This is a genomic window from Sorangium sp. So ce394 (assembly GCF_051474665.1).
GTDB lineage: Bacteria > Myxococcota_A > Polyangia > Polyangiales > Polyangiaceae > Sorangium > Sorangium cellulosum_D.
Genome location: NZ_CP150339.1, coordinates 9807346 through 10730091, shown reverse-complemented (window position 1 = coordinate 10730091; position 922746 = coordinate 9807346). Strand labels below are relative to the sequence as shown.

Here is a 922746-nt window from a genome sequence, read left to right as displayed (position 1 = left end):
CGGAGGGACGCCACGTTCCGGATCGTGCCCGCGCTGAACGGGGATCCGACGATGGTCTCGCTGCAGTGGTACTCAGATGAGGCACGTTATCTCCGGCACCTGAACTACCAGATCCATGCGCACGCGCTCGACGGCACGGCGGTCGAGGACTCGGAGGCGTCGTTCGCGCTCGAGCCGCTCGGCTATTTGGTCTCGCAGCGCGCTGATCCCCACATCAAGCGGCACACGGACGGTTACTACTACTACACCGCGAGCGTGCCGACGTACGATCGCATCGAGATCAGGCGCGCGACCACGATACGAGGCCTGGCCAGCGCATCCCCGAAGGTCGTCTGGACGAAGCACGCGACCGGCCCGATGGCGGCGCACATCTGGGCGCCAGAGCTGCATTTCATCGACGGCAAGTGGTACATCTACTTCGCCGCCGGAAGCTCGACCGACATCTGGGCCATTCGCATGTATGCGCTCGAGAGCTCATCGGCCAACCCGATGGATGGCGGGTGGATCGAGCGAGGGCAGATCGTGACGGACTCGGACACCTTCGCGCTCGACGCGACGACGTTCGAGCACGACGGCAAGCGCTATCTCGTGTGGGCGCAGGAGGACCCCAGCGTCGCGGGCGACAACAGCAGCTTGTTCATCGCGGCCATGGTGAACCCGTGGACGCTGGCCAGCCCCAACGTGCGGATCGCCAGACCCGAGCACGCCTGGGAGACGGCGGGGTTCGCGGTCAACGAAGGTGCTGCCGTGCTCGAGCGGAACGGGCGGGTCTTCATCAGCTACTCAGCGAGCGCGACGGACGCCCGCTACTGCCTCGGCCTGCTCACGGCGAGCGCGACGGCCGACCTGCTGAGCGCCAGCTCGTGGACGAAGAGCGAGAATCCAGTGTTCGTCAGCGCGAACGGGCTGTATGGCCCGGGCCACAACTCGTTCACGACCTCGGCGGATGGATCGATCGACGTGCTCGTGTACCACGCGCGGAACTACGAGAAGATCACGGGGGACCCGCTCTACGACCCGAACCGTCACACGCGCGTCCAGCGGCTCGAATGGAATGCAGACGGAACGCCGAACTTCGGCGTGCCGCTCCTGAACGGCGCGACGACGATCGGCGATTGACGGCAGCGAGCACACGCGGGCGGCGAGCTCGACCTGCGCCTTTGCGTTGAGCTCTCCCTCCGGATCCCTGGCCGGACCCCTGGTGGGGTGGAGCTAGAGCATGGATCCGGCCGGGAAGCCGACATCCACGACGAGCTCGGCATCCGAGAACACGTCCAGCGCATCGAGCGGCTTCGTGATGCTCCTCGCGCGGTTGGCGGCGTCCACGAGCGTCACGTCGGCCGTGTAGCGGCCCGGGAGCAGCGTGGCGCTGACCTCGAACCAATCACACGGAGCGTACTCCTCCGCGACGAGGTCGCCGCCGCGCGTATAGACGATGAGCTCGGCGTCGGTCGCCCCGTAATACGAGCACAGGAGCGGGTCGGTCGTGCCCTCGATCGTGTACGCGATGGTCAGCGTCCCCGTCTCCCGGAGCGGGGGCGGGTCGTCGGCCACGACGACGCAGCCTGCCGCCGGCGCCGCGAGCGCGGCCAGCAACATCAGACTCAGCATTCTCGTGGTTTGCATGGTTCTTTCTCCTCGCGTCCGCGGTCCTCTCGGGTGCAGCTCAGTCCGCGTAATAGCGGCGGCGGCGCTCGACCGGCTCGCGGTAGGCCGGGGCGCGCCGCTCCTCGTAGTACCGCGGCGGGTGATGATGATGGGGCCGCTCACGCCGGCTCCGGATGACCACCCGGCGCTCCGCCAGCACCCGCGGCTCCGATCGGAAGATCACCCAGCCGCGCGGGCCTTCGTAGTACCACGTCTCGCCGACGAGGTAGGCGTACCCGCCGTGGTAGCGCACGCTCGGATACGCGTAGATGTCCGCCGGCGCCGCCTCCACGCGGACGACGGAGTGGCCGTAGAGGCGCTCGCTCTCGCCGCCGACCGTCCAGAAACATCCAGCAGCGGCGAGCGCGAGCGCCAACAGCGAAATCGTGGCGCCGAGGCGGCGCGCAAGCGTGCCTCGAGCCACGCGATTCAAGCAGCGATGATCAGCTTGCACGATGCGTCTACCTCCCTCCATCGCCAATCCGCAATAGGGGTGCCAAGAGGAGGCGATGCGGTCTTCATCGCGCGGCGAGGGGGGCGATTCTCCCGGGTCTCCAGGAATGATTCGTTTCGCTCGCGGATGAGCGCGCCGCGACCTTCTCCGCCGCCGAGAGGGGCGATCGAGCCGGAGCGGAGGCGCCGCCCGGAAGCAAGGGGGCGTCCAGCTGCGCCGGGGCCGAGCAGCGCACCCGGGGGGGACGGACCGCGAGGTGCGTTGCACCCACGGACGCCGAGCTCGTCACTTCCTTTCGACTGTGCCAGTCATGCAAGGAGAGTGGCAATTTGCCATGATGGATCGCCGCTGTCGCGGCGCGGGCGCCCGGCCCGCAGTGGCGTGGAGGCGCGCCGCGGCAGCCTGCGCCGGCGGAGCGGCCGGCGTCGCTCGGCGGTCTCGGGCGTGACGCGGCGGCGGGGGTGTTGTAGCGGAAACGATCGCTGTGCGGCGCTGTGTCCCTGGCCTTGGTGTGCTGATCGCGGGTGCCCTCGTGGGCGCGTGCGCCGCCGCGCCGGACACGACCGCGCGGCCGCGCGGCGAGGTCGGGGCGCCGGCTGGCAGCGCGCTGGCTGGGGCCGCGGAGGCGGCGCGGGTGCCCATGCCGAGGCCGGCGCGGGCGCGGCTCGGGGCGGCGGCGATCGCGAACCAGGCCTGCGAGGGGTGCCACGAGGAGGTGGCGCGGGAGTGGCGCGCGTCGCTCCACCACCGGGCGAACACCGAGCCTGCCTACCGGCGGGCGTTCGCGATCGAGCCGATGCCGTTCTGCCGGGCTTGCCACGCGCCCGAGGCGAGGCCGGAGGAGCCAGAGCCGGAGGCGCTCGGGGTGCTCGGGGTGGGGTGCGTGACGTGCCACGTGACGAGCGACGGCGAGGGCGAGCTCGCGGGGCCGGCGGTGGCGCCGGTGCTCGCAGCGCCGTGGGCGGGGAGCGGGGCGCCGCCGGCGGCGCCGCACACGGTGATCCGGGACGCGCGGTTCGGGGGCGCGGACGCGTGCGCGGCCTGCCACGAGTTCGCGTTCCCCACGGCGCGAGGGCGGTCGACGGCGGAGCTGATGCAGTCGACCCTCACCGAGCACCGCGCGTCGCCCGCCGCGGCCCAGCCCTGCGCGGCGTGCCACATGCCGCGCGGGCCGGGGCTGCGGCGCGGCCACGGGTTCGCAGGATCGCGGGACGAGGCGCTCGTGCGGAGCGCCGTGGCGGTGACGGCGCGGCGGCTGTCGGCGACGCGCGAGCGACGGGGCGGTGTGGGTGACGGCCGGGGGGGCGATCCTGAAGCACGGCGGCAGCGAGGCCGCGGGCGCGGCGCCGGGGACCATCCAGCTCCAGAAGGGGCCGCCGCCGAAGCCCAAGCCGAGCCGGCCCTTCCCCGAGCCCGGCGGGCCGACGTGCCCGCAGAACCTCGTGGTGCTCTATACGTTCAGCAAGACGGCGCCGGACGACTACGACTTCCCGCTGACGCGAAAGGCGCTCAAAGGACGCACGGAGTTCTCTCCGGCGCGCTTCGTCGTGACGCGCGACATGGGGCAGCGCTTCTTCGCCGCGTTCGTGCCGAGCTGGGATCTCGCGAAGGAGCTAGAGGCGCGGATCAAGACCGATGTGCAGGGCTCGACGCCGCAGATCGTCTGCGCCGAGCCGGAGGTGGTGCGGGAGCTGAAGCTGGATCTGAAGACGGGCGAGGTCGTGAGGTGAACGCGGGTGGCGGTGGCTGCCACGACGGTCCACCGCCTCGGCGCGGCGCCGATCGACGTCGAGCGAGACATCGACCTCCAAGGCGCCAAGATATCGTCCTCTTCTTGGCGTCCTTGGCCGGGTCAGAACACGAGCCGGGCCGACAGCCCCGCAGGGCCGAGCGACGCGATGGGCCGCAGCTCGATCTCCACCTCGCCCCGATCGTGGACGCGGTAGACCTGTGGCCTGTTCATGAGGAGCAGGACCGTCCCCGTGATCATCGTCGCTCCGCCGGCGACGAAGGCGCCGATCGCCAGGTCGCCGCTGGCCTGGTCGCCCTTGTGTGCCGCGTCGCTCCACATCAGCCCGCCACCCGCGACGCCCAGGGCTGCGCCTGCCCCGAGCATGGTCCAGGGGACCCACGCGGGCCACCGCGGCTGGCCGATGACGGTTTCGACGCGCCGCGCGAGCTGGCCGGAAGCCTCTTTGCCGGCGATGACGAGGATGGGCTTGACGACCGTGGAGTAGCCGTCCCTCCTCACCATGACGACGTGCTCTCCGGGCGTGACCATCCGGCGCTCGGCGCCGGGGCCGACGAACCAGGGCTTGTCGTCGAGCAGCACGGCAGCGCCCGGCTCATCGCAGCGGATCTCGATGGCGGCGAGCTCGTGCTCCATGAGCGCGCGCATCGCCGCGCGCGCCTCCTGCTCCGTCTCGGGCGCGAGCGTGCCGGGCCCCCACCGCAGGGCGAGCCGCAGGTTCTCATAGGCCACGAGCGGCAGACCGAGGCTCTTCAACACCCGCGCGAGATAGAGCCGGAGCTCGGGATGCTCCCAGGCGGCCAGCGCCTCTTCGTATTTGACCCGCGCCTCGGCGAACATCATGCGCCGGTGCAGCGCCCGCGCCTCCGTGAATAGCTCGTGCGCCCGCTGCTTTCGATCGTCGGAGATGCCCTGGTGCCATGGCCGCGGCGGCCGCGACGCACGGGGCGAAGACGTCTCCACCGCCGCCGGCGGCGGCAGCGGCGGCGACGGGGGATGCGGCGAGAGAGAAGGCGGATGCGGCGACAGCGACCCTGGCGGCGGGCCCGCCGACCCTGGGCCCGTCCCTGAGCCCGTCCCTGAGCCCGTCCCTGAGCTCGTCGTCCCTTGGGCCCGCGCAGGCGCGGCGCAGAAGGAGCACAAGGCCACGAGAGCGATCGATGATGAGAGCTTCGCTGCTGGGAGGGGGACGTGCATGGGTCGCGTGTGGGTCGTTTTGCTTCGCGGGTCGCCCGGGGTGATCCATCGAGCCTTCACCCCGGCTCACCGGGCCGGCGAGCATGCCGCGCTCCCGAGGGTACGCCCTCGCATGTCCTCCTGTGAAGCGAGGTCGTATCAGATTTGAGGATGCACGCATGCATTGAGCGCCTATGCTATCGTGACCGCGCTCGCAGCTCTCGCCGTGGTAACCGCCGTTTCAGTGACGGCGTTGTTTTATGCGCAGGGGGGAAGATGTCCACCGAGCTGATCATCCTTGGGCCGAAGGGCGCTCGATCGTCCGGCGCGGGCGAGCACCATCATGCGGGGAGCTTTCCGCTGCGCACCGGAGGGCTCGAGGACGCAGGCTACACAAGCACGATGTTCGTCGGCGCGGCGCCCGCTGCGCCCGCGCGGGCCGGCTTCGCGGCGGAGGCGGCCGTCGCGCCGGCGGGCGCTCGCGCGGCGAAGGCCGGCGGGACGGCGAGCGCGGGCGCTCCGCCGTCCTCGTCGCCTCGGCAACTCGACCCGCTGCTCTCGGCCGGCGCCCGCATCGGGCATTACGAGATCTTGCGCGAGCTCGGCCGGGGCGGCATGGGCGTGGTCTTCCTCGCGCGAGACATAAGGCTCGCGCGCCTCGTCGCGATCAAGCTCCTCACGAAGCTGAACAGCAACGGCGTGTTGCGCTTTCTGAACGAAGCGCAGGCGACCGCGCGCTGCAAGCACGAGCATATCGTGACGATCCACGAGGTGAACGAGCACGACGGATACCCGTACATGGTGCTCGAGTACATCGACGGGCAGAGCCTCGGCGCCTGGATGAGGCAGCGCAGGCCCGCGGACGCCGGGGAGGAGACGTCGACGGCGCCGGTGCCGCCCAGCCTCGCCGTGGAGCTGATGGTCCCGGTCGTGAGCGCGCTCTCGCGCGCGCACGCGTCCGGCATCGTCCATCGCGATCTCAAGCCCGAGAACATCATGCTCGAGGCGTCGGGGGCGATCAAGGTGGTCGATTTCGGGATCGCCAGGCTGCGCGAGGACGAGACGCGCCTCGCGGTCGCGGTCGAGCGCTCTGTTACCAGCGCCGTCGCCCGCGATGCGCGGCTGACGGGCGAAGGAGCGGTCATCGGCACACTGCCTTATATGTCTCCCGAGCAGTGGCGAGGAATGGATATCGACCAGTCGAGCGATATCTGGGCGGTGGGCATCATGCTCCACGAGCTCGTGCTCGGCGCGCACCCGCTCGCGCCGGTCAGCATGGCGAGCCTCCTCAGGGTCCCGGTCGCCGAAGATCCGATGCCCGAGGTCAGCGCGCGCCACCCGGAGCTCGGCCCGCTCGGCGCGATCATCGATCGCTGCCTGCGCAAGCGAAAGGCCGAGCGGTTCGCCTCGGCCGAGGAGCTCCTGGCCGCGCTGCTGCCCCTCCTGCCCGGGCGCCGGGAGGTCCACCTCGCCGCCGACGAGAGCCCGTTCGCGGGCCTGTCGGCGTTCCAGGAGGCCGACGCGGACCGCTTCTTCGGCCGCGCGCAGGTGCTCGCCGCCGTGGTCGCGCGCCTCCGGAGCCAGCCGCTGCTCGCGCTGGCGGGGGCGTCCGGCGTGGGGAAATCGTCGCTCGTGAGGGCGGGGGTGATCCCGGCGCTCAAGCGCTCCGGGGAGGGCTGGGAGGCGCTCGTCCTGCGGCCCGGGCGCGAGCCCATGGCCGCGCTGGCGCACCTCTTCAGCCACCCCGGGGTGACGCTGAGCGCCGCCTCGCGCGCGCTCGCCGCGCAGGGCGGCGCGGCGACGGGCGCGGGCTTCGGCGAGCGGCTGCGCGCCGAGCCTGGCCTCCTCGGCGCCGCGCTGCGCGCGTGGTCGGCCAGCACGCAGCGACGCCTGCTCCTGTTCATCGATCAGTTCGAGGAGCTCTTCACGCTCGGCGCCCCGGCCGGAGAGCGCGAGTCGTTCCTCGCGTGCCTCGAGGGGGTCGCCGACGACGCCTCCTCGCCGCTCCGGGTCGTCCTGTCGGTGCGATCGGACTTCCTCGAGCGGATGGCCGAGCACGAGCATTTCATGACGGCGATGATCCGCGGCCTCGTGTTCCTCCGGCCGATGGGGCGCGAGGGGCTGCGTGAGGCCCTGATGAAGCCGGTGGAGGCGGCGCGGCACGAGATCGAGGATCCGGCGATGGTCGAGGGCCTCCTCGACGCGCTGGAGAGCACGCGCGGCGCGCTGCCGCTCCTCCAGTTCACCGCGGCGAGGCTGTGGGAGATGCGCGATCGGGGGCGCCGGCTGCTCACGCGCGAAAGCTACGAGGCGCTCGGCGGCGTGGCGGGCGCGCTGGCGAGCCACGCCGACACGGTGCTGGCCGCGATGAGCGAGCGCCGGGCGAAGCTCGCGCGGGCGGTCCTGGAGCGCCTGGTGACGCCGGAGCGGACGCGGGCCGTCGCCAGCCTGGGGGAGCTGTGCGAGCTGCCGGGGGATCGAGGCGAGATCGAGCGGGTGGTGGGGCTGCTCGCCGACGCGCGGCTCCTGGCGCTCGAGACGGGGAGCGACCGCGCGGGCACCACGGTGGAGCTCGTGCACGAGTCGCTCATCGAGCGGTGGCCGACGCTCAAGCGCTGGCTCGATGAGAACCAGGAAGACGCGGTGTTCCTCGACCGCCTGCGCGCGGCGGCGAGGCTCTGGGAGTCGAGCGATCGCGCCGCGGACACGCTCTGGCGCGGCAAGGTCGCCGACGACGCGCGCCAGTTTCATAAGCGCTACCGGGGGGAGCTGCCCGAGCGGGAGCGGCTCTATCTGGAGGAGGTGCTCCGGTTCGCCGATCAGCAGCAACGCGGGAGGCGCCGCCTCGTGTCCGGGATCATGGCGGCGCTGTCGCTCCTGATCGTCGCGGCGGGGGCCGGGATCGTGAAGGTGACCGGTCAGAACCGGGTCATCACGGCGCAGTTCCACGAGATCCAGCGCACCGAGCACACGCTGAAGGGCGCGCTCGCGAGCGCGGAGGCCGCCCGGGGCGCGGCGGAGCGGGCGCGGCAGGAGAGCGAGGCCGCGCGGCAGGAGAGCGACGCGCAGCGGAGGCGGGCCGAGCAGCTGCAGCAGGACGCCGAGGAGGCCCGGGATCGCGCGGAGGCCGAGGCCGAGCGGGCCCGCGTGGCGGCCGGTCAGGCGCAGGCCGCGCGGGATGAGGCGCGGAGGTCCGAGGCGGAGGCGCGGCAGGCCGAGCTCAAGGCCACCCGGGAGGAACAAAAGGCCAGGACGGCGTCCGAGGAGGCGCTGCGGAGCCAGCGCGAGCAGGAGCTGCTCATCGAGCGGAGCGTGGGGAGGATCGGGGAGAGCTTGGACTAGGCCCGTGCCTCAGAGATCCCGCCAAGGATTGCTCGGCGGCGCTCCTCACCGCTTCTCGCCGCTCCCCCCCGTCGCCGCCGCCGGCGCGCCGCCGCCCGGCGTCGCGTCCACCGCATTGGGCCCGAGCAGCGTCCCGCACATCGTCTTGCACAGGATATCCGTCGCTTTGCACTCGCACTTGCCCTGCTGCTTGAGCTCGAGCTTGCCGCGCATCTGCTCGACCGTGAACTGCGCGAGCCGCTCGACCCGGTCCATGTTCCACCCCTCCTGGATCTGGCGCGGCGTCCGCGGGTCGGTGGTCTTGCCGTCGGGCTCGGCGCAGCAGCGGAAGCTCAGGAAGTAATAATAGAACCCCTCGTCGTGCGTGTAGATCTTCGGCCGGCACTGGTTGCGCACGCCCTTGTACCAGGGGCCGCCGGTGTGGACGCTGTCGAACTTGCCGCGCCAGCCGCCGGTCGTCTCGCTCGCCACGACCTCATCGGTGTTCGCGGGCAGATCGGCGACGCCATAATCGCTGATGCATTGCGCCTGCGACCCGCTCCGCACCCCTTTCCACAGGCGCGCCAGCTCGCCCGGGTCGCGCTTCGCCACCTTCTTCATGTCGGGGTCGTCCCAGAGGTGGTCGCCGTTGCACTTGGTCGCGTCGCGCGAGTACCCGTAAGGAAACGGCTTCATCTCCGGGCCCTCGCAGGCGAGCGTCCACTCCGACTCGGTGCAGAGGCGCTTGCCGACCGCGGCACACTTGACCTGCGCCTGGTGGAACCGGTTCATCACCTCGGGCCGCTCCCCCTTCTTGTTCGGCCACTCGTACGTGTCGATGCAATAGCGCTTCTTCGTCTTGTCGCCGACGCAGCGGCCGGGGGTGGGGGCGAACTCCTCGCAGATCGTCTTCTTGTTCGACTTGTCGTACCAGCTGCGGAGGCAGCTGTGCTCGACCTCGGAACAATACTCGCCCTCGACGAGCTTCATGTCGGCCGGGCACGCCTGCTCCTCCGCGGCGGCAGTCTCCCCGCCGGCCGTCCCGGGCTCGGCAGAAGGCGCGCCGGGCTCGGAGGCCGGCGGCGTCGCGGCCGCGGGCCCGGCCGGGGACGGAGCGGCCGCGGGCGGGCGATCGTCGTGCGCGCGCGGGGCGGCGGGCGTCTGGGCGGGCTCAGGGGGAGCGCCGGAGCAGGCGGCGGCGAGCGTCAGGGCGGGGAGGGAGAGCAGGAGGCGTCGCATGGCCGGCGTCATAGTCGAGATCGCGGCGGGGGGAACCAGCCATCGCGCCCTCGGATCGACGCCGCGGGCGGCGTCGGCCCACGCCCCGGGGCGGGGACCCACGGGCCTCTGGAAGGGTGCTCTGCGATGCGTTCTCCGTCCGGCGTCGTGGACGCCGAGCCGCCGTGCTGGCGCCCCCTGGGGAGGATGGCTGGAGGCCACGATTCCATCAGGCACATGGTTCGCGCCCGATCCCGTTGCGCCCCTGCCGGATCCACCGCCACCGAGCTCTGCGCGGCCTCGGCCGAGCTCTGCGGGGCCTCGGCCGAGCTTCGTACGGCCCCGGCCCAGCTCCGTACGGCCCGCCGCACCTTCTCTCCTTTCGGCTAGGATCTCCTCATGTCTGACGACGCTGCCTTGGCCCCGCTCGCGACGCTCGTGACCCGCCTGAGGGCGGCGATCTCCTTCGAGGACGCCGCGACCGCCGCGCTCAAGACCATGCTCGATTGCGCCTCGACGGCGCTCACCAAGAACCCCGCCTTGAAGAGCCCTCGCCTTCTTCGCGCGACGGTCCATCTCCGGCCCGATGACGGCTACCAGCGCCTCTTCGGTATCGAGCATCCCACGGGCGCAGCGCTCGAGGACACGGGGTACGTCACGTCCGCGAACGTCTGGCGCTGGATCAACCAGCATCGTTGTGCGGTCTCCATCGGCGTGCAGCTCGGCGTGCTGAGCACCTATTCGCCCGAGGGCGCTGCCCTGGATCGCGAGCCGCCGGAGACGCAGGGTGTTATCGGATTAGAGACTCGCAACCATATGCTGGGGCGCGACGTCACGCATGTGCACGTCGTCCCCCTGTGCGCTCCCGGCGGGAGCGTGAGCGGCATGATCACGCTCGAGGCCAGGTGCAAGGGCGCGATCGAGCGAGCGGCGGTCTGGGATGGTTGCCGTGACGTGCTCGATCTCCTGGCCAGCATCGCGGCGCCGCACCTCGGCGCCCTGCCGCCGCGCGCCGTCCCGAAGGTCACCACGGACGAGCTCCTGCCCGTCATCGGACGCGCCACCGCCGGCTTGATCGAGCTCGTGCGGGTCTTCGCCGCGCAGGACGAGACCGTGCTCATCAGCGGTCCCACGGGCGCAGGAAAATCGCGGCTCGCTCGCTGGTGTCACGAGCAATCGTCGCGCAAAGGGAAATGCTTCGAGACGCTCGACCTGCTGAGCGTGCCCGAGGACCTGCAGATGGCCGAGCTCTTCGGCTGGAAGCGGGGCGCCTTCACCGGCGCGACGAGAGACTCCGCCGGAACCATCGCGCGCGCGGCGAACGGCACGCTCTTCATCGACGAGATCGACAAGCTCTCGCTCAAGGCCCAGGCGGGCCTCCTGCGCGTGCTCGAGGAGCGGCGTTATCGGCCGCTCGGCGACGAAGGAGGCGCACGGCGGGCGGACGTGCGGTTCATCATCGGGACCAACGCCGACCTGCGCGCGTGCGTGCGCGCAGGGAAGTTCCGCGAGGATCTGTATTACCGCATCAACGTGCTGCCTGTGCGGCTGCCCGCGCTCTCGGAGCGCCTGGACGAGCTCCCGCTGTGGGCCGAGTACATGCTCGCACGCAGGCATGGGGAGTCCGGAGGCCGTGGCGCGGCGTGGATCGAGCGTGAAGGCTTGGAGCTCTTGTCGAAGACGTCATGGCCGGGCAACCTGCGCCAGCTCGACAACATCGTGCGCCGGGCCTATGCGCTCGCCCTCTCGGATCGCCGTGGCGCGGGCGGCGATCTGGTGCTGGCGCGGCACCACCTCGAGCGCGCGCTCGACTACGACGCTGGCGCGGAGGACGTCGCGTTGATCGACCAGCTCTGGCGCGCCGCGAAGGTGTTCGTCGGGGAGGCAGAGCGCCGCGAAGGCGGCGAGAGCCCGCCGCTCACACTCGAGATGAGCGAGGCCATCCGGGGTCTCGTGCTCGCCGCCGCGGTCGCGCGCCGCGGCGGCCGCGACGCGGCGTTCTCGCTGCTCGGGCAGCATCCGCTCGTGAAGAGCCGCAACCATCATCGGGCCTACAAGCGCGAGATCGAGCGCGTGCGCGAGTTCGTGAGCCTCGTCGGCGGCAAGGTCGACGAGGACCTCGCCGCGTTGCTCGACACGCCGGAGGAGCCGGCGTGACGCGCCCGGGAGACGTCATCGACGGCCGCTTCGACATCGAGCGCCGTGTCGGCGCCGGCGGCATGGGACAGGTCTTCCGCGCGCGTGACGCGCAGTCCGGCGAGCCTGTCGCGGTCAAGGTGCTGATCGGCTCGGACCTCGCGGACAGCGCGCGCTTCGAGCACGAGGCGCGGGCGCTCGAGGCCCTTCAGGTCCCCGGCATCGTGCGGTACGTCGCGCATGGCGCGACGGACAGGGGCAGGCCTTATCTCGCCATGCAATGGCTCGCCGGGGAGACCCTCGCCCAGCGGCTGGAGCGGCGGCCGCTGACGGTCTCCGAGACCGTGGTCCTCCTCGCGCGAGCCGCGGCGACGCTCGGCGCGATCCATCGGCTCGGGGTCGTCCATCGGGACATCAAGCCGAGCAACATGATGCTCGTGGACGGCGCGATCGAGCGCGTCACGCTGCTCGACTTCGGAATCGCGCGGATCTCCGGGCTGCAGAGGGGGCTCACGCAGCCGGGGGCCATCCTGGGCACGCCCGGCTACATGGCGCCAGAGCAGGCGCGCGCCCAGGAGCCTATCGACGCGCGGGCCGACGTCTTCGCGCTCGGGTGCGTGGCCTTCGAATGCATCGCGGGCAGGCCGGCCTTCGTCGCGAACGACCCGCTCTCGCTGCTCATGAAGGTCGTCCTGGAGGACCCTCCGCCGCTCGGCGAGCTCTGCGCGTCCGTGCCTGCGTGGCTGGAGGAGCTCGTCGCGGGGATGCTCGCCAAGGAGCCGGACCGCCGGCCAGCGGACGCCGAGGCCGTGGCCGACTGGATCAGGGAGGCCGAGGGAGGGGCGCTCGCTTGGAGCGGGCCGCGCTCGTCGCAGCCGCCTGCAGACCAGAGGATCACGACCGGCGAGAGGAGGCTCCTCTGCCTCGTCCTCGCGGACGACGCGCCCGCGTCCGCCGGGCCGGAGGACGAGAGGGCCGGCCGCCACCGCGCGCTGCGCGAGATCGCGGAGGACCACGGGGGGAGGCTCGATCGTCTGCAGGAGCGGTGGCTCCTCGCCTCGTTTTCGGGCGCTGCCGCGCCGACGGACCTGGCCGCGCGCGCGGCGCATTGCGCGCTCGCCATGGCGAAGGTGATCGGCGATGCCCCGATGGCCGTCGTTCTGGGTCGCTCCGACGTCGGGGCGCCCCTGCACACGGGCGAGCTGATCGAGCGGGCCGTCACGCGCCTCTCGACCAGCCGCGAGCGCGGGGCGGCGGGGGAGATCCTCGTCGACGACATGGTCGCGCCCTTCCTGGAGCCGCGGTTCCAGCTCCAACAGGAGGCTGCGGGGCGCGTGCTCCGCGGCGTCAAGCGGAGCGACAGGCCAGCCGCCGGCCTTCCTGGAAGTGCGACGGACTTCGTTGGGCGGGATCGCGAGCTCTCCACGCTCCTCGCCGAGCTCTGGCGCTGCGTCGAGGAGCGGGCAGCGGCAGCGGTGCTCGTGACGGGCGCCCCGGGGATGGGCAAATCGCGCCTGCGGCGCGAGCTGTTGCGCAGGGCGCGGAGCGCCGAGGCGCCTCCGGCGATCTGGGTCGGGCTGGCCGATCCGATGAGCGCCGGCTCGGCCTTCGCGTTGCTATCGGGCGCGCTCCGGAGCGGCTTTGGCATCGTCGAGGGCGAGCCGCTCGCGCAGCGGCGCGAGAAGGTGCTCGCGCGCGTCTCGCGTCACCCGGACCTCGAGGCGCCGCGGGTCGCCGCCTTTCTCGGCGAGATCGTCGGCGCCCCGTTCCCCGACGAGGACGACGTCCAGCTCCGCGCCGCGCGGCGCAACCCGATGCTGATGGCCGACCAGCTCCGGGCCGCCCTGGAGGCGTACCTGCGCGCGGAGTGCGCGGCGCAGCCGGTCGTCCTCGTGCTCGAGGATCTGCACTGGGGAGATTTGCCGACGGTGACGCTGATCGAGGCGGCGCTGCACCGCCTCGGCGACCAGCCGCTCCTGGTGCTCGCGCTCGCGCGCCCGGAGGTGCACGACCTGTTTCCGAGGCTCTGGGAGGGCCACCTGCGGCAAGAGATCTGCCTCACGCCGCTAGGACGGCGGGCCAGCGAGCGCCTCGTACGGCAGGCGCTGGGGAGCGGGGCGGACGACGAGCTGGTGGCCCGGCTGGTCGAGCGCGCCGAGGGCAATGCGTTCTTCCTGGAGGAGCTCATCCGGGCGGCGATGGGCGGCGCGGGGTCTGCGCTTCCGGAGACGGTGCTCGTGGTGGTGCAGGCGCGGATCGAGGCGCTGCATCCGAGCGCGCGGCAGCTCCTGCGCGCGGCCAGCATCTTCGGGCAGGCGTTCCGGCGACGCGGCGTCGAGGCGCTGGTCGGCGCGGCGGCGGTGGCCGTGCGGCTCGACGATCTCGAGCAACGCGAGTTCCTCGTGCGGGGCTGGAGCGAGCAGCGCGCGGAGGACGTCGAGTATCGGTTCCGCCATGCGCTCGTGCAGGAGGCGGCATATCAAATGCTGACGGAGCAGGATCGGCGGACCGGGCACGGGCTCGCCGGCAACTGGCTGGAGCGGACCGGGGACGCGGACCCGATGGTGCTCGCGGGGCATTTCGAGCGCGGCGCGGAGCCGCTGCGGGCGGCGGCGGCCTATGTGCGGGCGGCGCAGCAGTCGCTCCGCGGTCATGACCTCGAGGCGGCGATCGAGCGGGCCGAGCGGGGGATCGCGTGCGCGCCGTCCAGCGAGACGGTGGGCGCGCTGCGGCTGGTGCAGGCGGAGGCGCATGTGTGGCGGGGAGAGCTCCCGCTCGCGGAGGCGCGGGGGACGGAGGCGGCGAGGCTGATCGAGGAGGGGAGCGCCCCTTGGTACATGGCGCTGTACCACGTCGCGATGGCGTACCAGAAGCAGAGCGCTCTCGGGCAGGTGATGCAGCTCAGCGCGACGGCGCGGGATGCGGCGATCGGAGCAGAAGCGCTCGGGGCCAGGACGATGTGCCTGAGCGCGTGTGCGTGCACGATGGTGTTTCACGGAGAGTACGCGCCTGCCGATGCGCTGCTCGCGGCCGTGGAGCGAGCGTTCGACGGCGTTCACGGGCTGGATCAGGACGCGCTTGCGGTGTACCACCAGGTGCGCGCCTTTCAGTCCGCGTCCGCGGCGGACCCGGAGAGGTCGCTGCGGAGCTTCGGCGATGTGCTGGCTGCATTCGAGCAGGTCGGCGACCGTCGGAATGCTTGCGCGACGCGCGCGAACCTCGCTCATTTCCATTATGAGATCGGGGACTTCGCCGGTGCAGAGGCGCTCCTCCGCGCGGCGCTCGCGGCGTCGGAGGAGATGGAGCTCCACGAGCTCGAGGCGACCATCCAGAGCAACCTCGGCCTCGTGCTCGCCCGCGCCGGCAAGCTCACCGAGGCCCATGAGGTGGAGCGAGCCGCGCTCGAGGCCACGCGCCGGATGAACATACCTCGATTCATCGGCAGCTCCCTCGCCTATCTCGCCGAGATCGCGCTCCTGAGCGGCGATTGCGAGGAGGCCGAGCGCCACGCGCGCGCCGCGGTGGAGGTCCTCGAGGTAGCGCCGCCGTTGCGCGCCGCGGCGGTGGCGCTGCTGGCGCGGGCGCTGCTCGAATCGGGACGGCCGGACGAGGCGCTCGAACGGGCGCGCGAGGCGCAAGCTGCGCTGGATTCGCTCGGCGGTGTGGAGGAGGGGGAGTCGTTGATCCGCCTGGTCTATGCGGAGGCGCTCGCCGCGGCGGCGCATCGGGAAGAGGCGGAGAAGGCGGTCGCGACGGCGGCGGACGCGCTGACGGCCCGTGCGAGCAAGTTCCAGGATCCGCGGTGGCGGGAGAGCTTCCTCGAGCGCGTCCCCGAGCACGCGCAGACGCGGGCGCTCGCGCGACAGTGGCTCGGGCGGGGCTGAGGGGGGCAATCAGCCGGCGCGCAGGCGCGGGCAATCAGCCGGCGCGGCGCAGGCGCGGCGCGTGGGCTCGGGTTGCGGCGGCGCCGCCCTCGGAGGCGGCGCCGCCAGGCGGTGGAATGTGCGTTATTGGATGTCCAGCAATCTCTGGGGCGTGCTGCCGTTCATGTTGATTCGGCGTCCGAGTTGATTCGAGGAGTTGTCGCCAGAACCCAGGAGCGTCCTGTTCGTCTGAATGATCATTGAAATGTTTTCTGCCGCATAGACTCTCGCTGCTCCGATCGAGGACAGGAGCTGCATGGGCGTCCCACGCATCTCCGTTGTGCCGTCGCCGAGCTGTCCACGGCTGTTGTTTCCCCAGGCCCACACCGTGTCATCTGCCTTGATGCCCAGCACGTGATACCGTCCCACGGAGACATCAATGAACGAGGAGTGCCCGGAGATTTCGACGGGCATCCAGCGGCTCAGCCAGCCAGTGAATCCCAGTTGCCCATTCCGATTTTCGCCCCAGGTCCAGATCTTCCCATTTGCCGTGATGGCAGCGCTGGAGCTCCCGCCAGCCCCGAACCGAAGGACGTTCGTAAGGTTCTTGACTCGCACCGGGGTAGGGCTGTCTACCGTTTCGCTGTTGCCGAGCTGACCCGCGTTGTTCCGTCCCCATGCCCATAACGTTCCATCGTTCTTGAGTGCCAGAGCGAAATAATAGCCAGCGTCGATGGCGACGATGTCGTTCAGTCCAGGTATCTGTGCTGGGTAGCACCCGTCAAGATCTCCGAGCGCATAATGCTTGTTTCGACCCCACCCCCACACGGTGCCGTCCTTCTTCAGGGCATAGGCAGTGAATCTGTAGGCGCTGATCTGTATGACGTCGGAGAGTCCAGCGATTTGCCTCGGTGCATGGATGCGCGAAACTACGTTTGATCCACAGTTCTCGCCATCGCCCATCTTGCTGTTTCCATTGCTCCCCCAAGCCCAGACGGTCCCATCTTTCTTGAGCACCATGCTCCAATTAAGACCCGTCGCGACGCTCCTGACGCCGCTGATCCCCGGCACCCTCGCGGGCGCGGGGCGGGACTCGGTCTTCGCGCCGTTCCCGAGCTCGCCATACTCGTTTCGACCCCAGGATTCGACCGTTCCGTCTTTTCTTGCCGCAAGGCCTTGATACAGCACCGCCACCGTCTGGGAGTCGAAGACGCCTCTCACGCGAGTGGGCAAGAAACGAGATTGGCCGAGGACGCCGTCGCCAAGCTGCCCCTTGCTATTTTCGCCCCAGGTGCGGATATCACCCGTCGGCAAGAGGGCCGCCGAGCTATTTCCGCCGCAGGCGACTGCGCCGGCGTTGGAGACGCCGCTCACGGGCGCAGCCGTGCTGCGCTGGCTCGTGGCCGTCGAGACCCCGAGCTGGCCGTGGCTGTTCGAGCCGAACGCCCAGACCGTGCCGTCTGCCTTCAAGGCCAGCGAGTGCCCGGCGCCGCCGGCGACGCGCAGCACCTGCCCGAGCTCAGAGACCTGCACTGGCGTAGCACGCGAGGTCGTCGTCCCGTCACCGAGCTGGCCATTCGCATTGTTGCCCCAGGCCCAGACCGTCCCGTCCCCACGCACCGCCAGCGAGTGGCCCGCGCCCGCCGCGATGGCCGTAATACCATGCAGCGTCGGAACTTTCACCGGAACCTGGCTGGCCGTCGTTGTGCCATTGCCGAGCTGGCCATTCGCGTTGTTGCCCCAGGCCCAGACCGTCCCGTCCTGCCTGAGCGCGAGCGAGTGCTCCTCACCGGCCGCGATGGCCGTGATGCGGTCGAGCTTCGAGACCAGCGTCGGGCTCGGCGTGGAGCTCGCCTCGCCATGGCCGAGTTGGCCAGCGGCATCATCGCCCCACGCCAGCACCTTGCCATCACCCCTGAGCGCGAGCGAATGCTTCGCGCCGGCCGCAATGGCCACGATGCCCTGAAGCCCAGGAACCTGCAGGGGCGTCGTTGGGTTCGTCGTCGTGTCGTGGCCGAGCTGGCCATACGTATTGTCGCCCCAGGCCCATACGACACCTGCGCCGCCCAGCGCGAGCGCGTGCGCGCCGCCAGCAGCCGTACCGAAGGCGCGGGCAGCAGCCGTACCGGAGGTGCGGGACATGGAGATCTCGACGGGAAGCGAGCCCGGAGCGGTCGTCGACGCCTGGGGGCCGAGCGTACCCTGGCTGTTGTCGCCCCAGGCCCAAAGCGTGCCGTCCGTCTGGGTGGCCACCATCCCCCACGGCGCGACCGCGAGGGCCTGCTGTTCGTTCAAGGGGAGCGGTCCGACGATCACTCGCATCGAGTCGGTCCCCGTATCTCCGTCGGTGCCCGGCGCAACCGTGCCATCGAGGGTCGGGGTCCCCTCGAAGGTGCCGAAGGCCCATAGCCGCCCGCTGTGGTCGAATGTGAACGCATCGAGCGCATCGTCGTCGCCCGGGCCGCCATAAGTTCGCACCCAGCGAAGCGCGCCCGTGGTGAGGTCGTATGCGGCGACGAACGCATCCCGGTTGGCGTTCACGCCGAGCCGTCTGTCCGGGAGCGGAGAGGGAATCGTGCCTGCGAAGTCGATCGGACCCCTGAACTCTCCCGCGACGACCACGACTTGCCCCTGCACCTCGGCCGAGGTGATCTTGACCTGGCGCCCCGAGTCCGGCGATGACAATCGGTTAATCCATGCCCAGGAGCTCTGGCCAGACATCACCCGCCCGATGAAGGATTGCGTCTTCTGCCCATTGGTGCCGGCGATGATGCCCTCTGGCAGGGCAGCCACGGGTATCGGATCGGCCATCTCCGGAACGCCGATCGTCACGGACCACGTACTGCCGTTGCCGCAGAAGGAGTCGTGTTCTCCACCAATGCTGGATTTATGCACCATGATCGCGCTGGACGAGAGCGGCCGCGCGGCAATGGCGTTACAGGAATCCAGCACCCGCTGCGTCCATGTGCCCGTCGTCGTGTCCACGAGCCGCGAGCGCCGGGGGGGGCCCCCTGAGACCGGGTACTCGCGCCATTCTGGCTGGTTATCGCTGCGCGTGCCGACTACCTCCAACCAGTGTTTTTCGGAGTGGTACGAGGAGGAGATGTTTTGCACCTTCGCCAGACCGGTGATTATGTCCGCATAGATATTCAGTGTGGTGGGGTCCAGGACGCGTATCTTGTTGTTGATGGCGACGGCGACATACCCCATCGCCGCGTTCGCGTCCACGTCGGTGATTTCATCGCCGTCCGCCGCTGCCCACCGTCGCGCAGCCAGGTACGTACCGTCTGCCTTGGCCTTGATCACGAAGATGTCCTTGCTGGACTCCTGGTGCAGATCGAGCGCGTCGAGTCCCGCGATCTTGGGTGCATCGGTGAACCCAGCGTACACGATGGTCTCCTCGTCGAGGGCGGCCGCAGCGACCGTCTTCACATAATGGCCGCTCGTCTCATGATCGGTGATCGCCACGCTCATCGGGCAGTCCATGGAGCAGCTGTTGCTGCTCTCGCCCGTCTGGCAGACGCCGTTGCCGCAATCCGACGCGGGCGGATTCTTGAGCCAAACCTCGACGGAGCGCCTGCCCTCGCAGATCGCGCCCTGACACGCTCGTGTGCAGTCCTCGTCGACCTTGAACGAGCAGTTGCCGCCGTTGGATGCGCAGATGCGGCCCGTGACGTGGCCCAGGGTGGCGCCGGGGCCCCTGCATGCCCGGTGGTCTTGTTGCGTGGACCCGGCGAAGATGTTGCCCCAGAAGCGCCCCTCGAAGTTCTTGTACTCGGCCGTCTCTTCGTCCGAAGCCGCGAGCTGCGGATGGGTGCCTCGAAGCGAGATCTCGACCTTGACGCGGTAGCCATTCACCCGCGCGAGCACGCAGGCCGAGACCCATTGCTCGCATTCATCGCCACATTCGGTTTTTTCCCATTCGGGAGCCAGCCCGATCTCGCCCTCGAAGTCAACCTGCTCCGCCTGGCCCGGATGCTCCAGATCATCGAGGGGGAGCGTCATCTTCTTGTCTTTGGGCATCGCGCACTTGTAAATGTATCTCAGAAGCTCGCGTGAGAGATGCCCCCTCCTCGTCGACACCGTGTCGCTCGCGATCGCCCTGTCGTTCAGTGAGGTCAAGGTGCTCTCGGTGAGCGCGTTCATGGTGAGCGCGTTCATGGTGAGCGCGTTCATGGTGAGCGCGTTCATGGTGAGCGCGTTGTCGGTGAGCGTGTTCGTGGAGAGCACGTTCGAGGACAGCATATTTGCCGTCTCAACCGCCTCCGACACCTGCCCCAGCTCCTCGCTCTCGTCGTTCTCGTCCCCTGCTTCGTCAGCCCCGGTGCACGCCGAAAGCGCCGCACAGGCCAACAGCGGGCATATCCCCATCCATCGACGCATCTGCATCTCCTTGATTGGCAGTCCACTCCGGCACTGCCGTCCCCACCTTAGGGCAACCAGCGTGCCGCGCCGCGCCGCTCGGGATGGTCCGGCCGAGGCCGTGCGATTCTCGCCGGTTTTCCCGCGGAACACCTCGCATCGAGCAGGAGCGATGCCCGGACCCGCGCCCCGACCCCGCCCCGGATCGGCGCTCCTGGGTGGTCTCGCCGGGACGCGCCTCTTCCCTGAAAGACGCGTCCCTTCCCGGAGGGACGCGCGCACCGGAGGCGGCCGCCCGCGGACGCGGCCACGACGCGGGGAGTCGCGTGCGCGGGGGATGTGGTGCAGCACGCTCCCTCGTCGTGTAACATGCCCGGATCGATGACCTCGCCGGAGCTGCAGCCAGGAGCCGTCGTCGGGAATCGCTTCGCGGTCGCATGCCTCGCCGGCGCAGGAGGCATGGGGACCGTCTACAAGGCCCTGGACCAGGAGCGCGGTCGCCTCGTCGCGCTCAAGCTCCTGAGCGACGCTCTCCCGGAGCACGCCGATCGCTTCGCGCGTGAGGCCCGGATCCTCGCCCAGCTCGAGCACCCCGGCATCGTCCGGTTCGTCGGCTCGGGCCACGACGCGGCCGCCGGAGCGTGGCTGGCCATGGAATGGCTCGAGGGCGAGGATCTCGCGGCCCGGCTCGACCGGGGCCCCCTCGCGCTCGACGACACCTTCGCGCTCGGGATCGCGGCCGCCGACGCGCTCGACGCCGCCCACGCCGCTGGCGTGATCCACCGCGACGTCAAGCCGTCGAACATCTTTCTCATCGGCGGCGATCCAGGGCACATCAAGCTCGTCGACTTCGGCATCGCTCGCCGTGACGGCGCGACGCGGGCGCTCACCCGCAGCGGCACCATCATCGGCACCGCGGGATACCTCTCCCCGGAGCAGATCAACGGCGAGCCGCTCGACGCGCGGTCGGACGTGTTCGCGCTGGGAGCCGTGCTCTTCGAATGTCTCGCCGGCCGGCCCGCGTTCGCCGGCGGCCGCATGGTGGACGTGCTCGCGCGGACCATGCTGGACGAGGCGCCGGACGTGTGCGCGCTGCGGGACGACGTGTCCCGGGGACTGGCGGCGCTCGTCGCGCGGATGATCGCGAAGGACCGGGGGGCGCGGCCGGAGAGCGGGGCCGCGGTCGCCAGCGCGCTGCGCGAGCTGGCGAAAGAGGCCGCCTCCACCTCGGCGAGCCCCGGAGTGCCTCGACGTCGCCAGGCGATCTCGAGCGCCGAGCTGCGCGTAGGCTCGATCGTCGTCGCCGAGCGGGAGCCCGCCGCCGATGCCGCGAGCGCCCAGACGGTGAGCGCCGACGCCGATGTCGCCCGGCGAGTGCGGCTCGCGGCGGCGCTGGCGCGCCTCGGCGCGCGCGTGGATGTGGTCGCTGGCGACCGGCTGCTCGTGACGCAGAAGGAGACCGGGAGCCCGGGGGAGCAGGCCGTGCGCGCGGCGCAGTGCGCGCTCGCGCTCGGCCCGGCGCTCGCCGGGAGCGAAGGCGCCGCGAAGCCCAGGATCGCCATCGTCACCGGGAGCGCCGAGGTCACCGGCAAACCCCCTGCCGGCGAGCTGCTGGATCGTGCCATGGCGCTGCTCGCCGCGCCGGCGCCTGTCTCCGGGGTGGCCTATGTCGACGACGTGACGCGGGCGCTCCTGGGCGCCCGCTTCGACGTCCGCCGCGAGCCCCCGGGCTGGGCGCTCGTCGTCGAGCGGGAGATCGGCGACGACGCGCGCTGGGTGCTCGGCCGTCCCAGCCCCTTTCTCGATCGCGACGTGGAGCTGCGCCAGCTCGTGGACCTCTTCGAGGAGTGCGTCGCGGAGGGGCTCGCCCGGGCCGCGCTCGTGACCGGCCCGCCGGGGATCGGCAAGTCGAGGCTGCGCCACGAGGCCATGCAGCGGATCTCCGAGAGCCGGAAGTCGGCCGACGCCACCCCGGCGATCTGGGTGGGCCGCGCCGACACGGGAGCGCCGTTCGAGGTGCTCGGCTCGTTGCTCCGCGGCGCCCGCGGCTCGTCGCCCCAGCCCTCGTCGCCCGGCCAGGAGCTCGTGGACCTCGTCGAGGCGGTCATCCGGGCGCGGCCGCTCGTCCTGGTCATCGAGGACCTGCACCGAGCGGACGAGCCTTCATTGCAAGTCCTCGAGCGTGCATTGCGAACGTTCCAGGACCGCCCGCTCTTCGTGATGGCGTTCGCCCGTCCGGAAGTCCACGAGCGCTTCCCCGGGCTCTGGGCCGAGCGCGGCGCCCAGCAGATCCACCTCCGCACGCTCTCGCCGCGTTCCACGGCCCGGCTTGTTCAGGATGCCCACAGCAGCCTGGAGCCAGGCGAGATCGCGACGCTCATCGAACGCGCGGCGGGGAACCCGTTCTACCTCGAGGAGCTCCTCCGGTCCGCGAGCGAGGGGTGCCGCGACGGGCTCCCGGAATCGGTGCTCGCGATGGAGCAGGCGCGGCTCGCCGCGCTGCCGCCGGCGGAGCGTCGTTTTCTGCGCGCGGCGAGCATCTTCGGGAGCGTGTTCTGGATGAGGGGCGTGCTCCACCTGCTCGGCGAGGGCAGCTCCGTGACCCTCGCCGAGAGCGCGCTCGCCACGCTCCTCGCGCACAAGCTGATCGAGCGCCACGTGACGAGCCGTTTTCCGGGGGAGGAGGAGCTCGCGTTTCGCCAGATGCTCGTGTGCGAGGCGGCGTACAGCACGTTGACGGCAGCAGACCGCGCGCGTGGGCACGCGCTGGCCGCGGCGTGGCTCGAGACGGCAGGCGAGCAGGATCCGGTGGTGCTCGCCGGTCATCGGGAATTGGACCCGGCATGGAAACACAGATTCATGGGCCGCAAGATTCGCTCGTAGCTCGCTGCCCGGTCCAGCCGTGGAGGTGTGCTCTGGAGGCTCGCGCCGGCCGACGAACGATGCCTATGCCTTGAAGCTCGGTCATCCCTGGGCGGGCGAAGCGCCCCGCTGCGAGGTTTCCGTGTCGCGACCGCGCACGCCCGACATCGACCTGGCCGGCGATGAGTCGGAATCGGGGTGTCCCATTGACGCGGAATCGGCGCGCGCCCAGCCTCGCGGCATGCGGAGTTCCTGGTGGATCGGCGTGCTTGCCTCGGTCGCGCTCGCGCCGGCTTGTGGGGCCCGGAGCGAGGTTTACTTCGACCTGCCCGCGGGCGTAGGTGAGATCGGCTCGACCACCTCGGGAGCTGGCGGCGGTCCCAGCCCTGCTTCGAGCTCGGCCGGGGTCGGCGGCGCCGGCGCCGGCGCCGCCGACCCCGTCGGCACGTCGGGCGCCGGGGGCTCAGGCGGTCAAGGCTCGGGCGGTATGGCGGGCGCGGGGGGCGCCGAGCAGGAGTGCGATCCGAGCCACGTGCACACCGGCTTCTGGGGCTCCACCCGCCAGGAGGCTCTCGAGGACCTGCGCGGCGTCACCGTGGTCGACGGCTCGCTCGCCCTCGGCGGCGACATCTCCGACCTGTCCCCGCTTGCGTGCCTGACGACCGTCACGGGCGAGCTCCTGATCAACGACACCACGCGCTTGACCAACCTGGACGGCCTCGGCTCCCTCTCCTCCATCGGGTCGACGCTGACGGTGGTCTATAACGCTTCGCTGCGCAGCCTCAGCGGGCTTCGGAGCCTGGAGAAGGTCGGGGGAACCATCGAGATCCGTGAAAATCCGCTCCTCGAGAGCGTCGCCGGCGTCGGGGTGGACGCGTTCCAGTGGCAGGTGCTGGACAACGATTCGCTCGAGTCCTTGTCGGGTTTCGAGGGCATCGAGGAGGGGGAGCTCTGGATCAGGGGCAACGACCGGCTCGCGACGCTGGACGGTCTGCGCAACCTGCGCCGGGGGTCGCTCACCCTGGCGGACAACGACGCGCTGACCAGCCTCGAGGGCCTCGGCGCCGTCGAGGCGCTCGTGAATCTCCACATCTCCGAGAACGACGGGCTCGTCGGCTTGCAGGGCCTCGAGCAGCTCACGACCGTGGATAACCTCACGCTGGCGGAAAACCGACATCTGAGATCGCTGGACGGCCTCGAGAGCCTCGTCTTCGCGAGCCAGATCTCCGTCTCGTCGAACGAGCGGCTCGTGGACCTGACCGGGCTCGCGGCGCTCGAAGCCGCCCACGACCTCTACGTCGGCCAAAATTCAGGGATGGTGAGCCTGGACGGCCTGCGTTCGCTGCGCAGTGTCTCGAGCGTCGTCGCCGTATCGAATCCCGAGCTGGTGAGCGCCAGCGCGCTCGCCCACGTCCGCTCGAACCCGGACGGCGCGCCGTCGCTCTACCTCCACGACAACCCGAAGCTCACCAGCATCGACCTCGGCGAGGTGACGAGCCTGGGGGAGCTGTCCGTCGAGGGGTGCGGCTCCCTGACGGACCTGTCCGGGTTCGCCGACATCGCTGAGATGACCGCGCTCACCGTGCGCCAGAACTCCGGGCTCGTGAGCCTCGCGGGGGTCGAGCGGATCTCCGAGCTCTCTCACCTGGAGATCACCGGCAATCCTCTGCTCGCGAGCCTGCAGCCCCTGAGCGGCCTCCGCGAGGTGCGAGGCGCGATCTATATCGCCCATAACCCCGCGCTCACCAGCCTCGACGGGCTCGGCTCCTTCCGCGCGGGCGGCGGCTTTACCGAGACGGTATTGCTCGCGGGCAACCAGGCGCTCGTCGACATCGACGCTCTGCGCGGCCTGGTCCGCGTGGGCTATTTCAGCATCGAGGACAACGACGCTTTGCCCCGGCTGACCGGGCTCGAGGATGTGACCGAGATCGACAGCCTCAGGATCGAGGGGAACGCGTCGCTCGCGACGCTCCGCGGCCTGGGCGCTCGAACGATCACCTCGCTGCTGGACATCAAGTACAACCCGAGCTTGCCGAGCTGCGAGGTCGATGCGCTCGTGGAGCGCCTCGACCGGACGCCTCCCAGCGTCGTCGAGGAGAACAACGGCACCGGCGCCTGCCCGCCCTGAGCCGGCGGCGCCGCGGCAGCCCTGGATCGGCGCGCCCCCCCCGGCCGCGCGCCCGCTCAGCCCTGCTTCGGCGCCCTCATCCGGGCCGGGTCCACGACCGCGTCCCGCGCCACCTTGCCGAACGTGATGACGCTCCGGTCGCCGTTCTTCTCCTCGATGACCACCCGCCGCACCGACCACAGCTCCGGCCCCGACGTCATCTCGAGGCTGCGCACGTGCTTCGCGACCTCCTCGGCCCGCGGCCGCGCCGCCAGCGTGATCCCGTCCGCGCGGCTCGGGATCGACAGGTCGTAGCGCGCCCTGAGCTTCGCGAGGTCGCCGCCGAGGAGCACCAGGAGGTCCGAGAGCACCGCGCCGAAGCGCCCTGCCGCCCCCCGCCCCGCGCCCGCCGCGCCCTTCGGCGTCGCGAAGCCGAACCCCTCGGGCGTGATCCAGTAGGTGATCGCGTCCGGCGGCTTGAGCTCCCAGCGGAGCCGGTCCGGCAGGACCAGCGTCATCTCCCCGTCGCTCTTCACCGCCGTCGCGAGCAGCCCGATGCTCCGCTCCTGCGTGAACGGCGCGACCAGCGTCTTCACCGACGCGCGCGCCCTCGTGATCTCGGCGAGAGCGTCGCCCACCTCGTCCGCCCGCGCGCGGCCGGCGAGCGAGAGCGCGCCGCCGCACGCCGCGAGGCCCATCAAAAACGATCGTCGCTGCATCCTCGTCCTCTACCTTCAGACGGGCGCGCGGCGCTCAGTCTGCAACGGCCTTCGGCGTGTTGGGCCCGCTCTCCGGCAGCGCCGGCTTGGCGATGTACTCCTTCGGGAGCTCGCCCGTCAGCGACTTGAGCCAGACCACGATCTGATGGACCTGGGTCTCCACCAGATCCTTGCCGAGCTGGTGCTTCCCCATGAGCCGCACCGCCTCCTCCAGCGACGAGATCGACCCGTCGTGGAAGTACGGCGCCGTCGCGGCCACGTTGCGCAAGGTCGGCACCCGGAAGACCATGAAATCCGCCTGCTTCTTCGTGATCTCGAAGACGCCGCGGTCCATCGTGTCGGGCCACGACCGCACCAGGCCGAGCTTCTGGAACATCGTCGCCCCGACGTGCGGGCCGAAGTGGCACGTCACGCAGCCGACCTCGACGAAGGTGTTGAACCCCTCCTTCTCGGCGTTGGTCAGCGCGTCGCGCTCCCCCTCCAGGAACTGATCCCACCGCCCGCGCGTGAACAGCTTGCGCTCGAACGCGCCGATCGCCTTCGCCGTGTTGCCGACCGTCACGGGCCACGGGTCGTTCGGGAACGCCCTGCCGAACGCCTTCACGTAGTCGGGGATCGAGCGCAGCGTCGCCTCGAGCCGCACCGGCGTCATCGCCATCTCGCTCGGGTTCATCATCGGCCCGTTGGCCTGATCCTCGACGCTGTCGAAGCGCCCGTCCCACATGAGCGAGAAGAACCCCGCCGAGTTGTAGACGCTCGGCGTGTTGCGGCGGCCGCTCTGGTGGGCGTGCCCGATCGAGACCTTCGCGCCGTCGGCGCCGTAGCGGTCGAGCGGGTGGCACGAGTTGCACGAGAGGTCGTGGTTCTTCGAGAGCCGCGCGTCGTAGAAGAGCATCCGGCCGAGGTGGATCTTCTCGTCCGTGAGCGGGTTGCTCGAGGACGTGACGACCGCCGGCAGCGGGTTGAAGCTCGCGAGCCGCTCCGGATCGATCTGCACGGACGGCTCGGCCGGGGCCGCGGCGGTCGCCCCCGGCGCGGCCGCGGTCCCGGCCGGGGCCATGGGCGCGGCCGGCGCGGCGCCGGTCGCCGTGGAGGGCGCGGCCGCCGTCGTCTTCTGCACGAGCCAGGCGCCGACGCCGGCGCCCGTCGCGGCGACCAGCGCCGCCGCCGCCACGAGCGGGGCCGCCCTGCTGCGGGGGCGCGCGGCCGCGGGCGGCGGCTCGCCCGCCACGATGATCGTCTTCTGGAACGGCACGGAGGTGCCCGCGACCGTCCTCGACGAGGGCGGCCCGTCCGGCAGCCCGCGGATGACGGGGTTGCTGTGGCTCGAGTGCTGACCGCTCTGCCCGAGGTGCTGGCCGCTCTGGCTCAGGTGGTGGCCGCTCTGGCTCAGGTGGCCCTGGCCGCTCTGCGAGAACGCCGTGACGTGCTCGGGCCAGCTGCGGGGCGTGGCCACGGGCGTGGGCGGGCGGCGACCCGTGTGATCGCCGTGGTCCTGCCAGCTGCGGGGCGTGGCCACGGGGGTGGGCGGGCGGCGCGTCGGGTGATCGCCGTTGTCCGGCCAGCCGCGGGACGTGCCCCCGGGCGTGGGCGTGCGGGAGGTGTGGACGGGCGTGGGCGGGCGCCGCGTCGGCGCCTCGGGGTGCGCCGAGCGCGAGGGCGGCGGCATGTCGGCCTGCAGCGACTCGGGCAGCGGCTGCAGCATGTCCTCGCGGATCGAGAAGCCGTGCGGCAGGAGGATCCGGCACTCCTCGAGCATCTCCTCCGCGCTCTGGAAGCGCAGGTTCCTGTCGATCTGGAGCGCGCGGTGGACGATCTCGCCGACCTCGTAGGTGACCCAGGGCGCCAGGCTCTGGATGGGCGGCGCCGGCGTGGAACAGATCGCGACGATGAGCTCGCCGAGCCCGCGCGAGTTCCGGTAGGGGGTGCGGCCGGCGAGCATCTTGAAGAGGACGATGCCGAGCGACCAGAGGTCGGTCCGGCCGTCGACGTCCTTCATGTTGCGCGCCTGCTCGGGCGACATGTAGATGGGCGAGCCGATCAGGTTGCTCGTGGCCGTGAGCTCCTGGTGGGACTCGAAGCTGTCGTCCGCCTGGATCTTGGCGACGCCGAAGTCGAGGAGCTTGACCGCGTACTCCCCCCTGTCGCGCCGGGCCAGGAACAGGTTGGCGGGCTTGATGTCGCGGTGGAGGACGCGCGCGTCGTGCGCCTTGATGAGGCCCATGCACGCCTGGGCCACGATGCAGAGCGCGAGCTCGGGCGGCAGGGGGCCGAGCCGCCGGAGCATCTGGTCGACGTCCTCGCCGGAGAGGAGCTCCATCACCAGGAAGGGCAGGCCGGTGGCCCGGTCCCTGCCGCTATCGAGCACGCTCGCGATGTGCTCGCTCTCGATCGCGCCGGCGGCCCTGGCCTCGCGCTCGAAGCGGGCCATCACCGCGTCGTCCTGCGCGAGCTTGCTGGTGATCACCTTGACGGCGACGCGGCGGCCGGTGCCGAGGTGCCGTGCCTCGTAGACTGCCCCCATCCCGCCCTCGCCGAGCAGCCCGAGGATGAGGTACCGTTGATCGAGGGTGGTGTTGATCAGGTTGATGTCGGTCATGATCCGGTCGACCCGGTCGCCGCTCCGCTGCCGCGACCTTGCGCCCCGCATCGCATTGTCGGACGGAAGCTCCCGCTAGGCAATCTCGCGGTACGGGAGCGCCGGACGAGAGGTGTCCTAGCCCCGGTGTACGGGCGTGGGAGAGGGGCCCTGCGAAACTGCGGCGAAACAGTTGCGCGCCGGGCCCGGCCGTGTCTCCGGCGCGCCGCGGAGCGGCCGGAAGCGGCGCATCGCCGGCGTTCGCCGCGGGACGGCGCGACCCGGACGGAGCGCTGTCCAGCTCGCCATGGGATGGACACGACCCGGACGCAGCGCTGTTGCGCGGGCGCCGGGGAGGGCGTGGGGCCGTCGCGATCGGGCAAGGGCGATTGCTTCGTTAAGTTGTTTGTCGTTGGGTTAAGATCGTTGGTTATTTAAGGATCGCCGCGGCCGTCGCGCCCGAGGAGCGACGCGGTCGTGCTTTCAGGGATCGCCCGGGTCGCGCTTGGGGTCCGCGGCGGAGGGGCCCGGGGCGTCGCTGCCGAGCTCGCCGCCCGCGTGGGGCGAGCCGGCGCGCTCCCACGCGGCGTAGTCGCCGCTCGTGAGCAGCGGATCCTCGGGCAGGGCGTCCGGCTCGGCGGTGTCGAGGGCGGGGTCGAACGCCGGGTCGAGCAGCCGCGACAGATCGAAGCGCAGGAAGCGGCCGGCGAGGTGGGGGCCCTCGCTGACCCAGAGGACGCGCGCCGTCGCGTCCATGACGACCGCGTGCGTGGCGATGAGCGCGTCGATCGCGCGCCGGTCGCCGAGCGGCAGCGGCGCGCCGCCGGGGCCGCGCCGGTCGCGCAGGACATCGACGGCCGCCTCGACGGTCGCGCCCTCGGGCAGCGCCGCGAGCCGCTCGTCGAGGCGGCGGCGGCGCGCGTGGGTCGAGGTCTCGGCCTGGACGCGGAGGTTGCGCGGGTCGCCGGCGAGCGGCCCCTCGAAGTGGTTGGTGAGGGCGACCTTGCCGCGGCCGCGGCGCGCGTGGAGCTTCGCGCCGGGCGCCCGCTCGGCGATCGCCACCTCGCCGGCCGCGTCGACGAGCATCACGAGGTGGGAGACCATGGGGGCGCGCGCCTCGAGGAGCGCGAGCGCCTCGTCGACGCCGCGGGCGCGGCCGAGCACCTCGCGCATCGTGTGCACGACCGGCTCGCCGGCCGCGCGCGGCTCGCCGGCCCGCCCGCCGTGGACGACGAGCGCGAGGCCGGCGGCGTTCATCCCGGTCACCGCGCCGACGAGGCCGGGCCAGGCCACCGAGGCGTACGGGATCTTGCCCTGCTCGTGGACGAGGAACACCGCCTTGCCCAGGTCGAAGACGGGCCCGGCCTCGAAGTCGAAGTTGCGGGCGAGCACCGCGTGCCCGCCCGCCGACGCGGCCCCGGTGAGGGCGAAGCTCGTGCAGCCGATGAGCGGGGAGTGCTCGAACGAGAGCGCGATGTCGTAGAGCGACTGGAGGAAGACGAAGCGGTGGTACGTGGGGAGGACGCCGTCGAACGGGTCGGGCGAGAAGGCGCGGGCCTGGGCGGCGATCTCGCGCCGCGCGCCGTCGCTCATGCCCTCGTCGACGCCGCGGAACTCGAGGCGCGAGAGGTCCATGATGAGCCACCTGAGCGGGGCGACGGGCACGTAGCGGCGGAACTGCTCGTAGAGGGTGCCCTCGTTCTGGACCATCTCCGGGTAGAAGAGCCGGCCGTGCTGGTGGCCGATCTCCTCGGGCGTCCCGGCGAGGCGCGCCTCGAGGATGCGGCCGCGGCGGCGCGCGTAGGCGGGGCCGAGCACGCGCAGGCCCGCGGGACCTGCGGTGGGCTCGCCGGAGGCGGCGCGGATCGGCGGCGGCTCGATGCGGGTCGCGGCGGCGATGCCGAGGTGGGCGAGGACCGGCGCGGCGAGGAGCGCGGCGGCGGCGATGAGCTTGCGGCGATGGCGGGCGAGGCGCGAGGGCGAGCGGCGCGCGTCCGCGGTGGCGGCGGGGGTCGCGCTGGCGGCGGGAGCGGCGGGGGCGGCGCTGGCGGCGCTGCCCGTCGCTGCGCTGCCCGGCGCCGCGCCCGCGCTGGAGCCGGCTGGGTCCGTCACGCGTTCCAGAGCGCTGGCCCCGCGTCAGGGGGGCGCGGCCGTCGGCTGCGACGGGCGGGGGTCGATCTCGGCGGCGAGGGCGCTCGCCACGGCGGAGCGGCGCGGGGCCGGGGACGGCGTCGGCGCGGCGGGCACGTGGCGGAGGCCGCGCGTGAGCGCGAGCGTCGCCACCACGCGGCCCACGATCCGCGCCGGATCGCGCACGCTGTCGAAGTGGGTGAGCCGCTCGTCCTCGGGCGGGTAGATGACCCGGATCGGCACCTCGACGATGCGGACGCCGGCGGCGACGGCGCGCAGGAGGATCTCCGCCTCGAAGGCGTAGCCGTCGTCGCGCGCGCCGAGCGACAGCGTCGTCCGGAGCGGGTAGCGGCGCAGGCCGCACTGCGTGTCGGCGAAGGGGCGGCCGGCGAAGAGCGAGAGGAAGAAGTTCGAGATGCGGTTCGAGATCTGGTTGGCGCGCGGCGCGCCGGCCGACGCGAGATCCCGGATGCCGAGGACCAGCGCCTCGGGATCGGCGTCGGCCTCGACGAGGCGCCGCGCCTCCTCGGGCGGGTGCTGGCCGTCGGCGTCGATCGTGATCGCCACGTCGAAGCCGGCGGCGAGGGCGAACTCCATCCCGGTGCGCAGGGCGGCGCCTTTGCCCTGGTTCTCGGGGTGGATGAGCACGGTGGCGCCGGCCGAGCGCGCGCGCTCGGCCGTGCGGTCGCTCGAGCCGTCGTCCACGACGACGACCGCGCCGTCCAGGCCGTTCACCCGGAGCGCCTCCCGTGTGACGTCCCCCACGTTGCGCTCGGCCTGGTAGGCGGGAATGATGGCGCAGATCCGCATGCAGCAGAGCGCGATTACCATGGTGTGCCCTGGATGAACAGCGGCAGGCACGATCTGTCCGCTGCGTCCGCGTCGTCCCGTCCGAGCCTGCTCCGCCGAAGGCCCCAGTTCCGTCGCGTCTGGCTGAGCGAGATCGTCTCGCTCCTGGGCGACTGGATGAGCTTCGTCGCTGTGAGCCTGCTCGCGCTGGGCGGCGAGGGGGGCGGGGTGGTGGCGCTCGCGCTGGTGATGGTCGGGCATCACCTCCCGAACGCGCTGTTCGCGCCGGTGGCGGGCGTGCTCGCGGACCGGCTCGATCGGCGGTGGCTGCTGGTCGCGACGAGCGTGGCGCAGGGCGCGCTCACGGTCGCGATGCTCGGCGCCGCGGTGCTGGGCAGCGTGGCGGCGGTGCAGGTGCTCGTCTTCGTCCGCGCGTCGGTGGGGGCGCTGCGCCTGCCGGCGCAGAGCGCGGTCTTGCGCCACGTGGTCGCGGAGGACGAGCTTCTCGAGGCGAACGCGATCGCGTCGGCGACGTGGAGCGTGATGTTCGCGGTCGGGATGGCGGCCGGCGGTCTCATCGCGTCGCTCGGCCCCGCGGCGGCGCTCGCGCTCGACGCGGCGTCGTTCGGCCTGTCGGCGCTGTTCCTCTGGGGGCTGCCGCCGATGGTGGCCGAGGGGCGGCCGGAGGGCGGCGTGCTCTCGGCGCTCGCGTCGGTGCGCCGGGACATCGCGCTCGCGTGGAAGCACGCGTGGGATCGGCCGCCGCTGCTCGACGCGGTCCTCGCGAAGACGCCGGTCCACCTGGCGAACGGCGGGGCGCTGCTCTTGCTCAACCTCGTCGCGGCGGAGCGCGCGTTCGCGGGCACGGCCGCGCTCACGCTGGGGGTGCTCCAGTGCGTGCGCGGCGCCGGGACGGGGGTGGGCCCGCTGGTCGGCGTCGCGCTGGTGCGCCGCGGGCTGCGGGGCGAGCTCGCGGCGACCGGGGCCGCCTGGACGACGTTCGCGGCGATCGCGGCGTTCTCGGTGACGCAGCACGCGGCGGCGCTGATCGCGGTGGCGCTCGTGTGGGGGCTCGGCAGCGGCGCGAACTGGGTGCTGTCGAGCGCGGAGATCCAGCGGCTGTCGCCGGACCGGTTCGTCGGGCGGCTGTCGGCGATCGACAACCTGGTGCTCACGGTGGGGCTGTGCGCGACGTCGCTCGGCGGGGCGGTGCTCGTCGAGCGGGTCGGGGCGCCCGGGGTGGCGGCGTGGCTGGGGCTCGGGGCGGGGGTGCTCGCGTGGATCGGGTCGCAGTGGATGCTGCGCCGGCGGGCCGCGGCGGTGCGCGGGCGGGGCGCGGCGGAGGTCGCGGCGGAGCCGGAGGCGGTTTCCTTGCGGCCCGGGACGGAGCGCAGGTAGCTTGCCGTGTCGATGATCCCGGACGTGTGGGCGCCGCTGCGCGGTCTCTCGGTGGGCCGCTGCGACGATGAGGGCCTCATCAACGGAACGTGGTTGGCCGGCCTGGCTGGCGGCGGGCCGCCGCGGTTCGTGGTGCAGCGGGTGAGCCCGATCTTCGCCCCGGAGGTCCACGACGACATCGAGGCGGTGACCGCGCACCTGGCGTGCCGCGGCCTCGCGACGCCGCGGCTGCTGCGCGCGGAGGACGGCGCGCTCTGGGCGCGGGACGGCGCGGGCGCGGTGTGGCGGGTGATGGACTTCGTCCCCGGCCGCACGCACCACCGGGTCGGCTCGCCCGCGCTCGCGCGCGCGGCGGGGGCGCTGGTGGCGCGGTTCCACCGGGCGGTGGACGATCTCGAGCACGCGTACCGCCACGTGCGCGCCGGCGCGCACGACACGGCGCTGCACATGGAGCGGCTGGACGGCGCGGCGACCGGGGGGGAGGGGAGGCGGCTGGCCGACGCGATCCTCGACGCGTGGCGCACGTGGCAGGGGCGGCTGGACCTGCCGCTGCGGCACTGCCACGGCGACCTCAAGATCTCGAACCTGCGCTTCTCCGAGGCGGGGGAGGGGATCTGCCTGCTCGATCTGGACACGCTGGCGCTGCAGCCGATCGACGTGGAGCTCGGCGACGCGTGGCGGTCGTGGTGCAACCCGGTCGGGGAGGACGCGACCGACGCGCGGTTCGATCTGGAGGTGTTCGCCGCCGCGGCGGCGGGCTACCGCGAGGTGCGGCCGTTCGGCGCGGAGGAGCGGGAGGCGCTCGCGGACGCGGTGGAGCGGATCGCGCTGGAGCTCGCGGCGCGGTTCTGCCGGGACGCGTTCGAGGATCGGTACTTCGGCTGGGACCCGGCGCGGTTCCCGACGCGGGTCGCCCACAACCTGCAGCGGGCGGCGGGGCAGCTCGCGCTGGCGCGCTCGGCGCGGCGGCAGCGCGGGGAGATCGCGCGGCTGCTCGCGGGGGGGTGACACGGGTCCGTGGCCATCGGCCCGGACCTCGGCCGCGCCCCTCGGTGATCGCCCAGATCACCCGGGGGGTGATCTCCCGGATCACCCGAGCGCGCGCGCGGGGCCTCGTTCCCGCCCCGAGCCGACCTCGGTTCTGGTCGCGATTGAATTTGTTGGTCCTCACGGACGGGCACGGGCGCTGCAAGTTGCGGCGATACGAGCGGACCACGCAGGTCGCCATCGAAACCAGAGGAGGACGCATGGATTGGAGAGACGGTTGCGCAGTGCTGCTGACCTGGGCTTGCCTCGGCGCTCTCGGGGGGTGCATCACGGCGGCCGACGAGCTAGGAGGCGTGGAGGACACGACGAGCCAGGAGCTCGCCGAGGTGTCCTACAGCCCTGGCGCGGGGTGGAACCTCGTGTGGTCGGACGAGTTCGAAGGCTCGAGCCTGAACACGGCGAACTGGAACGTGCTCACGAGCAACTACGATCCGGTCACCAACAACTGCAACTTTGGCACCGGAGAGCTCGAGTACCCGCGCGCCGCGAACGTCGCCGTCCGCGATGGCAAGCTGATCCTCTCCGCGCAGCGCACGAGCGACAACCCGGCCGCGCCCCAGTGTACCGGGTACGGCGGGCGCTCCTTCTATTCCGGTCGCATCCACACGAAGGGCAAGGTCGAGCGGCGGTACGGCAAGATCTCCGCGAGCATCAAGGTGCCCTCCGGCTACGGGATGTGGCCGGCGTTCTGGACGCTGGGAGCCAACATCGACTCTGGCGCCAACGCGTGGCCGCGCTCGGGCGAGATCGACATCCTCGAATGGAGGTCCACCGAGCCCACCTGGATGCAGTCCGCGGTCCACTGGTGGAACGGCGGGCAGGCGGACTGGGGGACCGGGGCGAACCGCGGCGCGAGCCTCGCCGACTCCTTCCACGTCTACGAGGTCGAGTGGTCGTCGAGCAGCATGATCTTCCGGCTCGACGGCAACATCGTGGCCAATAACACGTACTACCACAACGAGACGGAGCTCCAGCAGAACCACTACATCCTCTTGAACCTCGCCATCGGGGGCAACTGGTACGGCAACCCGAGCCCCGCGAGCATCGATCTGCCGTCGGGCACCACGAAGACCATGGAGGTCGAGTGGGTGCGCTGGTACCAGCAGGGCGGCGGCGGCGGCGGCGGCGGCGGTGGTGGCGGTTCGAGCGGCATCTCGCTCACCAACCCGAGCTTCGAGTCCGGGATGACCGGCTGGACCAACTGGAGCCCGAACGGCACCGGGGCAGCGGGCTTCAGCGAGACGTATAGCGGCGCGCAGTCCGGCTCTTACCACCTCACCCACTGGACCAATGGCTCTCCGTTCGAGGTGTGGACGTACCAGACGCGCTCGGGGCTCGCGGCGGGCGACTACAAGGTCCGAGCGTGGGTAAAGAAAGGCGGCAGCTACGATTTCAGCCGGCTCCAGGCCAAGACGTGCGGATCGTGCTCGCCCACCTACACGACGATCGGGACCTACGGGGCCTGGACGCAGATCGAGACGCCGGTCATCCATGTCACCGGCGGTTACCTGGAGTTCGGCTTCCACACGAAGGCCACCTCCGGCAACCCGGCCAATTTCATCCACATGGATAGCGTCGAGCTGATCCGCCTCTGACGCCCAGCGCTGCCGTCACACGTTCGCCACGGCGTAGGTCATCACCGGCTGCACGCGGCCTTTGACCGTGATCTCGCTGATCGGGCGTGTGTTGAAGCGATCATGCACGAGGCGGTGCGTGTCCTCGCTGAGGAGCACGCTCACGCCGAGCTCCTTGGTCGCGCTCTCCAGGCGCGAGGCGAGGTTCACGGCGTCGCCGATGACCGTGTACTCCATCCGCGCTTCGCTGCCGATGTTGCCCGCGACGACCTCGCCGGTGTGGATCCCGACGCCGGTCTTCAGCGCCGGGATGCCGCGCTCGGCGAGGCGCTCGTTGAAGCGCGCGAGCGCGGCGCGCATGCGGATGGCCGCGCGCACGGCGCGCACGGCGTCGTCCGGCCTGGGGACGGGCGCGCCGAACACCGCCATGATCGCGTCGCCGATGTACTTGTCGACGACCCCGCCCTCGTCGAGGATGATGGCCACCATCTCGGTGAAATACTCGTTCAGGAGCCCCACGAGCTCATGGGCGTTCATCTTCTCGCTGATGGTCGTGAAGCTCCGGATATCGCAGAAGAGGATCGAGACGGTGAGCGTCTCGCCGCCGAGCTGCACCTTGCCGGCGAGCAGGTGCTCGAGCACGGACTCGGTCATGTACTTGCCGAAGGTGCTGCGGAGCTTGTCGCGCTCCTTGAGGCCGTCGACCATCGAGTTGAAGCCGGCCGCGAGGTCCTCCAGCTCGTCGCCGGTCTTCACCCCCTCCACGTGGACGTACTGCTGTTGCTCGAGCTGCTTGAGCGCGACGTTCACGCGGGAGAGCGCGCGCGACATCGTGGTCGCGAGGCGCGCGCCGAGGATCAGCGAGACGAGCGCCGCGAGGGTGAGCACGCCGGCCGCGAGCATCAGGTTCTGGCGCACGATCTTCCGGACGTCGCTCACGTCGAGCGCCATGACGATCGAGAAATCGCCGGCCTTGCCCCGGAGCGATCGGGGCGCGAAGCGGGAGAGGGCCCACAGCGAGCTCGCGTCCTCGACGATCGTGGGGTGGGTCTCGTCGCCGATGGAGGCGCCCTGGAGCAGCTCGGTCGGGAAACGCGCCGTGCCGGTGATCCGCTTGCCCGACGGATCGACCAGCGCGATCTCCACGCCGAGCTTCGTCGCTGCTTCGTCGAAGTAGGTGTGGTCGATGGGGATGCAGGCGAGGAGCGAGCCGGCGTCGCCCCTCGCGCGCTGGGCGGTGATGTACGCGGGCGGCGCGCCTTGCTGTCGCTCGCAGCCGTGGACGAGCACGTCCCGGAGGTCCTCCATCTCGTCGAGGTTCGAGAGGCCCTCGGCGAGCCCGGGGACCTCGTCCGTGCTCGCCGGCGGCGCGTCGAGCCCGCGCGCTGCGACGAGGTCGCCGAGCTCGTCGAAGGCGGCGATGGCGACGTTGGGATGAGCGGCGGTGACGGCCTCGAGCGCCGTACCCACGGCCGCGTCGTCGCGCAGCCGGAGGCCGTCGACGAGCTCGCGCGTGCGGGAGGCCTGGCGCGCGCTCGTCGAGATGGAGCGCTGCTGCTGCCGGAGCTCCAGCCGGAAGTTGCGGATCGCCTGCGGGACGCGCTCGCTGATCTGCGCCAGGAGCTGCCGGTGCATCACCCAGGACAGCACGGGGAGGGCCGCGAGGGTCGCGAGCGACGAGAGCGCGACGAGGACGGTGAGCTTGGCGCGAACGGTGCCGAGGCGGAACATGAAGGCGCTCATCAAAGCAAAGTCCGCTGCGGGGGGACAGCGCGTCGTCCGGGGAGGCGGTCGCCGGCTGCGGGGGAGAGCGACGCACGATCGATGTCGTCGACGGTAAGGCCGACAACCGCGCTGTGTTGTGCGATTGGCTCGTACTCATCGGCATCGAGCGCGAGGGGGCGGGGGGCTCTGCGGGGGCGCTCGTGCCAAGCCTGACCTCGCCGTCGTCGACGCCAGCAGTGACACCGTCCGCGTGCGATTCAACGGCTGCATCCCATACCACCGCCACGCCTTTACACGTTCTGTCGTGCGTGACGCCCGGTTCGGCGCGCGCGGCTGGGGCCGACCCAGCATCAGCGCTGCCCGGCAAAGCCCCACCCGGGTCCTGCTCGGCCATCTCTGCCGATCTTGCTCCCTGCCGCCGGCTGGCGGCGGGCATGTCGGACATGGGCCGGTGCGGTCGCCGAGCGAGCGGCGGGCATGCTGGCATATGGGCGGGCCCTGGCCGGGCGGGCGGCAGGCGTGGGGAAACATGGGCCAGCGCCTCGCCGAGCAGGCTGCGGGCATGTCGGCACATGGCCAGTGCCTGGCCGAGCAGGCGGCGGGCATGTCGAGACATGGGCCGGTGCCTGGCCGAGCAGGCGCCGGGCATGTCGGCACATGGCCAGTGCCTGGCCGAGCAGGCGGCGGGCATGTCGAGACATGGGCCGGTGCCTGGCCGAGCAGGCGGCGGGCATGTCGAGACATGGGCCGGTGCCTGGCCGAGCAGGCGCCGGCCATGTCGGCACATCGTCCGGTGCCTGGCCGAGCAGGCGGCGGGCATGTCGGCACATGGGCCGGTGCCTGCCGCGCAGGACCCCGCCCATGTCGCCCGTGTGATGCGTGCTACAAATCCGGGTCGGCGACCACGATCGGCTCCGCGGGCGTCGGCTCGACCGGCGCCGCGGGCTGGTCGGGCGCCGCAGGACCGCCCGGCGCCGCGCGCCCGCGCGCCGCCCGCTCCCGGTCGGCGTTCAGCTTGTCGACGTACGCGAACAGCCGCGCCTCATGGTCCGCCGGCAGCTTGCTGCCCTCTTCCTGGATCTCGTCCCGGAGCGCCTCCCTGAACCGCCCCAGCAGCCCAACCACCGCGCCCCGCAGCGGCCCCGTGGCCGCCGCGTTCTCCCCTGTCGCGAGCAGCGTCGCGCGCCTGCGCAGGAGCTTGTCGATCTCGTCCCCGGCCGCGACGAACGCCTTCACCCACTCGTGCAGGCTCCCCCCGCCGGGCGTGGCCACGGCCTTCAGCTCCGCCTTGAGCCGGGTCAGCTCGGGCCGGTTGTCGAGCGCCGCCGACGCCTCGTCCGCGTAGGGCGCGCGCAGCACGTCGAGCCCCGGGACGAACGCCTGCTGCGCGGCGGCGGCCGCCGCCTTCACCTCCGTCGCCAGCGAGGGGTGCGCCTCGACGGCCTTGCAGAGGAAGAAGATGGCCGCCCCGAGGCCGTCGTGCCGGACGTCGGCCTCGGAGAGCTCCCGGGCGAGGGGCGCCTGCGTGCCCGCGGCGTCGGGGATCGCGTCGATCTCCTTCTGCCTCGCCCGGAGCCGCGGCTCGTACAGCCTGCCCGTGGCCGAGAGCCGCAGCTCCTCGACCCTCTCGTCGAGCAGGTCGCGCAGCGCGAGCTTCAGGTCTCCTATCGTGAGATTGCGCAAGGTCACCTCCGTAATGGCGTGGTTCGCTCGCCCCGTGAGGCACCGGCGGCCGAGAGAAGCGAGCTGCGGGTTATTGCCGGAGCATGGCACGCTATCCGAGTCGGCAGCGGTTGAGTAGACGAATCCGGTCGCCCGGTGGAGGCACGAGGGAGGAGGCGCGGAAATCGTGCTGCGGATCAGGCGATGAGGGCGTGTTCATGGCGCTGCCTCGCGCCGACAAGATTTTGTCATTGCTATTTGAATGCTCGATTGTTTCCCTCGCCGCCGCGGAGGGTAGCAATGGGATCCGGGTGGGTGAAATGGGTGTGGCGGTGGTGCGCGAGCTGCGTTGTCTTGCTCGTGGCGGTGAGCGTGCCTCTCGACGCGTGGGCTCAGGCGCTCACGTTGCGCCGGATGGGCGAGCCCCTTCGCGCGCGGCTCAGCGGCGCTCGCGCCGGCGCCGAGATGGCAGCTGCGCTCGCCGGCGACGCTGCCACCGTCGCCCTCGCGACGCCAGGTGGGGCCTCCGAGAACCCCGAGAACCGCGCCGGGGTACCGATCGCCGCCCTTCCGGCGGACGTTCGCGCGACCGGCGCCGGCCAGGGTGCGGACCCATGGGTCCTGTTCGACGGCCGCGCTGACACCGGACTCCACAGCGACACCGGCGAGGTGATGCGGGTCCGGGTCTCGTTCCCGCAGCCGACCGCGCTCGACGCGCTCGCGCTGTACGGGCGCATCGATGGCGCGCTCACGGTCTATGCGGAGCATGGCACCGGGCTTCAGGCGGTGTCCGGCCTCGTCGACGTACCGCTCCATGACACGGGCGAGCGCTGGACTCGCTTTCCCATCGCCATCACGGCGCAGCGACTCGTGATCGAGTGGCTCCCTTCGGGCGAGCGCGGGCCGCAGGAGCTCGTGTTCTGGACCGCCGGCGCGCCCACGCGCAGCCTGGCGGAGGTGGAGCTGGCCGATCGCGTGCTCGCGGGGAAGCTGGCGGGCGCCTACGCGTTCCCGGCGATATCCGATCGGGCGGCGGTGACGCGCACGGGCGGTGAGCAGTCGCTGACGTTTCACATGGACACCGATCCACGGGCGCTCGCGCGCGCGTTCCTCGTCTATGAGCTCGAGGGCCGCGGGCACTGGTCGAGCGTGAGCCGGCAGCTGAACGGCGGAGCGCCGCGCGGCGGATTCCGGGCGGAGGCGCCAGCGACGGGAGGGCTTCAGGTCGAGGAGATCGCGCCCGCGTGGCTGAAGCGCGGCGACAACGTCGTGCGATTCCGCCCTCAGGCGGACATCGAGCACGGATTCACCGTGAGCGCGCTCCGGGTGGTCGGGATCCCGCATGCCGGCGTGTACGAGGCGCGCGCCGCCTCGCGATCGGCCGGGGGCGAGCGCGCGCGTCGCGATGAGCCGCTCAGCATCGATTTCGGCGCGCCCGCGGCCCCGCACGCGCTCCTGTTCCAGCTGACCGCCGCGGGCGCCGGGGATATCGAGATCGCGCCCGGCGCGGGGGCGAACGGGTTGCGCTTCGACCTGAAGGATCTCTCGCCGGGCTGGCACCGCCTCGACCTCCCGGTCCAATCGACCTGGTCAGAGACGGCCTCTGTGCAAATCCGGCCAGCGAAGGGGAGCCGCGCCGAGGTATCGGACGTCGCCGTGGCGGCCATCCTCATCCCGTCCCGCGCCCCGCGGATCGCGCTGAGCACGCCGCTGCACAGCGAGTGCACCGACGGGAGAGCGTACGTGCGCGGGTTCCTCGACCCCCCCGGCGAGGGCACGCCGCGAGCGCGGCTCTTCGCCGATGCAGCGCCGGTGGAGCTAGGGGACGACGGCAGCTTCGAGCTCACCCTGCCGGAGCCCGAAGGCGCCCGTCATCGATCGTGGAGGGCGCACCTCGAGGCGCGGCTCGAGGACGGCACGCGCCTCGGTCGAGCGGTGGAGCTCGGCCCGTGCGCCGAAAGCGCCGCGGCGAGCGCGGCGCCGGGCGGGCTCGTCGTGGATGAGGGCGCCCCATACGGCGCGGTGGTGAGCCCGGAGCAGGGCGGCGTGCTCTCGTTCGCGGGCGCAACGATCGAGGTCCCGCCGGGAGCGCTGGAAGAGGCGACGCGCATCACGATCCGGCCGCTGATGCCCGTCCAGGTGCAGCCGATGGGGCGCGCGATGCGCAACGTGACGCCCGAGGAGCGCGCGTTCCGCTTCGGCCCGCACGGCCTCAGGTTCAAGAAGCCGGTGAAGCTGACGCTCCCCATCGACGGCGAGCGCCTCCCGGACGGCGCCGGCGCGAGGGACGTCTTCGGCTTCTACTTCGATGAGACGGCGAAGCAGTGGACCAAGCTCGGGCGCGCCGACGAGGGCCGCGCCCGCGAGCTCACGAGCCTGACGGACCACTTCACCGACTTCGTCAACGCGACGATCGCCATGCCGGACCAGCCGGGGGCGCAGTCGTTCGATCCCAACGCCATGAAGGGGATCGAGCTCGCGAGCCCGTCGGCCGGCGTGTCGTTCATCGAGCCGCCGGAGGCGAACAGCCGGGGCACGGCGCAGCTGGCGTACCCGATCGAGGTGCCGCCGGGCCGGCACGGCCTCGAGCCGGAGCTCGCCGTCACGTACGAGAGCGAGCTGAGCAATGGCTGGCTCGGCGTGGGCTGGGACCTGCGCCTCTCCGCGATCGAGATCGACACGCGCTTCGGCGTCCCGCGCTACACGGGCGACGAGCTCTACACGCTCGACGGCCAGATGCTCCGGGCCGTCCCCGATCAGCCGGGCCGGTATGAACGGCGCGTCGAGGGCGCGTTCGATCGCATCGAACGCCTCGGGGCCGATCCCCAAAGCTATCACTGGGTGGTCACGGACAAGAACGGCACCCGGTACATCTATGGCGAGAGCGAGGGCGCGCGCCTTGCGGACCCGTCGGGCGACGCCGGGATCTTCCGCTGGAACCTCGAGCGGGTGGAGGACACCTTCGGCAACCGGATGCGCGTCTCGTACTTCGAGGACGCGCCCGACAGCGAGGAGTGGGTGCAGCTCTATCCGCAGCGGATCGACTACACGGAGCACGCGAGCGGCTTCCCTGACGCGCACTACCACGTGCTCTTCATCCTGGACGACGGCGCGCAGCGGAGAGACATCCTCAGCTCGGCGCGCGCGGGCTTCGAGGTGCGAACGACGCGGAGGCTGGAGCGCGTCGACGTGACCATGGGCGAGGTGCCCGGCGCCGAGGAGATCATCCGGAGCTACCACTTCGCCTACCATGAGCCCGACGCGCGGCATTATTCCAAGTCGCTCCTCAAGAGCATCGCTCTCCACGGGAATGGCGGCGCCGAGCAGCTCTACGATCATACGTTCGAGTACTTCGGTCTGGAGCAGCGGGACGGCAGGCTTCAGGTCTTCTCCGCCCCGACCGAGTGGAGCCGTCCGGCGGAAGGGCGCGACGGCCTCGGGGCGACGAGCTCGATCGAAGGAGGGCTCAACGCGTTCGTCGGCGCGGGACCGCCGGTCTGCGATCCGCACGGCGGGTTGGGCGTCGGCGTCTCGTTCGGCATGGACGAGGAGGAGGTCGCCTTCACCGACATCAACGGCGACGGGCTCCCGGACTTTGTGGGGAGCAACGGGGTCTGGCTGAACGCGCTCCCGGATCGGTCGAGCCCGAACGCGTTCTCCCCGGAGAGCGCCGGCAGCACGCACCAGATCACGGCCAGCCTGCAGGGGGCAATCCACTTCTTCCAGGAGCTCGGGGGCGCCGGGATCAACCAGGCCTGGACGACGGCCACCGCGCAGCGCGTGCTGCTCGACATCAACGGGGACGGCTTCCCGGAGCTGTTCGGTCGGAGCGGGGCGACGCTGAACCCGAACAACGCGCGGCTCGGGTCGGGCGCAAGCGGCGCCGGCTTCACCGTCGACGAGGATTTCAGCGATGGTGAGCAGGTCGCGCAGCTCGGCAAGGCGTTCTACCGGACCAGCCCGCTGGTGAAGTGGACGCCGCCATTGGATGGCATCGTCGTCATCGACGGCGGCGTGTCGCTGGCCGGCGGCGGCGTGGGAGACGGGGTGACGGCGTCGATCACGAAGGCGATGTGGGCGCCGCGGCCGGGCGACCTGGGGCATCACGAGCGCCAGCTGCTCTGGCAACGAGAGATCGGGCCGAGCGATGCGGCGTGTGTTCCCGAGGGCGAGGGAGGTTGCGGGAACGGCATCCAGGTCCGCGTCCGTCCGATGGATGCGCTCTATTTCCGGGTGGATCCGAAGGACGACATCGAGGGTGACAGCACGCGCTGGAACCCGCGCATCCGCTACACGGAGCGCTGCACGTCGGCGACCTGCGTGCCGATCTTCGGGCCCGACCTGAGGCGCCGCGACGCGCTCGGGCGTCCGCTGTACGTCTACACCTTCGCGGACGACTTCTCGGTGCTGGACCGGAGCGTGCCGGGCTGGGCCGCGGGCGCGGACGGGCAGGTCACGGTGCAGGCGAGCTTCGTCAGGACCGACGCGGACGATGCGTTCGACGTGCGGCTCGTGCGCCGGGACGTCGATTCGGGGGAGCGGGTCGAGCTTCACCGCACGACGGTCTCGGGAGCGCAGCTGAGCACCGAGATCGCCTGGCCTGTCGCGGTGCTCCAGGGAGACCTCCTGTTCCTGTACGCCGAGCTGAGCGACAACAAGGTCGACCCGTCGCGCGTCCAGTACCAGGGGTTCGCCAGGTACACCGAGGTGTGCGGCCACGACGCGGATCCGGGGAGGTGCCGCGCGGTCGAGGCGTGCGCGGAGAGGCCCGGCGCGCCCTCCGGAAGGAGGGAGTGCAGGCTCGAAGCGTTGCCGGGCGATGGCGGGCCGATCTCGGTGCCCGAGGCGTCGATCGTCGCGCCGGTGCAGCTGAGCGACAGCGGGCTCGGCGGGGCGCCGCTGGACCTGGCGCGGCTGATCGTGCCCGAGAGCGGGACGGTCCGCCTGATCGGCGCCGTCTCCAAGGACGAGACGCAAGGGCCGGTGAGCCTGCGGGTGGATCGGGGGAGCGAGCGGCTGTTCCGGGAGCTGCTCGGAGGGGCGGCGATCTCGCCGGCCCGGAGCGTGCCTGATCCGAGCGATCCGGTGGTGTTCCCGGTGCAGGCGGGCGACGAGCTCGCGTTCACGAAGTTCTTCGAGCTCGAAGAGGACCTGGGCCCTGCCGTACCCGAGCCCGGAGCGCTGGTGTCGTGGCTGCCGCAGCTCGTGTTCGACGAGACGGGCACCGTGCTCGACGTGCCGACGGTGAACGCGCGGGTGACGCCGGACGGGCAGCTGGACGCCCGCATGGTGGGCGGGTTCCGGGGCTTCAGCTACGGCGAGTGGACGACGGAGTATCCGTTCGACGACAACCAGATCAACAAGCGGCCTGAGGAGAACAAGCCGCCTTACTTCACGCGCGTCGAGCCGCACTGGGAGGGCTACCACGCGGGCTGGTCGCCGGAGGACGCCGGCTTCCCGCTCGTGGGCAGCATCAGCGGCCCGGTGTTCCGCGGCGCGGGCGCGGACATGTACATCGCGGCCGGGGAGCTCAAGCCGTCGCGCGTCGGCGGGGTCAGGCCGGAAGATGTCGCCAATGTGCCGGGGCTGCGCAAGAGCCACAGCAGCTCGACCTCGCAGGATGTCGCGTTGCTCGGGACATTCCAGGTGACGACCGGGACGACGGCGTCGAAGCTGGAGCTGATCGACGTCAACGGCGACGGGCGGCCGGACGCGGTCACGCAGGGCAGCGTGCGCGTGCAGACGTGCGGAGGCGGCCGGTGTGACGGACAGCAGCCGGGGGAGTATGGCGACCTGACGCTCGATGGGCCGGGGGACTTCCGGGAGTCCGAGAACGCGAGCGCGCGGTTCGGGTTCGGCTTCGGGTCCGCGGCATCGTCGCTCGCGGACAAGATCAAGGCGAGCGGGAAGACCTCGGCGGTGCTCAGCGTGCTGCCTTCGCTGGGCAAGAGCTGGGGCACGTCGCAGACGACGCGCGACCTCCTGGACGTCAACGGCGACGGGCTCCCGGACAAGGTGAGGAGCGAGGGCGGCGTGCTCTACGCGCGCCTGAACCTCGGCTACCGCTTCGCGGACGAGCGTGCCTGGGCGGTGCTCGATCCGAGCGGGGATCCGTTCGCGCCCCTGCCGGAGGTCGAAGGGGATCCGCTCACCGCGCTGAGCCGGGTCTGGTCCGCGGCGCAGCTCGCGTCGGTGCGGGTGCAGGACAACACGACGAACAGCCTTCAGGTGGGCTACGCGGGGATCGGCGGCGGCATCGCGCACACGGTGAGCCGGACGCTGGCCGACTTCGTGGATCTGAACGGCGACGGGCTGCCCGACCGGGTGAGCAAGCAGCCTGGACAGGATTACTACCGGGTGCGGCTGAACCTCGGGGACGGCTTTGGACCGGAGGAGAAGTGGAGCGCGCCGGCGGTGAGCGGCGGCCTGCCATGGGGCGTTGCGCTGGAGAAGGACTTCACGAAGGAGATCAACGGCAGCAACGACGCGCTGTCGTTCTCGGAGACGACGGCGTTCAACGCGGGCTACGGCGTGCCGCTCAAGATCACGACGCCGTACGTGTGCATCGTCGTCGAGATCGCGGCGCAGGTCGGGTTGAACGACGGTCGGACGGAGCTCGGCTGGGACGACCTGGACGGCGACGGGACGGTCGATCACGTGCTGAAGCTGAGCGACGGGATGCTGCGCGAGAGCGACGGTGCGCTGCGGGCGCGGCTGAACCTGAAGGGCAAGACCAACCGGCTGCGGCGCGTGGTCCGGCCGCTTGGCGGCAGCTTCCAGCTGGACTATGCCCGCGAGGGCAACAGGGTGGCGTATGCGAGCAGCCCGGACGAGCTGAGCGTGGACATGCCCGGCAGCAAGTGGGTGCTGTCGCGGGTCGAGGTGGACGACGGCATGGGCACGCCGGCGTATGTCCACACGTTCGATTACCACCAGAGCGGGTTCTACGACCGCGCGGAGCGCGAAGACTACGGCTTCGCGCAGGTGACTGCGACGCGCGAGGACGGCTCGCAGATCGTCACGCGGTACCACAACCAGGACTATTACCGCCGCGGGCTGGTGAGGGAGGTGATCGAGCAGGACGCCGAGGGGCGGCTGTTCAGCCGGCAGCAGGTCGCGTACCGCGCGCCCGGGGCGTTGCCGACGCTGACGGGCTCATTCTTCCCCGAGGAAGAGCTGCGGACGACGTCCTGGTACGAGGGGAAGACCACGGACCCGAGCGCGCCTGGCAAGCAGGCGAGCGAGGAGCGCGACTGGGACGACCGCGGCAACCTGATGCAGCTGACGGAGCACGGCGAGCCAGGCACGCTGGACGACGATGTCACGACCACGATCCACTACGTGACGTACGACGGGCCGCACATCGTGCGGGCGGACAGCGTCGAGGCGCGCGACAGCGCGGGCACGCTGCTGCGCAAGCGCACCGCCGTGTACAACGAGACGACCGGCGCGGTGGCGTCGATCACGAGCACGGTGATCGGCGGCAAGGAGCCGGCGACGGGCGCGCCGTACACGGGTGACGCGTCGACGAATCCAACGTGGGAATTCTCGCACGACACGTACGGCAATCTCGAGGAGGCGATCGACCCGCGGGGCTTCACGCTCACGTATGAGTACGACGATGTCGCGGAGACGTACCTCGTTCGGGTGAGCGATTCGTTCGGTTCTTCCTCGGAGAGATCACCGGATTACCGCTACGGCGCGATCAGCGCGGTTCAGGACGTCAACGGCCACGAGGTGCACTACGATTACGACGCGTTCGGCCGGCTGACCGAGGTGTTCGGCCCGAACGACGCGCCCACGGCGGCGGAGGCGACGATCGCGTTCGAGTATGCGCTCCAGCCGGGGGCGAGCCCGCCTGTGCCGGCGTGGGCGCGCACGCGGCACAAGGACGTGCAGCACCCGGGCGATCCGATCGACACGGTGACGTTCATCGATGGGCTCGATCGGGTGATCCAGACGAAAAAGGACCTCGAGAAGGATCAGGGCCCGGGGGCGGATCCGATCGTGGGCATGACCGTGAGCGGGCGGGTGGTGCTCGACGAGCGGGGGCGCGTCGCGCTGCAAGGACAGCCGGTGTTCGACACGGGCCAGGGGACGGCGTTCGTGGACGTGCCGCTGAAGAACGCGACGGTGTTCGAGTACGACGTGCTCTCGCGCGTGATCGAGCAGCGAGAGCCGGACGACGAGGCCGGCGAGGCGGTGACCACGACGGGCTACGACATCGAGGAGCTCGATGGCGTGGCGATGTTCGTCGCGACGGAGATCGACCCGAACGGGAAGGTGCGGAAGGCGTACCAGGACGTGGACAACGCGATCGTGGCGGTCGAGGAGCGCAATCGGCTGCACGGAGCGGAGGCGTGGACCACGCTGGTGACGCGGTACGGGTACAACGCGGTGGATGAGCTCGTGCGGGTGACCGATGCGCGCGGGAATGTCACGACCGCGGAGTACGACACGGTGGGGCGGATGGTGGCGCTGACCAGCCCGGACATGGGCCGTACGGAGTGGCGTTACGACCTGTCGGGCAACGTCGGCGCGCGGCAGACGGCGAAACTGGCGGCGGAAGGTGCGAGCAAGCTGATCCGGTACGAGTACGCGTTCAACCGGCTCGCGCGGGTGGATTACCCGGACTCGACGGACGTGACGTACGTGTACGGCGCGCCGGACGAGGCGGGCGACGAGCACGGCAACCGGGCCGGACGGCTCGTCGAGGAGCAGAGCGAGGCGGGGAAGAGGACGTTTGCGTACGACCGGCTCGGGAACGTCGCGCAGCTGACGACCGAGTTCCCCCGGATCCGCGAGCCGCACCGGGGGCCGTACGAGGCGACGATGGAGTACGCGTTCGACGCGTTCGGGCGGCTCCTGTCGATGAAGTTCCCCGGTTCCGGCGCGGAGGTGGTGACGTACGGCTACGACCGGGGCGGTCTGGTCCGGTCGGCGGTCGGGACGAACACCCAGCCGAACCCGCAGCACCCGGACGAGCCGGCGACGACGCAGTACCTGCTGCACATCGGCTACGACGAGTTCGAGCAGCGGGTGCGCGTGGTGCACGGCAACGGCATCTCGACGTCGTACAAGTACTTCGAGAAGTCGCGGCGGCTTCAGGAGATCAACGCCGACCACCGCGACCGATTCCTCGTGGAACGAGGGTTGCCGGCGAGGCCGTTCCAGCGGATGCGATATGCGTACGACGCCGCGGGCAACCTGGAGCAGGTGCGGAACGAGGCGCCGTACGACCAGGAGATGCCGGGCTCGGTGCTGGTCGGGCCGACGACGCACGACTACGGGTACGACGACCTTTATCAGCTGACCTCGGCGAGCGGGACGTACCAGGACCGGAGGGATTGGCAGTACCGGTACCGGCTGTCGTTCGACTTCGACGAGATCGGCAACATCCTGACGAAGGACCAGGCGAGCTACCGCTTCGTGCCGGATGGCAGCGGCGGATGGCGCGAGGACCATGCGATCCGCGAGCAGACGTACCGGTCGGTGTACCAGTACACGGGTCCGCAGCCGCACGCGCCCAGGCACATCGACGAGCACCTCGTGGCGGAGTCGATGCCGTGGCCGCGGGTGATGAGCTACGACGCCAGCGGCAACCAGACCGGCTGGGTCTACCGGGACGCGACGCGGCGCACGACGGCGTGGAACGAGGAGAACCGCGTCTCCCGGGTGAGCCAAAACGGGCAGGAGCTGTCACGCGTGCTCTACGACGGCGACGGCGAGCGGCGGGTGCACCTGCACCGCATCAGCGGCGAGGAGGAGACGGCCTACCACGACCAGCACCTGACGCTGCGGGACGGGCGGTTCATCACCAAGCACATCTACGCGGGGCAGACGCGCATCGCGAGCAAGATGGACCCGGACTGGTTCCGGGACCCGCCGACGATCTACTACCACCCGGACCACCTGGGCAGCACGAGCTTCGCGTCGAACAACGAGCAGACGCTGACGCAGCGGGACGAGTACTTCCCGACCGGCGAGCTGTGGATCGACGCGTCGGACTCGCGGTACGAGCTGCGGCGAGCGTACGTGTTTACCGGCAAGGAGCTCGACCAGGCGACGGGGCTCTACTACTTCGGGGCGCGGTACTACGACCCGCGGATCAATGTGTGGCTGAGCCCGGACCCGATCCTGGACGAGTACATGGCGGGAGGGTCGGGCGCGGGGGTGTTCAACCCGGGAAACCTGGGGCTGTACAGCTACACGCTGAACAACCCGGTCAATCTTGTCGATCCCGATGGGCGGCAGGCGTTTGGTGGACACCGGAACTTCCCGCCCGGTGGCGTCGGGATGGGGGGCTGCCGGAGCCCGAGCTGCTGGACCGGGCCCGAGGGCGCTCGCTTTCATCAGATGATGCAGATGCAGCGCATGGCGGAGCAGCGGGCGCAGGGCAAGATGCCCACAAGCCCGGCGGCGGCTCCTCCTCGGACGGTGCGCATGGGCGGCGCGAACCAGCAGCCGGTGCCGCCGCCGCGGCCTGCGGGCCAGCAGCAGACGGCGGCGCAGCCGGCGCAGGCAGCGCAGCCGGCGAAGCCCCCGCAGGCGGCACAGCCGGCGAAGCCGCCGGAGCCGACGAAACCCGCTGGTCCCAGCGCTTCGACAGGATCTCGGCAAGCCTCCAGCGCGAAGCTTGTGGATCGGGCAAGAGCTGCGCGCGACGCGAAGGCTGCGGAGGTTGGGGGCTTGCGCTCACCTGCCCGGCCGGCGACAGTCACCGGCGGGTACAACAAAGAAACGGGAAAAGTCGAAACAGGATGCTCAGGCGGCGGCCTCTGCGCCGAACAGCGTGTTGTCGAGGCACTCGGAGGAGATCCAAGCAAAGTAAAATTCACAGAAGCCGTGCGCCCACGAGCTGACGGACCTCCGTACAAGCAGGTCCCAGTATGCACAAAATGTGAATCTCGATACGGTCGCGGAGCGTTTCCAGAGGGAACCCAATTCAAGAGTGATCAAGGGAAATGACATGATATGGGAGATTGAGCGTCATGATTGGTCAAAGCTACATGCTGAAGGCAGTGCATCTCAGATACCGCATGCCATCCGAGAGCTTCAGGCTGCCGCCACCGAACCGGAGGCGCTCGCTGCATACTGGAAGATCGATAATACGATTGTCGTACAGGGACAGGTCTACCAGGCGGCCCTTGCCGCGGTGCCATGCCTGTTAGGTGTTCTTCTGCGATGCACCGATGCTGCTCGTCGGCATGTGCTAGAGCTCCTCGTCCAAATCGGCAGCGGAGAGGTGGCGGCGTGCGAGATCGAGCTTGGTGAGGCAGATCTTGTTCAGCGATGCTTGCGAGAAATCGCCAGGGGATTGCCAATCTATGTCGATATAATTGAGCGCACGATGAATGTTGATGAGTGCGCGCTTTGCGTTGATCTTTTGGGTCTCTCATGTAGGGCTGATTGCGGCCTTCGAGAGAGGGTATTGTGGTACTTTGAACGGGTTCGTGTTAACGCCTCGTCCGAGGGGACGCAGAGGCTGATTCGTAGCTGGATGGAGGAGCTGAATGCAGAGTTCGTTCACTCTGATTGACTTCGATGTCAGCCTGTCGATCGCACTCCGATGGACGGGGCGGTGATTTCGACTCCTTCGGGCGGCTGCTGTCGATGAAGTTCCCCGGTTCCGGCGCGGAGGTGGTGACGTACGGCTACGACCGAGGCGGCCTGGTCCGGTCGGCGGTCGGGACGAACACCCAGCCGAACCCGCAGCACCCGGACGAGCCGGCGACGACGCAGTACCTGCTGCACATCGGCTACGACGAGTTCGAGCAGCGGGTGCGCGTGGTGCACGGCAACGGCATCGCGACGTCGTACAGGTACTTCGAGAAGTCGCGGCGGCTGGAGCAGAACAACGCCGACCCCTGCCGCGATCTAGACGAGCCCCCTCGTGCGCTCGGTGCAGACCGCGGAGATCGTCGCCGAGGCTGCCGAGCTGACCGACGACGTCTCCTGACGCAGCGGGACGAGCGCTCCCCGACAAGAGAGCTGGGCGCAGGCGCTCTCCCCCCCGCCGGCCCCCGCGCCGCCCTACGCCGCCTTCAGCGTCGCCGTGCAGTGCCCGCAGCGCACCGCCTTGATGGGGATGCTCATCGCGCACTCGGGGCACTCCTTGGTCGTCGCCGCCTCCTCGTGCTTTCTCTGGAGCTTCCCCATGAGCTGAATCAGCAGGAACACGCTCAAGGCGACGATGAAGAAGCTCACCAGGTTGTTGATGACCTGGCCATATTGAAGCAGGACCGCGCCCGCCTTCACCATCTCGTCGGGGTTCGCGTAGGGACCGGGCCCGCTCGGCGCCTTCAGGACGATGTAGTGCCGGCTGAAGTCGATGCCGCCCGTCACCAGGCCGATCGGCGGCATGATCAGGTGATCGACGAGGGACTTGACGATGTTGCCGAACGCCGCGCCGATCACGACGCCGACCGCCATGTCGACGACGTTGCCACGAATCGCAAACTTCTTGAAATCCTCCCAGAACATCGCTCTCCTCCCATCGCCGAGGGCCGCGGCTCGCGCAGGCGACTCCGGCTCGGTCATCGCTTTATCGCAACTTCGGCGCTGCCAATAGCCACCCTGTCACGCCGTCCACGCGGCCGGCGCCGCCAGCACAAACGGTGCCACCGAGCTCGCCCGTGGGCTCGTCTCGGCTCGCCGGTCGCGCCCGCCTGGGTCCGCCTCGTGCCCCTCGGCGCCCCCCCGCTCCACCCCCCGCCGATTTCTCACACACCGGTTCCCCGATCCCGCCCCGCCTCTCTAGGATGCGCCCCGGAGGACCCACCCCCGCCATGGACCCCGACACCGAAGCCGCCCTGCGCTACCGCGCGAAAGCCGAGCTGCGGAAGCGCGCCCGGGCGGTCCGCAACTCCATCCCCCGCGACGCCATCCTCGAGCGCTCCCGCCGCATCGTCCGCGCCCTCGCCGAGCTCCCGGCCGTCGTCGCCGCCCGGCGCGTCGCGCTCTTCTACCCCATCGAGGACCGCAACGAGGTCGACCTCCGCGAGCTCGACCCGCTCCTCCGCGCCCGCGGCGTCCAGGTCGCGTACCCCGCCATCGACCCCGAGTCGCGCGCCATGACCTTCCGCTTCGTCGCCGACCCCGAGGCCATGCAGGAGCGCGGCCTCGGCTTCCGCGAGCCCGACCCCGCCGACGAGGAGGCCGCCGCGCTCGACGTCATCGTCGTCCCCGCCCTCCAGATCGACGCCCGCGGCCACCGCATCGGCTACGGCGCCGGCTACTACGACAGCACCCTGCCGCGCTTCTGCCCCCCGGCGCACGCCGTCGGCGTCGCCTTCGACTTCCAGCTCATCGCCGAGGTGCCCACCACCGACGGCGACGTCCCGCTCGGGACCATCGTGACCGACGCCCGCGTGCTCGACGCCGAGCCCGCCTAGGATGCCCAACGGACCGCTGCCCAAGAACCCGGTGGAAGGGGAGACCGACAGCGCAAGGCCCGTCCTCATCGCCGCCCTCGCGTCCGGCGCGATGATCGCCCAGCAGGTCGCCGGCCGCGCCACCCGCGACGCCCTCTTCCTCTCCGCCTTCGGCGCCGCCGACGTCCCCAAGGTCATGGCCGCCGGCGCGGTGCTCTCGTTCGCCGCGGTCCTCCTGCTCTCGCGCGCCCTCCTGCAGCTCTCGCCCGCGCGCGTCGTCCCCGCCACCTGCGCCGCGAGCTCCGTCCTCCTCGGCCTGGAGTGGGCCCTCGCCCTGCGCGCGCCCGGCGCCGCCGCCCTGGTCTTCTACCTGCACGTCGCCGTCTTCGGCGCGACCCTCATCTCCGCCTTCTGGTCGCTCGTCAACGAGCGCTTCGACCCCCACACCGCCCGCCACTCCATGGGCCGCATCGCCGGCGGCGGCACGCTCGGCGGCGTCATCGGCGGCGTCTTCGCCTGGCGCGCCGGCCACCTCGTGGACGCCCCGACCATGCTCCTCGCCCTCGCCGGCCTGAGCGGGCTGGCCGCCCTGGCGACCTACCTCCTCGGCGCCGGCCTCCCGGGCGCGACCGCGGCCGGCGCCGAGGGCCACGCCGAACATCACGCCGGCGCCGCCGCCGCCGGCTCCACCGCCGCCTCCGCCGCCGCCAGCCCCTCCGGCCTCCGCGCCCTGCGCGAGAGCCCCCACCTGCGCGACCTCGCCCTGCTCGTCGGGCTCGGCGCCGTGAGCGGCGCGCTCTTCGACGTGGCCCTCAGCGCCGAGGCCGCCCACGCGATGCGCGACCGCAACGAGCTGCTCTCGTTCTTCGCGCTCTTCCACCTCTCGGTCAGCCTGCTCTCGTTCCTCGTGCAGTCGCTCGCCGCCACCTTCTCGCTCGACCGCCTCGGGCTCGCCGCCACCATCGGCATCCTCCCGGCCGCCGTCCTCACGAGCTCGCTCTCCATCGTCGTCGCGCCGCGCCTCTGGTCCGCCTCCATCGTCCGCGCCACCGAGGCGGTGCTCCGGAACTCCCTCTTCCGGTCGGGCTACGAGCTGCTCTACACGCCGCTGCCCCCGGACCAGAAGCGGTCGATCAAGACCCTCATCGACGTGGGCTTCGACCGCATCGGCACCGCGGCCGGCAGCGGCCTCGCCATCGTCCTGCTCGCGCTCGCGCCGGACGCGTCGCTGCCGCTCCTCATCGGCCTCGGCACGGCGGCCGCGGGCGTCACCCTGCTCTTCACGCCGCGGCTCCACCGGGGCTACGTCGCCGCGCTCGAGGGCAGCCTGCGCTCCGGCGCCGTCTCGCTCGACCCGGCGAACGTCGTCGACGCGACCACCCGCCGCACCCTGAGCGGCACCGTCGACGCGCTCAGCCGCGACAAGGTGCTCGCCGAGCTCGCCGCCCTCCGGAGGGGGACGGCCGCCCGGGCCGACGCCGGCCGCGCCCACGGCGACGGCGAGCGCATCTCCTTCGTCGGCCCGCCGATCTCCGCCCGGCCGCCGGTCTCCGCCGGCGCCCCCGGCGACGGCCCGCGCGCCCCGGCGGGCGAGCGCAAGACCGCCGAGGGGCCGCTCTCGGCGCGCTCCGCGTCGGCCGCGCTCTCGTCCGACCCGGTGCTCGCGGCGGTCGCCGACCTCCGCTCGGGCGAGCCCGAGCGCGTCCGCAGGGCGCTCGCGGCGCTCGCCCGCGAGCCCGACCCCGCGCTCGTCCCGCACCTCCTCCCGCTCCTCGAGCGCGACGGGCTCATCTCGGAGGCGATCCGCGCGCTCCGCGCCGTCGCCCCCCGCGCGACCGGCCAGCTCCTCGACGCGCTGCTCGACCCGGCCGTGAGCCTCGCCGTCCGGCGCCGCATCCCGCGCGTGCTCCAGGCCTGCCCCACCCAGCGCGCCGCCGACGGGCTGATGCTCGGCCTCGCCGACGAGCGCTTCGAGGTGCGCTACCAGTCCGGCGTGGCGCTCGCGCGCCTGCTCCAGCAGCGCGCGCCGATCCACCTGCGCCGCGACGACGTAATCGCGGCGGCGATGCGGGAGATCGAGATCGACCGCCGGGTGTGGGACGCCCAGCCCCCGAACGCGTCCCCGCCGGCCGAGGCGCCCCTGTCCGCGCGCCTGCTCGTCGAGCGGACGAGCCGCAGCCTGGAGCACGTCTTCCGCGTGCTCTCGCTCTTCCTCGAGCGCGAGCCGCTCGAGATCGCCTACCGGGCGCTCCACGCCGACGACGCGCACCTCCGCGGGACGGCGCTCGAGTACCTGGAGAACGTGCTGCCGGCGCCCATCCGCGAGAGCCTCTGGCCGTACCTGGGCGCCCGTCCGACCGCCCCCGCCGAGCCGCTGACCGCCGCCGAGCCCCGCGCCGGCGAGCCGGGCGCCGGGGCGCCGGGCGCCGCCGAGCCCCGCCCTGGCGAGCCGCGCGCCGCCGAGCCGCGCGTGGCGCGCCTGCCCGAGCAAGCGCTCGACGAGCTGCGCCGGTCCGCCGCCAAGTGGCCGCGGACGTCGATCTCCGCCGCGCGCCGCCGCAGGGAGCCGCGCACGTAGCGCGTGCGCTCCCCACGTCGCGCGACGCTCCCCTACGCTCCCTCGCGCAGCGTCGCGCTCCCTCGCGCAGCGTCGCGCTCCCTCGCGCAGCGCGCGCGCTCGGCGCCGGGCGGAGGCGTCACCGAGCGCCGAGCGGCGCGTCGATCCGGCGAGCGACAAAAAGAAAAAGCGTCGCCGGGGCCCGGGGGGGGAGAGGCCGCACCAGCAACGCTGACCTATGAATTAGCAGCTCGTATGCCACGGCGAGAAGCCCGAAAATCGCTGCGAAATCGCATAGATGTCCCGGGCGCATTCCCTCGCGTTGCACTCCTGCGATTTCACCCTTGCAGGCGCGCATTGCGTCGGGGGCGGGGCGGCTAGTGCAGCGGCTCGCGGCGCCGCGCCCTCTCGTCGAGGTGCTCGGCGATCGTGAGCCGGTCGGCGTCGCTCATGACCACGAAGCGGACGGCGAGCAGGTTGTCGCGATCCCAGACCGGGCGGGCGCGCAGCCGGATGGGGCGGCCGACCCCGAGGTCGAGCTCGAACGGGGTGACCGCCGGCAGCGCCCGGCCCGCGAGCCCGGGCGTGCGCTCGACGACCATGCCGGTCGGGGAGAGATCGATCGCGCGGCACCGGTGCCTGTGGCCGTCGACGAGCGCCGAGACGGGGAAGTCGACCTGGGCGCGCGCGCCCTGCCTGCGATCCATGCGTTCCTCCTGGGTCCTCGTGAGGCGCCGAGCGTAGGTCGCGCGGCGCGTCCGGGCCAAACATCGGGCGGGCGAGCCCCGCCGGCGCCCCGCAGCGCGGCGGCGCGATCCCGGCGCGGGTGCGATATGCTGGCGGGGCGAAAGGAAGGACGGCGATGCCCACGTGCCGCGAGTGCGACAGCGAGGTCGACGAGCTCAAGACGATCAAGGTCGGAAGCAAGAAGAAGAAGGTCTGTGAGGACTGCGCCGATCGCGCGGCCCAGGAAGGCGCGATCGCCGAGGAGAGCGAGGCCGTGGTGCAGCAGATGATGGGCTTCAAAGGCAGGCGCTGAGCCCGCCCCGGCCCCGCTCGGCCCGCCAGACGCCCCGAATCCAGGAGGAAGACGGGAATTCCTGAAAGGCCACGAGATCTCCTCCTGAACCCGATTCATCCTTTTCCGTATTCCTGACAACCCGTTCAGTTTTCCCGCGGGGCCGGCGGCTTACTATCCCGTGGCTGGCGGCGCGATGAACGGCGCGACGCGCGCGACGATCGCGCGGGCGCGCCGGATCCCGCCGTCGAACGCCGCTCATTCGTGCCTGTCGGCGATCTCCCGCCCGATCGCGCCGATGTCGCCGGCGAGAACGCATCGGCGAGCGCGCGCGGGTCCCCTGGGAACGGGCGCGGCTGCCGGCCGAACGCACGGCGCCTCGTCGAATCGCAATGGCTGAGGCCCACTCGAGGTCGCGAGCGCCGCAATGGAAGCTCTCCCGGAGATCCGATGGGCGAATGACTCCGCTGCACGCGCGCCGAGGCGCGCTGGGCAAAGCCGCGTCACCGCGGAGGAGCGCCCGGCGCGCATGGCACCGCCGCGCGCGCTCGAGGCGCCGCGGAAGCGGCTCGAAGCGTGAAAGGCGCTGCTCCTATGCGGGCGCGGCGCGATCGGCGCGACCACCGCTCCGCCCATCGCTGACGACGAATCGGTGCGCGCTCCGGCGAAGCACGCCGCCTCGGCGCGGCGTGGACGTCGCCCGCGAGCTCGACCGATGCGGGGAGAGGTAGGCAGAGGTCGTTGGGATGAACGGAGTTTCCGGTGTAGGTGCGTTTTGGCCAACAATTATGCGGGATTTTGACCATGAGAGAGCGAGCGAGCGGCCACATCGCTATACATTCCTCACATCAGCGGACGAGCTGCGCATTGCAGTTTTGCATCGAATTTTTGCAACCTTGATGTGAAAAGCGGCTGAGGTGTGCGACCTAATTGGCCGATCGTTTGATTTGCGAAAGCATTTCGTCTTGACCCTTTGCTCCAATCCAGGAATAAGTTGTCTCACGAGAGCGCCGGTATCCGCCCCTCTGGTGCTGAATGGTCTGCACCGATGGTTCGCGGCGCGAGGGTCTACAGCGGGAGGCTTCGCTTCTGCCCCCTGTAGCCTTCGGCCGTTACGGTCCTGTTCACCGCAGGGGTTCGACGACGCCGGGGGAGAAAAAGCCATGCATTCGATTTCTCAAGGCTTTGGGTCGCGGTCGTTTGCTGCCGGTAAGTTCATCGCCGCGCTGATGGCGATGTCGATCGTCGGCTCCGGCTGCGCGCCGCTCGACGACGAGGACGTGACCGCGGAGGACTGGGGCGCGGGGGAGCAGGCCGCCGGCACGACGTTCCTTGTCGGCCCTACGCGCACCTACAAGACCCTCAACGACGTCGCGAGCCTGCTGAAGCCGGGCGACATCGTGGAGGTCGACGGCAACGTGACGTACCCGGGCAATATCCGGATCACGAGGGGGGGCACGGCCAGCGCGAAGATCACCATCCGCGGCAAGCGCGTCTCCGGGAAGCGCCCCATCCTCAAGGGCGGCACCAACACCATCGAGCTCAACGCGAACCACGTCGTGCTCGAGGGGTTCGATGTGACCGGCGGCACGACCCGGTGCGTTTTCCACCATGGTCACGAAGTGACCATTCGCGACACGGTGGTCCACGACTGTCCTGCGCACGGCATCCTCGGCGCCGACAGCGACTCGGGCTCGCTGACGCTGGAGTACGTCGAGGTCTACAAATGCGGGAACGGGACGCAGAAGCACTCGATCTACATGGCCACGGATGAGAGCGCGTATCCCGGCGCCGTGTTCCGGATGCAGCACAGCTACGTCCACGACACAAACGGCGGCAACGCGGTGAAGTCCCGCGCGGAGCGGAACGAGATTTACTATAACTGGATCGAAGGCGGGCTCTACAAGGACCTCGAGCTCATCGGTCCGGACGGGCAGGATCCGGGGCTCGCGCGGGAGGACTCCGATGTGGTCGGCAACGTCTTCCGCAAGACGCACACGCAGTACGTGGTGCGCGTCGGCGGCGACGGCACGGGCGACACGAAGGGGCGGTACCGGTTCGTCAACAACACCTTCCTGCTGATGCAGGGGTCGAACGCGGCGATCCACCTGTTCGACGGCATCGAGAGCATCGAGCTGCACAACAACATCTTCCACCGCGTCGGCGGCGGCAGCGTCCAGATCTTCCGCGACGACGCGAAGTGGGCGACCGGCAGCCCGGTGATCAAGGGCGTCAACAACGCGGCGCCCAAGGGCACGGCCGTGCCTTCCACCTTCGCGAATACGCAGTTCGTGGACGATCCGGGCTTCACGAGCCTGGACAGGCGCGACGTGACGCTGCTGTCGTCGAGCCCGCTCCTGAACAAGGGCGTCAGCCAGATCTCGGGGATCTCGGGGTACCCGTTCCCGAAGCCGCTGGCGAGCCCGCTCTTCCACCCGCCGAAGGGGGCGCTCGAGGCCGTCGGCACCGCGCGGCAGCGGACGGCCGTGGGCGCGATGGACATCGGCGCCTTCGAGTTCGGCTCGGGGACGACGACGACGCCGACCCAGCCGACGACGCCGAGCGAGCCGACGCAGCCGGAGCCGACGACACCCGATCCGGCGCCGTCGTGCCCGACCGTGGACGCCGGCGAGTGGGTGAACACGCCGCTGACGACGCAGTGGGGCACCTTCACGGCGACGTGGGACGTGACGCCGAGCGCGGCGAAGATCGACGGGGTTGTCGGGCTGTCGAGCGGGGCGGCGGATCAGTGGACCGAGCTCGCGGCGATCGTGATCTTCGACGAGCAGGGCAACGTCCGGGTCCGGAACGGCTCGAGGTACGAGGCGGCGACGGTGTTCCCGTACGTGGCCGGGAAGACGTACACGGTCCGGATGGTGGTCGAGACGGCGTCGCGGCGGTACTCGGTGTACATCCAGCCGAAGGGCGGCGCCGAGGTGCAGCTCGCGTACCGATACGCCTTCAGGACCGAGCAGGCGCAGATCCGGTCGCTCAACAACTGGGCGATCACCCAGACCGTGGGGTCGGCGTCGCTCTCGGCGTGCAACTTCTTGATGAAGTGAGCGCCTCGGAGGGGGCGGCCGGCGGAATGAGCGCCGGGGCCCCCTCCTCCTCCTTTCGCTTCGCTTAGATGCCTGCCCGGGGGCCCGACCCGAGAGACCGTGCTGCTACGTCACCGCACGTTGAAGCCGTGGCGCAGGACCGGGAAGACGCCGAGGTAGAGGCTCCCCGAGGTCGCCCCGATCGCGGGCCAGTCCTGATCGGGCCGCATGGCCTCGAACTCGGCGACCTGACCGCGGAGGAAGTGGCGATAGAAGTACACGAAGTCGTGCTCGCCGTTGGAACCGTCGTAATAACCGTGGTTCGAGGCGCCGTGCAGCCCGTGGATCCCGTTGTACGAGCGCAGCACGTTGCGGTTGTACCCCTCGTAGTTATGGATCACCTCGTGGAGGAGCCCGGCGTTCGGGACGCCGATCCCTTCGCCGATGTAGGTGGTGGGGATCGCGAGATACCGGTCGTCCCAGGCCCACGCGAGGTTGCTCACGTCATCCACCAGCGTGCCGTCGGCCCGGTGCTGCGGGATGAAGAACACGATCATGTCGTAGTCCGAGAGCAGGTGCGCGGTCGGGTGCTCGCTCTGGAAGCGCCCAGTGTCCCACCCATCGTGGTTCGGCTCGTAGATCGGCACGTCCTCGACGGGGGGCAGGACATCGACGGTCCACTTGGCGAGCCCATACGACAGCGGCTCGAGCCACCTGGCGCTGGTCGCCCTCGCCTGCGTCAAGAGCGTCTCGATGTCGTCCTCGGAGAGCACGCCGACGTTCGACGGGTCCGCTCCGCCGAGCGACGCGCTGTAGTTGATGCTCGTCCGGATGGGCAGGATCCCGATGCGCGTGTCCTCCTGGACCCCGAGCGGCGGGTTCGCGGTGACGTCGACGGTCATGGGCGACGCGCCGACGGTCACGCTCTGCTCCCGATATGAGCCCGTGTAGTCGTAGGGCGGCGACTGGGTGCCGAGCCCGACGCCGATGGTGTAGTCGCCCGGCGGCAGCGAGAGCGTGGTCGGCGTGGAGCGCCCGGTGTAAACGTCGTTCACGTACACCTTGCCGGGCTGCGCGCTCGTCGCCGTCACGGTGACAGGCTGGTACGCGGGCCGGTTCGGGGTGTCCACGGAGTACGTCAGATCCGCCACGATCCCCTGCCGCACCTGCTGGCCGTTGCACAGGGTCGCGGGGCACGTCGCGTTCACGACGAGCTGGTTGTCGACCCAGACCTCGACGCCGTAGCTCGTCGATCCTTCGGTGTTGATGGCCTGGATCCGGAGATCGTTGTCGCCGCTCCCGAACCAGTCGCTCACGTCGATGCGCTGGCCGATGCTCGGATCGTCGATGTCGAACATGCTCCGCTGCAGGCCGTTCACGTAAAGGACGAGCCGGTCGTCCGCGCTCGAGACGCGCAGCTCCACCTTGGAAGTACCGGCCGGCGCGCCGCCCACGAAGCGTAGGTTGTCGACCACGTAATCGGTCGTCGTCTGCGGGACATTCAGGACGATCTTGAACGTCAGATCGCTGTAGGTGTTGCTCAGGGCGCTGACGACGTTCGCCGGCACGCTGAACGAGATCGGGCTGTACGTGCCCGCGGGCAGCCCGGCGAGGTTCACCTGACCCAACCACACGCTGTGCACGCCCTGGGACGGGATGTTCACGACGAGCTGCGCGTTGCCGAAGCCGGGCGACACCGGCGGCTTCAGGTCGAAGGCGATCGTCGAGGTCGCGCCCGACACGGTAGTCAGCGGCACGGACTGGAGCTCGACGAAGTTGAAGTTCCGCAGGGCGAGCGCGGAGGTGCCCTGGGAGTGATCGGCGCTCGCGCTCTTCACGCCGCCGGAGGCCGTCCAGTCTGCGGTGCTCTCGAACCCGAGCACCGACGCCGGGTTCACGAGGGCCTGCCCCACCTCATCAACGAACTGCTTGTCCGTGCTGGTCCCCTGTGCGCAGGCGGCGAGCGCGAGCGCGCACGAGGTCGTCATCATGAAACGTAAACGTCGCATTCGATGATCTCCTTTGGATTGGCGGAGCGCTAGTCCCGCTCCGCCTCGCGCCGGCCCGACGCGGCCCGCCTCCGTGGGCGAGCCGCGTCCGTGGCAGCGCGGCTGGCAGGGCGCTATCGCAACCGGCGTGCCGCCCCGCCGCGCGAGGGGCATTTCCTGCGACAATGGGCGGCGAGACGCGCAGAGCGCGGCGCACGAGCGGCTGCCGCGCCAATCGAGCTCGCTCACGGATCCAGCCTGCAGAGGCAAGCGTTGCCGCCCTGGCAAAGTTTGCCAGCGCTGAAGAGCAGAGGCACGGCAAGGATTGCCATCCCGCCGCGCGCCCGCGCCTCGAACACGCCAGGACGACAGCCGCAGGCACCGCTCGCCCCGCGCCTGCAGACGGAGGCTGAAATGAACCGGTTAAGGGTCGAGAAGGCGAGCGCGCGGGCTCTGGGAGGAGGCCGTGAAGGGCGCGGCGCCGGGCGGATCCCCGGGAGGGGCCGCCCCGGGGCTCAGGCGAGGCCGCTGCGCTGGAGCAGGGCGTCGAGGGTGGGCTCGCGGCCGCGGAAGCTCTTGTAGAGATCCATCGGATCCTGCGTGTCGCCGAGCGCGAGGATCTGGCTCCGGAACGCGTCGCCCACCTTCCGGCTGAACAGGCCCTCCTCCTGGAAGCGGGAGAAGGCGTCGGCGTCCAGCACCTCGGCCCACTTGTACGAGTAGTAGCCGGCGGCGTAGCCCACCGGGCTCGAGAAGAGGTGGGAGAAGCCGGCGATCATCGCGTAGCCCTCGGGCAGCGGGACCGGCGAGTAGCGGGCGAGGACCTCGCGCGCGAACTCGACGACGTCGCCGCGCTCGGGGGTCCAGTCCACGTGGAGCGCGAGGTCGATCTCGGCGAAGCCGAGCTGCCGCATCGTCACGGCGCCGGCGCGGAAGGTGCGGGCGGCGCGCATCCGCTGGAGCAGGTCGTCGGGGATGGGCGCGCCCGTCTCGTGGTGGCGCGCGAAGAGATCGAGCGCCTCCCGCTCCCAGCACCAGTTCTCCATGATCTGCGAGGGGAGCTCGACGAAGTCCCAGGCGACGTTGGTGCCGGCGAGGCTCCGGATCGGCACCCGGCTGGAGGCGTGGTGCATCATGTGCCCGAACTCGTGGAACAGCGTCTCGACCTCGCGGTGGTTGAGCAGCGCGGGGCGGCCGCCGACCGGCGGGGTGAAGCTGCCCGCCAGGACCTCGAGGTGCCGCGCGTCCTCGCCGGCCGCGCGCCCGCCGTCGCTCGGCGCGCCCGTGACGAGCCCGTGCATCCAGGCGCCGTCGCGCTTCTGCTCGCGCGGGGCGAAGTCGAGGTAGAACGCGGCGCTCTGGGCGCCGTCGGCCTCGAGGAGCCGGTAGGCGCGGACGCTCGGGTGCCACGTGGGCGCGTCCTGCCAGGGCACGATGCGCACGCCGTAGAGGCGGTGGGCGATCTCGAACAGCCCGGAGACGACGCGATCCAGCGGGAAATACGGGCGGAGCGCCTCGTCGTCGAAGTCGTAGCGGGCGCGGCGCAGCTTCTCGGCGTAGTAGGAGACGTCCCACGGCTCGAGCGGCGGCGCGCCCGGGCCCTCGATCTCGCGGCGGAAGGCGGCGAGCTCGTCCTTCTCGCGGGCGAACACCGGCTCGGTGCGCTCCCGCAGCGTCGCGACGAAGCGGCGCGCCTCGGCGCCCGTCTTGGCCATGCGGTCCTCGAGCACGAGGTCGGCGAAGGTCGCGTAGCCGAGCAGCTTGGCCTTCTCGCGGCGGAGCTCGAGGATGCGGCGGATGAGCGGGCGGTTGTCGTGATCGCCCTCGGTCGCCCGGGTGTTGTAGGCGCGGTAGAAGCGCTCGCGGATCGAGGCGTCGTCGAGGTGCGTGAGCACCGGGATGTAGCTCGGCGCCTGGAGCGTGAAGCGGTAGCCCTTGAGGCCCTTGTCCTGGGCGCTCTGGCGGGCGGCCTCGATCGCGCTGGGCGGCAGGCCGGCGAGGCGGGCCGGGTCCTCGACCACGAACTCGAAGGCGTTCGTGGCGTCGAGCACGTTCTGCGAGAAGCGCAGGGTGAGCGTCGCGAGCTCGACGTCGATCTCGGACAGGCGCTTCTTGCCGGGCGGGTCGAGCTCGGCGCCGCTCCGGCGGAAGTCGTCGAGGGTCTTCTTGAAGAAGCGGCGCCGCGGGCCGGTGAGCGCCTCGGCCTCGGGCGTGGCCGCGAACGCCTTGAGCGCGCCGTAGACGCCCTCGTTGAGGGCGATGCCGCTGAGGAACTCGCTGACCTCCGGCTGGACGGCGTTGTAGGCGGCGCGCAGCTCGGGCGTGGTGGACGTCGACTCGAGGTGCGAGACGACGTTCATGGCGCGGTCGAGCCGCTCGGTGACGGCCTCGAGCGCGGCGAGGGTGCTCTCGTAGGTGCGGGGGCCGGGCGCCGCGATGAGCGCCTCGAGCCGGGCGCGGGCGTCCGCGAGCAGCGCGCGCACCGCGGGCTCGACGTGCTCGCTCCGGATGCGATCGAACGGGATCTCGAAGCCGAGAGAGAGCAGGGGATTGTCGGTCGCTTCGGTCATGATCGTTCCTGGTTGGGCGTGAGGGGGCCGACGGACGGGGCGCGGCGCCGGCACCCTCGGCCGGTCCGCGCAGCCCTCCTTTGGTAAAGGCGTCCGCGGGGGTTGGCTAGTGCCGGGCGCGCGAAGGCGCCGGGAAGCGGGGCGGGCGGCGCTAGACGCCGAGCCAGCGCGCGACGATCGTGGCGAGCACGTCGGACGTCCCCGAGTGGATGCTGCCGCCCAGCGCGTCGTCCACGGCGGAGGGGAGGCCGCTCTCCTCGAGGTAGCCGGCGCCGCCGCGGAGCTGGAGATCGTCCAGCGCGGACTGCAAGGCCGAGTCCGCCGCGTGCCACTTGGCGAGCGCGGCCTCGGCCTGGCCGCGGTGGCCCTGGTCGAGCTCCCAGGCGGCGCGGTAGACGAGCAGCCTCGAGGTCTCCAGCCGGAGCTTCATCTGCGCGAGGCGGTGCGCGACGGCCTGGTGGCGCGCGATCGACTGGCCGCCGATCGCGCGCTCCCGGGCGAAGCGGACCGCCTCGCCGAGGGCGCGCTCCATGGCGCCGAGGCGGAAGGCGAGGATCAGCGCGCGCTCGTAGGTCATCGCGATCTGGAAGACGGCGAGGCCGGCGCCGGCGCGGCCGAGGAGCGCGTCGGGGCCGACCTCGCAGCCGTCGAACGAGACGGGCGCGAGCCGCGCGCCGCGGAGGCCAGCGGTCGCGAGCGGGGCGCCCGGGCGGATGCGCGCCGCGCCGCGGCCCTCCGCGGCGGCGGGGGCGCCCGCGGCGTCCGCCCCGCCGGCGGCGTCGCGGGGGACGAGCAGCGCCGTGAGGCCGCGCGCCGGCGCGCCGCCGTCGCCGCCGTCGCGCGCGATCGCGAAGTACACGTCGGCCCGGTCGGCCCAGGTCACGTACCGCTTCTCGCCGGTGAGCCGGTAGCCCGCGGCGGTGCGGTCGGCCGTGGCCTCGACCGACGCGACGTCCGAGCCGGCGCCGGCCTCGGTCGCCGCGACCGTGGCCATGCGCTCGCCGGTCGCCATCCGCGGCAGCCACGCGCGCTGCTGCGCGGGCGTGCCCACCCGGGCGAGCAGGAGCGCCACGCCGAAGAGGTGCGCCCCCGCGGCGAGCAGGACGCCGCCGTCGCGCAGCGTCGCGCCGAGGCCCTCGTAGGCGAGCGCCGTCGTGACGAGGTCGAGGCCCTCGCCGCCGAGATCGCGGGCGATCGGCAGGCCGAGGGCGCCGCCCCGGGCGAGGACGCGCATGCGGTCGTCCGGGGCCGCGGCGTCGGCCTCGGCGCCGAGGGCGCGCATGCGGTCGTGGACGGCGCGCTGCGCAGGGGTCCATCCGAAGTCCATCGCTCGTGCGATACCAGAGCGGGCGAGGGGCGGGGAGGACGCGCGGGCGGCGCGCCGTCCACCACCGCCTGCACCGCCTGCGCGGACCTCAGTAGGGGCGCTCGCCGACGAAGTTGCCGGGAGGGTCGTAGTTGCACACCCAGAGCTGCCACGACCCGCCGCCGAACGGCGAGTCGCCCGAGCAATCGGCGACCCCGCAGCCGAGCCGCAGGGAGTCGGCCCAGACCACCTGCGTGTAATGGCCGCAGGTGGAGCTGCACGAATTGCTCGCGAGGTCGTAATTGGCGGCCTCGTCGACCCACGCCGCGACGACGTCCTCCGGCGAGGCCGCGGCGCCGCTCGTGGCGTAGAGGTTCTCTCCGTAGCTGCTCTTGCTATGGCCGAACACGCACCCGTCGGCGTAGGCCTGGGCCACCGCGGCGATCTCGGGCGACCACGTGAGCACCGGGATCGGATCGTCGGAGGGCGGTTCGACCGTGGCGCGCGCCCTGTTGTGGGCCGCCGTGATCCCGGCCATCTCGGGCGGCTCGCCGGCGGCCTGGCCCGCGGTGGCCTCGTCGTCGGACGAGCCGCTGCACGCGGCCGTCAGGGCGAGGACGAGAGAGAGCCGCGAGAGTCGGGGGAGCCGTGGGCCGAGCGTGGTCACGGGGCGATTGTCCTACGGCTCGGCCGAGCTCTGCAACGGCTATTCGAGGATGGCTATGAGCGAACCACGACGTGCCGTGTCATGGCGCGCCGGAGAGCACCCCTGGACGGCCGCATCCAGGCGTCGTGCCCGCGCCGAGTCGCACATCAACAGATCTCGTCATGCCTTGCTGGCGTGCTGACGGGCCTCGCCCTAAGGTGACGCCGAGAGCGGGAACAATTCCGCAGGATGGTCCTTGTCAGCCGGGTCGGTTTATGAGTTATTGTCGCCCTGCTTCGGCGGCGGCTGTCGCCCGAGCATCACGGTGAGCGGCCGCCCTCATGGGGTTTCGCCGCAGCCGCGGCGATCCGGCACCGGACGCGCTCCCGACAAAGAACCAAGGAGTTTCCTGATGAACATCCGTCTGACGTGGCGAATCGCGACATTCCCTCTGGCGCTGGCGGGGCTCTCCGTCGTTCCGCTGATGGGGTGTGACAAGGCCGCGGAGCTGCAGAATGACCTCTGCTGTCGCGACTTCACGCCGGGCGCCGATCTCGCCACGGTGCAGTGGGGGCTCGAGGGCGAAGCCGAGCTCAATTACGGTGCCTTCATGCAGTCCGTGTCCGACTTCACCGGGGCCGCGGGCTCCATCGTGGCCGACGTGACCAGCGCCTGTCAGGCGATCGCGCTGGATCTCGGCGAGGACGCGTCGAGGATCACGGCGACGAAGCCGAGCGAGCGGGCGACGCAATGGTGCGAGCTCGCCATCGACGCGATCGGGGAGGCGGCGGCCGATCTGTCGTTCTCTTTCCAGCCGCCGAGCTGCACGGTCGACGCGAGCGTACAGGCGAACTGCGAGGCGAGGTGCAGCGCCAACGTCGAGTGCCAGCTGACGCCGGCGGAGATCATCGCGCGCTGCGATCCTGGCCAGCTCTCGGGCCGGTGCGAGGGGACGTGCACGGGCAGCTGCGAGGGCTCGGCCAACCTGGCCGTCACCTGCGAGGGCACGTGCCACGGCACCTGCGAGGGCACGTGCGACGGCGAGTGCTCCGCGACGACCGCGGGCGGCGACTGCCGGGGGGCGTGCGACGGCACCTGCACGGGCGAGTGCCGCGGATCGTGCGAGATCGCGGCCGACGCGCAGGTGGAGTGCAACGCGGACTGCTCGGGCGAGTGCAGTCTCACGTTCGAGGCGCCGAAGTGCAAGACCAACCTCAAGCCGCCGAAGGCCGAGTGCACGGGGACCGCGGAGTGCAGCGGCTCCTGCGAGGCGAGCGCGAGCGCGAGGGCGAGCTGCAAGGAGCCTGCGGTCACCGTCACGGGCGGGGAGGGCGCCGAGGCGGTGGTCGCGACGCTCCGGGCGAACCTGCCGCGGCTCCTGGTCGCCGCCCAGGCGCGCGGCCAGCTGCTCCTCGACAGCGCCGAGGGCGTGGTCGCGGCCGCGGGCAACCTCGAGGGCGCGGTCACCGGCAGCGTGAAGGCGGGGGCGTGCATCATCCCGGCGAGCAACGCGATCACGCAGGCGGTCGAGAACATCGACGCGAGCCTCACGGCCAGCACCAGGGTGATGGGCGAGCTCAGGATCGCCCCCGCGGGCGGCGAGTGAACGCGCGCCCGGCGGCGGCGCGGGCCGCGGCCGGGCGAGCGTGACCTTCCTGGACGGCCGAGGTCGGGCGCCGCGCGCGCTCGCCTCGGCCGTCGCCGTTCGCCCGCCTTCACGTAGGCTCCGCGCCATGCGGCTCGCCCGACGCGCGACCGAGCGGGCGGACTACGGAGCTCCGAGAGCCGGTGGACGGCTACCGGTCGGCGCATGCGGGTCCAGGATATCGCCACCATGAGCGAACGAGTCCTGATTGCGTGCCGCGCGTCGCGCGCCCGGAGCGGCGCGCGACGCGCGGCTTGGCGCCTGCCTGTGCGCCGCAGCCCTCTCGTCCTTCGTGCTCGGGTGCGAGGGGCTCGGCTCGGGCCGGGCGCGCGAGCCGAGCGGCTACCGGCCCGATCGCGGTCAGTGCAGCGAGGAGTGCGGGCGCAACGTCAGCTGCATGAATCAGTGCCAAAGGTCGCCTCCGCGGCAGTAGCCGGGCCGCGACGCCCTCGCGGGCCAGGGCGCGGGCTCGTCCGTCGGCGATGTTCGCGCGGCGCGACCGGCCGCCCTCAGGACGGGCGCGCGCAGGCCGCTCACCGGGGCGCGGCCCCCCTGGCGCGGGCGCGGAACGCCTCCGGCGTCGCGCCGGTCCAGCGCCGGAACGCCCGGTGGAAGGCGCTCGGCTCCGAGTAGCCGAGCAGGTAGGCCACCTCGCCGATCGCCATGTCCGCCTCCAGGAGCGCCGCCGCGCGGCCGCGGCGGACCTCGTCGAGCAGGGCGTGGATCGACGTGCCCTCGTCGCCGAGGCGGCGCTGGAGCGTGCGTGGGCTCATCCGCAGGCGCGCCGCGAGCGCGCCCAGGTCGGCCCCCTCGCGCAGCCGCTCGCCGAGGAGCGCCCGCACGCGGTCGGACAGCGCGGGCGGCGCCGCGCCCGGCAGGCTCGCCGCGATGACCTGCACGTGGCGCTCGAGGAAGGCGGCGAGCGCCTCGTTGGCGTGGGGCAGCGGCCGGGCCAGCGCCTCGACGGGCAGGACCAGCTCGGTCTGCGGCGCCCCGAAGCGCACCGGCGAGCCGAGCCGCCGCGCCTTCTCGGCCGGATCGCCCGCAGGCGCATGGCGGAAGCGCACCGCGACCGCCTGGATCGGGTCGCCGCACATGCGGCCGGCGTTCACGAGCACGTCGAACGCGAACATCTCCGCCACCTGGCCGTGGGCTGGCCGATCGGGCCCGAACGGGGCGAAGGTGATGTGCGCAGCGCCGCCGCGGATCTCCAGGGTGTAGCGCTCGCCCTCGTTCCAGACCTGCTGGTAGCGGAGCATCCGGTGGAACGCCTCGCCGAGGGTGGGGCTGCTCATGGCGAGGAAGCCGAGGGCGTCGAAGTGCTCCGGCTGGAATCGCCCGGCGAAATCGAGGCCGAGGTGCGGATCGGCGGCGGCCGTCGCGGCCGCCTCGACGAGCGCGTAGAAGGCCGTGAGCGGGACGCGGGCGTCGGGATCGGCGAGCGCCGCGGCCGGGATCCCCGCGGCCTCGAGCAGCGTGGCGCGGTCCGCCCCGCGCTGCGCGGCGTGGTCGGCGAGCTGCGCGGCGGTGCGGGCCCAGATCGTCGGCGCGCGCGCCGGGGCCCGGGCGGGCTGGCGCCGCAGGTCAGCCCTTGTGGCGCGCGCTGTCACTGCTCCCCCGCCGAGGGAGCCTCAGGCTTCCGGGCAATCGGAGGAGCATCATGCGAAGGCACGGCATCGAGGAAGGGCGCGGCGGGTTCGTCGAGGGCGCCTGGTACATCATCGCGGACGGGGCGCGCGTGGGCAAGCGGCCGGTCACGGTGGAGCGGTTCGGGACGCGCATCGTGCTGTTCCGCGACGAGCGGGGCGCGCTGGTCGCGGCGCGGGCGCGCTGTCCGCACCGGGGCGCGGACCTCGGCCTGGGGCGCGTCGTGGAGGGGGCGATCGAGTGCCCGTACCACGGCTTCCGGTTCGCCTCGGACGGGCGCTGCGTGGCGATCCCGTGCGAGGGGCGAGGGGCGAGCGGGCGCGGCGTGGCCGAGGCGCTCGCGCTGACGCGCTACGAGGTGCGCGAGCACCGGGGCTTCGTGTGGCTCTTCTGGGGCGAGCGGCCGGACGAGCTGCCGCCGGTGCCCTGGTTCGAGGGGCTGCCGGCGGACGAGCGGCACGCGCACACGGCGTCGACGGACTGGGACGTGCCGTTCGCGCGGGCGATGGAGGGGATGCTCGACCTCCACCACGCGCCGTTCGCGCACCGGCCGTGGGTGCCGGGCATGGGCGCGCTGCTGGACCCGTATGACGTCCGGGTGGAGGGCGACGTCATCCACGCGATGGGGGTGCTCCGCCACGACGACGGGGCGCCGTGGGACGGCCGCCGGGGGTGGAAGTTCGAGATGGAGGTGCGCTTCCCGGGGGCGTTGCGGCTCTCGTTCGGGAAGCTGGTGGTGGGGGTGGTGGGGTGCGCGCCGATCGACGCGGGGCGGACGGCGATCGTGGGGCGGTACTACATGCCGGTCCCGGCGATCGGGCGGCTGCTCGCGCGGCTCGGGCTGCTGATGGAGTTCTGGCTGATCCAGCCGGAAGACGAGCGGATGCTGGCGTCGTCGGAGCCGCGCGACGCGGACCTGGAGGCGTGCCGCTTCGTGCGCGCGGACGCGGGGATCCTCGCGTGGCACAAGCTGCGGCGGGCGCGGCTGAAGGCGCAGCGGGAGGGGGAGCCGCAGGGGGAGCCGCGCCGGCTGCCGGTCGAGGCGGGGTGAGGCGCGGCGCGGCGCGGCGGCGGCGGGCGCGCGGCGCGGAGGCGGCGGGCGCGCGGGGCGGAGGCGGCGGGCGCGTCAACCACGCATCGAGGCGAGCGTCTGGACGACGACGCGCAGGTCGTCGACGTCGAGCGGTTTGTCGAGCACGGCGTCGGCGCCGAGGCGGTAGGCCTCGGCGTGGGTCTCCGGGTCTCCGAACGCGGTGATGAGGACCACGGGGGTGGCCCAGTCGTCGCGGCGCAGGCCGGCGAGCAGCTCGAGGCCGCTCCTGCCCGGCATCCGGATGTCGCTGACGACGACGTCGGCTGGGGCGCCGCCGCCGGAGACCAGCGCGTCGCCCATCAGCTCGAGGAGGTGGTTGGCGTCGCGCGCCTCCAGGACCTCGTAGCCGTCGCGACGGAGGGCGGTGGCGAGCAGCAGCCGCAGCTCCCGGTCGTCCTCGGCGAGGAGAACGCGGACGGGCGTCGCGACAGGGTGGACGCTCGGCAGGGGTTCAGGGGGCACACTCGGGGACCAGGCACGTTCGCGGAGCTGCTCGGGGTTCATGGGTTCTCCTTCGACAGATCCCGAGTGCAGGCAGCGTGCCGCGCGCGGCGGCGGGAACCGGGAGCCGACCCGGGTTGGGCAGGAACCGACCCGGGTTGAGGTGAGAGCCAGGAACCGACCCAGGTTGGGGCGGACCGACCCAGGTTGGGCAGGGCAGACCGACCCGGGTTGAGGTGAAGGCCAGGAACCGACCCAGGTTGGGGCCAGGAACCGACCCAGGTTGGGGCGCCCGACCCAGGTTGGGCGGGGAAGGCCCAGGAACCGACCCAGGTTGAGGCGGCCGGACCCAGGTTGGGGGGGCCGAGGTTGGGCGGGGGGCCGGGCAAAGGGCCAGGAACCGACCCAGGTTGGGGCGGCCGACCCAGGTTGGGGCGGCCGACCCAGGTTGGGCGAGGGGGACCGACCCGGGTTGAGGTGAAGGCCCAGGAACCGACCCAGGTTGAGGTGGCTACCAGGTTGAAGCGCCCCACCCCAGGTTGAAGCGCCCCAACCCAGGTTGAAGCGACCCGACTCAGGTTGAGGTCGCCGGGGTGTTCCTCCGCGCCTCAGCCGCCCTTCGCCGCCCCGGCGGCCGGCTCCCACCGCTCGAGCTTGCGGTGCAGCGTCTTCCGGTCGAGCCCCAGGATCCGGGCCGCCAGCGTCTTGTTCCCGCCCGCCGCCTCCAGCACCCGCAGGATGTACCGGCGCTCCACCTCCTCGAGCGGCACCAGCTCCGACGGATCATCCCCCGCCACGAGCACATGCGACGGCCGGTGCTCCCGCACCTTCGCCGGCAGATCGTCCACCGTGATCTCCTGGTACCGCGTGAGCGCCACCGCCCGCTCGATGCAGTTCTGGATCTCCCGCACATTGCCCGGCCACGAATACGCAAGCAGCCGCTCGGCGGCCGCGGGCGACAGGCCCACCACCTCCTTGCCCGAGCGCGCGGCGAAGTCCTCCAGGAAGCGCTGCGCGAGCAGCAGCACGTCGCTGCCCCGCGCCCGCACCGGCGGCAGCTCCACGTGGAGCACGTTGATCCGGTAATACAGATCCTCCCGGAACCGGCGCTCCTCGACCGCCTCGTCCAGGTCGCGGTTCGTCGCGGCCACGATGCGCGCATCGAACGGCACCTCCGCGTTCCCGCCCACCGGCCGCACCCGCCGCTCCTGCAGCGCACGGAGCAGCTTCGGCTGCACCGCGAGCGGCAGCTCCCCGATCTCGTCGAGCAGCAGCGTCCCGCCGTTCGCCTCCACGAACAGCCCGGCGCGCGCCGCGCGCGCGTCGGTGAACGCGCCCCGCGCATGCCCGAAGAGCTCGCTCTCGATCAGCGACTCCGGCACCGCCGCGCAGTTGATCGCCACGAACGGCCCCCCCTTGCGGCGGCTCCGCTCGTGCAGCGCCCGCGCGACGACCTCCTTGCCCGTCCCGCTCTCGCCCGTGATGAGCACCGTCGCCTCCGCGTCGGCGATGCGCTCGATCAGATCCTGCACCGCCCGCATCGCGGCGCTCCGGCCGATGAGATCCGGGAACGCGCCGGGCCCGGCCACCGCGCGGCGCAGCCGCCGCACCTCGGCCTTGAGCGCGTGGTGCGCGATCGCCCGCTCCAGCGCCAGCGCCAGCGCCTCGATGTCGACCGGCTTGGTCACGTAGTCGTACGCGCCCGCGCGGATCGCCTGCACCGCCGTCTCGATGCTGCCGAAGGCGGTGATCACCACCACCGGCAGATCCGGCCGGATCTCGGCCGCCCGGCGGCAGACCGCGATCCCATCCATGCCGCGCATGTTCAGGTCGGTCAGGAGGACGTCGAAGCGCTCGTCCTCCTCGAGCAGCGCGAGCGCCTCCGCAGGTGAGGTCTGCGTCGTCGCCTCGACGCCCCGCGCGCGGAGATCCGCCGCGAGCCACGCGCACATCGCCTCGTCGTCGTCGATGATCAGCGCTCGCCGTCCCATCTCTCCTCGATCGATTGCGTAATACAGCGCCGGGCCCGCCACCAGCCGTCGCTAGGCCGCCGTCCCGGCCAGCCCGCGCTCGCCCCCGGCCGCCGGCGCCGCGCCCCCCGGGCCGCTCGGGGCGAGGTACACCGTGAACGTCGAGCCCTTGCCGAGCTCGCTCTCCACGTCGAGCCAGCCCCCGTGCTCGCGCACGATGCCGTAGGAGACGCTCAGCCCGAGGCCGGTGCCCTCGCCGACGTCCTTCGTGGTGAAGAACGGCTCGAATACGCGGGAGATGTTCTCGGGCGCGATCCCGTCGCCTTGGTCGATCACCCGGATGGCCACGTGCTCGCCCTCGGCGCCGCCGTGATCGGCCGGCGGGCGGGCGCGCGCGCGCTCGACGCGGACCGTGAGCTCGCCGCCGCGCCTCATCGACTGCATGCCGTTCATCACGAGGTTCGTGAGCACCTGCTGCATCTGCCCGGTGTCCACCTGGGCCTGCGCCCCCGGCGGGGCGAGGTCTGCCTCGTCGAGGCGGAGCGTCACCCCCCGCTTGCGGGCGAGGGGCTCCAGCAGCGTCAGCGTCTGGCGCGCGATCTGCGCGAGATCGGCCGGCGCCTTCTGCGCGACCCGGCGGCGCGCGAAATCGAGCAGCTGCCGGATGATCTTCGTCATCCGATCCGCCTGCTCGGCGATGATGCGCGCGCTGTCCGCCGCCTCCTCCGGCGAGAGGCCGCGGGCGATCATCTTGGCGCGGCCGCCCACCACGTTGAGCGGCGTGCCGAGCTCGTGCGCGATGCCCGACGCCAGCTTGCCCACGGTGGTGAGCCGATCGGCGTGCCGGAGCTGCTCCAGCGCGGCGATGCGCGCGGTCGTCTCGCGGGCGGCGCGCTCGCGCGCCTCGGCGAGGTGCTCGCACATCGCGTTGATCTCGCGCGCGATCTGCCCGAGCTCGTCGCGCTGCGGCAGGATCAGCGGGCCGCCGAGGTCGCCTTCCCCGATGCGCCGCGTCTTGTCGACGAGCCGCTGCGTCGGGCGCCCGACGAGGAGCTGCCCGAAGGTCATCGCCAGCAGGCCGCTCAGCGCCGCGAGGGCGACGATGGTGGTCACCGTGTTGATCACGCTCGCCTGGACGTACGACTCTCCCTCCTCGAGCGACTCCGAGATCTCGATCGCGCCGACGCGCGTCGGGTCCACGGCGACCGGCGCGTAGGTGTAAAAGCGCCCGGTCTTGTCGCCCTCGCGCTGCATCCGGAACACCTCGGTGCCCCCGGCGAGATCGGCGATCTCGTCGGCGGGCAGCGCGGGCGCGAAGCGATCGCCGGGGGGCGCGTCGAGCCAGACCCAGCGGAAGCGCACGCCGTCCTGGCGCTCGCTCGCCTCGTCGAGCACGCGGAGCGCCTCGTCGAGCCCGTCGCGGCGCCACCTCTCGGTGACCGCCGCGCGCAGCGCGATGCCGATGAGGTGCTCGTCGCGCCGCATGTCCGCCTCGAACAGCGCCCGCTCGCGCCGGACCGAGAGGTAGCCGTAGAGGCTCAGCGCCGCGCACATGACGAGGACGAGGGCCAGGGTGAGCTTGCTGGCGAGCCGCATGGGATCCCGGAGGAGGATGCAGGACGCGTGCGCATTCTCAAGCGGGAGCGTCGCTGCGCCGGTCGTTCCGGGGCCGCCCCGGATCTCCCCGGTGGGGCAAAACTCCCCTGAGCAGGCCCCCGCGGCGCCGTCACGCGCGCTCCACGTCCTCCCACGAGCCGGTCGCCGCGAGCTGCGGCGCCGCCACCGGCGCCGACCAGCGCAGCGGCACCGCGTCGTCCGTCCACACGCCCTCGGCCACGCGGAACCGCAGGAGCCGCTGGGCGCCGGCGAAGGCGGCGAGCTCGGCCCCGTCCCAGAGCACCTCGGCCTCTCCGGTCAGCGACAGCACCCCGCCGGACGCGAAGTCCACGAAGAGCAGCCCGGCGCGCGGGTTCAGCGCCAGGTTGCCGAACGTGTTGAACGCGGAGTTCCCGGCGAAATCCGGCGCGGTCAGCGCGGTGCGGCCGTCCTCGTCCGTCACGCGCACGAAGCCGGGCTTGCCGCCCCGGTGGGACACGTCGGCCCCCTCGATCGCGCTGCCCCCGCGCGCGGCCGGCGCGGCGGTCGCGATGAAGAACGTGTCCGCGCGGCGGATCAGCGCCGCGGCGCCGGCGGACAGGATCGGCCCCTCCGCCTGCGCCGCCGGAGGCGCGGCGGCCGCGCCGGGCTCTCTCACGAACACCGGCTCTCGCGCCTGGATGTACTGCGGGCAGTTGCCGAAGCTCTGCCCGACCTCGACGACGAAGCCGCCGTCGCCGGCCTCGACGATCGTGCCGTTCATCCGGTTGCGACGGCGGGTCTCGAGCTGGATGCCGAGCAGGCCCACCGGCGCGCCCGCGGCGAGGTGCGCGGCGAGCGGATCGCCGGGCAGAGGGCGCGCGGTCACGGCGAGCGTCCGCGCATCGGGCGAGGCGATGAACCCCGGCCGCCCCACGAGGAGCGAGGCCCAGGGCCGGCCCCGCGCGTCGAGGCTCCCGACGAGCAGAAACGGCAGCTTCGCGAACAGCTCGCGGTGCTGGTCGGGCATGAAATCCCGGATGATCCTGCGTCCGGCCTTCTCGGCCCGCTCGCGCGCGCCGGCCCGCTCCTGCACGGCCATCTCGCCCGGGTGATAGGGCGACCCCTTGCCGGGCCATCCGGGCAGGGCGTTCACAGGGCCGTCCTTGTCATCGGCGCGAAGCCGGGCAGCTCCTCCACGCGGGCGAGCCACGCGCGCACGTGGCCGTACGGCTCCAGCGACACGCCGCCTTCCGGCGCGTGCGCCGTGTACGTGTACATCGCGATGTCCGCGAGGGTCGGCGCGTCGCCCGCGAGGAAGCGCCGCGCCGAGAGGTGCTGATCGACCACCGTGAGGAGCTGGGCGGCGATCGCCTTGGCCCGATCGACATCCACCTTGGCGCCGAACACGCGCGCGAGGCGCGCCGCCGCGGGCCCCGCCACGAGCTGCCCCGCGGCCACGGAGAGCCATTGCTGCACGCGCGCCGCCGCCACCGGATCGCGCGGGAGCCATCGCCCCGCCGGGTCGTAGCGCGAGGCCAGGTACACGAGGATCGCGTTGCTGTCGGCCAGCGTCACGTCGCCGTCCTCGATCACCGGCACCTGACCGAAGGGGTTCTTGCGCAGGAACTCGGGCGCCTTGTGGGCGCCGCTCTTCAGATCCACGTCGACGCGTTCGAACGGAAGCCGCAGCAGCGACAGGAACAGCTCCACGCGGTGCGCGTGTCCCGAGAGCGGGTGACGATAAAGACGGATGGGTGTGGCAGGGGTCGTCATCGAGGTGTCCTTGGGGAGGGATGGCGTCGAGAGGCGGTCCGGCCCGCGTGGGCTTCCCCGCCTCGCCAGCCGAAGATGCCCATTCCAACGGCCATGGGTAATACCCATCCTTGACAAGGGACCATTCCAGGAACTGGAATAATTGGATGGATCGGCTGGACACCATGCGCGTGTTCGTCGCGGTCGCCGAGGAGGAGGGCTTCGCGCCCGCGGCGCGGCGGCTGTCGATGTCGCCGCCGGCGGTGACGCGGGCCATCTCCGCGCTGGAGGAGCGGATCGGCACGCGGCTCCTGCACCGCACCACGCGCATCGTCCGCCTGACCGAGGCGGGCGCCCGGTTCCTCGCAGACTGCAAGCGGATCCTCGCGGAGATCGAGGAGGCCGAGGCGTCGGCGGCCGGGTCTCACGCCGCGCTGCGGGGGCCGCTCGGCGTGACGGCGCCGGTCCTGTTCGGGCGGATGTTCGTCGCGCCGATCGTGTTCGATTTCCTGGCGCGCCATCCGCGCGTGTCGGCGCGGACGCTGCTCCTCGACCGGGTCGTGGACATGCTCGACGAGGGGATCGACGTCGCCGTCCGGATCGCCCATCTGCGGGATTCGTCGCTGACCGCGATCCGCGTCGGCTCGGTGCGGCGGGTGGTCTGCGCGTCGCCGGGCTACCTCGCCGCGCGCGGCGCGCCCGCGACGCCGGCCGACCTGGCGCGGCTCGACACCATCTCGTTCTCGCAGACGGGCTCGCCCGAGGAGTGGTCGTTCGGGTCGGGCGCGCGGGTCGAGAAGGTCCTCCCGCCGTCTCAGCTCCTCGTCAACACGGCCGACGTGGCCATCGCGGCGGCCGCTGCCGGGCGGGGGCTCGCGCGCGTGCTCTCGTATCAGATCGGCCCGGAGCTGCGCGACGGGCGCCTCGCCATCGTGCTCCCGGCGTTCGAGCCCCCGCCGGTCCCGATCCACGTCGTGCACCCCGAGGGCCGCCTCGCGGCGGTGAGGGTGCGGGCCTTCGTCGATTTCCTGGTCGAGCGGCTCAGGGCCGAGCCGTGGCTGCGCTGATCCGCGACGCCGGTGGCGCCGCGCTGGCGCGGCGTGCGCCGCGCTCGGGTCGAGCCCGGAGCTCCCGCTCGCCGCGGCGGAGCCCGAGCTTACCGGCTTGCGCGGTCCGCCGCGATCGGGCCAAGGTCGCAGCATGAAGCGCCGGTTCAACACGGCCGGGCCCTGCATCGAGGGGATGCACTACATGATCCCGCCGGCCCGCCGCCTGCCGGAGGCGCCCGGGCTCGTGGAGCAGCTCGGTTATTTCGTGGTGCACGCCCCGCGGCAGACGGGCAAGACCACCGCGCTGCGGGCGCTCGCGCGCAGCCTCACGGCCTCGGGCAAGCACGCGGCGGTCCTGCTCTCGTGCGAGGCGGGCCAGGCGGCCGGCGACGACTATGAAGCGGCCGAGCGGATCGTGCTGTCCAACATGCGCAGCGAGGCCGAGTCGAGGCTCGCTCCGGAGCAGCGGCCGCCGCCCTTTCCCGATGCGCCGCCCGGCGATCGTCTGCGGGCGGCGCTGAAGGCCTGGGCACAGGCCTGCCCGCTGCCGCTCGCGCTGATGCTCGACGAGATCGACGCGCTCCGCGACAGCAGCCTCGTGACCGTGCTCCGGCAGCTCCGGGCGGGCTTCCCCGGTCGTCCTCGAGAATTCCCCGCCTCCGTGATCCTCTGCGGTCTGCGTGACGTGCGCGACTATAAGGCCGCGAGCGGCGGCGATCCGTCGCGGCTGGGCACGGCGAGCCCGTTCAACATCAAGCTCGAGTCGCTCCGCCTCGACGACTTCAGCCTCGATGAGGTGCGGGAGCTCTACGGACAGCACACGGCGGACACGGGGCAGGTCTTCGCCGAGGAGGCGATCTCGCGCGCCTTCGAGGCGACGCGGGGGCAGCCGTGGCTGGTGAACGCGCTGGCGCGCGAGGTCGTCGAGAAGATGGCCGTGCCGCCCGCGCAGGCCGTCACGGCGGCGCACGTCGAGGAGGCCAAGGAACGGCTGATCCTGGCGCGCGCCACGCACCTGGATTCCCTGGTGGCGAAGCTCGCCGAGCCGCGGGTGAAGCGCTTCATCGAGCCCGTCCTCGCGGGCACCCTGACGGGCAAGGACGGAGCCTACGACGACGACCTGAACTACTGCCGCGATCTCGGCCTGCTCGCGCGGGACAACCCGCTCCGGATCGCCAACCCCATCTATCATGAGGTGATCGCGCGCGTGCTCGCCGGCTCGGTGGAGGCCGAGATCGTGGCGGAGCCGCGGAGCTTCGTCCTTCCAGACGGCCGCCTCGACTTCGGCCGCGTCCTGCGCGAGTTCGCCGACTTCTGGCGCGAGCACGGCGACGTCTTGGCCGCCGGCCTGCCCTATCACGAGGCGGCGCCGCAGCTCGTGCTGATGGCGTTCCTGCAGCGCGTGGTGAACGGCGGCGGGGTCATCGATCGCGAGTACGGCATCGGCCGCGGCCGGATCGACCTGCTGGTGCGCTGGCCCTACCGCGACGCGAGCGGCGCGCGCGCGTGGCAGCGCGAGGCGCTGGAGCTGAAGGTCTGGCGAGGCAAGACGAGAGATCCGCTGAACAAGGCACTCGCGCAGCTCGACGGCTATCTCGACAAGACGGGGCTCGATGCCGGGGTGCTGGTGATCTTCGACCGGCGGCCGGAGGCCGGCGATATCGAGACGCGCACCCGATTCGAGGAGGCGGAGACGCCTTCGGGCAGGAAGGTGACGCTGCTGCGGGCATAGCCAAGAGCGTCGCGACGAGGAGCACGACGCCGCTCGCGACACGACGCGCCGCCCGTCACCCGTCGCGCTCGGGCAGCGGCTCCCGCGCGCGCGGCGCCTCGTCCTCGTCCTCGAGCAGCTCCCGCCGCCTCCGGCGCCTCCGGACCGACACCCCGCTCGACTGCATCGCGAAGAGGAGCGCCTCCCGCAGGTTCGAGAGCGTCTTGATGTTCGACAGATCGAGCCCGAGCGACACCACCGTCTGCGCCACCTCGGGCCGGATGCCGACGACGATCCCCTGCGCGCCGAGCATCGCGACGGCGTCGATGAGCCTCAGCACGTGATCGGCCGTGGCCGCGTCCAGCGCGCTCACCCCGGTGAGATCGATGATCGCGTGACGGCAGCGGGTCCGCGCCACGGCCTCGAGCAGCACCTCCATCATCTGCTGCGAGCGCTGCTCGTCCAGCACGCCGAGCACCGGCATCGTCAGGACCCCCTTCCAGACCTCGATGATCGGCGTCGACAGCGCCCGGATCGCCTCCTGCTGCCGCTCGATGATCTCGAGCCGCTCCTTCAGCATGGCCTGATGGCGCTTCTGCTCCGTGACGTCGGTCGCGCCGCCCGCCATCTGGAACGGCACGCCCCGCTCGTCCCACTCCGCCATGCCGCGGGTGAACACGTCGCGATACTCCCCGTCCTCGTGCCGCAGCCGGTACTCGATCGAGAACGGCCGCCGCTCCTCGAGGTGCGCCTTGAGCGCGGCCTGCATGCGGCTCCGATCGTCGGGGTGCAAGCGCTCGAAGAAGCTCATGAACGTCCCGCCCCACGCCTCGCGGCTGACGCCCATCATCTCCAGCATGCGATCGCTCCACTCCGTCGTGTCCTCGCGGATGTTCCAGAACCAGATGCCCTCGTTCGACCCCTCCGCGAAGAGCCGGTAACGCGCCTCGCTCTGCCGCAGGGCGGCCTCGGCCCGGCGCACGTCGGCCACGTCGGTCGTGCCGCCGATCCACAGCACGATGTTCCCCGCCGCGTCGCGCTGCGGCAGCGCCCTCACCATGTGCTCGCGGTAGCTCTGGTCGCTCGCGCGCCGCAGGCGGAACTCCGTCTCGTACGGCTGCCCCGTCTCCAGGCTCCGGGTCCACACCGCGATCGTCTTCTGGACGTCGTCCGGGTGCAGCATGGCGAGCCAGCCCTCGCCGAGCATCTGGTCTTCCGTGCGATCGAAGTAGTCGAGGACGGCCCGGTTCACGAAGTTCAGCTTGCCGTCCGGGCGCGCGGTCCACACCTGGAGGGGCATGGCGTTCCCGAAGGTCCGGAGCTGCGCGTCCAGCTCGCCGGCCCGAGCGCCGTGCTGGGACGCCTGCTGGGGCGCGGAGCCGGCGCCGCGCAGCCGGCTCGGCGGCGGCGCCTCGCGGCCGCCCGGGTCGGCGAACGCGGCCCCGAGCGCGCGGGCGAGCGGCTCCTCCAGATCGAGGGTGCGCTCGGCCTCGGTCTCCGCGATCCGGGCGCGCACGAGGCGGAGGAGCTCCTTCCGCACCTCCTCTTCGATCCGGGCGCGCAGGTAGTCCTTCGCGCCGATCTGCGACTCGGCGAACAGCACCGACCCCGCCGCCGGCTCCGCCACGTCGAGGTAGATCCCGAGCGGCGCGCGCGGCCTCGGCGTGATGCGCAGCACGATCGTCGCGTCCAGCCGGTGCTCCGCCGCGTCGGCCTCCCCGGCCGTATCGACCCGGACCGTCAGGACCTGCGGGATCGACACGTCGACCGCGACGCTCACGCCGCGCGTCACCGTCGCGTCGCCGATCTGGAAGTCGACCGTGAGGCGCGACGGCCTCCCGAGGATCTTGAGCTCCCGCTCCTCGCGGCGCGCGAGCGGCAGGAGCGATATCGCTCGCCGGCGAATCACGTCGTCCGTCATCGTGAGATCGAGGAGGTTCCGGCCAAACTCCTCGAGCGTCAGCCCTCCGTGCTCCACCATGGCTCCTTCCCGCTGCCGCCCCCTCCTCGCGCCAGGAGGTCAGTCGACCAGCCTAGTGCGCGGCGCCGCGCGCCGGAAGGCCTCACGGCGCTCAGCTCGACGCGGAGGTATACCGCCCTATCGCCCGTTTCCACACCGCGCGGCCGACGGCGCCGAAGGCGAGCGCACCGAGCGCCGCGGCGGCGGCCGTGCGCGGGGCGATGGTGCCGAGCATCGCCTCCGCCGGATAGGTGGTCATCAGCGCGAGCGGGATGACAACGGTGAACGCGATGCGCCAGAACCCGTTGAAGATCGTGACCGGCCAGCGCGCGAAATCGAACAGGGAGTTGAAGAGGTACGCCAGGTTGTCGAGGCGCACGACCCAGAACGCGGCGGAGATGACCAGGATGCAGATGGAGTAGAGCACCAGCGTCGCCGTCACGAGCAGGCACAGCGAGAGCGCCAGGTCGAAGGGCGCGGGGGCGCGGCCCATCTTCGTGAACGCATAGACGAAGATCGCCGCCGCGGCCGCGGCGTCCACGACCTTGCGGACCTCGAACCGGGCCGTGGAGACGAGGAACTGCGCGTCCGCCGGCTTGAGCAGCGTGAAGTCGAGCGTGCCCTTGCGGATCTGGTCGACCACGCTGATGAGCGACGGGTTCACGGCCCCCTCCAGGATGCCCTTGAGGAGCGTGAACCACCCGACCACGACGAGCGCGCGCTCGTACGTCCAGCCCTGGACCGGCGGGCGGGCGGCGAGCGCGATGTGGAGCGGGACGAGCCCGACCAGCGTCCAGATGACGGTCATCACCGCGCCGAGCAGGAAATCCCACCGGTACTGCATGCCGAGCGCGAGCGAGACGCGCAGCTGCGTCGCGAGGAGCCGGAGGTAACGCACGCCGCTCACCCGCCGAACGCCGAGAACCGCCGGACGCCCGCGCGCCACGCGACGAGCGCCGCCGCGGCCGTGAAGAGCGCGAACGCCCACTGCACCGCGAGCTCGGTGAGCGCGCGGCCCGGGGCGAGCAGGCCGGTGATGAGCTCGACCGGGAACGCGAGGCTGTACCGGAACGGCAGGGCCCGCGCGACGTCGCCGAGCCACCCGGGGAACAGCTCGAGCGGGACGAGGTAGCCGGCGAAGACCATGAAGGCCGCGAGGTAGACGTCGAACACCGCGGTCGAGCTCTCGATCACGAACGCGAGCGAGCCGATCAGCGCCATCGTGAAGAAGTTGATCATCCAGGCGCCGACGAGCGACGCCGCCCAGATCCCGAGCTCGAGGGGTGTCGGCTGGAACCGCTCGCCCGAGGTGACGGCGAGGGCGACGATCGCGATGGGCAGGCAGAGCGCCGCCCGCAGCGGGAGCGCGGCGAGGTTGTCGGCGGCGAAGGAGATGAGCGGGTGGATCGGCCTGAGCAGGCGCTGCGAGAGGGCGCCGCTCTTGATCTCCATGTTCAGCTCCCACACGAGCCACGAGCCGGTCATCTGCCGGACGATGAGGATGGCCAGGAAATACGCGGTGAAGTCGCTCGCCCCGAAGCGGCCGACCGGCGCGCTCGCCGCCACCGCCGACCAGAGCGCGAGGCTCACGAGCGGCATCGTCGTCGTGAGCATCCAGATCAGCATCTCGGCCCGGTACGCCATCGCGGCCGCGACCCCGACGCGGAGCAGCGTCGGGAACGCCCGGGCCGCCCTGGAGAGCGCGCTCACGACGCGGCCTCGCCCGCGGCGCCCGCCGGCTCGCCGGCCCGCCCCTCGCCCGCGAAGAGCTCCCGCATCACCTCCTCCAGGGGAGGATCCTCGACCGTGAGATCCGCGATGTCGGTCTGGCCGAGCAGCCACGACATGGCCTGGCGCAGCTCCTCCTGCGGCACCTGCAGCACCGCGCGGCCCGGATCGAACGAGAGCACGGCGCCGACCCGCTCGAGGAGCGCCCGGTCGACCGGGCCGCCGAAGCGCAGCGCGATCCGCTTGTGCGGTCGCACGCTGCGCGCGAGCGCCGCGAGGTCGCCGTCGTAGCGCAGCCGCCCCTTGTCGATGACGATGACCCGGGGACAGAGCGCCGCCACGTCGTCCATGTAGTGGGACGTCAGCACCACCGTGGCCCCGCGCTGCTCGTTGTAGCGGCGGATGAACTCCCGCACGCTGAGCTGCATCGCCACGTCGAGCCCGATCGTCGGCTCGTCGAGGAACAGGATCTCCGGCCGGTGCAGCAGGGCGGCCGCGAGCTCGCACTTCATGCGCTCGCCGAGCGAGAGCTGCCGCGTCGGCTTCGAGGCGATGGCGGCGATCCCGAGCAGGTCTTCCAGCTCACCGAGCGTCTGCTTGAAATCCGCCTCACTGATCCCGTAGATGGCGCGGTTCAGGGCGAAGGTCTCGGCGGGGGGGAGGTCCCAGAGGAGCTGCTGCTTCTGGCCCATGACGAGGGTGATCCGCTTGAGGAAGCCGACCTCGCGGTGCTGTGGGACGAAGCCCGCCACCCGGACCCGGCCGCCCGACGGGTGGAGCAGGCCGGACAGGACCTTCAGCGTCGTCGTCTTGCCGGCGCCGTTCGGGCCCAGGAAGCCGACGCGCTCGCCGGGCGCGATCGAGAACGAGAGGTCCTCGACCGCGTGGACGAGCCGGGTGCGACGCCGGAAGACCGAGCGCACCATGGCCCCGAAGCCGGGGGCGCGCTCGTGGACCTGGTACGATTTGGAGAGCGATTCCACCGCGATGGCGCTCGACGCCTCTGCCATGCTCGGCGGACACTAGCACCTCCGCGCCGGAGCTCCCGCGGCGACCGAATGCTCGCCCCGCGGATCCGGGCTAACCTCAGGGCGCGGGGGCGACTGCCCGGATTCCCCTATGCCGCAGAGCTTCAAGGACGACACGATCCACGACACACCGCTCCCGGCGAGCGGCGCCCGGGCGGGGGCCGAGCCCGCGAACGCCGCCGCGGAGACCGGCCCGCGCCAGGTCCTCGCCGGCCGGTACGAGCTCCTCGGGCTCGTCGGCATCGGCGGCATGGGGAGCGTGTACCGCGCGCGCGACCTGGAGCTCGAGGAGGTCGTCGCCGTCAAGGTGCTGCGGCGCGAGCTCAGCGGCGCGCCCGAGGTGATCGATCGGTTCCGGCGCGAGGTGCGGCTCTCGCGCAAGGTGACGCACCCGAACGTGGCGCGCGTCTTCGACATCGGCGAGCACGAGGGCGACCGGTTCCTGACGATGGAGTTCATCGACGGCGAGGCCCTCGCCGCGCTCCTCGCGCGCGAGCGGCGGCTCGCCGTGGCCCGCGTCATGGACATCGTCGAGGCCGTGTGCGCGGGGCTCGTGGCCGCGCACCGGGCCGGCGTCATCCACCGCGACCTCAAGCCGGACAACGTGCTGCTCGGGCGCGACGGGCGCGTCGTCCTGACCGACTTCGGGATCGCGCGCGCGATCGTGCCCGACGGCGAGGCGGGCAAGACGCTCGGCGCGGTCATGGGGACGCCGGCGTACATGGCGCCCGAGCAGGTGCAGGGCGCCGCGGACATCGACGCGCGCGCCGACGTCTACGCGCTCGGCGCCATGCTCTACGAGATGCTCACGGGCGAGCGCGCGTGGCAGGGCGACGCGCCGCTCGCCGTCGCCGCGGCGCGGCTCGTCTCCGACCCTCCGGACCCGCGGCGCCGGCGCGCCGACCTGCCCGACGCGCTCGCGCGCGTGGTGCTCCGCTGCATGGCCCGCTCGCGCGACGAGCGGTACGCGTCCGTCGAGAGCGCCGCGCAGGAGCTCGCGTCGCTCACGCGCCCGGCCACGATCGTCCCGCCGGCGTTCACGCCGCCGCACGAGCGGACGGCGATCTCCGGGGTCTCCGGGGTCATCTCGGGGCCGATCTCCTCGTCGAACGATCCGGGCGGCAAGAGCGTGGCGGTCCTCCCGTTCGCGAACCAGGGCGCGCCGTCCGACGCGTACCTGGCCGAGGAGCTGACCGACGATCTCATCGACACGCTCTCGATGACCCGGGGCCTGCGGGTGAGGTCGCGCGGGTCGCTGCCGCGGCGCCCGGACGGCGAGGTCGATCTGCGCGAGCTCGGGCGCGAGCTCGGGGTGCAGGTGGTCGTCGGCGGCTCGGTGCGGCGGCGCGACGGGACGGTGCGGATCAGCGCGCGGCTCGTCTGCGTCGCCGACGGGTTCCAGCTGTGGGCGAAGCGCTTCGACCGTCCCGAGGCCGAGGTGCTGCGGATCAACGACGAGGTCGCCGAGGCGGTCGCCGCGGCGCTGACCCTCGACGCGGCCGCCCCGAGCCGCACCGCGCCGGGCGATCCGGTCGCGCTCGACCTGTTCCTGCGCGGTCGCCACGAGTACCGGAGGTTCTGGCCGGAGCACCAGGCGCGCGCGATCGAGCTCTTCGAGCAGGCGCTCGCGCGCGCGCCCGAGGATCCGATGATCCTGTCGGCCTACGCGCTCGCGCGCTCGCGCTTCTGGTTCTTCACGGATCAGGGCGGCGATCTGGCCACGCGGGCGGCGGCGCGCGCCGTCGCCGCGGCGCCCGGGCTGCCGGACGCGCGGCTCGCGATGGCGTCGGTGCGGTTCCAGCGCCTCGACGTGGTCGGGTCGATGCGGGAGCTCAAGGCCGCGCTCGCGACGCGATCCGGGAACGCCGAGGCGGAGGGCCTCATCGGCACCATCCTGCTCGAGTGCGGCGCGTTCGAGGAGGGCGCGCGGCGGGTGAAGTCCGCGCTGGCGCGCGATCCCGAGGTGATGCTCGCGGCGTACGCGCTGGCGCGCGCGTACGCGCTCCTCGGCAGGTGGTCGGAGGCCGAGGACGTGATCAACGCGCTGCCGGCTTCGGGCAGCGGAGCGGGCCCCAGCGTCCTCCAGATGCGCCGCGCGATGTGGCAGCGCGAGCCGGCGGTGGTCGAGGCCCTCTCACAGAAGCGCGTGCTCGACGCGTTCCCGTACGCCGGCGAGGCGTTCGCGCCGATGATCGCCGACGTCCTGGAGGACCGGCTGTCGGAGGTCCGGCCGGCGCCGACGCAGGGCGGGAGCCCGGCCGTCGTGGCGCTGCGGCGCGCGTCGTTCCTGCGGCAGCTCCAGGCGGAGGTCGCGGCGTTCGTCGGCAAACCGGAGCTCGCGCTGCATGCGCTCGAGCTCTCGCTGGCCGACGGCCTGTTCGACCTCATCTGGCTCGATCGCTGTCCCGTCTTCGACCCCCTGCGCGCGGATCCGCGCTACGCGGCGATCCAGGCCGAGGTGGAGCGGCGGGCCTCCGCCGTGGTCGCGGTGTACCGCGAGCGCTGACGCGCCGTGTGTCCGCGCGGGGCCCGGCGCTGCGCTCGCCGGCGCCCGCGCGGCGCTCAGCTCGCCGCCGCCCGCGCGGCGCTCAGCTCGGCGGCGCGCGCGGCGCTCAGCTCGGCGCGCGGAAGAGCGCGAGCACGCCGGTGTAGAGGGCGAGCCTGGCCTGGCCCGGCGCCCAGGGGGCGATCTCGAAGCTCGAGTGCATGCCGGCGATCGGGAGATCCGCGAAGCGCTGGCGCAGGATGCGCGCCTCGACGTCGGGCGCTCCGTACAGGCCCTGGCCGCGCCCGGCGCAGCTCAGGTACAGCGCGAAGCGCGGGGCCGACCCGAGCGCGCTCTGGGACACCTGCCGGGCGATCCCCTCGAGCCCGGCGCGGGCGGCGGCGGCGTCGCGCACCGCGAAGGCGAGGCGCACCCCGGGCCTCGCGTCGTCGCCGAGCAGGAGCCCGCGCCGCGACGGATCGACGCCGCGGACCGGTCGCAGCACGTACCGCGCGTCGCGGGGCGCCGCCTGGGCGGCGACATCGCCCCGCGGATCGGCCGCGTCGCCGCGCGGATCGGCCGGGTCGGCGAGCGCGGCGAGGACGAGGTGCTGGGGGCTGGGCTGCTCGCCGAGCGCGGCGGTCGCGGCGGACAGCAGGTCGAGCGCCGGCCGCCCGCCGGCGCGGAGCACGACGCCGCCGCTCACGTCCTCGATGGGGTGGAAGCCGGAGAGCAGCCGGACGGCCGGCGAGGCATCGACGAGGGGCGGGGCGAGCCCGGTGATGGCGAGGCCGACCGTCGCGCCCTCGAGCAGCTCGCCCTGGGCGGTGACGCCGATGGCGGCGCCGGACGCGGTGCCGGCGCCGAACAGGCACGTGCTGGGGGCGGTGGAGGCGAGCGCCTCGAGCGTGTCGGGGGCGAACGCCCCGGGCCGTACGAAGAGGATCGCGGTCGCGGAGCGGCGGCCGACGATGCGGGCGAGGGTCTCGCGCAGGAGGCGGACCGGCTCCTCGGCGCGATCGGGCAGCGCGAACGGCGTGGCCTGCCCGCCGGACCAGAGCACCCCGCTCGCGCCGGTGTCCCCCTCGATCTCGCCGCGCTCGCTGAGCACGCCCGCGGCGGGCACGACGCAGGCGGGGATGCCGCGCCACGTGCTACGGACGAGCTCGGCGACGCCCGAGGCGCGCTGGGCGAGCTGCCCGGAGACGAAGACGACCCCGCCCGAGGCCGACGGGACGGCGCTGCGCAGGTCGGCCAGGTGGTGGAGAAGGCCATCCGGCCCACAGGTGGCGGAGAAGCTTCGTGCCATGGCTGGCGGGTCCATCCTAACCGAGCCGTAGCCCACTCGACAGGCCCCGCTGAAGAAGTTTATCGTGCGATAGTCGCGCCGGCGCCTCGGGGCTCTCCCCACGGGCGGCGATCGAAGGACCGGGCAAGCTCGATGAGGATCCAATCATTTGGCCGCACCGACGTCGGGCGCCACCGGCGCGCCAATGAGGACGCGTTCTTCCGGGACGACGAGCTCCGCTTGTACATCGTCGCGGACGGGATGGGCGGGCACGCGGCGGGCGAGGTCGCGAGCGCCGAGGCGGTCGAGACGATCTACGGCATGGTCAAGCGGGGGCTGCCCGCCATCGGCGATCCCGACGCGCCGCTCACGCAGCCCAAGGCGCGCGCCGTGCTGCGGATCCTCGAGGGCGCGATCCAGGCGGCGACGTACATGGTCTTCGCCATTGCCGAGCTCGACCGCGACAAGAGCGGCATGGGCACGACGATCAGCGCCGCGCTCATCGTGGGCGGCGCGCTCGTGACCGGCCAGGTGGGCGACAGCCGCATCTACCAGGTCCGCAACGGGACCGCGGTGCAGATGACCGAGGACCACACGCTGATCGCGTGGCAGATCAAGAACGGGCTCATCTCCCCGGACGAGGCGAGGAGCTCGCCGCACCGCAACGTGATCACGCGCGCGGTGGGCAACAGGGACTATGTCGAGGTCGACACCTCGATCGTGGCCGTGGAGGCGGGCGATCGATACCTGCTCTGCTCCGACGGGCTGCACGGCTATCTCCACGCCGAGGAGGAGATCGCGAGCATCGCCTCGAAGGGCGGCGACACGGCGGTCGACCTCTTCATCGAGCTCGCGAACCGGCGCGGGGGGCGGGACAACATCACCGCGGTCCTGGTCGAGGTGGGCTGACGCGCCCGGTCGAAAGTCGGCTAGGCTGCGCGCATGGCGCTCAAGGACAAACTGGTCTCCGAGGGGATGAAGCTCGCCGCGAACCCGAACGTGGCGAAGCTGATGCAGGACGAGCGGTTCATGCGGCTGTTCATGACGGCGATGAGCGTGCCCGGTCGGGTCTCCTCGTTCACGGCGGAGCAGAAGGAGACGTTCGCGAAGGCGATGGGCCTGGCGACCGTCGAGGAGGTCCGCGACCTCAAGCGGACGGTGGCGTCGCTGGAGCGCGAGATCGCGAAGCTCAGGCGCGAGGGGTGAGGCGCGAGGGGGCGCGGCGCGCGAGGGGGCGCGGCGCGCGAGGCGCCGCGCCCGGGGCGGCTACTTCGTGTCGCCGCGCGCGTAGATGCTGGCCACGTAGTCGAGCACGTCGCGCGCCGAGACCTCGTTGTACCCGAAGTACTTGATCATCCGGGTCTTGATGATGTCGATCTTCTCCTGCGTCTCCTTGTCGATGACGCTCGACACCAGGGTCTGGAGCTTGATCGCGTCCTTCTGGTCCTCGAACAGCTTGAGCTCGAGGGCGCGGCGGAGCCGGTCGTTCGTGTGCCACTCGAACTTCTTGCCGTCGACCGCGAGCGCGCCGATGTAGTTCATGATCTCGCGGCGGAAGTCGTCCTTCCGGTTCTCGGGGATGTCGATCTTCTCCTCGATCGAGCGCATCAGCCGCTCGTCCGGCTCGACGTCCTCGCGGGTGAAGCGGTCCTTCACCTTCTCCTTCAGGGTGTAGGCCTTGATCGAGTCGATGTAGTTCGCGGCGAGCTTCTGGATCGCGTCCTCGTCGGCGCTGATCGCCCGCTGCACCTCGTTCTTGACGATCTCCTCGTACTCGCGTTTCACCATCCCGATGCACTCGGTGTAGCGCTTGCGCTGCTCGTCGTTCGTGATGAGCGAGTGGTGGCGCAGGCCCTTCTCGAGCTCGCTCATGACCATGAAGGGGTTGATCGTCCCCTCGCCGAGGTCGTTCACGAGCGCGTTCGAGATCTTGTCCTGCACGTAGCGGGGGCTGATCCCTTCCATGCCCTCGCGCGACGCCTCCTTGCGGAGCTCCTTCACGGTGTCCTGCGTGTAGCCGGGCAGGACCTTGCCGTCGTAGAGCTTCATCTTCTGGACGAGCGACAGGTTGTGCTTCTTCGGGTCCTCGAGCCGGGTGAGCGCGGCCCACATCGCGGCGACCTCGAGCGTGTGAGGGGCGATGTGCTTGCCGCGGATCTTCTCCTTGTTGAAGTCCTTCTCGTAGATCCGGATCTCCTCCGACACCTTGGTGATGTAGGGGATATCGATCTTGATGGTGCGGTCGCGGAGCGCCTCCATGAACTCGTTGTTCAGGAGCTTCTTGTACTCGGCCTCGTTCGTGTGGCCGATGATGACCTCGTCGACGTCGGTCTGGGCGAACTTCTTCGGCTTGATCTTGTGCTCTTGCGACGCGCCGAGCAGGTCGTAGAGGAAGGCGACGTCGAGCTTCAGCACCTCGATGAACTCGACGATGCCGCGGTTCGCGATGTTGAACTCGCCGTCGAAGTTGAAGGCGCGCGGGTCCGAGTCCGAGCCGTACTCGGCGATCTTGCGGTAGTTGATGTCGCCGGTGAGCTCGGTCGAGTCCTGGTTCTTCTCGTCCTTCGGCTGGAAGGTGCCGATGCCGACGCGGTCCTTCTCGCTGAGCACGAGGCGGCGCACGCGCACGTGCTGCATGACCTTCGACCAGTCGCCGCCGTACTTGTCCATCAGGCGGTTGAAGATGAAGCGGCACGCCGGGTCGAGGTCGCCCTCGGTGCGGACCTGGAACTGCGGGCTCGACAGGCCGAGCTCGCGGAACGCGCGGTCGCGCCAGGACGGCGGCACGAGGCGCAGCGGCTCCTCGTGCATCGGGCACTTGAAGCGGGAGCTCTCCGTCCCGGCCATGCCGACGTCGTCGAGGTTCACCCAGTCGAACGTGTAGAGCGCGCCGTCGGGGGTGGTCGAGTAGTGCTCGATCCCCTTCTTGAGGAGCCGCGCGATCGTCGACTTCGACGAGCCGACCGGCCCGTGCAGCAGGATGACGCGCTTCTCCGGGCCGTACCCCTCGGAGGCGGCCCGGAGCACGTGGACGAGCCTCATCAGCGGGATGTCGAGCCCGTACACGGCGTCGGCGCCGCCGTGCATCTCATCCTTGAAGAAGTTGTACCGGATGAGCTTCTTCTTGTTGTCCGTGTACTCTTCGATGCCGTAGCGGATGATCATGTCGTACGCCCGCTGGAACGCGTTGCGCGTCACCTGCGGGTTCTGGCGCACGATCTGGAGGTACTCTTCGAACGTGCCCTCCCACGCGAGATCGCGGTAGAGCGCGAAGTCCTGCATCGCCGCGATCTTGTCAACCATCCCTGTCCGCAACTCGCCCATTTCGCACCTTTTTCTCCAGGGCGACCGCGGGGCGGCCTTGGCCGCCGGAGGTGCGGGAGCGGAGCCCGGCGTGCCGAGCTCCGCCCTCCGTCGTGCGCCGCGCGCCCGGGGGGAAGCCAAGCTTAACACCGATCGCGGGGACGCAAGGCGGCTGCGCCCTGGAGCTTTCTCCATCCGGAACGGGAATAAGCTGCGGCGCGCCCCGATCGCGCCGACGCAGCCGGAGGAGGTGCGAGGGCGCCCGCGGGGAGGCGACGTCAGCGGGCGGACGGCGCTGGGGAGCGCGCGGCCGGCGCGGCGGAGCGCGCGTCCTGCGCTCCCCAGGAGAGCCCTCCGCTCTCCACGACACCGGGCCAGGAATCGACGTACTCCGACGGCTCGCCGGGCTTGGAGGCGTCGATCCAGAAGAGGCGGCCGGTGCCTGGGCGGCGCACGTCGACGTGGACGAACTTGCTGTTCGGGTAGAAGCCGCAGCCCACGTCGTCGAGCGTGCGGCAGAACTGGAACAGCGACGCGTTCGGGACGCCCATGACGAGGATGTCCATAGCGCGCCCTTCGGCGTGCTGGCTGTGGTGGGTGCCGGAGCCCTTGCCTTTGGCGGGCGCTTCGCCGGCCGGGCGCGGCCGGTAGCCGCTGAAGATGTGGATCGCGCGGCGCGGGAAGGCGTCGGCGATCTGCTGGAGGAGCCAGAGCAGGCGCGGGTGGACGAGGCGGACCTGGGGCACCCACTCGAGGGCCTGGAGCCAGGTGCTTGCGTTGGGCTCGTCGGGCAGCAGCTCGCCCGGGTCTGGCGCCTCGGGGGGTCGCGCCATGATCGACAGGCGATCGAGCGCGCCGGGCGCGACGGAGCCGTCGCAGCGCACCAGCTCGAAGGCGTCGTGCTGGGCGCCGTACCGGGTGAACTGGACCGGGCCTCTGCGGCAGCGCCAGTCGGGGGGCTGCTTCTTCGGCGGATCCCAGAGCAGGTCGAAGCCGTTCGACGAGAGGCTCGGCCCCGTGGTCGCGAGGAGGGGCGTGCCGAGGATCGGGTCGAGCGGGCGGAGCCACGCGGGCGCGGCCGGATCGAGGTGGAGGGACCCGGGCAGGTCGAGCGGGGAAGGGAAGGGGGAGGTTGCGCTGGCGAACGCCGGGGTGGCGGGGGCGGCGGCGGTGAGGTTGTGCTCGCCGAGGTCGGCGTCGGCGTCGGGGCGCGCGCCGCCCCAGGCGAGCTGCCACCACGGCTGGTGCTGCCATTTCCCGTAGGCGCTGCTCATGTAGAGCCGGAGCGGGCCGGGGCGCTCGACGGCGGCGTTGCGGAAGGCGCGGAGGAGGGGCAGCTCCGGCGCGGCGGTCTCGTTCAGGTTGAAGGTCGCGCGCTTCGGCGGCTCGTCGAGCAGGCTGGCGCCGGCGTCCGGCGGGGCGGCGACGAGCAGGGCGGCGAGGCCGCCGGCGGCGGCGAGGCGGTGGGCGGCGGCGCGGGACGTTGCCGGCATGGGATCGAGGGAGGGCGAGGCGCGCGGGGGAAGGTAGCTCACCCGGCGGGCGGGCGGAGCTGATTTGCCACAAACCGGCATGGCGGGGGGTGAAAACCTACCTGCGGGGCGGCCGCGCGGGGGAGGGGGCGACGCAACCCGGGTCGGGCGGGGCGGGGAGCGCCGGGGGGAGCGCAGCGACCCCGGTCGGGCGGGGCGGGCACCGCAACCCCGGTCGGGCACCGCGACCCCGGTCGGGCGGGGCGGGCACCGCAACCCCGGTCGGGCGGGGCGGGCACCGCAACCCCGGTCGGCCGCCGCAACCTCGGTCGGTTCAAGGCGCCGCGGAGGCGCGCGTCAGCCGGTCCCGCACGGCGTCCCACGCCGCATCCTCGGGGACGGCGGCGATCACGATCACATCGCACCCCGCGTCCTCCAGCCGGTGCAGCGCCGCGTAGAGCCCCGCCGCGTAGCCGGCCGGATCCGCGGGGAGGACCTCCGCGTGCGGCCCATCCGCGGTGCGCCTTCCGCGCTCGATGGCCCCGGCGCACGCGCCGCCCCGCGCGGCGCGCTCGACCTCGTCTCGGACCGCCTCCGCGTGGACCAGCGCCACCTGCGCGCGCGGCGCGTAGTGGCGCGCGTGGGTCCCCGGCGCCGGCGCGCGCTCGGTCGGCGCGGTGATCAGCCCTGCGCTCGTCTGGACCGGCACGAGCGCGGCGATCGCCTCCGCGGCCACGTGCCCCGGCCGGAGCAGCCGCGCCGGCGAGGTCGTCACGTCGACGATGGTCGACTCGATGCCGACCGCGGTCACCCCGCCGTCGACGATGGCGTCGATGCGCCCGCCGAGGCTCTTCTCGACGTGGTCGGCGGTGGTCGGCGAGATCGCGGTGGACCGGTTGGCGCTCGGCGCGGCGATCGGCAGCCCGACCGCGTCGAGCAGGGCGCGCGCGACCGGGTGCACGGGCACGCGGATCGCGACCGTCGGCCCGCCGGCGGCCACCTCGTCGGCGACGCGGTCGGGCCGGCGCGCGACGATGAGGGTGAGGGGCCCTGGCCACATCGCCTGCGCGAGGCGCTCCGCTTCCTCCGGCCAGCGTTCCGCGAGCGCGCGGGCGGACGCGACATCCGGCACGTGGACGATCAGCGGGTTGCCGGGCGGCCTCCCCTTCGCCTCGAAGATGCCGCGCGCCGCGGCCGCGTCGTCGGCGCGCGCGCCGAGCCCGTACACGGTCTCCGTGGGGAAGGCGACGAGCCCTCCGCGGCGGAGGATCTCGGCCGCCCGTGCGATGGATGCCGCGTCAGCGGCGAGCCGCTCGGTTCGCATGCGCCGCGCTCCATGTTGCCCGGGCGGGCGGGACGCAAACGAAAACCGACGAGGGGGCGCGGCGCGCTGTGCGGGCCTCGCCGCGCTCACGGAGCGGCCGGCTTCCCCGGCCGGCGTCGGCTCGGCGTCGAGGTCCTCGAGCGCGAGCCGGAGCGGCCGATGTCGACCTCATCCACCTGGCCAAGCGCGGGATCCGTGCGGGCGAGGGGAGCACGGGCGCGAGCTCGCTACGGTCCCCTCCGCCGCTGCAGCCGCAGCGATCGCGGAGCACGCCGGCGAACACAGTGCCGTCGCCATGGTCAAGCGAAATCGCCGCGGTGCTGCGGATCTCTGGGTGAGGACTGTTCGCCACCCATCTGTTCGCCACCCATCTAATTGACGAACACCTCCAACCACTGAACAGCCCCCTACCGGGATAGACAGACGGACCTACTGCGCGACGATGTCGCGCATCTTCAGCTGGTCATTGATGGTCAGTCGTCGGAAGATCGGGCGCGTGGCGGGCGAGCTGGCGAGGCGGACGAACGCCGTGCGCAGGATCCGCTGAGCTTCCCCGGACGGTGTGAAGAGCGCCCTCATTCTCAGCCCGTCGGCCTGCAGGCTCGTGATGAACGGGCGCAGCTTCTCCTCCCAGGCGACGAGCGCGCGTCCCACGTCGTCAGCGTAGTTCTCCAGCATGTTGCCCAGAAGCTCGCTCCCGGCCATGCCGGTCGAAGCGCCCATCCCTGAATACAGCGTCAAGCACCACGCAGCGTCGCCGACCAGCACGACCCGCCCCTTGTGCCAGCAATTCATGCGAACCTGGTTGACCGAGTCGAACAGGTACTCGTCTGCGGCCGCGAAATCGTCGAGGAGCTGCCTCAGCACGGGCCCTGCCGGTTCTGGTCCGTAAGCCCTGCACAGCGACTCGATGGGGGTCCTCCGAAACTGCGCATCGATGTCGTCCACGCGGTAGGAGAAGAGCAGGCCTGGGTTGTGGTCCGCGAAGGGAAATACCCACGCCGACCGCCCGACCTCGGCGAGGACCAGCCCATCATGCAGGTGATAGCCGCGGACGGGTTCGCTCAGGATGGCCGCCCCGATCATGTAATTTAGCGGGTAGAGGAAATCTTCGTGCGGGCCGAAGACGAGCTTCCGGACGGTCGAGCGCATTCCGTCAGCCCCCACCACGAGGTCGAAGTGCTCGGTCGCGGTCTCGCCGGTCTTCGTGTGGGTCATCGTGACATCGACGCCGCGACCTCCTAGATCCATCCCCGTGGGGACAGTCGAGAAGCGGATCTCCACCCGCTCCGGCAGCGCGTTGAACAACGCATTCTCGACGTCGCCGCGCAGCAGCATGCGCGGCTCGCCGGGCACGTCGGCGAAGGTCATTCCCTTGCGACGACGATTGGCCCGGTCGACCTCGTACGTCTTGGTTTGCGGGTGCTTGCGGTTGCCCATGGCCTCGAGCACGCCGAGCCGCTTGGCGGACGCCTGGCCCGTGCCGAAGAGGGCAATGAAGTAGCCGCCTTTGCGGCGCTCGGGGGCCCGCTCGATGATCACGGGCTCCCAGCCGGCCCTGTGCAGCCGCAGGGCCGTGGCGATGCCGGCGATGCCAAGTCCAACGATCAAAACGCGGCGCCCGTGGGTTGCTGAAGTCGTCATGATGCTTTGACTCTAGCCATCGACGGCGCACGCCGGCAGAGCGTGGCTTGGGGCGGATATCGGCCTGGATTGGGGGCGGATGGCGGGGCCTTCAAGGCCCGGGGCGGCGGCGCTGATCGCGAAAGGCCCGGGGGGTCATCCCTTGGGCGCGCCGGAAGGTGCGAATGAAATGGGTGACGTCGGCGTAGCCAACCTGGTCTGCGATGCTCTCGATGCTCGCGTCCGTCTCCAGGAGCCGCCGCCGGGCCTCGGCTATGCGATGCTCGCGCAGCCAGTCCCCCACCGTCAGCCCTGTCTCCCGGCGGATGGCGTTGGCCAGGTGCGAAGGCGTGCGCCCGACCGCCGACGCGACGTCCTGAAGCGAGAGGGGCTCCAGACAGTGCGCCTCGATGAACCTGAGCGCATCTTGCACGAGCCCGCTGAGCATGGGCGACGCCAGAGGCGCGTGCTCCGAAAGCTCGCGGATGAGCTCCGTGATCAGGAGGGTAAACAATGCGAGCGCGGCGCTGTCCGCGCCCCACTGGGCCTCTCGCAGCTCGGTATCCATCTCGGCCACCAGGCGCTCGATTCGCTGCCGCCGGGGCTCTCCGGGTCGCAGCCGGAGCAGTCCCCGGAGAAAGAGGCTGCGCACCGGCGCGTCCTTCGCATCGCCTCGGATTCGTGGTCGTCCCGGCTGCCGCTCCGGAGCGCTCAGCAGCGTCGGATCAAAGCCCACGATCCATCCCTCCAGGTCGCCGACATCGAGGGGCTGATGCTCCACGCCCGCGGGGATGAGGTGGATATCCCCGGCATGAAGATTGACCTGCTCCAGATGACGGCCTCGCCCCCTTCCCGCCGTCAGCACGAAAACCATGAAGAAGGTCGAGACGAGCGGCCCGGGCGGCAGCGTGGGCCGCCTTTGTCGTGGGACGGGAACGACACACAAGGGCAAGCCCCCGGCGCCGAACCCGTCCAGCGTGAGAACGCGGGGAGGGGGGTGCTGAGGCGCGCGACGCATAGCCTGCATGGATAGCATACTCCGGGATGCGACGCCTGCGCGTGCTCGGCATGGCCTGAGCGTCAGTAAGCCGATGCGAGCGCTGCTCGGCGCAAGTCAGTACGTTCGACCCCGCAGGCTGTGGAGCGAAAGCGGCCCCCTCGATGCATGGATAAGTTGCTGATACAGCGTCACTTTTCCAGGAGGGATGCGGATCGCGTAAGGTTCTATAGGATGATCGCTCCGGAGAGGACGCCGGACGCGCTGCTCGCTCGATCAGCGGGGACGGCGCCGCCGACGTTCCTGACCCTCTCCGGCCGATCTTTCGGATGCCTCCGCGTGGTCTCGACCATGCGCGGAGGCTCGTCAGAGGCCGGTGGACAGGTCGAGACCTCTCCCTTTGTATGAAAAAATCCAAATCTTTCGATCGCGACCATCCTCCCGGCTGAAAAGATCCCCCGCGGTCGATGGCGACCTCGCCTCGCCCTCGCAACGAGCGCCGGGATTGGTCGTGACCTCCGCGGTGCCTCCTTTTCAGCCGCCCGGGTTGGTCTCGAACCGTCAGAAACCGGCGGATCGCTTGACGGGCTCGTCCGCCTCGCCGTCTCCTGGCTGGACACGCTGTACCCCGGTCAAGGAGGTCGACTGCGATGTTGAAGCACCTGATGATCGAAGAGATGGTGGCGCTCGTATCCCCGTGGGTCGAGAACGCGCAACGGAAGCGGCTGTTCCTCTCGATCCCCGAGATCACCGGCCTGCACCCCAAGGTGGTCGTGGCGCACGAGGCCGTGCTCGCGGTGCGGCCGAGCAAGGTGGGGCCGTCGGCCCAGATGAGCGCTTTGAACGACGAGCTCGCGCGGGTCGACGTGCGCCATGATCACCTCGCCAGGGCCGTGTGCTGGGGCATCGACGCGCACCGCGAGCATTGCCTCGGAGCGGACCCTCCGGAGAGAGAGCGCGCCGCCACCTGCGATCAGGTGCAGGCGAAGCTGTTTCCGGGCGGGCTCAACATCCTCAAGGCGTCGCCGACCGCCGAGGCGGGCAACACCGCGCGGATTGCCCGGCTCCTCGACGAGGAGCCGTCGATCGGCGAGTTCCTGAAGGGGATCCCGGCGCCCGGGAAGACGACGCTGCTCCACACGACGCAGCGGTGGATCAAGGCGGGGAAGGAGCTCGAGGCGATCGAGCACCGCCGGGACGAGCTCGCCGCGAAGGAGAAGACGGCGCCGGTGACCAGGGCGACGATCGCCGCCGCGCGCAGCCAGTGGTTCCGGGCCGTGTCCGCGGTGCTCGCCAACCTGGAGCTCTCCGACGCGCCGATCGAGGCGATCGAGACGATCCGCGGGCCCGTGCTGAAGGCCTCGGAGCGGGCCGGCAAGCGGTACGGCGGGGTGGCCGCTGGCGCGGGGTCGAGTCTGGAAGAGCCGGGGGAGCCGGCGGCGGGTGAGAAAGACGAGGAAGAGAGGGCGGGCGCGGCGGACGGCGAGCTCGTGAGCTGAGCCGACCCCGCGAGCGCCGCGCGAGGTCAGCCGACGGCCGGCGTACAGCAGCGCGAGCTGCCCGCAGTGCTCTGCCGTGGCTCCGAGCCCCGGTAACCGCAGAAGCCACAGCAATTCCGACGAATTGCAAGTAATCGCACGCCGGCTGTCACGAACGCCCGCCGAGCGGCCTAGAGGGGAAAGGAGCTCGATATGTCGTTCGTTCCCCTTCCCCAGAGGCGCTGGCCACTGCCAGCCATGTCCCTGGGCCTCGGCGTGGCCGCTTGCGCTGCCTGTTGCGCGATTCCTTTGCTGGGCATCACCGTCGGCGCCGGTGGGCTCGGCGCCCTCGTCGCCTTCGGTGAACCGATCGCCTTCGGCCTGGTGGGCGTTGGCGCGGTGTTGACGGTCGTCGCCCACCTCCGCCGCTCGGAGAAACGCCAGGCACCCTGCGCCGAGACGGGCGCGTGCTCGATCGACGGCGCATGCGGCTGCCGTGCCCCGGATGCGCGTACGCCGGCTCGGAACGATGCCACGATCAGCTGCACCCTTTCTGGCGAACAGATGCCAGAGCGCCTCGACGAGTTCCGCGCCCTCCTCGCGCGCTCTCTCGTCCGGCGCGAGCGCCTCGACGGCGGCTTCGTCTGGATCTTGCGGGCAGATCCAGGCGTCGAGGAGGAGGCGCGGGCGCTGGCCGCCAAAGAGCAAGCCTGCTGCTCGTTCTTCCGATTCGACATCTCGTCCGATGGGCAGGAAGTCGTGTGGATGGTCACGGCGCCCGCGTCAGAAAAGCCTCTCCTCGAGCTGCTCTACAGCACGTCCGATGGCCTGACGTCCCCCGCCGCCCCGCCGCCCAGGCTCAACGCATAGGGCTCGGCGCCCTGCGCAGCGGCTCGTCCGGCGCTGAGCGCCAGAGCAGCTCGCCAGCCGGAGGATCGGTGAAGCTCGCTCACGGCGCCGCCGCTCGGCCGAGGGACCGGCCGTCGCCGTCGGCGTCGATCCAGAGCGGCGCCGTCATCGCGAACGGCAGGATCTCGCCCGGATCCCCGGTGAGCACCGGCTCGAGCGGCCGCTGCCCCCGGACGATCGCCACCACGAACGTGTCCTCCGCGACGGCGATCGCGCCGCGCGCGCCCCGCCCGGGCCGCCCGTCGCCGCCCGCCCCTCCGACGCGCGCACCCGCCCGCGCCGCCCCTCGCCCGCCGCCCGTTCCAAGCACCACCGGGATCTCGACCTCGTCGAGAAGCGCGCCCGCAGCCGTGGTGCGCGCGCCCTCCAGCGGGATCGCCTCGCCGCTCGCGACGCCGCCCACCAGCACATGCAGCTCCCGCGCGTCGACCCAGGGCGCGCGCTCGATCCGGATCGAGAGCGTCCGCGGCCCCCCGCGCGCCCCGCGCCGCACCGAGGCGACGCCCCCCTGGCGCGCCTCGCCGAGGCGCATCGTCACGAACGGCCCGTTCGTGATCACGACGTCGCGCCGCCGCCGCAGGCCCGCGACGAGGTCCCCCACGTCGAGCCGCCCCGGATCGTCGCCGGCCACCGCGACGTACGTGCGCGGCGTCCCCGCCTCCGCGCCGTGCAGCCCGTGCGTGTCGCTCGTCGCCGTCGGCGTGACCGGGCGGGACGCGCGGAGCAGCGCCCAGAGCTCCTCCAGCGCCCGGTCCCGCGCGGCCACCTCGCGCCCGGTCCACACCTCGAGCGCATCCGCGCCACCACCGTCCCCGACGAGCTGCGCGAGCAGGCGCGCTCCCTCCTCCGGCGCTTCCTGCGGCGCTCCAGAGCCGTGCAGCGGCGAGCCGCCGCCGTGGCGCCGGCTCAGCTGGACGACGCGCTCGCCGGGCAGCGCGCGCACCTCGCGGAGGAGCTCGCCCGCGGTCTCGTCGCCCCACCGCAGCGCGCCCTCGCGGGGCGCGGCCGCCGCGCCGCCGAGCGGGAACACGCTGAAGCTCCCGAGCCCGGCGCCGCCCCGGCCGCTCGTGAGCTCGACGCCCGGCAGCATGCGCAGCTGCGCGTCGAGCCGCAGGGCGGCGACGTCCGGCTGGAGATCGGCGGCGAGGTTGTGCTCGGTCGCCACCGCGCACTCCACGCCCTCCGCCGCGCTCCAGGCGAGCCGCACCGCCGAGGCGACGCCTGCGTCGGCGCTCCGCGCGGTGTGCTGCCGCAGGTCGCACGCGATGTAGCCCGACGTGTCGACCACCCGCTGGAGCGTCAGCGCGAGCGGCGACCGCGCGCCGTCGGCGATGTCGACCGTCGCCTCGGCGAGCGCGTACTCGGGCCCGCGCGAGGCGACGACCCGGATGCGCCCGGGCGGGAGGGGAAGATGGAGCTCGCCCCCGAGCGCGAGCCGCGGCGGCGATACGGCCTTGCCGGTCGTGGCGTCGAAGAAGCCGACCTTCACCGGGATGAGCGGGCCGAGGAGGTCCGGGACCGCGGCGGGCGCCTGTGCAGCGGCGGGCGCCTGTGCAGCGGCGGGCGCCTGTGCAGCGGCGGGCCCCGGGGCGCCGCGCTCCTCCACCCGGAGGTCGAGCTGGCCGACGCCGGAGAGCGCGAGCCGCGCGGGGGCGATCTCGCCGGCGCGGACCCGGACCCGCGCGGTGCCCAGCGCGCGGCGGCCGCTCCCCTCGAAGCCGACGAGGTAGAGGCCGGGCGGCGCCTCGACGGCGAGCGGCTCGCGCTCGCCGGTCCGCAACCACAGGTCGAGCGCGCCGGCGGCCTGCGTGGCGGCCGCGCTGGCGGCCGGCGCGGCGCCCTCCTCGGCGACCGGCGTCAGCGTGGCCCGGCCGGCCATGGGCCGGAGCGGCGCGCCGCGGGCGTCCACGAGCTCGAGCGCGACGCCGCCGGGCGCGCCCCCGCCGAGGAAGAAGAGCTCCGTCGCGACGGCGAGCGCGTCGCCGCGCGGCGCGATCGCGAGGATCCGCTCGTACGCGGCGCGCCCGCCCGGCGGCAGCGCCGCCTGCCGCGCGAACGTCGCGTCGCTGAAGCCCGCGCCGCTCCGCGCGCGGATCATCCCGCCGCCCGCCGGGACGAGCGCGTACGCGACGCGGGACCCGACGCCGGCCAGGTACGGCGCCTCGTGCTCGCCGCGCAGCCCAGGCGCCGCGCCCGGCGCGGCGTGCTCCGCGGCGCCCCAGTGGACGACGTCGCCGAGATCGAGCGCCTCGACCGGGCGGTCGCCGTCGTTCCGGAGCGACGTCGCGATCACGACCCCCCGGCCGCTCGGGGCGAGCGTGTAGCGGGTGGTGACGGAGAGCGCGCCGCCCTCGAGCGCGTGCCCGCGCACCTCGCCGCGCGCCTCGATCCACGCCGCGCCGCCCTCGCCGGCGCCCGTGGCGAGGTCGCGGTAGATCACCTGCCGCGGCGGCGCGCCGAGCCGGGCGACGATCTGCCCGAGCTCGTCGCTCCGCTCCCGCGCGTCCGCCGCGTCGATGAGGTGGCCCCCGCCCTCGGCCAGGCCCGTCCCCGGGCCGAGCTGCTCGATCACCACCGCGATCTCGTCGTTCTCGAGCACGTAGTCGCCCGGCCGCCCCGCCGCGAGCGGCCCCGAGAGCGCGTCCGCGGGCGCCGCGATCCGCCGGACGCGCGCCGGCCGCGCGGCGACCGCGTCGCCCGGGCAGAGCTCGCCCTGCTCGCCGCCGCCGTGCCCCCACCGGCAGAGCATGCCGAGCCGCTCGGCCGCGCCGGAGGACACGGCGACGCTGCCCCCCTGCACCGGCGGCGCGCAGCCGGCCGCGGCGAGCGCGAGCGCGGCGAGCCCGGCGCGCCGCGGCGCGCTGGACGCGCGGGGCGCGGCGCGTCGCGCGCGCGCGGGGCCGGCAGGGGAGCGACGGGGCATCTCGATCGAACGGATCATCGGTGCTGTTCCGATGCGCGGCCGCGGCGCCGCTTGGGTCAGGAGCGCTCGGTGGCGAGGACGACGAGGGAGGCGATCCCGAGGCAGACGCCGAGCGCGCGCCGGGCGGTGAACGCCTCGCCGAAGAGCAGCGGCGCGAACAGCGCGGCGAGCGCCACGCCGCCGGCGAACACCATCGGTCCGGTCGCGGACACCGGGCCGCCCATCCGGAGCGCGGTGAAGACGAGCGTGGTCACCCCGCTGATGAACAGGCCGGACGCGCACGCCCAGAGCACCCCCGGCGCCGTCGGAGGCGCCTCCGCGCCCGGGCGGAGGACGAGGAAGACGAGGATCCCGGCGGCCGCGGTGGCCTCGATGCACAGCGCGCCGAGGGCGTCGCCGACGCGGCCCGCCGCCGCGCGCAGCATCAGGTAGTGCCCGGCCATGCAGACCGCGGCGAGGAGGGCGGGGACGTACCAGACGGACATGCCGCGCACGCTAGCAGGAGGTCTGGCGGACGGCGGGCTACTCGTCGTCGACCATGTCCGGGTAATCGCCGGGCGCGAGGTTGTCGAACCGGGTGCACGACGAGGTGAACCGCGTGAGCACCTTGCCCGTCGGCCCGTTGCGCTGCTTGGCGACGATGAGCTCCGCGATGCCTTTGTGGTTGGTGGTCTCCGGGTTGTAGTACTCGTCGCGGTAGATGAAGATGATGTTGTCGGCGTCCTGCTCGATGGCGCCCGACTCGCGGAGGTCCGACAGCTGAGGGCGCTTGTCCTTGGTGGTCCGGGTCTCGACCGCGCGGTTCAGCTGCGAGAGCGCGATGACCGCCACCTTGAGCTCCTTCGCGAGCTGCTTGAGCCCGCGGGAGATCTCGCTGATCTCCTGCTCGCGGCTGCTCACGCCGTCGCGCCCCTTCATGAGCTGCAGGTAGTCGATGACGACGAGCCCGACGCGCCGCCCCGAGTTGCCGTCGCTCGGCGGCCGGTCGTACTCGGCCTGGATGCGCCGCACCTTGGCGCGCAGCTCGAGCAGGCTGATCGCCGGCGTGTCGTCGATCCAGATGGGCAGGGTCGACAGGAAGGACGCGGCCTCGGTCAGGCGGCGCCAGTCGTCGGGCTGCAGGAAGCCCTGGCGGAGCTTGCCGACGTCGACGCGGCCCTCGCTGCAGACCATACGTGTGGCGAGCTGCTCGCGCGGCATCTCGAGCGAGAAGACGGCGGCGCCGAAGCCGGGCTCGTGCCGCTCGATGCCGTGCCCAGCCTGGTCGGGGCCCGGGGAGCTCACCGTGCGCGGCGAGGCCACGTTCACGGCGAGGTTGAGGACGAACGACGTCTTGCCCATGCCGGGGCGCGCGGCGACGATCGAGAGGTCGCCGTCGTGCAGGCCGGCCGTCTTGGCGTCGAGCTTCTCGAAGCCCGTCGAGATGCCCGTGATGCGATCGCCGCGCTCCGCGGCCGCGGTGATCTGCTCGAACGCGGCCTTGAGCACCTGGGCGATCGGCTGCGTCGACGTCCCCTGGGGCGTGCGCGCGAGCTGGTAGACCGCCTGCTCCGCGCCGTCGATGAACTCCTGCACCACGCCGACGTCGCCGTACCCCTCGGCCGCGACGCGCTGGCACGTGGCGATGAGCTGGCGCACGCGCCACTTCTCGTAGACGACCCGCGCGTGCGCGCCGACGTGCGCGACCGCCGGCGTCGCGTCCGCGAGCTGGGCGAGGTACGCCGCGCCGCCCACCTGGGCGAGGCGCTCCCGGTCGCGCAGCCAGGAGGCGACCGAGACGATGTCGATCGGCGTGCCGCCGGACGCGAGCTCCTGCGCGGCCTCGTAGATGCGGCTGTTCGCCTCGCTGTAGAAATGATCCGCCTTCAGGATCTCGAGCACCCGATCGAGCGCGTCGCGGTGCAGCAGGATGGCCGACAGCACCGCCGCCTCGGCGTCGAGGTCGTGCGGCGGTACCCGTCCGGCGACGATGGGAGGCTCGATCCTCTGGGGCCGCTGGCCGCGGCGCTCCATCATTCTCATCATCCGTGCATCTCCTCCCCACCGATTGCCCCCATCCCGCCCCGAGCTTTTCCACAGGTGCCGAAATGGGCGACGCCCCGAAGGCGCAGCGGTCCTTCGGGGCGTCGGGTGCAGGGTCGAGTTCCGTCTATCAGAACATGGGCCGCGCTGAGAAGGTTTTGTGTTTGCATTGCAGTGAGCGTTCGTGCGGTGGGCATCTCAATGCAGGTTCCACGTTCGAGGGGCGCTCGGTCTCGCCGCGACGCGGGGGCTCGCCGCGACGCGGGGGCTCGCCGCGACGCGGGGGCGCGCCGCGACGCGGCGGCGAGGTATGGAAATTGAGCAACGCCGGTCTCATCGCCATTTCCTTTCCCGCTTGACTCAGCTGCGATGACGCTTCGCGCCCGGGCATGCGCCGTCGCGGGGAGCCGCCATTGTGGATCACAAAACGCGTCAAACAAGGATTGAACCCACCGAGGTGATCTGCGTGGGTGAAGCGCTGTGGGACCTCTACGCGCCGGAGGGCATTCCGCTCGAGCAGGCAAAATTGCTGCGCCGCGTCCCGGGGGGCGGGGCGGTGAACACCGCGATGGCGCTCGCCCGGCTGGGCGTCCCGTCGGGGGTGTGCGCTGCGCTGGGCGACGACGCCCTGGGGCGCGGGCTCAGGGACGAGGTCGCTGCGGCCGGCGTCGATGTGGGTCGGCTCGCGCTGGGCGCGGCGCGGACCGGCCTCATGCTCGTGGCGATCGCGCGGGGCGAGGCGCGCTTCGCCGGTTACCGGCAAGGCGAACTCGAGGCGCGCGAGCTCGCCGCGGCGCTGCCCGCGCGATGGCAGACCCGGGTCGTGCATTTCACCGGGATCGCGCCGGTGCGCGGGGCGATCGGCGCGATCGCGCGGGCGGCCGCGGCTGCTCGCCGCGAGGGGTGCGCGGTCTCGATCGACGTCAACGCGCGCCCGCGGATGTGGCCGCGCGCCGGTCGCGGGGCGGCGCCCGCGGGGGCCGGCGCCGGCGCGGCGGCGCCTGCGGGGGCGGGCGCCGGAACAGGCGACGGCGTGCGCGGCTGCTTCCGGCTGTTCGCGCAGGCGGATCTCGTGAAGTGCAGCACCGGCGACCTCGAGGTGCTGGGGACGACGGCGCGCGCGCTGCGCGAGCGGCTGCGGCCCGAGGCGACGCTGGTCGTCACGGACGGCGCGCGGGCGACGCTCGTGCTCGGCCCCGAGGGCGAGCGCGCGGTCGCGCCGCGCCCGGTGCGGCCGCTCGATCCGACGGGCGCGGGCGACGCGTTCTGCGCCGGGATGCTGGCGAGCCTCGCCTGGGAGGCCCGCGCGCGGTGGGCCGATCCGGCGCTCATGCTGCGCGCGGTGGCGCGGGGGCACGACGTCGCGCGGGCGTGGGTGAGGCGGAAGCGCGGGTGAGGAGGACGCGAGCGCGCGGATGATCCGCGCATGGCGGACGAGGAGGAAGCGCGGACGAGCCGCGCTTCCGGGACGCCTACTTGGCGGCGACCGTGACCTCGACCGACGCCGTGATGGACGGGGCGAGGCGGAGCGTCACGGTGTGGGCGCCGAGCGTCTTGATCGTGTCGCTCTCGATGCGGCGACGGTCGACGCTGAAGCCCTGCGCGGCGAGCGCCTCTTCGATGTCGCGCGCCGTGACCGAGCCGTACAGCTTGTCGCCCTCGCCGACCGGGCGGCTGATGGTCAGCTTCACCTGGTTCAGCTTGGCCGCGAGCTGCTCCGCCTCGGAGCGCGTCTTCGCGGCGCGCGACTCGGCGACCCGCTTCTCGTGCTCGATGCGGGACACGTTCTCGGCGGTGGCGCCCACCGCGAGGCCGCGCGGGATGAGGTAGTTGCGCGCGAAGCCGGGGCGAACCTTCACGAGCTCGCCGCTCTTGCCGACGTTGTGGAGGTCCTCCGTGAGGACCACATGGATGTGGGTTGCCATGGTCGACCTCCTACGCCGTCACGGTGAACGGCAAGAGCGCGATGTTGCGCGCGCGCTTGATCGAGAGCGTCACCTTGCGCTGGTGGCGCGCGCAGTTGCCGCTGATGCGGCGCGGGACGACCTTGCCGCGCTCCGAGATGAAGTACTTGAGCGCCTGCGGGTCCTTGTAGTCGATGACCAGCGCCTTGTCGGCGCAGTAGCGGCAGACGCGCTTCCGGCCCGTGCGGCGGCGCCCGGGGGCGTCCGCGTTCAGGTCGGGCGTGCGCCCGAAGTCGCGATCGTCGTAGTCAGCGCCGCCGTTGCGGCCCATGTCGTTGTTGCGGCCGTTCATTGTCAGCTCTCCTCCTCGTCGGCGGCGCCTTCCGCCTCGCCCTCTTCAGGCTCGTCGAGGTCGCCCGCCGGGGCCGCCTCGGAGCTGCGGTCGACGCGGCGCTCCGGCTCGATGAGGCCGAGCTGCCGCTCGCGCGAGTCGTCGCGGTCGTCCTCGATCGGCGCGAGCTCGAGGCGCTCGAACTTCACGTCCTCGTCGGCGACCGTGAGGCCCTGGACCTCGATGTCGTTGCGCACGAGCACCGTCTGGTACTTCAGCACGCCGTCGGCGAGGCGCAGGTTGCGCTCGACCTCGGAGACGACCTTCCCGCCCCCGAGGTACTTCAGGTACACGTACACGCCGCGGCGGTGCTTGGCGATGTCGTACGCGAGGCGGCGGCGCCCCCACGTCTCGACCTTGGTCAGACGACCGGCCTCGCGGGTCACGACCTCGGCGAGGCGCGTCCCGATCCGCTCGGCGCCGTCGGCGTCGATGTCGGGTCGCAGGATGTAAATGGTCTCGTACTCTCTGGCGCGCCCGGGCGCCGTTACCTGTCGGCTCATTCTTCGGTCTTCCCTCTCGGCCTGTGGCCCCGGGGCGACGCCCCGGAGCGAGGAAAGGAGCAGCTTGTCGAGCGTCGCGAGCGCGGGCTCGGCAACCTGTCTCCGTCGAGGATCAGGGCTTCTGCGTCGGGGGGAGGGGACCCCTCTCCCCCTTCGCGGCAGGGGCCGGGTCTGTCGACCCGTCCCCTTCGCCCTTCTGCCTCTTGCCCGGCTTGGGCCGGGTGTTTCGAACGTTCATCGCGGCGTCGAAGCCGCGGGCGGCGACTTCTAGCACACTTTGGACAGCTTGCTTCAAGCAGTCGGGCAGGCCCGCGCGCTCGACCGCGTCGAACCCCGACAGCACGTAGCCCGCGACCTCGCCCCGGTAGCCCGGCGGCGGCCGCCCGATCCCGAGGCGGACGCGCCCGAAGTTGCCCGTCCCGCAGTGCGCGATGATCGAGCGCAGCCCGTTGTGCCCCGCGTGCCCGCCGCCGACCTTCAGGCGAACCGTGCCGAACGGCAGGTCGAGCTCGTCGTGCAGCACGATCAGCGAGGACGGCGCGACCTTGAAGAAGGCCATCGCCGGCTGAACGCTGCGGCCCGACTCGTTCATGTAGGTCATCGGCTTGAGCAGGATCGCCGGCTGCCCGGCGATCTCCGCCTTCGCGTGCACGCCCGAGAACTTCTCGCGGAACGGATCGGCCCGGACCTCGTCGGCCAGCGCGTCGATGGCCATGAAGCCGACGTTGTGCCGGTGAGCGGCGTATTCCTTGCCCGGATTTCCCAGGCCGACCACGAGCAGCATGGCGAGCGGGTTCTGCTGGATCCCTGGAATCCTTGGGACAGAGGCGGGCTGCGGCGCGCGGGGGCGCGGCGCAGGGCGGGGCGGGCCGCACGCGCCTCGGGGGACCGAGGCGAGGGGCGGTCCGCACCCGGGTCGGGGCTACTTCTTGTCCTTCTTGTCGCCCGCGGGGGCGGCGCCGCCCTTGGCGGGGGCAGCCGCGCCGCCGGCAGGGGCAGCGGCCGCGGCCGGCGCGCCGGCAGCCGGCTTCGCCTCTTCCTCGGCGCCGGCCTTCTCGGGCGCGTTGACGACGGCGATCGTCTGGTCGTCGGCGAGCAGGGCCTTCACGCCCTCGGGCAGCGTCAGCCCGCTCGCCTTGAACGACTCGCCCATGTCGAGCTCGGTCACGTCGATCTCGATGAACGACGGGATCTTCTCGGGCAGGCAGCGCACCGGGATCGTGCGGAAGATCTGCTGGAGGATGCCGCCCGTGACCACGCCCTTCGGCTTGCCCACGGTGCGGAAGGGGATGTGCACGTCGACGGGCTGGTCGAGCTTCACCTGGATGAAGTCGGCGTGGACGAGCTCCCGCGAGATCGGGTGGTAGTCGTAGTCGCGCACCATGACGGTGAGCGTCTCGCCGTTCTCGATGGCGAGCTCGACCACGGAGTTCTTGCCGTGGTCGGAGCCGAGCACCTGAAGGAGCGCCTTCGGCGAGACGGCGACCGACAGCGGCGCGAGCTCGCGCCCGTAGGCGATGGCGGGAATCTGTCCGGCGCGGCGCAGGCGGCTCGACGCGCTCTTGCCGCTCTCCTCGCGCCTCGTGGCGTTGAGCTTGATGATCTCCATGACGACGGCTCCAGAAGTGATCCGGAGGCCCGCGGTGCGCGGTCCACTCCGGCGTAGGGTGCGGCGCTATAGCAGAACGAGAAAAGGAAAGTCGAGCCTTCGTCGCCGGGCAGCGGCGTTTTTTGTGGCGGGAGCGCGGGCGACCTGCGCCGCCGGGGTCCCTTTCGCGAGGTTGCGCAAGGTTCCGCCGGTTCCGCCGGACGCGCGCCGCCGGTCAGACGAAGAGCGAGCTCACCGAGTCCGAGTGATGGATGCGGCGGATCGCCTCGGCGAGCAGCCGCGCCACCGAGACGACCTTGAACTTACCGGACGCCCTCGCCTCGTCCGAGAGCGGGATCGAGTTCGTCACCACGACCTCGGTGAGGGGGGAGTCCTTGATGCGCTCGACGGCCGGACCGGACAGGACCGGGTGCGTGGCGCAGGCGGCGACGCTCTTGGCGCCCTGCTTCATCAGGGCGTTGGCGGCGTTCACCAGGGTGCCGGCGGTGTCGATGAGGTCGTCGAGGATGAGGCAGTGCTTACCGGCCACCTCGCCGATGATGTTCATGACCTCGCTCTCGTTCGCCCGCTCGCGGCGCTTGTCGATGATCGCCAGCGTGCCCTGGAGGCGCTTCGAGTAGGCGCGGGCCCGCTCGACGCCGCCGGCGTCCGGCGAGACGATGACCACGTCCTTGCCGTAGTGCTCGCGGAGGTGGTGATCGAGCAGCGCCGGCATCGCGTACAGGTGGTCGAACGGGATGTTGAAGAAGCCCTGGATCTGCCCGGCGTGCAGGTCGAGCGCGACGATCCGGTTCACCCCGGCGGCGACGATGAGGTCGGCGACCAGCTTCGAGGTGATCGGCGTCCTCGGCGCGACCTTCCGGTCCTGCCGGGCATAGCCGTAGTAGGGGATGACCGCCGTGATCGAGCCGGCCGAGGCGCGGCGGAGCGCGTCGACCATGATCAGGAGCTCCATCACGCTGTCGTTCACCGGCGAGCAGGTAGGCTGCACAACGTAGGTGTCGACGCCGCGGACGTTCTCCTGGATGACGCAGAACGTCTCCCCGTCGGAAAAGCGCGACACCCGCGACTTCCCCATGGGTTGCTCCAGGACCTGACAGATTTCCTGGGTAAGTGCGAAATTGGCGTTGCCGGAGAAGATACTTACTCTCTTGAACACGGCGCGCCTCCAGCCCATTTAGGGGAGCGCGGCTCTATCAGCCGGACATGGGGCCGTCAAGCGGCTCTGTACATCGGACGCTTGGCTGTACATGCGTATCGTGCCGGGGCGGCTCCCCTGGCCCTGGCTTGCCCACCGGCTTTTCGTTGGGCGGTGCTTCGGGTTAGGTAGCGTCTGTGGAGTATTTTGCTGCCGCCGCTGGCGGGCAGGGCGGGCGCGCCGCGGTCGGGCCGCGGGGCAGCCTCGTCATCATCGGCAACTTCGACGGCGTCCACCGGGGGCACCAGGCGCTGCTCGCCGACGCGGCGCTCGACGCGGAGCGGCGGGGGCTCTCGCCGGTGGCGCTCACGTTCGCGCCGCACCCGGCGAGCGTCCTTGGCCGGACCCCGCCGCCGACGCTGACGGCGCTGCCGCGCAAGATCGAGCTCATCCGGCGCGTGCAGCCGGCGATCCGGGTGGACGTGGTGACGTTCGATCGCGCGTTCGCGGCGCAGACGCCGGAGGAGTTCGTGCGGCGCGTGCTGCTCGATCGGCTCGCCGCGCGCGTCGTCCTGGTCGGCGCGAACTTCCGGTTCGGCCACGGGCGCGCCGGGGACTTCACGACGCTCGGGCGCCTCGGCGAGGATCTCGGCTTCGAGACGCGATCGCACCCGCTCGTGGGCGACGCCGAGGGGGCGTGGTCGAGCACCCGCGTCCGCGCGGCGATCGCGCGCGGGGATCTCGAGGCGGCCGAGCAGATGCTGTCGCGCCCGCACATGCTGTCGGGCGTGGTCGCGCAGGGGGCCAAGCGGGGCCGGACCATCGGCTTCCCCACCTGCAACCTCGACGAGATCGAGGAGGCGCTCCCGCCGTTCGGCGTGTACGCGACGCTCGTCGATCGGGTGACGCCGTCGGGCCGCGCGATCGCGCTCGCCCGCGGCGTGGCGAACCTCGGCGTGCGGCCGACGGTCGAGCCGTCGAAGCAGGCGCGGCCGAACCTCGAGGTGCACCTGTTCGACATCGACGAGGATCTCTACGGCGCGGCGCTGCGGGTGCACCTCGTCGCCCGGCTGCGCGAGGAGCGGCGGTTCTCGGGCCTGCCGGAGCTCAAGGCGCAGATCGCGCGCGACGCCGAGGCCGCGCGCGCGCGGCTCGCGCCGCTCGCCGCGGATCCGGCGGCGGAGGGCGCCTTTCGGTGAGCGGCCGCGCGCCGGTGGGCGCGCGGCGGATGTGGTAGCGTCCACGGCGATGGAGCGCCGGGAGCTCGACGGGCTGACGCGGGAGGAGCTGATAGCGCGCGCCGAGGGCCTCGGGGTGCCGCGGCCGCGCGTGCTCACGAAGGCCGAGCTCGTCGACGAGATCCTGGCGCGCACCGCGCAGGGGGAGCCGGAGCGGGCCCGGCTGCGCGGCTTCCTCGGGCGGGCGCGCGATCTGCTGTCGCGCGTTGTCGAGCGCGGCCTGCACATGCCGGAGACCGCGCGCGCGCTGCGCGGCGAGGCCCCGCCCGAGCAGTGGCCGCCGCCCCCGCCGCCGCCGCGGGCCACGACGACGCTCGCCGAGATCTACGCGTCGCAGGGGCACACGGACCGGGCGATCGCCGTGCTCGACGAGATCCTCGAGCGCGATCCGCAGCACGAGGACGCGCGGCGGCTCCGGGAGCGGCTGATCGAGCAGGCGCAGCGCGCGCAGGCCGAGGGTGCGGAGGCGCGAGGGGCCGGGGCAGGGGACGCGGAGGCGGAGGATGCCGAGGCGGAGGATGCCGAGGCGGAGGACGCGGAGGAGGCCGGGGCCGAAAGCGCGGAGGCGGAGGAGGCCGGCGTCGAAGCCGCGGAGGCGGAGGAGGCCGGGGCCGAAGCCGCGGAGGCGGAGGAGACCGGGGCCGAGGCAGCGAAGGACGCCGGCGCAGAGGCAGCGAAGGACACCGGCGCAGAGGCAGCGAAGGACACCGGATCGAGCGAGCATCCCGAGGCCCCCATCGCGGGGGAACAGGATCGTCAGCCCGAGCCCGTTCCCGCGGCTCCGGACCTCGAGCCGGCGCAGCCGCCGCGAGATCCCTCTCCCGCGGACGCTCCGGCGCCGGCGGCCATCGCGGAGCGCGTCGTCGCGGGCGCGGCGCCGGGCCTCGCCGCGGCCTTGCAGGATGAGCGTGCGGAGCCCCCGGCGCGGTACGACCTCGACGAGGTCGTCGGCCTCGCGGTCGATCCGGAGACGCTCTACGTCTACTGGGAAGTGCGCCCCCGGACGCTCGCGCGAGCGCGCGCGCGCCGCCCGGCAGGGCAGCTCGTGATCCGCGTGGTCGCGGTGCTCCCGAGCTGGGAGAGGCCGGTGGTCGAGCAGCGGGATCTCGCGATCGACGCGCTCTTCGGCGACATGTTCGTGCGCGACATCCCGGCCGGCTCGCACCTCCGGATGTGCACGGGCTGGCTCTACGGCGACGTGTTCGAGCCCTTCGCGGTGGGCCTCGAGGTCGCTGCGCCGCGCGCGGTGCCGCTCGCGCCGAGGCCGCCCGCGCCCGAGCCCGACGCTGCCGCGCAGGCGGCGCTGCAGGACGAGGTCCCGGCGGACCGCCCCGCCGGACCGACGCGATACGCGCAGCCGCACCTCGAACGCGCCGACGGCGCTGCGCCGTCCGCGGCGTCCGGCGCGCTCGACACGGCAGCAGCGTCCCTGCCCGCCTCGGGGGCGAGCGGTCAGGCTGGGGAGAGCGTCGCCGCGGCGTACGCTGCGGGGGCGGGCTCCGTGATCGCTCCTCCGTCAGCCCCGATCGCGCCGGCCGCGAGCGGCGTCGCGCAACCCGGGGCGGCCGAGGCAGCGCCCGTCGCCGGCAGCGGTGTGGCCGCGGCTGCCGCACCCCCCGCGGCCCGCGATATCGCTGCAGCAGCAGCCGCACCCCCCGCGGCCCGCGATATCGCTGCAGCAGCCGCCGCGCCGGCCCCGGCCCGCGACATCGCTGCGGAAGCTGCTGCGCCTGCCGCGAGCAGCGACGCGACCACCGAAGCTGCCGCGCCGGGCGCGAGCAGCGACGCCGCTCCCGGAGCCATCGCACCAACCCCGCTCGGCACCCCCGCGGCCGACGCGGTCGCGCCCGACCCCAGCGCGGCGATCGCCTTGGAACCAGCGCTCGCCTCGCCGAGCGAGGGGCCGCCGCGCTTCCCTTCGGGCGCGACGCCGACCGCGGAGGCGCTCGCGCAGGCGGTCGCGGCGACCCGCGAGCCGCCCCGCGAGGGGCCGCCGCGCTTCCCCTCGGGAACGGCGCCGACCGCGGAGGCGCTCGCGCAGGCGGTCGCGGCGACCCGCGGCGGGTCGAGCGACCTGCTCCGGGGAGGCGGCGGCAGCGCTTGGCCGGGGCCCGTCGGCCAGCCCCACGCCAGCGAGGCATTCCGGCGCGCCGACGCCGAGCGGCCTCGATCCCTCGGCGGCGCGAGCGAGCTGCGCGGCGGCGCGAGCGAGCTGCGCGGCGGCGCGAGCGAGCTGCGCGGCGGCGCGAGCGAGCTGCGCGGCGGCGCGAGCGAGCTGCGCGGCGGCGCCGAGCGGCCTCGGTCCCCTGGCGGCGGAACCGAGCTGTGGCGGAGCTTCGCCACCGCGGCGCGCCCGCCCTCGGGGAGCCGCTGAGCGAGCCGGACGACCCGCTCACGCAACTGGCGGCGCGCGGCGGTCGACCCAGCTCGCGTGCAACCGAACCACCGATCCCTCGCCACCCCCGTTCTCTCCCTCCTCGGCGCGCTCGCCTGCGCCCTGTCCGCGCCCGAGGCGCGCGCCGAGCTCCCCTTCGACGATGAGCCGACCGCGCTCGACCCGCGCGTGGACCGCCTCGACGCCGCGCCCCACGAGCTCTGGGCTCCGTCCCCGGGGCGCGCGCAGCCGCTCTGGGTCTCGCTCCAGCTCGGGCTCGCGCGGCTCGAAGGCGGCGAGCGCTCCCTCAGCGGCATGCTGCTCGCGAGCATCCCCCTGGAGCGGCTCTCCGATCGCCCTGGCGCGCCCCCTCCCTCCGCCATCGCCGAACCCGAGGCGCCGCGGCTGAAGCCTGCGCCTCCGAGCCCGCCCCGCGCGGCGCCGGCGCCCGTTCCCCCGGAGGCGCCCCCCGCGCCGCCTCCCGCGCCGCCGCCGGCCGAGGTCGAGCCGCCGCTCCCGCTGCCGGTCCGGGTCACGCCGGCGATGGCCCGCGCGATCGTCGAGGCGGCGCTGCGGCAGTCGCGCCTGCTCGATCCCGAGGCGCGCATCGACGCCATCGCGTCGCGCGCCCGGACGTCGTCGCTGCTCCCGGAGCTCCGGCTCCGCGTCTCGCGCCTCGTCGACGAGGCGGAGAACCTGGCCCCCACCGAGTACGATCCGGCGCGGAGGACGGCCTCCGGCGGCACGAGCCTCTGGCTCGAGGCGCGCGCGACCTGGCGGCTCGATCGCCTGGTCTTCGCCGACGAGGAGATCGCCCTGGAGCGCCTCCGCCGCGAGCGCGCCGAGCTCGGGGCGAAGCTCACGGCGCGCGTGCTCGAGCTGCTCTTCGCCTGGCAGCGCGCCGTCGCGCTCTCGGCCGATCCGGGCCGGAGCCCCGAGGAGCGCCGCGCCGCCGCGCTCGCGGCGCTCGAGGCCGAGGCGTCCCTCGACCTGCTCACCGGCGGCTCGATGACGCGCTGGCGCGCCGCGCGCGAGTGAGGCCGCGCGCTACAAGATGGTCTGCGAGAGCGTCACCTTGCGCCTGCCGGTCCCGGTGTCCCCGTCGGCGTCCGTGACGGTCACCTCGACGTCGACGACCTTCCCGAGCAGCTCGTCGATCGTCCGCTCCCCGTCGAGCCGGAACCGAAGCCCGGCGAGCTTGCAGTAGCCGCCCTCGTCCTGGTCCAGGGTGAAGATGACCCGGAGCGGCTCGATGGCGTAGTCGAGCTCGGGCACGGCGCCGTTCACCACCGTGATCGAGCCGGACTGCCGGAGGTTCTTGAGCCGGATGGCGACGAAGATGTGGTAGCCGCCCTGCGGCCCGGCCTCCACCTGGACCTCGTCGAGATCCTCGAGCGCGAAGTAGTCGGCCTGCCCCTCGCCGACGACGACGACCGGCTCGCCCCCGCCGGCCGGCTTGCAGGCGTCCGGCACGGCGTCCGCCTCCCACGAGTCGCTGTACGGCTCGAGCCGCCGGGGATCCACGTCGGGGGCGCTGCAGCCGCCGGCCACGCAGGTCTGCGGCGCCGGGCACGTGGGATCCCCGGGCGCGACGGCGCACTCCTGCTCGAGGCGCACGCGGAGCAGCAGCGTGCGGCCGCCGATCACCCGCGTCGACGCGTCGCGCACGAGCAGCGGCCGCTCCGCGTCCTCCGCCCCGAACGCCTCCAGGGAGATCTCCACCGGCGTCCCGTCCTCGAGATCGCGGAAGAAGAGCTCCCTCGGGAAGAACAGCTGCCCGCTCTTGTGCGTCAGCACGTCGTCGCGGAGCACCTCGCCGCCGGCGCGCAGGACCATATGCAGCCGATCGAGCTCGACGCCGGCGCGCAGCTCGCTCGTCAGCCCGATCACCACGGTCCCGGTGGTCGGTCGCGGAGCGCCGCCGCAGCCGGCGAGGATCAGGGAGCAGAGCGCGAGGGCGGCGAGCAGGGAAGGGCGCATGGGCGGTGGCGCGCCGCTACTCGATGCCCTCGAGCGCCGCCAGGAACACGTCCGGGCCGACGAAGTCGTTGAAGCGCTTCCGCTCGGCCCCGGTGGAGTCGTAGATCACCACCGTGGGCAGGCCGACGACCTTGTACTTGCCCTTCACCGCGTCGACCTGCGGGTCCTCGTCGTCCGTCGCGTCGACCTTCACCGCGACGAAGTGCGCCGCCTTGGCCATGACGCGCGGGTCCGAGAAGGTGTCCTTGTCGAGCTGCTTGCAGGCGCCGCACCACTCGGCGGTGAAGTCGACGAGCAGCGGGCGCTTCTCCGCCTTCGCCTTCGAGACGGCCACCGGCTCCTGGTGCAGCCACGTGAGCTGCCGCGGCGCCGCCTCGCCGGCCACCGCCGACGGCACGGGCGAGGCGAGCCTCGGCAGGTCCAGGCTCGCGACGAGCAGGAAGCCGGAGGCCACCGTGAGCGCGATCCCGAGCCCCTTGCGGGCCTTCACCCCGGCGCCGCCGTCGTCCCAGGACAGGTGCACCGCGCCGAGCAGGAGGCCGACCACGACCAGCCCGGCCATGACCGCCATGAACTGCGGCGTGGGCTGCGCGAGCGACGACAGCGCCGGGAACGTCGTCTTCAGGAAATACAGCGCGACGACCAGCATCACGATCCCGAAGAACGACTTCACGCCGAGCATCCACTTGCCCCCCTTCGGCAGCGCGACCGCGAACGCGCCGACGAGCCAGAACGGCAGGCCGAGCCCGATCGCGAAGGTGGCGCCGACGAGCGCCCCGAGGCCGATGCTCTGGGTCTTCCCGATCCAGAGGATGATGCCGGTGAGGACGGGCCCGGTGCACGGCGCCGCGACGAGGCCGCTCACCAGCCCGAGCAGGAACGCGCCGCCGTAGCCGATGCCGCCGACCTGCGAGAGCCGCTGCATCAGCGAGTCGGGCAGCGCCATGTCGAACGCGCCGAACATGGAGAGCGACATCGCGATGAACACCCCCGCGATGCCGACGATGACCCACCGGTTCGAGAGCACGCTGCCGAACAGGCTGCCCGTGAGCGCCGCGACCACGAGCATCGTCGTGAAGAGCACGACGATCCCGAGCACGAAGCTCGTCGAGAGCAGCATCGCCTCGCGCCGGGACTTCGCCTCCCGCGCCCCGAAGATGCTCACCGTGATCGCGATCATCGGGTACACGCAGGGCGTGAGGCACGTGAGCAGGCCGCCCGCGAGCGCGGCGAGCCCCGCGAAGGCCGGGCCCGCCTGGAGGCCGCGGGTGAACAGATCCGGCTGATCCGCGGCCAGGGCGAGCGCCGGGGACGCGAGCACCGAGAGCGCCGCGAGCGCCGCGAGCGCGCGCCCGAGCGCCCCGGCCGCGCCGTCCGCGCCCCGTCGACCAACCGCCGGGGCGGCGCCGGCGCTTCCCTTGAAACGAGTCGAAGCGGTCATCACGGAGGTTCTATAGCAAAGCGATCGCCCCCGTGCGGCGCGCGGCCGTCCGTTCAGGCCGGCATCAGCGCTTCGGGAGGGACGCCAGCGTCTGGCGCGCGGCCTCGATCTCCCCCCCGAGCGCGATCGCGACCGCGGCCCGCCCCGAGGTGCTCCGCTGTACGAAGGCTTCCAGGTATTTCTTGGCCTCGTCCCAGCGACGGTCGAAGTAAGCCATCTGCCCGAGCACGAAGCGGCCGTACCCCTGGCCCGCCGGCACCTCCGAGAGCCGGTCGATCAGCGCGCCGAGCCCCTCCACCGTCTTGCCGCTCTCGCACTGCACCACGGCGAGGTGCCCCTGGTAGAGCGGCTTGTCCCGCGTGCCCCAGCGCGCCGCGCGCGTGAGCGCGCCGATCGCCTCGTCGTACCGCCGCGCCAGGTGGTACACGCTGCCCAGCGTCCACCAGTGGAACGCCCGCCGGCTCGCCGGCCCCGTGCGCGCCGCCAGCCGGAGGTGCCCCACCGCCCCGTCGATGTCCCCGAGCGCCTGCTTCGCGCGCGCCGCGTCCTGGTGGGCGACGTCGCGCAGCACGCCGAGCGAGAGGACCTGCTCCGCCACCTCGGCCGCCCGCTCGAAGCGGCGCGTCTCGAAATAGGCGAGGTAGAGCTGGCGCAGCAGCATCGCCTGCGTCGTCCGGTCGAGCGGCCCCCGGAGCGACAGCCCCCGCCGCGCCCAGAGCGCCCGGGAGCGCGGCGTCTCCGCGCCCAGCGCCCGCCGCAGCATCTCCTCGGGCGTCAGCGTCTTCGCCGGCGCGCGCCGCCGCGGCGCATTGCTGGGCCGCTTCTCTCGTGGAGCGTCCCGCCCGGCGTCCTCCCCGCCACCCGCAACGACGCTGCCCGCAACGGCTTTCGCCGTCGATTTCGTGCGGTGCCCCCCAGAGCCCGTACGGACGGATCGAGCGCCGTCCACGCTGTCACCGTGCTCGCTCGCCTTGCGCACAGAAAGCAATCGTAACAGACCTGCACACGCGTTCCAGCAATACGCGAGGTTTCCATCTTGACTCGGGCCGGAGAGCGTTCCGGCGCGCCCAGGGCCGGCGCCGGGCCGGCGGGCGTCGGTTTCCGGCCGGGTTCCGGCCGGGAGCTGGACCCGGGTTGCGCCCCACCGGGCGTGGCGCCATCGTCGCGGCCATGCGTCGCCGCCCTGGCTCAACTTCCCTTCTGCGGAGGCGGCGTTCCGTCTCCACGGTCACCGGCTGTCCGCGTCGGGACCGGCTCCTCTGGCTCGCGTCGTGTCTGGCCCTCGTCGGCGGCGCGTCGCTCGCGGCCGGGTGCGGGCACCCGGCGAGCCGCGACGAGTGCGAGGCCATCTTCAAGCGGAGCGCGGAGATCGAGCTCCGGGCCCAGAACGTCGTCGACCCGAAGGTCGTCGAGGAGCGCACGGCGGCGGTGCGGGACGCCCGCGGCAAGGAGCTCATCGACCGGTGCGTCGGGCGGCGGATCACGGACGCCGCCATGGCGTGCGTCCGGCAGGCGGCCACCCCGGAGCAGGTCGATACGTGCCTGGAGTGACGCGGCCCGCGACGCGCGCCGACGTGCTGGCGACGCTGGCGATCGTGCTGCTCGTGGTCGGGGTCGTCGCCGGGCGCGCCGCGCTCCGCCGCCTCTCGCCGCGCCCGACCCCCGAGGCGTGCGCCGCGCTCCTCGACCGCTATGTCGAGCTCGCGCTGCGCGCGGCCACGCCTGAGCCCGCCGTGTCCGAGGTGGCCGAACGGCAGGCGATGGCGCGGGCGGCCGCCGGCGAGCGCGGCTTCGTCCGCTGCGAGGCCGACCTCACCCAGGCGGAGGTGGCGTGCGCCCTGCAAGCGGGCAATGCGGACGACCTGGAGCGTTGTCTGCCCTGATCCGACCGGCGCGCTCGGCGCCAGCCCCGTCGGCCGCGGAGCGGACGCCTGCGTGCGGGCCGGGGCGGAGCCCCGAGGGGACCCGCCCAGCGGACGACCGGCTCCGACATGCGCCCCCACGTGAAGGAACGGGGGCACGTTCCGGATCGTTCCTGGCGCGCCGTGCTGTGATAGTCTCGGCCGTGGCGAGCGCCCCCCGCTGGTGCGATCTCCTCACCTCCCCAACCTCGGATTGCCTGTCGTGAAAGCCCCGTCGCCCCTGCTCGGCTTCAACAACAACGTCCGGCACAAGGGGCGGTTGTTCCACATACAGACCGAGGACTCGGGGATTCGCCACCCGCACATCATCACGCACCTCTTCGCCGACGGCGGGCGCATCCTCAAGACCACGAAGACGTCGTACGCGGAGCACGTCGGCCAGGCCTCGCTCGCCGAGACGGTGCGCGGCATGATGAAGGAGCAGCACAAGGCGATGTTCATCGCCCTGCGCGACGGCCACTTCGACTACCTCTTCGACGACAGCGCCGCGCCGCCCGTCTCGGCCCCCGCGGCCGCTGCGCCCGCCGCCGTCGATCCGAGCAAGGCCGCGCGGCCGCCGGCGCCGTCGTCGCCCGAGGTCCCGAGCGCGCCGAAGCCGCCCCCGCCGTCCCGGCCCCTCGCGCCGCCGGTCGCGTCCCCCGTCGTGCCGCCCCTCGCGCCCGAGGCGGCGCCGCGCCCGAAGCCGGCCCCCGCGCCGACGCCGCCGCCGAGGCCCGCCGCGCCGCCCGCGAGGCCGGCGCCCGCGCCCGCCGCTGCGCCGCCGGCGCGCGCCGCGGCGCCCGAGCCGGCGCCCGCGTCGGCCAGCGCGCGCCCGCGGCTCGAGCTCGACCCGGTCGGGATCCAGGGGCTCGGCGCCGGCGGGCGCGCGGCCAGCCCGCTCACCGGCAGGGCCGTGCGCCCGCCCCCGGAGATCAAGAAGTCCGAGCCGTCCATCGATCTCGATCTCGACGCGCTCGAGCGCGCCGCGGCCGAGGCGCAGACGCCGTTCTTCCAGCAGATCCAGGACCTCCCCCCGCCGCCCGCGTCGGTGATCGGGCGGCGGTCGGAGTCCGCGGCCTCCGGCGCCGGCGTCTACAGCAACGTCCACCCGGAGCACCCCTCGCCGCCGCCCGCGGCCCCCGTCGCGGTCGAGCACTTCTCGGGCAGCCCCGGCTCCGGCCGCTACGCGGCCTCGCGCCCGGCCAGCATCTTCGCCACCAACCGGCCGTCGGAGGGCGCGTCGATCTTCGGGGACGATCTCATCAGCGAGAAGTCGCTGGACGAGGTGATCCTCAGCTACCTCGCGGAAGATCTCGACAGCCCGCCGGAGAAGAAATAATCGCGCTGCCGCCTTTCGTGGCGAACGCCGGGGGCAGGCGCGTGGAGCGAGCGGCGGTCACCTGATGAGCTCGGATCAGACCGCAGGGGAGGACGAGGGGACGCGGCGCCGCGGCGCGGCCTTGGCCCGCATCTGGCTGCGGCCGATGTCGTATCTCCTCGGCGTCAGCATGGCGACCCTGTCGGTCGTCTACCTGCTCGACATCGCGCGGCACGGGAACGAGCGCCTCCCGATCCGCGAGGTGCTGTTGCACATGTCGCCGAGCGACGCCGAGCACATCATGGGCGGCATCGGCGAGGTCATCGCCGCCATCCTCGGCATCGTCATCACGGTCGCCTCCATCATCGTGCAGCTCGCCGCGAACCGGTACACGCCGCGGATCACCGAGATGTTCTTCCGCGACCGGACGAACATGGTCGTGATGGGCTTCTTCGTCGTCAGCGCGGTGTTCTCGCTGTGGGTCAACTTCTCGATCCGCGTCGGCGAGGGCTCGACCGAGCACGCCTTCGTCCCGACGTACGGCGTCCTCGTCACCATGGGGCTGCTCACCGCGAGCCTGCTCATGATGGCGCCCTACTTCCTGTACGTGTTCGACTTCGTCGAGCCCGACAACGTGGTCGGGCGGATCAAGCGGAGCGGCATCGAGCAGGCGCTGCGCCCCGCGGATCAGGAGAGCGACGGCGAGGTCGACGAGCGGCGGGTGACGGCGCTCTCGTCGCTGGAGCAGCTCGCCGACGTGGCGCTCAACGCGATCGACCAGAAGGACAAGGGCATCGCGTCGAAGACCGTCGACTCGCTGTCGGAGCTCGTCGTCGCGTACCTGCCGCACAAGGCGACGCTCGATCCGCGCTGGTTCCAGATCCGCGACCGCCTCGCCAACGACGCCGACTTCGTGAGCATGAACGCCGAGGCGCTCGGCAAGCTCTCGGCCACGCGGACCTGGCTCGAGTACAAGGCGCTCCGCCAGTTCCTCATGGTCTACCGCGAGGCGCTCACGGCGATGCCCGACCTCATCACGCGCATCGCGATCGACACGCGCTACATCGGGCAGACCGCCATCGCCGCGGGCGACCGGGCGGCCGTCGCGGTCGTCGTGAAGTTCTTCAACACCTACATGCGCCGCTCGCTCAACGCGAAGGACATCGCCGCGGCCTACAACAACCTGAACCAGTACCGCTACCTCGCCGAGGAGCTGCTCAAGGCGGGCTGGGGGGATCAGGTCCTCGATATCGCCCGGTATTTCAAGTACTACGCGCAGACGGCGCACGCGATGGGGCTCGCGTTCCTCACCGAGACCGTCGCGTTCGACCTCTGCGTGGTCAACGAGCGCGCGTACGACCTCCACGCACCTGCCCGGGACGAGCTGCTCCAGCTCTTCCTCGAGGTGGACAAGGAAGCCGAGCTCGACCAGCAGGAGCCGTCGCTCCGCGGCGTCCGCAAGGCGCAGGTCAAGCTCGCCACGTATTATCTGCAGAAGGGCGAGGAGGCGCTCGCGCGGCGGATCTACCGCGACATGCGCGACGAGCGGCCCGACCGGCTGCGCTCGATCCGCGCGGAGCTCCTGGCCGTGACGAGCAACGAGTTCTGGGAGATCAACGACCGGGGCGCGGTGTTCGAGTACATTGAGCCCGAGCGGCGGCAGCTCATCCACCGCTTCTTCGAGTGGTTCCCGGCGACGACCATGCGGGAGCCGATCCGCGAGGAGCAGACGCTGGAGTGACGTGTCGGCCGGCGCGCTCGAGGGTGAGCCGGGACGCAGTACACGCAGGCTGGATCCGCGCCGGGCATCGACGCGGCGATTCCCTGAGGCGCGCGGGCGGCGATAGGATCGGGCATGCGCTCCCTGCACCCCCTCGACCCAGCGCAGGAGGGCTAGCCTCGACGAACGCCGAGGTCCCGCGCCGCACACCGAGATGCCCGCCTCACGCCCGCGTCGCAAGCACGCCGAGTCCGATCCTCCGCCGGAGCTGTTCGCCGGCAAGTACCGGCTCGTCCGGATGCTGGGCAAGGGCGCCATGGGCGAGGTGTGGCTCGCCGAGCAGGAGCAGCCGCCGAGCTCCCGGCGCCGCGTCGCGCTGAAGCGGCTGGCCCCGCGGCCCGAGCTCGGCGACGCGGCGAGGGAGTCGTTCTTCGCCGAGGCGGAGGTGATCGCGCGGCTCGATCACCCGAACGTGGTGCGGCTGATCGAGCTCGGCGACTGCGAGGGCTCCGTGTACCTCGCGCTCGACTACATCGACGGGCCCGCCGTCGATCGCGTGCTCAGGAAGGTGGGCGCGCTCTCGCCGCGCGCGGTGGCGTACCTCGGCCGGGAGATGGCGCGGGCGCTCGAGGCGGTGCACAGCCTGCGCGAGGCCGACGGGCGGCGCTACGCGGTCGTCCATCGCGACGTCTCGCCCTCCAACATCCTGATCGCGCGGGACGGCCGCGTCTGCCTGACCGATTTCGGGGTCGCGCGGATCCCGGGCCTCGCGGGTGAGCAGGCCGACGGCGCCGTGTTCAAGGGCAAGCTCCCGTACATGCCCCCGGAGCTCGCGCGCGGCGAGCCGTTCGACGGGCGCGCGGACGTGTTCTCGCTGGGGCTCACGCTGCTCGAGGCGCTGCTCGGCAGCCGGGTGCGCAAGGCCGACACGCAGGCGCAGCTGATCATGCGCGTCGCGTCGACGCCGATCCCGCGCGCGCGCGAGCTCTTGCCCGACCTGTGCGCGCCGCTCGCGGACGCGCTCGACGCGGCGACCGAGTTCCGTATCGACAAGCGCATCGCCAGCGCGGGCAAGCTGGCCGAGGCGCTCGAGCAGGTCCTCTGCGGGATGGGGCACGGCGCCGAGGACGAGGCCAGGAGCGAGCTGAAGGAGCACGTCGAGGCGTACATCGCGAGGGCGGGCTCGCTGAGCGGCGCCGGCTGCTACGCGTCGCCGTCGCTCCCGCCGGCGAGCGGGCCGGGGCAGAGCTCGCCGGATCTCCTGGGGAGGGCGCAGTCGGGCGTGCCGGGCGCCGCGTCCGGGGATCGACCGTCGGGCCGCCCGTCGGCGCCCGACGCGCGGCGGAGCGCGCCGTCCCTCCGCAGGAGCGGCGCCCCGCGCCCGCTCGGCGCCGCCGTGGGCTCGCTCTCGGTGCAGTACCTCGATTTCGACGGCCCGGAGGACACGCCGCCGCGCCCGCGCGCGCTCGCGGCGTCGACCACGCCGGAGGGCGAGCTCCAGCGGAGCCGCGCCGCGGCGGAGGCCCCGGGCGGCGCGGCGGCGGCGCAGAAGATCGGCAGGGCGAGCGCGGCGGGCAAGGCGAGCGCGGCGGGCAAGGCGAGCGCGGCGGGCAAGGCGAGCGCAGCGAGCAAGCCGAGCGTGGCGAGCGCGCCGGCGGGGGCGAGCAGCCTGGCCGGGGTGTCCGCGGCGCGCGGCAGCGGGGAGATCGCGCCGGGCGAGGCGCCCGACAGCGGCGGGCTCACCGCCGAGCAGCTGCGGCGCAAGCGGACGATCTTCTTCGCAGGGCTGTTCGTGCTGGGGGCGATCGCGACGATCCGCCTGCTGGTGGTGTCGAGCTGCTAGCGCCAGACGCTCGCAGACGATCTTTCTCTATCAGCACATCCGGTTGCGCCACTTCGCACGGCGATCTCGTCAGGGTGCGGGCCAAGTCTTCGAAGAGAGAAGAGAAGGAATAAATCACAGAGGCATAGAGGCACAGAGCCATAGAGGAGAGAGAAAGAAAAGAGCTCTTTCCTCTCTTCTTCTCTGTGTCCTCTGTGCCTCTGTGCCTCTGTGCCTCTGCGGTTTGTCTTCTTTTCGCCCTTGCGGTCTCTCCTCGTGCTGCATGCGGTGCTTTCGCGGAGAGGGGCTCGGAGCGACGGAGCTCGTCGCGTGCTGCCGCGAACGCGGGATCATTCCTCCGGCTCGTCGTCTCCGAACAGCACGTCGACAGGGAGCGCAATGGCGTCGAAGGGCTCCGCGCGGGCGATCTCTCCCCGCTGCGCCGCCAGGATCTCGATGTAGCCGTCCGGCCCCCAGCGATGGACGGCCAGCGTCTCCTCGGCCGGGTCGACGATCCAACAACGCGGCACCTGGCATTGATGGTAGGTGCGCTTCTTCTTGACGAGGTCGTTGCGCCGGTTCGTCGAGAGGATCTCGCAAATCCAGTCGGGGAGCAGGGTGATGGGGACGCCGGTGGGGCGCTGGGGCGCGCGTTCGCGGCGCCAGCCGACGACATCGGGACGGTACACCTGCGCCGGCGCGAAGGAGATCTCGACCTCGGTGGCGAACCACCATCCGCCCGGCCAGCGTCCGCCAGGGCGACGGCCGAAGCGGTGGTTGAGGGCGGTCACGAGATCCGCCTGCGCGCCGCCGTGCTCCCCGGTGGCCACGCCCTTTTCGAGCAGCTCCCCGTCGATGATCTCGTGACGTCGGTCCGCCTCGGGGATGGCGAGGAGGTCCTCCAGTTTGGCGGGCTTGCTGGCGAGTTGCTTCGCGACGCCGCTCATGCCTGGAGCATAGTGCAGGCTCGACGGCATGGGGGCGCAGGCGTCAGCCGATCTGGAGCGCGCGCAGGACGGCCGCCTCGTTCAGCGCGTGACGGCCGCCCTGGACCGCGGCGAAGCCCGCGTGGGCGAGCGCGGCGAGCGCGCGCGCGGCGCGCCGGATCTCGACCTGGCTGCGCGAGCCGCCGCGCGCGGCGAGCTCCTCCGCGGTCAGCGCCGCGCCGCCGGCGAGCAGCTTCGCGGCCAAGGCGACGTGCGCCGCCGAGCGGGGCGAGCGCCGCCGCGCGTGGCTCCTCGCGGCGCTCACCATCCGCTGGACGCCGCGCGCCTGGAGCAACGCCGCGGGCGGCATCGCGAGATCCCGGAGCGACGGCGAGGAGGGCCTCGCGGCGACCTTCACGGCGGCGCCGCCCGGCGCCGGCGCGAGCGGGGCCGCGGGCGGCGCTGGGAGGTGGCTCCGCGGCGCGCCGGGGGCGTGCGCGGCGAGCGCGCCGGGGGCGTGCGCGGCGAGCGCGCCGGGGACGTGCGCGGCGAGCGCGCCGGGGGCGGGTGCCGCCGGCGAACCGGGAGCCGGCGCCGCCTGCGGACGCGCGCCGTCGCTCTGGCCGGCGCGCGCCACGATCTCGTTCTGGATCACCACCTTGACCACGCCGGCGACCTGCAGCGCCGTGCGCAGCCGCTCTGCCTCGGCCTCGGCCGCCCTGCGCGCCTCGTCGGCCTGCTCGAGCTGCTGCTTGAGGCGGCGGATCTCGGCCCGCAGCGCGGCGCTCGGATCCGGCGCCGCCGGGCGCGCGATCTCGCCCGCGAGCGCCTCGCGCAGCTCGTCGATGAGCGTGCTCAGCGCGGCGTCGGCGATGCGCGGCGCGGCGCCGGCCTCGCCGGTCCAGCTCGGCGCGTCGCCGCCGTGGGCGGTGTGGCGGGCGCGCCAGCGCTCGAAGCGCCCGACGGCGGGCAGGTAGAACTCGCCGGACGGGAGCGCGCGGAACTCCTCGAACGTGTGGCCGTCGACGAGCGCCTTCACCGCGTCGTAGTCGCGCTCGATCTCGAAGCCGCCGATCGCCGGGAAGTTGAGCTGGCTCATGAGCTCCTTCGAGACGGCCTGCGTGCGCTGGCTCGCGACGACGAGGAGGACGCCGCGCTTGCGGCCCTGCTTGGCGAGGCGGTGCAGGATCTCCGAGGTGAGCGACGCGCCCGATTGGGGGGCGAAGAGGTGCACCTCCTCGACCACGACGGCCGCGGGCGCGCGGCGCTCGGACAGGAGCGCCCAGAGCCGCTCGAGGAACGGGAGCGCGGCCTCCTGCTGGGCGCGGCTCGTCGGCTGATCGGACAGGTCGACGACGAGGCCGAGCCCTTCGTCGAGCACCCGCGCGAGCGCGAGCTCCGCCGCGCGCTCGCGGGACGAGAGCGGCAGGTCCGCGTGGGCGCCGCCGAGGACGAGCGCGCGGAACCGCTCCCGCAGCGTGTGGAGCTCCCCCTCGGGATCGATCGCGACCACCGGGATGCCGGCCGCGAGCAGCTCCTCGCAGAAGACCCCGACGCCGAAGCTCTTGCCGCGCCCGGACGAGGCCCAGATGCCGACGCGCAGGCCGGTGCGGGCGTAGTCGGAGAGATCGAGTCGGTAGCCGTGGCAGAGGGAGAGGATGGGGCTCAACGGGTCGCCTCCGTGGGGCTCGGGGCTGGTCGCGCTCGCCGGTGGACTGTAGGCGAGCGCGGCGGGGCGGGCGAGCCGGGCGGGCGGCATGGCACGGAAGCGGCGGGCCCCCGGGCGGTGGCCTCGAAGGAGCTACCGCGCGTTGGAGGCACGGTGCGCGCGGGGGTGGCGCTCCGCCGGCGGCGCTGCCTCGACCGCTGACCACAGCGGCGGGTCCGCACCCGCTGTGGCGCCGGCAGGGGGTGAACCCCCCGGCGCTCGGGCGCGAGGCCAAGCTGGATGGGCCGACCACCAGGCGATCGGGTGCAGGGCCAGGTGCGAGGGGGGTCGAACCCCCCCGCGACCAGGCGCGATGCCGGGCGAGACCGAGCAGCCGCCGATCGCGTGATGGCTGGACCGACCGGCGCGCCCAGCCGCGGTCCCGCACGCGGGGGCGCGCTGCCGCCGTTCGCAAGCACGGGCAGCATACGTCCTGCCTGGTACGTGCTCTGCGATGCGGCGGATGCTCGCCTTTGTGAGAAATATCGGCGCGAGAACGCAATGGAGTCCGGCCAAAGCTCTGGCGTTCTGACCAGCTACCGAGATTGGCGGTAAAGCGGTTGCTACCGTTGTATCGGAGGTATCGGGCGAGCCTCTGGTCGATAAGATGTACGTCCTCGATATGGGTAGCAGTGGTTCTCCCGCTCCGCGGGCGCCTGCGCTTCCAGCGCCCGCGCCGCGAGGATCGAGCACGCTACTCATCGAGCCCCTGCGTGGGGCGCTCTCCGAGACGCTGGATGCGCTGCCCCGAGGGGCCACCCACCACGACCCAGGGAGCCGCCGGGTCGTACGCCGTAGCGCCCCATACCGGCAGCGGCGGTCCTTGAGCGATCTCAGCAAGACCGTGTCGCTTTATTTCATCACCGATAGCCGTCAACCTATAGCGAGCCTCTAGCATAGGTGCCCTGTCCGTCCTATAGGGCACACTCTCCAGCGCTGCCTCAGGCCCACGGTGCTCGGCCCACTGGCGCAGCCGCATGGCAAAATAGCAATCGCTGATGCGTATCATCCAATCATTGAGCAGCTCTGCGCCAGCCGGCGAACGGTGCATCAATACGTCCACGGGCGTCGACCAGTCTTCGCCGAGACACGAGAATAAGAGCTCGTCAATCCGAGATAGGGTGAGCGTGCTGCCGTCCACCCGAGGAAAGAATGCCGCTTGGTGGGTGCCCAGCTCTATGAGATCCTTCCGTGCTCGATCTGCGCGCCCACCCTCGGTGGACAGGACCGGAGACCGACCGGATACCTTTCGCCAAGAGCGCCCCATATGCTGGACGCGCGTCCGAGGTAGAGCGCGCGCCTCGTCCAGACCGCGGCGCGCGTCAGCCGGCTTCACGTGGACGAACCCACGGCTAAACCCATCCTCCGGCGCATCTCCCAGGACGACGATGTCGAGATCCGGGCGCTCGGGCCGATAGCGGAGCCTCCACGCGCAGAGCGCCCACAGCATCAACCTATCGCTCCACAACCCGGACGTCCATACGACGGTTCTCTGCTGTGATTTCAACGCATTCATAACATCATGAAACCGCGAGCGAAATTGCGTTCTTTCCCGCCCTTGGGGGTTCCAATAATCGCACCGCAGCGCACAATGGTCTTCGGGATCGGACGCGCACGGCCCTTCCAGAACGTTATCGCGCACGAAACGTACAGGAAGGCGAAGCCCGCGCCGCACCGCTCTCCGAATGTCCTCATTTGTCGCGACGTGTATAGTCATTGAAACCTCAGAATAAACACTTTTTGCAATCCGGCGATGGAGGATCCCCGGACTCACACCGCCTAAAGCAGGTTCGGCACTTTTGTGCCATCGCTTCCAGAACCTGGTCTTGCACAAGACCACGGACCGTGGTTTATGCAATCCTGATACTTCTCGTCGCAGCTGCGATTGCTTGTTTGCTCGCAGCCGGCCCGGCAGCCTCGATAGGTCGCGTGCGCGCTGTCCTGACATGCCCTTCGTTGCGCCTCGTCATCGGCCTTCCCACACTGAGCCGATGCGTGCTCGTAGTCCGCCTGACACTTCTCGTTGCATGGGCTCTCGGCCGCGATGTTGCGATGTTGCAGACGGCAGGAGGTGCATCCAAACCGTCTCGCGGCTCTGGAGGAGCGTCCCCGAAGCCGCCGGCCCCGCTCGGAAGGATGATGCCGCCGCCGGCCCCGTCCGATCCCTCTCCGCGGAGATAACAATCACCCATGTCGAAATTACACGCCATTGGGGCGAAACATGGAACGATAAAGACTTTCTTCACTTCGAGCTCCCCCCGAATCTCCAGATGGGTCCAGCGGTGACCATCATGACCAAGCTACCGGGAAGAACGAGGCTGCTCCCGCCGGCCCAGTCCACGTTGGCGCTCACGGATGCGCCCAGCCGCCCGGCGAAGTACCAGTCGGATTGGGCGCGACCACCTGGAGCGATCCCCATCACCCGGTCGCAGATCACCGCACCACATACAGGCATCACGTAAACCGACAGGGACGGGCCGATGCTGACGTTGCGTGTCTCCGTGACGTACCCGAAAGTGACCGCCGTTCGGTCGTAGAACCCTACCCGTGACCCGGAACGATGCTGAACATGTTGTGGACGTCGATCCGAAAGTCGTTCTCCCTGCGCCAGAGCACCCCGACGAACGGGCTCACCGCGAGCTTGGGCTCGGTCCCGATCTGGATCCCACCCACGCTCACGCCGCCGCTGAACTCGGATGCGGCTGCGGGCGCCAGGGCAACGACGAGCGCGCAGGCGCAACCCCAACGTGCGAGCGTGGTTGTTCGCGTGGACGACTTGCACCCCACGCTCCCCCCGACCGTTCCGGATGCTCTGATACGATCTTTGAACGATAAGGGGGCGTCAAGGGGGGAAGGTTAGGGCGCTGACGAAATCCGCGGCGCGTCATCACACCCGACCGCTGTCGTTGTCGGGTACGCCGGCAGGACGACCTACCTCGCGGTAGAGCCCGAGCGCCGTTGAGGCGCCGTGTGCGGCGGAGCTCCGGCGCTGTTCTGCCCGGCGATCCGTGGCGCGGGCGCCATTCGGGAACCCAGCAATTCCGGGTGCTTGGACGTAAAGGCTCGCAAGCGAGCCTCGTTCGTACGCCGTGGTCCCGATAGAGAAACCCAAACGAGGAGCGTGGCTGATGGGTATGAAGTTCTTCGGTTTTTCGACGCCACAGAACGAGCTTGATCCCGGCGCGCCGCCAGAGGTACGACGCAGGAACCCCCATGAGCGCGCCGCCACGTCCCCACGACCGCCGACCCGGGCTGGCCGGGTGGTCCGTGCGAGTTGCACGAGGGGAGCGCGGCCTGCCGACGAAAGGACCCGTCCATGTCCGAAGATCTGAAGGATGAGCGAGCGATCCGGAGCGTCATCACCCGTGTCGCGCACAACCTCGACCGGCGGCGCTGGGTCGAGCTCCGCGGCTTCTATGCGGATGTCGTGGTGAACGATTTCTCATCGCTCCTCGGCGGCGAGGCGCTCACGCAGAAGGCCGACGACCTGCTGGCGTCCTGGAAGAAGTTCCACGGCGCCATCGATGCCTCGCAGCACTTCCTCGGCCCCATCGACGTCGAGGTGAGCGGGAAAGAGGCCTCCGCCGAGTGCCACGTGCGCGCTTACCACCGGTTCGCGCGCGCGCCGGGCGGCGAGGACTGGATGGTCGCGGGGCACTACCGCTATGGGCTGATCCGGGAAGAAGGCGGCTGGAAGATCAAGCAGGTAATCTTCGAATTCTCCTACCAGACCGGCAACACGAACATGTTCGCGGAAGCGAGTCAGTAACGCCGGCTGCTCCGCGCATCGCCGGCGCCGGGAGGCGGCCAGCTCGAGGGGGGCGCGACCCGGCCATGCGCCTCGGGGCGCTCGATCGCGAGCCCCGCCGGCGACCGAGCAGCGCTACCCTGCCGCGCATGCGCGACCCCCTCCCCGTGCCCCCCGGCCCCCTCGTCGATGTCCCCTGGCTCGCAGCGCACGCCGGCGATCCCCGCGTCCGCGTCGTCGACTGCCGCTGGTACCTCAGCGGCCGCCGCGGCGCCGACGAGTACGCCCGCGGGCACATCCCGGGCGCCGTCCACCTCGACGTCGACGCCGACCTCTCCGGTCCGGCGCAGGCCGGCCCCGGGCGCCACCCGCTGCCCGACGCAGCGGCGTTCGCGCGCGTGCTCGCCCGGATCAGCGTCGCGCCGGATTCGCTCGTCGTCGGCTACGACGACGCGGGCGGCGCCATCGCGGCCAGGCTCTGGTGGCTGCTGCGCTACTTCGGCCATCCGGGCGGGCGCGTGCTCGACGGCGGCCTCCAGGCGTGGACCTCGGCGGGGCACCCGCTCTCGACCGACGCGCCCGCGATCGCGCCGGCGCCGCCGATGGAGCTCGCCGCCGGCGGGGCCCCGGTCGCCGACAAGGCGGCCGTCGACCGGCTGCGCCGCGAGCCGTCGGCGGTGATCCTCGATGCGCGCGCCCGCGAGCGCTACGAAGGGCAGACCGAGCCCGTCGACGCGCGCCCTGGCCACATCCCCGGGGCGCGCTCGGCCCCGTTCGCGGAGAACCTCCGCGCGCCGGCCGGGCCGTTCCGCGAGCGCGCCGAGCTCGAGCGGCGCTACCGCGATCTCGGCGCGCTCGAGGCGAGCACCGTCGTCTGCTACTGCGGCTCGGGCGTCACCGCCTGCCACGACCTGCTCGCGCTGGCGACGCTCGGCCGCGCGGACGCGATCCTCTACGAGGGGTCGTGGAGCGACTGGGCCCGGGACGCCGCCCTGCCCGCGGCAAAGGGCTCCGATCCCTGAGCGGTGCCAGGCGAGCGCGCGGCGCCAGGCGCTAGGCGAGCGCGCGGCGCCAGGCGCCAGGCGAGCGCGCCAGATCAGGCGAGCGCGCGGCCGACCACGGCCTCGATCGTCTCGTGCAGGTAGCGCACCGCGAGCGCGAGCGTGCGGGCCGCGCTCTCCGGCGTCGGCTGGAGCGCCGGCGCCACCTCCATGACGTCGCCGCCGATCAGGCCGACCTCGCGCCCGAGACGGCGGATCAGCGCGACCACGAAATCGGGCGAGAGGCCGTCCGGCTCCGGGGTGCCGGTGGCGTCGGCGTACGCGGCGTCCGTGCCGTCGATGTCGTTCGAGAAATACACGCCCTCGACGCCGGTGCTCTTCACGTGCGCGACGATGGCGTCGAGCGCCGCCTCGGGATCCGCGCGGCACTCGGCCGCCCAGAACTGCCGCACACCGTAGCGGCTCTCCCAGTGCTCGCGCGGCTTCTGGGAGGCGCGGACCCCCACCTGGGTCAGCCGGCCGCCCCGCCCGACCAGCTCGTTCGCGTGGTACGACCAGGTGGCGAAGCAGTACGCGACCCCGAGCCGCTCCTCGAGGAGATCGGTGTGCGCGTCGGGCTGCACGATGCCCCACGGCCGCCGCCGCGCGCCTCTCGCGCGCGCGGTCGCGATCGCGCGCGCGACCGGCAAGGCCGTGGAGTGATCGCCGCCGAGCACGATGGGCGCGACGTCGGGGTTGATCGAGAAGACGAGATCGAGCGCGCGCTCGGCGATGGAGAGCGGCGAGACCGGCAGGCGCGCGGCCACGGGCTCGGGCACGCCCGGGTAGAGGGCGCGGCGCGACGCGGCCTTCTGGGCCTCCGAGAGCATGTCGTCGTGCAGGAGCTGCGGGACGACGAACACGTCGCCGATGTCGACGAGGCCGATGTCGCGCGCCCGCTCGGGGAAATCCGGGTGAGCGTCGAGGAGCGCGGTCCGGATCGCCTGCGGGCCCATGTTGGAGCCGCGGAGGAACCCGGCGCCGACGTCGGAGGGGACGCCGAGCAGGACGGCGCGCGCGCCGGCGATGCGGTCGAACGACGCGCGGAACCGGGCGAGGACCTCGTCCTGGGTCGAGGCGCCGTAGAGCCGTCGCTGGACCTCGAGCTGCTGCGCGCGCCCGGTCGAGACGAGGTAGAGGCCTCCGGCCGCCGGGCGCAGCAGGAGCGCGAGCTCTTCGTGCGGGGTCATGCCCGACGAGGGTACGCGCCCCTCAGGGGGCCGCCAGCGAAAGGGCAGGCGCGGGGAGCGGGAAGCGCTCGGGCGCGAGGTGAGGCGCGGGCGCGCTCATCGCTTCGATCCACGACGCGCCGCAGGCGACGACGCGCAGCGCCCGCAGCACGCCCGCGTGCGCGACCAGGAGGTGCGGGGACGCCCCGGACGCTGGCCCGCACGCCGGAGAGAGCGCCCGCCAGAACGACCGCACCCGGTCCTCGACCTCGATCGCCGACTCGCCCCCGGGCGGCCCGACGCGCTCCCAGCCGTCGAGCCACGCGGCGTACGCGTCCGGATCGCCGCGCTCGATCTCCGACCAGGCGCGCCCCTCCCAGGCGCCGTAGGCGATCTCGACGAGGCGCGCGTCGATCGCGTGCGGCACCCCGAGGCGCGCCGCGAGCTCGGCCGCGGGGAGCGCGCAGCGGGAGAGCGGCGACGACCAGACCACGCCGGGGCGGAGATCGTGGTCGCGGAGCGCGCGCTCGATCGCGGCCGCGGCGTCCCCGGGCGCGAGCTCCGCGGCGACGTCGAGGCGGCCGTAGCAGACGCCGGAGAGCGCGACGGGGGCGTGGCGGAACGCGATGAGCGAAGGGGCGAGGGGATCCATGCCGGCGCGCCCGCGGCTCAGCCGCCCCGCGCGAGCGCGAGGGCGAGCAGCGCGGCGCAGTCGGCGATCTGCTGCGTCGCACCCAGGAAGTCGCCGGTGATGCCGCCCGCGCGGGCCCGGAAGCGGAGGCCGCAGATCGCCGCGGCGACCGCCGATGCGCCGAGCATGGCCGCCGCCTCGGCCGCCGAGACGGCCCCGGCGGCGTGCGCCGCGGCGAGCGAGAGCGCCGGCCACACCGAGCCGAGGAGCGCCTGCGGGAGCGCCGCCTGCGCGACCGGCCGGCTGCGCGAGCCGCCCTGGGTCACGTACGGCAGCGCGACCATGAGCCAGATCGGCGGGACGCGCGAGAGGCACTGCGTCAGCACCAGGGCGACCGGCGCCGCGGCGTCGAGCCGCGCGAGCAGGGCGATGCGCAGCACGAGGACCACGATCAGCGCCGCGGCGCCGAACGAGCCGATGCGGCTGTCCTTGAGGATCTCGAACAGACGCGCGCGATCGAAGGCGCCGCCGAGCGCGTCGGCCGTGTCCGCGAGGCCGTCCTCGTGGAAGGCCCCGGTGAGGAGCAGGCCGAGCGCCACGACGACGCTGGCCGCGACGAGCGCGCCGCCCCGGTCGACGAGCAGCCACGCCGCGGCCTGGACGGCGCCGAGGCCGGCGCCCACGAACGGGAACCAGGCCGAGGCCCAGCGCCAGTCCGCCTCGGCGTAGGGGAAGCCGCCGACCGGGACGCGCGTGAGGAAGGTCGTCGCCGCCCGGGCGCCGCGCAGGACCGGCGGCAGCGTCATGAAGTCCCGGGCGGCGCGCGGTCGGGCACGCTCGCGCTCGCGAACGTCGCCATGCCGGCGTGCAGGGCGCACGCGGCGTCGAGCAGGGGCAGCGCGGCCAGAGCGGCGCTCGCCTCGCCCAGCCGCATGCCGAGATCCAGCAAGGGGCGGGCCTCGAGCGCCGCGAGGACGTGGGCGTGACCGCGCTCGGCCGAGCGGTGCGCGAAGAGCATGCCCGCCCGCGCCCGGGCGTCCATCCGGACGAGCGCGAGCGCGGCGGTCGAGACGATGAAGCCGTCGACGAGCACCGCCATCCGCCGCTCGATCGCCCGCGCCATGGCGCCCACGAGCGCGGCGATCTCCTTGCCGCCGACCGCCCGCACGACGCGGCGCGGATCGGCGCGAAACGTGCTCGAGGCGCCCTGGACGCGCCGGGTCGCGTCGCGCACGACCTCGACCTTGCGCGACAGCGCGTCGCCCGTGACGCCGGTCCCCGCGCCGACGACGTCCTCCGGGGCGAGCCCGAGGAGCAGCGCCGCCATCGCCGACGCCGCCGTGGTGTTGCCGATGCCCATCTCGCCGAGCAGGACGACGCGCGTGTCGCCCCCGAGCGCGTCGATCTCGGCGGCGCCGGCGCGGAGCGCGCGCTCGTAGACGTCCTCCGAGAGCGCGTCCTCGACCCGCAGATCGCCGATGGGATCGTCGGCGACCGGATCGCGCCGCAGCTGCGCGCCGTCGCCGCCGGCGCGCTCGTACGGGTGGGCGACGCCGACGTCGACGACCCGCAGCTCGACCCCGAGGTGGCGGCAGAGCACGCTGGAGGCGGCGCCGCCGCGCACGAAGTTCGCGACCATCGCCGCCGTGACCTCGGCCGGGTAGGCCGACACGCCGTGCCGGGCGACGGGGTGATCGGCGGCGAACAGCACCGCGGCCGCGGGCCGGCTCGCGGGCGGCCCGCCCTGGATGCCCGCGAGCGCCACGGCGACATCCTCGAGCGCCCCGAGGCTGCCGCGTGGCTTGGTCAACGTGTCCTGCCGCGCGCGCGCCGCGCCCGCCGCGCTCGCGTCGAGCTCGGGGAACACCCAGGGAGGCGAGAGAGCCATGCTTCGGATTTTCTACTCTCCCGCGGGAGGCCGGGGAAGCGCGTTGACCGTCCCGGAGGCCCGTGATAGCCGCCCGTGCGGCCGAAGAGGTCCCGTTGCGCGGAGATGGAGAGACGCAGATCCTCGCGGGACCGGGGCAGGCCGGCCGCCGCCGACGCGGAGATGCCGCGTCGCGACCTCGCTCGAACAGGTCCAGGATGCCGCTGCGTGCCCTCGTCGTCTGCCTCTGCTCCTCCGCGGCCGTCCTGTCCGGGTGCGGCGGCGCCGGCGCGCCCCCGGACGACGGCGCCGGCGAGCCCGCCGCGGCGGCGGGCGCGGGCGGATCGTGCCTCTCCGGCGGCCACGGCGGCGCTCCCGGAGCGGGCGAGGCGGCGTGCGGCGGTCCGGGCGCGCGGTTCGCGACGCGCGTGGTGTCGGCCTGCTTCGGGCCGGGGCAGGGGTTCGGCCAGGACCGGTACCCGGACGTCGTCCTCGGCCCGCCGAAGGGCGCCGGCTGCTGCGGCGGCTCGCTGGACGTGCTCTCGCTCGGCGACGGCGGGTCGATCGTGGTGGCGTTCGAGGGCAACGCGATCGTCGACGGGCCCGGGGCCGATTTCCTGGTGTTCGAGAACGCCTTCGGGCGCGGCGACGACGCCGCGAGCGTGTTCGCCGAGCTCGCGACGGTCGAGGTGAGCGAGGACGGCGCCGCCTGGTCGGCGTTCCCCTGCGCCGCGGAGCGCTATCCGTACGACGGCTGCGCCGGATGGCACGCCGTGCACGCCAACCCCGACGAGAACGACATCGATCCGCTCGACCCGCCGTCGGCGGGCGGCGACCCGTTCGATCTGGCCGAGATCGGGGTCTCGCTCGCGCGGTTCGTGCGGATCACCGATCGCGCCGGCACGCCCGACGTCTTCGACCTCGACGCGGTGGGCATCGTCCACGCGCTGTGCCCGTGAGGCGCCCCTGGGCGCTCGCCTGCGCGGCGCTCGTGGCCGCCGCCGGCCTCTCGCCGCGCGCGCGGGGCCAGGAGGCGGGCGCGGGCGGCCGGGAGGGCGAGGCGGGCGGCGGCGCGCGCGGAGGCGGCGACGCGCGCGAGGAACGAGGCGACCGCGTCGCCGCGCCGGCCGGGGGCGCGCCGGCCCGGCCGCGCGGCCGGGCGCTCGAGGTGCGCGTCGAGGGGCAGCGCGCGTCGACCGTGGCCGCGCGGGATCCCACCGCGGCGTCCCACGTGATCCGCGGCGCCGAGCTCCGCGCGCCGGGCGCCGCGGCGTCCGCGGTGCTGAGCCGCGTCCCCGGCCTGCAGGTCTCCCGCACGGGCGCCGCGTCGGACCTCGCGACCGCGTCCATCCGCGGCGCGAGCAGCGCCGAGACGCCGGTCTACCTCGCGGGCGTCCGGCTCAACGACGACGTGACCGGCACCGCCGACCTCTCGATGGTCCCGCTCTGGATGATCCAGCGCGTCGAGGTCTACCGGGGCAACGCGCCCGAGCACGCCGATCGCCTCGGGATCGGCGGCGCCATCTTCTTCGAGCCGTCGCTGCCGCGCGCGCCCCGCGCCTCCGTGGGGCTCGGCGCCGGCAGCTTCGGCGAGCGCGCCGCGTGGGCGTCGGCGGGCCTCGGCGACGACCGCGCGGGCGCCATGATCGCGATCGGCCGGCGCGCCGCCGACAACGACTACCTCGTCACGGACCGCCGGACGGGGCGCGCGCTGCCCAGGCCGAACGCCGACGCCGACGCCTACGACCTCTGGAGCATCGGCCGCTACCGCCTGCCCGGCGGCGGCAGCGTCACGGCGATCGGCAACGGCTTCGCGCGCGACCAGGGCGCGACCGGCCTCTCGGAGACGCCGGCGCGGGCCGCGCGCGCCCACGTGCAGCGCTGGCTCGGCGCGATCGCCGCGGCCGCCCCGTGCGCCGGCCCGGCGGAGGGCGGCCTCGATCGGTGCCGCCTCGAGCTCACGAGCTCGGCGATCCTCTCGAGCCAGGTCGTCCGCGATCCGCGGGGCGAGCTCGGCCTGCTGTCGCCGCTCGTCGAGAGCCGCGGCGCGCGCGGCGCCGGGCAGGCGGCCGTCCGCTACCGCCCGGCCGACGACCTCGCCGTCTCGGCCTCGGCGGCCCACGAGCGCGAGCTCGTCGCCCTCGATCGCATGGGCGGAGCGCCGCTCCGCGCCTCGCGCGCCACCTCCCGCGCGTCGGTGAGCCTTCGCTACGCGCCCATCCCCTCGCTCGAGGGCTACGCCCTCGGCGCCGTGGAGCTCCACCGGACGAGCCACGGCGGCGCCGGCGGTCCCCTCGCCTCGCTCGAGCCGAGCGGCCGCCTCGGCGCCCGGCTCCGCCTCGCGGGCGGCGGCGTCTCGCTCTTCGGAAACCTCGGCCGCTACGTGCGCGTCCCCGCGCTCGGCGAGCTCTACGGCAGCTCCCCGATCGTCGTCGGCAACCCGGAGCTCGCCCCCGAGCGCGGCCTCTCGGCCGAGCTCGGCGTGCGCCTCGCCGCGGCGGCGCCGGCCGCGCGCGCCGAGGTCTCCCTCGAGATCCTCGGCTTCTCGCGCTTCGCCTCGGGGCTCGTCGCGCACCGCCCCGCCTTCATCGGCGTGCTGCGGCCGTACAACGTCGCGAGCGCGCGCGTCCTCGGCCTGGAGCTCACCGCGTCGGCCTCGGCGCTCGACCACCTCCGCGCCGGCCTCGCGCTCACCGCGCTCGATCCACGGGACACCTCGCCGGGCCGAGCGCTCGCGAACGACCTCATCCCGTACCAGGCGCGCCTCGTGGCGGCGCCGTCGCTGGAGGTGTACGCCGAGCCCGCGCGGCTCGGCGTCGACCGCGCCTCGCTCTCGGCGCGGCTCTTCTACCGCGCCTCGCGCGCCGCCGACCCCGCGGGTCTCCGGCCGCTCCCGGAGCAGGCGACGGTCGACGTGGAGCTCGCGATCCTCGCGCTCCGGCGGGTCTCGGCGCGCTTCTCGATCGCGAACGTCTTCGCCGCGAGGACGTTCGATCTGTTCAACCTCGAGCTCCCCGGGCGGAGCTTTCACGCAGCGACGGAGGTGTGGTGGTGACGGCGTCTCGCATCGACCTGGGGCGGGGGGCGGCCCTCGGGGCCCTCTCTCGGACGATCCTCGCCGCGGGGGCGGCGCGCGCGCTCATCGGGTGCAACGCGCCGGAGCCGCCGCCGAGCACCGGCGGCACGGACGTCGTCGCGGGCCCGTGCGGGCGCGGCGCGGTCGTGGTCAGCAGCGACTACCAGTCGACGAACGTCAGCCTGGTGAGCTGGGACGGCGCGGTGCTCTCCGCGTCGATCGTCTCGTCGGGATCGAGCTCGCCCGGCCTCGCCTCGCCGCTCTCGGGGGACGTCGTGGTCCCGACGACGCCGGTCCGCGGGGAGCGGCTGGCGCTGCTCGACCGCTCCGCGTCCGTGCTCACGTGGATCGACGTCCGGAGCGGCGAGCCCGCGGGGCAGCTCGCCCTCGCCACGGCGTTCCGCGCGAACCCGCAGGACTACGTCGAGGTCTCGCCGGGCAAGGCGTACGTCACGCGCCACGAGCCGAACCTCGACCCGGACGCCGCGCCGATCGACGGCGGGAGCGACGTGCTCGTCGTCGACCCCGGCGCCCGCGCGATCGTCGGCCGGATCGATCTCGCGCCCGCGCTGGCCGGGGAGGACCCGGCGTTCTACCCCCGGCCGGGCCGCGCGGTGCTGGTCGGCGACAGCCTCTACGTGCTGCTCACGGCGACCTCGCTCGACTTCGTCGCGTCGGCCGAGTCGCGCCTGGTCGAGATCGACGCGCGCAGCGACGCGATCCGGGCGGTCACGGTGCTCGAGGGGCTCCACGGGTGCGGGGGGCTGGCCGCGTCCGCCGGCGGCTCGAGGCTCGCGGTCGTGTGCCCCGGGACGTTCGGCGGCGACGCCACCTCGAACGCCGGCGAGGCCGGCCTCGTCGTCCTCGCGCGCCGCGACGGGGGCCTCGTCGAGGAGGCGCGCTGGACGGCCGCCGAGCTCGGCGCGGGGACGCCCGGCTTCTCCGTCGCGTTCGCCTCCGAGGACCGCCTCGTGTTCTCGACGCTCGGCCGCGACGCGCTCAGCGAGGGGGGGCCGGTCGACGACACGCTCACGGCGGTCGAGCTCGCTGGCTCCGCGCCCGAGCGCGGCGAGCCCGAGGTCCTGCTGCGCTCGAAGGAGCTCCCGTTCTCCCTCGGCGAGGTGCGCTGCGCCGAGGCGTGCGGGCGGTGCCTCGCCGCGGACGCCGAGACCGAAGGGGGCATCGTCCACCGCTTCGACGTCGGCGCCGGCGTCCGCGCGCTCGAGCACGCGGGCGCCTTCCACGTCGACCCGCGGGTCGGCTTGCCGCCGCGTTATCTCGGCGCGTTCTGAGCGCGCCCGCGCCGGCCTGCTGCGCAGTCCGAGCTGCGGGGCGGCTTCAGGCCGCGTGCCGCGCGAAACGCGCGGTCAGAGGAGGTTCTGAAAAAGCACGCCGGCAGGCAGGCACGGCGTGATGGACCCCCGCGGGGGTCCTTAGGTCCTATCGGTGGAGCTGAGGGGGATCGAACCCCTGACCTCATGACTGCCAGTCATGCGCTCTCCCAGCTGAGCTACAGCCCCGTTCGTTGGGAGCGGCATATCTACAGCCTCTCGCTCCGCTTGTCTCTACTTTTTTTCGTCGGCGCGTCGTTTCCGTCCGCCTTACGTCCACCAGGGCCGTTTCGCGGCCCCGCGCCCCCGGCGGGGGCCGCGAAACGGCCCTGGCGGGGCCGCGCGCGCCCCGCTGGTGGGGGGATGGCCGCTCGGGCGGGCGGCCCTCAGAAGTTCATCAGCTTCGCCAGGTAGTACTTCATCGTCTCGGTCGTCCCGCCGCCGATGCGGAGGAGCCGCTGGTCGCGCCAGGCGCGCGCGATCGGGAAATCCTCGATGTAGCCCCAGCCGCCGTGGAACTGGAGGCAGGTGTCCACGACGTCGTTCGCCACGTCGCCGGCCAGGATCTTCGCCATCGAGATGAGCTTCACCGTGTCGAAGCTGATCGGCACCTTCCGGACGTACCGCTCGTCGTTGTAGTGGTCGACGCACTTGTAGACGAACGCGCGCGCCGCCTCGCAGCGCGTGTACAGGTCCACGAACCTGTGCTGCCACGACTCGCGCTTGATGATCGGCTTGCCGAACGCCGTCCGCTCGCGCCCGTACTCGACCGACCTGTCGAGCGTCACGAACGAGCTCGCGATCGCGCCCACCGCCGCGACCAGCCGCTCGGTCTGGAAGTTCTGCATCAGGTACGCGAAGCCCTGGTCCGGCTCGCCGAGCAGGTAGCGCCGCGGCACCCGCACGTCCTCCAGGAAGAGCTCCGCCGTGTCCGACGACTTGTTGCCGATCTTCTTCAGCTTCTTCGCGACGTTGAAGCCGCCGAGCGCCGTCGGCACGAGGAAGAACGAGCAGCCGTGGGCCCCCTTGTCCGGCGACGTCTTCGCGAGCAGCGTCACGAAGTCGGCGCGCGTCCCGTTCGTGATGAACGTCTTCTGCCCGTTCAGCACGTAGTCGTCGCCGTCCTTGCGCGCCGTGGTCCGGATCCCGGCCACGTCGCTGCCCGCCCCGGGCTCGGAGACGCCGAGCGCCGCGATCTTGTCGCCCGCGAGCGCCGGCCGGAGGAACTCCTCGATCTGCTCCTTCGTGCCGATGTCGCTGATCACCGGCGTCGCCATGTCGCTCTGGACGAGCAGCCCCATCGAGACGCCCGCCATCGTGCAGTGCACGAGCTCCTCGGCCTTCGCCGCCGAGAACCAATAGTCGAGCCCGGCGCCGCCGTGCTCTTCCGGGAAGTGCGCGCCCAGGATCCCGAGCTCGCCGGCGCGCTTGAACACCCAGTTGGGGAAGCACTCCGCCGCCTCCCACTCCTCCACGTGTGGAGCGAGCTCCTTCTCTGCGAAGGCCCGCACCGTTTTCCTGAACTGCTGATGTTCCTCCGTGAACGGCTGCCACATCGTGAACCCCTCCTCGCCGGCGGACCGAAAAGATTCGTACACGAAACATTTTCCAGCGCAAGCGCCGCGCCGCCGCGCGCTTCCGCCCGCGCCTGGTCCGCCGCGTCGAGATCGAGCGGCCCTCGCGCGTCGCGGCGCTGGGCCGTATGGAAAACGGGGGTCGATGGCGCGGCGCGCGACGCGGCGCGGGCGGCTGGAGACGCCGCGCGGGCCGCTCGTCGAGGCGGCGCGAAACATGAATCGGCTCGCGCACCCATCCACGCAGTCTGCGGGCTCTGCTAGCCTCCGGGCCACATGCGATTCCTCGTCCTGTCGCGCAACGCGTCCCTCTACTCGACGAGCCGCATCGTGCTCGCGGGGCGCGCGCGTGGTCACGACGTCAGCGTCATCGATCCGCTCGATTTCCAGATCGTGGTGTCGCGCGGTCGGCCGTCGTTGCTCGTCGGTGGTTCGGCGGTGCCCCGCTTCGACATCGTGATCCCGCGCATCGGCGCCAGCATCACGAACTACGGCCTCGCTGTCGTCCGCCAGTTCGATCTGATGGGCGTCCCGGTCCTGAACGGCGCCGTCTCGATCGCGCGGAGCCGGGACAAGCTGCGCGCGCTCCAGCTGCTCACGCGCCGCAAGCTCAACGTGCCGATCACCGTCTGCGCCCGCAGCCCGGCCGGCGTCGAGGCGGCGCTCTCGCTCGTCGGCGGCTGCCCCGCGATCGTGAAGCTGCAGCAGGGGACCCAGGGCATCGGCACCATGCTCGCCGAGACGCCGCACGCCGTGCACGCGCTGCTCGAGACGTTCTGGGCCATGGGCCAGGACATCGTGCTCCAGGAGTACGTGCGCGAGTCGAAGGGGCGCGACATCCGCGTCATCGTCGTCGGCGGCCGCGTGGTCGCGTCGATGCGGCGGGTCGCGAAGCCCGGCGAGTTCCGCTCGAACCTCCACCGCGGCGGCAAGGGCGATCGGGTCAAGCTGCCGCGCGTCTACCGGAGCGTCGCCATCCGCGCCGCGAAGGCGATGGGCCTCGAGGTCGCCGGCGTCGACATGCTCGAGGCGCGCTCCGGGCCCAAGATCCTCGAGATCAACAGCTCGCCCGGGCTGGAGGGGATCGAGCGCGCGAGCGGCGTCGACGTGGCGGGCGCGATCATCAGCTACGCCGAGCGGTACGCGGCGGAGCAGCGCGGCCTCAGCCGCCGCACGCTCGAGGCGCGGATCGCCGAGGTGATCCACGACGAGCGCATGCCGCCGACGCGGCGGCTCAGCCGCGCGGTGGAGAACGGGGCGGGCGCGAGCCGCAGGAAGCCCGCGGTGCTGACGAACGGGAGGGGCGCGCGGAGGGCCGCCTCGTGACCCTCGGGGTCGAGGCGGCCGGCGACGCGGTCGTCCTGACCATCGATCGCCCCGAGTGCCGGAACGCCATCGACAGCGCCTTCGCGCGGCGCCTCGGCGAGGCGATCCGCCTCGCCTCCTCGGACCCGCGCGTGCGCGGCGTCGTGATCACCGCGGCGAGCGGCGGCGTCTTCGTGGCGGGCGGCGACATCCGCGAGCTCCACGCGCTCGCCGAGGGCGGCGCGGAGAGCGGCGAGGTCCTCGCGATGTTCGAGGGCCTCTCGGCGTTCGAGGAGAGCGAGGTGCCGATCGTCGCCGCGGTGCAGGGCGACGTGCTGGGCGGCGGCTGCGAGCTGCTCCTGCTCTGCGATTTCGTCATCGTCGAGGAGCACGCCGCGCTCTCGTTCCGCCACGTCAAGATGGGCCTGTCGCCGGCGTGGGGCGGGCTGACGCGGCTCTGCGAGCGGGTGGGGCCGCTGCAGGCGTCGCGGCTGCTCCTGACGGCGGAGCGGATCGGCGCCGCCGAGGCGCTCCGGATCGGCCTCGTGAGCGAGGTCGTCCCGACCGGCGCGGCGCGGAGCCGCGCGATCGCGCAGGTGAACCGCATCGCCGACAGCCCGCGCACGTCGGTGGCGGCGATGAAGCGGGCGCTGTGCAAGGTGCGGGAGGCGCTGCGCGCCTCCGCGGTGGAGGTCGAGCGACGGGCGTTCGCCGAGCAGTGGAACGGCCCCGAGCACCGCCGGGCGATGGATGCGTTCCTGAGCAAGAAGTGACCGTGGCGCAGGGCGGGGGGCGCGGAGCGGAGGACCCGGGCGGCGCCACGCCAGCGCCGGGCGCCGAGGCAGCGCCGGGCGCCGCGCCAGCGCCGGGCGCCGAGGCAGCGCCGGGCGCCGAGGCAGCGCCGGGCGCCGAGGCAGCGCCGGGCGCCGAGGCAGCGCCGGGCGCCGCGGCAGCGCCGGGCGCCGAGGCAGCGCCGGGCGCCGAGGCAGCGCCGGAGAGCGCGCTGTCCACGCTCGTGCCGCCGACGATCGCGCACTTCATCGGCCGCCGCCCGCACCTGCGCGCCCTGAGCCGCGCCGCCGAGGCGCTCGTCCTGGAGCGGCCCATCTGCGTGCTCGTCCGCGGCGGCGCGGGCATGGGCAAGAGCGCGCTGATCCACCACTTCCTGATGGGGCTCCGCCGCGACAAGGGGCCGGTCGTCCTGCGGGGGCGCTGCGCGAGCGGGGCGACCGAGTCCTACAAGGCGTTCGGGGGCGTCATGGAGTCGCTGTGCCGCTTCCTGCGGCGCGTCTCCGCCGAGGAAGCGGAGCGGCTCCTGCCGCGCGACGTCCGCGCGCTCGTCCGGGTGTTCCCGGCGCTCTCGCGCGTGCCCGCCGTCGCGTCGGCGCCGCGCGTGAGCGAGTCGCCCGACGCGCAGGAGCTGCGGCAGCGCTGCTTCGCGGCGCTCCGGCAGCTGCTCTGGCGCATCGCCGAGCGCAGCCCGCTCGTCGTGGCGATCGAGGACCTCCAGTTCATCGACGCCGACAGCGTGGCGCTGCTGCTCGAGCTCACGCGCCCGCCCGACGCGCCCGCGATGATGTTCCTCGGCAGCTACCGGACCGAGGACGTCGACGCGAGCGCGCCGCTCCGCGCGCTGCTCGACGGGATGGGGGGCGCGCGCCCGGCCCCCGCGGCGACCGAGCCGGCCTCCCTCGGCCTCGAGTGGGCCCCGCTGCCGCGCCGGGACGGCGAGCTGCGCCAGATCGAGGTCGGGCCGCTCCTGCCGCTCGAGGCGGAGGAGCTCGCGCTCGCGCTCCTCTTCGCGCGCGACGAGGGCACGCGCGCGCGGGCGGACGCCATCGCCCGCGCCTCCGGGGGCAACCCGCGGCTGCTCGGCGAGCTCGTCCGCGACGCGCAGGAGCCGGCGGGCGACATGGGCGCGCGGGGCGACGCCGCGTGGGAGCGGGCGCTCGCGGCGCGGCTCCACCGCTTGCCGGAGCACGCGCTCCGGCTGCTCGAGGTGATCGCCGTCGCCGGGGAGCCGATCGACGCGGCGGTCGCCGCGCGCGCGGCGAAGCTCGACGGCGAGGAGCGCGCGCCGGCGATGGCGCTCCTCCGCGCCGAGGATCTGATCGTCGCGCGGCCCGCCGGCGAGGGCGAGCTCGTCGAGGCGTCGCACGATCTCGTGCGCGCGTCCGTGGTCGGCCGGCTCGGTCCGGAGCAGCTCGCGGCGCGGCACCGGCGGCTCGCGCGGGCGCTCGAGGCGCTCGGGACGGCGGACGCCGAGACGCTGTCGCGGCACTGGCTCGGCGCGGGCGACGGGGCGCGCGCGGGGCAGCTCGCGGCGGTCGCGGCCGAGCAGGCGGCCGAGGCGCTCGCGTTCGAGCGCGCGGCGCGGCTCTACGAGCTCGCGCTCGGCCTGCTCCCGCGCGGCGCGGATCTCCCGGAGGCGGAGCGGCGCGCGCTCGAGGTGCGGTGCGCCGACGCCCTCGTCGACGCGGGCAAGGGCGCGGAGGCGGCGAGGCGCTACGCGGCGGCGGCGGAGGGGGACGACAGCGCGCGGTCGCTCGATCTCCGCCGCCGCGCCGCGGAGCAGTACCTGCGGAGCGGGCACATCGACGAGGGGCTGGAGCACGTGCGCGCCGTGCTGGCGGCGATCGGCCTGTCGTTCCCGGAGACGCCGCGGCGCGCGCTCGTCGCGCTGCTCCTGCACCGGGCGGAGCTGCGCCTCCGGGGCCTGCGGTTCCGCGAGCGGCCCGAGGCGGAGGTGCGCCCGGAGGACCTGGCGCGCATCGACGCCTGCTGGACGGTGACGGTGGGCCTGTCGGCGGTCGACATGGTCCGCTCCGCCGAGTTCTCGGCGCGCGCCTTGCTGCTCGCGCTGCGCGCCGGCGAGCCGTACCGCATCGGGCGCGCGCTCGCGTTCGAGGCCTCGTCCGCGTGCATGATCGGGTCGCCGGGCCGGGCGCGCGCGGAGGAGCTGGTCGCCGCGGTGCGCGCGCTCGCGGAGCGGCTCGACAGCCCGCACCTCCTCGGCCTGTCGATGATGGTGTCGGGCATGCTCGAGGCGTTCACGGCGGGCCGCTGGAGGGCGGCGTCCGACTGGTACGAGCGGGCGGACGAGGTGTTGCGCGACCGGTGCGCCGGCGTCGCCTGGGAGCTCGCGACGACGCAGCTGATGACGTCGTGGATGCGGTACTACCGCGGGCAGATCGACGCGCTGGCGCGGACGATGCCGGCGGTGATCCGGGGGGCCGAGCAGCGGGGCGATCGCTATGCGGCGGCGATCTTCGGCGCGCAGGCGGCGTGGGTCGCGCTCGCGTCGGACGACGTGGCGGCGGCGCGCAGCGCGGTCGCGGGGGCGCTGTCGCGGTGGACGACGTCGGGGTTTCACCTCGAGCACTTCGTGGGGCTGCTCGGCGAGACCTACGTCGACCGCTACGCCGGCCGCGCCGGCGCGGCGCTGAGGCGGCTCGCGGAGGCGTGGCCGAAGATCGAGGGCTCGATGCTGCTGATGATGCAGAACAGCCGGGTGATGGCGCACGTGGAGCGCGCGAGCACGGCGCTGGCTGCGGCCGAGGGCGCGGTCGAGCCCGAGCCGTTGATCCAGGCGGCGCTGCGGGACGCGGCCGCGCTCGCCCGGGAGAGGACGGCGTGGTCCGACCCGTTCGTGCCGCTCCTCCGGGCCGGCGCGGCGGAGCTGCGCGGCGAGCGGGACGAGGCGATCGCGCAGCTGGAGGCGGCGGCGGCCGGGTTCGACGCGGCGGACATGCCGCTCTACGCCGCGGCGGCGCGGCGCCAGGCGGGCGAGCTGTTCGGCGGCGAGAAGGGGCTGCAGCGGATCCTTGTGGCGGACGCGGTGATGGCGCGGGAGCGGATCAGGAGCCCGGCGCGGTGGGCGGCGATGCTGGCGCCGGGGTTCGGGCGGAGGTAGCGGAGGGGAGCGCCCGGGGGGCCGAGGAGGATCGTCCGTCATGACCGCGCGTGGGAGCCTGCCGGAGTCTCCGTCCATCGTCCTGATCACGGGGCTCATGGCCTCTGGGAAGTCGACGGTCGCTCAGCGGCTGGCCGAGCGGCTGCCGAGGAGCGTGCATCTGCGGGGCGACGTGTTTCGCCGCATGATCGTCGGTGGCCGCGCCGAGATGGGCTTCGAGCTCTCCGAGGAGGCCGAGCTGCAGCTGCGGCTCCGGTACCGCATCGCGGCGGCGGCGGCCGACCTGTATCTCGAGGCCGGGTTCACCGTCGTCCACCAGGACATCCTCCTGGGCGCTGGGCTCGTTGAGGTGGTGCGGTGCTACGCGCATCGTCCTCTGCACGTGGTCGTCCTCTGCCCGCGTCCCGCGGTGGTCGCGGCGCGGGAGGCGGGGCGAGCGAAGCGAGGGTATCAGGACGCCTCGGCGGTCCTCGATTTCGACCGCGTATTGCGCGAGGAGACGCCGCGGCTGGGCCTGTGGCTGGACACATCGGATCTCACGGTCGAGGAGACGGTGGACGAGATCCTGGGGCGCCTGGGGGATGCGCGCGTGGACGGAGAGCGATGGTGAGGCATGATGGCCGGTCTAGGCCGATCGGGAGTGTTTGATCCAAGCGTCGCCATAAAGACGTACTTCTCCCAGACACAACGATAGGCCCCCGGAGAGGGTGTTCGCCGCGCGCCTACCCCTCTCCGCGCACCGCCAGCACGACCTCGTGCGCCTCCGTCTTCCCCGGGATCTCCCACCGCTCGATCATCCGCCGGATCACCGCCTCCGGCACCGCCGCCTCCCGCGCCCGGTTCTGCGCGAACAGCACCGCGCGAGGCACCTCCACGTAGATCACGCGGATCCTCGCCCCGTAGTCCGCCGCCATCTGCAGCACGGGCCCGCGCCGCTGCCGCGACAGGTTCGTCGCGTTCCACACGAACCGCTCCCCGCGCCGCAGGTGCTCCTTCGCCCGCTCGCGCGCCGCCTGGACCACCTGTCCCTGGGTATCGGTCGGATCGATCTCCAGCTCGCTCCGCAGCGCGTCCAGCGAGACGACCGGCCAGTCGGCGAAGTGGCTCCGGACATAGGTGTCCTTCCCGGCGCCCGGCAGCCCGCTCATCACCACGACCTCGGCGCGCGTGTCGTCATAGACCTCCACGTCCGGGTGGCGCCCGCCGGCGGGGTCGGAGCGGAAATACACGAATCGCGTGTGATCCGAGGCGAAGGCCCGCGGCCCTTGGTAACACCCCTCCTCGCGGCAGAGCTCGCGGAAGAGCTCGATATTGTCGACCACGCGTCCCATGTCCGCGCAGACGCGCCCCCGGATGTCGGCCTCGGCCACGAGCGCGAGCAGATCGCAGCGCGCGTGGAGGCTGATCTCGGCGGCCACGCGCTGCGCGTCGCCCCGCTCGATGAGGTAGAACGGGATCTGGTGGTAGCGCACGAGCGCGCACACGTGCTCGCGCAGCGCGAACGGCGCGCCGAGCTCCCAGAGCAGGCGGCGCGCGAGCAGCTCCCCCGCGCGCGAGTGGCCCTTGGCCGTGATCCGCCCGTCCTCCTCGCGCGTGGTCGCCGGCTTCGCCACGTCGTGTAGCAGGCACGCCAGGTACACGACGCGCTGCTCCTCCGGCGGCAGCGCCCGCCACTCGGGCAGCCCGAGGAGCGTCTCCAGCACCATGCGGGTGTGAATCCAGACGTTGCCCTCGGCGTGGTGGATCGGGTCCTGCGGGCAGCCCTCGAGCGCGCGGACCCAGTCGAAGACCTGGAGCTCGTCCCAGGGGACACGCGCCGGATCGGGCGTGAGGAGATCGAGGAGCGAGGACGCGGCGGACATGGTGGAGCACCCCCTGGCGAGCGCGCGCTGGACGCGGGCGCGCAGCGCGCGAGGACCGTAGCATGTCCGCGCCTGATGCCCGGTGCTACCCTGGCGCCGTCATGTCCGCCAAATACCCGCGCTCGTTCCACCTTCCGTGGTCGCCGGGCGGCACGTCCGACGACAAGAGGATGGCCGACGTGTCGGGGCTGCTCGGCGTGGAGATCGTCATCACCGAGAAGTGCGACGGGAGCAACCTCACGTACACGCGACAGAGCGTCTTCTCACGCTCGCACTCGGGCCCTCCGTCCCATCCGAGCTTCGACCTGGCGAAGGCCACCCACGCGCGCATCGCTCACCTGCTCTCGGAGGGCACGTCGGTCTTCTGCGAGTATTGCTATGCGGTCCACTCCATCGAGTACGAGGCGCTGCCGGGCTATTCGCTGGTCTTCGGCGTGCGCGACGACGCGCAGGGGCTCTTCTGGGAGTGGGACATGGTCGTGGCCCAGGCGAACGACCTGGGGCTCCCCACGGTGCCTGTCCTGTTCCGGGGCCGCGTCGAGGCCGAGCGCGAGCTCGAGGCGCTGACCAGCGCGCTGGCGCACGAGCCATCGGCGTTCGGGGGCCCGCGCGAGGGGGTGGTGGTGCGGGTCGCGGGCGAGTTCCCGGACGCGGCGTTCCAGCGGTGCCTCGCCAAGTGGGTGCGGCGCGGGCACGTGCAGACGGACGAGCACTGGATGCACCAGGAGATCCGGCCGCAGCGGCTCGCGGCAGCGCCGGCGGGAGGAGCGCCGCCCTAGGCTAGGCCGCCGGCGCGGCTACCGCCGTGAGGCCAGCGCCGCGAGCCGCGCGCAGAGCCCCTCGCGGAGCGGGCCGTAGGTCGCGCGGTACGGCTCCCAGTCGAGGCGCTCGTCCGCGAGGATCTCGCGCCAGTACGGGTTCGCGGCGCCGTAGTCGTGGATGGCGCCGGTCTCGGCGATCTGCACGGCGAAGAGCGGCACCCGGAGCGCGTGGAAGAGCTTCTTCTTCGAGGCCTCCGGCTCGTCGTCGAAGCGGGCGCCGGCCTTCTTGAAGTCGGACGCGGAGCGGCTCGCGGCCGACGCGGCGAGCTTCCTCCGGTCGAGCTTGAACGCGAACGGCGGCCTCGCCCCCTTGAGCCGGTGCTCGGGCGGGAGGAACAGGCACTCCAGCGCAAAGACGCTGTGCTCGGCGATGGCGTGGCGGAAGCTGTCGAGGCCGTGGACGACCACGTTGACGCCGGGCGCGAACGCGAGGTCCTGCTTCGCGTCGCGCCGCGCGAGGACGGCGACGAAATCCTCGTCGGACGCCGCCGTCGCGGTGCCGTACACGCGCGAACCGGCGCGGAACACGCTGTGGACCTCGCCGTCGTTGCGGCGGAGGACCCGGAGCACGGTCGAGAGGCTCATGGCCGAAGCGTCGCTCAATACCCCGCTGACGCTCAGCCGTCGAGGAACCGCTCCAGCACCGGCCCGAGCAAGGCGGGCTCGATGTGGTGCGTGGCGCCCGCGATCGTCACCGCCCGTCCCCCGGGCAGCCGCGCGGCCAGCGTCTCGGCGACCTGGCGCATGATCGGCGCGCCCGCGTCGCCGGCGATCGCCAGCGTTGGCTGACGGACCTCCGCGAGCGCGGCGGTGATGCGCCCGTCGGCGACGATCGTCGCGTCGTAGACCAGGGTGTGCGCCATCGCCTCCAGCGCGGGGCGGAACGGCGCGTGCCTGAGCTGGGCCACGACCTCGTCGGGGATCCCGACCATGCGCCGCTGGAAGTACTCCACGGCGTCGCCGCGACGCCCGGCCGCGACCAGCGACGCCAGCGCCTGCGCGTGCTCGGCGGGCTGGGCGGGCGGCGCCTCGTAGAGCGCAAGCCGCGTGATGGCCAGGCCGCGCGACGCGGCGGCGAGCGCGAGCAGCGCGCCGGAGGAGTAGCCGAAGACCGCCGCGGCGCCGCCCGCGGCCTGGATCACCGCGTCCAGGTCCTCGATCTCGCGGTCGATCGCGTACGTCGCCGCGTCGCCGCTGTCGCCGCGCCCGCGGCGATCGTAGGCGAGCACGGTGAACCGCCGCGCCAGGTGCGCCGAAAGCGGCGCGCCCGTCGTCCGGTCGTTGAACGCGCCCATCACCAGGATCACCGGCGCCCCCTGCCCAGTCTGGTCGAACGCGATGGTGGTGCCGTCCCTGGAGGTCGTCTTCTTCATCTCGGGTCTCCTTTTCGTGGTCCTGCCGCGTAGACCCGAGGCGACGAAAAACTAATCGGCGAGGCTCGCCGGCAGCCGGAACCCGGCGCACAGCTCGGCCGAAAACGTCATGATCTCCGCGATCTGGCCGTCAGAGACGCGCAGCACGTGGACGCCCGTCAGCCGGAACTCCGCCGCGCCCTGGGGGCGCAGGTAGGCCGCCGCCGCCGGCTGCCGGTTGGCGCCGACCGGCACCATCCTGAACGCGCGCCCCTTCCAGCGGGGCGGGAAGAGCGCGAGCAGGTTGGCGATCGCCGCGCGGCCGTCGAACCAGAGCGGCGCGGGCGGCATCGCCCAGCGCGCGTCCTCGCGCAGGAGCCGGGTCAGCTCGGCGGTGTCCCCGTGCTCCCACGCGTCCATGAACACCTTGAGCGCGGCGCGCTCGAGCTCCGTGGCCGGCGCGCCGGCGGACGCGTCCGACGCCCCGGCGGGGAGGCGCTCGCGCAGCGTCGCGCGCGCCCGCTGGAGCGCGCTGGTCACCGACGGGACGGTCAGCTCGAGCAGCGCCGCGATCTCGGCCGCCGACCAGCCCACCACGTCGGACAGGACGAGCGCGGCGCGCTGGCGCGGCGGCAGGTGCTGCAGCGCGGCCAGGAACGCCAGCGCGAGGGTCTCGCGCGCCTCCACCGCGGCGTCGGGCGGCGGCCCGGCGTCGAGCAGGTCGTCCGGGAACGGCTGGAGCCACGGGACCTCCGGCGCCCACGGCGGCGCGGAGCGCGCCTCGGACGGCGGCGTGGCGGCGGTGACCGGCGGCGCCACGTCCTGCGGCACGACCCGCTGAGGGGCGCGCTCCAGCGCGTTCAGGCAGGCGTTGGTGGCGATGCGGTAGAGCCAGGTGCGGAACAGCGATCGCCCCTCGAACCCCTCGCGGCCGCGCCAGGCGCGGAGCAGGACCTCCTGCACCATGTCCTCGGCCTCGTCGAAGGAGCCGAGCATGCGATAGCAGTGCGCGCGGAGCCGCCGGCGGTAGCGCTCGCTCAGCGCGGCGAACGCCGCGTGGTCTCCGGCGCGCGCCGCGGCCAGGACGGCCGCCTCCTCGTCGTTGTCAGGGTCCGCCGGCATTCTCGTCACGTCCGTCGACGCGCTCGACGACGAACGCCCTTTCTCGGCAACAACAAGATCTTCGGCGAGATCCGAGCTGCCCTGAGGGGCGGATATCGCGCTCGACACGCCGTCGCGCCCGCTCATTGCTCCACGAGCACGAGATCTCCTGCCCGGCGCGGCGCGACCTCGTAGGTCTCCTCGTACTGCGCGGCGAGGCCGGTCACCTCGATGGCCAGGCCGACCTCGAGCGACGTCGTGTCGATGACGGGCTCGCCGTCCACGACATGCACGTAGACCTGGACCTCGCCCGAGCCGTCGTCGATGTACACCTGGAAGCCGTAGGGCTGCTCGTCCTCCACGGCCGTGGTCACGCTGCCGCGCACGCGGACCAGCAGCCCCTCGACGGGCTCTCCGACGTCGCCGGTCATCACGTCCGTCGGCACGACGGATTCGGTCCCATCGAGCACCGTGACCGAGGCCGCCGCGGCGTTGAGCACCGTCTGCTGGGCCGTCTGCCCGAGCTGACCCGTGACGCGCACCCGGGCATCGAGGCCGAAATCGAGCGCGTCCGGCAGGCTCACGTAGATCCCCCCGGTGGCGTCCTGGAGGGCGAAGCCCTGCTCGCTGGTCGCCGAGCTGAAGGTGCCGGGCGCGACCGTGGCGAAGCCCTCGACCGTCGCCCTCGAGCCCGCGGCCAGGGCGCGCGCTTCGGCGACGGTGACCACGACCTCCTGGTCCGGAGCGGGGGGCTCGTCTCCGCCGGAGCTGCAGGCCGTCGCCGCGAGCAGGCTTGTGACGGCGGTCGAGGCGAGAGCGCGGCTCGTCAGGTGTCGACGCATTCCCAGCTTCCTACTGTCGCTGCGCTCAGGGGACAAGACATCCCCCATCGATGACGTACCTACACGTTCAATGGCTTACCTATGCATCTGCACCGTCAGCCCGAGCAGCCCACCGATCCCATCGTGGACGCCCGAGCCACCATGTCGTCCCCGAGGGCGACGGCGTGGTTGGCAGGCTCGGCAGCCGTGGCGGCCTCTCCCGTCCTCGTTCGGCGTACGCGAGCGCGTGCTCCTGCGGGTTTCTCGCGTCCCGCCTCTCGAGGCCTCGACGTCCCCCGCGCGCGGCACGAGAATCACTCCAGTGAGCCGCCTTGCCGTCTTCTGGCTTTCTTCTCTCGCCGTCCTCGCCGCCGGATGCCATCCAGGCGGCGGATCGCGCAACGACGACGGGTTCCCGGCCCGCCTGGCGCGCGGCTGCCGGAGCGAGCCCGACTGCCTCGTGCTGGAGCTCGAGGCGCAGGCCCGCGTCGACCAGTGCGCGTCGTTCTGCGAGGGCGCCGAGGCCGACCTGCGGGCCGCGAGCGCCCTCGTCGCCCGCTACCGGCAGGAGCGCGAGGCGCGCCAGGCGCGGATCGAGGCGCAGCGGCAGGCCGTCGAGGCCGCCGAGGCCGAGCGCCGCAGCGCCGAGATCGAGGCCGCCGAGGAGGCGCGCCGGCAGGAGGAGGCGGCTCACGCGGCCGAGCTCGATCTCGCCGCGAGCGAGCTCGCGTGCGCCCAGCAGGGCGACGCCGCGGCCTGCGACGCCCTCCTCCGCTACCTCGCCGGCGCCGCCCCGCGCGACGAGCGCGCGGCCCAGGTGCGCGCGTCGCTCGTGAAGGGCCGCCGGCGGATCGCCGAGCGCGAGGCCGCGAGGGCCGCCGAGGAGCAGCGCGAGGCCGGAGGCACGCCCGTCCCCGCGCGACCGGGCGGCGGGCGAGCTGCGCCGGCGCGACCGCGGCCGGCGTCCGAGGGCCGCGTCTGCTGCTGCGACGGCACGCTGTCGCCGACCTGCACCTACGTGAAGCGGGGTTGCTGCTCCCACCACGGCGGCGTCTGCGCGTGCCCCTAGTCGCGGGTCAGACATCCTTCCGCACGTCGATGAAACCGCCAGGACATGGCTGGAGACGCGCGCCCAGGCAATGTGGGTAGTGCGCTCGGTGGCCATATCGTCATGGCATTCGTTTTGATTTGAATTTATAACGCCACATCTATGCATGGTATACCGATCTACCAGGTGGATGCGTTCACGAGCTGTCTGTTCGCGGGAAACCCGGCTGCGGTGATGCTGATGGATCGCTTTTTGGATGATTCACTGTTGCGGAACATCGCCGCCGAGAACAACCTGGCCGAGACGGCGTTTCTGGTCCCTGACGGGGAGCGTTATCGTCTGCGCTGGTTCACGCCGACGACGGAGGTGCCGCTTTGCGGCCATGCGACCCTGGCGAGCGCGGCGGTCGTCATGGAGCGCTTGGAGCCCGGCCGTACCGAGGTGATCTTCGAATCGGCCAGCGGACCTTTGACGGTGCGGCGGACGCAGACCGGTTATGTCATGAATTTCCCGTCTCGACCGTCTGTTCCGACGACGCCGCCGCCCAACCTGGCCGAAGCGCTCGGCGCTGCTCCGGTCGAGGTGCTCACCGATACCTTCAATTACATCGCGGTATTGGAGGATGCGCAGGCCGTGCGCGCGCTGTCTCCGGACATCGCCGCGATTGCGCGCATGGACCGCGCAGGGGTCGTTGTGACCGCGCCGGGAGACGCGTCGTACGATTTCGTCAGCCGCTACTTCGCGCCGGCCAAGGGGATCCCGGAAGATCCCGTCACAGGCGGCGCGCATTGTGCGCTGACGCCTTATTGGGCGGCGCGGCTGAACAAGACGGCATTCTTCGCGTTCCAGGCTTCCAGGCGCGGTGGAGAGCTCGTCTGCCGGCTGGTCGATGGCCGCGTCGAGCTGGAGGGCGCGTGTGTCTTTTATCTCGAAGGCAAGGTAGCGATTTGAAACCCATCACGCGCAGTTGAATTCCCTCACCGGACCCCTGGCCGGCCATCCTGACGGATGGAACCAGGCGCGCCGCTCGCACCACGGCGGCATCCGCCCTCCCAGCCCCCTCCCGCGCGCCCCGCGGCGGGCTCTGCGCTTGCCCGTGCGTGCCCGCCAACACGCGCGATCGAGGCTCTCCTGTGCGCCTGGTGTTTCCTTGATGTTCTAAGTACCGTTCTGGCGTGCCGCCGCGGGGCGGCGTCTCCGCGCTTCGTCTCTGCGCTCCCAGGAGGGTCCATGGCCGTCGCCGACTCGCAGTCCGCTCATCCCCAGAAGACCGATCATTCTCCCGAGGCCGTCGAGCGGCGGGTGGCGGACGCCCTCGCCGCGCTGTCGCTCGAGCAGAAGGTCCGCCTGCTGACGGGCGCCGACTTCTGGAGCACCTACCCCGAGCCCGCCATCGGCCTGCGCCGCATGGTCGTCTCGGACGGCCCGGTCGGCGTGCGCGGCGAGCACTGGGACGAGCGCGACCCCTCGGTGAGCCTCCCCTCCGCCACCGCCCTCGCCGCCACCTGGGACGAGACCCTGATCGAGCGCCTCGGCGCCCTCCTCGCGTCCGAGGCGCGGCGCAAGGGCGTCGACGTCGTCCTGGGGCCGACCGTCAACCTGCACCGCAGCCCGCTCGGCGGCAGGCACTTCGAGTGCTTCTCCGAGGATCCGCTGCTCACCGGCCGGATCGGCGCGGCCTACGTCCGCGGGCTGCAGGCCCACGGCGTCGGCGCCACCCCCAAGCACTACGTCGCCAACGACGCCGAGACCGAGCGGTTCACCGTCGACGTCCGCGTCGATCAGCGCACGCTGCGCGAGCTTTACCTCGCGCCGTTCGAGCGGATGATCGCCGGCGCGCGCGCGTGGCTCGTGATGGCCTCGTACAACGCGGTCAACGGGGCGACCATGACCGAGAACGCCCTGCTCGATTCGCCGCTCAAGGACGAGTGGGGCTTCGACGGCGTCGTGGTCTCGGACTGGTTCGCGACCCGCTCCACCGAGGCCGCGGGCCGCGCGGCCATGGACCTCGCCATGCCAGGGCCGGAAGGGCCGTGGGGCCAGGCGCTCGTCGCCGCCGTCCGGAGCGGCGCCGTGCCCGAGCAGGCCGTCGACGACAAGGTCCGCCGCCTGCTCCGGCTCGCCGCCCGCGTCGGCGCCCTCGAGGGCGTCGCGCCGGCCGCCCCCGCGCCGGCCCAGCTCCCCGCCGCCGACGCCGCCCGCCTCGCCCGCGAGACCGCCGCGGCCGGCATGGTGCTCGCGCGCAACCACGGCGACGCGCTCCCCCTCGACGCGGCCAGCCTCCGGCGCGTCGCCGTGATCGGCCCGAACGCCGCCGAGGGGCGGATCCAGGGCGGCGGCAGCGCCAGCGTGCACCCGCACTACGCGGTCTCGCCGCTCGACGGGCTGCGCGCCGCGCTCGGCCAGCGCGCCGAGGTGCTCCACGCCGTCGGCGCCCGCATCCACGAAGGCCTCGTGCCCGTGGCCGGAGACCAGGTGGTCGACCCCGCGACCGGCGAGAACGGCGTGCGCGTGCGGCTCCTCGACGCGAACGGCGACGTCCTGCACGAGGAGCATCGCGGCGTGGGGCGCCTCACGTTCATCGGCGATGAGCGCGCCAAGCGGGCCGCGACCATCGAGGTGACGGCGCGGTTCCGCGCCGCCGAGGCCGGCCGCTACCGGATCGGCGTGGCCGGGGTGGGCGCCTACCGCCTCACCGGCGGCGGGCAGGTCCTCCTCGACGAGGCGATCGCGCCGGACAAGGACGACCTCGCCGCGGCCCTGCTCGCCCCGCCGCACCGGGCGGCCGAGCTGACCTTTGCCGCCGGCCAGGAGCTCGACCTCGCCCTCACCCACGCGGTCCAGCCGGGCGCGGTCGCGGTGGCGTTCTCCCTCGGCGTCGAGGTCCCAGCGCCGTCCGACGAGGAGGAGCTCGCGCGCGCCGTGGAGCTCGCGCGCTCGTCCGACGTGGCGATCGTGGTCGTCGGCACCACCGAGGCGATCGAGAGCGAGGGCTTCGACCGGAGCGCGCTCGCGCTCCCCGGCCGCCAGGACGCGCTGGTCAGCGCCGTCGCGGCGGCGAACCCGCGGACGATCGTGCTGGTGAACTCGGGCGGGCCGGTGACCATGCCCTGGCGCGACGAGGTGGCCGCGGTGCTCCTCACGTGGTTCCCGGGCCAGGAGTTCGGGAGCGCCGCCGCCGACGTGCTGCTCGGCGCCGTGGAGCCCGGCGGCCGCCTGCCCACGACGTGGCCGTCGCGCCAGGAGGACGTGCCCGTGCTGTCGACGAAGCCCGAGAACGGCAAGCTGATCTACGCCGAGGGGCTGAACGTCGGGTACCGGGCCTGGGCCCGCGCCGGCGTCGCCCCGGCCTACCCGTTCGGGCACGGCCTGGGCTACACGCGCTGGGAGATCCTCGGGATCGACGCGCCGCCGAGCGTCGCCGCGGGCGAGGCGGTCGAGGCGCGGGTGCAGGTGCGCAACGTCGGGCCCCGGCGCGGTCGCCACGTGGTCCAGCTCTACCTGTCGCGGCCGGGCTCCGAGGTCGAGCGCCCCGTGCTCTGGCTGGCCGGCTTCGCCTCCGTCGAGGCCGAGCCCGATCAGACGGTCGAGGTCGCCGTCACCGTCGAGCCGCGGGCCTTCGCGCACTGGGCGGCGGGCCGCTGGCAGGTCGAGCCCGGCGTGTTCACGCTGCACGCGGGGCACTCGGCCACCGTCCTGACGCGGCAGACCGCGGTGAACGTGGACGCCTGAGCGCGCGCCGCCCGGCGCCCGGGGGGGCGCCCCCGGCGCCCCGGGGCGGAGCGTCGGCGGATCACCCCTCCGCGTCGTCGTCGTCGCTGGCGACCTCGTCGGTCGTCGAGCGCCGGTCGAGCCAGCGGCGGAGCTGGGTCCGGTGCACGCCCAGCGCGCGGGCCGTGCGCGCCACGTTCCCGCCCTCGCGGCGCAGCACCTCCTCGATGACCTCGTCGGCGGGCAGCGACGCCGCCCGCCGCGCCGGCCGCTCGCCGGCCGGGGGCAGCGACGACCGCCGGCCCCTGTCCGAGGGGTGCTCCGAGGTGCCCGTCTGCGCCGGGGCGAAGGCCTGCCCGGCCGAGGGCGACAGGTGCCGCGCCTGGATCACCGGGCTCTTCTCGATCTGCGCCTCCTGCGCCGCCGCGCGGATCTCCGCCATCAGCTCCCGCACGTTTCCGGGCCACGCCCGCACGAGGCACGCCTCGATGAGCGAGGCGTGGGCCACGGGCGGCGCGCCCACGTCGCCGCGCTCGCCGGCGGCGCCCGCGCTCCGCAGCGCCGCGTCCACGAGCCACGGGACCTCCTCGGGCCGCTCGTGCAGCCGCGGGATGCGGACCGCCGGCTGCGCGATGCGGAAGAAGAGATCCTCGCGGAGCTTCCCTGCGGCCACCTGCGCGCGCAGGTCCTTGTGGGTCGCCGACACGAGCGCGAAGTCCACCTGCACGGGCCGCGAGGCGCCGAGCGGGAGCACCTCCTTCGCCTCGAGCGCGCGGAGGAGCTTCGCTTGCACCCCGAGATCGAGCTCGGCCACCTCGTCGAGGAAGAGGACCCCGCCGTGGGCGGCTTGCACGTACCCCTCGGAGTCGGCCGCGGCGCCCGAGTACGCCCCCTTCCGCGCGCCGAAGAGCAGCCGCTCGGCGAGGCCGTCGGGGATGGCGGCGCAGTTCACGGCGACGAACGGCCCCCCGCGGCGCGGGCCGAGGGCGTGGAAGGCCCGCGCCGCGTGCTCCTTGCCGGTCCCGCTCTCGCCGGTGATGTGCAGCGCGGTCCCGAAGCGCGCCGCGCGATCGACCGCGTCCCACGCGCGGGCGAGGGTCGGCCCGAGGATCGTGCCCCCGGCCGTGGAGATCCCCGCCCGGAACGGCTCCACGTCGGCCTGGATCACGAACACCGACGAGCCGGTGCGCACGATGCGCAGCTCGTCGCCCGCGCGCGCGCCGGTCAGCGGGACGCCGTCGAGCGACGTTCCGTTCCGGCTATCGAGGTCTTCGACCTCCCACTGGCCCTGGTTCCAGCGCACGCGCGCGTGCCGGCGCGACATCCGCAGGTCGTCGAGGGGGACGCCCCCGACCTCGCCGCGCCCGAGCTCGAGCTCGCCGTCCTTGAGCGGGAGGACGTCGCAGCGAGGGCAGTCCACGGAGAAGACGAGCACCAGCCCAGGCGTCGGCCTCCTGGAACGCAGGCGTTCCGAGGCCGTTCCGAGCGAGTCGTCCAGGGTTGTCCTGGGTGCAGTGGTGGACTCCACGTCGCCGTCGAGTGTAGCGCGGACCCGCAGCGATGAGGAACCTCCTGAGGAGGATCGTCCTCGGGACACGTTGTCCGACAGCGTGGAGCCCTTCCTACCGGAGAGCGCCCACAGGGCACGTCGCCCGACAGCGCAGCGCTCTTCCTACCGAGGCGCGACCCGAGGGCCGGGCGTCCACCAGCAAAGGAATCTTCCTGGCGAGGTCGCGCGGAGGCTGCTACCCCCGCCGGCGCTTCGACGCGCGCCGTCGGGGGACCTGCCCGGTCGCCGGTGATGAGGAGTCGCGGGCAGCGCGTCCTCGCCGGGATCGCGTCGATGAGCCCGGGATCGAAGCCTGGCGGAGGACCGGGGAGGGGCCTCGCTCCCTCTTGCAATGCTCCGGTGCAAATTGCCCCAGCGTGACCGATGCGCGTGCCCGATTCCCCGTGAAAAATAAGGATTCTTGCTTTATTTGCCGCGAAAGGTCGCGGCTCTGGGCCGAGCTCGCCGCGGGGGGCGCGGGCGAGGGGGCATTGGCCGGGGATTTCGTCGCTGCAGCGACGGCTGAGGCCGGGGAGCGGGGGATGGTTCGCCGCTTGCTTTCGTGGATGTCGACCCATGAACGGCGAGCACCACGTCCCCGGCCAGAGCAGAGCGTTCGCCCGAAGAGGCGATGCGAGCACGGGGGGTGTCTCGTCCTGCGTCCGAGGGCTGCCGAAGCGGGAGCGCGCCGTGGGCGAGGTCCTCGCCGGCAAGTACCAGATCGTGGGCCGGCTGGGCGCCGGCGGCATGGGCACCGTGTGGCGGGCGCGCAGCTTGTGGCTCGACGTCGACGTGGCGATCAAGGTGCTCCACGAGGAGCAGTTCGACGCGCACGCCGCAGAGCGCCTGCTCCGGGAGGCGCGCGCGACGGCGAGGCTCGGGCACCCGGCGATCGTGCGCGTGTTCGATTTCGGCGAGACCGACTCGGGCGAGCCGTTCCTGGTGATGGAGCTCCTCGAGGGCACGTCGCTCTCGAACTGGCTGGAGGCGAACGGCCGGATGCCGGCGGAGCAGGCGGTCCAGATGCTCTTGCCGGTGGCGTGCGCGCTCGCGGCCGCGCACGCGCAGAGCATCGTTCATCGCGACATCAAGCCTGCCAATATCCTCGTCGTCCCGGACGGCGCGGGCGGCCATGTCCCGAAGGTCGTCGACTTCGGCATTGCCAAGCTGGCCAACGCGGTGAGCCCCGCGATCACGCAACGAGGGATGATCGTCGGCAGCCCCGAGTACATGTCGCCGGAGCAGGCCGACGGCCAGCTGGAGGTCGGGGAGCAGACGGACGTCTGGGCGTTCAGCGTGGTGCTGTACGAGCTCATCACCGGCCAGCGGCCGTTCACCGGGGAGAGCCTCGGCGCGGTGATCTCGGCCATCTTCAACAAGGAGCCGGCGCCGACGACGCAGCTCGGCGCCGGCGACGAGGAGCTCTGGTCGATCCTTCGCCGGGGTCTGGCCAAGTCGCCGGCCGAGCGGTGGCCCACCATGCGGTCGCTCGGCCGCGCGCTGGCGTCCTGGGCCGTCGGGCGCGGGGTCACGGCGGACGTGGCGGGCACGTCGCTCGCGCACCAGTGGCTCGCGCGGGGGCCGGAGTCGCCGCTCACCGCGGAGCGGCCCGCGTTCGCGCCGACCGGCGTCGCCGGCGCCGTGTCGGGGGCGAAGGCGGCGGCGCCGCGCCCGCGCGGCGCAGGGAAGACGCTGGTCGCGTCGCCGGCCGCGGCGGCCACGCCTGCCGGGCGTCGGGGCGGCACCATCAAGATGTCCGAGGGCTTGCCCGCCGCTCCGATCGGGCTCGCGCCCCCGCTGCGGCTCCAGAAGGCGCTGCTGGTCGGGGTGCTCGTCGCCTTCGTCGCGCCGGTGGTCGTCGTGATGGGCCTGAACCTGCGGGGCGGGAGCGCGAGCGCGGGCGCCGCGCAACCGGCGGTCGCGGCCGCAGCGCCGGTCCTCGAGCCGGGCGCCGCCTTGGCGTTGCCGGGGGCGACCCCGGCCGCGCCTCCGGCCGACGTCGTGCCCGCCGAGGGCGGGGGGCCGCGCGCGAGCGCCCTCGAGACGGCCGCGCGGGGCGCGCCGGCAGGCAAGCCGACCGCGAAGCCGGCCGAGTCGGCCGATCCGTGGGACGATCCGGCCGATCCTTGGGGCGAGCTGGCCGACCCGTGGGACGAGATCGAGCCGTCCTCGGCGCCGGCCGAGCCGCCCGCCCAGCGCGTCGAGGCGCGCCCGCAGCGGGACGAGGCGCGGCGGCAGCGGCCCGAGCCGCGCGCGCAGCGGGCCGAGCCGTCGCGTCCGGCGCCTGCGTCCACGTCCATGCCGCTGCCGGCGGCGCCCGATTTCTGAGGTGGTCATGCGCAATCGTGGGGTGAAATTCCGCGCCGTTCGCGCCTCGGGCGACCTGCTGCTCCTCCTGGCCGCGCTCGCGTTGGCGCCGCTTGGATCGGGCGGCTGCTCCGCGCTGATCGGCGCCGAGCTGTCCGACAAGGACGAAGCGGCCGAGGACGCCGTGGGGCGAGAGGATCAGGTCGGCGACGGGGGCGGCGGTGGCGATCTCAGCCGGAGCAGCGGCACGAGCGGGAGCACCGGCGGCCCGGAGGGCGCGACGAGCAGCGCCAGCGGCGGCGAGGGCGCGAGCGGCGGCGGCGCGGGCGCGACCAGCGCGGCGAGCGGGGGCGGCGCGGGCGCGACGACCAGCGCGGCCGGCGGGGGCGGCGCGGGCGCGACGACCAGCGCGGCCGGCGGGGGCGGCGCGGGCGCGACGACCAGCGCGGCGAGCGGGGGCGGCGCGGGCGCGACGACCAGCGCGGCGAGCGGGGGCGGCGCGGGCGCGACGACCAGCGCGGCGAGCGGGGGCGGCGCAAGCAGCGGCGGCGGCGAGAGCGCGAGCAGCGGGAGCGGCGCGGGCGCGAGCAGCGGCGGCCCGAGCCCGAGCGGCGGCGGCCCGAGCGAAAGCAGCGGCGGCCCGAGCCCGAGCGGCGGCGGCCCGGGCGAAAGCAGCGCAAGCGGCGGCGGCGAGAGCGCGAGCATCGGGAGCGGCGGCGCTGGCGGTGCGAGCAGCGGGAGCGGCGAGGGAGGCGGCGAGAGCAGCAGCTCGGGCGGCGAAGCGCACTGCAACGCCCATTTCGCCGATTGCGACGGGGACCCGGCGCACCATTGCGAGACCAACCTTTGGAACAACCGCAATCACTGCGGCGCTTGCGACAACCGATGTCCGCACGGCAAGCACTGCCGGGAGGGGGAGTGTCAATGAGGACGCATTCTCCTGCTCGATCCAGGCGGACGCTCGTCTCCGTCGCCGCGGCGCTGCTCCTCGCCGCGGCCCCGCTCCCCGCGGCGGCGCAGGGCAAGGGGGATGTGGCAGCGGCGCGCGTGCTGTTCGTCCAGGGGGCGAAGTTCGCCCGCGAGGGGCGCTGGGAGGAGGCGCGGGCGCTGTACGCCCGGTCGCTGGAGATCAAGGCCACGCCCCTCACGCGGTACAGCCTCGGCGTCGCGCAGAAGGAGACGGGGCGCCTCGTCGACGCGCTCGCCAGCTTTCGCGCTTTCCTGGCCGAGCCGGCGACGCCGACGACCGAGCCCTACGTCGGTCCGGCGCGCGAGGCCGTGGCGAAGCTCGAAAAGCGCATCGGCCGGGCGACCCTCGCCGTCGAGCCGGGCAAGGTCGACGGGCTGGCCTTGGCGCTGGACGGCAAGCCGGTGCGCGCGGCGCCGGGCCAGGTGCTCGAGCTCGACCCGGGCGACCACGAGGTCGTGGCGACCGCTCCGGGGTACCGCGCCGCGGCGGCCCGGTTCAGCGTCGCCGCCGGCGGCTCGGTCGAGGTCCCGCTCGCGCTCGCGCCGGCCGCGGCCTCGCGGGCCTCGGCCGCCGGGGGCGGTCTGCCTCCCCTGGCCGAAGCTTCCGAGGGGCCGAGCCGGACGCTCCCGGTCGTCGTGATGGGCGTGGGCGGCGCGCTCTTCGCCGGGGGCGCGGTCCTCGGCCTCTCCGGCTTGAAGCAGGCGAGCGACGCGCGATCGGGCACGGGCTCGGACGCGAGCTCGGCGCGGGCCAAGGGGATCGTCGGCGACGTGCTCGGCGGCGTCGGCATCGCGACCGTCGGCGTGGGGCTCTACTTGCTGCTCAACGAGTCAGCGCCGAGCCCCCCCAAGGCGGGCTCCGTGACCCCGTGGCTGAGCGCGTCGGGCGCGGGCGTCGAAATGCGGCTCTGATCCGCATCGCCCCGCGCCGCGGGGCCGCTCGCGCTGCTCTCTTCCTTCCTCCTCGGTGCCCTCTGCGCCTCTGTGTTTCTTCTCTTCTTCTCACGCCAGAAGACGCGTCCCCGGCGCGCCTGTCCGTGGTCCGTTGCCGCGCGCAATGCCCGAGCGTCGGAATCGTGCGTAATCGTGCGTAAGGTGCGCAAGCCATTGCCCGGCTCCTCTGCGGCGCATTCGACGGGCGGTGCTCGATTCTTGTTTTGTGGGATCGTTCTGCGTAGCCTGTCCTCGGCGAGATCGAATCAGCGGTCGCCGAGCGAATGTTTCGAGCGGTGCGCCATCGAGCGGACTCGCTGCTGGAGGGTAGGGGGTATGAAGAATTTCCTGGCACGGGGCGTGTCCCGTTCCGTCCGTGGGGGGCGCCCGGGCGGCCTGGCGCCTGACGTAGCTCGTGCGCGCAAGCCGTCGCGGCACATCGTCGTCGCGCTGGCGGCGATGACGGTCGTTCTGTTCGCGGCCGAAGCCTGGGCTTCGGGCACGTGGACCAAGCGGGTCACGTCCGGTCCGGCGCCGACGGAGCGCTCGACCCCCGCGGTCGCCGCGATCGGCGACGCCGTTTACCTGTTCGGCGGCATGAAAGACGACTTCTCGACCTTCGAGAACACCTTCTACAACGATCTCTATCGATTCGACACCGCGCTCGATTCCTGGGAGCTGCTCGATCCGGCGGGGGATCTGCCGCCTCCGCGCGTGTTCGCCGGCGCGGCGGCCGACGAGTGCAATGGCGTCATGCTGGTGTTCGGCGGGGCGACGTACAGCCCCGACTTCTCCGATTTCGTGGCCCACGACGACCTCTGGGCTTACGACGCCGACGCGGACGCCTGGATCGAGATCCACCCCGAGAACGCCGGGCCGGTCGGCCGTTCCCGCCCGAACGTCTGGTTCGCCGGCGGGAAGCTGTATGTCTTCGGCGGAGTGACCAGCGCCTTCGAGTTCATGAACGATCTCTGGGCGTACGATCTGGGGTCGAACCGGTGGAAGGAGCTCGTGCCCGCCGGCGCTCCCGGCTCGCCGCGCGGCCGGCACGAGGCGATGGCGGGGACGGCGCCGATCCGGGGCAAGCTGACGCTGTACGGCGGCGAGACGATGGGCGCGGCTGGCTTCGAGATGCTGGACGATACCTGGGAGTTCGATCTGCGCACCCGCCGGTGGACCGAGGTGACGCCGCGCGCGCGGCGCGACATCACGCCGCCGCGCAACTACGGCGCCGCGGCCGTCATCGGCTGGGACCTGTACCTGCAAGGAGGCGACGTGTCGGGCGGCTCGTCGGGGTGCGGCGCGCCGTTCGAGCAGAACCCCATCGAGGAGCTCTGGCGGTACAGCGCGATCCAGCGGAAGTGGACCAAGCTGTCGCCGGGCGGCGATCCGCTGGTCAGGCTGAAGCGACATGTCGCCGCGGAGGTGAACGGCACCATGTACCTGTTCTCGGGGTGGGATTTCGCCTGCGACGGCGGTGTGGGCCCCGGTCAGCTCTGGAACCGCGACGTCTATTCGTTCGATCCCTGAGCGGGGCAGGCGACCGCCACGCCGCCGGCGGCGGGCGCGCCGCGCTACCCGGCCGCGGCGCGGACATGGTACTGCGCCCTCATGCGCTCGCTCGCGATGGTGCTGTCCCTGGCCGCGCTCCTGGCCGCGGGCGCGCCCGCTTCGGCCAGCGGCGACGGCGCCGGCCATCCCTCGGCAGAAGCGCCCCCCGCGGACGCGCCCTCGGCGGACGCGCCCCCCGCGGACGCGCCCTCGGCGGACGCGCCCCCCGGGGACGCGCCTGCGCCGCCGCAGGCCGCGGCGGCGGCGCGGTGGTGCGCGCCGGAGCTCGCCGCGCTGCCCGGCGAGGTGTGCGCCTTCCTGCCGGCCAAAGCAGCGCCGGGCCCCCGCGTGCTCGTGATCTACCTGCACGGCGTCGTTCAGCCCGATTCAGGGTGGCAGTGGGCGCAACAGCGGGGCGCCGCGCGGGCCGGCGCACGGCACGGCGTCGCCGTGATGATGCCGCGCGGCCGCAGGGGGATCGGTCCGAAGACGATGGAAGACTGGTGGTGCTGGCCCACCGCCACCGCGGCGCAGGCGACCCACGAGGACGCGCTGCTCGCCGAGTGGGACGCGGCGCGCGCGGAGCTCGAGCGGCGCGCGGGCGCGCGCTTCGACCGGGTGCTCGTGTTCGGCTTCTCGAACGGCGCGTACTACGCGACGTCGCTGGCGATGCGCGGGCGGCTGCCGGTCGACGGCTACGCGGCGTTCGCGGGCGGCTCGGGCGCGCGCTACCTGGAGCGGGCGGGCGCGCAGACCAAGGCGCGCGCGCCGATCTTCGTCGGCTGGGGCGGCAAGGACCCGGCGCACCGGGACCAGGTCGCGCTCGCGAAGATGCTCCGCCGGCTGAAGTGGCCTTCGAGGTCGCTCGGCAAGCCGCGCGCGGGGCACGCGATGACCGACGATCAGGTCGACCAGGCGTTCGCCTTCCTGAGCGGCAAGCGAGGCGGCGCCACGGCGCCCAGCAGGGGGCGCGGCGCTCGAGCGCGCTGACGGACGCGCAGGCCGCCGTCGGGCCCGGGGCCGCTCGAGCGCGCCCACGGCGCAGGCGGGCGCGATCAGCCGCCGGGCCGGCCCTGCTCCGCGGCGCTGGCCGGCGCGGGCGCCGGCGCGTCGTCGGCCGGGACCTGGAGCATCGCGTAGTCGATCGTCGTCTCGTTGCGCAGCACGGTGAGCACCACCATGTCCCCGGGCGCGCAGGCGCGCAGGTGGCTCTCCAGCCCTGCCATCGAGTGGACCGGCCGCCCGTCGACGGCGAGGATGACGTCGCCCGGCTCCAGCAGGGGGGACGTGAAGCTGCGGATATCCATGCTCGCGATCCTCACGCCGTCGCCTGCGGTCGGCTGGATCGTGAGGTGCCACGGCGCCGGGACGACGGTCGCCGTCGGCGTCGGGTTCGACGGCTTCTCCCGTCTCGCGGTCTCCGCCTGGCTCGCCGGCACGCCCGCGCGCGGCTGCGCGGCGTCAGCGCGCGAGGCGTCGGCGCGGGGCTGCGCGGTGTCTGCGGGCTGCGAGGCTTCGACGCGCGGACAGTCGCCGCGGCACGCGGCTACCGCGAGCGGGACCAGCGGGGTGAGCATGCCGGAGAGCCGCCGAGCCCACCCGCACGCGCCGCGCGCACGGAGGGGTTGATCCCGCTGCTGACTTGCATGCATGGCCCCTCGGCGCCCCCCGGCCTCCTGCCTCCCAAGATGCAAGATCCCCACCAGCGATTCTCCGCCGCGGTCCGGGCCGATGCCGGAAATCAGGGAGAGGTTCGCCTGCGGCGCGCCGCGATCACGCCCGGGCGAGCCGTGGCGCCGGAACGAAGTGCGCGGGGAACACCCGCTCGAGGAACTCGTTGCGCAGGAGCCCGTCGGGATCGACGAGCTGCTTGAGCCGGACGAACTCCGGCAGCGCGTGCGCGTACATCGCCTGGAGGTGCTCCGCTGTCGCGTGGACGTTCTTGACCAGGTAGACCCGGCCGCCGATCTCGAGGCTGTGCGCGCTGAGCTCGGTGAGCCGCAGGCGGATGCGGCGCACGCTCTCGTCATCGCTGCCCACGAACGCGACCGTGACCGCGAACCCGTCCGTCCCGTGGTTCGCCGAGAGGAGGAACCGGTCGCCCTGGATGTGGAGCACGTCGAGCAGCAGCGGCGGGATTCCGTCTCGGGTCGCGATCTCGTCGATCCTGTTCAGGAAACCGGCGAGCCGGCGCAGGCTGTCCTCCCGGGCGCCCGGGTCGTAGGGGATCATGAAGGTCTGCTGCGCCGTGATCATCGGCGCGCCGAGGGCCTGCCCGATGCGGTTCGCGAGGACGTTGCCATCCATGAAGAACAGATAGCCCATGAGCTCGTCGACGTTCGGGCGCGAGACGTCGAAGACGAAGCGGTCGATGATCGTCCAGACGGCCCGGCTCACGACGGACGCGCGCATCAGCCACTCGATCGGGACGCGGAGCGGGTAGTTGCGGCGATGGTTCAGCAGCGGGCGGAGCGCGTGGGACGTCCCCGCGACGTACCGCGACCGCATCACCATGCTCCTGCTGCCTTCGAGGGTGTGGAAGGCGATGGAGAAGAGCGCCTCGGGGACCCACCCGTCCTCGGCCGCGCTCCCTCCCTCCTCGGGCAGGAGCTGCTCGGCGCGCGGGAGGAGCGCCGCGGCGAGCTCCTCGAGCGATCCGCAGCGCGTCGCCTCGGTGACGACGCGGATCGGGGTGCCCGCCGGGGCGACGCGCGCGACGCGGTACGTGACGTCGATCACCGCGCCGAGGTAGCCGAGGCCGCCGATCACCGCGTGGAACAGCGCGCTCGTCCCCTCGTCGCGGCCGAGGGAGAGCAGCTCCCCGTCGAGGGTGAGGAGCGTCAGCCGCTCGACATAGTGCCCTTCCTTGCCGCCGGTGCTCGAGAAGCGAGAGAGGCAGTCTCCGGAGACCGTGCCTCCAGCGGTCGCGTGGCTCGTCGAGACCACCGTGTACGGCACGAGCCCGCGGGCGGCGAGCTCGCGCACGATCGCTCCCCACGTGGCGCCGGCGCCCACGGTCATCCGCGCCCCCTCCTCGTCGATCTCGATGGAGGTGAAGCGCGTCATCGAGATCACGATGTCGTCGTTCAGCGCCTGCCCGTCGAACGACTGCCCCCCGGCGCGGAACGTGATCCTGCGCCCCGTCCGCTTCGCCATGTGGAAGAGCACCCGGAGCTCCTCGATCGAGGCTGGCGTGTACAGGTCTCCGCACGACTGCTGCAGCCCGCTGTAGCCCTGGAGCAGGCAGAGCGGCTTTCGAGGGATCTCATCGAGCCGCGGCGGCGGCGGCGCGCCCCCGACATAGGCGAGGCCAGCGTCCCCGGCCCCTCGCGCGGCTCGCCGGGGCGATCCGCTGTCGAATCGAGCGACCACGATCAACCCGAGGAGGGAGGGAGGGGGGCCTTGTCCATCGCATCGACCGTATCGAGGGCTGGGCGCATCGCGCGCAGCGTCGCTCGTAACGGGTCACGCGGGCAAATTCACGCCCGGACGAGGAAAGAGGGAGGGGGAAGGCCGGAGCCGAGACCGAAAGACGTGGACGGAGACCGAGGACCGTGTCTCCGTCCCTGCTCAGAACCGCTCTACAAGCCGCGGATCTCGACCTGGATATTCCGCCGGGCCGCCGTCTGCTGGAACCGGCGGATCAGCTCCGCGACGTCGTGGTCGACGTAGGACGCTCCCTGGGCGTCGACCACCACGTGGGTGTCGCTCGGCAGCCGCTCGAACAGCGCCACGAGCTTGCCCTGCGTGAAGAAGTAGGCCGCCTTGTTGAACCGGATCGTCACCCGCGCCCCCTCGTGGATCACGTCGAAGACCCGGGACATCTGCGTCCTCAGCACGAAGAGGACGCCGACCGCGAGGCCGATCGCGATGCCCTTCAGGAGATCGGTCAGCACGATGGCCACGATCGTCACGACGAACGGGATGAAATGGTTCCACCCGAGCTTGCGCATCTCCGCGAAGATCGCGGGCTTGGCCAGCTTGTAGCCGGTGACGAGCAGGATCGTCGCGAGGCACGCGAGCGGGATGTGCGAGAGCAGCCCTGCGGCGAAGACCACCGCGAGCAGGAGCAGCGCGCCGTGCGTGAAGGCGGAGACCCGCGTGCGCGCGCCGGCGTTGGTGTTGGCGCTGCTCCGGACGATGACCGACGTGACCGGGAGACCCCCGGCGAACCCGGAGAGCATGTTGGCGACGCCCTGCGCGACGAGCTCCCGGTTCGGCGGCGACTTGCGGTGCCACGGGTCGATCCGGTCCACCGCCTCCAGGTTGAGCAGCGTCTCGAGGCTGGCCACGATCGCCAGGGTCACGCCCAGCACCCAGACCTCGGGCCGCGCGATCGCGGACCAGTCCGGCAGCTGGAGCGCGCTGGTCAGGTCGCCGGTGGGCAGCGTCACGAGGTGCTTCTGCTCCAGGGCGAGCGACGGGGCCGCCACCTTGAAGAGCTCGTTGCCGAGCGTGGCGACGAGCACGGCGGCGAGCGGCGCGGGCAGCCAGGAGATCTTCGCGAGGCGCGTCTTCTCCCACCCGACGAGGATGGCCAGGCAGACGGCGCTGATGAGGAACGCGCCCCACTCGATCGCCTGCGGCGCCTGCGCCAGCATCGTAAAGGTGTTGCCGCCCTCGGCCTTGAACGACTCGGAGGCGAAGTTGTCCTTGTCGAACCCGATGGCGTGGGGGAGCTGCTTCAGGATGAGCAGGACGCCGATCGCCGCGAGCATCCCCTTGATGACCGACGAGGGGAAGAAGTGGCTGATCGCGCCGGCCCTGAGCACGCCGAGCCCGAGCTGCAGCGCGCCGCCGATGACCACGGCCAGCGCGAACGCCTGGAAGCTCTGCAGGCTGGTGATGCCCGCGAGCACGATGGCCGCGAGCCCCGCCGCCGGGCCGCTCACGCTGAGCTGAGCGCGGCTGATCAGCGGGATGACGAGGCCGCCCACGATGCCGGCGACGATGCCGGACAGGAGGGGGGCCCCGGACGCGAGCGCGATGCCCAGGCAGAGCGGCAGGGCAACGAGAAAGACGACGACGCCCGCGGGGATGTCGTACTTGAGGTTCCCGGTGAGGCGCGAATCCAGCGGCGGCGTGCTGTCGCCGTGCGCCTCCCCCCGGGGCGCGGCTGCGCCTTCTGCTCCAGGGGCGCGAGCACCCATGTGCTCCGACCCGGCGCTGGCTTGGATGGCATTTTGAAGCTGCATCGAAAGGCCCTCTCTTCCAGTAAGTCTTGGGTCAGTGCCAGTGAGGCGCTCAGACCGCGCGCCGGTAGACCGTGGTCTCCGGCAGCGCGGACGGGGGCGCCGCCTCGCAGATGGGCGCGAACTGGCCGCTCGCATGCTCGAACTGGAAGACCTGACCGGTCTCGATCTTGTAGACCCAGGCGTAGAGGGAGAGCTCGCCGCGCGCGAGCCGCGCGCGGATCGTCGGGTGGGTGCGGAGGTTCTCGATCTGGGCGAGGACGTTCTCCTCGACCGTGATCGTCAGGCGGTTCTCCCCCTCGATGTGGGAATAGTTCTCCTGCACCAGGCGGCGCGTCAGCTCCGCGTGCTGGAGCCACGACTTGACCGCCGGCAGCTCGTCCAGGCCGTTGAGATCGAGCAGCCCGCGCATCGCGCCGCAGTGCGTGTGGCCGCAGACGATGATGTGCTTGATCCCGAGGTGCGCGACCGCGAATTCGATCGCCGCGGCCTCGCTGCCGTTGCTCGCGCCGTACGGCGGCACGATGTTGCCGACGTTGCGCACGATGAAGATGTCGCCCGGCTGGGTCTGCGTGATGAGGTTCGGGTTGATCCGGCTGTCCGAGCACGTGATGAACAGCGCCTCGGGGCGCTGACCCCTCGCCAGGTGCTGGAAGAGATCCTGATACGAGCCGCAGATATCAGTCTGGAACTTGTGCAACCCGTCAGCGAGCTTCTGCATTTGAACAAACCCTCTCGTTGACCGCGCCGATCCAGCGCGGCAGTCGTCGTGAACACCTCCGGTTTCCAGCTCCTCCGCGACAGGCCGCGAGCGGCCTCGGCCACGGAGCTAGCCGATCAATTCAGGAAACGTGGTGGAGGGCGACGGACGGGAGGGTGGGGGACGGGGGAGGCGAGGCGGGCGGGCCGGAGATCGGCCACGAGGGCGACGCGAGGGCGCTTCGCGCCGTCGCCGCGTACCGAGCGCATCGCGCGAAGCCGGTGGGCCCCGGCACGGACCGACGGCTGCAGTCCAGCGAGATCAACCTGGTCGATCTCGGTGGATCCGGTCCGAAACGACCCCGAAACATCGGAGTTGCTCGCTTCGATGATGCTGATATTCCCCCGTACCAGCGTAAGCGGCGCGAGGATCAGCGCGAAGAGCAGCGCGATCCGAGGGAGGAATGACCGGAGAACCAGCATCGTTCAGGGATGGATAGAGCGTCGGGCGTTGGAACCAGGGGCGAACGCCGTCTATTCCCTAACCTGGCAGCGGGCCCGGTTCGTCGCAAGACGCCACGGCGCCATACCATGTGCGGCAAAGTGTCGCAGTCGGGGACGGACGCCTCGCTCCTGAGCCAGGTCGGCGCCCCGTCCAGATAACCGTTATAGCGACGGAATTCAACCGCTAGCCAACGCCGTCACGATGGCGTCGCGCAGGGCGACCATCTCGTGCTCTCCCGCATATTTGTGACGAGGCCAGAAGAAGCCCTTGAGACCGTCTTTCCGACGGCGCGGGACCACATGGACGTGCAAGTGGGGGACGCTCTGACTGACGCGGTTGTTGATGGCGACGAAGAAGCCGTCGGCTGAGCACGCCGACTCCACGGCGCGCGCGAGGCGCTGCGCGGTCGCGAAGAGCGGTCCGACGAGCTCTGACGGAAGGTCGGTCAGCACCTCGTGATGGGCGCGCGGGATGAGCAGGCAGTGGCCGGGGAAGAGCGGGCGGTGGTCTAGGAACGCGATCGCCTCCGGCTCGTCGAGGACGACGCAGGCCGGCGTTTCGCCCCGGGCGATACTGCAGAAGGCGCAAGGTCGAGCGGGCATGGCGGCCTCCCGGAGCGATGCCGCGCCGCCTGCCGGGCGTCAACGCCGGCCCGCGGCCAGGCGCGGCGGCGGGCTGTGCAAGGGCCGTGGCGCGGCGCGCGGCGTCGCGATCAGTGGCTCGCGAGGATCGCGTCGATCGACCCGTGACCGGCGGGCTCGCGCGTCCAGTAGTCGAGGAGCCTCCCGCCGGCCGTCATCCAGGCCCGGTCGTAGCGGCCGTCCTGCGACGTGATCCGCACGATGTGGTCGCCGCCGTGGAACGCCCAGTGCCGGCCCGTGTTGTCGAAGTGATCGATGAGCGCGCCCTGCCGCGTCTTCACGTGGAGGGCGTCGGCCGGATCGTCCCAGGTCGTGTCGACGATGAGCTCGTAGACCTGCCAGAGGTTGCCGGACGGGAGCACACCCCAGTCGACGTTGAGCCCGGAGTCGTTCGGGAGCCCGAACACGAAGCAGTGCGGCATGCGCCTCGCCGCGTGCCAGAGGTCGCCGTTGCGGCTCGGCTCGTGGTGGAGCGTCACGAGCGTGTCGCGCGCGAGGCCGAACCCGTCGCTGTCGCCCGGGCTGTCCCAGACGCGGCGGAAGAGGTGCTGGCAGAGCTGGTCGGCGCCGGCGGAGAACCCGACCGTGAGCAGGCCCCGCTGCCGGCGCTCGTGCAGGATGCGCCCGAACTTGCCGGGCTCCCCCTCGAACAGGGCGCCGAGCTGCTTGTAGCGCCAGAGCCCCGTCGTGCTGTAACCGCCGCCGAGGATCACCACCTCGGACGACCCGAGCAGATCCCAGAGCACGTCGACGTCCTCGCGCCGCAGGTTGCTGGTCCAGTAGAACGGCACGTGCTCGAGGCCGAACCGCTCGTAGAACTGGAAGAACCAGCGGAACTTGCCGTACGCGAACTCCTGCCGCTCGAGCTCGTTGCCGTCGCGGGGCGCCTCCGACATCGGCAGGAACAGGACGCGCTTGTTGTCCCGCCCGCGGAGGGCGCGCTGCGCGATGTAGTCGTTGTGGATGACGTTGCAGCGGCTGTGCGAGCTGTAGATCAGCGCGGTCCCTCTCATCAGGCCGCGCATCTCAGCGGCTCGGCGCGCCCTGCGTCAAGGGGGCGCGCGCTGCGTGTGGCGCGCTCCCTCGACGGGGGCGCGGCCGGGCGCGCTCAGCCGCGCCTCACCTGCTGCATCTTGCGCGGGACGGCGCCGGAGCGCATCAGCATCTCGAACGCCTCCTTCTCGAGCATCGGGTGCACGCCGCGCGGCGGGACGCCCATGGGGCTCTTCTTCTTCGTGATGAAGCCGCTCAGGTACTGCGGGTTGAGCGCGCTCAGGCTCCGGAGCGTGCTCTTCATCTGCTTCGTGTTGTTCGCCCACGCGTAGGCGAACGCCCGCGAGCGGAGCAGCTGCGGCTTGAGCTCGGCGAACGCGTCGTCGTTCGGATCGAACGTCTCGAGCAGCTCGACGGCCTTCGTGGCCTGCCCGGTGCGGGCCCACGCCTCGCCGACGATGGCGGCCATCATGGCGCGGATCCTCGGCTCCTTGTGGCGGGTCATGTCGATCTTGTCGACGAGCGCCCGCGCCTCGTCCGTCTCGCTCAGGATGAGGTGGATCATGCCGCGCTGCGCGCGCGCCTCGTCGGCCATGGGCGCCATCACCTTGTCGAGGTTGATGGTCTCGAGCGTCCGGAGCGCGGCGCGCGGGTCCTCCTGCATCTGGAGCTGCGCCTTCGCGAACGTCGCGGCCGCGTCGTCCTTCTTGAACTCCGTGTCGAGCTTGGCGATCGCGTCCTTGCGCGCCTCGGCGGAGTCGGCGGTCTGCACGATCTGCGCGACGGCGCGCGTCTTTGTCGCGAAGCGCAGCGCCCACAGGATGACGCCCGCGACCACGACCGTCAGGACGCCGGCGGCCACCTTCGGCCAGACCCCGGGGATCGCCAGGGCGATGGCCCAGATGATGAGCGCCGGGATGCCGACGCGGAGGGCGAGCGAGCGCGGGTTCAGCTGGGCGAGGGGGTCGGCCGGCGGCTTTCCGCTGCGGAGCGCGGCGATGGCCTGCTCGCGCTGCTGCTTGGGGCTCTGCTTCTTCGGGGTGGGTTTGCCGGGGGTCTTCATCGAAGGTCGTGGATCTGACGGGCGTTGCGGCTCCGCGGGGCGCGGGGTCTCATAGCCGGCCTGCGGGGGAGCGGCCAGCGGAGGCGGGCGGACGAGCTGCCCGGCCCCCGGGGAGGGGGGCCGTCGCGCGGGGCGCGCACGGGCTGAACTCGCCTGGGGCGCCCTGTGCCCGGCGTGCGCAGCACGCCGGGCACAGGGCGCCCCAGGCTCAGACACCAGCCCGTGCGCGCCCCGCGCGACGGCCCCCCTCCCCGGGGGCCTACGGTCGTGGAAGGGGGGAGGACGGTGGGCGAGGCTAGCTCGCGGCGGTGCCGGGGTCGCCGGGGCGTGCGGGGGGGTCGCCCTCGGGGGCGGAGGCGGGGAGCGGGGTGACCGCAGGGCGGACCGTCTCGAAGCCGCGCAGCGGCGGGAGAGGCTCGATCGACGGGGCGACCAGCGCGGCGCCGCGCGTCGGCGGGATCGAGGCCGTCGGGTCGGCGAGGCCGAGCGTGGACTCGCGGAAGTGAAGGAAGACCGTCTGCGCGATCGACAGGCACGGGACCGCGAAGAGCGCGCCGGTGATCTGGAAGAAGTGCTCGCCGATGAGCAGCGCGAGCACCACGAGCACCGGATGGATCTTCGCCGAGTCGCCGATGATCTTCGGGTTCAGGAAGTTCGCCTCGAGCTGGTGGATGCCGACGATCCACGCGAGCACGCCGACCGCCGTGCCGAACGACTGCGTGAGGCCGATGAGGACCGCCGGGATCGAGCTCAAGATCGAGCCGAAGATCGGGATCAGCGACATCACCGCCGCGAGGACCGAGAGGATCGGCCAGTACTTGAGGTCGAAGAGCCAGAAGCCGATCGCGGAGAGGACGCCGTTCACGAGGCAGATGAGGAGCTGCCCGCGCACGACGCCGGACAGCCCCCGGTCGAGCCGGCGCAGGAAGCGATCGAACGACTCGCGCGAGCTCGGATGCCAGAGCTCGCGGAAGAAGCGCAGGATCTTCTCGTGCGTCAGGATGATGTACCCCGCGAGCATCAACGTCATGAAGAGGTTGAAGATGCCGCGCGAGATCGCGGTCGCGATGGCCTGTCCGATGCGCAAGACCGTGAGCGAGTTCTCCTTGAGGTAGGCGGCCGCCTTCTCGTAGCCCTCCTGGAGCATGTTCGCGCTCGAGAGCGGGTGCTTCGGGCGCGCCGGCGCGATCTGCCAGACGCCGTCGCCGGTCTCGCGGATCTCGACGTCCTCGGCGATGCGCACGTCGAAGGAGCCGTCCGGCCCGGGGACGATGCGGACAGGCGGGCGCTCGAAGCCATCCTCCCCGGGCGCGGCGAGATCGCCGGGCGGCGCGCCCGGGTCGTCGGGCGCCGGGTCCGGCGCGACCTCGCGCGGCGCGGGCGGCGCCTCGGGCAGCGCCTGCGGCTCGCGGCCGGACCAGCGGCGGAGCCGCGCGTCGAGCGCGGGCAGGTACTCCTCACGGAGCCGCGCGGCGAGCCGCGGCGCCTCGGCGGTGAGCGCCTTCCCCTCGGCGACGAGCCGCGGGACGCTGAGGGCGAAGAAGCCCGCGACGCCGGAGATCACGAGCGCGTAGACGACGAGGATCGCGGCCCACCGCGGGACGCGCGCGCGCTCGAGCCGGAGGACCGCCGGCGTGAGCACGTAGGCCACGACGAGCGCGAGCACGAAGGGGAGCAGCACCGCGTGCGAGACGATGAGCAGCGCCGCCGTCAGGACGGCGCTCACCGTCAGGAACACGGTGCGCCGCGAGGGCCCCTCGCTCACGGCGCCTCGCGCGCGGCCGGGCCCGGGACGCCGTCGTCGACGAGCGACGCGGGCAGATCGGCGAAGAAGCCGAGCAGGTGGTCGCGCGTCGCCTCGAGCGCCTGCGGCACGACGCGCGTGTCGGCGAGCACGGGCATGAAGTTGGTGTCGCCGGGCCAGCGCGGCACGATGTGCACGTGCAGGTGCTCGGCGATCCCGGCGCCCGCGGCGGTGCCGAGGTTGATCCCGACGTTCATGCCCTCGCACTTGAGCGCGGCGCGCAGGCGGGTCGCCGACTCGCGCACGAGGCGGAAGAGCGCCTCGTGGTCGGCCGGCTCGAGCGCGTCGAGCGAGGCGACGTGCGCGTGCGGGACCACGAGGAGGTGGCCCGAGGCGAACGGGTAGCGGTTCAGCATGACGAACGCGCGGCGGGTCGCGGTCACGACCAGCCGGTCGCGCTGTTCTTGCTGGGTTGCGCGGGGGATGCCGCAGAAGATGCAGTCGGACTGGCCCTTCGGCGCAAGGATGTACTCGATGCGCCAGGGCGCCCACAGGGGGTTGCCCATGTCGCGGAGACGCTAGCACGGCGGCCACGCGCGCGGGACCACCGCCCGTGCTTCGCGCCCGCCGCGTCGCCCCGTCGTCACCACCGCCGCCCGCGCCTCGCGTCGTGCTCGCGCGGCTCCCACGGGGATCGCCCGCCCGGGGACGCCCGCGCTCGGCCGCGGGCCGCGGCGCGGATCTCAGAAGGCGATCGGCGTGGCGGCGAGATCGAACCAGACCGAGAGGGCTAGCCCGGCGGACGTGCCGAGCGCGTCCCAGACGAGATCGCGGAGCGAGGGGGTGCCGTACCCGGCGGCGTCGAACGCCTCCTTCGCCAGGCCGGCGCCGAGCGCGACCGCGGCCCCCACCGCGATCCGTCCGTGGAGGTCGTCGGTCGCGAGCGCGCCGAGCGCGTACCCGCCGCTGGCGAGGGCGATGGACGCACAGAAATGGCGCGCCTTGTCATCGCTGAACCACGGGTCGGGGTCGCGCAGCGGCGCGTAGGCGCGCGCGAGCGGCCGCTCCGGGAACGTCACCCGGGGCAGGCCGCCCGGGAGGTGGGCGAGGGGGTCGCCGGCCGCGGGGCCGGCAAAGATGCCGCCTGCGGGGCCGGCGAGGGGGCCCGCGGGGCCAGCCAAGGGGCGCGGGCCGGCAAAGGGGGCCGCGGGGCCTGCGGCGAGCGGGCCGTCGGCGCGGGCGGGGGGCGCGCCGAGCGCCAGGGCGGCAAGGACCGGCGCGGCGAGGGCGGAGCGCGCGAGGGGGCCTCTCATCGCGGCGGGATCGTCCGCGGCGCCCCGCAAAAAGCAAGAGGCGAGGCCCTGGGGAGGGCCTCGCCTCTCGTCGACATCGGGTCCACACGGCGAGCCGAGCGGCACCGGGGCGCCCGCAGCCCGCCGTACCTTCGGTGCGGCGGAGTGCGCGCCTGGCGCGCGGCCGGTTCAGGCGGGCCGCGCGCCGGGCAGCGTCACTTCAGGTCGAGCTTGCCGCCGAACTTCTCCTTGATGAGATCGCCGATCGTCCCGGCCACCGGCTTGTCGTCGTCGTCCTTGCGCTTCTGCTGCTGCTGCCGGACCGGCGCGGGGCGCTCCATGCCGATGTTCTTCATCGTCAGGAAGAGCCGGCGGTCGACCGTGTCGAGCGAGGAGATCTCGGCCTTGACCTTGTCGCCGACCTTGAGCTTGCCGTCCTCGGGCTCCTGCACGTCGCTCTGCGAGATGAGGCCCTCGACGCCCTCGCGCAGCCGCACGAACACGCCGTAGTCGACGATGCTCACCACCTGCGCGTCCTCGATGACGCGGCCGGGCGGGTACTCCTGCAGCATGGTCGGCCACGGATCGTCCCAGAGCTGCTTGATGCCGAGGGAGACCTTCTTCTCGTCGTGGTTGATCGAGAGGATGATCGCCTCGACGTCGTCGCCCTTGTGGTACAGGTCGCTCGGGTTGTTGACGCGCACCGACCACGAGAGGTCGCTCTTGTGGACCATGCCGTCGACGCCCTCCTCGATCCCGACGAAGACGCCGTAGTCGGTGAGCGACCGGACCTTGCCCGCGATCTTGTCGCCGGGGTGGTACTTGTCCGTGAAGAGCATCCACGGATCCGGCTCCAGCTGCTTGAGGCCGAGGCTGATGCGCTTCGCGCGCGCGTCCACCTCGAGCACCTGGCACTCGAGCTCCTGGCCCACCTCGAGCAGCTTCGACGGGTGCTTGACCTTCTTGGTCCAGCTCATCTCGCTCACGTGGATGAGGCCCTCGACGCCCGGCTCCAGCTCGACGAACGCGCCGTAGTCGGTGATCGACATGACCTTGCCGCGGACCTTCTTGCCCGCGGGGTAGGCCTCCTCGGCGTGGTTCCAGGGGTCCTCCTGGGTCTGCTTGAGGCCCAGGGAGACGCGCTCGGTGTCGGCGTTGTACTTGAGGACCTTCACGAGGACCTCGTCGCCGACCTGGAACACCTCGCTCGGGTGGTTCACGCGGCCCCACGACATGTCCGTGATGTGCAGGAGGCCATCGATGCCGCCGAGGTCGACGAACGCGCCGTACTCGGTGATGTTCTTGATGGTCCCCTTGACGGTCATCCCTTCCGTCAACGTCTCGAGCGTCTTGGCCTTCATCTCGTCGCGCTCGCGCTCGAGGAGCACGCGCCGCGAGAGCACGATGTTGCCGCGCTTCTTGTTGAACTTGATGACCTTGAACTTGTAGGTCTGGCCGATCAGCTTGTCCAAGTTGCGGATCGGGCGGAGGTCGACCTGCGAGCCCGGGAGGAAGGCCTTCACGCCGCCGCGGATGGTGACCGAGAGGCCGCCCTTCACGCGCTGGCTGATCGTGCCCTCGATGAGCTCGTCCGCCTCGCAGGCGTTCGAGATCTCATCCCAGACCTTCATCTTGTCGGCCTTCTCCTTCGACAAGGTGACGAGGCCGTCGTCGTTCTCGCGGCTCTCGATGTAGACGTCGACCTTGTCGCCCGCCTTGACGGCGGCCTGGCCCGCGGCGTCCGCGAACTCGCGCAGCGCGATGACGCCCTCGCTCTTGCCGCCGATGTCGACCACGACGGAGTCGCGGTTCACTGCGACCACGGTGCCGGAGATGATCTCTCCTTCACGCGCGAAATCGCCCCCTTCCACGCTCTGTTCGAAGAGCGCGGCAAAGCTCTCCATGCTCGCCCCGGACGAGCCTGCCTCCATATGGATGTTACTAGTCATGTTGTTCGTTCTTGTTTCCTTTCCTTCCCTGGGATTCGCCGCGCGGGCGTAGGCATGGACCCTTGGTGCCACGCACGAGCGGCGGAGGGGCAGGCACACGCGTACCGATGCACCCGGCCCCTCGGGAGAGGCGAGCCTGTAGTCTGAGGAGGGGCCTCTGTCAATGCAACGACCGAGCCACGGTGGGTTTTTGTCGTTTCCCTGAGAAACGACGAGCCCGCCGGCTCAAAGCGGCGCATCGTCAGGGCGCCGCGCGCGGGGCGCCGGCGGCCTCGCGCGCCCGCTGTGCGATCGCGGCGCAGGCGCGATCGAGGCCCTCGACGGGCCATTTCGTCCGGATCTCGACGCGATCGCCCTGCGCTTCGGCCTGGGCGCCGTCGATCGCGGTCCCGACGCCGGCGACGTCGGGGAGCAGCGCGAGCGCGAGCTTGAGGCTGCCGAGGAACGCCTGGGCGTCCGCGGCGAGCGCCGCGGCCGTGTCGCCCGAGACGGGCGCGAGGCGCATCGCGAGCGCGGGCTCCGCGCCGAGCGTGAGCGTGCCCGAGGCGTGAGCGATGCGCCGGAACAGCGCGCCGGCGCGCGGGAGCAGCGGCGAGGCCACGCCGGCGGCGCCGGACCACGCGGCGCCCGTGAGCGCGAAGGCGACGGCGCCCTGCTCGGGCAGATCGAGGCGCTGCCACTCGTCCGACGCGGGCAGCGCGGCGCTCACGATCTCGACGTCCGTGCCGAGGACGAGCGTGCCGTCGTCGGCCTGGCCGATCACGGCGCGCGGGCGCGGGCCGCCGACGAGCAGGAGCTCGCCCTCGCGGCGGACATCGGACCAGCCCTCCTCGCGGGCGACCTTCTCCATGCCGGCGACGAACCGGCCCTTCGGGATGCGCCCGCCCGCGAGCGCGACCCAGCTCGCGGCGTCGGTCGAGGCGATCACGATCTCGCGCACGTCCGAGAGGACGTCGACGCCGGTGGCCGCCTCGACGCGCGCCCGCCGCGACGCGCCCGCGGGCGCCTCCTCGACCAGCGGCAGGAAGTGCTGGCGCACGGGCCCGAAGAGCGCGAGCTCCGCGGCCTCGAGGCGGACGACGATGTTCGCGTCGCCCGGGATGTGGCGCCGGGCCGTCGGCTCGTAGCGAAAGAAGAGGAAGTAGACGCCGAGCGCGACGCCGGCGAGCAGCGCGACGCCGGCGAGCGCCGCGGCGAGGCACGCGGCCCCCCGCGGCCGGCCGGGGCGCGGCGGGGCGGCGCCGCCGTCGGGCTTCGCGGGGGGCGCCTCGGCGGGGTCGGCCTCCGGGGCCGGCGCGGGCGCCGCGGCCTCGTCGATCACGGTCGGTCGGATCGGCTCTTCGATCAGGGTGTCGGGCATCGGTTCAGCCGGGGGAGCCCCGGGACAGCAGGGCGAGCACGAGGGGCGCCGGGAAGAGCCAGCGGAGCCGCACGGTGCGCTCCACCTGCTCGATCGAGAGCGCCTTCATCAGCTCTGCGTAACGCACATCCTCGACGTTGTCGCGCAGCACCTCGAGGAACCGCCGGGCGCGCCCGGCGCCGGCCGGGTCGACGCCGACGATCTCCGCGTCGAGGCGCACCCCCTCGTCGGCGAGGGACGCCACGGCGCGGACGCGCTCGACGCCGGCGACGAGCGCGGAGGCCGACGGGAAGCGGCGCGCGAGCGACGCGGGGAGCCGGCGCGCGCGCAGGTCGAGGCTCACGAGCCCCTCGGCGGCCGGGTCGCCGCGGCGCTCGTCCGGGCCGTCGCGGAGGACGCGCGCGACGCTGCTCACCTCGGCCGCGGACACGAGCGCGACGGCGCGATCGCCGAGCGCGACGATCCGCGCCGTGTCGGCGCGCGCGGCGACGCCGTCGCCGCGGCGATCGAAGACGGCGACGCCGCCCTGCACGCCGCGCACGTCCCGCGCGACCGGCGACGGCGCCCAGCGGTCGGGATCGGGCGCGAGCCCGGCCATCCGGCCCTCCAGGACGACGACGCGGTCGCCCGCCTCGAGATCGGCGAGCCGCAGGCCGAGCCAGACGACGTCGGCGCGCCGGAGGGCGCTCTCGAGCGCCTCGTCGGGCGCCTCGTCGAGCGCGCGCCGCGCGAGCTCGTCCGCGGCCGCCTGGCCGAGGCCGGCGCGCATGCGGGCGACGTCGACGCGCACCACGAGATCGAGATCGGCCGGGAGGAGATCGGCCGGCTCGATGCGCCGGACGATCCGCGGGCCGTCCGGGATCCTCGCGCGCTGCGCCTCGGGCCGCGGCGCCTCGCCCCCGCAGGCCGGGAGCGCGAGCGCGATCAGGGTAGCGGCGGCGGCGGCGGCGCGGGCGTCACGCGCCGCGCGCACGGATCTCCACGAGGGACGCCATCTCGTCGATGATCTCCTGCGGGCTCCGGTGCCCGGAGTCGACGAGGATCGCGTCGTCGGCCTTGCGGAGCGGCGCGACGGCGCGCTCGCTGTCGGCCTTGTCGCGGCGGAGCACGTCGGCGAGCGTCGCCTCGAAGCTGACGGACATGCCGCGCGCGACGAGCTCGTCGTACCGCCGCTTCGCGCGGATCTCGGCGGGCGCCGTGAGGAAGAACTTCACCTCGGCGTCGGGGAACACCACGGTGCCGATGTCGCGCCCCTCGAGCACGACCCCGCCGCCCGCGCCGGCCTGCCGCTGCATCGCGAGCAGCGCCTTGCGCACCGCGGGGATGGCCGAGACCCGGCTCGCGCCGAGGCTGATCTCGGGGGCGCGGATCGCGCTGGAGACGTCCTCGCCGTCGAGCAGCACCCGCATGCCGCTGCCGCCCACGCTCGAGTGCGGCGGCCCGCCCTCCGGGGCGGCGCGCGCGGCGGCGGAGGCGTACGCGGCGCCGGCGTCCGTGGAGTCGGGCGCCGCGCCGCGCTCCAGCGTGATGCGCCCGCCGCTCGCGAGATCCTCGGCGAGGGCGCCGATCGCGCCGGTCTCGTCCCACGCGAGGCCCACGCGGTGGACCGCGAGCGCGACGGCGCGGTAGATCGCGCCGGTGTCGACGAGGAGGTAGCCGAGCCGCTCGGCGAGCCCCCGCGCGACCGTGCCCTTGCCGGCGCCGGCCGGCCCGTCGATGGCGACGCGCAGCCGCCGGAGCTCGCCCTGGCCCGGGAGGTGGCGTGCGTCGTCCTGTCTCTGCCGTTCGGTCACCTGCGCTCCTCCTCGTTCGCTCGCTCGCCCGCTCGCCCGCTCACGAGCCGCGGGCGCCCTCGACCTCGATGCGCGCGCCCAGGGCGCGGAGCGTCCCGACGAAGAGGGGGAAGCTCGTCGCGATGCAGCCCGCGTCGCGCACGCGCGTGGGCCCGCGCGCGGCGAGCCCGAGCACGGCGGCCGTCATCGCGATGCGGTGGTCGCCGCGGCTGTCGACGTCGGCCGCCTCGAGCGGCCGGTCGGGCCTGCCCTCGACGAGGAGCCCGTCGGTGCGCTCCTCGCAGCGCAGGCCGAAGGCGCCGAGCACGGCCGCCATCGCCGCGATCCGGTCGGTCTCCTGCACGCGCAGCTCCCGCGCGTCGAACACCTCGGTGACGCCGCGCGCCCGCGCGGCGAGGCCGAGCAGGATGGGCAGCTCGTCGAGGGCGCGCGCCGCGAGCTCGCCGCCCGCGCGCCCGCCGCGCAGGCCGGCGCCGGACGCGATGTGGAGATCGCCGGTCGGCTCGCCGAGGGCCTCCCCCTTGATCTCGACGGCGACGCTGCTGTCCATGTCGCGCAGCACCTCGAGCAGGCCGGTGCGCGTCGGGTTGAGGCCGACGCGTCGCGCGGTGACGCGGCTCTCTGGCACGAGCTCCGCGGCGGCGAGGAGGAACGCGGCGGCGGAGAGGTCGCCGGGCACGTCGAGGTCGAACGCCGGGAGGTCGCCGGAGAAGCGGGCCGCGTCGAGGCAGACCATCGCGCCGACCGAGTCGACCGGGACGCCGAGCGCGGTGAGCATGCGCTCGGTGTGATCGCGCGAGACGATCGGCTCGCGCACGAAGGTGGGGCCGTCGGCGAAGAGGCCGGAGAAGAGCAGGGCGCTCTTCACCTGGTCGCACGGGACGGGGAGGTCGTATTCGATGGACGAGAGCACGTGCGGCTCGGGGAGCGGCCCGACGTCGAGCGGCGCGGTGATCTCGCCGATCGTGCGCGGGTCGAGCTGCCCCTCGATGCGCCCGCCGCGGAGGCGGAGCGGCTTCGCGACGCGCTCCATGGGGCGGCGCGAGAGCGACGCGTCGCCGACGAGGCGCGCGGCGAAGCGCTGGGCGACGAGGATGCCCGAGAGGAGCCGCATGGTCGTCCCGGAGTTGCCGCAGTCGATGGGCCCGTCGGGGGCGCGGAGGCCGGAGAGCCCGGCGCCGTGGACGACGAGGTCGCCGGGCGACGGCTCCTCGACGCGGACGCCCAGGGCGCGCAGCGCGTCGACGGTCGAGCGGACGTCGCCGCCGAGCGCCCCGCAGCGGACGCGGCTCTGCCCGGTGGCGAGCCCCGCCAGCAGGAGCGCCCTGTGGGCGATGCTCTTGTCCGCGGGGACCGGCACGCTCCCGATGAGCGGCCGCTCCGCCGGGTGGACGATCAGGTCGGGCACGCGATGCCGTTTAGCAGAACGGCGGGCGCAGGCACAGCGGGCGGGGCGGGGGGCGGCGGGGGCGCGGCGCGGCGGCGCCCGTCCGGTGTCCGGGCGCCCGGGCGCATCCTGATGGTACGCTCGGCGCGCCGCGGGGAGCGGCAGGAGGCGGTGTGGACGTGAGCGAGGCACTGGACGTGGCGGCGCGCGTTGCGGCGCGGCTCGGCGCGATCCCGGGCGTTACGGCGGTCGTGCTGGGCGGCTCGCGCGCCCGCGGCGCCGGCCACCCGGACTCGGATCTCGATCTCGGCATCTACTACGAGCCGGAGCGCCCGCCCGATCTCCCGGCGCTGCGCGCGCTCGCGCGGGAGCTCTGCGCGGGCGGCGCCGAGGGCGCCGTGGCGCCGCTCGCGCGGGAGCTCCTCGCGGCGGACCCCGGGGACGTGGTGACGCCGCCCGGCGCGTGGGGACCGTGGATCAACGGGGGCGCGTGGCTCGAGATCGAGGGGCACCGCGTCGACTGGCTCTACCGCGATCTCGCCCGCGTGCGGCGCGTGGTCGAGGAATGCCGCGCGGGGCAGGTGACGTGCGACTACCAGCCCGGGCACCCGCACGGCTTTTTCAGCTCCAACTACCTGGCCGACATCCACGACTGCCGGCCGCTCTTCGATCCGGCGGGCGTGCTCGCCCCGCTCAAGGCGCTCGTGACGCCGTATCCGCCGGCCCTGCGGCGGGCGCTCCTCGATCGGTTCCTGTGGGAGGCCGGCTTCGCGATCGACACCGCGAAGAAGGCCGCGGGGCGCGGCGACGTGGTGTACGTGAGCGGCTGCCTGTTCCGCGCCGCCGCCTGCCTCGTGCAGGCGCTGTTCGCGCTGAACGAGCGCTACGTCTCGAACGAGAAGGGCGCGCTGCAGCGGACGCGGGCGCTCCCGCGGTGTCCCGAGGGCTTCGCCGACCGGGTGGAGGCGCTGCTCTCCGCGCCCGGCCAGGGCGCGGAGGCGCTGCTCGGGAGCCTCGGGCGCATGGAGGCGATTGCGCGCGAGGCGCGCGACCTGTGCCGGCGGAACGCGCCGGGCTGCTAGCATCGCCCGCGACGGAGGGCGCCGCGGGAGCGGGGCCCGGGGACACATCGAGCGAGGACGAGGAGCCATGGAGTCGATCACGCTGGAGCACGGTCCGTCGGAGGAGCAGCTGGCGAAGCTCGGGGCGCGCGGCTGGCCCATCTGGACGAAGGAGGTGTCGACCTTCCCCTGGCACTACGACGAGCCGGAGACCTGCTACCTGCTCGAGGGCGACGTGATCGTGACGCCGGTGGGCGGGGGCGCGCCGGTGCGGATCCAGGCGGGGGATCTGGTGACGTTCCCCGCCGGCCTGAGCTGCACGTGGGAGGTCCGCTCCCCGGTGCGGAAGCACTACCGCTTCGGCTGACCCGGGCCGCGGCGGGCGGCCGGCGGCGGCTCGCGCCGCGTCACGGCAAGTTGGCGTCGAGCCAGGCGAGCCGGGCCCTCAGGAAGTCGCGCATGACCTGCAGCTGCCCCTCCCACGTCGGCGCGGTGGGGCCGCCGAGGAAGCCCTCGCTCGACTCGATGATGTCCGACACCGGCCACTTGGCGAGGTCGCGGGCCGCGGCCTGCGCGAGCGGAGCGCTCAGCTCGTCCATGCGCTGCTCGAGCGCGGCCTCCGACAGGAGCGTCTGGCGCAGCGCCGTGTAGCGCGCCCGCACCTGCGCCATGAAGGCCGGATCCGCGGTGAGCTTCTGATACCAGTTGTTGACGTTCCTCGCGCCGCTGAAGCGAAAGCCTGTGTCGTTGTTCGACTCCGGCGCCGCGCTCTGGGCGCCCACGCCGCCGAGCGCGAAGTTGTAGTCCCAGAGCGGGCCGGCCTTGATCTTCTGATCGCGATCCTTGTGGTAGAAGGCGCTCCGCACGTAAGCGTCCACGTTGAGCGTCAGCTCGCTGATGATCAGGTAATCGATGAACGACGGCACGTCGATGTACGCCGCGTAATCGCCGATCGGCGTCTGATGGAGGCTGTCGTGGAACTCCTGGATATATTGTGTCAACCAGGTCTTCTGGGCGTCGTTCAGGGGATCGGGATCCACGACCTCGAGATCGATCCAGCACGTGCCGCCCTGGCCGGGGCGCGGCCCGCCGCCGCCGAAGCCTCCGAACGACGGGAGCGGATCCGAGCCGGTGCAGGTGAGCTTCGGCTCCTCGGCGGCCGCCTGATCGAACTTGAAGATGTAGCCGCCGCTGATCTTGGGCGCGTCGAGGTCCTCCTCCTCGAGCTGCTTGAGATCGGTGCGGGCCTCGTTGTTCTTGATGGTCTCCGAGATCCAGTAGATGCCCTGGTAATCCGCTTCGCCGATGACGCGCGCGTCGTAGTTCAGGTAGACCTCGGCGAACTCGTTGCGCGGCGCCTCCAGGCCCATGTCGCGGCCGAGGGTGTAGGTGAACGGATTGCGGATCAGCGTGCGGTCGTAGTACGGGGGGATCAGCGCCCAGTCCGAATCGGCGGGCATGCCGAGCATCGGGTAGTCGAGGTCCTTGTCGTCGTTGCCCCACAGCTCGAGCTTGTAGGGTGTCTGGGGGAAGTTCATCGAGGACTGGCCGCGCACGTGATAGCCCCCGCGCATCGCCATCGTGGGCAGCGAGGCGATCGAGGCGACGCCGTTGACCGGCTCCCAGATCATCACCGCCGCGTCGAAGTAGACCTCCTTGTCGGTCGGCTTGCCCTGGCCGTAGCCGTCGATGATCATGATGGGGAGGTCGGAGGTCGCGTCGATGGTGCGCGCGATGTAGATGCCCGTGCTCACCGCGCCGCGCGCGTCGCCCCCCACGAACGCCTGCGCGCGGACCTGCGTCGTGGCGGTGAGGGTCACGGGCTCGCCCGTGTACAGCGTGGACGCCGAGGTCGGCAGCTGCCCGTCGAGCGTGTAGCGGATCTCGGCCCCTGCGACCGAGGTGGACATCTCCACCTGGATCTGATCCCTGAACGTCTGGCTCGGCGTGGAGAACGTGACATCCCCCGTCAGGGACGGGATCGTCTGCGGGGGGCCGTCGCCGGGTTCGGCCGGCGCCTGGCCGCAGGCGACGCTCAGCGTGACGAGGGCGAGCGAGAGGGAACGGTGGAGCCCGGCGAAGCGTGCCCGTCGAACAATGGCGCTATTTTCCACTGCCAGCCTCATTGACATTTCAAGAAATCGTCATTGTACGGACACACGGGGCCGCCGCGCCACCCATTTCTCGAGCGGCGCTCTTGGCCTCTCGGTTCCTCTCTGCTTTTCGTGTTCCTCTGTGCCTCGGTGGTTCCTTCCTCTCTCCGGAGAGCAGGGACGACCCCCGGGGGACGCGGCACCGGCTCGGATTTCTTCGACGAGGGGCTTGCGCCGTACTTCGATAATGTTAGAAGTAGTGCGTGCCGTCGAAGCTCGACCGTCACGTCGAACAGCTCGCCGCGCTCGGTCACCCGGTGCGGCTCGCGGTGCTGCGCTTCGTGGTGCAGGCCGGGATGGAGGGCGCCCCCGCCGGCGACATCCAGGCGCACGTCGGGCTGGCGGCCTCGACGCTGAGCCACCACCTCAAGCGGCTCGTCGACGCCGGCGTCCTGCGGACGCGCGGTGAAGGGACGTTTCACTACTACAGCGCCGACTACGAGGCGCTCCGCGCGCTGACGGAGTACCTGTGGGAGGACTGCTGCAAGCGCGGCAAGTCGTGCTGCTGAATTTTTTTTTGCCCGTCTATTTCGAAATTTTTGGAAGCAAGTGGAAGGAAGGTGTGCGATGAATGTCCTCAAGCCTCATCTCTCGCTCAACGTCTCCAACATCGACGCGTCGGTCGCGTTCTACGAAAAGGCCTTTGGCGTGCGCGCCACCAAGCGCCGCCCCGGGTATGCGAAGTTCGACCTCGAGGAGCCTTCGTTGAACCTCACCATGCAGGAGGCGCCGCGCACCGGCGTCAACGCGAGCCACTTCGGCGTCCAGGTGGCGAGCACGGCGGACGTGCTCGAGGCCAAGCGGCGCTTCGAGGCCGCGGAGCTCAGGACGTTCACGGAGGAGGACACGGCCTGTTGCTATGCGGTGCAGGACAAGGTCTGGATCGAGGACCCCGACGGCAACTCCTGGGAGGTGTTCGTGGTGAAGGGCGAAGCGGCCGTGATGGGGAGCCAGCCCGCGATTCCCGCGAAGAGCGAGGCCGCGTGCTGCGCGCCGTCGTGCTGCGTCCCGTCCAATTGACATGCGGTGCGTATGGGTTATATACCGGCGCGCGGGGCTTATATCATCGACCGTCCCGCACAATGAGGCGCGGAGGACCTGAAACCCTGAAGCGGCGCGAACGTCTCCCGCCTTTGTCGGCGGGACGACGCCGCGTCGGGAGGTCGGGCCTGCGTCGCTTGAAGAGGAGCAAATGATGGCCAAACGCGATGCGATCTTCCCTGCCGGTCGGCAGGCGCTCTACGAGATCAACCGCTATTCGGCGGCGATCCGCTCGGGCGACCTTCTGTTCGTCTCGGGCCAAGTCGGCAGCCGCGAGGACGGGTCGCCCGAGCCGGTCTTCGAAAAGCAGGTCCAGCTCGCCTTCGACAACCTCGCGGCGGTGCTGAAGGCCGCCGGCTGCACGTTCGACGACGTCGTCGACGTGACGTCGTTCCACACCGACCCGGCCAAGCAGTGGGAGGCGGTCAACGCGGTTCGACTGAAGGCGATCGGGGAGCCGCCCTACCCGAACTGGACCGCGGTGGGCGTGAACTGGCTGGCGGGCTTCGATTTCGAGATCAAGGTCATCGCGCGCATTCCTCAGTCCACCTGATCGATGGCATCACCAAACCAGCCTCGGGATTCGGGGCCGAGCGCCCCGCGCGGCTGGCGCTCTCATGGCTCCTCGCGGCGGGACGCGTCGCGAGGAGCCCCCTCCGTGCCGCCCTTACCGGGAACATGGGCGTTGATCTGAACCGCATGGCGGTGTTCGTGGCCGTGGTCGAGCATCGCTCGTTCACGGCGGCGGCGCAGGCGCTCGGGATGACCAAATCGATGGTCAGCCAGCACGTCCGCCAGCTGGAGACGAGCCTCGGTGTCACCCTGTTGCAGCGCACGACGCGCTCCATGTCGCTGACCGAGGCCGGCGAGATCTACCACGCGACCGCCTCCCGGGTCCTGCGGGACGCGGAGCAGGTGCACGCCCAGCTCCAGAGCTTCAAGCGCGCTCCGTCCGGCGTCCTGCGCGTCACCGCGCCGCTCGACCTCGCGGTGACGACGCTCGTCCCGGCGGCGACCGAGTTCATGCGGCGCTACCCGCGCGTCCAGATCGATCTGGTGACGAGCGACGAGATCCTCGACATGGTCGAGCAGCGCCTCGACATGGCGATCCGCGTCGGCTGGCTCGCCGACTCGAGCCGCCACGCCGTCCCGCTGGGCGGCTTCGCGCAGCTCCTGTGCGGCTCGCCGGCGTACCTCGCGCGGGCGCCCGCGCCCGTGGTGCCGGCCGACCTGGCGAACCTCGACTGGGTCGCCCACGCGGCGTTGCCGAGCCCGAACCGCTGCACCTTCCGCGACGCGCAGGGGAACGAGCAGACCGTGTCGATGCGCCGCCGCGTCGTGGCGAACCACGGGGTGGCCGTGCGTGCGTTCGTGCTCGCCGGGGCCGGGATCGGCTCGCTCCCCGACTACCAGGCGCGGGAGGACCTGCAGGCGGGGCGGCTCGTGCGCGTCCTGCCGAGCCATACGCTCCCGCAGGGCGGCATCTTCGCCGTGGTGCCCTCGCGGCGCGACGCGCCCGCCAAGGTCAGCGAGTTCCTCCGCTTCCTCAAGGCCGAGCTGGGCGACCGGGCGAGGCGGTGAGCGCCTCCGCGCAGCCTCTAGCGCCGGTCACGGCGCCTCGCTGAACGCCGCCTGGGCGCTCAGCTGCAGGATGATCGGGAGGTCGAGGTCACCGTACCTCTCCAGCATCTTTTGCTCGACCTCCTCGGCGCTCGTGCTCGCGACGACGGCGCGGCTGAACTCCTCGATGTATTCGCCCGTCTCGGCGATGGCCGCCGGGCTGTCGTCGCGCGCCGGATCCTTGTGTCCGGCGATCACGGTCTCGAGGGGGAGCGCCGAGAGCTCCTCCAGGGTGGCGAGCCACGCGTCGCGCTGCTCTCGGCCGGAGTCCACGAGCCAGGTATGGACGCCGCTGTACACGGTGTCCCCGGCGATCAGGGCGTTCAGCTCCGGCACGTGGACGGGGAAGCTATGCTCGATGTCGCCCTGCATCGGACCGAGGATGCGGATCTCGTGGCCCTCCAGGTCGAGGGAAGGTTGCGTGGTGGGCTCGGCGTCGACCACCGTGTCGGTGAGGTCGTCCTGGTACACCGGCTTCCACTGCGCGAGATCCTCGGGTCCCTCGGTCTTCATCTCCTCGGCCACGGCCGGTCTGGCGAGGATCTTCGCGTCGGGGAACCGCTGGCGGACGATCTCGAGCCCGAAGTGATGATCCGGATGCCCGTGGGTGATGTACACGGTGGTGAGCCGCTTGCCGGTCTCCTCGATGGCGTCGCAGAGGAGCCGCGCCTGGCTGCGGGTGAACTGCGCGTCCACGAGGATGGCGTCGCGCTCGCCCGAGATCAGGGTGGAGTTGACGTTGAAGCCGGGCTCGTCGGCCGTGAAGACCTGCAAGGAGAGGGGGCCCTTGCCGTCGCCGTCGCTCGCGTCGTCGCTGCTGCACGCGGACACAGACATCGCCTGCGCCGTCAGGAGCGCGGCACTCATCAAGGATTTCATGAGCGTGTTCATGCGGATCGTCTCCAGGTAGCGAGAGGGCGCCGCGGACCGGCATGGCGTCGGCCGAGGCACGAGGTGATGGGAGCGCTCGACCACCATTCCCGCGGGCTCTGCCGGGGGGCCGATCGCGCGCTCCGTCGTTCGACACGTGATGAATAGCCCGCCGAGGACAGGCTGATTAGGCGGCGCGTTGCGCACTGACCGTGTAGCCCGCACGAACAATCAGGGCGCGGCCGCCTCCCCGCGGGGGCGCGGCAGGCCGCGCCGGGCGGCGCCTCGGCGCGACCTGGGCGGGCGTCACGGTCGTGCTCCGTGACCGGAGGGGGTCTCGGCCCGCACGGCTGCCCCGAGCCCGCCGGCGCCGCGTACCCGGGCGCCCGACCCGGCTGGCCGCTCGCAACGGAACGCGGACGTGGCATCGAGGCGCACGCCGACGCGTTCAGGCCCGTCGCTGACTTGCAGAGTTGCGATAGGCTTCCGGTCCAGGGGGCCCGGCGAGGAGGCCACAGCCCTCATGGGGCTGCCCGGCTGCCGGGCGACAGACCAAAGCGAGGAGGAGACGTGAACGCCGACCTTAGCGAGCTCCAGGGCAGCGGCCATCGGGTCCTGGTGATCGATGATGAGGAAGACATTCGAGACACGCTGGATGTCTTCCTCTCCTCGGAGGGGTACGAGGTCGCTACCGCGGAGAGCGGCGAAGCAGCGGTTCAGAAGGCGCAGCGGGAGCCCTTCGACCTCGCGATCACCGATCTGCGGATGCCGGGGATGGGGGGAGACGAGACGGTGGCCGCCTTGAAGCGCCTCAACCCGTACCTGCCGATCATCGTGGTCACGGGCTATGCATCCGATGAGTCCGTCGTGCGCTGCTCGAAGGCGGGAGCCTTCCGGATCGTCAGCAAGCCGGTGCAGCTCGACGCGTTGCTGCTCCTGGTGCAGGCAGCGCTCGGCCGAGCGGGCGCATGAAGAGCATGCCGCCAGCACGGTCCGCCAGCACGGTCGTGCTGGCGAGCTCGGCCAGGTGGCCGACGGCGGCGCTGCGCTGGACGACGCGCGCCCTCGACGGTTGCGGCTGCGCCGGCGGAGACGTGCGCAGACTTTCCGCGTCAATGACCGAAGGGCCACGGCGCAAACGCTCCCGCCGCTCCGCCTCGGCTTCGAGCGCACGGAACCGGCGGTGTCCGCCCCCGGAGCCCCGCGCCCGCCGCCCCCGGTTTCGATTAACATCGGATCTCATGGGTTCTGTTCATCGCTCTGGGAGGATCCGTCTCTGCATGAAGACCGCCCGCGCGCTGGCGCTGGCAACAGGGATGCTCGGCGCCCTGCTCTGCGCCGCGTGCGCGGCCGACCCCGAGGCCGCGCCGCCCGAGATCTCGGTCGGCGCGGTCGACGGCACCGACGCCGTGATCGCCGTCGTGCGCGGCGAGGGCGCGGTCACGCTCTACGTCTGCGGCGGCGCGAGCACCTACGCGACCATGACCCGCTGGTTCGAGGGACCCGAGGACCCGAGCGGCACGTTCTCGATCGAGAGCGCCGGCTGGACGGCGACCGCCGATCCCGGCGGCGAGTCCGGCCGGCTGCGCGCGCCCGACGGCGCGGAGCTCGCCTTCCGCGCGCGCCCCGCGGCGCGGGGCAGCATCGAGGGCCTCTATGCGGCAGACGACGGCGGCTGCCGCACCGGCGCCGTCGTCTTCACCCCGGAAGGCGCCGAGTCGCCCGCGCTCCAGGGCACCTGGTGCGCCGTCGGCGACCGCTTCGCCCAGGTGACGCCGCTCCGCCCGCTCTCCGCGCTCGATCGGCGCGGGATCCAGGTGCAGGTCGAGCTCGACGGCGCACGGAAGAACCTGCTGGTGACGCCGCTCGGGCGACCCTGAGCCTCCTCCGCGCGCCCCGCCGCGCCCCCGCCGCCCTCCCGCTCCGGCGTTGAGTTCCGCTCCCGCCTGATCGACAGTCCGCGTATGGCGGACGCAGCCCGGCCGCGCAGACGGCACCTCGCCGTGCCCGCGTCGCGCTTCCTCGGCCGCGACCGCGAGCTCGCCGCGATCGCCGAGCTCTTCCGCCGCGGCGAGCGGCTCGTGACCGTCTGGGGGCCGGCCGGCATGGGCAAGACGCGGCTCGCCCTGGAGCTCGCCAGCCGCTGGGACGAGGCGCGGCCGGCCGAGGCCGTGTGGCTCTGCGAGCTCACCGCCTGCCGCGACCTGCGCGCCGTCTGCGGCGCGGTCGCGCGCGCGATCGGCGCGCAGGTCGCCGCAGGGCGCCGGGAAGCGACGCTCGTCGAGCGGATCGGCCGCGCCCTCGCGACGGTGGGGCCGGCGCTCGTCGTGCTCGACAACCTGGAGCACGTGCTCGAGCAGGCAGCGCCCGCCCTCGACGCGTGGGTGCGCGCGGCGCCGGAGGTCCGCTTCCTCGCGACGTCGCGCGAGCGCACCCGCTTGCCCGGGGAGATCGGCTGCGAGCTCGGCCCGCTCGAGCTCCCCGCCGAGGGCTCGGCCGAGCGCAGCGCCGCCGTGGCCCTCTTCCTCGACCGCGCCGCGGCCCACCGCGGCGGCGCGCCGGCCGGCGACGAGCGGCTCGCCGACGTCGCCGCCCTGGTGCGGCGGCTCGAGGGCATCCCGCTCGCGATCGAGCTCGCGGCGGCGCGCGAGGGCGTGCTCGGCGTGCGCGGCCTGCTCGCGCGCCTCGGGAGCCGGCTCGACCTGCTCGCGGGCGCGGCGCGCGGCAGGGAGGCGCGGCAGGCGACGATGCGCAGCGCGATCGAGTGGTCGTGGGACCTCCTCGACGACCGCGAGCGACGGGCGCTCGCCTGCTGCTCGGTGTTCCGCGGGCCGTTCTCGCTCGCGGCGGCCGCGGCCGTCCTCGCGGAGCCGGACGCCGCCGCGATCGACCGGATCGAGGCGCTGCGCGACAAGTCGCTGCTCCGCGCGGCGCCCCCGGGGAGCGACGGGGCGACGCGCTTCGCGCTCTACGAGGGGGTGCGGGAGCTCGCCGCCGAGAAGCTCGCCGAGCGCGACGAGCGCGAGGCCGCGGCCGAGCGGCACGCGGCCTTCTACCTGGCCGCCGGCGAGGCCGCCGCCGCGGATTTCGAGCGGCGCGGGGCGCTCGACGCGCTCAACCGCATCGCCGGCGACCTGGAGGAGCTGCTCGCCGTCGCCGAGGGCGCGCTCGCCGCGGCGGCGACGCCGCGCGCCGGCGCCGTCGCCGCGGGCGCGGTCGCCGCGGCGGGGGCGCCGCGCGCCGGGTCCAGCGCCGCGGCCGAGGGAGCGGTCGCCACAGCAGCGCCCCGCGCCGCGGCCGAGCGCGCGCTGCGGGCGCTCTCCGCCATCGAGCCGGTGCTCAGCACCCGCGGCCCGTTCGGCGCGCAGATCGAGCTGCTCGACCGCGCGCTCGCCGCGGCCGAGGCGCTCGCGGCCGATCTGCGCGTCGTGGCCCGCGCGCTCGCGGCGCGGGGGCGCGCGCGGCGGCTGCGGGGGCAGGCGGAGGCGGCGCTCGAGGACCTCGAGCGCGCCCGCGCGCAGGCGGCGGCGCTCGGCGAAGCGACGCTCCTCTCCGGGATCCTCGCGGACCTCGGCGTGCTCCACCACGGCCGGCGCGACATGGAGCGGGCGCGAGACCACTACGAGCAGGCGCTCGCGCTCCACCGCGCCCTCGGCGACCGCCGCGCCGAGGGGCGCGCGCTCGGCAACCTCGGCGCGCTCCACCACGACGAGCGCCGCGAGGCCGAGGCGGCCGCCTACTACGAGCGGGCGATCGCGATCGCGGCGGAGATCGGCGACGGCCGGCAGGAGGGGATCTTCTCGACGAACGCCGGCCTGCTCGAGCAGGAGCGCGGCGCGCCCGCGCTGGCGCGGCGGCGCTACGAGCGCGCGGCCGCGATCCTCGGGGAGGTGGGCGATCTGCGGCTGCTCGCGATCACGCTCGGCAACCTCGGCGCGCTCCACCACGAGGAGGGCCGCCTCGCCGACGCGCGCGCCTGCCACGGCCGCGCCGTGGCGCTGCTCCGCGAGGTGGGGGATCGCCGCTCCGAGGCGATCGCGCTCTGCCGCCTCGGGGCGGCGCTCGCGTCGGTGGGCGAGGTGGACGAGGCGCGGCGCGCGCTCGATCCGGCCGAGCGGCTGCTCGCGCAGCTCGGCGACGAGCCCGACGTGGAGCTCGCGCGGGTGGCGTCGGGCTTCGTCGACCTCGCGCGCGCCCAGGCGGCGCGCCGTGCGGGGCAGGGGGACGAGGCCGCGGCGCACGTGGGCGCGGCGCGGCGCAGGATCGCGCGCGCGCGCGAGGGATCGCCGTCGAGCGCGAGCCGCTCGGACGACGTGCGGCTGCTGCTCCGGATCCTGGAGCGCAGCCTGGCCGCGCTGGGCGACGTGGCCGAGGCGCGGGCGGGGGCCGAGCGCGAGCTCCTCCTGACCGAGGGGGCGCGCTTCGTCCGCCCGCCGGGCAGCGGCTGGCACGATCTGCGCGAGCGCCACGCGGCGCGGCGCCTGCTCCTCGCGCTGGCCGAGCAGCAGCGGTGTGCGCCGGGTCGGGGGCTCTCGCTCGCGGCGCTGAAGGAGGCGGGGTGGCCCGGCGAGCGGATCTTGCCGGAGGCAGCGGCGAACCGGATCTACGTGGCGATGAACCAGCTGCGGAAGCTCGGGATGAAGCCGTGGCTCCGGCGAGACGCGGAGGGGTACTCGCTGGATCCGGCGCTGCCCGTCCACTACGTCGCGGTGGAGCCGGGCGCGAGGGTCGGGGGCGATTCGCGCGGGGGGACGGGCGAGGGCGAGGGCAGGGGCGGGGGGAAGCGGCGGTAGGGGCAGTTGCCGGCTGGACGGCCCCCGGAGAGGGTGATCGTGGGGCGGGGCGGGGTGGGGGCCCCGCCGAACTCGGCAGGGACATGGCGCCGGAGGCGCCATGTCCCTGCCTCAAACATCGGCCCATCCCCCACCCCGCCCCGCCCCACGATCACCCTCTCCGGGGGCCTGCGGATCTCCATGGGCAATGGCCGGGAGGGGGGAGCGCGCGAATCGCTTTAAGAGAGGATTAAGGGGCGCGCCTGCGCTCCGAACGTAGTCTATTGAGCGGAGGTCACGCCATGCGCATCATCCCTTCTGCCCTGATTGTCGTTGCCCCTGCCATGCTGCTCGCGGGCTGCAGCCCGAGCCGTGAGACCGAAGCCGCCGTCGCGTCGAGCGGCGCGCCGGGTGCGGGATCGGTGGGATCCGGCGGGAGCGCGGGCGGCGACGCCGTGGGGAGCGGGGGGGCGGGGGCCGGCGGCGCGCTTCCGGCCGAGGGGGCATGGCACCGGCAGATCTCCGGACCGGATATGGAAGATGCGATGTCCCTCGCGATCGACGGCGGCGCAAACATCATCCTGGCCGGGAGCTCGCGCGGAGCGGCCGACTTCGGCGCGGGCGCCACGCCGCTCGCCGGCTTCGAGGACCTCTTCATCGCCAAGTACGCGGACGACGGCGCCCTGCGCTGGGCACACCGCTTCGGCGGCAGCCTGGTGACGGCCACCGGGATCGCGGTCGACGCAAACGACGGCATCGCCGTCGTCGGCCACGCCTCGGGCGGACCGCTCGAGGCCGGCGACCTCGCGCTGGATGAGCCGGAGCGAGACGACATCTTCGTCCTCGCGCTCGACCGGGGCGGCGCCCCGCGCTGGATGCACCGCCTGGGCGGCGCCGGCTTCGATTTCGGAGGCCGTGTGGCCGTCGGTCCCGGCGATGACGTCATCGTCGCCGCCCAGTCCGGGAGCAGCCTCACCCTCGCGAGGTTCGCCGCCGACGGGGCTGTCCGCTTTGCGACGGACGTGGGACATCTGTCCGGATACGCCTCGTCGTTCGCTCCGATCGGCGGGGTGGCCGTGGACCTGCACGGCGATATCGTCGTCACCGGGAACTTCTCCGGCGGCGCCGACCTTGGCGGGGGCGCCATCGCCGGGCTGAGGGGCGATCAAGCCTGGGTGGCGAAGTACTCGGGCGAGGACGGCGCCCACCTCTGGTCGAGGCACTTCGGCGCGCCCGAGGATCACGGCATGGGCCTCGGCGATAAGGCGCAGACCCTGCTCCTGGACGAGCGCGGCGACGTGCTGATCGCCGGCCAGTTCGCGGTGGGCGCCGATCTCGGGGAGGGGCCGATCGGCGACACGGGCGGCGCGTTCCTCGCGAAGCTCGCCGGCGAGGACGGCGCCGTCCGATGGACGAAGCCGCTCCCGGCCGCCGGCGTCGTCTCGACCAGCCTCTCGTTCACCCCCGACGGCCGGGTCGCGCTCATCGCCTCGCTCAGGGCGCCCTTCGACCTCGGCGGCGGCAGGGTGGACGAGCGGGGAAGCTACATTGCCACCTACGAGCCAAGCACTGGCGCGTTCGTCGCGCAGCGGCGGATCGTCGAGATCGGCACGATGATCAGCGACACGCAAAACGGGTTCTTCGGTATGGGCGCCTCCGCGATCGACGCGAAAGGGAACCTAGCGATCGTGACGAGCTTCTACGAAGAAGCGCAGACCGGCTTCGGCGCCCTGAAGAGCGAAGGCTGGGGCGACATCCTCCTCGCGCACCTTCCGCTCTGAGGCGGAGTGCGGTCATCAAGCTTCCTCTCCTCCTCCCGCCTCCCTCCTCTCCGCCGCCTCATGCGCCAGCGCCCCCGCATGGATGGCCCTCACCTCGTCGATCGTGCTGGCCTCCCCCGCCGCCTTGTCAGGCCGGTACCGCTTCACCCGCGCGAACCGCAGCGCGACCCCCCCCGGGTACTGCGGGCTCGCCTGCACCCCGTCGAACGCAATCTCGACGACGAGCTCCGGCCGCACATACACCGTGTACGCGTCGCGCGTGATCTCGAGCTCGAGCAGCCGCTGCGTCTGCCACGCGAGCATCTCGTCGGTCATGCCCTTGAACGTCTTGCCGAGCATCACGAACCCGCCGGCGCCGGGATCGCGCGCGCCGAGGTGCAGGTTGCTGAGCAGCCCCCGGCGCCTGCCGCTGCCCCACTCGACCGCGAGCACGACGAGGTCGAGGGTGTGCGCCCGCTTCACCTTGAGCCACGAGCTGCCGCGCCGGCCGGCCTCGTAGGGCGCGGCGAGCGACTTCGCCATCACCCCCTCGTGGCCGCGGGCGAGCGCGTCGGCGAAGAACACCTCGGCCTCGGCCTCCGTCGGCAGCTCGATGCGCGGGACGCGCAGCGACCGGTCGAGCGCCTGCCGGAGCGCGGCGGCCCGCTCGCTGCCGGACCGATCGAGCAGGTCCTCGCCGTCGAGGTGCAGCACGTCGAAGAACAGGGCGCGGAGCGGCAGCTCGGCGCGCAGCGCGGCCACGTCGAGCGTGCGGCCGAAGCGGCGCATCGTGACCTGGAACGGGTGGGGCGCCCCGTCCGCGCGGAAGGCGATCGCCTCGCCGTCGAGCACGATCGAGCGGACCGGGAGCGCCCGCACCGCCTCGACGACCTCCGGGACCGCCTTGGTGACGGAGTTCAGGCTGCGGCTGAAGACGCGCACCTCGTCGCCGGCCTTGTGCACCTGCACGCGCGCGCCGTCGAGCTTCCACTCCAGCGCCGCCGCGCGGAGCTCGCCGAGCGCCGAGGCGACGTCGTCGGCCGCCTGCGCCAGCATCGGCTGCACCGGGCGGAGCAGCTGCAGCGAGAAGCGCTGGAGGCCGGGCGCCCCCTCGAGCAGCGCGGCCTTGGCGACCTCGGCCGCGTCGCCGGCCAGCATCACCGCGCGCCGCAGCGAGGCCGGCGGCAACCCCGCGGCGCGCGCCACCGCCTCGATCATGACCGCCTCGAGCGCGCCCTGGCGGAGCTCGCCGACGAGCAGCCGCGCGAAGAAGTCGCGCTCGAGCTCGGTGGCGCGCGCGAAGAGCCCGCCGAGCGCCGCGCGGCGCTGCGCCGCCGACCCCGAGCCCGAGGTGCGCGCGATCTCCGTGAACACCGCGTCGGCCTCCCCCAGGGTGAGCGCGGGCTCGACGGCGGACGGACCGGCGCGGCGGGCGTCGGTGACCATCGCGGGCCCGAGCCCGATCCGGCCCTGACGCAGCCGCCCGGCCAGCCAGTCGACGCCGATCCGCACCTCCTCGGGCGAGAGGCGGCGCAAGAGATCGGCGAGCGCACCGATCTTTTCGAGACGGCTGGAGGTGGTGGCGACACGATCGGAAGTGGCGACGAGATCGGAAACGAGCACGCAGGTATCCTACCCTGGCATCTCGAGGGCGCACGCTCGAGGGGTCCTATGATGAGGCCGCCGCGGTGTGTCCCTTGCTACGGAACCGAGAAACCGAGCTGAGGAACCGAGCCGAGGAACTCCGCAGGATCAGACCTGACCCACGGGCGCCAAGAGCTCTCCGCATGGGCTGAGAGGGAGCCTACCAAACGGTGTAAGGCCGCGGGGCAGAAAAGCGCTCTTGCGTGCCGGATTCGCGGCCGTTCTCCTTTGCGGCCACTTACGGAGAATGGTGACGAATTATCAGGCTATCTTGGGTGGCGCGAACGACGAAAGACACCCGAGCTGACGGCGGCGCCGGCGCCGCCGCGCGCCCGAGCCGACGGCGCGGCCGCGCCAACGATTCAGCACGCAGACACGTAAGCGGGGGAGGGGAGTGTCTCCGTCGCTCCGGTGCCCGCACCGTGAGCCGGCGAAGGTGCTGCCCACCTTACCAAGATCCGGTGTGCCGCTCGTGGCGAGTCGCCGGGCGCGAAGCGCGCGACGCGCCCGCGCCGCCCCGGCGTGGAGGGCCGCGCGGAGCCGCCCCGCGACTCCCGAGCACGCCGCGCGAGGGCCCCGCGAGAGGGCCCGGCCGCGTCCGCCCTCCGACGGCGAGATCGCTCCGTTTAGTTGACCTCCGCCGCCGGCCTTGATACCGGGTTGGGCGTCAGCGCGCCGTGGGCAGGTGAACACGGCGGGCGGGCGCAGTTTTCCTCAACCACAGCTCAGGAATACCGCCCTCCGCTGCAAGGCCGCCGATTTTCTGGGGCTTTGAAGGCAGCTGGCCTGGTTTTTGCGCAGCACCTCTCCGGCAGTTTGACTGGAACGGGAGGCGCTGGCGTGGCGTTGGTGTCCTCACGACAAGGTGACGGAGGTTCTTCGATGGTGGAGCGGCAAGTCCGGAGGCGGGTCGGCGTCGTGATGGGCGGCTCGTCGGGCGAGCGCGAGGTGTCCCTGCGCTCGGGCGCGGCCGTCGCCGAGGCGCTCGAGGCGCGCGGGTACGATGTCGTCCGGATCACGCTCGGGGACCGGTTCGGCACGGAGCTCTGCGCCACGCTGCAGCGCGCGCGGCTCGACGCGGCCTTCCTGGCCCTGCACGGGCGGCTCGGTGAGGACGGGTGCGTGCAAGGCGTCCTGGAGCTCGCCCAGATCCCGTACACCGGGTCGAGCGTGCTCGCGAGCGCCCTCGCGATGGACAAGCTCAAGGCCAAGGAGATGTTCCGGCTGCACAACGTGCCGACGCCTCCCTACTACACTGTGGGTGCGCACCAGGAGCTCGACGAGCTCGAGGCGATCCACGGCTCGTTCGGGTTCCCGGTCATCGTCAAGCCGCGCGGCGAGGGGTCGAGCCTCGGGGTGACCAAGGCCGGGTCGCTCGAGGAGCTCCGGTCGGCGCTCGCCCTGGCGTTCGAGTTCGACGACGCCGCCATCGTGGAGCGGTTCGTGTCGGGGACCGAGGTCAACGTGGGGATCCTGGACGGGAAGGTCCTTGGCGCGATCGAGATCGTGCCGAAGAAGGGACTTTACGACTACGAGGCCAAGTACACGCCGGGGATGACCGAGTATCACATGCCGGCGCGCCTCCCGCCGACCCGGTACCGCGGGGTCCTGAACCTGGCGGAGCGGGCGGCGCAGGCGCTCGGGTGCACCGGCGCGGTGCGCGTGGACCTGCTCGTGACCGGCGGAGAGAACGAGTACGTGCTCGAGGTGAACACCCTGCCGGGCATGACCACGACGAGCCTCCTGCCGAAGATCGCGGCGGCCGCAGGCTACGAGTTCGGCGACCTGTGCGAGGCGATCCTGGCGAGCGCGCGGCTGCACCAGCCGGTGCGGCGCCGCGCGCCCGCGGCCTCGGAGCTCCGGTTGAGCGAGCGGGGACAGGCCGAGAAGCGGCTGCGGCTCGTGAAGTCGGCGATCTGAGGGCGGGTGCCCCGCACGGGGCTGAAGGCGGGCGTCCGGCACGGGCGCCCGGCAGCGCCTGGCACCGACCTCATGCCATTGCCCTCAGGGGCAGATCAGCGCGAATTCTGAATCGCAGGTCCGTTCGCAGGGGCCGCATCGCGCGTGATGTGTCGATTCCCGATCACGGAAGCGTTGTTGTCGACGGGGGTGGCGCTCGCCGCTCTCGGTTCGCGCGCGAGCGCCCGATAGCGCTGGTGGGTGCCTCCGCGGAGGTAACCGACGCTCAGGCGGCCCGCGGCGGGCACCGTCGCGGGCCGCTGCCCGCGGCGCCTTCTCAGGCTTGAGCGCCGCGGGTGGCGCGCGCGCGCCGCGTCGCCGGACTGCGGCCCGGGCGCCGCCTCCGCGCGGCGGCCAGGGCCGCAGCGAGCAGCCAGGGCACGGCCGAGCCGAGGGGGCCAGGGCCGGCGTCCGGCGCCGCGGCGCAGCCGTTTCCGTGCAGGTGCGGCGGGCCGCTCCCCTCCGGGACCGGCTTGGGCGGCGCGCCGCCGTCGCCGCTGGAGCCGCCGTCGCCGCCAGAACCGCCGGCGCCGCTGCTGGTGCCGCCGGCGCCGGTCGACGCGGCGGCGCCGCCATCGCCGCCGGAGCCGCCGTCGCCGCCGTCGCCGGAGCCCTCCGCGAGCAAGCAGCCCCCCGCGATGCACTCGCCGCCCGGACAGGGCGAGCGGTCGAGCTTGTAGCGCTGTCCGCAGTTGCCGGTGGCCCGCTCGCAGACGGCGACCCGGCAGACGGCGGGGTCGGGCTGCGGGCAGAGGAACGGATTGCTGCCCACGCAGGCGCCGTTCTGGCAAGTATCGGTCTGCGTGCAGGCGTTGCCGTCGTCGCAGGGGCTGCCGTCGGCCTTGCGCGGGCTCGCGCAATCGCAGGCGTCGCCGATCCCGTCGCGGTTGGCGTCGGCCTGGTTGGGGTTCGCGATAAGCGGGCAGTTGTCCGCCGCGTCGGGATGGCCGTCGGCGTCGTCGTCGTCGTCGCAGGCGTCGCCGAGAGGGTCTCCCGCGGACAGGCCACCATCGGTGTTGGCCTGGGACGTGTTCGGGACCTCAGGGCAGTTGTCCTCGTGGTCGGCGACCCCGTCATCGTCGCTGTCGCGCGTGCAGACGCCTGCCAGGCAGAGCCCGCTGAGGCACTCCTTCGGGAGCGCACACGCGGCGCCGACAGGCTTCTTCGGCAGGCAGTCGCCGCCGGCCTCCGCGCAGTAGGCGGCCTCGGCGCACTGGGTGTCGAAGGTGCATCCCGCGAGGCAGGCGCCCGCGACGCAGCGGTAATCGCCGCAGGACCGGGTGTCGGCCTTGGTACAGACCCCGAGCCCGTCGCAGAGGCGGGCCTCGACGACCTCGGAGGCGCCGTTGCACGCGGCCGCGCCGCAGGGGGCGCCCTGGGCCCACAGCTGGCAGGAGCCGCGGCCGTCGCAGAAGCCGTTGGCGCCGCAGGTGGCGGCCGGCTCCGCGGCGCAGTCGTCGTCCGGATCGGCGCCGGACTGGACGGGCCCGCACACGCCGTCGGGGCCGGCGCCCTTCTTCGCGGCGGAGCAGGCCATGCAGGCGCCCGCGCAAGGGGCGTCGCAGCAGACGCCGTCGACGCAGGAGTCGCCGGCGCAGTCCGCGTCGGCATCGCAGCGAGCGCCGGGGAGGACGGGGGAGTAGATCTCGGCGCTGGCGAGGATGCCGCCGGGGCCCTCGCCGCCGGTGACCAGGACCTTGCCATGGGGCAGCAGCGTCGCTGCGTGGTCAGAACGCTCGGAGTGCATCGTCCCTGCCGGAGACCAGCTGTCCGTGGCCCGGTCGTAGACCTCAGCGCTCGCGCCGCTAAGGCCCGCGGAGGCGGCCTTGCCCGCGACCAGGACCCGCCCGTCCAGGAGCCGCGTTGCCGTGTGCTGGTGGCGCGTGGTGCTCATGGGAGCCCGCGCCATCCAGCGATTGGCCGCCGGGTCGTACACCTCCGCGCTCGAGAGGGCGACATAGTCGGGCCCGTAGCCGCCCGCGACCAGGACTTGCCCGTTGTCGAGCAGCGTCGCCGTGGACTGGTAGCGCGCGGTGATCATCGGTTCTGCCGCGGTCCAGCTGCGCGTCATGGGGTCGAAGATCTCCGCGCTCGCGAGGTTGTCGTAGTCGCTTCCTTCGCCGCCGGCGACCAGGACCCGCCCGTCGTTCAGCAGCGTCGCCGTGTGCCCGGAGCGCGGGGCGATCATCGGCTCTACCGCCATCCAGGTGCGCGTGATGGGGTCGAAGATCTCCGCGCTCGCGAGGTGCGTGTAGCGGGTCCCGAAGCCGCCCGCGACCAGGATCCCCCCGTCGTTCAGCGGCGTCGCCGTGTGCCCGTAGCGCGCGGTGATCATCGGTGCTGCCGCCGTCCAGGTGCGCGCGATGGGGTCGAAGATCTCCGCGCTCGCGATTGAGACATAGTCGGCCCCGTAGCCGGCCGCGACCAGGACCTGTCCACCGTCGAGGAGCGTTGCCGTGTGCTCGTAGCGCGCCACGAGCATCGGTGCTTCCGCCGTCCAGGTGCGCGTCGTGGGGTCGAAGATCTCCGCGCTCGCGATTGGGATGTAGTCGGTCCCGTAGCCGCCGGCGGCCAGGACCCGGCCATCGGCCAGCAGCGTTGACGTATGCCAGTAGCGCGCGTCCATCATCGGTGCTGCTTCCGACCACGGGCTCGCCCCCGACAGGTCGTAGACCTCAGCATTCGCCTCGGCGGCCCGATTGCCGCCCGTCACGAGCACTCCGCCGTTCGTGAGCAGCGTCGCGGTATGACCGCTGCGGACCACGGCCATCGCCGGCGCATCCGACCACGACCCCGCCGTCGGATCGTAGATCTCCGCGTCCGCCAGGTACCCGGACCACTCGGACTCGACCACGACCGTGGAGCCGCCCGCGACGAGGACCCGCCCGTCCACCAGCAACGTCGCCGTGTGCTGAGAGCGCCCGAAGTTCATCGGCGCCGTCACCGCCCAGCTGCCGCTCACCGGATCGTAGATCTCCGCGCTCGCGAACTCGCCCTCTTCCTCCTCTTCCTCTTCCTCCTCCTCTTCCTCTCCCCAGTAGATTTCGGCGCCGCCCGTGACCAGGACCCGCCCGTCATCGAGCAGCGTCGCCGCGTGCCCTTGGCGCGCTGAGCTCATCGGCTGCACCGGCGTCCAGCTGTTCGCCGCCGGGTCGTACAGCTCCGCGCTCTCCAGCGCGTCCAGGCCATCGAAGCCGCCCGTGACCAGGACCCGCCCGTCGCCGAGCAGCGTCGCCGTGTGCCCGTAGCGTCCGGTGCTCATGGGCGCCGCCGCGGTCCAGGTGTCCTCCCGCGGGTCGTACAGCTCCGCGCTCGCGAGATGGATGCCGTCGCTCCAGCCGCCCACGACGAGGATCAACCCGCTGTCGAGCCGCGTCGCCGTGGGGCCCTCGCGCGCGGCGCTCATCGGCCGCGCCGGTACCCAGCGGTCCTCCGCCGGGTCGTACAGCTCCGCGCTCTCCAGTGCGCCCGAGTCGCCGGAGCCGCCCACGACCAGGACTCGCCCGCTGTCCAGAAGCAGGGCAGCGTGATCGTGGCGCGGGCCGCTCATCGGCTGCGCCGGCGCCCAGCCGTCGTCCGCCGGGTCGTACAGCTCCGCGCTCGCGAGATAGCCGTCGCCGCCCCTGCCGCCCACGACCAGCACCCGCCCGTCGTCGCCGCCGAGCCGCGTGGCCGTATGCCCCCCGTCCCGCCGCTCGGCCATCGCCCCGACAATGCGCCACAGCGGATCCACGAGCAGCAGCTCCCCCGACGCCTCCGCCAGCAGCGCGATCTCCGCCCCGCGCGCCTCGAGGCGCACCGCGACCGGCCGTCCGCCTTCCGCGAACGCTCGCGGCGCGGTAACGCGCAGCCGTGGGTTCCCCGCCGCGTCCACCACCTCGACGGCCTCGCCGCGCTGCCGCAGCGCCGCGCCGTCCACCTCCCACACGGCCACGGGCGCGCCGGCCGGCGCGGCGCCCGGCTCCACGGTGAGCCATTCCTCGATGCCGCCGTCGGCCGCCCGCCAGAACGACGCGCCGCCAGCGCGGCCGTAGATCACCGCGCCGTCCACGATCGTCCCCGGGCCGGAGGCGCCGGTCTCCCGCACCCGCACCTCGAAGCCGCCCGGGCCCGAGAGCCGCACCCAGCCGCCGCCGTCGCGCGGCAGCTCGGCCTGGAGCCGTGCTCCGCGCCCGGCTCGGCCAGCCGCGCCCAGCGCGAAACCTCCGTCCTTCACCGACGGCGCGTCGAGCGCGCTGCTGCCCAGCACCTCGGCGGCCTGCGCCGGGAACCGGTGCTGCACCTGCGCGGCCGCAGCGGCGGCGCGGTCGTGCCCCGCCGCGCACCCGAGCGCGCTCATCCACCCCGCCGCGGCCAGCGCCAGGATGACCACGGCCAGCACGCGAAAAGCCCACCCAGCTCGCATGCCAGCGAATGTCTCACGCCGGCCCGCCAGCCACAACGGCGCCGCGAGCGCGCTGCCGCCCGAGCCGCGCGGCGCGCGCCGCTCACCCCCGAACCGCGCGGCCCGCGCGGCTCACACGAGCGATGTGCAGATGCCGATCTTGGGATGATAGACGCCGACTCTGCGCTTCCCCCCGCTCGTCTCCGGCGTCACGAGCACCACCATGCTCTTGAGGAGCGGCGCGTCCGCGCGGATGCGCACGTGCTGGCCGGCGACGACGACGTGCCATACGTTCACCGTCCCGAACCTCGTCACGACGACGCCCTCGTAGATCTGCGCGGCCGACGGCGCGCCGCGCAGCGCCAGGCGGCAGGCGGTGTAGCTGCCCAGCACCTGATACAGGAGCACGAACGGCATGACCGCGAAGGAGAAGGCGAGCAGCATCGCGACGAGATCGATGTGCCGGTAGAGCGAGCCGACCCCGAGGAGCCCCGCCCAGACGAGCAGCGCGTAGCCCACGCCAGCCAGCTGGTGCCGGGCGTGCCGCAGCGCCGCCCAGGGGCGCGGGGGCGGCTCGCGGAGCTCCTCGGGCAACTGGATCGCGTTGAGTGACTGCATCGTGCGGCTTCGGCATACCCGCGACGGCCGCGGGGCTCAATCGGACAGCGCCGGCGCGGCGTGTTCCCGCGATCGTTTACCGCGACCGCCCGCCGCCCGCCGCCCGCCGCCCGCCGGCCGCGAGCGCCGCGAGCGTCGCGCCTCGGAGCCCCACGCCTCGCCGAGCTCGCCGGATCCCTGCGACTCGCCGATGCGCTCTGGCAATCGCGCCGGTTTCGAGCAGGATCGACGGACCATGACCTCCCAGCGCAACCGCAAGATCGTCCTCGCCGCCCGTCCGGTCGGCGAGCCCAGGCCGTCGGATTTCAAGCTGATCGAGGAAGAGCTCGCCGAGCCCGGCGATGGCCGCGCGCTGCTGCGCACGCTCTATCTGTCGCTGGATCCGTACATGCGCGGCCGCATGAGCGCCGGCCCGTCGTACGCGCCGCCGGTCGAGGTCGGCGACGTGATGGTCGGGGGCGCCGTGAGCGAGGTGCTCCGGTCGAGCGTCGACGGCCTTTCGCCGGGCGACCTCGTCGAGGGGCGGACCGGCTGGCAGGCGTACGCGATCACCGACGGGAGCGGCCTGCGCAAGGTGGATCCAGCGCTCGGCCCCATCTCGACCGCGCTCGGGGTGCTGGGCATGCCGGGGATGACGGCCTACACCGGGCTGCTCAACCTGGGCCAGCCGAAGCCGGGCGAGACGGTGGTGGTCGCGGCGGCCTCCGGGGCGGTGGGCTCGGTCGTGGGGCAGATCGCGAAGATCAAGGGCTGCCGCGCGATCGGCGTCGCCGGCGGGCAGCGCAAGTGCGACTACGTGGTGCGCGAGCTCGGCTTCGACGCCTGCGTCGACCACCGCGGCCCCGACCTGGCAGCGCGCCTCAAGGAGGCCTGCCCGGGCGGGGTCGACGTGTATTTCGAGAACGTCGGCGGCGCCGTGTTCGAGGCGGTGCTGCCGCTCCTGAACCCCTTCGCCCGCGTGCCGGTGTGCGGCCTCATCGCGCATTACAACGACACCGCGCCGCCCCCCGGGCCGGATCGCCTTCCGGGCCTGATGAAGCAGGTGCTCGCGAAGCGCCTCTCGCTGCGCGGCTTCATCGTCGGCGACTTCGCCGAGCAGCGCCCCGAGTTCCTCCAGGAGACGAGCCGCTGGATCCGCGAAGGTCGCATCAAGTACCGCGAGGACATCGTCGACGGTCTGGAGAAGGCGCCCGAGGCGTTCATCGGGCTGCTCAAGGGCGAGAACTTCGGCAAGCTGCTGGTGCGCGTCGCGTCCTGAGCGGCGCCGGGCGGCCTGGCTCGCCGCGGGCGCCCTGACCTGCGGAAGGAGGCGGAAGCCCCGGGGATCACGGCGCCAGGATCACCGCGCCGCCCGGCGGGATGGTCATCGAGAGCATGCCGGTCGCGGAGACGGTCTCGGCGCCGCCGCCGAGCGCGTCGCTGAGCTCGGTGCCGGCCGGCAGGCCGAGCGCGCCCGCCACCTCGACCGAGATGCGCTGCGCGGTCGCCGCGCGCGTCAGCGCCACGACCGCGGAGCTCCCCCCGGCGAGCCGGCGGCCGAAGACCAGCGTGTCCTCCGTGGCGGTGAGGTTCACGTAGGCGCCGCGGCGGAGCGCGGGGACGCCCTGGCGCGCGGCGCCGAGCTGGCGCACGAAATCGAGCGTCTCCCGCTCGTCCGCCGTGAGCTCCTCCTCCGGACGCCACAGGCTGCGGTTGTTCGGGTCGACGCCGCCCCACTCGCCGTACTCGTCGCCGTAATAGAGCAGCGGCGCGCCGGGGAGGCCCAGCAGCCACGCCATCGCGAGCCGCACGCGGGCATACACGTCGGACGACGCCGGGGCCTCCGCGGTGTCCGACCACTGGCGGGTCGGGACATCCCGGCCGTGCGCGGTGTCCTGGCCCCGGTAGTCGGCCAGCGTCGCGAACCGGGCGGTGTCGTGGCTGCCGAGGTACGGCGTCATGATCGCGCCCTCCGGCCACCGCTTCTGCCCGTCCTCGACCCAGTACGCGGCGTGCAGCATGCCCCTGTCGCCCCAGGCGAACGTGCGGTACGAGACCCCGTGATAAAGGACGAAGTCGAACTGGCCGTCCAGCCCCAGAGGACCGATGTATTTCGCGATGGTCCCGTAGTTCTCGTCGTTGCACGGCGGGGCGCAGTCGTTCCAGCCCATCGCCGTCTCGCCCATCAGGAAGTAACGCGTGCCGGCCGGCTCGAACGCCTCCCGGACCTCCGCGGCGAGGTTGCGCGTCGCGATCTCCTCGACGTGCTTCACGGCGTCCACCCGGAGCCCGTCGAGATCGAACTCGTCGAGCCAGTAGACCGCATCCGAGACGAACGCGGCGTTGGCCTCCGGCACGGTGTGGTTCACGTCGGGCAGATACCCCGCGAACATGCAGTCGAGGGCGTGAGACGTCCAGTCGCAGCCGTCCGTGCCGCAGACGCACCCCGTCCGGAACCAATCCGGGTGCGACGCGACGTACTCGTGGGCTTCGTGGACGTGGTTCACCACGAAGTCCTGGAGCACGCGGATCCCGTGGCGGTGCGCCTCGGCCACCACCGCGCGCAGCGCCTCGGCCCCGCCGAGCCGCGGATCCACCTCGCGCGCCTTGATGGGCCAGTACCCGTGATATCCGGTCACCTGGTGGACTCCATCGCTCGCCGGGTACGCGCCGGCCGGGTTCTCCTGGAACGGCGTGAGCCAGATGGCCCGCACGCCCAGCGCGTCGAGCGTGCCGTCCTCGATCGATCGCCGCAGCCCCTCGAGATCTCCGCCGGCCCAGTCGCCCCGCGGATCGGCGCCCGGCGTGGCGGGCGCGTTCAGGGCCGGATCGCCGTCGCGGTAACGATCGGTGACGACCATGTAGATGAGCGCGTCTTCCCACGAAAACGGCTCGGCCTCGACCCAGAAGACAAGCCGGAGCGGCTCGCCGACACGGCCGCTCCGGGTCGCCCCGCGCAGGGTGATCCGGTACTTGCCGTCGTCGAGGCCCCGCACGTCGAGCCGCACGTCGCCGCGCTCGTCCACCGAGATCTCCTGCGCGGTGAGCGGGCGCGCGTCGCCGTCCTGATCCTGCAGCGTCGCCTCGAACGCGGCCGCGTCCGGGCCCGCGCCCTCGATGCCGTCCCGGTACGCGAGCCGCGCCTCGAAGGCGCCCTCTCCGGCGGCGGCGCGGGCCACCTGGCTCTGTGCGACCGAGAACGCCGGAAGGCGGCAGTCAGGGACCTTGACGGCGGAGTTCTCGATCCCGCCCACGTACTTGCGGCGCCCCTCGGCCGGGTCGAGCACCCACGCGAGCTCGCCGCCGTACCGATACGTGATCTTGTAGGCGTGCAGCCCGGGCGGCAGATCGACCGTGGCCACGAGCTGCCCCTGTGCGCCGCCCTCGCGGAGCTCCGGGGCGGTGTCGAGATCGAAGCCGTTCCACTCGCCGGGGACGCGGACGTCCGTGGCGCCCGGGGGCGCGTTGAACGCGAACGACGTCGGACAGAGCACATCGCCCTGCCAGGTGGCGCCGCCGCTGCCGCCGGCCCCGCCGCTGCCGCCGGCCCCGCCGCTGCCGCCGGCCCCGCCGCTGCCGCCGGCCCCGCCGCTGCCGCCGAGCCCGCCGCTGCCGCCGAGCCCGCCGCTGCCGCCGGCCCCGCCGCCGCCGGCCTCCCCGCCGCCGGTGCCCTTTGCCTGACCGGCGTCGAGCTCACGATCGTCCCCGCACGCGAGCGGGACGGCGAGGAGCATGGCGGCGTAGACAGCGGACATCACGAAGGGATTGCGGCGGCGCGACATGGCCTCGAGGAGTATCCGATCACGGGAGGCGTGTCAGCGCAGGCGTCGCGGAGAATCGCCCCAAACGGCGCGGAGAAAGGCGACGCTCCGCCCATGCTGTCGCGTCGCCAACGGGTGCGGCGCCGGTTCCGCCGGCGCCCCGCCCCGTACTCGGGCGTTCGCCTCGCGACCCCGGCGAGTCGAGCCGGCGCGCGCCCCTCAGCGGGGGCTTGACGGCCCCCAAACGTTTCGATTTCCTCTCTCTCGGGCGCGGAAGTGCCTCGCGTCCCGGCCTCGAGCCGGCCGGAGTGCCTCACTCCGCCGGTTCCAACAACAAGAGATCCCGTATGACCGATTTGTCTTCCTACCCCATCACACGCAAGTGGCCTGCGCGGCATCCCGACCGCATCCAGCTCTACTCGCTGGCCACGCCCAACGGCGTGAAGGTGTCGATCGCGCTGGAGGAGATGGGCCTGCCCTACGAGGCCCACCTTGTCTCCTTCGACACCAACGACCAGCTCTCGCCAGAGTTCCTCTCGCTCAACCCGAACAACAAGATCCCGGCGATCCTCGACCCGCAGGGCCCGGGCGGCAAGCCGCTCGCGCTGTTCGAGTCCGGCGCGATCCTGCTGTATCTGGCGGAGAAGAGCGGGAAGCTGCTGCCGCAGGACGCGGCGCGCCGCTACGAGACGATCCAGTGGGTGATGTTCCAGATGGGCGGCATCGGGCCCATGTTCGGCCAGCTCGGCTTCTTCCACAAATTCGCCGGCAAGGACTACGAGGACAAGCGGCCGCGCGACCGCTACGCGTCGGAGTCGAAGCGGCTGCTGGGCGTCCTCGACGGCCACCTGCGCGGGCGCGCGTGGATGCTGGGCGATGACTACACCATTGCCGACATCGCGATCTTCCCGTGGGTGCGCAACCTCGTGGGCTTCTACGGGGCGGGGGAGGTGGTGGGGTTCGACGACTTCAAGGAGGTGAAGCGCGTGCTCGACGCCTTCGCCGCACGGCCGGCGGTGGTGCGCGGGCTGGGCGTTCCGTCGCGCAACGGCTGACCGCCTGCGTGCGGGAGGCGCCAGGGCCGGGTACGTGCGTGGGGGCGATCGATGGTATCTATCCATCGAGACCGCGGTCAGCTCCGCGGGATCCCCGTGCGCCGCCGGCCCCTCCTCAGTCCGCGGCGCCGCGGCGCGAGCGGCCGGCGGCGCCAGAGCCCGGGCGCGCCTGGGCGGGGGCCTCGCCGAGCAGGAGGATCACCGCGAGCGAGAGCGCGCACCAGCGCTCGCGAGGGAGCGAGGGAGGCGGATCGTGAAAGCGAGCCTCCTGTCGGCTGAAGAGAGCATGGCAATTCGCCTTGACACGCTCGGATCGTTTTGCTTTTTCTACCCCCTTATACCATCCAGTGGGATGCGGGCGGCTCGTCTCGACCACTGTTAGTAAACATACCTTAAACGGTTTTGCTGCCCTGTTCGTGGCTTGGCCGGGTCGAGCCTTAGGGCTGGCCCTGGAATGGGCGGCTGGAACGCCCCTCTGGACCGTTGCGGCGCCGAGCGAGCGCCGCGCGAGCGCCGCGCGATGGTGGCGGCCGTGATCAAAAAGTCGGTTGCCGGGAATTAGCGTCATCAAGCCAAGGAGGATCTGTGCGTCTAGCTTCACTACAAACTTTCGCTTTGGTTTTAGGGTTCGTTGCCGTCGGTTGCGCGGGGTCGGACGAACCCTCTGGGGATCCTGGGTCGGGCGGCAGCTCGGCTGGGCCGGGGAGCGTGACCACGGGCGGCGTTACCAGCGGCACCAGCGGCAGCGTGACGACAACGACGACGACGAGCGGGGCCGGGGGCTCGGACGCGTCGAGCAGCGTGTCCACCGGCGGCGATGCCAGCAGCGGCGTGACGTCGACGTCGGCGAGCGGGACCGGGGGCTCGGACGGAACCGGGGGCGCGGGCGCGACCACGAGCGCGACCACGAGCGCGACCACGAGCGCGACCACGAGCTCGAGCTCGACCGGCGGCATGCCTGCGGCGTGCACGGAGCCCGACCGGGAGGTCTGCAACAATGGCACGAACATGCATTGCGGATACACCTATGAGTACTGGAAGGACTCAGGGAGTGGATGCCTGACCAACACGTCCGAGGGCTTCCGCGTAAACTGGAGCAACATCAACAACCTGCTCGGTCGTAAAGGCATCCGGCCCGGGTCGAAGGACCAGATCGTCACCTACGAGGCCGACTATCGCCCCAACGGGAACTCGTATCTGTGTGTCTATGGGTGGACCAAGGGCCCGCTCGTCGAGTACTACATCGTCGATAGCTGGGGCACCTGGCGTCCGCCGGGCGGCGAGGGGCACATGGGCACCGTCGAGAGCGATGGCGGCACCTATGACATCTACCGGACCCAGCGGGTCAACCAGCCTTCCATCGAGGGCACCGCGACCTTCTATCAGTTCTGGAGCGTCCGCAAGGAGAAGCGCTCGAGCGGGACCATCACCGTCGCCAACCACTTCAACGCATGGCAGCGCGCGGGCATGAACATGGGGAACCTGTACGAGGTCTCGATGACCGTGGAAGGGTATCAAAGCAGCGGCGAGGCCGATGTGAAGTTCTCCATGGAATGAGCGCCACGCCTTGAGCGTCGCCGCGCGCGGCGCGGATCCTGCCCGCCGAGCTTCCCGCACGTCTCTCCTGTCACAGCTTGCCGACAGCCGTCGAAGGCCGGGTATCCATGAACGGCCTCCGGCGCTGGTGCCTCCGTAGCGCCGCCCACGCGTGGGCAGGAGGAGGCCACCTGCGCTGGCTCGACCGCGTTCAGCCGCCGCGTCGTTCCGGGCTGCACCGGCGACCGGTACCCCGTTTCCCGGAGAGCGGCCTCAGCCCGCTGCCGTTCATCCCCAAGATCGTCTACGTCCTCCGGCGCCACGATGGGCGGAGCGCCGCCTCCGCCAGCATCAGACGCGCCCGCGGTGCCTCTTGCATTCATCAGAGGCTTCCGTTGTCAGCTTGTGAAGGCGGAGAAATAAAGAAGACCACAGAGGCGCAGAGGGCACAGAGAAGAGGAGAAAGATCTCATGGCTTTCTCTCTCCTCTGTGCCTCTGTGGCTCGATCTTATCTTCGAGGATCCGGCAGCTCTCGCCCCGCGGCCCGACCACGGCGCGCCCGCCCCGAAGACCTCCGGTCGACGGGACGGGCGCCGTGAACGCGCTCCGGTGTTGGGGAGCTCAGCCGATGTGGATGATTGGGTCCGGGAGGCGCTCGCGATCGCGAGCGCCCGCGCCGGCGAGGGAGAGGAAGCCCGAGCTCAAGGCCCGGCGCTCATCGCATGGAGAACTGCACGTTCGCAGAGCCGCTGCTCTGATATCCTTCGACGAGCATCGAGACCTCGTACAGGCTCCCCAGGTTCATCCCCTTGCTCGCCCATGCGTTGAAGTGGTTGGCGACGGTGATGGTCCCGCTCGAGCGCTTGTCCTTGCGGACGCTCCAGTACTGATAGAACGTCGTGTTGCCCTCGATGGACGGCTGATTGACGCGCTGGGTCCGGTAGATGTCATAGGTGCCGCCGTCGCTGGTGACGGTGCCCATGAACCCCTCGCCGCCCGGCGGACGCCAGTTGCCCCAGCTGTCGACGATGTAGTACTCGATGAGCGGACCCTTCGTCCACCCATAGACGCCCATGTACGAGTTGCCGTTCGGCCGGTAGTCGGCGGTGTAGTTGACGACCGTGTTCTTCGTGCCGGGCCTGATGCCCTTACGGCCGAGCAGGTTGTTGATGTTGCTCCAGGTGACGTTGAAGCCGTCCGCCGTGTTGGTCAGGCATCCGGTCCCGTTGTCCTTCCAGTATTCGAAGGTGTAGCCGCAATGGGTGCCGGTTTGATTGGAGCAGTACTGGCTGTTGGCAGCCGTGCACGTGCTGCCGCCGCCGCCCGCGCCGCCGCCGCCGCCCGCGCCGCCGCCGCCGCCCGCGCCGCCGGAGCCGCCCGCGCCGCCGCCGCCGGTCGTCGACGAGGAGGTCGACGAGGAGCTCGTGGTCGAGCTCACGCTGCTGCTCGACGAGGAGGACGTGGTCGTGCCGCCGCTGACCGTGCCGCCGTTGCCGGTGACCGAGACGACCGAAGGCCGCCCGGTGCCGTTCGCGCAGAAGCCGAACTCGGTCGACTTGCCCTGGGCCACCGATCCGTTATGGCCCACGTTCGTGGCGGTGAACTGCCCGCCCGATCCCGAGGCGTTCGCGTTCCACACGTTGTTCGTCGTCGAGCCGTTGAGCCCGACCACCACGCTCCAGCCGGTGAGCCCCGGGTTGGTGCGGGTGTTGTTGGTCACCTTCACGCTCGCGCAGTAGCCGTTCCCCCAGTCCGACTGGATGGCGAGGGTCGCCGACACCGAGCGGTCCGAGCTCTCCACCGCGGACTCCAGGAGCGCGGCGTCCTCGTCGTCCGCGATCTGCTCAACGCTGCACGCCAGCAGGCCGCAGGCGACCGTAGCGGATAAATAGCCAAGTAAGGTAGCGATGCGCATTTAAGATCTCTCCATGATCGAACCGGTCGAGCCGCGGTCTTCTGATCGAGATGGATTTATGAACCACCTAGACGCCCGCGAGCCCACCAATTCATTGGTTAGCGTTAACATTTTCCAGCCCGCGTGCTCGTGATCCGGTGATCACGAATGCTCCCGCGGGCCTGCGCCGACCACATGCCTGGCAATCACGATGTCTGTCGGACAACTGCTCACATCCGAGCACCCCGTGCGGTAGGGCGGGGCATCACTCCGAGAAAGCAAGGACGACTCGGACGAACAGCAAAAAGCAAGCGACCCCGGCAAGTAGCATCACTCGGAGTCAGCCCTCGGCGATCCTGCAACCGACTGCGCCGCCCGGCCCAGAACGGTCCGGACCGCCAAGGATGATTAGGATATTCATCCATACGGGGGGGGAAAGTCAAGAGTCTTTTCTTTGTCCCGATCGCTCGCACCCGAGCGCCCTCTACAGCGCCGTCATGCAGCGCCGTGCAAGCTACAGTCACGTTGTGTGCGTGGGTTCGATCCTGAAACAGGTTATCCGGTTTTGTCCGGCTTTGTCCGGCTTTGCGGCGAAACTCCGCGAAGAAGCGCGCCGGACCGTCGGGGGCGGCCTGATGCATCTCCTCGGATCCCACGAGCCCAGGGCGCTCCGGATCGAGCAGCATCTCTCGAGCGCCGAGCCCGTGGATGCGATAACGGAGCCGCCCGGAGACAATGTGGTTTACACCCCCCCACACCGGGTTTGGTCGCATGGTTATTTTTCGCGGGCCGCTCGGCTCGAGCCGCTGTCGAACTCTGCCGCTCGCTTGTAGGCTACCACCCCGCCGGGCACCGCCGGGCGCGGTTCAAAGCACGTACCGGACCCAGCACGCCTTCAGCCCTCGCATCAACAGGGAGAGGTTCCACTCCGGCGCCCTCCCTGCCCGCTCGAACCGCCCCGGGAGGGAGGCCAGCACCTCGAGCCCGACCTTCGCCTCGGCGCGCGCGAGCGCCGCGCCGATGCAGAAGTGGGCGCCGTGGCCGAACGACAGCCCCACCTGCCGCTCGCGGTCGATATCGAACCGATCCGGATCCGGGAAGACCCGCTCGTCGCGGTTGGCCGAGCCGATGAGCGCCGCCACGAACGCGCCCGCCGGCACCGTGACGCCCCGGATCTCCACATCGGCCTTCGCCTGCCGCAAAGCGATCTGGGCCGGCGGCTCGAACCGCAGCGCCTCCTCGAGGAAGGCCGGGATCAGCGCCCGGTCCGCGCGGATCCGCGCGTACACCTCGGGGTGATCCATGAGGAGCACGAGCGCCGCGTTGAGCAGGTGCGTCGTCGACTCGAACCCGGCGGCCAGCAGCAAGAAGAGGAAGCTCACGAGCTCGGGCTCGGTGAGCGCGACGCCGTCGAGCCGGGCCGCGAGGAGGTCGCTCACGAGATCGTCCCGCGGGGCGGCGCGCCGCGCCGCGATGACCTCCAGGAGGTACCGCTCGAGCTCGACGATGGTGGCGCGGATGCCCGGCCTCATCTCCGGCGTGGCCGCGGCGGTGGCGACGAAGTCCGCGGTCCAGCGCTGGAAATGGGCGCGCAGCGCCGGGTCGAGGCCGAGGAGATCGGCGATGGCCGCCGCCGGGATGGGCATCGCGAGCTCGGCGTCGAAGTCGAGCTCGCGCCCGGGGGTCAGCCGCTCGACGAACTCCCGGGTCACCGCGCGCAGCACGGGCTCGATCCGCGGGACCACGCGCGTGCTGAAGGCGCGGCTCACGAGGGCCCGGGTCCTCGTGTGCTCCGGCGGATCCATGAGCAGCAGCGAGTCGGCCATCGGATTGCGATCGAGCCAGGGCGGGAGCACCGCCACCCGGCCGCCCTGCGCCGAGAACAGCTCGGTGTTCTTGAGGGCGAAGGCGACATCGTCGTAGCGGCTGAGCGCCCACAGACCCCCGGGCTCGACCTGGCACACGGGAGCGGAGCGGCGCAGCTCCGCATAAAAAGGATACGGATTCGCGCGCAGCTCCGGAGAGAGCAGATTCAGGCGATGGCTCATGCAGCCTCCCTCGTGTTGGGCAATTCGACGAAGCGCGACATGGTCCGCGAGCGCGCGGACAGCGTCAATGCGCGGGCGTCCAGGACGAAGCAGGCTGCCGTTCCCTGTATCGAGAGGCTGCTGAGCCAGCGCTAATTTTCCAGGAGGAGGCGAATCGCGCGGCGCGGCGCTAACGGCTGCTGAGCGGCTCCTTGTCGCGCGCGCCCGCGGCGAGGTACTGGCGCAGGTGACGGCGGAGCGAGACCCGCGTGATCCCGAGCGCGCTCGCCGTGCGGGTCACGTTGCCGCCCTGCGCGGCGTAGACCGCGAGGATGTGCCGGCGCACGGCCTCCCCGAGCGACGCGCTCCCCCGCGCCGGGGGCGACGGCCGCAGCGCGCCCGGCGGGCCCGACCGCGGCGTCGCGGCGGCCGGCCGCGGCGGCGCCGTGGCGATCTCGGTCGGCAGGTGCTCCAGATCGAGCGGCGCGCCGCGGGTGAGGAGGGACGCGCGCTCGACCACGCTCCGCAGCTCGCGGACGTTCCCCGGCCAGGGGTACGCCTCGAGCTGCGCGAGGGCGCGCGGGGTGATCCCGCCCTTCGAGAGCCCCGCTGCGGCGCTCTGGCGCTCCAGGAAATGCTCGGCCAGCCGGCGCACGTCGCCGTCGCGCTCGCGCAGCGGCGGGAGCGAGAGCCCGAGCGCGCCGACGCGCTTGTGGAGACCCTCGTGGAACGAGCCCTCCAGCACGCGGGCGCCGAGATCGCGGGCCGTGGCGGCGATGACGCGCACGTCCGCGACCAGCGCCTCCCCGCCGCCGATCCGGCGGAACGGCTCGCCGTCGAGCACGCCGACGAGCGGCAGCTGGAGCTCGAGCGGGAGCGCGCCGATCTCGTCGAGGAACAGCGTGCCCCCCTCGGCGAGCTCGAGCAGCCCGGGGCGCGCGGCGTGCCGCCCGTCCGCGGCTGCGTCCACGCCGAAGAGCTCCTCCCGCAGGCGCTCGGCCGGCAGGCGCGCCGCGCTCACCGCCACGAACGGCCCGCCCGCGCGCGGGCTCGCCGCGTGGAGCAGCCGCGCGCAGAGCTCCTTGCCCGTGCCCGGCTCGCCGGCGATGAGCAGCGGCGCGCGCTCGTGCTCCGAGAGCTCGCGCAGCCGCTCCATCGCGCGCGCCCAGCGCTCCGAGGCGCCGACGACGCGCACCTCGCTCTCGTCCTCGATCCACAGGACGCGCGTCATCCCGCCACCGGAGGAGCAGAGGTGTTCCGTGCGCCGGGAAGGGGCTGCGCTTGCTTCGACATCGCATCTCCTCGATTCGTGAGCGACTCGTGGCAATCCGCGGGCAGACGGCGGGCGGCGCGTCTGCCGTTGTCTACGTGACCGCGCTGTCCTCAGCGCAGGCGGTGGCCAGGGATGAGCCACCGGGAACGACGACGGACGATGGCGGACGGCCGGCCACCGACGGACCCTCGCGGGTGACCGGCCACAATGATCAACGAAGGACGGCGACTGATAGAAGATGCCGGACGGTGTCACCCGGACAGCGACAACCACTCTACCGCGAATCAAGGTCGTGTGGGAAGGGAGATCCCAAGGGGGGGCTACCGGCGACAAAAAACTACGTGCTCAAAATTTGTGCGTACGCGCGGACCTGGGTTAGTCGACCCGTGTACCCGACGTGTACCCGAAAGGAGAGACGACGAGATGAGCTCGAAGCGCAAGACCCCGGCCCGCACGAAGACCACGAAGGTCCCGAGCCCGCTCGCTGCCCCGGCCGCCGCGACGCAGCCGGCGAGCGCGGTCTCCGCCCCCGCCGCCGTCGAGATGCCCTCTCCGGCCGTGCAGCTCGCGCCCGAGCGCGCGCGCGCCGAGGCCCCGAAGGCCGCGCCCGCGTCCCCGCGCCTGTCGCGCGAGGAGCGGCACCGGCTGATCGCCAAGGTGGCCTATGGATATGCCGAGAGGGCCGGCTTCCGGAACAACCCGGTTGAGGACTGGCTGAACGCCGAGCGAGAGGTCGACGCGCGGTTCGAGCGCCTCGCCAGCTGAGAGCCCGCGGCGGCGGCGCAGGCGGCCCGCGGCGCCGCCGCGCCCGGGCTCGCGCGCGGCTCGACAGGCACGCTGGCCAGATCCAGCGAGGGTGTCCGCGGAGGGGGGAGGCAGGGGGGAGGGGAGAGGAGGGGAGCGCTGCGCGACGCCGCCGCGCCCCGGCATCTGCCCACCACGCCCGCACCACGACGGGCGGCTCCCGTGAAGGAGCCGCTCCCACGCGACGAGCGGCGCTCGCGGCGCGCTCCGCTGCGGCGCCGGGCCGGCGCGGCGACGGGCCGACGCGCCCGGCGGCCGCTCCGGGGCCGTCGAGGCTCGTAGCGGCGCCGCGGGATGGGTATCCTCGCGATGGACGTGGGCGATGGGCCCACGGATCGCGGTCCACGCGCGCGCCGGTCGCCTGGACCGCGAACGTCCGCACCCCGATACTTTCGCCATGCATTCAGGTCACGTCCTCGCCAACCGCTTCCAGCTGGAACGCCTCGCGGGCTCCGGCGGGATGGGCGCGGTGTGGCGGGCGGTCGACCGGCAGAGCGGCCAGGCGGTGGCCCTCAAGGTGATCTTCAACCAGGGCCGGGAGCACGTCGTGCGCTTCCAGCGGGAAGCGCGCCTGCTCGCGGAGCTCGAGCACCCCGCCGTCGCCCGGTACATCGACCACGGCGTCACGGCGGACGGGCTCTACTACCTCGCCATGGAGTGGCTCGAGGGCGAGGACCTCGGCGCGCGGCTGTCGCGCGGGCCGCTCGGGATCGAGGCCAGCCTGATGCTCGTCGGCCGCGTCGCCGAGGCGCTCGCCGCCGTCCACGCGCGCGGCATCGTGCACCGCGACCTCAAGCCGACGAACGTGTTCCTGCCCCGCGGCGACATCGGGAGCGCGAAGCTCATCGACTTCGGCATCGCGCGCCAGGCGGACGCGACCTACGAGCTCACCCTCACCGGCTCGGCGATCGGCACGCCCGCCTACATGGCGCCGGAGCGGGTCCGCGGCGATCTCGACGTCGACGCGCGCGCCGACCTCTACTCGATCGGGTGCCTCCTGTTCGAGTGCCTCACCGGGCGCTCGCCGTTCGTCGCCCAGCACCCGCTGTCGGTCCTCGCCAAGGTGCTCTTCGAGGCCGCGCCGCGCCCGAGCACGTTCTGCCCGAACATCCCGCAGCCGCTCGATCTGCTCGTGACCCGGCTGCTCGCCAAGAACCCCGCGGAGCGCCCCGGGGACGCGGGCGAGGTCGCCGCCGAGCTCCGGATGCTGAGCGTCGTCGAGGGCAGCATGTCGAGCGGCACCGGCCTACCGACGCCGGCGCTGACGAAGAGCGAGCGGCGGCTCGTCAGCGTCGTCCTCGCGGCCGAGATGAGCGCCGGCAAGCGCGGGCCGCCGTCGGGCCGCCCGCACGCCGCGGGGAGCCCGCCCCCGCGGGCCAACGACACGGTGCTGTCGGGCCACCACGCCACCGTCGTGTCCGGCAGCAGGGAGGCGCTGCCCGCGGACCTGCTCGCGCCGGCGCCGCCGGCGCGGCCCCGGCCGGCGCCGCCGCCGAGCACGCCGTTCCACGAGGTCCGGCAGGCCGCGCAGTCGCACGGCGCGGTCCTGGAGGTGCTCGCCGACGGCTCGGTCGCGGCGGTCGTCGCCGGCGCGGGCTCGCCGACCGACCTCGCCGCGAACGCCGCCCGCTGCGCGCTCTCGATCCACGCGCTGCTGCCCGGGGCGTGGGTGGCGCTGGCGACCGGCTGGGACGTCATCGCCGGGACGCAGGCGGTGGGGCAGGTCATCGACCGCGCCGGCGCGCTGCTCGACGCGCGCGTCCGCCACGCCTCGGACGACCCGTCCTCGGGCCGGCCGGTGCTCATCGACCAGATGACGGCCGCGCTCCTCGGCGATCGCTTCGAGATCGCCGCGGGCAGCCAGGGCCCCACGCTGCTCGGCGCGCGCGAGCCGCAGGACGGCGGGCGCCGGGTGCTCGGGAAGGCGACGACCTGCGTGGGGCGCGAGCGGGAGCTCCGGGCGCTCGAGGACCTGCTCGACGAGTGCGCCACCGAGGGGGTCGCGCGCGTCGTGCTGGTCACGGCCGGCGCCGGCGTCGGCAAGTCGCGGCTCGGCGGCGAGCTGATCCGGCGGGTCGAGGCGCGCAGCGAGCCGATCGCGGTGTGGCGCGCGCACGGCGATCCGATGCGCGGCGGGGCGCCGCTCGGGCTCGTCGCGGAGCTCGTGCGGCGGGAGGCGGGCCTCGTCGACGGCGAGCCGCTCGAGGCGCGCCGGGAGAAGCTCGCGGCGCGGGTCGCGCGCAGCGCCCCCGCCGCCGCGCGGGAGCGGATCACGGAGCTGCTCGGCGAGCTCTGCGACGCGCCGTTCCCGGAGAGCCCTTCGCTGCGCGCGGCCCGGCAGGACCGCGCGGTGCTCGAGGAGCAGATGCGCCGGGCGTTCCTCGACTTCCTGCGGGCCGAGTGCGACGCGCAGCCGGTGCTGATCGTGCTCGACGACGTGCAGTGGAGCGACCGGAGCTCGGTGGACACGCTCGACGCGGCCCTGCGGCACCTGCGGCACCTGCCGCTCCTCGTGATGGCGCTGGCGCGCCCCGGGGTGCGCGAGGCGTTCCCCGATCTCTGGGAGGACCGCGAGGCGACGGAAATGCGGCTCGGGGAGCTGTCGCGCCGCGCGTGCGAGCGGATCGTGCGCGAGGTCCTCGGCGACGAGCTCCCGGCGGCGGAGCTCGCGGCGCTCGTCGACCGGTCGGCGGGCAACGCGTTCTTCCTCGAGGAGCTCGTGCGCGCGACGGTGGAGCGGCCGGCGGGGGGGGTGCCGGAGACGGTGCTGGCGATGATGCAGTCGCGGATCGCGGCGCTCGAGCCCGAGGCGCGGCGGGTGCTGCGCGCCGGGGCGGTGATGGGGGAGGTGTTCTGGCGGGGGGGGCTGGAGGCGCTGCTCGGCGGGGGCGGGCAGGTGCCGCAGCTCGAGTCGTGGCTGCTCACGCTGGAGAAGCGCGAGCTGCTCGAGCCGCGGCCGGAGTCGACGCTGCGCGGGGAGGTGGAGCTCGCGTTCCGGCACGCGCTGGTGCGGGACGCGGCCTACGAGATGCTGACGGACGCGGATCGGGCGCTCGGGCACTGGCTCGCGGCCGAGTGGCTGGAGCGCGTGGGCGGGGACGATCCGAAGGGGCTCGCGATGGTCGACCGGCACCTCGGCCGGGCGGCGGAGGAGGCGCTCGCGCTCGGCAACGCCGACGGCGCGGCGGGGCACCTCGCGCGGGCGGCGGGGGTCCGCGCGCGCCTGGGCCAGTTCGACGGGGCGATCGCCGCGATGACGCGGGCGTTCGAGCTGGCGGACGTGGCGCGGCGCGACCCGGGCGAGCTCGGCGGGTGGGTGGAGATCCTCTCGAAGGCGGTGGGCCACGGGCGCCGGGCGCCGTCGCTCTCGGCGGTCGCGGACCGCATCCTGTCGCGGGTGGACGCGGGCGCCTCGCTCGAGGTCCGGTCGAAGGTGCGCATCGAGCTCGCGCGCGCGCTCGGGGCGACGAACCTGTTCCGGATGTCGCACGACCTGCTCGACGACGTTGTCGAGATGGCGGTCGGGCGCCGCGAGCTCCTGCGCGAGGCGCTGACGGTGGACGTGGAGGTCTCGTGCCTGCAGGGGCAGTTCGCGCGCGCGCGGCGCGCCGCGCTCGACCTCGGCGCGCTCGGGCCGATCGAGGATCTGCGGGGCCTCTTCTCGGTCGCGCTGGCGCGGGCCACGTCGGGCGACCGGGCGGGCGCGATGGAGGCGCTGTCGCGCTCGGAGGCGGCGTCGGAGCCGGGGGATCGGGTGGCCGAGGCCGTGCGGGCGAAGCTGCTCGCGATGATCGAGCTCTACGCGGGGGATTTCCGGGCCGCGGTGCGGGCGTGCGAGCGCGCGCTCGAGCTGGATCGGGCGCTCGGGCTCCGGTTCGACGGGGTCGTGAACCTGCACAACCTCGCGTACGCCTGCGTGCGGCTGGGCGACCACGAGCGGGCGCGGGCGCTGTTCGCGGAGTCGCTGGAGCGGGCGGACGAGGCCGGGTACGACCGGGTGGCGGCCTCGAACCGGATGTACATCGCGTACCTCGACGGGGTGGAGGGGGTGGGGGACGCGCGCGAGCGGCTGAAGGAGCTCATCGCGCAGGCGGAGGAGCAGGGCTACTGGCACGACGTGCTGCAGGGCCGGTGGGCGGCGGCGATGCTGCTGAAGAACGCGCGCAACGACGCGCTGGCGCGGCGCGAGTTCGAGGACCTCCTGGAGCTGTCGGTGCGGCTCGGGGATCCGCTGCTGGAGAAGGACGCGCGCGCGTGGCTCGACCGCGCGGAGCGGTGAGGGGCGGGGGCGAGCGGGGGCGGGCGGGTGGGGGCCGAGTGACGCTGCGTGTGCTCGGACGTCTCCAGGAGAGCGTCCGGGGTGACACGACGTGTGCTAGGGCGTTGGGGCTGCCCGCCCGCGTCGAGCGCTCGCCGGAGGAGCCCGGGGCGTCAGACGTCCTGCCGGGGCATGATGACGCGCAGAACCCGTGGACTGCTCGACTCAGTCATAAGGACAATCCCCTATCTCTGGCTCGGACGTGTTGGTCGCGATCACGCCCGACACGACGTTGTTCACCGGGTAGAAGAGCGTATCGTCCGGGCCCGCCAGCCAGCACATCTGTTGGACGGACTTGCCCAGCACCTCGTTCTCGTTCTCGTTCTCGTTACAGACCGCGACCTCGCCGCCGAGGACGGTGACGTCGCTGGCCTCGATCCTGATACCCACGCTGTTGGGACCCGACCCGAACTTGAGATTGTTGTTGAAGACGTGCGGGTCCTCCAGGAGTACGTCGCCGATCCGGAACGTGCTGGCGGGCAGCTGCGTCCCCTTCGCGGTCAGGTACATGCCGTAAGATCCGTTGCCCCAGGCCCAGACGTCCTTCATCTCGACGTCCGTGCCCGCCTGGATGTGCACGCCATAGTAGTAGTTGTAAGCGGATTTGACCCTATAGAACCGGATCCCCGTCGGGACGTAGCCCGCCGTGGCGCTCGCCAGCACGACGCCGGAGCCCGCGTTGTGGTGAAAATAGGTGTTCTCGATCCGGATGTCCTCGGGCACCGAGACTGGGGCGTTGAGCGGCGCCTGAGTGAAGATTTGTATTCCGTGCCCACCATTGGCCCCTATGGCTCCATTGGTGGGATGAATCTGGTTGTGGTGGATCTCGCAGTTCCTCACGGTCACGTTGGCGGAGATGATCTTGAGCGCGGTGGCTCCGACCGGACCGTTGATGTTCTTGAGCTCGCAGTTCTCCACTTCGATCGATGGCGTGCCATGCACGGCGGGGTTCGACGACAGATAGATGCCGCCCTTCGGTACGCCGTCCACGATGACATTGCGGATCGTGCCCCCGGACCCCAAGGAGAACGTGATGCCATCCAGGTTGGACGGCTTGCAGGAAGGCAGCTCTTCCACGAGGGGCTCGTATCGCATGATGACGTTCTCCACCAGGCAGCTCGAGCATCTGTTGACGCGAATGCCGCTGTTGGCATTCGACCGTGGGCCGTCCGTGAGCGCGACCTGGAAATTGCGAATCCAGACATCGTTGATGACCTCGGGGGTGGTATTGTCCCCCCTGAGGGCCGCATCGATCTGGATTACCCCGGGAAATTGCTCCGGATTGCAGGGGACCGCCACCAGGGTCGCGGTGTCGGGATCGCCAGAGGCGGCGTCCGCGGACACCTCCGGTCCCGTGAGGGTCAGACGGTCGTAATGAGGTCTGATCGGAGTGCGCACCACGTATCGCCCGGCAGGGAAATATACGGTGCGCCTCAGGGTGGAGAGCGACGCTGCGCATTCGATGGCCTTCGCGATGCCCGGGCTGTCGTCGACGGTGCAGCTATCGTCGACGTCGGGGTCGGCAGAGAACGGCCATTCCGTCGGCCTCTGAAGGTAGGGCAGGACATCCACTACGCCATTCAAGTAGTCGACGGAGCCCGGCTCACAGCAGCTCACCTCATTGTTACCACCACAGCCGTTGTGCCTCTCATGCACCTCAAAGGTCCCCGGGCACTTCTGGTTCGAGGTGGCAGGCGAAGTGCAACACTTCTGTTCGCATGTGGAGGGCGCCCCGTTGAGCTGCTCGCAGGGAGAGCACGTGACCGTGGGGCAGAAAGGCCCCTCGCACGTCGGCGATATGTTAGGAACACCATCGCATTTAGCTCCAGTGAAAGAATCTCCTTCGAACGGCTTTTCCTTGTCGTCGTGGTGGCTGCACATTGCCTCGCTCGTGGTGCTTTCCTCCATGGGAGGGTCGTAGCCCCAGGCGGCCGGAGGCGGGTCCGCCCCGGCTGGGGCGGAGGCGAGCGCGAGCGAGGCTCCGGCGCAGATCGTTGCAAGCCGCTGCGTCAAGCGCATAGGTTCTTTGGTTCCTTGATGAGGGTCGTACGGTTATCGTCAACATCACGGCAGAGAGCAGCGACGAGCCGGTGCACGGCGACCGTGCGCCGCGACCATGCCGCGGTGCATGGGCGGATGCCCTCGCATGAGCAGGCGGCACCCTAGGCCGTGGCGCGCGCTGCGCGGCGCGCAGACCTTCCAAGGTCGGCTTCTTTCTGTCCTCTGGCATCGCCCGAAGGGCTCGTCAGGCAACGATGATGCCATCCGACGCGGCCTTGCATCGCGGCGGTGCCCGGCGCATCAGCGTAAAGCCCGCGAGGCGAGGGCCGCCGCGAACCCAGCCCAAGAGCACGGTTCCAGCGCGGCAGCGCGCTCCCGCGCGCGGCGCGGCAGCGCGCTCCCGCGCGCGGCGCGGCGAGCGCGTGGCAGGAGCGCGCTGCCGATGTCTCCTGTCACGTGACATGTCACGCTGCCGACGTCTCATGTCACGTGACATGTCACGCTGGGCGAGCCCGGTCTCTCTGCTGAACCGTGGGCGACTTCCCGCAGCAGCGCTGGCGCGTCCTCGCGCCGCCTGCGGAGCAGCCGGGTCGCAGCCTCCCGGAGGTCACGCGCTGGCGCTGGAGTCGACGTCGGACGCGCGCGCCGCCTCGGCGCTCGCTTTTGGCAACTCGAACCAGCGGGGGCGGGCGGGTGGGGGCCGAGTGACGCTGCGTGTACCCGGACGTTTCCAGGAGAGCGTTCGGGGTGACACGACGTGTGCTAGGACGTCGGGGCTGCCCGCCCGCGTCGAGCGCTCGCCGCAGGAGCCCGGGGTGTCAGACGTCCTGCCGGGGCTTGATGACGCGCAGGACCCGTGGACTGCTCGACTCAGTCATAAGGACAATCCCCTATCTCTGGCTCGGACGTGTTGGTCGCGATCACGCCCGACACGACGTTGCCCACCGGGTAGAAGAGCGTATTGTCCGGGCCCGCCCTCCAGCACATCTGTTGGACGGACTTGCCCTGCGGCTCGCACTCCTCGTTACAGGCCGCGACCTCGCCGCCGAGGACGGTGACGTCGCTGGCCTCGATCCTGATACCCGCGTTGGTGGGACACGACCCGGCGAGGCGATGGTTGTCGACGACGAGCGGGTCCTCCAGGATGACGTCGCCGATCCGGAACGTGCTGGCGGGCAGCGACCCCTTCGCGGTCAGGTACATGCCGTAAGATCCGTTGCCCCAGGCCCAGACGTCCTTCATCTCGACGTCCGTGCCCGCCTGGATGTTCACGCCATAGTACTGGTTGTAAGCGGACTTGACCCTATAGAACCGGATCCCCGTCGGGACGTAGCCCGGCGTGGCGCTCGCCAGCACGACGCCGGAGCCGGCGTTGTGGTGAAAATAGGTGTTCTCGATCCGGATGTCTGCGGGCACCGCGACTGGGGCGTTGAGCGGCGCCTGAGTGAAGATTTGTATTCCGTGCCCACCATTGACCCCTGATCCATTGACAGGATGAAGCTGGTTGTGGTGGATCTCGCAGTTCCTCACGGTCACGTTGGCGGCGATGATCTTGAGCGCGGTGGCTCCGACCGGACCGTTGATGTTCTTGAGCTCGCAGTTCTCCACTTCGATCGACGGCGTGCCATGCACGGCGGCGTCCGACGACAGGTAGATGCCGCCCTTCGGTACGCCGTCCACGATGACATTGCGGATCGTGCCCCCGGATCCCAAAGAGAACGTGATGCCATCCAGGTTGGACGGCTTGCAGGAAGGCAGCTCTTCCACGAGGGGCTCGTACCGCATGATGACGTTCTCCACCAGGCAGTTCGAGCATTTGTTGACGTGAATGCCGCTGTTGGCCCTCAACCGTGGACCGTCCGTGAGCGCGACCTGGAAATTGCGAATCCAGACCTCGTTGAGCTCTTCGGGGATGGTGTCGTCTGCCCTGAGGGCCGTGTCGACCTGGATTACCCCGGGAAATTGCTCCGGATTGCAGGGGACCGCCACCAGGGTCGCGGTGTCGGGATCGCCAGAGACGGCGTCCGCGGACAGCTCCGGTCCCGTGAGGGTCAGATCGTCGTAATGAGGTCTGATCGGAGTGCGCACCACGTATCGCCCGGCAGGGAAATAGACGGTGCGCCTCATGGTCGAGAGCGACGCTGCGCATTCGATGGCCTTCGCGATGCCCGGGCTGTCGTCGACGGTGCAGCTATCGTCGACGTCGGGGTCGGCAGAGAACGGCCATTCCGCCGGCCTCTGAAGGTAGGGCAGGACATCCACTACGCCATTCAAGTAGTCGACGGACCCCGGCTCACAGCAGTCCCCCTCGTCCTCATCATCATTATCCTCATCATAACCACAGCCGTTGTGCCTCTCATGCACCTCCAAGGTCCCCGGGCACTTCTGGTTCGTGGTGGCAGGCGAAGTGCAACACTTCTGTTCGCAAGTGGAGGGCGCCCCGTTGAGCTGCTCGCAGGTAGAGCACGTGACCGTGGGGCAGAAAGGCCCCTCACACGTCGGCGATATGTTAGGAGCACCATCGCATTTATCTCCAGTGAAAGAATCTCCTTCGAACGGCCCGTCTTCGTCGTGGAGGCTGCACATCGCCCCGCTCGTGGTGCTTTCCTCCGTGGGAGGGTCGTAGCCCCAGGCGGCCGGAGGCGGGTCCGCCCCGGCTGGGGCGGAGGCGAGCGCGAGCGAGGCTCCGGCGCAGATCGTTGCAAGCCGCTGCGTCAAGCGCATAGGTTCTTTGGTTCCTTGATGAGGGTCGTACGGTTATCGTCAACATCACGGCAGAGAGCACCGACGAGCCGGTGCACGGCGATCGCGCGCCGTGACCGTGCCGCGGTGCATGGGCGGATGTCCTCGCATGAGCAGGCGGCACCCCAGGCCGTGGCGCGCGCTCCGCGGCGCGCAGACCATCCAAGGTCGGCTTCTTTCTGTCGTCTGGCATCGCCCGGAGGGCTCGTCAGGCAACGATGATGCCATCCGACGCGGCCTGGCATCGCGGCGGTGCCCGGCGCATGAGCGTAAAGCCCGCGAGGCAAGGGCCGCCGCGAACCCAGCCCAAGAGCACGGTTCCAGCGCGGCAGCGCGCCCCCGCGCGCGGCGAGCGCGTGGCAGGAGCGCGCCGCCGATGCCTCATGTCACGTGACATGTCACGCTGCCGATGCCTCATGTCACGTGACATGTCACGCTGGGCGAGCCCGGTCTTTCTGCTGAACCGTGGGCGACTTCCCGCAGCAGCGCTGGCGCCTCCTCGCGCCGCCTGCGGAGCAGCCGGGTCGCAGCCTGCCGGAGGTCACGCGCTGGCGCTGGAGCCGACGTCGGCCGCGCGCGCCGCCTCGGCGCTCGCCTTGGGCAGCTCGAACCAGAAGACGCTCCCCTCGCCGACGACGGTGCTGAGCCCCACCAGACGCCGCGCCTGTTGCTCGAACCAGCGGGAGAACCCCTCGACGGCTGCAACGAACCGGCTGCCCACGCTGGATTGAAAGCGTCCCCGAGGGGGCCTCCTGGAGCGGCGCGACCGCCTCGGCCGCCGTCCTGCGGTTGCGCGCCATCGGCGCCGGGCCGCGCCGCCGCCGATTGGCTCTGCGTGTCATACCTCCCGCCGGGGCTTGATGACGCGCAGGACCCGTGGACTGCTCGACTCAGTCATAAGGACAATCCGCTATCTCTGGCTCGGACGTGTTGGTGGTGCTCACGCCCGACACGACGTTGCCCACCGGGTAGAAGAGCGTAGTATCCCCCGGGCCCGCCAGCCAGCACATCTGTTGGACGGACTTGCCCAGCACCTCGCCCTCGTCGTTCTCGTCGTTACAAACCGCGACCTCGCCGCCGAGGACGGTGACGTCGCTGGCCTGGATCTTGATACCCACCTTGTTGAGACCCAACCGCGGGAGGAGATTGTTGTTGAAGACGAGCGGGTCCTCCAGGAGTACGTCGCCGATCCGGAACGTGCTGGGGGGCAGGTTCGACCTCGCGGTCAGGTACATGCCGTAAGATCCATTGCCCCAGGACCAGACGTCCTTCATCTCTACGTCCGTGCCCGCCTGGATGTTCACGCCATAGTGCTGGTTGTAAGCGGATTTGACCCTATAGAACCGGATCCCCGTCGGGACGTAGCCCGGCGTGGCGCTCCCCAGCGCGACGCCGGAGCCGGCGTTGTGATGAAAATAGGTGTTCTCGATCCGGATGTCCTCGGGCACCGAGACTGGGGCGTTGAGCGGCGCCTGAGTGAAGATTTGTATTCCGTGCCCACCATTGGTCCCTATGGCTCCATTGGTGGGATGAAGCTGATTGTGGTGGATCTCGCAGTTCCTCACGGTCGCGTTGGCGGCGATGATCTTGAGCGCGATGGCTCCGACCGGACCGTTGATGTTCTTGAGCTCGCAGTTCTCCACTTCGATCGATGGCGTGCCATGCACGGCGGGGTTCGACGCCAGGTAGATGCCGCCCTTCGGTACGCCGTCCACGATGACGTTGCGGATCGCGCCCCCGGATCCCAAGGCGAACGTGATGCCATCCAGGTTGGACGGCTTGCAGGAAGGCAGCTCTTCCACGAGGGGCTCGTATCGCATGATGACGTTCTCCACCAGGCAGTTCGAGCATCTGTTGACCTGAATGCCGCTGTTGGCCGCCAACCGTGGACCGTCCGTGAGCGCGACCTGGAAATTGCGAATCCAGACCTCGTTGATGGCCGCGGGGGTGGTATTGTCCCCCCTGAGGGTCGTGTCGACCTGGACCACCCCGGGAAATTGCTCCGGATTGCAGGGGACCGCCACCAGGGTCGCGGTGTCGGGATCGCCAGAGGCGGCGTCCGCAGACAGCTCCGGTCCCGTGAGGGTCAGACGATCGTAATGAGGTCTGATCGGAGTGCGCACCACGTATCGCCCGGCAGGGAAATAGACGGTGCGCCTCATGGTCGAGAGCGACGCTGCGCATTCGATGGCCTTCGCGATGCCCGGGCTGTCGTCGACGGTGCAGCTATCGTCGACGTCGGGGTCGGCAGAGAACGGCCATTCCGCCGGCCTCTCCAGGTAGGGCAGGACATCCACTACGCCATTCAAGTAGTCGACGGAGCCCGGCTCACAGCAGCCCACCTCATTGTTACCACCACAGCGGTTGTGCCTCTCATGCACCTCCAAGGTCCCCGGGCACTTCTGGTTCGAGGTGACAGGCGAAGTGCAACACTTCTGTTCGCATGTGGAGGGCGCCCCGTTGAGCACATCGCAGGGAGAGCACGTGACCGTGGGGCAGAAAGGCCCCTCGCACGTCGGCGATATGTTAGGAACACCATCGCATTTAGCTCCAGTGAAAGAATCTCCTTCGAACGGCTCTTCCTTGTCGTCGTAGTGGCTGCACATCGCCTCGCTCGTGGTGCTTTCCTCCGTGGGAGGGTCGTAGCCCCAGGCGGCCGGAGGCGGGTCCGCCCCGGCTGGGGCGGAGGCGAGCGCGAGCAAGGCTCCGGCGCAGATCGTTGCAAGCCGCTGCGTCAAGCGCATAGGTTCTTTGGTTCCTTGATGAGGGTCGTACGGTTATCGTCAACATCACGGCAGAGAGCACCGACGAGCCGGTGCACGGCGACCGTGCGCCGCGACCATGCCGCGGTGCATGGGCGGATCGCCCTGGCATGAGCAGGCGGCACCCCAGGCCGTGGCGCGCGCTCCGCGGCGCGCAGACCATCCAAGGTCGGCTTCTTTCTGTCCTCTGGCATCGCCCGGAGGGCTCGTCAGGCAACGATGATGCCATCCGACGCGGCCTTGCATCGCGGCGGTGCCCGGCGCATCAGCGTAAAGCCCGCGAGGCGAGGGCCGCCGCGAACCCAGCCCAAGAGCACGGTTCCAGCGCGGCAGCGCGCTCCCGCGCGCGGCGAGCGCGCGGGAGGAGCGCGCCGCCGATGTCTCCTGTCACGTGACATGCCACGCTGCCGACGTCTCATGTCACGTGACATGTCACGCCGGGCGAGCCCGGTCTTTCTGCGGAACCGTGGGCGACTTCCCGCAGCAGCGCTGGCGCGTCCTCGCGCCGCCTGCGGAGCAGCCGGGCCGCACCCTCCCGGAGGTCACGCGCTGGCGCTGGAGTCGACGTCGGACGCGCGCGCCGCCTCGGCGCTCGCTTTTGGCAGCTCGAACCAGAAGACGCTCCCCTCGCCCACGACGGTGCGGAGCCCCACGCGGCCGCCGTGCGCCTCGGTCAGGCGCTTGACGGTCGCGAGGCCCAGACCCAGACCCGGCACTCGAGCGCTTTGCGCTCGGACGTGAGGCTCGAACACCAGCTGCTCGACGGCTGGCGCGATGCCGGGCCCCGTGTCCTCCACCTCGATCCGCACGGCATCCCTGGCGTCGAGCACCCGGACGACGACGCGACAGGTCGCCGCGTCGCCGAGGTACTTGAGCGCGTTGCGGATCAGGTTGGCGAGGATGCTGGTCAGCACGCCCGGGCTCGCGGCCACCGCGCACGGGGCGAAGGGCTCGACGCGGAGCTCCGCGCCGAGCTCCGCCGCGACAGGGACGAGCTCGACCATGAGGTCGTCGATCACCGGGCGCACCTCGGCGCGCGCGCCCGGCTCCGGCCTCGCGCCCGCGCGAGCGAACCCCAGGAGCCCGTCGGTGATGCGCTTGACCCGCAGGATGGCCCGCCGGCCCCGCTCGATCGACGCTCGTGCAGGCTCTCCCTCGCCGCACCGCCGCAGGGCGAGGTCCAGCGCGAGCGCGACCGCGCCGAGGGGGCCGAGCACGTCGTGCGCGACCCGGCCAGCGAACTGCTCGAGCTCATCCGCTCGGCGCTCCAGGAGCACGCCCTGCCGCCAGAGCAGCCTCACATTGCGCCGCACCTGCACGGCGGCCGCCGCGCAGGCCAGCAGCGCGAACGCCACGCTCGCCGTGTTGAGCGCCAGCGCGACCCGGCGCGAGCGAACGCGGTTGGCCGCGATCTCGATCGCCATGCGACGTGCGTGTTGTGCGTTGAGCTCGATGCTCGCCATCACGGCCTCGCTCGTCGCGTCGAAGTCCGCTCGCAGCGTGTCGTCCATGAGCTTGTTGGCCTCGCGCGGCTGGTCGTTCGCCACCAGCGAGAGGACCCGATCGGTGTCCTGCCCGAGCTTGCCGAGCTCCTGCGCGACGGTCTGCCACTGCTTGAGCTCTCCCGGATAGACGGGGATGACGAGGTAGGCGTCGAGGCTCCGGGAGAGGTTGTCGCGCGCCTGATCGAGCTCGCGGCGGTCGAGCGGCCGGCCCAGCACGGCGCTGTTGACGAGGTCGCTCAGGAGCGCCTGGGTGTGCCTCAGCTCGGCGCGCGCGGCCGCCAGGTGCATGATGCTCGGCGTGGCGTTCTCCGCCAAGCTCATCGCCGCAGCGTCGATCTCGGCGGCTCGGTGCTCGGCGTAGGCGGCCGAGATCACGAAACTCGCGATAGCGGCGAAGAACGCCGCAAATAGCGACAGCAGGATGGACGGCAGCCGCTCGATCATCAGAGAAGATTTCGATTTCGCCGGGGCCTGCAGCCATCGCACCTCCATGCCGGGATCCTGTTGCGCCGCGTGCGCGAGCGCAACGCCGGAAGAGCGCCGGAGCCGCGGCGGATCGCCGTCGCCGCAGCGGCAGATGTCCGCCGGGCTCGTGTCAGGTGCTGACAGAGCGACCGGAGCTCGTTGGTGCATCCCCTCGCGCCGCCATTGTGGCGCTCGGGGCTGAGCGCACATGACTTCTGCGCCGGCCCGGGAAGACTCGCTTCCTTTCTTTTGCGCGCTCCACGAGGAGGCCGGGCCGCGGCCGCCGCTCAGCGGTTCACGCTGGTGTCCGGTCCGGCGCCCTTCGGGGGCTCGTACGGCTCGGGGCTCTTGCCGACGGTCCTGAGGTTCACGAGCTTGTTGAGCAGGTCGAACCAGAACGGCGCGCCGAGCGACGCGGCGGCCGCGGTGATGAGGATGCCGGGGCTCAGGAGCCGATCGAGCACCCCGCGGATCCAGGCGACGATGGCCTGGCCGAGGATCGCCGAGAGCGCGTTCCAGAGCCTCGGCACGCTCGTCTGCTCGGGGGCCTGCACGCCCCAGGCGATCTTGAGATCGAGCCCGGTGAGCTTGCCGTGCGCGCTCCCGCCCTGGGCGAGCGCGGCCATGAGGTCCTCGTCCTGGTCCATGCCGCCCTCGTGCGGCGCGGCGCGGGGCGCCGTCTTCGCCATCTCCTGCGCCGCGGCGATGAGGTGGGCGCGGACCACGGCGTCGCGCGAGAGGGCGCCCGCGAGCTTGATGCTGTCGGCGTTGAACCCGACGCACAGGACGAGCGCCGTCGCGCTGATGATGAGCTGCGCGCGGCGCTTGTACCGCCCGGAGGCCCGGTCCATGGCGTCGTTGAACCAGCGCTCCAGCCGGATGTTGGCCTCACGCATGTCCCGGACCGTGCTGTCGACGATCGTGGCGAGGGCGCGCCGGAGATCGCTCTCCCGCGGCATGCGCTCGATGATGCCCTTCAGCTCGTCGAGCGGCGCCTCGTCGCTGCTCGGCAGCGCGGCCCCGCCGCCCGGCGGCGCCGCCGCGGCGCCGGCCGACGGGGGCGCGGCGGCGTCGGCGATGGCGGGCGGGGACGGCGCGGCGGCGCTCTCCGGCGATGCGGGCGCGGCGTCGCCCGCCGGCGCCGGCGCGGAAGCGGCGTCGCCCGCCGGCGCGGAAGCGGCGTCGCCCGCCGGCGCAGGCGCGGGGGTCGCGGCGATGGAGAGGGCGGCCCTCGCCAGGAGGGGCGACGGCGCGGCGCCCGCCTGGGCGAGCGACGGCGCCGCCGCGACGGCCTGCGGGGGCGACGGCGCGTCGCTCCGGGGCCAGTCGATGTGCCGCAAGGTGTCGATGAGCGCGGCCACGAACGCGTGCGCGGGGATGTAGGACGGCCCCACCCACCCGTACTTGAGGTCCTTGATCAGCGGGTGCTGCCGGAGCGCGTCGGCGAGCGGGCTCGGGTGCGGCCCCGGCATCAGCCGGACGCGCACGAGGTCGGCGGCGCGGCGGAGCACGCGCGTCGCGATCGGCTCGCTCGGGGCGGCCCCGTGCGCGGCGGCCTCGCGGGCGGCGAGCGACCGGAGCACGTGCGGGTCGAGCGCGCGATCGGCCAGCATGATCTCGATGCTCTGCGCGAGGTTGAGGGCGCGCAGCCGGAAGACGCCGGCGAGCGCCTCGTAGATGGCCGAGCTGAGGACGCTGAGCAGGAAGAAGACGCTGACGAGGCCGATCGCGATGTCGAGGGTCGTTCCCATGGGCATCCGGGAGGGCAGGGCGCGCGGCGGCGCGAGGCGCAGGCCGGCGCGCCTCGCGGTGCTCCCCCTGCCAGCAGGACAAGGAGGAAGACGTGGCCTTGCGAGCGCCCGTTCCCCTCCGCGACCCTCCCAGCATACGCCACGCGGCGCTGCGGAGCGAGCGCCACCCGCGGCGCCACCCGTGCTCGCCGCGAGCGCCAGAGCGCGCTCGATGCCGCGGGATCTTGATCTACCATCCCGCCCCCGTGACGAGCACCACGCTACCCCCCGACTCGCAGCGCAGCAGCGACCCGCCGCTGCGCACCTCCTGGGCCCAGGAGCGGGCCGACCTCGACCGGACGCAGCGGCCAAGGCGCGCTCGGCTCGTGCACGAGCCGCCGCCGGCGTCGCCGCCCGGGACGCTCGTCATCGAGGACACGCGGCGGCCGAAGATCTTCGTCATCGACTACGACGCCGAGGTGGTCTCCGAGAAGGAGATCCCGACCCTCGACGAGTGCATCCCGTACCTCACGGACGACCGGCCCTCCATCACGTGGGTCGATGTCCGAGGGCTCGGGCACAAGGCCACCTTCGAGCGGCTGGGCGAGATCTTCAAGATCCACCCGCTCGCGCTGGAGGACATGGTCAACGTGCCCCAGCGGCCCAAAGCGGACGTCTACGGCGGCGAGCACGTCCTCATCATCGCCCGGATGGCGCAGGTCACCGAGCGCTGCGAGCTGCGCACCGAGCAGCTCGCGATCCTGGTCGGCAAGACGTTCGTCCTGACGGTCCAGGAAGAGGCCGACTGGGACGTGATGGAGGCCGTGCGGGAGCGCATCCGCACCGGCCGGGGCACGGTGCGGACGCGCGGCGCCGACTACCTGGCCTACGCGCTGCTCGACGCGGTGGTCGACGGCTTCTTCCCCGTGCTCGAGCGGCTCGGCGAGCGCATCGAGGACCTGGAGGTCGAGGTCATCGACGCGAAGCGCTCGATGTCGAAGCCGATCCACGACCTGAAGCGCGACCTGCTCACGCTGCGGCGCGCCATCTGGCCGCAGCGCGACCTCGTGAACGCGCTGCTCCGCGAGGACAACCCGATCTTCACGAAGGACACGAGGCTCTACCTGCGCGACACGTACGACCACTCGGTGCAGCTGATGGACATGGTCGAGACCTACCGCGAGCTGAGCTCGGGCCTCATGGATCTCCACCTCTCCGGGATGTCGAACCGGATGAACGAGATCATGAAGGTGCTCACGATCATCTCGACCATCTTCCTGCCGGTCACCGCGATCGCGGGCATCTACGGGATGAACTTTCACCACGAGAGCTCGCCGTACAACATGCCCGAGCTCGACTGGTATTACGGCTATCCGCTCGTCTGGTGCCTGATGTCGGCGAGCGTCGTCGGGCTGCTCACGTACTACCGTCGCAAGGGCTGGCTCGGGAAGGACGGCGACGGCCGCTGAGCGGCGGCGGCGCGGCGAGGGCGGGGTCGCGGCGGCGCCGCGTGGGCGCGGGCCGCCCGGCGGCGCGGGGCGTCAGCGCTTCGTCGCGGTCGTGTAGAAGGCGAGGTTCCGGAGCAGGCGCGGGTCGCCGGGGCGGCGGGCGAGCGCCGTGCGCAGCGCGGCCTCGCCGGCGGCGAGCTCGCCGAGGTAGAACGCGCTCGTGGCGACGAGGTCGAGCAGCCTGTGCTCGTAGATCTCGGCGTCGACGAAGAGCGTCGCCTGGGCGGGGAAGGGGATGGCGGCGCCGCGCGAGGCGAAGAGGTAGGCGAGCGGCCAGCATTGCTGCTCGTACCAGCGCCAGGCGACGGCGAAGAGCGGCTCGGCGCGGTGCGGGCTGTGGGCGTGGGCGTCGAGGTAGCGCTGCTGCACCTCGGCCCAGGGGCGCCCGAGCGCGTCGGCGGTGCGCGCCATGCGGAACAGCGACTCGTAGACCTCCTCCTGCCAGCCGCCCAGCGCGGCGCGGCGCTCGTAGGTCTCGAACGCCTCCGCGTGCCGGCCGAGGCACTCCAGGGTCTGCGCGAGGTAGAAGACGGTGCGCCCGTCGCGGGGGGCGCGGGCGAGCGCGGCCGAGAGCAGCTCCAGATCGCGCTCCCACCGCCGGGTCTGGGCCGCGGGGTCGCGGCGGGAGAGGTCGTGGACGACATGGGCGTCGGGGACCCGGATCGAGGGGGGCGGCTCGCCTTGCCGGGTGAGCACCTCGTGGGTGGCGCCGACGTAGCGCCACCCGGCCGAGGCGCGGGCGAGCCGGGCGGAGTCGTAGACGGCATCGCCGTAACGCACGCGGACGTAGTAGGCGCCGTGGCCCGGGCCCGAGGCGTCGCGGCGCTCCTCGCAGAAGCGGCGGAGCGCCCCGCCGCCGACGAGGCGCTCGTCGCCGCTCAGCATGAGGGTGAACACCGCGGCGTCGCCCGCGAGGTCGAGCGCGCGATTGCGCGTCGCGCCGAAGTCGACGAACGGCTCCTCGACGAGATCGCCCGGGACCCCCTCGAGGGCGGCGGCCGCGAGGGCCTGGGTGCCGTCGGTGGAGCCGGTGTCGAGGAGGGTGAAGCGGTCGATGTGGGGCCTGACGGAGGCGAGGGTCTCGCGGATGGAGGGCGCCTCGTCCTTGACGATCATGACGAGGGCGAGCAGGGGGCGCGGCACGGGAGGCAGTATGCCGCCGGGCGTGCCCCCCTGGCGCGACGATTCGAGCCGGAATGAACGGACGGGGGACGGGCCCGCCGGAGCGCCGGTGAGGGGCGCGCGGAGGTGCGATTGCGCTGCGCCGAAGTGGTCGCGGCCGAGGCGTCCTGTATACTCTCCATATCGTCGCTATGGGGATGCGCAGACGCTGGAATGCTCTCCTGGTCATCGGCGCGGCGGCCGTCCTCGCGTTCGCCTCCTGGAAGGAGCGCGCCTGGTCCTCCTCCGACGCCCCCGATCCCCCGGGCGGGCCGCCGGGGCCCTTGCGGTTCGAGCAGACGCTCGACGTGGACGTGTTCCAGCGTGGAAATCTCCACACGCACACGTCGCTGAGCGACGGGGACAGCGCGCCGCGCGAGGTCGTCCGCTGGTACCGCGACAACGGGTATGCGTTCGTGGCCCTGACGGATCACAACCAGCGCGCCGATCCTGCGATGTTCCGGGATCTGGAGGTACAGCCGAATTTCGTCGTTCTCCCCGGCGAGGAGATCACGATGTCGGCGGAAGGGCGGCCGGTGCACGTGAACGCGCTCTGCACGCGGGCGACGATCGGCGGCGGCGATTTCCCCACCAAGGGCGAGGCGCTGAGCTGGGCGGTCGGGCGGGTGCGGGCGCAGGGGGGCGTGGCGCTCATCAACCATCCGAATTTCGACTGGGCACTGACGGCCGGCGACCTCCTGGGGGCGCCTGCGGCGGAGCTCCTGGAGATCCACAGCGGGCATCCTTACGTGCACACCGAGGGTGACGCGGCGCGGCCGTCGCACGAGGCGCTGTGGGACACGGTGCTGACGGCGCGCGGCTTCGTGGGCGGGGGCATCGCCGGCGTGGCGGTGGACGACCTGCACCAGCTCGTGCCCGGGTCGAACGCCCCGGCTGCGGGGCCCGGCCGGGGGTTCGTCGAGGTGTTCTCGCGCGAGGTGTCGCGCGCGGCGATCTGCAGCGCGCTGGCCAGGGGGCGGCTCTACGCGTCGTCGGGCGCGCGGCTGCGGAGGATCTCGATCGGCGGCGATGCGTTCTCGGTGTGGCCGGTGGCCGCGGGCGCGGTCGTCGAGTTCGTCGGGCGGGGCGGGCGCGTGCTGGAGCGGCAGCAGCCGCTGGCGGGGCGGGCGACGTACCGGCTCCGCGGCGGGGAGCGCTACGTGCGGGCGCGGATCACGCGGCCGGACGGGAAGCGGGCGTGGACGGCGGCGTACGCGACGGTCGAGTAGGGGCGGCGAGGGCGGGAGCGCGCGGCGCGGAGCCGATGGGCGGCCGGTAAGGCGAGAACGACCCGGGGAAGATCGCCGGCGGGCTCATTGATGGCGACGTCGGGGGGCGCCGCGTTCGGTCCAGGGTCGGGGGCCCGTCCGGCGTCGGCGGCCTTTCTGCGCCCACCTCAGCTTCCCTGAGGGCCGACCTACGAAAAAGCGATTGGATCGTTGGCGGCGCGAGGATGCAGACTTCTTCCCATGGTAGAGCAGACCCTGCCCAACTCGAAGCGAACGCCGGCCTCGCGAGGGCACGACATGCATGGTCCCCGATCGGGCCCGTGTCGAGCGCGTGGACAGAGCGATGAGGTGGCCGCTGGACGCCGGGAATCGTCAAGCTCGGTTCGAGGGGCGCTGGCTGGCCTTTCGCTATCCATGCTGCTGTCCTCGCTCGGCACGAGCATCGCCAACGTCGGCCTACCGACGCTGGCGCACGAGTTCACCGCCTCTTTCCAAGAAGTCCAGTGGATCGTGCTCGCGTACCTCCTCGCCATCACCACGCTGATCGTCACCGTCGGTCGACTGGGCGACATGACCGGACGTCGGCGGCTGCTGCTCGCAGGGATCTTCTGCTTCACGGCCGCCTCGGTCCTGTGCGGCGTCGCGTCTGCGCTGTGGCTGCTGATCGCCGCCCGAGCGGCGCAGGGCGTCGGCGCGGCCGTGATGATGTCCCTCGCCGTGGCGTTCGTCGGCGAGACGGTTCCGAAGGCAAGGACCGGCAGCGCCATGGGGATGCTCGGAACGATGTCCGCGATCGGCACCGCGCTGGGCCCTTCACTCGGCGGCGCCTTGATCTCCGTGGCGGGGTGGCGGGCGATATTCCTCGTCCAGGTACCGCTGGGTGTCCTCGCGTTCCTCATCGCGTATCGCTACCTGCCCCTCGACCGCCGGGGGCGGCGCGCCCGCTTCGACTTTGTTGGCACGGTGCTGCTTGCGCTGACGCTCGCGGCGTATGCGCTCGCCATGACGATCGGGCGTGGCCGTTTCGGCACCGCCAACGTAGCGCTGCTGCTGACCGCCGCCGTCGGCGTGGGGGGCTTCGTGCTCGCCGAGGCCCGCACGACCGCGCCGCTGATCCGGCTCACGATGTTTCACAGCGCGGCGCTGAGCGCGAGCCTCGCCATGAGCATGCTCGTCTCGACGGTGATGATGGCGACGCTGGTCGTCGGGCCGTTCTATCTCTCTCGTGCGCTCGGCCTCGACGCGGCGCTCGTCGGAGCCGTCATGTCGGCTGGCCCGCTCGTCGCCGCGTTGACGGGCATGCCGGCGGGGCACATCGTGGACCGCGTCGGCGCACAGCGCATGACCGTCGTCGGTCTCGTCGGCATGGCCGCCGGCTCGTTCCTTCTGTCCATGATACCAGCGAGGCTCGGCCTCCTGGGCTACGTCGTCCCGACCGTCGTGAGCACCGCCAGCTATGCGCTGTTCCAGGCGGCGAACAACACCGCGGTCATGACGGACATCCATCCGGACCAGCGGGGGCTCGTCTCCGGGATGCTCAACCTGGCGCGCAACCTGGGCCTCATCACCGGTGCGTCCGCGATGGGCGCCGTGTTCGCGCTCGCCTCGGCGACGAGCGACATCACGAAGGCGAGCCCCGAGGCCGCCGCCGGCGGGATGAGGGGCACGTTCGCGGTCGGATCGACGCTGATCGTCGCCGCGCTCGCGGTCGGGTTTGCATGCCGTGCCTTCGCGGCGCGCCCGTCCGGGCTCGCTCGCCACGGGGAGGCGTCGTGACGCGGCCGAGCGGCGGGCCCAATCACGACGTCTCCCCTGCTCGAACGATCGACGCGGCAGCAGCCAGCAAGGGGTCCTGCGCACGGCTCGCCAGATGCGCGAAAAGGACTCGCACCAACGTCTGGCATTCGAAGAGAAGCTCGACCTCCCCCCGGGCTTGGGCCTCCTTCGCGGTGTCGGCGTGCAGCAGGCCAACTCCGGTCCCACCGGCGATCAGCGTCCGCGTGACGTCGTTGCGATCGACGCTGATGATTCGCTTGGGCCGGATTTGATTCACCTTGAACAGGCTCTCCGCGGCCCGCCCACAGCAGGCGCTGAGCGTGGGATAGATCCACGGCAAATCCGCGAGAGACCTCCAGTCCGGTCGTCCCGAGATCGCGACGAGCCCCGGAGGCGCTACGAGGTAAATTCTGAACCGAGACACTTCGATGGCCGCCAGCTCCGGATCGAGCTCGCCGGACTCATTGTAGAAGCCAGCGTCCAGGCTGCCGTTGCGTATGCCAGCGAGTATATCGAGCGAAGTCGCGTGTTTGAGGACCACCTCCACTTCAGGGCAGCGCTCCGAGAGGACCGCGAGGAGCCTCCCGACTGCCTCGTTGTTCGAGTTGCTGCCCGCGCCGAGGCGGAGCTTCCCAGCAAGGCGCCCCTTGATACGCGTGGCCTCGTCCATCAATTCTTGATGAGCGGCGAGCGCCTGTTCCGCCTTGACGAGGAGCCGCTCGCCCTCACGGGTCAGGCTCATGCCCCGAGCCGTGCGTTCGAACACGGCGATGCCGAGCGCGTCCTCGATCGCCTTGATGTGCGCGCTCACCGCGGGCTGGCTCAGGTGCAGCAGCGCCGAGGCGCGCGTAATGCTGCCTTCGCGAGCCACAGCGACGAAGGTCTTGAGCTGATAGATATCCATCTTATCCTGTTCTGGTTTCCCCCAGCCGTCCGGCCGTGGGCGGCGGCGTAGGGGCGGCGAGGGGGGAGCTCCAAGGGGGCGACTTCCTCAGCAAGAGGAAGGAGACGAGGCACAGGATCAGCTCCGAGCTCGCCTCCGCGGCCCAGATCCCGGTGAGGGAGAACAGGCGGGAGGCCAGCAGCAGCACCGGCAGCTTGACGAGGAGGGTGCCCCCGAGGGTGAGCAGCAGCGCCTCCCTGGCCCGGCCGACCGACTGGAACGAGGCCGCCGTGACCATGACCACGCCGGTCAGGGGGTAGGACAGCGCCAGCAGCCGCAAGGCGGTCTGCCCTTCGGCGACGATCGCGCTCTCTCTGGAGAGCAGGGCGATGAGCGCCGCCGGCAGCAGCAGGCAGACGCCGCAGACGAGCGAGCCATAGGCGACCGCGGCGCTCAAGGAGAGCCGGACGGTCTCCCGTACCCGCTCGAAGTGCCTCTGGCCGAAGTTGTACCCCACGAGCGGCTGCATCCCCTGGACGATGCCTGTCTGCGGCGTGATCAGCCCGGCGTAGAGCCGGCCCACGATCGCGAACACGCCGAGGGCGCTGTCGCCGCCGCTCATCCTGAGCAGGTTGTTGGTGGCGACGGCGACCAGGCTGACGCTGAAGTTCTTGACGAGCGAGGGGAGCCCGATCGTCAGCACCTGGGCGATGATGGGCCAGTCCGGCTTGAAATACGACGCCTTGATGCGATAGGAGCGGTCCTTTCTGAAGAAGAAGAAATAGACGCTCATGCCGGCCGAGAGGGTCTGGCCAGAGACCGTCGCCAGGGCGGCGCCCGAGACGCCGAACCGCAAGACGAGGATGAAGAGCCAGCACAGGACGATGTTGGCGCTGACGGGGATGACCCAGATGGCGGTCGAGTACCTGGCGTTGCCGTCCGCCCTGATGATGGCCGAGTAGCCGGTGCTGGTGATGGCGCCGAGGAAGATGATCCGCCCGTACTCGACGGCATAGGGGGCGATGCTGTCGGTGGCCCCGAGCAGGTACACGATCGGCTCGATGAAGGCCGAGCCCAGGACCGTGATGGCGAGCGCCGCCGTCCAGAAGATCAGGAAGGTGTTCGCCACGGTCCGGGAGGCCCTCTCCACGTCGTGCTCGCCGAGCGCGCGGGAGACCACCGAGGCGCCGCCGGCACCGACGGTCGTGGAGACGGCGCCGAGGGCGATCAGGACCGGCGAGACGATCGAGGCGCCGGCGGCCGCCAGCGAGCCGATGCCCACCGAGAGAAAGTAGATATCCGTGATGCTGTAGCCGGCATAGACCAGCAGGGAGAGGGTCGTCTGGGAAGACATCTCCAGGAGCAGCTTCCCGATCTTCTCCGTCCCCAGGCGCTCGACCCTGGAGTTGCCGCCCATGCGCGCTCAGCCGGCCTTCAGCCAGTCCATGCTCGCGCCCATCATCTGCCTGGAGAGGTTGTAGACGGAATCGGTGTCATAACTCCGGTAATAACACTCCGTGTTCATGACCAGGGCGAGGTGCAGCGAGTACAGGCAGCACCTTTGTTCCTCCTCCCGGGTGAAGGAGGTCTTGCCGTAGCCGCGCATGCTGTGGGTGATCCCCTCGCTGAAGAGCAGCCGGAACTGGGACTCCATCAAGGGATCGGCCCAGAGCGCCCGTTCAAAGTCGATGATGCCGGTGACCCTGCCGCCCTTGACGAACAGGTTGAGGTCCCAGGCGTCCCAGTGGACGAGGCGGGGCGTGGTGACCTCCTCCAGCGCGGAGGCGTGCTTGAGGATGGCGGCGCGGATCTCGTCGTAGCCGTGGTCGTACACCACGTTCTTCCTTGCGCCGTCGTCGAGCACCGACTCCATGATCTTGAGGAACGCCTCTCTCCAGGTGCTCGCGCGCAGGTCCGGGTTCCCCTCGTAACCGAAATAGGCGCCGGTGAAGCCGTTGATCTCCCGGATGATCTCGCCGACGTGCCGGTCGACGGACGCCTGAGCCTCGGGGGGCAGGCGCGACCTCACGTGCTCGAGGTTGTCCCCGGGGATCTTCTCCATGAAGAAATAGTCCGAGTCGCACAGATCGCGGGCGTCGTCGTAGAAGTAGACCTCGGGCACTGGAATGGCAGGGTTCCGCCGGACAAGGCGCATGGCGGCGACCTCCGTGGCCATGATGTTCTTCTCGTACGACAGGACTTCCGCGTCTTTCGGAGGCGCGATCTTGAGGATGACCTCGCGGCCGTCGGCGAGCCGGACGTCGTACGCCGCGTTGAACCAGCCTTCCTTCAGCTCGCGCACGGCATGCTCGCCGTCCGCGAGCGCCGCGCCGCCGAAGGCCCTGGCGGCCATGGCCGCGATCTGCGGGCGCGTCTTCGTGTTCTTGGTCTTGCTCTCCACGGCTTTCCCTTGGTCGTCGACGGCCGGTGTGATCGGCGCAACAGCGTCCGTCGTGCTGGACTTGGGCCGCTGTCGGGGCGCGGCCGGGAGTGTACCAGGGCACGGAGCAGGGGGACCGGCTCTTTGCGGCAACCCATGGGCGCTCGACGAGCGGCCTGTGCGGGCGCGGATCACACCGCCGGCGGATGGAACGCGGGCGTGGACGCAGGCCCACGGGACCGTGGCGTGACGAAGCTGCCAATTGACTTGGGATCGCCGCTGCAAGTATCTCAGAGTACGTGCGTCGCTTGATCTCCTGGCTGCTGCCATGTGCTCTCGGGATGTCCGTCGCCGGTGTCGGGAATGCGGCGAGCGCGGACGAGCCCTACGCCGATCCGGACGTGCGCGCGGCGTCGATGACGGCGGGGCTGCTGCGCCGCGCCAGGCAGGCGCAGGCGGCCGGGCGGCAGGTGGCGGCCGCGGCGACCTACGAGCGGGCGCTGGAGGCCGCGCAGGGGGCGTGGACGACCGACGCGGAGCGGGCGACGATCGCCGGTGAGCTCGGGCTCGTCGAGCTCTCGCTGGGGCGGCATCGGGACGCGGCGAGCCACCTGGCGCAGTGCCTCCAGCACCGGGGCGTGATCAGCGGGTGGCTCCGCGACCAGGTCGACGATGGCCTGCAGCGCGCCGCGAAGCGCGTGGCGACGGTCTACGTGACGACCAATCCGCCGGGCGCCGAGGTCCTGATCGACGAGCAGGCGCTCTACCCGCCGGAGCCGGTCCACGAGGTGTTCGTGGAGCCGGGGCAGCACACCGCCCGGGCGCGGCTCGAGGGGCACGAGGAGGCGGTGAGCTCGTTCTTCGCCGAGGCTGGCCTGACGCACCCGGTCGCCCTCAAGCTGCGGCGCCTTCCGGAGCGCGTCGCGCGCGCGTCGGAGGCGGCCCCGGCTGCGCCGCTTCCGGCGGCTCCGGCTGGGGCTCCGGCGGGGTCGACCTTCCCGCTGACGGAGCTGCGCATCGGCGGGGTGGCGCTCACGACGGCGACGGTGGCGGCCGGCACGGTCTTCCTCCTGCGGTCTGGCGTCCTCCGCGACGACCTCGCCGCGCAGGAGGCCGCGCTCCGCGGCGGGGGAGGGGACCCGTCCGCGTGCGGGGGGGCGGACGCGCCGCTGGCCTGCGCCGAGCTCCGCGACACGGCCGAGGAGCGGGACCTGTTCCGCGAGCTCGGGGTGGGGACGCTGGTGGCGGGCGGCGTCTTCGCGGCCGTGACGGTGGCCGCGTTCCTCACGGATCTGTCGTACCTGGCGCGCGAGCCGGCCCGCCAGGGCGTCCGCGTCGTGCCGGTGATGACGGCAGAGCGGGCGGGGGTCTTCCTTCAGGGCACGTGGTGACAAGGCACGTCCTCTTGTAGCGACGCAACATGGGCAACCCGGCCGTCAGGGGAGCTGGGTTTTCCCTTGGCTATCGAGGCGCGCCTCCCAGCGTCGGACAAACCTGGATACGTGGAGGTCCCGGCCCTCTCAGCCCGCATGCCCCCCGCGCTTGCCGTCCAGCCGCGCCAGCACCGCCCGCGGCGACATCGTCGCCCGGTAGACGTAGATCTCCCCCGCCTCGTCCTCCCCCAGCACCTCCTCGCTCACGCGGAGCTGCTTGCCGACCGCGAGCAGGATCCTCGCGGGAAACCCCTTCCGGATCAGCTCGACGCGCCGCCACACCGCGTCTCGGCTCCAGAAGCCGAACGCCTCCAGGTACACCTCCTCGCCGGTCTCCGCGTTCAGGAACACGAGGTCCGGGACGCACACCACCTCTCCGGGCAGCGCGAACAGCCGCTCGTTCGGCGACACGGTCCAGGGCGATCCGAGCTTTTTGAACCCCTCGCAGAACGCGTCCAGCTCGGGCGTCGTGTCCGCGAGCTCGCGCCCGTGGAACACGAGCCCGTCCGACGGGCCCATCTCGACGGCCAGCGGCTCCTTGTCGCGCCCCCAGCGCAGCTCGGCGCGCAGCCGGAACGAGGCGCACGAGAGCACCGACGGCAGGAACATCGCGAGCCGCAGGCCGTAACGCTGCACCGCATCGAACAGGCTGAACGGGCCGTCGAGCACGATCGTGTAGCCGGAGACCGGATCGCCCTGGACCACGTGGATCAGGCCGTGAAACCGCGCCGCGCGGAAGATCCGCCGGTACCGCGGGGCGCTCTCGCCCTCGACGCGGATCGTCACCTGCGTCGCCTTCAGCAGGATCGACTGCGCGAGCGACAGGTTGTACCGGTCGAGCAGGATCTCCGGCGCGTCCGCGGCCGCGCGCCGGAGGATCTCGGCGCCGCGCAGGTCGGCGTAGAGCCCCGCCTCGATCGCGGCGGGCGTCGTGCCGAGCCGGGCGGCCACCTCGTCGAGCACCGCGGCGCGATCGAAGCGGGCGCGGACGTCGAGGGCGCGGTGCGCCGCCGCCGCGGCCAGGAACAGCTCCCGCCGGAGCGCCTCGGGGTCGACGCCCTCCTGCACCTCGTACTCGCAGCCGTCCTCGAGCACCTTCCGCAGGCCGAGCGCGGCGACGCGATCCCGCGCGGGCACCTCGACGGCGTCGAGCGCGGCCTCGACGTCGTCGCGGCGCTCGCCGACGCGCTGGGACAGGATCTCGATGTACGCGCGCGCCACCGGGAGCAGCCGCTCGGCGGCGGCCCCGCGGAGGTACTGCGGGACGAGCAGCCCGCCGCGGCGGCGGACGCGGACGAGATCACTGGTAAGCAACGTGCTCCCGGCGCTTGTCGCTCACCCGCTGCTCGCTCGTGCCGAGGGCGACGAGCTCGTAGAGGATCGCCGTCTTGTTCTCGCTCCGCCGCAGGATGCGGCCGAGCCGCTGGACGTGCTCCCGCACCGAGCCGCTGCCCGACAGGACGATCGCGACGTTCGCCTCGGGCACGTTGACCCCCTCGTTCAGCACCTTCGACGTGACCACCGCCGACAGCGCGCCGCGGTTGAACGCCTCGAGGATGGCGCTGCGCTCCTTCACCTTCGTCTGGTGCGTGATGGCCGGCAGCAGGAACTGCCGCGAGATCTGGTAGACCGTGGCGTTGTCCTCGGTGAAGACCAGCGTGCGATCGGCGCGGTGGGCGTGGAGCAGCCGCGCGAGCACGTCGATCTTGCCGGGCGCGCAGAGGGCGAGGCTCCGCTGGCGGCGGTACGCCTCGAAGGCGCGGCGGCCGGCGTCGGACTGCGAGCTCAGCAGGATGAACTGCCCCCACCCCTCGGGCATGCGGATGCCGTTCGCCCGCAGAAAGCCGATGTACACGGCGCGCGCCGCCTCGTACGCGGCGCGCTCGTCCTCCGAGAGCGGGACGTCGAGCCGGACGACGTCGTAGGCCGCGAGGTACTGCCCGGAGAGCTCGGTGATCTCGCGGCGGAAGACGATCGGACCGATGAGGTCGTCGTAGCCCCGGCCGTCCGCGCGCTCCGGCGTCGCGGTGAGGCCGAGGCGGAAGGGCGCGAGGCACATCTTCGCGGCGAGCGCGTACGACGGGCTCGGCAGGTGGTGGCACTCGTCGAAGATCACGAGGCCGAAGCGGGCGCCGAGCCGGTCCATGTGGGCGTGCGCCGAGTCGTAGGTGGTCACCGTCAGGTCGAGGACGTCGTGGTAACCGCCGCCGAGCAGGCCGATCGGGACGCCGAACGCGGCGGAGAGGCCGTCGTACCACTGGTTCAGGAGATCCAGCGTCGGGACGACCACGAGCGTGCTGCGCTGGCGCGCGGCGATCGCGAGCGTCGCGACGAACGTCTTGCCCGCGCCCGTCGGGAGCACGACGACGCCCCGGCTGCGCCGCCCGGCCCACGCCTCGAGCGCCTCGCGCTGGTACGGGAAGGGGTCGTGCTTGGCGAGCGGCTCGAGCGGCAGCGCCTCGTACTTGCGGGCGGCGTCGGTGAAGGCGACCCCGCGGGCGCGGAGCCGGAGGACGAGCTCGGCGTAGTCGATGGCCGGCACCCGATAGACGCGCTCGCGCGCGTCCCAGCGGCAGGACGCGGGCAGGCACGCGGGGTCGAGCGGCGCGCCCTCCGCGGCCGAGCCCGGCGCCCCGTCGCCGCCCGGCGCCTCCGCCGGGAGGGCGCTGCCGTCGAGCTCGCCGGCCGGCGCCAGCGCGGGGCGCGGCGCGACCCCCTCGATGCGGAGGGTACCGCCCTGGAAGCTCAGGACGATCGGCGCTGTGCGGACCGGCTCGGTCATCGGCGCCCTCTTTTGCCGCGGGCGGGGCCGCGTGCCAAGCCCGGAGAGCGGCGATCAGGCCAGCTCGGTCGGCATGATGGAGGCGCCGCGGATCGGCGCGCGGTAGCGGACCCACACGAGCGGGGACTCGTGCAGCGTGATCGTGAGGGTGGTGCCGGCGTTCAGCGGGAGCCTGCGGCCGAGCTCGCGGTGGATGTAGCGCGCGATGAGCTCCGGGGTCGAGCGCTTGCCGTCGAACGCCGGGTGCTCGTCGAGGTTGCGGTAGTCGATCTCGGCGAGCACGCTGCGCAGGTTGTCCCGCAGCACGCTCGTCTCGACGACCTGGCCGAGCGGCGACAGCTCCTCCCGGTCCACCTCCACGCTGACGGTGTAGGTCGCGCCGTGCAGGCGCTGCGCAGGGCCGAACTGCTCCCCTTTGAGGCTGTGGGCCACCATGATGTGATCGCGGACGCCGACCGTGTACATGGTCGCACTATACCCGTCGTTCCGGCGTCGGAGGGAGATCCCAATCGCCTGCCGCGGCGCGCGGGAGTAAGGTGCGGACGGGTGCCCGCTCCGGCCGCCGCGTCGGCAGGCGGGTTCGTGCGGGACGCAGTGACCGGTCGACCGTTGCGAGGGAGGATCGCCGATGAACAGCGAAGCGAGCGTGCTGGCCCCTGGGTTCCTCATCGCGTCGCCGCCCCTGGGCGATCCGAACTTCGACAAGACGGTCGTGCTGCTGGCGGTCCACAGCGACAGCGGGGCGCTGGGGTTCGTGGTGAACCGGCCGGCGCCGATGACGCTCGGCGAGCTCCTGTCGTTCGCCGGCTACGGCAACGAGCTCAAGGACCCGGCGCCGGTCTACCTCGGCGGGCCGGTCCAGCCGAGCTCGGGGTGGATCCTGTGCCTCGATCCGGCGCTCGGGGCCGAGGAGACGGGCGTGATCCCGGTGGGCTCCCGGGTGCGGGTCACGTCGTCCCGGAGCGCGTTCGACACGCTCGCGGCCGACGCGGTGCGCGGCGCGGCCTCGGCGGACCCGCGGAGGAGGACGGTGCTCCTCGGCTACAGCGGGTGGGGGCCCGGGCAGCTCGAGCGGGAGATCGCCGCGGGCGCGTGGCTGCCGGTGCCGCTCGACGAGCGGATCCTGTTCGACGTGGCCGCGGAGCAGCGCTGGGAGCAGGCGTATGCGCTGCTCGGGCTGCGCCCGATCGAGGTGCTGTCGATGCGCAGCATCGGAGAGGCGTGAACGCGGGCGGCCGGAAGGCTCCTCCTGATTGACTCGGCACCGGCGCGCACGAACCTTCCCGGTCGCGTCCCGCCCCCGGGGAGGGCGCCGCGCGGGCCTTCACCTCCGCAGCGGCCGGCCCATCGATGCAGAGAGCAGACGCCACGAGAGGAGCCATCATGGAGATCAACATCGGAATCGACGCCAAGACCCGCGAGCAGATCGGCGCTGGGCTCGGCCGTGTCCTCGCCGACACGTACACGCTTTACCTGAAGACGCACAACTTCCACTGGAACGTCACGGGTCCGATGTTCCAGACGCTGCACCTCATGTTCGAGCAGCAGTACAACGAGCTGGCGCTCGCCGTGGACCTCGTCGCCGAGCGCATCCGGGCGCTGGGCCTGCCCGCGCCGGGGACCTACAAGCAGTTCGCGGCGCTCTCCTCCATCAAGGAGGAGGACGGCGTCCCCAAGGCGACCGACATGATCAGGCGGCTCGTCGAGGGCCACGAGACCGTGGCGCGCACCGCGCGCGAGATCTTCCCGGTGGCCGAGCAGGCCAACGATCAGCCCACCTGCGATCTGCTCACCCAGCGGCTGCAGGTCCACGAAAAGACCGCGTGGATGCTGCGCAGCCTGCTGGAGTAGCCCCCGGCCGCCCGGGCTCGGCCGCCGTCGGGGCGGGGCCGGGCTCCCGGCGCCGCCCCGGGCCGGGCGTCCGGCTCAGCGCCGCTGGGGGACGAGGAACCCCTCGCCGTCGACGGCCACCGCGCGCTGCTTCAGGAGGCGGCCCACGGCGCGCTTGAACGCCTTCTTGCTCAGGCCGAAGATCGCCCGGATCTCGTCCGGGCTCGAGCGGTCGCCGACCCGCGGCGCGCCCGGGCGGGCGAGCCGCGCGAGGATCGTCTGGGCGTCGCTCTCGAGCTCCTCGTGGGCGTGGCCGCGCAGCGAGAGCTCGACCTTGCCGTCGGACAGCACGCTCGTCACGCGGAACCGCGCCGCCTCGCCGCGCGCGAGCGCGTGCGGCTCGTCCGCGGGGACCAGGCCGACGAAGCTGCGCTCGAGGATGACGAACAGCCCGAGCCCCGGCTCGTTGCGCCACGCCTCGCCGTCGACCCACTCGTCCAGATCGAACTCCCCCTTGTCGCGCAGCATCTCGCTGACGCGCATCGTCCCCGCGAGGCGGCCGGTCCTGTCCACGATGAGGCCCACCGGGTGCCGCTGCCCGACCCGCAGCTCGCGCGTCTGCTCCGCGTGCGGGACGAGCAGCTCCTTCGGCAGGCCCCAGTCGACGAACGCGCCGAAGCGCGCCACGTCGGTCACCTCGAGGAACGCGACCTCGCCGAGCGCGACCTTCGGGCGGCGCGCGGTCGCGATCGGGCGATCCTCCGAGTCGAGGTGGACGAAGACCTCGAGCTCGTCTCCCTCCTGCGCCCCCTCGGGCACCTCGCCGCCCGGCAGGAGGAGCACCGGCGCGTTCGGGCGCAGGTCGCCCGGGTCGGGCGAGAGGAACGCGCCGGGCGGGCCGAACCGCCGTATCGGCAGGGTGACCACGCGCCCGAGGAGATCGTCGTACGGCATCGGCGCGCAGTCTTGCACAGGCCGGGCGGCGCGTCGCCAGCGCGACGGAGGCGAGCGGCTCGGACTCCCGATCTCCGGCGCTCCCGAGCTCGATCCCGCGCCAGCGCGGCGCCTCGACCGGGGGCAGGGAGATTGATACGACAGCCGCTGATGCCCAGGGTCCTCCACCGGCTCGCAAGGCGCCTCGCGCTCGCCGCCGGTCTGCTCCTCCTCGCGCCCGTCGTCGTGGCGCACGCCCGCGTCTGGCTCGACGACGACGCGCCCTCGGAGAGCGCCGGCAGCCCGGCGCAGGGCCGCCTGCGGCACGGGCACCCGCTCCCCCCCTCGGGGCCGGGTCACGTGACGTATTCGTACCTGGGAGCGAGCCTCGGCCGCCAGTACGTGCACGGCGCCGTGCGCGACGCGCTGCTCGAGGCGTTCGCCGCGGTGTCGGCCGCGCGGCCCGGGCGGCGCTTCGTCGTGGGAGAGACGGGCCATCGCCAGGGCGGCGCGTTCTGGCCGCATCGCACGCACCAGAACGGGCTGAGCGTCGATATCTTCGTCCCGCTGCGCGACGCCGCGGGGCGGCCCGCGGACGTCGCGACCTACCCCTGGAACCAGCTCGGCTATGGGCTCGAGTTCGACGCGCAGGGCCGCCGCGGCGACCTGGCGATCGACTTCGACGACCTCGCGCGGCTCCTGTCCGCGCTCGACGAGAAGGCGAGGCCGCGCAAGCTCCGGATCCAGCGGATCATCCTCGCGCCCGAGTACGTGCCGCTGCTCCTCGCGAGCCCCGCGGGCCGCGCGCTGGGCCCGCTCTCCGGGGCGATCCTCCGGCGCCAGGTCTGGTGGCGCCACGACGAGCACGCGCACATCGAGTTCGCGCTCGAGGCCGGGGTCCCGCGCTGAGCGAGGCAATCGATTGGGCGAGAGAGCAATGGGCGGCACCGCGACGGGGCCCGAAGCGGCCGCGCTGCTCGCGGCGCCCGGAGGGCCCCGCGCTGCGGCGCGCCCCGCTTGGCATCGGCCCTCGCCCGCCCCACGCAGGGCTGGCAGCCGGGAGACCGAGCACCATGCCGGTGCGCGGGCCGGGCTGCGCGCGCCGCTCCTTGCGGATCGGGCGCGCTCATGCGAGCCAGCCCGGCCCCTGCGAGCCGATCCCCGCGGAACCCCCTCCATGACAGACAGCTCCGGATACCGCATGTACGTGTTCCGCAGCGGCCGCCGCGACGTCCCCGGGCCGCGGCTCGTCGCCGAGCTCGCGGACGACCTCCGGGCGCTCGCCGCCCCCGCCGGCGGCGATCGCGATCGCGGCATCGTGCTCCGCGCCTTGATCCGCGCCGGCGAGCTCGAATCGATCCTCGCCGACGCCGACGCGGCCAGCGCCTCCCTGCTGGCGCGGCTCACGGACGGGCTCGCCGCCATGCTCGTCGGCGGCGACGGCGCGGGCGCGCTCGCGATCTCGGACGGTCCGACGTCGGACCCCGGACGGCCAGACCTCTGGCCACGGGCGGCCAGCCGCCTGACCACGCCCGAGGCCCTCGCGGCGCTCGCGGCGATCGACGTCCCCGCCACGGTCCCGACCTCGCCGCCCGAAGGGTTCTCCTTTTACGCGCTCCACCCGCTCGATTTCGCCCGGCTCGCCGAGCGGCTCGCGTCCCCGCCGGCGCCGGTCCGGGTCGTCGGGATCCGCAGCATCGGCACCACCCTGAGCGCGGTGACGGCCGCGGCCCTGCGCCGGCGGGGGCTCCGGGCCGGCCGCATCACCGTGCGCCCGTCCGGGCACCCCTACGATCGCCGCGTCGAGCTCGGCGCGCGGGAGCTCGCCTGGGTCGAGGACGGCATCGCCGAGGGGGCGCAGTTCTGGGTCGCCGACGAGGGGCCGGGCTTCAGCGGATCGTCGTTCCTCTCCGCCGGCGACGCCCTTGTCGGCGCCGGCGTCCCGCGCGGCAACATCGTTTTCCTCGGCTCCCGCGCCGCGGACCCCGACGCCCTCGTCGCGCCCGACGGCGCCCGTCGCTGGCGGTCGTTCCGCGCCGAGCGCGTCGTGGGCGGGAAACACGTCCCGGCCGATGCTGGCGAGTTCATCGGCGCCGGGACCTGGCGCCGCCGCTTCTATGACGACGAATCGCGCTGGCCCCCCTCCTGGACGTCCATGGAGCGATTCAAGTCCCTTTCCCGCGACGGCAGCCGAATTCTCAAGTTCGAGGGCATGGGCCGCTACGGGGCCGAGTGCCTGGAGCGCGCCCGCGGCGTCGCTCAAGCCGGCTTCGGTCCGGCGCCGCGCGACGAGGGCGAGGGCTTCCTCTCGTATCCATGGCTCCCGGGCCGGCCGCTCGAGCCCGGCCACCTCTCCGCCGCCGTGCTGGAGCGCCTCGCCGATTATTGCGCCTTCCGCGCCTCGGCCTTTCCCGTCCCGAGCCCCACGACCGACGAGCTCATTACGATGGCGCGCACCAATTTCTCAGCGGACATGGGAAATGAGCTCCCGGCGGAGCTCCACCTGGAGATCGCCCGTCCCGTGCTCGTGGATGGTAAGATGGATCCTCACGAGTGGCTCGGGTCGGCGTCAGGCGAGCTCTTCAAGGTGGACGCGGCCGGGCACGGCGACGATCACTTCCTCCCCGGCCCCACGGACATCGCCTGGGATCTCGCCGGGGCCATCGTCGAGTGGCGGATGGCGCCCGACGCCCGCCGCGCCTTCCTCGATCGCTACCGGCGCAGCACGGGCGACGACCCCGAGCGGCGTTTGCCCGCGTATCTGCTGGCCTACGCGCTCCTGCGCCTGGGAGTTGCCGCGATGGCCGCCGCGTCGCTCCCGGACGAGGGCGAGGCGCGGCGCCTGGCCGCGGCGCGGCATCGCTATCGCTCTGCCCTGCTCGAGCGCCTCGCCCTCACGGCCTCGCGGGGCGCGCTCGGGTAGCGCCGCTGGGCTGGATCCGGAGTACACGTCACGCGCTCACTTCTTTCCTGACACGGCTGTACGGAATTTCCGCGATGGTGCAAAGGCCGATGCGGAGATAGGTTCACGACGCCGTATCCATGATTCGTCCGCGGCAGCCCTCGCGCGGAAGCTGGATCGAGCTCGACGCCCCGTCGCTGACCGAAGAACGCAAGCTCATGCTCAAGCGCCTGATCCTCATTGCCGGCTCCTCTTCGAGCAGCGATGAACCGTCGGCCCGCGGGACACCGCTGCTCTCCCCCGCCGACAAGGCGGCGCTCTCCCGGGAGTTTCCCGGCGTGGAGATCGACGCGCCCTGTCCGCCCGGGAACGCGCCCCACGCCGCCGTCGACGCCCGCGCGTGGCGCGCCTCGCAGCTCGATCTGTGGGCGCTCGACACGCACCTGCACGCGCTCGACGCCCGCGGCCTCTTCGACCTCCGGCTCCAGGGGCTCGAGCGCGAGGGCGCGGCGCGCACCGCCTACGAGGTGCTCACCCGCTGCCAGCGCTTCCTCCGGAGGAGGAATGTCGCCTCCGCGACCGCGGTCTTCGCCCGGGTCCTCGGTCGCCACCGGGAGCTTTACGATCTCGACAGGCCGCTTGTCAGGGCCGACTACGATCATGCGATCGACGTCTGGCAATGGATGCTCCGGCTCGACCCGCGCGCGTCCGTCGCCGCGCAGGCGGCGGCGCTGTTCCACGACGTGGAGCGGCTCGTCTCCGAGGCGAACGTCCGGATCGAGCACCGCGCCGCGGACTACCAGGCCTTCAAGGACGAGCACGCGCGGCGCGGGGCGGCCCTCGCGGGCGCCGCGCTCGCCGGGGTCGGGCTCCCGCCCGAGGTCCTCGATCGGGTCGGCGCGCTGGTGGCGTCGCACGAGCGGCCGGGGGACGACGCCGAGCTCGCGCTGCTCAACGACGCCGACGCGCTCTCGTTCTTCTCGCTGAACAGCGCCGGGTTCCTCGATTACTACGGGCCCGAGCACACCCGCGCCAAGGTGGCGTACACGCTCCGCCGCCTCCGCCCGGAGGCGAGGGCGCTCGTGCCGCGCGTCCGCTGCCGCCCCGAGGTGGAGGCAATGATCCTCGGCGAGCCGAGGCGCACATCGGCGCCGGCCCCGGCGGAGACGCAGGCCTAGAGGGGAGGTCCGGTTCGCGATGAGGCTCGTCATCTTCGGTCTGACGATCAGCTCGTCCTGGGGCAACGGCCACGCCACGCTGTGGCGCGGCGTGATCAACGCCCTCGGGCGGGCCGGGCACCGCGTCACCTTCTTCGAGCGCGACGTGCCGTATTACGCCTCGCACCGGGATCTGAACTCGCTGGCGCACGGCAACGAGCTCCGGCTCTACAGCTCGTTCGACGACCTCCTCCCCGAGGCCCGGCGCGCCGTCCGGGAGGCCGACGCGGCGATGGTGACCTCGTATTGCCCCGACGCCGGCCCCGCGACCGAGGTGGTCCTCGAGTCGCGCGGCCTCAAGGTCTTCTACGACCTCGACACGCCGGTGACGCTGGATCGGCTGAACGCCGGCCAGCCGGTCGGCTACATCGGCCCGCGGGGCCTCGTCGATTTCGATTGCGTGCTCAGCTACACGGGCGGCGCGGCGCTCGACGCGCTCCAGGCGAAGCTCGGCGCCCGGCGGGTGTTCCCGCTCTACGGCAGCGCCGACCCCGAGGTGCACCGCCCGGTCGCGCCGCGGGAGGAGTTCCGCGGGGACCTCTCGTACCTCGGCACGTACGCCGCCGACCGGCAGGAGGCGCTGTCCGCCCTGTTCCTCGAGCCGGCGAAGCGGCTGCCGCACAGGCGGTTCGTCATCGGCGGCTCGCTCTATCCCGAGGATTTCCCGTGGGCGGAGAACCTCTATTACATGCGCCACGTGGCGCCGCCGGATCACCCGGCGTTCTACTGCTCCTCGCCGATGACGCTCAACATCACCCGCGGGGCGATGGCGGCGATGGGGTACTGTCCATCCGGGCGGCTCTTCGAGGCGGCCGCGTGCGGGACGCCGATCCTGAGCGACAGCTGGGAGGGGCTCGACCGGTTCTTCGCGCCGGGGGAGGAGATCCTCGTCGCGAGGACCGCGGACGAGGCCGTCGCGGCGCTCTCGCTGTCGGCGGCCGAGGTCGCGGCCGTCGCCCGCGCGGCGCGCGAGCGGGTGCTCGCGGAGCACACCGCGGCGCGGCGCGCGGCGGAGCTCGTGGCGATCCTCGAGTCGGTCTCGGCGCGATGAAAGGAGGCAAAGGGCGATGTGGGGAGTGATTCCGGCGGCGGGCCTGGGGAGCAGGATCCAGCCGCTCGCGTTCTCGAAGGAGCTGCTCCCGGTGGGGACGCGCCGGGACGGCGACGTGGAGCGGCCGCGCGCGGTCAGCGAGTACCTCATCGACCGGATGATCCTGGCCGGCGCGACCCGGATCTGCATGGTGATCTCGCCTGGCAAGTCGGATATCGTCGAGTATTACGGCGCGAGCGTCGGCCCGGCGCACATCTGTTATGTGGTGCAGCCGGTCGCCGCGGGGCTCTGCGACGCCATCTTCCGGGCGCTCCCGTGGATCCAGCCGGAGGAGGAGGTCCTCGTGGGGCTGCCCGACACGGTGTGGTTCCCGGAGCACGGGCTCCGCGCGCTCGACGACGGGGGCCTCTCGTTCCTGCTCTTTCCGGTCGATCACCCGGAGCTCTTCGACGCGGTCGTCACCGACGAGAAGGGCAGGGTGCTCGAGATCCAGGTCAAGCAGCGGGACGCGCGCTCTCAGTGGGTCTGGGGCGCCTTCAAGCTCACGGGGGCGGTGATGCGCGAGCTCCACGATCTCTGGTGCGAGCGCGGGCAGACGGACCCGTACATCGGGACGCTGGTGAACGAGTACCTCGCGCGCGGCGGCAGCGCGCGGGCGGTGCGGGCTGGCGAGGCGTACGTCGACGTGGGGACGCTGCATGGCTACCGCGAGGCCATCCAGCTCCTCAGCGGCGCGGCCGTGTGAACGGAGGAGCCATGGATCGGAGCGTGGAGAGCGCGAGGAGCGTGCCGAATGTACAGAACGTGGATGACGCGAGGAAGCTGACCCGGGAGCAGATCCAGGAGCGCGTGCGCGGGCTCGGGCAGTGGTTCCACAACATCGATCTCGGCGGGGTGAAGACGGCGCCGGAACATTTCCTCGGCGATTACCCCGCGTTCAAGTGGAAGGGCTTCGCCCACGCGATCCCGGAGGATCTCACGGGCAAGACGGTCCTCGACATCGGCTGCAACGCGGGCTTCTACGCGCTCGAGATGAAGCGGCGCGGGGCGGCGCGGGTGCTCGGGATCGACAGCGACGACGATTACCTGGCGCAGGCGCGCTTCGCCGCGGAGGTCTCCGGCGCGGACATCGAGTTCCGGAACCTCTCCGTGTACGACGTCGGGAGCCTCGGAGAGCGCTTCGATCTCGTGCTCTTCATGGGCGTCCTGTACCACCTCCGCCACCCGCTGCTCGCGCTGGATCTGCTGCACGAGCACGTGGTCGGGCACACGCTGGTCTTCCAGAGCATGCAGCGCGGGAGCGCCGAGGTGACGCCGCTGGAGGGGGACTATCCGTTCTCGGAGAAGCGGATCTTCGACGAGGCGGGCTATCCTCGGCTCCACTTCGTGGAGCACAGCTATTCGCAGGACCCGACCAACTGGTGGGTGCCCAACCGGGCGTGCGCGGAGGCGATGCTGCGGAGCGCCGGCTTCGAGATCGTGAACCACCCCGAGCCCGAGGTCTACATCTGCCGCCGCCGCGAGCGGGCGGACGGCGTGCCCGGCGCGGTCTACCCGGCCAGGCGAGCCGGCGTGAATGGAGAGCAGGCATGATCGAAGCGGTGATGCTCTGGAACGAGCCCAACAACAAGTCGCACTGGGATTTCGAGATCGATCCCGAGTGGACGACGTACGGCGCGCTGGTGAAGCTCGCCGCGGACGCGATCAGGAGCGAGCGCCCCGAGCTGCCGCGCGTGCTGGGCGGCATCTCGCCGATCGATCCTGCGTTCATCGCCAACATGGGCCGGCAGGGCGTGCTCGATCACGTCGATGTCGTCGCGGTGCACGGCTTCCCGCTCGACTGGAACCACTGGCAGATCCACGAGTGGCCGAGCAAGCTCGACGAGATCCGCGCGGTGACCGACAAGCCGCTCTGGATCACCGAGATCGGCGTCTCCACGTTCGGCGCCGAGGAGGTGCAGGAGTTCGGCCTGAAGCGGAGCGCCGAGCTGCTCCGCGGCAAGGTCGATCGGGTCCACTGGTACAGCCTCTACGATCTGCCGCGCGCGTGGCCGGCGACGACGCGGCACCGCGAGGCCGAGGGCTCGTCGTACTACCGCCATTTCTACATGGGCCTGCTCCGCGAGGACGGGACGCCCAAGCGCGCGCTGCGGCTCTTCCCGGAGTGCACGCCCGATTTCGGCGTGTGCCAGTGGTTCCACTTCGAGGACCACCGGCTGGACGACGCGGTGGCGTGGTTGAAGAAGCTCGGGGTGCGCCATCTCCGCACCGGCCTGAGCTGGGCCGACAGCTTCCGCCCTGGCGCGGAGGCCTGGTTCGACCGGCAGATGCGGGCGATCGAGGCGTTCGATGTGACGCTGACCTACTGCTTCACCCCGGAGCACGCCGGGGTCCGGCCGCACCACACGAGCCCCCCGCAGCGGCTCGAGGAGTTCGCGGAGTTCTGCGCCCGCATGACGCGGCGTTATGTGGGGTAGGCGGCGGCTGCTCGGCTGTCGGAACGACGTCTTTTTGCGCGGATACGGCGTGTCCTGAACGTGCCGTCGAGGCGCGCCTGTTCAGCTGTCCGTGAATGACGCGCCCTCTGGCGCGCCGCGTAGCCGTTTGATAGGGTGGAGATCGCGCGCGCCTCCGGCGCCGGGACGACCGGACGTCGCGCACGGCAGGTGGCTCATGTCGCACGTCACGAGCAGCGCGAAGCGAGAGAGACCCGAGGCGCGCGGCGGCGCCCCAAGGGCCTCAGGCGGGCGCGCGGAACGGCGGGAGGCGCTGCCGTGAACCTCGCCTCGCTCCGCCGCCAGGGCCGCACCCCGCCGGACCTCGCGTGGCCGCCGTTCTCGTGGCTCTCGTCGGGCCGGCCGCCGCGCTGCCTCGTCGTGGTCGCCCATCCGGACGACGAGACCCTCGGGCTCGGCGCGCGCATCGGCCGGCTCCAGCCGATCGAGGTGGTGCACGTGACCGACGGGGCGCCCCGCGACAGCCGGTTCATGCCGGCGGAGCTCGCCGACATCGGGCGCGAGCGCTACATCGCCCTCCGGCGCGGCGAGGTGACCCGCGCGCTCGCCCTGGGCAACGTGCCGGCGTCGAGGCTCAGGTGCCTCGGCGCGGTGGACCAGGAGGCCATCGAGGAGGCCCCGAGCCTCGCCCGGAAGCTCCTCGAGCTGTTCGCCCGGACGCGGCCCGAGGTGGTGATCACCCACCCCTACGAGGGCGGCCACCCCGATCACGACGCGGCGGCGCTCGCCGTCCATTCGGCCGCGGTGCTCGCCCTCTGGAACGGCGTCACCTCGCCGCTGATCTTCGAGGCGGCCTCGTACCACGCCGCGCGGGGTCACCTCGTCACCGGCGAGTTCATCGCGCAGCCGAGCGTCCCCGAGATCGCCCTCCGGCTCTCGGGCGAGGAGGCGTCGAAGAAGCGCACCATGCTGGCCTGCTTCTCCAGCCAGAAAGAGACGCTCGCCCCGTTCGGCGCCGAGGTCGAGCGCTTCCGGCCCGCGCCGGCCTACGACTTCCGGATGCCCCCGCACGAGGGGGCGCTCCACTACGAGCGCCTCGGCTTCCCCATCGACGGCGCGCGCTGGCGGAAGCTCGCCATCAAGACGCTGACGCTGCTCGGCCTCGATCGAGAGCGATGCCTCTGACGGTCCTGCACGTCGGCTATCCGCTCGCGCCCGTGGGTCCGGACGCCGTGGGCGGGGCCGAGCAGGTGCTCTCGATGCTCGACGAGGCGCTCTCGCGCGGCGGCCACCGGTCGATCGTCGTCGCGCCGGAGGGCTCCGCGTGCGCGGGGACGCTGGTCGCCACGCCGGCGCCGCCGCCGGGCGCGGTCCTCGACGAGGCCGCCAAGGAGCGGGCGTGGCGCCACCACCGGAGCGCCATCGCGCGGGCGCTGGAGCGGTATCCAGTCGATCTCGTCCACCTGCACGGCGTCGATTTCGATCGCTACCTGCCCGAGCCCGGCGTGCCCGCGCTGGCGACGCTCCACCTCCCGCCGAGCTTCTATTCGCCGGCGGTGTTCCGGCTCGAGCGCCCGAGGACGTTCCTCCATTGCGTCTCCGCGACGCAGCGGCGCGCCTGCCCGCCGGGGGCGCGACTCTTTCCCGAGGTCCCGAACGGCGTCCGGCTGGAGCATTACCGGCCGCGGCGGTACCGGCGCGGCTTCGCGCTCGCGCTGGGCCGGATCTGCCCGGAGAAGGGGTACCACGTCGCCGTCGAGGCCGCGGTCCGGGCCGGGTCGCCGCTGCTCATCGCCGGACGGGCGTTCGGCTACGAGGAGCACACGCGGTATCTGCGGGAGGTCCTTGTGCCGATGCTGGGCGGCGCCGGGCCGGCGCGGCGCTTCCTGGGCCCGGTCGGCCTGGTCCGGAAGCGCCGGCTGCTCGCGGCGGCCCGGTGTCTCTTGGTGCCCAGCCTGGTCCAGGAGACCAGCTCGCTCGTCGCCATGGAGGCGCTCGCCTCGGGCACGCCGGTGATCGCGCTCCGCGGCGCCGGCGCGCTGCCGGAGATCGTGGAGCACGGCCGGACGGGGTACCTGGTGGACGACGCCGCGGAGATGGCCGAGGCGATCGCGATGGCGGACCGGCTCGACCCGGCGGAGTGCCGCCGCGCGGCCGAGGAGCGCTTCTCGGCGGCGAGGACGGCGGCGGCGTATCTGGAGACGTACCGCCGGATCCTGCGCGAGGGGTGAGCGGGAGACGCCGGGGAGGCGCCCTGGGTTTCCTCAACTCTATATTTCCGTTCTTCCCGGCAAGACACGGGCGGACCTGGTGAACAGCACATCGGGTGTGTCGTTGACCGAAGCTGGCGGCTCCTTCCGATGGTGGTCACGCCTGGTCGCCCGCAGGTTGTTCGGCGAGACCGGGCTCGGCGCCGCACGAAGGAGGGAGGACCGTGAAGAACGAGATCGCTGGCATCCGCATCCCTGACAGCCACCTGGCCGCGGAAGCGACCGAGCTCGCGCGGGAGATGTCGGCGCCCTTCCTCTTCAACCACGTCATGCGCACGTACATCTTCGGCGCGCTGCTCGCGAAGCGGCGCGGGCTCCAGCTCGATCTCGAGCTGTTCTACCTCGGGGCGGCGCTCCATGACCTCGGCCTGGCCGAGAAATTCCGGGGCCCGGAGCGGTACGAGGTCGAAGGCGCGAACGCGGCGAGCGAGTTCCTGAAGCAGCGCGGCGTGCCCGAGGAGGCGATCGGCGTCGTGTGGGACGCGATTGCGCTGCACACCGTGAGGGGCGTCCCGTCCTACAAGCGGCCCGAGGTGGCGCTGCTCCACGTCGGAACTGTCATGGATATCACTGGCAAGGACGTGAAGGAGCTCTCTGCGGACGAGGTGGACGCGGTGCTCCGGGCGTACCCGCGTCTCGATTTCAAGCGCGCGTTTCCGCAGGCGATCGCCGACATGCTCGCCAGCAAGCCCGAGACCGCCTTCTACAACTTCACGGCCGACATCGCCGAGCGCCTGATCCCGGGCTTCCATGCCCCCAATTTCTACGACGTCATCCTGGCGGCGCCGTTCAAGGAGTGACCGGGCCCAGCGCGTCCTCCCTCGAGCGACCGCGCACGCGCCGGCCCCTCCGGCGCGTGCGTCGCCCATACGCGCTCTCAGACGCGGGCTGCAGAGGCGGCGTCCTGCTGCAAGCGGGCGATCAGCGTCACCAGCACATCGAACGACATCACGGCGTTCGAGTGCATGGTGTGGAACACCCCGCCATCCACATCCAGGATCTGCGACCGCTCTACCCAGAGGTTCGATGCGACGTCGGCGATGCGTTCGATCGCGATGGTCTTCCCCTCGATCGTGAGGTGGCCGCGCGTGAGCTCGATCATCTTCATCGGGTGGTCCATGTTGCGGGAGGCGAACAGGGTTTTGGACAACGCCACGCTGTCGGGCAGAGCCCGGAAGCGGACCGATCCACCGGCCTGAAGCTCGTGGTAGAGCCGCTCCCCGCGCTGCTCTACATGGCGCATCCGCAATGTCCGGCTCAGCTCGGCGTAGCGCGAGGTGCGCGCTCCAATGAAGACCCACGGCGCCTGTGGTGTCGCCCGGTAGCCGATACCGCCGAAGTAGAACGTGTAGAGATCCTCGATGTCGGCGTAGAAGTCGGTCCGGGTGCCTTTGCGCTCCCGAGCCTGGATCGCGTTCTGGTGCAGCACGAACACGGGCTGCGAGGCCACGACCCACCACGTGCCCAGCGCGATCACGACGCCCAGAGCGATCGCCCCGTACCCAGCGCGATACAGCACCGACACATCCCCATCGAACCGCACCGTGCTGCCCGGCCCTGGTACCAGGGACAGCACCAGGGCGCCCGCGCCGGCGAACAGCGCTGCCAGAAACCATCCGGTAAAAAGAAGCGAACGGCTCTTGCCGTAGGTGCCGATCACATCGCCTGGATTGCGCATGCTTCCATCCTTGTCGTTGATTGTCCTTGTCGACCGTGCCACGCGGCGGCGGCGCGGTCCCAGGCAGGCCATCCTCGAGACCGCATCTTTTGCTTTTTCTGCGTTACGGTAAGGCGCCGCGTGGGCGACCGCATGTCCCCCCTCTGCTCGAACACTCTCCAGAAAGCAGCGCCCTGGGTGTTGGCGGGATTGCTCCGCATGAGCGTGCAGGGTCGGCGGCGCGCAGGAAATAAGGCGCCCGGCGCCCTCGGGGATGAGGTGGCGGCCCGGGTCGTTCACGAGGCGATCGGCTGGGCTCCACGAGCGATCTCGACGGGACGTTGCAGCGCGTGCACCACGAGGGCCGCGAGGCGGGCGGCCGGGAGCTCCGGTTCCGCCGTTGCCTGGTGCAGAGCCAGGGGGAGCGCGGGCAGCGCCGGCAGCCCGGCCTCCCCGGGGCCGAGCGCGCGCACGCCGGCGGGCAGGCCGATCGGCGTGCGCACCGTGAACCCAAGCCCTGCCGCCGCCGCGGCCCAGAGCCCGCCCAGGTCCGGGCTGGTGAAGGCGAGCCGCCACGGGATGCCAGCGCGATCGAGCGCCGCCGCGGCGGCATCCCGGAACCGGCACGGCGCCTCGATGGCCAGGAGCGGCAGCGACTCGCCCTCCGCCCCGGTCCGCGCAGGGCCCCCCGCGGCCGACCCGATCCAGCGCATCGGCAGCTCGGCCAGGCGCTCGCCATGCGGCGCCCCCATCCCGTCGCCCCACACGAGCGCGAGATCGAGCCGGCCCGACGTGACCCGCTCGAGCAGCTCCGCATTGCGCGCGACCCGCACCTCGATCCGCACCCTCGGGTGGGCGCGCGAAAACCGCCCCAGCACCCCGGAGAGCAGCACGTCACCGAAGTCCTGTTGCAGGCCGAGCCGCACCCAGCCCTCGAGATCGACGCCGCGGACCGCGACCGCCGCCTCGTCGTTCAGCTCGAGCAGGCGGCGGGCGTACGCCAGCATCGTCTCGCCCGCCTCCGTCAGCGCGAGACCGCGCCCGGCCTTGCGAAAGAGCGGCGTGCCCGCCTGCTCCTCCAGCTTCTTGAGCTGAGCGCTCACCGCCGAGGTCGACCGGCCCACCCGGCTCGCCGCCCTGGCGAAGCTGCCCAGCTCCACCCCCGCGACGAAGCTGCGCAGCACGTCGAGATCGAAGGTGACGCGTTGCATGCTAATCGTCCCGTTTTTATGAACTATCCGTACCAAAGTTCCTGATTTTCAGCACGATGGTGCTCCGTCATGCTGGTGGCGTCAAGGCGAGCCGGAGCCGCCTGACGGAGCACAGGGACCCACATTCCATGCGTTTCGCTCACGTCTCACCGCGGAATGTCGAACCGCCGCTGCGCGAAGGGGACCTCCCTCGCGATCTCGCCGACAGCCATCGTCGCACGCGGCGTCCGGGGAGAGCGCTCCCTGGGAGCGGGCGCCGCCTCTCCCGGGCTGCGCTCGCGATGGCGACAGCCTTGCTCTGTGCCGGCGCGGGATGCGCGCGGGACTCGGTCCTGGAGCGAGCCTCGCTCGGGACTCACGCGGTCGCGGGCGGGAAGGCCGTGACCCGCGTCGAGGTGCAGCGGCTGACGTTGCCCCCTGGGTTCAAGGCCGGGCCGCACACGCACCCCGGTCCGGTCGTCTGCTATGTGACCGAAGGGCGTATTCTGTTTCAGGTGAAAGGCCAACCGGCCAGGTACTACACGGCAGGGCAGACGATCTTCGAGCCCGCGAGCACGCCCATCGAGCGCTTCGACAACGACTCCAGCTCGGCCCCCGCGACCTTCATCGCCACCTACCTGCTGGGCGACCAGGACACGGAGCTGCTTCACAGGCTCCAGTAGACACGCCTGCGCTCTCCCGTCACGTCTTAATGGCGGAGTTTGTCGGAAGCTGATCCGCATCGCGTCGTTGTTCTTGTCCGGATTTGCCCGCCTGAACGCGCTTCCTGTGCGCCAGTTTCTTCTGTCAACCCGGGGGCGTCGCGCGGCTGGTAGTTGACGTTCCCGAACCGTTCAATTCGCTTCTCTCATCGCATAACAGGAACGTTCTGTCAACTCGGGTCATTTCGCGCAGTCGTGGAGTTGGGGCAAGATTGCCTGGATGCGCCAGGCACGCTCTCGACCTGTGCGAATTCCGAGGGGATCTCTGGCAAGGTGGACGATGGTGGGACCGGTCGCGAGGCAAGGCCGCGGCAGGCCCTGCTCGTTTGACGCGGCGTGACGTGAATCACATTGTCTGTAGGTGCACGTGGAGGCATGGCTCGCTCTGACCACCACGCGGCTCAGGCGCGTTCGGGCAGCCGGCGCTTCCCGTTGCCGCCTTGCGGGGCCGGCAGCCGGAGCCATGTTCTCCCTCGACGAGAATGCTCTCGGCGGGACGGCGATCAGGCGCAGCCCATGTCGTTGAGCTGGGGTGAAAGGGGGGGCGTCATGGCCATCAGGACTGGAAGGTTTTACATCAACACCAACGATCCGGAGTTCGCCCAATTCGGGTCTGGGAGTGGTCTCCGCGTCTACAGGAGGACGATCGAGTTTAGCCTGCCGCAGAGCGGCGGCGTCGCGGCGCAGGCCGCCATCGGCCATATCGACATCGGGCACGATTCAGCCCCCCGCCTCGAAGTGAGAACGGAGAACGTCACCAGCAAAAGCTTCGATGTCATCATCAGTACATGGCTAGACACACGGGTCTACGGCGCCGCGGTGGTCTGGATCGCCCATACGCTCGAGTAGCGCGCCGCGCCGACCTCTACGGGCGCCGCCCTCTTCGGCCTTGGCACGGCGACCCCGCGGGGCGGGGCGAGCCAAACCTGCATCCTGAGCCGCGCCGTCGCCCTCGGGGACGACGTGGGACGTGGCGGCCCGGGTCGTTCACGAGGCGCTCGGTCGGCTGCTCGGGCTGCCGGTCGCACCAGAGGGGTGAGTCCGCGGCGCAAGCGCTCGCTACGAGCGTGGAGGCCGCGAACAGCGCGTTGTTCCGCGCCCGCTCCGCGACCGGCAGCAAGATCGGCGGGGCGGAGCCGGTCGACATCGCGAGGACCACGCAAGTGGATCCGCGTCTGCTCGAACAGTACGTGCGCGTCTTCGAGGAGGCGAACCTGGATGCCCTGGTCGCGTTGTTCCACGAAGACATGCGCACCACCATGCCGCCGGCGCCAACCTGGGTCTCCGGGCGCGCCGCCAACGAGCGCTTCTACCGGCTGATGTTCGGCAGCATCGAACGAACCGTCTCAGGGGCCAGCTCACGATCTGCGCGAGCATGCGCTCCTCGGGAACGACGTCGCGGCGAGGTGCCGGCAGCGCGCCTGGATCTTCCGAGGCGCGCTGCCCCGGGTCACACAGCGGTGTAGCCGCCGTCCACGGTCAGCTGCGTGCCGGTCATGTACGACGACCAGTCGGACAGCAGGAAGACCGCCGGCCGAGCGATCTCGTCTGCGTGCGCGAACCGCTTCATCAGCGTGGCCGCGCCGAAGGCGTCGAGCACCTGCTCGCCGCTTTGCATATGATCCCAGATCTCGGTCTCCACCGGGCCGGGCAGGATGGCGTTGACGCGAATCTTGTCCGCCGCGTAGTCGATGGCCGCAGACTTGGTGAGGCCGAGGATCGCGTGCTTGGTCGCGGCATAGACGCCGAACCCGGGCGCAGAGACCGTGGAGGCGATCGATCCGCAGTTGACGATCGAGCCGCCGCCGCCCTTCTTCATGACAGGCACTTGATACCTCATGCACAGATAGATGCTGTGCAGGTTGACCTGCATGAGAGCGAGGTAATCGGCGACCGGCACGTCCGCGAGCGGCCCGAGCGCGGTGGCGATACCGGCGTTGTTGAAGACGCTGTCCAGCCGCCCATGGGCCTCCACGGTGCGCTCGATCAGAGCCTGGATGTCCGCCTCGACGGTGACGTCGGTGCGGACGAACAGCGCGTTTCCACCCTCCACCTTGATGCGGGCCACGAGCGCGTCGCCCATCTCCTGGCGTCGCCCGGCCAGCACCACCTTGGCGCCGGCCCGCGCCGCCGCGATCGCTGTCGCGGCCCCGATTCCCGATGTGGCCCCGGTGATCAAAACGACTTTATTGCTGAGCATGGCAATATCAACTCCGTGTAATAAGTATTGGAATGGATCGAAAGACTCGCTGTCTCCAGCTGACGGGACGACGGCGAAAAGGAGCGGCCCGAGGGACCGCCGGTGCTCGTCGCGACGTTCGCGGCGCCGCGGGCTCGCCTTGACGAGGCCGAGGCCGTCCAAGCGTTCGCGCTGGCGTGCCACCGAGGATAGCCCGCGCGAAACCATTCCGTCCTGTCAGGAATTTTTCCGCCAACGACCGGCAGTTGGCATAACGTACAAGAAATACGATCCACTGATCCGCGCATAAATACCAACAGATCCAACGAGTTCACTTGGATATGTAATATTATCTACATTACGCTGGCGACGCCGTCAGATGTCAGCACTGCTCGATTCTATTTGGCGAGGGCGGGAACGGCAAGAGCGCGGGGATCATCCTCGTGAGGGCGATGTTTCCGCCGGAAGCACTCGCGAGCCTTCCGCCGCAACGGTGGACGGAGCGATTTGCGCTGTCTGCGCCAGAAGGGAAACTGGCTAACATCGTGTCGAAGACGCCCAGCGGAGAGCGCCTCGAGGGTGGAGCGTTCAAGGTGCGTATTCCGGGCCGACGCGACGGCCGATTCCGAGCGCACGTGACGGCTCGTTCCGACGGGACGTGACCGGGCGTTCCGGGCCACCCGACGGGATGTTCCGACACACCTGACGGCTCGTTCCGACGCACGTGACGGGCCGTTCCGAGGGACGTGACGGACCGTTCCGACGGGGGTGACGGCCCACAGGCGGCGCTCGCGGTCGCAGCCTCATCGCGTACATGGGCGCGATGTCGGAGCGGCTATCGATGCGGAAGGTTCTAGAGATTTTGAGGCTCAAGTTCGAGTGCAAGCGCAGCCGAGCGGAGATCGCTGCAGCGGCCTGCGTCGGCGAGAGCGGCGCGATGGCAGCTCGCTCTCGCCGTCGTGCGCCCTCTTGCCTTCTCCATCTTCTCTCTTCTTCTCTGCCAGCCGCTGTCACCCTCACGGAGAACCAGTACAGGCACCGACCGCGCCTCAATGCGCGAGCGCGGGGCTCTCGCCGCTCCGCCGAACGGCGCTGCCATGGGCCCGGAGCGCGGCGAGGCCTTCCGCGCGGCTCCGCACGGCGCGGTAGCCAATCTCCTTCTTCGCCCGAGCAGACGAGAGGTGAAGCGTTTGCCCGAGGAGCCGCACGTCCTCGAGGGTGAGCGGTGGGCGCCGTCGCGGCGCGAACCACCCGAACAGGTTGGTGAGGAGCCACCCGAACAGCACCGCCAGGGGGAGGGGTACGGACCAGGCCTTCGCGTCCACGCCGCGCGTCGCCATGAGCTCCGTCAAGAAGGTGCGCATCGGAGTGACCTCGTCGTCGGTCACGAAATACGCGCGCCCGCCGACGTCACTGCGCACTGCGCAGCTCACCGCTTCGGCGACATTGTCGACGTGGGCGACGCTGTAGAGGTGTTTGCCCCCGCCGACGTAGGCGAAGCGCCCGGCGCGGAAGGCCTCCGCGATGATGTCGAGGGTCTGCGCGTCCGGGCCCCAGATCATCGGTGGGCGGAGGCTCACGGTGCGCATCGCGGGGCTGTCTGCCTCGAGCACCATCGCCTCGGCGAGCGCTTTCGTCGCGCTGTACGGCAAGGAGCGGTCGACCCTGGGCGGCAGAGCGTCCTCGTCCCCTTCGCTCGGCCGAGAGCCCTCGATGACAACCGACGCAGCCCCGAGGTAGATGAAGCGGCGGACGCCGGCCGCGCGCGCCGCTGCGAGCAAGCCGCCGGTGCCCTCGACGTTGGTGCGGGCGTGCTCGCCCCAGCGCAGGGCCGAGGTGAGGGACGCGGCCGCGTGCACTACGACCGCGGCGCCCGTGCAGCCCTCGGTGAGCGCGGCGGCGTCGTGGAGGTCGCCGCGGACGGGCTCGGCGCCGAGAGCGGCGAGCTTGGCAGCGCTGGCGGCGCTTCGCGCGAGGGCACGGACGCGGTACTCACGCGCGATGAGCGCACGGACGATGGCGCGGCCCACGAAGCCGCTGCCTCCGGTGACGAACACGGTCTCTGCCATGACGAATCTCTCCTGTTCGGGCCCGCTCCGGCGCGCCCTCCAGGATCATCTATAGCATCGCTACACGGCTTGTCTATAGCGCCGCTACAATTTGTCGGCGATCGCTTGGAACACCGCGTCGAGCGCCCCCGCCAAGGTGGCGCGGCTCGGTGGTGCGCCGGAAGGGCTCGCGACGATGCTGAGCGCGAGGCCCTGGACGACGGCCCAGACGTGCTCGGCAGCGCGCTCGATCGGCACGCGCAGGGCGCCCGCCCTGGCGCAACGCTCGAGGCGGTGCCGCATCAGGGCGTAGCTCGGCTCGAATATCGACGGCTGCTCGATGCCGCGCGCCATCAACGCGACCGTGACGGAGGGGTGGGCCTGCACGAATTCGAGCACGTGCTCGCAGCCCGTGCGGAGATCCGCGACGGGGTCGTCTGTCGGCGTGAGCGCCCGTTTCTTCGCCATGAACTTCTCGAGCGCGACGGCGTGGACCGCAGCCACGAGCCCGTCCCGGTTGCCGAAGTGGTGGTAGAGGGTCGGCATCGTCACGCCGGCCTCCTCGCACACCCGCCGCGTCGTGAGCGCCGCTGGGCCTTCGCTCTCGAGTACCCGGTACGCTACGGCGAGCAACTTGTCCTTGACGTCGGCCATCGCCGTCAGGCTAGCACAGCTAGCCTCTGGCAGCTCCTCGCGACCCGGAGGCAGCCCGACGGCGCGCTGAACGAGACCGCGCGGGCGACGCTCTCGGCCGTCGATGTGCGCTATGCGACGGCGTCTACGTGGATTGACCCTGGGCGATGAGGGCGACCTACTTGGCCGCGATGCTCGCCAGGGCCTGGGCGATGCGCGGCGGCGCGTTGGGGCGAGCGTACATTCGCTCCATGTAAGGTTGGATCGCGCGCGGGTGCTGCCGTTCGGGGCTGCGAGGGCAAGCTCAGATGGTCGAGGATGTGGCGCACCACCGCTGAGTCGGTGTTCGTGGAAAGCACGCGCATCCTCCGTTCGCATCTCGGGCAGCGGAGCGCATCGAAGCCGAACGAACGCTTCATGAGCACGGCCCACTCGACGTAGCGCGACGTTGCGAACAACTCCCCTTCGAGCAGCCGCCCCCAGTGCAAGACCGAGATCAGGGTCGGCTCAACTCGCACCGTGGGCTCGGCATGCGCGAGCGACCTCGCTGAGAGCGCCGGCGGAGCGCACGGCGACGCGGGCGCGGCGGGCGCGGCCGGCAGAGGCGCGTGCCCCGCGCACGGCTCAGACTTCGCGGCGCGCGGGGCGCCCCGTCCACGTTCACCTCGTCGCGCGCCTCAACGGCTCCACGACCCGGCTGATCACCACGCAGTTCTACTTCGAGGCCGAGTTCAGCAGGAGAATTTACGAGTCCGAGCCGGCGTACACGGCTCGCTCGACGAACATCCCGCAGTCGAGCCTCAACCCGCCGGGGTTTGGCGACCCTGCCATGCCGACCATGGCGCGTAGGTAAAAGAAGCCGGATCGCAGCGCGAAGAAGTGTAGCGCAGCAAACCGAGAGGGTGGGACCGCGAGCGTCGTGATGGCTCGGTCCTGGGTCGAAAGAGCGTGGTCCGGGCGGCGCCGAGCGCGCTAAGGGGCGCATCGGCGTGCCGTGGGCACACGTGTCCGTCCGGGCGTTGGTCTGGTCCGGGAGGCGCGTCGCGAGACGCTATGCGGCGTCGCCGGGCGCCTTGCGGTGCAGAATGGTGCTCTTCCAGTACGGCGGGTGCAACGTGGGCGTTGGGAGAGCGTGCTGGAACATCGGTCGGCTCGCCGAGCGCGGAGAGGAAGCGGGCGATGTTCCCTGGCTCGGTCACCATGGCGACGAGCTTCATCCGCCCCTTGCAAGCTGGGCACTCGAGGACGTCGATCGCAAATGTGCGGCGCAAGAGCTCGGCGCGGTTTGTCGATCGCCCGATAGCCGCCACGCGCGTGGCCATCGCCCGTTGGGTGCACAGCGCGCTCGTGATCGGCGAAGCCAACGCCTGGCTCTGGTGGTGGTACTCGGGCAACACCACGAACGAAGGCTTGATTCAGCAGTCAGGCAGCGTCACCACCAAGCGCTACTACACGTTCGGAAACTTCACCCGCTACATTCGCCCCGGCTACCACCGCGTCGCCGTCACCGGCGTCTTCCCGGAAAAGGTCCTCGTCAGCGCCTACACAAACGACAGCGGCAAAGTCGTCGTCGTCGCCATCAACGAGACAACCTCCGCCCAGACCGTTCCCCTCGCCTTCGCAGGCGGCACCGCGCCAAGCGCGATGGTCCCCTTCGTGACCGCCGCTTCGAAGAACTGGGCCGAAGGAACTCCCGTCACCGTAACGGACGCCACGCTCCCGATGGCCCTCGAAGCCATGAGCGTGACGACGTTCGTGAGTCAGTGAAGCCTAGCCAGATCGGCCCCGTCGATCAGGGGACCTTCATCAGGGCGTTCTGCTCTGCTTGCACGCGGCCATCGGTGCAGAACTTGCAGTTGTCGCCGTAGAAGAAGTTCCTGTTCGCTGTGTCATCCATCAGATGAACGCGGAACCAGGCCGCGGCCGACGACAGGGACACGCCATTTGCGCCCTGATAGACCCAGCTACCGTGATCCGCGTTGAGCTCGTTGAGGAAAAACGCGGGCTGATCGGTGACCGTCTTGAAGACATCGTGGACCCCGCTGCATTTCACCGTGGAGTCTTTCCCCCCGCAGAAGAACAACATGGGGGTGTGCACTCCCTCGAGGGCCCTGGTGCCGCAAATCGTCCCGAGGGCCGAGAAACGGGGATCGGAGGCCGTCATGCAAGTCGACATGCCCCCATAGGAATGGCCAAGCTGGCCGATCTTCGTGGTGTCGAGGGCGTGATAGTACGGGCTGCTCGCATCCTCGGCTTGTTCCAAGATCCAATCGAGGCCCGCGGTCGTGGGAAGAGGATCGCCTTCGGCGGTCGCGGTGCTGAGAGAAGCCACCACGACGAAACCGTGGGACGCGAGATGGTTGACGATCGGTCCGTATTGTCCGCACCACTGATTGCTGCCGGAGTTGACGACGCATTTCGGCGGTTTCTGCTCCGGATTGTCCCGGTAGCCATTGGCCCAGATCAGGATCGGATGGCAGTGGCCGCTGGTTGCGATATTGCTCGGGCGGTACACGTTGAAGCGCTGTTGCTCGTCCCCATAGATCGGATCGGGAACGACGCCGGCGAGGGGGCCGACGTTCTTGTCTGCGGTGACCGAGAAGGGGCCCGTCTTGGTAGGATCGGCCGTGGGGAACGGGTCGCCGACGCAGCCACTGACCGAGCCGCCGCTACCGGTCGTGCCGCCGCTTCCGGCATTTCCTTGGCCGCCGCTGCCCGATTGCCCGCCCGAAGCCGCGCCACCCGTGGCCTCACTCGAGCCGCCCGACGCCGAGCCGCCAGCCCCACCACTGGATGCGCCGCCGCTGGATGCGCCGCCGCTTTCGGCCGTTCCCCCAGAGCCCGTCGCACCACCGGAGGCCGCGCCCCCGCTGCCCGTGCCAACCGCGCCCCCGCTCGCGGCAGCGTCCCCATTCGATCCGTTACCACACGCCGCGGTGGAAACGCACACGCCCAAAGCCAGTAGCCAACGCCTCATGGTGACTCTGTCCTCGCCCAGCCGCTCAGCGTCGTCAAGCGCTTTGGCGGATAGGACAAGCAAACGCGTTCCGCAAAGGCAAGATTCTCGGAGCCGTTCCTGGCTCGTGCAGTCCGACTGTACAAGCTTATCGACAGAACGGGCCTTATGCGATCAGACAGGCCTTCCACTCGTGAAACGCCTGCGATTACCGCGACGTCGCACCAAGCGGAAGGCATCCTACCGTATAGCTGTACACTACTGGCACCAAGCGGAAGGAATCCTACCGTATAACTGTACACTACTGGCGCCAAGCGGAAGGAATCCTACCGTATATCTGTACACTGCTGAGCTCGTCCAAACGGCCGCCGTCGCGGTTCGCGGCGCGTCGTGATGGCCGGCGCACGCACCTCAGGGCAGACCTCCCCCCGGCCACGTCGTCGAGCAGCGTCCCTCCCCTTTCAGTTTCGTCACGCGGGGTCCGCCGGGTACCGCGCGCGGCACTCCAGCGGCTCGGCGAACAGACCGAGGTGGCTCAAGATCTTCCTCGCCGTCGCCTTGTCCGTGATCGCGGCCATGAGTCGCATCCTGTGGCGCGACTCTCGTCCCGAGACGGCGGAGGCACAGAGCGCTGCCTCGGGCTCGCCGTCCTCCTCGACGTCGTGCTCGATTTCGAGATGCTGTGCCGCCGAAGGTAACGGAGCATCCGCCCGACGGCGTGCTCTATGACCTGACCGACCGCGCGAGTCGGAAGATGACCGAGTTCGTTCCACACGAGCTCGGTGCCGTCTTCGTGATAAGCCCCGTCGAAGAAGACCACGTGCAGATGCGGGTTGAGCCGCATGTCGCCGGACGTGCGTTGCACGGCGATCACCGCGCCGCTCTTGACCGCGCCGCACGCGCCTCGGCGCGCGGCGCGTTTTTCGTAGAACCGCGCCACGCTCTCGACGAAGAGGCGGGTCAGCACGCCGAACAACGCCCCGTCCTGGGCGAGCCTGCGCCGCCACGGAAACGGAAACGTCAACACCCACGGACGGTGCGCCACCTCGGGCAGGATGTCCTCGATCAGGTTCGCCGCCGTGGAACACATGCGTCGGCCCAGACACGACGGGCAGAAACCGCGTCCTTTACAGCTGAAGGCCACCAGCCGACTCTCTTCGCAGCGCTCGCACCGGAGCCGCGCGAACCCGCGGCAGAGCAGCCCGCAGTCGAGGTAGGCTTCGATCTCCTTCTTCGCGTGCTTGGGTATCCGGACCGCGATGGCGCCGTCGTCGATGGCCCCGTACAGCGTCTCCACGTTGTCGCGCACGATCTCGTAGAGCGTCGTCTTCTCGGGGCGACGGCGCTCGTAGACGACGCCCGTGGTGCGAGCCGCGCTGGCCACACGGCGCCGACACCGCACGCCGCACGCCACGCGGTGAGGGCGCGTTTTCGCCGCGAATCTCGACAACCCGCCGGGCTATCGCCCATGGCGGCGCCATGGCGGAGCGGCGGGCCGGGGGGCGGCGGGCCGCGACGCTCGCTGCCGCGGCGGCGGAGGCGCTCGCCGAGCACCCGCCTCGCGCTCGATATGTCGGCGCGCGAGAGCGCGAGAGCGCGAGAGCGCAGCGTTGCAGGAGGAGATCATCCGGGTGCAGCAGAGCCGGCTAGCGGAGCTGTCTACGCCGATGATCCCGATCACCAAGCAGGTGATGGTCATGCCTCTCATCGGGACCATGGATGAGCCGTGTCAGGCTCGTGCTTGAATCTGCGCTCTGGCGCCGAGGCGCATGGTGCGCGTGCCGCCTCCGCGCCAGCATGCAGGAGCCGCTTCGCCACTCGTTTTCCCACCGCTCCCCGTGGCGTCCGCAGTTCCGCCATGGCGTCGCCATGCAGCAACGCGGCGAGAGGGTCGTCGCCGGCGCCGCGGCCGGGCCCGCGCCGGGCGACGCGCGAGGGTGACGGGGGCGCGATGGGCAGAGCCAGCGCGAGGCGCGCGGCGCCGACGCGGAGGGCGCGCCGCCACGACCCGGGGCGCAGGGACCGGCTGGTGGCGACGGCGCTCGACGTCATCGCCGAGCACGGGGTCGCAGGCGCCTCGCATCGCTCCATCGCGCGGGCCGCCGACGTGCCGCTCGGCTCGACCACGTACCATTTCGCGTCGATCGACGAGCTCCTCGCCGCGGCGTTCACCCGGCACGCGGAGGCCGCGGCGTCGCGCTTCGAGGCGCGGATGCGCGCCGCCTGCGGCCGCGAGGCCGCGGTCGAGCTCCTGCTCGAGCACCTCACGGCGGACCTGCTCGGCTCGCCGCGCGACCTCGTGCTCAGCGTCGAGCTCTACGTCGCCGCCGCCCGGCGGCCCGCGCTGCGCGCCGTCACCCAGGCCTGGATGCTGCGGAGCCGACGCGCGCTGGAGCTCCACTTCGACCCGGTGACCGCGCGGGAGCTCGACGCGCTGATCGAAGGCCTGGTGCTGCACAGCGCGCTGTCCACGGATCCGATGACCGCCGAGCAGATCCGGCACGCGATCCGCCGCTTCGCCCGGTGAGCCGTAGATAGCCGCGCTCGCCGCTTGTCCTTGACGAGGCGACGGCTCACGTCGCGGAGGATGGCGCCGCGCTCGAGGCCACGGCGCCTGACCACAGCTCGCTCGGCGGAAGCCTCCAGCGGGGCGCACCTCCCGGCCCTCCAGCGTCCGCCTCCGTGAGGGCGCCGCCTTGCCGGCAAGCCGTTGCCGCCCGCACGGGCAGCATCTTGCCGGCAAGTTGTTGCCGGCTCAGCGGGTCCGGGTCGCCGCGCTGGGAGCGCCGGATCGAGTTCCATCATCGCGTTTCATCATCGCTTCGCTGTTCCCCGCTGCCCGTCGGCGAAGAGACCCCGCCACGGTCGGCTCCCCCGACCCCGACGTGCTCCACCCGGTCGAGCTGGCCCGGCGCTTGCGTGCGCGTGCTGCCCGCCATGGAGCGGCAGCGAACGGCGGTGTCGCAAGCGAGATCAATTTGAATTTTACAATGCTTGTTGGCCGGCTTGCCGACATCGCCGTTGGCGCGCTCGTGACGTAAAAGGGCCATTTGCGCCAACTGAACCACCAAAGGAGCCATGTACATGACCATCGTTCACCCTCTTCAGCGTTCGCGAGAGTGGTACAAATTCGTGTCCGAGCGTGCCGTGAAGGACGCCGAGGTCCTCAAGCTCGCCGCTGCCTACATCGAGGCCATGAACAACCTGAACCGGCGGCTGGTCGAGCTCGCGAGCGCCGATCCGACGTTGAGCCCGAACGTCCGCCACGCCCCCAGCGGGGCGAAGAACGCCGCGGGGGCCGCGGCAGGCGCGTCCCCGTCGGCGAATCACGCGTTCATCAAGCTGGCCAAGGAGTATCACGATTTTCACGGCGTCCAGATGACCGATGAGGAGTTGCTCCTCGACGCGCGCAAGCACGGGCTCGCATCGATAGAAGTGCTCCCCTGAACGGCAGGGGTGATCTGCGAGCGGTTGCGAATCATTGACGATTTCTCGTTTGATACAAGGAGCCTACATCATGCACATCAGCGAAGCCGTGTCCTCGTCCCCCGCCCGTGCCCAGCAGTTCGTCTTGGAGGACCTCGGTGAGCCCATCGCCCCGGCCACCCCCGTCACCAGCGTCGCAGGCGGCGTCCTGCTCGTGGTGATCGTGCTGGCCATGGTCCCCGGCGCCGTCGACACCAGCTACCGCAAGTCCCCGGATCCGCAGTGATCGGAGGATCCTGAACCCGCCGCGCCGTTGCTCACGGCGACCACGACGTGGGCAGCGGCGCGCCCTTCGACCAAGAGTAAGCAGGAGCACCATGATCCCGGCCCAGTTGAGCAGCTTCTCTGCTGCGATCTCAGAGACGTACGACATCGAGGAACCGTCGACCTTCTGGACGTGCCGACCTCATTTCGAGCGGCTCCTCGGCTCGGGGTTCCTCTCGGACCTGCTGAGCATTCAGCTTGGATACTGCCTCTCAGGGCAGGGGGAGATGATCCAGGCCGCGACGGGCTCCTCCGCCCGCATCATGCTGCCGAGCGGGGTGCAGATCGACATCCTGCTGCTCGATCCCACCGTCGACGACGACAAGCTGCTCAGCTATCCATCTCACGTGCTGATGGGCTTCGCGTCTGCGCTCGACGACAGCCGCTTGGTGCTGGAGCGATACAAGCACGCCGAGCCCTATCGGAACGACGTCTTCGATGGTCAGGCGATGCTCGAGAGGCAGCCGGACCAGGTGCTTCGATCGATGGACGTCTCGGAGGTCTCGGCCGGGTGGGAGCTCTTCCGGCTGCGGTCCGTCAACAGGCCGATCCCGCTGGTCCTGCTCCAGTCCAAGCCGTTCCTCGATTTCGCGTGGCAGTACGACCCGGGCACCCTCATGCCCATGCAGGCGATCTGCCCGAACAGCTCGGCCTACAGGCTCTTTTATACCACCAAGCTCCTCGGGGAGATCGCGGGGCGGGGGAACATCGAGAGCCTCCTTCGGATCTCCGAGTACAAGAGCCACTTCGTTCGCTGGTCCGCGCTGCAGGCCCTCTTCGCCGTCGACGCCGAGGCCGGTCGAGCGCGCCTGGCCGGAGCCGTCGACGACCCGCACCCGCGCATTCGAGAGGCAGCGAAGAAGGCCCTCGCTCGCCTTGGATGACATCTGGAGCACGCCATGACCTTGACCATCGACGCGAATACGAATGATGTGATCGACCTGCCCGAGTGCGTCCGCCTCCTGAGCGGGATCAAGGGCATCTCGCGCCGGGAGCGCATGGACGACGCAGCCCGCTACCTCAGGATGTTGTCGAACAACAAATCTTTCCTCGTCGAGCACGTGAACCGCCAGATCTGCGAGGCGCAGCCGCTCGACGCCTATCAGATGTCGAGCAATTTCTCGCAGCAGATCGTCGATCTGGGCGGCGGCCCCGGGTTCCGGCTCCGGGCCAACATGTGGCCGCGCTGCGGCGCCGACGCGCCCGCCGACTGGGAGAAGAGCCTCTTCGCGTACCTGATGCCGCACGACCACAACGCCGATTTTCTCACCGTTGGTTACTGGGGCCCTGGGTACGAGACAGACATCTACGAGTACGATCCGGAGAGGACCGTCGGGTACGAGGGTGAGCAGGTGGAGATCCGGTTCCTGGAGAGGACGCGGCTGACGAACGGCAAGGTGATGTTCTACCGGGCGAACCGCGATATCCACACGCAGCTGCCGCCGGACGATTTTTCGATATCGCTCAACCTGCTCGCCGCCGATCCGGAGGCCGTGCAATCGACCAAGCAGTACTGGTTCGACGTGGAGCGAGGGGTGATCTCCTCGTCGGTCGAGCGGCTCGACTACAGCCCTTTCGTCTTCCTGTGCAGGCTCGCCTCCATGGTGGGCGACGGGTCGACGATCAACGTCCTGGAGAAATTGGCGCAAGGGCACTCCGACGCCAGGATCCGCGCGGAGGCGTTCACGGCGCTGGCCACGCTCGACCCGGGGAGCGCCTCGCGCCACTGGCGCGACGCCAGCGAGGACGTGGACCCGTACGTGCAGAGGGTCGCACGAGCCAAGCTGTCGGCCGAGTGATCCCAGGGCGTGGATCTCACCCCCGCCGCAGGGCCGCCTCCCTGGGCGCGCCTCGGCCCGCCGCGCTGGAGGAGGCGGGCGCGGCGGACCGCGCGGGATGTGTCCGAGGCGTTGAGATCTCCGGCGCCCACGACGACGCCGCGACGTCGGCATGACTGCCCCTTTGACACCCCCCTTCGCGCGCCCAACAGTTCCTCATCATGAAGACGCTCTATGCACTGCTCACGTTGCTCGTCCCGAGTTACCTCCTCGCCGAGGAGCCCGCCGGGAGCGCCCCGCCCGACACGGCGGCGCCCGCGCGCGGCGGCGAACGCTGCGGCTGCGCGGGCGACGAGCCTGGCCCGCTCGCAGGGCAGCTCGATCCGTCGTTCGGGGAGGCGGGGACCGGGATCGCGCGGGTGCGCTTCGGCGCCGACGACGACGGCGGCTTCTTCGATGTCGACGTCGCCGGAGATCGGATCACCGCGGCCGGCTGGGGCCAGGGCGGGCTCGGCGGGATCAGGTTCCGCGTCGTCCGGCTGACCGGCGCCGGCGCGCCGGACTCCACCTTCGGCGACGGCATGGTGACCACGGGCTGGGCCAACTCGACCGGCGACCTGGCCTATCTGGCCGCCACCGGCCACCAGCAGGGCGGCGAGGTCGTCGCCATCGGCTGGCGCGACCGGTTCCGGGACGCCTCGGCGGACGTGGCGTTGGCGCGCTACGCGGAGGACGGCTCGCTCGACCCCGGCTTCGGCGACGGCGGCAAGAGCCTGCTCGACCTCGGCGGGGACGAGGAGATCCGGGGCGGCCTCGTCGCTCCGGACGACGGCATCGTGGCCGTGGGCCAGCGCGACGGGCGCCTGCTGATCGTGCGCGCCACCGCGGACGGCGCCCTCGACACCTCGTTCGCGAGCCCGCGCGGCTACAGGACCGTCTCGCTGGGCGCCGCGTCGGTGGCCGAGGCGGTCGCGCTCGATGACCGCGGCCGCATCGTCGTGGCCGGCTCGGTCGAGCGGGGCGGCCAGCGCGACATGATCGTGATCCGCCTGCGCGGAGACGGCGCGCTCGATCGCTCCTTCGGCCGCGGGGGCGCGATCGTCGCCGGCGATCCCGGGGTCGACGAGCGCGCGGTCGCGCTCGCGCTGTCGCCGGGCGGCGGCATCGTGGTGGCCGGCGACGCGGGGGCCGAGGGGGCGCGCGACTTCCAGGTCCGCCGCTTCCACCCGAACGGCGCGCCCGACCTCGCGTTCGGCGACAGGGGCGTGGCCGCGTGGCCGACGACCGGCGGCGACGACGTGGCCGAGGACATGGCCCTGCTCCCGGGCGGCGCCGTCCTCGTCGCGGGCAACGGCGGCGAGCGCGGCGAGGGCGGCACGACAACGCCGCTGCTCGCGCGGTACACGTGCGACGGCGCGCTCGACCCGGCGTTCGGCGAGGGCGGCGTGCTCCCGGTCGATCTCGGCGAGTTCGGGCAGCTGCACACCGTGGAGGTCGTCGCCGACGACCAGGTCCTCCTCGGCGGCGGCGACGTGGGCATGTCCCCGGGGCCTGGCACCTACGGCGTCGTCGCGCGGATGTGGATGTGACGTCGTCGGCCGACGCCGGAGAGCGCGCACCCGCGCGCCGCTCCCTCGTCCCGGATTCCACGCGTCTCCCTTTGTCCCGCCTGCCATGGTGCCACGGCGACGCGTCGAGCCTCCCTGAGCGCGCCTCCCGGCCTTAGGTTCTCCTCACGGAGGGGGCGGGATGAACAGCATGGTAAAGTCTACGGATCTGCAGGTCGTGGAGGTCGAGGGGTCCGGCACCGTGTCGCTTCCGCCCGACTCGCTGCGCACCAACGTGTCCGTTGAGGTCCGCGGCGAGAGCCTGGAGGCCGCGCGCGAGGAGGCCGCGGCCAGGACACGGTCGATCGTGAGCGCGCTGGAGGGGCTCCAGATTCCGTCGCTCCAGGTCAGGAACGTGGGTGTCTCGCTGAGCCCGATCCCGGAGGGCGAAACGGAGCGGGAGCGCGTCGCTCCTCCGCGGATCATCGGGTACGAAGCGACGAGCACGGTGTCGGTGATCCTCGAGCGGGCGCCGCTCGACGTGCTCCGCGTCGAGAGCTCGAGGATCCTCGAAGCGGCGCTGTCCGCGGGCGCCAACCAGACCAGCGGGATCCGCTTTTTCCTGAGCGCGCCGCAGGAGGCCTACCGAGCGGCGCTCAAGGCCTCGATCGAGGACGCCGAGCGCAACGCCGGCGCGATCGCCGCGGCGGCCAAGATCAAGCTCGTCGGGTGGCGATCCGTGTCGAGCGCGGGCGAGGAGGACGGCGGGCGCGCCTGGAAGATGGAGGCCGGTTTCATCGGCCCGCGTTCGACCACGTTCCCGATCGAGCCCGGAGAGATCGAGGTGACCGCCACGGTGCGGGCCCGCTTCCGCTTCGCGAAGCGGTAGAGCCGCCGACGGGGCGCGCGCGTCGCGTCAGGGCGCGCCGCGCCGCCTCCGTCGGAGGCCTGGGATCAAGGCGACGACTTCGCCAGAAAGGCGTCCTCCGCGCCCGCGGGCGAGAGGGCACCGCCGCCGAGATCGGCGTCGATGGCGATGCCGGTCGCGCGCTGAGGGAGATCGGTGCCGACGCCCTTGCTCCGGCGGTGCTCCCCGCCGCCGCAGGAGGCGTTCACGCCATCGCAGTTCTCATCCGCCTCCGTGTGGCAGTCATCCGCGGTCGGGCGCACTTCACCGACGCAGGGCCCGTAGCCGGTTCCCTGGCCGTTGCAGATCGCCGTGCCTCCCTTGCAGATCCCGACGCCCGCGGTTCCGGGGACGCCCGTGTAGCACGACGCAGCCGCGCCGGGGACACAGATGCAGCCGGGGCCCTCCTCGTTGGCCTGACCATCGCAGTCTTCGTCCGCCGGATCGATGCAGGTCTCAGGCGCTGGAGTGACCTCACCGATGCAGGCGCCGAGCTCCGAGCCGTCGTCGCTGCAGGTCGCGACGCCCCGCCGGCAAGCCCCGACATCGGCGGTGCTCGACGCCGCCGTGTAACACGGCACTTGAGCCCCAGGCTCGCACACTGCGCCTCCCCCGCCATCACCTCCTCCGCCCCCGGCGCCCGCGCTTCCGCCGTCGCCCGCGCTTCCGCCGTCGCCCGCGCTTCCGCCGTCGCCCGCGCCCGCGCTTCCGCCGTCTCCGCCCGCGCCGAGACCTCCGCCGGATCCCGTTGTGGCACCGCCCTCGCCGGCTCCGCTCTCGGCGCCGGCGGATCCCCCGCTCCCGCTGGCGGCACCGCCTGCGGCGCCGCGGCCGCCGCCGCCCTCGCCGTTGTCACAGGCAGAGCTCATCAGCCAGAGCAGCGCGATCCAGCCCATTCGACGAACCGTGAGCATCCGTTTACCTCCCTGAGGCGGCGGCCTCCTTCGGGCCGACGCTCGAACGCTTGCCGCCTGGATGCGGCCCGCCGCAACCCCGTTCACCGCGCCACGTAGGCTCCACCACGGCCGAGGCGAGGCGGGCGTCGCTCACGGCTCCCGCGCGCACCGGACCCCGATGCCGACCGTGCGGGTCGTCGGGACGCGCTGGTCGCGGGTGGAGAGGTGCAGCGCCTCCGCGGCGCTGCGCCAGCCGCCGCCGCGCATCACCCGCTCCGTGCCGCCCGTCGTGACGGCGCAGTCCACGCACTCGGGCGGGTAATCCCCGTGATAATCCAGCGTCCACTCCCACATGCCCCCCGCCAGATCCGCTTGCTTGAACAGCCCGTCTCCCTGCGGTGACTTCGACCCGACCGGCGGGAGGTCCTCGATCACGCACCCCGCCACGTCGCTGCCAATGCATGCATACACCGCGTGGTCCCGATCGAGCGTTTCATCGTCCGGCGAGGTGGACCACGGATACGGACGCTGCTCGGCGCCGCCGGCCGCCGCGTACCCCAGCTCCGCCTCGGTCGGCAGTCGTCCGCCGTCCCACGCGCAGAACGCAAACGCCATGTACCAGCTCACGCAGTTCATCGGCAGGCGCTCGTTTGCGCCGGGCTCATCCGTCCACGCCCACGCCGTCTCCTCCGAATCGCAGAACAGCCCTTTCAGGAGCTCCGCGCGGTCCGGCGGCAGCCGATCTTCCCACTCCGCATCCCACCCGCTCCCCGCGACGAGCGGGTGCTCTCCGGCGCCCGGCGCCGGCCGGCTCCCGGGATACGCGTCCACGAACGCCCGGAACCGCCCCAGCGTGACCTCGAACCGGTCCAGCTGGAAGTCGCTCACCGTGGCCGGGAAGGCCGGGTCGTTGCTCCGGTTGAACGTACCCCCCACGACCAGCTCGCTCGCGCAGCAGCTCTCGTCTTCCTTGGGCCCGCACGTCGCAGGCAGCCCGGCGCAGCGGCTGCCAGTTTCCACGCCACCGCCGCCACCGCCGCCACCGCCGCCACCGCCGCCACCCTGGTCCTCTATCGGATGATAGGGCTTGTCCAGCCCGACGACCGTCGTGCAGCCGACGCCCGGCAGGCATAACGCCGCCCACAGCCATCGCGCAAATCGTTCTCTCATGCTCCTCGTGTGTTACCGAGGCGAGAGTGAGGAATCAACAGGACGATCGGACGGTCAGCGTGCTCCTCGGCGGGATCGCCCACGACCGCAACGAACGACGGTTCGGGCTCGTTCCGTTCACCGACGACGCGCAGCGGATGCGCGGCGCTGGGGTCGCCCGCCGGATGACCCGCGGAGCTCGCCACCGGGCTGCGTTGACGCAGCGCGGCCCGGAGGTTAAAGGTGGGCTGCAGCGCCATCGGCGCCCTGGGAGCAGGGCTCGCCACGAGCGCCGGGAGCGTCATCCTCGCCGCCGTCGTCGCGGCCGCTGCGCGGCGCTATCGGCCTCCGCAAGTTCGCCGTAAGATGGACACGCTGCGAGGCAGACTGCATGGCATCGATCACTCCCGATAAGAAGAAGATCAAGAGCTTCCCCACCGAAGCCGAGCTCGAGGCGTGGATGGCCGCGAACCACGCGCAGGAGACGGAGCTGTGGCTGAGGATCTACAAGAAGGGCTCCGGCGTGCCGACGGTGACCCAGGCGCAAGCGCTCGACGTGGCGCTCTGCTGGGGATGGATCGACGGCATCCGGAAAGCCCTGGATGAGAGCTCGTTCTTGCAGCGGTACACGCCGCGCAAGTCGAGGAGCGTCTGGAGTCAGATCAACCGCGACCACATCGCCCGCTTGACCGCCGCGGGGCGCATGACGCCCCACGGGCAGCGGCAGGTGGACGCGGCCAAGGCCGACGGCCGCTGGGATGCGGCGTACGCGCCGATGCGCAGCGCGACCGCGGCCACCCTGCCGGACGACCTTCGCGCCGCGATCGAGGCGAACCCGCGGGCGCGCGAGGCGCTCCAGGGGCTGGGGCGTCAGAACCTGTTCGCGCTGGCGTTCCGCATGAGCAACATGAAGACGCCCGCCGGCCGCGCAAAGAAGATCGCCGATCTGGTGGCGATGCTGGCGCGCGGGGAGACCATCGTGCCGGAACGGCGCAAAGAGCCGAAGGCGGCCCGGCCCCCCAAGAAGCCCCGTTGAGGCGGACCTCGAAGCTGCCGAAGGCGGCCGGTCGGGCCCGCGTTGGACCGCGCCGCAAGCGCGCGCGGCCGAGCCTCAGCCGGAACCGATTGACAAGCAACCCCATTGCGTGAAATGTAGTTTCCCCACCAATAAGGAATTTGCATGCCCTGGCCGGAACCCGTCACCTTGCGCGGGCGCCATGCCGCGCTCGAGCCGCTGACCCACGCTTACCATGACGATCTCGCCGACGCGGTGCGCGACGGTGAGCTGTGGGATCTCTGGTACACCTACATCCCGCGCCCCGAAGGCATGCGCGACGAGATCGAGCGTCGGTTGTCCCTCCAGCGCTCGGGTTCGATGCTGCCCTTCGTCGTGATCGACGCGCGCAGCGGACGCGCGGTGGGCATGACCACGTACATGGACATCGACGCGGCCAATCGGCGCGTGGAGATCGGCTCGACGTGGTACCGCAAGAGCGTGCAGCGCACCCCGCTCAACACCGAATGCAAGCTGCTGCTGTTGCAACACGCGTTCGAGACGCTGGAGTGCATCGCGGTGGAGTTCCGAACCCATTTCTTCAACCACCAGAGCCGGCGCGCCATCGAGCGCCTGGGCGCGAAGCTCGACGGCGTCTTGCGCAACCATCGTCGCGCGTCCGACGGCACGCTGCGCGACACGTGCGTATACAGCATCATCGCTCCGGAGTGGCCCACGGTGCGCAGCCACCTCACTCATCAGCTCTCGAAGCCTCGCGAGGCGGCGCCCGCGCGCTGAGACCTCGGCATCGTAGAGCCCGGGCCGCTCGAGCCGTGAGCGGCTCCGGCCAGCTGCTCGCGCCAGCGGCTAGCGCCCGCTCTCCGCCTCTCGCAGCGACAGCTCCCACGTCTCGCCGACGAGCTCGGCCCCGAAGCTCGTGTGCGGCTCGGACTTGACCAGGCGGAAACCGGCGCTCTCGTACATGCGGCGCGCGGCGGTGAGGATGCTCTGCGTCCACAGGGTCACCGCGCGATAGCCCGCGCGACGCGCGAACTCGACGCATTCGGCCACGAGCTTCCGCCCGATCCCCGACCCCCGCTCGCTCGGCTCGACGAGCAGCAGGCGCAGCTTCGCGACCGCGCGCGAGTGGCGCACCAGCATGACGCACCCGACCGGAACGCCGTTGCGCTCGGCGATCCAGCAGCGCTCGCCGCTCGGATCGAAGTTGCGGAGGAAGCCCGCGCAGATCTCCGCGACGAGCGCCTCGAAATCCTGATTCCACCCGTGCCCGCGCGCGTACAGCGCGCCGTGCCGCTGGATGATCCAGCCCATGTCGCCCGGGCCGTGCTCGCGAAGCGTGACCTCGGCCGTGGGCCGGGCGTGGCCGAGCAACGCCTGCACGCGCTGCAGGTGCTCCTGGAGCGCTCGCTGCTGCTCGGACGACAGGGGCCCGAGCAGCTCGCGGATCTGATCGCGCGCCCGACCATCGAGCGAGCCGAACACCTTGGCGCCCTTGGCCGTGAGCCGCAGGTGCGATTTGCGCGCGTCCGCCTCCGAGCGCTCGCGCTCGATCCAGCCGCGCCGCTGGAAAGCCGCGAGGATGCGGCTGAGGTAGCCGGCGTCGAGCCCGAGGTCGCGCACCAGATCGCTGGCGAGCGGGCCCTCGCGGTGCGCGATCTCGTACAGGACGCGCACCTCGGTGAGCGTGTACTCGCTGTCGAGCAGACCTCCGCCCAGCACGCCGATCTTCTGCGTGTAGAAGCGGTTGAACTCTCGCATCGCGTCGATGCGCTCGTCCACGGGACGCAGCTCGCCCATGCCACCCTCCTTCGTCGTCGTGGAGGGAGCATCCCAGAACTACTTGACTGAGTCAAGTAGTTGGCGAACGGATGCGGTCTGCCTCAGTCGTAATACTCGTTCCCGAGGTGGGTGATGAGCTCTTCCCCCATCATCCAGCGCAGCGTGTTCTTGAGCTTCATCGACTGGATGAACAGGTCGTGCTCCGGGTAGAGCTCCGGCGCCGTCATCGGGCTCTTGAAGTAGAAGCTCAGCCACTCCTGCGTCCCGCTGAACCCCGCCCTCGCCGCGAGGTCCAGGAGCAGCGCCAGGTCGAGCACGATCGGCGCCGCCAGGATGGAGTCCCGGCAGAGGAAGTTCACCTTCATCTGCATCGGGTAGCCGAGCCACCCGAACAGGTCGATGTTGTCCCACCCCTCCTTCGCGTCCCCGCGCGGCGGATAATGCTCGATCCGCACCTTGTGGTAGAGCTTCGAATACAGCTCCCTGTAGAGCTCCGGCTGGAGGATCTGCTCGAGCACGCTCAGCTTCGAGGCCTCCTTCGTCTTGAACGAGTCCGGATCGTCCAGCACCACGCCGTCGCGGTTGCCGAGGATGTTCGTCGAGAACCACCCCGAGACGCCGAGCATCCGCGCCTTGAGCGCCGGCGCGATCACGGTCTTCATCAGGGTCTGCCCCGTCTTGAAGTCCTTGCCCGCGATCGGCACGCCGTGGCTGCGCGCGAGCTCCCACGCGGCGGGGAAATCCACGGTCAGGTTCGGCGCCCCGTTGGCGAACGGGACACCCTCCTTGATGCACGCCCAGGCGTAGATCTGCGAGTTCGAGATGGCCGGGTGGTTCGAGAGGAGCCCCGCCTCGAACGCGGCCGCCGACCGGTGCACCTCCGACGGCGCGATGAAGATCTCCGTCGAGCCGCACCACACCGCCACCGCGCGGCTCGCCCCGCGCGAGCGCACGAAGCCGCGGATGTCGTCCCGCACCTGCTCCACCATGTCGGCCTTGCTGCGGCCGGCCTTCACGTGCGGGCCGTGCAGCCGGCGCACGTAGTCCGGGTAGAACACCGCCTTCATCGGCGTGACGGCCGCGAGCTCCTCGCGGACGGCATCGAGGTGCGCCGCCTCGAGCACCTTCGCCTCCACCGCCGCCTCGTGCGCGTTGTCGGGGAAGATGTCCCAGCCGCCGAACTCGAGATCATCGAGCGACGCCAGCGGGACGAAGTCCTTGATCCTCGGAGAGCGGTTGTCCGTCCGCTTCCCCAGCCGGATCGTCCCGAGCTGCGTCAAGGCCCCCACCGGCGCGGCGACGCCCCGCCGCGCGAGCATCACGCCCGCGATCGTCGTCGTCGACACCGCCCCGAGCCCCGGGAGGAGCACGGCCAGCTTCCCCTCGGGCTTCGCCAGCTTCTGCGGCTGCTTCATCAGATCTCTCCTCACGCGACCAGCTCGGCCGCTCACGGCTTGTCTCGACGAACGCCCGGCGCGCGCGGCGCCGCTCAGCCGTTGGCGGCCTGAGGCAGCGCCGCGTCGGTCTCCGACGCCGCCAGCGCAGGCGCGTGCCGGCCCAGCCCGAGCACGCTCCGGAAACCCTCGATCGTCCGGCGCAGCCCCGCCCGCAGCGGCACCTTCGGCTCGAACCCGAGCACCCGCTTCGCGTGATCGATGACCGGCTGCCGCTGCCGCGGATCGTCCTGCGGCAGCGGGCGGAACGCGATGCGGCTCCGGCTCCCGGTCAGGCGAATCACCTCCTCGGCGAGCTCCAGCACCGTGAACTCCTCCGGATTGCCCAGGTTCACCGGGCCCGTCTCGGTGGGGTGCTCCATCAGCCGCACGATCCCCTCGACGAGATCGTCCACGTAGCAGAAGCTCCGCGTCTGCGAGCCGGCGCCGTAGACCGTCAGATCCTCGCCCTGGAGCGCCTGGACGATGAAGTTCGACACGACGCGCCCGTCGTCGAGCGCCATCCGCGGACCGTAGGTGTTGAAGATCCGCGCCATCCGGACCTCGACGCCGCGCCGACGGTGGAAATCCATCACCAGCGACTCGGCGCAGCGCTTCCCCTCGTCGTAACAGGAGCGGATCCCGATCGGGTTCACCGAGCCCCGGTAGCTCTCCGGCTGCGGGTGGACCTCGGGATCGCCGTAGACCTCGCTCGTCGACGCCTGGAACACCCGCGCCCCGCAGCCCTCGGCGAGCTTCAGCGCGTGGAACGCGCCGACCACGTTGATCAGCGTGGTCCGCACCGGATCGCGCTGGTAATGCGGCGGGCTCGCCGGCGAGGCCAGGTTGTAGATGCGGTCGACCTGGAGATCGAACGGCTGGGTGACGTCGTGCTCCACCAGCCGGAAGCGGCGATGGTGGAGGAGGTGGGCGACGTTGCCCCGGGCGCCGGTCGAGAAATCGTCGAGCGCGATGACCTCGTGGCCGTCGCGGATCAGCCGATCACACAGGTGGGAGCCGACGAAGCCGGCGCCTCCGGTCACCAGGATGCGCAGCGCAGCGCTCATGTCTCTCTGACCTCCTCTCCAGGCGACGACGACCGGACGACCGCCCCGGCACGGGTGGGCGCGATGGGGTTCCTCCCCGCCACGGTCGCTTCGTCATCCTTCATTTGCAGCACGCTGTTTCGAGCCGACACCACACGTTCACGACCCCCGGTCCCCTGGGAGCTCCCGCTCGTCCCGCTCGTGGAGCAGCTCCCGGGCGTATCTCTCCAGCGCCTCGGCGCGGTGCGCCGCGGTGTGCCGGGCGAGCACGCGCTCGCGCGCCCGCTGCCCGATCGCGACCCGCTCCCGCTCGGGGAACTCGCGGAGCAGGCGGAGTGCCTCCTCCGAGGAGCAGGCCACGAGGATCTCCTTGCCCGGCTCGAAGACCTCGTCGAGCCCGGGCCAGTCGTCGCTGATCACCGGCACGCCGCAGGCCGCCGCCTCGAACAGGCGCACGCTCGGCGAGTACCCCGCCTCGATCATGTCCCGCCGGGTGACGTTGAGCGTGAAGCGCTGCGCGCCGTAAAAGGCGCGGTGCTCGCCCGGCGGGATGTGATCCGTCCGGTCGACGTTCGACGGCCAGTCGATGTCCGACGGGTACTGCGGCCCCGCGACCGCGAAGCGCCCCTGCGCCCAGCGGCGCGCCGGCTCGACGAGGAGGCGATCCAGGGTGGACTGGCGATCGGGGCTGTAGGTGCCGAGGTAGCCGAGATCCCACCGGGGCGAGAGGCGCTCCGGGAAATACGCGTCCGGATCCACCGAGCAGTAGAGCGGGCGCGCCCGCTTCGCCCCGTAGCGGCGCTCGAGCAGGTCGAGCGTGGGGCCGCCGGTGAACGAGAGGTAGAGGTCGTAGCGCGGGATCAGCGCCGCCGACAGGTACTCGGTGTCGCCCCGCTCGAGCTTCTTGAGCGTGACCGGCGTGTCGATGTCGTAAAATGCGGTCTTCCCGCGCGCCGTCTCCGTCACCCAGGCGCCGACCTCGACCCCGTCGGGCACGTAGGACCCGACGACCACCATGTCCGCGTTGCGCACCGCGTCCCCGAAGCGCGCGCGGAGGTCGTCGAGCCCCTGGTAGAGCTCGGTCCGGCCGTACGGAGGGGCCGGCAGATCGCGGTTCTCCGCGTAGAACCAGAGATCCCGCTCGAGGAACAGCACGCGGTGCCCGCGCTGGGCGAGCCGCTTGAGGAGCCCGCGGTACGTGGTCGCGTGGCCGTTGCCCCACGACGAGGTGATCGACAGGCCCAGGAAAACGAAGGAGAGGGTCTTCACGGCGCGATCGCGGTGAGGGTTGCGTCGGCGGCGTCGGCGGCGTCGGCGGCGCGGCCGAGCAGCGCTTCGACCTGCTTCGCCCGCTCCGCGTAGGTGTGCTCGGCGAGCACGCGCTGCTTCGCCGCCTCGCCGATAGCGCGGGCCCGCTCGGGCGTGAGCGCCCGGAGGATCGCCGCGACCTCGTCGCCGCTGCTCGCGACGAGCACCTCGCGCTCGGGCTCGAGGAAGAGCTCGATCCCCTCCCACGCGTCGGTGATGAGGCACGCGGCCGCGCCCGCGGCCTCGAACACCCGGGTCGCCGGGGAGAAGCCGACCGACGCCATGCTGTCGCGGGCCACGTTCAGCACCGCGCGGGCGCTCGCGTTGAAGGCGTTGTGATCCGCGGTGTAGACGTGCCCGACGTACCGGACGTTCGACGGCATCGCCTTGTCCTGCCAGCCATTGCCGCCGAGCAGGAACCGGAGCTCGGGGAGCGCGGCCGCGGGCCGCAGGAAGAACTCCTCCACGCGCCGCTCCCGGTCCGGGAGGCGGTTGGCGAGGAGCGCAAAATCGCAGTCGAACCGCGGATCTGGCGCGACCTCGAAGTGGGTCTCGGGGTCGAGCGCGTTGTAGATCGGCACGCAGCGCCGGGCGCCGAGCGCCTCGTAGCCGCGCACCACGGGGTCGCCGCCGCCGTACGTGAAGACCAGGCCGTAGCGCGGGATCTGCGCGCGGAACGGGTCCGACGGGTCGGCGCGGACGCGCTCCAGCGTGGCCGGGGCGTCGACGTCCCAGAAGATGGTGGTGAGCCCCGGCCGATCGAGCGCGGCGACCTCGGCCTCGAGGAGCTCGTCGAAGACGCCGACGCCGCTCGCCTTGACGACGACGTCGGCGCTCCGCGCCTGCTGGACGAGGCGCCTCGGCTCGTCGGCGTCGGTGCCGGAGTAGACGACCACGCGGGCCCACAGCGGATCGTCGATGTCGCGGTGCTTCTGCCGGTCGTACGCGTCCGGCTCGTAGAAGGTGACGCGGTGCCCCCGCGCGGCGAGGGCGCGGATGATGCCGCGGTAGTAGGTGGCCGCTCCGTTCCAGTAGGCGGAGACGAGGCTCGATCCGAAGAAGGCGATGGTGAGCGGTCGGCTCGAGGTCGGGCGTCGGTTCATGCGGTGGCTCGCTGGGTGGTGGCGGCGGGCGCCGGGCGGTCGACCTCGATGCCGAGGTCGGCCGAGATGCAGAGGAGCTCGTTGACGCGGTGGGCGCAGGTGTGGCGGGCGAGGACCGTCTTGCGCCCCCGCTCCGCCAGCTCGGCGGCCATGGCAGGCTCGGCGAGGAGCGCGCGCAGGTGCTTCTTCATCTCCTCGCCATTCCGGGCGACGAGGTAGTCGAGCCCGGGCGAGAACAGCTCCTCCGTGTCGCTCCACGGCGAGCAGACGAGCGGGATGGCGCAGGCCATGGCCTCGAACGGCCGGATGGTCGGGATGCCCGGGAGCGACGCGACGTAGGGCCGCCTCGGCACGTGGACGGTCACCCGCGCCCGCGCGAACGCGTCGGGCGCGCGGTGGTTGGGGAGCCAGCCGCGGTACTCGAGCCCGGCCGCCTCGAGCGCGGCGCGCGCGTGCTCGGGGTAGCGCACCCCGTGCACGCGGGCGGAGAGGCCGAGATCGCGCGCCGGGCCGATGAGGAACTCGTCGAGCTCGCGGGTGCGCTCCTCGTCGCCCCAGTTGCCGACCCACACGAGATCGCGCTCGGGCTGGAGCTCGCGGCGCGGGCGGAAGACCCGCGCGTCGGCGGCCTCGTGCCAGACGAACGCCCGGCGGGCCCAGCGGCGCTCGAGGTAGAGGTCGCGGATCACCCGGCCGAAGGCGAGGACGCCGTCGTAGTGGGTGAGGTCGTAGCGGGCCATGGCCCCGGGATCGGTGACCGACCGGTGGTGCGTGTCGTGGAAGAGCAGCCGGTACGACGCGCCGACCCGGTGGGCGCCGACGCGGGCGACCAGCTCCGGCTCGCTCCACTCGTGGACGATGACCAGCGCGGCGCCCTCGAGCGCCTCGTCCAGGTCGAGCGAGGCGAGGTCGTAGCGGATCGGGTCGACGTGCGGGTAGACCTCGCGCACCTCGCGCAGCGGGGCCTCGCCGTGGTCGGCGACGAGGTTCTGGAGGCTCCACGCGTCGCGCGGCTCGAAGACGCGGACCTCGTGCCCGCGCTCGGCGAGCTCGGTGACCACGCCCCGGAGGAAGTGCGCGTTGCCGTGGTTCCAGTCGGACAGGAGCGAGTGACAGAACAGGACGATGCGCATGGCTCACTCGCCTCCCACGGCGGCGGCGCGCGGCGCCTCGCGCGCCGGCGAGCGCCTCGCTCGCGAGCTGCCCCCGAGGAGCTCGCCGTAGAGGCGCAGGTAGCCCCGGGCCATCCGCCGCGGCGAGAACGCGGCGGCGCGGGCGCGGGCGCGCGACGCCATCTCCTGCCGCCTTACGGGATCGTCGACGAGCGCCTGGAGCGCGCGCCGGAGCGCCTCGGTGTCGCCGGGATCGACGTAGAGGGCCGCGTCCCGCCAGACCTCGCGCAGGCTGGGAATGTCGCCGAGGACGAGGGCGCAGCCGGAGAGCGCGGCCTCCAGGACCGACAGGCCGAACGGCTCGTAGCGGGCGGGGTGCGCGCAGATCGAGGCGCGGGCGAGCGCGGCGGCGACGCCGGTCGGCGAGAGCACGCCGAGGTGCTCGAGCGACGGGAGGGGCCGGCTGCCCCCGCCGGGGTGGACGTCGCTCCCGGCCACCTGGATCGGCCAGGGCAGGCGAGGGGCCACCTCGCCGAGGGCCGCGATGTTCTTGGCCTGGTCCCAGAGCCGCCCGACCGCGACGATGACCTCGTCCTTCGGGCCCGGGGCGAACCGGTCCGGGTCGGCCGCGTTGGGGATCACCGCCGCCCGGGCGCCCCGGAAGGGCGCGCGCGCGCCGTGGTGGCGCACGAGGGCGTCGAGCATCGCCTGGGTCGGCGCCACCACCGCGGCCGCGGCGGCGAGCCCGCGGGCCACCTCGCGCCGGTAGCGATCGTACTGCGGCGGCGCCTCCCCGCCGAGGACGGCGGTCCACCAGGAGAGCACGCACGAGTGGGCCACCACGAGCTTCGGGGCGCGGAAGTCGAGGGCGCCGTGCGCGTAGCCGTTCAGGTGGACCACGTCCGGGCGGACGCGCTCCTCGAGCTCGAGGAGCCAGTCCCCGGCGCGCGCGACGTCGTCCCAGGGGTCGTCCATCCACTCGAGCCGGAAGGAGCTCTCGAAGACGGCGAGCCCGGGCACGCGGCCCGCGGCCTCGCGCTGGGGCGCCGAGAGCGGCCCGCCCATGGTGGCGAGCGACGTCCGGACCCCGCGCGCCGCGAGCGCGCGCGCGAGCTCGATCGCGTAGGAGAAGACGCCGCCCACCGTGTCGGCGGTCATCAGGACGGAGCCGGGGGTCTGCAGGGCGTCAACCATGGCCGGGCGCCGCGACCTCGAGCTCGGAGAGCGGGAGCGGGCGGCTCTCCTGGATGTCGCTGAAGTGATCGAACTGGCCGAGGTAGTGCGCGACCGAGCGCTCCCACGCCTGATCGTCCGGCAGGCCCCAGCGCATCGTGTAATCGGGCGAGCCGGGGTAGGGGAACATCGGCACCGGCTCGTTCGCCCACACGCCGTGCTGCCGGAGCCGCTCCCGGAAGGCGGCGACGTCCGCGGGAGCGTCGGTCTGCGACTGGATCAGGTTCGCCTGGACGAAGGGGACGCTCTTCTTGGCGTGGATGAGGAGGTCGCTGAGCTGCTCGGTCGAGAGCTTGCAATGCTTGGCCAGGAGGCTCCTGCCCTCCTTCGTGATGCTCTCCACCCCGGCCTCGATCGAGACGCACCCCGCCTTCCCGAGCAGGTCGAGCATCTCGCGGTTCCAGTTGTCGATGCGCATCTGGATGCCGAACGACACCGGCCGATCCACGAGCGCCTCGAGCAGCGGGCGGTCCGGGAGGAAGATCTCGTCGATGAAGTAGACGTAGCGGACGCCCTGCGCGACGAGCCCGTCGAGCTCGTCGAGGAGCACGTCGAGCGGCCGCTTGCGGTAGCGATCGCGGAAGTTGTCCTTCGCGCAGAAGGTGCAGTGGTACGGGCACCCGCGGGACGCCTCGAGCTCGGCGCCCGGCCCGACCGGCGCGGCGTCGAAGCGGTGGTGGTGGTGGGCGTGGCGCGCGACCGTCGCCTCGTCCCAGCGGAGGGCCGGGAGCCGGGCCATGTCGGACGCGTGCGGCCCGCCCTGGACGCGCGCCTCCTCGCCTTCCAAATAGGCGATCGAGGCGATCTCGCCCCAGCGCGCGCGCGGCAGATCCGCGAGCTGGACCAGGACTTCCTCGCACTCGCCCATCACCACCGCGTCGACCCCGAGCTTGCGCAGGGTGGCGCGGGGGGTGGTGGAGGCGTGGGGGCCGACCGCGAACCTTAGGCCCGGCAGGTCGCGCAGGGCGTGGAGCGTCTGCTGCGGGACCCGGAGCTCGGGCGGGGCGCAGCGCCAGAAGAGGTAGCTCGGCGCGGTGGTCACCACGACGGCGTCGGGGCGGAGCGCGGCCACCTCGTCGCGGAGGGCCTCCAGGGAGAGGTCCCGGGCCTGCGCGTCGACGATCGCCGTCTCGTGCCCCGCGGCCTCGAGCAGCGCCCTGGCGTAGCCGTACTCGAGCGGCAGGTGGGGCTCGCGGCAGCCGAAATAGATGCTCCCCTCGAAGCTCCAGGGCGGGTTGACGAGCGCGAACCTCACTCGGCGCCCTCCATGCAGAGCTCCTCGGCCGCCTGCCCGGCGGCCTTGCCGGCGCCGGTCATCTCGCGCAGCCAGCCGTGCAGCTTGCGCACGCCGTCGCGGAACCGGACGCGCGGCCACCACCCCGTCGCCGCGTTGAACCGGCGGCAATCGGAGACGTAGTAGCGCTGATCGCCGGGGCGCCACGCCTCGACGCCGGTCGCGGGGCGCTTGCCGTCGAGCTCCTCGATGAGGTCGAGCAGCTCGAGCAGGCTGAGGGTGTTCTCCGGGCCGCCGCCGATGTTGAACGCCGTCGCGGAGATCTGCCGGATGTTCTCGCGGGCGAGGAGGAAGGCGTCGACGAGATCGTCGATGAACAGGACGTCCCGGACCTGCATCCCGTCGCCGTAGAGGGTGATCGGCTCGCGCCGGAGCGCCTGGAGGAGGAAATGAGCCACCCACCCCTGGTCCTCGGTCCCGAACTGGCGAGGCCCGTAGATACAGCTCATCCGGAACACCGCCGCGGGGAGCCCGAAGGTGCGGGCATAATCGATCACGTACTGATCCGCCGCGCCCTTCGAGCACCCGTAGGGGCTGTGGAAGTCGAGCGGCCGGGCCTCCGAGATGCCGGCGGCGCGGAGCTTCGGATCCTCGGGCGCGTACTGCCGATCCCTGCACTGGAGCGGGACGTCGGGGAGGCCGCCGTACACCTTGTTGGTGGACGTGAAGAGGAGCGGCGGCGGGGCGCTCTGGGCGCGGATCGCCTCGAGGACGTTGAGCGTCCCCCGGGCGTTGATCTCGAAGTCTTCCTCCGGCCGGACCAGGCTGGTGGTCACCGCGACCTGGGCGGCGAAATGAAAGACGCTGGAGGCGCGCCGGACCACCTCGGCGACCGCGCCGGCGTCCCGCACGTCGCCGGTGACCAGCGTGACGCGGTCGCCGTGGACGCGCTTCAGCCAGTCCACGTTGCGCGCCACGGAGGGCCGCGAGAGGTTGTCGAAGAGGATCACCGACTCTCCCGCCTGGAGCAGGCGGTGGGCCACGTTGGACCCGATGAAGCCGGCGCCGCCGGTGATCAGCGCCGGTCGCCCCGGCTCCCCGGCCGCGCCGCGGGAATCGAGATCCGCGGCGCTCATACCGTCAGCCCCCGGGACTCCAGCTCGGCGCGGGCCTGGGCGACAGCGTCCTTGGCCACCTGGCCCTCGAGCCAGCCGGCGAGATCGCGGAGCCCCTCTTCGAGGGTGACCTGGGGCTCATACCCGATCTTGCGCTGCGCCGCGCCGATGTCCGCGAAGCAGTGCCGGATGTCGCCCAGCCGCGACTTCCCGGTGATCTCGGGCTCGATCCGGTCTTTCCCCATCACCTTGCGGACGTGATCGGCGACCTCGCGCACGGTGTACGACCGCCCGCTGCCGATGTTGAGCACCTGGCCCACCGCGGCGTCGGCGCTGAGGACCCGGACGCAGGCGCGGGAGATGTCGGCGACGCTCACGAAGTCGCGCCGCTGCAGGCCGTCCTCGAAGATGAGGGGCGGACGATCGTTGAGGAGCCGGGAGGCGAAGATGGCGAGGACGCCGGTGTACGGGTTGGAGAGGGCCTGGCGGCGGCCGTACACGTTGAAGAAGCGGAGGGCGACAGTGGGGATGTTGTACGCGCGCCCGATCGTCAGGCAGAGCCGCTCCTGGTCGTACTTGGAGAGCGCGTAGACCGACTCGAGCGCCGGCGTCTTGGACTCGGGGGTCGGGATCGGCGCGAGCGCCTCGCCCGCCTCGCTCCGGACCTCCCAGTCGCCGCGCTTCAGCTGATCGAGCGGGCGGCTCGCGCCGGGGACCACGGCGCCCGAGGCGGTCCGGTAGAGCCCCTCGCCGTACACGCTCATGCTGGAGGCGACGATCAGCCTCGAGACCGGCCTCTCGGCGAGCTCTTCCAGGAGCACGGCGGTGCCGAGGTTGTTGACCGAGGTGTACTCCTCGATCTTGTACATGCTCTGTCCGACCCCGACCATGGCCGCGAAGTGGTAAACGACGTCCACTCCGCGTAATGCCGACTTCACCGCGTCCCGGTCCCGGACGTCACCCACGATGAGCTCGACTTCCGGGTTGAGGTACGCCGGGCGCCGGCGCTCGGGCCCGTGCACCTGTGGGATGAGGCTGTCGAGCGCCCGGACGCGATGCCCTTGGCGCAGGAGCTCGTCGGCGACGTGCGAGCCGATGAAGCCCGCTCCACCAGTGATGAGGACGTGACTGGCCATATTCCTCTGGGTCGATGGTCAATGCGTGGCAAAACGCCACGAGCCTGCGCGGATGAGGCTAGGCTATAGAAGAGGGCGCCGTCGCGACGGCGCCGCGCTCGGGACGGCTCACTGCGCCACCCGTGTCCGGTTCTGTTCAGCGCGGACATCGTACAATCGACGCCCGGGACGCCATCCGAGTAACATGTAACTCACGACCCTGCAAGAGCGGTTCGTGAGAGATTTGACAATATCACCCGCAGTACGATCTTCGAGTCGTGCTGGCGAGTACTCGAATCCCGCCAAAACCCTCCGTGATTTCACGGACAATCCTCCGGCTCGGTCCGCAGCGCTCCGGTGCGCGTGGGCGCGCGCTCTGCGGGCGACGGAACGTCCGATACTCCATCTCACCATGGTATCAGGCGAACCCGGTGCTCTTCTAGGGAGAGTCCGTATTGACTACTTCGTCATATCCCGCTGCTCGCGCTCGATCTCCTCCAGCACCACCTCGGGGTGGACATCTTTCTTGAGCTCCTCGAGGTGCGGGTCGCTGGTCCGGGGCACCTTGAGGTGCCTGGAGATGCCGTCGACGAGCTCGATGAGCCGGGTGACCTCGTGCTCTGCCAGGAGGTTGATCTGAAGATCGAGATCGGCGCGTTTGTCGGCGAGCGCCTGCATGCGGTTCTGGCTGATGAGCACGAAGGTCGAGAGGAAGATCGCCTCGACCGACGCGATCATCGCGAGCATCACGAACGGGAACGGGTCGAACGGCTTGAGGCCGGGGATGACGCCCGTGTTCACCACGATCCAGCCCCCGAAGACGGTGGCGTGGAGGAAGACGAACGTCATGCTCCCCGTGAACTTGGTGATGGCGTCGGCGAGGGTCTCCTGGAAACCCTTGTTGCGCTCGCTCTCCTTCCGGACCTGCAGGAGCGCCTGGATGTTCCGGCGCACCACGCCCTCCATCTCGGAGCGATCGAGCCCCGCTGCTGATGGGGCGCCGCGAGCCGTCTCGGAGTCGTTCATGAACGGACCTCCTGGGATGAGGGCTCCGAAGGGCGGACTTGTCAATCCGTTTTCGTCGGAGCTGCCGCACCGGACGTGACCGGTTGCGTGTCATGGACCGCATTACGATGAGCTCTTAGAAATTCCACGATTATCTGCAGCGAGCGGGGGCAACGTGCGCGGCGTGGTCCCGGCCGGGCAGGCGCGCTGCTAAGCTCGCCGTCGCCCGCGCCGGGGCGGGTCCCGGGGCACCAGCAAGGAGGAGCCATGATCGTCGTCACCAACCGCATTCCCGTCGCCGAGGGCCATGAGGCCGAGTTCGAGGACCGCTTCAAGAACCGGGTACACCTGGTCGACCGCGCGCCCGGCTTCATCCGGAACGAGGTGCACCGTCCGAAGCCGATGAAGCTGGACCACGCGACCGGCGCGTGGAGCCCGGATCCGGACGCGCAGGGGTTCTACGAGGTCAAGACCTGGTGGCGGTCGATGGACGACTTCATCGCCTGGACGAGGAGCCCCGCCTTCGCGGAGGCGCACCGGAACCGCGCGCCGAAGGAGATGTTCGCGGGCCCGAGCAAGCTCGATATCCACGAGGTGTTCCTCAGCACCGATCTGCAGGGCTAGCGATCCTCGCCGCGGGCCGGGGGCGCCGTGCGCGCGCGGGCGCCGTGCGCGCGGGCGCCGTGCGCGCAAGGCGCCACGCTCCCGGCTTGAAGGCGCGTGGCCTCGTGTACTACGAGGCCGGGCGAGCGGGCCCGTCGGGCCGCGGGCCAGGGGCCGCGCGGCCAAGCGGCGCCTGGAAGACCTCGCCCATCATGTCAGCACTCACTCCAGGAAGACGGGACGCCGGCGTCGCGCGTTGGCGCCCCCGGCCAGGCCGGGGCGCGGGGCCCGAGCGGCCGCGCGTCGAGGCGGCGCGGAGGCGGCCGCCGCGGGCCCCGGGGAAGGCGCTGTTTCTCCTCCCCAACCTGATCACGCTGTCATCCATCTTCTGCGGCCTCGACGCGGTACGGCGCTCGGCCGCCGCGCGGTCGGACGATGATTTCCGGCGCGCCGCGAGCCTCATCCTCCTCGCGATGCTCCTCGACGCGCTCGACGGCCGCGTCGCGCGGGCGACCAGGACCGACAGCGCGTTCGGGCGGGAGCTCGACGCGCTGGCCGATCTCGTCTCGTTCGGCGTGGCCCCGGCCGTGCTCGTGCACCAGTGGGCCCTGCACCGCCTCGGCCTCGCCGGCGTGCTCGGCGGGTTCGTGTTCGCGGCGTGCGGCGCGATCCGGCTCGCTCGCTTCAACGTCCTCTCCCTCGCCGAGGCGGCCTGTTCGTCGGCGCCGCCGCGGTACGTCGTCGGCCTCCCCGTCACCGGAGCGGCCGGGATCCTTGTCGCGATCGTCATGACCCACGGCGCCGCGGACGGGCAGCTCGCCGGGGCCGGCGCCGCGCCGGCGGTCCTCGCGACGACGCTGCTCCTCTCGCTCCTGATGGTGTCGACCCTGCGGTTCCGCTCGTTCAAGGACGTCCGCCTCGACGCCCGCACCGCGCTGTCGATCGCGCTCGTCATCGGATCGAGCGCGCTCATCTCCGTCCGATGGGCGCCGGGGTACGTCCTTGTCTGGCTGATCGGCGCCTACGTCCTGCTCGGGGTGGTCGAGTCGCTCTGGCGCCCTCCGGCGCGCCGCGGGGGCGCGCCGGGCGAGCCCGCCGCCGCGCTGGGGGCGTGTCCCCGAGGCGGGGAGGAGCGGCTTTCGTCTCGACGCGGGCACTGAGGGTCGCCGGGCGGCGCGGAGCGGCCTGGTTCTGAAGGCTCCGCGCGCGCTTCATACGGGTCGCCGGAGGCGCCGCGGACCCCCGAAACCCTGCGGATGCACGAAAACAAGGGCGGGCGCGAGGCACAAGAAGTGTCCATGTCGAGGCCAGCGCGCGGAAGGCGTTGACCGCATGCACGACGGCTGGGACCGTTCGTAACCGAATGATCACCCCGGATGCTCCCCTCAACTCTCCCACCGCGCCCGCGCAGAGCCCGCCCGCGGGGCGCGTACCGCTCGAACGCCCCGGCTTCGGCGCGGGCCTCAAGGCCATGCTGGGCGGCTACGGGTACCTCTTTCGCACGCCGGACCTCTGGCCGCTCGCGCTCGTCCCCACGGGCATCGCGCTCGTGCTCACGGTCGTGCTCGCCATCGTCGGCGTGAAGCTCGCGCCTTCGCTCGTCGAGCTGATCGTGAAGGAGCCGGGGACGGGAGGGCTCTGGACCGTGCTCATGGCCGTGCTGCGGATCCTCTCGGTCGCGGTGGTGCTCGTGGCCGCCGTCGCCATCTCGTTCGGGCTCGCGAAGCCGCTCTCGGGGCCCGCGCTGGAGCGGATGGTGCGCAGGGCAGAGGCCGATCTCGGGGCGCCCGCGTGGCCGGAGGTCGGCTTCTTTGCGGACATGTGGCGCGCGCTGCAGTCGTCGCTCGTGGCGCTCGCCTTCACGCTCCCGATCCTCATCGTCCTCGGCGTCGTGGGTTTCCTCTTCGCGCCGGCGACCGTCGTCGTCGTCCCGCTTCAGCTCGCGGTGGCGGCGCTCGCCGGGGCCTGGGACCTCTGCGACTGCCCGCTGTCGATCCGCGGCGTGCCCGTAGCGGCGCGGATCGAGTTCGTGCGCCGGAACCTCGCCGCGGTGATGGGCTTCGGCTTTGGTCTCGCGCTGCTCTCGTTCCTTCCTTGCTCGCTGCTCATCGTGCTCCCGGCCGGCATCCTCGGGGCGGCTCGACTCGTCGTCACGCTGGAGCGGTGGGAGGCCACGAAGCAAGCGCCGCGCTGAGCTCGGGCGACGATCGGGGGCACCCACAGCTCCGGCGAGAGCTCCCCCTCCGGCTCCATCGCGAGCCCGTGCCGCGCAGAAGCGAGCGCCATCCATGATGGCCATCTTCGCTGCGTAGAGCTCCTCACCATCACGCAGCCTGCTCGATGCGAGGGGCGTGAGCAGCAACGAGACCGGGCGGTAATAAGCCGCCGGGGCGCGCCGGGCGGAGCAAGGGCGGCCGCGCAGGCGTGATTCGCGCAGCGAGCGCACCCTTGCCCAGCCCGGCGCGCCCCGGCACGCTCGCTGGGTCGAGAGGCCTCCGTCCCAGTGTGGGACGACGTCACGTGTACAAATCGAATCGGCACAGGAGCCGATCGAAGCGACCGCACGGCTTGAGGAGACAGCAAAGGCCGCGCTCTTGTTGTTGCTCCGCTGTCCGCTGCATCGGTCATCGATATTGACATCGCGCCCTGCTCCGTGAACGCTCAAGATCAGTATTGCCCATACTCATAAATCTGATCACGCTTTTCTTCTTCCTTGGTCTCCAGATCGACAACAACCCCAAGACGGGGCTCCACGTAGGCCGCCCAACTTAATCCATGTGTGGGGACACTAACCCACGTATTCATCGCCGTCGCCGACAAGAGTCCGCTTATGTTTCGGTCAAAGAGTACGACGTCCCTGAATCGAAATCCGGCTGTGGCGCCGAACTGGACGTTCAGATTGCGAAGAAAAAGATCTCCGCCAACAAAAGCGTCGACATGCGTGGTCCGAAAAATGGCTCCTTGTCCTCTCAAAGCCGTAGTTAACATCGGAATAATCGCCTCGCCCAATGCATAGAATTGAAGGTTGGTGGCCGCACTTGCCCGGAATGGCCCGGTTTCGAACGTGGCATGTATGCCCAATACCTTCTCTTCTACGGTCGACACCCTTTCCTTGCTCAATCCCACACCCAGAAGGTAGCCAACGTTGAGTTCCTTCGTCAAACTCAATGTCTGACCAAAGTTCAGCATGGCTACGTGGACAGCCCCCGGAGCTGTTCCTCCGCTGTATGAAACTCCTAACCTCAAGAGAAGAGGGAGCTTTGCTTGGAAGATTCCATTAAGATGGAACCCGTCCCAATAGAATGATCCTTGAGACTCTTTCTCTTGCGCCGATGCCAGATCACTAACAGTAATGACCCCAAGCCCTAACAGAATGCACAAAGCTGGTTGATCTAACATGATCGCCGGCAACGCACCAAGTTCTCCCCGAATGATGCGTGATCTCATTACTGTTCAACTAGACACCTCTTGTTCTTTACTAGGCCATCGATGCTAAGTCCGCTATATTCATCATCTCTGAAAGTGTACGCGTCTTCTACCAACTCGCTGATGCTGGGGTCTCTCATTAGGTTTTGATAGGAGGTGTCTTCGTTGGCTGTTATGATCGCGACGCAAATCGAGTGCTGGCTTTGGGCCAAATCTCGAATTGCTAAGATCGTCTCGCAGTTGATCTTATCGTTCTCCAGTATTGCCTTGTACGCATCGAACGATTTCCTGAATTCTCTACAGCCTTTGGCCATCATTTGCAGTTCTTTCTTTTGCGATATGGTGCTACACTCTGTCGAGCCCTCTGGGTGGGATGACGCGGTAGGCTCGTCTTCGTTGGTGCGAGGTTGCTCTTCCTTTTTCTGAAGTGGTTGTTCGTGGCGATAGAGAGCATTTTCGCAGCTAGTTAGCCTTTCCTGAGTTGCATTTATGATTGATTGGAGATCGGGGCCACTTGTGCTGGCCGTGGCCTGGCAAGTTTGGGATTTTTCAGGAACCTCTACCGAAGTTCGCCCCAAGGTATATGCTCCCACCAATGCGGCAACGGCGATGAGTCCGAATCCAATTCGCTTCGTCGGCTTCGATAAGAGTTCCATGGTGATTGAATGGGATGATGGTGAACGCAGCTTGCCCCGCTGATCTTTTGCCATGAAAAGAAGCGACTATCCAGGAGTGTCTCCAGGAGAGACGTGGGTTAGTACAGGCACGGATTCTTTGCGACGGGTGTTATCCCGATCATTTGAGGAGTAATGACCAGGTAACTGCTGCCATCGGTGGGTAGTGCTTCGCGCCATTGATTGCAGGTCTTTGTGGTTAATGCTTTCACGAATTGGTTTTGAAGCGGCATTGTCCTCTCGCAGCGAACTGTCTGAGGGAACACGTCTTCTTGCCCACACAACGCTTGACACTGAGGAGATGGGTCTATGCATGTCGGCGTTTGCTTTTCATCTAGGATGGTGCAACCAGTTTGAGATATTGCCGTAGCGGAAAGGATATGAACGAGACAGGGGCGGACTATCTTCGAACGAAGACGTATTGCCATCATGGCCTCTTGCTCCCAGGGACACACGAGCCATTCTTCCGATCACAGGATCGACGTCAAACGGAATCTAGACGAGAACACCACGCTGGGCTGGGATCGTACCGTCCAGAGCGTGCGCCAGCCAAGCTGCACGCCGTCGCTCGCGCGGCCACGCGCCCGCGAGCGCGGCGCCTGGCGGTGGCCTGCGCGATCAGCGACGACGACGCGCTAGCGCTCACGCGGCTGGAGCCGCACGACGTCGCTCGCGCGTCCGTGCCGCCCGCGAGCACCGCACGTGGCGGCGCCATCGGCGGGCAGCTACGAGACCGGCAACGGACGGCCCCGGTGGGGTTCCGCAGGCCCCCGCAGCCCGGATGAGCCCGCAGCCCCCGCCGCTGCTCGCGGGCGTGGCCGCGGTTGCCCCGGCGGGCGTCTCGGGGCCGTCGAGCTGCTGAGCCGCGTCTAATCCGATCGCCTCGCGCAGGCGATGCAGATCGCGCAGGAGCGCCGCCACCTCGATCACCGTGCGCGGTACTCCGGCGAGCGGAGCGGAAGAGCACAGGGATCAAGAGCTCGATCGCGTCGCTGACCACCCGCGCGTGTTCGATCGACGGGGCCAGCGCGGCAAGGGCGGGCCGCGCGGCGCGGCTCACAATCCTGCCGTTCCGCGTCCACGCGCGGCTTGCACGCCTGCGCTCGCAACAAGCGGCGGCCGGGTCCGCCGCACTTGACTCGGTGGCCCTGCCTTCTGGAGACGCAGCGGTGCGCGGTGGAAGCTCCCGACGTCGGGCTCGGCGCCGCCGTAGCTCCTGCCCCAGGCGCAGCGCGTTCCGAAACCGCGCCCCCGATGATCCGCGACCGCCAGAACCGCACGGGCGCCCCCGATGGCCCGCGCACAGCGTCCCCCGTCTCCGCCCGCTGACCGCCGTCCGTGCCGGGCGTAGCCGCTAACTGCTCGGAACTGCTCAATATTGTTTTTGCGTGTAGAATTTGTTTCCCTCTTGCAGAAGCGATCCCCGAAGACGCTCGCCGCGCGCAGGAGGCGCTGGGCTTCCAGCGGGAGCGCCGACAGCCTTGCCTCCACCATCCCCAGCACCGTCTGCGGCAGCATATCGCTGCGTCCGTCCACCGCCGCCCGGATCAGCTCCTCGATGAAGAACGCATTTCCCTCCGTTCGCTCCCTCGATGAGCCGCGGCGGCTCTTCCAGGAGGAGCTTGGCCAGGAGCGCCATCACCTGAAACGGGGAGGACCCGGCTCCGGCAGCGGCGTTCGCAGCGCACTTCACGGTGGGAGAAGGCGGCGGGGCGCCGTCCGGCCCGGATTGACGCGCCCGCGCCGGCCTGCCACCGTCGCGCGCGGGGGTATCGCCATGCTCGCTCGCTTGCTTTCGCTGCCGCTCGCCGCGCTCGCCCTCGCGTGCGCCTCCCCGGAGCCCGTGCCCGCGTCCGCGCCCATGGGGCCCGCGCCCACGGAGCCCGCCGCGCCTGCGCCGTCTCCGGAGAGCGCCCCGCCCACGTCGGGCGGCGACCCGGGCTTCGACCACGATGTGTCGGGCGTCGTCGGGGCGCCTCCGCCGGCCTGGGACGTCGGGCCCTGGTACAACTCACCACCGCTCACGCCGGCGGACCTGCGCGGCAAGGTCGTGCTCGTCCGCTGGTTCATGTCGCCGAACTGCCCGTTGTGCAGCGCCACCGCCCCGGCGCTCAAGGCGCTGGACGAGCGCTATCGGTCACGAGGGCTGGTCGTCGTCGGGATGTATCACCACAAGGACGACGAGCCGCTCGATCCGGCGGCCGTCAAAGGCTATCTGTCGCACTTCGGGTACAGCTTCCCGGTCGCGATCGACCCGGACTGGCGCACGCTCAAGCGCTGGTGGATCGATGGCCACCCGAAGCGCCAGTACACGAGCGTCAGCTTCCTCCTCGATCGCGCCGGGCTGGTGCGGCACGTGCACCTCGGGGGCCAGCTCGCGCCCGGTACCCCCGAGTTCGCGACCGTCGAGGAGCGCGTTCGCGCGCTGCTCGACGAGCCGGCGCGGTGACACCACGCCCAGCCTCGCCTCGACCCCCGCGCCGGCCTCACGTCCAGTTGACGGTGGCCCACCCGTGGGCAGGGATGCTGAACTGGAGCTTCTTCCCGGCCACATCGAGGACGGTCATCTTCGCCGCATTGCCGGAGTTGTACAGGATCGTCACGATGCTCCCGTCGGGGTTCTTGAACGCCAGCGCATCGCCGCCGGTCGTGGCGACGCGCATCGCCCCGGGATCGACGTACTCGGAGACGTGGCGAAAGACGTGGTAGACGGGGGTCACGTTCAGCGTCTTCGCCGCCGTGTCCACGGTGAGCAGCGCGTTCTGGGGCCACGGCCGCTCCGAGTCCAGGTTCTTCCCCGCCGTGTCCAGCACCATGTTCCAGGCGCTGTACGAGGTCACCCCTGCCTTGATCCAGTCGCGGATGAGCCCCCAGCTCTCCTCCGCGTAGGCGTGATCGTTCGGCGCCTTCTGCGCGTCGAACGGCGGCGAGCCCGCGGGGTTCCAGGGGTAGTTGCCGCACTTGTGCTCCGTCTGCACGATCGGCAGATTGCGCGATCTCAAGCCGGATGCGCTGCTCATCATGTTCCACTGCAGCCCGAAGCCCTTGACGTATCCCATCGCGGTGGCGTCGCCGGTCACGGCGCTGATGATCGCCCCGTCTTTCCCGCTTTCGTTGTTGGACATCGTGCCGAGGTAGATCTGCGCCGTCAGCCCCCGGTCGGCGAACGTGGGCCCCAGATACGTGCCGATGAACTTGGCCATGAGCGGCCCCGTCCAGAGGCAGCTCGGGTACCTCGTCTCGTAGTTCGGCTCGTTCTGGGGGTGAACCGCCTCGATGGTGATGCCCTCTCCGGCGTACGCCTCCACGAACTTCGCGAGGTACAGGGCATACGCCTGCAAGGTGCTCGCGTCGTCCTTCATGCGGCCGCCGTCGAAGGCGCCGTTGCTCTTCATCCACGTGGGGGGCGTCCAGGGGCTGGCCCAGAGGTGGAGGCCGGGGCTCACGGCGAGCGCCGCCTTGATGTACGGAATCAGCCGCTCCTTGTCCCGGTCGATGGAGAAGCTCGCCATCGCGGTGTCGTTCGGCGTCTCGGCCAGGGTGTAGCGGTCCATCGCGTAGTCGCTGGCCCCGATGGGGATGCGCCCGTAGACGAACGCCGCGCCCTCGTGCTTGTCGAAGAGGAGCTCGATGGCCCGCGCCCTCTCCGCCTCGCCGAGCATCGAGAGCACGTTCCAGCCCGCCTCGTTGAAGGTGCCGCCGAACCCGTCCCATCGCTGGTGCGTCGTCGCGTCGTCGACGGTCACGTCGGCGTTGCCGCTCGTCACCTCCGTCGGCGTTCCTGTCTTCCAGTACTCGTCAGGACCGGACGTGATCAACGTGGGTTCGACGATGGGGGGCCCGCCGCCGGTGGACGAGCCGCCAGCGCCGCCGTCTCCGGTCGGCTCGCCGCCGGCACCGCCCGACCCGGTCGAGCCGCTCGCGTCAGTTCCGCCCGAACCCGTCGAGCCGCCTGCGCTCGTCGAGCTGCTCGCCACCGACCCCGGGCCGCCCGCCCCCGATCCCGAGCCGCCCGGGCCCTCGGGCTCCGTCGCGCTGGTCGAAGGACCGCAAGCCATGAAGAAAAACGCGAGCAAAACGGCGGTGGTCGAACCTCGTGCCCTGTTCATCACTAGAATCCTCGCTCCTGGGTGCAAACCCGCGGCGGTGCCCGAAGCACACGGCCGATCGTCGTCAGACTATATGCCCGAGAGGCCCCGCGGTGATCCGCGCAGCGCCGCGGTTTCCGCGGGCGTCATTCGCGCGGAGCCCGGGGGCCGCCGGCGGCGAGCGCGTCGACGTTTCAACCCGCTCCGTGTCCTGGGCTAGAACGACGTGCCGTCCGCGCGCGTGCCCGGCGAAGAGCTCCTCTCGCCGAGGATGCTGTGGAGCACGAACGATGTGCTCCCGTTGAGATCGATGCCGCGGTTCATCGAGACACCGTCCTGATCCGAGAGCGCGGACGTGTACGAGACGCTGCTCACGGCCGCGCCCGCGGCGTTTCGCAGCGTGACCGTATCGCTGCTGTTGTTGAGGCCCAGGGCTCCCGTGGAGGCGCCGACGGCTCCCATCACGCCGGCGGGCACCGCCGAGACGTGGCCGTACACCACGACGGCGGTGAAGGGCGCGAGCGAGGCTCCGGCGGGGAAGGTGTGCCGCGTCCCCGTGCTGTCGGCGAGCTTCCACCCGCCGATCGAGGCGGTCGCCGTGCCGACATTGATGATCTCGACGAACTCGCCGTCAGGATCGCTGCCCGGCTCGTTCGCGAGGACCTCATTGATGATCACGTTGGCCGTGCCGCCGCCGGCGCCGCCGCTGCCGCCGGCGCCGCCGCTGCCGCCGGCGCCGCCGCTGCCGCCGGCGCCGCCGCTGCCGCTGGAGCTGGCGCTGCTGACGCTGCCGCCGCTGCCGTCGGGGATCATGAAATCGCGCACGACCCCCATGTGCTGCATGTTCGGGGCGCCGCTGTCCGACGAGCCCGCGGGGCTGATCTCCGAGAGCGGAGAATAGACGCGCGTGTCCACCACGAGGCCGTTCGCGAAGCTGCTCCCGCCGAGGACGACCGCCGTCTCGAACGGCTCCAGATCGCTGTCGACGAGCACCCAGTCGTAGGGCTTGGACCGGCTGGCGTTTGTCTTGTCGTTCCCGTTCTTGTCGGCGGGATAGCTCCCGGGCTTGACGACGACGCTCGAGAGGGTCGTGACGCACGCCTCGTCCCGGCCCCCGGTGTTGAAGTCGCCGCCGATCACCAGGTAATCGTCAGGGTCGACGTGCGCCTGGATGAACGAGACGAGCTGCTGCGCCTCCGTGTTGCGCACCCCCGAGCCCGACGTCAGGAGATGGACGCTGACCGCCCAGAGGTCGGCGGGGCCGGGGATGTCGATCTGCGCCCAGGCGAAATCCCGGTTGCCGACCGACGCGTCGTCCCACTCGCCAGACGCGATGATCGGCCACCGGCTCACGATCCCGTTCGGGATCTGCGCCCCGCTCTCGCGGTAATAACTGAACCCGGTGCCGAACGTGGCGTCCACGAAGCCGCGAATGGCGGACGTGGAGTTGTTGCCGTAGTTGAATTCTTGCAGCAGGACGATATCGGGCTCGACGCCCTGCATGATGCGCTGGCCGTGCCCCGGATCGTAGCTCTGGTTCGTGCCGCTCGTGAGGTTCGCGGCCATGAGCCGGACGCGCGTCGAGAGCGCGTCGCCGTGCTCGCCCAGGAAGGCCGCCTCCGGGCCTAGCTCCACGTCGAGCGGCGGCTCGGCCGCGCACGCGGCCGCGGCCAGCGCCCACACGAGCAATGGCACCCGAACCCCTACGAACCGCGCCAGCATGGAAGACGTCGATCGCATATCGTCGCACCGGACCTTTCTCGGGATCATCGCATTACAGCACGAAACAGCGGCAATGCGGGCGTCATGCTCGCCCGGTCCGATGCTGAGATGATGCGGTTCCGGTTGAGAACGAGCGACATCGGGCTCGGGCCGCGCCCCCCGGAGGCCGACGGGTCGTTCGGGACGGCCACGCTCGTTTCCACTCGTCTACGCTCGATCCAGCGATCCGCCGCGCCCGACCCCGGGGCTCAGCGGCCCCTCATGGCGAACGCGATCCCGCTCTGCAGGGAGCTCTTCACGGCGAGCCGGCCGAGGTCCACGCCGCTCTCCGCGAGGCGGTGGGCGACCTCGGGGCGGATCCCGGTGAGCACCGCCCGGGCGCCGAGCAGGCCCACGACCTGCACCACCTCGAGCAGCGCCTCGATCGCCGCCGGATCGAGCGCGTCCACGCCGGTCAGATCGAGGATCGCGGTGCGCGTGCGGCGCTCCGCGATGCCGCGCGACAGCGCCTCGGCCACGCGACGCACGCGCCCGGCCTCGAGCGGGCCGATGAGCGGCAAGACCACCACGTCGTCGCCGATGGGGATGAGCGGCATGGAGAGCTTCGCCAGCGCCGCCTCCTGGGCCTGAATCACCTCTTCCTGCAGCCGCGCGCGCTCCTGCTCGGCGCGCTTGCGCTCCGTCAGGTCGATGCCGGTCATGATGACGAACCGGAACCCCTCGTCCTTGCCGCGCAGGACCGCGCCCGACCAGGCCGTCACCCGGCGGGCGCCGTCCCTCGCCGTCCACGGGACCTCCACCTGCTTCCGCGGCGCGCCGGCGCCGAGCTCCTCGAAGAGCGCCTTGAGCTGCGCCGACGCCCCCGGATCGGGCGTGAGCTCCCAGAGATAGCTCGGCTCCAGGTGCCCGCGCCCGCTGCCCAGCGCCCGCTCGGCGGCGCTGTTCATGCGCACGATGCGCCCGCGCGCGTCGAGCGCCACGATGAGGCCGTCGACGAGATCCATGACGCCGGCCATGAAGTCCCGCTCCCGGCTCAGCATCTCCTGCGCGTGCTTGCGCTCGAACAGGCGGCCGAGCTGCCGCGCGATCCGGCCGATGGTCGCGGTGAACTTCCCGTCGTCCGCGTACTCGGCGTCGGAGAAGAACTCGAGCACGGCCACCACCTCGGCCCCGACCACCACGGGGAACGCGAACCCCGCCTTGACGCCGAGGTTCTTCGCGAGCCGGGCGCGCGGGAAGTTGGCGTCCTCCGTCACGTTGCGCACCCAGACCGGCTGCTTGCTGGCGAGCACCCGCCCGGGCAGCCCGACCCCCGGGGTGAACTGCGTCGCCTCCGTCACCGCCTTGAAGGTCGCGAACTTCACCTCGTCGTTGAGGTACCAGAGCGCCGTCGGCAGGAGCAGCGAGGGATCGTCCGCCGCCGGCACGTACGCGTGCCCGACCGGCCAGCTCAGGTGATCGCAGATGTGCGCGATCGTGCGATGCAGCGCCTCCTCGACGCTCGCCGCCTCGTGCACGTCGACGGTGACCACCCGGAGCAGCTCCACGAGCGAGCGCTCATCGGTCAACACGCTGTCGAGCCTCCATCGCGCTCTCGTCGAGGTCTCCTCCGACCGTTTGATGAGACCGGTCATGATTGAAGGGGTAACACGCCGAATGTATCCAACCGGTTTCCGCGGCGAGGCGATCTCGGCGGCGATGCGCCGAGCCGCCGCGCGGTCGGAGCGCCGGCGTCGCCGCGGCGTCACGGCGCCGCGACGCCGCGGTGACCTCGCCGGGCCGGTCCACCGGCGCGCCGGGGATCCGAGGGGATCGCGGCCCGGCCGTCGATGTCATCCCTGGACGATGGCGCGCGGTTCCCCTTACTGTGTCCGCCGCCCCCGCGAGGTTTCCGTGCGGGCGCAGGGCCGTGCCGCGGGCGACCTTCGGGGCGTTCGCTTCTGCTTCCGACGAATTCCGATGAAACGAACGACGATGCTCTCGACCTGTCTTCGCCGGTGCGCGTTCGCGGTGACGTTGCTGGCCGCGTCGCCGGCGCTCGCGGCGAAGCCGCCGGAGGGCGCCTCGGCCGAGGCGCAGCAGCTCGCCCGGACCAAGGCGCACGAGGGGCTCAAGCTCTACGGCGCGGACCGCTGGCAGGAGGCGTTCGAGGTCTTCAAGGAGGCGGACGGGCTCTATCACGCGCCGACGCTCGTGCTCTACATGGCGCGGTGCCAGCGCAAGCTCGGCCGGCTGGAGGATGCGCGCGGCCTGTACGAGCGGGTCCTCGCCGAGCCGCTCCCGGAGGACCCGCCGGCGGCGTTCCTCGACGCGCGGAGGGACGCGGAGACCGAGCTCGCGGCCGTGCGCGCGGCGCTGGAGGCGCCCGCGGCTCCGGCGCCGGCGCCGCGCGCGCCCGCCCCGGGGGGTGCGGAGGGGGAACGCGGCTCGCTGCTGCCCGCCGGGCTCGCGTTCGGGCTCGGGGCGGTGGGCATCGGCGTCGGCGCCGCGACCGGCCTCGTGTCGCTCTCGAAGGTGTCCGACATCGAGTCGCGCTGCGACGGCAAGCGCTGCCCGCCCGAGCTGAAGGGCGACGCCGACGCCGCGACCACGCTGGGCCATGTGTCCACCGTGAGCTTCATCGTGGGCGCCGCCGCGGCCGCGACCGGGGTCGTGCTGCTCGTGGTCCGGCCCGGCGGCGACGCGGCGCCCGAAGCCGCGGGAGCGGCGCCGCAAGCGAAGCGCGGCGTGGTCTGGCGCGCCGGGGTGGGCCTCGGGCGGGTCGAGATCCAGGGAACGTTCTGATGGGCAGCGCCGCCGCGCAGGGCGGCGCCGCGCCGCAGGGCAGCGCCGCGCGGCGGCCGAGAGCCGCCCCGCGGCGCCGCTTCGGTTCAGGTCAGTCGCACGTGGCGGCCTCGCAGGCATCCATCTCGGGGGTGCACGCCGCGAGGATGCACGTGTTGCACACCTCCCTGTCCCCGCCGCGGCAATCCTCGTCGCACGCGCCGAAGGCCCCGCTGGTCTGGCAATTGAGCGTCTCCGAGAGCTGAGGCCCGACCTTCTCGCAGGTGTTCACAATGCAGCCATAGAACGCGGCATCGTCGCCGGGGGTGACGCTGTTGATGCACGAGAACGCCTCGGCGCACGTGGTCTTCCCGGAGCCGAACCACGTCGAGGCGTCGAAGCCCTCCTTGCTCCGGCAGTTCTCGTAGGCCCTGGACCGGGGGAAGTACGGCCCGATCAGCATGCACATCTCGTCCTTCGTGGTCAGGCCCTGCGCGATGTCGCGATCCTCGGTGTTCTTGAAATCGCAGCGGTAGTCCAGGGCCTCTCCCGCCTTGACCTCGAGGAACGGCGAGAACTCCTGCGACGGGACCCCCTCCCATTTGTCGTGGGCGTACAGCTCCGTCATCGTGCCGTCGAGGTCGACCTTGTTGGCGACGTAGCCGACGCCGCGGCGGTGCATGTGCGACTGGATCCTCACGACCGAGATGTCCTCATCGGTGGTGCAGCGCATCCGCGCCGAGGACTCCCCGTGCGGCGGCACGCTGATGAACGGGTTGTAGTGGAAGAGCATGCCCGCCTCGACCTTCACCTCCTCGTCCGGGATCGTATGGAGGTTGATGCGCGCGTCGGTCTCGAGGGGCGCGCCCGAGGCGTTCAGGTAGTGGGTGTTCATCAGGAGCACCGTGCCCGGAGCGACCTTGAGCGCCACGCCCTCCGGGAGGTCGCCGAGGAAGGAGTTGCCGTCGGGGGACTGGGAGCCCGCGACCACGCCGGTGACCTCCCAGTCGGCCTGGGGGCCGTCGCTGCAGTCGTGGACCTGGGTCGCATCGAGGGTGACGCCGCGCTGCGTCTCGGTCGGGATCTCGGTGTACGGCGTTGCGTAGAGGAGGACGTGGTGGCTCCCGCTCGAGAACCGCACCACCTCCCGGTTGACGTTGAGCCCCTCCGGCGGCGCGACGAAGAGCTGGCAGCGCTCGACCTCCTGGCCCGGCTCGATCGTGGAGACCATTCGATACTGCACGCCGGCGCCTTCGGCCGGCGGCTCCAGCCCCTGGTCCTCCGGGGCCCCCGGCCCGGGGCCGGGTTCCGAGGACGAACAGCCGAAGAGCGCGACGGCGCCGAGGAGAGCGATGAGCGAGGTGGTTGTGCGCATGAATCGATACCTGCTGTGTGGTGGTCTCACATCTTGCGCGCGCAGGTGATCGAGCGCGCGCATCGTTCCCGGGGTCGCGCGGCCGCGTCGCGCTCGCCCCAGGAAAATCTGTCGACGCCGGCTGGCCGGCGCCGGAGTGTCCGCGTCCGCCCTCATGCACGGGCGGGGCGGAGGCGGACGGGTAACGAGGTCATCTTCCGGATCGAGGGGCGCGGAGCGAACACCGCCGGCCCCGCGAGCTCCATCTCGGGAAAGCGGCTGACGAGCGCCTCGATGGCGATCCGCCCCTCGAGGCGAGCCAGCGTCGCCCCGATGCAATAGTGGGCGCCGCCCCCGAAGGCAACTCCCGCGTCGGCGCTTCGCCGCAGATCGAGCGACGAGGTGGGGGGATAAGCCGCCTCACCCTGCTCCTCGGCCTGGATCGGCAGTGTCAGAATGTCGTTGTCCAGGGGCCTCCTCCGGCGCTCCTCGACGGTCTCGCTCACCACCTCGATCCCTACGTCGAGCGCCGCCTCGAGCTTCCCCTCTTTCGTCCGGCGAGAGCTGCCCCGCCATGGACAGGCGATGAATCGCGTCCGTGAAGCGGAGGACTAACGCACCGTGTCATTCTGGGATCTTGAACATCGAGGCAGTCGGCAGCGGCGGAATGTTTGTTGCATCGTGACGTGGCGCGCCGGGGTCAGCCGCACGTCGCGATCTGGCAGGCGTCGAGGTCCGCTTTGCACGCCGAGGCCATGCACGACTCGCACGCTTCGCCGGGCTGGCTGCACGCCTCGGCGCAGGCGCCGTACCCCGCGCTCCACTGGCAGCGAATGACGTTCGAGATCGCGGGCCCGACGGCCTCGCAGCTGTTCACGATGCAACCGTAGGACCTGGGCCCGTTGCCTCCGTCAACGGCCTTCGCCTCGTCGAGGCACGAGAGCGTCTCCGCGCACGCCGTTGCCCCGGAGCCGAACCAGGTCGCGGCGAGCAATCCCTCCTTGGTGTGGCAGTTCTCGTACATGGGGGAGCGCGGGAAGTACGGTCCGATGAGCATGCACATCTCGTCCTTCGTGGTCAGGCCCTGGGCGATCTCGCGCTCCTCGGCGTTCGCGAAGTCGCAGCGGTAGTCGAGGGCCTCTCCCTTCTTGACCTCGAGGAAGGGGGAGAACTCCCGGGTCGGCACGTTCTCCCACTGGTCGTGGGCGTAGAGCTCCGTCATCTTGCCGTCGAGATCGACCTTGTGGGCGACGTAGCCGACGCCGCGGCTGTGCGTGTGCGACTGGATCCTCACCACCGAGATATCCTGATCGGCGGTGCACCGCATCCGCGCGGAGGACTCCCCGCGCGCCGGCACGTCGATGAAGGGGTTGTAGTGGAAGAGCATGCCCGCCTCGATCTCCACCGCGTCATCCGGGATCGTGTAGATGTTGATGCGCGCGTCCGTCTCGATGGGCTCGGCCGAGGCGTTGATGTAGTGGGTGTTCATGAGGAGCACCTTGCCCGGCGGGACCTTGACCGCGACGCCGGGCGGGAGCTCGCCCAGGAAGGAGACGCCGTCGCGGGACTGGGAGCCGGCGAACACGCCGTTGATCTCCCACTCGCCCTGAGGTCCGTCCTTGCAGTCGTGGACCTGGGTCGCGTCGATGGGCACGCCGTGGCGCGTCTTGGTCGGGAGCTCGGCGTAGGGGGTCTCGTAGAGCAGGACATGGTGGCTCCCGCTCGAGAACCGCACCTCGTCCCGCTGGATGTTGAGCCCCTCCGGAGGCACGACGAAGAGCTTGCAGCGCTGGATCTCGACCCCAGGGTCGAGCATGGCGACCATTCGAAATTGCACGCCAGCGCCGGCGGGCGGAGGCGCCAGCAGATCGTCCTCGGGCACGTCCGAGGAGGGGGGCGAGGACGTGCAGCCGACGAGCGTGCACGTGCCGAGGAGAGCGACGAGCTTGATGGTTGTGCGCATAGGGTGGTCCTGCTGTGGGTTGATCCCGATTGCGAGGCGGCCGCTGACGATGAGGCGATCGAGCGAGGCGCGAGCGTCACGTCTTGCGGACGATCAGCTGGTAGCCCTGCAGGACGATCTCGTGCCCTCCCTTGACGAACCCGAGGAAGGCGTCGATGCCCGGCTTCGGGTCGACGGCGGCCGCGATCTCCTTCGGGTAGGAGCCGCCGATGGCGTAATCGTCGAAGATCGCGAGGCCGCCGCGCCGGAGGAGCGGCCAGACCGAGAGCGCGTCCTGGAGGGCGTCCACCGGGTGATGCGAGCCGTCGACGTAGGCGATATCGAACGTCGAGCCCGAGAGCAAGGGGAGCGCCTGCCGCGAGTACCCTTTCAGCTTCGTCACCTTGTGGCCGGCGCCGGTCTGCCGCATGTTGTGATCGAAGTGCCGCTCTGCCTGCAGCTGGCCCGGTCCGTCGAAGGGATCGACGCAGACGAGCCGGCTGGTCTCGTGCGTGAGGACGTTCTCGAGCAACCAGCAGGCGCTCAGCCCCTCGAAGGAGCCGATCTCCAGGCATCGCACGTCGGGCTTGCCGCGCAGCGGAGCGAGCACGGGCTCCCAGGACGTGACGTTGTGAGTGAACCAGTCCTGTGTGATCCGGTAGCGGGCATGGGGGAGCAGGTCGAACAGGCTCGAGCGGCCGAGCAGGCCGCCGACGGCGTCGCGCGCCCGGCCGCCCAGGTCGCTCCCCTTGGCGAGGTGGTGGACGACCTCGAACACGACGCGCTTCGCGAGCGAGAGCGCCGGGAGCGCGGCGGCGCCGTCCCGCTCGGCGCGGCGCGCGAGGCCGTCGAGCCTGGCTTCGAGCGTCGCCGCGAGGCGCTCGACGGCCGCGGTGACGTCCTTGCCGTCCGCCACGTCCTGCAAAATCCCGACGTACAGATCCATGGCGCCACGGTCGAATACGGAAGTCTCGACAGAGCCCTGGAGCTCTCCACGATCGACGCTATCCATGCGCTTGCTCTCCTCTCTCGGCCGCCCTCGCGGCCGCCTCGCGTCGGTGCTGCTGGACCACGCGAGGCTTGATGATGTTCCTGGCGACATAGGTGATCCACGGCGGCGGCATGGGCCTGAGCATCAGGCGCCACAGCTTCATCGAGAGCGGCGCGACGTCCGGGATCGGCTTGCCCACGGGGAGCGCGAGGTCCAGGAGCGCGCCGGGCACCGCGGACAGCGCGTCTCGGCCGACGTAGATGAACGTGTTGAACCGGTACCAATACGACACCTCCGGGTCGCCCTGCACCGACGGGCGGATCGCGTCGAGGAGCAGGTACCCGCGCTCGTCGAAGAGCTCGCGCCAGTACCCGTACGGGCGCTCGTTGATGTGGAATTCTCCGCCCTGCCCCGGCGGCGCGGCGGAGAACAGGACGACGCTCCCGTGGCGCGTCAGCGAGCCCACGAAGTCCCTGGCGGCCTCTCGCGGCAGATGCTCGCCGACCTCCAGGCTCTGGACGAGATCGAACCGCCGCCCGAGCTGCACGGGCTGGGTCAGATCCGCGGCGCGGAACTCGGAGGGATCGACGAGCAACGCGCCGCTCTCCACGTGCGCTCCGTCGAGGCCGAGCACCTCGGGGACGCCGAGCTGCTTCCAGACCTTCAACCACGCGCCGTGGCCGCACCCGAAATCCACGACGCTGGTCACGTTGAACCACGTCAGGAGGAGGCGAAGGATAGGCTCGGCGGAGCGCATCGCCTCTCTGTTCATGATGTCGTAGAACTCTCTATCGTAATCGTACATGGCGTCCACGCCCCGGTTCAGGTAGCTCCGCTCCACGTCCGCGGCGGCCTGCGCTCGGCAGGCCGCCCGCTCACTCGCCGCCGCCCTGCGCGATCATGCTGTCCGAGGCCCAGACGGGCGCCCTCTTGCCCGGCGCGGCGAGGACCTCGGGGGCAGCCTCGCCTCGGATCAGCGAGCGCAGCGCCTCCAGGAAGGCGCCGTTGAGCCGCTCGATCGTCCCGCGGAGGTGCACGTTCTCGCTGTAGTTCCAGAGCGCGGTCAGGCGGCCGCTGAAGATCCCCACCTGACATTGCAGGAGGAAGTCTCGCATGTTCTCCGGATCCTCCATGGCCGGAGGTATCTGAGGCACCGCCTTGACAAGCGCCGTATCCGATACGGGCAGCTCGAACTGTCCCACGTAGTTGAAGATCATCTCGCGCCTCGGCAAGGACTTGAGCGCTGCCACGATCTCCTCATCCTGGCTGAGCCAGCGCAGGGCTGCGTAGGTGCTCCCGTGGCGGAGGAGCCGATCGAACTGACCCTTGACGCTCTGGAGCGCCTCGAGCGGGGTCCGCGGGCCCCGCAGCTGGAGCAGGAGGGGGATGCCGTGCGCGAAGAGGCCCACCGTGCGGGCCAGGTCCATGTCGTCGGACGGGGCCTCCCGGCCGTGCACGATCACGTCGAGCAGCAGGGCGTCGAGGCCGGCCGAGCGCGCGAACGCCTGCCCGAGCGCCGAGAGCAGCGCGACCATGATCTGGGCGCGGTGGGTCCTCGGGAGGTCCTGCAGCAGCGCGCTGGTCTCTTCGGCGGAGAGCGACGACGACAAAATCCGCGTGGACGCGATCGTGTTGGCCTCTCTCCCGCTCGGGTGATCGATCGGGAGAGGCGTCGCCGCGCCCCAGGGGAGGGAGCGCCAGTACTCCAGGTCGCGCTTTCTCTCCGGCGATCGAGCGTGGTCGACGAGCCGCTCTGCCCATTGCTTGTACGACGTGGTCTTGGGGGGCAAGAGCACGGGCTGACCCTGCTTCAGCTGGTGGTACGCCATCTCGATATCGGCGAGCACGATCTGGAGAGACACGACGTCGCTCACCAGGTGATGAAGGATGATGAGCAGCCTGTCGCGCTGATCGCCGCCCAGGCCGAAGTAAACGACCTGCACGAGCGGCCCGGCGAAGAGGTCGAGCTTCGTCTGGAACTCGACCACCGACGCGTCCATCGCGCTGGCCTGCTCCGCGGGGGGCAGCGCCGAGAGGTCGACGTGGGTGAGCGGCACCGTGTCCTCCGGAGGCGCGATCCGCTGCCGCCACCCGCGCTCGTCGCGCGCGAACCGCGTACGGAGCGCGTCGTGGTGCAGGAGCACGGCCCGGAGCGCCTGCGAGAGGCGCTCTGGCTCGAGCGGCCGGATCAGCTCCCAGAGCGTCGCGAGGTTCCAGTGATGAGGGTTCGGGAGCTCGCGCGACAGGAGCCAGTGCTGGTTCGGCCCCAGCGGGACCTCGCCGGTGACGAGCGCGCGCGCGGCGTCGACCGGCGCGGCGCCGCCGGCGGCCGCGCCGTCGGCGATCATCGCGCGGATCTGGCGGGCGAGCTCTCCGACGGTCACGCCCTTCAACAGATCGACGACGGGGACGGTGGCCCGGAGGTCGGTCCCGATCCGGTTCTTCAGCTCGAGCGCGAGCAGGGAGTCGAGCCCGAGGTCGTTGAGCAGCGAGCGCCGGTCGATCCGTGAGGCCGAGAGCCGCAGCACGCGCGCGACGAGGCCCTGGAGGTAGTCGACGAGGCGCTCTTCCTGCTCGGCGGGCTCCGCGGGCTCGAGGATGGCCTGGAGCGGGTGCTTCGGCGGCGCGCTGGCGGCGCGCGCGGCCTCGCCGCCGGTCGCGGCGCCGTCGAGCAGGCGCGCGATGAACGGCACGGCGCTGCCGGAAGAGAAGTTGTTCCGCGCGAACGTCTGGGGATCGGAGACCCACAGGACCGTCGCCTGGTCGATGTCCTGCTGCAGGACGTGCCCGAGCGCCTCCAGGCCGCGGCGCGGCGAGAAGGGGGGCATGCCGCGGTTGTTGAAGTAGTCTCCGAGCGTCGTGGCCATGCCAGCTTCGGCCCACGCTCCCCAGTTGATGCTGCTGGCCGGGAGGCCGCGGCCGCGCCGGTACTGCGCGAGGCCGTCGAGGAAGGCGTTGGCAGCGCCGTAGTCCGCCTGCCCCGCGGTGAAGGCGAGCGCGGCGATCGACGAGAAGAGCACGAAGAAATCCAGCGGCTCCCGCTCGAGATGCCGGTGCAGCAGCCAGGCGCCCTGCACCTTCGGTCGCGCGGTCTCGAGGTACTCCTCCATGGTCATCGCGGCCATCAGGTGCGGTCTGCTCACGCCGGCGGCGTGGATCACGCCTCGGATCGGGGGGTACCCCTCGTCCCGGTGCCGACCGAGGAACGCCGTGAGCTGCGCCTCATCGGCGATGTCGAGGGCGGCCACGTGCACGCTCGCGCCGAGCGCCTCGAGCTCGCGGACGGCAGCGACGCGCTGCCCGAGCGGCGTATCGGCGGCGGCCTCGAGCCACGCCGCGCGCGGCGGGAGCGCGCTGCGACCGAGCAGGACCAGCCGGCGCGCGCCGTGCTGCACCATCCAGCGCGCGACAAGGAGCCCCAGCCCGCCGAGCCCGCCCGTGATGAGGTAGCTGGCGTCGGCCCGGAACGAGAGCGCCGGCGCGGCCTGCGCGAGGTCGGGGCGCGCGACGAGCCGAGGCACATGACGCCGCCCGCGCCGGTAAGCCACCTGGTCCGTCACCCTGCCCGCGATCAGGTCGTCGGCGAGCAGCGCGACCTCGTCGAGCGGGCTGCTCGGGTCGAGGTCGATCAGGCCGCCGTAGCGATCGGCGTGCTCTTGATAGCCGACCATCCGCATCATGCCCCAGAGCGCGGACTCGGCGACCGCGGTCGGGGGGAGGTCGGGCGTGACCGGCTGGGCGCCGCGCGTCGCCGCCCAGATGCGCGGCAGCTCGCTGTGGCCGCTGCGGTCGAGGGCCTGGACGAGGTGCAACAAGGCGATCGGGCCGAGCGCCTGCGCGCGGTCGAGATCCCCGAGCGTGAGGCCCTCGGCGGGGACCGTGTCCAGGCTGAAGAGGTGGAGGATGCCGCGCCACGGCTGCCGCGCGCGCGCGAACACCGCGGCGACCAGCTCCTGCATGTCGTCGAGGGACGCCGGGTTCACCGCGAAGCGGCGCTGCGCCTCGTCCGCCTCGTAGCGCGCTCCGGCGAACACCAGGACGCACCGATCGCCCCGGGCTTCCAGCTGCGCCGCGAGCGCCTGCCCGAACCCTTGCCGATCGGCCAGCAAAAGCCAGCTGCCACGCCCGCGCGGCGCCTCCGGGGCCGCGTCGGGCTGAGGCTGCCATTCTATCTTGTAGAACAGGCTGCTCGTGTCGACGGCATCGTCGGACCGCGCGTGCTCCAGCGAGCGGGCGACGGCGCCCCGCAGCTCCAGCACCACGTTGCCGGCGTCGTCGCAGGCGATCAGGTCGCCGCGCAGGACGCGCTCGTCGAACTCCACGACCTGGGAGCGCACCCAGAGCTGCTCGGGCACCCGGCCGCGGAGCTGCAGCGACGCGATGTGGGTGGGCAGGTAGACCCCTCGGCTGCGATCGCCGGCGTCGTCCGCCGGCATGGTCGTCGCCAGCAGCACCTGGAAGCAGGCGTCCAGCAGCGCCGGGTGCAGCGCATACCCGCCCTGCGCGGCGCGCGCCTCCCCGCCAAGGGCGACGCGCGCCACGGCCGAGGCCGCGCCGCGCCAGAGCTGAGCGATCCCGCGGAACTCGGGGCCGTAGTGGAGCCCGAGGCTCCTCAGGTAGCGATAGCAGTCCTGCGTCGACGTCTCGCGCGGGTGCTCGGCGCGCCACTCGGCCAGCGGGAGCCTCCGTGCGCGGCGGTCCTCTGGCAGGAGGCGGAAGGTCGCGCTCGCGTGCCGCGCCCACTGCTGCGGGTCGGCGCTGGCGCGGCTCCCGACGCTCGCCGTCCCCTGCGCGCCGTCGCAGACCACCTGGAGGCGCGGCTGGGTGTCCGGGTGCACGAACAGCGCTTTGTGAAACTCGATGCCTGTGAGCTCGATCCCGCGGTCCTCCGCTCCGAACAGCGATCTGGCCGCGACCAGCATCATCTCGATGTACCCAGCGCCCGGGTACACCACGGCGCCTTGCACCACGTGGTCCTTGAGGTAGGGCAGGCGATCGACGTCGACGACGCTCTCCCAGGTCGGCTGGAAGCTGGGCAGCCGATCGCCGAGCAACGGGTGGCCCGGCGCCCCCAGCCGGTCGCGCCGCGAGGCGTCCGACTCGACCCAGTGCGGCTCGTGCTGCCACGGGTAGCGCGGCAGCCGCACGACGCGCGCGCCGCGCGGATCGCCCGGGTGCACGCCGCGCCAGTCGACGGGGAACCCCGCGACGTAGAGCGCGCCCAGCGCCTCGAGCAGGGTAGCGCGCTCGCCCGCCTTGCGGCGCAACGAGGTCAGCACGCTGGCCTTGCGACCGTGCAGCGCGGCGCACTCCTGGATCGAGGAGCCCAGCACCGGGTGCGCGCCGAGCTCCAGGAACGTGTCGTAGCCCTCCTGGAGGAGCGCCTCGGCGGCGGGCGCGAACAGCACGGTATCGCGCACGTTGCGCCACCAGTACTCGGCGTCCCACTCGCTCCCTTGCGACCGGGCGCCGGTCACCGTCGAGAAGAGCGACAGCGCTGCCTGCCGCGGTCGGATGTGCCGTAGCGCCTCGATCACCTCATCGCGCAGAGGATCCATGTAGTGGCTGTGGTACGGCACATCCACCTGCAAGAAGCGGACGAACACCTTCCGCTCCTCGAACGGACGGACGAGCTCCGAGAGCGCGTCGTGGTCGCCGACGAGGGTCACCGCGCTGGGGCCGTTCACGGCGGCGATGGAGATGCGCGCTTCGCGGCCGGCCAGGGCGGCCCGGGCCTCGGCCAGCGGGATCCCCACCGCGACCAGCTTGCCCTGTCCGGTGGTCCGGTGCTGGAGGCGGCTGCGATGATAGATGATCTGGATCGCCTCCTCGAGGTCGAACACGCCGGCGCAGTAGGCCGCCGCCACCTCGCCGGCGCTGTGCCCAACGATGGCGTCCGGCGCGATGCCCCAGGACCGCCACAGCGCGGCCAGGCCGGCCTGGAGGGCGAAGCTCGCCGGCTGGGCGATCTGGGTCTCGGACATGCGCGAGCGCCCCTCGTCCGCCAGCATCTGCTCGAGCAGCGACCATCCGGCGTGCCGGCGCAGGAGCGCGTCGCATTCCTTGACGGTCTCGTAGAACACGGGCTCTCGGGCCAGGAGCTCGCGGCCCATGGCCCACCACTGAGGCCCCATGCCCCCGAACACGAACACGAGGCGCGCCGGGGTGTGCGGCCGACGCCCGATGGCCGCGCCGGGCGCCGCCTCGCCTGCCACGATCGCGGTCAGCTGCTCGGCAAGCGCCTCGCAGGACTCGGCCCGCAGCGCCAGCCGGTGCTCGTGGTGGGTGCGGCGCGCGCCGGCGGAGCGGCAGAGATCGCGCAAGAAACCGGGCTCGTCCTCGTCCCGGGCGATCAGCGCGCGGTACGCGCGCGCGGTGTCCAGGAGCGCCTGCTCGCTCCGCGCGGACAGGGGGAGGAGCTCGCTCCGGGCCTCCTCCGCCGGGAGCGGCGTGGCCAGCTCGGCCGGCGCCTCCTCGAGCACCACGTGGGCGTTGGTCCCGCCGAAGCCGAAGGAGTTGACGCTGGCCAGCCGCGGGCCAGCCGTGCGGGGCCAGGGCTCGAGCGCGCGAGCGACCTTCAGGCCAAGCGCGTCGAAGTCGATCCCGGGGTTGGGCTGCTGGAGGTGGAGGTGCGGCGGAATGGCGCCGTGCTTCAGCGCCAGCGCTGCCTTGATGAGCCCCGCGACGCCCGCGGCGGCCTCGAGGTGACCGATGTTCGTCTTGACCGAGCCGATCCAGCACGGGTCGTCCGGCGCCCGGCCGCTCCCCAGCACGGCGCCGAGCGCATTCGCCTCGATCGGGTCGCCCACCGGCGTGCCCGTGCCGTGCGCCTCCACGTACTGGATCTGAGCCGGCGATACGCGCGCCCGTTCACACACCTCCCGGATCAGCGCCTGCTGAGCGTGGCCGCTGGGCACCGTGATGCCGTTCGTGCGGCCATCCTGGTTGACGCCGCTGCCGCGAATGACGGCGTAGACCGGATCTCCGTCGGCGAGCGCCCGGCGCAGCGGCTTGAGCACCACGATCCCGGCGCCCTCGCCGCGCACATAGCCGTTCGCGCGCGCGTCGAACGCCTTGCTGCGCCCGTCGGGCGAGAGCATCCCCGCCTTCGACTCGGCGATCGTGTATTCCGGCCGGAACATCGCGTTGACGCCGCCGGCGAGCGCCAAAGCGCTCTCGTCGTTCCAGATGCTCCGGCACGCCAGGTGCACCGCGACCAGGGACGAGGAGCAGGCGGTGTCCAGCGCCACGCTCGGCCCGCGGAGATCGTACATGTAGGAGATGCGATTCGCCAGCATCGTCATCGCGCTGCCGGTCGCGGCGTGCGGGCCGATGAGATCGCGATTGTTCGCGTCCAGCTGGAAGATCTTGATATCTTCCGTGAAGCCGCCGATGAACACGGCCGTATCGCTCCCGGCCAGCTGCTCGGGGACGATCCCTGCGTCCTCGAGCGCTTCCCAGCTGACCTCCATGAGCCAGCGCTGCATCGGGTCGAGCGACGCGGCTTCGCGCGGAGACATCCCGAAGAAGAGGGCGTCGAAGAGCTCGATGCGCTGCTGTACGAACCCGCCCCAGCGAGACACCGTCTTGCCGGGCTTACCTGGGCTCTGGTCGTAGAAGCGCTCGATGCTCCATCGATCGGGCGGCACTTCGCCGATGGCATCCACGCCGTCGCTCAGCAGTTTCCAGAAGCTGTCGGCGTCGTGCGCCCCGCCGGGGAATCGGCAACCGATGCCGACGATCGCGATCGGCTCCATGCGAGCGTCAATGCCGTCGGAGCCGCGTGAGAACGTGGATGAAGCGGTGTTGCTGGGCATTTCTGATCCTTGTCTCGTCGGCCGCTGACCACGGCGCGAGGTACGCTCGAAGGCTGCGGATGCACGGAGGAGCGCTCGTGCGCTCGTCTCATGAGGCTTCGCGAACACGGATGCCGTACCGGGGGATCTCCTCCGTCGATCGCGGCGACCTGCGTCGCTGGCTGGCCGAGATGCAGGTGGTACGCCGGCGCGCATCGGGCGCGACGAGCCTCAAGAGCTCAGGGGCCGCGTGAACAGGAGATGACGCGGCCGAGCCGGCGCCGCGCGCCGTCGGACCTGTCGAGGCGCGAAGATGGCGCCGCGCGTATGAGATAAACGTCGCCCTCCGTCCGTGTCGTTAACCACGTTGTCAGCTGCGGTGCAACTGATTCTGTATCGATCTTGACAGTTCTTAACGGGTTCGCTTTATCATTCTTAACATGGCACGAGTCGTCTCTCTCTGCGGGGGCGGCGACTCGGGTGCTCCGCCTGCCAGCGCGACGGTCGCGATGACGCCTCGTTGCGGAGGTGGGCCGCGGTGAGGACGAGCCGCCTGCGCGGGGGCCGAGCTCGCGCGGCGCCGGCGCGCGTGTTCGGCCGAGCGCTCGTCGAACACCGCGCGGCGCGTCGGTCTGCTCTGCTAGCCTGGGCTGGTGAGACCCCGCCGTGACCGGCACCGCATCTCTCTCGCCCTCGCCCTCGCGACCGAAGTCGCGCTCCTCGCCCCGGCCGCGGCGCAGGCGGCGGACCCGGCGCCCGCCCTCGCGATCGACCTCGGGGGGGCGCAGCTCGACCTCGTGCTGGTGAAGGAGGGCCGCTTCCGCCAGGGCTCGCCGCCGGCGGAGGCGGGCCGCGGCGACGACGAGGCGCCCCGGGAGGTGACCCTGAGCCGCGGCTTCTACCTGGGCAAATTCCCGGTCACGGTCGGGCAGTTCAAGCGCTTCGTCGAGCAGACCGGCTACCGCACCGAGGCCGAGGTCGGCGCCTCCGGCGGGTTCGGCTTCGACGGCAAGGGCCTGTCGCAGCGCAAGGAGTTCACCTGGAGGGCTCCCGGCTTCCCGCAGACCGACCAGCACCCGGTGACGCTGGTGACGTTCAAGGACGCGGGCGAGTTCGCCCGGTGGCTCACGCAGAGGACCGGCCGCGCCTTCGATCTGCCGACCGAGGCGCAGTGGGAGTACGCCCACCGCGCGGGGACCCAGACGCGGTTCTACGCGGGGAACGACGACGCGGCCGCCGCCGCCATCGGGTGGTTCAAGGGCAACGCCGGGAGCGGCACCCGGCCCGTCGGGCAGAAGCAGCCGAACGCCTTTGGCCTGCACGACATGAGCGGCAATGTCTACGAGTGGTGTCGCGACTTGTACGGTCCCTACGCGCCCGGCCCCGCGGTCGACCCCGAGCAGACCTCGGCGCCGGGCGGCGACAAGCCCCGGCGCGTGCTGCGCGGCGGCTCGTGGCTCAAGGACGCGAAGCACCTGCGCGCCGCGGCGCGGTACCGCAACGACCCCGGCAGCCGCAACGCGGACAACGGCTTCCGCGTGGTCGCCGCGCTGGAGGCGAGCGCCCCCGCGGCCGCCGCGCCTTCGCCGGCCGCGCCGGCGGGGTCGGCGCGCGCGCCGCGCTCGAGCGCGGGGTCGACCGCGGCGACGGTGGCGTTCGTCGGCGGCGGCCTCGTCCTGGCGAGCGCCGTCATCGGCCTCGTCGGCGTGCTCGTGCACCGCGCGACCCGCCGCAAGCCCATGCCCGGGGCGCCGCCCGGCGTGACGTTCCGGCCGCAGGGCGACGGCTTCTGGCTGCACGCGCCCCCGCACCTGCACGGGTCGGTGCTCCACTACCGCTGCCTCGTGAAGGGCGCGATGCGGCGCACGTCGGTCCCCATCGAGGCGAGCCCGCGCGGGCAGTTCGTCTACACGGGCGGCGTCCCGTCGGCGGTGGAGGCGGAGCAGCTCGGCGCGGCCGCGTGGGCCGCGGCGCCCTCCGCCGCGCCGCCGGCGGCCGCGCCGCGCGCCGCCTGGGGCGGCCATCGCTCGCGGGAGCGCATCTCCAGCGCGCCGGACGTCGCCGTCGTCGCGCCCTTCCGCGGCTACCCCTCGGCCTACTGAGCCGCGCCGCTCGCGCCCGCATGCGCCCGCCGATCTGCGCCGTCTTCGCCGAAGCGCCCGAGCACCGCGCCCGCGCCGGCCGCACGCTGCGCGCGCTCCGGCTCGCCGGGCTCGCGCCGCTCGACCTCACGCCCGCGCCGCTCGCGGCCGCGGCGGACGCGATCGCGGCGGGGCCGGTGTGGCTCGTGCGCGGGGGCGCCTGGCCCGCGCCGTCCGCGGCGCTCGATCCGGACCCGTTCCCGCCGCCGAGCGACACCGGGCTGCCGGTCTGCGCGCTCGGCGCCGTGCTCGCGCCGCTCGACCTCGCCGCGGCGCCGGCTGCGGCCTCGGCGCCGCCCGCGCGCTCGGCGCCCTCCCGCGCGGCGCCCTCCGCGGCCGCGTCGCCGGCGTCCGACGCCGCGGCGTGGGCCGAGCTGCTGCGGGCGACGGGCGGCGAGCTGAGCCGGGCCGCGCGCCGCGCGCCGCGGCGCCGCGCGCCGGGGTTGCCCCGCGCCGCGAGCGTGTACCTCGACGCGCCGCTCGCCGCGGGCGTCGCGGCGCGCCTCCGCGCGGGCGATCCGCTCGACGCCGCGCTCCAGGGCGAGCTCGGGGCGCGGCGGGCGCGCGTGGTGCGGCACGCGCCGCTCGACGTGTGCGACGACGCGGCGCTGCGGGTCGCGCAGGTCGTGACCAGCCTGCAGCAGGGCGGCGCCGAGCGGATCGCGATCGACCTCGCGACCGCGCTGCCGCGCCGCGGCGTGCGCTCGCGCGTCTGCGCGGTGTACCGGCCGACCCGCCCCACGTTCGGCGTGCTGCCGGGGACGCTCGACCTGTCCGGGGCGCCCGGCGACCGCGAGGCGCGCTTCGACGCGCTCGCCCGCGGGCTCGCCGCGTGGGGCGCGGATCTCGCGCACGCGCACCTGCTCGACGCCGAGGACCTCGGCCGGCTCTCCGCGCGCGGGTACCGGCCGCTCGTGACGGTGCACAACGTGGCCGCGGGCTGGCCGGCGGGGCTCGAGCGCCTCGGCCCGGACGGCGCGGCGCTGCTCGTGGCGTGCGCGCGCGCGGTCGAGGCGGAGCTCGCCGCGCGCGGGCTGCCGGTCCCGCGGCGCACGGTGTGGAACGGGATCGACGTGGGGCCGGCGGAGCCCGGCGGCGCCCGATCGGCGGCGGCCGCGGCGTGGCGGCGGCGCCTCGAGATCGCGCCGGGCGATCTCGTCCTGCTCGCCGTTGCCAACCCGCGGCCGCAGAAGCGGCTGCACCTCTTGCCCGCGATCCTGGCGGCCACGCGGTCCGCGCTCGCCGCGGCCGGCGATCCGCGGCCGGCGCGGCTCGTGATCGCCGGGAGCGCCTCGCCCGGCAGCGCGCCGGCGCTCGCGGCGGAGGCGGAGATCCGGCGCGAGGTCGACCGGCTCGGCCTGCGCGCCGAGGTGCGCTTCGCCGGCGCGGTCGCCGACGTGGCCGGCCTGCTCGCGGCGGCGGACGTGCTCGTGTCGCCGAGCGCCCACGAAGGGCTGAGCCTCGCACACCTCGAGGCGCTCGCCGCGGGCCTCCCGGTCGTCGCGACCGGCGCCGGCGGCACGGCGGAGATCGCGGCCGAGACGCCGGCGCTTGTCCACCTGCCGCTCGACGCCGCGCCGGAGCGGCTCGCCGAGGCGATCGCGGCGGCGGCGCGCGGCGCAGCGGCGGCGCGCGGCGCGGCGGCGGGCGGCCGGGAGGTCGTGGCGCGGCACTTCAGCGTCGCGCGCATGGCCGAGGGGTACGCGCGGCTCTACCCGCGGGCGATCGCCCGGAACCGCGGCCCGCGCCGGGGGGACGGGCTGCTGCTCGTGACGAACAACTTCTCGACCGGCGGCGCCCAGTCGAGCGCGCGGCGGCTCTTGCTCGGCCTCGCCGCGGCGGGCGTGCGCGGCCGGGCGGCCGTGATCGAGGAGCAGCCGGAGTACCCGACGCCGGGCCGGCGGGCGCTCGCCGCCGCGGGCATCCCGGTGATGGCGGTGCCGCCGCCGGCCGACATCGAGCCGGCCGAGGCGGTGGAGCGCCTGCTCCGCGCGATCGAGGAGGACCCGCCCGAGGCCGTCGTGATGTGGAACGTGATCGCGGAGCACAAGGTGCTGCTCGCCGACGGGCTGCTCGACGTGCCGCTCTTCGACGTGAGCCCGGGCGAGATGTACTTCGCCTCGCTGCGCCGCTATTTCGCGTCGCCGCGCCGCGGGCTGCCGTACCGCGCGCCGCGCGACTACGGCGCCCGCCTCGCCGGGGTGATCGTCAAGTACGGGGCCGAGGCGGCGCTGGCCGCCGAGGTGCTCGGGGCGCCGGCGCACGTGGTGCCGAACGGCGTCGCGCTCGGCCCGCGCCCGCCTGCGCCGCCGCGGCGCGCGCCGGGCGGCGGCGAGCGCGCGGCGCGCGACGGGCGCGCGCGGCTCGCGATCGGGACGGCGGCGCGCGTGCACCCGCACAAGAGGCTCGACGAGCTCCTCGCCGCGCTGCGGCTCGCGGCGCCGCGGCTGCCGCCGCACGTGCTGCGCATCGCGGGCGGCGTCGAGCGCGGCGCCGAGGCGCACGCCGAGGCGCTGCGGCGGATGGCGGAGGGGCTGTCGGTCGAGTGGGTCGGCGAGCTCGCTGACACGCGCGCTTTCCTGAGCGATCTCGACATGTTCGCGCTGATCGCCGAGCCCGCGGGGTGCCCGAACGCGTCGCTGGAGGCGATGGCCGAGGGGCTGCCGGTGGTGGCCACGGCGGTCGGCGGCATGGCCGAGCAGGTCGTCGACGGGGTGACGGGCCGGCTGGTGCCGCCGGGCGACGCCGAGGCGCTCGCGGGGGCGCTCGTGGAGCTGGCCGAGGATCCGGCGCGGCGAGCGCGCATGGGGGCGGCGGGGTGGGAGCGCGCGCGGGAGCGGTTCTCGCTGGAGCGGATGGTCGCCGACTACGCGCGCGCGTGCCTGGGCGGGCGGGAGGGGCGGGGAGGCGAGGGGAGCGGGGTGGGAGGCGCGTGAGAGCGGTCGCGGCCGGACGTCTGGCGGTGCGTGGCCAGACGTCCGGCTGGGGGAATCAACCTCCCCCGCCGCGCCCTCAGTGGGTCGTCGAGCCGCCGAGCGTGGGGACCTGCTCCGCGCCGTCCAGGAGGAGCTCATCGGCGCTGGCCGCGATCGAAGCGGCGCTGGCCGCCTCCGAGGAGCAGGCCGCCGTGCACGCTTTGTCCTCGATGAAGGACTTGAGGACCTGCGCGCGGTGGGGGAGGAACGTCCACTGGAGCGGCGCCGAGATCTCGCCCGCCTCGTTGACGTGCACGAACGTGCCCGGCGCGGTGGTCGGGAAATGCGCCGGCCACACGTGCACGCCGCCGACGTTCTCGTCGTCGCGGCTGCTCAGCTCGTGGCACCCGGCGCACGACTGGGTGGTGGCGCGATCGGCGGCGTTGTCCGCCGTGACCATGCCAGGCGGGAGGCCGCGGCTCACGAGGATCGGCCCGAGCGCCGTGGTGATGTCGGCGGCAAACGCGGTGTTCCCCTGCATGCGCGCCCGATAGTTGTTGTTGTTGGGGTCGAAATCACCGGGGTCCATGATGCTCTCGCCCGAGTTGAAGAGCTCCTGGTTGGGCAGCGTGCGGAGCGAGATTTTGTTCTCGTCGTCGCCGGACGGCACGAGCTCGTCGAGGGCGTCGGGGAAGCTGCTCTGGAACGCGGCCCCGCGGGGGTCGCTGGCGAAGCTGGCGTTGAACAGGCCGGGGAACGGGTTCTCCTTCACCGTGACCGGCTTGAAGAAGAGCCTGGGCGAGCTGCCGTTGTCCAGCTCGAGCTTGAACTCGCGGAGCACCCAGGGCTGGAATCCTCGGCTCGACGCCATGAACTGGTTCGTGCGGATCTGGCCGGTGCCGGCCATGAAATGGGACGCCTGGATGACCGGCTCGAAGTCGGGCAGCTCGGGCCGGCCGTAGAAATAGAACCCCTCGAGCGCGGCCTGGCGCTGGGTCGCGGTCATGTTCGGGTCCGAGAGGTTCGCCCAGAACTCGGCGACCGGGAGACAGGCCGCGATGCCGCACTCGGGGTGCGGGTTCGGGAGCTGGGCCTCGAAGATGATGAAGTTGCGGTCGGTGGCGCCGGCCGACTTCTTGGCGTAGATGATCCGGTACTCGCCGCAATGCGAGCCGTCCTTCGCCGCGAGGTCGAACCGGTTCACGAGCGCGACCGGCTCCATGAAGTGGTTCCCGGCGGGATTGAACGGGCTGCTCAGGCCGGGATCGGACGGGTTGGTCTGGGCGAGCACGCCCTCGTTCCTGGGGCACGTGTACGGGTACCCGTTGAGCGTTGGATTGCCGTTGCTGTCGGTCTCGTCGTCGCAGTGGATGGCTTCGGCGTCCGTGAAGACGGCGTTGGCGGCATCGTTCTGCGTGTCCCACCAGCGCTTGTAGACCTCCTCGGGATCCTGGCTGGAGCCGACGCTCGCAAGGAGCCGATTGAGGACGAAGCTGAGCGAGAACTCGGTAAAGAGGTCCGGGTGCGTCTCCTTCGTGACGATGAGGGACTTCCGCAGGTCGATGACCGGCACGGACGCGGGGCACGTCAGCGCCTCCGCGCCCTCCGCCGTGAGCTCCTGGGCCTCGCCGGCGGCGACGACGTCATCGTCCACCGGATCGGCGCCGCCGCAGGCGCCCAGGGAGACCGACGCCGCGGCGCCCATGATCGCTGCGATGAGGGGGAACTTGGAGACATAACGAAGATGCATGATCGCTCCTGTGGAGTAAGGCGGACCCGGGTCGCTCCGAAGCGGCTCGCGCTCCTGCGCCTGCTCCGCCTCGCGCTGTACCTGCTCGGCGTGCCTCGCCGGGGAATGCCCCGGCCGCGACGGCCCGGCTGGGAGCGCGCTATCGCAACCGGTATGCCGCCCCGCGGCGCGAGGGCCCCTCCGACGAGATCGGGCGGCGCGACGCGCCGAGCGCCGGCGCAGGAGCGGCTGCCGCCTCATCGAGCTCGCCCGCGGGTCCAGCCTGCGCGTGGCAAGCCTTGCCGTCATGGCAAAGATTGCCGTTCATGAAAGACACGCGCATGGCAAGGATTGCCATCGCGCCGCGCGCCCGTCCGACGGACACACCGATAGCACCTTTTCGGCGCTTCGCCGGCGCGGGTGCTCCTTGCTCGAGCCGCCCGCGACCGATCCTCGCGCCGAGATCAGCGGACCGGGAACGGCCAGATCAGCTGTTCCAGCGCGGAGAGCGAGGAGGCCTGGGACTCCCAGCCTTCGATCCTGACCTGGTAGCCGAGGTTGCTGTACCGGTGCAGGAGCGCGAGCGCCATCAGCTTGCGGCTCAGCGCCGGGGTCAGGTCGGCGTCGGCGATCCCGGTTCCGCAGGCGACCAGAAAGGCGCGCTGGAGCTCCGCGCTGCCGGCGGCGAGGAAGAGGCACGGGCCCAGGAGGTCGTATTCGGCCGGCCCGAGGCACGCGTCCGCGAAGTCGATCATGCCGGTGACGCGCCACGCCCCGCCCGTCTGGGTCACGAGGAGGTTCTCGGGCGTGTATTCTCCCGTCAGGAGGACGGGAATCACGGACGTCGGCAGGAGAGGGCGGGCCGAGGCCAGGTACGCCGGGATCTGAGCGATAAGGCGCTCGGGCAAGCGCATTCGCCGGTGGCGCCCCTCGCAGCCGGCGATCTGGCGCTCCACGAACGCGTCCCAGCCGAGATCGAGGCTCTCCAGCCCGCCGGTGGGCAGCGCGTGGGCGGCCGTCATGATCTCGCCGATGCGGGCGAGCGCCTCGGCGCGCTCCGCCCCGCCGAGCGCGGGCCAGACCTCTTCCAGGGTGCGCCCCGGGAGGCGCGACATCACGAGATACGGCCACCCGTCGAGCTCCCCTTCCCGGAGGATCTCCGGCGTGGCCACAGGGACGTTCCCGTGGACCCGCCCGAGCGCGAGGCGCTCGGCCTCGAACTGGTGCCTCAGGAACGGCGGGAACAGCTTGATGATCTGGCCCGCGTCGTTCGAAACAACGACGTTGGTCCCGCGCTCGAACGCGGCGAGGCCGCTCGCCGCGAGGCCGTGGCGCTCGCACACCGCGCGGATCGCCGGGAGAAAGGCGCCGAGATCGGCGCGGATCCGGTCGAAGCCGGCGGCGTCGTCGAACGGCGGGAACAGGGCCTGGTCGATCGGATCGGCGGTCATAGGAAGAGCGGCGGCCAGGGTAACCCGCGCGGGGCCTGCGGGGGAGAGGAAGGCAGACCTGACGACGCCGCAGCGCTGGCCATCCGAGCGACGTCCTGTATGCTCCCGCGCCGCCCGTGGGAGCCTCGCCGCCGCCATGCCGCTGATCGTCGTCGAGGACCTGCGCAAGGCCTACCGGGTGGCCGAGCGCCGCCCCGGCGCGTGGGGCGCGCTCGCCGGGCTCGTGCGCCCGCGCTACCGCGCCGTCGACGCGCTCGCGGGCGTCTCGTTCGCGATCGAGCGGGGCGAGCTCGTCGGGTACATCGGGCCGAACGGCGCCGGCAAATCCACCACGGTGAAGATCCTCGCCGGCATCCTCGTGCCGGACTCGGGGCGATGCGAGGTGGAGGGCCGCGTCCCGTGGCGCGAGCGCGTCGCGCACGTGCGGCGGCTCGGCGTCGTGTTCGGCCAGCGCACCCAGCTCCTCTGGGATCTGCCGGTGATCGACTCGTTCGAGCTCCTCCGGGACATCTACCGCGTCGGCGCGGCCGACCACGCCCGCGCGCGCGACGAGCTCGTCGCGATGCTCGATCTCGCGCCGCTGCTCGACACGCCGGTGCGGCAGCTCAGCCTCGGCCAGCGCATGCGCTGCGATCTCGCGGCCGCCCTGCTCCACGCGCCCGAGCTGCTCTTCCTCGACGAGCCCACGATCGGCCTCGACGCCGTCTCGAAGCTCGCGGTGCGGCGCTTCGTCCAGCGGCTGAACCGCGAGCGCGGCGTCACCGTGATCCTGACGACGCACGACATGGACGACATCGAGGCCCTGTGCTCGCGCGTCGTCCTCATCGCCGGCGGCCGGGTGCTCTCGGACGGCTCGCTCGAGGCGCTCCGCGCGCAGGTCACCGCCGAGCGCTGGCTCATCGTCGACCTGACCGACCCCGCCGCCGAGATCGCCGAGCCGCACGCCGAGGTGATCCGCCGCGAGGGCGACCGCGTGACGCTGCGCTTCGATCCCGCGGCGATCTCGACCGCGGAGCTCGTCGGGCGCGTCACGGCCCGCTACCCCGTGCGCGATCTCCTGGTGCAGAACCCGCCCATCGACGAGATCGTGGCGCGGCTCTACGGCGAGGCAGGCGGCCGGCCGTGAGCGCGCTCCTCGCCTACTGGGCCGTCTTTCGCGCGCGCTTCCGCGCGCTCTTGCAGTACCGCGCCGCGGCCGCGGCCGGGTTCGCCACGCAGCTGTTCTGGGGGCTCATCAAGGTGATGGTGCTCGAGGCGTTCTACGCGAACGCGCCCGGCGCGCGTCCGCCGATGGCCCTCGGGCAGGCCATCACGTACACCTGGCTCGGGCAGGCGTTCTTCCAGCTGATGCCGTTCTCGACGAACCCCGACCCCGAGGTGCGCGAGCTGATCCGCACCGGCGCGGTGGGCTACGAGCTCTCGCGCCCGCTCGACCTCCACACCCTCTGGCTCGCCCGCGCGCTCGCCGCGCGCGTCGCGCCGACGGTCTTGCGCGCGGTCCCGATGTTCGCGGTCGCGGTGCCGCTGCTCGGCATGTCGCTGCCGCCGTCGCTCGCGGCCGCGGGCGCGTGGGCGGCGGCCATGGTCTTCGCGGCGGCGCTCGTCGCCGCGTTCGCGACGGCGGTGACGTCGACGATGCTGTGGACCACGTCCGGCGACGGCATCGCGCGGATCGTGCCCTCGCTCGTCCTCATCGCCTCGGGCATGGTCGTGCCGCTGCCGCTGTTCCCGTCGTGGATGCAGCCCTGGCTCGACGCGCTGCCGTTCCGCGGCATGGTCGACGCCCCGTTCCGGCTCTACCTCGGCCACCTGCCGGCCGGGGCGCTCCCGGGCGTCCTGCTGCACCAGGCGCTGTGGACCGCGGCGTTCGTGGCGCTCGGCCGCGCGATGGTGGCGCGCGGCCTGCGGCGGCTCGTGGTGCAGGGCGGCTGAGGGGGCGAGGAGCAGGCGAGATGTGGCGGGACGCGACGACGCTTTACCTCCGGCTCGCCGCCGCGTCGCTGCGGGCGCAGATGCAGTATCGCGCCTCGTTCGCGATGTGGTCGATAGGCCAGTTCATCATGGTGGGCATCGAGCTGCTCGGCGTGTGGGCGCTGTTCGACCGGTTCGGGGCGGTCCGGGGCTGGCGCTTCGCGGACGTGGCGCTCCTATTCGGGCTGGTCAACGTCTCCTTCGCGCTCGCCGAGACGTTCGGCCGGGGGTTCGACGCCTTCTCGACGGTGGTGCGGTCCGGCGATTTCGACCGGATGCTCCTGCGCCCGCGCTCCACGGCGTTCCAGGTCGCGACGAGCGAGTTCCAGTTCCTGCGCGCCGGTCGGCTCGCCGTCGGCCTCGTGATGCTCCTGTGGGCCGGCGCCGCGCTCGACGTCGGGTGGACGGCGGCCAAGGTCGGGCTGCTCGCCGGCGCGATCGCCGGCGGCGCCTGCGTGTTTTACGGGCTCCTCGTGCTCCAGGCGACGCTGTGCTTCTGGACGGTCGAGTCGCTCGAGATCATGAACACGTTGACCTACGGCGGCACGGAGGCGGCGCAGTACCCATTGACCCTGTACCGCGACTGGTTCCGGCGCTTCTTCACGTTCGTCGTGCCGCTGGCCTTCGTGAGCTACATCCCCGCGGGCGCGCTGCTCGAGCGCCCCACGGTCCCGGCGCTGCCCGAGGCCGCGCGCTGGGCGTCGCCGCTCGTCGGCGTGGTGTTCCTGCTCGTGTCGCTGCGCATCTGGCGCTTCGGCGAGCGGCGGTATCAGTCCACCGGCTCGTAGGCTGGAGCGGCGCGCGGAAGAGCACCCCGTCAAAAGGGCGGTAGCGGCATGGGGGCGCGATCCGGCTCCGTGGCTGTCGTGGCGCGATCGGGCTCCGGTGCTGTCGGCGGTGGCACGGGAGGCTTCGGCGCGGGGTTGGGGACAGCCGCGGGCGGTGCTTTGGGCCTGGCCGTCGATGACGGCCGCCGTGCTCCCGCGGTCGACGGCGGCGTCGCTGTCCGCGCCGTCGTGCCTCCGGGAGCGCCCGCACCCGACGTCGTCGGGGCGGAGGGGGGCTCGACAGGGGGCGTCGGCGCGTCGCGCGAGGACGGCGCGCCGGGGAACACGCTCGGCGGCGGCTCGGGCGGGCTCGGCGGTCTCGCCGGCATCCAGGCGGCGCTCCGCTCCGGCGCCGGCGCGGCCGCCGAGGCGGCCTCCACGCCCGCCTCGCCCCTGCCGCGCGTGCTGCCCTCCCTCAGGGCGACCGTGATGCCGACGCCGAGGAGCGTCGTCGCGACGCCGAGCGCCAGCATCGCGCGCGTGGGCGTCTGCGGCCTTGCCTCTTGCGCCGTCGCCCCCGCGCCGGTCAGGGTCCCTGGCGTCGCCGCCCGGGGCGCGGACGGCGGGACGCGGAGCTCCACCGGCCGCAGCGGTATCGTCCCGCTCCTCCTCGGCTGGGACGAGGTCGGCATGCCGGAGCATGGCGGTTGCAGATCCGGGATCGACGGCGACGCCATGCCCGCGAGCCGGCGGAGCTCGCCGATCATCTCTCCGATCGACTGGAAGCGCTGCGCCCGCTCGCGGGCCAGCGCCCGCGCGAAGAAGGCATCCATCGCCGGCGGCAGGTCGGGCGCGAGCGTGGAGGCGCTCGGCACGGGCGCGACAAGGATGTTGGCGATCACGGCGCCGAGCTGATCCCCTTGGAACGGCAGCTCGCCCGTGACGGCGCAGAAGAGGATGACCCCGAGCGACCAGAGATCGCTGCGCTGGTCCACGTCCTTTTCGCCCCGGACTTGCTCCGGGCTCATGTAGTGAGGGGAGCCGAGCAGCTCGCCGGTGCGCGTCACCTCCTCCGTGAGATGAACGCCGGTCTCCTTGACGATGCCGAAGTCGAGGACCTTCACGATCTCTTCCTGCTCCTCCTCCGCGCGCGCGAGGAACAGGTTGGCCGGCTTGAGATCGCGGTGGACGAGGCCGGCCTCGTGCGCGCGGCGGATCGCCTTGCCGGCCTGCATGAGGATGAGCGTGGCGTCCGCGAGGGAGAGCCGGCCGACGCGCTCGAGCCGCGTGCCCAGGTCCTCGCCCTGGAGCAGCTCCATCACGAGGTACGGAGTGTCGTCGTCGACGCCGTAGTCCTGGACATAGACCACGTGTGGGCTCTTCAGGCTCGCGGCGATCCTGGCCTCGCGCTCGAAGCGGGCCAGGAACGTGGGCGACGTCGCAAACGTCGGCGCCATGAACTTGACCGCGACGGGAGATCCCAAGTTGATGTGACGCGCCGCCCACACAGAGCCCATACCGCCGGCCGAGAGCGGTCGCTCAAGACGGTACTTCCCACCTACGACGGAATCTGGGGCGTAATGCATGGCGATGGCGTCCTCCTGGCTGCCGAGGGAGGTGAGATGAGCCTACAGGATAGGAAAGGTGCCGGCCACGATGGGCCGGGAGATGGCGGAACGATCGTGCTTGCGCGCGCCACGTTCCGGGCGACTCCGCGCTTCCCATCGCCGTGGGCGGCTGGCGATCGCCCGAGCTCCCGCCCGGGCCGCCCGAGGCGGCCGTCTCGCCGGCTCGCACCCCCGCGACAGGCCTGGATCGAGATCAGGCGCGCGTCAGTCCCTAACGGTCCATCCTTGCTGTTGAAATTCAGCAATATCTGGCGCAGCAAACGTGCTCTGTCGAGCGCCGGAGCGCGATTGTCCCGCGAGCGCGGGGGTCGGTCGCCTACGCTGTGCGGATGAAAATCATCGTCTGGCTCACTCTGGGCTTCCTGTGCGCCGCGTGCGGTGGCGGCGGCGATCCGCCCGGCCCGGGAGGAGGCGGAGCCACCGCGGCGACCGCGGGCAGCGGCGGCGGCACGGGGGGCGGCGGCAGCACCGGCAGCGGCGATGCCGGCGGCGGTGGCGACACCGGCGGCGGTACCGGCGGCGCCGGGACCGGGGGCGACGCGGCCGGCGGAGCGGCGAGCGTCGGTCTCGCCGCTCCGGACGCGATCTTCCTCCATCCGACGGAAGCGCAAGGCAACATGGTGCGGAACATCGCCGTCGCCGGGGCGGCCGACGGGGGCGCCTACGTGAGCGGCGCATCCTTTGGCGAGATCAGGCTGGGCGATCAGACGATCACCGATCTGGGCGCGTTTCTCGTCCGCCTCGATCGCGAGGGCGATCTCCTCTGGTCGGCGCCCATCGTAACGGCGCGGCAATCCGCGGTGACCGCCGTCACCGTCGACCGAGAGGGCAACGCGGTCTTCGCGGGCGAGCTCAATGGCGACGTCACGATCGGGAGCGAGACGCTGTCCGCCCCGACGGCCGATTCGGACGCGATGGTGGCCAAGCTCGGCCCCGCGGGCGACGTGCTCTGGGCGAGGCGCTTCGCGTCGGCGGCCACGGATCGCTGCCTCGCCATCGCGACCGACGCGACGGGCCATGTCTACGTGGGCGGCTATGTCGACGACGATATCGATTTCGGCGACGGCCTCCTGGAGGCGGATGGCGAGTCCCCCTTCCTCTTGAAGCTCGCGCCGAGCGGCGACGTCGCCTGGGCCAAGGTGTTCAGCAACCCCGGCGGCACCGACAGCGCCGTGGCCGGCATCGCCGTCCACGAGGACGGCGACGTGTCGATCACGGGCTACGCCGACGGGCCGCTGACCATCGGCGGCACGGCGCTTACCTTGCCCGACGGGTCGACGATGATGGGCTTCATCGCCCGCTTCTCGAGCGCGGGGGAGGCCCGCTTCGCGCGGCGCTTCGGCGGGCCGGAGTTCGACATGGGCAACGAGATCGCCGTCGGCCAGGGCACGTTCCTCGCTGGCACGGTGAGCGGCGAGAGCGATGTGCTCGGGACGACGGTGGACGCGGACATCGAGGGGACGCCGTTCGTCGCGAAGCTCACCGAGAGCGGGACCGCCGAGTGGGTGATCACGCCGGAGCCGAGCGGCACGATGTATGGCCTCGCGCCCGACAGGGCGGGCGGCGTCTACGCGGCGGGTCGTTACGACGGTCTCGTCAGCTTCAACTATACGCCGTTCGCGCTGCACGCACACGCGTCCTCCGAGGTCACGGCGCTCCAGCGCTACGCGTCGAGCGCCGGCTCCGTCGAGGGCATGGCGCTCACCCCCGACGGCACGCTCTGGGTCGCGGGCCTCTTCTACGGTTACATCGACGTCGGATCGGGGACCGTCGAGTCGCCGAGCACGAGCGGCTTCGTCCTCCGCATCTCCCGTCCCTGAACCTCCCTCACGGCGGCACGCCGCGCGGCGGAGGCCGCGCCTCGACGGCCGCCCGCTTCCTGCGCGGACGTGCGCCTTATCGCGATCCCTGCGCGGGCCCGCCGCCCCGAAGCGGCCGCGCGGGCCCAGGCGGCTGTCGCGCAGAGGCCGCGCTGGCGCAGCGCATCACGGCGGGCGCTCGCCGGTGCGCCATCGCAGCGGTGGAGATCGCGGCGCCCGAGCCCGGCGCGACAGCACGAGAACGCCTTCGATGGCTGTTGCGCTCCCCTCGACGACGTCTAGAATTCACAATGCCATGTTAAAATTATTGTATCACTCAAATCCGATCGTCGTTGGGCTCACCCTCGCACTTGGCATCGCGGCTTGCGGGGGCGGCGACGGCGCGGGCGATCGCGCCGCGGGCGACAGCGGTACGGGCGGCGGCGGGGCGAGCACGGCGTCGGGCGGCGATCCCGATCCTGACCCCGCGGACGCGCGGACCTTCGACCACCGGCACGCGGCGCTGGACGGCATCCCGGCGAGCTGTATCGACGCGCTCAAGTCCGGCGACTTCGTCTTCCATTACGCCCATCGCTCGCACGGCTCGCAGATCATCGTGGGCGCCGAGAGCATCGAGGCGGGCTCTCCCGTCCACGGCTTCGAGGCGGAGTATTGCGGCGTCCCGGCGGAGACCGGCGTCTTCCGGATGTGGGACGGGATGATCGACAACAACCTCGTCGTGGGCGAGCAGTACTGGGCGAGCGAGGCGGGCGTCGACGAGGTGCGCGCCATCCTGGGCGATCACCCGGAGATCCGGTATTCGATGTGGGCTTGGTCCTCGGAGATCGCCGAGCAGACCGAGCAGGACGTGCAGCGCTACCTCGACGTGCTCGACGCGCTCGGGCAGGAGTTCCCGGAGGTGACCTTCGTTTACATGACCGGGCCCGGCGACGCGGAGTACAACGGCGTGAACCGCGCGGAGCGCAACCAGCAGATCCGCGACTTCTGCCGGGAGCGCGGGAAGATCCTTTATGACTTCGAGGACCTCGACGTCCACTTCGGCGGCGAGCGGCACACCGCGATGGTGGACGGCGTCGAGATCCCGATGCAGCACCCGCGTTTCGACGTGGAGGCGTCCGGCAACGCGGAGTACGAGCACACCCACACGACGCAGGACAGCTGCGAGATCAAGGCCATGGCGTTCTGGCGCATGATGGCCGAGCTCGAGGGGTGCGCGCAGTGACGCCCGGGCCTCGCGCGCGGGCGCGCGCCGCCGGCCGGCCCCGGTGAGCCGCGCTGTCGTGCGCCCCGCGCGCCGGGCCGTCGCGCCGGGCCGCCGCGCCGCCGAGAGGGCGGCGCTCGGCGGCGGCGATCACCTCGCGAGCCTCTGTCTTTCCTGTCGGTGAACTCCCGGTTTCCGTCGGACGACTCTGCTGGATCGCGTCGCTCGCGCCTTGCGGGCGGCCTCGCGCCCATGCTACGCGCATCTCGCACGGGCACGCATCCCCGCGCCTCCGGCGCAGGGGCGACGCCTGGCAGCCGATCGGAGGCGGGCCATGGACAGCGCGATACCGCTCGGGAAGAAGCAGATCATCGACGGCCAGCTGCGGGTCTACTATTACGGCTACTGGATCAAGGCGTACGAGGCGCCGGCCGATACGCTGCTCGCGAAGAAGCGCCTCATCGAGGCGCTGACGCGGCGGCTGTTCAACCATGTCGAGCACGGCATCAACGTGCCGGGAAAGCGGCTGGACGAGGCGCGGCGCGCCTTCGAGTCCGAGGCCGATCCGCAGCGCAAGCGCGTCAAAGGCGCCATGCTCGCCGGCGCGATCTTCAACCGCGCGGCGGACATCTTCACCAAGCTGGTCGAGATCCAGGAGCTCGGCGTCACCATCGAGCCCGACAACGCCCTCATGCGCGAGTGCGGAGAGCACCTCCTCGAGGCGCTGACGCTCGGAAAGATGGTGCTCCACCGCAGCGGGGAGGAGGGGCTCGACGAGCTGTGGGGCGAGCCGTTCAAGGCGTTCTCCTTCCCGGTCGAGGCGTTCTACAACAGCCGGTACGTGAAGATCGCGCAGAGCATGAAGGCCATCGACGGCATCCGCGACGCGATGATCGACACCTTCGGGCCGCTGCCGATGTTCGCCGGGCTCGACCGCCTGGCCCGCGAGCTCGCGCACGCGGCCAAGGTCAAGTGCGAGACGCTGCGCACCGACGCCGAGATCTTCGAGGTCTGGACGTCGTTCGTCGTGTCGGCGGAGAGGCTCGCCGCCTTCCAGCCGGCGCTCGGCGCGGACGCCTCGCCCGCCGAGCGAGAGCAAGCGGCCCGCGGCGCCGAGCTGATCGTCCGCGGCAAGAACGTGATCTCGTACATCACGCGCGCCCGCGTGCCGATGCCCAAGACCACGAGCGAGCTCCTCGACCGGTACGAGCGCTACCGCGCCGCCTACGGGTACGGCGCCGCGCCCGCGTCCGGGCCCGCGCGCAGCGTCGCCTGACGCCGGCCAGGGCGCGGCGCGCTCACCCCGCCCCGGCCGCCGGGACGAGCTGGATCGCCTTCTCCGGGCAGGCGACGACGCAAAGGCCGCACGCCTGGCATTGCGCCGCGTTCGGCGTGAGCGCGGTCTTCCGGCCGTGGACGAGCGACTTGAGCTTGCCGAGGGGCGAGAGCGCCTCGAAATCGGCGCGCTCGATGCGCGCGATCTCGAAGACCTGGTAGGGGCACACCTCGACGCAATCGCCCTTCGCCTCGCACCGGTTCCGGTTCACCACGGGCCGGAAGGCGCCGGGCTCGGCCCGGCATTGCTCGCCCGGCCGGTCCGGGTGCGAGGCCGCGCGCCGCGCCTTCTCCTTGTTCAACGATCCTGCCATGTTCGTGCCTCGATTGGACTCGCCTCGCCGCGCGGCGCTCAGAAGCAGCTCGATCGGGCCTCGAAGCGCGCGGCGTAGTTCGCTCCGAGGTTGCTGTCCCAGAGGCCGTGGGACTCGGCGGCCACCTCGATGTCCCAGGCGTTCATGCGGCCGTATGTATCATAGGCCCAGAAGAAGAGGTCCTCCTCGACGGCGGTCGGCTCGTTGCAGACCCAGGTGCCGCTCGACGCGGTCGGGAGCGGCGCGCCGCCGCAGAGGCGCTGGCCCGCGTCGTCGGGCGGCGGCGAGCACCACGCGCAGTCGCGGGGCGCGTTGCTGACGAGGACGTAGGCGTCGCCGTGCGCGCCCGCGCTCGCCGGGAGGAAGGCGTCGCTGCCGTTCAGCCGGACATAGAGGTTGATCTCGTGATCGGGATAATAGGCGCGCAGGTAGCCGCGGTAGGCCACCGTCAGCCTGGCGGCGTCGGTCCGCACCGGATCCTGGATGAGCTCGAAGGGGCCGGTGTGCACCGTCGCGGTGGGCCCGCAATAATCGTAGCTCGGCGGGTAGTTGGAGGCGGCGCCGTCGCGGGGGACGGCGGAGAGCGCGAGCGCGAGCGGGAGAGCAGCGGCGAGCGTCTTGCGGAACATGCGTGGACCTCCGAGGGCGCGTCGGCGCCGCGGCGGCGCGCGGCGCGGGCGCGCGGCCCTGCCAAGGGGGCTACCAGCTCCTCCCACGCCGGTCAATGCGCCGCGGCCGGCTGGCCGCCGTCGCCGCCGAGCTCGCCGATGGCCAGAGGCCCGAGTCGCCCAGGGACATATCGATTGAACGGGCGGCCCGGTCATCGGCGCGCCGTGTCCCATTCGGGGCTGCTCAGGAAATAGGTATCGTAGAGCTCCTGCACGTCGCGCAAGGTCTCGGGCGGCTCGTCGCCGCGGGCGATGCGCGTGAGCTTGCGGAAGTACTCGAAGCGCTCGACGCCTGGGGTGATGACGATCAAGAGCTCGGCGCTCTTGCCGCGGGCGGCGGCGAACGCGTGGGCGACGCGGGGCGGGACCACGAGGAGGTCGCCCTTGTCGGCCGTCACGATGTCGCTCCCCGAGAGGACCTGCACGGCGCCGTCGAGCACGTAGAACATCTCGGCCGAGCCGTCGTGGCGGTGCGGCCGCGCGCCGTCGGCGTCCTTCGCGAGCGTCACACGCACGGTGGAGAGGGCTCCGCCCGTCGCGCTGCTGTCCGCGAGGAGCTGGACCCGCGCGGTGGGGGCGCCGACGACCTCGGCGTCGGCGCCCCGGACGACGACCGACCGATCGAAGCCACGCTGGATGATCGACATGCCGTCCAGTGAAGCACCCGGGGAGGGAGCGTTCACCTGGAAAGAAGGCGCGCGGAGCGCTCCAGCAGGCTGCGGCGTGGAGGCGGTCGAAGTGGCTCGTTCAGGAGACGGACGGGTCGCGCAAGGGAGCGCCCGTCCCCCGGGACGAGCGGCGGTTCACGGGGCGCTCGGGCCGGGCGCGGCGCCATTTCCTGCGGCCATGCACGTCTTGAGGCCCTCCTGCAGGTTGCGCAGCGTGACGATCCGTTCGAGGTCCAGGCCGAGCGAGACGACGGTCTGCGCCACCGCGGGGCGGATGCCGGTCACCACCACGCGGGCGCCGAGGAGCTCCACCGCGCGCACGATGCGGATCAGGTGATCGGCGGTGCCCGTGTCCACGGCGTCGACCGCGGTCAGGTCCAGGATGACGTGGCGTGTCTGGCTGTCGACGATCGCGCCGAGCAGCCGCTCCATCAGCGCGGACGCGCGCTGGCTGTCGAGACCCCCCATGACGGGCACGGTGAGCACGCCGTCCCACACCTGGATGATCGGCGCGACCATGGTGCAGAGCGCCGTCTCCTGCTGATCGATGAGCTGCAGCTTCTCGCGCAGCGCGAGCTCGGTCCGCTCCCGCTCGGCGACCTCCTTCTTGAGCGTGGCGAGCGCGACCGCGAGGTCCGAGCTCGTGGCCCGATCGGTCTCGAGGAGCGCGGCCAGGCGGGCCTCGACGGTCTCGTCGGTCGGACGGACGACGAACTCGTCGTACTCCGCGCCCTGCGTCACGAACGCGGTCTGCTCGGCCCAGCAAGGGACCCCGAACAGGCGCTCGGTGATGCCGGCCAGCTTGCCGGCCGTCATCGAGCTCCCCCAGACGACCCCGAGCGCGCGCTGGTAGATGGACTCCCAGTTGTTGAAGGTGCGATACCGGGCCTCACGGCGCTCGCGGTCGACCGCGACGAGCTCCCATCGCCCCCAGCCGGCCGGGCTGCAGATCTCGCTGAGCCGACCGAAGCCCTCCTCGAACGTCGGTTGCGTGTTGATGATGGCCCAGTCGCCATCGACGCTCTGCCGTCCCCCGAGCTGGAGACACAGATTGAAGCGCTCGACCCCCACCATCGCCACCATGCCCGACATCAGGCCGGCCACCGAGCTCGGGATCCACATGCTCAGGGTGGGCATTCCAGCCCACAAGTTGATGCCGTCTTTCAGGTTCCATTCGATGTCGAAGCCGGCGATCGTGATTCGGGGGGTTGTCATAGGCTCGCGGTCAGCGTGATTGGGCGCGGAGCCGAGGCGCCGCGTGCGCTGCGACCCCACCCCGCAGGTGCTCCTTGCCTCACGCGCGCCGGAGCGGCAAGCCCGAGCGCAACCGCGCATCGCGTCGGCGCCGGGGGCCGTTCCGAGCGCGCGCAGGCGTCGTGCCCCGGCGCAGGCGGTGCCGTCGGGAGGCGCGCGGGACCGCAACCTGGGTCGGGGCCGCGGGACCGCAACCTGGGTCGGGCCGCGGGACCGCAACCTGGGTCGGCGCGCGGGGACCGCAACCCGGGTCGGGCCGCGGGACCGCAACCCGGGTCGGCGCGCGGGTACCCCAACCTGGGTCGAATCGCGCCCCACGCGGTGAGCGCCGACGGACCGGCGTTGTGCGCGGCCCCCCGACACGTCGTTGTCCGTTGTCGTGGAATGTTTCCGTTGACGCTGAGGCGCGCGTCTCTGTATCACCGCACCATGAGGTCCGCTTCGATTCTCTTGGCGACTCTCTCTATCGGCCTCTCGCCGCTCTCCGCCAGCGCGCTGATCACGCAGCCGAACGGCACCATCATGCCGCTCGACTCGAGGAACGGCGAGGTCCAGCTCTATACGCTGTTCGAACGTCGGGGCGAGGCGATCGACTACCAGGCTGATGGGAACACCGCGCCGTCCACCTTCTCGCCGCTCTGCGGCTTCACGGCGGAGCTCGTGCTCACCCAGACCGGGGCGCGCCTCGGCGTCGGCTGGTACAACGTCGACCCCGCCGCCACGGCGCCGCCGGCGCTCGACGACATCCACCCGATCGTCCCCGTCGGCGCCCCTGTCGGCACCATCGTCACCGCCGCGGACATCCGGAGCGATCCCGACTATGCGGGCGGCCAGATCGGCTTTGCGCTCATCGGCGCGCAGACGCACTACTCCGAGCAGCAGTGGAATCAGGTGTGCACGGGCTGCACCCCGCCCGGCCCCTGGGTCACGGCCGTCATCTACACCTCGGTGGTCACGCCCAACGCGTTCTACGTCGCCTTCGAGGACGGCAGCGTCGGCCCAGACCCCGACGACTTCAACAACGACGGCGACTACAACGACTACGTCTACTTCTTCAGCGGACTCACCTGCACCGGCGGCGGCGAGCCGTGCGACACCGGGCTGCCCGGCGTGTGCGCGCCGGGGGTGACCCAGTGCTCGGCGGACGGGCTCACCTGCCAGGGGCTCGTGCCCGCGTCGCAGGAGACCTGCGACGGGCTCGACAACGACTGCAACGGCACCGCCGACGAGGGCGATCTCTGCCCCGCGGATCACGTCTGCGACCGGGGCGTGTGCGTGCAGGCGTGCGGCAGGGGCGAGTTCGTGTGCCCGCCGGAGAAGGAGTGCAACGCCGCGGGGTTCTGTGTCGATCCGGCCTGCGTCGACGTCGTCTGCGACGCGGGGCAGGTGTGCGCCGGCGGGCAGTGCCGCGCGGCGTGCGATGGAGTGCAGTGCCCCTTCCCGACGGTGTGCCGGGTCGGCGTCTGTGTCGACCCGTGCAGCAACGTGACCTGCGAGGAAGGCACGGTCTGCGACGGCGGCGTGTGCAAGCCGAGCTGTCCGTGCACGCCGTGCCCGAGCGGGCGCGCGTGCGAGGAGGAGAGCGGGCTTTGCAGGGAGTCGGCCTGCGTCGGCGTCGCGTGTCCGCCCGGCCAGCGCTGCGACGCCGGGGCGTGCGTGGACGCGTGCGCCGGAGCGGTGTGCCCGAGCGGGCAGACCTGCGCCGGCGGCGCCTGCGTGGACGCCGCGAGCGCGACCGCGACCAGCGGGCCCACCGGCTCGACGGGCGCGAGCCTGGACTCCGGCGCGGGCGGCGGGGTCACGGATCCGGCCGGCAGCGGCGGTACGGGCGGCAGCGGCGGCGCTGGCGGCGCCGGGGGCGCTGGCGGGGCCGGCGCGGATGGCGCCGGCGCGGACCGCGGCTGCGGCTGCCTCGTGGCCGGCGCGCAGGGCTCGCGCGGGGCGCCGCTCGCGGCCGCAGCGCTGGCGTTGGCCGGCGCGGTCCGCCGGCGGCGCCGCAACGCCTCTGCGAAGTCCGGGCTCGCCTGCCTGTGAACCGCGCGCTCCTTGGCTCAGCGCGCTTCCGGGGTCGAGCTCCCGGAGCTCTGGGCCTTGCTGGACGTGGCGCTCACCGGCGAACTGCGCGATTGCACGGAGCCGCGCACGCCGGGCGAGGAGGGGCGTTATCCCGTGACCGGCGCCGCTGGCACCCTGTCGTGGGAGCCCGAGCCGAACACCGGCATCCCGTGCGTCGTCGACATGGACATCACGGTCACGCTCGACGGCGAGCCCGCGACGGAGCGCTTCCAGGCGACCGGCGTGCTCGTCGACAACACGTGCCTGTAGCGTGCGCCGGTCGGGCCGCCGGGCCGCTGGCGGGGAGCGAGGCCGCCGCCGCCGGAACCGGCGCAGGCGTCGCTAATCCGAGATGTCCTGGCTGATGACGACGACCGGCGAGGGCGCCATCGTGTACTCGTCCCCCTCGGCGCTGATGACCAGATCGAAGCTCGTCCTGGAGATGCTCGCGCCGAAGAGCTCGCCCCGCTGCATCACGGCGTCGTAGCTCAGCTCGCCGACGCGGCGCCAGTCGTCGCCCTCCGGCCTCGCCCAGGCCACGAACGACGTGCCCCCGAACCGATCGGGCGGTGGGAGGCGCTCGACCTTCAGGTTGAGCTGCGTCGTCGACGTGCCGCGATCGACGTCGGCCACGATGAGCGCGTTCGCGTCCGGAGCCATCGACGTCCCCGGGGACACATAGCGCAGCGAGCCGCCGCAGCCCGCGAGCGCGGCGCTCGCGAGCAGCGCAGCGGCCAGCACGAACCGTATCGAGCGAACCTCTCTCATGCGAACTTCTCCTTGCTGCCTGTGATCCGAACCACGGCACCTCGCGGGCGCGCACTCACCCATCCCCGCCCGCGTTTCAAAATTACAGCACAGGAGCAGCGCTTGCCAATACCCGCGCGGACGGCGCAGAGACCCGCCAGCGAGGGCTGATCGCGGTGCTCGGGACGTCGACGCTGCCGCAGCCGGCAGGCTCCGGTCACGGCATGGGCTTGCGGCCTTCCGGCGGCGCCGCAGGGGCCTCGGCGCCCGCGCCTGCGTCGGCGCCCGCGCCCGCGCCTGCGTCGGCGCCCGCGCCCGCGCCTGCGTCGGCGCCCGCGCCGGCTGCGGCCCTCGCGACGCCGGCCGCGATGCCCTCCCAGTGGCTGCCCTTCCACAGGACCTTGCCGCAGCGCTCGCAGCGCCAGAACTCGTCGTAGCGATCCGCCACCACCCCGGGCACCGCGCCGCGCACCGTATCCTTCGGCGCGGCCGCGAGCGCGCCGCCGCACGCCATGCACCGCGGATCCCGCACGGGCAGCCCGAGCTCGCGCAGCACGAACCCCGCCTGTTCCATCGGCCGCAGCCCGCGGGGCACGTAGAGCCCGCGCACGGCCGCGGTGCGCAGCGGGCGCCGCTCGAACACCCCCGCGTCGGAGCTCAGCAGCACCCGGCCGGTCTGCTGCGCGAGCCGCACGAGATCGCCGTCGTCGATTCCGTGCTCGAACGTCGCGTCGTACCCCGCGCCGCGCAGCCAGCGCGACAGGCCGCCGAGCATCGCGTCGCACAGGAAGCGCGGCGCCGCCGCCCCGCCCGGGGCCGCATGCGCCTCGCCCGGCGCCGGCTCCGCGCCCTCCGGGGCCGCGTCCGCCCCGCCGCCCGCCTCACCCACGAGCACGCCCCATGTGCTCAGGATGGCGCCGGGCCCGCGGCCGGCAAGGGCGCCGGCCGCGAAATCCCCACGCTCCCCTCGCGCGCTGGTACCGTCGCGGTACGGTCAAGCGATCGTGGAGGAGTCGATGTCGACGAAGAGTGCGAGGTGCCTCGGCGCGGCTGCCGCGCTCGCCGCGCTGGCGACCGCGCAGCAGGCCTCGGCCTACTGCCGCTCGAACACCTGCAAGGTCTCGGAGCTCTGCCTGCAGGACGACATGCCGGTCGGCTATTGCAGGCCGCTCCGCTGGACGAGCAACTGCATCGGATTCAACGTCCAGGAGGACGCGTCGGGCGAGATCTCCTACCAGGAGATCTCCGACGTGCTCGATGCCGCGTTCAGGACATGGCAGGAAGCGCCCTGCGACGGGGGAAGGCCCCCCGGCATCCGCGTGCAGAACCTCGGCCCCGTGAGCTGCGGCGCGGTGGAGCTGAACGCGCGCGACGGCAAGACGAGGATCGTCGACGGGCTCGTGCCGGGCAACGCCAACGTGGTCGTCTTCCGCGATATGGACTGGCTCGCGACCGCCGGGCACAGGTCCGAGATGCTCGCGCTCACGACGGTGCAGTTCGACAAGAACACCGGTGATCTCTGGGGCGCCGACATGGAGATCAACACCAATCTCTACGACTTCACCGTCGGGGACGACTCCGCGGCGCCGAGGGAGGATCTCCTCGCCGTCGTCACGCACGAGGCCGGCCATTTCCTGGGCCTCGATCACACCCTGGCGGGCCCGGAGGCGACCATGCACGACCGGTACGACAGGTCGGATCCGATGAACTTCCGGACGCTGCACGCGGACGACATCGCGGGCATCTGCCAGATCTACCCCCCTCGGGATCTCTCCACGGAGGAGTGCAACCCCATCCCACCTCACGGGTTCTCGTCGGAGTGCGCGGACGACCAGCTGGTCGCCTGCGGCGTGGCGCCGCCCGGCGCCGGCGGCTCGGGGTGGAGCGTCCCGCTCGCCGCCGCCGCGCTCGGCGCCGCCGCCTGGCTCCGCGCCGGCGCGCGCGGCCGGCGCGAGCGGCCCCGGCGGGGGCGCCCCGCCGCCGGCGAGCGCGGCGCGCCGGCCGTCGGCTGACGGGCGCACGGGCGCACGGGCGCACGGGCGCACGGGCGCACGGGCGCACGGGCGCGCGGCGCTAGCCCGACGCGCCGCCGGCGCTGCGGCGGGAGAGCGCGTAGGCGACGCCCCGCTCCAGCGTCCCCTTCGTGACGATGCCCCCGAGATCCGTCGCGGCGCCGACGAGCGCCTGGGCCACGCTCGGCCGGATCCCGGTGATCACGATCTCGGCGCCCAGGAGCCGCACGCTCCGGGCGGCGCGGACCAGCGCGTCGATCACCTCCGCCCCCGCCTCGGGCATGCCGGTGACGTCGAGGAGCGCGATCCTGGCCTGCTGGGCCGAGATCCCGTGGAGGAGCACCTCGATCACCCGATCGGCGCGCTCGCGGGTCATCGTGCCGACGAGCGGCATGACGAGCACGCCGGCGGCGATCGGCAGGAGCGGCGTGGCGATGGACTGGAGCGTCTCCTCGCGGACGCGGAACATCTGCTCCTGGAGCATCAGGCTCTGCTGCTCGGCCCGCACCCGCTCGGTGATGTCGGCCGAGATGCCGCAGACGCCGGTGGCCTTGCCGTCCTCGTCGCGGAGCGCGAACTTCGTGGTGAGGTACACGCGCATGCCGTCGGGCCGCTCCATCTGGTCCTCGAGGGTCATCGGCGCGCTGGCGACGAGCGCCTCGCGGTCCTGCGCGTCGAACCGATCCGCGGTCTCCCTGGGCACGAGATCGTGGTTGCGGAGCCCCAGGACGCCGCCCCGGGGCCTGCCGAGCGCCGCCTCGAGCTGGCGGTTCGCGACGGTGTAGCGGCCCTCGGTGTCGCGCGCGTAGATGAGCAGGGGGGCGTTGTCGATGATGGCCTCCAGCAGCGCGTCGCTGCGGCGCTGCTGCGCCTCGGCCTCCTTGTGCGCGGTGACGTCGCGGGTCAGCGAGACGACGTACCTGGCCCCGGCCTCGTCCCGGAGCGGCAGGTACGTCACCTCGAGCCAGCAGCGGCGGCTCTTCCCCGCCGCGCCGTCCTCGGGGATCTCGTACGGGGTGGCCGGGAGCGTGGACACCTCGCCGGCGACCGCGCGCAGGAATGGACCGGTGAACCCCTGCGTCACGGACTCGGGGTCCTGCAGGATGTTGAACTTGTCGACCACGTGCTCCCGCGGGACCTTGAACCACGTACAGCTGGCCTGGTTGACCGCGGCCAGCAGCCCGTCGGCGCGGTAGACGAAGATCGGCATCGGCAGCAGATCGAAGAGCGCCTCGAACGGCACGCGGGGCCCGCTCGCGGAGGGCTGCGCGTCGGGCGACGGCGCCGCGGCGCCGAGCCGGCGCTCCAGCTCCTCGATGCGGGCGCGCAGGCGCGCGTTCTCGGCCCTCGTCTCCTCGTCGCCCCCCTCCGTGATCATGGTCGTCTCCATTGCTCTACGCTGCCCTGGGGCGCTCCACGCGGAGCTCGGTCCAGGGAGAGGTCAGCTCGGCCAGGGTGCGGTAGGCGAGCGCGGCGGCGCCGACGAAGAACAGCGCGAGCGCCGCCGGGCCGACGCCGATGCCGCCGGCGGGGTCGACGCCGATGCCGCCGGCGAGGCCGAGGTCGCGGAGGACGCTCGCGTGGAACGCCCGGAAGAGGCCGACGTGCAGCGCCGCGAGCGCCGCGCCGAGCGCGAGCGCCCAGGCGCGGTGGAAGCGCGCGCGCCGCGCGTGGTGGGCGATGACCGTCTCCGAGGAGACGGAGAGATTGCCGTACGTGGGCGCCCGGAGCACCCAGGCCTTCGCGGCGTCGCGGTACCCCTTGCCGGCGGCGCTCGGGTCGATCTCGCGGCGCACCGAGCCGGCGATGTAGATGGTGTCGCCCGGGCGGACCTCGGACACGTAGACGGGCACGCCGTCGCGGCTCGCGGGGACGAAGGTCGTGTCGAGGTTCAGCCGGCCGCGCACCGGCTCGACGCGCAGCGCGGCGCCCGAGGGGAGCCGGAGCGAGAACGCGCGCGCCCGGGTGTGCCACGCGCCCGGCGCGATCTCGACCGCGATCACCGCGTCGTCCGGCGCGGCGTCCTCGGCGGCGACCTCGCCGCGGAGCAGGGCGAAGCCCTCGCGCATCGCCTCGGGCGGGGCCGAAGGGCTCCGCGCGTACGCGGCGACCTGCGAGCGGCGCTGGTGGTGCAGGCAGCGCGCGATCGCGATCGCGACCGCGGCGCCCAGCGCCACCCCGGCGACGCCGTAGACGATGAGAAGGCTGGCGACGAACCCCATTGCGTGAGAGTAAACGCGCGGCCCGAGGGCGTCGAGGTGGGCTGTTCGCTGCGTCGGGCAAGTGTGCCGGGCCGGATTGCCGAGGTAAGCTGCTCGCCGGAGCGAGCTCCGCCGGCCGGGAGTGCGGATCGCTGGCACCTGAGCGGCGCCGTCGGCCCGCCAGAGGCCGGGGCCGGTGCTGCGGTGGCGAGGGAGCGCATCGGATCGAAGGACCGATGTGCCCCGGCGGAGCGCGATTCCCCGCCGGGACCTCGCTGCGGTGCGGAGTGGCCTCGATGCCTCGCCACGGACGGCGAAGCTCTGGGATCCGTCCACCCTGATGGTCCACGCCTGAGCCCAGCGTTCGCGGTGCGCCTCCCGCGTCCGCGGTGCGACACCAACGCAGCGGTGCCTTGGCGGCCACACGGCTTGGTGTCGACCCGTGGAAAGAAGCTCATCCGTCGCTGGCCGCGATCAAGGTGAAGTCGTCCACCTTCACGATCTGTCCGCTGCTCGTCACGCCGAGCTCGGCGCGGCCGTCGCTGACGGCGATGTCGCCGATCGTCACTCGGCTCCAGCTCGTGCTCTCGGGAATCGGCGCGACCTTGCGGGCGCCGCCGTAGTTCTGGACGTAGAGCTCCGCTCCCGCACCATTGCTCTTGGCCCAAACCTCGAGCGTATAGGTGCCGTTCGGCAGGTCCGCGACGCTCTGGCTCAGGCTCGCCGTACCGTTCAGCTGCCAGGACCATCTGCCCGTGCGTCCGTCCTGGGAGTTCGAGCCGTTGCTGGCGGACCAGCCGACGGGCGTCGAGACCGTGATCCGATCCGCCTCGAACGTTGGATTGAGAACCCAGTTGTTTTCGGGCGCGACGGCCCAGCGCCCCGTCGTCGCATTCAGCGTCCACGCGCTGAGCGAGTGAAAGTACGGCTCTCCTCCCCGGAAGCTGAGCGGCACCCACTGGTTGAAGCCAATCCCATTGCCAGCAAAATCCGCCCAGCGGTCTCCCGCGTAGATGATCGTGGTCTGCTCCGTGCCGTAGACGTGGATGAAGAAGCCGGTTTGCGTCACATGGCTGTAGTCCAGCTCGGTGTTCTTCATGACGAACTCTTCGCTCCATGGTCCGCGAATGTTCGTGGCAGAGACGCAGTACGTCGCCGACGTGTTCCAGCCGTGCAAATCCGAGGAGCAGAAGTAGTAAGTCCCCTCGTGCTTGAACATGCAATTCCCTTCGCGGCCGCCGCCCCTATAGACAGGAATGGCTTGCTCCACTTGCAGGAAGTCGGACGCTCGCAGCGGCGAGACGTAGCGATTCGATCGGCCTTTTTGGCTCGAGCTGATCATATAAGCCTGGCCGTCGTCATCCTGAAAGATGGTTTGGTCGCCGGTCCCACCGTTGGCGATCCCGGGCGGGTTCGCCTGGACGTGCTCGTAGACGAAGCCGCCCGCCGGGGAGTCGCTGGTCGCGAAATACACCGAGCTAGCGTCACCACCGACCCATGCCTGGGCGACCAAGACGTACTTGCGCGTGTTCTCGTTGTACGCGACGCCCAGCCGCCCGAACCAACCCCCCACGCCGGCGGGTTTATCCGTAGCTTCGTGCTTCCAGTTCACGAGGTCCTTCGAGGAGTAGGTGGTGATCCCCTCGAATGTCGTGTCGCCGTTCTTGACCGGATTATCGACGTACGAACGCGCACCACGGTACTGCACCCCGTACCAGTAATACGTGTCGCCGACCTGAAGCACGCCTCCACCCTGCGAGTAGATGGGAGTGCCGGACGTGTCTTTCCAAAAGGTATCGTTGAAGATGGTCGCGCCGCCGAGACCGCCGGAGCCGCCTCCCGATCCGGGAGCGCCTCCGCTCGCCGAGGTACCGCCGGCTCCTACCGTGCCGCCTCCTCCGGAGCCCGAATTCCCGCCGGTGTTCGTCCCGCCGCTTCCGGTCGCGCCCGTGCCACCGGCGGTCGCGCCCGTGCCACCAGCGGTCGCGCCCGTGTCACCGGCGGTCGCGCCCGTGCCACCGGCGGTCGCGCCCGTGCCACCGGCGGGCGAGCCCATGCTCTCCGGTCCGTCGGAGCCACAGGCCAGCGTGGAGCCACAGGCTAGAGCAAGGAGCGCGAGCGCGGCCGCGGGCGGCCGCAATCCAGAGAGCTTCCTTCGCAGGGCTTGATTGAAACCAGAATATTCCAGCATCTCGGTGAGTCTCCGATTGGGCTCAACGTGAGAACCCCGTCACGAGTCACTCGTTGCGTCGACAGCGTCACTCTTCCAGGAGGGATGCGGATCGCGTAACGTTCTCTATATCAACCAGCGCGTGCGGCGTTCAGACCAGCAGCTCCGTGAGCGGTCCCTTGGCGCTTTCATCGCCGAATGTCTGATCGGGAATGCCGAAGGCATTCAAGATCGAGACGAACAATCGGATGCCGTGCGGCCCTCCGCTCGGCCCCAGGAGCGGTCGCGGAAACGTCATCTGCGTGAACATGTAGTGGCTGCCGTCGACCTTGAGCTTCCCGCCCGCGCTGCCGGCGAGCAACACCGGCATGTCGTACTTGCGGTGAACGTTGCCGTCGGAGATCTCGCTGTTGAAGTACGCGAGCGTGTTGTCGAGCAGGGTGCGTCCGCCAACCTCTACGGTCTGATCCAGCCGCTTCAGGAACTTCGCGACGTGGTTGATCTCCCAGCGGCCGATCTCCTTCAGCTTGGCTTGTAGCTTGGCGTCACCGGCGTGGTGCGACGTGTGGTGGTGCGGCGTGGACTCGCCGTTGAACAAGAACGAGAAGTCCTGCATGCTGTTGCCGCGGCCGAACATGAACGTGATGACGCGCGTGACGTCACACTCGAAGGCCAAGGCCGCCAGGTCCAGCGTGATCGCGACGCGATCCTGATAGGGCGCGGTCGAGGTGGCCGTCGGCCTGTCCGGCTTGGCGCAGGTCGCGCCGTTTCCGAGGTTCTGGATGCGGGTCTCGAGCTCTCGCACCGAGGTCATGTACTGATCCAGCTTCACGCGATCCGTCGGCGACAGCTCGGTCTTCAACGTTTCGGCTTCTCCGAGCACGTGATCCAGCACGCTGGTGCGGACCGCCTGCCGCCGAGCGGCGTCGGCCGCGCTGGCGTCGGGATCCGCGCCGGCGAAGATGCGATCGAAGTTCTGCTGCGGATCGTCCAGGAACGGCAGAGGCTTGTTGGCGTCCCAGGAAATGGTCTCGATGAAGGCGATGTTAGGGACCCGATCGCTGCCGTCACCGCGCACCTTGAGCCCCAGCTGCAGCGACGGCAGGGGCCGCGCACAGGCGGCCGTGGTCTTGGCGATCTTCTGATCGAGGCTGATGCGCGCCGGGTTCTTGTCGTTCTTGTTCACGGGCATCATCGTGAGAAACGACCCGGTCCCGGAGCCGTGACCGCCCGGCGGCTCGGCAGGCTCCGCGGTGCGCTGGTAATCGATGCCGGTGACGACGGCGATCTTGTTCCGGATCGGCTCGAGCGGCGCCAGGATGTAGGGCATGGCCCAGTCCTTGCCTTTCGCAGACGGCGTGAAGTCCGGCATGTGAATGCCGTTCGGCACGAAAAACGCGATGAAGCGCTGCGGCGCGGCGCAGTCCTCGGACGCCTCGGCGTGGCGCTCGACGACCGACGCCAAGTACGGGAGTCCGATCACGGCAGCCGCGCTACCCAAGAACCTGCGTCGAGAAATTCGCCAGTTGTTCATCGTCTCCCTCACTCTCCACGACGGGTCCGGAATGCATCGCTCTGTACCACCGCCTTGAGCAGATCGAGGACACCTTGCTGCCCCGCCGCGCGCGCGCCTCGAACGACGCCTTCGGCGTAGTCGCGACCACCTTTCCCGTGGAAGGGTCGGCCCACCCCGTACGTGAGCAGCTGCTGGGCGAAGCAGCTCTGCAACCTGGCGTCCTGGCTGAGCAGCGCCGCGAGCTCTCTCACCCCGGAAAAGCTGATTCCCCGCAGCTCGCCGCTGGCGTCCTCCGAGTCGCGATAGCCTCCAATGGCGTCGAAGCGCTCCAGCCCGAGCCCGATCGGATCCATCAAGGAGTGGCAACCCTGGCAGCTCGGCTCCGCGCGATGTGCCTCGAGCTTCTCCCGCACCGTTTCACCGGCGGCCGGCGCGGCCAACGGATCGATCATCAGGTCCGGCGGCACTGGAGGCGGCGGTGAGCACAACAGCTGTTCGAGCACCCAAGCGCCACGTTTGGTGGGTGACGTGAAGCCCGGATGGGAGTTTGCCATCAAGAAGCTGGCGTGGCTCAGCAGCCCCACGCGCTGGGTCCCGACCAGACCAACGCGCTGGAATTCGGATCCAGAAACCTGCATGCCGTAGTGCTGAGCGAGGCGCTCGTTCACGAACGTGAAGTCCGCGGTGAGCAGCGTCTCGATGGCGGCGTTGTCGTTCAGGAGCGCGCTGAAGAACAGCTCCGTCTCGCGCACGGCCGCGTCGCGCAGCTCCACGTCATAGTCGGGGAAGGTCGTGGGGTCCGGCTCGACCAGCGCCAGCCGGCGCAAGGTCAGCCACTGGCCGACGAAGTTCTCGATGAGCTCCGCCGCCTTGTCGTCCGCCAGCATGCGCTCGACCTCAGCGGCGAGCTTGGCGGCGTCCTTGGCCAGCCCGCCCGCCTCCGCGGCTGCGAACAGCGCGGGGTCGGGCATGCTCGACCACAGGAAGTACGAGAGCCGCGTCGCGAGCTCATGGTCGCTGAGATGAGCCAGCTCGCCCGGAGGCACGGCCGGCGCCTTCTCCACCATGTACAGGAAGTGAGGAGAGAGCAGGATCGCTCGCAGGGCTGCCTTGAGCCCTTCGTCGTAGCCGTTGCCGGCGTCGCTCACCTTGCGGGCGAGCTGCAGCAGTCCGGAGGTCTCGGCTTCGCTCACCGGTCTGCGGAAAGCGCGCCGCGCGAACGCGGACACGATCTGCCGCACACATGTCTCTTCGGAGCCCGCCTGGAGCTGACAGGACAGAACGTCGCGGCGGCGAGCATCGCCTGCCGGCAGCCCGAACAGCTCGTCGATCAGCTCGGTCGCAGCCTGTTCGAGCGACTCGATGTGCTGCAGCGAGAGGCTGAGACCTTCGCCCACCGTGTCGAAGCCCTCGACCGTCTCGTCGCTGGGCAGTTTGTCGGCCGGGCGCCGCGACGTGCCGAGCAGGTCCCGCACCGTGTTGTTGTACTCTGCCCGGTTCAGGCGCCGGAGCACGGTATTGGCCTTGTCCGGCGCCACGTCGGGAGCGCCGCTGCCGGGGTCGCCGGCGCCGGCGCCGGTCGTGCCGACGCCCGGGGGCGCGCCGTCCGGTGAGCCTGCGCCGATGTCGCCGATGCAGGCCATCGGGAGCGCCAGGAGCGCCATGCTCCCGAGCAGGCGGCACAGGGACCGGCGCACGTCGGACCGCTCGCGCGGCGGGGACGCTGGAGTCTCGAAGGTTTGCATCTTTGTTTCTCCCGGGGGTTGGCGAACCTCTTCATCCGCACGTGGCTCGTTTACGTAGAGACCATTACCTCTTGGTACGGCGCCGGTCGGACCGGTCCGAGCGCCGCCAGCCAGCGGCGCCGAGACTCAGCGCCAGCAGCAGCGCGAGCGGTGCGCCTGCCCCGGGCGAGCGCACGACCGAACAGCTCGATTCAGACGTGGGAGCGGTGTCGCCGCCGCTCGCTGTCGATCCCGCTGCGGTCGCAGCGCCGCCCTGACCGCTCGCGCTACCGCTGCTGGCGCTCCCGCTCATGGCGCTGCCGCCGGCGCCGCCCTCGCCGCTCGTGCCGCCGGCGCCGCCCTCGCCGCTCGTGCCGCCGGCGCCGCCCTCGCCGCTCGTGCTGCCGGCGCCGCCCTCGCCGGGGGGCTCCACGCCGGGCAGGCGCTGCGCGAACATCCAATCGATGAAGCCGGGGTAGTCGTAACCGCGGTCGTTGATGGAGTGACCGACCCCCTGCATGGCGGTGAACGTGAACGCCGTCGCCCCCACGTCCTCCATGGCGTCCGCCATGGCCTGTGCGCCTGCGAAGTAGCTGTCTCTGGTGCCGCACATCGACCAGATCGGCATGTCCTTGAGCGCGGCCAGCAGCGTCTTGTTCGGATCTCCCTGGCAGGACTGCGGAGCCGCGGCTGCAAAGACCCCCGGTGTTCGCATGACGATATCCCAGGTGCCGTAGCAGCCCATCGAGATCCCGGTCACGTAGAGGCGGCCGGGATCGATGTTGAACTCGGCCTGGACCTGCTCGAGGATGCCCCACAACAGAGGCCTCGTCGGGTGCTCGGCCGCGGTCGCCGAGCCAGCCACGCCACCTCCGAAGCCGTACGCCGGGCTGTTGGCGTGCGGAGCCAGCACGAAGTGCGGGTAGCGCTCCTGCGTGTCGAAGCGGTCGCCGTCCTCGTCTACGGCGCGATGCGTGAACACGCCACCGTAATCGTCCCCGGATCCGATCTCGGAGGTGAGCTGAACGCAGTTGTCCCACCCGCTCTCGTTGTTCCGATCCGTGCCCGCGAGCCCGGCGTGATGCAGGTAGAGCACCAAGGGGTAGGCTCTCTTCGGATCGTAGTCCTTCGGCACGAACAGCCGATACGGCAGCTGTTCACCGTTCAGCTCGTGCACGCGGCCCAGAAAACCTTGGTACGTCTCGGTTCGGGCCGGTGGAGGGTCTTGAGGACAGCGGTAGGCGAAGGCCTTGGAGGTGGTGCAGAGCACGAGCGCGAGCGTGAGCGCGCCACCACTCCCAGAGGTGATACGGCGACGCCACGCCGACATAGAGGCAATGATTCGAGGGTTCTTCATCGATTCATCCGCTGGCGAGGTCCATGAACGCGGTCCTTGTTCATGGCGTGTGGCTAGGACATCCAAACGCGATGCGAAGGTCGATCGAAGGCACCGGGCGCCGGCGCCATCCGCGCCTCCGCGCGGCCCACTCAACGTTCGTAAGCACCGAGGTCCGGCGCGCTTCCCGAGTAGGGGAGACCGACGTCCGTCCCCTTGTCCATCATCCGGCTGCCGTCTCGCAGCTTCAGGAAGTCGAGGTCGGGGAGGCTCCCGTCGGGCTGGCGTGGTCCGAGGGTGCCCGTGTCGTCGACGCTCACGAAGTCACTGTTCGACGGCGTCACGCCGAGGTTCCAGGCGTTGAACCGCTCGTCGACCCCTTGCATGTTGGTGTTGTCCAAGGGGAAGCTGATGTTGTTGCGCATTCGGTGGACCTTGTCGCCTGTCAAGACGACGCCGTCCGTTCGATTGCCGTCCGAGTCCCAGCGGCTAGCCAGCATGTTGAACTGGGTACCGTTGTTGTATGACGTGTTGTTGAACCAGTCGTTGCCGCCGGCAGAGTGGTTGGCGTAGAAGCCGCTGGCTCGGTTCCCCCAGGCGAGCGAGCTCCTGACGACGTGGCGAACGCCGGTCTTGCTGCTGCCAATCTTGAAGCCGTTTCCGTTTCCGCTGGGGGGACGCGAGCGCCCGGAGTTCGTGTAGCCGTTGCCGTAAGCCCAGCTGTTCTCGACGATGACGGGGACCTCCTGCGAGATGAAGTCCCACCCGTCGTCGGAGTTCCACCACGCGCGGCATCCGCGAAAGACCGTGGGTTTGCCGGTTTTCTGGTAGTGCACACCGAAGCCGTCGGCGTTCTGACCGTCGCCCTGGTGCGAGCGTGGATCGTAGTTGTCGTGCGAGTCACAGTTGATAACTTGGTGGCCGCCTGTGGTGGTGTCGATGAACATCCCCGATCCGTTGTTGTGGTGGATGTTCATCTGCTCGAGAATGTCGTCGTGGGCGCCGCCGCTCACGCCGACGGCGGTGTTGGATCGGGTGTTCATCGGCATGTTGCGCACCTCGAACCCCTTCAGGTGCAGCCAAGCGCCGTTGACCACGAATCCTGTCGTGTAGTTCGGATCAGGTCGGATCTCGAGGTCCGCGAAGTCGAAGGCCGGTACTTCGCCCGGGCACGCGAAATACCGGATGCGGTTCGTGTCCGATGTCCCGCTCTTGTGAAAGTGCACGCCGGCATACGCCGTCGCACCCCTACGAATCCTGTAGGTCCCACCGCGAACGTAGACTAGATCGCCAGGGCCGGCCGCGTCGATCGCCTTCTGAAGGGTCGCGAAGGGCCTATCGATCGTCCCGGGATTGGAGTCGTTGCCGTCGGTGGCGACGTAGTAGTCACCTCCTTGGCAATCGGTGCTACCGGCGCCACCGCCGGTTCCGCCGCTGCCGCCGCTGCCGCCGCTGCCGCCGCTGCCGCCGCTACCGCCCGTGCCGCCGGTGCCGTTTACGATCACCAAGTTGAAACGCTGGTTGTCCCTGCTGCGCCAACGGTACTGGACGACGCGAGCGCCGTCGGAGCTGGACGCTCCGCTGACGTCCAGGACCTTCCCGCTGTGGTAGGCCGTGACGTTGTACGCACCGCTGGTGCTGCCGAACGTCCATTGCTGATTGACGTCTTTCACGCAGTCGTACTGGATGACTGCCGCAGCGTCGGCTGTAGAGTAATCCAGGACGTCCAAGCACCGATCGCTCTGTACGTTGCGGATCGCGTAGCGCTCGCCGGTGACCCGCTCGAGCCGGAATTGCTGTGCGCGCGAGCCGTCACAAGCGCGAATTTCAATGGCTGCAGCGTTGGCCGTACTACCGCCGACCGCTTGAAGACACCTGCCGCTGCCGACTCCGCGTATCGTGTAAGTAGGGGCCGTGTCGACCACGACTCCTGACCCGCTTTGCCCGCTCTCCTCGCCTTCAGTAACCGCGGCGTCGCTGCACCCGATGAGCAGCAGCGCCGGCAGGGACTGAAGTAATATCGATCGGAGTCGGTTCGTCATCGGTAGATCCATGTTCATGTCGGTCCCGTGTCAGCCAGAAGGTCACCCGTCGCGTTCACCCGCACGCGTCGTGAAGAGGTGAGGGGTGACCGAAGATTGAAAGCAAGCCGAAGCTCTTTAGGAACGCGCGAACGGCATTCGCCTCGAGGACAACGCGGCATGTCATCCTTGGAGACGTCGCGACTGGGGCAGGCGAGGGGAGCTCCTGCAAGGGTTACGAGACGACCACCGAGCGCGCCTCCTTTTCCTCCTGTGGACTGGAGCGCCCCGGATCAATCACGCATCGATCGAGTTTTTTTTGTGGAGGGTCGGAACGATCGATCCGGAAGGTAGTTTTTCGATGAGGATGAAGCTGTCGGTGCCGAGGTTAGGGATCCGCAGAGATCGCGTAGGTTTCCGTAGGGAGCGGGCGCCGCAACCCACAAATGCGCTCCATCATGGCGCCCACCTGCGGCTAGGGTGTCGGGATGTCGTCACAGCGTACGCTGCTGCCGCGCTCGGCCCCGGCCGCCTCGAGCGTGTCGTCCCGTTCGATCGCCGCGATGCTGGACCGCCTCGAGGACCGTTCCGTCGAGTGCCACTCCATCATGGTCGTGCGCCGCGGGCACGTCGTCGCCGAAGGGTGGTGGGCGCCGTACTCGGCCGAGCGCCCGCACCTTCTCTACTCGCTGACCAAGTCGTTCACGTCGATCGCCGTGGGGCTCGCGATCGCCGACGGGCTGCTCGCCCTGGGCGACCGGGTGGTGGACGTCCTGCCCGACCACGTCCCCTCCGATGTCTCCGAGCAGGGGCGCCGCATCACCGTTCACCACCTGCTGTCCATGACGGCCGGGCACGACACGGACAGCCTCGCCGAGGCCTGGGGGCTGGAACCCCACGACCTCGTGAAGGGCTTCTTGCGCGTGCCGTTCGACGCGCCCGAGGGAACGCGGCACACCTACGACAACGCCACCACCTTCATCCTGGCCCGGATGGTGGAGCGGGTCACCGGCGTCGGGCTCCCGGAGCTGCTCGACGAGCGCCTCTTCGAGCCGATGGGAATGGAGGACGCCGAGTGGGACCGCGTCGCGAGCGGCGCCGCCTTCGGGTTCCACGGTCTGCACCTGCGGACCGAAGCGGTCGCCGCCTTCGGCGAGCTGCTGCTGCGCGGCGGCCTGTGGAACGGGCAGCAGCTCGTCCCGCGCGCGTGGGTGGAGCTCGCGACCAGCCGGCACATCGACGGCCGGCACCAGGCGGAGGGAGACGACGGCCCCGACTTCCTTTGCGGCTACGGCTACCAGTTCTGGATGTCGCGCCACGGCTATCACGGTAAGGGCGCCTTCGGCCAGCACTGCGTGGTCGTCCCGTCGCACGACCTCGTGGTCGCCGTGACCGGCGCCCAACAGGCCGTCCAGCATGCGCAGGACGTGCTCGACGCCGTATGGGAGTGCCTGCTCCCCGGCGTCGGCCATCCGGACGGCTCGCGCGACGACGAGCTCCTCGCCGACCGGCTGGCAGGGCTGTCCCTCGCGCAGGTACGGGGTTCGGCCGGCCCGCAGCGTTCCGTCACGGCGAGGCTCGACGCCTCCGCCGGGGGCTCGGCCCTGCCCGACGGAGCCACGGTGGTCGTCGAGCCGGCCGACGCCGGGTGGCTCCTGCGACTCGGGGCGCTCCTCGAGCTCGAGGTGGGCCACGGTGCCTGGCGGGAGAGCTCGCCGCTCGGCCGGCCCGTCGTCGCGTCTGGCGCCTGGCAGGGCACGACGTTCGTCGCCGAGCTCCACGTCATCACCAGCCCGCACCGGGTCCGGGTGATGGTCGACGCCGACGCGGGGACCGCGACGGCCACCTGGGTCACGCTGCCCCTGACCACCTCCGACCTGGAGCTGCACCTGCGCTCGCCGCTGATGACACGGCCCGACGTCGCCTAGGACGGAGCCGGCTGCGGCCGCAGAAGGGGATCGCATCCGGCGGCTCCGCGCCGCGTCGGGGCGCGGAGCCGCCGCCAGCGTCACGGCACGCGGTAGCCGTGGCGCAGGACGGGGAAGAAGCCGAGGTAGAGGTCCGAGCTCGGCGATACCGCCCCGATGGCCGGCCACTGGAGGTCGGTCCGCATGCCGCCGAGCTCGGCGACCTGACCGCGCAGGAGGTGGCGATAGAAGTGCACGAAATTCACCTCGCCGTTGGAGTTGTCGTAGTAGCCGTGCTGATGGCCGCCGTGCAGGCCGTCGATGCCGTTGTAGAGGCGTAGCGCGTTTTCGTTGTAATCCTCGTAGTTGTGCATCACCTCGTGGAGGAACTCGGCGTTCAGGAGGTCCGGCTTCCCTGAGGTGTAGCTGGTCGAGAACCCGACGTTCGTGCCGTCGAACGCCCACACGATGTTGCACACGTCATCGACCGAGGAGCCGTCGGCCCGGTGCTGCGAGAAGAAATACACGATCATGTCGTACTGGCTGGCCAGGTGCGCGGTCCCCGCCTCCGCCAGAAAGCGCGTGGCGTCCCACCCGTCGTGGGTCTGCTCGTAGATCGGCACGTCCTCGATGGTGGGCAGGACCTCGAACTCCCAGGTCGCGAGCCCGTAGGACAGCGGCCGGAACCATTGCTCGTTGGTCGCCTCGGCCTGCGCCACGAGGTCATCGACGTCCTCCTCGAAGAGCACGCCCGTGTTCGACGCGTCCGCCCTGCCCAGCGAGGACACGTAGTTGATGCTGTTCCGGATGGGCAGGATCGCGATGCGCGTCACCTCCTGGATCCCGAGCGGCGCGCTCGCCGTGGCGTCGATGTTCACGGGCGCGGAGCCGACGGTCACGTCCTGCTCGTAGAACGAGCCGGTGTAGTCGGCCGGCGGCAGCTCGCTGCCAATCCCGACGCCGATCGTGTAATCGCCCGGCGGGAGCGAGAGGGTGGTGGGCGTGGTCCGACCGGTGAAGACGTCGTTCACGTACACCTCGCCGGGCGTCGCGCCTTGAGCCGTCACGGTGACGGGCTGGAGCGCGGGCCGGTTCGGGGTGCTCACGGAGAACGTCCGATCCCACACGATGCCCTGCCACACGTCCGAGCCGTTGCACAGCGTCGCCGGGCACGACTCGCTCACGACGAGCGCGTCGTCCACCCAGAGCTCGACGCCGGCGCTCGCCGGGCCTCCGGTGTTGAGCAGCTGAACGCGGAGATCGTTGGCGCCGCTCCCGAACCAGTCGCTCACGTCGATGCGCTGGCCAAGGTCCGACTCGCCGAAGTGGAACATCCTCCGCTGGATGCCGCCGACCGAGACGGCGATCCGATCGTCGGCGTCCGAGAGGCGCAGCTCCACCTTCGAGGGAACGCCAGACGTGCCGCCCACGAAGCGCAGGTTGTCGATCAGGTAGTCGACGGTCGTGTGCGGGACGTTCAAGGCGATCTTGAACGTCAGATCGCTGTAGGTCTGTTGCAGGGCGGTGACGACGCTCGCCGGTACGCTGAACGAGAGCGGCGCGTACGTGCCCGCGGCGAGCCCGGCGAGGCTCACCTGGCCCAGGTAGACGCTGTGGACGCCGCGGGACGGGATATCGACATAGAGCTGCGCGGTGCCGAAGGCGGGCGAGACCGGCGGCTTCAGGTCGAAGGCGAGGGTCGATGTCACGCCCGACACGGTCGAGAGCGGCGCGGACCGGAGCTCCGCGAAGTTGAAGCTCCGCAGCGCGAGCGCGGAGGCGCCCTGCGAGCTGTCGGCGCTCGCGCTCTTCGTGGCGCCGGTCACCGTCCAGTCGGCGGGGCTCTCGAACCCGAGCACCGACGCCGGGGTCGTGAGGGCCTGCCCCACCTGATCGATAAGCTGCTCGTCCGCGTCGGGCGCCTGCGCGCAGGCGCCGAGCACGAGGGCGCAAGAGGTCGTTATCATGAAGCTCACACGTCGCATGAAATGATCTCCTTCGTGGGATTGACGGACCGCCGCTCGCCTCCGCCGTCTCTGGAGACGGCGAGCCGGACAGCCCCTCGCTGAGCCGCGGGGCAAGCCGCGTGGCAGCGATCGGTCCTCCAACGCGCCACGGAGACCGGAGCGACCGTGGGCGGCCGCATGGCGTCCGCCTCGGCCTGCGATGGTCCGTGGCGCGTCGTTCGATGGTGCTACGCGTTGCGTCCGGGTCGGTTTCGCCAAATTCTCGCGCGGCTGCGCGATCTTGGCCACGTGGGCCACGTGGATCGGGTTCGGGTCGGCCGGGGTGCACCGCGAGCGGCCGAAGCCGTGCCTCGCGCTACCCGGACGCGCCGCGCCTCTGCGCCGCCCTCCGCCGCCACTCCGGCACGCGGACGACCAAGAGCGCGATCCCCGGGAGCAGCACGATCCCCGCGAAGAGCAGCAGCACCGACGTGAGCCGCGCGGCGGACGCCCCCACGGCCGCGTAGGTGGCCGAGATGCCCAGGTTGGCCAGGGCCGTCACCGTGAAGAACGCGCGGAGCGGCATGCGGCCCGCGCCCGCGAAGACGACCGACGCCTCCGAGAGCACCGGCACGCCGCGGAACAGGAGCAGGAACCAGGGGCCGTGCCGCTCGGCGGCGCGCGTGAGCCGCGCGAGCTCCGACGCCCCCACCATCCGCTGCAAGGCCGGCGCCCCCGCCCGCGCGCCGAGCAGGTAACCGAGCCCCGCGCCCGCCATCATGCCCGCCCACGACACGGCCGTTCCGCGCCAGAACCCGAGCAGGCCGCCCGCGGCCGTGCTCACGAAGCTGGACGGCACCGGCAAGACCACGTCGCTCGCCAAGAGCCCCCCGAGCACCAGCCCCGCTGCGACGCCCGAGGGCGGCGACGCGAGGAGCGCTCGCGCCGCCGCCTCGATGCGGTCCGCGAAGAGGAAGAAGGGCACGAGGATGGCCAGGAGGAGCACGCAGGAGAAGCCGGCCCACCCCAGCCAGGAGCGCCGCGAGCGCGCCGGAGCGCCGGGGAGGTGGGGGCTCCCCGGAGGCGGGGTCGATGCAGGGGAGGGCGGCATGCGGGCTCGAGTCCGGTGAGGGGTCGGCGCGCCGCGAGGGCGGGCCGGCCGGCGGCCGAGTATAGGCCTCCGGACCCGCGCGGCATAAGCGTCCATGGACGCCCGCGGGCCGGGGCTCCCCGGCGCCGCGAGAGCGCGCCTCGTTCGCGCGATCTCGCCAGCGCAGGAGGAGCTTGGCATGACGGAAGCCCAGGATCCCGCTGGCGCCCGGAGGATCCGCTGGCCGCGCGCTGGGACGCAACGTTCGTGGGAGAGCCGTTTCCCGTCTCGACGGCGGTGACGCGGTCCACCTCGAGCTCTGGTATGCAGCGATCGCCGGCTTCACCCCCGGCGACCCTCCGTATGCAGCTCGCCAGCTCGCACGCCCTCAAGCACGCTCCGCGCGCCGCGGCCGGCCATCCATCGCGGGGCGCCCGGCTCGGCCGTCTCCTCGCGCTCGCGCTCGCGGTCGCGCTCGCCTGCGCCTGCGGCGAGCGCGGCGCTCCCGGCGCCCCGGGCGGCGGTGACGGAGGACAAGGCGGGAGCGCGGGGGGAGGAGGGCACGGCGGGAGCGCGGGGGGAGGAGGGCAGGGCGGCGGGTCCTGCTACGACTACGCGGCGTTCGAGCCGGGGGCGCCCGTGGACTTCAGGGCGGAGGTGCTGCCGCTGCTGCAGCGCTCGTGCGCGACCGGGGCCGCGTGCCACGCGAGCAAGAACGGCTCGTCCCTGCAGCCCTACCTGGGTCCGACCGCGGACACGCCGCCCGACCAGGTCGGCGACGCGGAGCTCGCCGCCCTCCGGGAACAGAACGTGAACGCCGACGCCGGCGGCGCGGTCGGGATGAAGCGCGTGGCGCCCGGAGACCCGGAGCACAGCTTCCTCATGCACAAGATCGACGGCACGCTAGCGTGCGAGATCCTCACGTGCCGCGAGACCTGCGGCCTCGCCATGCCGCCGACGCTCAAGCCGCTCTCCGCCGGCGAGAGAGACATCATCCGCCGCTGGATCGCGCACGGAGCCGCGATCGAGTGAGGGGATGCCGTCATTCATCGAATCGTTCTCGACCCAAGGAGATCCGTCACGATGTCGCACCGGAATCGATCGCACCGTTTCACGTACCTGGCGCTCGCCGCGGCGAGCGCGCTGATGGCCCTCGGCTGCGGCGACGAGGGGGTGCAGCCGGTCGATGTGAAGGGGGAGCCCGAGGCGCCGGAGGTGAAGACGGCGCGCAACTACCCCGATCTCGTCGAGGCGGTCAGCTCGTTCGGCGCCGTCCTCGTGGACAAGACGCTGTATACCTACGGGGGAAAGCTCGGCGACGGCGACTTCGCGGCCGAGAACCAGTCGAGCGCGTTCCGGCGCCTCTCGCTCTTGCCCGGCGGCGCGTGGGAAGACCTCGGGACCGTCGAGCACCTGGAGAGCACGGCGCTCGCGGTGGTCGACGGCCGCGTGATCCGGGTCGGCGGGCTCCGCGCCGACAACGCCGCCGGCGAGCCGGAAGCGCTCACCTCGGTGGCGACCGTGGAGCGCTACGATCCGGAGGCCGGGGCGTGGGAGGCGCTGCCGGACATGCCCGAGGGGCGCTCGGGGCACGGGGCCGTCGTCGTGGGCGATCGCCTCTATGTCGTGGCGGGTTGGGAGCTCAAGGGGCCGGGAGAGTTCCTGACCGGAGGGTTCATGCTCGACCTGGCCACGCCGGGCGCAACGTGGGTCCCCATGCCGGAGCCGCCGTTCAAGCTCCGCTCGCTGGGCGTCGCGAGGCGCGGCGACGTGATCTACGCCATGGGCGGCGTCGGCGAGGACCAGTCGTTCTCGGGCGCGGTCTATTCGTTCGACACGAAGACCGAGACGTGGGCGGAAGGCCCCGAGCTCCCCTCGGAGATCCCGATCAAGGGATTCGGCGCGACCGCGTGCAACGATGAAGACGACCTCTACGTCAACTACGCCGACGGCCTCTTCCGGCTCAACGACGCCGGCGACGGCTGGGAGCCCGCGGGAGAGCTCGCGTTCACCCGCTACTTCAGCCCCCTGATCTGCCCGGGCGACGGCGAGGTGATCGTCGTCGGCGGGCGCTCCGCGGCGGACAACGAGCTCACGGCGTCCGTCGAGTCCGTCGACGTGGCGCGGTGACCTCAGCCGCTCGGCCGGTCGACGCTCCGGAGGAGCCGGTACCAGGCGAGCATCCGGGGGAGGCCCTGCTCGAGCGAGATCGTCGGCGCGTACCCGAGCTCCCTCGACGCCTTGGTGATGTCCGGGCAGCGGCGGTTCGGGTCGCCCACCGGATACCCCTCCGGATAGCCCGCGAGCGCGATGTCGAGCGGCTCGCCGGCGGCCTGCTCGACCCGCTTCGCCAGATCGCGCATGGTGATCTCCTCGGCGTCGGAGCCGATGTTGTAGACCTCGCCGGGGCGGCCGAGCAGCAGCACCCGCAGGAAGCCGTTCACCGCGTCGGTCGCGTAGCAGAACGTGCGTGTCTGCGCCCCGCCGCGGTGGATCTCGATGGGCCGCCGGTCGAGCGCGGCGTTCAGGAAGCTCGGCAGCACGCGGGAGTCGTCGCGCCGCATCCCCGGGCCGTAGACGTTGAAGGGGCGAACGACCGTGACGGGGACGCCGAACTGGCGGTGATAGACCATCGCGAGGGTCTCGCCGAGGCGCTTCGACTCGTCGTAGCAGGCGCGGAGCCCCGTGGGCGAGACGCGCCCGGGGTAGTCCTCCGGCGTGGGGATGAACGCGGGATCCGGATCGCCGTAGATCTCGCTCGAGCTGAAATACAGCACCGCCTCGGGGCGCGCGCGGCGCGCGAGATCGAGGACGTTGCGGATGCCGTCGACCGCCACGGTGATGGTCTCGAGCGGGTACCGGGCGTAGTACACCGGAGACGCGATGCCGGCGCCGTGAAGGATGAAGTCGGGCCTGATGTCGCGCAGGTACGGCTTCGTCACGTCGTGCGTCTCGAAGACGAGGTTCGGGTCGTCGAGGTCGAAGAAGCCGCTCTCCTTCGTCCCGGTGATGAGGTTGTCGAGCGCGACGATCTGCGCGGGCCGGCGGAACCGGCTGCGGTTGAGCTCCTGGAGGACGCCGACGATGTAGCCCCCGATGAACCCGGCCGCGCCGGTGATGAGCACCGTCTTCCCCTCGAACCGGAGCGCGATGTCGCCGAGCATGCCCGAGAGGCTCCGCAGCTCGTCCTCGATGAGCCGATCCATGTCGCTCGCTCCCTTACCCGATGACGGTCGGAGTTGGAACCGGGACGATGAACTTGCCCCCGTCGACGACGGACTCGAGCGTCTCCGGGCCGATGCCGAGGTGGTTGAGGAGCGTATTGCCCTTGGCCGGGGCGCCGTACGCGGCGACGCGCTTGCCCGCCCGGCGGTGAGCGCCCTCGCAGAGGCAACAGCCGTGCTTTTCCCTCGACATGAGCCCTTCAGGGTACCACGGTCGATAGTTAGGTAGCCATACTAACCAGCGCAGCGGTGCACCGGCGCGCGCGGCGTCCGGCGGCGTCTCGACGGCGCCGGAGGCATCCGGCGCCGCTCCGGACGGCCGCGGCGGCGCCGCTCCTCGACGCCGCATTGTAGTCGGGACGTGCAGATTGCCACGGCACAGGGCGCCGGTCCGCGAGGAGAGCGGCGAGCCGGTCGCGGCGCGCCGCCGCGGGCGCCTGTCGGGCGCGGCCGGCGCCGCGCATCAGGAATTAACGTTAGAATATAAACGCCACGCCCGAAGCGTGATAAGGAGGCGCCGTGTCCGACCAGCTCAGCTCGGATCTCGCATCGCTCCGGATCCGGCGGGACGTCGATCCCGATCGGCGGAGTCCGCTCCGCACCGCGCTCGTCGCCGTGCTCGCGCTCGCGGCGGTCGCCGGCGCCGCCGTGTTCGTCGCGCCGAGGGCGCAGAGCGCGATCTTCAAGACCGAGGTCGCCACCACCGAGGTCGCGCTGGTCTCGCCCGCGCAGGCCTCGATCTCGGTGACGTCGACCGGGTATGTGGTCCCGCAGGTCGTCTCCCGGGTCGGGGTCCGGATCCCGGGCCGCATCGCCCGGGTGTTCGTGAAGGAAGGCGACGTGGTGAAGGCGGGCGATCCGCTCGTGGAGCTCGAGGACGCCGACCAGAAGAGCCTCGTCGCCGCGGCCCAGGCCAAGGTCGCCGCGGCGCGGGCGCGCGCCGCCGCCTCCCGGGCGAGCATCGCCGAGGTGGAGCAGCAGGTCGCTCGGGAGCGGGCGCTGGTCGAGCGCCAGGTGACCGGCCGCGCCTCGATGGAGGACCTGACCGCGCGCATGAACGCCCTCGCGCAGTCGGCCGCGGCGGCCGACGCCGAGGTCAAGGCCGCGGCGGCCGACGTCGAGAGCCTCCGGGTCACGCTGGCCGAGCGGAAGATCGTCGCGCCGATCAGCGGCACGATCATGACGAAGCCGCCGGAGGTCGGGGAGGTCGTCGGCCTCGAGCTGCCGCGCCTCGTCGAGATCGCCGACTTCACGTCGCTCGTCGTCGAGACCGACGTCCCGGAGACGCGCCTTTACCTCATCGAGCCCGGCAAGCCGTGCGAGGTCGTCCTCGACGCGTATCCGTCGAAGCGCCACCGGTGCACGACGCTGGAGATCGGCAAGCGGGTGAACCGCGCCAAGGCGACCATCCCGGTCAAGGTGAAGTTCGTCGGGGAGGCGAAGGAGGCGCTGCCGGAGATGAGCGCGCGGGTGAGCTTCCTCGCGGAGGCGCTGTCCGAGGAGGCGATGAAGGAGCCGCCGAAGCGGGTCGTCCCGGAGGCCGCGGTGGTCGAGCGGGCCGGCGCCAAGGTGGTGTTCGTGGTCGACCAGGGCCAGACGAAGATGGTGCCGATCCGGGTGGGAGGGCCGGCGCCGGGGGGGCTGGAGCTGCTCGACGGCCCGGCCCCGGGGGCGCGCCTCGTGGTCAAGCCGCCCGCCGACCTCGCGGACGGCCAGAAGATCAAGGAGAAGGGAAAGGGGAGCGAATGACCGAGGGGTATCGCGACGGGAAGCCGAAGCCCATTGTCGAGCTGCAAGGGGTCGGCAAGACCTATTTCCGCGACAAGGAGCCGATCGTGGTGCTCGACGACATCACGCTCGATATCCCGGAGGGGTCGTACGAGGCGCTGATGGGCCCCTCGGGCTCGGGCAAGTCGACGCTCCTGAACCTCATCGCCGGGCTCGATCGCCCGACGCGCGGCACGGCGCGCGTGGCGGGGCAGGAGCTCACGCGGATGAGCGACGGCGAGCTGGCGCGCTTCCGGTCGAGGACGATGGGGTTCATCTTCCAGGCCTACAACCTGATGCCGGTCCTCACCGCGGCCGAGAACGTCGAGCTGCCGCTCCTGCTCACGGGCCTGTCGGCGTCCGAGCGGCGGAAGCGCGCGCAGACGGCGCTGCGCGTGGTCGGGCTGGAGGAGCGGATGGGCCATTATCCGCGGCAGCTCTCCGGCGGCCAGGAGCAGCGGGTGGCGATCGCGCGGGCGATCGTGAACGACCCGACGATCATCGTGGCGGACGAGCCGACCGGCGATCTCGATCGGAAGAGCGCCGACGAGATCCTGACGCTCCTGGAGAAGCTCAACAAGGAGTTCAAGAAGACCATCCTGATGGTCACGCACGATCCGCAAGCGGCCGAGCGCGCCACGGTGACGCGCCGGCTCGACAAGGGGAACCTGTCATGAACCTCGTCTCCGTCGCCGCCAGGAACGTCCTCCGGAACAAGTTCAGGACGCTGCTGACCGTGATCGGCGCGGCGGTGGCGGTGCTCGCGTTCGTGCTCCTCCGGACGGTGCTGACGGCGTGGAACGTCGCCGCCGACTACGCCGCGAAGGACCGGATCGCGACGCGGCACAAGATCTCGTTCATCCTCCCGTTGCCGAAGCGTTACATGACCACGCTCCGCGAGGTCCCCGGCGTGACGGAGGGGACGTTCATGAACTGGTTCGGCGGCAAGGATCCGCGCGACGCGACAAATTTCTTCGGCTCGATGGCGGTCGAGTCGGCGACGTTCTTCAAGGTCTACGACGAGATGGTGGTCTCGCCCGCGGACATGGAGCGGTGGCAGGCCGATCGCAAGGGCGCCATCGTGGGCGACGTCCTCGCGACGCGGCTCGGCGTGAAGGTGGGCGACACGGTGACGCTGGAGGGGTCGATCTACCCTGGGCCGTGGCAGTTCAACGTCTCGGGGATCTACACGGCGACGCGCAAGTCGATCGACCGCTCGCAGTTCATCTTCCATTACGATTACCTGAACGAGTCGATCCCCGAGCGGGATCGCGACCAGATCGGCTGGATGGCCGCGCGGATCGACGATCCGTCGCGGAGCGCGGAGATCAGCGCGGCGATCGACAAGATCTTCGATGAGAAGGACGTCCAGACGGCGACGATGAGCGAGCGGGCGATGAACCTGTCGTTCATGGCGATGATGTCGGCCGTGCTGACGGCGCTGAACGTGGTGTCCGTCATCATCCTCCTCATCATGATGATGATCCTCGGCAACACGATCGCGATGGGCGTCCGGGAGCGGTCGCGGGAGTACGGCGTGCTGCGCGCGCTCGGGTTCGAGCCCAAGCACGTGCGGATCTTCATCATCGGGGAGGCGGCGACCACCGGGCTGCTGGCGGGGCTCGTGGGGCTCGCGATCGCCTATCCGATCATCGAGCTCGGGATGGGGCGGTGGCTGGAGGAGAACATGGGCGGCATGTTCCCTTATTTCCGGATCGATCCTTTGACGATGGTGATGGCGGTGCTGCTCTCGATGGGGCTGTCGCTGGTCGCGTCGCTCCTGCCGGCGCACCAAGCCTCGAAGCTCTCGGTCACCGACGCGCTCCGGCGCGTGGCGTGAGCGAGCGACGTCGGAGCCTGTCCAGGACACCTGAAAGCGGGAGAGAGCGCTGATGATCCCCGTCGCTTACAACGTTCGGAATCTGGTGGTGCGCAAGACGACGACCGTCGCGACGGCGGCGGGGCTCGGCCTCGTGGTGTTCGTGTTCGCCTCGGTGCTCATGCTCGCGAACAGCGTGGAGCGCACGCTCGGGCGCACGGCGCGGAGCGACGTCGCGATCGTGATCCGGAAGGGATCGGACGTCGAGATGGCGAGCAGCGTCGAGGAGCAGCAGATCGGCTTGATCCTGGCGAGCGCCGAGGTGGCGAAGCGGCAGGACGGCAAGCCGGACGGCGCGGCGGAGGTCGTGGCGGTGATCCTCCTCGACAAGCTCGGCACGGACGGCGTCTCGAACGTCCAGGTGCGCGGCGTGCCGGACGACGTGCTCGCGTTTCGCTCGCAGGTGAAGATCATCGAGGGCCGGCCGGCGCAGCCGGGCACGGACGAGGTGATCGTGGGGCAGGCGATCTACCGCCGCTTCAAGGGCCTGTCGATCGGCGAGTCGTTCGATCTCCGCAAGAACCGGCCGGTGAAGGTGGTCGGGGTGTTCTCGGACGGCGGCTCCTCGTCGGAGTCCGAGGTCTGGGCCGATCTGCACACGGCGCGCGCGGCGTTCGGCCGGGAGGGGAGCGTGTCGTCGGTGCGCGCGCGGCTCGCCTCGGAGAGCAAGTTCGACGCGTTCGAGGCGTCGATCGAGCAGAACCGGAACCTCGGGCTCGAGGTGATGCGCGAGAGCGAGTATTACGAGAAGCAGTCCGAGGGGACGAGCATGTTCATCAAGGGGATGGGCGTGCTCATCGCGGTGTTCTTCTCGATCGGCGCGATGATCGGCGCGATGATCACGATGCACGCGTCGATCGCCAACCGGCAGCGCGAGATAGGCACGCTGCGGGCGCTCGGCTTCTCCCGGCTGAGCATCCTCACGTCGTTCCTGATCGAGTCGGTCCTCCTCGCGCTGGTCGGCGGGGCGCTCGGCGTGCTCGCCGCGCTCGGGATGAGGTTCGTGCGGTTCTCGACGATCAATTTCGCGAGCTTCTCGGAGATCGTGTTCACGTTCGAGCCGACGCCGGGGATCCTGATCGCGTCGGTGCTGCTCGCCGTGATCATGGGCGTGCTCGGCGGCTTCTTCCCGGCGCTGCGCGCGGCGCGGGTCAGCCCGATCCAGGCGATGCGGGGGTAGCTCGGGCGCGACGCGGGCGGCGGGAGGGTTCGGGGGTGGCCGGGATTCCAGGCCGCGAGACGAGCCTGGCGTACATGCAGGAGCACCCTTTCCTGGCGATCTGAGCGAGGGGCGCGCGGCCGCGTTGCGAGGCGGGGAGGGGGAGAGCGGGAGAGGGCCGAAGGGGCGGCGAGGGCGATGTGTGTCGGCCGGGGACGGTGCCTTGGCCGAGGGGGCTCGTGCGCGGGTGGCCGGCGGCGTGCTCTACGTTGGCCGGGGGGAACGGCATGCCCACGGTCACCAAGGCGATTTACGTGAACTTCGCGGCAGGGAGGAGCGCGGACCGGATGAATCGGCTCTCCTCCCTGGTTCAGCGGACGGAGCTGAACTCCCTGGTCATCGACGTCCGGTCGGATGGAGGAGCGCTCCTCCTGGATCGCGACGAGGCCACCAGGGTCAGGCTGGGAGCCCTTCGCGACGCCGGGATCTACCTCATCGCCCGGCTGGTCGCGTTCAAGGGAGGTCCGCGGGGCTGGTACGATCCAGGCTCGGAGGAGCGATGGCGAGAGATCGCGGAGATCTCGCTCCGTGCGTTCGAGGTCGGTTTCGACGAGGTGAATTACGATTACGTGCGCTATGGCGCGGCGCGCGAGCCGCGGTCGCGGACGCCGGTCGAGGAGAGGGCGCCGACGATCCGCGCTTTCTTCGAGTTCCTTCGCGCGGAGGTCGGCGACGCGGCGTCGCGGCCGATTTCGGCGGATCTGTTCGGGATCACGCTCCTCGGGCCGCAGGACGGCGTGGGCCAGCGGCTGGAGGATGCGGTGGAGCTCTTCGATTACGTGATGCCGATGCCGTACCCGTCGCACTGGGGGCCCGGCAGCTTCGGGCTCGCGAACCCTGCCCATCACCCGTACGAGACCGTCCACGCGTCGCTGTCGGCCGGCTGGCAGAGGGTGGCCGATCTGCCGGGGCGGATCGCGCTGCTGCGCAGCTGGGTGCAGGCGTTCGACCTGGACAGCTCGCGCCCGATGCGGCGGTACAAATATACGCCGTGGCATGTTCGGGAGCAGATCCGGGCGATCGAGGACGCCGGCTGCGCCGGCTACGCGGCGTGGAATGCCCGCAGCGCGTACGAGGAGAGCGCGTTCTTGCCAGGGGGGTAGCCCGACCGGGTTGAGCGGCAGCCTGACCCGGGTTGAGCCGACCAGCGGCAGCCCGACCCGGGTTGAGCTGAACTAGTGGAGCGTTCTATAAGTCTTTCAACATCGACCCGCGCAACCCGACCCGGGTTGCGGATTGCGAGGATCGCCGACCCGAGGAGCGATCCGCCCCGGGTCGATTCGACCCGACCAGCGGCAGCCCGACCCGGGTTGAGCCGACCAGCGACCCGACCCGGGTTGAGATGAACAAGGGTAGGCGACCGACCCGGACCGGACCGACCCGGGTTGACCGACCCGATCCGGGTTGAGGTGCGACCGACCAGGAGGCGGGTTGCGGATTGCGAGGATCGCCGACCCGAGGAGCGAGCCGCCCCGGGTCGAATCGAATCGACCCGACCCGGGTTGCGCTGCCGCGACCCGACCCAGGTTGAGCGGGGACGACCCGGCCCGGGTTGAGCCGAGGCGGCAACCTGACCGGGGCAGCGGCAGCCGCGGGAGCCGGACCCGGGTTGCGGTGAACGGCAACCCGGCCCGGAGTGATCCGACCCAGGTTGAGCCAGCGACTTGGCTCAGTTTGAGCGGCGGCGCGGTTCGCGGGGTCAACCGCGGGTCGCGGGTTAACCCGCGTGGGCAACCGACCTGGGCAACCGACCCAGGTTGAGTGGCGCGCGGAGTGGCGCGCGCGGGGTCAACCCGGGTCGGGGCGGACCGCGGGGTCAACCCGGGTCGGGTCAGACCGCGGGGTCAACCCGGGTCGGGTCAGACCGCGGGGTCAACCCGGGTCGGGTCAGCAGGTCAGCAGACCGCCCCCGCGCCCCCGCGCCCCCGCGGTGCCCCGCGCTCCCGCGCTCCGTCTTCGTCGAGGGCCTGTAACCTCCGGCCAGAGCCGGCCACAGTGGCTGCGTGGCATCCATGCCTGACGTGTGGCCCGCCGCGAGGGCGCTTGCGCTCGACGAGCGCAGCGCTCCGGCCGACCAGCTCACGGAGCTGCGCGCCTGCGCCGCGACCCGGCGCACGCTCGCGGAGCTCTACGCCGCGCACGCTCGGGGCGTGCACCGGTTCCTCTGCGACCTCCTCGGGGACAGCGCCGCCGCGGCGGACGCGACGCAGGAGACCTTCGTCCGCGCCTACCGGCGTCTGCACACGCTGCAGGCCGTCGAACGCCCAGCGCCGTGGCTCTTCGGCATCGCCCGGCACGTGTCCCTGGAGTTCCGCAGGGCGCGCGTGCGCCGGCGGCGGGTCGTGGACGACGCGCCGCTCGAGCCGTGGGAAGTGCGCGGCGAGGGCGGCAGCGCCCTGCCGTCGCCGGAGGACGAGCTGCTCGGCCGGGAAGCCATCGGCGTCGTGCAAGGCGCGCTCGCGCAGCTCACCGAGGACCGCCGCGCGGCGCTGCTGCTCCGGCTCGACCACGGCCTCTGCTACGAGGACATCGCGCGCCTGATGGAGTGGAGCGTGCCCAAGACCAAGGTCGAGATCCACCGCGCCCGGCAGGTGTTGCGCGCGGTGCTGGCACGTTACGAAGGAGGCCAGCGATGAACGCATGCCCGATCGAGGCGGTGGAGGCGTACGCCGACGGCACGCTCGACCCGGCCGAGGCGCAGCGCGTCGCCGCGCACATCGAAGCGTGCCGCCGCTGCGCGGCCGAGCTCCGCTGCCTCCGCGCCGAGCAACGGCTGTTCACAGCGCGCGCGGCGGCGCTCCCCGGGCCGCCCTTGCTCGAAGCGGTGCTCGCGCGCGCCGCCGAGGGCACGCCCGCGCGCGCGGTCGAGGACGCGGCGCCGTGGGCGAACGCGGATGCCGGCGCGCCGGCCCGTCGCGGCCCCGGCGGGCGTCGGGCGGCGCGGGCATCGGCCCCGTGGGGGATGCGTGCGATGGCCGCGGCCGTCGCGCTGGCGCTCGCCGCCGTCGCGGCGCAGCCGCGCCCTGCCGAGCCGCCGCCCGTCGAGGCGGTGGCTGATCCCCCGCCGGCGCGGACCGACGAGGCCGCGCGCGCGTCTGAAGCGCGCGCCGCGGAGCCGCTCGAGGACGATGTGATCGCAAACGCGCCCCTCTGCGACGAGAGCGTCTGCGACGGGTGTGTGCCCGCCGTATCGTCGATGGAGGAGGCCGCGGCCGAGCGCGTCGCCCCTGGTCACGCGGCTCCGGGCGGGGAGGCGGGCAGCGCGCCGTAGCGCGTAACTCGCGACGTCGGCGGGCCACAGCGCTGGTGAGGCCCGCGGGGGAGCGGGCGCCGCGCCGCGGCGCCGGCAGCGCCATGCCGCGCGGCCGAGGAGGAACCACGATGAGCCGCTCGATTCGATGCCTGTCCATCCAGATGTCCCGTGTCGCTGTGCTCGCGCTCCTTGCCGCAGTCGTCTCCGCGACTGCGTGCACCGAGGCGCGCGGGGACACCGAGAACCAACCGCTCCCTCGAGGCGAGCGTGCCCCGGCGGCGCGCGCCCCCGCGCCCGCTGCGGAGGAGCGCGCCCCCGCGGCCGCGGGCTGCGACGACCCGGGCCGGTCCTGCGACTGCGACGCGCACAGCGCCGGCGCGGAGCCCCCGGAGCAGCTGCCGGTCGAGGCGGTGGCAATCGGCGCCGCGCCCGCGCGCGGCCCGGAGGACGCCCCGGTGACGGTCGTGATCTTCTCGGACTTCGAATGTCTCTTCTGCGCAAAGGCGTCGCGGACCCTCAGAGAGCTCGAGGCCGAGTACCAGGGCAAGCTCCGTGTCGCCTACAAGCACCGTCCGCTGCCGATTCACGCGCGGGCGCGCGCGGCAGCGAGGGCATCGCTCGCCGCGCACGAGCAAGGCAGGTTCTGGGAGTTCCACGACGCGCTCTTCGCGTCACCCGGCGCGCTCGACGACGCCTCGCTGGAGCGCGCCGCGTCCAGTCTCGGCCTCGACCTCGCCCGCTTCAAGCGCGATGTGCGCTCCAGCGCGCTCGACGCCGCCGTCGCGGCCGACGACGAGGAGGCGACCCGGCTCGGTCTCCGGGGCACACCGACGATCTTCGTGAACGGGCGCCGCATCATCGGCGCGCAGCCCGCGGAGGTCCTCCGCGGTGCGATCGACCAGGCCCTCGCCGCGCGCTGAGGAGAGCGCGCGACCGGCGACCGAAGCGCCGACGGCGCGAATCGTCATGTATCTCGGCATACCTTCGAATGATTCCGGCGACGTAGCACCGTCCGCAGCCACGCGCGCCGACCGCCGCCAGGGCGCCACCGGCGCCGCAGTTGATCTCGCGCAGCAGCCGCGACACGCGCACCTCCGTCCGCGGCGAAATCGACGTCCGCCCCCTCAAGCGGGTGCCGCGACCCGACCCGGGTTGAGGCGTCATGCGACCCGACCCGGGTTGAGTGAGGCGTCGAGCGACCCGACCCGGGTTGAGGTGTCCGACCCGGGTTGAGGCGTCCGACCCGCGGACCCGCGCAACCCGGGTTGAGGCACGCGACCGCGACCCGGGTTGAGGTGCCCGGACCTGGGTAGGCGTCAGCGACCCGACCCGGGTTGAGGCGTCGAGCGACCCGACCCGGGTTGAGGTGTCCGGAGGTGTCCGACCTGGGTTGAGGTGTCCGACCCGCGCAACCCGGGTTGAGGCAGGCGACCGCGACCCGGGTTGAGGTGCCCGGGTTGAGGTGTCCGGACTTGGGTTGAGGCGGCCGGGTTGAGCTGGCCCCACCTGGCCCCACCCGACCCGGGTTGAGGCAGCGACCCGGAGGCAGCGACCCGCAGGGCAGGTCACGCTGCGCCAGCCCGCGGGTCGGGTTGCGCCGCTTGTGCCCGTTGCCGCCGCAGCCTATCGTGGACGCTGGCGATGCTGCTGGGACAGGACGCACTGAGGAATCTCTGTCGGGCACGCGACCTGCTTTCCGAGGTGCACGACGCGAAGCTGTCGATCGAGGAGGTGGCCCGCGAGGTGGCGATCTCTCCTTATCACTTCATTCGGCAGTTCGAGGCCGTGTTCGGCGTGACCCCGCACCAGTATCGCATCCGGCAGCGCCTCGACCTGGCCAAGCAGCTCCTGGCCGCCGGGCGGCACTCCGTGACCGACGTATGCATGGAGGTAGGATTCTCCAGCCTCGGCAGCTTCAGCGCTCTGTTCGCGCAGCGCATCGGCATGCCGCCTTCGGCGTACCAGCGGCGGCTGCGCGCGATGGTCCAGGTGCCGGGGAAGCTCCCGTGGGAGCTCGTCCCGGGGTGCCTCAGCCTGATGGGCCGCCTGCCGCCGGAGGCGTTTCGCAGTTTTCGAGAAGCCTGAGCCGGGCGACCCTGGCAAAGTCGGCCCAGAACCGCCAGCTCAGCGAGGCAAACGATGAAGATCAAGCTCAACAGCATCATGGTCGAGGACCAGGACCGAGCGCTGAAGTTCTACACCGAGGTGCTCGGGTTCAAGAAGAAGAACGACCTCCCCGTCGGGGAGTATCGATGGATCACCGTGGTCTCGCCGGAGGGCCCCGACGACGTCGAGCTCGTGCTGGAGCCGAACGCCAACCCGGCGGCGAAGACGTTCCAGCAGGCGATGTTCGCGCAGGGCATCCCGCTCACCGCGTTCGAGGTGACCGACCTGCGAGCCGAATTCGCGCGCCTCAAGGAGCGCCAGGTCGCGTTCACGCAGGAGCCCACCCCGATGGGCCCAGTCATGATCGCGGTGTTCTCGGACACTTGCGGGAACCTGATCCAGCTCTATCAGCCGCTCTAGCCAGCGAGCGCCGCTCTGCGGGCGCTCCAGCAGCAGAGCTCGGGGGCCGCCGCCGCTGCCCTGGAGCGCGGTTCACGAGGCTCCGTACCCCTGCGCGGGGTTGCGCAGCGCGCCACAGATCCCTCCGAGCGCCTCTCCCACGCGCGGCGTCCAGCCGAGGCGGCGCAGCTTGGCCGCATCGAGGGCGGCGTCCATGGCCAGGAAGCCTGCCATGAGCCCGTGCGCGGCCCGGGCCTCGGCGAGGCTCCACGAGCGCACGGGCACCCTGGCGACATCGCCGATCGCCGAGAAGAGGGTCGCCATCGGCTCGGGCGACGCGTCGGCGGCGTGGAACACGCCCGCCGCGTCCGACTCCAGCAGCATGGCGTAGGCCACCGCCAGATCCCGCACATGAACGGTGGACCAGCGGTTCGTGCCGTCATCGATATAGCGCGCCACCCCCGCTGCGCGCGCGGCGCTCACCAGGCCCGCCACTGGGCCCGCGCCATCGCCGTAGACCATCGGAGGTCGCACGACCAGACCGCGGAGCCTCGCCGCGCCGAGCACGCGCGACTCGGCCGCCACCAGCCACTCGAGCGGCCCACCGGGGTTGACCGTATCGTCCTCCGACACGGGCACCCGCGAGGATCGTGCCATCGGCGCCCCGGTGGTCGTGACGAAGGCGCCGCCGTTCATGGCCGCGAGCATCGCGGTGACCGCCGCCGCGTCCGTGGCGGCGCGATCCTCCCCCGCCGTGGCCGCGGTGTGCACCACGCCGTCGCCGGCCGCCGCCTCGCGCGCGAGCACGTCCAGCTGGTCGAGATCGCCCCGCACCGGATCCGCTCCGCAGGCCCGAACCGTCGCCTCCGACGCGTCGCTGCGCGCGAGCCCGCGAACGCGATGTCCGCGCGTGACCAGGGCGCGGGCGACCGCCGAACCGATGAATCCGCTCGCGCCCGTGATGAAGATGTCCATGTCTGGCTCCTTGTGGGTTGGTGGTCGAAGCCTGGCGGACGCCCCGCGGGTCATCCATGTGGTAGAGTCCACGTCCCTTTTGCGATCGTCCAATGCCGGATGTCCTCACCGCGCTGCTCCGCCACGTGCGCATCGAGGCCAGCCACTTCGGCCGTGTCGAGCTCGGAGCCCCCTGGGGGGCCCGCGTCGGCCGGCGAGAGCTCGTCTTGCTCCACCACCTGCTCGAAGGCGAGATGTGGCTGGAGCTGGATGGCCGAGAGATTCACGTGGGTCGGGGCGACCTGCTGCTCTTGCCGCACGGCGTTCCCCACTGCCTCCGGCACCGACCCGGGGCACCGGTCGACGACGAGGGGCGCTGGCTCGCGCCTCCTGCGCCGGGTGCGCAGCCGGTGCGGCGCCGGCTTGGCGGCGACGGCGCGAGGACGGTGGTGCTCTGCGCCGCCATGAGCCTCGTCGGCGCCGGGAGGTCGCTGCTGCTGCGCGCGCTGCCCTCGGTGGTGCTCCTTCACGGCGGCTCCGGAGAGCCCGTGCCCGGTCTCGGCCGGCTCCTGGACGGCATCCGCGACGAGGTGCACGTCCGGCGACCTGGCGCACCGGTGATGGCCGCGCGCTTCGCGGAGCTGCTCCTGCTGCAGGCGATTCGCGCGGAGCTCGAGCGCCCCGCGCCTGCTGGCTCCTTTCGAGCCGCGCTCGCGGACGAGCGCGTCGCCCGCGCTCTAGACGCGCTCTACCTGGCGCCGGAGCGCACGTGGACCGTGGCGTCGCTCGCGCGGCAGGCGGGCATGAGCCGCTCGGGTTTCGCTCATGCATTTCGCGAGCAGGTGGGGGAGAGCCCGCTCCGGCACCTGATGCGCTGGCGTATGGAGCTGGCGAAGGAGAAGCTGCGGGAGCATCCCGAGCTTGCCCTCGCCGAGGTGGCGTCGTCGGTGGGCTACCGGGACCAGGCCGCCTTCAGCGTCGCATTCCGTCGAGAGGTCGGGATTTCCCCGGGAGCCTATCGGGCAATCGGATCCGCAACAACAACCCGACCCGGGTTGGACCCGGCCCGAGACGACCCGACCCAGGTTGGACCCGGCCGGGTTGAAGACGACTTGACCCAGATTGGACCCGTCCCGGGTTGAGGTAGCCAGACAGAGCAACGGAGCAGAGGGCAGCACGACCCAGGTTGAGGTAGCAACAGCAACAGAGGTAGCAACAAGGTCAAGGTCGAGGTAGCAACAAAGCAAAGCAAGATAACAGCGGCAGAGATAGCTGCAGCCAGGATCAATCAGGATGGCGGACACGGAGGGCGCCATGGCGCCGCCACCCACGGAGCTGATGTAACTCCTTGAAATCACCAGTGGGAACTGCTGGTATGGTGTTTGCTGGTGCACGCTCAGCCATGAGCCAGCCCCGCGAGATCACTCCCGGCGCCACGTACATGATCACCCGTCGCGTCCTGCGTCGACATCTGCTCTTCCGCCCCGACGCCGCGATCACTCAGCTCCTGATTTACGCCCTGGCGGTCTCCGCGCGGCGCTATGGCCTCCGGGTCCACGCGCTCTGCGCGATGTCAACGCATCTGCACTTGATCGTGACCGACGTAGCGGGCGTTTTGCCGCGCTTCCTGCAGTTCTTCCATCGCATCGTCGCGCTCGGCACGAAGGTGCTCCGCACATGGGAAGGACCGGTGTGGGACCATGAGGCCCCGAGCGTGGTACGGCTGCTGACGCGCGCGGCCGTAGTGGAGAAGATCGCGTATATACTCGCAAATCCCGTGGCTGCAGGCCTCGTCCGACATGCGCGTGAGTGGCCGGGCGCCAAGGTGGATATGGACGCGCTCGGTCACGGCGTGCTGCGCGCCGCGCGCCCCTCTGCGTATCTTGACCCGGAAAACCCTCAGTGGCCTGAGGAAATTACGCTCTCGCTCTCGCTGCCGCCGGTCATTGAACAGGATGGCGCGGAGGCCTTCCGTCAAGAGGTCGCCGCCGAGCTCGAGCGCCAGGAAGCGCAGGCCCATGCGGAGCTGCTGCGGCAGGGGCGTCGCTTCCTGGGCGCCGAGCGAGTACGTGAGGTCTCCCCCTACGCGCGTGCTACGAGCTTTGAGGCGCTGCGCGAATGCAATCCTACGTTCGCGGTCGGCAGCGAGCAGGGGGATGCTTGGCGCATCGCTGGTGCTGCTGTGCGGGCGTTTCGCGCTTCGTACCGCGCGGCGCTCGAACGCTGGCGCGCCGGGGTGCGCAGCGTCGTATTCCCGGCGGGGACGTGGTGGATGCGCGTGTTTCACGGCGTCATGGTGCAGGACCTCGTGCTCTCGGCATAGACGCGGCGCAATTGGGCGCGCAGGGAGCGGCCACAACCTGGATTGTGGCCGCCCAGCATGGTCGTGTGGCGGGCGACGCGAGTCGTCTCCGTGTCGCGGCGCGACTGCCAACCCGGTTCGGGCGATCGGCCACAGGTCGCCGCAACCTGCGTTAGACCACCTCCGTGACCGTCAACCCGGGTCGAGGCTCGCGGGTCGACCCGGGTCGGGGCACGTTGCACGTCTCAACCGGGGTCGTGCACGTCTCAACCCGGGTCGGGTCGCGTCGCGGGTGGAGTCGCGTCGGGGTCACATGATTGCCGACCTGGGTCGATTCGGTAGCCAACCCGGGTCGGGTCGATCCCGGTCTGGTCAACCCGGGTCGGGTCGCGGGTCAACCCGGGTCGGGTCGCCGGGGTCGCGGGTCAACCCGGGTCGGGTCGCGCGCGACGGACGGCGCCTCGCGGGTCAACCCGGGTCGGGTCGCGACGCCTGCGCCTCGCGGGTCAACCCGGGTCGGGTCGACGCCTCTGGTATGCTGGCGATCATGTCCAGCTCGAGGGTCAGGCAAGCGCACGGGAACGAGACCCGCGAGCTCATCGTCGCCACCGCGGAGCGGCTCTTCGCCGAGCAGGGGGTAGCGGCGGTCTCGAACCGTCAGGTGAGCGAGGCCGCGGGGCAGGCGAACAACTTTGCCGTCGGCTATCACTTCGGCACCAAGGCCGACCTCGTGCTCGCCATCGTCCGCCGCCATGCCCCGGCCATCGAGCGACGGCGCGCGGAGATGCTGGCCTCGATCAAGGGCTCGTCCGACCTGCGCGACTGGATCGGGTGCCTGGTGCGGCCGCTCACCGAGCACCTCGCCTCGCTGGGCAGCCCGAGCTGGTACGCGCGCTTCATCGCCCAGGCGACGACCGACCCTGCCTTCCGCCGCATCGTGATCGACGAGACCGTCGCCTCGACGTCGATGCAGGAGACCATCGAAGGGCTGATCCGGCTCATGCCGGTCCTCCCGGAGGAGGTGCGCGCCGAGCGCGGCGACATGAGCCGGCAGCTCATCGTGCACATGTGCGCCGAGCGTGAGCGGGCGCTGCAAGCGGGCACCGCCACGACGCGAGCAACGTGGGAGGCCGCCGCGGTCGGGCTGGTGGACGCCCTCGTCGGGCTGTGGCGGGCCCCGTTCACCCCCACGACCTGATCCACGGCGCTGGCACGACAGACCAGGAATCCGAGGGGTCGATGCACGCGTATCGTGCGCCTCGCGGAGCACCGCAGAGCAGGCCAGCGCCGCCTGCTCGCGCCAAAGGCGCTCACCGGCCGGACGACGGCAACGTGTCCGTCCTCGACGGCGCCCCCGGAGGAGCTCCACGCCGCCGTCCCGGCGCCGCGATAAGGCTCGAAGCGCGCGAGAACACCCCTCCGAGCATCAGCGGCCGTCGCAATCACGCCGGCAGCCGCGCGGCGATGCCCGCGCCCTCGTGAGCGCCGCGACGGCAGGGACCGCGGCGCCATTGTTCGGCTTTCCGATTCAATGCTGTGTAGAAAATGCAGATTCCCTTCGCTTTCCTGCGCGCATACGCTGATTCACGCGGGCCGCGCGAGCGGCTCGTACTGCGGCGGAGGCACTCCGCAGCGCGTACCACCTTTCGTGGAGGCGAACTGTATGCGTGAGGAGACGAGACGGGCAGCATTGCGTGCGGCGGCGCGGGTCGCGCTGGGGGCGCTGGCCTATGGCGCCTCGGTCGGCTGCGGCGGGCATATCACCACCGGCGGGCCGTCATCGGATCTGGATCCCGACGAGCACCTCGCGACGGAAGCGCCGGAATCACCGGACGCGCCGGGATCGCCGGACGCGCCCGACGACGCGGCTCCGGCCGGAGGCGACGGCGGTGCAGCGCCGACGGCGGAGGAGCCCGCGCCCGGCTGCACGCCCGCGGAAGGCGATCCGGACTGCTCCGAGGCCGCCCAACCGGAGCCGCCCGAGCTCGCGTGCGCCGAGCCGGCGAGCCTCGACGACGCGGAGGCCCGCCCTCGCGCGGAGCTCGATTGCTGCCTCGGCTACACGGCAGAGCGCGCGCCCGAGCGCGGGGCAGGCCTCTCCGAGCAGGAGGTGGCCGCCCTCGCGGAGGACGCCTCCTTCGTGAACTGCTGCACGGCGTTGATCGTCGGCGTGGGCGCCGGCGCCATCTCGTACCCGGAGGCCGAGCCGGTCCGCGGCGTCTGCTGTTTCGGCGACGTGGTCGCGCCCGAGCAGGAGCTCTATTTCCAGACGTTCTGCACGCCGTGGGGCCCCCCGGTCCCGCCCGCGCTCGACGCCGACGCCGCGCCGGAGGTCGCATGAACGCCTCGCAGCTCGATCTCCGCGACGAGGCGCGCGCCCGCGCCTTGGACGTGAGCGGGTATCCGGCGGCGCTGTTCCCCTCGGCGATCCGCACCTGGCACGGGCGGATGGTGAACGAGCACGCGTCCTCGGCGGTGTTCGAGGCGCTCGCGCGCCAGCTCGCCGAGGCGGGCTTCCCGAAAGAGCTCGCCGACGCGTGCCGGGGCTTCGCCGCCGAGGAGCGCCGGCACGGGATCCTCTGCGGCGCCGTCGTGGAGGCCCTCGGCGGGACCGCCACCGCGAGCGTCCCGGAGCGCCCGGAGTTCCCCCTGCACCGCGACGCGCCCCCCCGCGCCGCCGTGCTCCGCAACGTGATCCACGTCTGCTGCATGAGCGAGACCGTGGCCGTGGCCCTGATCGGCGCCGAGCGGCTGGAGATGCCGCCCGGGCCGCTGCTCGAGCTGCTGACGCGCATCTATGCCGACGAGGTCGGGCACGCCCGCTTCGGCTGGCGCCTGCTCGAGCAGGTCGCGCCGGAGCTCTCCGCGGCGGAGCGGACCGCGGTCGAGCGCTACTTCCCCGTCGCGTTCCGGCACCTCGTGCAGCACGAGCACGCGCACTTGCCGCCCCACGACGCTCCGCCGCGAGGCGAGCAGCTCGGGCTGTGCAGCGGCCTGAAAGCGCGCGTGCTGCTCGACGAGACCATCGAGGAGGTCATCCGCCCCGGGCTCCGTCGCTACTTCGCGTGCTGACCCGCCGCGCGCTCGCGCGCCGCCGGGACACCCTCCCTCGTCGCCGGGGCCCGCCCCCTCGGGTGACCCTCGCCGATCACCCGCGCTTCGGCCGCTTGCCGCGGGCCGCGGGCGCCTCGGTCTCCGCGGGCGCCAGGGTCTGCCGCGCCAGCTCGCGCGCGTAGGTGACGCGGTCGGCCGGCGAGCCGAGCGCGCTCAGCCCCTCGTAGAGCCCCGCGAAGAACCCCGGGAACAGGACCGCCGAGAGCGCGGCCACCACGCGGCGCGCCGCCGCCCGCTCCTCCAGCCCAGGCACCGCCGCCCGGACGACATCGCGCAGGCGCACGACCACCGGCGCGAAGAGCGTCGGGAAAGGACCGCTGTAGTCGTCGGCGTGAAACGCGTCGTGCAGGTGGGCCCGGCTCAGGTTCGGGAAGCGCAGGCAGCCCTCGAGGAGGTAGCCGAGCAGCCCGCTGAGCGCCTCCATCGGATCGTCGGGCATCCGGGCGAGGAACTCCTCGGTGTGCTCGAGCATGTTGCGAATCGACACCTCGAGCGCCGTCGCGAGCAGCGCCTCCTTCGACCGGAAGTAGTAGTTCACCGCGGCGATGTTCACCTCCGCCGCCGCCGCGATCCTCCGCACCGTCGCCTGCCCGACGCCGTGCTTCTCGATCTGATCGATCGCGGCGGCCACGAGCCGCTGGCGTGGATCGTCCGCGTGGGCAGGGGGGTCTCGGTCGTTCATACGCTTGTTTGAAACAAACCTTGACAACGCGCCGTACAGATGTCAATGATTTAAACTTTCGTTTGAATCGTTTGTTTTGTAAGGCGCCGGAGATGCATCGATGATCGATCGACGGAGGTCCCTCACCCATACGGCGGTCGCGGGCAGCTCGGCCGCGCTCGGCTGCGCGCCGGGCCATCGTGGGCTCGACCAGCAGGTCGCGTTCGCCTGGTTCCACGGCGACGACGCGCTCGCGAAGGGCCAGGCGGCGGGCGTCTGGCACCGCTGCGAGCTCATCGGCCAGCCGGTGATGGACGCGGCCCGCTGGTATTTCCTGGCCCAGGCGCGGCTCTTCGACTGGCTCGACGAGCGGGTGACGCGATGAGGCCCGCCGATCGCGCCGCCGCGCGCTCCGCGGCGCAGCTTCGAGGAGGCGCCCCCCGCCGGATCGCGCGGACCGCGCGGCTCCTCGCCCTCGCGGCGCTCCTGTGGGTCCTCGCGCCGGGCGCCGCGTGGGCCCAGCTCCCCGACCTCGCGGACCTGAGCGCGCAGTACATGCCGGGCGCCGCGCTCGAGGACCCACGCCCGACGCGGGCGCAGGTCACGTCGTACGAGGCGAGCGTCAACGTGCCCCTCCCCCTCGGGCAGAAGACGTTCCTGATCCCGGGGGCGATGTACCACGTCGAAGCGGTCTCCTACGCCGACGCCTTGCCCGGCTTCGACCAGCTCCGGGCCTTTCACTCCGTCGATGTCTCCGTGCTGTTCGTCCAGCTCCTCCCCCGCGACTGGTCGCTCTCGCTGCGCGTCGCGCCCGGGCTCGCGGGCGACTTCGAGGGCTTCGACGGCGGGCTCGCCCGCATCAGCGCGCTCGGGCTCGTGACCAACACGATCTCGGAGCAGCTCGTGCTCGGGGGCGGCGCGCTCGCGTCGTTCAGCTTTGGCACGTTCCTCCCGCTGCCGGCCGCCTACGTCGACTGGACGCCGACGCCGTACCTCCGCCTCGAGGCCTTCCTCCCTGGCTTCGCGACGGCGAAGCTCCTGTTCTCGGATCGCGTCGAGCTCGGCCTGCGCGCGGACCTGGCGGGGAACGCCTACGCGGTGCGCGACGCGCGCGTCGCGGGCGCGTGGCCCTGCGCCGCCCAGCCGGCCGACGACCCGGCGACCGAGCCCGACGAGCGGGTGGCGCGGCCCGAGCGGTGCGTCGATCACATCGCCTATTCGGTCGCGACCGCGGGCGTGACGCTCGGCGTGCGCGCCTTCGGGACGGTGTGGCTGACCGCTCAGGCGGGCCACAGCCTGTTCCGTCGCTTCGAGCCGATGAACGCCGACGACGACGGCATCCCCGGCGAAGGGCAGAGCATCCCGAACGTGCTCTTCTTCCGCGCCGGCGCGACGTGGCGTATTCCGAAGAGCTGAGGCGCGGCCGGCCGCGATGGCTCCACCAAGCGTCCAGAGGGGCAGTCTCCCCTCGCGACGCCGCGGCGTGGGGGCGAGGCGCACACCAGGCGCCCCCGGCGCCGGACCGTTGATGGCGGCTCGACCCCGGTGCATCCTCCGCCTCATGCGCCCGGGAGAGGTCATCGACAGCCGCTTCGAGATCGAGCGCGTCGCGGCCTCCGGCGGGATGGGGACGATCTACCGCGCCGTCGATCGAACCACCGGGGCGCCGGTCGCGCTGAAGCTCCTCGGCCAGCCCGACCGGAGCGCCGCCCACCGCTTCGAGCACGAGGCCCGGATCCTCGCCGAGCTCGATCACCCGAGGATCGTCCGCCACGTGGCCCACGGCGTCACCCCCGACGAGGTGCCGTACCTCGCCATGGAGTGGCTCGACGGCGAGAGCCTCGCGCAGCGCCTCGCCCGGCAGAAGCTCGACCTCGAGGAGAGCCTCGCGGTGCTCCGCGCGACCGCCGAGGCGCTCGGGGCGGCGCACGCGCGGGGCATCGTCCACCGCGACATCAAGCCGGGCAACCTCCTGCTCGTCGGCGGCGAGGTCGCCGGCCTCAAGGTGCTCGACTTCGGCATCGCCAGGACGAAGCGCACCCTCGGCGCGCTGACGCGCACCGGCTCGGTGATGGGAACGCCGGGCTACATGGCCCCCGAGCAGGCCACCGGCGACCGCGACCGCCTCGACGCGCGGGCCGACATCTTCTCGCTCGGCGCCGTGGTCTTCGAGTGCCTCACGGGCAGGCCGGCGTTCCAGGGCCAGCACGTGATGGCCCTGCTCGCCAAGCTCCTCATGGAAGACCCGCCGCGCGTACGGCACCTCCGCCCCGAGCTGCCGCAGGAGCTCGACGACTTCGTCGCCCGCATGCTCGCCAAGGACCCCGAGCAGCGGCCGCGCGACGGCTCGGCCGTGCTCGAGGCGCTCGACGCCCTCGAGCGCGATCCGAGCAGCGGCCTGGCCGCGCCGCCCGTGCTGTACGAGGCGATCACCACGGGCGAGCTCCGGCTGCTCTCGATGGTGGCCGCGAAGGAGCTGCACCCGGCCTCGTGCGACGGCTCGGCCAACACCCTCGTCGCCGCCATGCCGGGAGACCTCACGCGCAAGCTCCACACGAGCGCGCAGCCGTTCGGCGCGCGCGTGGACGCGCTCGCCGACGGGACGATCGTGCTCTCGATCGCCGGCGTGGGCGACGCGGTCGAGCAGGCCGCGCGCGCGGCGCGGTGCGCCATGAAGCTCGGACAGATCTTGCCCGACGCCTCGGTCGTGCTCGCGACCGGCCGCGCCGAGCACACCGGCAGCCTCCCGGTCGGGCCCGTCATGGACCGCGCGGCCGCGCTCCTCGCCCTCGCCGAGCTCGAGGCCCGGGCGCGTCCGGAACGGAAGCCCGATCCGGTGCGGATCGACGACGTCACCCGGTCGCTGCTCGACGCGCGCTTCGAGATCGAGGCGGCGCGGTCCGGCACGTTCTTCCTGCTGCAGGAGCGGGAGGTCGGCCGGTCGGCGCGGACGCTCCTCGGCAAGCCGAGCCCCTACGTCGGCCGCGACCGGGAGCTCCGGAACCTGCGCGAGCTCCTGGAGGACAGCTTCAGCGGGCCCGAGCCCCGCGCCATCCTGATCACCGGGCCGCCGGGGATCGGCAAGTCCCGCCTGCGCTACGAGCTCATCGAGGTCCTGCGGGAGCGGCACCCCGAGATCACCGTCGCGGTCGGCCGCGGCGACTCGCTGAGCGCCGGGTCGCCGTTCTCGCTGCTCGGCTCCGCGCTCCGGGGCGCGGCCGGGATCACCGGGGGCGAGCCCGCGCCGGCGCAGCGCGAGCGGCTCCTCTCGCTGGTCGCGCGCGCCCCGGCGCTCGGCCCGGGCGACAGGACGCGGATCGCCGCCTTCCTCGGCGAGATCGTGGGCACGCCGTTCCCGAGCGAGGCCGACCCGCGGTTCCAGGAGGCGCGGCAGAGCCCGGCCCTCTTGGCCGACCAGATCCCGCTCGCCTACCTCGACTTCATGGAGGCGGCGTGCGCGGCGGGGCCGTACCTGCTCGTGCTCGAGGACATCCAGTGGGGCGACGCGGCGTCGCTCAAGCTCATCGCGCGGGTGCTCCGGGAGCTCCGCGACCGGCCGTTCGCGGTGCTCTACCTGGCGCGCGTCGAGGTGCGCAAGGTCTTCCCCATCCTCTGGGAGGGCAGCGAGGTCCACGAGATGACGCTCGGCGCGCTCCCGCGCCGCGCCGCCGAGGAGCTCGTGCGGCAGATGCTCGGCGACGGCCTCCCGCCCGCGGAGGTCGCGCGCCTCGTCGAGCGCGCGAGCGGCAACGCCTTCTACCTCGAGGAGCTCATCCGGGCGGTCGCGGAGGGGCGCGCGGACCGGCTGCCGGAGACGATCCTGGGCATGGTGGAGGCGCGGCTCGAGGCGATCCCCCCGGAGGCGAGGCGGCTGCTCCGGGCGGCGAGCGTCTTCGGCGAGACGTTCTGGAAGCAGGGGGCGCTCGCCCTCCTGGGCGACGCCGGCGGCTCGACCCTCGCGGTGGACTGGCTCCCCTGGATGCTCCAGCGCGAGCTCCTCGAGCGGCGCGAGCAGAGCCGCTTCTCGGACCAGGAGGAGTACGCGTTCCGGCACGCGCTCATCCGCGACGGCTGCTACGCGATGCTCCCGGACCACGATCGCGCGCTCGGCCACAGGCTCGCGGCCGAGTGGCTCCTCCAGGCAGGGGAGCACGACGCCAAGGTGCTCGCCGAGCACTTCGAGCGGGGGGGCGAGCCGCGGCTGGCCGTGGAGTTCTACCTGCACGCCGCCGAGCAGGCGCTCGCCGGGAGCGACTCGGCCGCGGCGAGCGCGCTTGCGGAGCGGGGGCTCGCCCTGGGCGCGGAGCGGGACGTCGAGGCGGCGCTCCGCGGGATCCGCGAGGGGGCGACCAGCACGCTCCGCAAGGGCGGCGCCGCCCTCTCGTCCAGCTCGTGAGCGCTCAGGGCGACCGCTTGCGCGGCCGCGGGATGCCGTACGCGTCGATGCGGTTGATCAGCGTGCGCAGCGAGATGCCGAGGAGCTTCGCGGCGCGCGTCTGGTTGCCGGCGGACTGCTCGAGCGCCTCCAGGACGCGCTGGCGATCGACGGCCCTCATCTCGAGCCGCAGCCGCTCCATCTCCTCGGAGTGCGGCGTCGGCGTGGGCGGCTCCGCGGGAGGCCCGGCGCCCTCGGCGCCCTCGCCCGGCGGCCCCCCGCGCGCCCGGGCGGCCTCCCCGGCCGGCGGCGCCGGGGGAGCCGGCGGCGGCGTGGAGCCCCTCGGCGGCGGCGTGGAGCCCCTCGACGGCGGCGCGGGGCCGGCCGGCGGCGCCGGGGGAGCCGGCGGCGGCGTGGAGCCCCTCGACGGCGGCGCGGCGTTGCTCAGGGGTGCCGGCCCGCTCAGCGGCGGCGCGGAGCCGCTGAGCGGGCCCGCGCCCCCGCTCGTCAGGTGCGGCGGCAGATCGGCGGGCTGGACCGAATCCCCCGCGCACAGGACCGCCGCGCGCTCGATCACGTTGCGCAGCTCGCGCACGTTCCCCGGCCAGGCGTACGCCTCGAGGACGGCGAGCGCCTCCGGCGAGAGGCGGGGCGCGTTGCGCTGCTCCAGCTGCCGGCACGCCTCCTCGAGGAACCTGTCGGCGAGCGGGCCGATCTCGGCGACCCGCTCGCGCAGCGGCGGGACGATCAGCGAGATGCCGTTCAGCCGGAAGTAGAGGTCCTGCCGGAAGGTGCCGCGCGCGACCTCCGCCTCCAGATCGCGGTTGGTCGCCGCCACGAAGCGCAGATCGATCCGCCGGGGCGTGCGGCCGCCGATGCGGAGCACCTTCCGGTCCTCGAGGACGCGGAGCAGCTTCGCCTGGAAGGCGAGCGGCAGCTCGCCGATCTCGTCCAGGAAGAGCGTCCCGCCGTGGGCCGACTCCAGGAGGCCCGGGCGCGCCTGGCTCGCGCCCGTGAAGGCGCTCTTCTCGTGGCCGAAGAGCTCGCCCTCGAGGAGCGACGGCGGCAGCGCGGCGCAGTTCAGCTCGACGTAGGGGCCGCTGGCCCGCGGTGACCGCGCGTGGAGGGTCCGGGCGAGCACCTCCTTGCCCACCCCGGTCTCGCCGAGGATGAGCACGCTGATGAGGCTCCGCGCGGCGCGGGCGGCCTGCTCGTAGAGCGCCAGCATGGCCGGGGCCCGCACCACGACGTCCGCGGGCGCGCAGCAGTCGGGCGCCGCGGCGGCCTCCGCGGGCGCGCGGCCGACGACGATGGTCGTCGCGCCGAGGTTGAAGCGCTCGCCGATGCCGATCTCGGCGCTGTCCCGCGACAGGCGCCGCAGCCGGTGGGTCCGCGCCGTCACCCCCGGGAGCTGCTGCTCGCCGACGAAGGTGCCGTTGGCGCTCCCGAGATCCTCGATCCGGAGCGGGGGGCCGACGTGGAGGACGGCGTGCCGGCGCGAGACCGAGCGGTCCTCGATGCGCACGTCGCACCCCTCGTCGCGGCCGAGGACGACGCAGCCGCGGGGCGGCAGGGGGGCGAAGGCGATCGTGCTGCCCGCCACGATCGCGAGCCGGAGGGTCGTGCAGGAGCCCCGCGCATCGCCGCCGGGAAAGCCTTCGTCCACGAGCACATCCTACGCGGGGCCGCGCATCGATCCGCACGAAGATCTGCACGAATGATGCAAACCCGTGCAGGTCGTTCGGATCGTGCAGGCGGATGCACGACCCGCGCGCCGGTCGCCGGAGCGAACGGACGGCACCGCCGCAAATTGCTGGGTTCGCCGCCCGGCACGCGTCCTGCTCCACGCTCCACGACCGCTGAGAGCGGCGATGACGACCTCGATCCCACAGCGCGCGGAGCGCCTCCGAGCGGCCTCTGCAACGGCGCGGCTTGGCCCCCACGGATCGCGGTTCGCCACCCCACGGATCAGGAGCGATCATGTGCACTGAGCATGGATCTTTGAATCGCAGGCGTCTTCTCCAGGGGCTGGGCCGCACGGCGGCGGTGGCTGCGTTCGCGCCATCGGTCCTGTCGGCCCGGGTGGCCGAGGCGCACGCGCCGATGCATGCGCCGGTCTACGACAGGCTCGTCCCCGGGCGGCCCGAGAGCGTGGGCCTGAGCTCGGAGCGCATCGAGGACGTCTTCGCGAGAATCCAGCGCCGCGTGAACGACGGCCTCTTCCCGGGCGCGGTCGCCCTGATCGCGCGGCAGGGGAGGATCGTGGGGCACCGGGCGTTCGGGACCCGGGTTCGCGGCGCGCACGAGCCGGTCACGCTCGACACGCTGTTCGACCTGCTCTCGATCACCAAGGTCCTGGCGACGGCCACGTCGGCGCTGATCCTCGTGCAGGACGGCGTCCTGCGGCTGCACGATCGCGTCGCCGACTTCGTGCCGGAGTTCGCGGCCAACGGCAAGCGCCGCATCACCGTGCGGGACATGCTCCGGTACGCGGCCGGCCTGCCGATGGACGCCCCGTTCCTGGAGGATCCGGACGACGAGCGCGTCTGGCGGCGGATGGCCGAGTCGCCGCTCGAGTACCTGCCCGGCACGCAGGTGCTCTACAGCGATCTCACCTACCGGCTCCTCGGGCGGGTGATCGAGGTCGCCGCGGGCGTGGATCTCGACACCTTCGCGAAGGAGCGCATCTGGGGCCCGCTCGGCATGCGCGACACGACGTTCAACCCGTCGGCGGCGCTGATCCCGCGGACCGCGGCCACGGGCTACTCCGAGATCCGGGGCCGGGTGGTCCGCGGCGAGGTGCAGGACGAGCAGGATTATGCGCTCGGCGGCATCGTCGGCTGCGACGGCGCCTTCTCGACGGCGATCGACATGGCGGTCTTCTGCCAGATGATCCTGAACGGCGGCAGGTACGGCGGCGTCCGCGTCTTGAGCCGCAACGCCGCCGCGGCGATGGTGAGCAACCAGACGCCCGAGGTCTCGGCGGCGGAGACCGATGTGTCCCCGCTGTCCAACCTGCTGTCGACGCCCAAGGGCTATGGCTGGGAGCTCGCGACGCGCCGCTTCTCCAGCGGTGGGATGCGCCTCTCGAGGGGCTCTTACGGAAAGGCGGGCGGCGCGGGGACCTTCATGTGGATCGACCGCAGCCGCGAGCTGTTCGGGATCCTGCTCACCAACCACGGCTTGCCGAACCCGTTCGACGAGATCGGGTGGAGCCGGATGCTCGACGCGGTCGGGACCGGGGAGTTCTTCGACGGCATCATCCAGGCGGTCGTCGACGAATAAGGGGCGCGGGCTCTCCCGGTGAGGGCGTGAACGGGGACGGCGGGGCGGCGGTCCAGGCGCGGCGCTGCGCTGCTCGCGATTGCGCCCGGCTTGGGCCGCTGTCGCCGGTGGGGCGGCGCGGGCTGCGCCGCCGGCTCAGGGCGCGGCCACGGCGGTGATCTCCCCGGTCGTGTACAGCGCGGAGGTGTCCCACGCGAGCCCGGGCGCGAGCGGCAGGGCGATGCTCACCTCCGCGAAGGTGCCTGTGAGCTCGCCGCTCCAGCCGAGCAGGGCGATCGTGTCGCCGGCCTGGAACGACGCGGCGTCGTCGGCCGGGACCACCTCCAGGACACCGCCGAGGCTCACGTCCCCGTCCACCTCCAGGAGCGGCGCGGCGCCCGGGCCCGCGACGGCGATGCGCAGCGCGGCGCTCGGGCCCTGGCGGTAATCGCCGGCCACGCCCGTCGACGGGTACGCCTCTCCCACGGAGAGCTCGCCGGCTTGCGCGTTGACGAGATCGCCCACGAAGCTGCCGGTGCTCAGGCGGCCGCCGGCGAAGTCGAAGTCGCCCTCCTCGACCTCGATGGCGCCCGCGTCGAGCTCCCCGCGCACGAGGCGCACCACGGGGCCCGGGCCGGGCTCGGCGCCCTCGCGGAGCGGCGCAGTCCGGAGGAGGCCGCCGATGCTGACCTGGCCCCGCCGCTCGATGAGGAGCGACGGGGACGTCGCCCACGACGCGAAGACCGTCACGTCGCCGCTGTTGCGCCAGGACGCGTAGGGCTCGTTCACCCGGACGAACCCTCCGCCGAACTCGGAGCGGATCTCCGTGTCTTCCGTCACGAGGCTCCCATAAGCGCCGACCGTGAGCTCGCCGTAGCCCACGCGCCCGACGCGCAGGAGCCCCTCGTTGGTCCAGGTGGCGCCCCAGCCCCTCACGATCGCCGAGCTCGACGCGTAGAGCGGCGAGGAGGCGTAGGTCTCGATCCGCGCGCCCGCGGTGAAGACCTGGGCTCCCTGCTCGACGAGCAGCGTCCCGTGGCCGTTCGCGCCCAGGTTGAACACCCCGGTGTTGACCCACCGCGTCGCGGAGCCCGTGACGGTCACCTGGCCCTCGCAGACCGGGCACGTCGCGATGTAGGCGTTGTTCGAGAAGAAGCTCCCTCCCTGCTTGATCTCGACGCGGCTGATCCCCTCCGCGTGACCGATGTTCGCGCTCGTGCACGTCAGGGAGGCGTCGTATCCCTCGACGAGCACGTACCCTTCGGCCAGGTAGCCGCCCCCGCCGACCGTGAAATCGTACGTGGTCACCTGCGCGCCTCGCTGCACGAGGAGCGATCCGCGCGACTCGGTGCGGAGCGAGAGCGCGAGTTGACCGTTGTTGATCCATCGCGATCCGTATCCGACGACCTGGACCGTTCCCCCCGAGCCGACGCCCGCCGCCACGGCGGCGCCGGCGCTGATCAACGTCCCCCGGCGGCTGACGATCACGTCGCCGGAGGTCGGCTCCGCGGTGGTGCTCGCGCCGCCGATCACGAGCGCATTCGACCCGAGGTCCCAGGGGTCGCTCGGAGCGGCAGGCATCACATCCCCCGAGACCGTCACGTCTGCATGGGCCGCCCCCGCCAGGCCCACCGAGGCTGCCGCGAGCCATGCCGAGAATGCGTATCGAGCTTGCTGGTTCATGCGCTGTGCCTCCCCAAAAGAAAATTCTCTGCACACGGGATCGTTCCTCACCCCGCGCGCCCTGGCGACGGGAACGCTGTGGGCACGGTGACCCGCAGCGCAAGCTCATGGATGGCGCTCCCCGCTTCCGCAAGCCCTCGGGCAGATAAACACAGGCGCGCCATCGTCATCCTCGCGCCCCGCGGTCCTATGCGCGCGCGCCGCGGCTCGGTACCCTGACCCGATGACAGAGGCCGAGGTTCGTCAGTTCGTGGAGCGTTATTTCCACACCGCCTTCAACGACACCGAGGAGGCCTTCGCGGCCCTCTTCACGCCCGAAGGGGTCCTCGAGGATCCCGTGGGCACCCCGCCGCTCCGCGGGCGGAAGGCCATCATCGGCTTTCTCCGCGCGGCCAAGCCGAAGATCGAGCGCGCGAGCGTGCAAGTCCGCGAGATCATGGCCTGCGGGGACGAGAGCGCGGTGCGCTGGTCGCTGGACCTGCGGACCAGGAAGGGTGATCACGTCGCCATCGAGGGGATCGGCAACTTCGCGTTCGGCGAGCAGCGCCAGCTCCGCCTCGTCCGGGAGTTCTACGACGTGGAGCTCCTCCGCAAGATCACCGCCTGATCCCGAGCCCTCGCCGGGGCCCTCGCGGTGACCCGTCCGGCGCTATGGTCAGCGCCATCTCAACAGCAAGCCCTTGGGTGGATTGACGCAGGCCGACGAACGTGGTCGTCGCGCCCCGCGCCAGGCCGGCTCTGCTCGCCGCGCTCAGCGCGCTACAGTCTGGGACGTCGACGGCCATGGTTCCGTCCTGCGGATATCGTGGGCTCCCTGGCCTACGAGAGCCCCAGGCGCTCGCGCGCGGGTCGCAGGCTCGCGGCGGAGCCCGAGCAGGGAGAGATCCTGAGGCAGTCATCACCTCCTTGACGAGCTCGACGGCATATCATTGAATCACGCCTTTCCATATGTCCACGCTGTCTCTGTTTGCTCGAGCGCCGCCGAAAATATAGATGCTGTTTCCGAGCTTCTCGACGGCGAACAAAAGCATGGGCTCCGGCAAGGCGCCTGGGCTCGTGCACCACTGTCCCGATTTGATATCGAAGACATTGATCGAGCTGGTGGGCGTCTCCGCGTTCTCTCGTCCGCCTAGCAGGAGAACGCTGGAGCCGTGCACAACCGCGCGTGAACCGTAGCGGTAATATGGGAGCGGCGGCAGGCTCGTCGTCCAGTCGTCGGTGTTGGGGTCGTACATCAACGCCGATGTAGACCCTAAGTCTTCGCCTGTCGCTGTGGAAAATACGTATATCTTACCCTCGTAGGCGACAGAGGTCGGTAGATCGAGCTCCGGAGGAGGGATCGGTGTCAAGACGGACCACGTGAGCGTCTCGATATCGAAAGCCGTCGCCTTTTCCACCTCGTAATTGAAGCCCCCCATGAGATAAATCTTGCCGTTTGCGGCGGATGTCGCTGGGAAACGACGAGGGTGTGGGTTCAGCGTGTGAGAGACCCAGGAGTCCGTGGCCTCGGTCCATGTCATGGCGTAGGCGCTCCTGTCAAATATCATCCCGTCGCCGAATGCGTACAATGTGCCTGTCACGGAGATGGCGGCGCCGTTGCTAATGGAGTGTGGGAGCAAGCTTAGGTCATGAAGAGAGCCGTCTGCTGGATCGTACAGCCTGTGATTGAGGTATCGCGAGCCTCCAAATATGTGAATCTTGTCGCCCAGGGCAGCGGATACCATCACATCTTCAGGTTCGGGCATTCTGCCTGCGACCTGCCATAGAATGTTAGGTCCGCATGGTGCAGGTGGCGCACCAGGCGGGAGCGGCGGGTCGTCGGCCCACCAGCGCTCGGCACCCATGGTTCCAGGGTTGCTGGAGATGTTAGGGTACTGGTCGACGGTGTCGTATATATCATATGGATCCTCTCTACACCACGACTTCATGCACGGGCTCTCGTTCATGACTTCGAAATGTAAGTGGACGAGTCCATTGGCGGCGCCGGTCTTCCCCGCTTGCCCGATCGAGTCGCCTGTGTTCACATATCCGCTGTTCTTCGCGTAGGACTCCAGGTGCGCGTAAAGTGTGTAAAATGTCTGCTGTTGGAATGAATGCCTTATCACGCACACGTTCCCGTATCCTGCGTAGGTTCCATTGGGGTGACAGGTTATCTGCCCCTCGTAGGCCGCCGTGATCGTGAACGCCAGCCATTCATTGGCCCGGCCTTTCTTGAAGTCTATCCCCTGATGGCTCTTCTTGGGATCGAAGTTGTAGTGCCAGCCTTGCACGATGCGCACATCGTCCTGAAACGGTAGCTTGAGCACCTTCGGCGAAGCGAAGGCTGTCGACGCATGTGTCAGGCTGATGAGGAGCGTCCATAGCATGTGTCGCGTCATGGTGTCTCTCCGCCGTCTGCTGCGATCGATGTGCAGAATTGTTCGATGGTCTTGCGGTCCGCGGAGCTGAGCTCTGCCAGGTTCGTGTATGAGCCAACGATGGATATTGGAAGCTCTTTGCTTATGTAGAATATTACTTCGTTTGGAAAGGCTCGTTTGTTGCTCACTGTCCATGTTCCATTGCTCAGCGAGACGCTGGTCGCGCTGCTTGTTTCGTATAGTGAGGTTCTGTGAGGGAGGACGGTGACTACCAATGCTTCGGGAAGCGCCTCCGCCATACCTGCGTGAGGAGGCGGAAAGGGCGCCGCCGTGACGACGCCGTCCTCGTGTGCCACGTGCCATCCTTCAGGGTGGCGAAACCTGAGTGACTTGCCCCCGATGAAGTTCTGAATTGGAGCGGGAGTCGCCCATCCGGGTAGATCGGCGGTATCCTCGGTCGTGGAACGTTCCTTCCCGCTGCAGCCCGTCACGAAGCCGAGCGTCACGGTCGTAAGACCTATGGCGGCACATGATGGAATCGTGACAATATGCCTTTTCCACATCTGTTACCTCGCGCTCTGTGGCAGACGCGTCGAAATGACCGCCGTCTGCCGTGCCCCTCTTCCCAGCGAGAGTAAGTGTGATCCTCTCACGAGGGCAATGACCGCGAGGCCAGCGTGGCGGCTTCGCCGCAGCCGGAGCCGCCGCGCGGCAGGCGCACCCTCGCAGACGATGAAGTTGATGAAGCCCCTTCGGTGGGCGGGCTGGCCACGCGGTAGGCATCGGCAAGATGCTGCCCGACGCGCGGGCAAGATCGTCGCTGAGGGCCCCCGGCTGCCGTTCTCGATGTCGAGCACCGCGACCTGCGGCTCGGGGGGCAGCGCATCTGCGACGCGGAGCCCGGGATCCTGGGGATGTGCAGGTCGCCGGATCTGCGGACCAGGAAGGGCGATCACGTCGGCATCGAGGGGGCGGCGACTTCGTGTTCAGCGAGCAGCGAAAGCTCCGCCGGGCGCGGGAGTTCTACGACGTGGAGCTCCTCCGCAAGATCATCGCCTGATCCCGAGGCCGGCCCGAGGGCCCTCGCCGCGCCCGGCCCCGGCGATCATGCGGTGCGCGCCGCGCCGCGCCGCGCGCGGGCCGGGCGGAGGCCGCCTGTCGTCAGCTCGTGCAGGACGCCCGCCAAGGACGAGTACGTCGATAGATCGCCGAGCTCCACGTCCACGAGGCTCCTGGCGATCTCGGGTCGCATGCCGACCAGGATGACGCGCGCGCCGAGCAGGGCGACCGCGCGGCTCGTCTGGCCGAGCGCGTGGGCGACCTGCGCGTCCACGGCCGGCACGCCGGTGATGTCGAGCAGCACGAACCGCGCCTCATGCCGGCCCACGCCCTCGGTCACGGCCGTGAGCACCTGCAGGGCGCGGTCCCGGTCGATCGCGCCGACCAGCGGCACGAGCAGCACGCCGGGCAGGAGCGGGATCAGCGGGCAGCCGAGCTCGCGGACCGCGTCCGAGAGCGTGCGCTCGGTCGCGTAGGCGGTCTGCAGCTCGTCGTTCTTCGCCGAGAGCGACTGGACGAGCTCGTTGCGCTCGAGGGCCGCGGCGAGCTGCGACGCCCAGATCCCGACCGTGCCCTCGTCGCCGGTCAGCTCGCGGAGGGTCGGCCCCATGAGCGCCAGGATCCCCCAGTCGTGCTGGACGGTGCGGATCGGCAGGAGGAGCATCATGAGCGCGCCGCTCGCGGCCGAGGGGGGCAGCAGCTCCGCCGGCGGAAACGCCTCCAGCCGATAGCGGCTGCCGATCGGGGGCGTCGCGCTGCCGTCGCGGCTGTAGGCGCCGGCGACGACGAGCGTCGTCGCGTCCTCCCGGAGCGCAAGGCAGCCCCAGATCGCGGGCGTCTTCGCGAGCCAGGAGAGCGAGAGGGATTCCTGCTGGGAGCCGCTGAGCAGCGACAGGCCCACCTCATAGTTGGACCTCACGAGCATCCCGAGCTGCGCGACGGCGTCCGTCTCCACCGTGAGCCGAGCCCGGGCGATCGAGAGGTGCACGCTGTCCAGGAACGCCGCGACCCGCTGCGCGGACCCCGCGTCTCCACCCAGCCGCTCGCGGCGCCGCTCGTAGGACAGGCGGAGCAGGCGGACGATCGCCATCAAGGTGCCGATATCCGGGGTGATGCCGATCGCCTGCTGGTAAGCGCGCTCCAGCTCCTTCGCCGGGGGGGGCGCGGTGCCCTCGATCGCCGCGGAATACCCCGCGAGCACCAGGGCGACCCCTGGCCATACGGCGGCGGGCGACGTATCGGGCGCGAGGCGCTGGGGCGCGAGGAGCAGCTCGACCATCCGCCGGTCCAGGTCGCCGCCCTCGTCCTCCCCGGACGACGCGTCCTCGTCGAGGAGGCTCTGGATCACGTTGCATCCGCACGAGAGCCGCTGGATCAAGGTGGTCGGCGTGAGCACGAGATCGGGCGGGGCGGTCTGGCCGGCGAGCATCGACACGACGAGATTGCACGCGGCGCTCCCCATCATCTCGAACCGCTGGCGCACCGTGGTCAGCGGCGGGTCCATCGCTTGCGCGTCCGGCACGTCGTCGAAGCCGACGATCGCCATGTCCTCGGGGATACGGAGGCCCGCCGCCTTCAACAACGGCATCATCCCGAGCGCGTTCTTGTCCGTCCCGAAGACCGCCGCCGTGCACGCATGCCGCTTGGCGAGGAGCTGCGGAGCGGCGTTCTCGCCGCCGGTATACCAGTTGTCGTCGCTCCGGATGACCAGCTCGGGATCGAACGGTATCCCCGCCTCCGCGAGCGTCTCTCTGTAGCCTTCGAAGCGAACGACCACATCGGATTCATGGAAGCAGCCAACGAACGCGATGCGCCGGTGCCCGTGCTCGATCAGATGGCGCACCGCGCTCCGGATCCCGCTGCGGTTGTCCGGGATCACGGACGGGCAGTTGCCCTGGTGGACATGGGTGCCGACCACCACGAGCGGGACCCGCTCAGCGGCGAGCTGCTCGATGCCGCTCACCCCGATGACGACGATCCACCCATCCACCTGCTCTCTGGCGAGCGAGGGGGCCTGGAGCGTGGCGGGCGTGCCGCGCAACACAAGCGTCCGACAACCGCGCTGCTGCGCTGCCTCGTGGATGCCCTTCAGGACAGGGTTCCAGAACGAGCCGTCGAGATAGGGGGTGATAACGCCGATGGTATATGCACGGCCCGTTCCACGGACACCCGCTCCGCGGAGGGGTGGCGCTGCGGGGCGGCCCGCATCGCGCGTCGAGCGGCCGGCCTCTTCTCCCGTGGCCTGTCGTCCGGCCGCGCCGTCTCCCTGGTCCGAGCCGCCGGGTTGGCTGCCCGGCGGCTCCGGCGACTCGACGTCACTGCTCCGGCTAGCTTGAACCATCGCCCCGCTCTCCCTGCTCACCGCCCTGCGGCTGCGCTGCCTCGTGCATCCATACCATGATCTGGATGGGCGCTTCTGCTGCGCGTCGGCGTCGAGAGCGCCGCGCGTGTGGCCCTCAGGGCCGTCAAGCGACCGAGCAGCACGGAGAAGAGCGACGCCATTTCGATAGCGTATCGGTCCTGTCGACGGCCTCGAAACGAGCCGCGCGCGCGTGGCGCTGGTCGATCTCTGGCTTACATCGCGCTCCGCCCCGCTCCCCGCTTCGAACGCTGCGCCAGGAAGAGCACGAGCGCGATGGCGACCGTCATCGCGCCCATGCCGACCCACACCGCGGGGGGCGCGCCGCGCAGGAAGTCGAAGACCTTCGGACCGAAATAGGCGGTCGCCAGGAGGGGCAGGACGTACCCGGCCAGCGAGCCCCAGAAATGGGTCCAGAACGGAACCCTGGAGACGCCGAAGAACACGTGGAGCATGGGCGGCATCCAGAAGACGAGGCGGAGCACGAACACCGTGAGCCAGGCCCGCTTCTCCAGCGCCTCGCCATAGGCGCGGAAGCGCGCCGGCACCCGCCTCGCTACCCAGTCGCGCGCGACGAAGCGCGCGAACGAGAAGCCAACGACGCTCGCCGCCATGGTCCCTGCCATGGAGAGCGCGAACGCCGTCGGCCATGGCCAGATGAGCGGCGCCGCCACGATGAACACCGTACCCGGCACGCCGAACGGCTGAAGCGCGGCGTACGCCGCCACGAACGCGACGTACCCCCACGGCCCGAGCTCCACGAGCGCCTGCTTGACCCGCGCGGGCTCGCCGAAGGTCTCGAACACGCCCGCGCGCTGCGCGACGACGAGGAGAGCGGCCACCGCCGCCACGGCGCCGAGCCTCACCCCGCGGAGGGCGCGGGCGCCGGCGACGTCGGGCGGGACAGGCGAGGTCGAGGCAAGGCCCGCGGCGCTGGCGCCGCCTGGCTCGAGCGCGCGATCGGCCGGTGAATGGGACTGCCGCACTCGACAGAATTGACACTAAGGGTCGATTTTGTCAAATTCTGGAGATCGACAGGGTGACCTTCCGTTGTCGATCTCGTCGTCCGTGAGCGAGACGAGCGCCGCCCCGCGCGGCGTCATCCGCGCGGCGCTACCGCATCACGTGCCGCAGCCGGCGCGCTCCGCCCCGAGCGCGAGATCGTCGTACCACATCGTCTTGGCGCCGCCGTGGTACTTCTCGAACCCGAACTTGAAGAGCTTGTAATCGTACGGACCCCAGTCCGTGACGTGCATCGCGTCCACCTCCTTGCTGTCCACGAACACGCGCACCTCCCTGCCCGGGCCGTCGTAATAGAACTCGAGGCAGTACCAGGTGTTCGCGACGAGCTTCACGCCGCCGGAGCACGTGTACATCCCGCCGTTCGAGAGCTTCTCGGCGTCGTCGCTCTTGCGGTTCAGCTCGAGCTGGCACTGGTGCTCGCCGATGCGGATAGCCTCGCCGTCGTTGGGATCGCCGGTGCCGGACACCGCCGCGACATAGGTGTTGTGGCCCATCTGGATGTCGGTATCGCTCTTGAGGTAGACCCTGCCCCAGAACTTGCTCGGGACGGCGACGCCGAGCATCTGGCTAAAGTCTGTGCCCGACACCTTCACCGAGCCCGTCCCGCTGTGACCCGTGCTGTCCAGCTTGACGTAGTTGCCCATATTGCTGCGCTGGTATTCGGGGAAGAACTGGAGCTCGGAAGGCAGCGAGCCCCCCTCGAAGTCGGAGCAGAAAATGCTGCACCCACCGGAACCCGTGCTGCCGGTCGACGTGCTGCTCGTGACGTCGCTGCCCCCGGTCCCCGTCGTGGCGCCGCTGGTGCTGGTGACGCTCCCGGTGGTGGTGCTTCCGGTGGTGACGCCGCTGCTGGTGACGCCGCTGCTGGTGACGCCGCCGCTGGTGACGCCGGAGGAGGTGCTCCCCGGGCCCGCGGGGCCGCCACCGGCGCCGCCGGCGCCCCCGCCACCGTCGTTTCCGGAGCTCGAGGTACCGCCGCAGGCGGCCGCCGCGGACGCAAGCGCAAGCGCAGCAAAGAAGGCAAAGGAACGAGCCGAGAAGGACATACTGGAGATCTCCTCAACAAAGGGCGCAGAATGGCCCAAGCGATGCTTGCGACTCTACCAGTGAACCCCGCGCGTGTCAGGCACAACCGGAGGAGTGGGCCGCGCCTGCGCGGTTGCGGGCGTGCAGGCGAGGCGGCGATGCGCGCGACCGCGCGCGCACAAGCGGCCTTCGCCGGGCACGGCCGGCCGGCGCATGCGGTCTCGCGCGCGCCGCGCGGCGGCGATCCTCCCCGGTCGAGCTGAGCCGGCGGTCGCGACATGCCGTCTGCTTCCCGGCCCCCCTTCGAGCTCACGAGCCCGCGCGTCGCGTGGCGTTACGAGGCCGTGGGCCGCGTCCTCGGGGGCGTCGCGCTGCTCCCGATCGTGGTGCCCCTCGTCGGCAGCACGATGGCCGTCGTCTTCGCCGAGGTGCTGGACGACGGGAGCCTCAAGCGGACCGCGTTCGGCACGCTGGCCCTGGTCCTGCTCGGCGTGCTCCTCGCCTTCGTCCTCGCCCTGGCGAGCGCCTTGCTCAGCACCACCGCCTTCGGCCCGAGGCGCCCCGTGCGCGTGTCCGCCGGGGCGGCCGGGCTGCGCCTCGCCCGCGGCGCGACGGAGCGCTCGATCCCGCGCGCCACGATCGTGTCGGGCCTGCTCTTGACCGAGCCGCGCGTCCGGGTCGAGCTCCACCTGCGCGGCGGCCGGGTGCTCGAGGTGCAGGTCGCGCGGGAGCGCGACGGCGAGCGCCTGCTCGCGGCGCTCCGGATCGGCCCGGCGGAGCGGCGCGTCGCGGTCTCGCTGGGCGGCGTCAACCGCGAGCTCGTGGCCGGCTGCGTCGGCCTGCCGGGCTTCATGGTGCTCTGGGGCGGCGCGCTCGGCGCGATCTCCAGGCCGATCTTCGGCAGCGCCGCGCTGGCGGTGGCGTGGCTGGCCCTCAGCCTGGGGTCCACCTGGCTCTTCCGCCGCGCCGTTCGCCGCACCGAGGTCGTGGTGGGCAGCGACGGCGTGCGCGTCGAGCGGCCGTTCTCGAGCGTCTGGCTCCCCTATACCGAGCTCACCGCGGTGCAGGCGCGCGGCGATCGGCTCGTGCTCGCGCGCCGGCGCGGCGAGCCCGCGGTCGAGCTCGAGGCCGGGGAAGACCTGACCGAGGCGCTCGCGCAGCGCATCCGCGAGGCGCACGCGTCCGCGGTCGGCAGCGCGGCGCCGCGCGGCGCGGAGGCGCTGGAGCGGCGCGGCCGCGACCTCGCGGCGTGGCTCGACGACCTCCGCAAGCTCGTCTCCGCCGGCGACTACAGGGCCACGGCGCTGAGCCCCGAGGACGTGCTCCACACCCTCGACGACGCCGACTCTCCGCCGGATCGCCGGCTCGGCGCGGCCCTGCTCCTGCGCATCGCCGGCTACCCCGAGGCGCGGGACCGCATCCGCGTTGCCGCCGAGGCCACGGCCGACGACGCGCTCCGCGCGGCGCTGGAGCACGCCGCCGAGGAGGAGGTCGACGACGCCGCGCTCGCGCGAGCGCTGCGCCGAGCTTGACCGCGCGCGCCGCGCCCAGCTCGCGCCGCGGAGCGCTGGGCCAGGGCCTTGAGCCACTCTGAGCCAGGCGCGACGGAGGCTCCGGGCCAGGGCCATCGACAGCGCGAACTTCAGGGAGATCGGACGCTGTACGGAATGGCACATGCCGTGCACGACGCAGGCGTGGAGGTGTTCATGTCACGGTTCTTTCTTGTGGACGATGCATCCTTGTTGACGCCGCGGCCCACGCCCCCGCCCCGAACGGCGGCCCTGGTTCGTGGGGTATCCCGCGCTGCCGCCGCGGCGGCGGCCGTCTTCGTGGTGGCCTGTGGTGCGCCGGTCGTCGAGGAGGGGAGTCAGGAGGACCAGGCCACCACCGGGCCTCAGCCGGAGGAGGAGTGTGGCGCTGGGGCGGCGATCCCGCCGATGCCTCCTCCTCGGGACGACGAGGGCGAGATCATCCCACCGATGCCGCCTCCGCCGCCGGACGGCGAGGCCATCCCGCCGATGCCGCCGCCGATGCCTCCGCCGTGCGGCGACGAGGGCGAGATCATCCCGCCGATGCCGCCGCCGCCGGACGGCGAGGAGGGCGGGATCATCCCGCCGATGCCGCCGCCGATGCCGCCGCCGTGCGGCGACGGGGGAGAGATCATCCCGCCGATGCATCCCCCCATCGAGGAGGATGGCGAGATCATCCCGCCGATGCCGCCGCCGCCGCCGGACGGCGAGGAGGGCGAGATCATCCCGCCGATGCCGCCGCCCCAGCCGTGCGAGTGAGCCGCTCGAGGGTCGTGCCGGTGCATCCCTTCACCTGATGAGGTCGACGATGGGCGAACGTGATCGCGAGCTGGAAGTTGCGCCGGAGTGGTGGCGCTGGGCCACGGAGAACCTGCTCCGCGGCGTGTCGGAAGGCGCGGTGTCGGAGCAGCTCCAGGCGGCGGGCGTGAGCGCCGCGCAGGCCGGCGAGCTGCTCTCGGCGATCGTCCGTTCGCCCATCTTCCTCGCTGCCCGGCCGTTCGCCCGGGCGGCGCGGCAGCAGGAGATGCTGGTCCGGCTCAAGCAGAGGATGGCGTCGAACGCCCTCGATCCGACGGGGATTCCGCGGCGCTCCGGCGTGTCTGCCGCGGAGTTTCGCGACGTCTACGTCGCCGGGAACATCCCGGTCATCCTGACCGACGTGGTGACCCGCTGGCCCGCTTTCGGCCGGTGGACGCCGGCGTATCTGGCCGAGGCCTTCGGCGACGTCGTGGTCGACGTCACGACGGGACGCCTGAGCGATCCCGATTACGACATGCACGCGGCGAAGCACACGCAGAGCACGCCGCTGCGCGACTTCGTCGCGCGCATCGAGGCCGCCCGCACGGAGACGAACGACTTCTACATGGTCGCCAACAACCGCGTCCTCGAGCGGACGAGGCTCGGCTCGCTGCTGGGCGACGTGGTCCTCCCGGACGGGTACTGCGCCGCGAATCGGCTCCTCGGCAGCTCGGCGCTGTGGCTCGGCCCTGCAGGGACCGTCACGCCGCTGCATTACGACACGTCCAACATCCTCTTCGGGCAGGTGTACGGCAGGAAGCGATACCGCATGATCGCGCCGTTCGAGACGTCGCTGTTCGAGGGGGCGCGCGCGATGTACGCCGACCGGGATCCGGAGCAGGACGCGATGAGCCCGGCGCTCGTGAAGGACGTCGTGCTCGAGCCGGGCGAGGCGCTCTTCATCCCCGTCGGCTGGTGGCACCACGTCCGCGCGCTGGACGTCAGCATCAGCCTCGGGATCAACAGCTTTCCGTTCCACAACAACTTCGACTGGTACCGGCCGAGCAGCGTGGTGTAGCCCTCGAGGCCGAGCGCCGCGCCCAGGCGGCCCTGTTCTTGCTCCGATCGGCGCCCGCGGCAGGCCCGAGCACGGGCGGGATGAGGAGCGGGACCTCGACGTCCTACCCGCCCCTCCTTCAGCCCACCTCCGCTGCCCCGTGCTCTCCCGCGTCGTGGCCCATCAGCCCTGCACGAGCGAGCCTCGTTCGGATTACGATGGCCTGAGGGGAGGTGGCGTCTTGACGATCGAGGACCTCGTGTTCCAGGGCGGCGGCGTGAAGGGGGTGGCGTACGTCGGGGCCATCGCCGAGCTCGATAGAAGAGACGCGCTGGCCGGCGTGACCACCGTCGCGGGCACCTCGGCCGGCGCGAACACCGCGGCGCCCCTCGCCGTGGGCGCCGGCGCGGAGGAGGTGAGCCGCGCCCAGCGCTGACCCGCTTCGCTGGCCAGCGAGCCGCCGATGTCTGAAGGAGCCTGACCATATATTAAGGAGTCAGTCGTGTGAAGAGCGCCTCCGACGGTGACCGCTCCAAGGAGCTTCAGAGCACCGAACGCTTCGAGATCCTGGGTCGCCTGGGAGAGGGCGGTATGGGCGTCGTTTATCGCGCTTACGATGGCTTGCGCCGCGCCGAGGTCGCCTTGAAGACGCTCCTCCGAATGGACGCGGCGGGCATCTATCGACTCAAGAGGGAGTTTCGCACGATCGCGGACGTCTCCCACCCCAACCTCGTGACGCTGTACGAGCTGATCTCCGCCGATGAACGCTGGTTCTTCACCATGGAGCTGATCGTCGGCTTGCCCCTCTCCGAGCACGTGCGCGGGAGGGCCGAGCCGCTCTCGGCGGTCAGCGTCTCGGGGAGGGGCGCGTCGCGCGAGCTCGTGACGACCGTCGTCCAGACGGGGGCGAAATCCAGGATCGATTCTCCCGGATCTGGGAGCGCGGCGCCGTTCGCTGCAGCGGGAGGGGCCGACGCCCGAGCGCCTCAGCTGAACGTCGCGCGCCTGCGGGCCGCGCTCAAGCAGCTCGTGGACGCGGTGATGGCCCTGCACGACGCGAGCATCCTGCATCTGGATCTGAAGCCCTCCAACGTGCTCGTCGACCGGAATGGGCGAGTGGTGGTCCTCGACTTCGGCATCGCGCGAAGCCTGGGCCTCGACGAGGTGACGAGCGCGGCGACCACGGGGGAGCAGCTGATCCTCGGGACGCCGCTCTACATGGCACCAGAGCAGTTTCGCGGGGACGTCTCCGCTGCGTCGGACTGGTATGCCGTCGGAGTCATCCTCTATGAAGCGCTCACCGGCCGCCTGCCGTTCGAGGGGCATCCCTATGCGGTGATCCACAACAAGAGCTGCGTGGAGCCGCCGCCCATCGAGCCGGCGGCAGGCATTCCGGAAGATCTGAGCGCGCTCTGTATGGCGCTGCTGCGGCGCGATCCGCGTGACCGTGCGACCGGAGCGGACGTGCTGCGCGTCGTCGGCGAGCCGCCGGCGATCGAGGACCGCGCGCCGAAGCCCGACCGCCCCTATCACCTCGAAGCGCCGGTGTCGAACGCGCCGTTCCTAGGGCGCGAAGCGCAGCTCTGGGCGCTCGAGCAGGCATTCGATGACACGCGGCGAGGCCGAGCGGTGTCCGTGTTTATCCGCGGGCGCTCGGGGATCGGCAAGTCGGCGTTGGTGCAGCAGTTCCTGAGCCGGCTGAGCGGTCGCGGGGGCGTCATGCTCCTCGCAGGGCGCTGCTATGAGCGCGAATCCGTCCCCTTCAAGGCGTTCGACAGCGTAATCGACGCGCTGAGCCGCCATCTCAAGCGCCTCCCGCGATCGGAGGCCGCCGGCGTGCTGCCGCGCGGCATTCACGACCTGGCGCGCGTGTTTCCGGGCCTGCGCATGGTCGAAGCCATCGCGGACGTGCCGCGGCGTGAGCACGAGATCCCGAGCCCCCAGGAGCTCCGGACCCGCGCGTTCCGCGCTTTGAAGGAGCTCTTCTCCGCCCTGTCGGACAAGGCGCCGCTCGTCCTCTACATCGACGATCTCCAGTGGGGGGGGCGTGACAGCGCCCTCCTGCTCGCGGACTTGCTGGCTCCTCCTGATCCTCCGGCGATGCTCGTCGTCGGGACGTACCGGGACGAGGACGAGGCGTCGAGCCCCTTCCTGCGCGAGCTCTTTGCCTCGACGAAGGTGAAGTGGCCCGGCGCCGCCGAGATCCGCAGGATCTTCGTCGGTCCGCTCTCGGACGAGGACACGCGGACGCTCGCGCTCTCGTTGCTGGGCAACGGCCGCGCCGAGGACGCGGCAGAGATTGCCCGTGAGTCGGTCGGCAGCCCGTTCATCGTCGGAGAGCTGGTCCTACAGGCGCGGCGCCAGAGCGCCGGCCAGCCGACCGCGTCGGGGATCGACGGTGCGCGCCAGCGCGCCTCGCTGGAGGCCTTGCTCCTCGCCCGCTTCGCGGGGCTCCCGGTGGATGCCCAGCGGCTGCTGGAGGTGATAGCCATCGCTGGACAACCGATCGAGCAGGGCGCTGCGCTTCGCGCCGCCGAGCTCACGGGCGGCGCCCAGACGGCGCTGGCCGCGCTGCGCTCAGGGCACCTGGTGCGGACGGGCGGGCTCGAGCCGACGGACGCGGTGGAGACCTACCACGATCGCGTGCGGGAGACGGTGGCCGCGCAGGTCGCGCCGGTCCGGCTCGCCGCGCACCACCGCGCCGTTGCCGAGGCGCTCGAGGAGACGAGGCGCGCCGCCCCCGAGCGGCTCGCACATCATTTCAAGGAGGGCGGCGACCCGGACAAGGCCGGTGAGTACGCGGCCGAGGCCGCGGCCCAGGCCGCCGCCTCCCTCGCGTTCGACAAGGCGGCGCGGCTGTACCGGCTCGCGCTCGAGTGCAAGCCAGGCGACAGCAGGCGCCGGCGCGAGCTCCAGATGATGCTAGGGAGCGCGCTCGTGAACGCGGGCCGCGGCGCCGAGGCTGCCGAGGCCTACCTGAGCGCAGCGGAGAGCGCTTCGATGGCCCCATCGCCGGGCTCGGTCCTCCAGTGCCAGCGGCTCGCCGCCGAGCAGCTCCTGGTCAGCGGGAGAACTCAGGAAGGGATAAGACTGCTCCGGGAGGTCCTCTCCTCCGTCGGCCTGAGCTACCCTGCGACGATGCGACGCACGCTCGCGTCGCTGCTCTTCAGTCGAGCGAGGCTCGCCCTCCGGGGCTTCCACTTCGAGGAGCGCCGTCCGGAGGAGGTGGACGCTGGGGAGCTGCGACGGCTCGACGTGTGCTACTCGGCGTTCATGGGGCTCTTCACTGCAGAGCCGGCGCGCGCGGCGGCCTTTCACGCGCGGCATCTCCTCCTCGCGCTCGACGCGGGCGAGCCTCGGCGGATCGCGCTCAGCGTCGCCTTCGAAGCCCTGTTCGCGGCAAACTTCGGCGCATCCCACAGACGTCAGCTGGAGCGCGCGACCAGGGCGGCGAACGCGATCCTGGGGCGGCTGCATTACACGCGCGCCGAAGGCGTGCTGCAGCTCGCGCAGGCGGTCGACTCTTTTCGGTTCTCCTGGAGAGAGTCGTGCGAGCGCGCAGCGAAGGCTGAAAAGCTATTTCGTGAGCATTGCACGGGTGTGGCGTGGGAGATCAATTCATCACAGGTCATCTGTCTCGTGAGCCTCACCATGCTTGGCGATCTGGAGCAGCTGGCGCAGCTCCTGCCCACGTGGATCAGAGAAGCGGCGGAGCACGGCGACCGATATGCCACGACGTCGCTGGGCACCTTCGTGGGAGGCGACGCCTTGATCTCGGTGGCGTCGGACGAGCCGGACCGGATGCGACCGGAGCTGGACGACGCCATGGAGCGGATGTTCCGAAAAGGGTTTCACATCCAGCATCTCAGCACGGTAAACGCGCAGGCTCTCCTCGACATGTACGCTGGCCGGGGCGCTGACGCGTGGTCACGGGTGAGCGCCACCTGGCGAGCGATCGAGAGCTCCGGGTTGATGCGCGTGCAGATCATGCGCATCCAGGCGCTGGATCTTCGCGGGCGCGCGGCGCTCGCCGCGGCCGAAGCGGCCGCGCATCCGGCGCCGCTCCTGCGCGCCGCCTGTCGTGCCGCCGCGGCGCTCGCCGCAGAAGAGATGCCGTGGTCGCGCGCGTACGCGCGTCTGTTGCGCGCCGGCGTCGCGTCGATGCGCGGCGACGACCGCGCGGCCCGCGTCGAGCTCGAGGCAGCGATCGCCGGCTTCGATGCGCGCGAGATGGAGCTCCACGCCGCCGCAGCGCGGCGGCGGCTCGGAGAGCTGCTCTCGGGTGACGAGGGGCGCGCCGTGGTGGCCGCAGCCGACGCCTCCATGGGCCGGCGGACGGTTCGGCGACCGGAGCGCATGACCGACACCATCGCTCCAGGGTTCCGACGGCGCTGAAGCGGCCTCGATGGATCCTGTCGGCCCTTCAACGCGCTACTCGCCCGTCGCCTCGCCGTCCCAGTAGTCTCTGACCTGCGATTTGTCGTACACCTCGTCGACCGAGCGCACGAGGATCTTGTTCGAGTCGGTGTAGACGCAGACCTCATCCGGCTTCTGCTCGCCGATGACGACGAAGCGGCACGGCGCGTCGCTCGTGTTGATGAGGCAGTGGCCGGCCTTCTGGCGCGCGGGGAAGCAGACGTAATCGCCGGCCGACATCTCGAGCGTCTCCTCGCCGAGCCTCAGCGTGGCGCGCCCCTCCAGGATGAGGATGTGCTCTTCCTCGAGCAGGTGGTAGTGCGCGGGCGAGGACTGCTGTCCCGGCGCGAGCTCCTCGATCGCCACGCCGACGTGGTAGGCGTCGCCCATGACCGCCTTCGTCAGATGGCGATAGCGGCTGCCGAAGCGCGAGCCCTTCGACCAGACGTGCCAGGGGACGCTCTCGGCGGCGATCGGCTTGCGGATGACCTGAGGATCGGACTTCTCATCGTTGCTCGACATTGCGGGCCTCCTTTCGCCTCCTCGGTCCGCGGCGCGCTAGCGAAGCGCCTCGCGCACCGCGGCGTCAAGCGTGTCGACCACGAGGCGCACGCGCGGCACCTTCCGGAGCTCTCGATGGTACGCGAGGAAAATGGACGACGACGGCAGCTCCGCGTCGACCTCGAGCCGCACGAGCCCCGCGATCGAGCGGACCGAGGGGTCGGACATGAGCGCGATCCCCTGGCCCTGGAGCGCCGCTTCGAGGAGCGCGTGGTGCGAGTTCGACCTCACGACGAAGCGCTTCGCGCCGTGGGCCATGAGCCACGAGCTCTTCGCGGTCTGCGCCAGCGTCCCCTCGTAGCCGACGAAATCGTGGCGCGCGAGCTCCGCCGTCCGCAGCCGCGCGCCCCGCAGCCGCCGCTCGACGTAGCTCGGCGCGGCGTAGAGCCCGAACGAGGCCCGCCCGGCCAGGCGATGGACGACCGCGGGCGACGACGACTTGTTCCCGCGAATCGCGACGTCCGCCTCGCGCCGCGCGAGGTCGACGAGCCGCGTCTCCGAGAGGATCTCGAGCTCCAGCGCCGGATACAGCCGCCGGAGCTCGCAGAGGCGCTGCGTGACGGGCCGCACGACCTCGTCGGCCAGCGACAGGCGCACCGTCCCGGAGAACGCCTCGTCCCCCTCGTCGCGCCGGATCGCGTGGAGCCCGCTCTCGATCCGCTCGGCGAGCGCCACGAGATCGAGCGCGTCCGGCTCGACCGACGTCCCCCCGTTGCTCCGGTGCACCAGCGGCCGCCCGAGCGCCGCTTCGAGCGCGTCGATGCGCCGCGCCGCGGTGGAGGTCGAGACCCCGAGCGCCCGGCCCGCGGCGAGGAAGCTGCGGTGGCGGTGCAGCGCGAGGAGCACGCGGAGATCGTCCCAGAGCGGTGCACCTGCGTTTTGCATCCGTGGAAATCGGATTACCACCGATGCCCATTGTCGACAAGCGCGGCGGAGGCCATCTTCCCGGCATGAATGCATTCGATTTCAGGGGAAAGACGGTGCTCGTCACGGGCGCCTCGATGGGCATCGGCGAGGCGTTCGCCCGCGAGCTGTCGCGGCGCGGGGCGACCCTGGTCCTCGTCGCTCGCAGCGAAGCAAAGCTCGCCGCGCTGGCCTCCGAGCTCGGCAGAGCGCATGTCGTCGCCGTGGATCTCGCCGCCCCGGGGGCCGCGCGGCGCGTCTTCGATGCCGTCGCGGAGAAGGGGCTCGACGTCGATGTCCTCGTCAACAACGCGGCCTTCGGCGTCTTCGGCGCCTTCGGCGGCCTGCCCCTGGCGACGCACCGCGAGCAGATCGATCTCAACGTCGGCGCGCTCGTCGAGCTCACGCACCTGTTCATGCCCATGATCGAGCGGCGCCAGGGGGGCGTGATCCAGGTGGCGTCGACGGGGGCCTTCGTGCCTTCCCCGTACTTCGCGATCTACGCGGCGACGAAGGCGTTCGTCCTCTCCTTCAGCGAGGCGCTCTGGGCCGAGTACCGCCCGCGCGGCGTGCGCGTCCTCGCCCTGTGCCCCGGCGCGACGGACACGCCGTTCTTCCAGCGCTCGGGCGACATCCCGGGGGCCGAGAAGCGGGCGCGGCCCGAGGACGTGGTGCGCCTCGGCCTCTCGGCCTTCGTGGCCGGTCGCGCCTCGGTCGTCCACGGCGCCGCGAACAGCCTGAGCGTGTTTCTCATCCGCTTCTTCAGCCGCGAGCTCGTCGTGAAGATCATGACGCGCCTGATGAAGCCGCGGGGGGCGGAGCTCCCCGGCGCCGCGGGCCGCGCGGCGTGACCTCGACGCGCGCCCGGCGCCCAGGGCCTCAGTCGACGCTGACGCTGGTCACGGCGGTCCAGTCGTTGCGGCCGTCCGCGGAGACGACGTGGAAGCGGAGCGCGTCCTCGTGGCGCGCGGTCGAGACGAGGGCCGCGCTGGCGCCGACGAAGTCGTCGCCGCGGCAGGTGTCGCGGAGATCGCCGCCGTCGTCGAGCACGCCGACGCGCGCGGGCGCCGCGTGCCCTTGCAGGTACGGGGCGGCGATGAGCTCGGCCAGGGTCGACGGCGAGGGGACGGGCGCGTCGAGGTCCCAGAGGCGGAGGTGCTTCGCGTCCGCGAGGTGGGCATAGAGCCGCTCGACCTCCTTGCCGGTGTCCTCCTCGACGGCGAGGACGAGGAGGAGGATGCGGTCGTCGTCGCGGGCGCGAGCGCGGGCCTTGAACGAGAGGGGACCGCGGAGGGTGAGCACCGCGGGGAAGCGGCCCTGGGGCGCGCTGAAACGCACGAGGGTGCGGCCGAGGGGGCGAGGGGGCGTGAGGCCGGCCGGCGCGCCCGGCGCGGGCGGCGGGGCGCCCGGGTCGGGGGGGACGAGCAGGTAGGCGGCGACGAGGAGGACGGGCTCGGGCGCGCCGCGGAGGAGGCCGTCGTGGCCGGAGGCGAGCTCGAGGGCGGTGATGTCGAGGCGGAGGCGGAAGGAGCGCACGCGCCGCGCGGGCGGCGCCGCGGGGGCAGGCGACGCGGAGGACGCCGGGCGGGGCGCGGAGGACGCGCTGCCCTTGCGGGACCTGGCTTTGCGCTTTCGGGCCATCGAGGGAGCAGGAGATACCATGACCGGCCGCGCACGGGCGATCGGCGCGCGCGGGGCGGCGATGGCGGCGAGGACGGCGGCCCGCGGCGCCGCTACCGGCCGGCCGGGTCCTGGCGATAGAACGCCTTCAGCTGATCGTAGAGCTCCGGGTGCTTCGCCCTGAGCTGCCGCGGCTTCTCGAAGAAGGCCTCGGTGACGACGGCGAAGAACTCGGCCGGATTCGTGGCGCCGTAAGGATCGATGACCGTGCGCTTGAGGCTCGCCTCGTCGCGGACGAGGCGCTCGTACTCGCGGCCGAGGATGCGCGCCCACGCGGCGTACATCGAGCGCTCGGGCAGCTCGGGCGCGCCGTCGGCGGGGCCTTCCTCCTGGTCGAGCTGGTGCGCGAACTCGTGGAGCACGAGGTTGTGGCCGTCGCTCACGTCCGCCGCGCCCGCGAGGACGCCGTCCCACGCGAGCACGACCGCGCCGCGCGACCACGACTCCCCGAGCCGCGCCCGGTCGCTCTCGACGACGACGCCCCCGTCGCGCACCTCCCGGCCGGGGGCCACGTAGGCGCTCGGGTAGACGAGGATGACCTCGAGCTCGGGGTAGTAGTCGGTCTCGCGGTGCAGGAGGAGCAGGCACGCTTGCGCCGCCACCGTGACCCGGATCTCGTCGGTGATCTCCAGGCCGCCGCACCCCTCGAACGGCTTCTCGTCGAGGAAGACCTGGATGTGGCCGAGGAGCTCCTCTTGGTCCTCGGCCGCAAGGCGGCCGAAGCTGGGCACGTTCCGGTCGAGGATCGCGCGCCACGCGGGCGGGAAGGGCGCGCGGCGGACGGCGGCGCGCCGGCGCTTCCTGAGAAAGCCGAGCATCGACGCCGATGTTACCGCCGCGCGCGGCCCCGCCGGAAGGCGCGCGCGAGAGGCCCGCTCACGCCTGCCGGAGCCCCATCGCGCGCGCGACGCCGTCCCGGTACGAGAGCCACGCCGCGTGCGCGGCGGCCACCGCCGACGCGACTGCGTCCGCCGCCGGGCCCTCGTCCGGCACGTGCCCCAGCACCATCTCCCACGCGTCCCGCCGGTGCCCGCCCTCGACCGCCCGGTGCGCCCGCACGAGGCGCATGCGCTCGGGCGGACACCCGTAGTGACGCACCATCGGGTGCGCGCGCAGCGCCTCGTCGATCGGCGGCGCCTCGCGCTGGCCGAGGAGCTCGGCGCGCTCGTGCACGCTGCCCTCCACGAAGATCGTGAGCACCGCCGCGCCCACGACCCACGGCGGCGCCGCGCTCACGCGGTCGAGCAGCGCCCGGTAGGCGCGTGCCTCGGGCTCGAGCGGGATGGACTCGTCCTCGATGGCCGCGCGCGGGATGCCCAGGCCGTCGATCATCTCCAGGAAGAGCTCCGGGTGCGGCGCGCCCAGGGAGAGCTTGCCGGTCTGCTCCTCGAAGAGGTTCTCCGCCAGCGCGCTGCGCACCGCGGCCGGCGGCGACTGGCCGAGCACGCGCGCGAGCAGCACCGGGAAGTCGCGCACGTAGACCCGGTACTCGTGCCGGAAGTGGACGACGAGCTGGTCGCGCGTGAGGCCAGGGCCGGTGAGGTGCGCCCAGGCCCAGTGGTTCTTGCGGTCCATGATCGCGAGCAGGCGCTCCTGAAGGCGATTCGTCATGCGGCAGCTCCTCGGCAAGGGGAGCCTTGGTTGTACAGCACGGGCGAGGCGGGCGCCCACGCCCTCCGGGCGACTGACGCGCAACTGCTCGAGGATCTTCTCGCGCGCCGTCTCCTCGAACACCCCGTGGAGGCCCTCGCGGGACGCCACGTCAGCGGCGGGCGGCGTTCGCGTCGCTGCGTCTGGCTGCTCTTCGACGAGACGCGCCTAGCGCCGTCGTTGCGAGGAGCAGGAGGAGCGCCGCGGGCGTGCGAGGGGGGCCGGGCACCGCGCAGCCGCAGCCGCTCGGCTCGCCGCCGGTGTCGCTCGCCGCGCCGGCCTCTCCCCCGCCGCCCTTTCCGCCGGCGCCCCCGCCCGCCGTTCCCGCGCCTCCACCTCCTCCAAGGCCGCCTCCACCTTCGCTCGTGCTCCCGCCTCCGCTCGAGCTGCTCGTGGAGGCCGCGCTCGAGGCCTCGCCCATCCCGCCCGGCGGCGACAGCGTGTACATGAGCGCCGCGCCGGCGGGGACGCTGGCGGACAGCGCGTCGCTCACGCCGCTCACGTCGGCGCGGCGCCACAGATCGCGGATCACCGGCGTCCCCGTGACGCCAAGCTCCGAGAGCTGCACCGACATCGTCATGTCCTGGTCGCCGTGATTGAAGAACGCCACGGCCTTGCGGTCGCCGCTCAGGTCACGGACCCAGATCTCGCCGCCGTTCACCGCCGTGCGGTGGCCGCGCGCGCCGAGCGCGTCCTGGTTCACGGCGAGCACCTCCTCGTTGGTGAGCAGCGCGAGCGTCCACGCGTCCGAGCCGAGCCGCGCGGGGTTGCCGCCGAACATGAGCGGCGACGGCAGCATGGTCCACAGCGACATGATCGTGACCTGCTCGTTCTTGGTGAACGTCGTCTGACCGGACGCGTGCCATTCGTTGCGTGGGCCGAGGTAGCCGAGCGGCAGCATGTCGAGGTCGGGCCAGTGGCCCGGGGTGAGATCGCCGACGCCCTGCCAGGTGCTCGCTGCGCGGAGCACGCCGGGAAGATCGGTGAGCGCGTTGAAATCCCAGAAATCGTTCACGACGCGCCACATGTTGGCGTTGCTGTTCAGGTGGCCGGACGAGGTGATCAGCCACGAGGGATCGTTGGGACCCGGCGAGAAGCTCAGCACGATCGAGCGTCCCGTCTTTTCCACGGCCCTGTGGATCGCGTCGGCCTCGGCCTGGTGATACCTGCGCGTCGTGTTGTTGAGCATGTCGTCGATCTTCACGAAATCGACGCCCCAGGACGCGTACTGCTGGAAGAGCGCGTCGTACCAGGCCTGCCCCGCCGGCGTGTCGCCGCGCACGCCCCACATGTGATCATCCCAGGGGCAGGGATCGTTCGGGTTGCCCGCGTCGCGCGTGGAGAAGCTCGACCCCGCGATGGGGAGATTCGCGTCGTACGATTTGCGCGGCACGCCGCGCATGATGTGGATGCCGAAGCTCAAGCCCATCGCGTGGATGCGGTCCGCGAGGCTCTTGAAGCCGTTGCTGCCCGTCGCCGATGGATATTTGCTCGCGGCCGGCAGATAGCGGCCGTTCGCGTCGATCGGCTGTCCGGGCTCGTACCAGCGATAGTCGATGACCACGGTGTTCCAGCCGTACGGCTGGAGATGCGTCCTCACCGCCTGGGCCTGGTCGATCATGTCCTGCTCGGTGACGCTCGCCCCGAACGAGTCATAGCTGTTCCAGCCCATCGGAGGCGTGAGGGCGAGCGTGCCGCCGGACTGCAGCGTGTACGTAGCGCTCGCGGTGCCGGCGGAGCTCGTGACGGTGACCGTGACCGGGTAGGAACCGGCGGCCGGCGTCGTCCCCGAGATAATCCCCGTGGACGGCGCGAGCGTGAGCCCGGCGGGCAACCCCGAGGCAGAGAACTCGAGCGGCGCCTGGCCGGTGGCGGGGATGGCGAACAAGAACGGCGACGAGGGCGCGGCGCCGTACACGAATGGGCCCTGCAGCCGCGGCGCCGCGGGCGCCTCCGCCATCGAGATGTCGATGGTCGACTGCGCGTGTGCGGCCCCGCTCAGGACCAGGGTCGCCGCGAGCGTGGCTCCAACCAGAAGAAAGGAGGTGCGAGGTCGTCTCATGAGCTCTCCTGAGTGTCGGATGCATGCCGGCGTCGTGCTCGGTGCACGAGCCTCAGCGCCTCGTGCGCTGAGCAGCTAGAGCGACGTTCACCCGCTTCGGAGACGGGCCCATCTCGACGTTTTCGGTGCTCAGCGCACCGGAGTGCGCTTCCGCGCCGAAAACGCCGAGCTGGACCCGTCTCCTGTGCGGGTGAACGCCGCTCTGTAACGCATGTGCCAGAGACGGGCGAAAACCGCTCTAGAACGCTGAACACGTTGGAATTCCTCGGCGGCTCCGGCGGGTGACGCAACCTGTTTGGCGAAACAAAAAGGATATCGTTGGGTCGAATGTTAGCGTTAACATTAGCGGCGTCAATTCAAATCGACGAGTCGGCGGGTACTGGCCAGCCCGAGAGAGGGGACAAGGTTGGCGGGGCTCTTCCGGAGCGCGGCGTCCCGATGAGCGGGCGCGAGGCGACGCGGGACATCTGCATCGTCGAGCTCAACGACATCCCGGAGGCGGCGTCATCCACGCCTCCCTCACTACCGTCCGGCATGATGGCCGCGAGATCGAGCTCCGCGGCCTCCATCTCCGGCTGGGGGTGGATCGAGAGAGGGACCAGCGCTCTTCGTCGCGCGTCGTGGTCGAGATCGCGCTGGTCCTGCGCAAGAGCACTGCGGTCCCGGCCGCCGCTCGGGCAGCGAGGTCTATGTTGTTGTTAGCGTTAACATTATGGGCCAGCGCGACCTCGCGCCGCGGGGATGGCGACCACCCCAACGTGGGTCGGGTTCCCCAACTTCCCCAGCGCCCGAGGTTGGGCCAACCTGGGTCGCCTTGGCCCAGCCGGGGCGACCTCAACCTGGGCCACCTCGGGGAACCTCAACCTGGGGCGCCTCAACCTGGGACGGGTACCCATCCACCTGCACCTGGGGCGGGTCGGCCTGCCCTGTCACAGATCGCCCTCTCCGGACGAGGATGCGTCATGAGCTCACGAACCTGGGCTGTCCTCGCGGTGGTCCCCCTCCTGGCGTGTCGCTCGCGGGAGCTCGCTCCGCGCGAGGCGCTCCACACCCCGGCCTCTGCGCCTGCGCTGGCGACGACCCCCTCGCCAGCGCCGACCCACGCGCCCGATGCTGCGCCAGCACCTCTCGCCGGATCCACCCTCGTCCCCGCGACCTCGAGCCCGATCGTCGCCCGCGCTCGCCTCGAGGTCGCCCGTGCCGTCACGTACGACCCCGCCTGGGTCGCCATCGACTACCCGAACGGAGATCCGGCCCCTGAGCGCGGCGTCTGCACCGATGTCGTCATCCGCGCTGTCCGCGCGGCGGGCATCGATCTCCAGAAGGTGATTCACGAGGACATCCTGGCGCGCCCGTCCGTCTACAGGACGATCGAGCGTCCCGATCGCAACATCGATCACCGCCGCGTCGGGCCGATGCTCACCTACCTGCGGGCCCATGCCATGTCGCTCCCGAGGACCTTCGACGCGGCCGCGGTGAGCACATGGCAGCCTGGAGATGTCGTCGTCTGGGCCTTCAAGCCGTGCCCTTCGTGCACGCCGGATCACGTCGGTGTCGTCAGCGATCGCAAGGGCCCGCGCGGCATCCCGCTCGTCCTCCACAACCTCGGGCCGACGCCGAGCGAGGACGACCACCTCGACGCGTGGACCGTGCTCGGCCACTTCAGGATCCGCGGGGCGGCGATGGGGGAGGGGGCCGACGAAGCGCGAGGCGGTCCGGAGCGGTGAAGGCCCCGGAGCGCCGCCCCGACCTGGGTCGGGTAGACGCCGGGCAGCCGCAACCTAGGTCGGGTAGCCGCAACCTAGGTCGGGTAGCCGCAACCTGGGTCGGGCAGCCGCGGCTCTCGGAGGGCGGCTTATGCGTTCGCCTTCTGCGCGGCGTTGGCCGGGAAGCGGGCCTCCAGCCAGGCGCGCCATCGCGGCTCGAGCTCGGCGGCGGTCTCGGCCGCTCGATCGCCGTAGAAGAACAGGCTGACAGCGATGCGCGCCTTGTCTTCCCAGGGGTAGCTCCCGAGCAGCGCGACGCCCTGCGCCGGCTGCTCGAGGCGCAGCAGGACCTCGCAGGTCTGATCGCTCTGCTCGACGTGCTCGACGGTGCCGACGAGCGGCGGGGCCCCTGCCGGCGCTGACCGTCGCTCGCCCAGGTTGGGGCCGGAGACGCCGAGCGCGGTCGCGAGCTGCTTCCAGGCCTCGGCGTGCGCGCCAGGGTAGGCGCTCATCGCGCGCGCGGCGGCGGCGCGCTGGTCGGCAAAGTGACGCAAGTACAGGCGGAGGACCCGGAAGAAGCCGGGCCAGCCGCTCTCGAACCCCTCGATCTCGTCGTCCCAGGCGTCCTTGGACGTGAACAGGCTGTGCACGAGCCGCACGAGGCACTCGCCGCCCGAGCGGCCGGAGACGACGAACTCCGTCGCGAGGGGCGGGGCGCCCTCGCTCCAGCCGTGCTCCTCGTACTCGAGGCGCGACGGGGGCTCCCACGCCGTGATCGTTCCCGACGAGGCGGCGCCTTCGCCGAAGGTGAACTCGATCTTGCCGCCGACGCGCTCGTCGGCGGTGGTGGGCGCGAACCAGGCGCTGATGCCGGGGCCGGTCGCGATGGCGCGCCACACCTGCTCCGGCGTTCCGGGCACGATGAGCTCGAGCTCGACCCAGCGTCGTTCTGCGTCGCTCTTTATCGGCATGAAGGCTCCTTTCTAGGGGTCATCGCTCGGCTTTGGATAAGCCATCACGAGCAACCGGTGCTCCCGCCCGCCGGGGGCGGCCGCGTCGTGATATCGCGCCACGAGGTCCGTGACGGCCTTGCTGAGATCGGCGGTGAAGGCGGCGCGCTCTGCGGCCGACGCGAACCGGATCTCCGTGTCGATCGAGAGCGTCGCCAGCCGCTTCTGGGCGTTGAACGCGAGGCGCCACAGCCTGCCGACCTCGCGGACGACGCGCGCCGCGAGCGCGATGAGGTAGCTCGCGGACAGGCGATCCATCGTCCGCTGTGGATCGGCGGCGGCGGGGCCGAGCGCGCTCGGAGATACGACATAGGCGCTCGCGGTCGCCACGAACAGGCGCTCCGTCAGCCCGCCCCATTTCCGCTCGCCGGCCGCCCGCACCAGCTGGTGCGCTTCGAGCGCGCGCAGGTGGTAGTTGACCTTCTGACGCGCCAGGCCCACCCGCTCCGCGAGGCTCGCGGCGGAGGCCGGCTGCGCGAGCTCCGAGAGCAATCGGCTCCGGACCGGGTCGAGCGCGACGACCGCCGCGGCAGGGTCTTCGATGACCTCAACGTCCAGCACGTGCCCCATGGTAGTTTGACAAATTTTGTTGTCAAGGCTTCCGTCCGACCCGGGTTGAGGTGCCGCCCCGTCGGCGACCCGGGTTGGGGTGGCACGGACCCGACCCAGGTTGAGGTGCCGCCCCGCCGGCGACCCGGGTTGGGGGGCACGCCGACCCGGGTTTGGGGCAAGCACGGCCCCGGCGGGTGGCCCAGGCCGCCACCGAACCCGGGTCGGGTCGCCCGTCGCCGTCGGGCGGCTCTGCTTTTATGATGCGGCCCATGGCGTCGTCTCCTGCCCGTGCATCGGGTCCGTCTCACCGCGCCGGCGCCGTGCCGCCGGCTCTCCTGCGGCTCCTCCTGGTCGTCGCGCTCGCAGGATGCGCCGTCGAGCAACGCACCTTCGTCGACAGGGGCCAGGGCGGCGCCGGCGGGACCGGCTCCTCAGGCGGGACCGGCGCCGCAGGCGGAGGCGGCGCGAGCAGCGACGCCGCCTCGACCACCGGGGCCAGCGGCGGCAGCTGCGCGGAGCCATCGGATTGCCCTGCCCCCGCCGAACCATGCCAGATCCCAGCGTGCGTCAGCGGCAGGTGCGGCACGGCGCCGCTGCCGGAAGGCACCGAGATCGCGCCGACGACGGGCGACTGCCAGCGCACCGTCTGCAACGGTCGCGGCGCCCAGGTCGTCGTCGCCGCCGACGAGCCCGCGGACGACGGCAACTCGTGCACGTCGGATTCCTGCGACGGGACGACACCTGTGCACTTGCCCCTGCCCGGACCATGCCCAGGCGGACGATGCGACGACGCTGGCCAGTGCGTGCCGCTCCAGTGCGCGCAGGACGCCGAGTGCGGCGCCTCGACGGAATGCTACCGATACACCTGTGATAACGGCCTCTGCGCAGAGGGACCCGCGCCGGCAGGCACCCTGTGCAACGCGCAGCAGGATCAGTGCGACGGCGCCGGCCGCTGCGTCGACTGCGTGAACAGCGGCGGATGCGGAGAGTGCTGCGTCTGCTCCAGCGGCGTCTGCGTCCAGGCGTGAGCCGTCCCCGGGCCCGCGTTCCCGCCCCGCGCCCCGACCCCCGCGCCCCGACCCGGGCCGGCGCCCGCGCCCACGGTCGCCGACCCCCCTCGCTTTCTTGCTCCGCCCGCGGCGCCTGCCGCTAGGATCGCGGCATCGTGCGCCCACGCGCCGCCACCGCCCGAGTGCGCCCGCGCGCCGCCACCGCCCGAGAAGGAGACCGCTCCGTGCACCGTCGACATGCGCTCTTGATCCTGATGCTCTGCCTCGCCCCCCTGCTCGTCGCTTGCGGGCACCCCTGGAAGACCACCCGTCAAGCCGTGCCGAACCCGTTCTACGGCAAGGGGCGCTTCGCGGTCGTCCCGATGGCGTTCCTCGGCACCACGGTCGGCGACATCTCCGAAGCCGACTGGATGGCCGACAAGGACGCCGAGCAACGGCAGAGCTGGCAGGAGGACAAATCGGCGATCAACGAGCAGTTCACCGAAGCCCTCATGGCGGAGACCGCGTCGGAGGACGCCGTCGTCGTCAGGGCGGTGAGCGCCGGCGATGCGCCGTTCTTCATCCGCGCGAACGTCACATCCTATGAGCCCGGCATCTTCACGGGCGTCTTCAACAGGCCCACCGTCATCAAGGCGACGGTGCAGCTCACCGATCCGGCCGGGACGGTGCTCGACGAGGTCCTGCTCGAGACTGCGGCGCCCGCGAGCTTGTTCAATCCATCGAGCGGAGGGCGCGCGCGGCAAGCGGCGAAGGAGCTCGGAAAGCTGACGGGGATGTACGTGCTTCACCGCGTCCGCGGCGACGACTGAGCTGCTCCCGGCGACCCGACCCAGGTCGAGGTCGCCCGCCTCCCCGGAGCAGGGCCCCCGCGTCATGCCGCGCCTGGACGACGGGGGCTATTCGCCCTTGGCGAGAGACTTTCCCTGGGCCTCCAGGGCGGCTTTGAGCACTCCGATGGCCTTCGGCCCCACGCCATGAAGCGAACGGAGCTGGGCCTCCGAGAATCGAGTGACCTCGTCCAGGCGAGAGACGCCCATGAGAGCGAGCGCGCGCGTCGCCGGCTTCCCGATGCCCTTCGGGAGCGAGGATCCTGGTTGTTCCTTCGGTTTGCTCGGTTTGCTCGGCATGGGTCCATCCTGATGGGGTGATTGGCCGCCCGGCGGCCAGCGCAGCCAACTTCCCGGAGCGCCAACCCCACAACCACGCTCAGCATGCCAGGGCGAGGCCCCCTGGACAACACCGCGGCACGGGGAACTCCCCGGACAGAGGCGCCTGGCTCTCGGGTGAAGGCGGCCCCACCCAGGTCGGGATCACCCCGGGCGTGGAGCCGAGGCCGTCGGCGACGGCTACCCCACCAACACCCACGTCGGCGAGGTCGTCGCCCGCGGCGGCGGGCGCGGGATCTTCTGCGTATCCGAGAGCGGGGGCGCCTCGATCGACCGCATCGACATCTCCGGCACCGGCAGCAACTCCATCCTGCTCGAGAACTGCCACAACGTGAATATCGCCGCCGAATCCGGGAAGGTCACGGGCGGCGGCGACGTCCGCCTCGCGGCGCGCACCCAGTTCGCGAACTCCTCCGACATCACGATCCAGAACCTCACGATCTCGAACACCGCCGTCAACGAGAGCCCCTGCGCGGTCAACAGCACGTTCCGCAACCTCACGCTGATGAACGCGCGCGACAACTCCAGCGACTAGTCCCCGAGCCGACTGTTGCCTTCTCGCGCTCCGGTCGATGGGCGCGCGAGTGACCGCGCCGGAGCAGCGGATCACCACCGGCTGTTGGCATGGGAGCAACACGGGCCGAACAGCCGCGCCTGCACGGCACCGGAGGGGGTGCCCGACGCGAGCGCCAGCGGCATCCGGCGAGCGACGCGGCGGCATGGAAGTTGTTTCTTCATAGCGCCATGGATCTCGGCTTGAAGGGACAGGTGGCCATCGTCACCGGGGGGAGCGAAGGCATCGGGAGAGCCACCGCGCTTCGGCTCGCGGAAGAAGGGGCGCGGGTGGCGATCGCGGCGCGGCGGCCAGACGTCCTCGCGCGCGCGGAGCGGGAGATCCGGGATCGGGGCGGAGACGTGCTGGCGATCGCGGCAGACGTCACGAGCCCCGCCGACGTGGAGCGCCTCGTGGCGGAGACGGTCGCCCGATTCGGACGGCTGGATATCCTGGTCAACAACGCGGGCACCGGGCGGGCACACCACTTCGAGGAGGTCGACGACGAGACCTGGCAGGCCGATCTCGACCTCAAACTTCACGCGGCGATCCGCACGTCGCGCGCCGCCATTCCCCACCTCAAGAAGCAGCGCGGCGGGCGCATCATCAACGTGACGACGCCCGCCGGCAAGCAGCCGGGGGCGAGGTCGCTGCCGACCTCGGTCAGCCGCGCGGCGGGGATCGCGCTCACCAAAGCCCTGTCCAAGGACCTGGCCGAGCAGGGCATCCTGGTGAACACCGTGTGCGTCGGCGTCATCAAGAGCGGCCAGCAGCAGAGGAACGCCGAGCGCCGCGGGCTCAGCCCCGAGGAGCACTACGCGGCGCTCGGGAAGAACGTGCCGCTCGGGCGCGTCGGCGAGGCCGAGGAGGTGGCCAACGTGATCGCCTTCCTCGCCTCCAAGGCCGCAAGCTACGTGACCGGCACCAGCATCAACGTGGACGGCGGGACCTCCGGCGCGATTTAGCCCGCGCCGCCGCGCCCTCGGCGAGCCCCGCTCGCCAGGCGGCAACCGCTGCCTCGAGCCGGCCGCCGCCCAGCGCGGCTCCTCAGAGCGCGCCTCCCGCGGACGCCTGCGCCGCGCCGCGCGAGCGCGCGTCCGCCGCGGGCACCGGCTCGGGCACCGAGCCCGCCTCGCTCAGGCGCCGCTTCGCCTCGGCGAGCACGTCCGCCGGCAAGGGACCCTTCCTCGCGAACTGCAGGTTGTCGCGCAGGTGCTTCGGATCCCGGGTCCCGACGATCGTGGTGCTCAGCCCCGGATGCGAGAGCGTGAAGCGCAGGGTGAACTCGATCCGGCTCAGGCCGTCGAGCAGCTCGTCGAGCCTGGCCCGCTCCCAGCGGTCCTGCATGGTCGTGCCGGGCAGCATGTAGTTCGTGCGCTGCCAGTCGGTCGGCGCGCCGCGCGCCACGCCGCCGCGGATGATGGTGCCGGCGCCGGCCTGGGCCGCCTTGCCGATCACCTCCTCGTGCTCGCGCTGCAGCGCGGAGTACGGGATCTGGAAGGCGTCGAAGGCGCCCATCTCGATCTGCTCCACCAGGTTGGGCAGCGTGCCCGAGACGCCGAGGAAGCGGACCTTGCCCTCGGCCTTGAGCTTCAGCGCCTCCTCGAGCGCGCCGTCCTGCTCGAACTCTCGCCGGGTGAGGCTCCGGTGGAACTGCACAAGGTCGAGGTGGTCCGTCTTCAGCAGGCGCAGGCTGTTCTCCACGCCGTGCCGGATGTTCTGCGCCGTGTGCACGTGCTCGCCCTGGGCGCCGCCGACGACGCAGCCGCACTTCGAGGCGAGGAAGTACTCGCCCCGGCGATGCGAGATGAAGCGCCCGATGCGCTCCTCGCTGCGACCGTAATCGATGGACGTGTCGATGAAGTTGATCCCGGCGTCGAGCACGTCGTTCAGGATACGCTCGGCCTCCTGATCCGAGAGCTCCGGGCCGCGCGGGGCGCCCCGCAGCTCCATGGCGCCGAAGCCGAGCGTGGTGACGCGGACGCCGGTGCGTCCGAGCAGACGAGTGGGCAAATCGGTCATTGTCTTCCTCCGCGGGCGCGCGCGCGCCGCAGCTTGCAAGCCGTGAGAGCGGGGCGAGCTCCGCGAGCCCGCCCACCTTGTGGCGTGGAGATGAGCGCTGGCGCCGTCCGGCTCAGCTCTTCGGAGGCGCCGACTTGAGCGTCGCGTCGAACAGCGCCAGCAACGTCTGGTAGTGGCGCTCGGACGCGGCCTGGTTGTACACCGCCGAATCGGAGGGGACCCAGCCGTGCTTCGCGCCTTCGTACGTCTCGACCGTGTGCCGCACGCCCGCCTGCTGGAAGGCGTCGATCAGGCGCCGCTTTTGCTGGTCCGGGAACGAGGCGTCCTCGACGGCGCCCGCGACGTAGACGCGCGCTCGGATGCGCGGCGCCAGGAGGTGCGGGCTGTCCGGATCGTCGGTCGCCAGGTTGCCGCCGTGGTACGACGCCGCCGCGATCACGCGGTCAGGGAAATGGCCGGCGGCCGACAGCGACAGCCCGCCTCCCATGCAATAGCCCGTGGTGCCGATCGACAGCGAGCTGACGTCGGGTCGGTCGGCCAGGAAGGCGAGGAACGCCTCGGTGTCCGAGCGCACGTTCGCCTTGGTGGCCGTGGCCATGTATTTCTGCTGCCAGTGCTTCCGGAACTCGGGATCTCGGCTGAAGGTCTCGGCGTCCGGCGCCTGGTAAGGGCCGCCGCGATAGAACAGATCGGGCAGCAGGACGAGATAACCGCCCTGCGCGATGCGCTCCCCCAGCTCGAAGAGCGCGGGGCGTATGCCGCGGCCGTCCTGGTACACGAGCACCGCGGGCCAGGGGCCTTCGCCGGCGTCGGGCCGGAAGATGGAGGCTTCGGTTTGCCCGTCCCGAGTCTTCAACGTGACCGTGGTTCGTGACATCTGTTCCTCGTGCCCGGCGTCCGGGCGGGTGGTCGTAGACGCGAACGGGCGCGCCGATCGCGCTCAGCGCGGCGCGGCGCGCTCTGGAAAGAAACGATTCGCGGGCCGCGCGAGCCCCAGGTTCTCGCGCAGCGTGCTCCCTTCGTACTCGCGCCGGAACAAGCCCCGTCGCTGGAGCTCGGGGACGACGCGATCGACGAAGTCGTCGAGCCCGCCCGGCAAGTAAGGGAACATGATGTTGAAGCCGTCGCAGCCGTTCTGGACCAGCCACTCTTCCATCTGGTCCGCGATGGTCCTGGGCGTGCCGACGAACGCGAGCCCCCCGAAGCCGCCGAGGCGCTGCGCGAGCTGGCGTACCGTGAGCCCTTCCCGCTGCGCGAGCTCGATGACGCGCTCGCGCCCGGACTGCCCGGCGTTCGTGGGGGGGATCTCCGGGAGCGGCGCGTCCGGATCGAAGCGCGAGGCGTCGCAGCCGAGCATGACCGAGAGCGACGCGATGCTGCTGTCGAAGTGCACGAGGCCATCGAGCCGCGCGCGCTTCTCCTGCGCTTCCTGCACGGTCTCTCCCACGACGACCAGCGCGCCGGGCAAGATCTTGAGCGTGTCGGGATCCCGCCCCAGGCGCTCCCGCCTGCCCTTGACGTCGGCGTAGAAGCGCCGCGCGCTCTCCAGCGTGGATTGCGCCGCGAACACGACCTCCGCGGTCTCCGCCGCGAGCTGCCGGCCTGCTTCCGAGGCGCCCGCCTGCACGATCACCGGCCATCCCTGGACCGGACGCGCGATGTTCAGCGGCCCGCGCGCGGAGTAATACTTGCCTTTGTGGTTCAGGACGTGGAGGCGCTCCGGGTCGAAGTAGATCCCGGCCTCGACGTCGCGCACGAACGCGTCGTCGGCGAAGCTGTCCCAGAGCCCCGTGACCACGTCATAGAACTCGCGCGCGCGCCGGTAGCGCTCGTCGTGCTCCACGTGCTCGGTGAGGCCGAAATTCAGCGCTGCGTCCGGGTTCGCGGTGGTGACGATGTTCCAGCCGGCGCGCCCGCCGCTGAGGTGATCGAGGGACGCGAAGCGCCGGGCGACGTGAAACGGCTGATCGAACGTGGTCGACGCGGTCGCCACCAGGCCGATGCGCTCGGTGGCGCCGGCGAGCGCAGAGAGCAGCGTGAACGGCTCGAAGGACGTGACCGTGTGACTGCGCATCAGCGCGTTGAGCGGCATGTTCAGCACGGCCAGGTGGTCGGCCATGAAGAACGCGTCGAAACGAGCCTGCTCCAGGCGCTGCGCGAAGCGCTTGAGGTGAGAAAAATTGAAGTTCGCGTCCGGGTAGGCCCCCGGATAGCGCCAGGCACCCGTATGAATGCTGACAGGGCGCATGAACGCGCCGAGCTTCAGCGTGCGTGCGGCCATCTTCGGCCTCCACGCCGCGAGCGCGGCCACTCCAAGCGTCCCGTTGCCATGTGCGATGTCTACTATAACGGATGCCAAGGCGAAAGCGGAAAATATAACGGATGCCACGGCGCCGGCGGGGACGGCGGGCGAGCTTCCTGGAACCCCGGCGCTCGCCGGGGGGGCCCCGCGCCGCGCGTGGCAGGTCGCCGCGCCGATCCGCTTCGAGGGCGGGGTCGTGTCGCTGGGCGGGTCTGCTTCGCGTGCTCGGTCGCCCGCGAAAAGGCGCTCTAACGGCCTGACCCCAGGCCGTCGCGGGCGAGGGCGAGGGTCCGCGCGTGCTCGGGCACGCCCTCCAGGAAGCTCCGCCGCAGCTCGGGATCGTCGATGAGCGCGGCCTGCGCGAGCAGGCGGCGGTGGGCCTCGTCGAGGGCGGCGGCGGCAGCGGCGTGCTCGCCGAGGGCGTGGAGGCACTCGGCGTGAATGAGCCGGGCGAGCGCCGCCTTCGAGGCGAAGGCGGCGGCGGCCGTACCGTGATCGATGACGTGCCTGGCGGTAGCGAGCGCGTCGCCGGCGCGTCCCTGCGCGCGCTGGGCGGCCGCGACGACGACGAGCCCTGGCCACAGGTACAGCGGCACCATCGTCAGGAGCGCGCACCCGGCGCGAGCCTCGGTTTCGAAGTGCTGCCGGTGCGGAAGTCGCCGCGCCATGTACGGCTTTCGTCATGGATCGCGTAAAGCTGGAGCCGCACGTCCTCCGAGACGTCGCCCCGGAGGCCTCGCCTCACGTGCACCAGCGTCGCATCGCTGTCTCCTCCACGGTTCGCCTGCTGGGCGGCGCGCAGGAAGAGCCGCCGAGGAGGAAGCTCTCGTCGTCCCGCCGGCGCACCCGCCTTTGCGTTAGATTCTGCCATCTTGCCGTGCATGGACGACCATGACAGCCCCATCATCCGAGCCGCTCGCCCCGAGGACGCCGAGCTCCTCGGCGCGCTCGCCCTCCGCTCCAAGGCGCACTGGGGCTACTCGCCCGAGTTCCTCGAGGCGTGCCGCGCGGAGCTCTCGATCTCGCCGGCGTACGTCGCGCAGCATCCGACCTTCGTCCTCGCGCGCGGAGACGAGCCGCTCGGGTTCTACACGCTCGAGGCCCTGAGCTCCACCGCGGTGGAGCTGGGCCACCTCTTCGTCGAGCCGGCGGAGATCGGACGCAGCCTCGGTCGCGCGCTCCTGTCGCACGCGCGTGAGGAAGCGCGGCGGCGCGGGTATCGCGTCCTCGTGATCCAGAGCGACCCGAATGCGGCGCGGTTCTACGAGGCCTGCGGCGCGCGGCGCGTGGGCGAGCGGCGCTCGGCCAGCATCCCTGGCCGGCTGCTCCCGCTCTTCGAGCTCGACCTGTCGGGCTGACGCGCCGCTGCTCGCGACCGAGGGAGCCGACTCACGCCGGCGCGGCCGCGCCGTCCGCCGCCCGGCGCAGCGCTGCCCGCGCGAGCAGTCGTGTGGAGTCGAGCGTCGGCAGCGGAGAGTTCGCGTCGCTCATGATGAGCGGGATCTCGGTGCAGCCGAGCACGACGGCGTCGCAGCCCTCCGCGCTCATCCGCCCGATGATCCGCTGAAAGCAAGCGATCGCCTCGGGCCTGAAGACGCCGTACACCAGCTCCTCCATGATGATGCGGCTCATCTCCTCGCGCTCGGCGGCGCTCGGGCGCACCCACTCGAGTCCGAGCGCCGCGAGCTTCTCCGGATAGATCTCGCTCTCGACGAGCCAGCGCGTCCCGGTCAAACCGACGCGCCGGAGCCCGCGCAGGGCGGCCTGTTCCGCGACGACCTCGGCGATGTGCAGCCAGGGCAGCGGCGACCGCGGCTCGACGTAACGCAGCGCCTGGTGGATGGTGTTGTCCGGGCAGATCAGGAAGTCGGCGCCGATGCTCGCGAGCTTGTTCGCCGAGGCGAGCATCAGCTCCCCCACGCCCTCCCAGTCGCCGCGGTCGATGTGCTTCATGTACTCGGCGAGCGAGGGCGTGTGCATCGAGACCTCGGGGTGGGCGTGCGGGCCGAGGAGCGCTGCGCCTTCCGCGCAGAGGGTCCGATAGCAGAGCGCCGCGCCCTCGGAGGAGCAGCCGACGATACCGACGTGCTGGGTCATGACGAGCGTGCCCGGAGCGTACCAGAAGATGAGCTCGGGCATCAGCGCGCCCGTCCAGCGACAGGACGGATCCTCCCGAGAGAAGCCTGGCTCGTTTGCGCCGGCGCGTGAGCGCGCCGGCGGCACGTCCGCGCGCGGCCCCCTCACGGGCTCGCCGCCGCGCCGAGGAGCGCGCGCACGCCCGGCGCGTGGAGGCCGGGGCTCGCGCCTATCGCTGCGAAAGCGCTCCGGTGATCTCTGCCATGCTCGACGCAAAGCTATCTCGCGGGACGAGGCCCAGCACGCGCTGGGCCTTCTCGGTCGAGAAGCTCCCCCGGAAGCTCATGAACGCAGGCACCTGCTCCGCCAGGGCAGCGGGCGGCGGGTCGGCGCTGAAGAAGCTTGTGTAGTCGCGCAAGCGAAAGTGGCCGTCGACGATGTTGAACGCCTGCCCGACCGCCTCATCGATGCGCAGGGAGCGGACCACGGCCTCGACCAGGCTGCTGATATGGAGATAGCCCATCGTGGTCTCGCCGCCGTCCACCAGCGGGAACTGGCCGGCCGCGACGACCTTGGGGAGGCGGCTGCCCCAGAATGACGTGGGATGTACGCCGAAGATGACCGCGGGGCGGAAGACGACCGTCGGGAGGCCGCGGGCCGCCACCTCGGACAGCGCTCGCTCCCCTTCGGCCTTGCTCGCCCCATAGGCGTCGCCCTCGGCGTTCAGCGGCGCGGCCTCGTCGAGCACGCCCCCCCGGTTCCTGAGCTGATACGCGGCGATCGTGGAGATGTGCACGAAGCGCTCGCAGCCGGCGACCCGCGCGGCCTCGGCGAGCGCCGCGGTGGCCTCCACGTTCACCCGCCGGGCCTCGTGCAGATCCGACGAGAGCGACGCGGCGCAATGCACCACGACCTGCGCACCGCGCACCGCCTCCTCCCGGGCGCGCTGCTCCGTCATCTCGCCGAGCACCGTCTCGGCGCCCATGCTCTCGAGCTCCGCGCGCGCGTCGGGCCGCCGCACCAGGGCGCGGACCCGCAGGCCCTCCTCGAGCAGGCGCTTCACGACGTAGTGTCCAACGAACCCGTTCGCGCCTGTGACGAGGGCGACCTTGCCTTTCATCTCCATGAGAGCCTCCCAGCGCTCGAGATCAGGAGAGCGCATCATGACAGTATACTCGACCGAGGTACCGCGCCCTGCCCGGGCCGGTCCACCTCGACGGCTGAAGGCCACCCTGGATTGGTGGGCGCGCCGAAGCCGCGTGCGCGTCGAACCTGGGTCGGGCCACGATCTTCGGCGCGTCCCCGAGCCCGATCGAGGTTCCTTTCGTCCTTGATGAACCGGGCGATGCGGTCCCATACCCGCACGACCCCGCCCCAGTCGGCGCGGCGCTCGGCGAGGCTCTTCGGGCTCACGGCGAGGACGTCGTAGATGATGCCCAGCACGTCCGCGCTGGTGAAGATCGCGGTCGAGCCCGGCAGCTCGCGCAGCGCCTGTCCGCTGTTGGGCTGCCAGGCGACGACGGCGTCGACGCCGCCGGATTTCAGGGTCTGCGGCGTCTGGTCCGTCGGCACATCAGGGGCCGCGCGGCGGCCCGCGAGGCGTTCCGCGCGATGGCGTCAGGGCTGAGCGGCGCCCTGGCCGTCTCCCTCGTCGGAGCCGTCGATATCCGGGCACTTCTGCACGATGAGATCGCACTCCGGGATGGTCGTCTCCAGTGCGCTCACCGGGGAAGCGCACGTGAGCGCCCGGACCTTCGCGACGTGCGCGAGCAGACACGCCTGGTACTCGGCCACGGTCGCGGTGCAGCCCGCGCGGGCGTCGGCCGGCGGCAGGCAGCTCGCCGGGGGCGCCGGGGGGGCCGCGGCCTCGTCCGCCCGCGGCTGCTGGGTCTCGGACATGCATTTCTGCATCACCGCCTCGCACGCCTGCCCGACCGTGGACCACAGCATGCCGACGAACTCGCAGGTATCCTGCTTGGAGAGCTCGAGGCTCGGCGCGAGCGACTGGCACGTGGACTCGACGTCGGCGGTCGTGAGGTCCTTGAGGTGCTTGCTGCTCACATCGGCGGGTATCGGAGCGGCCACCACGTCCTTGCCGCCCCAGAGGACGAGCGACAGGAAGGCCGAGAGTGCTCCGAATCGAATCAGTCGGTTCATTCGTTCTCTCCCTTGTACGAGCGGCCGCCTCGGCCGCGGTGGGGCTCGGGAGCAACCCACGTACCGGCGGCCTCGTTGTGCACGATGGGACCGCGCGCGCCCGGCGGGGCGGGGCGGGGCGGCCAAGGGATTCATTCGTCTTCCGAGCTTCCCGACTTCCTGCTCGGTCGCTCTGACGATATCCCATGAGCTCCACCCTCCAGCGCTGTCCTCCGCGCCGCGCTGGCCGGGCGGGCAGGATGGGCACAGGGCTCCTCGCCCGCTGGAGAGCCTCCGATCACCGCGGACGGCGCCCTGGGACCCGGAGGAGAAGAAGATGAACCGCCGAGGCGCCAAGGACGCCAAGAAGAGAACTTCTGGGCTCTCCTGGCGTCCTTGGCGCTCTTCTTCTGGATCGCTGTACCGGACGCGGCCGAGCGGCGCGTCGCCCGAGTTCGTCCCTGGTTCCACGGAGACGGCAGGCCCGTGGAGACCTCCCGTGGACAGGGAGAGGGAGACGCCGGGGGGCGCGCTCCGGGCCCGGGAGAGGCCCGGGGCGCCGGCCGTCAGACGAGCTCGCGCTCGCCGCCCGGATACACGAACGAGTCGCGGGGCGAGTACCACGAGGCGCTCTTCACCACCTGGATCGGGCTCCCGGGCCGGAGCGCATACACCGGGTGATCCTTCGCGAGGAACTCGACCGACAGGAGCTCGTACGGGTCGGCCATGTCCGCGATGTAGGGGTAGTTGCCGGCGAAGAGGCGATCTCCGATCTTCGTCACGTAGGTGAGGTGGCCGCGCGCGACCACGCCGATCTTGTTGCCGACGTGCGCCCGCGTCCGGATGATCGGCACGCCGTCCACCGAGGTCGTCGCCACGAGCTCCTTGCCGTGCAGCTCCAGCGTGGTCGACCCGGGCGACGCCGGCACGCCGCGCTCGCTCACATACCGGCGCACCGCGTCGGACGAGTTGAAGTAATGCGTGAAGAAGCGGGCCGGGCTCGCGCCGTCCGGCGTGGTGTGACCCGCGAGGTCGAGCCCGAGGTAGGTGAGCGAATACGCTCCGAAGCCGGACGTCTGCTCCGGCTTGTCGACCACGTACTGATTCATGTAGATGGCCCTGTTCTCGGCCGGCGTGAGGCCGCTCGGCAAGAGCGCCGCCGCGGCGTCCGGATCGGCGGGTATCCAGCTCGAGTAGAGCATCCGGCTATCGATGACCATCTGCGGCGCGGCGAGCTTCGACTCCGACATGGCGCTGTCTTTCTCCCCCCCGGGAAGGACGAGCACTATCACAACTCGCCGCCCGGCGATCGGCGGCTGTCCGGGATCGCAGACAGCGATTGCCCGGCCACGAGGGTGAGAGGCTGTCGAAGGAGGGAGTCGGGCGGGCGACACCGACGCAACCAGCAACGCTGGGCGACGGGCGAGCGCCGTTCGCCCGGGCCGCGCCGGCGCCCGACGTGGCAAGACGGAGGCGATGCGCCTACCCGAGCGCCGATGAGCGGACAGCGCACCACCCCGAGCGCGCCCGCTGGCGGAGCGCTTCAGGCCGCGCCGACGAGGGGCTGGCGCGCAGGCGCCTGGCCCGCGGCGCCCGACGGCGTCGGGCGCGGGCGACGCCACCCGCCTCACCGCATCTCAGCGCCTCTGCCCGGGCCATTCTCCTCCGCCGTCGCCGCGCGCCGCGCAGCGCCGCCCCGGCGGCCGAGCCCGCCCCGGCCGCGCCGGGCCCCCGATCGCTGAGCCCATTTGGGAAACGCTCCTGTTACCTTGGGCGACGCTCCGCAGCGCACTGCGGGCGCAGGTTCGAGGGCAGCCGGCACGCCGGCCTGCTGCCCCATCGCCAGCCGAGGTCCGGATCCAACATGCAGCAGGACACGAAGGGCGCGCGCGTCTCTCTCCGCATCGACAACCTCGAAGCCGCGCTCGAGCAGGGGATCGACAACGAAGCGGCCGCGCTCGACGTGCTCGTGGCCGCCGCGGCGAAGGGGAGCCCGCACCCCGAGCTGTGGGCGAAGCTCCACGAGTCCGCTGCGCGCCACGACCGGTTCTCCGAGCTCGCGTTCGCGTACGAGCGCTTCGCCAGCGAGCGGCGCTTCGGGATGCTCCCGCAGGCCGCCCAGGCCGAGGTCCTCGTCCACGCCGCCGAGTTCCTCGCCGATTTCTTCGGCGACCCCGGCGGCGCTCGCCCCTACCTCGAGCGCGCGCTCTCCGTCCTGCCCTCGCATCAGGAGGCCTTCCTGCGCCTCGAGCGCATCCTCGTCGAGGCGAACGAGCCGCCGAAGCTCGCGGACCTCTACGCCCTCGCCGCGGGCTACCGCCCGGAGCGCGCGGAGCAGCTCGCGCTGCTCCGCCGCGCCTTCGCGCTCGTCGAGGTCAGCGGGAAAGAGGAGGAGCGCGCGGTCAAGCTGCTCCAGCAGATCCTCCGGATCGACCCCGGCGACGCCTCGGCGCGCTGGGCGCTCGAGGAGCGCTACGCGCGCGCCGGGCGGCTCCAGGAGATCGCGAGGATGCTCGAGCCGGCGCTCACCACGGAGCCGCCCCCCGCCGATGCGCTTGCGATCCGCGCGCGGCTCATCGACCTCTACAGCGGCCCGCTCAAGGAGATCGAGCGGGCCCTGCCGCACGTCGAGGAGGTGCTCGCGCTGAACCCGAGCCACGAGGCCGCCTACCGCGCCGCGGAGGCCCTGCTCGGGCGCAAGACCGCCGTCGTGCGCGCCGCCGCGGCGCTCGAGGCCGCCCACGCGCGCCGCGGGAGGCCGCAGGAAGCGGCGCGGATGATGGCCCTCCAGATCGAGAACCTCCGCGGGCCGCGCCGCGTCGAGGTGCAGAAGCGGCTCGTCGAGCTGCAGTTCCAGCGGCTCGGCGACCTCGCGGCGGCGTTCTCGCTGTCGGAGCAGATCCTCGCGGTCGACCCCTCGGACGAGGCCGTGCGCGACCGCTTCCTCCAGCTCGCGTCGGTGCTCGACCGCCGGGCCGACGCGGCGCGCGTGCTCGTGCGCGCGGCGTCCGCCGCCAAGGACAAGCCGCTCCGGGCGCACATCGCCGCCGAGCTCGGCGAGCTGTACGAGGGCCTCGGGGACGGCCGGAAGGCGCGCGCGGCGTTCCAGCAGGCGCTCGACGGCGAGCCCGACGCCGCGGCCGTGCGGCGCGCGGCCCGCGGGCTCGCGAAGCTCTGCGAGCGCGAGCGCGACCCGCGCGGGCTCGCCGGCGCGCTCGAGCGGCTCGCCGAGGCCGAGACCGAGGCCGAGGCGCGCGAGGCCGCGGCGGAGCGGCTCGCGCGCCTCTACGAGGAGGAGCTCAACGACCCGGCGGGCGCGATCGCGGCCTACCGCAGGCTCGCGGAGCCGGGCTCCTCGCGCGAGGCGCGCGCCCTCGCCGCGCTCGAGCGGCTGTACGAGGCCACGGCCGCGCACGAGGGGCTCGCGTGGGTCCTCGAGCGGCGCGCCGAGGCCGAGCCGAACCGCCGCGCGGCGCGGGACCTCGCCTTCCGGGCGGCCGAGCTGCGCACCCGGCTCGCCGACCTGCCGGCCGCCATCGCCGCCTGGCGCCGCTACCTCGCGGCGTTCGGGCCGTCGCGCGAGGCGCACGCGCGGCTCATCCCGCTCCTCGAGCAGGAGCGGCGCTGGGCCGAGCTCGAGGCGCTCCTCGAGGCCGAGGCCGAGCTCGCGGCCGGGCAGGAGCGCGCCTCGGTCCTCGCTCGCATCGGCGCGATCCGCATGGCCCGGCTCGACGATCCGGCCGGCGCGATCGCTGCCTACCGCGAGGCGCTCGCGCTCGATCCGACGGATCGGCCGAGCCGGATCGCGGTCGAGAAGATGCTCGGCCCGCCCCCGGCGAGCGGCGCCGGCGGCGCGGAGCCCACCCCGTCGCGGCAGAGCGCCCACCTCGTCCTGACCGACGATCAGCGGCTCGCGGCGTGCGCGGTGCTGGAGCCGATCGCGCGCGGGGAGGGCGCGGCGCAGCTCCTCGTGCGCGTGCTCGAGACCCGGGCGGAGATCGCGCCCGTCGCGTGGGCCCCGGGCGCGGCCGCGCCGGCGCCGGCCGACGTGTCGGGCCGGCTCGCGGCGCTCGAGGAGGCGGCCGCGGTCGCGGAGCGCGAGCTCCGGGATCCGAAGAAGGCGCTCGACCTTTTGGCGCGCGGGCTCTCGATCGCGACCGCGTCCGCGCCCGAGCGCGTCGCCCGGTGGGTCGCCGAGGTCGAGCGGCTGACCGAGCACGGCAGCGAGTCCGCGCGGCGCGCGCCGACGCTCGCCGGCGCGCTCGGGGATCGCGCGGTCGACAGCGCGCCGCTGTCGCACCTCGCGCGGCGGGCGGGCGAGGCGCTGCTCGCGAGCGGCGACGTGACGCAGGCGCTCGCGCTCTACCGGCGGGCGCTCGCCTTCGAGCCGTCGTCGCGCGAGCTCATCGCCCGCGTGGACGCGCTCCTGCGCGAGCAGGGCAGCCCCGAGGAGCGGCTCGCCCTCTACCGCGAGGCGCTCGCGCAGCCGTGCACGCCCGCGCGGCGGCGCGAGCTCCTGCACGCGATCGGCACGATCCAGCGCCGCGACGTCGGCGACCTCGCCGGGGCGGCCGAGACGTACCGCGCGGCGATCGAGGACGACCCGGGCGACGACGCGGCGTACGAGGCGCTCCTGGAGACGTACGCGGCGGGCGGCGCGTGGGACGCGCTCTACGACGCGCTGGCCGAGCGGCTCCCGAGCGCCCCGCCCGACGAGCGCGTCGGGCGCGAGCTGCGCATGGCCGAGGCGGCGGCGAAGGGCGGGAAGGTGCCGAGCGCGGTCGCGCACTACCGCGCGATCCTGTCGGGCGGCGCGGCGCTCTCCGACGCGGCGCTCTCCGCGATGGAGGCGCTCGCGCTGTCCGCCGGCGACGCGGCGCTGCTCCGCGAGGTCCTCGAGCGGCGGGTCGCCGCCTCGGGCGATCCGCAGGACGAGGCGCTCTGGCTGGAGCGGCTCGGCGAGCTCGCGGCGTTCGGGATCGGCGGCGCGTCCGGCGCGGACGCCGCCCCGGGCGATCTCGACGCCGCGGTGGCGGCCTGGCTGCGCGCCGCCGCGCTCGCCGAGGGGCCGCTCGCGGATCCGGAGCGGGCGCAGAAGCTCTACGAGCGCGTGCTCTCCGTCGCGCCGAAGCACCGCGACGCCGCCGGCCGCCTCGCCGCGCTCTACCGCGGGCAGGGGGCCTGGGATCGGCTCGCGGCCGTCTGCGAGGTCCTGCTCGACACCGCGGAGGGCGACGACGAGGCGCTCGCCGCGCTCGCGGCCCTCGAGGACGCGGCGATCCGGGCGCGCGCGACGGCGCGCTTCGTCGACGCCGCGCTCGAGCTCCGCGATCGCATCGGCGGCGAGGGGGAGGGGACCGAAGGGGAGCGGAGCGCGCCCGCCGGCAAGCCGGCCGCGGCGCGGCGCCGCGCGATCGACGCCGCGCTCGCGCGGGTGCTCGCCGCCGATCCCGACCGGCAGGACGAGGCCGCGTCCGTCTACCGGCGGCTGCTCTCGCCGCCCGAGGGCGGCGACGCCGCGCAGGGCGCGCTCGACCCCGCCGCGCTGGAGGCGTTCCGCGCCTTCCTCGCGCAGAGCCCGGACACGCTCGCGCGCCGCGTGGACCGGCGCTGGCTCTTCACGCTCCTCGTGGAGCGCGCGCGCGAGGACGAGCGCCGGAGGGCGCTCGCCGCGTGGGCCGCGTGGGAGGAGGAGATCGGCGAGCGCGCGGCGGCCGCGGCGCTCTACGCCCGGCTGCTCGAGGCGGATCCCGAGAACGACGACGCTCTCGCGGCGCGGGGGCGCCTCCTCGCCGAGCTCGGCGACGACGAGGGCGCGGCGGAGGTGCTCGCGATGCGCCGCGATCGCAGCGAGGGCAGCGCGCGCGTGGCGCTCGACGTCGAGCTCGCGACGCTCCTGCTCGATCGGCTGGATCGGCCAGCGGAGGCGCTCGACGCGGTCGCGCCCGCGATCGAGGCCGGGACCATCGAGCCCGCGGTGCTCGAGATCGCGGAGCGCGCGCTGGGGCGGCCCGAGACGCAGGCGCGCGCCGCGCTCTTGCTCGAGCGGGCGTGCGACGCGCTCGACGACCTCGAGGCGCGCGTCGCGCTGCTCGAGGCGCTGCTCGCGAGCGCGCCCGCGCCTCGCCCGCCGTCCGAGGCGAGCGCCGCGCCGGGCGCGCCGCGCGGCGCGCTCGACGGGGGCAGCCTCGCGTCCGCGCAGCGCGCCGCCGTCCGCCGCGGCTGGTTCGAGCGCCTGCTGGATCTCCACGAGGGAGACGCGGCGCGGGGCCTCGAGGTCGCCCTGCGCGCGGTCTCCGAGCTGCCCGGCGAGCTCGACCTCTGGGATCGGCTCGAGGAGCTCGGCCGCCGGGCGAAGCAGCCCGAGCGCGTCGCGGCCGCGCACGCCGCGGCGCTCGGCGAGGCGGGCGCGGCGCTCCCGCCCGACGTCGTCGAGGAGATCGGCCGGCGGGCCGTCGAGCACCACGAGGAGTGGTTCGACGCGCCGGAGGCGGCCCTCGCGCTGCTCCGCCGGCTCGTGGAGCTCGTGCCGGGCTCGCTGTGGGGCTTCGAGCGGCTGAAGCTCGCCTACAACGCGGCCGAGCGCTGGGAGGACCTCTTCGCGCTCTACGACGCGATGCTCGAGCGCACCTCGGCGCCCGACGAGCGCATCTTCCTCCTGGAGGACGCCGCGGCCGTGGCGCGCGACCTCGCGGGCGACGGCGAGCGCACGATGCGCTACCTCGAGCAGCTCCTGCCGCTCCAGGACGACGCGCGCACCCGCGCCGCGCTCGAGCGGCTCTACGAGCGGCACGGCAGGCACCGGCCGCTCATCGATCTCCTGACGGCCGAGCTGCCGAGGCTCTCCGGCGAGGCCGCGGAGCGGCTCCGCGAGCGCATCGCGCTCCTCTGGATCGAGGGGGTCGGCGACGCCGCGTCGGCGCTCCCCGCGATCGAGCAGCTCCTCGACGCGTGGCTCTCGTCCCGCGCGCCCGGCGCGCCCCGCGCCGCCTTCGCGCTGCTCGAGCGCATCCTCGCGGCGATCCCGCCCGAGCAGGCGCCCGCCGGCGATGCGGGCGCGCTCGCCGCGCGCGCGGCGCGGCAGCGGTCGGCGGTCCTGCTCGCGCGGCATTACCGCGAGGAGGGGCGGCCGGAGGACCTCGTGCGCGTGCTGGAGGTCCAGCTCGAGGGCGCCGACGTGGACGACCGCCCGGCGCTCCTGCGCGAGATCGTGCGGCTCCGCCGCGACGCCCTCGGCGACGAGCCGGGCGCGTTCGCGCGGCTCGCCGAGCTCATCGAGCTCAGGCCGTCGGACCCCGGCGATCGCGCCGAGCTCGCGGAGCTCGCCGAGCGGCTCGGCCGGCACGACCGGCTCGCCGAGGTCCTCGCCGCGGCCGAGCCGCGCGCCGAAGGCCCGCAGCAGGCGCTCGCGCTCGTCCGCGACGCCGCGCTACTCCGCCGCGACCGGCTCGGCGACGCGGACGGCGCGATCGCGCTCTTCCGCCGGCTCTTCTCGCTGGCCGAGCGCCACGGCGACGCCGCGGCGGCGCGCGACGCCGCGCGCGCGCTCGACCGGCTCTTCGCCGAGGGCGACCACGTCGCCGAGCGGTGCGACGTGCTCGACACGCTCGCCGCGCTCGAGGCCGACCCGGCGGCGCGGCGCGAGGCCCTCGGCGAGCTCGCGCGGCTCGCCGCGTCGCGGCTCCGCGACGAGGCGCGGGCGATCGCCGCGTACTCGGCGCGCCTCACCGACGACCGGCAGGACCTCGAGGCGCTCGACGGGCTCGCCGCCATCCTCGAGGAGGGCGGGCGCTACCGGGAGCTCACGGCCGTGCTGGAGCGCCGCGCGGCCGTGCGCGGCGGCGCGGGCGGCCGGCGCGATCTCGGGCGGGTCGCGCGGCTCTTCGAGCGCGAGCTCGGCGACGCCGAGCAGGCGATCGCCACCTGGCGCCGCATCCGCGAGGAGCTCGCGCCCGATCCCGAGAGCGGGGACGCGCTCGCCGCGCTCTACACGCGCGCCGAGCGCTGGGCCGACCTCGTCGCGCTGCTCGAGGTCGAGGCGTCCGCGGCCCGCGCGCTCCCCGGCGGGGCCGGCGCGGCGCGCAGCGCGGAGCTCTTCCGGCGCCTCGGCGACGCGCACCGCGATCGCACGCTCGCGTGGGAGCGCGCCGTCGAGGGCTACCGCCGCGCGCACGAGGCCGAGCGGGCCGCGGGCGGCGAGGGCGGCGAGGGTGGCGAGGGGGCCGCGCGCGGGTCGGCCACGGCGCGCGCGGGGCTCGAAGAGCTGCTCCGCCGCATCGATCCGGCGTCGGCCGAGCACCGCGGCGCGCTGGTCGCGGCGGTGGGCGCGCTGCTCGAGATCTGCGCCGCCGCGGACGACTGGCGCGCCGAGGTCGCGCTGCTCGAGCCGCGGCTCGCCGCGGCCGAGACGGACGCCGAGCGGGTCGCCATCCTGAAGGCCTCCGCGGCGCTGCTCGAGGAGCGCGGGGGCGACCGGGAGGGCGCCTTCGAGATCGCCTTCCGCGCGTTCCTCCTGTCCCCCGGCGAAGGGCAGCCCGAGGGCCTCCTGCGGCTCGCCGATCTCGCGGGCCGCTGGCACACGATCGCCGACGCGCTCCCCGAGCTCGAGCGCCGCGGCGACGTGCCGCCTGCCACGCTCCGCGACCTCACCTTCCGCGTCGGCCGCTGGCACCGCGACGCGCGCGCCGACGCCGACGCGGCCGAGCGCGCGTTCGAGCGGGCGCTCCTCCACGACCCCACGAACAGCGCCATCCTGCTCGATCTCGCGGAGCTCCTGCGGCACCGGCGCGGCCCCTCGCTCGTCCCGACCCTGCTCCGGCTCGCGGCGGCGACCGGGCACGACCTCGCCCTCTACCGCGAGGCCGTCGAGACCGCGCGCGGCGCGGGCGACGCCGTCCGGGCCCGCGACATCGCCGCGGAGCTCCTCGAGATCGCCGTGCGGCGCCTCGGCGACGAGGAGGGGCAGCCGCCGGTCCCCGGCGCGTGGCCCCCGTCGCGCGCCGCGCTCTGGGCGATCGACGCGCTCGTCGCCATGCTCGCGGACGCCGGCGAAAGGCCGCAGATCGTCGCGCTCTGCCGGCGCGGCGCCGCGCTCCCGCTCGCGTCGAGCGAGCAGCGCCGGCTCCTGCGGATCGCGGCCGAGGCGGCGGAGCCCGAGGAGGCGATCGCCCTCTACAGCGGGCTCTTCGGCGACGATCCGGCGGACGAGCCGGTCGGCGAGAGCCTCGCGGCGCTCCTCCGGAGGGCCTCCCGGCACGAGGAGCTCGTGCGCCTGCGCGAGCGGCAGATCGAGGTCTCGGGCGACGCCGAGCGCCGCGTCGCGCTCCGGTACGACGCCGCGGAGCTGCTCGCGGAGACCCCGCGCGCCGCCGACGCGATCGCGCTGCTCCGCAAGAACCTCGCCGAGCGCCCGGAGCACGCCCCGTCGATCGACAAGCTCGCCGCGCTGCTCGAGGCGGGCGGGCTGCACCGCGAGCTCATGCTGCTCCGCGAGGAGCAGGCGTCCGCGCGCGAGGCGGAGGGCGTCGGGCCGGCGGCGGCCGAGCTCTGGCTCCAGGCGGCGTCCCTCGCCGAGCACGAGCTCAACGAGCCCGAGCGCGCGATCGCGAGCTACGGCCGCGCCGCGGAGATCGGCTCGGTCGAGGCGCTCGACGCCCTCGCCCGGCTGCTCGCGCGCCGCGGCGAGCACGTGGCGGCCGCCGAGGCGCTCGAGCGGCTCTGCGCGGGCGCGCCGCCCGAGGAGCTGCACCAGGCCGCGCTGCGCCTCGCGGACGCGTACCTCGCCGCCGGCGAGCCCGACCGCGCCCGCGCCTCCCTCGAGCGCGCGGTGCCCCGCGCCGCCCAGCCCGCGCCGCTCCGCGAGCGGCTCGCGTACCTCTACCGCGCGTCGGGCGCGTGGGGCGCGCTGGCCGAGCTCATCGCCGGCGACGCCGCGCGCGCCGACGAGGCGCAGGCCCGGCTCTCGCTCCTCCGCGAGGCCGCGGATCTCTACCTCGCGCGCGCGAGCGCGCCCGCCGCCGCGATCCCGCTGTTCGACGAGGCCATCGTCCTCGTCCCCGACGACCTCTCGCTGCGCCTCGCGCGGAGCCGCGCCCTCTCCGCCGCGGGCAGGACCGACGACGCGACCGCGGCCCTGCGCGCGATCGTCGCCGACTTCGGCAGCCGCCGCCCGAAGGAGCGCGCGTTCGTCCACTACGAGCTCGCCCGCGTCGCGCTCGCCGCGGGCGACCGCGCCCGCGCGATGGCCGAGTTCGACCTCGCGCTGCGCGTCGATCCCGCGCACCCCGACGCGCTCCACGGCCTCGCCGGCCTCGCCCTCGAGGACGGCCAGCTCGAGCGCGCGCACCGCGCCTACCGCGCGCTGCTGCTCGTCGCGCGCCGGCCCCGCGACGAGGGCGGCGAGGGGTTCGCCGGCGCGCGGCGCAGCACGATGCCGCCGACGCGCTCCAGCGTGGCCCTGCCGACGTCGACCTCGTTCAGCCGGGCCGAGGTCCTCCTCGCGCTCGGCGAGATCGCGCGGCGGCAGGGCGCGCCCGATCGCGAGGTCGAGTACGTCGAGTCCGCCTTCGAGGCGGCGCGCGAGAGCGACGCCGAGCACGAGAAGCTCCTCGCCGCGCTGCGCGCCCGCGGGCGCCACGACCTGCTCGCCCGCGCGCTCGAGGCGCGGCTCGCCGGCCCCGCCCTCGAGCCCGCCGAGGACGCCGCCGCCGCGCTCGGCGAGCTCGCGTCGCTCTACGAGGGCCCGCTCGATCGCCCGGAGCCAGCGCTCGCGGCCCGCCTGCGCGCCCTGGATCTCGCGCCGGGCGCCGGCCCCGCCCACGACGCCGCCCTCGAGCTCGCGCGCCGGCTCGGCCAGACGCACCGGTACCTCGAGCTCGTCGAGCGGCTCTGCGCGCGGGCGGCCTCCGAGCCGTACGAGGTCGCGCTCCTGCTCCGCTTCGCCCGCGCCCTCGAGCTCGCGCCCGACGGCCTCGAGCGCGCCGCGGCCGTCTACCGCCGCGCCGAGGCGAAGATCGCGGCCGGCGCGCCGTCGACCGGGCGCGAGGCGGGCGCTGACCTCGATCAGCTGTGGCGCTCCCTGGAGGCGATCTACGACCGCCTCGGCGACCGCCTGGCGCAGGCCGACGTCCTCCGCAAGCGCATCGCGCGCGCCGACGACGCGCGCCCCGACGACGCGCGCGCCGAGGGCGCGCACGCGGCCCCCGCGGGCCGCCCGGATCGCGCCGAGCCGCGGTACCGCCTGGCCGCGCTGCTCGCCTCGGACCCGGCCGAGGTCGATCCGGCGATCTCCCTCCTCGAGGAGGCGCTCGAGCTCTCCGCCGATCCGGACCGCGCCGAGGCGATCCTGCGCGACGCGCTCCGCGCGGATCCGAGGAACCCGCGCGCGATCCGCCTCTTCGAGCGCCTCGCCCGGCAGAGCGGGCGCCCGCGCGCCCTCGTGGACGCGCTGCTCTTGCTCGCCGAGATCGAGGGCCCGGGCGTCCTCGAAGAGGCGGTCCGCACCGCCCGCGCGCTCGGCGACCGCGAGCTGGCCGAGTCGATCCTGCTGCGCATCGTCGGCGCCGGCGCGGCGCCCTCGTCCGACCCGCCCGGCGCCGCCTGGGCGCTCGTCGCCCTGGCCGAGCTGCGCGAGGAGGCCGGCGATCTCGCGGCCGCCGCGTGGCTCTGCGAGCGCGCCGCGCGCGCCTCGGCGCCCGAGGACGAGCGCGCGCTGCTCCTGCACGCCGCGGAGCTCGCCGCGGGCCCGCTCGACGACCTCGCCCGCGCCGCGCGCCTCTACGAGGAGCTCCGCGCCCGCGAGCCCGCCGAGCGCGAGATCTGGATGCCCCTCGCCGGCGTGTACCGCCGGAGCGGCGACGCCGCGCGCCTCTCGACGCTGCTCGAGGAGACCGTCCCCCTCGTCGACGACCTCTCCGAGCGCTGCGCGCTGCGCCTGGAGCGCGCGCGCCTCCTCGCGCGGGAGTCGCCGGCGCAGGCGGCGCTCCTGCTCCGCGACATCCTCGACGAGGACCCGACCCAGGTGGAGGCCGCCATCCTCCTCGCCACCATGCTCGAGGAGGCCGGCCGCACCGAGGAGCTCGGCGAGCTCTTCGCGCTGCAGCTCGACGCCGCGAAGGACCGCGCGGACGTGGCCTCGATCGCGTCGATCTCGATGCGCCTCGGCGCCCTCCTCGAGCAGCGCGGCGACGATCGCGGCGCGCGCGACGTCTACCTCGGGGCCGTCGACTGGGACGCCACGAACCGCGACGTCCTGCGCGCCCTCGTGCGCCTCAGCCGCAAGCGCGACAGCGCGGACGATCTCGTCGACGCGCTCGAGAAGCTCCTGCGCATCGAGCAGGGCGACGAGGCGGCGCAGATCGCGCTCGAGCTCTCGGAGCTGCACGGCGCGCGCGGCGACGACGCCGTCGCCGAGGCCGCCCTCAAGGCCGGCTACGCGGTCTGCCCCGCGAGCGATCGGCTCCGCGAGGAGCTCGCGTCGCGCTACGCGGCCCGCGAGGCCTGGCACGCGCTCGCCGAGCTGCACGTCCTCACGGCGCGCGTCGCCGGCGCCGACGAGGCGCGCGTCGCGTCGCTCTGCCGCGCCGCCGAGATCCTCCGCGACCGCGCGGGCGACGCCGCGGCCGCGGCCGAGCTCCTCGAGCGCGCCCTCGGCGTCGCCCCCGGCGACCGCGACGTCCTGCTCGCGCTCATCGACGCGTGCGGCGCGTCCTCCGACCACGCCCGCGCGGCCCGCGCGCTCACGGCGACGCTCGAGGCGAGCCCGGACGACCCGTGGCTCTACCGCGCGCGGGCCGAGGTCCACGGGGCGCTCGGGCAGGGCGACCGCGCGCTCGCCGATCTCGAGCGCGCCTACGCGCTCGGCGGCGCCGAGTACGCGCGCGAGCTCGTCGCCGAACTCGAGCGGGCGCTCGCGCGCGCGGCGGCGCGGCCCGCCGAGGCCGAGCCCGCGCCGTCCGAGCCCGCGCCCGACGCGGCGGGGGCCGCCTCGCCCCGCGCGCTCCGGCTGCGCCTCGCCGAGATCCTCGCGCGCTCGGGCGATCTCGAGCGCGCGCGCGCCCACCTCGGCGACCTGCTCCACGCCGACTCCAAGGATCGCGCGGCGCTCAAGGCGCTCGCCGGCCTCGAAGAATCGGCCGAGCGGTGGGACGCCGCGAGCGCCGTCTACCGGAGGCTCATCGCGCTCGAGGAGGGCGACGCCCTCGTCGCCACCGCGCTCCGCCTGGCCGGCGCCTGCGCGCGCGCCGGCCACCTGAGCGACGCCCGCGGCGGGCTCGAGCGCGCGCGCCGCGCCGCGCCCGGCAACGCCGAGATCCGCGAGCGCCTACGCGCGCTCTACGCCGAGATCGGCGCGAGCCGCGAGCTCGCCGCCATCACGCTGGAGGAGGCCGCGGCCGCCTCCGACGTGGCTGGCCGCTTCGCGCTCCTCGTCAAGGCCGGCCGCCTGCTCCTCGAGGTCGGCGACGCGGCGCAGGCGGCCCCGGTGCTCCGGGAGGCGCGCTCCCTCCGCCCGGAGGATCAGGAGGTCGCCCTCCTGCTCGTGGACGCGCTGACGGCCGCGGGCAGCCCCAAGGAGGCGCGCGCGGTCACCTCGGAGCTCATCGTCGCCAGCAAGGGGCGCCGCTCGCGGCTCCTCGGCGCCGTCTACCACCGCCTCGCGCGGATCGAGGACGCCGAGGGGAATCCGCGCGAATCGCTCACGGCGCTCTCGAGGGCGCTCGAGAACGACCCTCAGAACGGCGAGCTCGCCATGGCGCTCGGCGAGAGCGCGCTCGGGCTGGGGGAGCAGGACATCGCCGCGCGCGCTTACCGCGCGGTCACCCTGATGAAGATTGCCCCCGAGCCCGGCGAGGGCGGCACCACGCTCGCCGCGCGCGCGCTCGCCTATTACCACCTCGGCGCGATGGCGCTCGCCGCCGGCGATCGCCGCAAAGCGCGCCTGATGCTCGACAAGTCCGTCTCCGAGGACGGGTCGCTCGAGGCGGCCCGGGCGCTCCTCGACGAGCTGCGCGCCGGCTAAACCCCCCTCCCGCGCGTCTCGTCAGGTATGCCCCGGTCGCGGCGGCCGCCCTCGCGGCCGCCCGAGGCGGCGCGCCGGGGGCGCCGGCGCGCCCGATTCCAGCGGTATTTTGCGGCTTTGGGGTGCCTCTCCGGCCCGCGGCGGCGCCGCGCCGCGGGCCCTCCCGGCGGCGCGTTCCCCCGCTGGCGCGCCGCTCCGGCGCGGCCTTTCAGGGGTCCGCGCGATGCCCGCTCTCAGAAATCGCGATTTCTCCCCGCATTTTTGTCTTTTTTTGTCCTGAGTCGTGTGTAAGGTTCACTAAGGCTGTGCGCGGCGAGGTGTCGCGCGCGAGCTCATGTCCGAGGAGAGTGCCATGGCAACTAAGAAGACGGCCGGGGGCGGCGCGAAGAAGACGTTGAGCAAGAGCGGCCTGATCCAGGCCATCACCGAAGCTGCCGGTGATGAGCTGAGCCGCAAGCAGGTGAAGAACGTTCTCGAGTCCCTCATCACGATCGGTCATCGCGAGCTGAAGAAGTCGGGCGTGTTCACGCTCCCCGGCTTTGCGAAGTTCCGGGTGGTCAAGCGCCCTGCGACGAAGGCGCGCCAGGGGATCAACCCGTTTACCAAGCAGCCGATGACCTTCGCCGCGAAGCCGGCGAGCAAGTCGGTCCGCGCTCGGCCGATCAAGGCCATCAAGGACGCGCTCCTCTAGGCAACAGGATCTCCCAGCGGAGCGCAGGGCGGCCACGGCGACGTGGCCGTTCTTGCTCCATGGCCCCGCGCCGGCCCTTTCGGGCCCGTGGCGTGAGGCGAGGCCTCCCGCGCGCCGTCGGCCGCGCGCCGGCCGGACGCCGGCTCCCGGGCCGGGGGCGCGAGGCGGCCAGCGCCGCCCGCGCCGTCACGCCGCGGCGTGCGTCATTTCTTGCGGCTGTAGGCCTGCGCCGCCACCGGACCCGAGCCGGTGCGCGCTTTGACGACCAGCTTCACCGTCGCCGGCAGGGGGAACGGCCATTGGTAGCAGCTCTGCTTGGCGCCGATGGCGGCAGTCGGGCCGGTGTCCGAGTCGACCGCGAGCACCGGTTTCAGGTTGAGCGCGGCGAGCCCCGGCTGGCCTCCGGCGTTGAGGTCGAGCTCCAGCTGGAGATCGACCTCGGTGACGGTGGGGAGCGCCTGCGCCAGGAACGTGTAGCAATAGCCCGGTTGGAGCATGAAGGTCTGCCCCGAGGCCGTCTGCCCCTCGGGGACCACGTTGCACACCGGCGCCCCCTCCGGCTGCATCTTCGGCGCCTCGCCGGAGGCGCGGCCCTGGAACATGGTGGTCATCGCCAGCGACTGGACTCCATCGCAGGGCGCCGCCGTGGGCACCGCGACCGGGGGCAGGCCGGCGTCCGGGGGCGGGGCGGACACCGTCGGCTGCGGGGGCGGCAGCGCCCCCGCGTCCGGGGGCTCGTCCGCGAACTCCGACTCCTTGCTGCCGCCGCCGCAGCCCAGCGCTGCCGCCGCGAGAGCCAAGAGCACTGCTGAACCCAACGACCTACCCGTCACCGTCATCTGCGGCCTCCTCGCGCACGCCCTGCCGCACGCCGCGGCTCCTCGTTCGGACAGCTGCGCTCGCGGGCGCTCATACACCCGAAGGAGGCCGGGGGCTACGAGCGAGGCGCCTTCGCCCGGGCGGGCCAGCGCAGGCGCGCCCGCGGCGGCGGCCCCGCTCGCGCGCCGCTCAGCCGGACCCGCCCACGAGCTCGCGCAGGATGCACATGCGCGCGACGAGGAGCGCCTCGGGCCGGATCGCGTGGTCGAGGTACGCGGCCGAGTTCGCCTCCACCAGCGACTCGCGCAGCATCCCCTGCTCCAGGAAGGTAACCGCGCGCCCGAGGTGCAGCCGCGCCCTGTCGGCCGCGATCCCCATGCCGGCGCTCGCCAGCATCTCTCGTTCCAGGAACCACCGCGAAAACTCTCCGGGACGATCGAGCTTCGCGCGGGAGCCTTGGTCGGTCATGACGTAGGCTACCTCACTTTTTGCTCCTCGGCCAGCCGAGCCCGGCGGCGGTGACGCTGGAAATCATGGCAGAAACAGCATGAATCCGCCGGACGGGCGCGATGAAAGCCGGGGCGTGACCCGTCCAAAGCCACATCCGGCGAACGGCCCTGAAGCCCGGTGGATCGGGCCTCGGGGCCCGCTCCGCGGCGCTCCCGCGAGCGATCGGTTGCGTCGCGAGCCCGTCAGTGAGATTGAACGCGGCGTTCTGCCGGAATTCGAGGAGGTTCTTTTGCTCCGTACGTTGGGCGTCCTGCCAGCCATGGTCCTCACCGCCGCCCTCGCTGCTGGTTGTCAACAGCGAGAGGCCTCCCCACCGCCGAGCTACGCGAACCAGCCCCCGCCCGGCTACTACCAGCAGCCCGGCTACCAGCAGCCTGGGTACCAGCAGCCCGGCTATCAGCAGCCGGGGTATCAGCAACCCGGGTATCAGCAGCCCGGCTACCAGCAGCCGCCGCCCGGGTACCAGCAGCCGGCGCCGACGCAGCCCGCCCCCACGCAGCCGGCGCCGACGCAGCCCGCCCCGACGGCCTCGACGCAGCCCGGCGGCTTCCCGTGGCCGTTCCCGTTCCCTGGCCAGACCGGCGGCCAGCAGACCGGCGGCCAGCAGCCCGCGCCGAGCGGCAGCGGGAGCAGCTCCGGCAGCGCGTCGCCGGTCGACCCGAACTTCGCCTCTGCCGCGACCATCCCGCTGAACAACCTCGCGGCCACCGAGGCGCCGGGCATGACGAAGGAGGGCGGGCCGATCGCGGGCCAGTTCAGCGCCGGGCAGACCCTTGAGCAGCAGATCCAGCTGATGCCCGGCAAGTGCTACACGATCCTCGGCGTCGGCGCAGGGATCACCGAGCTCGACATCAGCCTCGTCGCGCTGACCCCCATCCCGATGGGCTCGTCGGTGCTGGCGCAGGACAACCTGACCGGCGCCAACGCCGCGCTCGGCGGCCGGGGCAATTGCTACCGCTGGTCGCTGCCCGTGGGCATCAACGCCAAGTACATCGTCAAGGCCACCGCCGGCTCGGGCGTGGCCGCCGCGCAGCTCTACGTGAAGTGACGCGCGAAAGCGCCGAGGACGCCGGGAGATCTCTCTCGGGCGTCCTCGGGAGCTCGCCGTGAAGCGACGCGCGAAAGCGCCGAGGACGCCGGGAGATCTCTCTCCGGGCGTCCTCGGGGGCTCGCTCCGTCGGTCGGCGCTGGGTGTTAGACGCGGATCCCGGGCGCCGGGAAGCCGCGGCAGAGCTCCGCGACCTCGGCGGCGATGCGCGCGATGCGCGCCTCGTCGTTGACGTTCTGCGCCACGTCATCCATCCACGCCGCCAGGCGCTCCATCTCGGCGACGCCCATGCCGCGCGACGTCACCGCCGGCGTGCCGATGCGGAGCCCCGACGGATCGAACGGCTTGCGCGGGTCGAACGGGATCGAGTTGTAGTTGGCCACGATGCCCGCGCGATCGAGCGCCTGCGCGTAGGGCTTCCCGCCGATCCCCTTCGGGGTCATGTCGATGAGCAGGAGGTGGTTGTCGGTCCCGCCGGTGATGAGCCGGAAGCCGCGCGACTCCAGCGCGCGCCCGAGCGCCTGCGCGTTCTGCACGATCTGCTTCGCGTAGGCCCGGAACCCGTCCTCCGAGGCCTCCTTCGCCGCGACCGCGATGGCCGCGGTCGTGTGGTTGTGCGGCCCGCCCTGGAGGCCCGGGAACACCGCCTTGTCGATCGCGCTCGCGTGCTCCTTCTTGCAGAGGATCATCGCGCCGCGCGGGCCCCGGAACGTCTTGTGCGTCGTCGACGTCACCACGTCGGCGATGCCCACCGGCGACGGGTGCGCCCCGCCGGCCACGAGCCCCGCGATGTGCGCGATGTCCGCCGCCAGGATCGCCCCGACCTCGTCGGCGATCGACCGGAACGCGGCGAAGTCGATCGTGCGCGGGTACGCCGTCGTCCCGCACCAGATGAGCTTCGGCCGGTGGGCGCGCGCCAGATCGCGCACCTGGTCCAGGTCGATGCGGTGATCGCTCTCGCGCACCCCGTACGGGACGCTCTTGAAGTACTTCCCCGTGATGCTCACCGACCAGCCGTGGGTCAGGTGCCCGCCCGCGGGCAGGCCGAGGCCCATGATCGTGTCGTTCGCCTGCGCGAACGCGAGGTAGACGGCGAGGTTGGCCGGGCTCCCGGAGTAGGGCTGCACGTTCACGTGGTCGGCCCCGAACAGCTTGGCCACCCGCGTGCGCGCGAGCTCCTCGACCACGTCGATCTGCTGCTGGCCCTCGTAATACCGCTTGTGCGGGTAGCCCTCGGAGTACTTGTTCGTCAGCACCGAGCCGGTCGCCTCGAGCACCGCCCGAGACACGTAGTTCTCGCTGGCGATCAGCCGGAGCGTGTCCGCCTCGCGGCGCTCCTCCAGGCGGATCAGCTCGGCGATCTCCGGATCGACCTCGCTCAGCGGCCGCAGGCCCTGCACGTCGTTCTTCACGCTCATACCTCGAACTCCCCGCGTGAAAGGATGTCGGTGACCCGCCAGAGGAACGAGTTCGCCAGCACCCCGTCGATGATGCGGTGGTCGTACGACAGCGCGAGGAACATGACCGGATGGATCGCGATCGAGTCCTCCTTGTCCTTCGTGACCACCACGACGCGCTTCTTGATCTCCCCCATCCTCAGGATGCCGACGTTCGGCTGTGAGATGATCGCGCCGCCGAACAGGTTGCCCTTGAGGCCGGGGTTGGAGACCGTGAAGGTCGTGTTCGCCAGGTCGTCGGCGGTGATCTTGCCCGACTTCGCCCGCCCGGCCAGCTCGTCGATGCTCCGCGCGATGCCGCGCAGCGACAGCTCGTCCGCGTGCTTGATGCTCGGGACGATGAGGCCGCCGGGCGTGTCCACCGCCACGCCGAGGTTGACGTCGCGCAGCACCACGTACGAGTTCTCGAGCACGCGCGCGTTGAACTCCGGGTGCTCGCGCAGCGCGCGGACGGCCGCGGCGCAGATGAAGGACAGGAACGTCAGCGACACACCCGCCTTCTTGAACTCGTCCTTGTGCGCGTCGCGCAGCTTCGACGTCTCGTGCAGGTCGACCTCGGCGACCGTCACCACGTGCGGCGAGGTCACCTTGGAATAGACCATGTGGTCGGCCGTGATGCGGCGGCGGCGGCTGAAGGGCACCACCTTGTCGCCCGGCTTGGGCGTGTAGGGCGGCACCTTGTACGCGCCGTACCCGACGCCGGGCACCGGCGGCACGAACCCGCCGCTCGACTGGATGAGCTGCGACAGCTCGGCCGCCTGGCTCGCGGCGATCCCCGGCGAGGGCGCCGCGCTCGCCTGCGGCGCCGGCGCCGGCTCGGCCGCCGCGCCGTGCGCCGCGCGCATCACGTCGTCGCGGGTGATCCGACCGTGCTCGCCGGTCCCCTGCACGCCGCGCAGATCGACGCCCGCCTCGAGCGCCAGCTTCTTCGTCGACGGGCTCGACAGCGGGCGGGCGCTCTCGTCATGCCCGTTGCTGCCCGGCGCGGGCGCGGGCGCCGGCGCGGGCGCGGGCGCCGGGGAGCTGGCCGCGGCCGCGGCCTGCGGGCGCTGCTCCGCTGCGCCCTGCGCCTCCGCCGCCTCGTCGATCTGGCAGAGCAGACCCTCCTTGGCGACGACGGATCCCTCGGCCGCCGCGATCCGCGTGACGCGACCGGCGGTCGGCGCCGGGATCTCCGTGTCTGCCTTGTCGGTCGCAACCTCGAGCAGCGGCTGCTCGCGCTTGACGAAATCGCCCTCGCGCACGAGCCACCTCGAGACGGTCCCCTCGAGCACGCTCTCGCCGAGCTGTGGCATGCGAACATCGACCATCGCTTCTCGCTCCTCCAACGCGCGCCGCCGTGAGCGCCCGTTTCTCTGGGCAAGGCGGCACGGTCGTATACGCCGCCCGCCCTTCGAGAGCAACGACACAGTGTTCGTCCGCTGCGTATCTTGATTCACCCTGCTTCACCCTGCTTCACCCTGCCGGTGCCTGGCGAGCCGCCCCCGCCGACACGCCCGGCGCAGGAGGGCTGGAATCGTACGTGGAATCGCACGTCGACGCACGTAGACGCTGGCGCGCCCGAGCCGGTAAAAGGGCCCGGTGCGTGACGCCGCGCCGGATGTGACCGCGGTCCCTCGTCCACGGGCCGCCTCGACCGAGATCGCGCGCGAGCGCCCCGACGCCGGGCCGGCGCGCGTCGCGGGGGCGCGGGCGATCTGCGCGGTCTCGCTCGGCGCGATCGCGTTCCTGCTGCTGCAGATCCTGACCTACGGCTACGGCCGCGATCAGGGCATCTACGCCATGGTCGCGCGGGCGGTGCTCGACGGCGGCATGCCGTACCGCGACGCGTTCGATTTCAAGCCGCCCGGCATCTTCTTGATCTACGCGCTCGCGCGCGCGCTCTTCGGCCCGGCGCAGTGGGGCATCCGCGCCCTCGAGGTCGCCGGCCTCGCCGGCATGTGCCTCGCGATGACTTCGCTCGCCGGCCGCGCCTTCGGCGATCGCCGGATCGGGATCGTCGCCGCCGCGCTCGCCGTGCTCGTGCACGCCCAGCTCGATTTCTGGCACACGGCGCAGCCCGAGTCGTTCGGCGGCATGCTCACCGTCGCCGCCCTGCTCGTGGCCGCGCGCGGCGTGGGGCAGGGCCGCGCCGCCGGCGCGCCGCGCCCCGCCCCGCGCGCGGCCGCGCTGGTCGCTTCGGGCGCGCTCTTCGGCGCCGCCGGCCTCCTCAAGCCGCCCCTCGCCGGCGGCGGCGTCGTGCTCGCCGTCGCGCTGGCCGCGCCCGCCCTCGCCGAGCTCGCGCGGCGCGGCGCCGCGAGCGCCGCGAGCGCCGCGGCCGTCCGGTCCGCGATCGAGGGCGAGCCGGCGCGCTCTCTTCCGGGCGCGCCGCCGGACGCGCCCGCAGGCTCTCTTCCAGGCGCGCCCGCGCGCTCTTCCGCGCCCGCGCTCGTGTGGGCCGCGCTCCGGCCCGCCCTGCTCATCGCGCTGGGCGGCGTGCTCCCCGTGCTCGCCTGCGTCGCGTGGTTCGCCGCGAAGGGGGCGCTCGGCGATCTGTGGGAGGTCCTCTTCGTCTTCACGCCGCATTACACCGCGCTCGGGTGGCGCGGCGTGGGCGTGCTCGAGATGGCGTGGCACGGCGTCAGCGAGTGGCTCGTCCGGTACTCCGGCCCGATCGCGCTCGGCCTGGTCTGCTTGCTCGCGCTGCACCCCGAGCGCCACGAGCGCGCGGGCGTGGCGCTGTTCGCGGGCGTGATCGCCATGCACCTCGCCGGCGTGGTGATGCAGGCGAAGTTCTTCCCGTACCATTACGGCGCGACCTGGCCGCTCACCGCGATGCTCGCCGCGCTCGGCCTCTGGAAGGCGTGGCAGCGCTGCGTCCGGCGCGGCGCGCGGGCGGCCGCCGTGCTCGTCGCGGCGCTCGTCGCGGCCGCTTTCGCCCGCTCCGCGACCAAGGACGTGGCCGACGCGTACCTCGATCGCTGCGCCGAGCGGCTCGCGCTGCTCGCCGCGGGCGCGCGGGACCAGGGCCGCCTCGACCGCCTCGCCTCGGTGGCCGACGTGAACGCCGCGGCGAACCGCGCGGTCGCCGCGTGGCTGCGCGAGCGCGTCGCGCCGGGGCGGCCGGTGCTCGTGTGGGGCTTCGAGCCGGTGATCTACGACCTCGCCGATCGCCCGCCGGCGACGCGTTACCTCTACAACGTCCCGCAGCGCGCGGCGTGGGCCCGGCAGGAGGCGCGCGACGCGCTCATGCGCGACCTCGCCGCGAGCCCGCCGGCGGCGATCGTGGTCGAGCGCCACGACGTCTTCCCGTCGGTGACCGGCGACGCGCTCGACTCGCGCGACACGCTGGACGGGTTCCCGGCGCTCGCGGTGCTCATCGACGATCGCTACGAGCTCGCCGTGCTCATCGAGGATTTCGAGATCTACCTGGAGCGCTGAGGGGCGGGTCGGCGCGGGGGCGGCGGCGCGGCCCGGAGGGCCGCGCGCGCGCCGGGATCAGGGGCAGGCGTTATCACGGCCCGGGGTGGGCGCGGCCGTCACGAAGCGGCTGCCGTCGCGGGGGCCGTCGGCGCAGCGCTGGATCGACTGCGTCGCCGGCGCGGCCGTCGCACCTTCGTTGACCTGAACGCGCTCCGGGGCCTCCGGATCGCTGGAGATCAGCGCGTCCAGGAGCCCCTTGTCGTCGGCATCGTTCGTGTCGTAGACCACGGCGTCGAGCAGGCGCGCGCTGGTGGCCGGCGAGCCCGAGGGGAAGTCCGCGGGCAGCCCCTGGTACAAGGCGACCGCGTCCGCGCCGTTCTGCAGGGTGTCGTTCGGGAAGACGAGGGCGGGCGCCGGCATGACGCCGCCGTTGCCGACGAGCAGGAGCCCCAACCGGTCGGTCGTGGCGTTGAGCTCGATCGCCCGGTAGGAGGTGTCGTCGTCGGACCCGTTGAAGAACACGAGCGTGTAGCCGGCGAGGCTCGTGAGCCGCCAGCCCGTGCTGATCTCGACGAACTCGAGCGCGTCGACGTCCGGCGTGTCGGCGTCGAGCTCGTTGATCTGGAGCCGGAGCACCGTCACCCGGAACGTGGTCTGCCGCGCGCCCGGGCGGCTCACCACGATTTCCCCCGGGCCGATCGGCGTCGCGTCCGAGAGCGCGGGGATGGTGATCCGCGTGTCGGAGTCGACCGTGAACGGTTGCGGCACGTAGCTCACGGTCACCTCCGTCGCACCGGTGAACCCCGTGCCGGTGAGCACGAGCGCGCCCCCGACGGCGATGATCGGGTAATCGACCGAGGTCACCTGGGCCGGCGCGCCGCACGGCGGGCACGAGGAGCCGCCGCAGTCGATGCCGCCCTCGTCGCCGTTGAGGCGGCCGTCCTCGCACGAGGCCACCTGGCACACGAAATCGAGGCAGACCTGGGACGGGCAGTCCGTGTGGACCAGGCACTCCACGCAGGCCCCGGCGGCGTTGCACTTCCCGCCGTCGCGCAGGGCGCACTCGGTGCCGACCTCCTTCGGCTCGTTGACCGGGGAGCCGTCGCGGCAGGCGTCGATCGTGCACTCGCTGCGGTCGTTGGGCACGTCGTCGTCGTCGTCGATCTCCACGACCGCGCCGCCTTCGTCACAGACGCGCTCGCTGCAGTCGCCGGCCATCTGCATCTCCGCCGGCGTCCCCGCGGCGACGGGCTCGGTGACGCACCCGCCGTCGACGCACCTCGCGATGGCGCACTCGCTCGCGGGCTCGGCGCAGTCCGCGTCGCCGGTGCAGGTGCCGCCGCCGCCGCTGCCGCCGGACCCGCCGTCTCCGCCGCCGACTCCACCTTCGCCGCCGTCACCTCCGATGCCACCGACTCCGCCGGATCCACCGTTGCCATTCCCGGAGCCGCCGTCGCCACCGCCGGAGCCGCCGTCGCCACCGCCGGAGCCACCGTCGCCACCGCCGGAGCCACCGTCGCCACCGCCGGAGCCACCGTCGCCACCGCCGGAGCCGCCGATGCCGCCCCCGCCGCCGTCATTGCCGCCGGAGCCGCCGATGCCGCCCCCGCCGCCGTCATTGCCGCCGGAGCCGCCGATGCCGCCCCCGCCGCCGTCATTGCCGCCAGAGCCGCCGGCTCCCCCCAGCCCTCCTGCGCCCCCTTGCCCGCCGCTCCCACCGTCGCCGATCTGGCTGCGGTCGGGCATCGTGGCCAGCTCGCAGCCCGAGGTGGCCAGCAGCGAAATGCTCAGCGCGAGCGCGGATCCGTATCGATTCGATCTCGAAGTCATGGACACACCTGGTTGCAGGTTGGGCGGGGCGCGCAGGCCGTCGACGCCGTCTGCGCTGCCCCGCGGCAAGGACGAGCGGGCGGGCATCCTAGACGCATGGGACGCCTGTTGAAAGCGCGCCGCGCCGCACGGCGCAGGGCCGAACCCGCGCTGGCCGGCGGCGGCCCCGCCGGCTCGCGGCAGCGCCTGCTCCCGCGCGCTCCCTCGCCGGGGTGGCGGGATCCGCCTGCTGGCATGCTCGTTGATGCATCGAACCGCCGGCATGCGCTCCGCCTCGGGCGGGGGTCGAGCATGACGCCCCGGTTGCGGCGCGGCGACGCAGGGACGCGGCGATCGAGGAGCAACGAGCATGCGAATCGCGATCATCTCCACCCCGTTCATCCGGGTGCCGCCCTCCGGATACGGAGGGACCGAGCTGTTCTGTTACGAGCTCGCCGAGGGGCTGTCGGCGCGCGGACACGAGGTGACGCTCTTCGCGACGGGCGATTCGTCGGTCGCCTGCCGCCGCCGGTCGCTCTACGCGAGCCCTCGCTGGCCCCCTGCGCCGGAGGACGAGGTCAACCACGTCGCGTGGGCCGCGTCGGAGATCGCGCGGGAGGACAGGTTCGACCTGGTGCACCTGAACAGCCCCATCGCCGTCCCGTTCACCCGCTTCCTCCGTGTCCCGGCCGTGCACACCCTGCACCACGCGTCGTGCGACGAGAGCTCGCGCATCTACGCCCAGCACCCGGAGGTCGCGTACGTGGCCATCAGCGAGCGGCAGCGCTCCCTCGAGATCGCGCTCCCGCGCTCGTGCGTGATCCATCACGGCGTCACGCCGGCGCGCTACCCGACGAGCCTCTCCGACGAGGGCTACCTCGCGCACCTCGGCCGTTACGCCGAGGAGAAGGGGACCCACCTCGCCCTCGACATCGCGAGGGCCGCGGGCATGCAGCTCAGGCTCGCCGGCCGCGCGCACTCCAAGGATCGACTCTACTATCTTCGCGAGGTCGCCCCGCGCCTCCGGGAGAGCGGCGCGTCGGACCTCGGAGAGATGGATCTCGATCGCAAGGTCGCGCTCCTGCGCGGGGCGCGCGCCCTCCTCTGCCCGCTCCAGTGGGAGGAGCCGTTCGGGCTGATCGCCGTCGAGGCCATGCTCTGCGGCACCCCGGTGCTCGGCTTTCGCCGCGGCTCCTTCACCGAGATCGTCGACGAGGGGATCACGGGCTTCCTGGCCGCGCCGGGCGACGGCGCGCGCCTCGCCGCGATCGCGGCGGGGCTCGCGCGCTTCGACCGCGCCGCCTGCGCGCGCCGCGCGCGCGAGCGCTTCAGCAGCGCCGTGATGGTGGGGAAGTACGAGGCGCTCTACCGCGCCGTGAGCGGCCCGCGGCGCGCCCAGGGCTCCCGCGCAGCCTGAGCGCTGCGGGGCTGCCCCGCTCGCGCGCCCGAGCGCGCGGTCCGCGCCCCGGGCCGGACCTCACGAGGGCGGCGGCGACGGCGCGCCGCGGGGGGACGCGGGCATCCCTGCCGGGGCAGCGTCGTCGATGTCCAGCCGGCGCCGCAGCGCCGCGCGGAGCGCCAGGTAACCGAGGAACCCGACCGGGCCGAAGAGCAGCGTCAGCGCCAGGCAGGGCACGACCGTCCAGTGCGGTATGCCGAGCCGCGCCGCGTCGCGCACCTCCCAGGAGCCCGTGAACAGGTCGAACACGAGATAGTGGATCCACCCGACCAGCAGCACCTCTCGGCGCGCGAAGAGCTGCCCGACCCCGTGCAGGCTGCCGAAGCTGCCCTCGCCCTTGCCGAACGTCGGCACGATCAGGATCAGGTACACGAGCGCGAGCGCCGCCGCCGTGCCCGCGGCGACGCGCTGGGTCCATCTCCATCGAGGCGCGAAGGCGAGCAGCAGCCAGCCGGGGAGGACCGCCGCGTTGCAGATCGAGAAGATCGTCTCCAGATCCATGAGCTCGGGGCAGGGTAGGTGAACGCTCCGGGAGAGGCCAGGAGGCGCGCGGAGGCGCGGCTCGAGCGATCGTCCGCCGCCGCGGGGCGGCGCCGGATCGAGGCGCGTCGCGCCGCGGCCGTCGCGCGGGCCTCTTTCGCGAGGCGCGGCGGTGATAAGAGGCGGCCATGAACGAGCTCTTGCACGCCCTGCTCCGGCGCCCGCCGCTCGGGCGCGCGGCGCGGGCCGCGTCGGACTGGGTCGATCTCCAGCTCACCCACGTCGTGACCTCGCTCGCGCGCCTCGCCCCGCGGGCGCGCGGGCGGCTGCTCGACGTGGGCTGCGGCGACAAGCCCTATGAGCACCTCTTCCTCCCCCACGTCCTCGAGTACCTCGGCGTGGAGCACGAGGCGACCTTCGGCGCCACGGCCGCGCGCGCGCGGGGCAAGGCCGACATGCTCTACGACGGCGAGCGGCTGCCCTTCCCGGACGCGAGCTTCGACACCGTGCTGAGCGTGCAGGTCCTCGAGCACACCCCCCGCCCGGAGGCGCTCGTCGCCGAGATGGCGCGCGTGCTCCGCCCGGGCGGCCTGCTCCTCCTGAGCGCGCCGTTCTCGTTCCGCCTGCACGAGGAGCCGCACGATTACTTCCGTTTCACCCCCCACGGCCTCCGCGCGCTGTGCGGCCGCGCCGGCCTGGCCGTGGAGGAGATCTGCCCGCACGGCGGCCTCTGGAGCCTGCTCGGCCACAAGGTGAACAGCTACCTGGCGCTCCAGGTGGCGCAGATCGGCGGCGTCGCGCAGGCGATGGGCAAGCTCGGCCACGAGGCCTGCGAAGGCCGCGGCGCGCGCGTGTGGACGCTGCCGCTGGTCGCGCCGGCCATGATCGCGGTGGCCGCGGGCGCGCGCGTGCTCGACCGCGCGCTGCCCGATCCCACCGAGACGCTCGGCTTCACCCTGGCGGCGCGGCGGCCGGCGGCCTGACGCTCGCCTACGAGCGGCCCGGGGCGAGCTCCCCGGCGATGCGCTGCACGCTCTGGAGCAGCGCCTTGATCTGATCGCCGACGACCGGCCCCGCGTCCTCGACGAGCCCCTCGATCTGCTCGAGCACGGGCGGCAGCCCGTCCGCGGTCACCTCGTGGATGCGCTCGCCCCCGAGCTTCGCCTCGATGCGCGCGAGCTCGTCCTTGAGCTCGCCGAGCGCCTGCGACACGTGCTCCCGGTTCTGCACGTGCTCGTGGCGCGAGAGCTCATACGCTATCGCGATCGCGCTCCGGACATCCCGCTGCACTTCCATCCGCTCCATGCTTCCTCACCCGTGCCGTCGCCGGCGATAGTGGATCTCGAACGCGACCGGCCGCGGGGCGTCGCACCGCCTGGCGGCCGGTACACCCATCCATGGGCGTGGTCTGCCTGGCCGTCTGCCGATCGCGCTTGCGGGGCGGATCGGGCGGACGGCGTGTCGCCTTCAACGTTTCAGCGCTTCAGCGTTCCAGCGCAAAGCAGCTTCCGTGCCCTCGCCGGCCCTCTCGCCCTGCTCGGCCGAGCCCGGGCACGCGCGTCTCCCGAGCCCGCGCCCGGCGCGGCCCACGCGGACGATCCGCCTCACGTGTCGCAGATCGCCACGCGGTCGCGCGCCTCTGGCGGATCGGTCGTTCGCCGGGGCCGGCCGCGGGTAGCGCTCACATTTGCCCTGAGAGAGTTCCCATGAAGGCGGGAAGGCAGGAAGATCATTGATCTTTTCTTCCCGCCTTCCCGCCTTCATGTTCCATTTTGAGCACTGCCCGGCCGCGTCCAGGCCGGCCGCGCTCCCGGGCAGGGCCTCTCAGGGCACCAGCTCCATGCCGCTGAACTCGATGGGAAAGGTGATGACGGTCGTCACCCCGCCTTGCGGCGGGGGGAACTGCATCTTCTCGAACGCATCGGCCACGCAGCGGTCGACCTGCGGGTTCTTCGCGGTCGACCTCACGACGTCTGCCTTGTTGACCTTGCCGCTCGGGCCGATGGTCGCCTTGACGGTCACCTTCCCGACGAACTTCGGCGAGCTCTTGACGCCGACCTTGTAGCACTCGTCGAAGAGCTCCGCGTGCTTCTCCACGACGTCGCGGATCTGCACCTCCGAGAGGCTGCCCCCGAGCGTCCCCGTCGCGACGGCCGCGCCCGGCTTCACGTTCCCGTCGCCCCTCGGCGCGGCCGGCTTCGGCGCGGCCTCGACCGGCGCGGCCGCCCCAGGCACCTGCGAGGTCGCCGGGGGCGCCTCGCCGGCGGCGGGCGTCGTGCCCGCCGGCGCCGGGGCCGTCGTTCCCGTCGGCTCGGCCGGCGTCGCGCCCGCCGGCGCCGTGGAGGTCGCGCCCGCCGGCTCCGGCGGCGCGGGCTGCGCCGGCGCCTGGGCGGGCGGCGGCGCGCAGGCCGACGCGAGCGCGAGGACCAGAACCAGACCTGTTCGGCGAGAGCTCATGCCCGAAGGTAAAACCCGGATGCGGGGCCGTGTCCACGAGGATGGAGGCGCCGCCGCTCAGCGCAGCCGCAGCACCTCGACCTCGGACGCGCCGCCGCCGTCCAGGAGCCTCGGCGCTCGGCCCCGATCGCGGGCCTTCAGCGACGCCCAGAACACCTCCGTCCCCGGCCGCTTCCGGATCGGCACCGGATCGGCGTAGACGAAGCCCGCCCTCCAGCGCTGCGGCGAGATCGCCGTCGGGAGGCCGACCTCGCGGTAGACCGGGTCCGCCATCGTCGTGGACAGCGGGGCGCGCTCGACCACCCGCGACCGCACCGAGAGCGCCACGTCGCTCGCCGCGGGCCCGCCCGCGCGCACGAAGATCGTGAGGAGCGAGCGCGCGCCCTCGTGGAACGTGGTCCCGAGCAGCTCGGTGCCGTCGTCGAACCGCGCGCCGAGCGGCGCGAGCGCGGCGGCGATCTCCGAGAAGAGCGCCGCCGCGCGCGCGGCGTCGCCCGCGGCCAGCGCGGCGTTGTGGGCGATCCGCTTCTGCTCCAGCGTCTCCGGCGGGCCGGCCGGCGGCTCGGCCGGCTGTCCGAAGTGCGCGCGGAGCTCCCACGTGAGGAACGGATCCGGCACGATCTCGCGCTCGGGCTCGGTGCCCGAGACGAAGTACCAGGCGAGGAGCCCCGGCTCGCGCTCGCGGAACGAGAACGCCTCGATGCCGCGCGCGCCCTGCGCCCGCGCCTCCGCCCCGACGCCCGCGCCGAGCGCCCAGAACGGGCCCACCGCCGTGATGTCGAAGCGCTGCGCGAGGCTCGCCTGGTCCCGGTCGAGCATGAACCGGGTGTCCGCGAGGTAGGCGCCGCGGGGCGGCGCCTCCCTCGGCGCGGGCCGGGTCGGCTTGACGACGCGCCCGCCGAGCGCCCAGACCTGGGCCCAGGTGGCCTTCATGCCCTCGTGCATCTCGACGACCGCGTCGGTCGGCGTCCGCGGCAACCTCGGCGCGAGCCAGCGCAGGAACGCCGTCTTCTCCCCGTCGGAGTCGATGAGGTGCCCCCGCTCGTTGAAGCGCCCGCCCGTCTCGCGCGCGTAGCGCAGCGCGGGGAGCCCGTCGCGCAGCACGGCGGCGAGCGGCGCGAGCCACAGCGCGAGCGCCGCGAGCGCGGGCCACGCGGGCGCCGGCCCGGCGGGATCGCGCGCGGCGCCGGGCGCGCGTCGCGCGGCCGCGGCGGCGGCGCGCTCGAGCAGCGCCGCGAAGGTCGCGACGAGGGCGGCGGCGGCGAGGGCGAAGTAGGCCCCGAAGTAGTGCGGCCAGAAGATGTGGATGTCGGCGCCCTGGCGGAAGACGACGTACTGCACCGTCGCCGTCGCGAGGTAGAGCAGCGGCAGCGCGTCGTGCTCGCGCCGGAGCAGGACGAGCCGCGCGGCGCAGACGAGCGCGGCGAGCTTCCCCGCGGCGATGGCGATCGGCGTGAACGAGAGCTCGATCCAGTACCGCCGGCCCGCGAGCACCTTGGCGAGCGGCTCGGCGTTGCCCGACGAGCGGAACCCGTAGCTCGCCAGGAGATCGCCGAGCTTGCCGGCCTGGTGGAAGAGGGCGAGGTAGAGCGCGGCGGTCAGCGCCGCGAGGAAGGCGGTGAGCACCCACCACTGCGCGTAGCGCCGCTCGTGGATCGGCCCGAAGACGCGCTTCGGGAGCAGGTAGGCGCGGAGCGCGCCGAACGCGAGCAGCCCCCCCGTGAGCACGAACGCGGGCCAGTCGGCGTGCATGCCGAGCGTGAGCCCGAGCGCGCTCACCGCGAGGTAGCGGCGCCGGGCCGTCTGCGTGAGCCGGACGTACCCGAAGAGCCCGAGCAGCGTCCAGGCCATGACCGGGACCTCGAGCGCGTTGAGGCTCGCGAACGCGAGCGTGATCGGCAGGACGACGAACGCCGCCGCCGCGGCCGCCCCTGCGGCGGGGCGGTAGACGCTCCGGCCGATGGCGTAGAGCAGGGGCGGCGTCGCGGCGCTCAGCAGGACGGCGGGCAGGCGGCAGACGACGTCGTACCGCCCGAGGACCTCCATGAACGCGGCGGTCGTCCAGAAGATCCCCCAGGGGTGGTGGCAGTAGTACATCTCCGGCGCCGGCCGGCTCGCGGTGTACTCCCACACGGGCCCGAGGATCTTCCAGCGGAGCATGTTCTCCGCGATGATCCCGACGCCGGCGGACGACGCGTAATGGCCGGCGAGGATGGGCCCGAACATCTCCCACGCGGCGGCGAGCGCGAACCACGCGGTGGCGACGGCGGTGACGGCGAGCGCCGCGCGGGTCTCGAGGCGGGAGGCGGCGGGGAGGCCGCGCAGATCGGTCGGGCGGGGGGCGGGGCGCGGGAAGAGCAACGTGCGCGCAGCCTAGCGTCGATGAGGCGCTTCCGGAGAGGAGAGACGCGCCCGCCGCCCGCGGCGGCGGCGCGGGTCGATGCGCGCGCGCGGCTCGGGTAAGGTAGGGCATGTCGACCGAGGCGCACAGGCAGGTTCACGGGCGGGCGCACCGCGACGGCAGGGGGCGCGATCCGACGTTCTATCCCGTGGAGAAGAAGATGGGGGAGGACTCCCTTCAGACATGGATCGTGGAGCTCCTCCGCCCGCTGATCGAGCGCTGGTACCAGGAGCTCGGCCGGCCGCGGTTCGTGGGGGCGGACCAGTTCATCTATTATCAGCAGTTCGATCCTTCCAAGGTCGTGGCGCCGGACGTGTACGTGCTCCCCGGCGTGCCGCCAGGCCGGCGCGTGCGCAGCTGGAAGGTGTGGGAGACCGGGATCGCCCCGAGCTTCGCGCTCGAGGTCGTCTCCTCCGACGAGCCGTACAAGGACTACGTGGACGCGCCCGAGCGCTACCGGGAGCTCGGGGTGAGGGAGCTCGTGATCTTCGATCCCGACTGGGAGAGGAGCCGGGATCGGGTGCGCTGGCAGCGCTACCGGCGGCTGAAGACGCGGGGGTTCGTCCGGGTGGAGACGACGAACGTCGATCGGATCTACGCGCGCGTGCTCGGCTGCTGGCTGCGGGTGATCGGCGCGGGCGACGCGGCGCGCGTCCGGCTGGCCACGGGATCCGAGGGCGAAGCGCTCTTCCCGACCGCCGCGGAGGCGGAGCGGGCCGCGAAGGAGGCGGAGCGGGCCGCGAAGGAGGCGGCGCTGGAGCGGGTCGCGGCGCTCGAGGCGCAGCTCGCGAGCGTCGCGAGCGCGAAGGACAAGGGGCCTGGGGCGCCCTGAGCCTCGCCGGCGCGCGGCCGTTCAGGCCCGGAGCAGCGTGACCCGCCGGCCCGCGGGCGTCCGGGCCTCGTCGATCCGCGTGCGCGCCTCGACGTCGCCGGCCGCGACGCTGACCGCGCCGGTTCCGGATCGACCCCTCCGGCCTTCGAGGGCCTCTCCTTCGGTTTCGGATCGACGTACCCCCCCTCGCGAGGGGTCACCGGCACATCGCGACCTCTCGGTGCGAGCTTTCGAGGCCCTCGCGTCGGGTCTGGATCGACCGAGCGCCCCTCGCGAGGGGTCGCCGGCACATCGCGACCTCCCTGTGCGGCCCTCCGAGGCCCCCCGGTCGGTTCCGGATCGACCGAGCGCCCCTCGCGAGGGGTCGCCGGCACATCGCGACCTCTGCGCGCGGCCTCCGAGGCCCTTCGGTCGGTTCCGGATCGACCGAGCGCCCTTCGCGAGGGGTCGCCGGCACGTCGCGACCTCTGCGCGCGGCCTCCGAGGCCCTTCGGTCGGTTCCGAGATGGTAGCTTCCCGCCACTTTGGGTACCCCGTCCCCCCCGGCGGAGCCTCCGGCGGCCCCCGCCCCCGCGCGCCGCGCCCCGTCCGGCCCGCTCCGCCGCGCCGTGAGCGCCGCGGTCCGCGCGCTGTCCGGCCCGCTCCGTCGCGCCGCGGGCGCCGCGGTCCGCGCGCCCCTCGGCGCGGCGCTCGCGCTCGTCGTCGTCGCCGCGTCCGTCTACGTGATCGCCCTCCCGCTCGCTGTCGTCCGCTATCCGCCGATGACCGATCTCCCGTTCCACGCGGCCCAGACCGCGGCGCTCCGGCACTACCTCGATCCGGCGTGGCACTTCCGCGAGCAGTTCACGCTCCAGCCGCTCGCGGTCCCGTACATGTCCATGTACGCGCTCGGCGCCCTGCTCATGCTCGTCCTCCCGCCCGTGGCCGCGGTGAAGGTCGCGGCGGCGGCGATGCTCGCGCTCCTGCCCGCGGGCCTCGCCGTCCTCTTCCACGGCCTGAAGCGGAGCCCCCTGCTCGGCGTCCTCGGCCTCGTCCTCGTCTGGTGCAACCTCACGCACTGGGGCTTCCTCAACCACATGGGCGCGCTCGGCCTCTTCGCGATGGTCGTCGGCCTGACGCTCCTGCTCGTCGATCGCCCCTCGCGCGGCCGACAGGCCGCGCTCGCGCTCGCGCTCGTCGCGCTGTTCTTCACCCACGTCTTCCGCTTCCCGTTCGCGATCGCCGCCGTGGTCGGCGCGGCGATCGTGGTGTTCCCGGCGACGCGGCGGCTCCGCCCCATCGCGCTGCCGCTCGCGCCCGCGCTGGTCCTCTTCGCGGCGTGGCTCGCGGTCCGGACCGACACCCTCCACGCCGCGCCCTTCACCCCCGCGCTCCACTGGGAGCGGCTCGGCGAGGCCCCGTCGCTCCTGTTCACGAGCTTCACCGATCCCGCCGAGGCGGCGGCGGCCCGCCGGGCGGCGCGCCTCGTGCTCGCCGCGCTGCTCGTGTGCCTCGGGGGCGCGGCCGTGCAGCTCGCCGCTTCCATGTCCTCGCCGGCGCCCGCTCTCGCCACCCCCGACGCGGCGCCCGCCGCCTCCACGTCCGCGCCGGCGCCCGCGCCCGCCACCCCCATGCCCGCGCCCGCCGTCCCGGACGCGGCGCCCCCTCCCGCCACGGACGCGCGGCAGCGCGCCTTCGCGCGCCTCGCCGCCCTCGTCCCGATCGCCTGCGCGGCCGTGTTCCTGGGCCTGTTCCTGAGCCTGCCGCTCCAGATCGGCCTCTGGTGGTACGTCTACCCGCGCGAGATCGTCGCCGCCCTGTTCCTCGCCCTCGGCGCGTTCCCGGACCTGCCGCGATCGCCCTGGCTCAAGGCGCCGGCCGTGCTCGCGATCGCGGCCGCGGCGCTCTCCCTCGGCGACGTCGCGCGCGACAACTACCGCCGCTTCGACCACAGCACGCGCGACTTCGACGCCATCATCGCCCGCATCCCGCCCGCGCCCAGGCTGCTCTACCTCGTCTTCGATCACGGCGGCTCGACCCGGGCGACGACCCCGTTCATCCACCTCCCCGCCTGGGTCCAGGCCACGCGGGGCGGCTGGCTCAGCTTCCATTTCGCCGTCTGGGACGCGTCGCCGATCGCCTACCGGCCTCGCGCCGAGCCGGGCGCCGTCGTCCCGCCGCCGACGCCGCTCCGGTGGGAGTGGACGCCGGAGAAATTCGACGTGCGCCGCCACGGCGCCTTCTTCGACTGGTTCCTCGTCCGCCGGCGGGCGGGGGCCGATCACCTCTTCGCGAAGGACCCGAGCATCGTCCCCGTCGATCACGTCGGCGACTGGTGGCTCTACCGGCGCGCCGGCGCGCCGTAGCCAGCGCTCCGGCCAGGGCTTCTGTTACCATGCCGCACATGCGCTCCTCCCCGGCCTCCGCTCTCCTCGCAGCGGGGTTCGCCCTGCTCGCCCTCTGCGCCTGCGGCTCCGACGAACCGGCCAGTCCCGGCGCGGGCGGCGCCGGAGCAGGCGGCGGCGCGAGCGACGGGGGCGGCGGCTCCGCCGCGGAGCCGCAGCCCGCGTGCCTCGAGCCGACCCCGGTGCCCTGCGAGGACGAGGTCTTCCAGCAGATGAACCTCCAGTCCGAGGTGGCGCCCGGGGAGCTCAGCAACGAGCAGGACGGCGGCGGGTTCCGCTCCCTCATCGACGCCACCGCGGGCGGCGCCTTCGCCTCCGAGCCCCACGCCTACGTCTATGCCCGGTTCACCGACGGCGGCCTCGAGAAGGTCGAGATCTCCGACGAGGCGTCGCTCGGATCGATGGACTGGGACATCGCCTTCCGGCGCTACGTCGTGCGCATCAACAGCGGCCACTCCGGGCCGTCCTGCGTGACGGCGGCGCGGCTGCCGGGGACGCCCGACTACGACGCGCTCGCCGAGGCGCCCGGCGAGCTGAGGCTCCGCAGCGACGAGTACTTCACGAGCGACATGAGCGACATGAGCGACACGAGCGACAGCTGCGCTCTCATCCCGGACGGCTCCGGGCTGGAGTCGCCGGCGACCGCGCTCTCCGGCTACTGGAAGTACCCCGGCTGCGTGCAGATGAGCGGCGCCGTCTACGTCCTCCAGCTCGCGGACGGCCGGAGGCTCAAGCTGACCGTCACGCACTTCTACGACGAGGAGAACCAGGCGACGTGCCAGGAGACCGGCGAGGTCCCGATGGGCGACACCGGCGCGGCCAACCTCCAGATCCGGTGGGCCTTCCTCCCGTGAGCCGGCCCTCCGGCGCCGGGCGCCCCGCCCCCGCGCGGCGCCGCCGCGCCGCCTGCGCCGCGGCCTCGTGGCGCCGCCGCGCCGCCTGCGCCGCAACCTCGCTCGCCCCGGCGCTCGCCGCCTCGCTCGCCCCGGCGCTCGCGGCCTGCGGCGCCGGCGACGCGCCCCCGCTCGACGGGCCCGCCGCGGCGCCGCTCGATCGGCCGGACACGCGCGGCACCGATCTCCAGTTCCGGTTCGATCCGGACGACGCGGTCGAGACCTTCGCGTCGGCCTCCGGGAGCTTCCTTGTCCACTTCGCGCGCGAGGGGCGCAGCGCGGTGCCCGCCGAGGACGCCGACGCGACGGGCGTCCCCGACTTCGTCGAGGAGGTCGCCGCCATCTACGACGAGGTGATCGTCCACTACCGCGACGTCCTCGGCTTCCGGCCGCCGAGGAGCGACGAGGACCTCCCCGACAACGGCGGCGACGGCCGCTTCGACGTCTACCTCGTCGACTTCGCCGGCGTCGGCGACGGCGTGTTCCGCGTCGACGCCTGCGCGCCGGACGACGAGGGCCGCTGCGCCGGCTTCATGACCCAGGAGAACGACTTCAGCGGCTACGACTACCCGTCGACGCGGATCGCGAACCGGATCCTCGGCAGCCACGAGCTCTTCCACGCCGTGCAGGCGGCCTACGATCACGGCCAGGACACGCCGATGCTGGAGGGCAGCGCGGTCTGGGCGACCGAGTCGTTCGACCCCTCGCTCCAGGACTTCGAGGGCTTCGTCGGCGGCTACCTCTCGAACACGGATCGATCGCTCGACGTGCCCATGATCGGCCCGGTCGACCCCTTCAGCTACGGGAGCGCGCTCTTCTTCCAGTTCCTCGAGGAGCGCTACGGCGACGGCACGGTCCGCGAGCTCTGGGAGCGCGTCGAGGACGGCGCGTTCGGCGAGGCCGATCCCGGGTGGTTCGAGCAGCTCGACCCCTTGCTCGCGTCGCGGGCGCAGGCGACGTTCGCCGACGGGTTCGTGGAGTTCGCCGCCTGGAACCTGCTCACCGGCCTCCACGCCGATCCCGAGCGCTCCTACGCCGCCGGGGCCGGCTACCGGGGCCTCGTCCCGCGCTCCGTCGCGGCGCCGCACGCCGGCCGGCTCCGCGTCTTCCACGCGTCGGCGCAGTACTTCAGCGCCCCGCCCGACGGGCGCGCGGCCATGACCGCCGCGCTCGCGGGCGACCCCGCGCAGCTCGAGGGCCTCGCCCTGCTGTTCGCGGCGCGGCGCGGCCGCGCGTACGGCGAGATCGCGCGCGCCGACGACGTCGCCGCCGGCGCGGAGCTCGTCGACACGGCCGGCGCCGACGGCCTCGCCGTGATCGTGGTGAACGGCCTCCAGGACGGCGACTCGCGCAAGCCGACGCTGTGCATCGGCACGGCCGACGAGGTCGCGGCGTGCCGGGCCGAAGCGGAGGGCGGCGGCGGCGCGGGCGGCGGCGGCGGCGCGGGCGGCGGCGGTGGTGCGGGCGGCGCGGGCGGCGGAGGAGAGGCGCCGCCGGAGGGCGAGGAGGGCGGCGACGACGGCGGGTGCGGCTGCCGCGTCGTGGCGCCCGCCGCGGCCGGGAGCTCCGCCGCGGCCGGGAGCTTCGCGCTCGGCGCGTCGCTGCTCGCGCTCGCCCTGCGCCGGCGCAGGTTCACGCGCATCCACCGCTGATCTCGGCCGATCGCTCACCCGCTGCGGCGCGCCCGCTGCGCCGGAATGCGGTCCCGCGCTCGACGCGAGACGCTACGATGCTCTGTATGAGCGACCCCGGTCCCGAGGCTGCGCGCCTCACCCTTCGCGAGGATCCGGACGGCTTGCTGTGCACCGTCGTCGCGGGCGACCTGTCGGACGACATGGCGCGCGAGATCGCCGCCGCCTGCAAGGGCCTGTCGGACAGCGGCCGCGAGGTCCTCGTGCTCTCGGATACGCGTCGCATCGGCACCATCTTGCCGTCGGCGCGCAAGGTGATGGCGAGCGAGATGCGCGCCGTGCGCTTCGACGCCATCGCGCTCTTCGGGGCGAGCTTCGCCGTGCGCGTCGTCTGCACGCTCGCGGCGAAGAGCGTGCAGCTCCTCACGCAGCAGTCCTATCCCGTGCAGTTCTTCGAGACGGAAGCCGAGGCGCGCGCGTGGCTCCTCGCGCAGCGGGACGCGCTCCGCGGGAGCCGGCCGCGCGCGTGACGTCACGCGCCGGCCGCGCGCGACGTCACGCGCCGGCCGCGCGCGACATCACGCGCCGGCGCGCCGCCGCGGCCAGGCCGAGGAGCGCCGCGACCGCGAGGCCGCGCCGCTCGCCCGAGGGAGCGCCGGCCGCCGCGCACGCGCAGCCCGCCTGCTCGTCCTCGCCCCCTTCTTCCGGCGGCTGCGGCTCCGGCGGCGGCGGCTCGTCCCCGAGCACCTCCCGGAGCGCCGCGACCGGGTCGATGATCCCGTACCCGAAGATGGGGTCGTGCCCGCGCTCGTCGGGGAGGGCGAACGGCGCCGGCCGCGCGGTGCGGATCAGGATGTCGTAGAGCTCGCCCGCGGTCCGCTCGGGCGCGGCGCTCACGAGCAGCGCGGCGACGCCGGCGGCGACCGGGCACGCCGAGGAGGTCCCGCCGAACAGCGACGTGTAGTCGTCCGGGCTGTCGCCCTCGCGCCCGGCGATATCGGTGCTCAGCGTCCCCGTGGGCGCGACGAGATCGAGGGAGCTCCCGCGGTTCGTGAACGACGTCTCCTCTTCCAGGTGGTTGACCGCGCCCACGTTGAGGACGCCGCGCGCGGCCTGGATCTCGTCGTCGCGGATCTCCCGGTTGTCGTTGCCGGCGGCGAAGAGGACGAGCGCCCCCTTCCCGTCGCGCCCGGCGTCGAACAGGCGGTTGATCGCGTCCTCGACCACCCTGGGGACGGGCATCGGCTCGGCGTATCCCCAGCTGTTGGACACGACGGCGGCGTTCACCTCCAGGGCGAACTCGAAGGCGTCGACGGAGGCGGAGAGCGGCTGCGGCTCCTCGTCGAGCAGCCGCACGCACCGCAGCCTGCACTCGGGGCAGCCGCCCGCGATGCCCACGCCGTTGTCGGTGTCGGCGGCGATGAGGCCCGCGCAGGCGGTCCCGTGGTTCACGCCCTCTGCGCCGGGCAGGTAGGTGGGGTCGTCGTCGCCGTCGATGACGTCCAGGCCCGGATCCATCTTCGCGGCGAGGTCGGGGTGATCGAGATCGCAGCCGGTGTCGACGACGACGATGGACGTGGCCGCGTCGCCCCGCGTGCGCCCCCACGCCTCTTCCATCCTGAGGTCGTCGAAGTACCACTGTCCGGGCAGGCGCGGGTCGTCCGGCGTGAACGGCGCGCCGCGCGCCTGGAGGCGCACGTGGAGGTCCGGGATCGCCTCGCGCAGGAAGGCCGGCCGCGCCGCGCCCTGCAGCCGCTCGGCGACGTCGAGGCCGTCGCCGTCGCCCGTGTCCCTGACGAGCCATAGCCCGATGGAGGGCATCAGCGGCCTCACCACATCGAGGCCCGCGCCGGCGAGCTCGCCCTCGGCGCCCGGCTCGACCTTCACGATCGCGGTCGCGCCCACGCTCGCGTGGATCGTCCGGCCGTCGGGGTAGCGGAGCCGCAGCGGCGAGAGCGCGCCGCCGGACGCGCCCCGCGCGGCCGGCCCGAGCCGCTCGACGGCGACGCGGCGCCCGCCGTCCAGGAACGACGGCGCGCTCGCGGCCGGGCGCGCGCCGCTGGCGAGGGCGTCGCCGGCGCCGGCGGCCAGGAGGAGCGCCGCCGAGGAAAGCAGGATCGAGGGCTTGCGTCTCATCGCTCTCCTGGATCTACCGGACCGCGCGGCACCCGACCAGGGCCGCCCTGGAGCGGCGCTCGGACGAGAAAGAACCAGACCGCGATCCGGCGCTCCGCGGAGCGAGAGGAGGAGAGAGGCCGCCGAGGCGCCGAGGACGCCAAGGACGCCAAGGAGCATGGATATTCCCGGTGAGCGCTCCGCAACGATTCAGACCGCCGGAGTGTCGATATGCCCGAGCAGCAGATTTGCGAATGCTCGAGGCAAGGCGACGCGCCCTCGGCGTCGCCTTTCCAGGGGGCGTCGGATCGGATAGAAGGCGTTCCTCTCCACCCTGCCAGCTGGCGCTGGCCGAAAGCCCCTTCACCGCGATGACCCAGGCCGCCACCTACGTTTACGTCTCCAACGCCGAGAGCCGCGAGATCTCGGTGCTGCGCCTCGACACCGCCGACGGATCGCTGGCACCCGTGCAGACCGTCGGCGTCGACGGCCAGGCCGGGCCGCTGGCGATCTCGCCGGATCGGCGCTTCCTCTACGTCGCGTTGCGCTCGGAGCCCTATGCCGTGCAGAGCTTCGCGCTCGACGCCGCGAGCGGGCATTTGAGGCCGCTGTCGGCGGCGCCGCTGCCGGACAGCATGGCGCACATCGTCACCGATCGCAGCGGTAGAACCCTCTTCGGCGCCTCCTACCACGGCCACAAGATCACCGTCAGCCCGCTCGGCGGCGACGGCTCGGTCCGCGCGCCTGCTGCGGTGTTGCCCGCCGGCCGCCACGCGCATGCCACCCTGGTGGATCCGTCGAACCGCTATGTCTTCGTCAGCGCCCTCGGCTCGGATGCGGTGCTGCAGTGGCGCTTCGACGCGGCCACCGGCCAGCTCACGCCCAATGATCCGGAGGCGCTGCCGGTGCATCCGCAGGCCGGCCCGCGCCACCTGGTGTTCTCTCCCGACGGGCGCTTCGTCTACCTGCTCAACGAGCTGGACGCGACCGTCGAGCTCCTGGCCTTCGACGCCGAGCGCGGCACGCTGTCGGCGGTCCAGCGCCTCTCCACGCTGCCCGAGGGCTTCTCGGGCAAGCCCTGGGCGGCCGACCTGCACCTCACGCCCGACGGCCGCTTCCTCTACACCTCGGAGCGCACGTCGAGCACGCTGGCCGGCTTCAGCGTCGATGCGCAGACCGGCCGCCTGACCCTGGTCTCGCACGCGCCCACGGAACGGCAGCCGCGCGCCTTCCAGGTCGACCCCAGCGGCCGCTGGCTCGTCGCCGCCGGGCAGCTCTCGCACGCCGTGCGCGTGCACGCCATCGACCCCGCGAGCGGCCGGCTCACCGCCTCGACGTCGTTTCCGGTGGGCCGGAACCCCCTCTGGGTCGAGATCCTGAGCTTCCCCTGAGGGGGAGGCCCGCGGCGCCGGTGCTCGTCGCGCGGCCCCGGCGCTATCCCTTCTCGGCGCCTCGGATCACCATCGACGCGAGCAGGTCCATCATCCTCGACAGGTCCTCCCGCGCCGCTCCGTCGGGGAGCGCCACGAGCCGCGTCGCGACGCGCTCCAGGAACTGCTGCCGCGCCCGCTCGAAGCCCGGCGCCAGCTGGTCGTGCAGCGCGCACGTCACCAGCTCCTGATCGAGCTGCCGCCAGAAGAACTTGCTGTCGACGGTCGTGGCGCAGAGCCGGCCGGTGAAGCCGACCACCGTCCGCGCGCCCGCCTCGAGGAGCTTGTCGAACAGCGGGCCGCTCGCCGTCTCGCCGCAGCAGAAATACAGCACGCGGCCGCGCGCCCAGAGCTCGATCTCCTGCGCGGGGCTCTCGTGCGATAGCAGGATTCCGTCCGGCGACTCGTCGTCCACGACGCAGCTCGTCCTGCCGTGGGACGACACGACGATCCCGCGGAACGGGTTGCCCCCGCTCTCGGCCCGCGCGATCTGGCGGATGATCCTCCGCCGCTCCGCGCTCGCGCGCCCGAACGGTACGATGGAGAACTGCTCTCCCATACGCCCATAGAGCTGCGTGCGCCCCGTCGCGAACCACGCGCTATCCGGGTCGAAGGATGTGTCAATCGAGAGTACAGGTCGAGCCGTCATCCTACCTCCGTCGAAGATTCCCCGTGTGCGCTGCCCAGCGCTCGCCCGCACCGGCGAGCGCCGCCGCTCGCGCCCGCCGCGCCGGCCGGCTGCCGCCGGGCATCAGGCCCGCCCAGCGGCTTCTTCGCAGCATCATCCATCGTATCCGGTGGCATCTCGAGCCCCTGCCGCAAGACGCGCAACAGTGTACGATAGCGACTGTAGGGGAATTCCTTCTAGAAAAATCGTGTTCGTTCCGATGAATTTTCTCACTCACGTATGCTGTTGGTGGGCTCCTGCGCGCGCGGCGGCTCATCTTTTTACCGCGGGCGGCTTACCGCGGGCGGCGGCACGCGCGCGTTGCGCGGGGGTGTCGCGTCGAGACATCGCCGAGAAGCCGCGAAGCGCGCCGCGCGGCGGGGGGGCTCACATGAGCGCGCTGCCCCGCCGCGCGCCCGCGCCGCGGCGCCCACCGAGCGTCGCGGCGGGGCAGCGCGCGGCTCAGGGGAGGGGCGCGGCGGCGTCGGTCTGGCCGAGGACGAGCTTGCGGGGCTCGCCCTGCCGGAGCTCGCTCATCCGCGCCTGCATCGCCTGCCCGAGCTCCTCGCGCGCGCCGTCGTCGAGGAGCTTCTTCACCTTGGGAAACAGGTGCTCTTCCTCCTCCTTGTGGTGGTGCTCGAGCTGCTCGGCGAGCACGTGCAGCTTGGGCCCGAACTTCTCGTCCTTGGTGTCGAGCGCCAGGAGATCGGCCAGCACGCGCTTGAGCGACAGGTGCTCCTCCAGCGACTCGAGGAGGATATCCTCGGTGCGGCGGGCCCGAACGGCGGGGTAAAAGTGCTGCTCCTCGAGCGTGATGTGCGTGGCGAGGAGGTCGGCGGCCGTGAAAAACTGCTCAGGGGCGACGGAAGAGGCCTTTTTCAGGCCGGAGAACTGCTGCTCGAGCTCGCGGTGATGGCGCTCGAGAAGATCGATGGCGTCCATAGAGACCTCTATGTAGCGGGCGCCGCCCCGCGAGCAAGCCGGGCAGACGCCCGTGCGCCGCGCCGGGCGGCGCTCATCCCGGCGCCGCGCGCGGCGGAGCGGGTGTAAGCTCTCGGCATGTACTCGCCTGCGGCATTCGCCGAGACGGATCGCGATCGGCTGCTCGATCTCGTCGAGCGACACAGCTTCGGCTGCCTCATGGCGGCGGATGATCAGGGCGGCATCGAGATCGCGCACCTGCCGTTCGTGCTCGATCGCGACGCCGGGCCCTCCGGGCGGCTCCGCGCGCACGTCGCGCGGGCGAACCCCATCTGGCGGCTGGCCACGGGCGGCAGGCCGGTCGTCGCGGTGTTCTCCGGGCCGCACGGGTATGTCTCGCCCCGCTGGTACGAGCAGCCGACCAGGCAGGTGCCGACGTGGAATTACGCCGTGGTGCACGCCCACGGGCGCGCCGCTTCGCCGATGAGCCAGGATGAGCTGATTCGGCTGCTCGACGACCTCGCCGGCATCCACGAGCGCGGCGCGGCCGAGCCCTGGAGCTCGAGCGCGCTCGACCGCGAGCTCCACGAGAACCTCCTCCGCGGGATCGTGGGGATCACCATCGAGATCGACCGCCTCGAGGGCAAGTTCAAGCTGAGCCAGAACCGCTCGCCCGCCGACCAGGCGCGCGTCGCCCGCGCGCTCGCCGAGCGCGGGAGCCCGGATGATCTCGACATGGCGCGCCTGATGAAGGCGCGGGGCGAGCCGCGGTGAGCCGCGGGGCGGGCCGGACCGCCCCACGGCAACGCCGATGTCTCAACCAGGGAGCTCCTGACGCAGATTGCCGATCTGCCCTTCACGCGAGCCCGTTCACGCGAGCCCGTTCACGCGAGCCCGTTCACGCGAGCCCCTTCACGCGAGATCGAACAGCAGCACCTCGCCCGCGTCCTTCCCGACCAGGTGGAGCGCGCCTCCCGCGCTGATCGCCGCCGCGTCGCCGGCCTCGAGCACCGTCCCGTTCAGCGCGACGCTCCCGCGCGCCACGTGGACCCACGCGCTCCGCCCGGCCGCGAGCTCGTACCGCGCCTCTTCTCCCTGCCCGAACAGGCCCGCGAACAGGCTCACGTCCTGGTGGACCGTCACGGAGCCGTCGCGCCCGTCCTGCGAGGCGACCAGCCGCAGCTTGCCCTGGCGCTCCTCCTTCGAGAACGCCTTCTGCTCGTAGCTCGGCGGATAGCCGCGCCGGTCCGGCAGGATCCAGATCTGCAGCAGGTGGGTCTCGCCCGTCTTCGACGGGTTCATCTCGCTGTGGAACACGCCCGTGCCCGCCGACATGCGCTGGACCTCGCCTGGGCGGATGGTCGAGCCGTTCCCCATGCTGTCCCGGTGCGCGACCTCCCCCTCGAGGACATAGGTGATGATCTCCATGTTCTGGTGCGGGTGCGACCCGAACCCCCGCGCCGGCGCGACGCGATCGTCGTTGATCACGCGGAGCGCCCGGAAGCCCATGTGCGCCGGGTCCTGGTAGTCGGCGAACGAGAACGTGTGGAACGACTTCAGCCATCCGTGGTCGGCATAGCCGCGCTCGCTGGAGCGGCGGAGCTGCATCGAAGAAGTGGTGTTTGCCATGCGCTTCATGATGCGTCGGCCGATCCATCTTGTGAATCGGCATTCACCTCATGGCTTCCATCTGGATCGTAGATGGATCCTCCCCCGCCGGGGGGCCGCTGTCAGACGACCTCGAGGTTGGTCGCCTCGGCGTCCAGCCACGGCCCGTCGCCCGGGAGGAGCACGAAGGCGTCGAAGGACGCGTCGGTCGGGCGGGCGCCGGCCGTCCTGAGCTGGGCCTGGGGGACGAGCGCCAGGTTGGGCGCGCTCACCACGGGCGCGGTGGCCTGCCCGGCGAAGGCCTCGGAGGCGGCGCGCAGCACGGCCGCGAGCCGGTCGGCGGTCGGCTCGGGCAGGAAGAGCGTGTCGACCGTCGCCACCCGGTCGATCCCCCGGGCGGTCGCGATCTCGGACAGGAACACCGCGGCGGCGCCGACCGGCCGGCCCGCCTCTTCGACGAGCAGCAGCCGGCGCGGCCGCGGATCGCGCAGGCTGTGCTCGAGCTGCGCCGCGTCGGGCGCCGACCACAGCACGCGGTCGTCGCCGCACGCCGCGATCGCCGCGAGCACATCGGCCGCGGCCTCGGTCGGCCTGGCCACGGCCTGCGTCGGCGCGGCGCTCGCCCGGGGGACGAAGCCGTGGTTCCGGCACGTGGCCAGCTGCTTGCGCCTGAGGCCGGCCGCTTTGACCGCCTTGTAGAGCACGCGCTGCGCGGGCCCTGAGCGCGCCTCCACGAACACCACGATCGGCAGGCCGGACGCGCGGAGGCTGGCCAGGAGCTCGCCGTACAGCCGGCTCGCGAGCCCCTGTCCCTGGAACTTGGGGCGCACGCTCACGAACGAGAGGACGTAGCCCGGGGACGCGGCGCCGCGGAAGCGGAAGCGGCGCGGCGCGACGCCGATGAAGCCGGCCGGCTCGCCGCCCTCGCGCGCGAGCACGGCGCGTGGCGCCGGGCCGGGGAAGCCGAGCTGCCACTTCAGGTAGTCGGCCGTGTAGTGGAGTGCCGGCGGCGGCCACGCCTCGCGTAGGATAAGGCTGGCCTCCTCCGCCGCGGCGATCGGGTCGACGTGCTCGAGCTGCATGGCCGAGAGCCTCGCAGAATCCCTCGGAAAACGGAACCAACGGAACCGAGCGCCGCGCTAGTCCGTCTTCGGTCCCTCGTCTCTCGTCTTCCGTCTTCCGTGCTCGTCCTTCGTGCGCGTGCGCGTGACCACGCGGACACGGTCGACAAAGCTTACCCTTCGGCCTGTCCGTACGGTGGCGCGCGTCGCCGTGCCCGCCCGCCCCACTACCGTGGAGGTCTAGCGGCACGATGTAGTGCACGCGCAGCATCGTGGTCGTCACCTCGACCTTCTCTACGAGCAGTTCCACGATCGCTCGGCGATCTTCCCAGGTGCAGCGCTCCAGCCCTCGGCGCAGCCGCTCCTTCAGCTGCCGGAGCTCGTCGACGACCTCTCGCTGCTGCAGCGCACGCCGCTGGTCGTGCTGCCCTTGCGCGAGCCGTGCCTCGCACTGCTGCTTGCTTTCGTCGAGTCGGTCTCGGCGTGCTCGAAGCTCGTCGAGCGTGATCGCTCCGGCTTGGTAAGCGTCCACCAGCCGGCTGATCGCTCCCTCCATGGCTCGCGCTTCGCGCACGAGACGTCGGCGCTCCCGCTCGTACGCCTCCAGCATCGTGTGGGCCTTATCGCGCTGCGCGTCGAGCTGGGCCGCTAGCTGCTCGGGCTCCTGGAGCCAGCGCTCCAGGTCTTGCCAGAGCACTTGCTCGACGTCCTCGGCGCGCAGCGAGGGGCGCGGGCACGGGGCGGCGTCACGCCCGTTGAACCGATCCCGCCCGCCGCAAGTGTAGTACCGGTACTCGCCGCGCCCGCCGGAATCCGTGGCGCGTCCCCACAGCGTTCGGCCACATTCAGTACAGATCAGCAGCCCCCGCAGCAGATAGGGGCGCTTAACCTGCCCCGCCGTACGCTGCCGGTTGTCGCGCAAGCGCTGCTGCACCGTGGCAAACAGCTCCGGGTCGACGAGCGCCGGCACGCTCGCACCGATCCACTGCTCTTCCGGCCGGCGCCGGAAGGACGACTTGCGCCGGCGGCGGTAGTGGCGCCGATCGCGCGGGCGCCGCGGTTCAGCGGCCTCGTACTTCTGGTGATGGGCACAGCCCACGTACACACGGTTGCGCAGCAGCCCCCCGATCGTGCTCGTCTGCCATGGCCGACCCTTGCGGCTCGCGGTCCCTTGCTCCTCGAGCCGCTGCGCAACGTGCCGCAAGGGCAGGCCCTCGTAGCCTACCCACGCGAAAATCTGGCGTACCACCGACGCTTCGCACTCCTCGACCACCACCGTGCCTGGCTGATGCCGAGCTCCCGGCAGGTATCGGTAGCCGTACGGAGGATTGGCCCACCCCGGCGGCGCGCCCGAGCGTGCCCGATGCAGCATGCCACGGCGGGTCCGGTCGAGGATCTTGGCGCGCTCGTACTCGGCGAAGACCCCGCGCATCGACAGCGCCATCCGCTCCTCGTCGGTGCGCGCAGCCCCGCCGTGGATGAAGATGAGCTCAACGCCCTTGCGCGTGAGCTCGTCAAGCACAATTTGCTGATCAACGAAGCGCCGCGCCAACCGATCCGCGTCATACATCACGACGGCGTCGAGCTGCTCCTGCGCTACGGCGTCGCGCAACGCGTCGAGCCCTGGGCGCCGAAGCGTCTCGCCCGACCAGCCATCGTCGAGGTAGCGGTGCTCCGGGTCGATCGTCGCTCCCATCGCCGCAACATGGTGGTCAATGGCCGCGACCTGCGACTCGATCGTGCGCTCTTGCTCCTGCCGGCCTGTCGAGACCCGTGCATACATCCCTATCGTGCTCATGTCCCCCTCCGCTGACGCCCGCCTCGCTGGCGCGACGGAGCAACCGCTCGACCACGAGCGCCATCCGCTCGCCCGCCGCTCGTTGCCCCACGCTCCGGCGCTCGATCTTCCACTCCTTCCCCTGATGTCTTCGCTGTCCCACCCGCAAGCCTGGAGCCCGCGAAGCGCGAGCGACGGCCCAGGAACGGAACGGCGAGCTGCCTCATCCAGTGCAGCCCGAGTTTGTCGACCGTGTCCGCGTGCGCGTGCGCGTGCGCGCTGACTCCGGGGAATCGCGCCCGCGCACGCTGACTCCCGGAAATCGCGCACGCGCACGCGCACGGAAGAGCGAAGACGAAAGACGGGAGACGGAAGACGAAGACGGGGACGAGAGACGGAGGACGAGTTGTCAGTCCCAGCGAAAAACCGCTCTACAGACCCGCCATCTCGGGAGAACGGCGCACGATATCGGGCCACCCCGAAGGGTCGTTGCCGTGCTGGGCGAGGAACGCGTACACCCAGCGCTCGAGCCCGAACGCGATGCACACGCTGTGCATCGGGCCCGCGCCCTCGACATTGCAGCTGAACGCGCGGCCGAAGAAGTCGGTGTGGTAGTTCAGCGACCCGGCCGCCACCCGCTCGCCCTCCGGGAGCATCAGCGAGATCTCGTACTTCGTCTCGCTGCTGATCTGGAAGTACGTCTTGGCCGCCGCGTCCGGCGCGATGAAGAACGGATCGCTCGCCGTCCGGATCTCGCCCGCGAGCCGGTGCTCGTCGAGGTAGCGCGCCACGAGCTCGTTCCCCTGCTCCCGCAGCCCAAGGACATTCTCCCGCGTCCCGAGGAAGACGATCTCCCGCATCGTGAACTCCCAGAGCCGCCGGAGATCGACCATCTTGCTCGACTCGTAGCGGAAGCAGCGGCCCGCGAGGGCGTAACGCGCGCCGCCCGCCGGCAGCACGCGGTCCCGGTTCGCCGCGTAGACGTGATAACAGACCGCCGGCGAGAGGCAGACCTCCGGGTGCGCCATGTCGCCGAGCGCCCGGTCGTCGAGCGTCTCCCGGTCCTGGTGCCGCGCCCGGAAATCCTCGATGCGCGGCATGTCCTCCGGCAGGTGGCACGCGAACGTGACGATGTGAGGGAACGAGCGAAAATAATCGCACTTCGACAGCGTCGCGGCCGGGATCAACGTCGGTACCAGGATCGGGCTCGGCGAGAACGGCGCGCCGAGCGCCTCCAGCGAGCGATCGAAATAGCGGTAGAGCCGCAGCGGGATCCCCTCCAGGGCGACCTGGCCCTGGCCCATCTGCGTGATCCCGGCGGGGAGCGCGCCCCCGCGGAACTCGACCCGGTCGCACGCCGGGCTGCGGTACACGAGCTTCCGCGTGAGCGAGCGCAGGCTGCGCTGCATGGTGCGCGCGAGCGCCTCGGCCGCGCGCGCGAGATCGGCCGCGCGCTCCTCGGGGGCCTCGAACTCCAGCGCCGCGCCCTCGCGGACGAAGCGGATGTCCGAGATCTCCTTCGAGAGGAACGCGATCTGCTTCGGGATCTCCTCCTGCGCCATCTCGGTCGCGGGCGTCGCGAGCTCGACGGTGACCGTTTTCCTCACGAGGCACGCTCCTGGATGAGGGCGCTCAGCGCCCGCGGCGTGCGCGCGAGGCTGAACTTGTCGTCGGGGAGCGTCACGTTGAACTTGTCCTCCAGCTCGGTGAGCAGCTGGAGCGCGCGAATCGAGGAGAACCCCGCATCGTAGATGTCGTCGTCGGGCTGTATCGCGGCCGGCAGGCTGCCGACCGTGACGATGACCTCGATCACCTTCTCGACCTCAATCGCCATGAGCAAGCTCCAGGGTTCAAGATGCGCTGCCTTCGAGCGAGCGCCTCCTCACGTCGTCCGCGCCGTTGCTCCTCGCGCCGGCGCGGTCCGCCTCGGCGGCCGGCGGCGGCTCGGTCCGGAGGGATGCCACCCGCCGCGCCGGATTGCCAGCGACGACCGTGTACGGCGGGACATCGGCCATCACGATGGAGCCCGCCGCCACGACGCTGCCCTCGCCGACCGTGACCCCCGGGAAGATCATCGACCGGGCGCCGAGCCAGACGTTGTCCTCGATGACCACGGGCCGCACCTCGCTGTCCGCGGGGGGCAAGCCGCGCTTGCGGTCCTCCGGGTCGCTCGGGTGGCCGCTCGAGTCGAGGATGTAGACGCTCCCCGCGATCCGGCAATGCTTGCCGATGGTCACCGACTTGCCGACGATGATCCGGCAGTCGTGCCCGATCCCGGTGTTATCGCCGATCCGCAAGGTGGGCCGGTCGGAGAACCGCGCGGCGAAGACGATGTTGACCTTGCCGTCGAGCACCACATTGTCGCCGAGGATCATCTCGCCCCGGCCCTGGATGTAGTGAATGAAGTTCCCCGTCCGGACACCCTTGCCGTACCGGGAGCAGTGCGACTTGAGGTGCGGCTCGCACACGAGCACGCGAGCGCCGAACCAATACGCCTCGCGCGCCGCTTCGAACGCCACGCGCATCGGGACCACGATCGGCCGCGGCGCGGGCAGCGTGAAGCTCTTGACCTGCCGGCGCACCTGGCGCACGGCGCGGGCGACGCTGTGATCGGAGGTGGCGAGGAAACGAACCAGGTTCTTCATGGAGGGTCGCTCTGCGCAGCCTGGCCGGAGCAGCGATGTTCAGCGGGGCGCCCGGCAAGAAGGACGGAAGGAACGTCAGGGAGCCTGAGAGTATACCCCGGAGCCTGCCGCGTCGATCGCTCTCTAATCGCTGTATCGCGTGGTCCCGGCGCGGTTCCGGACCCTATTACAAACCAATTACAGGCAGCGCATCACCCACGAGCATAAGCAAATCTCGTGACAACACCGCGGCGCGGGCCGCGCGACGCCGGTTCAGGCCGGCTCTCGTTGCGCGCCCGTGGGGGCGGCGCCCGCGGGGGGAGCGGCGGTGGGGTCCTTCGCCTCCATATGGGGCAAAACGCCACGGAGCAGGGCCAGGCCGAGCGCGGCCTCGACGAGGGTGAGCGCCACCGCCCAGGTGGTCGTGGTGGCGGCGATGGCGGCGAGGCGCTCCTCGCGCGTGACCCCGGCCGCGAACCCCTCGAGGAGCGCGGCGGCGAGCACGTCGCGCGTGCCGAAGCCCTGCGGGGTGAGCGGGAGCGTCACCGCCACCATCAGGATGGGGATGTACGTCAAGGCAGCCCCGAGGGGGATATGCACGCCGAAGAACCAGAAGGGGAGCCAGGTGCCGGCGAACAGGACGAGGAGGTGCGGCACGCGCGCGGCGAGGGCGACGAGGTGGCCGCGCACGCCGGCCTCGAAGAGGGGGGCGAGGAGCTTGGTGCGAGCGAGCCGGGCGGGGCGCAGCGCGAGGACGGCGAGGTAGAGCACGCCCGCGGCGAGGAGCAGGGCGGACCCGGCGAGCGGCCCGCCGTTCGCGGGCACGGCGACCGCGCCGAGGAGGAGCAAGCAGCCGAGCCACGACGCGTAGACGACGAGCGTCGCGCCGGCGACGCGCGCGAGCGGCGCGCCGTGCGCGCGCGCGAGGAAGACCGTGATGAACGCCTGGCCCACGTGGTGGTTGAGCAGCGAGGGGAGGTAGGAGGCGCCGCGGAGCACGAAGAAGTCGCGGAAGGCGACGGGGGCGATCAGCCGGCGGTAGACGAGGACGGTCGCGAACGTGTCGGCGGCGAGGAGCGCGAGGATGAAGAGGGCGGCGAACGCGCCGAAGAGCGGGGCGTCGACGCGCGAGAGGGCGGCGCGGAAGGCGTCGAGGTCGAGGCGGCCGAGGACGAACGCGACGAGCGCGATCGCCAGCGCGAAGGGCAGGGCGCGCCGCGCGCGAGCCCAGAGGCGCGCCGCGCGCCGCGTGGGCGGGGGCGCGGCGTCGGCGAAGGGTCCGGTGTGGGTCGGGGAGCGCAACGGCGGGACCCTAGCAGAATCCCCGCCGAGGGGCCGAGAGGAGCGGCGCCCGCGACCGCGCCGCCTCCCGGCCTCAGCGGACGCGCGCCGGCCCCGCCTCCGGTGAGCGCACGCTGCGCGGCGACCGCGCCCCGCATGGGGCATAGTCGTCCACCATGTCCAAGTACGATTACGATCTGTTCGTCATCGGCGCCGGCTCCGGCGGCGTGCGCGCCGCCCGCATGTCCGCTTCCTACGGCGCCAGGGTCGCCATCGCCGAGTCGCGCCACCTCGGCGGAACGTGCGTCAACCTGGGATGCATCCCGAAGAAGCTCCTCGTCTACGCCTCGCACTACACCGAGGACTTCGAGGACGCCGCCGGCTACGGCTGGTCGGTGCCCGGCCACGGCGGCGACGGGCAGGCCGGCCCGTCGTTCGACTGGGCGACGTTCCTCCGGAACAAGAACAAGGAGATCGAGCGCCTGAACGGCGTCTACGAGCGGCTGCTGAAGAACTCGGGCGCCGACATCCGCTGGGGCCAGGCCAAGGTCGTGGACCCGCACGCCGTCGAGATCGACGGCGCCAGGATCACCGCCGAGCGGATCCTCGTCGCGACCGGCAGCTACCCGTGGGTCCCGGACCTGCCCGGGCGCGAGCTCGCGGTCACCTCGGACGACGCGTTCCACTTCAAGAGCATGCCGCGGCGCGCGGTCATCGTCGGCGGCGGCTACATCGCGGTCGAGCTCGCCGGGATCTTCCACGGGCTCGGGGCCAAGGTGTCGCTGGTCCACCGCGGCATGCACCTCCTGCGCGGCTTCGACGACGACATCCGGGCGTTCCTCGCCGCCGAGATCCAGAAGAAGGGCCTCGACCTCCGCCTCGGCGCGAGCGTCGAGAACATCGAGCGGCGCGGCGACGGGCTGTGCGCGGCGCTCGCCGACGGCACCGAGCTCGCGGCCGACTGCGTGCTGTACGCGACGGGGCGCCTGCCGAAGACCAAGGGGCTCGGCCTCGAGGAGGTCGGGGTGGCGCTCGACGAGGACGGCGCGGTCGTGGTGGACGACGCGTTCCAGTCGTCGGTCCCGTCCATCTACGCGATCGGCGACGTGATCGCGCGCGTGCAGCTCACGCCCGTCGCCATCGCCGAGGCGATGGCGCTGGCGAAGCGGCTCTTCCGCGGCGAGGACGGTCGCGTGGACTACACCGGCATCCCGACCGCCGTGTTCAGCCAGCCGAACGTCGGCACCGTCGGCCTGTCGGAGTCGCAGGCGCGAGAGCACCACGACGTCGCCGTGTACCTCTCGACCTTCCGCGCGCTCAAGCACACCCTCTCCGGGCGCGAGGAGAAGACGATGATGAAGCTGGTCGTCGACCGCGCGACCGACCGGGTGCTCGGCGTCCACATGGTCGGGCCCGACGCCGGCGAGATCATCCAGGGGTTCGCGGTCGCGCTGAAGTGCGGCGCGACAAAGGCGCAGTTCGACGCGACGGTCGGCATCCACCCGACCGCGGCCGAGGAGTTCGTGACCATGCGCGAGCCGCTGCGGAACATGGATCGCAGCCCCCCGATGGGGATCGCGCCGAGCTCGGCGTAGCCCGCGGGCGCGCGTGCGCCGCCCACGCCGGCGCGCGCGCCCGCCCGTGCGCTGGCGACGGCTGCCGTCGGTTGCCGGCCACGTCCGTCCGCCTTCGCCGGCCTTCGATCGCCGGCGTCCGGCCGCTCCGGCTCGCCCGCTCGCGTTCGCGCTCTGCGCGCTCCTCTGGTATGGACCGCGCGATGTCGACACCCGCCTCGACCCCCTTGAAGCCGGTCGGCCTGCTCGCCCGCACCAACGACCGCTCGTTCTACGTCTTCAACGCCGTGCTCTCCGCGGCCGCGCTGGCGTTCCTCGCGTACATCCTCATCATCCGGCGCGGCGCGGGCGGCGCGGACCTCCGCTTCATGCCGCCGCTGAACGCCGCGCTCAACGCGACGGCCGCCACGCTGCTCGTCGCGGGCTGGATCGCGATCAAGCGCCGCGCGATCGTCGCGCACAAGTACCTGATGGTCTCGGCGTTCGTCGCCTCGTCGCTGTTCCTCGTCGGCTACCTCGCCTACCACTTCGTCCACGGGGACACGAAGTACCAGGGCACCGGCCCGCTCCGCGCCGTCTACTTCGCCGTGCTCATCTCGCACATCGTGCTGTCGGCGGGCATCGTGCCGCTCGCGCTGACGTCGTTCTACTTCGCCTACAAGGCGAACTTCGCGAAGCACGCCCGGGTCGCGCGGGTGACGCTGCCCCTCTGGCTGTACGTGTCGGTGACGGGCGTGCTCATCTATTTCATGCTGCGCGGCAGCCCGCCGGCGGTGCCGTGAGCGCGCCGCCGCGCGCGCCCGGCCTCGGAGGCCCTCGGCGGCGGCGCGGCGCAGGGCTCAGCGCGACGCCGCGCGCCTCTGCAGGACGGCGCTGACGATGCGCGCCGCGAAGAGCAGGGCGAGCAGCGCGGCGTAGATCATCGGCTCGGTCGCGTCCTTCTTCACGCGGAGGAAGAAGTGCGCGACCCCGAGGACGGCGGCGACGTACGCGAGGCGGTGCAGCCGCTTCCAGCGCGCGGCGCCGAGGCGCTTCAGCATGCGCGCGGTCGACGTCGCCGCGAGCGGGACGAGCAGGAGGAGCGCGACGAAGCCGGCGAGGATGAACGGGCGCTCGGTGATGTCCTCGACGATCGCGCGGACGTCGAGCCCCTGATCGACGAGCGCATACGTCAGGAAGTGCGCGCACGCGTAGAAGAAGGCGAGCAGCCCGAGCGCCTTGCGGATGCGCAGGGGAAACGTCCAGCCCGAGACGATCTTGAGCGGCGTCGCCGCAAGGGACGCGACGAGCAGCACGAGCGCGAGGAGCCCGAGCTGGTTCAGCGCCTCGGCGACGGCGTTCGCGCCGAGCGCGCCGGCGCGGGCGCGCAGGCCGAGCACGGCCAGCGGGATCAGCCCGCCGGTGACGACCGCCGGCACGAGCCAGGGCAGCTTCCGGCCGGCGCGCGCCTGGGCGCCCGGCCGCGACATCGTCCTCGCGGGCGCGCCCATGGTCAGAAGCTCTCCCGCAGGTCCATGCCGCTGTAGAGGCTGGCCACCTCCTCCGCGTAGCCGTTGAACGGCAGCGTGGGACGGCGGCGCAGCTCACCGATCCTCCGCTCGGTCGCCTGGCTCCAGCGCGGGTGATCCACCGCGGGGTTCACGTTGGCGTAGAAGCCGTACTCGTCCGGCGCGGCCTGGCTCCACGTCGTCTTCGGCTGTCGCTCCGTGAGCTTGATGCTGACGATCGATTTGCACCCCTTGAACCCGTATTTCCACGGGACCACCAGGCGAATCGGCGCTCCGTTCTGGCCGAGCAGCGATTTGCCGTAGAGGCCCACGGCCAGCATCGTGAGCGGGTGCATCGCCTCGTCGAGCCGGAGCCCCTCGACGTAAGGCCAGTCGAGGACGTCGCTCCGCTGGCCGGGCAGCCGCTCCGGATCGAGCAGCGTGGTGAACTGGACGTACCGGGCGCGGGAGGTCGGCTCGAGGCGCCGGAGCAGCGCGGCCAAGGGGAACCCGAGCCAGGGGATCACCATCGACCACGCCTCGACGCACCGCATGCGATAGACGCGCTCCTCCAGGGGAAACCACGCGAGCAGGGTGTCGAGGTCGATGACCGCGGGCTTCTTGATCTCCCCCTCGCACGCGACGGCCCAGGGGCGTAGGCGGAGCCGGCCGGCGTTCTTGGACGGCTCCGACTTGCTCAGGCCGAGCTCGTAGAAGTTGTTGTAGGTGACGATGGCCTCGTAGTCGGTCCGCGCTTCGTCGGTGACGAACGCGTTCTTCGCGCTCGCCTCGCCCGCCTCGCCCGTCGCGCCCGCCTCGCGGCGCGGCGCGGCGCCGTCCAGCGGCGGCGCGCTGGCGAGCGGCGCGGCCTCGCCGCCGGGGGCGCCGGCGTCCGCCACGCCGGCCTCGCCGCCGGTCAGCCAGACGAGGCCGCCGCCGATGGCCGACGCCGTCCCCGCGAAGAGCGCGGCGTTCTTCAGGAGCTCGCGCCGCCTCAGGTAGAGCGCTGGAGGGGTGATCTCGCTGGCGGGCGGCTCCTTGGGCAGCTTGCTCATGCCCCATTCTACGATCGGCCCGGGCTCCGGTTACGGGCCGGACGCGCTCACGCGGCCCTTGACATGAGGCGGAGCGCGGCGTGGGGCGCGTGGTGGAGCGAGGGCAGCGCGAGCATCTGCCCGATGCGCGCGGAGCGCTGCTCCACCCCGCGGGCGACCGCCGCCCGCTCGCTCGCGGTGCGCGCCTTGAGCAGGGCCAGCACGTCGGTCCAGACGCGCTCGCGCCACCGCGAGAGCATCTCCATCGACACCCAGACCGCGAGATCGGGGGCGGTGTCGCGGAAGATCGCGCTCAGGGGGCAGCCATGCCGGACCGCGAGGCGCTCGAGCGCCTCGACGACCGAGCGGCGGAGCAGGGTATTGACCTCATCGTGATCGTGCTTGAGCCGCGCGAGCATCCGCGGGTCGCGGCCGTGCCCGAACTCGACGATCGTCGCGTGGATCCCGAAGACCAGGTCGTAGTTGATGTGCGCGCTGAACCCGAGCAGGGCGTTCTGCACGGGGGGCGCGAACCGGGACGAGGTGCTCGCGTACGCGATGTGCCAGGCGCCGCAGTCCTGCGCCGCGCCCCGCTCGCACCACCGGAACGTCTCGAGGTACCGCTCGCAGAACCGCCCGGCGAGGCGCGAGATCCACGCGGGCTCGAGGAACATGCCGTCGGGCCGCTCCACCTGCGCCGCGACCGCGCGCGTGACGATACCGTAGACGTCGGTGAACGCCGCCCGCCGATCGCCCGCGGCGATCAGGCGATCCGTCACGGTGTCGAGAACAACGGCAGCATCGTGGACGCTCTTCGGGTGCAGATTAAGGCCGTCGATGCAGCTGCTCATGAAGTCCCCTCCTACTTCTTCGCTCGTCAAAGAGACCTGATCCGATGTTCGAACTTCCGCGTCCGACCGCCTCGCTGGCGCCGGCCGCATCGCCTGAGCGCAGCATGAACGGTGAAGCGGCGGCGCCGGCCGTCGCTCCGCCCGGACCCGGCCTTTCTGGTCTGCGTCCCGGTGCGCGTCGTTCCCATGTCGAAAGCGGATCTGGAGACCCGCCGGGAGAAAGGTCGCCGCGGATGTTGCCCTTGCTTCTCCTACTGCCGGCCCTCCCCAGAACCGGCCCCCCGCAGAAGAGCGATGACTCGATGCGATCCAGACGCGCTCGCCGCGGGATGCCCCCCCTCGCTGCGGCGCTCTAAGTTGAACCTAGTCTACGACATGGTGTGGGGTGACCACAATTGTCTTATGACCGCTGATCCCGTTCGGGACAGTTTTGAGGTTATGCTAACTAGCGACCTCGAACAAGCGGCAGTTGACCCTGACACGTTTCTTTCTCGCGCGGGAGATCGCCACGGCATCTTCCGGGTTGCGCTGCTACTGGAGCGAAGGTTTGTCGAATTCGGAAAGTCATCGTCTCGCGTAGCTGCAAGTCGCGACGAGATGTTCTCGAAACATGCCGAGTGCTTATCCCATGTCGGCTGTACGGTCGGCGCCGGGAATGTGAAGAGCGTTTAGGAAGCCCCTGAGCCGGCGCTCAGGAAACTCCTGGTACGTTTTCCACAAGGGAGGTCGGTTTTTTGCGTCGATGTTGAAAATGTCGCGAATGTGGCGGATGAGGACGCTCGCGTCGCGACGGCCGCCGTCACAGCGCGGCCGCGCCAGCGGCAGGGCTCGCCTGTCATCGCGGCTGGGCCCTGCCGCGTGGTCCTCGCGCCGAGGTCCTGCAGCCTGCGCCTGCAGGGCGCGGGGGCCGGCCGTACGGCGGCGATCGCCCGGAGGGCGCGCCGTGACCGCCGGGCGCAGGGCGCGCCCCGGCGCTGGACGGCCGGGCATCGCGAGCGGCCGCGGCGCCGACGGCGCGGCCCCGGCGCGCGCGGGACGGCCGTGACGGAGCGCTGGCGTCCACGGCATGCGCGGCGGCGGGGCTTTGCTGTCGAGGAGCGAGGAGTAAATGAGGAGGGGCTTCGCTGGCCAGGGAGGGGGAGGGGCGACGGCGCCGCCGGGCGAGGCCGGCGAGCCGGCGCGGCGCTCAGCCGGTGCCGCCCTTGGCCTGCACGTCGCGGTAGCGCAGCGTCGCGCGCAGGTAATCGCGGTTCATCTGCGCGATCACGTCGAGGGGGATCTCCTTCGGGCAGACCGCCTCGCACTCGCCGACGTTCGTGCAGTGGCCGAAGCTCTCGGCGCGCATCTGGCCCACCATGTTGAGGCTCCGCTGATCGCGCTCCGGCTGGCCCTGCGGCAGGATGTTGAGGTGCGTGAGCTTCGCCGCGGTGAAGAGCGAGGCCGACGCGTTCGGGCACGACGCGACGCAGGCGCCGCAGCCGATGCACGCGGCCGCGTCCATGGAGCGCTCGGCGACCGGCTTCGGCACGGGGACGGCGTTCGCGTCCGGCGCGCTGCCGGTCGGCACCGAGACGTAGCCGCCCGCCGCGATGATGCGGTCGAACGCGCTGCGGTCCACCGCGAGGTCGCTCACGACCGGGAACGCCTGAGCCCGCCACGGCTCGAGCCACAGCACATCGCCGTCCTTGTAGTGACGCATGTGCAGCTGACACACGGTCGTCCCACGGAGGGGGCCGTGCGCCTGGCCGTTGATCATGAAGCCGCACATGCCGCAGATGCCCTCGCGACAGTCGTGATCGAAGGCGATCGGCTCCTCACCCTTGAGGATGAGCCGCTGATTGAGCACATCGAGCATCTCGAGGAAGGACATGTGCTCGCTGACGTCGGGCACCTCGTACGTGACGAACCGGCCCGCTTCGTACTTGCCCTTCTGACGCCAGACATGGAGGGTGAGGCGCATTATTTGTAACTCCGCTGCGTTGGGTGAACCTCGTTGAACTGGAGCGGCTCCTTGTAGAGCTCCTGGGCCTGACCTTCGCCTCGCCAGCCCCAGGCGGCGACATAGGTGAAGTTCTCGTCGTCGCGCTTCGCCTCGCCCTCGGGGGTCTGGTGCTCCTCGCGGAAGTGCCCGCCGCACGACTCTTCCCGGTAGAGGGCGTCGCGGCACATGAGCTCCGCCAGCTCGAAGAAGTCGGCGACGCGCGCCGCCTTCTCGAGCTCCTGGTTCAGGCCGGTGCCCGTGCCCGAGACGCGGACGTCGCGGTGGAACTGCTCCCGGAGCTCCGGGATCCGAGCGAGCGCGCCCTTGAGCCCGGCCGCGTTGCGCGCCATCCCGCACTGCTCCCACATGATCTTGCCGAGCTCGCGGTGGAACGAGTCGGCCGTGCGCGAGCCGTTCGCGGCGAGCAGCCTGTTCAGCCGCTCGCCCGCGTCGCGCTCGGCGTCCCGCACGGCGGGGTGGAGGTCGTCGACCCGCTCGAGCTTCGTCGACGCGAGGTAATCGCCGATGGTGTAGGGGATGATGAAGTAGCCGTCGGCGAGGCCCTGCATCAGCGCGCTCGCCCCGAGGCGGTTCGCGCCGTGGTCGGAGAAGTTCGCCTCGCCGAGCACGAACATGCCGGGGATCGTGCTCATCAGGTTGTAGTCGACCCAGAGCCCGCCCATCGTGTAGTGGATGGCCGGGTAGATGCGCATCGGGACCGCGTACGGGTCGTCGCCGGTGATGCGCTCGTACATGTCGAAGAGGTTGCCGTAGCGCTCGGCGATGGCGGGCTTGCCGAGGCGCCGGATGGCGTCCGAGAAGTCGAGGTACACGCCGAGCCGGGTCGGCCCCACGCCGCGGCCCTCGTCGCACACCGCCTTGGCCGCGCGCGACGCGACGTCGCGCGGCACGAGGTTGCCGAAGCTCGGGTAGCGGCGCTCGAGGTAGTAGTCGCGCTCGCCCTCCGGGATGAGCTCCGGCGGGCGGGTGTCGCCCGCGTTCGTCGGCACCCAGATGCGGCCGTCGTTCCGGAGCGACTCGCTCATGAGCGTGAGCTTCGACTGGTAGTCGCCCGAGACCGGGATGCACGTCGGGTGGATCTGGGTGAAGCAGGGGTTGCCGAAGAGGGCGCCGCGCTTGTGCGCCCGCCAGATGGCGGTGGCGTTCGACCCCTTCGCGTTCGTCGAGAGGAAGAAGACGTTGCCGTAGCCGCCGGAGGCGAGGACGACCGCGTCGCCGAGGTGCGTCTCGAGCGCGCCCGTGATCAGGTTGCGCGTGACGAGGCCGCGCGCCTTGCCGTCGACCACGATGAGGTCGAGCATCTCGGTGCGCGGGTACATCTTGACCTTGCCGAGGCCGATCTGCCGCTCGAGCGCCTGGTAGGCGCCGAGGAGGAGCTGCTGACCCGTCTGCCCGCGCGCGTAGAACGTGCGCGACACCTGCGCGCCGCCGAAGGAGCGGTTCGCGAGCACGCCGCCGTACTCGCGCGCGAACGGCACGCCCTGCGCGGCGCACTGGTCGATGATGTTCACGCTGATCTGCGCGAGCCGGTACACGTTGGCCTCGCGCGCGCGGTAGTCGCCGCCCTTCACGGTGTCGTAGAAGAGGCGGTAGATGCTGTCGCCGTCGTTCTGGTAGTTCTTCGCGGCGTTGATGCCGCCCTGCGCGGCGATGCTGTGGGCGCGGCGCGGAGAGTCCTGGAAGCAGAAGCTCTTCACGTTGTAGCCGAGCTCGGCCAGCGTCGCGCTCGCCGCGCCGCCGGCGAGGCCGGTGCCGACGACGAGGATCGTGTACTTCCGCTTGTTCGCCGGGTTGACGAGCTTCAGGTTGAAGCGGTGCTGGTCCCACTTCTTTTCGATGGGACCTTCGGGGATCTTCGCATTGAGCTGCATGATGACGGGGGCTCCGGGCTCAGCGGACGATGCCGAACAGGACGGCCAGCGGGATGGAGGAGAAGCCGACGGCGAGCAGGATCGACGCGGCGGCGGCGAACTTCCTGAGCGCCGGCGTGTAGCGCGGGTGGCTGAGGCCCATCGACTGGAACATGCTCCACGCGCCGTGGTAGAGGTGCAGCGCGAGCAGGCCCATCGCCACCATGTAGGCAATGGCCACGGGCGCCGAGCTGAAGCCCTTCACGACGTTGTCGTAGGCGTCGAGCGGCACGAAGTCGGGGTGCACGGTGCCCGTCGTCAGGTGCAGCAGGTGATAGAGGATGAACGCGGCGAGGACGCCGCCGCTCAGCAGCATCGTGCGGGCGGCGAGGTTCGGGTGCCTCTGCCCCTTCACCTGGTAGCGGACCGGCCGGGCAGCGCGGCTGTGCAGCGCGAGCGATACGCCCGTGTAGACGTGGACGATGAGGGAGGCGAGGAGGAGCAGCCGCGTCCCCCAGAGCAGGGAGGGCGTCCCGTGGAGGAAGGCGGCGTAGTCGTTGAACTTCTGCCGGCCGAGGAAGACCTGCAGGTTGCCGGCCATGTGGCCGATCACGAAGCCGAAGAAGACGACGCCGCTCAGCGCCATCGCGAACTTCTTGCCGACGAGATCCCGGTAGAAGAGCGCGATGCGCTGGGCCCTGGTGGGGAGAGTCGATGGGGCAGCAGTGGGGCTCATCGCTCCCCTCCTTTAGTGGCGTGCGAACGCGTTCGCCAGAGGGAATCTCGCGCTCGATCGCGGAAGATTTTGCGGGCGTCGGCCGCAGATCTCGGCCCGAGGGAGGCGCGCTGCCCGCGGCGTTCGCGGCGGGGCGGGCGGGGCGCGGACGATGGGCGTCAGGCGGCGCGCGGGTCGTGCGCGCGTCTTACCTTGCGACCGTAAAACGCCAGCGCGAGCTCGATCGCGAAGATGCCGACGGCCTGCTCTTCCTGGCTGGTGAACGCCGGCAGGCGCTCGTCGCGGAGGACGACGAGGCCGCCGATCGAGCGCTCGCCCAGGCGGAGCGGCGCCACGATGGCGGCGCCGAAGCGCTCGCCCTCCGCGGTACAGAGCAGGTCGGGCGCGTCGTCCGCCGACAGGCGGACGGGGGCGAGCGCGCCCTCGACCTGGCCGGCGAGCCGCGCGATGAACGCGGCAGACACCTCGGCGCCGGAGGCCGCCTGGTAGAGCGCGGCCCCGTGGTCGAGCGCCAGGGAGAGCGCGGCGCTCGTTGTATAGACCACCTTGGCCGCGAGATCCACGGCGCGTTCGGGGAAGTCGTCCCGCGCGAGGGACGCGACCAGGGCGGCGCTCGCCTGGTGGACGGCCGCCACCGCGTCGAGGTGGGTGCGCAGCATGGCCGCCTCGAGCAGCCGCTTCATGTCCTCGATGTCGTACGGCTTCTCGAGGATGTCGTACGCGCCGCTCTGCATGCACTCCACGGCGGCCTGCGCGCTCGAGCACGGTGCGCCGACGATGATCTCGAGGTCCGGGCTGATCGCCTTGAGCGCGGCGATGGTCCCGGCGCCTTCCATGCCGGGCGCCCTCACGTCGGCGATCGCGAGGTCGAACCGGCGCGCCTTGACGAGCTCGATCGCGGCGAGGCCGCTCTCGGCGCAGGTGACGTCGAAGCCGCCGTCGCTGAGCTCGACCGCAAGCCTGTCGAGGACCCTCTTCTCGGCGTCTACCACCAGCACATGGGGTCGGGCCTGGCTCACTGATGCCTCCTCCTCTGGTTACAAGGGGTGCCGCGCCGCCTGCCGTCCGGCGCCGTCGTGATCGCGCGATGACCACGCCGGTCGTGGCCGATGTCGCCCCACCCGGCGGAGCCCCCTCCGGTCTCTACCAGCTGTCCAAAGTTCGCCTACAGTCCAATAGAACCGGGTTTCCAGCGAAACGGAAGCCGAAGCGGCGTTGACGCGGTCCTCCTTGAACAGGGCGAGGCGCCGCGCGCCCGGCGCTGATGTGCTCCGGTATGCCGATTCCTGTGGGCCGTGTGAGCGCGCGTCGCAGGGAGAGAGCGCGCGGGCCGCGCGCGTCTTCGGGCCTGTTTCGCGAGGAGCGGCGGTGGTCGCGCGCCGCACGGCGGAGAGGATGTGGTCGGCGCGCTGCTCGCCGCCGCGGGCGACGTCCGTCGCGCCGATGGCGGCGCGGTCGCGCCGCGCTGGGCAGCGGGTCCGCTGGCGGCGCGCTCCACGAGGAGGCGCTCCAGCGGGCCGTGACGTCGGCGCGGCGGGCGCGATCCCGAGCGTCGGCGCGCGTGCGCGTCGTCGTCGCGCGCGTGCGCGGCGTCGTCGTTGCGCGCGTGCTCGTGCTCCGTACTGGTGCGCGCGCGCGTGCTCGTCCTCCGTCCGCGTGCTCGTCCTCGTGCTCGTCCGCGTGCTCGTCCGCGTGCTCGTCCTCCGTCCTCGTCCTCGTGCGCGTTCTCGTCCCCGTCCTCCGTCCTCGTCCTCGCGCGGTCGCGTCGCCTTCGCCTCCGTGCGCGTGGCGCGTCGACCTCGCATCGTGGATCTCCGCGGTGGCGCCGCGCGCGCATCGCGCAGCGTCGCCTCGAGCAGCGCGGCCGCGGCCCACGGGCGCGGCGCGTTCCCGTCGCGCGCTCCGCGTTCCCGTCGCGCGCTCCGCGTTCCCGTCGCGCGCTCCGATCCGAGCACACCGCGCCGACCTGGACGATCGACGCTCCCCCGGGCGAGCGCGACGTCGATCTCCCGCCCTCCTGCCGTCCCCGGCCGTCCCGCGCGCCCGCACGGCGGACGATCGGAGAGGGGGAACGGACCGGCGGCGGCCGCTCGCGACCGGAAGGCCGGAAGAAGGTGGGGAGAAACTCGAATCATCTTCTCGATGTCCTCCCTTCGTCTGGAACATGAAACCTCCCAGACACAGTTCTGTTGTCAGGGCCTCCCCGAACACCTCTCCGAAGCTCCTGGCGCCCTGTCGACCACGTTCCTCCTGTCCCCGACGACAGCGCATGTCCGCGTCGTCCCCCGACCGTTGTGGGCGTTACGGGACTCGCTGCCATGGTGTCGATGAAATGACATGTCGCTTGACGGGAAAGCGCAGCTCGGTTCAGCTCGTCGGGCGGCCGGGGGGTCGCGGAGGGGGTCCGATGTTCATCGTCAGGAAGGGCGAAGTTCCGCTGTTGTCCCGTTGGGTGAAGGAGGCGACCTCGCGCCTGCTGGAGCGCTATGACGGGACCCCGTTCGAGCTGCGCTTGTGGGGCGGCGAGCGGCTGCGCCTGGGCGCGGGCGCGCCGGCGTTCGCCGTGACGTTCCGGACGCGCCGGGCGCTCTGCGAGGCGGCGCTCCGGGGCACGCTGGGGCTCGGCGAGGCGTATGTCCGGCGCGAGGTCACGTTCGACGGCGATCTCGAGGACTCGCTCGCCGGCCTGTTCCAGCTCGCGCGCTCGGTGCGGTCCGTGCGGTCCCTGGACGCGCGCTTGCCGCACCTCGCGCCCGCGCTGCCGTCGTTCGAGCGCGGCCTCTCCGGCGTGCTCGACGCGCTCCGGCTCGGGCTGCTCTCCGGCGCGGCGAAGCGCGAGCGGCTCGCCGTCGAGCGCCACTACGGGCTCGGCAACGACTTCTACCCTCTTTACCTCGACAGGCGCCTCCAGACCTCGTGCGGCTACTTCCGGTCTCCGGGCGAGGCGCTCGACGACGCGCAGGCGCACAAGATCTCCGTCGTCGCGCGGAAGCTCGCGCTCCGGCGCGGGCAGCGGCTCCTCGATCTCGGCTGCGGGTGGGGCCACCTCATGTTCCACGCGGCGGAGACCTACGGCGTGCAGTGCCTCGGGATCACGCTCTGCGAGAACCAGGCGAGGTACATCCGCGAGCAGGCCGCGGCGCGGCGGCTCCCGGTCGAGGTCCGCGTGATGGGCTGCGAGGACCTCGAGGGCGATCCGCGGTGGGATCGGCTCGTCTCCCTGGGCTCGATGTGCCACGCCGGCGCGCGCCGGATCGAGGTGTTCTACGACAGGGTGAAGGCGCTGCTCGCCGAGGGCGGCGTCTGCCTGCTCGAGAGCGTCACCCGCGAGCAGGAGTCGCCGCGGACTGACCCGTTCGTGCAAAAGCACATCTTCCCGGGGTACTGGCCTCCATCGGTCCAGGGGATGGCGGCGCGCGCCGCCGCGCGCGGCCTCGACGTGCTCGACGCGGAGAACCTGCGCCGCCACTCCGCGCTCACGGCGCGCTGCTGGCGCCGCAACTTCCTGGACAACCGGGAGAAGATCGAGCGGATCACCGGCTTCGACGGCGCGTTCCTGAGGACGTGGGAGTTCTACCTGGCCTGCGCCGCCGCCGCGTTCCGCAGCGGGCACCTCGGCGCCGTGCAGATGGTGCTGTCGAACGGGGCGCCGCGCGACTACCCGCTCGTGCGCGAGCCCCTGTACGCCGCGGAGGAGCCGTCGCTGCGGGACCGCGCGCCGATCGTCCCGGCCGTGCAGTTCAGCGCCTGGGGCGCCGCCGCGCCGTCCTGATCCCGGAGGCGCGCCGTCCCGTCGGCACGCGCGCCCCCCGCGCGGAAGAGCTTGTGAACCCCGCGCGGCCAGCTATCAGCTAGAGCATGAGCGAACGGCTGCCGGCCAGCGCCCATCGCGGCGCCGCGCCCTCGTGGTCTGCGTCGCGCCCTCGCCGCCCGGCGCGCGCGGGCAAGGCCGGAAGCGCGCTCCTCGCGGCCGCCCTCTGCGTCCTGCTCTCCTCGTGTACCCAGATGCGCTACATCGCGCAGGCGGGCCTCGGTCAGCTCTCGATGGCGTGGAGCGCCGAGTCGCTCGAGGACGCCGTCGGCGACGCCCGCAGGCCGTGGCGGACGCGCGCGCTCTTGCGCGAAGTCCCGCACATCAAGCGCTTCGGGGAGCGCCACGGGCTCACCGCGACCGACAATTACCGCACGTATGTCGAGCTCGATCGTCCGGCCGCGGTCTGGGTGGTCAGCGCGTGCGAGCCGCTCCGGTTTCGCTCCAAGACGTGGAGCTTCCCCATCGTCGGCACCGTTCCGTACGTGGGGTGGTTCGACCTGAAGGCCGCCAAGGAGTTCGCGGCGCCGCTCAAGGCGGCCGGCTGGGACGTCGACGTGCGCCCGGCGGGCGCGTACTCGACGCTCGGCTGGCTGGAGGATCCGGTCCTGTCCACGATGATCTCCAGCGGGGACGAGGCGCTCGGCGAGCTCGCCAACGTGGTGCTGCACGAGTCGCTGCACGCGACGCTCTACGTGAGGGGCCAGACGAGGCTGAACGAGAGCCTCGCGAGCTTCGTCGGGGACGAGCTCGCCAAGCGCTACCTGGATGAGCGGGTGGGCCCCTTCTCCGCGGAGAAGACGGCCTACATGCGGGAGCAGGAGCGGAGCGAGGCGCGGGCGAACGCGCTGCACGACGCCTACGTCCAGCTCGACCGGCTGTACGCGTCCTCGGCCTCCGACGCCGAGAAGCGGGCCGAGAAGGCGGCGGTGCTCGCCCGGCTCAAGGCGGAGATCGGGGCGCGCCGCTCGCTCAACAACGCGTCGCTCGTCCAGTTCCGCGTCTACAACTCGGGGGACGAGGAGCTCCGGGCCCTGCTCGCGACCTGCGGCGGCAGCTGGCCGAGGTTCCTGGGCGCGCTGCGGAAGCTCGAGCGCCACAGGTTCTCCGCGCCCCAGGAGAACGTCGGCCAGGTGATCGAGCCGCTGATCCGGGCCGGGTGCAGGTAGGCGCCGTGCGCGCGTAGGGCCGTGTGCGGCATTGCGCGCGTGCCGACCTGCGCGCCGCGTGCCGCGGTGCGCTGCGCGCGCGTGCGGTGCTGCGCGCCGCGTACCGTGCTGCGCGCCGAGGACAACGTGTGGCGTCAAAATCCGCTGCGGCGCGTCGCGCGGAGCGTCCGGCGTCCTTGCAATCGTGCGCTCTCATGGCGCAATGCAATGCGGTTTGCCCCAGGCGGGTGGACAATTCGTTGTCCAGGTAAGAATTCCGTTCTGGATCTGAACCCATCCGTGGATCGGACCAGTCCCTGCGGAAATGTATGACGGGCATCGCACCTTCGGGCGGTGCGCCCCGCGGCTGGCGACGGGCTTCTGCGGTTTTTTTGGCCGTGGGGGCCCGGTCGTGCGGGGGGATCGAGGTTGGCCCGACGGTTGCTGAATGTATCGGCCAGATGTCGCTCCCGTTCGCTGCTCGGTTTCATGGGGCCTCGGCGGGGGCGGCGCCCCTGGCACATCGTTCGCAGTGCAAGCCCCAGTCGTTGGGGGGCGCCGAGCGAGGTGATCGGCGGCATCTCTGCCGAGCGATCGTGACCCCGCCGCCACCCGGATGCCATGGACCTGCTGTCGGCTCCTTGTTGATTGACTTGTCGCCGGACGCCGGCGGAGAGCTTCGGTTCGCGTGATGATAGCCGCCTTGCGGGGCGATTAAGGAGGGATGAACGAGGCGCGCGCGACGCGCGTCGCCAGGTGAGATGGCTTAACGTGATCAGCTTGTCGATCTTGGTTCGAGCTTCTCTTATCTCTTGCAGCTCTCGACTTCGACTCCGCTTCATCGCTTCGCCTCCCCTTGCCCTTGCCCTCTGCTTCGCTTGAGCTTGCACCTACGGTCTCTGGTCTGCGCTTGATCCTTTGCTTCTCCTTCTTCTTTCGCTTTGACTCGCTTCTTTGATTGTCTTAACGTCTCGCTTCGACTTTGCTTCCCCTTTGCTCGTGCTTTCTTGCTTGGATGCGCTTCGCATCGCTTTCCTGGCTTTCCTGACTTCTCTCTCGTGACCGCGGGTCTTTCAGGTCCCTCCGGTGGATCCCCCCTCCATCGGCGATCCTGAGCGGCTCCGGTAGGTCCGCGGCTGCGGACCTCAGGCCGGCGGGCTCTCCCGACCGGCCTTTCTTTTTTTGTGCACACGGGCGCCGCCGTACGCGCGCCAGGCACGGCCTTACGGGGGCGCCCGTACGGTGGCCGAACCGCTCGACCCGGCCGCGGAAATCCACTAACGACGAGCCCTCCGAACGATCCGCGTGCCCTCCTCGCCCTCGCGGGGTCCCGTCGAGGGGGCGTGGGGAAGTGCCGAAGTGGAGGGCGGGACATGATGCAGGGGCACGGTGGGCGGGGGCAGGGCGTCGATCTCACGAATTGCGCGGTGGAGCCCATCCACATCCCCGGGCGGATTCAGCCGCACGGAGCGCTGCTCGCCCTCTCGCCCGGCGATCTCGTCGTCCGCCACGTGAGCCTCAATGTCGTCGCCGTGCTCGGGAGCGGGCCCGAGGGCGTCCTCGGGCGCCCGCTCCTCGACTTCATCGCGCCCCTGGCGGGCGGAGATCTCGAGTCCATCCTCCGGTCTCCGGATCCCGGCGCGCTGAACCCGCTGAAGGTGACCGCCAGGGGCGAGGGCGCGGCGGCGTGGCTCGACGCCATCGCGCACCGGGCGGGCGAGCGGCTGATCGTGGAGCTCGAGCCGCTCGATCCGCGCGAGCTTCCGGGCGACGTGTCGTTCTCGAGCGTGTACCGCGCGATCCACGCGGCGATCGAGCGGATCCAGTCGGCCGAGGGGCTCTTCGACGCGTGCGAGGCGACGGCCGAGGAGATCAAGCGGCTGACCGGCTACGACCGGGTGATGATCTACAGGTTCGATCGCGACTGGAACGGCGAGGTCATCGCCGAGGCCAGGGCGGCGGACATCGAGCCTTACCTCGGGCTGCGCTATCCGGCCTCCGACATCCCGCCGCAGGCGCGGGAGCTCTACCTCCGCAACTGGCTCCGCATCATCCCGGACGTCGACTACCGGCCTTCGGACATCGTGCCTTCGCCGGAGGCGCCCATCGATCTCAGCTTCTCCCAGCTGAGGAGCGTCTCGCCGATGCACATCCAGTACCTCAAGAACATGGGGGTCGGCGCCTCGATGAGCGTCTCGCTCATCCGCGAGGGGGTCCTCTGGGGGCTCATCGCCTGTCACCACCGCACGGCGAGGCCGCTGTCGTTCGAGATCCGGCAGGGCTGCGAGCTCTGCGGGAGGTTCCTGTCGATCCAGCTCGCGGCCAAGGAGAAGCTCGAGGACAGGGGGCACAAGCAGGCGCTCAAGGCCCTGTCGGCCGAGATCGTCGCGGCGGTCTCGCAGCGGGAAGATCTCATGGTCGGGCTCGCGGAGAGCGCCGGAGCGCTCATGAGGCTCGCGGACGCGCCGGGCCTCGCCCTGCTCCACGGCGAGGAGGCGACCGCGCTCGGCGCCGCGCCCGCGCCGGACGAGCTCCGGCGCCTGTACGCGTGGCTCCGGCGCACGGTCGCCGATCGGCCGGTGTTCCACGCCGAGTCGCTGTCGCGGGTCGACCCCGATTTTGCCCGCATCAAGGACGTGGCGAGCGGCGTCCTCTGCATCTCCGTCCCCGAGCCGGAGCCCTGGTATGTCGTCTGGCTCCGGCCCGAGGTGATCCAGACGGTGAGCTGGGGCGGCAACCCCGAGAAGCCGGTGGAGAGCACGGCCGAGGGCGCGGTGCTCGGCCCCCGGCGCTCCTTCGCGCTGTGGAAGCAGGTCGTCGAGCAGACCGCCGTCGCCTGGAAGCCCGCCGAGATCGAGGCGGCCGAGCTGCTCCGGCGCGCGCTCATCGAGCTCGACCTCACGCGGCAGGTCGGGCGGGAGAGGGCCGCGCGCGCCGCGGCCGAGCGGAGCAACGCCGAGCTCGAGCAGTTCGGGTACATCGTGGCGCACGATCTCAAGGAGCCGATCCGCGGGATCAAATCGTTCTCGACCTTCGTGATGGAGGACGACGGGGCGGCCCTCTCGGCCGAGTCGCAGGGCTACCTGCGGCGCATCGGCGACCTGGCCGGGAGCACGATGGAGCTCATCAACTCGCTTTACGAGTACTCCCGCGTCGGCAACGTGGATTTCTCCTTCGGGGAGGTCGACCTGAGCGAGGTGCTGGCCGACGTCGAGCGGCGGCTGTCCGGCTCGCTCCTGCAGCGCGGCGCCGAGATCCGCGCGCCGCGCCGGCTCCCCCGGGTGTTCTGCGACCGGATCCGGATCGGCGAGGTGCTGGCCAACCTCATCTCGAACGGCCTCAAGTACAACGCGAGCCCGAACCCCTGGGTGGAGGTGGGCTTCGACGAGCGCTCGGAGCCCACCGTCTTCTACGTCAGGGACAACGGCGTGGGCATCCCCGCGGATGAGCGGCACCGGCTGTTCACGATGTTCGAGCGGCTCTCGACCGCGGCGCAGTACGGCGAGGGGACCGGCTCGGGGCTCGCCATCACCCAGCGCATCGTCGAGCGGCACAAGGGGAAGATCTGGGCGGATTCGCCCCCGACCGGGGGCACGACGTTCTACTTCACGCTCGCCGAGGCGCCGCCCCCCGCCAGCCGGTGATCCCGGGCGCGGCCGTCGCCCGGCCAGGGCCGGAGCGCCGCGATCAGAGGCCGTCGTCGTCGGGCGCGCGCCGGGGGTGGACGGTGGCAGAGACGATCTTCCAGTCGCCGTCGACCTTCTCCAGCCGGAGCGCGACGGGCAGCTCGTCGCGTCGGGCCGGGTGGCCGTGCCGGGCGCCCGTGACGGTCGCCGTGGCGGTCACCTCGGCGGTCATGCCGGCCGGATCGACCTGGATCTCCGTGTCGCCGAAGCTCACGTCCGCGGTCTGGTAGACGACCGCGGCCTGGGTCGCGGCCGCGGCGAGCTCGTCGCGGCCGCTGAGCCGGTCGCTGATCTCGACGACGCGGGCGCTCGCCTCCTTCGTGAAGATCTCGGCGAACTCCTTGCGGACGCGGCCGTGGCGCACCAGCGGGTTGCGCTCGCCGTCGTCGATGCGCACCGCGTCCGCGAGCTGGGCGAGCCGGTCGCGGATCCGGTCCTCGTCGGAGGGAGAGAGCAGCAGCGCCACCGCGGCGAGGACGGCGCCGAGGGCGATGAGCCCGAGCGGGAGCCAGCGTTTCATGCGGGAAGTATAGGCGACGGGCGCCGCGCGAGCCCACCCGACCCCGGATGGAGCGCGGCAGCGCGCGCCGTCGCCGGCGCCGCGGGGATCCGCGCGATCGCGGCGAGCGCGCCCGCTCAGGCGGTCGCGGCGAACACGGCGAGGACGCCCACCCGGAGGGCCGTCTGGACGGCCTCGCGGAGCCGCGCAGAGCCGAGCACCTCTTTCCAGAGATACCCCGCGATGCCGAGCGACTGGGCCCGCGTCAGCATCATCGGCGCCGGCTGGCCCGTGATGAAGATCACCGGGGCCTCGGTGATGTGCTTGAGCTTCTCGAGCAGCTCCAGGCCGTCCATGTCGGGGAGGCGGTAATCGAGGATGATGCAATCGGGCGGGCTCGTCCGGCACACCTCGAGGGCGGCCTTCGCCGTCGGCGCCTCGATCAGCGTGACGTCGATGTCCGCCCAGTCCCGCAGGTAGCGCCCGTAGATCGTGCGATCGATCTCGCTGTCCTCGACGAGGAGAATCACGGCCTTCCGGAGCGCCATGGGCACCACTGTCCTTTGTCCAACCGTTGGACGCAAGTTGGACGTTGCACGCAGCGCGTGGGGAACCACCCCGAATACCGCGGGGGCATCCCCCGATACGATAGGTCCCGTCGCTAGCGCCCGACGATCGGCTCGAGGCACCGGTCGCGCGCGTCGCGCAGCGCGCTGAGCTCGACGTCGATCACCGCGCCGCCGCCCGCCGCGATCGTGAGCCGAGCCCCGCCGGTGGTGCCGAGCTCGGTGCAGGGCACGCCGGCCTCCCTGGCCTTCCGGGCGACCTCGGGGGCGTCCTCGGGCCGGACGCTGACGACGACGCGGCTCGGCGCCTCGCCGAACAGCGCCTCGGCGAGCTCCTCGCGCGCTCCATCGTTCGGCCCCTCCGGCAGCCGCACGCGGGCGCCCACCAGGGCCGCCGGGTCGTCGGCCGCGGCGCAGCACTCGCCGAGCGCGATCGCGAGCCCGCCGTCGGAGACGTCGTGCGCGCTCTGGAGGAGCCGCGGCCGCGAGCGCGCCAGGGCGAGGCAGAGCCCCTGGAGCCGCGCCTCGCGATCGAGATCGATGGCGGGGCTCGGCCCCTTCACCTCGCCGGTGTGGCGCGCGACGTACTCGGAGCCGCCGAGCGGGCCGCCGCGCGGGTCGCCGAGCAGGAGCACCGTGAGGCCGGCGGCCGGGAACGACGTCCGCAGCACGTCGCCCGCGTCCGCGACGAGCCCCACCACCGCGACCGTCGGGGTGGGCAGGATCGCGCGGCCGTCGGTCTCGTTGTAGAGCGACACGTTGCCGCTCACGACCGGCACCGAGAGCGCGCGGCACGCCGCCGCCATGCCGTCGATCGCGAGCGCGAACTGCCGCATGATCTCCGGCCGCTCCGGGTTGCCGAAGTTGAGGCAGTCGGTCAGGCCGATCGGCTCCGCGCCCGCGCACACCACGTTGCGGCACGCCTCGGCCACGGCCATCGCCGCGCCCTGGAACGGGTCGAGCTCGCAGAGCCGCCCGTTGCAGTCGCTCGAGAACGCGAGGAGCTTCTCGAACCGCTCTCCGTCCTTCTCGCAGGGGACGCGCACCACCGCGGCGTCGCTGCCGGCCCGGACCTCGGTGCCGCCCCGCACGATCTGGTCGTACTGCCGCCACACCCACGCGCGGGAGCCGAGGTTCGGCGAGCCCGCCATCGCGAGGAAGAGCTCGGACCACGAGGCCGGCGCCGGGAGGGTGCGCGGGTCGAAGGCCCGGCGCGCCGGCAGCGTGGCGTCGTCGCGCTGGGGGCGGTCGTACTTCGGCGCCGCGTCGGTCAGGAAATCGACCGGGAGGTCGCAGACGACGACCGGATTGCGCGGGGTGCTCGCGGCCGCGGCGCCGAGCGGGTCGTAGCCGGGCGTGGCGCGCACGACCCAGCGGCCCGTGTCGGTGACCTTGCCGATGATCGCCGCGTCGAGCTCCCATTTCGTGCAGATCTCGATGACGCGCGCCTCGCACCCGGGCTTCGCGACGAGGAGCATGCGCTCCTGCGACTCGCTGAGGAGCATCTCGTACGGGGTGAGCCGGGCGGCGCGCCGCGGGACCAGGTCGAGGTCGAGATCGAGGCCGCTGCCGCTCCGGCCCGCCATCTCGACCGACGACGAGGTGAGCCCCGCGGCGCCCATGTCCTGGACGCCGACGAGCAGGTCCTCGGCGAAGATCTCGAGGCACGCCTCGAGCAGGAGCTTCTCCATGAAGGGGTCGCCGACCTGGACCGTGGGCCGCTGGCTCGGGCCGCCCTCGGAGAACTCGTCCGAGGCCATGGTGGCGCCGTGGATGCCGTCGCGCCCGGTCTTGGCGCCGACGTAGAGCACGTTGTTGCCGATGCCGCTCGCGCGGCCGTAGAAGATGCGGTCGGTGCGGACGACGCCGCAGGTGAAGGCGTTGACGAGGATGTTGCCGTCGTAGGCGCGGTCGAAGAAGAGCTCGCCGCCGACGGTGGGGACGCCGATGCAGTTGCCGTAGCCGCCGACGCCCGCGACGACGCCGCGGAGCAGCTGCGGGGTGCGCGGGTGGTCGGGCCGGCCGAAGCGGAGCGAGTCGAGGTTGGCGATGGGGCGCGCGCCCATCGTGAAGACGTCGCGGAGGATCCCGCCGACGCCGGTGGCGGCGCCCTGGTAGGGCTCGATGTACGACGGGTGGTTGTGCGACTCCATCTTGAAGACGGCCGCGAAGCCGTCGCCGATGTCGACGACGCCGGCGTTCTCGCCGGGGCCCTGGATGACGCGGGGGCCGGCGGTGGGGAGGCGCGAGAGGTGCACGCGCGAGCTCTTGTACGAGCAGTGCTCGCTCCACATGACGCTGAGGACGCCGAGCTCGGTGAACGTCGGCTGCCGCCCGAGGCGCTCGCGGGCGCGCTCCCACTCGCTGGCCGAGAGCTTGTGCGCCTGCGCGAGGGTGAGGTCGACCGGCGGGTCGCCGGGGAAGGGGGTGGGGGCGGCGGGCGGAGGGGCGGCAACGACGGCGCTCATCGCGGGCCTAGCTAGCGCAAGGACGCGGGGAGGGGAAGCAGGGGAGCGGCCCTCGTCGCGCAGAGCGGGGCTCACCCGCACAGGAGCCGGGTCCAGATCGGCGTTTTCGGCGCGCAGGCGTGCTCCAGCACGCCGAGCACCGAAAACGTCGAGATGGGCCCGGATCCGCAGCGGGTGAGCCCCGCTCTAAGCGTCTCGCTTGACGACGAGGGCGGTCAGGTCGTCGATCTGCTTCGCGGAGCCGGCGAAGCGGCGCACCTCGGCGAGGAGGGCGCCGAGGATGTCCGAGGTGGGGCGCGCGTTCAGGCGGTGGATGAGATCGCCGACGCGCTCCTTGCCGAACACCTGGCCGGCGGCGTCCTGGTACTCGTAAAAGCCGTCGGTGAGCAGGACCAGGAGATCGCCCGGCGCCATCACCAGGGGGGGCGGCGGGGGGAGGTCGAGATCCTTGAACATGCCGAGGGGGACCGTCGTGGGATCGCGCCAGACGACCTGGCCCTCGGCCGCCCGGTAATGCAGGAGCGGGCCCTGCCCGGCCGCGTGGTAGCGGAGCTGGTGCGTGACCGGGTCGAGGATCCCGAGGAAGGCGGTGATGAAGCGGTCGTTCGGCAGATCCTCGATGAGCTGCTGGTTGATGTGGTGCATCAGCGCGTCCATGTCGGCCGAGAGGCGCAGGCCGATGCGGAGCATCGCGCGGAACTGCGTCACGCTGAGCGCGGGGCCGATGCCGTGGCCGGCCGCGTCCGCGAGCAGCAGGAGGAGCGGCGACATGTCCGCGCGCTCGTCGAGCCGGATGACGTCGTAGATGTCGCCGCCGGTGTCGTCCGCCGGCTTGCTGAACGCCGACAGCGAGTATCCAGGGCAGCGCGGGAGCCGGCGCAGGAGGATGTTCTGCTGGATGTCGCGCGCGATGGTGAGGTCGTGCTCGAGCTTGATCTTGATCATCCGCTCCTCGAGCAGGAGCGTGCGCTGCACGGCGACGGCCGCCTGCGCCGCGAGCAGCTCCGCGACGTCGCGCTCGTCCGGGCCGAAGTGGCCCACCGCCGAATTCAGCATCTGCAGCACGCCGACGAGCTTGTCGTCGAGCCCGATGAGCGGCACCGTGATCAGGGATTTCGTGTGATATCCCGTCCGGCGGTCGATCTCCGGATTGAACCGCGGGTCGGTATAACAATCGTCGACGACGATGGTCTGGCGCTTGCGCGCGCACTCGCCGGCGATGCCCTTGTCGATGCTGACGCGGATTTGCGTCTCGCCCGTGGCGACACGCGAGTAAAGCTCTTTGGCCTCGGCGTCGTAGAGGAAGACGCTCCCGCGGTCGGCGCCTATCACCTCCCTCCCCGTCTTGATGATGAGCTCGAGCAGCTCGGTGAGATCGCACGGCGCCGCGAGCTTGCGCGAGACGTCCAGGATCAGGATGAGCGACGACGCATCGATCAGGGAGGGAGTGCCCACGCGCATGCGGCCCGAGAGTTTGGGCTACGTGGAAATAGGGGTCAAGACATGGTCTCGCCCGGGATGCTCGCGGCGAGCCCATCGACCAGCGCGTGTCGCTTCCGCCGTCGCTTTCATCGTGATTTCCCTGGCGGTTCCGTCGTCGGGCCGCCGCGCTTCGCCCGGGGCGCTGCTTTTTTTCGCCCGGCGGCGGCCCCGCGCGCCGCGGCGACGACGCGAGATCGTCGATGCAGCGCGGCGGCCCGCGGGCCCCCGCGTCATCGGCGCTACCACCTCGGCCCTACCTGTCCTAGAACACGCGACGCACACGCCCCTGAAAGCGAGCTCTTCGATGATCCGCCTCCGCCTCGCCGCCCTCGCCCTGCCCGCCGCCCTGGCCGCGGCGGCCTGCGACGCGCCGTCCGCTCCGGTCGGCGCGGCGCCCGACGCCGCGCCCTCCGCCGCCGCGCTGCCGGACCCGCCGCCCTCCGCCGCCGCGCCGCCGGCGAGCGCCCCCGCGGCGCCCGCCGACGCGAGCGCGGTCGCGGCCGACGCGGCGGCGCCGGCCGACGCGGGCGCGACGGCGGAAGACGCGGGCCGCAAGCCGTCTGGCGACGCGGGCGGCGCGGCGGTGGCGCGCGACGCGGGCGGCGCGGCGGCGGCGCGCGACGCGGGCGGCGGGCGCGCCGAGGCGCCGGCGGCGACCGGCGCGTCCCCGCCGGTCGCGGAGGCGCCGTTCGTCCCGCCGCCCGAGCCCGGGTCCGCGGACGCCGTGGCGGCGGAGGTCGACGCGATCTTCGTGGGCAAGAAGACCTATGTCGCCCGCTTCAAGCAGGAGCACACCCAGAAGATCTCCGGCGCCGTCAAGAAGCAGAGCGGCGCGCTGTCGGTCCAGAAGCCGGACAGGATCTCGTTTCGCTACGATCCGCCGAGCCGGAACCGCATCGTCTCCGACGGCGTGTCGCTGAAGGTCTACGTCGCCGAGGACCGGCAGATGTTCGTCACGCCGGTGAAGAACTCGGAGTATCCGGGCGCGCTCTCGTTCCTGATGGGCCACGGGCTCCGCCCGTCGTTCACGTTCACCTTCAACGAGAAGGCGAGCTTCGAGGGCGGCCCCGTGCTCATCGGCAAGCCGCGGGCGCCGACTCCCCACTACGAGCTCGTGATGTTCTATATCGACAAGGCGCTCCTCGCGAAGAAGGACCCGGGCGTCGTGCGCCGCGTCCTCATCCTCGACGCGCAGGGCAACCGGAACCGGTTCGACTTCGAGAACGCGTCGCAGCCCGCGTCGATCGATCCCGCGGAGTTCCAGTTCACCCCGCCGCCCGGCACCGACGTCAAGCAGAATTGATGATTCCGCGCCCCTCGCTGCCGGAGCTGTTTCCCGACTTCCATCCGGAGTGGATCCTCGCCGAGGACGCGGATCTCATCGTCGTCGACAAGCCGGCTGGCCTGTCGACGCACGCGCCGGAGGCGGACCGGATCGACGACGTGGTGACGCGCCTCCGCGCCTTCCTCCGCGGCCGGGGCGACGCGGAGGCGTACCTCGGGATCCACCAGCGGCTCGATCGCGACACGTCGGGGGTCCTGCTGTTCACGCGGCGGCGCGAGGCGAACGCCGCCGTCGCGCGGCAGTTCGAGGGGCGCGCCGTGCAAAAGACGTACGTCGCCGCCGTGTCCGGCTTCGGCGATCGCGCGCCGCGCGGCACGCTGCGGCACCGCCTCGTCCCGGCGCCGGGCGGCGCGATGCGCGCGATCGCCGAGGCCGGCGCGGGGCGAGAGGATCGGGGCGCGGGGCGAGAGGATCGGGGCGCGAGGCGAGAGGATCGGGGCGCGAGGCGAGAGGATCGGAGCGCGAGGCGAGAGGATCGGGGCGCGAGGCGAGAGGATCGGGGCGCCGGGCGGGAAGACCGGGGCGCGGGCGGCCAGGAGCGAGCCGCCGGCGGCGCGCTGGCGATCACCCGCTACCGGCTCCTCGAGCGCCGCGGCGACCGCGCCCTGCTCGAGCTCCGGCCCGAGACCGGCCGCACCCACCAGCTCCGGGTGCAGCTCGCCGCGATCGGCCTGCCCATCGCCGGCGATCCGCTCTACGGCGGCGCCGAGGCCCCGCGCCTGCTCCTGCACGCCGCCGAGCTCCGCCTCGATCACCCGGCCACCGGCGCGGCCGCGACCTTCCGATCGCAGCTGCCGGCGGCGTTCGAGGCGTGGCTCGCGGACGCGCCGGCGGACCCCTACGCGGGGGGCGTCGCGGCCGTCGAGCGCGCCATGCGCGAGGCCGCCGAGCGGCGCTACGCCGTCGCGCGCGCCGGCGACACCACGGCGTTCCGGCTCGTCCACGGCGCGGGCGACGGGCTCCCCTCCCTCTCGGTCGACCTCTACGGCGAGCACCTCGTCGTGGCGCTGTTCGGCGCGGGCGAGGGCGAGCCGGGCGCGCCGCCGCGCGACGTCGTGCTCGACGCGGCCCACCGGCTCGGGGCGAGGGGCGTCTACCTCAAGGTGCGCCCGAAGCACGCGAGCGTGATCGTCGACGCGCGGCGCGAGGAGTTCGCGCCGCGGCACGCCGTCCGGGGGGAGAGCGCCCCCGAGGAGCTCACGATCTTCGAGCACGGCCTGCCGTACAAGGTGCGGCTCGGCGACGGGCTCTCGACCGGCATCTTCCTCGACCAGCGCGAGAACCGGCGGCGCGTGCGCGAGCTCGCCCGGGGCGCCCGGGTGCTGAACCTGTTCGCCTACACGGGCGCGTTCACCGTCGCGGCCGTGGCGGGCGGCGCGCGCGAGAGCGTCACCATCGACGTGTCCCGGGGCGCGATCGCCTGGGCGCGCGAGAACCTCGACGCGATCGGCGCGGACGCGGCGGCGCACGTCGTGGTCGAGGCCGACGTGTTCCCGTGGCTGAAGGCCGCCGCTCAGGCCGGCCAGCGCTTCGACCTCATCGTGCTCGATCCGCCGAGCTTCGCGACGACGAAGAAGAGCCGCTTCAGCGCGGCGAGCGATTTCGGGGCGCTCGCCGCGCTCGCCTTCCGACTGCTCGCCCCGGGCGGCCGGCTCCTCGCCTGCACCAACCACCGCGGCATCGCGCGCGCCAAGTTCCGGCGCCATTTGCACGAGGCCGCGCGTGAAGCAGGATGCGACGTCGTGCAGATGAAAGACCTCCCCGATCCCGTCGACTTTCCGAGCGAGCCGGGCCTGGAGCCCCACCTGAAGAGCGTGCTCGCCACCGTCGGCGCGCCGGCGGCCAGGGCCGGCGCATCCGCGAAGGGCGCGCCGGCCGCGAAGGGCGCGCCGGCCGCGAAGGGCGCGCCGGCCGCGAAGGGCGCGCCGGCCGCGAAGGGCGCGCCGGCCCGCGGCGCTCGCCGAGGGGCCGCCGCGCCGGCCCGGGCGCCTCGCCGGGGGGCGCGATGAGCCAGCGCCGTCTCCTCATCACGATCCGCTCGTACGCTTACCTGGAGCCCGCCTTCCTCGCCGCGGGCGACTTCGAGCGCGGCCTTGTCGAGCGCAAGAGCTTCCCGGACGGCGAGCGCTACCTGCGGGTCGCGGTCGACTGCTGGGGGCGCGACGTGGTCCTGCTCGGCGGCGCGCCGCAGGACCTCGACTGGCTCGAGATCTACGACCTCGGCTGCGCCATCTCGCGCGCCGGGGCCCGGTCGCTCTCCATCGTGATGCCGTATTTCGGCTACGCGACCATGGAGCGGGCCGTGAAGCCGGGCGAGGTGGTGACCGCGAAGACGCGGGCGCGGCTCATCTCGGCGATCCCGACGTGCGACGCGGGCACGCGCATCTTCCTCTTCGATCTGCACACCGACGGCATCGAGTTCTACTTCAGCGACTCGCACGTGACGCGCCACCTCTACGGCGCCCCGCTGATCACGCAGGCGGTCCGCGAGCTGATGGGCGATCGCCCGTACGTGCTCGCGGCGACGGACGCCGGTCGGGCCAAGTGGGTGCAGAGCCTCGCCCGCGGCCTCGGCGTCGAGCCGGCGTTCGTCTACAAGGAGCGGCGGGGCGACGGGGTCGGCGTGACCGGCGTCAACGCCGACGTCTCGGGCCGCGAGGTCGTCATCTACGACGACATGGTCCGCACCGGATCGTCGCTCGTCCAGGCGGGGCGCGCCTACCTCGCCGCCGGGGCCTCGAAGGTCCACGCCGTCGCGAGCCACCTGGTCCTGCCGGGCGACTCGCTCGAGAAGATCAGGAAGACGGGCGTGTTCACGACGCTGCTCGGCACCGACTCGCACCCTGGCAGCCAGCAGCTCGCCGACACGCCCGGCGCCCTGCATTCGGTGGCGCCGCTCGTCGTGCGCGCGCTCGAGCGGGAGATATAGGGCATCTCAGGCGAGGGGCGATTCCAGTACCGCATCGTCGGCCCTGAAGTTGCCCGTCGAAATCGCGTTCGCGCGGCTCCGCCTGGGCCGCAAGCGCTTCGCGCACGTGCTCAAGCGCGGGCATCGATTGCGGTCGACCCTGCGTTCCTGGCTTCCGCTGGAAGCTCCGGAGAGCCGAGCGCCCGGTCCCGTGGAAGGGGCGGCCTGGTCCGACGAGCCCGCGCACGCGGAGTGACGCGCCGGCCTGAGCCGCGAGGCGGCGCCGGAAGGTCAGGCTGCGCTGCGACGACGACGTGCGCCCGCACGCCGTGCGGCGGTAGGCTCTGCATCGGCCTGCCGAGGGGCGAAGCTGGGCCGCAGTGGACGAGCTACCGCGGGCTGGCTGTGGCGTAAAGGCGGCCCCGCCTCCCTGCGTGGATACCTCGTTGATACGGCGTTGCTCTTCCAGGAGGGAGCGGATCGCAAGGCATCTTCTGTTGCCTCGGGGGTTTGGGGCGGAGGGAAGGCGACGCGGAGCCCCGAATGCTCGCCCGAGACGAGCGTCATGGCTCACCCTTGACCTCCGCCAATCGGCTTGCCTTTCCTCCTCCCCACCGCGCCCGAGCGCGCGCGCCATGCGACGCGCTCGGTCTCGATCGCGGCCGCGTGCTGTTCGACGATCTTCTTGAGGGTGTCATTCATGACCTTCGCGATGTCGCGGCGCGTGCTCTCCCTGTTCAGCACGTCGCGCAGGTGATCGAGTATCGCCTTCATCGTGTCGGGCTGGCGGATCGCCTCGTTCGCGTAGCTATCCCAGTAGTCGCGGAGCTTCGGATCGGTGATCGTGTTGATCGTGACCGCGACGGCTGTGTTGTGCTCGTCGGTAGACGCCGTGAACTCGATCGCATTGACGTCGAGGAGCAGATAGCGGTCTTGGGTGTGCGCCGTGCCCGTGACCGTCGCCGACGAGCTCTTGAACGTGATAGAGAACGTCCCGAAGCCGTCCTCGGTCCACGGCGGCCCGCCGGGTGCACAGGTGACGCCATCGTTGGAGGGACAGCACGGCTGGTGGATGTGGTAGTTGCCCTGGACCGTGATGCCGTCGGCGTGCGGCCAGCTCGTGTCGCCCGAGAACGTCGCCGTCGCGGTCGCGGTCTCGCCCGAGGTGACGCGCGGCTGACCGATCTGAACGTTCGAGAGGCCGCGTACCTGGAACGGAATCGCGCCGTCGAACCGGATCCGGCTCGGGCCCGCGAAACTCAGGTGTGGCGCGACCGAGGCGATCCCCTGGTTGTACTCGCCACTCATGCTCTCGGGAAGCGTCGAGAAACAGATCATGCTGCCGCCGGTGCGCAGCTCCTCCGCGCCCGCGAGCGACCACTCGCCGTCGATAACGTAGGGCTCGTAGGTCGGGTTGGTCTGGCCGGCGACCAGCTTTGGCAGATAGAAGTCCGTCGCCGGGTTCGTCATGTACTTGTAGAGGACGTTGAGCAGGAGTTGCAGGTAGAGATCGGGCGGGTCGTTGTGGTCCATGGCGGTCTCCTCAGGCCGGAGCCGGGATTGGCAGCGGGGCGCCAAAGCCGCGATCGACAACGTACATCGCGAGCCGACCGAGGAGCGCGGCGACGGTCGAGGCGGGCAGATCGGCGAGGCATTGACAGGCTTCGAGCGCCTCGCGCCGCGCGTCGTCGTAGGCGCGCTCGAAGCCTCGCGTGCCGACGGCCGCGGCGGCGAGCGTGGCGAGGTCCTCGCCCGTCTCGTCGCCGCGCATGTGGATCGAGAGCGCGTGCCCAGGGCCGAGCTCCTCGACGGCATTGATGAGCGGCAGCGTCCAGCAGCGCTGCGCGAGATCGGTGTACGCGTCCTTGCCGCTCGCCGCAGGCGCGGCGGCGAGGTCGAGGAGATCATCCATGATCTGGAACGCGCGGCCGAGGCTGCGGCCATACTGGCCCAAGCACAACGTCGCGCGCGTGCCCGCGCCGCCGAGCGACGCGCCGACCTCGCAGGCGAGCCCGAACAGGATCGCCGTCTTGCGCTCGATGGTCGCGCGGTAATGGCGGCGCAGCGCCTCGGGCTCACTCGTGTCAATGCCGCGGAGCTCATCGAGCTCGCCGCAGCAGATCCGGAAGCCGACGTCGAGAACGAGCCGCACGATGCCCATGTCGGTCGCCGTATCGACGCTGCCGGCGAAGATGCGGATGGCCTGGATGAACTGGAGATCGCCGACGAGCACAGCCGTCTGCACTCCGCGCGCGGCGTGCACGGCACGGCCGTTGCGGCGGAGCTCGGCAGAGTCGACGATGTCGTCGTGGATCAGCGTCGCGACATGAAGCATCTCGAGCGAGACGGCCGCCTGAACAGCCTTCAGCGATACCTCGCCTTCCGCCTCGGTCGGCCTCACGGCGCGCGTGGCAAGCAGGAGCAGGAGCGGGCGCAGCCGCTTGCCACCCGCGTAAAGCTGGCGCTCGACTTCGGTGAGGTAGCGCGATTGCGGTTCGAGCGCGCTCGCCAGCGCGGCCTCGAAGCGCCAGCGGTCGGTCGCGACGAGCGCCCAGCCGTCGGCGATTGGGTCTCGCGTCTCACGCATGCGGCGCCTCGCGCGCATGGAGCAGCGCCAGCGTCTGCCGGTAGGTGAGCCCGGCGAGCACGTCGTGGTCAGCGCGCCAGCGCGCCAGCGCGGCATGGCGTTCGCTATCGCGCGCGGCGACGCCGTCGAGCATCGCGAGCAGCGCCTCGCCGAACGCGGCGCTGCCGTCTTGCGTCGCCGCCGCGAGCGAGGCGAGCGAGCGGCGTCCGTGCGGCGTCGCCGCAACAGCCTGCCAGTCCTCCGCGTGTGCGTAGTAGGCGATGAGCACGTCGCGTGCCGACGGCCGCTGCGCGAGGTCGACAAGCACGCGCGCAGGCAGCACGAAGCGCGGATCGGCGTCGAGCGTGTGCGGGCTGTACAGGAGCGCGGACGCGGCGCTCAGACTGCACATCTCGAAGGTCTTCGCGAACACCGCGGCCGCGGCGTCGAAGGAGATGCCGAACGCGTTCGCGAGGGCTTCGGCTGCTTCGACGAACGCATAGCCGAGCGACCTCAGCGCCCGCGCGACCTCCTCGACCGAGCTCTCGAACAGCGCGATCATCGCCTTCGCGACGCCGTAAGCGCCGTCGGCGAACGCGATGAGCTCATCACGGATCGCCTCCAGGTACGCATCAACGTTGCCGATGATCTTCTCCCAGACCTTTCGCGCGTTCTTGCGCATCCACTCGAGCAGCGCGTCGCCGAGCCTCTCGAGCGCGTTGCCGATGTCCGCGAGCGTGATCTCCGCCGTGAAATCGAGGTGGAGACCGTGCCAGTCGAAGCCGACCGCGAGGCGAAAGTCGCCGCTCACGCCGCTCGACCAGGCCAGCGACAGCCCGAGCGCGAGGCCGGCCCGCGGCGCGTGCAACGAGACCGCAGGAAACACGGAGACGCCCTCGACCGTGACCGCGGGCAGGTCGACGTCCAGAGCGAACTCGAACTCCGCGGACGCGGCGAGCCTCTTCTGGCCGGCCGAGAGGAAACAGCTCAGGGTCTCCTCGATGCCGAAGAAGGCGAACCTGTACGAGAAGTCGAACGTGTCCCGGCTGACGCTGATCTTGACCGCCTGGCGCAAGACGCCGAGCAGCGACACGGAGGCGTCCATCTGGAGGTAGGTCGCCGAGAGCGTCTCGGCGCGCATCGGCGCGAGCCCAGTCGCCGACGCCGCGAGGACGAGCGGCGGCTCGAAGGGCAGCGCCGACAGGCGTCCGCGCGTGCGGTCGACGAGCGCGGCACCGGTCGCGAACGCCGCGGTGTCGATGAGCAAGCTCGGCCCGCGCCCGCCGTCCTCGTCGGCGATGACGAGGACGTCGCTGCCGACGACGATCGGCTCGTCAATCCCGCCTTTCGCGTAGATGCCGCGGCCCGTGTTGACCGCGAGATCGAGGTGGACGTTCCACTCGTACAGCGTGAGGTCCGCGGTGATGCGGATGCCCGGTGGGAAGTGCTCGCTGCCGATCGTGAAGCCGGCCGGATCGTCGACGATCGCAAAATCGAGCCGCCGGAAGCCAATGTCGCGCAGCACCGGCACGCTGGCGAGATCGAGATGCGTGAACGCCTCGACGAGATCGGCGAGCATGAGCGTCTGGTCGGTCGCGTCGAGGCCGAACAGCAGCGCGCTCGGCACCTCGAAGTCGAGCATACCGCCGCCGATCGTGAAGCGGAACTGCCGCGGCTTCGTGCCGATGAGGAAATGGCCGAGGAAATTGATCGCGACGCTCCCCGAGAACGTGAAGCCGATACCGAAGGACTCGATCGTGAGGCCTTCGATGCCGAACGGCTCGCGCCACTGCTGCACGAGCAGGCTCAAGGTCGCCGCCGGCGGCGTCATCGTGACCGAGCCCGCACCAGTCACGGTAACCTGCCCAGCACCGATCTCGAGCCGCGCGCTCGCGCTGACCGTGAACGTCGTCGCGGCCGGCGCGAACGCGATGCGAAAGTCGATGAAGCGGAGCGCCCCGTGCGCTTCGATCGCGCGAAGACGCGCCTCGACCGTCGAGTTGGCCGGCGTGCGCATATCGAGCTGCGCCAACAGATTGAGCACGACGTCGCCGCTGAAGAGCTTCCCTAGCAGGTCGAGCCCGCCGCCCTTCAGGCGAAGGCCTGCGAACGCGACGATCCCGGGCTTGACAGACGTCGGCAGGCTCCGCTGCTTGAGGATCGGGATATCGATAAAATCGGTCGCGACGCTCGAAACGAGCAGTCCCGTGTCGGTGAAGCTCAGGCTGTCGAACAGCGGCTTCAACGCGGGCAGGAGATCTCCGGGCGACCACGTCGCGGGCACGACGAAGCCGGCGAGGAAGCCAGTGTGCCGGCCCTCGCGGCGGACAGCGAACCAGACCGTGCCGAGGTCGATGCTCGCGGTCGTCGCGCTTGCGGTGGCGTAAAAGGTATAGGTCGAGCTCGCGAGCGGCAGCGAGTCCGGCGCGATGACGATGCCGGCCGTCGCCGCCGTAATGAGGATATCCGGCACGCCCTCGGGGGGCGGCAGTGTCGTCAGCGTGCGGATGAGCGTGTCGAGCGACTGCACGCGATTGAGCCTGCCGGTCAGCGCGAACGCGCCCGGAATCGACCAGCGCCCATCGATCGTGAACGCGCCGATCGTGGCCGTCGCGGCGATGCTGCCGCTCGTCTGACCGTCACGGCGCGACAGCGACATCCATGCGCGCTCAAGGCTCGCGTCGACGGGCCCGAGCGGGATCGACCAGCCGCCGGAGATGCCAGTCGTGAGGTCGAATGCACCCTGCGCCGGCACGATCTGGAACGCGAGCTCGTCGACGACGAGATGTTCAGGCACGGCGGTCGGCAGCAGCCGGTCGAGCACCTGTCCGAGCGGAATCGCCGAGCCGTCCTCGAGTACGGCAAACAGCATGACCTGCGGCGCCGTGCCGCCGACACGCAGCACGCCGCCAGGCCAGGCGATCGTCGCGGTCAGCGCGGCGGTGACGCGGCGCGTCGTCAGCGGATCGGTTACCTGAAGCTCGAATCGAATATCGCGCAGCTCCGTACCTTTGTACAAAGGCCAGCGCGGCGCCGCGTCGAGCGCCAGCACGATCGCGGAGATCGCGCGCCGGCGCGAATCGATCATCGCTGTGATCGCCGCGGCGGCGAACGTGCTGCCCGGATTGTAGAGCGACTCCGAAGGCAGATTCGACTCGAGCGGCGCATCGTGAACGAGCGCGGCGAGATCGCCGAGGCCGACCTCACCCTGCACCTGCAGCTGCGCGACGAGAGCCGCGCTGGCGATCGAAAGACCGATCGACAGCGTCGCCGTCACGCGCCCGAGCGGAACGGTGCCGTAGCAGCCGAGCGTCGCCTGCGAGCCCCATTCCGTCTTCGGCGTGCCGCCGCCGGGCGGGTACACCTGCGCCGAGACCGCGACCGCGCGGAACGCGAATGTCAGCGCGACGTCGCGCAGCGTGCCGACGGAGAACGGCTGCTCGATCGCGTGGACGAACGCGAAGGTCGGTACGCCGTGCTCGATCGCGACCGCGCCCGCTAGCGGCACCGTCGCGATGCTGCCGAACAGCCACGCATGCGGGCCGGCCATGTCGAGCACGGCCTCGACGGTGAGCCCTTCCTCGATGTGCGCGCGCGAGTCGAGGGCGAGGGCGAACGAGGACCACGCGAGCGCATCGGCGAACGACTGCGCGAACGGTGGGAACGACGACGAGAACGTCCAGCCGGCAGCAGGAGTCGCGGCGAGCGTCATCTGGACGCCGGTGCCGTCGTCGCGGAAATACGCGGTGAACTTGGTCTTGTCGAGCGGCGCGGCCGTGCCGATGCCTGCGGCGACGACGTGGCCTCTCGCGGCGTCGATCGCGAGCTCGGTGAGCGTCGCGCGCATGCGCCCGTCGACGAAGTAGGTCGACAGCAGGCGTTCGAGCGCGCCGGCGCCGAACGCGTCGGCGGCCAGATCGAGCGCGTCGCCGGGCGCGGCGCGCTGCAGGGCGGTGAGGATCTGTTCCAGCGTCATCTCATCCTTCGGCGCGCGCGGGCTAGATCGTGATGTCCGCGATCACGGGCAGGTGGTCGCTGATGGCGTAACGGTAGAGCAGGAACGCGTAGCCCATCGTATTCAGCGCCGTGCTCATGACGGGCGTGAATTCGCACGCCTTCGTGAACGCCTTCGCGCCGCTGGGGTACGCCAACACGAATTCGTTCGCGATCGTGCGCAGCTGCGAGCCGCGCGCCGGATTGCGGATCGCGTCGATGCAGTCGATCGGGTGCGCGTCGTTGAAGCCGGCTGCGCGGTAGTACACATTGTCAATCGTCGCGTTCGGCCGCCGATAATTGACCGACGTATGCGCCCAGCTCAGGATGTACCGCCCCCACGCCGCCACCGCATCTTCGAACGTGCCTAGAAGCGTGCTCTGGTTCAGCGCACCGCCGGGGAGCGCGGCCGCGCAGCCCGACCCCTCGCCCGCGCCGACGTTCGGCGGCGGCGCGGCGGGCAAGGGATTCGTGAGCGGCTGGAAGTAGAGCGCGTCGACCTGGGCGTCCATGTTGTAGTCGCCGCACAGCGCGCGGCGATCGACGTCCTCGGGCGCTCCGTGGCGCGTCACCGCGTAGAGGGCAGGGGTGGCCGCGAGCTGCTGGACGCCGAGCACGGCCTGGTTGTTCGGCGGCGCGTGGTACACGCTGACGGCGAAGTTCGATGCCGTGTCGGTGGTGCGGAACACGTTGTGGGCCGCGCGCCTCCCGTTGATCGCCGAGAAGTTGTTCGGGAAGTCGAGCGTCGACAGGCCTGCGGCGCCCGCGATCGCCTGAAAGTTCACGGAGGCATCGGTGCGCCAGAGGATCGCGTAGCTCTCAGTGTCGCTGGCCGGGCGCGCTGGCGTCACGTAGGTGTCCCAGGCCTGGCCGGTCGCCGCCTCGATGTCGAGCTCGATAGCCTCCGCGATCTGCGGGGCGACGCTGTAGCTGAGCTCCATGAGCACGACGATGTTCGCGTTCGACTCCTGAATCGTGTGCGACACGAACTTCGCGACCGCGACCTTATTCGGCGTCAGCGCGTACTTGGTCGGGCCGTAAACTTGAATGTTCCATGACAGCACGCGGAGGTTCGCCATGACGGTGCTCAGGAGAAGCGGAGCGAGCCAGCAAGCGCAATCGCGCCGGGCACGCCGGTCACTTGCAGATTGATCGGCGTCATCGTGATCGCGACGCCGTCGATCGATTCGGTGAAAGAGGGCACTTGCAAGGTCGTGAAGTCGATCCCTTTGAGGAAGAGCGTGATCAGCGGCGTCAGCGAGCCGACGATGCCCTGGACGATGAACTCGGTCATCCAGCTCATCACCTTGCTCGGGATCGGGCCGCTCGGCCGCACGAGCAGCGTGAAGGGTCTGATCGACGACTCGACGATGCGCAGCCCGCCGCTCCCCGGTACGATGCTGCACGTCGCGGTGGGGTTCGGCACGGCAACGGCGTCGTAGCCGAGGCCGATGTCGACAAAAAACACCGTCACGCCCGCGTTGATCGAGCCGGTCAGCGAGAACGCGATGTCGAGCTCGGTGCCGCGCAGCGTCACGCGCGGAGCGGCGAGACGGAAGGAGAAGTGGTAGTGTGCGTTGAACGCGCTGTCGCCTTTGCTGTCGGAGCGGTTGAGCGCGCCGCTCTCGCCGATCGCGTGGCTCGCGGCGGCCTGCATCGCCCGCTGCGTCAGTAACATGACGAACGGCGCGGTCGGGCCGTCGATGCCCTCGGCCGGAATCGACGGCACACCAGCCCCGGCGAGCGCGGCTGCGACGTAGAGGCGCTGCCGCGCGATCGTGATGACGGGCGCCGTCAGCGCGACTCGCGGCACCGACAGCGGCGGAATCGTCAACCCCTTGAACAGCGCGTTTGCGGCGCTCAGCACGGCCGGCAGGATGAAATTATCCACGATGAACTGCGCCCCGACGGTCGGCTGCGTCGGCGCGGTCGCAGCGAGCGCCTGGAAGCTGATGGTGCCGTTGACGGCGGCGACCGCGCAGGTCACGCGGATGTCGGTCACGAGCGGCGTCGGCGGGCTCTTGCGATCGCCGAACGTGAACGCGAGCGACGGGAACGTCAACGAGAATGCTGGCGCGATCGAGGCCGCGTAGGCGATCAGCTCCCGTGTATCGGTGTCGTTTTCCTGCGGCAATGTGCTCGCGATGAGCGACACGATCTCTGGCGGCGGTGCGAGATCGAAGATTGGCGGCTGCGTCGCGTCGTAGGTGACGTCGATCGCGATGCCGCCGAGCGATAAGTTTCCGCTGCCACGGAACACCTTGCCGAGCGGGTGCAGCTTATTCCAGACCGCGGCGCTGCCACGGTTGAGCTCGTCCTCCGACAGGCTGAGCGCGACGTCGAACGTCATCTCCGTCCTCCTTCGGCGCCGAGGCGTCTCTACGGCGCAAGGACCTTTGCAATCGCGGCATTGACCGCCGTCGAGAGGTAATCGAGCGTCGACTTCGTGCCGAGCGCGTTCTCGACGCTTCGGCGCAGGAGGTCCTTGATGAATTGTGCGTCCGCGAGGCTCTGGACGACCTGGTCGTACAGCGTGTCCGGCAGCGACGTGCTGAGAGCGATGTCGATCTCGGGAATGTCCGTGGTGAGCCTGGTCAGCGTCAGCGTGACGTTCGGGCCCGAGCCGCCGATTTCGATGGTGCCGCTGAGCGACAGCGACGGCACGCCGAAGGCGTCGGAGAACGTGCCTTGGCCCAGATCGCTCGCCACCGCGCGCGCGAGCTCGCTGTACGGTCGCGTGACGTTGGCCGCCGTCCAGCGCGCGTGCGCCTCGTCGATCTCGCGCTCCGCCGCCTCGTATATCGGGTCCAGCGCGAGGTGCGACTGCGTGGCGAGCGCACGCGCCGCACCCGGATCGGCGTTGCGGATGGCTTCCATGACGTTGCCGACCGTCGTCGTGCCCTGCGCGGGCCCATGCGTCGCCTGATGGTAGAACTCGTCCTTGGCCTTGCCGACCTCGAGATATTTCGAATCTCCGGTGTTCTCCCAGAGCTTGGCCGCCGAGCGCGCGAACGCGAGCTGCATCTTGAAGGCGTGAAGGCGATACGTCGGATCGCCGACCGAGCGCGCGGGGTCGTTCGGGCTCTTCGCTGCAACGGTGGTCTGGTCGGCGAAGTCGCGCGAGGTTTTGCCGTCGGTCACCACGGTCGGGAATGCATGGCGGAAGAACGTGTCCCCGCGCACGATCTCGTTCATCGCGTCGTTGTTGTCGTAATAGGCGCCGACGAGCTGCTGACCTGTAGGCGACTGCGCGAGCTGCGCCTGGTAGTTGCGGGCGAGGGCGATGTGCTCGTCGTCGAGCTCCGAGCCGTCCGCCGCCGCCGCGCTCGACCGCGGGGGAAGCAGGCCGAGCAGAACGGTCGCGGCGGCGACCGCGCAGCCCGCAAGGCCCGAGCCGTCGACGCTGTACTTGCCGGCCAAGACGAGACTGTCGAAGCCGATCTTCGCGTTGAACGCGCCTGTCTTCGAGTCGAACTCGAAGCCCTGGTCGTGAATCGTATCGAGACCCGCGACCGTGGCTTCCGAGAGCGAGATCGACACGGTGCCCCAGGGATCCTTGTTGAACAGCGCGATCGGCCCGAGGTCCTTCACAGGTCGCGGCGCGAGCGGCGGCAGCGAGGCGCGGCCGTCCTCGAGGCCGTTCAGGATGATCGTCGGCAGATAGAACGGAGTCCCCTTGGTCCAGAGCAGCTTCCAGGCGAGCTGCATAACGGTCTCTGGGACATTGCCTTCGGTGCCCGGCAGAGGTGTCATTTAGAAGCCCTTTGAAATACGCTCGCATCCATCCCGCGAGGAACGCAGCGGAGAGGCCGGGGAGGACGATAGAGGTGCTTCCGCGCGAGCGATAGGATGGCTTCGGCGTGTATGAGTGTCAAAATGAAAATCCAGCGCGACGGAGGGCATAACGTACGGTCCGTGCAGGGCGAACGGTGGTGCGCCGGAGCTGGGCTCGTTTCATTCGGTACAGGTCTATATTCTAGCCATCTCGCATCCGCGTTCGCTGTTGCTCGACAATGCCGGTCCTCTGGTCTTTCTATCCCAGTAGGACGCGCCAGGTCATGATGATGCTGAGGTTCCGGTGCTGACGCCGTTTGGGTCTGCCGGTTGACAACCTCATCGGTCCACCCATCGCCGGGGTGATGTGCCCAGGCAGTGGGCTCGAACGACCGGTCATGGCGTTTGAATCTGTCGATCGCGCTCTGAGTGAGCAGAGGGGCACCTGTTGCCGAGCACGCTATCTGGTGAAAAGCGGGCCTCCGCGATCCGGTGATCTGATGCCGAGGACATCCGAGTCCTGATCCTCCGGAGGCTCCGTGTGCCCGTCGCCCGCCTGGAAGGTGCCCTGCGGGGCGGAGTACGGGTCAAGTGCGGCGCAGCCGGCGAGCGCAGCGAACGGCGATATGCTCGAGCGGTGCTTCAGCGCCGTCGCGGCGCGCTCAACAGAGCCGCTGCGCGCGCCTGCGCGACGTCGGCCTCCGCAGCTCCGCCGACTCCGCGGCGTACACCGACGCGGGGGACCACGGAGGAGCCAAGCAGGCCGGCTCCGTCGCCGCGGCGGCCATGCCGCCACGGGCCTCGACGGCATCGACCAAACGGCAGCAGTGGACGTGGAGGGGCCGCCTCGTGCCCGCCCCGCCGCGCGGAGCGCGCCCTCACCCGCGGCCCGACGCCGGCGCGGGCCGGCCGCCCAGCTCCCCGTAGAGGCCGGTGAGCCGCTCGACGACGGCCGCGATGTCGTACCGCGACCGCGCCCGCTCCCAGGCGCCGCGACCCATCCGCTCGCGGAGCTCGACCGAGCCGAGCAGCCGGTTGATCCGCTCAGCGAGCGCGTCCACGTCGCCCGCCGCGATCAGGAAGCCGCTCTCGCCGTCGGCGATCACCTCGGGGACCGCGCCGACCCGGGTCGCCACCACCGGCCGGGCCGCCGCCATCGCCTCCAGGAGCGCGATCGGCAGCCCCTCGGCGTGGGACGGGAGGATGAACACGCTGCTCCCCTCGATCGCCCGGGACTTCGCCTCGCCGCGCACGCTGCCCAGGAACCGCACGCTGTCGCCCAGGCCGAGCTCCGCGACAAGGCGCTCGTAGCGGGCGAGGGCGCCGGGCTCCGCCGGCCCGGCGAGGTTGAGCACCGCGGCGGGGTGCTGCCGCACCACCTGCGCGAACGCCCGGATCGCCTCCGGGACGCCCTTGCGGTCGTCGATGGAGCCGAGGAGCAGCACGCTCGGGGCGGCGGGAAGCGGGAGCGGCGCGGCCGGCACGGCGACCGCGTTCTCCAGGGTGACGATGCGGGAGCCGGGCGCGATGCGGCCGAGGTAATCGGCCCAGTACGCGCTCAGCGCGATCACCGCGTCCGCGTCGCGCAGGCTCCGGGCGATCCACCCCTTGAGCCGGCTCTCTGCGACGAAGTCCTCGAACTTGCTGCCGTGGATGTGCAGGATCGTCCGGTAGCCGAGCCACTGGCCGAGCTGCGAGAAGACCGCCTTCTCGTAGAAGGACCACCCGTACGACGAGTGGATGTGCAGGACGCGGCACCCGGGGCTGTTGGCGACGATCGCCGCGCACCCGCGGGCGAAGCGCGCCAGCTTGCCCCGCAGCCCGGGCTCGGGGGCGGTGTCGCAATGGCGCGTGGGGATCCGCTCCAGCATGGTCTCGACGTAGGTCGCGATCCCCCCCACCGCCGGGGCTCGCGGGCCGATCACCAGCACGCCCGCGCGCTCAGCCATCGGCGCCCTCGCTCGCTTGCTTCAGGATCCGGGCGGGGACGCCGCCCACTGTCGCGCCCGCCGGGACGTCCTTGACCACCACCGCGTTCGCCCCCACCACCGCGCCGCGCCCGATGCGGATCGGGCCGAGGATCTTCGCGCCGGCGCCCAGGTAGACGTCGTCCTCGATCACCGGCACCCCGGTTTGGCCCTGGCGCCCGCCGATCGTCACCTGCTGGGCGATGACCACGTTCCTGCCGATCCGCGCCTGCGCGTGGATCACCACCCCCATCCCGCCGTACCCGAACCGGGTGCCGGCGCCGATCTCGGCGCTGGGCGGGATCGAGCTATTGTACACGAGGAAGGTCGTCCAGTAGAGCAGCTTGGGGACCACGGGGATTTGCTTGGCGTGGCACCAGTGCGCGACGTTGTACAGATGAATGGCGTTCATGGAGTTCTCGACGGCTCCCGCCCGGGCCGGTCGGGCCAGTCGTCCACCAGCGTGGCAGCATGGCCAGCATGGCTCGGCGCGCGTCGCGGCGGCGCCCGGCGCTGGTAGGTCTCCGCCATCGTCGCCACGTCGGAGGGAGAAGGAAATCCAAACGTCTCGGAACGTCAAGCCCCAACTGCGGGGCGTGCCCGTGGTTGACAGGGCGATGTTTTATGCTACCCGGCGCTCCCGCGCCGACCGCGCCGACCGCGCCGACCGCGCCGACCGCGCCGGTGCGAAGCTTCCCGACGCCAGGCTCTCCGGAGCGAAGCTGACGTCGGTCGCGGCATGCAACGCGGCGCGATCGATCGAGGAAGCCCGGCGACCAGCGGCGAGCGTTGGAATCGCCGCACACGATGACGCCAGCGTGCCCGTCGGAATGCTGCGCTGGCCGCACCGACGCGCGCCATGGTGCGATATTCTCATGATGAAGCCAGATCTCGCGGCGCTCGTGGCGTCCGTCGTGACGCTGATGAGCGCCTTCATCATGGGCTGCGGGGCTGACTGCGAGAGCACCTGCGAGAAAGCGCATGACGCAGGCTGCGGATACATGTGGACGAGACGAGAGGAGCTCGACCCCAGTCAGCCCCCGAGGCCAGCCTGGGATTGCGCCAGCCTGTGCGCGGACATGGAGAGAAAGAGCGAGGTGACCGACTGTACGAGCGAGCTCGATGACTACATCGGCTGCCTCGACGACCAGCGCAGCGTTTGCGAGACCGGCACATGCGTCTCGGAGGGGATTCGTCACACGGCATGCATGCTCAGCTACTGCGCGAAGCACGGCGAGGGACTGTGCTCATCTCTGTAATCCGCGCCTGAGCGCACGCCCAACCCTGGTCGGGCGACCCGGGTTGTGACCCGACCGCCCCGATCGGGTCGTGCTCACTGGCTCGAGCCCTTTCCGGCGCTGCATTCAGCGCCGGGACACAGCGCACGACCACGTCAACGCGCGTCCTGATCTCTCGGGCTGGCGCATCGTGGCTCATCATGGATCATGATGGATGTGCCCGTGGGTCTGCGAGCCGGAGCTCGCCGGAGACCGACGCGGGCCGCCTACTAGAGCGGCTTTTCGCTGGGACTGACACATCGTCCTCCGTCTCTCGTGCCCGTCCCCGTCTTTCGTCTCCCGTATCCCGTCTTTCGTCTTTCGTCTTTCGTCTTTCGTCTTTCGTCTTCGCTCTTCCGTGCGCGTGCGCGCCGATTACGGGGAATCGCGCACGCGCACGCGCACGAGGGACGCGCACGAAGACGGGAGACGGGGGACGGGACACGCAGGACGGGGAACGCAGGACGGCAACCCCATGGAGAGCCTACCGCCGGATGATCAGGCCAACCGGCTGATTCCGAGGTTCCTGGCAGAGGGGGCGTGTCGGGCGGGGCAGGATGCCGGGTTGTGCAGCGCTGGAGCGCTGTCCGAGGCATCTCGTTTGCACCCGCGACGGGACGAGGACGTCATCGCTGCATCGCGCGCGCTGCGCCTCGGTCGAAAGGGGAGGTACCATCATGAGCACTCTTCGCAAGGTCCACCTGGGTCTCGGTCTCGCCTTCGTGACGGCGCTCGGCTTCGTGGCGGGCCCCGTGTTCGCGGACACCCCCTCCGATGACGAGTCGGTCGGCGAGGCAGCTTCGGCCCTCTCCTACTCCTGCACGATGTCGGGACCTCCGGGGTACAGGGCCGACGCGATCTTGACCGTGCTCCCGAACGGGACGTGTCGCCGGGATCGCACGGGCATCCCCGGCCTGATAACCACGCCCTCGTGCCACGAGGTGGCGAGGAACATCGGCTGTATCCTCATCAACTGATCCAGGACGTTCCGCCGATCGTCGCGCGGCGCGCCGCGCCGGCACCCGCCGTGGGATCCAGCGCCCGAGGGGAAATCCTCACGCGGCGAGGAGGCTCGCCCGAACCCGCGCTTCGTGGATCTTTGCACCGGGCATGAACCGACGCATGCTCGGCGCAAAACCCGATAGACTGCGCTGCGTGGACGCCACGACTCACCACGAAGCGGAGCGGCCTCCGTCGATTCCGCCGGCAGCCAGGTACAACCCCTCGCAAGGGACGTTCGAGCTCGGGGAGACGGACGCCGACGGCCGCCCTTCCGGCGAGCACCTGGTCTACCGCGCGAGCGACGGCTCGTTGCTCTCGCGCTGCTGCTACGCGGACGGGGTGAAGGACGGGCCGTTCACCGTGTTCCACCCGAACGGTCAACCCGCGCAGCGCGGGCGCTACCGGGGCGGCCAGCTCGATGGCGAGGTGGTGGCGTACGGCAGCGACGCCCCGACCGAGCTCAGGCTGCGACGGTGCTGTGTGCCGCCCGGCGCCTGGGAGCTGCGAACGCAGGTTCGGCAGGGGCAGATCCTGCGCGAAGTCTTTCACGACCGCGCGGGGCACCCGATCTCCGCGGACGGCTCCCGCTGGCCCGAGCGACCCGCCGGCGTCGCCGAAGCGGCGGACTACGACCAGGGCTCGCAACGCTGGATCCTCGTCGAGGAGGACGAAGCCTCGGCCGCGACCCTCCACCGTTACTTCACGACCGCGGGAAAGCCCGCTCAGGAGATCGAAGTTCGCGCTGGAGCGCGTTATCGCGAGCTCCAGTACGACGCCCTGGGCCGCCCCTCCGAGGAGCGGCACCTCGATCCCGAGGGGCGCTTGCACGGCCCGTCCACCCGCTGGTTCCCCGATCCGGACGCGAGCCCGTACCCCGATCCGCGCGTGCGCGAGGAGCGCGGTCAGTACGCGCACGGGCACCCCGTCGGAGCGTTCACGATGCTCGACGCGGACGGGGCGCCGGTCGTTCGGCGCGAGCTCGGCGCGGCCCTCGACGAGGCCAGCCTCGTCGCGTCGCCCGCGCTCGCCGAGGACCTCGCGGCGTGGGACGCCGAGCGCGTCTGGGCCCTCGCGCGCGAGCTCTTGCAGGGAGGCCGCGCGCGCGAGGCCTGCTGCGCCGCGGCCCGCGCGGCGGCGCGCGGCGGCGAGCGCGAGCGGCTCGCCGAGCTCCTGCGCGCCGCGACGCTGCAGCCAAGGCCCGAGATCGCGGAGCGACGCGGGCGAGCGCTGCTCGAGGCGACCGACACGACCGCGCTCGCCGCCCTGGACGCGCTCTTGCTCGGCGCCGCGCCGAGCGCAGCCTACCGCAAGCTCGCCGCCGCCTTTCCGGGCTCGCGCCGCGTCGCGCTCTCGCTCGTCGAGGCGGCGCTGCTGCTCGAGCCCGAGCGCCGCTCGACCTGCATCACGCGCGCGCTCCTGCGTCTCGATCTCGGCGACACGCGCGGCGTGCTCGAGGACGCCGATCGCATCGAGCCCGAGGCGCCCGCCGTGGCCGAGCACCTCAGGACGGTGGTGCGGGTGCTGTTCGCGGCGCTCGATTTCTGGCCGGCGCGCCAGGCCATCGATCCGGTGCCGGGCGACGCGTCGGTCGAGGTCGAGGTCGGCCAGCCGATCGAGCAGGTCCGGCAGAAGATCCAGGTCTACGCCACCCGCTTGATGCGCCTGCGCGAGGCCGTGCAGCGCGGCCTGTCGGGCGCGGAGCCGTGTCCGTGGCTCCCGCCGGACCTGTCGCACCTCCTGCCGGAGGGGCCGGTGGAGCTCGCGCGGACCGAGGCGACGTTGACCGAGGAGACGGAGAATGGCGTGGAGACCGTCGAGCTCACCGTGGACGAGACGCTCGACCCGGGAGCCCTGCCGGTCTCCCTCCTGATGCGAAGGGTCCGCGCCGAGTGGGCCGCCCTCTGCTGGCTTTGCTGGTCCGCCGGCCTCGACCGCGTCGCGCTGCCGGAGCGCATCGCGCACCGGCCCGACTTCACGGCGGCGGTCAACATGGCGCTCTCCCGCTGCTTCCGCGCGCGCGACCAGCGGCAGACCGGCGGGCTCGTGAGCCGGGCGCGCGGCGTGCCGGGCTTCGTCTGGGAAGGGCACGCGATCGACGAGCTCGACCCCACGCTCGCGGCCATCGCGGCCGACGAGACCTTCGAGGTGCGCTGCCTCTTCGCGTGGCTCCTGTTCCCGGAGAACCTCTCCCCGTTCCAGAGCGATATCCGCGCTGCGTGACGCCGATTCAGGGGGGATGGGACGTGATTGATTGTCTCGCGCCGCCGCTCCAGCCCTGAGCCCGCGCCGCCGGGCGCGGAATTCTCTTGCCGGCGCCGATCGGCGCGTGGATGCTCTCCCCGGATGCGCGGGTGGCGCGCAGAAAGGATGAGCGTCGAGGCCATGGACGAGCTCGTACGACAGGTCGCAGAGAAGGTGGGCATCTCGGAAGACAAGGCGCGCGTGGCCGTGGAGACGGTGGTCAATTTCCTCAAAGCGAAGCTCCCCGCTCCGCTCGCCGCCCACGTCGACACCGCGCTCGGCGCCGCCGCCCCCGCCATCGCCAACCTGGACGTGGGCGGCCTCGCGAGCTCCCTCGGCGGCCTCTTCGGCAAGAAGTAGCCTCGCCCCCTTCGCTGGGGCTGCCCGCCCTCTCCCTTCCACCGAGCACCTCCCCCTCTCCCGACCTCGACGGCGCGGCCTCCGCGCTCCTCCAGGCCGAGGCGCGCTCACGTCCAGGACGCGCTCAGGCCGCGCCGCTCCGGCCGGCGCGATCACGCTGCCTGCGCCCTCGGCGTTCCACGGCTCCGTCCTGGCCCGGCGCGCGCCGCGCGGCCTCGATCTGGGCTGCGTCTTCGCATCCGCCGTGCGCGCGGGGCCCGGAGAGGCCGTCGCGGGCACGGCCGCCCGTCGACGAGCGTGGAAGGCGCGCTGTTCCTGGACGGCGCGCGCCGCGCGATGGATAGCCGCTGCACAGGCGGGCTCCGGCACCGGGCTTGCGAGCATCGAAGACCTGGAGAAGCACCCGCCCACGTCCCTCTTCCCGGGCGGCGCAGCTTCCGGGTCGAGAGGAGCGATATTCCATGGCGTCCGTGATCGGCGGCGAGGCCGCGTTCATCGGGTCCTTGACTGAACTGATCGAGCTCAATTGGTCCGCGGTGGACGCGCTCCGAGCGGCCCTCTCGCGGATGAGCCGCCCAGGCGACAAGAGCCGGCTGGCGATCTTCTTGAGCGATCACGAGCGCCACCTCGAGGAGCTCGCCGCCCTGGCCCACGAGCTCGGCGATCCGCCCGTCGAGAGCGCCGTCCGGCCCAAGCTGAAGAGCAAAGCGCTGACGAACGGGATGGCCGGAGAACGCGCCATCCTGGAGGCGATGAGGCATTACGAGGAAGACAGCTGCGCCGCCTACGAGAGGATGATATCGTCGCGCGAAGGCCTCTCGGACCGCGCGCGGGACCTCCTCCGGCAGTCGCTCGCGGTGGAGCGGCGTCACCGGGAGTGGTTCGCGGAGCAGCTCGACGCCCGGCAAGGGCTCCTGCTCCTGCCGCTGTAGCGAGCGCGCCGGTGCGCAACCCATGCGCAACCAACGACGGTGTCGACGATGACTCCGTCCTGATCGAAGATTGACGCTCGGAGTCGATTCGCGTCCACGCGATCTCCGCTGCGGGCGCGGAGGCCCTGTCGGAGCTCGGCGATTGGCGCCGTGAGGGCGCTTTGCGGGCGGCGGTTTTCTTTCGCCGTCTCGTGTATCATCGCCGCGATGATTCGCCCCCTGGTCCTTGCCTCCCTTGGCCTCGCCATCTCCCTCCTGGGCTGCGACGAGCCCAAGAAGCCCGCCGCCCCTGCGGCCTCCGCCGCCCCCGCCGCGCAGGCGCCCGCCGCCGCGACGCCCGCCGCGAGCCCCGCGGCCAGCGCGCCGGCGCCGCCGAAGAAGGAGGTCGTGTGCACCAAGAGCGACCCGGTGACCTTCTCGCATCCGGCGCTCGAGGCCAGGGTGCGGCAGCAGCTCCAGAAGCCCGAGGGGCCGATCAAGCGCGCCGAGCTCAAGAACATCAAGACCATGAACCTGTCCGACGCGCAGGGGCTCGACGAGCTCGATCCCTGCCTCTTCCCCGAGCTCACGGGCGTCAAAGGGCTTTACCTGCCGCCGGGCAAGATCGACGATCTCCGCCCGATCAAGGGCCTGCTCCGGCTGGAGTCGCTGCGCGTCTCGGCGACGCTGGTCAAGGACCTCTCCCCGCTGGCCGGGCTCGTCAAGCTCGACCGGCTCGACATCGGCCGCACGCCCGTGGAGGACCTCACCCCGCTCGCCGGCCTCACCAACCTGACCGAGCTCCAGATCGACGAGACCGAGGTGACGGACCTGCGCCCGCTCGCCGGCCTGAAGAAGCTCGAGATGCTCCAGATGAAGCGGACGCGCGTGAGCGACGTGTCGCCGCTCCGGGAGCTCAAGAGCCTCAAGAACGTGTACCTCGAGGGCTCGCGGGTCGACGACGCGAGCCCGCTCCGGAGCATCCCCGGGATCAAGATCCACGAGGGCTGACGCGCCCGGCCGCGCGCCGCCGCGCCGCGCCGAGCGCCGCCGCCGCGGCGAAGAGCCCGAGCGGCCAGCGCGCCGCCGCGCCGCCCGCGCCGCCCGCGCCGGCCGCGGCGCACGCGCAGCCGAGCTCGCCGTGGACGCCGCCGTTCATGAGGGGCCCGTCGTCCGCGGCGCCCCCTGCGCCGCCCGCCGCGCCGCCGGAGCCGCCGGAGCCGCCGGTCGCCCCGCCGGCGCCCTCGCCCGGCGGCGGCGCCTCGACGAGCGCGTCGATGACGTAGAGCGCCGGCCCGGAGCCCTGCGCCAGGAAGGGGCGCGGCGGCAGCGCCGGGCCGAGCGGCAGGGCGGCGAGCCGCGCCGCCGGCCACACGACGGCCTCGTCCGGATCGAGCCGCCACGCGGCGGCGGCCGCCGCGTCCGGCACGGCCCGGCGCGCGGCGCCGTCGACCAGCCACACGGACGCCCCGCCGTCGTCGCCGCGCACGAGCAGCGGCGACGGCGGGAACGCGTCGCCCTCGGGGAGCGCCTCGAGCGCCGCGTCCGGCGCGCTGGCGACGTCCCAGAACCGCGAGAACCGCCAGGCGTCCAGCGCCCCGGCGCCGTCGAGCGGCCGCCGCACGCCGTCCGGCAGCTCGAGCGGGCACGCGAGCGCCCTCGGGCTGCCCTCGAGCTCGACCTCCTCGCCGCTCAGCGCGTCGACGCCGTAGGCGTGGACCGCGTGCTCGCCCCCGAGCAGGCTGAGCGGCATCGGCGCCTCGAAGCCGTGCGCGCAGGAGCCGAGCGGCGCGCAGAGGTCGTCCCGGGGCCGGTCCGCGGCGAGGGGGCGGCCCTCGGCGCCCGCGTCCGTCGCCGCGGCGTCGAAATAGAGCCGCGCGCTGCCCGGCGCGCCCTCGGCGGCGTCCGGGTCGTGGGTCCAGCCGCGGATCCCGTCGCAGCCCGCGGTCTCGAGGGCGCCCTCGGGGGGCTCGTTGAGGAGCGCCTGGTACGAGGCCACGAGCGAGCTGTAGGGCGGCACATACACCAGCCCGACGCCGCTCAACGACTGCCGCACGTTGAAGTGCAGGTGAATCGTCGTCGGCGTGCCGCCAAACACGTTGGAGACCTTCCCGATGCGCTCGCCGCGCGACACGCCCTGTCCCACCGAGACCTGGACATCGGACATGTGCAGGTAGTCGTAGCGAGTCCCGTCCTCGCCGGTCAGGTACACGGAGTAGCCGCCGATGCTCGTGATGATGCCGTCCGCCACCGCGACCACCCAGTATTTGCCCGCCTCGCACGTGGGCGGCCGGACGTCCTGCCCCTGGTGTCCCGCCCCGGAGGGGCAGAGCGGCATCGCCCACGACCGCGACTCGCAGAAGTTGTCGCGCCACGGATAGGCGTAGTTGTCCGCGTCGCACTGCCCCCCGCGCGGGCCGGCGCTCCCCCCTTTGCTGTACACCTGGGAGTTGGCGAACGCCGGGCCCTCCTCGAGGGGAAAGCGCATGGCGGGCGCGTACACGACGCCATCGGCGCGCCCCTCGCCCGAGCCGGGGACGAGCTCGCCGGCCGGATGATAGGAGAACGGATCGGCCGCGGCCGCGGTCGGCAAGAGCGCGAGCGCGAGCGCCGCCGCGGCGACGAGCGGGGCCGGCGCGGCGGGGCGGCGGCGACGGAGGCGGGGAGGGTGGAGCGGCGCGCTCATGGCCTGTCTCCCGCCGTCTTCGCGCCGACGCCGCCCACGTAGACGAGCTCCGCGGCGAGCTCGCGGAGGAGCGCATCCGAGGCGCAGGGCGGGGCCTCCGGCGACGCGCACTCGACGTCGAGGGCGTAGGTGACGCCGTTCTCGATCCACGACGCGGTCCAGATGCCCTCGTTCGCCGTGATGAGCGCGGGCGCCCCGCGCACGGCGTGGGCTGGTTGGAAAGGTGGAATACCTGGATACTTGCGCTCAAGGCGGGTCATGGTGAGCGAGACGGTGATCGACTCCGTCTTTGCCCAGAACGACGTCCAGTGCTCCTTGGCCACGAGGACCGGCGCCGCGAGGAGCTCGGGCCGGGGCGGCACGAGCACCGGGACCTGCGAGATCCTGGCGGCGTGGGCCGCCGCCTCGGGCAGCGCCGCGAGCGCGCCGCGGTCGACCGAGGCGGCCGGCGGCCAGGTGACGGCGGCGATCACCGGGGCCGCCGTGGCGACGAGCGGCTGGGCGGCGGCCGGATCGCGCGGGGCCTCGGTGGGAGGAGCGGCCTGGTCGCACGCGGCGAACGCAACAGAGAGAGAGAGGAGCACAACGAAAGCGGTGGGAACGCCGCGCATGGAGCCTCGCGGAAGGGGACCCACGAGTGTAGTCGAAGAGCTGCGGCCATGGCCAGGAGATGACGTGGCGCGCGCGAGATGTCGCCGGGGTGTGACCGGGGCGACGTGACGCCGTGCGCGAGGCGCCGGTGAGGGCGCGTCATGGGTGCGTGTGCGTCAGACGACACCGCGCCTTCCATGCGTGCGTGAGCTCATGGCCGCAGCCATGCGGCCGCGCTCGTCCGGCGACAGCAAAAAACAGGCATTCGTCGGTCGCGCGCGAGGCGTGGAGCTACCCCGGGATCACCGTATGTCGGGAACGTGTTTCGAGCTTTTCAACGAGACGCTCCGTGGTAGTTCAAATCACGTCCTGCAGGCGCGTCGGCGGCGGCTCGCTGGCGCTCGCGAGGATTGAAACAGGGGATCGATAGGAAACAGCTGATTCCTCGCGGATGGGCGAGAGGGGGGGCGCGCGGAGCGAGCGGCGCGGCGATCCGCCCGCCGCTCGCTCCAGGGGCGGCTCTCGCCGTCGTCTCCTCCGCTGCTCCCGGTCGGCGACAAGGCGCATCGACCGCGGCGGCTGAAACTTGCGCCACTTGGGTGGTTCTTGACCATGGAATCGAAGGGAGCTCGCATGAGAAAGTACAAACTCTCCGGTCGGGTCGTCCGAGCCAAGAGCGAACGGGGCGTCGGTAGTGTGCGTGTCGAGGCGTGGGACAGCGCGGAGGTCAACACGGATCTCGTCGCCGTCGCCGTGACCAACCAGAACGGCGATTTCGAGATATCGCTCGATCAGGACGACGTGGATCGTCATTTCCAGGGGCGGGAGCCGGTGGCCGCGCTCCGCGCGTTCGCGCTCGGGAACGAGGAGTACGTCACGCGCTACACGCAATGGAAGTTGTCGCCGACACCGGTCACCCTCCGGATCGAGGTGGACCTCGCGTTGACCTCGACCAAGCGCGCTCCGGCCACCGCGACCGTGCGCGGCAATGTGCGGAACGAGCAAGGCGCGGCCGTCGCGAACTTGATGGTGCGCGCCTACGACGTGAAGCTGACGTCACAAAGCGAGATCGGCTCGTCGGCGACCGACGCGTCGGGTCATTACAAGATCTCCTATTCGACCATCCTGCCGTCCGGCAAGCAACGGCCGGATCTCCGGGTGATCGTCTACAACGGGTCGAACCAGGAGCTGGGCCGCTCCGCGCTGATCGTCCGCGCCCCGTCGACCGCGATCGTCGACCTGGTCACCAGCCAGGACCAGGAAGCCCGCGGCCCCTCGGAGCTGCTGCAGGTCAAGTCCCGCACCGCGGCCCATACGCAGGGGGTGTTCCTCGGAGACCTCCAGGGCGAGCAGGTCGATTTCATCGCGAAGGCGACCGAGGTGGAGCGCGGGCAGGTCGAGGCGCTCGTCGGGGCCGAGTCCCTCATGACGTCCGTCGGCGTCAACGAGTCGGCCGAGCCTTATTACCCCTTCGTCCGCATGGGCTTGCCGACCACCAAGCGCGGGCTCCTTTCGTACCCGAAAGCCACGCTGAGCCGCGTGCTCGACGAGGCGAAGGCGGCGAACATCGTCGGCCGCGAGGTCAGCGATAGCATCGTCGATCTCCTCACCCAGGCCGCCGTCGACCTCGCCACGGAGGCGCCGCCCGCGGGGATGACCTGCAATCTCGGTCAGCTCCTCGATCTCGAGCTGGGCGGGGCCTACACGCAGGACTTCATCGCCGAGTACATGGCGTTCGATGGCACGCCCGAGGCCTTCTGGACCCACCTCGCGTCCCTGCCCGCGTACCAGGGCGAGGGCGCGCTCCTCATCCCGCGGCTCAAGCTCCTGCTGCAGCTGGGCGCGCTCACGCGCTATCACTTCCCGCTCATCTCGGAGCTGTGGGATCGCTGGCACGATAACCAGTTCAATGACCTCAAGGACCTCGCGGCCTACAGCGAGGCCGACTGGATCGCGATCTTCGCCCTCCAGCGCAACGGTTCGCCCATCAACACCCCGGACGACACGCCCGGCGCGACGGTGGCCGAGCGGCGCGCGACCTACGCCAAGGTCATCCGGCGCGCCCTGGAGGTGGCGTTCCCGTCGAAGGCGGTCGCGTCCGCGATCGCTGGGGTCGGCGGGAGCGAGCTGCCGACGTTCTTCAACAACAATCCTTCGTTCCAGCTCGGCAAGACGCGCGCCGGCCACTTCATCGCGTCGAACCCGGGGGCGTTCACGGGGCTCTCCAACCCCGCCGCCGCGAAGCGCGAGCTCAAGGCGGTCGAGCGGCTGTACAAGCTGACACCCAAGTACGAGGAGGCGAAGGTGCTGCTCGACGGCGGGCTCAAGTCGGCGCGGGAGATCGCCCGCCGCGGCCGGCTCCGGTTCGGCGCCGAGTTCGGCGCTGCCCTCGGAGGTTCCGAGATCGCGGACGACATCTACGACAAGGCGACCGCCGTCTCCGATGTTGCGCTCGCGCTGGCGCTCAAGTTCGGCACGCCCTTCAACCAGAGCTCGGCCCACGTCCTGCCCGACCCCGCGGGCCGCGCGAGCCAGGCGGCGCCAGACTTCGCGACCTACGAGGAGCTCTTCGGCTCGACCGACGCGTGCGCGTGCGCGCACTGCGCCTCGGTCTACGGCCCGGCGGCGTACCTCGTCGACCTCCTCCACTTCCTCGATCGTTACTACTCCGAGGTCACGAAGAGCGGCAGCACCAAGTGGACCGCGAAGGAGCTGCTCCTCGGCAGCGCGCCGGGCGCGACGCCGTCGCTCCCCGGGCGGCGCCCGGACATCGGCCGGATCGACCTCACCTGCGAGAACGCCGACACGCCGCTGCCGTACGTCGACCTGGTGAACGAGATCCTCGTCCACGCCTTCGTGGGCGAGACCCCGGAGCAGAACGAGGCCCCGCCCGCCTTCCCGGAGCACATCGCGACCGTCGGCACCGCCGAGGAGCTCGCGGCCATGCCGAACCCGCCCAGCGGCGAGGAGGAATGGCACGAGGACGCTTACGAGCGCCTCTCGAGGAGCGACTTCCCCCTCAGCTTGCCGTATCACCACCGGCTCCACGAGGCGCGCGTCTATCTCGAGCACCTCGGCGTGCCCCTGCACGCGTTCATGTCCGAGCTGAGGTCGAGCTGGCACAGCCCGGAGAGCTTGGAGCCCGAGAACATGGCCGCCTTCCGGCTCGGGCTTTCATGGCGCGAGCTCCGGCTGATCCGCGGTGAGCCGATCTCGGGCGTGACCCTGGCGAGCGCCTGGGGCGTCAGCGTGGTCCCCGGCGGGCTGCTCAACGTGCCGGTGTTCCTCAAGCGCTCGGGGCTGTCCTACGACGAGCTGCGCGATCTCCTCGAGACCTCCGTGCTCCATCGCTTCGGGTCGCCGACGATCGCGCCCGCGGGGAGCTGCAAGATCGAGGAGCAGACCATCGGCGGCCTGAGCGGCGATCTGACCGACCTGGACTTTCTGCACCGCTTTCTGCGGCTCCGGCTGCGCCTCGGCTGGTCGATCCGCGAGCTCGATCAGGTGCTGGCCGCGTGCGCGCCCAGCGGCACCGACCTCGTGAACAACCGCGCGCTCCGCGTGATCGCGGTGATCCAGGCGCTGCGCGCCGACCGGGGCATCTCGCTGCCGATCGCGGTGCTCGCGAGCTGGTTCGGGCCGCTCGACACCCAGCGCCGCGATGCCGGCGAGACGCCCTCGTTCTACGAGCAGCTCTTCCAGAACAGGACCGTGACCAACCCGGTCGACGCCGCGCTCGCGCTGCCGAGCGTCGCCGGCCTCTCGGCCGCCGACCTGCTCACCGGCCACACGCCAGCGATCCTCGCCGGCCTGCGCATCAGCCGGGAGGAGCTGGCGCTGCTCACCGAGAACTCGGGGCTCGGTCTCCCCGTCCTCGTCCCCATGACCGAGGCGGTCCCCGCGCTGGAGGCGCTCGCGAAGCTCCACCGCATCGTGACCTTTGCGCGGGCGGCGCGGCTGTCGCTGTCCGATTTCCTCGTCATCTACAATTTGAGCGCCTACAAGCCGTTCGAGGCCGACGACCCCGAGCGCACGCTGCGCTTCCTGGACACGGTCGAGCGCGTCCGGCGCTCGGGGCTGTCGCCCGCCGACCTCGAGGTCATCTTCCGGATGCGGTCGTCCCCGCGCGCGCGGATCGCCGTCACGGACGAGGCCGCGACCCCCGTGCTCGAGCAGATGTTCGGCGCGCTGCTGGCGCTGCGCGGCAAGAACGGCGGCCTGGACAGCGAGGCCGAGGCGGCCCTCGTCGAGGACACGCTCGCCGCGGCGCTGAAGCTGGACGCGCGGTCGATGCACCTGCTGCTCACGGACATCCTGACCCAGACGGACGAGAACGGCAGCTCGCCGCTCGGCAGCGCGTTCTCGCTGCCCGACGAGCTGCCCGCCTCGCCGCCGCCGTCGCTCGAGGACCTCGGCCTGCGCGCCGCGCAGCTCGCCGCCTACCGGCACCTGGCCAGGGCCGCAGCCCTCGTGCAGCAGCTCGGGCTGAGCGCCGACGAGATCGACGTGCTGTTCGCCCACGACTGGCCGGTGATCAACCTCGACCAGCTGCCGCGCGCCGAGCTCAACGACACCGGCTCGACGTGGTTCGAGCGCTGGGAGCAGCTCGTGGATTTCGTCGCGCTCCGCTCCCAGCTCGTCGGGCCGAACCCGTCGCTGGTGAGCCTGTTCGAGGAGGAGCCCGCGGACGTGGCCGCCGCCATGGGCTGGCCCGCGGTCGACGTGGCGGAGGTGCTCAGCGTCCGCAACATCCTGCTCAACCCGGATGCCTCCTCGCAGCAGGTCTATGCCGTCGGGCTCGTGCGTCGCGTGATGGTGATGCTGAAGCGGCTCGGCGTATCGGCCGCCCAGGCGTTCGCGTGGGAGAGCGCGATCGTGGCGGACGGCCCCGTGCCCGTCGAGAGCGTCGTCCGGGCCGCGAAGGCGAAGTACTCCGACGCCGACTGGGCCAGGGTGGCGCCGCCGCTGCGCGACGTGCTGCGCGAGCGGCTCAGGTCGTCGCTGGTGGCGTACCTCGTGGCGAAGCGAGGATACGAGGACAGCGACGACCTGTTCGCCAACCTGCTCGTGGACGTCGAGACGAGCCCCGCGGTGATCACCTCGCGCCTGAAGCAGGCCATCGGCTCGGTGCAGACGTTCGTGCAGCGCGCGTTCTTGAACCTGGAGGCAGAGCTGGCGCTCCCGGAGGAGGCGGCGCGCGAGTGGGCGTGGCGCAAGAGCTACCGCGTCTGGGAGGCGAGCCGCAAGGTCCTGCTCCAGCCGGAGATGTACCTCGACCCGTCGCTGCGCGACGACAAGTCGCCGTTCTTCAAGGCTCTCGAGAACGAGCTCCGGCAGAACGACATCACCGACGACGCCGCGGAGCGCGCGTTCGAGCGGTACCTCGACAAGCTCGACGAGGTCGCGAACCTCGAGATCGTGTCCGCGTTCCACCAGCAGGAAGATGGCGACACGACGCACCTCCCCATCGACGTGCTCCACGTCGTCGGCCGCACCGCGGCCCAGCCGTACAAGTACTTCTACCGCACGCGGGTGGACGGGCTGTCCTGGACCCCCTGGGAGCCCATCGAGCTCGACATCGAGGGGGACAGGGTCCTGCTCAACGTGGTGGATCGTCGTCCGCACCTGTTCTGGGCGATCATCGAGGAGCGCGCCGTGCCGCCCCAGCAGATGCCCGACGGCGCGGGTGAGAAGGCGGAGACGAGCAATTACGTCCGCCTCGCATGGAGCGAGCGCCGCAACGGCGCGTGGGGCGCGCGCCGCATGAGCGGCGGCTCGGAGGTGACGCTGCAGTCGCCTGGGGACCCCGACTTCATCTCGCTGTTCGTGGAGCGCGGCGACGCGCAGGAGCCGCCCCGCATCGCGGCGATACACATCCCGGCCCGCGTCGGCACTCGCCTCGGGTACTTCGCGCACAACGCCTGCGGGTCGCTGGAGGGCACTGATTTCAGCAGGCTTTATGTAGAGTCCAAGGACTTCTATCCGGCGTTCCCCGGGGACACCGTCTTTCGGGGGCAGCACGTGGTCCTCGCTGGTCCGACCGAGCTGTTCGTTCCGATCAGGCTCAATGGCCTCCAAAATTGGATCAGGCTGTTCGGCTACAGCATCCCGTACCGCGCGCTCATTCCCCGCGAGATCGGCAGTGGGTCCAGGGACGACAGCGCTTGGGACGGCGCGCCGTTCTTCTTCTACAAGGACGCGAGCTCGACGTTCCTCGCCGAGCTCGTCCTGACCGCGCACACCGAATGGTATACCGTGAACGTCCAGCCCGGGATCACGGCGTACGGCGACGTCGCCAAGAACGATGCCGTGCTCGCCATGCGCGCGGGGCCGGCGGCGGCCGGCTGGGCGAGGGAGGCGCCCATCTTGATTCGCCTCGCGCACGTCCACGAAGACGCGAAGCGATACCGGTTCACGTCCTTCTATCACCCCTACGTCTGCCTGTTCCGCAAGGAGCTGCAGCGCGCCGGGGTGGACGGGCTGCTCAAGTGGTCGGTCCACCGGCCCAAGCCGCTCCAGCTCAGCTCCCGCGAGTTCTTCGAGGAGCGCTACGCCCCGGAGCCCGCCAATGTGCTCACGCCGTATCCGAAGGAGGAGGTCGACTTCTCGTTCCAGGGCGCGTACTCGCTCTACAACTGGGAGCTGTTCTTCCACGCGCCGTTGCTCATCGCCCTGCGGCTGATGCAGAGCGGCCGGCACGCCGAGGCACAGCGCTGGTTCCACTTCATCTTCGACCCGACCACGGGCGATCCGGCCCCGTCGCCCGAGCGCTTCTGGAACGTGCGGCCGTTCCGCGAGAACAGGGATCTCGCCTCGATCGAGGAGGAGATCCGGGATCTGTCGCCCTCGCAGCAGGGCACGATGGCCAGGCTGCTGAGCTCGCTCCTGACGACCCAGGACGACGAGCCGGAGAAGGTCGATCTCGTCGCGCAGATCGAGGCGTGGCGGAAGGACCCGTTCAATCCGCACATCGTCGCGCGGATGCGGCCGATCGCCTACCAGAAGGCGGTGGTGATGAAGTACGTCGAGAACCTGATCGCCTGGGGCGATCAGCTCTTCCGGCGCGAGACCATCGAGTCGCTCAACGAGGCGACGCAGCTGTACATCCTGGCCGGCAACCTCCTCGGCCGGCGCCCGGTGCGCATCGAGCGGAAGGACGCGGTGACGCCGCGGAACTACTGGCAGCTCGAGGCGCTCGGGCTCGGCGACCTCTCCGACCCGGTGATCGCGTCGCGGTCCCGCGTCGAGGCGGAGAGCCTCGTGGCCAGCTCGCTGATGGATCTGCTGCGCCGCACGTTCTCCGAGCGGGCGATTGACCTCGGAGAGCTCTACTTCTGCCTGCCCCGCGACGAGGGGCTCTCGGGCATGTGGGACATGGTCGCCGATCGGCTCTTCAAGATCCGACATTCGATGAGCATCGCGGGCGTGGTCCGGACGCTGCCCCTGTTCGAGCCGCCGATCGATCCGATGCTGCTCGTGCAGGCGAGGGCGCTCGGCGTGGACCTCACGACGGTGCTGAGCGAGGCGAGCTCCCCGCGGCTCCCCTACCGTTTCCAGCTGCTGCACGCGAAGGCGATGGAGCTCTGCGGCGCGGTCGCGGGGCTCGGCGCCGCGCTGCTCGCCGCCATGGAGAAGAAGGACGGCGAGGCGATCGCGCGGCTGCGCTCGGGCCACGAGGTCGAGCTGCTCGCGGCGGTGCGCGAGGTCAAGGCGCAGCAGGTCAAGGAGGCCCAGGCGACCGTCGCCTCGCTGGAGCGGTCGCTCGAGACGGCGCAGCTCCGCCGCGACCACTACGCGAACCTGCCGCGGATCAGCGCGGCGGAGCAGGCGGCGTTGGCCATGAGCGTCTTTGGCATGGAGCTCGGGCTCGTGGCGCAGGCGGTCGCCGCCGTTGCGCCCGGCGTCGAGGCGATCCCTCCGGTGACGTTCGGCGGCGCCGGCGCGTTCGGGAGCCCGGTCGCCCTCACCACGATCGGGGGGCAGGCCTCGGGCGCTCCGATCGAGGCGGCGTCGAACGTGCTCTCCATGGTCGCCGGAGCGCTGCGCGAGGGTGCGTCGATCGCCTCCACGCTGGCCGGATACGAGCGGCGCGCCGAGGAATGGGCGCTGCAGGAGCGGCTCGCGGCGAAGGAGATGCAGGGGCTCGAGAAGCAGATCGTCGCCGCGAAGATCCGCGCCGCGGTGGCCGAGGTGGAGCTCAAGAATCACGATCGACAGACCGAGCAGGCGCACGAGGTGCTCGAGTTCCTCCAGGACAGGAAGCGCACGACCGAGGAGCTGTACGACTGGATGGTGGCGGAGCTGTCGACCGTCCACTACCAGACGTACACGCTGGCCTACGACATGGCGAAGCGGGCGGAGCGGGCGCTCCGGTTCGAGCTCGGCACGTCCGACGGCACGCCCGCGATGGTGCGCTTCGGCGCCTGGGACAGCCTGAAGCAGGGCCTGCTCGCCGGCGAGCGGCTCCAGCACGACCTCCGCCGCCTGGAGGTCGCGTTCCTGGAGCAGACGCCGCGCGAGGCGGAGCTCGTGAAGCACGTCTCGCTCGCCGAGGTCGCGCCCGAGCAGCTCTTGCGGCTGCGCGAGACCGGCACCTGCGACGTGGAGTTGAAGGAGGAGCTGTTCGATCTCGACTACCCGGGCCACTATTTCCGGCGCATCAAGTCGGTCGCCGTCACGATCCCGACCGTGACCGGCCCGTACGCGGGCGTCAGCTGCACGCTCACGCTGAGCAACACGAGCGTGCGCAGCATGGCGCAGGTGAGCGACTCCTATGCGCATCCGACGAACTTCCGAACGGATCTCGTGCCGGTCACCAACGTGATCACGACCAGCAACGGGGTGAACGACGCGGGCCTGTTCGAGACGAACCTGCGCGACGAGCGGTATCTCCCCTTCGAGGGCGCGGGCGTGCTCGGCACCTACACGATCGAGCTCCCTGCGGCGAACAACCGCTTCGACATCGCGGCGGTGAGCGACGTGATCCTCCACATCCGGTACACGGCGCGCCCGAGCGGCACCCTCGCGGGAGCGGCGAACAATTACTACGATGGACACCCGCCGAGGCGGTATCGGCTTCTCAGCCTGCGTTCCGAGCTGCCGGCCGAGTGGGCCAGGTTCATGGCGCCGGCGAGCTCGAGCGCGCCCCAGGAGCTCTCGATCCCGCTCACGCCGGAGATGTTCCCTTATGCGCCGGCGACGCAGAAGACCGTGCTGACGAGCGTCACCTTCTATGCGCGGTGGAGCGGCGAGAAGTTCTACTCGAGTGGAGGTACGCTCAGCGGCCACGTGACGCCGCCGGGGGCCGCGGTGACTGCGCTCTCGCTCCCGAACTACCTGGGAGAGGGCGAGTGCAATATGGGCAAGAGCGTCACCTTGAGCCCGACCGCGCCCGGCGGCTCGTGGGATCTCGGTACCTGGACGCTCCGCGTGACCAGCGCCGAGGTCAGCGCGATAGCGGACAAGCTCAGGACGGACAACCGGCTCAACCACACGCTGCAGGACATCTATCTGCTCTGCGACTACCGCACCGAGCAGCGGCCGCAAACGTCGCAATCGTAGAGGACGGACCCCGCGATCGAACACCAAGGAGTCAACGACCATGTCGGACAACATCACGCTTCCTCAGGGCGCGGGCACGCTCCTCGCCACCGATGAGATCCTCGGCGTCCACGTCCTGCGCGCCAAGGTGCAGACGGGCGTGGACGGCACCGCCGTCGACGTCTCGCAGAACAATCCGCTGCCGGTGGGCCTGGTCGGGTCGCTCCCGGCCGGCGCCAACACGGTCGGCGCGGTCCATGTAAAGCCGGACACCGCAGGTGGGCTCTCGGTCTACCGCAACGTCAGCCTGAGCGACACGGGGCAGAGCGTGAAGAGCTCCCCCGGGCAGGTGTTCGGCTGGCACCTGGCCAACTGGGGCTCTAGCGTCGCGTTCGTGAAGCTCTACAACACGGCGGGGACCCCGACCGTCGGCACGACCGAGCCTGCCTTGACGCTCATGGTGCCGGCCGGGCAGGTGATCTCGGCCGAGCACACGAACGGCATCGCGTTCACGAACGGCATCGGGATCGGCGCGACCGCCGCCGCGTCCGACAACAACACCTCCGCGCCCGGGGTGAACACGATGATCGTGAACGTGTTCTACAAGTAGCGCTGCCCGCCGAGGGGACGAGCCCTTGTCCGGGGGGGGACCGGGCGACGAGGACAGGGCCGTGGAGAGCTCGAACCGTCCGTGAGCGGCGCTGGCCCGGCGCCGCTCACGGATTCGGCGGCCGACGCCGTGGTGCCGGAGCGAGGCGCTCCAGGCGCGTGGGTCGCCCATTGCCATGGAAAGAGGGAGACGCATGAACGGTCGTGAGCCCAAGAAGGAAACCACCGCTGCGCAGGCGGCATCACCGGCCGCGCCGGACGCCGGAGCGCGCGGCAAGAGCCGAGATCCCGCGTCCGCCGCCCGGACGGGGTCCGGTAAGGACACCGAGGCTCCGAAGGGCCTCCCCGGCGCGCCCAAGGCGCCGGAGCTGCCCGCGCCCGCGCTGCCGAAGGGCGGTGGCGCGATCCGCGGGGTGGATGAGAAATTCTCCGCGAACCCGGTGACGGGCACGGGGTCGTTCTCGATCCCGCTGCCGCTGAGCCCCGGCCGCGCCGGGTTCGGGCCAGCGATGGCGGTGACGTACGACTCCGGGGCTGGCAACGGCCCGTTCGGCGCCGGTTGGCAGCTGTCGATCCCGCGCATCGCGCGAAAGACCGACAAGGGCCTTCCGCGTTACGACGACGCGCACGAGAGCGACGTGTTCGTCCTGTCCGGCGCGGAGGATCTCGTGCCCGCGCGGTCGCTCGACGGCGCGGAGCTCGACCGGTACGAGACGGAGGACGAGCGGGTGATCCGCTACCGTCCCCGCGTGGAGGGCGCATTCGCGCGGATCGAGCGCCGCGAGGTCAAGGCGAGCGGGAACGTGTACTGGACGGCGACGACGCCGGACAACATGACGAGCGTCTACGGGCGGAGCCCGGAGGCGCGGATCGCCGACCCGGCCAGGCCGGAGCGCATCTTCTCGTGGCTGCTGGAGGAGACCCGGGACGACAAGGGCAATGTCGTGGCCTACGCGTACAAGGCGGAGGACCTGACCGGCGTGGCGCGCGATGAGGCGGCGGAGGGCCACCGCCACGCGGGCCGCGCGGCGGTCGCGAACCGCTATCTCAAGCGCGTCCGCTACGGGAACACCGTGCCGGGCGACGCGGAGAGCAGCCTGTTCGAGGTCGTCTTCGATTATGGCGAGCACGACGCCGAGGCGCCCACGCCCGAGGAGAGCGCTTCGTGGCCGGTCCGCCAGGACCCGTTCTCGGTGTACCGCGCCGGCTTCGAGATCCGCACGTACCGGCTCTGCCGTCGCGTGCTGATGTTTCACCGGATGTCGGAGCTCGGCGAGGCGCCGTGCCTCGTGCGGTCGCTCGACCTCACGTATGTGGAGAACGCTACCCTGACGCGGCTCGCCACCGCGACGCAGGCCGGCTACGTCCGCGATCTGCAAACCCAGGCGTACAGCCGCGAGGCGCTCCCGCCGATCGCGCTGACGTACAGCGAGCCGGTGATTTATCGCGAGGTGAAGTCGCTCGACCCCGAGAGCCTTCGCGACCTGCCCGGCGGAACGATGGGATCCGGGCGGAGGTGGGTGGATCTCGACGGAGAGGCGCTTCCCGGCGTGCTGATCGAGGAGGGCGAAGCGCTGTATTACAAGCAGAACCTCGGCGGGGGCGTCCTGTCCCCGGCGCGGCCGCTGCCGTCGCGGCCGGCGGTCCTGAACGGCGGGCAGCTGCTCGACATCGACGCTGACGGGCGCAAGGAGATGGTGGTGTTCGAGTGGCCGGTGGCGGGCTACTTCGACCGCACGGACGCTGGTTGGGCGCCGTTCCGCCCGTTCGCGTCGCAGCCGAACGTCGACTGGAGCGATCCGAACGTCCGTCTCATCGATCTGAACGGCGACGGGCACGAGGACATCTTGATCACGGGGCCTGACACGTTCACATGGTATCCGTCGCTCGCCAAGGGCGGCTTCGACCGGCCGATCACGATCGCGCGGCCGAGCGACGAGGAGCGCGGGCCATCGCTCGTCTTCGCCGACGCGGCGCAGAGCATCTTCCTGGCCGACATGAGCGGCGACGGGCTTGTCGACCTGGTGCGGATCCGGAACGGCAACGTGTGTTACTGGCCCAACCTCGGCCATTGCCGCTTCGGCGCCAAGGTGCAGATGGGCGGCAGCATGCGGTTCGACCACGAGGGCCGCTTCGACCCGAAGCGCATCCGCCTCGCGGACGTGGACGGCTCGGGGACGACCGACGTCGTTTACCTGCACCCGGACGGCGTGCGTTTCTATGCGAACAACGCCGGCAACACGCTGGCCGCGCCGGTGATCCTGCCGCGGCTGCCGGACGTGAGCGAGCTGGCGGCGGTCGACGTGATCGACCTGCTCGGCTCCGGGACCGGGTGCCTGGTGTGGGCCTCGTCGCTGCCCGGGGCGCGCCCGGCGGTGCGCTACATCGATCTGCTCGGGAGCAAGAAGCCGCATCTGTTGACGTCGGTCGCCAACAACCTCGGCAAGACGACGACGGTGACGTATGCCCCGTCGACGAAGTTCTACCTCGCCGACCGGGCGGCGGGCCGGCCGTGGGTGACGCGGCTGCCGTTCGTGGTGCACGTCATCGAGCGCGTGGAGGTGTTCGACGCGGTCTCGCGGCATCGCTTCGTGACGACGTATGCTTACCACCACGGCGACTACGACGGGGTGGAGCGGGAGATGCGCGGCTTCGGCATGGTGGAGCAGCGGGACACGGAGTCGTTCTCGGCGTTCAGCGGGACGGGCTTCGCGCCGCCCGCGGCGAACGCCGATCCCGAGCTGCACCTGCCGCCGGTGCTGACGAAGACGTGGTTCCACACGGGCGCCTGGATCGAGGGGGCGAAGATCTCGGCGCGGTACGAGAGCGAGTATTACGCGGGCGACGCAGGGGCGGTTCGCCTGGAGGATACGGTGCTTCCCGAGGGGCTCAGCGCCGTGGAGATGCGCGAGGCGTGCCGGGCGCTCAAGGGGCGGCCCCTCCGCCAGGAGGTCTATGCGCTCGACGGCTCGGCGGAGGAGCCGCGTCCGTACGTCGTCACGGAGAGCAGCTACGGAATTCGGCAGCTCCAGCCCGCGGTGGGCGACGCGCACGCCGTGTTCTTCGCCCATCCGCGCGAGGCGCTGGAGTACCATTACGAGCGCAACGAGAGCGATCCGCGCCTGACGCATGCGCTCACGCTGGAGGTGGACGACTACGGCGCGGTCGTGCGGACGGCACAGATCGGGTACCGGCGGCGGGCGGCGTGGGCGGAGTTCCCCGAGCAGGAGCAGGGGAAGGCGACGCTGACGGAGCACGACGTGGTGCACCTGGTCCCCGATGAGGAGGGTGCTTACCGGATCGGGGTCCCGACCGGGAGCAGGACCTACGAGCTGCACGGCCTGCCGCTCGACGAGGAAGGCGTGCTCGCGTTCCAGACGGTCTTCGACGCGGCGGACGAGGCGACGGACCTCGCTTACGACGGGACGCCGAGCGGATCGTTCGAGAAGCGCCTGTTGCAGCACACGCGCACGAGGTACTGGAGCGACGATCTCGCGGGGCCGCTGCCGTTCGGCGAGGTCGGCACCAGGGCGTTGCCGTATGAGAGCTACGCCAAGATCCTCACCCCCTCGCTGATCGCATCGGTGTTCGGAGCCAGCGTCACGAGCGGCGTGCTCGCGGAGGGCGGCTATCTGCAGCTCTCGGGCGATCCGGACACCTGGGTGTCCTCGGGGCGGGCGGTGCCCTCGGCGGCCCACTTCTACCAGCCGACGGCGTTCGTCGATCCGTTCGGCAACACGTCGCAGGTGGTCTATGACGCGTATCGCCTGCTCGTGACCCAGGTGACGGATCCGCTGAGCAACGCCGTGATTGCCGTGCCCGACTACCGCGTCCTCACCCCGCGGCAGCTCACCGATGCCAACGGCAATGTGAGCGAGGTGCGCTTCGACGCGCTGGGCAGGGTCACGCTCTTGGCGGTGATGGGCAAGCCGGGCGGCGGCGAGGGCGACACGCCCGAGGATCCGACGGCCACGTTCACCTACGATCTGGAGCGATTCCAGAGCACCGGCAAGCCGAACGTGGTGCACGCCCGCGCCCGCGAGCAGCACGGCGCGGGCAACACGCGCTGGCTGGACACGTACACGTACTCCGACGGTTCGGGCAACGAGGTGCTGCGCAAGGTGAATGCGGAGCCGGGGCTGGCGCCCGAGCGCGACGGGACCGGCGCGCTGGTGCACGACGCGCAGGGCGACCTGGTCTTCTCGCACGCGACGCCGCGCTGGGTCGGCACCGGGCGCACGGTGCTGGACAACAAGGGCAATCCGGTCAAGCAGTACGAGCCGTTCTTCAGCGCGACGTACGAGTACGAGGACGAAGCGGAGCTCGTGGAGTGGGGGGTCACGCCGATCCTGCGGTACGATCCGCTCGGCCGGCTCATCCGGACCGACCTGCCGAACGGGACGTTCTCGCGGGTGGAGTTCGATGCGTGGAAGCAGACGTCGCACGATCCGAACGACACGGTGCTGGAGAGCGCGTGGTACGCGGCGCGCCAGTCCCTGCCCGCGGGCGACCCGGAGCGGCGGGCGGCGGAGCTCGCGGCGGCGCACGCCGGGACGCCGGCGGTGAGCCACCTGGACGCGCTCGGGCGGGTGTTCCGCGCCGTGGCGGACAACGGGGTTGAAGGGCAGTACGTCACCCAGACGACGCTCGATATCGAGGGTCAGCCGCTCGCGATCACGGACGCGCGCGGCAATGTGGCGATGCAGCATCGGTTCGGGCTGGGCGGGCAGCTGCTGTATCAGAACAGCAACGACGGCGGCGAGCGGCGGATGCTGGCGGGCGCGACCGGACAGCGGCTGCGGGCGTGGAACGGGCGAGGGTTCGTCTACCGCTCGTCGTACGATGTCCTGCGCCGGCCGACGCACGAGCACGTGCAGCTGGGGTCGGGCAGCGAGCGGGTGGCGCGCCGTTACGTCTATGGGGAAGCGCATCCGCAGGCGACGTCGCTGAACCTGCGCGGTCGGACGTACCAGGTGTATGATGGCGCGGGTGTGGTGACGAGCCAGGCGTACGACTTCAAGGGCAACGCGCTGCAGGCGTCGCGCCGGCTGCGCAGCGACGTGCACGCGGACGCCGACTGGTCGGTGCTGGCGGGGCTGACGGATGTGTCCGCCATCGCGACGGCGGCCGAGCCGCTGCTGGAGACGGAGAGCTTCGGGACGCAGACGGCGTACGACGCGCTGAACCGGCCGACGAGCGTGACGGCGCCGGACGCGAGCGAGGTGAAGCCGACGTACAACGAAGCGGGGCTGCTGGAGCGGGTGGAGGCGCGGATCCGAGGCGCGGTGGCGTGGACGACGTTCGTGGACGACATCGACTACGACGCGAAGGGGCAGCGCGAGCGGATCGAGTACGGCAACGGCACCTTCACGGATTATACGTACGACCCGCTGACGTTCCGGCTCGCGCGTCTGAAGACGACGCGGAGCTCGGACAGCACGGTGCTGCAGAACCTGAGGTACGTGTACGACCCGGTCGGGAACATCGTGGAGATCGGGGACAGCGCGCAGCAGACGGTGTTCTTCAACGACGATGTGGTGTCGCCGAGCGCGCAGTACGTGTACGACGCGGTCTATCGGCTGATCGAGGCGACGGGCCGGGAGCACGCGGGCGGGCTGTCGGACGCGCCGCGCGACCAGAACGACCTGCCGATCATGTCGCTGCCGCACCCGAACAACGCGCAGGCGCTGAGAAACTATACGGAGCAGTACGTCTACGACGCGGTGGGCAACCTGCTGAGGATGGTGCACCAGGCGGGGACGGGGAGCTGGACGCGGTGGTATGCGTACGAGACGGCGAACAACCGGCTGACGAGCACGACCGGGGACCCGGAGAACGGGCCATTCAGCACCTATGCGCACGACGCGCACGGCAACATGACGGCCATGCCGCACATCAAGGAGCTGACCTGGGACGAGGACGACCAGTTGCGGAGCACGGATCTCGGCGGCGGCGGGGTGGTCTACTACGACTACGATGCTGCGGGCCAGCGCGTGCGCAAGGTGTGGGAGCACAGCGGGCTCGTGGAGGAGCGCATCTATCTCGGCGGCTACGAGGTGTACCGACGTCGCAACGGGACGGGGCTTTCGCTGGAGCGGCAGACGCTGCACGTGATGGATGGCGCGCGGCGGGTGGCGATGGTGGAGACGAAGACGGTGGACACGTCGGGGCCGTTCACGGTGACGCCGCGGGTGCGCTGCCAGCTCGACAACCACCTCGGGTCGGCGTCGCTAGAGGTCGACGGGGCGGGGCTCGTGATCGGGTACGAGGAGTATCACCCGTATGGGACGACGTCGTACTGGTCGACCAGCAGCGGGGTGGAGGTGAGCCGGAAGCGGTACCGGTACACGGGCAAAGAGAAGGACGAGGAGACGGGGCTCTACTATCACGGGGCGAGGTACTACGCGCCGTGGCTCGGGAGGTGGACGGCGGCCGATCCGGCGGGGATGGTGGACGGGCCCAATCTTTATCGTTACTGCCGAAATAGCCCTTGCGTGTACTCCGACGACACCGGCGAAGAGCCAAACAAGGCTCACGCTCCGCCGCCCGTTCATCTTCGTCCAAGGCTCGATGATCCATGGGAAGTCTTGACTCATGACTCCGGGGTGCGGTTTGGCCCTGGGGGTGAGCAGAGGACAGCCGAGAGTTTGCGCGCCATGGGCATGCCTGGGCTGGCAGAGGTCGCCGAGAGCGGCGGCTGCGCGTGGTGCCACCTCACGAAGGACTCTCGCACTCTCGCAGAGGCGGATGCGAAGATCGATCCCCAGCACTACAGGGATATGTCGACGCTCGTGGGAGTGTCGTCTGTAGTGCTGTCCACCGCTTTAGCGATGTATCAGCGCCGCGCCGACGCTCCCCAGGCCGAACCGAAGGCGCCGGAGCCGGCCAGACCGCCGGCTCCAGCGCCTTCGGCTGCCAAGCCGCCTCCCGCGCCGTCGGCGCCCTACTTTCCTCCTCCGGACACGCCAGCGCCGCCTCCCAAATTCCCTCTGCCTACCACGAATCCTGATGTTTCTAAGCCCGCCCGCGTTAGCCCTCCGGTCGTAGTTTCGCGCCCGACCGTGCCGGCGCCGGACGACGCTCCCGTGAAGACGCCGCCCGCGCCGAAGACCGCGACGAGCGGATCAAAACTCTACCGAGGGGTCCCGGGGCAAACGGGCCCGAAGGCTCAACTGGCCAGGCAAGGGATCGTCAAGCCAAGAGGTACCGCGCTCGACGCGGAGTCACTGAGGAAGCACGTCCTCAACGAGGATGTTGATGCGGGCGTAACTTCATGGACTCCGGATAGGACCGTCGCGAGGCAGTTTTCCGGAGAGTCAGGGACGATCGTCGAGATAGAGCGGGCACAGGTGCAGGACAGAATCGTCCCGCGACCGAACGTTGGCGGGAAACACGCGCACGAGAAGGAAATCCTCCTCAAAGGGCGGATACAAGGAAGGCCAACCAAGCCATGAGCGACAGGAAGATCGAGTGGGCGCTGGTGCAGATGATCGTATCGAGGACGCCCGTGCTCCCTGATTGGGTACGGGAGTGTGCAAAGATTAGGTATGACGCAATCGGTTCATTGCCAGTCGTGGATGATGCCGAGGAGGGAGAGCTGGCCAGGCCAGGTGTCGAGCTGCGAAGTGTGTCGTCTGATTACTTGGAGTTTCTGCGCGAACAGATTGAATTGAACGCCAGGGGAGAGGAGTGGACCGCTGTTCTGCAACGACGGCTGAAGGCCCTGGAGCCGTTCGAGGGGCAGCGAGTGCTCACGGTGATGTTTCATCGCAAGCCCAAGAGCTTGACTCTTCGCATCGATCCTCGATCTGAGACCATTCTCGGATATGAGGAATATTGAGCGATTCATGCCAGGGCGAGCCCTGCCGGAGCGAACCCTACCGCGGCTCGTCTCGCGCACCGACGGCGCCTGGGGCGTGCGCCGTCGGCGTCGAGCGCTTCGGCGTCCTCGATGAGGCGGAAGTGCAGGTGGCAATACGGCGCAGCTTCGTGCTCCCTGGCCTGTTGTGATTCATGGCCCGGCGGCATCCTGGGACCAGGGAGTATGCACAGCCCAACGGTAAAAGGACTGCGGGGCGGCATGGAAGTCCGAGAGAGATTCGATTGAGCGCATTCGTGTTTCATAGTTAAATAGCATCGTGGATATGGTTGAATGGGCGCAATGACTAATCAACGTAATATTGCCGAGGCGCAAGAGGCGCTACGGTCCCTGCTGCGTGGCGCAGGGTTCTCCGGATTCGCGTTCGCCTGCAATTTCAGGCTGTGGTTCGATAGGGCATCCGTCGCTCCCGTGGACTGCCGGTTTGCAGTTTCATGGGGCCACCTGACGGCGTTTTTTTTTTCGGGGTCATGGGGCCACCCCAAACGCAGGAGGATGGGGCCACCCGCGGGGCGTGACCCAGTTTTTTGCAGGGTCATGGGGCCAGCTTCCGAGGTTTTTTGCAGGGTCATGGGGCCGGCTCGGGACGTCGCGGTCGGGATCTGAGACGGGCTCCTTCCGATGACGGCGCGGGTCGCAGTCGGAAGGAGGCCGATTCCCTACCGAGAGCTGATCATGGTTGACATCAAGGAAATGCTCTGCCGTCGTGCGGCGGGGCAGAGCGCGCGTCACGTGGCGCGCGAGACGGGGTTCGATCGCAAGACGGTCGGCAGGTACTTCGAGGCCGCTGCGACGTTGCCACTGCCGCCCGATCGCGAGCCGACGGACGAGGAGATCCACGCGATCGCCCAGCGCGTGCAGGCGCGCCCGGTGCCCGACGCGAGCGAGGAGTGGAAAGAGATCGGCGCGCATCGCGCACGCATCGAGGCCTGGCTCGCCCGGGCTCGGCCGCTGAAGCTGACGAAGATCCACACGCTGCTCAAGCGCGACCATGGCGTCAGCGCGAGCTGCGACACGCTCCGGCGCTTCGCCATGGAGGAGCTCGCGTGGCGCAAGAAGACGCCGACGGTCCGCGTCGCGGACACCGAGCCCAGCGAGGTCGCGCAGATCGACTTCGGCCTGATGGGTAAGCTGTTCGACCCCGCGACGCAACGGGTTCGAAATCTGTGGGTGCTCGTGGTGACGCTCGCGTACAGCCGCTACCAGTTCGTGTGGCCGTCGTTCGAGCAGACCACCGCGGCGGTGTGCGCGGGCCTGGATGCGGCGTGGAGGATCTTCGGCGCGATGGCGCGCGTGATCCTCCCGGACAATATGAAGGCCATCGTGCTGCGCGCCGACGAGCTCGCCCCCGTGCTCGTGCCGGCGTTCCTCGACTACGCGCAGACGCGCGGGCTGCTGGTGGATGCCGCGCGTGTCAGGTCGCCAAAAGACAAAGCGCGCGTCGAGAATCAGGTCGCGTACGTGCGCGAGAGCTGGTTCGACGGCGAGTCGTTCACCAGCCTCGATGAGGCGCGCGCGTCCGCTGAGCGGTGGTGTCGCGACGCCGCCGGTGCGCGCGTCCACGGCACGACCGCGAAGTGCCGCGCGAGGTGTTCGAGGCGCGCGAGAGGAACGCCATGAAGCCGGCGCCGACAGCGCCGTTCGACGTGCCGCACTGGACTGACGCGAAGGTGCACCCCGACCATCACGTGCAGGTCCTCCGGTCGCGCTACAGCGTGCCGACGCGCTACGTCGGCAGCACGGTGCGCGTTCGCGCCGACAGCGTGTGCGTGAGGATCTACGCCGGCACGCAGCTCGTGAAGGTGCACGCGCGCGTTGCGCCGGGCAAGCGTTCCACCGACCCGAGCAACTACCCGGTGGGCAAGGACATCGCGGCCGAGCGCGATGTGGCTCCACTCATCGCGAGCGCGAAGAAGTGCGGCGTGCACGTCGGTATCTACGCCGAGCGGCTGCTCGATGTTCCGCTGCCGTGGACACGCATGCGGCTCGTCTATGCGCTGCTGCGGCTGTGCAACAAGTTCGGCAACGGGCGCGTCGAGGCGATCTGCCAGAGTGCGCTCGCGTTCGATGTCGTCGACGTGCAGTGCGTGGCGCGCATGCTCGAGACGGCGAAGACGCCCGCGTTACCGCCCACGGATGAGCGCAAGGTCGTTGCGCTCCCCGCGCCGCGGTTCGCGCGCAGCACCGAGCACTTCGCCACGCGCACGCTGGCGGCTGCTGCGACGAAGGAGGAGGCGTGATGAGCTCGAGCGAAGTCGACCCTGCGCTCGTCACAGCGCTCAAGCGACTGCGCGTCGGCCGCATCGCAGCGACGTTGCGTGAGCGGCTGATGATCGCGCTCACGACGGTCGACCTGCTCATCCTCGACGACTTCGCGCTCGAGGCGATGAGCAAGGAAGAGAGCCGCGACGTCTACCAGCTCTTCCTCGAGCGCACGGGCCACGCGTCGATGATCGTCACGAGCAACCGCGACACGGCCGAGTGGCTCGCGATGTTCGACGACGTGCTGCTCGCGCAGAGCGCCGTCGATCGGTTCAAGAACGCGGCGTTCGACTTCATCGTCGAGGGCGAGTCGTACAGGCCACGGCTCAAGCCGAAGCTCGACGAGAGCAACACAGCCGCGCCAGTGCCCGCGCGCAGCAAGCCGCCCACCCACCCACGCAACAAGCGGCGATGACCGCTGTGGCCCCGGCGAGGACGTCGATCCCGGGGCCGCGCCGCTGACCCCCTCGTTCCACTCGGCGCGCCTCGCCCACCCTCGTCAACGTGGCCGCGAGGAGCGCCGGGGGCGGGGTGGACGTTCCTGCTCCTGAGCGTCGCGGCCCCTGCGCCGGACCTGCCAGAGGGCCCCGGTGGGCCCATGACCCTGCAAAAAAGAGGGACGTCGCCGGTCGCTTCGCGCCCGGCTCCGGGGACCTCGACACGCTTCGCGGTCTCGGGCATGGTCGTGACCGATCACGTCGTCTCCCCCTGGCCCCATGACCCTGCAAAGGGGTGGCCCCATGACCCTGCGACGTGGCAGGCAAGCGTTACAGTGGCTGAACGTAAGTGACTACCTCGCTGGTCGCTCAGCCCAAGACGCCAGAAAGTGCGGGAACCCACGCCAGCGGTTGCGCAGCTTAAGGCTGCGCATCGTTGGTTCGCGTCGAGTATAGCTGCTCCGCGCCGTGGCGGACAACGGGGCCGAGGGGCAGTACGTCACCCAGACGACACTCGAGATCGAGGGGCAGCCGCTCGCGATGACCGATGCGCGCGGCAACCAGGCGATGCAGCACCGGTTCGGGCTGGGCGGGCAGCTGCTGTATCAGAACAGCAACGACGGTGGCGAGCGGCGGATGCTGGTGGGCGCGACCGCACAGCGGCTGCGGGCGTGGAACGGCGAGGGTTCGTCTACCGCTCGTCGTACGATGTCCTGCGCCGGCCGACGCACGAGCACGTGCAGCTGGGCTCGGGCAGCGAGCGGGTGGCGCGCCGTTACGTCAATGGGGAAGCGCATCCGCAGGCGACGTCGCTGAACCTGCGCGGTCGGACGTACCAGGTGTATGATGGCGCGGGTGTGGTGACGAGCCAGGCGTACGACTTCAAGGGCAACGCGCTGCAGGCGTCGCGCCGGCTGCGCAGCGACGTGCACGCGGACGCCGACTGGTCGGTGCTGGCGGGGCTGACGGATGTGTCCGCCATCGCGACGGCGGCGGAGCCGCTGCTGGAGACGGAGAGCTTCGGGACGCAGACGGCGTACGACGCGCTGAACCGGCCGACGAGCGTGACGGTGCCGGACGCGAGCGAGGTGAAGCCGACGTACAACGAAGCGGGGCTGCTGGAGCGGGTGGAGGCGCGGATTCGCGGCGCGGTGGCGTGGACGACGTTCGTGGACGACATCGACTACGACGCGAAGGGGCAGCGCGAGCGGATCGAGTACGGCAACGGCACCTTCACGGAGTATACGTATGACCCGCTGACGTATCGGCTCACGCGCCTGAAGACGACGCGCAGCTCGGACAGCACGGTGCTTCAGAACCTGAGGTACGTATACGACCCGGTCGGGAACATCGTGGAGATCGGGGACAGCGCGCAGCAGACGGTGTTCTTCAACAACGATGTGGTGTCGCCGAGCGCGCAGTACGAGTACGACGCGGTCTACCGGCTGATCGAGGCGACGGGGCGGGAGCACGCGGGCGGGCTGTCGGACGCGCCGCGCGACCAGAACGACCTGCCGATCCAGTCGCTGCCGCACCCGAACAACACGCAGGCGCTTAGGAACTATACGGAGCAGTACGTCTACGACGCGGTGGGCAACCTGCTGAGGATGGTGCACCAGGCGGGGACGGGGAGCTGGACGCGGTGGTACGCGTACGAGACGGCGACCAACCGGCTGACGAGCACGACCGGGGACCCGGAGCATGGGCCGTTCAGCACCTATGCGCATGACGCGCACGGCAACATGACCTCGATGCCGCACATCGAGGAGCTGACCTGGGACGAGAGCGACCAGCTGCGGAGCACGGAGTTCGACGGCGGCGGGATCGTCTACTACGACTACGATGCTGCGGGGCAGCGCGTGCGCAAGGTGTGGGAGCACAGCGGGCTCGTGGAGGAGCGCATCTACCTCGGCGGCTACGAGGTGTACCGGAGGCGCAACAGCTCGGGGCTTTCGCTGGAGCGGCAGACGCTGCACGTGATGGACGGCGCGCGGCGGGTGGCGATGGTGGAGACGAAGACGGTGGACACGTCGGGGCCGTTCACGGTGACGCCGCGGGCGCGCTACCAGCTCGGCAACCACCTCGGGTCGGCGTCGCTGGAGGTCGACGGGGCGGGGCTGGTCATCGGGTACGAGGAGTATCACCCCTATGGGACGACGTCGTACTGGTCGGCGGCGTCGGGGATCGAGGTATCACGGAAGAGGTACAGGTACACGGGGAAGGAGAAGGACGAGGAGACGGGGCTCTACTATCACGGGGCGAGGTACTACGCGCCGTGGCTGGGCCGATGGACGAGCGCGGATCCAGCGGGAATGGTGGATGGCACCAATCTCTATCAATATGCTCGCTCGTCTCCGAGCGTTCGCGACGACCCATCCGGCCATGAGTCCAGACCGACGATGCTGGACCAAGAACATCAGCTCGAGGCCGATTACCATACGCTTTCGTATCCTGATTTTTTTTTTTTTTTTGAAGAAGTATCCTCACATTGACACGCCAAGTTGCGCCAAGCTCCCGGAGCACTTCGCGCATACGCGTCGAATGGAGAGGGCGTTCGGGATGGGGCAAGAGACCACCGGTTCGGGGCCGACCGCACAGCCGGGCAGCACCGATCCGCCCGCTCGCCGCCTTACCCTGGAAGACTTCAATGAGATCGTGGAGAACGGGCGGCAGGTCCCCGGCTCTGGGGCTGGCGCTGCCGCTGCGGTCGCCATGGGACAGCAGGATCCGGAGAAGATCAAGGGCGCCGGAAGTTTTGGTGCCACGGCGCTGGCTACCGGACAGCTCATCCATGCTGCGCGCTCGAGTGCCCGGCGCGCGGCGGAGTCGAAGTCGAGCAGCGGGCGACTGAGCTCCGGAGGCAAGGGAGGATCGACCTCGCCCGAGTCGACAGCGTGGTATGCGGAGGTGGACCGGGAGGGAAAGCTTCGCCTCTCGCGTAGCACGACGGGGGCGGACTTGGTCGTGCTGAACCACGGCAAGGGCGAGGTCGCCGTCTACAAGGCGCCAGGAGAGGGAGGCGTCGAGATATCTCGCCGACTCACCTCCACAGAGATGTTGACACTCCAGAGAGTCTTCAGCGTCGAGTTCGCGCTCGTCTATCGTATCGGTGGCGACAAAAAAGGTGGAGGTGGGCGATATTACCTCTACTACGGGACACGCGACTTCGTGAAGGTGCCCATGGGATCGAACATCCGGCTGATCTCCCACACTCACTCCAAGGGTGACCCGAAGGACTACGGCCCGAGCACTGACGACAAACAGTGGCTGAAGGATAATAAGGATAAAGGGTCTCCGCAGAACATATCTCGCGTGAACGAGTACGACAATAATGTGATTCGATTTGGAGATCGCCGGAAGAAAAAGTGACCGCGGTGACTGTGGCAACAAAGCGAGGAAGTGTCATGAACGAGGCCGCGCTGAAGGGGTTTGAGTCGTTCTGGGGCACCGAGAAGCATTGCTATACACTGGAGGAAATCGATGCGAGCGCGCCCGATTTTGCCGACAGGTACATCGTCGTGGATCTCAGGGGCAACTGCATGGTCATCATTGAGAGCAGGGCGATCAAGGCAGAGGTTGTCCGGCGGATGCTCGACGCCGGCGTGCTCGTGGGCGGTCGCTTCGATCCCAAGATTCGAAAGGCGTTCATGAGGGCGCGCCTGAAGGGCGCTTGTTCTGATAAGAGCTGAAACAAGCTCAGATTGTCGTCGAGTCCTCGAACGCCCGAGGCACCAGAGGGCGGTGGGCCGCCGGCGGTGGCGCCGGTGTGCCGGCTCTGCCGCGGCGTAGACGCGCACCGACGGCGGGAGCGTCAGCACGGCGTCTCCTCGGCCGCCAGCGCGAGCACGCGCTCGAGCGTGGCGGGGTCGAAGCCCGGCCGAACGCGAACCACCCGCTGGTACGTCGTGATCGCACAGAAGAGTGAACAGCGGATGATCATGTGCGGTTCTCCCGCTGCGGGCAAAAAGCGCTTGCTCAACGCCCTCGCCCAATACATGGGCACATCTCGGCCGGTGATGACTCCGTTGTCAGGGGACAAACCTGTTCGGGTATCCTGGGAGGCGCTATTCCCAGGCGGGGCCATGGCCAGCATTGAAGCGCTCCACGGGCCAAGAACGTCTGGAAACTCCAGATCTCGACGGTCCAGGCTCAGCTGTGCAGGATCAGAGCCACACCCTCCTCCCCGGAGACACGTGTGGGCATACGCGCTATGCTCGCAGCTGTCCAGATGCCGCCAGCGAAACGCCCAGTCGACACAGGTACCTAGCCAGGAGTGGCCGTATGAACGCACAAGACTCCCGCGAGAAGCCCTCGAAGAAGAGTGACTCCCCAGAGCAAGAGCAGCCTGCCGAAACGGCGATGCCCAGCCCGGAGGAGGAGCCGGAGGCCCCGGCCCCGACGGGGGAGCGGGGGCGGCTCAAGCGACTCGGGGCGAACCCTGGTGCTATCATCAAGATTCGTAGGTAGGCGCCAGTCATCGCCATGGGCGCGACCCCTTGCGGCTCTCTCTGCTGCGTCAGGCGTCTGATCGAGGCGTCGCCCGGCGTTCGGTACCTCACCCGCGCCCGGAGGACGTCACCTCCGGGCGCGCGGCGCTCGTGGCCTGCGCAGGCAGCGCCCCGGGCCGGCGGTCCCCGCAGCCCGGATCTCCGGCCGCCCCGCTCCCCGCCGCCTCAGAGCGTCGTTCCCCGCGCCGCCCGGGCGAGCGCCTGGTCGAGCGCGTGCGGGCTGTACCCCACGAGGATCTGCCCCCGCACGTCGATGATCGGGATGCTGCCCCCGCGCTGGTGGCTCTTCGCGAGCTTGTCCTGCATCTCGGCGGCCGCGGCCGGGTCTTCCTCGATGTCCTTCACGATGGCGGCCACGCCCTTCGCGCGCAGGTAGTCCGCGGCCTGGTGGCACGGCTTGCACCACGAGGCGCCGTAGATGATCACCGTCACGCCGGCGAGCTGGCCCGGCGCGGCCGGCGCCCCTGCGCCCGCGGAGCCGCCGGGCCCAGGGGCCGCCGCGGGCGGGGGCGCCGTCTTCGCGACGTGCTCGGCGCGCCGCTTCTCCAGCAGCGACTCCCACTCTCGCCGCGGCATCGTCCGGACCGCGTACGTGCCGTCCGGGCGCTTCTGCGTCAGATCCGCGACGTAGAACACGTCGCGCGTGCCCTCGGTCCGGTCCGAGAGCATGGCGCGCACCATCGCGCGGCCCTCGGCCGGCACGTCGGCCGGGCGGAGCTCGACGTGCGTGTCGCCCTTCTCGTCGATCCACGTGAGCATCAGGTTCGCCGTGTCGTCGCGCAGCTCGAGCGGCGGCAGCTCGGCGGGGGCCTGCGCCGGGGCGGTGCCGTCGTCGCGCTGCTCCTTGCACGCCGGCGCGAGCACCGCCGCGGCGAGCGCGAGCAGGACCGCCGCGCGCCGGGCGCCTGCCGCCGACGCGCCGCCCACGCCCCGCGCGCTGCCCCCGCCGCCATCGCCGCCCACGCCTCCCGCGCCGCGCGCCCCCCGCCCCCCGCCCGTCACGCCCCGCCCCCCGCGGTCGCCGACGCCCCCAGCTCCTCGCTGAGCGCCATCCACTCGGTCATCGCCGCGTCGACGCGCTTCGCGAGCGCCTGCTCCTCGCGCGCCTTCTCGGCCAGCTTCGCCCAGTCGCCGCCGGGGTCCCTCTTCAGCTCCTCGCGCATCTCGGCGAGCTTCGCCTCGCCGGCCGCGATCTCCGCCTCGAGCTCCTTCACCCGCTTGCGCTTGCGCTCCGCGGCCCGCGCCGCCGCCTTGTCGCTCTCGAACGCCCGCTTGCGCGCCGCCGCGTCCCCCGCGCCCGCCTCGTCCGGAGGCGGCATCGTGGCGCCGCTCCGCCGCACCGCGCGGCCGGGCTTCGCGCCCCTGTCGGCCGCGGCGCCCCGCGCCGCCTCCTCGCGCGGCGCCGGCGCGCCCGCGGCCCTCTGCGGCGCCGGCGCGCCCGCGGCCCTCTGCGCCCCACGGCCGCCCCCGGCCGGCCCGCGCCCGGCGTCGCGCTCGTCCGCTTCGCGCGCCGCCGCCTCGGCTGCGAGCTTCTCGAGGTTGTCGCGGTAGTCGCGGAAGCCGCCGGGATAGATGTCCACGCTCCCCTCGCGCACCGCGACGATGCGCGTCGTCACCTGCTCCAGGAACCGCCGGTCGTGCGACACGAGCACCACCGTGCCCTCGAAGCCGGTCAGCGCCTCCTCGAGGATCTCGGCGGCGGGGATGTCGAGGTGGTTCGTCGGCTCGTCGAGGAAGAGCAGGTTGCGCGGCTCGAGCAAGAGCTTCGCGAGCGCGAGCCGGCTCCGCTCGCCGCCCGAGAAGCCCTGGACCTTCCGGAGCGCGTCGTCGCCGTAGAAGCGGAAGCGCGAGAGGTACTGGCGGGTCGCGTCGACGTTCATGTCGGCGCGGACGCTGCGGATCTCCTCCACCGCGGCCTTCGACGGGTCGAGCGAGCCGAGGTGCTGGTCGAAGTAGCCCTGGCAGAGGTTCGTCCCGCGCCGCACCTCGCCCGCGTCCTCGGGCGCGCCCGCGCCGGCGAGCAGCTTCAGCAGCGTCGACTTGCCGGTCCCGTTCGGGCCGACGACGCCGACGCGGTCGCCGCGGCGGAGGAGGAGGTCCACGCCGGAGAAGAGCGTGCGCCCGCCGCGGCTCGCGCCGAGCCCGCGCGCGTCGAGCACGATGTCCCCGCTGCGCGGGGCGGGCGCGAACCGGAACCGGACCTTCTCGGCGACCGCCCAGACGTCCTCCGGCCGATCGATGGTCTCGAGCTTCTCCAGCATCTTGCGCCGGCTCTGCGCCTGCTTCGTCTTCTGGCCGGCGATGTTGCGCCGGATGAAGTCCTCGGTCTTGGCGACGAACGCCTCCTGCCGCTCGGCGAGCTCGCGCTCCCGGGCGAGGTCTTCCTCGCGCGCGACCGCGTAGTCGCTGTACTTGAGCGGGTAGGTCCGGAAGCTGCGGTGGCCGAGCTCCATGGTGTTCGGGCAGACGGCGTCGAGGAAGGCGCGGTCGTGCGAGACGCAGAGCAGCGCGCCGGCGAGGCCCGCGAGGTGCTTCTCGAGCCAGGTGATCGTCTCGATGTCGAGGTGGTTCGTGGGCTCGTCGAGCAGGAGCAGGTCGGGCTCGATGGCGAGCACGACGCCGAGCTGCAGGCGCCCGCGCTCGCCGCCGGACAGGCTCGCGACGGGGCGTTCCATGTCGGCCGGCGTGAAGCCGAGGTGGGCCGCGATGATCTCGACGCGGCGCTCGAGGTCGTCGCCGCCGGCGATGTGGTAGCGATCGGTGAGGTCGCTGAGCCGGGCGAGGTCGGCCTCGCTGCCGCTGGCCGCGGCGTGCTGCGCCGCGGTGAGGGCGTGGCGCAGCTCGAGGACCTCGGAGAACCCGGAGAGGAAGGCGTCGAGCACCGTGCCCTCGGCGTGGAGCTCGTGCGACTGCCGGAAGTAAGCGACCCGGATCCCCTTGCGGATCACGACCGAGCCCGTGTCGGGGGTGAGCTCGCGGGCGACGAGGCGGAGCAGCGTCGATTTGCCGGCGCCGTTCGGGGCGACGAGCGCGGCGCGCTGGCCTTGCTCCAGGGAAAAGGTGATGCCCTGGAAGAGCTTGTCGGCGCCGTAACCGAAGCTGAGGTCGGCGACCTGGAGGACCGTCATTGCGGCCGAGTTCTAGCATGCGTCGGGCGCGCGCAAGGCGCGCGGGGCGCCTGGCCCGACGCCGCGCCGCACGACGTGCCGGACGACGTAGAAGACCGCCCCGTCCCCGGCCGCGCGCAGGCGTCGAAGCCGCGCGGGCGTCGGGGAGGGGGCGCCTCGCCCGCCCGGGCGAGCGAGGCGCCCGGGGCTCAGGTCTGGGCCATCGCCGCCTTGATGGCCGGGCGCTCCATGATGCGGCCGAGCCAGCCCTGCAGGTTCTTCTGCTCGGCGTAGTCGATCTTGGCCGCCATCAGGCCCCAGCCGAGCATGGCCGCGAGGTCGAGATCCACCAGGGTACAGCGCTCGCCGAGGAGGTAGGGGCGGCCGGCGAGGCGCTCGTCGAGGATGCGGAGCAGGCCGCGCAGCTCGGTCAAGGCGTGCTCGGCTTGCTTCTCGTGGTGCATCTCCTTGGGGAAGTAGTCGCTCGTGTTCGCCATGTAGCGGAACAGCGCGCCGGTGAGGCTGACCTGGCCCCACACGAGCCAGCTCAGCGCCGTGAGCTGCTCGGGCGAGCCGGGCGCCGGCCACAGGCCCTTCTGCACGCCGTAGCGCTCGCCGAGGGCGATCTGGATCGCCACCGACTCGAACACCGGGGTGCCGTCGATCACGATGGTCGGCACCTTGCCATTCGGGTTGATGGCGAGAAACTCCGGCTTCCTCTGGTCGCCGGCGCGCAGGTCGAGCCGGACGCCCTCGTAGGGGACGCCGAGCTCGGCGAGCGATACGAGGACGCGACCCGCGCTGGACTGCGGGGAGTAGTAGAACGTGATGGACATGGTGTTGGCCTCCGGCGCCCCTTGTAGTGGATCCGAGTCGCCAGAGTCACGCGCGGCGTGCGGCGGAACGCCAGGCTGGCTCCGAGCCCGCTGCTGAGGCAGATGCGCGGCATTTGCCATGGGGAGCAAGAATTCGACGGCGGTTTGGGGCCCCCGAGGTGGGCGATCCTCCGCGGGTCCTGGCCTCCGGCGGGAGGACCGCTGAGCCCGACGACAGCGGCCGCGTACCCGTGGGGGCGCCGCTCCGGCGGCCCGGGCGTCGAAGGGGCCGCACTCGAACCATCCCATTCGGCATCTGGCTCCCGCGCAGCGAGCCTCGGTGAGGGGATGGCGCGCACATCGGCTGCGCTTGTCGGAGCCTCACGCCTTTCGCTGCAAGGTGCGGAGATGATTGACAATGGCGCGCTTGTGCTGTTCCAGTAGCTTGTAATCTGTACGTCACTGTTCGACGGTAACTCGCGCTAAGAGCCAGGGCGCCCGGAGCGCCCCGAAGCGCGCGACTGCCTCGCCTCCCGCCGGGAGCGCGGCGCAGCGCGCCCTCTCCGGCAAGCCCGTGAGCACCTCCGACGTCGTCGCGACGCGGAGCGACGCCCAGAGAGATGGACTCGATTTGATCCACGGATCCTGCGCCGATCCTCGTCAATTTCTGCCCGCGTATTCACGGACGTTCGTTTGATTACTGCCGGGCAACACATTTTACTAACCTTGCGTAAGCGACTTATTTCCTGTAATGTTCGTTATGGCGAGGCGCTGTGCATTCGGTGTCTGAGCCCTGAGATCCGGCCGGTACTGGGGGGTTCCGCGGAGGCGATGTTTTTACGCCCTGCCTGAAGGAGACGGCTATGTCGCGCGAATCACGGAAGCAGCTCTGCACCCTTGCTGAGGTGCAGGAATGGCTCACGGAGAGGATCGCGGAGCGCTCGGGCGCGTCGCCAAGGTCGATCGACCCCGGCGCGCGGTTCAGCGATTGCGGGCTCGACTCCATGGCTGCCACGGGCTTGCTCGCCGAGCTGGGGAGCGCCATCGGGCGCCGGCTCCACCCGACGCTGATATGGGAGTGCCCCACGATCGAGTCGCTGGCGCGCCACGTGGTCGGGGAGCCGGAGCGGTCGCCCGCTCCTCGCGGCGCGCGCCCGGGCGACGAGGCCCACGGGACGCGGGGCGCCGAGCCGATTGCCATCGTCGGTGTCGCCTGCCGGTTCCCGCGAGCGCCGGACCGGGACGCCTTCTTGCGGCTGCTGCGGGGCGGGGTGGACGCCATCGGGGAGGTCCCCCGGGAGCGGTGGAGCGTCGACGCGTATTACAGCGCGGATCCGGGCGCCCCCGGGAAGATGAGCACGCGCTGCTGCGGGTTCCTGGAGCAGGTCGACCAGTTCGACCCGCAGTTCTTCGATATCTCCCCGCGCGAGGCCGTGCAGATGGACCCTCAGCAGCGGCTGATGCTCGAGCTCTCGTGGGAGTCGCTGGAAGACGCCGGCGTGGCGCCCCGGGGGCTCAAGGGAAGCCAGACCGGCGTGTTCTTCGGCGCGACGTGGAGCGATTACGCGAGGGGGCCTCGCGGCGATATCGAGGCGATCGCCCAGCACACCGCCACGGGACAGGACCTGAGCATCATCCCTGCGAGGGTGTCCTACGCGCTGGGCCTGCAGGGGCCCAGCCTTCATGTGAACACCGCCTGCTCCTCGTCCCTCGTGGCGGTTCACCTCGCGTGCCAGAGCCTGCGACTCGGCGAGTGCGATCTCGCGCTCGCCGGCGGCGTGAACCTGATCCTCGCCCCCGAGAGCACGGTGGCGATGTCCAAGTTCGGGGCGCTCTCGCCCGACGGCCGCTCCAAGGCGTTCGACGCGCGCGCGAACGGCTACGCCCGCGGCGAGGGCGGCGGGGTGGTCGTGCTCAAGCCGCTCTCCCGCGCGCTCGCGGACGGCGACGTCATCTACTGCGTGATCCGCGGGAGCGCCGTCAACAACGACGGGTTCAGCAACGGGCTGGCCGCGCCGAACCCGAAGGCGCAGGAGGCGGTCCTCCGCGAGGCGTACGCGCGCGCGGGGGTGAAGCCGGAGGAGGTCGATTACGTCGAGGCCCACGGCACCGGCACGATCCTCGGGGATCCGATCGAGGCGAGGGCGCTGAGCGCCGTCCTGTGCGCGGACCGCCCGCCGGAGCGGCCGCTCCGGATCGGATCGGTGAAGACCAACATCGGCCACCTCGAGGCCGCCGCGGGGATCGCCGGGCTCATCCGCGTCGCGCTCTCGATGCAGCACCGGGAGCTCCAGCCGATCCTCCATTTCGAGCGGCCCAACCCGCACATCCCGCTCGACGAGCTGCGGCTCGCGGTGCAGCGCGCGGCGGAGCCCTGGCCGGAGAGGGCCCACGGGGAGGCCCTCGCCGGGGTCAGCTCCTTCGGCTTCGGCGGGACCAACTGCCACGTCGTGCTCGAGGGCATGCGCCGCGACCGGACGCTCCTCTTGCCGCTCTCGGCGCCGAGCGCCGGGGCGCTCTCGGCGCTGGTCGCGCAGGTCCATGCGCTTGCCGCCTCGCCCGGCGAGCGGCCGCCGCTCCCCGCGCTGTGCGCCGCGGCCGCGGCGCGGCTCAGCCAGGACGACCACCGGCTCGCGCTGACCGTCTCTTCTTATGACGAGCTGGACGCGCGCCTGCGCGCCCTCGGCGACGCGGGCGCGCCCGACCGGCCCGGCGCCTCGATCGGCGTGGCGGGCGCGCAGCGGCCGAAGGTCGCCTTCCTGTTCGGCGGCCAGGGGTCGCAGTGGCTCCGCATGGGGCGCGACCTCCTGCGCGAAGAGCCGGTGTTTCGCGCGGCGCTCCTGCGGTGCGACGAGGCGATGCGGCCGCACGCGCCCTTTTCGCTCCTGACCGCGCTGACGGCGGGGAGCCCGCGCCTGCTCGACGCAACCGATGTCGTCCAGCCGGCCATCTTCGCGATCCAGGTCGCGCTCGCGGCGCTGTGGCGATCCTGGGGCATCGAGCCGGACGCCGTCGCCGGACAGAGTCTCGGCGAGGTCGCCGCGGCGCACGTGGCCGGCGCGCTGAGCCTCGAGGACGCGGCGCGGATCATCTGCGTTCAAGGTCGTCTGCTAGAGCAGGCGAGCGGCGCCGGCGGGATGGCCCTCGTGGAGCTCTCCGTCGCCGAGACGGAGCGGGCGCTCGATCGCCACGAGCCACACGAGCGCCGCCTCTGGATCGCCGGCAGCAGCAGCCCGAGCGCCACCCTGGTCTCGGGCGACGCCGGGGCGCTCACGGAGCTCCTCGACGAGCTCGCCGGCCGGCAGGTGGCGTGCAGGCGCATCCGCGTGAACTGCGCCTCTCACTGCCCGCACATGGACGCGCTCTGTCCGGAGCTCGCGCGGGCGGTGCAGGAGATCTCCCCGCGGCGCGGCGCGATCCCGTTCTACTCCACCGTGACGGGGGCTCGCTGTGAGGGCGACGCGCTCGGCCCCGCGTACTGGGCGCGCAACCTGCGGGAGCCGGTGCTCTTCTCCGCCGCCGTCGAGCGGCTCGTCGAGGACGGCCACGGCGCCTTCGTCGACGTGAACCCCCACCCCGTGCTCGCGCACGCCGTCACGGCGAGCCTCGCTCACCTCGGGCGAAGCGGCCTCGTGGTGCCGTCGCTGCGGCGCGAGAAGCCGGCGCGGGCGACCCTGCTCGGCTCGCTCGGCGCCCTGTACACGGCCGGCGCGCCCGTCGCATGGCCAAGGCTGGCTCCGTCCGGCGCCGGCGCGCCGGACGCGCTCGTGGCGTCGTTGCCGTGGCTGAACGGACCCGAGCCGCAGGCGGCCTCTCAGCCGCAGAGGGCGCCGGCGCGCGAGGCCACCTCCGCCGAGCTGCTCGTGCTGTCGGCGCGCTCCCCGCAGGCGCTCCGGGAGCTTGCGGCGTCGATGGCGCCCCGGCTGCGGGCGCAGGGCGGAGCCCTGCTGCGCGACGTCTGCTACACGGCGAGCGTCCGGCGCAGCCATCACGAGCACCGGCTGGCGGTCGTGGGCGCCTCGCGGGACGAGATGGCCGGCGCCCTCGAAGCCTCCCTGCGCGGGGCGACGCACGCCAGCGTCGCGCGTGGCGAGGTGGCGCCGGGGCCGCATCCCAGGGTGGTGTTCGTGTTCTCGGGCCAGGGATCGCAGTGGCCGGGGATGGGGTGGACGCTGCTCCAGGAGGAGCCGGTCTTCCGGGGCGTGGTGGAGGCGTGCGACGCGCTGCTGAAGGCGCACGCGGGCTGGTCGCTGCTGGAGGCGCTGAGCGCGCCCGAGGCCACCTCCCGCCTCCAGGAGACGCAGGTGGCCCAGGCCGCGCTCTTCGCGGTGCAGGTCGCGCTCGCGGCGCTCCTCGGCTCCTGGGGGATCACCGCCGACGCCGTGATCGGGCACAGCGTCGGGGAGCTCGCGGCGGCGCACGTCGCCGGGGCGCTCGGGCTGGAAGAGGCGGTGCGCATCGTCCACCACCGGGGGCGGCTCATGCAGCGGGCGGCGGGCCTGGGGAAGATGGTCTCCGTCCAGGCGTCCCCGGAGCAGGCGGCGCGCGCGCTCGAAGGATACGAGGGGCGGCTCTCGATCGCCGCCGTCAACGATCCCGGCTCGGTCGTGCTGTCCGGGGACGCGGCGGCGCTCGGCGAGGTGGTGGCGGAGCTCCGGCGCGCCCGGGTGGAGTGCCGCGAGCTGCCGGTGAACTACGCGTTCCACAGCCCCCAGATGGAGCCGTTCCGTGGGGAGCTCGCGAGCGCGCTCGGGGACATCGCGCTGCGCCGCACGGACAGGCTCATGGTGAGCACCGTGACGGGCGAGGGCATCGGCGGCGAGGCGCTCGACGCGTCCTACTGGGCGAGGAACCTCCGGGAGCCGGTGCTGCTCGCGCGTGCGCTCGACAGCGCGATGACCGCCGGACACCAGCTCTTCCTGGAGGTGGGGCCGCACCCCGTGCTCTCGGCCAGCGTGCAGCGGTGCCTCTCGGCGCGAGGCGTCGACGGGCTGGTCGCCCCGACCTTGCGCCGGGGTCGCGACGGGCGGCGCTGCCTGCTCGAGTCGCTGGGCGCCCTCTATACGCGCGGGTGCCCGGTCGAATGGGCCCGGATGTATCCGACGGGCGGGCGCTGCGTGTCCTTGCCGGGCTATCCGTGGCAGCGCAAGCGATACTGGCTGGAGGCGCCGGGGGACGCGCGGCGGCGCGCGGCGCCGGGCGCGCCCCCTCCGGCGCTCCCGTCGCTCCTGCGGTCGGCGGACGCGGCGGCCTTCGCGGCGCAGCTCGGGCTCTCGGCGACGCTGTCGGCCGAGGAGCTCGGCGTCGTCGGCCGGGTGCTCGACGCGCTGCGGGCCAAGGTGGACCAGGAGCGCGCGGAGGCGGAGATCCAGCCGTGGCTCCATGAGCTTGCGTGGAAGCCGCGGCCCCTGCCGCCGCGCCCGCGCCCGTCCACGCCCGGGCACTGGGTCGTGCTCGTCGACGACGGGGGCATCGGGGACAGGCTGGCGGACGCGCTCGAGGCGTCGGGCGCGACGTGCTCCCGGCTCCGCCTGGGGACCGCCGTGCGGCGCCTGGCAGAGCATGTGTGGGCCAGCGATCCGACGCCGGAGAGCCTCGGGTCGTGGTGGTCGGAGCGCGCGGCCGAGCGCGGGCCGGTGCGCGGCGTGGTCCACCTGTGGAGCCTCGGCGCCGCACCGCAGGGCGAGGACGCGCTGGGCGCCGCGCTCGCGCGAGGCGTCGAGAGCGCGCCGGCCTTGCTGCGCGCTGTCCTGCAGGCACAGCGAGGCGAGCGGCCGCGGCTCTGGTTCGTGACCCGCGGGGCGGTGTCCGTGGGCGCGGGCGACCCGGTCACGGCGCCCGCGCAGGCGGCGCTCTGGGGGTTTGGCCGGACCCTGGCGCTCGAGCATCCGGAGGTCTGGGGAGGGCTCGTCGACTTGGCGTCTTCTCCAGGGGAGCACGATGTCCCCGCGCTCCTGGCCCAGGTGCTGACCCCCGACGGCGAGGACCACGTCGCGCTCAGGCCGTCGGGGCGGTTCGTGGAGCGGCTCGTGCGCTGCGCGGGAACGCCGGACGGAGCGCCGGCCGGTGCGCCGGCCTGGTCCACGTCGGGCACGGCGCTCATCACCGGGGGGCTCGGCGCGCTGGGCAGGCATGTCGCGCGGTGGGCGGCGCAGCGGGGCGCGCGGCACCTCGTGCTCACGAGCCGCAGGGGCGCGTCGGCCGACGACCGCGACTTCCTCGCGTCGCTCGAGGCGCTCGGGGCGGGCGTGACCGTCGCGCAGGCCGACGTCGCCGACGCGGGGGCGATGGCCGCCGTGCTCGCGGACATCGACGCCCGCCTGCCGCCGCTCTCCGCGGTGTTTCATCTGGCGGGTGTCGCCGATGAGACGCCGCTCTCGGCCCTGGACAGCGCGGGGCTCCGCCGGGTGCTCTCGCCGAAGGTCCACGGGACCTCGGTGCTCGACGCGCTGACGCGCGACCGGCCCCTCGACGCGTTCGTCTGCTTCACGTCGATCGCCTCGGTGTGGGGAGCGGTGCGGCACGCCAGCTACGCGGCGGCGAACGCGTTCCAGGACGCGCTCGTCCGGGAGCGCCGCGCCGCGGGGGCGCCCGCGGTCGCCGTGAGCTTCGGGCCGTGGCGCGGCGGCGGCATGGCGACCGGCGTGATCGCCTTGTTCGGGGAGCGCGGGGTGCGGGCCTTCGGCCCGGAGCAGGCCCTGGCGGCGCTGTCCTTCTGTCTGACCGCCGGGGCGGCGCAGGTGGTCGTGGCCGACGTCGACTGGGCGAGGTTCTGCTCGGTGATCGAGAGCAGCGGCCCCCGCCCGCTGCTCTCGGAGGTGCCGCGCGCCGAAGGGCCCGCCCCGGGCGCCGCCGCGCCCGCCCTCCTCGACGAGCTCGCGGCGGCGCCGCCGCGGGAGCGGCGCCGGACGCTCCAGCGATGGATCCAGGCCTCGGTCGCCGAGACGCTGGGGTTCGCCGAGGCCGACGAGGTGAGCCCGACCCGGGGCTTCTTCGACCTCGGCATGGATTCGCTGATGGCCGTGAAGCTGTGCCAGCGCCTGGGCCGCGCGCTCGGCCGGACGCTGTCGTCGAGCGTGACGTTCAACCACCCGAACGTCGTCGCGATGACCGACTTCCTGCTCGAGGAGCTGTCGCCGAGCCTGCCGGGCGACGCCGCGCCTCCGGAGGCCGAGGAGCGCGCGGGCGCGGACGGCGCGGACGGCGCGGGCGGCGCGGCGTCGAGCGACGTCGGAGGGCGCGCCGTGGCCGGCGACGAGCCGATCGCGATCGTGGGGATGGGGTGCCGCTTGCCGGGCGGCGTGGAGACCCCGGAGGAGTTCTGGCGGCTGCTCGAGCAGCGGGTCGACGCCGTGGGGCCGATCCCGGCGGACCGCTGGGACGCCGCGGCGTACTACGACCCCGATCCGGACGCGGCCGGCAAGATGTACGTCCGGGAGGGCGGCTTCCTGGCCGCGGCGCCGGATCGGTTCGACGCGCGCTTCTTCGGGATCGCGCCGCGGGAGGCGGTCCACCTCGATCCGCAGCACCGGCTGCTGCTCGAGGTCATCTGGGAGGCCATGGAGGACGCGGGCGTGGTGCCCGGCGAGCAGCCGCTGACGGGCGTCTTCGTCGGGATCGGGCCGAGCGACTACGGCATCCTGCAGCGGACGCACGCGGATCTCGAGGCGCTGGACGCCTACACGCTCTCGGGGACGCTCACGAGCTTCTCCGCGGGCCGGCTCTCGCACGCGCTCGGGCTCGAGGGGCCGAGCATGGCCGTCGACACGGCGTGCTCGTCGTCGCTGACGGCGATCCACCTCGCGTGCCGGAGCCTGTGGGCGGGCGAGTGCCGGGTGGCGGTCGCGGGCGGGGTCCAGCTGATGCTGGCCCCGCACCTCAGCGTGTACCTGTCGCGCCTCCACGCGCTGGCGCCGGACGGGCGGTGCAAGACGTTCTCCGCGGACGCGGACGGGTACGGCCGCGGCGAGGGCTGCGGCATGGTCGTGCTGAAGCGCCTGTCGGACGCGGCGCGCGACGGCGACCGCATCCTGGCGGTGATCCGCGGCTCGGCCGTGAACAGCGACGGCCGCAGCGCCGGCATCACCGTGCCGAACGGCAAGGCGCAGGAGGCGGTCGTGCGCGCGGCGCTCTCGATCGCGGGGCTCTCGCCCGGCGACATCGATTACGTCGAGGCGCACGGCACCGGGACGGCGCTCGGCGATCCCATCGAGGTCGAGGCGCTCGCGGCGGTCTACGGCGAGGGGAGGCCCGGCGGCCGGCCGCTCAAGATCGGGTCGGTGAAGACGAACCTCGGCCACCTCGAGTCGGCGGCGGGCGTGGCCGGCGTGATGAAGGTGGTGCTGTCGCTGGGGCACGGCGCGCTGCCGGCGCAGCTGCACGCGCGCGCGCTCAACCCGCGCATCCCGTGGGCCGAGCTCCCGATCGAGGTGACCACGGCGGCCGAGCCGTGGCGCCGCGGGGAGCGCCCCCGCCGCGCGGGCGTGAGCTCGTTCGGGATGAGCGGGACCAACGCCCACCTCGTGCTGGAGGAGGCGCCGGAGGTCCCCGAGCCGCCCGCGCTCCCGGACGCCCCGCTCACGCTGCTGCCCCTGTCGGCGAGGTCCCCCCGGGCGCTCGCCGCCCTGGCCGAGGCCTACGAGCGCTTCCTCGGCGGCGCGCCGCCCGACGCGCGGCTCGCGGACATCGCGTACACGGCGAGCGTGCGGCGCCGCCACCACGAGTTCCGGCTCGCGGTGGTGGGCCGGTCCCGCGAGGAGCTCGCCGAGGCGCTCGGCGCGCACGCGCGGGGCGAAGCGCACCCCGCCGCGGCGAGCGGCCAGACGGTGCTCGGGCGGCAGCCCCAGGTGGTGTTCGTGTTCTCCGGGCAGGGCTCGCAGTGGCTGGGGATGGGGCAAGAGCTCCTCGCCGAGGAGCCCGCCTTCCGCGCGGCGCTCGAGGCGTGCGAGCCGCTCGTGCAGCGGCACGCGGGCTTCTCGCTGCTCGCCGAGCTCGCCGCCCCCGAGGCGACCTCGCGGCTGGATCAGACCGAGGTCGCCCAGCCGGCGATCTTCGCCGTGCAGGTGGCCCTGGCCGCGCTGTGGCGATCGCTCGGCGTCGCGCCCGACGCGGTGATCGGCCACAGCGTGGGCGAGGTCGCGGCCGCGCACGTCGCCGGCGTCCTCGGCCTGGACGAGGCGATCCGGCTCGTGACGATCCGCGGGCGGATCATGCAGCGCGCCACGGGCCTCGGGAAGATGGCCTCCGTCGCGCTGTCCGAGGACGAGGCGGCGGCCGCCCTGGAGGGGCGCGCGGACCGGATCTCCATCGCGGCGATCAACGACGCGCGCTCCGTGGTGCTCTCCGGCGACGCGGCCGCGCTCGAGGAGGTCCTCTCGGGCCTGCGCGCGAGGCAGGTGCCCTGCCGGATGCTGCGGGTCAACTACGCCTTCCACAGCCCGCAGATGGAGCCGCTCCAGCGGGATTTCCGGGGCGCGCTGGGCGACGTCGCGGCGGGCCGGCCGTCGATCGCGATGTACAGCACGGTGACGGGCGAGCGCCTCGATCGCGAGCCGCTCGACGCGGGGTACTGGGCCCGGAACATCCGCGAGCCCGTGCAGCTCGCCCGGGCCGTCTCCGCGGCGTGGGCGGACGGCCACGAGATCTTCCTGGAGGTCGGCCCGCACCCGGTGCTCCTGGCCAACCTCCAGCAGCTCCTGTCGGAGCGGGGCACGGGGGGGAAGGCGCTCCCCACGATGCGGCGCGACCAGGGAGAGCGGCGGAGCGTGCTCTGGGCGCTCGGGGCCCTCTACGCCCACGGCCATCCGGTGCGCTGGAAGCTGCAGTATCCGTCGGGCGGGCGCTGCGTGCCGCTGCCGGCGTATCCCTGGCAGCGGGAGCGGTACTGGATCGAGGGCGCCGCGCCCTGGCGCTCGGCGGCCGCCGAGGCGACCGGGGTCGCGGAGGAGCTGCTCTACGCCGTCGCCTGGCGCCGCGGCGAGCCCGCGCGCCCGCCCGCGGCCTCGCGCCCGCCGCGCGGCGCGTGGCTCCTGCTCCTGGATCGGGCCGGTGTGGGCGAGGCGCTGGCCGCGCTCCTCGACCAGCGCGGCGACGCGTGCGTGCGCGTCGCGCGCGTCGGGGACGGGCGCTACGCGCGGCTGGGCGACGGGCGCTACGAGGTGGACCCCTCGGACGGCGCCGCGCTGTCGGCGCTCCTCGACGACGCGTTCCCGGGCGACGCGGCGTGCCGAGGCGTCGTGCACCTGCTCGCCCTGGACGCCGCGGCGGCCGAGGCGACGACGCCGGAGACGATCGAGGGCGACGTGCGCCTCGCGGGCCTGAGCGCGCTGTCCCTGGCGCAGGCGCTCTCGCGCAGGGGGTGGCGCGACGCGCCGCAGCTCTGCCTCGTCACCCGCGGGGCGCAGGCCGTGGCCGAGCCGGCGCCGGTGTCCGTGGCCCAGGCGCCACTCTGGGGCGTGGGCGGCGTGCTCTCGGCCGAGCACGCGGCGCTCCGGTGCAAGCGCGTCGACCTGAGCCCGACCCCCGCGGCCGGCGACGCCGCCGCGCTGCTCCGGGAGCTCGACGCCGCCGATCGCGAGGACCGGATCGCGCTCCGCGGCGAGGCGCGGTACGTGGCGCGCCTCGCGCGCGGCGTCCCCGGGGCCCGCGCCGGCGCGGGCGAGAGCTTCCGCGCCGACGGCGGTTACCTCATCGCCGGAGGCCTCGAGGGGTTCGGCCTCTCGCTCGCGCGGTGGATGGTGGACAAGGGCGCCCGCCACCTCCTGCTCACCGGCGCGGGCGGCGCCGCGGAGGCGGCGCGGGGCGCGATCGCCGCGATGGAAGCGGCGGGCGCTCAGGTGATCGCGGCCGAGGTCGACGTGGTCGAGCCGACGCGCGCGGCCGAGGTCGTGGCAGAGATCGAGCAGCGGTTCGGCGCGCTCCGGGGGGTCGTCCACGCGGCGCCGGCCGCGGGCGGCGCCGCGCCGGAGGTCGCGGGCGGCGCCGCGCCGGAGCGCGACGCGCGCGGCGCCTTCACGGCGGCCGCCTCGCGGGCGCGCGGGGCGTGGAGCCTGCACGAGGCGACCGCGGGCAGGCCGCTCGACCTCTTCCTCCTGCACGCCTCGGCGATGCCGCTCCTCGGCGCACCCGGCGACGCTTCCGCCGCGGCGGCCGACGCGTTCGTCGGCGCGCTCGCGCACCACCGGCGCTCCCTGGGGCTGCCCGCGCTGACCGTCGACTGGGGCCTCTTCGCCGAGGAGGGGCGCCACGGCGCCGCGGCGCGCCTCTCGCGCGGGGGCGCGGGGCTCCTCACCGAGGCGGACGCGCTGGCCGCGCTGGAGCGCCTGCTCGGCGCAGGCGCGGCCCAGGCCGGCGTGCTGCGGTTCGACCTGCGCCGGTGGCTCGAGTTCTACCCGACCGCCGCCGCGTCGCCGTTCTGGGAGCAGCTGCGCCGGGAGGGCGATCGCGCGAAGCCGCGCGCCCCCGAGGTCTCGCGCCTGCGGGCGGCGCTCGACGGCGCGGCGCCGGAGGAGCGGCCCGCGCTGGTCGAGGGCTTCGTCCGGGAGGTCGCGGCCCGCGTCCTGCGGCTCGATCCGGGCTCGATCGACCGGCACGTCCCGCTCAACGATCTCGGCATCAACTCGCTGATGAGCCTGGAGCTGCGCAACGGCCTGGAGGCCGGCCTGGGGCTCTCGCTGCCGTCGACCTTGCTCTGGACCTACCCCCACGTCGCCGGGCTCTCGGCGTACCTCGTCGAGCAGCTCGGCGCCGGCGCCCAGCCCGCGCCTGCGCCGGCGCAGCCCGCGCCGGCGCAGCCCGCGGCGGCGCCGGACGTCGAGCCGATCGCCGTCGTCGGCCTCGCGTGCCGGCTGCCCGGCGGCGGCGACGATCCCGAGGCGTTCTGGCGCGCGCTGGAGGACGGCGTCGACGCCATCCAGCGGATCCCCGCGGCCCGGTGGCCCGACGACGCGATCCCCGACGGGCCGCCGGGGACGCGCTGGGCCGGGCTGCTGGACAGCGTCGACGGGTTCGACGCGCGCTTCTTCGGGATCTCGCCGCGCGAGGCCATGAGCCTGGATCCGCAGCAGCGCCTCCTCCTCGAGGTGGCCTGGGAGGCGTTCGAGGACGCGGGGCAGCCGGCCGATCGGCTCCTCCGCAGCCGGACCGGCGTGTTCGTCGGCATGGCGGCCCAGGACTACCAGCACCGCGTCGCCTCGCTCGATCCGCGGCAGCTCGACGCCTACTGCGCGACCGGAACCTTGGCGAGCACCGCCGCGGGGCGCCTGTCCTACGTGTTCGGGCTCGAGGGGCCGAGCATGACCGTGGACACGGCGTGCTCCTCCTCGCTGGTCGCGATCCACCTCGCCTGCCAGAGCCTCCGGAGCGGCGAGAGCGACATGGCGCTCGCGGGGGGCGTCAGCCTCATCCTCTCCCCGCTGACGATGAGCCTGATGGGCCAGACCAACGCGCTCTCGCCCGACGGCCGGTGCAAGACGTTCGACGCCGCCGCGAACGGGTACGTGCGGTCCGAGGGCTGCGGCATGGTCGTGCTCAAGCGGCTCTCGGACGCGCAGCGGGACGGCGACCGGATCTGGGCGCTGGTCCGGGGCTCGGCCGTCAACCAGGACGGGCGCTCGTCGGGGATGACGGCGCCGAACGTGCTCTCGCAGCAGGCGCTGCTGCGGCGGGCGCTGGAGAGCGCCCGCGTCTCGCCGTCGCAGGTGGGCTACGTCGAGGCGCACGGCACCGGCACCTCGCTCGGCGATCCGATCGAGCTCACGGCCCTGAAAGAGGTGCTGGGCGGGCCGCGGCCCGACGGGCTGCCCTGCTGGATCGGCTCGGTGAAGACGAACATCGGCCACCTGGAGGCGGCGGCGGGGGTGGCGGGGTTCATCAAGGTCGTGCTCTCGCTGCGCCACGAGCTGATCCCGAGGCACCTCCACTTCCAGACGCTGAACCCGCGGATCTCGCTCGAGGGCACGCCGTTCGCCGTCCCGGCGGCGCCGCTGCCGTGGCCGTCCGGCGGCGCGCCGCGGATCGCGGGGGTGAGCTCCTTCGGCATCAGCGGCACCAACGCGCACGTCGTGCTGCAAGAGCCGCCGCCCGCCGCGCCCGCGCCGGAAGGCCGCGCGTCCGTCGTGCTGCTCCCCCTCTCCGCGCGGAGCCCGGCCGCGCTCTCGGCCCTGGCCGAGGCGTACCGGCGCTTCCTGGAGGACCCCTCCGGAGCTCCCGCGGATCTCGCCGACGTCGCGTACACCGCGAGCGTGCGGCGCGTCCACCACGAGCACCGGCTGGCCGTCGCCGGCGGCTCGCGGCAGGAGCTCGCCGCGCTGCTCGCGGCCTGCGGGCGAGGCGAGGAGGCCGCCGGCGTCGCCCGCGGCGACGCGCGCGCGGGGGCGCGGCCCCGGGTCGTGTTCGTGTTCCCGGGCCAGGGCTCGCAGTGGCCGGGGATGGGGCGGCAGCTCCTCGCCGAGGAGCCGGTCTTCCGCGAGGCCCTCACCGCGTGCGACGCGGCGATCGCGCGCGAGGCGGGGTGGTCGCTGCTCGAGGAGCTCCACGCCGGCGAGGAGCGCTCGCGCCTCGCGGAGATCGACGTCGTGCAGCCGGCGCTCTTCGCGATCGGCGTCGCCCTGTCCGCGCTCTTCCGCGCGTGGGGCGTGGAGCCCGACGCCGTGGTGGGGCACAGCATGGGCGAGGTGGCGGCGGCGCACGTCGCGGGCGCGCTGACGCTGGACGACGCCGCGCGCGTCGTCTGCCGCCGGAGCAAGCTCCTGCGGCGCATCAGCGGCGCGGGGGCGATGGCCCTCGTGGAGCTGCCGATGGAGCAGGCGCGGCAGCTGGCGTCCGGGTACGCGGGCCGCGTGTCCGTGGCGGTGAGCAACAGCGAGCGGTCGACGGTGCTGTCCGGCGAGCCCCTCGCGCTCGACGAGATCCTGGCAGATCTCGCGCAGCGCGGCGTGTTCTGCCGCCGCGTCAAGGTGGACGTCGCGTCGCACAGCCCGCAGGTGGATCCGCTCCTCGACGAGCTGCGGGCGGCGCTCGAGGGGCTCGCGCCGGGGGCGGCGCGGGTGCCCATGCGCTCGACCGTGAGCGGCGAGATTTGCCGCGGCGAGGAGCTCGGGCCGGCGTACTGGGCGCGGAACCTGCGGGATCCGGTGCTGTTCTCGGGCGCCGTGCAGCGGCTCGCGGACGAGGGGCCCGCGCTCTTCCTCGAGATGAGCCCGCACCCGATCCTCGCGCCCGCCATCGAGGAAGGGCTGCGCGCGAAGGCGCCCGGGGGCGCGGCGCTCCCGTCGATGCGGCGGGAGCGGGACGAGAAGCGATGCCTGCTCGAGGCGCTCGGGGCGCTCTACGCGCGCGGCTACCCGGTGGACTGGGCGCGCCAGCACCCGTCGGGGGGCCGCTGCGTCTCCTTGCCGGCGTACCCCTTCCAGCGGGAGCGCTACTGGATCGACGAGGCCCCGCGGGCGCCGTTGCCCGAGGGGCGCCCCGCGGCGCCGGACGACGACGACGAGCTGCTCTACGCCGTCGCGTGGGAGCGCCGCGCGCCGGAGCCCGCGCACGGCGACGGCCGCCGCTCCCGCCGTGGCGCCTGGCTCGTGCTCGCGGACCGGACCGGGACCGGCGCCGAGCTCGCGGAGCTCCTGCGAACGCGGGGCGACGCCTGCGTCGTCGCCGTGGCCGGCGAGGTCACGGCGCGCCACGGGGCCGGGCTCTACGAGCTCGACCCGCGAGACCCGATGGCGTTCCGGTTCCTGCTCGAGGACGCGTTCGGCGGCGGCCCGGCGTGCCGGGGCGTCGTGCACCTGTGGAGCCTGGGCGCGCAGGGCCCGGACGGCGTCACGCTGGAGACGCTGGAGCGGGACCAGCGCCTCGGGGCGCTGAGCGCGACGTTCCTCGCGCAGGCGCTCGTGCGCAGGGCGTGGCGCGACGCGCCGCGGCTGTGGCTCGTGACCCGCGGCGCGCAGGCCGTGGCGGAGGCCGCGCCGGTGTCGGTGTCGCAGGCGCCGCTCCTCGGCTTCGGCCGAGTGCTCGCCTCCGAGCACCCGGAGCTCCGGTGCACGCGCGTGGATCTCCCCCCGGCGCGCGCGCCGGAGGACGCCGCCTCGCTCGCCCGGGAGCTCGACGCCACGGACGACGAGGATCACATCGCGCTCCGGGCGGGCGAGCGCTACGTCGCGCGGCTGGCGCGCGCCGCGCTGCGGGAGCGGCGCGCCGGCGGCGTCGCGCTGCGGCCGGACGGCACCTACCTCATCGTCGGCGGGCTCGGGGGGCTCGGGCTCTCGCTCGCGCGCTGGATGGTGGACCGGGGCGCTCGCCACCTCGTGCTCGCGGGCCGCAGCGGCGCGTCCGACGAGGCGCGGCGCGCGATCGACGCGCTCGAGGCGCGGGGCGCGCGCGTGACCGCGGCCCAGGCGGACGCGTCGCGCCGCGAGCAGGTCGCCGAGCTCCTCGCGGCGATCGACCGCGGCGGGCCGCCGCTCCGCGGGGTCGTGCACGCGGCCATGGTCATCGCCGACAGCACCGTGATGGAGCAGAGCGCCGAGCGCTTCTGGAAGACCATGGCCCCGAAGATGCACGGCGCGTGGAACCTCCACGAGCTGACCGCGGGCACGCCGCTCGACTTCTTCGTGATGTACTCGTCGGTGGCCTCGCTCCTCGGCGCGCCGGGCAACGGGAACTACACCGCGGCGAGCGTGTTCCTCGACGCCCTCGCGCACCACCGGCGCGCGCTCGGGCTGCCCGCGCTGAGCATCGACTGGGGGCTCTTCTCCGACGTGGGCATCGCGGTCCGGCAGGCCGACATCATGGGCCGCGTCGGCGACCGCGGCATGGACACCCTCACCGAGGCGGACGGGCTGCGGATGCTCGAGCGCCTGTTCGCGGCGGACGTGCCCCAGATCGGGGTCGTCCGGTTCAACGCGCACCGGTGGCTCGAGTCCTACCCGAGCGTCGCGCGGTGGCGCTACTGGGACCGGCTCACGCGCGAGCGCCCCCGCGCCGCGCCGAGGTCGTCGGACATCGTCCGGGTCCGCGAGGCGCTGGAGCGGGAGCTGCCCGAGGAGCGCCGGTTCCGCCTGCAAGGGCACCTCCGGGAGCAGCTCGGCCGCGTGCTCCGCGTCGAGCCGGCCGCGATCGGCCCGCTCGAGGTGTTCGCCAGCCTCGGCATGGACTCGCTGACGAGCCTCGAGTTCCGCAACCGCCTCGAGTCCAGCCTCGGCCTCAGCCTCTCGGCGACGCTGCTGTTCACGTACCCGAACATCGCGTCGCTCGCCGACCACCTGCTCGCCGAGATCGAGGCGGCCGACGCCCCGGCCGAGGAGGTGACCCAGCGGACCTTCGCCGACTCGCTCGGCGATCTCGACGGAAGTGCGTTGCTGAGCCTCCTCGACGAGGAGCTCACGCTGGCCAGCGGGAGGAAATCGCTATGAGCGCGCCGGTGACGGATTACGAGGCTCGTTTGCGGCAAGCGATCGCCACCATCCGGGAGCTCCGGGCCGAGCGGGACGCCCTCGCGCGCGCCAGGTCCGAGCCGATCGCCGTCATCGGCATGGCGTGCCGGTTCCCGGGCGGCGCGTCGACGCCGGAGGCCTACTGGCGGCTGCTCGAGGACGGCGTGGACGCGGTCACCGAGATCCCCGCCGAGCGGTGGCGCCTCGAGCCCGCCGCCGACGAGGCCCCGGATCCGCGGGCGCGCGCGACCCGCTGGGGCGCCTTCCTCCGGGACGTCGACAAGTTCGACGCGCGCTTCTTCGGCATCTCGCCCCGGGAGGCGGCGGCCATGGATCCGCAGCAGCGCCTGCTGCTCGAGGTGGCCTGGGAGGCCCTGGAGCGCGGCGGGCAGGCCCCGGAGCGGCTCGCCGGGACGAGCGCGGGCGTGTTCCTGGGCATGAGCACCAACGACTACGCCCACCTGTGCGGCGCGTTCGAGCCCGGCGCGCAGGACATCCACGCCATGACGGGCAACTTCTTCTCGTTCCCCGCGGGCAGGCTCTCGTACACGCTCGGCCTCCAGGGGCCGAGCCTGACCGTCGACACCGCGTGCTCGTCGTCGCTCGTGGCGGTCCACCTCGCGTGCCAGAGCCTGCGGAGCGGCGAGTGCTCGCTCGCCCTCGCGGGCGGCGTCAACCTCCTCCTGTCGCCGGCGATGATGCGGCTCATCGCGACGACCGGGGCGCTCTCGCCGGACGGCCGGTGCAAGGTCTTCGACGCGGAGGCGAGCGGCTTCGTCCGCGGCGAGGGGTGCGGGCTCGTGCTCCTGAAGCGGCTCTCCGACGCGCAGGCCGACGGCGACCCCATCTGCGCCGTCATCCGCGGATCGGCGGTCAACCAGGACGGCCGATCCACGGGGATGACGGCCCCGAACGTCCTCTCCCAGCAATCGATGCTGAAGAAGGCCCTGGAGAGCGCCGGCGTGCAGCCCTCGGAGATCGGCTACGTGGAGACGCACGGCACCGGCACGTCGCTCGGCGATCCGATCGAGATCGAGGCGCTCGCGCAGGTCGTCGGCAGGCCGCGCGCGGGCGAGGCCGGGTGCGTCCTCGGGGCGGTGAAGACGAACATCGGCCACCTCGAGGCGGCCGCAGGCGTGGCGGGGCTGATCAAGGCCGTGCTCGCCCTCCAGCACGGCGCCATCCCGGCGAACCTCCACTTCCGGGCGCTCAACCCGCGCATCCGGCTGGAGGGCACGTCGCTCTCCATCCCCACGCGCAAGCTCGCGTGGAAGGCGGGCGGCGCCGCCCGCCTCGCCGGCGTGAGCGCGTTCGGCCTGAGCGGCACCAACGCGCACGTGATCCTGGAGGAGGCGCCGCCGAGCGCCGTCGCCTCCGCGGGCGAGGCGAAGGTCGTGCTCCTGCCCCTCTCGGCGAGGTCCCCGGAGGCGCTCGTCGCGGCGGCGCGGGCGATGCGCGATCTCCTGCGCGAGCCCGTCACCGACGCGTCCCCGCGCCTCGCGGACATCGCCTACACCGCGAGCGTCCGGCGGAGCCACCACAGCCATCGCCTCTCCGTGGTCGGGAGCTCCCGGGAGGAGCTCGCGGCGTCGCTCGACGCCTGCGCCGAGGGGCAGGCGCCCCCGGGGGCGACCCGGGGCGTCGCGGAGCCGGGCGCGCGGGCCAGCGTGGTCTTCGTGTTCCCGGGGCAGGGGTCGCAGTGGGCCGGCATGCACCGCGAGCTGTTCGCCGAGGAGCCGAGCTACCGCGCCGCGCTCGAGGCCTGCGACGCGCTCGTGCGGCGCCACGCCGGCTGGTCGCTCCTCGACGAGCTCGACGCGCCCGAGGCGACCTCGCGCCTCCAGGAGACCGAGGTGGCGCAGCCGGCGCTTTTCGCCGTCCAGGTGGCGATGGCCGAGCTCTGGCGATCGCTCGACGTCCGGCCCGGCGCGGTCATCGGGCACAGCGTCGGCGAGATCGCGGCCGCGCACGCCGCGGGCGTCCTGAGCCTGGAGGAAGCCGTCCGGCTGGTGGTGCTGCGCGGGCGCCTGATGCAGCGGACGAAGGGGCTCGGGAAGATGGCCCTCGTCGGCGTGCCCGCCGACGAGGCGGCGCGCCTCCTCGAGGGCGCGGGCGATCGCCTCGCCATCGCGGCCGTCAACGATCCGCGCTCGGCCGTGCTGGCCGGCGACGAGGAGGCGCTCTCGGACGTGCTGCGCCGCCTGCGCGGGGAGGGGGTGGACTGCCGCCTGCTCCCGGTGAGCCACGCGTTCCACAGCGCGCAGATGGCGCCGCTGGATCGCGAGCTCGAGCTCGCGCTCTCCGGGCTCGCGCCGCGGAGGGCGGCTCTGCCCCTGTTCAGCACGGTGACCGGCGCGCCCGCCGCCGGGGGCGAGCTCGATCCGGCGTACTGGGCGAGGAACATGAGGGAGCCGGTGCGGTTCGCGGGCGCCGTCGACGCGGCGCTGGCCGCGGGGTACCGGATCTTCCTCGAGGTCGGCCCGCACCCCGTCCTCGCCGGTCACCTCCAGCGGTGCTTCTCCGCGCGGGGCGCGGAGGCGCGCGCGGCCTCCTCGCTCCGGCGAGGGCTCCCGGCGCGGCGGTGCCTGCTGGTGTCGCTCGGGGCGCTCCACGCGCACGGCCACGCCGTCGCGTGGCACCGCCTCTATCCGGCGGGAGGGCGCTGCGTCCCGCTGCCGACGTACGCCTGGCAGCGGACGCGGCACTGGATCGCGCGCGAGCGGCCGGAGGCGCCGGCCGCCCCGGCAGCGCCGCGTCCGTCTGGCGATGCGCCCGCGCCCGAGCCCGAGCCGGCGGGCGGGTCGGCGCCGGACGCGCTGATCGAGCGGCTCCGGGCGGCCGCGGCCGACGAGCGCCGGCGGCTGCTGGAGGCGTGGCTGCAGACCGCCGTGGCGCAGACGCTGGGGCTGGACGGGCCCGAGCCGATCGCGCCGGGCGTGAGCCTGCTCGATCTCGGGCTCGACTCGCTGATGAGCCTGGAGCTCCGCGATCGGCTGGAGCTGGGCCTCGAGGTCAAGCTGCCGATCAACCTGCTGCTCGAGCATCCGACGGTCGCGGCGCTCGCCGAGCGCGCGCTGGACGCGCTGCGCTTGCCCGCGCGCCCCGACGGCGAGCGCGCCGAGCGCGCCGAGCGCGCCGAGCGCGCGCCCGCGGGCGGAGGGGCCCCGCGGAGGTCGCCGCTCGTCGCGATCCAGCCCGGCGGCGAGGGATCGCCGTTCTTCTGTGTCCACCCGTTCGGCGGGCCGGTGCTCTGCTACACGGAGCTCGCGCGCCACCTCGGGACGGAGCGGTCCTTCTACGGCCTCCAGGCGGTCGGGCTGGACGACGGCGCCGCGCCCGACGACCGGATCGAGGACATGGCCGCGCGCTACCTCGAGGCCATCCGGACCGTGAGGCCGGCGGGCCCCTACCTGCTCGGCGGCTGGTCGCTCGGCGGGCTCGTCGCGTTCGCGATGGCGCACGAGCTCGCGAGGTCCGGCGAGCGCGTCGCGCTCCTGGCCATGATCGACGGCTACATCTCGAGCCCGAGCTCCCCCGAGCGCCGGCTGTGGCAGCTCGTCGAGTCCGCGAGGATGGCCCGCCCCGAGATGGGGTACGACGAGCTCCGCCGGCTCGACGAGGGCGCGCTGACGGCGCTCGTCCTCGGCGCGGCGCGCGGCGTGGCGCCGGGCTTCGCCGAGGCGGTCCAGCGGCTCGGGGCGGCGCACGGGCGGGCCGCACGCTCGTACGTCATGCCCTGTTACGGGGGTCGCGTCGTCTACTTCCGCGCGGCGGAGCAGCCGCCGCCCGGCCCCTTCGGTCCGGTGACGGAGCCCTACGGGACTCTCTATCAGCCGATGGCCGGGATCTCGTCACAACCGATCGAGATCCATGAAGTCCCGGGATCTCACCACACGATGCTCCGGGAGCCTCACGTCAGGGTCCTGGCAGAGCGGCTCAGGGAGCGCTTGCTCGCCGCGGACGTCCGCCCCCGCTGAGGCGAGCGAGGCAGTCGGGTCTGCCGAGGGCAGACCGGAGCACATTGGACGCCGCTGTGAGCCTTCGCCCGGCGTCTGCTCGGGTGTGCAGCTGCGCCGGCGTTCCTGATGTGTCTGCAATGAAACGCTACACGCCCCGATCGAATTACGATAGGAGATCAAGGGGGCAACCTGGGCGGAGCCGCCGCTCTGGTGGGCCATGGCTGGGTGCTCTCGTTCGAGCGGCCAGCCGGCGTGAGGAGGACAGGGATGGAGAACAGCACGGCGGTAACCTTCTCGTCGGGCAGAATCTGGCTTGACGACGCGAACGGGATTGTGCGGGTCGAGTTCGCGCCCGGGACGCATCAAACGCTCCAGATCGCCCGGGAGGTCATCGCCGGCATCAACTCGATCACCAGCGGCGCGCGCCGGCCGGCGCTCGTCGATCTCACCCGCGTGAAGGCGGCCGATCGCGACGCCCGGTCCTACTACGGAAGCCCCGAGGCGACGGCGAGCTGGTCTGCTGCGGCGCTGCTGGTCGACTCGCCCTTGAGCACGACCATCGCGAACATCTGGATGGCAGTCTTCAGCACGATTCACGGCAAGCGCGCCAACCCGTCCAAGATCTTCTCCGACGAGGCGGCCGCGCTCGAGTGGCTGAAGGGGTTCCGCTCGTGAGCGAAGGAGAGCCGTCGACCGACTCTCGCGTTGCCGAGCTTTGCTCGATCCTCCTCGGGGCGAATCCGGCGCTGGGCGAGGCCCCGGGCGAGGCCAGCTTCGACCAGGCGAAGCGCGCCGCCGAGGCGCTGGTGCAGGAGGTGATCGAGCGGCGGGCGAGGGAGGAGCGGCTGGAGCGCCGGCTCAACGACATCATGGTGATGCTCAACTCCATCGTGTCGTTCGACTTCACGAAGCGGGCGGAGGTCAGCGATCAAGGCGACGCCTGGGACGCGCTCGCGCTCGGCCTGAACATGGTGGCCGAGGAGCTCGCCTCCAGGGTGGTGTCCAAGGAGTACGTCGACAACATCCTCCAATCGATGAGCGATCTGCTCGTCGTCGTGGACAAGGCGGGCTCCATCACCAGCGTGAACGCCGCGGCGTGCCGCCTGTCGGGCTACACCGCCGAGGAGCTCGTCGGCGCGCCCGCCAGCACCATCTTTCCGGGCGCGTTCCCCTGCGTCATGGGCGACGACGAGAGCAGCGTCCTCCTGGAGGAGACGGCGTTCCAGAAGAAGACGGGGGAGGTCGCCCCTGTCTCCCTCTCGACGTCCGTGATCACCGGCGGCCTCGGGGAGAGCCAGGGGCTCGTCTGCGTCGCGCGCGATCTCACCGAGCGCAAGCGCCTCGAGGAGGAGGAGCGCCAGCGCCTCGAGCAGGTGGTGCAGACCCAGGCGCTCCTGCTCGAGGAGCTCTCGACGCCGCTCATGCCGATCGCGGATCAGATCCTGGCCATGCCGGTGATCGGCTCCGTGGACGATCGCCGCTCGACCCAGATCATGGAGACGCTGCTCAACGGCGTCGTGGCGCGCGAGGCGCGGATCGTCATCATCGACATCACCGGCGTGCGGAAGATCGACGCGCGGGCGGTGCAGGGCATCGTCAACGCGGTGAAGGCGGTGAAGCTCCTCGGCGCCCAGGTGGTGCTGACCGGCATCCGGCCGGAGGTCGCGGTGGCGCTCATGGAGCTCGAGTTCAATCTCGGCGGCATTTACACGTTTGGCTCGCTGCAGACCGGCATCGGATACGCCATGAAGCAGCTCCAGAAGCCGAAGCCGGCGTGACCTGACAGGCCACGATGCCGCGCTGGCGAGCCCGGCATCGTCCTTGCCCGCGTCGGGCTCGCCGCGCCTCCGGGGAGGCGCGCTCCGAAAGGGGAACACGATGCCCAGGACGTCCCTTCACGTTTCCATCCTCCCGCTCCTCCTGGCCTTTGCGGGCGGCTGCGCCAGCGATGGCCTGCCGCCGTCCGACGCCGGCGGTGCGCCGTCGGAGCAGCCGCCATTGCCGTCGCCGACATCGCCGTCAGCGCCGCTCGGGCCCGAGCAGCAGGCGGAGCTCGGCGCGCTGCTCGCGGAGCGGGAGTCCTCGGCGCGCATGACCGCCGCGGACTTCGCCTCGAAGTACCGCGTCGACTTCGCGTCGGGCCTCTCGTACGCGCCTGCGGACGCCGACAACCTGTCGCTGATCCAGGGCTCCACGTTCCGGCTCGACGACGACGAGCTCGCGAAGCTGTCCGCGAACGGCTTCGTCATCTCCGAGAAGAGGACCTTCCCGACCTTCGTGTACGGCTACGAGAGCATCTACGCGCTCGACCTGCCGCTCTACGTGTCGGCCGACTCCATCCTGTACGCGGTCCACCGCTCCTACGACGCGATCCTGAAGCTCCTGGAGGTCGCCTCGCTGTCCTCCGAGCTCGGGACGATGCTCGAGGAGATGCGCGCGCGGCTCGCCGCGGGCGCGGGCGGCGAGCTCGGCGCCGAGGCGCGCGCCGACGCCGACCTCTTCACGGCCGTGGCGCTCGCGCTCCTGAACGACGAGCCCGTCGCGCCCGTCGCGGGCGCCGACGCGGCGAAGATCGACGAGCTCGTGGCGGGCGCCAAGGCCCACCAGGGCGCGGGCGAGGTGCGCCTCTTCGGCGTCGACCGGCTCATGGACTTCTCCCAGTTCGAGCCGCGCGGCCACTACGCCGACACGCCCGAGCTCGGGCGTTACTTCCGCAGCATGATGTGGCTCGGTCGCGTGGATTTCCGCTTCCTCGAGACCCAGGAGAACGGCGAGCAGGTCTTCCACCGGCGGCAGCTCGAGGGCGCGTACGCGCTGCGCGCCCTCGCCGAGGGGAAGACCCTCGCCCGTTACACGCGCATCGACGACGCGATTCAGGCGTTCGTCGGCGAGAGCGACACCATGACGCTCCCCGAGCTCGACGCCTTGCTCGCGGACCTCGGCCTCGACGACGCCGCCGGCCTCGCCGACGTCGCGGACGATACGATCGTCGCGGTCGTCGGGAAGAAGGGCTACGGGACGCAGCGGATCTCGAGCCACATCATGATCAACGGCCTCGACAAGGGCACGCTGCCCCTGTCGGCGAGCTTCGCGCTGCTCGGCCAGCGGTATGTCGTCGACTCGCACGTCTTCTCGAACGTGGTCTACGACCGGGTGCAGGGCGGCGCCGTCAAGCGCATGATGCCGAGCCCGCTCGACGTGGGCTTCGCCGCGCTCGGCAACGACCACGCGGGCCTCCTGCTCGCGCCCGAGCTCGGGCAGTTCTCCTACGCGCCCGACCTGCACATGATGCGGGTGCTCGTCGACGCGCACCCGGCCGATTTCTGGGGCAAGAACCTCTACAACCGCTGGCTCGGCGCGCTGCGCGAGCTGTCGCCGTCGCGGGCGCTCGCCGAGGCCGAGGGGCTGCCCGGGGTGGCGAAGACCGAGGCGTGGGGCCGGCGCCTGCTCAACACGCAGCTCGCCTCCTGGGCCGAGCTCCGGCACGACACGATCCTCTACGCCAAGCAGTCGTACACGGGCGGCACCACGTGCGAGTTCCCGGACGCCTACGTCGACCCGTACCCGGCGTTCTACGCGCGCATCGCCGAGCTGGCCGAGCACGGCGGCAGGGTCGTCGAATCGCTCGATCTATCGGCCTTTCCCGCGATCGAGACGGCGCTGTCGGCGTACTTCGCGCGGCTGCAGGGCGTCGCGACGACGCTCGGCGAGATGGCGGAGAACCAGCGCGCCGGGCTGCCCCTCACCGAGGAGCACCTCGCTTTCATCAACCAGGCCGTCCGGATCCAGTACGGCTGCGGCTCGCCCGAGGGCGTCGAGGGCTGGTATGCCGATCTCTTCTACCAGCCCATCCTCGGCGCGAAGCAGGACCCGACGATCGCCGACGTGCACACCCAGCCGACCGACGAGGTCGGGGCGATGGTCGGCCGCGTGCTGCACGTGGGCACCGGCCTGCCGCGGCTCATGGTCGTCACCGCCGACCCGTGCGGCACGCCGCGCGCGTACGTGGGGCTCGTGTCGTCGTACTTCGAGAAGATCACCGGGAATTTCGAGCGCATGACCGACCAGCAGTGGGCCGGCGAGATCGTGGGGGCGACCCCCGACGATGTCGCCTGGATGAAGGACATCGTCGCCCGCTGATCGCGCGGCCCGGGGCCACGCGGGCGCGAGCTGGCCTTCGTGGAATGTGTGCCGCGGTGTGCCGGCCGAGGCGCCGGTGCGACAGTGGGATCACGGCCTGCCGTGGATGTCCTCGTCGAGGCGCCGCGCGTCGAGGGCGTGCCTCTCCCGGCGTGCTGCCTGGGGTCCGCGCTTGAACCTGGGGCTGGAGTGAAATTTTACATCAGAGCCTGCTCGCGACAGGCTTGGGTTTGAACTTCAATTCATCTGACGAGTGGCGCTTGCCGACGCTGCGCGAGCTCGTCTCCATCCTAGATCTAGGTCACAGCACGGCGTTTCCGGACATCCTCACGATCCGGGAGAACAGCATCTACTGGTCCGCGACCAAGGTGGCGGCAGACGACTCGCTGGCCTGGGGCGTGCTCGCCAGCGAATGGCCACGACCATGGCGAGGGGTGGGCGGTTACGGCCTAACGGCTACTTGGCCGCGATGCTCGTCAGGGCCTGTGCGATGCGCGGCGGCGCGTTGGGGCGGGCGTACATTCGCTCCATATAAGAGAGAAGTCCGGGACAATCGCCCAGCAGCTTGGCCTCGTTGCCCCAGTCGAGCGTGTAGGCGAGCACGAAGTCGGCGACGGTGACGCCGTCGCCCACGACGAACTGGCGGCCCCGCATGTGCTCCTCGAGCACCGTGGCCATCGCTTTGAACTCGCGGCTGGCGAGGTCGATGTCGGCGGGTAGGCGCAGCGCCTCGGGGTAGAGCGAGCGGTGCCGGGCGATGCGCCAGAGCGGCTGCTCGAGCTCGGTCACGGTGAACAAGAGCCAGCGGTTGAGCTCGGTCCGCTGCCGTAGATCGGTCGGCAAAAGGTGCTTTTGTGGGTACTTCTCTGCGAGATAAAGCACGATCGCCACCGACTCGGTGACCACGAGGTCTCCGTCGACGAGCACAGGCACCTTGCCGGCGGGGTTGATCTTGCGAAATTCGGGCCGGTTGTGCTCGCCCCCCCTGAGGTCGACGCTGATCGCTTCGAAGTCGACCCCAAGCTCCTGCAGCGTCCAGCGGACACGGATCGATCGGGTCGGCGCAAATTCGTAAAATTTCATCGTCGGCGCTCCTGTCGAGGTCGGTGCCCCATCCTTCGAGGCACGCTCCCCCTTGAGACCGGGCCGGCGGCGAAAACTGCTCGGTCGCCCGAGACTTTTTTTTCGAGCCCTCCGCGCGCCCCAGGGCCTGTGCCGAGGACCCCGGCGAGGCGGGGGTGTTCGAGGTGCCCGCCCCTCAGCCGGGTAGCCGCGCCGGCGCGCCGTAGCGCTCGAAGGCGCCCGCCGGCAACAAGAAGGTGTAGATGGCCGCCACCGCCCCGCGCGAGAGCGACGGCACCTGGAGCAGCAACGGGCGGAAGGCGCCGTCGTCTTCGCGCCGGTAGGCCACGAAGGCCGGCGCCCCGTTGGCGCGCACGGGCAGAAGGCGCAGCCGGCCCGCCGCGCCGCAAGACTTGTGCGCGGCGAAGCTCACGATGGCGTCGCGCCCCGCGTACCAGGTCGGCGTGGGCGGCATGGTCAAGAAGGCGTCCTCGCGCAACACGGCCGCGAGCAGCGTCAGATCGTTGGCCTCCCAGGCTCGCACGTAGCGCGCGAGCAGCTCGGCCGCCTCGCCCTCGGGCGGCTGCCAGGGCGCCTCGCGCGCGAGCGGGGCCTCGGCCTCGAGCGTCGCCCGGGCGCGCGAAAGCAGGCTATTGGCCGCCGAGGTCGTCACGTCGAGCAGCGACGCGGTCTCCTCGGCCGACCAGCCGAGCACGTCGCGCAGGAGCAGCACCGCGCGCTGCCGCGGCGGCAAGAGCTGAATGGCCGCGAGAAACGCGAGCGCCACGCCCTCGCGCCGGCTCAAGCGGGCCTCGGGCCCGACCGCCTCTTCGACCGACCAGGCTTCAGGGCAGGGCTCGAGCCACCAGGGCTCGGGCGAGGGCGGCAAAGGCGGCGCCGTCGGGTCGGAAGGCCCGCTCGCCTCGGGCAAGAGCGCCCGCGGCTTGCGCCGGGAGGCCAGGTCGAGGCAGACGTTGGTCACGATCTTGTAGAGCCACGCCTTGCGCGTGCCGCGCCCCTCGAAGCCGTCGAACGCCCGCCACGCCCGCACGAACCCCTCTTGCAGCGCGTCTTCGGCGTCGTGCAGCGAGCCCAGGATGCGATAGCAATGCAGGCGCAGCTGCGGGCCGAGCTCGGCGGCCAGGCGCTCGAAGGCCTCGCGGTCGCCGGCGGGCGCGGCGCCGGGCTTCTCGGCCCCGCCGAGCGGCGCCGGCGCGGGGTCGTGGTCGCTCATGCGCTGTCTATAGCGACCGCCCCGGGGAGCGCCAGCGCCGGGGGCGAGCGCAGAGGCTCCGGACGCCCATGATGACGGGAACCATCAGGGTCAGGGTGGGCATCGAGGCTGAGAGCGATGCGACGTTCCGACCCGCTCCGCGCTCCGGCCGCCTGTCGCAGGCGCCGGTTTGAAATTCAATTCACCCCTGAGGCGCTGGGTAGGCGCCGGTTTGAATTTTGACGTACCGCGAGGCTCCGGACAGGCGCCGGTTTGAATTTCAATTCACCGCGAGGCTCCGGACAGCCTCCTGTTTGAATTTCAATTCACCCCCGAGGCTCCGGACAGCCTCCTGTTTGAATTTCAATTCACCCCCGAGGCTCCGGACAGCCTCCTGTTTGAATTTCAATTCACCCCGGCGCCGCCGGACACCCCTCGGCTCGCGCTGAACGCCTCTCCCGCGCACGCGCCGCCCCGCCCGCCCCTCACGCCGCCGCCGCGGCCGACTGGAACGCGCGCGACAGCTCCGCCGGCGCCGGGAGCGCCGCGCTCGCGAGGCCGCGCCGCGCCACCGCGAGCCAGCGCATCGGGTCGGCGACCGCGCCGCTCGCGATCGCGGCGAGCAGGCGGCGGCGCATCCAGTCCTTGCGGCGGTAGAAGCTCGTGCCGTGCTCGGCCGTCGGGCGCGGGACGTAGCTCGCCAGCGAGACGTGCGTCTTCTCGTGGAGCAGCAGATCGGTGAGCGCCGTGAACGCGACCGCGTCGTCCCGCAGGAGCACCGCCGTGAGCAGCGTCCGCACCCGCGACGAGGCGAGGTTCACGCTGATCCCGCTCCCGTCGGTGTGCGCCATCTCGTCGGGGCCGTAGAGATCCTGGTGCACCCAGATCGGCGACGTCGGCAGGTCCGCCGCCTCCGAGATCGCCGCCTCGAGCCGCTCGATGACCGTCATGGCCGCGGCCACGGCGCGGACGCCGGGCACCTCGGCCGCGATCGAGAGGAGCGCGTCGCGCGAGGTGCGGGGCATCGGGCACGGCGCCGCGCTCGCCGCCCGCTGCGGCGCCGCCGCGGCGGCCTCGGCGAGCGGCGGCGAGGCCGCGCCCTCGGTCGCGAGCCGCCGCCAGAACGCCTGCGCGAGCGGCTCGTCGATCGCGAGGTACACGAGCTCGCCCGGCCGCGCCCCGGGCGCCTCCCGCCCGGCAGCCTCGGGCGCCGCGGCGCCGCCGAGCGGCGCGCGGGCGGCGCTCCGCCCGGGCCCCGGCGGGGAGGCCTCGAGCGGGCGGAGCACGCCGTCCCGGTGCGCCTTGAGCAGCTCGCGCAGCGTGAGCGGCGCGCTCCGGGCGTGGAGCTGGCCGAGCAGCGGGGACAGCGCCGCCCCCGGGGGCCGCGGGCCGGCGTCGACCACGATCGACCGGAAGAGCGGCGCGTCGAGCAGCCCGCTCGCGAACCGGATGACCTGCTCGGGGGCCGCCACCGTGGGGGTGCGCGCGCCCGGATCGAGCTCGTCCACCGCCTGGGCGGAGGCGATCGTGACGCTCTCGCCGAGCAGCGCCGCCTGCACGAGCCGGTCGAGCACCGACGAGAGCCGGTGATCCACCGCGCGCAGCAGCTCGCGGTCGTACAGGGCGTCGCGCAGGATGAAGCGCTCGAACGCGGCGACGAGCGCCGCCTCGACGGCCGTGGACGCGCTCGCCGCGACCGCCGAGCGGCCCTTGTTGAGCGGCACCGCGAGCGGCAGCTCCGCGACGAGGCCGAAGCCGGCCGCCGTGATCGCGCGCGCGAGCTCCCGGTGCAGCCCGAGCTCGGGGCCGGGGAAGGGGTCGATCCGCGCCGCCACCGTGAGCCCCTTCTGAGTGATCGTGAGCTGCGGCTCGACGCCCTCGCCCCGGCCCACGAGGAGCTCGAGCGCGCCGCAGAGCTCGCCCGACGGCGGGAGCCGGAGCGGCACCTCGGCGGCGCGGCGGAGGCGCGCCCGCGCCGTGTTGACGAGCGTGCCGTCGACGTAGATCCGCGCGACGGCCGGGTCGACGAGCCCCACCGCCGAGGCCACCTCGGCGGCGAGCGCCGGCCGCGAGATCGGCTGCGCGAGCGAGAGCCGCACCGAGGTGCCCGTCGTCGACCGGCGCGGCGGCGCGGCGGCGCCCGCGAGGCCGGGCGGCGGCGCGGCCGAGGAGCGGGGCAAGGACAGGAGCGTCCACGAGAAGTCGTCGTAGGGCGGCCCCGCGCCGAGCGGCGCCACGAGCAGCCGGTGCCCGCCCGAGGGCGTCGCCGTGACCACCTCGATCCAGGGCGCGATCTCCAGCGCCGAGAAGAAGCCGATCCCGTGCTCGCCGATCGCGTCGGGCTCGCCCGCCTTGCCGCTCCGGAAGGGGACGAGCAGGTCGGCGAGGAGCTCGGTCCGGCTCATGCCGCGGCCCTGGTCGGCGACCGAGATCTCGCGCCCGTCCTCGGTCGAGCGGACGTCGATGCGGGCGCCGGGCGGCGAGGCGTCGAGCGCGTTCTGGAGCAGCTCGCGGAGCGGGCCGATCCGCGACGACGCCTGCGCGTAGATGGTGCGCGAGAGGATGCGCTGCGCGAGGTCGGGCACCGTGGCCTCGCCGCGGCAGGCGGCGACGAGCGCGAGGCGCTCCGCGCTGCTCGCCTGGAGGTACGCCTCCGCGCGCCCGTGGATCCGCACGAGGAGCAGCTCCGAGAAAAGCCCGTACGAGATCTGGGTCATGGATCGCCTCCGGACGTCCTTTCGCCGGGCCGGAGCGCGGCGCAGGCCGCCCCGTCCACGGGTTCGCCGACGATGAGATCGCGCTCGAGATCGGCCTCGCGCACCCCGGAGGCCCGGTCGAAGGCGGCCCGCAGCGCGTAGCGGTCGCACCAGCCCGCGGGCCGCCGCACCGCCGCGCTGTCGTCGCGGATGAGCAGGAGCCGGCGCGTGCCGAGGCACGGCAGCGGGCCCGCCGGGCGCCGCGACGGCGCGTCCGGGGACGGGAGCGCGCCCGGGGACGGGAGCGCGCCCGGCGCCCGGCGCGCCGCGGCGCCCCCGCCGCCGCTCGCCTGGAGCCGGCCCCGGCAGAGGGCGACCATGGTCGTGTGCGGGCTCACCGCGCGCGCGACGAGCAGCGGCAGCCCGGCGAGATCGCCGCGGCGCCGCGCCAGGGCCGCGAGCGTCTCCGGCGGGTCGAACTCGAGCTCGTCCTCGAGGAGCTCGCGCTCGCCGGGCAGGTGGGGCTGCCACTCGCGCTCGGCCCAGAAGCTCTCGGGCACGAAGAGCCGATCGGCCACGCTCGGCCCGAGGAACCCGAGCAGCGCCTCGCGCCGCTCGGGGTTCACCATGCAGCGCCCCGGGCCGAGCAGGGCGCGCGCGAGCTCGAGGGCCACCTCGTCCCAGCCCGCGGACTGCAGCATGAGCGCGCTGATCTGCGCGGCCATCTCGGCGAGCCGGTCGCGCGCGCGCCGGCCCTCGCCGCCCTCCGCGGCGATCTGGATGAGCCGCCGGTAGAACGCCGTCGCGGCCGCGGTGAACGCCGGCCCGACCTTGAGCGCGTCGCGCCCCTCGGTCAGCTCCACGGCGGCCGGAAAGTCGATGAGCGCGAGCTCGGCCAGGGCCAGGCACGCCTCGACCTTGACCCCGGCGTGGAAGGTGGCCGCCGAGATGCTCGGGAGCAGCGCCCGCCCGCCGACGTGGAAGCGCGCGACGAGCGCGCCGTCGCGCCCCTCCGCGAGGCGGGCGCGCGCCTCCTCTGCGGGCGGGCCGCTCGCCGCGGTGGGGCGCGGGCCGCTCGCCGCGGCGGGGCGCGGGCCGCTCGCCGCGGCGGGGCGCGGGCCGCTCGCCGCGGGGGGGTCGTCCGCGCCGTCGGCCGGCGCGGCCGCGATGCGCTCCTCGACGAGCCGCCCGCCCGAGATCAGCCGGCCGTCGTTCACGGCCGCGCCGTCGAGCAGCACGAGGGCGCGGCTCGCGGGGAAGAAGTGGAGCGCGTCGCGCAGGTAAGCGCGGACCGCGCACGCCTCGAGCAGCGACGACGTGACGCGCACGCGCGTGCCGAGCAGCGGCGCGATCCGGCGCACCGAGCACATCAGCGCGGCGGTGAGCTCGGGCGAAGCGCGGCCGCGGGCGCGCTCGGGCTCGTCGGGGGCGAGCTCGGGCGCGACCCCCGCGTCGCCCAGGCTGGGCCAGGCCACGACGCGGATCGCCCACCCCTCGATGCCGTCGCCGGTGGTGAGGTGCAGGCTGAAGCCCTCCGGGTCCGACAGCCCCAGGCCGAGCACCGAGAAGAACCCGACCCCGAACCGGCCCAGATCGATGCCGGGCCGCTTGTCTGTCGCGAACGGGATGAGCAGCCGTGAGAGGATTGCCCGGAGCCCCATGCCGGCGCCGGTGTCGCTGACGTCGACGCGCCCGTCGATGACGGCGACGTCGACGAGCGGCTGCGGCGCGCGGGCCGCGTCGGCGGCGTTGAGCACGAGCTCGATGAGCGGCCGGAGCGGGTGCCCGAACTGGCGGGAGATCTCCTCGTCGAGGATCTTGATCAGGTAGGCGCGGTCGATGGGGGGATCGGCGATGTCGCGCTGCCCTGCGCAGAGCGCGTCGAGGGCCGGGCGGTGCAGGCCGATGGCGACGAGCTCGTGCAGCGCTCCCAGAAAGTACAGCCCGGCGTCCCCTTTGGGAGGCGCGGGGCGCCGGCTGCCGCCCCCGTCACCCCCCGCTCCGTAGTGCGCGTGCACGCTCGACTGCTCCCCCTCACGCCCGCCCTCGACATCCCCCTGCGCGAAGTGCGCGCACCCACCGGGCGAATGCGCGCCGAGTGAGCGCCGAGCGGCGAACGATCGGCGGAGCTTTCACCGCCCGTGCCGAGCCGAGCCGTCGGGCGGCGGCCGTCCGTCCTTCAGCGCGCGGCCGCCGGGGGCGGCGGGCCCGCTACCCCGCGGCCCGCCGCGCGGGCGGCGAGCTCGGGGCGCCGCGCTCTTCGCCTTCGTCCGCCTCGCCCTGGGCGTCGCGGCGCTGCGCCGCGGCGCCGCGGGGGAGCGCCGCGCCCTGGGGCAGCGTCGCGCTCTGGGGCAGCGGCGTGGCGCTCTGGGGCAGCGGGGTGGGGCTCAGGGCAGGGTCGGAGAGCTGGGCCAGCTCGGAGAGCTGCAGCGCGCTCCACTTGCCGGGCGGCGGGATCGACTGCACCCCGGCGCGCTCGCGCTCCAGGCGCGCGTTCAGCTCGCCGCCGATGAGCAGCGCCAGGGCCAGGAGCCACAGCCAGAACAGGAAGATCGCGACGGTCGCGAGGCTCCCGTAGAACGTGGCGTAGCGGCCGAGCGTGGCGACGTAGAGCGAGAACAGGGTCGAGACGACCGACCAGAGCACCACGGTGAGCACCGCGCCCGGGAAGACCCGGCGCCGCTCGATGTTCGGGCGCTGGATCGAGAGCCTGAAGAACGCGGCCACCATGCAGGTGACGAGCCCGGCCGGGAGGGCGAAGGCGACGATGCGGGCGCCGATCGAGCCGGAGAGCGAGCCGATCAGCACGCCGACGCCGGCGACCACGGGCACCACGGCCAGGCTGGCCATGACGCACGCCGCCGCGATCGCCCTGCGGACGTACCAGGGGCGCTCGCGCGTGTTGTAGATGGTGTCGAACACGCCCATGGCGGTCGAGAGCCCGGAGGACGTGATCCAGAGGAAGCCGGTGATGCTGATGGGGGCGACCGCCGACGACTGCGAGAGCCGGAAGAGCTCCTCGGAGACGAGGTTCGCGACCTCCGGGGGCGCGGCCTTGAGGAGCGGCTGCGCCACGAGGTCCGACCACTCCTTGGTCCGGCTGAGCACGTAGCCGGCGAAGGCGGCGAGGGGGATCAGGCTGAGGAACGCGTCGAAGGCCATCGCGCTCGCGGCCCGCGGCCCGTTGTGGCGGTCCAGGCTGACGATGACGCTCCACACCGCCTTCGCGGCGCGGTGGCGCTCGATGTGTCGCCGGATCGCTGATGGCACGGGCGCAGCGTCGCTCTCCCGGGTGCGGGGCGCAATACCATCCGCCGCGCGGGAGGGGCGCGGCGATCTCGGGACAGCGGCAACTTCCGGCGGCGCAGCCGAAGGCGCGCGTCGAGGACGCAGGGCGGCGGTGTCCGTGCGGGGCAGTCCCACACGCTGGATCGCGTGACGGGCGCGTCACGATCGCGCGGCGCGAGCGCAGACGCGGGCCGCGCTCAGGCCTCGGCGATCGTGTCGGCGCGCCTAGGCGTCGGCGTTCCTGTCGGCCGCGAGGAGGCTCTGCACCGCATAGGGCACCGACTCGACGCCGGCGAGCTCGGCGAGGGCGTAGGCGATGTGCTCGCGGCTCGCGTGCGGCGGGATGCCGACGATCGCCCACGAGCCCCCCTCGCCGCGCTGCAGGTTGCTCCCGCGCTCGACGCGGAGCGCGGCGATGGCCGGGTAGACGGCGACGGTCATCCGCTTCGGCCGGAGGCGGTCCAGCGCGCGCATCGCGAAGGCGATCCGGTCGAACTCGCTGGGATCGCGGTACTCGACGTGCCGCTGCCGATCGATCTCCACGTGGTGGGCATCCCGCTCGCGCACGGGGTGAGCATAGCCCAAGCGGGCCGCCGCGCCGCTCCGGGCCCGCGGCGACCCGGCGCCGCCGCCGGCCGCGACAGCGGGCGGGCGCCCGGAGCCCGGGGCCCGCGGGTGCCGCCACGCGCCGGCCATGCTACGCGCCGGGGCGCCATGGACAGCCTCCCCCTGCTCGCCGACCACCCGTACGCCTCCTTCCTCGATCAGGTCGAGAAGCCCGCGCGCTACGCGGGCGGCGAGGTCGGCTCGGTCGTGAAGGACTGGGCGTCGGTCGAGGCGCGCGTCTGCCTCGCCTTCCCCGACGTCTACGACATCGGGATGAGCCACCTCGGCTTCAAGATCCTCTACAAGCTCCTGAACGACGACCCGCGCACGCTCGCCGAGCGCTGCTATGCGCCGTGGGTCGACATGGAGGCGCAGCTCGTGAAGCGCGGGCTGCCGCTCGTCTCGCTCGAGTCCGCGCGGCCGCTCCGGGACTTCGACGTCGTGGGTTTCTCCCTGCAGTTCGAGCTCACCTACTCCAACATCCTCACGATGCTGCACCTCGGCGGCGTCCCCCTGCGCGCGGAGGACCGCGGCGAGGACGACCCGATCGTCATCGCGGGCGGCCCGACGGCGACCCACCCGGAGCCGATCGCCCCCTTCCTCGACGCCCTCGTCATCGGCGACGGCGAGGAGAAGGCGACCGAGGTGGCCCTCACGTGGACCCGGCTCAAGCGAGAGGGCGTGCCGCGGCGCGAGCGGCTCATCGCGATCGCGCGCCTCGGCGCGGTGTACGTGCCCTCGCTCTACGCGACCCGGCTCGACCCCGACACCGGCCTCGTCGTCGTCGACCGCCCGCTCGTCGACGGCATCCCGTTCCCCGTCGAGCGCGCCCTCGTCGACCTGAACCAGTACCCGTTCCCCGACGAGAGCCCCACCGGCGGCCCCGAGGCCATCTTCGACCGCATGTCGATCGAGATCGCGCGCGGCTGCACCGAGGGGTGCCGCTTCTGCCAGGCCGGCATGATCTACCGCCCGGTCCGCGAGCGCGATCCCGAGCAGATCGTCGACACCGTGATGCGCGCGGTGCAGAAGTCCGGCCAGGACGAGGTCTCGCTCACGGCGCTGTCGACGGCCGACGTCTCGTGCATCTCGCCGCTCGTCAAGAAGGTCACCGATCGCCTCACGAAGGAGCGCATCTCGCTCGGCGTCTCGTCGCTGCGCGCCTACGGGCTCGAGCCCGACCTCCTCGACGAGCTCAAGCGCGTGCGCGCCACGGGCCTCACCTTCGCGCCCGAGGCGGGGACCCAGAGGATGCGCGACGTCGTGAACAAGAACGTCACGGAGGAGCAGCTCCTCGAGACGGCCGAGCGCGTGTTCAGCCGCGGCTGGGGCAAGATGAAGCTCTACTTCATGATCGGCCTCCCGACCGAGACCGACGAGGACGTGCGCGGCATCGTCGAGACGGGCGCCCGCGCGGCCGGCGCCGGGCGGAAAGCGGCCGGCAAGGGCAAGCCGGTCGACGTGACCGTCAGCGTCTCGACCCACGTGCCGAAGCCGCACACCCCGTTCCAGTGGGCGGCGATGGACACGCTCGCCGAGGTCGGGCGCAAGCAGCAGCTGCTCAAGGACACGGTGCGGCCCTACCGCGCCGTCACGCTGAAGACGCACGAGGCCCACGCCAGCGTCCTCGAGGGGATCTTCGCCCGCGGCGACCGCCCCCTCGCCGACGTCCTCGAGCGGGCGTGGCGGAGCGGCGCCCGCTTCGACTCGTGGGACGATCAGCTCAAGCTGTCCGTGTGGGAGGAGGCGTTCGCGCACTTCGGCGTCGACCGGGCGAGGTACCTCGGCACCCTCCCGGTGACGGCGCGGCTGCCCTGGGATCACATCGACGTCGGCCTCGAGGAGGGCTTCCTCGCGAAGGAGTACAGGAAGGCGCTCCAGAGCCGCCTCAGCCCGCCGTGCGGCAAGGTCGCCGGCACGTTCGTGCACCACACGAACCTCGAGGACGCCAGGGCCGATACGCGGCGGCTCGTCTGCTACGACTGCGGCGTCGCCTGCGACATGACGCAGATGCGCGAGGAGCGGCTGACCTTCCTCGACCGGCTCGGCGCCCACAAGCGCTCGCTGCCGGTGCTCACCGGCGCGGCCGCCTCGCTGCCGGCAGACGCCGCGCCGTCGCCCGAGGATCCGGCCCGCGCCGAGGTCGCGGCGCCCCCGCGCGCCGAGGCCGCGGCGCCCCCGCGCGCCGAGGCCGCGGCGCCCCCGCGCGCGCCCGCGCCGAAGGGGCGCGGCGGCTTCCGTTACCGCTTCCGCTTCGAGAAGACCGGCCCGATGGCGCTGCTCGGCCACCTGGACGTCGTGCGCGAGCTGCCGCGCGTGCTCAGGCGCGTCGGCGCGCCGATGACCTACACCGCGGGCTTCCACCCGAAGCCCGACATGACGTTCTCGCCGGCGCTCTCGCTCGGCGTCATCAGCCTCGACGAGTACGTCGACCTCCGCCTCGAGCGCGACCTCGACCCGGCCGCGCTCGAGGCGCTCGTCGCCTCGATGTCGGCCGCGAGCCCCCGCGGGCTCGCGTTCCGCGGCGCCGTGAAGCTCGGCCCGGAAGACCCCGCCCTGAGCAAGCTGATCGCCGGCGCGCGCTACGCGCTCGCGTTCGCGCGCTCGGCGATCGGCGCCGACGCCGAGGCGGTCCTCGCGGCCCGCTGCAGCGCCGCCCTCTCGGCCGCGTCGCTCCCGATCCGCCGGGAGATCGAGCGGATCGCGAAGATGGTCGACGTGCGCCAGTACCTCGTGCGGGCCGAGGTGGGCGGGCCCGACGTGCTCTCGGCGCTCGCGCGCGCGGGGCTCGTCGGCGATCTCGTCGCCCTGGAGGTCGAGGTCGACATCCGCGGCTCGGGCGCGGTGAAATCCTCCGAGGTCGCGGCGGTGATCGCGGGCGAGCCCGGGGGGGCGCCGGGCGCGATCGCGCCGCCGCCGCACCGCGCCGTGCGGCTTCAGCTGTTCGGCCGCGCCGCGCCGTCGGGCTCCGCCGCGGGCGAGCGCTTCTCGCTCTTCGACCTCGAGCGGGCGCGCCGCGTCAAGTCGGCCCCGGAGCCGGCGCCGTCCATCGCGCTCGCCGCGGACGCCGAGTGAGCCAGCCCGGGACGGTCGCACCGCAAAGATCCTCCGGGTGACGTCATCGCGTCGCCCGCGGAGCGCGCGGGCGATCGCCCGCGGATCGGCTACGCTGCGGTCCGCTTTATGGCAAAAGAGGGTCACGAGACCGAATGCTGCGCCGCGCGCCTCGCCGCGGCGGGAGCGGTTGGTGCGAGCGTCGCCCATGAGCTGCGCAACGCCCTCGCGGTCGCGGAGTCGTCGCTCTACCTGGCGCAGCGCGACCTCGACGATCGGCCCCGCCTGCTGCGCCACCTCGACCGGGTGACGTGCGAGATCCGCAAGGCGCACGAGGTCATCGGCAGCGTCCTCGGGCTGGCGCGCGGCGAGCCGCTGCGGCGCGAGCCGGCGCACGTCGGCAAGCTCATCGAGAGCGCCCGGCACGCGCTGGTGCTGCCCACGGCGGTCCGCTTCGAGGTCGCCGTCGCGCCGGCCGACCTCACGCTCCAGTGCGACCCCATCCTGCTCGAGCGCGTCTTCTCGAACCTCTACCTCAACGCCATCGAGGCGCTCGACAACGCCCCTGGCGGCTCGATCGTCACGCGCGCGTGGCGAGGCGACGAGCGCACGTACCTCGAGGTCGAGGACAACGGCCCTGGCGTCCACCCCTGCGTGGTCGACCACCTGTTCGAGCCGCTCGTGACCGCCAAGGTGAAGGGGACCGGCCTCGGGCTCGCGCTGAGCCGGGTCATCATCGAGGCGCACGGCGGCGAGATCACGGCGACGACGGGCCGGTGCACGGGCACGGCGTTCCGCATGTGGCTGCCGAGCCAGTAGCCGGGCGCGCCGGCCGGGCCCGTCGCTGGACCCATGGCCGGGAGCGCCGCCGCCGGGTCGCGCCGCCCACCGGGTCGCGCCGCCCGCCGGGTCGCGCCGCCCGCATGCTATCGTCCTCTCATGTCCATGCAGGCCAAGCGCCGTCCGGCGGAACGCGGCCCGTTTCGGCCGGAGCACCTCCGCTCGGGCGCACCGTACGAGCTGTCGAATGGCCACCCTGTGTACTGCGCCCCCACGGGCGGGCGAGGCTCCGGGCCGAACCACCTGGGCAGCTCGGTCGTCGGGTGGGACCCGGCGGTCAAGGAGGCTGGCGTGGACACGGGTTATGCCCTGGGGCCGGGCACCCTCCGGGCGCCGGACGTGGCGGTGGGGAACGTGCCCGACCGGCCCGGCTGGGTGAAGGGAGTGCCGGAGCTCGCCATCGAGTACGCCGACGTGGGGCAGGACGAGGCGGAGCTCACGGAGAAGATCGACGACCTGCTCGCGGCCGGCACGAAGCTCGTGTGGGTGGTGCGCCTCAACGGCCCACGGCGGGTCGAGGTGCATGAGCCCCGACGGAAGGTGCGGGTCGTGCTCCCCGGGCAGACGCTGAGCGCGCCGGGCATCCTGAAGAACTCGTTCCCGGTCGAGGCGCTCTACGATCGCAGCGAGGCGGAGAAGGCCACGCTGACCAACCTGCTCCAGCGGCGCGGCTACGAGGACCTCGACGCCGTGCTCGCTGCAGGGCGCGAAGAGGGGCGCGAAGCGGGGCGCGAAGAGGGGCGCGAGGAGGGGCGCGAAGAGGGGCGCGAGGAGGGGCGCGAGGAGGGGCGCGAGGAAGGGATCCTCGAGGGCAAGCGCGATGCGCTGCGGCGCGTCCTCGATCGGCGAGGGCTGCGGCTCACGAAGTCGGCGGCGGCGAAGATCGCGTCGTGCAGGAGCGAGCGCGAGCTCGATGGCTGGCTCGACCGCGCCCTCGTCGCGTCGACCACGGCGGAGGTGTTCAGGCGCGCGCCCCGCTGACGCGCCCCGTCGACCGCGCGCCGCGCCGGCTCAACCGCGGCCGCGGCCGCGGACGAGCTCGGAGACGGCCTCTCCCAGGCCCTCGAGCGTGAGCGCGAACATCGGGAAGATGCCCTTGATCGCGTCGACGGTCGGGTGGGGGTACGGGCCGATCCCGTCGGGGTTCAGCCACACGGCGCGGTCGAAATGCTCGCGGAGCATCATCAGCCAGGCGACGCCGGGCAGCCGCGCGTCGGCGTCGGGCGATGTGCCGCCGTAGCCCGACGAGCCGAGCAGCTCGTACGGCGCCATCGACGCGTCCCCGACCATCACGAGCTTGTGCTGCTTGCCGCACTCGCGGAGGAGCTCGCGCACCGGCACGGGCTCCTGCAGCCCCTCGGTCTTGTAGACCTTCTCGTAGACGCAGTTGTGGAAGTAGTAGCTCCGCAGCTCCTTCCAGTGCGTCGCGCGCTTCGCCGCGCTGAACAGCTGCGACACGAGCGCGGCGTTGGGATCCATCGAGCCGCCCACGTCCATCATCAGGATCACGCGCGTGTTCGGCCGGCGCGGGGGCCGCGTGACGATCTCGATCTCGCCCGCGTTCCTGGCCGTCGCGTCGATCGTCGCCTCGACGTCGAGCTCGCGCTCGCCGCCCTCGCGCGCGAAGGCGCGCAGCTTGCGCAGCGCCACCTCGATCTGGCGCACGTCGAGCGTGACGTCGCTGCGGTAAGGCCGGTAGCGGCGCGCGTCGGCGTTCTGCATCGCGCCGCTCCGCCCGCCCGCGGAGCCGCCGACCTGGATGCCGCTCGGGTTGAACCCGCCGCGGCCGAACGGCGACGTGCCGCCGGTCCCGATCCACCGGTTCCCCCCGTCGTGGCGCTCCCGCTGCTCGCGGAGGCGCTCCTCGAAGCGCCGGAGCACCTCCTCGAGGTCGAGCTCCTCGATCGTCGCCTTCTCCTCCTCGGAGAGGGCGCGCATCTTCACCGGATCCCGGAGCCACGAGAGGAGCTCCTCCGCGATCGCCTTGGCCTCGACGTGCACGCCGCGGAAGTGCTGGGCGAACGCGAGGTCGAAGTCGTCGAGGTGCGCCTCGGAGTGGACGAGGAGCGCCCGCGCGACGTGGTAGAAGCCGTCGAGCGAGCTCTCGTGGAGGCCCGCGGCGAGCGCGCGCGCGAGGCCGATCGCCTCCTGGGCGCCGACCGGGACCTTGCGGGCCCGGAGCTCGTAGAGGAACTCGACGAACATCGCTACGACCGGTACCGCCTGCCGCCGGCCAGCTGATCGGCCATGGCCGCGAGGTCCTGCTCCTTCTTGAGCAGCGCGCCGAGGAACGGCAGCGTTTTGTCGAGCTTCACCTCGCCCACGCCCGCCTTGCGCAGCACGGCGATCCAGTCGATGAGCTCGCTCGTCGAGGGTCGCTTCCGGATCCGGGTGTTCTTCCGGATCTCGTAGAAGACCTGCATCGCCTGATCGGCCAGCGTCCGATCGAGCTCGGGGTGGTGGACGCGGACGATGTCCCGCATGAGCTCCGGCTCCGGGAAATCGATGAAGTGGAAGACGCAGCGGCGCAGGAAGGCGTCCGGCAGCTCCTTCTCGTTGTTGCTGGTGATGATCACGACGGGCCGCTCGCGGGCGACGATCTCGTCCCCGGTCTCGGCGACGCGGAAGCGCATCCGATCGAGCTCGTGGAGGAGGTCGTTCGGGAACTCGAGATCGGCCTTGTCGACCTCGTCGATGAGGAGCACGACGCGCCTGTCGGCGCTGAACGCCCTCCCGAGGGGGCCGAGCTTGATGTAGCGGCGGATGTCGCGCACGTCGCCGTCGCCGAAGCGCGCGTCGTAGAGCCGCTGCACGGTGTCGTAGACGTAGAGCCCGTCCTGCGCCCGCGTGGTGCTCTTGACGTGCCAGGGGATGAGCTCGGCGGACAGGCTCTGCGCGATGGCCTCGGCGAGCAGCGTCTTGCCGGTGCCGGGCTCTCCCTTGACGAGGAGCGGCCGCTCCAGGACCAGCGCGCAGTTGACGGCGGCCTCGAGCGCTTCGTTGGTGAGGTAGCGTTCGGTGCCGCGGAAGCGGCGGAAGTCGGACATACCGAACGGTAGCACCCGACGGCGAGCGCGGCGGTGCGCGCGGGCTCGGGCGAAACGTCGAGCGACGTCGTTCGAGCGCGCCGGGGTCAGAGCCAGTCGCGCGCGAGGTAGGCTGTCCACGAGGCCGCCCGCTCCCAGAGCGGGCGCCGGGCCCAGTGCGCGACGGTGATCTCGCGGCAGTGGGCGACGTCGTCGGCGAACATCCGCTCCAGGGCGCCGGCGAACCCGCGGTGCGAGATGACGGCGTTCGCCTCGAGGTTCATGCGGAGCGACTGGCTGTCGAGGTTGGTGGAGCCGACGGTGGACCAGACGCCGTCGATGACCGCGGTCTTGGCGTGCAGGACGCGGCCGCGCCACTCGAGCATGCGGGCGCCGGCGTCGAGGAGGTGGCCGTAGATGGTGCGCGACGCGAGCAGGACCGCGGGCACGTCGGTGGTGCCGGCGACCATGATCCTGACGTCGACCCCGCGGCGCGCGGCGGCGGAGAGCGCGTGGATGACCCGGAGCGGCGGCAGGAAGTAGGCGTTGGTGATGAAGATCCGGCGTCGGGCGCGCTCGATGGCGTGCCGGTAGGCCTCGCGGATGCCGTGGCGGTGCCTGCGGCGGGGGAGGTCGTTGCTGATGATCTGGACGGCGGGGTCGGGCCTGCGCTCGGCGTAGCCGTAGCGCTGATCGTCGATGGGGCCGCCGCCGGCGCGCTGCCAGGTGCGCAGGAAGAAGTACTGGAGCTCGGCCGCGGCGGGGCCCTCGATGCGGAGGTGGGTGTCGCGCCAGCCGGCGCCGCCGTCCTCCGGGGCGGCGTAGTCGTCGGAGATGTTGAGGCCGCCGGTGAAGGCGACGGTGCCGTCGACGATGAGCGCCTTGCGGTGGTCGCGGCGGGCCACCTTCCCGAAGGGGGCCGAGAGCTCGAGGGGGCGGAAGGCGAGGGGACGGACGCCGGCGCGGCGGAGCCCGTCGAGGAACGACGACGAGACGGACGAGCCCCAGGCATCGAAGAGCACGCTCACCTCGACGCCCGCCGCCGCCCGCGCCATGAGCGCCTCGGCGAAGCGCCGGCCGGTGCGATCGTCCCGCAGGATGTACGTCTCGAGGCAGATCGTGCGCTGGGCTCGGGCGATGGCCTCGAGCATGGCCGGGTAGGTCTGGGCGCCGTCCTTGAGGAGCGCGAGCCGGTGGGCGCCGACGGTCATCTCGGCGAAGGCGGGCGCGGTGGACGCGGGAGGGGGTGAGGACATGCAGCGAGGGGCCGGGCTGCTCGGGGTGAGGCGGCGGGATGGTAGCGCGGGTGAGGGGGCGGCATCGGCCCGATCGTCGATCCGGGCGGCCCGGCCCGAGGAGGGGGCGTGCGTCGCGCGGTGTTGGGGCCCCGCCGAACTCGCCTGGCCATCGCTCCTCCGGCAGAGCCGGAGGAGCGATGGCCAGGCTCAGACATCGGCCCATCCTCAACACCGCGCGACGCACGCCCCCTCCTCGGGCCTACCGTGGTGACGAGCGGGCCGAGTGAGCGTGTTGAGAGAAGGGAGGTTGGCGTGAACAGGAAAGTCGACGGGGGGACAGGCCGGGCGGTGCAACGGGCCTATTTGAGAGGAGCGGTTGGACTTGCGCCGGGCGCACGGGCATCATCCAGCGCCTGGCGAGGAGCGCTGAGACTCCGCGGTTCGGTCCGGCGGCTCGCGCGCTGGGAGGGGACGTCACGCGATGACACCGAGGCGAGCGAAGGGGCGACACGCCGCGGAGGACGAGCTGTCGAGCGCGGGCGGCCGCGAGCACGGATATCCGAGGCCGCAGCTCCGGCGCGCCGGGTGGACCTCCCTGAACGGGACATGGGCGTTCGCGCTCGATCCGCAGGCGAGGTGGAGGAGGCCCGCCGAGGTCGTCTGGGATCGCGTCATCGACGTCCCGTTCTCGCCGGAGACGGAGCAGAGCGGGGTCGGGGAGACGGGGTTCTATTGCGCCTGCTTCTACCGGCGGACGTTCGAGGCGCCCGAGCTCCGCGACGGCGAGCGGCTGGTCCTGCACTTCGGCGCCGTCGACTACGAGGCCACCGTCTGGGTAGAAGGGTGCGTGGTCGCGCGCCACGTCGGCGGTTACACGCCGTTCAGCGTCGACATCACCGACGTCCTCGGCGGGCCAGGGGCAAAGGAGATCGTCGTCCGCGCCGAGGACGACCCCGCCGACCTGGCGAAGCCGCGCGGCAAGCAGGACTGGCAGCGCGAGCCGCACTCGATCTGGTATCCGCGCACGACCGGCATCTGGCAGACCGTCTGGATGGAGCGCGTGCCGAGGACGTCGATCGGGGCGGTGCGCTGGGCGTCGAGCCTCACCCGATGGGAGATCGACTGCTACGTGAGGATCGCTGGCGAGCGGCGCGACGACCTGCGCCTCAGGGTTCGGCTCCACAGCGACGACGCGCTGCTCGCCGACGACACCTACGCCGTCGTCGCCGGCGAGGCGCACCGGCGCATCGCGCTCTCCGATCCGGGGATCGACGACTTCCGGAACCACCTCCTGTGGAGCCCCGAGTGCCCCATCCTGATCCAGGCCGAGATCGAGCTCCTCGGCCACGACGGAGAGGTGCTCGACCGCGTCCGGAGCTACACGGCGCTGCGCTCGATCGCGATCCAGGGCGATCGCGTCGTGCTCAACGGGAGGCCGCTCCCGCTCCGGATGGTGCTGGATCAGGGCTACTGGCCCGGGACCGGGATGACGCCGCCGGACGACCACGCGCTCCGGCGCGACGTGGAGCTCGCGCGCGCCATGGGCTTCAACGGCGTGCGCAAGCACCAGAAGATCGAGGACCCGCGCTACCTCTACTGGGCGGATACGCTCGGCCTCCTGGTCTGGGAGGAGATGCCGAGCGCCTACCGCTTCACCTCGCAGTCGGTCGAGCGCCTCACGCGGGAGTGGGCCGACGTGATCGAGCGCGATTACAGCCACCCCTGCGTCATGGCGTGGGTGCCGTTCAACGAGTCCTGGGGCGTGCCGAACCTGCCGGACAACGCCCGGGAGCGCCACTGGGTCGAGGCGCTCTACCACCTCACCAAGACGCTCGACTCGACCCGCCCCGTGGTCGGCAACGACGGCTGGGAGAGCGTCGCGACCGACATCATCGGGATCCACGACTACGACGCCGACGCGGAGCGGATCGCGCGGCGCTACCACGCCGAGGAGGTCCGGCCCCGGCTGTTCCAGCGCGAGCGCCCCGGCGGGCGCCTCCTCGTGCTCGACGGCCACCGCGGGGCGAGCGACCTCCCGATCGTCCTGTCGGAGTTCGGCGGGATCGCGCTCCGGCAGGGCACCTCGGGTATCTGGGGCTATTCGCTCTACAACGAGCCGAGGTCGTTCGCCCGAGCCTACGAGAGCTTGCTCGCGGCCGTGCGCTCGGTCGAGCTGCTCAGCGGCTTCTGTTACACACAGTTCGCCGACACGTACCAGGAGGCGAACGGGCTTCTCTACGCGGATCGAACCCCGAAGTTCCCGCTCCACGAGATCGCCGCCGCGACGCGCGGCCGCGTCGCCGGGCACCTGCAGCCCGATTGCCTGGAGCTCCGAGGACGCGAGGGACCTCGGCAAGAGGGCGTGGTCGATCCCCTGGTCGAGGACGGCGGTTAGCCGCGCCGGGGCGCCGGCCGGCCTGGAGCGCTGCCGCGCGTCAGCCGACTCCGGTCTCGTCCAGATTCATTGGGTTTCCGAGCCTGTTCCTCGACATGGACACGCCCTCGCGCGGCGGCTCCGCGCGAGGAGCGCTGACGCCGCGCCGCGGCGCGATTCCGGGCATGCTCCTTGAATAGCGCTTGTCCGAAGCCCGGGATGCGACCCAGGTGCACAGCGAGATCGAGCGGGAGGGATCGATGAGCGCGAGACCGCAGCCGGACGTGATCTGCTTTTCGCACCTGCGCTTCAGCTTCGTGTTTCAGAGGCCGCAGCACCTGCTCACGCGCTGCGCGCGGCGGCGCAGGGTCTTCTTCTTCGAAGAGCCGTTGTTCGACGGCGGGCCCCCGCGCCTCGAGGAGACGGCGACCCAGCACCAGGGCCTCTGCGTCGCGACTCCGCACCTGCCCTCCGGCGCCGAGCCCTCCCGGGCCTCTGCCATGCAACGCGAGCTCCTCGACGGCATGATGAGGCGCCACGCGATCAGCGACTGCGTGCTCTGGTATTACACGCCGGTGGCGCTGTCTTTCTCTCGGCACCTCGCGCCCGCGGCGACCGTCTACGATTGCATGGACGAGCTCTCGGCGTTCGCCGGGGCGCCCCCGGCGCTCAAGGAGCGCGAGGCCGAGCTCCTGCGCCGCGCCGATCTGGTCTTCGCCGGCGGCGCGAGCCTCTACGAGGCGAAGCGCGCGCTGCACCCGCGCGTGCACGCGTTCCCGAGCAGCGTCGACGTCGCGCACTTCGCCCGCGCGCGGGCCGCTTCCCGCGCCGATCCCGAGGACCAGGCCGCGATCCCGAGGCCGCGCCTGGGCTTCTTCGGCGTCCTCGACGAGCGCATGGACCTCGAGCTCCTCGCCGCCGTGGCCGCGCTGCGGCCGGCCTGGCAGATCGTGCTTGTGGGGCCCGTGGTCAAGATCGACCCGGCGACGCTGCCCCGCGCGCCGAACATCCATGTCCTCGGGCAGAAGCGGTATGAAGACCTGCCCGCGTATCTCGGGGGCTGGGACGTGGCGCTCCTGCCCTTCGCCCGGAACGAGGCCACGCGGTTCATCAGCCCCACGAAGACGCCGGAGTACCTGGCCGGCGGCAGGCCCGTCGTCTCGACGTCGATCCGCGACGTGGTGCAGCCCTACGGCGAGCTCGGGCTGGTGCGCATCGCGGACGCGCCCCGCGACTTCGTCGCCGCCGTGGAGGCGGCCCTCGCCGAGGAGCGCGGCGCGATGCTCGCGCGCGTGGACGACGTCCTCGGGCAGCGCTCGTGGGACGCCACCTGGGCCAGGATGGAGCGGCTCCTCGAGGGCGCCCTGGAGCGCCGCGGCCTCGCCGCGGCGGCGAGGTGAGCCATGTTCGATTACCTCATCGTCGGCGCAGGCTTCGCCGGGTGCGTCCTCGCCGAGCGGCTCGCCCGCGGCGCGGGCAAGAAGGTGCTGCTCTGCGACGTGCGCATGCATATCGGCGGGAATGCGTACGACCATTACGACGCCGCCGGCGTCCTCGTGCACAGGTACGGACCGCACATCTTCCACACGAACTCGCGGGAGGTCTTCGATTACCTGTCGCGGTTCACCGAGTGGCGCCCTTACCAGCACCGCGTGCGCGCCTGGGTCGACGGGCAGCTCCTGCCCATCCCGATCAACCTCGACACGATCAACGGCCTCTACGGCCTGAGCCTCAACGCGCTGGAGGTCGAGGGCTTCCTCGCCTCGAGGGCCGAGCGGCGCGAGCGCATCCGCACCTCGGAGGACGTGATCGTCAGCAAGGTGGGGCGCGAGCTCTACGAGAAATTCTTCCGCAGCTACACGCGCAAGCAATGGGGGCTCGACCCGTCGGAGCTCGACGCCTCGGTGACGGCGCGCGTCCCCGTGCGAACGAACCGGGACGACCGCTACTTCGCCGACACCTACCAGGCGATGCCGCTCCACGGGTTCACGCGGATGTTCGAGCGGATGGTCGACCACCCGGGCATCAAGATCCTGCTCAACACGGATTACCGCGAGATCTGCGCTGTCGTCCCGCACCGCGAGGTCATCTATACAGGCCCGGTCGACGCCTATTTCGACTACCGCTTCGGGAAGCTGCCCTACCGCTCGCTCGAATTCAAGTTCGAGACCAAGGACCAGGAGGTGTACCAGGCGGCGCCGGTCATCAACTACCCGAACGAGTACAGCTACACCCGGGTCACCGAGTTCAAGTACCTCACCGGCCAGGCGCACCCGAGGACCACGATCGTCTACGAGTTCCCGAAGGGCGACGGCGACCCGTACTACCCCGTGCCGCGGCCGGAGAACGCGGCGCTCTACCGGAAGTACGAGGAGCTCGCCCGGTCGACGTGCGGCGTCCACTTCGCCGGCCGGCTCGGCACGTACCGCTACTACAACATGGATCAGGTCGTCGCCCAGGCCCTCACCCTCTACGCGAAGCTGACGGGCGCGCCTGGCACTCGGCCCCTCGCGGAGGCGGCGTGATCGGGTCGGGCGCTGACGATTGCGGCGAGCCGGCGATCGAGATCTGGGGCGGCGTCGAGTGCACGGTGAACCGTGTCCGCGACGCGTACCACGATCAGCTCGATCGGAACGGCCACGCGCACCGGCTCGACGACCTCGACCGCTTCGCCGAGCTCGGGATCCGGGCGCTGCGGTATCCCGTGCTGTGGGAGCGCACGGCGCCGGACGGCCTCGCGCGCTTCGCGTGGGCCGACGCGCGCCTCGGGAGGCTGCGCGACCTCGGCGTGCGTCCGATCGTGGGGCTCGTCCACCATGGCAGCGGGCCTCCCCGGACGAGCCTCCTCGACCCGAGCTTCGTCGAGGGGCTCGCGCGCTTCGCGCGCGCGGTGGCCGAGCGCTACCCGTGGGTCGAGGACTACACGCCGGTGAACGAGCCGCTCACCACGGCGCGCTTCTCCGGCCTCTATGGCCACTGGTACCCGCACGGGCAGGACGGCCGCGCCTTCATCCGCGCGCTCCTCACGCAGTGCCGCGCGGTCGCCGCGGCCATGCGCGCCGTCCGCGAGGTCAACCCGCGCGCGCGCCTCGTGCAGACCGAGGATCTCGGGCGGACGTTCAGCACGCCGCTGCTCGCGTACCAGGCGCAGCACGAGAATCACCGCAGGTGGTTGAGCTTCGATTTGCTCATGGGGCGGGTGGACCGGGATCACCCGTTTTATCCCCAGCTCCTCGAGTGGGGCGTGTCCGAAGGCGAGCTCGAGGCGCTCGTCGCGTCGCCGTGTCCGCCGGACATCCTCGGCGTCAATTACTACATCACGAGCGAGCGGTTCATCGACGAGCGCCTCGACCGCTATCCGCCGTGGGCGCATGGCGGCAACGGCCGGCACGCCTACGCCGACGTCGAGGCCATCCGCGTGCTCGCCGGAGGCATGGGCGGGCATCTCCCGCGCCTCCTGGAGGTCTGGGAGCGTTACCGCCGGCCCGTCGCGATCACGGAGGCGCACCTGGGCGGCTCGCGCGAGGAGCAGCTCCGCTGGCTGGCCGAGGCGTACCGCGCGGCTGTGGCCGCGCGCGGGGCGGGCGCGGACGTGCGGGCGGTGACCGCGTGGGCGCTGCTCGGCTCGTTCGACTGGGACAGCCTCGTGGTGAGCGCGCGTGGGCGCTACGAGCCGGGCGTCTTCGACGTCCGCGGCGAGGCGCCGCGTCCGACCGCGCTCGCCGGGCTCGTCCGGGCGCTCGCGCGCGGGGAGCCCTTCTTCCACCCGGTGCTCTCGACGCCCGGGTGGTGGCGCCGCCCGGAGCGGCTGCTCTATCCGGCGGTCGGCGTGGAGGGGCGCGACGTCGCGGGGCGCGTCGAGCCGACCGGCGGCCCCGCGGCGCAGCCCGAGGGGCCGCCGATCGTGATCGCCGGCGCCGCGGGCATGCTCGGCAGGGCGTTTGCGCGCCTGTGCGCCCGCCGCGGGCTGCCGCACCGCATGCTGAGCCGCGCCGAGATGGACATCGCCGATCCCGCCTCGGTCGAGCGCGCCCTCGAGCGCCACGCGCCGTGGGCGGTCGTCAACACCGCGGGCTATGCGCGCGTGGACGACGCCGAGCTCGAGCCTCACCGCTGCGCGCGCGAGAACGCCTCCGGGCCCGCGGTGCTCGCGGCGGTGTGCCGCGAGCGCGGCGTCCGGCTCGTCACGTTCTCCTCCGATCAGGTCTTCGACGGCACGGGCACGACACCCTATGTGGAGACCGACCCGGCGCGGCCGCTGAGCGCGTACGGGCGGAGCAAGGCCGCTGCCGAGCGACAGGTGCTCTCTATCCTTCCGACGGCGCTGGTGGTGCGCACGGCGGCCTTCATCGACCCGTGGGACGAGGCTCATTTCGTCGCCGCCGCCCTGCGCGCGTTCCGCGACGGCCGCCCGTTCAGCGCGGCCGAGGACCTGATCGTGACGCCGACCTACACACCCGACCTCGTCGACGCGACCCTGGATCTCCTGATCGACGGCGAGGGCGGCCTCTGGCATCTGGCGAACCGCGACGCGGTGACCTGGGCTGAGCTCGCCGCTCGGAGCGCCGCGCTGGCGCGCCTCACCGCGGCGCTCCTCGTCCGCTGCCCGGGCAGCGCGCTCGGCTTCGTCGCGCCGCGCCCGCGGTACAGCGCCCTGGGCAGCCAGCGGGGGCTCCTGCTCCCTGCGCTCGACGACGCGCTCGCGCGATACCTGTCGACCGTGGCCGAAGCCCAGCTCGGCCGCCAGGCCGCTTGAGCCGGGACGAAAGATCGGGATCCCGCGGTCGGTGACAGGCGCCGTTGGTCGTCGGGAGAATTCGGAATCGTGTCCACGACCACCCTGGGTCGGATCGTGAGAAGCCGGTAATGGGCTTTCCGCGTCCTCCCGCGCGGTGAGCGCGTGTCCAGCGCTCGACAGCCATCGATCGGTGCGCGGCGTTACGGATGAGCTTGCTCTGCCGCCACGATCGCCTTCAGCTCTCGGTGGCGCTCGTGTGCCGGGCGTCTCGTGATGACAGACGACTCTCTGCTTCATTGGCGCGGCGTCTGTCGAGGGCGTCGACACGTCTGCTCCACCGGAGGAAAAGTGGAGCGGCCCGGTGGCGTTGCTTGCTCCCACCTTCGCGGGCGCTTAGCCTAGAACGCAGACGTAACCACGAAATTGCGGAGGAAACGCCATGATGCCGATGATGAGCATGCCGATGACGGGCTCGATGGGGATGATGCCTCAGATGATGGGGATGATGCCTCAGATGATGATGCCTCAGATGATGGGGATGATGCCTCAGATGATGGGGATGATGCCTCAGATGATGGGGATGATGCCTCAGATGATGGGGATGATGCCTCAGATGATGATGCCCCAGATGATGATGCCCCAGATGATGATGCCCCAGATGATGATGCCCCAGATGATGGGTCAGATGCCCCAGATGATGGGTCAGATGCCGATGATGGCGCGGATGACCTGTGAGATGGATAAGGAGGGGATGGTCTGCAAGATGATGCCCATGGAGGGCATGAACATGGACATGCTGCGCCAGCGCTGTGATGCCATGATGAAGATGATGGGCATGGGCATGCCGATGATGCTGATGTGCGGCAGCATGCCGATGATGATGTGCATGGGCACCGGCATGGGCATGGGCTCTGGCGCGAGCGGCACGACCAACATGGGCGGCTCGAACGTCGCCAGCATGAACCGATGATCGCGCGCCCCTGGCGCAGCGCCTGACGGCTCGCCGGCGCCGGGAAAGCACGAGCCGATGGACAGGGCGCCTGGAGCGCCAGGAGAGCCTTCTTCTCCCGGCGCTCCAGGCACCCTGGCGGCTCGCTCTGGTCAGCCGGTCTTTTCGACGTACGTCATCACCAGGTACATGATGACTTCCTGCTTGGTGGGGTTCCTGTACTGGTGGGGCACGTCGGCCTCGAACAGGATCGCGTCGCCCGTCGCGAGCAGGTGGCGCTCGGCGCCGACGATCATCTCCAGCGTTCCCGTCGTCACCACGAGGTTCTCGAGCGTGCCCGGCGGGTGTGGATCCGCCTGCTCGGTGGCGAGGGGAGCGAGCTTGAGCTCGTAGAACTCGACGGTCCTCGGCACGTCGAACGGGAACAGCGCGCGCGAGGTGAACGAGCCGTCGTGCGACGTGAGCACCTTGGCGCGCGCGGCCGGGATGAGCGCCGTGCCGCCGATCGACTGGTCGCTGATCAGCGCCGAGAACGGCACGCCCAGCGCCCGGGCGATCTTCCAGAGCACGTTGATCGTCGGCGTGCTCTGGCCGAGCTCGATCTGGCTGAGCATCGCCCGGCTCACGCTCGACGCCTTCGCCAGCCGCTCGAGGGAGAGCCCGCGCTTGGTCCGGAGGCGGCGCAGGTTGGCGCCGACGATGCCGGTGAGCGCCGAGGACGTGTCCTGCGGGGCCATCTCGTAGCCCCACGCCTCGTCGGGCGTCTCGTCCACGTCCCGCTGCGGCGGCTCCTTGTGCGTCCCGTTCCCCCTCGCGCGGCTCGCGAGGTCGGCGGCGCCTTCCGGCCCGCGATGCGAGCGCGCCCCGGCGAGCGGTGAGGAGCTCTCCGCGAGCTCGGCGGGCGCTCCCACCCCGTTCTTGAAGCCCGCCCCGGACGACGAGGCTTCGAACCGCTCGCCGGCGATCAGCCCGAGGGGGGCGCGCGGCGTGTTCTGGCGGACCGATTTCATCGCAGCTGCCAGACCGGCATCCACGTCCACACGGGGAACCACCAGAGGGCGACCGGCATGGTCAACGAGCTACCCGACGCCATCGTGTCGTTCTCGAGCGCGCGTTCGCTCCGAGCGACCCGCCGCTGCTGCCGGTACTCTTCCAAGTCGATCACTTGAGCACTCTGGGGGCGCATCCGACTTACCTCCAACCCGTAGACCTATCATCCGTTATAACGGATTGTCTGTCAAGGGACAGCTCGGTCATGACGCATCGACGACGGCACGGTGCGTCATCGCGATGACGCCATCGGGCAATCTCATCCGTAGCCGGTCGTTTCGGCGAAAATGCCTCGGATTCAGCATTTGATTGCGTTGTCGCTGTAAAATCTTCTGAGGCGCCACCTCGCTCGACTGTCCACGTTTGACGCGTCGCGCTGTTCTTGCAGCGACATCAAAATGATGCGCCTCCGAAATAGTGGACGGCGCCGGGCGCGCGCGCCCGGAGTCGTCCGTCCCTCCACGGACACCTGTCGCGGACGATGCGGGGTGGCCTGGCGTGTCTGTGCCTCTCCGCGTTTGTCCGTTGCCGTCCCCGCGCGGGTGCGCCGCTCGGCCCGGTGCGTTCCAGGAACATTCGGGGCGCGCCGTCCTCTGTTCACCACGTCGCGGCGCGGTTGCGGAGCCGGGGCGCTTCGCGGCTCACGAGCGCACATCGCGACAGCACGAACACACAAGGAGGCAGCCATGGCGGGCGTCGACGTGGGCGGTGGCGAGAGGCGGGCGCGGAACAGCGATATCAACATGATTCCGTTCATCGATCTCCTGATGGTGACCATCGCCTTTCTCCTGATCACCGCGGTGTGGGTCTCGAGCTCGCGCCTCAAGACCAGCGCAGAGGCCCCGGCCGCCGCAGGGTGCGGTGAGGAGTGTCAGAAGGAGCCTCTCAAGACGATGCACGTCCACGTCGGCGAGGACAGGTTCAACCTCGTGTGGAAGCAGGGCGCGACCGTCCTGAGCGAGGTGAGCGTCCCCAAGCACGCTGTCGAGATCGGCGCGGCGGGGGCCAGCGCGATCCGTTATCGAGAGCTCAGCGACGCCATCCAGCGCGAGTGGGAGCGGAGCGGCGAGCACCGCGCCCCGAGCGACCGCCGCGCCGATCAGGCCGTGCTCCACAGCGATGACAAGACGCCGTTCCGCGAGCTCGTCGCCGTGCTCGACGCCATCAACGCCCCGCGCCGCACGGTCCTCCTCGACGATGGCCGCAGCATCGAGATGCCCGCGTTCCTCGCCACCTTCTCCGCGCGCTAACCCCCACCGTAGGCCCCCGGCGAGGGTGTCCTCGGCGCGGCGCGGGGTGGGGGATGGGCCGATGTTTGAGCCTGAGAGTTGAGCCATCCGGCTTGCCGGATGGCTCAACTCTCAGGCGAGTTCGGCGGGGCCCCCACCCCGCGCCGCGCCGAGGACACCCTCGCCGGGGGCCGGGCCATCGAGTTCGGCGAGGCCCCCACCCCGCGCCGCGCCGAGGACACCCTCGCCGGGGGCCGGGCCATCGAGTTCGGCGAGGCCCCCACCCCGCGCCGCGCCGAGGACACCCTCGCCGGGGGCCGGGCCCCTGGGATGTTACGCCGTGAACTCCGTCGTGAGCGCCACCCAGTTCGAGGGCGGCCGCACCGCGTAGCTCAGCGCCAGCACCTCGATCAGCACCACCCGGTAGATCGCGTGGACGTCGTCGACGTCGACCTCGTGCGCGTTCGCCTCGAGGGCCGCGTCGAGGTGCTCCTGCACGAACGCGAGGACGTCCGGCTGCTCCATCGCGATCACGTCGTCCGAGTCGACCGCCTCCGCGGGGTCGTGGAGGCGGATCTGCTCGTCCAGGTTGAGCGACTCCTCGACGCCGGTGAGCGCCGTCTCGGTGACCTCCTCGAGGTCCTGCCCGAACAGCTCGTCGAAGGCGAGCCAGATCGCCAGCGTCAGGAAGTAGCCGAGGGCGAGCGCCGTCTCGTCGAGCGGGCCGGAGAGCACCGAGGAGATCCGGTCGGCCAGCGCGGGCTGCGTCTGCTCGAAGCGCGTGAACGCGTCGTCGAGCTGCTTGCGCGAGTCGTCGTCATCCTCGGCGAGCTGATCCTCGATCTCGGACAGGACGCGCGCAGGCACCTGAGCGTACGAGGGGACGGGGCGAATGGCTGCGCGGCGTACCCACACGCGGACAACCTAGCACACGATGGCGCGGCTCATGGAGCGAGGAGCCGGATGCTCGACGCAGGAACCCACCCCTCCGCCGCGCCCCAGCGGACCTCCGCCAGCCCGCCCGATCTCCTGCCGACCTCGACCGACGCGCCCTCCGGGATCGGGCTCTGCGCCGCAGCGGCCAGCGCGCGCCCGCCCTCGTCGAGGAGCCGCACCTCGGGCGCGACCACGACGCCCGCCCGGGTCGTGAGGCGGAGGTGCCGCGCCGCATAGGTGAGCGGCACCAGCGCGAGCAGCGCGACGAGCGCGGTCGGCGCGAGGACGCTGCCCGCGACGTGCGCGGGGCCGGCCGGGCGGCGCCGCAGGACCACGCCCAGCGACAGCAAGAGCGACGCGAGGAGCGCCGCCGCCGCCCAGGTGCGCTCCGAGGCGAGGCCGACGACGACCCGGTCGAGGGTGGGGCGCGCGTCGACCGCGTCCGCGGCGCGGCGCGAGCGCCGGCGCGTGATCTCGGCGCGCACGAGGTCGAGCGCGCGATCCGCGTCCGCGTCGCCCGGGCGGAGCCGCAGCGCCTCCTCGAAGGCGGCCGCCGCCCGGCCCAGATCGCCGGGGCGGTCGGCGCCCTCGCGCACGCGGGTGACGTACGCGAGGCCGCGGTTGTAGCTCGCGTCCGGGTGCACGAAGCCGCGGTCGGCGAGCAGCTCGAACGTGTCGATCGCCGCGCCGTACTCCCCGCGGCCGAGCGCCGCCGTGCCCTGCTGGAACAGCGCCTCGGGCGGCTCCGCCGGCTGCGCGCGCGCCGCGCGCAGCGGCAGCGCCGGCGCGAGGCACGCGGCGAGGACGAGCGCGGCCGCGAGGGGGCGCCTCTTCCGGAGGCTCACGTCGGCTTCCATCGGGCGAGCTCGGTGAGGACGGCGCGGCCCTGCTCGACGAGCGCCGCGGCGGCCGCCGCGCCGGCGCTGCCGCCGCGCGCGGCCGGCTCGAACCGGATCGCCTCGCACGCGGCCAGCGTCTCGCAGGCGCGCCCCGAGAGCGCGTCGGGGACGCCGCGCTGGCCGAGCTCGTCCGGCAGCGCGGCCAGCAGGACGCCGCGGGAGCGGAGGCCCGTCGCGGACTCGATCGCGCGGTGCACGGCGCGCTCGATCGCCGCGGCCGTCGCCCCGAGGTCGCCCTGCGCGGCGGCCTCCTCCGCCTCGCCCAGCGCGACCGCCGCGAGCCGGGCGGGCGAGGTGGCGCCGGCCGCGCGGCGCTCGCGCGCCCGGCGCGCGAGGCGAGATCCCGCGCCGAACAGCGTGACGGCGAGCGGCGGCGCGGCGAGGAGCAGCCAGAACGGCGCCCCGTCGAGGGGCAGCGTCGCGGGCGGGGCGTACGGGCCGAGCGACGTGCGGAGCCCGGGCATCCCGGCGAACGGCTCGGCGCGGCCTGCGGCGCCGTCCGCGGCGCCGGGCGCCCCGGACGACGGCGCGGACGCCGCCGGCGGCGCGACCGGGGTCACCTGGACGACGCCGAGCTCGGCGCCCTCGACCACGTAGCGCTTCTGCGCCGGATCCCAGTAGGGGAGCTCGATCTTCCCGAGATCCACCGCGCCGCTCTCCTGGATGCGGACGACGTAGCCGAACGTCCGGGAGCCGCCGATCGCGCCGCCGCGCGGCTCGAGCGACTCGCGCTTCTCCGGATCGAGCCACTCGAGGCCGGTCCGCTCCGGCACCCGGAGCGACTGCGGGAAGTTGCCGGTGCCCGCGACCTGCACGGTGACGGCCACCGAGCCGCCCTGCTCGATCTGGCGCGGCTGCACCGTCGCCTTGAGCGTGAACTGGCCGACGTCGCCGAGGACGTAGCCGGACGGGCGGCCGGCGAGCGGCGGCTCGGTGACGCGGACGACCACGTCGTTCGACTCGCGCAGCACGCGCGCGCCGATCCGCCGCCCCGTGATGCGCGCCTGCATGCTGCCGGTGTGCAGCTCGCCCGCCTTCAGCGGGAACAGCGCGAGCTTGTCGATGAGGCGGGCCGCGTAGCGGTGCCCGCCGACCCGCGTGTACACGGGCCGCTCGTGGCGCGGGTCCTCGAGGAGCGGGTGGCGGAGGAAGTCCGCGGCGGGCGCGGCGCGGGGCTCGCTCATCTCCGCGTTCTCGCGGAAGTAGAGGTAGAACGAGACGGTGACCTGCTCGCCGACCACGGCGGTCGTCTTGTCGGGGATGGCGCGGAGGAACACGATCGGGTCGGGCTCGCTCGGCATCGCGAGCTCCGGCGCCTGGTCCTCGGGCTCGTCCTCGACCTCGTCGTCGTCCAGGAGGCTCCCCGGACCGCCGAACGGCCAGGGAAAGCCCTGCATCGGGCCGCCGGGCAACAGGAACGGGTTGTTCGGACGGCGCGGCCGCCCGCTCGCGGGCACGACCTTGATCAAGATCGGCGCCGCCGTCAGCCGCTTGCCGTTCCAGCCGATCGTCGGCCCCGGGATCGTGTAGCGGCCGGGCTTGTCCGCGACGATCTGCCACGTCGCGCTGATCCCGAGCTGCGTGGTCATGACGCCGCCGCTGAGCTGCGTCTTCATCTGCGTCCCGATGCTCGGGCCGGAGACGATGGAGAGGTCGGGCGGGACGCGCAGCTCCGGATCGGACGGCATGCCGCCGCCGCGCTCCACGAGGGCCTTCACCTCGACCGTGAACGGCTCGCCGACCTCGACCTCGGTGGAGCTCGCGCGCGACGAGAGCTCGGGCTGCTGGGCGCGCGCGCGCAGCGGGGCGAGCAGCGCGAGCAGCGCGAAGAGCAGCGCCGCCGCGAGCGGCGCGAGGCGCGGGGCGGCGAGCGCGAGCGGGGCGGGGAAGCGCGCGGCGAGCGCGAGCGGGGCAGGGGAGCGCGGCGGGCGCGTCACTTGTCCTCCATCGCGCGGCCGCGCCGCATCCCGGCCTTGCTCTTCGCTTCCTGCTCCTGGTACGTCGGCGCCTCCTCGAGCTGGTCGAGGATGCGATCGTCCTGCCGCCCGGTGGGCGGCTGCTCCTGGGGCTGCTCGCGCGGCGGCTCGGGCTGATCCTGCGGGCCCGCGTCGGGCGGCTGATCCTGCGGGCCGGCGTCCGGGCTCTGGTCCTGGTCGCCGCCGTCGTCGCCCGCGTCCTCGCCGCCGCCGTCGTCGCCCGCGTCCTGGTCGCCGCCGTCGTCGCCCGCGTCCTGGTCGCCGCCGTCGTCGCCCGCGTCCTGGTCGCCGCCGTCGTCGCCCGCGTCGGGCTCGGCGTCCGGCGGCGCGTCGGGCTCGGCGTCCGGCGGCGCGGCGTCCTGCTGCTCCTGGATCCGCCGCAGGGCGATGGCCCGGTTCCAGGCCGCGTCCCGGCCGATGCCGTCGCCCCCCGCCTCCTCGAAGATGCCGGGGATGATGGCCAGCGCCTGGTCGTAATACGTCACGGCGTCCTCGTACTTGCGCCGCAAGAACTCGAGGTTGCCCGCGAGGTAGCGGGCGCGCGCCCGCAGGTCGGCCGGCACGCTCGGGTCGGCGCCGATCGCCTTCACCAGGATCAGCGCGCAGTCGATCTCGATCCCGCGCAGCGCGTCGTTCTGCTCCTGCTCCGGCCCGCCGTCCGCGAGCTCCTCGTCGCCGAACCGGTGGCCGAAGCGCTCGGCCAGGTGGAACAGCGTCAGCCCGAGATCGAACGAGCCGTTCGGCTTCTGGCGGACGGCGTCGGGCAGCCCGATGCCGGCGTCGGTGCACGGGCCCGTCCCCAGGTAGCTCGCGAGCGCCTGCTCGGCGGACTCGAAGTTGCCCGCGTCGAGATCGCGGATCGCCTGATCGACCGCGGGCGCGTTCCGCTCGAACGGGGACGTCGGATCCCACCCGCTGCAGCCCGTCGCCGCCGAGAACGCGGCGCCGGTGACGCACGCGGCGGCGAGCCCGATCGCGATGGCGCGCCCGTGGCGCGCGAAGAACCCGGAGAGCTCCGCCCGCCGGCGATCCCGGCGCGGCGCATCGGCCCGCTTGCGATCACGACGCGGCATGCTGCCCTCCCGCGCTGCCCTCCGCCGCCGCCCCCGCCGCGACGTCCGCGCCGCCCGGGCGCGCCTTCAGCAGCGCGGCGCGCTTCGGCGCGACCTCGGGCCGCGTCGCGACGAAGCGCCGGCGCGGAGCGTCCTTGAGGAACACCTCGGCGATGAGGAGCAAGATCGCGAGGCCGAGGGGGTAGAAGTAGACGTCCGCATAGACCGTCTCGACCCGCTCCGAGAACTCGCTCTTCATCTGCCGCCTGAGCTCCGCGGCGATCGTCTCGATGCCCGTGGTCCCCTTCTCCGCGCGGATGATCTGCCCGCCCGGCGTCGCCTGCGCGATCGACGCGAGCTGCTGCTCGCCCGACAGCGACAGCTCGGTCGTGAGCGGCTTGCCCTGGCGATCGGTCCGCCACCCGACGATGCGGCCGTCCGGGCCGATCTCCGGGATCGGCTCCGGCGTGCGCCCGCCGATCTGCACGACGTGGATCGTCGTGCCCTGGGCGCCGATCGCCTGGGCGACGCTCAGCGGGTAGCCCTCGAGGTCCTCGCCGTCGGTGACGAGCAGGATGATCCGCTTGTGCTCGGCGGATTTCGGATCCCGCTTCAGGAGGTCGTTCGCCTGGTCGAGCGCGCGCGCGATCGCGGTGCCGCCGATCGGCATGTCGTTCGGGTCGAGCTGGCGGAAAAACTGAGCGATCGCGGCGCCGTCGGCGGTGAGCGGGAAGCCCATCGGCTCGCCGGCGAACGCCACCGCGCCGAAGCGCGCGCCCTCGAGATCCTTGATGAGGCGGGCGACCTCGACCTTCGCCCGGAAGATGCGCGAGGGCTCGACGTCGCGCGCGTACATGCTCTTCGAGTAGTCGAGCACGACCACCACGTCGACGTTCGTCGCCGGCACGAGCCGCGTGCCCTTGCCGTACTGAGGCCGCGCCGCGGCCACGAACGCGAGCGCCGTTGCGAGCACGAGGAGGACGCCCTTCCACGCGCGGCGCTTCGACGGGTCGGCGGTGGTGAGCGCCTTCACGCGATCCTCGTCGCCGAAGCGCTTGATCGCGCGCGCCACGCCGAAGCCGCCGAGGATGAGCAGGAGGCCGATCAGCGCGGCGAACGCCGTCCCGAGCAGGAACCACGGGGCCGCAAAGTTCACGGGAACCTCCGGAGCAGCCAGGCGCGCAGGAGCGCGTCGAGCCCGATCAGGAACACGCCGGGCAGGAGCAGGAACGGGAAGAGATCCTCGTACGCGGCGCTCGACGCCTCGAAGCGGGTCTTCTCCAGCCGGTCGAGCACGTCGTGCATGCTGTCCGCCAGCGCCTTCGCGTCGGTCGCCACGTACGACTCGCCGCCGGTCTTCTGCGCGATCTCCTGGAGCAGCGCGGGGTTCACCGGGAAGCGGTGGCGCACGTAGCGCGGCTGCCCGAAGAGATCGACGCCGTCCTCGACCTCGACCTCGTCGTCGGTGCCGATCTGGATCGTGTAGACCTTCACGCCGAGCGACGTCGCGAGGTGGGTCGCGTACTCGGGCGCGATCGCCCCGGCGTTCGAGTCGCCGTCGGTCAGGAGGATGACGACCTTCGACTGCGCGTCGCTCCGGCGCAGGCGGGCGACCGCGGTGCCCAGCGCGTCGCCGATCGCCGTCGCGCTGCCGTCGATCACGTTGAGCGTCATCTGCGACACCATCTGCGTCAGCAGGTGGTAGTCGAGCGTCGGCGGCGACAGCACGTACGCGGCCTTGCCGAAGACGACGACGCCGAGGCGATCGGTCTTCCTGCGGCCGATGAAGTCCTGGAGGACGAGCTTGGCCGTGTCGAGCCGGGTCAGCCGCTTGCCGCGCGGCAGCCTCGGCTGGCCGGGCAGATCGCTCGCCCGCGCGTCGAGGATCGCGCGCATCGAGCCCGACAGGTCGAGCGCGACGACGATGTCGATGCCCTTGTCGTCCGTGCGCTGCTCGCGGAGCACGCTGACCGGCCGACCCATCGACAGGACGAGCAGCGCGAGCGCCACGGCGCGGAGCACGCCCGGCAGGTCGCGCAGGTGGCTGCGCAGGCCGCGCGGCCCGCGCGCGAGCGGCGCGACCGTGCCGAGCCGGAGCCGGGGCCTGCGCGCGTCCTCCGCGAAGATGCCCCAGTACCAGACGACCGGCACCGCGAGGAGCGCGAGCAAGAACCACGGCGCCTGCCAGCTCGCGCCCACCCACGCGTCGCGACGGGCGAGGTAGGGATAGACGCAGGCGAGCGCGGCGACGACCAGCGTCGCCCCGATCGCGAGCGCGGCGCGCTTCGCGCGGCTCACGGCGCCTCCCCTTCAGCCCCGGACGAGCGGGCGGGCGGCGGCTGCTTGCCGGCGGGCGATCCTCCGGCCCCGGCGGCCCCGGCGCCCCCTTCGGGCCGCACCGCCGGCGGGGTCGTGCGGTGCACGATGACCTCGCCGCGCTCGATCGCCTCGAGGCAGTCGGCCTCGCTCGGCTGGAGGCGCGCGAACTTCACGAGGTCGCAGTCGGCGAGGAAGCGCGTGATCTGCGGCAGCACCGGCACGGGCGGGCGCACCCGCGCGAGCAGCGCGCGCATCTCGTCGCTGGTCGTCTCGAGGCCGTCGAAGCCGTAGCGCGCGCCGAGGTACTTGCGCACGCAGTCGCTGACGCGGTCGAAGTACTCGTCGGTCCGGCCCTCGCTGAGCAGGCTCGAGCGCCGGAGCGCCTCGAGCTCCTCGAGCGCGGCGACCCACGGCAGCTTGGGCGGCGGGGCGGCCACCACGCGGGGCCGGCGCATCCAGCGCCGGACCAGCCAGGCCACGATGAGCCCGAGCGCCGCGCCGATGAGGATGCCCGCCGCGAGCTGCTTCGCGAGCACCCACTCCTCCCGCTGCGGCCGCGGCGGCGGGTTCGGCTTGACCTTGGGATCCCGCTCGTTGGCGATCGGGTCCTCGACCACGATCTCGTGCGGCCGGGTGCAGACGGTGACGAGCTCCCCGCTCGCGCGGGACACGGCGATCGGCACCGGCGGCAGCTGCAGCGCGCTCCTCCCGGGCTCCTTGGGCAGCGGGACGAACGGGATGACCAGCCTGGTCGTCGCGCCGGCCTCGGTCGCCGTGGTCTCGCTGGTCGGCCCCGCGCCCGCGTCGGCCTCGGGCAGGATGAACCCCGCCTTCTCCAGCGCGCGCGCGGCGTCGCTGTCGCCCTGGACCTTGAAGCCCTCCGGCAGCACCGTCTCGCCCTTGCCGTGCGCGATCGTGATCTCGAGGTGCGCCGCGTACCCGCTGAACCCGTTCCTGGGGAACGTCTCCTGGAGCGTCGGCCGCGTCGCGCCGGGCGGCACGTGCTCCGCGCACGAGGCCCACACGCTCCCGCCGCGCTCCGTCGCCGCGGGCGCGGGCAGCGGCGGCGGCGCGGGCGGCGCGTCGTCGTCCCGCGCGGCGGGCCCGCCGGCGGCGCCCGCGTCCGGCTGCGCGAGCGCCGGCGCCGCGCACGCGAGCGCCGCCGCCAGCGCGGACCACGCGGGCAGGCGGGCGGCGCCCGCGCCGAGGGCCGAGGGGGGCCGCGGCCTCATCGCCTGAGCCTCCGCGCCCGCTTGGCGAACAGGTCGCGCAGCGGCGTCACGAAGCTCTCCCCCGTCTTCACGATCACGGCGTCGAGCGCGAGCTTCTTGAAGAGCTTGTCCCGGTCGCTCCGGAGCTTGCGCATGGCGGTGCGGTAGTGGTCGCGCACCGCCCGGTCGCCGGTGTCCACCACGACCTCCTCGCCGGTCTCCAGGTCCTCGAACGTCGCCAGCCCCACGTCGGGCAGCTCCTCGTCGCGCGGATCGACCAGCATCACCGGGATCACGTCGTGCTTCGCGCTCGCGAGCGAGAGCGAGCGCTCGAAGCCGGTGGCGAAGAAATCGCTGATCACGAAGGCGACGCTCCGCCGCTTCGCCACCTTCACCAGCGTCTCGAGCGCGAGCTTCAGGTTCGTCCCCGTGTACTTCGGCTCGTGCCCGAGGATCTCCCGGATGACGCGCATCACGTGCTTGTCCCCCTTCTTGGGCGGCACGAGCTTCTCGACGGCCTCGGTCGCGAGCACGAGGCCCACGCGATCGTTGTTCTTGATGGCGCTGAACGAGCAGAGCGCCGCGATCTCGGCGGCGACGCGCGCCTTCGACGCGCGCCGCGTGCCGAACTGCTCGCTCTGCGAGGCGTCGACGACCAGCATGACGGTCATCTCGCGCTCCTCGACGAACACCTTCACGAACGGCTCGCTCATGCGGGCCGAGACGTTCCAGTCGATCCAGCGCACGTCGTCGCCGGGCATGTAGGCGCGGACCTCGCGGAACGAGAGGCCCTGCCCCTTGAAGACGGACGAGTACGTGCCGGAGAGCTGCTCGTTGGCGAGCCGTTGCGTCCGGATCTCGATGCGCCGGAGCTGCTTGAGGAGCTCCGGCGGCAGCGGGTTCTTCGAGCCGGAGGCCTTGATCACGGCACCTCGACCACCTCGAACACGCGCCGGACGATCTGCTCGGACGTCACCTCCTCGGCCTCCGCCTCGTAGGTCAGGACGACCCGGTGCCGGAGCACGTCCGGGCCGATCGCCTTCACGTCCTCCGGCGTCACGTAGCCGCGGTGGCGCAGGAACGCGTGCGCGCGCGCCGCGAGCGCCAGCGCGATGGAGGCGCGCGGGCTCGCCCCGTACTCGATGAGGCTGCTCAGCTCCCGCATCCCCTTCTGCCCGGGCTCGCGGGTCGCGAAGACCACGTCGACGATGTAGTCCTTCACGCGATCGTCCATGTACACGTCGCGCACGACCTTGCGCGCGGAGACCAGCTCGTCGGGCGTCGTCACCTTCGCGGCCTTGCCCTCGATCACCGCGGTCGTGCGGTCGATGATCTGCCGCTCCTCGGCGCGCGCGGGGTACCCGACCTTGACCATGAGCATGAACCGGTCGACCTGCGCCTCCGGGAGCCGGTAGGTCCCCTCCTGCTCGATCGGGTTCTGCGTCGCCATGACCACGAACGGGCTCGGCAGCGGGTAGGTCGTGTCCCCGATGGTGACCTGCCGCTCCTGCATCGCCTCGAGCAGCGCGCTCTGCACCTTGGCCGGGGCGCGGTTGATCTCGTCGGCGAGCACGAGGTTCGCGAAGATCGGGCCGAGCTTCGAGGTGAAGTCGCCCTTCTGGTGGTTGTAGATGACGGTGCCGATGAGGTCGGCGGGCAGGAGATCCGGCGTGAACTGGATCCGGGAGAACTTCGCGTCGATCGCGTCGCAGAGCGTCCGCACGGTGAGCGTCTTGGCGAGGCCCGGGACGCCCTCGAGGAGCACGTGCCCTCCGGTGAGCAGCCCGATGAGGATGCGCTCGATCATGTACGTCTGGCCGACGATGACCTTGCCAACCTCGCTCAGCAGGGTGTCGATGAAGGCGCTCTCTTTGGCGACCAGCTCGTTCAGGGCGCGTACGTCGTGCATAACGGGTGGGAGCTCATAGCAAGCCCGGCCGCCCGAGGACAACCGGCGCCGCCCGAATATTCCTCGGCGGGCGCCGGGCAGCGCGGCGCGGCGCGCGGCGCGCGGCGCGCGGCGCTAGAAGCCGGGCTCGCGGAACCTGGCGCGCCCGGTCTCGGCGGGCGCGCGCGGCAGGCGCGGAGGGCCCGGGCTCGCGGTCGCCGCGGGGGCGGAGGACGGCGGCGTCGCGGGCGCGGTCGAGGGCGCGGGCGGCGGCTCCGGCGCGCGCGGCTCGGCGGTCGCGGCCCGCGGGCCCGGCTCCTCCGCGAGGGGCGGCGCCGCGGGCGCCTCCACGATCTGCTGCGCGGCGGGGCCCTCCCCGAGGCCGATCCACAGGAGCGTCGCCGCCCCGAGCAGCGCGCCCGAGGCGACGAGCGCCGCCGCGGTGGCGATCGTGCGGGCGCGGCGGCGCGGATCGAGCCGGGAGGACGGCCGCCCCCGCGACCTGCCGTCCGCGGCGCGCAGCGCGTCCTTGATCACCGCCGCGCGCCGGGACGTGCGCGCGGCGAGCGCGTCGCGGATGTACCCCGTGACCTCCTCGGGGCGGCCGCCGAGCGTCGCGTTCACCGCCTCCAGCGCGTCCGCGAGCTCCGCCATCGTGGCGAACCGCTCGGCGGGATCCTTGGCGAGCGCGCGCATCACCGCGGCCTCGAGCGCGGGCGGGTAGCCGGGGTCGAGCGAGCTCGGCGGATCGACCGGCTCGGGCCGCGCGATGCGCGCCATCGTCGCGAGGTCGTGGCTCGCGGCGAAGGGGTGCGTGCCCGTCGTCAGCTGATAGAGCACGATCCCGAGCGCGAAGATGTCGGACCGCCGGTCCAGCTGCTCGCTGTAGACCTGCTCGGGGGCCATGAAGAGGATCTTGCCCTTCATGTGCCCGGTGTTGGTCGTCGGGTTGTCCGCCTGCGCCACGGCCTTGGCCACGCCGAAATCGGCGATTTTGACCGTGCCGTCCCGCGTGATCAGGATGTTGTGCGGAGAGACGTCCCGGTGCACGAGCCCGACCAGCGCGCCGTCCTCGTCCCGGAGCTCGTGGGCCGCGTGCAGCCCGCGCGCCGCCTCGATCGCGATCCGCACCGCGACGGGCAGGGGGAGCGGCCGGCCCTGCTTGCGGGTGCTGCCGCCCTGCAGCGCCACGAGGGCGTCGCCGTCGATCCACTCCATCACGAAGTAGAGCACCCCGCTCTGCTCACCTTGATCCAGGATCGCGCACACATTCGGGTGCTTGATCCGGGCCGCGATGCGCGATTCCGTGAGGAACATGCGCTTGCAGCGCGGATCGCTGGAGAGCGCCGGCAGCATCGTCTTGACTGCCACGATCTTGTCGCCGGCCGCCCCGTCGCGCTCCCGGGCCGCCCACACCGTGCCCATTCCGCCCTGCGCGATGGCGATCAGCAGCTCATAGCGGCCGAGGAGTTGGCCTGGCACAAGATCGACGGGCGCTATCACAGCTCGTACCTGCGACTCCTGTGTCGTCGTGAATCCGACCACGCTGAAGCTCTCACGGGCGATGCCTCGGGCGATGCCTCCGGGCGATGCCTCCGGCGATGCAAGAGCGTTCCAGGATCGGGAACCAATCTCAAACAATTTTCCAGTTGTCGAGAATCGGCCAGCATGAGTACGGTTAGATTGCCTCTATCGCTTCGTTGAGGAAGGAGGCGTGGGTGGAGCATCGGATCACCATCGGCGGAGTGGTATTCTTCGCCGTGGTCGGCGTCGGTCCGGCTGCGTTCGCCGATCCTTCCCCCGAGGGGGCCGAGCGCGCTGCGCCCGGCGCGGTCGCGGGCGACACGGCGGCTTCCGCCGCGCCGCGGCAGCCGGGCGCGGTCGCGGGCGACACGGCGGCTTCCGCCGCGCCGCGGCAGCCGGGCGCGGTCGCGGGCGACACCTCGGTTTCCGCCGCGCCGCGGCAGCCGAGCGCCGCGGAGCTCGCGTCCGCGCGGCACCTCTTCTCGCTCGGCCTCGCCGCGGAGGACCAGGGACGATGGGCGGAAGCGCTCGAGATCTACGAGCGCATCAGCAAGATCGTCGTGTCGCCGCCGCTCTGGTACCACCTCGGCGTCTGTCACGAGGCCCTCGGCCACGTCGTCGAGGCGCTCAACGCGTTTGAGCTCGCCACGTCCGGCGCGACCGCGCGGAAGGAGCTCGCGCTCGCCAGGGAGTCGCGGTCACGCATCGAGAAGCTCCGCGCGAAGACGTCGCAGATCGTCCTCCGGCTGCCCGAGGACGCGACCGGCGTGCGCGTCGAGATCGACGGCGAGCCGATCCATCCGGCGCTCGTCGGCGCGGCCATCCTCGTGAGCCCCGGGGCGCGGCGGATCGCGGTGAGCGCCGAAAATTACGCAGCGCGCTTCGAGGCCACGGTGCAGGCCGAGACGGGCGCCGTCGTCGAGCTGCAGGCCGAGCTCGGCCGCAAGCGAGCGCTCGCGGCCTTGCGGCCGATCGCGCCGGCTCGCCCTGCGCCGCCCCGCGCGCCCGCGCCGGACGCGAGCGTCCCGCCGGTGGCCGTCCTGGGGGCGGCGGCCGCGCTCGGCGCCGCCGCCGTGGTCACGGGCGTGATGGCCTACGACGTGCGGCACACCTTCCTGAAGAAGAACGCGAACCCCGCCCCGGGCTCGATGGCCGAGCGGCAGGCGCTCCGCGACCGCGGGCAGGCGCTCGCCGTCACGAGCACGGCGCTCACCGGGGCGGCCCTCGTCGCGGGCGGCTTCGCCGCGTACCTCTTCTGGCCCTCCCCGTCGCCGCGCGCGGCGCCCGAGCACGCCGCAGGTCCGCGGCCTTCGCCCGCGCCGCGCGCCCCCGGCCTGACGGCCCTCTCGCCGTGGGCCTCCGCGGACGGCGCCGGCGTCGCCGTGCAGGGAGCGCTGTGAGCCGCGCGCGCCGCCTCGGAAGGGGCGCCGTCGCGGCGCTCGCCCTGGCCTGCACCGGGGTGGGCGCGTGCGCCTTCATCGCGCCGTTCCCCGAAGTCGCGGTGGACCCGGTCGGCGAGGGGGGAGGCGGCGCCGGCGGGTTCGGCGTCGGCGGGTCCGGCCCCGGCGGGGCCGGCGGGGGCGGCTCGAGCGCGGAGGTCTGCACCCCCGGCGTCGCGACGGCCTGCTACGCGGGGCCGCGGGGCACCGAGGGCGTCGGCCCCTGCGCGGCCGGCGTCGCCACGTGCAACGACGACGGGACGGACGTCGGCGCCTGCGTCGGCCAGGTGCTGCCCGCGTTCGAGAGCTGCACGGGCGCGGACGAGAACTGCGACGGGCGGGCGTGCACCGGCGATCCCGTGCAGAGCGTCGCGCTGGGCGGCACCGGCGCGCAGCAAGGCCTCGGCGTCGCCGTCGGCGAGGACGCCGTCGTGGTGGTCGGGTCGGCCTCCGGCGGCACCGATCTCGGCGCGGGCCCGTCGGACGAGCTCGGCTCGCTCGCCGAGCCGGACGCCTTCCTCGTCACGTTCTCCCGCGACGTCTCCACGCGCGAAGGGCGCTTCCGGTTCGGCCGCCGCTTCGCGGACACCGTCGCGCAAGGGGTCGCGCTCGCGCCGGGCGGCGACGTGGTGCTCGCGGGCAGCGCGTCGGGCGACGTCAATTTCGGCGGCGGCCTGCGCGAGGGCCACGGCCGCCGCCCCGACGTCGTCGTGGCGCGGTTCGACGCCTCCGGGGCGCACCAGTTCAGCCGGCGCTTCGGCGACAACGACACCCAGCGCGCGACGGCCGTCGCCGTGGACGAGGCGGGGAACGCGTACGTCACCGGCGAGTTCCGGAGCACGCTCGACTTCGGCGAGAACAGCCACGGCGAGCGCTTTCTCCTGAAGAGCCAGGGCAAGAGCGACGTGTTCCTCGCCAAGCTCGACGCCGCCGGCAACGTCTGCTGGGCCAGGCAGTTCGGCGACGCCGCGGAGCAGGCCGGCACCGGCGTCGCCGTCGACGGCCATGGCGACATCGTCCTCGTCGGCCGCTTCGCCGGGAGCGTCGACTTCGGGGGCTACGGGAACGGGCTCTCCACCGACGCCAAGAACGACCTGTTCATCGCGAAGCTCGACCCGTCGGGCGACCACGTCTGGAGCAAGTCGGCCAACGCGACCAACGCCGCCGAGGCGCTCGGCGTCGCGATCGACGGCGCGGGCAACGTCGTCGTGACCGGCTCGTTCCGCTCGTCGGTCACCGTCGGCGAGTCGGTGCGCACGAGCGCGGGCGACAAGGACATCCTCGTCATCCGTCTCGACGAGAACGGCGTCCTCCAGTGGTGCGAGGACTTCGGCGACGACGCCGACCAGGAGGGCGCCTCGGTCGCGACCGATCTGGCCGGCAACATCGTCGTGACCGGCTGGTTCAGGGGGACCATCGAGCTCGGCGACAGGGTGCGCTCGGCCACGGGCGCCTCCGACGCGTTCGTGATGAAGCTCGCCCCGGCCAGCGACCCGATGTGGCTGCGCTCGTTCGGCGACTCGAGCGAGCAGCAGGGCGCCTCCGTCGCCGTCGATCGCCTCGGCCACAGCTGGGTGACCGGGCGCTTCGACGGCGTCCTCGATCTCGGGATCGGCGCGATCGCGAGCGGCGGCGCCGCCGACGCGTTCCTCGTCCAGCTCGGGCCGTGAGCGCCGCGCGCCGGCGGCTCACTCGCCGGCGAGCGGGTAGATCGGCCGGATGTCGATCGGGATCCCCTCGAGGCCGCCGAGCGCCTGCCGCATGGGCTCCGAGACCTCGCCGTACCGCGCGAGGAGCTCGCCGGCGGCCTGCTTGTCGCCGCGGTGCTGCACGAGGCAGAGATCGCGGACGAGGCGGGCGATGGCGGCCTCGAGCTCCGCGGCGTCGACCGTGAAGCGCCGGGTCGCCGGGTCGAAGCGGGCGGCGCCCTCCTCGAGGAAGCGGTTGATCTGGAGCGCGGCGCCCTTGCCGTGCGCCTCGGCCACGCCGAAGCGGGTGCTCCGGAAGAGCCCCGCGAAGTAGGAGACGAGGAGCTTCTCCCGGAAGTCTCCGGCGAAGTGGCCCCGCTGGATCATGAAGAGGACGTTGTAGGCGCCCATCACGTCGGCCTTGGCCTCCTCGATGGCCGAGTAGGCCGCGCCGAGCGCGAGCCGCACCTCGACCCGCTCTCCGGAGGCCCGCGTGAACGCCGGGCCCAGGCTGTGCGAGAGCTCATGGAAGAGCGTCTCGTTGAAGAACGCGTCGGCGGACAGGTGCGCGAGCTGCGCCGGGTCGAGGATGCGCTCGGCGATGGGCCGCATGATCAGCTCGAACTTCGTCTCGATGACGTTGCGGAGCAGGACCTTCTTGGCGCCCTTCTCGGCGCGGACGCGCTCGTCGTTCGGCAGGTTGAACGCGATCGTCTGGACCGATTTGCGGGCGTCGCCGGCGCTGAAGACCAGGTCCACCACCTGGATGGGGCTCTCTCCGCCGCGCTGGGTCTTCACCTCGTCGGGGATGGGCAGGTTGCGCTCCATCTCCGGGAGGAGCTCCTTGTACTTGGAGAGCCTCCGGGAGGCCTCCGGGTCGCTCACCGTGACGAACGCCTCGAACGAGGCCTTGAGGCCGAGGAGCTCGTCCTCGTAGGTCTCGTAGGGGCCGATGGTCACCTCGACCGGGCTGTCGAGGTCCATCCAGTCCTTGTCGGAGGCGTAGTAGTCGTCCGACCGGAACGCCGCGGCCCGGGACCTCAGGAACCTGCGCAGGCTCTCGTTCGCCGTGAGCGCCGCGGCCTCCTCGAGGAGCGCGCCGGCGGGGCCGAGCCACGCCGCGTAGGCCTGGCTGTACGGCACCGCGACGAGCCCGCCCTGGTCGCGGCGGATGAGCGTGAACAGGCCCTCGAAGGCCTCCTTGTCGCCCGGGTGCCGGTCGATCCACGCGCGGAGCTCGTCGGCCGAGAGATCTTCCGGGTAAAAGCCGGCGCCGGGCGGACGAGGCCTGTCGATGGCGAAGGGGCGGTGGTGATCCTGCCTGTCCCACGGGCCCCGCATGATGTCGAAATAGGCGAGCCGGTCCCGGCCTTCCGGGGTGGCGTCCGCGACGAGCCGCTCGCGGAGCTCGGGGTTCCCGGCGTAGGCCTGGCGATCGAACACGGGATCGAGCCGCCGCGAGGCCTCGATGAGCTTGTCGAGCGCCCTCCGCTCGGGCTCGGGGAGCGCGCGGACGTCCGCGGTGAGCGTGGCCGGCGCGAACTGCTTGACCTTGTCGGACAACATCGGGACCTCCTAGGGGCGAACTCCGGCGATCTCCGGACGGTTCAGGGTCAGCCCGCCGGGACCGGGTGCGCGTCGCGGTACTCGCGGACGGCCTGGGCCTCGTCGACGGCGTGCTTGAACCCGGTGGCGGCGCGGAAGGCGGCGCTGTCCACGACGACGGGGTACTTGATGTGGGTCAGCGCCGCGCGCGGGAGCTTCGGCAGGCCGAAGCGGCCGAGCGCGTTGCGCAGCACGAACTCGGGGAGGGGGACCGCCACCCGTCCCGCCGCCCGGATGATGAGCGACAGGGGCACGGGCTGCGGACCCGAGACGTTGTAGACGCCGCGGATGCGCTTCTCGAGGGACAGGCAGATGGCGGTCACGACGTCCTGCTCGTGCATGAACTGGAACAGCGGGTCGAACCCGAGGACGTACGGGACGTGGGGCCCGCGGAGGAAGCTCGCCAGCGTGCCGTGGCCGGTCGGGCCGAGCGTGTAGCACATGCGGAGCACGGTCGTGCAGAGCTCGGGGGCGCGCCAGAGCGCCGTGCAGGCGTACAGATCGGCGGCCACGAGGTCGGCGAGCTCGGGAAAGGTGGACACCGCCATCGGCGGATCCTCTTCCTTGTGGTAGAGCGGCGACTCGGGGCCAGCGCCGTAATACGTGTGTCGTCCGACGAAGATCACGTGCTCGACGCCGCAGGCGCGGCTGTTGTCGAAGACGACGCGCGTGCCGCCGAGGTTGATCCGATACCGCTCCTCGGTCTGCTCCACGAGGTGCGTCACGGTCGCCATGTGGATCACGGCCTGGGGCCGGGTCTTGCGGAACACGTCCTCGGCGGCGCGCTTCTGCAGATCCACGTTGTGCATCTCGACGCCGGCCGGGGCGTCCAGCCAGGGCCGGCGGTCGATGCCGATCACCTCGTGCCCCTCCTCGAGGAGGCGCGCCGCGACCATGCGGCCGAGCTGGCCGGTGATTCCAGGGATGAGGACCCTCATGCGCCCTCCTTCGACGACGCGGGCAGCGCGGCGCCGCGCTGATCCAGCGCGAGCTTGCTGCGGCGGCGCCGCCGACCCGCCTCGATGAGCTCGGCGATCCGCGCCTTCACCTGCTCCACGTGGCCGGCGATCACCTCGTCTTCCTCCGCGCCGGTGCCGGCGAACGTCATCGGCTCGCCATAGGTGATCTCCAGCTGGACCGGCAGCGGGGCCGGCACGAGGTACGGCGTGATCGGGATATACGGCACCCCGAACAGCCGGCCGATCGTGTACGAGTTGGCGACGGTGGGCACCGCCTCGCCGCCGCCGACGAAGCCGAACGGGATGATGGGCGTGCCCGTCTTCATCGCGAGCCGGACGAAGCCCGACCCGAAGTGCACGAGCGAGTTGCGCTCGCTGTAGAGCTTGGCGGTGCCGCGCGCCCCCTCGGGGAACACCATGAGCAGCCGCTCGTCCTCGAGCAGGCGGCTCGCGTGCTCGGGGAGGCCGGTGAAGTGCCCTGTGCGGCTCGACCAGAGCGAGGTGAACGGGAGGCGATTGATGAATTTCTCCGCCATCCCCTCGGCCAGCCGCGGCGGATCCATCGCGAAGAACATCGACGCGACCACCATCGCCCCGTCGATGGCGACGCCGCCCGAGTGGTTGCCGACGAGCATCGCGCGCCCGCGCGCGGGGACGTTCTCGATGCCTGTCACGCCCACCGAGAAATAATGATGATAGAAGAAGTCGAGGAGAGAGAAGAAGAGGCCCAGGTGCTTCCGGGAGATGCCGTAAGGATCGACCCCGAAGCTGTTGAAAGGGATCTCCAGCCGCTGGACGCGCTGGGCAATCGAGTCGCTGACGAGCAGTGTCAAGGGGCACCCTCCGGAGGCTGCGGCGCCCGGAGGGTACGCGCGATCGGGCGGGAAGCACAACCTCCGCCGGCCGGCGCAGGAGGCGGCCGGGCTGCGCCGCGCCGGCGCGAGGCGCCCATGGATCACGCGCTGTGCGCCCGAGCGCTCGCCGTTCACGTGGAGGATCCCATGTCGAAACATAACGCGCCGCGGCGGCGCCGTGGCCGCGGTGTTTCTGAGCGCTCGCCGCGGGATCGGGGCGAGGCGGTTGAGCAGCCGCGCGGTCCGCGGTATGGGGTCGGCCATGTCGAGCCGACGCCGCGCACCCGAGCTCCCGGGCAGGCCGCCCTCCGCCCCCGCGCCGGGAGGGCGCCGCCGCCAACCCCGCCGGGGGGTCGCCCTGTGACAGCGCTCGTGATCCGCCGGGCGGCGCCCGCCGACGTGGAGATCATCGCGGCGAACAACCGGGCCATGGCGCTCGAGACGGAGGGCAAGGTGCTGGACACCGCCACCACCCTCCGCGGCGCCGCCGCGCTGATCGCGGATGAGACCAAAGGGTTCTATCTGGTCGCCGAGCGCGCCGCCGAGGTGGCTGGGCAGCTGATGGTGACCTACGAATGGAGTGACTGGAGAAACGGCACTTTCTGGTGGATCCAGTCCGTCTACGTGTCGCCCGCGGCGCGGCGCAGCGGGGTCTTCCGGGCGCTGTACCGGCGAGTCCACGAGATGGCGGCGGACGCGGGGGACGTATGCGGCATCCGCCTCTACGTGGAGACCGCGAACGCGCGTGCGCAGTCGACCTATGTCGCGCTCGGAATGAAGCGGTCGCACTACGAGCTCTACGAGCTCGATTTGGACTTCGGCTCGTCCTGAGGTGTCCGGCCGTCCTGGTTCTGGGCGGGGGGGACGACCGCGGGCATCGACGGCCAGGAGCCCTTGACGAGGGCGCGCATCGCGGCCGTCTTCAGCGCGACCTCCGAGGGGTCGAGGAAGACGCCGAGGGCCTGGCGGATCTGGGGGAGGGACCGGATGAGATCGGCAGGCGTCATCGCGTCGGGCGGCGACACGCCGCTCCGCTCGCAGGCCTCCTGGATGATCTTCCTGGCGAACGCGGGCGCGAGGCCGCAGCACTCGACCACCTGCTCGAAAAGCGAGCGCATGAGCTGGTTCCCCCGGGGTAACGTCTGACGCGCGGCGCGTCTTTCACTTGGGCGAGCACATACCGCCCCACGACAAGAATAGCCTACCTCCTATGTCGCGCTCGTGAGACGGCGACTGACGTTCTGCTGGTTTTCGCGGCGATGTAGGTGCGACAGCGACGCGTTCCATGGCTGACGGCGCGACCTCGGCTCGCGCGGCCTGCGCGAGGCGGAGGGCGATGGCGGCCGCCGGAGCATTGGACGGGCCTCCATGGCCGGAGTGTTGGACGGGTCGGCAAAAAGGATCATCGCCGGGCGGGCCGCGCGCGTGAGGATCGCTGCGCCGGCAGGCAGGCGCAGCGCGCCGCGTCTGTCCAGCGTTGACGTCCGGGGACGCAGGTGCGCCGATGGCGTCTCGCGACGCCTCGTGACATCGCGCGTTACCTCGTCGCTGGCCGGCGCGTGATCACCTCGCTGGCCGGCGCGTGATCACCTCGCTGGCCGGCGCGTGATCACCTCGCTGCTTGACGCATCACCGCCCCGCTGGCGGGCGCGTCACCGCCCCGCTGATCGGCGCGTCACCGCCCGCTCATGGGCGTGTCACAGCCCCGAGGGTTTGAAGGGGGTCCGGGAGGTCGCCCGCGGAGCGCTCCGCTTCGGCTCCGTCGCCTTCGGCGCCGCGGTGCGGACGGCCGGCGAGCGGGGGGCAGGCTTCGCCGTCGAGGCGGTGGATCCGCCCGCTGTGCGCGTGTCCGGCCGACCCGTCCTGGGCTTGACGGCCACGGGCGGGGTCGCTCTGGGCGCCGGCCGCGGGACGGCGTTCGTCGCGCGGTTGGCGGTGGGAGCAGGGCCATGCGCGGATCTGCCCAGCGCGGAGCCCTGGACGGCGCGGCCGGGAGCGGGGGCATGGGCGGAACCGACGGGGGAAGGGCTGTGCGCGGCTCGGCCGGGGGCGGGGACCTGGCCGGCGCCGCCGGGGGCGAGAGCCTCGACGGCCCCGGCGGGCTGCCCCGGCGCGGCGGCGTGGACCGTCGCGCCGTCGGCCACGGTCGCGGGCAGGTGCGGCGAGCTCGGGAGGACCGGGGCGCTCTCCGCCGCTTCTCGAGCGGCGGGCTCGCGCGCGCCAAAGGCGAAGAAGGCGCCCACGCCGGCCGCGAGCGCGACCGCGCAGACGCTGGCGATCACGCTGCGGCGCACGAGGTGCTGCCGGCGGAACACGGGCTCCGAGACGACGGCGCCGAGCCCCGGCGCGCTGCCCTCGGCGCCCGAGAGGTCCGGCGCCGGCCCGAGGATCTGCAGGCCGAGCGGAGAGCGGTCGCTCATGGGAGAGCGCTGGCTCAGCGGCTCGCCCAGGGGAGCGCGCTGGCTGAGCGGCTCGCCCAGGGGAGAGCGCTGGCTGAGCGGCTCGCTCCGCGGAGAGCGCTGGCTCAGGGGCAAGGGCTCGCTCCGAGGGGAGCGCTGGCTGAGCGGCGAGCGCCCCGACAGCGGCCCGGACCTCGGGCCCGACGCGGGGCCGCTCCGCACGCTGATGGGCGCGGTGAGGTCGCGCAGGCCGACCTCCTTGATGAGCGCCTCCACCGCCCGGGGCGACGACACGGCGAGGCCCGGCGTCTGCGCGGCCGCCTCTTCCAGCGTCTCGGCGAACGCCGCCGCGGTCGGGAACCGGTCGTCCGGGTCGGCGCGCAGCGCGCGCATGCAGATCGTGTCGAGCGCGGCGGGGACCGACGGCACCACCGCGCGCGGACCAGCGGGCGGGCCCTTCAAGATCTGCGCGATCAGCGCGCCGTCGTTGTCGGCCTTGAACAGGCGCTCCTCCGTGAGCATCTCCCAGAGCACCACGCCGGCCGAGTACACGTCGCTGCGGCGGTCGACCTGCTCGGCCTGGATCTGCTCGGGCGCCATGTACGAGAGCTTGCCCTTGAGCGCGTTCCCCTGCGTCGACATGAGCCGCGTCTCGGCGCGCGCCACGCCGAAGTCGGTGATGCGCGAGACGCCGTCGATGCCGACGATCACGTTCTGCGGCGAGACGTCGCGGTGCACGAGGTTGAGCGGCTCGCCCTCGGAGCCGGTGAGCTCGTGCGCCGCGTGCAGGCCCGCGAGCACGTCGAGGAAGATGCGGAGCACGATCCCGATGGGGACCCGCCGCTTCGCCCGCGCGCACGTGCGGAGCAAGAGGTGCAGCGACGGGCCCTCGATGTACTCCATGACGAGGAACAGCGGGTCCTCGACGAGATCGAACGTGGCGACGACGTTGGGGTGGCGGACCCGCGCCGCGAGGCGCGCCTCGTCGAGGAACATCGCGACGAACTCGGGCTCCGCCGCGATGTGCGGGTGCATCATCTTCAGGGCGACGAGGCGCTCGAACCCGCCGGCGCCGATCGCCCGCCCGAGGTACACGGTGGCCATGCCGCCCGACGCAATGGCGCGCAAGCTCTCATAGCGGCCAGCGTGCAAGGTCACACGACCAGGCTACACCATGCGTGGTGCGTTCTCCACGAGTCATGCGCCGCATCTCCACGTGAGTGTGCCTGCGCGTGCGCGCGCGCGCACGCACACGGCCACGACGAAAACCCGATTTCCTCCCGATGTGAGGCGCGCTACGACCGATCGCCGACAGCCTAGGCTCACGTGATCCTTCGGTCGGCGATCGGCGGCGATGGCGCATGCGCGCGTGGGCGCGTGGCAGGCTCGCGCGCGGGCGCGGAGGAGGCCGCGCGATCAGCTCACGATCGGCAGCCGCCTGGCCGCCGGTCGCGCGCGCGGGCCGCCCTGCTCGCGCTCGCGCAATGCGAGATCGTGCTCGATGATCGTTAGGGGATTCTCGTAGGTCGGTAGAGGGAGATCCTTATTCTTTGCGTACACGGGGTGCCGGCCGTGCTTCTTGTACCATTCGGCTACCGTGGCATTGGCCTTCATCTTCTCGAGGATGTTCCGCCACCCGGCGCCGGTGTTGTACGCGCAGAAGCTGATCTCGCCGAGCTGCGTTCCGTACGGAATGATGCACATCTCGGTGCGGCGGAAATCGTAGTTGAACAGGTCCTGGAACCACATGCCCGCCACGAACAGGATCCGCCACTCGTAGTCGCGGGCGTCGCCCTCGCCGGCGTGCGCGGCGCCCGTCTGGCTCATGAACTGCTTCACCAGGGTCGCGAGGTGGAAGTTCGGCGGCGCCTTCTCGGGCCGGTAGCGGCGCAAGAGCGCGGCGACGACCTGCGCCTTCGTGAGCGCGCGGCCGCGCCCGGCGTCGAAGATCGCGCGCAGGTCGGCGAGCAGCCCCTCGACGTCGATGAAATCGAGCAGCGGGACGACCTGCTTCGTCTTCTTGTGGACGAACAGCGCGGTCCCGATCCCGCAGTTCGGGTGGCACCCGCAGTTGAGCTGGCCCCAGTCCTTGTCGGGGCCGTCGAGCAGATCGGTCACGTTGCCGAAGGGGCTGAGCGCCGACAGGGGGAACCAGTCGCGGAGCGGGTCGGTCACGCCGGTCTGCCGGGCGACGTCGTGCGCGAGGTGGCTCAGCGTGTAGCGCTGCTTCTCGCGCAGCTCGTCGGAGATGTCCTCGTCGCGGCCGGTGAAGCTGACCGGCTGGAAGCTGACGACCGTGATCTTGTCGGCGTTCTGGACCGCGAAGTCGATGATCGGGCCCACCTGGTCGTTGTTCACGCCGTTGACGATCGTCACGACCAGGATGACGTCGATCCCGGCGGCCGAGAGCTCCTCGATCGCGCGCAGCTTCACGTCATAGAGGTTCGCGATCTTCCGGTGGCCGTTCGCGGCGTTCGTCACCCCGTCGAACTGCAGGTACGCCATCCGGAGGCCCGCCTCCTTGGCCTTCCTGGCGAAGCCCGGCTCCTCCGCGAAGCGGAGCCCGTTCGTCGCGCACTGCACCGCGAAGTACCCCTTCTGGCGCGCGTACCGGATCGCGTCGAGGAAATGCGGGCTCAGCGTCGGCTCGCCGCCGGAGAACTGGATCGACATCTGGCGGCGCGGGCGCACCTCCGCCGCGTCGTCCAGGATGCGCGTGATCTCCTCCCACGAGAGCTCGTGCACGTAGCCGACCTGATTGGCATCCATGAAGCACGGGTCGCACATCATGTTGCAGCGGTTCGTCAGATCGACCGTGAGCACCGAGCCGCGGCCGTACCGGATGGTGCTCGAGCCGTGGTTGTGGATCCTGTCCGGCGTCATCTCGACGTCGCGGCCGCCGAACAGGCGCTCGATCCGGGCGAGGAACTCCGGGTCGATCGAGATCGTGTCCGAGAAGGAGCCGTGCTTCGGGCACGTCTTCTCCATGACGACGCGGCCGTCGCGCGCGACGATGCGGGCGCGGATCTCCCCGGGCTTGTCATGGATGAGCTTGGTCCAGTCCGCCCTGCCACTCAGGATCTCAGCGCGCGCCTCCTTGACGCAGCGCGGGCACAGGCTGTCCGTCTCGCGAGGCCAGCCGAGCGGGGGCTTCGAGCGCTCGCCGCCCCGCGGGATCGGCTTGTCGCTCCACTTCGGGTGGAACGGCTTGGGCTCGCCGCCGAGCCGGCTCAGATGCTGCAAGAGTGGCCACGCCTTGTTGGCCGATACCGTGATGGCCTTTTCCAGTGTCCGTACCAGGTCGATCAAGCGTCACCTCGCTCACAGGCGCATTTCGCGGCCGCACCGTAGGTCGACCTAGCGCGTGCTTCCATCAAATTCCAGGCTCGTCACGCCGCGTTGGCGCGCCCTCCGCGGCTCAGCCCGGGGAGTGACAGCGGGCCGTCGATCGCGGGATAGTACGGGGCGCGTATGCGATTCCTCCCTGGAACCCACCGCGCCCTGGGCCTCGCCGCGGCGCTCGCGGGCGCGGCCGTGGCGGGCGCGGCCGTGGCGCAGCCGGTCGCGCGGGCGCCCCGGCCCGCGGAGGACAGCGGCAGGGCGGAGGCCGAGGCCGGCGCGGCGCCGCTGCGCGGCAGCCTCGGCGTGCCCGTCGCCGAGCGGCTGCTCGCGTCGAGCGACCCGGAGGCGCGGCTGCGCGGCATCGAGCGGCTCGGCGCGATCGGCACCGAGGAGGCGGTGACCGCGCTGCTCGCCGCGGTCGATCAGGGGGGCCCGGCGGCGCGGGATCCCAGGGCGCGCCTCGCGGCGGTGCGGGCGCTCGCCCCGCACGCGCAGCGCGACGCCGTGCGCCAGCTCCTCTCGCGCGAGCTCTCGGAGGGCGGCGGCCCCGCGCGCGGCGCCGCCTCCCCGCTCGGCGAGGTGCTGCGCGGCACCGCCGCCCTCGCGCTCGCGCGCACCGGCGAGCGGCGCGCGCTCGGCGCGCTCGTGAACGCGATCGTGCAGGGCGGGGCCGCGGGGGAGGCCGCCGCGCTCGCCATCGAGGCGTACCCGCCCGAGTCGCTCCAGCTCCTGCTCGGGAGCCGCAAGCGGCTCGAGCCCGCGCTCGTGAGCTTCCTCGGCGAGCTCGGCGATCTCCGGGCGATCGCGGCGCTGCGGCCGATGCTTGAGGGCGGCGACCGGGCGGCGCAGGTGGCCGCGGCGCGCGCCCTCGCGCGGCTCGGCGACGAGGCGGCGCTGGCCAAGGCGCGCGCGTGGCTGAGCAAGCCGGAGCCGGGGCTCTTCGAGGCGACCGTCGAGATCCTCGTCCACCTCGGCGCGCCGGAGGCGCCGGACGCGGTGGCCTCGCTGCTCGGGTCCGAGCTGGGCCGGCTCGAGGGGCTCAGGCTGGCCGAGCTCGCGCCGGCGGAGCGGCTCGTGCCGGCGCTCGCGCGCGCTCTCCCGCTGCTCCCGGAGGACGCGCGGCCGCGCGCCGTCGCGGCGATCGGCCGCGCGGGCGGCGCGGAGGCGGCGCGGCAGCTGCGCCGGCTGACGCTCGAGCGCCCCGAGCTCGCGACGGCCGCGGCGTTCGCGCTCGCGACGATGCCCGGGGCCGAGGCGCGGGCCGCCGTCGCGGAGCTCGTCGACGGGCCGCGCGCCGCGAAGGACGCGGAGCTCCGCAGGCTCGGCCTGCGCGCGGGCGTGGTGCGCGGGCTCGCGCTGCGCGACGCGCCCGGGTCGCTCGAGGGGCGGCTCCTCGCCGCGCTCGCGGCGCCGAAGGGGTCGAGCGATCGCGCCGTCGGGGTGTTCGGGGCCGTGGCGCTCGGCCTCCGCGACCCGCTCGAGGTCGTCGGCGGGTGCGCTCCGGCCTCGTGCGATCGCGCGGCGGTCCACGCGGCGGCGCGCGGCGCGCTCGCGCGGGGCGAGCGCGCCCTCGCCGCGCTGGCGCCGCTGTTCGCGGAGCTCGCCGCGCCCGGCGGCGGCGCCGCGCCCGGCGGCGACGACGCCGCGCCCGACGCGGCGGCGATCTCCGCCGGCGTCGCGCTGCTCGCGGAGCCTCGGGGCGGCGCGGTCGCGACCTCGCGGCTCGCCGCGCTCGCGGAGGCGGGCGGCCCGCTGTCGCCGCTCGCGGCGCGCGCGCTCGCGGCCCGCGACGACGAGGTGGTCCGCGGCAGGCTCAAGCGGCTGCTCGAGGGGAGCGATCCGGTCGTGCGCGCGCACGTCGCGCTCGGCCTCGGGAGCGACCCGTTGCCCGACAGCGTGTCGCTCCTCGCGCGCGCCTACCGCTTCGAGGACGACCCCGCGGTACGCCGCGCGATCGTCCGCGGGCTGTCTCGGCGCACCGAGGTGCAGCGCCGGCGCGTCCTGCTCGCGGCGCGGGATCTCGATCCCGACGAGGGGGTGCGCGCGCTCGCGCGGGCCGCGCTCTCCGACCTCCCGCGCGCCGGCGCGCCGGCGCTCGATCCGCCGCGCGCCGCGCTGGCCACGGGGGTGGTGTGGATCGCGATCGTCCCGAACGACCAGGGCGCGGCCGCGGGCGCGTCGTCGCGTCCGGCGCGGCTCGTCCGCCCGGATGGGCTCGCGGTCCCGGTCGTGGCCGATCCCGACGGCGTGCTCCTCGTGCCGGCGGTGCCGCCCGGGGTGAGCTCCGTCCTGCTTGCGCCGGCCGCACCCCCGGGGGACGCTGGCTCATGACGACGATGAGCAACGCGACGGACGAGAGCCGCACGGGCGAGGGGCCGGGCGAGGGACCCGGCGTGGACTCCGGCGTGGGATCGCGCGCGGAGCCCCGCGCCGCGGCGTCTCTGGCCGAGGGCGACCGCGCTCCCGCGAGCGGCGACAAGGCCGCGGGCGCGATGTCGTTCGAGGAGTCGACGCGCCGCCTCGCGAAGATCGTGGCGGAGCTCGAGGGCGGCGATCTGCCGCTCGAGCGCGCGCTGTCGCTCTTCGAGGAGGGCATCCGGCTGTCGCGGTCGGCGCAGGAGCGGCTCGACCGCGCGGAGAAGCGCGTCGAGGAGCTGCTCGGGATGGACGCCGACGGGCGCCCGGTGACGCGCGAGTTCGAGGGCTGAGCGGAGCAAGGGTGAGATGAGGACGGCCGCGGCGCTGATCATCGGCAACGAGCTGCTCAGCGGGAAGATCGCTGACGAGAACCTGTTCGTGCTCGCCGGCACCCTGCGGGCGCTCGGCGTCAAGCTGGAGCGCGCGGTGATGGTGCTCGACGACCTCGAGGTGATCGCCGCCGAGGTGCGGGCGCTCTCGGCGTCGCACGACTGGCTCTTCACGAGCGGCGGTGTGGGCCCGACGCACGACGATCTGACGATCGCGGGCGTCGCGCGCGCCTTCGGCGTGCCGGTGGTCAGCGCGCCCGACATGGAGAGCATGCTGCGCGAGTACTACGGCGACCGGCTCACCGAGGGGCACCTGCTGATGGCGCGCATCCCGGAGGGCGCGCGGCTCGTGACCGGCGGCAGCGCCGCGTGGCCGGCCGTGGTGATGCGCAACGTGTGGATGCTGCCCGGCGTGCCGCAGATCTTCCGGGCCAAGCAGGCGCTCATCCAGGCCGAGCTCTCGGGCGGCACGCCGTTCGTCTCGCTCGCGGTGTTCACGACGCTCGACGAGGGGCAGCTCAAGCCGATGCTCGACCGCGTGGTCGAGGCGCACCGCGACGTCGACATCGGCTCCTACCCCCGGTGGTCCGGCGTCGAGTACCGCACGAAGCTCACGTTCGACGGCCTCGTCGAGGCGAAGGTGCGCGCGGCGCGCGACGCCTTCGCCGAGAGCCTGCCCGCGGAGACGATCGTCCGCGTCGAGTGACGCGCGTCGCCCTCGCATCTCCCGGTGAGCCCGGCCGGCGCCGCGCCGTCGGGCTCCTTCGGGGCGCGGCAGCCGACGGGCGGGAGCGGTAGCCGCGCCTCTCCGGCGAGCGGATGCCGACGGGTCTCCGCCGGATGACGACGGGTTCCACCTCGGATGACGATGAACCCCCCGTCGGATGACGGCGGGTACTCGCCCCGATGACGACGTCTCCGGGCCGGATGACGATGGCTCGCCGCCCGATGCCGATGGGCTCCGGCCGGATGCCGATGGGCTCCTGCCGCATGCCGGCGGGCCCCAGCCCCGATGCCGATGGCTCCGGGTCGGATGCAGATGGCTCGCGGGCGGATGACGACGACGTCCACCTCGGATGACGATGACCGCCTCCCGGAATGACGACGCCCGCCGCCGCGATGCCGACGGTTCCGCGCCGCGCGCTCGCGCGTCGCGCTGTCGCCATCCACGGGCACGCTCGCCGGCGCCATGGCCAAAACTTGCCACGCCCTCGACGTGTCGCTCCGCACCTCCTTAGCCTGCGCAGATGGCCAAACCTATCTCTCCTCCCGAAGAGACCGATGACAACGATCCCACGCTCGAATCCCTTGCCGAGCGCCTCGGCAAGCCGGAGCCCGGCATCATCGAGGCGTTGCTCGACGGCACGACAGAATCCCAGCTCGTCGAGCGAGGGCGGCAGATCGCCTCGTCGCGCGTCTTGACCGATCTGCGCCGCCTCTACGCGACGGCGCACGCGTGCTGGTCGGGCGCGTCGAAGGAGAAGCGGGAGAAGCTGCGCGGCTTCTCGCCGGAGCTGCTCGCGCTCGCGGTCGACCAGGCGCTCGCGCTGGAGCGGCTGCTCGAGGCGCACGAGAGCGCCGGGCAGAAGAAGGACGCGGCGCGCGCCACGACGGACGCGGCGCTGCGCGAGCGGCTCTCGCGCGCGCTCCTCCTGCGCGACCAGGCCTACGAGGTCCTCCGCGGCGTCGCCGGCTCGGGCAAGGAGGCGCGCGAAGAGCTCGCGCAGGGGGTCGGCACCGCGGAAGATCCGGGCGCGCTCGCACGCGGGCTCACGCAGCTCGCCGCGCTCGGCAAGCGCTACCTCGCGCAGAAGAAGGGCCCCCTCGCCGTGCGCGCCAAGCTGATGCGGCTCGACCAGGACTACGTCGAGCGCCTCGAAGAGACCGCGAAGGAGCTGATCCAGGCGGCGAAGACCGCGGCCGCGCGCCCCGCGGGCCAGAAGGTCACGAGCGGCGATCTCGACCGGGCCGACGGCATCAACCTGATCCTGCTCGAGCAGATCGTGCGGGTGTTCGAGCGCGCCAACGAGCAGGATCCGACCATCCCGCGGCTCGTGCCCATCGCGACGCGGCGGCTCTTCAGCCGGAGCACCAGGAAGAAGGCGACCGAGACGCCCGGCGGAGGCGGCGGCGCGGCTGGCAGCGGCAGCGCTGGAAGCGGCAGCGCCGGCGGCGCGCCGCCGGACGAGGATCCGCTCGAAGGCGACGACGCGCCGGTCTGAGCAAAAAGCGCCCTGATCGGGCCCGAGCGTCGATGGAGGGCTCAGGCCGCAACCTGGGCCCTGTTCCTTTGTTCTTGTCACGCCCCTCGCCGGCGACTTCAGGGGCGGACCATCGCCGGCGGGTAGTGGTCAAATTTGAACATGAAGGCGGGGAGGCGGGAAGAAAAGATCAATAATCTTCCCGCCTTCCCGCCTTCATGTGGACTCTCTCTGGGCAAAGTTGACCACTGCCCGGCGGCGGCCAGCTCGCATCCATTACCCATGTTCCCGTGGAGCCGCGTGGCCACCTGGAGTGAACGAATACCTGCGCAGCATACGTGGGTTTCTACCGTTGATTCGACAACCAGCGCGTGTGGGGGACGCCATCGGCGCGAGGCGCATCGATTTCGCGTGCGGGACGTCACGAGCTCTTCCGGCTGACTGCGCCGCGCGCTGTAAACCGCGGTGAGGACCTGCTGTGCGGCCGAGGCACACGGCCACGGCCGATATGCCGAGGGCGGAGGAAGGGAGATCGGGGACACGCTCCTCGGGCGAGCAATGTCCTACCGCTTTTGTGAGGACGCTTGCGCCTGGAGAACGGGCAGGCGAGCGTGCGCAGGTGAGAAAAATCGCGGGGTGGAGGCAATGAAGTTGAGGGAGCGATTCAAACCAAGACGGCGGAGGACGATTCTCGCTGTGGCTGTCGCCGCCCTGGCGCTTGGCGCTGTGGGGGCCGGGTGCTTGTGGGAGCGCGAGGAGCACGCGCCCGGCCGCTTCTGCGCGCAATCGAACACCAGCGTCGTCGAGCACTGCGTGGACGCGAGCGAGGGCCCGGGCAGCGCGTGGAGCGAGGCCGAGGCGGACGGCGAGCTGCCGATCCAGATGTGGGCGTTCGGGCCGAGCGGCGCGATGTCCGACGAGCTCGCCGTGGACGCGGCGGCGCTCCGGGCCTGGTTCGACAACATCGATCGGGCTGTGGCCTACGTGCGCGACGAGGAGAAGAACGCCGAGTCGCTCCGGGCGACCCTGCACGGCAGGCTCCTCGGGCTGCTCTTGAAGTCCAGGCAGCGCCAGGAGGCGATCTTGGAGGAGGAGCCGGTCCGCGTGGCCGACAGCTTCCGGCAGGCCATGACCGACAAGGCGAGCGCCGAGGAGGAGCCGCTCGTGGCCGCGCTCGCGGCCGACAAGCAGGCGATGGCGGTCGTGCAGGCGATCTTCGACCAGGCCCGGAGCGACGCCGCGCCGCTGCAATCCAGGTACGCGGGCGTCGCGGCGCGGTTCGCCGCGTACCGCGCGACCGAGGCGGCGGAGACGGCGACGTACGCGGCGCTGTCGAATCAGGCGTCGCGGTCGGACATCGATGGCCTCGACGGCGCGGAGCAGGCGGTGCTCGCGGCGGCGCGCGAGGCGAGCCGGGCGCCGAACGAGCTCGCCGCGGAGATCATGACGCTGGCGGCGGAGCTCCAGGCGCTCGCGGTCTCGTTCGACGTGGCGATCGCGCCGCACGAGGAGGTGCTCGCGACGCACGGGGCGGTCGTGCCGGACATGACCTCGGGGGCGCTGCGCTCGCTGAGCGCGATGCTGGGCTACGCGCAGCGGCGGGTGGCCCGGAGCGACGCGACGGCGACGACGCTGCTCGGCGGCATCGCGCTGCGCCGGCAGGCGCTCCGTGTGCTGGAGGGGGACGAAGGGGCGCGCGAGGCGATCGCGCGGTCGCGGATAGAGAGGGCGTCGGAGGGGTTCAGCGAAGGAGCGCGCGCGCGGGTCGTAGCGCTGTCGGCGGCGCCGCCGGTGAGCGAGAAGCTCGGGTTGCCGCTCTTGGCCGAGCGGTGCGGGGTGCTCGTGGCGCTGGTGCAGATGCGGCCGCTCTGCGAGGCGGCGGGGTCGTCGTGGCGCGAGGCAGGGTGCGCGGTGCTCCGCGGGCGGTTCGACGCCGCGGAGGCGGAGCTCAGGACGGGCCTGCCGCGGAAGATCGCTGCGGGGTTGGCGGCGCTGCGGGAGAAGGGGATGGCCGCGGCGGCGCTCGACGCGGTGCAGGCGAGGCTCGACGCGGGCGACGTGAAGGGCGCGGCGATCGCGTATGACGCCGCCGTGCGCGGCGCGGAGGGGACATGAGAGGCACGAAGGACGTCGCGCGGCGCGGCTTCTGCGCCGCGGTGTTCCAGAAGCTCATCGCGCTGATGACGGCGCTTTCGGTGCTGGCGCCGGCGCCGGCGTGGGCGCGCACCCGCACGCCGTATACCGTGCTCTGGAGGAGCTACGGTGATGCCCATTCGTGCGGTTCTACCGAGCTCGAGACCGAGGGCGATGCCATCTTCGAGGTGAACCAGACGCCGCTGCCCACCTACGGGGTCCCGGGCGCGCTGCAGATCGAAGCCGACGGCTCGCGGAGCAATACGCTCGAGGCGGAGTTCGACTCGGTGCTGCTGCGCACGGGCAGAAACGAGTTCCACTTCGGGGTCCACACCGTCAACGGCAACGACTGGTGTACCCACGCGCGCGAGGTGGTGCACCTCGTCTCGGAGCCGCTCGGGCTGAACAAGCCGCTCTTCAACGTCCGCCGCGATGGGACTGGGTTCGAGGGCAGCACCGAGGTCGAACTGAGCCTTTCGGAGATCAACCCGGTGCTGGCGCGCGACATCGCGGAGCTGGAGGTCAGGATCGCCCGGCTGATGACCGAGCTCCTCCGCAACGCCGCGAGGGTCGCGGACCTCCGGGCGCGGATGGACCTCCTGCGGCAACTCGACACGGAGTTGCACGACCTGGTGAGCCGGCCGCTGGCCGAGATCTCGCGGACCGACCTCGACGCGATCCTCGACCGGTACAGGGACGTGGTCGACGCGGAGACGCGGGCGGCGATGGAGCAGCTCGTCGACGACCTGAAGAAGAGCGTCAGCGACCTGGAGAGCGAGCTGGCGCGGCTGCTCGACGAGTTCGGCACGCAGGCCGATGAGGTGGCGGACCTCGCGACGCAGGACGCGCGCGCCGAGGGGTGGGACCCGGACGACCCGTGGGCGTACGCGCTCGGGGCGAGCGAGGTGCCGTGGGTGGAGGTGCCGGACATCGCGGAGGTGGACGGGGCGTTCGAGGAGGGGAGGGACCCGTACGCGGCATACGCGGACGCGGTGATCGCGGCGCTGGAGGCCGACGTGAGCGGCGGGGTCGTGGTCGCGCGGGCGGACTTCGTGGCGAACGTGCGGGCGTGGCGAGAGAACAGCGCGGCGCTGGAGATCGCGCTGCGCGATCGGATGGGGGTGTCGCTGGCGGAGACGAACGCGTTCCTGAAGGCGCAGAACCGGATCACGGCGTACGTGCGGCGGTTCATGGATGCGTCGGACTGGTTCGTGGACTCGCCGGTGCCGGCGGACCTGCGGGCGAAGGTGGACACGGTGCTGAAGCCGCGGTTCGATGCGCTGGCGGACCAGATGAAGGACAGCCTGAACCAGTGGACGGGGGACGGGCTCGACCTGGAGCAGACGCAGCTCTACCAGACGATCAGCGCGTTCGCGGGGGCGATGTCGACGGTCGGGGAAGGCGCCGAGGCTTACGCGGAGGTGATGCAGACGCTGGTGCACGCGACGACGCGCATCGGGGTGGGGTTCGTGCCGGTGGTCGGGCCGGCGCTCGACCTGTGCGAGGCGGTGACGGGCAAGGAGTGGTGCCTGCCGGCCGGGCGAGAGTTGAGCGATGAGGAGCGGATCTTCTCGGGGCTGGGCTTCGGGCTCGGGGCGATTGGGGATGTCTGGCGCGGCGTTGCGGCCGCCGGCGCGCTACCGCCGCGTGGGATCCGGATCGCTGGGGAGATCGCGGGGGTCGATAAGGTCGTTGTCAAGGGGTTCGAGGTATGGAGGCTCCGCGGGTACAAGACGTTGAAAGGGCACGTCACGGCAGCCGGGTTCAACACCTTCGAGAAGACGGCGATCAGCCACATGACCCGCGAAGGGCGGGCGCTCCTCGGCGTCGGCGACGGTGGCGTGCGCAAGATGCTCGACCTTCCAGACGAGTCGCTCCCCGGCATGTCTGGCGGGAAGGCTCCTGATTTCGTGACGGTGTCCCGCGGGCAGAAGCTGATCGTGAGCGAAGTGAAAGGGGGCAACCCGGTTGAGCTAGACGATGTGTTCAAGCAGTTGTCGAACGGGATGGAGGGGCTACGGAAGAAGGGGGTCGCGGGGGATGTCGAGCAGGTCGAGCTCATCATGACGCGCGGTGCGAAGTTCAAGCCGGAAAAAACGTACAGTGTCAAGGACGGGTACCTCTTCAACACGACGACTCGCAAGAGGGTGACCCTGAAAGGATTCAATCACCCCATCAAGGTGACCCAGCTATGAGCGAATCAGGACCGTCGTTCTTCGCCTGGTGTGACGCGGCAGAGACGCTCGACGCGTGCCTGGCGGCGCTGCCGGCGCTCATGCATCCAGGGACTCGTATCAGCATGCTGACAGACGATGGCCTATTCTACACGACCTCCATGGACGAGGCGGTCGCGATGATCCGCACCCAGTTCGCCGAAGGTCCTTCCGCTGGAGCAGGCGTCGACGTCATGCTGACCGGCTCCAAACGTCTCTTCGGTTGCAGCTGGGACTGTTACACGGAAGAGGCCGGCCGCGACATTTCGGCTGGCCCCATCCACATGACCACGTGCGACCAGGAAGGCTTCCTCTACTCCTACCTCGAGCTCGCCTGGGGCAGGGGCCCGCGCTCGATCGAGGCCGAGGCCGCGGTCGCGTGGCTCCTGCTCCGGGACGACCTCGAGGACCTCCTGCTCCGCCTCTGCGCGCCGGACGCGAGCGGTCGCGTCCGCACCGGCGCGTGTACGAACGGGGGAGACTGGATCGCGCCCGTCCGCATGTGCGCGACGTACAACGCGGACGCGCGGGAGATCGCGCGCGATCTCGCCCTCTCGTGGCTACAGCGCCACGACAAGGAGATGGTATCGCGCAACGCGGGCCTGTCGCTGGAAGCGCTCCGCGCGCGGGTGGAAGCCGCGCCGGCCGGGGCGCGCGTCCCGCTCAAGGGCGGAAGCGACCGCGCGCACGCGCTCTCCCGCGAGACCGTCCTCAAGGCGCTGGCGACGCCGCCCTCCGCCCTGCTGGAGGCGCTCGAGGCCGTGGCGGCGCCCGACGAGGCGTGGCGCGCCGCAGAGCCGCGCGCGCGAGAGATCCTGGCGCTGACGAGCCAGATCGCGGAGACCGGCGAAGGCCCGCCCACGTGGGCGGTGCACACGGACACGCGCGCCCACGTCCGCTTCCTCCGAAAGCACGCGCCTTTTCACGTGCGCCGCCTCGCGGGCGGCGGCGTGATCCTGGCGACCCACCCGTTCCGCTCGCTCTGGCCGCTCTGGGTCGACGCGCTCTTCTCGCTCGGCCTGATGCCCTGACCCAGCAACCTCATGAGGGTGAACCAAGGATGAAACCAGGGCCGTACTTCTTCGCCTGGTGCGACGAGGCAGCGCGGGTCGACGCGTTCGCGGGGGCGCTGCCGGCGCTCGTCATCCCAGGGATGTATATCAGCGTGACGATGGGCTCCGACGTGGATCGCACCGTGAACTCCGTGGACGAGGCGGTCGCGATGATCCGCGCCCACTTCGGACGCACCGATGCCGAAACCTACTTCGCCATGGAGCTCGACGACCGGCGCTCATTCTATGGCCACTATCGCTGCTTCACCGGCAAGAGCGAACGTCTCAAGCCGATGGGCCCCATCCACCTGGTCCCTGCCAGCGCGGCGGACATTCTCCCGCTGGATTTGTACCTCGCCCTGGGCAGCGGACCGCGCTCCGTCGAGGCGGAAGCCGAGCTCACGTGGCACATCGTTCTGGACGACCTCGAGGACCTGCTGCTCCGCCTCTGCGCGCCCGACGCGAGCAGGCGCGTCTCGACCGGCGGCTGCACGAGCGCGTGGACCTGGCTCGCGCCGGTCTCGATGTGCGCGACGTACCACGCGGACGCCGGCGACATCGCGCGCGATCTGGCCCTGTCGTGGGTCAGCCTCCACGACAAGGAAAAGGTCTCGCTGATCGCGGGCATGTCGCTGGAGGCGCTGCACGCGCGTGTCGACGCCGCGCCGGCCGGGGCGCGCGTGGTTCCGACGGACAAGAGCGGGCGCTCGATCCCGCTCTCCCGCGAGACCGTCCTCAAGGCGCTGGCCATGCCGGGCTCCGCGCTGCTCGAGGCGCTCGTGGCCGCCGCCGATGTGCCCGACGAGGCGTGGCGCGCCGCGGCGCCGCGCGCCGAGGAGATCCACAACCTGACGGTGCAGGCCAGGGCGCGCGGCGAGCAGTTCACCCGCGGCGGCGGGCCCCTCACCTGGGTGGAACTGACGGGCGAGCATGTCTACTTCCTCGTCGACCACGCCCCGTTCCACGTGCGCCGCCTCCCGGGCGGCGGCGTGGTGCTGGCGACCCACCCGTACCGCACACTCTGGCCCCTCTGGTCCGACGCTCTCTTCGCGCTCGGCCTGATGTCCTGACGCGCATCGGGACTGGCCAGACGCGCACCTGCCTGGCGGCCGCCACCCTCCGCCGCCGCTCCGCCGCCCCGGAGGCGCGCCGATCGCCGCGGCGCCGCGCGCCGGCCGCCGGGCCCGCCGCGTGCTTGTGGCCGGCGCATGAGCTCCTGGAAGCGCGCCGCGCTGCTGCCCGATCACCTGCCCGTCCACGATTCGTACACCGACGATCCCGCGGCGCTCGCCGCCTTCATCGGCCCGCGCGAGCGCGCGCTCGAGGAGGGGATCTGGTCGCTCGGCGACGCCGACCTGCTCGCCATCGTGCTCGGCACCGGGCTGGTCGGCACGCCCGTCACGATCGTCTCCGCCGCGCTCCTCTCGCGCTTCTCCGGGCTGGAGGGGCTCTCGCGGCTCGGCCCGCACGCGCTCGCCGAGCACCCAGGCCTCGGCCTCGCGAAGGCGCTCCGCATCGCCGCGTCGCTCGAGCTCGGGCGGCGCGCGTTCGAGCGCGCGGTGCGCCCGCGGCCGCCGGTGCGCACGTCGGCCTCGATCGCGGCGTGGTGCGCGGCGCAGCTCGGCCCGCTCGATCACGAGCAGATGTGGGTGATCTCGCTCGACGGCCGCAACGGGATGCGGGGAGCGCGCCGGGTCGCGCAGGGCGGGCTCCACGGGTGCTCGGTCACGGCGAAGGACATCCTGCGCGCCGCGCTCTCGGACGCGGCCTCGGCGCTCGTGCTCGTGCACAACCACCCGAGCGGCGACTCCGCGCCGTCCCCCGAGGACGTGGCCATGACCGACGCGGTCGCGGCGGCCGGCGAGGTGATCGGGGTGCCCCTCGTCGACCACGTCATCCTCGCGCCGGACGGCCACTACTCGTCGCTGCACGATCTCGGGATGATCAAGCCCGGCGACGCGCCGGCGGAGGGCGGAGCCGGCGCGCGCCCCGCGCCGGCGGAGGGCGGAGCCGGCGCGCGCCCCGCGCCGGCAGGAGCGGCCGGCGCTGGTCCCCGCCGCGCGGGCCACGGCCAGCGCTAGCGCCGCGCGTCGACGGCGGTGAGCCGTTTCGCGACCCTGCCGTGACTCCAGGGGGCCGGTCGGCTCACGAGGCGGCGCTCGGCGTTCGGTCATGTCCAGCGGAACCCTACGAACATGGTGATGCGCGCCCGAGCTCTCGCCCCCCCTCGAAGGCTCGGCGTGGTCGCCTATGCGAGCGACGAGGCGCTCGTGGAGGGGCTCCGCGCGAGGCATCCCGCCGCCCTCTCCGCCTTTCACGAGCGCTTCTCCGGGCACGTGCTCCGCGTCCTCGGCCGGCTCCTCGGCAGCGGCCACGACCTGTCCGACGCTCACCACGACGCCTTCGTCCGCGCGCTGTCCTCCCTCGACGCCCTGCGCGATCCGGCCGCGCTGAAGGCGTGGATGACGTCGGTCGCGGTGTTCACGGCGCGGACCTGCATCCAGCGGCGCGCGCGCCGGAAATGGCTCCTCTTCTTCGCCCCCGACGAGCTCCCACCCCTCGTGGCGCGCCCGCACGAAGGCGACGCGCACGAGGCGCTGCGCGCGACCTATCGAGCGCTGGACCGGCTCCCGGCCGACGAGCGCATCGCGTTCGCGTTGCGGCGCATCGACGGCATGGAGCTCCAGGAGGTCGCCGACGCGTGCGGCGTCTCGCTCGCGACCATCAAGCGGAGGCTGGCCCGCGCGGAGGCCAACTTCCTCGAGGCGGCGCGGGATCAACCCGCGCTCGAGGAGTGGCTGAAATGAGGCTCGTCAAGGGCGATCGCCCCTCGCTCGATCGTCTGCGTGAGCTCGGCCGCGTCCAGGATGCGGAGCTCGCGGCGCAGGATCTCGATCTCGAGCGCGCGCGCGAGCGATTCCTGGAGAGCGCGGCCGGCGGAGCCGCCCATCCCGGGGTTGCCCGCCTCGGACCGTCGCGCCCTCGGTGGATCGCGCCCGCGGCCTTCGTCGCGCTTGCAGCGGCCTCTGCGGTCCTGCTCCTCGTCCTGCTCCCCTCGTCGAGGTCGCTCTCGTTCGCGGTCGGGTCTGCAGAAGGGCAGGTCGGGACGTGGATCGCCGCCGCGGCGGATGCTCCGCTGCCGATCCGCTTCTCGGACGGCACGTCGCTCGCGCTGGACGCGGACGCGCGGGCGCGCGTGGTGGCCGCCGACGCCCGCGGGGCGCGGGTGCTGCTGGAAGCCGGCCGGCTCACGGCGGCGGTGACCCACACCGGGACGAGCACCTGGAACTTCAACGTCGGCCCGTTCGACGTGCTGGTGACCGGCACGCGCTTCGAGCTGAGCTGGTCCCCGGTGGACGAGGAGCTCAAGCTGGTGCTGCGGGAAGGATCGGTCGCCGTGTCGGGGCCGCTCGTGGGGGGGCGGCGCGCCGTCGCGGCGGGAGAGACGCTCGAGGTCTTCTGCAAGGAGCAGCGCTTCGAGCTCACGCGCCGAGAACCGCGCGCCGAGGGCCCGCCTCCACCGTCGTCCGCGCCCGTCGCTCCGGCCGCGCCCGTCGCTCCGGCGGCCTCCGGGCCGGCCCCGGCGGCGATCGGCGACACGGTCGCCAGGACCGCGGAAGCGCCCGCGCGCCGGCCGAGCTGGCGCGACCTCGTCGACGCCAACAAGTACGACGAGGCGATGACGGCGGCCGAGGCCGAGGGCTTCGACCGGCTCGTCGCCCGCGCGAGCGCGGCGGATCTGCTGATGCTCGCCGACGCCGCGCGCTTCTCGGGGAAGCCGGAGCGCGCGGCGGCGGCGCTCACCGCGGCGCGGAGCCGGTTCGCGGGGACGGGCGAGGCGGCGAAGGCCGCCTTCCACCTCGGCCGGATGGCGTTCGACCAGCGGCGATCCTACGCCGAGGCCGAGCGCTGGTTCGGCGTGTACCTCGGAGAACAGCCGGGCGGATCCTTTGCGCAGGAAGCGCTCGGGAGGATCATCGAATGCCGGGCGCGGATGGGCTCGGCCAGCGGGGCCCGGGAGGCCGCGCGCCGCTACCTGGAGCGCTATCCGGCGGGGCCCCATGCAGCTCACGCGAAGAGCCTCCTCGAGGAGGAGTGAGTGCGATCTCGAAGGACGGCTCGCGCGGCGCGCGGCGGAGCGTGGACGATCGGGCTCTGCCTCCTCGCCGCATCCGAGGCGCGCGCGGCGCCGCTGGAGCCGCCACGCCCGAAGGTCGTCCTGATCGCCGATCGCCGAACGGATCCCATCATGGCCCGCGTCTATGCCGAGCTCGCCACGCTCGGGTTCACGGTCGTGGTCGTGCGGGGCGACGCGGATCCGCCCTCGCGCGGGCCCGTCGAGGCGAGCGCGCGAGAGGACGGCGCGGCGGCGGTGATCCGGGTGAGGGAGGTGCCGGGCGGCGTCGATGTCTCGATCGACCGTGGTGCGACGGGCGAGTCGGTCCAGAGCGCCGTGATGGACGACGATCCGCCCACGGTCGCGATCCGCGCGGTGGAGCTCCTGCGCGCGAGCCTCCTGGAGGTGCGTTCGCCCCAGCCGTCGCGGCGCGAGGTCGACGCCGATCCGAAGACCAGGACCGACGTCGACGCGCAGCGACCGCCGCCGGCCAAGCCGGCGCCCGTCGCCGCCGCGCGCCCGCGCGCCGACGGCGCCTCCCGCGCGCCGCCTGCTCCGCCGCCGAGGCCAGGCGCGACCCGGAGCGCGCCGGCGACGTTCGGCGTCGGAGCGGCGCCCGCCCTGCTGTGGAGCGCAGGCGGCGTGCCCGCCTCCCCGATGGTGGACGTGTCGGGGTACGCGATGATCGGGTCCCGACTGGGGCTCTCCGCCTTCGTCCAGATCCCGCTCGCCAGCGTGAGCCGAGAGGGCAAAGAGGGCACGCGGCACGTGCGGGTGGCGCTCGCCGCCCTGGGGGTGCGCGTCCCGCTCGGCCCCAGCGACGCCGCGTGGCTGCCCTCGGTCGGCGCGGGGCTCGCCGCCGCCTGGCTGCATGTCGAGGGCGAAGGCCGCTCGCCCGAGTACGTCGGCGCGTCGGACGACGCGTATGCGCTCGCGCCGTACCTGCGCGTGGGGCTCTCGTTCGCGCCGTTTCCGTACCTGCGCATCAGCGAGCATTTCCTTGCCGGGATCGCAACGCCGCGCATCGTGATCGACGCTGCTGGCCGCGCGGCCGACACGTGGGGTCGCCCGTTCCTGGGCGCATCGCTCGGGGTGGAGGTCGCGCTGCCGTGAGCCGCAAAGGGCAGCTGCCGTGACTTCAGTGCAGGACGTCTAGACGCCGGGCGCTCGGGCGTCGGGCGTGGAGGGCTGCATGAAAATCACGGTGACGAAGCTCTGGGCTCTTGCCTTGTCGATGGCCTTCGCGTGCGCGCCGGCGGCGTGCTTCGACAACCACGTCGATCCGATCGTGGAAGTTCACCTGGCGACGTCCGTCGCGGGGGCTACCGAGGGGCCGTGGGCTGCCTGCGTCGTTTCCCCCGAGGACGAGAGCTCCTTCGCCCTCCCCCTCGTCTGTCCGGATCCCGGACCGGGCGGCGAAGGACGCGTGTGCTCGGTGGCGTACGTGGCCGAGAGACAAGAAGATGGATCGATGTGGTGCGACGTGGCGGCGGTCTGCATGTACGAGTGCGAGACGGCGGCGGACTGCCCGCAGCCGCAGAGCGGGACCGCCACGCCCGTGTGCAACTCGGTCTGCTCGTTGCCCTGCGACGAGAACACCGCGTGCCCGAACGGTATGGAGTGCTGGCACCTGCACCACGGGCCCGGCCTCGTGGACGAACAGGGCTTCTGCATGTGGAAGTACGAATGTGACTGAAGGTCGAGATCGGCGAGCCTAGCGCCGCGTCGCCTGAGATCCTCGATAGCGGCTCGCCGGCGGGCACCGCTAGCCGCGCCGGCTGACGAGGATGCCGTGCCGCTCCCCGCCGGGCCTCCCCGCGGTGCCCGGGACGCTCGCGAACCGCAACGTCGCGCCGCCCCAGTCGATCGACGGGCTCCCCTTGAGCAGCGACGCGTAGAGCGCGCTCGCCTGCGTCATCGGGCAGCCGAGCGCCTCGCGCAAGAACGTCAGCGACGCGCCCGTCGCGTAGCTCACCGGCGCCTGCCGGCCGTCCTCGCCGATCACGGTGACCTCGAAGACGTCGTCCTCGGCGCGCGCGGCGCGATCCGGATCGGTCAGCGCGAGGTGCAGCGCCTCGATCGCGCCCCCGCCCGCGTCGAGCGTCACGTGGAGCTCGAGGAGCGGCGCCGTGTAGCGGACGATCCGCCGCGCCCCGCCGCCCTCCACCGGGACGGGCGGCGCCAGCGTCTCGCGGCGCCGGAGCTGCGCCTCGACGACGAGCGCCGACCGCGCGAGCTCACGCTCCGTCTTGCCGAGCAGCCGGCGCGCGCGCATCTCGGCGAGCGCGCGCCTCAGCACCTCGCGGTTGCTCGCCGCCCGCGCGTGGCCCGGCTCGCGCGCGAGCAGCGCCTCGAGCTCGCCGAGCGCCTGCTCGTGCTCCCCGATCGACGCGAGCGCGTCGGCGAGCGTGAGCCGCGCGTCGGCGAACGCGGGCGCGCGCCGCACCGCCTCTCGGTACGCCGCGATCGCCGGCGCGATGTCCCGCCGCGCCTCGTGCGCGAGCCCGAGCGCGAAGGCCGCCCGCCCGTCGTCCGGCGCCGCCTCGCACGCCCGCGCGAGCCAGCGCGCCGCCTCGTCGTAGAGGCGCTCGTCGTAGAGCACGATCCCGAGCTCGCGCAGCACCCGAGGGTCGGTCGGCTCGAGCGCGGCGCCCCGCCGGAGCTCGGCGGCCGCGTCGTCGAGCCGGCCGAGGCGGACCAGCGCGCGGGCGTAGGCGAGGCGCGCCTCGGCGTCGCCACCGCCGCGCTCCACCGCCGCCGCGAGCGCCGGCGCCGCGTCCGACCAGCGGCCCTCCGCCGAGTACGCCGCCCCGAGCGCGAGCCACGCCCCCGCGTCGTCCGGCGCGCCCGCGAGGTACCCCTCGAGCCCGGCGATGCCGCCGGCCATGTCTCCTCGGCTCAGCAGATCGAGCGCGCGGGCGCGCTGCGCGTCGGGCGGCGTCATGGCGGCAGCGTACGCCGGCGCGACGAAGCGGGTCGAGCGCCGCCGGGGCGCGCGGCGCCGCGGGAGCGGCCCACCCCGCACGGCGGGCGCGCGGGCGTCAATACCCCGGCGGGAGATCGGCCGTCAGGCACGAGACGGTGTTCGGGGACGCGCGCGACGACCACAGGGCGCCCGCCGGCTCCCCGCCGGAGAAGCGCACGCCCTCGCGCGGATCCCACGACGGCGCCTCGCCCGGGCGCAGGGAGTGCGTCCCGCTCTGATAGAACGCGATGATGTACGTGTGCCCCGCGACCCGGCAGCCGAGCCGGTCCGCGAGCGCCCGCGCGAACGCCTGGCCGGTGTGGCCGAACGCGCTGCAGCAGCGGAGCCACACGACGGCGTCGGGCCCCGCGAGCTCGGCCCGCAGGGCGTCGAGCGCCGCGTCGAGCGGCGAGCCCGGCCGGAGCGCGGCCTCGTCGAGCCGGCTCGCCCCGAGGCGCATGTACCCCCAGCCGCCGTGGCCCCAGGCCTGCAGCGACGCGATCTTCCGGCCGCGCTCGCGCGCCGTCCGCGCCGCCCACCCGAGCGCCTCGGCCCAGCTCGACGCGGCGAGCCACGCGTCGGCCGCGCCCCGCATGCGGTGGAGGAGCGCCCCGGCGCGCCAGATCGGCGAGAGCCCGATCGTCGCGCCCACCGCCTCGCCCAGGACCGCGAGGTCCGCGGGCTCGGCGACGGCGCCGCGCGCGTGCGCCGTGGCCTCGGCGGCCGCGCCGCCCGCGTGCTCCGCGCCGTCGCGCCGGCGGGGCGCGCCGCTCGCCCGCCGCGCGCGGCCCCACCCGACGTCCGTGTTATCGAAGAGGACGAGCCGCATCGAACCTCCCATTCTACGCGTTCCGAATGTACCGCCGCTCGCAGCTGCGGCCACGCGGTCGATTCCCCACCCGCCCCCCGAGCGCCTCCCGACGGCGCACGCACGCCCCGGGCGCGGCGAGCGCGAGGCCCGGCGCGGCGAGCGCGAGATCTACGGGAGGCGGTCGTCCCGTTCGCGGCGGGCGCAATCGCTAGTGATTTCCTCCCGCGCCCTCGGGTAGCCTGCCCGAACCGATGGGCCTGTCCGAAAACATCAGGTTTTATGCGGCCACCGACGTCGGCCGCATGCGGGACCACAACGAGGACAACTACCTCGTCGACAAGAAGCTCGCGCTCTTTGTGGTTGCCGACGGAATGGGCGGACACGCCGCGGGCGAGGTCGCGAGCGCGCTCGCCGTCCGCATCATCCACGAGGAGCTCAAGAAGGAGCGGGACCTCATCGAGAACCAGGCGCGCAGCAACGTGCGGCGCGCCGCGATGAAGGAGGTCCTCAGCCTGCTCGAGCACGCCGTCCAGCGCGCGTGCGCGCGGATCCACGAGGAGGCGAAGGCCGACGCGACGAAGCGCGGCATGGGCACGACGCTCTCCGCGCTCCTCATCGCCGGCTCGCACGGCTACATCGCCCACGTCGGCGACAGCCGCATCTACCTCCTCCGCGAGGGCCGCATCCAGCAGGTCACGGAGGACCACACCGTCTACAACGAGCTCATCAAGCGCGGGAAGCTCACGCGCGATCAGATCGAGAAGGTCGCGCAGAAGAACGCGATCACGCGCGCCGTCGGCGTGTACGAGCGCGTCGAGGTCGACACGCTCACGATCGAGGTGCTCCCGGGCGATCAGTTCCTCCTCGCGTCCGACGGGCTCCACGGGTACATCGCGCACACCGCCGAGCTCGAGCCGTTCTTCGAGGAGGAGAACGGCGAGGTCGCCGCGAACGGCCTCATCGATCTCGCGAACAGGAAGGGCGGCAAGGACAACATCACCGCCGTCCTCGTGCGGCTCGGCGCGGGCGATCACCGCGACAGCGTCCGCGCGCGCCTGCTCGCGCTGAAGCGCGACGTGCTCGCGAAGATGCCCCTCTTCGCGCGCCTCCACGAGCGCGAGATGCTCCGGGTCATGCAGGTCGCCGAGGTGCTCTCGTTCGAGCCCGGCCAGGTCGTGGTCCGCGAGGGCGATCGCGGCGACGAGCTGTTCATCGTGCTCTCGGGCCTCGTCCGGATCGTCCGCGGCGACGCCGTGCTGAGCGAGGTCGGCCCGGGCGAGCACTTCGGCGAGATGGCGCTCATCCGCAGCGCGCCGCGCTCGGCCACCGTCTCGGCCGTCGAGCAGAGCGAGCTCATCGCCGTCCGGCGCGCCGACTTCTTCGAGATCCTCCGCAAGGAGCACGAGCTCGCGGTCAAGCTGCTCTGGCAGTTCCTCGGCGTGCTCGCCGACCGGCTCGACCAGACGTCGCGCGACCTGACCACCGCCCGCGAGGAGCTCGCCGCGGAGGACATCACGAGCGAGATCTTCCCCGACAGCGAGGAGGGCAAGAGCCCGTTCGCCGCCGAGGAGCGCTCGCCCGCCCGGTGATCCGCGCCCCGCGGCCGGCCGCGGCCCGACACGCCGGACGGAGCGCGCTCGCCGCGGCTGCCGGCGAGCGGCCCGCGGCTGCCGGCGAGCGGCCCGCGGCTGCCGGCGAGCGGCCCGCGGCCGCCGGCGATCGGCCCGCGGCCGCCGGCGATCGGCCCGCGGCGGCGCCGATCGTTGCGACCGGCGGGGCGCGGCGGCGCCGCGCATGCCGGGCGAGCGATTCGCAGATTGACACCCTCCTACCCCGGCCGGTAGCGTCCGTCCGACGGATAACCATGAGCATGCACGGCAGAAGGTACTGCGAAGGCCATCTCGCTCGCGTCGCCATCGGCATGGCTGGGGGCTCGGCGTTCGCGTCGCTCGCCGTCGCTGCGGCGGCGGTCCTCGCGGCGTCCCCCGCGGCCGCGGACGAGCCGCGGAGCGCCACCGAGCCGCGGCTCATGATGGAGACCGGCGAGCTCACGAGCGTCGTCGACGCGTTCGACGAGGGCGACACCTTCGATCTGAACTTCAGCTTCGGCTTCGAGCACGCGTCGAAGAGCGCGAAGATCCGCCGCGAGACGTACATCGCCGCGCCGGGCCTGTCGACGGGCGGCTACACGTCGAACCTGCTCAACGTCGCGAGCTACAGCGAGGCGACCTCGAAGTTCAACATGCGCCTCGACGTCGGCCTCTACCGCGACCTGGCGCTCTACGTCCGGATGCCGCTCATCCTGAACCACTCGCGCGAGCTCACGGGGCTCGAGGGCAGCGAAGGCCACCAGAGCGTCGTGCTCGCGGGGGCTCCCGGCGAGCAGCTGTTCTCGCTGCCCTTCAGGTCGCCGAACCGGAGCGGCATCGAGTACCTCGCCGTCGGCCTCGACGTGAACATCATGAACCAGGCGCGCGATCGGACGAAGCCGACCTGGCTGTTCGGCGTCGAGGGGCGCTTCCCGGTGAGCGAGGCGATGCACGCCTGCACCGAGTCGCCGAAGGGCGGCCAGGTCAAGTGCGCCGATCCGACGGACATCAACCGGAACGGCAACGCCGACGGCGGCTTCGAGGGGAGTCGGACCGCCCAGCGCGAGCCCGGCATCTCGCGCGGCACGATCGGCCTCGAGGTGCACACGTACCTGTCGAAGCGGATCAAGTACGTCGAGCCGTACGGCGGGTTCAAGGCGCTGTTCGAGTTCCAGCAGGAGTCGAGCGACTACGGCCTCACCGACCTGCAGACGTCGCTCGTGAACCACCCGCCGCTCGTCGGCAACGTGATGCTCGGCGTGATGATCATCCCCTGGGAGAACCGCGAGAAGTTCACCGGGCTCACGTTCGACCTGCGCTTCACGGGCGAGTACCACTCCGAGGGGCGCGACTACTCGGAGCTGTTCGACGCGCTCGGCTCGAGCGACGCGCCCACGCTGCGGCAGCCGCAGTGGGCGGCGTTCCGCGAGAACGACGCGTACAGCGTGGCCGCCTGCCGGGGCGGCGACCCGCGCGCGTGCGCGCCGTCGGTCATCGATCAGGGCTCGCAGCGGACGTACTTCACGGGGCTCAGCGACGTCCAGCCGTACGGCTCGTACCGCGCCTCGGCGAGCGTGACGTGGAGGGCGGCCGAGCTCGTGAAGTTCCAGCTCGGCGCGGGCTTCCGCCACGATCAGGGGCACGGCATCGGCGGCGACCAGCCGTGCAACTCGCAGTACAAGGACAGCATCGGCGCGGCCGGGCCCTGCCGCCGCCAGAACAACGACGGGACCTTCACCGTCACGGGCAGCCCGAACCCCAACTACCGCCCGACCATCAACGCGGTCGGCCGCCGCTTCTACGTCAACGACAGCAACACGTTCGACCTCTTCGCGAGCGGCACGTTCATGTTCTGATCGACGCCCCGAGCGGCGTTGGCACCGCGGCGCGCGCCGCCGGGGCCGAAGCATCGACGCCATGATCGACCCCCGGCACCTCCGCGGCCTGGCGAGCGCGCTGGCGCTCGCGGCGGCGTTCACCGCGGCGCTGCCGGCGTCCGCCGAGCCTGCGCCCGCGGCGCCGCCCTCGCGCGCAGGGGACGTCGCGCCGGCCGCGCAGCGCGCGGGGGCCGCGCCGGCCGCGCAGGGCGTGGGGTCCGGGCCGCCCGCGCGGCCCGCGCGGGCCGCCGTGGTGCTCCCGACGGCGCTCGCGCCCGACGCCGTCGAGCGCGCCGCGCCGCTCGCCGGCGCGCTCGACGGGCTCCTCTCGGACACGGCGCAGGACCTCGGCCTCTCGGTCGATCTCGAAGGCCGCCCCGCCTCGCGATCGCCGCTCGACGAGGCCGAGCTCCTGGAGCGCGCGCGCTCGAGCGACCGGCTCTTCATCGCGCCGAGCCTCGACCTGCGCGGCGACGAGGTGGAGCTCCGGCTGGCGCTCGCGTCCGGCGGCGCGCGATCGCTGCGGGTGCGCGTGGAGCGCGTCGCGCGCGACGACGTCGCGGTGCGCGCCGCGGTGATGCTCCGCGATCTCCTGGCCGAGCTCGACGGCGCCCCCGCCGCGGCGTCGCCCCCGCCGGGAGAGGACGCGCCGTGCGCCGAGCCGTGCCGCGGGCGCCTCGCCACGCCGGCGCGCAGCCTGGGGAAGGCGACGCTCGCCGCCAACGCGACCCTCTACGGAGGCCTCGTCGGCTTCTCGATCCAGCGATCGAGCGGCTCGGACGACCCGCGCCTGCTCTACCCGCTGCTCGCGGTCGGGGCCGGCATCGGCCTCGGCGGGGCGATCATCATCGCCGAGGAGTGGGACGTCGGCGTGGCCGACGCGTGGTACCTCGGCTCCGGCACCTGGTGGCCGACGATCGCGGGCCACCTCATCTACCAGGGCCGCTTCGCCGAGCACGCCGAGGATCCGAGCGAGGAGCGCTGGGCCGCCGGGCTCATCGGGGGGACCGCCGGGATCACGCTCGCCGCGATGGGGCTCTCGCTGGGCCGCATGTCCGACGGCGGCGCGCTGCTCGCGCAGTCGGGCGGCGGGCTCGGGCTCATGCTGGGCGGGCTCGTCGAGTGGGCGGCGCGGGGCGACGTCCAGCGCACGCCGATCGCGGGGATGGGCTACGGCGCGGCGCTCGGCTGGCTCGCGGCGGCCGCGGCGGCGACGCAGCTCGACGTCACGGCGTCGGAGGTCCTGACGGTCGACGTGGGCGCGCTCCTCGGCGGCCTGGGCGCCGCCGCGCTCGCCAGCCCGCTCGTCTTCGAGGCCCCGACCGAGGCGCAGCAGCGGGCGTGGGTCGGCGCCACCGCCGGCGGGTTCCTGCTGGGGGCGGGCGTCGCGTGGTGCGTGACGCGCCCGGCCGCGGCGGGCGCCCGCAGCGCGGGCCCCTCGTGGAACCGGTTCGGCCTGCCCATGCTGGGAGTGATAGGAGAGAGCGTGGTCGGGAGCCGGCGAGCGCCCGCGCTCGGCCTCGGGTGGCAGGGGGCGATTCCGTAGGAGCTATGAAGATCACGATCACCGAGCTGGATGCAGGGACGCGCCTCGACAAGCTGCTCGTGCAGCTGTTGCCCGGGCTGGGACGGGCGGGCGCGAAGCGGTTGTTCTCCGAGGGGCGCGTGCGCGTGCTCGGCGTCGGGAAGAGCGGCGCCGGCCGGCGCGCGTCGAAGGGCGACGTGGCGGCGGCGGGCGAGGTGCTGGAGGTCGACGTCGAGCCGACCGAGGCCTCCGGGGCGGCGACGCCGGATCCTGGCGCGCCGCTCGACGTGGTGCTCGAGCGCGACGACCTCGTGGTGGTGAACAAGCCCGCCGGGGTGCCGACGGCGCCGCTCGATCCCGGCGAGCGCGGGACGCTCGCGAACGCCCTCGTGGCGCGGTACCCGGAGATGGCGACGATCGGCTTCTCCCCGCGGGAGCCTGGGCTGTGCCACCGGCTGGACACGGACACGAGCGGCCTCGTGCTCGCGGCGCGCACGCCCGCGGCGTTCTCGGCGCTCGTCGCCGGGCTGAAGGAGGGGCGGCTCGACAAGCGCTACCTGCTGATCTGCCAGATCGGCGATCTCCCGGAGATGGGCTCGATCGAGGTGCCGCTCGCGCCGCACCCGAAGGACAAGAAGCGGGTCTACCCGTGCATCCACCCGCGCGACGTGGCGCGCTACGCGCCGCGGCCGGCGGCGACGATGTACAAGCGCGTGCGGCAGGTGGGGCTCTGGGAGCTCGTCGAGGCGCGCGCCCCGCGGGCGCTGCGGCACCAGATCCGGGCGCACTTCGCGTCGGTGGGGCACCCCCTGGCCGGCGACGCGCTCTACGGCGGGCCCGCGGTGGAGGGGCTGAGCCGCCACGCGCTGCACGCGCACTACATCGGGTGGGGCGGCAGCGACGCGGTGCCCGCGTTCGTGGTGACGTCGCCGCTGCCCGCGGACATGGCGGCGCTGGTCGGCGAGGGCTGAGCCGGCCGCCGCGCCGGCTCAGGGCGCGCTCGCCTCGACGACGTGGCCGTTCACGTCGCGCGCCCGCGCCGTGATCCGGAGATCGTCCGCCGACACCGTCCCGTCGAGGTTGCTGAAGCGGAACGCGATGACGTACGCCGAGGACTGCGCGTTGTACTTCGCCGGCTCGATCCGGATGCCCCCGAGGCTCTGCTCGTCGATGACCGCGGCGTCTCCCTCCGCCGTGTACTGACGATTCCACTCGTCGTAGTCGAACACCCGCTCCTCGATGACCTCTCCGGTCGAGCGGCGCTCCGTCGCGGCGGCGACCTCGATGAGGCCTGGCGCGATGCCGGGCAGGGTGACCTCGACCTCGGCCGTGACGCTCTCGGTGGAGTCCTCGTCGGTGCGGCGCACGGCGAGCGCCGGCGGCAGGCCGGCCGGCGTCGGGAGGAAGCGGAGCGGGTGCACGCAGTACACCTTCTCGGTCCCTCCGTCGCGGATCTCGAAGTGCAGGTGGGGGAACAGGCTGCTGGCGGCGAGTCCGGTGTAGCCGATGTGCTCTCCGCGCCCGACCTGATCGCCGACCTCGATGAGCGGCATGGTCAGGTGGATGTAGGTGCTGTAGAAGCACGCGCCCGGCGCGTCGCAGTGCTCGATCTGGACGACGACGTCCTCGAAATCGTCGTAGCGGCCCGCGCGCGTCACCTTTCCGTCGGCGACCGCGTACACCGGGGTGCCCATGGGGGTGGGGATATCGATGCCTCGGTGAAAGTCGTAGACGCCGTCGCGCGAGGTCTGGAGGCGGGGCCCGAAGCTCGACGACATCGGCTGGAGCTCGTCCGTCCCCCCGATCGGCCACACGAGCTCTGGGCCCTCCGGGTCCGAGCCGCAGCCGGCCAGCGCCGCGGCGAGGGCCAGCACAGGCGCGAGGACCGATGATTTCCGCGATGGCTTCATGAGGGCGAGTCCGTGGCGCGCGAGCGCAGGGCAGGTGTCGAGTCCACGGCGCAGCGCCGCGCGCTCATGCTATCCAAGCAGAGCACGGAAGTCGAGGTGACCCCCGCGCGCCTGCCTGGGCCGAGCGCCGTCCCGAGCTCCGGCGCGGCCGCGGCGGTCTCAGGGCGCCGCGGCGGCCTCAGGGCGCCGCCGGGGCCAGCGCGTACGACCGGTGCGTCATCGTCACGCCGAGGCTCGTGAGCGCCGGATCCACGGCGGTGCAGCGCGCGAAGCCCCAGTTGTTCGGCGTGGGGAGCGCGAACCCGAGCGACGCGTCGGCGACCGTGCCCTCCCACTCGATGAGCGACACGTCGTCGAGGAACGCCGCGGCCTCGCCGCTCGCCGGCGCCCCCGCCCGGAAATAGAACCGCACGGAGCCCGCGTTCGACGGCGGGGTGAGATCGACCGTGAACCGCTGCCAGTCGTAGGTGCCGGCCGCGCGCGTGAGCACGACGCTGTTCGACACGCTCGCCCCGCCGCTCGTGTACCAGTAGACCTGAACGCGCACCTGCCCCGCGTTGTCGCCTTTCAGGAACCCGGTCAAGGTCAGCTTGCGGCCGGGGTCGAACTTGACGCGGTTGTTCATGTACGTCGAGACCTCGGTGGTGCTGCTCGACTTGCGCAGGAACACCATCGCGCCGGTCCCGCCGTGGACGACGCTGTTCTGGATGTAGCGGAATTCGCTCATCGACCACATCGAGCCTTCGTGGGAGGTATCGTCGACGTCGCCGTCCTCGAAGTCGCCGTAGAGCATGATCTCCCGGCCGTAATCGCAGCTCGCGGCGGCGGTCGTCCGGAGGCCGGCGAGCGACTCCGCTTCGTCCGACCGCAGGTGCTCGATGGGCCCCGTGGCGCGGCTCTTGAGCGGCACGCTCCGCGTCTCGGCGCGCTCGCTCGTCGTGTACTGCGACGGATCGCTCACCGCGGCGGCCCGCGGGCCGCTCGCGAACACGACCGCGCCGGTCAGGCCGTCCGCCGCCTCGCCGGACGACGGCGCCGCCGGCAGCGTCGTGGAGAGGTGGCCGATGTGGCGGATCGCCCGGCCGAGCCACGCGCCGCCCACGAGCTTCGGGACGTAGTCCTCGTTCTGGAACGGGATGAGCTGGACGCGGTGCACCGCGCGGTTGCCGCTCGAGTCCTCGTCGATGTCGATCGCGGCGAGGTACGACTGGTACGTCTCGAAGACGTCCTGATCGAAGACCATGTTGCCGAGCGACATGAAGACGAAGCGGGGCCCGGCGCCGGCGTCGTACAGCCCGACGCCGTGGATCGTGTGCGGGTGGTGCGCCACGACCATGCCGGCGCCCTTCTGGACGAGCTGGACGAACCGCCGCCGCATGCCGGACGACGGGTAATCGCTGTACTCGATGCCCCCGTGCACCACCGGGATGCCGAAGCGCCCGACCGCGTCCTCCTCCATGAAGTCGCTGATCTCCGCGAGGCTGAGCTCGAGGGCGCCGGCCTTGGGCGGGGGCCCGTCGGAGGCGGTGAGCGTGTACGCCGCGTCCGTCGACCCGTCGTTGACGAGCTGGTTGAACCCCTGGAAGGCCACGTCGACGCCGCGGATGGTCCGGTAGAGCACGGTGCCCTTCGCCGTCGTCTTGTCCGGTCCGGCGCCGAACCAGTCGAGGCCGGCGTTCGGCACGTGGATGAGCGTGTCGGCGACGCCCCCCTCCATGTAATCGAACATGTGGTTGTTGCCGAGGCTCACGGCGTCCACGCCGGAGAGCGCGAGCGCTCGGGCCGTCTCGGGGTAGGAGAAGAACGTGAACGACTTGTACGGGTGGGGCGTCGCCGGGTTGGTCGTGACGGGGGACTCCAGGTTCACCTGCGTGTAGTCGGCCGACGAGAGGACGTCGCGCAGGAAGGAGAGGACGGCGAGCGCGTCCGCCTCCCGGGTGTCCGGGCGGATCAGGTCGCCGGCCTCCCCCTCGACCCCGTTCGCGTCGCTGTCGATGAAGCGCCGCCCGAACATCGTGTCGCCTCCCACGAGGATCCGCGCGCGGCCGGCGCGCTGCTCGGTCAGCACGACGCGGCCGACCCCGGCGGAGGTCGCGGCGAGCGGCCGGTGCAGGTCGGCGGGGACGATCTCGGTGGTGTACCCGTCCACCTCGATGCGCAGCAGCACCGAGCGCCGCGCGAGCGCCGCCAGCGTGAACGCGCCCGCCGCGTCGGTGAAGGCGAGCTCGCCGTCGTTGACCGCGCCGCTCCCCCAGCCGATGGCCGTCACCTCGGCCCCCGCGATCGGCGACCCGGCCTCATCGACGACGACGCCGGTGACGTCGATGGGCGCCGCCGCGTAGACCGCGTCGAACGCCGCCTCGGTCGCGTCGAAGCGGTACGCCGCCGCCGCCTCGCCCGCGGGCAGCGAGGCGCAGAGCGCGGCGCACGCGGACAGCGATGGGAGAGTGAATGTGGGGATGACGCGCCTTCTTGCCATGATCGCTCCCGGTCTGCGCGGTCCTGTTCGAGGACAGCCGACATCAAAAGAGGACGACGACGCCAGAGCAGAGCTCCGCCGGACCGGTCATCCACGTGCAAAAATGCCGTGGAACCGGACACCAGCGTTTCTCTCCCGGCTTCAAAGGGTCGCGAGCGTCGACTGGCCGCTCGGCCTTCGCCGCGGAGACAGCGAGAGCGCCGACCCATGCATGATTCGATCCGTGCCAGTGTCGATGCGTACGACAAAGGCGGTCAGCACGAACCTATCATGATCTCGTCGCCCATGGCCATACGCTCGTCGAGCGCGGCCGTGTTTTCTTCGCTGGCCGGCGTCTGCGCTGGAGACGCTGTCTCACCAGGTAACGTCGCTGTCGTCTCTTTCGTGTGCGGGCCCGTGGAGGCATGGCGTGCTGCGGTGGTGCGCGACGGCGTCGCACATGGACGCACCGTTTGCGATCTTTGCGATCGCCGTACCGCGCGGCGCCGCGGGGGCCGGTGGTGGCCCAATTTGCCCCGGAGTGATTCACATGGAGGCGGGAAGGCGGGAAGAAAAGATCAATGATCTTCCCGCCTTCATGTTCAAATCCGGCCACCACCCGGTGGCGGGCCCGCGAGAGAGTGGCAGTCGCGATGGATTCGAGGCTTCGCGGCGGAGCCGCTCCGGCGGCGCTCGCGCGCGGAGGGCGCCGCGACCCGGCGCCGCCACGCCGCTGTGCGGGTGAGCGGGAGCTCGGTAGCCGGAGGTGCGCTACGCGGCGGCGATGGCCGCCTTGCGGTTGCCGGGGCGCGGGGCGCGGGGCGCGCCGGCGCCCTGCGGCTTGGTCGCCGCGGCGCCCGCGGGCGGGGCGGAGACGGCGCGGACGAGCGCGGCGGCGATGGCCGCGGTCATCCGCGCGGTCGGCAGCCGCGGCGTGAACGCGAGCACGCGCTCGCCGGGGCGCCGACCCCGCGAGGACCGGCCGCTCTTCGCGAGCCGCTCGACGGCGTGCTCGCACGGCGAGCCCGGGGCGACGCGCAGCAGGACCTCGGGCAGCCCGATCGAGCCGCCGGCGCCGGGCGCGTAGACGACGCCGACCTCGATCGCCACGAAGCCGGGGAGCGCAGCGCGCGGCGAGAGGCCGAGCCGCAGCTCGTCGGCGTCGGGGCTGCCGTCCGGGATGCGGAGGCGGCCGACCACGCGGAGCTCCGACGCCATGGCCGCCGCGCCGGCCGCCTTGGCCGAGGCGCGCGCGGACCCCTTGGCCGCCGTGGTCGCGGGCGCCTTGGCCGCCGGGCGGGGCGCCTTGTGCGACCGCCGCACGCGCCGGGCGACGTCGCGCAGGAACGCGACCGGCCGCGCCGCCGGGTCGGCGGGGAGCTCGGCGAGCCGGCCGGTGCAGAAGATCGCGAGCAGCGCCGTCGCGTCGAGCGCGAGCAGGTGGGCGTGGTACGGCGAGGCGCCGGCCGCCGCGTAGACCCCCGCGCCGAGCGCGGCGAGCAGCGCGGCGAGCAGCGCCTTGCCGGCGCGCGTCGAGACGTCGAGGTAGACGCCGCGCACCCGCGGCGGCTCGCGAAACGCCTCGGACTCCGCGACCGGGAGCCACTTGCCGGGACGCCGCAGGGCCGCGGCGGCGCGCTCCGGGCGAGGGGTGCGGTGCGCGGCGAGCGCGGTCGCCGCGGCCACGAGCGCGGCGCCGGCCGTGCCGTCGCGGAGCAGGAGCTCCAGGGCGACGCCCGCGACGAGCGCGAGCCCGGCGAGGGCGGCCCGCGGCGCGAGCGGGATCGGGACGAGGGGCCGCGGCAGGGCGCCCGCGGCGCGCGCGAGGCGCTCGTGCTCGCGCGCCTTGAGCGCGACGAGGGCGCTGTAGAGCGCGAAGAGGGCCGCGCCGGCGGCGAGGTAGAGGGTGCGGCTCCGGTCGGGGCTCGAGGCCGCGGCGTCCGAGAGCCGCCCGAGGGCGTCGGCGCCGGGCCGCGCCGCGGTGGGCTCGGGCTGGAAGGCGCGCGCGTCGGCGCGGATCGCCCACCGGATCGGCTCGGCCTTCGGGGTGTACGGGCGGAGCAGCTCGAGCTCGTCCTTGTCGACCGAGCGGCGGAGCGTGGAGAGCGTCGACGGCGCCGCGAGCGCGCCGTCGGCCGAGGGCTCGCCCGCCGCATCGGCGGGCGCCTCGTCGACGCGCGGCTCGTCGGGCGCGGCCGGGATCGCGACGGTGAGCCGCGCCGAGTCGTAGCCGTCGTCCCAGAGGGGCCCGGTCCACGCGATGCGGGCGCTCGGGCCGTCCAGCCGGATGAGCCCCCGCTTCATGAGGTCCGTGCGGTAGCGGAAGAAGAGCACGAACACCCCGCGGCTCAGGCCCCTGCCGTCGAAGCGGGCCCGCAGCGCCGCCGGGCGGCGCGAGCCGTCCTCGCGCGGGCGGAGGTCGGGCGGCAGGAGCTCGAGCGCGACCGGCGTCGCGGACGCGAGGGAGCCCGCCTCCGCGGCCTTGAGGGGCGCGGCGTAGCTGCCCGGATCGAGCTCGGCGTCCGGGTCGACGCCCTGGATGTCGAGCGCGCGGAGCGGCCCGCCCGAGATCTTCAAGGTGACCTTGTGCTCGACCGTGGCGGCGCCGGCCCGGTCGATCGCGAGCCGCACGTCGTCTCCGGCGACGTGCACCTCGACCCACGCCCGCGCCGGGAGCGCGAACGCGATCGACACGAGCGCGGCGAGGAGCGGCAGCAGCAGCGCCGGCCCGGGGCGGCGGGCGATGCGAGAGGGCATGGTGCAGACGTCCCACGGCGCCGCGCGCGGGGCCAAGTTCTGGGGGCGGCGCCCGCCCGCCTGCGGGCGCCGCCTCCCGCCGCGGCGGGGCGGCGCCGCCCTGCGGGGCCGGCCATCCGCAGCGGGCAGCGGGCGCGATCAGAACGCGACGCCGAGCGAGAGCGAGCCGAGGAGCTTGATCTTCCCCGTCTTCTCGTAGAAGACGTACTGGTAGTTGCCCGCGGCGCCTGCGGCGACCGTCGCCGGAGGGGCGAGCGCGACGCCGAGCCCGAACCCCCCCGACATGGCGAACCCGCCGTCGCGGCCGAAGATGTTCGTGCTCCCGATGCTGAGGCCGAGGATGGCGCTGCTCACGTCGCGCTTGCCGGGGGTCACCTTGGGAGAAGGGGTGTAGACCGCCTCGAACGACTCGTAGCCGAGGCGCCCTTTCACCCAGAACCCCTTCAGCGGCTTGCCCTCCACGTAGACGCCGATGTCGGCCCCGAGCGCGAACCCGGTCGTGTCCAGCGTCGCGTCGTCGAGCGAGCCCCAGATCCAGGACGGCGCGAGGCCGACGGTGAGCGGCCCGAGGATGGCGACCTCGCCCTCGAAGGTCATCCGCCCGAACAGGAGGTCCAGGGCGTTGTAGCGGACCGACCAGCGGCAGCAGGTCGCCTCGGGCGGCATCGGGGGCGGCGGCGGTCCGGCCGGCAAGGCGTACCCCTGACCGTAGCCGGGCGGCTGCTGAGGATAGCCCTGCTGGGGATAGCCTTGCTGAGGATAACCTTGTTGCTGGGGGTAGCCTTGCTGCTGCGGGTATCCCTGCTGGGGATACCCTTGCTGGGGATAGCCTTGCTGCTGCGGGTATCCCTGCTGGGGATAGCCTTGCTGCTGCGGGTATCCCTGCTGGGGGTAGCCTTGCTGCTGCGGGTATCCCTGCTGCGGGTATCCCTGCTGAGGATAACCCTGCTGCGGATACCCTTGTTGCTGAGGATAACCCTGCTGCTGGGGATAGCCTTGCTGCTGAGGATACCCGGCCTGCGGCTGGGCAGCCCCGCCCGGCTGTCCCTGGCCCGGCGGGAGCGGCGGAGCGGGCTCTTGCGCTGCCGCCGCGGGGGCGAGGAGGAGCGCGCCGAGGCCGAGCAGGACGCCGCAGGCGGCCGAGCGGGGAGCCCTCGCGGAGGAGGGCGCGCGCGCCGGGCCCCGACCCGTGGTGAAAGCGCAATCCATGGCGCTGGACTCTACCGAATCCCGAGCAGGCCGGCTACACGCGCGCCGCGAACCGTCGCTGCGCTCGCGCGCGCGATCGCCTGCCTGTAGTCTCCGTCCCGATGCCGCCGGTCCCCGATCTCGTCACCGCCCCCGCCCCCGCGCCCGGAAGCCTCCTCTCCGGCGGACCCGCGGCCGCGCCGGCGGCCGATCCGGGCGCGGCGCGCGGCGCTGAGACACCCCCGGCAGAGCTCGATCGCGCGCTGTCCGAGCTGGGCGACGCGGCCCTCGGCTTCGCGCGCATGCCGCCCCGCGAGAAGGCCTCGCTGCTCCGCGCGCTGCTCCCGGGCCTGCTCGCCGCCGCGCGCCCGCAGGTCGAGGCGTCGTGCGCCGCCGCGGGGCTCGACCCCGGCTCGGCCGCGGCCGGCGAGGCGTGGCTCGCGGGGCCGTGCGCGACGCTCGCGCAGGTGCGCCTCCTCGCCGAGGCGCTCGAGGACATCGCCGCGCGCGGGCGCCCGCGGCTCCGCCGCGGGGCGGTGCGCGCCCGGCCGGACGGCCGCGTCGAGGTGGACGTGTTCCCCGCGGGCCTGAAGGACGCCGCCCTCCACGGGCCCCTCCGCGCGCGCGCCCTGATGCAGCCCGGCGCGACGCGCGCCGGCGTCCTGGAAGCGCAGGCGCCCTTCTACCGGCAGCGCGACCCCGAGGGCGGCGTCGCGCTGGTGCTCGGCGCGGGCGGCGCCGCGAGCGTCCCCCTCCGCGACGCGCTCCACAAGCTCTTCGTCGACGGGCGCGTCGTCGCGCTCGCCGCGAGCCCCGAGAGCGGGCCCCTCGGCGCGCTGCTCGAGCGCGCCCTCGCGCCGCTCGTCTCGCGCGGGCTCCTCCGCTTCGTGCACGGCGGCGCCGACGCGGCCGCCTACCTCGCGGCGCACCCCGCCGTCGCGGAGGTCCACGTCACCGGCGCGGCGGCGGCGCACGACGCGCTCGTCTGGGGCCCGCCGGGCCCGCAGCAGGCGGGCCGGCGGGCGTCGGGGGAGCGGCTGCTCCACAAGCCCATCACCTCCGTGCTCGGCGGCGTCCGCCCCGTCCTCGTGATGCCGTGGCTCTACGGCAGGGACGAGCTCTGGTGCCAGGTGAGGCTCCTCGCGAGCCGCGTCGTGAGCGGCGCCTCGCTCGGCGACCCCGCGGCGCACGTCCTCGTGCTGCCCAGGGGCTTCGTGCAGCGGCCGCTGCTCTTCCGGATGCTCCACCGCGCGCTCGCCGCCGTGCCCCCGCGGCGCGCCGTCCATCCGGAGGCCGAGGCGCGGCACGCCGCGCTCACGGCCGGGCGCCCGCCGCTCGAGCGCGAGCGCCTCGAGGGCTCCGCCGACGCGCCGCTCCCGGCCGGGGTCGTGCGCATCGGCGAGCCCGGGCCGGGCGCGCCCCCGTGGACGCTGATCGCCGGGCTCTCCGCGTCGGATCCCGCCGAGCCGCTCTTCTCGATCGAGCCGCTCTCCGGCGTCCTCTCCATCGTCGAGGTCGGCTCGAGCGATCCGGTGGAGTTTTTGGAGGCGGCGGTCCCCTTCTGCAACGACCGGCTCCAGGGCACCCTGGGCGCGGCGATCGTCGCGCACCCGATCAGCGAGGAGGACCCCGCCGTCGGCGCCGCGCTCGACCGCGCCCTGCTCGAGCTCCGGTACGGCGTGATCGCGGTGAACCAGGCGCCCGCCGCCGCGCACGCGCTGGTCGTCCCGCCCTGGGGCGGCCACCCGAGCGCCACGCTCGCCGACATCCAGAGCGGGCTCGGCTTCGTGCACAACACCGCGATGCTCGCCCAGGTCGAGAAGACCCTCCTGCGCGCGCCGCTCACGACCTTCGCGCGGCCGCCCAGCTCCTGCGATCACCGCCGCTCCCACGTCGTGGGCGAGCGGCTCGCGGCCTGCGCAGCCGACCCCCGGTGGGGCAACGTCGCGCGCGTCGCGGCGGCCGCGCTGCGCGGGTGAGCCGCGGGGCCGGCGCTCGGGCAGCGCGCGGGCGGACAAAGCAGACGCGCCCACCAGGCTCTTGCCGAGCTCCTGGTGGGCGCCGCCTGCCGCGCCCCCGAGGGGCGCTCTCGTCACATCATCCCGAAGGCGCCGCGATCACGACGGCAACGACGAGCGGAACTCCTTCACCTTCTCCAGGATGTCGCGCAGCGCGTTCCGCGAGGTCTCCGAGACGTCCTCGGCCAGCTTCTCCGCGTCGAGGAGCGTCGGCTCCAGCTTGCCCCAGGCGTCCTTCGCCTCCATGCCGGCGAGGTGCAGCCTGACCCGGATCTCGTCGCGCAGGGTCTGGAGCGACTCCAGGCTCTTGGTGAGATCGCTCTTCAGCTCGGACGTGATGTTGCTCATTCTTGTCCTCCCGTATCTACGAGGTGTTGGCAGCTTCCGCGTCAATGCATCGGCCGCGCCAGGCAGCGCGCTTCGACGCGGCGCACGACACCCGCGCGTCCAGACCGGAGCCGAGCCCATCCATCCCGCGAGCAACCGCCGCGCGCCCCCCTCCTCGTATGTGGCGAAATTGCGCGGCGACGTGCGTTTTTGCCTCGCCGATGCGCGAACGCGCGAGCGAGCTCCTCAGACGAGCGCCTTGAGGGCGAAGACGATCCCGTCGTGGTCGGCATAAACGAATCCGCCGGGAACATAGGTGATCCCGGCGAACGTCACGGGGACGTCGCGGTCCCCCGCGCCCTTCTTGTTGCTCTTCCGCGGGTGCGTCGCGAGGGCCTTCACGCCGATCGGGATGCGGCCGAGCGCCTCCGCGTCGCGGACGCAGCCGTACACGACCAGCCCGGCCCAGCCGTTCTGGTGGGCGATCGCGGCGAGGTTGTCCCCGAGGAGCGCGCAGCGGAGCGAGCCGCCGCCGTCCACGACCAGCACCCGCCCCTGGCCCGGCTCTTCGAGCGCCTTGCGGACGAGCACGTTGTCCTCGTGGACCTTCACCGTGACGATGGGCCCGTGGAACAGGCGAGCTCCGCCGTAATCCCGGAAGATCGGATCGGCGACGGCGACGGCGTCCGGGTGGTCGTCGCAGAGATCCGTGGTGCGAACCGTGGTGTCCGAGCTCATGTCGACTCCTTAGCAGCAGCGCCGTCGTCCTTGCCCGCGCCGGCGAACGCCGCCGCGTCGACCCCGTGGCGGGCGAGCCAGCGGCGCAGCTGGTTCCGGTGCATCCCGAGCGAGCGGGCCGCGCGCGTGACGTTCCCCTGCTCGCGCCGCAGCGCCACCTCGATGGCGATCCGCTGCAGCTCCGCCGCCGGCGGCGTGCGCCTCGCGACCTCCGTGATGTCGAGGCCCGCGGAGGGCGCGAGGTCCGACGCCTCCACCACGGCGCGCCCGGCGGCGTGCGCCGCGAGGCCCGCCTGCCGCACCTCGCGCAGCAGCTCCCGCACGTTGCCCGGCCACGCGCGCAGCGCGCACGACTCCACGAGCCCGAGGCTCGGCGCGAGCCGCGCGCCGCCGCGCCGGAGCTCCGCCGCGATCAGCCAGGGCAGCTCCTCGATCCGCTCGGTCAGCGCCGGGACCCGCACCTCGGGCCGGCCGATCCGGTAATAGAGGTCCTCCCGGAAGCGGCGCGCCGCGACCTCGGCCTGGAGATCCCTCAGGGTGGCCGCGCAGAGCCGGAACTCCACCTTGCGCGGGCGCGTGTCGCCGAGCGCGGTCACCTCGCGCGTCTCGAGGACGCGGAGCAGCTTGGGTTGGACCGACGCGTCGAGCTCCGCGATCTCGTCGAGGAACAGCGTGCCGCCGTGCGCGGCCTGGACGTAGCCCTCCGCGTCGGCGGTCGCGTCCGAGTACGCCCCGCGCCGCGTCCCGAAGAGCAGCCGCTCCGCGAGGCCCTCGGGGATCGCGGCGCAGTTCACGGCGACGAAGGGGCCGCCGCGCCCCGTCGCCGCGTGGAAGGCGCGCGCCGCGAGCTCCTTGCCCGAGCCGCTCGGCCCGGTGAGCAGCAGCGTCTCGCCGCGCGCCCCCGCGCGGGCGATCAGCTCGCGGGCTTGCCTCAGCGTGGGGCCGATCACCCCGTCCTCGTGCTCCAGGACGCCGCCCCGCTGGAACGGCGCGACGTCCGCGGCGAAGCGCAGCAGCGTGCCCCCGATCCGGATCAGCCGCGGGAGCGACGGGAAGACCCGATCCTCGACCTGCTTGCCGTCGACGAAGGTGCCGTTCCTGCTGCCGAGATCGGTGATCTGCAGGCCCTGGCCCGAGAGCGCGACGCGGGCGTGCCGGCGCGACACCTGATCGTCGTCGACGACGCCCGTGTCGCCCGCCGGCGCACGACCGAGCACGACCGCGCCGTCCCCGAGCGGGATCGGCGCGCACGCAGGCTGCCCGCGGGTGAAGATGACCACGAGGCCCGGCGTCGCCGACGCCGCGGACGCCGCCTGCGCGTCCGACGCCCTGATCGTGGACTGATCGTCCGCTCCCACACAGTACGCATACCTGATCCAAGGGCGGCCCTGAAGGACCCGAGGATCAGCGCGCAGCGCGAGTGGAAAAATTCAGCTTTGGTGGATGCCTGTCCGGACCTCGCCGCGAGCGCGTCGCGGGTGGGGCGGTCAGTACCGCGGCACCGACGGGTCGATCTCGCGCGACCAGGCGTCGATGCCGCCCTGGAGGTTGTAGACGTTCCTGAAGCCCTTCGCGAGGTAGTGCTCGGCGGCCGCCTGGCTGCGCCCGCCGTGGTGGCAGTGGAAGACGATCCGCGCGTCCTTGGCGAGCGTCTCCAGGCGCTGCTGCCCTTCCTGGTCGAGGCGGCGCGCGCCCTCGATCTTCGCGATCGTGCGCTCCTGATCGGTGCGGACGTCGAAGAGCTCGAGCGCCTCGCCGCCGTCGAGCATCGCCTTGAGCGCGGCGGGCGAGAGCTGCTTGACCTTCGGCGGATCGTTCGGGCTCTCCAGCTTGAAGCCGCCGCCGGAGGGGCCCTCGACGAAGTCGATCGACAGCCCCTCGGCGCGCCGCGCGCTCGCGCGGTCGAGCAGGAACACCACCCCGCCGGCCTCGACCTCGACGTCGCCCGCCTGCCGCGGGCCGAAGTAAAGGCCGTAGTTGAACGAGGGGTCGATCTCGATGTGAACGAAGTCGGCGTCGGACTCCCGCGCGGCCGCGAACGCGGCGACCGCCGCCTGGGTCACGCGGATGGCGGGCGGCGCCTGCGGCGCGCCCTGCGCGAGCCCGAGCGCCTTCACGAGCTCCCCGGTCGCGTGCAGCTCCTTCACGATGTCGCAGCCGCCGATGAACTCGCCGCGGATGTAGAGCTGCGGGATCGTGGGCCAGCTTGAGAACTCCTTGATGCCGTCGCGCAGCGCGGGGTCCGAGAGGACGTCCACCGTCTGGTACGTGGGCAGGTGCTCGTCGAGGATGCTCACCACCTGGGCGGAGAAGCCGCACTGAGGCATGGTCCGCGTCCCCTTCATGAACAGGACGACGTCGTTCTCGCGGATGATGGTGGCGATCCTGGCCCGCAGGGGCTCATTGAGGCTCATGTGCTTGCTCTCCGTGCGCGGCCGTGGCGGCGCTTTCGATCCCCGCGCGCGTCCGCGGGCCTCTCGCTAGCATGGGCCCTGCACGGCAGCGAGGCCCTGCCGGCGGCGTCGCCCGCGTCTGCTGCGGGCAGCGGCGCGCGCTCCGCGGCGCGGCCGCGCCCGGCGGACGAGGCGCCGGCCCGCGATCAGCGGCCGAGCAGGAGCCCCACGACCGCCGCGATCGCGGCGAGGGCCGCGAGGACGGCCGGCGTGCCGAGCTGCGCGCCGAGCGCGCGCAGGCCGCCGCCGTCCGGCGCCGCGGCGCGCGCGAGCGCGTCCGACGGGGGCGGCCCGACGCGCAGCACGCCGGGCGACGCCGCGCTGCCCTCGCGGAGCTCGACGAGGAGCTGGTCGAGCGGGGCGTGCTCGCCGAAGGGGCGCACCAGGCGGAGCGTCGCGCCGGCGGTGAGATCGGGCGGGAGCCGGAGCCGCAGCGTCCTCGCGGCGGCCTCGGCCGGGGCGCGGTGGGCGCCGCTCCGGGCGCAGCTGTCGCAGCCGCCGCCGTCGCAGCGGGCGCAGGTGACGCGGGCGGGCACGATGATCTCGATGTCCGCGCGGTCGCGCGCCCACGCCGCCGGGACGGCGATCGCGAGGCGGCCCCGCGCGCCGTCCGAGGCGTCGAGCCCTTCGCGATCGATCAGCTGCCCGAGCTCGGCTCTGCCCATGACACCTGTGTGCCGCAGCCGGGCCCCGGCGCCAAGCGTCCGCGGCGGACGGAGCCGGCCGCGCGGCCCTCACCCGCGCGCGTCGCGCCCCTCGCCGCGGAGCGCGCCGCCGCCCGCTCGCCGGGTCGGCGGTGATCCTGCGGGCTCCTGTTGAGCTCGAGCGCCGCGTGCGTGGGGGAATGTGAGGTTCGGGCGGATCTACGGGGGAGGGGAGGGCGGGGGAGCGTGCGGAGGCGGCCTGTGCCTTCGCCGCGCCGCCCGCGCGGGGCGGCGGCAGCGAAGGCGCGGCGCGCGGGTCAGTCGCCGAGGTCGACGACCTCGAGCCCGTTGTGCCCGAGCGAGCAGAGGGCGCGGTCGCCGTCGACCGTCACCCGGTAGATGTACGAGGAGAGCTCGCCCTTGGTCTCGTAGGTCAGCGCGTCGAGGTCGGAGGCGTCGATGACGGCGAGCGAGGGCGGGCTGTGGCTGGAGACGAGGAGGCGCGTCCCGTCGGCGAAGAGCGGCGAGCTGTGGGCCAGCTCCGCGAACGGCTTCCTCACGAGATCGATGCGGCCTTCCTCGAGCCCGCTGGCCACGAGCATCCCGTACGGCACCTCGCCGTTCTCCACCACGTAGTTCAGGTAGGTGAACATGAACACGCGGTCGTCGCCCACGGACACCTGCCAGATGCCGGCGTCGCCGTCGATCGGGTGCTCGTCGCGGAGGCGCGCGGTCTCGCTGCCGACGTCGAGGAGCTTGATCGTGCGGCTCATCCCTTTGCAGATGCCGGCGCCCGACCACTCGTGCGGGTCGGTCGGCTTGAAGTCGACGTTCTGCGCGAACGCCCTGTAGCAGGCCTCGGGGCTCGGCACCTGGAGCTCGAACGGCTCGTAATCGACCGTGAGCGCGCGGCCGAGCGCGCCGTCGAAGGCGAGCAGCGACCCGGGCACGTTGACCGGCGCCCGCACGACCGGCGAGGACGGGTCGGACACGTCGATGCGGTCGAGGTAGAAGCGCGCCTTGGAGGCGTCCTCGGGCAGCGGCACCCAGTGCGAGGTCAGCACGGTGGTGCCGTCGAGCTGAAGGCCCGTGTACCCAACGCCGGAGGGCAGCGCCACCGAGCGGTGCGCCGGGTTCGACGGATCGGAGAGGTCGATGACCTCGAGCGACGGCTCGGCAGACGCCGGCTGCTCGCCGCCGCCGACGCTGACGTCGCCGCCGTCGTAGTCGCCGTAGTAGTAGTACCGGTCGTTGGTGTTGCGGAGCACGAGGGTGCTCCCTGCCTGCACCACCGTGTCGCCCGTCGGGACGACGGCGCCGTAGGAGTACCCGTAGCCGTAGAGCGCGACGCCGCTGAACGGCAGCTCGCGCTGGCTCGCGATCCGGGGCGATTCGGGGTCCCTGAGATCGATGACGGCGACGTGCGCCTTGGGCTCCTCGCCCGTGTGCGAGGGCCAGAGCAGGTAGGCGTGTTGCCCGTGCGCGAAGAGGCGCGCGTCGGCGATGCCGTATCCGTAGCAGCTCCCCTCCGCGTCGGTGGCCAGCGCCGTGAGGTCGAGCTTCCCGATCGGCTCGGTGCGGCCCGGATCCGCGGCCGGCGCGATCTCGAGCTGCGGGCTGCTGGTCCACCAGTCCGCGCTCATGCGGACCACGAGATCGCCGGTGACGACCGCGTTGCTGACGACGGTCGTGAGGGTGAGGTCGGCGACCTCGACCGGGGCGTCGCGGTCGTCGATGTTGAACGTCCCGACCTCCTGATCGGAGACGGCGAAGAGCCGCTCGTCGTGGACGAAGGCGCGCCGCGCCTGGCCGCGCGCGGGGGCCGAGCCGCGCTTCGTCAGCGTGTCGGCCGTGAAGTCGATGAGCTGGACGCCGCTCTTGTACGTGCCGCAGCCGATGTCGCCGCGCTGCTCCCAGCCGCTGTAGGGCACGAGGATCGTGCCGAGGTCGTCCAGGATGGTGAAGGCCTTGTGGATCCGGTCCTGGTCCTCGGCGAAGCTCCCCCACGAGCCGCCGAAGTGGACGCGCTCCAGCATCGTGGGGGCCGTGAGGTCCGAGACGTCGAAGAGCGAGACGTGGAGCGAGCCCTCGGTGGAGGCGTTGTCGAACCCGAGGGCGAGCACGCGGTCGCCGCGCGGCTCCATGTGGTAGACCCAGCCGGGCATCTCGAGCTCGCCGAGCTGGGCGGGGTGCTCCGGGTCGCTGAGATCGATGGTGAACAGCGGGTCGGTCTGCTCCGCCGTGATGGCGTAGGCGCGGTCGCCGTCGAAGCGGACGGAGCGCAGCGACTCGGGCTTGGGGAGGCGGAGCTCGGTGTAGCCGAGGGGGGTGAGCTCCTGCGAGGACGCGACGGCGAAGGTCTGGACGCCGGGCTGCGCCGCGTTGTTCCACCAGAGGCCGGGCTGGCTGACGACGCGGAGGACGCCCTCGTGCTCGTCCATCTGCCAGCGGCTCTGGATCTGGCCGGTGGCCTCGACGGTCGTGCCTTCCACGAGGTCGCCGCTCGGGTCGGAGATGTCGATGACCTGGATGGTGGAGTGCCCCTCGTCGGTGCCGTCCCACTCGATCCCGGAGACATACATGCGGTCCTGGGTGACGGTCACGCTGCGGCGCCACCCGTAGCCGTAGGGGTCGTTGTCGCTGAAGCTCATTTTGTCGACCACCCGGATCGCCTCGGGGTCGCCGACGGCCAGGGAGGTGACGGTGGTGTTCGGCGAGCTTCCGCACCCCCAGCAATAGTTGTTCTCCAGGGTGACGGCATAGAGCACGTCGCCGACGATGCGCGAGTCGGAGATGGTGCCCGGCAGGTTGAACGAGCCGATCAGGCGGATGTCCGCCGGGTCGGAGACGTCGAGCGCCTCGATGCGGCTCGACTCCGAGTAGGTGTACTCGCCGGTGTCCTCGTCGTAGAGGTACTGCGTCCACGACGAGAACATCGCGTAAACGATGCCGTCGCGCAGGTACATCTCGAAGGGCATCCCGCTCGCCTGGTAGCGCCCGAGGAGCTTCAGCCGGTCGCGCCGCGAGATGTCGATGACGCTGAGCCCCGCGTACTGCGAGAGCGCGTAGAGCTTGCCGTCCTTGACCTGGATGATGTCGGCCTCGGTGATAGCGCGCTCCGGGTCGTCGTCGCCCGCTCCCTCGTCCGGCGCCCCGGCGCCGTCGCCGGCGCCGGTGCTTCCGGCGCTGACGCTGCCGCCGTCGTCCTCCCCTCGGCCGTTGTTCCCGTTCGGATTGCCAGAGATGAAGTCGGTCGGAGCGTCGTCATCGGGTTGATTCCCCGTCGAGCCTCCCACCACCACGCAGCCGGCGAGTCCGGCCGATGCCGCTGTCGCCGCGACGACGAGCCAGCCGGCGTAAGTTCTAGACAGGAAGGTCATAGTTCACCTCGTTCACGAAGACACAGGGCGTCATGGCTGCGCCGGCGTGTGCTGCGCTGTCCGCGTCCCGTGCCGGCGCATAAGCAAGCGGCAGGCCAGGCAGGAGGCCGCAGAAATGCTCGGCTTTCGACGGGGTGCGGCCGGTCTGTGCCAGAGTGTGCAGCCCCGCGGCGGCCGCGGCAGGCGCCCGCGCGCGCATCGTGCGCCTCGTCGCAGCCGGAGCGCCTCCTCCCGGCGGAGCGCTCGTGGCCTGGAGGGCGGCTCGCCGCTTGCAGACGCAGAAAGCAGAAAGCGAGAAAGCGGCTCGTCACGGCGGGAGGGCGCGTCCACGCTTCGGGGACACGCCGGCGCGGGCCCGTGAAGCGGCCGGCGAACCCTGGCGCCTGCGGCTGCCGGGTGGCACGGTCGAACCCTTGATAGGAGGCTTAACGATGGATCTGTTCAGCAAGCGTCATCGGCTCGTGGTTGGAATGCTCCTGCTCTTCGTTCCCCTGCTCACCGGCGCCAAGGGCAAGGGCTGTCAGGGCCCGGGCGACGGCGGACCTGGGGACGGCGGGTCTGCGGGCGGCGAGCCTGGGGACTGCAGGCCGACCGGCTGCAGCGGGCAGATCTGCGCCGATGCAGGTGACGAGGTGGTCACCACGTGCGAGTGGCGCGAGGAGTACGCGTGTTTCGACAAGTTCGGCGTGTGCGAGCGGGGCGCGTCGGGCGAGTGCGGCTGGCGCGAGACGCCGGAGCTCGAGGCGTGCCTCGGGGGCGGCGAGCCTGCCCCGTGCGTGGTGGGCGGCTGCAGCGGGCAGCTCTGCGTCGAGGCCGATAACGATCTGGCCACCACCTGTGAGTGGCGCGAGGAGTACGCGTGTTACCAGGAGCACGGCGTGTGCGAGCGGGGCGCGTCGGGCGAGTGCGGCTGGCGCGAGACGCCGGAGCTCGAGGCGTGCCTCGGGGGCGGCGAGCCCGCGCCGTGCGTGGTGACCGGCTGCAGCGGGCAGGTCTGCGCCGACGCTGACGACGAGGTGGTCACCACGTGCGAGTGGCGCGAGGAGTACGCGTGTTACGCGGAGCACGGCGTGTGCGAGCGGGGCGCGTCGGGCGAGTGCGGCTGGCGACCGACGCCGGAGCTCGAGGCGTGCCTCGGGGGCGGCGAGGCTGCCCCGTGCGTGGTGACCGGCTGCAGCGGTCAGATCTGCGCGAGCGAGGACGTGGCCACGGACTGCCAGTGGCTCGAGGAGTACGCGTGTTACGACAAGCACGGCGTATGCGAGCGGGGCGCGTCGGGCGAGTGCGGCTGGCGAGCGACGCCGGAGCTCGAGGCGTGCGTCGAGGCGGCGACCGGCGACTGAACGCCGGTCGGCGGGCGTCGCATCCGGAACAGCGGTGACGCGTTGCACCTTCTGGAACTGAGGTCACCCAGCCCTCGTGCGGCAGCGCGCCGGGGACGTCCTCTATTCCGGCAAGCTGACGAGTGATGTCATCTCTCAGCAAGCTGACGAGTCATGTCAACGAGCTCCTGCGGAACACCTTCGCGCCGTTTACCCGCCTTCGGTTGAGCGAGATCGACATTACGATATCGCGCCAGCCCGCCGCGCGACGGCGATGTTCCGGGGAAAATCCTACTCCCCCACGAGCCGCAGCCCCACCGGCAGCCCCTCTCCGAAGAACGCCGCGCGCTCGGCCTCCTCGACGGCCACCACCTCGCGCACGGCCCTCACCCACGCCTCGGGCGCGCCCACCTTCACGAGCCGCCGCTCCACCTCGCCGCGGATCCGGTCCGAGACGTCGCGCGCCCGGTCGCCGGTCCGGCGCGCGAGCTGCACCGCGGCCGGCGCGGCCGACGGCAGCTCCTGCCACTTCTCGCGCAGCAGGTGATCGAGCCACCGCTCGGCCGCCGCCGGCGACACCACGTGGTGCACGCTCGCGTAGGCCGGCACGCGCGCCCCGATGCGGCCGATCGCCGCCCAGAGCCGCGCGTCGCGGTCGGTCCAGGTGCGCTCCAGGATCCACGCGCCGAGCTCGCTCCGCCGCCCGGCCGGCACGCGCTCGAGCGACGCGCAGAGCTCGAGCAGATCGTCGAGCGCCTCCGGCTTCACCCCCTTCGGCTTCTTCAGCCGCTGCTCGGCCGGCGCCAGGAACGGATCCGCGAGATCCCGGATCGCGACCTGCAGCGGCTCGTCGAGGCCGCCAGCGATGCGGCGCCACGCGATCCAGAACTGCTGCCACGAGCGCGCCTCCTGCGGGAACGCGAGCCGCTCGGCGAAGAGCGGCGCGACCGCGGCGACGCGCGCCGGATCGCCCGCGTCGCCGAAGCCGGGGCGCAGGCAGTAGCCGGCGAGCGACCAGAACAGGCGCTCGTGATCGGCCGAGCGCCGCCGCGAGCGCGCGCTCGGGGCGAGCGTGTCGAACAGCGCCCGCGCCGTCTCCGTCGTCCAGGTGGCGCGCTCCCCGAGCACGCGCTCGAGCTCGCGGACGAGGTTCTTCACCTCCCGCGGCGCGACGTCGGGCCGCCCCTTGCCGAACACCCGCTCGATCGCCTCCCGCGCCTCGTCGAGGCGCCTCCCGCCCTGCGCCGCCCCGGCGGGAGGCCTCGCCTGCGCCCGCTCCGGCAGCCCGCCCTGCGCCCCCTCCGGCGGGCCGGCGCCCCCCTCGCCGGCGGCGGCGCGCGCGCCGCGGCCGTCCTCGCGCAGCTGGAACGCCAGCCGGAAGCGGCGCGGCGCCGGGACCCCAACCTCGACGCAGGCGAGGTCCAGGGTGCCGATCGCGGTGAGCTCCCCCTCGATCTGGACGCGCACCTCCGCCTGCTTGCCGGCCGCGGCGCGCGCGGCGTCCCCGGCGTCGAACGCCACGGCGACCGGCGGGAGGGCCTCGAACCGGTCGTCCTCGAGCGGGACGAGGTCGCCGGCGCGATCGGCGCGCGCGTCGTCCGACGCGAACAGGTCGAACCGGACCGGGCGACCCACGACGAGCGCGAACGTCCGCCCGGCCGCCGCGTGCACGCTGCCCTCCTTCGCGCCGCGCGGCACCACGCACACCGCGGGCCGCGGCCCCCCGCCGGCGGGCGGCTCCAGGCCGACGTAGTAGCCGCGCGCCGCGCCGCCCTCGATGCGCACGCCGCGGCCGGCGAGCGCGAGGCCGTACGCGACCGCGCCCCGCGCCACCGCGAGGTCGGGATCGGCGTGCGGGAGCACGTCGAGCCGCAGCCCCCCCGACGGCCCCCCCCACCGCTCGATGACCTGCGCGAGGCGCTCCGCGACGCGGCGCGCGCGGAAGACGCCGCCGTTCAGGAGCAGCGCGGTCGGCCCTCGCGCCTCGGGGGCGTGGCGCGCGAAGAACCAGGCGACGTGCCGGGTGATCGCCACGTCGCGCTCGTACGGCAGGCCGAACGCGACGAGCCCGCTCCGGCCGCGCTGCGGCCGGGCGTCGCGCGGCGCCTCCGGGAAGAAGCCGTCGAGCACGATCGCCTCGACCTCCTCGCGGCGGAGGCGCGTCGTCAGCGCCCCGCCCACGAGCCGCGCGCCGTGCGAGAGCACGGTGACCGGCGCCTCGTCCGGCGGGGCGGGCGCGGCGCCGCCGGACGAGGCGCCACCGCCGGCCGGAGCGTTGCCGCCAGACGCGGCGCCGCCGCCGGCCGGAGCGCCGCCGGACGACGCGTCGCCGCCGAGCAGGCGCTCCTTGGCGGCGCGGCAGGCGAGCACGAGCTGCCCGAACCGCGCCGGGTCGAGCTTCTCGCCCGTGCCGCCGACGAGGCGCGGCTCGCAGAGGTGGGCGAGCGCGAGGTCCATGTTGTCGCCGCCGAGCAGGAGGTGATGGCCGACGGCGACGCGCGAGACCTCGACCGGGCGGCCCTCCGCGGCGCCGGCGCCCCGGGCGACCCGGATGAGCGACAGATCGGTGGTGCCGCCGCCGACGTCGCAGACGAGGACCGTCGCGTCGCCGCCCGAGCGGGCGAGCAGCGCGTCGAGGCCCTCCGCGCCGGCGAGCCGCATGAAGTCGTAGAACGCGGCCTGCGGCTCCTCGAGCAGCCGCGCCGAGAGGCCGGCGCGGCGGGCCGCCTCGACGGTGAGCTCGCGCGCGACCTGATCGAACGAGGCCGGCACCGTGAGCACGACCTCCTGCGCCGCGAGCGGGCGATCCGGGAAGGCGTCGTCCCAGGTGCGGCGCACGTGGGCGAGGATGCGGGCGCTCGCGTCGAGCGGCGAGGCGCGCGGCAGGGAGGTCGCGTCCTCGGCCGCGCCCCATGGCAGGACGGGCGCCGTCCGGTCGATGGCGGGGTGGCAGAGCCAGCTCTTCGCCGAGGCGATGAGCCGGCCGGGAACCTCGCCGCCGCGCCGGCGGGCGTGCTCGCCGATGGCGAAGGGCGCGTCGCCGAACGGGTCGGCCGGCGCCTCGCCGGGGAGGGGCGCGTAGAGCAGGGAGGGCAGCAGCGGGCGCGCCTCGACCTCGGTGGCGGTCACCAGCTGCGGGATGGGGAAGACGCGGATCGCGCCGGGCGCGGCGTCGCGCTCGGCCCAGGCCACGACGGTGTGGGTGGTGCCGAGGTCGATTCCGACGATCAGGCTCGGGGTCTTCGCGGGGGCGGACATGCGTGCGCGCAGCAACGATACTGGATCGCCGCCGCGCCTTCCGCAGGTCCGGCGCGCGTCCCCGCGGGCGCGCGCCCGCGGCCGGGCCGCCCCGCCGGCGGGCGGCGCCGGCGCGTCTCTCGGGCGGCGCCGGCGCTCGTTCCGGCCGTCGCCGGCGCTTCTTCCGGGCGATGCCCCGTGCTAGAGGCGCGAAATGCGAGCGAACCGAGCGATCTGGCTGGTGGTCATGGGCGTCCTTGCGGCGGGGTGCGGGTCGGCGAACGCCGAGATGTCGCTGGCGGCGAGCGCGACGCCGCCTCCACCGCCGCCCCCGCCGGCGCCCGTCCAGCCGGCGGCGCCTGCCGAGGCGGTCATCGAGGGGGATCGCATCAAGATCGCCCGGCCCATCTTCTACGACCTCGACAAGGACGAGATCCGGCCCGAGTCGTTCTCGGTCCTCGACGCGGTGGCGAACATCCTGAGGACGCACCCGGAGATCACCGCGCTGACGGTCGAGGGGCATACGGACAACCAGGGGTCGGTGGAGCACAACATCAAGCTGTCCGAGCGCCGCGCGAACGCCGTGGTCCGCTACCTGGTCCAGCGCGGCGTCGCGACGCCGATGACGGCGCCGGGGTACGGCGCCGCCGCGCCGGTCTGCTTCACGAACGACGAGGGCTGCCGCGCCATGAACCGGCGCGTGGAGTTCCGTATCAAGACGAAGTGACCTCCGGTCCACACCGTCGATCGTGCCTGCAGGTCGAGCCCGCCGTGCGTCTCGACAACAGGCCAGGTTAACCCGGATCCCCCCTCGAAATCGACTGCTTTCCGCCGCCTTGCGCCGGGATTGCGAGGCTCGCCACGTTTGCCACGCTCGCCGCGCGGGCCGCGCGGGCCGCGCCGGCCATGTGGGTTGCCGCGGTCGCGTCGGTCGCCTCGGCCCGTCGGCCCGTCGGCCGCGGTGCGATGCGATGTCCTGTCGCGTCGTCGCCTCGTGAGGCGCACGGCGCATGGCGCGCGAGGGCGCCTGTCTCTCTGTGCGCCTGTGGGACAAGCGACTCCCAAAATAGCTTGTGCTGCAAATTTATATTGAACGATGTATCGCGATGATGGTTAATACATCACGGGAATACGCGCGCTGAGTGCGACGCGCCGGTCCGAACAACTCATTGCATTGCATGGTGGGTCATGGCGAGCGTTCGTCGTCGTCCTGTAGGGATCGCTTGTCTCGTTCTCTCGTGTCTCGCGTGGATCTCGCCGCGCGCTGCGGCTGCGCACCGCGTCGAGCACCTCGACTGGGCGGAGCGCCTCGTCGACAACATCGATCCTGAGAACAACGAGTACAACTCGACTCCTAGCTTCATATCCTGGGCAGGCGTCGCCGGCGCGCGGCGCTACGCGAACCGCACCCAGTGCGCCACCTTCCTGACGCAGCTGCTCAAGCGGAGCTACGGCTGGACCGAGTCGTCGTTCGACGACTGGCTGGGCAGCCGGAGCCCGAGCGCGGCCGCCTATTACGACGCCATCGTGGACGAGAACGGGTTCGAGAGGATCCGCGACCTCCGGGACGCCCGCGCCGGCGACGTCATGGCCATCCGTTATCCAGAGGGCGAGTCGGCGACGGGGCACGTCGCGATCCTCCGCTGGGCGCCGAGGGTGAGGCTCCCGGCGAGCCCCCTCGTCGCGGGCACGTTCCAGTACGAGGTGAGCGTGGTCGACTCGACGAACTTCCAACACGGCTCGTCCGACTCCAGGTACTCCTCGGGCGGCCGCTGGGCTTCCGGCGCGGGCTACGGCGTGATGCGCCTCTACACCAACTCCACCGCTGCCGTCGTCGGGCACACGTGGAGCACGGCCGCCGTCACGGCCTACTATCCGGCGGCGGTGCGCCAGGTGGCCATCGGCAGGCTGGTGCTCCCCGACGAGGCCCGGTCGGACGACGACTGATTGTCCGGGCCAGCAGGCGCCCGGCGCCCGCCTACCGATCGTCGTCGAGAAGCGCTATGTAAAAATCTCTTCACGCTGTAATCTGCGGTTGTCTGCCGCACACGAGCGGTGCGCTGGAGCGCGCCGGAGCGCCGCGTTCCTGCCGGAAAACCGCCCCCGGACGCGCCCGCAGGCCCCGTTGACAACCGGAGCCGCTGGGGTCTAGAGTGGCGGCCCTCTGAGCTTGCTCGGAGGCCCCAAGCCCAACAATCATCGGCTTAACCAACCCGGGGGCAGCTCTGCCGCCGGGTTTTTTTCTGTCGCTGATGGGGAAGAAGCCCTCCGCTTTCGACCCAGCTTTCGACTCCACCGAATCCACGGAGACCGCGCGTCCATGAGCAATCAGTACGGCCACTTCGACGACGAGAGCCGCGAGTACGTCATCACCCGGCCCGACACGCCGCTGCCCTGGCTCAACTACCTGGGTTCGGACGAGATGTTCGGCCTCTGCACCAACACCGCGGGCGGCTACACGTTCTGGAAGGACGCCAAGCTGCGCCGGCTCACCCGGTATCGTTACAACAACGTACCCATGGATATCGGCGGGCGCTACCTCTACGTCAACGACGGCGGGGTGGTGTGGAACCCCATGTGGAAGCCGCTCAAGACGGCCCTCGATCGCTACGAGTGCCGCCACGGCCTGGGATACACGAAGATCACGGGCGAGAAGAACGGCGTCGAGGTGGAGGTCCTCTACTTCATCGTCCCCGGCGAGAACGTCGAGATCTGGCGCACCCGGGTCACGAACAAGAGCGGCTCGAAGAAGGACATCCAGCTCTTCTCCTTCCAGGAGTTCTGCTTCTTCGAGGCGCTCAACGACATGACGAACTACCAGCGCACCTACTCGATCGGCGAGGTGGAGATCGACGGGAGCGCCATTTACCACAAGACCGAGTACCGCGAGCGCCGCTCCCATTACACGCTCTTCGCCTGCACGCGGGCCATCGACGGGTTCGACACGAGCCGCGACGCCTTCTGCGGCAGCGTCCACCACGGCCTGCACGAGGCCCAGGTCCCGCTCCGGGGCAAGGCCACGAACTCGAAGGCGTTCGGCTGGAACCCGATCGGCAGCCACCAGGTGAGCCTCTCGCTCGCCCCCGGCGCGAGCGAGACCCTGAGCTTCGTGCTCTCGTACGTGGACCAGGGGGATCTGCCCAAGTTCAAGGCGCCCTTCGTCCTGAACAAGCAGAAGGGCAAGGAGATCCTGGCCAAGTACTCGGCGCCCGGCGTCGTGGACGGGGCGTTCGCTCAGCTGAAGGAGGACTGGGCGGGGCTGCTCGCGAACTTCCAGGCCGACTGCCCGGACGAGCACGCGCGGCGCATGCTCAACACCTGGAATCAGTACCAGTGCATGGCGACCTTCAACCTCTCGCGGTCAGCCAGCATGTACGAGACCGGCATCGGCCGCGGCATGGGCTTCCGCGACTCGAACCAGGATCTCCTCGGCTTCGTGCACCTCGTCCCCGAGCGCGCCCGCCAGCGCATCCTCGACATCGCCGCCACGCAGCTGAGCGACGGCACCTGCTACCACCAGTACCAGCCGCTGACGAAGAAGGGGAACGCCGACATCGGCGGCGACTTCTACGACGATCACCTGTGGCTCATCCTCTCCACGTGCGCGTACATCAAGGAGACCGGCGACAAGGGCATCCTCAAGGCGGCGGTGGGCTACGCCGACAAGCAGGGCTCCAAGGAGGACCTCCTGCACCACCTGGAGACGTCCATCGCGTACACGATGAAGAAGCGCGGCCCGCACGGCCTGCCGCTGATCGGCCACGCGGACTGGAACGACTGCCTCAACCTGAACTGCTTCAGCACCGAGCCCAACGAGAGCTTCCAGACCGCGGGCGACGTGAAGGACTCGAAGGCCGAGTCGGTGATGATCGCCGGCCTCTTCCTCTACGCCAGCCGCGAGATGGCCGCCCTGTACGACTGGATGGGCCAGAAGTCCGACGCGGAGCGGATGCGCGGGCACTACGCGGAGATGCTGGCCGTGGTCGAGAAGGAGGCCTGGGACGGCGAGTGGTACCGCCGCGCCTACGACGCCGAGAGCCGGCCGGTCGGGAGCAAGGAGAACGAGGAGGGCAAGATCTTCATCGAGAGCCAGGGCTGGTGCGTGCTCGGCGGCGCCGGCGCGGAGAACGGCCGCGCCAGGCAGGCGATGGAGAGCGTGCACAAGCACCTCTACACGAAGAACGGCATCGTGCTGCAGCAGCCCGCGTACTCGACCTACCACCTCGAGCTCGGGGAGGTCACCTCGTACCCGCCGGGCGTGAAGGAGAACGCCGGCATCTTCTGCCACAACAACACCTGGATCCACCTGGGCTGGTGTCTGCTCGGCGAGGGGGAGCGCGCGTTGGAGTACTATCTCTCCATCTGTCCTTCGGCCAAGGAGAGCCAGATCGAGACCTACCGGGCCGAGCCCTACGTCTACGCGCAGATGATCGCGGGCAAGGACGCTCCGGTCTTCGGCGAAGCGAAGAACGCCTGGCTCACCGGCACCGCGGCGTGGACCTTCGTGTCCGTCAGCCAGGGGATCCTCGGCGTGCAGCCCCAGTACGACGGGCTGAAGCTGGATCCGTGCGTGCCCAAGTCCTGGAAGAGCTTCTCCATCTCCCGCCGCTTCCGCGGCGCCACCTACGAGATCAGCGTCAAGAACTCGGGGGTGTGCAAGGGCGTGAAGAAGCTGACCGTCGACGGCAAGACGGTCTCGGGCAACGTCATCCCGCTGGCCCAGGCCGGCGCGACGGTGCGCGTCGAAGTCGAGATGGGCTGACGCTCGCCCCTGGTTTCCGGGGAGGTCTTGCCGACCTCCCCGGGGGCCTACCGTGGGCGGACAACCAGAGACGAGCTTTGGGAGGTAGGGGGTGATCGCCCTGCGGTGAAGCGACCCACCTCCCGTTCAACATGACCCGATTCACGCGGCGCATCGCGCGGATGTCGGCGAGCGGGTCGCCCTCGAGCAGGACGAGGTCGGCGAGCTTGCCCGGCTCGACGCTGCCGAGCCGATCGTCGATGCGGAGATACCTGGCGTTCTCCAGCGTGGCGGCGACGAGGACCTCCATCGGCGATAGGCCGCTCTCGACGAGCAGCTCCATCTCGCGCTGATACGCCCACCCGCGCGCGGCGCCCGGCACCGCGCCGTGAGAGCCGACGACCACCCGCACGCCGGCGCGGCGGGCGGCGGCGGTGAGCTTCATCATGGTCTCGAAGCCGCGCACCTCGACCTCGGTCACCCCCTGGCCGCCAGCGCGGCGCTCGAAGATGGCGAGCGTGGGGGTGACGAAGGTGCCGCGCGCCGCGAGCAGCCGCAGCAGCTGGGCGGTCCGGGGCGCTCCGAGCGAGATGCCGCGGAAGATCTCGTAACGGCCAGGAAAGCGCGCCTCGTTCTCGGCGATCACCGACTGCCGGTAACGCTCCGCCTCGCGCGGCGGCACGAGCGCCGTCCCCAGCGAGGTGATGTGCTCGATGCCGTCCAGCCCCGCCCGGGCCGCCGCCGCCGCGTCCACCGTCTCCAGGTGGCCGACGGCGACCACGCCGCGGGCGTGCGCGGTCTGCGCGACGGCCTCGACGAGCCCGAGCGGCAGCCGGAAATAGACCTTGATCCCCGACGCCCCGCGCTCGACCAGCTGCTCGACCGCCCAGCGCGCCTCCGCCGCGTCGCGCACCAGCATCGCGCTCTCTGGGTAGGCAGGGGCCGGCGCGTCGAGCATCGGACCGGTCAAGAAGAGCCGCGGCACCGGGCCGAGCCGGCGCGCGGCGTCGTACGCCTCGATCCAGTTCCCCGGCTCGCGCAGCGAGGTGACGCCGCGCCGGAGGACGAGGCCGGGCAGCCCGTCGTCGCCGCCGAGGTGGAAATGCGCGTCGATGAGGCCAGGCAGGACCCAGAGCCCCGCGCCGCGGACGAGCTCCGCGCCGGCCGGGACGTCCGTGGCGGCGCGCGCGCCCGCGGCCACGACGCGGTCGCCGCGGACCACGACGACGGCGTCCCGCACGGGCGGCCCCCCGCGGCCGTCCACGAGCGTGGCCCCGACGATCGCGACGGAATGCGCGGCGTCCGGCCGCGCGGGGGGGTTGAGCTCCCGCGCGGGCGGGAGCTTCGGCGGCCCTTCCGGCGAGGGCCACTGCACGGGCGCGCTCGCGCAGGCGCACAGGCCCGCGAGCGCCGCCAACAGACACACGCGCAACCGAAAGCTCATCGTGCCCTCCCCCGTGTCCCCCGATCGCGACGGGCCACGCGAATCGCCGGAGCCCCGCGACGCGCGTGGAGCCGTGTCGCGCTCGCCCAGCGCGCGCGCCCGCGGGCGAGGCCGGATGCCGCGATCGTGCGCGATTGCGCGCCTCGCACCTCTCATCATAGCATCTCCGGCCCGCAGGGCCGCGATCACGAGCGTTTTCCAACTTCCACCTTCAACTCGAAGGCGCGCTCCCGTCGACGTCCGCCTCCATCTCCAGATTCGCTCGATGCATCGAGTCGCCGCGACGCCGCGGGCGCCGCCGGCGCATTCGCGCTGCCTGTCCGGGCTCCGGCGCGCCGCGTTTCGTGGAGCACAGGGAGGCTCCTAACTCGCGACTTGCTGGATTCGGCGCGGCGCCCCGAACCCTTTGCAGGTGCGCAGCGCACGTGAGCGCAGGCGCCATGGTCGCGGCAATGGGCGCTCTCCACAGGATGACGACTTCGGTGGTGCGATGGCGCGGCGCCGGCGTCAGGCGAATCCTGAGCCGTGCAGGCGCCGCCGGGCTCGTCCGAGAGGCTCATGCCTTGGTGTTTGGGTCGCACTGGATCGGCCGAAGCGCGGGAAGTCGATTCGGTGAGCCGTTTCGAGATAGTTGAGCGTCACAGCCAGGGTGGAGTAGTGTGCCACCGCTGGCGCGCGGGATAGGCCGCGACCGGCGGGTCCCGTTGGGACCGGCTGACGAAGCGACTCTTGACGACTGGCGCTCATTCAAGCGCGCTGGAGGACATCATGCGTAATATCAAACTTATCAGCGTTGGCTCGATGGCTCTCATCCTTGGCGCGGCCGCCTTCTCCGCGGGGTGCGGGGACGACTCCGAAGGCGGCGGCGGGACCACCGCGAGCAGCACGAGCGCCACGTCCGGCACGACCGGCACGGGCGGCGCGGGCGGCGAGGGCGGCAGCAACGAGGGCGGCAGCAACGAGGGCGGCAGCAACGAGGGCGGCAGCAACGAGGGCGGAGCCGGCACGGAGTGCGTGACCTGCTCGGCGCCGCTGCTCGGCAATGAGGACCCGGCAGATCTGTGCGAGTCCTCGGTGGACGAGTACGAGGCCGTCACGACGTGCATCTGTACGGAGTGCGGCGCGGCCGAGGGGGATCCCTGCTTCGACAGCTGTGCCGGCACCGCCGACGAGCCGAGCGACGAGTGCACGGCCTGCGGCGTCGCGGCCGCCCTCACCGACGGGGGCGCTTGCAAGGCCGAGGGCGACGCGTGCGCCGCCGACGAGGGCGAGTGACCCCCGCGCCCTGAGGCCCGCGGAGCCGGTCCGACCCCCGGATCGGCTCCGCGCCGGCCGTCACGCCTCGGCGCGCACCGACAGCTCGATCCGCCAGCGCTCGTTCGGCTTCTGCGCCTCGCGCGGGATCGCCTCGAGGAGCAGCGTCCCCACCTCGGTGACCGAGGCGCGCAGCTGCACCGGCACCATGTCGCCCTCGCGGCGGCCCTCGGCGGGCAGGGTGACCTCGATCGGCGAGAGCTCCTCGAGCTCGCCGGGCTTCCAGTCCTCGAGCTCGGTCCCCGCCTGGTCGTCGCGGCGCACCGACGAGCTGAAGAAGCGGAAGCGCACCGGCTCGCCGACCACCACGCCGAACTCCTGCGGCGGCAGCGTCGCCTCGGTGCCCTCCTCCATGCCGAACGGCGCCAGGCAGAGCGCCGTGATCGGCGGCTCCAGGCCGGGCACCGCGGGCACGGCCCCCTCGATGCCCACGTAGTAGGCCCGCGCCGTGCCGCCGCGGATCCTGAGCCCCCGGCCGCGCCGCGCGAGCCCGTAGGCGGCGGCGCCGCGCGCGACCGCGAGATCCAGGTCGTCGATCGGGAGCACCCGCGGCCGGGGCGCGCCGTCCTCCTCGAGCCAGGCGCCGAGCGTCGCGAGCAGCCGCTCGCGCAGGGCCGCGCTCTTCATGACGCCCCCGTTGAACAGCACCGCCGTCGGGTGCAGGAGCAGCGGCGCGCGGCCGGCCTCGGCGGCCTCCGCGCCCCTCGGGACGAAGCCCTCGAGCTTCGCCGTCGCGCCGGCCTGCCGCCCCAGGAACGCGGCGAGGTGGCGGGTGATCGCCGGGTCCTGCGCGTACGGCAGGCCGAGCTGCGTCAGGCCGGCGCGCGCGCGCGTCGCCGGGCGGGCGGAGGACGGGACCTCCGGGAAGAACCCGTCCACGAGCGTCCGCGTGATCTCGTCGCGCGTGAGCGCCGTCCGGATCGACGCCCCGAGCAGCTTTGAGCCGCGGCCGGCGATCACGATCGGCGCCTCGGTCATCGACGGATCGCCGAGCAGCCGCTCCTTGGCGACGCGCGCCGCGTGGGTGAGCGACGTCATCTGCCAGCGGTCGAGCTCCTTGCCCTCGGCCGCCAGCTTGGCCTTCACGACGTGCGCGAGCGCGAGGTCCATGTTGTCGCCGCCGAGCAGGATGTGGTCGCCGACCGCCACGCGGACGAGCTCGAGCGAGCCGTCGCGCGGGACCGCGGCGATCGCGGAGAAGTCGGTGGTGCCGCCGCCGACGTCGACCACGAGCAGCACGTCGCCCGGCTGGAGGTGCTTGCGCCACGCCTCGCCGGCCGCGTCGATCCAGGCGTACACGGCCGCCTGCGGCTCCTCGAGCAGCGTGAGGTCCTCGAACCCCGCGGCGCTCGCCGCCTCGACGGTGAGGTCGCGCGCGGCGGCGTCGAACGACGCGGGCACGGTGATCACGATCTCCTGCTTCGCCAGGGCGAGCTCGGGGTCGTCCTTCGCGAACAGGTGGTCCCACGCCTCGGTGAGGTGCTCGAGGTACCGCCACGACGCCTCGACCGGCGAGATCTTCTCGATGTCCTCGGGCGCGCCGACCGGCAGCGTCGGCCCGCGCCGGTCGATGCCCGGGTGGCACAGCCAGCTCTTCGCGCTGGAGATGAGGCGCGCCGGCGCGTCGGCCCCGCGGGCGCGGGCGTGCTCGCCGACCGCGAAGCGCCGCTCGGCGTCCCACGGCAGCGCCTGGACGCCCTCGCTCTCGTGGGGGATGTACATGAAGGAGGGCAGGAGCGGCCGCGCCTCGAGCGTGCCCTGCGCCACGAGCTGCGGCACGGCCAGCACCTCGGGCGACGGCGCGAGCCGCGGGTCGGCGCCGTCCTCGGGGAGGCGCGCGTAGGCGAGCGCGCAGTGGGTGGTGCCGAGATCGATGCCGATGATGTAACGCGCGCTCACAGCTCGACCTCCGCGGGGGCGATGACGCTGGCGTCGTGGCCGGCGATCGGCGTCGGCAGCGAGAGCTCGTCGGCGCGCCAGCCCCGGTGGCGCAGCACCCCTCGGTACGGCGCGCTCCCGGACACGTTGCCGATGAGCTTGACCTCGGACGGGTTGTAGCCGGCCTCCAGCGTCACCTTCGCCCCCTCCTCCTCGCGCCGCACGGGCGCGAGCTTCGCGTGGCTGCGCAGCGCCTTGCGGCAGCCCTCATGGACCATCCTCGCCGCCACGCCGACGTCCGCGTCGCCGAAGGAGGCGATGTCCTGCTCGAGGAAGTCGACAAGCCGCCCTTCGCGCTGCAGCAGCGAGAGCAGCTGGAGCGCCGAGCTCACGCCGGGCGCGGCCGCGGGCGCAGGCGCGGCCGCCGCCGGCGCCCTCTCCGCGGCTTCGGCGGCGGGCGGCGCTCCGGCGGCTCGAGCTCGCTCGATTTGGTGTGGCTCGGCTCGCTCGAGCTGGCGCGGCTCGGCCCGCTCCGCCGGCGGCAGGGCGGCCGCCTCGCGCGCCTGCCAGGCCCGCGCGGCGAACTGCGGATCGAACAGCACGCGGAAGAAGCATGCGAAGGCGAACCAGAGCCGCGTGGACCAGGGGAGCGGGGGATCGTGGAGATCGGCCACGGCGAGAGCCTAACGCCGAGCGTCGCGTTGGGTACAGAGACCGGCGCGCCGGGCAGGGGGGCGGACGGCCCGGCGCGCCGTCCGGCCCGGCGCTGCCCCGGTCGGAAGGATCGCCGTCCGGCCCGGCGCTGCCCCGGTCAGAAGGACGCCCGGAGGACGGGAACGCGGAGCTCGTGCCCCTGCGCCACGCCGAACCTGAACATCTCGTCCTGCGAGTACAGCGGCCTGAGCGAGAGCGCCGGCATGCCGAGCGCGACCCGGCGCGGCGTGACGTCGACGAGGCCGAGCCGGGGCTCTTCCCAGCGGGTGCCCCGGAGGAGCGGCGCCGCGTCCGACGTGATCTGGACGTTGACGCCCGGCTGGGGAGGCTCGGCGGCCGGCTCGTTGCGGATCGGCTCGCTCTGGTCGCTCGCCGGGGGCTTGTACGCGGTGGCGTTGAGCGTGACGACGAGGGTCGGGATGACGAGCGCCATGCCGCCGGCGAGCATGTAGAGCGGCACCTCCGCGGGCGGCTCCGAGGCCTCGATGAAGTAGCCGGCGACGCCGCCCCCCACCGCGCCGAGCCCGCCGAAGACGAGGTACGGCCAGGCGCGCTCGACCCCGACGGCCCCCATGGTCAGCATCACGACCTCGCCGCCGAGCAGCGCGCCGCCGACGATCCCCTTGCCGTCGACGCTCACCTGGTCGCTCGTCTGCTGGGCGCTCGCGCGCTCGGGAGCGCCGGCGAGCACCGCCGCCGCCACCGACGCTCCTGCCAGATACTGCGCTGCCTTTCGATTCATGCGGTTGATCGGCATCGTGTTTTCCCCGTCTCGATGGTCGCGGGGCCCGCGAGGGCTCCCGCGCTGGACCGCCGCCGGCCGCGCGTCGCGCTCGCGTCCGGTCCGTCCGGCTGGCCGGCGGCCCTGGCTGAGCCGTCGCGCCGTTCTCGATTTGTGAACCGCTGGCGGAGCGAGTGCGCGCGCGTCCTGTCTCCGCCAGCGAAGCCGGTTGAGCGAGCCTAGCACGGGTTTCGAGGCACCGAACCGCTGCATTGCCCGTGCGGAGGATGGGTGGTATGGCTCCACCGGTGTCGGGCGGTGGCCCGCCACCTGTCGCCGCGCGCGCGGCTGCCTTCGAGGGAAGATCGCTATGGGCCGCATCGGACCGCTGGAAATCGCCCTTCTCATCGGGCTCGCCTTGCTCCTCTTCGGCGCGGGGAGGATCGCTGACATCGGCAAGGGGATCGGCGAGGGCATCCGGAACTTCAAGAAGGGCATCCGCGACGACGAGGAGGACGAAGCTGCCAAGCAGCTCCCCGCGAAGCCCGACGTGAAGGAAGAGGACACCCACAAGCCCGTGTAGCGCCCGCGCCGGATCGCGGCGCTCGAGGGCGGGGCGGCTCGACGTCGGTCGACGCTCGCCGGCGCGCGTCTATACTCGATCGCCGTATGCCCCATCGACTCCTGGAGCGCATCGTCAAGGCGCTCGTTGTCTCCGCCGCGTTCCCGCTGGCAGCGTACTTCGTTCTTCAGTTCGGCCCCGGGGGGCTCTGGCGTGGGTTCGAGCCGGCGCTCGCGGTCACCGGTCAGGTGGCCAAGGCGCCGTACGACCTCACCCGCCTCGAGGCCGTGAACGAGACGCTCAAGATGATCCGGGACAAGTACGTCGAGCCGGATCGCGTCAAGCCGAAGGAGATGCTGCTCTCGGCGCTGAACGCCGTGCAGCGCGACGTCGCGCAGGTGATCGTCCTCAACGAGGACCCCAACGAGGTCACCGTCCGCGTCGAGACCAGCGAGAAGAAGTTCCGGATCGACAACATCCAGGGCCCCTGGGACGTCTCCGCGCGCCTCCGCGAGGTCTTCGCCTTCCTGCAGAAGAACCTCCGCGGCACGGAGGTCGATCTGCGCGACGTCGAGTACGCCGCGTGCAACGGCATGCTGCACACGCTCGACCCTCACTCGTCGTTCCTGAGCCCCGAGGCGTACAAGGAGATGAACCTCTCCACGTCGGGCGCGTTCGGCGGGCTCGGCGTCGTGATCTCGATCCGCGACCAGATGCTCACCGTCCTGAACCCGATGCCCGACACGCCCGCGGGCCGGGCGGGGCTCAAGCGGCTCGATCGGATCGTGAAGATCAACAACGAGTCGACGCTCAACATGCCGCTCGACGACGCCGTGCGGCGGCTCCGCGGCGATCCCGGCACCGCGGTCACCGTGTGGGTGACCCGCGACGGCGAGGGCGGCTGGCAGGGCCCGAAGGCCTTCGAGCTGACCCGCGAGGTGATCAAGGTCCGGTCCGTCGAGTCGCGCGCGCTCGACGGCGGCATCGCCTACGTCCGGCTCAAGACGTTCCAGGCGACGTCGACCGCGGAGCTCGACGCGGCGCTCGACGGGCTGCGCGCCAAGGGCCACCTGAAGGGGCTCGTGCTCGACCTGCGCGGCAACCCGGGCGGCCTGCTCGATCAGGCCGCGCGCATCGCCGACAAGTTCCTCGCCGACGGGGTCATCGTCTCGACGGTCGGCGCCTCCGAGGGGCGCGAGGAGAAGCGCGCCAAGGGCCCCGGCACCGAGCCGCCGTACCCGATCGTGGTGCTCGTGAGCGGCAACAGCGCGAGCGCGAGCGAGATCGTGGCGGGCGCGCTGAAGAACAACGATCGCGCCGTCATCGTGGGCTCGCAGACGTTCGGCAAGGGCAGCGTGCAGCTCGTCTTCCCCGACGTCACGGCGGAGAAGGCGGCCCTCAAGCTGACGATCGCGCAGTACCTGACGCCGGGCGACATCTCGATCCAGGGCGTCGGGGTCACGCCGGACATCGAGCTCGATCCGATGACGGTCGACGAGCTCGAGATGGATCTCACCGTGCAGAAGGACGGGATCCGGGAGCGCGACCTCTCGGCGCACCTCTCGAACGCGCGGGCGGCGGCGGCGGGCAAGCCGTCCGAGGTCGTCCGCTACCAGCTCACGAGCGCCGATCGCGAGGCGATGCGCGATCGCGGGGGCGACATCGACGAGGACTTCGCCCTCGACTTCCCCATCCGCTTCGCGCGCGAGCTCGCGACGCGGATGCCGCCGAGCACCCCGAGGATCCAGCAGCTCCGGGCCGTGCACGACTACATCGAGCAGGTCGGCAAGGAGGAGCTCGGCAAGGTCGCGGCCGAGCTGGCGAAGCTCGGCGTCGATTGGTCCGACGCGCCCGAGGCCGCGACGACGGCGGCCGCGACGGCGGCGGCCAAGTCCGAGCTCGACGTGAAGGTCGAGACCGATCGCCCGAACGCCGAGGTGGTCGCCGGCCAGCCGATGGAGCTCAAGGTCACGGTCAAGAACAACGGCAAGCAGCCGGTCTACCGCCTCCGCGGGACGACGGAGAGCGACAACCTGTACTTCGACAGCAAGGAGCTCATCTTCGGCAAGATCGGCCCCGGTCAGACGAAGACGGCGAAGGCGCCGCTCGGCTGGTGCGAGGTCGAGGGGCGGAAGGTCGGCTCGACGAGGCCGCGGAAGGCGAACGAGAAGCGCGTCTGCAAGATCCCGATGGACGCCCTCTCGCGGAGCGACGGGCTCAAGGTGAAGTTCGAGGTCGCCGGCGCGCCGGAGCCGCCCGCCGTCGAGATCCGGCCCACGGTGCGCGCGCTCGACCGGCCGCTCTTCCAGTACGCCTACCAGATCGTCGACGACCGCGAGGGCAACGGCGACGGGCTCATCCAGAAGGGCGAGCGGGTCAGCATGTACCTGACCGTCAAGAACGTCGGCAAGGGGCCGTCGTACGAGACGCAGGCGAACATCGCGAACCTCTCCGGCGACGGGCTCCTGCTGCACGCGGGGCGCTTCGACGTCTCGAACATCAAGCCGGGCGACGTGCGCAAGGTGGTCTTCAGCTTCGACGTCGAGCCGCAGCTGTCCGAGCCCGAGGCGACCCTCTCGCTCTCGGTGGGCGATCGCGATCTCCGCGAGTTCGCCAGCGAGAAGGTGAAGATCCCGATCTCGCCGCGCGTGCAGCTCACGGGCGGCGGCTCCACCGTGAAGGCCGGCGCGCAGGGGGCGACGCTGCTCCCGTCGCCCGAGGCGAGCGCGCGCGGCTTCGGTCGGCTCCCTTCGGGCGCCGTGGTCAAGGTGCTCGGCGAGGCGCCCGGCGGGTTCCTCAAGGTCGATCTCGGCGCGGGCCGCTTCGCGTTCGTCGCGTCGCGGGAGGTGGGCCCGGGCGGCGGGCCGGCGGCCGCGGCGGTCGCGTTCGAGGACGTCTACTCGCACGCGCCGCCGACGCTCGACATCGCCGCCGCGGCGCTGGCGACGACCGCCGACACCGTGAAGATCACGGGAACGGCCGCGGACAGCGAGCGGCTCCTGGACACCTTCATCTTCGTCGGGTCGCGGAAGCTCTACTACAAGTCGAACCGCGACGGCGCGGACCCGAAGAAGGCCGACTTCTCGTTCGAGGCGCCGCTCCGGCCGGGGGTGAACGTCATCACCGTGGTCGCGCGCGAGACGCCCGACACCACCACGCGGCGCACGCTCGTGGTGCGCAAGGACGGGCCCGACGGGTCGATCTTGAAGACCCCGAAGTCCGACAACCCGGTGGACGACTGGATTGCGGACCGCGGGGGCGAGGACTAAGGCGGCTGGCATGGATGACGGTCGTCGAGGGCGGTGCGCCGCCGGGCTGCCCTGCCCGGCGAGGATCTGGTAGCCTCATCCCGTGGGACTCCTCGCCTGGCTGGGCCTGAAGCAGGGGGGCTCGTTCCCGAACCTCGACGCCCTCCTGAAGGAGCTCCGTACGGCGCTCCCGGACGACGAGGCGGTGGTCCTCCGCTACATCGCGACCGTCATCGTCCTGCTCGGCAAGGTCGCCTGCGTCGACGGCCGGTTCTCCGACAAGGAAGACGAGCTGCTCCGCGAGCTGCTCACGCACGTCGACGGCCTCGCGCCGAGCGGGGTCGACGCGGTGTTCAACGCCCTCCAGGGCAAGCTGCCCGCGCTCCAGGAGGGCGAGGTCGACCGCTGCTACCGCGAGCTCAAGGCGCTCTGCAACGCGAGCGAGCGGGTGGAGGTCGTGCGCCTCCTGATCCGGCTCGCGGCGGCGGACGGCGCGCCCACGCCGGCCGAGCGGGCCGAGATCGAGAGCATCGCCGAGGAGCTCGGCGTCTCGCTCGCCGACATCGAGCCGGACCTCTCCGTGCAGGCCGGCGGTCAGGCCGGCTCCCCGGCCCCGCCGGACGATCGCGGCGAGCCTGGCGGCGGCGCCCCGGCGTGATCAGCCGCGCCGCCCGCCTGAGCAGCGGCGCCCCGGCGTGATCGGCCGCGCCGGCTGGCTGCGCGGTCAGTCGCGCGCGTCTCGCTGCTCGGCGCCCGCGTCGGGGCTCGACGCGCGGCTCGCGCGGCGCTGCTTCAGCGCCGTCAGCGTCACGAAGAGGACGAACAGGACGGCCCCGAGCACCGCCACGAGCGTGCCGAAGTTGAAGAGGTAGTGCGCGCCCTGCGCGCCGCCCACCCCCATCAGAAAGATGCCGAGCAGCGCGATGCCCGCGCCAATGACGGGATCGGGGCCGACGTCGTTCTCCGAAGTCGCACGCGAGAGCCCGCTCCCCTGGACCCCGCCAGCCTCGTTGCTCATCGGATGGCTCACAGGAGGGAGCTTAGCAAACTGGTCAACCGCCCGAAACCCGCCTGCGCTGGACCCGGGCTATGCTGCGCGGGTGAGCACGCCCACGCACCCCCCGAACGACCGTCCCTCCCGTTCCGCGTCGCCTGACTTCGCTGGGCGCCGCGTCATCACCTTCGAGAGCCGCCGCGCCGCCGAGATGGCCTCGTTGATCCAGCGGTACGGCGGTGTACCCGTCACGGCGCCGACGCTCCGCGAGGTGCCCATCGAGCGGAACGAGCGCGCGCTCGACTTCGCGCGGCGCCTCGCGGGCGCCGAGCTCGACCTCGTGATCCTGATGACCGGCGTCGGGACCCGCGCGCTCGTGGCCGAGGCGGCGCCCGCGCTCGATCCGGGCCACGGCGGCGACGGCGCGCCCGACGCCGACGCAGGCGCCCAGGGCGTATCCCTCATGGCCGCGGCGCTCTCGTCGGTGCAGCTCGTCGTGCGCGGCCCCAAGCCGGCCGCGGCGCTGCGCGAGCTCGGCGTGACCCGCTTCGTCACCGTCCCGGAGCCGAACACCTGGCGAGAGATCATCGAGGTCGTCCGCGGGCTCGGCGACCTGAGCGGCAAGCGCATCGCCGTGCAGGAGCACGGCGCGCCGAGCCACGAGCTCTACGCCGGGCTCGAGGCGGCCGGCGCCCGCGTCACCCCGGTGCCGGTGTACCGCTGGGCGCTCCCGGAGGACACCTCGGCGCTCCGGCAGGCGCTCCGCCTCCTGGCCGACGGCGGCGCGGCGATCACGCTCTTCACGAGCCGCGCGCAGGTCGAGCACGCGCTCCTCGTGGCGGCCGAGGAGGGGCTCGTCGACCGGCTGCGCGCCGGGCTCGCGCGGGGCATGGTGGCGTCGATCGGGCCGGTCTGCACGGAGGCGCTGCGCGCCGAGGGGATCGAGCCCGACGTCGAGCCCGAGCACCCGAAGATGGGCCACCTGGTCCGCGCGGCGGCCGTGCGCTCGGGCGAGGTCCTCGCCCGCAAGGAGAGCCAGGGCGACGTGCCCCCGCCGGCTCAATCCTCGTAGTCGTCGCCCTCGCCGTCGTCCTCGGACCGCGCCACCGTCGCCGGCCGCGGCGCCAGGCCGGGCTCCGCGCCGGCGGTCGCCGCGGGCGCGCTCGGCCGCGCGTCCGCGTGGCCCCGGTCGACCAGCTCGGCGCGGTAGAGCACGCGCCCGTCCTCGGCGGTGATCTCGCCGCCCACGTCGCCCCAGGCGAAGTCGTCGCTCTGGAACGTGCGCATCGTCGCCTTCGTCCTGCCGATGCGCACGCGGAAGCTGGTCTTCTGGCACGCGATGGCGCCGCCGCCGACCTCGACGTTCACCGCCTCGGTGCCGAGCACCTCCTCGTTCTCGTCGGCGGCGAGCGCGGTCTTGGCCATCATCGCGTCGTACGCCGCGAGGGTCGCGGGCCGCTCGGCGCCGCCGTCGATCCACGCCGCGCCGAGGATCTCGCCGCGCCGGCTCGGCGCGTCGCTCATCCGGACGCGCAGCGCCTCGGTCTCCTTGCCGTCCTCGAGGGTCACGTCGACCACGAGGACGTCCCCCTCGCGCGCGACCACCCGCTGCGTGAGCAGCAGCGGCGTCTTCCTGAAGCTGCCCGAGAACCGGTAGGCCACGTAATCGCCGGGCGCGCGCGCGGGCGGCGCCTCCTCCGCGGCCGGCGCGCTCGCGTCGGCCTCGCCCTTCGCGCGCTCCGGGGCCGCGCGCTCTACCTGGTCCGCTGCCTTGGCGGCGGCGTCCTGCGGGCGGTCCGCTCGAGCGTTCGTTCCGATCCCGGCGCCGCAGCCGGCGGCCAGGAGCGAGGTGAGGGCGGCGAAGAGCAGCGGTCGGTTCATGCACCTCCGGTACATGAGGGCGCCGGCCAGGGCCCAATTTCTGGCGTTCCGTGGGCGCGCCGGGCCCCGCGCGCCTCGAGCGCGGCCGCCGGCCGCGCTCAGGGCAGCTTGCCGCTCGGGAGGAGGTCGTCGAAGGCGGCGTCGAACTCGTCCGCGATCATCTCGGCGCCGACCGCGCGCGCGGCCGGCTTCGGGACGTCGATGCGGCGCAGCCGCTCCGCGACGCTGCCGCGCGGATCGCTGTAGCTCGGGCTCATCCGGGCGACGCGCTGGAAGTAGTAGAGCGCCTGCTCGGGGACGCCGCGCATCTCGTAGGCGTCCGCGATCTCGTACGTCAGCGCGAGCTCCTGCTCCACCGTCTTGTGCGAGGCGTGCAGCCCCCGGATGAGCGCGTCGATGCCCGCCTCGATGTTGCCCATCTGGAGGTAGGTGACGCCGATCATCGACTGGCAGACGCACTCCCGCCCGGGGTCGCGGGCGGCGAGCTCGAACTCGGCGATGGCGTCCGCGTAGAGGCCCATCTCCTTGTACGCGACCCCGAGATCGTAGTGCGTCGACGCGTCGCCCTCGGAGATCTGCGCCGCGACGCCGGCCTTGAACTGCTCGAAGACGCTCTCGACGCTGATCTGCCGCGGATCGTCCTGGACGCCCGTCACCGAGCCCGGCGCGACCTCGAGCTCGTCGATCATCTTGAGCGACTCGGCGATGTCGAACGCCCGGTCCTCGTCCGGCCGCTCGCTGCCGCGCGGGACCGCCCGCGTGCCGCTCTCGTTGTCGGTCGCCGCGCGCTCCCCGCGCGTCTCCGACGCGAGCTCGGTGACCTCGCGCAGCCGCTCCATCAAGAGCGGGTGGTTCGGCAGCCGCGCGAGCTGCTCCTCGAGGATGTTGCGCGCCTCCTCGAACATCCCGTGCTGCGCGAAGAACTCGACCTCCTCGAGCGCGTCCTCGTCGAGCGCGTCGGCGCGCCGCCCGGACCCCGGCGGCACGGAGCGCCCCGACGCCGGCCGGACCGACGCCGGCCGGGGCGGCGCCGGGCTGTACAGGGCCGGCGGCGCGGCGAGCACGGGGGGCGGCGGCATCGAGGAGGGCGCCGGCGGCGCCTGCGACGCGGCGACGGCCAGCGGGTGCGCGGGCGACCGGCTCGGGTGGACCGACGCCGTCTCCTCCTCGTCGTCGATGTCCTCCAGCTCCTCGAGCGGCTCGACGTCCTCGACCTCCTCGACGTCGTCGATCGGGAAGCTCGGCAGCGGCGGCTCGTTCGCGAACGGATCGTCGAGGTGCGTGACGAGCTCGGGCCGCCTGGGGAGCGCCTCGACGACGCCGTCCTCGTCGAGGGTGTACGCGGGCAGCGGCGCGTCGGGATCGTAGAGGTCCTGGCTCGGCACCTCGGACGCGTACGCGTCGTTGGCCGTCGGCGAGACCTCCGGCCCGGTGTGCTCCTCGTCGGAGAGCTCGTCCTCCTGCGGCACCGCGTAGCCGAGGAGGTTGAGCATCTCGGTCGCCTGGACGTGGCCGGGCTCGAGGAGCAGCACCTCGTCGAGGAGCCGCGCGGCGTCGTCGACGGCGCCCTCGCCGGACAGCTGCTGCGCGAACGCGAGCATCTGCTCGATGGCGCCGTCCTGGTCGCCCGCCTCGATGAGGATGTCGCAGAGCTTCTCGCGCAGCTCGCGCGCGGCCGGCAGCCGGGCGACGCCGCCCTTCAGGAGGGCGACCGCCTTGTCGTACTGGCGCTCGCGCCGGAGGCTCTCGGCGTGCGCGACGAGCTGCCGCGGGCTCGTGACCGGGGCCGTCGACGGCTGCGCCGCGCGCAGCGGGATCGGCGCCGCGGACGAGGGCTCGACGTCCTCGACCTCGAGCTCCTCGGCCTCGTCCTCGTCGTCCTCGTCGAGCTCGACGTCGATCGACGCGCGCGTGCCCCGCGACGAGGGCACGAGCTGGGCCGCCAGCTGGCGCACGCCCTCGTCGTTCGGGGCGCGCGCGACCAGGGCGGCGACGAGGGCGGCGAACTGGTCGGCCCGCCCCGCCTCCTTGGCGATGCGCGCCGACTCCTTCTGCACCTCGATCGCCTTGGCCGGCTGCCCGAGCAGGTCGAAGGCCCGGGCGAGGAGCGCCAGCGTCTCCAGGTCCCGCGGGTTCTCCTTGAACGCGATCTGCAGCTTGGTGAGGGCCGACATCCCGTCGCTCGGGTCGCCGCGATCGAGGTAGATCTCGGCGGCCATGCGGGCGAAGCGGGCGTCCGGGCGGTGCTGCAGCAGGCGCTCGACCACCTTCAGCGCGTCGTCGCGCCGGCCGAGCTTGAGCAGGAGCTCGGCCGCCGTCCCGAAGCGCTGGATCGCGCCGTCGTAGTCGCGGACGCGGATGAGCGCCTCGGCGAGCCGGAGGTAGGCGAGCGGGTTGTTCGGGTCGAGGTCGACGACCCGCTTGAAGATGTCGATCGCGTCGCGGTCGCGCCCAGCGCGCAGGAGGCGCGTCGCGACCTCGTCGTAGGCGGCGAGCGCGTCGCTCGTGAGCCCGAGCTGCGTGTAGATCTCGGCGAGGCGCGGGACGATGTGGCCGAAGCGGTCCTCGTACTGCGGGACGTGCTTGTGGATGATCTCGCGGATCTGCTTGTAAACGGCGATCGCCTTGAGCGCGAAGCCCTGGAGCGAGTAGAACTGGCCGACGCGCTCGTAGGTGGTGATCGCCTCGACGTACTCCTCCGTCTTCAGGTAGAGGTCGCCGATCTTGAGCAGCGTCCGGACGTCCTTCGGATCCTCCGCGACCAGCTTCTGGTACTCGACGATGGCCTTGTCGTAGCGCTTCCGCTCGACAAGCTTCTGCGCGGTCTGGAGTACCTTGTCGCGATCGACCGCCACGGCGATGGGAATCTCCTACTGAGGACAGCGAGGCGGCGCTCGGGCGCCCCGCCGGGAGCCCTCGCTTCGCCTTCTAAAAACACCTAGCCAATCCCGCTACCACGTACAAGCGCGCGGCTTCGGAAGTTCCGAAGCTACCGCCAAGGTGCTTGTTTGCAGCGTGCGCTCTTCACAAACCCGCGGGGGGCGAACCCGCGCGGGCAAGCCCACGCGGGGGCATCCCCGCGCGGGGATGCGGCGACCGCCTGACGCGGTGGCCGCGAGCCCCCGCCCCGGTCGGACGCTGGGCGGTCCGGTCGAGGCGTGTCGACGAGCGCGCCCTACATCGTGACGTCGTAGGAGCGCGCCGAGCGGCCGGGGATTCGCGAAGATCGCGGAGAAGGCGGCAAACGCCGCCGTCGACGCGAGGACGGCTCAAACCATAGCAGTCGAGCGGCCTTCTTGCACATTTCTGCATACATCTCCGCAGCCCTGCGGCCAGCCTGCGGCCAGGCAGGGCGCCCGGAGCGCTGCCGCGTCTCGACCGCCCCGGCGAATGGACCTAGAGTTGGGCACCATGTCGCGCAGCCAGGCCTACCGCGCCCCGTTCGCTCCTGGAGAGGAAAATGCCGTCGACGCCGCGCTTTGCGAGCGGCTCCTGTCGGTCGCCTTGTCGAAGGGGGGCGACTACGCCGACCTCTTCTTCGAGTACCGGGCGGGGGGCGGGTTCACCTTCGACGAGGGCATCCTCAAGGCGGCGTCGCGCGGGGTGTCGATGGGGGTCGGCGTCCGCGTCCAGCGGGGCGACGCGACCGGGTACGCCTACACCGAGGACCTCACGTGGGACGCGATGCGGCGCGCGGCCGAGACGGCGGCGCAGATCGCGACCGGCTCCGGCGGGACGGAGAAGATCGAGCTCCGGCGGCGCGAGCTGCCGAGCCGCTACGAGCTGCCCAGCATCTCGCTCGACGCCCCCGGGCTCGCGAAGCGCGCCCTGCTCGAGCGCGCGAGCGCCGCGGCGCTCGCCTACGACCCCAGCATCATCAAGGCGGAGGCCAGCTTCGTCGAGGAGGTGCGCGAGGTGCTCGTGGCCACGAGCGACGGGCGGATGGCGCACGACGTCCAGCCGCTCATCCGCTTCGGCGTGCGGGCGATCGCCGAGCGCGACGGCAAGCGCCAGGAAGGCTCGAGCGGCGGCGGCGGGCGCATGACGACGGCCTACTTCGAGGACAGGTCGCCGGAGTGGCACGCCAAGGAGGCGGCGCGGCAGGCGGTCGCGATGCTCGACGCGCGCGAGGCGCCCGCCGGCGAGATGAACGTCGTGCTCGCCCCGGGCGACAGCGGCATCCTGCTCCACGAGGCCGTCGGGCACGGGCTCGAGGCGGACTTCAACCGCAAGGGGACCAGCAACTACGCGGGGCGGGTCGGCAGCGACGTCGCGAGCCCGCTCTGCACGGTGGTCGACGACGCGACCCTCCTCCAGTCGCGCGGCACGATCAACGTCGACGACGAGGGCAACGAGCCCGAGCGCAGCACGCTCATCGAGAACGGCAAGCTCGTCGGGTACATGCACGACCGGCTCTCGGCCCGGCACTACGGGCTCACGCCGACCGGCAACGGGCGGCGCGAGAGCTTCGCCTCCGCGCCCATGCCCCGGATGACGAACACCATCCTGCTCGCCGGCCCGCACGATCCCGAGGAGATCGTGAAGTCCGTGAAGCGGGGCGTCTTCGCGAAGAAGTTCGGCGGCGGCCAGGTCGACATCTCGAACGGCGACTTCGTCTTCTCGCTCACCGAGAGCTACCTGATCGAGGACGGAAAGCTGACCGCGCCGCTGAAGGGCGTGAACCTCATCGGCAACGGCCCCGAGGTGCTCCGGCGCGTCACCATGCTCGGCCACGACGTCGCCACCTCCGACGGCATCTGGACGTGCGGCAAGGACGGACAGAGCGTTCCGGTGGGTGTTGGCTGCCCCACAATCAAGATCGATCGCATCACGGTCGGCGGGACGCGGATCGGCTGATTTTCTAGGCTGGAGCCCCGGGGGAATGTAAGCGCCGCAGCAGCATGGGTGGGTTTAGCGCGGTGCGTCTTGCCGGCCCGCCGTGACACCCGTATACGGGGCGGACATGGCGCGTCGTTCGTTCATAGCCATCGTCGGACACGGACCTGACCTGGAGCGGGAGGAGGGCGCTGCATCGGTCTTGCGCTCGCTGGGCGCTGACGTTCGAACCCTGGATCTCTGGGATGATCCACCGCGGCTCTTCCACGACGACGAGAGCAAGGCGCGGGCGATCGTCGTCGAGGCGCTCGATCGGCCGGACCTGGCGGCGGCGGCGCTGCGCGCGCTGCGCCGCGAGCCCCGCCTCGAGGAGGTCGGCGCGCTCGTCGCGGTGAGCGTCGCGCAGATCGCGCGGATCGAGCCGTCCAGCGGCTTCGACGACTTCCTGCTCGTGCCGTACGTGCCGGCCGAGCTCTACGCGCGCGTGCGCCTCGTCGAGTGGCGCCGCAGCGAGTTCGCGACCGAGGAGCGGGTGAAGGTGGGCGCGATCGTCATCGACCGCGCGGCCCACGACGTGTCGGTCGGCGGCATGCACGTGCCGCTCACCGCGAAGGAGTTCGCGCTGCTCTCGTACGTGTGCGAACGCCGCGGGAAGGTTGTGTCGCGGACAGAGCTGCTCCGGCGCGTCTGGGGCAGCCAGTACGAGGGCGGCGCGCGGACCGTCGACATCCACGTGAGGCGCCTCCGGGCGAAGCTCGGCGCGGCGCTGCCGCTGGTCACGCTGCGCGGGGCCGGCTACCGGCTCGAGTCGCCGCTGCCCGGCTCCGGGGGGCCCGAGGGCGGCGACGCGGCCCGCACGGCGCCGCGCGGCGCCGCCGGTGCGGAGGCTCACGGCGAGGAGCGCGGGGAGCCGCGCGACGAGGACGAGGACGAGGACGAGGACGCCGAGGGCGACGACGGCGAGGACGGCGAGGACGAGGACGAGGACGACGAGGAGGCCGCGCGCGCAGAGCGCCGGTCGGCGTCGTCGGCGCACGACGCCGCCACGCCCGGCCGCGACCGGCGCATCACGCGATGACGACGTCGCCTGGTCGCCGCGGTGCTGTCCGGACGACCGCCGCCAAGGGGCGCGGCGGCGCGGGGCGCGGCGGCGCGGGGCGCGGCGGCCCCTCGCGCAGCGCCGCGGCGCCGATCGTCGCGATCAGCGTCGGCTGCCCCAGCGGCGTCGGCCCCGAGGTGTCCGTGGCCGGCGCGGCGTCCGTCGAGGGCGTGCGCTGCGTGCTCGTCGGCGACGAGGCGGTCCTGCGGCGGGCGGCGCGGCTCGTCCGGGTCGCGGCCCGCCGGCTGGTCGTGGTCGATGGGCGCGCCGCGATCGAGCGGCTCGCGCCGGGCGCGATCGGGATCTGGGCGGGCAGCGCGCGGCTCTCGCGGCCGAGCGCCTTCGGTCGGCCCGAGGCCGAGGACGGCGCGGCGCAGCTCGCCTGGATCGACGAGGCGACCGACCTGGTCCGCGACGGCGTCGCGGCGGCGCTCGTCACGGGGCCCGCATCGAAGCACGCGATCGCGACGAGCGGCGCGCCGGGGTCCGCGGACTTCCTCGGGCACACCGAGCACCTCGGCCGGCGGCTCCGCGCGCGCGAGGTCACGATGGCCTTCGCCTCGGGCAAGCTCGTGACCGCCCTCGTGACGACCCACGTGCCGCTGCGCGACGTGCCCGAGGCGGTGAGCCCGCGCGAGGTGGCGCGCGCCTCGGTGTGGCTCGCGCGGCTGCTCGCCGATCTCGGCCGCGAGAAGCCGCGCGTGGCCGTCGCCGCGCTGAACCCGCACGCCGGCGAGGGCGGGCTCCTCGGCGACGAGGAGCAGCTGCGCATCGCGCCGGGCATCCGCCTCGCGGCGCGGCGGCTCGCGCGCTCGGGCTCGGCGGCGGAGCTGAGCGGGCCCGTCGGCGCGGAGACGGCGTTCCGGCTGGCGGCGCGGGGCGCGCTCGACGGGGTCGTCGCGATGTACCACGACCAGGCGACGATCCCGAGCAAGCTCCTCGGCTTCGGCGAGGCGGTGAACGTCACGCTCGGCCTGCCGATCGTGCGCACGAGCGTCGACCACGGGACCGCGTACGATCTCGCGGGCACGGGCAAGGCCGACCCGCGCGGGATGCGCGAGGCGATCGCGCTCGCGGCGCAGCTCGCGTCGGCGCGCTGACGTTCGCCGACGTTCGCCGACGTTCGCCGACGTCTCCTTGCGCGGATCAGCGCGCGCCGGTGCGGCCCTCGATCAGGGTCATCAGCCGCTCGAGCGCCGGCAGGCTCACGCCGTGCTCGCGCCCCATCGCGAGCACGGCGGCGCCCATCGCGAGGTGCTGCGCGTGGAGCTTCGGGCCGAAGTGGGCGTCGAGGAACCGCAGCGCCTCGGGGGCCACGAGGCGCGCGAGCGCGACGCCGGGTTTCAGCGTGAACGGTCCGATGGCCCTGGTCAGCAGCTTCGTCCAGGGGGCGACCGTGCCGACGCGGTCCGCGAGCGCCATGCACTCCCGCGTGGCCTGGAGCGCGGTGCCGAGCACGCCCTCGTTCTCGAGGAGGGCGCTCGTGCCGCCGCCCGCGTCGATGGCGGCGATCAGCGGGAAGAACGCGGTCGTGGTGGCGGCGTTCTGCGCGCCCACGTCCGGATCGAGCCGCGCCGGGAGATCCGCGCTCGTGAGGCGGCGCGCGAGCTCCTCGAGCAGCGGCCGCTCCGCGGGGGCGCCTCCCTCGTCGTCGATGAGCGTCGACGCGAACCCGACGATCCAGTAGCGGACGACGTCGCGCTCATCGAGGTAGCCCGAGATGCTCGGCATCGCGGGGGTGATGCGGCGCCGGGCGGCCTCCTCGAGGCTCGCGCGCTGCGGCGGCAGGAGCGGCGTGAGCACGACGACGGGGACCGAAGGTCCGCGGAGCAGGAGGTCCGCGACCGTCCTGCCCTCCGCGGGGCGCGGCGCCGCGCCGCCGGGGGCGAGCTGATCGAAGCGCACCGTGACGATCACGACCTCCGCGTCGGCCGGGATGTCGGCCGCGAGCCGCGGGCGCTCGAGCGTGTCGCGGCGATCGGCGCTGTTCACCTGCTCGATGACGAACGGCCGCGCGTCTGCGGCGCGCTCGGGCCGGACCACGAACGTGACGTCGTCCCCCTGGGCCGCGAGGCGCACGCCGTAGACCCGCCCGAGCGCCCCCGCGCCCACGATGCTGATCCGCATGACGCCCCACGTAGCCCGCGCGACGCCGGGAGGGAAGGGGCGTCGGCCGCTCGGGAGCGGCGGACGGCGTCAGAACGTCCGCTTCGAATCGATGAGGATGGTGACCGGCCCGTCGTTCTCGACGAACACGCGCATGTCGGCGCGGAAGCGGCCCGTGGCCACCTCGAGGCCGCGCGCCCGCAGGGCGGCGACGAAGCGCTCGTACAGCGCCTCGGCGCGCGCGGGCTCCATGGCGCCGTCGAAGCTCGGCCTGAGGCCGCGCCGGACGTCGCCGAAGAGCGTGAACTGGCTGATCGCGAGCACGCCGCCGCGCGCGTCCGCGAGCGCGCGCGACATCTTGCCGGCCTCGTCGCTGAACACCCGGAGCCCCGCGACCTTGTTCGCCACGTGGTCGGCGTCGGCCTCGTCGTCGTCCTTCGCGGCGCCGACGAAGGCCACGAGGCCGCGCTCGATCGCGCCGACCACCTGGCCGTCGACCTCGACCCGCGCGGCGAGCGCGCGCTGCACGACCGCCCGCATCGCTAGCGCTGCGCGGCGCGCGCCGCGGGCGCCGGGGCGGGCTCGGCCCCGCTGCCCGTGCTCAGCCCGAGCTCGCGCATCAGCTTCGCCGTGAGCTTGAAGTAGGAGCTGCGATCGTACGGCTGGTTCAGGATGTGGAAGTCCTTGCGCACGAGGCCCACGCAGCCGAAGCAGTAGGTGCAGCCGGTGCAGTCGACCGATTTCACGAGGTACGACGACTGCGTGCACCGCTCGGACGCGACGCAGTGGCTGCACGCGATGAGATCGCGGCAGCCGCGGCAGTGCGTGCTGTCCGAGCAGCGCTGCGAGTCGACGCAGTAGTGGCACCGCTGGAGCGCCTTCGAGTTGCGGCAGAACGTGCAGTCGACGCAGCGCTCGCAAGCGACGCACGCGACGCACCGCTCGTTGCCCGTGCCCGTCTCGAACGCCTGGATCAGCTTGCGGAGCTCGGCCTCGAATTCCGCGCGCGTCATTCCGCCTCGACGCTCGCTTCGGAGATGCCGCCGTCGCCGCGCTGGGCGGCGCCGTCCGCCGCCGCGTGGGGCAGGGCGGCCTCGCGGCTCGACGGCCGCGCGTGGGAGCCCGGCTCGGCCGAGGGGGCGCCCGGGGCCTCGGGCCTGCCGCTCACCTGGCGGCGCAGGCGCTCGGCGGCCTCGCGCGTCGCGGGCTCTTCCGCGAACTCCTCGATGCGCCGGAGCCGCGACTCGAGCACGGCGCGGCGCTTCGGCAGCTCGGCGACGAGGATGCCCGAGAGCTCGTCGATCGCCTCCTGGATGCGCTGCTCGTCGCTGTGCTCGAGCAGCTGGAGGTACACGTCCTGCTCTGCGGGGAAGGTGTGGCCGGCGCGGAGGAACTCGTTCGCGGCCTTGGAGATGTTGGGCCGGCCCGACGCGCAGAGCAGCTTCGACAGGAGCCGCTGGCGCTCGACGGCCTTCGGGTCGCTCTGCGGAGGCGGCGCGAGGACGATGCGCCCCGGCGCCTTGGAGGCGGCGTCGCGCCCCGACTTGGCGCGCCCGCCCTTGCCGTCGTCGGCCTCCGGCTCCTTGCGCGGTGAGAAGAGCGCCTCGAGCGCGGCGCGGTGTTGCTTCGCCGCCCGCCGGTCCTCGCCGGTCTGTGTTGGGCGCGGCAGCCCCGCGCTGTTGGGCTGGCCACGGCCATAGGCGGTGTGGAGCTCGGGATTGTGCCAGACCTTGGTTGCGTCTCTACGAATTCGCCGCATGTCGTGCCCCTGCTGACCTCGGAGCGATCATGGACGCGCCACCGGGTTCGGCTTCCGCATCCCGCGTGTGGCGCCCCGCTTGCATCGATGGTGTGGTGAATGAGGCTGGTGCGTGGTTGGCCGGGCGCTTCCCCCGCGATCCGCGATGGCCCGGACGATGTTGCACCTGGGGCGCGATGCCTGCCTCCGGGCTGATCGCGCTGGTCGCGCCGATCGTGAAGGCAGGGTCCCGCCGCAGTGCGTAGCGCGCCGGGCGATACCCGGCCGCGGTACCGCGTGGTGAGGGGCTGTGCCCCCATGCACCCCGGAACCGCGCTCACGACCCGACCGCAGTCGCGAGGCAGCTGGTTCCTACCACAGCCTTTGGTCAGCGCCGCAGAAAATTGGGCTGCCCTCCGCACTTCATGACATTCGTGTCCTCAGAGCGCTCGGTCTCCGGTCTTCGGAGGTTCCGAGCTTCCGAGCTCCTCGAGCTTCCGAGCCTCCTTCCAAGCTTCCGAGCTTCCACGAGGGGCGTCTCGGAGACGCAGTTTCGACGCGGATGACCTCGTTCCAGGTCGATTCAAGAAGCGGACCGCCGACGGCCTTTCCAATCCCACATCCTGCGGACGGGCGGGGACGCCGTGTCCGGGAGATCCGATCCGTGGTGGATGCCACTCGCACCCGACCCGACTGGAGCTTTCCATGATCAGCCTTCGATCCGTGAGCAGTGCAGGCGCGGCGCCGCGGGACGCAGGGGGGGCTGTGCGCAGCGCGGAGCCGCGACCGCGCTCCCTTCGTGCTCGCGCTGCCGTGCTGGCGGCGCTGGTGAGCATGGCGGTGCCGGCCCTCCTGGCGGGGCCTGCGCGCGGGGAGGTGCTGCCCAGGGCGCACGCTGCTGCGAAGGCCGACGAGAAGGCTGGCAAGCGGGACCGTCGCGGGGATCGTGGCGATCGTGCGTCGGGCTCTTCCGCGTCTCCGCCGGGCGCGGAGCGCGGGCAGCGGACGGAGGCGCGGGAGAAGGCGCGCCGTGGCCGCGGGAAGACGGCGTCCGCGGCGATCGGCGCGACCGGCGACGAGGCGGCGAGCGGCGCCAGCGGTCGGAAGGCTCGCGGCCGCGCGCAGGCGTCGCAGGCGGCCGAGGGCGCGGGCGCGAAGCAGGGGGGCGCGGCCAAGGTGGCCGGGGGGAAGAAGAAGGAGAAGCGGCGGGCGGCGCGGACGGTCGAGAGCAAGCGGCGCGGGGCGAAGAAGGGGCTCGACAGGGAGGCGGCTCCGAAGCCGTGCCATGGGCCGGTGCTCTCGATGGATCGGAGCGGGATCGAGCCGGAGCGCCTCGAGCTCGTCGACTGCAAGGGCAAGCCGCGCGAGGAGGCGCGGCGCGCCCTCTCCTTGCTCGCGCGCCCGTGGGGCACGCCGCGGCCCATCCTGGACGGCGAGCGCGCGGCTGCGCCGAAGGCGGAAGCGGCGGGCAGCAAGCGGCGGCCGGCGGGCGACAAGCGGGGAGCCGCTTCCGGCAAGGCGAGCCGGGCGAGCGCGGTGCAGGCCGCGGAGGTCGCGCCTGGCGTGCGGCTGCTCGATCCCGGGCTGCTGACGCGCATCGACGCGCTCGCGCGGCGGTATCCGGGCCGGCTCGTGTCGCTCGTGAGCGGGTACCGGCCGCAGAGCCAGGGCAGCCTGCACCAGACGGGGCGGGCGCTCGATCTGCGCATCGCGGGGGTGCGCAACGACGAGCTCGCGGCGGCGTGCCGCGCGCTCGCGGACACGGGCTGCGGGTATTACCCGAACAGCTCGTTCGTGCACGTCGACGTGCGCGCGCCGGGGACGGGGACCGTGTCCTGGATCGACGCGTCCGGGCCCGGCGAGGTGCCGCGCTACGTCGCCGCGTGGCCGCCGCCGCAGGACGAGGCGCGGTCGGCGACGGAGGCGGTGTCCAGCGACGACGCTGAGGAGGTGCTCCGGCGGGAGCGCCGCGAGAAGCCGGCGCCGGTGGCGGAGAAGGCGGCGAGCGCGGCGCCGGCGGCGGTGGCGAGCGCGGTGCTGGAGAAGGCGGGGGGAGCGGCGGAGAAGGCGGCGGGCGCGGTGTCGGAGAAGGCAGCGGGCGCGGGGCCGGAGAAGGCGGCGGGCGCTGCTGGACCGGAGAAGGCGGCGGGCGCTGCTGGATCGGAGAAGGCGGCGGGCGCTGCTGGATCGGAGAAGGCGGCGGGCGCTGGATCGGAGAAGGCGGCGGAAAAGTCGACGAGCGCCGCGCCGGAGAAGACGGCGCGCGCTGTTCCGGAGAAGTCAGCCGGCGGCGCGCCGGAGAGGGCGGCGGACGGCGCGCTGTAGTAGGGAGGCGCGATGGGCATCACCATCCCTCGCCGGCACGCCTCGGCGGTCGCCGGTACGTTCGGTCCGCTGGCGGTACATCGTCATGAGGTCGTGGCCGAAGGCGCGCCTTATCCTGTCTTCACGATCGAGCTCGCCGACTGGATCTCGGTGGCCGCAGTCACCGATGCAGGGGAGTTCGTCCTGGTGCGGCAGTTCCGGTACGGGGTCGACGCGGTGACCATCGAGACGGCGGGCGGCATCGTCGATCCCGGGGAGGAGCCGGCCGCCGCGGCGCTGCGCGAGCTGCTCGAAGAGACAGGATATGCCGCGGCGTCGATCGAGTCGCTCGGGTGGGTGCACCCGAATCCGGCGCTCCAGGCGAATCGCTGCTCTCTCTACCTGGCGCGCGGCGCGCGCCGGGTCGGCGAGCCCGAGGGCGACGAGCACGAGAGCACCGAGCCGGTCGTGATGAGCGCCGACGAGGTGACGGCGGCGATGCAGGACGGCCGGATCAGCCACGTGATCGCGGTGGTCACCTTGCTGCGGGCGCTCGCCGTCGCGAGCTCGTTCCCGCGCTGACCGCGGCGCCCGTAAAGCGGTCGGCCGGGCCGCCCAGGCGGCGGTGAGGACCGCTCCCGAGGTCGAGAGATCGAGCTTTCAGGGCGGCGGAACGGGATTGGCGCTCTTCGGAGCGAGATCTCGGGTCGCTGGAGCGAGATTTCGGGTCGCGGCTGCAGAAACCTGGCTCCGGTCCACGGGATCGGAGGTCTCGAGGTCGCGCGGCGCGGTCGGGGCACATCTCCAGACCCCGCGCGCGGTTCTCGAGACCCAGGATCTCGTTCTCGAGAGCCAGGATTTCGTTCTCGAGACCCCCCCTCGGCGGACCTCGAGACCCCGCTTTCCGTTCTCGAGACCCCCCTCGTCAGACCTCGAGACCCCCCTCGGCGCGCTCGGGACCGCGCTTTCCGTGCGCGAGACCCCGCGTCCGAGGTTGGCCCGTGCAGGCGACCGCGGATGCGCTCCAGCATCACCTCTCGGCGGCGGTGAGGGTCTTCTCCCACGCTGACGGATCCACCTGGAGATCGGCGTCGCCGCGTTCGATCGCGGCGGCGAGGATGCGGATGTCGTCGACGGCGTAGAGTCCGGCCACAGTCGCCCAGTCGAGCAGATCCTCTTCGTCTTCGGTGAGGAGTTGATCCGGGTCAGGCACGTACGGAGCCTGGTTTGGCCCCCCTGGGAAAGGTCGCGAGGCGTCGAGCCGACATACGAATCGTGTTCGCTCTCCAGCGCATCCCACTGGGGACCTCCACATCGATCGAGCGCTGTCTACCGCTCTGTCGCTATCTCATAGGGTCCGCTCCGCATGCGCCTCCTCTGCGCCGCCTCCTCCACCACCTTCCTCGCCTTGACCTCGGCCTTCCGCGCCTCGATCGCCGCGAGGCGGGCGCGCTCGGCCTCGGCCTCGGCACGCTCGCGGTCTTCCACCGCGTCGCGGAGCATCTGCTCGGCCAGCATGAGCTGCGCCTCGCTCTCCCGCCGCGCCTTGTCCGCCGCGCTCCTCGCCTCCGCCGCGCTCGCGACCGCCCGCCACATGTCCTCGTTCTGACCCATGATCAGCCAGTTCTGGTGAGTCGCCTTCACGAACCCCGTCCCCGAGACCATCAGCAGCAACAGCGCCGCGATGACCCCGGTGACGAGCCGGCGCCGCCGGCGCTGCTTGTGGTCGGCCAGCCGGAGCACCTCCTCCAGGAAGAGCCGCTCCCGCTCCGGCATCTCCCGCCGGTAGCGCCTGCGAAAGCCGCGCGCCTCCTCGGCCACCTTGCCGCGCCAGAGCATGTCCGCGGCGCGATGGCTCGAATCCCACAGCCTCGCCGCCGCGCGCAGCCGGTCCAGGAACACCGCGTCCTCCTCGCTCTCGTCGAGCCAGCGCTTGAGCGTCGGCCAGCGCTCGATCAGCGACTCGTGCACGATCTCCACCGTGCCGCCCGCGCGATCGCTCCCCCGCTCGATCGCCAGGAGCCGCCCGTCGGCGAGCAGGCCGACCACCCGCTCGATGGCGACCGGATCCCCGGGCAGCTCGCAGAGCTCGCCCAGGCTGGCCACGGCGCACGTCCGCTCCGGCGTCACCAGGCGCTCCAGGACCGCCCGCGCCAGCTTCGCCTGGCGCCCGCTCATCCCGGCCAGGAGCGTGTCGGCGTGGCTGGCCAGCGCGCCGGCCACGCCGCCGAGCGCCTCGTAGCTCGCCCGCGTGAGCAGCCGGCGCTTGCGATCGCGCATCTCCCACAGCCTGGCCGCCGTGAACTGGAGCAGCGGCAGCGCGCCGTGCGTCGCCTCCAGCGCGTCGAGGATGCCCTCGACCATCGCCGGGTCCTCGATCTCGTGCCGCGCCGCCTCGATCGGCCTCACCAGCGCCTCGCGCAGCCCCTCGCGCCCCATCGGCCGGAGGAACACGAGGCCGCGGAGCATCGCCGCCATGAAGCGCTCGTGCCCGGCCAGCCGCTCGATGAAGTCCGATCGCACCGACAGGACGACCCGCAGCGGCGACGAGGCGTCGTCGGCGATACCCTCCAGGCACGCGAGGAACGCCGCGCGCTCGTCGGCCGGGGCGCCGAGCGTGAACAGCTCCTCGAACTGATCGACGAACACCACGAGGCGCTTCTGCGCGCGGGCCGCCCACCCGCGCAGCGCCGCGCCGAGCAGGCCCGGCTCGGCGCGCAGCCGCGGGGCCAGCGCCGCGCGCGCCTCGGCGCCGCCCTCCGGGACGAGCGCCTGCAGCTCGGCGCTCAGGGTTACGGCCGGGCTCGTGAAGAGCTCCGCGAGCGCCGCCGTCGGCTCGCGCCCGGGCCGCACGACGAGCGCCTCCCAACCCTCGCCGGAGCGCTTGAGCGCCGGGATCACCCCGGCCCGCACGAGCGACGACTTCCCCACGCCCGACGCGCCCGCGATCGCGAGCAGCGGCTGGTTGCGGAGGCGCGCGACGACGCCGGCGAGGTCCTGCGCGCGGCCGAAGAAGCGGTCGGCGTCGGCCTCCTGGAAGGACGAGAGGCCGGCGAACGGGCTCTCGTCGGCGCCGAGGTGGATCTCCCCGCGCCCGGGCAGGAGGGGCAAGAGCTCGGCCAGGAGCTCCTCGGCGGAGGCGTACCGCTCGGCTTTGCGCTTGCGCAGGCAGCGATCGATGATCGCGCCGAGCGCGCCGAGCTCCGGGTGGCGCGCGCCGACCTCGGGCATCGGCTCGTCGAGGGCCGGCACGCGGAGGAGGACCATCCTGTCGTACGGCGCGAGCGGGTGCGCGCCGAGCACGAGCTCGTGCAGCATGATGCCCACCGCCCAGATATCGCTGGACGGGTCGATCTCGACGCCTCTCCATTGCTCGGGGGACATGTACGGCAGCGTGCCGATCATCCCTCCGTCGGGGGTGAGGCGCGCGTCTCCGGCGAACGAGCCCTCGGCCGCGAGGCTCGCCTCGTCGTCGCGCAGCCTGGCGATGCCGAAATCGACCACTTTGATCGCGCCCGACGCGTCCAGCATGATGTTCTCGGGCTTGAGGTCGCGATGGACGATGCCGGACGCGTGCGCGCTCGCGAGGGCGCGCACGACGGGGACCATCATGTCGACCGCGAGGCCGGGCGGCAGCGGCGCCGTCGACGCCTCCTCGCCGGCGCCCGCGGGCCTGCGCTGCTCCATCCAGCCGCGGAGGCTCTGGCCCTCGATGTACTCGAGCACCATGTACGGATATCCGTCGTGCTCGTTCACCTCGTAGATCGTCACGATATGCTCGTGCTTGCAGCGCGCGGTGGCCTGCGCCTCGACCAAGAAGCGCTGCACCCCGAGGCTGCTGAGCCGGGTGAGCAGCTTGATCGCGACCAGGCGCGCGAGCCGCGTGTCGCGCGCGAGGAACACCACGCCCATCCCACCCTGGCCGAGCTCGCGCAGGAGCTCGTAATGGCCGATGCGGGTGCCGGCCGAAGGCGGCGGCTTGGTCTGCAACCGCAGCGAGGGCGGCGGGGCGACCACCGCGGTCGCCGCGCGGCCCTTCCGCTCGCGAGCGCCCGCGGCCGCGCAGCCGGCTTCGAACGTCTCCCCCTGAGGCAGCGTGGCGCTCGTCGGCGACGCGGAGGAAAGCAAGGTATTCGCGTAGGGAGCGTCCTTATGCCCATCGCTGCTCATCGCTCGATCTCCCGCTCCCGCGATCTTGCTCGACTGCGCAGCAAATCGACGGAGCGACTTCCCGGTGACCATCGTGGCAGGCATCTCCCCCTCCTCCTGTTCGAGACGGCTCGATGATCAACGTGTGAGTCGCTCCTTCGATGCAGTCCAATGGAGGAATGAGGTGAATTTGGTCAGATAATGTGGGATGCGATCCTGTGCATAGCCGCCGTCGACGCCGGGCAAGCCTCTTGCGCCGTCAGGTCAAACCCTCGATCACACTGTCGAATCGTGGCCTCTGGGCCCGCTGGCGCCGAGCCGCATGCGCCAATTCCGTGCTACATGCGTCGATGCGCGCAATCGCTGTTGATTTCTGAAACGCTTGCTGCTTGCTCGTGCCTCGCCAGATCGGCGGGCGCGGAGGAATACCCGCCGACGTCGGGAAGATGCGACAGGTTGGCGTGATGCTCGCCCCTGGATCCGCGGCGCCCCCTGTGCGGTGCTGCCCTGAGCGCCTCTCGGGATCAGCGCGGCGGAGCACAGCCGTGGAGCTCTCGGGGGGAGATAGGGAGATCGGCACGATGAGCCGTGCTCTTCCTCGCACCGCGATCGTCGATGACCTGTCGGCCCCCTGAGCCACGCCCCGATTCCGGTACGGACAGCGCCCGCGCCAGCGTCGGGCGCTGTCCGCTGTCCACGCTTTGCACACGAGACGCCCCGCTGGATGGGCGCGCAGCCGCAAACCCGAGGCTCTCGGGAATCCACGCCTCGCCGCGTGACACCCGGCGATCCGTCGCGAACGGGCCTCGAGCTTGCATCGCCGTGGACGCAGCCTGCATGGGACGACACCCGGCAAGCCGCTCGGATCGTGAAAGGAGTCGGCGATGAAGCTGGTGAAAGCGCTCGGTGCGCTGGCGCTGTCCGGGATCGCGCTCGGCGCCGCGCAGCTCGCGGCAGCGGAGGACACGGTACCCGTCCAGGAGCTCGTGATCGTGGAGGAGACGGCGAGCCCGACGCTCGCCGACGCCCGGATCCCCCCGGACGATAGCCCCTATCGCGGGGACCTCCGGCCCTATGGGCTCTTGCGGCCGTACAGGCCCTTCGAGCCGTACAGGCCCTTCGAGCCGTACAGGCCCTTCGAGCCGTACAGGCCCTTCCGGCCGTATGGGCACTTCATGCCGCACAGGCCCTTCCGGCCCTTCCGGCCGTTCGATCCCTACGACGGGCGGCTCCGTGACCGCGGGCGATCCGAGGCGACGCCGGCAGAGGGCTGCCCCATGCCCGCCGTGAGCCTCCAGGACCATCGCTGACGCCGCTGACGGCGCATCTCCCCAGCATCGCCCGCCCGCCCCGCAGGAGAGCGGCGGCGCGCCGCGAGCGGGCCGAGCGGCGGCGCGCCGCGAGCGGTCCGAGCGGCGGCGCGCCGTGAGCGGGCCGAGCGGCGGCGCCGGTCCGATGAAGTATCCTGCGCCCGATGCCCTCCCCCGATGCAGCCGAGCCCGGCGCCCGGCACGCCCCCCTCCCGCCCGCCGAGCTCTTCCATCGCATCTTCGCGCTGCTCGCGGCCATGGAGGAGGCGCAGCGGGCCAAGGTCGTCGAGCTCGCGCGGCGCCTCATCCCCACGCTCACGGCCGAGGACATCCGCAACCCGCACGACTTCCCCGGCCTCGACGACCCCGACTGGCACTTCGAGGACGGGCAGCTCGCCGGCATCGAGTCCGTTCGGTTTGCGCTCCGCGGTCTCGCGCGCGATGTTCTGGGGGATGGCGAAGGGCGCGAAGCGCGAGAGAGACCCGAGAGCGACGGCCAGCCCGGGGCGGGCCGCGAAGGCGGCGGCACACAAGGCGAATGAGGCGTTTTACCAGCCGTTCTCCACGCTCCGGCAGCTGACGAAGCCGAAGCCCAAGCCGGCCGCGACGCCCGACGCGAAGGCCAAGGCCGCCGCGACGCCCGACGCGAAGGCCAAGGCCGCCGCGGCGCCCGACGCGAAGGCCAGGGCGAAGGCGGAGCCCGAGGCGAAGGCCAGGGCGAAGGCGTCCGCCGGCGCGGCGGCGCAGGCAGGCGTCGAGCCGGCGCCGCGGCCCGTCGACCCCGAGACGTTCGCGATCTACATGGCAGGCGTCCGCGTGCTCGAGGACCGCGTGAACCGGATCCCGGTCACCGCGAGCCGCGTCGAGCGCGCCGCGCTGCCGACGATCGCGTCCGATCCGGACGAGGAAGCGCGCTCGCGCATGCGCTCGCTCGTCATCGAGGGCATCAAGTTCGAGACCACGGACGACAGCGCGCGCATCGAGGGCAGGCGCCTCGACGTCGATCCGCGCGAGCTCCGGCGGCTCCGGCGCGCCCGCTACGCCGTCGACGGCACCCTCGACCTGCACGGCCTGAGGCTCGAGGCGGCCCGCGAGGCCGTCGAGGCCTTCGTCTGCAAGCGCCAGCGCGACGGCGATCGCGTCGTCGCCATCGTCCACGGCAAGGGCAACCACTCGCCCGGCGGCCACGCCGTGCTCCGCGGCGAGATCGCCGCCTGGCTCAGCAACGGCCGCGTCGCCCGCCACGTCGCCGCGTTCTCCACGGCCCCGGACGCCGAGGGCGGCGCCGGCGCCGTGCTCGTGCTGCTCGCGCGATGAGGCCGGAGGCGCGCGCGGAGCCTGCCGAGACGCCGGGGCACGCGCGGCGGCCGGACGCGCGCGCCACGCGCGGCGGCCTGCTGCCGGTCGCGCGGGCGGCGCTGCTCGCCCTGCTGCCGGCCGCGGCGCTGCTCGCCCTGCTGCCCGCGTGCGCGCCGGCCCCGGCCGCGCCGCCCGCGCCGCCGCCGAGGCCCGCGCCGCCCCCGCCCCCGTCCACGCTCGGCGACGGCGAGCTCGGCGAGTACCGCTCGGAGCGCTTCGATCTCCTGCTCCCCTTGCCCGACGCGCGCGGCTTCCGCGTCGAGGACGGCGAAGGCCCCTGGCTCGTCGCGACCCACGCCGCGTCGTCGACGTCGCTGCTCGTCCGCACCTGGCGCGAGGACGGCCGCGCGAGCCGCGCCGCGTGCGAGGCGCGCGCGCGGCTCTGGCGCGACCTGCCGCGCCCCGACCAGAGCCTCACCGCCGTGGAGCGCCGGATCGACGTGCCCGAGGGCTTCGACACCGTCGTGGCGATCGGCGTCGCCGACGCCCCGCCCGGCGCGCCGATCGACGGCTTCGCGGTCGCCTTCGGCGGCTCCGGCCGGCGCTGCTTCGCCTTCGTCGCCGAGACGCGCGCCGCGGGGCCCTCCGCCGAGCGGCTCGTCGGCGAGCGGCTCGCCGCGGTGGTCGAGATCTCCCTCGGCGGCCTCCGCCTCGTGAGCGAGACCGCGCCCGCCGTGCCGCGCGAGCCGCTGCCCTGAGCGCGAGCCGCCGCCCTGAGCCCGAGCCGCCGCCCTGAGCCCGAGGCTCAGCGGTAGACGCCGCCCCGAGCGCGAGCCGCCGCCCCGAGCGCGAGGCTCAGCGGTAGACGCCGCCCCGAGCGCGAGCCGCCGCCCCGAGCGCGAGGCTCAGCGGTAGACGCCGCCCCGCGCGCGGGCCTCGAGCGCCGCGGCGAGCTCCTCCTCGCCGATCGACCAGGCCTCGGCCGACAGCTCGCGCGCCTCGGCGGGCTTGAGCGCCTCGAGCGCCCGCGGCGCGAAGCGCAGCCGCGACAGGGACAGCAGGCGCTCCAGCGCCTCGGACGTCACGCCGCTCTGGAGCTCCCTCCGCCACGCGCGCTCGATCGCCTCGAGCCGCGCGGGGCTCTTCCACGCGTCGGCGAGCACCACGCGCCCGAGCCGCGCGTCGATCGCGTCGATCCCGGTGGGCAGCGCGACGATCGCCTGCTGCGCCGCGCGCGCCGGATCGCCGAGGCCGAGGGAGAGCAGCGCCCGCGCCGCGTCGAGCAGCCGCACCTCGTCGGGCCGGAGCGCGGCCCGATCGACGTACGGGAGCCGCTCCAGCGCGATCGCGTAGCGCTCGCGGCGCGCGGCGTCGATCACCGAGGCCAGCGCGCAGAGGACCCGCGCCGTCGGCGGCGAGAACCACGGATCCGCGCGCTCGCTCGGCCGCTGCGCGGGGTCGTCGAGCTCGAGGGCGGCGGCGCGCCACACCGACGCGCGCGCGGCGAGGACGGCGCGCGTGGCCTGCACCGCCAGCAGGAAGAGCGCGACCGCGGGGAGCAGGCCCTTCGCGCCCCAGCGCTCGCCGAGGAGGCAGCTCGCCCCGACGAGGAGCGACAGCAGGAGGGCGAGCGTCAGCCGACGCCGGCGCCGCGCGGCGTCGCCCGCCGAGCCGGCGGCCCCGTCCGTCACGCCGACGGTCTCGGCGCACCGCTCGAGCAGCCACGTCCAGGCAGATCCCACGTCCGCGGGATCAGGATGCCCGCCGCTACGCCTCGGCGCGAGGCTTTTCGATCTCCGCGCAGAGCGCGCGGGTGAAGTCGTCGGTGCTCGCGGTGCCGCCGAGGTCGCGGGTGCGCACCTGGCCGGCCCGGTAGACCGCCGTGAGCGCCCGCTCGATCCGGTCGGCCGCCTCGTGCTCGCCGAGGTGCCGCAGCATCATCACGGCGCTCTGCACGAGCGCCGTCGGGTTCGCGTAGCCCTTGCCCGCGATGTCCGGCGCCGACCCGTGCACCGCCTCGAAGACCGCGGCCTCGTCGCCGATGTTCGCGCCGGGCACGATCCCGAGGCCGCCGACCAGGCCGGCGCCGAGATCCGAGAGGATGTCGCCGTACAGGTTCTCCGTCACGAGCACACCGAGCTTGTTCGGCTCGCGGACCATCGTCATGGCCGCCGCGTCCACGATCATCTCGCCGAGCTGGACCTCGGGGTGACCGACGGCGACGCGCCGCGCGCAGTCGAGCGCCAGGCCGTCGGAGAGCTTCATGATGTTGGCCTTGTGGACGATGGTCACCTTGCTCCGGCCGTGCCGCTTCGCGTACCGGAACGCGAACTCGGCGATGCGCGTCGAGCTGCGCTCGGTCGTGAGCTTGATGCTCTGGGCCACGCCGGGCAGGATCATGAGCTCGAGCCCGGCGTAGAGCCCCTCGGTGTTCTCGCGCACGATGACCATGTCGACGTCGAACCGCGGCTCGACGCCCGGCAGGCTGCGGATCGGCCGCACGTTCGCGTAGAGGTCGAGCGTCTGCCGGAGCGTCACGTTGACCGACCGGAACCCGCCGCCGATGGGCGTGGTCACCGGGCCCTTGAGGGCGATCCGGTTCTTCCGCACGGCGTCGATGACGGGGAGGGGGAGCGGCGAGCCCGTCAGCTTCGCCACCTCGATGCCCGCGTGGTGGATCTCCCAGTCGACGGCGACGCCGGCGGCGGAGATCACGTCCTGAGTCGCCTTCACGACCTCCGGGCCGATGCCGTCGCCGGGGATCAACGTGATGCGATAGGGCATGGTCCGTCCCATTAGCAGGTGTGCTGGCGGGAACAATGGGCAAGCGAGCCCGAGCGCGCGCCGCGCGCTCGCCTGCCGGCGCGCGGGCGACCGGGGGAGGTGGTGCGATGCGCCTTTTACAACCGCGGCCGACCTCGCTAGGGTACGCCCCCGCACGGCCTGACGGGCCGCTGTCACCTGGAACCGGGCGCGGGCCGGGCCATCCGCCCCCGCCGATGTTCACCAACTAGAGTGAAGGAGCGTGCTCATGCACCCTCGTGTCTTGAAAGGTCGCAGCCTTGCTTTCGCGGCCTTCCTGCCTGCCGTGATCGCGTCGTTCTCGCTGGGGTGCGGTTACTCCGAGGAGGAGTGGAAGGCCCAGCTCGACAAGTACAGCCGCCTCCAGAGCCAGCAGCAGAGCACGGAGCAACGCCTCGCCGAGACGCAGAAGGCGCTCGAGGTGGAGCAGGCGAAGGTCGCGGAGCTGACGAGGCAGCTCGAGGCGGCCGGCGTCGACATCAGCAAGCTGAACGAGAACCTCCAGGCGACGAGCACGCAGGTGTCGCAGCTGAGCTCGACGCTCGAGGAGCGCGAGAAGGCGCTCGCCGAGTTCAAGGCCCGCGCCCGCCAGCTGGAGCAGATCAAGGCGCGCTTCGAGACGCTCCGGAAGAAGCTGGACGAGCTCACGAAGCTCGGGCTCGCGGTGAACATCCGGAACAACCGGATGGTCATCTCGCTGCCGGGGGACGTCCTCTTCGACTCCGGGCGCGAGACGCTGAAGAAGGAGGGCAAGGAGATCCTCCTCAAGGTGGCCACGGTCGTCCGGAACGACCCGTCGCTGCTCAACCGCTACTACCAGGTCGCCGGTCACACCGACAACAAGCCGCTCGCGGGCGGTCAGTTCCGCGACAACTGGGGCCTGTCGCTGATGCGCGCGCGCGAGGTGCTGCTGTACCTGGTCAGCCCGGCCGACATGAAGGGCGGCGGGGGCGCGCTCCCGGTCGCGAAGTGGAGCGCCGCGGGCTTCGCGGACACCGACCCGGTCGCGACGAACGACACGGACGAGGGGCGGCAGAAGAACCGCCGCTGCGACCTCATCGTGGTGCCGAGCGTCGAGGAGATGCTCGACCTCAAGGCGATCACGCAGTAGCGCGGGCTCGCGCGGCGCGCGCTGCGGGTGCGGCGCGCGCCGCGGGTGCGGCGCGCGCGGCCGCGGTCGGATCCACGCTCGTCGGGCGCTTCGCCTGCGCCGTCAGGTCGGCTCGGGCCAGCTGCTGTGGCCATCGCCGCCCGGCCAGGGCGGCGCGGTCCTGCGAAACTCGCTCGGCGTCTGGCCGGTCACGGCGCGGAACGCGGCGGCGAACGCGCCGAGGCTCTGGAAGCCGACGTCGACCGCGACCTGCGTGACGCTGGCGCTCGGGCCGGAGAGCAGGTCGAGCGCCCGGAGCACGCGCGCGCGCGTGACGAAGGCGCGCCACGTGACGCCGGTCTCCTCGCGGAACCGCCGCCGCAGCGTGCGCTCGGTCGCCCCGGCGAAGGCGGCGGCCCGCGCGAGATCCGCGCTCGCGACGTCGCTGAGCGCGCACGCGATCGCCCGCTGCACCGGCGGCGTCCTGCCGCGGGGCAGCCGGTACGTGGCGCCGCGATCGAGGAGCGGCGCGATGAGATCCGCCATCGCCGCGAAGAAGGTGTCGGCCGCGGCGTCGTCGGGGCGCCGCGCGACCGGCCAGCGGCGCGCGTAGATCACCATCTCGCGCAGGAGCGCGGTCACCTCGAAGACCCTCACGGCCGCGAGGGGGGAGGGGAACGCCGCGGGCTCGAAATAGATCGAGACGATCGACGCGTCGCGACGGGTGGTCGCGTGCGGCTCGCCCGCGGGGATGAGCGCGGCGCGCTGCGGGGGGAGCAGGAAGGACGCGTCCTCGACGTCGAGGCGCGCCGTGCCGGCCAGGGGACAGAGCAGCTGGTGCCGCGCGTGCGTGTGCCAGGCGTAGGCGACGCCCGGCAGCTCGTCCTCGTAGGAGAACGCGCGCGCGGGGACCTTGTCGAGCCCGAGCCTGGCGAGGTGCTCGGCGGTCTCCGTGGGGGTCATGACGCGGGCTTGCACGGCGTGGCCTCTCGGCGACGATCTTTGTCCTGTCGCCGGCAGCCGTAAAGACCGAGGTGGTCCACCTTCGAGCCCCATGAGCCAAGCCGATCCCACGACGCATGATGCGCTGATCCAGGAACAGTTCACAAGGCAGGCCAGGCCGTTCGCCGAGGTCCCGGCCCACTCCGCCGAATCCGCCATGGCGCTGCTGCTCGACGCGCTCGCGCCGGCGCCGGGCGACGCGGCCCTCGACGTCGCCTGCGGGCCGGGCATCGTCGCCTGCGCGCTCGCGCCGCGCGTGGCGAGCGTGCGGGGGCTCGACATCGTCCCGGCGATGCTGGACGAGGCGCGGAAGCGACAGGCGAGCCTCGGGCTCTCCAACGTCACCTGGGAGCTCGGCGACGCGAGCCGGCTGCCCTATCCGGACGAGAGCTTTCGCCTCGTCACGACCCGCTACAGCTTCCACCACCTGCTGGATCCGCTCGTGACGCTGCGCGAGATGGCCCGCGTGTGCCAGCGGAACGGGCGGGTCGCCGTGATCGACGTGGCGCCCGCCGAGGACAAGCGGGACGCGTACGACGCCGCCGAGAAGATCCGCGATCCGTCGCACGCGCGCGCGCACACCGAGCGCGAGCTCGGCGCCCTGTTCGACGCGGCGGGGCTCGAGATCGAGACGACCGCGCGGTACAGGCTCGAGGTGGAGCTCGAGGCCGCGCTCCGGGCCTCCTTCCCGGAGCCCGGCGGGGCGGACCGGCTCCGGGCCCTCTACCGCGCCGACGTCGGCGTCGACGCGCTCGGCGTCGGCGCGGCGCTCCGGGGGGACGAGGTGTGCTTCGCGTATCCGATCGTCATCCTGGTGGGGCGCAAGCGCGGCTGAGCCGAGCGGCGCGCGGCACGGCGCAACGACGGCGCAACGACCGCGTCGGGGGCCGGGAGCTCAGGGGGGCGGCGCGGCCGGGCAGGAGGGGTCGGTCGTCGCCTCGACGTCGTCGACGTGCAGCGTCTCCTGGCCGAGCGGCTCGTTGCAGACGCCGCTGGCGCCCAGCTTGAAGGAGAGGTGCTGGGGCCTGCCGGCCGTGCGCGGATCCAGGCAGATCGTCCGCTGCTTCCAGCGCTCGCTGGCGGGGAGGGCGGCGCCCGGGGTCGAGGAGGCGGTCGCCGCGCGGAGGTCGCTCGTGCGGTACCAGAACTTCAGCGCCGGGCCGGCCGTCCCGTCGGGCTCGGGCACCGTGAACACGGTGGAGGCCGACGGCTCCCGGCACGGCTTCTTCACGGACAGCGAGAGAGAGACCTCGCCGGAGTGCGCGGCGGCGGCGTCGACGGCGAGCCTGGCGCTGCCGCGCGACGGATCGTCCGCGTTCAGGACCCACGCCGGCGAGAGGCTCGCGCCGGCGCCGGCGTTCTCGAAGCCGGGGTCGAACAGCGGCGCGTCCCCGGGGCACCGATCGTCGGAGACGAAGGCGAGATCATCCACCGCGAAGTCGCGTGGGTTCTCGTCCGTGCACGGCTGGCTGCTCCGGTTCCGGTAGGCGAAGGCGAGCCTGTGCGCCATGCCGAGCGCCCACCGGGGCAAGCAGACGTGCGAGACCTGCGCCTCGCCCGTGCCCGTCAGCGCCGTCAGCTGGTGCGTGCTCAGCGTGACGTTGACGACCGCGCCCGGGCTGCCCTGGCTCCAGATGCGGAGCGCCGGGTTCGGCAGCGCGGGGGAGGGCAACGGGGCCGACACCGTGCCCTCGAGCGAGGGATACTGGCAGAAGTGCGTGGTGCCGATGCGCCCGCCCTTGCCGCCGCCCTGGCCGAGGCCGCTCGCGACCTCGGAGACGCCGTTCTCCGGCTTCGCCGTCCAGCCCGCGTCGCCTGCCTCGAAGTCGCCGTTCAGCACCTGGCCCGGCAGGGGACAGTCGCTCATTTCATCCGGTCGAATCGCGACGTCATCGAAGGCCAGGATGTAGCCCTGTCCGGCCTCCTCGTCGCACTGGGGGGATCTCCGGGAGGGCCCGAGGAGCAGCTCGATCTGCCCGCCATAGGCGCGCTCTCCCAGGCAGACGCGCTGCGGGGCGAAGGACGAAGAGGGCATGAGATCGAGGTTCGTGAATCCGCCGTTGATGCGGACCCCGACGCCCGGGGGACCGATGCAGTCCATGCCTGCGTCGCAGGCGACGTGCGCGGCGAACGTGAGGAGCAGCGGCTCGGCGCACGCGAGGTCCGGCATCGTGAGCTGCTGAGAGAAGCCCGCCATCTGGCACACCGCGCCCCTGCCGATGACCCCGGCCCCCGGGTTGCCGTTGCCCTCGGCCTCGGGGCGGACGAGCGCGGCGCCCGTTGCGCTCCAGGTGTCCGCGCTCTGGAACGAGGGATCCTGCGGGCCTCCCTGCCAGACGCACTCGCCGTCGACGATGGCGTATCCGTCGGTGCAGCCGCAGCCCGAGATACACACGCCGTCCACGCAGCGGAGCTCGCCGCCGCACTCGCCGAGAGACCCGCACGGACAGCCCTCCTCGCCAGGAGGACAGCCGCCGCCGCCCGCCTCCCCGCCGGCGCCGCCCGCGCCCCCGGCAGCGCCGCCCGCGCCGTCGCCCGCGCTCCCTGAGCCGCCTTCTCCCGCGCTCCCGGCGCCGCCCTCGCCCGCGTCCCCTGCGCCGCCCGCGCCGCCTTCGCCGCCCGCTTCCGTCGCGCTCGACGCTGCGGCAGGAGCGCCCTGCTCCGTCCCGGAGCAAGCGCTCGCGAGCGCTCCGATCAAGGCGCAGCCACAGGTGAGCGCGCGTGTCCACATATCCATCAATTCAAGTTAGCGGTCGAATCATGCAGCGGCAAGGCGGATACCGTCTTTGCACAACAAGATAGATAGATAAGGAGATCTCTCAAGTCGTATCGGGCAAAACCGGAGAGAGCGGCGCTGATCGCTGAATTCGAGCGCTCCTGCGCGGCGCTCGAATGCGCGCGAATACCCATGAACGAGCGCATTCGAGCGCCCGAGGGGCGAGCGCCGGTCCGACGGCGCTTCGCGCGAGCGGCATATTCCCCACACGCGCTCCGCAGCGCGGGCCGGGCAGGCGCCGTCGCGGCGCCGACGGACGTTCATCGACTCGCGACGTGCTCGGGGCAGCGCGTCACGCGTCAATCGCCGGAAGCGGCGCCGGAGGTGCCGAGCGCCGCGGGCGGCACGAAGCTCGCGACGGTGCTCCCCCCGGCGGCCTCTGCGTCGAGGAAGGCCCGCAGCTCGGCGAGCAGCGGCCGCGACGCGCCGACGAAGGGCAGGTGATCGTCGCCCGGCAGCTCGACGTAGCGCGCGCCGCGGATGCGGCCGGCCAGATCGCGCCCGGCCGCCGCGGGGACGGCCCGATCGCCGGCGCGGTGCAGCACCAGCGACGGGACGCTCACCTGGCCCAGCGCCGACCGGATGTCGGCCGCCGCGTGCGCCCGGAGCATGCGCGCCGCCCCGCTCGGGCTCGCGCCGTGGCGCAGGTACGCGGCCCAGGAGCGCCGGAATGCGGCGTCCTCGGCGGCCGAGGGGGCGAGGCGATCGAGGAAGAGCGGCTCGCCCCAGGCGCTCCGCAGCGCGCGCTCGGCCTCCTCGGCGTCCTCGCCGGCGAGGCCGAAGAGGCACCCGGGCCAGGCCGCCATCTGCGCCGCGCTGCCGAGCGCGATCAGCGCGCGCGCCCGCGCCGGGTGCGCCGCCGCGAGCAGCGCGCACGGCGCGAAGCCGCCCCCCACGCCGAGGAGCGCCGCCCGCTCCACGCCGGCCGCGTCCAGGACGGCGAGCAGATCCTCGGCCTGCTGCTCGGCGGGCGCGCCGGCGCCCTCGCGCTCGCTCATGCCGGTGCCGCGCTGATCGAGCACGATGAGCCGCGACCCCGCGCCGAGCTCGGCGAAGAACCGGGACATGAGCGCGTCCTCCCACGCGGCCTCGACGTGCGTCACCCACCCCTGGACGAGCACCAGATCGAGCGGCCCGTCGCCCGCGGCCCTGTAGGCCAGGCTCGCGTCCGCGCTCGTGGCGAACCGGGTCTCCGCCGCGAGCAGCGGCGCCGGCGCCCGCGCGGAGGAGACCGCCGTCCCCCGCGCGGCCTCGAGCCCGCGCCGCATCGCCTCGGCGACCTGCGCGTACGCGCCCGCCCACGCCCGCGCGGTGGCGGGCGTCCACGCGTCGCCTTCCAGCGCCTCGAGCGCCTCGAGCAGCGCCCGGCCCACGGCGTCGAAGTGCTCGGGCAGCGTCGCGTAGGCGGCGTGGCGGCGCCCGAGCGCCTCGAGCATCTCGATCAGCTTGTCCGGCGCGCGCAGGTTGTCGATCACGAGCTGCAGCGCCGCGGCGAGCTTGAGCCGCTGCTCGCGCATGTCCGGCGGGAACAGCGCCCGGAGCGCCGGCTCCCGGTGGAAGAGCCGCTCGTAGAAGCGCGAGACGAGCTCCTCGGCGCGCGGCGCGAGGCGCGCGAAGGAGGCGCCCACGACGTCCGCGTCCGTCTCCGGCGACCCCGCGGACGCGGGCCCGGAGCGCACGATCTGGAACGCGCGGCAGAGCGCCTCGGTCTCCTCGAGCGCGGCCTGCACCTCCTCGGCCGACGCGAAGCGCGCCCCGGGATCGCGCAGGACGCAGCGGTCGATGACCTCCGCGAGCATCTCCGGGACGTCGGGGCAGAGCGAGCGGAGCGGCGGGAGCGCGCGCGCCGTCACCCAGCTGGCGATGGCGTGCAGGTCGAGCCCGGCGTGGGGCAGCCGGCCCACGCACAGCTCGTAGAGGACCAGCCCGAGCGCGTAGACGTCGGACTGGAGCGTGCCGGCGGTCCCGGCCCAGAGCTCCGGCGCGAGGTAGAGCGGCGTACCCATCATCGTGCCGCCGTGGGTCAGGCCGGCGGCCTCGAGCGCGGGGGGCGCGTCGGGCTCCGTGAGGATCGCGGTCGTCAACGCCGACACGTCCGAGAGCGGCCGGCGCGCGGGCGCGCCGGGGGGCCTCGACGAGACGCGCCGCCCCGCGTCGCGGGCGGCGGTCCGGTCGACGAGCTTGGCGAGCCCGAAATCGAGCAGCTTCACCTCGCCGCTCGCGTCGAGCATCACGTTCGCCGGCTTGATGTCGCGGTGCAGGACGCCCCGCCGGTGCGCCGCGGCGAGCCCGCGCGCGAGGCCGAGCGCGATGCGCAGCGCGGCCTGCCACGGGACCGGCTTCGGGAGCAGCTCGAGCGGCTCGCCCTCGACGAACTCGTAGGCGATGTAGGGCCGCCCGCGCACCTCGCCGATCCGGAAGACGGCGACGACGTTGGGGTGCTGGAGGCGCGCGATCGCGCGGGCCTCGACGCGCAGCCGCTCGATGGTCCTCGGATCGGGGTTGTCCGCGGCGACGAACTTGAGCGCGACGGGCCGGTCGAGGACCTCGTCGTGGGCGAGGTACACCTGCCCCATGCCCCCGCGGCCGAGCGGCCTGACCACGCGGTAATCGTCGAAGGTCGAGGGCGGCGCCCACGGCTCCGAGGACGACGGCGGCGGCTCGGCCTCGCCGGCGCGGTGCTCCGTCGAGGGGAGCAGGAGCGGCGCGCCCACGTCGCTCTCGCTCGGGCGCGCCGAGATCGCGGCGCGGCAGTCGGCGCAGCCGTCGACGTGCGCGCGCAGGGTCGCCGTGGCCTCGTGCGGGAGGCGGCCCTCGAGCCAGGCGGCCAGGGCGTCTTCGGACGGGCACGGGATCATGCGCTGCGGTTCTCCGGAGCGGCATTCTCCGTGCGAGGAGTGTTCCGCGCAATGGCGGCGCGGGCTCTGTCGCGCCGCGCTGCGCCGCTGCCGTCGCGAGACGGAGCCCGTCTGTCCCGGCCGCGCCGCGCCGACGCGCGGCGCGGGCCCGGCGCCCGGCGCCCGGCGCCCAGCAGAGGACCGCTCGCCGCGCGCGGGGCACAGCGCCGGCGGTGGACCGGCGCAGCCGCGGTGTCACGATCTGGAATTGTATGAGCAAGTCGAAGCCACCGCCGAGCCCAGCGCCCCGGTCGGAGACGGTGCGGCAGACGCTCTTGGAGGAGCTGCGCAGGGGCGCCGCGACCGCGTGGGAGCTCTCCGCGCGCGTCGGGCTGCGCGAGCGCGACGTGACGCCGCACCTCGAGCACCTCGCGCGCTCGCTGCGCGCCCGCGGCGAGCGGCTCTCGATCGCGCCGGCGCGCTGCCTGCGGTGCGGCTACGCGTTCGACGAGCGGCGCTCGCTGGCGAAGCCGAGCCGCTGCCCGGCGTGCCGCGGGGAGCGCATCGAGGCGCCGCGGTTCCGCGTCGACGCGGGCGAAGGGTGACCCTCCCCGCGGCCGCTCACAGCGTCGGCCGATCGAGCGCCTCGGGGCGCGGCCGCCGCGCGGCGCGGGCCTCCACCTCGCCGAGCAGGCGCGGGCCCGCGCGCTCGCCCGCGCCCGCGAAGAACGCGCGGGCGCGGGCGGGATCGCCGTGCGCCGCGTAGAGCTCGACGAGCTCGCGCTCCGCGGCCTCGTCGATCGTCGCCTCCGGCGAGCCCGCGCGCGCGGGGCCGAGCTGCACGATGGCGCGCAGCGCCTCCATCGCCTCCTCGACGGCGCCCCCGCGGCCGAGCCCCCGCAGGCTCCACGACTTCACGTAGAGCGCGCGCTTTCGCAGCGCCGCGCCCGCGGCGCCGCGGAGGGCGGCGTCGCAGGCGCTCACGGCCTCGTCGAGGCGCCCCGCCGCGAACGCGAGGTTGGCCAGCGCGAGGTGGGCCTCGGGCGCCTCGCGCGACGCCGGGTGCTCGCCGGCGAGCTGGCGCAGCCGCGCCTCGGCGCCGCGCAGGTCCCCGCTGTCCTGGAGCGCCTGCGCGAGCTTGAGGAGCGCCGAGGGCCGCTGCTCCGCCGCGCGCAGCGCCGGCGCGTCGACGAGCGCGGCGTAGGCCGCGACGGTCCTCGAGAGCGCCCGCGCGGCCTCCGCCTCGAGCGCCGCCCGCCGGGCCTCGGCGCGCTCGCCCGCGGCGCCGGCCTCCGCGGCCTCGTCGAGCACGAAGAGCTGCACGCCGATCGCGCGGCGGCGGCTCGCCAGCGACTCCGCCTCACGGAAGAGCCGCTCCGCCGCCGCGCCCGCGTCTCCATGGCCGGCGCGCGCCGGCGCCGCCGCGCCCGCGTCTCCATGGCCGGCGCGCGCCGGCGCCCCCCGCGCGATGCACCCCGCCGAGGCGAGGGCGACGGCCGCGAGGGCGGCGAGCCGCCGCGCCGCCGCCCTGCGCGGCTCCGTGAACCTCCCGGCGGCCCTCGCTGCGCTCTCCAGCACCCGTGACACTCCCTCTCCTCGTGACTCACCGGCTGCAGAGGGCGCGAAGCGCCGCGCCCCTCGCGAGCCGAACGGCGCGGGAAGATAGCGGCGGACGCCCCCGCGACCAGGCCAATCGGCGGCGAGCGCGCCGATTCTCGCCCTGCTGCCGCGCGGAGATCTGGGCCTTTCGAGCGCCGTGCGCGGCGGACCACACGCGGCGCGCCGGGCGGGGCGACGCGCCGCCGCGCACGCGCCGGAGCGCGCTCCGCCTCGGCCCGTCCATTGCGTCTCGGCCTTCATCTTCCCCGTCCGCGCCGTCCCTTCACACCGGGCGGGGAACGCACCGAGATGGAGAGTCACGACATGGCGACAAAGGTGAACTGCCTCCCGTTCACGATGCCCTCGATGCCGCGCCTCGGGCTCGACGACCTCGAGGACCGCTTCAGGCGCCTTTCGCTCCTCATGTACGACACGAGCGTTCCGGGCGCGACGCTGGAGAAGGAGGTTTATCCCTACCTCGCCCCTGGCATCGAGTTCGTCGGTCCGTGGCGGCGCGTGCGCGGCGTCGAGACGTACCAGGTCGACCTCTCCGGAGCGCGCGGCGGTCCCCGCTTCGACCTCGACGTCTCGCAAGTGAGCGTCCGGCTCTGCGCGCCGCGCGACGCGGGCCGCGCCGTCGTCGACGGCACCCTCTACCTGAGGCTGTTCCCGCGCTGCGCGTACCCGATGCGGGTGATCCTGACGTACGAGTTCGACCTGATCGATGGAGGCGAGAGCTTCAGGATCACGCGTCACGAGGAGATCTGGCGCGTCGCGGACATCCTGCGGAACGTTCCGTTCATCGGCCGCTCTTACGACGTCTTCCGGTCCTGCTCGGGTTACCTCTTCACCGGGGCGGTGCTCCTCTCCCGCGCCCTCGCCGGCCGGCCGGCCAGCCCCGAGGTCGCGCGGGACGCGCCCGGAGCACGAAACGCGCACGGACGTCCCGCTTGACGAGCCCAGGTCACCGCGATAAAACTCCCCTCGTGAGCTCCCGCCTCACCGCGACCACGACGACCACTACCCGCACCGGCGGGATGGTTCTCGTGTGCATGCGATGAGCTGACGAACCACGAGACACCAAGCCCCGCCGGACTCCGGACGGGGCACGTCGCTTTTCAGCGCTCCGTCTGGCCCGGCCACCGCCGACGGAGACTGACATGCTCGACGAAGACGATCATCGTTATCTGGGCCAGCGCCTCGATCTGTTCCACCTCCAGGAGGAGGCGCCTGGCATGGTGTTCTGGCACGCGCGCGGCTTCACGCTCTATCGCCTCCTCGAGGAGGCGGTCCGGCGCCAGATGATGCGCGACAGCTATCGAGAGGTCCGCACGCCGCTGATCCTGCGGCAGGCGATCTGGAAGGCGAGCGGCCACTGGGACAACTTCTCCTCGAACATGTTTCGGCTGTCCGAGGAGGATCACGCCGCCGCGATCAAGCCCGTGAACTGCCCGGGTCACATGCAGATCGTGGCGCGCATGGCGCCGTCGTACCGGGATCTGCCGCTCCGGATCGGCGAGCTCGGCATGGTGCATAGGGACGAGCCGAGCGGCACGCTGCACGGCCTGTTCCGGCTGCGGCAGTTCACGCAGGACGACGGCCACATCTTCTGTGTCGAGGAGCAGGTCGAGGCCGAGGTCGTGCGTTTCGCGAGCGCGCTGCGCGACTTCTATGCCGGCTTCGGCTTCCACGACATGGCGGTCGGCTTCTCGACGCGCCCCGCCGAGCGCTACGGGAGCGACGCCGTGTGGGACCGGGCGGAGGCGGCGCTCTCCGCCGCGGCGCGGAGCGCGGGGCTCCAGTACCGCCTCCAGCCCGGGGAGGGGGCCTTCTACGGGCCCAAGCTCGAGTTCGTGCTGCGCGACCGGCTCGGGCGGAGCTGGCAATGCGGGACGATCCAGCTCGATCTCGTGCTGCCGGAGCGCTTCGACATCACCTATGTCGACGCCTCGGGCGCGCGACGGCGACCAGCGATCCTCCACCGCGCGCTGTTCGGCAGCGTGGAGCGCTTCCTCGGCATCCTGCTCGAACATTACCGGGGCGCGCTGCCGCTCTGGCTATCTCCCGAGCAGGTCGTCGTGGTGCCGGTGACAGACGCGCAGCGCGCCTATGCCGACGAGGTTCTCGAGCGCCTCCGGCAAAAGGGGGTGCGCGCGATCCTCGACGCGGGCGACGATACGCTGTCGCGGAAGATCGCCCTCGCGCACGCCGCCTCGATCCCCCTGGTCGCGGTGGTGGGCAAGCGCGAGGCCGAGCGCCGCTCCGTGGCGCTCCGGGAGCGCGAGGGCGGACAGCAGCGCGAGCTCCCGCTCGACGAGGCTGTCGTCGAGGTCGTGCGGCGGTGTGAGCCGCAGGCCTGAGCGCGCGCCGGCGATCTCCCGGAACCAGGCGCCGGCGCGCGTGTCGTACGGATCCCCGGAGCCCTGCTCTCCCGGCCCGGGGATCCGCACGACGACCCTCACCTCACCCACGGAGCAACATGGGATCTCTGCCGCCCGGCCCGAAGTCGTTCAGCCTCGTGGACTACATCCGCTCTGGATTCATCTCCTCCGAGCCCGTCTTCAAGCGCTACGCCGCCGAGCACGGCCCGACGTTCCGCGTGAAATCTCCGAACGGGATGCTGACCATCACGGGCGATCCGGAGGCGATCCGCGCGATCTACACGGCCGACCCCGACACGTTCGGGGTCTGGGCCGCCGCGCTGGCCGAGCCGGTCTTCGGGACGAGCTCGGTGGTCGTGACGACGGGCGCCCGGCACCGGCGCGATCGGAAGCTGCTCGGGCCGCCGTTCGGCGCCGGCGCGATGCGCGGTTATGGCGAAGCGATCGCGGACATCAGCCTGGGCGAGGCGTCGCGGTGGCGCCCGGGGCGCTCGTTCTCGATGCTCGCGGCGACCCAGGCGATCGCGCTCGACGTGATCGTCCGCGTGGTCTTCGGCGTGAAGGGCGAGGAGCGCGTCGGGCGGACCCGCCTGGCCGTGCTCGCGCTCATCGACTCGCTGAGCCCGAGCTTCTTCGTCCTCCCCGCGCTCCGGCGTGAGTTCGGCGGCTTCGGCCCTTATGCGCGCAACCGGCGCGCGGCCAGGGCGCTCGACGCGCTGCTGGTCGAGGAGGTCCAGCGGAGGCGCGCGGCGGAGGACGCCTCGCCGGACATCCTGGGCCTGATGATGAGCGCCCGGCACGACGACGGCGGGGGCATGAGCGACGCCGAGATCGCGGATCAGCTCCGCGCGCTCTTGTTCGCGGGCCACGAGACGACGGCCATGTCGCTCGGGTGGGCGATGTACTGGCTGCACCGCGAGCCCGCCGTGCTCGCGCGCCTCCGCGCCGAGATCGACGCGCTCGGCCCGTCGCCCGCGCCGGACGCGCTCGCGTCGCTGCCGTACCTGGAGGCGGTGTGTCTCGAGGCGCTGCGCATCCACCCGCCGGTGGTCGACGTCGGCCGCGTCGCGAAGAGGCCTTTCCAGCTCGGGCGCTACACCATCCCGGCCGGCGAGTCCGTCGCCGCCTCACCGCTGCTCCTGCACGGCCGCGAGGATCTCTACCCGTCGCCCGAGCGGTTTCGCCCCTCCCGCTTCCTCGATCGGAAGTTCTCTCCGTTCGAGTTCATCGCCTTCGGCGGCGGCGCGCGCCGGTGCCTGGGTGCGGCGTTCGCGATGTACGAGATGAAGGTCGTCCTCGGCACGATCCTCGGGAGATACCGGCTCCGGCTCGAGAGTCAGGCGCCCATCCAGCACGTGCGCCGCGGGCTCACCATGGGGCCGAGCGGGGGCATGGCGATGATCCTGGAGGGCGAGCGGGAGAGGCCCAGGACGGAGGACGGCGGCGCGGCGGCGGAGGGCAGCCAGGCGGATCCGGCCCTTCAGGGCGTCGCGTCGGGGCCCGCAGCGCGGTGCCCTATGGGCTTCTCCTGAGCGGGGCCCCCCTCGCCGCGCACTCCGGCCGGCGAGGGGTCTCGCCGGCCGTGCGAACCCGCTTGACGATGTTAGTTAGCCTTACTAACTATTGGGGGTGACCGACACGCTGACCGTCTTCACCACGCTGCTGCTCGCGCGGATCGCTCGCGTGGATCGCACCGCCTTGCAGCTGATCCAGGAGCGCCTCGCCGCGCGGGGGGTCACGCTCGCGGAGTTCCGCCTGATCGGCGCGTTGCTCGGAGAGCGCGTGGGGCTCACCCAGCGCGAGCTCGCCGAGCGGCTGCAGATCACGGCCGCGTCGCTCTCGGCCCTCGTCGGCCGCCTCGAAAGGAAGGGGCTCGTCGAGCGGACCCCCGACGAGAGCGACGCGCGCGCGTTCCGCGTGCGCTGCACACGTCAGAGCGCGGAGTACGACTGGGCCCAGGACGTGGTGGTCGAGGTGGAGCGCCGCGCGACGCGGGGCATCCCGGCCGCGGAGCTGGAGACGACGAGGCGTGTCCTCGCCGACATGATCGGCAATCTCGAGATCGACGACACGCCTGTGCCCTCGATAAGGAGGAGAGAGAAATGAAGCTCGCACGCGCCCTCGAGTCCGTTCGTGCGAATCCGCGAGCGGGCGGCGCTCTTCGCGCCCACGTCCTTCGAGCAGCCCCCGACCCGCGCGGAGACGATCAGCTCGCTTCGACCTGAGCCGGCGGTGGATCGGCCCGTCGCCACGCCGCGCTCGCCCGCTATCGGCGAGGGATCCAGGCCCGGAGATGCAGGGCCGGCTTGTGATCCGGGCGAGCGGCTCCAGATTGTCCTTACACACCTACTGTACGAGGAGAGCCATGCTGCAGAAACCCATCGAAGGTGCGTGTTTCCTGTGCGAGGCCAGCGCGGCGCGCTGGAACGATCCGGCGGCGGCCGGCGATCCATCGGAGGCGGGCCGCGAGAAGGAGGGCCTCGCGCGGCGGCTCGACGAGCTCAGGAAGGGGGCGTGCACCCCCGAGGAGCTCCGCTCCCACCTCCTGCAGATGTGCGCGATGTGCCAGAAGGTGCTGATGGATGTGGGCGAGGGCGCGACGAAGGAGGAGGTCATCTCCCGGCTGGAGTACCGCGTCGCGCGCCTGCGGGACGTGGCGCGCGCCGAGGGCGGGGCCGCCGGCTGAGGCCGCGTCGAGGCGATCGCTGTCCGCGATGGAGAGGACAGCCGACGTGCAGGCGAGGCGACAAGGACGGATCACGGACGTCCTCGTTATGCGATGTCGCGGCGCCGCGAGCGCTCTCGTGCTGTCCGGACATCGCGGCAGAGGCGGCGAGGCGCCGCGCGGAATCTCGGGGCGAGGCGCGTGGGAGCCGGGCGAGCGGCGCCGGGAAATTCGCGTGCGGGGGGGTGGGATCACCCACTACGCTGGGCACCTCCTCGAACCGCGAAGGCTACCATGAGCGATGACATCGTTGAGCTGACCACGAAGCACACGTACGGCACCTGGCGCGCTCAGCGCGGCTGGAAGCCGATCCACGTCACCCGCGCGGAGGGCTGCGCGTTCTGGGATGCGTCCGGCAAGCGCTATCTGGACCTGTCCTCGCAGCTCATCTGCTCGAACCTCGGACACCAGAACGAGGCCGTGATCGAGGCGATTTGCGCGCAGGCGCGGCAGCTCGCCTACATCAGCCCGGCGCACACGTGCGAGGTGCGGGTCCGGGCGGCGCAGAAGCTCCTGGAGGTGATGCCGAAGGGGCTCGACAAGTTCTTCTTCGCGACGTCGGGCACCGAGGCGAACGAGGCGGCGATCAAGATGGCGCGGCTCTACACGGGCAAGCACAAGATCATCGCGCGCTATACGTCGTACCACGGCTCGACGGCGGGCTCGGTCGCGGCGACCGGCGACTTTCGCCGCTGGTTCATCGAGCCGGCCGGCAAGATCCCGGGCGTTGTGTTCGGCCCGGAGGTGAACTGCTATCGCTGCCCGCTCGGCCGGAGCTATCCCGAGTGCGGCGTCGCGTGCGCCGACTACCTGGCTTACATGATCGACCACGAGGAGAACGTGGCGGCGGTGCTGGTCGAGCCGATCGTGGGCACGAACGGCGTCCTCATCCCGCCGGCCGAGTACCTGCCGCGGATCGCCGAGGTCGCGCGAAAGCGGGGCGTGCTCCTCATCGCGGACGAGGTGATGAGCGGGTGGGGAAGGACCGGAAAGTGGTTTGCGGTCGATCACTGGGGGGTGGTGCCGGACATCCTGACGACCGCGAAGGGCGTGACGAACGCGGCCGCGCCGCTCGGGGTGGTGGCGACCTCGCGCGCGATCGCGGACTACTTCGATGACAACATGTTCGCCCACGGCCACACCTACGAGGCCCACCCCCTCACGCTGGCCCCGGTGGTCGCCGCGATCGACGAGTATCGGCGGCTCGACCTCCTGAACCGCGCGACGAAGATGGGAGAGATCGTGGGCGAGAAGCTCCGCGCCCTCAAGGAGAAGCACCCCTCGATCGGCGATGTGCGCGGGATCGGCCTGTTCTGGGCGGTGGAGCTCGTGAAGGACCGCGCGACGAAGGAGCCGTTCAACGTGCCGCAGGACAAGGCGGCTCGGCGGCCCCTGGTGGTCGACGCGGTGGTCGCCGAGGCGGCGAAGCGCGGGGTGTCGCTCATGGGGTGGGTGAGCCACCTGCTCGTGGCGCCGCCGCTCATCATCAGCGAGGCGGAGATCGAGGAGGGGATCGCGGCGCTCGACGCGGCGCTCGACGTCGCCGATCAGAAGCTCTCGGCCTGAGGCGCCCCGAGGGCCAGGCGGCCCGCGGGGCGGTCGGGCGGCCTGGCCCGGGCCGGCGCGGCCCCCCGCGGGCCAGGGGACTGGCGTGCTATGCTTGCGGGCATGACCGCACGTTGGAACGGCATCCCGACCCGTCCGCCCCGGAACACGGGGCCGATCGAGCTGCGGGACTTCGGGCCGACCGGCCGCCGGCTGGGTACGCCCGACGACTGTTACGACGGCAGCCCGTGGGAGCTGCACCGCGGGGAGCTGATCGAGCAGATGGGCAGCAAGGATATCCACGGCATCGTGATGGCCCTCCTCGCTGCCCTCTTCCGCACGCACGCGCGCGAGGGGTTCACGGTGATGACCGACGTGTACTGCGACCTCAGCGACCCGGCGGGGCCCTCGCTCCGGGCGCCGGACGTGGTGCTCGTGGGCGACCTCTCGTCGCCGCGGAACGACGCCTACCGCGGCACGCCGGTGCTGGCCGTGGAGATCCGGGGCACCCAGTCGAAGCGCTACCTCGAGGAGAAGGTGAAGCTGTACCTGGAGCACGAGTGGCCCTGGGTCTGGATCGCGCACGCGGAGCGGCGGGAGCTCGAGGTCGTGCGGCCGGGGACGGCGTCGATCACCTACCGGCCGGGCGCCGAGGTGCCGCTCCTGCCGGAGCTGGACAAGCACGGCCTCGGCGCCGTGCCGGTCGCGGCGCTGTTCGAGGAGCGCGAAGCGTCGCGGTTCACGGACGAGTGGGTGCGGGCGCGCACCCACGCGCGCGCGATCCTCGCGGTGCTCTCCGCGCGGGGGATCGCGGTGCCCGAGGCGGTGCAGGCCCGGGTGCTCGCGTGCGAGGACCCGGCGGCGCTCGGGCGCTGGCTGACGAGCGCGGCGACGGCGGCGAGCGGCGCAGCGTTCGCGGCGGCGGTGGAGCGCGGGTGACGCCGGCGGCCGTCACCGGCCCGAGGGGGCCGGCGGCGGCGCCGAGCCGGGCGCGCACGCGGCGGCGCGCCCGAGGAGCAGCTCGCGCTCGCGCGCGTTGCGCGTGAGCGACGCGGCGCGCTCGAACTCGACGCGCGCCTCGTCGAGGCGGCCGAGCTTCGCGAGGAGGTCGCCGCGCACGCTCGGCAGGAGGTGGTAGCTCTCGAGGGCGCGCTCCGAGGTCAGCGCGTCGACCACGGCGAGGCCCGCGGCCGGGCCGAACGCCATCGAGAGCGCGACGGCGCGGTTGAGCTCGACCACGGGCGACGGCGTGACCTGGGCGAGCGCCGCGTAGAGCGCCGCGATGCGCGCCCAGTCGGTCTCGGCCGCGGCGCGCGCCCGCGCGTGGCAGGCGGCGATCGCGGCCTGGAGCGCGTAGGGCCCCCGCGCGCCGCCGAGCTGCTCGGCGCGCTCCAGCGCGGCGAGGCCGCGGCGGATCAGGAGGTGATCCCAGAGGGCGCGGTTCTGATCCAGGAGCAGGATGGGCTCGCCCGACGGGCCGACCCGCGCCCTCGCGCGCGACGCCTGGATCTCCATGAGCGCGGCCAGGCCGTGGACCTCCGGCTCCTTCGGGACGAGCTCGGCCAGGATGCGGCCGAGGCGGAGCGCGTCCTCGCAGAGGGCAGGGCGCATCCAGTCGTCGCCGGCGGTCGCCGCGTAGCCCTCGTTGAAGATGAGGTAGACGACCTGGAGCACCGAGGACAGCCGGGGCGCGAGCTCGGCCCCGCGGGGGACCTCGAAGGGGACGCGCGCCTCGGCGAGGGTCCGCTTGGCCCGGACGATGCGCTGGGCGACGGTCGGCTCCGGGACCAGGAACGCGCGCGCGATCTCCTCGGTCGTCAGGCCTCCGAGCAGGCGGAGCGTGAGCGCCACCTGCGCCTCGGTGGAGAGGACCGGGTGGCAGGCGGTGAACACGAGGCGCAGGAGGTCGTCGCCCACGTCGTCGTCGAGCGCGGCGTCCGGATCGGGCGCGGCCATCGCGCGCTGGGCCTCGATCTCGTGGCCGAGCTCCTCGTGCTTCCTCTCGAGCAGCTTGCTCCGGCGGAGCTCGTCGATCGCGCGGCGCTTCGCGGTGGCCATGAGCCACGCGCCCGGGTTGTCCGGGACGCCCGACTCCGGCCACCGCTCGAGCGCGGCGACGAGCGCGTCCTGCGCGAGCTCCTCGGCGAGGCCGACGTCGCGCACCATCCGCGTGAGGCCGGCGATGAGCCTGGCCGACTCGATCCGGAAGACCGCGTGGATCGCGCGATGCGCGTCGGGAGCCGTCACGGCGACCGATCAGAGCAGCTTCCTCCGCCGGCGCAAGCCCCCTCGGCCGCCGCGATCCCCCCGGGCGCGCCGTGGCTACTTCTTCGCCTCGACCTGCGCCCGCAGGCGATCCTCCTGCTCCCGGAGCTCGGGCGTGAGCGCGGGGCCGAAGTCGTCCGCCGTGAACACCTGGCGGATCTCGATCTCGGAGTCCTCGTACATGGGGTTGGGGCAGCGCTTCACCCACTCGATGGCTTCTTCCTTCGACTTCACCTCCCAGATCCAGAAGCCCGCGATCAGCTCCTTGGTCTCGGCGAAGGGCCCGTCGATCACGGTCCGCTTGTCGCCGGAGAACCTGACGCGCGCGCCCTTCGCGCTCGGGTGGAGCCCGTCGCCCGCGACCATCACGCCAGCCTTCACCAGCTCCTCGTTGAACTTCCCCATCTCGGTGAGGAGCTGCTCGCTCGGCATGACGCCCGCTTCGCTGTCCTTGGTGGCCTTGATCAGGATCATGAATCGCATGGTCGTTCTCCTTGCTTCCGTGGGGAGCCGGGCTTCCGGGCTCCGGCAGGGGTGCGTCCCTGGCTCTACCGACGCGACGAACCGGAAGGGGCAAGATCGACACGCGGGGCGATCTTTTTTGCGGATGATGATAAGTCGGCGAACCTATTGAATTTTTCGCGCTCCGGCGGCCGGCTCCCGACCGGGATCTCGAGCGCCGCCTCCAGCGGCCCTCTCTCCGGGGTGCCGTGGCCGGCGCTGCCGGGTTTCGCTAGAAGCGGCTGTGCAGCAGCGCGCCGCCGCCGCCCGGCAAGATCGCGGGCGTGAGGGCGACCGAGGTGCCCTGCTCCGGCGTCGTCAAGAAGAGCACCAGGCCGGCGCCGAGCCCGGCGAGGCCGATGGCGCCGAGCACGGTGCTCGTGGTGGTGAGCGTCTGGCCCCGGGAGCTCAGCGACATGCCCTCGTCGCTGCACCGCGAAGGATCCGGGCACTCCTTCTCGAGATCCCCCTTCGCGCCGATCGCGAGCCCGCCCGTGATGAGGCTGCCGCCCAGGGCCGCGACGCCGACGCCGCCGACCACGAACGCGAGCGTCCGCCGCGCGCTGGAGGCGGGGGGCGGCGGGGCGTCCGGGGGAGGCGAGGGGGCCTGCGGCGCGGTGGACACGGGGAGCGGGGGCGGCGGCGCGGCGGCGACCGGCGGCGGCTCGAGGCGCACGTCCTTGCGCGCGCCCTCCGCGACCGACACGCGCGCCTCGGCCTGCCGGCCGTCCGCCCACCTCGCGACGATCACGTGGTCGCCGGGATCGACCGGGAGCTCGCTGCCGAGGCTGGCCTGCGGCATCGCGGCCCGGTCGAGGACCACCTCCGAGGGCGCCGGCGCGCCGTCCGCGACCTGCACGACCAGCTTGGGCAGGCGCGGCTCGAGCTCCGCGATGCGCTGCTGGGTGATCGGGAGGCGGGGGTCGCCGGGCGTCAGCTGCGTGAGGAGCTCCTTGTAGTGCTGCGTTGCGCTGACGAACCGCCCGAGCTCGGCCTCGCACTGCGCGAGGTTGAACAGGGTGCCGCGAGCCGGATACAGCTCCTGGCTCTTGCGGAAGAGCGGAATCGCACGGACGCAGTCGCGCGCCTCCAGGGCCGCGCGGCCCTGCTCGAAGAGCGCCTGCGCGTCGGCCGCTCTGGAGCTCGTGGGCTGCGCGGCTGCCGCCCGGCTCATCGCGCAGACGAGGGCGAACGACAGGAGGCCACGCGCCGCCGCGCGAGCCCTTGCTTGCTTCGTCAGTTCCATAGCGTTCCTGGATCCACGGGCTTCTTCGGCGGGGCGGCCGTCGGGCGCGGTGTTGGCTTACGTGGCGATGCGGTCCCGGCGCTCGCGCTCGGCTTGGGGGCGGGCGCTGTCGGAGACGCCGCTGGCCTCGCCGTGGGGCCGGCAGAGGCGCTCTCGGGGCGATCCGAGCTGACCGCTTGCCCAGGGGCCGCGGTCTCCGTGGGCTCCGCGGAGGGCGCGGCCGTCGCCACGGTGGGCGCGCCGGGCGCGGCCGTCGCCGCGCCGGCGGCGACGAGGGACGCCGGAGGAGGCTCAGGCGATGCGATCGAGGTCACGGGCGCGCCGTCGCCCACCGGCCCGTTGGCCGTCAGCCGCCACGCGAGGACGAACCCGGCCAGCAGGCACGCGCCGGCGGCGCCGGCGAGCAGCGCCACGCGGCTCCGCGGCGTGCGCGTCCGCGTGGTGTTGCCCCAGGAGGCGTGGGGCAGCGTCGCGTGCGCCGTCTCCGCCGCCTCGCTGCCGGGCGACGACGGCGTGCCCGGCGGAGGCGCCGGCATGGGGGCCGTCGTCGCGTGCTCGGGCGCTCCGACCCACGAGGGCGACGACGCGGTGAACGCGCCGGCCGCCACGGTGGGCGCGGCCACGGCCGGCGAGGAGTCGGCGCGGGGCGCGGGCTCCGGCAGGAGCCGGTCGATGCTCTCGAACGCGAGCCTCGCGCGGTGCGTCCCGAAAGGCGCGAGCACGCGGGCGATCTCGGTCACGCTCTGGACGCGGGCGTTCGGGTCCTTCACGAGGCACCGGCTCACGAGCGCCGCGACGGCCGGGGGCACGTCCGGCCGCAGCGCCGTGACGGAGGCGGGCGTGTCCATCATGATGGCCGCCGTGACCGCGGTGACGCTGTCGCCCTCGAACGGGTGCCGCCCCGTGAGCATGCGATACAGGATCACGCCGAGGGCCCAGATGTCCGTGCGCACATCCGCGAACTTCAGGCTGCGGATCTGCTCGGGCGACATGTAATGGATGGAGCCCATGATGAGGCCGGTCGCGGTCAGGCTCGCCTCCTTGACGGAATCGCCGGTGGCGATGAACTTCGATAGACCGAAGTCGAGGACCTTGAGGAGGGGAGTCCCGTCGGGGCGGCGGGTGAGGAAGAGGTTCTTCGGCTTGAGGTCGCGGTGGATGATGCCGCGCGCGTGGGCCTCGGCGATGGCCTCGCAGGCCTGAAGGAGGTAGTCGGCCGCGTCGGCGAGCGGGAGGGGGCCGCGGGTCTGGAGCACGTGGCCGAGATCGTCGCCGGTCAGGTACTCCAGCACCATGTAGGCCGCGCCCGTGTCGAGCGTGCCCACGTCGAGGACGCGCGCGATATGCTGTCCGTCGAGGGCAGCGGCGGCGCGGGCCTCGCGGAGGAAGCGGGCGCCGGCGTCGGGGAGCGCCGCGGCCTCGGGGAGGAGGAACTTGACCGCGACGCGGCGCTCCAGGACGAGGTGCCACGCCGCGAGGACCACGCCCATGCCGCCCGCGCCGAGGACGCGCTCGATGCGGTACTTGCCCGCGAGGACGTCGCCGGGCACGGGGACGCCGGAGGGGACGGCGGGCTGCTGCGGCATGGTGGGTGGAGAGCGTAGCCGCGCGGTGGCGCAGAGTACAAGAGGCGGGCGGCCTTCGGAGCACGAGCGGCGGCGTCGCCGGCCGAGCGCGCAGGATGGCGCAGGCTACGGCTCGGCCCCGAGCCGCTCGGCGGCCTTCTTCTGCTGGAGCCGGTGCTTGATGGCCCCGAAGATGACGGGCGCCACCGAGACGAAGATGATCAGATAGACGACCCGCTCGATCTGCTTCGCGTCGAAGACCTTGCCCAGGAAGTACCCGAGGAAGGTCATCGAGAAGACCCAGAGCACGCCGCCCACCACATTGAACATCGCGAAGCGCCGGTACGCCATCTGCCCCACGCCCGCCACCACCGGGGCGAACGTCCGGGCGAACGGCATGAAGCGCGCGAGGATGATCGTCTTGCCGCCGTGCTTCTCGTAGAACTTCTGCGTCGCGATCAGGTGATCTTTGCGGAACAGGAGCGATTGCTCGCGCGTGAAGATCTTCGGCCCGGCGCGCCGCCCGATCGAGAAGCCCACCGCGTCGCCGACGATCGCCATCGTCATCAGCGTGACGTTCATCAGGAGCAGGTTCTGGAAGTTCGTCAGATTGAATGGGTTGATGAGCCCCGCATTGACGAGCACCCCGGCCGTGACGAGCAGCGAGTCCCCCGGAAGGAAGAACCCGATGAGCAGCCCCGTCTCGGCAAAGATGATGATCATCAGGACGGGGTAGCCGCCCCACTCGAGGAGCGACTCGAGCTCCCTCAGCCTGCTGAAAAATTCACGGAGGAGTTCCACGCCCGCTCGATAGCTCACCTCGGCGGCCGCGTCGAACCCCGCGTGCACCCCCGCCCGCGCCCCCGCCGCCGGCGTCCAGCGCGGCCGCTCCCGCGCGCGCCGCTCCCGAGCGCGCCGCGACCCGCGCCCGCGGGACGCCGCGCCGCCTCGCCCGGCCCTCCGCCCGCGCCCCCGGCGGCGCCCAGCGCCCGGAGGCGCCCCAGGAGACGAGCCGCCGGCCGCCCGCGACGGCGTGGCCGCGCGCGCTACCGCGCATAGCGCGCCAGGTACTCCTTGAGGTGCAGCTTCCGGGCGGCGCTCTCGGACGACATGTAACGGATCGTGCCGAAGATCTCCCGCTCCGGCCCCCAGGCCCGATCGTAGCGGCCGAGCACCCAGAAGATGCCCGACGTGGAGTTCGGGTCGCGGCCGTCGAGCGCATACCGGTCGTTGAGCTCGATCATCACCTCGAGCGCCTCGCGCGGCGTCCGCGACCACTCCAGGATCTTCTTGCCCCAGAGCATGCGCAGGTAATTGTGGATTCGGCCCTCGCGGAGGAGCTCGACCTGCGAGGCGTTCCAGATGCGATCGTAGGTCGCCCCGGCGGCGAGCGCCTCGAGCGGGTAGAGGCGGGGGCGCCGGTCGCGCTCGTGCTTTGCCAGCGTCGCGAGCGCCCAGTCCGGGAGAGACTCGTAATCGGTCGGATCGCGCTTCCACGAGAGGCGCGGCCCGTCTCCCTCGCTCGCCCCGAGCGCGAAGGCGTTGAACCCGAGCTCCCGCCACGTGACGAGCTGCTCGAGGAACGCCTCGGCCGAGGCGCTCATCCCCCAGAACCCCTCGCGGCTGCCGCTCGGCCTGACGACGCCGCCTTCGGGGCGGCCGAGCCGCTCGGCGCGGAAGCGCTCGCGCCGGGCGACGGCGGCGAAGGCCTCGTGCGCCGCGAGGTGGCCGAAGTGCAGGTACGGCGACAGGCCGCTCGCCGCGCCGGCGTCGGGGTGATCGCGCCCGTCCAGGTAGCGCGGGAGCCGCTCGGCGACGAAGCGCGCGAGCTCCTCGCCGGCCGCCTCCGGGCCGCCCCGGCGCGAGACCGGCGCGACGGTGTGATCGATGGGGAGCGCGGCGAGCGCGGCAGGGTCGCCCTCGAGCAGCGCCGGAGAGGCCGCCGGCCACCGCCGCGCGATCGCGCGGGGGAGCGGCGCCGCCGGCCGGAGCCTCGCCTTCTTCAGCGGATCGACCGCCGGCTGCGCGCCGAGGTGCTCGCCGATGACCCGCTGCCAGAAGATGCGGAACGAGCGCGCGGTCGTGAACACCCGATCGGCCGCGCGGATCGGCAGGAGTCCGTTCGAGTCCACCTGCTCCAGGCGGACGGGCACCTGCCGCGCGGCCGAGGCGACCATCCGGGGGAGGAAGAAGCACGGGTAGTCGTCCGTCACGACCACGCACGCCCGCGCCGCGAGCGCGCCGAGCAGGCCCTTGCCGGCCCCCGCGGCGGGCTCGACGTACGGGTGCGCGAGGACGCCCGCCGCCGCGAGGCGGCGCGCGTTGTCGGCCATGCCGTCGATCACGAAGCGATGGTGCCTGTCGCTCGCCCAGCGGTAGCCGCACCGGAGCGCCTCCAGCACCACGAGCGGCCGATCGAGCGCGAGCGACCAGGCGACCGCGCGCTCCAGACCGAAATTGTACCGGGTCCGGCGACTCGCGATCATCCAGTAAAGCACGTAATCGCCGTCCTCGCGGACGGGCATCGCGTTGCGGGTGCGGAGCCGGAGATCGGGGACGCTGCTCGAGATCACGAGAGCTCCTAGCACGGCGCGGCAGGGGCGCGCAGATCCGCCGGGCAGGATCGCCCGGAGCGGCCCGGCCCCTCGGGATCCGCCCTTACTTGCGCCGCGGTGAGGGCGGCCTCAGGTACCGCCGCAGCCGTCGCTCATCGGCGCACGAGCGCGACGCGCGAGGAGGGGCAACATGGCTCTTGATATCCTGAAAGAGCGGGGGATACCGCTCGACCGCCAGTCGTTCAACTGGCGCGATCTCGTCCAGGTCCCGTACAGCAAGCTCGACGACGACGCGTTCACCCGGGTCCGCGTCATCCTGATGAACGGCATCGAGCTCGAGAGCGTGCGGTTCCTGCACAGCTTCGCGCGCATGAACCGGGATCTCCGCCGCGTGCTCGCACAGGTGCGGCGCGTCGACCACCACCAGGTCACGCTGGTGAACTGGCTCAACCCGCCGGACCAGTCGCCGCTCGAGACCACCATCGGATACGAGCAGGTCGCCATCGAGATCACCGCGCACGCCGCGCTGTCGGAGCCCGACCCGTACCTCGCGCAGGTCTACCGCTTCGGCATGCTCGAGGACTACGACCACCTCTACCGCTACTCGGCGCTCCTCGATCGCCTGGAAGGCAAGGACGCGAACAACCTCCTGCAATCGTACACCGACGTGACCGTGGGTCGCCCCACCGCGGTGGAGCACCGCGCCCCCGAGGACGACGTGCGCGCGCCGTACGACCGCGAGACCGCGAGCCCGATCACGAAGCTCAACGCGCTCACGATCATGGCCGCCGAGCAGCAGACGCACAACTACTACGTCAACGTCGGGCCGTTCTTCGCCGACCCGGTGGCCCGGCTGCTCTACGCCGAGATCGCCTCGATCGAGGAGCAGCACGTCACCCAGTACGAGGCGATGATCAACCCCGAGGAGACCTGGCTCGAGAAGTGGATCCTGCACGAGGCCAACGAGGTCTACAACTACTGGAGCTGCCTCCAGCAAGAGCAGAACGCCCACGTCAAGCGGATCTGGGAGCGGTTCCTCGATTACGAGCTCGGGCAGCTCCACGTGGCCATCGACCATTTCAACCGGCTCGAGGGGCGCGACGCGGCCGAGATCCTGCCCGCCTCGCTGCCGGACCCGGTCTCCCACAAGAGCCACCGCCAGTTCGTGCGCGACGTGCTCTCCCGGGAGGTGCACCTCCGCGCCGTCGGCGAGCAGATCGTCGACCCGACCGTCATCCCGGAGAGCGCCGCGACGCTCGCTTATCGGCAGCAGATGAACTCCGCCGGCTCGCCCTCCGAGATCGTGGCCGCGGGCTACCGGTTCACGCCCGGCACCGAGCTCTCGCGGCGCGCCGAGAAGATCGACGGACAAAAGGAGGCGACGCCATGAAGCAGATCACGATCGGGACCAACACCACGGGCATCGCGACCTCGCCCATCGACAGCAAGGAGCTCATCGAGTTCGCGCAGGCGATCCCGCCGAGCTCCTCCGGGAGCGAGGCCGACGCCGCGGCGGTCAGGAGCGAGTACGCGCGGGAGTCGGGCACGGTCGGGAGCGTGCCGCCGCCGGTGAGCCTCAAGGGCATGGTCAAGGCGGCCGGGGAGCTCATCCAGGGCAGGCCGCCGGCGCTCCTCATCGACAAGCTCGGCGAGCGCCTCCAGTTCGAGCGCTCGGGCACGCGCCTCTACGAGGCGCTGATCGCCAAGCACGACGCCGAGGGGGGCTTCGAGGGAGGGCCGACGCGCGCGGACCTCGAGGCGATCCGCGACGACGAGCTCCGGCACTTCGCGCTGCTGAAGCGCGCGATCGAGCGGCTCGGGGCCGATCCGACCGCGATGACGCCCAGCGCCGACATGATCGGCCTGGCGTCGGCCGGCGTGCTCGCGGTCGCCGTCGAGCCGAGGATCAACTTCGGGCAGAGCCTGCAGGCGCTGCTCGTCGCCGAGCTCACGGACAACGACAGCTGGCGGATGCTCATCGATCTGGCGACCGCGTACGGCCAGGACGATATGGTCGCCGAGTTCCGCGTGGCCGAGCAGCACGAGGCGCGCCACCTCGAGCTCGTGCGCGGGTGGCTGTCCTGCAAGCTCGCGCTCGACGCGCGCGGCGCGCCCACCACCTCGACGCCGCAGCAAGCCGCCTGACGCGTCCACCACGACGGCGCCGCAGCGAGCCGCCCGGCGCGCCCCGCGGGCCGGGCGATCGGGCATCGCCATGAGGCGCGCGGCCCGCGCGGCGGGCCGTAGACCTGCCTCGGCGATCTCGGTATGACCCTCGGGGCGCGGGCGCGGCGCATGCGGAATGCCGCCGAGGACTCCGCGCCTCGGGTGAATCCATGGACCTGCCCCAGAAGCTCCGATCGCTGTTCCTGCTGCCCCTCCTCGCGCCGCTCGCCTGCGGCGGCGCTCCCGCGCCGGCGCCCGCGCCGCCCCAGCAGGCCGCCGCGCCGGCCCCGGCAGCCCCGGCCGCCGCGGCGCCCGCCGCGCCGGCGAAGGCCGCGCCGCGCGCCGACGCGACGCTCCTCCCGCGGCGCGTCCTCTTCGGCAACCCCGATCGCGCGTCTCCCCAGATCAGCCCGGATGGCCAGCGGCTCGGGTTCCTCGCCCCCTCGGAGGGCGTGCTCAACCTGTGGATCGGCCCCGCCTCGGATCCATCGGCGGCCAAGCCGGTCACGAAGGAAAAGACCCGCGGCGTTCGCACGTTCCTGTTCCCGTACGCGAGCGATTACGTCCTCTACCGCCAGGACAAGGGCGGCGACGAGAACTGGCATGTCTACGCCGTCGAGCTCAAGACCGGGCAGATCAAGGACCTCACGCCGTTCGAGGGCATCTCCGCGACGTTCGAGGGGGTGAGCAAGAAGATCCCGGACGAGATCCTGATCGGCATGAACGATCGGGACAAGAAGCACCACGACCTCTACCGCGTCTCCGTCCGCACCGGCGAACGCAAGCTCGTGCGGCAGAACGACGGGTTCGCGGGGTTCGTCGCCGACGACGACTTCAAGGCGCGGCTCGCGGTGCGGATGACGACCGACGGAGGCCAGGAGCTCCTCGACATCACCGGCAAGGAGCCGAAGCCCTTCGTCGCGTTCGGGCACGAGGACGCCGCGACCAGCGGGCCGATCGGCTTCGACGCGACCGGTAAGACGCTCTATTTCCGGGACAGCCGCGGCCGCGACACCGCCGCGCTCGTCACCCTCGACCCGAGGACCGCGAAGCCCGCGGTGGTCGCCGAGGACCCGAAGGCCGATGTCAGCGGGGTGATCGTCCACCCGGCGACCGGCAAGGTGCAGGCGGCCGCCTCCGAGCACGAGCGCAAGCGCTGGCACGTGGTCGACAAGAGCCTCCAGCCGGACCTCGACGCCCTCCGCGCGGTCGCCGACGGCGACCTCGAGGTGCTGAGCCGCTCGCTCGACGACAAGCGGTGGACCGTCGGTTACACCGTCTCCGACGGCCCGGTCCGGTACTACCTCTACGATCGCCCCTCGAAGAAGGCGACGTTCCTCTTCACGAACCGGACGGCGCTCGAGTCGCAGCCGCTCGTGAAGATGCGGCCCGTCGTCATCAAGGCGCGCGACGGCCTCGAGCTCGTGAGCTACCTGTCGCTGCCGCGCGCCGCCGACCCCGACGGGGACGGCAAGCCGGACAAGCCGCTCTCGACGGTGCTCCTCGTCCACGGCGGCCCCTGGGCGCGCAGCTCCTTCCGCCTCGACCCGATGCACCAGTGGCTCGCGAACCGCGGCTACGCCGTGCTGAGCCCCAACTTCCGCGGCTCGACGGGCTTCGGCAAGAGGTTCGTCAACGCGGGCGACCTCGAGTGGGCGGGCAAGATGCACGACGACCTGCTCGACGCGGTGGCCTGGTCGGTCGCGCAGGGCATCGCCGACAAGGAGCGCGTGGCGATCATGGGCGGCAGCTACGGCGGCTACGCGACGCTCGTCGGCCTCACCTTCACGCCCGAGACCTTCGCCTGCGGCGTCGACATCGTCGGCCCGTCGAACCTCGTGACCCTGCTCGAGTCGATCCCGCCCTACTGGGCGCCGATGCTCGAGCTCTTCGCCAAGCGGGTCGGCGACCCCCGCACCGAGGCGGGCCGCGAGCTCCTGCGCCTGCGCTCGCCGCTCTACCGCGCCGACCAGATCAAGCGGCCGCTCCTCATCGGCCAGGGCGCCAACGACCCGCGCGTGAAGCAGGCCGAGAGCGATCAGATCGTCAAGGCGATGACGAGCAAGGGGATCCCGGTGACCTACGTGCTGTATCCCGACGAGGGCCACGGCTTCGCCCGCCCGGAGAACTCCATGTCGTTCAACGCGATCGCGGAGACCTTCCTCGCCCAGTGCCTCGGCGGCTCCTACGAGCCGATCGGCGGCGACTTCCAGGGGGCGAGCCTCACCGTCCCCGTCGGCGCCGAGGTCGTCCACGGCCTCGCCGCGGCGCTCCCCCGGCCCTGATCCCCGCCTGCCGAGGCGCGCCGGCGCCGCGCGCCGCGCGCCTCGCCGGACGCCGCCGCGCCGCTACGTCTGCTGCGTCGACGAGGCCCGCGGGCGCCGCCGCGACCCGGGCCCGCTCACCGGGGGCGCGCTCGAGAGGTCGTCGAGCGTCTCGAGCAGCTGCTCCAGGTCGAACGGCTTGTTGATGATCCTCGTCGCGTCCGGGTGGTCCGGGTCGATGCAGAAGCCGGGATCGCTGAGCGCGGTCACGAGCACGACCGGCGCCGCTCTCCCCTCGGCCACGAGCGTCTCCAGGAGGCGCGGCCCGTCCAGAAACGGCATCACGCAGTCGAGGATGATGACGTCCGGCAGGGCCTGGGAGCGCAGCCGCTCCAGCGCCTCCAGGGGATCGGTGTACCCCTCGACGTCATAGCCCTCCGCCAGCAGCACCTCTTCCAGCGTCTCGACGATCGCGTCGTCGTCGTCGACGACGACGACGCGCCGCCTTCCCCGTCCTGCGTCTCCCTGCTCGTCGCTCACGCTCACCTCGGTGGAGAACTCCGGTGTCACTTCTGGGACCGGCCGCTCTCGCCGTCTACCCTCGGACACCGCATCTGTGCGAATTGTTTACAGGCTCTCCCGGAGCTCGCTCCGGCGACCCCGATCTCCGCCCTCGCGCCGGCGCGCCGCGGGCGACCCCGCGCGGCCTCAGCCACCCGGAGGAGCCTGCCCGGGCGCCTGCAAGAGGTCCGAGGAGCTCCCCATCCGCGTGCGCAGCTGGACGGGCTTCTGGCGCAGCCGGAGGCGCATGTTGATGAGCTCGACGCCGAGCGAGAACGCCATGGCGAAGTAGATGTAGCCCTTGCTGATGTGCTGACCCATGCCGTCGGCCACCAGCACGACGCCGATGAGGAGCAGGAAGCTCAGCGCGAGGATCTTCATGCTCGGGTGGCGGTGGATGAACGCGCCGATCTTGCCGGCGAAGACGAGCATCACGCCCACCGCGATGAACATGGCCACCATCATGATCGAGATGTGCTGCGCCATGCCGACGGCGGTGATGACCGAGTCGAGCGAAAAGACGATGTCGAGCAGCACGATCTGCGCGATGACGGAGGGGAACGACGCCCCGCCCTTCGACGGCGCGTCCTTGTGATCTTCGACCTCGAGCTTGTCGAACATCTCGTGGGTCGCCTTGCCGATCAGGAACACGCCGCCGCCGAGCAGGATCAGGTCACGACCGCTGAAGCCGTGTCCGAACAGGGTGAACAGGGTCGCCTTGAGCCCCATGACCCATGAGATCGCGAGCAGGAGGAGCAGCCGCATCCCGAGGGCGAGCAAGAGGCCGATGCGGCGCGCGAGCGGCTGCCGCTCGGGCGGCAGCTTCGCCGTCATGATGGAAAGGAAGACGATGTTGTCGATTCCAAGAACGATTTCCAGCGCGCTGAGCGTCGCGAGCGTGATCCAGCCGTCGGCGTGCAGAAAGGCGCTCATGTCGGGCATCGGGGTGGCCCTTTGTAGCATGACGCGCCGCGAACGCCCGCGACGTCGTCCCTCGATGGCCCGCTCCCCGGCCAATTCCAGGGCGATCTTGCGCTCGCGTCCAGGGCGCGGGGCCGCCGCCAGCGTCGGTGTGGCCGCTCGCGCGCGCGGCGTGGCGTGGCGCGGCGTGGCGTGGCGTGGCGTTGAAAAGCCCGGCGCTTGACGCAGGATGTTGCGATCCGGTACAGATGATATGGAAGTACGATCAAGTGGATCTGCCTCCTTCCTGGCTTCCAGGCGAGCTCCTGAGGGGTGTTGGCGAGCTCGCCGCGGGGCGCTGTGTCTTTTCGCCACACCGGCGAAGCGGCGTGGTCGTCTGTTCTCCACCTGCAACAGGTAGTCTCATGGAGGGGGGGAAGACCTCGTGACGCTGGTTCCGAAGATCGGATTCGGGCAGGAGGGGGGCTGGGCTGCCCGCGGCGGCGCTGACGGGTTGTCGCTCGGGCGAGCGCGCTTGCAGGGCGATCCGCCGGTCGAGGCGCCGGAGGCGTGCTGGCTGGACGGCGACGAGGTCTGGCTGCGCATCGAGGGGCTCGAGCCGAGCTACCCGGTCGTCCTGCTCGGCGCGATGGGCGCCTGGATCGAGCCCGATTATCAGACGTCGTTCCCCTTCGGCAGCGTGGTCTTCGTGCGCCTGTCGTTCCGCGGCGACGAGATCGGCCCGATCCCCGCCCTCCTGGTGCTGCAGTCGATGGGCCTCCGGGGCCCGCTCATCGGGCTCTCGTTCCAGGAGGTCTCCGCGCGCGCGACCGGCCAGATCCGCGAGGCGCTGCGCGCCCTCGTCGACGCCGGGGCGGCGAAGGCCGCGGCCTCGAGCCTCTTCCGGTCCTCGGCCGCGGAGGCCGGGCAGGTGCGCGAGGTGATCGACGACCCGCGGCGGGTGCGCGACATCCTGGGCGTCCTCCTGCGCAAGAAGGGCATCGTCCGCCGCGCCGCCGAGAGCGCGCCGTCCCTGTGCGTGATGCTCAGCGAGGTGGGGGTCGGGACGGTCCGCTGGTTCGGCATCGAGGGCTGGAGCGAGGCCTCCCCGGTCGAGATCGCCGGGCACAGCTCCGTCTTCCGGTTCAACATCCGGGCGGAGCAGGTGCGCCCCGGCGAGATCGTGTCCGCGCTGCCGGCGCGCGTGGAGCGCCTGCGGCAGAGCCTCCACGAGCGGGGCGTCGAGGTCGAGCTCACCGCGCGCTTCCTGCACCCGGAGTGGCTCCACCTGCCGCCGGTCGTGGCCGAGGTGGTCGACGTGTCGTTCTCGAGCCTGCGGCTCGCGGTCCGCGAGGGCCAGCCGCCGCTCGATCCCAGGCTCAAGCTCGCGCTGGAGCTCCCGGACGGCGACGACGGGGTGATCCACCTGAAGGGCGAGGTGCGGTCGGTGTCCGCGGCCGAGGGCGGCGCCGGGCAGCTCTGCAACGTGCGCGTCGTCGCCGCGAAGCGCGAGGACGAGCGGCGCTGGCTGCGGCTCGTGTCGCGCATCCTGCACGCGACCACCTACGGGGGGACGGCCTGGCAGGCGGAGTTCTGGGACCTCTTCGCCTCTTCGGGCTACTTCAACCTCTCCGGGCGGCGGCCGGAGAACTTCGAGGCCATGCGGCCGAGCTTCATGAGGATGGCGCAGCGGGCCGCGGCGGTGCCGCACCTCCTGCACAACGTCACCTGCCTCTCCGAGCACGGCATCGAGGGCAATTTCTCGGTGATGAAGCCTTACCACGGCACGTGGATGTTTCATCAGCTCGCGAAGCGGCCCAAGAGCGCCTCCAACCTGAGCTCCCGCCAGGTGCTCCGCGACATCTTCACGCGCTGCTGCGAGTACGCGCTGGCCGACCCGGAGTGCCGGTGGGTCATCGTCTACGCCGAGGCGCGCGTCTCGTGGAACGAGCGGTCGTTCTTCGATTTCGCCCGCAGGCACGAGGCGACGGGGCTCGCGCTCTCGCTGCCTTTCCGCCTGATGGGCGTCGACGTCCCGGCGCTGCCCCGAGGGCCCTCCGGGGCGGGTGGCGTCGAGATCGGCGAGGCGACCCCGTCGGAGCAGGCGGCGCTGCTCGGCCAGCTGTGCGCGACGTCGCCGCGCCCGTACGCGGAGGCGCTCGACCTCGTGCCGGGCAGGCTCGCGATGGGCCCCTGCGTCGAGCGCTGGCGCAGCGCCGGCCTCGAGCGGGAGCGCGCGATCTTCATCGCGCGCGAGCGCGGCGAGGCCGCGGCGGCCGCCGTCCTTGAGCTCGGCGAGCTCGGCACGAACCTCTTCCGGCTGCTCGACTCGGTCCGCCTCGTCCCCATGCGCCCCGGCGGCGACGCCGCCTTCGCCCCGCTGATCGACGCCGCGTGCGGCTGGTTCCGGAGCCACGATCGGCCGTCGTTCATCTACTTCGGCGAGCGCGGCAGGCTCAGCTACGACGGGCCCGCCGGCCTGAACGACCTCGGCGAAGGGCGGCTGTGGATCGTCGCCCGGGAGCTCGTCCCGGCGTTCGCCGAGCATGTCTACCAGCTCACCGAGCCAAAGCAGGTGCAGCGCTAGCCGCGCAAGACTCAGGGCTCAGGGCTCAGGGCCAGGCGCGAGCGCGAGGCGCGCGTTGCGCTGGCGAGCTGGCTCCGCCGCGACAGCGCGCTACGGTCTTAGCTCCCCCACGAGGCGGCATGTACCGTATCAAGATCGACAGGATCAACGCCCTCATCGAGGTCACGTTGCAAGGCGTCGTGCGCGCGGAGGAGGCGCACGCGTACGCCGCCGAGTACAGGAGGGCGCTCGGCTCGCTCTGCGGCCGGAGGATCCGCGTCCTCGTGGACTTCCGGGGGTTCTCCATCGCCTCCGAGGAGGCGACCGAGCTCCTCCGCGACATCGGCGCGACGTCGGCCGCGCTGGGGGTGATCCGGACCGCCGAGCTCGTCCAGAGCGACCTCGCCGCGCTGCAGGCGGCCCGCATCGCCCGGGAGGCGGGCACCGCGGACCTCGTGCGGGTCTTCAAGGACGAGGGCGCCGCGCGCGCCTGGCTCCTCGGCGACCGCGCCGCGCCGTGAGGCGGGCGGCCGCCGGAGCGGCCCGGGTCAGCGCACGACGAGCACGTCCTCGAGGGGGCGGCGGAGCGCGCGCGCCGACGGCGGGCCCGCGAGCGAGAGGCGGAACAGCAGGACCTCCGCCGTCGCGTCGGTGACGTCGAACAGCCGGACGTACCGCTCCCGGAGCTCCCGCGCGACCGCCGCGGTCTCCGGATCCAGCCCCTCGCCGCCGCCGCGGATCAGGCGCGCGAACAGGTACGGCAGCGTCGCCATCGGGTAGACGGCGATCCCCCGCTGCGCGGCGGTGAGCCACGCCCGCTCGACGGCCCGGCCGCCCTGGAAGTAGTCCGCGAGCCCGGCGCGCGGCATCGTGATCAGCGCGACGGCCATCGCGCCGGCGATCGCCTTGCGCGCCGTCTTCTCCAGCGCCCGGCCGCCGCCCCAGCGCCGCACGAGCTCCATCTTGCGGAAGTCCCGGCACATCGTGAACCCCGCGAGATCGGCCGGCGAGAGCTCGAACGAGCCGACGAAGATGCCGTCCCGGCGCGCCGCCGCCTCCGCCTCGGTCCAGCGGATCTCCTTCATCAGGTCGGCGTGCGTGCCCCGCGCGAGCAGCCGGACGCGATCGCCCGCGCCGATCAGCGCGGCGATCTCGTCGAGCGCCGCCGGCGACTCGAGCAGCTGGAGGTCCGCCCCCGGGACGGACCGGACCGCCGCGGCGAGGGCGGCCCGGTGCTCGTCCGCGAGCGCCGCCCGCGCGCCGGGGCGCCGGTTCGTGTGCCGGAGGCCGATGGCGTCCGCGAGGGGATCCATCGCGTGGTCCTCCGCGCGCGCTCACCGGCGCGTCGAAGAAGTCGAACGTCGCGGCGAGGTCCTCGCCGCCCAGCGGGAAGGGCGAGAGGCGCACCGAGAGCCCCTCGCGGTGGGCGGCGAGGACGACGTTCTCGGCGGCCGCGCCGAGCGCGACCACGCCGCCCGCCCCCTGGAAATCGGCGAGCGACTCGGAGCGCGCCCGGTCGTGGAACAGCCCGAGGCGGCGCGCCTCGTAGACCCAGAGCCAGGGCTGGCAGTTGCCGCCCGAGGGCGCCGCGATCCCGGCCCCGACGAGCCGCCGGAGCCGCTCGGGATCGAGCGCGACGGCGCCGGCCTCCCCGCCGCGCGGGAGCGCGAGCGCCGCGGGGGCGAGCGCCGCGGGGCCCTGCGCCGGGCCGCGCGGCGCGGGCGGCGCGGGCGCGGGCGGCGCGGGCGCGGGCGGCGCGGCCGGGTCGCCCTCGGGGCCGCCGATGAGCTGCTCCAGGTCGACGAAGTACCGGCCCGACCGCACCGGCTCCCCCAGGGCGATCCGGCGCGCCGTGTCCGCGGCCGCGGCCCCGCCGTGGACGACCGCCGAGCCGAGCTGCGGCCACGTGCTCACCGTCTGCTGCACCTCGATGAGCGTGGCGCCGAACCGCGCGGAGAGCGTGTCCTGCCCGATGATCTGCATCACATATGGCACCTTGTCCTCGGTCGACAGGCCGCGGATGCGCTCGGGCCTGAGGTCGCCGACGAGCCCGTGGAGGATCGGCCGGTCCGGCTCCAGGTCGAAGCGCTCGACGTCGATGAGCCCCCGGTCGCTCGTGTCCATCACGACCGGTATGCGGTGGGCGCGCGCCCGGTAGCGGATCTCCAGCTTGATATCGAGGCTGTCGCACTCCTCCACGACGATATCGAGCTTGCCCTCGCCCTCGCCCTCGCCCTCGCCCTCGTCCCCTCCGAGCCCGAGCAGGAAGCGATCCATGTTGTCCGGAGTGACCCCTTCGGAAAAGCACGTTACTTTGAAGAACGGGTCGAGCTCGGCGATGTCGCGCGCGGTGGCGACCGCCTTGGGCACGTCGAGGTTGTGCACGCCGGTCCGGATCCGGTTCATGTTCGAGAGCTCGAGGTGGTCGAAGTCGGCGATGCGCAGCTCGCCGGCGCTCCGCTCGAGCGCGATGGTGAGCGCCACGGACTGGCCGACGGAGAGCCCGACGACGCCGATCCGCCGGCGCGCGAGCGTCTCCTGCTCTTCGGCGCTGATCTTGTACTTGTTGCGGTTGGTCCGGAGCTCGACGAACTCGGCCTCATCGAGCAGGTGCACGAGGCGGTGCGACCACGGGTAGTGGACCCAGACGCCGTACGCCTCCCGCGGGGCGCCGCCGAGGTGCTCCTCGACGAGCCGCGCGATCTCGCGCGCATCGAGGGTGCGGCTCGGGTGGCGCGTCTTGACCAGATCCGCGAGCTGCCGGTCGATCGCGTCGAAGACGCGGACGCGCGCGTCGTCGCGCAGCAGGCGCCCGAGCGCCTCGGCGTCCGCCTCGCGCGCCGGCCGGAAGAGGCGCGGCCGCCACTCGGTCGATTCTGCGTCTCGTCGCTGAGGGGAGGAGAGGAGCGCTTGCCAGCGGGTCATGGCCACCGTGGTACCAGGTCTCTCCGGGCGCGTCGCGGCGCCCGCCGGCCGGCGCCGCCCGCGGTGGCCCCCCGATCAGCGCGGCGTGCGGGGCGCCCGGCCCTCGATCTCGAGCCGCATCCTGGCGACCTTGTGGTGCACCGTGGCGGCCTCGGGCCCGCTGACCTCGAGGTAGCGCAGGGCGCCCGCGATGTCGTTGCCCCGGAACGACCTCACCCGCGGGTTGAACCAGCTGAGCGCTATCGTGATCTGCCGGACCAGCAGCGCATCGGTGCAGATCGCCACAGTGAGTGTGTGGTTGCTTACGAAATCGTTGACCGACGCGCGCTGCTTCGCGTTGGGGCCGCCTCCGGCGGTCACCACCAGCGTTTTGGAGCAGGTGGGCGGGAGCGCCAGCACCGTCTGCATGTAGAGCTCCCAGTCCTCGTCGCTCGGCGGTTCCCTGCCGTGGACGGCGATGAGCACGTGCTCCGTCGTGTCGAACAGCATGGTGGGTAGGGTCATCGTCTCACCGAGCGCTCGCAGAGCTTACGTCGTCGCGTCGCCGAGCCGCCAGATCGCGGCGGCGTCCGCTGGGGCCGCCGCGCGGCCGGCGATGGGGCAAGGGGTCGCGAGATCCATGGCGTTGCACCTAGGACGGTTCGATCGACGCAGCAACGTTCGGCGGCGACTTTCGACGCGGTGGTGGCGCCATGCGGCGCGCGGGGCCGGGCCGCGCGCCGCGCCCGCGGCGTCGGGCCGGCTCGGCCTCGAACGCGCGTCGATGACGCCGCCCGAGCGGGGCGACCGCGCGCGATCGCGCGGCGTGACGCGGCATGACCAGGGCGTACCCGAGTTGTTTCCAAAGGATTTCATGACGTGCTGCTGGGCAGTTGCACCGGGGCCTGTCAGCCACGCTGTGGTCTATACTACGGAATGTGCGTGGACGGTCTTTCTCACAGCGGCTCCGGCGCATGCGGCGTCGCAGCGAGGCTTGACGGAGGACCCCCACCACATGTAGCGCTCGATCGGTGGGTTGTATTGTCCAGCGGACAGGGCCGGCGCCCGGCCTGCTGCGGATGTCAATGTGACCACCTCGCCGGGGGAAAGGTGTTTCGCGATGCGCGTGCTGGAAAACTTCGTCGGCGGCGCCTGGTCTCGCTCTTCGGGGACGACGCACCTCGAGGTGAAGAACCCGGCCACCGGGGAATCTCTTGCAAAGGTCCCGCTCGGGACCGCGGCGGACGTCGACGCGGCGGTGAAGGCGGCGCAGGCGGCGTTCCCCGGCTGGAGCGCGACGCCGCCGGTGCAGCGGGCGCGCTACCTCTTCAAGCTGCGCGAGGTCTTCGACGCCCACCGCGACGAGATCGCGGCGATCTGCACCTCCGAGCACGGCAAGACGCTGGCCGAGGCCAGGAACGATTTCGGCCGCGGCATCGAGAACGTCGAGCACGCGGCCGGCATCCCGTCGCTGATGATGGGGCAGGGCCTCGGGGACGTGGCGTCCGGGATCGACTGCCACACGGTCCGCCAGCCGCTCGGCGTGTTCGCGGCGATCACGCCGTTCAACTTCCCTCCGATGGTCCCGCTCTGGTTTCTGCCCTACGCGATCGCCACGGGGAACACCTTCGTCCTGAAGCCCTCGGAGCAGGTCCCGCTCTCGCAGCAGCGCATCTTCGAGCTGATCCAGGAGGCCGGGCTGCCGCCCGGGGTCGTGAACCTGGTCCACGGCGGCCGCGACGTCGTGAACGCCCTCTGCGCGCACAAGGACATCGCGGGCGTGTCGTTCGTCGGCTCGTCGTCGGTCGCGCGCCACGTGTACAGGAGCGCGGCGGAGGCGGGCAAGCGGGTCCAGGCGCTCGGCGGGGCGAAGAACTTCCTCGTGGTGATGCCGGACGCCGAACGGTCGAAGACGATCGGCAACGTGGCCGAGTCGATCTACGGCTGCTCGGGCCAGCGCTGCCTGGCCGGCAGCGTGGTCGTGTGCGTCGGCGACGCGGTCGACGCCGTGCGCGAGGGGCTCGTCCGCCACGCGAAGGGGATCGTGCTGGGCGACGGGTCGAAGCAGGGCGTGACCATGGGCCCGGTGATCTCGGCGGCGCACCGCGACCGGGTGATCTCGTACATCGACAAGGGCGTGTCGGAGGGGGCGACGCTCCTCGTGGACGGCCGGGACGCCAGGGTCGAGGGGTATCCGAACGGCAACTGGGTCGGTCCCACGGTCTTCGACGACGTGAAGCCGGGGATGGTGATCGCGACCGAGGAGATCTTCGGCCCGGTCGCCTGCCTGATGCGCGCGCGCGACCTCGACGAGGCGATCGCGATCGCGAACCGGAGCGAGTACGGCAATGCGGCGTCGATCTTCACGTCGAGCGGCGGCGCCGCGCGCGAGTTCCAGCACCGCGTCACGGCCGGGATGGTCGGCGTGAACATCGGCGTCGCGGCGCCGATGGCCTTCTTCCCCTTCGGCGGCCAGAAGGGCAGCTTCTTCGGCGACCTGAAGGCGCACGGCCCGACCGCCATCGACTTCTACACGGAGCGCAAGGTCGTCATCACGAGGTGGTTCTGATGGCACGAAACGTACTTGGCGGGCTGATCCAGTGCTCGACCCCGGCCCTGGACGAGGGCGCCTCGGTGCTCTCGATCCGGGACGCGATGTTCGAGAAGCACCTCCCGTTCATCGACGAGGCGGGGAAGAAGGGGGTGCAGATCCTCTGTTTGCAGGAGGTCTTCAACACGCCTTATTTCTGCCCCTCTCAGGACGCGAAATGGTGCGACGTGGCCGAGCCCGTCCCGGGCCCGACGGTCGAGCGGCTCACCGCCTACGCCAAGAAGTACAAGATGGTGATGATCATCCCCATCTACGAGCGGGAGATGGCGGGCGTCTACTACAACACCGCGGCCGTGGTCGACGCCGACGGGACGTACCTCGGCAAGTACCGGAAGACCCATATCCCGCACACGAACGGGTTCTGGGAGAAGTTCTTCTTCAAGCCGGGAAACCTCGGCTACCCGACGTTCCAGACGCGGTATGCGCGGATCGGCGTGTACATCTGCTACGATCGCCACTTCCCGGAGGGGGCGCGGCTGCTCGGCCTCAACGGCGCCGAGATCGTGTGGAACCCGTCGGCGACGGTCGCCGGGCTCTCCCAGTACCTCTGGAAGCTCGAGCAGCCCGCGCACGCGGTGGCCAACGGCTACTTCATCGCCGCCTCGAACCGCGTCGGCACCGAGGCGCCGTGGAACATCGGCAAGTTCTACGGCACGAGCTACTTCTGCGACCCGAGGGGCGCCTTCCTCGCGACCGGGAGCGAGGACCAGGACGAGCTCGTGGTCGCCGAGATGAACCTCGACATGATCGAGGAGGTCCGGAGGACATGGCAGTTCTACCGCGATCGCCGGCCCGAGAGCTACGGTGAGCTCACGAAGCAGCTGCCTTGAGGGCCACCGGCCGCGGCGAGGCGACGGAGATCGCTAGCCCGGCCATGCGACGTCCACCGCGAAGCCAGAAGCAGCGCCGGGGCGCTGGTCGCGGACGGCACGCTCCCCCGGCGTTTCCCTCGCCACGGCGGCGCCGCCCCCCGGAGGGGACCCGCCGCCCGGCGCGCACCCGCGGAGAAGCAACATGGGCATCCTGATCAAGAACGGCGAGATCATCACAGCGAGCGACCGGTTCGTCGGCGACGTCTACTGCGAGGACGGGAAGATCGCCGCCGTCGGCGCGGGGCTCGCGAAGGAGCGCGCGGGAGACACGGTGATCGACGCCTCGGGGCAGCTCGTCTTCCCGGGCGGGGTCGACGCCCACGTGCACATGGAGCTGCCGTTCATGGGGACGGAGAGCTCGGACGACTTCGAGACCGGCACCGCGGCGGGCGTGGCCGGGGGCACGACGTCGATCATCGATTTCGTGATCCCGAGCCGCGGGCAATCGCTGCTCGACGGGCTCGCGATGTGGCACGAGAAGGCGAAGAAGGCGGTGGCCGATTACGCCTTTCACATGGCCGTCACCTGGTTCGGCGACGAGACGCTCAAGGAGATGGCCGTCTGCACGCGCGAGCACGGCATCCCGTCGTTCAAGACCTTCATGGCCTACCGCGGGGCCATCGGCGTCGACGATCCGGAGCTCATCCAGGTGATGGAGGCGGCCAAGGGCCTCGGCGCGCTCGTCACCGTCCACGCCGAGCACGGCGACGCGGTGGTCGCGCTCCAGAAGCGGCTGCTCAGGGAGGGCAAGACCCACCCGCGGCACCACGCGGAGAGCCGCCCCGCGCCGATCGAGGGGGAGGCGACGGGGCGCGCGATCATGCTCGCCCGGGTGATCGGCGAGCCGATCTACATCGTCCACCTCACCTGCAAGGAGGCGCTCGCCGCGGTCGCCGAGGCGCGGAGCCGGGGCCAGGTGGTCATGGCCGAGACGTGCCCCCAGTACCTCCTGCTCGACGACTCGGTCTACGACAAGCCGAACTTCGAGGGCGCGGCGTACGTGATGAGCCCGCCGATCCGGCCGAAGGGGCACCAGGACGCGCTGTGGGCCGCGCTCTCGACGGGGCTCATCCAGACGGTGGCGACCGACCACTGCCCCTTCAACCAGGTCGGCCAGAAGGACATGGGCAAGGACGATTTCTCGAAGATCCCGAACGGCGCCGCCGGCATCGAGAACCGGCTCGCGCTCCTCTGGACCTACGGGGTGCTCGAGGGGCGGATCGACGTCCACCGCTTCGTCGATCTCGTCTCCACGCAGCCGGCCAAGATCTTCGGGCTGTACCCGCGCAAGGGCTCGATCGTGCCCGGCGGCGACGCGGATCTCGTGGTCTTCGACCCGAAGGGGACGAGCACGATCTCCGCGAAGACGCACCACCACCGGTGCGACCGGAGCATCTTCGAGGGGTTCGAGGTGAAGGGGAGGCCGACGCATGTCATCGTGAACGGCAGGGTTCAGTACGCGGACGGCAAGCTCGACGTGGAGCGCGGCGCCGGGCGCTACCTGCCGCGGCGGCTCGGCCCGACCCAGGGCTCGCGGGCCGCGTGAGCCGAGGCCGCCGCAGCGCGCGAGCACGAGCATGAGCCAAGACCCAAGCCGCCTCTCACCCCTCCCGTCCGGCCGGATCGAAGAGCGATTCGAGGACAAGAGCCCGCGCTACACCGAGGCCGAGGCGATCGCCGAGGCGAACCGGTGTCTTTACTGCGTCGACGCGCCCTGCGTAAGGGCGTGCCCGACCTCCATCGACATCCCGAGCTTCATCCGGAAGATCGCGACGGGCCAGGTGAAGGGCGCCGCCCGCACCATCCTCACGGCCAACCTGCTCGGCCAGTCGTGCGGGCAGGCGTGCCCGGTCGAGGTCCTCTGCGCGGGCGACTGCGTCTACAACGCGTGGGGGCGCGAGCCGATCGCGATCGGCCGACTCCAGCGCTACGCGGTCGAGTCGGCGCTCGCGCGCGATCCGCGGCTCTTCCGGGCGAAGCCGCCCACGGGCAAGCGCGTCGCGCTCGTGGGCGCGGGGCCCGCGTCGATCGCCGCGGCCGGCTACCTCGCCCTCGAGGGGCACCGCGCCGTGATCTTCGAGCAGAGGTCGATCCCCGGCGGCCTGAACACGCTCGGGATCGCGCCCTACAAGATGAAGGGGGACGAGGCGCTCCGCGAGCTCGAGTGGGTGCTGTCGCTCGGGGACGTCGAGCTCCGCACGGGCGTGTCGGTCGTCGAGCGGGCGGCCGCGCCGGGCGAGGTGTCGACAGGCGACCTGATCGCGGGCTACGACGCGGTCTTCCTGGGGCTCGGCCTCGGCGCCGACGCGCGCCTCGGCATCCCCGGGGAGGACGGCGAGGGCGTGGTGGGCGCGACCGCGTTCATCGAGCGGCTCAAGGCCGATCCGCGCCTCGATCTCGCGGGCGTGCGGCGCGCGGCCGTCGTCGGCGGCGGCAACACGGCGCTCGACGTCGCGCACGAGCTCGCGCTGCTCGGGGTCGACGTGGCGATCGTGTACCGCCGCTCCGAGGCCGAGATGTCTGGCTACGCGCACGAGCTCGAGGGCGCGCGGGTCGCCGGGGCGCGGCTCGTCGAGAACCGGGTGCCGGTCGAGGTGGTGCGCGAGGGCGGGCGGGTCGTCGCGCTGCGGGTCGCGCCCGCGGACGCGCGGCGGGAGGCGCAGGGCGCCACGCCGGTCGCGGAGGAGCTCGTGCCGGCCGACCTCGTCGCCGTCGCGATCGGGCAGAGCCGGGCGACGCGGGTGGCGCTCGCGTTCGAGGGCGTCTCGCTCGACGCGCGGGGGCGCGTGGTGGTCGACCCGGCGACGCACCGCACGGGCAACCCGAAGGTCTACAGCGGCGGCGACTGCGTGAACGGCGGCAAGGAGGTCGTCAACGCGGTCGCCGAGGCAAAGATCGCCGCGCGCGCGATGCACGAAGCGATGATGACGCGGGCGGGCGGCGCGGCGCCCGGGCCCGCACCGCAAGGGAGCTGAGCGATGGCCGACCTCTCTATCGACTTCGCCGGGATCAAGAGCCCGAACCCGTTCTGGCTCGCCTCGGCGCCGCCGACGAACACCGGCGATCAGGTCCGGCGCGCCTTCGACGCCGGCTGGGGCGGCGCCGTCTGGAAAACGCTCGGAAACCCGATCGTCAACGTGTCGAGCCGCTTTGGAGGCATCGATTACGGCACGATGCGGCTCATGGGGCTCAACAACGTCGAGCTCATCACCGACCGCCCGCTCGACGTGAACCTCAGGGAGATGCGCGAGGTCAAGCGGCGCTACCCGGGCCACGCGCTCATCGCCTCGCTGATGGTCGAGACGAAGGACGAGTGGCGCGAGATCATCCGCAAGGCCGAGGACACGGGCGCCGACGGGCTCGAGCTCAACTTCGGCTGCCCGCACGGGATGTGCGAGCGCGGCATGGGCTCGGCCGTCGGCAACGAGCCGGCGGTCCTCCAGGAGATCGCGCGGTGGGCCGTCGAGTTCGCGACGACGCCGGTCATCGTGAAGCTCACGCCCAACGTCGGCGACATCCTCGAGCCGGGCGAGGCGGTGCTCCGGTCCGGGGCGCACGGGATCTCGCTGATCAACACGATCAAGTCGCTGATGGGCGTCGATCTGGAGCGGATGGTCCCGCTGCCGCGGGTCGGCGGCGCGTCGACGAACGGCGGCTACTGCGGGCCGGCGGTCAAGCCGATCGCGCTCCACCTCCTGAGCCAGCTCGCGCGCCACCCCCAGATCGGCCGGCTGCCCATCTCGGGCATCGGCGGCATCTCGAGCGCCCGCGACGCCGCGGAGTTCATCGCGCTCGGCGCGACGAGCGTGCAGGTGTGCACCGCGGTGATGCACTACGGCTACCGCATCGTCGAGGAGATGATCGAGGGGCTCAGCGACTGGCTCGACGAGCACGGGATGCGCTCGGTGAGCGAGCTCCGGGGCAGGGCGGTCCCGCAGGTGCAGGAGTGGGGCGAGCTGGATCTCTCGTACCGGGTCGTCGCGGAGATCAGCGCCGAGAAGTGCATCGGCTGCCAGCTCTGTTACGTCGCCTGCATGGACGGGGCGCACCAGTGCATCCACCTGCCGGGCAGGACCGAGGCGGAGGCGCGCGCGGCGGGCCACACCCACATCCCGAAGGTCATCCCGGATCGCCCGGTGACGGCGGATCCGAGCGGCGCCGCCGCGCCGTCGCGCGTCCCGTTCGTGGACGAGGAGGAGTGCATCGGCTGCAACCTGTGCGCGCTGGTGTGCCCGGTGTCGGGGTGCATCACGATGAGGGAGGTGCCTTCAGGCAGGCCGCCTGAGACGTGGAACGACCGTGTCCAGAAGGGGACGGACTTCGTGCCTGGCGGGCTGGAAGCGACCGCCCGCGCGCGGAGCTCCTGATCCCGGGCTCCCGACCCGCCGGCCCGGAGCCCGCGACGATCGCGAACGCGCATGCGCCGGCGGAGCTCGCTGGGAGGAGCCTCGATGTCGCTGACGAACGAAGATCTCGCGCCCACGCCGGAGGCGGCGCGCACCTGGAAGCTCGGGCATTTCGCGGCGCTGTGGATCGGGATGGCCGTCTGCATCCCGACGTACACGATGGCCTCCGGGCTCATCGATCAGGGGATGAGCTGGCAGCAGGCGCTCGCGTGCGTGGCGCTCGGCAACGTCATCGTGCTCCTGCCGATGATCCTGAACGCCCACGCGGGCACCCGGTACGGCATCCCGTTTCCGGTGTTCGCCCGCGCGTCGTTCGGCGTGACGGGCGCGAACGTGCCGGCGGTGCTGCGCGCGCTGGTCGCCTGCGGGTGGTTCGGCATCCAGACGTGGCTCGGCGGGCAGGCGCTCTGGCAGCTCCTCGTCGCGCTCCTGCCCTCGGCGGAGGCGCCGCTGACCTCGGCGGCGTTCAAGGGGGCGATCGGCATCCACCCCGGCGAGCTCCTCGGGTTCGCCGTCTTCTGGGTGATCAACCTCTATTTCATCCTGAAGGGGACGGAGTCGATCAAGTTCCTCGAGACGTGGGCGGCGCCGTTCCTCATCGTGATGGGCCTCGTGATGCTCGGCTGGGCGTACGTCCGCGCGGGCGGGTTCGGCCCGATGCTGTCGCAGCCGTCGAAGATCCCCGAGGGGCAGCTCCTCAGCGTGTTCGCGCCCGGCCTCACCGCGATGGTCGGGTTCTGGGCCACGCTCTCGCTGAACATCCCGGATTTCACGCGGTACGCGCGCAGCCAGCGCGATCAGGCGATCGGCCAGGCGCTCGGGCTGCCGGCGACCATGGTGCTGTTCTCGTTCATCGGGGTCGCGGTCACCTCGGCGACGCCGGTGATCTTCGGGGAGCTCATCTGGGACCCGGTGAAGCTGCTCGCCCGGATCGGCGGGGCGTTCATCATGGTCCTCGCGATGGTGGGCCTGTCGGTCGCCACGCTGTCGACGAACCTCGCCGCCAACGTCGTCTCGCCGGCCAACGACTTCTCCAACCTCGCGCCCCACCGCATCTCCGCGCGGGCGGGCGGCGTGATCACCGCCGTCCTCGGCGCGGTGATCCTGCCGTGGAAGCTCATCGAGTCGTCGCAGGGGTACATCTTCACGTGGCTCGTCGGCTACTCGGCGCTCCTCGGGCCGATCGGCGGGATCATGATCGCCGATTACTTCCTCCTCCGGCGGACGCAGCTCGAGGTGGGCGACCTGTACCGGCGCGGCGGGGCCTACGAGTACCAGGGCGGGGTGAACTGGCGGGCGATGGCCGCCCTCGCGATCGGCGTGCTCATCAACCTGCCGGGCTTCCTCGCCGAGGCGATCCCGTCGATGAAGGACGCCGTCCCGGAGGTGATGCGCTCGATCTACACGTATGCGTGGTTCGTGGGGTTCTTCGTCTCGGGAGGGCTCTACCTGCTGTTCTCGCTGGCCGGCCGCGCGGAGCCCGCCGCGGCGCGCGGGGCGTCGCCGGCGCGCTGAGGCGGGCGGGTGGCCGGCCGAGCGCGGGTCAGGGGGCGAGCTTCACGATGTACGCGCTCCCGTTGTCGTACGAGCCCGCGCCGATCACGTTGCCGGCGCCGTCCACGGCCACATCGACGATCCCGCCGTAGCTCGCGGCGCCGAGCGGATCGGCCGACCACAGCACGTCGCCCGACGGCGAGAGCTTCACGATCGTGCCGTTCGGGGTGATGACCGCGTTGCCGGCGGCGTCGACGGCGACGGCGCTGTCGCTGTAGATGTCGTTTCCGGAGCCGAAGCCGGTCGTGTCGATGCTCCACAGCGGCGCGCCCGAGGCGGTGAACCGCGTCACGGCGCCGCGGAAGGCGACGACCACGTCGCCGGAGGGGGCCACGGCGACGTCGCCCGCCTGCGCCGTGCCCGAGACGATCTGGCTCCATACGTGATTGCCGGCCGCGTCGAACTTCGCCAGGTACATGCCGTCGTCCACCGGCGAGCTCGTGAGCGGCCCGCCGCCGAGGTCGACGACGCCGAAGTACTTGCCGAGGACGACGACGTTGCCGGCGCCGTCGACGGCGACGCTCCTGGGGCCGCTCTCGTAAGCGTTCGTCGGGAAGGTCTTGGCCCAGATCGGCGCGCCCGCCGCGTCGAGCCGCGCGATCAACAGCTCGCTGCCCGGCCCGCCGCCGAGGGTGCCAGCGCCGAGATCCACCGTGTCCCAGATGACGGCCGCGAGCGCGGCGCCCGAGCCGGCCCGGGCGACCTCGATCTGGTCGAGGTCGTCGATCTGCGCGAGGAGGTCGCCCGACGCGCTGAACCGCCGCAGCCCGAAGTTCGAGACTGCGAGCACCTGGCCGGAGCCCGACTCGGCGACGCTCAGGAAGATGTTGTCGCCGGCCGGGCGCCGGTCCCACACGTAGCCCCCCGCGGCGTCGAGCTTCACGAGGAAGCTCGTGTTGAACAGCTCGAACGACGTCGGCTCGCCCTGCCCGGCGAAATCGACGGGGCCGTAGCCGTAGCCGCCGAAGATCACGCTGTCCCCGCCGCCGACCGTGACGGTGTACGCCCGCATCCCCTCGTTCCAGCCGTTGACGAAGAGCCTGCTCCAGAGGACGGCGCCGGGGGCGCACGGCGCGCAGCTCGGGCCCCCGCAGTCGATGCCGGACTCGGCGCCGTTGCGGATCCCGTCCTCGCACGTGTCGTGGTAGCAGACCGTGAGCGCCGGCCGCTCCGCGGCGCTCGCGCTCTCGCTGCTCCGCAGGGTGCTCCGGGTGACCGCGTCCTCCTCGAGCAGCACGCCGTGGTTGCCCTGCGCGCCGCTCACCCAGGCCTGCGCGAGCGCGGTCACGTCGACGTTGCGGAAGCCGGTGGTGCCGCCGGGCCCGCCGGTGACGAAGGAGGCCTCGACCGCCGGATCGAAGTGGCCGCCGCCGCCGAAGCTGCCCCACGTGACGGTCGACTCCGACCAGGGCGCGGTGGCCCGGTGGACGCGCACGGCGCTGCTCTCGATCTTGTAGGTCTGGTAGAGCGACAGCGTCGCCGAGGCGATCTCCGCGCTCGCGGGGACGCCGGCGAGGTCGAACCGGAGCAGGCTCCGCCGGACGCCGCCCGTGCCGGTGCCCGTCGTAATCGTGGTGCTCGCGCCGTCGTTCCAGCCGGGCGACACCTGCCAGATCGTCGCGTCGGCCACCGCGCCGCCGAGGCCGCGGCGGATCGTCACGCACCGCGGGTCGCACGCGTCGCCGAGGCCGTCGGCGTCGCCGTCCACCTGCGACGGGTTCGCGGCGGCAGGGCAGTTGTCCTGCGCGTCGACCACCCCGTCCCCGTCGCCGTCCTGCGCGACCTCGATCGCAACCGCGGGGGAGCCCACCAGGACCGAGCTCCCCGACACGGCGACGGCCTTGCCGAAGCCGCCGCCGGTCGGTCCGGTGCCGGCGAGCTTGGCCCGCTCGATCTCGATCCACTCGCCGGCCGCCGGCGAGAACACGTACGCGGCCCCCGCGTCCGGCTGGTCGAGGCGGTCGGCCAGGAGCGCCCCCGCCACCGCCATGTCGCCGGAGATCGCCACCGCCTCGCCCAGGCCGTCGCCGGTCCTGCCGTCGGTCGCGATCAGCCGGGAATCCCGGCGCCAGCCGCTCCCCGCGCGGTCGAACACGTAGGCCAGGCCCCGCCCGAGCTGGTACCAGGGCATCGGCGGGCTGAGGACGCCCGGCGCGCCCACGACGATGCGCGCGCCCGAGATCGCGACCGAGCTGCCGAAGCGGTCGTACAGAGCCTCCGGCGGGTCCGCCGCGAGCTTGTGCGGGGCGCTCCAGTCGCTCGCGTCGAACACGAACGCGGCGCCCACGCCGTCGTGCTCCAGCCACCACGCGTTCCCCGGCGAGCCCACGACCACCGTGCCGCCCTCGATCGCGACGGGCGGCGTCTCCCAGGAGTTCTCGCCGGCCGGGGGGGCGAGCTCGATCTCCTCGCTCCAGGCGCCGCCGCTCCGCGCGAACACGTAGACCGAGCTCTCGGCCGAGAGCGCGGCCCGGTCGCCGTCGACCGCGACGGCCTCGCCGATGGGGTTCGCCGCCCCGCCGCTCGCGACGAGCTTGGCCTGCTCGGACCACGCGCCGCCGCTCCGCACGAAGACGTAGGCGGCGCCGGCGCCCCCGGTGCCCCACGGCGCGCCGACCACGATCGTGTCCGCCGAGACCGCGACGGAGCGCCCGAACGAGCCGCCGGCGCCCCCGTCGCTCGGGACGAGCTTGGCCTGCTGCGCCCAGGCGCCGCCGCCGCTCTTCACGAACACGTACGCGCTCCCGGGCGCCCCGACGACCGCGGTGTCGCCGGACATGGCGATCGCCTCGCCGCCGAGGTGGACCTGGCTCCCGCCGTCGACCGCGATGAGCGCCGTCCGCTGCGAGGCGGCGAGGGGATCGACCGTGATCGGGTACGCGGCCCCGGCGGTGTCGACGCGCAGCGACAGCGCGCGCTCGCCGGCGCCGAGCTCCATCCACGCGGGCAGCGTCCGCCCCGCGGCGTCGGTGGCGTGGAGATCCGTGTACCGGAGCGCCACCGCGCCCGAGGCGTCGCGCAGCGCGACCCCCTCGCCGCCGCCGAGCGGCGCCGCGCGGAGGTCGCCGCCGAGGGCGAGCTCGATCACGAGGTCCCGATCGCCCTGCGCGCGGCAGGGCGGCGCCGCGGGCACGGTGAAGCCCTGCTCCAGCCCGAGCGGCCCGTTCACGTACCACTCCACGAGCTCCTCGCCCGGCGACGCGCCCTGCCGGCGGAGCTCCACGCGGTTGTCCGCGGCGCGCGGCGCGGCGCTCGCCACCGCGCGCAGATCGCCCGCGCACCCGTACCGCGCCGGGGCCATCGAGAAGCTCCACCGCCCCTCGCCCTCCTGGGGCGCGATCCGCACGCCCGACGCGCTGAAGTCGGCGGTGAGCCGGTGCGCCGGGTTCGGCGCGCGCAGCCCGGGCGCCTTCCCCGCCGAGGGCGCCTCGACGACCCTGTAGCTCTCGGGCGCGCTCGACTGCACGGCAGCGATGTACGCCGCCCGCAGGCGCGCGCGCGCCGCCGCGTCGAGCGCCGCGGGCGCCGCCGCGCCGGGCGCCGCGGGCGCCGCCGCCGCGCCGTCGACGGACGATGAAGGGCCTTGCGGCGCCTCGGTGGAGGCGCAGCCCCCCACCATGGCGGCTGCAGCCATCACCCGTCCCACCCGCCCCATTCGAGTTCCCATAAGCTGGATCTCCCCATCTGGCTGGCGCTCCCTCGCGCGCGCGCACCGGGCGCCGGAGCGCTCCGCGCGGCAGGGCAGCGAGCCGCGGCGCACGCTCGCAAGGACCGCGCCCCCGGCGGTGGACGCGCGCGGCGCCGCCGATGGCTCGCGCGCTCGGTCGATCCGGGCCGAGCCGACGGCGCCTTCGCCGCTCGCTCCTGGCCATTGGCCGGCCATGGCCCCGTGGGCCGGCCATGGCCCCGTGGGCCGGCCGCCGGCGGGGCCGCGGACGGGCGCCTCGCTGCGGGGCGGCGCCTCGCGCCGGCGCCGCGGCCGATTCCGTGACACGCGCGGCCGGGTGACCGGAACAAACAACAGAGAGGGCACGAGCCCTCGCTGGAGGCACATGGTCATGAAACTCGCAGCGACGGAAATCCGGTTGAATCGCGATCTCCCCACGATCGCCCTCGAGAAGAAAGGGCAGGTGGCGCATGTCTTCTGATCACGACGAGCGCGCCGAGCTGCTCGACGAGCACCGCCCGGAGCTCGGGCGCCTGCTGCGGAGCATGCCCCCGCGCCGCAGCGCCGTGGCGTCGCTCTCGGGCTATCTCCTCTCCTTGCGAGAGCCGACAGGCTATCTCATCGCCATCGGCCTGCAGGAGCGCGACCCGGATCTGGAGCCCGAGCGCACGCTCCGCTCGGCCCTGGCCTCCGGCGTGCGCGCGCCGGTCCTGGCCGGCGTGATGTCGCGCTCGGCGCTGGCCGAGATCATCGCCCCGCTCTCGCCCGTCACGCAGGCGGTCGCCGCGGACATGAAGAGGGCGGTCCCCTCCGGCACGCTGCGGGTCGTCGTCGCGGCGGCCGGCGGGGCGGAGCTCTTCACCGTGAAGGCGTCGGAGCTGCCGGCCGGCTGAGCCGCCCCCGCCCGGCCCCAGCGCGCCGGGCGGCGCCCGGCCCCAGCGCGCCGGGCGGCGTCCGGCGCCCGCGGGTCCGGCGCTCACTCGTTCGCGTAGACGCGCCGCTCGCTCGAATCGAGCCCCAGGTACACGACCCGGCGGTCGAGGCTCGCGCCCCCGCGCTCCGCGTCCTCCGGCGCCGGCCGCCGGTCGGCGGCCTCGTCGCTCCGGCGCAGCGCCTCGTACTCGGCGACCGAGGCGTGGCGGCACCCGTCGAGCGGGGCGTCGATCGCGAGGTCGGCCACGAGCGCGGCGGCCTCCGGCCGGACCCTGCCCGCGAAGAACTCGGCGCAGCAGCCCGACCCGTAGCTGAACAGCCCGATGCGCCGCCCCTCCAGGGCGCGGGCCTCCGCGTTGAGCAGGGACGCGAGCGCGAGATACAGCGAGCCCGTGTAGATGTTGCCGATGCGCGCCGGCAGATCGAGCGACGGCTCCACCTCGGCGGCGAAGCTCTCGTCGGCGGCCTGCTCGGTCAGGCCGTCCATCGTCCGCCGGTGGCGGTGGGCCTTGCGGGCCATCTTGCCGTAGGGGACGTGATAGCAGGTGCGCGCGAGCGGCTCGCCGTCGCCGGCGACGCGGCGCCACTCGGCGTACGCCCCGGCGAGGGCGTCGAGGTAGCACTGCACCGAGAAGTGGCCGTCGACGAGCGCCTCCTTGTGGTGGAGCGGCCGCCAGAAGTCGTAGACGTCGCGCGCGTAGGTGCCGGTCTTGCCGACCTCGATCTCGACGAGGCGCGGGCGCTCGCGCACGAGCAGCGCCACGGCGCCGGCGCCCTGGGTCGGCTCGCCCGCCGAGCCGAGCGCGTAGCGCGCCACGTCCGAGCAGACGACGAGGGCGGCGCGGCCGCGGGCCGAGCCGGACGCGATCCAGTCCACCGCGTTGAGCAGGCCGGCGGTGCCGCCGAAGCAGGCGTGCTTGGCCTCGAAGACCCGGCACGCGCTGGGCAGCCCGAGCAGGCCGTGGAGGAAGGAGGCCGCCGGCTTCGAGTGGTCCACGGCGGTCTCGGTGCCCACGACGCAGAGCCCGATGTCCGCGGGGCTCGCGCCCGAGCGCTGGAACAGGCGGCGGGCCGCGTTGGCCCCGAGGGTGATCGGATCCTCATCCGGCGCCGCGATCGCCATCCGGCGGGTGCCCAGGCCGGTCAGGTACTTGGACGGCGCGACGCCCCGGGCCTCGGCGAGCTCGCTGAGCTCGACGTAGCGGCGAGGGACGGCGAGGGCGATCGCATCGATGCCGATGGGAGGAAAGTCATGACGTAGGCTCATACCTGCATCCTAGGGGCGCATTGTGCAGAGACCATCGAGCCCGCGCGGAAGCTCCGAGGAGCGGCGCAGGTTATGGCGCGACGCGTTATGGCGCCCCGGGGTGCCGCGGAGGGCGCCGCGACCCGGCGGCGCGGCACCGCGCCCTCGCCGCGCGCACCTCGCTTGCTGCGGTCCGTGGGCCCATATGGCTCGCTGCGGTCCGTGGACCGATGTGGCTCGCTGCCGTTCGTGGGCCGATGTGGCTCGCTGCGGTCCGTGGACCGATGTGCGCGCGCGCGCCCAGACGTGCGTGCTTTGCGCCAACGCGCATGAAGCGGAGCCTCGAGCCGGACCGCGGCTCATCGGGTCTGGAAGAGCGCGCGGCGCGCCGCGCATTGCGCACAACGACCCTCACACGACCCAGCGAGCGAGCAGCCAGCGAGAAAAAATCGCGTTCAGGTCAAATTCACCACCACATCTCGTTGCAGTTGTGCAATCTGATATGGCGCGTTCTTGCGCCTTAGCGGTCGAGGTTCATGTGAAGCTCTCCCGGTCTACCATGTTGGTTCCGCTTCTTGGGTTGGGTGTTCTGATGATCACCGGCGCCGCGGGGTGCTCCTGCAGCTCCGGAGCGGAGGGCGAGGCAGGCGAGACGGCTGGGGCGAACGTCGGCGGAGGCGGCGGCGCGGGCGGCGCCGGGGGCGACGGGGGCACCGCTGCCGGCGGCGACGGCGGCGACGACCAGATCGGCGCGGGCTCCGGCCACAACACGGGAGGCGCGCCGCCGGTCACGCCGGACACGGCGTGTGTCGCCACGGTCGCCGAGGCCACCCTCACGAAGCGGCCGGTCGATATCGTGTTCGTCATCGACAACTCGCCCAGCATGGCGAACGAGATCATCAGCGTACAGAACAACATCAACGAGAGCTTCGCCGCGATCATCGGCGCGAGCGGCATCGACTACCGCGTCATCATGATCTCCGCGCACGGCGCCGCGAACGTCGACGACTCGATCTGCGTCGGCGCCCCGCTCAGCGCGGCGAGCTGCGACCCGGTGCCGGAGGCGCCCGGGAACAACCCGCCCGTCTTCTACCATTACAGCCACGAGATCAGGAGCAACGACGCGCTCTGCGTCCTGCTCGGCAGCTACAACGGCGGCCTGCCCGATCAGCACGGCGTCGCGCCGTCCGGCTGGTCCGAGTGGGTGCGCCCGGACTCGCTCAAGGTGATCACGGTGATCACCGACGATCACGTGGGCTGCCAGTCGACGCACCTCCCGCGCAACATCTATATCGACGACACGCGGCAGGAGCTGGAAGATGTCGCCGACGACTTCGAGGGGCTCTTGTTCGGCCTGGATCCGGTGGTCTTCGGCGACGTCACCGCGCCGAACTACGTCTTCCACAGCATCGTCGGGCTCCGCGAGAACACGCCCGCCACGGACGCTTACGGGCCCGACGGCGACGTGGTCGAGGAGACGTGCGGCACCGCCGTGGCGCCGGGCACGGGCTACCAGACGCTCAGCAAGAGGACCGGCGGCCTCAGGTTCCCGCTCTGCCAGACGAGCTCCTATGACGTGGTGTTCCAGGCGATCGCGGAGGGCGTCATCACCGGCGCGGTGGTCGAATGCGAGTTCGCCGTGCCGGACTCGCCGCCGGGAGAGGTCATCGACCTCTCGACCGTGGTCGTCCAGTACACCCCGGGCGACGGGGGCGATCCGCAGTCGTTCGGCCAGGTTCCGAACGCGGCGGCGTGCGCCGCGGGCTCGTTCTTCATCGAGGACGACATGATCAAGCTCTGCCCCGACGCGTGCCAGGCGGTCCAGGCCGACGCCGGGGCGGCGATCGACGTCCTCTACGGCTGCGATCCCGAAGCGGCGGATTGAGCTCGCGCGACCGGCGGCGGCGCTCGCCAGCGCCGCCGCCGGGCCGGGCGCGCTGCCCTGCGCGCCGTCAGGCTCGACCCCTCAGAGACAGCAGCGGAAGCCGATGTCCGGGTTCGTGTCGTCGCGCCGGGGCGCGGACAAGCTCGCATCGCACCTGGCCGCCTTGAGCGAGCCCTTCGCGACATCGTCCGCGTCCGGCACGGACGCCCTCGAGCCGCCGCGGATGAGGCAGTTGCCCTCCGTGTCGCAGGAGTTCTCCCACTCGGCCACGTTGCCGCTCATGTGATAGAGGTCCGTCACGCTGCCCTCGCACATCGTCACCGGCGGAATCGGGGGGGGACCCACGGACTTCAGGGCGAACTCGCCGGTCGGCGCGTTGACCTTGCACCTCGCCGCATACGCGTGGCCGTAGGGATATTCGTTCACCCCCTGGCCAGAGCACGCGTTGTACCACTCGTTTTGCGAGGCGTTCGCGAGATCGGCGGGCGAGCTCGCTCCACCGCCGATCTTGCCGCAGAGGTGCTTGCCCCGCCACATGCAGTACGCGTAAGCGTCGCACCAGTCGATGTAGTTGACGGGCGCTCTCTCCTCGCTGTAGGGCCACCCGTCCGAGGGCTGATAGATGTTCCCGGAGCACTCGGCCGGCAGGCCGGCGAGCGTCGGGCTCGCCCCCAGGAAGGCGTTGTACTCCTTCTTGATCACCTCGTACTGATCGATGCAGTAGCTCCCTCCGCCCGCCACGGGCGCGATCAACATCCCGTCGGGGCAGGCGCAGAGATGGGCCGTGGTGTTGCAGACGTCCGTCGCGCAGTCTTCGCGGCGCGTGCACTGCTGCCCCGCAGGGCACTTGGTGCGGCACACCACCCCGCCGCAGTCGACGTCGGTCTCCTTGCCGTTCTTCACCCCGTCGCTGCAGCTCTCCATCTGGCAGATCTGATTGGCGCAGACGCGCTCGCGGCAGTCCGTCGACAGGCTGCATGCCTCGCCGGGCGCGCAGCCGGCGCAGCGCCCGCCGCAATCGACGGCGGTCTCATCGCCGTTCTTCACCCTGTCGCTGCAGCTCGCCGCCAGGCACTTGCCGCCAACGCAGCTCAGCGACTCGCAATCCGAGCCCGTCACGCAGTCCAGGAGGTCCGCGCAGGGAGGGCACGCCGGGTTGCCGTCGCGCGGCGCCGCGCCGCCGCCGCAGTCGATGCTGGTCTCGTCGCCGTCCTTCACGCCGTTGTCGCACCGCGCCTCCGCGCACGTGGGCCCGCCGCTGCCCGCGCTCTCCTCGCAACGCCGTGAGATGCAATCCGTCGGCGCAGCGCACGCCTGGCCCGCGGGGCAAGGATCGCAGCCCTCGCCGCCGCAGTCGATGCCGGTCTCGTCGCCGTCCTTCACGCCGTTGGTACAGCCCGGCGAGGGCTCAGCGCCGCCCGCGCCCTGTCCGCCGGTGCCGCCGCCCTGTCCGCCGGTGCCGCCGCCCTGTCCGCCGGCGCCGCCGCCGTCTCCGCCGGTGCCGCTGCCCTGCCCGCCGGTGCCGGTCGTGACGCTGCCCGTCGGGAGGTTTCCTTGGGTCGGAGGCCGGCCCTCACCGCTGCTGCTGCTGCACGAGACGGCCACGGCGAGGGCCGCGAGAGGAATCAGAACGACAGATGACCGGATCATGGAGCTGCCTCCCTGCATGCAATCACGAGGTCAGAGGAAGACGCTCAGCTTACTTGCGATATCGTCTGTCCAGCGCGACAAAACACCGGCCGGCGGGCCGAATCCACCGCCGGATACGTGCTTCTCCGTGCGCCGTGCAGGCCGTTCTCCACGAGGCCGCAGGCGCTCCGCGGCCGCCGGCGCCTCAGCGAGCGACCTCGTCCAACCATTCGCGCGCGAGCGCGAGGATCCGCGCGTGATCGGGCACGTCGCTCAGGAAGCGCTCGCGCCAGACCGGATCGCCGATCCTCCCGGCCCGCACGAGCAGCCCGTTGCGGGCCAGCGCGATCGCGCCCTTGGCCTCGGCCGCCTGGCCCGTCGCCGAGAGCGCCTCGGCGTGGACCAGGCGCACCAGGAAACCCTCCTCCTCGCGGCGGTCCGACTCGAGCAGCGACAGCGCCTCGGTCGTGGCCGCGAGCGCCTCCCCGGCGCGCCCGAGCTCGAGCAGGGCGCGCGCGCGCGTCGCGATCGCCGCGGGGAGCCGCTCGGGCACGTCCCGCGCGAGCGCCTCGGCCGCCCGCGACTCCACCTCCGCGAGCGCGGGCTCGCCCGCGAGGAGCAGCACGCGCGCGAGCTGGAGCCGGCTCTCGCACTCCCGGCGCCGGTCGCCGCGGCGCTCCAGCGCCTCGATCGAGCTCCGCAGGGCCGCCTTGGCGGCGTCGACCTGGCCCGAGTGGGCCAGCGCGAGGCCGAGGTTCTGCAGCGCGTTCGGCACCCGATCGTCGAGCGCCATCCGCTCCGCCTCCGCCAGCCCGGCGCGGAGGACCTCCGCCGCCGCCTCGAAGTACCCGAACTGCACGTAGCAGAGGCCCATGTTGAGCCGCGCCCGGCACGCCTCGCGGCGATCGCCGATGTCCTCGAAGGCGGCGAGCGCCGCGCCCATGCTCGCGATGCAGGCGCTCGGATCGCCGTTGTGCTGCCGGAGCAGCCCGTGCAGGTAGAGGAGCTTCGCCTCGATCAGCAGATCCGCGGCCGACGCGTCCTCCGTCGCCTGCTCGACCGCGTCGATCAGCGCGTCGACGCACGCGTAGCGGCCGCCGAGTAGGAGCACGATCGCCCCCTCGAGCAGGCAGGCGTTCTTCGCGACGCGCGCGCCCTCGAGGGGCTCGGCGCCGAGGACGACCATCATCCAGCGCTCGACGCGCTCGTACTGGCCCTGCTTGTGCCCCGCGCCGGCGAGCTGCGTGAACGCCGAGAACCAGGCCACGGAGCCGGGCGCGAGGTGCTGCGTCGCCTCGACCCCGCGCTGCTCGGCGAGGGCGGGCTCCCCGCGCCAGAGCAGCGCCTCGGCCTCGACGAGGCGGAGCGCGCCCACCGCGGCCGCCCCCGGCCCGCAGGCGATGCCGCGCTCGGCGCACGCGATCGCCGCGGCGAGGTCGTTGCCCCGCAGCGCCTTGTCGGCCGCGCGCAGGTACCACTCGGCGGCCTTCTCGGGCTCCTCGCCGCGCTCGAAGTGCTCGGCGAGGACGCGCGGATCGCCCTCGCCGGCCGCCTCGAGGAAGCCGCCGGCGAGCGCGTGGCCGATGCGGAGGTCGCGCGCGGTCAGCATGCCGTAGGCGGCCTCGCGCACGAGCGCGTGGCGGAAGCAGTACTCCGCGTCGTCGCGCTGCCGCCCCTCGCCCCGCCGGACGATCACCTCGCGCCGCAGGAGCTCCGAGAGGAGCGGCGCGATGTCGACGCTCCCGAGCAGCGCGGCGACCGCGCTCGCCCGGAACGTCTCGCCGAAGATGCTCGCCGCCCTGAGCAGCCGCCGCGCCTCGGCGTCGAGCGTCTCCAGCCGCGCCTGCACCATGGCCACCACCGTCTCCGGCTGGCCCTCGCTCTTGCCCTCCGCGACGGCGCGGATCTGCTCCTCGAGGAAGAACGCGTTGCCGTCCGCGCGCTCGACGAGGCGCGCCACGAGGTCGTGCCGCGCGTGCGCGCCGAGCGCCTCGCGCACGAGCCGCTCGCTCGCCCGGCGCGGGAGCGGCAAGAGGTGCAGCTCGTGCGCGAGCCGGCCCTCCCAGAGCCCCGGGAAGAGCCGGCGCACGTCGGGCCGCCCGAGCGCCAGCACGAGCAGCGGCGCGTCCTTGAGCGTCCGCAGCGCCTCTTCCACCATCGTGACGGTGGGGAGATCGCCCCACTGCAGGTCCTCGAGCACGAGGAGCACCGGCCCCGCGCGGCACGCCGCCCCGAGGAACGCCTCCCAGGCGAGGCGGAGCTGGTCGCCCATCAGCACGGCGTCGCGCCGCGCGAGCCTGAGCTGCACGTCGTGCTCGTCGGGGAACGGCGCGCCGACGAGCTCGCCGAGGAACGGCGCGACGCGGGCGGCGTCGAGGCCGTGCTGCTCGACGCGGCCCCGGACCTTGCGCTGCCGCGCCTCGAGCGGCTCGCCGTCGGCGATGCCGAGGGCGTGGCGGAGGGCGCTCGCGAGCAGGCCGAAGGCGGAGCCCGCGCCCATGGGGTCGCCCTGGCCGATCCAGACCTCGATGCGGTCGCCGCGCTCGCGGAGCTTGCGGATGAGCTCCTGGCGCAGGCGCGACTTGCCCATGCCCGCCTCGGCGGTCACGAGCACGGCGCCGGCGGCGCCCTCGTCGATGCAGCGATCGACCTCCGCGAGGAGCATCGCGAGCTCGCGCTCGCGGCCGACGTACGTGGTCGGCCTGCCGAGCAGCTGCGCGGTGCGCTCGTCGCGCGCGCCGTGGAGGACGCGGCCGGCGGCGTCCTCGGTGACGTCGAAGCGGGCGCCGATGAGGGCCGCGGTCACCTCGTCGATGCGGACGCCCGCGAGGGGGAAGCGGCCGTCGTCGGCCGCGAGCATCTGGAAGGCGCGGTCGATGAGCTCGCCGACGGGCACGCGCGCGGAGAGCTCCGCGCGGCCGGTGGCGAGCGCGACGGGCGCGCCGCCGAGCAGCTCCTTCAGCGCGAGGGCGCAGCGGGCGGCGCGCGCCGCGAGGTCGGTCGGCGTGCCCGCGCCCGACAGCACGATGAGCGGCGAGCGGCCCTCGACGAGCTCGAGCTCGCCGCGGTACTGCTCGGCCACGTCGTGCAGCTGCCAGAGCTGTGCGCGGCGCGGCTCCTCGGCGCCGTCGCCCTCGGCGGGGTGCTCGCGGGTGACGACGAGGCACATCACGCGCCGCTCGCCGGTCGTGAGCTCGACGGCCCGCGGCGGGAACGAGCGCGGCCCGCCGAGGCCGCCCTCGGGCGCGTCGATCCTGGCGAGCTCGGCCGCGACGGCGTCGCCGTCGGCCGGACGATCGTGTGGCGATTTCGCGAGCATGCGGCCGACGAGGTCGTCGAGCGCGGCGGGGGTGCCGGGCCGGAGCTCGCGCACGCGGGGCGGGTCCTCGAGGAGGACCTTCATCAGCACGGCGAGGCCGGCGTTCCCCTGGAAGGCGGCGCGGCCGGTGAGGCAGCGGTAGAGGATGCACCCGAGGGCGAACACGTCGACGCGGGCGTCGGCGCTGAGCTCGCCGCGGGCCTGCTCGGGGGCCATGTACCCGGGCGTGCCGAGGACGAGGCCGGCGGCCGTGAGCGGCTCGTCGGTGGCGGCGCGCGCGAGGCCGAAGTCGATGAGGCTCACGCGGTCGAGCGAGCCGCCCTGGAGCAGCAGGTTGCTCGGCTTCAGGTCGCGGTGGACGAGGCCGAGCCTGTGGATCTCGCCGAGGGTCGTCGCGACGCGCAGGCCGAGCTCCAGGGTCTCTTCGAGGGTGAGGCCCTGGCGCGTGAGGCGGTCGGAGAGCGTCTCGCCGTCGAGCCACTCCATGGCGAGGTACGGCTGTCCCCACGCGGTGGCGCCGTGCGCGACGTAGCGCACGACGCCGGGCACGCGGGCCGCCGCGAGCGCCTGCGCCTCGCGCGCGAAGCGGCCGAGGTGCTGGCTGCCCTCGGTGGTCAGGAGCTTGATCGCGACGGCCTCGCCGGTCTCTCGATCGCGGGCGCGGTAGACGGCGCCCATGCCGCCGGAGGCCGCCAGGTGCTCGATGCAGAAGCGGCCGTCGATGATGTCTCCTGCCTGCATCGCTCACCGAGCGCCCCGGGAGGGTGCTCACCGGCGGGCAGACTGCCAGCGAGTCAAGCTCTGCGTCCAGTGCTCATTCCGCATCGCGCGGCCTCGCGTCCGGTCCGGCGTACGTCTCCGGGGGGGGAGAGCCGGCCGGGGCGGACGAGCGCGCGTGTGCGGGGCGCGCGCTGGAAATCTCATCGAAACAGAGGGCAGGGCGGGGGAGCCGCGGGGCAGGTGGGGTGAGCGCGACAGGCGGGTGAGCGCGGCAGGCGGGGTGAGCGCGGCAGGCGGGGTGAGCGCGGCAGGCGCGCACAGGCGGCCTCGCGGCGCGGGTGGAGGGGTTGCCATGCGGCGCCTCGAACGCGAAGAAGGCGGGGTGGGCGAGAGGAGCGATCATGGCGACCATGACTCAGTTGCGTGAGCAGACGACCGGGGACGGCAGGCCGGGGCCCGAGGCGCAACCCATCCTGCGCCAGCGCGCGGAGGAGATTCAGCCGTACGGGGCGCTGGCGCGCTATCCGCTCGGGCTCGGCGACGACGTGCGCGCGGCGAGCGTCAAGGCGCTCAACCAGATCCTGAGCGACACGATGGTGCTGCGCGACATGTACAAGAAGCACCACTGGCAGGTATCCGGGGCGACCTTCTATTCGCTGCACCTCCTGCTCGACAAGCACTACGAGGAGCAGGCCAAGCTCGTCGACGACCTGGCCGAGCGGGTGCAGACGCTCGGGGGCATCGCCATCGCGATGGCGCACGACGTGGCGGAGATGTCGAAGATCGAGCGGCCGCCGCGGGGGCGCGAGGAGGTGCCGGTGCAGATCTCGCGGCTGCTCGAGGCGCACGAGCAGATCTTGATCGAGGCGCGCGAGGCGGCGGGCAAGGCAGCGCAGGGCGGCGACGACGGGACGAACGACCTGCTCGTGAGCCAGATTGTCCGCGTCAACGAGATGCAGGTGTGGTTCCTGTCCGAGCACCTCGTGGACACGCCGCTCGTCCGGGCGCGGTAGGCAGGCGGGGGCGATACCGCGCTGAGCGCGGCCGGGGGTGGCCGGGGTAACCGGGGTCGATGAGGCCGTCGGATCGCCGCCGGACGCGCGGTCTTGCGCGGTGATCGGCGGTGCGCGATGCTCTCCCCATGCAATTCATCGAGGTGCTCGAGAGCGGCGGTATCGCCGAGGTCGTGTTGAATCGACCCAAGGTCAACGCGATGAGCCAGGCGGTGCTCCGCGAGATGGCCGATGTCTTCCGGCGGCTCGCGGAGGACGACGCCGTGCGCGGGGTCCTCGTCCGCGGCGCCGGCAAGTGCCTGTCCGCGGGGCTCGACCTGCGCGAGGTCGCGTCGCTCGATCGAGAGCGGCTCGCGGGCTTCCTCGACGATTTCGACGCCGCCTTCGGCGCCGCGTTCCGCTTCCCGAAGCCGTTCGCCGCCGCCGTGCACGGCCACGCGCTCGCGGGCGGCGCCGTGCTCGCGATGTGCGCCGACTACATCGCGCTCGGCGACGGCGATTCAAAGTTCGGGCTCCCCGAGCTCGTCGTGGGGATCCCGTTTCCGCGCGTCGCCTTCGAGATCGTGCGCGCCGCCTGTCCCACCCGCGCGTTTCGGAGGCTCGTCTTCGGGGCGGACAGCCACTCTCCTGCGGAGGTGTTCGAGATGGGCGTCGGCGACGCGCTCTCCAAGGAGCCGCTCGAGGACGCGCGCCGCTGGCTCGCCACGGCGTGCAGCCGCCCCGCGGCGGCGTTCCGCTTCGTCAAGGCGAGCCACCGCAAGGAGGCGTGGGCGCGGATCGCCGCGCCGCTGCCCGAGGAGCGGGAGGCCTTCGTCGAGGCGCTGCTCTCGGCGAAGCAGGCGTTGGCTGCGACGCTCGCGGGGTGAGCTAGAGCGACAAACGGGTTGAAACTGCCTGAAAAGCCCCGTGGGTATCCGATCTCGCGGCAGCCGAGATCGCCCGCGCGCAGTGGTTGCGTGCCGAAGCGCCCCGGAGGGCTCCGGCGAAGTGCTACCGGCGGGCGCGCCGGGTCACGCGCTGCGGATTCGCGTGCCGAACGCGGCGAGGCGGTCGAGCATGTGCTCGGGGTCGATCAGCGCGTTCGGATGGTAGAGGCCTGGGGCCACGCGCTCGCCGCCGGCGAGGCCGAGCAGCCGCTCCACGGCCACGGCGACGCCGACGGCGGTCATCGGCGCCTGGCCCTCCGGGTGCACGAGCTCGTGACGCGAGCGCCCTCGCGCGCCGTCCTTCTTCACCCCCTCGAGCTCGATCACGATTTCGGTCGAGAACGGCTCGCCTCGCCGGCGGCTGGCCGTCTCCCCGAGCACGAGATCGAACCGGATCGAGCGCGCGTCAGTCGCCGCGGCGATGCTCATGGGATCGAGCACCGGGTAGATCTGGCCCTTCACCTCGGTGCCGTCGACGGTCACGAACGACCGTGAGCCCTCCTCTCCAGCCACCCAGATCCACCGGCCGTCCTTCAGGAGGAGCCCGTTCATCCCGGCCCTGGTCTGGCGCTCGAAGTCGGCGTACGCGGCGGGGCCGCCCACGTCCTGCTCGTCGAGGACCACGCCGATCGCGACGCTCTCGACGCGCGCGTAGCCCTTCGCGAAATGGAGGGTCGGCAACGTGGCCGAGCCGGCGAGCCAGTGGCTCGCGAGCAGGACGGGCGCGCTCCTCGGGCGCTGCGCGTGGAGCGCGACCTCGGGCGCGATCTCGAACGCCACCGTCGAGATGTCGACGTAGGCCGCGCCGTTCTCCTGCGCGAAGCGGAGCGCGTTCATCCGTTCGTCCTTCACGAACATGAGCACCGCGCCGTACGCCTCGCCCGCCGGCTGCCCGAGATCGGGCCTCTCGAGGTCCACGCGGACGGGGCGCGCGCGGCCGACCTGCTCCGCGACCGCCGCGGCCTTCGCGAGATCTCTCCCGCCGATCGCGATCGGCAGGTCGGGGTACAGCGCGCGCAGCGTCCTCGCGGTCCGAGAGCCGACGACGCCGGACCCTCCGACGATGAGAACGGATTCCCTCGTGCCCTTCGCCATGTTCGTCATGATGGACGAGCTCCTCTCCGCCCGATCCACCGGGCGTGAACAACTTACCGTTGGTAAGTTACCAATGGTAATATCCACGGGGCCCGCCCTGTCAAGCGCGCCCGCGGCGTTTTCTTCGCCGTGCGCGCCCCGGGGGCGCCGGTGCTGACCGGGGGCGCCGGTACCTCGATCGCGGGCGCGATGCAGAGGCGGCCTGGGCCCGCCCGCTTCCGGAGGCCGCCTACCGGTACACGACCGTCGACCCGGCGGCGATCAAATCGAGCCGGTACGCCTCGCCTTCGCTGCGCACGGCAAGCTCGCTGATCGGCTCGCGGTAGAACTCGTAGGTCGAATGGTGAATGGGCAGCACGTGTCGCGGCTGAACGGCCCGGGCGAGCGCGACCACGTCCGGCGCCCGCATGCTGATCAGCCCGAAAGGCCCGGTCGCGCCCACCCCACCGACATGGGGTACCAGCAGATCCGGTCTACCCCGCGACCGGGCTGCAGCGATCACCTCCTCGGTCGGCATCGAATCGCCCGTCCAGTAGATCGCTCGCCGCCAGCTGCCTTCGGTCAGCTCGACCCAGTATCCGTTTCCCTTGCCGAGAGCCTCGGCAATCTTCGGCTCGCTCGAGTGGTGCGCGGGCATGGCGGTGATGATCGCTGTGCGCCCTGCGCCAGCAGCCAGCCTCCGCGTGTCTCCCCACTGCATACCCTCCACGCGCCTGAACCCTTTGGCGGTCACCGTCCTCACGTCGGCCATCGGCAGCAGGATAGGCAGCGAACGATCAAGATCAGCCCACGCCTGCTGATCGAAATGGTCTTCATGGGCATGGCTGAGCAGAACGAGGTCCGCTTCCTTGGGGTCGATGCCGCTGAACGGCGTCGACCGATGGTGCTGCACGACCTTCCGGTAGTCCACGGGCTCGTTGGGGTCGCCCATCGAGAAGCTCTCTCCCAGCACCGGATCCGTCAGGATGGTCAGATCGCCGAACGAGATCGCCATCGTCGGCCCCCCGACCCACGTGACGTGGAGCACGGGCTCTTGCCCAGGTTCGCTCGACCGGGCCGCGGAGGTGCGGTCAGGCGGCGGCGCGCAGCCTTGCAGCGTCAGCAGCGAAAGAGCCCAGAGAAAATTGCGCCGAGTAGAAGCCATTCGCCTGCTCCGTGGTGATGACGGGCAAAGCGTAGCGCCTTCAGCGGGGGCAGACGAGATGGACAATCTCGCCGAGACTGACTAAAAAACTTGTTCAATGATCAGCCTCCCGCAGATCCAGGCGTTCATCGAGGTCGCGCGATCGGGCAGCTTCGCCGCGGCAAGCCAGCACCTATCTTTGCCGCGATCCACGGTGAGCGCGCGGGTGCGCGCCCTGGAAGCACGCTTGAACGTCCGCCTGCTACATCGAACCACCCGCCGCGTCACGCTGACGGACGAGGGCCGCTCCTACATGGAGCAGTGCGAAGCAGCCATCGACGTGCTCACGAAAGCCGAGAGCCAGCTCACGCGGTCGAACGAGCTCGCCGGCACGATACGGCTCACGGTGCCGCTCGACATGCCCAAGCCGGCATTGGCACGTTTGCTCGGCGCGTTCATCGAGCGGCATCCCGGGATCCGAGTTGAGACCGTGGTCAGCGACGAGCTCTTGAACCTGGTGGCCCACAACATCGACCTCGCCCTGCGTGGCGGCTCCCCCGGCACCCTGGGCGTCGTGGCGCGCAAGCTCGGCGAGGGCGGACTAGCCTTTCATGCCAGCCCCGAGTACATCAAGACGCGGCGCGTCGGGAAGACGCTCGTCCACCTGCACGAGCATGCGATCTACGACCCTGCGCAGCGCCTGCGGAGGCGCGCTCGTTCAAGCCTGCAGCCGGCCCCGCTCTCCACGCGCAATTTCGAGCTTGCAAAGACCCTTGCGCTGCAAGGGCGCGGGATCGCCCTGCTGCCGGAGAGCCTGTGCGCCGAGGAGGTGAAATCCGGCGCCCTGGCGAGGCTGTCCTCCATCCATCGAGTCCCTGCGCTGCCGCTCTATCTGGTGATGCCTTCGAGAGCCCATGTTCCCGCTCGGGTGCGGGCGCTGGTTGATTTCATCACTGACCCGGGAAATGTGTCCTCCCTCCTTTGAGTCGCCCCTCCCCGCGAGGCTCAGCCCCTGATGGTGGCGCCGTGGATGGGCGCGGCGAGATCGGCGGCTCACCCGCAGGGCGCGCAGCTGCCGCCGCAGTCCACGCCGGTCTCGCCGGCGTTCATCACCCCGTCGGCGCATGAGGGCTCCTGGCACTCACCCGCCCAGCAGACGCCGCTCTCGCAGCTCGCGCCCGTCCTGCAGCCTTGACCCGCCGCGCAGGGCTGGCAGGGGAACACCCCGCAGTCGACCCCCGTCTCATCCCCGTTCTGCGCGCCGTCCTCGCACGTCGGCGCAGCGCAGCGACCTCCGTCGCACACCTTGCTCTCGCAATCTGCGCTGTTCCCGCAGGCTTCACCGGCAGCGCAGGGGCGGCACGGACCGCCGCAGTCCCTCGCGGTCTCCCCGAGCGCGACATCGACAACGTTGTTCATGCAATGGGAGGGCACGCATAGCACGCCGTCGCACGCCAGGTTGTTGGGGCAGTCGTTCATGGTCACGTCGCCGCTGTAGCAAGCCACGCACGTGCCCACATGACACATCCTCTGTTCCTCGTCCGGACACTCAGCGCCTTCGGTCAGGGGCTTGTTGACCGGCCCGCCCTCGCCGCAGCTATCATACGTACACTGCTCGCCGTCGTCGTAGACGTCGGACGGGTCCTCGAGCTCGATGAGCTCGCCCGTGACCGTGCACTCCACCCGCCGGCAATCTCCCTTTCGCTGCGAGGCGACCGGTCCGGGGCGGATCTCCACGGTGCACGCGCCCTCGACGCACCGCCCGGCCCCGCACGCGCGGCTCGGCGGTCCAGGGCACTCCGCGTCGCTCTTGCAGCCAGCGTCGACGCCGCCATCAGGCTCGCATGCCTCCGTTCCCGGAGCGCACTCCGCGCACGGCCTGCACGACAGAGGGCAATCCGGATCCGCCGCCTCGCTGGGAGTGCAACAGATATGCTTGTCCTGATCGACGCACTGGCAACGATCGCCGACGCACGTTGCTCCGGGGATGTCCTGGTACTCTGTATGACAGTCGGCGTCGTCCTCGCAGTAGCCCCCCAGAGAAGGAGAATCCCCGGCACAAGAGCCCACGAACCACGCGGCGCCAGCGAGCACCGGCGCGGCGAGCACCACGCGGCGAAATAGCGTATTCATGCGAACAGAGCCTCCGGGCGCAACCCATCGCTCGCCGGCACAGAGACCGGCGAGGGTCGCGGACTGCCCTCTACACGGCTCCTCCTATACAGCACCGGAGTCGCAGAAGCGCGTAAGAAATCGACAGAAAGCCCTGCTAAAGGCTGGAAATGTCGAGGGCGTCAACGGAACGTGCTGGAATGCGCGTCGGGCCAGCTTGCCCCGCACTCGTACCAGTCCGCGTTGCACGGCGGCACCGGCTCCTTCGGCTCCGGCGGAGCAGGCATCGGCGCCGCCGCGGTCGCGGGGGCCGTGGGCTCCGGGCTCGCCCCGAGCGCGGGCCTCGGGCGGAGGGGACGTTTCCTCGGGACAGCGTCCAGCTCCCCGGGAGCCGGCGCGGCGCGCGCAGCCAGCACGAGGACGCGCGGGAGCCGCGCGACGGCCGGCGGGCGCGCCGCAGACGGCGAGCCGAGATGGAGCCGTCCGAGGAGCGCTGCCGCAGCGGCCGCGAGGACCAGGCCGCCTGCTCCCACCGTGAGCGCAATCCGAGTGCGCCTCCCGGGAGGCGAAGGTGGCCTGTTCGCCTGCGCGCCGGGCGCAGACCCCGTGGAGATCGAGGAGGAAACGTCGCGCGGCCGCTCCGTCACCTCCTCGATCGCCGGCTCGTGCCGCCGGTCCTGCGGCGTCGCGCCCCCAGGCCTCGGGCCTGCCGCGCCCGGGCTCCGCGCCAACCCCTCGGACAGCGACGCCGGACGCTGCGATCCCCCGCCGCGCGACGCCATCGACGCGCGGCGCACCCCGAGGCCGCCCCCCTGGTCGACCTCGCCCTGCCAGCGACACCAGCCCTCGAGCGCGCCGTGCAGCGCCGCGATGAGCTCCGCCATGTCGCGGTACCGGGCCTCCGCGGGCCTCTCGGTCGCGCGCCTCACGACGCCCGCGACCAGCGGCGGCAAGGGGACGAAGGTCTCGAGCGGCAGCGGCGTGGTGTTCAGGATGCAGCGGACGAGCTCCTCCGGCGCTCGCTCCGCGAACGGCCGGCGCAGCCCGATCAGCTCGTAGAGCACGAGGCCCAGCGCGTGGACGTCGGTCCGCTCGTCCAGGACCGCGGGCTCCGCGAGCTGCTCGGGCGCCCGGTACGCCGGCGCCGTCGCCGCGTCCGCCGCGCTCAGACCGAAGAGCTGCGCGAGACCCAGGCCGGTGAGCTTGAAGGAGCCGTCGTCGAGCAGGATCACGCGCTCCGGGCGGAGATCCCCATGGAAGATCCCCGCGGCGTGCGCGATCTTCAGGACCTCGGCGACCTCGGCGACCTGCGAGAGCGCCCACGGCGGCGTGATGCTCCCGGGGCGCTCCTCGAGGAGGGCGCGCAGCGACCGGCCGTCGCACCGCTCCGTCGCCGCCCAGCAGAACGAGCCCCCGAGGCCGCCGTCGAGCACCAGCGGGACCTCCTCGATGCGCCGGCTCACGGCGCGCAGCCGCTCGAGACCGTCGCGGAACCCGCCGGGCACCGCCTCGCTCAGGTAGAGCAGCGCGTCCCGGCCGTCGCGATCGACGGCGGCATAGACGTCCACACGGCCGAGGCTCTCCAGCCGCTCGACGATCCGGTATCCCAGCCCAGACCCATCTACCACGCCGCCTCCAGGTGGAGCCGCGTCCCCACCGCGGTCAACCTCGGGCCGCGGCTCCTCGGGGTGCTCCTGGGGTAAAAGGCGTAGATCAGCGTCGCCGTGGCCAGGAGCGCGCCGGCCGTCAGCGCGACCGCGGCGCGCTCCTCGGCGAGCTCCATCGCGCTGTAGGCGCGCTGCGCGCGCTGGAGCTCCAGGCCGGCGATCCGGTAGCCTCCGTGGTTGCGCTCGAGCAGGTCGTCGAACCTGCGCTCGTGCTCGCCCGACCGCGCGAGCAGCACCGCGCCGAGCGTGACGCACCCGGCGGACGCGACGGTGCCCAGCAGGACGAGCCCCGGCGCGGGCCCCGCGCCCGGCTCGGCCCGCGCCGGCGCGCGCGGCGCCGGTGGACGCGGCGCCGCCGCGCCCGGCTCGACCCGCGCCGGCGGGCGCGCCGCTGCCGCTCCGGTGTCCGTCGGCGCGGCGGGATCCAGGACGACCTGGCGCGCGTCCCCCGCGCGCACCTCCACGGTGGTCTCCGTCGCCGCCTCGCCGAGCGCCGCCCGGACGCGGTGCGCGCCGGGCGCGACGAACACCGCGCGCCCGAGCGGCGCCCGCCCAACGGGCCGGCCGTCGACCGACAGCTCCGCGCCCCGGGGCACGGCGAAGGTCAACGCGCCGACCGCCTGCTTCGCCCGCGCGAGATCCAGCGCTCGGCTCTGGTGCCGCTCACGCGCGCCGGCGTCCGCCGGCGCCGGCGTCCTCTCCAGACACGCCGTGAGAAACTCGGCCGCTCTGGGCATGTCCCCGATCCGGAACGAGAGCTGCCCGACGTTGCACGCCGCCTTCTCCGACGGTTCGAGTTGCCACAGCTGCAACCACAGGTCCCGCGCCTCCGCGAGCTGACCCTCCGCCACGGCCCGGTCGGCCGAGCGCTGGAGTCGAGCCTTGGGGCCGCTCGGGGGGGCGTCCGCGCCAGCGGCCAAAGGCACGAGGACCAGCGCCAGGGAGAGCAGCGATCGAACGAGCGCTCGCGACGGCGTGATGTTCACCAGCAGCTACATACCAAAAACAGATCACGCGGAGGGGAGCTTGCAGGGGATCCCCAAAAACACTGGATCAGTGGCAATTGGGGACGCTTCGACGTAATGCTTCGATTCGCAGCCACGCCCCCGGCTACCCCAGCAGCCGCTTCCACTGCTCCGACAGCCGCTGCGTCGACACCGGGACAGCCGCCTTCAGCTCGGGCGCGAACAGCGACACCCGCAGCTCCTCGATCAGCCAGCGGAACGACTCCAGCTCTTCCGCGGGAACCCCCTTGTTGAGGAGCGCCTGCTGATGCTTGAGGTAATCCTGCCAGAACGGCAGCACCTGCGCGGCCTTGGCCTGATCCTTCTGCGGCCCGTTCGGCAGCCGCTCGAGCCGGATCTGGACGGCGCGCAGGTAGCGCGGCAGGTGCGCGAGCCGGTCGAGCGGGGCGCGCGCGAACAGCCCGACCGGCAGCAGGAAATCGACCTGCGTGCGCACGTCGTCGAGCGCCTGCCGCGGCGAGCCCGGCTTCCCCGCCATCGATCGGAGCATCGACTGCACGCGATCGAGCTCGACCCCGATCTCGCGCGCCATCCCCGAGAGCCTCCCCAGCACGCCTTGCAGCGACCGCCGGCCCTCGTCCAGGCGCGCCTGGAACGCGGCCCGCGTCCTCGGGAACGCCGCGGGATCGCCGAGCTGGAACGCCTCGTCGAGCGCGCGCAGCGCGATCTGCCGGGCCAGGCCCGGCTCGCCCGGGGCCACCTTGGCGCCGAGCCCGCTCACGGCCACGGCGCTGCGCAGCGGCTGCTCGAGCTGGCTCATCTTGCCCCCCATCTGCAGCAGCACGAGCCGCCGCAGCCCGGCGCGCGTCGCCTCGGCGGCCGCCGCCCTCGACGCGAGCACGCGCACCGAGACCGACGTCTCGTTGTCGATCAGCGCCGGATAGCCGAACACCTTCTGCCCCCCGGCGTCGACCTGCACGCGCTCGGGCAGCGCGTCGACCCCGAACGACGTCAGCCCGTCCCGCTCCAGACCCGCCTTGCCGACCTTCGCCCAGGCCTCGCGCGCCCGGCCGGACAGCCGCTCCTTGAGCTCCCGCAGGTCGCGCCCCTCCCCGATCACCCGGCCGTCCTCGCCGACCACGCGGAAATAGAAGCGCAGGTACGGCGGGAGATCGTCGGGCCGGAACGCGTCCGCCGGCACGCGCTCGCCGGTGCGGTCCTCGACGGCGGCCGCGAGCGCCGGCCGCATCGGGCCCTGGAACGGCCGGAGATCCGCCGCGATCTCCCGGGCGACCTCCCGGAGCGGGACCAGCGCCTTGCGGAGCGACTTCGGCAGCGTCTCGAGCAGCAGGGCGATCTTCTCGGCGTGCCACCCGGGGATCATCCACTCGAGCTCGTCCGGATCGGCCTGCGGCAGGAGCACAAGCGGCAGCGACAGCGAGATGCCGTCGTCGTCCTCGCCAGGATCGAAGCGGTACGAGAGCGGCACGGTCGCGCCGTAGAGGTCGAGCGCGTCGGGGAAGCGCTCGGGCGTGAGCTCCGCGGCCTCGTCGAGCAGGACGTCGGCGAGCGACAGGTGAAGCACCCGCGGGTCCTTCTCCTCGGCCTCCTTCCGCCACGCCTCGAACGTCTTGCCGCTGTACACCCCCTCCGGCACGCGGCGGTCGAAGAAGAGCTCGAGCGCGTGCTCGTCCGCCAGCATCTCGCTCCTCCGCGCCTTGTCGCGCAGCCGGCTCACCTCCTCGAACAGCCGGCGGTTCGCCTCCATGAACGCCCCGCGCGTCGTGTATTCCTGCCGGACCAGCGCGTGGAGGAGGAAGATCGGGCGCGCGGCCTTCGGATCGATCGTCCCGTAATCGACCCTGCGGTCCCGCGCGATCGGCAGCCCGTAGAGCGTCACCTGCTCCTTGGCCATCACCGCCGCCGGCTTCGCGGCCCAGTGAGGATCGCCGTAGCTGCGCTTGCAGAGCGGCCCGGCCGCGGCCTCGATCCACGCGGGATCGAGGGCCGCCGCCATCCGGGCGAAGAGCTGCGATGTCTCGACCAGCTCGGCGGCCATGATCCACGCGGGCGGCTTCTTCGCGAGGCCCGAGGACGGGTGGAGCTGAAAGCGCGTCTGCCTTGCGCCGAGATATACCCTGTTCTCCTGGTTCCACATGCCGATTCGGCTGAGCAGGCCGGGCAGGAGCGCGCGGTGGATGGCGTCGCCCTTCGCGGGCGCGCCGTTCGGCGAGAAGCCCATCTCCTTCGTGATGCGGCTGAGCTGCCGGTGCACGTCGGCCCACTCGCGCATGCGGAGGTACGACACGAAATGATCGCGGCACGCCTTCCGGAGCTGGTTCTGCGTCAGCCGGCCCTGCGCGTCCTGGTAGAAGGTCCACAGCTTCAGCAGCCCCACGAAGTCCGACGTCTCGTCCTTGAACTTCCGGTGCGCGTCGTCGGCCTGCTTCTGCGCGGAGAGCGGCCGCTCCCGCGGATCCTGCACCCCGAGCGCGGCGGCGATGATCAGCACCTCGGCGAGCGCCCCCTCGCGCTCGCCGCCCAGGACCATCCGGCCGAGCCGCGGATCGAGCGGCAGCCGCGCGAGCTTCCGGCCGATGTCCGTGAGCGCGCCCGACTCGTCGAGCGCGCCGATCTCCTCGAGGACCCGATAGCCCTCGTCCACGGCGCGCTTCGACGGCGGGTCGAGGAACGGGAAATCCTCGATGGCCCCGAGCCCGAGCGCCTTCATCTGCAGGATCACGCCCGAGAGGCCGACGCGCAGGATCTCCGGATCGGTGTACGCAGGCCTCGCCTGATAATCCTGCTCGGCGTAGAGCCGGAAGCAGACGCCGCTCTGCACGCGGCCCGCGCGCCCCTTGCGCTGATCGGCGCTCGCGCGCGAGATGGGCTCGATCTGGAGCTGGGTGACGCCGGTGCGGGGGCTATATCGGTTGACCCGGGCGAGCCCCGCGTCGACCACATACACGATGCCTGGAATGGTGAGCGACGTCTCCGCCACGTTGGTCGCGAGCACGATCCGCCGCCCCGGGATCGACTGGAACACGCGCTGCTGGTCGCCCTGCGGGAGCCGCCCGTAGAGCGGCAAGAGCGTCGTGTGCGGCAGGCCGTGGCGCTCTAGCTCGGCCATCGTGTCATGGATCTCCCGCTCGCCGGGGAGGAAGACGAGGATATCCCCGCGCGGGTCGATCTCGGTGATCTCCTCGACCGTGCTCGCGACCGCGTCGGCGATCTCCGGCTCGCCGCTCTCGGGGGGACGGTGGATGACCTCCACGGGATACGTGCGGCCGGAGACCTCGATGACGGGCGCGCCGTCGAAAAAGGCCGCGAACCGGCCGGTCTCGAGCGTGGCGGAGCTGATGATGACGCGGAGATCCGGCCGCCTCGGCAAGAGGCGTTTGAGGTACCCGAGCAAGAAATCGATGTTGAGGCTGCGCTCGTGGGCCTCGTCGATGATGAGCGTGTCGTAGTCCGAGAGCCGCGGATCGCCCTGGATCTCGGCGAGGACGATGCCGTCGGTCATGTACTTGACGTACGTCGCCGGGCTCGTCCTGTCCGAGAAGCGGATCTTGTAGCCGACCTCCTTGCCCAGCTCGACGCCGAGCTCCTTGGCGACGCGGGCGGCGACGCTGGTGGCGGCGATGCGGCGCGGCTGCGTCACGCCGATCCGCGCGTGGAGCCCGCGGCCCATGGCCAGGCAGATCTTGGGGAGCTGCGTGGTCTTGCCCGAGCCGGTCTCGCCCGCGACGATCACCACCGGGTGCCCCTCGATGGCCCGGGCGATGTCGAGCACCCGCGCCGAGATGGGCAGCTCCTCGGGAAAGCGGACCGGGCTCGCGGACGCGGGCGGCGGTGACGTCTGGCCGCCGGGGGCGGCCGGCGCAGGGGAGGATTCGTGCGGAACGCGGGAGCTCACGGTGCGCGAGGGGGTAGCACCTCCCGCCGCGGCGCGCCGTCGAAGCCGTGCGCTCGCGGAGCCCGGCGCGGCGCCGCCGTCGGGAGCGCGCGGCTCCGACGGCGCGCCACCCCTCCGCCGGCGCGCGCGCGCCCGGTCAATCGTCGTCGTCGCCGCCGTCCTCGCACTTCGGCTCGCGGCAGCGGCCTTGGATGATGTCGCGGCACAGCTCGTCGCGCTTCTTCTCGTCCAGGTCCTCGTCCAGCGCGGCGAAGATCAGCTGCATGCGGCACTCGAGCGTGCCCTCGGCGCGCAGCCGGCTGCACGCGTTGAACGCGTCCGGCGCCGGCCAGAGCGAGCACATGACCGTGCAGCTCTCGAGATCCGGCACCCGCAGCGGGCAGAGGGCCGCGTAGAGCGTGCAGAGCGTCTCGCACCGCCCGACGCACCCGTCGGCGCCGTTCGGGCCGAGCGGCCCGGCGTCCGTGCAGCCGGCGGGATCGCCCGTCTCCACCGCCCGGCACGCGGCATAGCCCGCGGGCGACGGCATCGCCTCGCACACGGTGCAGCACGCCTCGACCGACGGATACTGCGGCGAGAGCTCGCACCGATCCATCGAATTGACGCAGTGCGTCGAGCATTCGGCGATCTCGCAGGGGCCGATCTGCTGCTGCGGGGGCGGCGGCGAGGGCGGCGGCGGCGGCGTGGCCACCGGCGGGGGCCCGCTGTCCTGGCTCGCCTCGCCGGCGTCGCCGGCGTCGGTCTCCACGCTGCCGCCGTCGGTCGCGAGGGTGCCGCCCTCGCCGCCTTCGCCGGGCAGCGGGGCGATGACCTGGCAGCCGGCGAGCCACGCGGCGAGCGCGCAGGCGACCGCGGAGCGCGCCTTCACAACGTCCCCCGCACGCCGATGTAGCCCGGGCCGACCGCCCAGGTGACGTTCGAGGCCGGCTCTCGCGCGCTCTCCAGCCCGAGGGCGACGCCCCCGACGGCAGCGCCGGCGATGGCGAGGCCGAACCCCACGTTCGAGACCCAGCCCAGCGTGTTGGCGCTGCCTCGCGCGCCGTCGGAGCAGCGCGCGGTGCCCTGCCGGCACGCGTCCTCGAGGTCGCTGCGCGCGCCCAGGTAAGCCGCGCCCGCGCCGAGCCCCACCGCGAGCCCGGCGCCCGAGGCGATGAACCCGCCGATGGCCCACGCCGAGGCCTTGCCCGAGGGAGTCTCCGGGGCGAGGGCGACGTCCAGCGTCGTGACCTCCCGCTCCGGGACGTAGACCCGCAGCCGGGCGCCGACGTAGCCGTCGGCCTCGACCTCGACCCAGTGGTTGCCCGGGTCGATCGGCGACCCCTCCGCGGAGACCTTCACCTCTTGCCCGTCGACCTTGAGCCTGGCGCCGGCCGGGCTCGGCGCGAGCCTCACCTTCAGCCGGGGGATGCGCTGATCGAGCTCGCTGCGCAGGGCGTCGGCGCGGCGCCGCGCCTGCGTGAACGGCCAGGGCTCTCCGGGGGTCGCGCGCGACGAGGCGATCGTCGACGCGAGCTCGCGCGCCTCGCTGAGCCGCCCGATGGCGGTGAGCGTCTTCGCGACCTCGATGGAGGTCGTGGGCACGCAGACCAGGCGCTCGGCGCGCTGGTAGGCGCGGAGCGCCTCCGCGTAGCGCTTCTGGGCGAAGAGCTCGTCGCCCGTGTACACGAGCTCCCGGGCCTCGGTCCGCGCCTTGTCGCCGGCCTCGCCGCCGGCGGCGCCCGCGCCCTCGCCGGCGAGCGCGGGGGAGGCCGCGATCAGCAGGCCGGCGATCATCATCAGGGTCGTGGGCCGGGAGTGCATGGATTTCCCCGTCAGAACCCGAGATCGCGCCGCGCGCGGCTTCGCGTCGCGACCTTCTTGGCCGGCGGCTCGCCGGACGCCGCGCGCGCCTGCGCGGCGACCGGCGCCTTGCGCGCGGCCGGCGCCGCGGCCGGGGCCTCGGCCGCCGGCTGGACGTCGGGCTGCGGCGCGCTCGCCGCGGGGCGCGGCGCGCTGGCCGGGGCCTCGGGCTGCGGCGCGCTCGTCGCGCACTGGGCCGCGGGCTCGGCGGCGGGGGCGGCGTGCGCCGAAGTCCCGGCGCCAAGCATCGTGAGCGACGCGAGGTGCGCCGCCGACGCAGGTGCCGTCCGGGTGACGCCGGCCCACGCCAGGGTGCTCACCCCCATCACGGCGGCCGCCGCCACGGCCCAGGTGCGCGCCCGCGACCGCTGCCGCGGCGAGGTGGCGCCGAGCGTGCCGAACGGCATCAGCGTGGTCACGAGGGACGAGAAGCCTTCGCCCGAGGCGAGCGAGTCGCGCGGGGGCATGATCTCGGTCGGGGCGGGCCGCGCGTCGCGCGGGGCGGCGACGGCGGCGTCCAGCGCCTCGAGGACGGCGCGGGCGCTCTGGACGCGGCGCGCCGGGTCCGGCTCGAGCAGCGAGAGGACCCAGGCGTCGATCGCGGGCGGCAGGCCCGGGACGAGGCGGGACGGCGGCGGGGGCGGCCCGCGGTCGATCGCGACCGCCACCGCGGCGATGGTGGCCCCGCCGAACGGGGTCTGTCCGGTCAGGCAGAAGTAGGCCACGACGCCGAGCGCCCAGAGGTCGCTGTGCGGCCCGACCTTGGCGCCGCCCGCCATCTGCTCCGGCGACATGAAGTGCGGCGTCCCCATGATGGCGCCCGTGACCGTGAGCCGCTCGGCCTCCTCGGCGGTGTTCTTGGCGATGCCGAAGTCGAGCACCTTCACGAACGGCTCGCTCTCGCCCGCCACGAGGAAGATGTTCTCGGGCTTGACGTCGCGGTGGACGATGCCGGCCTCGTGCGCCTTGGCCAGCGCGGCGCACGTCTGGCGCAGGATCGTCGCCGTCTCGTCGAGCGAGAGCCGCCCGCGGCGCTCGACGAGGTCGTGGAGCGTCTCGCCTTCGAGGTGCTCCATGACGATGTAGGGGACTCCCTGATCGGTGAACCCCAGGTCGAACACCCGCACCACGTGCGGGCTCTGGATCCGGGCGGCGGCCTCCGCCTCGCGCCGGAGCCGGGTGACGGCGAGCGGGTGATCGGCGTAGATGTCGCGGAGGAATTTGACGGCGACCTGCGTCTTGAGCCCCACGTGCTCGGCGAGCCAGACGCTCCCCATCCCGCCCTGGCCGAGCGCGCGGAGGAGCCGCAGCTGCGCGCCCACCTGCATCCCCGGCAGAGGCGCGCGGTCCGAGCTCGACGGCGAGGTGTGGCACCTTGCCTCAGCTGGGGCGATCAGGCACGGCGACGGCTGTGTGGCCTCACCCATTCCTACCGTCTTGCTCATGCCGGAGGGGGCTTGCATGCGGCGAGCCAGCGTCTCGATTGAACGGTTACAAGGACATGGGCTGGAGTCGGCGTGGCGCATCGTGGCGCGAGGCCGCGCCGCACAGAGCCCTCGTGACAGTTCGCTACAGGCCAGGTTACCGAAGTGGGCGCGCCTCGCGGCGCTCCACGTCACTACGGCCGCGCGCATCGCGCCTTGCGGGCAGCGCCACATCGCCGGGAGCCGCCGCGCCGATCGGCCCGTCACGCCGCCTGGACTCGCGATGTCGCCCGCCGTGCGCTCCGGGCGACCGCGCGCCGTCGCGGCCGGCGCAGGTCGTCGGCGCGCCGCGCGGGCGGGGTCGCCCGAGGTGTGATGTCGAGAGCGACGCGATCGGGCGCATGTTCGAGCTCGGCGTTGCCGGATGGATGATGACGAGCAACGTATCTGTGCCGTTGCCGACACGAGGCCGCTCCGGGGCGCGCACCCCGGAGCCGGGGAGTGTCGCGACAACCGCGCTCGCGCGGCGCCGATCGAGCGGGCGAGCGACGGCCGGCAGAGCCTGCGCGATCTCGCGAGCGCGGCCGTCGATCAGGGCTTGTGTCGCGCGGACGAAGCAAGCAGTCTACGCGCAGCGATGCAGCCTCTCTTCCTCTGCTTCCTGGCGGGCGTCGGCCTCCTCGCCGCGGCGTGCGATGCCCCTCCCGCGGAGGCGCCCAAGCCGGTCCAACTCCCGCCCGTGCCCCCGGGCGAGCTCCGCAGCCCGGAGGCGTTCGCGTCGATCCGGGACGACGACGCGCGCGCGGCCTCGCTGTTTCTCGAGGCGAGCAAGGTGCTGCTCCATCCGCGCTGCGTGAACTGCCACCCGCACGACGGGGTCCCGCGCCAGGGCGACGCCGGCGAGCGCCACAGCCCGCCCGTCGAGCGCGGCCCGGCGGATCGCGGGCTCGCGGCGCTGGAGTGCACGTCGTGCCACCAGGTGCAGAACCTCGATTTCGCCCGCGTGCCCGGGGCGCCGGGCTGGCACCTCGCGCCGGCCGAGATGGCCTGGCTCGGCCGCTCGCCCGCGGCGATCTGCGCCCAGATCAAGGATCCGGCGCGCAACGGCAAGAAGACGCTCGCGCAGATCGCCGAGCACGCCGCGCACGACGAGCTCGTCGCGTGGGGGTGGGCGCCCGGGCACGGCCGCACGAAGGCGCCCGGCTCGCAGGCGGCCTTCGGCGCGCTCATCGATGCGTGGGTGAAGGCGGGCGCCGCGTGCCCGCCCGAGGAGTCCCGACCATGATCATCCTGAAGGTGAACGGCGCCGAGCAGAAGCTCGACGTGGATCCGGAGATGCCGCTGCTCTGGGTGCTGCGCGACGTGCTCGGCCTCACGGGGACCAAGTACGGCTGCGGCCAGGCGCTCTGCGGGGCGTGCGTGGTGCACATCGACGGCGAGACCGTGCGCGCATGCGTGACGCCGGTGAAGCGCGCCGCCGGCGGCTCGGTGACGACCATCGAGGGGCTCAGCCCGGCCGGCGATCACCCGCTGCAGCGCGCGTGGGTGGAGCTCGGCGTCCCGCAGTGCGGCTTCTGCCAGGCGGGGCAGATCATGAGCGCGGCCGCGCTCTTGCGGAAGAACCCGCGCCCCTCGAACGAGGACATCGACAAGTCGCTCGCCGGCAACATCTGCCGGTGCGGTACGTACACGCGCATCCGCGCCGCGGTCCGCAAGGCCGCCGGCCTGCCCACGGAGTGAAGATGGAACAGCAACGCGTCGTCCTCCTCCGCCGCTCCTTCCTCGCGGGGCTCGGGCTCGCGATGGGCGGGCTCGCGCTCGGGCTCGCCGAGGGCGACGCCGAGGCCGCGCCGCCGTCTTCCACGCTGCCGCAAGAGCCGGGGCTCCGCACCGGGGTGTTCCTCCACATCGGGACCGACGGCACGGTCTCGATCGTCTGCCACCGGTCGGAGATGGGGCAGGGGATCCGCAGCTCGCTGCCGGTCCTCGTCGCCGACGAGCTCGGCGCCGACATGGCGCGGGTGAAGATCGTGCAGGGCGACGGCGACAAGGCCTACGGCGATCAGAACACCGACGGCTCGCGCAGCGTGCGCAACGGCTACGAGCCGATGCGGCGCGTGGGCGCGACGGCGCGCGCCATGCTGGTCGCGGCCGCGGCGAAGAAGTGGCGCGTGCCTGCCGCCGAGTGCGTGGCCGAGCAGCACGCCGTCCACCACGCGAAGTCGAAGCGCTCTCTCGACTTCCGCGAGCTCGTGGCCGACGCGGCGAAGCTCCCGGTGCCCGACGCGAAGACCGTCGCGCTCCGCCCCGTCGCCGAGCTGAAGCGCGTCGGCGGCCCGCTCCCGCTGCTCGACGCGCCGGCCATCGTGACGGGCGCCGCGCAGTTCGGCGCAGACGTACGCCTGCCGGGCATGCTCACCGCGGTCATCGCGCGCCCGCCGGTCGTGGGGGGCAAGGTGGCGCGGTACGACGGGGCGCGGGCGCTGGCGGTCCCGGGCGTGAAGAAGCTCGTGGAGCTGCCGGGTCCGACGGGCGGCGCGGTCGGGTTCCAGCCGCTCGGCGGGGTCGCGGTCGTGGCGGACACGACGTGGGCCGCGATGCGCGGCCGCGCGGCGCTGCAAATCGAGTGGGATCACGGCGCGAACGCGGCGTACGATTCGGGGAGCTATCGCCAGGCGCTCTCGGCCGCGGTGCGGGCGCCGGGCAAGGTGGTGCGCAAGGTCGGCGACGTGGACGGGGCGTTCGCGAAGGCGGCGCGCACGATCGAGGCCGAGTACTACGTGCCGCACCTGGCGCACGCGGCCATGGAGCCGCCGTCGGCGGTGGCGCGGGTCGACGCGAACGGCTGCGAGGTGTGGGCGCCGACGCAGAACCCGCAGGCGGCGCGGACCGAGGTGGCGCGGGCGCTCGGCGTCGGCGAGGACAAGGTCGCGGTGCACGTGACGTTCCTCGGCGGCGGCTTCGGCCGGAAGTCGAAGCCGGACTACTGCGCCGAGGCGGCGCTGCTCGCGCGCGCCATGGGCGCGCCGGTGCGGGTGCAGTGGACCCGCGAGGACGACGTGCAGAGCGGGTATTTCCACAGCGTGAGCGCGCAGTACCTCAAGGCGGGGCTCGACGCGGACGGCAAGGTGAGCGCCTGGCTGCACCGGACGGCGTTTCCGCCGATCCCGTCGACCTTCGACGGGAAGGTGAAGACCCCGAGCGAGAACGAGCTCGGCCTCGGCGTGCTCGACCTCGCGCTCGCGTCTCCGAACGTCCGCGCCGAGGCGTGCGACGCGCCGGCGCACGTCCGGATCGGGTGGCTCCGGTCGGTCTGCAACATCTTCCACGCCTTCGCGGTGCAGAGCTTCATCGACGAGATCGCCCACGCGCGGCAGGCCGATCCGCGCGACGTGCTGCTCGAGGTGCTCGGCCCGGCCCGGCAGGCGTCGCCGGCCGAGCTGGGGGTGCAGAAGGTCCCGAACTACGGGGCGCCGATCGAGCAGCACCCGGTCGACGTGGGCCGGCTGCGGCACGTCATCGAGCGCGTGACGGAGATCTCGGGGTGGGCCGCCGCTCGCAAGGCGGGCCGCGCGGTGGGCCTCGCCGCGCACCGGAGCTTCCTCACCTACGTGGCGGTGGTCGCCGCGGTGTCGAAGGACGCGCTCGGCAAGGTGCAGGTCGACGAGGTGTGGCTCGTCGCCGACCCCGGCACGGTCGTCAACCTGGATCGCGTGCGCTCGCAGATGGAGGGCGCGGTCGTCTTCGGGATGAGCATCGCGCTCCACGGCGCCATCACGGTGAAGGGCGGGGCGGTCGAGCAGACGAACTTCCGCGACTACCCGGTGGTGCGGAGCACGGAGGTGCCGAAGCGCATCCACGTGGAGATCGTGAGGAGCGACGCGCCGCCCGGCGGCGTCGGTGAGCCCGGGGTGCCGCCGGTGGCGCCCGCGATCGCGAACGCGGTGTTCGCCTTGACGAAGACGCGCGCGCGGGAGCTCCCGCTGCGGCGCCTGGGGCTGTGACGGGGGCGGCCGCGGCGGAGCCCTTCTCCTGAAGCGGCCCTATCCCGCGGCAGCGCAGCGCGCCGCGGCTACGGCGTCCCCGTCTTGCCCTGCTGATAGATGTCCGGGATGTTGATCTCCATGAACCTGTCCGGCTTCTCGAGCGGCGCGAAGCCGAACTGCCGGTAGAGCCCGTGCGCATCCGCGGTGGCGAGCAGCGTCCGCCGCAGCCGGAGCTGGCCCAGGGCCTCGCTGACGTGGGCCATCAGCGCCTTGCCGTACCCCTTTCGCTGCTCCGCCTCGACGATGAACACGTCGGCCAGGTACGCGAACGTCGCGTGATCGGTGATCACCCGGGCGAAGCCGATCTGCGCGCCGCCCTTGTAAGCGCCGAAGCAGAGCGAGCCCTCGATCGCCCTCTCGACCACCTCCCTGGGGATGCCCTTGCTCCAGTACGCGGAGGCGAGGACGGCGTGGATCAGCGCGCGATCGAGGCGCGATTTGTCCGACGAGATGACGAGCTCTTCGCTTGCCGGGTGGTCCACTCCGTCGATCCTCCGTTGCGCGTGCAGTCTGCGGGTCCGGTCCCTCGCGACGTCGTCAGCAATCCCTGAAGCCGCCGCCTCGCGGCAGGCAATCCGAAGCGCCGGCCGACGTCAAGGACGAGCGGCCGGGCGCGCCGCGCTGCGCGCGCCCATGGACGATGCCGCCGCCCGCGTGCGACGTTGCCCGCGAACACGGGGGAAGAAGCATGCTCACGCTCCTCGGGGTCGCGGTCGTGGTCGTCGGCTTTGTCGTCCGGATCCATCCGCTGCTGGTCGTCGCCGCGGCCGCCGTCGTGACCAGCCTCTCGGCCGGGATGAGCCTCGTCCAGGGGATCTCCGCCCTGGGCAAGGCCTTCAACGACAACCGCTATGTCAGCCTCGTCTGGCTGGTCTTGCCGGTCATCGGCCTCCTGGAGCGCTCCGGGCTCCAGGAGCGGGCGCGCGCGCTGGTCTCGCGGGTGAAGACCGTCACGACCGGCCGCCTCCTGCTCGCGTATTTCATGATACGGCAGCTCAGCGCGGCCCTCGGCCTGACCTCGCTGGGCGGCCACGCGCAGATGGTCCGGCCGCTGATCGCGCCCATGGCCGAGGCCGCCGCCGAGAACCGGCACGGGCCGCTGCCGGACGCGGCGCGCTTCCGGATCCGCGCCGCGGCGGCGGCGGCCGACAACGTGGCGCTGTTCTTCGGGGAGGACATCTTCCTCGCCATCGCGTCGATCCTGCTCATCAAGGGGTTCCTCGAGCAGAACGGGATCCTCGTCGAGCCGCTCCAGCTGTCGGTCTGGGCCATCCCCACGGCGATCCTGGCGCTCCTGGTCCACGGGACGCGGCTCCTCCTGCTCGACCGGCGGCTCCGGCGCGAGCTCGCCCGCACGGACGGCGGGGAGGCGCGCGAGTGATCACCCTCGACGTCGGCTACGTCGCGGCGGGCCTGTTCTTCGCGGCGGCGTCCGCCCTGAGCGCGGTCGACCGCGAGAACCCGAAGCGCTGGAAGAACGCCCTCTTCTGGGGCCTCCTCGCGGCGAGCTTCCTCTTCGGCGCGCGCCTCGGGGATCTCGCGAACGGCGTCCTCGCGATCGCGCTCGTCCTCCTGGCCGGCGTCGGGGGCCTGGGCCAGGGCCGCCCCGCCACGACGACGCCCGCGGAGCGGCGCGCGAGCGCCGAGCGGCGCGGGGATCGCCTCTTCGTCCCGGCGCTGATCATCCCGGCGACCGCCCTCCTGGGCGCGCTCGTCCTCCGGCGGGTCGAGATCCACGGATCTCCCTTGCTCCACGCTGGCCAGGCCACGCTGATCTCGCTGGCGCTCGGCGTGGTGCTGGCGCTCGCGGTCTCGGTGGCGTGGCTGCGCCCGCCGCTGCTCGCCCCGCTGCAGGAGGGCCGGCGCCTCCTCGACACCGTGGGCTGGGCGGCGATCTTGCCCCAGATGCTGGCCGCGCTCGGGGTCGTGTTCGCGGCCGCGGGCGTCGGCGACGTGGTCGGGGGGCTGGCCGGGAGCGCGCTCCCGCTCGGCGGCCGCCTCGCCGCGGTGGCGGCCTATACCGTGGGCATGGCGGTGTTCACGGTGATCATGGGGAACGCGTTCGCGGCCTTTCCGGTCATGACCGCGGCCGTGGGATTGCCCCTGATCGTGCGCCGGCTCGGCGGCGACCCGGCGGTGATGAGCGCCATCGGCATGCTGTCCGGCTTCTGCGGCACGCTGATGACCCCGATGGCCGCCAACTTCAACATCGTGCCCGCGGCCCTGCTCGAGCTGCCCGACCGCGACGGCGTGATCAAGGCCCAGCTCCCCACCGCGCTGCTCCTCTTGGTCGGGAACACGCTCCTCATGTACCTGCTCGCCTTCCGGCGCTGAGGTTCCATCCATGGCACACGTGCTCACACCGGACATCGCCTCGCGTCTCGCCGCCATCGCGCTCGGGCACGTGACGCGGGAGTATCCGAACAAGCTCGATCACGTCATGTCCGGCCCCGAGGACGTGAAGGGCCCGCGCGATCTGCACCCCATCTTCTACGGCAGCTTCGACTGGCACTCGTGCGTGCACGGCCACTGGCTCCTCGCGCGGGTGTACCGCCTCTTCCCCGGCGCGCCCGGCGCGGCGGCGATCCGCGCGCTCCTGGAGGCGCAGCTCACGGCCGACAAGGTCGCCGCCGAGCTCGACTATCTCCGGCGGCCGGAGAGCCGCGGCTTCGAGCGGCCGTACGGGTGGGCGTGGCTGCTCCTGCTCGCCGCCGAGCTCGCGCGCTACGGCACCGACGAGGGCCGCCGGTGGTCGGCCGCGCTGGCCCCGCTCGGCGACGCGTTCGCCGAGCGGCTCCTCGAGTACCTGCCCCGGGCCACGTACCCGGTCCGCGCCGGCGCGCACACGAACAGCGCCTTCGCCCTCGCGCTCGCGCTGGAGTACGCCGCCGTGAAGGGCGATGAGCGGCTCGCGGGGCGCTGCGCCGGGTCCGCGCGGGCGTGGTACGGCCGCGACGCGGACTGCCAGGCGTGGGAGCCCTCGCAGGACGATTTCCTCTCGCCCGCCCTCATCGAGGCCGAGTGCATGCGCCGGGTCCTGCCCGGACCGGAGTTCCGCGGCTGGTTCGCGCGGTTCCTGCCGCGCGCGGCGGAGGGCGAGCCCGCGACCCTGTTCGCGCCGGCGACGGTCAGCGACCGCAGCGACGGCAAGATCGCCCACCTCGACGGGCTGAACCTGAGCCGCGCCTTCTGCTGGCGCTCGCTCGCCGCGGCCCTGCCCGAAGGGGATCCGGTCCGCGCCCGCGCGCTCGACGCGGCCGAGCGGCACCTCGACGCCAGCCTGCCGCACGTGGCCGGCGATTACATGGGCGAGCACTGGCTCGCGAGCTTCGCCCTCCTCGCGCTGGGCGCCGGGGCGGAGTGACGCGCTACAACGGTGCGCTGCGCGGCGCCTGCTTGGCGCCGCAGCGTCTAGGACGTCGAGATCGTGGAGCGGGAGACGGGATTTGAACCCGCGACGTCAACCTTGGCAAGGTTGCACTCTACCACTGAGTTACTCCCGCAAACGTCGGGCACAGAAACGGAGGGAGCTGGAGAGCACCCTCATCGGGGCCGCTCGGAGAAGATCCCGAGCTGCGCCGAGCCACCGCCGGAGGGCTGTCTCCGTCGAGGCGGCGGAGGAGTATCAACCGGCGCCGCCGTAGTCAAGCGCTGAAGTGCGTGCTCCTGGAGCGATCGTGCGTGTCGGACGGCACGAGCTCGCCCGGCCGCCCCGCGCCCCCGGGGAGCCCCCTGCCCGTGAGGCGCGGCGCGCGGGGGCAGCGCCTCGCGTTCCGCGGTCCCGCGGTCGCTGCTCACGGCGCGCCGCCTCCCGCTCACGGCGCTCGAGCGGCTCGGCACGGTGCTCGTCGACGACGTCGCGGTGCCGCTGCCGCTCCTGCCGGAGATGCTCCGGCGCATCGAGGCGATCTCTGACGAGACGCACGAGGCGCAGACCACCGTCGGGACGGTGGCGCGCGCGGGCGACGGCGACCTCCACCCGATCGTGGTCTTCGATCGCCACGACCTCTGCTCATCGTCTTGGCGCATCTTCTCTCGTTGACGTCTCGGTGATTCCTCCTCTTCTCGTCCGAGCGTCTTCTCAGTTGGCGCTCTCGGCGTCTTGGCGGCTCATGCCCTCTCGTCCGAACGCCGCTCCAGAGCTACATGTGAGACCTGTGTTCGTGACGATTGATGATGATCGTCGCCGGAGCCCTACACGGTGAATCGAGCCTCCGCTGAGCTGAGGAATCTTACGGCTCGGACATACGTGTAACACAACTTAACAGTGCATAACCTAAATTAACTAGGTGTGCATGGCGGTGAAAATAGCTGGATTCTGTGTGTCCATGGCGACGTTGTCATAGGCTGATTCCGCTGCTCGCGCTCGCTTACCGGTACATTGCGATGGCAGCAAATCGACATGAGGCTGTCTTGACGGCTGTCATGTCGTCGCATACCTTCGGTCGAGTTCGCGGCTACAACATCTCTCCAAAAGGAGGCTCCCGTGAAGTACTGCTGGTGACCCGCACGGCGAGGGGGCCAGGCCGAGAAGCGGCCTGGCCCCTCTTGCTTTTCATGAGAGCGAAAGACGCGAGAGGATCCGATGCCCCGCAGCCCGAGCGACTATGATCCGCTGTCTCCCGAAGCCGTCGCAGACCCATACCCGATCTACGCGCGCCTGCGCTCGTCGTGCCCGGTGCTGTGGCACGAGCGGCTCGACTCCTGGGTCCTGACTCGTTACAAGGACTGTATCGCCGTGCTGCGCGATCCGGCCAGGTTCGCCAGCGACGCGCGACGCGCCGGTCAGGTGGCGCCTCCCGGCGCGGAGCACCCCAGCTTGCAGGGGCTCGATCCTCCCGAGCACACGCCGGTCCGCGACCTGTTTGCCGGCGCGCTGCGCGATCAGGCGATGTCCGGGCTCGGCGAGCTCGTCGCCGAGGAGGCGGCCGCGGCGTTCGCGCGCCTCGCCGACGCGCCCTCGTTCGACTTCACCGCGGATGTCGCGCGCCCGCTCGCGCTCTCCGCGATGTCCCGGCTGCTCGGCATCGAGCCGCCCGCGATCGCGTCGATCGTGGCGCTGTCCGACGCGGTCGAGCGCGCCATGGACGCCGCGCTCGTCCCCGAGGCGATCGGGCCGGCGGTGGCGGCCCGGGGGCAGATGAACGATCTCATGAGATCGTGGGCCGGCGGCGGGCTCAGGCCCGGATTGCTCGCGCAGGTCCTGGACGAGCGGCACAGCGCCGGTGTCCCGGAGGCCGCGGTGTGGAGCACGGTGCGGGTGATGTTCCTCGCCGGCTTCAGCACCACCGTGTCGGCGGCCGCCAACATGGTGCTGGCCATGTTCCGGCACCCCGACGCGCTCGAGCGCCTGCGCGACCTCCGCCTGCTCGAGACCGGCGTCGACGAGCTCATGCGCTATGACGGGCCCATCCAGGGCACGAGCCGCATCTGCTTGGAGGCGACCACGATCGACGAGACCCGGATCGAGCGTGGCCAGGTCGTGCTCCTCCTGTTCGGCGCGGCCAACCGCGATCCCGAGCAGTTCGCCGCGCCCGACGACCTCGTGCTGGATCGCCGGCCGAATCGACACCTGGCCTTCGGCCGGGGACCCCACGCATGTACCGGGACCCAGCTGGCGCGGATCGTCCTGCAGGCGCTGCTCGGCAGCATGCTCCAGCTGCCCGCGCCGCTGCGCCTCGCGGGTCCCGTGCACCGGCAGCGCCGCGCCACGGTTCGATATCCCGATCGTCTACCCCTCACCTTGCAGGCCTCATGATCACGACCGCCGCACCCATGACCACGCCGGCGCACGACGAGCGCCCGAGCGAGCTCGATCCCTGGCCGCTCTCGCCCATCCTGGCCGTGCTGCCCGCGACCGCGCGCCTCTCCCTCGGCTTCGACGTCGAGCGGATGCTCGCCGACGTGAGCGCGCTGCGCGCGAAGGAGTGGTCCAAGCCGACCATCCTCACCGGAGAAGGGGTCAGCCGCGGCGCCGACGTCGACTGGCGCAAGCTGCCGCTGCGCAGCATCGGGGGCGACCCCGATCGGACGGATCCAGGCGGCCCCTCGCTGGAGGAGTTCGCCGACACGCGATGGCTGCGCGAGGCGCCCTACCTGGCCGAGCTCTTGGCCAGCATTCCGGCGCCGCTGCGCTGCGTGCGGCTGCAGTCGCTGGGCCCGGGCGCGGCGAGCCCGGTGCACAACGACACGAAGCACAGCCTGCCGTGGGGAATCGTCCGGCTGCACGTCCCGATCGTCACGACGCCCGGCGCGATCCTCACCATCCAGGAGGAGACCCACCGCTGGCCGCCGGGTGAGCTCTGGTACGCCGATTTCACCCGTCCGCACGTGGTGCGCAACAGCGACCCGGTGACGCGGATTCACCTCGTGATCGACTGCCAGCCCACGCGCGAGCTCTTGGCGCTCTTCCCCCCGGCGTTCCAGACCTCCGCCGCTCTGGCGAACACGCTCTTCGCGGCGCCCGTCGTGCCGCTCTCTCCCGCCGAGCGCGACGCGTGCCGGTGCAGCTTCCAGATGCCCAGCTCGTTCCCGTCGTTCGAGGAGCCGGACGGCGCCTTCCTCACGGCGCCGCGCGCGCGGCGGGCCACGATCGACGTCCGCGGCGATCGGCTCGTGCTGCTGCTCGACGGCGAGCCTGCGTTCTCGCTCGTGCACGTCGGAGGCGGCGAGTTCCGCTTCGCCGGCTGGACGATGGAGCGGACCGTGCAGATCACCGTGGACGCGCGCCGCGCGCCGACCGTGACGCTGCGCTCGCGCGTGGGGGACCAGACCCGGGCGCTCGAGCTGCCCGCGGAGCGCGTGAGGCCGTCGTGACGCGGGCCGTCGTGACGCGGGCCGTCGTGACGCGGGCCGGGGCGCCGGCGGGGCCGAGCCTGTTCCGCCACCGGAACTTCATGCTGCTCTTCGGCGCCGATACGATCAGCCAGGTAGGCACGCAGATCACGCTGGTCGCGCTGCCGCTCGTGGCGATCCTGGCGCTCGACGCCGGGCCCTTCCAGGTCGGCCTCCTGTTCGCCGCCCAGACCTCGGCCTTCGCGCTGATCGGGTTGCCGGCGGGGGTGTGGGTGGACCGGATGCGCCGGCGCTCGATCCTGATTCGCACCGATCTGATCCGCGCCGCGCTGCTCGGCTCGATCCCTGTCGCCTGGTGGCTCGGCAAGCTCAGCTTGCTGCAGCTCTACGTCGTGGCGCTCGGGGTGAGCGTCGCCCGGGTGTTCTTCGATGTGGCCTACCAGAGCTACGTCCCCACGCTGGTCGACCGGGATCGGCTCGTGGACGGCAATGGCAAGCTGGAGATCGTCAATTCCGGCGCCCAGGTCGCGGGGCCGAGCGTCGGAGGCTGGCTGGTCAACCTGCTCTCGGCGCCCGTCGCGATCGTCGCCGACGCGGTGAGCTTCGTGTGCTCGGCGCTGCTGCTCGGCCGCATCGACGCCGCCGAGCCGGCGCCGCCGCGCGACCGCCCCCGCGGCCTGCTGGGTGAGATCCGCGAGGGCGTGCGCTTCGTGATCGGCCACCCGATCCTGCGCATGATCGCGCTGCGCTCCGCGCTCGCCAACCTGGCCTTCTCGGCCGCGCTGGCGGTGCAGGCGTTGTTCCTGCTCCGGGAGCTCGGGCTCTCGCCCGAGGTCTACGGGACGCTCCTCGCCGCGGGCGCGGTCGGCGGGCTCGTCGGCGGGGCCGTGGTCGGGCCGATGACCCGGCGCATCGGCTCGGCGCGGATCATCTGGCTCGGCCCGCTCCTGTTTCAGCCGTTCGTGCTGCTCGTCCCGTTCACGCAACCTGGGATGAGGCTCGCCTTCTTCGTGGCCGGCACGTTCGTGGAGGCGATTGGCATCGTCGTCTACAACGTCTCGCAGATCAGCTTTCGCCAGGCGATCACGCCGGAGCGCCTGCTCGGCCGGATGAACGCGACCATGCGTTTTCTGGTCTGGGGCACCATGCCTCTCGGCTCGCTCCTCGGCGGCGCGCTCGGCGAGCGGTACGGCGTCCGCGCGGCGCTGTGGATGGGCATCGCCGGCCTGCTGCTCTCGCTCCTGCCGCTGCTCTTGTCCCCGCTGGTCCGCATGCGCGACCTGCCCGACGCGGGCATGGAGCCCGCCTGATGCGCGCTCGATCGAACTCTCCACGGAGCCACGCCATGGTCGATGTCCACGACGAGAACCTCCCGGCTTTCCCCATGCCGCGGCGCTGCCCGTACGCGCCGCCGCCAGAATACGAGTCCATGCGCCGGCAGGCGCCGCTCGTGCGCGTGTCGTTCCGCGACGGTCCGCCGATCTGGCTCGTGACGCGGCACGCGGAGGCGCAGCGCGTGCTCACCGATCGCCGCATCAGCACCGATCCGACGCGGCCGGGGCACCCGTTCGCGGCGATGGTGGGCACGCCGCAGGAGCAGGCGGGCCAGTTCATCGACATGGATCCGCCGGAGCACGACGTCTATCGGCGGATGCTCGCGGGCGAGTTCAGCGCGCGGCGCATCCGCGAGCTGGGCTCGTTCATCGAGCGGGTGGTGAACGAGCGGATCGACGACATGTCGAAGGGCCGCGAGGCGGATCTCGTGGAGTCGTTCTCCTTCCCGGTCGCGACCCTGGTCATCTGCCAGCTGCTCGGCGTGCCTTATGAGGATCGCGCGTACTTCCAGTCGCGCACGACCCGGATGATCGCCGGTTTCTTCAGCACGGAGGAGGCTACCTGTGCGCGCAAGGAGCTCTGGGACTACCTCGATGGGCTGGTGACGGCGGCCGAGTCCAGCCCGGGCGACGACCTGATCGGCCGCCTGGCCCTGGAGCGGCGCGCGGCCGGCGAGCTGTCGCACGACGCGCTGGTCGGCATGGTGTTCCTCCTGCTCGTGGCCGGGCATGAGACCACCGCGAACATGCTCTCGCTCGGGGTGTTCACGCTCCTGCAGAACCCCGGGCTCCTCGCCGAGCTGCGCGCCCGGCCCGAGCTGTGGCCCGACGCCGTCGAAGAGCTCTTGCGGTACCATTCCATCGTCGACTGGGTAGCGTTCGATCGGGTCGCGCTCGAGGACATCGAGATCGGCGGCCAGCGCGTGCGCGCCGGCGAGGGGCTCTTCGTGCTCGGCGCGTCGGCCAACCGCGACGAGCGGGCGTTCGCGGATCCCGACGCGCTCGACATCCATCGCGGCGCGCGCCACCACCTCGCGTTCGGTTACGGCATTCACCGCTGCCTCGGGCAGAACCTGGCGCGCGCGGAGCTCGAGATCGGCTACCGCACGTTGTTCGAGCGGCTGCCGGCGCTCCGCGTCGTCGGCGGCGTCGAGGAGCTGCCGTTCAAGTACGACCGCCGCACCTTTGGACTGTACCGGCTGCCCGTCGCGTGGTGACCGGCCGGATCCCATCGTCGAGAAGCATCGAATTTCTAGGAGGAACAACATCATGGAACAGTGCGTCGAACTGCTGGTGTCCCTCGGGGCAGGAAACGTCAAGCATCCGGGGGGCACGCTGCTGGCGCACCTCCTCCGGGTCGAGACGATGCTGCGGAAATGGGGGGCGAGCGACGAGGTCCGCGAGGCGGGGATCCTTCATGCGCTCTTCGCGCCGGACGGCTCGCCCGATCCTTACTACACGATGCTCTCGCTCACCGAGCGCCCGCGCGTGGCCGCGATGATCGGCGCGTACGCGGAGGAGCTCGTCTACTTCTATGGCGCGTGCGATCGCGAGTACACCTATCCTCGGCTCATGGAGCCGTCCGACCAGTGGCGCGATCGCTTCACGAACGAGATCAAGACGCCGAGCGAGGAGCGGCTCCGCAATCTCATGGAGATCACCGCCGCCAACGAGGTCGACATCGCCAGCCACAATCCCTCGTTTCGCGCCAGGTACGGCGCCGACCTGCTCGAGCTGTTCACCCGCACGCGGCCGCTGCTCAGCGACGGCGCCTGGGCGCACTGCCAGGCCGTCCTGGGCGAGCCGGCGAGCGCGCATCAGCACGCGTGACCCCGGGGGCAGCGGTCAGGGCGTCGCGGGGCCGGACGCGGCGCGGAGGCTCCCCCGCAGCTCGCGCGGCGCGCGACCGAACCATCGCTGGCAAGCGTGGCTGAACGCGGTCGTGTCCGCGAAGCCGAGCTCTAGCGCGATCTCGGTCACGCTGATCGTCTCCCTGCGGAGCAGGCTGCCGGCGCGCTCGCGGCGCACGTCGTCGACGAGGCGCCGGAAGCTGGTCCCCTCGGCGTCCAGGTGCCTGCGCAAGGTCCGCTCCGTCGTGCCGAGGGCGCGGGCCACGCGCGGGAGCGACGGGACGCCGCCGTCGGCGCTCGACAGCGCGCGGACGATCGCGTGTCGGACGGCGTCCTCGCGCGATCGCGGGGCGAGCTCCCGCGAGAGCGCCTCCGCGGACCTGCACAGGTACTCCCAGAGCGTCCGGTTGGCCGATGGCGGCACCGCGTCGAGGAGCTCGCGGCGGAAGGAGAGCCCGTCGTGGGGGGCGTCGAAGGTCACGGGGCAGTCGAAGAACGCGCCGTGTCCGGCCCGGCGAGGCGGCGCGGCATGCCGGAAGGTCACCTCGACGGGCGTCAGATCCGCGCCGGCGATCCGCCGCAGGCAACCGAGGCCCTGGGCGACGGCCGTCTCGTTGGAGAGGCGGTGTCCCAGGGTGAGAGGCCGCGCGCGGTACCACCGGACGTGGACGCGCCTCGCGGTCTCGGTCACCTCCCAGCGGCCCGAGTCGGTGAGCAGCGGGCCGTAGCGAGCGACGGTGTCGACCGCGTCGCGCACCGACGGCGCGGTCATCATCGCGAAGCCGAGCACGTGCAGGTCCTCGATGGCGGCCGCCTGCGCTACCCGGATGGGCAAGGAAGGATCGTCGAGCGTCCGACCCAGGTAGGTCCACAGGTCGATGACGCCGTCGAGCTCGATGCGTCGTGCGGGGTCCTCGGCGAGCGACGGCGGCAGGCGCGCCGCGCGGCGCATGGCGTCGAGCCGGACGCCGTCCCGCAGCGCGTGGTCGACGATACGCTGGACCACCCGCGCCACGACGGTCGGTTGGGGTCGTACCATGCGCTCCGCGCCAGCATGCTGCATGCCAGCGACCGGAGCTCCTCGCGGGCGGCGATCCGCGCGACGAGAGCCATCGTGGGCGCGTCAGGCATGGCGCACGGGTCAGGGGAGCGCGCTTTTCCTGCGGGCTCAGGGGCTCGTGAAGCCGAGGATCCCGTGCCCGGCCAGGACGTGGACGGTGTTCCGGGGCTGCGGCTCGGGGTTCGTGGCGCTCGCCACGCCCTCGCGCATGAACGCGGTCCGGATGCGCGTGATGGAGGACGCCTGGTGCGCCTCCTGGAGCAGCTTCATCGCTCCGGCGGGTACCGTGATGGATCCGTCGCCTCCCAGGGTGACGCACTGGATCTCCACCTGCTTGCCTCTGGGCGGCGGCATCGCGAACGGCGAGGCTCCCTCGACGTCGCCGTCGGTGCTGGTGATGCGCACGAGCGTGCCTTGCGCGGCCCCGCAGCTCCCGCCCTCCCCGGCGCAGCCCAGGGTCATCGGCGCGCCGTCGAGCGGCACCGCGCCGAGGGTGGATTGCGACGCGCCGTCGAGCTGGAACTCGCCCCCTGCCGCGATGGGCCCCAGATCGGCGAGCTCGAAGGCCATCGCGCCGCCGGGCTCGATCCCCACGACGACCTCATCGCCGCTCGCGATGGGATCGATCGGGTTGTTCGGGACGGGCCCTGCGCCGGCGAGCACGACATGGTCGGCCACGAACGCTTCCTCGGCTGCACGCGGATTGGCCACGATCGCGGTCTCGCTCGACTCGACGGCCACGATGGGGAACGCCCCGTTGTTTGCGGCCGTCGCTGCGCCGTTCACGCGCAGGTAGCGGCCCACGTCGTCCGCGGAGAGCGCCGCGCCGCGGAGCACGTAGGCCGCGGTGCCCGTCGTCCCGGGGGTCACGCTCGCCTCGCCCGTTCCGCTGTGCGCCGGGCAGACGTAGCCATTGCCCTGGAAGCGGCAATGGAGTGCGCCGCCCGCAAGCCCGGAGATCGTGACGGCGCCCTGATCGGTGAGCGGCGGCGGCGGGTCGTCCTGCACGTCGTACATCCATGCCTTGCACCCGGTGAGCTGACCGGGCATTTCCTCGTAGCTTGGGGCGTTTGCTGCGGTGAACAAGATCTGCACGGTGAGGCCGTGACCGGCCTGCGGGGCGCTGAGGATGGAGACATCCTGGATGGAGATGATGCCCGCGTGCGTCGGGGCGAGGCTGCCGCCGGCGCCGCCGTCGCCTCCCGAGCCTCCGCTGCCGCCCGAGGCGCCGGTGCCCTCCGAGCCTCCGCTGCCGCCCGAGCCCGCGCTGGCCGGCGTGCCGCCGCTTTCCTGGTGGCTGTCGTCGTTCGGGTTCGCGCAGCACCCCGCGGCGGCGATGGCCGCGGCGATGGCCACGGCGATCCGGCGGTTCGTCGGGTTGTGCGAGATTCGCATTCGATGGATCATGAACAACCTCCAAGCCTCGTGATGAAGCGCGTCGCCGCGCTCCGTGGTGGACGCGTCGAAGGATGTAGGCGTGCCGCCGCGGATCGGCTTGGTCGCGCCGGCCATGGAGTTGGTCGAAGCGGCCACCCCGCGTCCGGGCGGGGCGCCGCGGCGAGCGCGGCGTGAAGCGGCGGCAGCCAGCGCCGCGTCGGCGCCGACGCTCATCCCTCGGATCGCGGAGAGCCAGCCGTGCGAGCGGCGGTGTCAGGCGCGGGGGCTCAGGGAGACGGCGGGCTCCACACGAAGGGCCTGGTGGTGGAGACGGCGCGCAACCCCATCCGTTCCAGGATCGGACGGCTGTCCGGCGAGGCGTCGACTTGCAGGTAGCGCAGCCCGCGCTCTCGGGCCTGCGCGGCGCGCCGCGCGACGAGGCTGCGATAGATCCCGCGCCCGCGCCACGCCTGCAGCGTGCTGCCGCCCCACAGGCTTGCGAACTCGGTGCCTCGATGGAAGCGCGCCCAGGCGGCGCAGACGATCCGACCCTCTGCCTCGGCGACGTGGATGGATATCGCCCCTGGATCGGCTTGTCGCTCCTCCCCCAGCTCGGCGACGAGCCAGCCCCAGTCCCCGCCCCAGACGGCGGCTTGCAGCGCGGCGATCCCGTCGAGCGGCTCGCCGTCGTCGAGACAGCGCACGGTGATCCCCGGGGGCGGCGTCGCGCCGGCGGTCGCCCCGGCGACCTCGTCGACGTCCCCGATGAGCAGCGCCTCTTCGTCCCCCGCCTCGAGCCCGGCGGCGCGCAGCCGCGCTTCGAGATCCGCGGGCCGGTCGTGGCCGAAGGTCTTCCACTCGAAGCGGCGCGCCAGCCCGGCGAAATACGACACCTGCTCGGCGATGGCGCCGTCCGCCGTGTCCTCGTCCAGGTCGCTCCATGGCACGCCGCAGCCCCATGGCAGCTCCGGAGGCGACACCCACCTCACCACGCGGCCGTCGCGCTCGACGCGCCATGCCGGGCTGGGCGGCGGGAGATCCCGGCGCATCTGGGCGTCGAAGCGCGCGAGGAGATCGGTGGTGCTCACGGAGGCCATGGTGGGCAGTCCGACGGCAGCAGGTCGTACGCGATGAACCATCAACATCGATCCTGCCACCTCGGAAGCCGAGGCGGCCAGCCCCCCTGCCTCGACCGCAGGCGTGCCTCGGGCACGACCGGACGGCTGGACCAAGACCTTCCTTGTTGACGCCCGCCCCGCGCTCGGTCATTGACAAACGTCAATGACGAATGTCAATATGCAGATCGATCTGCTGGGAACGGACGATCTGCGCTGGAGCGGAGTCGGGTTCTCCGATAGATCTCCCGCGAAGGCGGCATCGGTTCATGACTCCTCGTCCGGTGAAGGCTGGCTCCACGGTTCGGGATCGCCAGCGCGAGGACACCCGGCAGCGCATCTACGAGGCGGCCATGGCCGTCTTCCGGCGCGACGGCTTCGCGACCGCGCGCATCGAGGACATCGCCCGGTCGGCGGGCGTCAGCCACGGTTCGTTTTACTTTCATTTCCCGACCAAGGACGACGTGCTCTTCCAGCATCATCGGGAGCTCGATCAGCGCGTCGTCGCCGCGCTCTCGGCGCTCCCCGAGGACGCGCCGTTGCGTGTGTTGCTGGACACGCTGTGCGCCGCCTTCAGCCTGGAGTGGGAGCGCGACAGCTCGCTCGTCCCGGATCTCGCCGCGGCGATGATCCGCAGGGGCATGGTGCGAACGCCCCCCGCCGAGATGAGCCCGGTCGGGCGCCTGCTCACGGAGCGGTTCCGCCTGGCGGCCGATCGTGGCGAGCTCGGCCGCGCGCTCCCGATGGAGTGGCTCTGCAGCATCCTGCTCGGTCAGCTGTTCACGACGACGATCGCGTGGCTCGCCGAGCCGGCGTTGCCGCTCAGCACGGCGCTCCAGCGGACCGCTGCGCTCTTTCTGACCGGCGCCTCGGCAAGCCGGTAGGCCGCCCGCGCGTCGCGACGGGATGGGCCGCTCCTCTGCTGAGCAGGAGGCGGCGCGCGCTGGCAGCGGTGTTGTGCCGCGCTGCGGGCCCCTGGCCGCGGAGAGGCGCTCGTGGAGCGGCAGGGGCGAGAGGCGTCCAGGCAAGCAGCATTCCTTCGCGTCTTCATCACGCGTGGAAGAAGAGGAGACAATGACCATGTTCAACAGGCCTTGGAGTATCGTTCTCGCCTCGCTCGTCCCGATCCTGGGCTGCAGCAGCGAGCCTGAGGGCACGAATCCTCTGGTCGAGGGCCCCACGGCGGGGCCGACGTTCCACAAGGACGTGGCGCCCATCCTGCAGAAGCGCTGCCAGGGCTGCCACTCGCCCGGCGAGATTGCGCCCTTCAGCCTGACCGAGTACGCGGACGCGAAGCAGGTCTCGAGCCGGATCGTGGCGGTGACGCAGGACCGGACGATGCCGCCCTGGGGCGCGATCGAGACGGACGAGTGCACGCCGCGGTTCGGCTGGAAGGACGACAGCAGGCTCACCGACGCGGAGCTCGCGACGCTCGAGGCCTGGCATGACGCCGGCGCCCCCGAGGGCGACCCCGCGGACGCGCCCCCGGCGATCGACGCGTCGGGGATCCATGGACTCGAGGGTGTCAGCGCGACCATCGAGCCTTTGAAGCCGTACGTGACGGGCGGCGACGAGGACCAGTTCCGCTGCTTCGTGATGGATCCGAAGCTCACGGAGGACACGTTCGTGAACGGCATGAACGTGATCCCGGGGAACTCGAAGGTGGTCCACCACGTGGTCGTCTTCACCGACCCGCACGCGGAGAGCGACGCCATGGCCGACGCCGACGGCGGCTACGAGTGTTTTGGCAGCGCCGGTGTCCAGGACACCCAGGTCCTCGGCGTGTGGGTGCCTGGCGGGCGGCCGACCGAGTTCCCGTCCAACGCCGGCTTCCTCGTCCGCGCGGGCTCGAGGCTGGTGATGCAGGTCCATTACCACCCGGCGGGCGCGACCGCCGAGCCTGACGCGACGAAGATCCAGCTGCGGTTCCTCCCGGAGACGCCGGAGTACCGGGTCGTCTTCGTGGCGTTCGGCAACTTCCCCTCGCAATTCCCGAACGGCGACGGTCTCCAGCCGGGGCCCAACGACAGGGAAGGGGTCGAGTTCTTCGTCCCTGCGGGGGCCAAGGAGCACACCGAGGTCATGAAGATGACGCTCCCCGAGACGTTCATGGGGGAGTCGCTGGTGGATGGCATCCGGCTCTACAGCGCGATGACCCACATGCACTATGTCGGGACCGACATGAAGGTCGACGTCGAGCGCCCGAGCCCGCAGGGCGCCGATCCGGCCGAGGAGTGCGTGGTCCAGACGCCGAAGTGGGACTTCAACTGGCAGCAGACGTACACGATCGACGCGCCGATCGAGGAGCTCCCCGTCCTGAAGACCGGCGATGTCATGAGCTTGCGTTGCCTCTACGACAACACGATGGACAACCCGTTCGTGCGGAAAGCGCTCAAGGAGGAGAACCTCACGGCGCCGAGGGATATCGTCCTCGGCGAGAGCTCGCTCGACGAGATGTGCATCGGGCTGTTCAACGGGTTCGTGAAGAACTGACGGGCGCCTCGCACAATTTATCGAGCAGCAGGAGGCGGGTAGCCGCATCGACGGTTTGGCTCTGGACTTCGCGCCTGCTGGACACGAGATCCTCGCTCAGTCGTACCGGAATCTCCTGTACCAGCACACCAGGCAGAAGACGAGCATCGCTCCCAACACCGTCACGCGCGCGTCGGTGAGCCAGAACCTGGGGTGCAGCGCGATGGGCGCCGCGCCGGCCGCGAGGATCGCCGCGAGCTGCCCGAGATGGCGGCTCCGGAGATCGGCGAGACCCCGCGGGCGACGCACTCGCAGGGGAGCCCCACCGAGCGTGGCCGACGCGCCAAAGGACGACCTGAGCTGGCGCACCAGCGCGTCGTACGAGGCATCATCATCGGGCAATGGCTCCAGCGAGAGCTCGACCCGAGGAGCCCACCAGAGCAGCCTGCGGAAGTACCACCGCCGGAGGGCTCCTCCCGCTTGGCACGTCGCCGAGAAATGCATGTATCGAAGGATCGCATCGCACAGCGGCGCGGAGAAGGTCTCCCGGGCGAACGGGCGGACGACGAGGATCTCCCCGATATGCGCCGGGTCGAAGCGGGCGTCGCGCTCCAGGAGCCTGCCGTTGTTCCACCATGTCGCCTGCTCCAGGGGCACGACCCTCGCCAGCCGGTCCTCTTCCGTGGTCGCCGGGGAGCCATCCATGATGCGGACGCTCTCCTGCATCTGGAGCGCGTTCCGGCCCACCGCGAGCACGCAGCTGGGCGGGGAACCGCGACTCGGTCGGCGGTACATGACAGCGACAGTGGCCTCCTCCTCCAGGGAGATCCCGAGGGAGGGGATCTCGACTCGGACGCGGCGCGGGTCAGCATGGAGGCGGATCACGTGCGGCATGCAGGATCCATAACCCGGTGGCGCTGCGCGGGCGAACAGAGCCAGACCACCGCCTCTCAGCCGAGCCGCGGTGGCCATGCCGCGATGGACGCTCGCTTGGCCTCGCCAGCGCGGTCCAGCGCGCAGACTCGCACCTGGGATCCGCCCCGCCGGCCTGGTGCCCACCGCGGAGCTCCCCCTGGACTCGGGGCACACGCAGGTCACACGACGTGACGGATCCGGGATGCTGCCCGCGATGGCGATCGTCGTCGAGGTCCAGCTCGGCGTGGACCCGGACAAGCCGTATGTCTGGCCGGTCTACGTCACCCAGACGAGGGCCCGGCACCGCTGCCCGACCCGGCTGCTGGCCGTGACGATCGACTCAAAGATGGCCCGGTGGTGTTCGCAGCCGATCGACACGGGCCACCCCGGCTGGATCCTGACCTCGCTGGTCCTCGGCCCCGAGGGCGTCCCGGTCGTCACGGACGCTGAGCAGGCAAAGGCGGCGCCCGAGGTGGTCGTGCTCTCGGCGATGGCGCACGGGCAGGAGGAGGCTGGATAGGCGATCGGCATGGCGTTCCTGGCGGCGGCGGCCGGGCTCGATGAGGAGCGCCGCGCCTTGTACGGGGACCTGGTGCTATCTCGCTCAACGAAGCGGCGAGGCGGACGTTGGAGGCGATGATGAAGAGCGGCTATGAGTTCCAGAGCGAGTTCGCGCGCAGCTATGTAGCGAAGGGTCGGCAGGAGGGCCGGGTGGAAGGGATGCGCGAGGGCACCCTGAAGACCAAGGCGCAGGCCGTGCTCGTAGTGCTCGAGGCCCGCGGGCTGGAGGTCCCCGCCGATGTGCGGGAGCGCGTCCTCGTGAGCACCGACGTGGCGGAGCTGGATCGCTGGCTGCGCCGGGCGGCCGTCGTCAGCGACGCCAGGGAGCTCCTCGTCACGACGGGCTCCTGAACGACGCCGCAGCTCTGCCTGCCGGCGGCCTGCCACCGTCTCGTGCCGCGTGTGATGGGTACGCCTTCGCGCGCGCTGATGGCTTCCTGGCGGTTGACGGGCAGCTTGTCGGCGAACTTGCCCTCGAGCACGTGGGCGAACAGGTCGGGCGTCGACAGCCCGCGCGGGATGAGCCCGTCGGGCGCCGGCGCTACCACGATCGTGCGATCGAGCAGATCCCCGGCCAGGCGTCGCGCCCTGGGCTGTCTTGCTGTTGGGGGGTGTTGACGCTCAGGCTGGCTGATGGCTCGCTGAGCAAGCCCGCGATGGCCATCAAGGGGCCTGTTCGACGAGCCATCAGCCAGCCTGAGCGTCAACAGGGCGGCGCACATGCAAACACATCATCTCGCCTCAGTAATGTTGCTCTCCGTCTCGTCTGCGCTCGGTGCTGCCTCGTGCGCCCTGAGCCCGGGAGCGACATGGGAGGCGGACGACGACATCGAGGCCTGGATCACGGCCACGGCCGGTGGTGCGCGGGATAGCCAGCAGGACTTGGACAAGTCGGAAAGCCCCGAGTTCTTGGCCATGCAACAGGCGACGGATGTCACACCGCATTCGGCTCCGCGCGGCAGATGCGAGGACGCCTGTATGGCCTATTATGGGGTTATCAACAGGTTCTGCTCGCAAGTTGAAGTGAAGTGGAAGATTCGCTGTCATCTCGCCAAAGCTTCTGAAAATGCTGCATGCCACGCACGTTGTCCCTGACGACCCGGTTGACGAGCTGGGGTAAGATCGGGTGCTATTGTGCCAGCATGGACATCATCGGCGAACGGAAAGTTGTCTTTTGGCCAGCCGGAGCGGAGCAAGAACCTTGTCGATGTTGATAGTGATCTGTTGCTCCTGGGAGGGGGTTGCCTTTCGTGATCCCGTGGTTGCTGAAACTGTTTACACGCTGGGGTATCCACGAATTCCTCTGTCACGAGAGCCTGCGTTGGTGATGCAAAGGGGCGAGGTTACCAATCCGCAGATCACGACTCTTCATGGAGATGAGTCTTTTTTTTTTTTTTTTTTTACTCTGCGATTGCGCGGCCAGGCAACAGCGGTGGTCCCGTGGTTGGTGCTAATGGTCATGTTGTTGGGATCGTGACGCAAGAACTCTCGGAGGAAACAAGAAGGGCTGGATTGCCGTTTCACGCGGGCATAAGAGCATTCGAGATTGTGAGCGCCATTCGAGATCTGGAACCTTCGGTCCAGCTTCCGACGGAAACGTACGAGTAGCGGCAGATAAATCGCTATCGATGGTAGCGTTGGATATACCGCAGCTCAGCGTTCGACATAAGGTCGCCAATGTTGTCCGGCCCTGTTTGAGGGACGAGAACAGCTTCAGCGATGGCGTCGAGCACGTCGGGGTCGATCGTGCCCGAGGTGTCGACTGGCCGAGGGCGCTGGTTGCGTGACGTTGGACGGTAACGTTGGGAAGCGCGATCTCGATCGGCTCCGTCATAACCGGCGAGACGTCGGCCACCACGTGCACCGGCAGGAAGCGCGGCTGCTCCGTCGACGACGGGGGCGAGAGCTGCGAGGGCCTGTCAGCCCGCAGCTTCCAACGCCACCAGTACAGCTGCTTCGGCTTGTACCCTTCGCGCCGCGCGAACTTCTCGGCACTCAGCCCGCTGCGCTCCCATCGCTCCACCCGCTCGGCCCACTCCGCCCTCGTTGCCATCGCTTCCTCCTTCGTCGCGATGGGAACGGGTAACTGGCGCCGCGCGGACGGTCACGATGGCGTTGGTCGGGCGCTTACCGTCGACCCGCGTCGAAGACCGAGGCCGCACCCCGATGCAGCACTGTCGGGGCGGCTGAGTGTAGCAGTTCCGGCGGAACGGAAGTTGTGCTGCCCTTCGACGGACTGGACGAGCATCGGCCGCCGGGGTACAAACCGCTGGTAGCCGTTAAGTGCGCCCTGTCTAAGACATTTTCTTCTGCGAAGTTAGGTAAAGGAGGGTATCGAGCATGCCGGTTAGTTTTAATAGTATTCCTGTAACTAACTCAACTGGTTGCACTCTCAGCCTAAGCCCATGGAATTGCGCCACGACGCTTTCCCCTGGTGATGCTACGGTTGTCGATTGTCGTAGTGATTCTGTGATAGACCAGCAAACAGGAACCGTTTACCAATGGGTTGGCGACACCACATTAAGTCCTCCGATGTTTGCTAGTTTTACAGCTTGTACGCCTACCAATGTCGTGCTGACAGTCTGGTCCCCATCAGAGAGACGCGGTGAGCTCGCCACGCGTAAGCACTTTGAAGCTCGCCGAGGCCCGTAAGGCAGGCGCACGGCGCATCGCTCAACACGGCGGGCTCCGCCGCTTTGTTAACCTACGTCGGCCTCTGCGAGCAGCGCTCCAGCTACCCCCCCATAGCCGCCACCCTCTGAGAGGCCAGCGGAGATACCGTCCCGTGTCAAGAGGAGCCCGTCCGGCAGGGGGCCGCCGCCTGGGGTAGGCCCGGTCGGCAGGGCAGGGATCCCCCGCCGCCTGCATCCTCGTGTAGTCGCTTCCGCCCACTCGTCCGGCTCCAGGATGCGCCAGCACGGACCCGGGATCCGCCCCACCGGCCTGGCGCCCGCCGTGGAGCCTCGTGGAGCCCCGTATCCTGGCGTCACCCGCCGCGTCCGCTTCCGGTGGTCCTGCTCACGCCGGCCCACCTGAAATCCAGCAGCGCCAAGATTTGTCAGGTCACACGCAGGTCACAAAAAAGAAAAAAGACACGGCTCTCGCCGTGTCTTTTTGGTGGAGGCGCCGGGAATCGAACCCGGAGCTGAACCTGCGGGGCGGATGCGCGGGAGATACGGCAGACGCCGCGTCGGACGCGTTGGAGCGGTGTCAGAGGCCATCGAGGGCTCGATTCCTCTCGTACCCTCCCGATCCCTCTCGTGGAGCCCCGTGCCCTGGAGTCGGGGCACACGGAGGTCACACGGCGTGGCGAATCCTGAGGGCTGCCGGCAACCAGGGCCGGAGCCGCTGATCGATCCGCTGTGGACGTACGCAGCAGGCGGATGGGGCACGACCGCGCCGAGGTCGTTCCCTCGGTGATCGTTCCGTGGTGGCTCGCGGCTCGCTTGGGCGGCGCACATGCGAACACATCATCTCGCCTCAGTAATGTTGCTCTCCCTCTCGTGTGCGCTCGGTGCTGCCTCGTGCGCCCTGAGCCCGGGAGCGACGTGGGAGACGGACGACGACACCGAGGCCTGGATCACGGCCATGGCCGGCGGTGTGCGGGACAGCCAGCAGGACTTGGACGAGTCGGAAAGCCCCGAGTTCTTGGCCATGCCACAGGCGACGGATGTCACACCGGATGCGGCTCCGCGCGGCAGATGCGAGGACGCCTGTATGGCCTATTATGGGGTTATCGACAGGTTTTGCTCGCAAGTTCCAGTGAAGTGGAAGATTCGCTGCCATCTCGCGAAAGCTGCTGGAAATGCTGCATGCCACGCACGTTGTCCCTGACGACCCGGTTGACGGGCTGGGGTAAGATCGGGTGCTATCATGCCAGCATGGACATCATCGGCGAACGGAAAGTTGTCTTTCGGCCAGCCGGAGCGGAGCAAGAGCGCGAAATTTCTCTTCGCGTCGGCCGACCTCAACGGCGGCCGGATGACGGCTGGGAGGTCCAGATCGACATCTTGGATCCAGAGAAACCGTGGGAACTGCCGCCAGTGTGGGGAAGCGATGGGCTAGGGGCGGTCATTCTCGGCATCTTCGCGCTCTCCAAGTATGTCGAATGGTACACCATGAGGGGGCGGCTGACGTTGCCCGAGCACGGAGAAACCGTGTTCCCAGAATGGGGACTCCTGCTGGAGGCGAGCACGCCGCCCGCTCCTGCCCAGCAGGCAGCGCCGGCCATGGATGGTGAGGCGGAGGGGTAGGATCCCGCTCCACTCGCCCCGGTTCAGGTCTCCGCAGCCCGCGGCAGCGCGGTACCGCGTCCTCGCGAGCACTGATCACGCCGAGCTGGACCTCTGGATCCGCCGGTCGGCCGTCGTCAGCGACGCGCGGGAGCTCGTCCGACCTACGCCTCGCCCACGCAGGTCTCGCAGAGGTAGCGGTCGCAGAAGAGCCACAGCGCGCCGCAGAGCTCGTCGTCGACGAGCCAGAGCTGGAACGAGAGCCCGAAGGGCAGGTCGTGGAAGACGGTGCGGACACGCGGGGGACGAGGTGTGGTCGAGGATGCGCCCTTGGCCGTCGCTGGCGCGGCTCCGGTGGTGTGCACCTACATAAATCTACGCTGGGCCTCGCCGCGGCCGGCGCACAGTCTCGAGGTGATCAACGACGCCTGTGGTTCCTCGCCTTGGCCGGTACCAGAGCGCTGTGATTCTTCGAACGGTTGTATGCAAATATCAGGCCGAAGGTGCTCCTGGAGGTCCAGGCTGGTTGGTGCCTCCCTGACAGTTGTGTCGTGCCCCCCGGAACTTTCTGCCTGGATGGCCCCTTGCCGCCATCTCGCCGATGAATATCTTCTGTCGCGCTCTCGGTGAAGTTGGCCGGGAGGTCGGACGTATTCGGGGATGTCAAACACCGCGGCCAGGATGATGGTCAGGTTCAGGTTGATGTTCACGAGGACTCCTGTGGTAATATAACCACAGTGTACCGGCGGATGCGCTAGCGAAAGCGAAACGCATTAGCAGCTTGGCCGCGAGGTTGAGCTGTGCTTGGCCCAAGGCTCTGCGTGTGGATGCCGCCAGTCCCGCCTTGGGCTGTGTCAAAGGAGAAGTCATGGGTTGGTATAAAGTTCGTGGGTATCCGCACTTTGACCAGCCTATCAGTGAAGCAAAAGCGACCGCTCTCGTTACGGATCCCGCACGAGTAGCAAGACATTCCTTTTGGCCATTCGTCGCGTATGAACGCGTCGAACAAAGGTTTGACTGGGAGACCCGACAAAAGAAGGCCCCGAAGCGGCGACCAGTGGCGTATGCATCTCACGTGGATTCGCATGTATATGCGTATTACGCCGTGCTTCTCAGCGAAAGCTATGAACGAGAGCTAACGCGCAGGGGGCTCCGCGACGTTGTGCTCGCATACCGCGCCACTGGTAAGTCGAACATCGAGTTCGCCAAGGAGGCGTTCGAGCGCATTCGCCAGACGGGCGCATGTGTTGCGCTATGTAGGGATCTGAAGAGTTATTTCGATACCATCGACCATGGCTTGCTGAAGCGACGGTGGTGCACGGTTCTTGGCGAGCCTAAGCTCCCAGACGATCACTATGCCGTGTACAGGTCTTTGACCACGTACGCGAAGGTCGATCGCAACTGGGTACATTCCTACTTCAACGTCCCAAGAAGTGGGAGGCGGCGGAGTCGGCGGATCTGTTCGCCTGAGCAGTTCCGTGCGATTGTGCGTCAAGGTGGCTCGACACGGGCAGGCGAGGCGAGAGGTATCATCGTCAACAGGGAAAAATTCGGCATTCCGCAGGGATCCCCGATCAGCGCACTTCTGTCGAACATCTATCTGCTGGAGCTGGATGATGAGCTTCACAAGGTTGTGTCGGCTGCCGGTGGATTCTATCGGCGCTACTGCGACGATATTCTGATTGTGTGCCCTCCATGTCATAAGACTTTGGTTGAGCGCAAGCTTAGGGATCTGCTGGATGCGCATAGGCTGAAACTGAATGAAGACAAGAGTGAAGATGTTGTATTCTCGGTGTCGTCGCGCCTCGTTGCGCTGCACCCGAAGCGTGGTTCTCTCTATCCAATGCAGTATCTCGGGTTCTCTTTTGATGGGGAGCATGTGCGAATTAGGCCGAGTTCCATTTCTCGGTTCTATCGCAAGATGAGAAGGCGCGTGTGGCGGTCTCGTCTCTCCGCGGCCCGGCATGCATCCAATAAGAAGGTGTTTCGGGGCGTGTTGTACGAGCGCTATACGCATCTCGGTAGCAAAAACTTCGTTTCGTATGCGTATCGTTCTGCGCGTTCTATGAACGACAGTGGGATCCGTCGCCAGGTAAGAAGGCATTGGCAGAAGCTGGATGAGTTTCTGGAGCGACCGCTCCCGAAGGGCGCGCTGATGGGGTACGCTGGTGTGACGCCGCCCGCGACGGCGTGCTCCACCGGTCACTCTGGCCTGTCGGAGAGCAGCGGGTGCTCGGTTCTAGCACCACTGTGTCGCGACCGGGCGGGATGAGCCGATGCTACCCCCAGGAATCTCCCGGAAGGCTGGAGCCTTTCTGCGGACCGGAGCTTGCCGCGCCGTGGGCGCGACGCAGCCTGCTGTGCCGTGGAGTACACGATGGACGCCGCTGCCCAGCAGCGGCTGGACGCCTACTTCTCGGGCATCGGGGACATCCTTGCCCATCCGCTGCGGCGCGAGTCGTTCGCGATCTATGCGATGGGGCTGCTCGGCGAGGCGGAACGCAAGAGCATCGAGCCGCTCGCTGCGCGAGCCTGCCCCGACCCGACGCGCGTGCAGGCGGCGCACCAGAGCCTGCAGCATTTCATCTCGAACGCGCACTGGGACGACCACGCCGTGCGCCGGTACGCGGCCCGCTACGCCATCGCGGCGATGGCCGAGCACGCTCCGATCTCGGCGTGGATCATCGACGATACCGGCTTCTTGAAGAAGGGCGAGCACTCGGTGGGGGTTCAACGGCAGTACACCGGCTCCGCCGGCAAGATCACCAACTGCCAGATCGGCATCAGCCTCAGCGTGGCGACGCGCTACCACCACGTGCCCATCGACTTCGAGCTGTACCTGCCTCGGAGCTGGGCCGACGATCCGGCGCGACGGCGCGAAGCCCGCATTCCTGCCTCCGTGCAGTACAAGAGCAGGATCGACTTGGCGCTCGGCATGATCGAGCGCGCCGTGCGCGAGGGGATACCCGGCGACATCGTGCTCGCCGATCCCTTCTACGGCAACGCCCATGACTTCCGGGAGACCGTGCGCCTGCTGGGGCTCGACTACGCCGTCGGGATCGAAGCCCCTACCAAAGTCCTGTTGCTCAGCGGAAGCGACCCCGAGCGGTGCACCCCGGTGAGTGTGGGCGAACTGGGGCGACGCCTCGGCCGCCGCGCCTTTCGGCGGATTGCCTGGCGCGAAGGGACCGGGCGCACGTTGTCGTCGCGCTTCGCGCTGCGGCGCGTGCGCGTTGCGAACCGGGATGGCATTCCGATCGCGCACCACGAGCCGGTCTGGCTCCTGATCGAGTGGCTCGACGGCGAGCGTCAGCCGACGAAGTTCGCCCTCACGACGCTGCCGGCCCGTATGTCCCGGAAGGAGATCGTGCGCATCTACAAGGAGCGCTACCGTACCGAGAAGGTCTACGAGGAATTGAAGGGCGAGCTCGGCCTGGATCACTTCGAAGGCCGGCGCTTTCCCGGCTGGCACCACCATGTGACCGTCGCCCTCAGCTGCTACGCGTTCGTTGTCGCCGAACGCGCGCGGCATTTTCCCCCCTCGGCCGAACGGACGCGTTTCCCCGAGCCGTTCCCGCTCGCGGCCTGAGCGTCATTTTAGCGACTCCTTCGCCACCTGTCGTCTCGCCATCGCCCGCGTGCTGACCCGCTGGCTGCCCCGGTGCCCCAGCTGCCACCGTCGACACGCCGAGGTCCCCAGGCTCCAGTCCCTCCGGCTGTGACACAGTGGTGCTAGCATCACCGACCCAGACTCCGCAGCCATAACGGTTGTGGGACCATCAGAGGCCACAATTGCTCCTAGCCGTCAGGCTCGGGCGCCTCCTCGTCCTGGTCCCTGGCTGCTCCGCCCGTCAGAGCACGAGCCACGTCGCGCCGTCGCAGAGCAGCCGGATCGTCCCGTTGGGGTACCCGTTCCGTGCGATCTGCTGGCCCGTGCTCGTGAGGATCTCGATCGCCTCCTCCTCGCCCGCGATCTCCCTAATGACGACTTCTGTGCCGGCGCTGCTCGCGCCCGGCGGAAGGCGGATCGTCACCGGGTCGTGCGCGTTGACCCGCACAAACTCCCACGGCCGGGCCGTGTAGGAGGTCGTCACGACGGGGCTGATGAGCCACGTCCCCGGGATGAAGACGTCGGTCCGATTCTCGGCCGGGTTGTCGGTGACCACCGCCCCCACGAAGTTGAGCGCGGGGCGCTCCGGCAGCTCGACGCCCGCGGCGAAGATGCGGCGGACGCCGAAGAACAGCGTGTCGATCCAGTTCAGGACCCTCGACATGGTTACCTCTTCAGGTGCAGGACGCGAAGGACGAAGGCGTCGTAGATGCCGAGCTGCCCGGGGTCGCCGTTCCGGGTCTTGCCCTGGAGCTTGACCCGGTAGGTGCCGACCTGGGCCGCGACGAGGAACCCGGAGATCGCCACCGGGGCCCGCGAGTTCCGCAGCTCGGACGCGACGTGCGCGCCCGTGGGGACCACCGTCGACCCGTTCGGCGCCGCGGCGACGAGGCGGACGCGCGCCTGGTCGTTGGTGCCGCTGGCCAGGAACTCGAGCGTGAAGGAGCAGTCCAGGAGCAGGACGTCGAGCGGCTCCACGTTGGGCACGTCGACGCGGAAGACGCGGGAGCCGGCGTCGAGCCAGTCGGCGTACGTCGTCGTCGGGGGCAGGCCGACGCTGACCTCCTCGCTCCCCCAGGAGGCGAGGTGCACCGCCTCGACCCGCCGGTTGAACAAGAAGGTCGTGCGATCGGCGAGCGCCTCGAGCCCGACGTTGACGCTTGCGGCGTCGCGCACGGTGCCGTCGTTCAGGGTCTCGAACGACCCGGGGAACCGATCTTGTCCGCTGTATTCGGCCATGTTCAGACCTCCACGTAGCGGGCGTCGTCGCGCCGCGCCTTCACACGTTTTCCGGTGTCGTCGTCCTTGGACCAGTGACCCCATCGCCCATCGGGCATCCCTGGAGCACTGGGCGGGGCAGACGGATCGAAGCTCGACGGGTCGTAAGCCAGAATGAGCATCACGCACTTTGTGTGCGCGCCCTTCCACTGCTGGACGATCGCCTTAATCGCCGCGATGTTGCTGGTCGGGGTCCGCACGCCGAACGCGTCGCCTGGACCCCACATCGAGGTGTCGTCGCCCCAGTCGCCGTCGGGCGCGTAGTGCGGCGGATAGACGATGACCCAGAACTCGGACCAGTTGCCCGCGCGCTCCGGATGGGAGAGCGAGTCCCAGTCCCAGTTGCTCGGCTCTGCTCGATGCCAGAGCAGCTCGCCGGAGGGCTCGAGCGTGTACCAGACGCCCGAGCGGGCCACGATTCGGATCCTGGGATGCTCCGGATACAGGAAGCCTTGCAGGGCGAGCGCGAGCACGTATGCGTTCCCGGCCGCGCGCCAGTAGTCGAGCCACCGGATGAGGCGCGCGCCGTAGGCGGCGTCGCTCTCCGCGGGGCCGCGGACGATCCGCCGATCGCGCCCGATGTACGGCAGCGCGGTCGGGGTCCCGAGGCCGGGCATCCGGGCCTGGAGCCCCTGCACGAGCACCTCGGCGCCCGCGTCGAGAACCGAGGCCACCGCGTACAAGTACCGGAACCCGACGGTCCTGCCGGGCCGGTCGGAGAGCCACGGGGGCACGTACCGGCGGAGCGTCTCGCGGAAGCTCAGCTTGGGCACGATGCCGCCTCCTCCTGGCGTTGACGCCCGAGCGTCGCTGCGTAGGCTGCGGCGCCATGCGCGGGGCAGTGCTGGGCGTCGTAGCTGCGGTGGTGCTTGTCAAGCGACAGTAACTTTTGACCCCCTTACGACAGTAAAACTGACCCCTCCCTGCGCCCCCTGTGTCACCTGGCCGACGCGGCGTTCCCGCCGAGCAGCCCCGCCTTCTTTTTCTGCTTCAGCCTGTAGCTGTCTCCCGAGATCATCAGGGTGTGGCTGTGGTGGAGCAGGCGATCGAGGATGGCGGCAGCGAGGACGTCGTCCCCGAAGACCGTGCCCCACTGCGTCACCGCCTGGTTTGTCGTGATCAAGGTGCTGCTCTTCTCGTACCTCCTTGCAACCAGCTGGAAGAAGAGATGGGCGCTCTGCCTCTCGAAGGGCAGGTAACCCAGCTCATCGACCACCAGAAGCTTCGGCTTCGTGTAGAAGAGGAGCTTCTCCGCGAGCTGCCCCTCGGTTTCGGCCTTCGAGAGCGTCGCCAGGAGCGCGGTCGCGCTCGTGAAGAGCACCGAGTGCCCCGCCTCGACGGCGGCCCGCCCCAGCGCGATGGCCAGATGAGTCTTGCCCACCCCGGGAGGGCCGAACACCAGCACGTTCTCGGCCTCGGCGATGAAGCGCCCGGTGGCGAGCTCGCGGACGAGCTTCTGGTCGATCGAGGGCTGGAACTTGAAGTCGAAGTCCTCAAGGGTCTTGATCGCGGGAAAGTGCGCGATCTGGATCCCCATCGCCACCCGCTTGCGCTGCTTGGACCCGATCTCCTCGCAGAGCATCTTGTCCAAGAAATCAAGGTAGGTCGGCTCGGTCCTGGCCGCCTCGGACAGCAGGGCGTCGAGCCGCTCGGCGATGGAGCGCAACCTGAGCCGGCTCAGGCTCTCGACAACACGTGCATGCACCAGCTCGCGGCTCACGAGGCCACCCCCTCGATGACGGCTGCGTAGTCCGACAGACTTCGGCCCATGGCCTCTAGGGCGCTCAGGGGCGCCTCTGGCGGCGTCGGCGCGGCGGGCCGGCGCCACAACCCGTCGAAGTGGCTGGGGTCGATGACGCGAGCATGGGGCTCGAACGAGCGGTCATGCCGCGCCACCAGCTCCGTTCCTCGGTAGAGGCGGACCTCGCGCTCGCCGACGACGACCTCCACGGTGTCGCGCACAAGCTGGTGCGGGACGCTGTAGCGGACCGTGTCAACGTCGACGAGGGCGTCGTTGGCCACGCGTCGGCGAAGCCGCTGCTCTCGCACCGGCAGCGGCCGTGACGGCAACGGCCGGAGGGCGTGTCGCTCATCGCGCTCGAAGCGCACAAGCGGCGCCTCGTGGGTCGTGCCGTGGATGCGCTGGTCGGCCTCGGCCATCCACCGGACCAGGTGGGCTTCGAGCGCGGCGAAGGAGTCGAACTCGCGCCCCGCCAGCCCGTTGCGCTTGACGTACTTGACGCCTGACTCGGTCTTGCCCTTGGTGCGCGCCCTGTAGGGCCCGCAGGCGCGCGGGGTGACGTCCCAGTCGCGGCAGAAGGCGAGGTAAGCCGGGTGGAACGTCACGGTGCCTGTCTCGCGCTCGCGGCCGAGCACCAGCGAGCGCGCATTGTCCCCGAGCACGGTGCGAGGCACGCCGCCGAAGTGGCGGAAGGCTTCTGCGATGCCTTCGCGCCAATCGTCCTGTCGCTCGCTCAGAAAAGCCTTGACGAAGAGCCTCCGTGAGTGACTCAATACGGCGACCAGCAGGTGCACCCGGACCAACGTGCCGGCGATGCGGACCTGCTTCTGACCGAAGTCGATCTGCATCTGATAGCCAGGGTCGGTCTCGAACCGCACGCTGGCCACATCGGCAGCCCTCTGCCCGCGGCGAAGATCGGCTACCACGCGCTGCACGGTCCTCGGGCTCACCGTGATGCCACGGCTGACAAGCTCGCCTGCGACGACCACGGCGTTGCCCTCCGCCAAGCCGGTGAAGAGCTGCTTGGCCTCAGCGCGGCCATCCTCGTCCAAGCAGCGACCACGAGGGCGCACCTGCACCTCGGCGGCGGCTCCACCGCGCAAATAACGGCGGACCGTGTTGCGAGCCACGCCGAGCTCCGCGGCGATCCGTTTGGACCCCCACCCTCGGGCCGTAAGCTCGCGAATTTGCCGGATGACGTCCGGCTCGATCATCTCTTGCACCTCCGAACCGAGAGGTGCCACGTCCAAGTCCCTGATTTCCATACCGTTTCCTCCGCTCTGGCGCGAGGGAGGGGGGGTCAGTTTTACTGTCGCGCGGGGGTCATTTTTACTGACGCTCTACAGCTGCTATCTCGGGGGCTATTGCCTATCTGACTAATTGCCGAATGCTCAGGAGAGGACGAAGGGGTAATCGCCAGGCGGTTGATCCCATAACTGCGATTCTGTGATGGCTTGAGCAACTCCGGCGTAGCCAGGAAACAAGGACGCCGCATGGATCCGATGATAGGCCAACAAGCGGAGAAGACGAGGTGCCTCTTTCGTTGGAAGTACGATCTTCTGCATAAATGGATAATAGAAGAACATCGGGGCGGCCCCTCCCGATCTTCGCTCCGCGTCATATGCTTGAAACAGAACCTGGTCGATCGTTGGCGGTGCTTCCTCGCCACGGACCCGGACCACGGTGAACGCTCCGTATTGAGCACGAAGGTTAGGGTTCGTTGCATATGGCGCAGTGACCACCAAACCCTGCGGGTGCTCCGGTCCCCATGTTCGAGTACAGAACTGAATGATAGCTGGTTCGGCGATGCCAAATACCGCTAGCTGCGCAAACCTGCCGGGATTTTTTGCGGCCTCGATGGCGGCGAAGTATGCTGCAACTAACGGCCGTCGCGACCAGTCGAGCAGCTGTGTTGGGATGCCGTAGTGCTGCGCTAAGGCAAAATGAGATAATAGCTCGAGTGGTGGCCATGGATCATCGAATCGCCAGCTGTGTGTAGAGATCTCTTCATATCCGTCCAGCGCATAGAGCGCCTCCACGTCGCGAACTCGTTGATTGTCTTCGGGCCACGGCAGACCTTGCTCGTCCGCCATGCGAAGAAACCGGCGCAATGAGTTGAGCTCGAAGCGCCTTCGAGCGGTTGCGTTCGCTGCGTCATGAACCTGTGGGACGGCGCCAGGCCGCAAGATCGAAGGTACTAATCCCCAGTCTGCATTGCTTTGGCCGCGGAAAAGCCACTGACGTGGATCACGTTGTTGTCTTGGGTTGGGGCTGCCCCAAACGCGATGAAGTGGGGAGAGGTGCGCCAGAAAATCTTCTGCAGTGTCGCAACGCCACTCCTGATACCAACTATCGCTGAACGCGTCTGCAACCACGATTTCAATGCCTCCTGCTGCTTGTGCGCTCTCTCATCACTGGTCTGACTCGCGTTCGAGAGCGCTGTGAGTTCTCCGCCGCCTCGCGCGGGCACGCGGAGGTATCTCTCTGGACCTCGCTGTCGCTCCAGCTACCCGCATGGCCGCCACCCTCTGGCAGGCCAGCGGAGATGCCATCCCGTGTCAAGACGGGGCATGCGCTCGGCGGGGGTCACGACCAAGGTGCAGCGCCCGGCCGGCAAGGCAGAGCGCTCCCGCCGCCTACATCCCCGCATGGCATCGTCCGTTAGTTCGTCGGTTCTGGGCTGCGCCAGCACGGACCCGGGATCTGCACCGCCGGCCTGGTGCTCGCCGTGGAGCTCCGTCTCTGCGAGGCCATCCCCCTGCGCGGCGATCCGAGCCTCTGCCCCCGGCAGGGGGGCGCCCGGCCGCCGTGCTCCCGGCGAGCCGCTCCTTCGGATTTCCGTTGTGACTGTACGTGAGCCCGCGAGGAACTGCCTGCCGCAGATAAGCCTGCCGCGGGCATGTGAGCTCCAGCGCGACCGCGGCCTCACGGCCTGGGGGCTCGCCGCTCCCCCCCTCGGAACTGGCTCTGATTGGTCCAGTCCCGGGAGCGCTGGGAGGCTCTCCTTATATAGAGGAGAGCTAGCTGGTGGGTGAGGTGGCCCGCCCGGGGGTCGACCGATCCACAGCAAGCCGCAACGGTGCGCGGATGAGCGTCGCGGCGATGGCAGGATCGTGTGGCTCGCGGATGAGCGTCGCGGCGATGGCAGGATCGTGTGGCTCGCGGATGAGCGTCGCGGCGATGGCAGGATCGTGTGGCTCCCGGATGAGCATCGCCGATGACATGCTCGCCGTGTCCTTGGAAGCTCATGGAACTCATTGAGCGGAGAAGCGTCGCCGATGACATGCTCGCCGTGTCCTTGGAAGCTCATGGAACTCATTGAGCGGAGAAGCGTCGCCGATGACATGCTCGCCGTGTCCTTGGAAGCTCATGGAACTCATTGAGCGGAGAAGCGTCGCCGATGACATGCTCGCCGTGTCCTTGGAAGCTCATGGAACTCATTGAGCGGAGAAGCATCCGTAGCAGCTATAAAGCCGATAACGCGTCTGCGCTTCGTGTGCACCGGCCGCCCCCCCAAGGAGCCACATTTCTCGCCGCAGGGGGCGAAATGGGTGTTGACGGACTCGAGGGTTTGGGGGAGTAACGAAGTCGTACGACGTCCCCCGAGTTGGTCCCTGGTTCGCCGCTCGCAGGCCGCGTTCCAGTGGAACCCTGGGATGGATCCATACTCTCCAGCCCCTCTGTGAGGGATCAGGGACGAACTCGGGGGACGCGCTACAAGTAAGGAGAATTACATGGTTGCTGGATTTTATCGAAAGCGGCCCACGAAAAGGAACGCGCCCAAGACCCCCGGTGCTTTGGCCGGCAAGGGGGCAGGGCGCGCAGGAAAACCGATGCGGAAGCACCGATCCTCGCGGGTCACCGTAGCGACCCCCGCGCGGAGCGGCAACCGTCATCTGCTGGCTGGCGCCCTGACCCTGCTGATGACGGTCGGGCACTGGGCGTTCGTCATCCAGTGCAGCAACGGACAGGCTCCGCCAACGAGCACCGCCGTGCGGTAACGTGAATTGCGCCTGCCTGGCGGGTTTGTCGCATCTCGAGCGACTGGGCCCGCCAGGCAGGTCTCATTGTTCCCCCGCCCGCTCGCCCGGTCTCTCTGGCGGGAGTGCGGCGTCGCAGACTCGGACCCGGGGTCGGTCCCGCCGACCTGGTGCCCGCCGTGGAGTTCCGTGGAGCCCCGTACCCTGGCGTCACCCTCTGCGCCCGCTCCCGGTGGTCCCGCCTACGCCGGTCCCGCCCCAAATCCAGCGTCGCCGAAATTTGTCAGGTCACACGCAGGTCACACAAAAGAAAGAAGACACGGCTCTCGCCGTGTCTTCTTGGTGGAGGCGCCGGGAATCGAACCCGGGTCCGCAAGGCATCCAGTCTACCTTCGTTCACGTGCGTAGTCGCCATGCGCCGGCGACGGCGTTCGTAGATTCGGCTACGACCTATCCCTCACTGAATCTCGGCCGCGTTATCGAGGGCACCCTCACGCGACCCAGCCCTGTGGTTGACACCCTTAGAGTACTAGGACGACCTTCTCCTCGGATGGCTTAGCGGTTATTAGGCCGCAACAGCGTATGCGTTGTCGTTCGCACTTGTAACGTCCCGCTTGATAGGCGGAGCAGGAGCCGCCAGCACGCAGACAGACCTTCAGTCCCCACGTCGAAGCCGATCGCCCCCTCGTGGTTCGTTCAGACGGACCAAACATTGCTAGAAACTGCGCTGCCGTCAACCCCTTCGCGTCAGATCGCTCTGCCGCTGAGCGCGCCGTGCGGCGGCCGTCGGTCCGCGGTCTCGTCTTGGGTTGCCCGGGTCGGTCCGCCTCTTCCGGGCATTCTCTCTTCGGCCTGCCCCTCGGCGCCGTCCCTCACGCAGCCGTCCGCTTCCGCGGCTCCGCCGCGCTCCCCCTGCGTCCGCTCCGCTGCGCCCTGCCGCGCCCGCTCCCGCGCTTGCACCTGCTCGCGCTCGCGCCTGCCCCCGGGCGCGAGCGCCGCTTCCCCCGCTTGCGCCGCTCCCCGCTGCCGCTCCCCGCTGCCGCCCCCTCGCGCCGCTGCCGCCCCCTCGCGCCGCTTCCCCCGCTCGCGCCGCTTTCCCCGCGCGCGCCACCCCCACCGCCTCCCTCCGCCCCCGCCGCCCGCCTCCCGTCGCCTCCGCCCGCTCGCCAGCCGCTCTCGACGGCTCCCCGTGGCTCGGCTAAGAAGCCCGCGAAAAGGAAAAGGAGACGGGCAGCTTATGACGAGGATGGTCCAGTGCGTGAAGCTCGGCCGCGAGGCTGAGGGGCTGGAGAAGCCGCCGCTCAAGGGCGAGGTGGGCAAGCGGATTTACGACAGCGTCTCGAAGGAGGCGTGGCGGATGTGGCTGGAGCACTCGAAGATGCTGATCAACGAGTACCGCCTCGATCTGATCTCCGAGGCCGGCCAGCGGATCTGGATGACCGAGCTCGACAAGTACTTCTTCAGCGGCGGGAACGAGGCCGCGCAGCCGCCGCCCGACTTCGTGGCGCCCAAGGACAAGCCGGAGTAGCCGCCCCCCGTCGGCCCTGCCGCCGGCGGCGCTCCCGTCCACCTGCCGGCTGCGGTCCTGCGCTCACCCCCGGCTCATCCGCACCGCCTCTCCCCCCGGCCCGCTCACCCGGCCTCAACCCCCCGGGCCCCCCGGCCCCCCCCCGCTCACCCCCTCACTTCAGCGCCCCCGGCGCCGGCAGCGCCCCCCCGCCGCGCACGTACTCGATCAGCGCTGCGCCCATCTGCTTGTCGACCTTCTCGCACTTCGCGCTGACCGCCCCCATCGTCGCGCCCTTGCACTCCTTCCGCCGCTCGGCGACGATCTTGCCCACCTTCTCGTCGGCCTGGAACGCCTCGCGCGTCTTCTCATCCAGGCTCTTCCACGGGATCGGCGCGAACTTCGGCTTCGGCGGCACGTGCTGCCGGACCTCCTCCGTCATCAGCGACGCGCACGTCCCGTCCCAGCGCAGCACGTCGTAGCCGCCCCCGGCGCCGCTCACGACCATGCCCCCGGTGTCCGGCGCCCGGTGATAGAGGATCAGCACCTCCTCATCGAACAGCAGCTTGTCGTTCGAGGACGACCCGCCGGACGCGTTCCATGCCTCGGTGTCGCGCGTGAGGTACCCGCGCGTGAACGGCGACCCCTTGGCGAACAGGCTGAGCGCCACGTCCGGATAGAACCCGCTGCAGAGCCGCTTCACGAACGCCGCCGGCGGCACACACACATCGCCCTTCTGCTCGCACGTCGTCGGGATCTGCCTTGACGCATCCGCCGCCGCGTCCTCCTCCTTCTTCCCGTCCCCGTCCTCCGCCGCCTCGCCGCTCGCCGCGGCCGACGGCGCCGCCGCCTCGGCCTCCGCAGGCTCCGGCGCCGACGGAGGAGGCGCCGCGCCGCCACAAGCGACAAGGGAACCGATCAGAACAAGCACAAAAGAGCTCTGGACAGATCGCATGGCCCACGAACCTACCGGAGCCGGCACGCCCCTCCGCATGGAAAAACGACAACAACCCACGACGCAATGCGCCAGCACGACCGCGAAACATCGTGGCGCAACGCAGGAGATCCACCCCACCGTTCACAACGCAATGCGCCACCCGTCTCGACGGTTCCTCGCGACGGCCGTGATGGTTCAGTTTTCCGACAGCGCTTGACATCAGCTGCCCATCAGCAGAGTCTGAGCCGGTTCCGGCAGGAGGTGGTCATGCTGGATCTTTCTTCGTCCGCATCATCGTCATCGCGTGTTGGCGGTTCGCGTAAGTGGAAGTCTCACACAGACGCTCGTTCGTGGGGACGACGGGTGTCCGCTGGTCTCGGGGGGTGTGCGATACTCGCCTCCTGGGCGCTCCTCGCCGGCTGCGGCGCGGCCGAGGAGCAGCTCGAGCCGTGGGACACCGGCGAGGTGATCACGGGGGCAGGCGGCGGCTCCGCCTCGGGCGGGTGGGAGAGCGCCGCGGACGGCTCGGGCGGGACCGGGGGCGGCTGGCCGTCGTCCGCGAAGCTCGGGCCGCCGTATCCCATCGTGCTCGCCCACGGCTTCTTCGGATTCGAGGACTTCGCGGGCGCCGGATACGTCAGCTACTTCTACAACGTCAAGCAGACCCTCGCCGAGGGCAACGAAGCGGTGTTCACGCCCTCCGTCGATCCGTTCAACAGCTCCGAATACCGCGGCGCCCAGCTGATCGCGCGGATCGAGCAGATCCTCGCCGAGACGGGCCACGAGAAGGTGAATATCATCGCCCACTCGCAAGGCGGCCTCGACGCCCGCGTGGTCGCGCACGATCGGCCCGATCTCGTCGCCTCCGTCGTGACCGTCGCCACGCCGCACCTCGGGTCGAAGATCGCCGACATCGCGCTCCAGCTCGTCGCCCACGAGCGCCTGCAGGACGTGCTCGACGACCTGCTCAACGCGATCGGGGCGCCGCTCTACGACCAGATCGGCGAGGAGACGAGCGTGTTCGCGTCGCTCGAGCAGTTCTCGACGCCAGGCATCGAGGAGTTCAACGCGAGGTACACCGACTCTCCCGGGGTGTTCTACGCCTCCTTCGGCGGCAGGACCGACCGCGCGCTCGGCGGCCGCGACTGCACGGCGCTCGCCCCGGCGCCCTTCGTCGCGCAGTTCGACGACGGCCTCGATCCGGTGCACCCGCTGCTCTCGCTGACAGAGACCATCCTCGACGGCGGCTTCGGGGAGTCGATCCCGAACGACGGCCTGGTGCGCGCGCGGGACGCGCGCTGGGGCAACTTCTGGGGCTGTCTCCCCGCCGACCATTTCGACGAGATCGGCCAGCTCTTCGGGCAGAGCCCGGGCGAGGGGAACACCTGGCTCTATATCGACTTCTACCGCGCCGTGATCGAGCGGCTCCGGCAAGAAGGCCTCTGACCGCCGTCGAAAACCGCCCCGAGCGGCGCCCGGTCCAGTACCATGCCCGGCCGATGCTCAAGGCGCTGCTCACCTCGTCGCTCCCGCTGCTCGCCCTGCTCAGCGCGGCCTGCAGCAGCGACGTGCGCCGGTTCCCCCTGCGCGATCCGGTCTGGCGCGACGCCGATCTGAACCCCGTCTCGCTGCCCTGCCGGCCCGATCCCGAGGCGCCCAAGGACGACCCGCGGCACCGCCTCTGCACGCCGGAGCCGTACGAGTCGTCGTTCGCGTGGGACGCCGCCGACAACCTCGTCTTCCGGCCGGTGACGCGGTTCCTCGCCGTGGATCCGGGCGGGGAGGCGGTCAACGTCAACAGCGTCGACGAGGTGCCGGACTCGAGCTGGTTCACGAACCGGATCGGGAAGCGGCCGCTCTCCGTCGAGGAGCTCGTGAGCGGGCCCTGCGGCGACAAGACGCTCGACCCCGAGGCGCCGGACGGGTCCTGGGTCATCGACATGGGCAAGCCGAACGGCGCGAACCCCGGCTTCCGGATCAAGGTCGAGGGGGTCGGCAAGTTCATGCTCAAGGCCGATCCCGCGGAGCAGCCCGAGCGGGCGACCGGCGCCACCGCGATCGCGGCGCGCCTCTACCACGCGGCCGGCTACTGGGCGCCGTGCGACTCGGTGGTCTACCTGAAGCCTTCGGTCCTGAAGCTCTCGCCCGGGCTCACCGTGACCGACAACAGCGGCACCTCGAGGCCGTTCGATCAGGCGGCGCTCGACGGCGTGCTCGCCAAGGCCGCGAAGCGGGGGGACCGGGTCCGCATGGTCGCCTCGCGCTGGCTGCCGGGCCGCGCCCTCGGGCCGTTCAAGTACGAGGGGACCCGGGAGGACGACCCGAACGACGTCATCCCGCACGAGGACCGGCGCGACCTGCGCGGCGGGCGCCTGCTCGCGGCGTGGCTCAACCACTTCGACTCGCGCGAGCAGAACTCGATGGATGTCTGGCTCTCCGAGGACGAGGACGACAAGGACGCATCGCCCGGCCACGTGCGGCACTACTACATCGATCTCGGCGACTGCTTCGGCAGCGAGTGGGACTGGGAGGGCATCTCGAAGCGCCTCGGCCACGCCTACTACTTCGACGCCGAGTACGTGCTCCTCGACTTCGTCACGCTCGGCATCCCCGAGCGGCCGTGGGACCGGGCCACCCGCGACCCCCAGGGCGACATCTTCGGCTTCTTCAACGCCCGCGACTTCCGCCCGGAGCGCTGGCGGGGCGGCTACCCCAACCCGGCCTTCGGCCGCATGACCGAGCTCGACGGCGCCTGGGCCGCGCGCACGCTCGCCCGCTTCACGCCGGAGCTCGTCGAGGCCGCGGTGCGGGCCGGCGATTTCACCGCCCCGCGGCACACCGCGTGGCTGATCGACAAGCTCCTCCAGCGAAAGCAGGCGATCATGGCGCGGTACCTCACGCGCCTGTCGCCGATCGCCGACGTCGCCGTGGCCTCGCCGGCGGAGCTGTGCGGCGTCGACCTGGCGCGGCGCACCGGCGTCGCGCGCGCGCAAGATCTCCGCTACGACGCCGCGATGTACGCCGGCGAGGCGCTCGCCCTGCGCGCGCGGCCGGTCGTGCGCCCCTCGCCGGACGGCCGCGTGTGCCTGTCGCTCCCGCACATCGCCGATCAGGGCGGCGCGCCCGACGACGCGCCCTCGCGCTACGCGATCGTCGACATCCTCAACGGCCAGGCGCCCGGCCCGCTGCGCGTCCACCTCTACGACCTCGGCCCGCGCCGCGGCTACAAGCTCGTCGGCATCGAGCGCCCCGACGATCCATCCGCGCCCGACTGACCCTCTCAGCCCCGCCGCTCGGTCAGAATCCGCTGCTGGCGCCGACCATCAATCGCAGATCCTGCAGGCCGGCCCCCTGCTCGAAGGTCTCGGTCGCCGAGCCGATCAGGAAGTCGAAGGAGTGGTCGCGCGAGCTGCTCGTGCGCAGGCCGAGCACGAACGACATGCGCAGCAGGTCGAGCTCGAAGTCGCGGAGGTGCTCGCTGAACACGTTGCCCGCGGCCACCTGCACCGTGCCGTCGAGGAACGCCCAGATCGGGTATCGGTACTCCAGCGTCGCCGCGGCGGCGCTCCGCCCGCGGAGGCGCCCTTCGCGGAACCCGTGCATCGGCGCGCCGCCGCCGAGCTCGGTGAGCTCGGTGAAGGGGACCTCGTCGGGGCCGAGCGGGTCGGCGAAGGCCGCCGAGAGGACCAGGCTCACGATGCGGTCGTGCCCGGTGAGATCGACGAACCCGCCCAGCGAGCCGCCGTAGCGGATCCACCGGCTCTGCAGCGGCCGCTCCAGGTCGGCGGCGTGCTCGCCGGAGAGCTCCAGCCGGACGCCGTGGCCCCGCTCGGGGCGCGGCCGCCGCGAGTCGAGGGCGGCCCGGGCCCCGATGCGGTAGGCCGTGTACCCCGTGTCGAACGCGGGCGGCAGCGGATAACGGCCGTTCGCGACCCGCCAGCCGACCGTCGGCTCGCAGCAGATGTCGTCGAAATCGACGGTCTTCGCGCCGGTGTACGCCTCGACGAAGCTGAACGCGTCGAAATCGACGTGGACCGTCGCGCTCCCCTGGATGCTGTGGGCGGCGTAGCGGGCCCAGTCGCGCCCCAGGGACCTCGGGCCGATCCCCGCGAACAGCCGATCAGGCCGGGTGTCCGCCTCGCCGCGGAGCTTCAGGTACGCGCGCCCGTCGAGCGGGATGCGGTCGGCGATCGTGAGCCGCAGCCAGTCGACGCCGCCCGTCGCCGCGTGCACGCGGAGCTCGTTGCCCGGGAAGAACAGGTCGTCGTAGAAGAAGTAGACGCCGACGCTCTCGCGAAAGCCGAAGTCGAAGAGCGCCGTCGGGACGATGCCAATCGTGTCGTTGGGCCCGAAGGTGAAGATGTCCTTGAGCTCCTCGATCCACTCGCCCTTCTCCGCCGCGACCGTGAGGTAGCCGAGCGGCCGCCGGACCAGGTACTCGCTGGCGAGGTAGGCGGGGAAGAACAGGACGCGCGGCACCCAGAGGAGCGCGTCGCCGGCGCTCGCCCCCTCGTCCGGGCGACCATCGTAGTCGGGCAGGGGGCGCCTCGCGCTGGGCGCCTGCGGCGCCGCGACGGGAGGCCGCGCCGGCGCGGCCGCCGCGCGGGGCGCTGGCGGAGATCCCGGGGCCGGAGGTGGCGCCGCGGCCGCGGGCGCTGCGGCTCCCGCCTGCGGCGCGGCCGCCCCAGTCTGCGGCGCGGCCGCCCCAGTCGCGCCCCCCGTCTGCTGCTGCGCGGCCGCCCCCGGCCGCGGCTCAGCGGCCCCCGCCTGCGGCGCGGCCTGCGCCTCGGCGCACAGCGACAGCACCGCGCAGCTCGCGAGCGCGGCCGTGCGCCGCCGAAAGCCCGTGCCGATCGCGCGCGTCCATCCCTTCTCGTCAGGTCCCAATCCGCCTCGTCTCTCGCACGTCGCCGCGCGGGAGCCTAGCGGAGTTCCCGACCGGCGGGACGTTTGTCCGCGCGGCGCGCCCTCTGTCCAACGCCCTGTACGGCGCTTCACACACGCGACGCCGCGACGGAGGTTGCCGGCCGGGACCAGGCTGGATAGCCTCCCGCGCTCGGGCATCGGTCCTGTTCCGGTGCCGCCTGAACGGCGGTTGTCCCGGGATGGAGCGGCGCGTGGCGAGCACTGGCGAGAACGAGACACCGGCCCGAGGGGTCCTTCACCGGCTCCTGTCGATCTTCGCCGAGGTGAAGCCGCGCGAGGTCTTCAGCGTCCTCGTCCTGACGCTGAACGTCTTCCTCCTGCTCACGGGCTACTATCTCCTCAAGGTAGTCCGCGAGCCGCTCATCCTCGCGGGCGGCGGGCTCGAGATCGGCGGGCAGAAGCTCGACCTCGACGGCCCCGAGGTGAAGGCTTACGCGGCGGCGGGCCAGGCGCTGCTCCTCGTCGGCGTGGTCCGCGCCTACGGCGCCATGGCCCGGCGCTTCGGGCGCATGCAGCTCACCACCGCGCTGACGCTCTTCTTCGCCGGGAACCTCGTCATCTTCTTCTTCCTCGCGCGCCTCGGCGTCCCCCTCGGGGTGCCGTTTTACCTGTGGGTGGGCTGCTTCAACCTCACGGTGATCGCGCAGTTCTGGTCGTTCGCCAACGACGTCTACACCCCCGAGCAGGGCAAGCGGCTCTTCGCGATCGTCGGTATCGGGAGCTCGCTCGGCGCCATGTTCGGCGCGCAGATCGCGAAGCGCGTCTACGTGCCAATCGGCCCCTACAACATGATGCTCGTCGCGGCGGGCGTGCTGCTCGCCTGCCTGTGGCTCACCTACCTCGTCCACCGCGACGACCTCGCGGGCCCGGGCGGCGGGCCGAAGAAGGCCGACGCGCCGCCCGGCGGCGCGGCCGGCGGCTTCAAGATCATCGCCGGCGACCGCTATCTCCTCCTCATCGCCGCCCTGACGCTCGTCCTCAACTGGGTGAACTCGACCGGCGAGTACATCCTCGATCGCACCCTGATCGAGTCCGCCACGAGCGCGCTCGGCCAGGAGAGCGCGCCGGCCGCCGCCGGAGAGAAGGCGCCGGCCGCCGCCGGCGAGGAGGCGCCGGCCGCCGCGGGCGAGAAGGCGCCGGCCGCCGCCGAGGGCGCGGACCCGGGCGCGCCGCTCGCCGCGGGCGCCCCGGTCTACCTCGTCGATCCGGAGGCGTCGCGCCTGCTCGAGGGGAAGATCGCCGCGGTCAAGGGCGCCGCGTTCGACGTCGAGGCCGGCGGCAAGGTCGTCGAGGGCGCCGAGAAGGGGCTCGTCCACCCGCGCACCGAGAAGGGGAAAAAGGCGGCGCTCGGCGCGATCATCGGCACCTTCAAGGGCGATTTCTTCTACTGGGTGAACACCCTCGGCGTCGTCCTGCAGCTCTTCCTGGTCTCCCGCATCTTCAAGTACTTCGGCGTGCGGTTCGCCCTGTTCATCCTCCCGACCATCGCCCTCCTCGGCAATGCGTCCCTCGCGGTCCTGCCGGCGCTCGCCGTCGTGCGCGTCGCGAAGATCGCCGAGAACAGCACCGACTACTCGGTCCAGAACACGGCGCGGCAGGCGCTCTTCCTGCCGGTCGGCCGCGACGCGAAGTACAGCGCCAAGGCCGCCATCGACACCTTCGTCGTCCGCGCGGGCGACGTGCTCGCCGCCGTCGGGGTGATCGTCGGCCAGGTGCTCGCGCTCTCCGTCCGGCACTTCGCCATGGTCAACATCGCGCTCGCCCTCGCGTGGCTCGGCGTCGTGGTCGGCATCGCCCGGGAGCACAAGCGGCGCGCCGCGGACGAGCAGGACGCCGAGGACCTGAAGGCCGCGTAGCCTCAGGGCCGGCCCGCCGCCGCCTCCGCCTTCCAGGCCTCGTAGGCCTCCATCAGGGCCAGGTACACCCAGCGGCCGATCACCTCGGCCCCCGCGCCCGACGGGTGCGCGAGATCGGCGCCGCCGAGCCCCCGCTGGACCCACACCCCCATCGAGCCGGAGCCGCCCATCGCGCCGAACGTGTCGAAGTAGCCGCACCCGACCTGCCCGGCCACCCGGCGCTGGATCGCCGCGAGCTTCGGGATCACCGGCCGGCTCCGGTAGACCTCGCCCTTCTTGTCGGCGCGATCCATCGGGCCGACGAGCAAGCACGACGACTCGGGCAGCGCCGCTTTCACCTGATCGAGCACCGCCTTCATCGTCGACTCGACCTGATCGAGCGGGAACAGCTCGCCGTCCTCGCTCTCGTTCATGCCGTACTGGAACACCGTCAACGACGGGTTCCGCGCGCGCAGCTGCTCGGCGAAGTGGGCGTCGTCGCTCTTGTCGAGGAAGCGGATGCGGCAGCCCTGGATGCCGATCGCGTCGAGCACCACCCCCGGCGTGTCCCGCTCCATCCAGACCCCGAACGCGCGCACCCCCGGCCCGCGCGCCCACACCTCGAGCGCGTGCGGCCCGTCGGGCACCTCGTAGGTCGCGATCGCCGAGCTGACCGCGTCGGCCCGCGTGTCGATCGTCTCGCGGCTCTCGCCGTCGATCTTGATCTCCATCCGCCCGCCCTCGGGGTGCTTCAGGTAATCGACGGCGAACCGCGACACCGCGCGCCCGTAGCTCCCGGTCTCCGCGGTCGCGAAGCGCGAGAACACCCCCGCGCCCTGCGAGCGGAACGACACGCCCCCGAGCCCGTACAGCCCGTCCTTGGCGAACGGGCCGACGACGCGGCTCACCTGCCAGCCCGGGCCGGCGGAGCGCACCACGTCGTTGTGGAAATATCCAGGCCACGCGTTGGCCATCAGCATGAACCCGTGGCCCGCGTCGCCGAACCGCTTCTGCAGCTTGCGCCGCAGCGTCGCGGTCACGAAGTCGCTCGCCACGATGGAGTCGCCGAAGTAGGTGACGCGCGCGATCGACCCCGGCGCCTTGCGCTCCACCGCGGCGAGCGCGCGGAAGAACGGCGTCATCGCCTTGCCGCTCGGGTCCTCGATCGGGCGCGGCGGCTTCCCCTCGGAGGCGACCGCGGCCGGCACGAGCTCGGCGGCCGCGGGCGGCAGCGCGACCTCCTCGGGCTGGCGCAGCTCGGCCTGCTCGGTGGTCTCCGTGGCGAGCGTCGTCTCCCCGACCGACGCGACGGGCGCCGGCGCCGGGACCACGACGAGCCCCTCGCCCTCGGGCAGCGGCGTGAGCAGCCGCAGCCGCGAGAGGCGCGGGTGCGCGTAGGGCAAGAGCACGAGCAGCGCGAGCGTGGCCAGCGCGCCGGCCGCCGGCGAGACGAGCCCGTTCCGCGGCGGCGAGCCCGCCGGCGCGCCTCCCGCGGGCGGCGCGCCGCCGGGCGGGGGAGCGCCGTGGTCGGCCGGCTCGCGATCGGAAGGCCCGTGGACGGCCGGCTCGTGGGCGCTGGTGCTGCTCGTGGAGGTCATCGATGCGCGGACGGGAGAGGAGGGGGGCGCTCTGCGACGGCGTCCACGCTCAGAGGCCGGCGTCCGGAGGAGCGTTGCGCTTCTCCAGCTTGTCCAGCGCCGCGGTCGCCCTGTCGCGGCAGCTCATGTCGCCCTGGTGGATGCAGATCGCGCGCAGCAGCTTGATCTCGCTGGCCGACGCGCGCCCGCCCCAGACCTTCGGCTCGAGCGCCTTGCGCTGCGCCGGGTACGAGCTCGAGTCGAGCGGAGCGCTCGCCTGCGGGGCCCCGGTGCCCGCGGCGCTGGGCGCCGAGGAGGCCGGCGGCGCTGGCGCGGGCGTGTGCGCGTGCTGCTGCGGGGACCAGGACATCTGCGGCGCGCCCTGCGGCGCGGGCTCCGGCTCGGGCGGCGCCTCGGGGTCGACCTGCCGCCGCATCTCGGCCACCCGCTCGCGGAGCGCCGTCGGGACGCCCGGGGTCTTCGCGATCTCGTTGAGCAGCGAGAGCTTCTCGCTCTTCGTCGCGGCCCGCTCGACCTGCTGGAACATCCCCTCCGCCCAGCGCTCCTCGATCTCCCGGAAGCGCTGCGTCTCCCGGGCCGGCGCCGTCTCGGCGATCTCCTGCAGCTTCCGGTGCGCGGCGTCGATGTTCCCCGCGCGGAGGTGCTCGTGCGCCGCGTCGAGGATCTGCGCGTCGTTCCCCCCGACCTCCGGCGTCGCGGGCCGCGCGTCCGGCTCGGGCGCCGCCGGCCCCTGCGAGCGCGCGCGGGTGACCGCGACCACGGCGATGGCGAGGATCACCGCCACCGCGAGGAGGATCCCCACCGCCTTGCTCGCCCCGCCGAGCGAGCGGGACGACTGCACCGCGGGCGCCACGCTCCCGTACACGCCCGCCGAGGCGGCGCCGCCGTCCGGTCCGGCGCGAAAGATCTTGCCCGCGGCGACGAAGCGGAGCCGCACGTCGCCGAGCTCGAGCGCGTCGCCCGCCTCGAGCAGCCCGCGCTTCAGCTCGACGCCGTTGATGCGCACGCCGTTGGCGCTCTGCTTGTCGACGACCTCGTAGCGGCCGTTGCCGAGGCTGATGAGCTCCGCGTGCAGGCGGCTCACGGAGCTGTGGTTGATCGAGATCGTCGCGTCCTCGGAGCGCCCGATGGTGAAGCGCTCCCCGTCGAGCGGGAACTCCGCGCCGGGCGTCGGGCCGACGACCATGACGAGCCGGTTCGGGCGGGTGTGGAGCGGCAGGTGCGCGGTGCTGCGGCTGCCGGGCGGCGGCGTCGGGCTCGTCACCGCGGACGAGAGCGCCTCATCGACGATCTCGATGCGGTAGTCGCCGAGCTGCACGAGGTCGCCGTGGCGCAGGTGCTGCTCGCCGGTGACGCGGCCGCCGTTGACGAACGTGCCGTTGTAGCTCTCGAGATCGCGGATGATCCAGCCCTGGCCGTTCTTGACCAGCGTCGCGTGGCGCCGCGAGACGTTGCGGTCGGTCAGCCGGATCGAGTTCGACTCTCCGCGCCCGAGCGCATACTCCTCATGGGCGAGGGGGAGCCCCGTCTGTTTCCCCTCGTCATCCTCGATCGTCAGCTTCCACATAGCGGGTTCGGGGCATTCAGGCGACGCCAGGCTCGCCCCGCGAGCCGCTGTGGATCGGTGGCATCCGCCGCTCGCCGTGCGAGCCTCCTCTTCGAGGCCGGACTACTTTAGCGAGTCCGCCTCCGGGAAGGCAATGACGGCGCGTCGGCCGATGGCGAGCGGCCGGGACCGCGGCGTTTCGCCGGCCTCCGGCGGCCAGCGGCCGACGGCGCCGGGCAAGAACCCGGCGGGCCAGCAGGCGGGCGCGCGGGCGAGGGCGCGCTCGCAGGCGCCGAGAGCCGCCGTGCGCCGCGCGCCGCCGGCTGGACGCGGTGTCGCCGCGCCCGCAAGCGGCGTCGCCGCGCCCGCACGTGGTGTCGCCGCGCCCGCAAGCGGCGTCGCCGCGCCCGCAAGCGGCGTCGCCGCGCCCGCGCACAGCCGCGGCGGAACGTCGCGGCCGCGCGGCGTTCCGCCCCGGGTCCGCGCTCGGCGCGGCGCGCAGCGGGCTAATGGCCGCCTCCCACGGGCCGAAACGGGTGGAGGAACGCCGACAGCGCCCCCGGGTTCCGGGTCTGCAGCCAGAGCCGCCCGTGGCCCTGGAGCTCGCAGACGAGCCCCTCGCCGGACAGGAACAGGCCCTTCAGGCCGGCCAGCTTGCGCACCTGATACCGCAGGCCCTCGGTGAACGCGAGCAGGTGTGTGTTGTCGCAGATATATCCCTGGTGCTCGCGGCCGACGTCGATCGCGTGGATACCGCCGTAGCTCGAGAACCAGATCAGCCCCTCGCCGTAGGCCCGCAGGAGCGACAGGCCGCCGGCGAAGAAGCCCTTGGCCCCCTGCCACTTCGTGTCGAGCGTGATGCCGGGCGTGGAGGCGAGATAGGCGCCCGACTGGAGGAAGACCTCCATCCCCGAGCGCAGGATGATGCGCTCGATCGACCCCTCGGGCGCCGGCGCGAGCCGCATGGACTGCATGGGCGCGGTCGCCGTGAACGTGTTCTGGAAGAGGCTCTCTCCGGCCGTCAGCCTGCGCTTGAGCGCGCTGGCGAGCCCGCCTTGCAGGCTCGTCTTCATGTCGATGGCCGCGTCGCGCGCGACCATCGCGCCGCTCTCGGCGATGATCTGCTCGCCGGCGTGCTCGAAGGTCACGTGGAGCACGCCGAACTCGGGGTTGTCTCGGATCTCGTCGCGCACGCATTCCCCTCGGTCTCTAGGGTTGCCGCGGGGCGAGCCGCGCGCCGATCGCCGCGCCGTACCGGCCGGCGTTGCGCGACTGGACCCACAGGCTGCCGCTGCCCTCGACGTGGCAGACGAGCCCCTCGCCCGAGAGCCACGTGCCGAGCCACGTCGACGTGTTCTTGCCGATCCGGCACGAGAGCGTCGACTCCCACGCTGCGAGGTGGCCCGTGTCGATGACGACGTGGCCTCTCACCGGGAGCTCCTCGAGCGCGCCGAAGGCGCCGATGATCATCTGACCTTGCCCGGCCGTCTCGAGGGCGAAGAGCCCCGCTCCCGAGAAGAAGCCGCGCAGGCCGCCCGAGCGCGTCTTCACGTCGACCTCCGGGCTGGACGCGACATAGGCGCTGCTCTGGACGCACCATTGCCTGTCGCCCACCTCGAGCACCGCCATGTCCCCGGACAGCGGCGTCGCGAACAGCACCTCTGCGTGGCCGCCCTCCGCGATGAACGAGTTCCGGTAGAACGACTCTCCGGCCAGCATCCGCTTCAGGCCCGACATGATGCCGCCCGACTGCGTCTCCACCCGCACGTTGGTCGACATGCCCACGAGCGCGCCGCTCTCGGCGATCACGTGCTCGCCCGGCGCGAGCCAGCACTGCGCGAGGGCCTGGGAGGGACGGTAGAGGAGATTCACCTGCATCGGACGTCTCCGTCGCCCCTCAGGGCGGCAGCAGCGGCGCGAGCCACCCCACGAGCGCGCCGGCGCTGCGCGACTGGATCAGCACGCGGCCGCGGCCGGTGAACTCGCACACCACGCCTTCGCCGGAGACCATGAGGCCCATGAGCCCCCCGCCAGGGCTCCTGATCTTGAGCGCGAGCGACGCGTCGAACCCGACGAGGTGCCCGCTGTCCACGATGAGCGACCCGTCGCAGGGGAGCTCCTCGATCGCGCCGTAGCTCGTGATCCAGAGAGCGCCGACGCCGGAGGCCTCGATGAAGAAGACGCCCTCGCGCGCGAGGACGGCGCGCAGCCCACCCCAGCGCACCTTCACGTCGATGTCGCCCGCGCTCGCGAGGTAGGCGCCGGCGCTGAAGAGCATCGTCTCCCCGCGGAGGGGGACGTGCTTGACGCGGCCGCTGAGCGGCGGGGCGAGCCACACCCACCCGCCCTCCGGCGCCTCGATGTGGTTCACGAAGAACGTCTCGCCGCCCGCGAGCTTCCGGAGCAGCGCGACGACTAGCGCCTTGAGCCGCCCGAAGAGCCCGGCGCCGCGGCCGGCGTTGAGCCGGACGACCGTGCGCAGGCTCGGCGAGCGCGCGACCATCGCGCCCGCCTCCGCGAGCAGCGCCTCGCCCGGATCGAGGCTGACCTCCAGCAGCGCGGACGACGGCTCATGCTTGGTGCGATGCTGCATTCGTCTACCCGCGGGGCACGTACATATAACGGACCCACGGCGGGAGCGGAAGCGGGAAGAAGGTGTGTCGAGGTGAGCCGGCGCGGCGTATTTCATGTTTTCTGTCCAGCGGCTCGCTCGCGCTGACTTCTACCCTTCGGCGTGGGTAGACTGAGCGCGTGAGCGACAGGCGACTTACGGCCTCCGAGCCGACGCCCCGCACCGAGCCGCGCAGCGAGCAGGGCCAGGGGTCCGGCTTCGTCGCCGCGCCCCAGCGCATCGCCGGGCGCTACGAGATCCTCGGCCTGCTCGGCACCGGCGGCATGGGCAGCGTCTATCGCGTCCGCGACCTCGAGCTCGACGAGGTGGTCGCCCTCAAGATGCTGCGGCGCGATCTCGCCGACTCGGCCGGGATGCTCGAGCGCTTCCGGCAGGAGGTGAAGCTCGCGCGCCGCGTGACGCACCGGAACGTCGCGCGGACGTTCGACTTCGGCGACCACGAGGGCGAGAAGTTCCTCACGATGGAGTGCGTCGACGGCGAGTCGCTGCACAGCGTGCTCGCGCGGACGGGCCCGATGCCGGCGCAGCAGGTCATCGGCATCGGCTGCGCCCTGTGCGACGGGCTCGGCGCCGCGCACGCGGCCGGCATCGTGCACCGCGACCTCAAGCCCGAGAACGTGCTCCTCGACAGGGGCGGGCGGGTCGTCATCACCGACTTCGGCATCGCCCGCACCTCGTCCGGGCCGAGCGCCGGCGAGTCGTCCGGCTTCGTGCTCGGCTCCCCCGCGTACATGTCGCCGGAGCAGCTGACCGGCGAGCCCGACATCGACGCGCGCACCGACATCTACGCGCTGGGCATGATCCTCTTCGAGTGCCTGACCCACCGGCGCGCGTGGCCGGGCGCCGGCGCGATCGCGGCCGCGATGGCCCGGCTCAGGTCCCCGCCGCCGGATCCGCGCTCGGTCCGTCCGGACGTGCCCCTCGCCGTCGCGGACGTCGTCCTGCGGTGCATGGCGATGCGCCGCGAGGATCGCTACGCGAGCGCGGCCGAGGCCCACCGCGCGCTCCTGCTCGCGCGCTCGCGGGTGTCGATCGCCCCGCAGCCGGCGCAGTCGCTCGCCTCGGTGATCGCCGCGTCCGCGGCCACGGCCGCGCCGACCGCGCCGCAGCCGATCGAGCAGAACCCGACCCGCGTCGCCGCGTCGGTCGAGGCGGTCACCGCGCCGCAGCCGCGGCTCATGTCGCCGACGCTGTCGGCGCCCGTGCCCACGCCGGCGCCCACGTCGCCGCCCTCGTCCGCGTCCTCGCCGGGGCTGAAGACCGTCGCCGTGCTCCCGTTCCGCAACGTCGGCGCCCCGGACGACGAGTACCTCGCCGACGGCTTCACCGAGGATCTCACCGACACCCTCTCGATGACGGCCGGCCTCAAGGTGCGGCCGCGCGCCGCGGTGTCCCGGGTGCGGCTCGACGGCCGCGACCCGCGGGACATCGGCCGCGAGCTCGGCGTGCAGGTCGTGGTCGAGGGGTCGCTCCGCCGCACCGGCGGCGGCTACGGGCACGACGCGCCGCGCTCGCAGCCGTCGGCGCCGTACTCGCGGCCGGGCTCGCGCCTGCCGCCGGCGGGCGTGCGCGTGACCGCGCGCGTCATCAGCGTCGAGGACGGGTTCCAGCTCTGGGCGAAGCGGTTCGACAGCTCGCCCGAGGCGCTGCTCGCGGTGAGCGACGACGCGGCGAGCGCCATCGCCGGGGCGCTCACCGTCGACGCCGCCAGCCGCGAGCGCGAGGCGCCGAGCGACCCGCGCGCGATCGACCTGTACCTGCGCGCCCGCCACCAGCTGCGGCACCTCTGGTACGGCGACGCCGCGCCGGCCGTGTCGCTCTTCGAGGAGGCGCTGTCCTTCTCTCCGAACGACCCGAGCATCCTCTCCGGCTACGCCATCGCCTCGGCGCGGCTGATGGCCGCGCAGGGCGACGGCAGGGCGCAGCTCGCGAAGGCGCAGCAGGCGGCCGAGCGGTCGATCGCGCTCGCCCCCTCGCTCGGCGAGCCGTGGGTGGCGCTCGCGACGGTCCGCTTCAGCGCGTCCGACCCCATCGGCGCCGTGCCGGCGCTGCGCAAGGCGCTGCAGCGCGCGCCGAGCCTGGCCAAGGCGCACGAGCTGCTCGGCCGCATCCTCCTCGAGGCGGGGCTCGTCGACGAGGCGGTCTTCCGGCTCGACACCGCGCTGTCGCTGGACCCGGGCGAGCTGTTCCCGCGCTGGGAGCTCGCGCGCGGCCGGGCGCTGGTCGGCGACTGGGCGGGGGCCGGCGTGCTGCTCGACACGCCCGCGGAGGACCCGTCGAGCCGCTTCCACAAGGCGATCATGCGCGCCCGGTTCGGGCTGTGGCGCGGCGCCCCGTACCCCATCGACGACCTCTTGCCGCTGTCGGCGGAGAACGTCCCGGTCCAGTACGCCCGCATCTACCGCGACGTGCTCGCGACGTCGCGGCTCTCGGACGAGCAGCGGGCGTTCTTGCGGGCGAAGTCGGACGGCTCGGAGCCGGGCAGCCGCCTGCGCCCGCTCTTCCTCCAGATGGAGGCGGAGATCCTCGCCTTCCTCGGCGAGGACGACGCGTTCTTCCGCACGCTCGCGAGCGCGGTGGAGGCGGGGCTCTTCGACGCCCTCTGGATGCAGCGCTGCGCGGTGCTCGATCGCGCGCGGCCCTCCGCGCGCTTCGCCCCGCTCCGCGCGCGCGTCGAGGAGCGTGCCGCGGCGGTCGTCGCCGCGTTCAGGGCCTGAGCGCCGCGTACCGCGCGCGATCGGCGCTCGGATCGGCGCTCAGGTCGCCGCTCAGCCCCTGCGCGCGCTCTTGGCGCCGCGGGAGACGGCGGGCATCAGCACGTCGCCCTCGACGTGCCCGGCGACGTCGAGGAGGGTGCGCCCCTCCGCGTCGCGCCCGGGCCGCTCCCGCGTGTAGCGCGCCGCCGGGGCGGCGAGCACGACCCCGAGCTGGCGCGCCGCGCTCGTGAGCTCGGCCGACAGCGCCGCGTCGATGAGCCGGGACCGCTCGCCGCTCGACGAGCCGGCGGGGATGGCGACGGCCACCGAGCCCGTGACGACCCCCTCGCGCGCGAGCAGCCCGTGCGGCGAGCCGGTCGTGCGCGCGAGCGTCAGCGCGACGCGCGCCGCCTCGAGGCGGTCGCGCGCGGCGGCGAGCGACGCGGCGCCGCGGCGGAGGATCTCGCGCGCGTCCTCCCCCGGGTCGCCGCGGTACGCCTCGGCGAGCTCCGCGTTCGCCTCCCTGATCCGCGTGATCTCGGCCTCGGCGGCCGCGATCTCGGCCTCGTACTGCGACAGATCGATCGAGCTCATAGCGTGTCGTCAACCTCGGTTCGTGAACAGGATGCTCCCCGCGAGCAGCGCGCCGGCCGCCGCGGCGCCGTAGAGGCAATAGCGCGCGAGCGCCGCGTGGCCAGCGAGGTAGAGCTGCAGCCCCGCGAAGCCCGCGGCGATCGCGAGCGCCGCGTAGATGAGCTGGCGCACCCCCGTGTAGACGAGCGCCGCGGCCTGGGCGAGGCCGCGGATCTTCACCTCGGCCTCGCCGCGGTTGGCGCGCGTGAGGTACTTACGCAGGTCGTCCGGGATCGTCAGCGCCTTGATCCCCATGTCCTTCGCCGCCTCGAGGGCGATCTGCGCCCAGTCGCGGCTGCCGAGGACGAAGTCCTGCAGGTACGGGCGCACGACATCCATGGGGTTGAGGTCCGGATCGAGCTGCGTGCAGACGCCGGTGAGCAGGAGCAGGGTGCGCTCGAGCAGCACGAAGTCGCGCGGCACGTGGAACGCGCCGGAGAGCTCCTTCAGGCCGATGTTCATGCGCCTGAGGTCGATGAGGCTCTCGATGCCCTTCTGCGGGTCGAGCTTGATGTCCTTCAGGTTGAAGGACTCGAGCTTCACCTCGTCCTGGAAGCGCTGGTGGAAGAACTCGACGACCTTCTCGCTGACGTCGACGGTGTCGCGGCGCGAGAAGAAGCGCATCTTGCGCAGCGCCTTGATGATCCCCTCGGTGTCGCGGCGGATCACGGCCTCGAGGAACTCGGGGATGCCCTCGCGCATCTCCTGGGAGAGCTCGGCGACCGCGCCGAAGTCGAGCAGGATGAGCTCCCCGCTCGGCCCGACCAGCATGTTCCCCGGGTGCGGATCCGCGTGGTAGATGCCGTCGATGAAGATCTGCTGGCAGAAGACCTGCACGATGTGCCGGGCGAGCGCCTTGCGGTCGACGCCGTGCGCCTCGAGGGCCGCGACGTCGCCGACCTTGATCCCCTCGACGAACGTCGTCGTCATCACGCGCCGCGTGCAGTAGGGCTCGATGGGCCGGGGGAACCGGACCTGCGGCTGCTTCGCGAAGTTGTCGGCGATGCGCACGATGTTCCTGGCCTCGCGCACGAAGTCGAGCTCCTCCAGGATCATCGAGCGGATCTGGTGGTAGTAGGCGTCGAGCCCCTGCACGGGGACGAACTTCGCGACGATCGCCATGATGCGGCGGATGGTGAGCAGGTCGAGGCGGACGATCTCGTCGATGTCGCGGTGCTGGACCTTCACGGCGACGCGGGTGCCGTCCATGAGCCACGCCTCGTGGACCTGGCCGAGCGACGCGCTCGCGAGCGGCTCGCGGTGGAAGCGGGCGAAGACCTTGTCGATGGGGCGCCCGAGCTCCTCGGCGATGCGCGCCTCGATCTCCTCGTAGGGGCGCGGCGGCACCTGGTCCTGGAGCCCCTCGAGCCCCGCGCGCAGCGTCGCGGGGAGGAAGTTCGCCATGATGCTGAGCATCTGGCCGACCTTGATGAAGAGGCCCTGGAGCTCGACGATCGTGCGCTCGATGCGGCGGGCGTTCCTCGCGTGGACCTCGTCCACGCGGCCCTGCGCCCACGCGTCGCCGAAGAGGCGGCGCAGGAAGAAGAACCAGAGGTAGCTCGCGATGACGGTGAACGTCGTCAGGTAGGCGCGGACGAAGCGGCCGCTCTGCGCGGCGTTCTGCCGGAACGAGCGGGGCGCCGCCGCGGGGCGCCGCGCCGGCTCGAGGGCCGCGGGTGCGGCGCCGGCAGCATCGGGCGGCCTCGGCGTGGTGGCCGCGCCGTCGGACGGCCTCGATGCGGTGGTTGCGCCGTCGGGCGGCATCGACGTCGTCGCGCCGTCGGGCGGCATCGACGTCGTTGCGCCGTCGGGCGGCATCGACGTCGTTGCGCCGTCGGGCGGCATCGACGTGGTGGCCGCGCCGTCGGGTGGCGTCGACGCGGTGGCCGCGCCGTCGGGCGGCCTCGGCGTGGCGCCGTCGGGCTCCCGCTGGATCGCGCCGGGGCGCAGCTCGCCGGGCGCGCGCGCGGGCTCGGTGGGCGAGCGAAGCAACCCGGGGGACGGGCCCTGCTGTTCCGGGGCGGCGCCGTGTGACACCGCGGCAGCCTAGCATCGCTCGGCGTCAGCCCGCGAACACGCGGGCTCGATGCGGCGCGCCATGCCCTCGTCGCGTCATCGCGCGGCCGCCATGGCCCCCGCGATCGCGTCGTAGACCGCGGGTCGCGCGCGGCGGATCGCGTCGGAGGCGCGCGTCGGGTGGACGCGGTTCGTGAGCAGCACGCCGACGAGCTCGGCATCCGGGTCGATCCAGAGGCTCGTCCCGGTGAAGCCGAGGTGGCCGAAGGTCCGCGGGCCGAAGCGGGCGCCTGCGCTCGGCCTCTCGCCGCTCTTGCCGTCGAACCCGGCGCGCAGCGACCCGCCTGGCCGCGGCTCGATCAGCCGCCGCACCTCGTCGCGCGAGAGCCACTCCGGCCGCTCGCCCGCGAGCGCCTCGAGCAGCGCCACCCCGAGCCGCGCCACGGACATCGCGTCGCCGAAGAGGCCCGCGTGCCCGGCCATCCCGCCCTGCGCGATCGTCCAGGCGTTGTCGTCGTGCACCGCGCCGCGGATCACGCCCCCGCGGAACGGCACGTCCTCGGTGGGCGCGACGCGCTCGTCGAACCGCGGAGCGCGGCGCCGCAGCGCGCGGGCCGGCGCGACCGCGAGCCCGAGGGGTCCGGTCACCTCGCGCGCGACGACCTCGTCGAGCTCGGCCTCGCCGCGCCGCGCGACCGCGGCGCCGAGGAGCAGGTACCCGAGGTCGCTGTACACCGGCGGGAACCCGCCCTCGGGCGGATCGCCCGCGCACCCTTCGCGGCGCCCGTCCGCGCAGGCGCGCAGCGCCTCGAGGGGATCGATCGGCGCGCCGTCGTCCGGCGGGTGGAGCGTGCGGTGCGCCTCGAGCCCGGCGCGGTGCGCGGCGAGGAGCTCGAGCGGCACGCGCGCCGATCGCGTGCCGGCGAGCTCGGGCAGCACCTCTCCGAGCGGCTCGTCGTACCTCGCCTTGCCGGCGCGAACGAGCCGGGCGAACGCCAGCGCGGTGAACGGCTTCGTCACCGACGCGAGATCGAAGATCGCGTCCATCGTCGCCGCGGGCGGCGCGCCGCCCGCGCCCGCCGGCGGGCTGTCCTCGAACCACAGCCGTCCGGCCGCGCCCGATCCGTACCGGACGTTGTCCCGTGTGCGCACGGCGGCGGCGACGCAGGCGCAGGGCGCGGCGCGGTGTTCTTCGACCGCGAGCGCGGCGATCGGCGTGAGGTCGACGAGGGCCATGGCCGAGGATGAGGAGGGGCGTGCGCCCCTGTCAAACGCGCTCTGGAGGCGGGCTGGACCGGGCTCGGGGAAACGCGGAACGTTCCTCGAAAGATCGAGCGGCGCGGCCGGTCCTGCTTCAGGATCTCGCGGTGAACTCTCCCTCGAGCACCGAATCACGCGCCGCCGTTGCGTCGCTCGCCGCGCTCGCGGCGAGGTACGACGATCGCCGGCCCGATCGCTGGGCGCCGGTCCCCGAGCAGCTCGACGCCGCGATCGCGTTCGACGTCGAGCTCGCCCAGGCTGGGCGCGTCGCGCGTGCGCCGCTCGTGGCCGAGCTCGCGCGCCGCTTCGAGTTCCCCGCGCACTACCTCGACGCGATCCTGCTCGTGCCGCGCGAGCGCTTCGTCCTCCCGGAGGATCTCGCGGCTTCCGCGGACGACACGCCGCTGCCGCTCGACCGGGCCGGGCACGCGACGGTGAGCGCGCCGCACGCGTACCTGCTCACGTTCAGCCTGCTCGGCCTCGCGCCGGGCGATCGCGTGCTCGAGCTGGGCACCGGCACGGGCTACGGGGCGGCGCTCGCGCGGCGCATCGTCGGCCCGGCCGGGCACGTCGCCTCGATCGAGATCGATCCTGCGCTGCACGCGCGCGCGGCGCGGCTCCTCGGCGCGCGGCCGGATCGCCATGGCGACGACGCGGTGCTCGCGAGCAGCGGCGCCGGCCCGTCCGACGAGGGCGCGAGCGTCGCGCTGCTGTGCGGCGACGGGCGTTCGCTCGCCGAGCGCGTGCTCGCGTCCGGGCGGGCGACGCCGTCGGAGCGCCCCTGGAAGGTCGCGGTGACCTACGCGCTGATCGAGCCGCCGGCCGCGCTCGAGGAGCGGCTGGCCGACGGCGGCGTCCTGGTCGCGCCGGTCGGCGCGTGGGAGGGCCACCAGGAGCTCATGCGGGTCGAGCGCCGGCAGGGCGCGCTCCTCCGCGAGGTGCACGGCGCGGTCCGCTACGTGGCGGAGCGCGGTCGCGGGTAGGCAGCTCGCTGCGCGAAGCCGGTGAGCGCGGCCGCCGGCGGGCCGGCCCGCGTCCGCCGGCGCATCGCGCGCAGGAGCGTCTCGTGCCGCTCGTGGAATGCGGCTGAGGTGCCCCCGTCCTCGGCCGCGGGGCGGTCGTGCGCATCCGGACCCGATGCTCCGTCGCCTCGACCACGGGAGCCGCCGCACGGCCATAGCCCCGAGGGCTGTGTCGTCCGGTTCGACCCGCAGCATGTCCAGATGACACACCTCCCTGTCCAGATGACACACCTCCCTGTCCAGATGACACACCTCCCTGTCCAGATGACACACCTCCCTGTCCAGATGACACACCTCCCTGTCCAGATGACACACCTCCCTATCCAGATGGCGCTCTTTCGCGTCCGGATGACACATGTTCGTGTCCGGGGGCGAGCTGTGACGGTCCATGCCAGTGCCCGGCGCCTCGTGGCTCATCGAAGCCGCCGTCTTCCGGCCTTGCGGTGAGCGCCGGCGGGGGTCTCCGCGCGGCGGGGGCGGGTGGGCGCGGCGAGCACCGAACGAGGTGCCATAAGGTTTCAGGGGGCTCTGCGTCTCAGGCGCGCCTTGTGTGGCGCGCGACGAAACGTCCCAGGGGGCATGGCCCGAAGTGAGACATGCCGGGCGGTGTTCTCAGCGCAAGCGCCCACGCCCCCGTCTTGGCGGATGGCCGAGCGCCCACCCGCCCCCGCCGCGCGGAGACCCCCGCCGGCGCGTGCGTCTCGGGATCGCGCTCCCTCCGCATCCGCATCCGCATCCCCGTCTCCGTCCCGCGCCCCGCGTCCCACGTCGCACCACCCCCGCGCCCCCTGGATCAGAGAAAGCCCCACCGTCTTTGACCCCCGGCCTCGCCGAACTTTATCCTGGCGTTCCCCGGAGGCGGGGCCGCCCCGGCGCGTCGGCTCGGCCCGCCGTGGACCCAGGGAGAAGACCGGAAGCACTATGGCGGAGTTCGTTTGGGAGGCGCGCGGCCGCACCGGAGAGATCCGGAAGGGCACGATGGAGGCCGAGAACGAGGCGGCGGTGCAGAACCGCCTCCGCGCTCAGCAGCTGAGCCCGACCCGCGTCAAGAAGAAGGGCGCCGCGCTCAACATCAGCCTGAGCTTCGGCTCGGGCGTCGAGGCCAAGGACCTCGTCAAGTTCATCCGCCAGTTCGCGACGATGATCGACGCGGGCCTCCCGCTGGTCCAGTGCCTCGAGATCCTCTCGAACCAGGAGCCGAACAAGATCTTCCAGGCGGCGCTGCGCGACATCAAGAACACGGTCGAGCAGGGCGCCACGTTCAGCGACGCGCTCCGGCGCCACCCGAAGATCTTCGACGACCTGTTCGTCAACCTCGTCCAGGCCGGCGAGGTGGGCGGCATCCTCGACAGCATCCTGAACCGGCTCGCGATCTACATCGAGAAGCGCGTGAAGCTCGCGCGCCAGGTGCGCGGCGCGCTCGCGTACCCGATCGCCGTCATCGTGATCATGATCGTCGTCATGGTCGTGCTGATGTCGTTCGTCATCCCGTCCTTCGAGACGATGTTCGCGGAGTTCGGGGCGAAGGACGCGCTCCCGCAGCTCACGAAGATCGTCATCGCGACCTCGAAGGCGTTCGTCACCTACCTGCCGCTCATCGCCGTGCTGACCGTCGCCGCGATCGTCGGCGGGACCTACTTCTACCGCTCGCCGTCCGGCAAGCGGATGGTGCACCGCCTCGTGCTCCGGCTCCCGATCCTCGGCCCCGTCATGCAGAAGATCGCCGTGGCGCGGTTCTCGCGCACGCTCGGCACGCTCCTCGGCTCCGGCGTGCCCATCCTCGACGCGCTCGACATCGTCGCGAAGACGGCGGGCAACGTCGTCGTCGAGGAGGGCCTCATGTACTCGCGCCAGAAGATCTCCGAGGGGAAGAACATGGCCGAGCCGCTCGGCGAGATGCAGGTCTTCCCCGGCATGGTCGTGCAGATGGTCGCCGTCGGCGAGCAGACCGGCGCGCTCGACACGATGCTGAACAAGATCGCCGACTTCTACGAGGAGGAGGTCGACGTCGCCGTCTCCGCGCTGACGTCGCTGCTCGAGCCGCTCCTCATGGTCGTCGTCGGCAGCATGGTCGGCGTCGTGCTCATCTCGATGTACCTGCCGATCTTCGATCTCGCCGGCAAGATCAAGGCGGAGTGATGTCGCCCGCGGCCTCCCCGGCGGACCCCGGCGGCGAGGCCGTGGCGCGGCCGGACGAGGTCGGGGCCGGGCCGGCGCCGGCGCGGGTCGCGTCGCCGCTCCCGCCCGGCGCTCCCGGCGGCGCCGAGGCGCCGCTCGCGAGCCGGCTCACCTGGCTCATCGCGCTGCGCCTCGCCGTGCTCACGGTCTTCCTCGTCGTGACCGCGGCGGTGTACCTCCGCGGCTTCACCCCCGGGGGCTTCTCCAGCATCGTCGCGCTCGTGACGGTCGCCGCGGCGTACGGCGTCTCCGGCATCTACGCGGTGTTCCTGCGCATGCAGCGCGCCCTCCGCGGGATCGCCCGGGCGCAGCTCGTCACCGACCAGATCACCTGGACCGCGCTCGTGTACATCACCGGCGGGGCCACGAGCGGCGCCACGTCGCTCTACGGCCTCACCTGCCTGACGGGGGCGATCCTCCTCGGCGTCCCCGGCGCGATCGTCGCCGCCGCGTCCGGGGCGGCGGCGTACCTGCTCCTGTGCGCCGCGCTCGGGCTGCACCTGCTCGGCGTGCCGCCCGACCAGCCCTCCGGCGCGTACGTGACGCAGTGGGACGAGCTCCGGTACCCCATGTTCGTCAACCTGCTCGCGATCGTGGTGGTCACGCTGCTCGCGAGCTACCTGGCGGAGCGGCTGCGCGCGACCGGCGGCCGGCTCGTGCAGGCGACGGCGCGGGCGGAGCAGGCCGAGCGGCTCGCGGCGCTGGGCCGCCTCGCCGCGGGGCTGGCCCACGAGATCCGGAACCCGCTCGGCTCGATCGCGGGCTCCATCGAGCTCCTGCGCACGGGCGGGACGCTGTCCGACGAGGACCGGAAGCTCTGCGAGATCGTCGAGCGCGAGACGGCGCGCCTGAACGACCTCGTGGGCGACATGCTCGATCTGTCGCGCCCGCGGGTGCCGGCGCTCGAGGCCGTGGACCTGTCGGCGACGGCCCGCGACGTCGTCGTGCTCGCGGGGCGCTCGGGCCGCGGCGGCGACGTCGAGGTCCGCTTCGAGGGGCCGCCGTCCGCGCCCGTGACCGCCGACGCCGCGCAGATGCGCCAGGTCGTCTGGAACCTCGTGCGGAACGCGATCCAGGCGAGCTCGGCGGGCGCGGTCGTGACCGTGCGTCTCTGGCGCGACGCGGGCGCCTGGCTGCTGGAGATCCGCGATCAGGGGCGGGGCATCCCGGCGGGCGCCCGCGATCGCCTCTTCGACGCGTTCTTCACGACCCGCACCCACGGCATGGGCATCGGCCTGGCGGTGGTGAAGCGGATCCTCGACGATCACGGCTTCGGGATCGAGGTCGACAGCCGCGAGGGCGAGGGCACCGCGTTCCGGGTGCGGGTCCCGGTCGGCCCGGTCGCGGCCGGCGAGCTGGAGCGCCGCGCGGACGCCGCGGCCGGCGCGCAGCTCGCCCCGCGATCCCGCCCGGCAAGCTGACGCGGGGGCCCCCACCGCCGCGCTCGCCGCGCGTCACACCGGGCGCGTGGCGCTCCGTTCACGCTCTCCCGCGCGCCGTGCCCCGGGCGCTCCGCGGGAGATTGCGGCGGAGCCCGCCGCCGGGCGTGAATAGCCCGCGGAGACCGTCGTCTGCCCCTGGACAGCGGCCCAGCGCCGGCGGATTGCCCTGTGGTTTCGCGGTGTTCATGGAGAGCACGGACCGGACGTGACCGCGCCGGCGCGGGCCTCGTCCGACGTGGCAGGCCGCTTGCCTCGTGCGTAGAACGACTAGAACGAGGGCGAGCAGCGCAGGCGACCGAGGCTCGCGCGCAGCTCGCAGGTACAGAAGGAGAACCATACGTGACACGCAGGATGAACCATCTCTTCGCGGCGACGTTCTCGCTGCTCGCGCTCACGCTCGGCCAGGTGGGCCTCGCGAACGCCGGGCCGGCGACGGACGTGGTCAAGGCCAAGCAGACGGTCCTGTTCGACCTCCTGAAGAAGGGAGGGGCCGACAATCAGAAGAAGGTCGGCGCGATCTTCGACGAGATGCTCGACTACTCGGCGCTGGCGGAGAGCTCGCTCGGCAGCGAGTGGGCCGCCCGGACCGACGCCGAGAAGAAGCAGTTCACCGAGCTGCTCAAGCAGCTCGTGCGCAAGGCTTACGAGCGCAACCTGAAGAAGACGCTCGACTTCAACATCGAGTACACGAGCGAGACCGAGAGCGCCGGCGTCATGACGGTCAAGACGAGGGCCATCTCCAAGAAGGACGCGCGCGAGGAGCCGGTCGAGATCGCCTTCAAGCTCTCCGAGAAGGGGGGCACCTGGCTCGTGCGGGACATCGTCACCGAGGGCGTCAGCCTGGTGGGGAGCTACCGGGCGCAGTTCACGAAGATCATCAAGAAGGACGGGTTCCCGGCGCTCGTCCAGAAGATGAAGGACAAGCTCGCCAAGGGCGACGTCTGACGCGCGCCCGCTGACCGCCCGGCGCGGCCGGGCGGCCGGCGCGGCCGGGCGACCGGCGCGCCCACACGGCCGGCGCGGCCGCGCGGCCCGGCCGCCTCCGGCCGCTCGCGGCCCCTTCCCGGGCGGCCGGCCGCGCCTCGCTCGCTCCATCGCGTTCCCCTTCGTCCGGCGTGATTGCCGTGAACTCGCCTCAATTGCCGCGGGGTTGATAGCCTTGGCGGGTATGGCTGCTGGACAGAGGCGCGGCCGGTCGGCGCGCGCGCTGGGCCTCTCGCCGTCGCTGCGCGCGCTCGCGCCCGGCGGCGGAGCGGCCCCGCGCCCGCCCGACGATCGCCCCGTCCTCCGGCTCGCGGTCAGCAAGGGGGCGCTCGCGATCGAGCTCGGCGAGCCGTTCGCGATCGGCCCGCTCCGCGTCACCGAGCTCGTCGTGCGGCTCGCGGGGATCCGGTTTCCCGTCGACCTCTCCGGCGGGGTCGCGCGCTTCCGGCACCGGCGCGGCCAGCTCGCCCGGCTCGTCGTCGAGGCGCAGGGGACCGAGCTCGCCGGCTGGGCCGCGCCGCGGCTGCGCGGCTTCCTCGGCGACGGCGCGCCGCAGCTGATCATCGCGCCCATCGAGGACGGCGCGCTCGTCGCGCTGCGGTCCGGCGAGGCGGCGCTCGCGTTCGAGGTCGCCGTCGCGCCCGGCGAGCGCGCGCTCAGGCTCCTGCCGGAGCGCGCCCGCGGCGTCGGCCTCGCGGCCCCGCCGCACGCGCTCGCGCTCCAGGCGCTCTCGATGATGGCGGGCCCGCACGGCCGCATCGTCGAGGGCGCGATCGTGCTGGACGCCGCGATCGAGCGGGTCGTCCGCCTGCTCCTGCCCGCCGCCGGCGCGAGGGCGCCCGCGGTGGCCGGGGTGCAGTGGGCGTCGGTCGTCGCGGAGGCGGGCCGCTTCCGCGCCGAGGGCGCGCTCGACGCGGCGCCTCCGGCGCTGGGCGATCGCGCGCTCCGGGCGCTCGAGGCGGCCGAGCTCGCGGGCGCCGCCGACGAGCTCGCGCTCGCGGGCGGCCTCGACGACGCGCGCCGCGTCTACCTCGCCGCGCTGGAGCGCGCCCCGCGGCACCCGGAGATCTCCGCGCGCCTCGCGTGGATCGACCTCCTGGCCGGCGAGCGCGCCGAGGGGGCGCTCTCGACCGTCGTCGACGCCATGCCCGCCGTCGACGCCGGCCTGCTCGGCGGCGCGCTCCTCGAGGCGGTCGGCGACCGCGACGGCGCCTTCTCGGCGCTCGCGCGCGCCGCGCACGCGGAGCCGTACGGCCCGCTCGCCGCGCTCGCCTGGCTGCGCGCGGCGAGGCTCGCGGACACCCTCGACGTGCGCCTCGACGCGCTGAACCTCGGCGTCGCGCGCGCGCCCGGGCTCGACGCGCTGCGCTGGGCGCGGCTCGAGGCGCGGCTCGACGTCGCCGACGTGCGCGGCGCGCTCGCGGACGCCGAGCACCTCGAGGCCGCCGCGCGTGGGGCCGAGGCGCGCCACGCCGCCTCCCGCAGGGCCGCGGAGGCGTTCCTCGCGCGGGGCCACGCGGCCGACGCGCGGGCGCTCTTCGAGCGGGCGCTCCGTTACGCGCCGGAGAGCCCCGACGTGGTCGCGGGCCTCGCGCGCTCGCTGCGGGCGGCGGGGGAGGGGAGGCGCGCGCTCGACCTCCTCGCCCGCGCGCGCGTCCTCGCCGCGCGCAGCGGCGCGACCGCCGGCGCGCTCGATCTCGAGCTCGGCCGCGGCCTCGCGGAGATCGCCGGCGATCTCCCCGCGGCGGTCGCGCGCGTGCGGGCGATCCCCCCCGGCGCGCCGGAGTCGCTGGAGGCGCGGCTGCTCGAGGGCCGCTGGTGCGCCGAGCTCGGCGATCTCGGGGGCGCGTCGGTCGCGCTCGGGCGGCTGCGCGACGCGGTGGAGCTCGCGCTCCAGGACCGCGCCGCCGACCCCGGCTCCGCGCGCGCGGCGGGCTCGCCGCTCGTCGGCGGCCCGGCCGCCGTCGCGGCCCTGCTCGCCGAGGCCGCCGAGATCGAGGAGCGATCCCGCGGGGATCTCCTCGCCGCGCAGCGCCACCTCGGCCTCGCGCTGCGCCTGCGCCCGCGCGATCCGGAGATCGCCGCCGCGTTCCGCCGCGTCTCGGGCGAGCTCGCGCCGCAGGTGGCGCCCCCGCGCGGGGCGCGGCCGAGCCCGGCGTCTCGGCCCCGCGCCACCGAGCAGCGGATCGAGGTCCACGTCCCCGCGCCGCCTCGCCGGCGCTCGATCCCGCCCGAGCCCGTGGTGGTCGCGCCGCCGCCGGTCCCGTCGCCGCCCATCGCGCCGGCCGCGATCGCGCGGACGCCGGCCGTGACCGCGCCGATCGCGCCGGCCCCCGCGCCGCGGATCGCGCCGCCGCCGGCCCCGCCGATCGCGCCGCGCGATCCCGGGCTCCTCGACGAGATGCCCACGTTCGACAGCAGCGACACGTCGACCGACCTGCCCGACATGCCGCCCGTCCCGAACAGCGTCACGCTGGCGGAGGGGCAGGCGCCGTTCGCCCGCGCGTTCGGCGTCGACGACGAGCTCCTGGCCGAGCGGCTCGCGGATCGGCTCCGCGCCGATCCCACCGACCACGGGGTGGCGATGGCGCTCGCCGACGTGCTGGAGCGGCTCGGCCGCGATCTGGATCTCCTCGCCCTGCTCTCGGCGCGCCTGGAGGAGGGGGATGAGGCCGCCCGCCAGGAGGTCGCGCCGCGGCGGCGCGGCGTGCTCGCGCGGCTCGCCGCGCGGGCGCGGGCCGAGGGGCGCGCCGCCGAGGCGGAGCTCTACGAGATGCTGCTGCACGCCGAGCTCCCCTGATCGCGACGGCGCGCCGCGCGCCGGGCGCGCCGCGCGCTTGGCCCGATCGCCGGGCCCGTGATAGCCGGATCTCCTGCGCAGCGCGCGCAGCGCTTGGAGGTGCAGCATGGCCGAGCAGCCGACGAACCGCGTCCAGCAGGAGGGCTCGCCGCGCGAGCCGGGCGCCTCGCCCGCGAGGCCGGGCCGTCCGATCATCGTGCAGAAGTACGGCGGGTCGTCGGTCGCCGACGTCGACAAGATCGGCAAGGTCGCCGACCGCGTCGTCGCCGCGAAGCGCGCCGGCAACGACGTCGTCGTCGTGGTCAGCGCGATGGGCAAGACGACCGACGGCCTGCTCGCCCTCGCCCGGCAGGCGGCGAGCGCGGGCGGCGGCGCCGCCGCGGATCCTCCCCGGCGCGAGCTCGACATGCTCCTCTCGACCGGCGAGCGCGTCTCGATGGCGCTCCTGTCGATCGCCATCCAGGCCCGTGGTTTCGAGGCGATCTCGTTCACCGGCTCCCAGTCCGGCATCCTCACGAACGATCGCCACTTCGACGCGCGCATCATCGAGGTCCGTCCGTTCCGGATCGAGGACGAGCTCGCGCGCGGCCGCATCGTGATCGTCGCCGGCTACCAGGGGATGAGCTACCGCCGCGAGATCACGACGCTCGGCCGCGGCGGCTCCGACACGACGGCGGTGGCGCTCGCCGCCGCGCTGAGCGCCGAGCGCTGCGAGATCTACAGCGACGTCGACGGCGTGTACTCGGCCGATCCCCGGGTCGTCCCGGACGCGCGTCACCTGCCGGAGCTCGATTGCGCGGTCCTCCAGGAGATGGCCGAGTGCGGCGCGAAGGTCGTCTGCGCCCAGGCGGTCGAGTGGGCGCGGCGCTCCGGCGTGGCGCTCTATGCGCGCTCGACGTTCGACGCCGTCCCCGGCGCGCGGGAGACGGTGGTGCGCCGGTTCGCCCCCGGCTCGACGTCGTCGACGCACTCGGCGCGCGCGATCGTCGCCGAGGGCAATGTCGTGCTCGCGCGGGCTCCCGGCGGTCTCCGGCTCGACGCGCTCCTCCGCGCGGCCGGCGAGCTCGGGCTGGGCTTCCGCGATCTCTCCTTCGGCCCTGGCGGCGGGGCGTTCGTGATCCCGCTCCTCAACGTGCCCGACTGGCAGGGAGCCAAGCGCCAGCTGGTCGCGCTGCAGCCTTCGCTCGAGCTCGACGAGGGCCTGGCCTCTGTCAGCGTCGTCGGCGACGGCCTCACCGCGACGGCGTCGCCGCTGTCCCGCTTCATCGAGGTCCTCGCTCATGCCGGCATCGCCCCCCGCCTCACGGTCGCGTCCCCCCTGCGCCTCGGCGCCCTCGTCGACGCCGCCGACGCCGCCCCCGCGCAGCGCCTGCTCCACGCGACGTTCGTCGAGCCCTGAGCCCCACGCCACGTCCCCCAGCTCTTCGACCCCGCCGACCGTAGGCCCCCGGGGAGGGTGTTGTCGGCGCGGGGCAGGGGGGTGGGGATGGGCCGATGTTTGAGCCTGAGATGTGCGTCATCCGGCTTGCCGGATGGCGCACATCTCAGGCGAGTTCGGCGGGGCCCCACCCCCCTGCCCCGCGCCGACAACACCCTCTCCGGGGGCCGGGCATCTCGGCGAGCTAGTGCTTCCGTTGCCTGGTGAGCGCGACGAGCCCCGCCCAGCACGCGACCCACACCACCTCGCGCGACGGATCCCACGCGATCGCCGCCGCCCCCACGGACGCAGCCTCCTCCTCGCCCCCGCCAGGCCCCGTCGCCCCGATCTCGGCGACCATCGTGGGCGCTGCGTTCGACGGCACATGGACGAGCTGCGCCCGGCGCTCGCCCTCGCGCGCGACGAGCGCGAGCAGCGGCGAGGCCTTGTGGTCGCCCGCGAACGCCAGCGCCACCACCGCGGGGAGCCCCTCGATCACGCGGAAGGTCTCGCCCCCGTCGCGCGACACGCACAGGAGCCCCGCGCCGGACAGCGCGATCGAGCGCCCGCCCGCCGCCGCCGCGAGCCGGCCGTCGTCGGCCTCCGCCGCGCGCCGCGCCGCCCCGGACAGCGGCACGACCGGCGAGCCCTCGTCGTCGCCGCGCAGCCGCTCGAGCTGCGGCCCCGCGGCCGCGCTCGTGAGCGCCACGATCACCCCCTCGCTCGCGCTCATCCGGAGCACGCCGTCCCGCAGCGCGGGCCCCGGCGACAGCGACAGCGCGCCCCGCGGCGGCGCGCTCGCGGCGTCGCGGCGCGGCGAGCCCGCGCTCACGGCGGAGCCGGCCTCCGGCGGGACGGCGACCGCGCCGGCCGCGGGCGACCACAGCGTCTTGCCGGCCAGCACCCAGAGCCGCCCCGGCGTCGTCGCGAGCGTCACCGGCGCCCCGCCCGAGCCCCACGCCCCGAGCGCGCTCGCCGTCTTCCCCCGGTCGTCGCTCAGCAGCAGGTTGCCGCGGCGCGTGGCGATGAGCAGCGCGCTGTCCGACAGCGCGATCGAGGACGCCGACGTGTCGACGCCCGCGCGGCGCGCCGACAGCGCTCCCGCGTCGACCACGAGCACCGTCCCGCGATCGCCGCCCGTCCGGTCCGCGCGGCGGGAGCGGCCCCCCGCGCGCGCGGCCGGCTCGCTCGCCAGCGCGGGCCCTTCGCCGGCGCCCCCGGCCACGACGCAGCCGCCGGCCACCGCGAGCGTGCTGCACGGGACCGCCGCCCCGGCGCCCTCGACCACCGTCCACGGCTGCGCGTCCCAGACCGGCGCCTGGTCGTCGGCGAGGTCGGGCAGCTCCGCGAGCAGATCCTCGCCCTCGTAGGTGCCTTCTTGATCCGCGTCGAGCGCCGGCAGCTCGCGCTCGTCGACGTCGTTCGACGGATCCTCCCCGGTCCCTTCCGCGCCGCCGTCGTCGTGCCCCTCGCCGTGATCGTCGAGGTCGTCGTGCTCGGCGTCGTCGTGCTCGGCGGCCTCGTCGGACACCCACGAGCCCGCGTCGGCGTCGTCGATCCCCTCGTGGAGCGCCCCCACGTCGATGCCCTCTTCCGCGGGCTCGTCCTCCCCGGCCGCGCCCTCGTCCACGGCGAGCTCGACGCCGACCTCCAGGTCGCTCGCGTTCGCGTCGTCGAGCCCGTGATCCGCGTCGTCGAGCGTCTGCAGGAGCTCCTCGAAGGTCTCCTCGGCCGCCTCGTCCTCGTCGTGCCCGAGCGGCGGCAGATCGATCAGCTTGTTGTCGTGCTCGTCGTGCTCGTCGTGCTCGCGCTCGTCATCATCGACGGCGGTCTTCGGCTGCGGCGCCGGGCACGTCTCGCGTGGGTCCGCCGCTCGCTCGCTGCAGTCTCGTGAGGCTGACATCGGCGGGAGTGTAGCGCCCCTCGAGGCGCTTTCGCCCCGCGCCGCGCCTCCGCCCACGCGCTCCGCCGCCCTCCAGAGCCCGCCTGCCCCGGCGCGCCGGGGCGTCGGCCTCCCCGCGGCCCCGGCCATCGCCCGCCGCGCCCGGCGACCCCGCTGCCGCACCGCACCGGCGATCATCTTTGTACAAAGATTGTCTCACGCGTCGATGCGTCGCAGTTATCGTGAGCAATAACACTAAAAATCCAGGCAATGTACGGAGTTTTACGGACAATTTCGTGTCCTTCCGGAGCGAAGGCTTGATACAATGTTTGTTTATAGTATTTGACGAAGGGTGTTCGTGATCCTAGAGTCCGCTTCGATATGTTCGACATCGTCGTCACCTCGGCGCCGGCAACGCCCTTCGCCCATCGGGTCGCGTCTGCGCTTCGCGAGGCCCGCATGCGGGTAGTCACGTGCGAGGTCGCGCCCAACCGGCCGCCGCCGGACGCGCTGCGGGTCGACGCGGCCGTCGCCTGCGCGCAGAGCCCGGCGGCCCTCATCGACATGGCCCGCTCGCTCCGCGCGGTGCTCGACGGCCCGCCGCCCGTGATCGGCGTCAGCTCCTCGCGCACCATCGTCTCGATGGCGGAGCTCGCGGGGGTGCTCGCGGACGACGTCCCGGGCTCGGTGCTCGCCGCGCAGGTCCAGCGGCTCGCGGCGCAGGCCGAGCGGCAGCGGAGCCGCGTCATCCTGCGCGGCGAGCTCGACGACGTCGGGCTCGACGGGCTGCTCGCGTCGCTCGCCTCGCGCAGCCGGAGCTGCTTCATCCGCGTGCGCGCCGGCGCGCTCCGCGCCGAGGTGACGGTCGACGCCGGGCGCCCCATCCACGCCCGCGCCGACGGCGTGCGGCCCTCGGAGCGCTGGACCGACGCGCTCGACGCGCTCGGCGCGTGGCGAGGCGCCACCTTCGAGGTCGTCGCGAGCGACTCGAGCGGGCCGCACCGCGGCGAGCGCGAGAGCCACTACCCGCCGGCGTTCCCCGCCGACGACGCGGCCGACGTGGCGCTGGCCGCCGCCGTCGTGAACGCCTGCACCGCCTACGCGCGCGCCTGGCTCGGGCCGCCGATGACGTCGCGGCTGCTCGCGTCCTCGTGGACGACGGCGCGCGAGCACCACAGCGCGCTCGACGCCTTCGCCATCAGCGGCGACGCGCTCGTCTCGGTCGCGCAGATCGATCGCGCCCGCTCGGCGATCCCGCAGGCGGTCGCCGCCTGGATCGTCGCCTTCTTCGACGCCGCCGCGGAGAAGGTCCCGTCGCGCTTCCAGCGCCACCGCATCCGGGAGGTCCTCGGCGGGCTCACGCGCCTGGTCGAGCAGGTCGGGTGGGCGAGCGTCTTGTTCGAAGGAGCCGAGCGATGACCCAGATGCCGACGATGAACGAGGTGCCCGAGAGCCCGCAGGACGCCCTCCCCCTCAGCGTGGAGCGCCTCGCCGAGATGACCTCGCAGGAGGTCGACGACCTCCCGTACGGCTTCATCATGCTGGACGAAGAGGGCGTCGTGCTCCTCTACAACCGCTACGAGCAGCGCATGAGCCGCCTCCCGTCGGCGCGGGTCGTCGGCAGGAACTTCTTCCAGGAGATCGCCCCCTGCACCCGGGTCGAGGCGTTCCTCGGCCGCTTCCGCGCCCTCGCGCAGCAGCCGCCGGGCGCGACCGATCGGTTCGCGTTCCGCTTCCACTTCCTCCACGGGGCGCAGGACGTCTTCGTCCAGCTCGCGCGCGCGCCGGTCGATCGCGTGTTCATGACCGTGCACCGCGTGCCGGTCCAGCGCGACGAGCACGAGCGCCCGGCGACGATCCGCCACGAGCGCGACCGCGGCCGGCTGAGCGGCCCGCTCGGCGCCATGTTCCCGCTCGCGTGGGATCAGGTCGCCGCGCTGCTCGCGCGGGTCGGACAGGGCGCCGCGCGGGAGCTCGGCCGGGGCGTCGGCCGCAGGATCGCGGGCGTCGCGGAGAGCACGGTGGCCCGTGCGGGCGCGGCCGCGCTCGACAAGGCGCCGGTGCTGCTCGCGGTCGGCGCGCTCGATCAGGCGCTCGCCGAGCTCGGGATGGGCCGGCTCGCCGCGGATTTCTGCGCCAACCCCCCGCGCGTCGCCTGCTTCGTCCGGCCGCCGGTCGAGTCGGGGTCGGTCGAGCTGTCCGCCTTCTACGAGGGCGTGCTCGAGACGACGATCGGCGCGGCGCTCAACGCGGCGCACGTCGCCCGGTGCATCGAGGGGACCGAGCTCGCGGCCACGCCGTGGCGCGTCGTGGTCGTGCCGATCGAGCGCGCCCACGAGCTCCGCGCCTTCGAAGGTGAGCGGCCCGACGATCTCGCGAAGCGCTTCGGTCTCCTCGAGAGCGGCTCGGGGGCCGCGGATCGAGGGCCGGCCGCGGCCTCTTGACGCGGCGAGGGCCCTGGCCATCCCCGCCTGGTGTGCCCGCTGGATCCCTCCGGCGAGCGGTGCTTAGCTCCGCCGTCGATGGGCCGGCGCGACAGCAATTCAAGGCGAATCGCCGCCGCGTCTCCGGCCGATGGGCAGCCTTCGGCGGGGGACGCGGGGCAGCTCGGGCCCGCTCGCGGCCCGCTCTCGATCGCGGAGGCGAGCGCCGGGATGCTGGTGCAGGACGTCGTCGTTCATCCGGCCGACGTCGTGTTCGTGAAGGGCATCGTCGAGGCGAGCGACGGCGTCGCGCTCCTGCTCGCGGATCGCGGGGGTGAGCTCACGCTCGCGTCGCCGCTCGACCGGGGCGACGAGTTCGCCGAGCTCCTGCTCGATCTGGAGCGGGACGTCGGGGCGCGGCGCCGCGGCGCGCCACGCTGAGGGGTGCATGACGGAGCGCCGCGATCCGAGCTCGGTCGATCTCGTCCAGGATGCCTCGCTGGACGTCGCTGTCCACGAGGGCGTGGCGCAGGGCCTGCCCGCCCCCTCGGGCGCGCTGCTCGATCCGCGCATCCTCGCCGCCTGGCGCGAGTGGCTGGCCGCCCTCGCGACCGACGCCGAGGCCGCCATCGCCGCGGCGCACGTGTACGGCGAGCTCGGCCCCGAGGCGCGCGAGGCGTGGCTCGACGTGCTCGCCGAGGACGCGCCCAAGCTGCAGGTCCCCGCGGTCGCGATCTACGCGCCGCTCCTGTCGGTCGAGAGCGACGCGGCGCGCCGCGAGCGGATCGAGGTCGCGATGGGGGAGGGGGAGCACGCCCCGCGCCCGGCCGGGGGCTTCGCGCTGCGCGGCATCGCCGCGGGGGGCGATCGCGTGGTGGCGCTGGTGACGCCGCTCTACCTGCGCTTCGTGCGGGTGCTCTGGTGTCGGTATCTCCCGGAGGACGGCATCGCCTGGGCGCGGCACGACCCTATCGTGCGCGCGGAGGAGGCGCCCGGCCCTGGCATGGTGCTCGACGGCGCGCAGCTCGAGGCGACGCCGATCAAGCTGGTCATCGAGGAGCTGTGCCACGCGATCCTCGCGCAGCAGCGCAAGGGCGCCGAGCTGCCGCCGTCGCTGCAGCTCTGCGCCGATCTGTTCGACGCGCACCTGGAGGGGGATCCGCTGCCATGAGGTCGCTCGCGCCGGCTGTCTTGCCGCTCGTGCTCGTCGCGCTCGGGTGCGCCGGCAGCGGCGACGCGGTCCGTGAGCCCGCGGCGGCGGCGCCCGCGGCCGCAGCGGAGGCGGCGCCGGCGCGGGGCCAGGCGCTGAGCTTCTCGTACGAGACGCTCGACGGGCGCGAGCTCTCCACCGCGTCGCTCGCGGGCAGGTTCAGCGTGATCGGCTTCGTGGCGACCTACGACGTGGCGTCGCAGGCGGAGGCGCGGTTCCTCGCCGGGTTGCTCCGCGATCACACGCCGCGCATCAACGCGGCGCTCCTCGTGCTGGAGGCGAGCGAGAACCGGCCGCTCGTCGAGGCCTTTGCCGCCACGCTCAAGCTCCCGTATCCGGTGGCGCTCGCGGACGCCCCGACGATCGCCGGGGAGGGCCCGTTTGCCGGGCTGCACCACGTGCCGAGCGTGGTGATCCTCGACGCCGAGGGGAGGGAGGCGTTCCGGCACGTTGGGCTCATCACCCAGGAAACGCTCGAGGAGGTCCTTCGCGGCCTGGAGCGCGAGGGCGCGCGGCCCGCGAGGTAGGTTTTGTCCGCCGCCGCGCGCTGGTCTGGGCGATGATGGCGCGCATGCTCGACCACATCGGTTTTCCGGTTTCGGACTATGAACGGAGCAAGGCCTTCTATCTGGCGGCCCTGGCGCCTCTTGGTTACGGGCTCGTGATGGAGATCACGCCCGAGATGACCGGGGGTGCGGATAAGCACGCCGGTCTGGGGGCCGATGGCAACCCGCAGTTCTGGATCGGCACGGGCGGCGCGCTGCAGGGCCGCATGCATGTCGCCTTCGTCGCGAAGACGCGCGCCGATGTCGATGCTTTTTACAAGGCCGCGCTGGCGGCTGGAGGCGCCGACAACGGCCCGCCGGGGCTCCGGCCGCAGTACCACCCGGGGTATTACGGGGCGTTCGTGCTCGATCCGGATGGACACAACATCGAGGCCGTGTGCCATGGGCCCTGAGCGGTGATGGCTTCAGGGGGCTCGTCCTCCCGAGCTACGGGGATCGTGGCTTGATGTGAAGAGAGAATAAACGCAAAGGCGCAAGGAGAGAGGAAGAAGGCATCTTCCTCCCTCCTTGCGCCTTTGCGCCTTTGCGCCTTTGCGCCTTTGCGCCTTTGCGTTGAAATCTCTTTACCCGCGTCGACTCGGCCGACGCTCGCGTCCGCGCGATTTCGCGATCAGAGCCTGCTCAGCAGATCCGCCTTCTTCGCAGCAAACTCCTGCTCGGTGATGATCCCCTTCTGCCGCAGGTCCGCGAGCCGCTCGATGGCAGAAAAGATATCCGCCTCCGGACCCGAGGAAGCGCGGGGCAGGGCGGCCTGCGCCGGCACCGGCGCAGGCGCAGGCGCAGGCGCGGCCCCCGGCGCCTGCTGCGCGGCCGCGTCGCCGGAGACGAGCGGCAAACTCTGCACGCCCACGACGCCGTACTGGCTCGAGAACGTGACCGACGACCCCGACCCCTGCTGCTGCGACACACCGCCGATCTGATGATCCAGCGTGTCATAGACGCTGACGCGCCCGTCGACGTCGACGGCCAGCCGCCGCGCGCCGGGGAAGACCGCATAACGGATGTTGTTCTGCGACCCGCTGGAGCTCGGCGCACCGAGCTCCCCGGGCCACCAGCTCCCAGAGCCGCCCCCGGACGCCGGCACGAACAGGCTGACCGGCGAGCCCCCCAGGCCTCCGCTGCCACCTTGCTGCTGCTGCTGCCAGCCCTGCGCCGGATAGCTCGCCGGCGCCGGAGCGAACGGCTGGCTGGCCAGCAGATTCGACAGCTCGGCGCACAGGCCCTCCACCTTGGCCTTCAGCCCGCTGTTGAACATGTCCCCGATCATGGTCATGCCGCCCTGCATCCACTGCCCACCGCCGCCCAGCTCGGGGTGATAGAACTGCGCCATCGTCCCGTTGCCGTTCACGAGCGCCTGCAAGAGCGTCATCACCGCGTCGGTGCTGACGAAATAGCGCTGTGACAGGTCGGAAACTGTCCGCTGACCTTCGGGGGTGAGTGGCTGCATGAGGAGGCGCTCCAGGAGGGAAGCGCCGAGCCTTGCACGGCGGTCCGCCGCTCGCAATGCGGGCGAGCGGCGATTGAGGAGGGAGACGACCGCTCAGCCCGCGAGCTTGCGCGCGCTCGCGAGCTGGACACACACCGCGACGACATCCATGGCGACGCGAATCTGCTCGAGCGGCGGCATCGACGGCGCGATCCGGATGTTCCGGTCGCGAGGATCGCGGCCGTACGGGTACGTCGCCCCGGCGCCGGTGAGCTTCACGCCCGCCTTGTCGGCCAGGCGCACGACCTCCTTCGCACAGCCGTCGAGGGTGTCGAGGCTGATGAAGTAACCGCCGCGCGGCGAGGTCCAGCTGGCGATGCCCTTGCCCCCGAGCTCGCGCTCGAAGATGCTCGTCACCGCCTCGAACTTGGGCCGCAGCAGCTCGGCGTGCTTCTGCATGTGGCCCAGCAAGCCCTTGTAATCCTTGAAGAAGCGCACGTGGCGCAGCTGGTTCACCTTGTCCGGGCCGATGGTCTGGATGCCGAGGTGCTTCTTCGCGTCCGCCACGTTCGCGGGGCTCGACGCCATGGCCGCGACGCCGCTGCCCGCGAACGAGATCTTCGACGTCGAGGCGAAGACGATCGGCCGGTTCGGGTTGCCCGCCGACTGACACGCCGACACGATGTCCGCGAGCCGATCGCCCTCGGCATACAGGTCGTGGACCGCGTAGGCGTTGTCCCAGAACAGGCGGAAATCCGGGGCCGCCGCCTTCATGCTGGCGAGCCGGCGGACGACCTCGGGCGCGTACGTGGTGCCGGTCGGGTTGCTGTACTTGGGGACGCACCACATCCCCTTGATGGCCGCGTCCTGGGCGACCAGCCGCTCGACCTGATCCATGTCCGGGCCGGCGTCGTTCAGATCGACCGCGATCATCTCGATGCCGTGGTGCTCGCAGATCGCGAAGTGGCGATCGTAGCCGGGGCTCGGGCAGAGGAACTTGACCTTGGGCTGCTTCGCCCAGGCGCCGTTGCCGTCGGGCACGCCGTGGACGAGCGCGCGGACCACCGCGTCGTGCATCATGGTCAGGCTGCTGGTGCCGCCGACGATGACCTGCGCCGGGGGCACCTCGAGCAGCTCGGCGAAGATGGCCTTCATCTCGGGGAGGCCGTCGAGGCCCCCGTAGTTGCGCGTGTCCGACCCGTCCGAGGCGACGAGGTCGTTCGCGGTGGGCAGGGCGAGCAGGCCGTTCGCGAGGTCGAGCTGCTCGGACGACGGCTTGCCCCGCGTCATGTCGAGCTTGAGGCCGCGGGCTTCAAAGGCAGCATAACGTGCCTCGAGCTCCCGGGTGAGCGAGGCAAGAGCATCGGGGGACAACGAGCGCAGTTCGGTCATGGCGGCCGATGTCTAGCAGAACTTCGCGGCCGCGTCGCGACCCGCGTGGGCCCGCGCTCCTCGCGCCGGAAATGCCGCGGCCGGCAGCGGAAACGCCGCAGCCGGGCCGCCCGTCGCGCCCCTCTACGCCCGCCGCCGCCCGCCGCCGCCCGCCGCCGCCGCCGCCCTCGCGGCCGGCGCCTCGCCCGCGCCTGGGCCCGCTGTGACAGCCGCCCTCCGCCTTGATGCGTTTTGCCACGAGCCCTGTGTCGCCGCGCCCCGCCTGGCCCAGAGGCCGCGTCGGCGGCCTCTGGTACGGCCGATGCATCGGGCCGGGTGATCTCATGTTCAGAGGAGGATCCATGGCTGTCGAGGCCCTGCGCAAGAATCACATGATGGCTCACCTGCTCGGCGCGCTCGAGCGCGGCGAGTCGATCGGGCGCTACGGTCGCCTGGTATTCGCGATGATCGCCAACCACTTCCTCGATCGCGACGAGCTCGTCGACTGGCTCAGCCGCGACCCGGAGGGCGGCGCCGAGGAGGCCCGCTCGCTCGCGATGCAGGTCGAGCGGCGCGGCTACAGCCCGCCGCGGCGCGAGCGGATCCTGGAGTGGCAGCGGCAGCAGGAATTCCCCATCATCCCGAACGCCGACGATCCCGACGAGGGCAATGTCTACAAGGACCTCGAGTTCCCCGAGGAGGTCTATCAGCATATCAATGAGTACTACGAGCACAAGGCGGCGAGCTGACGGCGGCCGCGGTCCAGCAGGGCCGCGACGCGAGCTCGCGCGGCGGCGCCTGCTCGGCATGGGGAGTGCTGGGGCCCTGGGCGGGCTGCTGGGATGCGGGCGAGGTCAGGCGACCACGGGCCCGTCCAGGCCTCCGGAGGAGGATCAGGCAATGCAGGCAAGGAGCGCCGGCGTCACCACGAACGACCCCTCGCGCCTCCGGGCGCGGCCGAACGCCAAGCCCGGGGGCGAGCTCTCGACCGGGCTGAGGCCGCTCGGGCTGTCGCCGCGGCGCGACGGGTTGTTCTACGTCCCGGCGGGCTACCGGCCGGACCGCCCGGCGCCGCTCGTGGTCCTGCTGCACGGGGCGGGGGGCAGCGCGCACCACGGCATCGCGCTGCTGCGAGAGCTGGCGGACGCGGCGGGGCTCCTGCTGCTCGCGCCCGACTCCCGCCATTCGAGCTGGGACATCATCTCGGACGACGCGTACGGGCCCGACGTCGCCTTTCTGGACGGCGCGCTCGACCAGCTGTTCCGCAGCGCCGCGGTCGATCCGGCGCGGATCGCGATCGGCGGCTTCTCGGACGGCGCGTCGTACGCGCTGTCGCTCGGGCTGACCAACGGCGACCTGTTCACCCATGTGATCGCGTTCTCGCCGGGCTTCATGGCCCCCGCCGAGCAGCGCGGCCGGCCGCGCATCTTCATCTCGCACGGCACGCAGGACCAGGTGCTGCGGATCGACCCCTGCAGCCGCCGCCTCGCGCCCCTGATCCAGGTCGCCGGGTACGACCTGCGCTACGAGGAGTTCGAGGGCCCGCACGTGGTTCCTACGGAGATCGCGCGCGACGCCCTCCGGTGGTTCCTGCCCGACGCGGGCTGATCTCAACATGTGAAGAAAGAAAAAAGCGCAAAGTCGCAAAGACGCAAGAGAGAGAAGAAAGAGTCCCTTCTACTCTTCTCTTTTTTGCGCCTTTGCGCCTTTGCGTTTTTTCTTCTCTCTCTCTCTGCGTCTCTCAGCCCAGCTCGCCGTCCGGGAGCCACATCCGAGCGGTGGGCCGCCGGGGCGAGCCCGGCGGCGTCCGCCTCACTCCGCCGCGATGGCTTCCTCGCTGTGGGTCGTGTGGCGCACCTCGGGGTTGTTCTCGAAGTACGCCTTGCCGGCCAGGCGCTTCACGAGCGGGCTGAACCGCTCCGCCGCCTTGCCGGCGATGATGTCGCGGACGAGCGCGACGTCCTCGCGCGCCCGGGAGAGCGTCTCCGGGTCGGTCAGGAACGCCCTTGCGGCCACCGCCTTGGCCGGAGCCGCCTTCACCGCCTCGCGGACCGCCACCGCCGCCGCCCGGACCTTCTCCGCGGCGCGCTCGGCGGCCGACTGCTTGATGAGCGGCGCCACCTCGTAGACCAGGTTCGCGGCCGACCCGGCGACCCGGTGCGGCGCGTGGTGCAGCGGGCTCGCGTACTTCGGGTGCCGCTCGAGGAACGCGCGCACCTCGGCCTCCGTGACGCCCGCCTCCTCGTAGGCGCGGGCGAGCTCCTGCTCGGCCAGGATGCGCGCCTTGAACATGTACATCTGGATGCGCGAGTAGAAGTTCGTCGCGCCGTCGCCGCTCGTCTCGACCGCGCAGAAGATCGTCCCGGGGTAACGCGCCGTGATCAACGACTGCACGCCGTCGGAGACGCCCGAGGACGGCATGCAGCCGAACGGCTTCACGCTCACCGTGAGGTGCGCCTTCGACTTCACCGCGTTCACGATGAGCTTGCCGACCTCCATGTGCCCCTCGCCGCCGCGGAGGTCGTTCGAGTAGTAGTCCTTCGCCACGTCCGCGACGAGATCCATGTCCGGGAGGTGGTAGTCGAACAGGCCGAGCGGCAGCGCGAACGCCTGGAAGCCGACGCGCAGCGCCGACTCGGCGAGGCGCATCGTCGCGAGCCGCTTCGCCACGCCGAACTCGTCGAGGCCGGCAAGGCCGTAGTTGCCCTCGTCCGCGCCGCGCAGGTCGCGCCGCTCGCGGGTGTCGCGGGCGCACTCCCAGATGTTGTAGAGCAGCCACGCGGTCGTGAGCTGGATGTCGTTCTCGCCGCCCTCGCTCTCGAGGAACTTCTGAAGGGCGTAGTTGCCGTCGCCCTCCGTCGTCATCGCCCAGAACTCGCCGATGATCGACGTCTTCGCCTTGGGCCGGAGCTTGTCCACCCGGACGGCCTCGAACTCCTTGCGCGCCTCGTAGAGCGCGCGGAAGACGTTCGTCTGCTCGTAAAGCGCCTTGTAGAGGATGCGCTTCGCGCTCTCCATCGCGCGGTTCGTCGCGCCGGGCTCGACCTCGTAAGGCCGGACGCGGTAGCCGAGCGCGTTCAGCGTGTCGCCGCAGACGATCGCCTTGATGATCGCGATGAAGAAGGCAGGGTTCATCTCGAGGCCGACGTCGTCGCCCGTCGCCTGCGAGAGGCCGCCCGTCTGCTGGAAGAGCATCACCCGGAAGCCGTCGAAGCCGGCGTCGCGCAGCGCCTTCCGGTACTCGGTCACGTACATGCCGAACCGACACGGCCCGCAGGCGCCCGCGGTCAGGAACACGTAGTTCTTGATGATGTCCTCGGTCTTCATCCCCTGCTTGTCGCGCAGGTCGATGAGGTGCTTCACCAGGCCGCCGACCGTGAAGTACGTCGGGTTGCACTGCCCGCGGTTGCCGAACTCCTTGCCCGTCTGGAGGCCGGCGTTGTCGCTCATCCCGAAATAATGGACGTTGTAGCCGAGGCCCTTCAGCGCGCCCTCGCACAGGAAGTCCTGCGCCGCGGTGAGGCCGCTGATGAGGAGCGTCACGTTGTCGCGCTCCTTCTTCGTCATCTTCGGCTTGAGCATGTTGTCGACCCACTGCCGACGCTCGGCCTTCAGGCCGAGCCGCTCCCGCTCGGCCTCCTCGAACGCCCTGAGCTCCGCCTCGATGTCGATGTCCGCCTTGATCGATTTCTTCTCGCCGACCAGAGGAAGGCGCGTCTTCTGCGTGATCGTCTGTTCCATGGCGTGGCTTCCCTTCGCTCGGATGCTGGAAGGGGGCCGGGCGCGCCGTCCCCCCCTCGACCTTGGCCGTGTCTTCAGGCTTCCAAGGGGACGACGGTCCCGTCGGACTGCTTCTTCTTGAGCTGGACGAGGCCCGTCTTCGGCGCCTCGGGCGGAGACGCCGGCGCGACGTAGCTCCGCACCTTCTCGGCGAGCGCCGCGATCTCCCGCTCGAGCGCGGGATCGGTGATCTTGCGCGCCGCCTGCTGCTCCCGCTTCAGCTCGAGCAGCTCGAGCCGCTTCTCGTCGATGCGGTGGACGAGCTCCGCCTTCTTCTTCGCCGCGTCCTCGAGCGCCTCCTCGTGCAGCTTGAGGCTGTGCGCGTACGTCTTCACGCGGATCTTGATCGAGCCGCCCGGCTTGTTGGCGTCGATGTCGTGCAGCGCGGCGTACGGGGTGGCGCTCGAGCTCACGATGCTGTCGATGATGCCGTAGGTCGGCGCGTCGTGGCCGCACTTGAAGCTCGAGAGGTCGAGCAGCACGACGTTCGGGTGGCGGGCGGCGAACTTGACCGCCCACACCTTCTGCGCGCTGTTCGCCGAGTAGTTCTCGGGCCAGACGTCGTTGATGTCGAGCGGGTGCTGGCCGTTCGCGATCTCGTCCTTGAAGTACCGCGCGAGGTACTCCATGTCGCGCGGGATCGACCGCACCGAGAGGATCGGATAGCCGAGCACCTGGAACTCCTCCGGGATGCCGTGGTTCAGGCCCGGATCGGAGTGGTACGGCCGCCCGACCATCAGGATGGCGACGCGGTTCTCGGCCTCGACCGTCTCGAGGATCGCCCGCCCCTTGTCCTGGAGGTCGCGCTCGAACTGCGAGAGCGCCCGCATCCCCTCGCGGTGCGCGTGGTCGCTCTCGTCCTCGGTGACGCCGAGCCGCGGGCCCCACGTCTCGAACATCCGCCGCGCCGTCAGCGTCATCTCGGAGAACGTGAGCGGCGGATCGAGGTACTCGATGCCGCGCGTCTTGAAGAAGTCGATCTCCTTCGTGAACGCCGCCTTCATGACGTCCGGCACGCCCGCGACGATGGGGCAGCTCGTCTTGTCCATCACCCCCTCGCCGAAGCTCGGCACGTGGGTGAGGATCGGGAAGAAGATGTAATTGAGCTTCTTCTCGTCCGAGTGGTGGTGGAAGAGGAGGTTGTGGATGTGGGCCTGCGCCACCTTGGAGGGGAAGCACGGATCGATGGAGCCGTACTTGCCGCCCTCGACCCACATCTCCTCGCTCGTGGCGTCGCTGAAGACGACGTTCTGCTTCGGGACGCCGAGCGCCTCGAAGTAGGCTCGGTAGTACGGGCCCGTCGAGTAGATGTTGAGGACGCGCGGGATGCCGATGCGGACGCGGCGCAGGCGCTCGCGCACCTCGGGCCCGCTCCGCCGGAACGGGCGCGTCGTCTCCACCCGGCGGATGCCGAGGAAGCCCTTCTTGACGACCACGTCCTTCACCGGCGCGCCGTCGTCCGGAAGCGGCGCGGTGGCGTAGAAGTGCCGGAAGGCGAGCTTCGACTCGTAGTCGACCAGGTTCGGGAACTGCTTCGCGATCTTCTTCCGCTCGGCGACGAGCGCGAGCATCGCCTGCTCGCTCTCGACCGTGCCCTTCTCGCACGAGAAGCCCGAGATGTAGCGGCTCGTCGTCCCGTCGGGCCGCTTCGCGTCGATGAACGTCCGCTTGCACTCGTTCGGGCAGAAGTGGCAGACCGTCTCCTCGTCGTTCTTCGTCGTGTATTCGAGGGCGATCGCCGCGTCGATCCCGATGAACGTCGAGCGGCCCCTGCGCTTCACGACCCGGAGCGTCTCGAACGCGGCGCCGAGCGCGCCGGCCTCGCCGGTGTGCGGGTGGACGAACACCTCCGCGCCGGGGACGCGCTCCTTGATGTAGTCGACCTGCGCCTTGACCGCCGCGAGGTTGTACTGCGTGCCGCCCTGGAGCACGTAGCGCGTGCCGAGCGCCGCGAGCCGCGGGATCTGCACGACGTACTGCCACACGTTCTTCGGCAGCACCTGCGCGAGGCCGGCGAGCAGCTCCTCCTTCGAGAAGCCCTCCTTCTGGAAGTTCACCCGGTCGGTGTCGAGGAAGACGGCGCAGCCGTAGCTGAACTTCGGCGCGAGCTCGGCGCCGAACGCCGTGTCGGCGTACTCGGTCACCTTCAGGCCGAACTGGTCGGCCATCGCCTGGAGCAGCATGCCGTTGCCGGCAGAGCACGAGTTGGAGAGGCGGAAGTTCGCGATATCGCCGTTCTTCATGAACAGGACCTTGATGTCCTGTCCGCCGATATCGCAGATGACGTCGACGTCGCCGAAGAACTTCACCGCGCTCATCATGTGGGCGACGGTCTCGACGATGTTGACGTCGGCCCGCATGCACTCCTGGAGCACGTCGGCCGCGTACCCGGTGCCGCCGAACCCGAGCACCTCGAGCTGCGCGCCCTGGTCGACCACGTACTGCCGGAGCTGGGCGAGCAGCTCCTTCGCGTCCTGGATCGGGTTGCCCTTCGAGAGCTGGTAGGCCTTGCAGACGATGGCCCCGTCCTCGTCGATGAGCACCGCCTTCGACGAGGTGGAGCCGCCGTCGAGGCCGATGACCCCGCGCACGACCTGGCCGGGCGCGAGCTTCATCGGCGTGAACCTCGGGATGCTGTAGAGCTTGCGGAACTCGTCGACCTCGTCGCGCGTCTTCACGAGCGGCGGGCCCGCGCTCTCGCCGAGCCGGGCCTTCCGGCCGTTCGTCATGTACTCGATGAGCCCCGTCTTGCCGGCGTAGCGGCCGACCTCCGGCGCCTCCTTGAGCCCGTACACGCAGGCGCCGAACGCCGCGTAGTACTGCGAGTTCTCCGGGACGAAGATCGTCTCCTCGATCGGCCGGTCCTTCGGCCAGTCGTAGCCGCGCTCGTCCCAGGTCTCGGGGATCCGCTTGCGCCAGCACTCCTGGAGGAAGGGGAGGTAGGTGTTGGGGCCGCCGAGCAGGATGACCTTGTGCTTCAAGGTCGAGCCGCGCGTGAGCACCGACAGGTTCTGGAGGACGATCGCGTCGGCGAGCGAGCAGAGGATCTCCGTCGAGGGGATACCGCTCTTCACGAGGTTCACGATGTCGGTCTCGGCGAAGACGCCGCACTTCGCCGCGACGTGGTGGAGCTTCGAGTCGTCGAAGTGGATCTGGACCACCTCGCTCGACGGCAGGCCCACCTTGATCATGCACTTGTCGATGGTGGCGCCCGTGCCCGATGCGCACTTGTCGTTCATCGACGGCGCGGCGGTCTTGTCGCCCGTCTTCTCGTCCCGCTGGAAGATGATGATCTTCGCGTCCTGCCCGCCGAGCTCGATGACGCTGCCCACGTCCGGGTGCAGGTTCTCGACCGCGAGCGTGACCGCGTTGACCTCCTGGACGAACTTGGCGCCGAGGCCGGCGCAGAGGGGCGCCGCGCCGGAGCCCGTCATGAACACCCGCCAGCTCTCGCGCGGCGACGCGGGGAACGCCGCCTCGATCGCCTCGATGAGCTCCAGCACCTTCTCCGGCTGCTTCGTCTGATGCCGCTGGTAGTCGCTCCAGAGAATCTCGAGCGTCTGCGGATCGAGCACGACGGCCTTCACGGTCGTCGAGCCGACGTCGATGCCGACCACGACCGGATCCTGGATCTGCCTTCCCATCGGGGCTCCTCCCACCGCCGTCGCCGGTCACCAGCGCCCGACTGACTGGCTGGTCAGTCGTGATGGCTACAACGGGATGACCCGAAAATCAAAATGATTCGGTGCGTCTTGGCCGGCGGCGATCGCCGGTTTCCGGGGATCTGCGTCCGGGGCGCACGGTTTCGCCGCTGGGCTCGGCGCGCCGCGGCGCCGTGCGGTCGGCGCGTCGGCCCGCGTGGCGTCCACCGTCCTGCGATCTTTCCGGCGCTCTTCGGGCGGCACGCCCGGGCGACGCCGCGGCGGAGACATCGCGCCCCAGGTGACGGGCCGGTGGTGGTAAAGCGACCGGCCCATGAACAAGTCCGAGCGCCGCCAAGCCCTCCTCCGGGCGGCGCGCACCGTGTTTTCCGAGAAGGGCTATCACGAGGCGAAGGTCGACGACATCGTCGCGCTCGCGAAGGTCGCGAAGGGGACGTTTTACCTGTACTTCCCCGACAAGCGCTCGGTGTTCGGCGAGCTCGTTCGCGGGCTCTTCTCGCGCCTCGGCGGCGCCATCCTGCGCGTGGATCCGTCGGCGGACGTGGAGGCGCAGGTCAAGCACAACATCCGCGCGATCGTGGCGGTCTTGCTCGACGATCCGGCGCTGACGAGCATCCTCCTGTCGCACGCGGCGGGGCTCGATCCGGCGTTCGTGAAGGAGCTGCGCGCCTTCCGCCAGGAGGTGAAGCTGCTCCTGGAGCAGAGCCTCGCCGAGGGGCAGCGGCTCGGCGTCATCGAGCCGGGCGACACCGAGCTCTACGCGACGTTCACGATCGGCGCGCTGAAGGAGGTGCTGTTCGAGAACGCCCTCGAGGACCAGGCCCGCCCGCGCGAGCGGATCGTCACGGCGCTCTACGATCTCCTGCGGCGCGGCTACCTCCGGATGGACCCGGCGCCCGGCCAGCCGGCGCTGCGCGCCGAGCCCGGCCAGCCGGCGCTGCGCGCCGAGCCCGGCCAGCCGGCGTCGCGCGCCGAGCCCGGCCAGCCGGCGCCGCGCGCCGAGCCCGGCCAGCCGGCGTCGCGCGCCCGCCGCGCCAGGCCCCGAGGCAACTGACCGGCGCGTCAGTCAGGGCGGTGACTATGCAGGTCCAGCGGACGGCGTACGGCCGAGGCGCGGCATGACGATGTGCGCGATGAAATTGTGCAGGGTCCGGGTGCCGAGCTGGTCCGGGGAGATGCGGTCGAGGAGCGCCGGGACGTCGAGGCCCTCGGCCTGCAGGACCTCGCGGCGAAAGGCGATGTAGCCGGCGATGACGTCGTGATCCATCTCGGGGTGGAACTGCACGCCGTAGCAGGTGCTCGTGAAGCGGATGACCTGGTGGTCGTCGAGCTCGGTGAACGCGAGGCTCCGCGCGCCCTCGGGCAGCGTGCCGACCGTGTCGACGTGGGTCGCGTGGGTCTCGAAGCTCGACGGGAGGCCGTCGAAGAGGACGTCGTCGGCGCGGCGCTGGACGCGGATCCGGCCGATCTCGCGGCCGCGCGGGTTGCGGATGACCTCGCCGCCGAGCGCCTGGGCGAGGATCTGGTGGCCGAAGCAGATGCCGAACGTGGGGGTGCCGGCGCGGACGACGTCGCGCAGCCACGCCTCGCAGCGGAGCATCCAGGGGTCGCGGTGGGGGACGTTGGCCGAGGAGCCGGTGATGACGAAGGCGGCGATCCCGGGGGCGTCGGGCGCGGGGAGCTCGCCCGTGCGGGCGTCGAAGACGGCGTATCCGCCCCGCCAGGCGGCGCCGATCGTCTGCTCGATGAGGACGGCGAACTCGCCGCGCCGCTCGAGGACCGGGGGCACGGGCTCACCGGTCTTCACGATGACGATCTTCTTGTCCTTTTCGTCCTGTCCCACCCGGTGAACATAGCAGAGCGACCGCCTCGGCAAGGGCGGGACTTGGCAGCGCGGGGCGGGGGCGCGAAGATGCTCCCGCATGTCGGCCTATGTCGTGTCGCGCCCCGTGTGGCGGCGGTTTCGCCCGCGTTTCCTGGCTCGCGCTGCGGCGCACGTGAGGGCCGGCGGGCACGCGGCCATCGTGCTGCCGGACGAGCGGATCGATCTCCTCCTCTCGGTCGACGCGCAGGGCAAGCTCACGGAGCTCGGGCTGTGGTCGCTGCTGTCGATCGAGCAGCAGCGCTTCCGGCGCGTGGCCGAGGGCCCGGCCCAGGGGCTCGCGACGGCGCGGGTGAAGCGGCAGTACGAGGGCTCGGTGCTCGACTGGTGCGAGCGCGACAGCGTGCACGCCGGGGCGATCCGCGAGGTGGCGCTCGACTGCCTGGCGTGCGGCGCCTGCTGCCACGACGCGAACGTGGTGCTCGACGACGTGGACCTCTCGCGGTGGCGGGGGGCCGGGCGGGGCGACCTCACGGGGCGCGCCTACGTGCGGCGGGCGCGGGACGGGAAGATCACGCTGCGCTTCGCCGCGAGCGGCCGCTGCCAGCACCTCTGCGAGGACAGGCGCTGCGCGATCTACGAGATCAGGCCGGACAACTGCCGCGCCTTCGTCGTGGGGAGCGAGGCGTGCCTGTCGGCGCGCGAGGAGACGCTCGGGATCCGGGACGGGGCGGCGTCGGGCTAGGCGCGCGGTCCCTCACGGGAGCGGCGCGCAGCCGGGGTAGAGCGCGTTGAAGTCGTCCCGCTCGAGGTACACCGTGATGACCTCGGGGTACTTGACCAGGCCGCCCGGCCAGCCGTCTGGCCCGCTCGCCTCGGTGTAGCAGTCCTCGACGAAGTCCGCCGAGGAGTTCTCGCACGTCTGCAGCTCGGGCTGCGCCAGGTCGCGGCAGGGGCCGGCGAAGGAGAGCGCGCAGCCCTCGCTCGCGCCGCAGGACCGCCAGGGCGCCTCGGCGCTCGAGCTCGCGCCGCACTGCGCCTCCACGGCGGCGCCCGCGCACGCGTACATGCCGTGATCCGGGCCGCTGCCGAACAGGTTGCCGTAGAACGCCGCCTCCTGCGCGTTGAACTGCGCCCGCTCGGTCGTGGTCGTCCCGAGCGCCGCGTGCTCGCCGCGCAGCGAGATGGGCACCTCGACGCCGTAGCCGTTGACGTGGGCAAGCAGGCACGCGCTCACCCAGCGCTGGCCGGCGGGATCCAGCGGCTCGTCGCGCCAGTCCGGGGCGACGCCGACGCCGCCGGGGAAGGTGTAGGTCACGCCGCCGTGCGCGCCGCTGAGGCTCTCGCCCTCGGGCAGGGCGCACCGGATCACGTAGGTGAGCAGCTCGCGGCCCTCGGGGGTCTCGATGAGCTCCGTGGAGGAGAGGTCCGCGCCGCTCGGCGACAGCCCGCCCGCGGACAGGCCGTTCATGGAGAGGCGATTCATGGAGAGGCGGTTCATCGAGAGGCGGTTCATCGAGGTGAGCGCCTCTCCCGTCGACCCCGGCTGCGCCTCGGCGGGCTCGCCCTCGAGCGCCTCCGCGAGGCAGCCGCTCTGCGCGACACCCGCGGCGAGCGCCGCGACAAGGATGAGCAGGTCATGCGTGCGTGACATCGATCGCTCCTGGGGCCGAATGCCGCGAGCTGGCGGGGGTCTCCTGGGATCACGGCGAGGCGCCTCGACCAGCGGACGATCGCTCGTGGCTCACCCCGAGCCGCCCGGGAGCTGCGGGGCGTGTGAGACCCGGAAGCTGCCCTCAGGCACGGCGATTCTGCCGATGTCGAGCACTGCAACGTCCAGGCCGCGAGGGCGATCTCGCAGGGGTCGCGAGCCTCCGGGCAAGCTCGGCCGCCGCCTGTCCGCCCGATGATCCCGGGGGCCGGCGATGGATGGTGCAGCTGGTCACATGGGGCGATTTGTCGCGGGCTCGCACGCGCGATCGCGGGCTCGCACGCGCGATGGAAAGCCGTGGCTCATCGCGCTTCGAAGGCGAGCGCTCTCGGAGCGCGACGTCCCGCTGCGCTCCGCGTCCCACGTGGTGGGAGGATCGCGGGCGGGTGGCGCGATGCGCGCGCGCGGCGGCGAGGTGGCGCGCTCTCTGGTACGTAGGCGTCGAGAGGCGCCAGACGATGCAGAAGACCGAGGGTGAGCTCGCGCGAGGGCCGAAGGAGGCGGGGGTCGCCCCGGGTGCAGCGCGCGACGTTGTCGAGGGGGCGAGGGGGCGGACCGCCGCCGCGCGGCTCCGGGCGCAGCGCGCCGCCTGTCTCCTGATCTTCCTCGCCAACGGCTTCTGCATGGGCACCTGGGTGACGCGCATCCCCGATTTCAAGCGCGCGCTCGCGCTGAGCGAGGCGACGCTCGGCAACGTGCTGCTCGCGCCGGCGCTCGGCGCGTTCGTGGGGATGCCGCTCGCCGGGTGGCTCGTCGCGCACCTGGGGAGCCGGGTCGTGGCGGTGTCCGCCGGCGCGGCGTTCGCGATCAGCCTGTTCGGGCCGGGGCTCGCGCGGACGCCGGTCGAGCTGTTCCTCGTGCTCACGTTCTTCGGCGTGTCGAACGGCGTGATGGACGTGTCGATGAACGCCAACGCCGCCGAGGTGGAGGAGGCGTGGGGGCGACCGATCATGTCGTCGTTCCACGCGCTGTACAGCGCCGGGGGGCTCGCGGGCGCGGCGGCCGGCGGGGCGCTGGCGCACGTCGGGGTGGCGCCCGCCGCGCACCTCTCCCTCGCCGCGGTGGCGGCGCTGCTCCTCGTCGGGCTGCTCTCGCCCTGGGTGCGGCCCGGCGTGCCCGCGCCGGAGCCGCCGAGGAACCCGTTCGCGCTGCCGCCCCGCGCGATGTGGCCGCTCTGCGCGATCGCGTTCCTGTGCATGTTCGGCGAGGGCGCGATGGCCGACTGGAGCGCGGTGTACCTCCGCGAGACGCTCGGCACGACGGCGGCCTTCGCGGCGACGGGGTTCGCGGCCTTCTCGGTAGCGATGGCGGCGGGCCGCTTCCTCGGCGACGGGGTGAGCAGCCGGCTGGGCCCGGTCGCGGTGGTGCGCGGCGGGGCCGTCCTCGTGACGGTGGGGCTCGCCGCGGCGCTGGTGATCGGCCGTCCGATCGCCGGCCTGTTCGGGTTCGCGTGCGTTGGGCTCGGGCTGTCGTGCGTCATCCCCACGGTCTTCAGCGCGGCCGCGCGCTCCGGCCCGACGGGCACCTCGATCGCGGCCGTGGCGACGTTCGGCTACCTGGCGTTCCTCGGCGGGCCGCCGGTGGTCGGCCACATCGCCGCGGCCACGAGCCTGCCGCTCGCGCTGTCGCTCATCGTGGTCGGGGCGATCGCCATCGTGGTGCTCGCCGGGGCCGCGGGGGGGCCGGCGAAGGCGGCGCAGGGCGAGGAGGGCGTGGCGGGCGAGGGGGTGGAGACGTGAGCGGCGGTGAGGTTGGCAGCGGGCCGACCGTCATCGAGCCACGAGACCACGGCAATCAGCGTCAGCTTTCCTCGCCGCTCGGCGTCTTCGGCGCGTCGACCCGCAGGGGGGCATCGAGGGGCCTGCCCGTCTGCGGGTCGAACCGCGGGGGCCGCTCCCCCTCCGGCGCGCTCTGCCCTGCTGACCGCGCCTGGCTGGCCTGGAAGGGCAACGTGGGCCGCGGAACGAACTGCGCGATGTCCGCCGTGCCCTCGGGGATGCCGGCGCGCATGGTTTCGGGCCGGGCGCTCGCGTGCGCGGCCCAGGGCGAGACGTCGGCGCGCTCCGGCGACGAGCGCGGCAGGACGAACGCCGGCTCTTGAGGCGACGCGGACAGCGCTGGCCGTGGCGCGAGATGCGCCGGTGCGGCGTTCCCTGTCGCCGGCGGCTGCGGCGGGCCGAGCGACTCGAGCGACGGCCGCTTCGCCTCGAGGCTGCGCCGGGTCCGCGCGAAGGCCGAGCTGAAGCGGAGCGCCTGGATCCCCTGGTTGCGCTTCGCCGAGAGCGCGAGCTCCGCCGTGTGCTCGGCGTCGGCCCGCTCCCAGTCCGCCGGCGCGACGCCGAGGCGCGCGAGCACCTCGTAGAGATCCGCGCCGCGGAAATAGACCACATGGGCCAGGACCTCGGCATACCGCTCAAGTCGCATGACGCTCTCGCCCTTTCCATCCACGGCCGGCCTACTTGTCATGGCTCGTCTGCGTCGGCCGAGTCCGGCGGGACAGGCCTGTTCCGGAGACGGAGCTCGTTGCATGCTGCCACCATGAGCCGACACCCCGCCGTCCATATCTCCACGGCCTTCGCGACGTCCTTTTGCGTTCCTCGGCCATTCTCGTACAGGTCCGCGAGCTCCATGCAGCCCGTCAGCCCACCGGAGTCGCGCTTGTCCATGCGGCAGCTCATCTTTACGAGCTCGAAGATCTTCTTGTCGATCTCCGGTCCTTGGCCCTCCTTCTGGAGGCGGGAGATGACGCGCGAGCACCCGTCATAGATGCCGTGCTGACAAGCCGCCAGGTTGAAGAAGCGCGCCTTTTCGAGGTCTCTGGGGGCGCCCTTGGCGGACTCGAACAGGTATGCGAGGGCAACGCACTCCTTGAAGTCTCGACCACTGACACACGCGTGGTAAGTGAGCTCCGCGCGGGTAGCCTCGCGCCCGCGTGGCTCGTCGCCGTACTGGCCGACACAGGCGACGGCGAACGAGCACTCCTCCGCTCGGCCAGCGCGGCACTCAGCCTGGGAGGACGCGCACGCTTTGAGGTAGATCTCTTTCCTGAGGCTGCGCTGCTCTTCTGCTGTTTTGTTCGGCCAGTGGTGGTTGACGATGGGTTCGCACGCGCGCGTCTCGCCCGCAAGGCACAGCTCGAGGAGCCTCGCGCTCATGACCTCCGCACGGGGCTTGACGTCATCCTGCAAGGCGAGCTCGAGCAGCGTCAAGCAGGCCTCGACGTTAGACGCCGCGCACGCGTCCTCGGCGGTCTTCAGCGCTGTCTTGCCCACGGTGCCCTGAAAGACGCTCAGCTCGTCCGGATGGCGGAGCACATCCAGGGCGAGCGCCAGACAACCTCGCTGCTCACCGCGTGCGCAGACCAGCTCATGCTGGCTAGCCTCCGCGACAGCCGCGCTCGGCTTGCTGGGCCATTCATGCCAGTGGTGGTACTCCACGGCCAGGTCCATGCACGCCTTCGTGTCCTTGCCGAGACACGCCTTTTTGAAGAGGGCCTCCGCGCGCGCCGCGTCCTCTACCACACCGAATCCGTGGAGGAACAGCCAGCCGGCGGCGCGGCAAGACTCCATGTCTCCCCGCTCGCAGCGGCCCAAGGCGGGGGCGGGGTCTTCCGCTTTTGGCAACGAGAACAGACCCGCGCCCGGATCCTCGTCTGGTCCGGTCGGCGCGGCGCTCGCCGTCGCCGGCGTACGCACGCCGAGCTGCCGCCCCTCACCCTTCTTCGAGGGCGCGCTCGCTGCGCCGCAGCCGGCGAGGAGGACCGAGATGGCTGCCGTGATCAGGGTCGAGCCGTCACGAAATCGCTTGAGCATCGTCATCTCCCCCGGCTGAGGCGGCGCCGTCCAGGAACATCGAGGGCGTGAGCGCGTCGATCCGCTCCTCGGACCCCTCTTCGAAGCTAGGGTGCACAAAGATCTTATTCCAGGCGGTCTCCTTGAGTTTGTTCTCGATCGACGAGGGCCAGGCGGCGCTCGGTTCTGCCTTGCCTGAGCCGCCGGTCATGTACTTCCATCGGCACTGGAACTGCGCCTTGCCCGCGTAGTCCGGGTGCTGCTGCCCGCTGTTCGTGATCGCCACGGCCGGCAGACGAACCGGACCCAGCGCGCCAGCACGATGTCGAGCGACAGGGCGTCGTTGCCCAACATGCGGTCGATCTGCTTGACACCGCTCTTGGCGGTGATCTTCGCCACGTTCGCGTAGGCCTGCCCGATGGCGTGGCTCGACAGGACGGCGGTGTTCAGGACCCCGGAGACGCCGTTTGCCAGCGACAGCACGCGCAATGCGTGCAAGTCTGCGCTGAAATCGCGGTCCACGAACTCCCGGGGGTGCTCCAGACCGAGCTTGTCTCGGTCGGGCTTCTGCGTCGAAAGCGCATCGGCAACGGTCACGGGTGGCATCATGCCGCATCAACCATCCGCCGGGCGATGGATTCCCGGATCTGTGGCGAAGGAGGGGATCCCTCAGGGTGGAGCCCTGCCAGCTTCCAGAGCCGCGGAAGCGTCTGTGAACGGTTACGCATCGCGACCGTCGCGAGTTTCGGCTACCTGGCGTTCCTCGGCGGTCCGCCGGTGGTCGGGCACATCGCGGCGGCCATGAGCCTGCCGTTCGCGCTGTCGCTCATCGTGGTCGGGGCGATCGCGATCGTGGTGCTCGCCGGGGCCGCGGGCGGTCCGGCGAAGGCGGCGCAGGGCGCGAGGAGCCTGGCGGGCGAGCGCGTGGAGACGCGAGGTGCGGCGAGGGGGGAGACGGTTTTCAACCATCCCAGAAGCTCGCCGTCGTCCATCCGCCTGTCTCTCCGTCGAGGATCCGGATGCCCTCGGCCTCGATCGCGTCGGCGAGCTCCTCGGTGGTCCCGTCGTCGCCGGAGACGGCGACTTTCATCGTGCCCCAGCGTTCTCGTGCCCATGTCACGATGGGGATCAGCTCGCGGGAGCCTCGAGCCCGGACATCGACGACAGGAATGCCGCGTGTCGGACTCGACTCCCAGATGGCGTACGCTGCAGAGACATACAACCTCGACCGCGCGTCGCTGCACTCGCGGACGAGGGGCACGTTCAAGTGCTCGGCGAGCTCGCCCCACGCCTTGAGCGGGATCGTCAGGAGCGCGCTGGCATGCCCCATCGCGTCCAGATCGGCGTTGAACGCGAGTCGTTCCAGCCACGAGACCACGCCCCCACCGACGAACTCGAAATGCCCGTAAGCCGCATCGCAGGACCACATCGCTCCGGTCGCATCGCACAGGTACGACTCGAACTCCGGTCCTCCTCCGATGCAGATCATGTCGAGATCTCCCCACCGGTAGAAGGGCCACTCGCCTCGGGAGAGCTTCGGGGCGCCATGGGCGACCGCGACGGCTGTCGGCGCTGCTCTCTGCGCAGCATCAGGGAGGTCCTCGATGCGCCAGAGCCCCAGCCATATGTTGCCCTCGCCAGGTCGCAACAGCAGCGTCCGCCCGAGGAGGAGCAGCTCTTCCGGAGCGCCGGCCATCGCCGCGGGAGGCGGTGCAGCGGAGAGGGCTATCGCATGGCGACGGAGGTATTCCCGCAGGCGGACACTGCCGAGCGCCGGTGGATGACGGCGAATCCGCTCGCGGCGTGTCGGCGTCGCTTCGACCGTCTCCATCACGTGACCGCGAAACGTTCGCTGCTGCCGGATCAGATCCCGCCCAGCGATCGAGACGACCACCTCGTGGTCACCGGTGCCGCGATGCGGGTGCTCGAATCGTCCCTGGATGGACTGTTGCTCCATATCGCTGACGAAGAGGAGGTGCGCATCCGGTGCCGGCATGCTCGCGCAGAAGCCCAGCGCGTTGCATCGCTCCAGGATCCGTGCGGCTCCGTCGACGGATCGCGCGAGAAAATGAGAATCCCAGCACAGGATCTCGTCGTTGCAAAAAGCATTGTCCACAGGGTCGATTGCGCCAAGGCCGAGCGCCAGCGCGAGATCTCGGCCCCAGCGTCTCGGGAGCGTCGGGAGCGCGTCCTTGCACACGAGCTCCGGGATCCATGAGCGAAACTGCTGTCGTAGCACGAGCAGCTCGACACAGGCCCGCCACGAGATCGTCGAGCCCAGATCCGCTGTCCCCCATGCGCCATCAGATCGTTCGTTCAAACGGATCCTTGTCTGTCCTTTGCCCCAGAGGCAATAGCCGGGCTGGCACTCGTCCGTCGGAGCGTCGATCGTGGCCGGATATCCCAGCGTGGTGCCATCGAGGACGGGCATGCCTCGCCAACCCGTCAGCTCGTAGAGCTCGTCGTCGAGCTCACGCGTGGGTGACAGGTCCGCCAGCGGCGTGCGCGGCACAACGGGAGCCGCGCGAAGTGCATCGATAGCGCGGTCGGACCAGCGGGTCGTCAGAGCGTTTGCCATCTGCCCTCGTGGTAGTGCCACTTCCCTAGAGCGTCGGTTGGATGCTTCGATGGATCTCTGTAATCTTCCCTGAAGGGCTTCCCCCACTCGGGAGGAGAGACAGCTGAGGTGCCCCCGGCCGGCATTTTCTTGGTCAGGCCATGTTCGGGATCGTTGGGGTCGAGCCCTGCCAGCTTCCAGAGCCGCGGAAGCGTCTGTGAACAGTTAGGGCATGCCTGCTTGATCTGTCCGTCGCCGTCCCACTTTGCCTCTATATTATTTGTGTCCTTGAGCGCTTGCTGGAGGTTCTTCCTCCCCTCTTCGGTCTTCGTGTCGATGCGCTTTCCAGTAGCCTGCTCCCACTGCTTCAAATAGTCACTCATGGCTTTCGGCTCGGCGCAAAGGGCCGGATTCCGGTCGAACTTTCCTTGCTTTGGCACCGCGGAAGACTTCGGTAGAGCGTCTTTTACGGCTTCGTGTAGGTTGCTCTTCCAATCCGGGTCATAGCCGGAAGTGCCCATCCCGGTGATCTGCTTCCCGTCGCTGGTGACCCCGGTAACCGTCCCCTGCATGGGGATCGCGTCGGGGTTCAAGGCATCCAAATCGATGAGGTCTGTGGGGCTCCCTTCGGCATATACGTACTCCCGCAGGCTCCCCTCCAGCCGGATCGGCTCCGGGCTCAGGTACTGCCCCGTCTCCGGGTCGTAGTACCGGTACCTGTTGTAGTAGAGCCCCGTCTCCTCGTCCGCGTACTGCCCCGGGAACCTGAGCGGCGTCAGCTCGGCCTGCTCGCCCTCGACGCGTCCGAACAGCGACGCCTCCACCGTGCCGACGAGCGCTCCGTCGCCGGTCAACAGCGCCTCCGGCATCCCGTTCGGCGCCTCGACGTAGTACCGGACCTCGGCGTGCTCGCCCCGCCGCACGCGATCCGCGAGCGGCAGCAGCGCCTCCGGCAGCACGGCGTAGGCCCGCTCTTCCACGACCGGCTCGCCGCCCGCCCCCGCGCGCTCTCGGATCTCGTGCACCAGGCGCATCCCCGCTCCAGGCATACCGCGTGATGCTCTCGACCACCCGATCCTTCTCCACGCGCTTCTCGAGCCGCCGCGCGAACGGGTCGTACACGAAGCGGATCACCCGACCGTCCGGCAGCCACACCGCCTGGAGCAGGTCGCCGTCGCCCCAGCCGAAGCGCCACGAGCGCCCGTCGCCAGCGGTCTTGCTCGTCACGCGCCCGCCGTCGTCGTACGCGAACGTCACCTCTCCTCGCGAAAGAAGCCGCCCGCCCGGCCCATACCTTCGCTGCGCCCCGCTGTCGTGGAGCTCCCCGCTCGGCCCGTGGCGGAACCCCTCGAGCACCTCCCGCCGCGCTCCCGCGGCTCGCTGGCGCGCCAGGATCATCCCGTTCCCATCGCGGGGGAGCTCCAGCGAGCTCCCCCCCACGCCGTCGCCCACGGCCCCGAGCAAGCCCGCCGGCGACCAGCCATAGCCGCGCGCGAACGTCACCCCGAGCGGCCTCGGCCCCACCCACGCGGGCTCGCCTGGCCGCACGGCCGGCCCCGCCTTGGGGCTCATCACCTTCACCCAGGCGGGCAGGCCATCCGGCGTCACCGCCTCGGCGATGCGCCCGCCTGCGGGCAGCGCCCTCTCCACCAGGTTGCCCGCCGGGTCGTAGCCCAGCCGCAGAGCCCCAGCGTCGCCGAACGACACCTCGACCGGCCGGCCCATCACGTCCCGCACGATGTCCATGGCTCCGAACGGCCCCGACGTCCGCACCGCCTTGCCGAGCGCGTCGTACGCCGTCTCCGTCGCCGTCCGCTGGCTACCCCGCGTGACCGTCTCGCGCACCACCCGCCCGCGCGCGTCGCGCGCGTACTCGCAGGTGACGTCTCCGCTCGTGATGCGTTCCATCCGGCCGAGCGGGTCGTAGGAGATCTCATCCCTCCGCCCATCCGAGAAGCTGCGCTCCACGAGCCTTCCGCACGGGTCATACGCCAGCTCGACGCGCCCTGCGCCGTCCCGGATCTCGACGATCCGGCCCATCCCGTCGTGCCGGTACGCGATCCGGCGCCCGTCGAACGTGTGCTCCTCGACGATGCGCCCCTCGCCCCGGCGCACATACCGGTGCTCCTCGCCGACCTCGTTCACCACCCGAACGAGATCCTGCTCGCGATCGTGGAAGTACCGCACGGCGCTGCCGTCCGGGCGGACCACCTCCATCACGACACCGATCCCGCCCCAGCGCAGCGTGGTCGCACGCCCGTCCGCGTCGACGATCCGCGACAGGCGGCCATCGGCATCATACCCGTAACCGTCCGTCGCTCCGCTCGGACGCCGCACGGACACGAGCCTGTCGCATGCGTCGTAAACGTAGACCGTCTCGAACCCCCGCTCGTCCACGAAGCTCGTCACCCGGCCCAGGAAATCGTATCGAATCCGCCGCGCCGACCCGTCCGGCTCGATCACCGCCACGCGGTTGCCGAGCGCGTCGTACTCCATCCGGGTCACGCCCCCGTTCGGGAGGACCGCCTCGACGAGCAAGCCCCGCTCGTCATAGCGAAACGCCACCACGGGCCCGAGCTCGTCGAACACCGCAGTGACATCCCCTTGCGCGTTCCGCTCGTAACGCGCGAATCCCCCGAGCGCGTCCCGTATCTCGGCGATGGCTCTCTGCTGGTCGTACAGGTACTCCGTCCTCGCGCCCATCGGATCCACCACGGCGCATAGCCGCCCGACCTCATCGCGCTCGCAGCGCCACGCGTGCCCGAGCGCATCCTGGTACTCGAGAACGTTGCCCGCGGCGTCGAACCGGTACGAATGCACGTTTCCGTGCCAGATCACCTTGTCTGCCTTGTCCAGGCGGTTGCCCTCGACGCGCCGCTGCGAGCGCGAGGTGATCACCTCGACGAAGACGCCGCGGTCCTCGATCTTGACGTGGCAGAACCCCTTCGCCTTCGTCTCGCCGTCGTCCAGGGTGTCAGGCACCTCGCGATCGAGCGCGTCGTTGCCCGGACGCTCGCACCACGTCTCGACGCAGCGGCCCCGGTCGTCGTAGCGAAAGTGCGCCACGAGCCCCCCGGGCTCGCGACGCCTCGTCAGCCGGTGCTCTTCATCGTACTCGTACCGATGCTCGTGTCCCGCCGCGTCGATCGCGGCCGCGAGATCGCCCCGCTCCCCGTACCGGTACGTCCGAAACGAGGTCCATCGCCCCTGCGCCGACGCGTTCTTCACCTCGAAAGCGGCGATCCTGCCGTCCGGGTGTCGGCGGACGCGCACGATGCGCCCTGCGCTGTCGAGCACCTGCGACAGGCGAGTCCCCTCGTACGTCAGGCGAACCTCGTTCCCGTACCGATCGACGATGCGCGACAAGAGCCAGCATCCCTCCTGTCGCTCGCCGAGCACGTACAAGAGCCCTTCCGCCTCCAGCGTGTAGCCGGCCGCGTGGCGCGTCAGCCGGCCGCAGGGCAGCGCGACGGGGTGTTCCGGCTCGGGCACGTCCGCCGTCGTGGGCGCGGCGTTCGGCTCCAGCACCCGCAGCGTCCTCCTCCGCTCCTCGATGCGCCAGGCCAGCGAGTGACTCCATCCGAAGCCGAGGCCCAGGTCTACGTCACGCGTCTCCGACGAGTAGCTCCGCTCGATGACCAGCGGAATCGGACCCGGCAGCGCGAGATCGACGACTTTCGCGGTGTAGACCCGCCCCGTCACGGGATCGACCGGATCTCCCGCCGAGGTGCCTCCGCCGCGCCCATGGGACGGGTTCGGGCAGCCTCCACCGCTCCCCGGGCCGCAGGAGCCGGCGTTCTTGCCGCCGCCCTGGGCTCCCTGGCCGCCGCCCTTGCCGTCGGCTCCTTGGCCGCCCCCGCCGCCGCGGCCTCCGCGCCCCCCGCCGCCTCCTCCGTTGCCCCCGCCGCCCAGGATCCATGTCCCGGGGTTCATGCCAGGGAGGGCGGGGATGTTCGGAACCGGAGCCGTGCGCGCCATGGGACGAGGGTCGCCGGCGGCCACGCGCGGCGTCAATTCGCAGCACGTTGCCGCCTCGCAGGCGAGGAAGGTGTGCCAAGACGAGCTTGTTTTGTGCCAAGCCAGGGGGGTCCGACACTGGCTCAACCGCAATGCATTGCGACACACCGGGGTCCGGACCCCTCGAGAACGCTCCGCGGGGCGTCATTGTAGGCAAGATTGTGCCAAAAAACGCTCTGGATTGTGCGGTTATGCGCCATTTGCCCCCGGGAAGCGCCGGATTTTGTGCCAGAAGGGGGTCCGGACCCCTCCGGACCGCAATGCACAGCGCTGGTGCGCGGTCGAGACCCCTCCGGGACCGCGCTGCACAGCGCCGGCGCGGGGTCGGGACCCCCTCCGAACCGCACGTATCGTCCACGTTCGCCCTTCCAGCGCGCTCCAGGGTCGTGACGCCGGTGGCCTTGACTGGCTTGCGGTAGTTCCACCGGGTCGCGAGACTCGCAGCATGGACGGCATCGGCCCGAACAACCCCGTGGTGCGGCTCTGCGCCGAGGGCATGCAGGCCGAAGCCGAGGGACGGAACGAGGACGCCCGGGCCCTGTTCGAGCAAGCATGGGCCGCGCGCACCGACCATTACGAGGCGTGCATCGCCGCCCACTACGTCGCCCGCCACCAGGGGAGCGAGCAGGAAACGCTCGCGTGGAACCAGGAAGCCTTGCGCCGGGCCGACGCCGCGGGCGGCGACCGGGTTCGCGGCTTCTATCCGTCGCTCCTCCTCAACCTGGGGCGCTCGCACGAGGTGCTCGGCGACATGGCCGAGGCGCGCGCCTGCTACGAGCGCGCGGCGGCATTGCTCCACGAGCTCCCCGCGGGGCCGTACGGCGACATGGTCAGGAACGCCGTGAAGCGCGCCCGCGGGCGGGTCGAGTAGCCCGCGCCCTTCCGCCCCGTGCGCTCACGGCACCGGGGGCGCTCACGGCGCCGGTGCGCCGGGAACCGGGGCGTCTTGCGGCGCCGGCGCGCCGTCTGGCGCCGGCGCATCCATCGCGCAGCGGAAGCCGATCCAGGCGTGCGCGGTCACCGGCGCCGCGGCCGTGCGGTACGTCGCGGAGAGCTTCTCCGGGCCGTCCAGGAAGCTCCCGCCGCGCACCACCTTGAGCGGGAACGACGGGTCGCCCTGCGGGTTCTCGCCGCCGGGCGGCGGAAAGACGAGGCCGTCCGACACCCACTCGGACACGTTGCCGGCGAGATCGTAGACGCCCTCCGGGGTGCGATCGCTCGGGTGGGCGCCCGACGCGCAGGTCGCGACCTCGGTGCCGCGCGCGAGGCAGCCCTCGTTGCGGTCGTAGCAGGCGCGCTCGCACGCCGGCGCGTCGTCGCCCCAGACGTAGGCCCGCCCCGCCGCGCCGCGCGCCGCGACCTCCCACTCCGCCTCCGTGGGCAGCCGGCGGCCCCGGAAGCGGCAGTAGCTCTCGGCCTGGGAGTAGTCGACGCAGTTGATCGGGTGCCCGGTCGCGTTGCGCGGCTCGTTGCAGCGCCGCGACCACAGCTCGGCCTCCTTCTGGTCCTCGGACGCCGCCGGCGCCTGCGCGCCCGGCAGGAGCTCGGGCGTCAGCGAGACGTGATCCGCGGTGGAGCACATGCGCTGCTGCATGCAGGCGCGGTAGGCGCGGACGGTCACCTCGTTGCGATCGATGTAGAACCCGCGGGTGAGCGTCACCTGACGCGCCTCCCCCGCGGCGCCGATCGTGGTCGTGAGCGGCCCGATGAAGACCATGTCGGCCGGCGGCGCGGCGGGCGCGGCGGGCGCGGCGGCCGACGCCTCGGTCGCGGCGCTCTCCGCCGGCGCGGCGGTGGCGACCGCCGTCGCCGCGCCCGCGGGGGCCGTCGCCACGGCGCGCCCGGTGGGCGACGCCTTCGCGGGGGCGCGCGCGGCCGGGGCCTGCGCCGGCTTCTTGCTGGCGGGCGACTGCGTCAGGAAGTACGCCGCCGCGCCGGCGCCGCCGAGCAGGAGCGCCGCGAGGAACCAGGGGAGCGCCGCGCGCACGGGGCTGCGGCCGCGCTGCGGCGGGGCGACAGGCGGCGCGGCGTGCGGCGGGCCGCCGGCCGGGTGCGGGGCGGCGCCAGGCGGCGCGGCGTGCGGCGGGCCGCCGGCCGGGTACGGGGCGGCGCCGGGCGGCGGGGGCGGCGGGCGCGCCCCGGGGTAGCCGGCGGGCGCGACCGTCTCGATCATGGAGTCGTCGACCTGCGCGGTCCGGGAGCCGCCCGTCGCCAGCACGCCGGCGGCGGAGGCCGCGCCGGAGGCCGCTGCCGCGCCGCCCGTGGCGCCGCCCACGCCGCCGCTGCCGGCCGCGCCGCCCGTGAAGCCGGCCGCGCCGCCCGTCGGCGGCCCGCCCGCGCCGTGGCTCACCTTGACCACGGCGGGCCGCGCCGGCGCGGGCGCGCGCGCGTCGGCGAGCATCGTCGGCTCGACCGGCAGGCCGGCGTGCCCCGCCGACGCGCCGAGCCCGCGCGCGGCCGCATACTCCGCGGTCGACAGCCCGCCCGCGTGCTCCGCGCCGTAGGCGTCGAGCCTCGGGCCCGACCCGGCGCGCTCGCCGAGCGCCGCGGCCGAGAGCGCGTCCCAGAACTCGCCCGCGCTCGTGAAGCGGTGCTTCGGCTCGATGGAAAGCGCCTTGTCGAGCACGCGCTCGATCGCCTCCGGCGCGCTCGGCAGCCCGCGCGCGCGCAGCGTCGGGCGCACCGCCGGGTCGGCCGAGGCGATGTAGAGCTGCGTCGGGTCGTCCCCCTCGAGCGCGCGCCTGCCGCTCACGAGCTCGACGAAGATGAGCGCGAGCGCGAACACGTCGGTCCAGGGGCCGGTCGCGCCGCGGGCCTTGTTGAACTGCTCGGGCGCCCCGTAGCGCGGCGTGAACGCGCTCGGCCCCTGCCGGGTCGCCGCGAGCGCCTCGGTGAACGTGGGGTGGTCGGCCAGCACCTTGGCGATGCCGAAGTCGAGCACCTTCAGCGTCCGCGCCCCGCCGACGTCCGTGAGGAACAGGTTGGCCGGCTTCACGTCCCGGTGCGCGACCTTGTGCGCGTGCGCGACCGCGAGCGCGCGCGCGGCCGGCGAGAGCAGCTGGATCGCCTCGGCGATCGACATGCCGAACTCGCCCCGGTCGCGCCGGTCCCGGAGGTATTGCCCGAGCGTCTGGCCCTCCAGCCACTCCAGCACGAGGTAGGGCACCCACACGCCGGCCGGGGTCGTGAACGCGCCGACGTCGAGCGCCTGCACGATGCCCGAGGTGGCCCGCGACAGCCGGTGCAGGATCCGCCCCTCGCCCCGCAGCGTCTCGAGCAGGGCGTCGCGCTGGGCGGCGTCGAGCGAGGTCGGCATCTTCAGGCACTTGATCGCGATGAGCTCGCCGAAGCCCTCGTGGATCCCGCGGTAGACCACGCCGAACCCGCCGTCGCCGATGACGGCGGCGACGCGGTACTTCCCCTCGATGGTCTGGCCCGCGAGGCCGAAAGGGTCGTCGGAGGGCTCCGTCATGCCCCGCTCCTAGCGCGGAGCCGCTCGCAGGCAAAGGGGCTTCAGCGCCGCGCGCGCCCGCTCGCGTCCGTCGGCGCTGGTCGACGTCCCTTTGCGCCCGTTCGCGTCGGTTCGCGTCGGTTTGCGCCCGCTTGCGCCGGCTCGCGCCCGTCGGCGCCCGCTCGTGCTCGTTTGCGTGTTTGCGCCGGGCCCGGTTCGTTGGTGCTGCTTGCATCCGGCGGCCGGAGGGGCCATGGCGGTCTTCATGAAGGCACCGCGCGCGCTCGTGATCCTGGCCGAGGGAGCTGAGGAGATGGAGACCACCATCATCGTCGATGTCCTCCGGCGCGCCGAGGTCGAGGTCGTCCTCGCCGGGCTCGACGGGCCGGGGCCGGTGCGCTGCAGCCGCGGCGTGCGCCTCGTGCCGGACGCGGATCTCTCGGCGGTGTCGGGCGACTTCGACGTCGTGGTCCTCCCGGGCGGCAAGGGCGGGGCCGACCGGCTGGCCTCCTCGCCGGCCGTGGGGGAGCGCCTGCACGCGCAGGCGCACGCGGGCCGCACCGTCGCGGCGATCTGCGCGGCGCCGATCGCGCTCGCGGCGCACGGGCTCTTCCAGGGCAGGACGATGACGTGCCACCCGTCCGTGAACGACGTGGTGTCGGCGCACGGCGCGCTCGCCGCGAGCCCGGTGGTCGAGGACGGGCAGCTCGTGACCAGCCAGGGGCCGGGCACCGCGATGGCGTTCGCGCTCACGCTCGTCGAGCGCCTCCGCGGCCGGGAGGTCGCGGAGAAGGTGCGGGCGCCGATGATGCTGCAGTCCTGAGCGCGCGCGGCCCTCCGAGGCGGCGAAGCCGGCCAAGACGAAGCCAGGGGGGCAGCGACTATGCCACCTGCAAGTGCTCGATCAGGATCTTCACGCCAAGGCCGATGAGCACGACGCCCCCCGCGACGTCGAGCCGCTTGCCGAGCATCGCCCCGAAGCGCCTGCCGGCGAAGAGGCCGATCGCGCTCAGGACGGCTGTCGTGATCCCGATGGTGACCAGGGAGAGCGCGAGCGGCGCATTCAACATCGGAAGCGTGAAGCCGATCGCGAGCGCATCGATGCTCGTCGCGATGGCGAGCACGAACATGACCTTCAAGGCGAACAAGTCCTTGGGCGCATCGTCGTCATCGTCAGCGCCGGACCGCGCCTCCCACAGCATCTTGCCGCCGATGGCCCCGAGGAGCCCGAAGGCGATCCAGTGATCCCACGCCTGCACCAAAGGCCCGACACGCGCGCCGAGGAGCCACCCGATCAAGGGCATGAGCGCCTGAAACCCGCCAAAGAACCCGGCGACGAGCGCGACGTGCCGGGCGCGAATCACGGGGACCGCCAGCCCCCGCGCGGCCGAGACCGCCGTTGCATCCATGGCCAGGCCGAGCGCGAGCAGCAGAATTGCGCCGAAGCTCACGACGCCACCGCCGACCATCCGGAGATGAATCTCGAGGATCCGCGCATGCGTCCGTTGAGGGCACCTCGCGCCAAGGTCACCGCCTGGAGCACCCCTGCACAGCCGAGGTCGCCATGGGGCGCCCGCCCCACGGCCTCCAGCCGATCGCGCGTGCGTCGCGCGCGAGCCATGAGCCTCTTCGTGGTCTCGATCGTGTGCACCCGGAGAGCGTAGGGGACCATGCTACGTGCCACAAGCGGGCAGGGGCCTGCTCAGCCCGGGGCGTCAGCGCGGCTCATGCAGATTCCTGAGCCCTGAAGGGCGGCTCACGTGCGCTATCCGCCGTGGCCGAGCCAGCGCTCACCTCCACCAGCTTCGATCGCCGCCGGCCGGTTGAACTAGAATGGCGACCGGCCGGCGCTTCAGGTCGTGCGAAAGCGGCGGCGCCGGGGAGGAAAATGCGATGCGAGCGATGGTCATCCCCGCCTTCGGCGGGCCCGAGCTGTTCGAGCTGCGTGAGGTAGAGCGGCCCTCGCCCGGACCGGGCGAGGTCCTGGTGCGCGTCGTCGCGTCGGGCACGAACCCGGTCGACGCGAAGATCCGGGCCGCCGGGAGCTGGGCGCAGATCGCGCCGCCGGTGGTCCTCGGCTACGACGTCTCCGGGGTCGTCGAGGCGGTCGGCCCCGGCGTCGGCGGCTTCGCCCCCGGCGACGAGGTCTTCTACACGCCGGAGATCTTCGGCAACCCGTCGGGGAGCTACGCCGAGTACAACGTGGCGCCCGCGTCGATCGTCGCCAAAAAGCCGCGCGGCATGTCGCACGTCGAGGCGGCCGCCATCCCGCTCGCGGGCGGCACCGCGTGGGAGGCGATCGTGCGCCGGCTCGCGGTGAAGCCCGGCGAGACGGTGCTCGTCCACGGCGGCGCGGGCGGCGTCGGCTCGTTCGCCGTGCAGTTCGCCCGCGCCTCGGGCGCCCGCGTGCTCGCCTCCGCGGGCGCGGCGAACCAGGAGACCCTGCGCGGGCTCGGCGTCGATCGCCCCATCGACTACACGTCCGAGGACCCGGCCGAGGTCGCCCTCCAGGAGACCGGCGGCGCCGGCGTCGACGCGGTCTTCGACACCGTGGGCGGAGACCTCGTCGCGAAGAGCCTGCGCGCGACGCGCCCGGGCGGCCGGCTCGCCTGCGTCCTCGCGCCGCAGGGCGACCTCTCCCCGCTCTACATCAAGAACCAGACGCTCCATGGCATCTTCCTCACCCGGGAGGCCGCGCGCCTCCGCGAGATGACGCCGCTGTTCGAGCGGGGGCTCGCGTTCCCCGTCGTCTCCGGGGTGCTGCCGCTCGAGCAGGTCGCCGAGGCGCACCGGCGCCTCGACTCGGGCCACGGCGCCGGCAAGCTGATCCTCTCGATCGCCAAGGGCTGAGCCGCCCGCGCCGAGCCGCCCGCGCCGAGCCGCCCGCGCCGAGCCGCCCGCGCCGACGATCGCGCCGCCCGCCCGGCACGCCGGGGCGCCCCCATCGGTCGGGTCGTTTGCAGGACCACAAGCGCGCACAGATGGCCTTATACTGCGCCGCGTGCTGCCGCTGCTCGCCCTGACCGTCGTCGTCGTGCTGTGCCTTGGCTACCGCTTCTACGGGAGGCTCGTCGCGCGCAACTACGCGCTCGACGACGCCGCGGTGACGCCCGCGGTCAAGGTGAACGACGGCGAGGACTACGTGCCCACGAAGCCGTTCTACCTCTTCGGCCAGCACTTCAGCGCCATCGCCGCCGCCGGGCCGATCGCCGGCCCGATCCTCGCCGGCCAGGCGTTCGGGTGGCTCCCGTGCGTGCTCTGGATCGCGCTCGGCGTCGTGTTCATCGGCGCGGTGCACGACTTCTCCGCGCTCATCGCGAGCGTCCGCCACGGGGCCGAGAGCGTCGCCGAGATCGCGAAGCGGCACATCGGCCGGCGCGCCTGGCTGTCGATGATGATCTTCATCTGGCTCGCGCTCTCCTACGTGATCGTCGCCTTCACCGACATCACGGCGAGCACCTTCGTCGGCAAGACCGAGGAGTTCGAGGGCGGCACGTTCCAGTTCAACCCCGGCGGCGCCGTCGCGGCGGCGAGCGCCGCCTACCTCGGCCTCTCCCTCGTCATGGGCGTCGTCGACCGGTACCTCAAGCCGCCGCTCTGGCTCACCACGCTGATCTTCGTCCCCGCGACGCTCGGCGTCGTCTGGCTCGGCACGCAGATCTCGACCGCGTTCGTGCTGCCGGTCGACAACCCGCAGCGCGCGTTCGGCCTCATCATCCTCGTCTACTGCTTCGTGGCCTCGCTCCTGCCCGTCTGGCTGCTCCTCCAGCCGCGCGGCTACCTGGGCGGGTTCATCCTCTACGTGGCGCTCGCGGTCGGCGTGATCGGGATCTTCTTCGGGAACCTCCGGTACCCGGGGGAGTTCGAGCTGCGGCAGCCCGCGTTCACCTCGTGGAACGCCGGCGGCGCGACCGGCATGCTCTTCCCGTTCCTGTTCGTCACCATCGCCTGCGGCGCCTGCTCCGGCTTCCACGGGCTCGTCTGCTCGGGGACGACGTCGAAGCAGATCTCGAAGGAGACGCACACCCACGCGGTGGGCTACGGCGCGATGCTGGCCGAGGCGTTCGTCGCGCTGATCGCGCTCGCGACGCTGGTCATCGTGGCGCAGGGGACGAAGCTGCCCGGGCCGGGCAAGATCTACGGCGACGGGATCGGCAGGTTCCTCACCGTGATCATCGGCAAGGAGCACTTCCTCTTCGCCGCGACGTTCGGCGCGATGGCGTTCTCCACCTTCGTGTTCGACACGCTGGACGTCTCGACGCGCCTCAGCCGCTACATCCTCGAGGAGCTGTTCAACTGGAAGGGGAGGGTGTTGTCCGCGGCGGCGACCGCGCTCTCGCTGGCGCCGCCGACGCTGTTCATCATGACCGCGCGCCCGCCCGCGCCCGGCGTGCGGCCCGCGTACCTCGACTTCTGGACGCTGTTCGGCACGAGCAACCAGCTGCTCGCGGCGCTGACGCTCCTCGCGGTCACGGTCTGGCTGCACCGCGAGAAGCGGCGCATCTGGTACACGGCGATCCCGATGGTGTTCGTCATGGCGATCACGGTGTGGGCCCTCGTCCTGCAGGTGCGGACCGCGCTCGTCGCCGTGAAGAACGAGGGGCTCGCGCTGAACGCGACGACGATGAACGGCCTCGTGGGGCTCGCGCTGATCGGGCTCGCGCTGTCGCTGATGGTCGAGGCGGTGAAGGCGATGAAGAACGGGCCGGCGGCGGACGCGGCGCCGGCGCCCGGGCCGGCGCGCTGAGAGGGGCGGCGCGCTCCGCCGGGCGCCGAGCGGGGCGCGCTCCGCCGGGCGCGCCGCGCGTCACCCCGCCGCGGCGCGCTCGCGTAGGCGCTGCTCGGCCAGCCGCTCGGCGGCGAGCGCCGGCGGAGCGCCGTCGGCCGCCGCCATCTCGAGCACGCGGAGGACGGTGTCGTAGATCGCGTGGACGCGCCGCTCGACCTCGGCGCGGGACCAGCCGAAGAGATCCGCGCCGCCGCTCAGCACGCCGCCCGCGTTGGCCACGACGTCGGGCACGTAGAGGACGCCGCGCGCCGCGAGCGCCTCGCCGTGGCGCGGCTCGAGGAGCTGGTTGTTGGCGGCGCCGGCGACGATCTCCGCCCTGAGCTCCCGGACGGCGCGGTCGTCGAGGACGCCGCCGAGCGCGCAGGGGGCGAAGATGTCGGCCTGGGCCGAGGCGATCGCGTCCGGCGGCACGACCGTGGCCCCGAGCTCGGCGGCGACGTGGCGGGCGCGATCCGGCGCGACGTCCGCGACGAGGAGCCGCGCGCCGGCCCGGTGGAGCTCCGCCGCGAGCCGGCCGCCGACGCTGCCGCAGCCCTGGAGCGCGACGGTCCGGCCCGCGAGGTCGTCGCTGCCCCAGCGGTGGCGGGCCGCGGCCTGGATCGCGCGGAGCACGCCGCGCGCGGTCCACGGCGACGGGTCGCCCCCCTCGCCGGCGAGGCCCTTGACGTGGCGCGTCTCGCGCCGGATGAGCTCCATGTCCGCGGGGGTGGTGCCCACGTCCTCGCCGGTGATGAACCTGCCGCCGAGGCGCTCGATGAAGCGCCCGTGCGCGCGGAAGAGCCGCTCCCGGTCGAGCGGCTCCGCGCCGCGGAGGATGACCGCCTTGCCGCCGCCGACGTCCATCCCGGCGAGGGCATTCTTGGTCGTCATGCCGCGCGACAGGCGCAGCGCGTCGACCAGGGCCTCCTCGTCGCTCGCGTAGGCGAGCAGCCGGGTGCCGCCCAGCGCCGGGCCCAGCGCGGTGCTGTGGATCGCGATGATCGCGCGGTAGCCCGCGGCCTCGTCCGCGCAGAACAGCACCTGCTCGTGGCCCATGGCGGCGAGGGTCTCGAACACGCTCTTCATGGCGGCCGAGCGTACCACCGCGCGGCGCGCCGGGGGCGACCGGGCGCCGCGGGGGGCGCCGGCCCTCCAGGTCCGAAAAGCGCCAGTGGCGCGGCGGCGCCCGCGCTACGACGCTCCGCATGCGGCTCGACGAGGAGGCTTGCTATCGCGCGCTCGAGACCCGCGACCGTCGCTTCGACGGTCGCTTCTTCACGGGCGTGCTGTCGACGGGCATCTACTGCCGCCCGATCTGCCCGGCGCGGACGCCGAAGCGGGAGCGCTGCGTCTTCTTCCCCTCGGCGGCGGCCGCGCAGGAGGCCGGCTACCGCCCGTGCCTGCGCTGCCGCCCCGAGGCGTCGCCCGGGACGCCCGCGTGGCTGGGCACGTCGGCGCTCGTCTCGCGGGCGCTCCGGCTCATCGCGGAGGGCGCGCTGGACGACGCGGACGCCCCGGCGCTCGCGGCGCGGCTCGGCGTGGGCGAGCGCCACCTCCGGCGGCTCTTCCTGCGGCACGTCGGCGCCTCCCCGCTCGCCGTGGCGCAGACGCGGCGCCTGCTCTTCGCGAAGAAGCTCCTCGACGAGACCGCGCTCTCGATGACCGAGGTGGCGCTCTCGTCGGGGTTCTCGAGCGTCCGCCGCTTCAACGACGCGATCCGCGCCACCTACGCGCGCACGCCGCGCGAGCTGCGGACCGCCGCCTCGAAGCGGGGCGGGGGAGCGGCGGGCGGCGCGCCGGACATCGCGCTCCGCCTCCCGTTCCGCCCGCCGCTCGACTGGGGCGCGCTCGCGGGCTTCCTCGGGGCGCGCGCGATCCCCGGCGTGGAGTCGGCGGACCCCGGCGCGTACCGCCGCGCGGTGCGCGTGGCCGGCGGGCACGGCGTCGTCGAGGTGCGCCCTTCGCCCGGCGAGCCTCACCTCCTCGCGCGGCTGCGGCTGCCCGGCACCGAGGGGCTCATCCACTGCGCGGAGCGCCTGCGGCGGCTGTTCGACCTCGGCGCCGATCCCGACGCCATCGCCGCGCACCTCCGGGCCGACCCGCGGCTCGCCCCGCTGGTCGCGGCGACGCCGGGCGCGCGCGTGCCGGGCGCGTGGGACGGCTTCGAGCTCGCGGTGCGGGCGATCCTGGGCCAGCAGGTGAGCGTCCGCGCCGCGACGCAGCTCGCGGGCCGCCTCGTCGAGCGGCACGGCGAGCCGCTCGCGGTGCGCGGCGGCCTGCCCGAGGGCGCCGAGGGGCTCCGCTTCGTCTTTCCGTCGCCCGAGGCGCTCGCCGCGGCCGATCTGACGGATCTCGGCCTGCCGCGCGCGCGCGCCGCGACGATCACCGGGCTCGCGGCGCGCGTGGCCCGCGGCGAGGTCGCGCTCGACGCCTCGCGCGGCCTGGACGAGACCGTGCGCGCGCTCTGCGCGGTGCCGGGCATCGGCGCGTGGACCGCGCACTACATCGCGATGCGGGCGCTGCGCGAGCCGGACGCGTTCCCGGCCACGGATCTCGGCCTGCGCCGCGCGCTCGGCGGCGTCTCCGGCGCGGAGCTCCTGGCGATGGCCGAGCCGTGGCGGCCGTGGCGCGCCTACGCGGCGATGCTCTTGTGGACGGCGGACGCGCAGGGAGCGCGGCCCGCGCAGAGGGAGGTGTCGAATGGATCTCTTGCTGGATGAGGTCGAGTCGCCGCTCGGGGCCATGCTCCTCGCGGCCGGCGGGGGCGCGGTCCACGCGCTCGAGTTCGCGGATCGCGCGCCGCGCCTCCGCGCCTCGCTCGCGGCGCGCTACGGCGCGGTCGCGCTGCGCAGCACCGCGGATCCCCACGGCTTCTCCGGCCGGCTGAGGGCCTACTGGCGCGGCGACCTCGGCGCGCTCTCGGGCATGCCGGTCGAGCCCGGCGGCACGCCGTTTCAGCGCCGCGTCTGGGCGGAGGTCCAGCGCATCCCTCCCGGCGCGACGCGCTCTTACGGCGAGGTCGCGGCGCTGCTCGGCCAGCCGTCGGCCTCGCGCGCGGTGGGCCTGGCGAACGGCAGGAACCCGGTCTGCCTGATCATCCCCTGCCACCGCGTCGTGGGCGTCCGCGGCGACCTCACCGGCTACGCGGGCGGCCTGGAGCGGAAGCGGTGGCTGCTCGCGCACGAGGCCACCGCGCCCGCGCGCCTCGGCGGCGCTGCGCGCGCGCAGACGCGGGGGGAGCGCCCGGCGGCTGGACGATTGTGAAACGAGATAACGTCATTGGCGTAACTCAGGTGCTTCCCTGAATACGACACCTCATGAGACGGGGAGTCATCGCGCTCGTCCTATTTCTGGGGTAGGCTCTGATCATGGTCCTCCGCCTCCCCGACGACTACCGCATCGATCCCGAGGACCCGCGCGCGCCCTCGCAGGAAACGTGGGACCGCATGAGCCCGGAGCAGCGCGCCCGCGTGGTCGACATGCTCCCTTCGGAGTTCACGCTCGATGCGGCTCCCCCGGAGGGCGACGCGCACAGCAAGGCCTCCGCGGGAGCCCGCTTCACGCTCGACGCCTTCTTCCGTCGGATCGGGCGCCGGATCTACGTCTCCTCGAACCTGGCGGTGTACTACCCGGGCGAGCGCTGTTTTGCCCCCGATGTGCTCGCGGTGCGCGACGTCGAGCCGCACGATCGGGAAAAGTGGGTTGTGTCCACCGAGGGCAGAGGGATCGATCTCGCGATCGAGGTGCATGTCTCGGGAAGCCGGCAAAAGGACGAGGTCGACAACGTGGAGCGGTATGCCCGCCTGGGCATCGAGGAGTACTTCTACTTCGATCGTCGCCGGCGCATCCTCCAGGGATACCGGCTGCCCAGCGCGCGCGAGGGGGGCGGTGCGCGACCCCTCGCCTACCGGCCGATCGTGCCGCAGGAGGGCCGATTCTCTTCGGAGGTCCTCGGTCTCGACCTGCTGATCGAGGGCGACCGCTTGCGCTTCCTCCACGGGAATGACGTGGTCCTCGAGGCGGACGAGCTGATCACCCGGCTCGGGGTTGCACTGAGTGAGGCGCTCGCGAGCAAGGAGGACGCCGAGCGCCGCGCGCAGGCCGAGGCCGAACGCGCGCAGGCCGAGGCCGAACGCGCGCAGGCCGAGGCCGAACGCGTCTCGCTGCTCGAAAAAGAGCTCGCCGAGGCGAGGGCAGAGCTCGATCGTCTCCGGCGCGCCGAGGATCCCCGGGGCTAGCACCCAGGGGCCGACCGTCCCGGCGACCCCCTCTACTTCTTCGCCCCGAGCAGCGCCGCGATCGTCGGATAATCGCTGTCTTCCACCGCCCCCTGGATCACGCACGTCACCTGCCCGCTCGGCGACGCGAGCGCGTGGATCGGCAGCTCGTTCGCCTCCTTGACGCCGAGCGCCTTCATCCACCCGGCCCGCTGGGGCCCGTCCGGCAGCCAGTACGACGCGCGCACCCCGTTGCCCGGCTGCGCCTCCAGGAACCGCGACAGCTGCCGCTCGTCGTCGTCGATCGAGATGAACGCCAGATCGATGAGCACGCCGGCCGCCCGCAGCTTCTGTTGCCACCCGAGCAGCCGCGGCATCTCCTCCAGGCACGGCTTGCACCACGCCGCCCAGAAGTTCACCCACACCCACTTGCCGACGCCGAACCCGATGTTCGCCGGCGGCGCCTCCGCCCCCTGGGCCGCGACCGCCGTGAGCCCCCCCGCCGAGGGCGCCGGCCGCGGCGACTGCCCCGCGCACAGGAGCCGCGGCGCGGCCGGCGCCGCCGGCGCCGCCGCGCTCGCGGGCGCCCGCGCGCTCGCCGTCGCGGCGCCGCCCGGCGCCGTCACCGCGTTGCTCCGCCCCTGGCCCGGCGTCGGGGGCGGCGGCAGATCCGCCTTGTCCCCCTCGCACCCGCCCGCGAGCCCCGCGGCCACGGCGAGGGCCACGAGCGCCCCGGTCCTCCTCGCGGCGCTCACAGCTGGCAGTCCACCCAGGAGACGAACGCGCTCCGGTTGATGGCCTCTGCCGTACATGCCTTGTCCTTGCGCGAGACGTTCCATTGGCAGTATTCCGCGCCGAGCTGGGCGAACTCGTTCCCGAGCCACAGCATCCCGACCTTCTTGTCCAGGTCCTGCTCCTTGAACTTGTCGGAGATGTCGAAGAGCACGCTGTTCGCGCGCTTGTGCGAGAGCGTCCGGTTGAACTCCGGCGTCCCCGTCTTCGACGCCCGGGCGACGATGAAGAAATAGCGCGCCCCGCGCCGATCGAGCCACATCTCCTCGATCATCTTCTTCGCCCCGTCGTCGAGCTTCTCCGACCCGTCGTCGAACATCACGACCCCGCCGCGCTGCTTCAGCGGCGTGAAGAGCGCGTTGAAGTCGTCGTCGCTGATCGACGCGAGCGTCTTCACGTCGGCCGGCTGGCACCCGCGCCGCGCCTCGGCCCCGACGAGGCCGCACGCGTTGAGCACCCGCTGCAGCACCGTCTTGAACGCCGGCGTGCAGTACGGCGCCTCGGCGTCGTTGGCGATGGCCACCGCCGGCCTCACCGCCGCGGCCACCCCCGTCTTCAGGCGCTGCGACGCGGCCTGCACCTCGCCGTGCACCGTCACGCCCGACGCGACGAGCATCGCGCACCCGGCCACGATCCCGATGACCCCTGCGCCCTTCATGACCACCTCACCTCGTCCGGAGGGCCGGCGCGAGCTGCCGGATGGCATACGACAGCCCGATGTCGGTGTCCTCGTCACAGAGCCGCGTCGTGCCCAGGAACATCTGCGGCGTCGACACGGGAAGCTTGTTGTCCACGATGAACCGGAGCATCCGGTTCAGCCGCAGCGACGTCTCCTTCGAGTCCATGCACGCGTCGAGCCCCGGCCAGCGCTGCCGGATCGCCGCCTGAACGTTGGCGGTGCCGGCCCCCGCCTTCGCCCCCTCCAGGAGCTCCTCCTGGTTGTCGTAGGCCCACTCGAGCACATCCATCGCCCGGTGATCGCTGCAGAGGATCGCCTTGGAGAGGAGGCACGCGCCCGGGTGCACCGGCCGGTCGAGCATCCAGTTGCACTCGCTGTCGAGCGGGAACAGCACCAGCGTCACGTCGAGCTTCTCGAACACCCCCTCGGACACGAGCCGCTGGTGGAACGCCTTGCACGTCGGGCAGAGCGGATCGACGAAGATCGTCGCCGGCTGCACCGCGCCCGGGTGCTTCACCTGGAGCAGCGCGCCGTTCGGCTCGGTCGGCTTCTCCAGCTTGCCGCAGCCGGTCATGTAGCTCGCGTAGCTCGGCAGCGCGCTCGCGTAGAGCAGCGCCGGCGTCACCGTGCACACGCCGAGCGCGACGAGCCACCCCGGCAAGAGCAGCTTCGAGCCCATGCGGCGCGCCGGCGCGGGCCCGGCGGGCGCCCCGGCCGGCGCGTCGACGCCGAGGGGCGCCATCGGCACCGTGGGCCCCACCCCGGCCGCCCCGGCCGGCCGCGGCGTCGCGCTGGACCAGGCCGCGGCGCGCGCCGCCCTGCGGTCCTCGACGAACGCCCACACGCCGCCGGCCGCGAGCAGCGCCGACGAGACGTACATCCCGACGCACGTCTTGCAGAACACCCCGAGGCGCAGCGCCGAGATGAGCGCCATCAGGATCGACACCGCGAGCGGCGTGAGGCCCGCGACGAACAGGAAGTGCGCCGCGCGCCGCGGCGCGTGCTGGCCCGAGAGCAGCACGTAGAGCGCGAACGCCGCGAAGAACGCGAACGCGCCCAGCGCGAACAGCGAGATCGGGATACCGCCCCAGAAGCTCTCGCGGAACAGCGCGGAGTAGGGGCTGTACATCGCCACGCGGCACGCCGTGTCGGCCCCCGCCTGCGCGCCGAGGCCGGGGATGAAGCTGCAGTGCAGGTCGTGGACCTGCCGGTCGAGGTGCCGGATGTAGTCGAACGTCGACGAGGCGCTGAACGCCAGCCCCAGGAGCGACCCGCTGAGCGCGAGCGCCGCAGGCCCGCGAGGACTACGACTGCCTGACATGGCCGAGTGGATTACGCGACGTCGGGCAATGCGTCAAATCGAGGACGCCCGCGCGTACGGGCGTCTCCCGACGCGGCGCGATGAGCCCGCCGGCTCAGCGGCCCGCCGCGCGCTCCTCGGCGAGGAAGAGCGTCGTCGAGAACCGCCCGACCGGCTCGATCCACTGCTGATGACAGCGGAACCCCGCGCGCTCCCCCATGCGCACCACCCCCTCCGGGGTGTACTTGTACGAGCTCTCTGTCCAGATGGATTCGCCCTCGTCGAAGGCGACCTCGAGGTCGAGCGCGCCCACGCGGATCGTCTGCCGCCGGCGGCTGACGAGGTGCATCTCGACGCGCGAGGCCTCCGCGCTCCACGCCGCGCGGTGCTCGAACGCGCGGAGGTCGAACGTCGCGCCGAGCTCCCGGTTGACGCGCGCGAGCAGGTTCTTGTTGAAGGCCGCGGTGACGCCGAGCGGATCGTCGTACGCGAGCAGCAGGTCCGCCGCGGGCTTCACGAGGTCGGCGCCGAGCAGCAGCCCGTCCCCGGCGCGGAGCGCGCCGCGCACCCCCGCGAGGAACGCCGCCGCGGCCGCCGGGGCCAGGTTGCCGATGTTCGAGCCGAGGAACAGCACGAGCACCGCGCCCCCGTCGCCCCGGGCGTCGACCGCGCGCCGCGCCGCCGCGCGGGCCAGGCCCTCCTCGTACCGCGCCCGGTGGACCGACGCCTCCACGCGCGGCAGGCGGCCCAGGGTCCGGCGCGAGAGGTCGAGCGCCGTCTCCGAGACGTCCACGAGGTGCACGCAGAGGCGAGGCACCCGCTTGCAGAGCGGCGCCGCCAGCAGGGCGAGCTTCTCCCCGCTGCCGCAGCCGAGCTCGACGATCGAGGCGCCGGCCCCGAACGGCGCGACCATCTCCTCGGCGTGCCGCTCGAGCAGCGCCCGCTCCGCGCGCGTCAGCGGATACCAGGGGAGCTGACAGATCGCCTCGAAGAGGTGCGAGCCGAGCGCATCGTAAAAATACTCCGGCGAGAGGTGCTTCGGCGACGCCTTCAGGCCCGACCGGACATCCGCCATGAAGCGGTCGAGCGGTTCTGTCGTGTGCATCACAGAACCTTACCCGCGGACCTCCGAGAGGGCTCCTCGAAATCCGTGGAGGTCCAACGATTTGCAAAGCCACCACCCGCTCGTCCATTCCCGCGAGCATTCCCGCGAGCCGCCCCGATTTCTCGGGATCGTCACGGCCGTTGCCCACGCGATCGGCCGCTGCTAGGGAGCTGCCCTCGGGGATCCAGGAGCCCAGAGCCCATTCCGATGACGACCTCTGCACCCGGCGCGGCGAGCGGCGCGCCCCTTCCCGTGAAGCTTGGTCCGTTCGACGCCGAGTTCCTCGCGGACCTGCCCTACGACCCGTCGGTCCTCTTCTTCGACGAGCTCCTCGAGGTGGACGCCGAGAGGAGCCTGGTGCGCTGCCGCATGCCGACCGACCGCCCGATGCCGCTCGTCGACGCGCAGCGGGCGCACCCGCTGCTGCACCCGCGCCACGTCGCCGGCGCGATCATGGTGCACGCGACGGGGATGCTCGGCTTCGTGCACGCCTACCACCTGCTCGGCCTCCGGCACCGCGAGGGCTGGATTGGTTATGGCACCAACATCCACCGGGTGGTCTTTCGCAAGCTCGTCCAGCCGGGCGCGCCCATCGAGGCGACGTGCGTGGCGACGCGCTCCCGGCTCGGCCAAAAGCGGCACATGATCCGCTATTCGTTCGAGTTCCGGCACGAAGGCAGCGTCTGCTACGAGGGCGATCAGACCGCCGTGTGGATGCGCGTGCAGGACGTCCCAGCCATGGATTCTCGACCGGCGCTCGAGGAGCTCGAGCGATCCCTCGCTTGACCCGCGCGTTCGGCTCGTCTACCGGCCCTCCCATGCCGGATTTCGATGCGGGATCGATCGTCCCGTCCACACGCGATCTTCTCCAGGTGCTCTCCACCCGTAGAAAGAACATGGCTCTGGTCGGGCTCGTCGGCTCGGAGTCGCCAGCGGAGGATGCGGCGCGGCTGCATGAGCTCAACATCTCTGCGCTCGCGTTCGCCGAGGCGGGGCCCGCCATGCAGGGGGCCGCGCGCGCGACGAAGACCGTGCCGTCGCTCTGCCTGTCCCGGGTGAGCGATCGCGACGGCGCGCTCGCGGCGCGCTACCACGGGGCGGACGGGGTCTGCATCGACGCGCTCCTGCCGCTCGACGAGTGGGACCGCCTCGCGAAGGGGGCGAGGACGATGCGCATGCTGCCGCTCGCGCTGGCCGAGAGCCCGGAGGGGGCCGAGGCCGCCGCGAAGGTCGGCGCGCGCGCCGTCCTGGTCCGGGGCGCCTCGGCCGACGCGGTGATCGCGTCGGTCGCGTCGCTCCCGAAGACGCTCACCGTCGTCGCCGAGGTGCTCTCGGCCGACGCCGACGCGCTCCGCCGCCTCGTGGGCCACGTCGACGCGGCGATCGTCCCGCCCTCCGTCCACACGTCGCCCCAGTTCCCGGCGCTCGTCGCCGAGGTCGATCCCTGAGCCGGGGCGGGGCGGCCGCCGAAATGTCGGGCCGCCCCTCGACGGCCCGGCCTCCCGCCTCCACGATCGGACCTCGATGAACGACGCCCACGGACTGGACGAGCAGCGGCGCGCGCTCCGCGAAGGGGCGCTGGTGCAGCCCATGCCCGAGCTCGGGACGCTGATCGTCACCGGCTCGGACCGGCAGACCTGGCTCAACGGCCTGGTCACCTGCGATCTCGCCCCGCAGAAGCCGCTGCCCGCGGGGGCCAAGGCCGCGCCCCCCGCGGGCGGGGCGTACGGGCTCAACGTGGTGAAGACCGGGAAGATCTTCGCCGAGGTGTGGATCGTGATCGCGGAGGACCGCATCTACGTCGGCGCGCTCCGGGATCGCATCGAGGCGCTGCGCGAGAGCTTCGATCGCTACCTGATCATGGAGGACGCCGAGCTCGCGGACGCCACGGGCGAGCACGCCTGGGTCTTCGCCCACGGCCCGCGGGCCGCCGATCTCGCGGCGGCCGGGCGCGCGGCCGGCGCGGACGCCGCGATCGTCGACTGGACCGGCCTCGGGGGCGCGCTGTTCGTCGCGCCGCGGCAGGCCGAGGGCGCCGTGCTCGAGGCGCTGCGCGCCGCGGGCGAGGCCGGCCCCGTCCTGCCCACGACGGCGGCGGCGTGGGAGGTGCTCCGGGTCGAGAACAACGTCCCGCGCTTCGGCGTCGACTTCGACGACCAGAACTTCCCGCAGGAGGCGTCGCTCGAGGAGCGCGCCGTCTCGTTCAACAAGGGCTGCTACCTGGGGCAGGAGACGGTGTTCATGCTCCAGATGCGCGGCCACGCCAAGAAGCGGCTCGTGCAGCTCGCCGTCGAGGGGGAGGACGCCGTGCCCGCGGGCGCGGAGATCGCGCTGCCCGACGGCGCCGCCGTCGGCGCCGTGACGAGCCAGGTCAAGGATCCGGGCGGGCCGCGGGTGCTGGCGCTCGGCTACGTCAAGTACAAGCACGCCGCCCAGGGCACGGCGCTGCGGGTCGCCGGCCGGGCGGCCGAGATCACGCGCGCGCCAGGGGCGGCGGCGAGCGGCGCGGCGCCGGGGCGGTAGTTTCAGAGGGGCGACAGAATAACTCTGTGCCCTCTGCGCCTCCGTGGTTCCAACCTCTTCATTCGCGGGCGTTCAAACGGCCTCTTCATTCGCGGGCGTTCAAACGGATGGAGCGGCGCTCTGGCCCTCGAGCTTCGCGCCGCTTCCGCCGTTGCCGGTGAGCTGGGTCTCGTACAACGCGTGGTAGGCGCCGCCTGCGGCGAGGAGCTCCGCGTGCGTGCCGCGCTCGACGATGCGGCCTGCGTTCATCACGAGGATCACGTCGGCGTCGCGGATCGTCGAGAGGCGATGCGCGATGACGAAGCTCGTGCGCTGGGCGCGCAGGGCGGCCATCGCGCGCTGGACGAGCACCTCGGTCCGGGTGTCGACCGAGGAGGTCGCCTCGTCGAGGATCAGGATCGCCGGGTTCGCGAGGAACGCGCGCGCGATCGTGATGAGCTGCTTCTCGCCGGCGCTCAGGTTGCCCGACTCCTCGTCGATGACCGTGTCGTAACCGGCGGGCAGGGCGCGCACGAAGCGGTCGACGTGCGCCGCGCGCGCCGCCTCCTGGACGTCGGCCTCGGTCGCGGCCGCGTTGCCGAACGCGATGTTGTCGCGGATCGTGCCCGAGAACAGCCATGTATCCTGGAGCACCATACCGAGCTTCGCGCGCAGCTCGTGGCGAGGCAAGCGCGCGATGTCGACACCGTCGATGAGGATCCGGCCGCCGTCGAGCTCGTAAAACCGCATCAAGAGGTTCACGAGCGTGGTCTTGCCGGCGCCGGTCGGGCCGACGATCGCGACCGTCTGGCCTGGCATGATCGTGAGATCGAGGTCCTCGATCAGGGGCTCGTCGGGCTTGTAGCGAAACGTGACGTGCTCGAACCGGACCTCGCCAGTGACCTTCGGCAGGGCCGCGGGCGGGGTGGCCTCGGGCGACTGGCCCTGTTCGTCGAGCAGCTCGAACACCCGCTCTGCGGAGGCAACGCCCGATTGGAGGACGCTCGTGACGGACGCGAGCTGGCCGAGCTGCTGAGAGAACTGGCGCGAGTAGTGGATGAACGCTTGCACGCTGCCGAGCAGCATCGCGCCCGACGCGACGCGCAGGCCGCCGACGACGGCGATGGCGACGTAGGTCAGGTTCCCGACGAAATTGACCGCCGGCATGATGGTGCTGGACATGAACTGCGCGCGGAAGCTGGTCTCGAACAGCTCTTGATTCGTGGACTGGAAGCGCGCCTCGACGTCGCGGCGCCGCCCGAGCACGTTGACGAGCGAGTGGCCGGTGAACGCCTCCTCGATCTGGCCGTTGAGCGCGCCGACCTGCGCCCACTGCGCGACGAACTTCGCCTGCGCGCGCTTCGCGACCGCCGCGGTCGTGAGCACCGAGAGCGGCACGGTGAAGAGCGTGATCACCGCGAGCGCCGGCGAGATCACGACGAGCATGACGACGATGCCGGCGAGCGTCAGCGCGCCGTTCATGATCTGCGTCAGCGTCTGCTGCAGGCCCTGCGCGATGTTGTCGATGTCGTTGGTGACGCGGCTCAGGAGCTCGCCGTGCGGGCGGCCGTCGAAGTAGGCGAGCGGCAAGCGGGCGAGCTTGTCCTGCGCGTCGGTGCGGAGCTGCCGCACGGTGCGCTGCACGACCTCGTTGAGCAGGTAGCCCTGCAGCCAGGCGAACAGCGACGCGCCGGTGTACAGCGCCATCACGAGCAGGAGCAGCTCGGCGAGCTCGCGGAGCTGGATGCCGCGGCCGGGGACGAGGTCCATGTGGCCCACGAGCTCGGCGAGCCGCGCCTGGCCGGAGCGCTGGAGCTCCGCGACGGCCTCGGCCTTCGTGGCGGCCGCCGGGAGGCGGGCGCCGATCACGCCGGAGAAGATGACGTCGGTCGCGCGGCCGAGCAGCTTCGGTCCGGCCAGGCCGAGGCCCACGCTGAGCAGCGAGCACGCGATCACGACCGCGAGGCGCGCGCGCTCGGGGGCGAGGCGGCCGAGGAGGCGCCGCGCGGAGGGCGCGAACCGCTTCGCCTTCTGCGGCGGCGCAGCCCCCATGCCGAAGGGGCCGCGCTGCATCATCGGGGAGCGCGCCCCCCCGGGGGCGGCGGGCGGGGGACCGGCGCGACGCGCGCTCACGCGGCCACCGCCGCCTCGCGCTGCGAGGCCACGATCTCCGCGTACGTCGGGCACGACGCGAGCAGCTCGCCGTGCTTGCCCTGGCCGACGAGCTCGCCGCCGTCGAGCACGAGGATCTGGTCCGCGTCGACGATGCTCGACACGCGCTGCGCGACGACGATCACCGTGGCGGCGCGCGTGCGCTCGGCGAGCGCCGCCCGCAGCCGGGCCTCGGTCGCGACGTCGAGCGCGGAGAAGGCGTCGTCGAACAGGAACACGCGCGGCCGGCGCAGCAGGGCGCGGGCGATCGAGAGCCGCTGGCGCTGGCCGCCGGAGACGTTCGTGCCGCCCTGCCCGATCGGCGTGTCGAGCTTTTGCGGCATGGCCTCGACGAAGTCGCGCGCCTGCGCGGCGGCGAGCGCCGCCCAGAGCTGCTCGTCGGTCGCCGCGGGGTCGCCGTAGCGCAGGTTCGAGGCCACCGTGCCGGAGAACAGGAAGGGTCGCTGCGGCACGAGCCCGATGCACGACCACACCGCCTCGAGGGCGAGCATGCGCGCGTCGACGCCGTCGAGCCGGACCTCGCCGCTCGTCGGATCGATGAGCCGCGCGATCAGGTCGAGCAGCGTGGTCTTGCCCGAGCCGGTGCTGCCGACGATCGCGGTGACCTGCCCGGGGCGCGCGACGAACGAGATGCCGCGCAGGACGGGCAGCTCGGCGCCCGGATATCGGTACTCGACGTCTCGCAGCTCGACGACGCCGGCCGGCTCGACGAGCGTCACGGGCTGGTCGGGGGCGCGCACGGACGGCTCGGTGTCCAGCACCTCGAGGATGCGCTCCGAGCACGCGGCCGCGCGCGGCAGCATGACGGCCATGAACGTCACCATCATCACCGCCATGAGGATCTGCGTCAGGTAGGCGAGGAAGGCCGTCATCGAGCCGATCGCGAGCCTGCCGTCCGCGATCTGGTGCGCGCCGAACCACAGGACGGCGACGCTCGAGGCGTTGAACGCGAACATGACGGTCGGGAACATCATCGCTTGCAGGCGCCCGATGTGCAGCGCGGCCTCGGTGAGGTCGCCGTTCGCGCGGTCGAAGCGCGCCGCCTCGGCGCGCTCGCGGACGAAGGCGCGGATCACGCGCACGCCGGTGATCTGCTCGCGGAGCACGCGGTTCACCGCGTCGATGAGGGGCTGCATCCGCCGGAACAGCGGCACCATCCGCGACATGATCGCGACGACGGCGCCCGCCAGGAGCGGCACCGCGATCGCGAGCAGCCAGGCGAGCGACCTGTCCTCGCGCAGCGCCATCACGACGCCGCCGACGCACATGATCGGCGAGAGGACGAGCATCGTACTGCCCATCATCACCACCATCTGCACCTGCTGGACGTCGTTGGTCGTGCGCGTGATGAGCGACGGCGCGCCGAACCGCGACAGCTCGCGCGCGGAGAACTCGCCGACGCGGTGGAACACCGCCGCGCGCAGGTCGCGGCCGAAGCTCATCGCGGCGCGCGCGCCGGCGTAGTTCGCGGCGACCGAGCACACGATCTGGACGCCGGTGATCGCGAGCATGATCGCGCCGAGCTCCAGGATCCGCGGCGTGTCACCGGCGGCGATGCCGTGATCGATGATGTCGGCGTTCAGGCTCGGCAGGTACAGCGAAGCGAGCGTCGCCACGAGCTGGAGCGCGACGACGATCGCGAGCAAGGGCGCCTGCGGGCGCAAGAAACGGCGCAATAGCTGCCTCAGCAAGGCTCCTCCTCTTCGGAGCGGCGGCGGATAGCGCCGAGCAGGATCGTCACGACCTCCGCGGCGGTCAAGGTCATGCCTCGGCGATCCGCGGGCGCGCGTCCGCGAGCGACGCCATGCGCGAGCGGTGCTATGAGAGCGGCGATCTTGGCCATGAGCTCCTCCAGCCCTTCCGCCCAGCCCGGTCGCCCCCGCATCCTCACCGGAGACACGCCCACCGGGCGCCTCCACGTCGGCCACTGGGTCGGATCCATCGAGAACCGCGTCCGCCTCCAGGACAGCTACGAGTGCTACCTCCTCATCGCCAACGTCCATGCGTTCACGACGCGCGCGGACCGGCCGGACGACATCCGCCGCGACATGCTGGAGATCGTCAAAGACTGGTTGGCCGCGGGCATCGATCCCGAGCGCTCCACGCTCGTCCTCCAGAGCGAGGTCCCCGCGATCGCCGAGCTCACGTGGTTCCTCGCGATGCAGCTCCCGTTCAACCGGGTGATGCGGAACCCGACGCTCAAGCACGAGATCGAGACCAAGGGGCTCGGCGACAAATATAGCTTCGGGTTTCCGCTGTACGCGGTCGGGCAGTGCGCCGACATCCTCGCTTTCCGCCCCGCGCTCGTCCCGGTCGGCGAGGATCAGGTCGCCCACCTCGAGATGTGCCGCGAGGTCGCGCGGCGCTTCAACCACGTCTACTGCGACGTCGATCCGGCGCTCGACGACGAGGCGCACGTCACCGCAGGAGGCCTGTTCCCGATCCCCGCGCCGCTCGTGGGCCGCGTCGGCAGGCTGGTCGGCACCGACGGCGTCCACAAGATGTCGAAGAGCCTCAACAACGCCATCTTCCTCTCGGACAGCGCCAAGGAGATCAAGAAGAAGGTGGGGGCGCTCTACACCGGCCGGCAGAGCATGACCGACCCGGGCGACATCACGAGCTCCCTGTTCCAGTATGTGCGCGCGTTCATCAAGGATCCGGCGCGGGTCCAGGCGCTCGAGGAGCGCTACAGCCGGGGGGACAACATCGGGGACGGCCACATCAAGGCCGAGATCACGGCGGCGATCGACGAGCTCCTCGGCCCGATGCGCGCCCGCCGCGCCGAGTACGACAGACCCGGCGGCGACGATCTGGTCCTGGACATCCTGCGGGAGCACGCGGCGCGCGCCAACGCGGTGGCCGAGGAGACGCTCTACCTCGCCAAGCAGAAGATGAGGATGGATATCGGCCGGCGCACGCTCGGTCTCTGATTCGCCCCGCGCCGCCGGTGGCTCAGCCGCGCGCGGCGCGGGGGCGCCCCCGCGCCGCGCGGGCCGCGCCCCGCCTCACGGGAAGATCTCGCGCTCGCCGTACACGGCCGCGAGCCGCTGCAGCGCCACGGCGTAGGCGGCGAGGCGCAGCGTGCACTTCTTCTGCCGCGCCATCTCGGTCACCTCGCGGTAGGCGCGCTTCATCGCCTTCTCGAGCCGGGCGTCGACCTCCTCGAGCGTCCACGTCTCGGACCGCTTGTTCTGCACCCACTCGTAGTAGCTCACCGTGACGCCGCCCGAGTTGGCGAGGACGTCCGGCAGGATGTCGATCCCGCGCTCCAAGAGGACCTTCTCCCCCTCGGGCGTGCACGGCCCGTTCGCGCCCTCGGCCACGAGCCGGACCTGCAGCCAGCTCGCCTCCTCCACCCCGACCTGGTTCTCCAGGGCCGCCGGGATGAAGATGTCCGCCTTGAGCCGGAAGAACTCCTCGCGGCTGATCGGCTTGCCCGCCGGGTATCCCGCGATCGAGCGGTGCTTCTTCACGTAGTCTTGGAGCTTGTGCGGATTGAACCCCTCCGGATTGTAGAGGTACCCGGTGTGGTCGCCGACCGCGACGGTCGAGGCGCCGAGCTTCGACAGGAGCACGGCCGTGTTCGAGCCGACGTTGCCGAACCCCTGCACGAGCAGCGTCGCGCCGCCGAGGTTCACGTCGTTGTCCTCGGCCCACTCGGTGATGCAGTGGACGACGCCCTGTCCGGTGGCCTTCTCGCGCCCGTACGTGCCGCCCGACGCCACCGGCTTGCCGGTCACGACGCCCTTCACCGCCTGCTTGAAGAGCTGCCCGACGGTGTTCATGTACGTGTCCATGGCCCACGCCATGGTCTTCGCGTCGGTGCCGACGTCGGGCGCAGGGATGTCCGTCTCCGGGCCGATGTTCGAGCCGAGCGCATGGAAGAAGCGGCGCGTGATGCGCTGGAGCTCGGCGCGCGACACCTCGTTCGGGTTGAACTTGATGCCCCCCTTGCCGCCGCCGAGCGGCAGGTTCATGAGCGCGCACTTCCACGTCATCATCGCGGCGAGCGCCTTGAGGTCGTCGAGCGACACCGTCTCGTGGTAGCGAATGCCCCCCTTGAACGGCCCGAGGAGGTTGTTGTGCTGGATCCGGTAACCCTTGAAGAGCCGGATGCTGCCGTCATCCATCCGTACGGGGAAATTGACGATGATCTCGTTCTTGGGCTGGCTCAGGATCGTGGTGATGTACCCCGGCAGCTCGATCAGGCGGGCGGCCTCGTCGAGATAACCCTGGACGACTTTGAAGAACTCGTATTTGTGCTTATGGCCCGGAGCAGCAGCGCCGCTCACCGGCGGAGTCGTGTTCTTGGTACTGACTTGATCTTCCATGGCTCTGTAACTTTCTAGTGCGCGGCGCGGCCCAGTTCAATGTGTCGAGCGCAATCATGCGGCGCGTCACGCGGTTGCAGACGGCCGGGGCATTGCGTCAGCTCGGCAGTACGCGGCGCGGCGCCGCGCTCGCGGCGGCGCCGCGCGGGCGCTGCGCCGGCGCGACGCCGCTCACGATCGCGACCAGAGGACGTAGAGATACGTGATGGTCCCGGTGACGAGCAGGGCGTCGACCCGGTCGAGGATGCCGCCGTGGCCGGGCACGATCCCGCCCGAGTCCTTGATCCCGAAGGAGCGCTTGAACAGGGACTCCCCGAGGTCCCCCGCCTGACCGAGGCCGCCCGCGACGATCGCGAGCGCGAGCCCGTCGACGAGCGGCAGCGACCGGAGGAACCAGAAGTGGGCGAGCAGCGCGCCGAGCACCGCGAAGAGCAGGCCGCCGAGGGCGCCCTCGACGGTCTTCTTCGGGCTCACCGCCTCGTAGAGCTTGCGCCGGCCGAGGAAGCGGCCGGCGAAGTAGGCGCCGGTGTCGGAGAACCAGGAGAGCAGCAGCGCCAGCACCACGAACGAGGGGCCGTCGGCGCCGGCGTCGCGCCGGAGCAGCGCCAGCGCGCCGAGCCCGCCGCCCACGTAGAGCGGGCCGAAGGTCATCGCCAGCACGCGCAGCGCCGCGGTGCGCATGTCGCCGAGGCGCACCAGCGTGACGAGCATCGCGACGAACGGCAGCAGGAAGATCAGCGCGAGCAGCGCGGCCGGCGAGCCGCCGAAGCGCCAGAGCACGCCGAGCACGCCGAGGGTGAGCGCCACGCCGGCGACGCGCGCCGCGCGGTCGTCCGCGTGGGTCATCGCGAAGAACTCGAGCGCGCCGATGGTGGAGGCGACCGCGACGAGCGCGGCCCACCCCCAGCTCGGGCCGAGGTAGAGCAGCGAGAGGAGGAGCGGAGCGGCCACGATCGCGGTGAGGACCCGCATCGTGAGGTTGGAAGCAGCCAAGCGTCAGACCCCCGTCCGTGAGCCGTTGTGAGAGGCGACCTCGCGCGCGCGCCACGGCCTCCCCGCGCCGAGCGCGCCGCTCGCGCGGGCCGGCGCGTCCGCGCCGCCGCCCTCGGCCTCGTCCGCGCCGCCGCCCTCGGCCTCGTCCGCGGGCCCGGCGGCGCGGACGCGCTGCTGGTAGGCCGCGATCGCGTCGAAGAGGTCGTCCTCGGTGAAGTCCGGCCACAGCCGCTCGGTGAACGACAGCTCGGCGTACGCGGCCCCGTAGAGCAGGAAGTTGGAGAGCCGCTGCTCGCCGCCGGTGCGGATGATGAGGTCCGGCTCGCCCACGCTCAGGCTCGGCAGCCGCGCGGCGAGCAGCGCCCCGTCGATCGCCTCCGGATCGAGCCTGCCGGCGACCGCCTCCATCGCGAGCTCGCGCGCCGCGGCGGCGATCTCCTCGCGCGCCCCGTACGACAGCGCCAGCGCGAGCGTCATCTGCCGGTTCGTGGCGGACGCCTTCCGGAGCGGATCGAGCACGTCGCGCACGGGCTCGGGGAGCCGGCTGATGTCGCCGATCGCGACCAGGCGGATGTCGTTCTCGAGGATCTCGCAGCGCTCGCTCATCAGGAACTCGCGCAGGAGGCCCATGAGCGCGTCGACCTCGTTCCGGGGCCGCGCCCAGTTCTGCTCGCTGAACGCGTACAGCGTCAGCGCCTCGACGCCGAGCCTCCGGCAGACGCGCACGATGCGCCGCACGGCGGCGCTGCCGGCCTTGTGCCCGGCCTCGCGCGGCTCGCCGCGCAGCTCCGCCCAGCGGCCGTTGCCATCCATGATGATTCCGACGTGGCGCGGGAGATTTCTGGCTTCTACGAGGTTCATCGGCTGGGGGAGTTTCCCTTGTTGACTAACGACTGTCGACTGTTGAGTCTTCACGCCCATGAGCACTGGGGTTGGTCTCACGGTCACGCTGCGCGTCAGGATGGGCGCGCACGACGCACATTACGCGGGGGAGCTGTGCGATGGCGCGCGTATTCTCGCGCTCTTCGGCGACGTCGCCACCGAGCTCCTCATCCGTCTGGACGGCGACGAGGGGCTGTTCCGTGCGTACGAGGCGGTCGAGTTCCTCGCCCCGGTCCGAGCAGGCGACTTCATCGAGGCGACGGGGGTGGTCACGAAGGTCGGCGCCACGTCGCGCGCGATGGCCTTCGAGGCGCGCAAGGTCGTCGCCAGCGTCCGCGAACCCGGGGTGGCGCCCTCGGCGGCGGACGCGCTGGCCGAGCCGGTCATCGTCTGCCGGGCCCTCGGCACCTGTGTCGTCCCGAAGGAGCTCCAGCGACGGCCGCGCCTCGTCCTGCCGGCGCTGTCGGCGCCGCCCCCGGACCACGCGCAGCTCCCGGAGCCGCGGCCGATCATCACGCCGCCCCCGCGGATCATCGTCACGCCGCCCGAGAGCGCCCTGATCCTGACCGCGGCGATCGTCGGCGCCGAGACGACGCGGGCGCAGACGCCGCACCTGCCGGTCACGGCGCGCGAGCTCGCCGACGAGGCGGCGCGCTGCCGGGACGCGGGCGCCGCGGTGGTCCACCTGCACGTCCGGAACCCGGACGGGACGCCGAGCCAGTCGCGCGCCCTCTTCGCCGAGGCGATCGCCGCCATCCAGGAGAAGACCGACGTCATCGTCCAGACGTCGACCGGCGGCGCCGTCGGGATGGGCGTCGACGAGCGTGCCCAGCCGCTGCTCTGCCGCCCCGAGATGGCCACCCTGAACTGCGGCACGCTCAACTTCGGCGACGGGATCTTCGACAACGCCCGGCCGCTCATCCGGGACATGGCGGCCCGGATCCGCGAGGCGGGGAGCATTCCCGAGCTCGAGTGCTATGAGGTCGGCCATATCCATGAGGCGCTCAGCTTGCTCGCCGAGGGGCTCCTCGCCGAGCCGCTCCACTTCCAGTTCGTGCTCGGCGTGCCCGGCGGCATCGCGGCGCGCGAGGACGTGCTCCGGTTCATGATCGGCCAGATCCCGCGAGGCTCCAGCTGGGGGGTCGCCGCCGTCGGCCGGCACCAGCGCCCGATGACCGAGCTCGCCATGCAGCTCGGCGGGCACGCGCGGGTCGGGCTGGAGGACAACATCTACCTGGAGAAGGGGGTGCTGGCGGAGGGGAGCGCGCCGCTCGTCGCGCGCGCCGCGGCCTTCGCGCGGAGCGTCGGCCGAGAGGTGGTCGATCCGGACCGCGCGCGCCAGCTCCTCGGGGTCCGCCCGCGCGCCGCGGCGGCCCAGGCCGGCGCTGCTGGAGGAGGGAGCGCGCTCGCGCAGGGATGACCGAACGGCCGCTCTCCACCTGGATCGATCACCTCCGGGGCCGGCTCCCGGTCGCGCTCGGCGTCGCCCTGCTCGGGGCCGTCGCGCGGCTCTCGACGCCGCCCCCGCCGGCGCGGACCGCCGACGCCATCGCCGGGATGCTCGGCGACGCGATCGGCGGCGCCGTCAGCCCGGACGATTTCGTCTGGGAGGAGCGCGGCGGGTTCCTCTCCGACGCGCTGCTCGGCCGCCGGGTGCTGTTCCTGGGCGTCCCGCGGCCGCCGGACGGCGAGCCCGCGCCCGACGAGCGCGGCGCCGGGCCTGCCGCGGGCGCCGGGCCTGCCGCGAGCGCCGGGCCTGCCGCGAGCGCCGGGCCTGCCGCGGGCGCCGGGCCTGCCGCGGGCGCCGGGCCTGCCGCGGGCGCCGGGCCTGCGCCCGACGAGCGCGGCGCCGAGCGCGCGCCGGACGGGCGCGGCGCCGCCGACCTGTACCGCGCGCGCGTGCGGCTCACCCGCTCCGGCCGGCCGGTGAGCCTGGGCGGCGTCCGCAACCTGACCGACACGCCCCTCGGCGACGACCGCAACCTGGTCGCCCGCGGCCGCCGCGTCGCGGTGACCACCTCCGCCTTCGGCGTCGTCCAGGGGATCACGCTGCTCGATCTCGGCGGCGGCGCGCCGGGGCCTCGGCCCCTCGGCGAGCGGCTCCGCGCGGCGCTCGACGGCTGGCTCGAGACCGGGAGCGCCGACGGCGCGTCGCGCACCGAGATCGTCTTCGACACTCCGCCCGCGTCGGTGCGGCTCGACCTCGTCGACGAGGGCCTGGTGATGGCCCTCGGGCCGGAGGCGGTGCCGGCGGCGCTCAACGCCGGCACCGGCGAGGTCGACACGGGCGGCCGCGATCCGTTCGGCGCCCGCGCGCACCACCTCCCGCGCCGCGCGCCGTCGTTCCTGGAGCTCGCCGGGCCGTCCGCCGGACGCCTGCTCGGCCCGGGGGCGGCTGCCGCGGTCGAGCGGCTCGCGCTCGCCGCGGGCCGCGCCGCGGCGGGCGTCCGCCCCGCGCCGGCCGCCGCGTACCTGACCCACGGCGCCGCCGCGCCGGAGCCCGCGCCGGAGGGGTGGCCGTCGCTCTGGCCTCCGCCCCAGGTCGAGCCCGCGATCCAGCCCCCGCTCCCGGGGGAGGGGGGCTGGGTGCTCGTCTCGCCCTCGCTCCCGCGCGTGCTCCCCGGCGCCGAGGGCGACCCGCAGCGCCCGTGGAGCCCCTTCGCCGCGACCACCCTCCGCCCCGATCCGCAGCGGGAGCACGTGCGCGTCCACCTGCTCGCGATCGACACGCGGCACGTCAAGTTCACCTTGCAGGCCGGCTTCGAGGCGCCGAGGCCGACCGTCGGCCCGCACGGCACGGGGCGGCTCCCCGACGCGGCGACGCTCCGCGGGGCCATCGGCCTCGGCGTCGGCGCGCGCGGCCCGGGCGCGCCCCCCGCGGCCGCGCCTCCCGCGGGCGCCGGGGCGCTCGGCATGGTCGTCGGCGGGCGCGCGCTCGTGCCGCCGCGCGACGGCGCGGCCACGATCGGGGTCGATCTCTCGGGCCGGCCGTACTTCGGCGCGTGGCCCTCCGGCGGCGACGTCGCGCGCGTGCCCTGGGCGCTCTGGCAGGGCCCGCCGGCGGCGAGCCCCCGCGATCTCCGCGACGGCGGCGGCCGGCGCTTCCCCTGGGCGCTCTGGCAGGGGCCGTCGCTCTTCGAGGCGGCGAGCCCCGCGAGCCCCGCGCCGGCGCTCCCGGCGCTGGCCGGCCCCCCCGCCGAGCGCGCCCCGGCCGGCGAGGCGCTCTCGCCCGGCGACGGCGACGACCTCGTCGTCGAGCGCTCGGCGCTCTGCATGACCGATCGCGGCTTCGTGATCCACGCGTGGAGCGGCGCCGCCGACGCCGCCGCGATGCGGGCGGCGCTCGAGCGCGCCCGGTGCCTCGCCGGCGTCTCGCTGGGCCGGGCGCCGGATCCGCTCGGGGTCGCCTTCCTGAGCCGCCGGGAGGACGGCGGCCTGGTCGCGGAGCGCCTCGCGCCGGAGATGTCGCTCGCGCCGCCGGCGCACGTCGCGGCGGCGTCCGCGGGCCCGTTCCTCTACTTCGAGTCGCGCTCGACGGACGGTCCGCCGGCGCCCGATCTGTCGCTCCCGGGCGAGCGCGTCGGCTGGGCCGCGGACGGCGGCGCGCAGCCGCCGCCGGCGTGGAGCCCGGCCGTGTACGCGGCGAGCTCCGTGCACCTCGGCGCGCAGGTCCGCCTCCACGCCTTCGCGCCGGATCGGTTCCTCTTCCGCCTCCGCGCCGGCTCGCGCGAGATCTCGCCGCGGACCGCGCCGAAGCTCGACGCCGAGGTCCCGGCCGACGAGCGGGCGCGCGTCATGGCGGCGATCGGCGTCGGCACCGGCCGGCGGCGCGGCCCGCGCGGGCTCGCCGTGGGCGGCACCGTCGGGCTCCGCTTCCGGGGCGAGGGGGGCCTCTTGCTGGTCCGCGGCGGCCGCGTCGAGATCCGCCCGGCCGGCGGCGTCGAGATCGGGCCGGGCACGGACGCGACCGAGCTGCCGCTCACCGCCGACGACGGCAGGCTGCGGCCCGAGGCGCGCGAGATCGGCACGATGCGCCGGCGCAGCGCCGCGTGCGCGCTCGACGACGGGACGCTCCTCGTGGCCACGACGACGTTCGACAGCGACGAGGCGACGACCGAGGCGCTGCTCGACCTCGGCTGCGCGCGCGTCGTCGCGCTCGATCGCGGCGCGCACCGCAACGCCTTCGTCCACCGCGCCGCCGGCGACCCGGCGCTGCAGCCGGCCTACGAGGAGACCGCGCTCTTCGCGGTCGGCCTCGCGATGCCCGGCCGGGCGCGGCGGCTCACCGAGCCGGCGCGCCCCTGAGCGGCCGCGGCTCCGGCGGGGCCGCGGTCACGCCGCGGCCGCGGCCGCGGTCACGCCGCGGCCGGGGCCGCGGTCAGGCGTGGGACAGCATGCCGCGCAGCATCCCGAGCGCGCGCGTGTGCAGCTGCGACACGCGCGGCTCGCCGACCCCGAGCTCCGCGCCGATGTCCTTCAGCTTCGCCCCCTCGAAGTAGTACATGCCGATCACGCGCCGCTCCCGCTCGGGGAGCTGCGCGATGGCGAAGGACAGGGCGCGCCGGGTCGCCTGCGCCGAGATCGCCTCGATCGGGTCGTCCCCGCCGGCCATGTGCACCGACTCCTCCGCGGGGGTCACCTCGCTCAGGCTCACGAAGACGGTCGTGCCGCCGACCTTGCCGGCGGCCCCGGCCTCGACCGCCTCGCGCGCCCGCCGCGAGAGCCAGTCCTGCGCGCGGAGCTCGTCGACGATCGCCCCGCGGATCCGGAGCTTCGCGTAGCCGGCGAACGTCTCGCCGTCGCTCCCGCCGTTCTTGCGGAGCGAGTCGACGAGCCCGAGCATCCCCGCGCTGAGCAGATCGTCGCGCTGCACGTTGGGCGGCAGGTGGCGCGACACCTGCCGCACCAGCTTCCGGACGAGCGGGAAGTACCCCTTCAGCACCTCCGCGCGGAGCGGCGCGCACGTCGGCTCGCGGCGCTGCGGCCCGCTCGCGCAGGCCGCGTCGGTACAGCACGGCGGACAGCTCGCGTGGGGGTCCGGCTCCTCGGCCTGCCACCCCTCCTCGTACGTGCAGGGGGCCGGGGCCTCCGCGGAGTCCCAGGCGTCGAGCGCGCAGCTCGACGTGAGCTCGGCGGGCTCCCAGGCGTCGTGCGCCAGCGCCGCGCCGGGCTCCTGCTTGGGGGCGTCCGGCGCATCGTCGTGCGTATCGAGCCCGAGCGCGCCTGGCGCTTCGATCAGCGCGCGGTCACACGTGACGACCGGGCAGGTCTCGCCCAGGATGACCGGCTGGACAAACTCCTCCGCGTCACAACACGGAAGGAGTGGCCTGGGAGGAGCGAACTCTTCCCGCTGCAGTCGGGTCGATTGCTGCACGTGAGGTGGATTGGTGCCACAACTCTCGCAGCGTGCAAGGTAGAGCCGTGCAATTGTGTCTGGTGCGGATGTTCAGTGTGTGGAGAGTAGCCAGCGGCCTCGACGGTTCACTTCCCCGCCGCTGAAGCGGCCGGAGTCGAGGTGGGTGCTCCTGCACCCACACCCTTCTGCGGTTCGCTGCCGCCGCGCCCCGCGTCCGAATTTGTCCCTGTAGTATTCGACCCTTGCGGCTGGGTGGGGCGGGGTTCCCCTGACCCATACACCTCTTCTTCGGCCGAGACGGGGACATCGCGCGCCGCCTCGTCGGCCGCGACAGCGCCCCTCGCGCCCTCGTAGCGCGGCGCCTCTCCAGGACCTGAGTAATCCACCCAGTAGACCTTATCTGATCGAACATCCAGGTGAACGAACGTCGAGTTGGGGTAGTATCCCACACCCGCGTTGCGAAAACCGCGGCAGAAATCGCGGACCACGGTGTTGGGCACGCCCTCGACCATGAAATCGATCGCGCGACCGAAATTGTGGTTGGAGTGCGGGGTGTACTGGGTCGGAGAGTAGGGCCGATAGCCGCTGACGACGCGGATGGTCCTGCCGCCGAAGTGGTCGCTCACCATACCGATCAGCGTGGCCAGGCGCGGATCGATCGGGATCGAGGCGGTGGGGGACGCGCGCATCAGCCGGCTGAGCTTGGGGAGGGACTTGGGGACGAGGCGCCCCTTCGGCGTGAGCAGCCGGAGCTCGAGCCGCTCGGCGCCGCGCACCAGGCGGACCCAGCCGGGGCGCTTGGGCCGCTGCACGTAGCGCTTGCTCGGCGGCAGCGACCGGGGGTCGGCCTTCGCGTCGCGCTTCGCCGGCCCCTTGCCCCGGGCCTCGGCGGCCCGGTCCTTCGCGCTCGCGCCGCGGCTCCGCTCCGGCTCGTCGCGCAGCGCGGCCGCCCGGCCGGGCGCACCCCGCGGCGGGCGCGCGCCGGGCTTGCCCCGCTCGGGGATCACGAGGACGAGGCCCGGGTGGATCCGCTGGCCAGGCTTGAGCCCGTTCGCCTCGCGGAGCGCGTCGACCGTGATCCGGTACCGCTTCGCGATCTTGCCGAGCGTCTGGCCGGCGTAGACGGTGTGCTGGCCGTCCTCGGCGAGCGCCTCGCCGGGCGCGGCGCTCAGGAGAAGGGCCGCCGCGAGGGCGGCGAGCACGGAGCGCAGCCGCGAGGACCGCGGGCGGGGCTCCATCGCGGCCCCGGCGCGGAGGCCGAGCGTGCCGCAGAAACGGGAGATCTCCGGATGCATGAGGGGACTCTGACCTGACGTCATCCGTGCCCGACGACCGAGCCCCGGACAGTGCTACCCTGGGCTGGCGCGCGCCTGCCGGGCCGACCGGCGGCGCCGTGCCGCGTATCGGGCTTCGATAGGCGGGCGAGAGGCAAGCGTAAAGCGGTTTTTTGCCCCGCGATCGGCGGTGGTGCGAAGCTTCGCCAGAAGCGGCCACAAGGGATCAGAGAGGATCGGGCGCCCGGGAGCCGGGCAACGCGGCCCGGCCCTCTCTTTCTTCATCAAGGCGGGCGCGGATCGGGACGGACGGGATGTCGGAAGGCAAGAACTTGGTCGGGGTCGACATCGGATCGAGCGCGATCAAGATCGCTCAGATCAAGGAGGGCCGTAAGGGCTACGGCCTCGTGCGGCTCGGTTACGCGCCGCTCGCGCCGCAGGCCATCGTCGACGGCCACGTCATGAACGCGCAGGCCATCGTCGAGGCGCTCGGCCGCGCCTTCTCCGAGGCCAAGATCCGCCAGCGCGAGATCGCGCTCAGCATCAGCGGCCAGGCGGTCATCATCCGCAAGATCACGGTGCCGCTCATGACCGCCGCGGAGCTCGACGAGCAGATCCAGTGGGAGGCCGAGCAGCACATCCCCTTCGACATCAAGGACGTGCACGTCGACTACGAGGTGCTGCGCCGCCGCCCCGAGGCCGGGCAGATGGACCTCCTGCTCGTCGCGGCCAAGCGCGACGAGATCAACGACTACACCCAGATCGCCAGGAACGCGAAGCTCAAGCCCATGGTGGTCGATATCGACGCGTTCACCGTCCAGAACCTGTTCGAGGTGAACCGCGGCATCCCGCCGGACCAGACGTTCGCGATCATCAACGTCGGCGCGAGCCTCGCGTCCATCAACATCGTGTCGCGCGGCGCGAGCGCGTTCACCCGCGACATCGGCAACGGCGGCAACTACATCACCGAGCAGATCCAGCGGAAGCTCGGCATCAGCTTCGAGCAGGCCGAGGAGTTCAAGTGCGCCAGCGTGACCTCGGGCCCGGGCGGCGTGCCCGCCCAGGTCATCGAGACCATCGAGCAGGTGTGCGACTCCATCGCCGGGGAGATCCAGCGCTCGCTCGACTTCTTCCTGGCCACCAGCGGTGAGGGCGACATGCACCGCATTTACCTGACCGGCGGCTCGTCCAACCTGCCGGCGCTGCCCGCGGCGATCGGGCGGCGCGCCCGGGTGGCCGTCGAGCTGATCCAGCCGATGGAGCGCATCACCGTGGAAGCGAAGGAAGTCAACCAGGAGCTGCTCCGGCTCCGGGCGGCGCAGTTCTGCGTCTCGCTCGGGCTCGCGATGCGCAAGGACCGGGAGAAGCGCTCGTGATCCGCGTCAACCTGCTCCCGCAGCGCCGCGGCACGCGCGGGGCCGCGCCCCAGACGAGCCAGCGGTGGCTGCTCGTCACGCTCGGCGTCGTGATCCTCGAGATCGTCGCCCTCTTCCTCTTCCACCAGACGAAGGTCGAGGAGCTCGACGAGCAGACGCGGAAGAACACGGTGCTCCAGAGCCAGATCCAGGAGATCCGCACGCTCGTCGCGAACCACGAGGAGATCAAGAAGGCGCTCGAGGTCCTCCGCGCGCGCGAGGACGCGATCGCGAAGCTCCAGGCGGCGCGCAGCGGGCCGACGGCGGTGCTGCTCGAGCTCGCGCAGCTGCTCACGAACGGCAAGGGGCCGACCGCCGACCCGGACAAGCTCGCGCAGCTCCGCAAGGAGAACCCGCTCGCCGTCTACAACCCGTCCTGGGACAGCCGCCGGCTGTGGCTCACGAGCTACGTCGAGTCCCAGCGGACCGTGCGCATCGAGGGGCTCGCGCGCGACGGCACCGACGTCTACGAGCTCGCCCAGCGGCTCAAGCTGTCCTCGTACTTCTACGACGTGCAGCTGCTCCCGGGGAAGAAGGAGAACGAGAAGGCGTCGCGGCTCGAGCTCGTCTCGTTCGCGCTGCAGCTGAAGGTGAGGTACTGATGGCCACGAAGCCCCAGCCCGTGCAGGCCGGCTCGGCGCTCGACCGGCTGCCGCCGCTCGCCAAGGTCGGCGTCGGCGCGCTCTTCGCGGCGCTCGTCGGCATCCTGTACTTCGTCGGCTTCTACGCCGAGGTCGACTCGCAGATCGAGGGCGCCGTCCAGCGGCAGCAGTCGCTCCAGTCGGAGCTCACGAAGGCGCAGGCGTCCAAGGCCGCCTACCAGAAGGACCTCGACGAGAAGACCCGCCGCGAGCAGCTGAGCCGCGAGCAGAAGAAGATCCTCCCCGACGAGTCCGAGACGCCGGCCTTCCTCTCCGCGATCCAGGGCGTCGCGACCGTCTCCGGCGTCAACCTGACGTCCTGGAGCCCCACCGAGGAGATCCCGCAGGAGTTCTTCTCCAAGGTGCCGATGAAGCTGACGCTCTCGGGGAAGTTCCACCAGGTGGCGAAGTTCTTCCACGGCGTGGGGCAGCTCGATCGCATCATCAACCTCGAGGAGGTCCAGATCAAGGAGCCGAAGGTCGTGGGGACCGACGTGGAGGTCCAGGTGGAGTGCCTCGCGACCGCGTTCCGCGCGGTGCGCGCGGGGGAGACGCCGACGAGCGGCGTGAAGCGGCGGAGCGGCGGAGGTGTGCGGTGAACGCCGGCCGGATGATGCTGCTCGCGCTCGGGGCGACCGCCCTCGCGGCCGTCTCGCTCGCGGGGTGCGAGGACGAGGCGGACGTCA

Annotated in this window: 676 protein-coding genes, 2 tRNA genes, 1 other RNA gene and 11 pseudogenes (2 of these 690 cut by a window edge); 324 read left to right on the top strand and 366 right to left on the bottom strand. The window is 72.2% G+C overall.

Features of this window, described 5'->3' with window-relative positions; all coding sequences use genetic code 11:
* Positions 1-1119, top strand: partial view of a family 43 glycosylhydrolase gene (locus WMF33_RS39635; RefSeq protein WP_437333465.1) — the 3' portion only. Its footprint begins 1092 nt before the window's first position; 1119 of the gene's 2211 nt are visible here — the last part of the coding sequence; the start codon falls outside the window, past its left edge; the stop codon is at positions 1117-1119.
* Positions 1120-1212: 93 nt separating this feature from the next.
* On the opposite strand, the gene WMF33_RS39630 is transcribed toward WMF33_RS39635, so the two are convergent.
* A complete protein-coding gene (locus WMF33_RS39630) occupies positions 1213-1626 on the bottom strand; it encodes a hypothetical protein (RefSeq protein ID WP_437333464.1) in 414 nt (137 codons plus the stop codon).
* A gap of 40 nt (positions 1627-1666) precedes the next feature.
* On the bottom strand, positions 1667-2023 hold the full coding sequence (locus tag WMF33_RS39625; protein ID WP_437333463.1) for a hypothetical protein: 357 nt from the start codon (positions 2021-2023) through the stop codon (positions 1667-1669).
* 718 nt (positions 2024-2741) lie between these two features.
* On the opposite strand from WMF33_RS39625, the pseudogene WMF33_RS39620 reads away from it, so the two are divergent.
* Positions 2742-2936: pseudogene (locus WMF33_RS39620) on the top strand (hypothetical protein); the annotation flags it as partial.
* Here the strand turns inward: WMF33_RS39620 and WMF33_RS39615 are convergent.
* Positions 2870-3262: a hypothetical protein gene (locus tag WMF33_RS39615; RefSeq protein WP_437333462.1), complete on the bottom strand. Its 393-nt coding sequence runs from the start codon at positions 3260-3262 to the stop codon at positions 2870-2872. The pseudogene WMF33_RS39620 and the gene WMF33_RS39615 overlap by 67 nt on opposite strands.
* Before the next feature lie 128 nt (positions 3263-3390).
* Between WMF33_RS39615 and WMF33_RS39610 the strand changes: the two genes are divergently transcribed.
* A complete protein-coding gene (locus tag WMF33_RS39610; RefSeq protein WP_437333461.1) occupies positions 3391-3831 on the top strand; it encodes a hypothetical protein in 441 nt (146 codons plus the stop codon).
* A gap of 122 nt (positions 3832-3953) precedes the next feature.
* Here the strand turns inward: WMF33_RS39610 and WMF33_RS39605 are convergent, their stop codons facing one another.
* Positions 3954-4694 (bottom strand): hypothetical protein, encoded by a 741-nt coding sequence (locus WMF33_RS39605; RefSeq protein ID WP_437333460.1) that lies wholly within the window; start codon positions 4692-4694, stop codon positions 3954-3956.
* Positions 4695-5429: 735 nt separating this feature from the next.
* Here WMF33_RS39605 and WMF33_RS39600 point away from each other — a divergent pair.
* Entirely contained in the window at positions 5430-8369 is a 2940-nt protein-coding gene (locus WMF33_RS39600; protein WP_437339564.1) for an nSTAND1 domain-containing NTPase, read from the top strand.
* Between the two features lie 45 nt (positions 8370-8414).
* Here WMF33_RS39600 and WMF33_RS39595 read toward each other — a convergent pair whose 3' ends face one another.
* On the bottom strand, positions 8415-9587 hold the full coding sequence (locus WMF33_RS39595) for an SUMF1/EgtB/PvdO family nonheme iron enzyme (protein WP_437333459.1): 1173 nt from the start codon (positions 9585-9587) through the stop codon (positions 8415-8417).
* A gap of 378 nt (positions 9588-9965) precedes the next feature.
* On the opposite strand from WMF33_RS39595, the gene WMF33_RS39590 reads away from it, so the two are divergent.
* Positions 9966-11723, top strand: a complete 1758-nt coding sequence (locus tag WMF33_RS39590; protein WP_437333458.1) for a sigma-54-dependent transcriptional regulator — start codon at positions 9966-9968, stop codon at positions 11721-11723.
* Positions 11720-15586 (top strand): protein kinase domain-containing protein, encoded by a 3867-nt coding sequence (locus WMF33_RS39585; RefSeq protein WP_437333457.1) that lies wholly within the window; start codon positions 11720-11722, stop codon positions 15584-15586. The genes WMF33_RS39590 and WMF33_RS39585 overlap by 4 nt, the downstream gene beginning before the upstream one ends.
* A 123-nt stretch (positions 15587-15709) precedes the next feature.
* Here WMF33_RS39585 and WMF33_RS39580 read toward each other — a convergent pair whose 3' ends face one another.
* On the bottom strand, positions 15710-19948 hold the full coding sequence (locus WMF33_RS39580) for an RCC1-like domain-containing protein (RefSeq protein WP_437333456.1): 4239 nt from the start codon (positions 19946-19948) through the stop codon (positions 15710-15712).
* Between the two features lie 360 nt (positions 19949-20308).
* Here WMF33_RS39580 and WMF33_RS39575 point away from each other — a divergent pair, with 360 nt between their 5' ends.
* On the top strand, positions 20309-22810 hold the full coding sequence (locus WMF33_RS39575) for a protein kinase domain-containing protein (RefSeq protein ID WP_437333455.1): 2502 nt from the start codon (positions 20309-20311) through the stop codon (positions 22808-22810).
* A gap of 220 nt (positions 22811-23030) precedes the next feature.
* On the top strand, positions 23031-24917 hold the full coding sequence (locus WMF33_RS39570; RefSeq protein ID WP_437339563.1) for a leucine-rich repeat domain-containing protein: 1887 nt from the start codon (positions 23031-23033) through the stop codon (positions 24915-24917).
* A 56-nt stretch (positions 24918-24973) separates the two neighbouring features.
* Here WMF33_RS39570 and WMF33_RS39565 read toward each other — a convergent pair whose 3' ends face one another.
* The 4 genes from WMF33_RS39565 to WMF33_RS39550 all read right to left on the bottom strand — a co-directional run bounded on the left by WMF33_RS39565 (position 24974) and on the right by WMF33_RS39550 (position 31154).
* Positions 24974-25615 carry a LolA family protein gene (locus WMF33_RS39565; protein WP_437315134.1) on the bottom strand — a complete coding sequence of 214 codons (642 nt, stop codon included), beginning with the start codon at positions 25613-25615 and terminating at the stop codon, positions 24974-24976.
* Positions 25616-25649: 34 nt separating this feature from the next.
* The gene (locus WMF33_RS39560) at positions 25650-28265 is read right to left on the bottom strand and encodes a cytochrome c peroxidase (RefSeq protein WP_437333454.1); all 2616 of its coding nucleotides are present in this window, start codon (positions 28263-28265) and stop codon (positions 25650-25652) included.
* Between the two features lie 411 nt (positions 28266-28676).
* Positions 28677-30305 carry a C45 family autoproteolytic acyltransferase/hydolase gene (locus WMF33_RS39555; protein ID WP_437333453.1) on the bottom strand — a complete coding sequence of 543 codons (1629 nt, stop codon included), beginning with the start codon at positions 30303-30305 and terminating at the stop codon, positions 28677-28679.
* Between the two features lie 24 nt (positions 30306-30329).
* Positions 30330-31154, bottom strand: a complete 825-nt coding sequence (locus tag WMF33_RS39550; protein ID WP_437333452.1) for a glycosyltransferase family 2 protein — start codon at positions 31152-31154, stop codon at positions 30330-30332.
* Between the two features lie 12 nt (positions 31155-31166).
* Between WMF33_RS39550 and WMF33_RS39545 the strand changes: the two genes are divergently transcribed.
* The 3 genes from WMF33_RS39545 to WMF33_RS39535 all read left to right on the top strand — a co-directional run bounded on the left by WMF33_RS39545 (position 31167) and on the right by WMF33_RS39535 (position 35152).
* The gene (locus WMF33_RS39545; protein ID WP_437333451.1) at positions 31167-32510 is read left to right on the top strand and encodes an MFS transporter; all 1344 of its coding nucleotides are present in this window, start codon (positions 31167-31169) and stop codon (positions 32508-32510) included.
* A gap of 12 nt (positions 32511-32522) precedes the next feature.
* A complete protein-coding gene (locus WMF33_RS39540) occupies positions 32523-33518 on the top strand; it encodes a phosphotransferase enzyme family protein (protein WP_437339562.1) in 996 nt (331 codons plus the stop codon).
* A gap of 239 nt (positions 33519-33757) precedes the next feature.
* The gene (locus tag WMF33_RS39535) at positions 33758-35152 is read left to right on the top strand and encodes a glycoside hydrolase family 16 protein (protein ID WP_437333450.1); all 1395 of its coding nucleotides are present in this window, start codon (positions 33758-33760) and stop codon (positions 35150-35152) included.
* Between the two features lie 15 nt (positions 35153-35167).
* Here the strand turns inward: WMF33_RS39535 and WMF33_RS39530 are convergent, their stop codons facing one another.
* A complete protein-coding gene (locus tag WMF33_RS39530; RefSeq protein ID WP_437333449.1) occupies positions 35168-36874 on the bottom strand; it encodes an adenylate/guanylate cyclase domain-containing protein in 1707 nt (568 codons plus the stop codon).
* A gap of 864 nt (positions 36875-37738) precedes the next feature.
* Complete coding sequence (locus WMF33_RS39525) at positions 37739-38545, bottom strand: hypothetical protein (protein WP_437333448.1); 807 nt, start codon at positions 38543-38545, stop codon at positions 37739-37741.
* A 339-nt stretch (positions 38546-38884) separates the two neighbouring features.
* Between WMF33_RS39525 and WMF33_RS39520 the strand changes: the two genes are divergently transcribed.
* Positions 38885-49486, top strand: coding sequence for a SpvB/TcaC N-terminal domain-containing protein (locus WMF33_RS39520; protein ID WP_437333447.1), 10602 nt, complete (start codon positions 38885-38887; stop codon positions 49484-49486).
* Positions 49419-50057, top strand: coding sequence for a hypothetical protein (locus WMF33_RS39515; protein ID WP_437333446.1), 639 nt, complete (start codon positions 49419-49421; stop codon positions 50055-50057). Before WMF33_RS39520 ends, WMF33_RS39515 begins: the two co-directional genes overlap by 68 nt.
* A gap of 494 nt (positions 50058-50551) precedes the next feature.
* Here WMF33_RS39515 and mscL read toward each other — a convergent pair whose 3' ends face one another.
* Positions 50552-51001 (bottom strand): large conductance mechanosensitive channel protein MscL, encoded by a 450-nt coding sequence (gene mscL / locus WMF33_RS39510; RefSeq protein WP_437333445.1) that lies wholly within the window; start codon positions 50999-51001, stop codon positions 50552-50554.
* A 305-nt stretch (positions 51002-51306) separates the two neighbouring features.
* On the opposite strand from mscL, the gene WMF33_RS39505 reads away from it, so the two are divergent.
* Both WMF33_RS39505 and WMF33_RS39500 read left to right on the top strand, forming a co-directional pair.
* Positions 51307-51912 carry a 5-formyltetrahydrofolate cyclo-ligase gene (locus WMF33_RS39505; protein WP_437333444.1) on the top strand — a complete coding sequence of 202 codons (606 nt, stop codon included), beginning with the start codon at positions 51307-51309 and terminating at the stop codon, positions 51910-51912.
* Position 51913: 1 nt separating this feature from the next.
* Positions 51914-54469, top strand: a complete 2556-nt coding sequence (locus WMF33_RS39500) for a hypothetical protein (RefSeq protein ID WP_437333443.1) — start codon at positions 51914-51916, stop codon at positions 54467-54469.
* 356 nt (positions 54470-54825) lie between these two features.
* Here WMF33_RS39500 and WMF33_RS39495 read toward each other — a convergent pair whose 3' ends face one another.
* Complete coding sequence (locus tag WMF33_RS39495; RefSeq protein ID WP_020740063.1) at positions 54826-55155, bottom strand: PilZ domain-containing protein; 330 nt, start codon at positions 55153-55155, stop codon at positions 54826-54828.
* A gap of 155 nt (positions 55156-55310) precedes the next feature.
* Here WMF33_RS39495 and WMF33_RS39490 point away from each other — a divergent pair, with 155 nt between their 5' ends.
* Entirely contained in the window at positions 55311-55487 is a 177-nt protein-coding gene (locus WMF33_RS39490) for a hypothetical protein (RefSeq protein ID WP_159397796.1), read from the top strand.
* Between the two features lie 1142 nt (positions 55488-56629).
* A complete protein-coding gene (locus WMF33_RS39485) occupies positions 56630-58528 on the top strand; it encodes a right-handed parallel beta-helix repeat-containing protein (protein ID WP_437333442.1) in 1899 nt (632 codons plus the stop codon).
* Between the two features lie 110 nt (positions 58529-58638).
* On the opposite strand, the gene WMF33_RS39480 is transcribed toward WMF33_RS39485, so the two are convergent.
* The 4 genes from WMF33_RS39480 to WMF33_RS39465 all read right to left on the bottom strand — a co-directional run bounded on the left by WMF33_RS39480 (position 58639) and on the right by WMF33_RS39465 (position 65038).
* Entirely contained in the window at positions 58639-60516 is a 1878-nt protein-coding gene (locus tag WMF33_RS39480; RefSeq protein WP_437333441.1) for a PEGA domain-containing protein, read from the bottom strand.
* 494 nt (positions 60517-61010) lie between these two features.
* Positions 61011-63065: a M3 family metallopeptidase gene (locus tag WMF33_RS39475; RefSeq protein WP_437333440.1), complete on the bottom strand. Its 2055-nt coding sequence runs from the start codon at positions 63063-63065 to the stop codon at positions 61011-61013.
* Between the two features lie 151 nt (positions 63066-63216).
* Positions 63217-64392, bottom strand: a complete 1176-nt coding sequence (locus tag WMF33_RS39470) for an acyl-CoA dehydrogenase family protein (protein ID WP_437333439.1) — start codon at positions 64390-64392, stop codon at positions 63217-63219.
* Positions 64393-64480: 88 nt separating this feature from the next.
* Positions 64481-65038 carry a CAP domain-containing protein gene (locus WMF33_RS39465; protein WP_437333438.1) on the bottom strand — a complete coding sequence of 186 codons (558 nt, stop codon included), beginning with the start codon at positions 65036-65038 and terminating at the stop codon, positions 64481-64483.
* Between the two features lie 391 nt (positions 65039-65429).
* Between WMF33_RS39465 and WMF33_RS39460 the strand changes: the two genes are divergently transcribed.
* Positions 65430-66623, top strand: coding sequence for a hypothetical protein (locus WMF33_RS39460; RefSeq protein WP_437333437.1), 1194 nt, complete (start codon positions 65430-65432; stop codon positions 66621-66623).
* A 572-nt stretch (positions 66624-67195) separates the two neighbouring features.
* On the opposite strand, the gene WMF33_RS39455 is transcribed toward WMF33_RS39460, so the two are convergent.
* The gene (locus WMF33_RS39455; protein WP_437333436.1) at positions 67196-68272 is read right to left on the bottom strand and encodes an AraC family transcriptional regulator ligand-binding domain-containing protein; all 1077 of its coding nucleotides are present in this window, start codon (positions 68270-68272) and stop codon (positions 67196-67198) included.
* 50 nt (positions 68273-68322) lie between these two features.
* On the opposite strand from WMF33_RS39455, the gene WMF33_RS39450 reads away from it, so the two are divergent.
* Positions 68323-69360, top strand: coding sequence for a Rieske 2Fe-2S domain-containing protein (locus WMF33_RS39450; RefSeq protein ID WP_437333435.1), 1038 nt, complete (start codon positions 68323-68325; stop codon positions 69358-69360).
* A gap of 75 nt (positions 69361-69435) precedes the next feature.
* On the opposite strand, the gene WMF33_RS39445 is transcribed toward WMF33_RS39450, so the two are convergent.
* From WMF33_RS39445 to WMF33_RS39425, 5 genes are all read right to left on the bottom strand, one after another.
* Positions 69436-69906, bottom strand: a complete 471-nt coding sequence (locus WMF33_RS39445; RefSeq protein ID WP_061626061.1) for a response regulator — start codon at positions 69904-69906, stop codon at positions 69436-69438.
* 545 nt (positions 69907-70451) lie between these two features.
* Entirely contained in the window at positions 70452-71834 is a 1383-nt protein-coding gene (locus tag WMF33_RS39440) for a sigma-54-dependent transcriptional regulator (protein WP_437333434.1), read from the bottom strand.
* Positions 71835-71885: 51 nt separating this feature from the next.
* A complete protein-coding gene (locus tag WMF33_RS39435; RefSeq protein WP_437333433.1) occupies positions 71886-73409 on the bottom strand; it encodes a sensor histidine kinase in 1524 nt (507 codons plus the stop codon).
* Positions 73410-73539: 130 nt separating this feature from the next.
* Entirely contained in the window at positions 73540-74544 is a 1005-nt protein-coding gene (locus tag WMF33_RS39430; RefSeq protein ID WP_437333432.1) for a pyridoxamine 5'-phosphate oxidase family protein, read from the bottom strand.
* Positions 74541-75164 carry a glutathione S-transferase family protein gene (locus WMF33_RS39425; RefSeq protein ID WP_061626063.1) on the bottom strand — a complete coding sequence of 208 codons (624 nt, stop codon included), beginning with the start codon at positions 75162-75164 and terminating at the stop codon, positions 74541-74543. The genes WMF33_RS39430 and WMF33_RS39425 overlap by 4 nt, the downstream gene beginning before the upstream one ends.
* Positions 75165-75310: 146 nt before the next feature.
* On the opposite strand from WMF33_RS39425, the gene WMF33_RS39420 reads away from it, so the two are divergent.
* Both WMF33_RS39420 and WMF33_RS39415 read left to right on the top strand, forming a co-directional pair.
* Complete coding sequence (locus WMF33_RS39420) at positions 75311-76210, top strand: LysR family transcriptional regulator (RefSeq protein ID WP_437333431.1); 900 nt, start codon at positions 75311-75313, stop codon at positions 76208-76210.
* Between the two features lie 133 nt (positions 76211-76343).
* Positions 76344-77924, top strand: a complete 1581-nt coding sequence (locus WMF33_RS39415; protein ID WP_437333430.1) for an AAA family ATPase — start codon at positions 76344-76346, stop codon at positions 77922-77924.
* 55 nt (positions 77925-77979) lie between these two features.
* On the opposite strand, the gene WMF33_RS39410 is transcribed toward WMF33_RS39415, so the two are convergent.
* From WMF33_RS39410 to WMF33_RS39395, 4 genes are all read right to left on the bottom strand, one after another.
* On the bottom strand, positions 77980-79884 hold the full coding sequence (locus WMF33_RS39410; RefSeq protein WP_437333429.1) for a PAS domain-containing protein: 1905 nt from the start codon (positions 79882-79884) through the stop codon (positions 77980-77982).
* Positions 79885-79975: 91 nt separating this feature from the next.
* A complete protein-coding gene (locus tag WMF33_RS39405; RefSeq protein ID WP_437322100.1) occupies positions 79976-80761 on the bottom strand; it encodes an ABC transporter permease in 786 nt (261 codons plus the stop codon).
* Positions 80762-80766: 5 nt separating this feature from the next.
* Entirely contained in the window at positions 80767-81573 is an 807-nt protein-coding gene (locus tag WMF33_RS39400; RefSeq protein ID WP_437333428.1) for an ABC transporter permease, read from the bottom strand.
* Positions 81570-82601: an ABC transporter ATP-binding protein gene (locus WMF33_RS39395; protein WP_061626066.1), complete on the bottom strand. Its 1032-nt coding sequence runs from the start codon at positions 82599-82601 to the stop codon at positions 81570-81572. The genes WMF33_RS39400 and WMF33_RS39395 overlap by 4 nt, the downstream gene beginning before the upstream one ends.
* A 109-nt stretch (positions 82602-82710) precedes the next feature.
* Here WMF33_RS39395 and WMF33_RS39390 point away from each other — a divergent pair, with 109 nt between their 5' ends.
* Positions 82711-85125, top strand: a complete 2415-nt coding sequence (locus WMF33_RS39390; protein ID WP_437333427.1) for a protein kinase domain-containing protein — start codon at positions 82711-82713, stop codon at positions 85123-85125.
* Between the two features lie 106 nt (positions 85126-85231).
* Here the strand turns inward: WMF33_RS39390 and WMF33_RS39385 are convergent, their stop codons facing one another.
* Positions 85232-86413, bottom strand: coding sequence for an FIST C-terminal domain-containing protein (locus tag WMF33_RS39385; RefSeq protein WP_437333426.1), 1182 nt, complete (start codon positions 86411-86413; stop codon positions 85232-85234).
* A 132-nt stretch (positions 86414-86545) separates the two neighbouring features.
* On the opposite strand from WMF33_RS39385, the gene WMF33_RS39380 reads away from it, so the two are divergent.
* Together WMF33_RS39380 and WMF33_RS39375 are read left to right on the top strand one after the other, a co-directional pair.
* Positions 86546-87301, top strand: coding sequence for a PP2C family protein-serine/threonine phosphatase (locus WMF33_RS39380; protein ID WP_061626069.1), 756 nt, complete (start codon positions 86546-86548; stop codon positions 87299-87301).
* A 33-nt stretch (positions 87302-87334) separates the two neighbouring features.
* Positions 87335-87598, top strand: coding sequence for a hypothetical protein (locus WMF33_RS39375; protein ID WP_020740040.1), 264 nt, complete (start codon positions 87335-87337; stop codon positions 87596-87598).
* 60 nt (positions 87599-87658) lie between these two features.
* Here WMF33_RS39375 and WMF33_RS39370 read toward each other — a convergent pair whose 3' ends face one another.
* The 5 genes from WMF33_RS39370 to WMF33_RS39350 form a co-directional block, all read right to left on the bottom strand.
* Positions 87659-89716, bottom strand: a complete 2058-nt coding sequence (locus tag WMF33_RS39370; protein WP_061626070.1) for a PrkA family serine protein kinase — start codon at positions 89714-89716, stop codon at positions 87659-87661.
* A 257-nt stretch (positions 89717-89973) separates the two neighbouring features.
* Positions 89974-91188, bottom strand: a complete 1215-nt coding sequence (locus tag WMF33_RS39365; protein ID WP_437333425.1) for a YcbK family protein — start codon at positions 91186-91188, stop codon at positions 89974-89976.
* 313 nt (positions 91189-91501) lie between these two features.
* Positions 91502-92491, bottom strand: a complete 990-nt coding sequence (locus WMF33_RS39360) for an L-threonylcarbamoyladenylate synthase (protein ID WP_437333424.1) — start codon at positions 92489-92491, stop codon at positions 91502-91504.
* A 429-nt stretch (positions 92492-92920) separates the two neighbouring features.
* On the bottom strand, positions 92921-94135 hold the full coding sequence (locus WMF33_RS39355) for an FAD-dependent monooxygenase (RefSeq protein ID WP_437333423.1): 1215 nt from the start codon (positions 94133-94135) through the stop codon (positions 92921-92923).
* A gap of 91 nt (positions 94136-94226) precedes the next feature.
* The gene (locus tag WMF33_RS39350; protein ID WP_437333422.1) at positions 94227-94988 is read right to left on the bottom strand and encodes a helix-turn-helix domain-containing protein; all 762 of its coding nucleotides are present in this window, start codon (positions 94986-94988) and stop codon (positions 94227-94229) included.
* Between the two features lie 773 nt (positions 94989-95761).
* Between WMF33_RS39350 and WMF33_RS39345 the strand changes: the two genes are divergently transcribed.
* A complete protein-coding gene (locus WMF33_RS39345) occupies positions 95762-96610 on the top strand; it encodes a hypothetical protein (protein ID WP_437333421.1) in 849 nt (282 codons plus the stop codon).
* 192 nt (positions 96611-96802) lie between these two features.
* The gene (locus WMF33_RS39340) at positions 96803-97459 is read left to right on the top strand and encodes a hypothetical protein (protein WP_437333420.1); all 657 of its coding nucleotides are present in this window, start codon (positions 96803-96805) and stop codon (positions 97457-97459) included.
* 79 nt (positions 97460-97538) lie between these two features.
* On the opposite strand, the gene WMF33_RS39335 is transcribed toward WMF33_RS39340, so the two are convergent.
* The 3 genes from WMF33_RS39335 to dnaB are packed head-to-tail and all read right to left on the bottom strand — an operon-like array spanning position 97539 to position 102446.
* A complete protein-coding gene (locus WMF33_RS39335; protein WP_437333419.1) occupies positions 97539-100439 on the bottom strand; it encodes a CehA/McbA family metallohydrolase in 2901 nt (966 codons plus the stop codon).
* A 38-nt stretch (positions 100440-100477) separates the two neighbouring features.
* On the bottom strand, positions 100478-100906 hold the full coding sequence (locus tag WMF33_RS39330; RefSeq protein ID WP_437333418.1) for a hypothetical protein: 429 nt from the start codon (positions 100904-100906) through the stop codon (positions 100478-100480).
* Positions 100907-100943: 37 nt separating this feature from the next.
* Positions 100944-102446, bottom strand: coding sequence for a replicative DNA helicase (dnaB, locus tag WMF33_RS39325; protein ID WP_437315074.1), 1503 nt, complete (start codon positions 102444-102446; stop codon positions 100944-100946).
* A gap of 412 nt (positions 102447-102858) precedes the next feature.
* On the opposite strand from dnaB, the gene WMF33_RS39320 reads away from it, so the two are divergent.
* Positions 102859-103839, top strand: coding sequence for a PfkB family carbohydrate kinase (locus WMF33_RS39320; protein WP_437333417.1), 981 nt, complete (start codon positions 102859-102861; stop codon positions 103837-103839).
* Between the two features lie 76 nt (positions 103840-103915).
* Here WMF33_RS39320 and rplI read toward each other — a convergent pair whose 3' ends face one another.
* The 6 genes from rplI to WMF33_RS39290 all read right to left on the bottom strand — a co-directional run bounded on the left by rplI (position 103916) and on the right by WMF33_RS39290 (position 108027).
* Positions 103916-104368 carry a 50S ribosomal protein L9 gene (rplI, locus tag WMF33_RS39315; protein ID WP_061629313.1) on the bottom strand — a complete coding sequence of 151 codons (453 nt, stop codon included), beginning with the start codon at positions 104366-104368 and terminating at the stop codon, positions 103916-103918.
* Between the two features lie 10 nt (positions 104369-104378).
* Positions 104379-104699: a 30S ribosomal protein S18 gene (gene rpsR / locus WMF33_RS39310; RefSeq protein WP_012239546.1), complete on the bottom strand. Its 321-nt coding sequence runs from the start codon at positions 104697-104699 to the stop codon at positions 104379-104381.
* 2 nt (positions 104700-104701) lie between these two features.
* Complete coding sequence (rpsF, locus tag WMF33_RS39305; protein ID WP_437333416.1) at positions 104702-105241, bottom strand: 30S ribosomal protein S6; 540 nt, start codon at positions 105239-105241, stop codon at positions 104702-104704.
* Between the two features lie 112 nt (positions 105242-105353).
* Complete coding sequence (gene pth / locus WMF33_RS39300; RefSeq protein WP_437333415.1) at positions 105354-106025, bottom strand: aminoacyl-tRNA hydrolase; 672 nt, start codon at positions 106023-106025, stop codon at positions 105354-105356.
* Positions 106026-106163: 138 nt separating this feature from the next.
* A complete protein-coding gene (locus WMF33_RS39295; RefSeq protein ID WP_437333414.1) occupies positions 106164-106850 on the bottom strand; it encodes a 50S ribosomal protein L25/general stress protein Ctc in 687 nt (228 codons plus the stop codon).
* A 214-nt stretch (positions 106851-107064) separates the two neighbouring features.
* Complete coding sequence (locus WMF33_RS39290) at positions 107065-108027, bottom strand: ribose-phosphate pyrophosphokinase (RefSeq protein ID WP_437333413.1); 963 nt, start codon at positions 108025-108027, stop codon at positions 107065-107067.
* Positions 108028-108185: 158 nt separating this feature from the next.
* Between WMF33_RS39290 and ribF the strand changes: the two genes are divergently transcribed.
* Genes ribF through WMF33_RS39275 form a run of 3 tightly spaced genes read left to right on the top strand, consistent with a single transcriptional unit; the run spans position 108186 to position 112638 of the window.
* Positions 108186-109187: a riboflavin biosynthesis protein RibF gene (gene ribF, locus WMF33_RS39285; protein WP_061627315.1), complete on the top strand. Its 1002-nt coding sequence runs from the start codon at positions 108186-108188 to the stop codon at positions 109185-109187.
* 49 nt (positions 109188-109236) lie between these two features.
* Complete coding sequence (locus WMF33_RS39280; protein WP_437333412.1) at positions 109237-111600, top strand: tetratricopeptide repeat protein; 2364 nt, start codon at positions 109237-109239, stop codon at positions 111598-111600.
* A gap of 57 nt (positions 111601-111657) precedes the next feature.
* On the top strand, positions 111658-112638 hold the full coding sequence (locus tag WMF33_RS39275) for a hypothetical protein (protein WP_437333411.1): 981 nt from the start codon (positions 111658-111660) through the stop codon (positions 112636-112638).
* A 9-nt stretch (positions 112639-112647) separates the two neighbouring features.
* On the opposite strand, the gene WMF33_RS39270 is transcribed toward WMF33_RS39275, so the two are convergent.
* The 3 genes from WMF33_RS39270 to WMF33_RS39260 all read right to left on the bottom strand — a co-directional run bounded on the left by WMF33_RS39270 (position 112648) and on the right by WMF33_RS39260 (position 115784).
* The gene (locus WMF33_RS39270) at positions 112648-113580 is read right to left on the bottom strand and encodes a hypothetical protein (protein WP_437333410.1); all 933 of its coding nucleotides are present in this window, start codon (positions 113578-113580) and stop codon (positions 112648-112650) included.
* A gap of 16 nt (positions 113581-113596) precedes the next feature.
* Positions 113597-115021, bottom strand: a complete 1425-nt coding sequence (locus WMF33_RS39265) for a protein-disulfide reductase DsbD family protein (RefSeq protein WP_437339561.1) — start codon at positions 115019-115021, stop codon at positions 113597-113599.
* Between the two features lie 64 nt (positions 115022-115085).
* On the bottom strand, positions 115086-115784 hold the full coding sequence (locus WMF33_RS39260) for a tetratricopeptide repeat protein (protein ID WP_437333409.1): 699 nt from the start codon (positions 115782-115784) through the stop codon (positions 115086-115088).
* A gap of 407 nt (positions 115785-116191) precedes the next feature.
* Here WMF33_RS39260 and WMF33_RS39255 point away from each other — a divergent pair, with 407 nt between their 5' ends.
* The 5 genes from WMF33_RS39255 (at position 116192) to WMF33_RS39235 (ending at position 121803) form a co-directional block, all read left to right on the top strand.
* A complete protein-coding gene (locus tag WMF33_RS39255) occupies positions 116192-116572 on the top strand; it encodes a hypothetical protein (RefSeq protein WP_437333408.1) in 381 nt (126 codons plus the stop codon).
* Entirely contained in the window at positions 116569-116904 is a 336-nt protein-coding gene (locus WMF33_RS39250) for a hypothetical protein (RefSeq protein WP_437333407.1), read from the top strand. The genes WMF33_RS39255 and WMF33_RS39250 overlap by 4 nt, the downstream gene beginning before the upstream one ends.
* A 241-nt stretch (positions 116905-117145) precedes the next feature.
* The gene (locus tag WMF33_RS39245) at positions 117146-118261 is read left to right on the top strand and encodes a hypothetical protein (RefSeq protein WP_437333406.1); all 1116 of its coding nucleotides are present in this window, start codon (positions 117146-117148) and stop codon (positions 118259-118261) included.
* A gap of 64 nt (positions 118262-118325) precedes the next feature.
* Entirely contained in the window at positions 118326-119981 is a 1656-nt protein-coding gene (locus WMF33_RS39240; protein ID WP_437333405.1) for a DUF2254 family protein, read from the top strand.
* Between the two features lie 193 nt (positions 119982-120174).
* A complete protein-coding gene (locus WMF33_RS39235) occupies positions 120175-121803 on the top strand; it encodes a protein kinase domain-containing protein (protein ID WP_437333404.1) in 1629 nt (542 codons plus the stop codon).
* 329 nt (positions 121804-122132) lie between these two features.
* On the opposite strand, the gene WMF33_RS39230 is transcribed toward WMF33_RS39235, so the two are convergent.
* The 3 genes from WMF33_RS39230 to WMF33_RS39220 form a co-directional block, all read right to left on the bottom strand.
* Positions 122133-122729 (bottom strand): Uma2 family endonuclease, encoded by a 597-nt coding sequence (locus tag WMF33_RS39230; RefSeq protein ID WP_437333403.1) that lies wholly within the window; start codon positions 122727-122729, stop codon positions 122133-122135.
* Positions 122730-122772: 43 nt separating this feature from the next.
* Entirely contained in the window at positions 122773-124377 is a 1605-nt protein-coding gene (locus tag WMF33_RS39225) for a helicase HerA domain-containing protein (RefSeq protein ID WP_437333402.1), read from the bottom strand.
* A gap of 2580 nt (positions 124378-126957) precedes the next feature.
* Entirely contained in the window at positions 126958-127095 is a 138-nt protein-coding gene (locus WMF33_RS39220; RefSeq protein WP_437333401.1) for a hypothetical protein, read from the bottom strand.
* A gap of 637 nt (positions 127096-127732) precedes the next feature.
* Here WMF33_RS39220 and WMF33_RS39215 point away from each other — a divergent pair.
* Both WMF33_RS39215 and WMF33_RS39210 read left to right on the top strand, forming a co-directional pair.
* Positions 127733-128185 carry a nuclear transport factor 2 family protein gene (locus WMF33_RS39215; protein ID WP_437333400.1) on the top strand — a complete coding sequence of 151 codons (453 nt, stop codon included), beginning with the start codon at positions 127733-127735 and terminating at the stop codon, positions 128183-128185.
* Between the two features lie 128 nt (positions 128186-128313).
* Complete coding sequence (locus WMF33_RS39210; RefSeq protein ID WP_437333399.1) at positions 128314-129186, top strand: sulfurtransferase; 873 nt, start codon at positions 128314-128316, stop codon at positions 129184-129186.
* Positions 129187-129260: 74 nt separating this feature from the next.
* Here the strand turns inward: WMF33_RS39210 and WMF33_RS39205 are convergent, their stop codons facing one another.
* From WMF33_RS39205 to cobT, 4 genes are read right to left on the bottom strand one after another with little or no spacing between them, the layout of a single operon-like run.
* Complete coding sequence (locus WMF33_RS39205) at positions 129261-130394, bottom strand: arginase family protein (RefSeq protein ID WP_437333398.1); 1134 nt, start codon at positions 130392-130394, stop codon at positions 129261-129263.
* A gap of 22 nt (positions 130395-130416) precedes the next feature.
* Entirely contained in the window at positions 130417-131025 is a 609-nt protein-coding gene (locus tag WMF33_RS39200; RefSeq protein WP_437333397.1) for a histidine phosphatase family protein, read from the bottom strand.
* Positions 131026-131042: 17 nt separating this feature from the next.
* Positions 131043-131810 (bottom strand): adenosylcobinamide-GDP ribazoletransferase, encoded by a 768-nt coding sequence (locus WMF33_RS39195; RefSeq protein WP_437333396.1) that lies wholly within the window; start codon positions 131808-131810, stop codon positions 131043-131045.
* On the bottom strand, positions 131807-132892 hold the full coding sequence (gene cobT, locus WMF33_RS39190) for a nicotinate-nucleotide--dimethylbenzimidazole phosphoribosyltransferase (protein ID WP_437333395.1): 1086 nt from the start codon (positions 132890-132892) through the stop codon (positions 131807-131809). Before cobT ends, WMF33_RS39195 begins: the two co-directional genes overlap by 4 nt.
* A 197-nt stretch (positions 132893-133089) precedes the next feature.
* Between cobT and WMF33_RS39185 the strand changes: the two genes are divergently transcribed.
* From WMF33_RS39185 to WMF33_RS39175, 3 genes are read left to right on the top strand one after another with little or no spacing between them, the layout of a single operon-like run.
* Positions 133090-133830 carry a hypothetical protein gene (locus WMF33_RS39185; RefSeq protein ID WP_437333394.1) on the top strand — a complete coding sequence of 247 codons (741 nt, stop codon included), beginning with the start codon at positions 133090-133092 and terminating at the stop codon, positions 133828-133830.
* Positions 133827-135926, top strand: a complete 2100-nt coding sequence (locus tag WMF33_RS39180; protein WP_437333393.1) for a TonB-dependent receptor plug domain-containing protein — start codon at positions 133827-133829, stop codon at positions 135924-135926. The genes WMF33_RS39185 and WMF33_RS39180 overlap by 4 nt, the downstream gene beginning before the upstream one ends.
* The gene (locus tag WMF33_RS39175; protein ID WP_437333392.1) at positions 135923-137239 is read left to right on the top strand and encodes a hypothetical protein; all 1317 of its coding nucleotides are present in this window, start codon (positions 135923-135925) and stop codon (positions 137237-137239) included. The genes WMF33_RS39180 and WMF33_RS39175 overlap by 4 nt, the downstream gene beginning before the upstream one ends.
* 155 nt (positions 137240-137394) lie before the next feature.
* Here WMF33_RS39175 and WMF33_RS39170 read toward each other — a convergent pair.
* Together WMF33_RS39170 and WMF33_RS39165 are read right to left on the bottom strand one after the other, a co-directional pair.
* A tRNA-Ala gene (locus tag WMF33_RS39170) sits at positions 137395-137467 on the bottom strand.
* Positions 137468-137664: 197 nt separating this feature from the next.
* Positions 137665-138834: an acyl-CoA dehydrogenase family protein gene (locus WMF33_RS39165; RefSeq protein ID WP_437339560.1), complete on the bottom strand. Its 1170-nt coding sequence runs from the start codon at positions 138832-138834 to the stop codon at positions 137665-137667.
* A 294-nt stretch (positions 138835-139128) separates the two neighbouring features.
* On the opposite strand from WMF33_RS39165, the gene WMF33_RS39160 reads away from it, so the two are divergent.
* Genes WMF33_RS39160 through WMF33_RS39145 form a run of 4 tightly spaced genes read left to right on the top strand, consistent with a single transcriptional unit; the run spans position 139129 to position 144680 of the window.
* A complete protein-coding gene (locus WMF33_RS39160) occupies positions 139129-140178 on the top strand; it encodes a RimK family alpha-L-glutamate ligase (RefSeq protein ID WP_061622176.1) in 1050 nt (349 codons plus the stop codon).
* Complete coding sequence (locus WMF33_RS39155) at positions 140175-140930, top strand: enoyl-CoA hydratase/isomerase family protein (protein ID WP_437333391.1); 756 nt, start codon at positions 140175-140177, stop codon at positions 140928-140930. Before WMF33_RS39160 ends, WMF33_RS39155 begins: the two co-directional genes overlap by 4 nt.
* A gap of 2 nt (positions 140931-140932) precedes the next feature.
* A complete protein-coding gene (locus tag WMF33_RS39150) occupies positions 140933-144070 on the top strand; it encodes an ATP-binding protein (RefSeq protein WP_437333390.1) in 3138 nt (1045 codons plus the stop codon).
* A 40-nt stretch (positions 144071-144110) separates the two neighbouring features.
* On the top strand, positions 144111-144680 hold the full coding sequence (locus WMF33_RS39145; RefSeq protein ID WP_437333389.1) for an AAA family ATPase: 570 nt from the start codon (positions 144111-144113) through the stop codon (positions 144678-144680).
* Between the two features lie 112 nt (positions 144681-144792).
* Here WMF33_RS39145 and WMF33_RS39140 read toward each other — a convergent pair whose 3' ends face one another.
* Positions 144793-145932 (bottom strand): AAA family ATPase, encoded by a 1140-nt coding sequence (locus WMF33_RS39140; RefSeq protein ID WP_437333388.1) that lies wholly within the window; start codon positions 145930-145932, stop codon positions 144793-144795.
* Between the two features lie 101 nt (positions 145933-146033).
* Here WMF33_RS39140 and WMF33_RS39135 point away from each other — a divergent pair, with 101 nt between their 5' ends.
* On the top strand, positions 146034-146711 hold the full coding sequence (locus WMF33_RS39135; protein WP_437333387.1) for an RNA ligase family protein: 678 nt from the start codon (positions 146034-146036) through the stop codon (positions 146709-146711).
* A gap of 18 nt (positions 146712-146729) precedes the next feature.
* On the opposite strand, the gene WMF33_RS39130 is transcribed toward WMF33_RS39135, so the two are convergent.
* The 4 genes from WMF33_RS39130 to WMF33_RS39115 form a co-directional block, all read right to left on the bottom strand.
* Positions 146730-147338, bottom strand: coding sequence for a hypothetical protein (locus WMF33_RS39130; protein ID WP_437333386.1), 609 nt, complete (start codon positions 147336-147338; stop codon positions 146730-146732).
* 32 nt (positions 147339-147370) lie between these two features.
* Positions 147371-148126: an alpha/beta fold hydrolase gene (locus tag WMF33_RS39125; protein ID WP_437333385.1), complete on the bottom strand. Its 756-nt coding sequence runs from the start codon at positions 148124-148126 to the stop codon at positions 147371-147373.
* Between the two features lie 51 nt (positions 148127-148177).
* The gene (locus WMF33_RS39120; RefSeq protein WP_437333384.1) at positions 148178-149227 is read right to left on the bottom strand and encodes an RNA polymerase subunit sigma-70; all 1050 of its coding nucleotides are present in this window, start codon (positions 149225-149227) and stop codon (positions 148178-148180) included.
* A 122-nt stretch (positions 149228-149349) separates the two neighbouring features.
* Positions 149350-150048 (bottom strand): OB-fold nucleic acid binding domain-containing protein, encoded by a 699-nt coding sequence (locus WMF33_RS39115; protein ID WP_437333383.1) that lies wholly within the window; start codon positions 150046-150048, stop codon positions 149350-149352.
* A 301-nt stretch (positions 150049-150349) separates the two neighbouring features.
* On the opposite strand from WMF33_RS39115, the gene WMF33_RS39110 reads away from it, so the two are divergent.
* From WMF33_RS39110 to WMF33_RS39100, 3 genes are all read left to right on the top strand, one after another.
* Positions 150350-151096 (top strand): hypothetical protein, encoded by a 747-nt coding sequence (locus WMF33_RS39110; protein ID WP_437333382.1) that lies wholly within the window; start codon positions 150350-150352, stop codon positions 151094-151096.
* A 141-nt stretch (positions 151097-151237) separates the two neighbouring features.
* Positions 151238-152026: a PhzF family phenazine biosynthesis protein gene (locus tag WMF33_RS39105; protein WP_437333381.1), complete on the top strand. Its 789-nt coding sequence runs from the start codon at positions 151238-151240 to the stop codon at positions 152024-152026.
* A 279-nt stretch (positions 152027-152305) separates the two neighbouring features.
* Positions 152306-154807: a beta-glucosidase gene (locus tag WMF33_RS39100; protein ID WP_437333380.1), complete on the top strand. Its 2502-nt coding sequence runs from the start codon at positions 152306-152308 to the stop codon at positions 154805-154807.
* Positions 154808-154868: 61 nt separating this feature from the next.
* On the opposite strand, the gene WMF33_RS39095 is transcribed toward WMF33_RS39100, so the two are convergent.
* On the bottom strand, positions 154869-156206 hold the full coding sequence (locus WMF33_RS39095; protein ID WP_437333379.1) for a sigma 54-interacting transcriptional regulator: 1338 nt from the start codon (positions 156204-156206) through the stop codon (positions 154869-154871).
* 819 nt (positions 156207-157025) lie between these two features.
* Here WMF33_RS39095 and WMF33_RS39090 point away from each other — a divergent pair.
* Positions 157026-158663 (top strand): protein kinase domain-containing protein, encoded by a 1638-nt coding sequence (locus WMF33_RS39090; protein ID WP_437333378.1) that lies wholly within the window; start codon positions 157026-157028, stop codon positions 158661-158663.
* Between the two features lie 177 nt (positions 158664-158840).
* On the opposite strand, the gene WMF33_RS39085 is transcribed toward WMF33_RS39090, so the two are convergent.
* Positions 158841-159434 (bottom strand): hypothetical protein, encoded by a 594-nt coding sequence (locus WMF33_RS39085; RefSeq protein WP_437333377.1) that lies wholly within the window; start codon positions 159432-159434, stop codon positions 158841-158843.
* A 132-nt stretch (positions 159435-159566) separates the two neighbouring features.
* On the opposite strand from WMF33_RS39085, the gene WMF33_RS39080 reads away from it, so the two are divergent.
* The 3 genes from WMF33_RS39080 to WMF33_RS39070 all read left to right on the top strand — a co-directional run bounded on the left by WMF33_RS39080 (position 159567) and on the right by WMF33_RS39070 (position 163085).
* Positions 159567-160523: a hypothetical protein gene (locus WMF33_RS39080; protein ID WP_437333376.1), complete on the top strand. Its 957-nt coding sequence runs from the start codon at positions 159567-159569 to the stop codon at positions 160521-160523.
* A gap of 480 nt (positions 160524-161003) precedes the next feature.
* A complete protein-coding gene (locus WMF33_RS39075; RefSeq protein WP_437333375.1) occupies positions 161004-162074 on the top strand; it encodes a Kelch repeat-containing protein in 1071 nt (356 codons plus the stop codon).
* Positions 162075-162155: 81 nt separating this feature from the next.
* Complete coding sequence (locus WMF33_RS39070; protein WP_437333374.1) at positions 162156-163085, top strand: alpha/beta hydrolase; 930 nt, start codon at positions 162156-162158, stop codon at positions 163083-163085.
* A 65-nt stretch (positions 163086-163150) separates the two neighbouring features.
* Here WMF33_RS39070 and WMF33_RS39065 read toward each other — a convergent pair whose 3' ends face one another.
* The 16 genes from WMF33_RS39065 to aroA all read right to left on the bottom strand — a co-directional run bounded on the left by WMF33_RS39065 (position 163151) and on the right by aroA (position 180734).
* Positions 163151-163672: a PDZ domain-containing protein gene (locus tag WMF33_RS39065; protein WP_437333373.1), complete on the bottom strand. Its 522-nt coding sequence runs from the start codon at positions 163670-163672 to the stop codon at positions 163151-163153.
* A 196-nt stretch (positions 163673-163868) separates the two neighbouring features.
* Complete coding sequence (locus WMF33_RS39060; RefSeq protein WP_437333372.1) at positions 163869-165467, bottom strand: FAD-binding oxidoreductase; 1599 nt, start codon at positions 165465-165467, stop codon at positions 163869-163871.
* Between the two features lie 209 nt (positions 165468-165676).
* Positions 165677-167290, bottom strand: coding sequence for a SulP family inorganic anion transporter (locus WMF33_RS39055; RefSeq protein WP_437333371.1), 1614 nt, complete (start codon positions 167288-167290; stop codon positions 165677-165679).
* 49 nt (positions 167291-167339) lie between these two features.
* A complete protein-coding gene (locus WMF33_RS39050) occupies positions 167340-168008 on the bottom strand; it encodes a carbonic anhydrase (RefSeq protein ID WP_437333370.1) in 669 nt (222 codons plus the stop codon).
* 116 nt (positions 168009-168124) lie between these two features.
* Positions 168125-168469, bottom strand: a complete 345-nt coding sequence (locus tag WMF33_RS39045) for a hypothetical protein (protein ID WP_437333369.1) — start codon at positions 168467-168469, stop codon at positions 168125-168127.
* A 198-nt stretch (positions 168470-168667) separates the two neighbouring features.
* Positions 168668-169093 (bottom strand): HIT family protein, encoded by a 426-nt coding sequence (locus tag WMF33_RS39040; protein ID WP_437333368.1) that lies wholly within the window; start codon positions 169091-169093, stop codon positions 168668-168670.
* A 110-nt stretch (positions 169094-169203) separates the two neighbouring features.
* A complete protein-coding gene (locus tag WMF33_RS39035) occupies positions 169204-170145 on the bottom strand; it encodes a hypothetical protein (protein WP_437333367.1) in 942 nt (313 codons plus the stop codon).
* 95 nt (positions 170146-170240) lie between these two features.
* Positions 170241-171188, bottom strand: coding sequence for a hypothetical protein (locus WMF33_RS39030; RefSeq protein ID WP_020739972.1), 948 nt, complete (start codon positions 171186-171188; stop codon positions 170241-170243).
* A 295-nt stretch (positions 171189-171483) separates the two neighbouring features.
* Positions 171484-172953, bottom strand: a complete 1470-nt coding sequence (locus WMF33_RS39025; protein ID WP_437333366.1) for an AI-2E family transporter — start codon at positions 172951-172953, stop codon at positions 171484-171486.
* Positions 172950-173498 (bottom strand): HIT family protein, encoded by a 549-nt coding sequence (locus tag WMF33_RS39020; protein ID WP_061622619.1) that lies wholly within the window; start codon positions 173496-173498, stop codon positions 172950-172952. The genes WMF33_RS39025 and WMF33_RS39020 overlap by 4 nt, the downstream gene beginning before the upstream one ends.
* A gap of 177 nt (positions 173499-173675) precedes the next feature.
* Positions 173676-174245 carry a hypothetical protein gene (locus WMF33_RS39015; RefSeq protein ID WP_437333365.1) on the bottom strand — a complete coding sequence of 190 codons (570 nt, stop codon included), beginning with the start codon at positions 174243-174245 and terminating at the stop codon, positions 173676-173678.
* A 194-nt stretch (positions 174246-174439) separates the two neighbouring features.
* Positions 174440-176245 carry a 30S ribosomal protein S1 gene (locus WMF33_RS39010; RefSeq protein ID WP_437333364.1) on the bottom strand — a complete coding sequence of 602 codons (1806 nt, stop codon included), beginning with the start codon at positions 176243-176245 and terminating at the stop codon, positions 174440-174442.
* Between the two features lie 169 nt (positions 176246-176414).
* Positions 176415-177533, bottom strand: coding sequence for a hypothetical protein (locus tag WMF33_RS39005; RefSeq protein ID WP_437333363.1), 1119 nt, complete (start codon positions 177531-177533; stop codon positions 176415-176417).
* A 4-nt stretch (positions 177534-177537) separates the two neighbouring features.
* Positions 177538-178506 carry a hypothetical protein gene (locus tag WMF33_RS39000; RefSeq protein WP_437333362.1) on the bottom strand — a complete coding sequence of 323 codons (969 nt, stop codon included), beginning with the start codon at positions 178504-178506 and terminating at the stop codon, positions 177538-177540.
* Positions 178490-179326 (bottom strand): (d)CMP kinase, encoded by an 837-nt coding sequence (gene cmk, locus WMF33_RS38995; RefSeq protein WP_437333361.1) that lies wholly within the window; start codon positions 179324-179326, stop codon positions 178490-178492. The genes WMF33_RS39000 and cmk overlap by 17 nt, the downstream gene beginning before the upstream one ends.
* A 40-nt stretch (positions 179327-179366) precedes the next feature.
* A complete protein-coding gene (gene aroA, locus WMF33_RS38990; RefSeq protein WP_437333360.1) occupies positions 179367-180734 on the bottom strand; it encodes a 3-phosphoshikimate 1-carboxyvinyltransferase in 1368 nt (455 codons plus the stop codon).
* Positions 180735-180892: 158 nt separating this feature from the next.
* On the opposite strand from aroA, the gene WMF33_RS38985 reads away from it, so the two are divergent.
* Positions 180893-181795 carry a nucleotidyltransferase domain-containing protein gene (locus WMF33_RS38985; RefSeq protein WP_437333359.1) on the top strand — a complete coding sequence of 301 codons (903 nt, stop codon included), beginning with the start codon at positions 180893-180895 and terminating at the stop codon, positions 181793-181795.
* A gap of 67 nt (positions 181796-181862) precedes the next feature.
* Positions 181863-182141, top strand: a complete 279-nt coding sequence (locus WMF33_RS38980; RefSeq protein WP_437333358.1) for a cupin domain-containing protein — start codon at positions 181863-181865, stop codon at positions 182139-182141.
* Between the two features lie 40 nt (positions 182142-182181).
* Here the strand turns inward: WMF33_RS38980 and WMF33_RS38975 are convergent, their stop codons facing one another.
* The gene (locus tag WMF33_RS38975) at positions 182182-183888 is read right to left on the bottom strand and encodes a CotH kinase family protein (protein ID WP_437333357.1); all 1707 of its coding nucleotides are present in this window, start codon (positions 183886-183888) and stop codon (positions 182182-182184) included.
* A 242-nt stretch (positions 183889-184130) separates the two neighbouring features.
* On the opposite strand from WMF33_RS38975, the gene WMF33_RS38970 reads away from it, so the two are divergent.
* The 4 genes from WMF33_RS38970 to WMF33_RS38955 all read left to right on the top strand — a co-directional run bounded on the left by WMF33_RS38970 (position 184131) and on the right by WMF33_RS38955 (position 186549).
* A complete protein-coding gene (locus tag WMF33_RS38970; RefSeq protein WP_020739955.1) occupies positions 184131-184436 on the top strand; it encodes an ArsR/SmtB family transcription factor in 306 nt (101 codons plus the stop codon).
* A 58-nt stretch (positions 184437-184494) separates the two neighbouring features.
* Positions 184495-184947 (top strand): ArsI/CadI family heavy metal resistance metalloenzyme, encoded by a 453-nt coding sequence (locus WMF33_RS38965; protein WP_437333356.1) that lies wholly within the window; start codon positions 184495-184497, stop codon positions 184945-184947.
* 175 nt (positions 184948-185122) lie between these two features.
* The gene (locus WMF33_RS38960; RefSeq protein ID WP_020739951.1) at positions 185123-185521 is read left to right on the top strand and encodes a RidA family protein; all 399 of its coding nucleotides are present in this window, start codon (positions 185123-185125) and stop codon (positions 185519-185521) included.
* Between the two features lie 125 nt (positions 185522-185646).
* Positions 185647-186549 (top strand): LysR family transcriptional regulator, encoded by a 903-nt coding sequence (locus tag WMF33_RS38955; protein WP_437333355.1) that lies wholly within the window; start codon positions 185647-185649, stop codon positions 186547-186549.
* 27 nt (positions 186550-186576) lie between these two features.
* Here the strand turns inward: WMF33_RS38955 and WMF33_RS38950 are convergent, their stop codons facing one another.
* Positions 186577-187467: an MBL fold metallo-hydrolase gene (locus tag WMF33_RS38950; RefSeq protein ID WP_437333354.1), complete on the bottom strand. Its 891-nt coding sequence runs from the start codon at positions 187465-187467 to the stop codon at positions 186577-186579.
* 561 nt (positions 187468-188028) lie between these two features.
* Between WMF33_RS38950 and WMF33_RS38945 the strand changes: the two genes are divergently transcribed.
* The 4 genes from WMF33_RS38945 to WMF33_RS38930 all read left to right on the top strand — a co-directional run bounded on the left by WMF33_RS38945 (position 188029) and on the right by WMF33_RS38930 (position 194011).
* A complete protein-coding gene (locus WMF33_RS38945; RefSeq protein ID WP_437333353.1) occupies positions 188029-188430 on the top strand; it encodes a response regulator in 402 nt (133 codons plus the stop codon).
* Positions 188431-188738: 308 nt separating this feature from the next.
* Positions 188739-189338 carry a hypothetical protein gene (locus WMF33_RS38940; RefSeq protein WP_437333352.1) on the top strand — a complete coding sequence of 200 codons (600 nt, stop codon included), beginning with the start codon at positions 188739-188741 and terminating at the stop codon, positions 189336-189338.
* A gap of 84 nt (positions 189339-189422) precedes the next feature.
* Complete coding sequence (locus WMF33_RS38935) at positions 189423-192251, top strand: ATP-binding protein (protein ID WP_437333351.1); 2829 nt, start codon at positions 189423-189425, stop codon at positions 192249-192251.
* Positions 192252-192775: 524 nt separating this feature from the next.
* On the top strand, positions 192776-194011 hold the full coding sequence (locus WMF33_RS38930) for a hypothetical protein (protein ID WP_437333350.1): 1236 nt from the start codon (positions 192776-192778) through the stop codon (positions 194009-194011).
* Positions 194012-194026: 15 nt separating this feature from the next.
* On the opposite strand, the gene WMF33_RS38925 is transcribed toward WMF33_RS38930, so the two are convergent.
* Complete coding sequence (locus WMF33_RS38925) at positions 194027-195613, bottom strand: ATP-dependent DNA ligase (protein WP_437333349.1); 1587 nt, start codon at positions 195611-195613, stop codon at positions 194027-194029.
* A gap of 903 nt (positions 195614-196516) precedes the next feature.
* Between WMF33_RS38925 and WMF33_RS38920 the strand changes: the two genes are divergently transcribed.
* Positions 196517-197554, top strand: a complete 1038-nt coding sequence (locus WMF33_RS38920) for a D-alanine--D-alanine ligase (protein ID WP_437333348.1) — start codon at positions 196517-196519, stop codon at positions 197552-197554.
* A gap of 316 nt (positions 197555-197870) precedes the next feature.
* Here the strand turns inward: WMF33_RS38920 and WMF33_RS38915 are convergent, their stop codons facing one another.
* Both WMF33_RS38915 and WMF33_RS38910 read right to left on the bottom strand, forming a co-directional pair.
* Positions 197871-201974, bottom strand: a complete 4104-nt coding sequence (locus WMF33_RS38915; protein WP_437333347.1) for a kelch repeat-containing protein — start codon at positions 201972-201974, stop codon at positions 197871-197873.
* A gap of 135 nt (positions 201975-202109) precedes the next feature.
* Positions 202110-202595 (bottom strand): hypothetical protein, encoded by a 486-nt coding sequence (locus WMF33_RS38910; protein ID WP_437333346.1) that lies wholly within the window; start codon positions 202593-202595, stop codon positions 202110-202112.
* A 235-nt stretch (positions 202596-202830) separates the two neighbouring features.
* On the opposite strand from WMF33_RS38910, the gene WMF33_RS38905 reads away from it, so the two are divergent.
* Positions 202831-203853: an NADP-dependent oxidoreductase gene (locus WMF33_RS38905; RefSeq protein WP_437333345.1), complete on the top strand. Its 1023-nt coding sequence runs from the start codon at positions 202831-202833 to the stop codon at positions 203851-203853.
* A 67-nt stretch (positions 203854-203920) separates the two neighbouring features.
* Here WMF33_RS38905 and WMF33_RS38900 read toward each other — a convergent pair whose 3' ends face one another.
* Positions 203921-206329 (bottom strand): alpha-amylase family glycosyl hydrolase, encoded by a 2409-nt coding sequence (locus WMF33_RS38900; RefSeq protein ID WP_437333344.1) that lies wholly within the window; start codon positions 206327-206329, stop codon positions 203921-203923.
* A gap of 353 nt (positions 206330-206682) precedes the next feature.
* Between WMF33_RS38900 and WMF33_RS38895 the strand changes: the two genes are divergently transcribed.
* Entirely contained in the window at positions 206683-207390 is a 708-nt protein-coding gene (locus tag WMF33_RS38895) for a glutathione S-transferase N-terminal domain-containing protein (RefSeq protein WP_437333343.1), read from the top strand.
* Between the two features lie 747 nt (positions 207391-208137).
* On the top strand, positions 208138-208947 hold the full coding sequence (locus WMF33_RS38890; RefSeq protein ID WP_437333342.1) for a glycoside hydrolase family 11 protein: 810 nt from the start codon (positions 208138-208140) through the stop codon (positions 208945-208947).
* 713 nt (positions 208948-209660) lie between these two features.
* Here the strand turns inward: WMF33_RS38890 and WMF33_RS38885 are convergent.
* The 4 genes and pseudogenes from WMF33_RS38885 to WMF33_RS38870 all read right to left on the bottom strand — a co-directional run.
* Positions 209661-210203 (bottom strand): annotated as a pseudogene (locus WMF33_RS38885) (glycoside hydrolase family 11 protein); the annotation flags it as partial.
* A gap of 225 nt (positions 210204-210428) precedes the next feature.
* Positions 210429-210842, bottom strand: a pseudogene (locus WMF33_RS38880) (cellulose binding domain-containing protein); the annotation flags it as partial.
* A gap of 845 nt (positions 210843-211687) precedes the next feature.
* Positions 211688-212869, bottom strand: a complete 1182-nt coding sequence (locus tag WMF33_RS38875; protein WP_437333341.1) for a cytochrome P450 — start codon at positions 212867-212869, stop codon at positions 211688-211690.
* A 169-nt stretch (positions 212870-213038) separates the two neighbouring features.
* Entirely contained in the window at positions 213039-214079 is a 1041-nt protein-coding gene (locus WMF33_RS38870) for a sigma 54-interacting transcriptional regulator (protein WP_437333340.1), read from the bottom strand.
* Between the two features lie 465 nt (positions 214080-214544).
* Between WMF33_RS38870 and WMF33_RS38865 the strand changes: the two genes are divergently transcribed.
* Both WMF33_RS38865 and WMF33_RS38860 read left to right on the top strand, forming a co-directional pair.
* Positions 214545-214886 (top strand): DUF2934 domain-containing protein, encoded by a 342-nt coding sequence (locus WMF33_RS38865; protein WP_437333339.1) that lies wholly within the window; start codon positions 214545-214547, stop codon positions 214884-214886.
* Positions 214887-215322: 436 nt separating this feature from the next.
* Positions 215323-219204, top strand: a complete 3882-nt coding sequence (locus WMF33_RS38860; RefSeq protein WP_437333338.1) for a protein kinase domain-containing protein — start codon at positions 215323-215325, stop codon at positions 219202-219204.
* A 204-nt stretch (positions 219205-219408) separates the two neighbouring features.
* Here WMF33_RS38860 and WMF33_RS38855 read toward each other — a convergent pair whose 3' ends face one another.
* From WMF33_RS38855 to WMF33_RS38830, 6 genes are all read right to left on the bottom strand, one after another.
* The gene (locus tag WMF33_RS38855) at positions 219409-220815 is read right to left on the bottom strand and encodes a glycosyl hydrolase family 28-related protein (protein ID WP_437333337.1); all 1407 of its coding nucleotides are present in this window, start codon (positions 220813-220815) and stop codon (positions 219409-219411) included.
* Between the two features lie 1299 nt (positions 220816-222114).
* Positions 222115-223506, bottom strand: a complete 1392-nt coding sequence (locus WMF33_RS38850) for a glycosyl hydrolase family 28-related protein (protein ID WP_437333336.1) — start codon at positions 223504-223506, stop codon at positions 222115-222117.
* A gap of 1021 nt (positions 223507-224527) precedes the next feature.
* Positions 224528-224707, bottom strand: a complete 180-nt coding sequence (locus tag WMF33_RS38845) for a hypothetical protein (protein WP_437333335.1) — start codon at positions 224705-224707, stop codon at positions 224528-224530.
* A 169-nt stretch (positions 224708-224876) separates the two neighbouring features.
* The gene (locus tag WMF33_RS38840; protein WP_437333334.1) at positions 224877-226283 is read right to left on the bottom strand and encodes a glycosyl hydrolase family 28-related protein; all 1407 of its coding nucleotides are present in this window, start codon (positions 226281-226283) and stop codon (positions 224877-224879) included.
* Between the two features lie 1007 nt (positions 226284-227290).
* On the bottom strand, positions 227291-228745 hold the full coding sequence (locus WMF33_RS38835; RefSeq protein WP_437333333.1) for a sensor histidine kinase: 1455 nt from the start codon (positions 228743-228745) through the stop codon (positions 227291-227293).
* A 260-nt stretch (positions 228746-229005) separates the two neighbouring features.
* Positions 229006-230469 (bottom strand): hypothetical protein, encoded by a 1464-nt coding sequence (locus WMF33_RS38830; protein WP_437333332.1) that lies wholly within the window; start codon positions 230467-230469, stop codon positions 229006-229008.
* Between the two features lie 245 nt (positions 230470-230714).
* Between WMF33_RS38830 and corA the strand changes: the two genes are divergently transcribed.
* Positions 230715-231917: a magnesium/cobalt transporter CorA gene (corA, locus tag WMF33_RS38825; protein ID WP_437333331.1), complete on the top strand. Its 1203-nt coding sequence runs from the start codon at positions 230715-230717 to the stop codon at positions 231915-231917.
* 72 nt (positions 231918-231989) lie between these two features.
* Here the strand turns inward: corA and WMF33_RS38820 are convergent, their stop codons facing one another.
* Positions 231990-233099 (bottom strand): glycosyl transferase, encoded by a 1110-nt coding sequence (locus tag WMF33_RS38820; protein ID WP_437333330.1) that lies wholly within the window; start codon positions 233097-233099, stop codon positions 231990-231992.
* A 176-nt stretch (positions 233100-233275) separates the two neighbouring features.
* Here WMF33_RS38820 and WMF33_RS38815 point away from each other — a divergent pair, with 176 nt between their 5' ends.
* A complete protein-coding gene (locus tag WMF33_RS38815) occupies positions 233276-234346 on the top strand; it encodes a PHP domain-containing protein (RefSeq protein WP_437333329.1) in 1071 nt (356 codons plus the stop codon).
* Positions 234347-234760: 414 nt separating this feature from the next.
* On the top strand, positions 234761-236122 hold the full coding sequence (locus WMF33_RS38810) for an MFS transporter (RefSeq protein ID WP_437333328.1): 1362 nt from the start codon (positions 234761-234763) through the stop codon (positions 236120-236122).
* A gap of 22 nt (positions 236123-236144) precedes the next feature.
* Here the strand turns inward: WMF33_RS38810 and WMF33_RS38805 are convergent, their stop codons facing one another.
* Genes WMF33_RS38805 through WMF33_RS38795 form a run of 3 tightly spaced genes read right to left on the bottom strand, consistent with a single transcriptional unit; the run spans position 236145 to position 239406 of the window.
* The gene (locus WMF33_RS38805; protein ID WP_437333327.1) at positions 236145-237026 is read right to left on the bottom strand and encodes a LysR family transcriptional regulator; all 882 of its coding nucleotides are present in this window, start codon (positions 237024-237026) and stop codon (positions 236145-236147) included.
* Position 237027: 1 nt separating this feature from the next.
* Complete coding sequence (locus WMF33_RS38800) at positions 237028-238422, bottom strand: MATE family efflux transporter (RefSeq protein WP_437333326.1); 1395 nt, start codon at positions 238420-238422, stop codon at positions 237028-237030.
* 6 nt (positions 238423-238428) lie between these two features.
* On the bottom strand, positions 238429-239406 hold the full coding sequence (locus WMF33_RS38795) for a phosphotransferase family protein (protein ID WP_437333325.1): 978 nt from the start codon (positions 239404-239406) through the stop codon (positions 238429-238431).
* A gap of 320 nt (positions 239407-239726) precedes the next feature.
* Here WMF33_RS38795 and WMF33_RS38790 point away from each other — a divergent pair, with 320 nt between their 5' ends.
* Positions 239727-240776 (top strand): PEGA domain-containing protein, encoded by a 1050-nt coding sequence (locus WMF33_RS38790; RefSeq protein WP_437333324.1) that lies wholly within the window; start codon positions 239727-239729, stop codon positions 240774-240776.
* A 129-nt stretch (positions 240777-240905) separates the two neighbouring features.
* Here WMF33_RS38790 and WMF33_RS38785 read toward each other — a convergent pair whose 3' ends face one another.
* The 3 genes from WMF33_RS38785 to WMF33_RS38775 are packed head-to-tail and all read right to left on the bottom strand — an operon-like array spanning position 240906 to position 244065.
* Complete coding sequence (locus WMF33_RS38785) at positions 240906-242132, bottom strand: DUF790 family protein (RefSeq protein WP_437333323.1); 1227 nt, start codon at positions 242130-242132, stop codon at positions 240906-240908.
* Positions 242119-243600 (bottom strand): DEAD/DEAH box helicase, encoded by a 1482-nt coding sequence (locus WMF33_RS38780; RefSeq protein WP_020739894.1) that lies wholly within the window; start codon positions 243598-243600, stop codon positions 242119-242121. Before WMF33_RS38780 ends, WMF33_RS38785 begins: the two co-directional genes overlap by 14 nt.
* A 54-nt stretch (positions 243601-243654) precedes the next feature.
* Positions 243655-244065 carry a 6-pyruvoyl trahydropterin synthase family protein gene (locus WMF33_RS38775; protein WP_061629189.1) on the bottom strand — a complete coding sequence of 137 codons (411 nt, stop codon included), beginning with the start codon at positions 244063-244065 and terminating at the stop codon, positions 243655-243657.
* 163 nt (positions 244066-244228) lie between these two features.
* Here WMF33_RS38775 and WMF33_RS38770 point away from each other — a divergent pair, with 163 nt between their 5' ends.
* Together WMF33_RS38770 and WMF33_RS38765 are read left to right on the top strand one after the other, a co-directional pair.
* A complete protein-coding gene (locus tag WMF33_RS38770; RefSeq protein WP_061629188.1) occupies positions 244229-244825 on the top strand; it encodes a YqgE/AlgH family protein in 597 nt (198 codons plus the stop codon).
* Positions 244826-244983: 158 nt separating this feature from the next.
* Positions 244984-245451 (top strand): Dps family protein, encoded by a 468-nt coding sequence (locus tag WMF33_RS38765; protein ID WP_437333322.1) that lies wholly within the window; start codon positions 244984-244986, stop codon positions 245449-245451.
* A gap of 75 nt (positions 245452-245526) precedes the next feature.
* Here the strand turns inward: WMF33_RS38765 and WMF33_RS38760 are convergent, their stop codons facing one another.
* Positions 245527-246384 carry a CvfB family protein gene (locus WMF33_RS38760; protein ID WP_437333321.1) on the bottom strand — a complete coding sequence of 286 codons (858 nt, stop codon included), beginning with the start codon at positions 246382-246384 and terminating at the stop codon, positions 245527-245529.
* A gap of 150 nt (positions 246385-246534) precedes the next feature.
* Here WMF33_RS38760 and WMF33_RS38755 point away from each other — a divergent pair, with 150 nt between their 5' ends.
* From WMF33_RS38755 to WMF33_RS38710, 10 genes are all read left to right on the top strand, one after another.
* Positions 246535-247272 carry a penicillin-insensitive murein endopeptidase gene (locus WMF33_RS38755; protein WP_437333320.1) on the top strand — a complete coding sequence of 246 codons (738 nt, stop codon included), beginning with the start codon at positions 246535-246537 and terminating at the stop codon, positions 247270-247272.
* Positions 247273-247540: 268 nt separating this feature from the next.
* Positions 247541-249286: a hypothetical protein gene (locus WMF33_RS38750; RefSeq protein WP_437333319.1), complete on the top strand. Its 1746-nt coding sequence runs from the start codon at positions 247541-247543 to the stop codon at positions 249284-249286.
* Between the two features lie 119 nt (positions 249287-249405).
* Positions 249406-250443, top strand: coding sequence for a DUF4202 family protein (locus WMF33_RS38745; protein WP_437333318.1), 1038 nt, complete (start codon positions 249406-249408; stop codon positions 250441-250443).
* A gap of 19 nt (positions 250444-250462) precedes the next feature.
* Positions 250463-251533 (top strand): CgeB family protein, encoded by a 1071-nt coding sequence (locus WMF33_RS38740; protein WP_437333317.1) that lies wholly within the window; start codon positions 250463-250465, stop codon positions 251531-251533.
* A 16-nt stretch (positions 251534-251549) separates the two neighbouring features.
* A complete protein-coding gene (locus tag WMF33_RS38735; RefSeq protein ID WP_437333316.1) occupies positions 251550-252278 on the top strand; it encodes a sugar phosphate nucleotidyltransferase in 729 nt (242 codons plus the stop codon).
* 11 nt (positions 252279-252289) lie between these two features.
* Positions 252290-253126: a TIGR04290 family methyltransferase gene (locus WMF33_RS38730; protein ID WP_437333315.1), complete on the top strand. Its 837-nt coding sequence runs from the start codon at positions 252290-252292 to the stop codon at positions 253124-253126.
* The gene (locus WMF33_RS38725) at positions 253123-254010 is read left to right on the top strand and encodes a glycosyl hydrolase (RefSeq protein WP_437333314.1); all 888 of its coding nucleotides are present in this window, start codon (positions 253123-253125) and stop codon (positions 254008-254010) included. Before WMF33_RS38730 ends, WMF33_RS38725 begins: the two co-directional genes overlap by 4 nt.
* A gap of 297 nt (positions 254011-254307) precedes the next feature.
* Entirely contained in the window at positions 254308-255174 is an 867-nt protein-coding gene (locus tag WMF33_RS38720; RefSeq protein WP_437333313.1) for a PIG-L deacetylase family protein, read from the top strand.
* On the top strand, positions 255165-256220 hold the full coding sequence (locus WMF33_RS38715; protein ID WP_437333312.1) for a glycosyltransferase family 4 protein: 1056 nt from the start codon (positions 255165-255167) through the stop codon (positions 256218-256220). Before WMF33_RS38720 ends, WMF33_RS38715 begins: the two co-directional genes overlap by 10 nt.
* A gap of 203 nt (positions 256221-256423) precedes the next feature.
* Entirely contained in the window at positions 256424-257059 is a 636-nt protein-coding gene (locus WMF33_RS38710) for an HD domain-containing protein (protein ID WP_437333311.1), read from the top strand.
* A 77-nt stretch (positions 257060-257136) separates the two neighbouring features.
* Here the strand turns inward: WMF33_RS38710 and WMF33_RS38705 are convergent, their stop codons facing one another.
* Entirely contained in the window at positions 257137-257937 is an 801-nt protein-coding gene (locus tag WMF33_RS38705; RefSeq protein WP_437333310.1) for a hypothetical protein, read from the bottom strand.
* Positions 257938-258212: 275 nt separating this feature from the next.
* Positions 258213-259127 carry a LysR substrate-binding domain-containing protein gene (locus WMF33_RS38700; RefSeq protein WP_437333309.1) on the bottom strand — a complete coding sequence of 305 codons (915 nt, stop codon included), beginning with the start codon at positions 259125-259127 and terminating at the stop codon, positions 258213-258215.
* A gap of 281 nt (positions 259128-259408) precedes the next feature.
* Here WMF33_RS38700 and WMF33_RS38695 point away from each other — a divergent pair, with 281 nt between their 5' ends.
* The 3 genes from WMF33_RS38695 to WMF33_RS38685 all read left to right on the top strand — a co-directional run bounded on the left by WMF33_RS38695 (position 259409) and on the right by WMF33_RS38685 (position 261294).
* Positions 259409-259789: a cupin domain-containing protein gene (locus tag WMF33_RS38695; RefSeq protein WP_061629174.1), complete on the top strand. Its 381-nt coding sequence runs from the start codon at positions 259409-259411 to the stop codon at positions 259787-259789.
* 588 nt (positions 259790-260377) lie between these two features.
* Positions 260378-260677 carry an H-type lectin domain-containing protein gene (locus WMF33_RS38690; protein WP_437333308.1) on the top strand — a complete coding sequence of 100 codons (300 nt, stop codon included), beginning with the start codon at positions 260378-260380 and terminating at the stop codon, positions 260675-260677.
* Positions 260678-260895: 218 nt separating this feature from the next.
* Complete coding sequence (locus WMF33_RS38685) at positions 260896-261294, top strand: nuclear transport factor 2 family protein (RefSeq protein WP_437333307.1); 399 nt, start codon at positions 260896-260898, stop codon at positions 261292-261294.
* Here WMF33_RS38685 and WMF33_RS38680 read toward each other — a convergent pair.
* The 3 genes from WMF33_RS38680 to WMF33_RS38670 all read right to left on the bottom strand — a co-directional run bounded on the left by WMF33_RS38680 (position 261279) and on the right by WMF33_RS38670 (position 264709).
* The gene (locus WMF33_RS38680) at positions 261279-262028 is read right to left on the bottom strand and encodes an SDR family NAD(P)-dependent oxidoreductase (RefSeq protein ID WP_437333306.1); all 750 of its coding nucleotides are present in this window, start codon (positions 262026-262028) and stop codon (positions 261279-261281) included. The genes WMF33_RS38685 and WMF33_RS38680 overlap by 16 nt on opposite strands.
* 1028 nt (positions 262029-263056) lie before the next feature.
* On the bottom strand, positions 263057-264076 hold the full coding sequence (locus WMF33_RS38675; RefSeq protein WP_437333305.1) for an NAD-dependent epimerase/dehydratase family protein: 1020 nt from the start codon (positions 264074-264076) through the stop codon (positions 263057-263059).
* Positions 264077-264160: 84 nt separating this feature from the next.
* The gene (locus WMF33_RS38670; protein WP_437333304.1) at positions 264161-264709 is read right to left on the bottom strand and encodes a TetR/AcrR family transcriptional regulator; all 549 of its coding nucleotides are present in this window, start codon (positions 264707-264709) and stop codon (positions 264161-264163) included.
* 1179 nt (positions 264710-265888) lie between these two features.
* Between WMF33_RS38670 and WMF33_RS38665 the strand changes: the two genes are divergently transcribed.
* Positions 265889-266455, top strand: a complete 567-nt coding sequence (locus WMF33_RS38665) for a glycoside hydrolase family 30 beta sandwich domain-containing protein (RefSeq protein ID WP_437333303.1) — start codon at positions 265889-265891, stop codon at positions 266453-266455.
* Positions 266456-266480: 25 nt separating this feature from the next.
* Here the strand turns inward: WMF33_RS38665 and WMF33_RS38660 are convergent, their stop codons facing one another.
* Together WMF33_RS38660 and WMF33_RS38655 are read right to left on the bottom strand one after the other, a co-directional pair.
* Positions 266481-267665: a poly(ethylene terephthalate) hydrolase family protein gene (locus WMF33_RS38660; protein ID WP_437333302.1), complete on the bottom strand. Its 1185-nt coding sequence runs from the start codon at positions 267663-267665 to the stop codon at positions 266481-266483.
* Between the two features lie 514 nt (positions 267666-268179).
* Positions 268180-269028 (bottom strand): transposase zinc-binding domain-containing protein, encoded by an 849-nt coding sequence (locus WMF33_RS38655; RefSeq protein ID WP_437333301.1) that lies wholly within the window; start codon positions 269026-269028, stop codon positions 268180-268182.
* Between the two features lie 567 nt (positions 269029-269595).
* On the opposite strand from WMF33_RS38655, the gene WMF33_RS38650 reads away from it, so the two are divergent.
* Positions 269596-270171 carry a TetR/AcrR family transcriptional regulator gene (locus WMF33_RS38650; RefSeq protein ID WP_437333300.1) on the top strand — a complete coding sequence of 192 codons (576 nt, stop codon included), beginning with the start codon at positions 269596-269598 and terminating at the stop codon, positions 270169-270171.
* 274 nt (positions 270172-270445) lie between these two features.
* On the opposite strand, the gene WMF33_RS38645 is transcribed toward WMF33_RS38650, so the two are convergent.
* Entirely contained in the window at positions 270446-270736 is a 291-nt protein-coding gene (locus WMF33_RS38645) for a hypothetical protein (protein ID WP_437333299.1), read from the bottom strand.
* 40 nt (positions 270737-270776) lie between these two features.
* On the opposite strand from WMF33_RS38645, the gene WMF33_RS38640 reads away from it, so the two are divergent.
* From WMF33_RS38640 to WMF33_RS38615, 6 genes are all read left to right on the top strand, one after another.
* Positions 270777-271091 carry a hypothetical protein gene (locus tag WMF33_RS38640; protein ID WP_437333298.1) on the top strand — a complete coding sequence of 105 codons (315 nt, stop codon included), beginning with the start codon at positions 270777-270779 and terminating at the stop codon, positions 271089-271091.
* Between the two features lie 70 nt (positions 271092-271161).
* Positions 271162-271356 (top strand): hypothetical protein, encoded by a 195-nt coding sequence (locus WMF33_RS38635; RefSeq protein ID WP_437333297.1) that lies wholly within the window; start codon positions 271162-271164, stop codon positions 271354-271356.
* 91 nt (positions 271357-271447) lie between these two features.
* Positions 271448-272278 carry a HEAT repeat domain-containing protein gene (locus WMF33_RS38630; protein WP_437333296.1) on the top strand — a complete coding sequence of 277 codons (831 nt, stop codon included), beginning with the start codon at positions 271448-271450 and terminating at the stop codon, positions 272276-272278.
* Positions 272279-272293: 15 nt separating this feature from the next.
* On the top strand, positions 272294-273193 hold the full coding sequence (locus WMF33_RS38625) for a hypothetical protein (protein ID WP_437333295.1): 900 nt from the start codon (positions 272294-272296) through the stop codon (positions 273191-273193).
* Between the two features lie 200 nt (positions 273194-273393).
* Positions 273394-274761 (top strand): hypothetical protein, encoded by a 1368-nt coding sequence (locus WMF33_RS38620; protein ID WP_437333294.1) that lies wholly within the window; start codon positions 273394-273396, stop codon positions 274759-274761.
* Positions 274762-274921: 160 nt separating this feature from the next.
* On the top strand, positions 274922-275608 hold the full coding sequence (locus WMF33_RS38615; RefSeq protein WP_437333293.1) for an SIMPL domain-containing protein: 687 nt from the start codon (positions 274922-274924) through the stop codon (positions 275606-275608).
* 65 nt (positions 275609-275673) lie between these two features.
* Here WMF33_RS38615 and WMF33_RS38610 read toward each other — a convergent pair whose 3' ends face one another.
* The 3 genes from WMF33_RS38610 to WMF33_RS38600 all read right to left on the bottom strand — a co-directional run bounded on the left by WMF33_RS38610 (position 275674) and on the right by WMF33_RS38600 (position 277931).
* On the bottom strand, positions 275674-276207 hold the full coding sequence (locus WMF33_RS38610) for a hypothetical protein (RefSeq protein WP_437333292.1): 534 nt from the start codon (positions 276205-276207) through the stop codon (positions 275674-275676).
* Positions 276208-276672: 465 nt separating this feature from the next.
* Entirely contained in the window at positions 276673-277692 is a 1020-nt protein-coding gene (locus WMF33_RS38605; RefSeq protein ID WP_437333291.1) for a formylglycine-generating enzyme family protein, read from the bottom strand.
* Complete coding sequence (locus WMF33_RS38600) at positions 277689-277931, bottom strand: hypothetical protein (RefSeq protein WP_437333290.1); 243 nt, start codon at positions 277929-277931, stop codon at positions 277689-277691. Before WMF33_RS38600 ends, WMF33_RS38605 begins: the two co-directional genes overlap by 4 nt.
* A gap of 131 nt (positions 277932-278062) precedes the next feature.
* Here WMF33_RS38600 and WMF33_RS38595 point away from each other — a divergent pair, with 131 nt between their 5' ends.
* Positions 278063-278707: a YdeI/OmpD-associated family protein gene (locus tag WMF33_RS38595; RefSeq protein ID WP_437333289.1), complete on the top strand. Its 645-nt coding sequence runs from the start codon at positions 278063-278065 to the stop codon at positions 278705-278707.
* A gap of 144 nt (positions 278708-278851) precedes the next feature.
* Positions 278852-279463 (top strand): GNAT family N-acetyltransferase, encoded by a 612-nt coding sequence (locus WMF33_RS38590; protein WP_437333288.1) that lies wholly within the window; start codon positions 278852-278854, stop codon positions 279461-279463.
* Between the two features lie 69 nt (positions 279464-279532).
* Here WMF33_RS38590 and WMF33_RS38585 read toward each other — a convergent pair whose 3' ends face one another.
* The 11 genes from WMF33_RS38585 to WMF33_RS38535 all read right to left on the bottom strand — a co-directional run bounded on the left by WMF33_RS38585 (position 279533) and on the right by WMF33_RS38535 (position 292190).
* Positions 279533-280483: a bifunctional helix-turn-helix transcriptional regulator/GNAT family N-acetyltransferase gene (locus WMF33_RS38585; protein WP_437333287.1), complete on the bottom strand. Its 951-nt coding sequence runs from the start codon at positions 280481-280483 to the stop codon at positions 279533-279535.
* Positions 280484-280566: 83 nt separating this feature from the next.
* Positions 280567-281880 (bottom strand): inositol-3-phosphate synthase, encoded by a 1314-nt coding sequence (locus tag WMF33_RS38580; RefSeq protein WP_437333286.1) that lies wholly within the window; start codon positions 281878-281880, stop codon positions 280567-280569.
* Positions 281881-281954: 74 nt separating this feature from the next.
* The gene (locus WMF33_RS38575) at positions 281955-282965 is read right to left on the bottom strand and encodes a UDP-glucuronic acid decarboxylase family protein (RefSeq protein WP_437333285.1); all 1011 of its coding nucleotides are present in this window, start codon (positions 282963-282965) and stop codon (positions 281955-281957) included.
* Between the two features lie 138 nt (positions 282966-283103).
* Positions 283104-284213: a CgeB family protein gene (locus WMF33_RS38570; protein ID WP_437333284.1), complete on the bottom strand. Its 1110-nt coding sequence runs from the start codon at positions 284211-284213 to the stop codon at positions 283104-283106.
* Entirely contained in the window at positions 284210-285355 is a 1146-nt protein-coding gene (locus WMF33_RS38565) for a CgeB family protein (protein WP_437333283.1), read from the bottom strand. The genes WMF33_RS38570 and WMF33_RS38565 overlap by 4 nt, the downstream gene beginning before the upstream one ends.
* On the bottom strand, positions 285352-286488 hold the full coding sequence (locus WMF33_RS38560) for a CgeB family protein (protein ID WP_437333282.1): 1137 nt from the start codon (positions 286486-286488) through the stop codon (positions 285352-285354). The genes WMF33_RS38565 and WMF33_RS38560 overlap by 4 nt, the downstream gene beginning before the upstream one ends.
* 3 nt (positions 286489-286491) lie before the next feature.
* The gene (locus WMF33_RS38555; RefSeq protein ID WP_437333281.1) at positions 286492-287661 is read right to left on the bottom strand and encodes a glycosyltransferase family 4 protein; all 1170 of its coding nucleotides are present in this window, start codon (positions 287659-287661) and stop codon (positions 286492-286494) included.
* Positions 287654-288955, bottom strand: a complete 1302-nt coding sequence (locus WMF33_RS38550) for a TIGR04295 family B12-binding domain-containing radical SAM protein (RefSeq protein WP_437333280.1) — start codon at positions 288953-288955, stop codon at positions 287654-287656. Before WMF33_RS38550 ends, WMF33_RS38555 begins: the two co-directional genes overlap by 8 nt.
* Entirely contained in the window at positions 288952-290070 is a 1119-nt protein-coding gene (locus WMF33_RS38545; RefSeq protein ID WP_437333279.1) for an SDR family NAD(P)-dependent oxidoreductase, read from the bottom strand. The genes WMF33_RS38550 and WMF33_RS38545 overlap by 4 nt, the downstream gene beginning before the upstream one ends.
* Positions 290067-291185: an NAD-dependent epimerase/dehydratase family protein gene (locus WMF33_RS38540; protein WP_437333278.1), complete on the bottom strand. Its 1119-nt coding sequence runs from the start codon at positions 291183-291185 to the stop codon at positions 290067-290069. Before WMF33_RS38540 ends, WMF33_RS38545 begins: the two co-directional genes overlap by 4 nt.
* A 438-nt stretch (positions 291186-291623) precedes the next feature.
* On the bottom strand, positions 291624-292190 hold the full coding sequence (locus WMF33_RS38535; protein ID WP_437333277.1) for a DUF1003 domain-containing protein: 567 nt from the start codon (positions 292188-292190) through the stop codon (positions 291624-291626).
* A 246-nt stretch (positions 292191-292436) separates the two neighbouring features.
* Between WMF33_RS38535 and WMF33_RS38530 the strand changes: the two genes are divergently transcribed.
* The 3 genes from WMF33_RS38530 (at position 292437) to WMF33_RS38520 (ending at position 294966) form a co-directional block, all read left to right on the top strand.
* Positions 292437-292793: an antibiotic biosynthesis monooxygenase family protein gene (locus WMF33_RS38530; RefSeq protein WP_061629153.1), complete on the top strand. Its 357-nt coding sequence runs from the start codon at positions 292437-292439 to the stop codon at positions 292791-292793.
* A 191-nt stretch (positions 292794-292984) separates the two neighbouring features.
* Positions 292985-293932 carry a CDP-diacylglycerol--serine O-phosphatidyltransferase gene (pssA, locus tag WMF33_RS38525; protein ID WP_437333276.1) on the top strand — a complete coding sequence of 316 codons (948 nt, stop codon included), beginning with the start codon at positions 292985-292987 and terminating at the stop codon, positions 293930-293932.
* 203 nt (positions 293933-294135) lie between these two features.
* On the top strand, positions 294136-294966 hold the full coding sequence (locus WMF33_RS38520; RefSeq protein WP_437333275.1) for an EI24 domain-containing protein: 831 nt from the start codon (positions 294136-294138) through the stop codon (positions 294964-294966).
* 473 nt (positions 294967-295439) lie between these two features.
* Here the strand turns inward: WMF33_RS38520 and WMF33_RS38515 are convergent, their stop codons facing one another.
* Both WMF33_RS38515 and WMF33_RS38510 read right to left on the bottom strand, forming a co-directional pair.
* On the bottom strand, positions 295440-296219 hold the full coding sequence (locus WMF33_RS38515; RefSeq protein ID WP_437333274.1) for a hypothetical protein: 780 nt from the start codon (positions 296217-296219) through the stop codon (positions 295440-295442).
* Positions 296219-296908 (bottom strand): hypothetical protein, encoded by a 690-nt coding sequence (locus WMF33_RS38510; RefSeq protein WP_437333273.1) that lies wholly within the window; start codon positions 296906-296908, stop codon positions 296219-296221. Before WMF33_RS38510 ends, WMF33_RS38515 begins: the two co-directional genes overlap by 1 nt.
* 1741 nt (positions 296909-298649) lie before the next feature.
* Between WMF33_RS38510 and WMF33_RS38505 the strand changes: the two genes are divergently transcribed.
* Positions 298650-299321, top strand: a complete 672-nt coding sequence (locus WMF33_RS38505; protein WP_437333272.1) for a TlpA family protein disulfide reductase — start codon at positions 298650-298652, stop codon at positions 299319-299321.
* Positions 299322-299358: 37 nt separating this feature from the next.
* On the opposite strand, the gene WMF33_RS38500 is transcribed toward WMF33_RS38505, so the two are convergent.
* From WMF33_RS38500 to WMF33_RS38490, 3 genes are all read right to left on the bottom strand, one after another.
* Positions 299359-300981 carry a glycoside hydrolase family 30 protein gene (locus WMF33_RS38500; RefSeq protein ID WP_437333271.1) on the bottom strand — a complete coding sequence of 541 codons (1623 nt, stop codon included), beginning with the start codon at positions 300979-300981 and terminating at the stop codon, positions 299359-299361.
* Positions 300982-301176: 195 nt separating this feature from the next.
* Complete coding sequence (locus WMF33_RS38495; protein ID WP_437333270.1) at positions 301177-302655, bottom strand: lamin tail domain-containing protein; 1479 nt, start codon at positions 302653-302655, stop codon at positions 301177-301179.
* A gap of 275 nt (positions 302656-302930) precedes the next feature.
* On the bottom strand, positions 302931-304253 hold the full coding sequence (locus WMF33_RS38490; RefSeq protein WP_437333269.1) for an STAS domain-containing protein: 1323 nt from the start codon (positions 304251-304253) through the stop codon (positions 302931-302933).
* 388 nt (positions 304254-304641) lie between these two features.
* Between WMF33_RS38490 and WMF33_RS38485 the strand changes: the two genes are divergently transcribed.
* The gene (locus WMF33_RS38485) at positions 304642-305466 is read left to right on the top strand and encodes a tetratricopeptide repeat protein (RefSeq protein ID WP_437333268.1); all 825 of its coding nucleotides are present in this window, start codon (positions 304642-304644) and stop codon (positions 305464-305466) included.
* A gap of 91 nt (positions 305467-305557) precedes the next feature.
* Here WMF33_RS38485 and WMF33_RS38480 read toward each other — a convergent pair whose 3' ends face one another.
* The 6 genes from WMF33_RS38480 to WMF33_RS38455 all read right to left on the bottom strand — a co-directional run bounded on the left by WMF33_RS38480 (position 305558) and on the right by WMF33_RS38455 (position 317489).
* Positions 305558-306820, bottom strand: coding sequence for a hypothetical protein (locus WMF33_RS38480; RefSeq protein WP_437333267.1), 1263 nt, complete (start codon positions 306818-306820; stop codon positions 305558-305560).
* Between the two features lie 152 nt (positions 306821-306972).
* Positions 306973-307305 (bottom strand): hypothetical protein, encoded by a 333-nt coding sequence (locus WMF33_RS38475; RefSeq protein ID WP_437333266.1) that lies wholly within the window; start codon positions 307303-307305, stop codon positions 306973-306975.
* Positions 307306-307499: 194 nt separating this feature from the next.
* A complete protein-coding gene (locus WMF33_RS38470; protein ID WP_437333265.1) occupies positions 307500-308762 on the bottom strand; it encodes a hypothetical protein in 1263 nt (420 codons plus the stop codon).
* Positions 308763-308838: 76 nt separating this feature from the next.
* Positions 308839-309687 carry a class I SAM-dependent methyltransferase gene (locus tag WMF33_RS38465; protein ID WP_061629592.1) on the bottom strand — a complete coding sequence of 283 codons (849 nt, stop codon included), beginning with the start codon at positions 309685-309687 and terminating at the stop codon, positions 308839-308841.
* 58 nt (positions 309688-309745) lie between these two features.
* Positions 309746-310573 (bottom strand): methyltransferase domain-containing protein, encoded by an 828-nt coding sequence (locus tag WMF33_RS38460; RefSeq protein ID WP_437333264.1) that lies wholly within the window; start codon positions 310571-310573, stop codon positions 309746-309748.
* Positions 310574-310607: 34 nt separating this feature from the next.
* Entirely contained in the window at positions 310608-317489 is a 6882-nt protein-coding gene (locus WMF33_RS38455; RefSeq protein ID WP_437333263.1) for an SDR family NAD(P)-dependent oxidoreductase, read from the bottom strand.
* Positions 317490-318181: 692 nt separating this feature from the next.
* On the opposite strand from WMF33_RS38455, the gene WMF33_RS38450 reads away from it, so the two are divergent.
* Together WMF33_RS38450 and WMF33_RS38445 are read left to right on the top strand one after the other, a co-directional pair.
* On the top strand, positions 318182-319630 hold the full coding sequence (locus WMF33_RS38450; RefSeq protein WP_437333262.1) for a formylglycine-generating enzyme family protein: 1449 nt from the start codon (positions 318182-318184) through the stop codon (positions 319628-319630).
* A 20-nt stretch (positions 319631-319650) separates the two neighbouring features.
* Positions 319651-322605, top strand: a complete 2955-nt coding sequence (locus WMF33_RS38445) for a glycosyltransferase (protein WP_437333261.1) — start codon at positions 319651-319653, stop codon at positions 322603-322605.
* A 76-nt stretch (positions 322606-322681) separates the two neighbouring features.
* On the opposite strand, the gene WMF33_RS38440 is transcribed toward WMF33_RS38445, so the two are convergent.
* Positions 322682-324334: a hypothetical protein gene (locus WMF33_RS38440; RefSeq protein ID WP_437333260.1), complete on the bottom strand. Its 1653-nt coding sequence runs from the start codon at positions 324332-324334 to the stop codon at positions 322682-322684.
* Positions 324335-324777: 443 nt separating this feature from the next.
* Complete coding sequence (locus WMF33_RS38435; protein WP_437333259.1) at positions 324778-325764, bottom strand: phosphotransferase family protein; 987 nt, start codon at positions 325762-325764, stop codon at positions 324778-324780.
* A 136-nt stretch (positions 325765-325900) separates the two neighbouring features.
* Between WMF33_RS38435 and WMF33_RS38430 the strand changes: the two genes are divergently transcribed.
* Genes WMF33_RS38430 through WMF33_RS38420 form a run of 3 tightly spaced genes read left to right on the top strand, consistent with a single transcriptional unit; the run spans position 325901 to position 328523 of the window.
* Positions 325901-326890, top strand: a complete 990-nt coding sequence (locus tag WMF33_RS38430; protein ID WP_437333258.1) for an ABC transporter ATP-binding protein — start codon at positions 325901-325903, stop codon at positions 326888-326890.
* The gene (locus tag WMF33_RS38425) at positions 326887-327696 is read left to right on the top strand and encodes an ABC transporter permease (RefSeq protein WP_437333257.1); all 810 of its coding nucleotides are present in this window, start codon (positions 326887-326889) and stop codon (positions 327694-327696) included. Before WMF33_RS38430 ends, WMF33_RS38425 begins: the two co-directional genes overlap by 4 nt.
* Positions 327697-327716: 20 nt before the next feature.
* On the top strand, positions 327717-328523 hold the full coding sequence (locus WMF33_RS38420) for an ABC transporter permease (protein WP_437333256.1): 807 nt from the start codon (positions 327717-327719) through the stop codon (positions 328521-328523).
* A 29-nt stretch (positions 328524-328552) separates the two neighbouring features.
* Here the strand turns inward: WMF33_RS38420 and WMF33_RS38415 are convergent, their stop codons facing one another.
* Entirely contained in the window at positions 328553-330088 is a 1536-nt protein-coding gene (locus WMF33_RS38415; protein ID WP_437333255.1) for a protein kinase domain-containing protein, read from the bottom strand.
* Positions 330089-330459: 371 nt separating this feature from the next.
* On the opposite strand from WMF33_RS38415, the gene WMF33_RS38410 reads away from it, so the two are divergent.
* From WMF33_RS38410 to WMF33_RS38400, 3 genes are all read left to right on the top strand, one after another.
* Positions 330460-331950: a hypothetical protein gene (locus WMF33_RS38410; protein WP_437333254.1), complete on the top strand. Its 1491-nt coding sequence runs from the start codon at positions 330460-330462 to the stop codon at positions 331948-331950.
* 295 nt (positions 331951-332245) lie between these two features.
* Complete coding sequence (locus tag WMF33_RS38405; RefSeq protein ID WP_437333253.1) at positions 332246-333172, top strand: hypothetical protein; 927 nt, start codon at positions 332246-332248, stop codon at positions 333170-333172.
* A gap of 313 nt (positions 333173-333485) precedes the next feature.
* Positions 333486-334427, top strand: a complete 942-nt coding sequence (locus tag WMF33_RS38400; RefSeq protein ID WP_437333252.1) for a hypothetical protein — start codon at positions 333486-333488, stop codon at positions 334425-334427.
* Positions 334428-334449: 22 nt separating this feature from the next.
* Here WMF33_RS38400 and WMF33_RS38395 read toward each other — a convergent pair whose 3' ends face one another.
* From WMF33_RS38395 to WMF33_RS38380, 4 genes are all read right to left on the bottom strand, one after another.
* Positions 334450-334800: a 4Fe-4S binding protein gene (locus WMF33_RS38395; protein ID WP_437333251.1), complete on the bottom strand. Its 351-nt coding sequence runs from the start codon at positions 334798-334800 to the stop codon at positions 334450-334452.
* Between the two features lie 38 nt (positions 334801-334838).
* Positions 334839-335429 carry a hypothetical protein gene (locus tag WMF33_RS38390; RefSeq protein WP_437333250.1) on the bottom strand — a complete coding sequence of 197 codons (591 nt, stop codon included), beginning with the start codon at positions 335427-335429 and terminating at the stop codon, positions 334839-334841.
* A gap of 191 nt (positions 335430-335620) precedes the next feature.
* Positions 335621-336115, bottom strand: a complete 495-nt coding sequence (locus tag WMF33_RS38385; RefSeq protein ID WP_437333249.1) for a cupin domain-containing protein — start codon at positions 336113-336115, stop codon at positions 335621-335623.
* A 156-nt stretch (positions 336116-336271) separates the two neighbouring features.
* Complete coding sequence (locus tag WMF33_RS38380; protein WP_437333248.1) at positions 336272-337351, bottom strand: STAS domain-containing protein; 1080 nt, start codon at positions 337349-337351, stop codon at positions 336272-336274.
* Between the two features lie 489 nt (positions 337352-337840).
* On the opposite strand from WMF33_RS38380, the gene WMF33_RS38375 reads away from it, so the two are divergent.
* On the top strand, positions 337841-339424 hold the full coding sequence (locus WMF33_RS38375; RefSeq protein WP_437333247.1) for a MopE-related protein: 1584 nt from the start codon (positions 337841-337843) through the stop codon (positions 339422-339424).
* Between the two features lie 12 nt (positions 339425-339436).
* A complete protein-coding gene (locus tag WMF33_RS38370; RefSeq protein ID WP_437333246.1) occupies positions 339437-339715 on the top strand; it encodes a hypothetical protein in 279 nt (92 codons plus the stop codon).
* Between the two features lie 72 nt (positions 339716-339787).
* On the opposite strand, the gene WMF33_RS38365 is transcribed toward WMF33_RS38370, so the two are convergent.
* Positions 339788-340213, bottom strand: a complete 426-nt coding sequence (locus WMF33_RS38365; RefSeq protein WP_437333245.1) for a hypothetical protein — start codon at positions 340211-340213, stop codon at positions 339788-339790.
* Positions 340214-340409: 196 nt separating this feature from the next.
* Positions 340410-341087 (bottom strand): Mut7-C RNAse domain-containing protein, encoded by a 678-nt coding sequence (locus tag WMF33_RS38360; protein ID WP_437333244.1) that lies wholly within the window; start codon positions 341085-341087, stop codon positions 340410-340412.
* A 121-nt stretch (positions 341088-341208) separates the two neighbouring features.
* On the opposite strand from WMF33_RS38360, the gene WMF33_RS38355 reads away from it, so the two are divergent.
* Positions 341209-342204 carry a matrixin family metalloprotease gene (locus WMF33_RS38355; RefSeq protein ID WP_437333243.1) on the top strand — a complete coding sequence of 332 codons (996 nt, stop codon included), beginning with the start codon at positions 341209-341211 and terminating at the stop codon, positions 342202-342204.
* Positions 342205-342265: 61 nt separating this feature from the next.
* On the opposite strand, the gene WMF33_RS38350 is transcribed toward WMF33_RS38355, so the two are convergent.
* The 7 genes from WMF33_RS38350 to WMF33_RS38320 all read right to left on the bottom strand — a co-directional run bounded on the left by WMF33_RS38350 (position 342266) and on the right by WMF33_RS38320 (position 353193).
* Complete coding sequence (locus WMF33_RS38350) at positions 342266-343582, bottom strand: PAS domain-containing protein (RefSeq protein WP_437333242.1); 1317 nt, start codon at positions 343580-343582, stop codon at positions 342266-342268.
* Between the two features lie 16 nt (positions 343583-343598).
* A complete protein-coding gene (locus WMF33_RS38345) occupies positions 343599-344426 on the bottom strand; it encodes a hypothetical protein (protein ID WP_437333241.1) in 828 nt (275 codons plus the stop codon).
* Positions 344427-344859: 433 nt separating this feature from the next.
* Positions 344860-346596 (bottom strand): family 43 glycosylhydrolase, encoded by a 1737-nt coding sequence (locus tag WMF33_RS38340; protein ID WP_437333240.1) that lies wholly within the window; start codon positions 346594-346596, stop codon positions 344860-344862.
* A gap of 130 nt (positions 346597-346726) precedes the next feature.
* Positions 346727-348109: a DUF1552 domain-containing protein gene (locus WMF33_RS38335; protein ID WP_437333239.1), complete on the bottom strand. Its 1383-nt coding sequence runs from the start codon at positions 348107-348109 to the stop codon at positions 346727-346729.
* 8 nt (positions 348110-348117) lie between these two features.
* Positions 348118-349836, bottom strand: coding sequence for a DUF1592 domain-containing protein (locus tag WMF33_RS38330; RefSeq protein WP_437333238.1), 1719 nt, complete (start codon positions 349834-349836; stop codon positions 348118-348120).
* A gap of 64 nt (positions 349837-349900) precedes the next feature.
* Positions 349901-351238, bottom strand: coding sequence for a hypothetical protein (locus WMF33_RS38325; RefSeq protein WP_437333237.1), 1338 nt, complete (start codon positions 351236-351238; stop codon positions 349901-349903).
* 65 nt (positions 351239-351303) lie between these two features.
* Positions 351304-353193: a right-handed parallel beta-helix repeat-containing protein gene (locus WMF33_RS38320; protein ID WP_437333236.1), complete on the bottom strand. Its 1890-nt coding sequence runs from the start codon at positions 353191-353193 to the stop codon at positions 351304-351306.
* 467 nt (positions 353194-353660) lie between these two features.
* Between WMF33_RS38320 and WMF33_RS38315 the strand changes: the two genes are divergently transcribed.
* Entirely contained in the window at positions 353661-355100 is a 1440-nt protein-coding gene (locus WMF33_RS38315; protein WP_437333235.1) for a serine hydrolase domain-containing protein, read from the top strand.
* An 80-nt stretch (positions 355101-355180) separates the two neighbouring features.
* Here the strand turns inward: WMF33_RS38315 and WMF33_RS38310 are convergent, their stop codons facing one another.
* Both WMF33_RS38310 and WMF33_RS38305 read right to left on the bottom strand, forming a co-directional pair.
* Positions 355181-357064 (bottom strand): hypothetical protein, encoded by a 1884-nt coding sequence (locus WMF33_RS38310; RefSeq protein WP_437333234.1) that lies wholly within the window; start codon positions 357062-357064, stop codon positions 355181-355183.
* 337 nt (positions 357065-357401) lie between these two features.
* Entirely contained in the window at positions 357402-358136 is a 735-nt protein-coding gene (locus WMF33_RS38305) for a TVP38/TMEM64 family protein (protein WP_437333233.1), read from the bottom strand.
* A gap of 342 nt (positions 358137-358478) precedes the next feature.
* Between WMF33_RS38305 and WMF33_RS38300 the strand changes: the two genes are divergently transcribed.
* Positions 358479-359147, top strand: a complete 669-nt coding sequence (locus tag WMF33_RS38300; RefSeq protein WP_437333232.1) for a hypothetical protein — start codon at positions 358479-358481, stop codon at positions 359145-359147.
* 51 nt (positions 359148-359198) lie between these two features.
* On the top strand, positions 359199-360245 hold the full coding sequence (locus WMF33_RS38295) for a Kelch repeat-containing protein (RefSeq protein ID WP_437333231.1): 1047 nt from the start codon (positions 359199-359201) through the stop codon (positions 360243-360245).
* 2 nt (positions 360246-360247) lie between these two features.
* Here WMF33_RS38295 and WMF33_RS38290 read toward each other — a convergent pair whose 3' ends face one another.
* Together WMF33_RS38290 and WMF33_RS38285 are read right to left on the bottom strand one after the other, a co-directional pair.
* Positions 360248-361321 (bottom strand): NAD-dependent epimerase/dehydratase family protein, encoded by a 1074-nt coding sequence (locus WMF33_RS38290; protein ID WP_437333230.1) that lies wholly within the window; start codon positions 361319-361321, stop codon positions 360248-360250.
* A 13-nt stretch (positions 361322-361334) separates the two neighbouring features.
* On the bottom strand, positions 361335-361532 hold the full coding sequence (locus WMF33_RS38285) for a hypothetical protein (RefSeq protein ID WP_437333229.1): 198 nt from the start codon (positions 361530-361532) through the stop codon (positions 361335-361337).
* Between the two features lie 326 nt (positions 361533-361858).
* Here WMF33_RS38285 and WMF33_RS38280 point away from each other — a divergent pair, with 326 nt between their 5' ends.
* The 10 genes from WMF33_RS38280 (at position 361859) to WMF33_RS38235 (ending at position 371983) form a co-directional block, all read left to right on the top strand.
* Positions 361859-363088, top strand: a complete 1230-nt coding sequence (locus WMF33_RS38280; protein ID WP_061628478.1) for an efflux RND transporter periplasmic adaptor subunit — start codon at positions 361859-361861, stop codon at positions 363086-363088.
* Positions 363085-363783 (top strand): ABC transporter ATP-binding protein, encoded by a 699-nt coding sequence (locus tag WMF33_RS38275; protein ID WP_129578919.1) that lies wholly within the window; start codon positions 363085-363087, stop codon positions 363781-363783. The genes WMF33_RS38280 and WMF33_RS38275 overlap by 4 nt, the downstream gene beginning before the upstream one ends.
* On the top strand, positions 363780-364946 hold the full coding sequence (locus WMF33_RS38270) for an ABC transporter permease (RefSeq protein WP_437333228.1): 1167 nt from the start codon (positions 363780-363782) through the stop codon (positions 364944-364946). Before WMF33_RS38275 ends, WMF33_RS38270 begins: the two co-directional genes overlap by 4 nt.
* Before the next feature lie 52 nt (positions 364947-364998).
* Positions 364999-366165: an ABC transporter permease gene (locus WMF33_RS38265; protein ID WP_437333227.1), complete on the top strand. Its 1167-nt coding sequence runs from the start codon at positions 364999-365001 to the stop codon at positions 366163-366165.
* Between the two features lie 266 nt (positions 366166-366431).
* Positions 366432-367307: a putative glycoside hydrolase gene (locus WMF33_RS38260; RefSeq protein ID WP_061628475.1), complete on the top strand. Its 876-nt coding sequence runs from the start codon at positions 366432-366434 to the stop codon at positions 367305-367307.
* 909 nt (positions 367308-368216) lie between these two features.
* Positions 368217-368840 carry an RNA polymerase sigma factor gene (locus tag WMF33_RS38255; protein WP_437333226.1) on the top strand — a complete coding sequence of 208 codons (624 nt, stop codon included), beginning with the start codon at positions 368217-368219 and terminating at the stop codon, positions 368838-368840.
* On the top strand, positions 368837-369475 hold the full coding sequence (locus tag WMF33_RS38250) for a zf-HC2 domain-containing protein (RefSeq protein ID WP_437333225.1): 639 nt from the start codon (positions 368837-368839) through the stop codon (positions 369473-369475). Before WMF33_RS38255 ends, WMF33_RS38250 begins: the two co-directional genes overlap by 4 nt.
* 110 nt (positions 369476-369585) lie before the next feature.
* Positions 369586-370377, top strand: a complete 792-nt coding sequence (locus tag WMF33_RS38245) for a DsbA family protein (protein WP_437333224.1) — start codon at positions 369586-369588, stop codon at positions 370375-370377.
* A 721-nt stretch (positions 370378-371098) separates the two neighbouring features.
* Positions 371099-371542, top strand: coding sequence for a helix-turn-helix transcriptional regulator (locus WMF33_RS38240; RefSeq protein WP_437333223.1), 444 nt, complete (start codon positions 371099-371101; stop codon positions 371540-371542).
* Between the two features lie 54 nt (positions 371543-371596).
* Entirely contained in the window at positions 371597-371983 is a 387-nt protein-coding gene (locus tag WMF33_RS38235) for a VOC family protein (RefSeq protein ID WP_020739749.1), read from the top strand.
* 72 nt (positions 371984-372055) lie between these two features.
* Here WMF33_RS38235 and WMF33_RS38230 read toward each other — a convergent pair whose 3' ends face one another.
* On the bottom strand, positions 372056-372937 hold the full coding sequence (locus tag WMF33_RS38230; RefSeq protein ID WP_437333222.1) for an NAD-dependent epimerase/dehydratase family protein: 882 nt from the start codon (positions 372935-372937) through the stop codon (positions 372056-372058).
* Positions 372938-373029: 92 nt separating this feature from the next.
* Between WMF33_RS38230 and WMF33_RS38225 the strand changes: the two genes are divergently transcribed.
* From WMF33_RS38225 to WMF33_RS38205, 5 genes are all read left to right on the top strand, one after another.
* On the top strand, positions 373030-374058 hold the full coding sequence (locus WMF33_RS38225) for an AraC family transcriptional regulator (protein ID WP_437333221.1): 1029 nt from the start codon (positions 373030-373032) through the stop codon (positions 374056-374058).
* Between the two features lie 260 nt (positions 374059-374318).
* Positions 374319-375239, top strand: a complete 921-nt coding sequence (locus WMF33_RS38220) for a transposase (protein ID WP_437333220.1) — start codon at positions 374319-374321, stop codon at positions 375237-375239.
* 526 nt (positions 375240-375765) lie between these two features.
* Positions 375766-376416: a TetR/AcrR family transcriptional regulator gene (locus WMF33_RS38215; RefSeq protein WP_437333219.1), complete on the top strand. Its 651-nt coding sequence runs from the start codon at positions 375766-375768 to the stop codon at positions 376414-376416.
* A gap of 465 nt (positions 376417-376881) precedes the next feature.
* A complete protein-coding gene (locus WMF33_RS38210) occupies positions 376882-377559 on the top strand; it encodes a hypothetical protein (RefSeq protein WP_437333218.1) in 678 nt (225 codons plus the stop codon).
* Positions 377556-378290, top strand: coding sequence for a hypothetical protein (locus WMF33_RS38205; RefSeq protein ID WP_061622162.1), 735 nt, complete (start codon positions 377556-377558; stop codon positions 378288-378290). Before WMF33_RS38210 ends, WMF33_RS38205 begins: the two co-directional genes overlap by 4 nt.
* A 76-nt stretch (positions 378291-378366) precedes the next feature.
* On the opposite strand, the gene WMF33_RS38200 is transcribed toward WMF33_RS38205, so the two are convergent.
* The gene (locus WMF33_RS38200) at positions 378367-379014 is read right to left on the bottom strand and encodes a TetR/AcrR family transcriptional regulator (RefSeq protein ID WP_437333217.1); all 648 of its coding nucleotides are present in this window, start codon (positions 379012-379014) and stop codon (positions 378367-378369) included.
* 100 nt (positions 379015-379114) lie between these two features.
* On the opposite strand from WMF33_RS38200, the gene WMF33_RS38195 reads away from it, so the two are divergent.
* From WMF33_RS38195 to WMF33_RS38185, 3 genes are all read left to right on the top strand, one after another.
* Positions 379115-379378 (top strand): hypothetical protein, encoded by a 264-nt coding sequence (locus WMF33_RS38195; RefSeq protein ID WP_437333216.1) that lies wholly within the window; start codon positions 379115-379117, stop codon positions 379376-379378.
* Positions 379375-380409 carry a DUF6268 family outer membrane beta-barrel protein gene (locus tag WMF33_RS38190; RefSeq protein WP_437333215.1) on the top strand — a complete coding sequence of 345 codons (1035 nt, stop codon included), beginning with the start codon at positions 379375-379377 and terminating at the stop codon, positions 380407-380409. Before WMF33_RS38195 ends, WMF33_RS38190 begins: the two co-directional genes overlap by 4 nt.
* 145 nt (positions 380410-380554) lie before the next feature.
* Positions 380555-383389, top strand: a complete 2835-nt coding sequence (locus tag WMF33_RS38185; RefSeq protein ID WP_437333214.1) for a serine/threonine-protein kinase — start codon at positions 380555-380557, stop codon at positions 383387-383389.
* Between the two features lie 4 nt (positions 383390-383393).
* Here the strand turns inward: WMF33_RS38185 and WMF33_RS38180 are convergent, their stop codons facing one another.
* Positions 383394-385034: a sigma 54-interacting transcriptional regulator gene (locus WMF33_RS38180; protein ID WP_437333213.1), complete on the bottom strand. Its 1641-nt coding sequence runs from the start codon at positions 385032-385034 to the stop codon at positions 383394-383396.
* Between the two features lie 335 nt (positions 385035-385369).
* Here WMF33_RS38180 and WMF33_RS38175 point away from each other — a divergent pair, with 335 nt between their 5' ends.
* On the top strand, positions 385370-386653 hold the full coding sequence (locus WMF33_RS38175; protein ID WP_437333212.1) for a serine hydrolase domain-containing protein: 1284 nt from the start codon (positions 385370-385372) through the stop codon (positions 386651-386653).
* Positions 386654-386788: 135 nt separating this feature from the next.
* On the opposite strand, the gene WMF33_RS38170 is transcribed toward WMF33_RS38175, so the two are convergent.
* Positions 386789-388315 (bottom strand): hypothetical protein, encoded by a 1527-nt coding sequence (locus WMF33_RS38170; RefSeq protein WP_437333211.1) that lies wholly within the window; start codon positions 388313-388315, stop codon positions 386789-386791.
* 223 nt (positions 388316-388538) lie between these two features.
* Between WMF33_RS38170 and WMF33_RS38165 the strand changes: the two genes are divergently transcribed.
* A complete protein-coding gene (locus WMF33_RS38165) occupies positions 388539-388922 on the top strand; it encodes a nuclear transport factor 2 family protein (RefSeq protein WP_437333210.1) in 384 nt (127 codons plus the stop codon).
* Between the two features lie 319 nt (positions 388923-389241).
* Here WMF33_RS38165 and WMF33_RS38160 read toward each other — a convergent pair whose 3' ends face one another.
* Together WMF33_RS38160 and WMF33_RS38155 are read right to left on the bottom strand one after the other, a co-directional pair.
* The gene (locus WMF33_RS38160; RefSeq protein WP_437333209.1) at positions 389242-390693 is read right to left on the bottom strand and encodes a peptidoglycan DD-metalloendopeptidase family protein; all 1452 of its coding nucleotides are present in this window, start codon (positions 390691-390693) and stop codon (positions 389242-389244) included.
* Positions 390690-391028 carry a hypothetical protein gene (locus WMF33_RS38155; protein ID WP_437333208.1) on the bottom strand — a complete coding sequence of 113 codons (339 nt, stop codon included), beginning with the start codon at positions 391026-391028 and terminating at the stop codon, positions 390690-390692. Before WMF33_RS38155 ends, WMF33_RS38160 begins: the two co-directional genes overlap by 4 nt.
* 560 nt (positions 391029-391588) lie before the next feature.
* Here WMF33_RS38155 and WMF33_RS38150 point away from each other — a divergent pair.
* The gene (locus tag WMF33_RS38150; protein WP_437333207.1) at positions 391589-391732 is read left to right on the top strand and encodes a hypothetical protein; all 144 of its coding nucleotides are present in this window, start codon (positions 391589-391591) and stop codon (positions 391730-391732) included.
* A gap of 45 nt (positions 391733-391777) precedes the next feature.
* On the opposite strand, the gene WMF33_RS38145 is transcribed toward WMF33_RS38150, so the two are convergent.
* The 3 genes from WMF33_RS38145 to WMF33_RS38135 form a co-directional block, all read right to left on the bottom strand.
* The gene (locus WMF33_RS38145; protein WP_437333206.1) at positions 391778-394072 is read right to left on the bottom strand and encodes a substrate-binding domain-containing protein; all 2295 of its coding nucleotides are present in this window, start codon (positions 394070-394072) and stop codon (positions 391778-391780) included.
* Between the two features lie 233 nt (positions 394073-394305).
* Complete coding sequence (locus tag WMF33_RS38140) at positions 394306-395076, bottom strand: TVP38/TMEM64 family protein (RefSeq protein ID WP_437333205.1); 771 nt, start codon at positions 395074-395076, stop codon at positions 394306-394308.
* Between the two features lie 135 nt (positions 395077-395211).
* Positions 395212-396159 carry a hypothetical protein gene (locus WMF33_RS38135; RefSeq protein WP_437333204.1) on the bottom strand — a complete coding sequence of 316 codons (948 nt, stop codon included), beginning with the start codon at positions 396157-396159 and terminating at the stop codon, positions 395212-395214.
* A gap of 258 nt (positions 396160-396417) precedes the next feature.
* On the opposite strand from WMF33_RS38135, the gene WMF33_RS38130 reads away from it, so the two are divergent.
* From WMF33_RS38130 to WMF33_RS38110, 5 genes are all read left to right on the top strand, one after another.
* On the top strand, positions 396418-397671 hold the full coding sequence (locus tag WMF33_RS38130; protein ID WP_437333203.1) for a hypothetical protein: 1254 nt from the start codon (positions 396418-396420) through the stop codon (positions 397669-397671).
* A gap of 147 nt (positions 397672-397818) precedes the next feature.
* Positions 397819-398427 carry a hypothetical protein gene (locus WMF33_RS38125; RefSeq protein ID WP_437333202.1) on the top strand — a complete coding sequence of 203 codons (609 nt, stop codon included), beginning with the start codon at positions 397819-397821 and terminating at the stop codon, positions 398425-398427.
* 49 nt (positions 398428-398476) lie between these two features.
* Entirely contained in the window at positions 398477-399484 is a 1008-nt protein-coding gene (locus WMF33_RS38120) for a cupin-like domain-containing protein (protein ID WP_437333201.1), read from the top strand.
* A 220-nt stretch (positions 399485-399704) separates the two neighbouring features.
* Entirely contained in the window at positions 399705-399899 is a 195-nt protein-coding gene (locus tag WMF33_RS38115) for a patatin-like phospholipase family protein (RefSeq protein WP_437333200.1), read from the top strand.
* Between the two features lie 68 nt (positions 399900-399967).
* Positions 399968-403858, top strand: coding sequence for a serine/threonine-protein kinase (locus WMF33_RS38110; protein WP_437333199.1), 3891 nt, complete (start codon positions 399968-399970; stop codon positions 403856-403858).
* Between the two features lie 36 nt (positions 403859-403894).
* Here the strand turns inward: WMF33_RS38110 and WMF33_RS38105 are convergent, their stop codons facing one another.
* Both WMF33_RS38105 and WMF33_RS38100 read right to left on the bottom strand, forming a co-directional pair.
* Complete coding sequence (locus WMF33_RS38105) at positions 403895-404401, bottom strand: cupin domain-containing protein (RefSeq protein ID WP_437333198.1); 507 nt, start codon at positions 404399-404401, stop codon at positions 403895-403897.
* A gap of 36 nt (positions 404402-404437) precedes the next feature.
* Positions 404438-405325 carry a LysR family transcriptional regulator gene (locus WMF33_RS38100; protein ID WP_437333197.1) on the bottom strand — a complete coding sequence of 296 codons (888 nt, stop codon included), beginning with the start codon at positions 405323-405325 and terminating at the stop codon, positions 404438-404440.
* Positions 405326-405348: 23 nt separating this feature from the next.
* Between WMF33_RS38100 and WMF33_RS38095 the strand changes: the two genes are divergently transcribed.
* The gene (locus tag WMF33_RS38095) at positions 405349-406194 is read left to right on the top strand and encodes an SDR family NAD(P)-dependent oxidoreductase (protein WP_437333196.1); all 846 of its coding nucleotides are present in this window, start codon (positions 405349-405351) and stop codon (positions 406192-406194) included.
* A gap of 28 nt (positions 406195-406222) precedes the next feature.
* Here WMF33_RS38095 and WMF33_RS38090 read toward each other — a convergent pair whose 3' ends face one another.
* The 4 genes from WMF33_RS38090 to WMF33_RS38075 all read right to left on the bottom strand — a co-directional run bounded on the left by WMF33_RS38090 (position 406223) and on the right by WMF33_RS38075 (position 410735).
* Positions 406223-406984 carry a hypothetical protein gene (locus WMF33_RS38090; RefSeq protein WP_437333195.1) on the bottom strand — a complete coding sequence of 254 codons (762 nt, stop codon included), beginning with the start codon at positions 406982-406984 and terminating at the stop codon, positions 406223-406225.
* Positions 406985-407076: 92 nt separating this feature from the next.
* Positions 407077-407841, bottom strand: coding sequence for a zinc-dependent peptidase (locus tag WMF33_RS38085; RefSeq protein ID WP_437333194.1), 765 nt, complete (start codon positions 407839-407841; stop codon positions 407077-407079).
* A gap of 58 nt (positions 407842-407899) precedes the next feature.
* The gene (locus WMF33_RS38080) at positions 407900-408634 is read right to left on the bottom strand and encodes an iron-containing redox enzyme family protein (protein WP_437333193.1); all 735 of its coding nucleotides are present in this window, start codon (positions 408632-408634) and stop codon (positions 407900-407902) included.
* 151 nt (positions 408635-408785) lie between these two features.
* Complete coding sequence (locus WMF33_RS38075; RefSeq protein ID WP_437333192.1) at positions 408786-410735, bottom strand: putative Ig domain-containing protein; 1950 nt, start codon at positions 410733-410735, stop codon at positions 408786-408788.
* Positions 410736-411697: 962 nt separating this feature from the next.
* Between WMF33_RS38075 and WMF33_RS38070 the strand changes: the two genes are divergently transcribed.
* Positions 411698-412462, top strand: coding sequence for a DUF1287 domain-containing protein (locus WMF33_RS38070; RefSeq protein WP_437333191.1), 765 nt, complete (start codon positions 411698-411700; stop codon positions 412460-412462).
* Positions 412463-412590: 128 nt separating this feature from the next.
* Here the strand turns inward: WMF33_RS38070 and WMF33_RS38065 are convergent, their stop codons facing one another.
* Together WMF33_RS38065 and WMF33_RS38060 are read right to left on the bottom strand one after the other, a co-directional pair.
* Positions 412591-413412 (bottom strand): SRPBCC family protein, encoded by an 822-nt coding sequence (locus WMF33_RS38065; RefSeq protein WP_437333190.1) that lies wholly within the window; start codon positions 413410-413412, stop codon positions 412591-412593.
* A 12-nt stretch (positions 413413-413424) separates the two neighbouring features.
* The gene (locus WMF33_RS38060) at positions 413425-414012 is read right to left on the bottom strand and encodes an ArsR/SmtB family transcription factor (protein ID WP_437333189.1); all 588 of its coding nucleotides are present in this window, start codon (positions 414010-414012) and stop codon (positions 413425-413427) included.
* A gap of 311 nt (positions 414013-414323) precedes the next feature.
* Between WMF33_RS38060 and WMF33_RS38055 the strand changes: the two genes are divergently transcribed.
* Both WMF33_RS38055 and WMF33_RS38050 read left to right on the top strand, forming a co-directional pair.
* Positions 414324-415031 carry a hypothetical protein gene (locus WMF33_RS38055; RefSeq protein ID WP_437333188.1) on the top strand — a complete coding sequence of 236 codons (708 nt, stop codon included), beginning with the start codon at positions 414324-414326 and terminating at the stop codon, positions 415029-415031.
* A gap of 206 nt (positions 415032-415237) precedes the next feature.
* Positions 415238-415822 (top strand): hypothetical protein, encoded by a 585-nt coding sequence (locus WMF33_RS38050; RefSeq protein WP_437333187.1) that lies wholly within the window; start codon positions 415238-415240, stop codon positions 415820-415822.
* A gap of 87 nt (positions 415823-415909) precedes the next feature.
* Here the strand turns inward: WMF33_RS38050 and WMF33_RS38045 are convergent, their stop codons facing one another.
* Complete coding sequence (locus WMF33_RS38045) at positions 415910-416140, bottom strand: DNA-binding protein (RefSeq protein WP_437333186.1); 231 nt, start codon at positions 416138-416140, stop codon at positions 415910-415912.
* Positions 416141-416359: 219 nt separating this feature from the next.
* Positions 416360-416488, bottom strand: a complete 129-nt coding sequence (locus tag WMF33_RS38040) for a hypothetical protein (protein WP_437333185.1) — start codon at positions 416486-416488, stop codon at positions 416360-416362.
* A 22-nt stretch (positions 416489-416510) separates the two neighbouring features.
* Between WMF33_RS38040 and WMF33_RS38035 the strand changes: the two genes are divergently transcribed.
* Positions 416511-416714, top strand: a complete 204-nt coding sequence (locus tag WMF33_RS38035; RefSeq protein WP_437333184.1) for a hypothetical protein — start codon at positions 416511-416513, stop codon at positions 416712-416714.
* Positions 416715-416923: 209 nt separating this feature from the next.
* On the top strand, positions 416924-417697 hold the full coding sequence (locus tag WMF33_RS38030; protein WP_437333183.1) for an SDR family NAD(P)-dependent oxidoreductase: 774 nt from the start codon (positions 416924-416926) through the stop codon (positions 417695-417697).
* Between the two features lie 82 nt (positions 417698-417779).
* On the opposite strand, the gene WMF33_RS38025 is transcribed toward WMF33_RS38030, so the two are convergent.
* The 4 genes from WMF33_RS38025 to WMF33_RS38010 form a co-directional block, all read right to left on the bottom strand.
* Positions 417780-418754 carry an aldo/keto reductase gene (locus WMF33_RS38025; RefSeq protein ID WP_437333182.1) on the bottom strand — a complete coding sequence of 325 codons (975 nt, stop codon included), beginning with the start codon at positions 418752-418754 and terminating at the stop codon, positions 417780-417782.
* A 112-nt stretch (positions 418755-418866) separates the two neighbouring features.
* Positions 418867-419631: a dienelactone hydrolase family protein gene (locus tag WMF33_RS38020; RefSeq protein ID WP_437333181.1), complete on the bottom strand. Its 765-nt coding sequence runs from the start codon at positions 419629-419631 to the stop codon at positions 418867-418869.
* Between the two features lie 63 nt (positions 419632-419694).
* On the bottom strand, positions 419695-421035 hold the full coding sequence (locus WMF33_RS38015) for an LLM class flavin-dependent oxidoreductase (protein WP_437339559.1): 1341 nt from the start codon (positions 421033-421035) through the stop codon (positions 419695-419697).
* 269 nt (positions 421036-421304) lie between these two features.
* Positions 421305-421724, bottom strand: a complete 420-nt coding sequence (locus WMF33_RS38010) for a hypothetical protein (protein ID WP_437333180.1) — start codon at positions 421722-421724, stop codon at positions 421305-421307.
* Between the two features lie 213 nt (positions 421725-421937).
* Here WMF33_RS38010 and WMF33_RS38005 point away from each other — a divergent pair, with 213 nt between their 5' ends.
* Positions 421938-422414 (top strand): GNAT family N-acetyltransferase, encoded by a 477-nt coding sequence (locus WMF33_RS38005; RefSeq protein ID WP_061624595.1) that lies wholly within the window; start codon positions 421938-421940, stop codon positions 422412-422414.
* Positions 422415-422445: 31 nt separating this feature from the next.
* On the opposite strand, the gene WMF33_RS38000 is transcribed toward WMF33_RS38005, so the two are convergent.
* From WMF33_RS38000 to WMF33_RS37980, 5 genes are all read right to left on the bottom strand, one after another.
* Positions 422446-423153: an aspartate/glutamate racemase family protein gene (locus WMF33_RS38000; protein WP_437339558.1), complete on the bottom strand. Its 708-nt coding sequence runs from the start codon at positions 423151-423153 to the stop codon at positions 422446-422448.
* Between the two features lie 208 nt (positions 423154-423361).
* Positions 423362-424294 (bottom strand): NAD-dependent epimerase/dehydratase family protein, encoded by a 933-nt coding sequence (locus WMF33_RS37995; RefSeq protein WP_437333179.1) that lies wholly within the window; start codon positions 424292-424294, stop codon positions 423362-423364.
* Positions 424294-424704, bottom strand: coding sequence for a hypothetical protein (locus WMF33_RS37990; protein ID WP_437333178.1), 411 nt, complete (start codon positions 424702-424704; stop codon positions 424294-424296). Before WMF33_RS37990 ends, WMF33_RS37995 begins: the two co-directional genes overlap by 1 nt.
* Positions 424705-424749: 45 nt before the next feature.
* Positions 424750-425289, bottom strand: coding sequence for a hypothetical protein (locus WMF33_RS37985; protein WP_061624577.1), 540 nt, complete (start codon positions 425287-425289; stop codon positions 424750-424752).
* A gap of 545 nt (positions 425290-425834) precedes the next feature.
* Positions 425835-426518, bottom strand: coding sequence for a hypothetical protein (locus tag WMF33_RS37980; RefSeq protein WP_061624576.1), 684 nt, complete (start codon positions 426516-426518; stop codon positions 425835-425837).
* 614 nt (positions 426519-427132) lie between these two features.
* Here WMF33_RS37980 and WMF33_RS37975 point away from each other — a divergent pair.
* Complete coding sequence (locus WMF33_RS37975; RefSeq protein ID WP_437333177.1) at positions 427133-439285, top strand: tetratricopeptide repeat protein; 12153 nt, start codon at positions 427133-427135, stop codon at positions 439283-439285.
* A 352-nt stretch (positions 439286-439637) separates the two neighbouring features.
* On the top strand, positions 439638-439976 hold the full coding sequence (locus WMF33_RS37970) for an HU family DNA-binding protein (RefSeq protein ID WP_020739698.1): 339 nt from the start codon (positions 439638-439640) through the stop codon (positions 439974-439976).
* Positions 439977-440179: 203 nt separating this feature from the next.
* Here the strand turns inward: WMF33_RS37970 and WMF33_RS37965 are convergent, their stop codons facing one another.
* Together WMF33_RS37965 and WMF33_RS37960 are read right to left on the bottom strand one after the other, a co-directional pair.
* Entirely contained in the window at positions 440180-440782 is a 603-nt protein-coding gene (locus WMF33_RS37965; protein WP_020739697.1) for a hypothetical protein, read from the bottom strand.
* A gap of 202 nt (positions 440783-440984) precedes the next feature.
* Positions 440985-441263, bottom strand: coding sequence for a hypothetical protein (locus WMF33_RS37960; protein ID WP_061626740.1), 279 nt, complete (start codon positions 441261-441263; stop codon positions 440985-440987).
* A gap of 271 nt (positions 441264-441534) precedes the next feature.
* On the opposite strand from WMF33_RS37960, the gene WMF33_RS37955 reads away from it, so the two are divergent.
* Complete coding sequence (locus WMF33_RS37955) at positions 441535-442353, top strand: hypothetical protein (RefSeq protein WP_437333176.1); 819 nt, start codon at positions 441535-441537, stop codon at positions 442351-442353.
* Positions 442354-442499: 146 nt separating this feature from the next.
* On the opposite strand, the gene glyA is transcribed toward WMF33_RS37955, so the two are convergent.
* Positions 442500-443771 carry a serine hydroxymethyltransferase gene (gene glyA / locus WMF33_RS37950; protein WP_020739694.1) on the bottom strand — a complete coding sequence of 424 codons (1272 nt, stop codon included), beginning with the start codon at positions 443769-443771 and terminating at the stop codon, positions 442500-442502.
* Positions 443768-445120 carry a dihydrolipoamide acetyltransferase family protein gene (locus WMF33_RS37945; RefSeq protein WP_437333175.1) on the bottom strand — a complete coding sequence of 451 codons (1353 nt, stop codon included), beginning with the start codon at positions 445118-445120 and terminating at the stop codon, positions 443768-443770. Before WMF33_RS37945 ends, glyA begins: the two co-directional genes overlap by 4 nt.
* A gap of 271 nt (positions 445121-445391) precedes the next feature.
* On the opposite strand from WMF33_RS37945, the gene WMF33_RS37940 reads away from it, so the two are divergent.
* Complete coding sequence (locus tag WMF33_RS37940) at positions 445392-447230, top strand: glycosyltransferase family 39 protein (RefSeq protein WP_437333174.1); 1839 nt, start codon at positions 445392-445394, stop codon at positions 447228-447230.
* Between the two features lie 57 nt (positions 447231-447287).
* Here the strand turns inward: WMF33_RS37940 and WMF33_RS37935 are convergent, their stop codons facing one another.
* Positions 447288-449042: a hypothetical protein gene (locus WMF33_RS37935; protein ID WP_437333173.1), complete on the bottom strand. Its 1755-nt coding sequence runs from the start codon at positions 449040-449042 to the stop codon at positions 447288-447290.
* A gap of 349 nt (positions 449043-449391) precedes the next feature.
* Here WMF33_RS37935 and WMF33_RS37930 point away from each other — a divergent pair, with 349 nt between their 5' ends.
* Positions 449392-450438, top strand: a complete 1047-nt coding sequence (locus tag WMF33_RS37930; RefSeq protein WP_437333172.1) for a glycosyltransferase family 4 protein — start codon at positions 449392-449394, stop codon at positions 450436-450438.
* A gap of 60 nt (positions 450439-450498) precedes the next feature.
* On the opposite strand, the gene WMF33_RS37925 is transcribed toward WMF33_RS37930, so the two are convergent.
* Positions 450499-450981 carry an ABA4-like family protein gene (locus tag WMF33_RS37925; protein ID WP_437333171.1) on the bottom strand — a complete coding sequence of 161 codons (483 nt, stop codon included), beginning with the start codon at positions 450979-450981 and terminating at the stop codon, positions 450499-450501.
* A 167-nt stretch (positions 450982-451148) separates the two neighbouring features.
* Here WMF33_RS37925 and WMF33_RS37920 point away from each other — a divergent pair, with 167 nt between their 5' ends.
* Positions 451149-451943, top strand: coding sequence for a class I SAM-dependent methyltransferase (locus tag WMF33_RS37920; protein WP_437333170.1), 795 nt, complete (start codon positions 451149-451151; stop codon positions 451941-451943).
* A 7-nt stretch (positions 451944-451950) separates the two neighbouring features.
* On the opposite strand, the gene WMF33_RS37915 is transcribed toward WMF33_RS37920, so the two are convergent.
* The 3 genes from WMF33_RS37915 to WMF33_RS37905 form a co-directional block, all read right to left on the bottom strand.
* Positions 451951-452265 (bottom strand): hypothetical protein, encoded by a 315-nt coding sequence (locus tag WMF33_RS37915; RefSeq protein ID WP_437333169.1) that lies wholly within the window; start codon positions 452263-452265, stop codon positions 451951-451953.
* Between the two features lie 519 nt (positions 452266-452784).
* Positions 452785-453417 (bottom strand): TonB family protein, encoded by a 633-nt coding sequence (locus WMF33_RS37910; RefSeq protein ID WP_437333168.1) that lies wholly within the window; start codon positions 453415-453417, stop codon positions 452785-452787.
* A 57-nt stretch (positions 453418-453474) separates the two neighbouring features.
* On the bottom strand, positions 453475-455778 hold the full coding sequence (locus WMF33_RS37905; RefSeq protein ID WP_437333167.1) for an ArnT family glycosyltransferase: 2304 nt from the start codon (positions 455776-455778) through the stop codon (positions 453475-453477).
* A gap of 110 nt (positions 455779-455888) precedes the next feature.
* Here WMF33_RS37905 and WMF33_RS37900 point away from each other — a divergent pair, with 110 nt between their 5' ends.
* The 5 genes from WMF33_RS37900 (at position 455889) to WMF33_RS37880 (ending at position 462088) form a co-directional block, all read left to right on the top strand.
* Positions 455889-456650, top strand: coding sequence for a Uma2 family endonuclease (locus tag WMF33_RS37900; RefSeq protein WP_437333166.1), 762 nt, complete (start codon positions 455889-455891; stop codon positions 456648-456650).
* A gap of 608 nt (positions 456651-457258) precedes the next feature.
* On the top strand, positions 457259-458995 hold the full coding sequence (locus WMF33_RS37895; RefSeq protein ID WP_437333165.1) for a hypothetical protein: 1737 nt from the start codon (positions 457259-457261) through the stop codon (positions 458993-458995).
* Positions 458996-459033: 38 nt separating this feature from the next.
* Positions 459034-459888, top strand: coding sequence for an HmuY family protein (locus tag WMF33_RS37890; protein WP_437333164.1), 855 nt, complete (start codon positions 459034-459036; stop codon positions 459886-459888).
* A complete protein-coding gene (locus WMF33_RS37885) occupies positions 459885-461579 on the top strand; it encodes an MXAN_6640 family putative metalloprotease (RefSeq protein WP_437333163.1) in 1695 nt (564 codons plus the stop codon). Before WMF33_RS37890 ends, WMF33_RS37885 begins: the two co-directional genes overlap by 4 nt.
* Positions 461580-461665: 86 nt before the next feature.
* A complete protein-coding gene (locus tag WMF33_RS37880) occupies positions 461666-462088 on the top strand; it encodes an STAS/SEC14 domain-containing protein (RefSeq protein WP_437333162.1) in 423 nt (140 codons plus the stop codon).
* Positions 462089-462113: 25 nt separating this feature from the next.
* Here the strand turns inward: WMF33_RS37880 and WMF33_RS37875 are convergent, their stop codons facing one another.
* Positions 462114-463694 (bottom strand): S8 family peptidase, encoded by a 1581-nt coding sequence (locus WMF33_RS37875; RefSeq protein ID WP_437333161.1) that lies wholly within the window; start codon positions 463692-463694, stop codon positions 462114-462116.
* A 350-nt stretch (positions 463695-464044) separates the two neighbouring features.
* Here WMF33_RS37875 and WMF33_RS37870 point away from each other — a divergent pair, with 350 nt between their 5' ends.
* Positions 464045-465064, top strand: a complete 1020-nt coding sequence (locus WMF33_RS37870; RefSeq protein WP_437333160.1) for a lactonase family protein — start codon at positions 464045-464047, stop codon at positions 465062-465064.
* Positions 465065-465107: 43 nt separating this feature from the next.
* Here WMF33_RS37870 and WMF33_RS37865 read toward each other — a convergent pair whose 3' ends face one another.
* Positions 465108-465662: a hypothetical protein gene (locus WMF33_RS37865; RefSeq protein ID WP_437333159.1), complete on the bottom strand. Its 555-nt coding sequence runs from the start codon at positions 465660-465662 to the stop codon at positions 465108-465110.
* A 570-nt stretch (positions 465663-466232) separates the two neighbouring features.
* Positions 466233-466712, bottom strand: coding sequence for a hemerythrin domain-containing protein (locus WMF33_RS37860; protein WP_061625109.1), 480 nt, complete (start codon positions 466710-466712; stop codon positions 466233-466235).
* Positions 466713-466829: 117 nt separating this feature from the next.
* Between WMF33_RS37860 and WMF33_RS37855 the strand changes: the two genes are divergently transcribed.
* Positions 466830-467465, top strand: a complete 636-nt coding sequence (locus WMF33_RS37855) for an FMN-binding negative transcriptional regulator (protein ID WP_437333158.1) — start codon at positions 466830-466832, stop codon at positions 467463-467465.
* Between the two features lie 138 nt (positions 467466-467603).
* Here the strand turns inward: WMF33_RS37855 and WMF33_RS37850 are convergent, their stop codons facing one another.
* Positions 467604-468299 (bottom strand): pirin family protein, encoded by a 696-nt coding sequence (locus WMF33_RS37850; protein ID WP_437339557.1) that lies wholly within the window; start codon positions 468297-468299, stop codon positions 467604-467606.
* Between the two features lie 122 nt (positions 468300-468421).
* A complete protein-coding gene (locus WMF33_RS37845) occupies positions 468422-469381 on the bottom strand; it encodes a GNAT family N-acetyltransferase (RefSeq protein ID WP_437333157.1) in 960 nt (319 codons plus the stop codon).
* A gap of 235 nt (positions 469382-469616) precedes the next feature.
* Between WMF33_RS37845 and WMF33_RS37840 the strand changes: the two genes are divergently transcribed.
* Positions 469617-470012 (top strand): hypothetical protein, encoded by a 396-nt coding sequence (locus WMF33_RS37840; protein WP_437333156.1) that lies wholly within the window; start codon positions 469617-469619, stop codon positions 470010-470012.
* Positions 470013-470051: 39 nt separating this feature from the next.
* On the opposite strand, the pseudogene WMF33_RS37835 reads toward WMF33_RS37840, so the two are convergent.
* The 5 genes and pseudogenes from WMF33_RS37835 to WMF33_RS37815 form a co-directional block, all read right to left on the bottom strand.
* A pseudogene (locus WMF33_RS37835) lies at positions 470052-471143 on the bottom strand (recombinase family protein); the annotation flags it as partial.
* Positions 471144-471568: 425 nt separating this feature from the next.
* Entirely contained in the window at positions 471569-472744 is a 1176-nt protein-coding gene (locus WMF33_RS37830; RefSeq protein ID WP_437333155.1) for a hypothetical protein, read from the bottom strand.
* Positions 472741-472971 carry an acyl carrier protein gene (locus tag WMF33_RS37825; RefSeq protein ID WP_437333154.1) on the bottom strand — a complete coding sequence of 77 codons (231 nt, stop codon included), beginning with the start codon at positions 472969-472971 and terminating at the stop codon, positions 472741-472743. Before WMF33_RS37825 ends, WMF33_RS37830 begins: the two co-directional genes overlap by 4 nt.
* A gap of 16 nt (positions 472972-472987) precedes the next feature.
* Positions 472988-473782 carry an acyltransferase gene (locus tag WMF33_RS37820; protein WP_437333153.1) on the bottom strand — a complete coding sequence of 265 codons (795 nt, stop codon included), beginning with the start codon at positions 473780-473782 and terminating at the stop codon, positions 472988-472990.
* Positions 473783-474034: 252 nt separating this feature from the next.
* Complete coding sequence (locus WMF33_RS37815) at positions 474035-475063, bottom strand: lysylphosphatidylglycerol synthase domain-containing protein (protein WP_437333152.1); 1029 nt, start codon at positions 475061-475063, stop codon at positions 474035-474037.
* Positions 475064-475218: 155 nt separating this feature from the next.
* On the opposite strand from WMF33_RS37815, the gene gor reads away from it, so the two are divergent.
* Positions 475219-476637, top strand: a complete 1419-nt coding sequence (gor, locus tag WMF33_RS37810; RefSeq protein WP_437333151.1) for a glutathione-disulfide reductase — start codon at positions 475219-475221, stop codon at positions 476635-476637.
* Positions 476638-476807: 170 nt separating this feature from the next.
* A complete protein-coding gene (locus tag WMF33_RS37805; protein WP_061624094.1) occupies positions 476808-477398 on the top strand; it encodes a DUF420 domain-containing protein in 591 nt (196 codons plus the stop codon).
* A 57-nt stretch (positions 477399-477455) separates the two neighbouring features.
* On the opposite strand, the gene WMF33_RS37800 is transcribed toward WMF33_RS37805, so the two are convergent.
* The 7 genes from WMF33_RS37800 to WMF33_RS37770 all read right to left on the bottom strand — a co-directional run bounded on the left by WMF33_RS37800 (position 477456) and on the right by WMF33_RS37770 (position 485595).
* A complete protein-coding gene (locus WMF33_RS37800; protein WP_437333150.1) occupies positions 477456-478106 on the bottom strand; it encodes a sulfite oxidase heme-binding subunit YedZ in 651 nt (216 codons plus the stop codon).
* A 2-nt stretch (positions 478107-478108) separates the two neighbouring features.
* Positions 478109-479158: a protein-methionine-sulfoxide reductase catalytic subunit MsrP gene (msrP, locus tag WMF33_RS37795; protein WP_437333149.1), complete on the bottom strand. Its 1050-nt coding sequence runs from the start codon at positions 479156-479158 to the stop codon at positions 478109-478111.
* A gap of 47 nt (positions 479159-479205) precedes the next feature.
* Positions 479206-479988 carry a DUF5995 family protein gene (locus tag WMF33_RS37790; protein WP_437333148.1) on the bottom strand — a complete coding sequence of 261 codons (783 nt, stop codon included), beginning with the start codon at positions 479986-479988 and terminating at the stop codon, positions 479206-479208.
* Positions 479989-481174: 1186 nt separating this feature from the next.
* Positions 481175-481948, bottom strand: a complete 774-nt coding sequence (locus tag WMF33_RS37785; RefSeq protein ID WP_061628390.1) for a succinate dehydrogenase/fumarate reductase iron-sulfur subunit — start codon at positions 481946-481948, stop codon at positions 481175-481177.
* A complete protein-coding gene (locus WMF33_RS37780; protein WP_437333147.1) occupies positions 481948-483861 on the bottom strand; it encodes a fumarate reductase/succinate dehydrogenase flavoprotein subunit in 1914 nt (637 codons plus the stop codon). Before WMF33_RS37780 ends, WMF33_RS37785 begins: the two co-directional genes overlap by 1 nt.
* Before the next feature lie 19 nt (positions 483862-483880).
* Entirely contained in the window at positions 483881-484576 is a 696-nt protein-coding gene (locus tag WMF33_RS37775) for a succinate dehydrogenase cytochrome b subunit (RefSeq protein ID WP_437314778.1), read from the bottom strand.
* 158 nt (positions 484577-484734) lie between these two features.
* Entirely contained in the window at positions 484735-485595 is an 861-nt protein-coding gene (locus tag WMF33_RS37770) for a response regulator (RefSeq protein WP_437333146.1), read from the bottom strand.
* A 1421-nt stretch (positions 485596-487016) separates the two neighbouring features.
* Here WMF33_RS37770 and WMF33_RS37765 point away from each other — a divergent pair.
* From WMF33_RS37765 to WMF33_RS37755, 3 genes are all read left to right on the top strand, one after another.
* The gene (locus tag WMF33_RS37765) at positions 487017-488348 is read left to right on the top strand and encodes a class I SAM-dependent methyltransferase (protein ID WP_437333145.1); all 1332 of its coding nucleotides are present in this window, start codon (positions 487017-487019) and stop codon (positions 488346-488348) included.
* 86 nt (positions 488349-488434) lie between these two features.
* Positions 488435-489556 (top strand): aminopeptidase, encoded by a 1122-nt coding sequence (locus tag WMF33_RS37760; protein WP_437333144.1) that lies wholly within the window; start codon positions 488435-488437, stop codon positions 489554-489556.
* Positions 489557-490908: 1352 nt separating this feature from the next.
* The gene (locus WMF33_RS37755) at positions 490909-493179 is read left to right on the top strand and encodes an ATP-binding protein (protein ID WP_437333143.1); all 2271 of its coding nucleotides are present in this window, start codon (positions 490909-490911) and stop codon (positions 493177-493179) included.
* A 43-nt stretch (positions 493180-493222) separates the two neighbouring features.
* Here WMF33_RS37755 and WMF33_RS37750 read toward each other — a convergent pair whose 3' ends face one another.
* From WMF33_RS37750 to WMF33_RS37735, 4 genes are all read right to left on the bottom strand, one after another.
* The gene (locus WMF33_RS37750; protein WP_061628398.1) at positions 493223-493741 is read right to left on the bottom strand and encodes a nuclear transport factor 2 family protein; all 519 of its coding nucleotides are present in this window, start codon (positions 493739-493741) and stop codon (positions 493223-493225) included.
* Positions 493742-493857: 116 nt separating this feature from the next.
* Positions 493858-494268, bottom strand: a complete 411-nt coding sequence (locus tag WMF33_RS37745; RefSeq protein ID WP_437333142.1) for a response regulator — start codon at positions 494266-494268, stop codon at positions 493858-493860.
* 113 nt (positions 494269-494381) lie between these two features.
* The gene (gene purL / locus WMF33_RS37740; protein ID WP_437333141.1) at positions 494382-496754 is read right to left on the bottom strand and encodes a phosphoribosylformylglycinamidine synthase subunit PurL; all 2373 of its coding nucleotides are present in this window, start codon (positions 496752-496754) and stop codon (positions 494382-494384) included.
* 186 nt (positions 496755-496940) lie between these two features.
* Positions 496941-498215 (bottom strand): SpoIIE family protein phosphatase, encoded by a 1275-nt coding sequence (locus WMF33_RS37735; RefSeq protein ID WP_437333140.1) that lies wholly within the window; start codon positions 498213-498215, stop codon positions 496941-496943.
* A 325-nt stretch (positions 498216-498540) separates the two neighbouring features.
* Here WMF33_RS37735 and WMF33_RS37730 point away from each other — a divergent pair, with 325 nt between their 5' ends.
* The 3 genes from WMF33_RS37730 to prs are packed head-to-tail and all read left to right on the top strand — an operon-like array spanning position 498541 to position 502510.
* Entirely contained in the window at positions 498541-499539 is a 999-nt protein-coding gene (locus tag WMF33_RS37730; RefSeq protein WP_437333139.1) for a LolA family protein, read from the top strand.
* Complete coding sequence (locus WMF33_RS37725; protein WP_437333138.1) at positions 499539-501590, top strand: class I SAM-dependent methyltransferase; 2052 nt, start codon at positions 499539-499541, stop codon at positions 501588-501590. The genes WMF33_RS37730 and WMF33_RS37725 overlap by 1 nt, the downstream gene beginning before the upstream one ends.
* Complete coding sequence (gene prs / locus WMF33_RS37720; RefSeq protein ID WP_437333137.1) at positions 501587-502510, top strand: ribose-phosphate diphosphokinase; 924 nt, start codon at positions 501587-501589, stop codon at positions 502508-502510. The genes WMF33_RS37725 and prs overlap by 4 nt, the downstream gene beginning before the upstream one ends.
* A 549-nt stretch (positions 502511-503059) precedes the next feature.
* On the opposite strand, the gene WMF33_RS37715 is transcribed toward prs, so the two are convergent.
* The 8 genes from WMF33_RS37715 to WMF33_RS37680 all read right to left on the bottom strand — a co-directional run bounded on the left by WMF33_RS37715 (position 503060) and on the right by WMF33_RS37680 (position 515201).
* Entirely contained in the window at positions 503060-504022 is a 963-nt protein-coding gene (locus WMF33_RS37715; RefSeq protein ID WP_437333136.1) for a hypothetical protein, read from the bottom strand.
* A 10-nt stretch (positions 504023-504032) separates the two neighbouring features.
* Positions 504033-505076 (bottom strand): polyprenyl synthetase family protein, encoded by a 1044-nt coding sequence (locus WMF33_RS37710; RefSeq protein WP_437333135.1) that lies wholly within the window; start codon positions 505074-505076, stop codon positions 504033-504035.
* The gene (locus tag WMF33_RS37705) at positions 505069-509031 is read right to left on the bottom strand and encodes a hypothetical protein (protein ID WP_437333134.1); all 3963 of its coding nucleotides are present in this window, start codon (positions 509029-509031) and stop codon (positions 505069-505071) included. Before WMF33_RS37705 ends, WMF33_RS37710 begins: the two co-directional genes overlap by 8 nt.
* Positions 509032-509053: 22 nt before the next feature.
* Positions 509054-510127 (bottom strand): hypothetical protein, encoded by a 1074-nt coding sequence (locus tag WMF33_RS37700; RefSeq protein WP_437333133.1) that lies wholly within the window; start codon positions 510125-510127, stop codon positions 509054-509056.
* 8 nt (positions 510128-510135) lie between these two features.
* Positions 510136-511398 carry a hypothetical protein gene (locus tag WMF33_RS37695; protein ID WP_437333132.1) on the bottom strand — a complete coding sequence of 421 codons (1263 nt, stop codon included), beginning with the start codon at positions 511396-511398 and terminating at the stop codon, positions 510136-510138.
* A gap of 29 nt (positions 511399-511427) precedes the next feature.
* A complete protein-coding gene (locus tag WMF33_RS37690) occupies positions 511428-512756 on the bottom strand; it encodes a hypothetical protein (RefSeq protein ID WP_437333131.1) in 1329 nt (442 codons plus the stop codon).
* A 944-nt stretch (positions 512757-513700) separates the two neighbouring features.
* Complete coding sequence (locus tag WMF33_RS37685) at positions 513701-514771, bottom strand: glycosyltransferase family 4 protein (protein ID WP_437333130.1); 1071 nt, start codon at positions 514769-514771, stop codon at positions 513701-513703.
* On the bottom strand, positions 514764-515201 hold the full coding sequence (locus WMF33_RS37680; RefSeq protein WP_437333129.1) for a serine O-acetyltransferase: 438 nt from the start codon (positions 515199-515201) through the stop codon (positions 514764-514766). Before WMF33_RS37680 ends, WMF33_RS37685 begins: the two co-directional genes overlap by 8 nt.
* A 184-nt stretch (positions 515202-515385) precedes the next feature.
* Here WMF33_RS37680 and WMF33_RS37675 point away from each other — a divergent pair, with 184 nt between their 5' ends.
* The 6 genes from WMF33_RS37675 (at position 515386) to WMF33_RS37650 (ending at position 521591) form a co-directional block, all read left to right on the top strand.
* Positions 515386-516048, top strand: a complete 663-nt coding sequence (locus tag WMF33_RS37675) for a hypothetical protein (RefSeq protein WP_437333128.1) — start codon at positions 515386-515388, stop codon at positions 516046-516048.
* Positions 516049-516743: 695 nt separating this feature from the next.
* Complete coding sequence (locus WMF33_RS37670; protein ID WP_437333127.1) at positions 516744-517043, top strand: hypothetical protein; 300 nt, start codon at positions 516744-516746, stop codon at positions 517041-517043.
* Positions 517044-517221: 178 nt separating this feature from the next.
* Positions 517222-519288, top strand: a complete 2067-nt coding sequence (locus WMF33_RS37665) for a hypothetical protein (protein WP_437333126.1) — start codon at positions 517222-517224, stop codon at positions 519286-519288.
* A 162-nt stretch (positions 519289-519450) separates the two neighbouring features.
* Positions 519451-519669, top strand: a complete 219-nt coding sequence (locus tag WMF33_RS37660) for a hypothetical protein (RefSeq protein WP_044989269.1) — start codon at positions 519451-519453, stop codon at positions 519667-519669.
* 461 nt (positions 519670-520130) lie between these two features.
* A complete protein-coding gene (locus tag WMF33_RS37655) occupies positions 520131-520601 on the top strand; it encodes a ferritin-like domain-containing protein (protein ID WP_437333125.1) in 471 nt (156 codons plus the stop codon).
* A gap of 207 nt (positions 520602-520808) precedes the next feature.
* The gene (locus WMF33_RS37650) at positions 520809-521591 is read left to right on the top strand and encodes a leucine-rich repeat domain-containing protein (protein WP_437333124.1); all 783 of its coding nucleotides are present in this window, start codon (positions 520809-520811) and stop codon (positions 521589-521591) included.
* Here WMF33_RS37650 and WMF33_RS37645 read toward each other — a convergent pair.
* Both WMF33_RS37645 and WMF33_RS37640 read right to left on the bottom strand, forming a co-directional pair.
* A complete protein-coding gene (locus tag WMF33_RS37645) occupies positions 521572-523266 on the bottom strand; it encodes a M23 family metallopeptidase (protein WP_437333123.1) in 1695 nt (564 codons plus the stop codon). The genes WMF33_RS37650 and WMF33_RS37645 overlap by 20 nt on opposite strands.
* Complete coding sequence (locus WMF33_RS37640; protein WP_437333122.1) at positions 523263-523850, bottom strand: hypothetical protein; 588 nt, start codon at positions 523848-523850, stop codon at positions 523263-523265. The genes WMF33_RS37645 and WMF33_RS37640 overlap by 4 nt, the downstream gene beginning before the upstream one ends.
* A gap of 640 nt (positions 523851-524490) precedes the next feature.
* Between WMF33_RS37640 and WMF33_RS37635 the strand changes: the two genes are divergently transcribed.
* From WMF33_RS37635 to WMF33_RS37590, 10 genes are all read left to right on the top strand, one after another.
* Entirely contained in the window at positions 524491-533418 is an 8928-nt protein-coding gene (locus tag WMF33_RS37635) for a neuraminidase-like domain-containing protein (protein WP_437333121.1), read from the top strand.
* Between the two features lie 40 nt (positions 533419-533458).
* The gene (locus tag WMF33_RS37630; RefSeq protein ID WP_437333120.1) at positions 533459-534007 is read left to right on the top strand and encodes a hypothetical protein; all 549 of its coding nucleotides are present in this window, start codon (positions 533459-533461) and stop codon (positions 534005-534007) included.
* A 193-nt stretch (positions 534008-534200) separates the two neighbouring features.
* Entirely contained in the window at positions 534201-541460 is a 7260-nt protein-coding gene (locus WMF33_RS37625) for a SpvB/TcaC N-terminal domain-containing protein (RefSeq protein WP_437333119.1), read from the top strand.
* The gene (locus tag WMF33_RS37620) at positions 541457-541846 is read left to right on the top strand and encodes a hypothetical protein (protein ID WP_437333118.1); all 390 of its coding nucleotides are present in this window, start codon (positions 541457-541459) and stop codon (positions 541844-541846) included. The genes WMF33_RS37625 and WMF33_RS37620 overlap by 4 nt, the downstream gene beginning before the upstream one ends.
* Positions 541847-542506: 660 nt before the next feature.
* Positions 542507-543505, top strand: a complete 999-nt coding sequence (gene istA, locus WMF33_RS37615; RefSeq protein ID WP_437333117.1) for an IS21 family transposase — start codon at positions 542507-542509, stop codon at positions 543503-543505.
* On the top strand, positions 543502-544125 hold the full coding sequence (locus WMF33_RS37610; RefSeq protein WP_437333116.1) for a Mu transposase domain-containing protein: 624 nt from the start codon (positions 543502-543504) through the stop codon (positions 544123-544125). The genes istA (WMF33_RS37615) and WMF33_RS37610 overlap by 4 nt, the downstream gene beginning before the upstream one ends.
* Entirely contained in the window at positions 544125-544562 is a 438-nt protein-coding gene (locus tag WMF33_RS37605) for an ATP-binding protein (RefSeq protein ID WP_437333115.1), read from the top strand. Before WMF33_RS37610 ends, WMF33_RS37605 begins: the two co-directional genes overlap by 1 nt.
* Before the next feature lie 693 nt (positions 544563-545255).
* Positions 545256-547076 (top strand): RHS repeat-associated core domain-containing protein, encoded by a 1821-nt coding sequence (locus tag WMF33_RS37600; protein WP_437333114.1) that lies wholly within the window; start codon positions 545256-545258, stop codon positions 547074-547076.
* Between the two features lie 49 nt (positions 547077-547125).
* Complete coding sequence (locus WMF33_RS37595) at positions 547126-547953, top strand: hypothetical protein (protein ID WP_437333113.1); 828 nt, start codon at positions 547126-547128, stop codon at positions 547951-547953.
* Between the two features lie 35 nt (positions 547954-547988).
* Complete coding sequence (locus WMF33_RS37590) at positions 547989-548273, top strand: hypothetical protein (protein WP_437333112.1); 285 nt, start codon at positions 547989-547991, stop codon at positions 548271-548273.
* A 122-nt stretch (positions 548274-548395) separates the two neighbouring features.
* Here the strand turns inward: WMF33_RS37590 and WMF33_RS37585 are convergent, their stop codons facing one another.
* The 4 genes from WMF33_RS37585 to WMF33_RS37570 form a co-directional block, all read right to left on the bottom strand.
* Complete coding sequence (locus tag WMF33_RS37585; RefSeq protein ID WP_437333111.1) at positions 548396-548563, bottom strand: hypothetical protein; 168 nt, start codon at positions 548561-548563, stop codon at positions 548396-548398.
* A 694-nt stretch (positions 548564-549257) separates the two neighbouring features.
* Positions 549258-550055 carry a glutaredoxin domain-containing protein gene (locus WMF33_RS37580; protein WP_437333110.1) on the bottom strand — a complete coding sequence of 266 codons (798 nt, stop codon included), beginning with the start codon at positions 550053-550055 and terminating at the stop codon, positions 549258-549260.
* 35 nt (positions 550056-550090) lie between these two features.
* The gene (locus WMF33_RS37575; RefSeq protein WP_437333109.1) at positions 550091-552220 is read right to left on the bottom strand and encodes an ABC-F family ATP-binding cassette domain-containing protein; all 2130 of its coding nucleotides are present in this window, start codon (positions 552218-552220) and stop codon (positions 550091-550093) included.
* 188 nt (positions 552221-552408) lie between these two features.
* Positions 552409-553035 (bottom strand): glutathione S-transferase family protein, encoded by a 627-nt coding sequence (locus WMF33_RS37570; protein ID WP_437333108.1) that lies wholly within the window; start codon positions 553033-553035, stop codon positions 552409-552411.
* Positions 553036-553877: 842 nt separating this feature from the next.
* Between WMF33_RS37570 and WMF33_RS37565 the strand changes: the two genes are divergently transcribed.
* From WMF33_RS37565 to WMF33_RS37540, 6 genes and pseudogenes are all read left to right on the top strand, one after another.
* On the top strand, positions 553878-569423 hold the full coding sequence (locus tag WMF33_RS37565; protein ID WP_437333107.1) for an SDR family NAD(P)-dependent oxidoreductase: 15546 nt from the start codon (positions 553878-553880) through the stop codon (positions 569421-569423).
* 8 nt (positions 569424-569431) lie between these two features.
* Positions 569432-573421, top strand: coding sequence for a type I polyketide synthase (locus WMF33_RS37560; protein WP_437333106.1), 3990 nt, complete (start codon positions 569432-569434; stop codon positions 573419-573421).
* Positions 573422-573670: 249 nt separating this feature from the next.
* Positions 573671-574078, top strand: a complete 408-nt coding sequence (locus WMF33_RS37555) for a DUF7793 family protein (RefSeq protein WP_437333105.1) — start codon at positions 573671-573673, stop codon at positions 574076-574078.
* A complete protein-coding gene (locus tag WMF33_RS37550; RefSeq protein ID WP_437333104.1) occupies positions 574075-575181 on the top strand; it encodes a PAS domain S-box protein in 1107 nt (368 codons plus the stop codon). The genes WMF33_RS37555 and WMF33_RS37550 overlap by 4 nt, the downstream gene beginning before the upstream one ends.
* A 100-nt stretch (positions 575182-575281) precedes the next feature.
* Positions 575282-577543: a DUF3160 domain-containing protein gene (locus WMF33_RS37545; protein ID WP_437333103.1), complete on the top strand. Its 2262-nt coding sequence runs from the start codon at positions 575282-575284 to the stop codon at positions 577541-577543.
* A 224-nt stretch (positions 577544-577767) separates the two neighbouring features.
* Positions 577768-577938 (top strand): annotated as a pseudogene (locus WMF33_RS37540) (hypothetical protein); the annotation flags it as partial.
* Positions 577939-577999: 61 nt separating this feature from the next.
* Here the strand turns inward: WMF33_RS37540 and WMF33_RS37535 are convergent.
* From WMF33_RS37535 to WMF33_RS37510, 6 genes are all read right to left on the bottom strand, one after another.
* A complete protein-coding gene (locus tag WMF33_RS37535) occupies positions 578000-578626 on the bottom strand; it encodes a glutathione S-transferase family protein (RefSeq protein WP_437333102.1) in 627 nt (208 codons plus the stop codon).
* 175 nt (positions 578627-578801) lie between these two features.
* Positions 578802-579839, bottom strand: coding sequence for an RNA polymerase subunit sigma-70 (locus tag WMF33_RS37530; RefSeq protein WP_437333101.1), 1038 nt, complete (start codon positions 579837-579839; stop codon positions 578802-578804).
* A 464-nt stretch (positions 579840-580303) separates the two neighbouring features.
* Positions 580304-582535 (bottom strand): ATP-binding protein, encoded by a 2232-nt coding sequence (locus WMF33_RS37525; RefSeq protein WP_437333100.1) that lies wholly within the window; start codon positions 582533-582535, stop codon positions 580304-580306.
* Positions 582532-584532 carry an ATP-binding protein gene (locus WMF33_RS37520; RefSeq protein WP_437333099.1) on the bottom strand — a complete coding sequence of 667 codons (2001 nt, stop codon included), beginning with the start codon at positions 584530-584532 and terminating at the stop codon, positions 582532-582534. Before WMF33_RS37520 ends, WMF33_RS37525 begins: the two co-directional genes overlap by 4 nt.
* Before the next feature lie 193 nt (positions 584533-584725).
* Entirely contained in the window at positions 584726-585784 is a 1059-nt protein-coding gene (locus WMF33_RS37515) for a YihY/virulence factor BrkB family protein (protein WP_437333098.1), read from the bottom strand.
* 243 nt (positions 585785-586027) lie between these two features.
* Positions 586028-586369, bottom strand: a complete 342-nt coding sequence (locus WMF33_RS37510; RefSeq protein WP_020739604.1) for a hypothetical protein — start codon at positions 586367-586369, stop codon at positions 586028-586030.
* A 147-nt stretch (positions 586370-586516) separates the two neighbouring features.
* On the opposite strand from WMF33_RS37510, the gene WMF33_RS37505 reads away from it, so the two are divergent.
* The 3 genes from WMF33_RS37505 (at position 586517) to WMF33_RS37495 (ending at position 591283) form a co-directional block, all read left to right on the top strand.
* A complete protein-coding gene (locus WMF33_RS37505) occupies positions 586517-589483 on the top strand; it encodes a TIGR03960 family B12-binding radical SAM protein (protein ID WP_437333097.1) in 2967 nt (988 codons plus the stop codon).
* Positions 589484-589591: 108 nt separating this feature from the next.
* Complete coding sequence (locus WMF33_RS37500) at positions 589592-590281, top strand: sensor histidine kinase (protein ID WP_061624161.1); 690 nt, start codon at positions 589592-589594, stop codon at positions 590279-590281.
* Between the two features lie 126 nt (positions 590282-590407).
* Complete coding sequence (locus WMF33_RS37495; protein WP_437339556.1) at positions 590408-591283, top strand: Uma2 family endonuclease; 876 nt, start codon at positions 590408-590410, stop codon at positions 591281-591283.
* 30 nt (positions 591284-591313) lie between these two features.
* Here the strand turns inward: WMF33_RS37495 and WMF33_RS37490 are convergent, their stop codons facing one another.
* The 3 genes from WMF33_RS37490 to clsB form a co-directional block, all read right to left on the bottom strand.
* Complete coding sequence (locus tag WMF33_RS37490; protein WP_437333096.1) at positions 591314-592507, bottom strand: vWA domain-containing protein; 1194 nt, start codon at positions 592505-592507, stop codon at positions 591314-591316.
* Positions 592508-592509: 2 nt separating this feature from the next.
* Positions 592510-593349 carry an AAA family ATPase gene (locus WMF33_RS37485; RefSeq protein WP_437333095.1) on the bottom strand — a complete coding sequence of 280 codons (840 nt, stop codon included), beginning with the start codon at positions 593347-593349 and terminating at the stop codon, positions 592510-592512.
* Positions 593350-593435: 86 nt separating this feature from the next.
* Positions 593436-594584 carry a cardiolipin synthase ClsB gene (clsB, locus tag WMF33_RS37480; protein WP_437333094.1) on the bottom strand — a complete coding sequence of 383 codons (1149 nt, stop codon included), beginning with the start codon at positions 594582-594584 and terminating at the stop codon, positions 593436-593438.
* Between the two features lie 463 nt (positions 594585-595047).
* Here clsB and WMF33_RS37475 point away from each other — a divergent pair, with 463 nt between their 5' ends.
* From WMF33_RS37475 to WMF33_RS37455, 5 genes are all read left to right on the top strand, one after another.
* A complete protein-coding gene (locus tag WMF33_RS37475) occupies positions 595048-596961 on the top strand; it encodes a glycoside hydrolase family 2 protein (protein ID WP_437333093.1) in 1914 nt (637 codons plus the stop codon).
* A 239-nt stretch (positions 596962-597200) separates the two neighbouring features.
* On the top strand, positions 597201-598340 hold the full coding sequence (locus WMF33_RS37470; RefSeq protein ID WP_437333092.1) for a glycosyltransferase: 1140 nt from the start codon (positions 597201-597203) through the stop codon (positions 598338-598340).
* A 3-nt stretch (positions 598341-598343) separates the two neighbouring features.
* Positions 598344-599465 (top strand): UDP-galactopyranose mutase, encoded by a 1122-nt coding sequence (gene glf, locus WMF33_RS37465; protein ID WP_437333091.1) that lies wholly within the window; start codon positions 598344-598346, stop codon positions 599463-599465.
* Positions 599462-601696, top strand: a complete 2235-nt coding sequence (locus WMF33_RS37460; protein WP_437333090.1) for a family 1 glycosylhydrolase — start codon at positions 599462-599464, stop codon at positions 601694-601696. The genes glf and WMF33_RS37460 overlap by 4 nt, the downstream gene beginning before the upstream one ends.
* A 421-nt stretch (positions 601697-602117) precedes the next feature.
* Positions 602118-602648, top strand: coding sequence for a hypothetical protein (locus WMF33_RS37455; protein WP_437333089.1), 531 nt, complete (start codon positions 602118-602120; stop codon positions 602646-602648).
* A 131-nt stretch (positions 602649-602779) separates the two neighbouring features.
* Here WMF33_RS37455 and WMF33_RS37450 read toward each other — a convergent pair whose 3' ends face one another.
* Positions 602780-603637: a helix-turn-helix domain-containing protein gene (locus WMF33_RS37450; RefSeq protein WP_437333088.1), complete on the bottom strand. Its 858-nt coding sequence runs from the start codon at positions 603635-603637 to the stop codon at positions 602780-602782.
* Positions 603634-603792 (bottom strand): hypothetical protein, encoded by a 159-nt coding sequence (locus WMF33_RS37445; protein WP_165374388.1) that lies wholly within the window; start codon positions 603790-603792, stop codon positions 603634-603636. The genes WMF33_RS37450 and WMF33_RS37445 overlap by 4 nt, the downstream gene beginning before the upstream one ends.
* Positions 603793-604363: 571 nt before the next feature.
* Here WMF33_RS37445 and WMF33_RS37440 point away from each other — a divergent pair.
* Complete coding sequence (locus WMF33_RS37440; protein ID WP_061629604.1) at positions 604364-604927, top strand: ExbD/TolR family protein; 564 nt, start codon at positions 604364-604366, stop codon at positions 604925-604927.
* Between the two features lie 312 nt (positions 604928-605239).
* Here the strand turns inward: WMF33_RS37440 and WMF33_RS37435 are convergent, their stop codons facing one another.
* From WMF33_RS37435 to WMF33_RS37390, 10 genes are all read right to left on the bottom strand, one after another.
* Positions 605240-605821 (bottom strand): hypothetical protein, encoded by a 582-nt coding sequence (locus tag WMF33_RS37435; protein ID WP_044986562.1) that lies wholly within the window; start codon positions 605819-605821, stop codon positions 605240-605242.
* A gap of 29 nt (positions 605822-605850) precedes the next feature.
* Positions 605851-606687, bottom strand: a complete 837-nt coding sequence (locus WMF33_RS37430) for a hypothetical protein (protein ID WP_437333087.1) — start codon at positions 606685-606687, stop codon at positions 605851-605853.
* Entirely contained in the window at positions 606684-608678 is a 1995-nt protein-coding gene (locus WMF33_RS37425) for a BatD family protein (protein WP_437333086.1), read from the bottom strand. The genes WMF33_RS37430 and WMF33_RS37425 overlap by 4 nt, the downstream gene beginning before the upstream one ends.
* Positions 608675-609790 (bottom strand): tetratricopeptide repeat protein, encoded by a 1116-nt coding sequence (locus WMF33_RS37420; protein WP_437333085.1) that lies wholly within the window; start codon positions 609788-609790, stop codon positions 608675-608677. The genes WMF33_RS37425 and WMF33_RS37420 overlap by 4 nt, the downstream gene beginning before the upstream one ends.
* Positions 609777-610925 (bottom strand): vWA domain-containing protein, encoded by a 1149-nt coding sequence (locus WMF33_RS37415; RefSeq protein ID WP_437333084.1) that lies wholly within the window; start codon positions 610923-610925, stop codon positions 609777-609779. The genes WMF33_RS37420 and WMF33_RS37415 overlap by 14 nt, the downstream gene beginning before the upstream one ends.
* Positions 610922-612067, bottom strand: a complete 1146-nt coding sequence (locus WMF33_RS37410) for a vWA domain-containing protein (RefSeq protein ID WP_437333083.1) — start codon at positions 612065-612067, stop codon at positions 610922-610924. Before WMF33_RS37410 ends, WMF33_RS37415 begins: the two co-directional genes overlap by 4 nt.
* On the bottom strand, positions 612064-613320 hold the full coding sequence (locus tag WMF33_RS37405) for a hypothetical protein (RefSeq protein ID WP_437333082.1): 1257 nt from the start codon (positions 613318-613320) through the stop codon (positions 612064-612066). Before WMF33_RS37405 ends, WMF33_RS37410 begins: the two co-directional genes overlap by 4 nt.
* On the bottom strand, positions 613317-614225 hold the full coding sequence (locus WMF33_RS37400; RefSeq protein ID WP_437333081.1) for a DUF58 domain-containing protein: 909 nt from the start codon (positions 614223-614225) through the stop codon (positions 613317-613319). The genes WMF33_RS37405 and WMF33_RS37400 overlap by 4 nt, the downstream gene beginning before the upstream one ends.
* Entirely contained in the window at positions 614222-615208 is a 987-nt protein-coding gene (locus WMF33_RS37395) for an AAA family ATPase (RefSeq protein WP_437314708.1), read from the bottom strand. Before WMF33_RS37395 ends, WMF33_RS37400 begins: the two co-directional genes overlap by 4 nt.
* A gap of 114 nt (positions 615209-615322) precedes the next feature.
* Positions 615323-616669 (bottom strand): serine/threonine-protein kinase, encoded by a 1347-nt coding sequence (locus WMF33_RS37390; protein ID WP_437333080.1) that lies wholly within the window; start codon positions 616667-616669, stop codon positions 615323-615325.
* A gap of 236 nt (positions 616670-616905) precedes the next feature.
* On the opposite strand from WMF33_RS37390, the gene WMF33_RS37385 reads away from it, so the two are divergent.
* Positions 616906-618111: a hypothetical protein gene (locus WMF33_RS37385; RefSeq protein ID WP_437333079.1), complete on the top strand. Its 1206-nt coding sequence runs from the start codon at positions 616906-616908 to the stop codon at positions 618109-618111.
* Entirely contained in the window at positions 618108-619820 is a 1713-nt protein-coding gene (locus WMF33_RS37380; protein ID WP_437333078.1) for a hypothetical protein, read from the top strand. The genes WMF33_RS37385 and WMF33_RS37380 overlap by 4 nt, the downstream gene beginning before the upstream one ends.
* 18 nt (positions 619821-619838) lie before the next feature.
* Here WMF33_RS37380 and WMF33_RS37375 read toward each other — a convergent pair whose 3' ends face one another.
* Genes WMF33_RS37375 through WMF33_RS37365 form a run of 3 tightly spaced genes read right to left on the bottom strand, consistent with a single transcriptional unit; the run spans position 619839 to position 623235 of the window.
* Positions 619839-621404 carry a dipeptidyl-peptidase 3 family protein gene (locus tag WMF33_RS37375; RefSeq protein WP_437333077.1) on the bottom strand — a complete coding sequence of 522 codons (1566 nt, stop codon included), beginning with the start codon at positions 621402-621404 and terminating at the stop codon, positions 619839-619841.
* A 47-nt stretch (positions 621405-621451) separates the two neighbouring features.
* Positions 621452-622381 (bottom strand): SDR family oxidoreductase, encoded by a 930-nt coding sequence (locus WMF33_RS37370; RefSeq protein WP_437333076.1) that lies wholly within the window; start codon positions 622379-622381, stop codon positions 621452-621454.
* On the bottom strand, positions 622378-623235 hold the full coding sequence (locus WMF33_RS37365; protein ID WP_437333075.1) for a lysophospholipid acyltransferase family protein: 858 nt from the start codon (positions 623233-623235) through the stop codon (positions 622378-622380). The genes WMF33_RS37370 and WMF33_RS37365 overlap by 4 nt, the downstream gene beginning before the upstream one ends.
* A 381-nt stretch (positions 623236-623616) precedes the next feature.
* Between WMF33_RS37365 and WMF33_RS37360 the strand changes: the two genes are divergently transcribed.
* Positions 623617-624087, top strand: coding sequence for a GNAT family N-acetyltransferase (locus WMF33_RS37360; protein WP_437333074.1), 471 nt, complete (start codon positions 623617-623619; stop codon positions 624085-624087).
* Here the strand turns inward: WMF33_RS37360 and WMF33_RS37355 are convergent.
* The 3 genes from WMF33_RS37355 to WMF33_RS37345 all read right to left on the bottom strand — a co-directional run bounded on the left by WMF33_RS37355 (position 624054) and on the right by WMF33_RS37345 (position 628898).
* Positions 624054-624374, bottom strand: a complete 321-nt coding sequence (locus WMF33_RS37355) for a hypothetical protein (protein ID WP_061627058.1) — start codon at positions 624372-624374, stop codon at positions 624054-624056. The two genes, WMF33_RS37360 and WMF33_RS37355, sit on opposite strands and share 34 nt — an antisense overlap.
* A gap of 579 nt (positions 624375-624953) precedes the next feature.
* The gene (locus WMF33_RS37350; RefSeq protein ID WP_437333073.1) at positions 624954-626813 is read right to left on the bottom strand and encodes a protein kinase domain-containing protein; all 1860 of its coding nucleotides are present in this window, start codon (positions 626811-626813) and stop codon (positions 624954-624956) included.
* Positions 626814-627071: 258 nt separating this feature from the next.
* Positions 627072-628898: a radical SAM protein gene (locus WMF33_RS37345; RefSeq protein WP_437333072.1), complete on the bottom strand. Its 1827-nt coding sequence runs from the start codon at positions 628896-628898 to the stop codon at positions 627072-627074.
* Positions 628899-629126: 228 nt separating this feature from the next.
* On the opposite strand from WMF33_RS37345, the gene WMF33_RS37340 reads away from it, so the two are divergent.
* The 13 genes from WMF33_RS37340 (at position 629127) to WMF33_RS37280 (ending at position 645156) form a co-directional block, all read left to right on the top strand.
* Positions 629127-631328, top strand: a complete 2202-nt coding sequence (locus WMF33_RS37340; RefSeq protein ID WP_437333071.1) for a HEAT repeat domain-containing protein — start codon at positions 629127-629129, stop codon at positions 631326-631328.
* Between the two features lie 5 nt (positions 631329-631333).
* Entirely contained in the window at positions 631334-631705 is a 372-nt protein-coding gene (gene xseB / locus WMF33_RS37335; RefSeq protein WP_437333070.1) for an exodeoxyribonuclease VII small subunit, read from the top strand.
* A 16-nt stretch (positions 631706-631721) separates the two neighbouring features.
* The gene (locus WMF33_RS37330; RefSeq protein WP_437333069.1) at positions 631722-632450 is read left to right on the top strand and encodes a competence/damage-inducible protein A; all 729 of its coding nucleotides are present in this window, start codon (positions 631722-631724) and stop codon (positions 632448-632450) included.
* A gap of 541 nt (positions 632451-632991) precedes the next feature.
* Positions 632992-633966, top strand: a complete 975-nt coding sequence (locus WMF33_RS37325) for a hypothetical protein (RefSeq protein WP_437333068.1) — start codon at positions 632992-632994, stop codon at positions 633964-633966.
* Between the two features lie 675 nt (positions 633967-634641).
* Positions 634642-636060 (top strand): hypothetical protein, encoded by a 1419-nt coding sequence (locus WMF33_RS37320; protein WP_437333067.1) that lies wholly within the window; start codon positions 634642-634644, stop codon positions 636058-636060.
* Entirely contained in the window at positions 636057-638273 is a 2217-nt protein-coding gene (locus tag WMF33_RS37315) for a hypothetical protein (protein WP_437333066.1), read from the top strand. The genes WMF33_RS37320 and WMF33_RS37315 overlap by 4 nt, the downstream gene beginning before the upstream one ends.
* Entirely contained in the window at positions 638270-639322 is a 1053-nt protein-coding gene (locus tag WMF33_RS37310) for a hypothetical protein (protein ID WP_437333065.1), read from the top strand. The genes WMF33_RS37315 and WMF33_RS37310 overlap by 4 nt, the downstream gene beginning before the upstream one ends.
* Before the next feature lie 29 nt (positions 639323-639351).
* Positions 639352-640413 carry a hypothetical protein gene (locus tag WMF33_RS37305; RefSeq protein WP_437333064.1) on the top strand — a complete coding sequence of 354 codons (1062 nt, stop codon included), beginning with the start codon at positions 639352-639354 and terminating at the stop codon, positions 640411-640413.
* Positions 640414-640551: 138 nt separating this feature from the next.
* On the top strand, positions 640552-641424 hold the full coding sequence (locus tag WMF33_RS37300) for a JAB domain-containing protein (protein ID WP_437333063.1): 873 nt from the start codon (positions 640552-640554) through the stop codon (positions 641422-641424).
* 120 nt (positions 641425-641544) lie between these two features.
* Positions 641545-642150, top strand: coding sequence for an RNA polymerase sigma factor (locus WMF33_RS37295; RefSeq protein ID WP_437333062.1), 606 nt, complete (start codon positions 641545-641547; stop codon positions 642148-642150).
* Entirely contained in the window at positions 642147-643442 is a 1296-nt protein-coding gene (locus tag WMF33_RS37290; RefSeq protein WP_437333061.1) for a tetratricopeptide repeat protein, read from the top strand. Before WMF33_RS37295 ends, WMF33_RS37290 begins: the two co-directional genes overlap by 4 nt.
* Positions 643443-644573 carry a hypothetical protein gene (locus WMF33_RS37285; RefSeq protein ID WP_437333060.1) on the top strand — a complete coding sequence of 377 codons (1131 nt, stop codon included), beginning with the start codon at positions 643443-643445 and terminating at the stop codon, positions 644571-644573.
* A gap of 79 nt (positions 644574-644652) precedes the next feature.
* Positions 644653-645156: a hypothetical protein gene (locus WMF33_RS37280; RefSeq protein ID WP_437333059.1), complete on the top strand. Its 504-nt coding sequence runs from the start codon at positions 644653-644655 to the stop codon at positions 645154-645156.
* Between the two features lie 69 nt (positions 645157-645225).
* On the opposite strand, the gene WMF33_RS37275 is transcribed toward WMF33_RS37280, so the two are convergent.
* The gene (locus tag WMF33_RS37275; protein WP_437333058.1) at positions 645226-646404 is read right to left on the bottom strand and encodes a tetratricopeptide repeat protein; all 1179 of its coding nucleotides are present in this window, start codon (positions 646402-646404) and stop codon (positions 645226-645228) included.
* Between the two features lie 97 nt (positions 646405-646501).
* Positions 646502-647254 carry a hypothetical protein gene (locus WMF33_RS37270; protein WP_437333057.1) on the bottom strand — a complete coding sequence of 251 codons (753 nt, stop codon included), beginning with the start codon at positions 647252-647254 and terminating at the stop codon, positions 646502-646504.
* A 233-nt stretch (positions 647255-647487) separates the two neighbouring features.
* On the opposite strand from WMF33_RS37270, the gene WMF33_RS37265 reads away from it, so the two are divergent.
* From WMF33_RS37265 to WMF33_RS37250, 4 genes are all read left to right on the top strand, one after another.
* Positions 647488-648825: a Stp1/IreP family PP2C-type Ser/Thr phosphatase gene (locus WMF33_RS37265; RefSeq protein ID WP_061621302.1), complete on the top strand. Its 1338-nt coding sequence runs from the start codon at positions 647488-647490 to the stop codon at positions 648823-648825.
* Positions 648826-649106: 281 nt separating this feature from the next.
* Entirely contained in the window at positions 649107-650681 is a 1575-nt protein-coding gene (locus WMF33_RS37260; protein ID WP_437333056.1) for a hypothetical protein, read from the top strand.
* A 61-nt stretch (positions 650682-650742) separates the two neighbouring features.
* Entirely contained in the window at positions 650743-652248 is a 1506-nt protein-coding gene (locus WMF33_RS37255; protein ID WP_437333055.1) for a hypothetical protein, read from the top strand.
* Between the two features lie 5 nt (positions 652249-652253).
* Positions 652254-653198 (top strand): RluA family pseudouridine synthase, encoded by a 945-nt coding sequence (locus WMF33_RS37250; protein WP_437333054.1) that lies wholly within the window; start codon positions 652254-652256, stop codon positions 653196-653198.
* Between the two features lie 18 nt (positions 653199-653216).
* Here the strand turns inward: WMF33_RS37250 and WMF33_RS37245 are convergent, their stop codons facing one another.
* The 4 genes from WMF33_RS37245 to WMF33_RS37230 form a co-directional block, all read right to left on the bottom strand.
* Complete coding sequence (locus WMF33_RS37245) at positions 653217-654137, bottom strand: M23 family metallopeptidase (protein ID WP_437333053.1); 921 nt, start codon at positions 654135-654137, stop codon at positions 653217-653219.
* A 178-nt stretch (positions 654138-654315) separates the two neighbouring features.
* Entirely contained in the window at positions 654316-656616 is a 2301-nt protein-coding gene (locus WMF33_RS37240) for a CapA family protein (RefSeq protein ID WP_437333052.1), read from the bottom strand.
* A gap of 750 nt (positions 656617-657366) precedes the next feature.
* Positions 657367-659352, bottom strand: coding sequence for a hypothetical protein (locus tag WMF33_RS37235; RefSeq protein ID WP_437333051.1), 1986 nt, complete (start codon positions 659350-659352; stop codon positions 657367-657369).
* Between the two features lie 138 nt (positions 659353-659490).
* The gene (locus WMF33_RS37230) at positions 659491-660561 is read right to left on the bottom strand and encodes a hypothetical protein (RefSeq protein WP_437333050.1); all 1071 of its coding nucleotides are present in this window, start codon (positions 660559-660561) and stop codon (positions 659491-659493) included.
* 101 nt (positions 660562-660662) lie between these two features.
* On the opposite strand from WMF33_RS37230, the gene WMF33_RS37225 reads away from it, so the two are divergent.
* Positions 660663-662519, top strand: a complete 1857-nt coding sequence (locus WMF33_RS37225) for a hypothetical protein (RefSeq protein ID WP_437333049.1) — start codon at positions 660663-660665, stop codon at positions 662517-662519.
* Positions 662520-662657: 138 nt separating this feature from the next.
* Here the strand turns inward: WMF33_RS37225 and WMF33_RS37220 are convergent, their stop codons facing one another.
* The 6 genes from WMF33_RS37220 to WMF33_RS37195 all read right to left on the bottom strand — a co-directional run bounded on the left by WMF33_RS37220 (position 662658) and on the right by WMF33_RS37195 (position 670100).
* Complete coding sequence (locus tag WMF33_RS37220; protein WP_020739535.1) at positions 662658-662906, bottom strand: hypothetical protein; 249 nt, start codon at positions 662904-662906, stop codon at positions 662658-662660.
* Positions 662907-663131: 225 nt separating this feature from the next.
* Positions 663132-663623, bottom strand: coding sequence for a ribonuclease E activity regulator RraA (rraA, locus tag WMF33_RS37215; RefSeq protein ID WP_437333048.1), 492 nt, complete (start codon positions 663621-663623; stop codon positions 663132-663134).
* A complete protein-coding gene (locus tag WMF33_RS37210; protein ID WP_437333047.1) occupies positions 663620-664981 on the bottom strand; it encodes a sigma 54-interacting transcriptional regulator in 1362 nt (453 codons plus the stop codon). Before WMF33_RS37210 ends, rraA begins: the two co-directional genes overlap by 4 nt.
* 129 nt (positions 664982-665110) lie before the next feature.
* Complete coding sequence (grxD, locus tag WMF33_RS37205; RefSeq protein ID WP_437333046.1) at positions 665111-666037, bottom strand: Grx4 family monothiol glutaredoxin; 927 nt, start codon at positions 666035-666037, stop codon at positions 665111-665113.
* A gap of 185 nt (positions 666038-666222) precedes the next feature.
* Positions 666223-666741: a hypothetical protein gene (locus tag WMF33_RS37200; RefSeq protein ID WP_437333045.1), complete on the bottom strand. Its 519-nt coding sequence runs from the start codon at positions 666739-666741 to the stop codon at positions 666223-666225.
* Positions 666742-667037: 296 nt separating this feature from the next.
* Positions 667038-670100: a beta-propeller domain-containing protein gene (locus WMF33_RS37195; RefSeq protein ID WP_437333044.1), complete on the bottom strand. Its 3063-nt coding sequence runs from the start codon at positions 670098-670100 to the stop codon at positions 667038-667040.
* A gap of 431 nt (positions 670101-670531) precedes the next feature.
* On the opposite strand from WMF33_RS37195, the gene WMF33_RS37190 reads away from it, so the two are divergent.
* The gene (locus WMF33_RS37190; protein WP_437333043.1) at positions 670532-671443 is read left to right on the top strand and encodes a hypothetical protein; all 912 of its coding nucleotides are present in this window, start codon (positions 670532-670534) and stop codon (positions 671441-671443) included.
* Positions 671444-671713: 270 nt separating this feature from the next.
* On the opposite strand, the gene WMF33_RS37185 is transcribed toward WMF33_RS37190, so the two are convergent.
* Positions 671714-674680 carry an Hsp70 family protein gene (locus tag WMF33_RS37185; RefSeq protein ID WP_437333042.1) on the bottom strand — a complete coding sequence of 989 codons (2967 nt, stop codon included), beginning with the start codon at positions 674678-674680 and terminating at the stop codon, positions 671714-671716.
* A gap of 193 nt (positions 674681-674873) precedes the next feature.
* Here WMF33_RS37185 and WMF33_RS37180 point away from each other — a divergent pair, with 193 nt between their 5' ends.
* From WMF33_RS37180 to WMF33_RS37170, 3 genes are all read left to right on the top strand, one after another.
* Positions 674874-675386 carry an OmpA family protein gene (locus WMF33_RS37180; RefSeq protein WP_437333041.1) on the top strand — a complete coding sequence of 171 codons (513 nt, stop codon included), beginning with the start codon at positions 674874-674876 and terminating at the stop codon, positions 675384-675386.
* Positions 675387-675847: 461 nt separating this feature from the next.
* Positions 675848-676606 (top strand): hypothetical protein, encoded by a 759-nt coding sequence (locus WMF33_RS37175; protein ID WP_437333040.1) that lies wholly within the window; start codon positions 675848-675850, stop codon positions 676604-676606.
* 373 nt (positions 676607-676979) lie between these two features.
* The gene (locus WMF33_RS37170; protein ID WP_437333039.1) at positions 676980-679421 is read left to right on the top strand and encodes a GH36-type glycosyl hydrolase domain-containing protein; all 2442 of its coding nucleotides are present in this window, start codon (positions 676980-676982) and stop codon (positions 679419-679421) included.
* Here WMF33_RS37170 and WMF33_RS37165 read toward each other — a convergent pair.
* On the bottom strand, positions 679366-680844 hold the full coding sequence (locus WMF33_RS37165; RefSeq protein WP_437333038.1) for an amidohydrolase family protein: 1479 nt from the start codon (positions 680842-680844) through the stop codon (positions 679366-679368). The genes WMF33_RS37170 and WMF33_RS37165 overlap by 56 nt on opposite strands.
* Positions 680845-681645: 801 nt before the next feature.
* Here WMF33_RS37165 and WMF33_RS37160 point away from each other — a divergent pair.
* Entirely contained in the window at positions 681646-682119 is a 474-nt protein-coding gene (locus WMF33_RS37160) for a hypothetical protein (protein WP_437333037.1), read from the top strand.
* Between the two features lie 60 nt (positions 682120-682179).
* Here WMF33_RS37160 and WMF33_RS37155 read toward each other — a convergent pair whose 3' ends face one another.
* From WMF33_RS37155 to WMF33_RS37145, 3 genes are all read right to left on the bottom strand, one after another.
* Positions 682180-684057: an Hsp70 family protein gene (locus WMF33_RS37155; RefSeq protein WP_437333036.1), complete on the bottom strand. Its 1878-nt coding sequence runs from the start codon at positions 684055-684057 to the stop codon at positions 682180-682182.
* The gene (locus tag WMF33_RS37150) at positions 684054-684710 is read right to left on the bottom strand and encodes a DUF2760 domain-containing protein (protein WP_437333035.1); all 657 of its coding nucleotides are present in this window, start codon (positions 684708-684710) and stop codon (positions 684054-684056) included. Before WMF33_RS37150 ends, WMF33_RS37155 begins: the two co-directional genes overlap by 4 nt.
* Positions 684711-684847: 137 nt before the next feature.
* Positions 684848-685492: a hypothetical protein gene (locus WMF33_RS37145; RefSeq protein ID WP_437333034.1), complete on the bottom strand. Its 645-nt coding sequence runs from the start codon at positions 685490-685492 to the stop codon at positions 684848-684850.
* A gap of 349 nt (positions 685493-685841) precedes the next feature.
* Here WMF33_RS37145 and WMF33_RS37140 point away from each other — a divergent pair, with 349 nt between their 5' ends.
* The 3 genes from WMF33_RS37140 (at position 685842) to WMF33_RS37130 (ending at position 689939) form a co-directional block, all read left to right on the top strand.
* The gene (locus tag WMF33_RS37140; protein WP_437333033.1) at positions 685842-686054 is read left to right on the top strand and encodes a twin-arginine translocase TatA/TatE family subunit; all 213 of its coding nucleotides are present in this window, start codon (positions 685842-685844) and stop codon (positions 686052-686054) included.
* Positions 686055-686140: 86 nt separating this feature from the next.
* Positions 686141-689302 carry an MXAN_5808 family serine peptidase gene (locus WMF33_RS37135; protein ID WP_437333032.1) on the top strand — a complete coding sequence of 1054 codons (3162 nt, stop codon included), beginning with the start codon at positions 686141-686143 and terminating at the stop codon, positions 689300-689302.
* An 82-nt stretch (positions 689303-689384) separates the two neighbouring features.
* Positions 689385-689939 carry a TerB family tellurite resistance protein gene (locus tag WMF33_RS37130; RefSeq protein WP_437333031.1) on the top strand — a complete coding sequence of 185 codons (555 nt, stop codon included), beginning with the start codon at positions 689385-689387 and terminating at the stop codon, positions 689937-689939.
* A 66-nt stretch (positions 689940-690005) separates the two neighbouring features.
* Here WMF33_RS37130 and WMF33_RS37125 read toward each other — a convergent pair whose 3' ends face one another.
* Entirely contained in the window at positions 690006-690299 is a 294-nt protein-coding gene (locus tag WMF33_RS37125) for a hypothetical protein (RefSeq protein WP_061624355.1), read from the bottom strand.
* Between the two features lie 82 nt (positions 690300-690381).
* Here WMF33_RS37125 and WMF33_RS37120 point away from each other — a divergent pair, with 82 nt between their 5' ends.
* Positions 690382-691347 carry a uroporphyrinogen-III synthase gene (locus tag WMF33_RS37120; protein ID WP_437333030.1) on the top strand — a complete coding sequence of 322 codons (966 nt, stop codon included), beginning with the start codon at positions 690382-690384 and terminating at the stop codon, positions 691345-691347.
* On the opposite strand, the gene WMF33_RS37115 is transcribed toward WMF33_RS37120, so the two are convergent.
* Both WMF33_RS37115 and WMF33_RS37110 read right to left on the bottom strand, forming a co-directional pair.
* Complete coding sequence (locus WMF33_RS37115; protein WP_437333029.1) at positions 691335-692156, bottom strand: hypothetical protein; 822 nt, start codon at positions 692154-692156, stop codon at positions 691335-691337. The genes WMF33_RS37120 and WMF33_RS37115 overlap by 13 nt on opposite strands.
* Positions 692157-692254: 98 nt before the next feature.
* Positions 692255-695011, bottom strand: coding sequence for a tetratricopeptide repeat protein (locus tag WMF33_RS37110; RefSeq protein WP_437333028.1), 2757 nt, complete (start codon positions 695009-695011; stop codon positions 692255-692257).
* A gap of 556 nt (positions 695012-695567) precedes the next feature.
* Here WMF33_RS37110 and WMF33_RS37105 point away from each other — a divergent pair.
* The 3 genes from WMF33_RS37105 to pdxA all read left to right on the top strand — a co-directional run bounded on the left by WMF33_RS37105 (position 695568) and on the right by pdxA (position 699191).
* Complete coding sequence (locus tag WMF33_RS37105) at positions 695568-697013, top strand: TldD/PmbA family protein (RefSeq protein WP_437333027.1); 1446 nt, start codon at positions 695568-695570, stop codon at positions 697011-697013.
* 106 nt (positions 697014-697119) lie between these two features.
* The gene (locus tag WMF33_RS37100) at positions 697120-698070 is read left to right on the top strand and encodes a winged helix-turn-helix domain-containing protein (protein ID WP_437333026.1); all 951 of its coding nucleotides are present in this window, start codon (positions 697120-697122) and stop codon (positions 698068-698070) included.
* Complete coding sequence (gene pdxA, locus WMF33_RS37095) at positions 698067-699191, top strand: 4-hydroxythreonine-4-phosphate dehydrogenase PdxA (RefSeq protein WP_437333025.1); 1125 nt, start codon at positions 698067-698069, stop codon at positions 699189-699191. The genes WMF33_RS37100 and pdxA overlap by 4 nt, the downstream gene beginning before the upstream one ends.
* A 46-nt stretch (positions 699192-699237) precedes the next feature.
* Here pdxA and WMF33_RS37090 read toward each other — a convergent pair whose 3' ends face one another.
* From WMF33_RS37090 to WMF33_RS37075, 4 genes are all read right to left on the bottom strand, one after another.
* A complete protein-coding gene (locus tag WMF33_RS37090) occupies positions 699238-700218 on the bottom strand; it encodes a ketopantoate reductase family protein (RefSeq protein WP_437333024.1) in 981 nt (326 codons plus the stop codon).
* A gap of 69 nt (positions 700219-700287) precedes the next feature.
* Positions 700288-700737, bottom strand: a complete 450-nt coding sequence (gene dtd / locus WMF33_RS37085; RefSeq protein WP_061627095.1) for a D-aminoacyl-tRNA deacylase — start codon at positions 700735-700737, stop codon at positions 700288-700290.
* A 2-nt stretch (positions 700738-700739) separates the two neighbouring features.
* Positions 700740-701210, bottom strand: a complete 471-nt coding sequence (locus WMF33_RS37080) for a hypothetical protein (protein WP_061627096.1) — start codon at positions 701208-701210, stop codon at positions 700740-700742.
* Positions 701207-701956 carry a hypothetical protein gene (locus WMF33_RS37075; RefSeq protein ID WP_437333023.1) on the bottom strand — a complete coding sequence of 250 codons (750 nt, stop codon included), beginning with the start codon at positions 701954-701956 and terminating at the stop codon, positions 701207-701209. The genes WMF33_RS37080 and WMF33_RS37075 overlap by 4 nt, the downstream gene beginning before the upstream one ends.
* A gap of 792 nt (positions 701957-702748) precedes the next feature.
* Between WMF33_RS37075 and WMF33_RS37070 the strand changes: the two genes are divergently transcribed.
* Positions 702749-704260: a DUF882 domain-containing protein gene (locus WMF33_RS37070; RefSeq protein WP_437333022.1), complete on the top strand. Its 1512-nt coding sequence runs from the start codon at positions 702749-702751 to the stop codon at positions 704258-704260.
* Positions 704261-704272: 12 nt separating this feature from the next.
* The gene (locus tag WMF33_RS37065; RefSeq protein WP_437333021.1) at positions 704273-704821 is read left to right on the top strand and encodes an NUDIX hydrolase; all 549 of its coding nucleotides are present in this window, start codon (positions 704273-704275) and stop codon (positions 704819-704821) included.
* 448 nt (positions 704822-705269) lie between these two features.
* Here WMF33_RS37065 and WMF33_RS37060 read toward each other — a convergent pair whose 3' ends face one another.
* Together WMF33_RS37060 and WMF33_RS37055 are read right to left on the bottom strand one after the other, a co-directional pair.
* A complete protein-coding gene (locus WMF33_RS37060; RefSeq protein ID WP_437333020.1) occupies positions 705270-705452 on the bottom strand; it encodes a hypothetical protein in 183 nt (60 codons plus the stop codon).
* A 116-nt stretch (positions 705453-705568) separates the two neighbouring features.
* Positions 705569-708409: a serine/threonine-protein kinase gene (locus WMF33_RS37055; protein WP_437339555.1), complete on the bottom strand. Its 2841-nt coding sequence runs from the start codon at positions 708407-708409 to the stop codon at positions 705569-705571.
* Positions 708410-709272: 863 nt separating this feature from the next.
* Between WMF33_RS37055 and WMF33_RS37050 the strand changes: the two genes are divergently transcribed.
* From WMF33_RS37050 to WMF33_RS37035, 4 genes are all read left to right on the top strand, one after another.
* Entirely contained in the window at positions 709273-709698 is a 426-nt protein-coding gene (locus WMF33_RS37050; protein WP_437333019.1) for a hypothetical protein, read from the top strand.
* Between the two features lie 164 nt (positions 709699-709862).
* Positions 709863-710240: a hypothetical protein gene (locus tag WMF33_RS37045; RefSeq protein ID WP_437333018.1), complete on the top strand. Its 378-nt coding sequence runs from the start codon at positions 709863-709865 to the stop codon at positions 710238-710240.
* The gene (locus WMF33_RS37040; RefSeq protein WP_437333017.1) at positions 710152-711015 is read left to right on the top strand and encodes a Smr/MutS family protein; all 864 of its coding nucleotides are present in this window, start codon (positions 710152-710154) and stop codon (positions 711013-711015) included. The genes WMF33_RS37045 and WMF33_RS37040 overlap by 89 nt, the downstream gene beginning before the upstream one ends.
* On the top strand, positions 711012-711755 hold the full coding sequence (locus WMF33_RS37035) for a hypothetical protein (protein WP_437333016.1): 744 nt from the start codon (positions 711012-711014) through the stop codon (positions 711753-711755). Before WMF33_RS37040 ends, WMF33_RS37035 begins: the two co-directional genes overlap by 4 nt.
* 147 nt (positions 711756-711902) lie before the next feature.
* Here the strand turns inward: WMF33_RS37035 and WMF33_RS37030 are convergent, their stop codons facing one another.
* A complete protein-coding gene (locus tag WMF33_RS37030) occupies positions 711903-712739 on the bottom strand; it encodes a hypothetical protein (protein ID WP_437333015.1) in 837 nt (278 codons plus the stop codon).
* Positions 712740-712764: 25 nt separating this feature from the next.
* Positions 712765-713781: an isocitrate/isopropylmalate dehydrogenase family protein gene (locus WMF33_RS37025; RefSeq protein WP_020739497.1), complete on the bottom strand. Its 1017-nt coding sequence runs from the start codon at positions 713779-713781 to the stop codon at positions 712765-712767.
* Between the two features lie 247 nt (positions 713782-714028).
* Here WMF33_RS37025 and WMF33_RS37020 point away from each other — a divergent pair, with 247 nt between their 5' ends.
* Complete coding sequence (locus tag WMF33_RS37020) at positions 714029-714910, top strand: OmpA/MotB family protein (RefSeq protein ID WP_061622058.1); 882 nt, start codon at positions 714029-714031, stop codon at positions 714908-714910.
* A gap of 102 nt (positions 714911-715012) precedes the next feature.
* Here the strand turns inward: WMF33_RS37020 and WMF33_RS37015 are convergent, their stop codons facing one another.
* The gene (locus tag WMF33_RS37015) at positions 715013-715852 is read right to left on the bottom strand and encodes an AraC family transcriptional regulator (RefSeq protein WP_437333014.1); all 840 of its coding nucleotides are present in this window, start codon (positions 715850-715852) and stop codon (positions 715013-715015) included.
* A gap of 91 nt (positions 715853-715943) precedes the next feature.
* Here WMF33_RS37015 and WMF33_RS37010 point away from each other — a divergent pair, with 91 nt between their 5' ends.
* Positions 715944-716726: a class I SAM-dependent methyltransferase gene (locus WMF33_RS37010; RefSeq protein WP_437333013.1), complete on the top strand. Its 783-nt coding sequence runs from the start codon at positions 715944-715946 to the stop codon at positions 716724-716726.
* 60 nt (positions 716727-716786) lie between these two features.
* Here WMF33_RS37010 and WMF33_RS37005 read toward each other — a convergent pair whose 3' ends face one another.
* Together WMF33_RS37005 and WMF33_RS37000 are read right to left on the bottom strand one after the other, a co-directional pair.
* Positions 716787-718628 (bottom strand): hypothetical protein, encoded by a 1842-nt coding sequence (locus WMF33_RS37005; RefSeq protein ID WP_437333012.1) that lies wholly within the window; start codon positions 718626-718628, stop codon positions 716787-716789.
* A gap of 338 nt (positions 718629-718966) precedes the next feature.
* A complete protein-coding gene (locus WMF33_RS37000) occupies positions 718967-721525 on the bottom strand; it encodes an alpha/beta fold hydrolase (protein WP_437333011.1) in 2559 nt (852 codons plus the stop codon).
* A 251-nt stretch (positions 721526-721776) separates the two neighbouring features.
* Between WMF33_RS37000 and WMF33_RS36995 the strand changes: the two genes are divergently transcribed.
* Positions 721777-722109 carry a transcriptional regulator gene (locus WMF33_RS36995; protein ID WP_020739491.1) on the top strand — a complete coding sequence of 111 codons (333 nt, stop codon included), beginning with the start codon at positions 721777-721779 and terminating at the stop codon, positions 722107-722109.
* A 16-nt stretch (positions 722110-722125) separates the two neighbouring features.
* On the opposite strand, the gene WMF33_RS36990 is transcribed toward WMF33_RS36995, so the two are convergent.
* On the bottom strand, positions 722126-723082 hold the full coding sequence (locus tag WMF33_RS36990; protein ID WP_437333010.1) for a tetratricopeptide repeat protein: 957 nt from the start codon (positions 723080-723082) through the stop codon (positions 722126-722128).
* A gap of 345 nt (positions 723083-723427) precedes the next feature.
* Between WMF33_RS36990 and WMF33_RS36985 the strand changes: the two genes are divergently transcribed.
* The 7 genes from WMF33_RS36985 to WMF33_RS36955 all read left to right on the top strand — a co-directional run bounded on the left by WMF33_RS36985 (position 723428) and on the right by WMF33_RS36955 (position 730693).
* Positions 723428-724057, top strand: a complete 630-nt coding sequence (locus WMF33_RS36985; RefSeq protein WP_437333009.1) for a hypothetical protein — start codon at positions 723428-723430, stop codon at positions 724055-724057.
* Between the two features lie 206 nt (positions 724058-724263).
* Positions 724264-725463 carry a threonine--tRNA ligase gene (gene thrS / locus WMF33_RS36980; protein ID WP_437333008.1) on the top strand — a complete coding sequence of 400 codons (1200 nt, stop codon included), beginning with the start codon at positions 724264-724266 and terminating at the stop codon, positions 725461-725463.
* A 119-nt stretch (positions 725464-725582) separates the two neighbouring features.
* Positions 725583-727016, top strand: a complete 1434-nt coding sequence (locus tag WMF33_RS36975; RefSeq protein WP_437333007.1) for a cytochrome P450 — start codon at positions 725583-725585, stop codon at positions 727014-727016.
* 97 nt (positions 727017-727113) lie between these two features.
* Positions 727114-727590, top strand: coding sequence for a MarR family winged helix-turn-helix transcriptional regulator (locus WMF33_RS36970; RefSeq protein WP_437333006.1), 477 nt, complete (start codon positions 727114-727116; stop codon positions 727588-727590).
* Between the two features lie 259 nt (positions 727591-727849).
* Positions 727850-728170: a hypothetical protein gene (locus WMF33_RS36965; protein WP_061622141.1), complete on the top strand. Its 321-nt coding sequence runs from the start codon at positions 727850-727852 to the stop codon at positions 728168-728170.
* Between the two features lie 273 nt (positions 728171-728443).
* Entirely contained in the window at positions 728444-729775 is a 1332-nt protein-coding gene (locus WMF33_RS36960; RefSeq protein WP_061622142.1) for an aminotransferase family protein, read from the top strand.
* Between the two features lie 102 nt (positions 729776-729877).
* Complete coding sequence (locus WMF33_RS36955) at positions 729878-730693, top strand: Uma2 family endonuclease (protein ID WP_437333005.1); 816 nt, start codon at positions 729878-729880, stop codon at positions 730691-730693.
* A gap of 12 nt (positions 730694-730705) precedes the next feature.
* Here WMF33_RS36955 and WMF33_RS36950 read toward each other — a convergent pair whose 3' ends face one another.
* From WMF33_RS36950 to WMF33_RS36925, 6 genes are all read right to left on the bottom strand, one after another.
* Positions 730706-732001, bottom strand: a complete 1296-nt coding sequence (locus WMF33_RS36950; RefSeq protein WP_437333004.1) for an RNA polymerase sigma factor — start codon at positions 731999-732001, stop codon at positions 730706-730708.
* Positions 732002-732076: 75 nt separating this feature from the next.
* Entirely contained in the window at positions 732077-732502 is a 426-nt protein-coding gene (locus WMF33_RS36945; protein ID WP_437333003.1) for a YciI family protein, read from the bottom strand.
* A 250-nt stretch (positions 732503-732752) separates the two neighbouring features.
* Complete coding sequence (locus WMF33_RS36940; RefSeq protein WP_437333002.1) at positions 732753-733694, bottom strand: tetratricopeptide repeat protein; 942 nt, start codon at positions 733692-733694, stop codon at positions 732753-732755.
* A 62-nt stretch (positions 733695-733756) separates the two neighbouring features.
* Positions 733757-735352: a serine/threonine-protein kinase gene (locus WMF33_RS36935; RefSeq protein WP_437333001.1), complete on the bottom strand. Its 1596-nt coding sequence runs from the start codon at positions 735350-735352 to the stop codon at positions 733757-733759.
* A 105-nt stretch (positions 735353-735457) separates the two neighbouring features.
* Positions 735458-736132, bottom strand: coding sequence for a VTT domain-containing protein (locus WMF33_RS36930; protein ID WP_437333000.1), 675 nt, complete (start codon positions 736130-736132; stop codon positions 735458-735460).
* 245 nt (positions 736133-736377) lie between these two features.
* On the bottom strand, positions 736378-737904 hold the full coding sequence (locus WMF33_RS36925; protein ID WP_437332999.1) for a deoxyribodipyrimidine photolyase: 1527 nt from the start codon (positions 737902-737904) through the stop codon (positions 736378-736380).
* A gap of 172 nt (positions 737905-738076) precedes the next feature.
* Between WMF33_RS36925 and WMF33_RS36920 the strand changes: the two genes are divergently transcribed.
* From WMF33_RS36920 to WMF33_RS36910, 3 genes are all read left to right on the top strand, one after another.
* The gene (locus WMF33_RS36920) at positions 738077-739276 is read left to right on the top strand and encodes a hypothetical protein (protein ID WP_437332998.1); all 1200 of its coding nucleotides are present in this window, start codon (positions 738077-738079) and stop codon (positions 739274-739276) included.
* A complete protein-coding gene (locus WMF33_RS36915) occupies positions 739273-740031 on the top strand; it encodes a ferritin-like domain-containing protein (protein WP_437332997.1) in 759 nt (252 codons plus the stop codon). The genes WMF33_RS36920 and WMF33_RS36915 overlap by 4 nt, the downstream gene beginning before the upstream one ends.
* Before the next feature lie 191 nt (positions 740032-740222).
* Positions 740223-742337 (top strand): alpha/beta fold hydrolase, encoded by a 2115-nt coding sequence (locus WMF33_RS36910; protein ID WP_437332996.1) that lies wholly within the window; start codon positions 740223-740225, stop codon positions 742335-742337.
* Positions 742338-742400: 63 nt separating this feature from the next.
* On the opposite strand, the gene WMF33_RS36905 is transcribed toward WMF33_RS36910, so the two are convergent.
* Together WMF33_RS36905 and WMF33_RS36900 are read right to left on the bottom strand one after the other, a co-directional pair.
* Complete coding sequence (locus tag WMF33_RS36905) at positions 742401-742886, bottom strand: response regulator (RefSeq protein WP_437332995.1); 486 nt, start codon at positions 742884-742886, stop codon at positions 742401-742403.
* Between the two features lie 138 nt (positions 742887-743024).
* On the bottom strand, positions 743025-743810 hold the full coding sequence (locus WMF33_RS36900) for a TerC family protein (protein WP_061624282.1): 786 nt from the start codon (positions 743808-743810) through the stop codon (positions 743025-743027).
* Between the two features lie 412 nt (positions 743811-744222).
* Here WMF33_RS36900 and WMF33_RS36895 point away from each other — a divergent pair, with 412 nt between their 5' ends.
* Positions 744223-746364, top strand: coding sequence for a hypothetical protein (locus WMF33_RS36895; protein ID WP_437332994.1), 2142 nt, complete (start codon positions 744223-744225; stop codon positions 746362-746364).
* Positions 746365-746483: 119 nt separating this feature from the next.
* Positions 746484-746864 carry an STAS/SEC14 domain-containing protein gene (locus tag WMF33_RS36890; protein ID WP_020739469.1) on the top strand — a complete coding sequence of 127 codons (381 nt, stop codon included), beginning with the start codon at positions 746484-746486 and terminating at the stop codon, positions 746862-746864.
* Positions 746865-746891: 27 nt separating this feature from the next.
* Here WMF33_RS36890 and WMF33_RS36885 read toward each other — a convergent pair whose 3' ends face one another.
* From WMF33_RS36885 to WMF33_RS36875, 3 genes and pseudogenes are all read right to left on the bottom strand, one after another.
* The gene (locus tag WMF33_RS36885) at positions 746892-747656 is read right to left on the bottom strand and encodes a hypothetical protein (protein ID WP_437339602.1); all 765 of its coding nucleotides are present in this window, start codon (positions 747654-747656) and stop codon (positions 746892-746894) included.
* A gap of 97 nt (positions 747657-747753) precedes the next feature.
* Positions 747754-749268, bottom strand: a pseudogene (locus WMF33_RS36880) (Rv1355c family protein); the annotation flags it as partial.
* Positions 749269-749343: 75 nt separating this feature from the next.
* Entirely contained in the window at positions 749344-749772 is a 429-nt protein-coding gene (locus WMF33_RS36875; RefSeq protein ID WP_237244411.1) for a hypothetical protein, read from the bottom strand.
* Between the two features lie 595 nt (positions 749773-750367).
* Between WMF33_RS36875 and WMF33_RS36870 the strand changes: the two genes are divergently transcribed.
* From WMF33_RS36870 to WMF33_RS36845, 6 genes are all read left to right on the top strand, one after another.
* On the top strand, positions 750368-751816 hold the full coding sequence (locus WMF33_RS36870; RefSeq protein ID WP_437332993.1) for a CoA-acylating methylmalonate-semialdehyde dehydrogenase: 1449 nt from the start codon (positions 750368-750370) through the stop codon (positions 751814-751816).
* Positions 751816-752688 carry a nitrilase-related carbon-nitrogen hydrolase gene (locus WMF33_RS36865; protein WP_061622469.1) on the top strand — a complete coding sequence of 291 codons (873 nt, stop codon included), beginning with the start codon at positions 751816-751818 and terminating at the stop codon, positions 752686-752688. Before WMF33_RS36870 ends, WMF33_RS36865 begins: the two co-directional genes overlap by 1 nt.
* A 184-nt stretch (positions 752689-752872) precedes the next feature.
* Positions 752873-754276, top strand: coding sequence for a dihydropyrimidinase (gene hydA / locus WMF33_RS36860; RefSeq protein ID WP_061622468.1), 1404 nt, complete (start codon positions 752873-752875; stop codon positions 754274-754276).
* A gap of 31 nt (positions 754277-754307) precedes the next feature.
* The gene (locus tag WMF33_RS36855; RefSeq protein ID WP_437332992.1) at positions 754308-755705 is read left to right on the top strand and encodes an FAD-dependent oxidoreductase; all 1398 of its coding nucleotides are present in this window, start codon (positions 754308-754310) and stop codon (positions 755703-755705) included.
* A 3-nt stretch (positions 755706-755708) separates the two neighbouring features.
* Positions 755709-757097, top strand: coding sequence for an NAD-dependent dihydropyrimidine dehydrogenase subunit PreA (gene preA / locus WMF33_RS36850; protein WP_437332991.1), 1389 nt, complete (start codon positions 755709-755711; stop codon positions 757095-757097).
* Between the two features lie 84 nt (positions 757098-757181).
* Positions 757182-758651, top strand: a complete 1470-nt coding sequence (locus WMF33_RS36845) for an NCS1 family nucleobase:cation symporter-1 (RefSeq protein ID WP_437332990.1) — start codon at positions 757182-757184, stop codon at positions 758649-758651.
* Between the two features lie 28 nt (positions 758652-758679).
* Here the strand turns inward: WMF33_RS36845 and WMF33_RS36840 are convergent, their stop codons facing one another.
* Positions 758680-762345: a DNRLRE domain-containing protein gene (locus WMF33_RS36840; RefSeq protein ID WP_437332989.1), complete on the bottom strand. Its 3666-nt coding sequence runs from the start codon at positions 762343-762345 to the stop codon at positions 758680-758682.
* Between the two features lie 482 nt (positions 762346-762827).
* Here WMF33_RS36840 and WMF33_RS36835 point away from each other — a divergent pair, with 482 nt between their 5' ends.
* Entirely contained in the window at positions 762828-763250 is a 423-nt protein-coding gene (locus WMF33_RS36835) for a hypothetical protein (RefSeq protein ID WP_437332988.1), read from the top strand.
* An 83-nt stretch (positions 763251-763333) separates the two neighbouring features.
* Here WMF33_RS36835 and WMF33_RS36830 read toward each other — a convergent pair whose 3' ends face one another.
* Positions 763334-764557, bottom strand: coding sequence for a hydroxymethylglutaryl-CoA synthase family protein (locus WMF33_RS36830; RefSeq protein ID WP_437332987.1), 1224 nt, complete (start codon positions 764555-764557; stop codon positions 763334-763336).
* A gap of 571 nt (positions 764558-765128) precedes the next feature.
* Here WMF33_RS36830 and WMF33_RS36825 point away from each other — a divergent pair.
* Positions 765129-766421, top strand: coding sequence for a hypothetical protein (locus tag WMF33_RS36825; protein ID WP_437332986.1), 1293 nt, complete (start codon positions 765129-765131; stop codon positions 766419-766421).
* Positions 766422-766502: 81 nt separating this feature from the next.
* Here WMF33_RS36825 and WMF33_RS36820 read toward each other — a convergent pair whose 3' ends face one another.
* Complete coding sequence (locus WMF33_RS36820) at positions 766503-768071, bottom strand: formylglycine-generating enzyme family protein (RefSeq protein ID WP_437332985.1); 1569 nt, start codon at positions 768069-768071, stop codon at positions 766503-766505.
* 184 nt (positions 768072-768255) lie between these two features.
* Positions 768256-772110 carry a serine/threonine-protein kinase gene (locus WMF33_RS36815; RefSeq protein WP_437332984.1) on the bottom strand — a complete coding sequence of 1285 codons (3855 nt, stop codon included), beginning with the start codon at positions 772108-772110 and terminating at the stop codon, positions 768256-768258.
* 380 nt (positions 772111-772490) lie between these two features.
* Here WMF33_RS36815 and WMF33_RS36810 point away from each other — a divergent pair, with 380 nt between their 5' ends.
* Together WMF33_RS36810 and WMF33_RS36805 are read left to right on the top strand one after the other, a co-directional pair.
* Entirely contained in the window at positions 772491-773102 is a 612-nt protein-coding gene (locus tag WMF33_RS36810) for a Dps family protein (protein WP_061628737.1), read from the top strand.
* 128 nt (positions 773103-773230) lie between these two features.
* On the top strand, positions 773231-773968 hold the full coding sequence (locus WMF33_RS36805; RefSeq protein ID WP_437332983.1) for an enoyl-CoA hydratase/isomerase family protein: 738 nt from the start codon (positions 773231-773233) through the stop codon (positions 773966-773968).
* Positions 773969-774112: 144 nt separating this feature from the next.
* Here the strand turns inward: WMF33_RS36805 and WMF33_RS36800 are convergent, their stop codons facing one another.
* Positions 774113-775132 (bottom strand): saccharopine dehydrogenase NADP-binding domain-containing protein, encoded by a 1020-nt coding sequence (locus WMF33_RS36800; RefSeq protein ID WP_437332982.1) that lies wholly within the window; start codon positions 775130-775132, stop codon positions 774113-774115.
* A 220-nt stretch (positions 775133-775352) separates the two neighbouring features.
* Positions 775353-776267: an MBL fold metallo-hydrolase gene (locus WMF33_RS36795; RefSeq protein ID WP_437332981.1), complete on the bottom strand. Its 915-nt coding sequence runs from the start codon at positions 776265-776267 to the stop codon at positions 775353-775355.
* A gap of 97 nt (positions 776268-776364) precedes the next feature.
* On the opposite strand from WMF33_RS36795, the gene WMF33_RS36790 reads away from it, so the two are divergent.
* Positions 776365-777231, top strand: coding sequence for a LysR family transcriptional regulator (locus tag WMF33_RS36790; RefSeq protein WP_437332980.1), 867 nt, complete (start codon positions 776365-776367; stop codon positions 777229-777231).
* 68 nt (positions 777232-777299) lie between these two features.
* Here WMF33_RS36790 and WMF33_RS36785 read toward each other — a convergent pair whose 3' ends face one another.
* The 7 genes from WMF33_RS36785 to WMF33_RS36755 all read right to left on the bottom strand — a co-directional run bounded on the left by WMF33_RS36785 (position 777300) and on the right by WMF33_RS36755 (position 788073).
* Positions 777300-778379: a hypothetical protein gene (locus WMF33_RS36785; RefSeq protein ID WP_437332979.1), complete on the bottom strand. Its 1080-nt coding sequence runs from the start codon at positions 778377-778379 to the stop codon at positions 777300-777302.
* Between the two features lie 161 nt (positions 778380-778540).
* On the bottom strand, positions 778541-779986 hold the full coding sequence (locus WMF33_RS36780; protein WP_437332978.1) for a serine/threonine-protein kinase: 1446 nt from the start codon (positions 779984-779986) through the stop codon (positions 778541-778543).
* A complete protein-coding gene (locus tag WMF33_RS36775) occupies positions 779980-781011 on the bottom strand; it encodes a hypothetical protein (RefSeq protein ID WP_437332977.1) in 1032 nt (343 codons plus the stop codon). Before WMF33_RS36775 ends, WMF33_RS36780 begins: the two co-directional genes overlap by 7 nt.
* Positions 781012-781135: 124 nt before the next feature.
* Positions 781136-784906 (bottom strand): ATP-dependent RNA helicase HrpA, encoded by a 3771-nt coding sequence (gene hrpA / locus WMF33_RS36770; protein ID WP_437332976.1) that lies wholly within the window; start codon positions 784904-784906, stop codon positions 781136-781138.
* A gap of 136 nt (positions 784907-785042) precedes the next feature.
* Positions 785043-785774: a hypothetical protein gene (locus WMF33_RS36765; protein WP_437332975.1), complete on the bottom strand. Its 732-nt coding sequence runs from the start codon at positions 785772-785774 to the stop codon at positions 785043-785045.
* Complete coding sequence (locus WMF33_RS36760) at positions 785771-786706, bottom strand: PEGA domain-containing protein (RefSeq protein ID WP_437332974.1); 936 nt, start codon at positions 786704-786706, stop codon at positions 785771-785773. Before WMF33_RS36760 ends, WMF33_RS36765 begins: the two co-directional genes overlap by 4 nt.
* 11 nt (positions 786707-786717) lie before the next feature.
* Positions 786718-788073, bottom strand: a complete 1356-nt coding sequence (locus WMF33_RS36755; protein WP_437332973.1) for a serine/threonine-protein kinase — start codon at positions 788071-788073, stop codon at positions 786718-786720.
* Between the two features lie 733 nt (positions 788074-788806).
* On the opposite strand from WMF33_RS36755, the gene WMF33_RS36750 reads away from it, so the two are divergent.
* The 3 genes from WMF33_RS36750 to WMF33_RS36740 are packed head-to-tail and all read left to right on the top strand — an operon-like array spanning position 788807 to position 792173.
* A complete protein-coding gene (locus WMF33_RS36750; protein WP_437332972.1) occupies positions 788807-789454 on the top strand; it encodes an Isoquinoline 1-oxidoreductase subunit in 648 nt (215 codons plus the stop codon).
* Positions 789451-789909 (top strand): (2Fe-2S)-binding protein, encoded by a 459-nt coding sequence (locus WMF33_RS36745; RefSeq protein WP_020739441.1) that lies wholly within the window; start codon positions 789451-789453, stop codon positions 789907-789909. The genes WMF33_RS36750 and WMF33_RS36745 overlap by 4 nt, the downstream gene beginning before the upstream one ends.
* Positions 789910-789911: 2 nt before the next feature.
* A complete protein-coding gene (locus WMF33_RS36740) occupies positions 789912-792173 on the top strand; it encodes a molybdopterin cofactor-binding domain-containing protein (RefSeq protein WP_437332971.1) in 2262 nt (753 codons plus the stop codon).
* Between the two features lie 68 nt (positions 792174-792241).
* Here WMF33_RS36740 and WMF33_RS36735 read toward each other — a convergent pair whose 3' ends face one another.
* Positions 792242-792697 (bottom strand): GNAT family N-acetyltransferase, encoded by a 456-nt coding sequence (locus tag WMF33_RS36735; RefSeq protein WP_437332970.1) that lies wholly within the window; start codon positions 792695-792697, stop codon positions 792242-792244.
* Between the two features lie 206 nt (positions 792698-792903).
* On the opposite strand from WMF33_RS36735, the gene WMF33_RS36730 reads away from it, so the two are divergent.
* From WMF33_RS36730 to WMF33_RS36720, 3 genes are read left to right on the top strand one after another with little or no spacing between them, the layout of a single operon-like run.
* Positions 792904-793596 (top strand): DUF969 domain-containing protein, encoded by a 693-nt coding sequence (locus WMF33_RS36730; RefSeq protein WP_437332969.1) that lies wholly within the window; start codon positions 792904-792906, stop codon positions 793594-793596.
* Positions 793593-794549 (top strand): DUF979 domain-containing protein, encoded by a 957-nt coding sequence (locus tag WMF33_RS36725; RefSeq protein ID WP_437332968.1) that lies wholly within the window; start codon positions 793593-793595, stop codon positions 794547-794549. Before WMF33_RS36730 ends, WMF33_RS36725 begins: the two co-directional genes overlap by 4 nt.
* Before the next feature lie 10 nt (positions 794550-794559).
* Entirely contained in the window at positions 794560-795579 is a 1020-nt protein-coding gene (locus tag WMF33_RS36720) for a DUF2891 domain-containing protein (RefSeq protein WP_437332967.1), read from the top strand.
* Positions 795580-795643: 64 nt separating this feature from the next.
* Here WMF33_RS36720 and WMF33_RS36715 read toward each other — a convergent pair.
* Positions 795644-795718 (bottom strand) — tRNA-Gly (locus WMF33_RS36715).
* A 269-nt stretch (positions 795719-795987) separates the two neighbouring features.
* Between WMF33_RS36715 and WMF33_RS36710 the strand changes: the two are divergent.
* The 6 genes and pseudogenes from WMF33_RS36710 to WMF33_RS36685 all read left to right on the top strand — a co-directional run.
* Positions 795988-796257 (top strand): annotated as a pseudogene (locus WMF33_RS36710) (FAD-linked oxidase C-terminal domain-containing protein); the annotation flags it as partial.
* Positions 796258-796800: 543 nt separating this feature from the next.
* Complete coding sequence (locus tag WMF33_RS36705; RefSeq protein WP_437332966.1) at positions 796801-797973, top strand: cytochrome P450; 1173 nt, start codon at positions 796801-796803, stop codon at positions 797971-797973.
* Complete coding sequence (locus tag WMF33_RS36700; protein ID WP_437332965.1) at positions 797970-799031, top strand: aspartyl/asparaginyl beta-hydroxylase domain-containing protein; 1062 nt, start codon at positions 797970-797972, stop codon at positions 799029-799031. The genes WMF33_RS36705 and WMF33_RS36700 overlap by 4 nt, the downstream gene beginning before the upstream one ends.
* Positions 799028-800320, top strand: coding sequence for an MFS transporter (locus WMF33_RS36695; RefSeq protein WP_437332964.1), 1293 nt, complete (start codon positions 799028-799030; stop codon positions 800318-800320). Before WMF33_RS36700 ends, WMF33_RS36695 begins: the two co-directional genes overlap by 4 nt.
* Positions 800321-800355: 35 nt before the next feature.
* Positions 800356-801561 carry a cytochrome P450 gene (locus tag WMF33_RS36690; protein ID WP_437332963.1) on the top strand — a complete coding sequence of 402 codons (1206 nt, stop codon included), beginning with the start codon at positions 800356-800358 and terminating at the stop codon, positions 801559-801561.
* 52 nt (positions 801562-801613) lie between these two features.
* Complete coding sequence (locus tag WMF33_RS36685) at positions 801614-802174, top strand: DUF6817 domain-containing protein (RefSeq protein ID WP_437332962.1); 561 nt, start codon at positions 801614-801616, stop codon at positions 802172-802174.
* A 15-nt stretch (positions 802175-802189) separates the two neighbouring features.
* On the opposite strand, the gene WMF33_RS36680 is transcribed toward WMF33_RS36685, so the two are convergent.
* The 3 genes from WMF33_RS36680 to WMF33_RS36670 form a co-directional block, all read right to left on the bottom strand.
* Positions 802190-803233: an AraC family transcriptional regulator gene (locus WMF33_RS36680; RefSeq protein ID WP_437332961.1), complete on the bottom strand. Its 1044-nt coding sequence runs from the start codon at positions 803231-803233 to the stop codon at positions 802190-802192.
* A gap of 129 nt (positions 803234-803362) precedes the next feature.
* The gene (locus WMF33_RS36675; RefSeq protein WP_437332960.1) at positions 803363-804649 is read right to left on the bottom strand and encodes a hypothetical protein; all 1287 of its coding nucleotides are present in this window, start codon (positions 804647-804649) and stop codon (positions 803363-803365) included.
* Between the two features lie 269 nt (positions 804650-804918).
* Positions 804919-805728 carry a GNAT family N-acetyltransferase gene (locus WMF33_RS36670; RefSeq protein ID WP_437332959.1) on the bottom strand — a complete coding sequence of 270 codons (810 nt, stop codon included), beginning with the start codon at positions 805726-805728 and terminating at the stop codon, positions 804919-804921.
* Between the two features lie 287 nt (positions 805729-806015).
* Between WMF33_RS36670 and WMF33_RS36665 the strand changes: the two genes are divergently transcribed.
* Positions 806016-806630, top strand: a complete 615-nt coding sequence (locus WMF33_RS36665; RefSeq protein ID WP_437332958.1) for a TetR/AcrR family transcriptional regulator — start codon at positions 806016-806018, stop codon at positions 806628-806630.
* Positions 806631-806826: 196 nt separating this feature from the next.
* On the top strand, positions 806827-808239 hold the full coding sequence (locus tag WMF33_RS36660) for a hypothetical protein (RefSeq protein ID WP_437332957.1): 1413 nt from the start codon (positions 806827-806829) through the stop codon (positions 808237-808239).
* Between the two features lie 96 nt (positions 808240-808335).
* Here the strand turns inward: WMF33_RS36660 and WMF33_RS36655 are convergent, their stop codons facing one another.
* Positions 808336-808944 carry a hypothetical protein gene (locus WMF33_RS36655; RefSeq protein ID WP_437332956.1) on the bottom strand — a complete coding sequence of 203 codons (609 nt, stop codon included), beginning with the start codon at positions 808942-808944 and terminating at the stop codon, positions 808336-808338.
* 397 nt (positions 808945-809341) lie between these two features.
* Here WMF33_RS36655 and WMF33_RS36650 point away from each other — a divergent pair.
* Positions 809342-810045 (top strand): annotated as a pseudogene (locus WMF33_RS36650) (hypothetical protein); the annotation flags it as partial.
* 53 nt (positions 810046-810098) lie between these two features.
* Here the strand turns inward: WMF33_RS36650 and WMF33_RS36645 are convergent.
* Positions 810099-810416: pseudogene (locus tag WMF33_RS36645) on the bottom strand (IS66 family transposase); the annotation flags it as partial.
* 728 nt (positions 810417-811144) lie between these two features.
* Entirely contained in the window at positions 811145-811747 is a 603-nt protein-coding gene (gene tnpA / locus WMF33_RS36640; RefSeq protein ID WP_437332955.1) for an IS66 family insertion sequence element accessory protein TnpA, read from the bottom strand.
* 1828 nt (positions 811748-813575) lie between these two features.
* On the opposite strand from tnpA, the gene WMF33_RS36635 reads away from it, so the two are divergent.
* On the top strand, positions 813576-813947 hold the full coding sequence (locus tag WMF33_RS36635) for a hypothetical protein (protein ID WP_437332954.1): 372 nt from the start codon (positions 813576-813578) through the stop codon (positions 813945-813947).
* A gap of 143 nt (positions 813948-814090) precedes the next feature.
* Here the strand turns inward: WMF33_RS36635 and WMF33_RS36630 are convergent, their stop codons facing one another.
* Positions 814091-814291 carry a hypothetical protein gene (locus WMF33_RS36630; protein WP_437332953.1) on the bottom strand — a complete coding sequence of 67 codons (201 nt, stop codon included), beginning with the start codon at positions 814289-814291 and terminating at the stop codon, positions 814091-814093.
* A gap of 503 nt (positions 814292-814794) precedes the next feature.
* On the opposite strand from WMF33_RS36630, the gene drt2 reads away from it, so the two are divergent.
* On the top strand, positions 814795-816198 hold the full coding sequence (gene drt2, locus WMF33_RS36625; RefSeq protein WP_437332952.1) for an antiviral reverse transcriptase Drt2: 1404 nt from the start codon (positions 814795-814797) through the stop codon (positions 816196-816198).
* Between the two features lie 105 nt (positions 816199-816303).
* Positions 816304-817515 carry an IS701 family transposase gene (locus WMF33_RS36620; protein ID WP_437332951.1) on the top strand — a complete coding sequence of 404 codons (1212 nt, stop codon included), beginning with the start codon at positions 816304-816306 and terminating at the stop codon, positions 817513-817515.
* A gap of 262 nt (positions 817516-817777) precedes the next feature.
* Here WMF33_RS36620 and WMF33_RS36615 read toward each other — a convergent pair whose 3' ends face one another.
* From WMF33_RS36615 to ssrA, 7 genes are all read right to left on the bottom strand, one after another.
* The gene (locus tag WMF33_RS36615; RefSeq protein ID WP_437332950.1) at positions 817778-818200 is read right to left on the bottom strand and encodes a hypothetical protein; all 423 of its coding nucleotides are present in this window, start codon (positions 818198-818200) and stop codon (positions 817778-817780) included.
* Positions 818201-818202: 2 nt separating this feature from the next.
* Positions 818203-818775, bottom strand: coding sequence for a hypothetical protein (locus WMF33_RS36610; protein WP_437332949.1), 573 nt, complete (start codon positions 818773-818775; stop codon positions 818203-818205).
* A 2-nt stretch (positions 818776-818777) separates the two neighbouring features.
* Complete coding sequence (locus WMF33_RS36605) at positions 818778-819587, bottom strand: hypothetical protein (RefSeq protein WP_437332948.1); 810 nt, start codon at positions 819585-819587, stop codon at positions 818778-818780.
* 164 nt (positions 819588-819751) lie between these two features.
* Positions 819752-820534 (bottom strand): IS21-like element helper ATPase IstB, encoded by a 783-nt coding sequence (istB, locus tag WMF33_RS36600; RefSeq protein WP_437332947.1) that lies wholly within the window; start codon positions 820532-820534, stop codon positions 819752-819754.
* A complete protein-coding gene (istA, locus tag WMF33_RS36595; RefSeq protein WP_437339554.1) occupies positions 820531-821769 on the bottom strand; it encodes an IS21 family transposase in 1239 nt (412 codons plus the stop codon). Before istA (WMF33_RS36595) ends, istB begins: the two co-directional genes overlap by 4 nt.
* Positions 821770-821946: 177 nt before the next feature.
* On the bottom strand, positions 821947-822930 hold the full coding sequence (locus WMF33_RS36590; RefSeq protein WP_437332946.1) for an FRG domain-containing protein: 984 nt from the start codon (positions 822928-822930) through the stop codon (positions 821947-821949).
* A gap of 1945 nt (positions 822931-824875) precedes the next feature.
* Positions 824876-825220: a transfer-messenger RNA gene (gene ssrA / locus WMF33_RS36585) on the bottom strand.
* Between the two features lie 552 nt (positions 825221-825772).
* Between ssrA and WMF33_RS36580 the strand changes: the two genes are divergently transcribed.
* Complete coding sequence (locus WMF33_RS36580) at positions 825773-826063, top strand: oxidative damage protection protein (RefSeq protein ID WP_061626489.1); 291 nt, start codon at positions 825773-825775, stop codon at positions 826061-826063.
* A gap of 154 nt (positions 826064-826217) precedes the next feature.
* On the opposite strand, the gene WMF33_RS36575 is transcribed toward WMF33_RS36580, so the two are convergent.
* Positions 826218-826997 carry a hypothetical protein gene (locus WMF33_RS36575; protein ID WP_437332945.1) on the bottom strand — a complete coding sequence of 260 codons (780 nt, stop codon included), beginning with the start codon at positions 826995-826997 and terminating at the stop codon, positions 826218-826220.
* A gap of 345 nt (positions 826998-827342) precedes the next feature.
* On the opposite strand from WMF33_RS36575, the gene WMF33_RS36570 reads away from it, so the two are divergent.
* On the top strand, positions 827343-828425 hold the full coding sequence (locus WMF33_RS36570; RefSeq protein WP_437332944.1) for an alpha/beta fold hydrolase: 1083 nt from the start codon (positions 827343-827345) through the stop codon (positions 828423-828425).
* A 53-nt stretch (positions 828426-828478) separates the two neighbouring features.
* Positions 828479-830254: a hypothetical protein gene (locus WMF33_RS36565; RefSeq protein ID WP_437332943.1), complete on the top strand. Its 1776-nt coding sequence runs from the start codon at positions 828479-828481 to the stop codon at positions 830252-830254.
* A gap of 22 nt (positions 830255-830276) precedes the next feature.
* Here the strand turns inward: WMF33_RS36565 and WMF33_RS36560 are convergent, their stop codons facing one another.
* A complete protein-coding gene (locus WMF33_RS36560) occupies positions 830277-831866 on the bottom strand; it encodes a BamA/TamA family outer membrane protein (protein ID WP_437332942.1) in 1590 nt (529 codons plus the stop codon).
* A gap of 230 nt (positions 831867-832096) precedes the next feature.
* Between WMF33_RS36560 and WMF33_RS36555 the strand changes: the two genes are divergently transcribed.
* Complete coding sequence (locus tag WMF33_RS36555) at positions 832097-833761, top strand: NTP/NDP exchange transporter (protein WP_437332941.1); 1665 nt, start codon at positions 832097-832099, stop codon at positions 833759-833761.
* A 2-nt stretch (positions 833762-833763) separates the two neighbouring features.
* Here the strand turns inward: WMF33_RS36555 and WMF33_RS36550 are convergent, their stop codons facing one another.
* The 5 genes from WMF33_RS36550 to WMF33_RS36530 all read right to left on the bottom strand — a co-directional run bounded on the left by WMF33_RS36550 (position 833764) and on the right by WMF33_RS36530 (position 839477).
* On the bottom strand, positions 833764-835338 hold the full coding sequence (locus tag WMF33_RS36550) for a GDSL-type esterase/lipase family protein (RefSeq protein WP_437332940.1): 1575 nt from the start codon (positions 835336-835338) through the stop codon (positions 833764-833766).
* A gap of 49 nt (positions 835339-835387) precedes the next feature.
* Entirely contained in the window at positions 835388-836905 is a 1518-nt protein-coding gene (locus WMF33_RS36545) for an FHA domain-containing protein (RefSeq protein ID WP_437332939.1), read from the bottom strand.
* A gap of 485 nt (positions 836906-837390) precedes the next feature.
* Entirely contained in the window at positions 837391-838077 is a 687-nt protein-coding gene (locus WMF33_RS36540; protein ID WP_061623586.1) for a TIGR00266 family protein, read from the bottom strand.
* A 16-nt stretch (positions 838078-838093) separates the two neighbouring features.
* Complete coding sequence (locus tag WMF33_RS36535) at positions 838094-838762, bottom strand: TIGR00266 family protein (protein WP_061623585.1); 669 nt, start codon at positions 838760-838762, stop codon at positions 838094-838096.
* A 19-nt stretch (positions 838763-838781) separates the two neighbouring features.
* On the bottom strand, positions 838782-839477 hold the full coding sequence (locus WMF33_RS36530; RefSeq protein ID WP_437332938.1) for a TIGR00266 family protein: 696 nt from the start codon (positions 839475-839477) through the stop codon (positions 838782-838784).
* A 158-nt stretch (positions 839478-839635) separates the two neighbouring features.
* Between WMF33_RS36530 and WMF33_RS36525 the strand changes: the two genes are divergently transcribed.
* Positions 839636-842233, top strand: a complete 2598-nt coding sequence (locus WMF33_RS36525; RefSeq protein WP_437332937.1) for a protein kinase domain-containing protein — start codon at positions 839636-839638, stop codon at positions 842231-842233.
* A gap of 51 nt (positions 842234-842284) precedes the next feature.
* Here WMF33_RS36525 and WMF33_RS36520 read toward each other — a convergent pair whose 3' ends face one another.
* The 3 genes from WMF33_RS36520 to WMF33_RS36510 all read right to left on the bottom strand — a co-directional run bounded on the left by WMF33_RS36520 (position 842285) and on the right by WMF33_RS36510 (position 846097).
* Positions 842285-842806 carry a hypothetical protein gene (locus tag WMF33_RS36520; protein ID WP_437332936.1) on the bottom strand — a complete coding sequence of 174 codons (522 nt, stop codon included), beginning with the start codon at positions 842804-842806 and terminating at the stop codon, positions 842285-842287.
* A 9-nt stretch (positions 842807-842815) separates the two neighbouring features.
* Positions 842816-844882: an AarF/UbiB family protein gene (locus tag WMF33_RS36515; RefSeq protein WP_437332935.1), complete on the bottom strand. Its 2067-nt coding sequence runs from the start codon at positions 844880-844882 to the stop codon at positions 842816-842818.
* Positions 844883-844957: 75 nt separating this feature from the next.
* Positions 844958-846097 carry a serine hydrolase domain-containing protein gene (locus WMF33_RS36510; protein ID WP_437332934.1) on the bottom strand — a complete coding sequence of 380 codons (1140 nt, stop codon included), beginning with the start codon at positions 846095-846097 and terminating at the stop codon, positions 844958-844960.
* Between the two features lie 131 nt (positions 846098-846228).
* On the opposite strand from WMF33_RS36510, the gene WMF33_RS36505 reads away from it, so the two are divergent.
* The 6 genes from WMF33_RS36505 to WMF33_RS36480 all read left to right on the top strand — a co-directional run bounded on the left by WMF33_RS36505 (position 846229) and on the right by WMF33_RS36480 (position 855946).
* Positions 846229-847104 carry a protein-L-isoaspartate O-methyltransferase family protein gene (locus WMF33_RS36505; protein ID WP_437332933.1) on the top strand — a complete coding sequence of 292 codons (876 nt, stop codon included), beginning with the start codon at positions 846229-846231 and terminating at the stop codon, positions 847102-847104.
* Between the two features lie 960 nt (positions 847105-848064).
* Positions 848065-849282 (top strand): type II secretion system F family protein, encoded by a 1218-nt coding sequence (locus tag WMF33_RS36500; RefSeq protein ID WP_061624224.1) that lies wholly within the window; start codon positions 848065-848067, stop codon positions 849280-849282.
* A complete protein-coding gene (locus WMF33_RS36495) occupies positions 849282-850742 on the top strand; it encodes a sensor histidine kinase (protein WP_437332932.1) in 1461 nt (486 codons plus the stop codon). The genes WMF33_RS36500 and WMF33_RS36495 overlap by 1 nt, the downstream gene beginning before the upstream one ends.
* Before the next feature lie 372 nt (positions 850743-851114).
* Entirely contained in the window at positions 851115-851708 is a 594-nt protein-coding gene (locus WMF33_RS36490; RefSeq protein ID WP_437332931.1) for an MlaC/ttg2D family ABC transporter substrate-binding protein, read from the top strand.
* 223 nt (positions 851709-851931) lie between these two features.
* The gene (locus WMF33_RS36485; protein ID WP_437332930.1) at positions 851932-854547 is read left to right on the top strand and encodes a tetratricopeptide repeat protein; all 2616 of its coding nucleotides are present in this window, start codon (positions 851932-851934) and stop codon (positions 854545-854547) included.
* A 106-nt stretch (positions 854548-854653) separates the two neighbouring features.
* On the top strand, positions 854654-855946 hold the full coding sequence (locus tag WMF33_RS36480) for an aspartate kinase (protein WP_437332929.1): 1293 nt from the start codon (positions 854654-854656) through the stop codon (positions 855944-855946).
* 223 nt (positions 855947-856169) lie between these two features.
* On the opposite strand, the gene WMF33_RS36475 is transcribed toward WMF33_RS36480, so the two are convergent.
* Positions 856170-857867 (bottom strand): hypothetical protein, encoded by a 1698-nt coding sequence (locus WMF33_RS36475; protein ID WP_437332928.1) that lies wholly within the window; start codon positions 857865-857867, stop codon positions 856170-856172.
* A gap of 438 nt (positions 857868-858305) precedes the next feature.
* On the opposite strand from WMF33_RS36475, the gene WMF33_RS36470 reads away from it, so the two are divergent.
* The 6 genes from WMF33_RS36470 (at position 858306) to WMF33_RS36445 (ending at position 862437) form a co-directional block, all read left to right on the top strand.
* Positions 858306-859265, top strand: a complete 960-nt coding sequence (locus tag WMF33_RS36470) for a DUF4388 domain-containing protein (RefSeq protein ID WP_437332927.1) — start codon at positions 858306-858308, stop codon at positions 859263-859265.
* Positions 859262-860290, top strand: a complete 1029-nt coding sequence (locus tag WMF33_RS36465) for a PAS domain-containing protein (protein ID WP_437332926.1) — start codon at positions 859262-859264, stop codon at positions 860288-860290. The genes WMF33_RS36470 and WMF33_RS36465 overlap by 4 nt, the downstream gene beginning before the upstream one ends.
* Before the next feature lie 78 nt (positions 860291-860368).
* Positions 860369-860710 carry a hypothetical protein gene (locus tag WMF33_RS36460; protein WP_061624805.1) on the top strand — a complete coding sequence of 114 codons (342 nt, stop codon included), beginning with the start codon at positions 860369-860371 and terminating at the stop codon, positions 860708-860710.
* A gap of 7 nt (positions 860711-860717) precedes the next feature.
* On the top strand, positions 860718-861440 hold the full coding sequence (locus WMF33_RS36455) for a hypothetical protein (RefSeq protein ID WP_437332925.1): 723 nt from the start codon (positions 860718-860720) through the stop codon (positions 861438-861440).
* The gene (locus tag WMF33_RS36450) at positions 861437-862006 is read left to right on the top strand and encodes a TlpA family protein disulfide reductase (RefSeq protein ID WP_437332924.1); all 570 of its coding nucleotides are present in this window, start codon (positions 861437-861439) and stop codon (positions 862004-862006) included. Before WMF33_RS36455 ends, WMF33_RS36450 begins: the two co-directional genes overlap by 4 nt.
* A gap of 44 nt (positions 862007-862050) precedes the next feature.
* Positions 862051-862437, top strand: coding sequence for a VOC family protein (locus tag WMF33_RS36445; RefSeq protein ID WP_437314508.1), 387 nt, complete (start codon positions 862051-862053; stop codon positions 862435-862437).
* 218 nt (positions 862438-862655) lie between these two features.
* Here the strand turns inward: WMF33_RS36445 and WMF33_RS36440 are convergent, their stop codons facing one another.
* Together WMF33_RS36440 and WMF33_RS36435 are read right to left on the bottom strand one after the other, a co-directional pair.
* Positions 862656-863492: an SHOCT domain-containing protein gene (locus tag WMF33_RS36440; protein WP_437332923.1), complete on the bottom strand. Its 837-nt coding sequence runs from the start codon at positions 863490-863492 to the stop codon at positions 862656-862658.
* Positions 863493-863585: 93 nt separating this feature from the next.
* On the bottom strand, positions 863586-864863 hold the full coding sequence (locus tag WMF33_RS36435) for an aminotransferase class I/II-fold pyridoxal phosphate-dependent enzyme (RefSeq protein ID WP_061624801.1): 1278 nt from the start codon (positions 864861-864863) through the stop codon (positions 863586-863588).
* 341 nt (positions 864864-865204) lie between these two features.
* Here WMF33_RS36435 and WMF33_RS36430 point away from each other — a divergent pair, with 341 nt between their 5' ends.
* The gene (locus WMF33_RS36430; RefSeq protein ID WP_061624181.1) at positions 865205-865591 is read left to right on the top strand and encodes a hypothetical protein; all 387 of its coding nucleotides are present in this window, start codon (positions 865205-865207) and stop codon (positions 865589-865591) included.
* Positions 865592-865742: 151 nt separating this feature from the next.
* Positions 865743-866450 (top strand): alpha/beta hydrolase, encoded by a 708-nt coding sequence (locus tag WMF33_RS36425; RefSeq protein WP_437332922.1) that lies wholly within the window; start codon positions 865743-865745, stop codon positions 866448-866450.
* Positions 866451-866654: 204 nt separating this feature from the next.
* Here WMF33_RS36425 and WMF33_RS36420 read toward each other — a convergent pair whose 3' ends face one another.
* A complete protein-coding gene (locus WMF33_RS36420; protein WP_437332921.1) occupies positions 866655-868583 on the bottom strand; it encodes a 2-hydroxyglutaryl-CoA dehydratase in 1929 nt (642 codons plus the stop codon).
* Positions 868584-868657: 74 nt separating this feature from the next.
* Positions 868658-872266: a BadF/BadG/BcrA/BcrD ATPase family protein gene (locus tag WMF33_RS36415; protein ID WP_437332920.1), complete on the bottom strand. Its 3609-nt coding sequence runs from the start codon at positions 872264-872266 to the stop codon at positions 868658-868660.
* 331 nt (positions 872267-872597) lie between these two features.
* On the opposite strand from WMF33_RS36415, the gene WMF33_RS36410 reads away from it, so the two are divergent.
* Positions 872598-873338 carry a TetR family transcriptional regulator gene (locus tag WMF33_RS36410; protein ID WP_437332919.1) on the top strand — a complete coding sequence of 247 codons (741 nt, stop codon included), beginning with the start codon at positions 872598-872600 and terminating at the stop codon, positions 873336-873338.
* Positions 873339-873362: 24 nt separating this feature from the next.
* Here the strand turns inward: WMF33_RS36410 and WMF33_RS36405 are convergent, their stop codons facing one another.
* A complete protein-coding gene (locus WMF33_RS36405) occupies positions 873363-874127 on the bottom strand; it encodes a glutamine amidotransferase (protein WP_437332918.1) in 765 nt (254 codons plus the stop codon).
* 79 nt (positions 874128-874206) lie between these two features.
* Between WMF33_RS36405 and WMF33_RS36400 the strand changes: the two genes are divergently transcribed.
* On the top strand, positions 874207-874851 hold the full coding sequence (locus WMF33_RS36400) for a YkgJ family cysteine cluster protein (RefSeq protein ID WP_437332917.1): 645 nt from the start codon (positions 874207-874209) through the stop codon (positions 874849-874851).
* Positions 874852-874863: 12 nt separating this feature from the next.
* On the opposite strand, the gene WMF33_RS36395 is transcribed toward WMF33_RS36400, so the two are convergent.
* A complete protein-coding gene (locus tag WMF33_RS36395; RefSeq protein ID WP_437332916.1) occupies positions 874864-875760 on the bottom strand; it encodes a hypothetical protein in 897 nt (298 codons plus the stop codon).
* A 515-nt stretch (positions 875761-876275) separates the two neighbouring features.
* On the opposite strand from WMF33_RS36395, the gene WMF33_RS36390 reads away from it, so the two are divergent.
* On the top strand, positions 876276-877556 hold the full coding sequence (locus WMF33_RS36390) for an MFS transporter (RefSeq protein WP_437332915.1): 1281 nt from the start codon (positions 876276-876278) through the stop codon (positions 877554-877556).
* 61 nt (positions 877557-877617) lie between these two features.
* On the opposite strand, the gene WMF33_RS36385 is transcribed toward WMF33_RS36390, so the two are convergent.
* The 8 genes and pseudogenes from WMF33_RS36385 to WMF33_RS36350 form a co-directional block, all read right to left on the bottom strand.
* On the bottom strand, positions 877618-878241 hold the full coding sequence (locus tag WMF33_RS36385) for a hypothetical protein (RefSeq protein WP_437332914.1): 624 nt from the start codon (positions 878239-878241) through the stop codon (positions 877618-877620).
* Positions 878242-878279: 38 nt separating this feature from the next.
* The gene (locus WMF33_RS36380; protein ID WP_437332913.1) at positions 878280-879629 is read right to left on the bottom strand and encodes a hypothetical protein; all 1350 of its coding nucleotides are present in this window, start codon (positions 879627-879629) and stop codon (positions 878280-878282) included.
* The gene (locus tag WMF33_RS36375) at positions 879610-879819 is read right to left on the bottom strand and encodes a hypothetical protein (protein ID WP_437332912.1); all 210 of its coding nucleotides are present in this window, start codon (positions 879817-879819) and stop codon (positions 879610-879612) included. Before WMF33_RS36375 ends, WMF33_RS36380 begins: the two co-directional genes overlap by 20 nt.
* Entirely contained in the window at positions 879816-880205 is a 390-nt protein-coding gene (locus WMF33_RS36370) for a hypothetical protein (protein WP_437332911.1), read from the bottom strand. The genes WMF33_RS36375 and WMF33_RS36370 overlap by 4 nt, the downstream gene beginning before the upstream one ends.
* A 364-nt stretch (positions 880206-880569) precedes the next feature.
* Entirely contained in the window at positions 880570-882186 is a 1617-nt protein-coding gene (locus tag WMF33_RS36365; protein ID WP_437332910.1) for a hypothetical protein, read from the bottom strand.
* A complete protein-coding gene (locus WMF33_RS36360) occupies positions 882171-882686 on the bottom strand; it encodes a YwqJ-related putative deaminase (RefSeq protein ID WP_437339553.1) in 516 nt (171 codons plus the stop codon). Before WMF33_RS36360 ends, WMF33_RS36365 begins: the two co-directional genes overlap by 16 nt.
* A 138-nt stretch (positions 882687-882824) precedes the next feature.
* Positions 882825-883034: pseudogene (locus tag WMF33_RS36355) on the bottom strand (RHS repeat-associated core domain-containing protein); the annotation flags it as partial.
* Between the two features lie 2662 nt (positions 883035-885696).
* Positions 885697-886098: pseudogene (locus tag WMF33_RS36350) on the bottom strand (DUF6531 domain-containing protein); the annotation flags it as partial.
* A gap of 529 nt (positions 886099-886627) precedes the next feature.
* Between WMF33_RS36350 and WMF33_RS36345 the strand changes: the two are divergent.
* Complete coding sequence (locus WMF33_RS36345; RefSeq protein ID WP_437332909.1) at positions 886628-887053, top strand: hypothetical protein; 426 nt, start codon at positions 886628-886630, stop codon at positions 887051-887053.
* Positions 887054-887095: 42 nt separating this feature from the next.
* Here the strand turns inward: WMF33_RS36345 and WMF33_RS36340 are convergent, their stop codons facing one another.
* Positions 887096-889654, bottom strand: coding sequence for an SUMF1/EgtB/PvdO family nonheme iron enzyme (locus tag WMF33_RS36340; RefSeq protein ID WP_437332908.1), 2559 nt, complete (start codon positions 889652-889654; stop codon positions 887096-887098).
* A gap of 244 nt (positions 889655-889898) precedes the next feature.
* On the opposite strand from WMF33_RS36340, the gene WMF33_RS36335 reads away from it, so the two are divergent.
* Complete coding sequence (locus tag WMF33_RS36335; protein WP_437332907.1) at positions 889899-890456, top strand: DJ-1 family glyoxalase III; 558 nt, start codon at positions 889899-889901, stop codon at positions 890454-890456.
* A 58-nt stretch (positions 890457-890514) separates the two neighbouring features.
* Here the strand turns inward: WMF33_RS36335 and WMF33_RS36330 are convergent, their stop codons facing one another.
* Positions 890515-891084 (bottom strand): manganese efflux pump MntP, encoded by a 570-nt coding sequence (locus WMF33_RS36330; RefSeq protein WP_437332906.1) that lies wholly within the window; start codon positions 891082-891084, stop codon positions 890515-890517.
* Between the two features lie 442 nt (positions 891085-891526).
* Between WMF33_RS36330 and WMF33_RS36325 the strand changes: the two genes are divergently transcribed.
* Together WMF33_RS36325 and WMF33_RS36320 are read left to right on the top strand one after the other, a co-directional pair.
* Positions 891527-892483: a zinc-dependent alcohol dehydrogenase family protein gene (locus tag WMF33_RS36325; protein WP_061621705.1), complete on the top strand. Its 957-nt coding sequence runs from the start codon at positions 891527-891529 to the stop codon at positions 892481-892483.
* Between the two features lie 151 nt (positions 892484-892634).
* Complete coding sequence (locus WMF33_RS36320; RefSeq protein ID WP_437332905.1) at positions 892635-894380, top strand: carbon starvation CstA family protein; 1746 nt, start codon at positions 892635-892637, stop codon at positions 894378-894380.
* Positions 894381-894440: 60 nt separating this feature from the next.
* On the opposite strand, the gene WMF33_RS36315 is transcribed toward WMF33_RS36320, so the two are convergent.
* Positions 894441-895487, bottom strand: a complete 1047-nt coding sequence (locus WMF33_RS36315) for a Glu/Leu/Phe/Val dehydrogenase dimerization domain-containing protein (RefSeq protein ID WP_437332904.1) — start codon at positions 895485-895487, stop codon at positions 894441-894443.
* A gap of 119 nt (positions 895488-895606) precedes the next feature.
* On the opposite strand from WMF33_RS36315, the gene WMF33_RS36310 reads away from it, so the two are divergent.
* From WMF33_RS36310 to WMF33_RS36300, 3 genes are all read left to right on the top strand, one after another.
* Positions 895607-897121 carry an AlkA N-terminal domain-containing protein gene (locus WMF33_RS36310; RefSeq protein ID WP_437332903.1) on the top strand — a complete coding sequence of 505 codons (1515 nt, stop codon included), beginning with the start codon at positions 895607-895609 and terminating at the stop codon, positions 897119-897121.
* Positions 897102-897665: a methylated-DNA--[protein]-cysteine S-methyltransferase gene (locus tag WMF33_RS36305; protein WP_437332902.1), complete on the top strand. Its 564-nt coding sequence runs from the start codon at positions 897102-897104 to the stop codon at positions 897663-897665. Before WMF33_RS36310 ends, WMF33_RS36305 begins: the two co-directional genes overlap by 20 nt.
* Before the next feature lie 104 nt (positions 897666-897769).
* Complete coding sequence (locus WMF33_RS36300; protein WP_437332901.1) at positions 897770-898639, top strand: Uma2 family endonuclease; 870 nt, start codon at positions 897770-897772, stop codon at positions 898637-898639.
* Positions 898640-898671: 32 nt separating this feature from the next.
* Here the strand turns inward: WMF33_RS36300 and WMF33_RS36295 are convergent, their stop codons facing one another.
* The 4 genes from WMF33_RS36295 to egtD form a co-directional block, all read right to left on the bottom strand.
* Positions 898672-899373, bottom strand: coding sequence for a TlpA family protein disulfide reductase (locus tag WMF33_RS36295; RefSeq protein ID WP_437332900.1), 702 nt, complete (start codon positions 899371-899373; stop codon positions 898672-898674).
* Entirely contained in the window at positions 899370-900068 is a 699-nt protein-coding gene (locus tag WMF33_RS36290) for a hypothetical protein (protein ID WP_061621296.1), read from the bottom strand. The genes WMF33_RS36295 and WMF33_RS36290 overlap by 4 nt, the downstream gene beginning before the upstream one ends.
* A 7-nt stretch (positions 900069-900075) precedes the next feature.
* Complete coding sequence (locus WMF33_RS36285) at positions 900076-901410, bottom strand: vitamin K epoxide reductase family protein (RefSeq protein ID WP_437332899.1); 1335 nt, start codon at positions 901408-901410, stop codon at positions 900076-900078.
* A gap of 94 nt (positions 901411-901504) precedes the next feature.
* A complete protein-coding gene (gene egtD / locus WMF33_RS36280; protein ID WP_437332898.1) occupies positions 901505-902494 on the bottom strand; it encodes an L-histidine N(alpha)-methyltransferase in 990 nt (329 codons plus the stop codon).
* 207 nt (positions 902495-902701) lie between these two features.
* Between egtD and WMF33_RS36275 the strand changes: the two genes are divergently transcribed.
* From WMF33_RS36275 to ygfZ, 3 genes are all read left to right on the top strand, one after another.
* Positions 902702-903280 carry a hypothetical protein gene (locus tag WMF33_RS36275; protein ID WP_020739354.1) on the top strand — a complete coding sequence of 193 codons (579 nt, stop codon included), beginning with the start codon at positions 902702-902704 and terminating at the stop codon, positions 903278-903280.
* A gap of 32 nt (positions 903281-903312) precedes the next feature.
* Positions 903313-903942, top strand: coding sequence for a hypothetical protein (locus tag WMF33_RS36270; RefSeq protein WP_437332897.1), 630 nt, complete (start codon positions 903313-903315; stop codon positions 903940-903942).
* Between the two features lie 76 nt (positions 903943-904018).
* Positions 904019-905017 (top strand): CAF17-like 4Fe-4S cluster assembly/insertion protein YgfZ, encoded by a 999-nt coding sequence (ygfZ, locus tag WMF33_RS36265; protein ID WP_437332896.1) that lies wholly within the window; start codon positions 904019-904021, stop codon positions 905015-905017.
* A 99-nt stretch (positions 905018-905116) separates the two neighbouring features.
* Here the strand turns inward: ygfZ and WMF33_RS36260 are convergent, their stop codons facing one another.
* From WMF33_RS36260 to WMF33_RS36250, 3 genes are read right to left on the bottom strand one after another with little or no spacing between them, the layout of a single operon-like run.
* A complete protein-coding gene (locus tag WMF33_RS36260) occupies positions 905117-907072 on the bottom strand; it encodes an ABC transporter ATP-binding protein (RefSeq protein WP_437332895.1) in 1956 nt (651 codons plus the stop codon).
* A 53-nt stretch (positions 907073-907125) separates the two neighbouring features.
* Positions 907126-908859 (bottom strand): ABC transporter ATP-binding protein, encoded by a 1734-nt coding sequence (locus tag WMF33_RS36255; protein ID WP_437332894.1) that lies wholly within the window; start codon positions 908857-908859, stop codon positions 907126-907128.
* On the bottom strand, positions 908853-909011 hold the full coding sequence (locus tag WMF33_RS36250; RefSeq protein ID WP_437332893.1) for a hypothetical protein: 159 nt from the start codon (positions 909009-909011) through the stop codon (positions 908853-908855). Before WMF33_RS36250 ends, WMF33_RS36255 begins: the two co-directional genes overlap by 7 nt.
* Between WMF33_RS36250 and trpS the strand changes: the two genes are divergently transcribed.
* Positions 909010-910098, top strand: a complete 1089-nt coding sequence (gene trpS / locus WMF33_RS36245) for a tryptophan--tRNA ligase (RefSeq protein WP_437332892.1) — start codon at positions 909010-909012, stop codon at positions 910096-910098. The genes WMF33_RS36250 and trpS overlap by 2 nt on opposite strands.
* 75 nt (positions 910099-910173) lie before the next feature.
* On the opposite strand, the gene WMF33_RS36240 is transcribed toward trpS, so the two are convergent.
* The 3 genes from WMF33_RS36240 to uppS form a co-directional block, all read right to left on the bottom strand.
* Positions 910174-911499, bottom strand: coding sequence for a Glu/Leu/Phe/Val family dehydrogenase (locus WMF33_RS36240; RefSeq protein ID WP_437332891.1), 1326 nt, complete (start codon positions 911497-911499; stop codon positions 910174-910176).
* 171 nt (positions 911500-911670) lie between these two features.
* The gene (locus WMF33_RS36235) at positions 911671-912492 is read right to left on the bottom strand and encodes a phosphatidate cytidylyltransferase (RefSeq protein WP_437332890.1); all 822 of its coding nucleotides are present in this window, start codon (positions 912490-912492) and stop codon (positions 911671-911673) included.
* Positions 912493-912495: 3 nt separating this feature from the next.
* Complete coding sequence (gene uppS / locus WMF33_RS36230) at positions 912496-913353, bottom strand: polyprenyl diphosphate synthase (protein WP_437332889.1); 858 nt, start codon at positions 913351-913353, stop codon at positions 912496-912498.
* Between the two features lie 58 nt (positions 913354-913411).
* On the opposite strand from uppS, the gene WMF33_RS36225 reads away from it, so the two are divergent.
* Both WMF33_RS36225 and WMF33_RS36220 read left to right on the top strand, forming a co-directional pair.
* Positions 913412-914794: a 3-keto-5-aminohexanoate cleavage protein gene (locus WMF33_RS36225; protein ID WP_437332888.1), complete on the top strand. Its 1383-nt coding sequence runs from the start codon at positions 913412-913414 to the stop codon at positions 914792-914794.
* A complete protein-coding gene (locus tag WMF33_RS36220; RefSeq protein ID WP_437332887.1) occupies positions 914791-917679 on the top strand; it encodes a hypothetical protein in 2889 nt (962 codons plus the stop codon). The genes WMF33_RS36225 and WMF33_RS36220 overlap by 4 nt, the downstream gene beginning before the upstream one ends.
* A gap of 73 nt (positions 917680-917752) precedes the next feature.
* On the opposite strand, the gene WMF33_RS36215 is transcribed toward WMF33_RS36220, so the two are convergent.
* Both WMF33_RS36215 and WMF33_RS36210 read right to left on the bottom strand, forming a co-directional pair.
* On the bottom strand, positions 917753-918748 hold the full coding sequence (locus tag WMF33_RS36215) for a sigma-70 family RNA polymerase sigma factor (protein WP_437332886.1): 996 nt from the start codon (positions 918746-918748) through the stop codon (positions 917753-917755).
* 107 nt (positions 918749-918855) lie between these two features.
* The gene (locus WMF33_RS36210) at positions 918856-920025 is read right to left on the bottom strand and encodes a DUF882 domain-containing protein (RefSeq protein WP_437332885.1); all 1170 of its coding nucleotides are present in this window, start codon (positions 920023-920025) and stop codon (positions 918856-918858) included.
* 293 nt (positions 920026-920318) lie between these two features.
* On the opposite strand from WMF33_RS36210, the gene pilM reads away from it, so the two are divergent.
* The 4 genes in view from pilM to WMF33_RS36190 are tightly spaced (each overlapping or abutting the next) and all read left to right on the top strand, a layout consistent with a single transcriptional unit that may run on beyond the window.
* Positions 920319-921380, top strand: a complete 1062-nt coding sequence (pilM, locus tag WMF33_RS36205; protein ID WP_061628342.1) for a type IV pilus assembly protein PilM — start codon at positions 920319-920321, stop codon at positions 921378-921380.
* Positions 921377-922021: a PilN domain-containing protein gene (locus WMF33_RS36200; RefSeq protein WP_061628343.1), complete on the top strand. Its 645-nt coding sequence runs from the start codon at positions 921377-921379 to the stop codon at positions 922019-922021. The genes pilM and WMF33_RS36200 overlap by 4 nt, the downstream gene beginning before the upstream one ends.
* Positions 922021-922659 carry a type 4a pilus biogenesis protein PilO gene (locus WMF33_RS36195; protein ID WP_061628344.1) on the top strand — a complete coding sequence of 213 codons (639 nt, stop codon included), beginning with the start codon at positions 922021-922023 and terminating at the stop codon, positions 922657-922659. Before WMF33_RS36200 ends, WMF33_RS36195 begins: the two co-directional genes overlap by 1 nt.
* On the top strand, positions 922656-922746 hold the start of the coding sequence (locus WMF33_RS36190; protein WP_437332884.1) for a pilus assembly protein PilP. 554 nt of this gene lie beyond the right edge of the window; 91 of the gene's 645 nt are visible here — the first part of the coding sequence; the start codon lies at positions 922656-922658; the stop codon falls past the right edge of the window. Before WMF33_RS36195 ends, WMF33_RS36190 begins: the two co-directional genes overlap by 4 nt.

Excerpts from the sequence above, each read along its gene's own strand:
- WMF33_RS36705 (WP_437332966.1), top strand. The coding sequence starts at position 796,801 with ATGCCCCGCAGCCCGAGCGACTATGATCCGCTGTCTCCCGAAGCCGTC.
- WMF33_RS38445 (WP_437333261.1), top strand. The coding sequence starts at position 319,651 with ATGCGCCCGCCGATCTGCGCCGTCTTCGCCGAAGCGCCCGAGCACCGC.
- WMF33_RS37500 (WP_061624161.1), top strand. The coding sequence starts at position 589,592 with ATGGCAAAAGAGGGTCACGAGACCGAATGCTGCGCCGCGCGCCTCGCC.
- WMF33_RS36750 (WP_437332972.1), top strand. The coding sequence starts at position 788,807 with ATGCAGCCTCTCTTCCTCTGCTTCCTGGCGGGCGTCGGCCTCCTCGCC.
- WMF33_RS38100 (WP_437333197.1), bottom strand. The coding sequence starts at position 405,325 with ATGCAAAACGCAGGTGCACCGCTCTGGGACGATCTCCGCGTGCTCCTC.
- WMF33_RS36340 (WP_437332908.1), bottom strand. The coding sequence starts at position 889,654 with ATGACGGAGCCCTCCGACGACCCTTTCGGCCTCGCGGGCCAGACCATC.
- WMF33_RS37925 (WP_437333171.1), bottom strand. The coding sequence starts at position 450,981 with ATGGATCTGGAGACGATCTTCTCGATCTGCAACGCGGCGGTCCTCCCC.
- WMF33_RS38775 (WP_061629189.1), bottom strand. The coding sequence starts at position 244,065 with ATGTACACGGTCGGCGTCCGCGATCACATCATGGTGGCCCACAGCCTC.
- WMF33_RS39215 (WP_437333400.1), top strand. The coding sequence starts at position 127,733 with ATGTCCGAAGATCTGAAGGATGAGCGAGCGATCCGGAGCGTCATCACC.
- WMF33_RS37945 (WP_437333175.1), bottom strand. The coding sequence starts at position 445,120 with ATGGTCGATGTTCGCATGCCACAGCTCGGCGAGAGCGTGCTCGAGGGG.
- WMF33_RS38235 (WP_020739749.1), top strand. The coding sequence starts at position 371,597 with ATGAAGATCAAGCTCAACAGCATCATGGTCGAGGACCAGGACCGAGCG.
- WMF33_RS36615 (WP_437332950.1), bottom strand. The coding sequence starts at position 818,200 with ATGTCGAGGGTCCTGAACTGGATCGACACGCTGTTCTTCGGCGTCCGC.
- WMF33_RS38530 (WP_061629153.1), top strand. The coding sequence starts at position 292,437 with ATGATCGTCGTCACCAACCGCATTCCCGTCGCCGAGGGCCATGAGGCC.
- WMF33_RS39210 (WP_437333399.1), top strand. The coding sequence starts at position 128,314 with ATGCGCGACCCCCTCCCCGTGCCCCCCGGCCCCCTCGTCGATGTCCCC.
- WMF33_RS37880 (WP_437333162.1), top strand. The coding sequence starts at position 461,666 with ATGAGCGACCCCGGTCCCGAGGCTGCGCGCCTCACCCTTCGCGAGGAT.
- WMF33_RS39270 (WP_437333410.1), bottom strand. The coding sequence starts at position 113,580 with ATGCGCCCTTCCCTGCTCGCCGCCCTCGCGCTCTGCTCCCTGATCCTC.
- WMF33_RS38670 (WP_437333304.1), bottom strand. The coding sequence starts at position 264,709 with ATGGCCGACGTCAAGGACAAGTTGCTCGCCGTAGCGTACCGGGTACTC.
- WMF33_RS38085 (WP_437333194.1), bottom strand. The coding sequence starts at position 407,841 with ATGCTCGGCTTTCTCAGGAAGCGCCGGCGCGCCGCCGTCCGCCGCGCG.
- WMF33_RS37300 (WP_437333063.1), top strand. The coding sequence starts at position 640,552 with ATGAGCTCCTGGAAGCGCGCCGCGCTGCTGCCCGATCACCTGCCCGTC.
- WMF33_RS39075 (WP_437333375.1), top strand. The coding sequence starts at position 161,004 with ATGACGGTCGTTCTGTTCGCGGCCGAAGCCTGGGCTTCGGGCACGTGG.
- WMF33_RS37970 (WP_020739698.1), top strand. The coding sequence starts at position 439,638 with ATGGCAACTAAGAAGACGGCCGGGGGCGGCGCGAAGAAGACGTTGAGC.
- WMF33_RS38290 (WP_437333230.1), bottom strand. The coding sequence starts at position 361,321 with ATGGATCGGCTCATCGAGGACGAGCTGCGGAGCCTCTCGGGCATGCTC.
- WMF33_RS38555 (WP_437333281.1), bottom strand. The coding sequence starts at position 287,661 with ATGGTTGACGCCCTGCAGACCCCCGGCTCCGTCCTGATGACCGCCGAC.
- WMF33_RS38800 (WP_437333326.1), bottom strand. The coding sequence starts at position 238,422 with ATGGGCGGCAACTCCAGGGTCGAGCGCCTGGGGACGGAGAAGATCGGG.
- WMF33_RS38780 (WP_020739894.1), bottom strand. The coding sequence starts at position 243,600 with ATGACCGAGCCGGTCCGCACAGCGCCGATCGTCCTGAGCTTCCAGGGC.
- WMF33_RS39035 (WP_437333367.1), bottom strand. The coding sequence starts at position 170,145 with ATGAGAGGGACCGCGCTGATCTACAGCTCGCACAGCCGCTGCAACGTC.
- WMF33_RS36890 (WP_020739469.1), top strand. The coding sequence starts at position 746,484 with ATGTACCGTATCAAGATCGACAGGATCAACGCCCTCATCGAGGTCACG.
- WMF33_RS39140 (WP_437333388.1), bottom strand. The coding sequence starts at position 145,932 with ATGTCCGCCGCGTCCTCGCTCCTCGATCTCCTCACGCCCGATCCGGCG.
- tnpA (WP_437332955.1), bottom strand. The coding sequence starts at position 811,747 with ATGGCAACGAGGGCGGAGTGGGCCGAGCGGGTGGAGCGATGGGAGCGC.
- WMF33_RS38080 (WP_437333193.1), bottom strand. The coding sequence starts at position 408,634 with ATGACGAATCGCCTTCAGGAGCGCCTGCTCGCGATCATGGACCGCAAG.
- WMF33_RS36855 (WP_437332992.1), top strand. The coding sequence starts at position 754,308 with ATGAGCCAAGACCCAAGCCGCCTCTCACCCCTCCCGTCCGGCCGGATC.
- WMF33_RS39120 (WP_437333384.1), bottom strand. The coding sequence starts at position 149,227 with ATGCCGGCGGACCCTGACAACGACGAGGAGGCGGCCGTCCTGGCCGCG.
- WMF33_RS36805 (WP_437332983.1), top strand. The coding sequence starts at position 773,231 with ATGCAATTCATCGAGGTGCTCGAGAGCGGCGGTATCGCCGAGGTCGTG.
- dnaB (WP_437315074.1), bottom strand. The coding sequence starts at position 102,446 with ATGATGAGAATGATGGAGCGCCGCGGCCAGCGGCCCCAGAGGATCGAG.
- WMF33_RS38545 (WP_437333279.1), bottom strand. The coding sequence starts at position 290,070 with ATGAGCGCCGCGGATCTCGATTCCCGCGGCGCGGCCGGGGAGCCGGGG.
- WMF33_RS38575 (WP_437333285.1), bottom strand. The coding sequence starts at position 282,965 with ATGAGCGCTGCGCTGCGCATCCTGGTGACCGGAGGCGCCGGCTTCGTC.
- WMF33_RS37730 (WP_437333139.1), top strand. The coding sequence starts at position 498,541 with ATGATCCGCCTCCGCCTCGCCGCCCTCGCCCTGCCCGCCGCCCTGGCC.
- WMF33_RS37290 (WP_437333061.1), top strand. The coding sequence starts at position 642,147 with ATGAGGCTCGTCAAGGGCGATCGCCCCTCGCTCGATCGTCTGCGTGAG.
- WMF33_RS37375 (WP_437333077.1), bottom strand. The coding sequence starts at position 621,404 with ATGTTGTCCGACAAGGTCAAGCAGTTCGCGCCGGCCACGCTCACCGCG.
- WMF33_RS36995 (WP_020739491.1), top strand. The coding sequence starts at position 721,777 with ATGAGCAAGTCGAAGCCACCGCCGAGCCCAGCGCCCCGGTCGGAGACG.
- WMF33_RS37485 (WP_437333095.1), bottom strand. The coding sequence starts at position 593,349 with ATGTCCGACTTCCGCCGCTTCCGCGGCACCGAACGCTACCTCACCAAC.
- WMF33_RS38340 (WP_437333240.1), bottom strand. The coding sequence starts at position 346,596 with ATGCTGGAATATTCTGGTTTCAATCAAGCCCTGCGAAGGAAGCTCTCT.
- WMF33_RS37690 (WP_437333131.1), bottom strand. The coding sequence starts at position 512,756 with ATGCAGCTCGCCTGGAAGCTGCTCTGGACCAAGGGGACTCCGTTCTAT.
- istA (WP_437339554.1), bottom strand. The coding sequence starts at position 821,769 with ATGATCGAGCCGGACGTCATCCGGCAAATTCGCGAGCTTACGGCCCGA.
- WMF33_RS37985 (WP_061624577.1), bottom strand. The coding sequence starts at position 425,289 with ATGAACCGACTGATTCGATTCGGAGCACTCTCGGCCTTCCTGTCGCTC.
- WMF33_RS39230 (WP_437333403.1), bottom strand. The coding sequence starts at position 122,729 with ATGAGCGGCGTCGCGAAGCAACTCGCCAGCAAGCCCGCCAAACTGGAG.
- WMF33_RS38345 (WP_437333241.1), bottom strand. The coding sequence starts at position 344,426 with ATGGGGTTCGTCGCCAGCCTTCTCATCGTCTACGGCGTCGCCGGGGTG.
- WMF33_RS37820 (WP_437333153.1), bottom strand. The coding sequence starts at position 473,782 with ATGAAGAACCTGGTTCGTTTCCTCGCCACCTCCGATCACAGCGTCGCC.
- WMF33_RS39395 (WP_061626066.1), bottom strand. The coding sequence starts at position 82,601 with ATGGCAGAGGCGTCGAGCGCCATCGCGGTGGAATCGCTCTCCAAATCG.
- WMF33_RS39470 (WP_437333439.1), bottom strand. The coding sequence starts at position 64,392 with ATGGACTTCGGATGGACCCCTGCGCAGCGCGCCGTCCACGACCGCATG.
- WMF33_RS38665 (WP_437333303.1), top strand. The coding sequence starts at position 265,889 with ATGGCGACGAGCTTCATCCGCCCCTTGCAAGCTGGGCACTCGAGGACG.
- WMF33_RS36495 (WP_437332932.1), top strand. The coding sequence starts at position 849,282 with ATGTCGCCCGCGGCCTCCCCGGCGGACCCCGGCGGCGAGGCCGTGGCG.
- WMF33_RS38025 (WP_437333182.1), bottom strand. The coding sequence starts at position 418,754 with ATGACCGATTTGCCCACTCGTCTGCTCGGACGCACCGGCGTCCGCGTC.
- WMF33_RS39560 (WP_437333454.1), bottom strand. The coding sequence starts at position 28,265 with ATGCGGGGCGCAAGGTCGCGGCAGCGGAGCGGCGACCGGGTCGACCGG.
- WMF33_RS37775 (WP_437314778.1), bottom strand. The coding sequence starts at position 484,576 with ATGAGCCCCACTGCTGCCCCATCGACTCTCCCCACCAGGGCCCAGCGC.
- WMF33_RS38015 (WP_437339559.1), bottom strand. The coding sequence starts at position 421,035 with ATGGCCGCACGCACGCTGAAGCTCGGCGCGTTCATGCGCCCTGTCAGC.
- WMF33_RS36960 (WP_061622142.1), top strand. The coding sequence starts at position 728,444 with ATGAGCGATGACATCGTTGAGCTGACCACGAAGCACACGTACGGCACC.
- WMF33_RS36530 (WP_437332938.1), bottom strand. The coding sequence starts at position 839,477 with ATGCAGCATCGCACCAAGCATGAGCCGTCGTCCGCGCTGCTGGAGGTC.
- WMF33_RS36665 (WP_437332958.1), top strand. The coding sequence starts at position 806,016 with ATGACTCCTCGTCCGGTGAAGGCTGGCTCCACGGTTCGGGATCGCCAG.
- WMF33_RS39580 (WP_437333456.1), bottom strand. The coding sequence starts at position 19,948 with ATGCGTCGATGGATGGGGATATGCCCGCTGTTGGCCTGTGCGGCGCTT.
- WMF33_RS39530 (WP_437333449.1), bottom strand. The coding sequence starts at position 36,874 with ATGAGCGCCTTCATGTTCCGCCTCGGCACCGTTCGCGCCAAGCTCACC.
- WMF33_RS38520 (WP_437333275.1), top strand. The coding sequence starts at position 294,136 with ATGATCACCCCGGATGCTCCCCTCAACTCTCCCACCGCGCCCGCGCAG.
- WMF33_RS39595 (WP_437333459.1), bottom strand. The coding sequence starts at position 9,587 with ATGCGACGCCTCCTGCTCTCCCTCCCCGCCCTGACGCTCGCCGCCGCC.
- WMF33_RS36575 (WP_437332945.1), bottom strand. The coding sequence starts at position 826,997 with ATGCGATCTGTCCAGAGCTCTTTTGTGCTTGTTCTGATCGGTTCCCTT.
- WMF33_RS38500 (WP_437333271.1), bottom strand. The coding sequence starts at position 300,981 with ATGAACAGGGCACGAGGTTCGACCACCGCCGTTTTGCTCGCGTTTTTC.
- WMF33_RS37710 (WP_437333135.1), bottom strand. The coding sequence starts at position 505,076 with ATGCGTGAGACGCGAGACCCAATCGCCGACGGCTGGGCGCTCGTCGCG.
- WMF33_RS39260 (WP_437333409.1), bottom strand. The coding sequence starts at position 115,784 with ATGCTGCGGCGGGCGCTGGGCGCGGAGACGCCGCGCTCCCGGGCGCTC.
- WMF33_RS38680 (WP_437333306.1), bottom strand. The coding sequence starts at position 262,028 with ATGCTCAGCAATAAAGTCGTTTTGATCACCGGGGCCACATCGGGAATC.
- WMF33_RS36690 (WP_437332963.1), top strand. The coding sequence starts at position 800,356 with ATGGTCGATGTCCACGACGAGAACCTCCCGGCTTTCCCCATGCCGCGG.
- WMF33_RS39045 (WP_437333369.1), bottom strand. The coding sequence starts at position 168,469 with ATGCTGGTTCTCCGGTCATTCCTCCCTCGGATCGCGCTGCTCTTCGCG.
- WMF33_RS36655 (WP_437332956.1), bottom strand. The coding sequence starts at position 808,944 with ATGCAGGAGAGCGTCCGCATCATGGATGGCTCCCCGGCGACCACGGAA.
- WMF33_RS37780 (WP_437333147.1), bottom strand. The coding sequence starts at position 483,861 with ATGCAGCTCAATGCGAAGATCCCCGAAGGTCCCATCGAAAAGAAGTGG.
- WMF33_RS39420 (WP_437333431.1), top strand. The coding sequence starts at position 75,311 with ATGGATCGGCTGGACACCATGCGCGTGTTCGTCGCGGTCGCCGAGGAG.
- WMF33_RS36290 (WP_061621296.1), bottom strand. The coding sequence starts at position 900,068 with ATGAAGGGCGCAGGGGTCATCGGGATCGTGGCCGGGTGCGCGATGCTC.
- WMF33_RS39450 (WP_437333435.1), top strand. The coding sequence starts at position 68,323 with ATGCGAAGGCACGGCATCGAGGAAGGGCGCGGCGGGTTCGTCGAGGGC.
- WMF33_RS38225 (WP_437333221.1), top strand. The coding sequence starts at position 373,030 with ATGCCGGATGTCCTCACCGCGCTGCTCCGCCACGTGCGCATCGAGGCC.
- WMF33_RS38735 (WP_437333316.1), top strand. The coding sequence starts at position 251,550 with ATGTGGGGAGTGATTCCGGCGGCGGGCCTGGGGAGCAGGATCCAGCCG.
- WMF33_RS36865 (WP_061622469.1), top strand. The coding sequence starts at position 751,816 with ATGGCACGAAACGTACTTGGCGGGCTGATCCAGTGCTCGACCCCGGCC.
- WMF33_RS38600 (WP_437333290.1), bottom strand. The coding sequence starts at position 277,931 with ATGGCGCTGCAGCCCACCTTTAACCTCCGGGCCGCGCTGCGTCAACGC.
- WMF33_RS38120 (WP_437333201.1), top strand. The coding sequence starts at position 398,477 with ATGGGCGAACGTGATCGCGAGCTGGAAGTTGCGCCGGAGTGGTGGCGC.
- prs (WP_437333137.1), top strand. The coding sequence starts at position 501,587 with ATGAGCCAGCGCCGTCTCCTCATCACGATCCGCTCGTACGCTTACCTG.
- WMF33_RS38295 (WP_437333231.1), top strand. The coding sequence starts at position 359,199 with ATGTCGCACCGGAATCGATCGCACCGTTTCACGTACCTGGCGCTCGCC.
- WMF33_RS37355 (WP_061627058.1), bottom strand. The coding sequence starts at position 624,374 with ATGCGCTCGCTTTTCGAGCAGGTGGTCGAGTGCTGCGGCCTCGCGCCC.
- WMF33_RS39485 (WP_437333442.1), top strand. The coding sequence starts at position 56,630 with ATGCATTCGATTTCTCAAGGCTTTGGGTCGCGGTCGTTTGCTGCCGGT.
- WMF33_RS37850 (WP_437339557.1), bottom strand. The coding sequence starts at position 468,299 with ATGCAGCTCCGCCGCTCCAGCGAGCGCGGCTATGCCGACCACGGATGG.
- WMF33_RS38615 (WP_437333293.1), top strand. The coding sequence starts at position 274,922 with ATGAACAGCATGGTAAAGTCTACGGATCTGCAGGTCGTGGAGGTCGAG.
- WMF33_RS37050 (WP_437333019.1), top strand. The coding sequence starts at position 709,273 with ATGAAGCTGGTGAAAGCGCTCGGTGCGCTGGCGCTGTCCGGGATCGCG.
- WMF33_RS36985 (WP_437333009.1), top strand. The coding sequence starts at position 723,428 with ATGGCGACAAAGGTGAACTGCCTCCCGTTCACGATGCCCTCGATGCCG.
- WMF33_RS39380 (WP_061626069.1), top strand. The coding sequence starts at position 86,546 with ATGAGGATCCAATCATTTGGCCGCACCGACGTCGGGCGCCACCGGCGC.
- WMF33_RS37040 (WP_437333017.1), top strand. The coding sequence starts at position 710,152 with ATGGCGAAGGGCGCGAAGCGCGAGAGAGACCCGAGAGCGACGGCCAGC.
- WMF33_RS39460 (WP_437333437.1), top strand. The coding sequence starts at position 65,430 with ATGAACATCCGTCTGACGTGGCGAATCGCGACATTCCCTCTGGCGCTG.
- WMF33_RS38040 (WP_437333185.1), bottom strand. The coding sequence starts at position 416,488 with ATGGAGTTGCTGCCGGTGCCGGAGATGTCGATGCGGTCGATCGAGGCG.
- glf (WP_437333091.1), top strand. The coding sequence starts at position 598,344 with ATGTTCGATTACCTCATCGTCGGCGCAGGCTTCGCCGGGTGCGTCCTC.
- WMF33_RS36395 (WP_437332916.1), bottom strand. The coding sequence starts at position 875,760 with ATGTCACGCACGCATGACCTGCTCATCCTTGTCGCGGCGCTCGCCGCG.
- WMF33_RS38075 (WP_437333192.1), bottom strand. The coding sequence starts at position 410,735 with ATGAGACGACCTCGCACCTCCTTTCTTCTGGTTGGAGCCACGCTCGCG.
- WMF33_RS38245 (WP_437333224.1), top strand. The coding sequence starts at position 369,586 with ATGAGCCGCTCGATTCGATGCCTGTCCATCCAGATGTCCCGTGTCGCT.
- WMF33_RS38320 (WP_437333236.1), bottom strand. The coding sequence starts at position 353,193 with ATGACGAACCGACTCCGATCGATATTACTTCAGTCCCTGCCGGCGCTG.
- clsB (WP_437333094.1), bottom strand. The coding sequence starts at position 594,584 with ATGTCCTCACCCCCTCCCGCGTCCACCGCGCCCGCCTTCGCCGAGATG.
- WMF33_RS37010 (WP_437333013.1), top strand. The coding sequence starts at position 715,944 with ATGAGCCAAGCCGATCCCACGACGCATGATGCGCTGATCCAGGAACAG.
- WMF33_RS38355 (WP_437333243.1), top strand. The coding sequence starts at position 341,209 with ATGTCGACGAAGAGTGCGAGGTGCCTCGGCGCGGCTGCCGCGCTCGCC.
- WMF33_RS37915 (WP_437333169.1), bottom strand. The coding sequence starts at position 452,265 with ATGGAGCGGATGGAAGTGCAGCGGGATGTCCGGAGCGCGATCGCGATA.
- WMF33_RS38010 (WP_437333180.1), bottom strand. The coding sequence starts at position 421,724 with ATGGCGCGGCGACTTCCGCACCGGCAGCACTTCGAAACCGAGGCTCGC.
- WMF33_RS38260 (WP_061628475.1), top strand. The coding sequence starts at position 366,432 with ATGCCCACGGTCACCAAGGCGATTTACGTGAACTTCGCGGCAGGGAGG.
- WMF33_RS37505 (WP_437333097.1), top strand. The coding sequence starts at position 586,517 with ATGGACAGCCTCCCCCTGCTCGCCGACCACCCGTACGCCTCCTTCCTC.
- WMF33_RS39295 (WP_437333414.1), bottom strand. The coding sequence starts at position 106,850 with ATGGAGATCATCAAGCTCAACGCCACGAGGCGCGAGGAGAGCGGCAAG.
- WMF33_RS38595 (WP_437333289.1), top strand. The coding sequence starts at position 278,063 with ATGGCATCGATCACTCCCGATAAGAAGAAGATCAAGAGCTTCCCCACC.
- WMF33_RS38455 (WP_437333263.1), bottom strand. The coding sequence starts at position 317,489 with ATGGAGCCGATCGCGATCGTCGGCATCGGTTGCCGATTCCCCGGCGGG.
- pth (WP_437333415.1), bottom strand. The coding sequence starts at position 106,025 with ATGCTGCTCGTGGTCGGCCTGGGAAATCCGGGCAAGGAATACGCCGCT.
- WMF33_RS37020 (WP_061622058.1), top strand. The coding sequence starts at position 714,029 with ATGCACCCTCGTGTCTTGAAAGGTCGCAGCCTTGCTTTCGCGGCCTTC.
- WMF33_RS38935 (WP_437333351.1), top strand. The coding sequence starts at position 189,423 with ATGGCGGACGCAGCCCGGCCGCGCAGACGGCACCTCGCCGTGCCCGCG.
- WMF33_RS37220 (WP_020739535.1), bottom strand. The coding sequence starts at position 662,906 with ATGAGCAACATCACGTCCGAGCTGAAGAGCGATCTCACCAAGAGCCTG.
- WMF33_RS38870 (WP_437333340.1), bottom strand. The coding sequence starts at position 214,079 with ATGACGCGCGTCCTGTGGATCGAGGACGAGAGCGAGGTGCGCGTCGTC.
- WMF33_RS36660 (WP_437332957.1), top strand. The coding sequence starts at position 806,827 with ATGTTCAACAGGCCTTGGAGTATCGTTCTCGCCTCGCTCGTCCCGATC.
- WMF33_RS37045 (WP_437333018.1), top strand. The coding sequence starts at position 709,863 with ATGCCCTCCCCCGATGCAGCCGAGCCCGGCGCCCGGCACGCCCCCCTC.
- WMF33_RS36250 (WP_437332893.1), bottom strand. The coding sequence starts at position 909,011 with ATGGCCAAGATCGCCGCTCTCATAGCACCGCTCGCGCATGGCGTCGCT.
- WMF33_RS38210 (WP_437333218.1), top strand. The coding sequence starts at position 376,882 with ATGCGTGAGGAGACGAGACGGGCAGCATTGCGTGCGGCGGCGCGGGTC.
- WMF33_RS39185 (WP_437333394.1), top strand. The coding sequence starts at position 133,090 with ATGCCGCTGCGTGCCCTCGTCGTCTGCCTCTGCTCCTCCGCGGCCGTC.
- WMF33_RS36345 (WP_437332909.1), top strand. The coding sequence starts at position 886,628 with ATGGACGGCATCGGCCCGAACAACCCCGTGGTGCGGCTCTGCGCCGAG.
- WMF33_RS37115 (WP_437333029.1), bottom strand. The coding sequence starts at position 692,156 with ATGAACCGACCGCTGCTCTTCGCCGCCCTCACCTCGCTCCTGGCCGCC.
- trpS (WP_437332892.1), top strand. The coding sequence starts at position 909,010 with ATGAGCTCCTCCAGCCCTTCCGCCCAGCCCGGTCGCCCCCGCATCCTC.
- WMF33_RS39425 (WP_061626063.1), bottom strand. The coding sequence starts at position 75,164 with ATGACGACCCCTGCCACACCCATCCGTCTTTATCGTCACCCGCTCTCG.
- WMF33_RS37420 (WP_437333085.1), bottom strand. The coding sequence starts at position 609,790 with ATGCCGCGTCGTGATCGCAAGCGGGCCGATGCGCCGCGCCGGGATCGC.
- WMF33_RS38335 (WP_437333239.1), bottom strand. The coding sequence starts at position 348,109 with ATGAACAACTGGCGAATTTCTCGACGCAGGTTCTTGGGTAGCGCGGCT.
- WMF33_RS37190 (WP_437333043.1), top strand. The coding sequence starts at position 670,532 with ATGGATCTGTTCAGCAAGCGTCATCGGCTCGTGGTTGGAATGCTCCTG.
- WMF33_RS36440 (WP_437332923.1), bottom strand. The coding sequence starts at position 863,492 with ATGCAGCCACTCACCCCCGAAGGTCAGCGGACAGTTTCCGACCTGTCA.
- WMF33_RS36825 (WP_437332986.1), top strand. The coding sequence starts at position 765,129 with ATGATCACCGGCGCCGCGGGGTGCTCCTGCAGCTCCGGAGCGGAGGGC.
- WMF33_RS36420 (WP_437332921.1), bottom strand. The coding sequence starts at position 868,583 with ATGGAACAGACGATCACGCAGAAGACGCGCCTTCCTCTGGTCGGCGAG.
- WMF33_RS36720 (WP_437332967.1), top strand. The coding sequence starts at position 794,560 with ATGGCACACGTGCTCACACCGGACATCGCCTCGCGTCTCGCCGCCATC.
- WMF33_RS37100 (WP_437333026.1), top strand. The coding sequence starts at position 697,120 with ATGGCGCGTCGTTCGTTCATAGCCATCGTCGGACACGGACCTGACCTG.
- WMF33_RS36375 (WP_437332912.1), bottom strand. The coding sequence starts at position 879,819 with ATGACCGGCGGCTCAGGCAAGGCAGAACCGAGCGCCGCCTGGCCCTCG.
- WMF33_RS39135 (WP_437333387.1), top strand. The coding sequence starts at position 146,034 with ATGTCCGCCAAATACCCGCGCTCGTTCCACCTTCCGTGGTCGCCGGGC.
- WMF33_RS36485 (WP_437332930.1), top strand. The coding sequence starts at position 851,932 with ATGGCTGCTGGACAGAGGCGCGGCCGGTCGGCGCGCGCGCTGGGCCTC.
- uppS (WP_437332889.1), bottom strand. The coding sequence starts at position 913,353 with ATGAACCTCGTAGAAGCCAGAAATCTCCCGCGCCACGTCGGAATCATC.
- WMF33_RS39105 (WP_437333381.1), top strand. The coding sequence starts at position 151,238 with ATGCATGGTATACCGATCTACCAGGTGGATGCGTTCACGAGCTGTCTG.
- WMF33_RS36675 (WP_437332960.1), bottom strand. The coding sequence starts at position 804,649 with ATGCGAATCTCGCACAACCCGACGAACCGCCGGATCGCCGTGGCCATC.
- WMF33_RS38165 (WP_437333210.1), top strand. The coding sequence starts at position 388,539 with ATGACAGAGGCCGAGGTTCGTCAGTTCGTGGAGCGTTATTTCCACACC.
- WMF33_RS38030 (WP_437333183.1), top strand. The coding sequence starts at position 416,924 with ATGGATCTCGGCTTGAAGGGACAGGTGGCCATCGTCACCGGGGGGAGC.
- WMF33_RS37395 (WP_437314708.1), bottom strand. The coding sequence starts at position 615,208 with ATGCACGACGTACGCGCCCTGAACGAGCTGGTCGCCAAAGAGAGCGCC.
- WMF33_RS37245 (WP_437333053.1), bottom strand. The coding sequence starts at position 654,137 with ATGAAGCCATCGCGGAAATCATCGGTCCTCGCGCCTGTGCTGGCCCTC.
- WMF33_RS36435 (WP_061624801.1), bottom strand. The coding sequence starts at position 864,863 with ATGACCGAACTGCGCTCGTTGTCCCCCGATGCTCTTGCCTCGCTCACC.
- WMF33_RS37295 (WP_437333062.1), top strand. The coding sequence starts at position 641,545 with ATGCGCGCCCGAGCTCTCGCCCCCCCTCGAAGGCTCGGCGTGGTCGCC.
- WMF33_RS39280 (WP_437333412.1), top strand. The coding sequence starts at position 109,237 with ATGGAGCGCCGGGAGCTCGACGGGCTGACGCGGGAGGAGCTGATAGCG.
- WMF33_RS37530 (WP_437333101.1), bottom strand. The coding sequence starts at position 579,839 with ATGAGCGACCACGACCCCGCGCCGGCGCCGCTCGGCGGGGCCGAGAAG.
- WMF33_RS36260 (WP_437332895.1), bottom strand. The coding sequence starts at position 907,072 with ATGATGCAGCGCGGCCCCTTCGGCATGGGGGCTGCGCCGCCGCAGAAG.
- rraA (WP_437333048.1), bottom strand. The coding sequence starts at position 663,623 with ATGAGCTCGGACACCACGGTTCGCACCACGGATCTCTGCGACGACCAC.
- WMF33_RS38645 (WP_437333299.1), bottom strand. The coding sequence starts at position 270,736 with ATGGTCATGTACATGGCTCCTTTGGTGGTTCAGTTGGCGCAAATGGCC.
- pilM (WP_061628342.1), top strand. The coding sequence starts at position 920,319 with ATGTCGGAAGGCAAGAACTTGGTCGGGGTCGACATCGGATCGAGCGCG.
- WMF33_RS37145 (WP_437333034.1), bottom strand. The coding sequence starts at position 685,492 with ATGAATCGAAAGGCAGCGCAGTATCTGGCAGGAGCGTCGGTGGCGGCG.
- WMF33_RS39265 (WP_437339561.1), bottom strand. The coding sequence starts at position 115,021 with ATGACCGCTTCGACTCGTTTCAAGGGAAGCGCCGGCGCCGCCCCGGCG.
- WMF33_RS36475 (WP_437332928.1), bottom strand. The coding sequence starts at position 857,867 with ATGTCAGCCTCACGAGACTGCAGCGAGCGAGCGGCGGACCCACGCGAG.
- WMF33_RS39125 (WP_437333385.1), bottom strand. The coding sequence starts at position 148,126 with ATGAAGAAGACGACCTCCAGGGACGGCACCACCATCGCGTTCGACCAG.
- WMF33_RS39480 (WP_437333441.1), bottom strand. The coding sequence starts at position 60,516 with ATGCGACGTTTACGTTTCATGATGACGACCTCGTGCGCGCTCGCGCTC.
- WMF33_RS37075 (WP_437333023.1), bottom strand. The coding sequence starts at position 701,956 with ATGCGGCGAATTCGTAGAGACGCAACCAAGGTCTGGCACAATCCCGAG.
- WMF33_RS37175 (WP_437333040.1), top strand. The coding sequence starts at position 675,848 with ATGGCGAGCGTTCGTCGTCGTCCTGTAGGGATCGCTTGTCTCGTTCTC.
- WMF33_RS38965 (WP_437333356.1), top strand. The coding sequence starts at position 184,495 with ATGAATGTCCTCAAGCCTCATCTCTCGCTCAACGTCTCCAACATCGAC.
- WMF33_RS38000 (WP_437339558.1), bottom strand. The coding sequence starts at position 423,153 with ATGACCCAGCACGTCGGTATCGTCGGCTGCTCCTCCGAGGGCGCGGCG.
- WMF33_RS37685 (WP_437333130.1), bottom strand. The coding sequence starts at position 514,771 with ATGGCTGAGCGCGCGGGCGTGCTGGTGATCGGCCCGCGAGCCCCGGCG.
- WMF33_RS37565 (WP_437333107.1), top strand. The coding sequence starts at position 553,878 with ATGTCGCGCGAATCACGGAAGCAGCTCTGCACCCTTGCTGAGGTGCAG.
- WMF33_RS37225 (WP_437333049.1), top strand. The coding sequence starts at position 660,663 with ATGCCGCCGGTCCCCGATCTCGTCACCGCCCCCGCCCCCGCGCCCGGA.
- WMF33_RS36730 (WP_437332969.1), top strand. The coding sequence starts at position 792,904 with ATGCTCACGCTCCTCGGGGTCGCGGTCGTGGTCGTCGGCTTTGTCGTC.
- WMF33_RS36500 (WP_061624224.1), top strand. The coding sequence starts at position 848,065 with ATGGCGGAGTTCGTTTGGGAGGCGCGCGGCCGCACCGGAGAGATCCGG.
- WMF33_RS36225 (WP_437332888.1), top strand. The coding sequence starts at position 913,412 with ATGAGCACTGGGGTTGGTCTCACGGTCACGCTGCGCGTCAGGATGGGC.
- WMF33_RS36900 (WP_061624282.1), bottom strand. The coding sequence starts at position 743,810 with ATGAGCGCCTTTCTGCACGCCGACGGCTGGATCACGCTCGCGACGCTC.
- WMF33_RS36875 (WP_237244411.1), bottom strand. The coding sequence starts at position 749,772 with ATGACCCTACCCACCATGCTGTTCGACACGACGGAGCACGTGCTCATC.
- WMF33_RS37755 (WP_437333143.1), top strand. The coding sequence starts at position 490,909 with ATGATGCAGGGGCACGGTGGGCGGGGGCAGGGCGTCGATCTCACGAAT.
- WMF33_RS37185 (WP_437333042.1), bottom strand. The coding sequence starts at position 674,680 with ATGTCCGCCCCCGCGAAGACCCCGAGCCTGATCGTCGGAATCGACCTC.
- WMF33_RS38095 (WP_437333196.1), top strand. The coding sequence starts at position 405,349 with ATGCCCATTGTCGACAAGCGCGGCGGAGGCCATCTTCCCGGCATGAAT.
- WMF33_RS39570 (WP_437339563.1), top strand. The coding sequence starts at position 23,031 with ATGCGGAGTTCCTGGTGGATCGGCGTGCTTGCCTCGGTCGCGCTCGCG.
- WMF33_RS36830 (WP_437332987.1), bottom strand. The coding sequence starts at position 764,557 with ATGAGCCTACGTCATGACTTTCCTCCCATCGGCATCGATGCGATCGCC.
- WMF33_RS36465 (WP_437332926.1), top strand. The coding sequence starts at position 859,262 with ATGACCCAGATGCCGACGATGAACGAGGTGCCCGAGAGCCCGCAGGAC.
- WMF33_RS38005 (WP_061624595.1), top strand. The coding sequence starts at position 421,938 with ATGGACGACCATGACAGCCCCATCATCCGAGCCGCTCGCCCCGAGGAC.
- WMF33_RS36360 (WP_437339553.1), bottom strand. The coding sequence starts at position 882,686 with ATGGGCACTTCCGGCTATGACCCGGATTGGAAGAGCAACCTACACGAA.
- WMF33_RS37325 (WP_437333068.1), top strand. The coding sequence starts at position 632,992 with ATGGCCAAACCTATCTCTCCTCCCGAAGAGACCGATGACAACGATCCC.
- WMF33_RS36870 (WP_437332993.1), top strand. The coding sequence starts at position 750,368 with ATGCGCGTGCTGGAAAACTTCGTCGGCGGCGCCTGGTCTCGCTCTTCG.
- WMF33_RS37160 (WP_437333037.1), top strand. The coding sequence starts at position 681,646 with ATGGCTCTCATCCTTGGCGCGGCCGCCTTCTCCGCGGGGTGCGGGGAC.
- WMF33_RS38900 (WP_437333344.1), bottom strand. The coding sequence starts at position 206,329 with ATGTCCGCTGTCTACGCCGCCATGCTCCTCGCCGTCCCGCTCGCGTGC.
- WMF33_RS38585 (WP_437333287.1), bottom strand. The coding sequence starts at position 280,483 with ATGGGCGAGCTGCGTCCCGTGGACGAGCGCATCGACGCGATGCGAGAG.
- WMF33_RS38940 (WP_437333352.1), top strand. The coding sequence starts at position 188,739 with ATGAAGACCGCCCGCGCGCTGGCGCTGGCAACAGGGATGCTCGGCGCC.
- gor (WP_437333151.1), top strand. The coding sequence starts at position 475,219 with ATGTCCAAGTACGATTACGATCTGTTCGTCATCGGCGCCGGCTCCGGC.
- WMF33_RS37620 (WP_437333118.1), top strand. The coding sequence starts at position 541,457 with ATGAGCGACAGGAAGATCGAGTGGGCGCTGGTGCAGATGATCGTATCG.
- WMF33_RS38440 (WP_437333260.1), bottom strand. The coding sequence starts at position 324,334 with ATGCATCTTCGTTATGTCTCCAAGTTCCCCCTCATCGCAGCGATCATG.
- WMF33_RS38960 (WP_020739951.1), top strand. The coding sequence starts at position 185,123 with ATGGCCAAACGCGATGCGATCTTCCCTGCCGGTCGGCAGGCGCTCTAC.
- WMF33_RS37695 (WP_437333132.1), bottom strand. The coding sequence starts at position 511,398 with ATGACGTTCGACGTCGCGCTCAGCCTGTCGGAGGACGAGCTCAACCGT.
- WMF33_RS38160 (WP_437333209.1), bottom strand. The coding sequence starts at position 390,693 with ATGACGCGACACATGCTATGGACGCTCCTCATCAGCCTGACACATGCG.
- WMF33_RS39495 (WP_020740063.1), bottom strand. The coding sequence starts at position 55,155 with ATGGATCGCAGGCAGGGCGCGCGCGCCCAGGTCGACTTCCCCGTCTCG.
- WMF33_RS36275 (WP_020739354.1), top strand. The coding sequence starts at position 902,702 with ATGACGACCTCTGCACCCGGCGCGGCGAGCGGCGCGCCCCTTCCCGTG.
- WMF33_RS38415 (WP_437333255.1), bottom strand. The coding sequence starts at position 330,088 with ATGCATTACGCCCCAGATTCCGTCGTAGGTGGGAAGTACCGTCTTGAG.
- WMF33_RS36285 (WP_437332899.1), bottom strand. The coding sequence starts at position 901,410 with ATGTCAGGCAGTCGTAGTCCTCGCGGGCCTGCGGCGCTCGCGCTCAGC.
- WMF33_RS38515 (WP_437333274.1), bottom strand. The coding sequence starts at position 296,219 with ATGAGATCACGCATCATTCGGGGAGAACTTGGTGCGTTGCCGGCGATC.
- WMF33_RS38400 (WP_437333252.1), top strand. The coding sequence starts at position 333,486 with ATGGACAGCGCGATACCGCTCGGGAAGAAGCAGATCATCGACGGCCAG.
- WMF33_RS36365 (WP_437332910.1), bottom strand. The coding sequence starts at position 882,186 with ATGGCAAACGCTCTGACGACCCGCTGGTCCGACCGCGCTATCGATGCA.
- WMF33_RS39020 (WP_061622619.1), bottom strand. The coding sequence starts at position 173,498 with ATGGGCAACCCCCTGTGGGCGCCCTGGCGCATCGAGTACATCCTTGCG.
- WMF33_RS37135 (WP_437333032.1), top strand. The coding sequence starts at position 686,141 with ATGCCCCATCGACTCCTGGAGCGCATCGTCAAGGCGCTCGTTGTCTCC.
- WMF33_RS38760 (WP_437333321.1), bottom strand. The coding sequence starts at position 246,384 with ATGCCGTACGACGATCTCCTCGGGCGCGTGGTCACCCTGCCGATACGG.
- WMF33_RS38200 (WP_437333217.1), bottom strand. The coding sequence starts at position 379,014 with ATGAACGACCGAGACCCCCCTGCCCACGCGGACGATCCACGCCAGCGG.
- WMF33_RS36545 (WP_437332939.1), bottom strand. The coding sequence starts at position 836,905 with ATGTGGAAGCTGACGATCGAGGATGACGAGGGGAAACAGACGGGGCTC.
- WMF33_RS37570 (WP_437333108.1), bottom strand. The coding sequence starts at position 553,035 with ATGTCCATCACGTTCTACTACTCCCCGCAGTCCAGCGCGGGTCGCGTC.
- WMF33_RS37670 (WP_437333127.1), top strand. The coding sequence starts at position 516,744 with ATGAGCACTCTTCGCAAGGTCCACCTGGGTCTCGGTCTCGCCTTCGTG.
- WMF33_RS38695 (WP_061629174.1), top strand. The coding sequence starts at position 259,409 with ATGGCGACAGCCTTGCTCTGTGCCGGCGCGGGATGCGCGCGGGACTCG.
- WMF33_RS37470 (WP_437333092.1), top strand. The coding sequence starts at position 597,201 with ATGAGCGCGAGACCGCAGCCGGACGTGATCTGCTTTTCGCACCTGCGC.
- WMF33_RS37450 (WP_437333088.1), bottom strand. The coding sequence starts at position 603,637 with ATGAAATCGGTCCGCCAGAACACGCCGCGCGCCCCCCTCGGGCTGATC.
- WMF33_RS36940 (WP_437333002.1), bottom strand. The coding sequence starts at position 733,694 with ATGAGCCGGGCGGCAGCCGCGCAGCCCACGAGCTCCAGAGCGGCCGAC.
- WMF33_RS36740 (WP_437332971.1), top strand. The coding sequence starts at position 789,912 with ATGGAACAGCAACGCGTCGTCCTCCTCCGCCGCTCCTTCCTCGCGGGG.
- WMF33_RS39565 (WP_437315134.1), bottom strand. The coding sequence starts at position 25,615 with ATGCAGCGACGATCGTTTTTGATGGGCCTCGCGGCGTGCGGCGGCGCG.
- WMF33_RS39235 (WP_437333404.1), top strand. The coding sequence starts at position 120,175 with ATGCCCGCCTCACGCCCGCGTCGCAAGCACGCCGAGTCCGATCCTCCG.
- WMF33_RS39205 (WP_437333398.1), bottom strand. The coding sequence starts at position 130,394 with ATGACCCCGCACGAAGAGCTCGCGCTCCTGCTGCGCCCGGCGGCCGGA.
- WMF33_RS36510 (WP_437332934.1), bottom strand. The coding sequence starts at position 846,097 with ATGGCCCTCGTCGACCTCACGCCGATCGCCGCGCTCGCGGTCGAAGAA.
- WMF33_RS37715 (WP_437333136.1), bottom strand. The coding sequence starts at position 504,022 with ATGGACCACAACGACCCGCCCGATCTCTACCTGCAACTCCTGCTCAAC.
- xseB (WP_437333070.1), top strand. The coding sequence starts at position 631,334 with ATGAGCAACGCGACGGACGAGAGCCGCACGGGCGAGGGGCCGGGCGAG.
- WMF33_RS38755 (WP_437333320.1), top strand. The coding sequence starts at position 246,535 with ATGCCCAGGGTCCTCCACCGGCTCGCAAGGCGCCTCGCGCTCGCCGCC.
- WMF33_RS38740 (WP_437333317.1), top strand. The coding sequence starts at position 250,463 with ATGAGGCTCGTCATCTTCGGTCTGACGATCAGCTCGTCCTGGGGCAAC.
- WMF33_RS36635 (WP_437332954.1), top strand. The coding sequence starts at position 813,576 with ATGGACATCATCGGCGAACGGAAAGTTGTCTTTCGGCCAGCCGGAGCG.
- WMF33_RS37250 (WP_437333054.1), top strand. The coding sequence starts at position 652,254 with ATGAAGATCACGATCACCGAGCTGGATGCAGGGACGCGCCTCGACAAG.
- ygfZ (WP_437332896.1), top strand. The coding sequence starts at position 904,019 with ATGAACGACGCCCACGGACTGGACGAGCAGCGGCGCGCGCTCCGCGAA.
- WMF33_RS37705 (WP_437333134.1), bottom strand. The coding sequence starts at position 509,031 with ATGACGCTGGAACAGATCCTCACCGCCCTGCAGCGCGCCGCGCCCGGC.
- rplI (WP_061629313.1), bottom strand. The coding sequence starts at position 104,368 with ATGGCAACCCACATCCATGTGGTCCTCACGGAGGACCTCCACAACGTC.
- WMF33_RS38660 (WP_437333302.1), bottom strand. The coding sequence starts at position 267,665 with ATGAGGCGTTGGCTACTGGCTTTGGGCGTGTGCGTTTCCACCGCGGCG.
- WMF33_RS37230 (WP_437333050.1), bottom strand. The coding sequence starts at position 660,561 with ATGGATTGCGCTTTCACCACGGGTCGGGGCCCGGCGCGCGCGCCCTCC.
- WMF33_RS37800 (WP_437333150.1), bottom strand. The coding sequence starts at position 478,106 with ATGGGCGCGCCCGCGAGGACGATGTCGCGGCCGGGCGCCCAGGCGCGC.
- WMF33_RS38310 (WP_437333234.1), bottom strand. The coding sequence starts at position 357,064 with ATGCGACGTGTGAGCTTCATGATAACGACCTCTTGCGCCCTCGTGCTC.
- WMF33_RS38170 (WP_437333211.1), bottom strand. The coding sequence starts at position 388,315 with ATGAACCAGCAAGCTCGATACGCATTCTCGGCATGGCTCGCGGCAGCC.
- WMF33_RS37170 (WP_437333039.1), top strand. The coding sequence starts at position 676,980 with ATGAGCAATCAGTACGGCCACTTCGACGACGAGAGCCGCGAGTACGTC.
- WMF33_RS38505 (WP_437333272.1), top strand. The coding sequence starts at position 298,650 with ATGCTCGCTCGCTTGCTTTCGCTGCCGCTCGCCGCGCTCGCCCTCGCG.
- WMF33_RS38390 (WP_437333250.1), bottom strand. The coding sequence starts at position 335,429 with ATGTTCCGCAAGACGCTCGCCGCTGCTCTCCCGCTCGCGCTCGCGCTC.
- WMF33_RS36745 (WP_020739441.1), top strand. The coding sequence starts at position 789,451 with ATGATCATCCTGAAGGTGAACGGCGCCGAGCAGAAGCTCGACGTGGAT.
- pssA (WP_437333276.1), top strand. The coding sequence starts at position 292,985 with ATGTCAGCACTCACTCCAGGAAGACGGGACGCCGGCGTCGCGCGTTGG.
- WMF33_RS37195 (WP_437333044.1), bottom strand. The coding sequence starts at position 670,100 with ATGACCTTCCTGTCTAGAACTTACGCCGGCTGGCTCGTCGTCGCGGCG.
- WMF33_RS37495 (WP_437339556.1), top strand. The coding sequence starts at position 590,408 with ATGCAGGCCAAGCGCCGTCCGGCGGAACGCGGCCCGTTTCGGCCGGAG.
- WMF33_RS36535 (WP_061623585.1), bottom strand. The coding sequence starts at position 838,762 with ATGCAGGTGAATCTCCTCTACCGTCCCTCCCAGGCCCTCGCGCAGTGC.
- WMF33_RS36380 (WP_437332913.1), bottom strand. The coding sequence starts at position 879,629 with ATGCTCAAGCGATTTCGTGACGGCTCGACCCTGATCACGGCAGCCATC.
- glyA (WP_020739694.1), bottom strand. The coding sequence starts at position 443,771 with ATGAGCGTGAAGAACGACGTGCAGGGCCTGCGGCCGCTGAGCGAGGTC.
- WMF33_RS37790 (WP_437333148.1), bottom strand. The coding sequence starts at position 479,988 with ATGAGCAGCTGCATCGACGGCCTTAATCTGCACCCGAAGAGCGTCCAC.
- WMF33_RS37855 (WP_437333158.1), top strand. The coding sequence starts at position 466,830 with ATGTACTCGCCTGCGGCATTCGCCGAGACGGATCGCGATCGGCTGCTC.
- WMF33_RS36945 (WP_437333003.1), bottom strand. The coding sequence starts at position 732,502 with ATGCGATTCATGATCCTGATCAAGGCCACCAAGGACAGCGAAGCGGGC.
- WMF33_RS39445 (WP_061626061.1), bottom strand. The coding sequence starts at position 69,906 with ATGAACCCCGAGCAGCTCCGCGAACGTGCCTGGTCCCCGAGTGTGCCC.
- WMF33_RS36455 (WP_437332925.1), top strand. The coding sequence starts at position 860,718 with ATGACGGAGCGCCGCGATCCGAGCTCGGTCGATCTCGTCCAGGATGCC.
- WMF33_RS38535 (WP_437333277.1), bottom strand. The coding sequence starts at position 292,190 with ATGAACGACTCCGAGACGGCTCGCGGCGCCCCATCAGCAGCGGGGCTC.
- WMF33_RS37490 (WP_437333096.1), bottom strand. The coding sequence starts at position 592,507 with ATGTTCGTCGAGTTCCTCTACGAGCTCCGGGCCCGCAAGGTCCCGGTC.
- WMF33_RS38745 (WP_437333318.1), top strand. The coding sequence starts at position 249,406 with ATGATTCGTCCGCGGCAGCCCTCGCGCGGAAGCTGGATCGAGCTCGAC.
- WMF33_RS38270 (WP_437333228.1), top strand. The coding sequence starts at position 363,780 with ATGAACCTCGTCTCCGTCGCCGCCAGGAACGTCCTCCGGAACAAGTTC.
- WMF33_RS38605 (WP_437333291.1), bottom strand. The coding sequence starts at position 277,692 with ATGAGAGAACGATTTGCGCGATGGCTGTGGGCGGCGTTATGCCTGCCG.
- WMF33_RS37405 (WP_437333082.1), bottom strand. The coding sequence starts at position 613,320 with ATGAGGCCGCGGCCCCCCTCGGCCCTCGGCGCGGGCGCCGCCCGCCTG.
- WMF33_RS37825 (WP_437333154.1), bottom strand. The coding sequence starts at position 472,971 with ATGGCGATTGAGGTCGAGAAGGTGATCGAGGTCATCGTCACGGTCGGC.
- WMF33_RS36450 (WP_437332924.1), top strand. The coding sequence starts at position 861,437 with ATGAGGTCGCTCGCGCCGGCTGTCTTGCCGCTCGTGCTCGTCGCGCTC.
- WMF33_RS37065 (WP_437333021.1), top strand. The coding sequence starts at position 704,273 with ATGGGCATCACCATCCCTCGCCGGCACGCCTCGGCGGTCGCCGGTACG.
- WMF33_RS39100 (WP_437333380.1), top strand. The coding sequence starts at position 152,306 with ATGGCCGTCGCCGACTCGCAGTCCGCTCATCCCCAGAAGACCGATCAT.
- WMF33_RS38910 (WP_437333346.1), bottom strand. The coding sequence starts at position 202,595 with ATGCAGTCACTCAACGCGATCCAGTTGCCCGAGGAGCTCCGCGAGCCG.
- WMF33_RS38830 (WP_437333332.1), bottom strand. The coding sequence starts at position 230,469 with ATGGGAACGACCCTCGACATCGCGATCGGCCTCGTCAGCGTCTTCTTC.
- WMF33_RS38805 (WP_437333327.1), bottom strand. The coding sequence starts at position 237,026 with ATGGATATCTATCAGCTCAAGACCTTCGTCGCTGTGGCTCGCGAAGGC.
- WMF33_RS36445 (WP_437314508.1), top strand. The coding sequence starts at position 862,051 with ATGCTCGACCACATCGGTTTTCCGGTTTCGGACTATGAACGGAGCAAG.
- WMF33_RS36885 (WP_437339602.1), bottom strand. The coding sequence starts at position 747,656 with ATGGATCCCCTCGCGGACGCCATCGGCCTCCGGCACACGAACCGGCGC.
- WMF33_RS38195 (WP_437333216.1), top strand. The coding sequence starts at position 379,115 with ATGATCGATCGACGGAGGTCCCTCACCCATACGGCGGTCGCGGGCAGC.
- WMF33_RS37180 (WP_437333041.1), top strand. The coding sequence starts at position 674,874 with ATGCGAGCGAACCGAGCGATCTGGCTGGTGGTCATGGGCGTCCTTGCG.
- hydA (WP_061622468.1), top strand. The coding sequence starts at position 752,873 with ATGGGCATCCTGATCAAGAACGGCGAGATCATCACAGCGAGCGACCGG.
- WMF33_RS37920 (WP_437333170.1), top strand. The coding sequence starts at position 451,149 with ATGAACGAGCTCTTGCACGCCCTGCTCCGGCGCCCGCCGCTCGGGCGC.
- WMF33_RS38420 (WP_437333256.1), top strand. The coding sequence starts at position 327,717 with ATGTGGCGGGACGCGACGACGCTTTACCTCCGGCTCGCCGCCGCGTCG.
- WMF33_RS38765 (WP_437333322.1), top strand. The coding sequence starts at position 244,984 with ATGGAGATCAACATCGGAATCGACGCCAAGACCCGCGAGCAGATCGGC.
- WMF33_RS38065 (WP_437333190.1), bottom strand. The coding sequence starts at position 413,412 with ATGCCGATAAAGAGCGACGCAGAACGACGCTGGGTCGAGCTCGAGCTC.
- WMF33_RS37475 (WP_437333093.1), top strand. The coding sequence starts at position 595,048 with ATGACACCGAGGCGAGCGAAGGGGCGACACGCCGCGGAGGACGAGCTG.
- WMF33_RS36920 (WP_437332998.1), top strand. The coding sequence starts at position 738,077 with ATGGCTCTTGATATCCTGAAAGAGCGGGGGATACCGCTCGACCGCCAG.
- WMF33_RS38330 (WP_437333238.1), bottom strand. The coding sequence starts at position 349,836 with ATGCAAACCTTCGAGACTCCAGCGTCCCCGCCGCGCGAGCGGTCCGAC.
- WMF33_RS39050 (WP_437333370.1), bottom strand. The coding sequence starts at position 168,008 with ATGCAGAAGCTCGCTGACGGGTTGCACAAGTTCCAGACTGATATCTGC.
- WMF33_RS36430 (WP_061624181.1), top strand. The coding sequence starts at position 865,205 with ATGGCTGTCGAGGCCCTGCGCAAGAATCACATGATGGCTCACCTGCTC.
- WMF33_RS36470 (WP_437332927.1), top strand. The coding sequence starts at position 858,306 with ATGCGGGTAGTCACGTGCGAGGTCGCGCCCAACCGGCCGCCGCCGGAC.
- WMF33_RS36760 (WP_437332974.1), bottom strand. The coding sequence starts at position 786,706 with ATGCACTCCCGGCCCACGACCCTGATGATGATCGCCGGCCTGCTGATC.
- WMF33_RS39365 (WP_437333425.1), bottom strand. The coding sequence starts at position 91,188 with ATGCCGGCAACGTCCCGCGCCGCCGCCCACCGCCTCGCCGCCGCCGGC.
- WMF33_RS39605 (WP_437333460.1), bottom strand. The coding sequence starts at position 4,694 with ATGATGTTCGCCGAGGCGCGGGTCAAATACGAAGAGGCGCTGGCCGCC.
- WMF33_RS37890 (WP_437333164.1), top strand. The coding sequence starts at position 459,034 with ATGCGCTCCTCCCCGGCCTCCGCTCTCCTCGCAGCGGGGTTCGCCCTG.
- WMF33_RS37305 (WP_437333064.1), top strand. The coding sequence starts at position 639,352 with ATGAAACCAGGGCCGTACTTCTTCGCCTGGTGCGACGAGGCAGCGCGG.
- WMF33_RS37275 (WP_437333058.1), bottom strand. The coding sequence starts at position 646,404 with ATGACGCCGCCCGACGCGCAGCGCGCCCGCGCGCTCGATCTGCTGAGC.
- WMF33_RS39390 (WP_437333427.1), top strand. The coding sequence starts at position 82,711 with ATGCCGCAGAGCTTCAAGGACGACACGATCCACGACACACCGCTCCCG.
- preA (WP_437332991.1), top strand. The coding sequence starts at position 755,709 with ATGGCCGACCTCTCTATCGACTTCGCCGGGATCAAGAGCCCGAACCCG.
- WMF33_RS36550 (WP_437332940.1), bottom strand. The coding sequence starts at position 835,338 with ATGACCTCCACGAGCAGCACCAGCGCCCACGAGCCGGCCGTCCACGGG.
- WMF33_RS38860 (WP_437333338.1), top strand. The coding sequence starts at position 215,323 with ATGCATTCAGGTCACGTCCTCGCCAACCGCTTCCAGCTGGAACGCCTC.
- WMF33_RS36845 (WP_437332990.1), top strand. The coding sequence starts at position 757,182 with ATGTCGCTGACGAACGAAGATCTCGCGCCCACGCCGGAGGCGGCGCGC.
- WMF33_RS38410 (WP_437333254.1), top strand. The coding sequence starts at position 330,460 with ATGAAAATCATCGTCTGGCTCACTCTGGGCTTCCTGTGCGCCGCGTGC.
- WMF33_RS36305 (WP_437332902.1), top strand. The coding sequence starts at position 897,102 with ATGGATCTCTTGCTGGATGAGGTCGAGTCGCCGCTCGGGGCCATGCTC.
- WMF33_RS39360 (WP_437333424.1), bottom strand. The coding sequence starts at position 92,491 with ATGCGAACCGAGCGGCTCGCCGCTGACGCGGCATCCATCGCACGGGCG.
- WMF33_RS38950 (WP_437333354.1), bottom strand. The coding sequence starts at position 187,467 with ATGAAATCCTTGATGAGTGCCGCGCTCCTGACGGCGCAGGCGATGTCT.
- WMF33_RS37980 (WP_061624576.1), bottom strand. The coding sequence starts at position 426,518 with ATGTCGGAGTCGAAGCTCGCCGCGCCGCAGATGGTCATCGATAGCCGG.
- WMF33_RS37700 (WP_437333133.1), bottom strand. The coding sequence starts at position 510,127 with ATGGCGAACCTCCGCGTGCTGTCATGGAACATTCAAGTTTACGGCCCG.
- WMF33_RS39440 (WP_437333434.1), bottom strand. The coding sequence starts at position 71,834 with ATGGGACGGCGAGCGCTGATCATCGACGACGACGAGGCGATGTGCGCG.
- WMF33_RS38650 (WP_437333300.1), top strand. The coding sequence starts at position 269,596 with ATGGGCAGAGCCAGCGCGAGGCGCGCGGCGCCGACGCGGAGGGCGCGC.
- WMF33_RS38905 (WP_437333345.1), top strand. The coding sequence starts at position 202,831 with ATGACCTCCCAGCGCAACCGCAAGATCGTCCTCGCCGCCCGTCCGGTC.
- WMF33_RS37000 (WP_437333011.1), bottom strand. The coding sequence starts at position 721,525 with ATGATCCCGTGCCCGTCCGAAGACGCCCTGGCCGCCTGGCTCGAGGGC.
- WMF33_RS36580 (WP_061626489.1), top strand. The coding sequence starts at position 825,773 with ATGACGAGGATGGTCCAGTGCGTGAAGCTCGGCCGCGAGGCTGAGGGG.
- WMF33_RS37525 (WP_437333100.1), bottom strand. The coding sequence starts at position 582,535 with ATGACCCAGATCTCGTACGGGCTTTTCTCGGAGCTGCTCCTCGTGCGG.
- WMF33_RS38300 (WP_437333232.1), top strand. The coding sequence starts at position 358,479 with ATGCAGCTCGCCAGCTCGCACGCCCTCAAGCACGCTCCGCGCGCCGCG.
- thrS (WP_437333008.1), top strand. The coding sequence starts at position 724,264 with ATGCTCGACGAAGACGATCATCGTTATCTGGGCCAGCGCCTCGATCTG.
- WMF33_RS36310 (WP_437332903.1), top strand. The coding sequence starts at position 895,607 with ATGCGGCTCGACGAGGAGGCTTGCTATCGCGCGCTCGAGACCCGCGAC.
- WMF33_RS38130 (WP_437333203.1), top strand. The coding sequence starts at position 396,418 with ATGCCGTCTGCTTCCCGGCCCCCCTTCGAGCTCACGAGCCCGCGCGTC.
- WMF33_RS37535 (WP_437333102.1), bottom strand. The coding sequence starts at position 578,626 with ATGAAATTTTACGAATTTGCGCCGACCCGATCGATCCGTGTCCGCTGG.
- WMF33_RS37845 (WP_437333157.1), bottom strand. The coding sequence starts at position 469,381 with ATGCAGCTCGAGCACGTCGACCCGATCGCCGCGGCGGAGGAGGCCAGC.
- WMF33_RS39145 (WP_437333389.1), top strand. The coding sequence starts at position 144,111 with ATGACCGCGCGTGGGAGCCTGCCGGAGTCTCCGTCCATCGTCCTGATC.
- WMF33_RS39115 (WP_437333383.1), bottom strand. The coding sequence starts at position 150,048 with ATGCGTCGACACCTGACGAGCCGCGCTCTCGCCTCGACCGCCGTCACA.
- WMF33_RS39410 (WP_437333429.1), bottom strand. The coding sequence starts at position 79,884 with ATGGTGGAGCACGGAGGGCTGACGCTCGAGGAGTTTGGCCGGAACCTC.
- WMF33_RS37555 (WP_437333105.1), top strand. The coding sequence starts at position 573,671 with ATGGAGAACAGCACGGCGGTAACCTTCTCGTCGGGCAGAATCTGGCTT.
- WMF33_RS36910 (WP_437332996.1), top strand. The coding sequence starts at position 740,223 with ATGGACCTGCCCCAGAAGCTCCGATCGCTGTTCCTGCTGCCCCTCCTC.
- WMF33_RS38250 (WP_437333225.1), top strand. The coding sequence starts at position 368,837 with ATGAACGCATGCCCGATCGAGGCGGTGGAGGCGTACGCCGACGGCACG.
- WMF33_RS39040 (WP_437333368.1), bottom strand. The coding sequence starts at position 169,093 with ATGCCCGCTCGACCTTGCGCCTTCTGCAGTATCGCCCGGGGCGAAACG.
- WMF33_RS37930 (WP_437333172.1), top strand. The coding sequence starts at position 449,392 with ATGCGAATCGCGATCATCTCCACCCCGTTCATCCGGGTGCCGCCCTCC.
- WMF33_RS38240 (WP_437333223.1), top strand. The coding sequence starts at position 371,099 with ATGCTGCTGGGACAGGACGCACTGAGGAATCTCTGTCGGGCACGCGAC.
- WMF33_RS37035 (WP_437333016.1), top strand. The coding sequence starts at position 711,012 with ATGAGGCCGGAGGCGCGCGCGGAGCCTGCCGAGACGCCGGGGCACGCG.
- WMF33_RS38630 (WP_437333296.1), top strand. The coding sequence starts at position 271,448 with ATGATCCCGGCCCAGTTGAGCAGCTTCTCTGCTGCGATCTCAGAGACG.
- WMF33_RS38230 (WP_437333222.1), bottom strand. The coding sequence starts at position 372,937 with ATGGACATCTTCATCACGGGCGCGAGCGGATTCATCGGTTCGGCGGTC.
- WMF33_RS36790 (WP_437332980.1), top strand. The coding sequence starts at position 776,365 with ATGATCAGCCTCCCGCAGATCCAGGCGTTCATCGAGGTCGCGCGATCG.
- WMF33_RS37255 (WP_437333055.1), top strand. The coding sequence starts at position 650,743 with ATGATCGACCCCCGGCACCTCCGCGGCCTGGCGAGCGCGCTGGCGCTC.
- WMF33_RS37900 (WP_437333166.1), top strand. The coding sequence starts at position 455,889 with ATGTCGACCGAGGCGCACAGGCAGGTTCACGGGCGGGCGCACCGCGAC.
- WMF33_RS39550 (WP_437333452.1), bottom strand. The coding sequence starts at position 31,154 with ATGGTAATCGCGCTCTGCTGCATGCGGATCTGCGCCATCATTCCCGCC.
- WMF33_RS36270 (WP_437332897.1), top strand. The coding sequence starts at position 903,313 with ATGCCGGATTTCGATGCGGGATCGATCGTCCCGTCCACACGCGATCTT.
- WMF33_RS38835 (WP_437333333.1), bottom strand. The coding sequence starts at position 228,745 with ATGGAGGTGCGATGGCTGCAGGCCCCGGCGAAATCGAAATCTTCTCTG.
- WMF33_RS39160 (WP_061622176.1), top strand. The coding sequence starts at position 139,129 with ATGCGATTCCTCGTCCTGTCGCGCAACGCGTCCCTCTACTCGACGAGC.
- WMF33_RS39255 (WP_437333408.1), top strand. The coding sequence starts at position 116,192 with ATGCGTCGCCGCCCTGGCTCAACTTCCCTTCTGCGGAGGCGGCGTTCC.
- WMF33_RS39055 (WP_437333371.1), bottom strand. The coding sequence starts at position 167,290 with ATGCAGCTTCAAAATGCCATCCAAGCCAGCGCCGGGTCGGAGCACATG.
- WMF33_RS38865 (WP_437333339.1), top strand. The coding sequence starts at position 214,545 with ATGAGCTCGAAGCGCAAGACCCCGGCCCGCACGAAGACCACGAAGGTC.
- WMF33_RS38930 (WP_437333350.1), top strand. The coding sequence starts at position 192,776 with ATGTCCCTCGCGATCGACGGCGGCGCAAACATCATCCTGGCCGGGAGC.
- WMF33_RS36680 (WP_437332961.1), bottom strand. The coding sequence starts at position 803,233 with ATGGTACGACCCCAACCGACCGTCGTGGCGCGGGTGGTCCAGCGTATC.
- WMF33_RS39340 (WP_437333420.1), top strand. The coding sequence starts at position 96,803 with ATGTCGTTCGTTCCCCTTCCCCAGAGGCGCTGGCCACTGCCAGCCATG.
- WMF33_RS37080 (WP_061627096.1), bottom strand. The coding sequence starts at position 701,210 with ATGACGCGCGCGGAATTCGAGGCCGAGCTCCGCAAGCTGATCCAGGCG.
- WMF33_RS37750 (WP_061628398.1), bottom strand. The coding sequence starts at position 493,741 with ATGAAACGCTGGCTCCCGCTCGGGCTCATCGCCCTCGGCGCCGTCCTC.
- WMF33_RS36210 (WP_437332885.1), bottom strand. The coding sequence starts at position 920,025 with ATGCATCCGGAGATCTCCCGTTTCTGCGGCACGCTCGGCCTCCGCGCC.
- WMF33_RS38920 (WP_437333348.1), top strand. The coding sequence starts at position 196,517 with ATGGTGGAGCGGCAAGTCCGGAGGCGGGTCGGCGTCGTGATGGGCGGC.
- WMF33_RS37625 (WP_437333119.1), top strand. The coding sequence starts at position 534,201 with ATGAACGGTCGTGAGCCCAAGAAGGAAACCACCGCTGCGCAGGCGGCA.
- WMF33_RS36460 (WP_061624805.1), top strand. The coding sequence starts at position 860,369 with ATGGGCCGGCGCGACAGCAATTCAAGGCGAATCGCCGCCGCGTCTCCG.
- WMF33_RS36520 (WP_437332936.1), bottom strand. The coding sequence starts at position 842,806 with ATGAGCTCGATCGATCTGTCGCAGTACGAGGCCGAGATCGCGGCCGCC.
- WMF33_RS38255 (WP_437333226.1), top strand. The coding sequence starts at position 368,217 with ATGCCTGACGTGTGGCCCGCCGCGAGGGCGCTTGCGCTCGACGAGCGC.
- WMF33_RS38350 (WP_437333242.1), bottom strand. The coding sequence starts at position 343,582 with ATGATCACGGAGGGGGGCGACGAGGAGACGAGGGCCGAGAACGCGCGC.
- WMF33_RS39330 (WP_437333418.1), bottom strand. The coding sequence starts at position 100,906 with ATGTCCGTCTGGTACGTCCCCGCCCTCCTCGCCGCGGTCTGCATGGCC.
- WMF33_RS38540 (WP_437333278.1), bottom strand. The coding sequence starts at position 291,185 with ATGGCCAGTCACGTCCTCATCACTGGTGGAGCGGGCTTCATCGGCTCG.
- WMF33_RS38220 (WP_437333220.1), top strand. The coding sequence starts at position 374,319 with ATGAGCCAGCCCCGCGAGATCACTCCCGGCGCCACGTACATGATCACC.
- WMF33_RS39015 (WP_437333365.1), bottom strand. The coding sequence starts at position 174,245 with ATGAGAGGCCCCCTCGCGCGCTCCGCCCTCGCCGCGCCGGTCCTTGCC.
- WMF33_RS37280 (WP_437333059.1), top strand. The coding sequence starts at position 644,653 with ATGAAAATCACGGTGACGAAGCTCTGGGCTCTTGCCTTGTCGATGGCC.
- WMF33_RS37910 (WP_437333168.1), bottom strand. The coding sequence starts at position 453,417 with ATGAGCTCTCGCCGAACAGGTCTGGTTCTGGTCCTCGCGCTCGCGTCG.
- WMF33_RS38955 (WP_437333355.1), top strand. The coding sequence starts at position 185,647 with ATGGGCGTTGATCTGAACCGCATGGCGGTGTTCGTGGCCGTGGTCGAG.
- WMF33_RS39375 (WP_020740040.1), top strand. The coding sequence starts at position 87,335 with ATGGCGCTCAAGGACAAACTGGTCTCCGAGGGGATGAAGCTCGCCGCG.
- WMF33_RS38715 (WP_437333312.1), top strand. The coding sequence starts at position 255,165 with ATGCCTCTGACGGTCCTGCACGTCGGCTATCCGCTCGCGCCCGTGGGT.
- WMF33_RS38435 (WP_437333259.1), bottom strand. The coding sequence starts at position 325,764 with ATGACCGCCGATCCGATCGACCAGGCCCTGTTCCCGCCGTTCGACGAC.
- WMF33_RS36835 (WP_437332988.1), top strand. The coding sequence starts at position 762,828 with ATGTCTTCTGATCACGACGAGCGCGCCGAGCTGCTCGACGAGCACCGC.
- WMF33_RS39630 (WP_437333464.1), bottom strand. The coding sequence starts at position 1,626 with ATGCAAACCACGAGAATGCTGAGTCTGATGTTGCTGGCCGCGCTCGCG.
- WMF33_RS37995 (WP_437333179.1), bottom strand. The coding sequence starts at position 424,294 with ATGCGCTCTCCTGATCTCGAGCGCTGGGAGGCTCTCATGGAGATGAAA.
- WMF33_RS38275 (WP_129578919.1), top strand. The coding sequence starts at position 363,085 with ATGACCGAGGGGTATCGCGACGGGAAGCCGAAGCCCATTGTCGAGCTG.
- WMF33_RS39505 (WP_437333444.1), top strand. The coding sequence starts at position 51,307 with ATGGACCCCGACACCGAAGCCGCCCTGCGCTACCGCGCGAAAGCCGAG.
- WMF33_RS37165 (WP_437333038.1), bottom strand. The coding sequence starts at position 680,844 with ATGAGCTTTCGGTTGCGCGTGTGTCTGTTGGCGGCGCTCGCGGGCCTG.
- WMF33_RS39005 (WP_437333363.1), bottom strand. The coding sequence starts at position 177,533 with ATGCCCGACACCCTGATCGAAGAGCCGATCCGACCGACCGTGATCGAC.
- WMF33_RS37025 (WP_020739497.1), bottom strand. The coding sequence starts at position 713,781 with ATGCCCTATCGCATCACGTTGATCCCCGGCGACGGCATCGGCCCGGAG.
- WMF33_RS39080 (WP_437333376.1), top strand. The coding sequence starts at position 159,567 with ATGAGGACGCATTCTCCTGCTCGATCCAGGCGGACGCTCGTCTCCGTC.
- WMF33_RS39130 (WP_437333386.1), bottom strand. The coding sequence starts at position 147,338 with ATGAGCCTCTCGACCGTGCTCCGGGTCCTCCGCCGCAACGACGGCGAG.
- WMF33_RS36385 (WP_437332914.1), bottom strand. The coding sequence starts at position 878,241 with ATGCGACTTGAGCGGTATGCCGAGGTCCTGGCCCATGTGGTCTATTTC.
- WMF33_RS39370 (WP_061626070.1), bottom strand. The coding sequence starts at position 89,716 with ATGGGCGAGTTGCGGACAGGGATGGTTGACAAGATCGCGGCGATGCAG.
- WMF33_RS36220 (WP_437332887.1), top strand. The coding sequence starts at position 914,791 with ATGACCGAACGGCCGCTCTCCACCTGGATCGATCACCTCCGGGGCCGG.
- WMF33_RS36935 (WP_437333001.1), bottom strand. The coding sequence starts at position 735,352 with ATGCCGCAGCAGCCCGCCGTCCCCTCCGGCGTCCCCGTGCCCGGCGAC.
- WMF33_RS38090 (WP_437333195.1), bottom strand. The coding sequence starts at position 406,984 with ATGGCCCGAAAGCGCAAAGCCAGGTCCCGCAAGGGCAGCGCGTCCTCC.
- WMF33_RS39500 (WP_437333443.1), top strand. The coding sequence starts at position 51,914 with ATGCCCAACGGACCGCTGCCCAAGAACCCGGTGGAAGGGGAGACCGAC.
- WMF33_RS38510 (WP_437333273.1), bottom strand. The coding sequence starts at position 296,908 with ATGGCAAAAGATCAGCGGGGCAAGCTGCGTTCACCATCATCCCATTCA.
- WMF33_RS38770 (WP_061629188.1), top strand. The coding sequence starts at position 244,229 with ATGAACAGCGAAGCGAGCGTGCTGGCCCCTGGGTTCCTCATCGCGTCG.
- dtd (WP_061627095.1), bottom strand. The coding sequence starts at position 700,737 with ATGCGGGCGGTCGTGCAGCGCGCGCTCGCCGCGCGGGTCGAGGTCGAC.
- WMF33_RS36195 (WP_061628344.1), top strand. The coding sequence starts at position 922,021 with ATGGCCACGAAGCCCCAGCCCGTGCAGGCCGGCTCGGCGCTCGACCGG.
- WMF33_RS36240 (WP_437332891.1), bottom strand. The coding sequence starts at position 911,499 with ATGGAAGATCAAGTCAGTACCAAGAACACGACTCCGCCGGTGAGCGGC.
- WMF33_RS37645 (WP_437333123.1), bottom strand. The coding sequence starts at position 523,266 with ATGAGCGCGCCGCTCCACCCTCCCCGCCTCCGTCGCCGCCGCCCCGCC.
- WMF33_RS37610 (WP_437333116.1), top strand. The coding sequence starts at position 543,502 with ATGAAGCCGGCGCCGACAGCGCCGTTCGACGTGCCGCACTGGACTGAC.
- WMF33_RS39415 (WP_437333430.1), top strand. The coding sequence starts at position 76,344 with ATGAAGCGCCGGTTCAACACGGCCGGGCCCTGCATCGAGGGGATGCAC.
- WMF33_RS37235 (WP_437333051.1), bottom strand. The coding sequence starts at position 659,352 with ATGCCCTCTCGCATCGCCCGCCGCCCCGGGCCGGCGCTGCTGCTGCCG.
- WMF33_RS36415 (WP_437332920.1), bottom strand. The coding sequence starts at position 872,266 with ATGGGAAGGCAGATCCAGGATCCGGTCGTGGTCGGCATCGACGTCGGC.
- WMF33_RS36390 (WP_437332915.1), top strand. The coding sequence starts at position 876,276 with ATGCAGAAGACCGAGGGTGAGCTCGCGCGAGGGCCGAAGGAGGCGGGG.
- WMF33_RS38070 (WP_437333191.1), top strand. The coding sequence starts at position 411,698 with ATGAGCTCACGAACCTGGGCTGTCCTCGCGGTGGTCCCCCTCCTGGCG.
- WMF33_RS38620 (WP_437333294.1), top strand. The coding sequence starts at position 273,394 with ATGAAGACGCTCTATGCACTGCTCACGTTGCTCGTCCCGAGTTACCTC.
- WMF33_RS39600 (WP_437339564.1), top strand. The coding sequence starts at position 5,430 with ATGTTCGTCGGCGCGGCGCCCGCTGCGCCCGCGCGGGCCGGCTTCGCG.
- WMF33_RS37260 (WP_437333056.1), top strand. The coding sequence starts at position 649,107 with ATGCACGGCAGAAGGTACTGCGAAGGCCATCTCGCTCGCGTCGCCATC.
- WMF33_RS37590 (WP_437333112.1), top strand. The coding sequence starts at position 547,989 with ATGAACGAGGCCGCGCTGAAGGGGTTTGAGTCGTTCTGGGGCACCGAG.
- WMF33_RS38690 (WP_437333308.1), top strand. The coding sequence starts at position 260,378 with ATGGCCATCAGGACTGGAAGGTTTTACATCAACACCAACGATCCGGAG.
- WMF33_RS38405 (WP_437333253.1), top strand. The coding sequence starts at position 332,246 with ATGTTAAAATTATTGTATCACTCAAATCCGATCGTCGTTGGGCTCACC.
- WMF33_RS37875 (WP_437333161.1), bottom strand. The coding sequence starts at position 463,694 with ATGAGACGCAAGCCCTCGATCCTGCTTTCCTCGGCGGCGCTCCTCCTG.
- WMF33_RS38480 (WP_437333267.1), bottom strand. The coding sequence starts at position 306,820 with ATGCGCACAACCACCTCGCTCATCGCTCTCCTCGGCGCCGTCGCGCTC.
- WMF33_RS39535 (WP_437333450.1), top strand. The coding sequence starts at position 33,758 with ATGGATTGGAGAGACGGTTGCGCAGTGCTGCTGACCTGGGCTTGCCTC.
- WMF33_RS38625 (WP_437333295.1), top strand. The coding sequence starts at position 272,294 with ATGACCTTGACCATCGACGCGAATACGAATGATGTGATCGACCTGCCC.
- WMF33_RS37745 (WP_437333142.1), bottom strand. The coding sequence starts at position 494,268 with ATGGCGCTCCGGAAGGCCGTGATTCTCCTCGTCGAGGACAGCGAGATC.
- WMF33_RS39475 (WP_437333440.1), bottom strand. The coding sequence starts at position 63,065 with ATGACCGAAGCGACCGACAATCCCCTGCTCTCTCTCGGCTTCGAGATC.
- cobT (WP_437333395.1), bottom strand. The coding sequence starts at position 132,892 with ATGGCTCTCTCGCCTCCCTGGGTGTTCCCCGAGCTCGACGCGAGCGCG.
- WMF33_RS37200 (WP_437333045.1), bottom strand. The coding sequence starts at position 666,741 with ATGGGCAGAGCCGAGCTCGGGCAGCTGATCGATCGCGAAGGGCTCGAC.
- WMF33_RS37725 (WP_437333138.1), top strand. The coding sequence starts at position 499,539 with ATGATTCCGCGCCCCTCGCTGCCGGAGCTGTTTCCCGACTTCCATCCG.
- WMF33_RS38895 (WP_437333343.1), top strand. The coding sequence starts at position 206,683 with ATGACCGATTTGTCTTCCTACCCCATCACACGCAAGTGGCCTGCGCGG.
- WMF33_RS37370 (WP_437333076.1), bottom strand. The coding sequence starts at position 622,381 with ATGAGGGTCCTCATCCCTGGAATCACCGGCCAGCTCGGCCGCATGGTC.
- WMF33_RS36490 (WP_437332931.1), top strand. The coding sequence starts at position 851,115 with ATGAACCATCTCTTCGCGGCGACGTTCTCGCTGCTCGCGCTCACGCTC.
- WMF33_RS38385 (WP_437333249.1), bottom strand. The coding sequence starts at position 336,115 with ATGTCGATCATCCAGCGTGGCTTCGATCGGTCGGTCGTCGTCCGGGGC.
- WMF33_RS38430 (WP_437333258.1), top strand. The coding sequence starts at position 325,901 with ATGCCGCTGATCGTCGTCGAGGACCTGCGCAAGGCCTACCGGGTGGCC.
- WMF33_RS39350 (WP_437333422.1), bottom strand. The coding sequence starts at position 94,988 with ATGGTTTTCGTGCTGACGGCGGGAAGGGGGCGAGGCCGTCATCTGGAG.
- WMF33_RS37805 (WP_061624094.1), top strand. The coding sequence starts at position 476,808 with ATGGACCGCGCGATGTCGACACCCGCCTCGACCCCCTTGAAGCCGGTC.
- WMF33_RS38315 (WP_437333235.1), top strand. The coding sequence starts at position 353,661 with ATGTCGTCACAGCGTACGCTGCTGCCGCGCTCGGCCCCGGCCGCCTCG.
- WMF33_RS37960 (WP_061626740.1), bottom strand. The coding sequence starts at position 441,263 with ATGACCGACCAAGGCTCCCGCGCGAAGCTCGATCGTCCCGGAGAGTTT.
- WMF33_RS36810 (WP_061628737.1), top strand. The coding sequence starts at position 772,491 with ATGGCGACCATGACTCAGTTGCGTGAGCAGACGACCGGGGACGGCAGG.
- WMF33_RS36480 (WP_437332929.1), top strand. The coding sequence starts at position 854,654 with ATGGCCGAGCAGCCGACGAACCGCGTCCAGCAGGAGGGCTCGCCGCGC.
- pdxA (WP_437333025.1), top strand. The coding sequence starts at position 698,067 with ATGACGACGTCGCCTGGTCGCCGCGGTGCTGTCCGGACGACCGCCGCC.
- WMF33_RS36300 (WP_437332901.1), top strand. The coding sequence starts at position 897,770 with ATGGTCCTCCGCCTCCCCGACGACTACCGCATCGATCCCGAGGACCCG.
- grxD (WP_437333046.1), bottom strand. The coding sequence starts at position 666,037 with ATGAGCCTCAATGAGCCCCTGCGGGCCAGGATCGCCACCATCATCCGC.
- WMF33_RS38750 (WP_437333319.1), top strand. The coding sequence starts at position 247,541 with ATGACAGACAGCTCCGGATACCGCATGTACGTGTTCCGCAGCGGCCGC.
- WMF33_RS38380 (WP_437333248.1), bottom strand. The coding sequence starts at position 337,351 with ATGACAACCCCCCGAATCACGATCGCCGGCTTCGACATCGAATGGAAC.
- WMF33_RS36820 (WP_437332985.1), bottom strand. The coding sequence starts at position 768,071 with ATGATCCGGTCATCTGTCGTTCTGATTCCTCTCGCGGCCCTCGCCGTG.
- WMF33_RS37865 (WP_437333159.1), bottom strand. The coding sequence starts at position 465,662 with ATGGGAGAGCAGTTCTCCATCGTACCGTTCGGGCGCGCGAGCGCGGAG.
- WMF33_RS39065 (WP_437333373.1), bottom strand. The coding sequence starts at position 163,672 with ATGCTCACCCCGCTGGTCCCGCTCGCGGTAGCCGCGTGCCGCGGCGAC.
- WMF33_RS38810 (WP_437333328.1), top strand. The coding sequence starts at position 234,761 with ATGCTGCTGTCCTCGCTCGGCACGAGCATCGCCAACGTCGGCCTACCG.
- WMF33_RS36670 (WP_437332959.1), bottom strand. The coding sequence starts at position 805,728 with ATGGCCTCCGTGAGCACCACCGATCTCCTCGCGCGCTTCGACGCCCAG.
- WMF33_RS36325 (WP_061621705.1), top strand. The coding sequence starts at position 891,527 with ATGCGAGCGATGGTCATCCCCGCCTTCGGCGGGCCCGAGCTGTTCGAG.
- WMF33_RS36965 (WP_061622141.1), top strand. The coding sequence starts at position 727,850 with ATGCTGCAGAAACCCATCGAAGGTGCGTGTTTCCTGTGCGAGGCCAGC.
- WMF33_RS36815 (WP_437332984.1), bottom strand. The coding sequence starts at position 772,110 with ATGCAGGCAGGAGACATCATCGACGGCCGCTTCTGCATCGAGCACCTG.
- WMF33_RS37635 (WP_437333121.1), top strand. The coding sequence starts at position 524,491 with ATGAGAAAGTACAAACTCTCCGGTCGGGTCGTCCGAGCCAAGAGCGAA.
- WMF33_RS38285 (WP_437333229.1), bottom strand. The coding sequence starts at position 361,532 with ATGTCGAGGGAAAAGCACGGCTGTTGCCTCTGCGAGGGCGCTCACCGC.
- WMF33_RS36685 (WP_437332962.1), top strand. The coding sequence starts at position 801,614 with ATGGAACAGTGCGTCGAACTGCTGGTGTCCCTCGGGGCAGGAAACGTC.
- WMF33_RS38020 (WP_437333181.1), bottom strand. The coding sequence starts at position 419,631 with ATGTCACGAACCACGGTCACGTTGAAGACTCGGGACGGGCAAACCGAA.
- WMF33_RS38185 (WP_437333214.1), top strand. The coding sequence starts at position 380,555 with ATGCGCCCGGGAGAGGTCATCGACAGCCGCTTCGAGATCGAGCGCGTC.
- WMF33_RS38725 (WP_437333314.1), top strand. The coding sequence starts at position 253,123 with ATGATCGAAGCGGTGATGCTCTGGAACGAGCCCAACAACAAGTCGCAC.
- WMF33_RS39345 (WP_437333421.1), top strand. The coding sequence starts at position 95,762 with ATGTTGAAGCACCTGATGATCGAAGAGATGGTGGCGCTCGTATCCCCG.
- WMF33_RS38705 (WP_437333310.1), bottom strand. The coding sequence starts at position 257,937 with ATGCGCAATCCAGGCGATGTGATCGGCACCTACGGCAAGAGCCGTTCG.
- WMF33_RS37240 (WP_437333052.1), bottom strand. The coding sequence starts at position 656,616 with ATGGCAAGAAGGCGCGTCATCCCCACATTCACTCTCCCATCGCTGTCC.
- WMF33_RS36915 (WP_437332997.1), top strand. The coding sequence starts at position 739,273 with ATGAAGCAGATCACGATCGGGACCAACACCACGGGCATCGCGACCTCG.
- WMF33_RS37605 (WP_437333115.1), top strand. The coding sequence starts at position 544,125 with ATGAGCTCGAGCGAAGTCGACCCTGCGCTCGTCACAGCGCTCAAGCGA.
- WMF33_RS36610 (WP_437332949.1), bottom strand. The coding sequence starts at position 818,775 with ATGGCCGAATACAGCGGACAAGATCGGTTCCCCGGGTCGTTCGAGACC.
- WMF33_RS39355 (WP_437333423.1), bottom strand. The coding sequence starts at position 94,135 with ATGACGACTTCAGCAACCCACGGGCGCCGCGTTTTGATCGTTGGACTT.
- WMF33_RS37330 (WP_437333069.1), top strand. The coding sequence starts at position 631,722 with ATGAGGACGGCCGCGGCGCTGATCATCGGCAACGAGCTGCTCAGCGGG.
- WMF33_RS37595 (WP_437333113.1), top strand. The coding sequence starts at position 547,126 with ATGGAGAGGGCGTTCGGGATGGGGCAAGAGACCACCGGTTCGGGGCCG.
- WMF33_RS36795 (WP_437332981.1), bottom strand. The coding sequence starts at position 776,267 with ATGGCTTCTACTCGGCGCAATTTTCTCTGGGCTCTTTCGCTGCTGACG.
- WMF33_RS38980 (WP_437333358.1), top strand. The coding sequence starts at position 181,863 with ATGGAGTCGATCACGCTGGAGCACGGTCCGTCGGAGGAGCAGCTGGCG.
- WMF33_RS37660 (WP_044989269.1), top strand. The coding sequence starts at position 519,451 with ATGGACGAGCTCGTACGACAGGTCGCAGAGAAGGTGGGCATCTCGGAA.
- WMF33_RS37315 (WP_437333066.1), top strand. The coding sequence starts at position 636,057 with ATGAGAGGCACGAAGGACGTCGCGCGGCGCGGCTTCTGCGCCGCGGTG.
- WMF33_RS36975 (WP_437333007.1), top strand. The coding sequence starts at position 725,583 with ATGGGATCTCTGCCGCCCGGCCCGAAGTCGTTCAGCCTCGTGGACTAC.
- WMF33_RS37055 (WP_437339555.1), bottom strand. The coding sequence starts at position 708,409 with ATGAGCAGCGATGGGCATAAGGACGCTCCCTACGCGAATACCTTGCTT.
- WMF33_RS36425 (WP_437332922.1), top strand. The coding sequence starts at position 865,743 with ATGCAGGCAAGGAGCGCCGGCGTCACCACGAACGACCCCTCGCGCCTC.
- WMF33_RS38215 (WP_437333219.1), top strand. The coding sequence starts at position 375,766 with ATGTCCAGCTCGAGGGTCAGGCAAGCGCACGGGAACGAGACCCGCGAG.
- WMF33_RS37090 (WP_437333024.1), bottom strand. The coding sequence starts at position 700,218 with ATGCGGATCAGCATCGTGGGCGCGGGGGCGCTCGGGCGGGTCTACGGC.
- WMF33_RS37735 (WP_437333140.1), bottom strand. The coding sequence starts at position 498,215 with ATGCGCGTGGGCACTCCCTCCCTGATCGATGCGTCGTCGCTCATCCTG.
- WMF33_RS38675 (WP_437333305.1), bottom strand. The coding sequence starts at position 264,076 with ATGGCAGAGACCGTGTTCGTCACCGGAGGCAGCGGCTTCGTGGGCCGC.
- WMF33_RS38700 (WP_437333309.1), bottom strand. The coding sequence starts at position 259,127 with ATGCAACGCGTCACCTTCGATCTCGACGTGCTGCGCAGCTTCGTCGCG.
- WMF33_RS38875 (WP_437333341.1), bottom strand. The coding sequence starts at position 212,869 with ATGAGCCATCGCCTGAATCTGCTCTCTCCGGAGCTGCGCGCGAATCCG.
- WMF33_RS39195 (WP_437333396.1), bottom strand. The coding sequence starts at position 131,810 with ATGACGCTGCCGCCGGTCCTGCGCGGCGCCCGGGCGGCGACGACCTTC.
- drt2 (WP_437332952.1), top strand. The coding sequence starts at position 814,795 with ATGGGTTGGTATAAAGTTCGTGGGTATCCGCACTTTGACCAGCCTATC.
- WMF33_RS39545 (WP_437333451.1), top strand. The coding sequence starts at position 31,167 with ATGAACAGCGGCAGGCACGATCTGTCCGCTGCGTCCGCGTCGTCCCGT.
- WMF33_RS38105 (WP_437333198.1), bottom strand. The coding sequence starts at position 404,401 with ATGTCGAGCAACGATGAGAAGTCCGATCCTCAGGTCATCCGCAAGCCG.
- WMF33_RS37015 (WP_437333014.1), bottom strand. The coding sequence starts at position 715,852 with ATGACCCCCACGGAGACCGCCGAGCACCTCGCCAGGCTCGGGCTCGAC.
- WMF33_RS37760 (WP_437333144.1), top strand. The coding sequence starts at position 488,435 with ATGAGCGAACGGCTGCCGGCCAGCGCCCATCGCGGCGCCGCGCCCTCG.
- WMF33_RS39070 (WP_437333374.1), top strand. The coding sequence starts at position 162,156 with ATGCGCTCGCTCGCGATGGTGCTGTCCCTGGCCGCGCTCCTGGCCGCG.
- egtD (WP_437332898.1), bottom strand. The coding sequence starts at position 902,494 with ATGCACACGACAGAACCGCTCGACCGCTTCATGGCGGATGTCCGGTCG.
- WMF33_RS38265 (WP_437333227.1), top strand. The coding sequence starts at position 364,999 with ATGATCCCCGTCGCTTACAACGTTCGGAATCTGGTGGTGCGCAAGACG.
- WMF33_RS39540 (WP_437339562.1), top strand. The coding sequence starts at position 32,523 with ATGATCCCGGACGTGTGGGCGCCGCTGCGCGGTCTCTCGGTGGGCCGC.
- WMF33_RS37655 (WP_437333125.1), top strand. The coding sequence starts at position 520,131 with ATGGCGTCCGTGATCGGCGGCGAGGCCGCGTTCATCGGGTCCTTGACT.
- WMF33_RS37935 (WP_437333173.1), bottom strand. The coding sequence starts at position 449,042 with ATGACTTCGAGATCGAATCGATACGGATCCGCGCTCGCGCTGAGCATT.
- WMF33_RS36700 (WP_437332965.1), top strand. The coding sequence starts at position 797,970 with ATGATCACGACCGCCGCACCCATGACCACGCCGGCGCACGACGAGCGC.
- WMF33_RS38815 (WP_437333329.1), top strand. The coding sequence starts at position 233,276 with ATGCGCAGACGCTGGAATGCTCTCCTGGTCATCGGCGCGGCGGCCGTC.
- WMF33_RS39335 (WP_437333419.1), bottom strand. The coding sequence starts at position 100,439 with ATGATCCGTTCGATCGAGATGCCCCGTCGCTCCCCTGCCGGCCCCGCG.
- WMF33_RS37270 (WP_437333057.1), bottom strand. The coding sequence starts at position 647,254 with ATGCGGCTCGTCCTCTTCGATAACACGGACGTCGGGTGGGGCCGCGCG.
- WMF33_RS37785 (WP_061628390.1), bottom strand. The coding sequence starts at position 481,948 with ATGCGCCTCACCCTCCATGTCTGGCGTCAGAAGGGCAAGTACGAAGCG.
- WMF33_RS38470 (WP_437333265.1), bottom strand. The coding sequence starts at position 308,762 with ATGCGCACAACCATCAAGCTCGTCGCTCTCCTCGGCACGTGCACGCTC.
- istA (WP_437333117.1), top strand. The coding sequence starts at position 542,507 with ATGACGGCGCGGGTCGCAGTCGGAAGGAGGCCGATTCCCTACCGAGAG.
- WMF33_RS39240 (WP_437333405.1), top strand. The coding sequence starts at position 118,326 with ATGAGCTCGGATCAGACCGCAGGGGAGGACGAGGGGACGCGGCGCCGC.
- WMF33_RS37125 (WP_061624355.1), bottom strand. The coding sequence starts at position 690,299 with ATGAGCAACGAGGCTGGCGGGGTCCAGGGGAGCGGGCTCTCGCGTGCG.
- purL (WP_437333141.1), bottom strand. The coding sequence starts at position 496,754 with ATGAGCGCCGTCGTTGCCGCCCCTCCGCCCGCCGCCCCCACCCCCTTC.
- WMF33_RS37680 (WP_437333129.1), bottom strand. The coding sequence starts at position 515,201 with ATGAACGCCATTCATCTGTACAACGTCGCGCACTGGTGCCACGCCAAG.
- WMF33_RS37340 (WP_437333071.1), top strand. The coding sequence starts at position 629,127 with ATGCGATTCCTCCCTGGAACCCACCGCGCCCTGGGCCTCGCCGCGGCG.
- WMF33_RS36335 (WP_437332907.1), top strand. The coding sequence starts at position 889,899 with ATGAAGGCACCGCGCGCGCTCGTGATCCTGGCCGAGGGAGCTGAGGAG.
- rpsF (WP_437333416.1), bottom strand. The coding sequence starts at position 105,241 with ATGAGCCGACAGGTAACGGCGCCCGGGCGCGCCAGAGAGTACGAGACC.
- WMF33_RS38305 (WP_437333233.1), bottom strand. The coding sequence starts at position 358,136 with ATGCCGCCCTCCCCTGCATCGACCCCGCCTCCGGGGAGCCCCCACCTC.
- WMF33_RS38635 (WP_437333297.1), top strand. The coding sequence starts at position 271,162 with ATGCACATCAGCGAAGCCGTGTCCTCGTCCCCCGCCCGTGCCCAGCAG.
- WMF33_RS38565 (WP_437333283.1), bottom strand. The coding sequence starts at position 285,355 with ATGAACCGACGCCCGACCTCGAGCCGACCGCTCACCATCGCCTTCTTC.
- WMF33_RS36565 (WP_437332943.1), top strand. The coding sequence starts at position 828,479 with ATGCTCAAGGCGCTGCTCACCTCGTCGCTCCCGCTGCTCGCCCTGCTC.
- WMF33_RS38560 (WP_437333282.1), bottom strand. The coding sequence starts at position 286,488 with ATGCGCATCGTCCTGTTCTGTCACTCGCTCCTGTCCGACTGGAACCAC.
- WMF33_RS39575 (WP_437333455.1), top strand. The coding sequence starts at position 20,309 with ATGACCTCGCCGGAGCTGCAGCCAGGAGCCGTCGTCGGGAATCGCTTC.
- WMF33_RS38730 (WP_437333315.1), top strand. The coding sequence starts at position 252,290 with ATGGATCGGAGCGTGGAGAGCGCGAGGAGCGTGCCGAATGTACAGAAC.
- WMF33_RS36400 (WP_437332917.1), top strand. The coding sequence starts at position 874,207 with ATGTCGGCCTATGTCGTGTCGCGCCCCGTGTGGCGGCGGTTTCGCCCG.
- WMF33_RS36840 (WP_437332989.1), bottom strand. The coding sequence starts at position 762,345 with ATGGGGCGGGTGGGACGGGTGATGGCTGCAGCCGCCATGGTGGGGGGC.
- WMF33_RS36955 (WP_437333005.1), top strand. The coding sequence starts at position 729,878 with ATGACCGCACGTTGGAACGGCATCCCGACCCGTCCGCCCCGGAACACG.
- WMF33_RS37455 (WP_437333089.1), top strand. The coding sequence starts at position 602,118 with ATGATGCCGATGATGAGCATGCCGATGACGGGCTCGATGGGGATGATG.
- mscL (WP_437333445.1), bottom strand. The coding sequence starts at position 51,001 with ATGTTCTGGGAGGATTTCAAGAAGTTTGCGATTCGTGGCAACGTCGTC.
- WMF33_RS38395 (WP_437333251.1), bottom strand. The coding sequence starts at position 334,800 with ATGGCAGGATCGTTGAACAAGGAGAAGGCGCGGCGCGCGGCCTCGCAC.
- WMF33_RS36620 (WP_437332951.1), top strand. The coding sequence starts at position 816,304 with ATGGACGCCGCTGCCCAGCAGCGGCTGGACGCCTACTTCTCGGGCATC.
- WMF33_RS39290 (WP_437333413.1), bottom strand. The coding sequence starts at position 108,027 with ATGGGCTGGAGGCGCGCCGTGTTCAAGAGAGTAAGTATCTTCTCCGGC.
- WMF33_RS37650 (WP_437333124.1), top strand. The coding sequence starts at position 520,809 with ATGATTCGCCCCCTGGTCCTTGCCTCCCTTGGCCTCGCCATCTCCCTC.
- WMF33_RS38365 (WP_437333245.1), bottom strand. The coding sequence starts at position 340,213 with ATGAGAGAGGTTCGCTCGATACGGTTCGTGCTGGCCGCTGCGCTGCTC.
- WMF33_RS37310 (WP_437333065.1), top strand. The coding sequence starts at position 638,270 with ATGAGCGAATCAGGACCGTCGTTCTTCGCCTGGTGTGACGCGGCAGAG.
- WMF33_RS38590 (WP_437333288.1), top strand. The coding sequence starts at position 278,852 with ATGCCCTGGCCGGAACCCGTCACCTTGCGCGGGCGCCATGCCGCGCTC.
- WMF33_RS38045 (WP_437333186.1), bottom strand. The coding sequence starts at position 416,140 with ATGCCGAGCAAACCGAGCAAACCGAAGGAACAACCAGGATCCTCGCTC.
- WMF33_RS38465 (WP_061629592.1), bottom strand. The coding sequence starts at position 309,687 with ATGGATCTGTACGTCGGGATTTTGCAGGACGTGGCGGACGGCAAGGAC.
- WMF33_RS37545 (WP_437333103.1), top strand. The coding sequence starts at position 575,282 with ATGCCCAGGACGTCCCTTCACGTTTCCATCCTCCCGCTCCTCCTGGCC.
- WMF33_RS39590 (WP_437333458.1), top strand. The coding sequence starts at position 9,966 with ATGTCTGACGACGCTGCCTTGGCCCCGCTCGCGACGCTCGTGACCCGC.
- WMF33_RS38145 (WP_437333206.1), bottom strand. The coding sequence starts at position 394,072 with ATGGTTCAAGCTAGCCGGAGCAGTGACGTCGAGTCGCCGGAGCCGCCG.
- WMF33_RS38135 (WP_437333204.1), bottom strand. The coding sequence starts at position 396,159 with ATGTCCTTCTCGGCTCGTTCCTTTGCCTTCTTTGCTGCGCTTGCGCTT.
- rpsR (WP_012239546.1), bottom strand. The coding sequence starts at position 104,699 with ATGAACGGCCGCAACAACGACATGGGCCGCAACGGCGGCGCTGACTAC.
- WMF33_RS37975 (WP_437333177.1), top strand. The coding sequence starts at position 427,133 with ATGCAGCAGGACACGAAGGGCGCGCGCGTCTCTCTCCGCATCGACAAC.
- WMF33_RS39615 (WP_437333462.1), bottom strand. The coding sequence starts at position 3,262 with ATGTGGCACGCCGCGCAGGGCTGGGCCGCGGCGGGCGACGCGCGGTGC.
- WMF33_RS39490 (WP_159397796.1), top strand. The coding sequence starts at position 55,311 with ATGCCCACGTGCCGCGAGTGCGACAGCGAGGTCGACGAGCTCAAGACG.
- WMF33_RS37105 (WP_437333027.1), top strand. The coding sequence starts at position 695,568 with ATGTCGCGCAGCCAGGCCTACCGCGCCCCGTTCGCTCCTGGAGAGGAA.
- WMF33_RS39435 (WP_437333433.1), bottom strand. The coding sequence starts at position 73,409 with ATGCGGCTCGCCAGCAAGCTCACCCTGGCCCTCGTCCTCGTCATGTGC.
- WMF33_RS37440 (WP_061629604.1), top strand. The coding sequence starts at position 604,364 with ATGGCGGGCGTCGACGTGGGCGGTGGCGAGAGGCGGGCGCGGAACAGC.
- WMF33_RS37265 (WP_061621302.1), top strand. The coding sequence starts at position 647,488 with ATGGGCCTGTCCGAAAACATCAGGTTTTATGCGGCCACCGACGTCGGC.
- WMF33_RS37860 (WP_061625109.1), bottom strand. The coding sequence starts at position 466,712 with ATGGACGCCATCGATCTTCTCGAGCGCCATCACCGCGAGCTCGAGCAG.
- WMF33_RS39385 (WP_437333426.1), bottom strand. The coding sequence starts at position 86,413 with ATGGCACGAAGCTTCTCCGCCACCTGTGGGCCGGATGGCCTTCTCCAC.
- WMF33_RS38205 (WP_061622162.1), top strand. The coding sequence starts at position 377,556 with ATGAACGCCTCGCAGCTCGATCTCCGCGACGAGGCGCGCGCCCGCGCC.
- WMF33_RS37005 (WP_437333012.1), bottom strand. The coding sequence starts at position 718,628 with ATGGATATGTGGACACGCGCGCTCACCTGTGGCTGCGCCTTGATCGGA.
- WMF33_RS37870 (WP_437333160.1), top strand. The coding sequence starts at position 464,045 with ATGACCCAGGCCGCCACCTACGTTTACGTCTCCAACGCCGAGAGCCGC.
- WMF33_RS36410 (WP_437332919.1), top strand. The coding sequence starts at position 872,598 with ATGAACAAGTCCGAGCGCCGCCAAGCCCTCCTCCGGGCGGCGCGCACC.
- WMF33_RS38485 (WP_437333268.1), top strand. The coding sequence starts at position 304,642 with ATGAAACGAACGACGATGCTCTCGACCTGTCTTCGCCGGTGCGCGTTC.
- WMF33_RS39165 (WP_437339560.1), bottom strand. The coding sequence starts at position 138,834 with ATGTGGCAGCCGTTCACGGAGGAACATCAGCAGTTCAGGAAAACGGTG.
- WMF33_RS39200 (WP_437333397.1), bottom strand. The coding sequence starts at position 131,025 with ATGGATCCCCTCGCCCCTTCGCTCATCGCGTTCCGCCACGCCCCCGTC.
- WMF33_RS37630 (WP_437333120.1), top strand. The coding sequence starts at position 533,459 with ATGTCGGACAACATCACGCTTCCTCAGGGCGCGGGCACGCTCCTCGCC.
- WMF33_RS36315 (WP_437332904.1), bottom strand. The coding sequence starts at position 895,487 with ATGAAGAGCGTGTTCGAGACCCTCGCCGCCATGGGCCACGAGCAGGTG.
- WMF33_RS38190 (WP_437333215.1), top strand. The coding sequence starts at position 379,375 with ATGAGGCCCGCCGATCGCGCCGCCGCGCGCTCCGCGGCGCAGCTTCGA.
- msrP (WP_437333149.1), bottom strand. The coding sequence starts at position 479,158 with ATGAGCAAGCTGCCCAAGGAGCCGCCCGCCAGCGAGATCACCCCTCCA.
- WMF33_RS39030 (WP_020739972.1), bottom strand. The coding sequence starts at position 171,188 with ATGAAGACCCCCGGCAAACCCACCCCGAAGAAGCAGAGCCCCAAGCAG.
- WMF33_RS36785 (WP_437332979.1), bottom strand. The coding sequence starts at position 778,379 with ATGAATACGCTATTTCGCCGCGTGGTGCTCGCCGCGCCGGTGCTCGCT.
- WMF33_RS37140 (WP_437333033.1), top strand. The coding sequence starts at position 685,842 with ATGGGCCGCATCGGACCGCTGGAAATCGCCCTTCTCATCGGGCTCGCC.
- WMF33_RS36800 (WP_437332982.1), bottom strand. The coding sequence starts at position 775,132 with ATGACGAACATGGCGAAGGGCACGAGGGAATCCGTTCTCATCGTCGGA.
- WMF33_RS36755 (WP_437332973.1), bottom strand. The coding sequence starts at position 788,073 with ATGCAGGTGGGCGCGCAGCTGCGGCTCCTCCGCGCGCTCGGCCAGGGC.
- WMF33_RS37575 (WP_437333109.1), bottom strand. The coding sequence starts at position 552,220 with ATGACGGTCCTCCAGGTCGCCGACCTCAGCTTCGGTTACGGCGCCGAC.
- WMF33_RS38580 (WP_437333286.1), bottom strand. The coding sequence starts at position 281,880 with ATGAAGCAGCCGCAGAAGCTGGCGAAGCCCGAGGGGAAGCTGGCCGTG.
- WMF33_RS38790 (WP_437333324.1), top strand. The coding sequence starts at position 239,727 with ATGTCCGTCGCCGGTGTCGGGAATGCGGCGAGCGCGGACGAGCCCTAC.